The organism is uncultured Piscinibacter sp., from assembly GCF_937952055.1.
Taxonomy (GTDB): Bacteria; Pseudomonadota; Gammaproteobacteria; order Burkholderiales; family Burkholderiaceae_C; genus Piscinibacter.
On record NZ_CALFYO010000021.1, the window covers coordinates 56,275 to 956,981 of the forward strand.

The following is a 900,707-nucleotide window of genomic DNA, read 5'->3' on the forward strand; positions in this document are numbered from 1 at the left end:
TTGAGGAACGAAAGCCAGCGCGGCTGCGACTCCTCGATGATCGAGATGTGCACCTCGTCGACCATCGGCAGCCTGCGGCCCTTGAGCTGGCCGGCGATGCGCGCCAGGTGCTCGCTGCCGGCAGGCGGGCTTTCGTCGTAGCGCACGTCGCGGTAGTTCGGGTTGCGCACGAGCACGATGCGCGAACTGCGCTTCCACTCCTTCAGCATGAAGGGACCGGTGCCCACCGGATGCTCGCCGATCAGGTCGCCATAGGCCTCGACCACCTCGCGCGCCAGCGCGCCGGCATAGGAGCCGAAGACGTAGGTGTACAGGAACCGCGGCGACGGTTCGGCCAGCTTGACCTGGAACGTGTATCGATCGAGCGCGCGCAGGCCCTCGGCGGGGGTGTCGTAGTCGAACGGCTTCTTTGCGTCGATGGCCTTCTTGCGCAACTCCGAGAGCCCGAGGATCTTCTCGTTCTCGAAGAAGCTCAGCTTGCCGCTTTTCCAGCGCGGGTCGTAGTGGCGCTTGATCGAATAGACGTAGTCCTCGGCGACCAGCTGGCGCTTCCTGCCCTTGAAGGCGGCATCGTCGGCGAAGTAGATGCCCGGCCGGATGCGGAACGTGAAGGTCCTGAAGTCGGCGCTGACCTCGGGCATGCCGGCCGCGGTGTTGGGGCGCATGCCCACCGGCGCGGCGAGGAACGTGTATTCGAGCGGCGCTTCGAAGATGCCGCTCAGCACCGCGTTGGAGTAGATGTCCGTCACCTGCGCCGGATCGAACGCCGTCTCGGCGATCGGGAACGCGTAGCGCAGCACCTTGCGTCCTTGCGGGCCGCCGCCGTCGGCAGCCGCTGCCGCGGCGCCGCACGCCGCGGTCACCGCCGCCACCGCGATCCACCGGACCCAGGACTTCCGCAGGCCGATCACTGTGACAACTCCGCTCGGCCGGCCCGGATGCCGCCCTTCGCGCCGATGGCACGCGAGCCCGCGCCGCGCCGCGCGGGCGGTTCGACGGGACGTGCGAACCGTTCGCTCGACTTCGCGATCGGCCTGTCGGAAGGATTGCCCATCATTGCCGCTCCTTCGCCTCGGTGACACGTGAGTCTATGCCGCAGGGCCCCGGATGGGGGCCTGGCATGCGCGATCCGCGGCAAGCACGGGTGTCAGGCCTGACCCGGCGCGGCGGGCTTCGCGGCGGCCACTTCGGCATTCGCCTGGGCAGCGCCCGCGAGGCCGTCGATGAATCCGGCAATGCCGGCATTGACCAGCAGGGCGATCACAAGAAAGACTGCGCGTTGGGTGCGGCGCAGCGGTGTGTAGGTGCTCATGGTCGGCTCCGGTCGGTGAGGTGGATGTCGATGGGTGCATCGTGCGCCCGCAAGGGGCCCTGAGTCCTTGAGCATCCTGAAGGGTGGCTGAAGCCTCCTGAATCGATGCCTGGCGGCTCCGGGTGCCGCGCGGGAGCGACGCGCCGGGCGGGCTCGCTCCCCGGCTCGCCCCGGACCTCCCGCACGCGCGGGCAGATGTCGTATCTACGGAGGCCACGCCTCCAATCGGCGTAATAACATGGTCGCAGCCCATCAACTGCGCCAGTCGAGTAGACCGCGGCCCGTCGTCACGACCCCACACGCCCCATGGAACTGTCGCAAGTCCAGGCGCTCCAGACCCAGGTGTTGTGGGCGGCCTTTGGCGTCTCGCTCGCCTTCGGCGCGATCGCCCAGCGCACCCACTTCTGCACCATGGGCGCCATCAGCGACATCTTCAACATGGGCAACTGGGTGCGCATGCGGATGTGGGGGATGGCGGTCGGCGTGGCGATGATCGGCTTCTACGCCATGGCCGCGCTGGGCTGGATCAACGCCTCGGCCAGCATCTATTCGTCGGCGCGCGTCCCCTGGCTGTCGGCGCTGGTGGGCGGTGCGCTGTTCGGCTTCGGCATGGTGCTGGCGTCGGGATGCGGCAGCAAGACGCTGGTGCGCATCGGCGACGGCAACCTGAAGTCGGTGGTCGTCTTCTTCGTCATGGGCTTCGGTGCCTACGCGTCGATGCGGGGCATGACGGGCCTGCTCAGCAGCAGGACGATCGACCGCGTCTCGTTCGAAATGCCCGGCGGCAGCGGTGTGCCGACCTGGCTGTCCGGCCTGCTCGGCATCGATCCCGTGGTCACCGGGCTGGCGCTGTCGCTGCTGGTGGGGGGCGGGCTGGTGGCCTGGGCGCTGGCCGATGCGGAATTCCGCACGTCGGCCGACCACCTGCTGGCCGGCCTGGGGATCGGCGGCGTGATCGTCGCGATGTGGTGGATCATCGGCCACATGGGGTTCGTGCCCGAGCACCCCGAGACGCTGGAGCCGGTCTACCTGGGCACCGCGGGCGGGCGCATGCAGGCGCTGAGCTTCACCTCGCCCATGGCGCGCACCCTCGACTACGTGATGTCCTTCGACGCCAACACGGTGCTCAGCCTGGGCGTGGTCTCGGTGGTCGGCGTCGTGCTCGGGTCCTTCGCCTATGCCCTGACCTCGCGCCGGTTCCAGTGGGAAGGCTTCAATGGCGCGCAGGACACGGGCCTGCACCTGGTGGGCGGCCTGTGCATGGGGGTCGGTGGCGTCACGGCCGGCGGCTGCACGGTGGGCCAGGGCCTGTCGGGCCTGTCCACGCTGGGGCTGACCAGCTTCATCGCCGTCACCGGCATCATGCTCGGCGCCGTGCTGGGCCTGCACCTGCAGCGCTGGCTGATCATGCGGGAGTGACGGTGCATCAGGGATTCCATTCTTTCCAACGAAGGCAGAACACGCCATGCAGATCGACAGAGAACTGGATGCCCGCGGCCTGAACTGCCCGGTGCCGCTGATGAAGGCCAAGAGGGCGCTGGGCGAGATGCGAAGCGGCCAGGTGCTGCGCGTGGTCGCCACCGACTCGGGCTCGATGCGCGACTTCGCAGCCTACGCCCGGACTGCGGGGCACGAGATGATCGAGCAGACCAACGTCGGCCGCGAATACATCCACGTGTTGCGCTGCGCCTGATCCGCGCCGGCCTCCCCGGGCGCGGCCGGGATCAGGAGGCGGCGTGGTTCACCTCGTAGGGCCAGTCCCTGATGCCGCCCCGCAGCGACACCGCATGGATGCCGCGCTCGCGCAGCAGGAACACCGCGGCGATGCTGCGCCGGCCACTGCGGCAGTACACGACGTAGCGTGGCTCCGGGTCGACGGTGAACACGCCCTCCCGACGCAGGCGGTCCAGCGGCACGTGCTGCGCGCCCGGGATGTGGCTCTCCTCGAACTCCATCTCGTAGCGGCAGTCCAGCAGCCTGGTGGCACCGCGCGACAACAGTTCGTGCGCCGTCGCGGCATCCACCTCTTCCACCATGCCGGGCTTGAGCAGGCGGTCGAAATCCGACTTGCCCAGCACCAGCAACCGGCCCGGGGAGATCATCCTCACCGTGGCCGTGCGGCTGCCCCCCAGCAGCAGCGCTTCCTCGCCGAAGGCGTCGGCGTCGCTGAGCACGGCGGCGAGTAGCGTCTCGTCGGTGATCGGGTCGGTGACCCAGACCTCGGCCTCGCCGGAGAGGATGATGAAGTAGGCGTCGCCCTCCTCGCCCTGGGTGATCACGGTCTCGCCCGCCGCCACCTCGCGCTCGACCATGCAGTCGAAGGCCTGGCGCACGACTTCCAGCGGCAAGTCGTGGAAGACCTTGAGGTGGCGCAGCCGCGCCATGTGCCCGCCAAGGTGACTCGAGCTCAGCAGTTCGTCGAGCGCCTCGCTGTCGATGGACCGGTAGCGTGCATCGGCCAATGCCTGCACGCGAATGCCGCTGCCCGCGGCGCTGAGCAGGGAAAAGCCCGGGCCGTTTGCGTCGACGTTCAGCTGCCACGCGGTGCGGGCCGGCGTGCCGTCGGGCGCGGTCCAGCAGCGCTGGGCCTGCAGCGCGCCCGACAGCAGCACGAGATGATCCTTCAGGCCAACGGCATCGTCGGCCAGCCATTCACCGGCCCGCGCGTGGCACGGCGGGCTGCGCCGCAGCAGGTCCAGCAACTGCGCCTGCGGCAGCCGCGAAAACAAGGTGGTGGCCCTCAGTCGCCTGGCCAGGTCGGCATCATCCATGCACATCTCCCGTGGCTCAGGGCCGGCCGCGGCTGGCCTGCCGCGCCGCCCGGATGGCGGGAAACGGGGGCCCGCACGGACGCAGCGCACCGATCCATTGCAGATGGCGGGCAGTGTAAGGGGGCGTCGGGCCGCCGTACGGAGTACGGAGTGCGGCGCCCGCTGCAGAGGGCTTTGATGCGGGGACCTGCGAACTGATCGGCGGGGGCGGTGCCAGGCAGCGGCCCCGTTGGCCGCGCGCGGGTCGTCCGCACTGTCGAGCGTCGAACAGCCGCTCCGGGTCAGGACCCCTGTTCGCTCGCTGCGGAAGCAGCGACCGGCCTCCCTCGCAGCTGGCGGACGAACTTTCGTCCATCGACGCGGCGCATGAAGGTCGGGGATCTGTGCAGGAAGCGGGGCTTCAGCGAGCCGAGCCACTGCGCCTGGAAGGACAAGGGCGGCATGCACGTGTCGGGTGTGCAGCGCCTGAAGGCGCTGCAGGCGGCCCCTGCACTCGTCACGCGATGGCCAGTTCACTCCCGCGGTGCGGCGACTTGGCTCGGCGGGCCGAGGTGTCGGCCTCGCCGTGGGCGTTCGCGGCCGCGAGCACCGCGGCGGCACGCGGCCCGATGTGCCACGCCATCGTCTTCACGATGGCGTCGCGATGCGTCGCGGCATCGACGCGGCGGATGGCGATACCGGCGAGCCAGCGGGGAAAGGTTTCAGGGGTAACGGTCATGATGGATCCTCCAGTTGCGCCGGTCGCGGAGACAGGGTGGACCGGCTTGGGAGGGATCATGGGCGGCGCGGGTAGCACGCTGACGACCGCTTGTATTCAGCGTGTCGGCACTTTGTTTCCGGCGTGTTCGCCGACGCTCTCGTCGGACCGCGGCGGGCCGCCGCCTTGGTCGCTTCACCCGTGGGCGCCTGGTGCGCGCCCGCACGCAACCGGAGTGCCACGAGGCCAAGACGATGTGCCGTCTGGCCGAGTTGGGCCGGGCGGACGAGAACAACGGCTACCGCCAGTTCTTCGCCACGCAGTTCCTTCCTGCAAGTCCCCGAGGCCCGCAGAGCTGGCTGGCAGCGGGGTGATGTCGCGTCACTGCACGCCCCTGGCAGCCTGTGGCGGCGTGGGTCTGACGGCAGGTGCTGCTCGACCCGCGTGATGCGGCACAGCTTCGCGCAGCGGACCTTGATCCACCGATTCCAGCCAGGATCTGCCTGGCGAGAGCGGCCTCGTCAACGCCAGCCGATGTCGTTGGGTGATGGTCAGACGCCGTCCGGCGACACAATACGAGCCATGGTCAGATTGAAACTTTCGATCGAGCTCGACTACGAGGTCTCCCATCCCGGTTGCGACTTCATATTCAACATTCACGCCGCCCAGACGGCTCGACAGCGAGTGATCTCGGAGGATCTGGCGCTCAGCCAGAACGTACCTTCCACGCTGACGACCGACCCGGTGACCCTCAACCGCCACCTGCGTTTGAGTGCCAAGCCCGGTCCGCTGAAGGTGGCGTACAGCGCCACCGTCGATCTGTTGCACCACTTCGCGCAACCCGGCGCGCTTGCGGAGGTTCCGGTGGCAAGCCTGCCTGTGCAGGTCTTGAGCTACATCTATCCGAGTCGCTACTGCCAATCGGATCGATTGCTCAAGCTTGCAATGCACGAATTCGGCGGGCAGCGGCACGGTTACGCCCGGGTCCAGGGAATTCGTGACTGGGTCTTGCAGCGCACGACGTTCTCGATGAACACATCGACTTCCACCACGTCGGCGATCGACACCCTGATCGACACGGTCGGCGTGTGCCGGGACTTCGCGCACTTGATGATTGCGCTTTGCCGCGCCATCAACATCCCGGCACGCTTCACGACCGGGATCGACTATGGCGCTGACCCTGCGCTCGGCCCTACGGACTTCCATGCGTATGTGGAGGTCTACCTCGGCGACCGGTGGTACATCTTCGATCCATCCGGCACCGCTGTACCCATGGGTCTCGTGCGCTTCGGTACCGGCCGCGACGCTGCGGACGCCGCATTCGCGACGATCTTCGGGACAGTCTCCGGGCTGCCACCGCGCATCGCCATCGCGGCGATCCCCGGCGCAGATGGACAACTGGTGGTGCCGACCCACTGCGCGGAGGCGCTTTCGACCGACCCATGACACCGGCGATAGGCGGGTGATCGGCAGTACCGGCGACGAGTTCTTCCGCGACTGTCGTCGGAGGGCCGGATCAGGCTCGAGGCTGAGCCGCCACAAAGCCCTGCGCTCTGGCCGACGCGGATCCGGGGCCAGCAACGGGCGCAGCGCGATCGGCGACGACCGGACCCACTGCCGCATCGACACGCGAGCGATGGGGAGTCAGGGCAAGGAGGGCACCGCCACGACAGTCGGCGCGAAGTCCGCCGCCGTTGGCGCCGGCATCGGTCCGCCTCACGTTGGGCGCGCCGGCGATGATCGACGCGCGCATGGCCCGCGAGCTGCGCGAACGCGTCTGCGCGGCAGAAGCAGCTGCAGAGCGACGGCTTCGTCGCCCCGGCGGCACTCGACCAGGCGCAACTGGCAGCCCGCGTGCAGGCCCGGGAGCTGGAAGCGACGCGCTTCGCCGAGGTGGGCGCGGCGCACGACCTGGCCCAGGCACGCGCGGCGCTGATGCGCGCGCGTGGTCGTCTATCCGAGCGACAGCGTGGCCGACGGGGTGCGCCTGAACGTCGTGCGCGGTCCGCGGGGATGAGCCGGCCTGTCCCTGGGCGCTGACCGATGGTGTGCCTGCCCTGGCCGTCCGGGGAGCCGTCGACCGGCCCAGGGCCGCCGCTGAACGAAAACGCCCCGGGGGACGGATCCCGCGGGGCGTGGCGCCAGCGACGCGAACCCGGTCCGGGCCGCAAGGCCCGGACCGAGATCGTCAGACGATCAAGGCGTGTCGATGCGCACGATCGTCGGGTTCGGCAGGCCCGCAGGGCCGGTGTAGGCCACCGCGCCGAGGTACTTCACGCCGGCGGTCAAGCCGTTCGTCGTGATGCTGACGACGCCGGTCTGGCCCAGGACCGCTTGGGTCGGGGCCGTCACCGTCATGTTGCCCGCAGCGGTGGTGCCCAGCGCCCAGCTGTGCAGCTTGAACGGCGAGGCACCTGCCGGCAGGCCCCAGCCGTGCATGAACACGTAGTAGGTGCCTGGCGCCGGATTGACGAGGTTCACCTCTTCGTCCGATCCACCGTTGCCGCTGCTGCCTGCAGGCGCGCCCGTGGGACCATAAACGTACAGGTCGACATCGCTACCCGGCGCGACGTCACCGTCGAACAGCGAGAAGCGCGCGTAGGTCGTGCCGGCAGGCACATTGACGGTCACCATCACCGTGCCGCTCGGGTCGCCCGGGTCGAAGGTCTGGTCAGGGTCCTGCGTGACATTGCCGTCCGTCAGCGCGGCCGGAATCAGCCCGCGCGCGGTGACGCCGAACGGCCCGTCGTAGCCGAAGGTCACGTTGTACGTTCCGCTGACCTGCCTCGGTGCCGCCAGCGCCACCGGCCTCACCACCACCGGCATGCGCACGGTGCGCGTGCCGTCGGAGAGCGAGAACTGTCCACCGGTGTAGCCGTTCAGGTCGGCCGTGGTGCGCACGAACTTCACCGTGAACGAGCGCGTCTCCCCCGCGGGGATCGTCAGCGTGGCCGGCGACATGGTCACGTTGAATCCGCTCAGCCCGCTGATCGACGGCGTGTAGCTGGCCGGGTTGCCGCCCACGTTGGTGACGCGCCGGGTGACTGTCTGCTCGCCAGCCAGATCGCCGATGGCGATCGACGCCACGTTCAGGTTACTCGGGTCGATGCGGATGGAGGGACAATACGAAGCCGTCAACTGGCCCGTGCCGCACAAGAAGCCCAGCCACTCGCTGAAACCGGAGTCGAACACCAGCCCCGGGTCCGCGGCAGCCATCGGCTGCACGTGGCCCGCGCCCTGACGGAAGATGCGTGTTGCCGTGCTGACATTCGGGTCCAGCACGTCCCTGCCAGTGGTCATGAGCGCCGACTTGATCGCCATCGGGCTCCACGTCGGCTTCAGTTCCTTCATCAGCGCTGCCAGGCCGGCCACGTGCGGGCTGGACATCGAGGTGCCGCTCAGCAGGTCGAAGGTGCGGCCGTTGTAGCCGATCGGCGAGACCGCGGCCAGGATGTCGACCCCAGGCGCGATCAGGTCGGGCTTCAGCAGATCACCAGCACCAGCACGCAGCGGCCCACGCGACGAGAACGAGGCCGTGAACGGCGCCGGGGCATTCGTCAGGATCGCCGCGTCGTTGATGGCCGCCGTGGCCCCTGCCAAGGCGGCGTAGGCCTTGATCGCCGCACGGGCGTCGCTCTGCACGTGGACGGTGGGCACCGAATGGAAGTCGGCGTTCAGTGAACTCGGGCTGGTGTTCACCAGAATCATGCCGGCACCGCCCGCCTGCTGCACTGCCAGGCTCTTGTTGGTGCGGGCCGTGACGCCACGGTCGCAGACGACGATCTTCCCGGCCACCTTGGCGGGATCGAGCACCGCGCCGCCGTCGGCAGCGCCGTAGCACAACGCGACCTCGGTCGGATCGGCGCCGGGCAGGCCGGCCGCGGTCGAGTCGATCAGCGGTGCCGAGCCCAGCGCCTTGGCGACCGAAGCGCCGGTATAGGTGGCACCGTTGCCCAGCGTCACCGAGCCCTGGCCATCCCGGTTGTGCGTGCCCGCCGCCACCGTGGTGATCCAGGGGCTGGGGTGCGCGACGGTGGACGCGCTCGGGCCGCTGTTGCCAGCGGATGCCGCCACAAACACGCCGGCGTCTGCGGCGAACAGGAAGGCCACCTCGGTGGGGTCGAGGAAGTTCGTGCTGGTACCGCTGATCGAGTAGTTGATGACGTCGACGCCGTCGGCAACGGCCTGGTCGATCGCCGCGACGTTGTCGACACCGGCGCATCCGCCCTCGCCGTTGTTGCCCCAGCAGGTCTTGTAGACCGCGATGCGGGCGCGCGGCGCGATGCCGCTGATGTTGCCCAACACGGCCGCCGGACCGGTGGTCACCACATTGGCATTGCCGCCCGCGGTGGACGCGGTGTGCGAGCCGTGGCCGTCGGCGTCGCGCGGCGAGTTGAATTCGTACGGGAACTGCGCCTTGATGCCGGCGTTGCCGCCGAAGCCTGCGTTGAAGTACTGCGCGCCGATCAACTTCTGGTTGCAATGGCTGGCGGCGAACGCTTCACCCGGCGTGCACTTGCCGTTCCAGCCGGGAAGCTGCTGGTAGCCCAGCTTGCCGTCCTTGGAGAAATTGCCGTTGCTGTCGGTGCGGTCCGAGAAGCTCGGATGCTCGGGCCAGACGCCGCTGTCGATGATGCCGATGACGACGTTCTCGCCCTTGGCCTTCGTGGCCCAGAACCCCGCCGCCCCGGTCAGCCCGAGGAAGCTCGGGGTGCTGGTGGTGTCCATCTTGCGGATCTCGTCCTTGGTGACGGCCAGGACGCCCGGCATTTGCGCGAGCTTCTGCGCCTGCGCCTCGGTCAACTCGGCCGCGAAGCCATTGAAGGCGTAGCCGTAGTTGTAGAGTTTCCTGCCGCCGCCGACGCTGCTCAGCGCGGCATCCTGCTTGCCCGCCAGGAAGGCCTTGTATTGCACCACGGCCGAGCCGTTGGGATCGATCTTCTGGCCCTTGGCCGGCTTGGTGGCCGCGTAGCCGGCGATGCCGCCGGTGTAGGCGACTGCCGGTGCGTCAGCCATCTGCACGATGTAGGCGCTGTTGACGCCCCTGCCATTGGGGTTGCCGGCGACGGCCCCCACGGAGGCCGTCATCAGGCCCACCGCAGCCATGCTCATCAGGCCTTGCTGCCATCGCATCCAGTCTTGCATGTCGCTTCCTTTTGGGATCGTGCGCGGATGGCGCCGACCGTTCGTTGGTGGTGCGTCGCTCACCGAGGTTGGGTGATGTCCCCCTGTGAGCAGTGACACGCGCGGCGTATGGCTGCGCGTGTCACCGATTGAAACCGGACAGTCCCAGCGGACGTTCGGGGGTATTCCCCACAGCCACCCGCAAAGAAACGCTTCCCCCATCGTTCAGGGGGGTGCCCTCGGACATGGTGTCCGTCATCGCAGGAGGCACCTCTGCCCACCGCCTGGGATTCGGGTCCGCTCCATGCGGTTCGAGCGCTCGAAGTCAGGCGCGAGGACAGGTCGTTCAAACGCACTATTCGTGGCGCTGAGGCTGCAATGGGGTGGCCGGGACCATGGGTCGAGGCTGTGAGTGGGGTCTTCTTTGGTCTTGTTGGTTGACGGCGACCGGCCGAGTGCCGTTGACCCCGTTCGAAAGCGCGTACCAGCGGCCCTGGACGCCGGGCCGCATGAACTGTGGTGGATCGGACTCGTCAAGCCGCTTGCAGCGCTTGAACGCGGGCAGGTGAGCGCGGCAGTGCCCTGGCCTGCAACCCCAGGTGTGTGAGGATCCTCTCGATCACCGGCCGCTCCAAGAGCGCCGCCATGATCTTGAACCCACCGCCGCAGTTTGGGCAGTGCGCCATGTCGATCTCGAACACCCGCTTGAGCAGCTTGGCCCGGCTCAGCCGCAGCGGGCGGTGGTGCGCACACTTCGCCTCGCACTGGACGGGCTGTGAGGCCTGCGCCGGCGGCTCTGGCTCTTGCGGCACCACCATCGCGCGCAGCGTGGCATTGGGTGCCAACACGCCATGAAAGCGGAGCAGATGCAGTCTCGGCCTGGGCACCAGTGCGGCCAGGCGTTGCATGAACCCCAGCGGCGACATCACCAGGTGCGTGCTGCCATGGCGCCAGGGGGTCTTCAGCTTCGGCACCACCTGCTCGGCGGCGTTGGTCTGCACGCGCTCGCTGGCCAGAGCAGGGCGCGTGCTGTAGCGGCACAGCTGCTCGAGCGCCTGGCGGTCTTCTGCCGTGCAGCGCACCGCAGCGTGCAGGCTGGAGCCGTTGCCCTCGGCACACAGCGCCTGCCTGAAATCCCTCTCCCGGGGCATGGCGGCCTGCAGCGGCCTGAGCACGCGGGCTCGGTCCGAATCGCCGTCGTTGTCGGCCATGCAGGTCGACCCCTCCTCTTCGACCAACACCTCCGACGGGTGAGCAGCTTCATCATGCGGGTGATGATTCTGTGCAACACCGTCCGCAGCGCCACGTCGGTCGGCGCAGGCATTTCGACGAACCCCGGCGCCCCGTCTGTGCCGCGCCGGTACACACCGTCCAACACCAGGCAGTGAAGGTGGACGTTGAGGTTGACGGCTGACCCGAAGCGTTGGATCAGCGCGACCGCGCCGCAGTCGGCCTGATCCGCCTTCAGGCCAGATTGACCGAGCAGGTGGCGCTTGATCGCGCGGTGCACCACCTGCAGGACAGGCGTCAACAGCTTGGGCTGCGCGACCAGCTTGTCGTGCCCGCAGTCGCTGCAGCGCAGGCACAGGCGCAGGAAGCCGCGCGCCAGAATGCCGCATTCGAGGAAGGCGTCGAACTCGTCTTTGACGAAGTGCGGCAGGTCGGCCGCGGTGGCCGCCTCTGTCTCGGCGATGAAGGTCGCGGCGTGATCCGCGCATGCCGTCGGTACCGTCCTACGGTCGACGGACGACCGCGGCCCGACAAGCGGCTGGCGCACTGCGTCACCGCCCGCGGTGACCTACGACATGAGCTGTTCGATGGTCCGCGTGGAGCGTCGCAGGCTGTTGCTGACCTGGCGTGCGAGGTTGATGACCACCTGGATGGCGATGTCAGGATGGTTGGCGTTCAATTGCTGGAAGGCTGCCTCGGTCAGCACCAGGCAGTCGAGCTCGCTGTCGGCGAGGACGGTGGCCGAGCGCGGCGTGCCGGTGAGCAGCGAGAGTTCTCCGAACACCGTGCCGGCGGAGAAGCTGACCAATCGCGTCGCACCCCCGTCCGGATGTCGCAGTTCCACGCTCGCGCTGCCCCGCAGGACGAGAAAGAGCTCCGATCCCTCGTCGCCTTGGGAAAAGACCACGTCGCCCTGGTCGTAGCGACGCAGCTCCACCAGGGTGCGCAGCGTGGCGCGCTGCTCCGTGCTCAAGCCCCGGCAGATCTCGAGCTCCTCGAATGCCACCTCGTCATTGGCGCCTACGTCGCCCGAGGCGGCGGCGATGACTTGATCTTCGGCCCACTCGATGGCCCGGTCGGAGTCCGGAAACGTCCGCTCGCCGGCCACGGCAGTCGTCACGCCGAGGTCGAGCAGCATGCGCCCCCAGTGGGCTTTCGACTTCACGCCCGCGAGCAGCAGTGTTCTGCCCCGCGCAGCGAGATCTGCGTGCAGTTGCCAGACGAGACGGCAGCCGGTCATGTCGACATCGCTGACCCGACTGAGGTCGAGGATGACGAAGTACGCACCATCTCCGAGCTCGCGTTCGATGGCACGGGCCAGCCGCTCGACGGAGCCGAAGAAGATGGCGCCCTCCAGCTCGATGACATGGATCTGTCTGCCCTGAGTGGCGAGGATCGCCCGCGCAGGCGCGTTGCGCAGTCGGCGCGACGGCAGCGCGTCGCCGCGGTAGGTGCGCCGGATCAGGCCGCGGCTCATGCGCAGAATGAAAAGGCCGACGGCGATGCCGATACCCATGAACACGGCCAGCACGATGTTGAACGCGATCGACAGCGTCGCCACCAGCGCGATGACCAGCAGGTCGAGGCCGAGGCCGGCGCGATTCGCCACGCTCCTGGAGCAGAACCGCTTGACGAGATGGATGGTGGAGGGGTCGACGTGCTGGATGGCGATCACCATGATGACGCCCGACAGGACGGCCCGCGGCAGGTGCGCCAGGACCGGCATCAGGAACGCGATGGTCGCAAGCACGGCGCCTGCATTGACGAGCACCGACAGCGAAGTGCGTGCGCCGTACGTGCGATTGACCACGCTCGGACCGAGGTTGACGCCGCTCGTGATGCCGCCCAGGCTCGCGGCCGCCATGTTGCCGATGCCGAGGCGGACGAGCTGGCGATCGCCGTGGGGCCGGGGCTCGCCCGGGCGCGACAGGAGCTGGGTGCACAGCAAGGCATCGATGGACGCAATGATGGCCAGGCCCAGTCCACCCATCGCGATGGTGGGCAGGATCTCCAGGAAGCTCGGCTGCCGAACCAGCGCTGCGAACGCCGGCAGGTTCTCGGGGCCGACCATCGCAGCCGGCGTCGATCCCATGACCGGACCGAGCTGGCTCGACCAGCCCAACCAGGCGAGCGCGTGATAGGCCGCGGTTCCGGCCACGATGCCGGCGACGAGCGGTGGAATCGACGCAGTGACCCGCCGCGTGTGCCACATCACGAGCATCGTGAAGACGGCGACCCCCACCGACAGCGGCTTCGCCGAGTCCAGGTTGGGCAGGAGTTCGACAAGGCGCACGTTCGTCTCGTAACCCAGCACGTTGCCGATCTGCACGAGGAAGAGCAAGGCAGCGGCAGCGTTCTGGAATCCGGCCATCACGGGATGCGGCATGTGCTGGATGAGCGTGCCCAAGCGCAGCAGGCCGAAGAGCGCCTGGAAAGCGCCGCCGACGAGAATGATCGAGAAGACGATGGCGAGCGTCTGACCGACGTTGCCCTCGCGGATGACCGGCGCTTCGGAATGCACGAGCGCGAAGACGAAGGAGCCGAGAAAGAACGTGGTGATGACGCGCGGTGCGTAGACCGTCGTCGAGCGGTCGCCCGCGGCGACGCTGACGACCCCCACGACGAGCGCCGTGTACAGGCCTGCGAGTACGCCATGCGCGAAGTACTGGTCGCCCAGAGCCACGAACGCGAACATGCCGTAGCCCATGGCCAGCGGGATGGCCACCGCCGCTGACACCAGACCGCCGACGATGTCGCGGCGCTTGCCGTCGAGCCAGGCGTGCATCACCACAAGGCCGAGAAGGAAGGCGGCGCGGCAGGAGCGTCGATCAGACGGACGGCCGGGCGGTCGAGGCTCCTGGCGGATCCGCCGTCGGGGACACCCTGCAGTCGCGGCAGATCGTGCACAACGCCGACGGGCCGTGGTCTCGTCGTGGCCTCACCTCGCGGGGCCGAAGCTCCTTGCCGCCCGTGGGCGCGCGCTGTGAAGTCCTCGGGACGGCCACGCATCGGTTCATGGTAGCGGATGCTTCGCGGCGCGGGGGCGCCGGCGCGGACGCGGCGCCAGGGCTTCGTGTCGCGGCAGGGCCTCGTTCCTTCTGCTCGGCGCTGCGGGCTCACCCTTCCTCGGCCCCCTGGACCCGGCCCTGGATCTGCAGCCGCTTCATCTTCTCCCACAGGTTCTTGCGGCTGATGCCGAGATGGGCCGCGGTGTTGCCGATCTGCCCTTGGCATCGCTCGAGCGCCTGCTGGATGTAGCCGCGCTCGCAATCGCGGATGTACTGCTCCAGGGTACCCGCCGCGTGCGCCTGCCCGGCGGCGCCCTCCGGCCAGCTCTCGAACAGCGCCGAGGGTTCGAGGGTGGTGTCGCCGGACAGGATGCAGGCGCGCTCGATGCAGTGGCGCAGCTCGCGCAGGTTGCCGGGCCAGGGATAGTTCACCAGGGCCTGCTCGGCCGCGGGCGACAGGACCCGCGGCTGGCCGCCGTGCTGCTCGCCGAACTCGCGCAGGAACTGGCGGGCGAACCAGAGAATGTCCTCGCGCCGCTCGCGCAACATCGGGATGCGCAGATGGATCACGTTGATGCGATAGAACAGATCCTCGCGGAACGCTCCGGCCTCGACGCGCGCGCGCAGATCCTGGTTCGTCGCGCAGATGATCCTCACCTCCACCGGTATAGAGGTCTCTCCCCCGACGCGCACGATGCGCCGCTCCTGGATGGCGCGCAGCAACTTGACCTGCATGGCCAGCGGCATGTCGCCGATCTCGTCGAGGAACAGCGTGCCGCCGTGGGCCTGCTCGAACACGCCCTTCCGCGTTCGCAGCGCGCCGGTGAAGGCGCCCTTCTCGTAGCCGAACAGCTCGGCCTCCATGAGGGTCTCGGTGATGGCCCCGCAGTTCACCGCGACGAAAGGCTGCTCCGCGCCACGCGCTGCCAGGCGGTGCAGTTGAAGGGCGACGCGCTCCTTGCCGACGCCGGATTCCCCCGTGATGAGCACGATGCCGGCGTGTTCGGCGAGCCGGGCCAGCGTGGCCTCGATCTTCTGCATCGCGGCCGAGATGCCCAGTCGCGTGCCCTCGACGTCCGAGTCGGCGCAGCCCGCGCGCGACTGGCTGAGCTGGCGCACCTTCAGCACCAGTTCGTCGAGGTCGAAGGGCTTGGTGACGTAGTCGGTGGCACCCCGCTTCAGCAGGGCCACCGCGCGCTCGATGGAACCGAAGCCGGTGATGAAGATGAACGGCGGCAGATCGACCGAGCCCTCCTGCAGGCGTTCGAACAGGGCCTCGCCGCTGAAGTCGGGCAGGCGGATGTCGCTGATCACGAGCGCGTAGCCGGTGCGTGCGATGGCCCGCATGGCGTCGGCCGCACGGCGATGCCAGTCCACCTCGAAGCCTTCGAGCCGGAAGCGGTCGCACAGCGACTCGCCCATGATCTCGTCGTCTTCAACCAGGCACAACGTCGGCGCGGGCTTGCGGTTCATGTTCCTTCTTCAGCGGCAGGATCACGGTGAAGGCGGTCTCGTTCGGGATGCTCCTGACCCGGATGTCGCCGCCCAGCTGCTGCACGATCTGGTAGGTGACCCACAGGCCCAGACCTGCGCCGTTGCGGCTCAGCATGGAAAACGGCTCGAACAGGTAGGGAAGCTTCTCACCGGGGATGTGGTCGCCATCGTTCGAGACCTCGATCTGCAGCGCATTGTCCGCAAGCACCGTCCGGCAGTGCACTGTACCCCCGTGCCTGATCGCCTGCACCGCATTGAGCAGCAGATTGATGAGGATCTGCCGCGTCAGCGTGGACGGCAGGGGCAAGGCTCCGGCGATCTGGTTGTCCCAGAAGAACCTGGCGTCCTTGGCCTGCGCGTCGGGCAGGACCAGCGTGCGGGTGTCCTCGACATCCTGGCGGGTCAAGGGGTGGCTCTCCACCTTGGCCTCCACCAGCAGCGCCGCCACGGTCTCCTTGATCTGCATGAGCCCGCGCTCGACCAGCGAGAGCGTGCGCGTCGTCAGAGGATCCGCCGGGCCATGGCGCTTGAAGGTGCTGATGGCGTTGAGCATGCCCCCCAGGGGGTTGTTGATCTCGTGCGCGATGGCCGCGGTGAGCCTGCCGATGGCCGCCAGCCGGTCCGAAGCGATCATCTGCCTCTCCAGGGCCTCCTTGTCGCGCAGTTCGCTGAGCATGCGCTGGAATTCGGCGCCGAGCCTTCCGATCTCGTCGCGGCCCACGTAGGTCGAGGCGTAGTCGAGGTCCGCAGGCAGGTGCCGGCCGACCTTGCCCATGGCGCCGGCCAGGTCGACGAGCGGCTGCGCGATGAGCCGCCCGAAGTACCAGCCCGCCGGCAGCAGCAGCACCAGCACGAGGGCGGTGACGAGTCCGGCACGCTGGAGGAGCCCGGCAAAGCGCTGCGTGAAGACCGAACTCGGATAGCCCATCACCAGCGTGCCCAACTGCACGCCGTCGGAGACGATGGGCGCCACCATGTAGAGCTTGTTCGAGGCCGGTGTGGTCATCGCCGTGGGTTCGGCCGTGCGCAGCTCGCTCACCGCCTGCTGGATCGTCGCGTACTCGGGGTCGATGCGCGCCGGGTCGCTCAGCATCGGGTAGTCCGGCGGGCGCGTCGAGACATACACGCGCTGCCGGGTGTCGAGCACGAGCACGATCTCGGCCGATTGCGAGGGCCTCGCGCCGGGCGTGGCCTGGAACGGCGTGTTGATGATCTCGAACGCACGCCAGGCATCGTCGTGCACCATCGGCTCGATGAGCGTCTTGGTCAGCACGCGCGCCACGTTCTCGGAGTGGCCGATCAGGTCGCGCCGAAGTTCGTCGCGCTCACGCGCCACGAGCGCAGCGGTCACCAGCACCGCCGTGATGACCACCAGCAGGCTGATGCGCAGCGGCGTCTTGTAGGCGAGGCTGAGGTCGCGCAGCATGGAGCCCTCAGGCTGCACCGACGGCCCGGAACATCGCCTCGACACCGTCGAACAGCGCCGGCGTCCCCGGCTCGAATCCGTCCAGATTGAGCCGCTTGAGCAGGGCCGCGCCGTCGGCGTCGTGGGGCATGCGCAACAGCACCGACTGCATCGCGCGGAACCCCTCACCGGCCACCGAAGCCCGGGCCACGAAGGGCGGGAAGCCGAACTCCGGAGAGCGTTCCACGATGCGCGTTCGGCCGGTCAGCCCGGGGTGCGACAGGGCCAGCGTGTCCCACACATAGCCGTCGACGGCGCCGCCCTGGGCCAGACCGACCGCCACCGCATCGACCACCTTGCGGTGTGCCCAGGTGAAGAAGGTCTTGCCGAAGAACGACGCCGGTGCCTCGTTCAGCCGCCGCAGCGAGTACTGCGTGAACAGGTAGCCGGAGTTCGAGTCCGGATCGGAGTAGGCGAAGACCTTGCCGCGCAGGTCCAGGATGGAGCGCGTGACGGTGTCCGCCGCGGGCACGATCAGGTACGACTGGTACAGCGGCTTGCCGTGGTACAGCGGCACCGCGAGCAGCTGCAGCTGGTCCCGGTAGCGCACGAACGGGTATCCGCACAGCCAGGCGAAGTCGAGCTGGCCCTGCATGAGCAGCTCGACGATGCCGCGGTAGCTGCCGCGCTGGACGAAGCGCACCTGCCGATTCAGCTCGCGCTCCAGGTAGCTCCGCCAGACGTTGAGGAAGGCGACCTGGTCGTCGAGGAAGACCGGTGTCAAGCCGATGCGCAGCGGCGGCTCCGCGGCCGCGCCGCGCGCATGCCCGAGTCCCGCTGCGCACAACGCCGCCGCCAGCAGCGAGCGGCGTGACGTGCAGACCATGGCGGATTGACCTGGTGGATGCTCTCGTTTCATTCTAGGCACGCGGGCATTCGGCCCGGCAAGGATCGTCGCCTCATCCGCCCGCCCTTGCCATGACGCGCATCACCTTTCCCGGTGCCTCGCGGAATTCGTGCCGCTCGGGCCTGAGCGCGATGGCGCCGCGAATCGCCGCGATCAGATCCACGTCGCTCGCACCGGAGCACAACAGCGACCGCAACGGCAGGCTGTGGTCCCGCCCGAGGCAGGTGTGCAGCCTGCCGTCGACGGACAGGCGCACGCGATGGCAGGCGCCGCAGGAGGGCTGCGACGGCGGCGTGACGAAGCCGATGCTGAAGCGGCCGTCGGGCGACCTGAGCTGGCGCGCCGGCCCGCCGCCGGGGACCGCGGCGTCAAGCAGGCCGAAGCGCTGCTGCAGGCGCAGGCGCAGCGGCAGCAGGTCGGCGGACTGCGCGTGGGGGCCGGTGTCGCCGGCCGGCATCGCCTCGATCAGGCGCAGCACGAAGCCATGCGCGATGCAGAACGCGGCCATGTCGTCGATCTCGTCGTCGTTGACGCCGCGCAGCAGCACCATGTTGAGCTTGATCGGATCGAAGCCGACCTGCCTGGCGGCCATCAGGCCGTCGATCACCGCGTGCAGCACGTCGCTGCCGGTGATCTGGCGCATGCGGTCGGCACGTAGCGAGTCGAGGCTGACGTTCAGGCAGGCGATGCCGGCCTGCCGCAGCGATGCCGCCTGATCCGCCAGCTGCGTGCCGTTGGTGCTCAGCGACAGCTCGTGCACGCCGGGCAGCGCGGCCAGGCGGCCGACCAGCTGCACCAGGCCGCGCCGCAGCAGCGGCTCGCCTCCGGTGAGGCGCACGCGGCCGACGCCGAGGGCGGCGAACACGCCGACGACACGTTCGATCTGCTCGAGGTCGAGGCAGCGCTCGCGGTCCTCGAAATTGCGGTAGCCCTTCGGCAGGCAGTAGCAGCAGCGCAGGTCGCAGCGGTCCGTGATCGAGACACGCAGATCGTCGACCCTGCGGCCGAATCGATCATGCAGACCTCCATCCGTTGGGGACATGCCCGGCCTCGCCCGTCTGTGTGGTGCGCGCTGCGGGTGCAACCCTCGTGCCATCGACGTGCCCGGCGTCGACCCGATGCCCCTTGCCCCGGCCGTGTCGCGTTCGAGCCGGACTGGCCTCCGGCTTGCGTTACCGGACCGTAACGCGCCGGCGGACCCCATGTCACCGAACGGCAACGCGCCGCAGCCGCGACGGCCAGGGGCTCCCTGTACAGACGCTCGTTAACCCCGAGTTCGCACGGCCTGGCTCGCGAGTTGCAGAAAGCACGACGAGCGACCGCCATCGAAGCGCGAAGCGCGGACGCGGCGGGACTCGCAGAGGGCTCCCGCCATCCATGACCTGAGGAGACATCCAATGAGCGAGTTGCGGACCTCGTCGATCGAGACGCGCGGCGTCCCTGGCAAGAAGCGCTACGCGATGGTCATCGACCTGCGGCGCTGCATCGGCTGCGACGCCTGCATGGTCGCCTGCAAGGCGGAGTTCGACGTGCCGCTGGGCGTGTTCCGCACCTGGGTGCCGTACAAGGTGGTAGGCACCTACCCGAACGTGAAGAAGCAGTTCCTGCCGCGCCTGTGCAACCACTGCGACGACCCGCCCTGCGTGCGCGCCTGTCCGGTGGAGGCGACCTTCAAGGTCGATGACGGCGGCTTCGTGCTGCAGCGCTACGAGCGCTGCATCGGCTGCAAGGCCTGCATGGCCTCGTGCCCGTACAACGCCCGCTTCATGCTGCCCAAGCATCGCACCTACACGGACATCACCAGCGTGGTCGACAAGTGCACGTTCTGCCACCACCGCGTGACGCAGGGGCTGGTGCCGGCCTGCGTGCAGACCTGCATCGGCCGGGCGCGCGTGTTCGGCGACATCAACGACCCGAAGAGCGAGGTGTCCTACCTGGTCAGCCACCTGCCGACGCAGGTGCTGCGACCGGAGGAAGGCACCAAGCCGCATGTCTTCTACATCGGCGCCGATCGCAACCTGAGCGAGCACGGCCGCGCGGTCTACAACCTGCCCGAGGGGCAGGAAGAGGACCGCAAGTCCTTCGGCGCGGTCAGGATCTGAACGGGGAGCACACCATGGGCGACTACACGATCTTTCATCACATCCCCTGGAGCGGCGCCTACGCCATCTACTTCTTCACCATCGGCATCTCCGCGGCGCTGTTCTTCTTCTCCGCGCTGTCGTGGTTCCGCGAGGCCTTCGAGGTGCTGCGGGCGAAGGCGGCGTACGTTTCCTTCGCCTTGCTGGTGGTCAGCGGCGCACTGCTGATCGGCGACCTGTCGCAGCCGATGCGCTTCCTCAACACGCTGAATCCGACCTATCTCAACTTTGCCTCCCCGCTGGCATGGGGCGGCCTGAACCTCGTCTCGTTCGGCATCGTTTCCGTGCTGTACCTGTTCATGATGAAGAAGGGCAACGAGCCCGTCGCGAAGACGCTCGCGGTGCTCGGCGCACTGCTGGCGCTCGGCCTGCCCGTCTACACGGGCTTCGACCTGACGGTGCACCAGAACCGCCCGGTCTGGAACACGCCGCTGATGCCGGTGCTGTTCGTCGCGCTGTCGCTGGTCTCCGGCGCCGCGGTCGCTTCCTTCCTCGCCGGCGGCGAGTCGCGCCTCGTGGGCGTGCTGCGGCAGTTCATGCTGTGGGGGGCCGGCGGCGTGGCGGTGATGCTCGTCTCGCTGTTGGGGACGACCTCGTACGGCGGCGTCGGGCAGGAACTCACCTTCATGATCCTGACCACCGGCTCGCTGAGCGCGGCCTTCCTCTGGCTTGGCGTCATCCTGGGCACGGCCGTGCCGATCGCCGTGCTGCTGGCCCCGTTCGGCCGCCAGTCCAGCGGCGTGATGCTCTCCGCCCTGCTCATCCTGGTCGGCGGCATGGCCCTGCGCTACTCGATCCTCGTGGGCGGCCAGATCGTCCAGACCTACTTCTGATCACGCTCGACTGAGGAGACAAGGACCATGTTCGAAACAACACGTCGGACCTTCCTGCAGGTCAGCGCCGGCACGACCGCGGCCGCGGTGGCTGCCCCCAAGCTGCTGCATGCGATGGAGCAGGAACTCGGGGGCAAGGACGTCTCGCCCGTGACGGGCACCGAACGCCAGGCGATCCCGATCACCTGCCATGTCTGCAACATCCAGGACGGGGCGATCGCGTACGTCGAGAACGGCCGCATCGTCAAGCTCGAGGGCAACCCGGAACACGTGTCCACGCGCGGGCGGCTGTGTGCCAAGGGCAACTCGGGCATGTGGTACACGTACGACCCCGATCGCATCCTCTATCCGCTCAAGCGCGTGGGCGCGCGCGGCGAAGGCAAGTGGAAGCGCATCACCTGGGACGAGGCGCTGACCGAGATCGCCGCCAGGCTCGACGCGGCGATCAAGGAGGACCCCAACACCATCTCGCTGAAGTGGGGCCGCAACCGCACCGGGGGAACGCTGCCGCGCTTCATGCACACGCTCGGTTCGGCGACCATCCTCAACCACACCTCGGTGTGCGAGTCGTCCAAGAAGATCGGCATGGAGCCCACCTGGGGACCGGACATCGAGACGCCGGACTTCGCCAACGCCAAGTACATCCTGAACTTCGGCTCGAACATCCTCGAGGCGGCGTACTTCCACAACCCGCTGTCGCAGCGCATCGCCGAAGGCGTGGCCGAGAACAACTGCAAGCTCGTCACCTTCGACGTGCGGCTGTCCAACAGCGCCGGCCGGTCGGACGAATGGATCCCGGTGCTGCCCGCCACCGACGGTGCGGTGGCGCTGGCGATGGGCCACGTGATCCTGCGCGACGACCTGCAGGACAGCGACTTCATCAACTCCTGGACCAACGTCACGGTCGAGGAACTGAAGGCGCACTACAAGCAGTTCACGCCGGAGTGGGCGTCGAAGATCTCCGGCGTGCCGGCCGAGACGATCGAGCGCATCGCGCGCGAGTTCGCCACCACCAAGCCGGCCACGCTGTTCACCTACCGCGGCCCGGCCAAGCACCTGTACGGCTCGTACAACGAGAAGGCCTGCATGATGCTGCCGATCATGACCGGCAACGTGGAGAAGCGCGGCGGCTACTGCCTGCCGCGCGGCATGGGCTGGCCGCAGCCGCAACCCGAGCCGCCCAAGCCGGCCAAGCCTTCGTACCTGTCGACGCCGCCGGACTACCCGCTGGCCGGCCACAAGGTGAGCCAGCTGCTGCCGTTCTGGATCGCCGAGGGCAAGCAGAAGATCAACGTGCACTTCACCTACCAGGACAACCCGGTCTACACCAACCCGGGGGCCGACACCGTGTGGGGCAAGCTCTATCGCGACGAGAAGCTGATCCCGTTCTACGTCTCGATGAGCCCGTTCATGGGCGAGGAGACGGCGCTCGCCGACATCATCCTGCCCGACTGCCCCTACCTCGAGCGCTGGGAGCCGGAGTCGATGCCCAACTCGCTGCACCCCTGGCTGGGCATCCGCCAGCCGGTCATCAAGCCGCTCGGCGAGTCGCGGGAGAACCGCATCCTGCTTCGCGACATCATCCTGAAGCTCGACCCCGACGGCAAGCGCGGCATGAAGCAGTACTGGAACTTCAAGGACGGCGAGGACTACATGCGCCAGCACTTCGACAACGTGCCGGGCCTGAAGGAGGCCGGCGGGCTGGATTTCCTGAAGAAGCACGGCGTGTGGCCGATCTACGGCCGGCTCGATCCGCGCAACGGCAAGATCGTCGACAAGACCGGCCGCGAGATCCAGGCCGAGTACGGCCTGCACATGAAGGAAGTGCCGGCGGCGGACATGGCCGGCGCGGTGGTCGACAAGTCCGGCAACATCACCAAGGGCGGCAAGGTCATCGGGCTGCGCCGCAACGGCAGGAACGTCGTCGGGTTCCCGAGCCACAACCGGCTGATCAACGTGCGCGTCGATGAATGGGCGGACTACGGGTTCAACCCCATGCCCACCTTCAAGCAGATCCCCTGGCACAAGGAGATGAAGGACGACGACCTGATCCTGACCACCTACAAGATCAACGTGCACAAGCAGTCGCGCACGGCGGCGGTGAAGTGGCTGGCGGAGATCATGCACGCCAACCCGGTGTGGATGAACACCGAGACGGGCAGGAAGCTCGGCGTGAAGACCGGCGACCTGGTGCGCATCGAGAGCAGCGTCGGCTACATGGTGACCAAGGCCTATGTGTTCGAAGGCATCCACCCGAAGGTCGTCGCCATCCCCACGGCGTTCGGCCACTGGGCCTACGGCCGGCTGGCACAGCTCAAGCAGCGCCAGGAGAAGGGCGGCGCCTGGGGTGCGACGAGCGACCCGGACATCGACAACAACGTCTGGTGGGACGACAAGGGCGTGCACCCGAACGCCATCATCCCGGTGGTGGCCGACCCGATCGGCGGCTCGCAGGGCTGGTACGACACGCTGGTCAAGGTGACCAAGGCCGGGCCGAACGACAAGTACGGCGACATCAAGGCCGATTGGGACAAGCACGTGGCCGCCTTCAAGGAGACCCTGCGCTACGCGTACACGGGCGACCTGCACCGCACGATGCATCCGGAAATGGCCTCGTGGGCCGGGCCGGACAGCGTCAAGCACAAGGCACCCGGCGGTCACTGATCCCAGCACCAGGAGTCACGCATGTTGGAGAGCATCGTGCGCGTCGAGCCGCTGTGGGCCGGGCCCGCGGCCAGGCCCGACCCGGCCAGCGCGCAGGAGTGTCGTGCACGGGCGCAGCTGTTCCGCCTGCTGGCCGGCGCGTTCGCCGAGGAGCCGGGCCGCGACTATCTGCAGGCGCTGCGCCAGCCGGAGTCGCTGCAGGCCCTCGAAGGGGCAGGCTTGGCCTTCGACGCCGACTTCCTGCGGCCACCGGTGGAGCGCGTCGAGGACGACCTCGCCTGCGAGTTCGCCACGCTGCTGGCCGCGCCCGGCGGCTGCCCGCCCGTCGAGTCGGCGCGCCTCGCCGGACGTTACCAGCAGCAGCCGTACTTCGAGGTGAAGGAGGCCTATCGGGCCGCGGGGTTCGCGGTCCGTCGCGGTCGCTTCGAGGTCTTCGACGATGCGCTGGGCGTCGAACTGCTGTTCGTCGCCGCGCTGCTCGAGCGCGCCGCCGACGCCCAGGACCGCGGCGATCTCGCCACACGGCTGCGCGCGGAGAAGGACCTCAAGCGCTTCTGGGTGCAGCACCTGGGCCGCTGGGTGCGCGGCTATGCCGGGCTGGTCGAGCGCGCCACCGAGCACTCCTTCTACCGCGAGATGGCGCGCCTGCTGCGCGAACTGGCGCAGGACGAGTTGGACCGGCTCGGGCTGCGGGTCGATGACGCCGATGGGGGCCGCGAGGAGGTCCCCAAGAGCGAGGTTGCCGTGCTGTTCGACCCCGACGAACCGGTGTGTGGCGCCTGCGAGTCCGGCCGGGGTCTGCCCCCCACCTGCTGAAGGCCTGTCATGCTGCCCGACTACGACTGGGACGAACTCGCCACGCTGTGGGACGGGAACGACTTCCGCGCCGTGCACGACTGGCTGAACCTGCGCTGGAACGAGCTGGTCGGCGCGCGCGTGCTGCGCGACCAGGACCCTGACGCCCGCTTCCTCCAGGGCCTGGCGTTCGCCGCCCTGGCGCTGCACTTCACGCAGTGCGGCAACCAGGAAGGCGCACTGATGATGATCGACGACGCGACGGTCTTCCTGGCGCCGTACGTGCCCAGCCACCAGGGCGTCGCGGTGGAGCCGGTGCTGCAGAGCCTGGCCGAACTGCGGCCGCTGCTCGTCGGCCTGCCGCCCCGGGCCGACTGCCCCATGCAGCCGTTCGTGTACCGCAGGTTCCGGCTGGCGAGGGAGATCGCATGAGCGGCGAGCGCAGCGAACTCGTGTTGGCGCGATGGGTGGCGGCGTCCTCTGCGTCGTCGCCCGCGCAGCCTCTGTTCATGCTCGACCGCGCCGGGGCCCCGTCGGCCGCGCCCCACGCCACCCTCGTGCTCGGCAAGGGCGGCCTGGGGCCGGCGCGCGCCCGACTGAGAACGGGGTCACGCCAGGTGCTGCTGGCCGACGCCGCGCTGGGCGACGTCTCGGTCTTCAGCGCGGCGATCGTGGAGTTCGGTGCCGCCCGAATCGGCGCCTGGTTGCCGGCGAGGCGCATGGCCGTGTCCTGGGCGCTCGACGCGCAGTCCAACGGCGACTTCAGGTGCATGGTGCCGAGCCATCCCGAGGCGCGCTGGGAGCTGCTGAGCAGCGACAGGCAGGGCACCGGCATCGAGGTCGGCGGCCGCATCGAGAAGCTCGTGCAGCTCGGCGTCACGACCATCCTGGTCAGCGTGGACATCCAGGATGATCGCGACCTGGACCTGTGTGCCGGACTGATGGAGCGCTTCGGTCAGCGGCTGTGGTTCAGCGCGCTCGACGCTCCCGACGCCGATTTCGCGCCATGGGTCGAGTTCGGCCAGGTGCGTCGCCTGGTGCTGCCGGACACCCCTGCGGCCGGGGGGCTGGCGGAACGCCTGCTGGCTCGGTTCGCCGCGCCGCGCGCCACCCGCGAGCTGGCGGCATGAGGACGCGAACGATCGCTGCGCTGGTGCTGGCCGTGCTGCTGCAGATCGTGGCTGCGTCGGCCCGTGCCGGCAACGCGTCGCTGCGCGACGACGAGCAGCTGCTGGCGCTGCTGGTCGAATCGCCGCAATGCTGCGTGATCGACGCGCGCAGCGCGAAGCGCCGCGCGGCTGCCGCGCTGGACGGCGCGCTGGTCTACCGCGACGGTCTGCGCATCCAGGCCACCAGCGCGGTCGTGGTCGTCGCCGACAGCGACGCACGGGGCCTGGCCGTGGCCAGGACCTTGGCCCGGCGCAGCCCGCACGACGTCTACGCGGTCAAGGGGGGCTATCTGGCCTGGCAGTCCGTCGCCATCCGCTTGCAGGCAGAGGCGAGCAAGCCCGGCTCGAAGTTCACTTTCGTGATCCCCCACAACACCTGCCAGCAGGACACGCCGCTGCACGTCTTCGAGGCGAAGCCGCCACGGCCCGCAGCGAGCGCTTCGCGCCGGGGACTCCCATGAGCGCCGTGCCCGAGATCCAGGCCAGTCGCTGCGTGCGCTATCGCTTCCGCTACAGCGCGTGCCAACGCTGCGAGCAGGCCTGCCCGCACGATGCGATCGTCCTCTCGGACGAGGGCGCGGTGATCGCCAGCGAGCGCTGCCGGCACTGCGGGCTGTGCGTCGGCGCCTGCCGCACCGAGGCCTTCACGGACGCCAGCCTCTCGCCGATGGCGCTGATCGACCAGGCGCGTGGCCGCAGTTCCTTCTCCTTCGCTTGCGCGCCGTCCGGTGCAGACGCGGACGCCGTCGTTCCCTGCCTGGGGGCGCTGGGGCCTGCCCTGCTGGCCTTCCTGGTCAAACAGGGCACGGCGCTGCATCTCGCCGGCAGCGACCACTGCGCCGACTGCAGCCACGGCGCGCGCGGCAGCGAGCAGCTGGCGGCCAGCCTCGACGCCGTCGAGTCGCTGCGTGTGGCCGATGACACCGGCTCCTGGGCCGGCGTCTCGCTGGTCCAGCGCCAGAGCACAGGCGCCGGGCAGAGCGACGACCGCCGCGCCGCGCGGCGCCAGTTCTTCAGGCGCCTGGCCAGGGTCGGCGAGAACGCAGCGCAGCGCGGCGCGGCGGCGCGTGCCGCCGCAGCACCGCTGCGCGCCATCCGAGCCGCGCGCGTGGCACCCGGCGCACAGCGTGATCTGCTGCAGTTGCTCGGGCTGACCGTCGCTGGCGTGCCGCTTGCCGCGCACCCTTCGTTGCCCTTCGGCGACGTGCGCCTGGAGCCCGGGTGCAGCAGCTGCGAGGCGTGCGCGCGGGCCTGTCCGACCGGCGCGCTGCAGGTGCGCGAGAACGGCAGCGCATGGGCGCTCGGCTTCGACGCGTCGCGATGTGTGGGCTGCGGCGTCTGCGTCGAGGCCTGCCAGCCGCGCGTCCTGCACCTGCGCGAGGCGGCGGCTGCCGACGGCTTCGCCCGGCGCGAGGCGGTGCCACTGCATGCGCGCCCCAAGCGCCGCTGCACGCGCTGCGACCGCTCCTTCATTGCCGCGGCGCACGGCACGCTGTGCGACGTGTGCGCCGGCGACGAACTGGACTTCGACGCCATCTTCGGCTGACAGCGAGGAGAAGCCATGGAATGGGAATTCACCGCCGCCGAGGTCGTCCGCGGGGACGCGGTCTACGGGCTGTCGGACTTCCGGCGTGACCTGGGCGAAGAGGTCCGCGCCAATCTTCCCGGACTGGACGAGCGCGAACTGGACCGCCTCTTCCGCCTCGTCTACGACCTGCACTACTGGCTCGCCACGGGCCATGCCTACCGCGATTTCGAGCAGGAGTTCGCCGACCAGCCGAAGGTGCTGCCGCTGCTCCGCGCGGTGCACGAACAATGTACCGCCAACGTCGAGATGCTGGGCGCCATCCTCCAGCGCCTGATCATGGAGGGCGTCGAGTCCGGCGCGCCGCTGGAACGGGCCCTGGAGCGCACCGCGCACCTGCACCAGCGCGCGGTGGCCGTCAGCCCGCTCGATCCCGCCGCGGCACCCTGACCGGGCCGATCATGGACAAACGGGCCACACCGCAGGATGCGCTCCGGCCTGCGCCGGCGAGTGATTCGTGCGAGCAGCTCGCCGCGCAGGCGTCGGTGCGGGCACTGATCGAGTCGCGCCACAACGTTTCGCCCAAACGCCTGGAGGAACCCGGCCCGACTGCGGCGCAGCTGCACTCGATGCTCGTCGCGGCGGCCGCGGCACCCGACCACGGCCTGCTGACGCCGTGGCGATTCATCCTCGTGCCCGCCGACCGGCGGCACCTGCTGGCCGAAGCCTTCGCGCTGGCGCTGATCGACCGCGACCCCGGCGCGACGCTGGCCCAGATCGAGTCGGCGCGCGAGAAGGCCCATCGCGCGCCGCTGCTGCTGGTGGCGATCGCCCGCCTCGGCCCGCGCGAGCCGAACGTGCCGCCCCTCGAGCGCATGGTCTCGATGGGTGCAGCCATCCAGAACCTCCTGCTGGTGGCTCACGCCATGGGCTTCGGTGCCGGCCTGACCAGCGGCCAGGCGATGGCGTCGCCGAGGCTGCACCGATTGTGTGGGTTGAGTGAAGACGAAGTGCCGGTCTGCTGCATCAGCATCGGCACGGTGACCCATCGCAAAGTCGTCGCCTGCACCCGGCCCTTGCCATCGGACTTCCTCAGCGAGCTCGGGGACACATCAGCGACGGACTGCCTGCAGTAGAGGCAGCCGCAGTCGCAGGAGATGCCGCAGGCCGTCGTGGCCGGCTCAGGCGGCCAGCCACTGCCGCACCTCGGCCTGCGTCGGAATGCGGCCGCTGCTGACCAGCTTCTCGTCGATCACCAGGCCCGGCGTCGACAGCAACTCGTAGGCCAAGATCTCCTTCATGTCGGTGACCTTGACAAACTCGGCCTCGATGCCGGCGCTGCTCGCGGCCTCGCGCGCCACCGCCTCGAGCTTCTTGCAGTTGGCGCAGCCGGAGCCGAGGATCTTCACTGTCTTCATGTCGCATCTCCTTGTGCAGAGTGGTCAGGCCCCGGCCGGGGCCGCCCGGCGCCCCAGCATCCAGGCGAGCAGCGCCGCCAGCGTGCCCAGGAAGGCGGCCAGCCCGAGGGCAATCCAGGCCGGATTGACGCCGTCCACCCAGGCGCCGTAGAGCAGCCCGGCAACGACGCTGAACAGCGCCACCAGGCCGACGTAGCTGAAGGTCTTGGGCCGGCCGATCACCGCGGCCACCATCAGGATGCTCTGCAGGCTCAGTTCCGGGTCGGCCATCAGGTAGGCCAGCAGCGGCCCGCGGTGCATGCCCAGGTCGAGGAACATGTGCGCGACCGGTACCTCCACCAGCGTGGGGAAGTACATGAACACGCCGAACACGACGGCCACCGCATTGGCCATCAGGTCGTTGCGGCCGGCGAGGTTCTGGATCCACTCGGGCTGGATCACTTGCCTCACCATGCCGACGACGAACACGCCGACCACCAGCAGCACGAAGATCTGCTTGACGAAGCGCCAGGATTCCCACAGCCAGGCCTGCCAGGCATCGGCTTCCAGTCGCCGCGCGTGATGCAGCACCGCCCACAGGGCGAGGCCGACCGCCAGCACGCGGCCGGTGAGCGCGACCTCCAGTCCGTCGGCATGCGGGGTCAGCCGCATCGCGGCCACCAGCAGCGTGGCCGCCGCCAGCCCGAGCGCGACCCAGGTCCAGCGGTTCGCGCCCTCGACGATGTTCTCCAGGCCCCGCCAGGCGGCCAGTCCGATGAGCAGCAGCAGCACGATGAGCAGCGAGCCCTGCACGCTGACGCCCTCCTCGCCCCTGGCGGCATCGAACGGCACCCACTGGAACAGCGTGGCCTGCCAGGCCTGTGCCCACGGCAGCGGCAGCGAGAACGAGACCACGCTGGCATTGAGCAGCGAGAGCTTGAGCGTGCCGGCGATCAGCACCGCCACCAGCGACAGCAGCACGCCGAGGGCCGCCGCGCCGATGCTCGCCTGCTCTGCGAACAGGTTGTCGGTCAGTGCATCGTGGCTGGCGTCGTCGCGCCAGAACAGCATGGCCATGAGCATGCCGATGCCGATGCCGAACAGCAGGCACAACACGAAGCGCGCAAAGGCGAACTCGGCGCCGAGGATGCTGCCGGTGTAGGCCAGTGCCATCACGTTGCCGGCCGGCGCGAAGAACAGAAAGGTGATCGCCGGCCCGAGGCCGGCACCCTTCTTGTAGATGCCGGCGAACAGCGGCACGATCGTGCAGGAGCACACCGCCAGCAGCGAGCCGGCCGCCGCCGCGGCCGGATAGGAGACGCGGTAAGGCGCGCTTCGCCCGAGCCAGCGCGTGATGCTGGCCTTGGGAATCAGCGCGGCCATGGCACCGGCGATGAAGAACGCCGGCAGCAGGCACAGCAGCACATGGGCGGCGAGGTAGGCGGCCAGATTGCCGGCGCCGCCGCTGATCAGGTGCAAGAAGGTGTCCATGGTCTCGGAAGCTTGCTTGTTTCAGGCGGAAGACCACAACCAGCCCGTCCGAGCCCAGACCCCATCAGACCGCCGGTTCGGCCGCCCCGGGTTGAGCGCGGTCAAGTGCCGTGCCGGACATGCTCATGGTCGCGGTGCTGCAGCGGCGTCGTGTCGGCGCCATGACGATCGTCGGGCACCGCGCAGGCACGCGTGAACGGCGTGCGCACCACCTGCAGCGTGACATGCTCGATCTCGAAACGCTCGTGCAGTTGGCGAGTCGCCGCTGCCAGGAACGCATCGTCGGCCTGCTGCTCGGGCATCACCAGGTGCGCGGTCAACGCGATCTGCGAGGTGCCCATCGCCCACACGTGCAGATCGTGCACCCGTGCCACCCCCGGCAACGATTCGAGCAGGCCCTGCACCTCGCGCAGGTCGACGCTGTCGGGCACGCCGTCGAAGAGCAGGTGCACCGACTGCTTCAGCAGGCCCGCCGTGCCGGCGACGATGACGATCGCGATCAGCAGGCTGACCACCGGGTCGATCCATTGCCAGCCGAAGGCGAGTGCCAGCGCGCCGGCGACCACCACGCCCGCCGACACCAGCGCGTCGGCGGCCATGTGCAGGAAGGCGCCGCGGATGTTGAGGTCCGCCTCGCGACCGCGCATGAACAGCAGCGCCGTGGCCGTGTTGACGACGATGCCGACGGCGGCCACCGCCATGATCGTCACACCCTCGATCGGCTGCGGCGATTGCAGGCGAAGCACCGCCTCCCAGGCCAGCGAGCCCATTGCCACGAGCAGCAGCAGCGCGTTGACGAAGGCGGCGAGGATGCTGGCGCGCTTCCAGCCGTAGGTGTGCCGACGGTCGGGGCGCAGCCGGCCGGCCAGCGCCCCGCCCCACGCAAGCACCAGGCCGGCGACGTCGCTGAGGTTGTGGCCGGCATCGGCCAGCAGCGCCAGCGAGTCGACCTTCCAGCCGTAGAAGGCCTCGACGGCGACGAAGGCCAGGTTCAGCCCGATGCCGATCTTGAAGGCACGGTCGAAGCGTGCCGGTGCGTGGGCGTGGGCGTGGGCGTGATCGTGGCCGGCACTCATGCCGCAGTCTCCATTGCGGGGGACGGTTCGGGAATGCAGCGTCTCACTCGCGTTCGAGCTCGAGATAGGCGCGGCTGGCATTGCCGGGCGCCAGTTCGGCCGCGTTGAGCAGGCGCATGAACGGCCGGGCGTCGAAGCTCTGCACGGCAGCGCCGATATCCACGCCGTCGTCCACCGCCTTCTTCATGTGCCGGCGCAGCGCAAGCAGGTAGGCCTCGGTGTCGGCCTTCGCGGTGATCAGATCGGTGACCTTCCCGTGGCCCGGCACCAGCACCTTCGGGTTCAACCGCTCGACGAGGGCGAAGCTCTCCAGCCAGTGCTTCGTGTTGCTGACCGGGATGACGCCGAGCATGCGCTCGACGTAGACGACGTCGCCGGTGAACAGCACGCCTTGTTGCGGCAGCCAGACCATCATGTCGCCCGGCGTGTGCGCGCCGCCGCGGTGCTTCAGCTCGAAGACGACGCCACCGAGTTCCAGGCGCTCGTCGGCGCCCCGCACGAAGCGGGTCGGCAAGGCCGGCACCGTGCCGTCGGCCTTCTCCTTCAGCACGGCCCGCAACGCCTGCAACTGGTCGTTGCCGCGGTTGCGCATGTCGGCCTGCGCCTGCGCATGGGCAAGAGTCTCGGCCCCCTGGCCGGCAAAGTAGCCATTGCCGAGCCAGCGGTGATCCTGGCCCCCGGTGTTGATGACCCACTTGATTGGCCGAGGCGTGATCTTCCCGACCGCCTCGTGGATCTGCCGCGCGCTCTGCCAGGTGGCCCCGCTGTCGATCAGCACTGCGCCGGCCGGCGTGACCACCAGCCCGAGGTTGGCGTTCAGGCCCTCGTTCTCGACGCTGCGCGCGCCCGTGTCGCCGACGTGGGCGTAAACGCCCTCGGCGACCGGACGGAAGTCCAGCGTCAGCGCCTGGGCCGCCCACGGCGCGGCAGCCATCGCCAGGGCGCCGAGCGCTTTGCCCATCCAGCAGGAGAGGTTCCGTGTCATGGGTTCAGAGCACCGCGTCGAGGAAGAAGAAGGGGGGAAGAATCCGACGCTCAGGATAGCGGTGGCCGCGCCCGGCGCGGCGCCTCGAGCCCGCGCCCCTGCAGCACGGGCATCGCACGCAGCCGTTCGGCGGCGAAGTGCACGAACTCGCGCACCTTGGCCGCCGCGCCGCGGCCGGCAGGGTAGACCAGATGCACCGGCACCGGCGGCGGCTCGTGCGCCTGCAGCAGCACGCGCAGGCGGCCGTCGCGCACCTCGTCGGTCACCTGATAGGCCAGGGCGCGCGCCAGCCCCTGCCCCGCCACCGCGGCGGCCACCTTCACGTCGTTGGCGTTGACGATCAGGCGCTCCTGCGGCGCCGCGCCCGCACGCGCGCGGGCGAAGCTCCAGGCGACGCGGTCCTGCCCTTCGATGGTGAAGCCGATGGCGCGATGCTGCTTCAGGTCGGCCGGCTCGCGCGGCACGCCGTGGCGCCGCAGGTAGTCCGGCGAGGCCACGACCACCGCGCGCATGCGGCCCACCGGCACCGCCGTCAGGCCGGAGTCGGGCAGCACGGCGATGCGCAGCGCCACATCGAAGCCCTCGTCGATCAGATGGACCAGGCGGTTGGTGAACAGCGCCCGTGCCTGCATCTGGGGGTGACGGTCGAGGAACTCGAACAGCAGCGGCGCGATGTGACGGCTGCCGAACAGGGCCGGCGCGGTGACGGCCAGCGTGCCCCGCGGCTCGTGGCGGGCACCGGTCACGGCGGACTCCGCCGCGTCCAGCTCGGCGAGGATGCGCCGGCAATCGGCGAGGAACACCTCGCCCGGCTCGGTCAGGCGCAGGCTGCGCGTCGTGCGTTGCAGCAGCAGCGCTCCGAGGTGCTTCTCGAGCGAGGCCACGGCGCGCGTCGCCGCCGGCGCGGAGATGTCCCGCGAGCGGGCCCCGCGCGCGAAGCTGCCGCTCTCGGCCACGGCGACGAAGGTTCGCAGGCGCTGCAGATGGTCCATGGGCATTCTTCCTCCACGTGGAATTCTCAACTGCTTTGTTCGGGTCTTCATTCCGCGCTGCGCAAGCCCTAGGCTGCACACCCTGACACCCCGGGAGCCGACATGCCGAACCCGATCCGCCTCTACCGCCATGCCCTGTCGGGCCACGCCCACCGCGTGCAGCTGATGCTGTCGCTGCTGAACCTGCCCTGCGAACTGGTCGACGTGGACCTGGCCGCCGGCGAGCACAAGACGCCCGCCTTCCTCGCGCGCAACCCGTTCGGCCAGGTGCCGGTGATCGAGGACGGCGACTTCGTCCTCGCCGACAGCAATGCCATCCTCGTCTACCTGGCGCTGAGCTACGACGCGCAGCGCCGCTGGCTGCCGGCCGATGCACGCGCGCAGGCGGCGGTGCAGCGCTGGCTGAGCGTGGCTGCCGGCCCGCTGGCCTCGGGTCCGGCCGCGGCCCGCGTCGCCGTGCTGTTCCGGCGGCCGCACAACCCGCAGTGCGCGGTGATCGCCCGCCAGCTGTTCGGCGTGATGGACGGCCACCTGGCCGGACGCGCCTGGCTGGCCGCGGACCATCCGACCATCGCCGACGTCGCGATGCACACCTACACGGCGCACGCGCCGGAGGGCGGCATTCCTCTCGAACCCTGGCCACAGTTGCGCGCCTGGCTGCAGCGCGTCGAGGCCTTGCCGGGCTTCGTCGGCATGCAACGCTCGCCCTTGCCCGCGGCGGCTTGAATGGACGGATCGGCCTTCCATGCCGGCGAGCAGGCCCTGCAGGCGCGCACCGGCGTGCGCGAGCGGCTCGAGGCCGTGGGCCGTGCCGTGGTCCGCGACCACATGCCCGAGGCGCATCGCGAACTGTTCGGCAAGCTGCCCACCCTGCTGCTGGCCGTCCAGGACGACAGCGGCCAGCCGTGGGCCACGATGCTGCACGGGCCGGCCGGATTCGTCTCCAGCCCGGACGCACGCACGCTGCGCGTGCAGGCGCGCCCGGCCGTCGACGACCCGGCCGCCCCTTGGCTCGTCGCCGGCGCGGCGGTCGGTCTGCTCGGCCTCGAACCGCACACGCGCCGGCGCAATCGTGCCAATGGCCGCGTGCGCACGCTGCACGACGATGGCTTCGAGGTGCAGGTGCTGCAGAGCTTCGGCAACTGCCCCAAGTACATCCACGCGCGACGGCCCGAGCCGGTGGCCCTGCCGCGTGCGCGGCCGGCGCAGCGACTGGGGCCCCTGCTGGACGCCGCATCGATCGAGCTGCTGCGCCGCGCCGACACGCTCTTCATCGCGTCGGCCAGCGGCCAGCGACCTGGCGCTTCGCGCGCCGACGGGGTCGACGTGTCGCACCGTGGCGGCCTGCCCGGTTTCGTACGGGTCGACAGCGGTCCTCGAGGCCTGCGGCTGACGATGCCCGACTACGTCGGCAACTTCTTCTTCAACACGCTGGGCAACCTGATGGCCTGGCCGCAGGCCGGCCTGCTCGTGCCGGACTTCGAGGACGGCAGCCTGCTGCAACTGGCCGCCCAGGCTTCGATCGTCTTCGACGCACCGGCCCTGGCGGCCTTCCCTGGTGCACAGCGCCTGCTGCAGTTGGACCTGCTGCAGGGCTGGCGGCAAACCGAGGTGCTGGCGCTGCGCTGGTCGGCCCCCGAAGCGCCGCCGCAATTCGCGCCCTGAGCCTCGCCAGCGCCGGGGCGGGCGTGGCGGCAGGCGAGGTCGGACGCTGAAACGCCCGCAGCCTCATTGCAGTCTCAGGTCCGCGCAGGCCGTCGGACCCGCAGCAGCGCGCGCCATGCATCGCGCAGGCCGCGGCCGGCGGCGGCCCAGAATTGGCGCATCGCCTCCTCGCGCGCGTCCAGGGCGCGCTGCCTGGCCGCTTCCCTCCAGGCCGACATCTCTTCGGGCGACAGGTCACGGTGATCGAAGCTGGTCTTCATGGCGGGCTCCAGTGAGGTGATGGCGTCACTGTAGGAAGCCGTCGCCTGGCCGGAAACGGCACGCGCTTCAATTCCGTCTTGCAGCCACCGCAAGGCCGGCGCCTCTACCATCGCGGCCATGCACGAACTGGGCTTCGACGACCTGAGACTGTTCGCCCGCGTGGCGGCGCTGGGCACCCTGTCCGCGGTGGCGCGCGAGCGCGACGTGCCAGTGAGCCAGGTGTCGCGCTCGCTGGTGCGCATCGAGAAGGCCTGCGGCGCACGTCTGATCCACCGCTCCACCCACGGCCTGGCGCTGACCGCCGAGGGCGAGACCTTTCTCGACTACTGCCACCGGCTCGGCCACACGCTGGAGGAACTCGAAGGTGAGTTCGCGGCCAAGGCGCGCGAACCGAGCGGGCGGGTGCGCGTGGCCGCCAGCACGGTGATCGCGCAGTACCTGCTGCTGCCCAGCCTGACGGCGCTGGGCGAACGTCATCCCCACCTGCGCGTCGAGCTCGAGGTCAGCGACCTGCTCGTCGACATGGCACGCGAGGGCATCGACATCGCGATCCGCACCAGTTCCTCGCTGCCCGACACCATGGTGGCACGGCAGATCGGCACGCTCGCACGCGGGCTCTACGCCTCGCCGGACTACGCCGCCCGCGTCGGGCTGCCCACCCACCCGGACGAGCTGAAACGACACCGGCTCGTCGCCAACAGCGCCGCGACCCGGCTCAACCACTGGCCCTTCGCCGTCGACGGCCGCGCGCTGACGCTGCCCATCGAGGGCTTCTGGCGCACCAACGACACCGGCATGGCCGCCAACATGGTGCTGCAGGGGCTGGGCATCGGCCGCCTGGCGACCATCGCGGCGCAGCCCCTGGTGCAGCAGGGCAAGCTGCTGCCGGTGCTGGCCGAGTTCATCGAGCCGCAGGCGGTGCCGATCTACGCCGTGGTCTCCGGAGCGCGCCAGCGCCTGCCGAAGATCCGCGCCTGCATCGACCATTGGGCGGCCTGGTTCGGCCGCATCCAGCCAGCCGCGACCGCCTGAGCGCCGTGGCTCAGCGCGACAGCGCGTCGCAGGCGCGCTGCAGCCGCGCCTTGGCGTCGTCGGCGACCTCGCGCACCTCGGGCCGATCGATCAGGCCGGCCATGAACTGCGGGTCGACGAAGCCGACCGTGATGCCGCCGTCGGCCTCCTCGCGCACGACGACGTTGCACGGCAGCAGCAGGCCGATGTCCGGTTCGGCCTGCAGCGCCTTGTGCGCCAGCGGAGGATTGCAGGCGCCGAGGATGCGATAGGGGCGCACCTCGGCACCGAGCTTGGCCTTCATCGTCGCCTGCACGTCGATGTCGGTGAGCACGCCGAAACCCTCGACCTTGAGCGCGTCGATCACCTTCTGCACCGCGGCATCGAAGGGCAGGCTCAGCTGGGTGTGGAATCCGTACATGGCAACTCCTGGAGTGAATGTGCTGACCGGAGGCGTCAGCCGCGCCGCACCGGCAACCCGTGCGCGGCCCAGACGCCGATGCCTCCACGCAGGTTGGCGACGTGGCTGTAGCCGCGGTGCATGAGGAACTGCATGGCCTGGAAGCTGCGCCCGCCGCTGGCACAGGCGAGCACCAGCGGCTTGTCGCGCGGCAGTTCGGTGAAGCGCTGCTGGAAATGGCTCAGCGGCATGGAGACGCAGCGCGGGTGGTCGAAGGCCAGGCGCGCGACCTCGTGCGGCTCACGCACGTCGACCAGCAGCGCACCCTCGTCGAGCCGCGCGGCACAGGTTTCGGGATCGAGTTGAAGCAAGGCGTCGCTCATACCCTGTACTCTATGTCATCCGGCGCGGCGCCGGCGCCTCCGTTCGCACCATCCAGGCCAGCAGGCCGGCCAGTGCCAGCACGGCGAAGCCGGCACCGGCGTAGAAGGTGAACGCCGAGCCGAGCCGGTCCCACAGCAGCCCGGCGATGGCGCTGGCCAGCAGCGTCGCCACGCCGGCGAGCAGGTTGAAGAAGCCGTAGGCGGTGCCGCGCAGGTCCTCCGGTGCCGTCTCGGCGACCATCGCGGCCAGCAGGCCCTGCGTCATGCCCATGTGCACGCCCCACAGCGCAACGCCGGCAAGCAGCGCGCGCCAGTCACCGGCGCCGGCCACGACGAGGTCCGCGGCGACCAGCACGACCAGCCCGAGCGCCAGCAGGCGATGCGGACCGACCGCATCGGACAGCCGACCGAACGGGTAGGCGCTGGCGGCGTAGGCCATGTTCATCGCCACCATCACCAGCGGCACCCAGCTCGCGGCAATGCCGACCTGCTGCGCGCGCAGCACCAGGAAGGCCTCGCTGAAGCGTGCCAGCGTGAAGACGGCGCCGAGCGCGACCACCTGCCAGTACGCTGTGCCCAGCCGCGCCAGCGCCTCGCGGCGGATCGGTGACGCCGGCCGCGCCGCTGCGGGTCGCGGCGTCTCGCGGATGCCGACGGCGAGCAGCGCGACGGACAGCGCACCGGGCACCACCGCGACCCAGAACACGGCGCGGAAGTCGTTCGCCCACAGCAGCATCAGCATGGTGGCGAGCAGCGGCCCGAGGAAGGCACCGACGGTGTCGAGCGACTGCCGCAGACCGAAGGCGGCCCCGCGCGCGCCCGGCGGCGCGATGTCGGCGATCAGTGCGTCGCGCGGTGCGTTGCGGATGCCCTTGCCGACGCGGTCGACGAAACGCGCCGCGACGACCGCGCCGGCGCCGGTGGCCAGCGCGAACACCGGCTTGCTCAGCGCCCCCATCGCGTAGCCGAGCACCGCCAGGCCCTTGCGGCGGCCGAGAAAGTCGCTGAGCACCCCCGAGAAGACCTTGGTGACCAGCGCGATCGCCTCGGCGGCGCCTTCGATCAGCCCCACCGCCAGCACGCTGACGCCGAGCGTGCCGACGAGGAACAGCGGCAGCAGGCTGTGGATCATCTCCGAGGACACGTCCATCAGCAGGCTGACGAAGCCCAGCACCCAGACGCCGGCTGGCAGCGGCGGACGGCCTGGCGGATCACGAGCGGTCACGCGCGAGATTGTGCGACCGGACGACGCACCGCCCTTCGTTACATCGGAACATCCCGGCACATCCGGATAAGACCGCGTCGCGACAGGGTGGCTAAGGTCAAACCCTCGGTCCCGCTTCCCGTGGACCGCCAGGAGAAGAACCATGCAAGACGCTCGCGCTCTCATCCTCGACACCACCCGGCGTGCCTGGCTGGCACACGCCGGCGCCGGCACGCTGGCGCTGGCCGTGCCGCGGCTCGGCCGTGCCGCCGACGTCACCGACGCCGACACCTACGACGAGGCCGGCACAGTGAAGGCCGTGACCGAGTTCTTCGGCCAGACCACCGAGGGGCTGGCCCAGGTCGTCGCCAAGGCCTTCCGCGAACAGGGCCGGCCCAACGGCTACATCCGCGGCGAGGAGGTGTCCGCCGCCATCACCGCCGGCGTGCGCTACGGCGAAGGCGATCTGGTGCTGAAGTCCGGCGCGTCGAAGAAGGTCTACTGGGCCGGGCCCTCGCTCGGCTTCGACCTCGGCGCCAATGCGTCCAAGGTGTTCGTGCTTGCCTACAACCTGCCGGACACGCAGGCGATCTTCAAGCGCTACCCGGGCGTGGACGGCAGCCTGTACTACGTCGGCGGCGTCGGCCTGAACTACCAGCGGCTCGACGGCGTGACGCTGGCACCGATCCGCCTCGGCGCCGGACTGCGCGCCGGCGCGAGCGTGGGCTACACGCACTACCGGCCGCAGAAGTCGCTCAACCCGCTGTGAGCCGGGCGGGCCGCGGCCGCGCCTTCAGGCCGGCCGCGAGCGCCCGAGCACGCCTGCGCCCGCGAAGCGCGCGGTCGCGCCGAGTCGCTCCTCGATGCGCAGGGCCCGGTTCCACTTGGCCATGCGCTCGCTGCGCGCGAACGAGCCCACCTTCAGCTGGCCGACCTGCCAGCCGATGGCGAGGTCGACGATGGTGGTGTCCTCGCTCTCGCCGGAACGCGCCGAGACGATGGCCGCGTAGCCGCGCTCGCGGGCGGCCTGCCAGCAGCGCAGCGTCTCGGTGAGCGTGCCGCGCTGGTTGGGCTTGAGCAGCACGGCGTTGGCGGCCCCGGCGTCGGCGGCGGCGCGCAGCAGCGCGGCATCGGAGACGAGGAAATCGTCGCCCACCACCTGCAGCCGAGCGCCCACGGCCTGCGTGAAGCGCGCGAAGGCCGGCGCGTCGTCCTCGGCGAGCGGGTCCTCGATGCTGGCGATCGGGTAGCGCTCGCACCAGCGCAGCAGCAGCTCGATCAGGCCGTCGCTGTCGAGTTCGCGGCGCTCCAGGCCGAGCCTGTAGCGGCCGCCGCGGCCGAAGTCGCTGGCGGCGATGTCCAGCGCGATGGCGACCTGCTCGCCGGGCACGAAGCCGGCGCGCTCGATGGCGCGCAGCAGCGCTTCCAGCGCCTCCTCGTTGGTGTCGAAGGCCGGCCACCAGCCGCCCTCGTCGGCCACGCCCGCGGCCGCGCCACGCGCGCGCATCAGCACGCCGGCATGGCGGTAGACCTCGGCCGTCCATTCCAGCGCCTGCGCGAAGCTCTGCGCCGCCGGGCACATCACCATGAAGTCCTGGATGTCCACACGCCGGCCGGCATGCGCCCCGCCGCCGAAGATCTGGATCTGCGGCAGCGGCAGCAGCGTGGCGGTCTCGCCGCCGAGGTAGCGGAACAGCGGCAGGCCGTGCGAGGCCGCCGCCGCATGGGCCGCGGCCATCGACACGGCCAGCGTCGCGTTGGCGCCGAGGCGCTGCTTGTTCGGCGTGCCGTCCAGCTCGATCAGCCGCGCGTCGAGCTCGGCCTGCGCGTCGGCCGCCATGCCGCGCACGCCTGCGGCGATCTCGCCGTCGACGTGGCCCACCGCCGTCAGCACGTCGAGGCCGCCGAAGCGTTCGCCACCGTCGCGCAGCTCGATCGCCTCGCGCGTGCCCTTGCTGGCGCCGGCCGGCACGATGGCACGGCCTCTCGAGCCGTCGTGCAGCTCGACCTCGGCTTCCACCGTGGGGCGGCCGCGGCTGTCCCAGACACGGCGGCCGCGCACGGCACGGATGGCGCAGGGATGGGTCATCGTTCGAGTTCCTCGCGCCAGGCGGCGCTGACCTCGGCGAGCTGCGTCGCCGGATGTTGAAGCAGGGTGCGTGCGGTGCGGCGCACGGCGTCGCGCTGGTTCTCCTCGCTCACGTACTCCACCGGCGACTTGCCGTCGACGCGCGCGAGGAACAGCCCCGGCAGCAGCGCCGCGGCACGCCGCTCGACGGCCTCCTGCGGCTCCCAGTCGACGCCGGCCAGATAGGCCTGCGCCAGCGCGGCGAAGCAGGCCAGCAAGTCGGCGCGCGCCGCCGGGGTCCACAGGCACTTGAGCAGCAGGTGGTTGAGGCAGAACGCGATGTCGAAGGCCGGATCGCCCCACCACGCGCATTCGGCGTCGAGCAGCACCGGCCCGTGCGGCCCGACGAGGATGTTCTTCGGGCTCACGTCGCCATGCACCAGCGCGCGCTTGTTCGCCTGCGTTTGCGCCACCAGCGCGTGCAGCACGTCCGCCAGGTCCGGGTGCCTGACCGCGGTGGCGACCAGGTAGGGCTCGAGCCGGATGTCGTAGAAGATGCGGTCGGTGTCGAACTGCGCGGCCAGCCCGGGCCGCGCCGCCGAGTGGCCGTGGATGCACGCCAGCGTGCGGCCGACGGCCGCCGCGGTGCCGACCTCGGCGCGGCCCTCGCGCAGCAGATGCTTCCACAGGCGGTGGTCTTCGGGCGGCAGGTAACGCATGACCAGCACGCCCAGTGCCGGGTGCTGGCCGAGCACGCGCGGCGCGCTGCCCGGCACGGCAGCATCGGCGACGCGCATCCAGCGCGCCTCGTACTGGTTGCGCTCGATCGGCGCGCGCCAGTCGGCGGCCACGCGCAGCCGGGCCAGCGCGCGCTTGGCGCACACCGGCCCCTCGCGCGTGGTGATGCGCCAGATGTCGGAGGACACGCCCCCGGTCAGCGGTTCGCCGCTCAGCGGCTCGTCGCCGGCCAGGCCCAGTTCGCGCAAGGCCTGCACGAACTCGCCCGGCAGCGCCTGGCCCGCGCCGGCCATCAGGCGGTGCCGGAGTGCCCGGCTTCGGCCAGCTTGACCAATGCGTGCAGCGCCTGGTTGACAGGTGTGGCGATGCCGAGCTCGGCGCCGCGGCGCGCCACGAAGCCGTTGAGGTGGTCGATCTCGGTCGGCTTGCCGCGCGCCAGGTCCTGCGCCGTCGACGACAACTGGCCCGGCATCGCCATGGCGATGCGCTCCATCGCCTCCATGGCGGCATCCAGCGTCAGACGCTGGCCGTCGGCCTGCGCCACCGCCACCACTTCGCGCACCACGGCGCGCTGCGTCTCGCGGATCGCCGGCAGCGCCGCCATGCGGCCATAGGGCTGCTGCACCAGCGCCGAGATGGCGTTGTAGGCGCAGTTGACCATCAGCTTGCTCCACAGCTCGCCCATCACGTCGGGCGAGATGCGCACCGGCACGCCGGCGCTCTCGAACAGCGCGGCGATGTCGCGCAGGCGAAGCTGCAGCGCGGCGTCGCCGGCGGCCGCTGCGTCGAGCGGGCCGACCACCAGGTCGCCACGGCCGAAGTGCTTGACCACGCCGGGCTCGGGCATCGCGGTGGCCACGTACACCACCGTGGGCACCACCGGCTGCGCGACCTGGCGCGCGATCGTCGCCGCGTTGTCGACGCCGTTCTGCAGGCTGAGCACCACGGCATCGGCAGCGAGCAGCGGCGCGATCTGGCGGGCGACCGCCTCGGTGTCGGTCGACTTGACGCAGAACAGCACCAGGTCGGCGCCGCGCAGCGCAGTCAGGTCGTCGGTCGCCGCCACGCGCACGACGTCGACGCCACCGGCCCGGTGCAATTGCAGGCCGTCGCGCGTGATGGCTTGCGCATGCGCCGGGCGGCCGATCAGGGTGACGGGGTGGCCGGCGCGCGCCAGCATGGCGCCGAAGAAACTGCCGACGGCGCCGGCGCCAACGACGGCCGTGGATCGGAAGGGGGTCGACATCGCGCGAGTATGCATCGATGCACTTCCTGACCCGGCGCAAGCAAGGGTCGATGCGGCGGAATATCATTCGGTACTGATGTTTAACGGGTGCCCCGTCATGTCCCAGCGTCCTGCCGACTCCTTCGACCCGCCGCGCCTCGCTCGCCGCCAGTTCGTCGCCGTGGCGCTCGGGCTGGCGCTGACCGCCTCGCCCGCCTTCGCCGACGGCGACGCGGTGAGCCTGGAAGCCGCGCGCGCGGAGTTCGAGGCCGGCCGCGCAGTGCTGATCGACATCCGCGAGCCGCAGGAGCACGCCACCGGCGTGGCCGCCGGCGCCAGGCTGCTGCCGATGAGCCAGATCGGCCGGCGCCTCGCCGAGATCCCCACCGACCCGGTCAAACCGGTGCTGCTGATCTGCAACACGCAGAACCGCTCCAGCCGCACGCTGCAGGCGCTGCGGCAGCGCGGCTACGACCACGTTCGCTTCGTCCAGGGCGGCATGAGCGAGTGGGCGCGGCGCGGCTGGCCGATGGTCCGGCCCGGCCCCTGATCCGGCCCGCGGCAGCCGCGATGGCCATCGTCCCGCTGTACCGGCGTGACCTGAGGCACCCGCAGGCGCAGGCCTGCGCCGCCTGCGAGGTGCGCGGCAGCGCCCTGTTCGGTGTACTCGACGAGGAAGGCCTGGACCAGATCCACACGCGCATCGCCAGCCTTGACGTCGCGCCCGACCAGGCCGTCTACGAGCGCGGCGGAGCCGCTGCAGCCGTCTTCACCGTGCGCGCCGGCATCGTGCGCTTCGAGCGCTTCACCGAGCGTGGCGACCGCCGCATCGTGCGGCTGGCCGGCCGCGGCGACCTCATCGGCCAGGAAGCCCTGCTGCAGCGCCCCTATGCCGACGAGGCGATCGCCTGCACGCCGGTGCAGCTGTGCCGCATCCCGCGCCACCTGGTCGACGAGCTCGGCGCCGCGCAAGGCAGCCTGCCGCGCGAGCTGATGCAGCGCTGGCAGCGTGCGCTCGACGCTGCTGAAAGCTGGGTGGCCGACCTGTCCACCGGACCGGCGCGCCGGCGCCTGCTGCGTCTGCTCAAACGCCTGGCCGAGCTGTCGGAGCCCGGCGGCCCGGTGTGGCTGCCCCGCCGCGAGGAGATCGGCGCGATGCTCGACATGACCGTCGAGACCGCCAGCCGGCTGATCAGCCGACTGCGCCGCGAGGGCGTGCTGGAACTGATTCCCACGCGCAGTGCGCGCCTCGACCGTGCCGCTCTCGAACGCGCGCTGCGCCACGAAGACGCCGTCTGACACGGCGAGAATCCGGCACGCCATGCTCTCCATCCCGCTCGGCCCGCTGGCCCTGCCCGTCGCGCCGCTGCTGTTGCTGCTGGCCGCCTTCCTCGCCTCGTGGCTGGCCAGCAGGCTGGCCGGCCCGGGGCGCGCCCACGACGCCGGCAACGCCGTCTTCCGTGCCACGCTGATCGGCCTGCTCGCGGCGCGTGCGGTGCACCTGCTGCTGCATGCCTCGGCCTACGCGGCCTCGCCCTGGGCGGTGATCGACCTGCGCGACGGCGGCTGGCACGCCCCCAGCGGCTGGGTCGCGGGCACGCTGTGGCTGGTCGGGCGCGGCTGGCAGTTGCCGGAATTGCGCCGCCCGCTCGGCTTCGGCCTGCTTGCCGGCCTGCTGCTGTGGACCGCCGGCACGCTCGCCACCAGGCCGCGCGGCCACGACACGCTGCCCGCGATCGCGATGTCCGAGTTCGCCAGCGGCACACCGACCACGCTGGCGCAGGCGGCACGGGGGCGGCCGGTGGTGGTCAACCTGTGGGCGAGCTGGTGCGGGCCCTGCCGCGCCGAGATGCCGGTGCTCGCCGCCGCGCAGCAGCGCGAGGCGGCCGTGGGCATCCTCTTCGTCAACCAGGGCGAGAGCGCAGCCACGGTGCGCACCTACCTGGAACGCGAGAAGCTCGCGCTGCGCGAGGTGCTGCTCGATGCGCGCTCGGCGCTCGGCCCGGCGGTCGGCTCGCGCGGCCTGCCCACCACGCTGTTCTACGACGCGCAGGGCCGGCTGGTCGATGCGCACCTCGGCGTGCTCAATGCGGCGGCGCTGGAGTCGAAGCTGCGCACGCTGCGCGCCGCGCGCTGAACGCTCCGCCCGCCCGCAGGCATGGGCGACATGGCCGGGACGCCGCGGGGGGACCGCGGCCGGGCGACGGCGCTCAGGTCTTCAGCGCCGTAGACGACGCCAGCGCGTCCAGGCGCGGGCCCCACTGCAGCGGGTCCTCGAGCCCGAGTCCGCTCACAGCCTGCGCGCAGATCCAGGCGGCGGTCTCCGCGGCCGCGCCCAACACCGCACGGCCGGCGGGGCGGAGCTGCACCGCCGCATCGCGCGGACAACCTTCGCCGCCCGGCCGTTCGACATGGCCCGTCTTCTCGAGGGCCTGCACCAGCCGCAGCACGGCCGACAAGGGCAGCCCCAGCGGTCGCACGAGTTCACCCAGCGCAAGCCGGCCGCCCTCGCCCTGTGCCAGGCGGTCGAGCAAGCGGAACTCGGCCCAGCCCAGGCCGTGATGCGCACCGAGCGCGTCGTCGAGCTTGAGGGTCAGGCTGGCGTGCGCACGGCCGAGCGCGAGGCACAGGCCCAGCCCGTCGGCAGAGGTCCGGGAAGGTCTCATCGTCGCTCCTGGTGCGCCGCGCTCATCGGCTGTCGTAGCGGGGCGCCCCTCGACGGGCGAATTCCTGCGACCAGAGCTCGTGCAGGACCTCCAGTTCGGCCTCGCGGTCGAAGGCCGGATCGGCGGGGCGCTCCTTCACCGTGTCGACGACGTCGAAGGCGAAGCCCTCGGCACCCTGGGCCAGCCAGTCGGCCTGCAACTCGCGGTTGCGATGGCCGCGCATCCTGAGCTCGAAGCGGTGGCGATTCAGCGCCCCCTCGAGGTTCAGGCTCGCGCCGAGCAGCAGGCGGCCGCTGGCGAGGTTGCGGATGGTGAACACGCCAGCGGCCGGCGGCGATTCGCGGAACTGCTGCTTGAGGAGGCGCTGCTGCGCACGGTCGGTCATCGGTTTCTCCACGCGGATGATGTTCAGGCTTCGCCATCGGCCGGGCCCCCGCCGGCATCACCGAAGGCATGTGCGGCCAGCCGCTGCGCATGGCCGCGCACGTCGCGCGGCCAGTCGGCGATGAGCATGTGGAAGCGATCACGGTCGCCGGCGAACAGCGCCCGGATGGCCTCCTCGTAGTTCGGCCGGTCGCCCGCCATCGCTGACGCGAAGAGGTACGCCGCCTTCTGCGCCGCGCGCCGCCGGTCACGCTCGGCGTGGCGCGTGCGGGCCTCGTCGACGAGGCGGCGCAGCACGACCGACGCCGACCCCGGCTGCGCGGCGAGCCAGTCCCAATGCCGAGGCAGCAGCGTCACCTCGCGCGCGACGACACCCAGTCGCGGCCGGCCGCGGCCGCGCGGCGCAGCACCCTCGGCACCCGCCTCGGCGTCGCCGCCATCGCTGCGTGTTTCGCCGCCGAACCGTCCACGCAGTCGCGCCTGCACCTGCGCGGGGCTTCCGCGCAGGTCGAGGTCGACCACCGCGCCGCTGTCGTCGTCGAAGATCAGCACCGCAGCCTCCGGCGAGGCGTCGAGCGCCTCCCTGGCACCCCGTGCCACGGCCGCGATGTCGCCCGAGACGATCAGGTGATCACCCGCAAAGGCGGTGAACCGATGCGGCGTCTTGGTGGTGTTGTCGGGCATGAAGCCATTATTACCCGGATTTAACTAGGCGTCCAGTGCACGCATCCACTGACCATTAGCCTATTTACCCGGCATTTTTAAGGCGATCGGCAGGCCACCAGCCTTGCTCATGGCAGCAGTCCGCCCCGCCTAAAATCCGCGCCCCATCCTCCGCCACGCACCATGTTCAAGAACGCGCTCGTCTACCGCATCGACCAGTGGGAGCCGCCCACGCAAGCCGACATCGAGGCGCGCCTGGACGGCGCGCGCTTCGTCGAATGCGGGCCGACCCAGCGAGAGGCCGCCGGCTGGGTCGAGCCGCGCGGCGAGAAGCACGGCGTGCTGCTCGAGAGCGTCGGCGGCCAGCTGATCCTCAAGCTGTGCACCGAGTCCAGGCCGGTGCCCGGCGGCGTGGTCAAGCAGCAGCTCGAGGCGCGGCTGGACAGGATCGAGGCCGAGACCGGTCGCCGTCCCCGGGGCAAGGCCCAGCGCGAGCTCAAGGAGCAGATCGTGCACGACCTGTTGCCGCGCGCCTTCCCGAAACGTTCCACGACCCTGGTCTGGCTCGACCTGGCGGCGCGTCTCGTGCTGATCGGCGCAGCCAGCAGCAAGAAGGCCGATGCGGTGCTGACGCGCCTGGTCGAACTGTTCGGCGGACTGCGCCTGGTGCCGCTGCAGACCGCGCTGTCGCCGGCCTCGGCAATGTCGGCCTGGCTCAGCGAGAAGGAAGCGCCGCGGGGCTTCAGCATCGACCGCGAGTGCGAACTGAAGCAGCCCGACAGCGAGAAGGCCGCGGTGCGCTACGCGCGCCATACGCTGGACATCGACGAGGTCGGCGAGCACATCCGGCAGGGCAAGCTGCCCACCCAGCTGGCGCTGACCTGGAACAGCCGCGTCTCCTTCGTGCTGACCGATGCGCTCGCGCTGAAGCGCATCAAGCTGCTCGATGTGGTGCTCGAGAATGCGGGTCCGGCCGCCGGAGCCGACGGCGGCTTCGATGCCGACGTCGCCATCACGACCGGCGAACTTCGCCTGCTGCTGCCGGACCTCGTCGACGCGCTGGGTGGCTTGCCGTCGAAAGACGGCCCCGCCCCGGCCTGAGCCCGGCCCGCTGCGGGCCGGGTGCCCGCGCGAAGCCTCAGGCCAGCGCCAGCCGGCCGGCGAAGGCCGGCGCCGGCACCGGGCAGCGTGCCGGCGTATGCCGCCAGACCTCGTCGCCCGCCGCATAGACGCGCAGTTCACCGGGGGCGAACGGCCGCCACGGCTCGTTGCGCGTCAGCGGCTCGGTGGCGATCAGCACCATGCGGTCGTCCGGGCCGTTGGCCTGGGCCAGGTCGAGCACCAGGTCGTGGTCGACCAGTTGCGCCGCCGGGAACGGATGCTGGCGCTGCAATGCGTGCAGCCGCGTGCTGGCGTGGGCATAGAGCACCTCGCCATCGCAGAGCAGAAAGTTGAAGGCGCCGTGGCGCGCCACCCTGCCGGCCAGTTCCGCCAGCAGCGGCGCCACATGCTTCCAGTGCGGGACGGCGCGACGCCGGAAGTGCCGGCGCAGTTCCTGCAGCAAGAAGCAGAAGGCGCGCTCGCTGTCGGTGTCGCCCACCGGCAGTTCGCTGCCGTTCAGACGCGGCGTGAAATCCTTCAGGTCGCCGTTGTGGCAGAACGACCAGTGCCGCCCCTGCCATTCGCGCACGAAGGGGTGGCAATTCTCCAGCCGCACCGCTCCCTGCGTGGCGCGGCGCACATGAGCCAGCACGCTGCGCGCGCGGATCGGCTGACGTCGCAGGAACTCGGCCAGCGCGGCATCGCTGGCGCGCTGCTCGTCGACGAACAGGCGGCAGGCGCGACCCTCGTGGAAGGCCATGCCGTAGCCGTCGACATGGTCGCCGGTCAACCCGCCGCGCGCGGACAGCCCGGTGAAGGAGAAGGTCGCCGTGCTCGGCGTGTTGCTGTTCAGGGCGAAAAGCTGGCACATGGGGCGTCGGTTCAAGGCTGGCGTGTCGAGCGAATCTCGTGCCACGGTCGAATTGAAACCCGCCCACCGACGGCTGACAGGGGAAAAAGCATGCCAAATCCGACGTTCACGGCCCCTTCGAACCTGCCATCGGCCCCGACGGTGCACCGGCCCGCCGTCAGCGCCGCAGGCCCGCAAAGGCCGCGGCATGCTGCAGGGTGAACTCGGCCAGCGGCCCGGCGTGTCGCACTTCGCCGGCGAGGCGCTGCGCACTGCCGAAGTAGACCATCGCCCACACCGGCGGCGCCTGAGGCTGCGTGCGTGGCCGCACGAGGATCTTGCCGCGCGAGTACCAGTCCGGCTCGTCGATGCGCTCGAGCGCATCCAGTCGCTGCAGCGCCTGCGCATCCACGTCGTACAGCTGTCCCAGCACCGGCTCGCCCTGCCCCGGCCGGTCCACCAGCCACGGCAACGGGTGCGCGCCGATCACGTAGAGCGGGTAGCGCTCGACGGTGACGAATTCGCCGGGCACGCGCACGCCCGCGTTGACGTGGGCGTTGCGATGGCCCTCCTTGAGGGTACCGTAGACGAAGACCAGTGCAGCCATGCCCAGGCTAAGCCTCGGCAGGAGTGACCTGCATCACGCTCGACATGCGCGACAGGCTCAGGGAACCCGGCTCTCGAAGCATGGAGCGCTGCTTCCGGGGGGCCGCCTCGACGAAGGCTCGAACCGCTGACCGTCGAGTTCGACCTTGCCCTCGCACAGCGATTGCGCCTGGCAGGAACTCGGCGTGGTGCGCACTTCGACCGACGAGGCGGTGACCTGAACGAACACCTGGCAGGGACTGGCCGCGTCGCCCGACCTTCGGCGCACGTCGGGGCGCACGACGAGGCCGAGCACGTCCGCGCCCAGCTCGCCGCGAAGTCTGGCGACCCCGGAGACCGAGCACACCGCCTGGTCGGGGCCGGCGATCGAGATGTCGACGTCGAACAGATAGCGTGTCTTGCGACGAACACCGACGAAGCTTTGCGCAGGCGCCGATGCCGCGCCTGCCATTGCCGTGGCGTCGAAGGCTTCCGTCCTGACGTAGCAGGCGTCCGCCGGGGCGCCACGCGCGGCAGTCAGCGTCGCGGCCAGCAGGAGCGAGGCCGCCGCGTGGCGCGCGTCCGGCCGCAGTCCCAGGCCCGTGCGCGGCGCGGCTTCAGCCGCTGCCGAGCGTGAAGAGCTGTTCATTGACTTCCCTGCCCCATTGCGAGCCGCGCTGCGTGCGCGACAACCTGAAGCCATGCTTCTCGTACAGATGCCGCGCCGCGTGCAATTGGTCGAAGGTCCAGAGGTACACGCTGTCATGGCCTCGCGCCCGGCAGAAGGCCATCGCCTCCCCCAGCAACCGCGAGCCCACCCCGTGGCCTCGCGCTTCGTCCGAGGTGATGAGCCACCTCAGGTGTGCCTGGCCCGGTGGCTCGTGCGAGGCATCGATGGCCACCGAACCGTGGATCGCCCGGTCGTCGTGGGCGAGCCACAGACCATCGCGAGCGGGCGCGAAGCGCAGGCAGAACTCGGCCAGTTCGGCGGCCACCTTGGCCTCGAAGGGCAAGCCGAAGCCTGCGACCCGGGCGCAGTAGGCCGCGTGCATCTCGACGACGCGCCCGATGCAGCCGGGGCGGTATCCATGGTGGAGGTTCATTGGGTGTGCGCGTCACGCCGGGGGAGGCGGGACCCTGGAGCTTGCCACAGGCGCACGCGTCGAACCATCACGGGAGCGGCGCCCCGTGCGGCAACCCATGAAACACAACCGGCTTCTGCGTGAAGCGCGCCTGAAACGGCCGCTGCCCACACTGCCCAGCCATCACGTCGCTGGACGTTCTCCAGCAAGCCAGACCAAGGACACGACCATGAAGCGCATCCTCACCGCCCTCTTCCTGACCCTCGCTGCCGCCGGCGCTGCCCAGGCACAGAGCTTCATCCAGACGAAGGACTGGGATGTCTACGTCGACCTGCCGACGCGCTTCGCGTATGTGAAGACGCCGATGGGCTGGAAGTTCGTGCGCCAACTCGACGAGTCGCAAATGGACCGCCTCCATCCCACCACGCTGACCGCCCTGCTGCCGCCCGAGCAGCCGGAGATCCATTTCGCCCATCCGGCGATGGAACTCTCGCCGCGCACGATGGCCCTGCGCTCGGCCGGGACCCGCTTGGCGGGCAGGCCCTCGGCCACCCGCGCGGAGTGACCGGAGGCTGACGGTCCTCAGGCGTACAGCTTCGCCTGCACTTCCAGTGGCACCGGCTTGATGCGCGAGGCCATGCCCGCACAGCCGAACGCCTGGAAGCGGGCGATGCAGATGTCGCGCGCCGCCGCGGTGGCGTCCTTGAGGAACTTGCGCGGGTCGAACTCGCTGCGGTCCTTGGCCATCGCGCGGCGCATCGCGCCGGTCATCGCGAGGCGGATGTCGGTGTCGATGTTGACCTTGCGCACGCCGTGGCGGATGCCTTCCTGGATCTCCTCCACCGGCACGCCGTAGGTCTCCTTGATGTCGCCGCCGTACTCGCGGATGACGGCCAGCCACTCCTGCGGCACCGACGAGGAGCCGTGCATCACCAGGTGGGTGTGCGGGATCTTCGCGTGGATCTGCTTGATGCGGTCGATGGCGAGGATGTCGCCCGTGGGCTTGCGGGTGAACTTGTAGGCGCCGTGGCTGGTGCCGATGGCGATGGCCAGCGCGTCGACACCGGTCTTCTTCACGAAGTCGGCCGCCTGGTCGGGGTCGGTGAGCAGCTGGTCGTGCGTCAGCGTGCCGGCGGCACCGACACCGTCCTCCTCGCCGGCCTGGCCGGACTCCAGCGAGCCCAGGCAGCCGAGCTCGCCCTCAACCGACACGCCCACCGCGTGCGCCATCTCGCAAACGCGGCGCGTCACGTCGACGTTGTACTCGTAGCTCGCCGGCGTCTTCGCGTCCTCGCGCAGCGAGCCGTCCATCATCACGCTGCTGAAGCCGCTGCGGATCGACTGCATGCACACCGCCGGGCTCGCGCCATGGTCCTGGTGCATGACGATCGGGATGTCGGGGTACATCTCGACCGCCGCCTCGACCATCTTGCGCAGGAAGGGCTCGCCGGCGTACTTGCGCGCGCCCGCCGAGGCCTGCAGGATGACCGGGCTGTCGGTCTTCTGCGCGGCCTGCATGATGGCCTGGATCTGCTCCAGGTTGTTGACGTTGAAGGCCGGCACGCCGTAGCCGTGCTCGGCCGCGTGATCGAGCAGTTGTCGCAGGGAGATCATCGCCATGGGGGGCTCCTGGGGTCCATTCAAGGGTTGACGGGTTCGGGCCTGGCGGCCGCGGCGACGAGGCGGGTGGCACGCACCGCCACCATCTCGGCCGTGATGCCGAAGAGGCGGAACAGGTCGCCGGCGGGGGCCGACTCGCCGAAGCGGTCGAGGCCGACCACGTCGCCGTTCTCGCCGACATGCCGCCACCACAGGCCGGTGCTGCCGGCCTCCACGGCCAGGCGCGGCAGGTGGCGCGGGATGACCTCGGCCCGGTAGGCATCGCTCTGGCGCTCGAAAACGTCGAGACAGGGCACCGATACCACGCGTGCGCCGATGCCCTCCTCGGCCAGCAGCGTGGCGGCGGCGAGCGCGACGCCGATTTCCGAGCCGGTGGCGATCAGCACCACCTGCTCGTCGGCCGGACGGCGCAGCACGTAGCCGCCCTTGGCGATCGCCCCGGCGCGCTCGCTGCCGTCGCCGGCATGCGGCAGGCCCTGGCGGCTGAGCATCAGTGCGCTCGGGCCGTCGCCGCGACGCAGCGACTCGCGCCAGGCCACCGCCGTCTCGGTCGCGTCGGCCGGGCGCCACACGTCCAGCCCGGGAATCAGCCGCAGGCTGGAGACATGTTCCACCGGCTGGTGGGTCGGCCCGTCCTCGCCCAGGCCGATGGAGTCGTGCGTGAACACATGCACCACCGGCAGCTTCATCAGTGCCGACATGCGCAGCGCGTTGCGCGAGTAATCGCTGAAGGTGAGGAACGTGCCGCCGTAGGGACGGAAGCCGCCGTGCAGTGCCGCACCGTTCATGATCGCCGCCATGCCGAACTCGCGCACACCGTAGTGCACGTGGTTGCCGGTGCCTGCACCGAGCAGCGGCTTGTGGCCCTTCCAGTCGGTCAGGTTGGAGCCGGTCAGGTCGGCCGAGCCGCCGAGCAGTTCGGGGATCGTCGGCGCCACGGCGTTGAGCAGTTCCTGCGAGGCCTTGCGCGTGGCCACGGTGGCCTTCTTCGCCTCCGCGTCGGCGATCGCCTGCGCAAAGGCCTGTTCGGCCCGGGCGCCGGGCACGCCCGGCGTGGCATGGCGGCGCAGCAGCTCGTGGGCGAGCTCGGGGAAGGCCTCGGCATAGGCGCCGAAGCGCTGCTGCCAGGCACTGCGCTGCTGCGCGCCGCGCTCGCGCGCCGACCAGGCCTGGCGCACCACCTCGGGAACCTCGAAGGCCGGCCAGCTCCAGCCGAGCTGCTCGCGGGTGAGCTTGATCTCCTCGGCGCCCAGTGCCTCGCCGTGCACCTTGGCCGTACCGGCGCGGTTCGGCGAGCCGTGGCCGATCTGCGTCTTGCAGCAGATCAGCACCGGCTGCGTCGACGTCTTGGCGGCATCGATGGCGGCATCGAGCGCGGCGCGGTCGTGGCCATCGACGTTGCGCAGCACCGTCCAGCCGTAGGCCTCGAAGCGCGCCGGCGTGTCGTCGCCGAACCAGCCCTTCACGTCGCCGTCGATCGAGATGCCGTTGTCGTCGTAGAAGGCGATCAGCTTGTTCAGTCGCCAGGTGCCGGCCAGCGAGCAGGCCTCGTGGCTGATGCCTTCCATCAGGCAGCCGTCGCCGAGGAACACATAGGTGCGGTGGTCGACCACGGCATGGCCGGGGCGGTTGAACTCGGCGGCCAGCAGCTTCTCGGCCAGCGCCATGCCCACCGCGTTGCTGATGCCCTGGCCGAGCGGGCCGGTGGTCGTTTCCACGCCTGGCGTGAGGCCGTGCTCGGGGTGGCCGGGGGTGAGCGAGTGCAGCTGGCGGAAGCGCTTGAGCTCGCTCATCGGCAGCGCGTAGCCGGACAGGTGCAGCAGCGCGTACAGCAGCATCGAGCCGTGGCCGTTGGAGACCACGAAGCGGTCGCGGTCGATCCACTGCGGGTCCGACGGGTCGTGCTTGAGATGATGGCGCCACAGCGCCTCGGCGATGTCGGCCATGCCCATGGGCATGCCCGGGTGGCCGGAGTTGGCGGCCTGCACCGCGTCGATGGCGAGCACGCGCAGCGCGTTGGCGCACAGCGTGCGCAGCGCCGCCCGATCGAGGGGGGGATTGGTCGTCATGGTCGTGCCCTCCCCGCTCAGTTCGCCAGCGCCTTGCGGCGCCGCTCCAGCAGGCGCAGGATCATCGGCGTGAAGATCAGCTGCATCGCCAGTTCCATCTTGCCGCCCGGCACCACCAGCGTGTTGGCACGCGACATCCACGAGTCGTGCAGCATCGACAGCAGGTAGGGGAAGTCGAACCCCGCCGGGTTGGCGAAGCGGATCACCACCAGGCTCTCGTCGGCGGTCGGGATGGTGCGTGCGATGAACGGATCGGAGGTGTCGACCACCGGCACGCGCTGGAAATTGATGTGCGTGCGCGTGAACTGCGGGCAGATGTAGTTCACGTAGTCGGGCATGCGGCGCAGGATCACGTCGGTGACCGCCTCGGTCGAGTAGCCGCGCATGCTCTTGTCGCGGTGGATCTTCTGGATCCACTCGAGGTTGATCACCGGCACCACACCGATCAGCAGGTCGGGGTAGCGCGCGATGTCGACCTTGTCGGTGGTCACGCCGCCGTGCAGGCCCTCGTAGAAGAGCAGTTCGCTCTTCGGCAAGTCCTGCCAGGGCGTGAAGGTGCCGGGCTCCTGCTTGAACGGCGCGGCCTCGTTGGCGTCGTGCAGGTACTTGCGGCTCTTGCCCGTGCCGCTCTCGGCGTAGTCGCGGAACAGCGCCTCGAGTTCCTCGAACAGGTTGCCCTCGTGGCCGAAGTGGCTGAAGTTGCGGTTGCCCGCCGCTTCGGCCTCCGCCATCTTGGTGCGCATCGCCTTGCGGTCGTAGCGGTGGAAGGAGTCGCCCTCGACGATGGCGGCGTCGACCTTTTCGCGGCGGAAGATGTTCTCGAACGTGCGCGTCACCGAGGTGGTGCCGGCGCCCGACGATCCGGTGATCGCGATGATGGGGTGCTTGGCGGACATGGGAGTTCCCGGGAAGTGAAGAAATTCGTTTCGCGCGAGCGGGTACTCCTTGATCCCGCGCGCTCGTCTCAGGGGGTCCTGCTCAGATCGTCGTGGCGAACAGGCCGCGCTTGCCGAACAGCGGCGACTTGAAGGTGTCCTGCGGCTCCTCGTGGTGGTAGCCCTCGATGCGCGAGACCTCCTCCGACGAGCCGAAGATGAATCCGATGCGCTGGTGGATGGACTCTGGCTGCACTTCCAGCATGCGCTTGCGGCCGGTGCTGGCCATGCCGCCGGCCTGCTCGACCAGCATCGAGATCGGGTTGGCCTCGTAGAGCAGGCGAAGGCGGCCGTGCTTGGCCGGGTCCTTGTTGTCGCGCGGGTACATGAACACCCCGCCGCGCATCAGGATGCGGTGCGTCTCGGCCACCAGGGAGGCGATCCAGCGCATGTTGAAGTCGGCGCCGCGCGGCCCGGTCTGGCCGGCCAGGCATTCGTCGACATAGCGCTTCACCGCCGGCTCCCAGAAGCGGCTGTTCGACGCATTGATGGCGAATTCGCGCGTCTTCGCGGGGATCTTCAGGTTCGGATGGCTGAGCACCCACTCGCCGAGCTGCGGGTCGAGCGTGAAGGCGTGCGTGCCGGTGCCCAGCGTGAGCACGAGCATGGTCGACGGGCCGTAGATCGCGTAGCCGGCGCAGACCTGCTGCACGCCGGGCTGCAGGAAGTCCTCCGGCTTGGCGTCCTCGCCCGGCGTGACCGCGCGCAGCACCGAGAAGATGCTGCCCACCGACACGTTCACGTCGGTGTTCGAGGAGCCGTCGAGCGGGTCGAACAGCAGCAGGTACTTGCCGCGCGGGAACTGCTTCGGCAGGTGGTACACCTGCTCCATCTCCTCGGAGACCATGCCGGCGAGGATGCCGCCCCACTCCGCGGCGCGCAGGAACATCGCGTTGCTGACCACGTCGAGCGTTTTCTGCTCCTCGCCCTGCACGTTCACGGTCTCGCCCTGCACCTTGCCGAGCATGTCGGCCAGCGCGCCGAACGCGACCTTGCGCGAGATCGCCTTGCAGGCCAGCGAGACGTCGGTGACCAGCGCGTTCAGGTCGCCGGTGGCGTCGGGATGACGGCGACGTTCCTCGATGAGGAACTGGGTCAGGGTGGGCCTTCCGCCGGTGGGCATGACGGTCTCCTAGGAGTTGAGAATCGGTACCGCAGGGCCGCGCGTGGCGAGCAGCGCCTGCAACAACTGGTCGGGCGCGTCGATGCGCAGCGGGTCGAGCCAGGCCGGCAGCGTGCCGTGGCCGTAACCCCAGGTCACCAGCACCGCGCGGCAGCCGGCGGCCTGGGCCGACTGCATGTCCAGCGCGCTGTCGCCCACCATCAGCATCTCCTGCGGCGCCACGCCCAGGCGCTCGCAGGCACTCAGCAGCATCGCCGGGGCCGGCTTGCGCAACTCCGGCCGGTCCGCGCCCTGCACGCCCTCGAGGAAGGGCAGCACGCCGGCGGCGTCGAGCACCGCGCGCGCCAGCGGCGTGGGCTTGTTGGTCACCGCCACCATCGGCAGCACGCGGCGCAGCCCGCTGAGCAGCTCGAGGATGCCGGCGAAGACGCTGCCGGCGGCCAGCGGCGCAGCCAGCGTGTCGACGTCGAACCAGCGGCGCAGGCGCGCGCGCAGTTCGGCGTCGGCATCGGCCAGGCCCTGGTGCGCGAGTGCACGCGCGATCAGCATGTCGGGGCCGTCGCCGATCCAGCCGCGCACGAGATCGAGGTCGAAGCGCTGCAGGCCGGCCTTCTTCAGCGCGGCGTTGAGCGCGTGCTGGATGTCGGGCGCGCTGTCCACCAGCGTGCCGTCGAGGTCGAAGGCGACGGCGCGGATGCCGCGCAGATCGTCGTTCATGCGGGCTCCAGCGCGGCGCGGGCCGCGCCGAGCAAGGCTTCGCCACGGATGCCGTCGATGGCGTCGCGGTAGGCCGCGGTGTCGCGCGAACCGGTGAACACCGCCGAGCCGGCCACCATGGTGTCGGCGCCGGCCTCGGCGACGGCGCGTGCGTTCTCGCGCTTCACGCCGCCGTCGACCTCCAGCCAGATCTCCCGGCCGGTGCGCTGCATCGCCTCGTTCACCAGCACGCGCGCGCGGGCGATCTTCGGCAGCATGGACTGGATGAAGCTCTGGCCGCCGAAGCCGGGGTTCACCGTCATCAGCAGCACCAGGTCGAGTTGGTCGATCACGTGGTCGAGCACGTGCAGCGGCGTCGCCGGGTTGAGCACCAGGCCGGGCCTCACGCCCAGCGAACGGATCAGCTGGATGGTGCGGTCGACGTGCTCGCTCGCCTCGGGGTGGAAACTGATGATGTCGGCGCCGGCCTGCGCGAACATCGGCACCAGCGCGTCCACCGGCTTGACCATCAGGTGCACGTCGATCGGCACCGTGGCGTGCGGCTTGATGGCCTGGCACACCAGCGGGCCGACGGTGAGGTTGGGCACGTAATGGTTGTCCATCACGTCGAAGTGGATCAGGTCGGCGCCGGCAGCGATCACCGAGCGCACCTCGTCGCCGAGCCTGGCGAAGTCGGCCGACAGCAGGCTGGGTGCGATGCGGATGGCGCTGCTGAGCATCAGGCTGCTCCGGCGTAGAGCGCCGCGATCGCGCTGCGCGGACGGCGATCGCCGCGGCGCGCCAGTTCGGCATAGGTGAGCCACGGCGCGTCCTCCAGCGCCGCGCCGGGTTCGCCCTTCACCGGGCGCGCCGGATCGCCGAGCGACGGCAGCACCATGCCGGCGCCGCTGAAGTCCTGCGCCTCGGTCCAGTAGGTCGGCGTGATCACCGTCCACAGGCCGGCACCGGTGGCCGCCAGCAGGCCGTTGTGCGAGTCCTCCAGCGCCACCGCCTGTCCCGGGTCGACACCGAGGTGGCGCAGCGCCAGCTGGTAGATGTCGGGCGCAGGCTTCTTCGCCGGCACCTGGTCGCCGCAGGCGATCACGCTGAACATCTCGATGCCGCGCGAGCCCAGGGTGGAGCTGAGCAGCGCGTCGATGTTCGCCGCGGTGGTGGTGCTGGCGATGGCCAGGCGGCAGCCGGCCGACAGCGCCTCCTCGATCAGCCGCGCCACGCCCTCGCGCAGCGGCACGGCGCCATCGGCGACGAAGGCGCTGTAGAACTTGGTCTTCTCCGCGTGGATGGCCGGGATCAGCTCGGCCAGTCGCTTGCGGTCGGCGCTGCTCAGCATCTTCGTCGCCAGGTAGGCCGCGATGCGCTCCTTGCCGCCGGTGGTCTTGAGCAGATCGCGGTAGGCGTCCTGGCTCCAGGTCCAGCCCAGCTTGAAGCGCTCGAAGGCGTGGTTGAACGCCATGCGATGCGCTTCCTCGGTGTCCGCCAGCGTGCCGTCGACGTCGAAGATCAGGGCCTCCAGGCTCATGCGGCAGCTCCTTGGGTGGTCGGGTTGAAGACGCGGCTGGCGAGGATGTCCTCCGCGTGCAGGGTGACGAGCTCGTCGCGGCTGAGCGAACTCTCGGCGGAGAACAGCCGCGTGGCGTGGCGCAGCCGGATGCGGTCGAGCGCGTTGCGGATCGAACGTGCATTGGCGAAGTGCGGCTGCTGCCGGCGCAGGTGCACGTACTGCTGGAACGCCGTCACCGCCTCGGCGTCGAACCGGTAGTTCAGCTTGTCGAGCATCAGTTGCGCGATCTGCATCAGTTCGGCCTCGGAGTAGTCCGGGAAGTCGATGTGGTGCGCGATGCGCGACGCCATGCCGGGGTTGCTGGCGAAGAAGGTGTCCATGCGGTCCTTGTAGCCGGCCAGGATCACCACCAGGTCGTCACGGTTGTTTTCCATGACCTGCATCAGGATCTCGATCGCTTCCTGGCCGTAATCGCGCTCGTTCTCGGGGCGGTACAGGTAGTAGGCCTCGTCGATGAAAAGCACGCCGCCCATCGCCTTCTTGATGATCTCCTTGGTCTTCGGCGCCGTGTGGCCGATGAACTGGCCGACCAGATCGTCGCGCGTCACCGCCACCAGGTGACCCTTGCGCACGTAGCCGAGCTGCTTGAGCACCTCGGCCATGCGCAGCGCCACCGTGGTCTTGCCGGTGCCGGGGTTGCCGGTGAAGCACATGTGCAGCGTCGGCGGCTGCGACTGCAGGCCCTGCTCGGAGCGCAGCTTGTCGATCAGCAGCAGCGCAGCGATGTCGCGGATGCGGCCCTTCACCGGCGCCAAGCCGACCAGCTCGGCGTCGAGCTGGTCGAGCAGGGCCTTCACGCCGGAGGACTCGAACAAGGCCCTCGGGGCGGGCGTCTTGGCGGGCATGTCCATGTCGCGCTGCTCCGGCATGATGCGTTTCAGTAGCGCGCGCCTTCGGGCCGCTGCGCCACGGCGTAGCTCTCGATGCTGTAGCGCATGGTGCGGCCGGGCTCCTCGGTGCGCACCAGGCGGAAGCCGGGCTCGTCCTTCGGCCGGTTGACGATGAAGGACATCACCACCGATTCCGTACCGTGCGTCGAATCGAAGGCGGTGACGCGGATGTACTGGTCCGGGAAGGTCTTGCGGCAGGTGTTGATCTCCATCAGGATGCCTGCGGCGTCCTTCAGGTCGAACATCGGGTTGCCGTACATCTCCCAGAAGGTGTTGCGCGGATGCGGGTCGTCGGTGTACTCGATGCCCACCGCCCAGCCCTTGTCGAGACAGTACTCGAGCTGCTTGGTGATCTGCGCGTCGGTCAGGTCGGGCAGGAAGGAGAAGGTGCCTTGGGTGATTCGCATGTCGGGTCTCCTAGAGGCTCAGGCCACCGCCGGGGTCGGCACGTAGTCCGAGGTGTCGGTCGAGGTGTAGTTGAAGGTGATGTCGCCCCAGGTGTCGAGCGCGGCGGCCAGAGGCTTGCACCACTTGGCGGCATCGCGCAGGATCTGCGGGCCCTCTTCCTTGATGTCGCGACCCTCGTTGCGCGCCAGCACCATCGCCTCGAGCGCGACGCGGTTGGCGGTCGCACCGGCCTGGATGCCCTGCGGGTGGCCGATCGTGCCGCCGCCGAACTGCAGCACCACGTCGTCGCCGAACAGGTCGATCAGCTGGTGCATCTGGCCGGCGTGGATGCCGCCCGACGCGACCGGCATGACCTTCTTCAGCGCGCCCCAGTCCTGGTCGAAGTAGATGCCGCGCGGCAGGTCGACCTGGGTGTGCGTGTCGCGGCAGATGTTGTAGTAGCCCTGCACCGTCATCGGGTCGCCCTCGAGCTTGCCGACCGCCGTGCCGGCATGGATGTGGTCCACGCCCGCCAGGCGCATCCACTTGGCGATGACGCGGAAGCTCACGCCGTGGTTCTTCTGGCGCGTGTAGGTGCCATGGCCCGCGCGGTGCAGGTGCAGGATCATGTCGTTCTGGCGGCACCAGTGGCTGAGCGACTGGATGCCGGTGTAGCCGACCACCAGGTCGACCATGATGATCACCGAGCCCAGGTCCTTGGCGAACTGGGCGCGGCGGTACATCTCCTCCATCGTGCCGGCGGTCACGTTCAGGTACGAGCCCTTGACCTCGCCCGTCGCGGCACTGGCCTTGTTGACGGCGTCCATCACGAACAGGAAGCGGTCGCGCCAGTGCATGAAGGGCTGCGAGTTGATGTTCTCGTCGTCCTTCATGAAATCCAGGCCGCCCTTCAGGCCCTCGTAGACCACGCGGCCGTAGTTGCGCCCCGACAGGCCCAGCTTCGGCTTGGTGGTGGCGCCCAGCAGCGGGCGGCCGAACTTGTCCAGGCGCTCGCGCTCGACGACGATGCCGGTGGGCGGGCCGGCGAAGGTCTTCACGTAGGCGACCGGGAACTTCATGTCCTCCAGGCGAGCGGCCTTCAGCGGCTTGAAGCTGAAGACGTTGCCGATGATCGAGGCGGCGACGTTGGTGATCGAGCCTTCCTCGAACAGGCTGAGGTCGTAGGCCACGTAGCAGAAGTACTGGCCCGGGTTGTTCGGCACCGGCTCGACCTTGTAGGCCTTGGCGCGGTACATGTCGCAGGCGGTGAGGCGGTCGGTCCAGACCACGGTCCAGGTGGCGGTGCTCGATTCGCCCGCCACCGCGGCGGCGGCCTCGATCGGGTCCACGCCTTCCTGCGGCGTGATGCGGAACAGCGCGAGGATGTCGGTGTCCTTCGGCTGGTAGTCGCTGTCCCAGTAGCCCATCTGGGCGTATTTGAGAACGCCGGCGGAGTAGCGCTTCTTCGCGTCGGTGATCTGCTGAACGTCTTTCATGTTGCCCATGGAGAGAGTCCTCGTGCGTTGCGGATGGGCCCAATGTAGACAGGCTGTAGAAATAAAGAAAATTAAAAGTTTTGACCCACAGATCAGCTTCTTCTAATATCTTGCCATGCCGTTGACGAAGAACGCCACTTTCCGCCAGCTCGCCACCTTCCACGCGGTGGCGCGGCTGGGCAGCGTGTCGGCGGCAGCCGACGAGATGCACCTCACGCAGCCGGCGGTGTCGATCCAGATCGCGTCGCTGGAGGAGTCGGCGCGCACGCCGCTGCTGCAGCGCACCGGCCGCGGCATCCGCCTGACCGAGGCGGGCGAGCTGCTCGATGGCTATGCGCGACGCATCCTCGAACTGTGGCGCGAGGCCGGCGAGGAGATGGCCACGCTGCAGGGCGTGTTCTCCGGCACGCTGCGCGTCGGCGCGATCACCACCGCCGAGTACCTGCTGCCGCCGATGCTGGTGACCTTCGCCAACGAGCACCCGCAGGTGAAAGTGAAGCTGCAGGTCGGCAACCGCGACGAGATCGTGCGCATGCTCAGCGGCCAGGACATCGACCTGGCCATCATGGGCCGGCCACCCGCCGAGCTGAAGACGGTGTCGACCGCCTTCGCCAAGCACCCGATGGCCTTCCTGGTCGCGCCCGGCCATGCGCTGATGAAGGCGGCGAAATCCAAGCCGGTGACGATGGAGGAGCTCTCCGAGCAGCGCATCCTGGTGCGCGAGCGCGGCTCGGGCACGCGCTCGACCATCGAGCGGCTGTTCAAGGACGCTGGCTTGCCGCTGCGCATCGGCTCGGAGCTGTCCAGCAACGAGGCGATCAAGCACATGTGCGCGGCAGGCTTCGGCGTCGCCTTCCTGTCCATGCACACCTGCGTGCTGGAGCTCGACGCCGGCGTGCTCGCGCTGCTGCCGATGGCCAACAACCCGATCGAGCGCGACTGGTACGTGATGCACCTGGCTTCGCGCCAGCTGCCGCAGGTGGCGCTGGCCTTCGAGAAGTTCCTCGTCACGCGCGGTCAGGAAGAGATCCGCCACCAGCTCGGACAGCGGTCCACAGCCACCCCGCGCAAGCCCAGGCGCAGCACCGCGCGCGCCTGAATCCGCTCAGCCGCCTCTCGCCGCCGCCCGCCTTGTCGGGCCGGGCCGCCGCCGGAGTGACCACAACGCAGCGGCGTGTGGCGCGAGCAGGAGCAGGGCGGCGAGCGCCGCAAGCGGCAGGCGCAAGTCGCCCCGCACGCCCACCGGTCTGGCCAGCGCCGGGTCGCGCAGCACCTGCGACAACGCCGACCCGCTGCGCAACCGGTGGTAGGCCAAGCCGTTCTCGCCGGCCAGCAGTCTCAGGTAGGGCTCGCGCAGCCCGGACAGATGCTCGCTGCCGGGGGTCGCACCGAGGCTGGCGCCGGCCGGGGCGCTGCCCTCCTCCACCATCGTCTCCTGCCCGACGCTGCCGCCACGGCCGAGGCTGTGCAGGTCGACCTGCGCCACCTCGTCGCTCCCCCAGAAGCCCAGCGGCCGGCCCAGCGGGTCCAGCTTGGGGATGGGCGATGGCTTCGCTTCGCCGACGCCGACAACCACGCCGGCCACCTCGCCGGACTCGTCGTCGAAGCGCGGGCGGTGGCGCGGGTTGAGCGGCGGCGATTCGTGCCCGTCGGTGACGAACACCAGCGAGGGCCGGCTGGGCAGTGCCTTCGAGACGACGATGCCGCTGTGCAGGCCCTTGGCGATCTCGCTGTTGCCCGACCAGGCCATGCGGCCGTCGATGCTGGCCAGCGAGGCGCGCAGCTCTGCGCGGTTGGCGCACACCTCCACCGGCGTGAACAGCAGGTAGCTGCGGTATTCGGTGAAGATCGCCCAGCCCAGCGTGGAGCCGCAGGGCAGGTCCGGCAGAGCCTCGTGCAGCGCCTGCTTGGCGAATGCCAGCCGCGAGGCGGGCCTGCCGTCGACCTGCTGGTCCTGCACGTTCATGCTTTGCGTGATGTCGATCACCACCACGTGCTCGAACAGCGAGCGCTTCCACGGCAGCGTCGGCTGAAGGAAGCCGGCCGCCAGCAGCAGCGCGGCCAGCGCCGGCATCACCGTCTCGCGCCGCATCAAGGCAGCCCCGGCGAGTAGCCGCGCATCGTCGTCGCGGCGCGCTCCGCGCTGCGCCTGGCTTCGGGCGGTTCCTCGTCGACCTCCTCCGGATCGGGCACGAGGCGCTGCGCGCGCTCCAGGTTGTAGCGCGCCGGCCAGTCGTCGGCGTCGTGACGCAGCACCTCGCGGTAGCCCTCCTTGGCCAGTTCGATCAGCGCCAGCGCCTGCCCCGGCTGCGCGCCGGCGCGCAGCGCCATCCCCTGGCGCATCAGCAGGTTGGCGCCGTTGTAGCGCGCCGCCTGGCCGACCGGCGTGTCGGCATGCAGCGCGCCGTAGCGGTTCAGCGCCGCCTCGGTGGCGCCGCTGGCCGCCTGCGCGTAGGCATGGGCGAAGCGCAGCTCGGGGCGGTCCTCGGGGGACTCCGGCGCCAGCGTGCCGCTCGCGATCTGCGCGTTCAGCCGCTCGTCGCGCCACAGCCGCCAGCCGTCCACAGCGGCCAGCACCGCCAGCGCGCCCAGCGCGCCCCAGGCCAGTCTCAGCATCGTGCGCCGCTTGATCAGGCCCATCGGCGGATCTCCGTCAGGCGCGCGGCGAGCAGCAGCAGCACCGCGGCCAGTGCGAGCGCGTGCGCCCAGGGGGCCAGTTCGCGCCGCGGCACCAATTCGTCGTAGGTGATGGGCAGCTTCTCCTGGCGGTTCACGTCGTCGATGGCGCGCTGCAGCGCACGCGAGTCGCTCGCCTCGTAGGCCCGGTACGGCGTCTCCAGCGAGTTGAAGAAGTCGTGCAGCAGGATCTCGGGAATACTCTCGGCGGCCGCCGCGGAATCACCGTCGGCCAGCGTCAGGCCCGGACTGTTGGCCGAGCGCAGGTAGAGCCAGTAGATCGACACGCGCTGCCGGCGCGCCATCCTGGAGAGCTTCTCGCGTGTGTCCGGGTCCATGCGGTCGCCGCCGTCGGAGACCAGCATGATGATGCGCGAGCCGTTGTACGGCCGGCCCTCGAACATCTCCAGCCCGACCTCGAGGGCCCGGCCGATGTTGGTCTCCGACAGGCCGCGGCCGATGTTGCCGGCGTCGATGGCCGCCTGGATCACCTCGCGTCTGGCGGTGAAGTCGAGCACGCGCATCGGCAGCGTGCTGAAGGCGACCAGCGCGAAGCGGTCGTCCGGACGCTGCGCGGTGAACTCGGCGAGCAGCCGTCGCGCCACCTTGCCCTTGGGCTCGCGCAGCCGCGCCGGCGACTGGCTGAAGTAGTACTCGAGCATCTCCGGGCTGTTGGCCGCCGCTTTCGGCGGCGCCGTGCCCGCCGCGAATCCCTGGTCCATGCTGCGGCTGCGGTCGAGCAGCAGCACGATCTCGGCACCCTGCCCCACCTTCTCGACGTGGTATTCGGGACGGTGTGGTCCGGACAAGGCGAACAGCAGGGCGGCCAGCGCCAGCGAGGTGGCGCCGCGCAGCGCCCAGCCGACGGCCTCCGAGGCGCGGTCACGCGGCGCGAAGGCCAGCCAGCCATTGGACAGCGGCGTGCCCGCGGGGGCGAACAGCGGCAGCGCGGCCAGCGGCAACAGCCACAGCACCCAGGGGTCGTCGAAGCCGATCCAGCTCATGCGGCCCCCCTGGCCCTGCAGGCGGCCCCTCCCGGTGGGCCTGAGCGTCCTCGGAGCGGCCGCGCGACGCTCATGCCAGTCCCCGCTCGGCGTCGCGGCAGCGGCGGCACAGGGCCACCAGCCAGCGCCCGTCATCGGCGTGACGCGGCGCACCGCCGAAGAACTGCGCGCGCGTCATCCGCAGGAAGCGCGTGAGTTCGTCGCGCAGCGGCGCGAAGCCGGGGCGGCGCGCGAGGAAACCGTCCAGACCGCGCTCGAACAGCACCTCGCCGGCGCTGCGGTTGAGCGCTTCGTGGAGCTGCACGCAGGCCTGCTGCCATTGCGCCGGGCTGGGCTGCGCGGGCAGCCCGCGCAGCCGTCGCCAGGCCACCCCGAAGGGCTGGTTGCGCGCGGCGCGCCAGGGCGGGCCGAGGTAGGCGATGGCCAGCGCCAGCGCCAGCAGCGCGGCGGCCGTGGCGTAGACGGTGAGCCGCTGGCGCAGCGGCGCCGTGTCCAGCGGCAGCGGGGTCCGGTCCGGCCGCAGTTCGCCCAGCCCGCGCCTTACGGGCGCCTCGACCTGCGCCAGCGGCGCCACCGTCACCGGCCAGGCCTCGACCAACGCCTCTTCACTGCGTGCAGCGGCGTCGAACTTCAGACGGAAGGGCGCGATCTCCACCGTCCGCGGCGCTGCCGGCGCGAGGAACACCTGGTAGTCGAGTTCGAACTCGATGCGCCGTCCGCCGGGCACCGCGCTCTCGCGCTGGCGCACGGCGCGCAGCTCCAGCGCCAGGCCGCGCCCGCCGGGCCGGGGCACCGAGGCCTCGTCGAGCGTCCAGCCCGCCGGCACCTGCACGGTCACGCGACGCTGCACATGGTCGCCCACCTGGTAGCCGAAGGCGCGCGGCTCGCTCGCCTGCACGTGCAGCGTCGCGACGTCGGCCCCGCGTGCGCAGCCGGCCAGCGCGCCGCACAGCAGCACGATCGGCCATGCCATCCACACCTTCATGCGAGGAAGTGACGCGTCACCGCGTCGGCATCGAAGGCGCCTTCGATGAACAGGGGGGCCAGCCGCCGGCTGCGGAAGGTCCGCAGCAGCGCATCGCGGCGCTCGTCGTGCGCGGCCCGCCAGCGCTCGCGCAGCGCCGGTCGCCACCACAGCCAGCGCACCACGCCGCTCTCGGGCTCGCGCACCTGGGCGAGACCGCGCGTCGCGCCGAGCGCGAACTCGACCGGCTGCCACAGCACCACCGGAACCACGTCATGCGCGGCGAGGCTGTCGAACACCGCGTCGAGCTCGGCCAGCGGAAGGTGGAAGTCGGAGACGAGGAAGACCAGCGTGCGCTGCCGCGGCAGGTGGCGGTGCGCGTCGCGCAGGCCGGCGGCCGAACGCCCCTGCGGCTGCAGGGCGCGCAGGCGCCGCGCCAGCGCCACGCCGGCGCCGCGGGTGCGCGTCTGCGGCTGGCTGAGGTCGGTGCGGACGCGTTCGTCGCAGCCGACGAATCCGAAGCTGTCGCCGGTGCGCCATGCCGACCAGGCCAGGCTTTCGGTGAAGTCGGCCAGCACGTCGAGCTTGCGCGGCACGCCTTCGAAGCCCATCGAGGCGGACAGGTCCGCGACCAGCGTCACCGGGATCGACTTGCGCTCGCTGTGCAGCCGCACGATCCAGCCGCCGAAGGGGTCGCGCAGGCTGGCGTGCAGGTCGAGGCGGCGCACGTCCGGTGCGTCCTGCAGCGCCACATGGCCGCGGAACTCGAAGCCGGTGTCGCCACTGCGGCTGCGGTGATGCCCGGGGAACAGCCCCGTCGCCGCGCCGGCGATGCGGTAGTGAAGCTCCCGGATGCGAACCATCTCGATCAGGGGGCGGCCACCGCCGCCAGGATCGCCGCCATCAGCCGCGGCGAGATCTCGTGGCGGTGCAGCTCGAACACCGGCTGGTAGCACAGCCGGTGCGCGATGGTCTCGACGAACACCGCCTGCACGTCCTCCGGGGTGACGTAGCTGCGTCCCTCCAGCCAGGCCGCCACGCGCGCTGCACGCAGCAGCAGGCTCATGCCGCGGGGGCTGGCACCGGCGAGCATGAGCTGCGCGGTGTCGAGATCGCTCAGGGTCACGCCGAAGGACGCCGGCTCGGCGGTGGCGCGCCACAGCCGCAGCGCATAGTCCTGCAGCGCCTGCGACGCCTGGACGCTGCGCTGGATCAGCTCGGCCACGCCGTTGAGCTCGCGGTGCGGCACCATCGCCGACTGCAGCGCGCCGACGAGGCGGTCGGTGTCGTGGAAGCGCGGGTCGAACATCAGCGCGCGACGCATCGCGTCGTCGGCCGGCGGCTCGATGGTGATCTCCATCATGAAGCGGTCGCGCGCGGCCGAGGAGATCTCGAAGGTCTCCTCGCGCTCGACGCGGTTGCGGTCGGCGAACACCAGCAGGTGCGGGAAGTGGAACTCGCGGTTGAACGCCGACACGCTGCGCTCGGCCATCACGCGCAGCAGCAGCGCGTGAACCTGCGGCCGCGCACGATTGATCTCGTTGAAGAAGAAGATCGCCAGGTCCTCGCCGTGGCGGATCAGGGGGCCGGGCTCGACGGCCGGCCGGCCCTGTTCGCTGATGTACGTGTAGTAAACGAGGTCGTTGGGCATCAGGTCGACCGTGCCCTCGGTGCGCGCGAACGCGCCGCCGAGCACCTGCGCGAAGGCGCGCAGCAGCGTCGTCTTGCCCACGCCGACGTCGCCCTGCAGCAGCACGTGGCCGCGCGCGAACACCGCGGTGTTGACCAGACGCAGGATGCGCGCCTGGCCGATCACCGCAAGGCCGACCTCGGCCTCCAGCGCCAGGGCGCGCTGCCGCCAGTCGGCGAGCAGCGCATCGTTGCGGTCCATGCGTCGTCTCCTCGTGCCATCGTGTTGCCGGCGCGATGGTGCCACGACGCGGCACACAATGCTTCGCCGATGGCACGGCCCGCACCGTGCCAGCACGGGCAAGCAAGAGACAAGCCGCGCCGTCCGGCCTAGAAGCTCATGCGCAGACCCACCCAGGCGGCGCGCGGTGCGCCTGGGCCGACGAACTGCTCGGCCGGTCGGTCATCCGGCGCCAGCAGCGCGCCGCTGGCGTCGAAGGCGTTCTCGCCGAGCAGGCCGGAGGTCGCGTAGCGGCGGTCGAACAGGTTGGCCACCTTGCCGAAGACCTCGACGTTCGCGCCGAGTCTCCAACTCGCCGTCAGGTCGACGACGGCGAAGCCCCCCACCCGGCCGCTGCCATTGAACTCCACGCCGTCGGGCTGGTGACGATTGTTCTCGTTGCCGCGCACGAACTGGCCGGAGTAGGCGCGCAGCTGCGCGCCGATGTTCCAGCCGGACGCCGGCTGCCAGTCGCCGGCAAGCTTGAGGCTGTGCTGCGGCAGGCCGGGAATGCGGTCGCCGGGCCGAATCTCGATCTCGTCGTCGCCCGTGCAGGCCGCGCTGCTCTCGGCAGTGCTGTTGTGCTCGGCCACGATGCAGGCGCTCGAGCGGTAGGTGGCACGCAGCCAGCTGTACGAGGCGGACCATCCGAAGCCCGCGGCCTGCTGCGACAGGCCCAGTTCGACACCCTGGCGCTGCGTGCGGCCGAAGTTGGTGAAATAGCCGGCGGCGAGGCCGTTGCTGATGAACAGCAGGTCGTCGCTGTTGACGCTGTGAAACAGCGCGGCGTTCCACTGCAGCCGCGGCGCGAGTGTGCCGCGCGCGCCGATCTCCAGCGTGCGCGAGACCACCTGCTCGAGCGGCGGGTCGGACTGCAACGCATTGGGCAGCACGCAGGCGTTGGCGGGGTCGGAGCAGCCCAGCTCGATCGGGCTGGGCGCGCGGTTGCCCTGGCTGAGGCTGCCGAACACGGTGAGCGACGGCGTGGCCTGCCAGGTCAGGCCAGCGGCCGGATTGAACTTGCGGTAGCGGCCCTCGCCATCGAGCGTCGTCGGCAGGCCGAGCAGGATGCGGCCGTCGTCCACAGTGTCGACACGCGTGTCGTTGTAGCGGCCGGCCAGCGTGAGCTGCAGGTCGGGCCGCAGCGAGACCAGGTCGTGCGCGTAGACGCTGGTGGTGCGGCTGCGGCCCGAGACGAGCGCGTCGGTCTGCGGCTCCTCGCCCGGCACGACGAGCAGCGTCGGGTCCAGCGCGCCGGCCGCCTGCGTCTGCTCGAAGCGGCTGGTCGAGCGGTCATGCGACACGCCGAGCGTGAGCTGCTGCGCCCCCAGCCGCTGCGTCGACTGCAGCGCGACGCCCGCGGCACGCTGGCGCGAGTGCGTGCGGTTCTCCACCGCGGGATCGTCGACGACCGGCGGGTCGTACTCGTCGTTGAGGTCACCGTTGAGCGTGTCGACGCGCGAGCGCCGCACGTAGGCCAGGGCGGAGAGCTGGTGCGTGCTGCTGAGGTCGGTGCTCGCGTTCAGCGCCAGCATCGTCATGACGTTGTCGGTGATGTCGGGCCGGGTGTAGACGCGCTCGCGGCGCTGCGCCAGCATCGACTCGGGCAGCGGGCCATTGCCGATCAGGCGGTTCGTGGCATGAGTCAGGCTCAGGTCCCACGAGACGACGCTGCCGTGTGCGCCGGTCTTGGCGAACAGCTGGCGGATGCGCGAGGGCGAGTAGTCGCGCCAGCCGTCCTCGTCGAGCGAGCCCGCGGCAAGGAACAGGTGCCCGGACTCGCCGAGCCGCCGGCCGTGCGTGACCTCGCCGCTGAAGCGCCTGAACGAGCCAGCCTGCAGTTCGACTTCGGTGCCCGGGTGGCTGTCGCCGCTCTTCGTCTGCAGCGTCAGCGCGCCGCCCAGCGTGTTCAGGCCGAACATCGGGTTCGAGCCGGGCATCAGCGTCAGGCTGGCCAGCGCCGCACGCGGCACCAGGTCCCAGTTCACCACGTCGCCGAAGGGCTCGTTGATGCGCACGCCGTCCTGGAACACCGACAGGCCTTGCGGCGTGCCCAGCAGCGGGCTGGCGGTGAAACCGCGGTAGTTGACGTCCATCTGGTACGGGTTGCCCTGCACCTCGTTGACGTTGGCGCTGGGCATCAGCGTGGTCAGCGCGTCGGGCAGGTTCAGGCTCTGCGCCTGTCGCAGCCGCCGGTCACCGAGCGTCTGCACGTTCGACGGGATCTGGTCCCTGGGCACGCCGACGCCGGGCAGCGGCGTGGCGCCGACCACCTCGACGCGCGGCAGCGAGGCATCGTTCGTCTGCTGCGACTGCGCCTGGGCGAGACCGGCGAACAGCGCCAGACCGGCCAGCGCGACGGGGTGACGCCGGCACGGCGGCATGCGGGTGCAGAGCATGGGTCTCCTTCGGAATGGCCGCCGTCACGGGCGGGCGCGGCGGGCTTTGCGCCGAAGCTACCGATCCGCGGCCCGGGAAGCCAGGGAAATCTTCCCGGCACGCCTCAGACCGACGACGAGGCAATGACCCGGTGACGGATCGCCAGGTGGGCCAGTGCCGCCGACGTGGCCACGCCCAGCTTCTCCTTGATCGCACTCTGGTGGTTGGAGACCGTCTTGGCGCTGAGGCTGAGCGCTGCCGCGCATTCGCCGGCCGAGTGGCCCAGTGCGAGCAGGCGGAACACTTCGAACTCGCGCGCGCTCAGCGAGGCGAGGCGCGCGCCTTCGTCGAGGGGCGCGCGCACGCTCAGCAGCTCGGCGGGCAGTTCGGGGGCGAGGTAGCGGCGCCCGGCGTGCAGCGCACGCACGCCGTCGACCAGGCACTGCGGCGGGCTGGACTTGGGAATGTAGCCTTGTGCTCCGGCCTCGAAGGCGCGCCTCACCAGCAGCGCGCTGTCGTGCATGCTGAAGACGAGCACGCGCAGGCCCTCGTGCCGCTGGCACAGCCGGCGGATCAGCTCCGTGCCCCCGCCGGGCATCGACAGGTCGGTGACGAGCACGTCCGGCCGATGCTCGCCGCAGGCGGCATAGGCCGCCGTCCCGTCGCCGGCGTCGGCCACCACGCGGATGTCACCGCCGTGCTCGAGCAGGCGCTGGTAGCCGGCGCGCACCACCGGGTGGTCGTCCGCGATGAGCACCCGGATCATGGCCCGGTGCCCACCCGCGACAGGCCCATGCGCTCGACGGCGACCTTCTCCTTCGCATACTGCTCGCGCAGCCAGGCGCCGTACTCGGCCGGGCCGAGGTAGTCGAGCTCCTGGTCGTACTTGGCAATCTCGTTGACGAAGGCCGGATCGAACATCGCCTTGCGGAAGGCATCGTGCAGCGTCGTCACGATCGCCGGCGGCAGGCCGCGCGGCCCGCCGAGTCCATAAGGCGACATGGCGACGATCGGAAAGCCGAGCTCCTTCAACGTCGGCACGCTCGGCCAGCGCGGCGAGCGCTTGGCCGCGAAGGTGGCGAGCAGGCGCAGCCGGCCGTTGTCGACCATGGGCGCGAAGCCGGTGGAGTTCACGCCCACCATCACCTGCCCGGAGTCCACCGCCAGCAGCTGCTCGGAGGTGCCCTTGTACGGTACGTGGATGTACTTGAGGCCGCGCGCGGTGAACAGCTCCTCCAGCACCACGTGCGGCGTGGTGCCCACGCCATTGGTGGCGATGCTCAGCTCGCCCGGGTGAGCGCGGGCATAGGCGAACAGGTCGTCGAGCGTGCGGAAGGCGCTGGCGCCCTGCACCAGCACGCCGAAGGTGACCCCGGAGATCTGGATGATTGGGGTGACGTCGCGGATCGGGTCCCACAGCACCTTCTGCGTGAAAGGCACGCGAAGCACCGGCTGCGGGATCTGCGCGATGGTGTAGCCGTCGGGATCGGCCTGCTGCAGGATGGGCATGGCCATGGTGCCGCCGGCGCCGGGGCGGTTCTCCACCACCACGCGCTGGCTGAGATGGCGGCTGGCGAGTTCGGCCAGCAGCCGCATCGTGATGTCGGTGGCGCCTCCGGCCGGCCAGGGCACCCACAGCATGATCGGCCTGCCGGTGGGGAACGGCTGGCTGGCGCGAACCGACCACGCACCCAGCGTGGCCGCGGCGCAGGACGCGCCCAGCCAGCGGCGACGGGACCATCTCGACGGGTTCACGATCCGCCTCCTCGCTTGGTCAGGCCGCCGAAGCCGCGCTGCGGGTCGTAGCCCCAGCAGGCAAAGCCGAAGAACACCACCAGGCACCCGAGCACCACCCAGGGTGCCAGGCCGGGTTCCTTGCCGTACCAGGCGAAGCGAATCCACTCCACCGCGTGGGTGAACGGGTTGAAGCGCGCCAGCTGGTAGACCCACTCGGCGCCCGACTCCTGCAGCTTCCACAGCGGGTACAGCGCGGTGGAGATGAAGTACATCGGGAAGATGACGAAGTTCATCGTGCCGGCGAAATTCTCCAGCTGCTTGATGTGCACCGACAGCAGCAGACCCAGCGCACCGAGCATCAGCGCGCCCGCGAGCAGCGCCACCAGCGCATGCAGCGTGGTCCACGAGAGCACGGGCAGCTCGGTGCCGAGCAGCAGCGCGACGACCACGAACGCGAGCGCCTGCAGCACGGACAGCAGCGCCGTCGCGCACAGCTTGCAGAACAGCAGCCACGCCCTCGGCAGCGGCGCGGTCAGCAGCAGCCGCATCAGGCCCATCTCGCGGTCGTAGACCATCGCCAGCGACGACTGCATGCCGTTGAACAGCAGCACCATGCCCACCAGGCCCGGCACGATGTAGACGTCGTAGGGGATGTAGGTGTCGTAGGGCTCGACGATCGCCACGCCGAAGACGTTGCGGAAGCCGGCGGCAAACACCGCCAGCCACAGCAGCGGCCGCACCAGCGCCGAGACGAGGCGCCCGGTCTGCTGCGAGAACTTCAGCAGCTCGCGCAGCACGATGGCGCGCAAGGCCTGCAGCGCATGCGGCAGGCCGCGACGGACGCCGGAGGCGGGGCTCAGCGCGGTTGCTTGCACAGCTTCTCCGGTGCGTCGTGGCCCAGGGTGTCGAGCACGTTGGTCGGGTGCAGCAGCCCTTCGATCGGCGCCTGCGAGATCACGCCCTGGCCGTCGGTCAGCAGCAGCGTCTGGCGCAACTGGCCGTCCCAGGGACGGAAGGTCATGCCCACGCCCTTCGAGCCGTCCACCGGGTTCTTCGCGATCGCCTGCGCCCAGGCGGCATTCGGCCCCTTGGGCGCGGCGACGGCGGCGCCGACCAGCGCCTTGCCGGCCATCCAGGCCGACCAGTCGTGCGCCGTCATCGGCCGCCGGGTCGCCTTCATGAATCGTCTCGACACCTGCGGCGCGCCGAAGCGCTCGAACTGCGCATGCCACGCGAGGGCCACCAGGCCGCCGTCGCCGACCACCGGCCGCGGCAGCACGGTGCGGTAGGGCAGCGTGCGAGCGAACTCGCCGTCGCTGTCCACCACCCAGACAGCGTCGTACTGCGCGCCGGCGGTGAGCAGCAGCGGGTTGGCCAGGTCGCGCTCGCGCGGGTCGGCCGACATCTTGAACGGCTTGCTGCCCACCACCTTCAGCCCGTAGCGCTTCATCGACGCCTGCACGGTGGAGGCACGCTGCTGGTCGGCCGGGCTCGGGCCGGTGAGGAGCAGCACGTTGGTCCACTTGCGTGACACCAGCGTCTGCGCCAGCGCATCGGCGCGCATGCGCTCGCTGGGCATCAGGTGGAACAGCCGCGCGCGGCAGTCCTGCGCGCGCAGCCGGTCGGCCGGCTCGCTGAGGTTGAGCACCGGGATCTTCACGGCATCGGCCACGGCCAGCAGCCAGTCGGCCGGCAGGTCGGCCAGCAGCACGGCGGCACCGGCCTTCTCGGCCGCGGCAGCCGCGGCACGGGCCGCCTCGAGCGACGCCGCCGACTTGCTCTCCAGCGCCACCTTGGCACCGACGGCGTCGAGCTCGAACTGGCCCTCGTCGAGCGCCATCTTCACGCCGTCTTCGGCCGGCCCGGTCGGGTGGCCGAGGTAGGCGCGCTCGGCGCGCGAACGCTCCAGCCTCGTGTCGTCGGCCGGGAACAGCAAGGCAGCCTTCAGCGTCTGCGCGGCCAGCGGCGCCGTGGCGCCCGCCAGTGCCAGAGCCACAACGATCGCGAGCGACTTCATTCGACGATCACCAGCCCGTACGGCACACGGCCGACCGGGATGCTCTTCACCGCCTTGGCGCCGGCCACGTCGACCACGGTCACGTCGTCGCTCAGGCCGTTGACCACCCACAGGCGCCGCTCTGCCTTGTCGAGCGTGACGTTCCAGGCCCGCTTGCCGACCAGCACGAGGTCGGTCACTTTTCGGGCGGGCACGTCGACGAACGCCACGTGGTTGGCCTTGCCCAGCGAGACGAAGGCGCGCTTGCCGTCCTTGGTCATCGTGATCCCCACCGGCGAGATGTCCTCGCTGCGCGCGCCCTTGACCGTGAACTTGACCGAGCCGACGACACTGTAGTCGGCGGTGGAGATGATGCTGACGCTGGCATCGAGCTCGTTGGTGACCCACAGCTCCTTGCCGTCCGGAGTGATCGCCATGCGTCGCGGCCGCTTGCCGACCTTGACGTTCTTCACCACCTTGGCGGAGGCGATGTCGATCACGTGCACCATGCTCGCCACCTCGGAGGTGACGTACAGGGTCTTGCCGTCGGCGCTGACCTTGACCCCCTCGGGCTCCTGGCCGACCTTGATCGACTGCAGCACCTTGCCGGTGGCGGCGTCGATGAAGCTGGCCTCGGCCTCGTCCTCGTTCGACACGTAGATGGTCTTGCCGTCGGGCGACAGGTCGAAGGCCTCGGGCTCGTCGCCCAGGGAAACGCGGCGCACCGACTTGCCGGTGGCGGGGTCGATCACCTCGGCGGCATTGGAGTCGGTGCAGGCCACCATCAGCTTGCCGTCGGGCAGGCGCTGGATGTGGCGGCCGCGCTTGCAGATGGGCACGGTGCCCTTCACCGTCAGCGTCTGCGTGTCGATCAGCGTCAGCGCATCGTCCTTCTCGCTGCTCACGTAGGCCGTGCCCTGCGCCGCGGCGGCAGCGGCGGCGAAGACCAGGCAGAGCGCGGTCGAGGCGCGGGGGGCGAGGATCACGGGTCGGTCTCCTTGTCGTCGGTCAATGCGTGCGGGCGATGAAACCGGCTTCGAGCGTCGCCTCGCCCAGCGCCTCGGTCACGGCGCTCGGGCTGCCGTCCGCCAGCAGCTTGCCCTTGTGCAGCACCAGGACGCGGTCGGCGCCTTCGGTCTCCTCCACCCAGTGTGTCGCCCACAGCACGCAGACGCCGCGCTCGCGCACGTCGGCGTGCAGCGCGGCGAGCAAGTCCTGGCGGGACTTCGGGTCGAGGCCGACGGTCGCCTCGTCCATCAGCAGCATGGCCGGTTGGTGCAGGTTTGCGCGAACCAGTTCCACTTTCCTGCGATTGCCGCCCGACAGCTCGCGCACCTTGCGATCGAGCTGGTCGCGCAGGCCGAAGCGTTCGCACCCGGCCTCGATGCGCTCGCGCGCCAAGGTCCCGGGCAGGCCGTGCAGATCGGCCTGGAACTGCAGGTTGCGGCGGATGCTGAGGTCGAGGTCCAGCGAGATCTGCTGGAACACCACGCCGATGTGGCGCAGCGCCGCGGCGCCGGCATGGCGAAGCGAGTGTCCGGCCACCTCGACGTCGCCCTCGTCGGCCGCGAACAGGCCGGTGAGCACCTGGAACAGCGTGGACTTGCCCGCGCCGTTGGGCCCGAGCAGCGCGACGAAGCTGCCCGGCGAGAGTTCGAGCGTCAGCTGGTCGAGGGCGGCATGCTTGCCATAGCGCTTGGTCAGACCCGTCGTGCGCAACACGGCGGCTGGAGCTTGATTCGTCATCGATGCGGTCGGGCCTGAATGTCTTCCTGCGGCATGGTCGGAGGGGCCGTTCGAGCAAGGCATGGGCCCGCCCGGAGGCGCCGCCATTGAACGGGCGCGCCCCGACGGCCGCAAGGCAGTGGAATCCCCCGCTTGATTTTTCCATGCACGTCCCCTGGCTGCCGGGGCCGCCGCGACAGACCCGTCGGCTGTCTCGCGCGGATGAAACACTCTGTGCCGGCTGCGATGACACGGATTCGGCGCACCTTGTTCGGAGACTTGGCCGAGCCGCCCGCCGCGTCAGCGGAACGCCGTCCAAACACCCGTGGTTTCCCTATCAGGATGATCCCTCGCGCGCTCGTCCGGCGGAGGCAGAAGGAGCACATTTTCTCCTGTCGGATCGCCCCGGCGGTCAGCCATTGTCGGCGCGACAGCGTTGAGGTTGGCGAGCGCCGGTCTGCAACGCACAGATCCGGCAAGAGGCCGAACAAGCAGGCGCAGAAATTGCGGTTGGGCCGACGCCGAGCTCTCGAGGTCGCGCGGGGGGTTGGTCCATTGGGTTGATCCGCGCGAACGGACTCCGGTCACTTCAACAAGGAGACATCGATGCGAATTTCAGGGCAATCCCGCAGGCTAGCCTGGTCGACCTTGGGTCTGGCGGCTTCTCTCGCGGTTCCGGGTCTGGCGCTGGCCAACGCGGACGTGGAGAAGAACATCGCCAACTCCAAGAACTGGGCGATGCAAGCTGGTGACATGTTCAACCAGCGCTACAGCAAGCTGAACCAGATCAACAAGGGCAACGTCGGCAAGATGCAGGTGGCCTGGACGTTCTCCACCGGCGTGCTGCGTGGTCACGAAGGCTCGCCGCTGGTGGTCGACGGCACGATGTACCTGCACTCGCCGTTCCCCAACAAGGTCTTCGCGATCGACCTCGACACGCAGAAGATCAAGTGGAAGTACGAGCCCAAGCAGGATCCGGCGGTCATCCCGCAGATGTGCTGCGACACGGTCAACCGCGGTCTGGCTTATGCCGAAGGCAAGGTCATCCTGCAGCAGGCCGATTCGATGCTCGTCGCGCTCGACGCCAAAACCGGCAAGCCGGTGTGGAGCACCAAGAACGGCGACCCGAAGCTCGGCGCGGTGAACACCAACGCGCCGCACGTCTTCAAGGACAAGGTCATCACCGGCATCTCCGGTGGCGAGTGGGGCGTGCGCGGCTTCATCGCGGCGTACAACCTGTCCGACGGCAAGCTGGCGTGGAAGGGCTACAGCGTCGGCCCGGACAACGAGATGCTGATCGATCCGGACAAGACGATGACCTGGACCGACGGCAAGCTGGCGCCGGTGGGCAAGGACTCTTCGCTGAAGACCTGGAAGGGCGACCAGTGGAAGATCGGCGGCGGCACGACCTGGGGCTGGTACAGCTACGACAAGGCGCTGAACCTGATGTACTACGGTACCGGCAACCCGTCGACCTGGAACCCCTCGCAGCGCCCTGGCGACAACAAGTGGTCGATGACCATCTTCGCGCGTGACGTCGACACCGGCGTGGCCAAGTGGGTCTACCAGATGACCCCGTTCGACGAGTGGGACTTCGACGGCATCAACGAGATGATCCTGGCGGACATCCCGGTGAAGGGCAAGCCGACCAAGGCACTGGTGCACTTCGACCGCAACGGCTTCGCGTACACCATGGACCGCGCCACCGGCGCGCTCCTCGTGGCCGAGAAGTACGACCCGAAGGTGAACTGGGCGACGCACGTCGACATGAAGACCGGCCGTCCGCAGGTGGTGGCGAAGTACTCGACCGCGAAGAACGGTCCCGACGTCAACACCAAGGGCATCTGCCCGGCGGCGCTCGGCTCGAAGGACCAGCAGCCGGCCTCGTTCGACCCGAACACCGGCCTGTTCTACGTGCCGACGAACCACGTCTGCATGGACTACGAGCCGTTCAAGGTCGAGTACACCGCGGGCCAGCCGTACGTGGGCGCCACGCTGTCGATGTTCCCGGCTCCGGGCAGCCACGGCGGCATGGGCAACTACATCACCTGGGATGCCGGCAACGGCAAGATCGTCCAGAGCAAGCCTGAGAAGTTCTCGGTGTGGAGCGGCTCGCTCAATACCGCGGGCGGCATCAGCTGCTACGGCACGCTCGAGGGCTACTTCAAGTGCGTCGATGCCAAGGACATCACCAAGGAACTTTATAAGTTCCGCACACCCTCAGGGATCATCGGCAACGTGTTCACGTACGAGCACAAGGGCAAGCAGTACATGGGCGTTTTCTCGGGCATTGGTGGCTGGGCCGGTATCGGCATGGCCGCTGGCCTGGAGAAGGACACCGATGGCCTGGGTGCCGTGGGCGGCTACCGTGAGCTGAACCAGTACACCGACCTGGGCGGTTCGCTGACCATCTTCGCGCTGCCGAACTGATCGCGAGAAGACCGGTCCAATGGGCCGGTTCGAACCCCGGGGGGATGGGGCCGATGGCACCGTCCCCCTTTTTCACAAACGGAAGACTGTCAGATGATTCGCAACACCCTGCTCGGCCTCTCGCTCCTGGCCGCCACCACCGCCTTCGCCCAGGAGGTGAAGACCCCCCTGTACACCGTGGTCGACGGCTACAAGGTCGACGACAACACGATGAAGGGCTTCCGCACCTGGCGCCAGGCCGCCTGCGACCGCTGCCACGGCGCGAACCAGGAAGGCATGGTCGGCCCGTCGCTGATCAACAGCCTGAAGACGCTGTCCAAGGAAGAGTTCGTCAAGACGGTTCGTGACGGTCGCCTCGACAAGGGAATGCAGAGCTTCGGCACCAGTCAGGCGGTGATGGACAACATGGATCATCTGTACGCCTACCTGAAAGGCCGCTCCGACGGTGCAATCACCCGTTCGAAGGTCGAGCCGCTGCAGAAATGAAACGACTCCACGTCGCGACGCTGCTCGCCGCGCTGTTCACCGCAAGCGCGGCGTCGGCCCAGGCGAGTCCGGACGCCCCGCCCAAACGCGAGGCGTTCCGCGTCTGCCAGGACCCGAACAACCTGCCCTTTTCGAACACCAACGCCGAGGGCATCGAGAACAAGATCGCCGAGGTGTTCGGCAAGGCCCTCGGCCTGCCGGTCACCTACTACTCGTTCCCGCAGCGCCTGGCGTTCATCCGCAACACCTTGCGCTACAAGCTGCCGGGCCAGGACTACCCCTGTGACATCGTCATGGGCGTGCCAGCCGGCTTCGACCAGGTGTCCGTCACCAAGCCCTACTACCGCTCGACCTATGCGCTCATCTTCGCGCCCGGCAAGGGGCTGGATCACGTGCGCAGCGTCGAGGACTTCCTCACCACGGACCGCGCGGTGCTCGCCAAGCTGCGCATCGGCCTGTACGACCGTTCCCCGGCTTCGGCCTGGCTCTCCAAGCACGGCCTGGTGGAAAGCGGTGTTCCTTACCAGATCATGAATGCCGACCCGGCGCAGTACCCGGGCGAGATCATCGAGAAGGACCTCGCCGCCGGCAAGATCGATGCGGCCATCGTCTGGGGCCCGATCGCTGGTTTCTACGCCAAGCGCGTCAAGTCGCTGGCGCTGACGGTGATACCGATGCGTTCCGAGCCGGGCATCAAGTTCGACTACGAGATGGCCATGGGCGTGCGCTACGGCGAACGCGACTGGAAGCAGCAGATCGAGGGCCTGATCGAGTCGAAGCGGCCCGAGATCGCCGCCATCCTGCAGGAGTTCGGCGTCCCCGTCGTCGATGAAAGCTACGCGGCCAAGAAGCCCTGACGGCCCGAGCGGTTGCCGCCATGAAGTCCCTCCTGCCCCTGCTCGCCGCGTTGGCCGGCATCCTCGGCAGTGCTGCGGCGAACGCTGCGCTGGACCAGGCCGACTACGTGAGCATCGCCGCCAGCGTGTTGCGTGTCGAGGCGCCGCGCCAGCGCGGCGGCTTTGCGCTGGGCTCGGCAGTGGCGATCGCAGCGGACAAGGTGGTGACGAACTGCCATGTCACTCGCGACGCATTGGCGGTGCACATCCTGCGCGGAGGGCTGCGCTACGCGGCGACCTCGCAGGCCAGCGACGTCGGGCGCGACCTCTGCCTGCTCGACGTTCCCGGGCTGGATGCCAAGCCGGTGGCGCTCGGGCGCGCGGCCGAGCTGGTCATCGGGCAGCCGGTGACCGCGCTCGGTTACACCGGCGGCGTGGGCATCCAGAACAGCCCCGGCGAGGTGGTGCAACTGCACCGCCACGACGGCGGCCGTGTCATCCAGAGCACCAACTGGTTCAGTTCCGGCGCCAGCGGCGGCGGCCTGTTCGACGACGAGGGTCGGCTGGTCGGCATCCTCACCTTCCGCCTGCGCGGTGGCGAGGCGCACTACTTCGCCGCCCCGGTGGAGTGGGTGCTGCAGATGGCGGCCGACACCCGGCGCGGAAGCTTCCGCCAGGTCATGCCGCTGGACTCGCAGCAACTGCCCTACTGGCAGAGCGGTCCCTCCGCACAACCGCGCTTCCTGAAGGCTGCGGTGCTCATGCGCCAGGACCGCTGGAGCGAACTCGAGGCGCTGGCCCGCGAATGGTCGCGCGCCGAACCCGACGATGGCGAACCCTGGCACCTGCTCGGCGTGGCGCTCGACCGGCAGGGCCGGCTTCCGGAAGCGATGTTCGCGCTGGAATGCTCGTTGCGCCTCGAGCCCGAGCGGCTGGCCACCCGTCAGCAACTCGCCGGGCTCGCGACCAAGGGGCTGGCCGCCGCACCCTCCTCCTCCACCCCTTGCGACGCCGATCGACCCTGACACGCCATGCAACCCTTTTCGATGGCCCTCCCCCTCCGACTGGCCGGCGCCGCGCTGGCGGCTGCCCTGCTGACCGCCCCGGCCATCGCCGCGGAGGACTATTCGCCCGCCGAGCGCGCGCTGTTCATGACCAATCACCTTGCCGGCACCAAGCCGCCGGCGACGCTGCGCTACAGCTTCAGCAAGAGCGGCAGCATGGAGGAGGGTTTCGAGGACAAGGTGGCCGTCAAGCTGAAGGCACGCAAGGACGGCCAGTGCTGCATGGCCGAGGCCGACTTCCTCAGCGGCGCGCGCAAGCTGGCCCTGCCCGAGGTCGACGAGGCCCAGGGCAATCCGGCCGTGCTCTACTTCCTCGAGCGCGACATCCGCGAGATGAACCGGCTCACCAAGGGCCAGCAGAACTACTTCCGCAAGCGCATCCGCATGGCCGTCTACCAGGGCGCGCAGATCCAGGACGTGTCGGTGTCGTTCCGCGGCAGGCCGGTCGCGGCGCGCGAGATCAGCATCGCGCCCTATCTCGACGACCCGTTGCGCGTGCGCTTCGAGAAGCTGGCCAACAAGCGCTACGTCTTCACGCTGTCCGATGCGGTGCCGGGGGGGCTGTACGCCATCCGAACCCGCATCGACGATGCCACGGCAGGTGCCACGCCCCTGATCGTCGAGGAGATGGTGCTCGACGGCGGCGTCGCCACTCCCCGTTGACCCTGACCCCCACCAACACACCATGATTGCCTTCCGATCCCTGCTCGCCGCCGGCGGCCTGCTCGCCGCCTGCGCGCCGTCGCTGGCCAACGACTTCCCCACCGTCGACCGCGTGATCTACGTGCAGGAGTGCATGCGCGAGCACCCGGGCCCGAACTTCGAGATGGTCAACAAGTGCTCCTGCGCGCTCGACGCGCTGGCGCGCGAGGTGAAGTACGAGGAGTACGTGGAGATGAGCACCATCGCCAAGGCGATGTCGATCGGCGGCGAGCGCGGCAACGACCTGCGCGACAACGAGACGCTCAAGCCGCAGCTCAAGCGCTACCGCGAACTGCAGGCAAAGGTGCAGAAGGCCTGCTTCATCACACCGAGGTAGCCAGACCATGAATGCACTCGCGCGTCATCTGCTCGGCCTGTTGCTGGTCTGCGCCGGCAGCGCGGGCGCGGCCAATCTGCAGCCTGGCGACGATCCGGCGGCAAGTCCGGTGTGGCAGAAGGTGCAGGCGAGCCTGTTCGGCGGGCGCGCCATTGCGCCGGCCCCCGCGGGCATGCTGGTGCTGGACGCGCCGTCACGCGCCATCGACGCCGCGGTGGTGCCGGTCGCCATCCGCTCGAAGTTCCCGCACACCGCGAGCCACTTCGTCAGCAAGCTCTACCTGATCATCGACGCCAACCCGTCGCCGATCTCCGGCATCTTCTCCTTCACGCCCGACAGCGGCCGCGCCGAGGTGGAGACACGGGTGCGGGTGGACGCCTACTCGCACGTGCGCGCCATCGCCGAAACCAACGACGGCCAGCTGTACGGCGTGACGCGCTTCGTGAAGGCCTCGGGCGGCTGCTCGGCTCCGGCCGGAAGCGACGCCAAGGCAGCGCTGGCATCGATGGGTCGCATGCGCTTTCGCATCGAGGGCGACGTGAAGGGCAGCAGCCCGGTGCTGGCCCAGCTGATGATCGACCATCCCAACCACTCCGGGCTGGCGATGGACCAGTTCACGCGGCAGTTCACGCCGGCACACTACGTGCGAAAGATCGACGTGACCCACGCAGGCAAGCCGGTGTTCAGCGCCGACGTCGACTTCTCGATGAGCGAGAACCCGAACTTCCGCTTCTGGTTCCTGCCGCATGGCGGCGGCGAGCTTCGCGCCACCGTCGTCGATTCGCGCGAGCTGCGCTTCGTCGCCGCAGAGGCGCTGCGCGACTCGCCCAAATGATCCGCCACGCCTGGCTCGCCGTCCTGCTCGGGGCTGCCGGCGCCGCCGTGGCTGCCCCTTTCGCCTACATCACCAACCAGGGCAGCCACGACGTTTCGGTGATCGACCTGGCGCAGCACAAGGTGGTCGCCACCGTGCCGGTGGGGCGCTCGCCGGCGGGCGTGGTGGCGGTCAGCCGGGCCGGCAAGGTGTTCGTCTCCAACCCGGACAGCCGAACGGTCTCGGTGATCGACATGCGCACGCAGCGCGTCGTCGACACCCTGCCCGCCGGCGGCGCTCCGGTGGGCATCGACGCCTCGGCGGACGGAACGCGGGTGTTCGTCGCCGACTGGTACCGCAACCGCCTGCTCGTCCTCGATGCCGGCCGGCACGACGCCGCGCCGGTGGAGATCGAAGTGGGCAAGGCCCCGGCGGGCGTTGCCGCGGCGGCCGACGGGCGCACCGTCTACGTCGCCGAGCGTGACGACGACAGCGTCGCGGCGATCGACCTGCCCAGCCGCTCGGTGCGCGCGCGCGTGAAGGTCGGCACGCACCCCTTCGCGTTGCTGATCGACGAGCCCCGCCAGCGGCTGTATGCGCTCAACGTGCTCAGCGACGACGTCTCGGTGGTCGACCTGCCCAGCTTGGCCGTGACCGCGACCATCAAGGTCGGCCGCGCGCCCTACGGCGCGGCGCTGGCGCGCGACGGCACGCTGCTGTACGTGACCAACCAGCACGGCAACAGCGTGAGCGTGATCGACGCCGAGACGCTCGCCGTGCAGCGCACGCTGCCCGGCTTCGCCTATCCCGAGGGCATCGCGGCGCACGGCGAGCGTGTCTACGTCGTCAACTGGATGGACGACAACGTGTCCGTGCTCGACGCCGCCACCGGTCGCAGCCTCGACACGATCGCCACCGGCAGCAACAGCCGCGGCTTCGGCGCCTTCATCGGTGCGCCGACCAGCCCCTGAGCGACCCACCCCTCCGCATCCACGACAACCGAGGAGAACCCCGATGCAACTGAGCAGTGCGCGATGGCTGACCGCGCTGGCCCTGGCGGCCGGCCTGATCCCCCCCGGCGCCGCCCACGGACCGACGCGCCAGAAGGTGACCGAGACGATCACCATCGACGCGCCGGCCGACAAGGTGTGGGGTCTCGTGAAGAATTTCGGCGCGCTGAAGGACTGGCACCCGGCCGTCGCCGAGAGTCCGGCGGACAAGGGCAACGAGGAGGGTTCGGTGCGCCAGCTCAAGCTGAAGAGCGGCGGCGCGCTGACCGAGACGCTGGAGGCCTACGACGCGACCAAGATGCGCTACAGCTATCGCGCCAAGGATGGCGGCGCCCTGCCCGTCACCAACTACACCTCGACGCTCACCGTGAAGCCTGAGGGCAGCGGTTCGCTGGTGGAGTGGCGCGGCGCGTTCTATCGCGGCTATCCGAACAACGACCCGCCGCCCGATCAGAACGACGAGGCCGCCGTCGCGGCGATCACCGGCGTCTACAAGTCGGGGCTGGCAAACCTGAAGGCGATCGCCGAGAAGAAGTAGGAAACCACGGCGACCATGGCAGGGATCTCGCGGCGGCGCGTGCTGCTCGGCCTCGGCGCGACCGCGCTGGCAGGCTGCGCCGCCACGCCTGCGCCTTCGGCCGCGCCCGGCGCGCCGCCGCTCGCGCGCGCCCTGGCCCCTGGCGTCTACATGGTGCCCGGCACCGGTGGCACCGCCGACGGGGTCAACCTCGGCCGCATCGGCAACGCCGGCTTCATCGTCGGCGAGACCGGCGTGATCGCGGTGGACACCGGCACCTCCTACGCGCACGGGCGAGCGATCCTGGCCACGATCCGCGCGGTCACCGACCGGCCGGTGAGGCTGGCGCTGATCACGCACACGCGACCGGAGTTCCTGTTCGGCGGCAAGGCCTTCCAGGACGCCGGCGTCCCGATCCGCATGCACAGCCGCACCGCCCGGCTGATGGCGGCACGCTGCGAGAACTGCCTCAAGCAGATGCGCCAGACCGTCGGCGAGGCGCCGCTGGCCGGCACCGCGCTGTACGAGCCGGATCAGCAATTCGACGAGCCGCACATGCTGGCCCTGATCGGCCGGCCGGTGCGCGTGCTCCACTTCGGCCACGCCAGCGGGCCGGGCGACATCGCCGTGCTCGACGAGACCAGCGGCGTGCTCTTCGCCGGCGGCCTGCTCGACGCGAACCGCGTGCCCGACATCCAGGACGGCAACCTCGCGCAATGGAAGCAGGCGCTCGCCGAACTGCGTGGCCTGCGGCCGCGCACGGTCGTGCCCGGCCATGGACCCGCCTCGTCGGCGGCGCTGGTCGATGCGGTGGAGCGCTACCTCGTCCGGCTCGAAGCCAAGGCGCGCGAGTTGGTCGCCACCGGAACCTCGCTGCTCGACGTGGCCGAGGCGGGAGACCTGCCCGAGTACGAGGGCTGGGACCAGTACGACGTGATCCACCGCCGCAATGCCTCCATCGCCTTCCTGCGCTTCGAGCGCGAACTGATGTACAAGTAGTCCGTGGAGCCGTCCGACATGCACCCTGACCGCAACCGCCGCCACGCCCTGCTCGGCCTCGCCGCGCTGACCGTCGCACCCGCCGCGTCCTTCGCAGCGCCCGGCGGACTGCCGAGCGCGACCCACGACGCCGGCTCGCCCGAATGGGAGCGGCTCAGCGCGAGGCTGTTCCCCGGCAGGACACTGATCCAGGGACAGAGCATCGTGCAGGTGGTGGCGCCGCTGCGCGCGGCCTATGGCGCCTCGGTGCCGGTGAAGGTGGTCTCCAAGCTGCCGCAGAAGCCCGAGCTGTTCGTGCGCAAGCTGTACATCGTGGTCGACAAGAACCCCTCCCCGGTGGCGGCGGTGCTCGACCTCACCACCGAGGTCGGCCAGGCCGATTTCGAGACGCGCCTGCGCGTCGACGAATACAGCCACGTGCGCGTGGTCAGCGAACTTTCCAGCGGCGAGTTGCACACCGACTCTCGCTACGTGAAGACCTCCGGGGGCTGCTCGGCGCCGCCGAACCGCGAGGCCCTGCACCTGATCGGCAAGACCATCCTGAAGGTCGCCGGCGAAGTGCGCATGGACCAGCCGGTCGCGGTCGACGTGACCGTGGTCCATCCCAACGACACCGGCTTCGAGCTGAACCAGCAGACGGTGATGTACATCCCGCCGCACTTCGTGCGCTCGATCCGCGTCAGCTACGGTGGACGCAAGGTGTTCGACGCCGAGCTCGACTTCTCGGTCAGCGAGAACCCGACGCTGCGCTTTCACTTCGTTCCCCACGGCAAGGGCGAACTGCGCGCCGACGTGACCGACACCAAGGACGGCCAGTTCGTCGGCACGCTGGCGATCGGCTGAACCACATGAGCTGGCACCGCCTCGGGATCGCCCTCGTGCTCGCCGCGAGCGCCGCCGCGGCCGTGGCGGGGTTCCCGGCTCGCTATGCACCGACGTCGATCCCACCCGCCGGGACGCCGCAGCGCTACGAGTTCGACCTCAGTGCCGCCCTGCAGCGCGCGCAGCGAGAGAACAAGCGCGTCTACCTCTATCTCGGCGCGAACGATTGCGCCTTCTGCCGCAAGTACGAGGCCTTCCTGGAGAAGAACGCTGCCGAGCTGGTGCCACACTTCGCGAAAGAATGGATCGTCTACGAGATGCGCAGCAGCCTCAGCGTGCAGGCCGACCGACTGTTCTTCCGCATCGGCGACAAGTCGCTGCCCTATGCCGACTTCATGCGCGCCATCGGCGACGAGCGCGCCCGCCAACTCGTCTATCCGAGCGTCTGGCTGCTCGATCCCCAAGGCAAGCCGCTGATGCAGATGCCCGCCGGCACCGGCACCTTCGAGACGGTGCTCGAGCAGCTCGAGATCCTGAGGTTGGAAGAGTAGTCCTTCGCGCTTGACGCGCCGCAATCCGCACCTCGGCGGGCGCTCCGAGAATCCCTGCGGGAGCAACCCTGGAGGGACACGATGAGAATTCACCGACTGCTGGCCCTGGCCATGGTCGCCGGCGCGTCCGCTGCCCAGGCGCAGACCGCCAATGCCGATCTCGACTCGGTGCAGCGCGCCGTGCACGTCTGTGCTTCCTGCCACGGCGAGGGCGGGCGCAGCGACAAGCCGATGATCCCCTCGCTCGCCGGGCAGATGCGTGACTACACGATCCGCCAGCTGAAGGACTTCCGCAGTCAGGCACGCTCCGAGACGGACATCCAGGCCTACATGTGGGGCATCTCGGCGCTGTTGAGCGACGAGCAGATCGAGGGTCTGGCCGACTACTACGCCGCGCAGTCACCGGCGCCGGGCAGGCCCGGCCAGCCCGGGCTCGTCGCCCTGGGCAAGCGCATCTACGACAAGGGGTTGCCCAACAAGGGCGTGCTCCCCTGCAAGCAGTGCCATGGCGACAACGCCGAAGGCGCGGCCGGCTTCCCCCGCCTCGCCGGACAGCGCTCGGCCTATGTCTACAAGCAGCTGCAGGCCTTTCGCACGCCGCTGCGCCCGCACGGCGTGGTGATGAAGAACGAGATCGCCGCGATGACGACGCAGCAGCTCAAGGCCGTCGCGGCCTACGTGCAGTCGCGCTGATCGGCGGATGCCGGTCAGTTCGCGGGGATCGTCGCCTGCGCCGCCAGCCGGCGCGACTCGGCCGGGTCGCGGAACACCAGCGGGTGCTCGGTGACGCGCGTGCGCGCCGCCGCTTCCGCCTCGTCCACCGCAGCCAGCACCTTGGCATGGTGCGGGCTCTTGCGGCACACCGGGTCGGCGGCCTCGGCGTCCTGTGCGATCAGCCAGGCCTGGCAGCGGCAGCCGCCGAGGTCTTCTTCCTTGTGTTCGCAGCTCGCGCAGGGCTCCTTCATCCAGCCGGTGCCGCGGTAGCGGTTGAAGCCCTCGGACTCGAACCAGATCTCGCGCAGCCCCTGCTCGCGCACGTTCGGGAACGTGAGGCCGGGCAGCATCTTCGCGGTATGACAAGGCAGCGCGGTGCCGTCAGGCGCGACGGTGAGGAACATGCTGCCCCAGCCGTTGACGCACTTCTTCGCCTTGCCCTCGTGGTAGTCGGGAGCGACGAAGAAGATGCGCATGCGGCCCTCGAGTTTCCGGCGCCATTCGTCGGTCACGGCCTCGGCGCGGCGAAGCTGCTCGCGCGTGGGCAGCAGCTGCGCACGGTTGACGAAGGCCCAGGAGTAGTACTGCGTGTTCGCCAGCTCGATGTACTCGGCGCCCAGCTCGGCGGCCATCTCGATGATGCGGCCAATGTGGTCGATGTTGAGCCGGTGGATCACCACGTTCATGACCATCGGCCAGCCCTGGTCCTTGATGACCTTCGCCACCCGGTTCTTCAACTCGAAGGTCTTGGTGTGCGAGAGGAAGTCGTTCATCTCGCGCGTCGAATCCTGGAACGACAGCTGCACGTGGTCCAGCCCGGCTGCCTTCAGCGCGGCGGCGCGCTGCGCCGTCAGGCCGACGCCGGAGGTGAGCAGGTTGCTGTAGTAGCCGAGGCGGCGCGCCTCGGCGACGATGACCTCGAGGTCGTCGCGCAGCAGCGGCTCGCCGCCGGACAGGCCGAGTTGCACGGCGCCCATCTCGCGACCCTCGCGCAACACGCGCAGCCAGTCCTCGGTGGCGAGCTCGGCCGGCTGCGCCGCGTAGTCCACCGGGTTGTAGCAGAACACGCAGTGCAGCGGACAGCGGTAGGTGAGCTCGGCGAGCAGCCACAGCGGCGGTCCGACCTTCATGGCATCAGTCCCAGGTGAGCCAGCGTTGCTTGGCGGCCAGTTCGACGAAGGCGACCACGTCGCCGTGCAGCCCCTGCGCGTCGAAGGTCGCCTCGAGGTCGGCGACGATCTCGGCGACGGTGCGCTGGCCGTCGCAGCGCTTCATGATCTCGCCGGCACTGCCGTTGAGCTTGACCATGCCCTCGGGGTAGAGCAGCACGTGGCAGTCCTGGGCCGGCTCCCACTGCAGGCGGAACCCCGTGCCGACGCGCGGCCGGCTGTCGATGCCGAGTTCGCTCAAGCGTTCACCCCGTACTTCAGCGCCATCGCGTCGTTCATCGCCCAGAGGATGTCGAGCTTGAATTGCAGCACCTCGAGGGCGCGCTCCTGCAACGGCCGCGTGTCGAAGTGGTCCAGCGTGATCGCCAGCCCCTGCTCCACGTCGCGCCGCGCCTGGCTGACGCGATTGCGGAAGTAGGCCAGGCCTTCGGTCTCGATCCAGCCGTAGTGCTCGGGCCAGGTGGCCAGGCGCTGCTTGTGGATCTCCGGCGCGAACAGTTCGGTAAGCGAGGAGCACACCGCCTCCTGCCAGGGCGCACGGCGCGCGAAGTTGACGTAGGCGTCGACGGCGAACTTCACCGCCGGGATCAGGTGGCGCTGGTCCTCGACCTCCTCGCGCGTCAGCCCGACGGCTTCGGCCAGGCGCAGCCAGGCCTCGATGCCACCCGGATCCTTCACGCTGCCGATCTCGAAGCCGTCATGGTCCAGGATGCGCTGCACCCAGCCCCGCCGCACTTCGCGGTCGGGGCAGTTGGACATCACCGCTGCGTCCTTGATGGGGATGGCGATCTGGTAGTAGAAGCGGTTCGCCACCCAGCCGCGGATCTGCTCGGGCGTGGCCTTGCCCGTGTTGAGCATCACGTTGAACGGGTGGTGGATGTGGTACGAGCGGCCGCGCTCGCGCAGCCTGGCTTCGAACTCCACGCGGTCCCAGGCCGGTACGGTGGTGGTCATGTCAGATCTCGATCGTCATGCCGTCCTCGCACGGCTCGATGCGGTGGCGTGCCAGTTCCGCGCGCTCCGCCGAGTCCTCGTCGAGGATGGGGTTGGTGTTGTTGATGTGGATGAGGAAGCAGCGTGTCGCTGGCGGCAGCCGGTCCAGCCATTCGATCATGCCGCCCGCGCCGCTCTGCGGCAGGTGGCCGATGTCGCGGGCGGTCTTCTTCGAGAGTCCGAGCCGGATCATCTCGTCGTCGGTCCAGAAGGTGCCGTCGACGAGCACCGCGTCGGCGCCGCTCATCACGTCGAACAGCGCCGGCGTGATCTCGCCGAGGCCGGGCGCATAGAAGGCACTGCGGCCGCTGCGCCGGTCGGTGATCAGCATGCCGATGTTGTCGCCGGGCACCGGCGCGTCGCGGTGCGGCGAGTACGGCGCCGCCTTGCTCGACAGCGGGAAGGCGCGAAAGCCCAGATGCTCGGCGCCCTGGACCTCGAACGCGGCGCCATCGAGGCCGATGCGATGACGGTCCACGCCGCAGTAGTGGCCGAGCACCTTGAGCACCGGGTTGCCGGTGCTGAGGTCCTCCTCCACCGGGTCGGTGCACCACAGCGGCAGCGGCCGGCCACGTTCTCGCAGCATGAACAAGCCGGTGGCATGGTCGATCTGTCCGTCCATCAGCACGACGCCGGCGATCGCGGTATCGCGGATGGCGCGTCCGGGCTGCAGCGCAGGGTGGGAGCGGATCTGCTCGAGGATGTCGGGCGATGCGTTGAAGAGCACGCCGTCACGGCCGGCATCGGCCTGCACGAAGATCGACGACTGGGTGCGCGGCTTCGCCTTCACGCTGCCGTCGCGCACGCCCGCGCAGTTGCGGCAGTTGCAGTTCCACTGCGGGAAACCGCCGCCGGCGGCCGATCCAAGGATGGTGATGCGCATGGGGTGCAAACGAGAAGGCCGCCTCGCGTGGCTTCACGCGCGGCGGCCCGGCATCAGTCGCTCAGCGGGCGGCGACGTACATGGTGATTTCGAAACCGAAGCGGAAGTCGGCAGCAGTCGGGGTTTGCCATTGCATGGAACAGTCTCCTGAGGGTGGCACGGCGCCGGATGGACACCGTGGGGATGGATTCATCCCGCACTGAATGCTCGCGCCTGGCCCGCCGTTCGCACAGTCCCCGCACCATGAATCGAGCCTCATGAATTTCTTGAATCCCGCTCCGGCTTCTCCCGGGGTCATGGTCAAGCGGCCCGACTTGGTGTACCGATACCATCGCCGTGTGCCGCTCCATGCCGATCCCCCCCTGCTCGCCACGCACGCGCTCGCCGTGCCCGGCGGCCATGTGCTGCAGGTGCAGGAGTTCGGTCAGCCCCGCGGTATCCCCGCCGTGGTGCTGCACGGCGGGCCGGGTTCGGGCTGCTCGCCGCTGCTGCGCCGCTTCTTCGACCCGGTGCGCTATCGCATCATCTGCCCCGACCAGCGCGGCGCGGGCGGCAGCACGCCGCGCGGCGGGACGGCCGACAACACCACGGACGACCTGATCGCCGACCTGCGGCGCATTCGCGAGCACCTGGGCATCCGGCGCTGGCTGGTCGCCGGCGGGTCCTGGGGAGCCAGCCTGGCGCTGGCCCACGCCGCCGCCGAGCCGGACGCGATCGCCGCGCTGCTGCTGCGTGCCACCTTCCTTGCCCGTGCGCAGGACGTCGCCGCCTTCTTCGGCGAGCTCTCGCTCGATGAACTCGCCGAGGCGCTGTCGTCGCCGGACCCGGCGAGGCGCGAGGGCGCCGCGCTCAGTTGGTGGCGTCGCGAGCAGTCGCTGGCCGGCACGGGCGCGGCAGCACCCGAAGGCGAGGCGCTCGCCGCGCAGGTCGACCGCCTGCGCGTGCAGGCGCACTATCTGCGCCATGGATGCTGGCTGCAGTCACCGACGCTGCTCGAGCGCTGCGAGGCGATACCGCGCGTGCCGACGCTGCTGCTGCATGCCCGCGACGACCACGTCTGCCCCGCCGAAGGCGCGATCGCGCTGCAGCGCCGGCTGCCGCATGCGGCACTGGCCTGGGTCGAGCACGCCGGGCACGACCCGGCACACCCGGCGATGGTCGCGGCGATGGTCGCGGCGCTGGATCGCTACGCCGCGCGCGGAGACTTCGGGGCCGGCCCATGACACTGCGGCTGAAGATCAACCTCATCGTCGGCGCGCTGACGCTGCTCTTCCTCGCCGCCGTACTGGGCCTGCAGCTGCGCAGCATGCGCGACTCGGTACACGAGGAAGTGGTGGCGGCGAATCGCGTCGCCTCGCAGCTGCTGAACCGCACCGCCTGGCTTTATGCCGCGCAGGGAACGCCGGCGATGCTCGGGTTCCTGCAGGGCACCGGCCGCATCCGCTCGAATGACGTCACGCTGTACGACAAGCAGGGCAAGGAGCTGTACCGCTCGCCGCCCTCGCCCTACAAGGCCGGTCGTGACGCGCCGGAGTGGTTCGCGGCGCTGATCGCGCCGCTGCCCTCGGTGCATGCCATCGAATTCCCGGACGGCAAGCTGGAGGTGCGCTCGAACGCCTCGCGTGCCGCGATCGACGCCTGGGACTACGCGGTGTTGCTGGTCAGCGGCTCGCTGGCGCTGCTGGTCGTCGTCAACCTGCTGGTGTTCTGGCTGGTCGGCCGCACCGTGCGGCCCTTCGGGCGGATCGTCGGGGCGCTCGAGGCACTGCAGCGCGGCCGCTTCGACGTCACCCTGCCACCCTTGCCCGGCCACGAGGCCGGCGCCATCGGCGCGGCCTTCAACCGCATGGTCGGCGAACTGAAGCGCCACATCGAGACCGAGCGGCGCGCGGTGCGCGCCGAACTGCAGCTCTCCGACAGCCGCGAGCTGACGCGCTGGATCGACCACCACATCGAACAGGAGCGGCTGATGATCGCGCGCGAGTTGCACGACGAACTGGGGCAGTCGGTCACCGCGATGCGCAGCATGGCGCTGTCGATCGCGCAGCGCAGTGCGGGCAAGGACCCGCAGGCCGAGCGGGCGGCGCGCGTGATTGCCGACGAATCCTCGCGGCTGTACGACGCGATGCACGGCATCATCCCGCGGCTGACGCCGCTGGTGCTGGACAACTTCGGCCTCGCCGACGCGATCGCCGACCTCGTCGAGCGCACCCGGCGCAGCCATGAAGGCGTGACGATCGACGTGGCCGTCGCGCTCGGCGAGGCACGGCTGCCGGCCGAGGTGGCGCTGGCGCTGTACCGCGCCGCGCAGGAAGGCCTCACCAACGCGTTGCGCCACGGCGAGGCGAAGCACCTCGTGCTGCAACTCGCCGGCTCGGCCGACGAGGTGCGGCTGAGCCTGCGCGACGACGGTCGCGGCCTGCCCGCCGAAGGCCTGCCGCGCAGCGGGCACTACGGGCTGCGCTGGCTCACCGAGCGCGTCGAGGGGCTGCACGGCAGCATTGCGCTCGAGAACGTCCAACCCCGGGGCGCGCAACTCGCGGTGCGCATGCCCCTGCCCAGGGAGAACCCATGATCCGCGTGATGCTCGTCGACGACCATGCGCTGGTGCGCATGGGCTTTCGCATGCTGCTGGCGGACGCGCAGGTCGAGGTCGTGGCCGAGCTCGACACCGGCGAACAGGCCTGTTCCGAATATGCCCGCGCGAAGCCCGACGTGGTGGTGATGGACCTGTCCATGCCCGGCATGGGCGGTCTGGAAGCGGTGCGTCGCCTCGTCGCGCAGGACCCGAAGGTGCGCATCCTCGCGCTCTCGGCGCACGAGGACACCGCCCATCCGCAGCGCGTGCTGCGCGCCGGCGCGCTCGGATACCTGACCAAGCGAAGCGCCCCCGAGGCGCTGATCGCCGCCGTCACGGCGGTGTCTCGCCACGAGACCTATGTCGACGCGCAGACGGCGCGCGCGCTGGCCATGGCGCAGGTGAAGGGCGACACCAGTCCGGCACAGATGCTGTCCGAGCGCGAGTTCTCGGTGTTCCTGCAGCTCGCGCGCGGCCACAGCGTGGCTCAGATCGCCGAGAACCTGAATCTCTCGCCGAGCACCGTGGGCACGCACCTGTATCACGTCAAGCAGAAGCTCGGCGCCAGCAACCAGTCCGAACTGACGCTGGTGGCGCTGCAGTGGGGTCTCATCCAAATCTGACCGGTTTCTGCCCCGCAGATCAGGGTTAACCCTCGAACAGGCACACTTGTTGCGTTGACCCCCCGCAACGGCAGCCGTGGCCCGGCATGCCCCACGGAGGTGCGACATGCGATGGTTCCAGCTGACACTTCTCGGTCTCGCGCTTGCCCAGCCGGCGCGCGGCGAGGACATCGTTGACGTCCTGCGTCGCTCGCAGCAGGTGCGGCTCGACGCCATGCCGGTCGCGTCCGAGGGGCCGCGCACGCAAACAGTGCGGCGCAGCTTCGATCAGGTCCGCGCCGCCCTGCCGGCGGACGTGCCGGCCGAACTGCGCGTCGTCAGTGCCGGCACGATCGCCGAAACCCTGCACGGCCGCATCGTCGTCGCCCACGAGTCGCTCGCCGACATGCCCGAAGGGGTGCGGCTGTTCGTGCTCGCCCATGAACTCGGCCATGTGGCAGGGCTGCACTGGCAGCAGATGGGGGCGGTCTACCGGCATTGGGTGCCCGGCGAGGTGACACCCCAGGCCACCGACCCGGTGGCGTACCAGCTCGGCCGCGAAGCCTCGGCCACTGCGCACCGGCAGGAGTTCGAGGCCGATGCCTATGCGATGCGGGTGATGCGCCTGCTCGGCCGGCCGCCGCAGGAGGCGCTGGCCGCGTTCACGCACCAGGGGCTGCAGCAGGACACTGCCACGCATCCGGGCACGAGGAAGCGCGTCGCTTCGCTGCGCGCGGCAATGGCCGGCGGCGCCTCAGGCCACGACGCGGAATGAGCCCATCGATTCGGTGAGCCGGCCCGACTGACCCCGCAGCGACTGCGCCGCGGCAGCGAGCTGCTCCACCAGGGCGGCGTTCTGCTGCGTCATGGTGTCGATCTGCGTCACCGCCTGATTCATCTCGGCGATGCCGCTGCTCTGCGATTCGCCGGCGTCGGCGATCTCGCCGATCAGCGTGGAGACGCGCTTCACGCTGTCCAGGATCTCCCGCATCGTCTGCCCGGCGTCGTCGACCAGCCGCGATCCGGCATCCACCTTGGCGGCGGAGTCGCTGATCAGCGCCTTGATCTCGCGCGCCGCCGTCGAACTTCGCTGCGCCAGCGCGCGCACCTCGGAGGCCACCACCGCGAAGCCCCGGCCATGCTCGCCGGCGCGCGCCGCCTCGACGGCGGCATTCAGCGCGAGGATGTTGGTCTGGAAGGCGATGCCGTCGATCACGCCGACGATTTCACCGATGCGCGTCGCGCTGGCGTGGATCTCGTTCATGCGCGCCACCACGTCCTGCATGGTCTGCGCGCCGCGCCCGGCCGCTGCGCTGGACTGCGACACCTCTTCGCGCGCCTTGTGGGTGTTCTCGGCGTTGCTGCGCACGGACAGTGCGAGCGACTGCATCGAACTCGCCGTCTGCTGCAGCGCGCCGGCCTGGCTCTCGGTGCGCGAGGACAGGTCGGTGTTGCCCGAGGCGATCTCCGCCGACGCCGTGTTCACGCCGTCCACCGTCTGGCGCACTTCCAGCACCATGGTGCGCAGCTTCTTGCGCATGCCGTTGAGCTCGGCGCGCAGCCAGGAGATCTCGTCCTTGCCCGGCGACTCGATCTTCGTCTCGAGGTCGCCGCCGGCGATGCGGATCACCGCGTCGATGGTGGACTCGACCGAGTCCTTGATGCTCGCGCGGATCACCCAGCCGGCCAGCAGCGCGAACAGGCATCCCGTACCAGTCGCCGCTGCGATGGCCCAGGCGGTCGCGCTGCCGGACAGCGCCCAGACCGCCGCCGCGCCGAGTGCCACGCACCAGGCCCCCATCACCGAGAAACCGATCGCCACCCGGCGCACCAGGCTGACCTTGCGAATCCATTCCATGTCGCGTTCTCCCCACCCGCGGGCAGTCTGACCCGGGTCTGAGCACGGCTATCGACAGGAATGGCGCACGACTTGAGTGCAAACCGGCCCGTGTCAGTCCGCCTCGAGCACGGGCCAGCCGGCGGCGAGGCAATGTTCACGCAGGCGCGGATCGGGGCGCACCGCCACTGGATGCGTGACGCGCTGCAGCAACGGCAGGTCGCCGGCCGAGTCCGAGTAGAACCACGAGGCCTCGAAGGCCGCGAGCGGCGGCGCCGCAAGCTCGGCCAGCCAGGCCTCGACCTTGGTCACCTTGTGCTCGCGGTAGCAGGCCAGGCCGTCGATCTCGCCGCTGGGACGCCCGTCGACGAACAGCGACTCGGTGGCCACCAGGTGCGCGATGCCGAAGGCCTGCGCGAACGGCTCGGCCAGCCAGTGCGAAGTGGCGGTGACGATGGCGCAGAGGTCGCCGCGCTCATGGTGCCAGGCCACCAGATCCTGCATCGACCGAGGCAGCCGCGGCACCATCGCGCGCGCGAACTGCTCACGCCAGGCGCTCAGCTGTGCCGGCGCGAAGGCCGCCAGCGGCGCCATGCTGGCGCGGTGCATGGCGTGGATGTCGAGCGTGCCGGCGACGTACTGGTGGCAGAAGTCGAGGTAGCGCTGCTCGGCAGCGGCGTCGAGCGCACCGAGCGCGACCAGATGCCGCGTCCAGGCCATGCCGCTGTCGAAGGGAATCAGCGTGTGGTCGAGGTCGAACAGCGCCAGCCTCACGACACACGGTCCTCGTGCAGCACGCGGGCCGGCAGCGCGCCGCGCAGCGCATTGCAGACCATCAGCGCCTCGGCGGCATCGACGTCGGCGCGCGTGAGGCGACGTTCGCGGGCGTCCAGCGCCGGGTCGTCGAGCAGCACTGCGCGCATCACGCCGGGCAGCGCGCCGTCGGCCAACGGCGGGGTGAACCAGCGGCCGCCGAGCCGCACGAACACCGAGCTGCGCCCGCCCTCGACCAGCCAGCCACCTTCGCTGAAGAACAGGCTGTCGAAGGCGCCCTCGCGCTCGGCGGCGCGCACCCCGGCGTCGTAGAGGGCACGCCGCGTGGTCTTGTGCGCGGACAGCGGGTCGGTGTCGGGCAGCCGCTCGCCGGCAATGCGCAGCCGCACCTCGCCGGCGTGCAGCGGCGGCAGCGGCGCCTGCGTGAGCGCGAGCCGGCCGTCGTGCGCCAGCGCGAGCCGAAGGCGGCGCGGCGTGGCATGGTGTTCCGCCGCCGCGGCCTCGAGCGTGCGGCGCGCCGCGTCGAGGTCGAGGTCGAAGCCGAGCGCCCCGGCACTGCGAGCGAGCCGATCGAGGTGCCGGTTCAGGTGCGGCAACTCGCCCGTCGCAGAGCACGGCACCGTCTCGAACAGCTCGAAGCCCGGGTCCAGGCCGGTGAGGAAGCGCGCCTTCAGGCGGCACTCCTCGAACTCGTCGTCGGCCCGGCTGTCCTGGACGATGCCTGCACCCACGCCGAGCGTCAGCGGCCGCAGGCCGCGCGCTTCGGGACCGAGCGTCAGCGTGCGTATCGCCACCGACAGGCAGAAGTCGCCGATGCGTTCACCGTGGCGCGGTGCGTCGACCCAGCCGATGGCACCGCAGTACAGGCCGCGCGGCGTGGACTCCAGGCCGGCGATCAGCTGCATCGTGTGGTGCTTGGGTGCGCCGGTGATCGAACCGCAGGGGAAGACCGCGCGCAGCAGGTCGGGGAATCCGATCTCCGGCCGCAGGCTGGCCTGCACGGTGGAGGTCATCTGGAACACCGTCGCATAGGGCTCGATGGCGAACAGCTCCGGCACTCTCACGGAACCGATGCGCGCGATGCGACCGAGGTCGTTGCGCAGCAGGTCGACGATCATCAGGTTCTCGGCGCGGTTCTTGATGTCCAGCGACAGCATGCGTGCCGTTTCGCTGTCGCCCTCGGGGGCGGCGAAGCGCGAGGCCGTGCCCTTCATCGGCCGTGCGGTGACGGTGCCCCCCTCGCCGCGCACGAACAGCTCCGGCGAGCAGGACAGCACGTGGCTGATGTCATCACCTTCGGGCAGCACGATGTAGGCGCCGTAGGCCACCGGCTGGCGGTCGCGCAGCGCGCGATACAGCGCCAGCGGCGTGCCGTGGGCGCTGCCGTGCAGCCGGTAGGTGAAGTTGACCTGGTAGGTCTCGCCGGCGGCGATGGCTTCGTGGATGCGCGCAATCGCCTCGGTGAACTGCGCGAGATCGACGCTCGCGCGCAGGTCCATCGTGCCGGCCGGCCCGTCGTGCCCAGGCTGCGCGTCCAGCCAGCGCGTCGCCGCCTCATGCGACAGCCGCTCGCAGCGTTCGAACATCAGCACGCGCAGCGCCCCCGCGTCCCGGACCGCCAGGTGCTCGTGCCCGGCCTTCAGCAGCCGCGCGCCCCACTCGTAGTCGGCGAGCAGCAGCGCGTGCAGGCCTTCGCGCTGATCGCACTCGACATCCGTCCACACGGCGTCGAGATGGTCCGGCCGGTCGCAGCGGTGCTCCCGCACGAAGCCGGTGTAGAGCCGGCTGGTGGGGTTCTCGACGCTCGCATGGCGGTCGTCGAGCAGCGCGACGACGCTCATGACAACCCGGTCAGGACCAGTCGTCCATGTCGTGCTTGATCGAATGGCGGTTCGCGACCAGTTCCTCGATCGAAGGCTCGTTGTTCAGCGCCCGCTTGATGGCGAGCTTGGTCGCCTCGTAGTTGGTGCGGTACATGTCTTTCTTGTCGAGGTTCGGATCCTTCGCGCAACGCGGGTCGATCCACACCAGACTGATGATGCACAGCTCGTTGGCCAGCGACTTCGGGATCACGCCGTCGATCACGCTGTCGATCACCGCGTCGGCGGTGGCGCTCTGCACCACGCCACCGAACAGGTCGATGTTGGCGACGTCCTTCAGCGTCACCTTGGGCACGACGATGGTCGCCGGACGCACCAGCTGGTTGCAGGCACGGATCGCGAACATCGCGGTGTGGCCCTTGCTCTGCGCCATCATGTTGGCGAAGGCCTGGCCCACCGGGCCGCTGGTGCGGCCGATGAGGATCTCGGGCATCGCGTCGGTGAACTGGCCGTCGGCGGCCAGCACGGTGGCCTCGCCGGCATGAAAGAGGTAGTCGTTGCTCATGGTTCGCGAACAGTGGAGAGAAAGGGTTCAGCGCACGACGATCAGCTCGCCCTTGCCGCCGGCGGCGATGTCGCCGAGGTGGCGGACGATGCCACGTGCGGACAGCGATGCAAACACGCCGCCGTGCGGCGCCAGGTCGCGCGTCAGCAATTGCCAGAATACAGGGGCGCCGGCCACGGCGGGCACGAAGCTCGATGAAGGCGCCGGCGCCGGCCCGGCAAGGACCACGCTGCCGCGGCGCATGCCGTAGCCCACGTGCGCGCCGGCGCGGCCGGCCAGCGCGATGGTGCCGGCGACCATGCGCGAGGCGAGGAAGTCGCCCGCATCGCCGAAGATCAGCGCCGTGCCGCGGCGCATGCGGTCGCCGAAACGCGCACCGGCGTTGCCGCGCACGATCAGCGTGCCGCCGCGCATGCCGTCCATGCTGCCGGGCAGCGTGCTGGCGGCGAAGTCGCCGACGCTGCCTTCGATACTGAGTGTTCCGCCGGCCATTTCGCAGGCGGCGAGCGCGCCGGCGTCGCCCTTCACGCTGAGCGTGCCGGACGTCATGCCGCCGCCGGCGCAGTCGCCCACGCTGCCTTCGGCGACCAGCACGCCGCCGTCCATCTGCCAGCCGACATGGTCGCAACGCGACAGCTCGCCCTGCAGCAGCAGGGTGTCGTCACTGCGCGCGGTGACGCGGAAGAACTCGCCGAGTGGCAGCAGCGCATTGCCGTGGCCGACCGTCAGCCGCTCGACCTTGTCCGCCGACAGCGCCGCGAGTGCCACCGGCGTGATGCCTCGCAGGTCCAGCCGCAGTGGCACGGCAGCCTTCAGGGTCAGCGAGAAGCCGCTCATGCCGCCGCTCCTGCCATCAGCTTGTGCAGGTGGAAGTGGAACGGCCCGAGCTTGCCGCCGTAGTTGCCGGCCGAGATGCGCAGCAGCCCCCCTGCGGCGCCAAGCGCGATGCCGGCCTCCATGCCGACGCGCATCGCCGCGCCGACGTCGGCCTCGGTCAGCCCGTCGATGACGATCTCCATCACGCAGCGCGTTTCGCCGGTCAACTCGGTGCTGGCCACCAGGCCGACCAGGCTGGGGCAGAAGGCGTCGTTGGTCGAGGCGCCGAGCGCGGGGTACTTGCTGCCGACCTTGGAACCGGAGCGCACCACACCGCCCGGGAACGGCATGATCACGTTGGGCAGCTTCTTCATCGCCGCCACCGCCGCCTCGGCCGCGGCGAGCGCCGCGTCGGTGTCACGCGCCAGCAGCAGCAGGTTGCCTCCGCCCACGCCCTTGACCACCGCGGTGGTCTCTTGCGCGACGAACTCGCCATCCATCACCGGCACGCGCCAGTAGCGCTTCCCGCCGATCATCTTGCTGGTCTGCCAGCCGTCGCCGAAGAAGCGCAGGTTCTTGCCCAGCGCGACCGCCTCGCCCTCGGCGATGCCGGCGTAGACGGCCGTGGTCGGGCACGTCAGCACGCACTGGCCGACGCGCCGCTCGATTTGCTTGGCGAGTTCCTTGCCCGACATGGCGAAGATCAGCACCGCCACGCCGGGACGACCGTCGGGTGTTTCGCCAGCGGGGATCTCCCGCTCGATGCCGGCCTCGCAGCCGCAGGCGATGACCGAGGTGGCGAAACCGGTGGCGGCAACCGCCGCATGGCGCGCCCAGTCGAGCGTGTGCGCGGTGATGAGCAGCCGCGTCGCCTTCATCGGGAAGGCCTCGGCGAAGGTCTCGTCGATGGCGACGCCGTTGCGGTTCATGCGCCGCCCTCGAAGCATGCCGCCGGCAGCAGCCGACCGCCGTTGCAGCAACTGCACAGCTCGTCGTGCGTGATGGCGACGTTGTCGAACCGGATGGCGCCGTGGTCCTGCCAGTGCTTGCGCAGTGTCTTCTCGATCGCCGGGTCGTAGCCCGGTTCGACGAAGTGCGTGCCGCCCACCGGCGTGGCCAGCAGCGTGCCGGATTTCGCGACCAGCACGCCGTCCTTGAACACGAAGTCCGGCGTGCGGAACATCGCCTCGCGGTCGGGCTGCTCGCGGTAGATGGCGATGTCGGCCGCCGCGCCCTCGCCCAGGTGGCCGCGCTCCTTCAGGCCGAGCAGCTTCGCCGGGCCGCAGCGCGTCATGACTGCGATCTCTTCCATCGTCAGCTCGCGGGTGATCGACTTGAGCGCGCAGTTCGCCACCACCTCGGGGTGCAGGCTGGCGAGCTGCTCCTCGCGGAAGCCGCGGTCCATGAGCAGGCGGATCAGGTGCGGGTAGCTGGTGAACGGGCCACCGTTCGGGTGGTCGGTGGTCAGCACCACCTGCCAGGGGTTCTTCACCAGCAGGAAGATCTCCAGCCCGATCACCCACTGCAGCGCGTTCACGTAGCTCTGTTCGCGGTAGCGGAACGGCACCACGCCGCAGCCGGCCATCAGCTCGATGTCCGCGCCGACCCACTTGCGCGGGTTGGCCAGGTCGGACTGCGCATGCTGGCGCATCGTGTCGCCCGACGCGGTGACGGTCTGGCCGAACATGACCTGGCCGATGTCGATGCTGATCTGCGGGTTGGCGTTGACGGCTTCGGCGATCTGCAGCGCTGCCGAGGAGAACTTCTTCGGCCCTTCGGTGGCGTAGGCGTGGAACTGGATGTGCGTCAGGTGCGCCGGCAGGCCCTCCAGCGCGGCGATGGTGTCCAGCGTCGAGCGGATGTTGCCGGCCACGCCGAGGTTGCTGCCGTGGATGTGCAGCGGATGCGGCACGCCGAGTTCCTTCAATGCGCGCGCCAGCGTGTGCACCACCTGGCGCGGCGTGACCTGCCAGCGCACGTGCGGCTCGTCGACGTCGAGCTTGCGCTGGTTGAACTTGAAGGCCGAGATGCCGCCGGGGTTCACCACCTTCACGCCCATCGCCTTGGACGCGTTGATGGTCCAGGCGGTGTAATCGCGGATCTGGGCGAAGTTCTTCAGGTCCGGCCCGCCGTGGGCCAGCAACTCGAGGAACAGCTCGTCGTTGCCGAGCATCACGTAGGCACCGTGGTCGAGCACCGGCACGTCGCCCATCTCCATGTGGGCGTGGCGCGCGTTGCTCGGCACCATCGCCGGCTCGAAGGCCGCGGTGTAGCCCATCTCGACATAGCGGTAGCCGGTGGCCAGCGTGCCCGGCGAACAGGTGCCGCAGGAGGCAAGCTCGAGCAGGTTGTCCGGCAAGGCGATCGGGTTGGCGCCGTCGCGGTGGTCCTCCGCCATCAGCATGCGCGCGAGGTTGACCTTGCCGCCGCCGATGTGGGTGTGCATGTCGATGCCGCCGGCCATCACCACGCAGCCGGTGGCGTCAATCGTCTCGTCGGGGCGCTCGCCCGGCACGGGCGCGGCGATCCGGCCGTCGCGCACGACGAGGTCGCGCACGGCATCGACGCCGTTCGTCGGGTCGACGACCCGGCCGCCGCGAATCAGAACGATGCTCATGCCGCGCTCCTCGACGGCAGGGCCAGCAGCACTCGCCGGGCCACTTCGGCCAGCGCCGGCAGGCCGTCGGGCCGAACGGCGCGCAGCGGCATCAGCACCGTGCCGTCGGTGCGGAAGACATGGCCGTTGCAGCCGATGCCCGGCGTGGCGACCGGAATGAAGACGGCACCGGGGCGGCGAACCGCTGCGGCCAGCGCGGGATGCCCGAACACGATGGTCGGCATCGTCGTCGACGGTGGCACGGCCTCGGCCTCGAAGCTCGCCACCCACAGCAGTGCGTCGACCGCGCCCTGCTCGATCAGCCGCGTGCCGCCGTAGCGCAGCGGTTCGTGCTCCAGCCCGCGCGGGCCTGCGCGCGAACGCAGCGGCAGGCCGGACAGCCAGGTGAACACCTGGTTGGCCGTGGCCACGCCGTTGCCACCGCCGATCCACAGCGCCGCCGCGCGCGTCTCGCGGTTCAGTTCGCCGACGATGCGGTGCACGACCTCGACGACCAGCGCGCCCTGTGCCGGCAGCCTCGACGGCGTGCCGATCAGCACGCCGTAGCGCGCGGCACGGAGGCGCTCGGCGAGCGTACGCCAGGCTTCCGGCACGGCCGCGCCCGTCATGCCCGGCCGCCGGGCGACCAACGCGTCGAGCAGCGCCACGCTGTCGAACAGGTCGCCCTGCACGGCGAGGGTCTCCACGCTCACGCCCGCGCCGGCCCAACCGGCCAGCGTCGCTTCGTCGCCCGCCTCGGGACCGATGACGACGACATGGCGCCGCGCCACCTGCGGGTCGCCGATGCCCAGCCGCTGCCCGATCAGCGGCGCGAGGGCCGTCGGCATCGCGCCGATGAAGACGATCAGGTCGGCGCGCACGCGCACTTCGCCGAGCGTCGTGGTGAACTGGCCACGGTCCTGCAGCGCTCGCAGGCCGTGCATCAGCGCCTCGCCGGGCGCGGCGTCGCAGATCGCGCCGGTGGCGCAGGCGAGCGGATAGAGGGCGCGCATGCCGGCGACGTCCGTGCCCAGCCCGGCGAACAGCGGCTGGTGACTGGCGGCGAGCCGCTCGGCGGCGGCGGCGATGGCTGCGTCGAGGCCGGCAGCCCGGCCGTCGACCTCGGCCGCCGGCACGGCCGGTGCGCTGGCGAAGGTCGACAGCGCGCGGCTCGCCCGTTCGCAGGTGCCGCCCTGCAGTTCCAGCGCCTGGGCGGCGCTGCCGGCGCGCACGCCGAGGTGGTCACAGGCCAGTGGGCAGAACGGACAAGTCCAGGCCGGCGCAGCCGGTGGGGAGGTGATCATGGATGCGTCGTCACGCAAGCGATGTGCCACTCGGCGGCTCCGGGCGGGCGGACAGCGCGGCGGGCAGGATGCGGCCAAAACTGCCACACAGTGTGGCGAAACCGGCGGCGCCGGGGTGCGCGCCCCCCCTTGCAGGCGGTGGCACGAAACATGATGGCAGTGCGTCCATGGACGCGGGGCAGAGAGCCGGTCACGGCGATGAGGGGCGCACCGGCGGCAGCCGGCCGTCATGCAGTGCACTGGCGACGAGCCAGGCGTACGCGCCGGCCTCGCGCGCTGCGGCAAGGTCTTCCACATGGCGGATGCCGCCCGCGCCGACCAGCTGGGTCGCAGGCGAACGGGCCTGCACCTCGCGCAGCGTGGCCAGGTCCGGTCCGGCATCGGCGCCCACGCGCTCCAGCGTCATGACGATCACCCGGCTGGGCCAGAGTGCGGGCGTGTCCCAGCAACCGGCGGCATCCAGCCGCCGGCCGTCGCGGCGGTCGAGCGAGAGCACGCCGGCCTCGCGGTCGGCGAAGCAGCGCGCCAGTTCCTCGCGCGAGCGCAGCGATTCGCTGGCGAAGATGGGCACGATGCGCTCGGCGCCCTCGCCCACCTGCTCGCACAGGCGCTGCGCCGCATCGGCATCGGCGAAACCGGCGTCCACCCAGAACTCGAGTTCGGGCAGGGCCCGCAGGATGCGCCGCAGCACCTCGGCCTGGGCGTGCCCGCCGGTCAACGCGTCGAGGTCGGCGGCGTACAGCCGCGCCGAGGCGCAATGCGCGCACAGCGCGCGCGCCACCGTCACCGGGTCGCTGCCCGCGCACAGGGTGGAGACGATCGGCCGGTACGACGCGCGGTCGCCGCGCACGGCGCGCACGACCTGGCCACGCATCAGGTCGATCACGGGGATGAGGTGCATGGCGGGGGCGGTGCGATGACGCGGGTGTTCGTCTACGAGTATCTCAGCGGCGGCGGGCTGGTCGACGGCGACGCGGCCGCCACCGCAGGGCTGCTGCCGCAGGGCCTGGCGATGCGCAATGCGCTGGTGGCCGACCTGCTGGCCAGCGGTGATTGTGACGTCACCGCCGCCACCTGCGCACACGCCGGCACGCTGCCCGCTGGCGCCGCCGAGACGGTGGCGCGCAACAGCGAGACGCCGCTGGAGTTCGTCGCGCGCCAGGCCGCCCAGCACGACTTCAGCTGGGTGATCGCGCCCGAGACCGACGGCTGCCTCGCCGGGCTCCATCGCGCGGTGGGTGCGTCGCGCTGGCTGGGTTGCGACGCGCACAGCATCGCGGTCGCCTCGAGCAAGTCGGCCACGCTGCGTCATCTCGCGGCGCACGACGTGGCCACGCCCTGGACCCACGAGGCGGAGGCCAAGCGCTGGGTGGTGAAGCCCGACGACGGCGCCGGCAGCGTGGCCACGCACCTGCACGGCAGCCGCGCCGCCGCGCAAGCCGATCTCGACGCGCGCCGCGCACGTGGCGAAAGTGCCTGCCTGGAGCCCTGGGTCGAGGGAAATCCAATGAGCCTGTCGCTGCTGTGCGGCCTCGGCCGGGCGGAACTGCTGAGCGTGAACCGGCAGCACATCGCCGCGCTGCCCGACGGCACGCTGCGCTACGACGGCGTGACGATCGACGTGCTGCCGGCGCGCGATCCGCGCCACCGCGCGCTGGCCGCGCTCGCCGCCCAGCTCGCGGCCGCCCTGCCCGGCCTGCACGGCTTCGTCGGGATCGACCTGGTCTGGAACGATCGGCTCGGCGCCGTGCCGATCGAGATCAATCCGCGCCTGACCTGCGCCTATGTCGGTCTGTCGCAGCGGCTGGGACGCTGCCTCGCCACCGAAGTGCTGGCGGTGCGGCGACAGGAGCGTCTCGATGCCTGAGCGCGACGTGATCGGCTGGGACATCGGCGGCGCCCACGTGAAGGCCGCACGCCTGCAGGGCGAGTGCGTGATCGATGCGGCGCAATGGCCCTGCCCGCTGTGGCAGGGGCTGGACCAGCTCGAACGCGTGCTGTCGCTGGCGGCTTCGCGCTGGCCCGACCTGGCCGCGCAGCGCCATGCCGTGACCATGACCGGCGAGATGGTCGACCTGTTCGCGCACCGCGAGGACGGCGTGCAGCGCATCGCCGCCCTGCTCGACCGCGCCCTGCCCGCGCCGCGCTTCTTCGCCGGCGATGCGTCGTGGCCGGCGGCGCACGAGGCCGCAGCGCTGTGGGAATCGATCGCCTCGGCGAACTGGCTGGCCACCGCGCGCCATGCGGCGCGGGCGATGCCGGCGCGCGAGGGCCTGCTCGTCGACATCGGCAGCACCACCACCGACCTGATCGCCCTGCGCCGCGGCCATGTCGTCACCGCGAGCCGCAGCGACGCGCAGCGCCTGCAGACCGGCGAACTCGTCTACCACGGCGTGGTGCGCACGCCGCTGTGCGCACTGGCGCGACGCATCGCCTGGAAAGGCGCGCTGCTCAACGTGATGAACGAGTTCTTCGCCAGCACCGCCGACGTCTACCGGCTTACCGGCGAGCTCGACCCGGCGCACGACCAGCATCCGAGCGCCGACAACGCGCCCAAGGATGAGCGCCACTCGCGCGCGCGGCTGGCCCGCATGGTCGGCCTGGACGAACGCGACGGCAGTGCCGCGCAGTGGCTGGACTTCGCGCGGGCGTGGCGCGAGGCGCAGCTCGCCGAGCTGCGCAGCCAGGTCGAGCGCGTCGCGGCGCTGCACGACCTGGCGGCCGATGCGACGGTCGTCGCGGCAGGCTGCGGCGCCTTTCTCGTGCCGGAGCTGCTGCGCCCCGGATGGTCGACAGCAGCCTATGGCCGCGAGGTTGCGCGGGTCGCGCCCGGTGCGAGCGTCGACCTGGCAGGCTGGGTGCAGGTCGGCGCCCCGGCCGTGGCGGTGGCCTCGCTCTTTGCGGAGGAATGTGCCTGATGTGGGTCGTGAAGATCGGTGGCAGCCTGAACGGTGACCCGCTCCTGCCCCAGTGGCTGGAACTGCTGGCGCGGCTCGGCGGCGGGCGCGTGACCCTGGTGTGCGGCGGTGGCGCCTTTGCCGACGAGGTGCGGCGCGCGCAGTCGCACTGGCAACTGGACGACTTCGACGCGCACAACATGGCCGTGCTGGCCATGGTGCAGACGGCCTACCTGGCGCACGGGCTGCAGCCTGCCTTGCGCCTCGCACGCGACAAGGCGGAACTGCACCAGGTGCTGCACTCCGGCCAGACGGCGCTGTGGCTGCCCTACGACTGGCTGCGCGAGCGCGCCGGTCCCGACACGCACTGGGGCAACAGCAGCGACAGCATCGCGCTGGATCTGGCGCGCCAGCTCAATGCCGAGCGCATGGTGGTGGTGAAGTCCTGCCCGATCGATCCGGCGGCGACGCTGGCCGAGCTCGGCGCCGCCGGAGTGCTCGACAGCCGCTTCGCGACGCTTGCCGCCGGCGCCAGCTTCCCGATCGACGTGGTTCACCGCGCCGAGCTGGCGCGCATGAGGTCGCTGCTGATCGGCGAGGTGCGACTGAGCGGCGCCTGAGCCTCGCGCATCGCGGCGACGAGCGCGCGCAGGCAGTCCGCATCGAGGGCCTCGCCGCGCCCGCCGCGGCACACCGCGCTGCGGAAGCCCGCGAAGTCCGGCGCCAGCGCGGTGATGACCTCGGCGTCCGCGCGGCGCAGCGCACCGGCGATGCCGACCATCGTTCCGGCCTCGCGGGCCATCCCGATGAAGCGCTCGATCGCGGCGATCGGCAGCACGTCGAACAGGCTGCCGGCGAGCTTGTCGGCAGTGTCGACCATCACGCCGGGAAAGTGCAGCGACAAGGCGAGCGCGATGCTGCGCTCGTCCAGCCCGTGATCGGCGATGAACACCGGCACCAGCGGCCGGCCGCAGTCGGCCAGCGCACGCAGCACCGCGCCGGCGCCGGGAGCACGCTCGATGCCGACCTTGACGTAGTCGACGCCGCACGCGCCGACCGCCTCGACGCGCTCGACGATGGTGTCGAGCTCGTGCATGGCCACATCGCCGATCGTCGCGCTGACCGGCAGCGACAAGCTGCGCGAGCGCAACGCCGCGACGACCTCGGCGATGGTGTACACCGGCAGGCCGCCGAGCGCACCTTGCCCCGGTTCCTTCAGGTCGATGAAGTCGGCGCCGCCATCGGCGGCAAGCAGCGCCTCGGCCACGCTTCGCACGCTGACCAGCAGGCGGGTCATCGCGCCCCCGCCTTCTCGCGGTGGTCCGCGACCGCACGCTGCAGCCAGGCCCAGGCCTCGTGCTCGCCGGCGCCGGCGGTCTTGTCGATGGCGATCTGCAGGTAGGCCATTTCTGCGTCGACCTTCTCCGGCGACAGCATGTGCAGCCGGCTCACCAGCACCGCGCCCTCCACCACCGCCGCCTGCGCACGGTTCAGCCCCATGAAGGGTGCATGGCCCGCCTCGTGCACGCGCGCCATGCGCAGCACCGGGCGTTGGGTGTCGTCGATATGTTCGTCGAGCCTCAGCTCGACGTGGCTCAGCGCACAGGCCAGGCGCTGGCCGGCGATGCGCTCGGCGGGCACCACCGGCCAGGCGCGGCGGCCGGTGACGCAGCCGGCGAACACGCGCGTGTCGGTGATCAGGTTGAGCACCGCATGCTGCGTGGCGAGGATGTTGGCCAGCGTGGTGGAAGGCTTGAACGGCATCAGCACCACGCGGCCGGCCTGGTAGCGCACGCCCATCGGCGCCACATGCACCGCGCCATCGGCCGACTCCGTGGTGACCACGGTTTCGAAGATCTGGTCGTTCATCGTCGCTTCAACTGTCGTTGCGCTTCGGCGCAGAGCGTGTCGTTCCCGGCGCACACCATGCATCGAGGTCCTCGGCCTCGCGCTCCACCGCGCAGCCCCAGTCCAGCGGCTGGTCCTGCGTGTAGCGCTTGCCGAGCCGCCAGGCGAGCTCGGCATGTGCAAGTTCCACGCCCATGTAGAAGGCGTGCGAGGCATCGTTCTCCAGGCCGAGCTGCGGCCACAGCTCGAAGGCGTTGGTGCCGCTGCGCAGGCCGTCGCGGTTGTAGACATGCAGGCCCTGCTCGGAAACCTGCACGCGGAAGTTCGGGTCGCGCACCTGGCGCGCGGTGGCGGCGATTTCCTCCGGCGTGTCCGGAAACGGATGCTTGGCGTGCGTCGTCATCAGCGCGCCGCTCATGCCCTTGGGCAGCGCGCGCTGGCGCACGGCGGCGTGCATGATGCGGCGCGCCCAGTCGGCCTCGCGCACCGCGCGGCGCGCATGGGTGCTGACCTGCGTGGTCAGCACGGCGGCGACGCTCAATTCGGCGGCGATGCCGAACAGCAGCGCGTTGATGCCGCTGGTGTCGGCCTCCGTCAGCTCGGTGAGGTTGCCCACGCCCATCATGATCGGCGCCTCGGGGTAGCGTTGGCGCAGCGCGTGGTAGCGCACGATCGACGCAGTCAGCCCGAAGGGAATCGGGTCGAGGATGGGGTCGGCGAGGAAGGCGCGGCCCTTCGCCGCCATGGCGTCGATCGCGGCGTGCAGCGAGGCCTCGTCGTGCGGCGTCTTCGGGATCAGCACCGGCGTGGACGCCACCTCGTCGGCCACCCACAGCGAGTCCAGCGTCAGGCTGAGCAGGTAGTCGGCGCCGGCGCGGCCGCCACGCAGCAGTTCGCGAGTGTCGACCGAGTCGACGCTGACCGCGAAGCCGGCCGCCTTCAGCGCGCGCACGCTGTCCTCGAGATGCTCGAAAGGCGTCTCGGGCAGGCCGCCGAGGTCGATGACGTCGGCGCCATCGCGCTTCAGCGCCTGGGCTCGCCGCACGATTTCCTCCACCGTCAATCGCGGCGCATCGACGATTTCGGCGAAGATCGCCACCTCGTACTCGCCCAGGTCCACCGGCTTGGCGGCGCGGTCGAAGAAGCGCGGCAGGTCCTTCAGCTCCTCGGGCCCGCGTTGCACCGGGATGCCAAAGTGCGCGGTCAGCGCGTCCATGTCGCCGCGGCAGCGGCCGGGCACAATGATGCGGTCGGCCCGGACCGGCAGTTCGACGCGCCGGCGGACCATGTCCGCCGTCATCAGCGCGGCGACCTGCAGTCCGATCTCGCGCACCTCGAAGCTGAACGGCGCGTCGTCGATGCCGGCGAGCACCTTCTCCAGCTGCGGCTGCGCGAGGCGGCCGGTCAGGAAGAGGATGTGTTCCATGACAACGAGAGCGTGTCGAGACGACGCCTGAGGGCCGCCTCGAGTTCGGCCGGGGAGCACACCACCTCGCAGAAGTCGATCTCGCGCAGACGCTGCACGTTGTCCAGCTCGAGCCTGCGCGGCCGCAGCGTCACCCAGTCGTGCGGCGACCTCGTCACCACCACCGGCTCGGTGTCGCACGCGAAGACGATGCCCGGAATGCCCAGCTTGCCCGCCTGCGCGAACATGTTGGTCGGCAGCGTGTCGCTGATGCCGACGACGCACTTGGCCACCGTGTTGCTCGTTGCCGGTGCGATCACCACCGTGTGGTAGATGTCTTCGTAGAGCATGCCCACCGGCACGGCACTGGCGGTCTTGTCGCGCACCAGGCGGAAGCCCGGCGCGAAGCGCGGCCGCAGTTCCTCCAGCTTCATGCCGTAGATCGGCAGCACTTCCTCGGCGGCATCGGAAAGAAACAGGTCGAGCGAAGGCAGGCGCTGCGCGAGCGCGATCGATTCGTCGAGGTAGTGGCCGGAACCGGTGACGCACCAGGCAAAGCGCGAGCGCGCCGGCACGGTCGACGCGAACTCGTCGACCGGCACACGGGGATCAATCGGGGTGGGAGACCTCGATGTGGAGCTTGTGAAGCTTGCGGTAGAGGGTGTTTCGGCTGACATCGAGCGCCTTGGCGACGTTGCTCACGTTCCAGCGATGCTGTTCGAGCAATTGGAGCAGAACCTGGCGTTCGTTGGCCTGGATCGGGTTGAGCTTGATGGGCAGGTCTTCCGGCGTGGCCTCGACGACGGGCGCAGCGACGCGGGGAGCCGCGATCGCCGGTGCCGGCGTCGGCACGGACACATGCACCAGCGACGGCAGGTGCTCGCGCGCGATCGGCCGGCCGTCGGCCAGCGCCGCGGCGGTGCGCAGCACGTGGCGCAGCTGGCGGATGTTGCCCGGCCACGGATGATCGAGCAGCAGCCGCTCGGCTTCGGGGCTCAGCGAGCCGGCGCCGCCCGCCTCGGCGGCGAGCACGGCGTGGATCAGGTCGCGGCGGTCGCTGCGGTCGCGCAGCGGCGGCAGTTGCAGCTCGATGCCGGCGAGGCGGTAGTAGAGGTCCTCGCGGAAGCGCCCCTCGCGCACCAGCGCCGGCAGGTGCTGGTGGCTGGCGCTGATCAGCTGGAAATCGACGGCATGCGTCTCTTCGGTGCCCAGCGGCGTGACCTGGCGCTCGTCGAGCACGCGCAGCAGCCGGGCCTGCAGTTCGAGCGGCATGTCGGCGATCTCGTCGAGGAACAGCGTACCGCCATCGGCCTGCAGGATCTTGCCGCGCCGGCCGGTGCGCTGCGCGCCCGTGAAGGCACCGGCGCGGTAGCCGAACAGCTCGGATTCGATCAGCGTCTCCGGCAGGCTGGCGCAGTTCACCGCCACGAAGGCGCCGCTCGCGTGCGGGCTGGCCTCGTGCACGGCGCGGGCGAACACCTCCTTGCCCGAGCCGGTCTCGCCGCACAGCAGCACCGGAGTCTGGCGCGCGATGACGCGCTTGGCGGTGTCGAGGTGGGCGACGAGACGCGCGTCCTTGAAGGTGGTGCCGGCCGCCGGCTTCACCGCGCCGATCCGTGCCGGCGCCTTGGCCGCCACCGCCTGCGACAGTGCCGCGGGCACGACCGGGCTGGGCAGCGCCGGCGCCTTGGCGTCCGAGGCCGGACGGCGCGCCACCGCGAAGAAGCGCAGCGCGGCGTTGGCGCGGTAGGTCACCACCGGGTGGAACGAGGCCGAGGTGCTGCGCTGGAGCATGTCCTCCAGCGAAGTCTGGAACAGGTCCTCGATGCGCCGCGAGCGGATGTCCTCCATCGACGGCAGGCCGAGCTGGAACAGCGCACTGCGGTTGGCGGCAAGGATGCGGCCGTCGTCGCCGACCGCCAGCTTGCCTTCGTGCAGCGTGTAGACGAACTCCGGCCGACTGTGGAAATGCAGCGGGTGGGCGTTGCGGTAGCGCGCGTCGATCAGACGGTTCTCGATCATGCGCGCCGTCATGCCCAGCAGCACCAGCAGGTGCTGCTGCATCAGGCTGGAGCGGCTGGTGACGTCGAGCACCGCGGCGATCTCGCCGGAAGGGTCGTACACGGGCACGGCCGAGCAGGTGAGCTGGGTGAACTCGTTGAAGAAATGGTCCTCGCGGCGCACCGACACCGGCGCGCCGGCGGCGAGGCAAGTGCCCATACCGTTGGTGCCGGCGGTCGCCTCGCTCCAGGTGCCGCCCACGCGCAGGCCGAGCGGCCCGACCTCGGCGGCGAATTCCGGCGAGGACACCATGTGCACGATGACGCCGTCGGTGTCGGTCAGCACCACCGCCGCCTCCGCGTCGGCGAGCTGCTGGTACAGCGTGGTCATCTCGTAGCGCGCACAGGCGATCACGTCGGCACGGCGGGCGCGGCGCTCCTCGAGCTCGACGCGTGCCACGAACGAAGGCTCGCAGGCGCGCGCCGGGTCGAGGCGGTATTCGTTGAGGCAGCGGCTCCAGGACTGCGCCACCGGGTCGTTGGACTGCGGCTGCACACCGCTGCGCACCAGCTCCAGGATCCGGTCCGCATGCCGGTGGGCTTCACGCATCGTCAAGGTCATCGTCATCTCCAGGGCGGGCCGAGAGCGGTTTCGGGAACAATGGCCGATTGTGGTGTCGGCGCGGGGTGCTCCGCACCGGGTAAACCACGGTGGCTGGCCCGTCGTGCGGGCCCGCATTTTGCTGCCCCGCCGCGAGCCCGACCGATTCACTTGGATGGAGACACCCCTTGACGCCCCTCAACGCCCAACCCGCCGGCTTCGCGGCAGCTCCCTCCGCCGACGTACGCCAGGCCGCGTCCATGGACCTGATCTTCATCGAGGGATTCACCGGCCAGACGGTGATCGGCATCCATCACACGGAGTTGCACGACCCGCAGCCGGTGGTCATCGACCTGCACGCCGGGATGCCGCGCTCGCGCGCCTGCGACACCGACCGCATCGGCGACACCATCGACTACGGCGTGGTGCGCGAGCGGCTGCATCGTCTGCTGGCCGAGCACAGGCTGCAGCTGCTCGAAGCCTTCGCCGAGACGATTGCCGACATTCTCATCGGCGAGTTCGGCGCGAGCTGGGTGCGCGTGAAGGTGGTCAAACCGCGCAAGTTCAACGACGTGCAGGCGGTGGGCGTGCAGATCGAGCGCTTCGCGCCCGAGGCCCCGCAGCGCCCCGGCGCCGCCGTGCTGCACCTGATCGGAAGCGGCATGGTGCCCGGCGGGCGCTGAGCGAACCCCCAGAAGAAAAGAAAAAGCCGACCGGCGGACCGGTCGGCACTCTCAACCCTCTCTCCTGACGCACCGTCTCCGGTGCGCCGCTCTCTTCACTTCGCCTGGAACGGATGGGCCACCGAGCCCTTCTTGGCCACGACTTCCGCGGCGGTCGGCGAGCCGGCGACGGCGCGCTGGATCGACTCGCGGGTGGCACGGTAGTTGTAGTCCTGGATCTTCTTGTCGTCTTCCGCCAGCCAGTGGATGAAGACACCGACGCAGATGAACAGGTTGTCGGCTTCGGCCGCCGGGATGGTGCCGTCCTCGACGCTGTCGGCCACGGCCATGGCCACGGCGCGCTGAGCCGGGCCGAACATCTGCACGGCCTGCTTGGCGCCCTTGATCGTGACCTTGTTGAACATCACGGTGGCGGGCTTGGCCAGCAGGTTCGGGGCGACCACGGCCAGCAGGGAGGTGAAACCGTCCTTGTTGTTGGTCAGCGCGTTGGCGAACGCGGACTCCGCCGCCGAGCCGCGCGGCCCGATGATCAGGTCGATGTGGGCAACCTCGTTGCCGTCACCGACGAGCGATTCACCAACCATCATGCGATCGATCTTTGCCATGGCGTTTCTATCTCCTGTGAATGATTCTGAGTCGTCGACACACTGGTGCGATGCCCAGCGCGTCGGTCACGCTATCACTTTCCATGCCACGCCGGACCCAGCAGGCCGGCCAGCAGCAAGGTGGCCACCGTCAGATCGGCGCTCGTGCCGGGGTTGACGCCCTGTGCCTTGAGGGATTCGTCCCAGGCCGCGAAGGCCGGGTCGCGGTCGGACGCCGCGACGCCATTCCAGCCTTGCGCCGCCGTCATGACAGTGTGTGCCACGGCCTCGCCGTGTTTTCGAACAATGTGTGAATCGGGAATGTGGCGCAGGTACCCCAGGTAAACCCGCTGTACGGCGGCCACGGCGCCGTCGCTCGGCGGTGCACCCGCGGGTCCTGCCATGAGTACAAACCCGTGGGGCAACGCAGCCAGGCCGACGTCGAACAGATCGGCGTGGCCGTTGGCGTACTGGCGCGCGATGCTGTCGCGCGAGGCGGCCAGGGCCATCGCTTCGCGCAAGCCCCGTGTCGGCGCCGCGTGCACGTCCTGCTCGGGCGCGCTGCCCAGCCCGCCCGGATTGGCCTGGGCGATGGCGCGGTAGGCAGCGCGGGCATCGGTCAGGTCGAGTCGGGCCAGCACGTGCTCGATCGCGGCACGCAGCGAGTCGGCGCTCGCGACCGCCCCCGCGCACTCGATCGCCGCCGCGATGGGGGCGCACAGCAGCAGGATGCCGAGATTGGTGTTGCAGCCCACCGCTTGCCAGGTCGCATCCATCGCGGCCTCGATGCGCTCGCCGACGCCGGCGCCAAGTCGGAACAGCGGATCGACCGCGGCCTGTGCACTGGCGACGAACTGTTCGGCCTGCATGCGGTGGCCCGCGGAGACGAGGCTGACGTTGCCCGGCTTGCGCACGGCGACATCGAGCCAGCAGGCGCGCAGGAAGCACGCACGCGCGTGCCCGATCAGCGCATCGGTCATGCGCGCCGGACGCCGCGGCGCGCGCCGGCCAGCCTGCGGTCGAGCAGGTCGTCGACGATGGCGCTGGCGATGTTGAAGCCGGTGACGCGCTGCAGGCCCTGCCACGCGGCGACGCCGTTGACCTCGAGCACCCGCAGATCGTCCATCGTGCCGGCAGGAAGGACGTCGATGCCGGCGTAGTCCATCTCCAGCGTGCGCGCCGCGGTCTCGGCGACCGCCGCGAGCGCGTCGGTGAGCTCGGCCGGCATGCAGCGCGCGCCCTGCTTGACGTTGTGCACCCAGTGCGCGCTGACGCGCTTCATCGCCGTCACTGCGCGGCCGCCGATCACCAGCACGCGCCAGTCGAACCCCGGCTGGGTGAGCGGCGGCACGAAGCGCTGCAGGTAGGCCAGCGACCCGTACGGGCCCTTCAGATCGGGCAGCGGGCGGTGCTGGCCGTCCACCCGACCGACCAGCAGCAGGCCCTTGCCCTGCGAGCCAAACAGCGGCTTGAGCACCAGGGCGTGGCCGGCCGCGCTCTCGCGCATGACGATGCGCTGCGCCTGCGCAGCCGACTCCAGCGCCCAGGTCGGCGGCGTGGGCACACCGGCCGAGTGCAGCAGCAGGCTGGTCATCGACTTGTCGACGCTGCGCTCGATGGCACGCGCGTCGTTGTAGACCGGCACGCCGAGCTCGCGCAGTGCGTGCAGCACGCCCAGCCGCTTGGTCACCTGCTCGAAGGTCCCGCCGGCGATGCCGCGCACCAGCACCGCGTCGGGCAGATCGCGCCCGAAGCCCGGGATGACGAGGCCGTGCCAGGCCGCCATGGTGTCGATGCGGCAATCTTCCAGGTCCACGCAGCGGCCGATCGCGCCGCGCTCGCGGAGCGCGGCCTGCAACTGGCGGGTGTGCCAGCCGACCTCGTCAGTCATGATGGCCACGCGCGTGCTCATGACGATGTCATGCCTCCTGCAGCCAATGCTCGCGCAACAGTGCCATGTTCGTTGCGCCGCCGTGGAACGTGCTGCCGGTGTCGAGGTTGCTCACCCACACCTCGGCAGGCGCGAACAGCGCCGGGTCGATCTTGTAGAAGTCGTACTCGACCGCCTTGAAGACCTCGGCGAAGGATCGCCCATAGTCACGCGAGTTGTGCGACGGCAGCTTCGCGGCGAGTTCGCGCGCCGCCTCGTCGCCGCCGCGCACGCTGAGGTGCACGCGGCCGCCGTAGAGGATGGCGTCGTTGGTGCGGCCCATCGCCTCCACGCCGTCAGGGCTGGGCGCCGGAAGCGGCGCGGTGGCCACGCCGTCGACGATGTGCGCCAGAGGGAAGCCGAGTTCGTGAGACTTGTGCAGCGCCACTTCGAGCACACGGGCCACCACCTGCGTGGTGCCGGCGGCACTGCTCGTGGGCGTCAGCACGATGGTCAGCCCGCCGGGCTGCAGGCCGCAGTCGCGCAGGATCTTCTGCACCACCACCGCGGGCGGGGCGCGGTCCACCTCGAGCACGATCACGCCGCGGTCGGCACGGTCGCGGTAGCCCAGCTCGCCGTACAGCGCCTCCTTTGCCGCCAGCGCCCGCGCCGGGCCGGAACCGAGCGAGAAGAACTTCTTGCCGCCCGTCTCCTCCTTGCTGGCTGCCAGGCTCCAGCCAGCGTACTGGCTGGCCAGGCAGGCCAGCACCGGTTGCGAGCTGCGCACCTCCAGCCAGCTCGGCCAGCCGTCGGCCGCGCCGCTGCGCAGGCCCACCGTGCCGAAGCCGCCGAGGCAGATCTCGCCGACGAGCAGGCCCGCCTCGATGCTGCCCGGCGCGGCAATGCCGGCGTCGACGACGCGCGCCCCGGACTCGTCGTGACGCACCTGCACGCGCAGCTGCTCGGCCTGCGCCACCAGTCGCTCCACCCAGGGCTGCACCTGCAGATTCAGGCTCAGCGTGCAACCGGCCAGTGCGGCGGGATGGTCAGTCATGTCGTCGTCTCCAGGGCGGCCTGCAACGCCTCGCGCCGGTGGGCCAGTTGTCGTCGTGTGTCGTCTTCATCGCGGCCTTCGGCCACCAGGCTGCACAGCGGGTCGCCCGCGGCGCATTGCGTGCCCGCGCGCGGCAGGTCGCGCGTGCCCTCGATGCCCGCGATGCGGGAGGCGCGCGCCTCGCCGATCTGCACGGCCTGCGTCGCGAAGACGATCTCGGTGCCGCGCACCTTGCCTTCCTGTGCCGGCGCCGGCGGCAGTTCGCCCTGCTCGCAGGCGAGCAGATGGGCGCCCAGTGGCCCGCGCGCCCCCACACGCGGGTAGAGCAGCAGGCTGGCCGGCGGCCGCGGATTGAGTTCGAGCACTTCGACAGTATCGCCGTCGAGCAGGAAGTCCAGGCTGGCCAGTCCCCGCACCTGGAATGCGCCGGCGAGCAGCTGCACGATCGAGGTCAGATCGCGCCGCAACGCGTCGCTCACCGGCAGCGGCCCGATCACGCCACAGAACACGAACGGACGACCGCCGACCAGGCGCGTGAGCTGACGGTTCACGCCGAGCAGCACCGCGTCGCGCCCAGTGCCCACGAAGGTGGCCGACATCGGCAGGCCCCGGCGCTCGCGCTGCCAATACCGCCCGGCACCGCCGCGATCGTTCGGCGAGGCACGCCGTACCTGCCAGCCGCCGCAACCGCCAGCGTCCTTGCTCAGCCAGCCGGCGGTCACGGCGGGCGGCTCGAAGGCCACCGCGGGAAAGCCGATGCCGTACGCGCGCAGCACGGCGAAGAACTCGTGCGGGTCGCGAATGCGCTGCCAGTCGGACGGCGCGGTGCCGATCAGTGGCAGCATCGCCGCGCCACGCGCCAGCAGCTCGGGCCGGCCCTCGAAGCCGCTGCCGGCGATCCAGCCACGCACCTCGCCGGCGCCGGCCAGTTCGCGCAGCGCGCCGAGCAGGCGCCGGTCGTCGACGCGCATCGTCGCCGGCTCGCCGATGGCGCGCCAGCGAGCCGCCAGTCGCTGCGTGTCGGCATCGCCGAACAGGTCCAGCGCGACTGTGCGCAGTCCGTCGAGCGCTGCAGCCTCGACCAGCATCCGCGCGGAGAGCGCCGCGACCGCCAGCACGCAGCCCCGCTCAGCCGGCTTTCGCGGCCGATTCGGCAAGGAAGGCGCGCGCCGTCGCGAAAGCCTCGGTGAAGCCCAGCGTCACCGCCTTGGGCGCGTCGCGCATCTGCACGAGCAGGCGATGCTGCGTCTGGTACTTGACGTTGCCGATGGCCAAGGCGCCGATGCCCACGGCGTTCGTGCCGGCCAGCGGCTTGGCGTCGTCCATCACGCCCACGCCGGCCACGCCCTCGGGCGGCACGGCGTTCACATCGGCCGCCACCTTCAGGCGCTTGGCGAAGCCCAGGTCCTCGGCCGACACCACCTGCACGCCGGCAGCGGCACAGGCCAGCACGACGTCGGCGTCGCCGATCGAGGTGCGCACCGCCGCGCGGTCGCCGCCGGAGATGCCATGGATGGTCACGCCGAAACGCTTGCCGGTCTGCTGCGCGGCCTCCTCGGCCACGTCGATGCCATTGCGGCTGGACAGCGCCACGTCGGCGCCGGCCTGCGCGGCGAGCACGCCGGCGATGCGGCCGACCGGCCCGGTGCCGCCGAGCACGACGACGCGCTGGCCCTTCAGGCCGTCGGGCGAATTCTTCAGCAGTGCCGCCTCGACGCAGGCGACCATCGCCGCAGCAGTGGTGTAGGCACCACTCGGGTCGGCCATCACCGACACGACGAAGGGCGGCACCATGGCCTTCTTCGCGCGCTCGAGCATGTCGGCGGCAAGCAGTGCGTCGCGGCCGCCGATGAACAGGCCGGTGCGCGCCACGCCTTTGGGGCCGCGCGAGAAGATCGCGTCCTGCGTCAGCGCCGTCACGCTGTCGATGCCGGCCTCGCAGTAGGGCACGATGATCTGGTAGCCGGCGTCGGCCGCCATGTTGATGTCGAACGGGCTCATCTGCTTGCCCGGCGTGATCATGTGCAGGATGTAGGGGCGTTCCATGGCGAATCGCAGTCGGTGAAGTGGGAAATGGGTTCAGCGTGCCGGCAGCTCGGCCACCACGGCGCCGCGATTGCGTGCCGTGACGACGCGCAGTTCCAGGGCTGCGTCGACGACACCGGCAGCCCTCGCCGCATCGACGAGCCCCTGCGCTGCCCTGGCCGAGGGCACGATGGCGAAGCCGGTGGGGCCCCAGGAGCTCTGACCGATCGCGGCGGCGTCGCCGGCAGTCTCGCCCCACCACTGCATCAACCGGCCGACGCCGGCGCTGGACCAGGCGCTGCCGTGCTGTGCCGGCGCGAAATGGTCGCCGAGCAGCTGCTGCACGCGGTTGAGGCCCGGCGCGAAGGCGCCGAAGTCGTCGCCCGACGCGCCGGGCAGCACGCGCATCAGCAACTGATGGCAGATGTCGGCCGCGGCCGATTGCGGCAGCGGCGGCAAGGCGGCGATCGCTTCGCGTTCCTGCACGCCGGACAGACCTCGGGCGCGCGGGTCGAGCACGACGATGATGCGCCAGGCCGCCGGCAGTTCGACGCGGGACAGGACCTTGGCCGGCAACCCGTCTCGGCCCGGGCCGCCATCGAGCAGCAGGCCGCCGGCGTCGAAGCCGGCGATGCCGATGCCCGAGCGCAGGCCGCGGCCCAGCCAATGCGCCAGCGTCGGCGAGTCCAGATCGAGGCCCTGCCAGCGCGCGAAGGCGCGGCCCACGGCCAGCGCGAGCTGCGTGCCTGATCCGAAGCCGGCATGGGCCGGCAACACCCTGCGCAGCCGCAGGGCGAGCGGCGCATCGCGACCGGTGCGCTCGCGCATCACCCGCAGGTGTGCGTCCACGCGCTCGAGTTCGGCCTGCGCGCCTGGCGTGTCGGCCACCAGCGCGTCGTGCGTGGCCGAGCCTAGTTCGAGTTCGGTCTCGAAGCCGTCGATGACCAGGCCGATGCTGCCGAAGCGCCGGCCCAGCGTGCCCGAAGGATCGAGGAAGCCGAGGTGCAGCCGGCCGGGGGCACGCACGTTCACGCCGGCGCGCGCGGCGGCGCGCGGAGAGGACGGCGAGGCAGGGGCCATGGGCGGCGGCGGGGCGTCGATCGAACGGAGCATACGGCCTCAGGTAGCAAGGCCCGTTCCGCGGCCGCAGGCCGCGCCGCACCGTGCGCAGCACCCTGCGCTGTCCCGATTGGGGGACAGTCTGTCAACGCAGCCGGCAGCGGCCCGACGTCAGTCGTACTTGAGGTATTTGAAGCGCGGATCGTCCGGCGTGCCCTCGAGCACCGCGCCCTCTTCCCGGCCCGGCTGCCACATCAGCACCTCCTCGATTTTCTTCGCCAGCGCGAAGTCCTTCTCGGTGATGCCCTTGGCGGCATGGTTCATCAGCTTCACGGTGACGAAGGCGTAGGACACGGTCAGGTCCGGATGGTGCCAGGCAGCCTCGGCGAGGTGACCGACGGTGTTCACGACCATCAGCGTGGCCTTCCAGCCACTGGTCTTGTACTTGCGGCGGATCCAGCCGTCCTCGAGGTGCCAGTGGGGCAACTCGTCCCTGAGGCGCGCCTCGACTTCCTCGGCGCCGTAGACCTCGTCCGCGCCTTTGCGTCGCCATTGCGTCATGTTCGTCTCCTCTGATTCGGCGCTCAACGATGTCACGCGCGCCATGGCGTTGCAAGCACGGAGCCTTCGCATGGACCGGGCCGGTATGCCGCACCGCCGCCTTGTCGCCGCCCCACCTCGCCGTGCCGGAGCGCCTGCTCGCGTTCGAGCACTGCCTGCTTCTGCGCCTCGCTCATGCGCGCAGGGTTCTTCACCTGCAGTTCCATGGGCGGATTGCGCCGCAGCGGCGCCTCGTGGCACATCAGGAGGTCGCGGTAGTGCGTGGTGTTGGGACGGCGTCGCGCCCACGCTTCGAGGAAGCGCACCAGCGCGTGGCGGTGCACGAGGGCCTGCTGAAGACCCTGTGCCGGAAGGACGAGGACGGAGGTGGGCCCAGAATGACGAACCCCTCCCGACCAGAGGTGGGAGGGGCGGGTGGCTGACGCCACCAGTTGGGGCTCCGGAGGAAAGTCGTCCGGGGCTCCTGGCGCGCAGGGACTGCGCCATCGGGTGCGCCTGCATGCAGGCCTTTCTAAGCTAGACGACGCGGCCTGCGACTTCAAGCGCGCCGAGCGCTGGTGTTCCCTCTTGTCACGGCGCCGGCTTCATGATCTTCGCGACGAGGTCGGCGACACGCGACTTCACGTCCGCGTCCATGCGGATCGCGCGGCCCCACTCGCGCGTCGTCTCGCCCGGCCACTTGTGGGTGGCGTCCAGGCCCATCTTGCCGCCGAGCCCACTGACTGGCGAAGCGAAGTCGAGGTAGTCGATCGGCGTGTGATCCACCAGCGTGGTGTCGCGCAGCGGGTCCATGCGCGTGGTGATCGCCCAGATCACGTCGTCCCAGCGGCGGATATCGACATCCTCGTCGGTGACGACGATGAACTTCGTGTACATGAACTGGCGCAGGAAACTCCACAGACCGAACATCACCCGCTTGGCGTGGCCCGGATAGGCCTTGCGGATGCTGATGATCGCCAGGCGGTAGCTGCAACCCTCCGGCGGCAGGTAGAAGTCCACGATCTCCGGAAACTGCTTCTGCAGGATGGGAACGAACACCTCGTTCAGCGCCACGCCCAGCACAGCCGGTTCGTCGGGCGGTTTGCCCGTGTAGGTGGAGTGGTAGATCGGGTCGCGGCGGTGCGTCATGCGCCCGATCTCGAACACCGGAAACCAGTCCTGCTCGTTGTAGTAGCCGGTGTGGTCGCCGAACGGCCCCTCCAGCGCATGCAGGTAGCCGCCCACCTCCTTCAGCGGCACGCCGCGCTCGCTCACGCCGGTCCACCCCGGCTCGGCCACCGGAATGCAGCCCTCGAGCACGAACTCGGCGCTGGCCGGCACCTGCAGCTTCACGCCGGCATCGCCGACACCGCTGTCCGCGACCTCGGTACGGCTGCCGCGCAGCAGGCCCGCAAACTGGTATTCGGACAAGGTGTCGGGCACGGGTGTGACGGCGCCGAGGATGGTGGCCGGGTCGGCTCCCAGCGCCACCGCGATGGGAAAGGGCTGCCCCGGCTTGGTCAGCGCGAACTCGCGGAAATCGAGCGCGCCGCCGCGATGCGCCAGCCAGCGCATGATGACCTGCCGCCGTCCGATCACCTGTTGCCGGTAGATGCCCAGGTTCTGCCGCGTCCGGGCGTGCGGGCCACCCTGCGGCCCGCGCGTGACCACCAGTCCCCAGGTGATCAACGGCCCCGCATCACCGGGCCAGCAGGTCTGCACCGGCAGGCGACCCAGGTCGACTTCCGACCCTTCGAGCACCACCTCCTGGCAGGCCGCCTGACGAACCAAGGCAGGCTTCATGTCCCAGATCGCCTTGGCCATATGTAACAAGCGACCCGAGTCTTTCAGGCCCTTCGGCGGCTCGGGCTCCTTCAGGCGCGCCAGCAACCGACCCACCTCGCGCAACTCACTCACCTCGGTGGCGCCCATGCCGAGCGCCACCCGTTTGGGGGTCCCGAACAGGTTGGCGAGCACCGGAATTTTGTAACCGTCGGGCCTCTCAAAAAAGAGTGCCGGCCCGGCCGATCGCAGCACGAAGTCACTGACCGCTGTCATCTCCAGCCGCGCGGAGACTGGCTCTGCGACCCGACGCAGTTCGCCGAGCTTCTCCAGTCCCGCCATGAACTCGCGAAGATCGCGGTACTTCATACAAAATAGTAATCAAACAATCGGTCTATAAGCTTGACCGGTTATGAAATGGGTTCCTAGAATTCGCCCCGTTTGCACGTACTCGGGATAACCCCAACCCCCGTGGTGCAGGGATAGAGCGGCAGCCAAGCGGCTGCCACAGTCGAACCCGGTTCGATTCGCCGCCGGATGACGCCGCGCAAGACGGCTCCCCACCTCCGGCCGAGGATTATCACCGTCGCCCCGGCCGCTGCCGGTCTGGGGTCGCCCTAGCGGGCCGACGGCGCTGAAAGGAGTGACATGACGACGCTGAAGCGATGCTTGACGCGAGCCTTCCGGGTTCGCGATGCGATCGGCGAGTCGGCCACGGTGTTCCTGCGGGACGTCGGGCACGGCTTGCTCGAAGTCAGCCACAACATGCTGGCCCTGGTCGGGCTGTTGATCGTGGCCGGCGCGGTGTTCACGTTCGGCAAGCCCGAACTGCGCCATGCCGTCGAGACCCACGCGCTGGGCTGGCTGCAAGCCCGCCAGGAAGCCCGCGCCGAGCCCGCCGAATTGCTGGCCAGCCAACTGAGCGAGCCCGAGGCGATCAGCCGCGCCACGGCCGCCGATCCCCGTGAGCTCACCCGCCAGCAGGCCGCCGTGGCCCACTGGATCGCCCGCCGCTACCGCGTGGCGCCGGAACCGATCAGCCGCCTGGTCAAGGAAGCCTGGTACGTCGGCGAACGCGCTGGCCTGGATCCGACGCTGATCCTCGCCATCATGGCGGTGGAATCCAGCTTCAATCCGTTCGCGCAGAGCTCCGTGGGCGCCCAGGGCCTGATGCAGGTGATGACGAGGATCCACGACGACAAGTACGAGGCCTTCGGCGGCAACCATGCCGCGTTCGACCCGGTGACCAATCTGCGCGTGGGCGTGCAGGTGCTCAAGGAGTGCATCGCGCGCGCCGGCAGCCTGGAAGCCGGCCTGCGTTACTACGTCGGAGCCGCCAATCTTCCGGACGACGGTGGCTACGCGGGCAAGGTGCTCGCCGAGCGGAACAACATGCGCCTGGTCGCCGCTGGCAAGTCGGTCCCGGCCAACGTGGCGCTGATTCCGCTGACGTTGCCGGCGGCTGCGGCGTCAGGTGCCGAACTCGGCACCACCCAGCCGGCCGCTGCGCCGACGCCGGACGCGGAAAAGATCGAACGAGTGGCCTTCCTGCACTGAGGCCGGGGACGCGTCCGCTACACTGGCGGCACCGCGCGACTGGCGATGCGGCTCCGCCTCGGGGCCTGAGGTGGTGAACCACCGGGAAGCGCGGTCGGTGCCTGCTGCCGCGGGCATCGGTTCCGCCGTTCGCCTGGGCAGCCCAGCGACCGCGCCACGCGCGGCCGGCGCCGGGGACCACCGCTGTCAAGGACTGCCGTCATGTTCGACCGATCCGCCTCCACTGTCGCCAACGTCGACCCCGAGATCTGGGCCGCCATCCAGCGCGAGAACCAGCGCCAGGAAGACCACATCGAGCTGATCGCCTCGGAGAACTACGCCTCTCCGGCGGTGATGGCCGCGCAGGGTTCGCAGCTCACCAACAAGTACGCCGAGGGCTACCCCGGCCGCCGCTACTACGGCGGCTGCGAGAACGTCGACGTGGTCGAGCAGCTCGCCATCGACCGCCTCAAGCAGCTGTTCGGTGCCGAGAACGCCAACGTGCAGCCGAACTCCGGCTCGCAGGCCAACCAGGCGGTGTTCTTCGGCCTGCTGCAGCCCGGCGATACCATCATGGGCATGAGCCTGGCCGAGGGCGGCCACCTCACGCACGGCATGCCGCTGAACATGAGCGGCAAGTGGTTCAAGGTGGTGAGCTACGGCCTCGACGCCAACGAGGCCATCGACTACGACGCGATGGAGAGGCTCGCCCACGAGCACAGACCCAAGCTCATCATCGCCGGCGCCTCCGCCTATGCGCTGCGCATCGACTTCGAGCGCTTCGCCAAGGTCGCGAAGGCGGTCGGCGCGTACTTCATGGTCGACATGGCGCACTACGCCGGCCTGATCGCAGCGGGCGTCTACCCGAACCCGGTGCCGTTCGCCGACGCCGTCACCTCCACCACGCACAAGACGCTGCGCGGTCCGCGCGGCGGCCTGATCCTCATGAAGGATGCCGTTGCCAAGCAGATCAACAGCGCGATCTTCCCCGGTATCCAGGGCGGCCCGCTGATGCACGTCATCGCCGCCAAGGCGGTGGCCTTCAAGGAGGCGCTGGCGCCCGAGTTCAAGGCCTACCAGCAGCAGGTGGTGAAGAACGCCGCGGCGATGGCCGAGACGCTGACGCAGCGCGGCCTGCGCATCGTCAGCGGCCGCACCGAGAGCCACGTGATGCTCGTCGACCTGCGCCCCAAGGGCCTGACCGGCAAGGAGGCGGAAGCCATCCTGGGCACGGCGCACATGACCTGCAACAAGAACGGCATCCCGAACGACCCGCAGAAGCCGATGGTGACCAGCGGCATCCGCCTGGGTTCGCCGGCGATGACCACGCGCGGCTTCAAGGAGGAGCAGGCGCGGCTGACCGCCCACCTGATCGCCGACGTGCTCGACAAGCCGCACGACGAAGCGACCATCGCCGCGGTGCGTGCGAAGGTCGCGGCGCTGACCAGGGACTTCCCGGTCTACCGCTGACGCGGCGGCCGACACCGGCATGCGCTGCCCGTTCTGCAGCCACGACGAGACCCAGGTCGTCGAGACGCGCGAGTCCGACGAGGGCGACGTGGTGCGCCGGCGCCGGCGCTGCCAGCATTGCGACAAGCGCTTCACCACCTACGAGCGTGCCGAGATTGCGCTGCCGTCCGTCGTCAAGAAGGACGGCACGCGCGAGGAATTCGTGCTCGCCAAGCTGCGCGCCTCTATGGCGCTGGCACTGCGCAAGCGGCCGGTGAGCGTCGAGCAGATCGACGCCGCGGTCGAACGCATCCAGGAGAAGCTGCTTAACAGCGGCGCCAAGGAAGTGAACTCCACCCGGTTGGGGGAACTGGTGATGCGCGAGCTCAAGCGTATCGACAAGGTGGCCTACGTGCGCTTTGCCTCCGTCTACCGCAGCTTCGAGGACGTGGACGAGTTCCGCCAGCTGATTCGGGATATCTGAGGTCGCTGGACTGAGCCTCCCCCCACCGGGGGCCTCGCCCGGGGCGCCCCGCTGCGGGGCCCCACCCGATCGCCCCTGAGCGGGACGCGCGATGGGCGCACCTTTCCTAGAGTCTGTGCAACGCCACTCGCGAAGCACAGCATGTCCCACCTCGGAACTCAACGCGGCCTGACGCTCGTCGAAGCGGCCGTCGTGATCGGCATCGTCGCGGCGGCCGCGACCGCGGCAGCGCCCGGCCTGCAGCGACTGATCGACCTGCGCCGGCTCGACGCTGCCGCCACGCAACTCGTCGCCGACCTGCAACTGGCGCGCAACGAAAGCATTGCCCGCAACCGCGTCGTGCGGCTGAGCTGGCATGCCGCCACCAACTGCTACGTCGTGCACACCGGCAACGCCGACCAGTGCCAGTGCGCTGCCGACGGCCAGGGCCGATGCAGCCCTGGCAGCACGCTGATCCGCAGCGTCGGCTGGACCGCCGCCGGCCGCGTGGGGCTGCAGTCGAACGCCCCGGTGATCGCCTTCGACCCGCTGCACGGCACCGCCACGCCGACCGCCACCTGGCGCGTGGTCGGCAGCGATGGCCGCGCCATTCATCACGTCGTCAACGTCATGGGCCGCGTGCGCAGCTGTTCGCCGCTCGCCGCCGTGCCCGGCTACCGCGCCTGCTGAAGGGAGAACCACCATGAACCGCCCGTCCACCGTCCGCCGCCGCGCTCGCGGCTTCACGCTGATCGAAGTCCTCACCGTGCTGGGCATCGCCAGCGTGTTGTCCAGCCTCGCCTGGCCGAGCTTCCAGAGCAGTCTGCAAAGGGCACGGCGCGCCGACGCGCTGGTCGCGATGACACAGTTGCAGCTCGCCCAGGAGCGCCGCTACGCCAACCGGCGCAGCTACGGGACCCTGACCGAGCTGCACCTGCCGCAGCGTTCGAGCGGCGGCCACTACCGGCTCGAGGTGCTCGTTGCCGATGACACGGGCTACACGTCCATCGCCCGTGCCACCGGCACGCAGGCCGGCGACGCCGAATGCCGTCACCTGGTGCTGACAATCGCCGGAGGCATCACCACCCGGGCCTCGGGGCCGGACGACCAGGTCGCCAACGACCCCGCAGCGAACCGCCGCTGCTGGGGCCTGTGAACGGAGTGCCCACATGCAGCGCCACCAACACGGGCTGTCCCTCGTGGAGCTGATGGTCGGACTCGCGCTCGGGGGGGCTGATCACCGCCGCCGGCATCTCGCTGCTCGCCAGCCAGTGGCGCGAGCACCGCAGCGTCACGGCGGCCATGCGGGTGATGCAGGACCTGCGCAGCGCCAGCGACGTCATCGCCCGCGACCTGCGCCGCGCCGGCCACTGGGGCGACCCGATCGCGGCGACGGCCAACCCCTATGCCTCGTTCGCACCCGGGGCCGCAGCCTCGGATGCAGCCCGCTTCGCCTACTCGCGCGACGCCAGCGAGAACCACGTGCTCGACAGCAACGAACAGTACGGCCTGCGACTGCGCAACGGCGTGATCGAGCTGCTGCTCGGCGCAGGCAACTGGCAGGCGCTCACCGATGCCGGCACGCTATGGATCACGGAGTTCAGCGTTCAGCCGCAGGTACAGAGCGTCTCGCTGCTCGAGCACTGCCCGCGCCCCTGCCCAGCCGGCGCGACCTGCGACGCGCGGGTCGAGGTGCGCAGCCTGATCGTACGCATCGCCGCTCGCGCCGCCGCCGACGCTACGGTAGTGCGTCGCCTCGCCAGCCGCATCCGCTTGCGCAATGACGCCGTGCTCGGCGCCTGCCCTGCCCGAGGTCTCCCATGATGCCCACCCCCCGACACCGCCAGCGCGGCGCCGCCACGCTGGCCATCGCTCTGATGCTGCTCGTCGCCATGCTGGTGGTGGTGCTCGCGGCCCATCGAAACCTGCTGATCGAGTTGCGCCAGTCGGCCAACCAGGCGGAAGCGACGGTCGCCTTCGAGGCCGCGGAAGCCGGCCTTGAATGGGCCAGCGCCATGCTGAACGCGAGCGAGCGGCTGGGCAGCGACTGCCGGCCTTCGCCGCTGGCCAGCGAGAGCTTCCGCGAACGCCACCTGGACACCGCGCTGCCGGAATTCACTCCCCGCGCGCTGCGTCCCGCCTGCGTGCACGATGCAGACGGCTGGCATTGCGGCTGCCCGGGCGACGCCCCTGCCGAACGGGTCGTTGCAGACGACGCCACCAGGGCGCCGGCCTTCGCGCTGCGCCTCTCGGCCGGCCCGCGGCCCGGCGTGCTGCGGCTGGCCGCCACCGGCTGCAGCCGCTGGGCCGGCGATTGCCGCCCCGACGGCAGCGGCGACAGCGCCACGGCGCGAAGCGAGGCGCTGATCGCGCTGCAGCCCGCCCTGCCTGCGCCGCCGGCCACCGCCCTGACACTGCGGCCGGCAGGCGTCGAGGCAGAGGAGTTCTTCGCCGCCCACTTCGGTGTCTCGAAGGCGATGTGGACGCGCCAGGGCGCAGTCCACGTGCTCGACTGCCGCGGCGACTGCGGTGCCGCGCTGGCCGTGCTGGCCGCGCAAGGCATCACGCTGGTGGCGGCACCCGGCGACCTGGAGTTGCGCGGACCGCTCGCGCTCGGCACGCCGCAGCGACCGATGCTGATCGTTGCCCACGGTGCGATCCAGCTGCACGGCAACGTGAGCCTGCACGGTGTGCTCTACGGTGCCAGCCTCGGCTGGGCCGCTCCGGCGGCGACGGTGCGCGGCGCGCTGATCAGCGAAGGGACGGCGGCCGGCGATGACTCGCTGGACGCCGCGCGCGACGCCGTGGTGCTCGAGGCTCTGCGCACGCGTCAGGGCAGCTTCGTGCGCCTGCCGGGCGGCTGGCGCGACTTCTGACGACGAGGAGTTCACCATGGTCCATCGCGCCCTCCGCGCTCCACGAGGCATCGCCCTGATCGAAGCGCTGGTCGCCTTCGTCGTGTTATCGCTGGGCATGCTGGCCGTGCTGCGCCTGCAACCCGAGCTGCGCCAGCATGCCGAACTGGCCCGGCAGCGCAGCGAGGCGACACGCCTTGCACAGCAGGACATCGAGGGACTGCGTGGCTTCGTGCGAGGGGCCGGTGCGGCGCCCTCCTTCGACGCGATCACGGATGCAGCCTTCACGGTCGAGCCTGACGGCCTGGGCAGCCCGCGCTACGGCGTGCGGCGTCGCGTCGACGCGACGGCCTGGCCACGCTCGCGCGTCGTGACGGTGACCGTGCAGTGGGCCGACCGCAAGGACGAGGTGCAGCAGATCGAGCTCGCCACGCTCATCGGCGCGTCCGAACCAGCGCTTGCGGCGCTGAGCCTGCTGCCTCGCTGATCGCGCAGAATTGCTGCCGATGATGCCGCCGCATTTCCCCACCCCGATGCACGAGGCGCTCGCGCTGGCGGAGCAGTCGATTGCACTGACCGAGCCCAATCCGCGCGTGGGCTGTGTGATCGTCGCGTCCGACGGCCGAGTCATCGGCCGCGGTCGCACGCAGCAGGCGGGCGGGCCGCACGCCGAGGTGATGGCGTTGCGCGATGCAGAGTCACGCCGCGAGATCGTGCACGGTGCGACCGCCTACGTGACGCTGGAGCCCTGCGCCCACCATGGCCGCACGCCGCCCTGCTGCGACGCGCTGATCGCCGCGCGCGTCGGCCGGGTCATCATGGCGCTGGAAGACCCGTTTCCGCAGGTCGCCGGCGCCGGCGCCGCGCGGCTGCGCGCCGCCGGCATCGCGGTCGAGCAGGGTCTGCTCGCGCACGAGGCGCGCGAACTCAACATCGGCTTCTTCTCGCGTGTCGTGCGCGGCCGACCCTGGGTGCGCTTGAAGGTGGCGGTGTCCCTCGACGGTCGCACCGCGCTGCCCAACGGCGTCAGCCAGTGGATCACCGGGCCCGAGGCACGCACCGATGGCCATGCCTTCCGCCGACGCGCCAGCGCAGTGCTCACCGGCGTGGGCACGGTACACGACGACGACCCACGGCTGGACGTGCGCCTCGTCGAAACACCACGGCAGCCGCTGCGCGTGGTGGTGGACTCGCGGCTGGAGACACCGGTCAGCGCACGGCTGCTGGCTCCGCCGGGCGCCGTGCTGATCTATGCCGCCCAGCCTCACGCCGAGCGCGGGGCGGCGTTGCAGTCCTGCGGCGCCGAAATCGCCTTCGCGCCCGGCGCGGGAGGCAAGGTGGACCTCGCAGCGATGCTCGCCGACTTGGCAAGGCGCGGCGTGAACGAACTGCACGTGGAGGCCGGCCACAAGCTCAACGGCTCGCTGGTGCGAGAAGGGCTGGTCGACGAATTCCTCGTCTACATGGCGCCACGCCTGCTCGGCACGGGCCGCGACCTGGCCGCCTTCGGGCCGCTGGATCGGCTGGAGGATGCGCTGGACCTGCGCTGGGTGAGCGTCGAGCGCATCGGCGGCGACCTGCGTCTGATCGCGCGACCGGCCGGCCGCGAGGACTTCTGACGCGCAGGCGACGCGGGGCGCCGGTGCGGCCTGCGACAATCGCTGCATGTTCACCGGCATCATCACCGGCGTCGGCCGCATCGTCGACGCCTCACCGCTCGGCGCCGACGCTTCGCACGGACAGCGCCTGACCATCGAAGCGCCCGCTGGATACCTCGACGACGTGGCGCTCGGTGACAGCATCGCGCTCAATGGCGCCTGCATGACGGTCACCAGCTTCGATGCCGGAAACCGCCGCTTCACCATCGACATTTCCGCCGAGAGCCTGGACAAGACGGCGGGCCTCGGCGAGCCGGGGCCGGTCAACCTGGAGAAGGCGCTGCGCGCCCACGACCGCCTCGGTGGCCATCTGGTCAGCGGGCATGTCGACGGCATCGGCACCGTCACGCACTTCGAGCCGGTGGGCGAGTCCTGGGAACTGCGCATCAGCGCACCACCAGCCCTGGCGCGCTTCCTCGCCTACAAGGGCTCGATCACCGTCAATGGCGTCAGCCTGACCGTCAATCGCGTGGTCGACCACCAGCTGTCCTGCGAATTCAGCATCAACCTGATCCCGCACACCATCGAGAACACCACGCTGGGCACGCTGCGGGCGGGCAGCCGCATCAATCTCGAGATCGACCTGATCGCCCGCTACGTCGAGCGCATGCTCGGCGGCTCGCTGCCGCGCCACTGAGGCCGAATCCCTCCCTGCCGGGGCGCGGCACCCCCGCCACCTACAATTCCGCCATGTCCATTTCCCCGATTCCGGAGCTGGTGGCCGAACTCGCTGCCGGCCGCATGGTCATCCTCGTCGACGAGGAGGACCGGGAGAACGAGGGCGACCTCGTGCTCGCTGCCGACCACGTCACGCCCGAGGCGATCAATTTCATGGCGAGGTTCGGCCGCGGACTGATCTGCCTGACGTTGACGCGCGAGCGCTGCGAGCGCCTCAAGCTGGAGCCGATGGCCGCGCGCAACGGCCAGAAGACCGGCACCGCCTTCACCGTCTCGATCGAGGCGGCCGAAGGAGTGACCACCGGCATCTCGGCAGCCGACCGCGCACGCACCGTGCAGGCCGCGGTGGCGCGCAACGCACAGGCTCGCGACCTGGTGCAGCCCGGCCACATCTTTCCGCTGCAGGCACAGGACGGTGGCGTGCTCATGCGCGCCGGCCACACCGAGGCGGGCTGCGACCTCGCCGGCATGGCCGGCCTGACGCCGGCCGCGGTGATCTGCGAGATCATGAAGGACGACGGCACGATGGCGCGCCTGCCCGACCTGATCGAGTTCGCACGCGAGCACTGCCTGAAGATCGGCACCATCGCCGACCTGATCGAGTACCGCAGCCGCAACGAGTCGCTCATCGAGCGCACCGGCTCGCGCAGGCTCGCTACCGCGCAGGGAGAGTTCGACTGCACCGCCTTCCGCGACCGCACCGGTGGCCTGCACCTGGCCCTCGTGCACGGCAGCTGGACGCCCAAGGACGAGGTGCTGGTGCGCGTCCACGAGCCGCTGTCGGTGATGGACCTGCTCGACGTCGGCGCGAGCAGCCATTCCTGGCCCCTGCCGAAGGCGCTGGCGGCGATCCAGGCGGCGCCGCGCGGCGCGGCGCTGCTGCTCAACTGTGGCGAGGACGTGGCCACGCTGCTGCCGCAGGTCACAGGCCCCCGTGCGCAGACCTCGCCAGCGCGCAGCCAGATGGACCTGCGCACCTACGGCGTGGGCGCGCAGATCCTGCGCGAGTTGGGCATCGTCAGGATGCGCCTGCTCGGCAGCCCGCGGCGCATGCCCAGCATGACCGGCTACGGGCTGGAAGTCACCGGCTTCGTGGCCGCCCAATGAACCCGACCCCATCGAAAGCCACTCATGCAGGACGCTGATCAAGGCGAGCGTGTCGAACTCGACGGGCAGGACCTGCGCATCGGCATCGTGCAGGCCCGCTTCAACGCCGCCATCACCGGCAAGCTGGCCGAAAGCTGCCTCGCCGAGCTCAAACGCCTCGGCGTGAACGAGCGCCACATCCGCCACGTCACCGTGCCTGGCGCGCTGGAGGTGCCGTTGGCGCTGAACGCGCTGGCCGAGAGCGACGACTTCGACGCGCTGGTCGCGCTGGGCTGCATCATCCGCGGCGAGACCTACCACTTCGAACTGGTCGCCAACGAGAGCGGTGCGGGCGTCACGCGCGTCTCGCTGGACCACCAGCTGCCGATCGCCAACGCCATCCTCACCGTCGAGAACGAGGCACAGGCCTGGGCGCGCGCCGAGGACAAGGGCCGCGACGCCGCGCAGGTGGCGATCGAGATGGCCAACCTGATGGAAGACCTGTCGTGAGCGAGACGTCACCGAAGAAGAAGCCGCGCGCGGCCGGCCAGCGTCCGCCGTCGGCGCGTCGGCGCTCGCGCGAAGCCGCCCTACAGGGCCTGTACGAGTGGCTGATCGGCGGCGGCGAACCCGGCGTGATCGATGCCCACATGCGCGAGCAGGCAGGCTTTGGCGACTGCGATGCGGCGCACTTCGATGCCCTGCTGCACGGCTGCATCGCCGAGGCCGCCGACATCGACGCGCTGCTGGCCAGGCATGTCGACCGCAAGACCACCGAGCTGTCGCCGGTGGAGCATGGCGTGCTGATGATCGGCACCTACGAGCTGAAGCACTGCATCGACGTGCCCTACAAGGTGGCGATCAACGAGGCGGTGGAGCTGGCGAAGAACTTCGGCGGCACCGACGGCCACAAGTACGTCAACGGCGTGCTCGACAAGGCGGCCGCGGAGTTGCGGCCGGTCGAGGTGCAGGCCGCGCGCGCCGCGCGGCGCTGAGGTCCATGCGCACCGCGTCTCGGCTCGATCACATCGAGCCTTTCTACGTGATGGAGTGCGCCAAGGCGGCCGCCGAACTGGCGCGCTCGCCGGCCTGTGCCGCCAAGCCGATGATCTTCCTGAACATCGGCGAGCCCGACTTCACCGCGCCGCCGCTGGTGCGCGAAGCCGCCGAGCGCGCGCTGCGCGACGGCAGCACGCAGTACACCGACGCCACCGGACTCGCCGCCCTGCGCGAGCGCATCAGCGACTGGTACGCGCAGCGCTACGGCCTGGCCATCGCGCCCTCGCGCATCGTCGTCACCGCCGGCGCCTCCGCGGCGCTGCAGCTCGCCTGCCTCGCGCTGGTGGAGCGTGGCGACGAGGTGCTGATGCCCGACCCCAGCTACCCCTGCAACCGCCATTTCGTCGCCGCGGCCGACGGCGTGCCGGTGCTGCTGCCCAGCGGCCCCGAACAGCGCTTCCAGCTCGACGCCGAGGGCGTCGAGGCGGCCTGGGGCGATCGCACCCGCGGCGTGCTGCTGGCGTCGCCGTCCAACCCCACCGGCACCTCGATCGATCCCGGCGAGATGGGCCGCATCGTGCGTGCGGTGCGCGCCCGCGGCGGCTTCACCATCGTCGACGAGATCTACCTCGGCCTGAGCTACGACGACCGCTTCGGACACAGCGCACTCGCCCACGGCGACGACGTGATCTCGATCAACAGCTTCTCCAAGTACTTCTCGATGACCGGCTGGCGGCTCGGCTGGATGGTGCTGCCCGAGTCGCTCGTCGGCGCCGTCGAGAAGCTGGCCCAGAACCTCTTCATCTGCGCCTCGACGCTCGCGCAGCATGCCGCGCTGGCCTGCTTCGAACCCGAGTCGATCGCCGAGTACGAACGCCGGCGCGGCGAGTTCAAGGCGCGTCGCGATGTCGTGGTGCCGGCACTCGACGCGCTGGGACTGCGCGTGCCCGTGCTGCCCGATGGCGCCTTCTACGCCTGGGCCGACTGCTCGGCGCACGCGACCAGCAGCTGGGACTTCGTGTTCGACATGATGAAGCGCGCCCACGTCGCGCTGACGCCGGGCCGCGACTTCGGCCACCATGGCAGCGAGCGCTGGGTGCGGCTGTCGTACGCGAACTCGATGCCGCAGTTGCGCGAGGCGATGGCGCGTCTGGCCGAGGTGCTTGTGGCGAAGGCGTGACGCCCGCACGCAGCAAGGCAAACTTTGGTGAGAAGCTGTTACAGATGGGCTGCCGGCGGGCCTTTTTCACGGGCCCGCGTAGAGGCGGTGCACTAAGCTGCCGCAGTGACCTCACCGAGCCCCTCCCAGCGGCACGGGCCGCCGGACACCGAGCCGGCTGAACCCGCTGCGCCAACCCTGCCGCCCACCGTGTCCGACATCGCGCTCTGGGGCGACACCGACATCGGCGCGCCGCCCGGGCCGGCGCCGGCCTTTCCGACCAATGCACAGAGCAAGCCCGACGAGCAGATGCCCACCATCGGGCATATCGGCCGCTATGCGCTGAAGTACAAGATCGGCGCCGGCGGGCTCGGCACCGTCTATGCCGCGCACGACCCGCTGCTGTCGCGGCTGATCGCCATCAAGACGCTGAACCTCGAGATCGCGCCCGAGGAACGCGAGGCCTTCAATGCGCTGTTCTTGAACGAGGCGCGCGCCGCCGGCGGCCTGTCGCACCCGCACATCGTCACGGTGTTCGACGCCGGCGTGAGCGACGACAGCGCCTACATCGCGATGGAACTGCTCAAGGGCCGTGACCTTCGCCAACTGCGGCAGGAAGGCTGGCGGCCCACGCCGGTGCAGGCTGCGACCATCGTGCGCCGCGTCGCCGACGCGCTGGCCTACGCGCACAGCAAAGGCGTGGTCCACCGCGACATCAAGCCGGCGAACATCTTCATGGTCGGGCGCACCCAACCGCGCGTGCTCGACTTCGGCATCGCTCGCGTCGCCCACCAGCACGACGGCGCGGGCGACATCGCCGCCGGCTCGCCGTACTACATGGCGCCCGAGCAGGCGCGGCAGCAGTCGGTGGACCGCCGCGCCGACGTGTTTTCGCTCGGGGTCGTGCTGTACGAACTGCTCACCGACAGGAAGCCCTTCTCGGGCAGCACGCTCAGCGAGATCACCACCGCGGTGATCGAGCACAGGCCGCCGCGCGCTGACGAGGTCGACCCGAGCGTGCCCGCGGCGCTGGCCGAGATCACCGCGCGGGCGATGGAGAAGGACCCGGACCACCGCTACCGCTCGGCACGCGCGCTGTCGCGAGAGCTGCGCCATTGGCTGGAGGAAAACAGCAGCGCCGCGGCCGTCGAGAGCCAGTCCGTCGATGGTGGCGGCGCCGCGCCGCAGCGGCGAAAGAGCCTCGTCACGATCGTGGCTGGACTCGCGGTAGGCATGATCGCCGTGCTCGGCGGACTCGTCGCCGCCCATCTGAGTCGGCCCGTCGCCCCGCAGATGGCGGCGGCGGCCCTGGCCGCGACGCGCTCGCCGATACCGGCGAGCCCGGTCACGGCCGAACCGCCGCCCTTGGCCACGGCAGAAGTGGTCGCCGACGCACCCTCGGCAGCGACCCCGCCGGCCGACCCGGCTCGTTTTGCCACCGCCAAGGCCGCGCCGGCCAAGCCGTCGGCGAAGGACGCACGAGCGCCGCGCGAGCCGCGCAAGGCCGGGGCGACCGGCGGCGGCACCGGCAGCGTGCGCATCGCCGTCAGCCCCTGGGGCAACGTCGAGGTCAACGGCGCGCCGGTGGGCACCACGCCGCCGCTGAACGAGCTGACGCTGCCCGAGGGCCGGCATCAGATCGTCATCCGCAACGCCGACTTCCCGCCCTACAGCGCGATGATCAGCGTGGCCCCCGGACAGCCGGTCAACCTCAAGCACAAGTTCGGATCATGAGCCTTCGCCCGCACTTCCCCGCCCTCGCCGCCGTGCTGGTCGCCCTCACCGGATGCGTGCAACCGCCGACACGTCCGGCCGCGCCGGTCGGGTTGCTCGACGTGGCGGAGCGCCCCGCCGAGAAGGCTCTGCTCGCCGGCATGCGCGCCTACGACGACGCGCAGTACCCGCAGGCCGAGAAGAGCCTGCAGGCCGCGCTGCAGGCCGGCCTGGCGTCGCCGCGCGACCGCGCCGCGGCGCACAAGCTGCTTGCATTCATCTTCTGCACGAGCAATCGCGCGAGCGAATGCGAGGCGCAGTTCCGCGCCGCGCTCGCCGCCGACCCGGCCTTCGCGCTGTCCAAGTCCGAATCGGGCCATCCGCTGTGGGGCCCGGTGTACCAGCGCGTGCAGCGATAATCGGGGCTTGACTCCGACCGACAGCCCCACGCCGTTTCGCCACACGCTGCGCGTGTACTGGGAGGACACCGACGCCGGCGGGGTGGTGTTCTACGCCAACTACCTGAAGTTCTTCGAGCGCGCCCGCACCGAGTGGCTGCGGGCCCTCGGTTTCAGTCAGGAGCGCTTGCGAAACGACACAGGTGCAATGTTCGTCGTGGCGGATACTTCGGTGCGCTACCTCAGCCCGGCGCGGCTGGATGACCTGGTCGAGGTCACCGTCCTGCCGATCGAACTGGGTCGAGTGTCCATGAGCCTGCAGCAGCAGGCCTGGCGCCATGGCGGCGCCGGCGCCACGTTGCTGGCCGAAGGCCGCATCCGCATCGGCTGCGTCGATGCAGGAACTTTCGTCCCCCGCCGCATTCCGAACGCCATCCTCGAAGCACTCCAATGAATCAGGACCTGTCGATCTTCACCCTCGTCACCCAGGCCAGCTTCGTCGTGCAGTTGGTCATGGCCGGCCTGCTGATCGCCTCGCTGGCCAGCTGGACGGTGATCTTCGGCAAGCTGTTCGGCCTCAAGCGCGTTCGCGGGGGCAACGACGAGTTCGAGCGCGAGTTCTGGGCCGGACGCAACCTCAACGAGCTGTACGTCGACGCCACCAAGCGCAGCGGCGACGGCCGCGGCGCACCCATGGAGCGCATCTTCGCCTCGGGCATGCGCGAATTCCTCAAGCTGCGCGAGAAGCGCGTCACCGACCCCGGCGCACTGCTGGACGGCGCGCGCCGCGCGATGCGCGCGAGCTTCCAGCGCGAGATCGACGCGGTGGAGTCCAACCTCTCCTTTCTCGCCTCGGTGGGCTCGGTCAGCCCCTACGTCGGGCTGTTCGGCACGGTGTGGGGGATCATGCACGCGTTCGTCGGCCTGTCCAACATGCAGCAGGTGACGCTGGCCACCGTGGCGCCCGGCATCGCCGAGGCGCTGGTGGCCACGGCGATCGGCCTGTTCGCCGCCATTCCCGCAGTGATCGCCTACAACCGATTCGCGCGCGACATCGACCGCATCGCCATCCAGCAGGAGACCTTCATCGAAGAGTTCTCCAACATCCTGCAGCGCAACGTTGGCGCCTCGCCGCCACCGGCCCCGGCCCATGCGCATGCGCACAGCGGCTTCCAGCACTCCCGCTGAGCCATGCCCGCCGTCGCCGCCCGCGGCTCGCGCCGCCGCACCATCAACGAGATCAACATGGTGCCCTTCATCGACGTGATGCTGGTGCTGCTGATCATCTTCATGGTGACGGCACCGCTGATCACCACCGGGGTGATCGACCTGCCCACGGTGGGCAAGGCCAAGCAGCGGCCCGACCACGTCATCGAGGTGGTGGTGGTCGGCGACGAAGCGCTGAAGATGCGGCTCGACGGCAAGGACACCGACCCGGTGACGCTGAAGACGCTGGCCGCGCGCGTGCGCCAGGCACAGGCTGGCGACGCCAATACGCCGGTGGTCATCTCCGCCGACAAGGCGGTGAAGTACGAGTCGGTGGTCAAGGTGATGGACACGTTGCAGCGCGCCGGCGTTCAGCGCGTCGGCTTGTCGGTGAAGAGCGGCGGGGGCTGAGCGCACGATGAATGCGGCGACGCTCGCGCGCGACGCGCTGATCCCGCGCAATCCGGATGGCATGGGCCGCGGGCTGCTGCTCGCGATGGCCGTGCACGCGCTGCTGGTCGTCGCGATCTCCTTCGGCGTCAGCTGGCGCTCGAGCAACCCGGCCGGCATCGAGGCCGAGCTGTGGGCCGCCGTGCCACAGATCGCCGCGCCGAAACCCGTGGAACCCGAGCCGTCACCGCCCGCCCCGAAGAAGGTCGAACCGCCCGCGCCGCCGCCCCCACCGCCGCCGAGGGCCGAGCCGAAACCGGAGGTGCCCGACGCGCAGATCGCTATCGAGAAGGCGCGGCGCGAAGAAGAGAAACGCAAGGAAGAAGCGCGCGAGCAGGAGCTGAAGCGCCAGAAGGAGGAAGCCCAGCGCAAGCAGGCGGAACTCGAGCGCCAGAAGGAAGAAGCGCAGCGCAGACAGGCTGAACTCGAGCGCCAGAAGCAGGAACAGGAGCGCCAGAAGAAGGAGCTTGCCGAGAAGCGCAAGCGCGAGGCCGCCGAGGCCGCGCTCGCCGAGAAGCGCCGCGAGGAGCAATTGCAGCGCATGGCCGCGCTGGCCGGCAACGGTGCGCCCAACTCCACCGGCACCGCCGCGCGCACCGCCGGCCCGTCGGCCGGCTATGCCGGCCGCATCAAGGCGCGCATCCTGCCGAACATCGTCTTCAGCGACACGGTGACCGGCAACCCGCAGGCCACCGTCGAGGTGAAGGCGGCCCCCGACGGCACCATCATCGGACGCCGCCTGCTCAAGAGCAGCGGCGTGCCGGCCTGGGATGAGGCGGTGCTGCGCGCGATCGACAAGACCGAGGTGCTGCCGCGCGACACCGACGGCCGCGTGCCCTCCGCCTTCGAGATCAGCTTCCGGCCGCACGACTGAGGCCGGCGCAAAGAAGAACGCGGCGCCTGCGGCGCCGCGTTTCGCGTCCAGCCCCCGGCGACTCAGTTGACTTGCGACAGCTGGTCCAGGATGGCCGGGTTCTCCAGCGTCGACGTGTCCTGGGTGATCGTCTCGCCCTTGGCCACCGAGCGCAGCAGGCGGCGCATGATCTTGCCCGAGCGCGTCTTCGGCAGGTTGTCACCAAAGCGGATGTCCTTGGGCTTGGCGATCGGGCCGATCTCCTTGCCGACCCAGTCGCGCAACTCCTTGGCGATGCGCTTGGCTTCCTCGCCGCTCGGGCGCGGGCGCTTCAGGACCACGAAGGCGCAGATCGCCTCGCCGGTGGTGTCGTCGGGGCGACCCACCACGGCAGCCTCGGCCACCAGTTCGGTATGCGCCACCAGCGCCGACTCGATCTCCATCGTGCCCATGCGGTGGCCCGAGACGTTCAGCACGTCGTCGATGCGGCCGGTGATAGTGAAGTAGCCGGTCTTCTCGTCGCGGATCGCGCCGTCGCCCGCGAGGTAGTACTTGCCCTTGAAGTCTTCCGGGTAGTAGCTCTTCTTGAAGCGCTCCGGGTCACCCCAGATGGTGCGGATCATCGACGGCCAGGGCCGCTTCACGACCAGGATGCCGCCCTGGCCCCAGGGCACGTCCTTGCCGGTCTCGTCGACCACGGCCGCCATGATGCCCGGGAAGGGCAGCGTGCACGAGCCCGGCACCAGCGTGGTGGCGCCCGGCAGCGGCGTGATCATGTGGCCGCCGGTCTCGGTCTGCCAGAAGGTATCGACGATCGGGCACCGCCCGCCGCCGACATGCTGGTGATACCACTCCCAGGCGGCCGGATTGATCGGCTCGCCCACCGAGCCGAGGATGCGCAGGCTCTTCAGGTCGAAGCTCTTCGGATGCACCGCATCGTTGGCCTCGGCCGCCTTGATCAGCGAGCGGATCGCGGTGGGCGCGGTGTAGAAGATCGTGACCTTGTGGTCCTGGATCATCTTCCAGAAGCGGCCGGCGTCCGGGTAGGTGGGCACGCCCTCGAAGACGATCTCGGTGCCGCCCAGCGCCAGCGGGCCATAGGCGATGTAGGTGTGGCCGGTCACCCACCCGATGTCGGCGGTGCACCAGAAGACGTCCTCGGGCTTCAGGTCGAAGGTCCACTTCGTCGTCAGCGCCGCGTGCAGCAGATAGCCACCGGTGCTGTGCTGCACGCCCTTGGGCTTGCCGGTCGAGCCCGAGGTGTAGAGCAGGAACAGCGGATGCTCCGCGCCCACCCACTCCGGCTCGCAGGTGGTCGGCTGCTTCGCCACCACGTCGTGCAGCCACTCGTCGCGTCCGTCGGTCCAGGCGATGTTGCCGCCGGTGCGCCTGTAGACGATGACGTTCTTCACCGCGTCGCAGCCGCCCAGAGCGATCGCCTCGTCGACGATGGACTTCAGCGGCAGCTGCTTGCCGCCGCGCAGTTGCTCGTCGGCCGTGATCACGGCCACCGCGCCGGCGTCCTCGATGCGGTCGCGCAGGCTCTGCGCGGAGAAGCCGCCGAACACCACCGAGTGCGTCGCTCCGATGCGCGCGCAGGCCTGCATCGCGGCCACGCCCTCGACGCTCATCGACATGTAGATGACGACGCGATCGCCCTTCTTGATGCCGCGGGCCTTCAGGCCGTTGGCAAGCTGGCAGACCTGCTCGAGCAGCGCCTTGTAGCTGACCTTGGTGACTTTGCCGTCGTCGGCCTCGAAGATGATCGCGGTCTTGTCGCCCAGACCCTTCTCGACGTTGCGGTCCAGGCAGTTGTAGGAGACGTTGAGCGTGCCGTCCTCGAACCACTTGAAGAACGGCGCACCGCTCTCGTCGAGCACCTTGGTGAAGGGCTTCTTCCAGCTGACGAGGTCACGCGCCTGGCGCGCCCAGAAGCCCTCGTAGTCGGTCTCGGCCTCGGCACACAGCTTGTTGTAGGCCTCGATCCCGGACACGTAGGCGCCCTTCACGGCGGACTCGGGCGGCGGGTACAGGTGGCTGGTGCTCATGAGGTCTCCTCGATGGTGGTTGGCGCTTTGCCCCGGACATTAGGCAGGTGCTCTTACGAACGGCTGACGTCCCCAGCAGCCTGCCATCCTACGCAGCCTAGAATCCTGCGCCAACACCGGCGTAACCCCAAGCATTCTCCCCATGGCCGCACCCGACACTCCGCCACCGCTTGCACACCAGCGGCCCCTGCCCCGTCTGATCTTCGCCAGCCGCTGGCTGCAGCTGCCGCTGTACCTGGGGCTGATCCTCGCCCAGGCGGTCTACGTCTTCCACTTCTGGGTCGAGCTCGTCCATCTGATCGAGGCGGCCTTCGGCAATGCCGGCGCGCTGGACAAGCTCGTCTCCAGCATCGGCTACAAGAGCGACGTGGTCCCCACGGCGCTGAACGAGACCATCATCATGCTGGTGGTGCTGGCGCTGATCGACGTGGTGATGATCTCCAACCTGCTGATCATGGTGATCGTCGGCGGCTACGAGACCTTCGTCTCGCGGCTCGACCTCGAAGGCCACCCCGACCAGCCCGAGTGGCTGAGCCACGTGAACGCCTCGGTGCTGAAGGTCAAGCTGGCCACCGCGATCATCGGCATCAGTTCGATCCACCTGCTCAAGACCTTCATCAACGCCGCCAACTACACCGACAAGGTGCTGCTGTGGCAGACGGTCATCCACATCGCCTTCCTGTTCTCGGCGCTGGCCATCGCGCTGGCCGACCGGGTGATGGTGCACTCGGTCAGGACGGCCGACCACTGACGGCGAGGTGCCCCGCGCCATGGCTGACGCCCTACTGTTCATCGCCGGCCTCGCCGGACTGGTGATCGGCGCCTCGCTGCTGGTGCGCGGCGCCTCGAAGCTGGCGCTTTCGTTCGGCATCTCGCCGCTGGTCGTCGGCCTGACCATCGTCGCCTTCGGCACCAGCGCGCCGGAGATGGCGGTGTCGGTCGGCGCGGTGCTCGACGGCCGCGGCGACATCGCCGTCGGCAACGCGGTGGGCAGCAACATCTTCAACGTGTTGTTCATCCTCGGCGCCAGCGCGCTGATCACGCCGCTGGTGGTGAACCTGCAGCTGATCCGCCAGGAGGTTCCGATCATGATCGGCGCCGCGCTGCTGCTGCTCCTGCTCGCGCTGGACGGGCGCCTCGGCCGTTGGGACGCGGCGCTGCTGTTGGCGCTCATGCTCGCCTACACCGTGTTCCTCGTCGTGCAGTCGCGCCGAGCCACGGCGGCGGCGGGCGAGTTCGACGACGAACTGAAACCGGCCCCGGCCGGCGCCTGGGACGCGAGGCTGCCGGCGCAGTTGCTGCTCATCGCCGCCGGCCTCGGCAGCCTTGTCGTCGGCTCGGAGGCACTCGTCGGCGCGGCGGTGAATTTCGCCAAGGCGCTGGGCGTGAGCGACGTGGTCATCGGCCTGACCATCGTCGCCGCCGGCACCTCGATGCCCGAGGTGGCAACCTCGATCGCCGCCGCAATGAAGGGCGAACGCGACATCGCGGTGGGCAACGTGGTCGGCAGCAACAGCTTCAACATCCTCGGCTGCCTGGGCCTGTCGGGCCTCGCGGCAGGCACCACGGGTCTGCCGGTGGCGCCCTCGCTGCTGTCCTTCGACCTGTGGGTGATGCTGGCGGTGTGCCTGGCCTGCCTGCCGGTGTTCGTCAGCGGGCGCGAGATCGCGCGCTGGGAGGGCGCGCTGTTCCTGGGCTACTACGCGGCGTACGCCGCCTATCTGATCCTCGCCGCGCAGCAGCACGACGCGCTGCCCCTGTTCAGCGGCGTGATGCTCGGCTTCGTCGTGCCGCTGACGGTGGTGACACTGGTCGTGACGCTGCTGCGCCCGGCGCGTCAGGCGTAGCCGCGCCGGCGCCGGCGCCGGGCCACCACCACCCTCAGCCGCCACAGCAGCGTGACGATCAGGTAGCCGAGCAGGCCGAACCCGGTGGCGAAGATCGCCAGGCCGAGCAGCAGCGGCTTGCCCGCCGCCCGCACGCGCTGCCAGACCCGCGACCACCAGCTGCCGCTCGCGTCGTCCTCTTGCACGACGGGTGGCGGGCCGCGGCCATCGTCGCCGAGGATCGCGATGCCGGTGCGCCAGGCGGCGTAGTAGACCGGCCCGAAGGTGACGGGGTTGGTGACCAGCGTACTGGCTACCGCCATCGGCACGTTGGCGCGCAGCAGCACCGCGGCGGCGCCGGCCAGCGGGATCTGCGCGATCGGGATGAGCAGGCCGAAGAACAGGCCGAGTGCCAGGCCCAGCGCCACGCCGCGGCGGTTCAGGTGCCACAGCCGTGGGTGGTGCAGCGCCGGGCCGATCCAGCGCAGCCAGCGGTTGCCCTTCAGCGCCTCGGCGCTCGGCAGCCAGGTGCGCCAGGCACTGGACTTCATGCTCAGTCTCTCCCTGCCGGCGGCTCGCCCGCACGCGAGGGCACGCGCAGGTGCATGGCCGCCTTGGCCATCAGGTTGGCCGACACCGGCGCGGTGACGAACAGGAACAGCGTGATCAGCAGTTCGTGCACGCCGAACTCGCCGCGCCACCAGCCCAGCACCAAGCTGGCCAGCAGCACGCCGCCCACACCCAGCGTGGTCGCCTTGGTTGGGGCGTGCAGGCGCATGTAGAAGTCGGGGAAGCGCACCATGCCGATCGCCCCGACCAGCGTGAACACGCCGCCGATCACCAGCAGCGCCGCCACGATCACTTCAACCCACATCGGAACTTGGTCCATCGTCGGCTTCCCGTCACTCGATCACGTCGCCGCGGCTGAGGTAGCGCGCCAGGGCGACGGTGGACACGAAGCCGAGCATCGCGACGATCAGCGCAGCCTCGAACAGAAGATCGGTGCGCCAGCGCAGGCCCAGCAGGATGACCAGCGCGACGGTGTTGATGTAGAGAGTATCCAGCGCGAGCAGCCGGTCGGTGGTCTCCGGGCCGCGCAGCAGCCGCCACGCGCACAGCACCATGGCCACCGACGCTGCGGCGAGCGCGAAGTTCAATGCGGCGTCGATCAGGTTCATCCGAAGATCTCCAGCAGGGGCGCCTCGTAGCGCTGCTTGATCTGGGCCGCCAATCCGGCCGGGTCGGCGCAGTCCAGCGCATGCACGAGGATCTCGCCACTTTCCTCGTCGACCACGCAGGACACCGTGCCCGGCGTGGTGGTGATGATGGTGGCCAGCAGGGTGATCGCCGTGGAGTTCGTCAGTGCCAGCGGCACCGGCACCCAGGCCGGCTGCGGCCGCGAGGCCGGATTCAGCACGATGCGCGCCACCGTGAGGTTGGACACCACGATGTCCCACAGCACCACGCCGGCGAAGCGCAGCGCGGTGGCCGGCGCGCGCAGCCGCACGCCGGGGCCGAGGAAGCCGTGCAGCAGCCGCGGCAGCACGAGGCCCAGCACCATCGCGGTGATCAGCTGCGGCACGGCCAGGCTCTGCTGCATCAGCAGCCAGGCGCCGGCCAGCAGCACCGACAGCACCGGGTGCGTGAGCCAGCCGGCCGAGGCCTTCGGCGAAGCGTTGTTCATTTCGAACCCTCCGGCGTGATGCGATAGGGCCGCGTGGTGTCGCTGTCCAGGCCGCGCTCGCCGAGCACCGCCTCGGCATAGGCGCGGCGATCGAGCAGCTGTGCCGCGGCGGCGTCGGTGTAGCGTTTGAGCGGCTCGGCGAAGCCGCTCATCGCCACGCCGAAGGCCAGCAGCGCGAGCGTCGCGACGATCAGCCGCGGGCTCGCCCCCGAAGCGGCGGAGGGCATGTCGCGGCGCACGTTCCAGAACAGGATGCTGCCGGCGCGCGCCAGCCCGACCAGCGTCAGGAAGCCCACCGTCAGCACCACCGCCCACACTGCCACCGCGCCGCCATGGGGCAGCGCGGCCTCGAGGATCATCAGCTTGCCGATGAATCCGGGCAGCGGCGGCAGGCCGGCCACCGACGCCGCCGCCAGCAGGAGCATCAGGCCGAGCAGCGTCGGCTGCGCCACGGCCGTGGCCGGCTCGAGCCGCCCGCCCACCTCGCCACGCTGCGCCGACACCAGTTCGGCGAGCAGGAACAGCCCGGCGATGACCAGCGTGCTGTTGGCCATGTAGTACAGCGCCGCCGACCAGGCCGCGGCGCTGAACAGGCCCAGTGCCGCCAGCACCGTGCCCACGGAGGCCACCGTCAGCCAGGCGATCAGGCGCGGCAGCGTGTGCGCGGCGAGCGCGCCCAGCACGCCCACCGCCGAGGTGAGCAGCGCCAGCGGCAGCAGCAGCGGCTGCACGGTGAAGGCCGAGGCGCCGGCGTCGGCGCCGAACACCACGCCGTGCACGCGCACGATGGCGTAGACGCCGACCTTGGTCATGATCGCGAACAGCGCCGCCACCGGCGCACTGGCCGCCGCGTAGGTGGCCGGCAGCCACATCGCCAGCGGCATCAGCGCCGCCTTGAAGCCGAACACCACCAGCAGCAGCAGCGCCGCCGCCTGCAGCACCATGGCCTCGGGGCCGGTCACGCGCGGCACGCGCAGCGCGAGGTCGGCGAAGTTGAGCGTGCCGGTCAGCGCATACAGCAGCGCCACGCCGATCAGGAACAGTGCCGACGCCGCCAAGTTGAGCACCACGTAGTGCACGCCGACGCGGTAGCGCTCGCGGCCCTGGCCGTGCAGCATCAGCACGTAGCTGGCGATCAGCAGCACCTCGAAGAAGACGAACAGGTTGAACAGGTCGCCGGTGACGAAGGCGCCGTTCAGCCCCATCAGCTGGAACTGGAACAGGGCATGGAAGTGCCGGCCATGCGCATCCCAGCCGCCGCTGGCGTAGACCAGCACCGGCAGCGCCACGCAGGCGGTGAGCAGCAGCATCAGCGCCGACAGGCGGTCGACCACCAGCACGATGCCGAACGGCGCCGGCCACTCGCCGACGCGGTAGACGCGCAGCGCCCCCGGCCCGGCATGGGCCTCGATCGCCAGGCGCGCGGCGAGCAGCAGGCCCAGCGTCACCGAGGCCATCGCGAGGCGCCTTGCCCACTTGCGCCGGTGGTGGCCGTGGCTGCCGGAGGTGTCGCCGGCGGCATCGCCGAGCAACAACAGCAGCATCGCCGTGGCCGCCGGCAGCAGCACCGGCAGGATGGCGAGATGGGTGTCGACGAAGCCGGCGAGGTTCATCGCCCGCCCTCCTTCGCATCGTCGCCGTCGCGCCGCCCGTCGACATGGTCGGTGCCCGACTCGTGGCGGCTGCGCAGCGCCAGCTCGATGACGAAGCCGGTGGTGGCGAAGCCGATCACGATGGCGGTCAGCACCAGGGCCTGCGGCAGCGGGTCGGCCACGTCGGGGCCGCCGGCGAGGATGGGCGCGGCGTTGCGCCACAGCCGGCCCATCGCGAAGATGAAGACGTTGACCGCGTAGCCGAGCAGCGTCAGGCCCAGCACGACGGGGAAACTGCGGCCGCGCAGCAGCAGGTAGATGCCGCAGGCGGTCACCCAGCCGACGCCGGTGGCGACGAGGAACTCCATGCTGATCATGCGTGCCGCTCCTTGCTGGCAGCGCCCAGCGCCGAGAGCATCAGCATCGTCGCGCCGACCACGGTGACGTACACGCCCAGATCGAACAGCGCCGCCGTGGCCAGCGGCAGTTCGCCCAGCACCGGCACCACCGGGTGGCCGAAGGCGCTGGTCAGGAAGGGCCGGTCGAGGGCGAAGGCACCGATGCCGGTGAGGCCGGCGATCGCCAGGCCCGTGCCGACCCAGCGCGTGTAGCGCCGGCCGCCACCGGCGTACAGCAGCGCTTCGGCGCGATCCTGGCCGCGCGCCATGTACTGCAGCACCAGCGCCACCGCGGTGACCAGGCCGGCGATGAAGCCGCCGCCCGGCAGGTTGTGGCCGCGCCAGAAGATGTAGACGCTGGTCACCAGCGCCAGCGGCAGCACCAGCCGCGCCGCGACGCGCAGCATCAGCGGCTCGCGCTCGAAGCTCCAGGCGCGTCCCTGCGGATCCGCCTCGGGCCGGCGCACGCGGAAGCCGTCGAGCAGCGCCAGCACGCCGACCGCGGCGATGCCTAGCACGGTGATCTCGCCGAAGGTGTCGTAGCCGCGGAAGTCGACCAGGATCACGTTCACCGCGTTGGTGCCGCCACCCTTGACCAGCGAGTTCTCCAGGAAGTACCAGGCGATCGAGTCGTGGTCGCGCGTCAGCATCAGCCAGGTCAGCCAGGCGATGCCACCGCCGCCGGCCAGCGCCAGCAGCGCGTCGCGCGCCCTGCGCGCGCCGCTCGATTCGCGCGGCGAGGTCTGCGGCAGCAGCGCCAGGCCCATCAGCAGCAGCACCGTCGACACCACCTCCACCGACAGCTGGGTGAGCGCGAGGTCGGGGGCCGACAGCGCGAGGAAGGTCAACGAGGTCACCAGCCCGACCACGCCGACCAGCACCACGGCGCGAAAGCGCTGGTGGTGGGTCAGCACCAGCGCGGCGCCCGCAGCGATCAGCAGCGCCCAGGCCACCATCGCCAGCGGCGAGGCGGGCAGCAGCGCGCGCGTGCCGGTGCCCGGTGCATCGCCCGACCCGCTCAGCCACGGCCAGGCGGCGAGCAGCACGGCGAACCCGACCATCCACGCCGCGTAGCGCTGCAGCGAGCCGTTCTCCAGCCGCTGCGTGAAGCGGCCGGCGAGCGCGAACAGGCCGTCGATCGTGTGGGTGAAGATCAGGCGCCCGGTCCAGCCCTTCGGATGGTGCAGGTGCAGGTTGAACTGACGCTGCAGCGCGAAGTACATGGCCACGCCGCCGACCAGCGCCACCGCGCTCATCGCCAGCGGCAGGTTGAAGCCGTGCCAGATGGCGAGGTGGTATTCGGGCGGTGCGTGGCCCAGCACCGCGGTGGCGGCCACGTGCACCAACGGGCCGAAGGTCAGCGCCGGAGCCACACCGACGACGATGCAGATCACCACCAGCAGCGCCACCGGCGCCTTCATCATCAGCGGCGGCTCGTGCGGATGGGGGTTGGGCAGGTCCTTCGGCGCGCCGTTGAAGAACACGTCGTGGATGAAGCGCAGCGAGTAGGCCACCGAGCAGATGCCGCCGAAGGTGGCCGCCAGGGGCACCAGGACGTCCCAGAGGGCGCCATGCTCGACGCCCACCGCCTCGGCAAAGAACATCTCCTTGGAGAGGAAGCCGTTGGCCAGAGGGATGCCGGCCATCGACGCGGCGGCGATCATCGCCAGCGTCGCGGTCCAGGGCATCAGGCTGAGCAAGCCACCGAGCTTGCGCATGTCGCGCGTGCCGGTCTCGTGGTCGATGATGCCCGCGGTCATGAACAGCGACGCCTTGAACGTGGCGTGGTTGAGGATGTGGAACACCGCCGCCACCGCCGACAGCGGCGAGGCCAGGCCGATCAGGAAGGTGATCAGGCCGAGGTGGCTGATCGTCGAGTAGGCGAGCAGGCCCTTGAGGTCGTGCTTGAACACCGCCACGTAGGCGGCGAAGACCATGGTGGCCAGGCCCACGGTGGCGACGATGCCCTCAAACAGCCCGGTGCCGCCGAGCACGGGGTACAGGCGCGCGAGCAGGAAGATGCCGGCCTTCACCATGGTCGCCGAGTGCAGGTAGGCCGACACCGGCGTCGGCGCGGCCATCGCCTCGGGCAGCCAGAAGTGGAACGGCAGCTGCGCACTCTTGGTGAAGCAGCCGATCAGCACCAGCACGGTCGCCAGCGGGAACAGCGCGTGAGCGCGGATCTGCGCGCTGCGCTCGAACATCGTCGAGAGTTCGTAGCTGCCGGCGATGTGGCCGAGCAGCACGATGCCGGCCAGCAGCACCAGACCGCCGCCGCCGGTGACGGCCAGCGCCATGCGCGCGCCGGCGCGCGCCTCGGCCTTGTGGCCCCAGTAGCCGACGAGCAGGAAGGAAGAGACGCTGGTCAGTTCCCAGAACACCACCAGCAGCAGCAGGTTGTCGGACAGCACGATGCCCAGCATCGCCGCCATGAACAGCATCAGCAGCGTGTAGAACCTGCCCGCCGGGTCGTCGGCCTTCAGGTACCAGGCGGCGTAGAGGATGATCAGCGTCCCGATGCCGGTGATCAGTCCCGCGAACATCAGCGCCAGGCCGTCGAGGCGGAAGCGGGCATTCAGCCCGATCGACGGAATCCAGTCGCCTCCGGCGAGCAGCACCTCGCCGTCGAACACCGCAGGCGCCATGGCGAGCAGCAGCGCAAGTGCCAGGCCCGTCACCGCCGCGGCCAGCCAAGCCGTGAGTGCCCGGCGCGCCCGGGACTCCACGCGGCCGCTCCAGAAGCACAGCGTGGTGCCCAGCAGCAGCGGCAGCAGGACGATGAGGGGCAGCGGACTCATGGGAGGCGCGTTCGGGTCCAGGTCAAGAGGCCGAGCGATTCTAGGGATGGCATGGCGGTGCGGCGTCCATAAAGCCCTCACCGCGCCGGATTAACGTCGCCGCGCTTGCGCCCGCCCCTGCGATCAGGCAGGCGTCAGCCCGCTGGCTACACTTTCGCCATCGCGCTCGCACTGGAATCGCCATGACAACCTCCATTCGATACGCCGACCTCGTCGACAGCGTCGCCGCCGCGCTGCAGTACATCAGCTACTACCACCCGGCCGACTACATCGAGCACCTGGCACGCGCCTACCAGTCGGAGCAGAGCCCGGCGGCAAAGGACGCGATCGCGCAGATCCTCACCAACTCGAAGATGTGCGCCGAAGGTCACCGCCCGATCTGCCAGGACACCGGCATCGTCAACGTGTTCCTGAAGATCGGCATGGACGTTCGCTTCGAGGGCTTCCCCGGCAGCCTCGAGGAGGCCGTCAACGAAGGCGTGCGCCGCGGCTACCTGGACCCCGACAACATGCTGCGCGCCTCGGTGCTCGCCGACCCGCTGTTCGAGCGCAGGAACACCAAGGACAACACGCCGGCGGTGATCCACATGACGTTGGTGCCGGGCGGCACCCTCGACCTCACCGTCGCGGCCAAGGGCGGCGGCAGCGAGAACAAGAGCAAGTTCATCATGATGAACCCCAGCGACAACCTGGTCGACTGGGTGCTCAAGACCGTGCCGACCATGGGCGCCGGCTGGTGCCCGCCGGGCATGCTCGGCATCGGCGTCGGCGGCACGGCCGAGAAGGCCATGCTGCTGGCCAAGGAGGTGCTGATGGAGCCGATCGACATGTTCGATCTCCTCAAGCGCGGCCCGAGCAACAAGCTGGAAGAGCTTCGCATCGAGCTGTACGAGAAGGTCAATGCGCTGGGCATCGGCGCGCAGGGCCTGGGCGGCCTCACCACGGTGCTCGACGTGAAGATCGCCACCTTCCCGACGCACGCGGCGAGCAAGCCGGTGGCGATGATCCCCAACTGCGCGGCGACGCGCCACGCCCATGTGGTGCTCGACGGCTCGGGCCCGGCGTACATGGACCCGCCCAGCCTGGACCTGTGGCCCGACGTGCACTGGCAGCCCGACTACAACAGGTCGAAGAAGGTCAACCTCGACACCCTCACGAAGGAGGAGGTGGCGAGTTGGAAGCCGGGCGACACCTTGCTGCTGTCCGGCAAGATGCTCACCGGCCGAGACGCGGCGCACAAGCGCATCCAGGACATGCTCGCCAAGGGCGAGACGCTGCCGGTGGACTTCACCAACCGCGTCATCTACTACGTCGGCCCGGTCGACCCGGTGCGCGACGAGGTGGTCGGCCCGGCCGGCCCGACCACGGCCACGCGCATGGACAAGTTCACCGAGATGATGCTGGCGCAGACCGGGCTGATCGCGATGATCGGCAAGGCCGAGCGAGGCCCGGTGGCGATCGCGGCGATCAAGAAGCACCGCAGCGCCTACCTGATGGCGGTGGGCGGCGCGGCCTACCTGGTGTCCAAGGCGATCAAGAAGTCGAAGGTGGTGGGCTTCGCCGACCTCGGCATGGAAGCGATCTACGAGTTCGAGATCCAGGACATGCCGGTCACCGTGGCGGTCGACGCGCAGGGCACCAGCGTGCACGACACCGGCCCGAAGGAGTGGCAGGCGAAGATCGGCAAGATCCCGGTCGTCGTCGCCTGAGCGCCTCATCAGTCCGGCAGCGAGCGGGCCCGCTCGCGCAGCAGTTCGCGCTCGCGCAGGTTGCGCGCCAGGCCCGCGGCACGCTCGAACTCGACCTTCGCTTCCCCCGTGCGGCCCAGTCGGGCGAGCAGGTCGGCGCGCACGCTGGGCAGCCACTGGTACTGCTTGAGCGCCGGCTCGTTGGCGAGCGCGTCGACGAGTTCCAGCGCCGCGGCCGGGCCGAAGGCCATGCCCACGGCCACCGCGCGGTTGAGCTCCACCACCGGCGAGGGCGAGACCTGCGCCAATGCATCGTAGAGCGCGACGATGCGCGACCAGTCGGTGGCGTCCGGCGTGCCCGCACGCGCATGGCAGGCGGCGATGCCGGCCTGCAGCGCGTAGGACCCGAGTGCCTCGCCGCTTGCCGCACACAGCGACTCCGCCCTGGCCAGCGCCGCCAACCCGCGGCGGATGAGCAGCCGGTCCCAGCGGCCGCGGTTCTGTGCCAGCAGCAGCACCGGCCGGCCCTCGGCATCGATGCGGGCGGGCAGCCGCGAGGCCTGAAGCTCCATCAACGCGACCAGGCCATGCACCTCCGCCGCATCGCCCGCCAGCTCGGCCAGCACACGCCCCAGGCGCAGCGCGTCCTGCACCAGCGCGGGCCGCATCCAATCGTCACCGGCCGTGGCGGTGTAGCCCTCGTTGAAGATCAGGTAGATCACCTCCAGCACCGAGGCGAGCCGCTCGTGCAGCGCGGAGCCTTGCGGCACCTCGAAGGGCACACGCGCTTCGGCCAGCGTGCGCTTGGCGCGCACGATGCGCTGCGCGACGGTCGCTTCTGCGACGAGGAAGGCGCGTGCGATCTCGGCAGTGGTCAGCCCGCCCAACAGCCTCAGAGTCAGCGCGAGCCGTGCCTCGGTGGACAGCACCGGGTGGCAGGCGGTGAAGATCAGGCGCAGCAGGTCGTCCCCGATGCGGTCGGCGCGCCTGTCGTCGAGGCCGTCGACGAAGTCGGGCACCACCAGCGCCTGCTGCGCCTCCAGGTCGAGGCCGATCTCCTCCAGCTTGCGCGCCAGGTTCTGGTCACGCCGCAGGCGGTCGAGCGCGCGGTGCTTGGCGGTGGTCATCAGCCAGGCTCCCGGGTTGTCGGGCACGCCCTCGCGCGGCCAGTGCTCCAGCGCGGCGATCAGCGCGTCCTGGGCCAGTTCCTCGGCGAGACCGACATCGCGCACCAGGCGCGCCACACCAGCGACGATGCGCGCCGACTCGATGCGCCAGACCGCTTCGATGGCGCGATGCGTGGCTTCGGCCATCAGGCTTTCGGCGATTCGGCGCTGGGGTCCATCCAGAACACCTCCCACTGGTGCCCGTCGGGATCCTCGAAGCCGTGCTGGACCATGAAGCCGTAGTCCTTGCGCTCGACGGGCACACGGCCGCCGGCGGCGACGGCCTTGGCCACCATCGCGTCCACCTCGGCGGCGTTCGCGCACGACAGGGCCACCAGCACCTCGGTGCTGTTGCGCGCGTCGGCCACCGGCTTCTTCGTGAAGCCCTGGAAGAAGGGCTCGGCGAGCAGCATGGCGAAGCTGTCGTCGGCGATCACCATGCACAGCGCCTTGTCGTCGCTGAACTGGGGGTTGAAGGAGAAGCCCAGCGCGGTGAAGAAGGCGCGCGTGCGCGCCACGTCCCGGACCGGCAGGTTGACGAAGATCTGGCGTCCCATGTCGCCTCCTTCAGCGCTCGCTCGTGCCCAGGCCGATCTCGCGCATGCGGTCGAGCGCAGGGTCGGAGCCGAAGTCCTCCAGCTCGTAGAGCCGGCGCACCTCGATTTCGCAATCCACGCCCTCCGGGAAGGGGCGCGGGAAGCGGCGCGACCACTCCATCGCCTCCTCGGGCGAGCGCACCTGGATCACGGTGTAGCCGGCGATCAGTTCCTTGGTCTCGGCAAACGGGCCGTCGACCACCACCGGCTTGCCGCTGCCCCATCGTATGCGCCAGCCCTTGGCACTGGGCTGCAGGCCTGAGCCGTCGAGCAGCACGCCGGCCTTGGCGAGTTGCTCGTGGTAATCGGCCATGTCGGCCATCAGCTTCGGGTCGTCGGGAATGATGCCGGCCTCCGACATGGGCGTGGCCCGGACGATGATCATGTAGCGCATGAACGGCTCCTGCTGCGTGGCGGCGGAGCCCCTGCCCCGCTCATCCCCACAACGAACGGCGGCGCGCGGTTTCGACAGCGCCGCTCAGACCGAATCGTCGAAGCATGGCGCCAGCGCGCGCACCTCGACCGGGCACCACTGCGCCGCCGGACATTCCGCAGCCACCGCCAGCGCGGCCTCGCGGCTGGGGACGTCGATCATGAAGAAGCCGCCGATCATCTCCTTCGCCTCGGCGAAGGGGCCATCGACCACGCTCACCTTCCCGCCGCCACGCTGCACGCGCGCAGCCTCGGCATGCGAGGCGAGCGACTCCACCGCGACGAGCTGGCCGCGCTCGCGCAGTCTCTCGCCGAAGGCATGCATGGCGGCGTACGCAGCCTCGCCCTCGGCGCGCGTTCGCGTGGCGCGCTGGCCGGGCGGCTCGACGATCAGCAGCATGTAGCGCATGGCGTCGAAGATTAGCGCAAATCAAGCCCGCGGGTGGTGCTGGGCGTGCAAGGATTTGAGCCGTTCGCGCGCCACATGCGTGTAGATCGTCGTCGTAGAGATGTCGGCATGGCCGAGCAGCATCTGCACCGCGCGCAAGTCGGCGCCGTGGTTGAGCAGATGCGTCGCGAAGGCGTGGCGCAGCGTGTGCGGCGACAGCGGCACACGCACCCCGCCGCGCAGCGCATGGGCCTTCACCAGTTTCCAGAACATCTGGCGTGTCATCGGCCCGCCGCGACCGGTGACGAACAGCGCGTCGCTCGCCTGACCCTGCAGGATCTCGCCGCGCGCCTCGGCGAGATAGCGCTCCAGCCAAGCGCGTGCCTCCTCGCCGAAGGGCACGAGGCGCTCCTTCGAGCCCTTGCCGGTGACACGCAGCGCGCCTTCGGTGAGCGACAGGTGCACGGTCTTCAGCGTCACCAACTCGCTGACACGCAGACCGCTGGCATACATCAGCTCGAGCATGGTGCGGTCACGCAGGCCCAGCGGCGTGCCCACGTCGGGTGCGGCCAGCAGCGCCTCGACCTGCGCCTCGCTGAGCGTTCTGGGCACGCGCAGCGGCGCCTTGGCGGCGCCCATCTTCAGCGTCGGGTCGGCCACGACGAGGTGCTCCCGCAAGGCCCAGCGGAAGAAGCGCCTGAAGACACTGAGGCGACGGTTCGCCGAACTGGCCTTGCTGCCCGCATGGCGGGCCACCGCGTAAGCGAGCAGGTCGGACTCGGTGGCCGATTCGATCGGGCGGTCCGTCCCGGCGGCGAGCCACGCCGCGAACAGCGTCAGGTCGCGCCGGTACGCGGCCAGCGTGAGGTCGGCCAGTCCCTCCTCGATCCACAGCGCATCGATGAAGCGGTCGACCAGTTCGCAGCGAGGGTTCGTCATGAAAGGAAAAGCCACCCGGAGGTGGCTTCGCGTGTCGGCATGCCGGGCGGCCTGCAGCTTACAGCGACAGCTTCTGCTGCACGACGACCTTCTTGTAGACCTCCAGTTCGGCCTTGATCTGATCGGTGAACTCGGCCGGCGTGTTGCCGACGATCAGCGAGCCGGTGGCCTCGATGCGCTGCCGCACACCGGGGTCCTGCAGCGCCGTCTTCGCCGCGGCATGCAACTTGTCGATGATGTCCTTGGGCGTGCCTTTGGGCGCCAGCAGTCCGTAGTAGGCCATGCGGTTGACCGGCTCGAGGCCCACTTCCTTGAAGGTCGGCACGTCGGGCAGCGCCGCCAGGCGCTGCGGTGCGGCGACGACGATCGGCACCAGGCGACCGTCCTTCACGAACGGCAGGGCCGAGGGCAGGTTGTCGAAGATGATCGGCACCTGGCCGGCCACCGTGTCGTTGAGCGCCGGACCCGCGCCGCGGTAGGGGATGTGCGTGATGAAGGTGCCCGACAGGCTCTTGAACAGCTCGGTCTGCAGATGGCCGATGCCGCCCGTGCCAGAACTGGCGTAGCTGTACTTGCCCGGGCTGCTCTTCAGCACTTGCAGGAAGGCCTTGTAGTCCTTGGCCGCAAAGGACGGATGCACGGCGATCAGGTTGGGCGTCGCGGCGATGTTCATGATCGGCACGAAGTCCGCGACCGGGTCGTAAGGGATCTTCGGGTTGATGGCCGGGTTCGCCGCCGTCGTCGACACCGTCGCCATGCTCAACGTGTAGCCGTCCGGCGCCGACTTGACCACCTCCATCGCGCCGATCACGCCGCCGGCACCGGCCTTGTTCTCGACCACCACCGTCTGGCCGAGTGCCGCCCCCATCTTCTCGGCGATGATGCGTGCCACGATGTCGGTCGTGCCACCTGGCGCGAAAGGCACCACCAGACGCACCGGCTTGCTGGGGAAGGCCTGGGCCATCACGAGGGGCGACGCCGACGCAAGCGACAGGGCGGCCGCGGCGATCAGGGTTCGTCGATGCATGGGTGGTTTCTCCTTGGTGGGTTGAGAGGAAAAGTGTAGAGGCAGCGAGGCGCTCAGGCCTTGCCGAGCAGCCCCGCCTTGAGCCGCGAATCGACCGGATCGCTGCCGATGAAGATCTTCAGGATCGCCGCAAAGAACGCCTCGCCGTCGAAGGGATCTCCCTTTTGCTGGCCGTTCACGCTGAGCACCAGGCCGCGCGCGGGCAGGTAGTCGAGGTCGACGACGTCGCCCTTCTTCAGCGTGACCAGCGCCGCCACCGTGCGGTCGAAGCGGTCGATGCGATCACGCAAGGCGGCGCGCTCCGCCTCGCCGAGGTTGCGCCGCATGCCCTTGTCGAAGGCCTTGACGAACTCCTTGGACTCGACCTCAACCATCATCCTCATGCGCACGCGCTTGGGGCCCTTCTGCGCCAGCACGGCATCCGGCGAGCTCGACTTCTCGCCGACATAGAGGCCGGCGGCATAACCCTTGAACCAGGCCACCGCGCGCAGTCCGACGCCGTTGAGCACCAGCTCGGTGTCGGCAAGGCGGATGCGGTCTTCGAAATGCTGGCCCTCGATCACGGCGGCACGGGCGCCCAGCGAGACAGCGAGCAGCAGGGACAGGCAGAGGCTTCGGACGTATCGCATCGGCGCTTGGTGCATGGACGGTTCCGGAGGTTCCCGGGCCGCGCCTGCAACGGCGATGCTGCACGAGCGGGAGACGGGCCGGGCTGTGGGAAGTACGCACAGGGTGGACCCGGACATCGGACCCGCCGCTGGCAAACTCGCATGATGCCCGACGCCCTGCTGCTGCTGCCCGATTTCACCCTGATCGTGATCGGCTGGCTGCTGTGCCGCCACACGCCGCTGAACCGCAGCGTCTGGGACGGCGTCGAGCGGCTCGTCTACTACCTGCTCTTCCCGGCGCTGCTGTTCAGCGCCATCCTGCGGCACCCGCTGCAGCCCTCGGCGGCCGCGGCGCTGGCCGGTTGCGGGCTCGGCGTGGTGCTGCTGGGCGTGACGCTGGCCTACGCGATCGGGCGCTGGCCCGGGGTCGACGCCAGGCTCCATGCCTCGGGCGCGCAGGTGGCGTTCCGCTTCAACTCGTACGTGGCGCTGGCGCTTGCCGAGCGCCTGGCGGGCATCCAGGGCGTGGCCTGGGTGGCGCTGCTCGTCGCGCTGTGCGTGCCGCTGTGCAACATCGCCGCAGTGTGGCCGCTGGCGCGGCACGGCGGCCAGGGCTTCTGGCGCGAGCTGGCGCGCAACCCGCTGATCGTCAGCACGGCCGCCGGCCTGGCCTGCAACCTGCTGGGCATCCGCCTGCCCGATCTGGCGACGACGACGCTGGTGCGCATCGGCGCCGCCGCGCTGCCGCTCGGGCTGATGGCCGTGGGCGCCGGGCTCACCTTCGGCGGACTGAGACGCGCGCCGGCGCTGGCCGCGGCCCTGCTGTCGATCCGCCACGCGGTGCTGCCGGCCTTCGCCATCGCGGCGGTGATCGCGCTGCGCATGCCGCCGGCGCAACAGGCCATCGTGGTCGCCTTCGCCGCTCTGCCCACCGCGTCCAGCGCCTACGTGCTGGCCGCACGCATGGGCGGCGACGGCAGCTTCGTCGCCGGGCTGGTCACGCTGTCGACGCTGATCGGCATGGCCGGGTTGCCGCTGGCACTGCTGATCCTGCAGGCGGTCGCCTGAGTCAATCCTGCGCCAAGGCCCAGTCGATGTGCTCGCGCAGCAGTGCATCGGCATGCTCGCGCCCCGCCCGCAGCGCCTGCCGGACGGCTTCGCCTGCCCCGGCGCGCAGCGCGTTGCCCATCGCCACGGCCAGGTTGCGCCGCCAGCGCGCGTGGCCGATGCGGCGGATCGCACTGCCTTCGGTGCGGCGCAGGAACTCGGCCTCGTCCCAGCCCCACAGCGCGAGCAAGGTCCCGCCCGTGAGGCCTTCGCGCCCGTCGAAGTCAGGCAGCGTGCTGCGCTGCACGTACTTGTTCCACGGACAGGCGAGCTGGCAGTCGTCGCAGCCGTAGATGCGGTTGCCCATCGCCGCGCGCATCTCGAGCGGGATCGGCCCATCGTGCTCGATGGTGAGGTAGGAGATGCAGCGGCGCGCATCGAGCCGGTAGGGTGCGACGATGGCGCGTGTCGGGCAGGCGTCGAGGCAGGCCGTGCAGCGGCCGCAATGCGGTTCGGCCGGATCGGTCAGCGGCAGCGGCAGGTCGACGTAGATTTCGCCGAGGAAGAACATCGAGCCTGCCTCGCGGTGCAGCGCCAGCGTGTGCTTGCCTCGCCAGCCGATGCCGCTCTTCGCGGCGAGCTCGACCTCGAGCACCGGTGCCGAGTCGGTGAAGACGCGGTGGCCGAACGGGCCCACCGCGTCGGCGAGCCGGTCCACGAGGCGCTGCAGCCGGCTGCGCATCACCTTGTGATAGTCGCGTCCACGGGCATAGAGGGACACCGCCGCCTCGGCGGGGCGCGCCAGGCGCTGCCACTCGATCGCCTGCCAGCCCTCGGGCGCGGCGCGCGGCAGGTAGTCCATGCGCGCGGTGACCACGCGCACCGTGCCCGGCACCAGTTCGGCCGGCCGCGCGCGCCGCAGGCCATGCGCGGCCATGTAGTCCATCGAACCGTGGAATCCGTTCTGCAGCCACTGGAGCAGGCCCGCCTCGGCGGAACCCAGGTCCACGTCGGCGACTCCGATCTGGGAAAATCCCTCCGCCGCGGCCCATGCGCGCAATTGCGCGAGCAGGGCCGGCCCGTCCAACTCGCGATCGACGCTCATTTGACGATTCTAGGAAGCCGCACGCTGCATTGGGCCAACGAGGCCGACTGCGAGGCCACCGCGCGTTCGCTGGCTGCGCTGTCCGCGCTGCGCGACGCCTTCGTCGAGCTGCACGGCCCGCTGGGCGCCGGCAAGACCACCTTCGCGCGGCACCTGCTGCATGCGCTGGGCGTCGCCGGGCGCGTGAAGAGCCCGACCTACGCTGTGATGGAGCCCTACGAACTGCCCGGCGGCATGGTCTGGCACTTCGACTTCTACCGCTTCAACGACCCGCAGGAATGGGAGGACGCCGGCTTCCGCGATGTCTTCGCCAGCCCCGGCCTGAAGCTCGCCGAGTGGCCCGAGAAGGCGGAGGGGCTGCTGCCCGCGCCCGACCTGCGCGTGGACATCGAGCCGCTGGAGGGCGAGGCACGCCGTGTCACGCTGGCCGCCTGCACGCCGCGCGGACTGGAACTGCTGCCATGAGCACCACGCGACGCGACGCGATCCGCGCCATGGGCTCGCTGGTGCTGCTGCTCGGCCCGGCGGAGATCGCGCACGGGGCGAGCATCGTCGCCGTGCGCGTCTGGCCGGCCGAGGACTACACGCGCGTGACGATCGAATCCGACGCGGCCCTCACCGAGAAGCACTTCCTCGCGCAGAACCCGCCTCGCCTGGTGATCGACGTCGAGGGCCTGGAGTTGAGTCCGGCGCTGCGGGAATTGGTCGGCAAGGTGCGCGGCGACGACCCGTTCATCGCCGGCGTGCGCGTCGGCCAGAACAAGCCGCGGGTGGTGCGCCTGGTCATCGACCTCAAGCAGGCCACGGCGCCGCAGCTGTTCACGCTCGCGCCGGTGGCGGCCTACCAGCACCGCATGGTGTTCGACCTGCGCCCGGTCGAGGAACGTGACCCGCTGTTGGCGCTGATCGCCGAGAAGGAGCAGGCCGAGCAGGAGGCTGCGCAGGCCGTGCGCGACGCGCTCGGCGAATTCATCGGCCGCATGGACAAGTCGCCGATGGCCAAGAGCACGCCGCCGGCGCCGCCGCTGCAGACCCCCGCTCCCGCTGCGCCGACCAAGCTGGCCAAGGAGAAGATCGACCGGCTGATCGTTGTCGCGATCGATCCCGGCCACGGCGGCGAGGACCCGGGCGCCGTCGGTCCGAGCGGCCTGAAGGAGAAGGACGTCGTGCTGGCGGTGGCGTTGAAGCTGCGCGATCGCCTCAACGCCCTGCCCGGCATGCGGGTGATGATGACGCGCGATGCCGACTTCTTCGTGCCGCTGCAGGACCGCGTGCGTAAGGCGCGGCGCGTGCAGGCCGACCTGTTCGTCTCCATCCATGCCGACGCCTTCATCACCCCCAAGGCGCGCGGCGCCTCGGTGTTCGCGCTCAGCGAGGGTGGTGCCTCGAGCAGCGCGGCGCGCTGGCTGGCCGACAAGGAGAACGCCGCGGACCTCGTCGGCGGCATCAACGTGAAGAACCGCCATGCGGACGTGATGCGCACCCTGCTCGACATGAGCACCACCGCGCAGATCAAGGACAGCCTCAGGCTCGGCCGCGAGGTGCTGGGCCAGATCGGCAAGGTCGGCCGCCTGCACAAGCCGCGCGTCGAGCAGGCCGGCTTTGCGGTGCTGAAAGCGCCGGACATTCCGTCCATCCTCGTCGAGACGGCGTTCATCTCCAACCCGCAGGAAGAACGCAAGCTGCGCGACCCGAGCTACCAGACCGAGCTGGTCGACGCACTGGAGGCGGGCATCACGCGCTACTTCGCGCGCAACCCGCCGCTGGCACGCACGCGGCAGCTCTGACGGCCGCGCCGGCATGGCTGCGCCCATCGTCTTGTTCGGCGCCTTCGACCGCCACAACCTGGGCGACCTGCTCTTTCCGCATGTGGCCGCCGCCCTGCTCGGTGACGCGCCCGTCCAGTTCGCCGGCATCGCGGCGCGCGACCTGCGCGGCGTGGGCGGCCACGACGTTCGATGCATCGTCGAGCTGGCCGCTCGCCGCGACGACCGACCGGTGCGGCTGTTGCATGTCGGCGGCGAGACGCTGACCTGCGGCGCCTGGCCGGCGGCGGTGATGCTGTTGCCGCCCGGCGAGGTGCAGTCCACCGTGGCCTATCTCGAATCGCGTCCGGCGCGGCGTGCGGCCTGGCTGCGCGAGGTGCTCGGCCGGCAGACGCTCGCACCCTACGTGCTCTCGCGCGCCGACTGGCCGTCGCTGCAGCGTGTCGTGCACGCCGGCGTCGGCGGCGTGGAGCTGGACCGCGTCGACGCCGCGATGCGCGCGGAGGTGCTGGGCAAGCTGCGCGCCGCCGATGCGCTGGGCGTGCGCGACCGGCGCACGCAGGCGCTGCTCGCGCGCGAAGGCATCGCGGCCGTGCTGCTGCCCGACCCGGCGGTGATGGTCGCCGAGCTGTTCGGCGCGCGCATCCGGCGCCAGGGCGAAGCCGGCGAGCCGGCTGCGATGCGCACCGCCTTCCCCCAGGGCTACCTCGCCGTGCAGTTCAGCGCTGCGTTCGGCGACGACAGCACGCTGGCGACGATCGCCGCGCAGCTCGCGCGTGCCATCGCCGCCACCGGTCTCGGCGTGGTGTTGTTCCGCGCCGGCGCGGCGCCCTGGCACGACGATCTGGACGGCCTCGAGCGCGTTGCGCAGCGGCTGCCCGCGGCGTCGGTGCGCGTGTTCCACTCGCTCGACGTCTGGGACCTGTGCGCGCTGCTCGCCGGCTGTGCCGCCTGCGTGAGCAGCAGCCTGCACGGTCGCATCGTGGCGACGGCCTTCGCGCGGCCGCGCCTGAGCCTGCAGCCGGCCGATGCGGGCGGACGCATCGTCAAGAGCGATGCCTTCGCGCAGACCTGGGACGAGGTGGCGCGTCCGGCCGCCGTGCCGGCCGAACTGTCCGACGGGCTCGATGCGGCGCTGGCCGTCGACACTTCGGCGCTGGACCGCATCGCCCAGCGGCTCATCGCCGCCTACCGCGATGGCTTCACGCGGCTCCGGACCGCCCTCGACTGACGGCTCGGCCGGCATTCAGGCAAGATCACCACCGGCTGATGCTCCGATTCCTCCCCGCCATGCTCCATCCCCACGCCCAGGCCCTGCTCGACCTGATCGCCGAACGCGGCGTGCCGCCCACGCACACGCTCACGCCGGCCGAAGCGCGCGCCGTCTACCGCGACCGCCGCGGCTTCACCCAGCCCGCGCCAGCGACGGTGGCGGAAGTTCGCGAACTGCAGGCGCAGGGCCCGCATGGCGCCATCCCGCTGCGTCTGTACCGGCCGCTCGACGCGATGCCCGACAGCGTGCTGCCGGCACTGGTCTACTACCACGGCGGCGGCTGGGTGATCGGCGACCTCGACACCCACGACACGCTCTGCCGCGAACTGGCCAACCACTCGGGCTGCGCGGTGGTGTCCGTCGACTACCGGCTCGCGCCCGAGCACCGATTTCCGGCCGCGGTGGACGACGCCATCGCCGCGGCGCGCTGGGTGCAGCGGGAGGCGAAGTCCCTGCGGATCGACGCCGAGCGCATCGCCGTGGGCGGCGACAGCGCCGGCGGCAACCTCGCCGCGGTGGTGGCCATCGCCGCGCGCGACGCGGGCGACCTGCCGCTCGCGTATCAGCTGCTCATCTACCCGGCCACCGACCAGCACCGCAACGCTCCGTCGCACCGGACGAACGGCCAGGGCTACCTGCTGACCACCGACACGATGGCCTACTTCACCGACCACTACATCCCCGAGCCGGCGCATTACGCCGACTGGCGCGCTTCGCCGCTGCTGCATCCGGATCTCTCGCGCCTGCCGCCTGCGCTGGTGCTCACGGCCGGCTACGACCCGTTGCGCGACGAGGGCCTGGCCTATGCGCAGAAGCTCAGCGAAGCCGGCAACCGCGCCACGCACCTGAGCTTCGAGCGCCAGATCCACGGCTTCATCTTGATGGGCAGGGTGCTCGACGAGGCCAACACCGCCGTGAGGTTGTGCGCCGCGGCGTTGCGCGACGCCCTGCGCGGCTGAACCGACCGCCTCAGGCGGCGGCTCGCCGCGCCTTCCAGGCGCCGAACATCACGACCAGGCCCGGGAGCAGGATGGCCGCCCAGATGATCTTGTCGAGGTTCTCCTGCACCCAGGGAATGTTGCCGAACAGGTAGCCGGCCAGCGTCACCCCGCCCACCCACAGCGTGGCGCCGACGATGTTGAACAGCGTGAAGCGGCTGCGCGTCATCGCCGCCACGCCGGCGACGAAGGGCACGAAGGTGCGCAGGAACGGGAAGAAGCGGGCCGCGATGATGGTGATGCCGCCGTAGCGCTCGTAGAAGGCATGGGCCTGGTTGAAGGCATCCTTGTTGAAGAAGCGCGTGTTCTCCCAGCGGAACACCTTGGGCCCGAAGTAGCGGCCGATGCTGTAGTTGCACTGGTCGCCGAGGATGGCCGCCGCGCAGAGCAGCGCCACCGCGAGTGGAAAGTTCATCAGCCCGGCGCCGCACAGCGCCCCGACCACGAAGAGCAGCGAGTCGCCCGGCAGGAAGGGCATCACCACCACGCCGGTCTCGACGAAGACGATCAGGAAGAGCAGCGCATACACCCAGGCGCCGTAGCTGGCCACGAAATTGGCGAGATGCACGTCGACGTGCAGGATGAAGTCGATCAGGAACGCCACGATGTCCATGGGCGGCGATTATCGATGCCGCACGCCGCCGCTCACGCGCCCGGGTCGAAGGCGCGGGTCGCGCGTGTCCTCCTCGCCGAGCACTGCCAATTACTCGCGCGTGACGCCCGCGTTGTGGAGCATGCGTTGCAGGGTCTCGACCTGCTCGGAGATGGAGCGCAGCACCTCGCCCCGCGCCTCGTCCGCCCCGGCCGGCAGCGAGACGGCCCGCTCGCCCCAGTCGCTGACCAGATCGGACAGCAACTGCAGCCGATGCACCGCCTCCTCGACCAGCACGGTGGAGGCCTCCTCGGGCGGAGGCAGGCCGCGAAGCAGGCGATGGATGGAAGGCACCAGCGCGGGGTCGAAGCGCAGCGGGCTCATGCGCAGCAGCAGAGAGACGCGCATCTCGGGATAGCGGCGCTTGCCATCGAACATCGCGGTGACCACCTCGGCCAGCGAGAGCACGCGCCCGAGCGGGCTGATCGCGTCGCCAGCCAGTCCGCGCGGACAGCCCGAGCCATCGAGGCGCTCGTGGTGCTCGAGCACCGCCCGTGCCACTTCGCGCGGATAGGCGTGAAAGCGCTGCAGCTGCATCGAGCCGGTCAGCGGATGGGTGTAAAGGGGCCGCCGCTCGTCGCCGTGCAGCCGCTGCTCGGGCACGAGAAGTTCGGGTGCGACATGGAGCATGCCGAGGTCGTGCAGCAATCCGGCCGCCGCCGCGGACTGCGTGTCGTGCGTCGACGCGCCGCCCTCGCGCACGAGATGCGCGCACAGCAGCGCCGCCCGCAGGCTGTGGTCGAACAGCTCCGGCCGCGTTTCCTGCATCAGCGTCAGCTGGAAGGCCACCGGCGTGGGCAGCGGCATGGACTGCACTGCCTCGAGCAGCATGTTGCGGATGCGCCCCGGCGGGCCCAGCTGGGCGAAGAAGCCCGCCCGGTCGAGCAGGCGCTCGATGTCACCACGCAGGGTCTTGCCGGTCACGCTGGGCTCGCTGCTGAGGCATTCGTCCAGCGGCACGCTCAGGCGGTGGCTCACCAGCCGCTCGTAGAGGCTGCTGTCGACCACAATGCCACCTTCGAGCAGCTTGACGCCGTTCTCGTTGAAGATGGCCCGCGAGGTCACGACCGGCCGCCGACGGGCCATGTCGGTGACGGACCTCAGGAAGGCCTCGCCTTGCCGAGCTGGGGCCTCAACCGTGACGGTATTCATGTCACTTGTGACTCTATCCATCAATCCGTCGGCCGATCCGCGGAGGTGGGCGGCGAACCACGCCCAAACGTGAGGCTTTCTACAATCGGACCCCACTCCTTGCCCGCCGGACGCCATGACCTTCGAAACCCCGCACGACGCCCGCGCGCTGCAGCGCGACGCTGGGCTCGCGCATTGAACGCATGAATGCCGTTGTCGACGTGCCGGCGCGCCGGCCGATCCGCGAACTGCCCGACGAGTTGGTCAGCCAGATCGCGGCCGGCGAGGTGGTCGAGCGGCCGGCCTCGGTGGTGCGCGAGCTGGTCGACAACGCGCTCGACGCGGGGGCCACCGAGATCGTCGTGCGCCTGGGCGGCGGCGGCATCCGCACCATCCTTGTCGAGGACGACGGCTGCGGCATTCCGGCGGCCGAGCTGCCGCTGGCGCTGCGCCGCCACGCGACGAGCAAGATCGCCTCGCTGCACGACCTGGAGCACGTGGCCACGATGGGCTTCCGCGGCGAGGCGCTGGCGGCGATCGCCTCGGTGGCCGAGCTGAGCATCGCCAGCCGCACGCGCGACGCGCCGCACGCGCAGCGCCTCGAGGCGCGCTCGGGCGAGCTCGCCCCGGCGGCGCGCGCCACCGGCACCAGCATCGAGGTGCGCGAACTGTTCTTCGCCACGCCGGCACGGCGCAAGTTCCTCAAGACCGAGGCCACCGAGCTGGCGCACTGCGTCGAGGCGGTGCGCCGCCACGCGCTGACGCGGCCCGACGTGTCCTTCACCGTGTGGCACGACGGCAAGCTGGTGCAGCAGTGGCGCCGCACCACGCCGGAGCAGCGGCTGCGCGACGTGCTCGACGAAGACTTCGTCACGGCCAGCCGCGAGGTCTCGCTCGACCTCGGCGTGCTGCGCATCCGCGGCCGCGCCGGGCTGCCGGAGGCCGCCCGCTCGCGCGCCGACCAGCAGTACGTCTACGTCAACGGCCGCTACGTGCGCGACCGCCTCATCGCCCACGGCGTGCGCTCGGCCTACGAGGACGTGCTGCACGGCGCGCGGCAGCCGAGCTACGTGCTGTTCATCGAGATCGCACCGGAGCGCGTCGACGTCAACGTGCATCCGACCAAGATCGAGGTGCGCTTCCGCGAGGCGCGCGAGGTGCACCAGGCGGTGCGGCGCGCGGTGGACGCCGCGCTGGCAGTGTCGCGCGCCGGCGAGGTCACCGCGCCCGTCGTGGCGGAGCCGCTGGCTCCGCCCGCGTGGCCTGCCTCTCGGCCCTGGCCCGCGACGACGCCGCAACAGGCTTCGCTCGGTCTGCAGCAGGCGGCCACGCTGTTCGCGCAGGAGCCACCGCCCGCCTGGGCACACACGCCGGCCGCGATGGCCCCCGCCCTGAGCGCCGGCAGCGACTGGCCACTCGGCCGCGCGCTGGCCCAGGTGGCCGGCATCTACATCCTCGCCGAGAACGAGCTGGGCCTGGTGATCGTCGACATGCACGCGGCGCACGAGCGCATCGTCTACGAGCGGCTGAAGGCCAGCCTCGCCGGCGCGGAGATCGAGTCTCAGCCGCTGCTCATTCCCGCCACCTTCGCCGCCACGCCGCAGGAGGTCACCACTGCCGAGCAGCAGGCCGACAACCTGCGCCGCCTGGGCCTGGACGTCGCGCCGCTGTCGCCGGGCGTGCTGGCCGTGCGCGCGCGCCCGGCGGCGCTGGCCGGCGGCGACGTGGTCGAGCTGGCGCGCAGCGTGCTCGCCGAGCTGGGCCAGTACGACGCCAGCAACGTCATCCAGCGTGCCCAGCACGAGATCCTCTCGACCATGGCCTGCCACGGCGCCGTGCGCGCCAACCGCCAGCTCACGCTGGAGGAGATGAACGCGCTGCTGCGCGACATGGAGCGTACCGAGCGGGCCGATCAGTGCAACCACGGCCGTCCCACCTGGCGCCAGTTGACGCTGAAGGAACTCGACACCTTGTTCTGGCGCGGGCGTTGAACTTTTGGCTCGGCGGCGTGCTCAGTTGCCCATGAATCGAAGCATGCATGTGCTGCGCTGGCCCTTGATCGTGCTCGCCTTCGTCGCGCTGCTGGCCGGTTGCGCCACGCTCGACGAGAAGCAGCGCCAATGGATCTTCCAGCCCACCAGCGGCCAGCCGGCCTGGGCCGAGTCGCGCGCGGACGGCATGGAAGACGTGTGGATCGAGCATCGCTCCCAGGAGAGCGGCAGCCCGGTGCGGCTGCATGCGCTGTGGCTGCCGCATGCGAAGCCCGACGCGCCGGTGCTGCTGTACCTGCATGGCGCTCGGCGCAACATCTGGGGCAGCACCTTCCGCATGCGCAACATGCGCGACCTCGGCTTCGCCGTGCTGGCGGTGGACTACCGAGGCTTCGGCCGCAGCACCGTCGAGCTGCCCTCGGAGGCCGCCGTGCTGGAGGATGCCCGCGCCGCCTGGGACTGGCTGGCGCGCGAGCATGGGCAACGGCCGCGCTACATCTTCGGCCATTCGCTCGGCGGCGCGATCGCGGTGCAGCTCGCCGGCGAGGTGGACGACGCGCGCGGACTGATCGTCGAGGGCACCTTCACCTCCATCGCCGACGTGTTCCGGAGCTTCAAGTGGGGCTGGCTGCCGATCACGCCGTTGATCACCCAGCGTTTCGACTCGGCGAAACGCATCGGCCAGGTGCGCGTGCCGGTGCTCGTGGTGCACGGCAGCCAAGACGGCCTGATCCGCCCCGAACTGGGCCGGGCCCTCTACGAGCGCGCGGCGGCGCCGAAGCGCTTCGTGCTCGTCGAGGGCGGGACGCACTACAGCACCAACGGCGTCGGCCAGACGCTGTATCGCGACGCGCTGCGCGAGCTGTTCGGCCACGAGGGCTGAGTCGGCCATGGTCCAATCGGCGCCATGGCCACCCTGAAACTGAAGAAGCCCGCCGCGGCGTCGCCGGCGGCCGCCCGGCGCGCACCGCTGCGCGGCAGCGGCGCGAAGCCGCGGCCGACGCTGGCGCAGGCGCAGGCCGAACGCGCCGAACGTGCGGTGCAGCGCCCTGCCGCAGAGCCGCGGCAACGGCCCGCACCCGCGGGCAAGCCGGCCCCCGCCGCCAGAGGCGTTCGACCGCGCGGCGAGCCCGCACGCCCGGCGCGCCCCCTGCCTCCGGCCACGCCCGCCCGGCCCACCGCCCCCAACACCGCCCCCAACACCGCCTTCGACGCCCGGCCGCGCCCGGCCTCCCCGCCGCCCGCCGCCGGCCCGGTGCACGCCGATGGCAGCCTGCGCCTGTCCAAGCGCATGAGCGAGCTCGGGCTGGCCTCGCGCCGCGAGGCCGACGAATGGATCGCCCGCGGCTGGGTGCGCGTCGACGGCACCGTCGTTGCCGAGCTCGGCGCGCGCGTGCTGCCCGACCAGCAGATCACCATCGACAAGAGGGCCCGCACCCAGCAGGCGCAGCGCGTCACCGTGCTGCTCAACAAGCCGGTCGGCTACGTCAGCGGCCAGGCCGAGGACGGCTACGAACCCGCCTACGTGCTGGTCACGCCGGTCAACCGCTGGCGCGAGGACGGCAGCGGCATCACCTTCCAGCGCGAGCATCTCAAGCACCTCGCCCCCGCCGGCCGGCTCGACATCGATTCGGTGGGCCTGCTCGTGCTCACGCAGGACGGCCGCATCGCCAAGCAGCTCATCGGCGAGGACAGCGAGGTCGAGAAGGAGTATCTCGTGCGCGTCGAGCCGATCGACGGGCAGCGTCTCTCGGCCGAGGGCCTGCGCCTGCTCAACCACGGGCTCGAACTCGACGGCGAAGCACTCGCGCCGGCACGCGTCGACTGGGTCAACGAGGACCAGCTGCGCTTCGTGCTCACCGAGGGCAAGAAGCGACAGATCCGGCGCATGTGCGAGGCCGTGGGCCTGAAGGTCACCGGCCTGAAGCGCGTGCGCATCGGCCGCGTGATGCTCGGCGACCTGCCGGCGGGCCAGTGGCGCTATCTCTCTCCTGACGAACACTTTGTCTGAATCGCGATGAACGTGCCGACGAACACCCAGCCGCAGCCCGTGCTGGCCGACCACTGGCTGCAATGGATGGCGGAGAACCGGCTGCGCGGCTGCACGCCCGAGTCAATGGTCGAGACCATGGTCGCCGCCGGGCTCGACCGTGCCCTGTGCACCCAGGCCATCCCGATGCTCGAAGCCGACCCGGTCTACAAGGCAGCGGTGCGCCACCAGCAATTGCTGAGAAAGCTCGAGTCGGTGGTCGCCAACCAGCAGAAGCTGTGGGAGATGCGGCCCGGCTACGGCATGGTGGAGAAGCGCGCCGGCGTGTCGCGCGACGAGCTGTTCGAGCGCTACATCTGCGGCAGCCGCCCGCTGGTGCTGACCGACATCGCGGCCGATTGGCCGGCGATGCGGCGCTGGTCAGCGGCCGCCCTGAAGGCGCGCTTCGGCCATGTCGACATCGAGATCCAGGCCGAGCGCAACGCCGACCCACGCTACGAAGAGAACAAGCTGCAGCATCGCCACGTGGTGCGGCTGGCCGACTTCGTCGACCGCGTGCTCGCCGGCGGCCCGACCAACGACTACTACATGACGGCCAACAACGAGGCGCTGCGCCGGCCCGAGTTCGCACCGCTGCTCGACGACATCGGCACGTTGCCCCCGATCTGCGACCGCGCCGAGCTGCCGCGCCTGTCCTCCTTCTGGTTCGGCCCGGCGGGCACCAACACACCGCTGCACCACGACACCCTCATGCTGTTCCACACCCAGGTGGTGGGCCGCAAGCGCTGGCGCTTCATCTCGCCGCTGGAAACGCCCAAGCTGTACAACTTCAACAACGTGTTCAGCCCGATCGACATCGACCGGCCCGACCTGGCGCGCTATCCGCTGTTCAGCCAGGTGACGGTTCTGGAGGTGATCGCCGAGCCGGGCGACACGGTGTTCCTGCCGCTGGGCTGGTGGCATCAGGTCAGCTCGCTGGACGTGAGCCTGTCCTTCTCGTACTCCAACCTCGCAGTGCCCAATCACTACAGCTTCCAGAACCCGGACATCCACGACTGGTGAGCCGGGCTCAGGGGCCGCGAGAGAGCCTGTCCAGCAGGGCGGTGGCGCGGTCGGTCCAGGCCGCGTCGGCGACCCTCACCGCCTCGCGCGCCGCCGCGAGCGCCGCCTCGCGCTGGCCGAGTTCGGCGCGCGTGCTGGCAAGATTCATCCATGCCGGCGCGCTCGCGGGAAAGAGGCGCGTGGCGTCGTCGAAGGCCTGCGCGGCGCCGGCCTTGTCGCCGCTGGCGTACAGGCTGTTGCCCAGGCCCATCTGCAGGCTGAGGCTGCCGCCCCAGCGTTCGAGCGCGCTGCGGTAGGCCTTCACCGCCTGCGCCGGGCGCGCTGCGCGCTCGAAGCCCACCGCCGCCTCCACGACGGCGCTCTCCTCGGCGGTGGCCGGCCAGCGGCCCGGCGGCAGCGCCACGAAGGCCCAGCTGCCGGCACGCACCCAGGTGTGCTCGAAGGTGCGCAGCGGCAGCGCCAGGCGTTCGGTGGTGCCCGAGCGCAGCAGCATGTCCCCGGCGGCGAGGTCGTAGCCGATCGCCACCGCGTAGTGCCACTGTGGGTACCAGCTCAGACCAAGGTTCTGCAGCACGACCACCGCATGGCCGGCCTGCAGCTCGCGCAGCACGGCCTCCAGCGTGCCGGGCAGCCGCGTGGCGACGGCACCGTGTCGGCGCGCGCCGGCAATCATCTCGAGCTGCAGCGTGCCGGTGCGTGCCGGCAGGAACACCTGTTCGCCCAGCAGTTTCGGCGTGGCGTCAGGCGCAATATCGGCCAGCACGGTGGCCAGCGCGGCCGGGCCACAGTGGTACTCCGTCTGGGGGACGAAGGGGGTGGCCGTCAGCTCCACGCGGGCAGCCAGACCGGCAGGCGGGGCACGGCGCAGTGCCTCCGTCTGCACGGCGCAGCCCGACAGCAGCAGCACGAGCGCGGCGACCCGCCACGCGCGCGCTGCGCTGCCCACGGCGATCAGCGGATCGCGCGGGTGAACGGGAAGATCTTCGTGAAGCCGAGGATGTCGGTGATGAGCAGCAGCACGAAGATGAAGATGATCGTGCCGAGCACGTCGCTGGCGCCGGCCGGTGCGGTGTCGAGCGTGTGTGCGACATGGGCGACTTCGGCGTCGGTGAGCGCCGCGACCCGGGCCTTCGCCTGCTCGAGGTCGATGCCGCGCTCCTGCAGCCCGGCGGCCACGTCGGCGCGGGTGAGCATCGAGTTCACGTAGGCGCGCTGCTCAGCGGCGCTGGTAACGCCCTCGCTCGCCGCCACCTGCTCGGTGCTGACCAGGGTGGCCTGCGCGCTGTGCACGAAGCCGGCGAAGCTGAGGCATACGGCGATCAGGCGGGTCATCCAACGGGTCGTTGTCTTCATCGGTCGTCCTTTGTTCGAGCTGCGACTTGCTGATTGATTGTGAACCGCGCATGGGCAAGCCTCCCATGACGCGGTCACTATCGTAACAAGTGGCTGACGCGCCTGGTCACCGAATGCAACGGCGCTGAAAGGGTCGTCGCGGCGTGCCTGTTAGGCTCTCGGCATGTCGTCTCCGGTTCCCGCGCGCCCCCGCATGAGCGCGCCGGTGGTGGTGCTGCTGCTCACGCTGTTGCTGGGCATCCAGCCGATCACCACCGATCTCTACCTGCCCGCGCTGCCCACGCTGCAGCGCGACCTCGGCGCCAGCATGTCGGCCACGCAGCTGACGCTGTCGGCGCTGATCATCTGCTTCGGCCTCGCGCAGCTCGTCGCCGGCCCGCTCGCAGACCGCTTCGGCCGGCGGCCGGTGCTGCTGACCGGCATGGTGGTCTACACGCTGGCCAGCGTGGCCAGTGCGCTGGCGCCGAGCATCGAGTGGCTGGTGGGCTGGCGCGCGCTGCAGGGCGCCGGCATGGCTGCCGCGGTGACCTGCGCGCGCTCGATCGTGCGCGACCTGTTCCCGCCCCAGGAGGGCGCGCGCGTGATGTCCAAGGCACTCAGCGGCTTGGGCGTGATCGCCATGGCCAGCCCGGTGCTCGGCGGCGTGATGGTGCAGTGGTTCGACTGGCATGCCGCGCTGCTGGTGGTGGCCGTGTTCGGCGCCGTCGCGCTGGCGGCGGTGCTGTGGCGCTACGAGGAGACCGTGCCGGCGCGCAACCCGCGCGCCACGCAGTTCGCGCCGCTGGCCGCCAACTGGGCGACGGTGCTGCGCCATCCGACCTTCCGCGCCTGGACGCTGCTGTCGGGCTTCGCCTACGGCGGGCTGTTCTTCCTGCTCGCCGGCACGTCCTTCGTCTACATCGGCGTGCTCGGCACGAGCAAGCTGGCCTACGGGCTGATCATGCTCAGCCAGTCGTTCGCCTACTTCGTGGGTACCTTCTGGTGCCGGCGCCTGCTCGCACGACACGGCCTGCGCGGCGCCGTGCGGCGCGGCGCAGTCTTCACGCTGGCCGGCGGCGTGTCCATGGCCGTGCTCGCGCTCGCGGGTGTGCACGCGGTGTGGGCGGTGATGCTGCCGTCGTGGCTGTACTGCCTCGGCCACGGCGTGCACCAGCCCTGCGGCCAGGCCGGCGCGGTCGGCCCTTTTCCCGAGAAGGCCGGCACCGCGGCCTCGCTGTCTGGGTTCTGGATGATGGCCGTCGCCTTCGGCGTCGGGCTCTTCCTCGGCCAGACCAGCGGCACCACGGTCTACCCGACCACGCTGGGCCTGGGCGCACTCAGCCTGGCGCTGTGCACGATCGCCTGGACGCTGGTGCAGCGCCACGGCGACCCGGTGTCCGAGCACCTCGCGGCGCAGGCGAACCCGGCGTGAGTGCGGCGTCGGCATGCCTGTGCCTGGCCGGGCCCACCGCGGCCGGCAAGACCGCGGCCGCGCTGGCCATTGCACAGGCTCTGCCGGTGGAGATCGTCAGCGTCGACTCTGCGCTGGTCTACCGCGGCATGGACCTCGGCACTGCCAAGCCCTCGGCCGCCGACCGCGCCGCCGTAGCGCACCACCTGATCGACATCCTCGACCCGACGCAGCGCTACTCGGCGGCGCAGTTCGTCGCCGACGCGCGCCGGCTCGTCGCGGAGATCCGCGCGCGAGGCCGGCTGCCGCTGCTGGTCGGCGGCACCATGCTCTACTTCAAGGCGCTGTTCGAAGGGCTCGACGAGATGCCGCCCGCCGATGCCGTCGTGCGCGCCGCACTCGACGCCGAAGCGGCCGAACGCGGCTGGGCGGCGATGCACGCCGAGCTTGCGCGCATCGACCCGACCACGGCGGCGCGGCTGCCGCCCGGCGATGCGCAGCGCATCCAGCGCGCGCTGGAGGTGCACCGGCTCACGGGTCGGCCGATCTCCTCGTTCCACCGCGAGAAGTCGGCGGCGCGCGACCTGCCGCCGCTGCTCTCGCTCGAACCCGCCAGCCGCGCCTGGCTGCACGAGCGCATCGCGCAGCGTTTCGCGCAGATGCTCGCCACCGGCTTCGTCGACGAAGTGCGCGCGCTGCGTGCCCGCGGCGACCTGCATCCCGGTCTGCCCGCCATGCGCTGCGTCGGCTACCGGCAGGCCTGGGAGGCGCTCGACGCGGGCGATCTCGCCGCGCTGCCCGAGCGCGGCATCGCCGCCACGCGGCAGCTTGCCAAGCGGCAGCTCACCTGGCTGCGCGGCATGGGCTTCCGCGAGCTGCTGGCCTGCGACGATGGCGGTGCGATCGCGCGCACCGTCGAGCGCGCGAAACGGCACGCCGACGTGCTGATGGGGCGCTGAGCAATGCTGCGGCTGCAGGGCCTCGCCAAGCGCTATGGCAGCACGCCGGTGTTCAGCGGTGTCGACCTCGATCTGCGCGCCGGCGAGTTCGTCGCCGTGGTCGGCGAGTCGGGCGTGGGCAAGTCGACGCTGCTCAATGGCATCGCCGGGCTGGACAGGCTGGACGCCGGCAGCGTTTGCCTCGACGGCCGCGAGGTGACGACGATGAGCGAGCCGGATCAGGCGATGCTGCGCCGGCGCGATCTCGGCTTCGTCTTCCAGGCCTTCCACGTCCTGCCGCACCTGACGGTGGCGCAGAACGTGGCCCTGCCGCTGCTGCTGCTGCATCGCGCCGAGGACGCGCGGGTCGAGCGCGCGCTCGACGAAGTGGGCCTGGCCGGCTTCGGCCCGCGGCTGCCGCAGACACTCTCCGGCGGCCAGCTGCAGCGGGTGGCGATCGCCCGCGCACTCGTGCACGGCCCGAAACTGCTGCTCGCCGACGAGCCCACCGGCAACCTCGACGCCGGCAACGCCGAGCGCGTCATGGAGGTGCTGGTGCATCGGTCGCGTGCGCACGGCACGGCCTGCCTGCTGGTGACCCATTCGCACGCCGCCGCCGCACGCGCGGATCGTGTGATGGAGTTGCGCCCCGACGGCCTGTTCGCCGCGCGAGCGCCGCGCAACTTGTGACACGTCAATCTTTCGGCGCCAGCGTGCCACGACACTTCGCGCCTGCCAAACGGAGGGGGGCGCGATGCCTGTCGAGCTGTACAACCAGAAGGGCCACCAGTGCCTGATGTTCACCGACCTGTGCGAAGAGGGGGGCGACGTGGTGCAGTCCAACCAGTTCCTCATCGTCGACGGTGACACCGGAGCGATCATCGACCCGGGCGGCAACCTCGCCTACGGCGACCTCTACCTCGCGATGACGCGCTTCTTCCCGCCGCATCAGCTCTCGGCCATCCTCGCTTCGCACGCCGACCCGGACATCATCGCCTCGCTCGACCGCTGGATGACCGCCACCGGCAGCGCCAAGGTCTACATCTCGCGCATCTGGGAGCGCTTCGTGCCGCACTTCTGCAAGCCGGGCAAGACCACCGGCCGCGTCATCGGCATCCCCGACGCCGGGGCGCGCATCATGGTCGGGCGCAGCGAGATCGTCGCGCTTCCCGCGCACTTCATGCACTCCGAGGGCAATTTCCAGTTCTACGATCCGACCAGTCGCATCCTCTTCTCCGGCGACCTCGGCGCCTCGATCATCTCCGGCGACGCAGCGAAGCAGCCGGTGACCTCGCTGGCCGGTCATGTCCCGCGCATGGAGGCCTTCCACCGCCGCTACATGGTGGCGAACAAGATCCTGCGCCTGTGGGCGCAGATGGCCCGGCGCCTGCCGATCGACATGATCGTGCCGCAGCACGGTGCGCCGATGAAGGGCGCGGCGGTGCAGGAGTTCATCGCCTGGATCGAGGCCCTGCCCTGCGGCGTGGACCTGATGAGCGAACGCGACTACGCCGTGCCGGCCTGAGGGTCGACGCCTTGTTGCGAGAATCGGCGCGGTGAACGCCGCCGCGCTGCCCTCGCCCCCCCCGTCCGCGTTGCCCGCCCTGCTGCGCCAGGTGTCGTGGCCGCAGCTTCTGCACCAGCCGCTGCGCCACGCGGTGGCCGTGCTGGCCGTCGCGCTGGGCGTGGCGCTGGCCTTCTCGGTGCACCTGATCAACGAGTCGGCGCTCGGCGAGTTCAGCGCCGCGGTGCGGCAGGTCAACGGCCAGCCCGACTTCGAGCTGCGCGCGCAGCGCGATGGCTTCGACGAGGCGCTGTTCGCGCGCGTCGCCGCGCAGCCGGGCGTCGCGCTAGCCAGCGCGGTGATCGAGCTCGACACCCAGGCCCTGGCGGCCGACGGCAGCAGCCTGCCGCTGCGCGTGGTCGGTCTGGACGCACTGGTGGCCGGGCCTCTGATGCCTGCGCTGCTGCCGCGCCCGGCGCAGGACGCGCCGCGGCTGGCCGTCATCGACCCCGGCGCGGCCTTCCTCAACGCCGCGGCGGCTCGGCGGCTCGGCGAACCCGCTTCGCTGCGCCTGCGCGCCGGCAGCGGCACGGTGCGCTTCGAGGTGCGCGGCAGCGTGCTGGCCGACGGCCCGCCGCTGGCGGTGATCGACATCGCCGGCGCCCAGGCGGCGTTCGGCTGGCTGGGCCGCGTCAGCCGCATCGACCTGCGGCTCGTCCCCGGCACAGACCGCGAGGCGCTGCTGCGCGACCTGCAGTTGCCTGACGGCGTGCGCGCCGCGGCGCCGGACGAGTCGGCGCAGCGCGTGTCCAACGTGTCCCGCGCCTACCGTGTCAACCTCACCGTGCTGGCGCTGGTGGCGCTGTTCACCGGTGCATTCCTGGTGTTCTCCATCCTCTCGCTGTCGGTGGCACGGCGGCTGCCGCAGCTCGCGCTGCTCGGGGTGCTGGGCCTTTCCGCACGCGAGCGGCTGGCCTGGGTGCTGGCCGAGTCGGCGCTGATCGGCGCAGCCGGCAGCGCGCTCGGCCTTGCGCTCGGCACCGCGCTGGCGGCACTGGCACTGCGGCTGCTGTCGGGCGACCTCGGCGGCGCCTACTTCCCCGGCGTGACGCCGCGTCTGCAGTTCGGCGCCGGCGCTGCGCTCGTCTACGGCGCGCTGGGCGTGCTCGTCGCCCTGGCCGGTGGCTGGCTGCCGGCACGCCGCGCGCAACGCCTGGCGCCCGCGCAGGCCTTGAAGGGCCTGGGCGACGGCGCGGCGCACCGCGGCGCAGCCTGGGTCGGGCCGCTGCTGCTGGCGCTGGGCGCCGCGCTGACGCAGGCGCCGCCGCTGTTCGAGATCCCGCTGGCCGCCTACGCGTCGGTGGCCTGCTTGCTGATCGGTGGCATCGCCTGCGTGCCGGTCATGGTCGGCCTGCTGCTGAAGTGGACGAAGCCGCCACGCCACGCGCTCGCGCTGCTCGCGGTGCAACGCGCACGGCACGAGCGCGACAGCGCCACCATCGCAGTGGCCGGCGTCGTGGCCAGCCTGGCGCTCGCGGTGGCGCTGACGGTGATGGTGACGAGCTTCCGCGAGGCCGTGACCCACTGGCTCGACAGCGTGCTGCCGGCCGACCTGTATGCGCGCTCCGCACCGGGTGGCGGTGCCGACACCGTGTTCGTCAGCGACACGCTGGTCGCGCAGGTGCGCGCGCTGCCGGGCGTGGCGCGCGTCGAGGGCCAGCGCGTGGCGAGCGTGCAGCTCGACGCAAGACGCCCGGCGGTGGCGCTGATCGCGCGGCCGCTGGACGACCCGGCCCAGCGCCTGCCGCTGCTCGGCGAGCTGCTGCAGGCGCCGCCCGGCCTGCTCCCGGTCTATGCGAGCGAGCCGCTGGCCAGCCTCTACGGCCTGCGCGCAGGCGAAAGCTTCGACCTGCCGCTGCCGGATGGCCGGCGCGAGCGCGCCTTCGTGCGCGGCGTGTGGCGCGACTACGCGCGCCAGCATGGCGCAGTGACGATGGCCGACGCCGACTACCGACGCCTGACCGGCGACTCGCGCATCAACGACCTCGCACTGTGGCTTGCGCCCGGCGCCGACAGCGCGCAACTGCCCTCGCGCATCCGCGCGCTCGCCGGACCGGAGGCCTCGCTCGAGTTCGCATCCGCCGCCGAGATCCGCGCGCAGTCGCTGCGCATCTTCGACCGCAGCTTCGCGGTGACCTACTGGCTGCAGGCGGTGGCCATCGCCATCGGTCTGGCCGGCATCGCGGCGAGCTTCTCGGCGCAGGTGCTGGCGCGCCGGCGCGAGTTCGGCCTGCTCGCCCACCTCGGGCTGACGCGCGCGCAGGTGCTGGCCGTGGTCGCCGGCGAAGGCGCGGTGTGGAGCCTCGCCGGCGTGGCGCTCGGCCTGCTGCTGGGCGTCACCGTCAGCGCGGTGCTGGTGCACGTGGTCAACCCGCAGAGCTTCCACTGGACGATGGAACTGCTGCTGCCCTGGGGACGCTTGGCGCTGCTCGCCGCGGCAATGGCCGCCGCCGGCACGGCGACGGCGTGGTGGGCCGGGCGCGCGGCCGGCGGCCGGCAGGCGGCGCTGGCGGTCAAGGAGGATTGGTGATGCGCCGCCGCCCGCTGCTGCTGGCACTGGCAGCCGCGCCGCTGGCGGGCCGCGCAGCACCGGTGCAGGCTGGCCGCGCCCTGGCCTTCCCGCGCGACTTCGGCGCGCACCCCGACGCGCGCACCGAGTGGTGGTACGCCACCGGCTGGCTGGCGGCGCCCGGCGAGCGCGAGCCGCGATTCGGCTTTCAAGTGACCTTCTTCCGCTCGCGCACCGAGGTGGCGGCCGATCACCCGAGCCGCTTCGCCGCGCGGCAGCTGGTCTTCGCCCATGCGGCGCTGACCGACCTGGCCGCGCAGCGGCTGCGCCATGACCAGCGCATCGCCCGCGCCGGCTTCGACGTGGCCACCGACGAGCACGACACCCGCGTGGCACTGCGCGGCTGGCGCTTCGAGCGCAGCGGACCGGCCGACGCGAGCCTCTACCGCGCGCAGCTGGCCAGCGATGCCGCCGGCATTGCTTTCGATTTCGAGATGGCCGCCACCCAGCCCGTGCTGCTGCAGGGCGATGCCGGCTTCTCGCGCAAGGGCCCGCGTCCCGAGCAGGCGAGCCACTACTACAGCCAGCCGCAGCTCGTCGTGCGCGGTACGCTGACGCGCGACGGCCGCGCGATGGCCGTGCAGGGACGCGCCTGGCTGGACCACGAATGGAGCGAGGCGATCCTCGACGCCGAAGCGGTCGGCTGGGACTGGATCGGCATGAACCTGCACGACGGCAGCGCACTCACCGCATTCCGCGTGCGGCACGGCGGCGGCGGCGCGCTGTGGGCCGGCGGCAGCCTGCGCAAGCCCGGCGGCGCCGTGCGCGCCTTCGCGCCGCGCGAGGTGCGCTTCGAGCAGGACGCGACATGGACGAGCCCGGCCTCGCGAGCGACCTACCCGATCGAATGGCGCGTTTCCACGCCTGCCGGCATGCACCGGGTGCGCGCCCTGCTGCCCGACCAGGAACTCGACAGCCGCGCCAGCACCGGCGCGATCTATTGGGAGGGCCTGTCCGAACTGCTCGACGAGCGCGGCCAGCGCATCGGCCTGGGCTACCTGGAGATGACCGGCTACGCCGCGCGGTTGCGCCTGTAGGCGAGGCGCTTGAATTGCGTCAAGCGATGGCGACCGTCCTGCATGCACACTGACCGCTCGGCAGATCAAGACGGGAGACATGCATGCCACGGGCCCTGTTCATCGATTCCATCGAAGCGGCGGTCGACCACCTGCTCGACACCGTGGCCGGGGACATCGTGCTGGGCATCCCGCTGGCGGTGGGCAAGCCCAACCCCTTCGTCAATGCGCTGTACCGGCGCATCAAGGCCAACCCGGCACGGCGGCTGCGCATCGTCACCGCGCTGTCGCTCGAGAAGCCGGTCGGCAAGAGCGAACTGGAGCGGCACTTCCTCGCGCCGCTGGTGGAGCGCGTGTTCGAGGACTATCCCGACCTCGCCTACGTGAAGGACCTGCGCGCCGGCACGCTGCCGCCGAACATCGAGGTGCGCGAGTTCTTCATGAAGACCGGCGACTACCTCGGCAATCCGGCGGCGCAGCAGAACTACATCTCCACAAACTACACCTTCGTGGCGCGCGACATGGCGCTGCAAGGCATGAACGTGATCGCGCAGGCGGTGGCCGCGCGCGGCGAAGGCGAGACGATGCGGCTGTCGCTGTCGAGCAACCCCGAGGTGAGCTTCGAGGTGGTGGAGAAGCTGCGTGCCGCCGGCCAGCCGCTGCTGACGGTGGGCGTGATCAACCGCGAGATGCCCTTCATGCCCAACGGCGCCGAGGTGTCGCCCGACTTCTTCGACGTCGTCGTCACCGACCCGGCCGGTACGCACGCGGTGTTCGCACCGCCGAACAACAAGGTCGGCACGGCCGACTATGCGATCGGCCTGCACGCCGCCAGCCTGGTGGCCGACGGCGGCACGCTGCAGATCGGCATCGGCTCGCTGGGCGACGCGATCGCGCAGGCGCTGATCGTGCGCGACCGGCACGGCGACGAGTTCCGCCGCATCCTCGAGTCGATCAGCCCCGACGGCATCGCCGGTCGCGAACTCGGCCGCTTCGACCAGGGCCTGTACGGCTGCTCGGAGATGTTCGTCAACGGCTTCCTCAAGCTGATCGAGGCCGGCATCATCCGTCGCGAGGTGTTCGGCGATGCGGTGCTGCAGCAGTTGCTGAACGAGGGGGTGATCGACGAGGTCGTCACCCCTGCCGCGCTGACGGCGCTGCTGCGCCGCGGACGCATCCGCTCGCCGCTGTCGGCGCAGGACCTCGCCTTCCTCATCCACTGGGGGGTGCTGCGCCAAGGCGTGGCGATCGACGGCGATGAACTGGTGCTCGACGGCGTTCGCCTGCGCAACGACCTCGTCGACGCCGCCAACCTCGCACGCATCGGCGAGGCCCTGCTGGGCAGCCGCCTCGCCCACGGCATCTTCATGACCGGCGGCTTCTTCCTGGGGCCCCGCGACTTCTACGAGCGTCTGCGCACCATGCCGCCGCAAGAGCTGGCGAAGATCGACATGACGCGCATCGACTTCATCAACCAGCTCTACTCGGAGCATGGCGACCAGGGCGACCTCAAGCGCGCGCAGCGACGCAAGGCACGCTTCATCAACACGACGATGATCGTCACGCTGCTCGGCGCCGCCTGCAGCGACGCGCTGGAGTCCGGGCAGGTGGTCAGCGGCGTGGGGGGCCAGTACAACTTCGTCGCGATGGCGCACGCGCTGCCCGACGCACGCCTGCTGATGATGCTGCGCGCCACGCACGACAACCATGACGGCCTGAAGAGCAGCATCGTCTGGAACTACGGCCACGTGACCATCCCGCGCCACCTGCGCGACATCGTCATCACCGAGTATGGCGTCGCCGATCTGCGCGGCCAGGCCGACAGCGAGGTGGTGAAGCGGCTCATCGCGGTGGCCGACTCGCGCTTCCAGGACGAATTGATCAGGCAGGCCAAGGCCCATGGCAAGCTGGAGGCGCACTACGAGCTGCCCGAACGCTACCGCCACAACCTGCCGCAGGCGCTGGAGGACAAGCTGCACCCCTGGGCGCAGGCCGGGCTGTTGCCCGACTTCCCTTTCGGCACCGACCTCACCGACGACGAACTGCACATCGTGCGCGCACTGAAGCGGCTCAAGCACGCCACCCAGCACCCGGGCGAGTTGCTGACGATGGCGATCAGGAGCCTGTGGGAGGGCAAGGAAGCGCCGCTGCCCTACCTCGAGCGGCTGGGGCTGGCGGAGACGCACAGCTTCAAGGACGCCTTCGTCAGGCGGCTGCTCGCCAACAACCTGTGAGCTTGCGGCGGGTCGCCTAGACTCGCCGCATGCCTGCCTCCGACACCGTCGCCCCGACCGCCGCCGCCACCCCCGACGCGCCCCCCGCGTCGAGGCGGGTGCGTTCGCTGTCCGGCCTGCTGCCCTTCCTGCGCCCCTACCGTGGCCACATCGCGCTGGCCGGGCTGTTCCTCGTGCTCGCGGCACTCGCCACGCTGGCGTTGCCGCTCGCGTTGAAATCGTTGATCGACCAGGGCCTGGTCGCCGCCGACCCCGGCGAACGCATCATGGCCTTGCGCGGCCACTTCTTCGCGCTGTTCGGCGTCGGCGCCGCACTGGGGACCTTCTCGGCGGCACGCTTCTACATGGTCACCTGGCTGGGCGAGCGCGTCACCGCCGATCTGCGCAATGCCGTCTACGCCCACGTGCTCAGGCAGAGCCCGGAGTTCTTCGAGACCACGCAGACCGGCGAGGTGCTGTCGCGCCTGACCACCGACACCACGCTGGTGCAGACAGTGGTCGGCTCCAGCCTGAGCATGGGCCTGCGCAACACGGTGATGGGCATCGGCGCGATGGCCATGCTGATCGTCACCAACCCCTACGTGATGTCGCAGGTGCTGGGCACGCTGGTGCTGGTGGTGCTGCCGAGCATCTGGCTCGGTCGCCGGGTGCGCAAGCTCAGCCGCGCCAGCCAGGACCGCGTGGCCGACTCCAGCGCCATCGCCGCCGAGGTGCTCAACGCGATCCCCGTGGTGCAGAGCTACGTGCAGGAGTCGCGCGAGGCGATCCGCTTCGACGCGGCCACCGAGAGCGCCTTCGAGACCGCGCGCCGCCGCACGCGAGTGCGCTCCTTCCTCGTCGCCTTCATCATCACCGCCACCTTCGGCGCGCTGCTGTGGGGCCTGTACCAGGGCACGCAGGCGGTGCTGGCCGGGCAGATGAGCGCCGGCCACCTGGCGCAGACGGTGGTCTACGTGACCATCCTGGTCGGCTCGGTGGCCGTGCTCTCCGAGGTCTACGGCGACCTGCTGCGCGCCGCCGGCGCCACCGAGCGGCTGATGGAACTGCTTGCCTCCAGCTCGACGATCGCGTCGCCGGCGCAGCCGCGCCCCTTGCCGGCCGCGCAGGGCGGCTCGGCGCTGGCGCTGAAGAACGTCACCTTCCGCTACCCGTCGCGACCCCGGCATGCGGCGCTCGCACACTTCGACCTCGAGGTGCGCCCTGGCGAGACGGTGGCGCTGGTCGGCCCCAGCGGGGCGGGCAAGAGCACGGTGTTCCAGCTGCTGCTGCGCTTCTACGACGCCGGCGAGGGTCGCCTCGAGATCGACGGCGTGCCGCTGCGCGAGGTTTCGCTGCAGACGCTGCGTCAGCGCATCGGCATCGTGCCGCAGGACAGCGTGATCTTCTCCGCCAATGCGCTGGAGAACATCCGCTACGGCCGGCCCGAGGCAAGCGACGAGGAGGTCGTGGCCGCGGCGAAGGCGGCCTTCGCGCACGACTTCATCAGTGCCCTGCCCGAGGGCTACCGCACCTTCCTCGGCGAGCGCGGCGTGCGCCTGTCGGGCGGCCAGAAGCAGCGCATCAGCATTGCGCGGGCCATGCTGAAGAACCCGCCGCTGCTGCTGCTCGACGAGGCCACCAGCGCGCTCGACGCGGAGAGCGAGCGCATGGTGCAGGCGGCGCTCGAGTCGGCGATGAAGGACCGCACCACGCTGGTCATCGCGCACCGTCTGGCCACCGTGCAGCGCGCCGACCGCATCGTGGTGATGGAGGCCGGGCGCATCGTCGAGAGCGGCACGCATGCGCAGCTCGCCGAGGCCGGTGGGCTGTACGCGCGGCTGGCCGCGTTGCAGTTCGACCAGGATCAAACTTGAAACAGAAACTCACGTTCAACTGCGCGTCGGAGCGAACCTGCGGGCATTCCTGTGGTCGAATCGCGCCGGCGCCCTGCGCGCCCTTGCCGATCCAGAGGAGTCAACGATGAAGACGAAACGAATCCCCACTCTCACGCTCAGCCTGGTCGCTGTGGCAGTGCTGCTCGCCGGTTGCGAGAACATGAGCGAGCGCCAGAAGGGCACCGCCACCGGCGCGGCGATCGGCGCCGTGGTCGGCGGCGTGCTGAGCTCGGCCACCGGCGGCAAGGCCGGCACCGGCGCGGTGGTCGGCGGCGCCGTCGGCGCGGTGGCGGGCAACCTGTGGTCCAAGCGCATGGAAGAGAAGCGCGCGGCGATGGAACAGGCCACGCAGGGCACCGGCATCGGCGTGGAACGCACCGCGCAGAACGAATTGCGCGTCAACGTGCCGAGCGACTTCTCCTTCGACGTCGGCCGCGCGGCGATCAAGCCGCAGATGCGCCCGGTGCTCGACCAGTTCGCGCAGGGGCTGGACCCGTCGATGCGCGTGCGCATCGTCGGCCACACCGACAGCACCGGCAGCGACGCGATCAACAACCCGCTGTCGGTCGACCGCGCGCAGAGCGTGCGCGACTATCTCGCCGGCCGCGGTGTGGCGCCGGCGCGCGTCGAGACCGAAGGTCGCGGCTCGCGCGAGCCGGTGGCCGACAACAGCACCGATGCCGGCCGGGCGCAGAACCGCCGCGTGGAGATCTTCCTTCGCGAGCCGGCGCCGCAGGGCTGAGGCCTCCTAGAATCCGGGCGATGCAGAACACCGCCTCGCCCCGCCCGGCCCGCTCGCAGTACGAAGACTTCATGCGCCATGTGTACACACAGGGCGTCATGAAGTCCGACCGCACGGGCACCGGCACGAGAAGCGTGTTCGGCCACCAGATGCGCTTCGACCTGCGCGAGGGCTTTCCACTGGTCACCACCAAGAAGGTGCACCTGAAGTCCATCGTCCTGGAGCTGCTGTGGTTCCTGCGCGGCGACGGCAACGCGAAGTGGCTGCAGGAGCGAGGCGTCACGATCTGGGACGAGTGGGCCAAGCCCGACGGCGACCTCGGGCCGGTCTACGGGGTGCAGTGGCGCTCCTGGCCGACGCCCGACGGCGGCCACGTCGACCAGATCGCCGAAGTCGTCAAGCAGCTCAGGAGCAATCCCGACTCGCGCCGCATCATCGTCAGCGCATGGAATGTGGCCGACCTGCCGAAGATGGCGCTGATGCCTTGCCACGCGTTCTTCCAGTTCTACGTGGCGCCCGGTGATTCGCCTGCGGCTCGTGGCCGCCTGTCCTGCCAGCTCTACCAGCGCAGCGCCGACATCTTCCTCGGCGTGCCCTTCAACATCGCCAGCTATGCGCTGCTGACGCACATGCTGGCGCAGCAATGCGACCTCGAGGTCGGCGACTTCATCTGGACAGGCGGCGATTGCCACATCTACAGCAACCACTTCGAGCAGGTCGAGCTGCAACTCTCGCGCACGCCCCTTCCCTACCCGGTGCTGAAGATCAAGCGCCGTCCGCCGTCGATCTTCGACTACGCCTACGAGGACTTCGAGGTGCTGGAGTACCAGCACCACGCAGCGATCAAGGCGCCGGTGGCGGTCTGAGTCACCTGGCGGGCAGCACCGTTCCCGAGCACTCCCCGAAGCCGATACGCCGCGCGCCGGGGCGTTCGGCCCAGGCGCGAAGCGTCAGCGTGTCGCCGTCCTGCAGGAAGCTTCGCGCTTCACCGTTGGGCAGGGTCAACGGATTCCTGCCGCCCATCGAGAGTTCGAGCAGCGAGCCGGCCTGCTCGGGCCGCGGGCCCGACAACGTGCCGCTGCCGAGCAGGTCACCGCTTTGCAGGTTGCAGCCATTCACCGTGTGGTGCGTGACCAGTTGCGCCAGCGTCCAGTAGGCTGCCTCGCGCACGTTGCCCTGTGACAGGCACACCGCCGGCTGGCTTTCGGCACGCATCGTCGCCGTCTGCAGCCAGGCCTCGATGACGAGATCGAGCTGGCCGAAGTCGCGGTTCGCGGCGCCGTCCAAGTACTTCAGCGGTGCCGGGTCGGCCGCCGGGCGCACGAAGGGCGCGCGGAACGGCGCCAGCGCCTCCATCGTGACGATCCAGGGGGAGACCGTGCTGGCGAAGTTCTTCGACAGGAAGGGCCCGAGCGGCTGGTATTCCCAGGCCTGGAGGTCCCTCGCCGACCAGTCGTTGAGCAGCACCAGACCGAAGAGATGCGCTTCCGCCTCGTCGATCGCGATGGGCTCGCCCTGAAGGTTGCCGGCACCGATGAACGCGCCGAGCTCGAGTTCGTGGTCGAGTCGCTGTGTCGGCGCGAGCCGCGGTGCGACGTCGTCCGGCCCCTTGAGCTGGCCGTGCGGGCGCCGCACCGGCGTGCCGCTGACGACGATCGACGAGCTGCGCCCGTGGTATCCGATCGGCACCCATTGGTAGTTCGGCAGCAGCGGATTGTCGGGACGGAACAGCCTGCCCACCGTCGTGGCGTGGTGGATGCCGGTGTAGAAGTCGGTGTAGTCGCCGATGCGGCAAGGCACGGCCATCTCCGCCCGCGCCTGCGCGACGAGGCAGGCCTGCAGCGCCGCCTGCTGCGCGCTGCCCTCGCGCAGCGCCCGGCTCAGCGCGAGGCGCAAGCCACGGCGCGCGGACGGGCCGATCGCCATGAATGCATTGAGATCGCCCTCGGCCAGCGGCGCGAGCCAGGCCTGGGCATCGCGCGGCCAACCCGGCGCAAGGGCTGCTGCGGCCAGGTCGAGGATCTGCTCGCCGATCGCCACGCCGATGCGCCAGGCCTCGGCCGATCCCGCGCGGCGGAAGCGGCCGAAGGGCAGGTTCTGGATCGGGAAGTCGGTGTCCTCCGCCTGGGCCGAGACAACCCAGCTCGCCAGCGCAGGATCGTGCGTCTCGTCGAGCGCGGTCGGCCCGCTCACTGCTTGAACTCGCGCTCGTGGAAGAAGGCGGCGTGCTTGGGCGCGCGCTTGGTCTTGCTCCAGTCCTCGAGCATCTTCCACTTCACCTCGTCCATGCGTCTGAGCATGGCCTCCTCGTCGGGGTCCGGACAGGCCAGTTCGACACGGTGGCCGTTCGGATCGAAGAAGTAGATCGAGTGGAAGGCGCCGTGATCGGTGACGCCGAGCACGTTGACGCCGTTCTTCTCCAGGTGCGCCTTGTACTCGAGCAGCTCGGCGCGGTCCTTCACCTTGAAGGCGATGTGCTGCACCCACTCCGGCGTGTTCGGATCGCGCCCCATCGGCGGCCGGGTCGGCAGCTCGAAGAAGGCGAGCACGTTGCCGCCGCCGGCGTCGAGGAAGACGTGCATGTACGGGTCCGGCTCCTTGGTCGAGGGCACCTGGTCCTCGGCGATGGCCAGCACGAAGTCCATGTTGAGCATCTTGCCGTACCACTCGACGGTTTCCTTGGCGTCCTTGCAGCGGTAGGCGACGTGGTGGATGCGTTCGATCTTCATGGGGGTCTCCGTTCGGTCCTCAGACGCCCTCGCGGGCGGCGGCGATGGCCTCGCGCAGCACGCGCAGGTCGCCGATGTGGTTGGCCAGCAGCAGCACGAGCCGCGCATTGAGCATCTCGCTGCGCTCGTCGTCGAGGTCGCGATGGGCCTCGATCAGCATCTCGTAGAAGTCGTCGCCCGGCGTGAAGGCGCGGACGGACCGCTCGCCGGGCACGCCGAAGTGGGGCTGGGTGTCGAGGTGCTTCATGCGCTCTCCTGCAGGCACAGCGCGCGGCGCAGCGCGGCCTGCACCTTGGGGGCGTCGAAGCTGCGCCAGCGTGCCGCGACGTGCTGGTCCGGGCGCAGCAGGTAGACCGTGCCCGGCCGGCCATCGTAACGCCGCGCCACCAGGCCGTCGCTGTCGAACAAGGCGCCCGCCGCACCGGCCTGGCCTGGCCCGAACACCTGCATCACGCGCAGCGGCAGCGGCGTGGCCGGCAGGACCGGCAGCGTGCTGCCGAAGACCATCAGCACGAAGCCCCCGCGCTGCGACGAGGCTGTCTCGCGCAGCAGCCAGCCGGCACGGCCGTCCACCGTCACTGGCGCGTCGTCCATCGGGGCGCCAGGCACCATCCATCCCTCGAAGCGATCCTCGTCGGGCGTGTTCAGCACCGACTCTGTCAGCAGGCAGGGCACCGACAGGCGCCCGGAGTTGACCAGCGTACGCGCGAAGGCGTGGTGGCGCGCCAGCCCCAGCACGGCGTTGCGGAAGGTCCTCGACACCCGGCTCTTCGGCGTGATGAAGTCCGTCGAGCGCGTGCTGTTGCGGATGTTCTCGTCGGCAGCGTAGACGCGCTCGTCGCTGTAGCTGTCCAGCAGTGCGTCGGCTGCGACGCCGTCGATCACTGCCTTGAGCTTCCAGCCGAGGTTGTCGACGTCCTGTACGCCGGAGTTGGCCCCGCGCGCGCCGAAGGGCGACACCTGGTGCGCGGCGTCGCCGGCGAACAGCACGCGGCCATGGCGGAACTTCGCCATGCGCCGGCACTGGAAGGTGTACACGCTGACCCACTCGAGCTCGAATTCGCGCTCGTCGCCCAGCATCGCCTTGATGCGCGGGATCACGCGCTCGGGCTTCTTCTCTTCCTCCGGGTCGGCCTGCCAGCCGAGCTGGAAGTCGATGCGCCAGACGTTGTCGGCTTCGCGGTGCAGCAGCACGCTCTGGCCGCGATGGAAGGGCGGGTCGAACCAGAACCAGCGCTCGGCCGGGAAGTCGGCCTTCATCACCACGTCGGCGATCAGGAAGCGGTCCTGGAACACCTTGCCCTCGACGTCCAGGCCGAGCATGCGGCGGATCGGGCTGCGCGCGCCGTCGGCCACCACCAGCCAGTCGGCCTCGACGGCAAAGCTGCCGTCGGCCGTCTCCACCTGCAGCGTGGCGCCCGCGGCATGCGGCTCCACCTTCGTCACCTTGTGCTTCCAGCGCAGCTCGATGCCCGGCAGCTCCTGCGCGCGCTTCACCAGGTACTCCTCGAGGTAGTACTGCTGCAGGTTGACCATGCCCGGCCGCTCGTGGCCGGCGGCCTCGACGAGATCGAAGCGGAACACCTCCTCCGTCTCGAGGAAGGTGCGACCGACGTTCCAGGTCACTCCCTTGTCGACGATGGGCTGGCCACAGCCCAGACGGTCGAGGATCTCCAGCGTGCGCTTGGCATAGCACAGGCCACGCGAGCCGACGCTGACCGTGTCATCGTCGTCAAGCAGCAGCACCGGCAGGCCCTGCTGGGCGAAGTCAATCGCCGCCGTCAGGCCCACCGGTCCGGCGCCGACCACGACGACCGGGCGGCGCCGCGCCGGGGCGCCGGAGAGCTCCGGCGGCCTGCGGTACCCGAACTTCGGGTAGGTGTAGGTCGACAGCATCGCCACGCCTGCCCTCAGCTCTCCAGTGCTTCCCACATCTGCCGGTCGCGTTCGGCCGTCCAGATGCGTGGGTCCGCGTACTGCGTGGCCTCGTCGAAGCAGCGCGTCACGTCAAAGGGCATGCAGTGGTCGAAGATCACCCAGTGCCCGTACTTGGGCTTGAGCGCGGCGTAGGTGGCCTTGTAGACGGCGTTGAGGTCCTTGCCCTCGGCGACACCAGCCTTCACGCTGGCCCACACGTCGCTGATGAAGGCACGCGTGCCGGCCAGGCCCGCAGCCACCTGCTCGGGCGAGGTCAGTGCCGCGCCGCGGCCCGGCACCAGCGCGCGCGGCTGCAGCGCGGCGATGTTGTCCAGCGTCGCCGGCCAGTCCTGGAAGTAGGCATCGCCCGCGTAGGGCGTGGCGTCGAACTCGACCAGATCGCCGCTGAACAGGATCTTCTCCTGCGGCAGCCAGGCCACCGTGTCGCCCTTGGTGTGCCCGCGGCCGAGCTGGATCAGCTGCACCTCCAGCTTGCCCAGCCAGATTGACATCCGGCCGCTGAAGGTGATGGTCGGCCAGGTCAGGCCCGGCGGCACGCTCTCGACGTTGCGGAACAGGCGCGGGAACCGGCCGATCTCGCTGGCCTTGTCCTGCTCGCCGCGCTCGACGATGAGGTCGTAGGTGTCGCGGCTGGCGATGATGTGCTCGGGCCGGTAGCCGGAGGCGCCGAGCACGCGCACCGCGTGGTAGTGGCTGAGCACGACGTACCTGATGGGCTTGTCGGTCACCTCGCGGATGCGGCGGATCACGTCCTGCGCCATCACCGGCGTGGCCTGGGTGTCGAGCACCATCACCGCATCGTCGCCGACGATCACGCCGGTGTTCGGGTCGCCTTCGGCGGTGTAGGCATAGGCATGGTCGGACAGCTTGGTGAAGGTGACCTGCTTTTCTTCCAGGTCGGCCTGGCTGGCGAACGCCTTGCTGCTCATGGGGGTCTCCGGGTCGGGTTCGTGGGCTAGTTTGTCATCTGCAAACTTATTTGCGGAGAATAGCCCACGCTGGGATAGACTGTCAAATGCGTTCGCCATACGCAAACAAGCCCTCTGCCATGCCATACACCCCGGCCCTGAGCGCCAATGACAACGGCGAAGACCGCGCCCAGCGGGCGGTGCAGTCCGTCGAGGTCGGTGGCCGCCTGTTGCTGGCGCTGGCCGACAGCCCCGGGCCGCTGGGGTTGAAGGATCTCTCCGCGCGCGCCGGGCTGACGCCTTCGCGCGCCCACCCCTATCTGGTGAGCTACGGCCGCCTCGGCCTCGTCGAGCAGGACGTCGCCAGCGGCCGCTACGCACTCGGTCCGGCGGCGCTGCGCATCGGCCTGGCCTGCCTGCACCAGTTCGACCCGCTGCAGGCCGCCGAGCCGGTGGCCCGCGAGCTGGCCGCGCGCACCGGCCATGCGGTGGCGCTGGCGGTGTGGGGCAATTTCGGGCCGACGGTGGTGCGGCTGATCGAGGCGCGCCAGCCCCTTCACGTGGCCATCCGTGTCGGCAGCGTGATGTCGCCCTTCGACACCGCCACCGGCCGAGCCTTCGCAGCCGCCATGCCGCGCGAGCGGCTCGCGCATGCCGTGGCCGGACCGCTGGGCGAACTCGCGCCCAGGCGTCTGGTCGAGCACGAGGCCGAACTGGCGCAGATCGAGCAGGACTACCGGCGCCATGGCCTGGCGCGGGCGGTGGGCCGGCCCATCCCCGGTGTGAACGCCTTCAGTGCGGCGGCCTTCGACCACGAGGGCACGGCGGCGATCGTGATCACCGCGCTGGACCACCAGGATCGTTTCAACAGCGCCTGGAACGGCCCCGACGCGCAGGCGGTGCGCGAGGCCGCAGCCGCCATCACGCATCGGCTCGGCGGCCCTGGGCAGCGTGCCTGAAGGACCGGTCTTGAATCTCGCCGAGCGCACGAACGCGCATCTGGCGAACGGGGTCGTGGGCCTGCCCACCGCGCTGGCCACGACCATCGGCCTGGTGATGGCCAGCCCGGTCATCCTCACGGCCACCACCGGCTTCTCGATCGGCGGCAGCAGCTTCGTGGTCGCGATGGTCATCGCCCTGGTTCTGATGGCGATGCAGGCGATGACCTTCGCCGAGGCCGCCACGATGATGCCCACCACGGGATCGGTGTACGACTACATCGCCTGCGGGCTCGGCCGCGTTGCCGCGATCACCGGCACGCTGGCGGCCTACCTGCTGGTGCACGTGTTCGCCGGCACGGCAGAGACCATCCTCAGCGGCGTGATGGCCACAGTGAACTTCGATGCGTTGCATCGGATCCTCGTCGCGCACGACGCCACCTGGGCGGTCGGGGTCGGCCTCGTGCTGATCTTCGCCACGCTGAACTGGTTCGGCATCTCGGTCTTCGCCAAGGTGGAGATCGTGCTGACGGCCGGCATGTGGCTGACGCTGATGATCTTCGCTGTCGGCGCGCTGCTGCGCGAGCCGCAGGCCGAGATCCAGGGCTTGTTCGGGGCCTCGCAAGTGGGTACCGACAGCCATGCCGTGATGTCGCTGGTGGGCATGGCGATGTTCATGTTCCTAGGCATCGAGTTCGTCACGCCGCTCGCGCCGGAACTTCGCCAGGCGCAGCGCAACCTGCCGCGTGCCATGCTGCTCGGTCTGATGCTGGTGTGGCTGTGCATGCTGCTGTGGGGCACGGCAATGGCCCGGCAGGTGCCCAACGTGTCGGTGGCGGCCGACGGCTCGGTGCACCTGCTGGAGACGCCGGGTGCCATCCCACAGCTCGCGACGGCGGTGATGGGCCCGTTCGGGCGACTATGGCTCGGCATCGCCTTCCTGCTCGCCGGCGCGGCGACGATCAATACGCTGATGGCCGCGTTGCCGCGCATCTTCCGCGGCATGGCTCGCGACGGCGCCCTGCCCGCGGTGTTCGCGAGGCTGCACCCCAGGTACCGCAGCCCGGTGGTGGGCATCGTCGTGAGCGCGGCCATCCCCATCGTCCACACCCTGCTGATCCGCGGCGACCTCGACCGCATCATGCCGCTGGTGCTCGCCGCGGTGTGCTCGTGGGGCGTGGCCTACCTGCTCATCAACCTGTCGATCATCGTGCTGCGTCTGCGCCGACCCGACCTGCCGCGCGCCTTCCGCGCGCCGTGGTTCCCGCTGCCGCAGTTGCTGGCCTCGGCGGGCATCGTCGCTGCCGTCTGGCTCATCACGCCGCCGACGATGAACGCCGAGGACATCTACGGGCCGTTCGGAGCCATGCTCGCGCTGGCCCTGGCCTATGCGATGGTGTGGACGTTGCTGGTCAAGCGACTGCCGGGCTTCACGCCGGTGCCGGTGGAACAGGTGCTGGCACGGGAGTTCGAGCGCGACAGCGATTGAGCGCCGCATCGCGCAGTGTCATGCCGGACGTGTCAGGTCAGACCGCGACGGTCGCATGCCGCGCGGAAGTGGGCTGGGGTCAATCCAACATTCGGCGCCAGGCCGCATGAATCTTTGGTGCTTTTGAGTTCGCCTGTTGCGGTTACCCCAATAGTTACCCCTAGCGCTGCTTGGCGAGGCTCTGCAAGCTCATGCCGTGAGCTTCCCGCGGGCCAGACTCGGGCACATGGAACCCGAGATGCACGCCCGCCCGAACCGGCCGGCCTGGCGCCGCTGCGAGTGCTGCTCGCACGTCGACATGATCCACAGGCCGGGCGGCTACTCGGTGGGTTGCCTCCACCCTCGCGCGCTCTACGGACAGGCCGGCCAGGGGAAGACATGCTGCGGCTTTGAGCGGGAGCCAGGCTCTGACGATGAGTTCGACCGGCTGCCGCCGCTAGTCGGCTGCTGAGGCGACTAAGAGGAACAAGGTCAGCGTGCGGACCATCTACGCTCGGCGCAACCACTTCTGCGAGCTTGCCCCGTTTGACATCAAACGCCGTCGCCCCTTTGAAGCCGTGAACGAGCGGCTGAAGGGGTGCTGGCTGAGAGCACGCCGATCGTATCCCGGCAGCGGAGCCTGATCGCGATTCGTATTCCCGCGGCAGACAAGAGCACCCGACAACTGCTGCTGGCCTGCGGCGCCGAATGGAAGCCGCGGGAGCGCCGCTGGCTGCTTCCCCACCTCGTCGCCAAGAACTTGCGCCTGCTGAAGAATCGGGTGCGCATGCCGGACTGAACCCGCATTGCGGCCAAAGCCATCTCAAGTCGGCCTGCCTCAGCTTGTTGGCAGCGACCTCAACGGGATGGAGTTGCCGAAATCACGTTAGGCCTCACCAGTACCGAATGCGGACTGCGACGACCCCGAAACAGCCGGCAATCCCTAGCCGGGTAGGGGGACCAGACTTTCCCGTAAGTAGTCGCCCAGAGGTTTGTTCGCCGCTTCAACCCTGGCGAGTCAAAATCTGAACATCAGGAGTTCGCATTCCCCGCACCGCGCGCACGTCAGCTTTGTTACGCTGCGCCCTACATCACGTTAGGCCCCAAGAAGCTTGCTTTGGGTCAAACGATCGGTTCCTCGCCTCGTCTTCCGCCACTTGTCATCCCTACGTTTATGGACGCACGGCGCTGGCATACGCTTCGATCGACGAGCAGACTTGGAAATTGCTGCCGCGCCGAGGCGAGGCACCTGCGCCTTGATCGCCTCGTTGGCAAGCACAGGAGCGAGCAATGTCCAAACGCGCACCGTCCATGCTGATGCTCAGCGCTATCAGCCTGATGCCCCAACTGGCTTTCTCCGGCGAGCACAACCTTGAATTCCGCCTCGTCGTTATTCCAGTGGAAGTCAAGAGCTTCGAGATTGCGAACATCGAAGGACAAAACGTCTCCCTTATGAAGATGGCCGGAGTGGCCTTCTTCAAGGATGGCCGGGTGGCAGCAAAGAACTTCGTTTTCAACATCGACTACAACAAAGGAACTGGCCCATTCTTCGGCTACAGCACTTACCAGTTCGAAGACGGCTCGACTATCACAGCCCGATTTGCCGGCAACCAGCGAGCCGGGCAGCCGACTCATGGGGAGTACACCGTTCTTTCCGGTACGGGCGCCTATGCAGGCGCAAAGGGCACTGGCGCGTTTGACGCCGTGCCGCATAAGCTGACTGGCGCGAACCTGCTAAACGGCAAGTTCTCTATCACCACGCCATAGGCACGCGTTGGGGCCTAACCCTTCGCTCGAGCCGACCCGCAACGGCAGGCCGCCTTGGCCGAGCGGCGGTGTACGCTTCGCTCATTTTCCGCCGCCCGGCCAAGCCGCCCTGCCGCCGCGGGCGGCTCAGCTCAAACGTTAGGGCGCATAGAACCGCCGGTTACTGCCGATGCCTGTTCCATCCGAGTATCAGCGTGCGTCACTCGACTTCGAGGCCTTCCTCGTCGACGCACGCGACTTTGCCGGCCTCGTCACCACGAACCAGGCCTACACAATGGTCGAGGGCGTCTTCCGCACATTTCGCTGCCGTCTCTCTATGGCAGAGGGTCTCGCCTTCGCCAACGTGCTTCCTCCCGTGCTCCGCGCGCTCTTCGTCGAGGACTGGGACACGTCTGCACCAGTCCAACCGTTTGCATCCCGCGAGACAATGACCGCCGAAGTTCAGGCACTGCGTGAGGCTCACAACTTCTCGCCGGCCAACGCTATTTCGAGCGTCGCTACTGCACTCAGGAAGCATGTCCAGCATGAACGGCTGGAGCAGGTACTCGCCAAGTTGCCTACCGGCGCCATCCAGTTCTGGGTGGCCGAGTAGCCACCAATCTTCATTGCCAGAGAATGCGCCCTAACCCTTCGCTCGAGCGGACTCGCACCGGCATGGCACTTGGCCCGCTTACCAGAGTGGTCCATCATCCGTACAGCGGGCCAAGCACCACACCGGCGCTCGCGCCTCAGCTCAAACGTTAGGCCTCACGAATCTTGAGCATCTCAAGCTACGCCCACCTGACATCCTGATTGTTGATGGGCTTGAGTCACTTGACGGCGGCTCCACCGGCATCGTGCCGCACAGTTGGAGCAAGAGCATCTCTGGAGGAGCCTTTATGAGTCGGCTTACTCTTCTGGCGCCATTGCTGTTCATTTCTGGCTGCGCTTCGTCAACTGCCAGCCTGCAATCTGCATCGTCAAGCGAGATCGGCTGCAAGCCGAGCGATATCTCGATCTCCGACTACAAACTGAACATGTACACATCCTCATGGACTGCTGCATGTAGCGGGAAGACGTACGTCTGCTCCGGCTCGGACACTCTCAAAGAGAGGGCAACCTGCAAGCAGGTTCAAAGCATGTAGGCACAGTCATTTGGTCGACTCGTGGCTAGTACGCAAAGGTGAGGCCTAACCCTTCGCTCGAGCGGGACCTCCACCGGCATGGCCCTTGGCCCGCGAGGCGCTGCCGGTCTATGCTCCGCCTCGCGGGCCAAGGGCCATCCCGGCTCCGGCCCCTCAGCTCAAACGTTAGGCCTCACGACACCTCACCCCTCTGGCGAATCCGAGCTTTCTCATGACACCCAAAACTCGGCGCGTAGTTCAAGCCGTGCTCTACGAAGTTTTCGCCATTGCCTTCGTTGGCCCGGTTCTAAGCGTCATCTTCGACGAGCCGCCTGCGTCAACCCTTGGTCTCGCGGTAGTTCTGTCCAGTATCGCTCTTGGGTGGAGTTACTTGTTCAACACAATCTTCGAGTACTGTGAGTCGCGTCAGGCGGTACGAGGCCGCACATTCACTCGGCGCCTCGCTCATGGCGTCGGCTTTGAAGGTGGTCTCACTGTCATCCTGGTTCCCGTCATGGCGCTATGGCTGAACACATCGCCTCTAAGCGCGTTCCTGGCGAACCTTGGTCTTCTGGCGTTCTTCTTCGTCTATGCCATCGCTTTCACTTGGGCCTTCGATCGAGTGTTCGGCCTTCCAACCTCAGCGGCGCCCGCTCAGTGAGGCCTAACCCTTCGCTGGAGCCGACTCGCACCGGCATGGCACTTGGCCCGCTTCCCGGAGTGGTCCATCATCCGTCCAGCGGGCCAAGCGCCACACCGGCGCTCGCGCCTCAGCTCAAACGTTAGGCCTCTGATGAAGACCGTCGAGCACATCGCGACAGTCAGTTCAATCGCGATCAAGTCCGATTGCGGAAGCTTCCGATTTGTCCTTAGTCGCACCTGGGACCAGAGTAAGCCTGTAGGCTCATTCCTCTGTGCAAACCCCTCGAAGGCGGACGAACTTCGGAACGACACCACTGTCTTCAAGTGCGGCAACCTAGCGATCAACTGGGGATGGGGTGGGTATCACGTCCTGAACCTTTATCCCAACTACTCGACGGATCCTGGCAAGGTCGTGCGGCACAGTGAAGCGGACGCGCTCAACGAACAACACGTACAAGCAGTTCTCGCGGCATCGAGCATCGTGGTTATCGCTTGCGGAAACGGGCATAGCAAGCGGCTTGCAGAACTGATCCGAAACCTTCCGCGAACGAAGCGCTACTGCCTTCGCCGAAACAAGGGAGGCGGCTACCTGCACCCGTCTCGCATCGAACCCGACGACTATCCGGCCCCGGTGCCCGTACCTGACGCAGAGGCCTAACCCTTCGCTCGAGCGGACCTCCACCGGCTAGGCACTTGGCCCGCGAGGCGCTCACTATCATCATGCTCCTCGCGGGCCAAGCGCCTACCCGGCGTCGGCCCTCTCAGCTCAAACGTTAGACGGCGCAAGCCACACCTTTGCACCAATGAAGCAACTTGATCGACTTCTATTCGAACAGGGCGGGGAGTGCTTTTTCTGCAAGCAGCCGCTGGCTAGAGCAGACGCGAGCATCGAACACTTGTTGGCACAAGCAAACGGGGGCAACAGCGCAGAGGAGAACGTAGTTGCGTGCTGTAAGGCGATCAATTCGCTTCTCAGCAACAAGCCACTCAAGGAGAAGTTCTCCATCATCCTGCGCCAGAAGCATGGTTTTCAGTGCCCAGCCAAGGCCGGAGCGCAAGAGCCGGCCAACACCCAACTCGCCCCAGTAGCCCAGGTAAGCCCACAGCACAAAGTACCCGTACACCCCAAGCCACCTGCAAAGCCCAGGTCACCGGCAACACCCAAGGCGTCAGCGGCGCAAAAGGCCCCAATCTCTTCAGCGGGAATCATTGCGCTCACTCGGCCCTCGCCGCCCATCACCACGGCGCCAGGTGTCACTCCGACTTTGGTGCACTGCCCGACCTGTCACCACACGGTCCCAGCAGCGGTTGGCCAGTCCGACTACGTTTGTCCGCACTGCAAGGGAGCCTTTCGCTACTAAGCAACCAGCGCCGCCTAACCGTTCGCTGGAGCCGACTCGCACCGGCATGGCACTTGGCCCGCTTCCCGGAGTGGTCCATCATCCGTCCAGCGGGCCAAGCGCCACACCGGCGCTCGCGCCTCAGCTCAAACGTTAGGCGCCCTACAACCCAAACGAGCCTTGCCGGCCTCTAGCTGCAGCCCGCAACAAGCTTGTTCTGCCACTTGCCCGGCCAAATCTTCTCGTCGAACTCCACTGCACCACCATATCGAAATTCTGCGACGGAACCCTGGTCGCGTGTCGTAACGTGCACGACTGCTGCCACGTACTTGTTGCCAGCCTCTTCAACAATCACAACGAGTGGCTCATCACCAGTATCGCGAATCTTTGAGCGAAACGCGCCAGCCCAAAGTAAGTTCTCGCCGTTCGCATCAATGCATCCAGCCAACCGCTTGGCGCTCAGTTTGCTCTCGAATCGCCCTGCGACCGATTGCTTAGCAATTTCCCCCGGAGATGCGCAGCCCACAAGCAACGCTCCAGCGAGAACAATCGACATCCACTTCACGTACAACTCCTAGTCACCAGAGAATCTTTATGCCCGGCGAGCTTACCGCACTAGTCGGCAACGGGCAGCTAGTACAAGCACAAGCGCGGGCGCCTAACCCTTCGCTGGAGCCGACTCGCACCGGCATGGCACTTGGCCCGCAAGGCGCTCGCTGTCATCATGCGCCTCGCGGGCCAAGCGCCACACCGGCGCTCGCGCCTCAGCTCAAACGTTAGGCAGCATCGGCTGAAGATGGCGCTTCGCCCCCTCTGCGACGCGGCCATGGGCCGCGAAGAAACGGCTACGAGTCGGGCTCGCTGTTCACGTCTTCTGCAACGCCAGGTTCGGCTGGTTCCACCCGCCCAGGCTCAATGTGGCTGGTGACCAACCTCCGTTCCGACCATTGACTTGCATCAAAGATGAGGGCGGAGTTCGGGGCGAAGGGGAGATCGTGTGTAGTGTTCTTTGCATAGGTACTTGGAGTTGGCTTATGAAGTCGTCGGTTCGAATGCTGATCGCCGTGCTTTGGCTTGCGGTTTCGACGGCACGAGGGGCTGAATCTGCAGAGCAAGAACCAGTCGGCGGCGTTCACCCTTGCGATCAGTATTCCAGTGCAATGGTCAACGTTCGCTACTACAAGGACTTGCTCGCAACTAGGAACCCCGAAGCAAGCGATGAACAGCGGGCGTTCCAGAAGAAATCTCTCGATCTGAACATCGCACGCGCCGCACGGGCAAAGGCGGTGTGCTTGGCTGGCAGCGATTCGTTGTCTCAAACTTTTCGGGATGAAGAAAAGCGCGCCCGTGAGGAGGAACGGCGCGAACGCAGCGCGCGCGACGAACGTGAACGACGATCGAAGCTGCCTGGCGTCCGCATAGGAATGACGGCGCTGCAGGTGGTCGAAGGATCGAATTGGGGAAGACCAAACTACACGCGGCGCCTGACGACCGCACAGGGTATTCGAGAGCAATGGGTGTACGGGGGAGGACGCTTCCTGTACTTCAGCGATGGCAAGCTAGTCGCCATTGAAGAGTAGAACACTCGAGTCTCGGAGCCGGACGGGTACTACCTCGCTCCACTTGCGCGGGCTCTCGCGGGGGCCGGGAAGCGCGAAGGCCCGCCGCGCGTCCCTGCGGGGGATACACAGCACCACGCCGGCATCTCTGACCCACAGCGCGGCGTGCTGCCTAACCCTTCGCTGGAGCGGGACCTCCACCGGCATGGCACTTGGCCCGCGAGGCGCTGCAGGTCTATGCTCCGCCTCGCGGGCCAAGCGCCATCCCGGCGTCGGCCCCTCAGCTCAAACGTTAGGCGTCAGATTTCACGTTTGACCGCTTGTCTACCGCATTTCACTCTTATTGCAGGTACGCTCCCTCACGTGCGCCAGATCGCACGATTTCATAACTTGGGAGAAACCTTTGAATACTCCAACTTGCGCTCTTGCAGCGTTCGCCGTCGCATGGCTCTTGTCCGCTTGCGGTGGCGGCGGAAGTGATTCACGGACGCTCGTCGATGAGCAAAAGGTCATCGCGGAGGGCGTACAGCTTTCATATGCCCTCGGTGCAGGCACTTACCATGCGTCGATCACTTCATCAAACAACGGCGTAGTTGTCTCTTGGCCAGGCGGTTCGAGTTGCGCGACCAGCGCTGAAACAAAGAGCTATGCAGGCTCTTGCACGCTCCCTTCAACTGGCCAACTGGTAATTCAGAATCCCAGCCTACTTGGCCTCGGCGGCGACGAAATCGTTACAGTGAAGGTTACCGAAGACTGACGCCTAACCCTTCGCTCGAGCCGACCCCCACCGGCTACGCGCTTGGGCCGCGAGGCGCTCGCTGACATCATGCACCTCGCGGCCCAAGCGCTTCACCGCCGGGGTCGGCTCAGCTCAAACGTTAGGCCGCACATGGAGGCGTCGCTCGTGCAGTCAGCAAAGATGGCAATCGTCGCTGCAACTGGTTTGTCCAGGGATGTATTGCACCTGCACATTGGCCTTGCCGCCTTCTTCTCTGTGGCCGCCATCACCCGTAGGTCGCTTGGATCTCTTGTCCCCTGGTTCGCGGTCGTTCTGCTCGCCTCAGTGGGCGAAGCATTGGATTGGCACGACGACGTTCGCAGCCTCGGGTACTGGCGTTGGGAGGCCAGCCTCCACGACCTTCTAAACACCGTCTTCTGGCCAACGGTGCTCCTGCTCGTCTACCGATTCAGTAGCCGCCCGTTCGGCCACCATCGGTGACTTGTGCCACATAGCTAGCGGTTGTGCACGCGGCACCGGAGGTATCAACCTTCCGGCACGCCTGAATCGAAGCCCAGAGAGTGCGGCCTAACCCTTCGCTCGAGAGGGACCTCCACCGGCAGGGCACCTTGGCCGCGAGGCGCTCGCTGTCTATCATTCGCCTCGCGGCCAAGGCACCCTTCCGGTGCCGGCCCCTCAGCTCAAACTCGGCAGACACAGGCGCCGTGGTGTTGTTGAGCAGAAGCCTGATCCCGCCTTCGTCCTGTCCGCACCTACCGAGCGCCCCGTACTGTGCGGGAAGTGGTCTTCGGAGCCCACGCCGCTACGACCTGTCTAGCGAGGTCTACAGTCCGCCTGCACCCAAGGGCCAACATGACCTCTCGCCGCAACTCCAAGTCCATCGCTGCCAAGACCGCTCAACTCTCGGTCGCCGTTCCCCAGGTTGTCTCCCATCGGGTCACGCGCATGGCTATCGCCGGTACGCCCATGTCAAAACGCGACCGCGAGGAGTTCAAGCGGATGGTGGACGAGAAGAAGGTGGCTTTCACCGAAGCGCTTGTTGCGATGGCCGCGCAAACAGCGCGCGCGAATCAGGCCCTGGCCATGTCCATGCTTCGCTCCTTCTGGTTTCCCTCGCTACGCAGAGGTCCGTCACCACTTGCACTCGCAGCGCAGTTGCAGGGCGCCGCTCTCGGCGTGCTCGCAAAGGGTATCGCGCCGGTCCATCGAAAGGCGGTAGCAAACGCGAAACGGCTCGCCAAGACGAAGCTTCGCTAAAGTGCTGCCTAACCCCTCGCTCGAGCGGACCGCCACCGGCAGAGCCGCCTGGCCCTCCCGGGGCCAGAGACTTATCGTCCCCTCCAGGGCCAGGCGCCTCTGCCGGCGGCGGCCCACTCAGCTCAAACGTTAGGGCGCAGTGGCACCGATCATCACTCTTGCTGATGCGAAACTGCCTCATCGCTTCATGCTGGGACCTCACTGTGACTCTGTGAGGTTCCTATGGCCGCTCGACTATTGATCGCACTACTTGCCTCATCTCTGACCGGATGCGCGTCTCAGCTCACAGCCTTCTACAACCGATCGGTCGTCAAGGACAACGTCGGCAGCTCGGTTGCGACGGTCTCACTGTCCGCGGATAGACGCACCGTACTGGTCGGATTGAACGGCGAGAACCAAGGGCGCTTCTGCGCCGAACCGCCCCCAGACTCGGCGACTGGCCTCAAGACCGATCTTGCAGCCTCTCTCAAGGCGAACGCGAGGTCTGGTAAGTTGAATGCGGAAGCGACTGCCGAGGGCAACGTCAACGATCGTGTCGAGAGTTCTGTGGTTCTGCTGGCGGAGAGAACTCCGGCGCTTGATGCATTTCGGACCGGTGTCTATGCACTATGCCAGTTTCATCTGAATGGTGCGGTCTCGGACGCAGAGGTGAGCGCGCTGTTCACTCGCTTGATTGAGGCGTACGAGTCCACAGCCAGTCGCGGTGCCCCAACGCAGAACACAACGGTCCCTGTCAAGACTGCGGCTGCGCCCTAACCCTTCGCTCGAGCTGGGACCTCCACCGGCCTAGCACTTGGCCCGCGAAGCGCTGCAGGTCTATGCTCCGCCTCGCGGGCCAAGCGCCATTCCGGCTCCGGCCCCTCAGCTCAAACGTTAGGCCGCTGAGGAAAACACCACGCGTAGTTGGTGGCAGGCGCCCATACACTGAACTTCTCACAATCGAGGAGAGAGAGTTCAATGTTTCAGCGCATCTCTATCGTTTCGGCCTGCATTGTATTCACGGGCTGTGCATCAGTAGTCAATGACTCAACCCACCCAATGAAGGTGGAAACCAAGACCGAGGCAGGACAAGTTGTCGCCGGAGCCGAGTGCAAACTCACCAACGACTACGGCAGCGTCTCGGTGAAGTCCGGTGATACCACTCAAGTTCGTCGGTCAAGCAAGGACTTGGACATCCTTTGCAAGCACCCGGAAAACCCGGATGCATCTGCACGTGCCATCTCCCGAGCAAACGCCGGAATGTTCGGCAACATCATTCTTGGCGGCGGCATTGGCGCGATCATTGACCACAACAAGGGGACAGCCTACACATACCCAACTTGGGTTCAGCTCGTGTACGGGAAGACGCTTGTTTTCGATCGTAGCGCCGAGAAGGAAGGTCAACCGACTCTTGGCACGGAACCCGTGCCGGCCAAATAGGCGGACAAACACAGCGGCCTAACCCTTCGCTGGAGCCGACTCGCACCGGCATGGCACTTGGCCCGCGAGCCAGTCATTCTTATCATCCGTCTCGCTGGCCAAGCGCCACACCGGCGCTCGCGCCTCAGCTCAAACGTTACCGTCCCATGCTGCACTCCTATCGGCAGCGAACTCGGCTCCTGAGCGCCATGCGCCCGTGGCGCACGACGATCTCGCGGTCCCAGCCCGGCAGGCCTTGTTCGCCGGCACATCCACAATGCTCGACGGGTGCCTCCACAGCGGTGGCGGCCGCGGCAGTTGCGATGACTTGCTTGTGATCCAGCGACTGACTGGCTGCCTGCTTCGTAGGCATGTTCTCGCCCTGCAGCTCGGCGACGTGCGCCGAAATGCTGCGCATCAGGTGGGCGTCACCCGGCAACGGTCGCGGCTTGGGCGCTGGCGTCGGTTCGGGCTTCTTGGTCTTTCGCATTGCGTTCTCGCCGCAACTGGACACCTTTGGCGAGCACGAAGGCGATCCTTCGCGCGAGGTCTATGCCTAGGTCCGGACTCTCGGGGGCGAATGGCCGAGCCTCCTCCGCTGGGGTGATGTGGCTGGCCACTAGTCGCTCGCTGAACTTGGCAGGGTTGAGCCTCGCGGCAGCCCACTGCCGAGCCTGGATGCGATTCTTCGCGCGGCTCACCTGTGCTGAATCGGCGGCTTGCTCGTCCGCGATGTCGATGGTCTGCTCGACGTAGAGCTGCGCCCGATCCAGCACCGCCAGGTCGAGCAACGCAGCGAACTCCGGGTGATCGCGGCGCCAGCGGAACACCGTGCGAACGGATGGCATGCCGCGACCCGTGCAGATGGTCTTGAGCGACTTGCCCTCGGCCGACCGCCAAGCGATCTCGACGCCGAGGTCTTCTGTGTAGATAGTCGGCCTCGCCATCACGTCACAGCCTCTTCGCGTCCCGCTGGGCGTAGAGGCGGCGCGCACGCAACTGCAGCGCAGGGTCAGCGAAGTAGCGCTGGCGGTCGTCGCGCATCAGCGTCTCGATCGCGGCGATCTGCGCCTCCAGGCTGCCGTCGCCCCTGTCGAACGTGGGCGCTCGCTGGGCCAGACCAAGCAAGGGGACTACCACGCGGGGGTCCTTCAACACTGCGCGTCCGTCATTGCCTCGAGCGTTGGCGATGCGCAAGGGGAGGTCATCGGGCAAGTTTCCTTCCGGGATCACACAGGGGTGCATGCTGCTCATCGACGCCTCGCTGCCGCGGGCCCGACAGTCGCGTTGTAGTGGTCGATCGCCAGCCGGCGCGCTCTCGTGGTCGATGATGCCGGACCTGCCCTTGGAGATCACGACGGACTCGCCGACGACGGGGTTGTCGCGAATCACCTGGCGCCTCGACGAATCGCCGGCAGGCGAAAGCACGATGCGGTAGTCGGGGGACAGGTATCGCCCAGCGGGACCAGGTCGTCCAGGGGCGACATCTCGACGCAAGCCGTCACCTTCAGGCGCACTCGCGCGGGGTCATCGTCTGCAACCAGGCCCTCGACCACACGCGGCGGCTTCCGCTCGGACTGGATGACGCGAACGTGGTCGTACAGCTTCATGCGCTGGCCGGCGGCCACCCAGACCTCCGGGCGCTCGAAGTCCTCCAGCTCGTACTCGGGACCCCCGTACACGACCCATTGTGCGTTGACAGTCTCCTGCAAGACGACGTGGCGCGGTCCCCCAGGGATGGCTCTGATCACGCGTTTCACGGGCTCCTCGGCCGGCTTGTGGCGAAACGGTGGGCCCGCGGTGGAAGGCGCGAGACCATCGGCAGGCCGATCGCCCTGCATGGTGGCTGCTTCAGACATGGGAGCCTTCAAGGGCTGTAGCGACGAAAGCCGATTGCATCAGCCCAGCAGGGAAAGACGCGTCCGTCGCTCCCTGCAGCGCGCGAACGACGCGGCGGATGGTCCTCTTGCTGGGTACTCGTTCCAGACCGAACACGTCCGGGCCGAGGTGAGAGATGCGGAGCCACACCGCGTTCACGGCCTGCGGCAAGTCCAGCCTCGCGAGCGGGACCACCTTGGCAGCCTCGGCGATTGCGTCATCGAAGCCCTGCTTTCGGGTTCGTGCGTTGCGGCGCCCACAGTCGGCGTTGCGCTTCGACGCGGCCACGGCCTGGTCGACGAGCGCCACGAGCACGAAGCGGCAGGCGACGTTGGAGCCCAGCAGGTCAGCCCTGATCCGTGCGTGATTCGCGCACAGAGTGGCCGTGTCGACGAGCTTCCCTCTGGGCATGATTCGGCACCGCGGCGCGGTCATTCCTCGATCGGCTCCACCTCTCGAGCCAGCGCTCGCCACAACGGGGCATGCTGGATGTCCAACATCGCGGCGCGGCGCGACTGCAGATCGTTCCTGCACCTCCAGCCGCGGATCGTGGCAGGCAGCCGCTGCAGCCGCTCGATCACGAGTCGGCCGGCCGGCGGGTCGACCAGCAGGCTGACGAGGAAAGCCCAGGCGTCGGTCATGCTCTGTGCGCCCCGGTCGCCAGCGCCCACGCCATGAGTGCGATCGCGTCGGCCTCGTTGTCGTCGCCGGGGTCCAGCCCCAGGGCGCGCACGGCCGCAATGACGCGCGACTTGTCAGCGTTTCCCGTGCCTGTCGCGAACTTCTTGATCGTCCCGACGCCCACACCCTGCTAGGGGATCTGATGGTGCTCGCACCAGGCGGTCAGCGTGGCGAGGAAGCCGCCGTAGACGTGCGCAGCATCGACGCCGGCATGGCGGCGTACCTCCTCGAAGTAGATGGCGGCGAAGTCTCCGGTGGCCTTCAACTCGGTCAGCCACTTGCGGAAGCGCAAGTAGCGCATTCCGCCACCCTCGAAGCGGCCGGGCTTGAAGTAGACGGTTCCGCTCAGGATGCGCCCCTCCACGTTCCGGAGCGCCCAGCCGGTCTTCGTGCCCAGGTCAAGAGCAAGGATGCTCCCGCAGGGGATGGGGTCGGGTGACAAAACCTCGGCGTCAAGCACGAGACTCTCCGTCGCATGTCTTGTGGTCCCGCCGATAGCTTCTGCCCCCTCTGGGAAACCGGGGAACCGGGAAACCGAACCGCGGGTCGGCTCTCGCTGCGAAGCTCGCCAACCGCTAGCCTGCACCGCCATTGGGTTCCCGGGTTCCCTACGTTCCCCAGGTTCTCTGGGTTCATTAGGAATGTCAGTTTCCAGAGGGGGCAGATTCATTTCACTTCCCGAGGCATCAACGCGATGTGGCGCGTGTTGTTCAGTCGCAGCCGCGTCTCGAGCCACAAGGCGTTCGGGTCGCCGAGTTGGTCGCTCAAATAGCGCCGAATGACGCGTTCGACGGTGGCGCGCGAGCGGCCGGAATCGGCGATGACGCGATCCACCAGCACCGTGTAGTTCAGCCCACCGGAAGACAGGGCGCGCTTGGTTGCATCAATCAGGGGCTCATCGTCCTCACGCTGCTGCTTGGCGTGCAGGATCGCCCAGACGTCGACAACCCGGTCCAGGAGGCGCAGTTCGCGCGTGTTCGTGTCGAGTTCGAACGTCGCGTCCTTAACGGCGCAGCGAGCCTTGTCTGGTCGGATGGTCAGGGTGCGGATGCCGCGCGCGTCCTTATCGGTGGCTTCGATGTAGAGCAGCTCGTCCACGTCGTTACGCACATCACCGACCCCTTCGAACATCAGCTTGCCATCCGGGCCTTTGTGCTTGTTCGTGTGGCCGAGCAGGATTACCGTGGCGCCGCGCTGCGTCAGTGATCGCATCAGCCTCAGGAACTCGCGCGTCCCAGCTTTGCTCATCAGGTCGGCGAACTTCTTCAGCGTGTCGAAGATCAGGACGCAGCTGTCGAGGCTGATCTCGCTTCGCACGAGTTGTCTCAAGAGGCCGAGCATGTCCTCAGGCGCACCGTTCCCGAGCGTGCTGTTGAGGAGTAGGTAGCCGTTCTCGCTGGAGTGTCGATATTGCTCCGCCAAGTCGCCGGCCGAAGCATCCTCTTGGTAGAACAGCACGGCGAACCCGGCCCTGACCAAGTCCGCAGCGCAGGCACGAGCGACTGTCGTCTTGCCGTCTCCTGCTGGCGCGCACCAGACAGCTAAGTGCTGATGCCCGACCATGTTGTGATAGAGCATTCGAGTCTGCTGCATGTTCTCTACCTGCTCCCGAGTCACGGCGAAGCGAGCGAATGCGAGCTTGAGATCGCCGTCCAATCCGGCTTGGTCGGAGCGCGATACCTCATTGGCCCGCCTCCTGGCCTGCTTGCGCGCCTCAACGGCTTCGTCCGAGTAGTCAACTCCTGCGACAGTGCGACCGCACGGGTAAGGCGCGTCCGGACACTTGAGACCCAGCACTTCATCGAGGGGTGCGGTCATGCGCGCGGCCTCCAGCCTCGCGCTATCAGGCGCCGGCGTACCTCCTCGAGTAGGTAGCCCTCAATCCACTCGCGGTGCTTCTCCCAATCATTGCCGTGGCACTGTGCAAGCAACTTCCTCTGCCGCTGCAGCCACTGCTCCGCGAGTTCCAGGGTCTGCTGGGGAGTGAGATCGCGATGCTTGACCTTCACGATCGCGCCCCCGCGCGCTTGGCCAGTTCGAGCACGAAGCTGCGGCAGGCCGCAGAACCGATGCCTCCGTGCCGGGCCTGAAGCTGGAGGAAGCAGAGCCAAGCGCTATCGGGCTTGAGCCGGCCCGCGGCGATTCCCTCCGCTAGTTGCTGTGCATCCACGGCGCCGGCAGCGATCTCTGCCGCCTCGGGCGGGCAGTAGGGATGGTCGGTGCTCATGCTGCACCGCCTGCCTGCTTCGCCCGCAGGTATGCGCGGCAGTCACCAACCCTCAGCCTCGTACAACCACGGGAAAGTTGTAGTGTTTGAGGGTGCTGCGGGTCGTTCTTGATTCGCGCCCACGCTGTTGAGCGCGACACACCCTGAATGGCTGCCCAACTGTCGACGCTTACTAGTGCGGCATCGGGAAGTTCATCGAAACCTCGTGCAAGGACCGCACGGCTCGGGCGGACTTGGTGGCGTTCTGCCATCTGTGCTCCAGATCGGTTGGATCTGGAACACTTTAGGCTTGGACTATCGATGCGTCACGCTCGGTAGAACTGGGCTACTTTTGACGGGTAAGACGCGGCGTTGTCCGTTTGCGTCGCTCTCGCTGCAGCTTGGCAGTCTCGCGCAGAGTCTCAGGAAGTCGATCGATCCCACCGATCTCAGCTAAGCAATCGCCAATCCGATCATCAACCGCGCCATCGGTCCGGAGTTCGTACTCGCGTCTCAAGTCCCCAACGATGTCCGCGCGACGATGGCCAGCCTTGATCCTGAGGAAGTAGTCAATGAGGAAGACCATGCATCGGCCATAGGTCCACTTCTTCGGTCTGTGCTTTGGTCGAGCCGATGCCTCTCGCAGCTCTTCCAGCCACTCGGACTTTTCCCTAGCCACGTTGCCGGCGACCGCGAAAAGCTCAGCGCGCAACTCGTCGTCAGACCGAGCATCGAACTCAAGTTGCGCGAGCGCCATGAGGATCCGGTTGCGTTTGGCCGACGCCTCTGCGCGCTTGCGCTCATCGTCCGTGCTGGGGTGCAGCTCGCCTAGTACTGTATAGGTCACCACTGGGGCTACTTGTGCCTTGGCCATTGTTAGGCTGCCCTGAATGGGATCACGTCTGCGCCGTCACGCAGCTTGTCGAGGTAGTCGGACCAAGTCTGCATCATCTGCCGGCGCTGCTCGAGGTAAGTGGTCCTGTTGTAGGCCCGACCAAGGCTGTCACGCACGCCATGCGCAAGCTGCGCTTCAATCGCCGCTTCGTCCACTCCCAGGCGCTCGGCAAGCAGCGTGCGGGCCATCGCACGGAAGCCGTGTCCGGTCATCTCCTCTTTCGGGAACCCCATGCGCCTCAGAGCGGCCAGCACGGCGGCATCACTCATAGGCCGCTCGCGCGTGCGCAGACTCGGGAACACATAGCGGCTGTACTCCGTGAGCGGCTTAAGGTCGCGCAGGATCTCGACGGCCTGCCTGGACAGCGGGACCACATGCGGCGCGCCGCTGGCCTTCTCCTGCTTCGTGCGCTTGATGCGCTCGCTCGGGATACGCCATTCCTCACCGTCGAGATCAAGCTCGGCCCACTCGGCCTTACGCAGTTCGCCGGGGCGGACGAACACAAGGGGAGCCAACTGCAGCGCCGCCCTCGTCACCTGGTGTCCCTTGTAGGCTGCGATCGCGCGCAGCAACTCGCCGACGCGCTTCGGGTCGGTGATGGCAGGCATGTGCTCGACGATCACCGGCTTGAGCGCGTCCTTGAGGTCCGTCGCGGGGTTGCGTTCTGCGCGGCCGGTGGCGATCGCGTAGCGGAACACCTGGCCGCAGGCCTGCTTCGCACGGTGCGCGGTTTCGATAGCGCCGCGCGCCTCGATGCGCCGCAGCGTCTGCAGCAACTCCGGCGCAGTGATCTCGCCGATCGGCCGGCCACCGAGCCATGGGAACACGTCCTGTTCGAGGCGGATCAGCGTGCGAGCCGCATGCCCCTCGCTGACCTTCTTCTGGTGGATCACCTCGTGCCACTCGCGTGCGACCACCTCGAAGCTGCCCTCAGCGGCCGCGGTGCGGCTGGCTTCCGATGCCTTGCGTGCCGCGCTGGGGTCGATCCCCTGCGCCACCTGCTCGCGCGCCTTGTCGCGCTTGCTGCGGGCCGTCGCGAGGCTGGTGTCGGGGTAAGTGCCCAGGCTGAGTAGCTTCTCTTTACCCCCAAACCGGTACTTGAAGCGCCACCACTTCGAGGCGCCGCCGTCAGCCGTCGCGCGTACCTCCAGGTACAGCCCGCGCTCGTCGTATAGGCGGACGGGCTTGTCGCCGGGTCGTGCCTTCTTGATCTGGGTGTCGGTCAGGGGCATGGGGGTAACTGTCCGTGGGGGTAGGTCTGTTACCCCAGAAGTTACCCCCAACAGATCCTAGATTCAACTGGATGGGGCTGGACTTCCCTGGAAAGACAAAGCCCCTAGAGCGTTGATTTCTCTAGGGGCTTTGGACTTCGCTGGACTTTGTTGGTCCGTTTTCTGGTGGAGCTGGGGGGAATCGAACCCCCGTCCGCAAGCCATCGTCAGGCAGATCTACATGCTTAGCTGGCTGATTTGAATTTGATGGTGCCGGCCGCGCAGCAGCACGCTGCCTTCACCACGAGTCACTTGATTTAACCCTGTGCCGAGTGACCCGGCACAGGACGAGCCAATGTGTATGACCTCGCAGTCCTCAGGTTACCCCTTGAACCCAGCCCATCGGCCAACTGTTGCGAGGCTCACCGGTTTTAAGCGGCGAGGGCGTACGAGTTATCGTTCGCAGTTACTTTGTTTCCAGTGGATTTACGAGCGAACTGGTGCTCGGCATGCACTGTTCTGACTCCGCACCCACGTCGAAGCCAGGTCAGCCCCAGAACGGCGTAGTTTAGGCCAGGGCGAGCAAGTTCAAGAGCTCGTGCGGAGATTCGATCACGTGGTGGGCACCCCAGCCATCGATCAACTCGCCCTCGCCCAGGTAGCCCCAGGCGGCCGCCACGGTGAGCATGCCCGCGGCGCGGCCGGCCTCGACGTCGCGCAGGTCATCGCCGACGTAGACGCACTCGGCCGCACGGACGTCCAGGCGCCGCGCCGCCTCGAGCAGCGGCGCCGGATGCGGCTTGGCATGGGGCGTGGTGTCGCCGCAGACCAGCGTGGCGGCCTGCTCGTGCAGGCCCAGCGCCCGCACCAGCGGCTCGGAGAAGCGTGTCGCCTTGTTGGTGACGATGCCCCACGGCCTCGTCGCGCGCCGCAGCGCCTCCAGCACCGGCTGCATGGCCTCGAAGACGCGCGTCTCGCGCGTCATGCGTGCTTCGTAGCGCTGCAGGAACTCATCGCGCAGCGCCTCGAAGTCCGGATCCCCCGGTTGCACTTGCAGTGCCCGCCCGAGCATGCCGCGCGCGCCGGCTCCGACCATCGGCCGGAAGTGCGACAGCGGCAGCGGCGGCAGGCCGCGTGCAGTGCGCATGTCGTTGCCCGCCCCGGCGAGGTCCGGCGCACTGTCGATCAGCGTGCCGTCCAGGTCGAACAGCACCGCGCGCACGCCCCGCGTCATGACGGTTTCCGGCAGGCGATCATGTAGTTGACGCTGATGTCGGTCGACAGCCCATAGCGCCGCGTGACGGGGTTGTATTCGAGGCCTCGGGTGGTCGTGACGTCGAGGTCGGCGTCGCGGCACCAGCGCGTCAGTTCGCTCGGGCGGATGAAGCGCGCGTACTCGTGAGTGCCCTTGGGCAGCAGCTTGAGCACATGCTCGGCGCCGACGATCGCGAACAGGAAGGACTTCGGATTGCGATTGATCGTCGAGAAGAACACCCAGCCACCCGGCTTGACCATCGTCGCGCAGGCGCGCACCACCGAAGACGGGTCGGGCACGTGTTCGAGCATTTCCATGCATGTGACGACGTCGAACGCAGCGGGTGACTCCGCAGCCAGCGCCTCGGCCGCAATCTCGCGATAGCTCACCGAGGGCGTGCCCGCCTCGATGGCATGCAGCTGCGCCACCTTCAGCGGCTTGCTGGCCAGGTCGATGCCCAGCACGGTGGCCCCGCGACGCGCCATCGCATCGGACAGGATGCCACCGCCGCAACCGACGTCGAGCACGCGCTTGCCCGCGAGCGGCACCATACCGGCGATCCAGTCCAGGCGAAGCGGATTGATCTGATGCAGCGGGCGGAACTCGCTTTCCGGATCCCACCACCGGTGGGCCAGTTCGCTGAATTTGGCGAGTTCTTGCGGGTCGGCGTTCGTCGTCGTGTTCATGGGCTGAATCGTAGCGAAGCGCAAGGCGGCACCCCCGAAAAGAAGAAACCCCGCCGAGGCGGGGTTTCTGTCAGAAGGATCCGACGATCACTTCTTGGTGCGGGTACCGACGACCTCGATCTCGACACGGCGATTCTTCGCCTTGCCTTCGCGGGTCTTGTTGTCGGCCACGGGCTGCTTCTCGCCCTTGCCTTCGGTGTACACGCGGTTCTTCTCGACGCCCTTGCTGGTCAGGTAGTCCTTGACCGCATCAGCGCGGCGCACCGACAGCTTCTGGTTGTACGCGTCGGAACCGTCGCTGTCGGTGTGGCCGACGGCGATGATGACTTCCAGGTTGATGCCGGCCATCTTGCTGACCAGATCGTCCAGCTTCGCCTTGCCCTCGGGCTTCAAAACCGCCTTGTTGGTGTCGAAGAACGCGTCAGCCGCGAAGGTGACCTTCTCGCTCACCGGGGCAGCCGGCGGCGGCGGCGGCGGGGGCGGCGGAGCCACAGGGGCCGGGGCCGGGGCCGGGGCAGGCGCGGGAGCAGGCGGCGGCGGCGGCGGCGGCTCCTTCTTCAGAGCCCCATCGCAGACGTCCTTCGCGGTCGCGGGCGTCCAGTTGGCGTCACGCCAGCACAGCTCATTGGTGCCGTTCTTCCAGACATTGCCGTTGCTGTCGACCCAGTTGTCGACGGTGGTCTGGGCGAATGCGCCCGAGGCCGAGGCAGCCAGGGCGGCAGATGCAAAGAGCGATGCCACCGTGTTCAGTTTCTTCATGATTCTCCTCTCGAGGGAATTGAGCAGTTGGTCTGCAATAACGTCCGACCCGGGTTCGGATGGTGCTGGTAAACCCCCGCTTACCGGGCGCCGACCACCGATGTGAGATTGTGCCATAGCAGTTTTGCCAGACAGGACTTTGGTCAAGGCCTGGTCACTCTTCCAAGGCGCTGTTGCGCCCGCACGACAACCGACGGGAACTAGAATCACATGTTTGGCCTCGCGCCTCGGCGCCGTGCGCCTGCCTGCGACTCTCTCCGCGCCCACCTTCGCCCTTTCGCATGACCCAGTTCGCCAAGGAAACCTTGCCCGTCAGCCTCGAAGAGGAGATGCGTCGCTCCTACCTCGATTACGCGATGAGCGTGATCGTGGGACGCGCGCTTCCCGACGCGCGTGATGGCCTGAAGCCTGTGCACCGCCGCGTGCTCTACGCGATGTCGGAGCTCAACAACGACTGGAACCGGCCTTACAAGAAGAGTGCGCGCATCGTTGGCGACGTCATCGGTAAGTACCACCCGCATGGCGACCAGTCGGTCTACGACACCATCGTGCGCATGGCGCAGGATTTCTCGCTGCGCCACCTGCTCATCGAGGGCCAGGGCAACTTCGGCTCGGTCGACGGCGACAACGCCGCCGCGATGCGCTACACGGAGATTCGCCTGCACAAGATCGCCCACGAGATGCTGGCCGATCTCGACAAGGAGACGGTCGACTTCGGGCCCAACTACGACGGCTCGGAGAAGGAGCCGCTGGTGCTGCCGACGCGGCTGCCCAACCTGCTGGTCAACGGCTCGGGCGGCATTGCCGTGGGCATGGCCACCAACATTCCGCCGCACAACCTCAACGAGGTGGTCGACGCCTGCCACCACCTGCTGAAGAACCCCGGCGCGTCGGTCGACGAGTTGATGGAGATCATCCCTGCGCCGGACTTCCCGACCGCCGGCATCATCTACGGCCTGTCCGGCGTGCGCGAGGGCTACCGCACCGGCCGCGGCAAGGTGGTGATGCGTGCCAAGTGCCACTTCGAGGACATCGACCGCGGCCAGCGCCAGGCCATCATCGTCGACGAGATTCCCTACCAGGTGAACAAGAAGAACCTGCTCGAGCGCATCGCCGAGCTGGTTCACGACAAGAAGATCGAAGGCATCAGCCACATCCAGGACGAGTCCGACAAATCGGGCATGCGCGTGGTCATCGAACTCAAGCGCGGCGAGGTGCCGGAGGTGGTGCTGAACAACCTGTACAAGCAGACGCAGCTGCAGGACACGTTCGGCATGAACATGGTGGCGCTGATCGACAACCAGCCCAAGCTGTGCAACCTCAAGGACCTGATCGAGATCTTCCTCGAGCACCGCCGCGAGGTGGTGACGCGGCGCACCGTCTACGAATTGCGCAAGGCGCGCGAGCGCGGCCACGTGCTCGAAGGCCTGGCGGTGGCGCTGGCCAACATCGACGAGTTCATCGAGACCATCAAGGCCTCGCCGACACCACCGGTGGCGAAGACGGCGCTGATGAGCAAGAGCTGGGATTCGTCGCTGGTGCGCGAAATGCTCTCGCGCGTCGAGGGCCAGCGCGACGCCTACCGTCCCGAGGGATTGCCGCGCCAATACGGACTGCAGGCTGATGGCCTGTACCGCCTGTCGGAGGACCAAGCCGGCGAGATCCTGCAGATGCGCCTGCAGCGCCTGACCGGCCTGGAGCAGGACAAGATCATCGGCGAGTACAAGGACGTGATGGCGCAGATCACCGACCTGCTGGACATCCTGGCCCGGCCGGAGCGCGTGACGACGATCATTTCCGAAGAACTCACCGCGCTGAAGCTCGAGTTCGGGCAGACGAAGATCGGCGCCCGTCGCAGTGTGATCGAGCACAACGCGCAGGACCTCGGCACCGAGGACCTGATCACACCGACCGACATGGTGGTGACGCTGTCGCACACCGGCTACATCAAGAGCCAGCCGCTGGGCGAGTACCGAGCGCAAAAACGCGGCGGCCGTGGCAAGCAGGCGGCGCAGACCAAGGAAGACGACTGGATCGACCAGCTCTTCATTGCCAACACGCACGACTACATCCTGTGCTTCACCAACCGCGGCCGTGTCTACTGGCTGAAGGTGTGGGAGGTGCCGCAGGGCTCGCGCAACTCTCGCGGCAAGCCGATCGTCAACATGTTCCCGCTGCAGCCGGGCGAGAAGGTCAATGTGGTGCTGCCACTGACCGATGGCTTCCGCAGCTTCCCTGCCGACCACTACGTGTTCTTCGCCACCGCGCAGGGCACGGTGAAGAAGACGGCGCTGGACGAGTTCAGCAACCCGCGCAAGGCCGGCATCATCGCCGTCGACCTGGACGAGGGCGATTTCCTCATCGGCGCTGCGCTGACCGATGGGCAGCATGATGTCATGCTGTTCAGCGATGGCGGCAAGGCGGTGCGCTTCGGCGAGGACGACGTGCGCCCGATGGGCCGTGCCGCGCGCGGCGTCAAGGGCATGCAGCTGGAGGATGGCCAGAGCGTGATCGCCATGCTGGTCGCCGAGGACGAGACCCAATCGGTGCTCACCGCCACCGAGAACGGCTACGGCAAGCGCACCTCGATCGTCGAGTACACGCGCCACGGCCGCGGCACCAAGGGCATGATCGCCATCCAGCAGAGCGAGCGCAACGGCAAGGTCGTGGCCGCCACGCTGGTGCGCGCCGACGACGAGATCATGCTGATCACCGACACCGGCGTGGTGGTGCGCACGCGCGTTGCCGAGATCCGCGAGCTCGGACGAGCCACACAGGGTGTCACCCTGATCGCGCTGGACGAGGGCGCCAAGCTGATCGGCCTGCAACGCATCGTCGAGAACGACGCCAACCCTGGCGATACGGGCGCCGATGGCGGCGCCTCCCCGGACACTGGAGAGGAATCCTGATGCGCGTACTCGTCATTCTGGCGCTGATCACCGGCGCCACGCTTGCGCACGCGCAGGCCAACCCGAAGAAGGAACTCGTCGCCAAGTTGCTGCAGCTGCAGCAAGGCAGCATCGAGGGCCTGGCACGCACCATCGTCGAGCGCCCGGCGGTGCAGATGATGCAGGCCGCCGCCACCACGCTGCAGGCGCAGGTGCCGCCGGCACGGCGCGAAGCCGTGGCGAAGTCGGTCGACGCCGACATCCGCAAGTTTGTCGACGAGGCCACGCCCATCCTCGCGGAGCGCGCGCTGAAGATCGCGCCGGCGGCTTACGGCGCGCAGCTCGAGGAGAAGTTCAGCGAGGACGAATTGCGCCAGCTGATCGCTTGGCTCGAATCGCCGGTGAACAGGAAGTTCCAGCAGCAGTTGCCGGAACTGCAGAACACCTTCACGCAGAAGCTCGTCGCCGAGGCCGGCCCGTTGCTCGACGCCAAGCTGCAGGCGCTGCAGCGCAAGCTGCAGGCGACGCTGGCACCGGCGAGCGCCGGGTCGGCGCCGGCGGCCAAGCCGGCGGCGGCCCCGGCCAAGGCTGCTTCGAAGTGATGCGACAATTTCGCGCTCGCCATGGCTGACTCTCCGACCGCGCCCCACCCCGATCTGCTCACGCTGCGCCAACAGATCGATGGGCTCGACCGCGAGTTGCTGGCACTGCTGAACCGCCGCGCGTCACTGGCGCAGCAGGTCGGCGAAATCAAGAAGATGGAAGGCTCGGTGGTGTTCCGCCCCGAGCGCGAGGCCCAGGTCATCGACGGCCTGAAGGCGGCCAACCCGGGTCCGCTGAAGTCGGAGAGCGTGGCGCCGATCTGGCGCGAGATCATGTCGGCCTGCCGGGCGCTCGAGACGCCGACGCGCGTCGCCTACCTCGGCCCGGCCGGCACCTTCAGCGAGGAGGCCGCACTGGGCTTCTTCGGCTCCTCGATCGTCAAGGTGCCCTGCGCCAATTTCGACGAGGTGCTGCACAACACCGTGGCCGGCTCGGCCGACTTCGGCGTCGTGCCGGTGGAGAACTCGACCGAGGGCGTGGTGACGCGCTCGCTCGACCTGTTCCTGACCACCCCGCTGTTCATCATCGGCGAGACCAGCCTGCTGGTACGTCACAACCTGCTGCGTCGCGAGAACGCGCTGGAAGGCATCACCGCGGTGTGCGCCCATCCGCAGGCGCTCGCGCAATGCCATGGCTGGTTGTCGCTGCACCTGCCGAAGGTCGAGCGCCGACCGGTGGCGAGCAACGCCGAAGGCGCGCGGCTGGCCGCGGCCGACGCCTCGCTCGCTGCGATCGCGAGCGAGCGCGCCGGCAGCGAGTTCGGCCTGCACGTCGTCTCGCCGGCCATCCAGGACGAAGCTCACAACCGCACCCGCTTTGCCATCCTCGCCCATCCGGACCGCCACCCACGCCCGTCGGCCTCGGGCCACGACTGCACGAGCCTCGTCGTCTCGGTGGACAACCGGCCCGGCGCGGTGCACGACATGCTCGTGCCGCTGAAGAAGCATGGCGTGTCGATGAGCCGCTTCGAGTCCCGTCCGGCGCGATCGGGGCAGTGGGAGTACTACTTCTACATCGACCTGCAGGGCCACCCCGACCAGCCGCATGTCGCGGCCGCAATGCAGGAACTGCGCGCCGTCTGCGCCTTCTTCAAGGTGCTGGGCACCTACCCCATCGACGTGCACTGATCGGTCTCAAGGATGTTCAACCAGCTCGGCGTCATCGGTTGCGGTTTGATGGGCGGCTCCTTCGCCCTGGCGCTCAAGCGCGCCGGCCTCGTCAAGCGCGTCATCGGCTACAGCAAGTCGCCGTCCACGACGGAGAAGGCGCGCCAGCTCGGCGTCATCGACCAGGTCGCCGAGTCGGCGCTGCTGGCCGTGTCGGGCTCCGACATCGTGCTGATCGCCGTGCCGGTGGCCGCCACCGAGTCCACCTTCAAGGCGATCCGCCACCTCGTCGAGCCCGGCGTGCTCGTCATGGACGTCGGCTCGACCAAGCGCGACGTGGTGGACGCGGCGCGGCGCGTGCTCAAGGAGCGCATCCCGTCGTTCGTGCCGGCGCACCCGATCGCCGGCAAGGAAGTGGCCGGCATCGCCCATGCGGACTCGGCGCTCTACAGCGGCCGCCAGGTGATCCTCACTCCGCTGCCGCAGACCACGCCCGAACTGGTGCAGAAGGCCACCGACTGCTGGGCGGCGATCGGCGCCCAGGTGCTGCGCATGACGCCGGAGAACCACGACGCCGCGTTCGCTGCCGTCAGCCACCTGCCACACATGCTGGCCTTCTCCTACTTCAACTCGGTGACCCACCAGCCGGCCGGGCGTGACTTCCTCTCGCTCGCCGGGCCGGGCTTCCGCGATTTCACGCGAATCGCTGCCAGCGACCCGACGGTGTGGCGCGACATCCTGATGTCCAACCGCGAAGAGATCCTGAAGCAGTCGCAGCGCTTCCGGCACACGCTCGACGCGATGGAGCACGTGATCAAGACGGGCAACGCCGAGGCGCTCGAGGACCTGATCCGCAAGGCCTCCGACGCACGCGGCGGCTGGCAGATGGGCGCCGGCAAACCGAACCGTTGACAAGCTGCGCCCTGCCGGGCCGATTGCTGCCGTTGCCTTTGCCGCGCCGATGTTCACCACTCGCTTCCTCGACCTTCCCTCGCTGAGCTCGGCTGCTGGCACGGTGCGGCTGCCCGGCTCGAAGAGCATCTCCAACCGCGTGCTGCTGCTCGCCGGGTTGAGCGAGGGCACGACGGTCGTGCACGACCTGCTCGATTCGGACGACACGCAGGTGATGCTGGCCGCCCTGGCTCAGCTTGGATGCCGGCTCGAGCGCGAAGGCGATGTGCTGCGTGTCACCGGCCTGGGCGGAAAGCTCGGCGTGCACGAGGCCCGGCTCTTCCTCGGCAATGCCGGCACGGCAATGCGCCCGCTCACCGCGGCGCTCGCCCTGCTCGCCGCCGAGCAGGGCGGCCGCTTCGAGCTCTCCGGCGTGCCGCGCATGCACGAGCGACCGATCGGCGACCTCGTCGACGCGCTGCGCCAGCTCGGCTGCACGATCGACTACACCGGCAACGACGGCTACCCGCCGCTGCGCCTGGGCAGCACGGGCACGCCGCCGCGCACCGCACGGCCGATCCGCGTTCGCGGCGACGTTTCCAGCCAGTTCCTGACCGCGCTGCTGCTCGCGCTGCCGCTGGTGGCGCGTTCCGGCGAGATCGTCGTCGAGGTCGAAGGCGAGCTGATCTCCAAGCCCTACGTCGAGATCACCCTGAACCTGCTCGCACGCTTCGGCATCGCCGTGCAGCGCGAAGGCTGGCAGCGCTTCACGATTCCCGCCGGCTGCGCCTACCGTTCGCCCGGCAGCATTCACGTCGAGGGGGATGCGTCATCGGCGTCGTACTTCGTCGCGCTCGGCGCCATTGCCGCCGCCGGCGATTCGGTGCGCATCGAAGGCGTGGGCACGGACTCCATCCAGGGCGACATCCGTTTCGTCGAGGCCGCGCAGGCGATGGGCGCGGCGGTCGCCGGGGGCCCCGGCTGGATCGAGGTGAGGCGCGGTCGCTGGCCACTGGCCGCCATCACGCTGGACTGCAACCACATCCCCGATGCGGCGATGACACTGGCGGTGATGGCGCTGTTCGCCGACGGCACGACGCGGCTGACCAACATCGCGAGCTGGCGCGTCAAGGAGACCGACCGCATCACCGCGATGGCGGCCGAACTGCGCAAGCTCGGCGCGACCGTGAACGAGGGCGCCGACTTCATCGCGGTCACGCCACCGGCCGCACTCTCGCCTGCGGCGATCCGAACCTACGACGATCACCGTATCGCGATGTGCTTCTCGCTGGCCGCCTTCGGCCGCGTGCCGGTGCGCATCCTCGACCCGAAGTGCGTCGGCAAGACCTTCCCCGACTACTTCGAGGCACTGTTCGACCTGGTGCGCACGCCCGTCGAGGCCGTGCCTGTGATCACTGTCGACGGACCCACCGCTTCCGGCAAGGGCACCCTGGCCAGCGCGGTGGCCAAGGCGCTCGGCTACCACTTCCTCGATTCCGGCGCTGTGTATCGTGCCACCGCGCTGTCGGCGATGCGCGTCGGCGTGACGGCCGACGACGAAGCCTCGCTGGCGCGGATCGCGGCGACATTGCCGCTGCACTTCATCGGCGGCGACGCCCACCTCGGCGACGAAAGCGTCGCCGACGCGCTGCGCGCCGAGGACGTCGGCGCCATGGCCTCCAGGGTGTCGGCCTGGCCGGCAGTGCGCGAGGCGCTTCGCCAGCTGCAGCTCTCGTTCCGGCGCGTGCCCGGCCTGGTGGCCGATGGGCGCGACATGGGCACGGTGATCTTCCCCGGGGCCGACCTCAAGGTGTTCCTCACCGCGAGCGCTGCGACGCGCGCGGAGCGCCGCTACAAGCAGTTGATTTCAAAGGGAATTTCGGCTAACATCTCCACCCTTCGCGCCGACCTCGAAGCACGCGACGAGCGGGATCGAAACCGCAGCGTCGCCCCCTTGAAGCCGGCCGAAGATGCGCTGTTGCTTGACAACTCGGCCCTCACCGTCGAAGCCTCGATGGAACAGGTGCTGGATGCCTGGGAGCAGCGTCGGCCCTTCGGCTGAAGCCACTCGCGAGTGGCTCGGCCGCCGGGTCGGAAGTGGCGAAAGAGAAGGCCCGTCGCCTTCCCTCCAGTGCCGCAAGGCACGCCGAGGCGACGGAATGGTCAAACCCAACCCCGCAGCGGAAGCTGCACCGAGAAGCTCCATGTCCCAAACCCAAACTGCCACCCCCCAAGGCGGCGAATCGTTTGCCGCCCTGTTCGAAGAATCGCTGAAGCGCTCCGAGATGCGCAGTGGCGAGGTCATCACCGCCGAAGTGGTGCGTGTCGACTACAACTTCGTGGTGGTCAATGCCGGCCTCAAGTCGGAAGCCTACATTCCCATCGACGAGTTCAAGAACGACCAGGGCGAAGTCGAAGTCCAGGTCGGTGATTTCGTGTCGGTGGCCATCGACGCGCTCGAGAACGGCTACGGCGACACCATCCTGTCGCGCGACAAGGCCAAGCGCCTGGCGTCCTGGCTGTCGCTGGAGAAGGCGCTGGAGTCCGGCGAATTCGTCAACGGCACCGTGAACGGCAAGGTCAAGGGCGGCCTGACGGTCCTCGTCAACGGCATCCGCGCCTTCCTGCCCGGCTCGCTGCTCGACACCCGGCCGGTCAAGGACATGACGCCCTTCGAGGGCAAGACCATGGAGTTCAAGGTCATCAAGCTCGATCGCAAGCGCAACAACGTCGTGTTGTCGCGCCGCGCCGTGGTCGAAGCCTCGATGGGCGAGGAACGCGCCAAGCTGCTCGAGACGCTGACCGAAGGCGCCATCGTCAACGGCGTGGTCAAGAACATCACCGAGTACGGCGCGTTCGTCGACCTCGGCGGCATCGACGGCCTGCTGCACATCACCGACATGGCCTGGCGCCGCGTGCGCCACCCCAGCGAGGTGGTGCAGGTCGGCCAGGAACTGCAAGCCAAGGTGCTCAAGTTCGACGCCGAGAAGAACCGCGTGTCGCTGGGCATCAAGCAGCTGGGAGACGACCCGTGGCACGGCGTGTCGCGCCGCTACCCGCAGGGCACCCGGCTGTTCGGCAAGGTCACGAACATTGCCGACTACGGTGCGTTCGTCGAGATCGAGCCGGGCATCGAGGGCCTGGTGCACGTCTCCGAGATGGACTGGACCAACAAGAACGTCGCCCCGAGCAAGATCGTTTCGCTCGGCGACGAGGTCGAAGTCATGGTGCTCGAGATCGACGAGGACAAGCGCCGCATCAGCCTGGGCATGAAGCAGTGCAAGGCCAACCCGTGGGAGGAGTTCGCCGCCACGGTGCAGCGCGGCGACAAGGTTCGCGGCCCGGTCAAGTCAATCACCGACTTCGGCGTGTTCGTCGGCCTGGCTGCGGGCATCGACGGCCTCGTGCATCTGTCCGACCTGTCCTGGAACGAGCCGGGCGAGTCCGCGGTGCGCAATTACAAGAAGGGCCAGGAGGTCGAGGCCGTGGTGCTGGCCGTCGACGTGGACCGCGAGCGCATCTCGCTGGGCATCAAGCAGCTCGACAGCGATCCGTTCACCAGCTACACGTCGGTCAACGACCGTGGCATGACCGTCAGCGGCAAGGTCAAGTCGGTCGACGCGCGCGGCGCGGAGATCCAGCTGACCGAAGACGTCACCGGCTACCTGCGCGCCTCGGAGATCTCGCGCGACCGCGTCGAAGACGCCCGCAACATCCTGAAGGAAGGCGACGAGGTCACGGCATTGATCATCAACATCGACCGCAAGACGCGCTCGATCCAGTTGTCGATCAAGGCGAAGGACAACGCCGACCAGCAGGAAGCGATGCAGCGCCTCGCGCAGACCAACGAGCGCGAGACCGCCGGCACGACCAGCCTGGGCGCCCTACTGCGCGCCAAGCTGGACAACAAGTCCGAGTAAGGCTGTGCCACTGCCGAACCGCCGGTCATGACCCGTTCCGATCTCGTGGCCCAGCTGGCTGAGCGATTCAGCCAGCTGACGCATCGCGACACCGAGTTCGCCGTCAAGACGATTCTCGATGCGATGTCCGACGCGCTCGCGCGTGGGCACCGCATCGAGATCCGCGGCTTCGGCAGCTTCTCGATCAATCGCCGGCCGCCTCGCGTGGGCCGCAACCCGCGCAGTGGCGAGCAGGTGATCATTCCCGAGAAGCTCGTCCCGCACTTCAAGCCGGGCAAGGCCTTGCGCGAAGCGGTCGATACGCACGTGCCCGTCATCGACGCCGACACGCCGCCTCCCCCCTCCGCCGCGACACCCTGAGCATCTCGCCCCGCTCGCTAGAATCGACGCGGGAGACCCGATGCGCTTGTTCGTCTGGCTCGTTCGAGCCGCCCTCTTCTTCCTCCTCTTCGCCTTCGCGCTGAACAACCAGCACGAAGCCTCCATCCGCTGGTTCTTCGGACACGAATGGCGCACGAACATGGTGTTCGTCGTCCTCGCAGCGTTCGCGCTGGGCTGCGTGTTCGGCATCCTCGCCATGCTTCCCAGCTGGTGGCGCCACCGACGCGTGGCGCGGCGGCGCGGGCACGGCGACGCCCAGGACGCCGGCCTCGACACCGCACAGCTGACGCCGCCCCCCCTCACCTCGGAACATCCACCACGCGATGGACTTTGACCTGCAGTGGCTGCTGCTCGGACTGCCGCTGGCCTTCGCGATCGGCTGGCTGGCTTCGCGCTTCGACCTGCGCCAGTGGAGGCGCGAGCAGAAGGACTCGCCCAGGGCCTACTACCAGGGTCTGAACCTGCTGCTCAACGAGCAGCACGACAAGGCCATCGACGCCTTCATCGAGGCCGTGCAGCATGATCCGGACACGTCGGACCTGCACTTCGCGCTGGGCAACCTGTTCCGTCGCCGCGGCGAGTACGAACGCGCGGTGCGCGTGCACGAGCACCTGCTCAATCGCGCCGACCTCCCGGCCTCCGAGCGTGAACGCGCCCAACATGCGTTGGCCCAGGACTTTATGAAGGCCGGCTTGTTCGACCGCGCCGAGCAGGCTTTCCGGGCGCTGGACGGCACGGTGTTCGACACCGAGGCGCGTCTGGCCCTGCTGGCGCTGCATGAGCGCTCGCGCGACTGGCGTGCCGCCGCCGAGGTGGCAGGCAAGCTCGAGCGCAGCGGCAGCGGCTCGTTTGCCACGCGAATCGCCAACCACTGGTGCGAGCTCGCGCTCGAGGCGGACGCGCGCCATCAAGCTGCCGAAGCCGACGAGGCGCTCAAGCGCGCCCACGAAACGGCCCCGCAGGCTGCGCGGCCGATCATCATGGCGGGCCAGCGCGCGCGCGCGCGCGGCGACCACCGCGAGGCACTTCAGCAATGGGGCGCGCTGATGGCGACCCATCCGGCGGCCTTCAATCTCGTCGCGGCCGACTATGCCGAAAGCGCCAGAGCGCTCGGCGAGACGGCTGCCGCTCTCGAGCGACTGGAGATGCTGTACCGGCGCGAGCCGACCACCGACCTGCTCGCTGCGCTCGGCCGCATCGATGGCGACGCGCAGCGTGCGCGCCGGCGCTTGGTCTCGCATCTGCAGCGCCAGCCCGCACTGACCGCCGCGGCCTCGCTGTTGGAGGCGGCGAACGACACGCCGCTGGCCGGCGACGAGATGCAGGCGCTTCGCGACACCGTGACGCGCGCCGCGAAACCACTGCAGCGCTATCGCTGCGCGGCCTGTGCCTTCGAGGCGCAGCACTATTTCTGGCAATGCCCCGGCTGCCTGGGCTGGGACACGTACCCGCCGCAGCGCCAGGAGGACCTTTGATGATCACTCCCACGCGCGAACGCCTGTCCGGGGCCCGGGTGCTGGTGGTCGGCGACGCCATGCTCGACCGCTACTGGTTCGGTGCCGTCGACCGCATCTCGCCCGAAGCACCGGTGCCGGTGGTGCGCGTCAACCGCGAGGAGGAGCGCCTCGGCGGCGCCGCCAACGTGGCCCTGAACGTGAAGACGTTGGGCGCCCGGGCGACGCTGCTGACGGTCGTCGGCGACGACGAGCCGGCACGCACGCTGAAGAAGCTGCTCGAGCGCGAGGGGGTGGCCGCGCTGCTCGGTAGCGACCCGCAGCTCTACACCATCGTCAAGCTGCGCGTCATCGGACGCGCACAGCAGCTCATTCGCGTCGACTTCGAGAACCAGCCCGATCACGAGGTGCTCTCCGGCATGCTCAGCGACTACGAGCGCGTGCTGCCCGAGCACGACGCGGTGCTGTTCTCCGACTACGGCAAGGGCGGCCTCACGCACATCCCGCGCATGATCGAACTGGCGCGGGCTGCCGGCAAGCCGGTCCTGATCGACCCGAAGGGCAGCGACTACAGCCGCTACGCCGGCGCGACGGTGATCACGCCGAACCGCGCCGAGCTGGCGCAGGTGATCGGCACGTGGAGCAGCGAGGAGCAGTTGCACGAGCGCGCGCAGAAGCTGCGCGCAGAACACCGGCTCGACGGCCTGCTGCTCACACGCAGCGAGGAAGGCATGTCGCTGTTCGATGCGCAGGGCCACACGCAGGTACCGGCACAGGCGCGCGAGGTGTTCGACGTCACCGGCGCCGGCGACACCGTGATCGCTGCCATGGCCGCGATGCTCGCCTGCGGCTTCACGCTGCGCGAGGCCATGCCGGTGGCCAATCGCGCCGGCGGCATCGTCGTCGGCAAGTTCGGCACCGCCAGCGTCAGCTACGAGGAGCTCTTCGCATGAGCACGAGAGTGGTGGTCACCGGCGCGGCCGGCATGATCGGCAGCAATATCGTCCATGGCCTGAACGCCATGGGCATCGACGACATCATCGCCGTCGACAACCTGACCCTCGGCGCCAAGTACCGCAATCTGCTCGGCGCGAGCATCAGCGACTACTTCGACAAGACCGACTTCTACGCCCGCTTCGCGCGCGGCGAATTCGGCAAGGTCGAGGCGGTGCTGCACGAGGGCGCCTGCTCCGACACCATGCAGCACGACGGGCGCTACATGCTCGACACCAACTACCGCTGCTCGAAGGACTTGCTCGACGCCTGTCAGGCGCAGGGCACACGCCTGCTCTACGCCAGCTCCGCCGCCACCTACGGCGGCAGCGCCTCGTTCCGCGAGCAGCCGCAGTTCGAGCAGCCGCTGAACGTCTACGGCTACAGCAAACTGCTGTTCGACAACGTCGTACGGCGCATGCTGCCTTCGGCGAAGGCACAGGTCGTCGGCTTCCGCTACTTCAATGTCTACGGCCCGCGCGAGCAGCACAAGGGCCGCATGGCCTCGGTGGCCTTCCACCACTTCCAGCAGTTCCGCGAACACGGCAGGGTCAAGCTGTTCGGCGAGTACGGCGGCTACGGCCCCGGCATGCAGTCGCGCGACTTCGTCTACGTCGACGACGTGGTGGCGGTGAACCTGTGGTTCCTGCAGCACCCCGGCCAAAGCGGCATCTTCAACCTCGGCACCGGCCGCGCCCAGCCCTTCAACGACGTGGCGGTCGCCACCGTCAACGCGGCACGCACCCTGAAGGGGGAGAGCGCGCTGCCCCTGGCGGATCTCCTCTCGCGCGGGCTGGTCGAGTACATCCCCTTCCCCGAAGCGCTGGTTGGCAAGTACCAGTGCTTCACGCAGGCCGATCTCTCCGGGCTGCGCACCACGGGCTGCGACCACGCCTTCGCCGATGTGGCCGCCGGCGTGCAGCGCTACGTGCACTGGCTCGCCAGCAACGGCTGAGACTTCTGCACGCCCCCCGGCGGAGGGGGCACCGGTCGGGTGGCCCGCCGTGGCGATTCACGCCGCACGGTGCCGCCGGAACACTGGCTCCCGAGCCCGCACTACCGCGGCTCGCAACCACCGAAGGAGCCTCATCATGATCAAGTTCATCACTGCCGCTGTCCTCGCCCTCGCCTCCACCGCCGCGTTGGCGGCAACCGACGTCAACAAGGCCACGCGGGCCGAGCTCGAAGCCGTCAAGGGCATCGGCCCGAGCATGGCCACGCGCATCCTCGAGGCGCGCAAGACCGGCAGCTTCAACAACTGGGCCGACCTGCAGGGCCGTGTGAAGGGCGTGGGCGACGGCAACGCGCGCAAGTTCTCCGCCGACGGGCTGACGGTCAACGGCAGCGCCTACAGCGTGACCGACATGCCGCCCAAGGCGAAGGGCGAGAAGGCGCCGGCGAAGAAGACTGCCGAGCCGAAGGCCAGGTCCTGAGCGGGCGTGATCGGCGGCGGGCTGCCCCCAAGCCGGCCGGTGCCCCTCAGGGGCCGGCGCGAAGCGACCTGGCAGCCCGGACCGTCAGGTCCAGCCGAAGAAGGCGCGCACCTCGTTCCTGCGCTCCATCGTATCGGCCATCCCCAGCGCAACGAGTTCGCGCGTGTACGGCGCCTCGAAGAGCAGGTAGCTCGCCAGCGCCGCACCGCGCGCACCCTCGCCGCGGCCCGACACGCCCACACCGCGCAGCATCGCGCGCACCGGTGTCGGCAGGCTGCCAATGTGGCGCGACGCGATGTCGTCCAGACGCTGGCTGGGCGCGATCACCAGCGTCTCGATCGGGCGCAGGGTGGTGTGCGCCAACGCCTCGGGCGGCAGCAGCCTGAGCGTGGCATTGATGCGTTGCAGGCGCTCCACGTCCACCGCCAGCGCGTCGAGGAAAATGTTCGACAGCGCATGTCCGGCGATCTGCGCCAGGTTCGGATACTCCGCGCTGTGCGCGCGCGGCCCCGGTGGCTCGTGCATGCGGCCGGCACCAATGATCAGGATGCGATTGGCCCCCAGGTGCACCGCCGGCGAGATGGGTGCGGCCTGACGCATCGAGCCATCGCCGAAATGTTCGACGCGGCCGTCGATGGGCAGCGGCACGGCCGGAAAGACGAACGGGATCGCCGCGGAGGCCATCAGGTGCGGCACGCCGATGTCGGAGCGCACCGCGATGCGCTGCGACCGCGTCCACGGCAGGATCTCCTTCACCGCATCGTAGAAGGTCACGTGCAGGCCCGAGCCGTAGCTCGACGCCGTCACCGCGATGGCCTGCAGGTGGCCCTGGCGCATCGACTGCTTGAGCTGCTCGGTGCTGACCATGCGGCGCAACAGGTCGGCCGCCGGCGCGTTGTCGAGCAGCGACTTCGGCCTGGCACGCTGCCAGCGCGCGATCACCCAGCCGAGCGAGAGCATGGTCAGCCAGCGCGCGCCGGTGCGCATCACGCCCAGCGAGTCGGCACGGTAGATCTGCTCGGCGTGGAAGCTCTCCCACACCTCGGCGAGCACGCGCACCGCGTCGTCGAAGTTGCCGCAACGGCAAGCCAGCGCCGCCGCGTTGATGGCGCCGGCCGAAGTGCCGGTGATGACCGGGAAGGGGTTTCCGGGCGGCGCCACCGACTCGCGGCGGATCTGCGCCACCGCCTTGAGCACGCCGACCTGGTAGGCGGCGCGCGCACCACCGCCGGTCAACACCAGGCCCGTGGTGCCGTGGTCAGTCACTCGTAGACCACCTCGGCCTTGCCATGGCTCGCCCCGGTGCGCCAGCGCTCCAGCGCCGCGTCGGTGGGATAGAAGCGCGCCGCGTCGCCCAGGTCGATCTCTCCGCTGGCGCGCTCGCGCTGCAGCGCCAGGCGCACCGTCAGGCCCTGCGGCAGGTCGCCGTGCTCGGTGGTCACGCGCCGCGAAGGGAAGTCGCGCAGCACCTCGGCCACCGGCGGCACGCTGCCATTGACCTCGACGCGCAAGTACTTGCCGAAGCGGCAGCGCGCCGCGGCCAGGTCCCAGACCTGCGTGACGTTCAGGCGCAGCCCGCCGGAAAAGCGGTCCGGCTGCACCTTGCCTTGCACGATGACCAGTTCGTCGTCTTTGAGCAGATCGCGGTGCGCGTTGAGCAGATCCTCGTTCGCCACCGCCTCGATCGCCTCCGTCTTGTCGTCGAGCTTGAAGATCGCCACGCGGCCGCGCTGTCCGTTGACCACGCGCAGGTCGCCGACGATGCCGGCCAGCAGCTGCGGCTCGCGGCTGTCGATCAGGTCCGCGTTGCGGCGCCGCGCGATGCGACGCACCTCGTCGGCGCTCTGGTCGAACAGGTGCCCGGAGAGATAGAAGCCCAGCGCCGTCTTCTCGAAGCCGAGCCGCTCCTTGATGCTCCAGGACTCCACGGCGACCAGCGCGGGCTCCTGCGTGCTGGCTGCGTGAGAGTCACCGAAGTCGAACAGACCGCCCTGATCGGCGTTGGCCGCCTGCGTCTCGGCGTAGTCGAAGGCCAAGCCGATGCTGGCCACCATGGCCGAACGCTCGGGGTGCAGCCTGTCGAAGGCGCCGGCCTTGATCAGCGCCTCGACCACGCGCTTGTTGATGCGGCTGCGGTCGACGCGGTTGCAGAAATCGAACAGCGACTTGAACGGACCGCCCTCCTCGCGCGCCGCGATGACCGCCTCGATCGCGCCCTGTCCCGTTCCCTTGATCGCACCCAGGCCGTAGCGCACGACGTCGTCGGCCACCGGCGCGAAGCGGTAGCCGCCGGTGTTGACGTCCGGCGGCTCGAAGGTGATGCCCAGCGCGACGGCGTCGTCGTGGAAGATCTTCAGCTTGTCGGTGTCGTCCAGCGCCACGCTCATGTTGGCGGCGGTGAACTCGGCCAGGTAATGCACCTTCAGGTAGGCCGTGTGGTAGGCCAGCAGGGCGTAGGCAGCGGCGTGCGACTTGTTGAAGCCGTAGCCCGCGAACTTCTCCATCAGGTCGAAGATCTCGTTGGCCTTGGGCTCGGGAATGCCCTTCTTCGCCGCGCCCTCGGCGAAGGTGGCGCGGTGCGCCACCATCTCCTCGAGCTTCTTCTTGCCCATCGCGCGGCGCAGCAGGTCGGCGCCGCCGAGCGTGTAGCCGCCGACGATCTGGGCGACCTGCATCACCTGCTCCTGGTAGACCATGATCCCGTAGGTCTCCTGCAGCACCTCGGCCATCAGCGGATGCGGGTACTCGACCTCCTCGCGGCCGTGCTTGCGCGCGCAGAAGGTCGGGATCAGGTCCATCGGGCCGGGGCGGTACAGCGCCACCAGCGCGATGACGTCCTCGAACACGCTGGGCTTGGCGTCGCGCAGCATGCGCTGCATGCCGGACGATTCCAGCTGGAACACGGCGACCGTCTTGCCCTCGCTCATCAGCCGGTACGAGCCCTTGTCGTTGAGCGGTAGCGTCTCGAAGGCGAAGTCTGCCTGGCCCGGCCGGCGCGCACGGATGAACTCTTTGGCGAGTTCCAGGATGGTCAGCGTGGCCAGGCCGAGGAAGTCGAACTTCACCAGGCCGATGGCCTCGACATCGTCCTTGTCGTACTGGCTCACCGCGCTGTCGCTGCCCGGCTGCTGGTACAGCGGGCAGAAGTCGGTGATCTTGCCCGGCGCGATGAGCACGCCGCCGGCATGCATGCCGACGTTGCGCACGATGCCTTCGACGCGCTCGGCCAGCGCCAGCAGCTCGGCCACCTCTTCCTCGTTCTTCTCGCGCTCCTCGATCTCCGGCGCCTCCTTGCGCGCGTAGATCACGCCGCTGTCCGGAGGATCCGGCGGCCGGCGCAGCGTCACCGTCTTGCCCGGCGGCGCGGGCACCAGCTTGGCCACGCTGTCGACATGGCCGTAGCCCATGCCGAGCACGCGACCCACGTCGCGCAAGGCCGCCTTGGCGGCCATGGTGCCGAAGGTGGCAATCTGGCTCACCGCATCGCGGCCGTACTTCTGCTTGACGTAGTCGATCACGCGGTCGCGGTTGCCCTGGCAAAAGTCGACGTCGAAGTCGGGCATCGACACGCGGTCGGGGTTGAGGAAGCGCTCGAACAGCAGGTTGTAGCGCAGCGGGTCGAGATCGGTGATCTTCAGCGCGTAGGCCACCAGCGAGCCGGCGCCCGAGCCGCGGCCCGGGCCGACCGGGCAGGCATTGTTCTTCGCCCAGTTGATGAAGTCCGCGACGATCAGGAAGTAGCCGGGGAAGCCCATCTTCAGGATGGTCGCGATCTCGAAGTCGAGCCGCTCGACGTAGCGCGGTCGTTCCCGGTCGCGCTCGGCCGCGTCGGGGTAGAGGTGCAGCAGGCGTTCCTCCAGCCCCTCGTGCGAGAGCTGGCGGAAGTAGTCGGCCATCGGCATCGGCTCGCCGTCGACCAACGGCGTCGGGAAATCCGGCAACTGCGGCTTGCCGAGCACCAGGCTCAGGTTGCAGCGCTTGGCGATCTCCACCGAGTTGGCCAGCGCCGACGGGATGTCGGCGAACAGGGCGGCCATCTGCGCGCGCGTCTTGAAGTACTGCTCGCGACTGAAGCGCTTGATGCGCTTGGGGTTCGTCAGCGTCTCGCCTTCGGCGACGCAGACACGCGCCTCGTGGGCCTCGAAGTCCTCGGCGCCGAAGAACTGCACCGGATGGGTGGCGACCACCGGCAGGCCGAGTTCGGCCGCCAGCGGCACCGCGGCACGCACATGGGGCTCGTGGCTGGGCAGGCCGGCGCGCTGCAGTTCGATGTAGAAGCAGCCTGGAAACAGTTGCCCCAGGCGCTGTGCCAGGGACCTGGCACGCGACGCGTCGCCTGCCAGCAGGGCTTGGCCGACCGCACCGAGGTCGCCACCCGACAGCGCGATCAGCCCCGCGCCGTGTTCGGCCAGCCAGTCCCATCGCACCCAGGCCTGGCCGCGATGCTCGTTGTCCAGCCAGCCGCGCGAGAGGATCTCGCACAGGTTCAGGTAGCCCTCGCGGTTGCGCACCAGCAGCAGCAGCCGGCTCGGCAGTTTGTCGCCGCCGTCGGGCTCCAGCCAGACGTCGGCGCCGAGGATCGGTTTGACGCCCTTCTTGCGCGCCGTGCTGTAGAACTTGATGGCGCCGAACAGGTTGCACAGGTCGGTGATGGCCAGCGCGCCCTGCCCGTCCTTCGCCGCCGCGCCGACCATGTCGTCCACCCGCAGCGTGCCATCGACGACGGAGAACTCGGTGTGGGTGCGAAGGTGGATGAAGTCCATGAGCGGCATTCTAGGGAACGTGCTCTCTAGAATCCGGAACGTGAACGTGCTGAACATCTCCGCCTACCGCTTCGTTGAACTGCCCGATGCGGCCACGCTGCGCGAGCGCGTCCGCGAGCGCGCTGCCACGGCCGGCCTCATGGGCACGGTGCTGCTCGCCGAGGAAGGCATCAACCTGTTCCTCGCCGGCGCGCCCGAGGGCGTGCGCGGCTTTGTCGCCTGGTTGCACGAGGACGCGCGCTTCACCGGCTTGGCGCCGAAGGAGAGCTGGTCCGCGACCGTGCCCTTCGGCAAGCTGCGCGTGAAGCTCAAGCGCGAGATCATCCGCATGAACCACCCGGCCATCCGCCCGCATGCCGCGCGCGCGCCGGCGGTCGATTCGCGCACGCTGGCGCGCTGGCTCGATGCCGGCCACGACGACGAGGGCCGGCCGGTGGTCACGCTGGACACGCGCAATGCCTTCGAGGTCGACCAGGGTCGCTTCGCCGGCGCGCTGGACTGGCGAATCGGCCGCTTCAGCGAGTTCCCGGCTGCGGCGCTGGCGCATCGCGAGCAGATGCGCGGCAAGACCGTGGTGAGCTACTGCACCGGTGGCATCCGCTGCGAAAAGGCGGCGCTGTTCCTGCACGACGCGGGCGTCGAGCGCGTGCTGCAGCTCGAGGGCGGCATCCTCAAGTACTTCGAGGAGACCGGCGGCCGCCACTTCGAGGGCGCCTGCTTCGTGTTCGACGAACGCGAGCGGCTCGATGCCGCGCTGCAACCGGTGTAAGGTGCGCGAGCGGCGGTCGACCGATCGTGATGACCGCCCCGCACGCCATGCCCACCGCCGACAACCTGCGCTCGATCGACAAGTACCGCCGCACCGCGGCCGGCTACGACGCGACCACCGGACCCACCTGGCCAATCCGCATGCGCTGCATCGGTCTGCTGGCGCTGCGCGAGGGGGACACGGTGCTCGACGTCGGCTGCGGCACCGGCCTGAGCTTCGAGCCGCTGGTGCAGCGCATCGGCCGCGGCGGCCGGCTGATCGCCTTCGAGCAGAGCCCGGAGATGCATGCCCAGGCCGAGGCCCGCGCCGTTGCGCTGCGCGCGGCCGGCTGGGCGGTGGACCTGTTCTGCGCAAGCGCCGAAGACGTCCGGCTGGGTGCCGTGCCCGACGCGACGCTGTGGCACTACGTGCACGACATCAGCCGCACGCCGGCAGCGCTGGACAACCTGTTCGCCCAGTTCCGCCCGGGCACGCGTCTGGCCCTTGCCGGCATGAAGTTCTTCCCCTGGTGGCTGGCGCCGCTGAACCTGCTCGCCTGGCTGAAGAACCGGCCCTACAACGTGCATGCGCACGAAATGCACGAGCCCTGGCGCCTGGTCGCGCAGCGGCTCGACGGTTTCGCCTGGGAGCCCACGCAGTGGGGCATGGGCTACATCGGCTCGGGCGTGGTCAAGGAGTTCGCGTGACGAAGCCGGCGCGCGCGGCTGCGGATCGGCATACCGACAGCCTCGCCGCGGAGTTCGCCCGCGTCCGTGCCACCACCCTGGCGCTGGCCGCGCCGCTGACAGCAGAGGACTGCCAGGTGCAGTCCATGCCTGACGCGAGCCCGGTCAAGTGGCACCTCGGCCATGTGAGCTGGTTCTTCGAGACCTTCGTGCTCGAGCGCTTCGAGCCCGGGTTCCGGCCCTTCGATCCGGCCTATCGCGTGCTCTTCAACAGTTACTACCAGGGCATCGGCGAGCAGTCGCCGCGGGCGCGGCGCGGCCTGATCCTGCAGCCCGGCCTGGAGGTGGTGAAGACCTACCGCGCCCAGATCGACGAGCGCATTGCCGCGCTGCTGGACGTGCGCCGCGGCGACACCGAACTGGCCGAGCTCGTCACACTCGGCCTGCAGCACGAGCAGCAGCACCAGGAACTCATCCTCACCGACATCAAGCACGCGCTGTCGTTCAGCCCGGCCCACCGCCCCTATGCGAATCGCTGGCCGATGGCGCGCGTGCAGCCGGCGCCAACCCGATGGTTCGGCGTCGACGGCGGGCTCGTCGAGCACGGCCACGACGAACTGCTCGACGGCGGCTTCCGTTTCGACAACGAGACACCCCGCCATCGCGTCTTCATCGAGCCCTTCGAGCTGGCCTCGCGGCCCGTCAGCTTCGGCGAGTTCATCGACTTCGTCGCCGACGGCGGCTACCGCCGGCCCGAGCTGTGGCTGTCGCTCGGCTGGGACTGGGTGTGCGCGCACGCACGGCAATCGCCGCTGTACTGGCAGCGCGACGGCCAGCAATGGTTCAACCACACGCTGCAGGGCCGCATCGAGATCGACCCGCACACGCCCGTGTGCCACCTGAGCTACTTCGAGGCCGATGCGTTTGCACGCTGGGCCGGGGCACGCCTGCCCACCGAGGCGGAGTGGGAACTGGCGGCGCGACGCTTCGGCGATGCACGCACCGGCCACTTCGCCGATCGGGGCGCGTTCCATCCCCTGCCGCCTTCGGTCGCGGCCGATGCGGCACCGGTGCAGTTGTTCGGCGACGTCTGGGAGTGGACCGCCTCGGCCTACCTGCCCTACCCCTGCTTTCGCCCCTGGGCCGGCGCGGTGGGCGAGTACAACGGCAAGTTCATGTGCAACCAGTTCGTGCTGCGCGGGGGCTCCTGCGCGACGCCGGCCGGCCACGTCCGCGCAAGCTACCGCAACTTCTTCCCGCCCGAGGCGCAGTGGCAGTTCAGCGGCCTGCGGCTGGCGCGCAACGCCTGAGCTCAGCCTTTCAGCACGGCCAGCACGTCCGAGCGGAACTCGCGCTGGTAGAGGATGTAGACCACGCCTGTGGTGGCGATGGCGAACACCAGCGGCGAGAAGAACCAGCCGATCGCCGCAAAGGCGAAGTAATAGGCGCGCAGACCGTCGTTGAACGTTTCCGCGGCCATGCCGACGACTCGGCCGGCACGCTCGGCGAACGACTGGCGCAGCGCCTCACCCTCGGGACCCATCTCGACGAGTTGGTCCCGCTCGGGGATCGCGCCCACCAGCAGGGCGCCGAAGGTGTACTGGCGCAGCGACCAGGTGAAGCGGAAGAAGGCGTAGACGAACACGCCGAGCAGCAGCACCACCTTCATGTCGAACACCAGCACCGAAGTGCGCGCCGCGAAGGGGATCTCGCGCACCAGTTCGCTCGCCTTCTCGGTGGTGCCGAGCACGGCGAGCAGACCGCCGATGATCAGGATGGTGGTGGAGGCGAAGAACGACGGGCTGGTCGACAGGTTCTGGATGACGATGCCGTCGACGACGCGCACCTCGCGGTAGGTGGACTGCAGCATCCATTGCCGGCGGATGCGGTTGGTGGTGTCCAGCAGCGAGGGCTGCAGCGTGCTGCGCCGTTTGGCGAACACCGCATAGCCCGCCCAGCCGACGAAGAAGGCGGCCACCGCCGCCCAGTCCGTCCAGGGCAACAACCCGAGCACCTTGATCGCCGTCTCCATGAGGGCGACTGTATCAAGCGATCACGTGCCGGCCTTCAGTGCCCCTGCCACCTTGATCAGCGAGACCACCACCGCCTCGACGGACGCCTGCTGCCGGGCATCCTTCAGCGCGCCAGCCTCGTCGAAGGCCTCGTTGGCCTTGGGCAGCGCGAACTGCTGCGGTACCACCAGCATTGCGATGGTCATGCCGAGGTAATGGCGCGTGAAGTTCAGCGAGCGCAGCGCACCCAGCGGACCGGGCGAGGCGCTGAGCAGGCCCAGCGGCTTACCGCTGCTCGCCGCCAGCCCCGACGGCGCTTCGCCCTCGGGCTGCAGGCGCGACAGCCAGTCGAAGCTGTTGATCAGCAGCGGCGTCGGGAAGCCGTTGTACTCCGGCGCCGAGAACAGCACGCCGTCGCTGGCGCGCAGCGCGTCGCGCAGGCGGCGCGCGCCTTCGGGCACGCCGGAGGCCTTCTCGAGATCGGCGTCGTACAGCGGCAGTCCGAGTGCACGCAAGTCGAGCGGCTCGACCTGCGCGCCGCGTGCTTCGGCCGCCCTCGCGGCGACGTCGACCAGCTTGCGGTTCCACGAGCCGGTTCGCGAACTCCCGGAGATCGCCAGCAGGCGCAGCGTGCCCATGGCCGTGCCCGGCTCAGCCGAAGACTTTCGCAGCGACTCCGGCCACGCGTGTGCCGAAGGCCTTGGCCGTGGCGATGTCGCCCGCCACCATCTCGTCGGGCGAAGCGTCCGAAGGCGTGGCCGTCATCAGGCCGGAGAACGAACCGACGTAGTTGACGTCGTCGCGCGTCGCCGCCTTGGCGTTGCTGGGCATCAGGCCGGTGCCGACCCACAGCATGCTGTGCTGCTGCGACAGCGTAAAGAAGTAGTGCATCGTCGACAGCTTGTCGCCATTCATCGTCGCGGAGTTGGTGAAGCCAGCCGCCAGCTTGTCCTTCCACTGCTGGGTGAACCAGGGCTTGGACGAAGCATCGGCGAACTTCTTGAACTGCCAGCTGACGCTGCCCATGTAGGTCGGCGAGCCGAACACGATCATCTTCGCGGCGGCGAGCTGTTCCCAGCCGCCGTCGGGCAGGTTGCCCTCGGCATCGATGGCCAGCAGCGCGGCGCCGGAGGTCGAAGCCACCGCCTCGGCGATCTTCTTGGTATGGCCGTAGCCGCTGTGATAGACGATGACGATCTTGGACATCTCGGAACTCCAGGGTTGACGTAGGGAAAGACAGGAATCAGGCGGCGAGGTCGAACACCAGCACCTCGGCGTCACGCCCGCCCGCCAGGGCGATACGCGACTCGCCGGCGATCAGCGCCGCGTCGCCACCGCGCAGCCTCTGTTCGTTGACGGTCAGTTCGCCGCGCACCAAGTGCACGTAGCCGCGGCGCGCCGGATCGAGCGGCAGCTCGACCGACTCGGCGCCGTCGAGCAGGCCGGCATACAGCGCCGCGTCGGCATGGATCCGCACCGAGCCTTCGCGGCCATCGCGGCTGGCGACGAGCCGCAGGCGTCCGCGCTTCTCCGCCGGCTCGAATCGACGCTGCTCGTAGCTCGGCGCGACGCCGGGTTCGTCGGGTTCGATCCAGATCTGCAGGAAGTGCGTGGTCGCGTCCTTCGCGTGATTGAACTCGCTGTGGCGCACGCCGGTGCCGGCGCTCATGCGCTGCACGTCGCCGGGGCGGATCACGCCGCTGTGCGCGCCGCCGGCCTGGCCATTGCCCATGCTGTCCTGGTGGGCGAGTTCGCCTTCGAGCACGTAGCTGATGATCTCCATGTCGCGGTGGCCGTGCGTGCCGAAGCCGGTGCCGGGGGCGATGCGGTCCTCGTTGATGACGCGCAGGTTGCCCCAGCCCATGTGTTTCGGGTCGAAGTAGTCGGCGAACGAGAAGCTGTGAAAGCTCTTCAGCCAGCCGTGGTCGGCATAGCCGCGATCGCAGGACTTGCGCAGCGTGATCATGGTGCGGGCTCTCCGGGTGGGTCGCGAAGTCGATGAAGACAATGTAGGGCGCGGGCTCCCGCGCTCCAGCCCGCCGGGCTTGAAGCTCACGTTCAAATAAGATGAACAGCTTGTCGAACCCGCCCGATGTCACCATGCCCGACCGCCGCAACGTGCTCACGCCCGAAGCCCTCGCGATGATGGACACCATTGCGCGCACCGGCAGCTTCGCCGCGGCGGCGCGCGAGCTCGGCAAGGTGCCTTCGGCACTGACCTACAACGTGCGTCAGCTCGAAGACGCGCTCGACGTGCTGCTGTTCGACCGCAGCTCGCGGCAGGCGCAGCTCACCGCTGCCGGCGAGGAACTGCTCCACGAGGGCCGGCGCCTGCTCGCCGAGATGGATGCGGTGGCCAACCGCGTCAGACGTGTCGCGACCGGCTGGGAGACGCAACTCACCATCGCGGTCGACGCGATCATCTCCCAGGTGACGGTGTTCGAGCTGTGCGAGGCCTTCTACGCGCGCTGTGCCGAGCAGAAGGTCGAGCACGGCACGCGGCTGCGGCTGCGCAGCGAGGTGCTCGCCGGCACCTGGGAGGCCCTGCTCAGCGGCCAGGCGGATCTCGCCATCGGCGTGGGCACGCATTCGTCGCCGCCGCCGGGCATCGAGTTCGCATTGCTCGGCGAGATCGACTTCATTTTCGCCGTCGCGCCGCACCATCCGCTGGCGGCGCACGAGGGGCCGATCGGCGATGCCGAGCTGATCAAGCACCGTGCGGTGGCGGTGGCCGACTCGGCGCAGCGGCTCGCGCCGATCACGGTGAACATCCTGCCCGGTCAGGACGTGCTGACGGTGAGCAGCACGCTGGCCAAGATCGAGGCGCAGATCCGCTGCATGGGCTGCGGCTACATTCCCGAGCCGATGGCGCGGCCGCACGTCGAGGCGGGTCGGCTCGTCGTCAAGCAGGTGGAGCGCACGCGGCAACCGGCGCAGATGGGCTACGCCTGGCGCGCTGGCATCGGCGCGAAAGGCAAGCGGCTGCCGCTGGGCCTGGCGCTGCAATGGTGGCTGGGCCAGCTGGAGAGCCCGGCGACACGGCGCGCACTGCTCGAGCGGCACGCCGGCCCGTGGGGTGGATGAACCGCGCATGAGCGGCTACGTCGGCCGCTTCGCGCCCTCGCCCACCGGGCCGCTGCACGCCGGCTCGCTGGTCGCCGCGCTGGCCTCCTGGCTGGATGCGCGAGCGCACGGCGGGCGCTGGCTGCTGCGCATCGAGGACGTCGACACGCCGCGCTGCATACCCGGGGCCGACCGCGAGATCGTCGCGCAACTCGCTGCCTGCGGCCTCGTGCCCGACGAAGCGCCGCTGTGGCAGTCCGAGCGCGGCGCGCTCTACCAAGCCGCGCTCGAGCGATTGATCACGGCAGGCTGGGCCTATCCGTGCGGCTGCACGCGGCGCGACATCGAACTGGCCCTGGAGGCACGCGGAAAGTCCCGGCCGCGTGGCGGCGAACTCGTCTATCCCGGCACCTGCCGCGACGGCCTGCACGGCCGCGCGGCGCGCGCGATGCGCATGCGCACCTCGCTGGGCCCGCCCGAGGCGGAGACGCCGATCGAGTGGGTCGACCGCCGCCTCGGCGCGCAGCGCCAGCTCCTCGCCGACGCCGTCGGCGACTTCGTGCTCAGGCGCGCGGACGGCCTGTGGGCCTACCAGCTCGCCGTCGTGGTGGACGATGCGGCGCAGGGCATCACCGACGTCGTGCGCGGCGAGGACCTCGCCGACAACACGCCGCGGCAGATCCTGCTGCAGCGCGCGCTGGGCCTGCCGACGCCGCGCTACCTGCACACGCCGCTGGTGCTGGGCGCGAACGGCGAGAAGCTCTCCAAGCAGAACGGCGCGACGGCACTGGACCTGCGCGAGCCGCTCGCCGAGCTGGGCGCCGCGGCGAAGGTGCTCGGCCTGACGGTCGATGCGCACGACGTGCCGACCTTCCTCGCGCGCGCCAGCGCGGCCTGGCGGCGCATGCTGGCATGATGGCGGCCCGTTTCCAACCAACCGACGAAAGCCCGCCATGGTTACGACCGATTCCGGCCTCCAGTACGAAGACACCACCGTCGGCGCCGGCGCCGAAGCGCGCGCCGGCCAGCACGTCACCGTGCACTACACGGGCTGGCTGTACGAAGGCGGCACCAGGGGCGCCAAGTTCGACAGCAGCAAGGACCGCAACGACCCGTTCCAGTTCGGCCTCGGCCAGGGCATGGTGATCCGTGGCTGGGACGAAGGCGTGCAGGGCATGAAGGTCGGCGGCACGCGAGTGCTCGTCATCCCGCCGCAGCTCGGCTACGGCGCGCGCGGCGCCGGCGGCGTGATCCCGCCGAACGCGTCGCTGATGTTCGAGGTCGAGCTGCTCGCCGTCTGAGCGAAGGCGTGGCCATGGATCCGGTGCGGTACGACATCGTCCACACCACGGTCTACCGCTACCGCGAACCGGTGCTGTTCGGTGAGCACCGGGTCATGTTCCGCCCGCGAGACAGCCACGACCTGCGCGTGCTCGCCACCGACCTGCGGGTCAGCCCGCAGGCCTCGGTGCGCTTGATCCAGGACCCGCATTCCAACTCGATCGCCATCGTGCAACCGCTCGAGGCGGGCGCGGAGCTGCGCATCGTTTGCAGCTTCACGATCGAGCATGCCCATTCGCACAACCTGGAACTGCCGATCGCGCCGGCTGCGGAGTTCTTCCCCTTCGCCTACAGCGTCGAGGAGCGCTTCGACCTGGAGCACTACCTGCGCCCGCACCACGACGACCCCCAAGGCCGGCTGACCGCCTGGGCACGGCAGTTCATTCGCACCGACGGGCCGACGGCCACGCGCGACCTGCTGGTGCAGATGAATCAGCACATCCGCGACACCTTCACCTACCAGGCTCGCGACGAAGAGGGCACGCAGGACCCGCTGCAGACGCTGGACAAGGGCAGCGGCAGCTGCCGCGACTTCGCACTGCTGATGATGGAAGCGGCTCGCCGCCTGGGCGTGGCAACACGCTTCGTGTCGGGCTACCTCTACGACCCGGCGCTCGACGAAGCGGGCGGCGAGGCGTCGGCCATGGTCGGCGCGGGCAGCACGCACGCCTGGCTGCAGGCCTACCTGCCCGGCGCGGGCTGGGTACCGTTCGACCCGACCAACAACCTGCTCGGCGGCAACACGCTGATCCGCGTCGGCGTGGCGCGCGACCCGACCCAGGCTGCGCCGGTGTCGGGCTCCTGGTTCGGTCCGGCGGATGCCTATCTCGGCCTGCAGGCCACCGTGCAGGTGCGCCGGCAGCGCGGCGACACCTGAACAGGGTTCGGTTCGACGCCCCGGGCGACGGGCAATCAGCGCTCGAACGGGCTCGAGCGGCGCGGGCCCTGCGGTCTCGCGCCCGACGGGCGCGGACCGGCCGCGAACGGCCGCTTGCCGAACGACTTCTTCTCGCCGTAAGGCTTGGGGCCGAAGGGCTTGGCGCCGAACGGCTTCGGGCCGCCGAAGCGGCCACGTTCCGGCGCGCCTTCCGGACGCTGCGCGAAGATGCGCGGCTCCGGCGCCTTGGGTTCGAGGCCGGGCACCGTCGCCACCGGGATCGGCTGCGTCGTGAAGTGCTGGATGCGGCGGATCATGCCCACGTCCATGCGCTCGGCCAGCGTCACCGCCAGGCCGTTGCGGCCGGCACGCCCGGTGCGGCCGATGCGGTGCACGTAGTCCTCGGCCTTCATCGGCAGGCCGTAGTTGATGACGTGGCTGATGGTCGGCACGTCGATGCCGCGGGCCGCCACGTCGGTGGCCACGAGAACGCGCAGGTGCTTGTTGCGCAGGCCCTGCAGCACGCGGTTGCGCCGCCCCTGCGGCATGCCGCCGTGCAGCGAGGCCACGGCGTGGCCCAGCTCTGCCAGGCGGTCGGCGAGCCAGTCGGCATCGCGCTGCGTGCTGGTGAACACCACCGCCTGCTCGAGCTCACGCTCGGTCAGGATGTGGTCGAGCAGCGCGTTCTTGTGGTGCGCGTTGTCGGCCCAGTGCAGGCGCTGCTCGATGTTGACGTGCGTGTCCGTGTGCGAGGCCACGTCGATGCGCTGCGGCTCGCGCAGCAGATTGCGCGCGAGGTTGCCGACGTTGCCGGCGAAGGTGGCGCTGTACATCACCGTCTGGCGGGACGCCGGCACGTGGTCGGCGATGGTGTTGATGTCGTCGATGAAGCCCATGTCGAGCATGCGGTCGGCTTCGTCGAGCACCAGCATCTCGACGTTCTCCAGCACGGCCTTGCCGGTCTGCAGGTGGTCGAGCAGACGGCCCGGCGTGGCAATCAGGATGTCCAGCGGACCGCGCAGCGCCTTCAGCTGCGCCGGGTAGGGCACGCCGCCGACGATCGTCGTCACGCGCAGCCCCGGCACGTGGCGGCCATAAGTGTCGGCCGCCTTGGCGACCTGCATGGCGAGCTCGCGTGTCGGCGCCAGCACGAGGATGCGCGGGCCGTAGACCACGCCCTTCTCGCGCCGCTTGCTGTGGTCGCCGCGCGCGGCGAGGATGCGCTGCAGCGCCGGCAGGATGAACGACGCGGTCTTGCCGCTGCCCGTGCTGGCCGAGACCATCAGGTCGCGGCCCTGCAGCGCCGGTGGGATGGCCTGCTGCTGGACTTCGGTGGCACTGTCGTAGCCCGAATCGGCCACGGCTTTGACGAGGGCTTCTTGCAGGCCCAGGGAATCGAAACTCATGCTTCTCTTTCGCAGATGCAACGGCGCAAGGCGCCGCCGGGCCGCCCATGCTGGGCAGCCCTGTCAGGTCGCGGGGAACGTTCGTGGGAAGGCTCGAAGCGACGGCATCGCCGCCAACCTGGCCCACGCCTGAAGGCGAGAGAGTTTCGAGAAGCGGCGCAGCAGACGCGCACCGCGAGGACCGAAACGAAGGTCGAAGGTGATGAACGGAAACGCCCGACCGGAGTCGGACGCTGGGCCGCATTGTAGCCGCTTTGCGGCGGGCCTGCTGCGCCGCACCATGAACCGCACCACATGACCTTGGTCAAGCGTTACAGGCCGGTACGCTGGCAGACTGGCCACCCATGCGCGAAAGCCCTGCCCTCGTCGAGTCCCGCCGCTTCGGCACGCGCACCGTGCCCCTGCTGCGCCCGTTGGGATGGCTGGTGGTGGGCTGGCGCGACTTCGTGCGCTGCCCGCTGCCGGGCTTGCTGCACGGTGTGCTGCTGGCGGTGTTCGGCGGTGCGCTGCTGTGGGCCGCGCGCAACCAGTTCTGGCTGCTCTCGGGCGCCTTTTCCGGGTTCCTGCTCGTCGCGCCCATCCTCGCCACCGGCCTGTACGCGGTGAGCCGCACGCTGCAACGCGAAGGCCGCGCCGACCTCGGCGTCGCGCTGCGCGTCTGGCGCCCTCGCGATGGCCGGCTGATTGTGTTCGGCGTGCTGCTCGCCTTCGCCGGCACCGGCTGGGTGATGACTTCTGCCGCACTGATCACCGGCTTCACGCCGGCGCCGGTGCGCAACCCGAGCGAGTTCATCCGCGTCGTCGTGCTCGCCGAGCAGGGCCACCTGTTCGAGATCTGGTTGGCCCTGGGCGGCGTACTCGCCGCACCGGTGTTCGCCTCCAGCGTGGTGGCCATCCCGCTGCTGCTCGACCGCGAGATCGGCGTGCTCGCCGCGGTGTTCACCAGCTGGCGCGTGGTGATGGAGAACCCGGTGCCGCTCGCATTGTGGGCCGGGCTGATCATGGCGCTTACCTTGGTGGGCATGGCCACGCTGATGCTCGGCCTGGTCGTGGTGGTGCCCTGGGTCGCACATGCGAGCTGGCACGCCTACCGCGACCTGGTCGACACCTCCGGCCTCGCCGAACGGCCCTGACTCCGGCCATCGACATGTTCGGCTACAGCGAGGACCAGATCGCGCAGTTCGGGCTGACCTTCGGCGTCAGCGCGTTCATGCTCTACATGGTCTTCATCATCCTGCAGCTCGCGCGCGAATCGAAGGCCGGCAAGTTCGGCACCTTCGTGTTGCTGCTGGGCCTGGGCGTGGGCCTGATCGGCTTCGCGGCCAAGGGCCTGATCAAGTTCTTCCTGGCGGGAGTCGTCGAATGAGCACCGGTGCGCTGCGACACGCTTGGTACGACGACGCACTCGCCTTCGTCACGGGTACGCTGTTCATCGCCTTCGGCGTGGCCATGTTCACCCATGCGGGCCTGCTCACCGGCGGCACGGCCGGCGTGGCCTTCCTCGCACACTACGCGACGGGCTTCGGCTTCGGGCCCCTGTTCTTCCTCATCAACCTGCCGTTCTACGTGCTCGCCTGGCGGGCGATGGGGCGGACCTTCACGCTGAAGACCTTTGCCGCGGTAACGCTGCTGTCGGCGCTGACGAGCGCGGTGCCGCGCTGGGCCGGCTTCGCGGTGCTCGACCCCTGGTTCGCGGCCATCGCCGGCGGCCTGCTGATGGGTGCCGGCTTCCTCGTGCTGTTCCGCCACCACGCCAGCCTGGGCGGCCTGAACATCCTCGTGCTGGTGCTGCAGAAGCGATTCGGCTGGCGCGCCGGCTGGGTGCAGATGGGCATCGACGGCGCGATCCTGCTCGCCTCGCTGGCGCTGGTGGAGCCGCAGCGCATCCTCCTGTCGATCGTCGGGGCGCTGGCGTTGAACCTCACGCTGGCGCTCAACCACCGGCCGGGGCGTTACGTGGCGTTCTGAACGGCCATGAAAAAACCCGGCGCGAAGCCGGGTTCGTGCTGCACCGCCTGCGCGGGCTCAGCCCATGTGCAAACCGCCGTTCACGGAGAAGTCCGCGCCGGTCGCGAACCCCGACTCGTCCGACGCCACCCACGACACGATCGAGGCGATGTCCTCCGGCGTGCCCAGGCGCTTGACCGGGATGCCGGCGACGATCTTGTCCAGCACTTCCTGCTTGATCGCCTTGACCATGTCGGTGGCGATGTAGCCCGGGCTCACGGTGTTCACCGTCACCCCCTTGTTGGCCACTTCCTGCGCCAGCGCCATCGTGAAGCCGTGCATGCCGGCCTTGGCGGCGGAGTAGTTGGTCTGGCCGAACTGGCCCTTCTCGCCGTTGACCGAGCTGATGTTGACGATGCGGCCCCAGCCCTTGTCGAGCATGCCCTCGATCACCTGCTTGGTGACGTTGAACAGGCTGGTCAGATTGGTCTCGATCACCGCGTCCCAGTCGGCACGGCTCATCTTGCGGAACATGCCGTCGCGCGTGATGCCGGCGTTGTTCACCAGCACGTCCACCGTGCCGTGCTCGGCCTTGACCTTCTCGAACGCGGCGACCGTCGAGTCCCAGTCGCCCACGTTGCCGACGGATGCGTAGAAGGTGTAACCCAGCGCCTTCTGCTCGCCGAGCCACTTGTTGAAGTCACGGCTCGGGCCGCAGCCCGCGATGACCTTGAACCCGTCCTTGTGCAGGCGCTGGCACATCGCAGTGCCGATGCCACCCATGCCGCCCGTCACGTACGCAAGCTTCTGAGCCATGTGTCTCTCCTGGTTGAAATCGTGTTGTGTGTCCGCTTCAGCGCTCGACCGTCAGCGCCACGCCCATGCCGCCGCCGATGCACAGCGAGGCAATGCCCTTCTTGGCATTGCGGCGCTGCATCTCGTGCAGCAGCGTGACGAGGATGCGGCAACCGGAGGCGCCGATCGGGTGGCCGATGGCAATGGCGCCGCCGTTGACGTTGACCTTGCTGGTGTCCCAGCCCATCTCCTGGTGCACCGCGCAGGCCTGCGCAGCGAATGCCTCGTTGATCTCGAGCAGGTCGAGGTCGGCGGCCTTCCAGCCGGCGCGCTGCAGTGCACGCTGGCTGGCCGGCACCGGGCCCATGCCCATGGTCGCCGGGTCGAGGCCGGCGCTGGCGTAACTGGCGATGCGCGCCAGCGGCGTCAGGCCGAGCTTGTCGGCGCTCTTGGCGCTCATCACCACCACGCCGGCGGCGCCGTCGTTCAGGCCGGACGCGTTGCCGGCAGTCACGCTGCCGGCCTTGTCGAAGGCCGGGCGCAGGCCGGCCAGTCCTTCGGCGCTGGTCTTGCGATTGAGGAACTCGTCGTTGGCGAAGACGATCGGGTCGCCCTTCTTCTGCGCGATGCTGAACGGCACGATCTCGTCCTTGAACTTGCCGGCATCCTGCGCGGCGGCGGCCTTCTGCTGCGAGGCCAGCGCCAGCGCGTCCTGGGCCTCGCGGCTGACGCCGTACTTCTTCGCCACGTTCTCGGCCGTGATGCCCATGTGGTACTGGTTGTAGACGTCCCACAGGCCGTCGACGATCATCGAGTCGACCAGCTTCCAGTCGCCCATGCGCTGGCCGTTGCGGGAGTTGGGCAACACGTGCGGCGCAAGGCTCATGTTTTCCTGGCCGCCGGCGATGACGATCTCGGAGTCGCCATCGCGGATCGCCTGTGCTGCGAGCATGACCGCCTTCAGACCCGATCCGCAGACCTTGTTGATGGTCATCGCCGGGACGTGCTGGGGCAGTCCCGACTTGATGACGGACTGGCGTGCCGGGTTCTGCCCGGCGCCGGCCTGCAGCACCTGGCCGAGGATGACCTCGCCGATCTGCCCGCCTTCCAGCTTGGCGCGCTTGAGCAGCTCGGCGATCACCGCGGCGCCGAGTTCGGGCGCGGGGGTGGCGGCGAGCGTACCGCCGAACTTGCCGACGGCAGTGCGGGCGGCGGCGACGATCACGATGTCGGTGGTCATGAGCGAGTCTCCTGCGATGGAACGGGTCGGTGGATGAGTTCTGTCAGGTCACACTGTCGCGCTTCGCCGATGAGGCATCAAGCCCCATCGACCCGGTCTCAGGCCTTCTGCTTGACGTAGCGGCCGGGTGCCGGTTCGATGGCCTTGTGGCCGCGGTTGCCGTAGGCCTTCGGGGCGGGGATCTGCTTGCCGGCGTGTCCCTTCAGCCAGTTCGCCCAGTCGGTCCACCAGCTTCCAGGGTATTCCTTGGCCTTGGCGAACCAGGCCTGCGGATCCGCCGGCAAGGCGTTCGTCGAGCCGATCCAGTGGCTGCGCTTGCCCTTGGCCGGCGGGTTGATCACGCCGGCGATGTGCCCCGAAGCGCCCATCACGAAGCGGACCTGGCCCTTCGCGCCGGAGAGCACCTGCGTGTTCAGGTACGCACCGTCCCAGGGCACGATGTGGTCCTCGCGCGAGGCGTAGACGTACGTCGGCGCCTTGATCGCACCGAGGTCGACCTTCTCGCCGCACACCGTCACCTTGCCCGGCTTGGCGAGGTTGTTCTCGTGGTAGGTGTTGCGCAGGTACCAGCAGTACATCGGCCCCGGCAGGTTGGTACTGTCGCTGTTCCAGTACAACAGGTCGAATGGTGGCGGCGTCTCGCCCTTCAGGTAATTGCCGACGACGTAGTTCCACACCAGGTCGTTGGGGCGCAGGAAGCTGAAGGTCGAGGCGAGTTCCTGCCCCTTGAGCAGGCTGCCGCCTCCCGGGCTCGCAGGGCCGAGCGTCATCTCGCGCATCTGCACCATCGCCTCGTCGATGAACAGGTCGAGCACGCCGGTGTTGGAAAAGTCCAGCAGCGTGGTCAGCAGCGTCAGGCTGGCCGCCGGCTGTTCGCCGCGGGCCGCCAGCACCGCCAATGCCGTGGAGAGGATCGTGCCCCCGACGCAGAAGCCCAGCATGTTCATCTGCTCGCTGCCGCTGATGTCCTGCACCTCGCGGATGGCGCGGATCGCCGCGTCCTCGATGTACTGGTCCCAGGAGAAGTCGGCAATGCTCTCGTCGGCGTTGCGCCAGCTGACGACGAACAGGCGGTGGCCTTGCTCGACCGTGTAGCGGATCAGCGAGTTGTCCGGCTGCAGGTCGAGGATGTAGTACTTGTTGATGCACGGCGGCACGAACAGCATCGGCCGCTCGTACACCTTCGCCGTCAGCGGCTTGTACTCGATGAGCTGGAACAGTTCGTTCTCGAACACCACGGCGCCTTCGGTGGTGGCGACGTTGCGGCCGACCTCGAAGACGCTCATGTCGGTCTGCGAGAGGTGGCCCTGCTGGATGTCGTTCCACAGGTGGCGCAGCCCCTGGCTGATGCTCTCGCCCTTCGTCTCCAGCGCCTTGCGCTGCGCCTCCGGGTTCAGGGCAAGGTAGTTGCTCGGCGAGGAGGCGTCGACCCATTGCTGTACCGCGAACCGGATGCGCTGCTTGGTCTTGGCGTCGCCTTCGACGGCGTCGGCCATCTGCATGAGCGTGCGCGCGTTGAGCAGGTACATCTGCGCGATGTAGGCGCTGGCCGGGTTCTTCAGCCAATCCTGCGCGGCGAAGCGCTTGTCGGCCGGCGACGGCGCAGCCTCTCCTTCGGCCTGCGCGACGCGCAGATTCTGGTTCCAGAGCTCGGTGGCCTGCTTGAGGTAGTCGGCCTGCAGGCGTGACACCTCGGGCAGCGGCAAGTTCAGGTCGGACAGCGACTTCCAGACCTCGCCGACGGTGGAGCCGAAGGCCTTGGCAGCCTCGGCCGGATCCATCGAAGCCCGGGTCGCCGGACGGGATGTCGTTTTCATGTAAGTCTCCTCACGGATGCTTCTGGTCGACGAAGCTGTTCTTGTGGAATCAGTGTTACCTGGAAAGCTTACCACATCATGACGTTGAATTTCATCATTCGGTAAGAAAGATGTACCTCGTCGCGATCGCCTGGGGCTACGTGGTGCTGATGATGGCGGTCGCGGAGGCGACCAGCCCGAATGGGACCGTGCTCGGTGCGGTCTTCACGGTCCTGCTCTACGGCGTGCTGCCGCTGTCCATCGTGCTCTACGTGCTGGGCACACCGGCACGCAAACGCGCACGGCGCGCCGCCGAGGCGGCCAACTCGGCAGCCTCATTGGCGGCGGTCCAGCCAGACCGCGGCGACCATGCGCCCGGTCAGACGGTCGCGCCGGTACGAAAAGAACCGTGAGGCGTCCTCCACGGTGCACCAGGCACCGCCGCTGACGTCGGTGACGCTGGCCAGGCGAAGCCGCCAGCGCGCCAGGCCGGCGAGGTCGGCCAGCCACTTGTCCGGCGCGTGCGGCGCGAAATACGGGGCGGCCGGGCCGCCGGGGATGGCGCCGAAGGCCTCGAGCACATCCGGCCCCACCTCGAACTGCCGCGGCCCGATGCACGGTCCGAGCCAGACCTGGACCTGCGCGGGCTCGCAGCCGGCGGCATCGCACAGTGACGCCAGGGTCGCCTCCAGCACACCGAGCGACAACCCGCGCCAGCCGGCATGGGCACCCGCCACACCCCGCCCTTGCGGCGCGGCGAACAGCACCGGCAGGCAGTCGGCCACCTGCACCGTGCAGGCGATGCCGGGCTCGCAGCAGACGCTCGCATCGGCCGTCGGCTGCGTGCCGATGTGCCCGACCGTGAGCCGGACCACCTCCTTGCCGTGCACCTGGTTCAGCCACACCGGCTTGGCGCCGATCGCCGCCGCGAAGATGGCCTGATTGCGCGCCACCGCCAGCGGATCGTCGCCCAGGCCACCGCGGATGTTCATGCTGGCGAAAGGCCCTTCGCTGACACCGCCGGCACGCGTGGTCATCAGCGCGCCGACGCGCGGCGCATCCCAGTCGGGGCGCAGCCAGTCGCGGTGGGCGGGAGACACCAGGCGCCTCAGGCCGCGTCGGGACAGGCCGAAGGCTGCGTCTTTGCGAAGGCATCGAGGCCCATGCAGGCCTCGAAGATGCGCATCACCGTGGGCACATGGTCGAGCCGACAGTCCATGCGCTTGGCGTTGTGGATCTGCGGCACCAGCACCACGTCGGCGAGCGTCGGCGCATCGCCATGGCAGAAGCGGCCGGTGCCCGGGTGCGTGGCGAGTTGCTGCTCGACCGCCTCGAGTCCGGTCTCCACCCAATGCAGGTACCAGCGGTTCTTGTCGTCTTCCGACACCTTGAGGTCGTTCACCAGGTAGCGCAGCACGCGCAGATTGTTCAGCGGATGGATCTCGCAGGCCACGTCGAGCGCCAGCGCGCGGATGCGCGCCCGGGCCGTCGCATCACCGGGCAGCAGCGGAGGCTGCGGATGCAGTTCGTCGAGGTACTCCACGATCGCCAGCGACTGCGTGACGATGCTCTCGCCATCCCTGAGCAGCGGCACCAGCCGTGCCGGCGACAGCGCCGCGTACGACTCCTTGAACTGTTCGTTGCGCGTCAGATGCACCGGGATGTAGTCGTACTCCAGCCCCTTGAGTGCGAGCGCGATGCGCACGCGGTACGAGGCCGAGGAGCGAAAGTAGTTGTAGAGCTGCATGGCCATGGCGTGAAATTCCTCGTGCTCAGCCCTGGATCACCTGCACCCGCAGCGATCCGACGCCGTCGATGCGCGCGTCGAGCGTGTCGCCGGCCACCACCGCGGCCACGCCCTCGGGCGTGCCGGTGAAGATCAGGTCGCCGGCCGCCAGCGTCCAGGCCGCCGACACATGCTCGATGATCTCCGGGATGCTCCAGATCAACTTGCCGATCGTGCTCTTCTGGCGCACGGCGCCATTGACCTCCAGCACGATGGCTGAGCCCTCGCCGAGGCCGCACTGCGCAGCCGGCCGAACTGGTCCGATCGGCGCGGATTCGTCGAAGCCCTTGCCGATGCACCAGGGCCGGCCCTGCTTCTTCGCTTCGCCCTGCAGGTCGCGGCGCGTCATGTCCAGGCCGACCGCATAACCCCAGACATGGCCCAGGGCATCGGCCGCGGCGATGTTGCGCCCGCCCCTGCCGATGGCGACGACCAGTTCGACCTCATGGTGCAGGTCCTTCGTCAGGCTCGGATAGTGCATGCGCCCGACCTCGCCCTCGGCCACCGGCAGCACGGCGTCGGCCGGCTTCATGAAGAAGAACGGTGGCTCGCGGCCGGTGAAACCCATCTCCTTGGCGTGTTCGACGTAATTGCGGCCGACGCAGTAGATGCGGTGCACGGGAAACTGCGTGCCGGACGCGGCGCCCGCCACGGGCACCGCGGGCACGGCAGGCGGAGTGAGGACGAAAGTCATGGAAGCGGCTCCCGGCATGCGTTCAGATGTCTGCGGCGATGATGCCACGAGGCCCTTGGCGATGCCCTGCACGCTACACTGCCGCCGCCATGTTCAACCCGCGCAGCATCAAGCACTGCCGTGCCTGCGGTGCGCCGGCGCAATACACCGTGCCGGCCGACGACAACCGCGAGCGTGCCACCTGCACGGTCTGCGGCACCATCCACTACGAGAATCCGCTGAACGTGGTCGGCACCGTGCCTGCCTGGGACGACCAGGTGCTGCTGTGCCGCCGCAACATCGAGCCGCGCTATGGCCTGTGGACGCTTCCCGCCGGCTTCATGGAGCTCGGCGAGACCACCGCCGAAGGCGCACTGCGCGAGACCATCGAGGAAGCGGGCGCGAGGGTCGAGATGCAGGCCCTGTTCACCGTCCTCAACGTCGTGCGCGTCGGCCAGGTGCACTTCTTCTACCGGGCGAAGCTGCTCGACACGCGCTTCGAGCCCGGCCCGGAGACGATCGAGGCGCAGCTGTTCCGCGAAGAAGAGATCCCGTGGGAGCAGATCGCCTTCCGCACCGTGAAGGAAACGCTGCAGCGCTGGTTCGACGACCGCCGCAAGGGCCAGTTCGGCATCCACTGCGCCGATATCGGCTGATGGCAGCGCACTCGTCCATGACCTCGACCGCTCCCCAGGACAGCGCTGCGAACCCCAAGGCGACAGCCGTGCGCCTGCGCGAGGACCTGATCCACCCCGACCCGCTGCTCGACTGCCTGGTCGAGCTGTGCCGGCTGCACGGTCAGGCCGCCACGCGCGCCTCGCTGTCGGCGGCGCTGCCGCTGCGCGACGGACGCCTGAGCATCGAACTCGCCGAGCGCGCCGCCGCGCGTGCCGGCATGGCGACGCGGCTGCAGCGGCTGGAGCTGGCCGCGCTCGACGCAGCAACACTGCCGGCCATCCTGGTGCTCACCGACAACCGCGCCTGCGTGCTGCTCGGCTGGCAGGACGACGAGGCGGGCGGCGTCCAGTCCCGCGTGCTGCTGCCGGAGACCGGCCAGGGCGCGGTGAGCCTGTCGCGCGACGAGCTCGCCGCGCGTTACACCGGCGTGGTGCTGTTCGCGCGGCCGCACTTCCGCTTCGACAGCCGCACCGAGCGCGCCGACGCCACGGTGAAGCCGCTGCGCTCCGGCCACTGGTTCTGGGGTGCCCTGCTCGAGCAGCGCTTCGTCTACCGCGACGTGCTGTGGGCCGCGCTGCTCATCAACCTGTTCGCGCTGGCCTTCCCGATGTTCTCGATGAACGTCTACGACCGCGTGGTACCGAACCATGCCGTCGAGACGTTGTGGGCACTGGCCATCGGCGTGGTGCTGGTGCTCGGCGCCGACCTGTTCATGCGCCTGCTGCGCAGCCGCTTCGTCGACGAGGCGAGCGCGCGCATCGACGTGCGCATCTCCGCGACGCTGATGGAGCGTGTGCTTGGCATGCGGCTCGAGCAGCGGCCGGAGTCGGTGGGCTCGTTCGCCGCCAACCTGCGCGGCTTCGAGCAGGTGCGCGACTTCATCGCCTCGGGCACGGTCACCGCGCTGGTCGACCTGCCCTTTGCGCTGCTGTTCGTCGGCGTGATGGCCTGGATCTCGCCCTGGCTGGCGGTTCCGGTGGTGGTCGCCGCGCTGCTCATCCTGCTGATGGGCTGGGTGCTGCAGCATCGGCTGCACGAACTTTCGGAGTCGACCTGGCGCGCCGGCGCGCAACGCAACGCCACGCTGGTGGAGAGCCTGACCGGCATCGAGACGATCAAGACGCAGGGCGCCGAGGGCGTGGTGCAGGCGCGCTGGGAGCGTGCCAACGCCTTCCTCGCCGCCACCGGCGTGAAGATGCGCGGCGTGTCGGCAACGGCGATGTATGTCACCACCTTCCTCACGCAGGCAGCCACGGTGGCCATCGTCATCATCGGCGTCTACCTGATCGGCGAGCGGGAGCTGACCATGGGCGCGCTGATCGCGGCCTCGATGCTGTCCGGCCGGGCGCTCGCGCCGGCCGGGCAGATCGTCGGCCTGCTGATGCAGTACCAGGGCGCGCGCACCGCCATGTCCAGCCTCGACCAGATCATGGCCAAGCCGGTCGAGCGGCCGCTCGGCGACAACTTCATCCACCGCCCGCAGCTGCGCGGCGACATCGAGTTCCGCAACGTCCACTTCGCCTACCCGAACCGCAAGGACGCGGCGCTCGACGGCATCAGCTTCAAGATCGCCGCGGGAGAGCATGTCGCGCTGATCGGCCGCGTCGGCTCGGGCAAGTCGACCATCCAGCGCCTGATCATGGGCCTGTACCAGCCGACCGACGGCGCGGTGCTGCTCGACGGCATCGACCTGCGCCAGCTCGACCCGGCCGACGTGCGCCGCAGCCTCGGCTGCGTGTCGCAGGACGTGATGCTCTTCTATGGCACGCTGCGCGAGAACATCACGCTCGGGCTGCCCTATGCGGACGACTCGGCGGTGCTGGCCGCGGCCGAGACGGCGGGCCTGGCCGAGTTCGTCAACCGCCACCCGCGCGGCTTCGACATGCCGGTGGGCGAACGCGGCGAGCTGCTCTCCGGGGGCCAGCGCCAGGGCGTCGGCCTGGCGCGCGCGCTGCTGCACAACGCGCCCATCCTGCTGCTCGACGAGCCGACCAGCGCGATGGACTTCACCTCCGAGGCGCAGATCACCCAGCGCGTCAGTGCGTTCGCGCAGGACAAGACGGTGGTGCTGGTGACGCACCGCACCTCGATGCTGGCGATGGTGTCGCGCGTGATCGTCATCGACGGCGGCAGGATCGTCGCCGACGGACCGCGCGACCGCATCATGGAAGCGCTGACCAGCGGCCGCGTGGCCAGGGCGGCATGAGGCCCGACGCCTCCGACCGGCTCACCGCCCGCGCCTCGCGCCGGCTGTTCGGCGCACCGGCGCAGGAGGCCGACGCCGGCCTGCGCAGCTTCGAGGCCGAGGCCGAGGCGGTGATGTCGCGCCAGGGCACGCAGCGCGCGCAGACCATCGTGCGCACCGCCGTGGTGGTGGTCGTGCTGCTCGTCGCCTGGGCTGCCCTCGCCCATGTCGACGAGGTGACGCGCGGCGAGGCGCGCGTGATTCCGTCGCGCCAGCTGCAGCTCGTGCAGTCGCTCGACGGCGGCGTGGTCTCCGAGATCCTCGTCCAGGAAGGCCAGGTGGTCGAGCGCGACCAGCTGCTGCTGAAGATCGACGAGACGCGCGCCACCTCCGGCGTGCGCGAGAGCGCCGCCCAGGGCTTTGCGCTGCGCGCCCGGCAGGCCCGCCTGCGCGCGCTGGCCGACGGCACGCCCTTCCTGCCCCCTGCCGCGAGCGGCGACGAAGAGAAGGCCATCGTCGACGGCGAGCGCCGCCTGTACGAGACGCGGCAGTCCGAGCTGAACACCCTGCTGGCGATCAACCGCCAGCAATTGCGGCAGCGGGAGCAGGAACTCTCCGAGATGCGCGCCCGGCGCACCTCGGCCGAGCGCAGCCTCGACCTGAGCCAGCAGGAGCTTGCCAAGACGCGCCCGCTACTGGCCAGCGGCGCCGTCTCCGAGGTCGACATCCTGCGCCTGGAGCGCGACGTCGCGCGCGCGCGGGGCGAGTCGGAGCAGGCCGGGGCGCAGATCGCCCGCGTGCAGGCGGCCGTCGGCGAGGCGCAGCGCAAGATCCAGGAGACCGAGCTGACCTTCCGCAACGAGGCACGCAAGGAGCTCGCCGAGGTGGTCGGCCGGCTCAACGCGCTAAACGAAGGCGCGGTGGCACTCGCCGACAAGGTCGACAAGTCGCAGATCCGGAGCCCGGTGCGCGGCCGCGTGCAGCGGCTGCTCGCCAACACCGTGGGTGGCGTGGTGCAGCCGGGCAAGGACATCGTCGAGATCGTGCCCCTGGACGACGCACTGGTGCTGGAGGCGCGCATCCAGCCCAAGGACATCGCCTTCATCGCCCCCGGCCAGGCCGCCACGGTGAAGTTCAGCGCCTACGACTTCTCCATCTACGGCGGCATGGACGCCGAGGTGGAGAACATCAGCCCCGACACGGTGGTCGACGAACGGGGCAACGCGTTCTACCTGGTGCGGGTGCGCACCAAGGGAGCCAGGTTCAACGACCGCTTGCCCATCATTCCTGGCATGACCGCCGAAGTCGACATCCTCACCGGCAACAAGTCGGTGCTGGCCTACCTGCTCAAGCCGGTGCTCAAGGCCAAGGCCTACGCGTTGCGCGAACGCTGACACGCCGCGCTCCGCGGCCGCACCTCGCCTTCTCAAGTCGCTGAGCATCGGGCCGCATGGCCGCTCAGCCGGGGATGTGTATCGCTCTCTTTCCCGGCGCTGCCCGATGCCTTATCGACACACGGATTCGCGAATCCGGTGATGTTCATCACGGGCACCTCGTCATCACGCGCCTTCAGTGCTGCGCGCTCCATTACGCTCGGTTGCCACTGCTCTGCAGCAATGAAACAAGGCCTCGTCATGCCCGTGATCGCCCGCTCGCCCGAAGGAAAAGTCGCCTCCTTGTGGGGCACTGCCCTCATCCGCGGCGCCGACGGCAAGCTTCGCCAGCTGAAGGTGGGCGACCTCGTGCGCCAGGGCGATCAACTGCTGACCACCCAGGACGGGATCGTGCAGATCGCCCACGGCGACGCGCCGGTCGCGCGGACTGCCGATGCCCAGGTGCCGAACGACGACGAGGTCGACCGCGCGATCAGCGCATTGAACGCCGGCGATCGCCACGCCGCGCCGGCCGCCGGCCTGGCAGGCGGCGAGGGCGGCAGCCTGGAAGCGGCACTGCGCGTCGACCGTATCAGCGAAGGCGTGGCGGCCGCCGAGATCCCGCGCCGCACGGCCGATGCCGAGTTGCGCGTCGCCGTTGTCGCCGGCGGCGCCACCGTGGCGCCGGCAGGCGCGGCCGGCGGGCAGCCCGCGCCGGACGCCCCTTCCAGCACCATCTCCGCGGCCGAGGAAGAGGGCCCCACCAACCTCGGACTGACGGCGCCGGGCGGTGCCGCCGCGGGTGGCACGATCCGAGTCGAACAAGTGCCGGCCGTGGGAGAAATCCGCAAGGCCGACGGCACCCTGGTCACGGCAGGCACCGTGCTGAACCCGGCCGACCTGCCCGGCCTGGTTTACGTGCCACCTGCCGACTACGACGGCAGAGCGCCGGCCGGCGACTTCGTCTACAGCCTCACCGTCGACGGCCAGACCCTCTCCGGGGGCACCTCAGTCACGCTCACCGCCGTGAACGACGCCCCGGTGGCCGCGGCTTCGATTTCGCTCGGCGCCGAGGACGGCGCGCTGCCGGTGTCGCTGTCCGGCTCCGACGTCGATGGCCACATCGTCCGCGTCACGGTCACCGCCCTGCCAGCTGGCGGCACACTGTGGCTGGCCGACGGCGTGACGCCGGTCACGGTCGGCCAGACGCTCCCGCCCGACCAGGCAGCCTCGCTGCTCTACCGCCCCGGTGCCGAGTTCCATGGCACCCAGACCCTGAGCTACACGGTGACCGACGACGGCGGCGCGACATCGCCGCCCGCCACCGTGTCGCTGATCATCCTCGCCGTGAACGATCTGCCCGTGGCCGCGGCCGGCTCCGGCGGCCGCGGCCACGAGGACATGCCTGTGGCTGTGCGACTGGGCGGCACCGACATCGACGGCACGGTCACCACGGTGACCGTCACCGACCTCCCCGCCAATGGCACGCTGACCCTGGCCGACGGCACGACGCCGGTGATGGCCGGCATGGCACTCACGCCCGCGCAGGCCGCCAACCTGGTGTTCATGCCGGACCCCGACTTCCACGGCAGCGTCGGCATCGGCTTCACGGTCACCGACGACGAGGGCGGCACATCGACCCCGGTCACCGCGCTGGTCACGGTGCAGGCCGTCAACGATGCGCCGCTCACGCAACCGGACAGCGCCACCCTGGCGGAGGACGGCATCGCCACTGGCAACGTGCTCGGCAACGACAGCGACATCGACGGCCCGTCATTGGCGGTCGCTTCGTTCCGCTTCGGTGGCATCACCCATCCCGCCGGCAGCACGGCCGTCGTCGGCGGCGTGGGCACGTTGAGCATGTCCGTCGACGGCGACTGGACCTACGCCCCGGCGCCGAACTTCAACGGCTCGGTGCCGGCGATCGAGGTGACCGTCAGCGACGGCAGCCTCAGCACGACCAGCACGCTGTCGCTGACGGTCACACCCATCAACGACGCACCGCAGGCGCAGGCGGACTTCGCGTCGACCCCGATCAACACGCCGGCGATGATCGACGTGCTGGCCAACGACAGCGACGTCGAGGGCGAGGCCCTGACGGTGACGGCCGCCAGCGTGGCCGACCCGAGCCAAGGCAACGTGGTGGTCAATGCCGACGGCACGCTGGGCTTCACGCCGGGGGCCGACTTCTCCGGCACGGCGACGATCAGCTACACCGTGCGCGACGCCTCGGGTGCCACGTCGGCCGCGACAGTCAACGTCGCGGTCGGCGCCAACGGCGCGCCGGACGGCGCCGACGTGGTCCGCACCTTGGCGGAGGACGGCGGCTACACGCTGCAGGCCGCCGACTTCGGCTTCAGCGATGCCGACACCGGCCAGACGCTGGCGAACGTGCGCATCAACAGCCTGCCTGCAGCGGGCACGCTGCTGCTGAACGGCGCTCCGCTGCTGCCGGGCACGGTGGTGTCGGCCGCGCAGATCGACGCCGGCACGCTGGCGTTCGTGCCGGCCGGTGACGGCAACGGCGCGCCCTACGCGAGTTTCACCTTCAGCGTCCAGGACAGCGCGGGCGCGTTCGATGCAACGCCGAACATCTTCCGGTTCGACGTGATGCCGGTCAATGATGCGCCGATCGCCTCGAGTTCGACCATCGCGGTGGCCGAGGAGTCTGCCGATACGCCCCTGGGGCTCACCGCCCCGACCGACGTCGACGGCGACGCGCTGACGATCACCGTCACCGGCCTGCCCTCGCTGGGCACGGTCACGCTGGCCGACGGCACGGCCGTCGCCAACAGCCAGGTGCTCACGGCCGCCCAGCTCGCCGGGCTGCAGTTCGATGCGCCGGCCGATCTGCTCGCTGCGACCAGCACCAGCTTCAGCTACTCGGTGTCCGACGGCACGGTCACCGTCAACGCTGGCACCACGATCAACCTCACGCCGGTCAACGATGCGCCTGCCGTCTCGAGCAGCACCATCACCGTCGCGGAAGAGTCTGCCGATACGCCCCTGGGGCTCGCCGCCCCGACCGACGTCGACGGCGACGCGCTGACGATCACCGTCACCGGCCTGCCCTCGCTGGGCACGGTCACGCTGGCCGACGGCACGGCCGTCGCCAACAGCCAGGTGCTCACGGCCGCCCAGCTCGCCGGGCTGCAGTTCGATGCGCCGGCCGATCTGCTCGCTGCGACCAGCACCAGCTTCAGCTACTCGGTGTCCGACGGCACGGTCACCGTCAACGCTGGCACCACGATCAACCTCACGCCGGTCAACGATGCGCCGATCGCCTCGAGCTCGGCCATCACGGTGGCCGAAGACGCCCCCGTGGTCGCTGGCGCGCTCGTCGCGGCCGACTCCGATGCCGGCGCCACGTTGAGCTTCGCTCTGAACGGACCGGCCCCGGCCGGGCTGACGTTCGATGCCGGTGGCGTGTTCAGCTTCGATCCGGCGAACGCTGCCTATCAGTCGCTCGGGGTCGGTCAGTCCACGGTCCTCACGGTGCCCTACACCGTGACCGACGACCAGGGCGCCGTCGCCACCGCGAACCTGGTCATCACGGTCACCGGCACCAACGACCTGCCGGTGGCTCAGGCCGCGGCTTTTGCGGTGGCAGAGGATGCCGTCGTCGTCACTGGCTCGGTGACGGCCTCGGACGTGGACGCGGCAAGCAGCTTCACGTTCGCCCTGAACGGTGCTGCACCGGCCGGCCTGAGCTTCGACAGCGACGGAAGCTACAGCTTCGATCCGGCCCACGCCGCCTACCAGGCGCTCGCCGACGGGCAGACGCAGCTCATCACCGTGCCGTACACGGTGACCGACAATGCCGGCGCCACGTCGACGGCCAATCTGGTCATCACCGTCATCGGCACCGGCGATGCGCCGACCATCGACGGCACGCTCACCGGCACGGTGCGCGAGGACACCACCCTCACCGCCACCGGCACGCTGACTGTCAGTGACCCCGACGCAGGCCAGTCGTTGTTCACCGCGCAGTCCAACGTCCCCGGCACCTTCGGCAGCTTCTCGGTCAGCGCGGCCGGCGTGTGGACCTACACCCTCGCCAATGGCAGCCCCAACGTGCAGGCGCTCCCGGCAGGCAGTGCAGTGACGGAGAACTTCGTCGTCGTCAGCGCCGACGGCACGCCGCGCACCGTGGTCGTCACGGTCAACGGCATCAACGACGCGCCGGTCGCGCAGGCGGCCAGCCTCAGCGTCGCCGAAGGCGCAGGCACCGTCAACGGCTCGGTCCTCGCCACCGACGTCGACAGCGGAAGCCTGCTCGACTTCGCCCTCACGGGGCTCGCGCCGCCGGGCCTCTCCTTCAACAGCGACGGCAGCTACAGCTTCGATGCGGCCGACCCGGCCTACCAAGCGCTGGGCGCCGGCCAGACGCAGCTCATCACCATCCCCTTCACGGTCACCGACGAGACCGGCGCCACCTCTGCAGCCAGCCTCGTCATCAGCGTCACCGGCACGAACGCCCCGCCCACGGCCACCGGCGGCAGCATCGCAGGCCTCGAGGACAGCGCTCTGGCCATCGGCTGGTCCGCGTTCGGTGTGTCCGACGACGACTCGACCGCGCTGAGCATCCAGCTGACCAGCCTGCCGGCCGATGGCACGCTGCAGTACTTCGACGGCAGTGCCTGGGTGAGTGTCGCGGCCAACCAGGCCGTCAGCCGCGCCGACATCGACGCCGGACGGTTGCGCTTCGTGCCGGACGCCAACGAGTCCGGCGACGGCAGCTTCGCCGCCGGCGGCGTCGGCAACCTCAACCAGGACTACGCACGCATCGGTTTCCGTCCCTACGACGGCCACAGCTTCGGCGCCACGGCCACGCTGGCCATCGACATCCAGCCCGTGGCCGACGCGCCGACGCTGACCCTCAATCCGGTGCCGCCGTCGCTCGGCCTGACGCTGCAGTTCTACGACAACGTTCCGACGGTCAGCCCCTCCAGCGCCGGCAACACGGCGACGGTGGAAACAGCCCTGCAGGGGCTCGCGGCGACCTCGACCCTCCAGACCACCAACCTCGCGGTGGCCAGCGTGGGTGTGGACGATGCTTACCGCGCCAGCGGCTACGTCTATCTCCAGGCGGGCAACACCTACACGCTGTCGGGCTACCGCGACGACACGTTGCTGGCGAAGATCGGTGGCACCACGGTCTACGACCGGGGCTTCAACAACTACGGCAACTTCAGCGCAAGCGGATTCACGCCGACCGTCAGCGGCTACTACAGCGTCGAAGTCGTCATGTACAACGGCGACGGGTCGGGCGCGCTGGACGTCAACCTGGCCGTCAACGGCGGTACGCCGATCGACCTGAGCACCGCCAACTTCAGCCTCTATCCCGACGCGGCGTCGCTCACCGCGACCGGCACTGCCGTGGGCAGCTTCGTCGCCATCGGCGACGGCGGCTACTTCCCGCAGCGCCTGTCGGGTCCGGAAGACGGCTACATCCGCCTCGGCACGCTCGGTGTCTCCGCGATCGACACGGACGGCAGCGAAACGCTGGCGGTGAGCGTGTCCGGGCTGCAAGTCGGCGGCACACTGACCGACGGCACCCACACCTTCACCGCCACCGCCGGCGGCACCTCGGTCGGGCTTGCGGGCTGGAACCTCGCCGGCCTGCAGTACCGCGCGCCGGCCGACTTCAACGGCAGCACGTCGCTGACGATCAGCGCGACGGCGAGTGAGCCGAACGGAAACAGTGCGACGACCACACTCACGTTGCCGATCGACGTGCTCGCGGTGAACGATGCACCGGTGGGCGTTGCGGACACGGCCACGGTCGGCGAAGGCAGCAGCGGCATGCTCGCCAGCGTGCTGGCCAACGACACCGATGTCGAGACCGCGGCCACCGGCGTGGCCGAGTTCGGCGCGAGCGCCGGCGGATCGGCAGTGGCGGCCAACGGCGTCAACACGATCACCACCGCCCTCGGCGGCACCGTGGTGATGAATGCCGACGGCAGCTACCGCTACTTCGCGCCAGCGGCTTCGCATGGCTCGGCGCCGGTGGTGGACAGCTTCGCCTACCGCCCGACCGACGGCAGCACGACCGGCGCATGGACCACCGTGTCCATCACGCTGACCGACAGCACTCCGGCCGCCGCGAACGACACGGGCACGGTGGCCTGGAGCGGCTCGGTCAGCGGCAACCTGCTGACCAACGACGCCGCCATCGATGCGGCGAAGTCGCTGGTCGACGTCAACGGCGTGGCCGTGCCCGCGAGCGGAACGACGACGGTGACGCTGGCCCATGGCACGCTGCTGGTCGCCGCCGACGGCTCGTTCACCTACACATCGAACCAGACTGCCAGCGGCACGGCCGGAGGCAGCAGCGAGGCGACCTGGCGCAGCAGCGTGGGCGGCCTGTGGGGCTTCTCGGATGCCAACTGGTCCAGCGGCGGCAATCTCAACCTCACGGCGCTGGCCGCGCAACCCGACCTGGTGAACTACCAGGGCGGCTCCAAGCCGGGCATCCAGGTGGGCAACAGCGGCATCGAGTTCAGCGAGAACCTGATCGTCCAGTTGCCCGAGTCCTCGACCCAGGCCACGGTGTCGCTGAGCCAGCTCAATGCCAGCCAGCCGACGGCGACCTGGTTCGCCTACGACGGCGGCGGCAACCTGGTCGGCAGCGGCACCTTCGCCCCCGGCCCGTCCAACGGTTCGACGTCGGCGCAGACGATCACGACTGCGAGCCCGTTCGAATACCTGCGCTTCACCAACACTCTGCCCGGCGGGCAGGGGTTCATGGTCTCCACCGTGCAATACAACAAGCTGGCGTCGACCCATGTCGACACCGTGTCGTACACGATGCAGGACGGTGACGGCGACACATCGGTCGCGCTGCTGACGCTGACGCCAGGCTCCGCGTCGAGCTTCTCCACCTCGCTTCCCGCTGGCAGCGCGGGCGACGACCACCTCACCGGCACCTCGGTGGCCGACACGCTGTCGGGCGGCGACGGCCATGATCAGCTGCGCGGCCTCGCAGGCGCCGACACGCTCGGTGGTGGCAACGGCAACGATCTGCTTTTCGGCGGCGCAGGCAACGATGCGCTCGCCGGCGGCGCGGGCAACGACAGCCTGATCGGCGGAGCGGGCAACGACAGCCTGGCCGGCGGCGGCGGCGTGGACGTCTTCCAGTGGCAACTCGCCGACCGCGGCACGGCCGGTGCACCGGCGGTCGACACCATCACGGACTTCGACCCCTCGGCGGTGTCGGCGGGCGGCGACGTGATCGACTTGCGCGACCTGCTGCAGGGGGAGACCCTGGGCGGCGACGTGGGCAACCTCGCCAACTACCTGCACTTCAGCTCGAGCGGCGGCACGACGACGATCCAGATCAGTTCGTCGGGGGCATTCACCGGCGGCAACTACGGCAGCGCCACGGACCAGACCATCGTGCTGCAGAACGTCAACCTGTTCAGCGGCGGCCTGACGACCGATCAGCAGGTCATCCAGGACCTGCTGAACAAGTCGAAGCTGGTGGTCGACAACGGCTGAGGCAGCGAACCGCCGGCACATGCCCGCTCATCCGGCGCGCGAGGCCTGAGCGCTGACCCAGGGTCCGGTCTGCGCGTCGACGCCGCACTGCCACAGCGCGGCAGCATCGGCCTCATCGGTCACGCCCTCGGCGATCACCTGCAGCGACAGGCTGTGCAGCATCGCCACCAAGCCGCCGACGAAGCCGGCCCGCGCGGTGTCGTGGCCCACGCGGTGGGTGATGGCCGCATCGAGCTTGACGTAGTCCAGGCCCAGTTCGAAGAGTCGCTCGACCCGGCCGAGCCGTTCGCCCGCATGCTCGAGGCCGACACGCGCGCCCGCCGGGCGCAGCTGGCAGGCGAGCTCGCGCACCAGCTCGAAGTGATTGGCTGCCGCGGGTTCCGGCACCTCCAGCCAGACCTGCCGCGCCGCACGCGGCGCTTGCAGCAGCTGCGCACGCAATCGCGCAGCGAAACCGCTGTCGGCCAGCGAGGCGAGGGCGAGATTGACCGCCCGCGGCTGGCCGTCGGAGGCGATCGCGGCCAGCGCCAGCGAGAGCGCGCGCTCGTCGAGTGCCGCCGTGAGCCGGCCCCGCGCCGCCAGTGGCAGCCAGCGTGCCGCCGGCTCCAGCTCGCCGTCCGCATCGAGGCGCACGCGCAGCGGCGATTCGAGATGCAGCAGCGCACCGCCCTTCTCGCGCACCGGGTACTCGACCAGGGCCACGCGGCCTTCCGCCAGTGCATCGTGGATGCGACGCCGCCATCCGCCCTCGCCCATCCTCACCAGGGACGCGCCGGCCTCGCCGGCAGTCTCCACCGCGAACGGGCCCTTCGCTTCGGCGCGTGCCAGCGCGAGGTCGACCGTGCTCATCAGTTCCGCGATCGGCACGCCACGTGCCGCCTCCACCGCGCCGGCAGCCACCGCCGCCTGAGCGCCGAAGGCCGGCAGCACCACGCGCAGCCCCTCGGAGAGCACCCGGGCCGTCTCCTCGGCGACGCCGCCGACCGGCAGGCACATCGCGAAGTCCGAGCCGTTGAGGCGGCCGACGAAGCAGCCCTTGACGCGCACGGTGTAGGCCTGCAGCGCCTGCGCAATCGCCGACAGCAGTCGGTCGGTGGTGTCGTGGCCGAGGGCGCGGTTCAGGCCCGCGAGATCGATCACGCGCAGCAATACCAGGCCACCCTCGGCGCTGCCATCCTCGCGTTGCAGCGCGGCGCCGAGCTGGCCCATGAAATGGCCACGCTGGGACAGCCCGGTCAGCGGGTCACAGGTGGCCTGTCGACGCAGGGTCTCCACCTGCTTGGCCTGGCCCTCGAACACCAGCTTGAGGCGCGCCACCATCGAGTTCATCGCGCGCACCAGCCGGCGCAGCTCGGGCGTGTCAGGCTCGGCCACGGTGACGTACTCGCCGCGCTCGAGCGAGCGTGCCTGCTCGACCGCCAGCTCGAGCGGACGGCGGATGCGCTGCACGATCAGCGCACCGGCCAGCGCGGCGAGTACGCCGACGAGGGCCATTGCCAGGGCCGAACGCTGCACCGCGCGCCAGAGCTCGTCGTGGGCGAAGGTGTCGTGGCTCTCGACCTCGACGCGGCCGAGCGCGCGCCAGCCGTCGGAGACCTGTGCCACCCCTGCGGCCGCTTCGATCGGCAGCCAGCGCGCGAACCAGCGCGGCGCGTCCAGCGGCTGCGGTGCAGCCTCGCGCAGGAAGCGCTGCGCGCCGTCCGGCGCGACGAGACGGATGCGCCGGTAGAAGCCGGTGTCGAACTGCGCCGACATCACCAGCTCCATCAGCGCCGCGTCACCCTTCTGCTGCGACAGCACCAGCGCGATCGCGGTCGCGTTGTCGGCGTTCTTCAGGCGCAGCTGCGCCTGCAACGTCTCGCGCAGCGAGTCGGTGTGGACGACCACACCCCCGACGAAGGCGAGCAGCACCACCAGGAACAGCTTGAGCCAGATCTGGCCGATCAACGACATGTAATTCTCCCTGCGCTCATTGGAACCCCTCGGCGCGCGCCTTCGCCAGGACCTCGCGCCAGCGCGACAGCCGTGCCATCGGATCGCCGGCCGGGGCCCCCGCGGCGCCCTGCCAGAGACCTTCGCTGTTGAAGCTGAACACCGGCGTGAGGTCGGACCGCCGCGATGCGGGTCTCACCTCGCCGATCAGGTTGTCGAGGATGAGAGGCTCGCCGCCGGGGAGCGGATAGTAGGCGAGCACCATGTGCGCCTGCACCACCCCGCCGGGTCCGCCGATGGCGGCACGCACATAGACCAGCCGGAGCTTCGCTGCCGGCACGCCCGCGGCCATCAGGCTGAAGTACTTGGCGATCGCATAGTCCTCGCAATCTCCCTGGCCCTTCTCGAGCGTTTCGAGCGGACTGGCCCAGTGGTCATCCACCCCCCAGGCGGCGACGTCGTCGGTGAACACCACAGGTCGGTTGTAGAAGTCGTTCACCACGGCGAGCAGCGCCGCTGCGTCCTTGCCGGTCGCGCCCGCGAGCAGCGGCTGCAGGGCGTCCACGGCGGCGGCGGCCCGTGGCCCGGCGCGCTGCGCGGCCCGCGACATCAGGTCACGGTCCCAGGCCAGGCTGGTCGCGCAGACCAGCATCAGCGCAGCGGCCGCGAGCACGCCCATCCGCCGCGGCCAAGGCGCGGCAGCCATGGGAATGAAGGCGGTCAGCCGCTGCAGCTTCGGAGGGCGCACAACGCCTTGTTCTCGTCCGTTCACTACGCGACTTGAGGCCGGTCGATCGCCACGCGAAGACGCGCCCTGTTGCAGGGGTGCGCGACCGTGAGGTGCGGCCGTGAAAAAGTGCGTGCATCGCATCACCGATCACGAAGCGAGCGTCAGCCCTCACTACACTCGACGGCGCTTGAGCCGCAACAAGGCGGCCATTCGGACCGTCCGGAAAGAACATGCATTCGAGACCCAGGGTGATTTGCGCAGCGATCTCGCTGCTGCTGGCAGCGGGCGGCAGTGTCGCCCAGAACGCGGACCCGCTGCGCGCGGCCGCGGAGAAGGCGGTGGCCACCAACCCCGAGGTCACGGCCCGCTTCAACGCCTATCGCTCGGCCACCGATGCGGTGGACGCGGCGCGCGGCGGCTTCCTGCCCCGCGTCGACCTGAACGCCAGCGTCGGGCGCGACGAAGACCGCATCACCGGGCGCCTGCCCGACGAAACGCAGTCGCTCAACCGCAGCCAGTTCGGGCTGAGCCTGACGCAGCTGCTGTGGGATGGCCTGGGCACGCGCAAGGACGTCGACCGGCTGACGCACGACCGGTTGGCGCGCTACTTCGAGCTGCTCGAAGCCACCGAACAGACGGTGCTCGAGGCAGCCCGCGCCCACTACGACGTGCGGCGCTTCCGCCGCCTGGTGCAGCTGGCCGAGGACAACTACGTGCAGCACCGCTACGCGTTCCTGCAGATCCAGTCGCGCGTCAAGGCCGGCGTGGGCCGCGGTGTCGACCTGGAGCAGGCCGGCGCGCGCCTCGCGCTGGCGGAGTCGAACCTGACCACCGAGCTGGCCAACCTGCACGACGTGACGGCGCGCTACCAGCGCGTCGTCGGCGAACTGCCGCCTGCGCAGCTGCCGACGCTGGCCATGCTGATGCCCGGCGTGCCGGCGAGCGCCGGCGATGCCGTGACCACCTCGCTGCGCAACAGCCCGGCGGTCAGCGCCAGCATCGAGGCGCTGCGCGCAGCCCGCGCACAGACCGGCGCACGCGAGTCGGCTTTCCAGCCGCGCGTCGAGGCCCGTCTGCGCAGCGCCGCCGGCCGCCACGTCGACGGCATGCAGGACCGGAAGCGCAACGGTTCGGCCGAGATCGTGCTGAGCTGGAACCTCTACAACGGCGGCTCCGACACGGCGCGCGTGCGCCAGCAGGTTGGACTGATGAACCAGGCCGCCGACCTGCGCGACCGCGTCTGCCGCGACGCCCGGCAGGTGGCGGCGATCGCCTACAACGACACGCGCAAGCTGACCGAGCAGCTCGTCTACCTGGAGCGCAACACGCTGGCCATCGAGAAGGCGCGCGACGCCTACCGCCAGCAGTTCGACATCGGCCAGCGCGGCCTGCTGGACCTGCTCAACGCCGAGAACGAGGTCTACACGGCGCGGCGTGCCTACGCCAATGCCGAGCACGACCTCGCGCTGGCCTACGCGCGCACCCACGCGGCGATGAACCGCCTGTCGACGACGCTGGGCATTGCCCGCACCGACCGGGACGCTGAAGAGGCCGCCGGCTGGACGGCCGGCGACGACGCCCCGGACCGCTGCCCGGTGGCGGTGGTGGGCGAGCTCGGCGCCAGCGACCGCGCCGCGCTCGATGCCCGCGCCGAGGGCCTGTCGCGCAACGCGCCCACGCCGCGCTGACGGCCCGGCGCCCCGCCGACCCTGCGGCGGCAGGCGCGCAGCGGCTGGCGGACTCCGCGGCTACTTCCGCACCGGCGGCAGGTCGGTGCAGGCGCCCTCGAAGGCCTCGGCCGCCAGACCGATGCTCTCGCCCAGCGTCGGGTGCGGGTGGATGGTCTTGCCGATGTCCACCGCGTCCGCCCCCATCTCGATGGCCAGCGCCACCTCGCCGATCATGTCACCGGCATGCGTGCCGACGATGCCGCCGCCGACGATGCGGTGCGTCTCCTCGTCGAACAGCAGCTTGGTGAAACCCTCGTCGCGGCCGTTGGCGATCGCGCGCCCCGAGGCCGTCCAGGGGAACAGGCCCTTCTTCACCTTCAGACCCTTGGCCTTGGCCTCGTCTTCGGTCACGCCGACCCAGGCCACTTCCGGATCGGTGTAGGCGACGCTGGGGATCACGCGGGCGTCGAATTCGGCCTTCTGGCCCGCGGCGACTTCCGCTGCCACATGCGCCTCGTGCACCGCCTTGTGCGCCAGCATCGGCTGGCCGACGATGTCGCCGATGGCGAAGATGTGCGGCACGTTGGTGCGCATCTGCACATCCACCGGGATGAAGCCGCGCTCGCCGACGATCACGCCCGCCTTCTCGGCGGCGATCTTCTTGCCGTTGGGCGTGCGGCCGACGGCCTGCAGCACCAGGTCGTAGACGCCTTCGCTCTTCGTGCCGTCCAGGCCCTCGAACATCACTCGGATGCCGTCCTTCGTCGCCTCGGCGCCGACGGTCTTGGTCTTCAGCATCAGCTTGTCGAAGCGCGGCGCGTTCAGCTTCTGCCAGACCTTGACGAGGTCGCGGTCGGCGCCCTGCATCAGGCCGTCGAGCATCTCGACGACGTCGAGCTTGGCGCCCAGCGTCGAATAGACCGTCCCCATCTCCAGGCCGATGATGCCGCCGCCGATGACGAGCATCTTCTTCGGCCGCTGGCGCAGCTCGAGCGCGCCGGTGCTGGTGACGATGCGCGGGTCGTCCTTCGGCAGGAAGGGCAGCTTCACCGCCTCGGAGCCGGCGGCGATGATGGCCTGCTTGAAGCGGATGGTCTGCGTGCTGCCATCCTTGGTCAGCACAACCTTCAGATGGAACGGATCGGCGAACTCGCCGGTGCCCTGCACCACCGTCACCTTGCGCATCTTGGCCATCGCGGCCAGCCCGCCGGTCAGCTTGCCGATGACCTTTTCCTTGTGCGCCTTGAGCTTGCCGAGGTCCACCGTGGGCTCGGCGAAGCTGACGCCGAGCGACTCGAAGTGCTTCACCTCGTCCATCACCGCTGCCACGTGCAGCAGTGCCTTGGACGGGATGCAGCCGACGTTCAGGCAGACGCCGCCGAGCGTGGCAAATCGCTCCACCAGCACCGTCTTCAGCCCGAGGTCGGCCGCACGGAACGCGGCCGAGTAGCCGCCCGGGCCGGCGCCGAGCACGAGCATGTCGCACTCGAGGTCGGCACCGCCGGCGTAGCTGGCCGCCGCCGGCGCAGTCACGGGTGCAGCGGCGGGGGCCGCCGTGGGCACGGCCGCAGCCGGCGCCGCGGCAGGCGCGGCCGCCGTCGTCGCGGCCGCAGCGCCGGCGGCGTCCAGCGTGAGGATCACCGTGCCTTCGTTGACCGTGTCGCCCAGCTTGACCTTCAGTGCCTGGACCACGCCAGCGTGCGACGAGGGGATCTCCATCGAGGCCTTGTCGCTCTCGACGGTGATCAGCGACTGCTCGGCCTTGACGGTGTCACCCGGCTTGACCAGCACCTCGATGATGGCGACGTCCTTGAAGTCGCCGATGTCGGGAACCTTGATGTCGATGAGAGGCATCGCGGGCTCCTTACAGCAGCACCCGGCGGAAGTCCGCCAGGATCTGACCGAGGTAGGCGTTGAAGCGGGCTGCCGCCGCGCCGTCGATGACGCGGTGGTCCCACGACAGCGACAACGGCAGCATCAACCGCGGCACGAACTGCTTGCCGTCCCAGCGCGGCTCGGTGCTGCTCTTGCACACGCCGAGGATGGAGACCTCCGGCGCGTTGATGATCGGCGTGAAGTAGCGCCCGCCGATGCCGCCCAGCGAGCTGATCGAGAAGCAGCCGCCGCTCATCTCCGCCGGACTGAGCTTGCCGTCGCGCGCCTTCTTGGCCAGTTCGCTCATCTCCTGCGAGATCTGGAAGATGCCCTTCTTGTCGGCATCCTTAATCACCGGGACCATCAGGCCGTTGGGCGTGTCGGCGGCGAAGCCGATGTGGAAGTACTGCTTGAGCACGAGCTGGTCGCCGTCCAGCGAGGCGTTGAACTCGGGGAACTTCTTCAACGCCGCCACGCAGGCCTTGATGAGGAAGGCGAGCATGGTCACCTTGATGCCGCTCTTCTCGTTCTCCTTGTTCAGTTGCACGCGGAAGGCCTCGAGCTCGGTGATGTCGGCATCGTCGTGGTTGGTGACGTGCGGGATGACCACCCAGTTGCGATGCAGGTTGGCGCCGCTGATCTTCTTGATGCGCCCGAGTTCCTTGCGCTCGATGGGGCCGAACTTGGCGAAGTCCACTTGCGGCCAGGGCAGCAGGCCGGGCAAGGCGCCGCCGCCCGCAGCCACGGCGGCCGCCGGCGCCTTGGCCTTCTGGGCCTGGGTCTGCACGGAGCCGGCCATCACGCCCTTGACGAAGCCCTGCACGTCTTCCTGCGTGATGCGACCCTTCGGGCCCGTGCCCCTGACTTCATCCAGCGGCACGCCGAGTTCGCGCGCGAGCCTGCGGATCGTCGGCGAGGCGTGCGGCAGGCCGGTCTTGACCACCGTGGGTTCGTGCACCGGCAGCGCTGCCGTGGGCGAAACGCGGCCTGCAGCGGGAACGCTCGCCACTGCTGCCGCCGTGACGGCAGCCGACGCGGCAGCAGGCGCTGCGGCGGCGGCCGGCGCGGCAGCGCCTCCGGTCGCCTCCACGATGGCCACCACGCTGCCCTGGCTGACCTTGTCACCGAGCTTGACCTTGACCTCCCTGACGACGCCGGCGTGGGAGGAGGGAATTTCCATCGAGGCCTTGTCGCTCTCGACGGTGATCAGGCTCTGCTCGACCTTGATGGTGTCGCCGGGTTTGACGAACACCTCGATCACCGCGACCTCGTCGAAGTCGCCGATGTCGGGCACGAGCACCTCGACCGGGCCGGCAGCCGCCGCCGGCGCAGCGGCGACCGGCACCGGCACCGCGGCCGCCACCGGCGCCGCAGCAGCCGCCGCCGTCGAAGCCGCGGGTGCGCTCGCGCCTGCCCCATCGGCCTCGAGCAGCAGCACCAGCGTGCCTTCGCTGACCGTGTCGCCGATCTTGACCTTGAGTTCCTTGACCACGCCGGCATGCGAGGACGGGATCTCCATCGAGGCCTTGTCGCTCTCGACGGTGATCAGCGACTGCTCCGCCTTCACCGTGTCGCCCGGCTTGACCAGCACCTCGATGACGGCCACGTCCTTGAAGTCCCCGATGTCGGGGACCTTGACTTCCACTACTGCCATGACTTGTCTCCGTCGTCGTTATGCGTACAGCGGGTTGATCTTGTCGACGTTGATGCCGTACTTCTTGATCGCCTCGGCCACCTTCGCGGCCGGCACCGTGCCCTCGTCGGACAGCGCCTTCAGCGCCGCGACGACGATGTAGTGGCGGTTCACCTCGAAGTGCTCGCGCAGCTTGCTGCGGAAGTCGCTGCGGCCGAAACCGTCCGTGCCCAGCACCTTGTAGGCGCGTCCCTTGGGGATGAAGGCACGGATCTGCTCGGCGAAGTTCTTCATGTAGTCGGTCGACGCCACCACCGGACCGGCATGCGGCTCGAGTTGCTGCGTCACGAACGCAACGCGCGGCTTCTCCGTCGGGTGCAGCAGGTTCCAGCGTTCGACGTCCTGGCCGTCACGCGCCAGCTCGTTGAAGCTCGGGCAGCTCCAAACGTTGGCGGCCACGCCCCACTCCTTCTCGAGCAGTTCCTTGGCCGCCTGCGACTCGCGCAGGATGGTGCCGCTGCCCAGCAGGTTCACCCGCGGCGTCTTCTTCTTGCCCTCCTCGAGCAGGTACATGCCCTTGATGATCTGCTCCTCGGTGCCCGCCTTCAGGCCCGGCATCGGGTAGTTCTCGTTGAGCAGCGTCAGGTAATAGAAGACGTTGTCCTGCTTCTCCACCATGCGTTTGAGGCCATGGTGCAGGATCACGCCGACCTCGTGCGCGAAGGTGGGGTCGTAGCAGATGCAGTTCGGAATGGTGCCGGCGAGGATGTGGCTGTGCCCGTCCTCGTGCTGCAGGCCCTCGCCGTTGAGCGTGGTGCGCCCCGAGGTGCCGCCGAGCAGGAATCCGCGCGCCTGCATGTCCCCCGCCGCCCAGGCCATGTCGCCGATGCGCTGGAAGCCGAACATCGAGTAGTACACGTAGAACGGCACCATGATGCGGTTGTTCGTCGAGTACGACGTCGCCGCGGCGATCCAGGAGCCCATGCCGCCGGCCTCGTTGATGCCCTCCTGCAGGATCTGGCCCGCCTTGTCCTCGCGGTAGTACATCACCTGATCCTTGTCGACCGGCGTGTACTGCTGCCCCGCGGGGTTGTAGATGCCGATCTGGCGGAACAGACCTTCCATGCCGAAGGTGCGCGCCTCGTCGACGAGGATGGGCACGACGCGCGGCCCCAGCGCCTGGTCGCGCAGCAGCTGGGTCAGGAAGCGAACGTAGGCCTGCGTGGTGCTGATCTCGCGGCCTTCGGCGGTGGGCTCGAGCACGGCCTTGAAGGTCTCGAGCGCGGGCACCGTGAACTGCTCGTCGGCCTTGGTGCGGCGCTTCGGCAGGTAGCCCCCCAGCGCCTTGCGGCGCTCGTGCAGGTAGCGCATCTCCGGCGTGTCGTCGGCCGGCTTGTAGAACGGGATGTCGGCCAGCTTGTCGTCCGGGATCGGCATGTTGAAGCGGTCGCGGAAGGCGCGCACGTCCTCGTCGATCAGCTTCTTGGTCTGGTGCGCGGTGTTCTTACCCTCGCCGCTCTTGCCCATGCCGAAGCCCTTCACCGTCTTGATCAGCAGCACGGTGGGCTGGCCCTTGTGGCTGTTGGCGCGATGGAAGGCCGCGTAGACCTTCTGCGGATCATGGCCGCCGCGCTGCAGCCGCCAGATGTCCTCGTCGCTCATCTTCGCGACCATCTCGAGCAGCTTGGGGTGGCGGCCGAAGAAGTTCTTGCGCACGAAGGCGCCGTCGTTGGCCTTCATCGCCTGGTAGTCGCCGTCGACCACGTCCATCATCACCTTGCGCAGGATGCCTTCCTTGTCGCGGGCGAGCAGCGGGTCCCAGTAGCTGCCCCACAGCAGCTTGATGACGTTCCAGCCGGAGCCGCGGAACTCGCCCTCCAGCTCCTGGATGATCTTGCCGTTGCCGCGCACCGGGCCGTCCAGGCGCTGCAGGTTGCAGTTGATGACGAAGATCAGGTTGTCGAGCTTCTCGCGGGCAGCCAGGCCGATGGCGCCGAGCGATTCGGGCTCGTCCATCTCGCCGTCGCCGCAGAACACCCAGACCTTGCGATTGGCAGTGTCGGCGATGCCGCGCGCATGCAGGTACTTCAGGAATCGCGCCTGGTAGATCGCCATCAGCGGGCCCAGGCCCATCGAGACGGTGGGGAACTGCCAGAACTCGGGCATCAGCTTCGGGTGCGGATAGCTGGAGATGCCCTTGCCGTCGACCTCCTGGCGGAAGTTCAGCAGTTGCTCCTCGGTCAGCCGCCCTTCCATGTAGGCGCGCGCATAGACGCCCGGCGAGCTGTGCCCCTGGATGTAGAGCAGGTCGCCGCCGTGGCCTTCGCTCTCGGCGTGCCAGAAGTGGTTGAAGCCGGTGCCGAACATCGTCGCCAGCGAGGCGAAGCTGGAGATGTGGCCGCCGAGGTCGCCGCCGTCGGCCGGGTGCAGGCGATTCGCCTTCACCACCATCGCCATGGCGTTCCAGCGCATGTAGGTACGCAGCCGCTCCTCGATCTCGACGTTGCCGGGCGTCCGCTCTTCCTGGTCGGCCGGGATGGTGTTGACGTAGGCCGTGTTGGCCGAGAACGGCACATCGATGCCGGCCTGGCGCGCGTGGTCGATCAGTTGCTCGAGCAGGAAGTGGGCGCGCTCGCCGCCTTCGGTGCCGATGACGGCCGACAGGGCGTCGAGCCACTCGCGGGTTTCCTGCGCGTCCGCATCGTTGGCGGCCGCACCGAGGAACGAATCAGGCACTGCTGACATGCTTGTCTCCTGGGGTGATTTCTGGGTGGCCGCGAGTGTCGCACAAGCCGATTCAATTTTCAAATAGTGCGAGTCACTTTCACAATATGGAATCCCACGGCCTACCCGAGCCCCGAACGATGGGGCCGTCGACTCCGCCGCAGCAGGCGCAACGCCTTGCCCGCCGATAATCCGCGCATGCAACCCGTCCACGATGTCGCCACCCCGGCGCGCGCCCCGAAGAGCTGGCCACAGCGCCTGTTCGGCCGCTGGTGGCGACGCCAGTCGCCAGCCCGCCAGGACCGCTACGCAACGCTCGGTCCGCTGGTCTCGGTGTTGCTGTTCCTCGCGGCCATCATCTCGGCCTTCTGGTACTTGCGCAACGAGGAAATCGAGCGTGAGCAGGCCTCGGTGAAGCGCGACACCGAAATCGCCCAGCAGCAGATCCGCCTGCGTCTGATCGAGAACCAGGAGCAACTGGTGCGCATCGCGCGCGAGATCGGCACGCGCACCATCGACCAGGAGGAGTTCCTCGGCCAAGCCGCCTCGTTCACACGCGAGCGGCCGGAGATCACCGCACTGATGTGGATCGGGGCCAACCGCGCGCGCAAGGCGAGCTACTCGGCCACCACCTTCCTCGCCGAGACCGGCGCGGCGCCTGAGACGGCCGGTGCCGAGCGGCCGCCCGAGCCCGATGCGGCCTTCGATGCGGCGCGCGAGCTGCGCCAGCCGGTCTACTCGCGCCCGTTCACCGACCGGCACGGCACCGCCGTGTTCCAGGTCCATGTGCCGCTGATCGACCGCGCCGCCTTCGCCGGCTCGCTGGTCGCGGAGTACTCGGTCGAAAGCCTGGTGCGCTACTTCGTGCCCGCCGAGGTCTCGAACCGCCACGCGATCGCCCTGCTCGACGCCAGCGACCGCACGCTGGCCAGCACCGTGACCAGCATGCCCGGCGCCACCTCGCGCCGCGCGCAGATCGTGCACGACGTGCCGGTGGCGCCGGCGGGCAACGGCCTGTTCCTGCGCGGCCAGGGCTACCGCACCTCAATCGGCCTGATCTCGAACACGCTGTTCTGGATGGTCGCCGCGCTGTCGGTGCTCACGGTGTGGATGCTGCTCGGCACCTGGCGCCACATGCGCCGACGCCTGCAGATGCAGAGCGCGCTGGTCACCGAGACGAACTTCCGCCGGGCGATGGAGAACTCCATGCTCACCGGCATGCGCGCGATGGACATGGAGGGACGCATCACCTACGTGAACCCGGCCTTCTGCGCGATGACCGGGTTCCTGGAATCGGAACTGATCGGGCGCCGCCCGCCCTTCCCCTACTGGCCGCCGGACCGCTTCGAGGAGAACAACCGGTTGCTGCAGCAGGAACTGCAGGGCCGCAGCCCGGCGGGCGGCATCGAGGTGAAGGTGATGCGCAAGGACGGCTCGCTGTTCGACTCGCGCATGTATGTCTCGCCGCTGATCGACCCGCGTGGCCAGCAGACCGGCTGGATGACCTCGATGACGAACATCACCGAGGCCAAGCGCATCCGCGACCAGCTCTCCGCCTCGCACGAGCGCTTCACGACGGTGCTCGAGGGACTCGACGCCGCGGTATCGGTGTTGTCGGTGCAGCAGTCGGAATTGCTGTTCGCCAACCGCTCTTACCGCCTGTGGTTCGGCGCCGATGCGCGCGGCCACGCGCTGCTCGCCGGCGGCGAGCCTTCGCCGTTCGAGAACAGCGAGTTCGGCGACACCATCGAGTCGCTCGGCGGCCTGCCGACCACCGAGCTGACCGAGGCCAGTTCCGACTCGCGAGAGGTCTTCATCGAACCGCTGCGCAAGTGGTTCGACGTGCGCACGCGCTACCTGCAGTGGACCGACGGTCGCCTGGCGCAGATGCTGATTGCCACCGACATCACGGCGCGCCGCAATGCCGAGAACCTCGCAGCCAACCAGGCCGAGAAGGCGCAGGTAACCAGTCGGCTGGTGACGATGGGCGAGATGGCCTCGTCGGTGGCCCACGAACTGAACCAGCCGCTGACCGCCATCACCAATTACTGCAACGGCATGGTCACGCGCGTGCGCAACGACGCGATCGGCAAGGACGACCTGATCGCGGCGCTGGAAAAGACCGCGCGGCAGGCGCAGCGCGCCGGGCAGATCATCCACCGCATCCGCGCCTTCGTGAAGCGCAGCGAGCCTCAGCGCCAGCCGGCGCAGGCGCGCGACATCGTGGAAGACGCGATCGAGCTCGCCGGCATCGAACTGCGCCGGCGCAACGTGGCGATCTCGACCTACGTCGCGCAGCGGCTGCCCACCCTGATGGTCGACCCGATCCTGATCGAGCAGGTCGTGCTCAACCTGGTGAAGAACGCCGCCGAGGCGATCGACAATGCGCAACTGCCGCCCAAGCGGCGCAGCATCGAGCTGCGCGTCGTGCCGCGCCACACCCCCGAGGAGGGGGGCGTGATCGAGTTCACGGTGACCGACATGGGCCCCGGCCTCAAGGAGGAGGTGATCGCCCGCATGTACGAGGCATTCTTCTCCACCAAGACCGACGGACTGGGCATCGGCCTGTCGCTGTGCCGCTCGATCATCGAGAGCCACCGAGGGCGGATCAAGGCGCAGAACCTCTACAATGGCGACATCATCGTGGGCTGCAGATTCTCGTTCACGCTGCCGGTCGATATCACCCGCAGCGACGCCCATCCGATCCCTCAATCGACCGCCGTCTCATGAGCCTGATCCCCAAGAAAGGCACCGTCTACGTCGTCGACGACGACGAGGCCGTGCGCGACTCTCTGCAGTGGCTGCTCGAGGGCAAGGACTACCGCGTCAAGTGCTTCGACTCGGCCGAGTCCTTCCTGTCGCGCTTCGATCCGCGCGAGGTGGCCTGCCTGATCGCCGACATCCGCATGGACGGCATGAGCGGCCTGGAACTGCAGGACCGCCTGATGGAGCGCAAGAGCCCGCTGCCCATCGTCTTCATCACCGGCCACGGCGACGTGCCGATGGCGGTGACGACGATGAAGAAGGGGGCGATGGACTTCATCGAGAAGCCGTTCAAGGAAGAAGAGCTGCTCGGCCTGGTCGAGCGCATGCTCGACAGCGCGCGTGCCGCCTTCAGCCAGCATCAGGAGGCTGCCAGCCGCGACGCGCTGCTGTCGCGCCTGACGACGCGCGAGGCGCAGGTGCTCGAACGCATCGTCGCCGGCCGCCTCAACAAGCAGATCGCCGATGACCTGGGCATCAGCATCAAGACGGTGGAGGCGCACCGCGCCAACATCATGGAGAAGCTCAACGCCAACACCGTGGCCGACCTGCTGAAGATCGCACTCGGCGCGCAAGCCAAGGCCTGAACGTTCACCACCCCATCGAGGCCGCTGCGAAGCGGCCTTTGTTCTTTGAAGGAGCCGACCGACATGAGCGCCCAATTGATCGACGGCAACGCGCTGGCCAAGAAGACGCGTGCCGCGGTGGCCCGGCGCGTCGCGGCGCTGGCCGAGATGGGCCATCGCCCCGGCCTGGCGGTGATCCTGGTCGGCCACAACCCGGCTTCGCAGGTCTACGTGAAGCACAAGGTTGCGGACTGCGAGAGCGTCGGCATGCACTCGGTGCTCGACCGCCACCCGGCCAACCTGCCCGAGGTCGAGCTGCTCGCGCGCATCCGCGCGCTCAATGTCGATCCGGACATCCACGGCGTCCTGGTGCAGCTGCCGCTGCCGGCGCACATCGACGCCAACAAGGTCATCGAGACGATCTCGCCGGCCAAGGACGTCGATGGCTTCCACGTCGCCAGCGCCGGCGCACTGATGATCGGACGGCCCGGCTTCAAGGCGTGCACGCCCTACGGCTGCATGAAGATGCTCGAGTCCATCGGCTGCGACCCCAAGGGCAAGCATGCGGTGGTGATCGGGCGCAGCAACATCGTCGGCAAGCCGATGGCGATGATGCTGCTGCAGGCCAACGCGACGGTCACCGTGTGCCACAGCGCCACACCCGACCTCGGCCACCACACTCGGCAGGCCGACATCGTGGTCGCGGCGGTGGGCAAGCGCAACGTCCTGACCGCCGACATGGTCAAGCCGGGTGCGGTGATCATCGACGTCGGCATGAATCGCGACGACCACGGCAAGCTCTGCGGCGATGTCGACTTCGGCGGCGTCTCGCAGGTGGCTGGCTGGATCACGCCGGTGCCCGGCGGCGTCGGACCGATGACGCGGGCCATGCTGCTCGTCAACACCATCGAGGCCGCGGAGCGCGCCGCCTCGACGCCGAACGCCTGAACCGACACGATGGACAACCCGCTGCTCGAACTCGACGAACTGACCGCGTACGACCGTATCCGCCCCGAGCATGTCACGCCGGCCGTCGACGCGCTGCTCGGCGCGGCGAACGCCGCGCTGGAGAAGGCGGTCAGCGACGCGGTACCGGCAGAGTACGACGCGCTGTCCGCCGTGCTCGACGTCGCCACCGAGCGCCTGTCGCGCGGCTGGGGCGCGGTGCGCCATCTCAACGCCGTGTGCGACACGCCGGCGCTGCGCGCGGCCTACACCGAGAACCTGGCGCGCGTCACCGAGTTCCACACCCGGCTGGGCGCCGATGAGCGGCTGTTCGCCAAGTACAAAGCCATCCTCGCCGCGCCGGCAGCAGCGTCCCTGAGCGCGCCGCGCCGCAAGGCACTGGCCAACGCGGTGCGCGACTTCGTGCTCTCCGGCGCCGAGCTGCAGGGCGAGGCGAAGCAGCGCTTCGCGCAGATCCAGGAGCGCCAGGCCGAGCTGTCGCGCGGCTTCTCCGAGCACGTGCTCGACGCCACCGACGGCTTCGCGCTCTACGTGAGCGAGGCCGAACTCGACGGCGTGCCCGAGGACGTGGTCCGCGCCGCGCGCGCCGCGGCCCAGGCCGAATCGCTGGAGGGCTGCAAGCTCACGCTGCACTTTCCGAGCTATTTCCCAGTCATGCAGTACGGCCGCAACCGGCCCTTGCGCGAGAAGCTCTACACCGCCTACGTGACGCGCGCCAGCGAGATCGGTCCGGCCGACCTCGACAACGGCCCGCTGATGCGCGAGCTGCTGGCATTGCGCCAGGAGGAAGCGCGCCTGCTCGGCAAATCCAGCTTCGCCGAGGTGTCGCTGGTGCCGAAGATGGCCGAGTCGCCGCAGCAGGTGATCACCTTCCTGCGCGACCTGGCGCACCGCGCGCGCCCCGGCGCCGAGCGCGACCTCGCTGAGTTGCGCGAATTCGCGCGCAGCGAGCTGGGCCTGGACGAATTGCAGGCCTGGGACATCCCCTTCGCCGGCGAGCGGCTGAAGGAGAAGCGCTATGCGTTCAGCGAGCAGGAGGTCAAGCCGTACTTCGTGCAGGAGCGCGTGCTCGATGGCCTGTTCCGCATCGTCGAGACGTTGTTCGAGGTGCGCATCCGCCCCGACGAGGCCCCGGTGTGGCACCCCAGCGTGCGCTTCTTCCGCATCGAGCGGCCGGCGGCCAGCGGCGACGCGCCCGCCGAGCTGCTCGGACAGTTCTACCTCGACCCGCACGCGCGCGCCGGCAAGCGGCCGGGGGCCTGGATGGACGGTACGCGCGAGCGTTGGGCTCGCCCCGGGCGCGATCTGCAGACGCCGGTGGCGCACCTGGTGTGCAACTTCGCGCCGCCGGTCGACGGCCGTCCCGCGCTGCTCACGCACGACGACGTGATGACGCTGTTCCACGAGTTCGGCCACGGCCTGCACCACCTGCTCACGCGAGTGGACGAACTCGGCGTCTCCGGCATCTCCGGCGTCGAGTGGGACGCGGTCGAGCTGCCCAGCCAGTTCATGGAGAACCTGTGCTGGGAGTGGGAGGTGCTGCAGCGCCTGTCGGGCCATGTCGACACCGGCAAGCCGCTGCCGCGCGAGCTGTTCGACCGCATGCTCGCGGCAAGGAACTTCCACAGCGGCTTGCAGATGCTGCGCCAGGTCGAGTTCTCGCTGATCGACATGCGGCTGCATGCCGAACCGGGCAGCGAGGCACGCATCGCCGAGATCGCCGCCGAGGTGCGCGCCGAGGTGTCGCTGCTGCCGACGCCGCCGTTCAACCGCTTCCTGAACAGCTTCTCGCACATCTTCGCCGGTGGCTACGCGGCCGGCTACTACAGCTACAAGTGGGCCGAGGTGCTCTCCGCCGACGCCTGGAGCGCCTTCGAGGAGGCGGCATGCCGGGGCAGCGTGCTGGACGTGACCACCGGGCGGCGCTACCGGCAGAGCGTGCTCGAGGCCGGCGGCAGCCGCAGCGCGATGGAAAGTTTCAAGTCGTTTCGAGGGCGCGAACCGCGCATCGATGCGCTGTTGCGCCATCAGGGCCTGGATGGCGGCCAGCCCGGCGCGGCGTGAGCAATTGCCGACAGGTCGGCTTGTGCGCTGCACCAGCGTGGGTACCATTGCCTGCGCGCCGACCTCTCGCGCGCCGGAGCTTTCCATGACCTCGTCCCCGCGCCATCTGCCCCGATCGACCCTGCTGCGCGCCGCACTCTTCGCCGCCGCCTGCCTGGCCGCCGGCCCCGGCTTCGCGCTGTACAAGGTGGTCGGGCCGGACGGCAAGGTCACTTACACCGACCGGCCGCCCGCGGCCAGCGCAGGCCGCATCAGCCCGATGAACAACATCACGGGAGTCGTCGAGTCGAGCCCGGCCCTGCCGGCCGAGTTGCGCGAGGCGGCAAGCCGTTACCCGGTGACGATCTACACCATCGCCAACGGCTGCGAGCCCTGCGAGGCGGGCCGCGCGCTGCTGCGCCGGCGCGGCATCCCCTACGTCGAGCGCCAGGTGATCAATGCCGAGGATGGTGATGCCTTCCAGAAGCTCACCGGCGGCCGCGACGCGCCGGTGCTCGCCATCGGCGCGCAGCAGCTCAAGGGGCTCTCGCCCGACACCTGGAACAGCTACCTCGACTCGGCCGGCTATCCCCGCGAGTCCAGGCTGCCGCCGGGCTACGCCTTTGCGTCGCCACAACCCCTCATCGAGCGGCAGGCGCCGGTGCCGGCCCAGCCCGCGCCGGCGGCGGCCGAGCCCGTGCCGGCCGCTTCGCCGACCCCGGGGGCGATCAGGTTCTGAGCGGCACGGCGGCGATACGCCGCGCCGGCATGCTGCCGACGCCCACCGCCGCGCCCATCAGCCAGAACAAGGCCGACGCACCGACCAGCGCGCCGAGCGCGCCGAACAGCACAGGCATCAGCGCGCTCGACAGATTGATCGTCATCGAACGCAGCGCGATCGCCTCGCCATGGCGATGGGCCGGGGTGATCTGGTGCAGCGTGGTCATGATCATCGGCTGCACCGCACCGAGCGCGAGCCCCAGCGCGGCGGCGAGCAGGCCCATCCACCCGGCGGTGTTCGCCAACGGATAAAGCGCAAACACCCCGGCCGTCCACAGCATCGCCCCGGCGAGCACCTGCCCCTCGCGCAGGTGCTGGGCGATCAGCGGGATGGCGAGCCGCACCGCCGCCACCGCGATCGCGAACAATCCCAGCACGAGACCGATCGCCGACGCGGGGAAGCCGCGCTCGTGGCCGAGCACCGGCACGAGCAAGGCGTGCACGTCCCAGCTCGACGAGAGCAGCCAGTTGACCGCCAGCAGCCGGCGCAGTCCCGGGGTGCGCAGCAGTTCGCCGGCGTGCAGCGCAGCCGCGTCCGGCGCACGACGCGCCGGCGCCTCGCGCGGCACGCGTCGTGCCCAGGCCAGCGCGGCCAGCGGCAGCATGAGCAACACGGCGTAGGCGGCGCGGAAGCCGCCCAGATCGATCAGCACGCCGGCAAGCACCGGGCCGACCATGTTGGCCAGCGCCGGCGCCAGGCCGAGCCAGCTGAACACGCGCTTCATCGCCGTCGCATCGACGGCGTGGCGCCCGGCGGTGCGCTGAATGGCGATCATGCCGACGTTGGCACCCGCGCCCACGAGCATCGCCGCCACGCACATCGCCGCGAAGGTCCACGCCGGCATCCAGCTCGCCGCCAGCGCAGCGCCGCCGCCCAGCACGGTCAGCAGCACCGCGATGCGCATCGGGTGGTGGTAACCGCGCCGGTCGGCGAGCCCGCCGGCCTGCAGCGCCAGCGCCACCGGTGCGGCGGCGAACAGACCCATCAACAGGCCGACCACCCAGGCTGCGTGGCCCTCGCGCAGCGCTTGCAGCGGCGCGGCCATGCGCACACCGGTCATGCAGGAATGCAGGCAGATCTGGCCGACGATCAGCGCGACCAGCACCCGCCCCGGGCCCACGTCAGGACACGTCCTCGTCGTCGGCGCCGGCGTCGGCGTCCAGCCCCGGCAACAGCGCCTGCGAGCGCGGCTCGCTGAGACCTTCCACCGACTTGAGACGGCGCGCCATCACGTTGGTGCGCGTCTGCGCGGCATCGATGGTGCTGGCGGCTTCGTCGAGCTTCTTCTTCGTCTTGGCCAGCACGTCGCCGAACTTGGCGAACTCGGTCTTCACCGCGCCGAGCACTTCCCACACCTCGGCGCTGCGCTTTTCCAGTGCGAGCGTGCGGAACCCCATCTGCAGGCTGTTCAGGGTGGCCAGCAGCGTGGTCGGGCCGGTGAGCATGACGCGGTATTCGCGCTGCAGCGCCTCGGTCAGGCCCGGCCGGCGCAGCGCCTCGGCATACAGGCCCTCGGTGGGCACGAACAGGATGGCGAACTCGGTGGTGTGCGGCGGGGCGACGTACTTTTCGCGGATGGTCTTCGCCTCCAGCCGCAGGCGCTGCTCGATGGCCTTGCCGGCGATCTCCGCGGCGGGCGCGTCGGCGCGCTCCTGGGCTTCGAGCAGACGCTCGTAATCCTCGCGCGGGAACTTCGCGTCGATCGGCAGCCACAGCGGCACGCCGTCGTCGCGCTGGCCCGGCAGACGAACCGCGAATTCGACCCGCTCGCGGCTGCCCGGCACGGTCTCGACGTTGGTGGCGTACTGCTCCGGCGTGAACACCTGCTCAAGCAACCCGGCGAGTTGCACCTCGCCGAACACGCCGCGCGTCTTCACGTTGGTCAGCACCCGATTGAGCGAACCGACGTCCTTGGCCAGACCCTGCATCTCGCCCAGCCCCTTGTGTACCTGCTCGAGCCGGTCGGCCACTTGCTTGAAGCTCTCGCCGAGGCGCTGCTCCAGCGTGGCGTGCAGCTTCTCGTCGACGGTGGCGCGCATCTGCTCGAGCTTCTTCTCGTTGTCGGACTGGATGCTCTGCAGCCGCTGCTCGATGGTGGCGCGCATCAGCTCGAGGCCGCGCTCGTTGCCCTGCGCCAGCGCCAGCAGGCGTTCGCCCTGCGCGTCGGCGAAACGCTTCAACGCCGCGTCCTGCGACTCGCGCGCCGCCTGCGAGAGTTGCGCGAGCGACTGCGTCGCCGCCTGCAGCGACTGGCCGACCTGTTGCTGCGTCGCGGCGAGCTGAGTGCGGAAGGAGTCGATCTGCTCGTTTTGCGTCCGCGCCACGTCGCCCTGCTGTGCCAGCAGCGTCTGCTGGAACAGCGCCAGCGCCTGCGACAGTTCCTGGCGCGTGCCACGCGCGCTGTCCTGCACCTCGCCGCGCAGCTCGCGGGCGACACGTTCGTTGTCGTCGCGAATCGCCTGCTGCAGTTCGCCGTCGCCGCGCCGCAGCAGCAGCCAGACGAGCAGGATGAGGTTCAGCGCGGCCAGCGCGGCCACGGCGACGAGCGTCCATTGCATCCATTCGGGCATGACGTGATTGTGACAGCGCGACTTCGCGGCACGCCCTGCAGACTCGGCGCCAAAGGAGTATCTTGCGCGGCCTTGGCAGACTCATCTCAGAAAGGCACGCCATGGTCACCCTCCACGTGAACGGCAAGTCAAAGACCGTCGACGCTGACGCCGACACCCCGCTGCTGTGGGTGCTGCGCGAGAACCTGCAACTCACCGGCACCAAGTTCGGCTGCGGCATGGCACTGTGCGGTGCCTGCACCGTGCATCTCGACGGCAAGCCCGTGCGCTCCTGCTCGACGCCCGTCTCGGCGGCGGCCGGCAAGAAGATCACCACCATCGAGGGCGTGGGCAGCACGCGCATCGGCAAGGTCGTGCAGGCGGCTTGGGCGAAGGTCGACGTGCCGCAGTGCGGCTACTGCCAGTCCGGACAGATCATGAGCGCCTGCGCGCTGCTCGCCGAGAAGAAGGCACCGAGCGACGCCGACATCGACGGCGCGATGAGCGGCAACATCTGCCGCTGCGGCACCTACAACCAGATCCGCGCCGCCATCAAGGGTGCCTCGGCCACGCTGGTGAAGGGAGCCTGACCATGGACACCACGCTGCAGACTTCACGCCGCGGTTTCCTCAAGGGCAGCGCCGGCGCGGCGCTGACGATCGGTTTCGCGCTGCCGCTGCTCGGTGGCCGCCTCGAGGCGGCCACGACGGCGGTGTTCGCCCCCAATGCCTGGCTGCGCCTGACCCGCGACGGCACGGTCACGGTGATCTGCGGGTCCGCCGAGATGGGCCAGGGCGTGCTGACCGCCATCCCGATGCTGCTCGCCGAGGAGCTCGACGCCGACTGGAAGAAGGTACGCGTCGAGCAGGCACCGGTCGACAAGGCCTACAACAACCCGATGTTCGGCATGCAGGCCACCGGCGGCAGCACGACGGTGCGCGCGCACTGGGAACCCCTGCGCAAGGCCGGCGCTGCGGCGCGTGAAATGCTCGTCGCTGCGGCTGCCACGCAGTGGAAGGTGCCGGCCGGCGAGTGCCGCACCGAGGCGGGCCAGGTGATCCACGCCAGGGGCCGGAGGATCGCCTACGGCGCGCTGGTGCCGGCGGCCAGCAAGCTGCCGGTGCCCGCCGAACCCACGCTGAAGGACCCGAAGGAATTCCGCATCCTCGGCCAGCGCACCAACCGCCTCGACACGCCGGGCAAGGTCAACGGCACGGCGAAGTTCGGCATCGACGCGCACGTGCCGGGCATGCTGGTGGCGGTGATGGCGCGCGCGCCGCAGCCGGGCGCCAAGCCGGCGAGCGTGGATGACCGCCAGGCCAAGGCCGTCAAGGGCGTGCGCCAGGTCATCACCATCCCGCAAGGCGTGGCCGTGCTGGCCGACGGCTACTGGGCGGCAAAGAAGGGCCGCGATGCGCTGGTCATCGACTGGGACCTGGGCGCCGCCAGGGACCTGTCCTCCGCCAAGGTCAGCGCGATGCTCGCCGAGGGCGCAGCGAATGCCGACGCGGTCGCCGTCGACGTCGGCAACGTGAGGGATGCTGCGGCGACGAGCGCGAAGGCGGTGGACGCCACCTACGAAGCGCCCTACCTCGCCCATGCCTGCATGGAGCCGCTGAACTGCACGGCCCGGGTGAAGGGCGATTCGGTGGAGATCTGGGCCGGCACGCAGAGCCAGGGTCCGAACCAGGGCATCCTCAGCCAGGTGGCGTCGGTCGCGCCGGCGAAGGTGAAGGTCAACACGCTGCTGCTCGGTGGCGGCTTCGGCCGGCGCTTCGCGCCCGATTTCACCATCGGCGCGACGCTGCTGTCGAAGATCTCCGGCAAGCCGGTGAAGCTGATCTACACCCGCGAGGACGACATGGCCGCCGGCTTCTACCGCCCGGCAGCGGTGGCGAGGTTCGAGGCCGCGCTGGACGACAAGGGCGCGCCGACGATGCTCAAGTGCGGCGTCGGCTCGCCGTCGATCATGGCCGCGTCGGGCTTCATGAAGATCCCGGACAACGGCGTCGACACCTTCGCCATGGAAGGCATTGCCGACCACCCCTACGACATCGCCAACCAGCGCCTGGCCTACGGGCGACAGGAGCCGGGGCCGCAGGTGTGGTTCTGGCGCTCGGTGGGCCACTCGCAGAACATCTTCTTCATGGAGAGTTTCATCGACGAGCTCGCCGCCGCGGCCAAGGCCGACCCATACGAGTACCGCCGCGCGCTTCTCTCCCGGCAGCCGCGCTACAAGGGCGTGCTCGAACTGGCGGCACAGAAAGCCGGCTGGGGCTCGCCGCTGCCGGCCGGCGTGTTCCGCGGCATCGCGGTGGCGCAGAGCTTCGGCAGCTACGTGGCCGAGGTGGCCGAGGTGTCGGTCGGCGCCGACGGAACGCCCAGGGTGCACCGCGTCGTTGCCGCGGTCGACTGCGGCATGACGGTGAATCCGCAGACCATCGAGCGGCAGATCGAGGGCGGCATCGTCTACGGACTGTCGGCGGCGCTGTACGGGCGCATCACGCTGAAGGACGGCCGCGTCGAGCAGGGCAACTTCCACGACTACCCGGTGCTGCGCCTGACCGAGATGCCCAAGGTCGAGGTGCACATCCTGGCCAGCACCGAGAAGCCCGGCGGCATCGGCGAGCCCGGCACGCCGCCGATCGCGCCGGCGGTGGCCAACGCGATCTTCGCGGCGACGGGCAAGCGGCTGCGCAGCCTGCCCTTCGACGCCGCGCAGCTCAGGAAGGCCTGACGGCGCCTGACTCGGCGACCCGACGCTCCAGGTGGGCGAGCGCCTCGTCCACCTGGTCGACCAGCACCAGGCAGAGGTCGCCGGCCTGCAGATCCGCCAGCGCGCGGTCGATGGCGGCGAACTCGCCGCGAATCTCGTCGACCTCGCGCGTGCGCAACGCGCCGCGCAGGCCCTCGCGCAGCAGCCCGAGCACCTCGCCGTCGCTGCGGCCGCGCTGCGCCGCGTCCTGGTACAGCAGGACGTGGTCGAACGCCGCGCCGAGGATGCGGGTCTGATCGCGGATATCCTCGTCGCGCCGGTCGCCGGCTGCGCTGATCACCACCGAACGCCGGCGCGCCGGCATCGCCTCGACGGCGGCAACCAGGGCGCGCATCGCGTCCGGGTTGTGGCCGTAGTCGGCAATGACGGTCGCACCGCGGTAGTCCATCACGTTGAAGCGGCCCGGCGCGTTGTGCGCGTCGTTGACGAAGCTGGCGAGGCCGCTGCGCACGGCGTCGAACGACAGGCCGCAGCCCCAGGCCGCGGCCACCGCGGCGAGCGTGTTCTCGACCTGGAAGCGGATCGTGCCGCCGCGCGTCAGCGGCACCTCGCGCAGCGGCAGCCGCGCGCGCGCGCTGCCTTCGATGGCGACGATGTCGTCGCCTTCGACGAACACAGAGCGCCGTCCCTGCGCGCGGTGCGCGACCAGCGCGGGCAACTGCCCGTCGACGGCGAAGAGGATCACGTCGCCCGGGCAGTGCGGAGCCATCGCCAGCGTGATCGGGTCGGCGGCGTTGAGCACCGCGAAGCCACCCGGGGCGACGTTGCGCACGATGACGCGCTTGAGCACCGCCAGGTCCTCGACGGTGGTGATGTAGTTCAAACCGAGGTGGTCGCCGGCGCCCACGTTGGTCACCACAGCCACCTGGCAGCGGTCGAAACCCAGCCCCTCGCGCAGCATGCCGCCGCGCGCGGTCTCCAGCACGGCCGCTTCGGTGTCCGGATGGGACAGCACGTTGCGTGCGCTCTTCGGACCGCTGCAGTCGCCGCTGTCGATCTGCTGGCCATCGACCCACACGCCGTCGGTGTTGGTCATGCCCACCTTCAGGCCGGTGGCCGCGAACAGGTGGGCGATCAGCCTGGTCACCGTGGTCTTGCCGTTGGTGCCGGTCACCGCCACCACCGGGATGCGCCCGTCGGCGCCGGCCGGGTACAGGCGTTCGACGATCGCCTCGCCGACCAGGCGCGGCTTGCCGAAGCTCGGCGCCAGGTGCATGCGCAGCCCCGGCGCGGCGTTGACCTCGACCACGCCGCCGCGCTGCTTCTCCAGCGGCACGCCGACGCTCTCGCAGACCAGGTCGACGCCGCAGATCTCCAGGCCCACCATGCGCGCCGCGGCCACCGCGTGTGCGGCCACCTCGGGATGCACGTCGTCGGTCACGTCGGTGGCCGTGCCGCCGGTGCTCAGGTTGGCGTTGTTGCGCAGCACGACACGCTGGCCGTTGGCCGGCACGGCGTCGGCCGACAGGCCCTGCAGCCCCAGCCGCGCGTGGGCGATGTCGTCGAGGCGGATGCGCGTCAGCGCGGTGGCATGGCCGTCGCCGCGGCGGGGGTCGGCGTTCACCGCATCGACCAGCTGGCGCACCGTGTTCACGCCGTCTCCGATCACGAAGGGCGGGTCGCGTCGCGCCGCGGCGACCAGCCGCTCGCCGACGACCAGCAGGCGGAAGTCGTGGCCGGGAAGGAACTGCTCGACCATCACCTCGCCGACCTCCGCGGCGGCGCGGTAGGCCACTTCGAAGTGCTCGCGGCCGACGATGTTGACGGTCACACCCTTGCCCTGGTTGCCGTCGCGCGGTTTGACCACGACGGGCAGCCCGAGTTCCTGCGCGGCCGCCCAGCCGTCCTCGAGATCGGCCACCGGCCGGCCGAGCGGCACCGGCACGCCGGCCGCGGCCAGCAGACGCTTGCTCAGGTCCTTGTCCTGGGCGATCGACTCGGCCACCGCGCCGGTGCTGTCGATCTCCGCCGCCCAGATGCGACGCTGGCGCGCGCCCCAGCCGAACTGCACCAGGCTGCCCTCGGTCAGGCGCCGGTAGGGGATGCCGCGCGCCATCGCGGCCGCGACGATCGAGCCGGTGCTCGGACCCAGCCGCACGTCCTCGTCGATCGCGCGCAGCTCGGCCACCGCCGCCTCGGCATCGAAGGCCTGGTCGGCGGCGGCCGCGGCGAGCATCTGCTGCGCCAGCTCGAGCGCGCGCCGGCCCACCCTCTCCTCGGTGTACTCGACGACGATCTGGTACACGCCCGGCTCCGGCGCCGGCGTCGTGCGCGCGAAGCTGACCGGACAGCCGGCGCGCGCCTGCAGCGCCAGCGTCAACCGCTCGAGCCAGCGTGCCAGCGGCACCGCCTCGGCGTTGCCGACGGTGCGCACCGGCGCCACCTCGGGCAGTCGCTCGCGCAGGCGCAACTCGAGCGGCGAACCAAAGACGATCTCGCATTCATCCGCCGCGCAGCGCGCGACGGCCTCGATCGCCGTGTGCCGGCTCCACAGGTTGGGTCCGCGCAGGATGCGGATGCGGGTGACTTCCATGGTGTCTCAGCGGTTCTCGGCAGGGGTCTGGGCGTCGAAGGTGTCGATGCCGGCGGCAAGCAGCGCCGGCGCGAGCCCGAAGGCCCAGGCGGCGGCCACGGCCGGCAGCAGCACCGCCGGCGTGAGACCGCCCTGTCCACGCAGCGCCAGCAGCGTCTCGGTCGAGCCCTCGCACAGCCGCAGGCCGCGGTCGCTCGCCAGCACGGCGCGTCCGCCCGCCTCGCGGTGCGCGGCGAGTGCGGCCGCATCGGTGGCGTAGAGCAGGACCGAGCCGTCGCAGTACTGCGCCAGGGCGGCGATGCGTTCGTCGTCGGCGTTGAGCACGCCGCAGCCGTCGGCCAGCACGACGTCCATCTGCGTGCGCAGCACGCGCGGCAGGTCCTGCGCATCGCGGATGTCGTGACGTTCCAGGGCTGCCGCACCTTCGAGGTCGGTGACCACGCCGATGCGGCACCGGTCGTAGACCAGGCCCTGGTCCAGGATGGTGCCGGCGCCGTTCTCGAACACCGCGGCATCGATGTTGCGGTTGAGCAGCAGTCGCTCGGACAGCGCGCCGTCGCCCGCGTCGCGCGCCTCGACGCAGCGCCCGCCGAGGAACAGGCCGCCGCGGCACGCGAGACCGACCTGCCGCCCCGACAGCTGCAGCAGCCAGGCCACCAGGCGCGCCACTGCCGTCGTCTGCTCGCCACCGGCGATGCCGACAATCGGGATGCGGCCGTCGTCGCCGGGCGGGAACAGGTGGTCGACGATCGCCTTGCCGACCGGTCGCGGCGAACCGACCGCGGGCTTCAGGTGGGCCAGGAGCCCGGGACCGGCATTGACCTCGACGACCGCCGCCTGTTGGCCGCGCATCGGCCTGGCGATGTCCTGGGCGACCAGGTCGATGCCCGCGATGTCCAGTCCGACCGTGCGCACCGCGAGCGACGCTGCCCGGGCGAAGTCGGGGTGGACCTCGTCGGTGCAGTCGATCGCGACGTTCCCGTTGCGCTGGATCAGCACGCGCCGGCCGGCGGCCGGCACGTCGTCCGGCGCGAGGCCCTGGCGTTCGAGGTCGGCGAGGATGCTGCCGTCGCCGTGCACGTCCAGCCATGCGAGAGGATGGTCCTCGGTCTTGCCGCGCCGCGGATCGCTGTTGAGCTGGGACTCGACCAGCCCGGCCACCGACAGGCGGCCGTCGCCGAGGACCCAGGCCGCCTCCCCCCGCGCCGCCGCGACCAGCTTGCCGTCGACGACGAGCAGCCGGTGCTCGTCGCCCGGGATGTAGCGCTCGACGATCACCTCGCTGCCGTGGAGTGCCGCCCGTTTCCACGCCGCTTCGACCTGCTCGCGGGTCGACAGGTCCAGCGTCACGCCACGGCCGTGGTTGCCGTCGGTCGGCTTCACGGCCACCGGCAGCCCGATGTCCTCGGCGGCCTCCCAGGCCTGCGCCGGGCTTGCCACGATGCGGCCCTCGGGCACGGGCACGCCGACGGCAGCGATCAGCCGCTTGGTCAGGTCCTTGTCGCGCGCGATGCCCTCGGCGATCGCGCTGGTGCGGTCGGTCTCGGCGGTCCAGATGCGGTGCTGGCGCACGCCGTGGCCGAGCTGCACGAGGTTGCCGTCGTTCAGTCGCAGGTGGGGAATGCGCCGCTCCGTCGCGGCCGCCACGATGTGCGCCGTGCTCGGTCCGAGGTAGGTCCTGTCGATCGCGTCACGCACCGCCTGCACCGCCGCCGGCACGTCGACCGGGCGGCCGTTGATGACACCCATCAGCAGGCGATGTCCCTGCTCGAGGGCGCAGCGCGCCACCGCCTCGTCGCGCGCGCGGAACACCATGCGGTACACGCCCGGTCGCGAGGTGCTGCGCGTCTGGCCAAAGCCGGTGGGCATGCCCGACAGGTTGAGCAGTTCGATGACCACGTGCTCGAGCACGTGGCCCATCCAGGTGCCCTCCTGCAGCCGTTGCAGGAAGCCGCCACGCTCGCCGACGCCGCAATGGTGCTCCTGCAGCGCCGGCAAGGCGCCCGTCAGCCGCGCCACGAAGCCGGGCAGCCTGTCGGAGGGGTGGCGCTCCAGCTCGCCGAGGTCCAGCCAGACCTCCAGGGCCGACCGGTAGGTCCACAGGTTGGGGCCGCGCAGGTAGGTCACGCGCAGCAGGCGGATGTCTTCGAAGGTGGTCATGGTGTGGGTGGCGGCCGTGGCCTCAACGACGGACATCGGACGCGGACGAGTTGCGCCGCGCGGTCGGCGGGTCGCCTGGCCGGCGCGTTACGCGACAATCGCGCGCTCCTGCCGCTCCGACCCATGCCTCCATCCGATCCGTCTCCTGTTCTCGCCGCGGCACTGGCCGCGCCGCTCGAGCCAGGGGAGAACGCACTGACCGCCCTGGACGTTGACCTCGACGTCGACGATCGTTTCGCGGCCGGCCGGCTGGTGCTGACCGACCGCCGGCTGCTCGCCCGGGACCCGGGTGCCGACGGATGGCGCGCGTGGCCGCTGGGCCCCGGGCTGTCGCTGCAGCATGCCGACCACGGTGGCGTCGGCCAGTTGTCGCTGCACGACACGCGGGCGCGCCTGGCCGTCTGGCGCTACACGCTGGGCGCCGACCCGGCGGCCCTGCGCCTGCTCGGCCTGTTCGACCGCCAGCGCGAGCGCCTCGCCCACGGCGCGACCGAGCCCGACGAGGCCGCGGAGGCGGAGGAAACCGACTTCGCCGCCGAGTCCCCTGCGGTGCCGTCGACCTGGGTGCTGCTGCGGCTGGGGCGCTTCGCGCGACCCTACCGTTGGCAACTGCTGCTCGGCTTCGTGCTGACGCTGGCCTCCACCGCCGCTTCGCTCGTGCCGCCCTACCTGACGATCCCGCTGATGGACGAGGTGCTGATCCCGTACCAGTCCGGGAAACAGATCGACACCACGCTCGTCTGGCTGCTGTTGTCCGGCCTGCTCGGGGCCGCCCTGGCGGCCTGGGCGCTGGGCTGGTGGCGCACCTGGCTGCTGGCGATCGTCAGCGAACGCATCGGCGCCGACCTGCGCACGGCCACCTTCGAGCACCTGCTGCAGCTGAGCCTGGACTACTTCGGCAGCAAGCGCACCGGCGACCTGATGTCGCGCATCGGCAGCGAGTCGGATCGCATCTGCGTCTTCCTCTCGCTGCACGCCCTGGACTTCGCCACCGACGTGCTGATGATCGCGATGACGGCGATCGTCCTCTTCAGCGTCAACCCGGCGCTGGCCCTGGTCACGCTGCTGCCGCTGCCCTTCATCGCCTGGATGATCCACCTGGTGCGCGACCGGCTGCGCACCGGCTTCGAGAAGATCGACCGCGTCTGGGGCGAGGTCACCAGCGTGCTGGCCGACACCATCCCCGGCATCCGCGTGGTCAAGGCCTTCGCCCAGGAGAAGCGCGAGGCCGAGCGCTTCCGCCGCGCCAACCGCCACAACCTCGAGGTCAACGACCGGCTGAACAAGACCTGGAGCCTGTTCTCGCCGACGGTGTCGCTGCTGACCGAGATCGGCCTGCTGGTGGTGTGGGCCTTCGGCATCTGGCTGGTCAGCCGCAACAGCATCACGGTCGGGGTGCTGACCGCCTTCATCGCCTACATCGGACGCTTCTACGGCCGGCTCGACTCGATGAGCCGCATCGTCTCGGTGACGCAGAAGGCGGCCGCGGGGGCCAAGCGCATCTTCGACATCCTCGACCACGTCAGCAACGTGCCCGAACCCGCTCAGGCCGTGCCGATCGATCGCGTCGAGGGCCGCCTGTCGCTGCAGGGCGTGGGATTCCGCTACGGCAGCCGCGCGGTGATCCGCGACCTCGACCTGGAGATTCGACCGGGCGAGATGATCGGCCTGGTCGGCCACAGCGGCTCCGGCAAGAGCACGCTGGTCAACCTGATCTGCCGCTTCTACGACGTGACCGACGGCGCGATCAAGGTCGACGGCGTCGACCTGCGCCGATTCGGCGTGGCCGACTACCGGCGCCACATCGGTCTGGTGCTGCAGGAGCCGTTCCTCTTCTTCGGCACCGTCGCCGAGAACATCGCCTACGGCAAGCCCGGCGCGACGCGCGAGGAGATCGTCGCCGCCGCGCGCGCAGCCCACGCGCACGAGTTCATCCTGCGCCTGCCGCATGGCTACGACTCGATGGTCGGCGAGCGTGGCCAGGGCCTGTCCGGCGGCGAGCGCCAGCGCATCTCGATCGCGCGCGCGCTGCTGATCGACCCGCGCATCCTGATCCTCGACGAAGCGACCTCGTCGGTCGACACCGAGACGGAGAAGGAGATCCAGAACGCCCTCGACAACCTGGTGCAGGGCCGCACGACGATCGCCATCGCGCACCGCCTGTCGACACTGCGGCGCGCCGACCGGCTGGTGGTGATGGACCGCGGGCGTGTCGTCGAGGTCGGCACGCACGACGAACTTCTGGCCCGGCAGGACGCCTACTGGCGACTCTACGAAGCGCAGGCGCGCCAGGTCGACGAGGAAGACGACGAGCGCGTGGCGCGTGTCGCGCCGCCTGCCGCGCCGGCGGCGCATCCGGCCGGGGCCGCCTGAGGAGGGCATCGATGAACGAATCCTTGCCCTTCACCCTGACGCGCGACGCCCATGGCCGCCTCGTGTTGCATGGCGCCGACGGCAGCGAACACGTGGGCGTGCTGCCGGTGCGGGCCTTTCCGCTGTCCGCCCCGGACGCCGCGCTGTCGCTGGTCGGTGCCGACGGACGGGAGCGGGTCTGGGTCGAACGGCCCGCTGCGCTGCCCGCGGGGACACGCGCGCTGCTCGCCGAGGAACTGGCGCGGCGCGAGTTCGCGCCGGTGATCGAGCGCCTGCTCGACGTCTCGACCTTCTCGACGCCCAGCACCTGGAGCGTGCGCACCGACCGCGGCGACACGCAGTTCGTGCTCAAGGGCGAGGAAGACATCCGGCGCCTGGGCGGCGACGCGTTGCTGGTCACCGACAGCCACGGCATCGGCTACCGCATCCCCGACGCCCGCGCCCTCGACCGGCGCTCGCGCCGGCTGCTCGAACGCTTCCTCTGATCAGCCGCGCCGCACCAGCACCTGCGGGTTGACGGGCGTCGGCGGCACGCCACCGGTCAGCGCCGCGATCAGGTTGTCGACCGCCAGGCCGGCCATCGCGCGGCGCGTCGCCACGCTGGCGCTGGCGATGTGCGGCGTGAGCACGACGTTGGGCACGGTCAGCAGGTCGGGGTGCACTTTCGGCTCGCCCTCGAACACGTCGAGTCCGGCGGCGGCGATGCGCTTCTCGCGCAGCGCGACCGCCAGCGCCGCATCGTCGACCACGCCGCCGCGCGCGATGTTGGTCAGCGTCGCGGTGGGCTTCATCTGCGCCAGTTCGGCGGCGCCGATGGCGTGGTGGCTGGCTGCCGAGTACGGCACCACGAGCACCAGGTGGTCGGCCTCACGCAGCAGTTCCTCCTTCGACACGTAGCGTGCCGACAGCGGCGCCTCCTGCTCGGGCACGAGGCGGCTGCGGTTGTGGTAGATCACCTTCATGCCGAAGCCGAGCGCGCCGCGCCTGGCGATCGCCTGGCCGATGCGCCCCATGCCGAGGATGCCCAGCGTGGCGCCATGCACGTCGCTGCCGGCGAACATGTCGTAGGCCCACTTGGTCCACTCGCCACGGCGCAGGTAATGCTCGCTCTCCGCGATGCGCCGCGCCGTCGCCATCATCAGCGCGAAGCCGAAGTCGGCCGTGGTCTCGGTGAGCACGTCTGGCGTGTTGGTCGCCACCACGCCGCGCGCGGTGCAGGCATCGACGTCGATGTTGTTGTAGCCCACCGCCATGTTGCACACCGCGCGCAGCTGCGGGTTGGCGTCGAGCACCTCGGCGTCGATGCGCTCGCTGCCGGTGATGAAGGCACCGGTCTTGCCCCGGAGCTTCTCGGTCAGCTCGGACTTGGTGTAGATGCGGTCGGCGGGGTTGTCCTCGACATCGAAGTGCACGCGCAGGCGGTCGACGATGTCGGGAAAGGCGGCACGGGCCACCAGCACGGAAGGTCGGTTCATATCGGGGCTCTCTTCCTTCTCACTCTCAGCGGAACCAGATGAAGGTCATCACGACGAACAGCGGCAGCAGGATCCCGCAGGACCATGCCATGTAGCCGAAGAAGCTCGGCATGCGGATGCCGCGGTCCTCGGCGATCGCCTTGACCATGAAGTTGGGCGCGTTGCCGATGTAGGTGTTGGCGCCCATGAACACCGAGCCGGCGGACACCGCGGCCAGGGTCGAGGCGAGCGTCGTCATCAGCACCTGCGGGTCGCCGCCGGCCAGGTTGAAGAACACCAGGTAGGTCGGCGCGTTGTCGAGGAAGGAACTGAGCACGCCGCTGAACCAGAAGTAGGCCCAGGGCAGCGGCTGTCCGTCGGCACCGGTGACGGCACGCGTGACCGCCGCGAACGCGCCGGCCTCGCCGGCCTTGAGCATCGCCAGCACCGGGATCATGGTCAGGAAGATGCCGATGAACAGCTTGGCCACTTCCTGCATCGGCGCCCACGAGAACTGGTTGGCGTCGCGCACCCCCTTGGGTGTGATCGCCAGCGAGACGAAGGTGACCACGATCAGGCCGGCGTCGCGCACCAGCTGCTGCAACTCCACCGGCGTGCCGAACACGTCGAAGGAGACGCCTGGCTTCCAGGTGCCGCTCATCAGCACCAGCGCCACCACCGCCAGCAGCGGCAGGAAGTTGATCGCGCCGTCCAGGCCGATGCGCGGCGTGTCCGGCGTCGGGTCCTTGGGCAGCACGCCTTCCTTGCGGTACCAGTGGCGGTCGATGAAAAAGAACAGCGTGAGCAGCGTGCCGACGAGGAACAGCGTCTCGGGGAAGATGTGCTGCATCGTCCAGAAGAAGTCCACGCCCTTGAGGAAGCCAAGGAACAGCGGCGGGTCGCCCAGCGGCGTGAGCGAGCCGCCTGCATTGCTGACGATGAAGATGAAGAACACGATCACGTGCACGACATGCTTGCGGTTGTCGTTGGCGCGGATCAGCGGGCGAATCAGCAGCATCGAGGCGCCGGTCGTGCCCATCAGGCTGGCGAACACGGCGCCGATCGCCATCAGGCCGGTGTTCAGCGCCGGACTGCCGTGCAGATTGCCGCGGATGTAGATGCCGCCGGCGGCGGTGAATAGCGCGGTGAGCAGGATGATGAAGGGGATGTACTCCGCCAGCAGCGCGTGCGCCAGCGCGCCACCGGCCGCTCCCGCACCGAAGAACAGCGCATAGGGCAGCATGAATGCAAGCGCCCAGCCGCCGGCGATCTTGCCGAAGTGGTGATGCCAGACTCGCGGTGCGGCCAGCGGCATGACGGCGATCGACAGCAGCATGCCCGCGAAGGGGATCCCCCACCAGGCGGCGAGCGCGGCACCGTCGACCTCGGCGGCGGCTGCGCTGCCGCTGGCGAGCAGCAGCGCCGCGAGCGCGACCAGACGGTGCGCGCTCATGCGTGGAACCTCGTGAAGGCTTCCATCGGTTCGCGCTCGGTGACGAGGCGGTTCTCCACCTTGTCGGGATCGGCGAATCCGAGCGACATGCCGCACACCACCATCTCGTCCGGCGCGAGGCCCAGCTGCGCCTCGATGATGCGGTGGAACTGCGTGAACGCCGCCTGCGGACAGGTGTCCAGGCCGCGCGCGCGCGCCGCGACCATGATGTTCTGAAGGAACATGCCGTAGTCCAGCCAGCTGCCCTGCTGCATGACGCGGTCGATGGTGAAGATCAGCCCGACCGGCGCGTCGAAGAAGCGGTAGTTGCGACCATGCTGATCGTGCATGCGCGCCTTGTCGGTCTTGCCGATGCCGAGCAGCCCGTACAGGTCCCAGCCGACCTTGCGGCGGCGGTCGATGTAGGGCGGGCGCCACTCGGTCGGGTAGTAGGCGTACTGCTCGACGTGCTGCGCGCGCTCGGCGGGATCGTCGTAGGCGGCCTTGATCGCCGCGCTGAGACGCTCCTTCGCCGCGCCGGTGAGCACGTGCACCTTCCATGGCTGCGTGTTCGTTCCCGAGGGCGCGCGCGAGGCGACGCGCAGGATGTCCTCGATCGTTCCCCGCGGCACCGGCGTGGGCAGGAAGGCGCGGATCGCACGGCGCGAGGTGATGGCGTCGTCGACGGCGCGGATGGCGGAGGCGGTGTCGGTCATGCGGTGGCGATCAGGGGTTGCAGGGCGGCGCGCAAGGCGTCGGGGAGTTCGACCGGGCGCCTAGTCGCCCGGTCGACGTAGACGTGGATGAAGTGGCCGGCGGCGGCCGTCTCAGGCGCGCCTTGCGCGAACAGGCCGACCTCGTAGCGCACCGAGCTGCGCCCCAGGTGGGCGACGCGCAAGCCGGCTTCGACCTTCTGTGGGAAGGCCAGAGAGGCGAAGTAGTTGCAGCGCGTCTCGATCACCAGTCCGATCACCGTACCGGCATGGATGTCGAGCGCTCCGGCCTCGATCAGGTAGCCGTTCACGGCAGTGTCGAACCAACCGTAGTAGACGACGTTGTTGACGTGGCCGTAGGTGTCGTTGTCGGCCCAGCGTGTCTGGATCGGCATGAAGTGGCGGTAGGCGCCGCGCGGCTCGGGGTGCGGTCGGTGGCTCATGGACACGCATTGTTCCATTGCCGCCAGCTGGCCAGCGCCTCCTGCAGCGTGCGCTGCTGGATGGCCACCGTGACACCGATGTCGTGGCCATAGCCACCGGCCATGCTCAGTGCCACCGGGATGCGCCGCGCGCGGCAGGCGGCGAGGACCCGCCGGTCGCGCTCGGCCAAGCCGGCGGCGCTGAGCTTGAGGCGGCCGAGGCGGTCGCCTTCGTGCGGGTCGGCGCCGGCCAGGTAGAAGACCAGGCCCGGCAGGACGGCGCGATGGCGCGCCCACAATTCCTCCAGGGCGGCGTCCAGCGCCGCTAGGTAGGGCCCGTCGGTGCAGCCGTCGGGCAGTTCGACGTCGAGGTCGCTCGCCTCCTTGCGGAACGGGAAGTTCTTCGCGCCGTGCAGCGACAGCGTGAACACCGTCGGGTCGTCGCGGAAGATCGACGCGGTGCCGTTGCCCTGGTGCACGTCGAGGTCGATGACGGCGATACGCAGTCCGCCCGCGCCACTCGAACGCCGCGAGCGGTGCCACTCGGCCTGCATCAGACGGGCGGCCACGGCGGCGTCGTTGAAGACGCAGAAGCCGCCGCCCTTGTCGGCACTGGCGTGGTGGGTGCCGCCGGCGAGGTTGGCGGCCACACCTTCGGCCAGCGCGGCACGCGCCGCGGCAATGGTCGCCCCCACCGAGCGGCGGGAGCGCTCGACCATGCGTTCGCTCCACGGAAAGCCGATCTCGCGCTGCATCGCCGCCGGCAGCGTGCCCTCGAACACCGCATTGATGTATGACGGGTCGTGGGCGAGCGCGAGTTCGCCTTCGCTGGCAGGCTCCGCCGGGCGCATCCGGATGCCGGGCTCGCCCTCGAGGCATTCGCGCAACAGACGGTACTTCGGCATCGGGAAGCGATGCCCCGGCGGCAGCGGCAGCACGAAATGGTCGGAGTGGAAGGCTTGCATGGGGCCGGGCGATTCTGCCGTGGGGCGCCGGCATGCGCTTGCCCTAGAGAAACCCCACTAAGTTTGATGCAGTGCAGCAAAACCACTTGCAGTCTGGCCGGTCAGGCATATACTTCCGACCATGCTGCAGCGCAACAATTCTGCAGCAAACCCTAGATTCACCCCTCAACGGAGACCTCCATGTCGTTCCTGACCGCTGAACAAATGATTGCCGCCAACAAGGCCAACGTCGAGACCCTCTTCGGCCTGACCAACAAGGCTTTCGAAGGTGTCGAGAAGCTCGTCGAGCTGAACATGCAGGTCGCCAAGGCCGCGCTGAGCGAAGCCGCCGACACCACCAAGGCCGCCCTGTCGGTGAAGGACGCCCAGGAGCTGTTCGCCCTGCAGGCCGGCCTGCTGCAACCGGCCGCCGAGAAGGCCGCTGCCTACAGCCGTCATCTGTACGACATCGCCGCGTCGACCAACGCCGAAGTGAGCAAGGTCGCCGAGGAAACGGCCGTCGATGCGCAGAAGAAGTTCATGTCCGTGGTCGATACCGCGGTGAAGAATGCCCCGGCCGGCACCGAAAATGCCGTCGCACTGGTGAAGTCGGCCGTCGCCGCCGCCAACAACGCCTACGAGAGCGTGCACAAGGCTGCCAAGCAGGCCGCCGAGGTCGCCGAAGCCAACTTCCAGGCGGTGACCTCCACCGCCGTCAAGGCCACCCAAGCCGCCACGCCGAAGGGCAAGCGCGCGGCCTGAAGGTAGCCCCCGCGGGGGATCGGGCCGGTCTGCAAAGTTTTGTGGCCGGCTTGAACTAACCGGGGAGGGCTCGATCTAGCGAGAACCGCAAGCTTGGCTTGCGGTCTCCCTGAAAGGTTGTCTCCTCGGTACCTCCAGGTACCTTCCAAGGCCCGGCTCTGCCGGGCCTCTTCTTTGGCGAGGGGGTGATACGCCGAGCTTGAACCAGATTTGTAACGGAGCCGAGTTGGGGCGGTTCGGCGGATAAAAAGTGGCTGGTTGGGGTTGCTGTACCGGGCTATGGTCGCCCCCAACCTCAACTACCAAGTCCGCCGCACACCGTCCCTTCTAGCCGGCCTCGTCGACAGGCGAGCCCGTGCTGACGGTCAGGTCCAGCGCCTCACCGCCATGCTGACAGACATCCGATTGGAGCTCGCCAAGGCGCTGGAGCACCGTGATGCCTGTGACGCCCTCATCAAGAGCTACTACGCCGGCGTAGAAGCCTCGGAGGTGCCTCCCATCAATGGCTGGATGGGTCGGTACGGCAAGCGCGGGGCGGTCGTGGCGGCCATCCGCGAGCTTCTGGCAGAGGCCGGCCCGACCGGTGTCACCACCAGCGAGGTCGGGGCGCACCTGGCCGGTCTTTTCGCCCTCGAATTCCCTACGCCCAAGGACCGCAAGAAGTGGATGCAGAACTCTGTGGCCACGCGGCTGCGCGAACTGAAGGCTCAGGGAGAGGCTGAGCCGTTGCATGACGCTGGGGCCGAGCTGGGAAAGGTCGGCCGGTGGCGCTTGAAGCAGGCCACGCCACAGACCGGCGCTTCGCTTCTGGCATTGGCGGAGGCGCGAGGCGTTCAAGTGGCGTTCACCGACGACGAGGGCACCTCGCCGTGAGGACGCCCGCGACGATGGTCAAAGTCCCGAGCTACCTCAAGGGGCTCGTCGAGACCCGTGCTCGCGCGGACGCCTACGTCCAACGCCTGGAGGCCGTCATCCGGGAGGCTGAGGAGCGTTTGGCCAAAGCCAAGGCAGAGCGGGAGGCGTGCGACACGCTCATCAGCGCCTACAACCCCAATCTGAGCCCCAACAGCATCGAGCCTATCCGTGCTTGGCGAGGTAAGTACGGTGGTCGTGGAGAGAAGGCACAGGCCATCCGCGAGTTCGTTCGGGCGGCGTACCCGGCCCCGGTGTCCACAGCCGAAGTGGCCTGGCACCTCACGCTGAAGTTCGAGATTGACTTTGTATCGCCTGAAGCACGTGAGGCGTGGAAGAAGACCTCGGTGCGCAACCCGCTGCGGCTCATGGCGCGACGTGGCGAGGTGGAGCGGCTTGAGCTTGAGGGCCTCGATGGGCTAGAGAAGTCAAGCTGGCGCTGGCTGCCAAAATAGCCTGCGCTTTGGTCGCCGCGCGGAAGTGGCGCGGAGCGCCTTGGTCAGCGACCCATTCGACGCAAGAAGAAGAAGGACGGCATCTCTGCCGTCCTTCGTGAAGGTCATCAGCCACGCCCGCCCATGCCGGACCGGGGCCTCGGCTGCGGGGGTGTCGGCACCGCCTGCTGGTCAAGCTGCTGCTCGAGTTGCCTGGCGCGCTCGATAATTTTTTGCACCTGCCTTTCATCCAAGAGGTACTGCTTGTACTCGTTAACTGCATAGACGAAGAGCACACTTCCAGTTGCGGCGCGAGTGCCTTGTCCTGCGTTCTTGTTCAACATCCTCAGGTAGGCGTCAAGCTCCTCAAGCGTGAAGCCAGTACCCGGAACTTTGCCGTCCACAATGTTGAGGAGCAGGCTCACCAATGGCTTCTTCTTGGTTTCTCGCTCAAGAACCGCGTCCCAGTATGAAGCCACACCGAGCATCTTCAGGGGATGTGAAGTGCTGAAGGAGGTGATGGCACCGTAGAGGTGGGCAGTGCTTGCCTTTTCTATCCCAGACAGCATGAGTGCTCGGTCGCGGTCGAAAGGGGGAACCTCGCCGCCGACGGGCGCTGACTTCTTCTGGAACTTGGACTGCTCTTGCGCCACTCCTTCGAGCCAGTCCACCTTGAGTTCAAAGATGAAGTACTCCTTCGGAAATAGCTTCGTGTCTTCGAGTTGAAGAAGCAGGTCGCCCACAGCGGGGTCGAACGGGTTGTGGCTCAGGTTGAGCGCTTCCATGTACCGCTTGTGCGAGTCTTTCTCTTCGCTGCGGGAGGTGGCGCAGGCGACCCAGCCAACGGCTTGGCAGAAGTAGCCGACGATTACGCTCTCATGCAGCTTCGCCCAGGTTTGCTCTTTCATTTGGTTGATTTTGAAGTGTGACCTGATAGGTGTAGCACCTCATCGCGGCGGCCTGACGTCCATTTCCTGGCCGGGCTGCCGCTTCTTTGGCCCGCTGCTTGAGCCAACCACGCGACGCTCTGGTACCAGCTCTTCGAACTGCCGGTTCTGGCCGACCGTGTAGTTCTTCCAGTACTGCGACTCGCCCACGTTCATCGCCCAGAACAGCAGCTTGGCCGTCCGGTCCTTCGGCGTGACCCGCCGGTGGTCCTCTCGGAACGCGGTCTCGCACGCATAGTCGTGCAGGTACTTCGGCTCGATGTTCAGGTAGATGCCATGCTCGGCGCGGTCCTGGCGGGCGGTGAAGCTCTCGGCGAGGTTCACGTGCTGCCCTTCGGGCCCGACGAGTCGCTCGCTGTGGTTGACGGTCGCGTGCAGCCGGAACTCGCGCCCCAGCTTCTTGAAGGCAACGCCTTCGTCGGTCGAAAGCACGGACTCCGGGATGAGTACGTGCCGCTCCGCGAGATGCTCGACGACTTCCGGCGTCTCAGCCATACCCACGCCCACCTTTGTCCATGCCGAGCCATCGCCTGGATTGCCGGAGCGCCGCCTGAGCGTCACGACCATGCGCCGGTTGTACGGGAGCAGTTGGCCAGTGTTGGGGTCACGGACTGCCCCTTGACGCAGCAGCTCTGCTTCTGCGTCCTTGAGCGCCTGGCGCTCTGCGGGAGACAGCTTCTTCTTGGCCTGCTTAGCGTTGAACGCGTCGACGATGGACTGGGCCTTCGCTGCCTCTTCCTCGGGCGTCTTCGGCCGCTGTTGCGCCAGCGGCTTACCCCGCCTGCCGGCCGAGTCCTTGCCGGAGGCATGCGCGCCGTCAATCTCCACCACGCCCGCAATGAGCCCGGTGTTCTGTCCACGCACGAGGCCTTCGCGCAGCCGGGAGATGAGCGAGAACGTGCTGTTGTAGCTGACTGTCCCGACCATCTCGCGTAGCGTCAGCGCTGGAATCCCGGAGCTGCCGCAGGACCACAAGAAGGTCTCGACGTAGACCGCTTGCAGGTCGCGCTGCGTGCCTTCCAGCAGCGTGTTGGTCGTGACATCGAAGTACTTCCGGCACGCGGTGTTCGCGCAACGCCAGTCCTCACGCCCTTCCGACCAGCTGTGTTCGTCGATGGTCCCGCAGTGCGGGCAAGGCATGAAGGTATGGCTGCCCCACCGAAGGCGCGCGAACTCGCGTCGCAGGCGTTGCTCGTCCCAGCGGTGCATGGTCGCCAGGTAGCCTTCGTCGATGGACCGTTTGGACGACCGGTAGCGTGCACCGGCCGAAGGCGCTCTGCGGACCGTCGTGCGACGACCGCGCGGAGGTGGCGTCGTGACGCCCGGCGACGCGATGGATGCTTCGGCGCTCATAGTGCCTTGCTCATGAAGTGCACGTAGTGCTCCTCCGGCACGATGCCGCTGGGAGCGTCGGGCGGGCGTGCCACCGTAATGCCTTGACGCACCAGCCACTGTTCGAGCCCGCCACGAGCTGGCTGAGCAATCTTCCCCAAGCCCACGTAGCGCTTCCCGCCTTCCTCGAACGGTTGCGTCAGGCGCAGGGGCGGCCGTGCAGGCAGCTGCCATTGCTTGGCGTCGGTCCAGTTCACGGCACGCACGAGCAGGTCCCAGTGCTGAAGCACCTCCGGTGCGTGGCGGAAGACCTCGGACCTGCGAGTGCCAAGTAAGTCGTCGTGAAGCTCGCAGACGTAGTAGCACTTGCCCGAGGCCTGCGTCAGTTGAGCCGTGCCCACTCGCGCCCGGCGGGTCTCCTCGAGCTCGCTCCAGTGCTCGACCACCGCACACATTCGCTTTGCGTACGCGCCTGGCTTGCCGGTCGGACCACACGGCATTTCAGGCAGTGCCTCCTTCTTGTAGAGGCCGTTGGCGACGAGCCGTGCAATCAGGTCCCAGATGCTTGCCGACCACCTCGGGTAGTCCTCAAGATAGGTGAGTCCGTGGGAGCCGATGCCGCAGGTGAACAACTCAGCCTTGTAGTTCGCGATGACGTCGAGCTTCGAGTAGCCGAAGTCCAGCTTGCCTAGCATGTTGTGCAGACAGGCGTCCTTGACATCGCCCGAGTGGAGCGTGACTTTGAACATCAGGCAGCCACCTCGATGTCCCAGGTCTGGTAGTACTGCAGGTCCTCGACAACCTCCATGCCCGTCACCCGCAGCTTGCGTCCATTCAGGAAGAGCACCCGCGCATCAATGAGCGGCGGCAGCACCTGGCCATGCTGACCGTCGAGGGGGCTGACCAGTTCGGCCTGCACGAACGCCCGGCCGAGCTCGTTGCTGCGCTCTTCGCGGAATCGAAGCACGCCAACGTACTCCTTCGCGGCCTTGCGCTCGGCCGTGCGCAACGGACGGCCGCGAACATTGATGGGGCGGACGGTGGCTCTCATGGTGGTCTCGAGGTGGTCGTGCTGTGCGCTTTAGGTCGCTGGGTCTGCAGCGTTTAGCGGTGAGCGCATTCTTTTAGGCATTACGGGTCTGCAAACGCGTGGTTGTGCGCCGGCGCACAAACGTAAATTGCGATTCCTCGACGCCGTGCGTTTTTCACACTCTGGGCTGGAGGTGGCTGCCTCGCGCTACTGACCAATCTTCAGGTCGGTGACGAGAGCCTCCACTCGTCGTTCCGCGAGGAGTACCAGCTTCAGCTCGTCGGCGGTCTTGTCTTCACTCTTCAACCTACGGAGTTCGACCGCAATGAGGTGGCGGTGCACGAGGTCCCAAACGGCCCAGGCAACACGAGCCTCCCTTCGAAGGAACGAGCCCGTCGTGATGAGTCGCGGGTCGCTGAGGGCGCAGACCTGACGCGCGGTCTTGATTCGGGCGTCGTCCAGTCGCCGATAACCCTCGATGAGCGCGTCCGACTGCTTGGGCTTGTATGGGAGAACGGGCAGCGTGCCCAGTCGCCAGCGCGCGTAGCTGCGAAGAATCCGTTCTGCCACCTGCGGGCCGTCCTCGAACGACCAAGGCTCTCGGGGTTCAGTCGACATGCAGCACCTCTGCTTCCCGGGTTTGGCAGGTTTTTCCAAGCGTTTGCCAATTCGGAGCCCGTGTGGCCCGCGCCGCAGCATCGAGCGCGGTCTGTGGGCAACCTCTTGCCGCCGAATGCCTATGCGTCGTCGCCATGAGGTGGCTCTGCAGCTTCGAAGTGATGCAGGAGCGCCGGCGCGGCATCGCTGAGCACTTCAGCACCCCAGCTCTTGACCCAGCGCTGCCAAACGTACGTGGCCTCGCCCTGCAGGCCGGGCGCGCCGAGCAGGCGGTAGATGCGGCCTGTGCTCGTCACGACGCTGCGGTTCGGCGCGTCGACCTTGGCGACCGGCGAGGACACGCGGCCTTCGCCACCCACCTCGCGCACGCCAGCAATGTGGATGGTCGGTGCGCCGAGTTCGGGGACCAGGACTTCGAATGCGCCCCAGGACACCAGGGACACTTCGGGTTGTTCTTCGGCTGTGGGTGGAAGCCACACGGACATGGTTGCTCCTTGCGCCCCTCGGGGCAGCAATCAGTTCAGGCAAGGCTCCGCCTGGCGCGCACGCGGCGCGCAGCAGCGGCTCAGTGGAGTTGCGCGGGCTAGCCGCGCAGGCGGAAGGTGCTCAGTGGGTCACCTCCGCATGCTTCGGAATGAGCCCACGACCACGCCTAGGACCTCGAGCGACTCGCCAGGCCGGATGACGTCGTAGGCCGGGTTCTCGGGCTTGAGGACGTACTGGCCGCGTTCGAGGCTCAAGGACTTCACGGTGGCCCGCCCGTCGACCACGGCGACGACGATGTCGCCGGGCTTGGTCGGCGAGTTGTGCTCGACCACGACGATGTCGCCGTCGAGCAGGCCGACGCCGTTCATCGAATCGCCACGCACGGTGCAGAAGCTAGTGCGCTCCGGGTGTGCAATTAGGCAGTCCTCAACGTTCATGAACTCGAAGCCGTCGTACTGGCCAACCTCTTGCGGCACGCCCGCGCGCACGGAGCCCAGCAGGCGGTACGAGAAGAACTTCTTCGTGGGCGCGATGCGGCCGTCGTTGCGCTCGAGGTAGCCGGCCTCTGTCAGGCGACCGACGACAGCGAAGACGCCGGCCGCGGACTTGAGGCCGATGACCTCGGCGAGCTTGGCCATCGAGGGGAACGCCTTGTGGCGCTTCCAGTGCACGCGCAGGGCGTTGAGGTAGCGGAGGTCGAGGGCTGCAGCGTCCATGTTGGCCATCTAACGGGTGTTCGATGGCGACACTGTATGGGCATCCAGCTACACGCGCAAGTGACTATCAGAGAACGAGTTTTTCCATGCGCGTTGGGCGCAGGAGTTTGTGCTTTATCGGGCTGGTGGCTTCACTGATGCGCTGTCGAGCAACACCATCCCATGCATATCCTGGCCATCGTGGACCCAGACCCCCAGACCTGCTGGAAGCGGACTTGTACCGACAATCGCGAATGTCAGACCACTCAGCTGCCCCTGCGCCGCACGTGCGTGGTCACTGGCGAGTTCGTGGTCCTCGTCTGACGGGCTTGGAAACGGCTCCGGGTGCGAGTGCCAGATTCCGATGCAGTGCCAGCCCTTTTCAAAGAGCCTGTCGCGTTCAGACTGGGCGGCAGCCACGTCGAACTTGACACGAGTGCGTCTTGCCAAGGTGGGCTTCAGCACCGTGGCGAGCTCCACCACGACTTCGGCTTGAGTCAAATCCCGGACGAATAGCTGACCGACAGATTCAGGGTCTCTGCGGCCGAACTGTGCGTTGGCGCCGAGAACGGCGAGAACTGAATCTGAGAGCTCCAGGGTCCAGCTAGCGCCTGGAAGCTGAAACGTCACCGCCTGCTTCATCGACTCTTCAGGACGTCAGACAGTAGCCGCGACGTTGTGGCAGTGTCGAAGACCGAACCGCCCGTGGGCACGATTGCTCGGACCCGAACGGGCCGGTCGAGCGCGTCAAAGTAAGCCTTGGCCCGCACCCACGACCACACTGTCGAAGGCATCGTCGGCTGGTCGATGACCGCGAGGATTCGTTCGACCACGAATGCAGCCACCTGCGTAATGTCTGCGGCACCATATGGGTGGAAGCCGCCCGCACAAGCAGGGACCGAGATGCGGGTGTCCGCCGCCGACAAGTCGCTAGCGTTGACCAACTCGTCCGCGGGGTCGTCGGCTGGCCAGGGAACCTGTGGTTGGGCTAGAACCGCGTGGGCCGCGCTACACAACGGCTCGGTCCACGCGTGAATCACCGGCACGTCACCAAACAAGCCGGCTCTTGCCTGAGTGACGAAGGACCGGACAGAGCTCTCTGCGGTGCATTCGACGACCAAGTCATACATGCCAGGCCGACAGTTCTTGAGCGCCCAAGTGCTGGCCTCAGCAACGAATCCCTTGACTCGAAGGCCAGGCACGGATTCCGCCAACTCTGCGGCAAGGGCGTGGGCCTTGCCTTGGCCCACGTGCTGAAGGCCAAGTTCATGACGACTCGTGTTCTCGGGCTCCATCAGCTGCGAGTCGACGATGTCTATGCAGCCAACACCGGCGCGAGCCAGAAGTCGCGCTACCGGGCTGCCGAGTGACCCGGCACCGATAAGCAGCACGCGGTGCACACGGCGCGAATGCATCGCCCGCACGTGATGGTCGCGCGCAAGTGCCCAGTCAGGGTCGACCCGCGTGACGTGGAGTGGCTCGATAGCGGGACTGGTCGCGATAGGAATCGACGGCGCGTAGACCTGAAAGCCGAAGAGGACGCCACCGTGCTCCAGTACCACCGTGAGCGGACGTTGTCCAGGCGGCGCCTCCTTCGGCTGGTCGCGTCGAGCCTTTTTGGAGCCTTTGAAGGGTGGGGGCTTGTCGTCGGTGACGCCCACCTGGCCCAGCCACGACGTCACAGACACTTCGTGCTCGGTTACGTGAGCAACGAGAGAATCCAAGTCGGCGTACGTAGTCGGCCAGGATGCCGGCGTCCAAGGAAACTCGGTCGGCAGCCGCACCAGCAGGGCATCGCCCTTCACCACAGTCCCATCGGCCCAGCGATGCCGCCCCGCCAACTCGTGCGGGTCGGTGCCCTTGCACGTGATGACCTCAAGCGCATATCGCCGATGCTTGCTTGCGCTTGGAAAGTATGCGGCTGTCGAGCCCAGCGACCACGTGCCCAGCCCGTCGATGTTCGCATACACGCGGGCCGGAACTGGCCTGTGGTCGCGCTCCTTCCGGCGGCGCAAACAGTACTGCCCCCAGTACGAGGCTCGCTCAGCGTGGAACTGCTCGGCGACCCACTCGGGGCTTGCGGCCGGCGCCAAGAGCTTGGACTCCAGCTGGGCCACGGCCCTGAGAACCGCAGAAACCGGGTCGTCATAGTCGTTCGGCACAGACTCGATACCGAGGCACAAGCGTCCGTCGGACTCAACGTGAGGAATCCGAAGGAACAAGTCGCGCGAAACGAAGAACTCGCACGGGCTCGCCGGGAAGTCTGGCGGCAGCACAAGTCGCACGGCCCTGACCGGCAAGGAGTCGTCTTGCAGGTCGATGTCCCAGGCAACGCCGTTGCCCACGCGCACTCGGACGTCTCGCTTGGCCCACTTCACGCCGTCGCCGCGGTCGAGCCAGTCCTCGACCAGGGCTACTGCCGTTTCGAAGGGGCTGCGACCTGACAAGGCTCACCCCAAGGTGTTGGAAGAGCCCGTCTTGACCGGCTGGCTCGGATTCGTTCGAGTGTGACCCGCGGCGCTCGCGACCAGCCCGTCGAGCACGTTGGCCTTGGGCTTGCTCGCCTTCCACGCCTCGACGCCGGCCGAACCGAACACCGCCCGAATCCTGTCTTCGGTAGGTTGCCGGTAGCTCTGGTGCAGCAGTGCTTCGAGGTCGGCTTCGAGCTTCTTGTGCCAGCGCATGAACTCCGCTTGGCGCACACCACCATCGGTGTTCCACTTGTCCGCGAAGTTCTCGCTGCTCAGCTTCGGGTTCTCGACGCGCCACGCCCCGTTGGTCCGGCCGATGTACTTCGGCATCTCCTCGACAAGAGCAAGCAATACCTCGATGGGTGAGCTGAACTCGTTCGCGCGGTTCTTCAGCAACTCCGCGTATGCATGCGTCGCGAGCGTGACGATGATGACGCTGATGGGCATCGCTTCCTGCTTCTTCTCCGAAGCGCCCCAGTACTCCGTGTCGCGGTGCAACTTCATCAGCTGCGTACCGCGGCGCAAGATGTCGTCGAGCGCAACAGGCTGGTCGGGAAGCGGCGTAACCGTAGTGCGCGCCTCCGCAGCCGCCTTGATGAGCCGCGTCTGGAACGGGAACCGCTTTTCGGCCCAGCCACAGAACCAGTCAGCGAACTCGACGGGATTCGACGGCGCCCACCTCGTGTCTGGGTCTCGCACTGAGAGGCTCGAACCCTGGCGCTTCGTCTGGTCCGCAACCGCCGGCGTGACGTCGAAGTAGTACGGCTTGTTCGGGTAGTCCAGCCGCCAGCACCGCCGCTTGGCCTTCGGCTCACCCGTCACCGACACGTTGCCCCCCAGCGCCTTGCCAAACTCCGCGAACAACACCTCGGGGTCCGGCGACGTGTACTTCGGGCCCGAGAGCTTCACGACGATGTCGAGGTCGAACTTGACCGGGTAGCGCTGACTGATGGTTGTCTGCGTGCGCATGGACCCCTGCGGGAAGATGTCGACGTCGTGGCGCGGAATGCTGAGCTTGGCCGCGATGGAGTTAGCGAGCCGCCCATAGTCTGCTTCGGCATCCGCCTTGGCATTGGCATCGAGCTCGAGCCTCCGCAGGAGGTTGGCGATGAGCTCTTCCCATTGTTGGGTTTCGCTGCGCGCCGCGAGTTCTTCGGTCAGGCGTTTGGAGAGCGTCGGATTGCCGGTCATGTCTTCTTCTCCCTTAGAGCTGGAGGTTGACGGAAGTGTTGACGCCCGAGACCAGTTCGCGCGCCGACGTGGATGCAATTTCGATGGTGGGGGCGTACACGGAACCTGGCCCGGTCAAGGCCTCGTAGCACACGTACGTGGCCTGGTGCCGCGCCTGAATCTTCTGGCCCACGGTGACGACGGCAGTCGTCGGGGCGCTAACGAACAGGTGAACGGTGCTGACACGCCATTCATCTTGCAGGCGATGGATGGCTGCATCGACCACGCGGCCGAGGCTCTGAACGTCTTCGGGGCGCTCCATGCAGTCCTTGTCGAACGTCGGGGCCGTGATGCGGAGCGTTGGCAGGGAGTACTGACCCGCGGCGGCACAAGAGCTTGGCATCCGCTCGGCGGGGATGTCGGAGGTAAGAGCCACCACCAAGCATGCTTCAGTAGCCCCGGCTCTGGCCGGCGCCGCTTCTGTCAACTTGAACTTGTCGGCGGCGACCGAGGTCAGCGGCTCCACAGTCGGCCACTCCCATCGGGTTTGCGCGCCCATCTTGTTCCTGTGGGGCTGGAATAGTTCCGTGCCGCCGTTGTCGCCCAGCAGGCGTCCAGCCAGAACGAGGAGCGACGTGCCGTGAAGCGGGAAGATGGCAAGGCGCGGTCGGGTCCCGCCACCGTGCAGAGTTCCATTAAGCAGCGCCTGCAGGCGGGGCACATCTTGCCTGAGTGACTGAAACAGAGACAGCCAGTAGGCCGGCTCGTGGACTTGGTGAAGGTTGCCGCCCAGTCGGAAGAAGTACTCAGGCTTCGCGCTCTGGCCCCTCAGGCGGCGCCCCCACATTGCCTGCTGTGCGTCGTCCATGCTGAGCTGGCCCTGCTGGCCGGCGATGTTCCCGATGAATGCCACGACCTCAGCCGGCGCGTACTGAAGCGTGTCAAGCAGTCGCTGCACCTCCGCGATGCTGTCCTCGCGCATCTTCCGAAGGATGGCCACGGTGTACCGGGACGGATTCACCTTGTCGACCAAGCGGTGACACTCATCGCACAGGAGCATGAAGTTGCTCAGGTCCGAGGCAAGCTCCTTTGATTCAGTCGCATGCCCGCGCGGCCCATTGGGGGATGCTGCGACGATGTGTGCGAAGTAGGAGAACCGCCCGCGCCGGCCGGTTGCATGGTGACGCCGCAAGTCGCGTCCGCAACCTGCGAACTGGCACCGCCATCCGGCCAGATACGTGAGCTCGTCTTTGATGGCTTGGGTGACGTCGCCCTCACGCCCACTGGTCGAATCCGTCGAGGTCTTGACCCACTTGGACATCACGCCGGCCGTCGCCTTGCAGACTTGCAGTCCGTCCAGACTCACCGACCATGGCGCCCCGTCCGTCGTCGCCCACCAGCGCTTGCCTTGCGGAACTGTCTTGGCGGCGTCGAGGGCCGTACCTGCGAACTCGCCGCAGCAGACGGCTGTCCAGGCCTGGCCGGGCTGTTGCCTCTTGTACAGGCAGACCGTATAGGCGTTACCGACCACCATCGCCTCGTCACCGGCCGCCGCGATTTGGCTCAACTCGTCGGCCATCCCGCCGTCATCGACAGCGGGAAGGCCCGGCGGAGGCTCCGGGAGCTCGAGTTGAACTGCGGTGGAAGAGTCTGAGGTCATCCGATTAGCCTGGTTGCATGTCAGAGCGTGCCGTGGCAAAGTCCGTTGTCTTCGGAAACAACGCCGTGAACAGCCGTCGTTCCAACAATCTTCATAGTAGACGAGCCAGATGCGTTGTCTGTCTGGACAACAGTATAGCAGGGGTGTGGCCGGAGTGCACAAGCAGCCGGCATCCCTGGCGTTCTAGCCCTTTGACGCCCCGCTCGGGCTTTCGGCACATCCCGCATACCGCTGCTGTGGCGAACCCCTGGCCACAGTTCGCACACCCAACTTCCCCTCTTTGGAGTTCCCATGGCTCAAACAGGCCTAGGCGTCGCCCTACGCACGCTTCGCGAGCGACGAACACTGTCGCTGCGTGAGGTAGGTCAGCTTTCCACCGTCGACCACGCTTATGTCCACCGCCTAGAGACGGGCGAGAAGACAGGGCCGTCTCCAGAGCTCGTTGCGAAGCTGCTGAAGGTTCTCAAGCCAAGTGAGCGAGACACTGAAATCGTCAAGTGGCTCGTGGAGCACCCGGACGCCGACCCGGCGCTTGTAGAGTTCGTCTTGGACGATGCGTCGATTCCAGCGGACATATTCGCTGCGGCAGCCGGTGTCAGACACCGGGGCACCGTACGGCCCGAACCCGCTGTGTTGATTGCCCGAATCAGACGCGCCTTCGAAGAAGATGACGAGTAGGGAGGCGAACCGACGTGGACGAGCTTGAGGTGCAGCAGCGAGCCCGGATGTTTGTCTCCGGGCTCGACATCAAGGATGTCAAGAACGACTTGAGCGTCTACGTCCAGGCTGCGAATGCCAAGCTTGTCAAGGAAGAGTTGGGCGAGGGAGAGTCTGGCTATACGGTGACCAAGCCAAACGGCCGGCACGTCATCACAATCAATTCGCTCGAGCCGGTGCCGCGCCAGCGGTACACGACGTGCCATGAAGTTGCCCACATCGTGCTGGGCCTGCCCTCAAGCCATGACGTGGTGCCCTCTTGGGCATACGCGAAGCGCGACATCAACGAGGTTCACTGCGACACATTCGCAGCAGAGCTATTGATGCCCTATGTGCAGTGGCGCGAGGCAGTCCCTAAGGATGAACCGTCTGTTGAGGTCATTGAGTACTTGGCGGCCGAGTTCCAGGCATCCTTCCCGGCTGCAGCTTCTCGGTACGCGACTCTCGCAGACATCCCGTGTGCCTTCGTCACCATGGAACGGGGAATGGTTCGCTACGCCGCACGCTCAACTTCGTTGAGGCGCGTTGGGGCTTGGATTCCGCCCAAGTCTCCGATACCGCCGCTCTCCGTCGCGGAGCGTCTGCGTCAGGCCGGCGTGAGTGGTCTTGATACCGACGATGTCGCGCAAGACGTCTGGTTCGAGAGCTGGGACAAGGGGCTCGTTTTGACCGAGATGGCGAGGCACTACCAACGCACGGATACGACCGTCGCGCTCCTGTGGTTCTCTGACGAAGACCTGCCAGAGGTGGAGGTGACGCGATACGGTCAGCGCTTGGTGGACGATGGCGGGTTGCCAGAGCTGACTGGCCATTTGCCCTGGCCGAGTGGGAAGCGGAAGCGCTAGCCTCGGCGGCTGCCATCCGCCAGTGCGCACCATTGGTAGGTCAATGGCGTCGACCGCTCGGAGTGCCGCGAGGCGTCGGCTTCGTCGAACCAACACCGCTCATTAGAAGATTCAATGGCCTCCGGCGCCCTGTACAGGGTGCGGAGGCAGACTTTCCCTTAAAGGACAAGGACTTAGGCGCGCCCCTGGTTCATCCTCGGCGTATCACCCTGGCGAGGCCGCCTCATCAGCGGGACTTGGCGATCAGCTTGGCGCGCAGGTCGGACAGACCCGTCAGTGCCGCCTCGCGACCCGCCTGGATGACGCGCTTGCGTGCCGCGAAGTCGGCGCCCGAGACCCCGGACAGGCGCGGCCGCAGCACGACGTCGGCATCACGCAGCTCCAGCGCGTTGATGCTGCGCCCCATGATCGCGAAGGTCTGCAGCAGCATGTGCATCGGGTCGCCGGTGGCGTTGCCCTCCGGCGCCGCCGAGATGTCGACGGCGATCACCAGTTCCGCCCCCATCTGGCGTGCGAAGCGCACCGGCACCGGTGAAACCAGCCCGCCGTCCACGTACTCCCGCGCGCCAATGCGCACCGGCTGAAACACCGCCGGCACCGCGCTGGAAGCGCGCACTGCGATGCCGGCGTCACCACGCTGGAACAGGATGGGCGCGCCGCTGTCCAAGTCGGTGGCGACGATGCCCAGCGGCATCGCCATCTGCTCGATCGTCTTGCCGCCGGTGTGCTCGCGCACGAACCGCGCCAGTGCCTCGCCACGGATCAGCCCCCGGCCGGGGAAGGCCCAGTCGGTGATCGCCGACTCGTCCATCGCGTCGGCCAGCGACAGCAGTTCCGCCGACCGTTTCCCCGAGGCATAGAGCGCCGCCACGAGGCTGCCCGCCGAGGTGCCGACCACCAGATCCGGACGGATACCGCTGTCCTCCAGCGCCTGGATGACGCCAATGTGGGCGAAGCCGCGTGCTGCGCCCCCGCCCAACGCCAGGCCGATGCGCGGCGGCTTTGGCGCCGGCGGCGGCGCGGGGGGAACGGAAGGCTCGGGCGCGGGCGGTGCCATGGGCGCCGACTGGCAGCCCGCCAGCGCGGCGGTGGCCAGCGTCCAGCCCAGCCAGCGGCGGCGGCCGCTGCTCAGCAACTCTTTATTCTCCAATGACATAAACAATCAACGATAAAGTTCTTTTCATATATATGGAGCGTCCCTAGAGTGCTCGCATCGGTCGCCACCCGGCGGCCGTTGGACTTCATCGGCGGCCCATGGACTGGATTGCGATTCTCAGCGGCTTCGGCGTCGGCGCCATCGTCGGCATGACCGGCGTCGGCGGCGGTTCGCTGATGACGCCGCTGCTGCTGTCGGTGTTCAAGCTGAGTCCCGCGGTGGCGATCGGCACCGACCTGTGGTTCGCCGCGCTGACCAAGACCGCGGGCTCCGTGTCGCATCACCACGCCGGTCACGTGCAATGGCGCATCACCGCGCTCCTGCTCGCCGCCAGCGTCCCCGCCTCGCTGGCGACGGTCACGCTGATGCACTTCACCGGCCTGACCAAGGGCTGGTCCAGCGCACTGACTTTCTCGCTGGGGATCGCGCTGCTGCTCACTGCCGTGGTGGTGGCCTACCGCAGCGCCTGGCATGCGGTCGGCCTGCGACTGGAACGCTGGCTGCCCGAATCGCGCAAGCCGGCGCTGACAGTGGCGTGCGGCCTGCTCCTGGGCGTGCTGGTCTCGCTCAGCTCGATCGGCGCGGGCGCCATCGGCGCGACGCTGCTGATGCTGCTCTACCCCCGCCTCGAATCGCACCGCGTGGTCGGCACCGACATCGCTCACGCCGTGCCGCTGACCTTCGTCGCCGGCATCGGCCACGCCACGCTGGGTCACGTCGACTGGGCGCTGCTCGGCGCCCTGCTGGTCGGCAGCCTGCCCGGCATCTGGCTCGGTGCGCAGCTGACGCGAAGGATGCCCGAGCGGCTGGTACGCGGCCTGCTTTGCGCCGCCCTCGTCACCGCCGGCCTGAAGGTAATCCACTGAAGTGATGGCCTGAGATGTACCAATACACCGAGTTCGACCGCCATTTCGTCCGCCAGCGCGCCGCGCAGTTCCGCGACCAGCTCGAGCGCAACCTCGCCGGCAAGCTCGGCGAAGAGGAGTTCCGCCCGCTGCGCCTGCAGAACGGCTGGTACGTGCAGCGCCACGCGCCGATGCTGCGCATCGCCGTGCCGTACGGGCAGATTCGTGCGCACCAGTTGCGCCAGCTGGCGCGCATTGCGCGCGAGTTCGACCGCGGCTACGGCCACTTCACCACGCGCCAGAACCTGCAGTTCAACTGGATCCCGCTGACCAAGGGCGCCGACGTGATGGACCTGCTCGCCGAGGTCGACATGCACGGCATCCAGACCAGCGGCAATTGCATCCGCAACATCACCAGCGATGCGCTCGCCGGCATCGCGCCCGACGAGGTCGTCGACCCGCGCCCCTACTGCGAGGTGCTGCGCCAGTGGAGCACGCTGCACCCCGAGTTCGCCTTCCTGCCGCGCAAGTTCAAGATCGCCGTCAGTGGCGCCGCCGAGGACCGTGCCGCGAGCGCCTGGCACGACATCGGACTGCACCTGTTGAAGAACGAGCAGGGCGAGATCGGCTTCAAGGTGCTGGTCGGGGGCGGCATGGGCCGCACGCCGGTGATCGCCAGCGTGCTGCGCGAGTTCCTGCCCTGGCAGCAGATCCTCGTCTTCATCGAGGCGATCGTGCGCGTCTACAACCGCTACGGTCGGCGCGACAACGCCTACAAGGCGCGCATCAAGATTCTCGTGAAGGCCGAGGCACAGCGGTTCGTCGATGCAGTCGAGCAGGAGTTCCACCACATCCTCCACGACGATGCCGACGGCGCGGCGCATCTCATTCCGCATGCCGAGCTCGAGCGCGTGAAGTCGAGCTTCGCGCTGCCGGAAGGGATCGGCGAGGCCGGTGCGCCGCCGGCCTGGCCGTCCAAGCCGAATGGCGCCCTGTCGCGCTGGCTGCAGCGCAACGTGCACGCGCACCGCCTGCCCGGTTACCGCGCCGTGACGCTGTCGCTCAAGCGCGTCGGCGAAGCGCCAGGCGACGTGACGGCCGGGCAGATGGAGGCCGCTGCAACGATCGCCGAGCGCTTCAGCCACGGCGAGCTGCGTGTCAGCCACGACCAGAACCTGCTGCTGCCCTGGGTCCGCGAGAGCGACCTCGCTGCGCTGTGGCAGGAAGCCAAGGCGGCCGGCTTCGCCACGCCCAACATCGGCTTGCTCACCGACATGATTGCCTGCCCCGGTGGCGACTTCTGCGGGCTGGCGAACGCGCGCTCGCTGCCCGTCGCGGCGGAGATCACCGAGCGATTCACCGACCTCGACGAGGTCGAGGACCTCGGCGACATCGACCTGCACATCAGCGGCTGCATCAACTCCTGCGGTCACCACCACAGCGGCCACATCGGCGTGCTCGGCGTCGACAAGGACGGCAGCGAGTGGTACCAGCTCACGCTCGGCGGATCCGACGGCTCGTCGCTGTCCGGCGCACCCGTGCCGGGCAAGGTGATCGGTCCGTCCTTCGCTGCCGACGAGGTGGCCGACGCGATCGAGGCGGTGCTCGCGACCTACAAGGCCCGCCGCACCAGCGGCGAGCGTTTCATCGACACCGTGCGTCGCATCGGCATCGAGCCCTTCAAGGGCCCGGCCAACGCGGTGCGACACGCCACCGCCCAGGCGGCCTGATCGCGGAGAGCTCCCATGCGATTCATCGACATCCACAAGGACCGCTGGCATGCCCTGGCCGGCGAGGACGGCCCGCCGGTCAGCATCAATCCCGCTGCGCATCTGCTGCTGGACACCAACCAATGGCATGCCGCGCGCGCGCAATGGCCCGACGGCGTGCCGGTGGGCATCCGGCTCGCGAACGATCAGGACGTGGAGGACATCGCCGCGGACCTGCCGCGTTTCGGGCTCGTCGCACTGCACTTCCCGAAGTGGGTGGACGGACGCGCCTACAGCCAGGCCCGGCTGCTGCGCTCGCGCTATCGCTTCGCGGGCGAGGTCCGTGCCACCGGCGACGTGCTGGTGGACATGTTGCCGCTGCTCGAGCGCACGGGCTTCGACGCGGTGCTGCTGCGCCACGACCAGTCGATCGACGCCGCCGAGCGCGCGTTGTCCTTCTTCCCCGGCCACTACCAGGGCGATGCGGCCGACAACCGGCCGCTGTTCGCCAAGCCGGCCGGCACCGCCGAGGCGCTCGCGAAGGCGCCGACGCGCGAGTTCATCAACGCTGGAGCCTCGATATGAGCGCAATTACCTTGTACGCACGAAAGACAGAGGGCTTCGACGAGCGCGTCGCCCACGCCGTGGCGGTGCTGCAAAGCGCCGCCGCGGAGCACGCCGGCCGCATCGTGCAGGCCACCAGCCTGGGGGCCGAGGACATGGTGATCACCGACCTGATCGCTCGCCACGGCCTGCCCATCGCGGTGGCGACGCTGGAAACCGGACGGCTGCACGCGCAGACGCTGGCGCTGATCCCGCGCATCAAGCAGCGCTACGGGCTGGCGGTTTCGGTGTTCAAGCCGGCGCAGGAGGCGGCGATCCACTTCGTGAGGACGCACGGCGAGAAGGCGATGTACGACAGCATGGATCTGCGCAAGCAGTGCTGCGCGATCCGCAAGCTCGAGCCGCTGGCGCGCATGCTGTCCGGCGCGAGCGCCTGGGTGACCGGGCTTCGCCGCGAGCAGTCGGACAACCGGGGCGGCGTGCCGTTCAGCGAAGCCGACGACAAGGGCCGCATCAAGTTCAACCCGCTGGCCGACTGGACCTGGGCCGACGTGTGGCACTACATCGCGAACCACGACGTGCCCTTCAACGCACTGCACGACGAGTTCATGCCCAGCATCGGCTGCGAACCCTGCACGCGCGCCATCGCCGTGGGCCAGCCCTTCCGGGCCGGACGCTGGTGGTGGGAGGACGAGAAGGCCAAGGAGTGCGGCCTGCACGTGAAGGACGCTCCGGCCGAACTTTCCGTCATAGGAGCCTCGCAATGAACGCCCCGCTGTCCGTCGAGCAACTGCTTCCCGAGCTCGACCACACCCACCTCGACTGGCTGGAGGAGGAAGCCATCTTCATCCTGCGCGAGACGGTGGCCGCCTTCGAGCGCCCTGCCCTGCTGTTCTCCGGAGGCAAGGACTCCTGCGTGGTGCTGCGCCTGGCCGAGAAGGCTTTCAAGAGCAAGGGGCCGGACGGACAGTACAAGGGCCGACTGCCCTTCCCTCTGCTGCATGTCGACACCGGCCACAACTTCCCCGAGGTGATCGAGTTCCGCGACCGCCGCGTGGCCGAGATGGGCGAACGCCTCGTCGTCGGGCATCTCGAGGATTCGATCCGGCGCGGCACGGTGCGCCTGGCGCACCCGCTCGAGTCGCGCAACGGCCACCAGACCGTGGCGCTGCTGGAGGCGATCGAGGAACACCGCTTCGACGTGCTGATGGGCGGCGCGCGACGCGACGAGGAGAAGGCGCGCGCCAAGGAGCGCATCTTCAGCCACCGCGACAGCTTCGGCCAGTGGCAGCCGAAGGAACAGCGCCCCGAACTGTGGACGTTGTTCAACACGCGCATCCGCCCCGGCGAGCACATGCGCGCCTTCCCGATCAGCAACTGGACCGAGCTCGACGTGTGGCTGTACATCGCACGCGAGAACATCCCGCTGCCGAGCCTGTACTACGCGCACGATCGCCAGGTGGTGCGGCGCAAGGGCCTGCTGGTGCCGGTCACCGACATCACCCCGCCGGAAGCCGGTGAGCCCGTCGAGGAAGTCGAGGTGCGCTTCCGCACCGTCGGCGACATGACCTGCACCTGCCCGGTGGAAAGCCCGGCGGCGAACGCCGCGGAAATCGTCGCCGAGACGCTGAGGGTCACGATCAGCGAGCGGGGCGCCACGCGCATGGACGACCGCACCTCGGATGCCTCGATGGAGCGACGCAAGAAGGAAGGATATTTCTGATGATCATCGACAGCCCCCACGCTCACCTTCGATCGCTGCCCCTCGAGGGGGCGCCGGCCGTGCCTGGGAGCGGCCCGACGCATGGCCGTGCCGCCCCCGCCATCAGGGATCACCGTGCCTTGCGGTTCCTGACCGCCGGCAGCGTCGACGACGGCAAGAGCACGCTGATCGGTCGGCTGCTCTACGACAGCCGCGCCATCCTCGCCGACCAGCTCGACACGCTGGAGAGGAAGGCAGCCGGTGCGCCGATCGACCTGTCGCTGCTGACCGATGGCCTGGAGGCCGAGCGCGAACAAGGCATCACGATCGACGTGGCCTATCGATACTTCGCCACGCGGCAGCGCAAGTTCATCATCGCCGATGCACCGGGACACGAGCAGTACACGCGCAACATGGTCACCGCCGCGGCCGGCAGCGATGCCGCCGTGGTGCTGGTCGACATCACCAAGCTCGACACCTCGAAGCGGCCGGTGCCGCTGCTCGCGCAGACGCGCCGCCATGCGCTGCTCGCGCACCTGCTGCGCGTGCCGAGCATCGTCTTCGCGGTCAACAAGCTCGATGCCGTCGGTGCGCAGGCTCGCGCCTATGCCGCGGTGCGCGATGCGCTGCTCGATTTTGCAGAGGCGGCGGGTATCCGCGTCGCCGGCATCGTGCCGGTGTCGGCGCTGCGCGGCGACAACGTCACCCAGCCGCTGGACGCGGACTGGTACGACGGGCCCTCGCTGCTGCAACTGCTGGAGAGCCTGCCGACCGCGCAGGAGCGCAAGGACGGCGAGTTACTGGTGCCGGTGCAGTATGTCGCCCGCGAGGGCGAAGGCACGGGCAACCAGCCGCGTACGCTGTGGGGCCGCGTCGCCCATGGGCGCGTGAAGGCGGGCGATGCGGTGCAGCTGTTCCCGAGCGGCGAGCTGGCCACGGTCGCCGAGGTGCGCCTGGCCGGTGAGGTGGCCGACGTCGTCGAGGCCGGACAGTCCGCCGGCATCGTGCTCGACCGCCAGGTCGACGTGTCCCGCGGCGACTGGATCGCCACGCCGAAAGCCATCCAGGCGGCGCAGCGCTTCTCCGCCACGCTGGCCTGGCTGGACACCGAGCCGGCGGTGATCGGCCGCAAGTACTGGGTGCGCCACGGCAACCGCTGGGTGCAGGCGCGCATCACCGCCATCGAGCACCGACTCGACATCCACAGCCTGCAGGAAACCGATGCGCACGAGCTCGCCGTCAACGACATCGGCCACGTGATCGTCGAGACACAGCAGCCGCTGCCGGTGGAGAGCTACGAGACGAACCGCGTTGGCGGCGCACTGATCGTCGTCGACCCGGCGAGCCATCGCACCAGCGGCGCGCTGCTCGTCAAGTCGCCCCTCTGAGCGTGGGCCGGGTCGTCTTCATCGGCGCAGGACCGGGCGCCGCGGACCTCATCACCCTGCGCGGGGCGCGCCGCCTGCGCGACGCGGGCGTGGTGCTGTTCGATGCCCTGACCGACCCAGCGCTGCGCGAGCTGGCACCGCAGGCGCAGTGGATCCACGTCGGCAAGCGTGGCTTCGCCGACAGCACCGCGCAGGCGACCATCAACGCACTGCTGCTGCGCCACGCCCGCGAGGCGGCTCTGGTGGTGCGGCTCAAGGGCGGCGACCCCAGCGTGTTCGGCCGCCTCGAGGAAGAGCTCGAGGCGCTGGCCGAGGCCGGCATCGCGTGCGAGGTGGTCCCGGGCGTGACTGCCGCGCTGGCCGCCGCTGCCGATACGCAGCGCCCGCTGACGCGCCGCGGCCAGGGCCGCAGCGTCAGCCTGAGCACCGCCATGACGCGCGAAGGCCGGCTGCGTGGCGCCCACAGTGCCGACACCGAGGTGTTCTACATGGCGGGCCGGCAGCTCGCCGCGCTGGCGCGCCGGCTGCAGCAGTCCGGCTGGCCGGAAGACAGCCCCGTCAGCGTGGTCTCGCGGGCCGGCTGGCCGGACATGCTGCACAGCCAGCACTGCCTGGCCACGCTGGACCAGGCGACCGTGCTGCATGCCGGCCGGCCTACGGTCGTGACCGTCGGCCCCGGCGCGCTGCCCGCCACGGCGCTGACGCGCGCGAGCACGGAATCCCCGCGCCTTGAGGCCGGTCAAGAACAAGAGGAAACCCTGAGACCTTAAAATCGCGGGCTTGCCGGCGTCGTGCCGCCCACAACAGCCAACCGTCGAATCCCATGACCCACGTCGTTCTCGAATCCTGCATCCGCTGCAAGTACACCGATTGCGTGGACGTGTGTCCGGTCGACTGCTTTCGTGAAGGCCAGAACTTCCTCACCATCGATCCCGACGAGTGCATCGATTGCGCCGTCTGCATCCCGGAGTGCCCGGTGAACGCGATCGTCCCCGAGGAGGACGTGCCCGGCAACCAGCAGCACATGATCGCGCTGAACGCCGAGCTGGCCAAGAAGTGGCCCAGCATCACCAAGCGCAAGTCCCCGCTGCCGGACGCCGAGGAGTGGAAAGACCGCACCGGCAAGCTCGACCAGTTGATCAAGTGAACTCATGCGGCCACGCGGCCGACCAGACCATGGAACCGAAGCTGAACGACGAAGTGGCTCGCACCGCCGGTGCGCACGAGGGCCCGATCGAGACCGATGCGGTGATCGTCGGGGCCGGGCCGGTGGGGCTGTTCCAGGTTTTCGAACTCGGCCTCCTGGAGATCAAGGCGCACATCATCGATTCGCTCGCCTACCCTGGCGGGCAGTGCATCGAGCTCTATCCCGACAAGCCGATCTACGACATCCCGGCGGTGCCCGTGTGCACCGGCAAGGAACTCACCGACAACCTGCTCAAGCAGATCGAGCCCTTCGGCGCCACGTTCCACCTCGGCCAGGAAGTCACCGCGGTCCAGAAGCAGGACGACGGCCGCTTCTACGTCGAGACGTCCAAAGGCACGCGCTTCCTCACCAAGACGATCTTCATCGCCGGCGGCGTGGGCTCGTTCCAGCCGCGCACGCTGAAGGTCGAGGGGCTCGACGCCTATAACGACAAGCAGGTCTTCTACCGGGTGAAGAACCCGGCGCAGTTCGCCGGCAAGAACCTCGTCATCATCGGCGGCGGTGACTCGGCGCTGGACTGGACGCTGAACTTCGTGCAGGACGGTCCGAACAAGGCCGAGAGCGTCATCCTCGTGCACCGCCGCGACGGCTTCCGCGCCGCGCCCGCCAGCGTGGGGAAGATGAAGGAGCTGTGCGACGCCTACGAGATGCAGTTCATCGTCGGCCAGGCGACCGGCATCGAGGAGCGCGACGGCCGCCTCACCGGCGTGAAGATCACCGGCGGCGACGGCGTCACGCGCGTGGTGCCGCTGGACATGCTGCTCGTCTTCTTCGGCCTCAGCCCCAAGCTCGGCCCGATCGCCGAGTGGGGCCTCAACATCGAGCGCAAGCAGATCGTCGTCGACACCGAGAAGTTCGAGACCAGTATCCCCGGCATCTTCGCGGTGGGCGACGTGAACACCTACCCGGGCAAGAAGAAGCTGATCCTGTCCGGCTTCCACGAGGCAGCGCTCGCAGCCTTCGCTGCAGCGCCCTACATCTTCCCGGACAAGCGCATCCACCTGCAGTACACGACCACCAGCCCGAAGCTGCACAAGGTGCTGGGCGTGGAGACGCCGAACTTCGATTGAGCCGCTGATCGGCAGGACGGAAGAAGGGGGCCGCACTCGCGGCCCCTTCCATTTTTTGGCCGATAATTCGTTCGCGGTGTCACTCGCACCGCATCCGCTAGGGGTGTTGGCCGTCTCTCACCGAGACGACCGACTGAGAGAGTCCCTTCGAACCTGATTGAGGTAATCCTCGCGCAGGGAAGCATGGTCAGCGCGCCGCGGTCTGCGGCGGCGCCGGCCCCGCCGACCTGCCATCGACATCCAAGGAAACACGATGGCACGCCTTCGACGCCAGACCCGCCCATTCGACCGCCGAACGCCGCTCGCGCTGGCGCTCGGCCTCGCCTTCAACACCGTCCACGCACAGACGACGCCGACCGAGACGCAGCTCGCGCCCGTGCTGGTGCAGGGCCGCGCCACGCCGGTCGTCACCGGTGCCGGCTGGGGCGATGTACCGGTCTCGCTCGCGCCGCTGCAGGCGGCGGTGTTCGGCGACGAGCAGTTGAAGGACCGCGGCGCGCGGCGCCTGTCGGACCTCACGGCCTTCGACGCGGCCGTCAGCGACGCCTACAACACCGAGGGCTACTGGGACTACCTGACGGTGCGCGGCTTCGTCATCGACAACCGCTTCAACTACCGACGCGACGGCCTGCCGATCAATGCCGAGACCTCGATCCCGCTGGACAACAAGGCGCAGGTCGAAGTGCTCAAGGGCACCAGCGGCCTGCAGGCCGGCACCAGCGCGCCGGGCGGGCTGGTTAACTTCGTCGTCAAGCGGCCGGTCGACGAGCCGCTGCGCCGTGCCTCGCTGGCGTGGCGCGAGGCGGGCAGCGTCACGGCGGCGGTCGACCTCAACCAGCGCTTCGGCGCCGGCGGTGCCTTCGGCGTGCGCGTCAACGCTGCGGCGGGCCGGCTCGAACCGAAGGTTCGCGATGCCGACGGCGAACGCCATCTCCTTGCCGTGGCGGGCGACTGGCGCCTCGGCGCCGACACGCTGATCGAAGCCGAGGTCGAGACCAGCCGCCGTTCGCAGCCCAGCGTGCCCGGCTTCAGCCTGCTCGGCGACAACGTACCCGCGCCGGTCGACCCGCGCACCAACCTGAACAACCAAGCCTGGTCGCTGCCGGTGGTGCTGGAAGGCACGACGGCGTCGCTGCGCTGGAAACAGCGACTCGCCGACGGCTGGAAGTTCGTCGCCCATGCGGCCACGCAGCGCCTGACCAGCGACGACCGCATCGCCTTCCCCTTCGGCTGCTTCGATCCCGAACCCGCGCCCGACGGCACGTACTACGCCGACCGCTACTGCCCGAACGGCGACTTCGACCTCTACGACTTCCGCAGCGAGAACGAGCGCCGGCGAACCGACGCGCTGGAACTGTCGCTGCAGGGCAAGCTGCGCACAGGCGCGTTCGAGCACGGTCTGAGCGCGAGCCTGCTGCACAGCCGCGTGAAGAACCGCTTCGAGCGTCAGACCTTTGCCTTCAGCGGCACCGGCAACGTCGATGGCAGCGTGCAGGACCTGCCCGCCAACCCGGCGCCCAACGACGACAGCACCAACCGCGACGAGCGCTCCACCGAAATCAGCCTGCGCGACGCGCTTCGCCTCGACGAACGCAGCACGCTCTGGCTGGGCCTGCGCCACACGCGGCTGCAGCGCGAGAGCGTGCGCACCGATCCGCTGGACCCGCGCGAAACCAACTACCGCCAGACGTTCACCACGCCCTTCGTCGCGGCGAGCCACGCCTGGGCGCCGGGTCAACTGGTCTATGCCAGCTGGAGCCGCGGCGTGGAGTCCGAGGTGGCGCCGAACCGACCGCGCTACATCAACGCCGGCGAGGCATTGCCGGCGCTGAAGAGCCGGCAGGCCGAGGTCGGCGTGAAAGGCGGCAACGACGTCGCCGAATGGAGTGCGGCACTGTTCGAGATCCGCCGGCCGCTGTTCGCCGACCTCGGTGCCTGCGACGCCGACCTCTCCTGCGCGCGGCAGGCCGACGGTTCGCAGCGCCACCGCGGCATCGACGCCGGCGTGGCGGCACGCCTCGGCAACTGGTCGCTGCGCGCTGGCGCGCAGTGGCTGCACGCGCGCGTGCTCGGCGTCTCGAACCCGGCGATCGACGGCAAGGCGCCGACCAACGTGCCGGCGCGCTCGCTGAAGATGCAGGCCGACCACCGCGTCACTGCGCTGCCGGGGCTAACCCTGCAGGGCGGCCTGCTGGCCGAGAGCGGGCGCATGGTGCTGCCCGACAACAGCGCACGGATCCCCGGCTACGCGCGCGTCGACCTCGGGGCGCGCTACGACATGCGCCTTGCCGATCGCGCCGTGGTCTGGCGTGCCGGCGTCGACAACGTCTCGGACCGCCGCGCCTGGCGCGAGGCGCCGTACCAGTTTGGCCACGCCTACCTGTTCCCGCTGGCACCGCGGACCCTCCGGCTCTCGGTCCAAGCCGATCTGTAGTCGGTCGCAAAGCTGGCTATAATGCCAGGCTGTTCCTCGATAGCTCAGTCGGTAGAGCGCCGGACTGTTAATCCGTAGGTCCCTGGTTCGAGCCCAGGTCGGGGAGCCAAAAACAGCGTGAAGAATCAAGGCCGTAGCGGCGTCAGTCGCTAGGGCCTTGTTCTTTTCCGGGGTCGAAGGACGCGATGTCAGTTCTTCTGTCAGTGCGCCCCTGGTTGCCGCTGTCGCAAGGAGACGCCCACCCGACCTTGCCGAGGCTCAAGGCGCGTGGGGGCCGCGTCGTCACGCCTGCTTCCAACTCAGGTGCCGATCCCGCGGACGGGAGTTGCCCCCTCCTCCCGCGGAGGCCCATTCCGGATGCGCCAACAAGCACGCCCCGGCCAACTGCCACCTGCGCCCGGTCAGTGCGACCCGACTGGCGGAACTCACCGTTGTCGATGCTTCAATTCCAAAGCTCGACCGCGACGCCTCACGCCGTCCAAGCCTTCGGCCGTTCGAACGCTTCGGCCCAGTCCGCCGCAGCCGCAGAGGACAATTGCGTCAGCGCTGTTCCCGGCAGAGTCGCGATGACAAGCGGCAGGAGGAGGCAGGACGGAGCGGGGATTGATCAGCGTGACCTCAGTCGAACGTGGCAATGGCGCCTGCGGCCGCATCGAGCGCGTGTCCTGGCCAGGGCAGTTCGGGCGCAAGGCTTCGCTCGATGGCGCGGCGAAGTGCCTTCGCAGGCGGTGGCTGGTGACCCTCCGCCCAGTCGCCCAAATGCACGCGGACGCGCTGGTCGACACGTCCCGAGTGGAGCGCATCGCTGCCCGTGAGACTCTTTAGAAACGGTGCAAGCTGATGTTCGGCATGCCAATCTGTGCGGTTCTGAAGGTACAGCAAGCTACTGCCGGCCGATGCGCTGAAGCGCGGAGCGAGGTCGACGCCGATGAACTCCTCCAGCCGACGGCGCGTTTCCGAAAGGCTTTTGAATCCGAAGGCCACCTTGCCGTAGAGCGCGACATGGCGAGAGCTGTACCGCAAGATGCTGGTTTGTGGATTCCAAACCAACGCAGCAGACTCATCAAAAGCGCTCGAGTAGTAGGCAGCGGCGAATCCCCCACCGGAGCCTCCGGCGAACAACATGCGCGAGGGGCGAGCGAAATCCCGCACCTTGGTGAGCAGTTGGGGCAGGATCTGCTGCAGTCTTTGCCGCTCCGATCCGGCATACCACGCCAGTTGAAGCTCTTCGTTCAAGTACAGCGAGGGATCGCTGACACAGACGACGCTTGCAGTCCGGGGCACGAATCGGGAGGCATCGACAAAGATCGGCAATGGGTTGGACACACCCCGCCGCTGGGCGCCGTGGAAAAGAATGACCAGCGGCTGACCCGGCCGAATGTCGATGAACAGGTCAATCGGCGGCTCGTGGTTTGCATCCAGACCAGCGATGGTGTGCCATCCCGAAGCGGGCACCCCGTCAAGGGTGAACGCATTCACCGACTTGTGCACGTAATCGGCACGCCGGGTCGGTCCGCCTCGAATGATCGAATGGTTCTGCGATCTTCCGTCACCAGCAATAGGCACCTGTTCATCTGAGGCTGATGGCGGTGCCGCACGAGTTCCTGCGTACAGGCCGAGCCCCGCCAGCGGCACCGCCTTCAGGAATAGCCGGCGCGCGGGAAGGGCTTGCAACCGCGACATCGAGCGCGGCAGCGCCTTACGCCACTTATGCACCGCCAGCGGCACGGCTCACCAAGGAAAGAGATCCGCGTGCAGCCATTTCAGGGACTCTCCCGCAACTGGAATGCGCACAGTGCGTCAGCGACCCGCAGATCCTCGTCGCTGACGTTGCTCTTCAATTGCATCGGGCCCGCAGCGACCGGCCGAGCCTGAGCGGGCGTGCCCCTGAACTGCTGCAGTTTTTTCAGCAGCGAGTCCGCAAAGAGATTCGGTGAATAGACACTCGCCTTGATCCAGGGAACGCACGACTTGTAGGGTACAGACACCGCGTGGCCGAGGACCCCGTAGTAGTCCGCATGGAACACCACGCGGTTCTGCGAAACCCTGGGAATACGCGACAGGAGTGCGAAGCTGTGATCGAAGACGTGCTGGCGATCTCCTGCCGAATTCAGCAGGCAGACGAAATTCTGCATTGGCGAGGAGTAGAGGTCCGGCAGATCCAACGGCGCACGAGGCCGCAAGTCTTCAATGCTCGACACGCCTGGCCAGCAGTAGCGCTGGTAATCAATCAGCGCGCTCGCGTGGTAGCGCATCAGGTCGACCTGCGCATTCACGGCAATTGCCAAGCTTCCAGGAAGCTTGTACGAGTGGTACAGCGCCGCGTGACCGCCCCCGGAGGCGCCGAAGAAGATGACCCGCTTGAACTTACCGGCTTGGCTGACGAGCTTGAAGTACTTCTCGAGCAGTGCGGGAAGTGGCAGGTCGTCAGTGCCGAGATACCAACTCAGCTTCAATTCGTCGCTCCGGATGAGGCACGTGTCTGAGACAGCCAACTGGTGAGCGCCGAACACATGGGGAAAGAGCGGCTGAAAGTGGGGCTTCGGTCGGACCTTCTGATCGACCGCACCGTGGAAGAGGATGATCAATGTGTCTGTGGAACCGGCGCGGTAGTGGACGGGGATCTGAACGCCATCGATTTCAGCCAGTGCTGGTTCGCCATCCGGCGGGAGTGAAGCGGCAGAGACGATCTTCATCCTGTTCCTCGTGGTGCGTGTTGGCCAGCAGCAGAAGTGCGGGGCGAATACCGCGCCGTTGCCGCCTGGGGAGCGCCGTCGAGAATACGCGAAGCTCGTGCCGACAATATCGGGCAGTTGGCGGGGATTGATGCGTGATTGAAGGTGCTGCCGGCAACAATGGCCCATGGCGGTGACAGGGCCGTGGTGAGCAAACTCGCCCCTGTGGAGAGTTGCTGCAACGTGGCCAAACCAGCACACGACTGTCCGAGGCAGCGCATCAACCAGCGCAGGGCCACGACACTCAGAAGGTGAGCGGCGTCACCGTACAGGTCAACGGCCTGGGCGCATCGCATGCCGCCCTTTTGAGCCAAGTGTCGCGCGTCGAGAACTCGAGTCACCTGGTAGTTCGCCAAGGGTGGCAATCTGCCTAGGTCATCATCGAAGCGCGGCGCTCGCACAAAGCCGCAGCAGGTCTTGCCTTTGTCCGCCTGGCCGCAAAGTCCTTTGGAGGCGCCCGCAGCCAACGGAACAGTCGCCTGGCCTGGGCATGACCTCGACTTCTACGGACGATCCTCGGGTGCCGTTTCTTGGCGAGATGACGGCACGGCGAACTGGCAGTTCAGCAACTGGGACGCCAAGGATCGGTTCAAGCAGGTGCAGTACCAAGGCACGGCCCAGATTGCATCTTCGGTACCGAAGCCTTCCGCTTAGACACTTTCGCTCGCCTCTTTGCCGCTTCTTCGGAGATCCAACTGCCCGCCACCGGGCTCACCTCTGTGGCCAAGTCCACCGCCGCGGTCGCCGCTGCCACGACGACGTCGACGCCAGCCGCTGCGCCGGCCAAGAAGCGCGTCCGTCCTCGCACGCCATGCCTTGCGAGACGTCGGCCACAATGGCTAGAGCAGACAGCGCGATACCCCGCAGCAAGCAAATGCACCAAGCGGGACGTCATGGGTGCGCCCTGGGAGCAAGAACCAGAGGGGCGACAGGCGTGGCGCGACACCGCGCACACAGTCCGGTCGAGAGACGGGAGTGCGCCGTGACCGTCGTGCCGGTGACCGGCTCGGCACCACCGGCCTCGCGGACATCCAGCATGGACCTCGGCGTCGTGGCGATTCTCGAAACCCGGCGCGGCCGGATATCCCCGTGGCACCAACAAACGGTGCGCACCTCTTGCACCGTTCGCATCTGCCGATGCGCTGCAGCGGCGTCACGCGCATGTCGGTCTCGAACAGTCGCACCTGGCGACTCAGCGTCGGCTGGGCGGCATCGAGCTTGACGCCGCCTCGCGGAAGCTGCCCATCTCGGCAACGCGGGCGAAGCAGCGCTGCTGGGTCAGGCTCGTGCCGGGCTCGCTCCAGCAGGCACAATCCGCCACACGTGCCTTGCCGTCGGCCACGGTGAGACGTCGCGAGTTTGTGAGTCCGCTGAGGCTCAGGGGGCGCTTCGATGGTGTGGAAGGATCTGGGAACCAAGGACCGCTGGCTGCTCGTCACGGCAGGGCTGCAAGCCGCGGCGACGATTGGCACCTTCCTCGTCGCCGTGGTCGGCATCTGGAAAGTCACGCCGATCATCACGTACCAGGTGCAGCAGCAGGAGGCCGAGGCCAAGCGAGCGGCGCCCGCCGTCACCGGCGAATCGGTCACCGACCGGTTCGCTGCCGACGCAGTGAACTGGTGGGGTGCACAGGTGGCGAGCCATCAGCGCATTCTTGATCTGACGGGGCCCAATGCGCCGCGCGACCGAAAGGTGACGTTCGAGGTCATCGCGGGCGGCAGCACCGCCGTTGCGCCCGGCGTGGCGGCGGACCTCCTGGTGGTGACGTCAACCGCGAAGACCGGTTCGGCCGAGACCGTCCGCGTGCCGGTCAACGAGCATGCGATGCCACCGTCGCAGTACCTGCAGTTGCGTGTCAACCACGGGGCACTCGCCGGACTCGATGAGGCGAATCGCGCCAAGGCCGAGATCGCGGTGATGAGCTATATCCAGCGCCAGATGGTGCCGCGCGTCCTCCCCGCCCATGTGCAACAGGGCATGTCGCTCAAGCAGTTGCACGACGAGATCGCGTTGGAGCAAGGCCAGCGCGTCGAGGCGCTCCAGCACCTCATCGGGCTGAAGGACATGCTCGACGGCGCGATGCGGAACTAGGCACTCGGACTGCGGCGCCGGGCGCCGGCGGGCCAAAGTTCCGCCGGCCGACAGGAGCCGATCCTGCCGCCCTTTGCCGGCATGACGCGCAGCACCGCCCCTGCTCCAGGTCCGGAGCCGATGCTGGCGGCCAGCCGATCCTGGTGGCGCTCTGGCGGTCTGCGCTTGGGGGCAGTTGCGGGCCAGCCGGCCTCTGATGAAGTTGCGCCTCGCGCGGCTGTGCGCCGCGCAGTGTCAGCGCCTTGTGCCCGTCGCGTGGTCCAAAGGCGATGCGGTAGGTGATTGCCGCGGCCCGCAGCGGTCGCAGCGTGCTTGCCTCGTCCGTGTCTGCGTCGAGATCCACCAGGTAGGTCTGGCCCTTGTCCGCTTCCGGCACGCCCCGCCGCCTGAACGGCTTCACAAGCCGGGCATTGAGGGTCTGCAGCAGCGTGTGAAGTTCGTCGTCGGAGGGCGCAGAGTTGGAGCGCGCCGGCAGGCGCCGTTTTGCTGCAGGAAGTGGCGCGCTCTCGCGGCCGCGCGGGCGACCGCGACAACCGCGGCTCAGCGCACCCTGCGCAGCGGCGCCAGCGTGGCGCGCAGGCGGTCGCGCGCATCGGCCGATTCGGCGGCCGACTGGCCCAGCGCATCTTCGACGTTGCCGATGTGATCCATCATCAGCGCCGCGGCGCGCTCGAGCTTGCCCTGCTCGATGGCCGACACGATCTGTTCGTGGTCGGCGCAGGACTGGCGCGCGTCGTGCGTCGACTGGTAGAGCGAGGCGACCAGCGTGGTGCGCGCGGTCAGGTCGCGCAGCATGTCGGACAGCAGCTTGTGGCCCAGGCATTCGGCCAGGCAGACGTGGAAGTCGGCCAGCAGGAAGGCGCGCGTGGCCGGGTCGGCGCCGTCGATCGCTTGCTGCTCGTCGTGGATGTGCTGGCGCAGGCGGCGCACCGCCGTCTGCAGCGGACGACCCTCGAACTGGCCCTCGGCCTGTCGCAGCAGCCCGGACTCGACGGCACGCCGTGCCGCAAAGGCGTCGCGCGCCTCGTCGATGGAAGGCTCCACGACGTACCAGCCCTTGCGCGTGCGCACCTCGACGAAACCGCGCGCCTGCAGCTGCATCAGCGCCTCGCGCACCAGCGTGCGGCTGACGCCGAACAGGTCGGCGAGTTCCTGCTCGCCGAGCCGCTCGCCGGGAGCGAGCTTCTGCGCGAGGATGGACTCGACGACGCGCTGCGCGATCTCAGTCTGGCTGACCATGGCTCAGGCTCGGGCCGGCTGGGGCAGCACGGTGGACTCGTCCGCGACGTCGGCATCGTCCTCGCTGGGTGGCACCGGCTGGCCGTCGAGCACCGCCTGGGCGCGCTCGCGGTCGATGTCTCCCTCCCAGGCTGCCACGGCGACGGTGGCCACGCAGTTGCCGATCAGGTTGCCCAGCGCCCGAGCGATGCCCATGAACCAGTCGACAGACAGCACCAGCACCAAGCCGATGGCCGGAATCGCGGGGATGGCCTGCAGCGTGGCAGCGAGCACGACGATCGCCGAGCCCGGCACGCCATGCGCGCCCTTGCTGGTGACCAGCGAGATGGCCAGGATGGTCAGCAGGTCGGTCATCGAGATCGGCGTGTTGGTGGCCTGCGCGATGAACACCGCCGCGAGCGTGATGTAGATCGAGAAGGCATCGAGGTTGAAGGAATAGCCGGTCGGGATCACCAGGCCGACGGTGGAATCGCGGATGCCCAGACGCTTGAGCTTGCTCATGATCTGCGGCAGCACGCTGTCGCTCGAAGTCGTGGCGAACACCACCGCGAGCTCCTCGCGCAGGTAGCGCAGCAGCTTGAAGATGGAGAAACCGGCCAGCCGCATGATCGTGCCCAGCACGATGACCACGAACAGGATCACCGCCACGTAGAACAGCGCGACCAGCATGCCGAGTTGCTTGAGCGAGCCGATGCCGTACTTGCCGACCGTGAAGGCGATCGCACCGAGCACGCCGATCGGCGCCAGCTTGATGATGATGCCCATGGTCTTGAACAGCACGTGCGAGAGGGTGTCGATGAAGCTGGCCACCGGCGCGCCGCGTTCTCCGAGTATCGCCAGCGCGCAGCCGAACAGCACCGCGAACAGCAGCACCTGCAGCACGTCGCCGTTGGCGAAGGCGCTGACCACGGTGGTCGGGATCAGCTTCATCAGGAAATCGACGGTGCCGCCGCCGGTGAGCTTGCTGGCGTTCTCGGCGTAGGCGCTCATGGCCTTCGCATCCAGCGTGGCCGTGTCGACGTTCATGCCGATGCCCGGCTGGAACACGAGGGCCAGCAGCAGCCCGAGTCCCAGCGCGATGGTCGTCACGACCTCGAAGTAGACCAGCGCCTTCACGCCGACCCGGCCGACGCGCTTGAGGTCGCCCGCGCCTGCGATGCCGTGCACGACGACGCAGAACACCAGGACAGGAATGATCATCTTGATGAGCTTGATGAACGCGTCGCCGAGCGGCTTGAGCTTGGTGGCGAACTCGGGGGCCAGCAGACCGATCGCGACGCCGACGAGCAGCGCCAGGACAACCTGGCCGAACAGGGAGCGCATGAATTTGGGCATGGGTGGATCTCCAGCGGTGGTTGCAAGCCAATCTTCCCTACAAGCTTGCATACAAGCAATGTAGGCAAGTTCTCGGACTTCATTCACAGGGAAAACCCCGAGGGTCGCTATCGAGCGGCCCCGATGGTTCCCGCGGGGGCGGATCCGACCGGCGTCGGCCCGCTTCAAGAAGGGTGTCACCGGGTTCGCCCTGACAGGCCGAGGAGGCGCAAAGGCGTGACCTTGTCCACAGCGGCAGTGGAGAACCCTGTGCACAAGGCGTGGAATCCGGCGCCAGCCCCTTGGCGCACCTCGCTCTGCGTCACATCGCCCGAAGACGCAGCAGGCGGGACATCCGCCCTTGCCGTGCTGCACCAAAGCAGCCACCATCGCTCATCCCTGCCCTGCGTGCGCTCGCGATCCGTTCCTCATGCTGAAACGTACCGGCCTCATCCTCCTCGCCCTGGTCTCCCTCCTGGGGCCATCGGCCGCGCGGGCGCAAGCCGACACGGCCAAGGCCACCGAACGCTGCGAGCAGGAAGTGACCGCAACGATCCGCCGCATGCGCGGGCGCGACGCGAAGGAAGTGCAGTTCATCGCCTCGCGCCGCGTGCTGCTGCCGAACAACGAGGACGAGACCGCGATCCGCGGCGAAGGACGCTACCGCGCTGCCACCGGGCCTGACGTGAGCTTCACCTACAGCTGCGCCTACAGCGCCGCCAGCGATGCCACCTCGGGCGTGGTGTTCCGCGAGACGGGCGGCACGCGGGCCGCGGCCGAGAAGCCCTTCGAGCCCGACCTGACCAACGTCTCGCCCGAAGCCTGCGAGAGCGCCGTCGCCGCCGCGCTGAAGAAGCAGCACCCGCGTGTCGGCCGCATCCACTTCGGCTCCGACTCGCGGCGCATGCAGCCCGGTGAGAACGGACGCGTGGAACTGCTCGGCGTGGGCTCGGTGGAGCGCGCCGCCGGCATGAACCTGATCCCGTTCAGCTACCGCTGCGTGGTCGAGCCGCGCAACGGGCGCGTCGTGACGGTCTCGACGAAGGAGTGAGCGGGGCAGTTGCCCGGCGGCGCCTGATCAGTTCACCGGCGTGAGCTTGGCCACCGACAGCGCCAGCCACTTCATGCCGTGGCGGCCGAAGTTGACCTGGGCGCGCGCATCCTCGCCGCTGCCCTCCAGCGTGACGATCACGCCCTCGCCGAACTTGGTGTGAAACACGCTCTGGCCGGTGCGCAGCCCGTGAGACGGGCTGCTCTTCGGCGCCGACGGATAGGCGCTCGCCGACCGGGGCTCCACCCGGCCTGCGCCGACGATCGAACCCAGCCCCGTGCCCCGCTGCCAGGCCTGCTGGTAGTCGCGCGCGAAGCCCGAGCCGAAGCCCTGGCTGCGCGGCGTGATCCACTTCAGGCAGGCCTCGGGCAGCTCGTCGAAGAACCGGCTCTTCACGTTGTAGCGTGTCTGGCCATGTAGCATGCGCGTCTGGCTGAAGCTGAGGTATAGGCGCTTCCTGGCGCGCGTGATCGCCACGTACATCAGGCGGCGCTCCTCCTCCAGCCCCTCGTGGTCGGCCAGGCTGTTCTCGTGCGGGAACAGCCCCTCCTCCAGCCCGGTGATGAACACCGCGTCGAACTCCAGGCCCTTGGCCGAGTGCACCGTCATCAGCTGGATGGCATCCTGCCCGGCCTGCGCCTGATTGTCGCCGGCTTCCAGCGACGCGTGGGTGAGGAAGGCGGCCAGCGGCGACATGATCTCGCCCGTCTCCGCGTCCGGCACCTGCGCGGCAGCCGTGCCCTGCTCGTCCACCGGCAACGCCACCGCGTCCTTGCCGAAGCCCTCCTGCGTGACGAAGGCCTCGGCGGCGTTGACCAGTTCCTCCAGGTTCTCGAGCCGGTCCTTGCCTTCCTTGTCGGTCTTGTAGAAGTCGACCAGTCCCGAGGCGTGCAGCATGTGCTCGATGATCTCGCGCAGCGTGAGACCCTTGGTCGCATCGCGCATCGCGTCGATCAATGCGACGAAGGCCTGCAGGTTCGCGCCGCCCTTGCCCGCCACCGCACCGACGCTCTGCGCCAGCGAACGTCCGCTCGCGCGCGCGGCGTCCTGCAGCAGCTCGACGGTACGCGCGCCGATGCCGCGCGTGGGGAAGTTGACCACGCGCAGGAAGCTGGTGTCGTCGTTGGCGTTCTCGATCAGGCGCAGGTAGGCGAGCGCGTGCTTGACCTCGGCACGCTCGAAGAAGCGCAGGCCGCCATACACCTTGTAGGGGATGCCGGCGTTGAACAGCGCGCTCTCCAGCACGCGGCTCTGCGCGTTGCTGCGGTAGAGCAGCGCGATCTCGTGGCGCGGCGTTCCGTCGCGGTGCAACTGCTGCGCTTCCTCGACGAACCACTGCGCCTCGGCGAAGTCGCTGGTCGCCTCGTAGACGCGCACCGGCTCCCCGGCGCCGGCCTCGGTGCGCAGGTTCTTGCCGAGGCGCTTGGTGTTGTGCGAGATCAGCTCGTTGGCGGCATCGAGGATGTTGCCGAAGCTGCGGTAGTTGCGCTCCAGCTTGATCACCTGCTCGACGCGGAACTCGCGCTCGAAGGCGCTCATGTTGCCGACCTGCGCACCGCGGAAGGCATAGATGCTCTGGTCGTCGTCGCCCACGGCGAAGATCGCGGTCTGCGGCCCCGCGAACATCTTCAGCCAGGCGTACTGCAGCTTGTTGGTGTCCTGGAACTCGTCGACGAGGACGTGGCGGAAGCGGTGCTGGTAGTGCTCGCGCAGGGCCGCGTTGTCGCGCATCAGCTCGTAGGTGCGCAGCATCAGCTCGGCGAAGTCGACCACACCCTCGCGCTGGCATTGTTCTTCGTAGGCCTGATAGACCTGCACCATCACGCGCGTGAGCTCGTCGCGCACCTCCACGTCCTTCGGGCGCAGGCCATCCTCCTTCTGCGCGGCGATGAACCAGGTCACCTGCTTGGGCACGTAGCGTTCCTCGTCGAGGTTCATCGCCTTGATGACACGCTTGACGGCGGAGAGCTGGTCGGCCGAGTCCAGGATCTGGAAGCCCTGCGGCAGGGCGGCGAGCTTCCAGTGCGCACGCAGGAAGCGGTTGCACAGACCGTGAAAGGTGCCCACCCACATGCCGCGCACTGGCAGCGGCAGCATCGCGGCCAGACGGGTGAGCATCTCCTTGGCCGCCTTGTTGGTGAAGGTCACCGCCATCACGCCGGCGGGAGAGACCATGCCGTTGGAGATCAGCCAGGCGATGCGCGTGGTCAGCACGCGCGTCTTGCCCGAACCCGCGCCGGCGAGGATCAGCGCCGGCTTCGCCGGCAGCGTCACCGCGGCGAGCTGCTCCGGGTTGAGCCCGCGCAGCAGGCCGCCCATGTGGGGCGGCGGCGCGGCGGCCTCGTTCTCCTCGAACAGCGGGATGTCCCGCTCGTCATGCGAATCCATCGCGGCATTCTAGGTTCCAGCCCTGTTTGGCCTTGCCCGCAGGAGCGATCACGCCACCGCGTGATGCCCAGGTGCAGCGCCTGTCCCGTCCGCGCAGGGTGAGCGTCCAGGCGAAGTCGCGACCGCCGAACCCGCGGGGCCGGCCGGCGTGACCTTCGCTGCGCCCACACCGACGGTAACGCACCCACGCGCGGGGCTGGCATGCTGGGCATGCTTCTCGCAATGCTCAGACCGTCCCATGCGCTGGTTCCGTTCCCTGCCCTTCGCTCGCCCCGCCCTTGGCCTCGCGCTGCAGGGCGGCGGCGCGCATGGGGCCTTCACCTGGGGCGTGCTCGATGCGCTGCTGGAAAGCGACCGCTTCAACATCGAGGCGATCAGCGGCACCAGTGCCGGCGCGATGAACGCGCTGGCGCTGGCCCAGGGCCTGATGCGCGGCGGCGCCGAGGCTGCGCGCGAATCGCTGGCCGCCTTCTGGCACGCCGTCGGCGCGCAGCTGCCCTTCGAACTGCTGATGGTCGGCCCGACCGACAACCCCGGGCTCGCGCCGGGTCTGCGCGCCCTGATGCACTGGACACGGCTGCTGTCGCCCTACCAGCTCAACCCTCTGGGGCTGAACCCGCTGCGCGACGTGCTGGCGGCACAAGTCGACTTCGATCGGCTGCGCAGCCAGCGGGCGCCGCGGCTGTTCATCGCCACCACGCACGCGAAGACCGGACGGCTGCGGCTTTTCGGCAACGAGGAGCTGAGCGTCGACGCGGCGCTCGCCTCGGCCTGCCTGCCGACCATGCACCACGCGGTGATGATCGACGGCGAACCCTACTGGGACGGCGGCTACAGTGCCAATCCCGCGCTCTTCCCGCTGGTGCGCACCGGCGTGCCCGACCTGCTGATCGTGTCGCTCAGCCCGCTGGACTACGACAGCGTGCCGCTCAGCGCCGAGGACATCCGCGCCCGCGCGCTGGAATTCACCTTCAATGCGAGCTTCCTGCGCGAGGCCACCCTGCTCGCCGAGGCCCACGCCGAGGCACGCGCTTCGGTCTTCGCCACCGGGCAGTTGGAACGCCGCCTGCGCGCGCTGCGCACCCACCTCATCGATGCGCACGACGACCTCGGAGCCCTGTCCGCCGAAACCCGACTGATCGCCCACATGCCCTTTCTGGAGCGGCTGCGCGACCTCGGCCGCCTGCGCGCGCAGCGCTGGCTGGGCGAGCACGGCGACCGCGTCGGTCGCGGCGCCAGCGTCGATCTGGCCGAGCGCTTCGCGCCGCCACGCTGAGGCCACGACCTGACGCCGCCGCCGTCGAACCCCGCAGCCGCGTAGAATTCGCCACCGGGCCCAAATTTTGGCGCCCGGTTCGCACTTCCGGTCCCGTCCCTTGCAGACGGCCTCGCTGGAGCACCGGGATTCCAAGTCAAGCGCTCGCCCTTGCATCTGACGGAGCCGCTGCCATGGAAATCTTCGACTACGACAACATCCTCCTGCTGCCGCGCAAGTGCCGAGTCGACAGCCGCAGCGAGTGCGACGCCTCGGTGGAGTTCGGCGGCCGCCGCTTCAACCTGCCGGTCGTGCCGGCCAACATGAAGACGGTGGTCGACGAGCCGATCACCGAGTGGCTGGCCGCCAACGGCTACTTCTACGTGATGCACCGCTTCGAGATCGACAGCCTGGCCTACGCCAAGCGCATGCGCAGCAAGGGCCTGTACGTGTCGATCAGCTCGGGCGTGAAGCCCGCCGACTACCAGGTGATCGACCACCTCGCGCTCGAAGGCGTGGGCGCCGACTACGTGACCATCGACATCGCCCATGGCCACGCCGAGAGCGTGCGCAGGATGATCGAGCACATCAAGCAGAAGATGCCGAAGGCCTTCGTCATCGCCGGCAACGTGGCCACGCCGGAGGCGGTGATCGACCTGGAGAACTGGGGCGCCGACGCCACCAAGGTCGGCGTCGGCCCGGGAAAGGTGTGCATCACCAAGCTGAAGACCGGCTTCGGCACCGGCGGCTGGCAGCTCTCGGCGCTGAAGTGGTGCGCCCGCGTGGCCACCAAGCCGATCATCGCCGATGGCGGCATCCGCCACCATGGCGACATCGCCAAGAGCGTGCGCTTCGGCGCCTCGATGGTGATGATCGGCTCGCTGTTCGCCGGCCACGAGGAGAGCCCGGGCCAGACGGTCGAGGTCGACGGCAAGCTCTACAAGGAGTACTTCGGTTCGGCCAGCGACTTCAACAAGGGCGAGTACAAGCACGTCGAGGGCAAGCGCATCCTCGAGCCGATCAAGGGCCGGCTCGCCGACACGCTGCGCGAGATGCGCGAGGACGTGCAAAGCTCGATCAGCTACGGCGGCGGCACCAAGCTCGCCGACCTGCGCAAGGTGAACTACGTCGTGCTCGGCGGCGAGAACGCCGGGGAACACCTGCTGATGTAGCGCCGCGGCGCCGCGTCGGACGGCGCTGCGGGCACGAACATGTAGCCGTGGCCGCGGACCGTCTGCAGGTGGCGGGGCCGAGCCGGGTCGGGCTCGATGCGCTTGCGCAGCCGCATCACCGCCACGTCGACGGCGCGCGGCAGCAGGCCCTCGGCGCGGCCGTGCGAGACGGCCAGCAGCCGCTCGCGCGACACCGCCACGCCGGGGTTGGCCACCAGCTCGGCCAGCACGGCGTACTCCACCGTGCCGAGCACCTGCACGTGGCCGTCGCAGACCAGGCAGCGCGAGGCGACGTCGAACTGCAGTGCGCCGAAAGCCACCGGCGCCGCAGCGAGCATCGGCAGGCCCGGCGGCACGATCGAACGGCGCAGCACCGCGTGCACGCGCGCCAGCAGTTCGCGCAGCGAGCAGGGCTTGCCGAGCAGGTCGTCGGCGCCCATCTCCAGGCCGAGCACGCGGTCGACCTCCTCGTTGCGCGCGGACAGCAGGATCAGCGGCACGCGGTCGCCCTCGGCGCGCAGCTGCCGGCAGGCCTGCAACCCGCTGAGGCCGGGCAGGGTCGTGTCCATCACGATCAGGTCGGGGCGGTGGCGGTGCATGCGGCGCAGCAGTTCGTCCGCCGACCCCATGACGGTGACGGCCAGGCCGTGGGACTCGAGATAACGCGCGAGAGCGTCGCGGTGCGCGGCCTCGGCATCGACGACATGGACGTGGTAGCGCGTGCTGATCGCCGCATCGTCGCGGCGCCCTGTTGCGGCCCTGTGCCGCAACATGTCCGAATGTGTCCGGATCTTCAGTCGGCCGTCATGCCGCGGCGTTCGCCCGGTTCGAGCATGAAGCTGCGTCGACGTGCGTCCAGCGTCGTCGCGCGCTCCGATGGCGCGGCCGCCACCGGACAGCTGCCTGTCTGCAGGTAGCTCAGCGCAGCGGCGGTGAGCTTCTCGCTCGGATCACCAAAGACACCGCTGAAGTCCTCGGCCACGGCGCAGGTGGGCGTGATGCCGGCGTCGTAGTCGGCCACGCCCTCCGCGTTGACGGCACGGAAGTTGACGATGCTGAAGGTGTTCTCGCACGAGGCCACCGGGTTGAAGCCGTAGGGCTTGCCGCAGCTGGTGCCGCCGATGGTGACCACTTGCTGGGCATACGGCCGGAGGCCGTTGACGAGCAGCTCGCTGGCCGAGCAGCTGCGCGGGCCGGTGAGCACGACCACACGGCCGAAGGCGGGTGCCGGCGCCGTGCTCAGCGTGAAGCTGTTGTTCGAGCTCTGGTGCGCCGCGTTGTAGTTCAAGGTCGTGAACACCTTGCCGCCGTGCAGCGCGCCGACGATCTGCGACGCGAAATGGTTGGCGGTGGAGATGCGGCCGCCGCCGTTGTAGCGCAGGTCGACGATCAGGTCGGTGGCGCCGTCGGCCCTGATCGCGCCGAGGCGGCTCGTCAGCTCCGCCTCCGCCTGGGTGATGAAGTCCTTCAGCGCGACGTAGCCGACTGTCGCGGTTCCGGCGCTCAGCGTCGCCGACGCGGGCACGGGCGTCAGCGTGTACTCCGCGGCGGTCAGCGTGACGCGCCGCGGCGCGCCGGCACGCTCGATGTCCAGCGTGATCTGCTCGCCGGCGGCGCCGCTGAGGACCGCCGTGTCGCTGGCCGCGAACTGCTGGATCAGCGTGCTGTCCGGCACGCCGTTGATCGCCTTGATCACGTCGCCGCGCACGAGCTGCGCGCCTGCCGGCGACTGCGGCTCGACGTAGCGCACCTTCAGAGGGAGTTGCCCTTCCAGGCCGTTGACCGCGAAGCCGTAGCCGGTGCTGCGGCCTTCGGCGAAGAACTGGTTGTAGCTTGCGCTGTCCTGGTAGTTGCTCCAGGGCTCGATGCCGTTCGGCACCCCTGCGTAGTGGTTGAACTTGAGCGCCTGGAAATAGTCACCCAGCGTCGCGTAGCCGGCCGGCTCCGGATTGGGCGACTGGCCGGACCAGAAGTACCAATCGAGCATGTAGCCGCGCAACCAGTCCTTCTGGCTGGCCAGGTCGCAACTGGCGCTGCCCGTGGGTGCGCTGCTGCCGCCGCCACAGGACGCCAGCAGCAGCGACGTCGCCACGGCGACGAAGACCTTCATGCGAACACCGAACGACATGCGGCGAACCTCCCGGGAATCCTCGCGGCCGCACCATAGCAGGCCGGCACCACCACCTACAATCGGCGCCTCCCCGCCTTGCACTCTGTTTCACGGCCGCCGGCCGTGCCTGCCTGCGCCATGACCGAACTTGCGAAATCCTTCGAACCCGCCGCCATCGAGGCCCAATGGGGCCCGCTGTGGGAGAGAAGCGGCGCCTACCGCCCCACGCTGGACCCGAGCAGGCCGTCGTTCTCCATCCAGCTGCCGCCGCCGAACGTGACCGGCACGCTGCACATGGGCCACGCGTTCAACCAGACCATCATGGACTCGCTGACGCGCTACCACCGCATGCGCGGCTTCAACACGCTGTGGGTGCCGGGCACGGACCACGCGGGAATCGCCACGCAGATCGTCGTCGAACGCCAGCTGCAGGAGGCCGGCATCAGCCGCCACGACCTCGGTCGCGAGACCTTCCTCAAGCACGTGTGGGACTGGAAGCACAGCTCGGGCGCGACGATCACGCGACAGATGCGCCGCATGGGCGACAGCGTGAGCTGGGAGCACGAGTACTTCACGATGGACGAGAAGCTCTCGAAGGTGGTCACCGAGACCTTCGTGAAGCTCTACGAGGAAGGGCTGATCTATCGCGGCAAGCGCCTCGTCAACTGGGACCCGGTGCTGATGTCGGCTGTCTCCGACCTGGAGGTCGAGAGCGAGGAGGAGGAAGGCTCGCTGTGGCACATCGCCTACCCGCTGACCGACGGCAGCGGCTCGCTGGTGGTGGCCACCACCCGCCCGGAGACCATGCTCGGCGACGTGGCCGTGATGGTGCATCCGCAGGACGAGCGCTACGCGACGCTGGTCGGCAAGGCCGTGCGCCTGCCGCTGTGCGACCGCGACATCCCGGTGATCGCCGACGCCTACGTCGACCGCGAGTTCGGCACCGGCGTGGTGAAGGTCACGCCCGCGCACGACGCCAACGACTATGCGGTCGGCCAGCGCCATGGCCTGCCGGTCATCGGCATCCTCTCGCTGGACGCGAAGGTCAACGATCACGCCCCGGCCGCCTATCGCGGGCTGGACCGCTTCGTCGCGCGCAAGAAGGTCGTCGCCGACCTCGAGGCCCAGGGCCTGCTGGTGGAGGTGAAGAAGCACCGGCTGATGGTGCCGCGCTGCGCGCGCACCGGCCAGGTGGTCGAGCCGATGCTCACCGACCAGTGGTTCGTCGCCACCACCAAGCCGGGAGCGAACGGCAAGTCGATCGCGCAGCAGGCCATCGAGGTGGTGGAGAACGGCTCGGTGAAGTTCGTCCCCGAGCAGTGGGTGAACACCTACAACCAATGGATGAACAACATCCAGGACTGGTGCATCTCGCGCCAGCTCTGGTGGGGCCACCAGATCCCGGCCTGGTACGGCATCGACGGCCAGGTCTACGTGGCGCGCAGCGAGGAGGAAGCCCGCGCCAAGGCCACGGAGGACGGCTATGCGGGCCCGCTGCAGCGCGACCCGGACGTGCTGGACACCTGGTACTCGTCGGCGCTGGTGCCGTTCTCGACGCTCGGCTGGCCGGCGAAGACCGTCGAGCAGGATCTCTTCCTGCCCTCGTCGGTGCTCGTCACCGGCTTCGACATCATCTTCTTCTGGGTCGCTCGGATGATCATGATGACGGTGCACTTCACCGGCCAGGTGCCCTTCCGCCATGTCTACATCCACGGCCTGGTGCGCGATGCGCAGGGACGCAAGATGAGCAAGAGCGAAGGCAACGTGCTCGACCCGGTCGACCTCATCGATGGCATCGCGCTCCCCGCATTGCTGGAGAAGCGCACCACCGGCCTGCGCCGCCCCGAAACCGCGCCGCGCGTGCGCAAGGACACCGAGAAGGAGTTCCCAGAGGGCATTCCGGCCTTCGGCGCCGACGCGCTGCGCTTCACCTTTGCGTCGCTGGCCAGCCTGGGACGCAACATTAACTTCGACAGCAAGCGCTGCGAGGGCTACCGCAATTTCTGCAACAAGCTCTGGAACGCCACCAAGTTCGTGCTGATGAACTGCGAGGGGCAGGACTGCGGGCTGAAGGAACACACCAAGGCGGAGTGCGCGCCGGGTCAGCCCTTCCACGGCTACCTCAGCTTCTCCAGCGCCGACCGCTGGATCACCGGCGAGCTGCAGCGCGTCGAGGCCGCCGTCGCGCAGGGCTTCGCCGACTACCGGCTGGACAACGTCGCGGGCGCGATCTACACGTTCGTGTGGGACGAGTACTGCGACTGGTACATCGAGATCGCCAAGGTGCAGATCGCCAACGGGACCGAGGCGCAGCAGCGCGCCACGCGGCGCACGCTGATCCGCGCGCTGGAGACCGTGTTGCGCCTGCTGCACCCGATCACGCCCTTCATCACCGCCGAGCTGTGGGAGAAGGTCGCCCCGGTGGCCGGTCGCCACCTGCCGCAGGGCATCGTCGCCGCGCCCTATCCGCAGGCGCAGCTCGACAAGGTCGACCCCATGGCCGATGCCTGGATCGGCAGGCTGAAAGACCTGGCGGGTGCCTGCCGTGCGTTGCGCAGCGAGATGAACCTGTCGCCGGCGCAGCGCGTGCCGCTGCGTGCCTGCGGTGACAACGACTTCCTGCGCGAGGCCGCACCGGTCCTCGTCGCGCTGGCCAAGCTTGCCGAGGTACAGGTGTTCGACGACGAGTCCGCCTTCGCGCGCGCCACCCAGCACCTGCCGGTGGTGGTGCGCGGCGAGGTCCGCCTGGCGTTGCACGTCGAGATCGACGTGGCCGCCGAGCGCGAACGCCTGGGCAAGGAGGTCACCCGCCTCGAAGGGGAGATCGCCAAGGCGACCGCCAAGCTCGCCAACGAGAGCTTCGTCGCGCGCGCTCCGGCCGCCGTGGTGGCGCAGGAGCGTCAGCGCATCGCCGAGTTCACGTCGACACGGGACCGTCTGCGAGATCAGCTGGAACGCTTGGGTCCGTCGGCCTGAAGTCGCGCTGCGGCTGGGGCGCGGTGGCGAGCAGCTCGTCGATGCGACGCGCCACCGCCCAGGCGCTGCGCAGGCGCGATTCGCGCGTGGTGCTGGCCACGCGTGGCGTGATCTGCAAGGTGCTGATGCCGGACAGCGGACGGTCGCTGTCCAGTGCACCGGGCTCCATGCTGTCGAACCAGGCCGCCGCGACGCGGCCGCTGGCCAGCACGTCGGCGAGTGCCTGTTCGTCGAACAAGGCCGAGTGCGCCGTGCTGACAATCACCTGGTTCGGCTTGCAGAAGGGCAGGAAGCGCTCCCCGAGCAAGCCCTGGTAGCGGCTGAAGTAGGTGAGCTGCACGCACACCGCGTCGCACACCTCGAGCAGTTCGCGCAGGGCCATCGGTCGGACTCGCCAGCGCTCCCAGACCGAGTCGCTGGCGTGAAGGGAGGGGTCGTAGCCCACCACCTTGGAACCGAAGGCGCCGAGCAGCTGGGACATCGAGCGCGCCGCCGGGGGCATGCCCACCAGCCCGACGGTGGCGGCACCGAGCTCGCGCCCGACCAGCATGCCGTCGCTGCCGACCACCGGAACGCGGCGCAGCATGGACAGCAGCGCGCCGACCATGAACTCCGCCTCGGCCTGCGCGCTCGCCGTCAGGCTGCGCACCACCTCGACACCGGCGCGCGCGCACGCATCGAGGTCGATGTTCTCGGCGCCCGCGCTGACGCGCCCCACCGCGCGCAGCAAGGGTGCATAGTGCAGTGCCTGGGCGTCGACCGCGCAGCTCGGCGGCACGATGATGGCGCGCACGTTGTAGAGCGCCTGCCGAAGGGCTCGCGGCTCGCGTGCGAGTTCCGGCGCGAAGCGCACGGCGTGGCGCGACTCGAGCCATTGCATGACCTCGCTCTCGAGCGGTTCAATGACCAGAAGATCCATGCGTGTTTGCGGCTCTCGGGACCGTTCCCGTCATCGTGACCGTGCAAGAATTTGGCAACTGAGAAGGGATTGTAAGTAAATGAAAGTCACCAAGGCGATCTTCCCCGTGGCCGGCCTCGGCACCCGCTTCCTGCCGGCCACCAAGGCGCAGCCGAAGGAGATGCTGCCGGTGGTCGACAAGCCGCTGATCCAGTACGCCGTCGAGGAGGCCTATGCCGCCGGCGTGCGCGAGATGATTTTCGTCACCGGCCGGCACAAGCGCCCCATCGAAGACCACTTTGACATGACCTTCGAGCTCGAGGTAGCCCTCGAACAGGCGGGCAAGCAGGAGCTGCTGGACGTGGTGCGCAGCGTCAAGCCCGACGACATGGAGTGCATCTACGTGCGCCAGGCCCAGGCGCTCGGGCTCGGCCACGCGGTGCTGTGCGGCCAGCGGCTGGTGGGCAACGACCCGTTCGCGGTGCTGCTGGCCGACGACCTCATGATCGGCGAGAAGCCGGTCATGCAGCAGATGACCGAGCTGTTCGCCGAATGGCGCGCCTCGATCATCGCCGTGCAGGAGGTGCCCCCCGAGCAAACGCGTCGCTACGGCATCGTCGACGGCACCCCGGTCAACGAGCGCCTGATCGACGTCCAGCGCATCGTCGAGAAGCCGGCGCCGCAGGAGGCCCCGTCCCGGCTGGGCGTGGCTGGCCGCTACATCCTCACCCCCGGCGTCTTTCACGAGATCCTGAACCAGCCGCGCGGCGTGGGCGGCGAGATCCAGCTCACCGATGGCATCGCTGCCCTGCTGCGGCGCGAGAAAGTGTTCGCTTACCGCTACGAGGGCAGGCGCTACGACTGCGGCAGCAAGGAGGGCTTCCTGCAGGCCAATGTGGAGCTGGCGCTGGCTCACCCGCAGCTCGGGCCGGGATTCCGTGCGTACCTCAAGTCGCTCGAACTCTGACCGCAGATGCGCTCAGCGCCGACGCAGGTAGTGCACGAATTCGTCGTTGGCGGACGACTGCTCGACCAGCTCGTTGCCCGTTTGCCGAGCGAAGGCCTGAAAGTCGCGCACCGAGCCCGGATCGGTGGCCACCACCTTGAGCACGTCCCCGCTCTTCATGTCGGCCAGGGCCTTCTTGGCCTTGAGGATGGGCAGCGGGCAGTTCAGGCCGCGGGTGTCGATCTCTTTCTGGGCATCCATGGCGGTGTGTCCTCGGCGAAGGCGGGATTCTACGGGCGCGGCGGCCACTCGATGAACGTCGGGGCATGGCCGCGCGAACGCAGCCAGTCAGCCAGCGCGTAGCCGGTGCCGGCCGGCCAGCAGCGCACGTCCTGAGGCGCGAAGAGCTTGTACTCGGCGAGCTCGGGCGAAAGAGCGATCTCGCCACGTGCCAGCACGTGGTAGGCGATGATCACCTGGTTCATGCGCTGGAAGTCGTAGACGCCGATCAGGTCGACCGCATCGACACACACCGAGGTCTCCTCCTTCACCTCGCGCGCGATGCCGTCCTGCGGTGATTCACCGGCCTCCATGAAGCCGGTGATCAGCGCGAACATGCGTCCGGTCCAGGCGGCGTTGCGCGCCAGCAGGATCCGACCGTCGCGGTCGGCCATCTCGATCACCGCGGCGAGCACGGGCGTCGGGTTGTTCCAGTGCGTCCACTCGCAGGCGGGGCAGCGCAGCCGCTGCTTCGGTCCGCCATCCTCCTCGCGCGCAAGCCACTGCAGCGGCGTCGCGCACGACGGACAGAAGCGGTAGGTCACGCCAGCCCCCGGCCGCCGGGCGGGCGCGGACCGGACGGTGAATCGCCCGCCACGCTCATGCGGGGAACACTCCGGTGGACAGGTAGCGGTCACCGCGGTCGCAGACGATGAAGACGATGGTCGCGTTCTGCACCTGCGCCGCGATCTGCAGCGCCACCGAACAGGCGCCTGCGGCGGAGATGCCTGCGAACAGACCCTCCTCGCGCGCCAGGCGCCGGGCCATCTCCTCGGCGTCGGCCTGGCTGACCAGCACGGTCTCGTCGACCCAGGAGGGGTCGTAGATCTTCGGCAGGTACTCCTGCGGCCACTTGCGGATGCCGGGGATGCGCGAGCCCTCGCTGGGCTGCGCGCCGATGACGCGCACCGCGGGGTTGCGCTCCTTCAGGTAGCGCGAAGTGCCGGTGATGCTGCCGGTGGTGCCCATGGCACTGACGAAATGCGTGATGCGCCCGTGCGTGTCGCGCCAGATCTCCGGACCGGTGGTCTCGTAGTGGATGCGCGGGTTGTCGGCGTTGGCGAACTGGTCGAGCACGCGGCCCTTGCCCTCTCGCTGCATCTGCTCGGCGAGGTCGCGCGCGTACTCCATGCCGCCCGAGCGCGGCGTGAGGATGAGTTCCGCGCCGAAGGCCTTCATCGTCTGCGCGCGCTCGATCGAGAGGTCCTCCGGCATGATCAGCAGCATGCGGTAGCCGCGCATCGCCGCGGCCATGGCCAGTGCGATGCCGGTGTTGCCCGAGGTGGCTTCGATCAGCGTGTCGCCAGGTTTGATTTCACCGCGTTCCTCGGCGCGACGGATCATGCTGATCGCCGGGCGATCCTTCACCGAGCCGGCCGGGTTGTTGCCCTCGAGCTTGCCGAGGATCACATTGCCGCGGCGTTCGTTGTCGGCGCCGGGCACGCGCACAAGCCGCACCAGCGGCGTGTTGCCGATCACGTCTTCCAGCGTCGGGTAGCGGGGGTCGTTCGCGCTCATCGCTTCTCCTCGCGGGGATTGTCGCAGGGCGGACAGGCCCGCGCAGGGCGCATGACATAATCCGTCCCCTCTAAGGCCTACCCAGCGCCCGCACCTGCCGGAGTGGCGAAATCGGTAGACGCAGCAGACTCAAAATCTGCCGAGGGCAACCTCGTGCCGGTTCGATTCCGGCCTCCGGCACCAACCCCGACGACCATGCCCGCCCTGCCGCCGATCACGCAAGCGCTGCTGCTCATCAACGTGGCCTTGTTCGCGGCCGATCAGCTGTTCGGCCGCATGCTGACCGCGCTGTTCGCGCTGTGGCCGCTGGGCAGTCACTTCATGCCCTGGCAGGTGGTGACCTACTCCTTCCTGCACGGCAGCCTCGGCCACCTGTTCTTCAACATGCTCGGTCTGTGGATGTTCGGCGCCGAGTTGGAGCGCATGTGGGGGGCCAAGCGCTATCTGCAGTTCTACTTCGCCAGCGTCCTGACGGCCGCGCTGACCCAGCTGCTCGTCGGCGTGGTCGCCGGCGGCGCGCCCACGGTGGGCGCCTCGGGCGGCCTGTTCGGCCTGCTGCTCGCCTTCGGCATGATGTTCCCGAACCGCATCATCATGCCGCTGTTCCCCCCCATCCCGATGAAGGCGAAGACCTTCGTCATGGTGTTCGGCGGACTCGAGCTGCTGTTCGGCGTGACCGGCACGCAATCGGGTGTGGCGCACTTCGCCCACCTCGGTGGCATGCTCGGCGGCTTCCTGATGATTCGATACTGGCGCGGCCAGCCTCCGTTCGGACGGCGTTGAGGGCACGCGGCGGCACCGCAAAGCCCCTGGGCTTCTCACGGCCGTCGCGAAGGATCATGCTGCGGCTTCGAGCCGTACGCCGGAGTCCGCCATGGCCTCTTCCTTCCTGCGGCTGCTGCGCCGCCAGCTGATCGCCACCCTGCTCTGCCTGCCCCTGGGCGTGGCCATGGCGCAGGCCTCACGAAGCGAGTTCGAGGCCCGCACCGAACTGCTCGAGCGCGCTCGGTCCGCCGTGGTCGGCGTGCTCAGCGAGGCGGTCGAGGAGGCCGGCTCGATCGCCGCGCTCGGCAAACACCGCCACGGCTCCGGCGTGGTCATCGGCGACGATGGCCTGGTCCTGACCATCGGCTACCTGATCCTCGAGGCAGAGCGTGTCGACCTGATCGTCGACGGCGAGCGGCGCGTTCCGGCGCGCATCGTGGCTTACGACCTCGCCTCCGGCTTCGGCCTCGTGCAGGCGCTCGCGCCGCTGCACGTGGAGCCGGTGCACCTGGGCCGCTCGGCGGCGCTGTCCCCCGACGAGCCGCTGGTGGTCGCCAGCGGACGGCCCGACAGCCCGCTCAGCGTCGTACGGCTGGTGTCGCAGCGCGCCTTCTCGGGCTACTGGGAGTACCACATCGACGCGGCCCTGTTCACCGTGCCGCCGCGCACCGACCACAGCGGCGCGGGCCTCTTCAGCCTCGACGGCGAGCTGCTCGGCATCGGCTCGCTGGTGGTGACCGATGCGATGGGGCCGGGACGCGGGCGCCTGCCCGGCAACATGTTCGTGCCGGTGGACCTGCTCAAGCCCATCCTCGCCGAGATGCGCGCGCGTGGCGCCTCGCGCGGCAGCACGCGCGCCTGGCTGGGTCTGAACTGCACCGAGAGCGGCGGCGAGGTGCACGTGTTGCGCGTGACCCGTGACAGCCCGGCCGATGCCGCCGGTGTGCAGCCTGGCGACCGCATCCTGCGCATCGACGATGCCGAGGTCGGCGCGCTGGAGACGCTGTGGAAGACGCTCTGGCGCGACGGCGCAGAGCGCGACGTGACGCTGACCATCGTCCGCGACGACGAGTTGCAGACGATCACGGTGCACGCGACCGACCGCATGAAGACCTTGCGCCGCCCGCAGGGCATCTGACCCGGGCTCAGGCGGGCAGGCCGCTTTCCACCGTCGGGTAGCGCAGCTTCAGCCGAAGCTCCCGCTTCAGTCGCGCGTTGTCCAGTCGCCGCGATTCGCTCATGAAGCTCAGCAGCATCGGCGAGAGCTGCTCGCGCGCCTGCGCGCGCGTGATGCGCGGCGGCTTCGGCAGGCCGCAGAGTTCGGCGGCGAGATCGAAGTAGTCGCCCATCTTCAGCTCGGTGTCGTCGCTCGCGTGCACGATACGCTGCGGCAGTCCGCGATGCAGCGCCGCCACGCAAGCGCGCGCCAGGTCGTCGGCATGGATGTGGTTGGTGTACACGTCGTCCTCGGCGGCGAGTACCGGTGTGCCGCGCGCGAGTCGCTCGCGCGGGTGGCCGCCCGGCCGGTCGCCGGCGTAGATGCCGGGAATGCGCAGGATGGTCACGCGCACGCCAAAGGTGCGGCCGTGCCAGCGCAGCCGGCGCTCGGCATCGACGCGGCGCCAGGCGCGGTCGGTGGCCGGCGCCACGGCACGCGTCTCGCCGAATTGCTCGCCGCCGCAGTCGCCGTACACCCCGGTGGTGCTGCCGTAGACGATGCGCTGCACGGCCCCGCGCCGCGCCAGCGCGCGCAGCAGATCGGCCGTGCGCGGGTCGCTGCGGCCCTGCAGCGGCGGCGGCGCGAGATGCAGCACCGCGTCGGCGAGGCCGGCGGCTCGCTGCAGCGTCGCCGGATCATCCAGGTCAGCGACCAACGGCAGGATGCCGGCCGCGCGCAGCTCGGCGCGCCGGTCCGTGCTCGACGTGATCGCGATCAGGCGCCAGCGACCACGCAGCAGCCTGGCAACGCGCAGGCCGACGTCGCCGCAGCCGACGATCAGCAGGGTGGGACGCGGTCGGCGCCGGGGAGACTGGCAGGCAAGGGACATGAGGCTGCGGGCACAATTCGAGGTTCTGCTCTCGTTCCCAGTCTAAGACCCGCGCCATGTCCTTCACCGTGACCGTGCAGCCCAGCGGCCGCAGCTTCAGCGTCGAACGCGACGAACCCATCCTCCACGCGGCCATCCGGCAGGGCATCGGCCTGCCCTACGGTTGCAGGGACGGCGCCTGCGGTTCGTGCAAGTGCCGCCTGCTCGAAGGCCGCGTCATCCACGGTGCGCACCAGGCCAAGGCCTTGTCGGCCGACGAGGAGGCTGCCGGCTTCACGCTGACCTGCTGCGCTGCGCCGCAGACCGACGTGGTCATCGAGGCGCGCACCGTGCCCGGCGCCGGCGAGTTTCCGGTGCGCAAGATGCCGGCACGCGTGATGGCGATCGCCCGGCCCTCGCCCGACGTGGCCGTGCTCACCCTGCAGCTGCCCGCCAACGACCCGCTGCGCTACCACGCCGGCCAGTACGTCGAATTCATCCTGCGCGATGGCGCGCGGCGCAGCTACTCGATGGCCAATGCGCCGCACACACAGACCGACAAGCCGGCGATCGAGCTGCACATCCGCCACATGCCCGGCGGCAAGTTCACCGACCACGTGTTCGGGACGATGAAGGAGAAGGAGATCCTGCGCCTGGAAGGCCCGTTCGGCAGCTTCTTCCTGCGCGAAGACAGCGACAAGCCGATCGTGCTCCTGGCCAGCGGCACCGGCTTCGCCCCGGTCAAGGCGATCATCGAGCACATGGCGTTCAAGGCCATCTCGCGGCCGACGATCCTGTACTGGGGCTGCCGCAGCAGGGCCGATCTCTACCTGCACGACTGGGCGGCAACGGCGGCGCAGCGGCTGCCGAACTTGCGCTACGTGCCGGTACTCTCGGAGCCGAAGCCCGAGGACGCATGGACCGGCCGCACCGGCCTCGTCCACCAGGCCGTGATGGCCGATCTTCCCGACCTCACCGACTACCAGGTCTATGCCTGCGGCGCGCCGATCATGGTCGAATCGGCACAGAAGGATTTCGTGGCTCGCTGCGGCCTTCCCGCCGACGAGTTCTACGCGGACAGTTTCACTTCGGAGGCGGACAAGCATGGCGCAACGGCGTGATCTCCTGACCCTGGCCGTGGCAGCGCTGGCCGCACCGGCATTCGCGCAAGGTGCGAAGCCGATCCGCATGATCGTGCCCTACCCGCCCGGCGGACCGCTGGACATCGTGGCGCGAGCCCTGGCCCACCAGGTTCGGGACAGCCTGGGCACGGTGGTGGTGGAGAACAAGCCTGGTGCGGGCGGCAACCTCGGTGCCGACGCGGCGGCCAAGGCTGCGCCCGACGGCACGACGATCCTCATGGGCGCAGTGGCCACGCATGCCATCAACCCCTGGCTGTACGCGAAGATCCCCTACGATCCAATGCGCGACTTCACACCGATCACCGGCGTGGCACAGGTGCCCAACGTGCTGGTGATGAACCCCGAAGCGGCCGACCGCTTCGGCGTGAAGAGCGTCGCCGATCTCGTCTCCGCCGCGAAGAAGAATCCGGGCAGGCTGAACTACGGCTCGGGCGGCAACGGCAGCGCCGGGCACCTCGCCGGCGAGATGTTCAAGGCGCAGGCGGGCGTGTTCATGGTGCACATCCCCTATGCCGGCGGCAACCCGGCTCAGCTGGCACTGCTGTCGGGCCAGGTGGACCTGAACTTCGACAACCTTGCCTCGGCCTCGGCCAACATCAAGGCGGGCAAGCTGCGCGCCCTGGCGGTCACCACCGCGAAACGCTCGCCGGCCGTGCCCGAACTGCCCACCATCGCGGAGGGCGGCGGCACGCTGGCGAACTTCGACATCCACACCTGGTTCGGCCTGTTCGGCCCGGCGAACCTTTCCGCCGAGGTGACCCAGCGCCTGAACAAGGCCTTCGTCGAGGCGCTCGGCTCGCCCGAGCTGAAGAGCCGGCTGGCCACGCTGCTGGCCGAGCCGATGCCGACCACGCCGGAGCAGTTCGGCGCCTTCGTGAAGTCGGAGCTCGCGAAGTACGAGGGCGTGGTCCGGCGCAGCGGCGCGCGCGTGGACTGACGCCCGCCGCGTTCACTCGCCCAGGTACGCGGCCCGCACCTTCGGGTCGGCGAGCAGCGCCTTGGCTTCGCCGCTCATCGTCACCTCGCCCGAGTCCATCACGTAGCCGCGGTTCGCGAGGCCGAGCGCGCGGCTGGCGTTCTGCTCGACGAGCAGGATGGTCGTGCCGCGACCGTGGATGTCGGCCACCACCTCGAAGATCTTGTCGACCATGATCGGCGACAGGCCCATCGAGGGTTCGTCGAGCAGCAGCACCTTGGGCCGCGCCATCAGCGCGCGGCCCATCGCGAGCATCTGCTGCTCGCCGCCGGACATGGTGCCGGCGAGCTGGTTGCGGCGCTCCTTCAGGCGCGGGAAGATGGCAAACACCTTCTCGACGTCGGCCTCGATCTCGTTGTCCTTGCGCACGAAGGCGCCCATCTGCAGGTTCTCGGTGATGGTCATGCGCGTGAAGGTGCCGCGCCCTTCCGGCACCATCACCAGACCCTGCTTGACGAGGTCCCAGGAGCCCTGGCCCTTGATGCTGCGCCCCATGAACTTGATCTCGCCGGCGGCAGACGGCTGCAGGCCGGTGATCGCCTTCAGCGTGGTCGTCTTGCCGGCGCCGTTGGCACCGATCAGGCTGACCAGCTCGCCTTCCTGCACTTCGAAGGACACCCCCTTGACGGCCTGGATGCCGCCGTAGGCCACCTTCAGGTCACTGACCTCGAGCAACGTGTTCGCCATGTCGTGATCCTCAATGCGCCTTGTGTCCGGCGCCGAGGTAAGCCTCGATCACCTTCTCGTTCTTCTGCACGTCCGCCGGCGTGCCTTCGGCGATCTGCTTGCCATAGTCGAGCACGGTGACGCGGTCGCACAGCCCCATCACCAGCTTCACGTCGTGCTCGATCAGCAGGATCGTGCGGCCGTCGTTGCGGATGCGGTCGATCAGCTCCCGCAGCACCACCTTCTCGGTGGCATTCATGCCGGCGGCCGGCTCGTCCAGCGCGATCAGCTTGGGGTCGGTGGCCAGCGCCCGGGCGATCTCCAGGCGCCGCTGGTCGCCGTAGCTCAGCGTGCGCGCCTTGAACTCCGAGTACTTGCCGATGCCGACGTAATCGAGCAGCTCCTGCGCGCGCTGCGCGATCGCCTTTTCCTCGGCCTTGAAACCGCCGGTGCGCAGCACCGCACCGATCAGGCCGGAGTGGCTGCGTACGTGGCGCCCCACCATCACGTTCTCCAGCGCCGTCATCTCGGCGAACAGGCGGATGTTCTGGAAGGTGCGCGCGATGCCCGCCTTGGCCACCTCGTGCACCGCGCTGGGCTTGTAGGGCGCTCCGCCGAGCTCGAACGTGCCCGAGTCCGGCGTGTACAGGCCGGTGATGACGTTGAAGAACGTCGTCTTGCCCGCGCCGTTGGGGCCGATCAGGCCGTAGACCTGGCCCTTGGTGATGGTGATGCCCACGTCGGACAGCGCCTGCAGGCCGCCGAAGCGCTTGGAGACACCCGCCACCTTCAACACGACTTCGCTCATCGCGCGCTCCTCACTTCACCGGGGCCGGATTCGGTGCGGCCTTGCCGTGCTCGGGCGAAGGCCACAGGCCGCGCGGGCGCGCCAGCATGATGCCGATCATCGCCAGCGCGATCAGCAGCTGGCGCAGGATGGACGCGTCGAGACGGCCGTCGGTCATCGACTGCAGCGGGCCGGCGACGTAGCGCAGCACCTCGGGCAGCGCGGCGAGCAACAGCGCGCCGACGATCACGCCAGGGATGTGGCCGATGCCGCCGAGCACCACCATGGCCACGATCATGATCGACTCCGGCAGGCTGAAGGCCTCGGGCGTGATGAACGACTGGTAGCCGGCGAACATCACGCCGGCCACGCCGCCAAAGGTGGCGCCCATGCCGAAGGCGAGCAGTTTCATGTTGCGCGTGTTGATGCCCATCGCCTTGGCGGCGATCTCGTCCTCGCGGATGGCCATCCACGCGCGACCGATGCGGCTGCGCTCGAGCCGGTAGCAGATCACCACGCTGATCACCACCAGCGTGAGGAACAGGTAGTAGTAGTTGATCACCGGCGGGATGTCGTAGCCGAAGATCTCGTGTCGCTTGCCCAGATCGAAGCCGAAGATGTGCATCGAGTCGATCGGGCCGATGCCTTTCGGGCCGTTGGTGATGTTGATCGGATGGTCCAGGTTGTTCAGGAACACGCGGATGATCTCGCCGAAGCCGAGCGTCACGATGGCCAGGTAGTCGCCGCGCAGCCGCAGCGTCGGCGCGCCGAGCAGCACGCCGGCCAGGCCGGCAAGCAGCGCCGCGGCCGGGATGACGATCCACAGCGGCGTGTGCAGGCCGTCGGGGAACATCGCGGCGATGGACGGGAAGGTCTCCCACAGGTGCGAACTGCCGAGCAGGCCGAACATGTAGGCGCCCACCGCGTAGAACGCCACGTAGCCGAGGTCGAGCAGGCCGGCGTAGCCGACCACGATGTTCAGCCCCAGGGCGAGCAGCACGTACAGCAGCGCGATGTCGATGATGCGCACCCAGGCGTTGCCGAACTGCTGCGCGAGCAGCGGAAAGATCAGCAGGCCAACGGCGGCGAGCAGGAAGACGACGAGCTTGTTGTCTTTCATGGTCTGTGCTCCTCGGGGTCAGGCGCGGTCTGCCACGCGCTCGCCGAGCAGGCCCGAGGGCCGCAGCGTGAGCACGAGTATCAGCACGATGAAAGCGAAGATGTCCTGGTAGTGGCTGCCCAGGATGCCGCCGGTCAGGGCGCCGATGTAGCCGGCACCCAGCGCCTCGATGATGCCCAGCGCCACGCCGCCGACCATCGCGCCGGCGAGGTTGCCGATGCCACCGAACACCGCCGCGGTGAACGCCTTCAGCCCGGGCAGGAAGCCCATGGTGTGCGAGGCCGAGCCGTAGTTGGCGGCCCACATCACGCCGGCGATGGCAGCGAGCGAGGCGCCGATGATGAAGGTGGCCGAGATCACCATATCGGGGCGCACGCCCATCAGGCCGGCGACGCGCGGGTTCTCCGCGGTGGCACGCATCGCGCGCCCCAGCTTGGTGTAGTTGACGAGGTACATCAGGCCGGCCAGCGTCACCGCGGTGGTGACGAGGATGATGATCTGCACCGTGTTGATGACCGCGCCGAACACGTTGATCGGCTCGGTGGGCAGCAGGATCGGGTAGCTCTTGATGGTCGGCTTCCAGATGATCATCGCCAGCGTCTGCAGCAGCAGGCTCATGCCCATGGCGGTGATCAGCGGCGCCAGGCGCGGCGCATTGCGCAGCGGCCGGTAGGCGACCTTCTCGATGGTGAAGTTCAACGTGGTGCAGACCAGGATCGCGCCGACCAGCGAGATGAGCAGGATCGCCCAGCCCGGCAGGCCGGAACCGGCCAACGCGGTGACGATCGTCCAGCTGACCAGGGCTCCGACCATCAGCACCTCGCCGTGAGCGAAGTTGATCAGGTTGATGATGCCGTAGACCATCGTGTAGCCCAGTGCCACCAGCGCGTACATGCTGCCGAGCACCAGACCGTTGATGATCTGCTGGATGAAGGTCTCCATCGGGGAATCTCCTGCCGGAACTGCTTCTTCGATCGGGCCACCTTGTTCGAGGCGGCGGCCTCGGCGGGCGGAAACGGGGCGCCCCACCCGGGCGCATTCACTCTAGTAGCAAAAAGCCCGCCGCACGTCGTGCGTCGGGCCTTGGCTTTCACCTAAGGGTTGGGCGTCGGGGGCGAATTCTAGGGGTGCCGCACTAGGCAGATCCTACGGAGTTTCCACACGTTGACGCCGCAGATCGAACGTCTGGCCGGCACCTCACCGACGTTTCTTCGCCCCCTCGTTCAAGCGGCGCAATTCGTCCAGCTTTTCGCCGATGCGGATCTCCAGCCCGCGCGGCACCGGCTCATAGAACTGCGGCGGGGCCATGCCCTCCGGCCAGTAGCTCTCGCCGGCGGCAAAACCGCCCTCCTCGTCGTGGGCGTAGCGGTAGCCACGGCCGTAGTCGAGGCTCTTCATCAGCTTGGTCGGCGCATTGCGCAGGTGCAGCGGCACCGGCCGCGTGCCGTCGGCGGCGATGAAGGCGCGCACCGCCTTGTAGGCGGTATAGACGGCATTGCTCTTCGGCGCCATGGCGAGGTAGACCACCGCTTGCGCAAGCGTCAGCTCGCCCTCGGGCGACCCCAGGCGCTCGTAGGTCTCGGCGGCGTCCAGCGCCAGGCGCAGCGCACGCGGGTCGGCCAGGCCGATGTCCTCGCTGGCCATGCGGATCAGGCGCCGCGCGGCGTAGCGCGGGTCCACGCCGCCATCGAGCATGCGCACGAACCAGTAGAGCGCCGCGTCCGGGTCACTGCCGCGCACCGACTTGTGCAACGCCGAGATGGTGTCGTAGAACTGCTCGCCTCCCTTGTCGTAGCGGCGCAGCTGTTCGCCGAGCGACTTCTCCAGCATGGGTTCGTCGATCTCGGCCACCTCGCCGACCATGGCGACGAGGTTCTCGTAGGCGTTGAGCAGGCGGCGCGCATCGCCGTCGGCGTAGCCGACGAGGCGCTGCGCCGCCGCCTCGGACAGCGGCGGCGCGTTCAGCAGTGCACGGCCGCGCTCGATGAGCGCGAGCAGGTCCTCGAGGCCGAGGCTCTTCAGCACATGCACCGTCGCGCGCGAGAGCAGCGCCGAGTTGACCTCGAAGGACGGGTTCTCGGTGGTTGCGCCGATGAACGTGAACAGGCCGGACTCGACGTGCGGCAGGAAGGCGTCCTGCTGGCTCTTGTTGAAGCGGTGCACCTCGTCGACGAACACCACCGTGCGCCGGCCCTGGGTCTGCACCGCCTGGGCGCGTTCGACCGCCTCGCGGATGTCCTTCACGCCGCCGAGCACGGCCGAGATGGCGATGAACTGCGCATCGAAGGCGCCGGCCACCAACCGCGCAAGCGTGGTCTTGCCCACCCCGGGGGGGCCCCACAGGATCATCGAGTGCAGCCGGCCGGATTCGAAGGCCACGCGCAGCGGTTTGCCGGGCCCGAGCAGGTGCTGCTGGCCGATCACCTCGGCCAGCGTGGCGGGCCGCAGCCGTTCGGCCAGCGGCGCATCGGCGGGCACGCCCGGCGGCGGCGCGTGCGGTTCGAGCGGCAGTTCCAGCGTGGACATGGACGGATTGTCGCAGCCAGCCCGGGCGCTCAAGTTCCGCGCCGAAGTGACGATGCTGGGAACGACCGTCCGCAACCTCCGATGAACGAATCTCGCCCCACCCGCGCCCCCGAGGTCATCGCCTCGCTCGAAGCCCTGGCCTCGGCGCTGTCCGGGCTGGAGCCGGAACTCGAACGCTGGCAGGGCACCGGCATCCACGACGCGGCCGAACGCGAACGCGCACGCCGTGCGGCCCTGCATCTGCGCACGCAGGCCTCGCGCATCGTCGCCTTGCTCGACGCTGCACCGACAGAATGGCCGCCGGCCTGGCACGGCCAGGAGCGGCGCGGGCCGAGCCGCGCCACCAACGTGTCGCGCTTGCCCGATCGGCCCGCCCCGGGACGTGAGCGCGGGCCCCTCGGGCCGGAAGGCTGGGAGCCGTTCCGCACGACGACGCACGACAAGGACCCCTCATGACACGACTGACACTTCTCGCCGCCGCCGCGCTCACGCTGGCCGGCACGGCCCACGCCGGCCGACCGCTTGCCACGGAAGACGCCGACGTCCTCGGGCATGGCCAGTGCGAGGCCGAGGGCTTCTACTCGCACCTGAAGCCCTCCGGCGTCGATGCGCTGAAGGGCTGGACACTGCAAGGCGCCTGCGGCGTCGGCACCCACACGCAGGTGGCGCTCGCCTACAGCCGCGCCCGCCGCGGCGGCGAGACAGCCCAGGGCCTGCTGCTCGGCGGCAAGACCGGCATCATCGCGCGCGCCGGCGACGGCGTCGGCCTGACGCTGGCGTGGGGGCTGACCGGGGAGAAGGGCACGGGAAGTTCGTTCGAGCACGAACTCACCTACATGAACCTGGTGGCCACGCGCGAACTCGCATCGAGCTGGACGGCGCACGCCAACCTCGGCTGGGCGCGCAGCGAGCGCGCCGACGCCAACAGCACAACCTGGAACCTCGCCATCGAGAAGGCTCTGGCCAACGGCGTCGACCTGACGGGCGAGGTCTACGGCGACGACCGCAGCGACGAGAGGCTCGGGCTGGGTGCACGCTGGGCCGCATCCGACCGGCTGAGCCTGAACGCGTCGTGGGCGACGCAGAACGAGTCGCCCCGCGTCAGGCTGTGGACGATCGGCTTCAAGCTCGCCTTCTGAGCGAAGGCGCGGGCGCTACTGCTCGATCACGTCCGCGCCCTTCGGCGCGACGAAGCGGAACGCGTCGGCCGAGGTCGCGGCATTCGGCTTGAACTGGCTGAACTGCAGCATCGAGCGCTGGCCGAAGCTGTCGACGATCTCCACCGAGGCAAGCTCCTTGCCGCGAAACCCGACCTTCAGCGAATCGAAGGCACTCTCTTTCGCCTTGGGCTTCGCCGCGGCCCACTCCAGCCCGTCGGCCGCGGGCAGCGGCGAGAGCTGGAAGTCCTTCTCCAGGCTGCCGCCGGCCAGCAGCGCCGCCGGCGTCGCGCCGATCGCCGCGGAGAGCCTGCGCGAGCTGACCTGGTTGAGGTCGGCGTCGTAGATCCACACCTTCTGCCCGTCGGCGACGATCACCTGGTCGAACGGCTTGGTGTAGGCGAAGCGGAAGCGGTTGGGCCGCAAGAACTCGAAGCTGCCGCTGCTCGTCTTCTGCTTCGCGCCATCCGGCGAAGTGACGGTCTGCGTGAACTGCGCCTTGCCACTCTTCACCTCGCGCACGAACTCGCGCAACGTGTCCACTGCATCGGCATGCGCCGAGAACGCCGCGCCGCAAAGCGCCAGCAAGAGCGGGAAACGAAGCTTCATGCGTCGCGGCTCGGGACGATGATGTCGCGATTGCCGTTGGTGGACATGGCACTTACGAGCCCGGATTTCTCCATTTGTTCCAGCAATCGCGCCGCTCGGTTGTAGCCGATGCGCAGGTGGCGCTGCACCAGCGAGATCGAGGCGCGCTTGTGCTGCAGCACGATGGCCACCGCCTGGTCGTACATCGGGTCGCTCTCGCCACCAACCGCACCGGCCTCGCCGGCGAGCACGTCGCCCCCCTCCCCGTCGAGCGTGCCGCCCTCGAGGATGCCCTCGATGTAGTTCGGCTCCCCCTGCGACTTCAGGTACTCGACGACACGGTGCACTTCCTCGTCGGACACGAAGGCACCGTGCACGCGCACCGGCAGCCCGCCGCCCGGCGTGAGGTAGAGCATGTCGCCCTGGCCGAGCAGGGCCTCGGCCCCCATCTGGTCGAGGATGGTGCGGCTGTCGATCTTGCTGGACACCTGGAACGACAGTCGGGTCGGGATGTTCGCCTTGATCAGGCCGGTGATCACGTCGACGCTGGGCCGCTGCGTGGCCAGGATGAGGTGGATGCCCGAGGCACGCGCCTTCTGCGCAAGGCGCGCGATCAGTTCCTCGATCTTCTTGCCCACCACCATCATCAGGTCGGCGAGTTCGTCGATCACCACCACCACGAACGGCAGCCGCTCCAGCGGCTCGGGCTGCTCGGGCGTCAGGCTGAACGGGTTGGGGACCTTCTCCCCGCGCTCGGCGGCGTCGGCGATCTTCTTATTGTAGCCGGACAGGTTGCGCACGCCCATCTTGCTCATCAGCTTGTAGCGGCGCTCCATCTCGCCGACGCACCAGTTGAGGGCGTTGGCGGCCTGCTTCATGTCGGTGACGACCGGCGCGAGCAGGTGCGGGATGCCCTCGTACATGCTCATCTCGAGCATCTTCGGGTCGATGAGGATCAGGCGGACGTCCCTGGCCTCGGCCTTGTAGAGCAGGCTGAGGATCATCGCGTTGATGCCCACCGACTTGCCCGAGCCGGTGGTGCCGGCCACCAGGCAGTGCGGCATCTTCGCCAGGTCGGCGACGACGGCATTGCCGACGATGTCCTTGCCCAGGCCCATGGTCAGCTGCGAGGCGGCGTCGTTGTAGACCTGCGAGCCGAGGATCTCGGACAGGCGGATCATCTGCCGCTTGGCGTTGGGCAGCTCGAGCGCCATCGTCGTCCTGCCGGGGATGGTCTCGACGACGCGGATGCTGACCAGCGACAGCGAACGCGCCAGGTCCTTGGCGAGGTTGACCACCTGCGCGCCCTTCACGCCGGTGGCCGGCTCGACCTCGTAGCGCGTGATCACCGGGCCTGGCGAGGCCGCGACCACGCGCACCTCGACGCCGAAATCCTTCAGCTTCTTCTCGATCAGCCGAGAGGTCATCTCCAGCGTCTCGGGCGTGACCGACTCCTGCCGGCCCGCGGGCGCGACATCGAGCAGGTCGACCTGTGGCAGCTTGGTGTCGGCAAGTTCGGTGAACAGCGGCTTCTGCCGCTCCTTGGCCACGCGCGCCGACTTCGGCAGCTCGGCCACCGGCTCCTCGATGACGATGGGCAGGTGCTCCTCGTGCAGCAGGTGCTCGACCTCGACCACCACCTCGCGCTCGCGCAGCGCGCGCTCGCCGAGGCGAATGTCCTCAGCGCGCTCGAGGCGTTCGGCGCGCTTCTCGCGGAAGGCATCGAGCCAGGTGCCGATGGCCTCGGCCACGCGCAGCCAGGAGAACTTCAACGACATCGCGATGCCGGCCACCAGCGCGGCGATCCACAGCACGCCCGAGCCGGCGAAGCCGAGCAGCGTCTGGCTCATCGGGCCGAGCAGCACGCCGAGCACACCGCCGGCGTGGCCGCCGGCCACGCGTGACTCGAACTGGTACAGGCGCGTCGACTCGAGCGCGCAGCTCGCCGCCAGCAGCACGACGATGCCGACCCAGAACAGCCAGGCCGGCGGCTCGTGCGGATCGACCGGCGGCGCCGGTGCCTGCTCGCTGCGCAGCACACCGGCCAACGCGCCGAGCCAGACGCGCAGGCTGATCAGCATCAGCCACCAGGCCGAGAAGCCGAACAGGAAGTACAGGCCGTCGGAGAACAGCGCGCCCAGCGCCCCGGCCTTGTTGGTCGCCTGTTCGACGCTGCCCGAGGTGGTGAAGGCCGGGTCCGAGGCGCTGTGCGTGGCCAGCGCGATCAGCGCGAGCAGCCACAGCACGGCGCCCAGCCCCAGCGCCAGGCGTGCGCGCCAGCGCGGCATGAGCGGTGCACCGGCGGCCTCACGCGAGACACGCCCGGACGGGGATGAAGACTGTGCCGCGCCCCCGTCGGCACGCAGCGATCCGAGTGGAAACGTCATGGCCACGATTGTGGCGCATGCCCTGTGAGGGCTTGTATCCGCTCGCAGCGCCGCGGCTCACAATGGCGCGAAGCACGCAACGACTCCACGCCGTATCGATCGGAGCCTCGATGGACACCTTGCCCCGCACCCGACGCCGTCTGATCTTCGGCAGCGCGATCGCGCTGGCCGCCCCCATGGTCTGGCGCGCTGCGCTTGCGCAGGGCCGCCTGCGACCGACGCCGGCGCAGACCGAGGGCCCCTTCTATCCGCTGGACCTGCCCGACGACATCGACGGCGACCTGCTGGTGCAGGGCGCGCGACGCTACACGCAGGGCCGGGCGGCATGGCTGGAGGGCGTGGTGACCGACACCGACGGCCGCGCGCTGAAAGGTGGCGCCGTGGAGATCTGGCAATGCGACCAGCAGGGCCACTACCACCACCCCGGCGACGGCGGCCGAGCCGATCCCGACTTCCAGGGCTTCGGCCGGGTGGCGGTCGGCGCCGACGGCACCTACCGCTTCCGCACCCTGCGCCCGGCGCGGTACAGCGGGCGGACGCCGCACATCCACCTGAAGGTCACGCTCGGCCAGCGCGAGCTGCTGACGACGCAGGTCTACGTGCAGGACGATCCGGGCAATGCACGCGACTTCCTCTGGCAGCGCCTTCGGGCCGAGGACCGCGCCGCGCTCACCGTTCCCTTCGAGCCGGCAGGTGACGCGCTGCGCGCGCGCTTCGCGATCGTCGTCGCGGCCTGATGGCGCCGCTGCCGCTGGGCCCGGCCGAGGCATCGCGCCTGGCCGCGTGTGCGCTCGCGGCGGTGCGCCAGCGCTTTCCGCACAAGCTGGACCACCTGATCCTCGACGAACGCGACCTGGCGCTGCCATCGGCGATCCACCCGGTCTTCGACGGCAGCTACGACTGGCACTCGAGCGTGCACATGCACTGGTCGCTGCTGCGGCTGTTGCGCCGGCAGCCGGCGCTGCCGCAGCGCGAGGACATCGTGGCGCACTTCGACGAGCGCTTCGTGGCGAGCCTGCTGGCGGCGGAGCGCGCCTATGCGGCACACCCGCGGCGTCGCGGCTTCGAGCGGCCCTACGGCTGGGCCTGGCTGCTCGCGCTGCAGGCCGAGCTGGACACGCCCGACAGCGCCCTGCCACGACGAGCCGCCTGGGCCGAGGCGCTGCGTCCGTTCAGCGTGGAGGTGGCGGCGCGGCTCGCGCACTACCTCGAGCGCAGCCACTACGCGGTGCGCGCCGGCACCCACGCCAACTCGGCCTTCGCCATGCTGCTGGCACGGCGCTTCGGTGAGCCGGGCCTGAACGCGACGATCGAGCGCAGCGCCCGGCGCTGGTTCGGCGACGACCGCAGCTACCCGGCCGATTACGAGCCGGGCGGTGCCGACTTCCTCTCGCCCGGCCTGCTCGAAGCGCTGCTGATGCGCATGCTGCTCGGTGAAGGGTTCGCCGCCTGGTGGACCGCCTTCGTGCCGCGCGCCGACGCGCTCGAACGGTGGATGCGGCCGGCCCGCGTGAGCGATCGCATCGATGCGCAGGGCGTGCATCTGGACGGGCTGAACCTGTCGCGCGCCTGGTGCCTGGAGGCGCTGTCGACCGCCCTGGACGCGCCGCTGGCCGCACGCTGTCGCGAAGCCGCGCAGGCGCACCGCGCGGCGGCCTGGCCGCACGTCACCGGCGGCGACTTCGCCGCCACGCACTGGCTGGTCAGCTTTGCGCTGCTGTCGCTGGGCGACTGATCAGACGCCGACCTGCTGCAGCAGTTCGTAGTGCAGCGGCGGCCCGCTGCGCGAGTGCACCAGCGCGTAGCCTGAGACGGCCCAGCGGATCGACTCGAACCCGGACGGCGGCCGCGACCCCTGCGCATGCCGGGCCAGCGTCACGTGCGGGCGGAAAGCGCGTCCTTCGGTGCGAAGGCCGAGGGCCTGCAGCCGCAGGGCCAGCTCGCCGTGCAGTTCGGCCAGTGCCGGCGGAACGGTCCCGGCCTCCAGCACCGCGATGCCGTGCGGCCACAGCGACGGCCGGTCCAGGCACAGCTCGCAGGCGAGGCCTGACGGCGGCAGCCGCTCGCGCAAGGCTTCCGCGACGGGCTCGGACACCTCGCCGAGGAAGTGCAGCGTGAGATGCAGCCGCTCGGGCGGCACGCGCACGGCGCGCGAACGCCAGCCCCAGGCCGCCTGCGCGGCGGCAAGCTGCCGGCGCACCTCGTCGTCGGGCCAGAGGGCGATGAACAGACGCATGGCGGCATTCTCGCCAACCCGAGCGGCGTCAATCCCGACGCTGCGGCCGTGCGCTAGGCTTCACCCATGAAGATCCATTTTCTCGGCGCCGCCGACACGGTCACCGGCTCGCGCCACCTCGTCGACATCGACGGCCAGACGATCCTGCTCGACTGCGGCCTGTTCCAGGGCTTCAAGACGCTGCGAGAACGCAACTGGGCGCCGCTGCCGCTGCCGGCGCGGGAGATCGACGCCGTCGTGCTCAGCCACGCCCACCTCGACCACAGCGGCTACCTGCCCGCGCTGGTCAAGCAAGGCTTCAAGGGCGCGGTGCACTGTACCCAGGCCACGCGCGATCTCGCCGAGGTGCTGCTGCTCGACAGCGCCCATCTGCAGGAGGAGGACGCGCGCCGCGCCAACCGCTACGGCTTCTCGCGCCACGCGCCAGCGCTGCCGCTGTATACAGTGGCCGACGCCAAGCGCGCGATCGCGCGGCTCACGCCGCTGCCCGCCGGAAAGACGGTACGGCTGGGCAACGTGCTCGCCGAGCTCACGCCGGTGGGCCACCTGCTCGGCGCCTGCTCGGTGACGCTGCGGCATCGCGACGTGACGCTGGTCTACTCCGGCGACGTCGGCCGCGACGACGACCTGCTCATGCCCGCGCCGAAGCGCGTGCCGCATGCCGACGTGCTGCTCGTGGAGTCGACCTACGGCAACCGCGTGCACCCGAAGGAGGATCCGCAACAGCAGCTCGGGGCGACCATCCGCGCCACGCTGCGCCGCGGCGGCTCGGTGCTGCTGCCGTCCTTCGCCGTGGGTCGTGCCCAGGCGCTGATGCTGGTGCTGCACCGCCTGAAGACCAGCGGCGAGATCCCGCAGGACCTGCCCGTCTACCTCGACAGCCCGATGGCCACCGCTGCCACGACGCTCTACCAGAAGCACCGCAAGCTGCTGCGTCTGAGCCCACGAGAGGCGAATTCGCTGTGCGACGGCGTGACCATCGTCGCCACGCCGCAGCAGTCGGAGAAGGTTTCCCGCACTCGCTTCCCGAGCGTGATCATCTCGGCCAGCGGCATGGCCACCGGCGGGCGCGTGCTGCACCACCTCAAGGCGATGGCGCCAAACCCGAAGCATTCGATCGTCTTCCCCGGCTTCCAGGTCGCCGGCACGCGCGGTGCCAAGCTGATCGAGGGGGCGACCGAGGTGAAGATCTTCGGCGAGTACGTCGCGGTGAAGGCGAAGGTCAGCCACCTCGAGGGATTCTCGGGCCATGCCGACGCCGACGAACTGATGCACTGGCTGCAGGGCTTCGACCGTGCGCCGCGCCAGACCTACGTCGTGCACGGCGAGCCGGCCGCGGCCGATGCGCTGCGCAGCCGCATCGCGGACGAGTTGGGCTGGTCGGTGCACGTGCCCGAACACCTGGCGCAGGTGCAGGTCTGAGCCCGTTCGACGCGGTCGGGGCCTCGGCCACCGGCATCGCGGTGGCGCTCGGCTGCGGCCTGCTGATCGGGCTGGAGCGCGAGCGCCGCAAGGGCGAGGGCGACGATCGCGCCGCAGCGGGCGTGCGCACCTTCAGTATCGCCGCCCTGCTCGGCGCGCTGTCGGAGAGCCTCGCGGTACCCGGCCTCGTGCTCGGCGGCGCGCTGCTCGTCGGCCTGATGGCGGCGCTGTCCTATGCGCGCAGCCGCTCGCGCGACCCCGGTCTGACCACCGAGCTGGCACTGGCCGCCACCTATCTCGTCGGCGTGCTGTCGGTGCGTTCGCCGCTGCTCGGCGCGGCCTGCGGCACCACGCTGGCCGTGCTGCTCGCCGCACGCATGCAGTTGCATCACTTCGCCACGAAATGGCTCAGCCAGCGCGAGCTGCACGACGGCCTGATGCTCGCCGGCATCGCGCTCGTGCTGCTGCCGCTGGTGCCCGACGAGCCGCTGCCCTGGCTCGCCGGCATGCGTGCCCGGCCGCTGGCCTCGCTGGTGCTGCTCATCCTCGTCCTGCAGGCCGCCGGCCATGTGGCTCTGCGCCTGTTCGGCGCGCGTTTCGGGATGGCTGCGTCCGGCTTCTTCGGCGGCTTCGTCTCGAGCACCGCCACGGTGGCGGCCTTCGGCGCGCGCGCGCGTTCGGACCACGTGCCGGCGGCGCTGGCCGCGGCCGCCGGCGCCCTGTCGGGCTGCGCCACCTGGGTGCAGATGCTCGCGCTCGCCGCCGCGCTGTCGCGGCCGGCGCTGGCGCTGCTGTGGTGGCCGGCGATGGCCGGGCTCGGCGGCACGCTGGCGGTGGCCGCGCTGTGGTCTTTCGGGCCCGGCCGAGACGCCCAGGCGCCGGTGATCGGCGAACGCGGCGCACTGCGCCTGCGCGAGGCGTTGCTGGTCGCCCTGATGCTGGCCGGCGTGGCGCTGCTCGTCGGCCGGGCCCAGCAGCGCTTCGGCACCGGCGGCGCACTCGCCAGCGCGGCATTGGCCGCGCTGGCCGACGCCCATGCGCCGATCGCCTCGCTGTTGTCGCTGTTCGCCGCCGCGCAGATCGATGCGCGCACCATGCTCGGTGGCGTGCTGCTGGCCCTCGGCTCGAACACGACGATGCGGCTCGTCACCGCCTTCGCGTCGGGCGGCACGACCTATGCGCTGCGCGTCGGCAGCGCGCTCGTCGCCGGACTGGCCGCAGCAGTCACGACAGCCCTGCTTGCAGCTTGAAGCGTCTCGACACAGTGTGACAAGCACCTGAGGCTATGGTTGGCCTTCGCACTCGAAAAGTCGTTGGAGGACCGGCCATGAGAACCACCTGGCGCACCGCCTGGCAAGGGCAGGAGATCGTCGTCTACCGCGAGGACGCAGAGGTCGACCGCGTCAATGCGCAGGACATCCAGCGTGTCGTATTCGTGCACCGCGGCGCGGGCCATTCGCCCGGCGACCTGCTGTACGCCATCGTCGAGACGGCGGACGAGGCACTGGTGTTTCCGGACTACACCGGCTTCGCCGGTCGCGTGAACTTCGAGCGCCAGGCCTTCTGGGCCGAGCGCGCCTGCGTCTACTGGGTCGGTGACGGGCACGCCGCGCTGCCCGCGCGATTGCGCCGCGGCCGCTGGCTGCTGCGCGCTGCCGGCCCTTCCTTCGCGCGACTGCCCCGCGTGGAGCTGGCGCCGCTGATCGAGACCTGGCCGCTGGAGGGCCCGCAGACCTGGGAACAGCGCAAGTGGCGGCACATCGAGAACAGCCGGCCCTTCGCGCATTCGGCACCGGGGCGTCTGCGCGCCTGATCGCGCCACTGCCGGCGCCCCACCAACGAAGAACCCGGCCGAAGCCGGGTTCTGCGCGCGGGGAAAGCACTTCAGGCGGTCGGCTTGGCCGCGGCGGCCTTGCTCTCCTTCTTGGCCACCTTCTTCGTCTCGGTCTTCTTGGCCGCGGGCTTGGCGTCCTGCTTGGCGGCGGCCGTAGCGGCCGGGGCTTCCGCGGGAGCGGTGGCTTGCGCGAGGCCGCCCGCGGAGAGTGCGGCAGCGACCGGCAGGGCGACGAACTTGTTCATGGATGGATTCCTGACGGATGTGGACGAGCGGAGCGCTCGCGAGGATCAACGGGCCGCGGCGATCGGTGGCTGACCGACGGCGTGCACCGGATGCCGGCTGAGTTCGTCCAGTCGCAATACCGGCGTCACGCAGGCATCGACCTGCTCGAACAGCTCGGCCCATCGGGCCATCGACTGCGTTGCGAACACCCGGGCCAGTTCGGCGCGCAGCGCCATCGAAGCTTCGCCGCCCGGGACCAGTCCGCGCGACCAGTGCTGCTCGATCCACTCGGGCCGCTGCAAAGCCTCGCACAGCCTGCGCCAGAACTTCATCTCCAGCGCGCCCACCGCCACGAATCGACCGTCGGCGCAGCGGTAGGCGCCATAACAGGGAGCTCCGCCTGAGAGCAGGTCACGGCCGGGCGCAGGGGTGCGTCCGGTGGCCTCCAGCGTGATGCGCGCCAGCACGTGGTGGCGGTAGACCTCGTGCGTCATCGAGATGTCGACGTAGCGCCCCTGCCCGCCGCGCTGCGCCGACAGCAGCGCGGCCAGCATGCCCGAGACCGCGGCCTGCGTGCCGCCCATCAGGTCGCCGATCTGGAAGTTGGGCACGGCCACCTCGCCGTCCGCCGTGCCGATCTGCTCCAGCACGCCGGCCATGGCGATGTAGTTGATGTCGTGGCCGGCGCGGTGCGACCAGGCGTTGTGCTGGCCGTAGCCGCTGATCGCGCACATCACGAGCCTGGGGTTGAGCGCATGAAGCGTGTGCCAGCCGAGGCCGAGCTTGTCCATCACCCCCGGGCGGAAGCCCTCGACGAGCAGGTCGGCCGTGCGCGCGAGATCGACCAGTTCGGCGCGGCCGGTCTCGCTGCGCAGGTCGATCTCGCGCAACTCCTTGCCTTCGTTGAGCAGGCGGAAGGTCAGGCTCGGCCGGCCGGCCTCGCGGTCGGCGCGTGACAGCCCCATGTGGCGCGAGCCGTCCTCCTGGCCGTCGCGCGCCGGCCCCTCGATCTTCAGCACCCTCGCGCCCATCTCGGCGAGATGCCGAGTGGCCAGCGGGCCCGGCAGCAGCCGGGTGAGGTCGATCACGGTGATGCCGGCCAGCAGACCGGCATCGTTCGTCAACGGAACACCCCTTCCCGCAGCCACTTGGTGGCAACCCACTTCTCACCCTCGACCACCGGCGCGCCGCCGTGCAGGGTCTTGCTTGACGGGTGGGCCCGCTCGTAGCTGAAGAACACCGCGTTGCCCTTCACCGGCGCGACCTCGAGTTGCACGTCGGGGAAGGTGGTGCCCCCCCCGACCACCGGATCGTTGAGGTACATCACCACGGTGGCGACGCGCTGGCCGCCGCGCTTGAGAATGGTGGGCGTGCCCGGCTGGGCGGGATCGAAGTAGTCGTAGTGAGGCTTGTACTCGGCGCCCGGCTTGTAGCTGAGCACCTGGATGCCCTCGCCGTTGTCGACCGGCCAGCCGATCAGCGCGGCGATGCGCGCCTCGATGCGGCGGCACAGCTCGTTCTCGCCGCGGTCGAAGAACATGCCCTGGCTGGTGCGGGCCGCATTGATCTCGCTGGCGCCGGTGTCGGTCTGCACCGTTTCGGAGCGGGTCAGACGCTTGGCCGCCATCGCCATCAGCTCGTCGCATTCCTGGTGCGACAGCAGGCCGCCGAAGACGATCACGCGCGGGTCGCGCATGGCAAGCACGACACGCACGTCTCGGTCCGGCGTCTTCAGCGTGGTCGGGATGCCGCCGCCGGCGGGCAGCGGGTCGGGCACGGGCACAGGCGGCGGCAGCTGCGCGGCCTTGGCACGCTCGTCGAGAAAACCGCGCAGCGTCTCTTCCAGCGCGGTGACCGCCACGTCCTCGCGCCAGCCGCTGGCCTTCATCGACGCCAGCACCGTCTCGGGCTGTGCGCCTGCCTTGGCCTGCTCGATGATCCATGCCCGCAACTCGGGCGTGACCGGTTGGGGCTGTTGCACTTCACTCATGCGCGGAATTTTGCCGCAGCCCCGCGGTACCTTGTTACGGCACGTCAAGTGCGGCGCAACGCGCCGGCCTCACGGGCAAGACGGGTGATGCGGGCCCAGTCCTTCGCGGTCACGGCCTCGGGGGGCGTCAGCCAGGAGCCGCCGCAAACCTTGACATTGGGCAAGGCAAGGAACTGCGGCGCTGTCTCCGGCGTGATGCCGCCGGTCGGGCAGAAGGCCACGTCCGGGAAGGGACCGTGCAGCGCCTTGAGCATCGGGATGCCGCCCGCGGCGGTGGCGGGGAAGAACTTGAGGAACTGGTAGCCGTCGGCGTTGGCCTGCATCACCTCGCTGGCGCTGGCCACGCCGGGCAGCAGGGGCAGGCTCAGGTTGCGGCAGTAGTGACCCAAGTCGCTGGTGTAACCCGGGCTCACGCCGAAGCGGCAGCCGGCATCGCGCGCCGATTGCACGTCGGCGCCGCTGCGGAGGGTGCCGGCGCCGACGATCGCCTCCGGCACCTCGCGCGCGATCGCCTCCATGCAGCGCAGTGCCACCGGCGTGCGCAGCGTGATCTCCAGCACCCTGACGCCGCCGTCGACCAGTGCGCGAGCCATCGGCACCGCGTCGGCGAGGTCGTGGATGACGATGACCGGGATCACCGGGCCGTGGGTGGCGAGTTCGAGCGTGTTCATCGCGAACCTTTCCTTGTTCAGAACCAGGTGCAGGCGCCCTCTTCGGCGCTGCGCACGTTGCGGCGCAGGCCGCCGAACAGCTCGCGGCCGAGGCCGTGGGCATTGTTGTCGGCCGCGGCGTCGCTCAGATGCGCAGGCTTCCGTGCGGCCCAATCGGCCGGGTCGACCAGGGCCTCCAGCGTGCCCGCCACCGCGTCGAGACGGATCAGGTCGCCGTCGCGCACCCGCCCCAGCGAACCTTCGGCCAGCGCCTCGGGGCTGACGTGGATCGCCGCCGGCACCTTGCCCGAGGCACCGCTCATGCGGCCATCGGTGACCAGCGCGACCTTGAAGCCCTTGCCCTGCAGCACCGCCAGCGGTGGCGTGAGCTTGTGCAGTTCGGGCATGCCGTTGGCGCGCGGGCCCTGGAAGCGCACCACCGCCACCAGGTCGCGCTCGAGTTCTCCCGCCTTGAAGGCGGCCAGCAGGGCTTCCTGCGAGTCGAACACACGCGCCGGCGCTTCCACCACGTGGCGGTCGTCGGGCACCGCCGAGACCTTGATCACCGCGCGACCCAGGTTGCCGGTGAGCAGCTTCAGCCCACCTTCGGCGCTGAACGGCGCCGCCGCCGGGCGCACCACGCTCGCATCGCCGCTGTGCGCCGGCAGGTCGCGCCAGCGCAGCGTGCCGCCCTCCTGCGCCGGCAGCTTGCCGAATTCGCGCAGGCCGCCCTCGACGACGGTCGCCACGTCGCCGTGCATGAAGCCACCGTCGAGCAATTCGCGGATCACGAAGCCCGGGCCGCCGGCCGCCTGGAATTCGTTCACATCGGCGCTGCCGTTGGGGTAGACGCGCGCCAGCAGCGGCGTGTCCTTGGAGAGGTCGCTGAAGTCGGTCCAGTCGATCAGGATGCCGGCCGCACGCGCCACCGCCACCCAGTGGATCAGGTGGTTGGTCGAGCCGCCGGTGGCGAGCAGCGCGACCATGGCATTGACGATGACACGCTCGTCGACCAGCTGTCCGATGGGCGTGAAGCGCCGCCCCTTGGTGATGCCGAGCACCGACCGCACCGCCGCGCGCGTCAGCGCCTCGCGCATCGACGCATGAGGGTGCACGAAGGCCGCGCCAGGCACATGCAGGCCCATCGCCTCGAGCAGCATCTGGTTGCTGTTGGCCGTGCCGTAGAAGGTGCAGGTGCCGGCGCCATGGTAGGCGGCCGACTCGGCCTCGAGCAGCTTGTCGCGGCCGACCAGCCCCTGCGCGAACTGCTCCCGCACCTTGGACTTCTCGGTATTCGACAGCCCGCTGCCCATCGGCCCGGCGGGCACGAACACGCAAGGCAAGTGGCCAAAGTGCAGCGCGCCGATGAGCAGGCCCGGCACGATCTTGTCGCACACCCCGAGCAGCAGGGCGGCGTCGAAGACATCGTGGGTGAGCGCGATCGCCGTGCCCATCGCAATGGTGTCGCGCGAGAACAGGCTCAGCTCCATGCCCGGCAGGCCCTGCGTGACGCCGTCGCACATCGCCGGCACGCCACCGGCCACTTGCACGGTGGCGCCGAGCTTGCGCGCCTCGTCGCGGATCACGGCGGGGAAGCCCTCGTAGGGCTGGTGTGCCGAAAGCATGTCGTTGTAGGCGGTGACCACGCCGATGTTCGGCGCGCGCTCGGCCACCACGCGCAGCTTGTCGCTGGCCGGCAGCGCGGCGAAGGCATGCGCCACGTTCGCGCAACCCATGCGGTCGGCGCCGCGCGGGCGGTCGATCGCCGCCTGCACGCGGGCCAGGTAGGCGGCACGGGGCGCGGCGCTGCGCTCGCGGATGCGCTGCGTGACTTCGAGGAGAACAGGTCGCATGAAAACCTCCGGAGCCGTAACTTCGCTTCGGATTGTCTAGTAACCTGGTTACATCGTCAAAACAAACCGCGCTTTCGCCCTACTGCAGACGCAGTTCGACGCGGCGAGCCTCGCGGGCGTCGGCGCCGCCGGCGGTCTGTTGCGGCTTGTCGAGCGTGAGCTGCGCCGGCGGCACACCGTTGGCCTCGAGCGCATGGCGCACCGCCTGGGCGCGCCGCTTGGCGAGGTCGGCGTTGTACTCGGGGTTGCCGCTGGCGTCGTGGTAACCCGAGATCAGCACCGCGGCACCCGGGGTGGCCCGTGCGGCGTCGGCCACCCGGTCCAGCACCTCCATCGCCCCGGCCGGCAGGACATCGGAGTCCACCTCGAAGTAGATGCGCGGCAGGTCCGTGGCTGCGGCCGCCGCCGGCGGGGTCGGTGCCGCTGCCGGGGCGCGCGGCCCGCCTCTGGACACCGCCAGCACCAGCACACCCGCGACCACCAGCGCCACGACACCGGCCACGGCCAGCAGCGCGTAACTCTGTGCATCATCGTGGGCATCGCTCATGCTTTACTGCTCGAAGTTGTTCGGATCATTCTAGAGTTCGACCATGACGGACGAAGGCGACCCGCTCGTGTTGCGCGACCCGCGCACCATGCTCGACGAGACACTGCGTCGCTGGGGCGGCGACGGCGACTTGTGGGTGTTCGGCTACGCCTCGCTGATCTGGCGCCCCGAGTTCGACGCCGACGAGCAACGCGGCGCCGCGGTGCATGGCTGGCATCGCGCCCTTCGCATGCGCTCGCGCATCAACCGCGGCACGCCGCAGCGACCCGGGCTGGTGTTCGCGCTGGTCTCCGGAGGCTCCTGCCGGGGCGTGGTGTACCGCGTGGCGCGCGAGCGCGCCGAGCAGGAACTCGAACGATTGTGGGCGCGCGAGATGCCCACCGGCGTCTACGACCCGCGCTGGCTGCCCTGTCGCACGCCGCTGGGCACGGTCCAGGCGCTGGCCTTCACCCTGGACCGCGACAGCCCGGCCCACACCGGCGACATCGCCGAGGCGGAGATGCTCGACATCCTGCGCCACGCGCGCGGGCGCTACGGCAGCACGCTGGAGTACCTGCTGGAAACCGCTGCCTCGCTGCGGCAGCACGGCATCCGCGACCGCGAGATCGAGCGGCTGGAGAAGCTTGCGCTGTCGCTGATCCAGCCGGCCTGAACAGCGCCTACAGGCGCTGCTCCGCGTCGTCCGCGCCTCGCCGCTGCGCCAGGCGAACGCTCTCCAGGTCGGCCTCGGTGTCGACGTCGATCAGCACGCCGGGGTCGTCGACCTCGACACCGATCGCCGGATAGCGTGCCACCAGGCGCCGCGCGCCCTCGTCGCCACGCAAGGCCGTCAGCTCGGAATACAGCTCGGCGGAGAAGCCCACCGGGTGGCCACGGACACCCCGATGCTGGGCGAACACCACGGCATGGTGAGCGAGCTCGCGAGCCACCTCGAGCAGCGTCTCCGTCTTCACCACCGGCATGTCGCCGGGCAGCATGAGCCAGCCTCCGGCGCCCGGGCTGGCGCTTACGCCGGCCGCGATCGAATAGCCCATGCCGAGACCCTCGTGGCCTGCCGAGCCCACCTCGGGCAGCACGATCACGTCGCGAGCGGCAACGCTGCGGCGCGCTGCCTCGGCGAAGACCTCGGTGGTGACCACCACCACCGGCAGCTGCGTGGCAACGGCGTGGCGCAGCGTCGTCGCGAGGATCGTGGCGCTGCCGATCCGCTGCGCGAGCTTGTGGTCCGCCCCGAGAAAGCGGCTGCCCCTGCCCGCTGCCAACACGATCACCGCCGGCTGCGCCTTCATCGCGCGACCCCTCTTGTTGTTGAACGCCAGATCGACGCGGCTGCGTTCGTGCGACACGTCGTTGCACCCGAGAATGGGAGCCGGGCCGTGATTGAGGTAGTGGGACGTTCACCTAAGGCCTTCCCCGTAAGCAGATTTGCCTAGCAACAACTGTCAGCCGGGTTAGCCCTAGGATGTGGCCCACGCGCCTGCACGGATGAGCCCATGACCGACAAGACCCGTTCCATCGCCGACCTGCGCAAGAGCTACGAACGCGACGAGCTCGACGAAACGGCCAGCGCCGCCGACCCGCTGGTGCAGTTCGAGCACTGGTTCCGTCAGGCGCTGAGCGCCGAGTTGCCCGAGCCCAACGCGATGACGGTGGCCACCGTGGCGCCGGACGGCCGACCGTCGACACGCGTGGTGCTGATCAAGGGCTACGACGCGCGAGGCATCGTCTGGTACACGAACTACGAGAGCCGCAAGGGTCGGGAGCTCGCCGCACAGCCGTACGCCGCATTGCAGTTCCACTGGGTCGAGCTCGAACGGGTGGTGCGCATCGAGGGCCGCGTGGACAAGGTCGATGCGGCCGAGTCCGACGCCTACTACCAGTCGCGCCCGCTCGACTCGCGTATCGGCGCATGGGCCTCGCCGCAAAGCCAGGTGATCGAGTCACGCGCGGTGCTGGTCGCCAACGCGGCGCGCTACGGCGCGAAGTTCCTGCTGCAGCCGCCGAGACCGCCGCACTGGGGCGGTTACCGCCTCGTTCCGGACCGCTGGGAGTTCTGGCAGGGACGCAAGTCGCGCCTGCACGACCGCCTGCGCTACCGCCTCGACGGCGGGCAATGGGTACGCGAACGCCTCGCTCCCTGAGGCGCCCGCCCCCGCCCGTCCGGAAGCTCGCGCGGTCCCGGCCCGGGCCAAGCAGGCAGCGTGTTGCGGTTCAGCCCTCGCGCACCCGTTGTGCAAAGGTCTTGCGGAACTTCTCCACCTTGGGCGCGACGACGAACGCGCAGTAGCCCTGCCCAGGGTGGTTGGCGAAATAGTGCTGGTGGTAGTCCTCGGCGCGCCAGTAGTCGCGCTCGGGCAGCACTTCGGTGACCACACGGCCGCCGAGCTTGGCATTCACCTCCGCGATCACCTCGCGGGCCACGCGCTCCTGCTCGGTGGAGCGGAAGTAGATGCCCGAGCGGTACTGCGTGCCGACGTCGTTGCCCTGGCGGTTCAGGGTGGTCGGGTCGTGCACGACGAAGAAGATCTCCAGCACCTCACGCAACGAGATCGCGGCAGTGTCGAAGCTGACCCGCACCGCCTCCACGCAACCGGTGTCGCCGCTGCAAACCTGCTCGTAGCTCGGCCGCGCCGACTGGCCGTTGCAGTAGCCGGACTCGACGGCGGTGACGCCGCGCACGCGCTCGTACACCGCCTCGATGCACCAGAAACAGCCGCCGCCCAGGGTGATGGTCTCGATCGTGCCCGCCATGACGAACCTCCGCGTGCTCGGTCGCGCCCGCGCTGCGGAACTTACCTGAACTCGTGCCTGACCGTGAACGCCAGCATCCAGTTGCGCGGCAGCGCCGGCTCGAAGAAGCGGCCGTTCGAATCGTTGACGATCACCGAACCTGCGTACTTCCTGTCGGTGGCGTTCTCCACGCGCAACAGCTGGCTGAAGGTCCAGGGGCCCGCCTTCTGAACGAAGCCGGCGCGCAGGTTGAGCACGGTGGCGGCGGGCGCGGCGTCGGTGTTGGCGTCGTTGACGTAGAGCTTGCCGGTGTGCACCAGCTCGACACCGCTGTGGAAGCCGCCCCAGGCCGCTTTCGGCGACCAGGCAAGCTCGGCGAAGCCGCTGCGCTCCGGCGTGCCCGGCAGGCGGTTGCCCTCGGGGATGTTCACCGCCGCCGCGCCGCTGCCGCTGACGAAGGGGTCGTCGAAGCGCGCCTTCAGCGCCGACAGGCTGAGCGTGGCACGCAGCGACTCGGCGAGCAGCCCGGTGTACATGAACTCGGCGCCGCGGCGGGTCGTGCGGCCGGCGTTCTTGAAGGTGGTGCGGCCGCCGCTGCTGGTGTCGACGACGATCTCGTTGCGCGTGACGATGTCGAACAGCGCCACGTCGATGCGGTGGTCCGGCGCGAACTTCCACTTCACGCCGACCTCGGCATGGCGGCTCTTCGAGGCCTTCAGTTCGGTGTTGAGACCGGTTTCCACGCAGCCTGCCGGCGCGGGCGTCGCGCAGGGCGGGCGATAGGCGAGTTCGGTGAAGGTCGGCGTCTCGAAGCCGCGCCCCGTGTGGGCGTAAAGGTTGAGCGTCGGCCTGGCGCGGAAGGTCAGTCCGACCACCGGGCTGGTGGCGCTGAAGTCCACGCTGCCGCTGTCGTCCGGGTTGCCCGGGACGATGAATCGGTCGTCGCTGCTGAACTTGACCTCGCTGGCGCGCACCCCCGCCATCGCGGTCAGCGAGGCGAGCAGGTCCCACGAGGCCTGCGCGAAGAAGTCGGCGTTGCGCACCGTGTTCAGCTCGTCGCGCTTGAGCGCACCCTGCACACCGCCATCGTTGATGTAGCCCTGGCGGTCCTCCTGGCTGCGGTCGTACTCCATGCCGCCGGTCAGGCGCAGCACGCGGTCGCCATCCAGGCGCACCTCGTGTCCGAGCTGGGCGAGCAGACCTGAATAGCTGCGCACGAAGTCGACGATGCCGCCCGAAGAAGTGGGCGACTGCTGAGGCCCCGGCGGGATCGACAGGCGGTTCTCCAGGTCGCGGGAGCCGAAATAGACGCGCGTGGTGAGCGTCGTCTGCGGCGTGAGCCGCCGCTCGTAGACACTGCCGATCTGGTTCTGGCTGACCACCTTGCCCGAGTTCTGCTGGGTGGCCAGCGCGACAGCCTGCGTCGGGTCGGCCTCCCACTGCGCGCGCGTCAGACCGAGCGGGTCGAGCGCCAGCGGCTGGTCGAAGGCATTGGCCACCAGGCTGATCGACGAGTCTGCGTCGATCATGCGCGTCCACTTGGCGTTGATCTGCGTGCGCTGCGCCTCGCTGTGATCGCGGTAGCCGTTGGTCGAATAGCGCATGGCGTCGAGCACCACGCTGTCGCGCTCGCCGTTGTGGCCGAACTTCACGCCGACCTTGTTCTGCTCGTACGGGCCGACGCCGAAGGTGGTGCTGAGCGTGGGCACGGTGGCGTCGGTGCCGGTGAACACCTGCACCACGCCGCCGGCGGCGTTGCCATACAGCTGCGCCAGCGGGCCGCGCAGCACCTCGATGCGCTGCGCCGAGCCCAGCGCGATCGTCGAAGCCTGCCCCTGGCCGTCAGGCATGGTCGCCGGGATGCCGTCGACGATCAGCCGCACGCCGCGGATGCCGAAGGTGGAGCGCGAGCCGAAGCCACGGATGGAGAGCTGCAGGTCCTGCGCGTAGTTCTGCCGGTTCAGCACGCTGATGCCCGGCACGCGGTTCAGCGCCTCGGACAGATTGACCTGGAAGCCGCCGTTGTCGATCACGTCGCGCGTGACGGCGGTGATCGCGGCCGGCGCATCGAAGCTGGCTTGACGGGTGCGCTCGGCAGTGACGACGACGGGGTCGAGTTCGACCTGGGCGTGCGCAGGGAAGGCAGCGGCGAGCGCGATGGCGAGCGTGGACAGCGGCAGGGGCTTGTTCATGTTGTGGGTGTGCAGACGGTCATGGCGCGAGCTCGCGCGCCGCGAGGCTACGCGAAGGCCTCGCGCGCCGCGACGGGGTTTGCCGTTAGAGATTTTCTGGAGGTGCGCGCCATCCCGGCGCGCACCTGCCTCAGGTCAAGGCGCGGTGGCCGTCACCTTGATCGACGAGAACCACGCCGCCACGTTGTCGATCTCCTCGTCGCTGAGCGACTTGGCGATGACACTCATCACCTCGTGCTGGCGCTTGCCGCTGCGGAAGGCGCGCAGTTGCCGGGCGATGTAGCCCTCGGGCTCGCCGGCGAGATTGGGCGTCTCGGGGGCAGCCGCGAGACCGACCTGGCCGTGGCAGACAGCACAGGCCTGCAAGGCCTTCTGCTTGCCCGCTGCGGCGTCGCCGGCGACCGCCGCGCCGGGAAGCGCGGCGGCCAGCAGCATGGTCAGCGTCAGCGACCTCACGGTGCGCTGTAGGTGATGCGGTAGATCGCGCCGGCGTAGTCGTCGGACACCAGCAGCGAACCGTCTTTCATCACCGCCACGTCGACCGGGCGGCCACGGTAGGTACCGGTCTCGCTGTCGAGCCAGCCCTCGGCGAACACGGTGCTCTTGTCCGCCGTGCCGTCGGCCTTGAGCGAGACGAAGTTCACCAATCCGCCGCTCGCCTTGGTGCGGTTCCACGAGCCGTGCGAGGCCACGAAGATGCCGCCACGGTACTGCGCCGGGAACATCTTGCCGTTGTAGAACGTCATGCCCAGCTGCGCCTGGTGCGCCGGGAACTCGATCTGCGGCTTCGTCCAGTTCGCCGGCGCCTTCATGTCCTTGAGGTCCGGCGCGGCGGCCGTGCCGGCGATCTGCACGTTGTTGCCGTGGATGAACGGGTAGCCGAAGTGCTCGCCGCCCGCCTTGGTGATGCGGTTGAGCTCGCCCGGCGGGGTGTCGTCACCCATGCCGTCGGTCTGGTTGTCCGTGAACCAGACCGTCTTGTCCTTCGGGTTGATGTCCATGCCGACCGAGTTGCGCACGCCGCGCGCCACCACCTCGCGGCCCGAGCCGTCGAACGGGTTCAGGCGGATCATGCCGCCGATGCCCAACTGCTCGTACATCGCCACCTTCTCGCGCGGCTGAACGTTGTACGGCTGCCCCAGGGTGATGTAGAGCTTGCCGTCGTCGCTGACGCGGCAGGTGCGGGCGCCGTGGTTGTACGACTCCTCCTCGGGCGGGACCAGCTTGCCCTGGCCCACCACCTCGATCACCGCGACGTCCGGGCCTTCGTAGAAGAACTCGGCGGCCGGGAAGTTCAGCACGCGGTTGTGCTCGGCGACGATCAGGAAGCCGTCCTTGGTCCAGCACACGCCATTGGGGTTGGTGAACTTCAGCGAGGGGGCGAAGGACTTCACCTCGTCGGCCACGCCGTCGCTGTTGCGGTCGGTGACGGCCCAGACGGTCGTCTTGCGCGTCCCGACGAAAAGCATGTTGGTGCTGGGCGCCACGGCCATGTGACGCGCATCGGGCACGATCGCGAACAGTTCGATGCTGAATCCCGGCGGCAGCTTGACCCGCTTGAGGTTGTTGCGGATGGCCTCGGCGTTCTTGCCTTCCTGCGGCACGACCGGGATGTTGAGGTCGGTGGTGGCGACCTTCATCTGCTTGAGCTTCTCGATGTTCTGCTGCGCATGGACGGGCAGAGCCAGCATGGCGGCGCAGGCAATGCCTGCCAGCAGGAATGAACCTGACGACTTCTTCACTTGTGTCTCCTCGGGAGGGGCGTGTTATGAACTACCGACTCGGCCGTCGCCTGATCCGGCCGAACCCTTCGAATCTACCGGTAATGGCCGTGGCGTTCCAGTAGTTCAATCTTGTACCCATCCGGGTCCTGGATAAAGAAGAAGCGCGCCAGCAACTCCTCGCCGCGCTTGAATTCCTTCACCGGCGCCGGCTCGTAGCCCTGGGCCAGCAGCGCGGCATGCGCCGCCGCCGCGTCCGGCACCACCACGCCGACGTGGCCGTAGCCGGTGCCATGCGTGTAGGGCTCGGTGCGACCCTTGTTCAGCGTCAGTTCGATCTCGACGTCGTTTTCGGCATTGCGCAGATAGACGAGCGCGAACTCGGGGAAGTCGAGCCGATGCGACTCGGTGAGGCCGAGCACGTCGGCATAGAACTTCATCGACTTGTCCAGATCCAGCACACGGATCATGGTGTGGATGACCTTGGCCATGCGAACTCCAGAAGAAAAGGCAAGAGGGAAAATCAGGAGCGCGCGCCCATCGCCACGACCTTGGCTCGCGACGGGGCGGACGCCACTCCGCCGTCTTCCGGGCGCGCCGACTCCCCCACGGCGGGGCCTCGCTCCAGCTCGATCAGCTTGCGCCGCAGGAAGCGCATGCCGGTGACGCGCAGGAACGAGGCGAAATTGGGCACCTCACCGCGGTGCGCCAGGATCTCGTCGTGGAACTGCACGATCAGGTGGTTGGTCGTGCAGCCCTCCGCCTCGGCCATCTCGGCCAGGATGTCCCAGACCATGTTCTCCAGCCGGATGCTGGTCAGCACGCCGTGGATGCGTATGGTGCGCGAGCGCTGTTCGTACTGGATCGGATCGGCCTTGACGAAGTATTCGCACATCGGGGATCTCCCTGCAGTCTTGCTCAGATGGTACGCGCGCTCATCTGCTTGGCGATGTACTCGGCCTGGCGGATCGCCAGCGTGACGATCGTCAGCGTCGGGTTCTCCGCGCCGCCGGTGGTGAACTGGCTGCCGTCGGAGATGAACAGGTTGGCGATGTCGTGCGTCTGGCCGTGGGCGTTGCACACGCTGTCCTTCGCCGACGCCCCCATGCGGCAGGTGCCCAGGTTGTGCGTCGACGGGTACGGCGGCGTGCGATAGGTCCGGATCGCCCCTGCCGCCTTGTAGACCTTCTCGCCCTGCGCGAAGGCGTGGTTGCGCATGGCGATGTCGTTGTCGTGGTCGTCGAAGTGCACGTTCGGCGCCGCCAGCCCCCACTTGTCCTTCACGTTCGCATTCAGCGTGATGCGGTTGCCCTCGCGGGGCATGTCCTCGCCCACCAGCCACATGCCGGCCAAGTGGGTGTAGTGGTCCATCCACCAAGCGAAGTCCTCGCCCCAGGCGCCGGGGTCGAGGAAGGCCGCCATGAAGGGCACGCCCAGGGAGAGCGTCTCCATCTCGTAGCCGCCGGCGAAGCCGCGCTTCGGGTCGTGAGCGGCCTCGTCGCGGATGATGCCGGCCATCGTCGTGCCGCGGTACATGTGCACCGGGTTCTTGAAGGCGGCGTAGACCGAGCCGGTCATGTGGCGCATGTAGTTGCGGCCGACCTGGCCCGAGGAGTTCGCCAGCCCGTCCTTGAACATATTCGAAGCCGACAGCAGCAGCAGGCGCGGCGTCTCGATCGAGTTGCCGGCCACGCAGACGATGCGCGCCTTCTGGCGCTGCTCCTTGCCGGCCTTGTCGAAGTAGACGACGCCGGTGACCTTGCCCTTGTCGTCGTGCTCGATCTTCGCGACATGCGACTCCGGCCGCAGGTCCAGGTTGCCGGTGGCCTCGGCCTTGGGCAGTTCGGTGTACAGCGTGCTCCACTTCGCGCCGCTCTTGCAGCCCTGGAAGCAGAAGCCGAGCTGCATGCAGCGGCCGCGGCCGTCGCGCGGCTGGCTGTTGATGGCCATGTTGCCCGTGTGCACCTCGCGGTAGCCGAGCTTCTTCGCGCCGGCGTGGAACACCTTGAAGTTGTTGTTGCCCGGCAGGCCCGGGATGCCGGTGGTGCGCGTCACGCCCATCTTGTCCTCGGCGCGGGCGTAGTAGGGCTCGAGTTCCTGCAGCGTCAGCGGCCAGTCCATCAGGTTGGCGCCCTTGATGTCGCCATAGTGGGTTTTGATCTTGAACTCGTGCTCCTGGAAGCGCAGCGAGGCGCCCGCCCAGTGCGTCGTGGTTCCGCCCACCGTCTTGCAGATCCACGCCGGCAGGCCGGCGAAGTCCTTGGCGACGCGCCAGCTGCCGGAGGTGGTGCGCGGGTCCAGCCAGGCGAGCTGGCCGAAGGACTTCCACTCGTCGTTGATGAAGCTGGCCGGCGACTGCACCGCGCCTGCCTCCAGCACGACGACCTTGATGCCCTTCTGGCACAGCTCGTTGGCCAGCGTGCCGCCGCCCGCCCCCGAACCGATGATGACGACGACCGAGTCGTCGTTGAAGTCGAATTTCGCCATGTCGTGTCTCCTGGTGTCTTGTGCCCTGCTGCCGGACGGGATCAGAGGTAGGGCTTGGGGCTCGCCTCGAGCGGGGGCGCCGGCAACCACTTCAGGTCCTGGAAGCCGCGCGTGATGTAGCCACCCTTCTCCCAGGCCGAGCCGGGGTAGCCGAACACCTTGTAGGCCATGTCGTTGTCGTACAGCGACGTGATGCACTGGCCGCGCACCGTGGCGAAGAAGGGCTGGCCTTCCATGCCCTTGACGATTTCCTTGCGCTTCTTCTCGCTGGCCTTGGCGAAGCTGCCGCCGGCGGCCTGGTTCAGCGCGGCGATGCCTTCCCTGAGCAGCTTTGCGGCACCGGCATCCCCCGCGGCCTTGGCGTCGAGGTCCTTGGCAAGCAGCGCATAGACCGCATCGGGCAGCTTCTTGTGCGGATAGAGCGTGCGGCCCATCTTCATCAGCGCCTCGCCCTCGGACTTGCTGAGCGACTTCAGCTCCACGGCCCACACCGTCGATGGCGCCAGCGCGGCCAGCACGCTGCCGGTGGCCAGCGTGCCCATCAGCACGCCCGAGCCCTTGAGGAAATCGCGCCGTGCCAGAGGAAGGTCGAGCTTGGGCACCTGGCCGGAGGACTCGTCCTCGCAGCCCGACTCGGCGAACATGTTCGCGATGGGAATGACTCGCATGCTTGTCTCCTGCTGAATGAGCCAGCGGCAGTGGACTGCCGTCTGATGGAATCAGTGTTGCACCGGTGCCCAGCGCCCGGGTGATACACGGCTACATACGAGGGGAAGTCCCAGGCTGTTCCATTGCGGAACAGCCTGGCGCGTTGATCGCGTCGAGATCAGCGGGTGGACAGCGAGAGCTGCACGCGCGGCGTCCAGGCCTTCTCGTCCTCGCCCGAGCCGCGCAGCTTCGGCGCGGCGAGGAAGAGGCGCTCTCCCGGCAGGCCGCTGGCAAGCAGCGCGTCGCGCACCGCCAGCCCGCGCTGCAGTGCGAGCTCGCGCATCGCGTCCGTGCTCACCGCAGTGTGCGCCTTCAGCAGCGCCTCCATCTCCGGGCCGGGGATGTCGCGCGCGAAACCGAACGCGTTGCGCGGCTTGTTCGGCAGCTCGGTGGCGCGGTAGACCGTCTTGAGCATGCGCGCGCGCGTCTCCGCATCCAGCGCGGTCAGCGCATCGGCATCGGCGGCGGAAACGCCGTCACGCAGCATCTCGCGCCTGCGCTCGGCGAGCAGCCGCGCCTCGAGCGCCGCCTGCCGGAAGGCCTCGCGCTCGCTGACCGGATCCGCCGCGCCTGTCACGGTCATCTTCAGCGCCTCGCGTTCGACCAGTGCCTTGGCCACCTTGTCCAGCGTACTGCGGCCGGCATCGCTGAGGAACGCCGTGCCGGGCCGGAACTCGACCAGGCTGAGATCCTCGCCGCCACCACCGGCGAGCAGCGCGAACGGCGCGGTGAGCGCCTTCACGAGCAGGTTGCCGATCACCTTGATCACGATGCCGAACACGCTGAACTGCGGGTCATTGATCGAACCGCTGATCGGCAGGTTGATGTCGATCACGCCGTTGCGATCCTTCAGCAGCGCGACCGCCAGCAGCACCGGCAGCTTCGTCGCGTCGGGCGAATCGACCTTGTCGCCGAAGGTCAGTTGGTTGAGGATGACCTGATTGCGCGCCTCCAGCCTGCCGTCGGGCGAGATCTTGTAGGCCACCTCCATGCTCAGCTTGCCGCGCTCGATCGCGTAGCCGGCGTACTTGCCGGCATAGGGTGACAGCGGCGCGAGCTCGAGGTCGGTGGCCTTGGCCTGGATGTCCAGCGCCAGCGGGTCCGCGGTGGGGTTCAACGAGCCGCGGATGTCCAGCAGCGCAGTGCCGGCAGCGCGGCCGCGCAGTTCCAGCGTGGCCATCTCGCGCGTGCCGGAGCGGAACGCGCCCAGCGTGCCGTTGAGCTCGGTCAGGTTGGCGCTGTAGTTGGGGCGAATGAAGCGGTCGCTGAAGTCGATGCGGCCGCTGCTCAGCTTCACGCCGCCGACGGCGACAGCGATCGGCAGTTCGCTGGTCCCGGGCGCCGACGCGGCGGAGGCCGACGCCGGGGCGGCCGACGCCGTGGCCGCGGGCGCACTGGCAGCGCCGTCGGCTGCGGCCACGCTGCTCAGGTTCAGCCGTCCCTGCTCGGTGATCACCAGACGCGCGAAGAAATCACTCAGCGCCGCCTCGCGGATCTCCAGTTGCGGGGTGCTCGCGGGCACCATCGCGAAGCGCAGGCCGTCGAGCTGCAACGACTGCCAGGCCAACAATTCGTCGCCGCCGCCCGACGCCGACGCGGCACGGGTGTGCACGCGCACGTCGGACAGCCGCGCGTCGCCGCTCGCATTGATCGCCCAGCCCGCCGGGGCGGCCCGCACGTCGAGATCGCCCTGCCAGGCAGCCTCGGCACGCAGCAGGCTGACCGGCAGCTGCTCGGCGAAGTAGGGCTCGAAGGCATGCACCGGGAACCGGTCGACGCGCAGCCTGCCCTTCGCGCTCAGAGGCTCGGCCAGCAGGCGGCCATTCCACTCGACGCTGCCGGGCGCCGCTGCCGACTGCCCCGCCGCGGTCACGCCGGCCACGCGCGCGCCGAACTGCACGCGCGCCGGCGCGCCGCCGCGTGCGGGCCAGGTGAAATCCTGCACGCGCAGGTGCACGGCCGCGGCATCGATGCGCAGCGGAGTGTCCGCAGCGCGAGCGGACGCGAAGGCATCGCTCACGCGCACGCGCCCGCCGTCGAGTTGCAGCTCCTTGAGACGCACTGCCCAGGGCGTTGCGTCCGCAGCGCTCGCGGCAGCCGCAGGTGCGGAGGGCGCCGCGTGCGGCGTCAGCGACAACAGGTTCCAGTTCCCGCGAGCGTCACGCACCGCAGTCACCGCCGGCCGCGCCAGCACCACGCGCGCGAGCTCGAGCTCGCGCGCGAGCAGGTCGATGTGCGCCCCGGACACCGTGATCTGCTTCAGTGCCACCTCGTCGCGCACCGCCCGACCGCTGCCGGACACCAGCCGCAGGCCGTCGATGCCGGCGTCGTCGATGTGGAGGCTGGCACGCGGCGCATCGGCGCCGCTTCGCCAGTCGAAGCGCCCCTTCAGCGTGGCGCGGCCTTCGAGACGCGGCAGCAGCACCTGCGCCACGTAGGGCGCCAGCTCGGGGAGGTTGAGGTCGCTCAGCGCCAACGTCCCGCTGGCCTCCCCATCGCCGACCTGCGCCTCGACGGCGAGTTGGCCCGCCGGCGGCGCCTGCGCCGCCTGGCTTCGCAGGGTGGCGACCAGGTTCACCGGCGTGCCTGCACGCATCGGCCAGACGATCTTCCCGGCCTGCACGCGGATCGCGTCGAACTGCAGCGCCGCGGCCGGCCGCGTCGATGCATCGTTCCAGCGCACCCTCGCGTCGTCGACATCGACCTGCTCGATGCTCGCCTGCCAGGCCGAACCTGCCGCAGCGCCGGACGTCGCGCCGGACGCCGGCGCGCTGGCGGCGGCCGCCACCGGGGCTGCGCCGCCGCCCAGGCGCCGCAGGTTCAGCACGCCGTCGGCTGTCCGACTGAGGTGCAGGTTCGCACCGTCGAGCTTGACGGGCCCGAGCGCCACACGCCGGGCAAACGGCTGCACGTCGCGCAGCGCGATCTGCAGGTGCCGCCAGTCGAGCAGCGCAGTACCTTCGGCGTCGGCGATGGCGAAGTTCTCGAGCCTGGTGCTGCCGCTGACTGCCATGCGCGGGTCGGCGCCCTCGGGCAGTTCGAAGCGCAGCGCCACGTCCGCGGACAGCACGCCGCGCTGCAGGCGCAGGGGCAGCGATGCGGGCAAGTAAGGTGCGTAGTGGGCGAGGTCGAGCCCGGCGACGGCCATCTTCAGCTCGCCGCTGTGCTGTGCGGCGAAGGGCGTGGCCTGTGCGCCGCTGTCGAAGGCCGCGCCGTCGAGCTTGAACGCGACATGCGGCTCGACGGTCACCTCCAGATGCGCCGGCAGGCTGGAGATGAACGGCAGCGAGACCTGCAGCGAATCGACGCGATGCACGCGCCGCGCCGGCCGGTCATCAAAGGTCAGCGCGGCATCGCGCAGCCGCAGGTTGTAGAGCGCGAATCGCGCCGGCTCGCTGTCGGCCGGCACTGACGGATCGGAGACGAAGCGGGCCAGCAGATCGTCGATGTCGTACTGCCCTGGCGCCAGTCGCGCGACGTGGATCTGCACGCCATCGAGCTCGATCGCGGAGAACACGGGCGCGCGCCGCCACAGCGAGGCGGCGTCGGCATTGACGTAGGCGCGTGACCAGCGCAGCAGCGGCTGCTCGCTGCCGGCGGAAGGGCCGACCTCGAGGTCGCGGACCGTCAGTTCCAGGCTCCAGGGCCGGAAGTCCACCTCAGCGAGGCTGACGCTGCGGCCCAGCAGCGCGGACAGCCGTCCCTGCGCCTGCGACTTGAGGATCGGCGGCACGGCCAGCCAGGCCAGCGCCCACAGCGCCAGCAGCACCGCCATCGCAATGGCCAGCCGCCGCGGCCAGGCGCCAAGCCGCGACAGCGCCAAGCCGGAGGCTGCGGCGACACGCCGGGAGACTGCGGAGTCGGCACCCATCGAACCTCCATTGCGGTGAAGCCGGCATCATGCCGCGCCGCGCGACTGCCGCACAATCGCCGCTCCCCTTCGCCGGCCACGCTGTCGCCCCCCTTGAACGACCTGTTCGTCCTGCTCGGCCTGTCGTCGTGGAAGCCCTTCCTCGGCGCCTTGCTGCTCCCGCCGCTGCCCTTCATCGCGATGATGCTGGTGGGCACGCGACTCGCAAGCTCGAGGCGCAAGCTCGGCTGGGCCGTGGTGCTCGCCGGCGCGGCGATGCTGTGGGCGTCCAGCACGACCGGCATGGCGCGCGTGCTGTCCGAGTGGCTGCTGCGCCCGCCCGGCGCCCTCGGGGCCGAGCGCATCGCGGCCTGGAAGGCGGCGGCGAAGACAGGCGAGCCGGTGGCGATCGTCGTGCTGGGCGGCGGGGCCAAGGGACTGGCTCCGGAATACGGTCTGAGCAGCCTGACCGATCGATCGATGGAGAGGCTGCGCTACGGGCTGTGGCTCGCGCGGGAGACGGGTGCGCCGGCAGCCTTCAGCGGCGGCATCGGCTGGGCGCAGGCGCGCGAGCTCTCGACCCCCGAAGCTCAGATCGCCGCCCGCATCGCGGCTCAGGAGTTCAGGCAGCCGCTGAAGTGGATCGAGGACCGCTCGCACGACACGCGCGAGAACGCGGCTTACAGCGTGAACCTGCTGCGGGCGCAGGACATCCGGCGCGTCTTGCTCGTCACGCACCAGCGCCACATGCCGCGCGCGATGCGCGCCTTCGAGGAGGCGGCCGCGGGCAGCGGCATCACCTTCGAGGCTGCGCCGGTCGACGTGCTCGGACCGGTTCGCTCCCTGCGCAACTGGATGCCTTCGACCAGCGGCATCGTGGTCACGCGCGAGATCATGCACGAGTGGCTGGGCCTGCTGTTCGGCGCATGAGCCGGGCTTGCCAAAGACGAAACGGGGCGCCTGCCTGCGCAAGCGCCCCGTTGATTGATTGGTGGGCCCTGTAGGATTCGAACCTACGACCAACGGATTAAGAGTCGGCCAGAGTGGGGCCGCATGCCGTCTTGAGAAATTCCGACCATCGCGCTGGAACCCGCCTGAATGCTTGCTCTCCGACCGATGGGCATCCAGAATCGTCCCATCGCGTTCACATGCAGCCACCCTGCTATGGCCCCTCGTATGGCTCCGCAATCTGCGACCACAGCACCTGGCCGACCGCTTGGTCGGGTTGCCGCCAGGGCGCTCACCGATGCTGCCATCCGAGCCCTGCGCAACGGGGAATCAAGGACAGACGGCGCCCTGCCGGTAGGGGCCGGGCGACTCGTCGTGGAGTGCCGAAAAGTCCGCGGGAGCTTGAGGCGTAGTTGGATCTTCCGCTATCGATCGGCCAGCCACAACGACAAGCTTCAGCTTGGCGACTACCCCGCGGTCAGCCTCGAAGAGGCCAGAGGCAAGGCCAGGCCAGGCCCCCCATAGAGAACATCAAGCAAGGCGTCAACCCGAGGATTGCCGCATACGAGGAACGAGCGGCGACCGTTCAGGCCGAACGGGAAAAGGCTTCGCTGGGTTCGTTTCAATCACTCCTTGATGCCTACGTCGCCCACCGCAAGGCCAAGGGCAAGCCTTCAGCACGCGACGTGGAAGCGACCTTCAAGCGCTACGTGCTGAAGCCCTGGCCCGAGCTCGGCCCGCTCCCAGCTCGCGCGATCACTCCCGAGATGATTCGCGACGTCTTGGCACGAATGATCAAGGCCGGGATCGGCCGGCAAACGAACATCGTCCGCGCGTACCTGCACGCAGCCTTCGTGCACGGGGCGCACTCCGACCTCGACCCGAGGCGCGCTGCCAACCAGGGCTCCACATTCAGGCTTGCCGGCAATCCCGTGCACCTGGTGCCCCGCATCGTCGACTTCGAGAATGCGCGGGATCGAGTGCTGAGCGATGACGAGTTGCTGCATCTGTGAAACGGGCTCGACGACACCGGCCTCGCCCTTGCAGCCACCGTCCGCTGCTTGATACTTCTCGCCGGACAGCGATTCCGCCAGTTGCTACGGGCCGTGTGGACGAACTACGACCCGAACACTCAGACGCTCCGCCTCGCCGACCCCAAGGGCAAGCGCCTCAAAGCGGTCGACCATGTTCTGCCGGTCAGCACGAGCGTTGCGCGAGAACTGGCAGCGCTGAGTTCGCTCCGCGGCGAAGGTGACTTCATCTTCTCCAGCTCCGGTGGCGTCAAGGCGATTCATCACACCACGATCAGCGGTGAGATCCGCGAAGTGGCGCGTAAAGGCAAATCAAGCGCCGGATACAGGCCCGGGGACCTTCGGCGGACCGCAGAGACGCGACTCCAGGCGCTGGGCGTTTCGCGCGATGTTCGTGCCCAATTGCTAAGCCACGGCCGCTCGGGCGGGGTCCAGGCAGAGCACTACGAACGACACGACTATGTTGCCGAGAAGACGGCTGCGCTCGCTCTATGGGAGCGTCACCTCAAAGGAGTCACGTCGCCCGACATGAACAAGGCCGCTGCGGCGGGTCGCGAGATCGGCGGGAGCGCAGCGGCCGAGTCAATTGCGATTGCGTAGCCGAAGAGGTTGACGCAGAGGTGGCGAGTCGACCTGCTGGGGAGCGCCGTCCCGCAGGCTGCAGAAGGCGGCTTGGCGGCGGTTGCTGCCCGTCACCCGGGCGTGCCCATCGCGCGCTGACCGTCACCAAGCTGCCGTTCGGACCAAGCACCTACGCGGGCGCGACTGGCCGCTGCCTGAAGCGAAGCGGTCGAAGGACCCCGGGCGTCAGTCCAGGTTGTGGCTGACCGCTTCCGTGCGCCGCGTACTGGAGGTCTCGACCCAAGCCTGCCCATCGCGGAGCTCCAAAGCAGTCGGACAGCAGACCATCGCTCTTCCCGCTTCGCAGCCATAAAGCGGCCCTTCGTGATCTCACACACCAGGCCGTAGCAGCCAGTCAAATCGGATCCAAGCTTCATCGAGAGCAGCTCTTGGCGCGCAACCACGCAACCTGTCATGACCAAGTCTGTTGGCCATCGCGTGCTCGTCACGCATTGACCCGCCGGCTGGCGGCAAAGTCATCGCGATGAGGTGGCTTCGCTCCTCTACCGCTTGGGTCCGACCACCTCACTCCGATGTGTTGGATCGTGGCGCCGACGCACGCGCCAACACGAATCGATGACGCAGCGTGTGCCGTGCCTGGTCGTCGTCGCCACGGCACCCGAAGTCTGCGATCAGCGACGAGCGCACGCCGAACACGACGTCGGAGTCGAGGTAACTGTCGCCGTCGTGGAACAGGTGTGTGATCAGGGTCGCGAACCCCGGCGCGCGGATGCGGAAATGAATGTGCGCCGGGCGCCACGGGTGGCGGCCGGTGGCCAGCAGCAGCTCTCCCACCGGGCCATCCGTGGGTACCGGGTAGGACGTGGGCAACACCGAGCTGAAGCGCACTTTGCCATCAGCGTCGGTGAGGAAGACGCCGCGGGCGCGACGCCTTTCGCCGAGTTCGGGCCGCTGCACGTCGTACAGGCCGTCTTCGTCGGCCTGCCAGGTGTCAACCTCGGCGCCGACGACAGGCTGACCCCGTAGATCGACCACCTCGATGTCCACATCGAGCGGCCTGCCGGGTGCGCCCAGCGCGATGTCTGCGCCGCTGTCGCAGCGCGGTGCATCTTCGACGTGAAACGGGCCGAACACGGTGGCCTCTGTCGCACCTTCGGGCCACGACTGGTTCATGGCCACCGTCAGCATTGACACACCGAGCACGTCGGACAGCAGGATGAACTCCTGGCGTTTGTCGTCACATTTCTGGCCGGTGGCGGTTAGAAAGCGAATGGACTGTTCCCACTCGCGTTCGGTCAACCGCACGTCGCGCACGAAGCCGTGCAGGTGGCGGATCAGCGACGTCATCACCTCCTTGAGGCGCGCATCCTGACAATCGCAAAGCCGGGCGATGACAGCGTCGGTGATGTTGTGCTCATCGATATTGCGCATTTCGATCTCCATTGAGAGCGAGCTGCCGCTGCGCAGGAAGGGACTTTGGCAACGGCAAGAATCGACAACTTGGAGCCGATGGTGTCACAACCCTTGAGCGACCGCTTTTGGGTCGGCACACGACTGACCGCTTGCCGAGTTCACCGCCGCAGAGCAGTCCTTCGACGTGGCCGCCCCGGGAGCAGTCTGTCGTGAGGGGGCGGACTCGACCCAAATCGGCCCGTCGGACTTCTCCGAAGCTGCCCGTCGTTCCGCGCCGGCACTTCGCGCTTCGCATCCACAAAGCAGCCAGTCGTGACTACCGGCAGCCGGCCAGGAGCCGCCGTTTACCGCCGGCCGCTTCGCGGCGGGTCAACATCATCGCCACTGTCCTGGGGCGGCCGGTGCTGCAATCGCAGATGCTGCCCACAATCCGGGCACGCGGGCCGATGTCGCACAACGTGGGCTCAGCAGAGCCTGCCGTCAGATACAGGCCGCCAGCGGCATCCAGGGTCGGCTCGGGATCACGAGCCTGGGGCCGCGCGTGAGGCATGCCCAGACCAGGATCACTAGCCCTGCACCAGGGTTAATCCTGCTTTGTGAATCGCATCTGGACCGGCCACACGGTGCTCCAATATTCTGCACAGCGGCGCTTGGGGAGGGGCGCAGGCATGCAACAAGAGCAGCAGGATCCATCCCGCGATGGGGCGGTGCGTGCCGAGCCCCATCGCGTGGCCTACACGCTCGACATCTCGCTGGCCGCTGCGGACCGGGCTACCGCTGTGCTGCTCAGCGTCGGCTATGCCGTCGCGCTTTTCCATCGCACCGCCTTCCAGGCCATCGCGCCGCAAGTGGGCGCCGAGTTCGGGCTGAGTGCGGCTGCTACCGCCGATCTCGCCGCAGTGTTCTTCTGGACCTACCTGGCGATCATGATCCCCACCGGCCTGCTCACCGACGCCATCGGCGCGCGGCGCGTTGCCGTGCTCGGGTGCGTCGTCTCGGCCGCTGGGTCGTTCCTGTTCCGCATCGGTGACTCGATCGTCGAACTGACGTTGGCACGCGTGCTGATCGCCGCCGGCTCGCCGGCCGCCTTCGTGGGTCTGATGCGTTTCGTCGCTTTGACCTTCCCTGAGCGCAGGGCCACGTTCTCGGGGCGGGGCATCCTGCTGGGCAACGTCGGCGCGGTGTGCTCTGGTGCGCCGCTGGCCCTGCTGCTCGGCGTCGTCGTCTGGCGCGACATCTGGCTTGGCCTCGGCATCCTGTCGCTGGCCCTGGCGGCAGCGCCTTTCCTGCTCGGGCGGCACATGCGCCCGCGCAACCCGCGCGTGACGCCCCCGCGCGACCCTTGGCGCGAGCTGATCACGTTGTTGGGCTCGCGTAGCGTGTTGCTCGGCGTCGCGCTCCAGGCGGGGTTGGCTGGCACCTTCTACGCCTTCGCCAACGTGGTGGCGCCACGGTGGCTCGAGGCGGGTGGCTTCGAGCCGGTCGCTGCGGGATGGATGATCTCGATACTGATCGCTGGCTACGGCCTCGGCGCCGCGTTCTGGGGTTGGATTGGCGACCGCGAGCACCAGCGCACGCGCGCCTTGTTGGTCGCGGGCCTGCTGGCCATGCTCGGGTGGGTTGCGGTCGCCTGGCTGCCGGTGTCCGGTGGCGCAGCGGTCGCGATGCTGTTCCTGAGCATTGGGCTGGTCAGCGGCGCCTTCGTGCTCATCTACGCCCTCATCACCGAGCGCCATTCGCCCAACCATGCCGGCGGCGTTGTTGCCTGCGTGAACTGCGGCATCCCGCTGGGCGCCGCCCTGCTTGCCAGCAGCACCGGGCGACTGAGCGACACGGCGGCGCCATGGCTGCTGTCTGCTGCCAGCAGCGTCACGGTGTTGGGCGCCTGCGCCCTGCTGAACGACCGCCGCCGACGCCCGCGCGCTTCCGCCCGCGACCCTGCCGTCGAGCGCCACTGAGCCGGATCCGCGGGGAACTCCCGCGGTGCTGACCCTCACAGGCGGGATGCCGCGCGAGACTATCGACGGCTTCAGCCACCACGCCGCGATGTGCTCCGAAGCACTCGATCGCAGCCGGCTGGTACAGCCATATCGCTACATGATCCGCCCGGCTCCGTCCAATGATCGGGAGCAGTGCAACGCCGCCGGGCGGATGGAGTTGAAGCTCAAGACGCCGTGGCGCGACGGCACCACGCACCTGGTGATGTCCCTGGTGGAGTTCATGTAACGACATATCGATGGGCCGCTTTGCGGCATTGAGTTCTGCGAGGGCTACGTCAACTGAGGGTCGGCTTGAGCCGGCCAGCCCAACGGACTCATCGCCGGATAGCCGACGTTAGAGGTTCGCCGCTCGGAAGCCGCCGCTCGCTGGCGACTCAGTTCGACCCATCTCGGTCGTTCGCGTGAACGAGCACAGCCACGAACTTGCAGCGGATGCTGTCGTCCGACCGTCCACGCCGAGAGGGCAAGGTCGGTCACGTCGCGGGCGCGGACGTCTGCGGTCATGTGTCGTGCGGCCGACCGCTGCCGGGGTGCTGCCGACATTCGCGAGGTGCCTGAGCACAACCCACTCACGCACCCAACCCAATGCAGAATGACACGCTATCGAACTGAGTACCAACGAGCAGACCCTCAACGCCCCGTCGATAACGCGTGCCTGATGGGACGAAGCGGCTGCAGCTAGGCTGCTTCAGCAGCAATGGTTCTATATGCATTCGCGGTCATCGGCATTCTCACGCAGAGCGGCGTCCAGACAGACTTAGAGCCTGAACTGAACCAGATCCGATTGGGCCTGCCCCAGGCTAGGGCAATCTGATCGTGCGCGCTTCGTTCGCGTCCACATCGACGTGAACCATGCACGTGCGGCCCCGCCATTCGGTCAGTCTCCTGCGAGGGGCGAGTCGCCTCGGGAATTTCGTGCCTGACGGCGTTCGCCGCCGATGCGCGATATCGCTCAGTACCTGACAACAAGAGTGCCCCGTACCAAACGAGGTACGGGGCTGACGGCCAGGAAGTGCTACTGACTACGGCGTCACCAGGATCGTCTGCGCCTCATTCTTGCGCCGGCCGTCGCTGTAGAACAGCAGCAGACCCGATTGCGACGGCGACGCCGTATCGCCGCCCGCGACTGACTGCACCGACAAGGGGCTGCTGCCGCCGGCCGGCACGGTGACGTCGGCCGCCGTGTAGCGCGGCGTTCCCGGCGTATACGTCATGTTCTCGACGTAGTCCGTCAGATTGCCGGTGAAGTAGTTGTCGAAGGCATAGATGCTGAACGTGATCTTGCTCGACGGGGTGATGCCGAGGAAGGACATCGGCACCGTCAGCACCGCGTTGGCCGAGTTCAGGTCGGCGCCGGTGAAGAAGAACACGCCGGAGGCGCCCGTAGCCAGATTCACCACGCCGACGACGTTCTGACCGCTGCTAGCGAAAGCACCGTTCTCGAGGTTGTAGGCGACGAAGTCCGGTGAGCCGTCGCCGTTGGTGTCGATATAGATGTCGAACTCGGCGGGATAGTTCGGGTGCGCGCGCTCGCCGAAGGTGTTGATCGCGAACTGCAGGTTGGCGCCTGCGGCCCGGACGCCCACCGATTTCAGGTCGATGACGGCAAAGTTGTCGCCGGCGTCGGGATAGGTCGACACCGGCACGCGCCCGCTCGTGCCCGTGAGCGAGAACACCGACACGTCGCTCGGCGCCGCCCCCTGGTTGGCCAGCGTGAGGCTGCCGCCCGCGGCGACCGAGGTGCTCGACGGCACGATGTCCGACGACTTCTGCGGCAGCACGTGCCAGGGCATCGTGATCGTGCCGGTGCCGTCGGACAGCGCCAGGTAGCCGTCGAACTCGACCGACTGCAGCCGCGGGCCGTTACCGCCCTGGCTGCCGCCGTTCAGCGTCCAGGCCGGCAGCTTGGACGCGTCGACGCGCAGCTGCACATTGAAGCTGGCGCTGCCGTTGCCGGGCACCGAGATCGAGGCCGGCGCGTTCACGCTGACCGCACCGCTGGCCTCATCGTCCGCGTAGCGGAAGCTGGGCGCGATCGACAGCCTGCGCGTGCCCGCGCCGTAGTTGTGCACGGTGACCTTGCGCGTGAGCGTGCTGTTCTTGGTGGCCGAGGTGTAGCCGAACGACAGGCTGCCGGTGAGATCCTCAGTATCCCAGGCCGCAACGGTGGATGCCAGCGCGCGGTCGACGCGCACCTCGCCCGCGCCGATGCGGGTGATGGGGGCCAGCACGCCCGGCAGCGTGGCCGGGTTGGTGAGGATGTTGGTCTCGGCCGAATTCATCAGCGCAGCCTTGATCTCGGCCGGTGAGCGGGTCGGGAACGCCTGCACGAGGATGGCCGCGGCGCCCGACACCATGGGCGCGGCGCCGGAGGTACCGCCGAAGGCCTCCGTGCCCGTTCCCGTGCCGGCGATGGCCGAAACGGACGCACCGGGCGCGCCGATGTCGGGCTTGATCGCGTTGTAGCTGTAGCTCGGGCCGCGCGACGAGGAGGCGACCATGCTGCCGACGAGCGGCACGGTGACGGCCGAACTGACGCTGGCGACGACGGCCGGGTTCACACCGGTCGCACCGAGCGCAGCCTTGATCCGATTGCCGTCCGCCTGCGAGATGATGATCGTCGGCACCATCGGCAGGTCGCCGCCGCCGAAGCTGAACGACGGGGGATCACCCGCGGCGTTGTTGGCGATGATCACCGCCAGGGCGCCGGCCTTCTGGGCGCGGTCGACCTTGAGACTGACCGAGCAAGCTCCGCGGTCGATCAGCGCGACCTTGCCGGTCGGGCTGTTGCCGTTGAAATAGGGATCGGCGGGGCTCCCGGCCGAGATGGAGTCCGCCGGGCAGCCTCGCCCCAGACGGACGACCGCGCCGCTGAACCCGGATCCGATCGGGGCCCACTCCACCGTCGCGGTATTGCTGATCGTCGACGGCGTGATCCCGGTGACGACGAGCGGGAAGGCCAAGGCGCTCGGCACTTGCGTCTGCGCGACGCTGATCACCTCCGGCGTCGACGACGGCGAGCCGACGATGTAGGGCCGGTCGGCGCTGTTGCCGGCCGACACGACGACGACGACGCCGTAGCGCACCGCGTTCGCGCTGGCCTCCGAGAGGTCGTCCTCCTTCTGCCCGTACGACGATCCCAGCGACATGTTGACGACGTCGACCGCGTCGCTGATGTCACCGTCGCCGTCGGGGTCGAGCGCGAAGTCCATCGCCTTGAGCAGCGCCACGCCATTGCACGACGTTGCGACCGCGCTGCAGACCTTCACCGCATAGACACTTGCGCCGGGTGCGACGCCCTTGTGCGTGCCGTCCGCACTCTTACCGGCGATGATGTCGGCGACGTGCGTGCCGTGGCCTTCGAAGTCGATCGGGTTCGGGTCCTCGGTGCGATCGCCCAGGGTGGGCCACTGCTCGCCGACGAAGTCGAAGCCGCCGACCACCTTGGGCGCCGTGGGGCCGAAGTAGCTGGCGCAGGCGCCGCTGGGCGCCATGTCCCTTTGGGCGTAGCAGGCGCTGTAGTCCGCCACCGTGCCCGGCCCGCCGAGGTTCTTGTGGGTGTAATCGACGCCGGAATCCAGCACGGCGACCCGCACGCCGCTGCCGTCTCTGCCGGCAATCTGCGCTGCGGCGGCGCCGATGTAGGGCACCGTATCGGCGAGATCGAGGCGGTAGGAGCCCACGGCGCGAACCGAAGTGACGCCTGGGATCTGGGCCACAGCGGACATGCGGTTGGCGTCGATCGAAACGATCACCGCATTCAGGGCCTTACTGACTCTCGCCAACTCAACACCGCCAAGCGCCCGGATCTGCGTCATTGCGTCGTCCTGCTTGCCGCGCAGGCTTTGCACGTAGGCCTGAGACTGGCTACGGCTCATGGCGCCACCGCGCTGCTTGGCGGCGGCGCCCTGCGCCTGGGCCAGCGGCGCGTCCGACAGCTTTACGACGACCTCGACCTTGCCGCTGGCCGTGGCTGGGCTAGGCGCGACAGTGCCTATGAGGCGGCTCGCCGGAGCTGTCGGCCGGCTTTGAGCTGTCGCGTAGCCTGTGAAGGCAATCACGGCAGCCAGTGCGACCAGGCTCCGCGTCACATGTGGGGTGAAATCTCGCATCGTTCGTACTCCAACAATGGTGATTGTCGTGACGTTGTCCTGCCGGTTGCCCAAGCGCCGGTGATGCCGGGCCGCGCCGCTGCTCGGGAAGTCTGAGCATTGCACTCCCGGACTGGCTCCATAGCACCCGAGGTTTCCCGTGACTGGGTCACCCTGACGGGCGCACACCCCCCCCGATCAAGGGGGGTTCGGTTGGTACTGCTGACCCAGGGCCGGGCGATCAGCCACGCGGCAGTACCGATGTCGGGGTCGAGCGCGCCGTGGTGGCGCCGTTGGTCGCGTGTAAAGGCGCATCCACGCAGGGTGATGTCACCGTCAGAGTTCAGGCAAGTTTCGATCGAAGGGCAGGCGTGCGGTGGCCAGAATTTTTGTACCGGCACCGGGTCGGGATTGCCAGTTCACCCCGTGCCCAGACGGATGTTGGTTGGCGAGCCACGCCAACAACTCGCCGTGTGCCCGCTCTTAACAGCCTCCATCGTGTAGACACGCCGTTCTCTGAGCGAAGCGCTGGCTTCGTCTGGTTCATCTCGTTCCTTGTGAAGTTCGCTCGTGTCAAGGAATCGCAGCAGCCTGTCGTGCTCCTGCTCGATGAACCTGGGCTAACGTTGCATGGCAAAGCTCAAGCCGACCTCATGCGCTTCTTCAAAGAGAAGCTGGCACCGCACCATCAAATCGTCTACTCCACTCACTCACCGTTCATGGTGCCAGCTGACGATCTTGCCTCGGTCAGGATCGTGGAAGACCAAGTCGAACTCAAAGGGCAACGACGTGTTCCGCTCGTGACCAAGATTCGGAACGACGTCTTGTCTCGTGACCCCGACACGATCTTTCCGCTCCAGGGCGCACTCGGCTACGACATGACCCAATCACTGTTCGTCGGGAAGAACACGCTCTTGGTTGAGGGGCCAGGAGACATCCTCTACATCCAGGCATTGTCGGACGCTCTTCGACGCCGAGGTCGAACAGGACTGGACACGCGATGGACCATCTGCCCGGCCGGTGGCATCGACAAAATATCTCCCTTCGTGGCTCTGTTTGCAGGCAACGCACTTCACGTTGCCGCGCTCGCTGATCAAGCCGCGGGAGACAAGAAGAAGATCGAGTTGATGCGGCGAAGCGAGGTCCTCGCTGCGGGTCACTTCCACACGATGGCGGACTTTCTTCGACGCCCCGAAGGTGACACAGAAGACTTGTTCGAGCCAGAAGTGTTTGCGGCCTTGCTGAACGATTGCTACTCGCTGGACGGAACGCACAAGCTCACCGCAGCGAAGCTCGCAGCCGCCGACGCTTCCACCACAAGGCTGCTAAAGCAAGCAGAAGCTGCGTTCAAGGTGATGCCAAGCACCATTCCAATGTTCGACCACTTCACGCCTGCGGCATGGCTGATACGGAATCCGAAGTTCACCGACGCGAAGACTGCGGCGATGAGCGCCACGCTTGATCGCGCCGAGACCGTGTTCAAGACATACAGCGACCTGCTGTGAAGGACTTGGACGAGCCCAGTGCCGGACAAAGCTGCGTAGCGCACGCCAAGACGCAAGGAGTCGAACTGGCGGGCTGGGTCTGCAGCGAGACGGCACCAGCGCAGCGCATACGCTCTGCTTACTGCGAACCCAAGAAGCAAAAAAGCACTTACTGCGCTTGCGCTGTAAGTGCTTCTTTCCAAAAGGAAATTCTTGGTGGGCCCTGTAGGATTCGAACCTACGACCAACGGATTAAGAGTCCGCTGCTCTACCAACTGAGCTAAGAGCCCGAAATCTTGCCACCTTCGGTGGTGGGTCGTGCAGGATTCGAACCTGCGACCAACGGATTAAAAGTCCGCTGCTCTACCAACTGAGCTAACGACCCGAAAAGCCTGCGATTATATAGCGGCTTGGTGCGAGCCCTCAGCTCCCGACAGCCGCACATTCTAGCGCAATCTGTGCCGCCACCATGCCGAAGGTCGCGGTGACGCTCGCTGTCGAACCGTAGCCGTGGCAGCTGAGATTGGCCTCCACGTCGCAGTCCTGCGCCGGCGCCCGCACCGGCTCGCGCGAGAACACGCAGCGCACGCCCATGCTGCCCTTGCGCTCGGCACCATGCAGCTGGCGCAGGCGCTGACGGAGCGCCGCGAGCAGCGGGTCGTGCGTCGCAGCGGCGAGGTCGTCCACCTCCACCGCCTGCGGCCGGCGCTTGCCGCCCGCCGCACCGACGACGACCAGCGATGCACGGGTGGCCAGCGACCACGCCGCGATCGCCAGCTTGGCGCGCAGCTGGTCGCAGGCGTCGATCACCATGTCCACCTCCCGGGGCAGCACGGCGGGCCAATTGTCCGGCTGCGCGAACTCCTCGACCTCGTGCACGCGGCACTGCGGGTGGATGTCGGCAATGCGCTCGGCCAGCGCACGCACCTTGGCCATGCCCAGGGTGCTGCCCAGCGCTTGCACCTGGCGGTTGATGTTCGACTCGGCCACGTGGTCAAGGTCGACCAGCGTCAACTCGGCCACGCCGCTGCGCGCCAGCACCTCGGCCGCCCACGATCCCACGCCTCCCACGCCGACCACCGCGATGCGCGCCGCGCGGATGCGCGCATAGGCCTCGTCGCCGTACAGTCGCCGCAGACCGCCGAAGCGCCGTTCCGGCTCGGCCTCGCCGGCGGTCGCCGGCAATACGCTCGTCGCGGCGCTCATGCCGAGCGCTCGACGCGCCAGAACTGGAACCTCAGCCCCGCCACCGCCCCGGCGACGATCGCCGCCACGGCCACGAAACTCGTCAGGCTGAGCGTCGACAGGCCGGAGAGCCCCTGGCCGATCGTGCAACCCATCGCAGTGACGCCACCAACGCCCATCAACGCCGCGCCGATCAGGTGGTCGGCGGTGTCCTGGGCATCACGGAAGCCCTCCCAGCGGAAACTGCCCGAGGCCAGCGCGTACGCCGCCGAGCCGACCACCACGCCGACCGTGGTGACGATGGCGATGGTCAGCAGCTTGCTCCTGTCGCTGAAGAAGATCAGCCAATCGATCGTGTAGGCCGTCGGCGAGACGAAGGTGAACGACTCCATGCGTCGAGAGTTGGTGGCGACGAAGGCCTCCTGCAGCGTGTTCGGATCTTCGGCGACGTAGCCGAGGCGTCCCGACACCCACCACAGTGCGACGACGGTCGCACCCAGGCCCAGCCCGCCGAGCAGGTTGTCGGCGCTGCGGCCCTCGCGTCGCATCAGCGCCCAGCCGAGCAGCATCGCTCCCAGCCCGCCACCGACGACCATTGCCATGGTCGTGCGTGCCGTGCCGGTGGCCGCGGCCAGGAACGAGGGCAGATCCTGCCCTGCGGCCAGCTCGATCGCCACGGCATCCACGGTATTGACCCGCAGCACCGCGGTGACTCCGCGCAAGGTCGCGAAGGCGGCGATGCCGAGCACGAAGAACACCACCAGCGACTTCAGGTTGCCGCCGCCGATGCGCACCAGCGTCTTGCTGCCGCAGCCCGAGGCCAGCACCATGCCGAATCCGAACATCAGGCCACCGATCAGCGCCGACAGCCAGATGAAGCGCGGCCCGGCATAGACGGTGTCGGCGGCCTCCAGCCAGCCCAGCGCCACCATCGCGTTGAAGCCCACCATGGCCACACCCATGGCGGCGACCCACATGCGCATGCGCGACCAGTCCCCCATGGTCATGATGTCCGAGACCGCCCCCATGGTGCAGAAGTGGGTGCGCTGCGCGATCGCGCCGAACACCACCGCCAGCGCAAAGGCGGCCCAGAGCACGATACGGCTCAGGGCCGCGAGATCGACGTCTTGCATGCCGCGATTCTATGCAGCGCCCCCGGCGCCACCCCGCTGTCGCGGCGGTTCGCGCCTACTTCAGCGACGCCAGTCGCTCGCGGCCGGCCTGCGCGGCCTCGGACTTCGGATAGGCCTGCACGAGTTCGCCAATGGTCTTGCGTGCCCCGCGCGGATCCTTCAGCTCGATCTGGCAGTTGGCGATGGCGAGCATCGCCTCCGGTGCCTTCGGGTGCTCGGGGCTCGAGGACAGCAACGAACGGAAGGAGGCGATCGCCTCCTTGTACTGACGCTGGCCGTACTGTGCATTGCCCAGCCAGAAGGTGGCCGAGCTGGCGTAGCCGCTCAGCGGGTAGCGACGCAGGAACGACGACAGGCCTGCCGAAGCCGCGACGAAATCGCCCGAGCGGATCTGCGCGAACGCCTCGTCGTACAGCCGCTTCTCCTCCGGATCGGCGAGAAACTGCTTTTCGTCCAGCGTGACGCTCACCGGCTCGAGCCTGCGGATGCGCTCGTCGATGCCGGTCTGCACGTCCTTGCTCTTGCGCTGCAGTTCGGCGACGTCGCGCGCGATCTGCTCGTCCTGGCCGCGCATCCTCGCCACCTCGGCGCGCATCGCCTCGATCTGGTTGTTCAGGTCGAGCAGGCTGCGCTTGAGCTGCGAGAGCTGGTCGGCCATCTGCGCATTCAGCTCGGCCTGCTTGGCGCGGTGCACCTCGTTGCTCTGCTCGAGCTTCTGGCGCAGGTCGAGGATGGCCTTGCGGGCCTCGTCGTCGTCGAACAGGCCGGCGTGCGCCGGCGCGATCAACGCGCCGGCCAGGCCCAGCACCGCGAACGTTCGCAGGATGACCGACATCGGCTTCTCCGCTTCAACGGTAGACGAGTTCGGCGCGGCGGTTCTTCGCCCACGCCGATTCGTCGCTGCCCTGCACCGCCGGGCGCTCCTTGCCGAAACTCACCGCCTCCATCTGGCTGTCGGCAGCGCCGAGCAACGCCAATGCGCGCTGCACGGCCTCGGCGCGCTTCTGGCCCAGAGCGAGGTTGTACTCGCGCCCACCGCGCTCGTCGGTGTGCCCCTCGATGGTGACCTTCTTCTTGCGGTCGGCGCTGAGCACCTTGGCGTTTGCCTCGACCGTGGTGCGGTACTGGTCCTTGACGACGTAGCTGTCGAAGTCGAAGAACACCACGCGCGGCAGATTGCTCATCGCGGCAGCGTCCGCCTTGGCCAGGTCCACCGGCGTGACCTGGCTCTGCGAGGTGCCGGACGACGCGCCGCCGGCACCCGCCGTGGAGCCGGTTGTGCTGCGCGACTCGACCGGTGCCTTGCCTTCGTCCAGCGGGGTGCTCGAGCAGCCCGCCAGGACGGCAGCAGCGATCAGTGCCAGCGCAGCCTTGGGCCAAGGGTTCGTGTGCGTCGCGTTCATGGAATGCTCCTCTTCGGATGGAATGGTCGTTGCCGCAACGCGCGGCGGGTTGGGACACGGGAAGGCCGAGGGCGCCATCGTGCGCTCAGCGGCCGTACGGACTCCAGGTGGGCTCGCGCACGTCGGCCGTGGTCGACACCAGCCGCGCCTTGATCTTGCCATCCAGCGTGGTGGTCATCAACACGTCGCGGCCGCCGGCGCGCGTGGCGTAGATGAGCAGCTTGCCGTTCGGCGCGAAGCTCGGGCTCTCGTCGTCGCTGGTGTCGGTCAGCGGCACCGGCTGCGCACCCGGCGTGCCAAGGTCCAGCGTGTGCAGCTTGAAGCTGTTGCCCTGACGCGAGACATAGGCGAGCGTTCGCCCGTCGGGACTGATTGCCGGGCTGATGTTGTAGCTGCCGGCGAACGTGATGCGCTCGACGCCGCCGCCACCCGCCGCCACGCGATAGACCTGCGGACCGCCGCCGCGGTCGCTGACGAAGTACAGCCGCTTGCCGTCCGGCCAATCGAACACCGGCTCGGTGTCGATCGCCTGGCTGCTGGTGAGCCGACGCACGTTGCCGCCATTGCGATCCAGCAGATAGAGCTGCGAGCCGCCGTCGCGCGACAGCGTCGCGGCGAGCGTCTGGCCGTCGGGGGCCCAGGCCGGCGCGCTGTTCGAGCCGCGGAAGTTGGCGAGCTGGCGGCGCTTGCCGCTCATCACCTCCTGCGCGTAGACCACCGCCTTCTGGCTTTCGAAGGACACGTAGGCCAGTTCGCGGCCATCGGGCGACCAGGCCGGCGAGATGATCGGCTCGGGGCTGTTCAACGCCACCTGTCCACCCTCGCCGTCCGCATCCGCCACGCGCAGCGTGTAGCGGCCGCCACCACGCGTGACGTAGGCAATGCGCGTGGAGAACACGCCCTTGTCGCCGGTGAGCTTCTCATAGATGTAGTCGGCGATGCGGTGCGCGGCCAGGCGCAGGTCGGCCGGGTCGACGGCGCTGGCCTGGCCGCCGATCTCGCTGCCCTTGACCACGTCCCAGAGCTTGAAGCGCACGTCGAAGCGACCATCGGCGAGGCGGTGCACCGAGCCGGCGGCGAGCGCGTCGACGCTGCGGCCGCGCCAGTCCCCCATCGCCGGGCGCGCGGTCTCGTCGATGGCCACGCCGTCGGCTTCGATGGGGCGGAAGAAGCCGCTGCGCTCGAGGTCGGCGCGGATGATCGCCGAGACCTGCTGCGGCGCCTTGTCCTCGTCGCGAAAGCGCGGCACGGCGATCGGCAGCTGCGTGGTGCCCACGCCAGAGATCTCGACGCGGAACTGGGCGAAGGACGGCAGCGCGAAGCCGGCCATTCCCGCGGACAACAGGTTTCTTCTTGTCAGCATGGCGGGAGAAGACTCCGGGATTGCAGAGGAGTTCAACTTGATTGCGGGCCGGCCACCCCGGCCAGCGCCATCTTCAGGTGTCGGTAGTAGGTGCCTTCGGCGATGTAGACCGCGAGCACGAAGCCCAGGCGCCCGTCGAGGAAACCGCGCTTGAGCAGGTAGCTGCGCACGAACGCCCACAGCCCGTGACCGAGCGCGCTGCCCAGGCTGCTGCGACGGCCCGCGCGCACGCGGTCGCGCGCCCGGCCGGTGGTGTAGCGGTTCATCTTGTCCAGCGCGTCTTCCAGGCTCGGCATGGTGTGGTGCAACAGATCCCCTTCGAGCCGGTCGACGCGGCCCTCGACGATCACGCGCTCGTGCACCAGGTCCTCGGTGAAGCGCCCGTGGCCACGGCGGAACAGGCGCAGCACGCGGTCCGGGTACCAATCGCCGTGGCGCATCCATTGACCACAGAAGCTGGACAGACGCGACAGCTCAAAGCCGAGTGTCGCATCATCGGAGGCCGTTTCCGACGCGAAATCTTGACCGCTTGTATCCGCGACGACGCGCTGGATCGCCGCCGCCAGCGGCGCGCTGACGCGCTCGTCGGCGTCGAGGCTGAGCACCCACGTGCCCTTCGCGCGGGCCAGCGCCCTGCCCTTCTGCACGCCGAAGCCCGGCCAGTCGGAGGTCTCGACGACCTCGGCGCCGAAGCGCCTGGCCAGCTCCCGCGTGCCATCGCTGCTGCCCGAGTCGACCACGATCCACTCGTCGGCGAAGGCCACGGACGCCAGGCAGGCCTCGATGTTGTGCGCCTCGTTCTTGGTGATCAGGATGACGGAGAGTCGGGGCTGGGTCATGGGGGCGCGCGCCGTGGCTGCGCGGCCGATTGTAGGCAGGGCCCGCAGGGGGGGCGGCGCATAATCGCGCGCCATGCCCGACGCCCCCGAGTCGCTCACCCGGCGCATCAAGCGCATCGCGCCCTACTTCGCGAACAGCCGGCGCGGCCTCGCACTGGCAGCACTCGGTGCCGTGGTCGGTGCGTTGACGGAGCCGATGATCCCGTCGTTCATGAAGCACTTGCTGGACGCCGGCTTCCAGCAGCGCAGCCTGCCGCTGTGGCAGATCCCGGTGATCGTGATCGGCCTGTTTGCCCTGCGCGGCTTCGCTGGCTTCGTGGCGCAGTATGGCCTGTCGTGGGCTGCCAACCGCGGCATGGTCGACCTGCGCGCCGCGCTGTTCTCGCGGCTGATGAATGCCGAGCCGGCTCTCTACGCGCGCAACACGGCGAGCAGCCTGATCAACACCGTCACCTACGAGGTGCAGAACGGCGCGCTGCAGCTCACCCACGCGCTGACCGGCCTGGTGCGCGACTCGCTGACGCTGGTGGCCCTGCTGGGCTACCTGTTGTGGCTGAACTGGAAGCTGACCCTGTTCGTCGGCGTGCTCTTCCCCGCCGTGGCCTGGATCATGCGCACGCTCAGCCGGCGGCTGCACCGTCTCACGGTGGCGGGCCAGAAGGCCACCGACGAGCTGGCCTACGTGGTCGAGGAGAACGTGCTCGCCTGGCGCATCGTGCGCCTTCACTCGGCGCAGGCCGCCGAAGGCGCGCGCTTCGCGCGCGCCAGCGAGGCGCTGCGCCGGCTGTCGGTGAAGGCCGCCGTGGCGGCCGCGACGATGACGCCGCTGACGCAGTTGCTGGCCGCCTGCGCGCTGTCGGCGGTGATCGTCGTCGCGCTGTGGCAGAGTGGCCGCAGCGGCGGCTCGGTGGGCGGCTTCGTCGCCTTCGTGATGGCGATGCTGCAGTTGGTGGCGCCGATCAAGCACCTGTCGGAGGTGGCCGGGCCGATCACGCGCGGGCTGGCCGCCGTCGAACGCGGCGTGCGCCTGGTCGAGACCACGCCGGTCGAGGTCGGCGGCTCGCATGATCCGGGGCGCTGCGAGGGCCGCATCGAACTCCGCGAGGTGACGCTGCAGTACCCGGGCGCGGCCGCGCCGGCCCTTGCCGATGTGTCGCTGATGCTGAATCCTGGCGAGACGGTCGCGCTGGTCGGCCCCTCGGGTGCGGGCAAGAGCACCATCGTGAACCTGCTGCCGCGCTTCCTCGAGCCGACCTCGGGCACGCTGCTGCTCGACGGCGTGCCGCTGCGCGACTGGTCGATGCACGCGCTGCGCCGCCAGTTCGCACTGGTCAGCCAGGACGTCGTGCTCTTCAACGACAGCATCGCAGCCAACGTGGCGCTCAGCGACGCCGTCGACCCGGCCCGCGTCACCGAGGCGCTGCGGGGCGCCAACCTGCTCGACTTCGTGCAGTCGCTGCCGCAGGGCCTCGACGCGCCGGTCGGCCACAACGGCAGCCAGCTGTCCGGCGGCCAGCGCCAGCGCCTGGCGATCGCCCGCGCCATCTACAAGGACGCGCCAATCCTGGTGCTCGACGAGGCCACCTCGGCGCTCGACTCCGAGTCCGAACGCCTGGTGCAGGATGCGCTGGAGCGCCTGATGAAGGGGCGCACCAGCATCGTCATCGCTCACCGCCTGTCCACCATCGAGCGTGCCGACCGCATCGTCGCACTCGAGGCCGGCCGCGTCGTCGAGCAGGGATCGCATGCCGAGCTGCTCGCCGCCGGCGGCCTGTATGCCAGACTGCACGCGCTGCAATTCCGGAGTCCCGCATGAGCCAGCCGATCTCCCGCTACCCCGTGCCCGCCCTCGACGCGCTGCCCGCCGACGTGCGGCAACGCATCGTCGAGGTACAGGAGAAGTCCGGCTTCGTGCCGAACGTGTTCCTCGCGCTGTCGCACCGGCCCGACGAGTTCCGCGCCTTCTTCGCCTACCACGACGCGCTGATGCTTCGCCCGTCGGGCCTGACCAAGGGGGAGAAGGAGATGATCGTCGTGGCCACCAGCGGCGCCAACAAGTGCCTGTACTGCGTGGTGGCGCACGGCGCGATCCTGCGCATCTACGAGAAGAAGCCGCTGCTGGCCGACCAGGTGGCGGTGAATCACCGCAAGGCCGACATCTCGCCGCGCCAGTGCGCCATGCTCGACTTCGCGATGAAGGTCTGCCTCGACTCCGCCTCCGTCGGCGAGGCCGACTTCGAGGCGTTGCGCGTGCACGGCTTCAGCGACGAGGACATCTGGGACATCGGCGCGATCACCGCCCTGTTCGGCCTGTCGAACCGCATGGCGAACCTGACCTCGATGCAGCCGAACCCCGAGTTCTACCTGCTCGGCCGCGTGCCGAAGGCGAAGGCCTGAGGCGCGCGGCGCGATGCGTCTGGCGCTGTCCAACCACGGCCTGCGCGCCAGCGGCGGCATCGAGCGCTACGCGCTGACCGTGGTGCGCGGGCTGCATGCGCTGGGCCTGCGGCCGACGGTGATCGCCAAGGCCTTCGACACCAAGCTGCCGGAGTACGGCTGGGTGGAGCCGCTGCGCGTCAACGTCGCCTGGCTGCCGGCCAAGCTGCGCGACCTCGCTTTCGACCGGCGCATCCGCGTGCTCAAGCGCAAGTTCGGCCTGTTTCCCTTGATCGCCTGCAACCAGACCGCCGCGGCCGACATCGCCATCTGCGGCAGCACGCACCCCGGCTTCCTGCAGGCGATGGCGCAGCGCGAACGTCTCAGCGACCGCTGGAAGATCGCGCTCGAGCATGCGCACCTGACGAACGCATCGGTGATCGTCGCCCACTCGCAACGCATGGCCGACGAGGTGCAGCGCTTCCACGGCATCGCCACCGACAAGATCCGCCTGCTCTACCCGCCGGTCGACGGCGAGCGCTTCGCCACGGTGGACGGCGCGGCACGGCTGCGTCTGCGCGCCGAGCTGGGTCTGGCCGCCGAGGGCCGCACCGCCTTCCTGCTCGCCTCCACGGGCCATCGCCGCAAGGGCCTGGACATGCTGGTCGAGTTCTTCCGCGCCACCACGCTGCCGGTGGACCTGGTCGTCGCCGGGCGACCGCTGCCCGCCGAGGCCAGCGCGCCGAACATCCGCTCGCTCGGCTACCGCCGCGACATCGAGAACGTCTACCGGGCGGTGGACTTCACCATCATGGCCTCGCGCTACGAGCCCTTCGGCCTGGTGGGGGTGGAGTCGGTGCTGTGCGGCACGCCGGTGCTGTGCGCCCACGGCGTCGGCTGCGCCGAGGTGCTGCACCTGCCGGCGCAGATCCCCTTCCGGCTCGATGCCGGCGCCGGCGACGCCGACGGCTTCGCGGCGGCCGTGGCCGAGGCGGTCGAACGCCACGAGAGCGGCACGCACCGCCTCGACGAGCCGCGGGCGCATCTGGGCTACGACCCGTCGGTGTCGCATCACGTGAACGAGTTGCTGTCGATGGCTCGCAGCCTGGACGAGCGCCGCAGCGCTCAGTCCGGCCGGTAGGCGACCATGGTCAGCGACTCCGCCTGCCGAGGGTCCTGCAGCGCCGCTCGGTCCCAGGCGCGTCCTTCGCGGCGAGCGGCCCGACGGCCGTCACGGTCGATGCGGTAGGGCTCACGCCCGCCACGGATGCGCTCGCTCTGACCGATGTAGAAGGCCGCATCGAGCTGCGGCGGCAGCCACTCGACGCGCGCGAAACCGCCACGCTCCAGGGCCAGTCTCAGGCTGCGCGCGCCGAACAGCACGAGGTGCCGGGGCGGCTCGAGACCGCGCCAGTCGGCGCCGTAGCGCTTCGCCCCACGGCCCTCGACGTTGGGCGTCTGCAGCCAGATGCGCCCGCCCGGACGCAGCCACTGGCGCAGCCGCTGCAGCGCCGCCACCGGCTCGTGCAGATGCTCGATGACGTGGTTGAGCGTGACCTGGTCAAGGCTGCCGGGCTCGACCGGCGCATCGCCCCAGGGGCCCTCGTGCACCGCGAACCCCTGCTGCCGCGCCAGCGCTGCCGCCGCCGGGTCGATCTCGATGCCGCTCGCCGAATAGCCGAGGGCGCGCGCAACGCGCAGGAAGCCGCCGTCACCACATCCGAGGTCGAGCAGCCGCGCGCCGGCGACGGCCCCGGGCAGGTGGCGGATGTACTGGCCCGCGCGCGCACTGCGCCAGCGGCTGGCGGCGATGGCCATCCAGCCGAACGGCAGCGCATCGGCGTGGTGATGCCCGTAGCGCCGGTTGTAGAAGCTCAGGTGGAGCGCACGCTTGAGCCACAGGTCGGGCCGGTCGCCGGGCACGAGGAAGCTCTTCTCCGGCCCGCCATGCGTGTAGTAGCTGCTGTAGGCACGCGCGATCGATTCCGGCGTGGGCCGTGGGTCCAGCGTGGCCGCGCCGCAGTCGCTGCACCGCCACAGCGACCAGCGCCCGGGAGCGGCTCGGAAGATGCGATCGCTGAGACCCTCGAGCCATGGCTCGCGCCGCGCACCGGCGCAGACCCGGCAGGTCGGCGCCGCTTCGAGATCGGCCGCGGGCCAGTCGCCGGGCTCGAAGGGGAGTGGTCGGTCGGTCTCGGCGTCGGGCTGCGTCATGGCGCAGGCATGATAGTGACACGATGCACGCCCCGATCCCGACGTCCGTCCCGCCCGCCGGCGAGCGCCCGCTCGTGTCCATGCTGCTCATCGCCTACCGTCAGCCCGACACCATCGGCGCAGCGGTGGCAGGCGCGCTGGCGCAGACCTACCAGCCGCTGGAGATCATCGCATCCGACGACGCGTCGGGCGACGCCACCTGGACGAACCTCTGCGCGGCCGTCGAGGGCTACGGCGGCCCACACCGTGTGCGACTGAACCGCAACGAGGCCAACCTGGGCATCGGTGCGCACCTCAGCGCCCTCGCGCAGATGGCGCAGGGCGAACTGCTCGTCGTCGCCGCCGGCGACGATGTGTCGCTGCCACAGCGTTGCGAACGTCTCGTGCAGGCTTGGCTGGCGCAGGGCAGGCGTCCGGACCTGCTGGCCAGCGCGCTGGCCGACATCGATGACAACGGCCGCGTGCATGGCGAGATCGTGCCCACCGAGCTGCAGTCCTACAGCTCGCTCGCCGAATGGGCCACGCGGCCGCCGTTCGTCGTCGGCGCGGCGCAGGCCTGGACGAAACGCCTGTTCGACCGCTTCGGCCCGCTGCCGGCGGGCACCGTCGCCGAGGACCTGGTGATGGTGTTTCGCGCCATCGGCAGCGGCGGCGCGCTCACGCTGCGCGAGCCGCTGGTGCAGTACCGCCGCGGCGGCATCTCGCGACGTCGGCGCAGCCTGCACGCGCGCGACGTGGTCGAGCGCCTGCTGAAGAACAACCGCCACGCGCTGGTGGAAACCGAGCAGATGTTGCGCGACGCCCAGCGCATGGGCAGGCTCGACGAAGTCGGCGAGCATCTGCGTGGCGTGCTCGCCCGCGAACGCTTCATCGCCGAATTGTTCGCCGCCGACGGGACGCTGCAGCGCCTGCGCGTCGCATGGCGGGCGCAGGGACAGCCGGTGCTGCTGCGCCTGCGCCTGCTGACCTACGCCGCCGCGCCCTGGCTGCTGTCGCCCTTCTTCGCGCTCAAGCGCCTGGCCGCGAAGCGTCGGCGTGCGGACTAGCCGAAGCGCTTGCGCAGCCGGCTCTTCCACAGCGCGCGGCGCAGCGCGGCGTTGTCTTCCGGCTCGGGCAGGCGGTCGCCCGCCAGCGGCTGGCCACGGCGCAGGTAGAAGCGGTCGAAGGTGGACTGCGTCATGCCCCACTTGTCGAGGAACTGCCGGCGGCCGTCGTTCTTCACCACCTTGCCGGTCGACTTCTGCTGGAAGTGGTAGACGAGCGAGTCGCCGACGCCGATGAAGTGGCGGCAGCCGGCGTGCCAGAGCTTCATGGCGAAGTCGTTGTCGCTGCTCATGCCGGGGCTCAGCTCGGTGCTGTAGCCGCCGACGCGGAACCACCAGCGGCGGGTCACCAGCGTGGGCGGCCAGGTGGCGCCGCACCAGTCGCGGCGCACGAGCCCGGACGCATCGCGCAGCAGGTCGGCCTCGCGGAAATTGCCGACGGTGTCGCCGTAGGGGCCGACCACCACGCAGGGGTTGCCGCTGTCGCGCGGCTCGACCATCGTGCCCGACAGCAGGTACAGGTCGGACGGCATCCCTGCGGCGCGCCGCTGCAGCGCGGTGTCCCAGCCCGGCAGGCAGTACATGTCGTCGTTCATGTAGACGAGATGCTCGTGCCTCGCATGCATGGCCGCCTCGTTCATCGCGTAGCAGATGCCGATGTTGGCCTCGGATGCGGTGTGGTCCAGACCCTGGGCACGCACCCAGTCCAGCGAACCGTCGCTGCCGTCGTTGACATGCACGACGATCTGATGCGGCTCGGCCGAATGCTCGCGGATGCTGCGCACCACCAGCTGCAGGTGGGCGAGGTTGTTCCAGGTAGGGATGACGATGGAGAACATGCGGTCGCGGCCGGTGCGGGCCTACATCAGCACGATGTCGTACTGCTCCGGGGAGGCGAACGGCTCTGCCTTCAGCGAGATCGGCTTGCCGATGAAATCGGACAGACCTGCCAGGTGCTGGCTCTCCTCGTCGAGCAGCATCTCGACCACCGAGGCCGAGGCGAGCACGCGGAATTCCTTCGGGTTGAACTGCCGCGCCTCGCGCAGGATCTCGCGCAGGATGTCGTAGCAGACGCTGCGCGCCGTCTTCACCTGGCCCTTGCCCTCGCAGGTCGGGCAGGGCTCGCACAGCATGTGGGCGAGCGACTCCCGTGTGCGCTTGCGCGTCATCTCCACCAGGCCGAGCTGCGTGAAGCCGCTCACCGTGATCTTGGTGCGGTCACGCGCGAGTTGCTTGCGCAGCTCGGCGAGCACGGCGGTCTGGTGTTCCTCCCGCGCCATGTCGATGAAGTCGATGATGATGATGCCGCCGAGATTGCGCAGCCGAAGCTGGCGCGCGATCGCCTGCGCCGCCTCGAGGTTGGTCTTGAAGATGGTGTCGTCGAAGTTGCGCGCGCCGACGAAACCACCGGTGTTGACGTCGATCGTCGTCAGCGCCTCGGTCTGGTCGATGATCAGGTAGCCGCCGCTCTTCAGGTCGACGCGCCGCGCCAGCGCCCTGGCGATCTCGGCGTCGATGTTGAAGAGGTCGAAGATCGGCCGCTCCCCCCTGTAGTGCTCCAGCTTGGCGACGGACCCGGGCATGTACGCCTCACCGAAGGCCTTGAGGATGTCGTACTGCATCTTCGAGTCGATGCGGATCGCTCCGGTGGCCTCGTGCGCCAGGTCGCGCAGCACGCGCTCGACGAGGCTGAGGTCCTGGTGCAGCAGCGTGCCCGGCGGCGAGCTGAAGCCGCGCTCGCGCACCGCAGCCCAGGTCTTGCGCAGGTAGGCGATGTCGTCGGCGAGCTCCGCATCGGTGGCATCCTCGGCATTGGTGCGCAGAATGAACCCCCCCGTCGGCGTGCCGTCGGAGGTCGCGGCGAGCCGGCCCATGCGCGCGCGCAGCTGCTCGCGCAGCTCGTGCGAGCCGATCTTCTGGGAGATGCCGACGTGGTCGTCCTGCGGAAGGAAGACGAGCAAGCGCCCGGCGATGCTGATCTGCGTGGACAGCCGTGCGCCCTTCGTGCCGATGGCGTCCTTGATGACCTGCACCATCAGCGTCTGGCCTTCGAAGACGAGGCGCTCGATCGGGGTGGGCGGGCCGCTGCCGTCGCCGCGCGGCGGGCTGCCGGCGACGTGCACGTCGGCCACGTGCAGAAAGGCTGCGCGCTCCAGGCCGATGTCGACGAAGGCCGATTGCATGCCGGGCAGCACCCGCGCCACGCGGCCGGTGTAGATGTTGCCGACCAAGCCGCGCTCGAGCGCGCGCTCGATGTGCAGTTCCTGCACGGCGCCATTCTCGACGACGGCCACGCGCGTCTCCTGCGGGGACCAGTTGATCAGGATGTCTTGCATGCGGCGGTACATCGTGGGCGTGCTGTCAGAAGCGCACGCCGGCCTGCCTGAGGAGCCCTGCCGTCTCGAAGAGAGGCAAACCCATGATACCGGAGTAGCTGCCCTCGATCCGGCTGATCCACGCCGCGATGCCGCTCTGGATGGCGTAGGCGCCGGCCTTGCCGAAGGGTTCGCCGCTGGCCACATAACGCTCGATCTGCGCGGCGGGAATGGATGCGAAATGCACGCGCGAAACGCTCGCCGCCAGCCATTCGCGCCGCCCGGCGGCGACGGCCACGGCGGTGATGACGCGGTGCGTGCGGCCGGACAGCGCGGCGAGCGTCTCGATCGCCTGCGCGGCGTCGGCGGGCTTGCCGAGGATGCTTCGGCCCAGCGCCACGGTGGTGTCCGAGCAGAGGATCGGCGCGGCCGGCAGCTTCGAGACCGCGAGTCGCTCGCGCGCCGCGTGCAGCTTGGCGCGCGTCACGCGCTCGACGTAGTCGGCGGGCAGCTCGCCGGGGTGCTCGGCCTCCAGCGCCTCGGCATCCTCGTGCGGGCGCGGCAGCAGCAGTTCGTGACGCACGCCGATCTGCTCGAGCAGCTGGCGGCGGCGCGGGCTCTGCGAGGCGAGGTAGATCCAGTGGTGGGCCATGTGCTCATTCCCGGTGGTAGGGATGGTTCACCATCACCGTCCACGCACGATAGAGCGCTTCGGCGAGCAGCACGCGCACGAAGGCATGCGGCAGCGTCAGGTCCGACAGGCGCAGCGTCTCGTCGGCGGCGGCCTTCAGGTCCGGGTGCAGGCCATCCGGCCCGCCGACGAAGAGCACCACGTCGCGCCCGTCACGCTGCCAGGCCTGCAGGCGCTGCGCCAGCTGCGCGGTGCTCAGGCGCTCGCCCCGTTCGTCGAGCACGACGCGCCGCGCACCCCTGGGTGCAGCCGCCTCGAGCCGCGCCGCTTCAGCGGCCATCAGCTGTTCGGCGGTCTTCGAGCCGCGCGGCTCGGCCTTCACCGCCTTCAGCAGGAGCCGCAATTCGGGCGGGAAGCGCTTGGCGAAGTCCTCGAAGGCTGCATCGGCCCAGCCCGGCTGGCGCAGGCCGACGGCGGCGAGCACCAGCTTCATCGAGCCGTCGTCACGCCTTGGCGACGCGCTTACGGGCCGGTGCCTTCTTCGCTGCAGCGCCGCTGCGCTTCACACCGACGCTGCGCGTGACCGCCTTCTTCGCCGGCGCCTTTCTGGCCGGAGGCTTGGCCGCGGGCGCCGCCTTTGCCGCCGGCGACTTCTTCGTCGCCGCCGCCTTCCTGGCCGGTGCCGCCTTCGCGGCGGTCGTGCTCTTCTTGGCCACCGGCGCCTTCTTCGCCGCCGCTTTCTTGGCGGCCGGCTTGGCCGCCTCGGGCTCGGACGCCTTCACCAGTTTCACCGGCGCACCGTCGACCTTGAGCTTGACCGGCTTGCCGCCCCAGATCTCCTCGAGCCGGTAGTAGTCGCGGATCGCCGGCTGCATCACATGAACGACGGCGCTGCCGCAGTCGACGATGATCCATTCGCCGTTGTCCTCGCCTTCGGTGCGCGGCACCGGGAATCCCTTGCTCTTGACCGCGTCTCGCACGCTGGCGGCCAGCGCCTTGGTCTGCCGGTTGCTCGTGCCCGAGGCGATGATCACGCGTTCGAACAGGGGCGAGAGGTGCTCGGTGTTGAAGACGACGATGTTCTGTGCCTTCACGTCTTCGAGACCGTCGACGATGGTGCGTTGCAGCTTGCGGATGTCCAGGGTGGGCTCCTCGGTCAGCCCCTGAGGGCGTGGTAGAGATGGTGCGCTTCAATATATCTCGCCACGTCGGCGGGCACCAGCGTGCTGATGTCCTGGCCCGACGCGACGCGCGTGCGGATGTCGGTCGAGGCGATGTCCAGCATGGGCAAGGGCACGGCGCGGTGCGCGAAGGCCTTCACGTCCGCATGCGGCTCGGCCAGCACCCCGGGGCGGTTGGCCACGGCCAGCGTGACGCGGCCGAGCAGCTCGCGCCAGTCGCGCCAGGTGTGCAGCGCGGCGTACTGGTCGTGGCCGATGATGAGGTACCACTCGGCGTGCGGTCGCGCCGCCTGCAGTTCGCGCACGGTGTCCAGCGTGTAGCTCGGGCCCTCTCGGAGAATTTCGCAGCGCTCGAGCACGAAGCGCGGCTCGTCGCCCATCGCCAGCTGCACCATCGCCTCGCGGTGCACCGCCGGCGTGATGACGCGCGACTTCTGCCAGGGCCGGCCAGCAGGGATCCAGCGCAGTTCGTCGAGCGCCAGCTCGCGCACGGCAAGCGAAGCCAGCGCGACATGCGCGTTGTGCGGCGGGTCGAACGTGCCGCCGAACAACCCGATGCGCGTCATGGCCGCCCCTCGGCGAACGGACGCCTTCGCCGCTCCCCCGAGGGGATGCGGGCCGGCTTGGAAGCGGCCCGGCGCTCGACCCGCGGCGCACTCAAGCCGGCGTCCAGTCCGCCCAGTCGCGCGGGCGCAGGAAGTCGTCGTACAACCTCGACTCCGGCGTGCCCTCGGCCGGATGCCAGTCGTAGCGCCACTTCACGACCGGTGGCATCGACATCAGGATGCTCTCGGTGCGTCCGCCCGACTGAAGGCCGAACAGGGTGCCGCGGTCGAAGACGAGGTTGAACTCGACATAGCGGCCGCGCCGGTAGGCCTGGAAGTCGCGCTCGCGCTCGTCGTAGGGCGTGTCGCGGCGACGCCGCACGATCGGCAGGTAGGCGTCGAGGAAGGCGTCGCCGACGGCGCGCGTCATCGCGAAGCTGCGCTCGAAGCCGAGCTCGGAGAAGTCGTCGAAGAACACCCCGCCGATGCCGCGCGGCTCGTTGCGATGCTTGAGGAAGAAGTATTCGTCGCACCACTTCTTGAAGCGCGGGAACTTGTCGTCGCCGAAGGGCGCGAGCGCGTCGCGGTTGACGCGGTGGAAGTGCGCCGCGTCCTCCTCGACGCCGTAGTAGGGCGTGAGATCCATGCCGCCGCCGAACCAGGCCACCGGCTCGCGCCCCTGCGGCATGGCGGCGAACATGCGCACGTTCATGTGCACCGTGGGCACATGGGGGTTGCGCGGGTGGAAGACGAGCGAGACGCCCAGCGCCTCGAAAGGCGCACCGGCCAGCTCCGGCCGGTGCGCGGTGGCCGAGGGCGGCATCGCCTTGCCCTTGACGTGGCTGAAGTTGCAGCCGCCGCGCTCGAGCAGGTGCCCCTCCTCCACCAGGCGCGACAGGCCGTCGCCCTCCAGCCTTCCACCGGGCTCGCGCGTCCAGCCGTCGCTGAGGAAGGTCTTGCCGTCCTCGGCCTGCATCGTCGTGACGATGCGGTCCTGCAGGCCGAGCAGGTAGCTGCGAACACCGGCGATGTCTGTCATGGCTTGAAACGGATGGGGGCGGCGAGTCGCGGATTGCGGCCCACGAAGGCGCCGAAGCCCTGCGCGATGGCGGCCATGTCCGCGGCCGCGTCGCCGCTGAGTTGCAGGAAGCACCGGAAACCCACCTCGCGGCGCGCGTAGTCGAAGAACACCAGTCCGAGCGGCACCTGCGCGGCCGTGGCCACATGGTAGAAGCCGCTGCGCCAGCCCGGCGTGAGTCCGCGCGTCCCTTCGGGCGCCAGCGCGAGCCACATGAAGCGCCCTTCGTCCCGGGCCTGCCTGAGCGATTGCGCCATCGTACTGACGGCGCCCTGCGGATTGCAGCGGTCCACCGGCACGCCGCCCACCCAGCGCAGCCAGCGGCCGAACAGCGGCACGCGGAACAGGCTGTCCTTGCCCCAGAAGCTCACCGGTATGCCGATGGCCCACTTGGCGAGGATGCCGACGACGAAGTCCCAGTTCGAGGTGTGCGGGTAGGCGATCGCCACGCCCTGCTCTGCCGGCAGACCGTCGCAGCGGATGCGCCAACCGGCCAGACGCAGCAGGGCTCTCGCCAAGTGGCTGCCGTGAAGTTGCACCGGACGCTGCATCAGCTCGACCGGCGCCGGCACGGCATCAGCGTTTGATGGCACGGAAGCCGATGTCACTGCGGTACTGGGCGCCGTCGAACTGGATCGGGCGCAGGGCCTCGTAGGCACGCGACTGCGCCTGCTTGACCGAATCGCCCAGCGCCGTGACGCACAGCACGCGACCGCCCGTCACGACGAGGTGGCCGTCCTGCAGCGTCGTGCCAGCGTGGAAGACGATCGCGTCCTCCGTCTCGACGGGGATGCCGCTGATCGCGTCGCCCTTGCGCGGCGTCAGCGGGTAGCCGTGCGCGGCCATCACCACGCCGAGCGCGACGCGGCGGTCCCAGTCGAGCTCGACCTCGTCCAGCGTTCCGGCCGTGGCATGCATCAGCACGTCGAACAGGTCGCTCTTCAGCCGCATCATGATCGGCTGCGTCTCCGGGTCGCCCAAGCGGCAGTTGAACTCTACGGTGCGCGGCTGGCCGTGCACGTCGATCATCAGGCCTGCGTAAAGGAAGCCGGTGAACGGCATGCCGTCGGCGGCCATGCCGTTCAAGGTGGGCAGGATGATCTCGTGCATCACCCGCGCATGCACGTTGGGCGTCACCACCGGCGCCGGCGAGTAGGCCCCCATGCCGCCGGTGTTCGGGCCCTGATCGTGGTCCTGCAGCCGCTTGTGGTCCTGGCTGGTGGCCAGCGGCACGACGTTCTTGCCGTCCGCCAGCACGATGAAGCTGGCCTCTTCGCCCTCGAGGAAGTCCTCGATCACCACGCGGGCGCCGCCCTGGTTGTGCGTCACGCCGAGCTTGTTGTCGAGCAGCATCCAGTCGATCGCCTGGTGCGCCTCGTCCACCGTGGTGGCCACCACCACGCCCTTGCCGGCTGCCAGGCCGTCGGCCTTGACGACGATGGGCGCGCCCCTGTTCGCCACGTAGGCATGCGCCGCCGCGGCGTCGGAGAAGGTCTCGTAGGCCGCGGTGGGGATGCCGTGGCGCTTCATGAATTCCTTGGCGAAGGCCTTGGAGCTCTCCAGCTGCGCCGCGCCCTTGGTCGGCCCGAACACGCGCAGGCCGCGCGCGCGAAAGGTATCGACCAGTCCGCCGGCCAGCGGCGCTTCGGGGCCGACGACAGTGAGCACGATCTTCTCGGCCACCGCGAAGTCGGCCAGCGCATCGTGGTCGGTGATGGCGACGTTGTGCAACCGCTTGTCGAGTGCGGTGCCGCCGTTGCCCGGCGCCACGTAGACCGTCTGCACCTTAGGCGACTGCACCAGCCTCCATGCCAGCGCGTGCTCGCGGCCGCCGCTGCCGATGACGAGCACCTTCATTCTTCGATCTCGGCGTTGTGGAACACGTCCTGCACGTCATCGAGGTCCTCGAGAACGTCGAGCAGCTTCTGCATGCGCTGCGCGTCCTCGCCGGCGAGCGCAATGGAGTTCTCCGCGCGCATCGTGACCTCGGCGATCTCGGCCTTCAGCCCGGCGGCTTCGAGCGCCGCCTTCACCGCCTCGAAGTCGCTCGGCGCGCACAGCACCTCGATCGAGCCGTCCTCGCCGGTCACCACGTCCTCGGCGCCGGCCTCGAGGGCGGCCTCCATGACCTTGTCCTCGCTGGTACCCGGCGCGAACACGAACTGCCCGCAGTGCTTGAACTGGAAGGCCACCGAGCCTTCGGTGCCGAGATTGCCGCCGTACTTGCTGAACGCATGGCGCACCTCGGCCACGGTGCGCACGCGGTTGTCGGTCATGCAGTCGACGATGATCGCCGCGCCGCCGATGCCGTAGCCCTCGTAGCGGATCTCCTCGTAGCTCACGCCCTCGAGGTTGCCGGTGGCCTTGTCGATGTTCTTCTTGATCGTGTCGGCCGGCATGTTGGCGGCCTTGGCCTTGTCCACGGCCAGGCGAAGGCGCGGGTTCATGGCCATGTCGCCGCCGCCCTGGCGGGCGGCGACCATGATTTCACGGATGATGCGGGTCCACACCTTGCCGCGCTTCTCGTCCTGGCGGCCCTTGCGATGCTGGATGTTGGCCCACTTGGAATGACCGGCCATAGATTCCTCTGCGATGGCGCCACTGCGGTCGGTGACGGCCTGTGTAGTTGGCTAGACTGCGATTTTACTTGCCGCCCCCGGACCGCCTCGCCACAGGAGCCCACGATGCCCGACCCGATCCTGGTTGCCAAACACGGTGACATCGAATGCCACCTGCTGCCCGGCCTGGCCAACCGCCACGGCTTGATCACCGGCGCCACCGGCACCGGCAAGACGATCACGTTGCAGACGCTGGCCGAAAACTTCAGCAGGCTCGGCGTGCCAGTGTTCATGGCCGACGTGAAGGGCGACTTGACCGGCATCAGCCAAAAGGGGGCTCTGCCGCCCAAGGTGCAGGCGATCCTGAAGGAACGCGGCCTGCCCGAGCCCGAGCCCTTCGTCTGCCCGTCCACGCTGTGGGACGTGTTCGGCGAGCAGGGCCACCCGGTGCGCGCCACCGTCACCGACATGGGCCCGCTGCTGCTGGCACGCATGCTGGCGCTGAACGAGACGCAGCAGGGCGTGCTGTCGCTGGTCTTCAAGATCGCCGACGACCACGGCATGGCGCTGCTCGACCTGAAGGACCTGCGTGCGATGCTGCAGTACGTGGCCGACCACGCCGGCGAGTTCCAGACCGAATACGGCAACGTCAGCGCAGCCAGCGTGGGTGCCATCCAGCGCGGCCTGATGCAGATCGAAGAACAGGGCGGCGACCGATTCTTCGGCGAGCCCATGCTCGACATCCAGGATTTCATGCAGACCGAAAGCGGCAAGGGGGTGATCAACATCCTCGCCGCCGACAAGCTGATGAACGCGCCGCGGCTGTACGCCACCTTCCTGCTGTGGATGCTGTCCGAGCTGTTCGAGCAGTTGCGCGAGGTGGGCGACCTGGACAAGCCCAAGCTGGTGTTCTTTTTCGACGAGGCGCACCTGCTGTTCAAGGAAGCGCCCGCGGCGCTGGTGGAGCGCATCGAGCTGGTCGTGCGGCTGGTGCGCAGCAAGGGCGTCGGCGTCTATTTCGTGACGCAGAACCCGCTGGACATCCCCGACACCGTGCTCGCCCAGCTCGGCAACCGCGTGCAGCACGCATTGCGCGCCTTCACGCCACGCGACCAGAAGGCGGTGAAGGCAGCGGCGACGACGATGCGCGCCAACCCGAAGCTGAATATCGAGACGGCGATCACGGAGCTGGCGGTCGGCGAGGCGCTGGTCAGCTTCCTCGACGAGAAGGGCCGGCCGAGCGTGACCGAGCGGGTGTTCGTGATCCCGCCTGGCAGCCAGATCGGACCGATCACGCCCGAGCAGCGCAAGGCACTGATCGCCGGCTCGCTGGTGGCCGGTGTGTACGAGAAGACGGTCGACCGGGAGTCGGCCTACGAGAAGCTCAAGGGCCGGGCCGCGCAGAGCGCGGACGCAGCGAAGGACATGGCTGCCGAGGCCGCCGGCGCTGCCAAGTCGCCGCGCCCACTGCCCGGCCAGGCGTCGCAGTCCGCGCCGCAAGATGCCGGCGGCGGCCTGCTCGGCGGCCTGAAGGATGTGCTGTTCGGCTCCACCGGCCCGCGCGGCGGCAGGCGCGAAGGCCTGGCAGAGTCGGCCGCGCGCTCGGCAATGCGCAGCGTCGGCTCGGCCGTGGGCCGCGAGATCATCCGCGGCGTGCTCGGCGGCATTCTCGGCGGGGGATCGCGGCGCCGGTGAGCGCAGCGCCGACGGCCATCAGGGCAAGGGGCTCGTGCGGAACCCCGGCCGCGCGAGCACGCGCGACACCGCGGCCACGCCGCTGAGCACGCCGTTGGCGACATAGCTGCCCGGCGTGTCCGGTTCCAGCGCCGCAATCGCGAGGGAGGCCAGCGGCTGGTCCAGCGGCACGTACCAGCTGCCCGGCACGACGTCGATCAGCGCCGGCACGAGTTCCACCTGCGACAGCACCGCACCCGGCGTGTCGGGCACCGCCGCGCGCGAGGTCTCGCGATAGGTTTCGCCGCGCACCACGCCGGTCTCGTCGATGCGCTGCACCGCGACGCCCAGACCGCGCAGGCGCATCGCGGCGTCGCGCTCGCCGGCCGCCAGCCAGTAGCCGCAGGGGCGCGGGCGCGACGTCAGCACCTGCAACTGCAGCGACGACTCCCAGGCCACGCTGACGCTGCGATCGGCGCCGCTGGCCGGGTCGATCAGCGTGAGCAGGTACTCGCTGGGCGTCGCCGCCGCCTCGACGACCATCTCTCCGCTGCAGGCGAGCGTCGTTGTCTCGTTCTCGACGAAGCGGCGCAGCTTGGCGAGGTCCTCGGCCCGCGCGGCGGCGCTGCCCAGCACGCTCGTCATCGCCACCACGTGGGTGTGCACGCGCCGTGCGAGATGGGTGCGGCCCAGTCCCACGCCGCGCGTCTCGACCAGCAGGCTGATGGCATGGCGCAGGCCAGCAGCGTTGCGGCCCATGCCGGGCCGCGGGCCGCCCATCGTCACGCGGCGGTCGTCGGGCGCGGTCGACAGCGTGTGATACCAGTCGCTGCTCAGCCCTTCGCGCTGCAGGCTGGCGAGCAGCGGCTGGCGGAACCACTCCTGCGCTGCACGGGTGACGAACTCGTGCACGTTTGCCGCCGTGGCGTACTGCAGCAGCACATCGGCGCGTGCCAGCGCGCCGAACTTGTCCAGGTAGGGCTGGACGGCCGGGTACTCGTGCGCATCGACCACCACCGCGGGCTGGTAGTCACGCATCAGCCCGGCGATTGCCGCCGTCTCGGGCGTGCGCAGCAGCAGGTGATCGCGGTTGGCGTCGATGCCGCTGGCCGTCGCGCGGAGGCCGGCCTGCGCACCGTCGGGGTTGGCGCGCGGCAGCACGATCACGTTCAGTCGATCGAGCAGCGGCGCCAACGCTCCCTGCACGAGCTGTCTCGCCACCACCAGCAAGGCCTCGGCACCCGCGGGCTCGTCGCCATGCTGCTGGCCGACGAGCAGCACGGTGGGTCTCCCGGCGGCGCGAAGGGCAGCAGGCGCCAGATCGGCCTGGCGCGCCAGCAGCAGCGCCTCGATCGGCTGGCCGGTCTGCGAGACGCCGGGAATCAACAGCTGAGCGCGCGTCGGCGAGGCCTGCGCAAGGCTCACCAGTTCGCGCAGCTGCGATTGCAGTTCGGCCTGGCTGGTGAAGGTCTGGCGCCCGCTGTCGAACAGCGGCGTCGCATAGCGCACCGGCGGCTCGGGGAAGCGCGCCATCACCGCGGCGCCATAGGACACCGCCGGAGAGGCTTCGGCCACGGGGCTGCTGGCGGCGGGCGACGGTGCGCTGGGTGCTGGCGTGGATGACGGCACCGCTGTCGTCGTCACGACGGGCGCGGGCGCCGTCTGCAGCGTCACCGCCGGCGGCGGCACGGTGGCGCAGGCACCAAGAAGGCTGGCGGCAAGCGCGAGCGCCAGCGGTCCGGTCGCACGCGGCAGAGATGGATCACGCAACGGTCGGTGCATCGGCATCGAAAGTTCGGCGGGGGCGGAGCGCGCACTATAGGCGAGGGCCCGCGTCGACAGGCGCGAAGCACCGCACAATCGGCGCTGTCGCATCACCCGGGCGCGCCGCCATGGCCATTCTCAAGTCGACCCTCCTCGTGCTCCTGTTGCTGGCGGTGGCCGTGGCGCTGGCGGCCCAGCTTGGCCTGCTGCGCGGGCGCATGCCGGCCGACCTGGGCGCGCGCGACGGCCGGCTCAAGCCCCCCTCGATGACGCCCAACAGCGTCAGCAGCCAGGCCCATCTGTACCACGACCACCCGCAGCGCGGCTACGCGCAGATTGACCCTGTCACGGTAACCGACAGCGGGCCGCAGACTCTGGAGCGCCTGCGTCGCATCGTCGAGGGCATGGAGGGCGCGAAGGTGGTGCGCAGCGATCCCGGCTACCTCCACGTGGAATTTACCTCGCGCTGGATGAAGTTCGTCGACGACTGCGAGTTCTGGTTCGACCCGCGCGCCGGCGTGATCCATGTGCGCTCGGCATCGCGCATGGGGCGCAAGGATTTCGGGGTCAATCGGGCACGTGTCGAGGCGATCCGCGCTCGCCTGGCGACCTGAACGATCGCGGCGCGCACCGGCGTGCAGGCCGGCCTGATCAATCTGACGCCGCGCGGCGGCCCCGCCGCCTGACCGGGCGCCAGCCGGCCCTGTGCCCTCCGCTTCCGGCCGACGCGAGGCCGGGCCTCAGTGGCCGGCAGCCGACTGCCCGACGGCGGCGCGCACCATCGCGTCCATCGTCTGCTGCAAGGCACGACCCGGGCCGGCGAGGCGGGCCGGCTCGTCGTCGAGCCGCACTTCGCAGGTTTCGCGCACGCCGGGCCGATCGGTGGCCCCGTGCGTGCTGCGCGGCCGATAAGGCCAGAGGACTGCGGGCCTGGGCGAGTGGCGGTTCATGTTGCGCTGCTCACGGCCGGCGCGCGAGCGGCCGCGAGTGGGCTCAGCACCAGCAGCGCGGTGACGGCCAACGTGGCCAACATCACCGCGCCGACCAGACCCACCGCGAACTGGCGGCGACGCCGTGCCTTGGACTCGGCGACGTAGGACTCGTAGTGCTTCATGCAGGGTCTCCTTCACGGGCATCGGCGCGTGCCGCGCCGATGCCACGAATCTAGGAGAGCCGGGCCCCGCGCGCATCGCTCGTTGGGGGGAAGGCCCTGGAGCAGCCCCTCGACTCAGTGGCGGTACTTGCGCTCGTCGCGGCGGTCATCACGGCGGTTGTCGTGGCGATCCTGCCAATTCGGGATGCCGTCGCGGTCGCGGTCCCAGTCGCGGCGGTTGTCGTAACGGTCGTAGCGGTTGGGGATGCCGTCGTGGTCGCGGTCACCCCAGCCACGGCGATGGGATGGGCCATAGACGATCGGCACCGGGCGGCTGACCACCACCGGCGCCGGATAGACCACGCGCGGCACCGGACGATAGACCACCGGCGGGGGCGCATAAACCACCGGCGCAGGTGCGTAGACGACCGGCGGCGGCGCGTACACCGGCGCCGGCGCATAGACGGGCACCGGCGCACTGGAGATGACCGTGCCGATCGGCGGCAGGCTGATGCCGATCGACCAGTGGACATCGCCAGCCCGAGCGGTGCCTGCGGCAAACAGCGTGGTCGCGGTGGCGAGGGCGGCAATCAGGGGCTTGTTCATGCGATTTCTCCTTGGGCGGCGCGCAAGCGGTGCGTGCCTGCTGTCGTCAACGCCGCCAGCGGGGGGCTGCGTTGACGGCCAAAGGTAAAGACATATTGCTGGGCGGCTCCCCCGCAAGGGGGCCCGGCGGACCGCGTCGATAGAATCAGTGCATGAGTTCCGCGACCGTCGACGACAACCCCAAAGCCAGCAACTTCCTGCGCCATATCGTCGAGCGCGACCTCGAACAGGGCACCTACGCACAGCGGCGCTTCGCCGGCACGCCGGGCGACGCCGCCCACCATGCGGCTGCGCCGCTGGACAGCGCACGCATCCGCACGCGCTTTCCCCCCGAGCCCAACGGCTACCTGCACATCGGCCACGCGAAGAGCATCACGCTGAACTTCGGCCTGGCGGCGGAGTACGGCGGCGTGTGCCACATGCGCTTCGACGACACCAACCCGGAGAAGGAGGAGCAGGAGTACGTCGACTCCATCCTCGACGCGGTGAAGTGGCTCGGCTTCGACTGGCACGCCAATGGCATCGAGCACCTCTACTACGCCAGCAACTACTTCGACTTCATGTACCGCGCCGCAGAGGCGCTGATCGGCGCCGGACTGGCCTACGTCGACGAGCAGTCCCCTGAGCAGATGCGCGCCAACCGCGGCGACTTCAACACGCCGGGAACCGCCAGCCCGTTCCGCGACCGCACGCCCGAGGAGAACCTGGCGCGATTCCGCGAGATGCGCGACGGCAAGCACGCCGACGGTGCGATGGTGCTGCGCGCACGCATCGACATGTCGTCTCCGAACATCAACCTGCGCGACCCGGCCATCTACCGCATCAAGCACGCCGAGCACCACAACACCGGCACGCGCTGGTGCATCTACCCCATGTACACCTATGCGCACCCGATCGAGGATGCGCTCGAGCAGATCACCCACAGCATCTGCACGCTCGAGTTCGAGGATCAGCGGCCCTTCTACGACTGGCTGCTCGACACGCTGTGCAGCCTGGGCCTGCTCGCCCAGCCGCGTCCGCACCAGTACGAGTTCGCACGGCTGAACGTCACCTATGTCATCACCAGCAAGCGCAAGTTGAAGCAACTCGTCGACGAGAAGATCGTCGACGGCTGGGACGACCCGCGCATGCCCACCCTCGTCGGCCTGCGCCGCCGCGGCTACACGCCCGAGGCGATCCGCCTGATGTGCGAGCGCGCCGGCACCAGCAAGGCCGGCGGCTGGACCGAGTACGCCAGTCTGGACGCCGCCCTGCGCGACGACCTCGGGGGCAAGGCGGCACGCGCGATGGCCGTGCTCGACCCGGTCAAGCTCACCTTGACCAACTGGTCCGAGGTGTTCGGCACGGCCGCCGGCGAACCCTGCCACGCCCCGGCGCATCCGCAGCGTCCCGAACTCGGCGAGCGTCGTTTCGATCTTGGCCCTGCGCTGTGGATCGAGCGCGACGACTTCGCCGAGGTCCCGCCCAAGGGCTTCTTCCGCCTTTTCCCCGGCAACAAGGTGCGGCTGAAGTACGGCGTGGTGGTCGAGTGCAGCGGCTGCGTGAAGAACGAAGCCGGCGACGTGTCCGAGGTGCTCGCCGCCATCGTGCCCGACACACGCAGCGGCACACCGGGCGCCGATCGCGTCAAGGTCAAGGGCACGATCACCTGGGTGGGCTTGCACGATGCCATCCCCGCCGAACTGCGCCTGTACGACCGGCTCTTCACGGAACCGCAGCCGGATGCCGCTGGACGCGACTTCAAGGCGAGCCTGAATCCGGCCAGCAAGCGTGTGGTGAGGGGCTACCTCGAGCCATCGCTGGCCGGCCTGGCGAAGGACACGCGCGTGCAGTTCGAGCGCCACGGCTACTTCGTCGCGGATCGCATCGATCACGCGACGGACCAGCCGGTGTTCAACAGGATCACCGGCCTGAAGGACACCTGGTCGAAGTGATCCGCACCGCAGCGGGCCTCAGCCGATGCAGGTGCGGTTCTTTCCCGTGCGCTTGGCCTCGTAGAGCGCCTGGTCGGCGCGCTCCAGCGTCGCCTCGATCGGCTCGCCGGTGCGGTAGGCGGTGACTCCGGCGGAGAAGGTGACGAACACCGTCCTGTCCTCGTGCATGAACAGGCCGCCCGACAGCGAGCGCTGCAGCCGGGTCAGGATCTGCTGGCCCTCGTCAACCGGCGTCTGCGGCAGCAGCACGACGAACTCCTCGCCGCCGTAGCGCGCCACCAGGTCGGTCGGGCGCAGCGTCTTGCTCACCACTGCGGCGAGCGAGCGCAACGCCTCGTCGCCGGCCGCATGGCCCAGTTCGTCGTTCAGCCGCTTGAAGTTGTCGATGTCGAGCAGTCCGACTGCGAGCGCGGCACCGCCGCGATCGACACGCGCGCGCTCCGCGTTGAAGGCCTGCAGCAGTCCGCGGCGGTTGGCGATCTGCGTGAGCTGGTCGGTCGAGACCTCGCTGGACAGCCGGCGCAGTTCGCCCTCCAGCTGGCCAACGCGTGCGGTGAGCTCGCTCGCGCGCGCATGCTCCTCCTGCAGCCGCGTCTGCGTCTGCTGCACCAGCGCCTGCACAGTGCGCGTTTCCTCGACCATCTCGCGCACCACGCCGGTCAGGCTCTCCAGCGAGTCGGCCTTCTCGATCACGTCGGCATAACGCCCGACACTCTCGTGAAAGCGCCCAGTCTGCGTGCCGAGTTCGCCCAGTTCGCTGAGCATGCGGTTGATCAGCGACTTGAGCGCCTCCCGCGCCTTTTCGCGCTCGGCGCGAAGCGCTCCCTGGCGCTCGCGCGTGTCGCGCAGCAGTTCGCTCACCGCGCGCACGCCACGTGCGCTCAGGCCCTCGTCCAGCTTGACGCGCATTGCGTCGCACTGTCCCCTGGCCCAGCTGTCGTCCTCGGCGAGGTCGGTCAGGCTGGCGGTGAGCTCCTGGCACAGCGCACCCAACTGGTCGACAAGGTGGTGGCGGTGCCGCAGATGCCGGCACGCCGGCACAGCGTCTCGAGTTCCTCGGCCAGCGGCGTCGAAGCGCCCTCGCGGCCGATGCGCTGGACGAGACCGGCCAGCGCCTGCGACAGCGGCGCCGCGGCATCGTCCGGCGGCAGTGCCTTGCGCGTGGTCTCGCCCAGCGTGCCGACGACACGACCCCAGGGGCGCTCATCGGCGAGTGCCAGCGCGATCGGCGTCCCGCCGGCGGACTGCGGAGGCGTCTCCAGTCCTTCCAGCGGCGCAGGCTCGGTCTCGACGCCGGCGTCCGGCGTGTCCGATTCCCAGCTCGCCGCGAGCTGCGCCAGCCGCTGCTGCAGGCGCTTGGCGTCGCCGCGGCTGCCCTCGAGCACGCGCTGCAGGCTGTCCTTGCGGCGTGCCGCCGTCCAGTGCCGCCCGCCACGCTCGACGCCTCGCACCAGCTTGCCGATCAGCGCTGCGAGTGCGGCGCCCTCGCTGGCGGCAGGCGCAGGCTCTCCCGCCTCCTGCGCATAGGCGCGCGCGCAATTCTCGGGAGTCGGCTCCAGACGGTCGAGCACGAGGCGCCGCAGCGCCGCCTTGGCAATCTGCGCCGGCAATGTCTCGGCACCGGGGCGAGTCGCCGGGGTGCGTGTGGTGTCCATCGTCGTCGTGAGAGGGGTTCAGCCGGCCGGCTTCAGGCGCGTCTCGCGCATTTCGGCCGGCCGCAGCACTTCGGTGAGGTCCATCTCGCCGGCCTTGCCGATCCACGGCGCCTTGCGCGGCAGCACCGTCTGCTGCAGCCAGCTCTCGATGTCCTCGGCCGGTTGCGGACGGCTGAACAGGTAGCCCTGCATCACGCTGCAGCCCAGGCGGTGCAGCGCCTCCATCTGGCGCAGGCTCTCCACCCCTTCGGCGACCACGCGCAGGCCGAGCGCACGCGCCAGCGCGATGATGGCGCCGACGATGTGGTTGCTCTGTGGCGTGAGACCCAGATCGCGCACGAACTTGATGTCGATCTTCAGCTCGGAGATCGGCAGTGTCGCCAGGTAGGCCAGCGACGAGTAGCCGGTACCGAAGTCGTCGATCGCGATTTCCACGCCGATCTCGTTGAGCCGGTGCAGCACGGGGATGGTGTTGCCTTCCGACATGATGCCGGTCTCGGTGATCTCGATCTGGATCGAGTGGTGCGGTACGCCGTAGGCGCTGACCGCGTTGTGGATCTGCTCGACCAGGTCGGTGCGTTCGAACAGCCGGCTCGGCAGGTTCACGGCGATCGCGTCGGCGAAGCCGAAGTTGTCCTGCCAGACGCGCGCCTGACGCGCCGCCTCGCGGATGGCCCACTCCGACATCGGAATGATCAGACCCGTCTCCTCGGCCAACGGAATGAATTCGCCCGGAGGCTCCAGCTTGCCGCCGCGCCGCCAGCGCATCAGCGCTTCCGCGCCCACCATGCGCGCGCTGCGCACATCGATCTTCGGCTGGTAGTGCAGCACCAGTTCGTTGCGCTCGATGGCCTTGTGCAGCGCGGTCTCGAGCTCGAGCTTCTCCCGCCCCTTGCCGGCGAGCATGGGCGAATACAGGGACGCGTTGTTGCGCCCGCTGGACTTGACGGCATACATCGCCACGTCGGCGTTGCGCAGCACGTCGGCCATGGTCGCGCCGTCGCGCGGGTACAGCGCGATGCCGACGCTGGCGGTCACGAAGCACTCCTGCCCGCCGACGAAGATCGGCTCGCGCATCAGGTCGAGGACGCGCTTGGCGACGCGCTCGGCATCGCGCTCGTCCGAAACCTCGGGCAGCAGCGCGACGAACTCGTCGCCGCCGAGCCGGCCCACCGCCTCGAGCGTGCGGTGCGATCGCGAGCCCATCGCCTCCAGCGAGCTCTCCATCACCTGGTCGGAGTGGCGCACGCAGGAGCGCAGGCGGCGCGACACCTCCATCAGCAGTTCGTCGCCGGCACCGTGGCCCAGCGTGTCGTTGATGACCTTGAAGCGGTCCAGATCGATCAGCAGCAGCGCCACCTGGTGGCCGAGGCGCCGCGCGTGTTCGAGCGCACGCTCGGTGCGCCAGATGAGCTGTCTGCGATTCGGCAGCCCGGTCAGGCCGTCGAAGTTGGCGAGGTGCTTGATCTTGTCCTCGGCCATGCGCCGGTCGGTCACATCCTGCACGATGCCGGTGTAGCCGACCAGGTTGCCGTGCTCGCTGAACTCCGGCTCCGCCTCGACGTGCACGATGCGCTGGCGGCTGTCGAGCAGCGTCACCGGCACATCGGTGGCCAGCACCGAGCTGTGCTTGAGCACCTCGCGCAGCACCGTCAGCAGGCCGGCGCGCTCCTCGGGGGGCAGCATGCGCAGGAGGCTGCGGAACGGCAGCGTCTGGTCGGGGGCGAGGCCGAACACGCGCAGGCCTTCGGCCGACAACACCGGCCCGCCGTCGCCGCGCTTCCAGTCGAAGCTGCCCATGCGCGCCAGGTCCTGCGCGCGCGCCAGGCGCGACTTGTTGCGCTCCAGTTCCTGGCGGGTGCGCGCCGAGCGCAGCAGGTAGCGCAGCCGACCGGCCAGCAGGCTCCACTGCGTCGACTTGACGAAGAAGTCGGTGGCGCCGGCCTCGTACGCGCGCGTGATGGAGGCATCGTCGTCCAGGCCGGTGAGCATGAGCACCGGCAGCGACTCGAAGCCGGGCAGGTGGCGCAGTTCGCGGCAGGTCTCGAAGCCGTCGAGCCCCGGCATCAGGGCGTCCAGCACGACCACGTCGGGCAGCCAGTCGGTGAGCATGCGGATCGCCTGCTCGCCGCCGGTGGCCTCGGTAATGTCGAAGCCGCGCTCGCGCAGAGCGATCGAGGTCAGCAGCAGATTGACCTCGTCGTCGTCCACCAGCAGCACCTTCGGCTGGCCGGGCAGATCGTCCTCGTCCTGGGCTGGATTCTTCTTCATGCAGGCTTGTCCAGAAGCGACCTTAGGGCCTGCAGGGCTGCCGCGAGCTCGGCGCCGAGCGCGACGATCGGCGCGTCGAGGTCCTCGCTGCTGTCCTCGCGGATCATGGCTTCGACGGCGGCGCACTGCCGCGACAGCGTCATCGCGCCGATGCTGGCCGAAGACGACTTGAGCGTGTGGGCGACATGGCGGATGCCGGCCCGGTCGCCACGGCGGCGTGACTCCTCCAGCTGCGGCCCCAGTCGGGCCACCGAGGTCTCGAAGGCCTTCAGCACCCGCTCGATGAGATGGCTCTCGCCACGAGGGTCGAGTTCCCTCAGACGCTCCAGTGCCTGCGGGTCGAGCACGGCCTCCGACGGCACGTCCTGCGGGCCGCTGTGAGAGGGCGATGGGGTCGACATGTCGTGCGCGTGCGAGAGTTCGAGAGCGTCGGCTTCGGTGACGGGGCCGGTCGCCACGGCGGCGACTGGTTTGGGCTATTGTCTTCGACAACCAACACCCTCCGGTCGGGTTGCGGGTGGTGCGCGATCACCCGTCGGCGTGAGGAAGTCACACGCGCCCACGCCCGATGCAGCCTGGGCCGCCGGCGCAGCGTGTACCGACTGCGTCAGCTGCGACAGGGTCAGTTCGAACAGCGCCTCGAGTGCCCCGGGCGGCGCCTGCAGCACGACCTCCCCCAGCTCGATCACGGCCACCCACGCGCCACCCTGCCCCACCGGCAACGCGAACGGCCCGAGGCCCCTCCCGACGATGCGTCCGTCGCGCAGCGACTCGCCCAGCGGCGAACGGTCCAGCCGCACGCGGTGTTCGACGCCGGCCGCGCCGAGGTCGCCGGCCACCAGCGTGACCAACGTGGCGATCGGCGGCGCGATCTCCAGCACGCGGTGCACGGTGGTCTCGCGCGCGCCCAATTCGGAGCGCAGGGTTGCCGCGGCAGCGTGCAGGGCTGGCTCGAAGCCCGGGCTTGCGGCAATCGCCTCCATCACCCGCCGCGCCACATCGCGCAGCGCCGCTTCGTCGAGGTGCGCGGGTGCGCCGGCCAAGTCCGCAGCGGCAGCACAGCCCGGCGCGGCCGGTGCCGCCGACCCCAGCGCGAAGGTCGAGTTGTCCGGCGCCGTCGACCTGATGGCCGGCAAGGGCACGGCCGACTTCGATGCCGAGAAGGTCGAGCGCATGTCGGAATCGATCGCCGACGGCAGCTACAAGGTCAACGCCGAGTTGATCGCCGACAAGTTGATCGCCAATGCCCAGGAACTGCTGGGCAAGGTGAAGCGCTGACGCCCCGCATGGCCGACACGCCGATCGCCCCTGCCGACTCCCGCCTCGACGCGGCACTGACCGCCGTCGACGACCGGCTTCGCGCGCTCGGTGATGCGCTGCGCGCCCGCGATGCGGCCGCCATCGAACTGCAGGCCAGCGAGTTGCACCGCGCACTGTCGGCGGTGGTCGATCAATTCGCCCGCGCTGCCAAGAGCGGCCCGATCGCCCCGGCCCTGCGCCAGCGTCTGGCCCGTACCGGTGGTCTGGTCGCTGCGCAGCGCGAATCGCTGTCGCGTGCGACCGCCGCGCTGGATCGGGCCATGGACGTGCTGACGCCGCGCGACGCGGTCACCGTCCACTCGCCCCAAGGCAGCACCGAGCGCGGCCTGTGCGGCGGCGCCATCCAGGCCTGAACCCTCCCCGGAGCGCCTTGCCGGCGCGCCTGCGCGCCGCTATGCTGTACATATGTACAGTTCCGGCGCGCCACGCCTGATCTCACACCTCGACATGGACGCGTTCTACGCGTCCGTCGAACTGCTGCGCTACCCGGAACTGCGCGGTCTGCCCGTCGTGATCGGCGGCGGCCGACGCCATCAGCCCGAGGTCCTGGCCGACGGCACGCGCCGATTCGCCCGCTTGCGCGACTACACCGGCCGCGGGGTCATCACCACCAGCACCTACGAAGCGCGCGCGCTCGGCGTGTTCTCGGCAATGGGCACGATGAAGGCGGCGGCGCTCGCGCCCGACGCCATCCTGCTGCCGGTGGACTTCGACGAGTACCGCAAGTACTCGCGCCTGTTCAAGGCGGCGGTGCGCGAGATCGCCCCTCGGGTCGAGGACCGCGGCATCGACGAGATCTACATTGACCTCAGCGAGGTGCCCGGCGTCTTCGCCGATGGTGGCCGCGCGGTCGGCGAGCGACTGAAGGACGCGGTGCGCACGGCCACCGGCTTGACCTGCTCGATCGGCATCACGCCGAACAAGCTGCTGTCCAAGCTCTGCTCCGAACTCGACAAGCCCGATGGCCTGACGTTGCTGGGCTTCGACGGCATCCCCGCGCGCATCTGGCCGCTGGCGGCACGCAAGCTCAACGGCATCGGCCCGAAGGCAAGCGAAAAGCTGGCCGGCCTCGGCCTGCACACCATCGGCGAGGTCGCCGCGGCCGACCCGGCGTTCCTGGTGCAACACTTCGGGCCGAACTACGGCCGCTGGCTGCACGACGCATCGCACGGGCGCGACGCGCGCGAAGTGGTGACGCACAGCGAGCCGGTATCGATCAGCCGCGAGACCACCTTCGAGCGCGACCTGCACGCGGTGCGCGACCGCGCCGCGCTGTCGGCCATCTTCACCGAACTGTGCGTCGAACTCGCCGGCGACCTGGCGCGCAAGGGCTACGCCAGCAAGACCATCGGCATCAAGCTGCGCTTCGAGGACTTCAGGTCGATCACCCGCGACCTCACGCTGCCGGCGCACACCCTGGACGCGCGCACCATCCGCCGCTCCGCCGGCGAGTGCCTGAAACGGGTCGACCTGACGAAGCGCCTGCGGCTGCTCGGCGTGCGCGCCGGCGCGCTGGCGAGGCTGACCGACCTGATCGCGCCGCTTGCGACGCCGCCGCAGGCCCCGCCGCGTGCCGAGGAGCCCGACGGGCGGTACGGCTTGCCGCTGTTCGACCTGCACGGCGCCGACTGAACACTCGCGGCTGCAGCGAAGGACTGCGGCCGCGCGGTTGGCGACAATCGCCGCATGACGCCGCCGGACATCCGCTTCCCCTCCATCGAAGGCCTGCGCGCCTTCGAAGCAGCGGCGCGCCTGGGCAGCTTCGAGCGCGCCGCCGAGGAACTGCACGTCACCGCCAGTGCGGTGGGCAAGCGCATCGCCGCGCTGGAAGACCTGCTCGGCACGCCGCTGTTCAGCCGCGGCCCGAAGGCGCTGGCGCTCACGGCCACCGGCAAGGAATACCTTGCGCAGGTTGGCGCGGCGCTCGGACTGCTCGCGGCGGTGCCGCTGCACCGGCGCACCGCGCAGCGCATCGAGCGGCTGCGCATCAGCGCTCCGCCGACCTTCGCCCGGCAGATCCTCGTGCCTGCGCTGGAGCGTTTCACCGCGGTGCACCCGCACGTGGAACTGGAGGTGGTGCTGTCGATCCCCTACCTCGATGCAGCGGCCACCGAGGCCGACGTCGAGGTGCGCCATGGCGACCCGGCGGCGCACAGCGGCATGCCGCTGCTCGACGAGCGCGTGTTGCCGCTGGCCTCGCCCGCGCTGCTGCAGCGACTGCCGCCCCTGGCCGAGCCGCGCGACCTGCGCCAGGCGCCACTGCTGCGCACGCCGCTCGAGCCCTGGGCGCCCTGGTTCGCCAGTGCCGGCCTGGCCTGGGACGAGCCCGCGCAGGGCACCAAGCTGGTCGACCTGGGCCTGACGCTGGAGGCGGCCGTGAGCGGCCAGGGCATCGCGCTGGCACGGCCCAGCCTGGCACGCCACTGGCTGGCCGGCGGCGCCCTGGTGCCGGTGTCCAGCGTGAGTGCACCGCCGGCCTTTCGCTACTACCTGCTGCCGCATGCAGAGCAGGGGCCGGCGGCGGACTTCGCCGTCTGGCTGCGCGGCGAATGCGACGAGGCGGCGCGCGCCGCGGCGGCGCTGATTTCGGCCCGAGCCTGAAAATCTTTCCGGGAGCAGCGGCGGCAGCGCCGCTAGCATCCGGGCCATCGATAACAGGAGACAAACGATGCCCGTGATCACCAACATCGAGGACCTGCGCGAACTGGCGCAGAAGCGCGTGCCGCGCATGTTCTACGACTATGCCGACTCCGGCTCGTGGACGGAGAGCACCTACCGCGCCAATGAAAGCGACTTCCAGCGCATCAAGCTGCGCCAGCGTGTCGCGGTGAACATGGAAAACCGCTCGACGGCAACGAAGATGGTCGGCCAGGACGCGAAGATGCCGGTGGCCATCGCGCCAGTCGGCCTGACCGGCATGCAGCACGCCGACGGAGAGATCCACGCCGCGCGGGCGGCGGAGAAGTTCGGCATCCCGTTCACGCTGTCGACGATGAGCATCTGCTCGATCGAGGACATCGCCCAGCACACCAGCGCGCCGTTCTGGTTCCAGCTCTACATGATGCGCGACCGCGACGCGATGGAGCGCATGATCGAGCGCAGCAAGGCAGCCAAGTGCAGCGCGCTGGTGCTGACGCTGGACCTGCAGGTCATCGGCCAGCGCCACAAGGACCTGAAGAACGGGCTGACCGCACCGCCGAAGCCGACCCTGGCCAACATCCTCAACCTGATGACCAAGCCGCGCTGGTGCCTCGGCATGGCGAGCACGCAGCGCCGCACATTCCGCAACCTCGTCGGCCATGTCAAAGGCGTGAGCGACATGAGCTCGCTGGCGGCCTGGACCAACGAGCAGTTCGACCCGCGGCTGTCCTGGGCCGACGTCGAATGGGTGAAGAAGAAGTGGGGCGGCAAGCTCATCCTCAAGGGCATCATGGAGGTCGAGGATGCGCGCCTCGCCGCCGACGCCGGTGCCGACGCGATCGTCGTTAGCAACCATGGCGGACGGCAGCTCGACGGGGCGCCGAGCAGCATTCAGGCGCTGCCGGCCATCGTCGAGGCGGTCGGCCACCGCACCGAGGTGTGGATGGACGGCGGCATCCGCAGTGGCCAGGACGTGCTCAAGGCCTGGGCGCTCGGTGCCCGCGGCACGATGATCGGCCGCGCGATGGTCTACGGCCTCGGCGCGATGGGCGAGGCCGGCGTGACCAAGGCATTGCAGATCCTGCACAAGGAACTCGACGTGACCATGGCCTTCTGCGGTCACACGCAGCTGACCAACGTCGATCGCTCGATCCTGGTGCCGGGCACTTACTGAAGGCTGCCGGCAGCCGCATCAGCCGCTCGTGGCGCCTGGGCTCAGAGCTGGCGTGCCTCGAAGGTATTGCACTGCTGCACGCTGCCGGTCTGCAGCCCGGTCCTGAACCAGCGGACGCGTTGCGCGCTGCTGCCGTGGGTGAAGGTCTCGGGCTGGACCGTGCCCTGCGACTTCCGCTGCAGCGCGTCGTCGCCGATCTGACTGGCAGCGTGGAGCGCCTCTTCCAGGTCACCCTGCTCGAGGATCTGCCGCGCCTTCTGCGCGTGATGTGCCCATACGCCGGCGAAGCAGTCGGCCTGCAGTTCCAGCCGCACGCTCATCGCGTTGCCCTGCGCCTCGCCGATCCGACCGCGCATGGCCTCCACCTTGCCGGTGATGCCCAGCAGGTTCTGCACGTGGTGGCCGACCTCGTGGGCGATCACGTAGGCCTGGGCAAAGTCGCCCGGCGCGCCGAGTTGCGTGCGCATCGTCTCGTAGAAGGCCAGGTCGATGTAGACCTTCTGGTCGCCCGGGCAGTAGAACGGGCCCATCGCCGACCGACCCATGCCGCAGGCGGTGGGCTCGGCGCCGCGGAACAGGCGCAACTTGGGCTCGCGGTAGGTGCTGCGCATCTGTCGGAACTGCTCGTGCCAGACGTCCTCGGTGTCTGCCAGCACCACCGAGACGAAGCGCGCCATCGTGTCGTCGGCGGGCGGCCTGCCGGCCGGCGCCTGCTGCGCGGTCGGCATGCCGCCGATCTCGCCGCCACCGCCGCCGAGCAGGCTCAGCACGGTCAGCGGGTTGATGCCGAAGATCCAGCCGGCCACGAGCGCGATGGCGATCGTGCCCAGGCCGATGCCGCGCCCGCCGCCGAGGTGCACGCCGCCCGGCAGGCGACCGCCCGACCTGCGGGCGTCCTCGACGTTGTCGCTCTCGCGGTTGCCTTCCCATTTCATGGCCGCCCCCTTCTCCGCCGGCCTGGGCGCCCGTCGAGGGCTCAGGTCTTCGGCAGCGTCACGCCGCGCTGGCCCTGGTACTTGCCGCCGCGGTCCTTGTAACTCGTCTCGCAGACCTCGTCGCTCTCGAAGAACAGCACCTGGGCGCAGCCTTCGCCCGCGTAGATCTTCGCCGGCAGCGGCGTGGTATTGCTGAACTCCAGCGTCACGTAGCCTTCCCACTCGGGTTCGAAGGGCGTGACGTTGACGATGATGCCGCAGCGCGCATAGGTGCTCTTGCCCAGGCAGATGGTCAGCACGTTGCGCGGAATGCGGAAGTACTCCACCGTTCGCGCCAGCGCGAAGCTGTTCGGCGGGATGATGCAGACGTCGGCCTCGATGTCGACGAAGCTCTTCTCGTCGAAGTTCTTCGGGTCGACCACGGTCGAGTGGATGTTGGTGAAGACCTTGAACTCGCGTGCGCAGCGGATGTCGTACCCGTAGCTGCTGGTGCCGTAGCTGACGATCTTGTGGCCGTCGCTCGCGTGGCGCACCTGCCCCGGCTCGTACGGCTCGATCATGCCGTGCTGCTCGGCCATGCGCCGGATCCACTTGTCGCTCTTGATGCTCATGTACGCATTTCCGGGTGGGTTGCGTGCATTTTAGGGACCGCGGGGCGCACACCCGGGCGAAGCTGTGCCACAGTTGGGGCTGAGAGTCGTTGTTTTCCGGAGAGAGCCATGCGCGGCGCGACCGAACTCCTCAGCCAGTACGCGATGTACCACCGCGACCGGCGCAACATCGCCAGCCACTTCGTGGGCGTGCCGATGATCGTCTTTGCCGTCGGCGTGCTGCTGGCCAAGCCGGCGTTCATGCTGGCCGGTTGGTCGCTCACGCCGGCCTGGGTCGTCTTCGCCGCCGCGGCGGTCTGGTACTTGACGCGCGGCAACCTGCAACTGGGGCTGGCCGTGAGCGCGGCGGTGGGGGTGCTGATCGCTCTGGCACACCGGGTCGGCGACAGCGGCACCGGCGCCTGGCTGGCCTGGGGCATCGGCTTCTTCGTCGTCGGCTGGGCGATCCAGTTCATCGGCCACTGGTACGAGGGCCGCAAGCCGGCTTTCGTCGACGACCTCGTCGGCCTGCTCGTCGGCCCCATGTTCGTGACCGCCGAGGCGCTGTTCGCGCTCGGATGGGGCAAAGCGCTGCTCACGGAGATCGAGAAGCGCGCCGGACCGACGATGATGCGCGACCTGGCCCGTATCGCCTAGTCAGGCAGCACTGGCCGGCCGGGGCGGTTCCGGCTGCGCGTCGAAGCGCTCGAAACCCGTGTAGCAGATGAAGTGGCGGTTGCTCGCCCGGCCGAACAGGGCGAGGCCCAGCTGGCTGGCGATCTGATGGCCCATCTGCGTGATGCCGCTGCGCGACACGATGATGGGCACGCCCATCTGCGCCGACTTGATCACCATCTCGCTGGTCAGGCGCCCGGTCGTGTAGAAGACCTTGTCGCCGCCGTCGACGCCGTGCAGCCACATCCATCCGGCGATCGTGTCGATGGCGTTGTGGCGGCCAACGTCCTCGACGAACATCAGCAATTCGTCCTGGCGGAACAAGGCGCAGCCATGCACCGAGCCGGCCGACTTGTAGGTGCTTTCCTGGCGCCGCACCGCGTCGAGCAGACCGTACAGGCGCGACTGGCTGAGGCGTGACCCCTGCACGCTCGGGGGCGGCAGCACGATGCGATCGAGGTCGTCCATCAGATCGCCGAACACGGTGCCCTGGCCGCAGCCGGTGGTCACCACGCGCTTGGCGGTCTTCTCCTCGATGCCTTCGATGCCGGCGCGCGTGGTCACCGCCGCGGCCTGCACCTCCCAGTCGACGGTGATCGACTCGATGTCCGCGACGCCCTCGACGAGGCGCTGGTTGCGCAGGTAGCCGAGCACCAGCAGCTCGGGCGCCGCGCCCAGGGTCATCAATGTCACCAGTTCGCGCTTGTCGACGAACACGGTCAGCGCGCGTTCGGCTGGAATGGCGATCTCGCGCGTAGCACCGTACTCGTCGCGCACGGCGATCGTGTGCATGAGCGGTGCGCTCGCCTGGGTCAGTCTGACGGTCATGCCGGCACTCTACGGGAACGGCGGGAAGCACAAGCACGAAGGGCCGCTGCGGCAGCGGCCCCTCGAGCGACGGTCGCGACGACGCTCAGGACTTCTTGGCCGGCGCCGCGGCAGGCGCGGCCGCGGCGGGAGCTGCCCCGCCCGGTGGAACGAACGGGCCAGGATCGGCACAAGCCGGCGTTTCGGTGGGCTTGTGGACCGACTTGCCGGCCTTCGTCGCTTCCGCCTGGTAGCGCGCCGCCACCTTCTCCATCGAGCGGCACAACTGGAATGCCGCGACCTTGTTGCCATGGGCGGTCTTGGCCGCGGCTTCGGCCGCTTTCGCCTTGGCCTCGTCGGTTGGCGGCGGCAGCTTGGCCACCGCTGCGCTGGCCAGGGCGGATGTGATCAGGGCGAAGAGAACGTGGCGCATGGTCGGGCTCTGCGGGTCAGGTTTGCGGAGCAGTCACACCGCCGGGGGGCGTGCTGCGCTGGGCCGGGATCTTGCCGGCACGGATGTCGTCGTACCAGAGTTCGTGGTGCTCCTTGGCCCATGCCTCGTCCACGTAGCCGGTACGCATGGCCTGGTAGGCGCCTTGCATGCCGACGGTGCCCATGTAGATGTGGCCGAGGAACATCGCCATCATGATCACGGCGGCGATGGCATGGATCATGTGTGCGATCTGCATGTCCGCCCGCGTGTAGGCGAGTCCCGGCACCAGCTTGTCGAGCACCAGCCCCGAGCCGACGACCACCAGGCCGGCGATGAACACCCCCGCCCAGAACAGCAGCTTCTCGCCACCATTGAAGCGATGCGACGGAATCTCATGAGCGCCGAGCAGGCCGCCGCCCTTGAGCAGCCAGGTGATGTCCGACTTGTTCGGGATGTTGTCGCGCACGAAGGTGACGATCACCACCAGCAGCGACACGGCGAAAAGCGGTCCGGCGAAGTTGTGCGCAGTCTTCAGCGCGTAGCTCAGCCAGCCGAACAGGGTCGCGCCGATCACCGGCAGCAGGAAGAACTTGCCGAAGGCCATCACGATGCCCGAAACCGCCAGGATGGCGAAAGCGATCGCGTTGGCCCAGTGCGCGCTTCGCTCGAACGGCGTGAAGCGTTCGACCTTGCGGCCCGTGTCGGGTTCGTGGCCGCCGAGCATGCCCTTGCGCCAGTAGAACAGTGCGATCGCGCCGGCGATGATCAACAGCAGCGAACCGCCGTAGGGGATGATCCAGTCGTTGCGCACCTGCCGCCAGGCCTCGCCGGCGGTGGTGAAGTCGGATCCCGGGTACTGCACGAACGACTGGATGAGCACGCCCGTCTCGGCGCCCGGCAGCGTGGTGAAGCCGGCCTTGCTGCCGGAGTCCCGCACGGCACGCCACATCGGCGCATTGTTGCCGGGCTGCGTCTTGGCACGCTCGGCGTTGGTTTCGTCGGCCTTGGGCAACTCGGTGCCCGCGCCGGCTGCAGGCGGGACCCGGTCGTCGCCGGTGTTCTGGGCAAGCGCCAATCCGGACCAGGCCAGCGTCGCCGCCAACAGCAGTGTGCGCATCACGCGGTGCATGGCGTCTCCTTGGCTTCTGGTCACTTTTGCGCCGACGCGCGCGAGTACTCGTTTTGGCCCTGGGCACGGGTCTTCATCTGCGTTTCCCAGCTGGCCTGGTCGCCGGACTTCCATCCTTCGGCCACGAAAGCGTTCTGCGCCGCGTCCCAGGACTTGCCGTCGGCCTTCTTCGAGCCGGCGGTCTGCGGCTTCTCACCGCAAGCGACAAGCCCTGCCGCCAGGGTCATCACGATCAGGATGCGCTTGCTCATGACTTCGTGCCTTCCTTGGGTTGCCCCGCGCCGCCGGCCGGCTTGCCGTAGGCCGTGCCCCAGCCCCACACTTCGCTGCCCTTGCCGCGGCTCAGCACGCGGGTCCGGAAGATGTCGGCAACGATGTCGCCGTCACCACCGAGCAGCGCCTTGGTCGAACACATCTCGGCGCAGGCGGGCAGCTTGCCCTCGGACAGGCGATTGCGGCCGTACTTCTCGTACTCCGCCTGCGTGCCATTGGCCTCGGGCCCCCCGGCGCAGAAGGTGCACTTGTCCATCTTGCCGCGCAGGCCGAAGGTGCCGTTGGTGGGGAATTGCGGCGCGCCGAACGGGCAGGCATACGAGCAGTAGCCGCAGCCGATGCAGACGTCCTTGTCGTGCAGCACCACACCTTCGTCGGTGCGGTAGAAGCAGTCGACCGGGCACACTGCCATGCAGGGCGCGTCGCTGCAGTGCATGCAGGCCACCGAGATCGATCGCTCGCCGGGTACGCCATCGCCGAGCGTGACGACGCGGCGGCGGTTCACGCCCCAGGGTACGTCGTGCTCCGCCTTGCAGGCGGTGACACAGCCGTTGCACTCGATGCAGCGCTCGGCATCGCAGATGAACTTCATTCTTGCCATGTCGTCTTCTCCTTAGGCGGCACGCTCGATCTGGCAGAGCGTCGTCTTGGTTTCCTGCATCATCGTCACGCTGTCGTAGCCGTAGGTCGTCGCGGTGTTCACCGACTCCCCGCGCACCACCGGCGCGGAGCCGGTCGGGTAGTACGGTCCCAGGTCGGCGCCACCCCAGCGGCCGGCGAAGTGGAAGGGCAGGAACACCGTCTCCTCGTTGACACGCTCGGTGACCAGCGCCTTCACGCGCAAGCCCTTGAAGTCGGGCACCGCGGCCATCGGCGGCGTCTTCACCCACACGAACTCGCCGTTGCGGATGCCGCGGTCGTTGGCGGCCTTCGGGTTGATCTCGACGAACATCTCCTGCTGCAGCTCGGCGAGCCAGGGGTTGGACCGCGTCTCGTCCCCGCCGCCCTCGTACTCGACCAGCCGGCCCGAGGTCATCACCAGCGGGAACTGCTTGCCGATGTCCTTGTTCTTCTCCTGCACCGTCTTGAACAGCGTGGGCAGGCGCCAGAACGCCTTCTTGTCATCGTGCGTCGGGTACTTGGCGATGAGGTCCGACCGGTTGCTGTACAGCGGCTCGCGGTGCTTCGGGATCGGATCGGGGAAGTTCCACACCACTGCCCGTGCCTTGGCGTTGCCGAAGGGATGGCAACCGTGCACCTGGACGGCGACGCGGATGATGCCGCCGGAGGGATCGGTCTTCCAGTTCTTGCCTTCGGCGGCCTTCTTCTCGGCCTCGCTGAGGTCGTCCCACCAGCCGAGCTTCTTCAGCAGCAGGTGGTCGAACTCGGGGTAGCCGCTGGTGAGGTCGGCACCCTTGCTGTGCGAGCCGTCACCGGCCAGCAGCGACACGCCCTCGCGCTCGACGCCGAAATTGGCGCGGAAGTTTCCTCCGCCGTCCATCATGTGCCTGCTGGTGTCGTAGAGGTTGGGCGAGCCGGGGTGCTTCAAGTCGGGATTGCCCCAGCACGGCCAAGGCAGGCCGAAATAGTCTCCGTCGAGCTTGTAGCCGGTCTCCTTGTCGATGCCCCCGTTGGCACGCAGCGACTTGACGTCGAAGACGTTCATGTTGCGCATGTGCGCCTTCAGGCGCTCGGGGCTCTGGCCGGTGTAGCCGATGGTCCAGACGCAGCTGTTGATCTCGCGGAGGATCGACTCGGCCTCGGGCTCCTCCATGCCACCCTTGCCCTTGACCATCTTGTAGTTCTTCACCAGCTCGTTGGCGAAGCCCAACTTGCCGGCCAGCTGGTACATGATCATGTGGTCGGTGCGGCTCTCCCACAGCGGCTCGATGACCTGCTCGCGCCACTGGATCGAGCGATTGGAGGCCGTGCACGAGCCGGATGTTTCGAACTGCGTGGTCGCCGGCAGCAGGTAGACGGCGCGGTTCGGGTTCTGGTCCTCGGGCTTGCCTGGCATCGCCGCCAGGGCTGCCGTGGCGCTCGGGAAGGGGTCGACCACGACGAGCAGGTCGAGCTTGTCCATCGCCTTCTTCATCTCGAGGCCGCGCGACTGCGAATTGGGCGCATGGCCCCAAAAGAACAGACCGCGCAGGTTGCTGTCCTGGTCGATCAGCTCGTTCTTCTCGAGCACGCCGTCGATCCAGCGCGACACGGTCATGCCCGGCTTGCTCATCATGCCTGGCGCGTACTGCGACTTGATCCACTCGAAGTCGACCTTCCACGCGTTCGCGAAGTGTTTGAACGAACCTTCGGCCAGGCCGTAGTAACCGGGCAGCGAATCGGGGTTCGGCCCCACGTCGGTGGCGCCCTGCACGTTGTCGTGGCCGCGGAAGATGTTCGCCCCGCCGCCGGAAACGCCGATGTTGCCCAGCGCCAGCTGCAGGATGCACGAGGCCCGCACCATCGCGTTGCCGATGGTGTGCTGCGTCTGGCCCATGCACCAGACAATGGTGCTCGGCCGGTTCTTGGCCATGATCTCGGCGACCTTCGCGCAGGTCGCCTCGTCGACGCCGCAGACCTCCTGGACCTTGTCCGGCGTCCACGTCGACATGACCTCTTCGCGGACCTTGTCCATGCCGTAGACGCGGTCCTCGATGTACTTCTTGTCTTCCCAGCCGTTCTTGAAGATGTGGTACAGCACGCCGAACAGGAACGGAATGTCGGTTCCCGAACGCAGGCGGACGTACTCGTCGGCCTTCGCCGCCGTGCGCGTGAAGCGCGGGTCGACGACGATCATCTTGCAGCCGTTCTCCTTGGCATGCAGCATGTGCAGCATCGACACCGGATGCGCCTCGGCAGCGTTGCTGCCGATGTACAGCGCCGCCTTCGAGTTCTGCATGTCGTTGTAGGAGTTCGTCATCGCGCCGTAGCCCCAGGTGTTGGCGACGCCGGCGACGGTGGTCGAGTGGCAGATGCGCGCCTGGTGGTCGCAGTTGTTGCTGCCCCACAGCGACATCCACTTGCGCAGCAGGTAGGACTGCTCGTTGTTGTGCTTGGACGATCCGACCACGAAGATCGAATCGGGGCCGCTCTGCTTGCGCAGCTCGAGCATCCTGGCGCTGATCTCGTCGAGCGCCTGGTCCCAGGAGATGCGCTCGTACTTGCCGTTGACCAGCTTCATCGGGTACTTCAGGCGGAACTCGCCATGGCCGTGCTCACGCACCGCCGCGCCCTTCGCGCAGTGCGCGCCCAGATTGATGGGCGAGTCGAACACCGGTTCCTGGCGCACCCACACACCGTTCTCGACCACCGCGTCGATCGCGCAGCCCACCGAGCAGTGGCCGCATACCGTGCGCTTGACGACGACCTTCTTGTCGCCGGAGGCGGCGCCGGCCGGGTCGGCGGCCTGCGCCTTCTTGACCAGCGAAAGCTGCGACACCGCGATGCCGGCGCCGACGCCGAGACCGGAGCGGCGCAGGAACGATCGGCGGTCCATCGTGGGGATCGCACGCGATACACCGCGTGCAAGGCTGGACACCAGCGAAGAGGCCGAGCCCTGGGCGGACGACGACGATTTGCGCGTGAGCAGCATGGGAACTCCTTGAACGTGCAGCGGCGGGCGCGTTTCGGCCCGGTCGGAATGAGGGACGGTCAGACGCGGGTGGTCTGGTAGTAGCGCAGCACGTGCTGCGTTTCCTGGTAGCCACCCTTGACGGCGTCGGCTTTCGAGGTCGCGCCGGCGACCGCCTCGGCGGGCGCCTTGGGCACCACCGCGGCCACGGCGGCGAGGGCACCGGCGGTGCCGGCACCGGCGAACACGGTGCGGCGGGAGAGCTTGGGCTGTTGCTTGTCCATCGTGGCCTCCTATGAACTCGGCACAGTCGACCTGTGCAAAAGTGTGCATATCTTAGCCATGCCTCCCGCAGTTTCGAGGGCTCCGGAGCCTTGCCCAGCGCCCCACTCGCGCCGCGACAAGCTGTCGCAACGCAACGTGGGAGGGGACCGCGACAACTTGTCGCAAACAGGACCCCAGGAGACCGGGTAACTACGGGGAGATTTCCCGGCTTGCCCGCGGCGGTTGCAGCGCCTGTGCCACAGTAGTGCCCTCTGCGGCCCCATCCCGATGCCCTCGACACCGACTCCACCCGAATGGCCCCTGGCGCATGTGCTCGTCGTCGACGACGAGGCCGGCATGCGCAACTTCCTCGAGAAGACACTGGCCAGCCGTTGCGGCGAGGTGCACAGCGCCGCCGACGCAGAGGCCGGCGACGAACTGGTGCGCAAGCACCGATACGATCTGCTCATCCTCGACATCACGCTGCCCGGCAAGGACGGCATCACGTGGCTGCGCGAATTGCGCGATCAGGGATACGGCGGCGAGGTGGTGCTCATCACCGCCTTTGCCGACCTCGACACCGCCATCGAGGCGCTGCGTGCCGGCGCGAGCGACTTCATCCTGAAGCCCTTTCGCGTCACGCAGATCCTCAATGCCGTGCGGCGCGGACTCGAGCGTGCGCGGCTGCAGCGCGAGAACTGGGTGCTGCGGCGCGCGCTGTCGCAGCGCACCCCGGGCGCCGATGGTCTGGTCGGCCGCTCGATCGCCATCAAAGGCCTGCAGGCCGCGCTGCAGCGCGTGGCGGCGGTGAACAGCACGGTGCTGCTGATCGGGGAGTCGGGCACCGGCAAGGAGTTGGCTGCGCTGGCCCTGCACCGCAACAGCCCGCGCCGGCACGGGCCCTTCGTGCCGGTGAACTGCGCGACGATGTCACCCGAGCACATCGAGCACGAGCTGTTCGGACATGCGCCGGGCGCCGCCAAGGGGCGCGGACCGGGACGCGACGGCCTGTTCGTCTACGCGCAGGGTGGCACGCTGTTTCTCGACGAGATCGGCGACCTGCCCCTGTCGCTGCAGGCCACGCTGCTGCGCGTGCTCGAGGATCGGCGCATCCGACCCGTGGGCAGCGAGCAGCAGATCCCGGTGGACGTGCGCATCGTCGCGGCCACCAACCGCCGCCTCACCGACGAGGTGACCGAGGGCCGCTTCCGCGCCGACCTCTACTACAGGCTGCAGGTGGTGGAAATCAACCTGCCGCCGCTGCGCTCGCACAAGGAAGACATTCCCGACCTCGTCGAGCACTTCGTCGCCACGCTCGCACCGCGGCTCGGCGTGGCGCCGATGGACGTCAGCGCGGACGAGCTGGCCTACCTCGGGCAGTACGACTGGCCGGGCAACGTGCGCGAGCTACGCAACCTGATCGAGCGCTCGCTGATCCTCGGCGCGCTGAACGTGTCGGCGCTCTATCAGAGCCTGGAACGCATGGAGAGCGAAGCGCGCGCCGCGCCCGCGGCGCGACCGACCGATCTGCATGCGCTGGAGAAGCGGCACATCCTGTCGGTGCTGGAATCGGTCGGTGGCGACAAGACGCGCGCCGCCCAGCTGCTGGGCATCTCGCGCCGCACCCTGGAGCGCCGCGTGGCGGAGTGGGGCGAGCCCGCCACGACGCGCGCGGCCCGCAGCGCCTGAGCCGCGCCGCGTCGCACCGCATGCTCCGCCGCTTCCGCGACCTGCCCGTCCGCGGCAAGCTGCTCGCGATGGTGCTGGTGCCGCTGGCGGTGGTGCTGCCGCTGCTCGGCGTGATCCTGCTGGTGTGGGCCAACCTGACCTTCGACCGGCTGCTCACCACCAAGGTGCGCGCCGACCTGGCCGTGGCCAACGGCTACTTCGAGCGCGTGCTCGGCGAGGTGGGCGCCAGCGCCGCCACGGTGGCAGACTCGAACGCGCTGCACCTCGCGCTGGCCAAGCGACCGACGGAGGGGCTCGTGCCGCTGCTGCAGCACTTCAAGTCGCGCGAGGGCCTGGACTTCCTCAACCTGCGGCGCGTCGACGGCACACTGCTGGTGACGGACTTCGCACCTGCGGCCGAAGGCACAGGGGCGCCGGCCTTCCGCCCGCTGGCCGACGCCAGGCGCGAGGGCAGCGTGGAGGTGCTCTCCCCCGAGGAAATGGCCCAGCTCGCGCCGGCCCTGTTGCCGCGCGTCACCGTGCCGCTGGTCGACACGCGCAACGCGGCGCCGACCACGCGCTCACAGGAAGACCGGGCCATGGTCGTCGTCGCCAGCGCGCCGGTGATCGCGCCCGATGGACGGCACCTCGGCCACGTGCAAGCCGGCATGCTGCTCAACCGCAACCTCCCGTTCATCGACCACATCAACGAGATCGTCTACCCCGCCGGCTCGCTGCCCTTCGGCAGCCAGGGCACCGCCACGCTGTTCCTCGACGATGTCCGCATCAGCACCAACGTCCGGCTGTTCGGCGACGACCCGGGCCAGCGCGCCATTGGCACGCGCGTCTCGGGGACGGTGCGCGACGCGGTGCTCGGGCGCGGCAGCACCTGGCTCGACCGTGCCTTCGTGGTGAGCGACTGGTACGTGTCCGGCTACCAGCCGCTCGTCGACGGCGCCGGGCAGCGCGTCGGCATGCTCTACGTCGGCTTCCTCGAGCAGCCCTTCACGCTGCTGAAATTCGGCGCGCTCGCTGCCATCGGCGCGATCTTCTTCGCGGTGATGGTCGCCGCGGCGATGGTCTCGCTGCGCGGTGCACGCGCCATCTTCGGCCCCATCGAGCAGATGGCGCAGACCATGCAGCGCATCGAGGGCGGCGAGATGGACTCGCGCGTCGGCCCCGTCCGCAGCCACGACGAGGTCGGCCAGCTTGCCGGCCACCTCGACCACCTGCTCGACGTCATCGCCGACAAGACACGTGCACTGGAACGCTGGAACGCCGAGCTCGACGCCAAGGTGGCCGAGCGAACGCGTGCGCTGGAAGCCGCCCAGCAGCAGCTGGTGCGCAGCGAGAAGCTCGCCGCGGTCGGCCAGCTCACCGCCAGCATCGCCCACGAAGTCAACAACCCGATTGCGGTGATCCAGGGGAACCTCGACCTGGCGCGCGAGCTGCTCGGCGAGGACGTGCATCGTGTGCACGGCGAGCTGAAGCTGGTCGACGAGCAGGTCGAGCGCATGCGACTCATCGTCACGCAGCTGCTGCAGTTCGCGCGGCCGAACGAGTTCGCCGGCTACATCGACGAGGTCGACACCGCGCAGGCGCTCGAGAGCTGCCTGGTGCTGGTGGCGCACCTGCTCTCGCGCACCCGCATCGCGCTGGTCAAGGACCTGCGCGCCACGCGCAGGCCGGCGGTGAACCGCAACGAGTTGCAGCAGGTGATCGTGAATCTGCTCGTCAACGCCATCCACGCCATGCCGGATGGAGGCACGCTGACGCTGACCTCGCGCGACGTCGGCGAGGACGGCGTCGAGATCGACGTTGCCGACACTGGTGTCGGACTCCCGCCGGACCTGCTCGCCGAGCTGTTCCAGCCCTTCGTCACGCGCAAGAAGGACGGCACCGGTCTGGGCCTGTGGATCAGCCGCAGCATCGTCGAACGCTACGGCGGCGACATCCGCGCCGCCAACCGCGCCGACGGCCGGGTCGGGGCGGCATTCACGGTGTTGCTGCGCGTCGACGGGCGCGCCGTCTGATCTACAGCTCGAGCAGGTCGAAGCCCTGCGTTTCCACCTGCAGGAAGGCGCGGGTCAGGTCGGCCAGCGCGGCGTACAACTGCGCGCGCGGATGCGCGCCCACTGCATCGCACAGCTTCTCGCCCCAAGGCTGCAGATGGCTGCGGAAGAAGCGCCGCTGGCGCTCCAGGTTGCACACCGCCACGTCGTCTCCGGCAATCAGGTAGCGCATCACCTCGCACAGCGCGGCGATGTGGTCCTCGGTCTCGCCGCGCTGCTCGTCGCGCGCCAGGCCCAGCGCGGCGAGATCGTCACGCAGCACGGCCAGCGGACGTTCGTTGAGGAAGCCGGCGAGGTAGTAGGAGCCGTAGAGGAACACCTCCGGCTTGCCCACGCCGAGGAACAGCGCGTCGTACTCCTGCGCCGCGGCTTGCGGCGTGGTGGCGCGCATCGCCGCCACCAGTGCGGCCCAGGGCCCTTCGAGGAAGGCACCCTCCTGCGGGGCCTGAGTCACCGCGACGCGGAACTGCTCGAGCAACGCCTCGTCCGGCGCGGCCATCCACAGCCGCGCCAGCAGGCCGTAGAGCTCGGCGCGCGCGAGCTCCTCGCTGTCGTCCGCGGTCGCAAAGCTGAGGGCGGTCAGTCTGTCGCTCATAGGTCGGTGATCTTGGTCTCGTTCGGGTTGCTGTAGATGTCGGCCACGCGACAGTCGCCGCACATCTGCAGCCGCTTCAGCGCCTCGCCCTGGAAGGCGCTGTGGCCGGAGAGCTTGGTGATCATGCTCTCGATGGCGCGCAGCGTGCCGAAGGGCTTGCCGCAGCGGATACAGCGGTAGGGCTCGGCCTCGTTGAGCACGCGCGCCGACTTGCGCGCCTTGCCGCCTTCGACCAGCCACAGCCGCGGTTGCAGCGTGATCGCGTCCTCCGGGCAGGTGGTGGCGCACAGTCCGCACTGGACGCAGTTCTTCTCGATGAACCTGAGCTGGGGCTTTTCCGGGTTGTCCGCCAGCGCGCTCTCCGGGCAGGCGCCGACGCAGCTCAGGCACAACGTGCACTTGGCGGCGTCGACGCGCAGCGTCCCGAAGGGCGAGCCGGCAGCGGGCAGGGCGATCTCGTCGGCGGCAGCCGGCGCCTGCGCCAGCAGGTGGTCGAGCGCGAGGTCCAGCGTGGCGCGCTTCTCGGCCTGCACAGCCAGTGCGGCGGGACTCGCCACGCCCTGCGCGGCGGGGCTTCGCAGCGCGTAGTCCAGCGCGGCGAGGTCGCGCGCATCGCGCACCTCGATGCACTTGAAGTGCTCGCCGCGGTAGCCGAGCCCGCTCAGGATGGCCTGCGCCACCGCCATCTGCTCGGACAGCGCCTGGCGGTACTCGGGCGCCTCCTCGTCGGTGAGCAGCACCCAGACCTGGCTCGCGCCGCAGGCGATGGCCGACAGCCACAGGTCCAGGCCGGTGCTCGCCGTGTGCCACAGCGCCACCGGCAGCACGCGCGCCGGCACCCCGCGCACGTTCTCGTCGGTGCGCGCGGCGCGGCCGAGTTCGCCGATCAGGCGCGTGCCGGCGCCCTCGCTGTGCAGCAGCAGCGCCGCATCCTTGCCGCCGGCCTGCCGGTAGGCGGTCAGCATGGTGCGCAGCCTGCGGCCCTGGTCTGCCGGACCGGGATAGCCGAACGCAAGCGCGCCGCTCGGGCACACCGTGCTGCAGGCGCCGCAGCCCACGCACAGGTGCGGCTCGACGACGATGCCACCAGCCTGATCGCCCTTGGCCTTGCCCTTGCGCGAGGCATCGCTGCGGATCGCGCGCGCCGAGCAGACGTCGATGCAGGCACTGCAGCCGATCTGCTCGTTGCGGCTGTGCGCGCACAGCTTCTGCCGGTACTGGAAGAACTTCGGTTTCTCGAACTCGCCGGTCAGCTCGCGCAGCTTGAGCACCGCGTCGATCAGCTTGCGCTCGCTGTCGCCGCTGCGCCCGACGTGGAAGTAACCCTGGGGCGGCTGGTGCATCGTGAACGCCGGGCTCTCGCGCAGGTCGAGCACGAGGTCGAAGCCCTCCGCGACCTGCTGCGGCACACGCTGGAAGTCGATCGCGCCGGCCGCATCGCACACCTTCACGCAGTCGCGGTGGCTCTTGCAGGCCGACAGGTCGACCTGGTAGCTGAAGTCGATCGCGCCCTCGGGGCAGGCGTCGATGCAGGCGTTGCAGCGCGTGCACAGGTCCAGGTCGATCGGGTTGCCGCTTTCCCACTCGGCGTGGAAGGCGCCCAGCCAGCCGCCGAGCCTGGTCAGCCGGCCCGCCTGCACGGCACGCTCGCGCGCCTGCGGCAGCGCGCCGCCCGGTCGGTCGACGAGCAGCGTCACCTCGAGCTTGTCGGCCAGCATCGCGGCGGCCCGCTCGGCCGCGTCGGCACCGCCGATCACCAGGCAGCGGCCCTGCGAACGGTAGCTGACCGTCGCCACCGGGTCGGGGTCGGGCAACTGGGCCGCGGCGATCAGCGCGGCGAACTTCGGCGCGGCCTCCTTCGCATCCTTGGACCAGCCGCCGGTCTCGCGGATGTTCACGAAGCGGATCGGCCGCTCGGCCAGGCCCGGCGCGCCCTCGGTCTGCTCGTTCAGCTCGAGGAAGAGCCTGCGCTCCTGCGTGCAGGCGACGAGCAGGTCATCGCCCTCCTTGGCGGCACGCTGGAACGCGCCGGCCTCGCGGCGGCACAGCAGCGTGTGGACGGTGTCGAGCCCGTCAGCGCTCGCCAGCGGCGTCTTCGCCAGCGCCTGACTCACCGGCGCCAGGCTCTGCGGGCTCAGCGGCATCGTGCGATTGCAGTCGCAGATCAGCGTTCTCATCGGGCAACTCTTCCATGATGTCGTTCGGCGCCGCGCCGTCGGCCGGGGCGGCAGCCTCGCCGGCCACGCGGGCCGGCTTCTTCTCGTCGGTGAACAGCCCGAGGAATTGCGACTGCGCCATCTTGCGCAGCATGCCCGCGGGCAGCGGGTCGGGCTTGCCGTAGTCGTCGATGTAGATGTCCAGGCCGTCCATCACGTTGAACTGCGGATCGGCGAACAGCTTCTTCAGCGCCGCGTTCTTCACGCTCGGGTCGACGTCGCGGGCGACGAAGCGGGTGAAGTCCGAGGCGGGTGTCAGCGCGGCCACGTCCTCCAGCGTCGGCGGCGCTTCGGCCGGGATTTCGGGCGGGGCCTGCGTCTCGAACGCGATCGGTGCGGCCGGGGGAGTCTCCACTTGCGGCGGCGAAGGCGGCTCGACCTTGGCGCCAGGTGCGCCCGGCGGCGCCTCGGCCGCCTCGCGGCCCTCGCGCACCAGCGCCTTGCGCCGCGACCAGCGCGAGAGGAAGCCGTCCCCGTTGCTCATGGGCGCCTCACGGCCCGCGCTGATCCGGCGCCCGGAACGACGCCGGACGCTTGCGCTGCTTGGGCTCGGGCCTGTAGTTCGTGTCGGTGAACGCCTGCAGCCAGTCGCGCAGTTCCGCCTGCAGCGGCACGTTGTCGACGCGCTCCTGGGCGTCCATGCGGCGACCGGCCTCGTTGTACGACAGCGTCACCTGCTCGGGCCAGGCGCGCGACGGATCCTCGTCGTCGCTGCGCCAGACGACGAACCACACCGGTGCGCCGCTGGTCAGATTCAGGTAGTAGCCCTCGCCCTCGTCGGCGAACAGTTCGACCGTGAAGCCGGGGTGCAGCGTGCGCTGTAGCTTGCCGTCGTCGCGCAGCACGCGGGGCGCGTCGCCGAAGGCCGCCTCCATCGGCACGACCTCGACGATGCGGTGGCGCCAGTCCTCCCAGCGGTTGGGCTGGAAGTCGCGCTCCATCACGACCGCGACGGTCACGGCAGGGCGCTCGGTCATCGGCGACGGCCTCTCAGGTGTTCTTGGAGATCGAGATGGTCGGGAACTTCGAGCTGAAGTCCTTCGCGCGCTGCGCGATCTTCACCGCCACCTGGCGGGCCACGCTCTTGTACAGGCCGGCGATCTCGCCGTCGGGGTCGCTGACCACGGTGGGCCGGCCGGCGTCGGCCTGCACCCGGATCGACAGGTTCAGCGGCAGCGCGCCGAGGTAGTCCATCTGGTACTCGGCCGCCATGCGCTTGCCGCCCTCCTCGCCGAAGATGTGCTCGACATGGCCGCACTTCTCGCACACGTGCACCGCCATGTTCTCGACGATGCCGAGGATGGGCACGCCCACCTTCTCGAACATCTTGATGCCCTTCCTGGCATCGAGCAGGGCGATGTCCTGCGGCGTGGTAACGATCACCGCGCCGGTCAGCGGCACGCGCTGGGAGAGCGTCAGCTGGATGTCGCCGGTTCCCGGCGGCATGTCGATGATCAGGTAATCGAGGTTGCTCCAGTTGGTCTGGCGCAGCAGTTGCTCGAGCGCCTGCGTGGCCATCGGGCCGCGCCAGATCATCGGGTTGTCGGGCTCGATCAGGAAGCCGATCGAGATCACCTGCACGCCGTAGTTCTCCAGCGGCTCCATGGTCTTGCCGTCGGCGCTCTCCGGGCGGCCTTCGATGCCCATCATCATCGGCTGGCTGGGGCCGTAGATGTCGGCATCGAGGATGCCCACCGCCGCGCCCTCCGCGGCCAGCGCCAGCGCGAGGTTGACGGCGGTGGTGCTCTTGCCGACGCCGCCCTTGCCCGAGGCGACGGCGACGATGTTCTTGACATTGGGCAACAACTGCACGCCGCGCTGCACCGCGTGAGCGATGATCTTCGTGCCGAGGTTGGCGCTGACGTTGTCGACGCCGGGCACGCTGCGCGCCGCGGCGATCAGCGCCTTGCGCAGTGCCGGGATCTGGCTCTTCGCCGGATAGCCGAGTTCGACGTCGAAGGACACGTCGCCGCCTTCGATCTTCAGGTTCTTCAGCTGCTTGGTGGACACGAAGTCCTTGCCGGTATTCGGATCGATCACGGACTTGAGCGCCTCGGTGACGGCCTGCGGGTTCAGGGACATGAGGTGGTCGGCTTCAGGATTCGGAGGCCGCAAGTCTAGCGGGAGTGCCACAGGCGACTCGGCAGCAGGGTGGACTCGCCGCCGCGGCCCGGGTGCCGGCCCCGGGGGGGTGGGGCGACGGCGGGGCAGCCGCCATCGCCGGCCACCGCCCATTGACGTAGTTTCCACATTTCCAGGCGGTGCGTGGGCACGTACATTTGTGCAATTCGATTTCCGTCCGACACCCCACAATAGGAGACCCCCATGAGAGTTCGCCTCCTGGCCGCATCGGCAGCCCTCTGCCTTGCGCATGCCTTCGCGCACGCGCAGCCGATCGTCATCAAGTACAGCCACGTCGTGGCCGACCAGACACCGAAGGGTCAGGCCGCGCTGAAGTTCAAGGAACTCGCCGAGAAGAAGCTGCCCGGCAAGGTCGAGGTGCAGGTCTTCCCGAACAGCCAGCTGTTCGGCGACGGCAAGGAGATGGAAGCACTGCTGCTGGGAGACGTGCAGATCATCGCGCCGTCGCTGGCCAAGTTCGCCAAGTACACGCCCAAGCTGCAGGTGTTCGACCTGCCCTTCCTGTTCGACGACATCGACGCGGTGGACCGCTTCCAGGCCAGCCCCAAGGGGCAGGAGCTGCTGAACTCGATGACCAAGAAGGGCATCAAGGGCCTGGGCTACCTGCACAACGGCATGAAGCAGCTTTCGGCCAGCAAGCCGCTGCGCACGCCGGCCGACGCCAAGGGCCTGAAGTTCCGCATCCAGAGCTCCGACGTGCTCGAGGCGCAGTTCAAGGCCGTCGGCGGCAACCCGCAGAAGCTCGCCTTCGCCGAGGTCTACCAGGCACTGCAGACGGGCGTGGTGGACGGCACCGAGAATCCGTGGTCGAACATCTACACGAAGAAGTTCCACGAGGTCCAGAAGTACGTCATGGACTCCAACCACGGCGTGCTCGACTACATGGTCATCGCCAATGCCTCCTTCTGGGACAAGCTGCCGCCCGACGTGCGCAAGGGCCTGGACGAAGCCATGACGGAATCGATCAAGTACGGCAACAAGGTGGCATTCGACGAAGACGATGCCTTCCGCAAGAAGGTCATCGCCGACAAGAAGGCCGAGGTGCTGCCGATGAGCAAGGCCGAGCAGGCCCAGTGGCGCGAGGCCATGAAGCCGGTGTGGAAGAAGTTCGAGGGCGACATCGGCAAGGACATCGTCGACGCTGCACTCGCCGCCAACAAGAAGTAATCTGCGCCCGGTTCCGCCCGGCAGGGCCACCCCCGGTGGCCCCGGCCGTGCACCTGGCCGTCGGGGGAGACACAAGATGCGCTGGCTCGATCGTCTGGAGGAGTGGCTGGTCATGCTCATGCTGGCCGCCATGACCGCGCTTACCTTCGTGCAGGTCGTCCTGCGCTACGTGTTCAATTCCGGCTTCACCTGGGCGCTGGAGCTGACCACGGTGTTCTTCGCCGTGATGATCTTCGTGGGCATCTCCTACGGCGTCAGGGTGGGCGCCCACATCGGGGTCGATGCCCTGGTCCGCCTGTTCCCTGCCGGGGTCCGCCGGGCGACGTCGATCGTCGTCGTGATGCTGTGCCTGCTGTACGCCGGCATCGTCATCGTCGGCGCCTGGACCTACGTGAGCAAGATGAAGATGGTCGGCGTCGAGCTCGAGGATCTGCCCATCCCGGTCTGGGTGGTGCGATCGATCCTGCCGTTCGGCTACCTGCTGCTGACCTTCCGCTTCCTGCAGGTGCTGTGGCAACTGGTCAGCGGTAAGTCGGACAGCCTGCACCTCGCCGACGAGGCGGCCGAAGCACTAAAGCTCAAGTCGCAGGAGTCTGAGGCATGAACACCATCATCCTGTTCACCACGCTGTTCGTCCTCATGGCCCTGGGCATGCCCGTGGCCATCTCGCTGGGGCTGTCCAGCCTGCTGACCATCCTGCTTGTCGGGCAGGACTCGTTGGCCAGCATGACCATCAAGATCTTCGAGACCAGCGAGCACTACACGCTGATGTCGATCCCCTTCTTCGTGCTCGCCGGCGCGCTGATGAGCACCGGCGGCGTGGCCAAGCGCATGGTGAACTTCGCCATCGCAGCGGTCGGCCACCTTCGCGGCGGCCTGGCGATCGCAGGCGTTCTGGCCTGCACGCTGTTCGCGGCGGTTTCCGGTTCCAGTCCCGCCACCGTGGTGGCGGTCGGCTCCATCGTCATCGCCGGCATGGTGCGCAGCGGCTACCCGAAGGAATTCGGCGCCGGCGTCATCTGCAATGCCGGCACGCTGGGCATCCTGATTCCGCCGTCCATCGTGATGGTCGTGTACGCCGCCGTCACCGAGGTATCGGTGGGCCGCATGTTCATGGCCGGCGTGGTGCCAGGGCTGCTGCTGGCCTTCATGCTGGCGTTCGCCGTGTGGTGGCGAGCCGGCAAGCTGACGCTGACCAAGACCGAGAGGGCCGGCGCTGCCGAGGTCTGGAAGACCTTTCGGGAGTCGGTCTGGGGGCTGATGCTGCTGGTCATCATCATGGGAGGCATCTACGGCGGCATCTTCACGCCGACCGAAGCGGCTGCCGTTTCCGCGGTCTACGCCGTCTTCGTGGCCGTGGTCGTCTACCGCGACATCAGTGTGAAGAAGCTCCCCGAGGTGTTTCTGGAAGCCGGCAAGACCACGGTGATGCTCATGTTCATCATCGCCAACGCGCTGCTCTTTGCCCACGTGCTGACCACCGAGCGCATTCCGCAGACCATTGCGGAGCACATCCTGGCCGCGGGCATGCAGCCGTGGATGTTCCTGCTGGTGGTCAACATCATTCTGCTGGTGGCAGGCAACTTCATGGAGCCCACTGGCATCATCCTGATCCTCGCGCCGATCTTCTTCCCGATTGCCACGCAGCTGGGCATCGATCCGATCCATCTGGGCATCATCATGGTGGTCAACATGGAGATCGGCATGATCACGCCGCCGGTGGGCCTGAACCTGTTCGTCACCTCAGGCATCACCGGCATGAGTCTGGTGCAGGTCACGCGCGCCGCCTTGCCGTGGCTCTCCATCCTGCTGCTGTTCCTGCTGCTGGTCACCTACATCCCCCAGATCAGCTTGCTGCTGCCGCAGTTGATGTTCGACTGACCCCTGCCGCACGGCGCGCCAGCAGGCCAGGGTGCCGTGGCGGGGGCGGCCTAGAATCGGCGTTTCCCGCGCCGGCTGCTGCCCCCCATGACCCGCAAGCTCTTCGTCACCACTGCCCTGCCCTACGCGAACGCGCCGTTCCACGTCGGGCACATGATGGAGTACATCCAGGCCGACATCTGGGTGCGCTTCCAGCGCATGCTGGGCCACGAGGTGCACTTCGTCTGCGCCGACGACGCGCACGGCGCGCCGATCATGATCGCCGCCGAGAAGGCCGGGCTCACGCCGCAGGAATTCGTCGAGCAGATCGCCGCCGGGCGCGCGCAGTACCTCGATGGCTTCCACATCGGCTTCGACAACTGGCACTCGACCGACGGCGCCGAGAACCACGAGCTGGCGCGCGACATCTATCTCGCGCTGCGCCGCCAGGGCCTGATCGCCGTGCGCGCGATCGAGCAGTTCTACGATCCCGTGAAGGGCATGTTCCTGCCCGACCGCTACATCAAGGGCGAATGCCCGAAGTGCGGCGCGAAGGACCAGTACGGCGACAGCTGCGAGGTCTGCGGTGCGGTCTACACACCCACCGAGCTGAAGAATCCCTACTCGACCCTGACCGGCGCGACGCCGGTGATGAAGAGCAGCGAGCACCACTTCTTCCAGCTGTCGTCGCAGCGCTGCCTGGACTTCCTGCAGGAGTGGACGCAGACGCCCGGCCGTCTTCAGGGCGAGGTGCTGAACAAGATCCGCGAGTGGTTCGCCACCGACGAGGAAGGCCGCGTCGGCCTCGCGGACTGGGACATCAGCCGCGACGCGCCGTATTTCGGCATCCGCATTCCCGACACCGAGGACAAGTACTTCTACGTCTGGCTCGACGCCCCGGTGGGCTACCTCGCCTCGCTGAAGAACTACTGCGCCAAATCCGGGCGCGACTACGACGCGCTGATGAAGGATCCGGCCCTCGAGCAGGTCCACTTCATCGGCAAGGACATCACCTACTTCCACACCCTGTTCTGGCCGGCGATGCTGCATTTCAGCGGCCGCAAGACGCCGGACAAGGTGTTCGTGCACGGCTTCATCACCGTCAACGGCGGCGAGAAGATGAGCAAGAGCCGCGGTACCGGGATCTCGCCGCTGAAATACCTCGAGCTCGGCATGAACGCCGAGTGGCTGCGCTACTACATCGCCGCCAAGCTGAACTCGAAGGTCGAGGACATCGACTTCAATCCCGACGACTTCGTCGCCCGCGTCAACAGCGACCTGGTCGGCAAGTACATCAACATCGCCAGCCGGGCCGCCGGCTTCCTCAGCAAGCGCTTCGCCGGCAAGCTGTCGTCGGACATCGGCGTGGAGGGCCGCACCCTGCTCGACGGCCTGCGTGCCCACCGCGCCGAGGTCGAGCGGCTCTACGAGGAGCGCGAGTACGGCAAGGCGCTGCGCGAGATCATGCTGCTGGCCGACCGCGTCAACGAGTACGTGGATGCGAACAGGCCCTGGGAGCTGGCCAAGAAGGCGGGCCAGGACGCCGTGCTGCACGACGTCTGCACGGTGTGCATCGAGGCCTTCCGCGTGCTCACCATCTACCTCAAGCCGGTGCTGCCGGCGCTGGCCACTCAGGTCGAGGCGTTCCTGAAGGTGGCGCCGATGACCTTCGCGGACGCCTCGCGCGCGCTCGGCGGCCACGTCATCGGCGAGTACAAGCACCTGATGCAGCGCGTCGACCCGGCCCTGCTGGACAAGCTCTTCGAGCCGCCGAAGGTCGAGCTGCCGCCGCCCGGCGGCGAACCGCTGGCCGCCGAGATCAAGGTCGACGACTTCGCCAGGGTCGACCTGCGCATCGCCAAGATCGTCCAGTGCGAGCATGTCGAGGGCAGCGACAAGCTGCTGCGCCTCACGCTGGACGTCGGCGAGGGCCGCACACGCAACGTCTTCTCGGGCATCAAGTCGGCGTACAAGCCCGAAGACCTGATCGGCAAGTTCACGGTGATGGTGGCCAATCTCGCCCCGCGCAAGATGAAATTCGGCATCAGCGAGGGCATGGTGCTGGCCGCCAGCCATGCCGACGAGAAGACCCACCCGGGCCTCTACGTCCTCGAGCCCTGGCCAGGCGCCACGCCGGGCCTGCGCGTGCGCTGAGGGAATCCGGCTCAGCCTTTCCAGGGCCGCCGGGTGCGGGCGAGGCGTTCGATCGCCGGCGTGCAGTCGGCGATCAGCGCCTCGCGCCGGGCCGCCAGCCAGCCCAGCGCGAAGCCGGCGGCCGGGTCGTGCGCAGCCGGCTCGCGGAACGCGTCGATCGCGACCATCACGTCGTTCAGCGCCCCCAGACGCTCCTGCAGCGCCGCCAGCGCACGCAGGTAGCGCGAGACCTTCTTCGCACCGAGCAGGCATTGCGTGAACTCGACGGCATAGCGCAGGCGCTTGACATGCTTGCGCAGGCGGTGCTTGCCCTCGTCGTCGAGCGCGGCGAAGTTCGCGGCGTCCCTGGCCACACCGCGATGCCAGCGGCGGAGCCGGCGGGCCAGGGCTTCGGCAGCAGGCGCTTCGGCCTCCGCCGCGTCTCCCGGCAGCGTCGCGGCGATCAGGTCCAGCAGCAAGGCTTGCGCAGCCGCCGCGCGCATCGACTCGGCCGGCTCGGCCGCCCCGCCCAGCGGCAGCGCGGGCGCCGCGAGTGCCACGCCGGCGGCGGACATCGCCTGACCCAGCCGCTCGCGCAGCGGCGCGCCCACCGCGGCCAGGTCGCGCGCCGCGCCGAGCGCACCGAACAGCGCCGCGCTGGCCTCGCTCAGCGCGACTGCCTCCCCCGCAACGTCGAACAGGCGCAGCGCCGTGCGCAGGCGCCGCAGGCCGACACGCAACTGGTGCACATGCTCGTCGCCGAAATCGCCGCCCGCCACCTGGCTGGCGTTGACGGACACCTGCTGCAGGCATTCGCCCAGCACGCAGCGACGCGCAGCGCTGACGCCCATGTCGGCGCGAAGCTCGACCGTCGCGGCCTTGCGTGCCGGTGAGCGCGGCTGGCCCGCAGCGAGCAGGGTGCCGCGTTCGGCCTTGCTGCGCGTGTCCAGCCACAAGCCGTGCCGCGCCACCCACTGGCGCGCGGTGCCGAGCAGCGCGGCAGCTGAGCCGCGCAGCAACTCGATCTCCAGTTCGCAGACGGGCAGCCGCCGCTCGCCGGCGATGATGCATCCGCGGTCGAAGGCCAGCTCCAGCGTGGCGCCGCGCACGCGCAGTTGGCGCGCCGTGCGGCGGATGTCGGTGCGGTACTGGCACTGCAGCGCGGCGTCCGGCACTCCGGCGAGCGCCGCGGCCAACCGCGCACCGGCTGCCGTGCCTTCGTGCAATGCGGGGTCCGGCAGCGGCGGCTCGCTGGCGCGGCCGGCACGCTCGACGTTGTGCTCCAGGCGCGTCATCGCGTCGTCCGATGCGGCTTTCAGCGTCTGCACCCAGCGCGGCCCTTCGCGGCGCACGCGCAGGGCCACGCCGGCCGCCGCGAGTTCGCCCCCGGCGGTGTCGAAGTAGACCGCCTGCAGGCGCTGCACGCTCGCCGCGCCGGCGCGGCCGGCCACGGCCGCCGCCACCGCCTCGCGCCGCTCCCGGGGCACCTGGAACTTCAACTCGATCTCCGTCATGGCGCCATCGTGACAGAGCCGCCCCCGAGCCTTGATGAAACGCCCGCCGGCCTGCTGCGATATGCTCCGCCGCTCAACACGGTCAGACCATCAGCACGTGGGTTTCCTCGACGACCTCAAGCGCCAGGCCGAAGCGGCCAAGGCGGGACAGACCATTGACCTGGCCGCTGCCGAGCGCAACACGCTGCTCGCCGAAGCCGCCTGCAAGACCACCTTCACCTACTTCGACACGCTGATCCGCCAGCTCGAGGTGCTCAAGCCGGCGTCCAAGGTGCGCTACGTGCTCGATCGCCGCACGTCCTTCGAGCAACTGCCGATCGTCGACCTGAAGGTCGACGCACGGCGCAAGAAGCTGCGCGGCCACGACGTGCACGACTACATCGCGCTGCACGGCCGGCTGCGCAACGGCCAGAAGCTCGCGCTGGTGAAGGACTTCCTGCCCGACATCGAGAAGATCGAGTCGCGCCTGCGCCAGGGTGGCGCGCCGGTGCACGCGCAGCCGGTACGCCACCCGGAGAACAACAAGCTGCAGGAGATGCGCTACGAGCTGGTCGTCGACTTCGCGCTGGCGGTGCAGGTCACGCCCGACCACGACAACGGCCGTCTGCACTTCAAGATGACCAACTTCGACGGGTTCGAGACCATCACCCTGGAGCTGCCGGCCATCGAGGTCGGCTCGGCGCGGCTGGACGAGCTGGCCCGGTGGCTGCTCGGCGAACCGCACCAGTTCTTCGACGCTGCGCAGAACCTGCGGCGCATCGAGGCCTGACCGGGCTCAGCGCATGCGGCCCGAGCGCGCCTGCTCGCGCGCGATCTCGATGAATTCCTGCACCACCTCGCGCGTGCGCGAGCCGCGCCGCCAGACCAGGCCGACGTCGATGGTCGGCACGGCGTCGCCGAGACTGCGCGCCTCGATGTGCTGCGCGTCCAGCGTCCAGGGGCGGTAGAGGAAGTCGGGCAGGATGGTGATCGCGGCGCCCACGCCGATCAGCGAACGCACCGCCTCCAGCGAGCCGGTGCGCATCATCACCTTCGGCTGCAGCCCGTAGCGCGACCAGACGGCGCGCAGCACGCCCTCGATGCGGTCGGCCTCCAGCACCACCAGGGGGTGCGCGGCGCAGTCGGCCAGGCTCAGCGTCGGTCGGTCGGCGAGCCCGTGGCTGGACGCCATCCACACCCGGTTCTGCGAGCGCGTCAGCTCCTCCACGACCAGCGCGTGCGGCTCGCCGAGCGCGTTGGAGACCATGATCGCCAGGTCCAGCTCGCCGTTGATCAGCAGGTGCTCGAGGAAGGGCGGATCGTCCTCCACCACCTGGATCTGCACCGAAGGATGCGAGCGCGCGAAGCGGGCGAACAGCTCGGCGAGGTAGTAGCCGGCCACCAGGCTGGTCACGCCGATGACCAGGTTGCCTGACAGCGTCTCGGCGCGGTCGTTGTCGACCGTGCCGGCCTCGGCCACTGCGGACAGCACCTTGCGCGCGCTGGCCTGGAAGCGCCAGCCCTGCTGCGTCAGCACCATGCCGCGGCTGCTGCGCTCGAACAGCGCGGCGCCGAGCGTGTCCTCCAGATCCTGGATGCTCTTGGTCAGCGCCGACTGCGCGATGTTCAGCATGCGAGCCGCTCCGGCCACCGAGGCGGCCTCGGACACCGCCAGGAAGTAGCGGAACTGCTTGAGCGTGAAGTGGCGCTGCATGCGACCTCGGCCTCGGGTTGACCCGGATATCGATTTTCGAGAACGGGCGGGCTGCCAATATTGAACTTTTCGCCACCGCTGTCCATGCGGAACACTCCGCGGCGTCCTTCGGCCGGCGAACCGTTCGCCCATGCCGGCAAGGCAGGCCTGCTCCAAGGAGATGCACCGCATGAAGTCCATCCACATCGCCGCCGTCGCGGCGGCCACGGCGGCCCTCGCCAGCGCCTCGTTCGCCCAGCAGATGCAGCCGCTCAAGGCCATCGGCAAGGGCGAGGGTCAGGTCGACATCGTCGCCTGGGCCGGCTACATCGAACGCGGCGCCACCGACAAGAACTTCGACTGGGTCACCGACTTCGAGAAGAAGACCGGCTGCAAGGTCAACGTGAAGACCGCCGGCACCTCCGACGAGATGGTGGCGCTGATGAACGAAGGCGGCTTCGACCTCGTCACCGCCTCGGGCGACGCGTCGATGCGCCTGATCGCCGGCAAGCGCGTGCAGCCGATCAACACCGCGCTGGTACCCAGCTACGGCAAGGTCGATGCGCGGCTGCAGAAGGCGCCCTGGCACTACGTCAACGGCCAGCACTACGGCGTGCCCTACCAGTGGGGCTGGAACGTGCTCATGTACAACACCAAGGTGTTCGGCGACAAGAAGCCGACGTCGTGGAGCGTGGTCTTCGAGGAGCAGAACCTGCCCGACGGCAAGAGCAACAAGGGCCGCGTGCAGGCCTTCGACGGCCCGATCTACATCGCCGACGCCGCGCTGTACCTGATGAAGAAGAAGCCCGAGCTCGGCATCAAGGATCCGTACGAGCTCAACGAGGCGCAGTACAAGGCTGCGCTCGACCTGCTGCGCGGCCAGCGCAAGCTGGTCGGCAAGTACTGGCACGACGCCTTCGTGCAGATCGATGACTTCACCAACGAAGGCGTGGCCGCCTCGAGCAGCTGGCAGTTCCAGGCCAACATCCTGGGCAGCAAGAAGGCGCCGATCGCCACCGTGGTGCCCGTCGAGGGCGCGACCGGATGGGCCGACACGACGATGATGCACGCCGAGGCCAAGCACCCCAACTGCGCCTACATGTGGCTGGAGCACTCGATCAACCCGAAGCTGCAGGGCGACCTGGCGGCCTGGTTCGGCTCGGTGCCGGCGGTGCTCGACGCCTGCAAGGGCAACAAGCTGCTCGGCGACGGCGGCTGCGAGCGCCAGGGCCTGGGCTCGTTCGACAAGATCGCGTTCTGGAAGACGCCCACTTCGAAGTGCAAGACGCAGAACGACCAGTGCGTGCCGTACCACAAGTGGGTGTCGGACTACATCGCCGTGCTCGGCGGCCGTTGAGTCGACCGACGTGACATCGACCGTGATGCTGGCCGGACGCCGGACCGCGCCCCGGCCGGCCGGCATCCCTTCGGGGAATCGCCCGGCGTCCCCGACGGACGAGGGGCCGGCATGACCGCTGTCCAGCTCGCACAGGTTTCCTGCATCTTCGACACCGCGGGCAAGGCGGTGCGCGCGGTCGACAACGTCGACCTCGCCATCGAGCGCGGGGAATTCTTCACCCTGCTCGGGCCCTCGGGCTCGGGCAAGACCACCTGTCTGCGCATGATCGGCGGATTCCAGCTGCCGAGCGCCGGCAGCATCCGGATCGACGGCGAGGACGTCAGTCGCCGCCCGCCTTTCCAGCGGCCGGTGAACACGGTGTTCCAGGACTACGCGCTGTTCCCGCACATGACGATCGCGGAGAACGTCGCCTACGGCCTGATGGTGCGCGGCACGCCCAAGGCGGAACGCGCAAAGCGCGCCGAGGAGATGCTCGAGCTGGTGCGCCTGCCCGGCATGGGCGCACGCCGGCCGGTGCAACTCTCCGGCGGACAGCGGCAGCGCGTCGCCCTGGCCCGCGCGCTGATCAACCAGCCCAAGGTGCTGCTGCTCGACGAGCCGCTGGGCGCGCTCGACCTCAAGCTGCGCGAGCAGATGCAGGGCGAGCTCAAGCGGCTGCAGCGCCAGCTCGGCATCACCTTCGTGTTCGTCACCCATGACCAGCACGAGGCGCTGTCGATGAGCGACCGCATCGGTGTGTTCAACCAGGGCAGGCTCGAGCAGGTGGCGACGCCAGCCGAGCTGTACGGCAAGCCGCGCACCCGCTTCGTCGCGGAGTTCGTCGGCTCGGCCAACGTGCTGCACGGCGAGATCGCGCGCCGCCACGCCGAGGCCGACGCGGTGATGATCCGCCCCGAACTCGTCAGCCTCGGCGCCGCCGAAGGCGCACGCGCCGGCGGGCCGCTGGCCGAGGCGCAGTACTTCGGCGCGTTCTGGCGCCTGTCCGTGGACCTCCCCGGCGGCGAACGGCTGATGGCCGACGTGCCGGTGGCAAAGCTGCCCGAGCCGCCCGCGCTGGGCGCCGAAGTGCACCTGCACTGGCCCGAGGCCGCCGTGCATGTCATCCAGGACACACCCGCATGAACACTGCGGCGGCTGCGCCCGGCCTCGCCGACCGCATCTCGGTGCTGCTGGTCACGCGCCGCGGCCTGCTGCTCGGCCTGCTGCTCGGGCCGCCGCTGCTGTGGTTCGGCATCGTCTACCTGGGCTCGCTGCTGAGCCTGCTGGCGCACAGCTTCTTCCGCCTCGACGACTTCTCCGGCCAGATCGTCCACGAGATCGGCCTGTCGAACTTCCGCGCGATCTTCGAGCCGGCCAACCTGGACGTCGCGCTGCGCACCACGCTGATGGCGCTGCTGGTCACCGTGGCCTGCACGGCGATCGGCCTCCCGATCGCCTACTACATGGCGCGCCACGCGCGCGGCGGCACGAAGGCGATGCTCTACATCGCGGTGATGCTGCCGCTGTGGTCGAGCTATCTGGTGCGTCTGTACGCCTGGAAGCTGCTGCTCGCCAAGGAGGGTGCGATCTCCTGGGCGGCGCAGACGCTGCACCTGCAGTGGCTGCTCGACGCGCTGCTCGCGCTGCCGGTGGTCGGCGGCAACTCGCTGTCCTTCTCGCCGCTGGGCACCTTCATCGTGTTCGTCTACATGTGGCTGCCGTTCATGATCCTGCCCATCCAGGCGGCGATCGAACGCATCCCACCCTCGCTGCTGGAAGCCTCGGCCGACCTGGGCGCCGCCCCGAACCAGACCCTGCGCCGGGTCATCCTGCCGATGGCCATGCCGGGCATCGCCGCCGGCTCGATCTTCACCTTCTCGCTGACGCTGGGCGACTACATCATCCCGCAGGTCATCGGCAACTCCACGCTGTACATCGGCCAGGTGGTGTACCGCCAGCAGGGCGTGGCCGGCAACCTGCCCTTCGCGGCGGCGTTCGCGCTGGTGCCCATCGTCGTCATCGCGCTGTACCTGTGGTTCGCCAAGCGCAAGGGGGCCTTCGATGCGCTCTGAGGCCTCGCTCGCGCTGAAGCTCGCCACCGGCGGGGCGGTGCTGTTCCTGCACCTGCCGCTGGTGCTGATCGTGCTCTACGCGTTCAGCGCCGAGGACAAGAGTTATGTGTTCCCGCCGCCGGCGCTGACCACGCAGTGGTTCGGCGTGGCCATGGAGCGCGAGGACGTGTGGGCGGCCATGAAGCTCTCGGCGCAGGTCGCCGCACTGGCCACGGCGCTGGCGCTGGTGCTGGGGACGCTGGCCGCCGGCGCGCTGGCGCGCACGCGCTTCTTCGGCCGCGAGGCGATCAGCCTGCTGCTCATCCTGCCGATCGCGCTGCCCGGCGTGCTCACCGGCATGGCGCTGCGCTCGGCCTACCACGCGATGGAGATCCCGTTCTCCTTCTGGACCATCGTCATCGGCCACGGCACCTTCTGCGTCGTGGTGGTCTACAACAACGCGGTGGCGCGGCTGCGGCGCATGAGCCCGTCGCTGATCGAGGCCTCGATGGACCTCGGCGCGAACGCCTTCCAGACTTTCCGCCACGTCATCCTCCCGCAGCTCGGCTCGGCGCTGCTCGCCGGCGCGCTGCTCGCCTTCGCGCTGAGCTTCGACGAGGTCATCGTCACCACCTTCACCGCCGGCCAGCAGACCACGCTGCCGATCTGGATGCTGCAGGAGCTGATCCGCCCGCGGCAGCGACCGGTCACCAACGTCGTGGCGGTGCTGGTCATCCTGCTCACCTTCGTTCCCATCGTCGCCGCGTACTGGCTCACGCGCGCCGACGAGGACAGCCAGCGCCGCTGAGGCGACGCCCACCTTCCTGCAAGGACACCACCATGGCCCACGTGGAATTCATCACCGACCTGCTCATCGACCACCAGCGCGTGCGCGGCGAGGGCGCGAGCGAGGCGATCCTCAACCCCTCCACCGGCGAGCAGCTGTGCGAGGTGCACGAGGCCTCGCCGGAGCAGCTCACGCGCGCCACCTCGGCAGCGCACCGCGCCTTCGCGAGCTGGTCGCAGACCACGCCGGCCGAGCGTTCCGGCATGCTCCTCAAGCTCGCCGACGCGATCGAGTCGCGCGCCGAGGAGTTCGCGCGGCTCGAGTCGCTGAACTGCGGCAAGCCGTACGCGCGCGCGCTCGGCGACGAGATCCCGGCGATCGCCGACTGCTTCCGCTACTTTGCCGGCGCGGCGCGCTGCATGACCGGCTCGATCGCCGGCGAGTACCTCCCCGGCCACACCAGCATGATCCGCCGCGACCCCGTCGGCGTCGTCGCCTCGATCGCGCCGTGGAACTATCCGCTGATGATGGCAGCGTGGAAGACGGCGCCGGCGCTCGCCGCGGGCAACACGGTGGTGCTCAAGCCCAGCGAGCAGACACCCTTGAGCGCGCTCCTGTTCGCGCGCATCGCCGCCGAGATCCTGCCGCGCGGCGTGCTCAACGTCGTCTGCGGCCGCGGGCCCAGCGTCGGCCAGCCGCTGGTGGAGAGCCCGCACGTGCGCATGGTGTCGATCACCGGCGACGTGTCCACCGGCCGCAAGATCCTGCAGGCCGCCTCGGGCACGCTCAAGCGCACCCACCTCGAGCTCGGCGGCAAGGCGCCGGTGATCGTCTTCGACGATGCCGACGTGGCCGCGGTGGTCGAGGGCGTGCGCACCTTCGGCTACTACAACGCCGGCCAGGACTGCACCGCCGCCTGCCGCATCTACGCCGGCGCCAGGGTGCACGACCGCCTGGTCGCCGAGCTCAGCAGCGCCGTGGCGACGCTGAAGATGGGCACGCAGGACGAGGACGGCGTCGAGCTGGGGCCGCTGATCAGCGACCGCCAGCGCAACCGCGTGGCGAGCTTCGTCGAGCGTGCGCAGATGGCCGGCCACATGGAGATCGTCACCGGCGGCAAGCTGCGCCAGGGCGGCGGCTTCTTCTACGAGCCGACGGTGATCGCCGGGGCGCGCCAGGACGACGAGATCGTGCAGCGCGAGGTGTTCGGCCCGGTGGTCTCGGTGACGCGCTTCGGCGACGAGGAGCAGGTGATCGGCTGGGCCAACGACAGCGAGTACGGCCTGGCCTCCAGTGTGTGGACGCAGGACGTGGCCCGCGCCATGCGGGTGGCCAAGCGGCTGCAGTACGGCTGCACCTGGATCAACACCCATTTCATGCTCGTCAACGAGATGCCGCACGGCGGGCTGAAGTCCTCCGGCTACGGCAAGGACATGTCGATGTACGCGCTGGAGGACTACACCGTGCCGCGGCACGTGATGGTCAAGTTGTAAGCAGGCGTGGCGGGTCGGCCGGCTAAAATCGCGCCCTTTCCTCCGAGCCCCACCCGCGCCATGCCGCTGTTCTGGAAGCCCTACACCTCCGACGTCACCCACTTCATCGAGCAGTTGAAGGCCGCCCGGCCGACGCTCGAGGAGGAGCAGCGAACCGGACGCGCCCTGCTGTGGGACAAGCGCGTCGACCGCCAGGCGCAGGAAGAGTTCCGCGACGCACGCGTGCCTCAGCAACCCTACGTCTACCAGACCAAGGGCCAGTGAGCGAGACGCAGACGGCGCCGCAGGTGCCGGAGATTCCCCCGCCCACGCCCGAAGTGCAGGCGCTGCCGCCGGCGGCGGTCGACGGCATCGCCGTCGCCCGCCTGTACGGCGAGCCCCTGTTCGCGCTGCCGCAGGACCTGTACATCCCGCCGGATGCGCTGGAAGTCTTCCTCGAGGCCTTCGAAGGCCCGCTGGACCTGCTGCTCTACCTGATCCGCAAGCAGAACTTCAACATCCTCGACATCCCGCTGGCCGACGTGACGCGCCAGTACCTCGCCTACGTCGAGCAGATCCGCAAGACCAACCTCGAGCTCGCCAGCGAATACCTGCTGATGGCGGCGATGCTCATCGAGATCAAGTCGCGCATGCTGCTGCCGCCGAAGAAGTCCGAGGACGGCCAAGAGCCCGAGGATCCGCGCGCCGAACTGGTGCGCCGGCTGATCGAGTACGAGCAGATCAAGCTCGCCGCCGCCCGGCTCGACGCGCTGCCGCTGCTCGGCCGCGACTTCCTGCGCGCGCAGGTGACGATCGAGCAGGCGCTGGCGCCGCGCTTCCCCGATGTCGACCCCGACGACCTGCGTGCCGCCTGGGCCGACATCCTGCGTCGCGCCAGGCTGAACCAGCATCACACCATCACGCGCGAGCAGCTCAGCGTGCGCGAGCACATGAGCATCGTGCTGCGCCGGCTGCAGGGCCGGCGCTTCGCGCTGTTCGAGGACCTGTTCGACCCGGGCCGCGGCCCGCAGGTGATGGTGGTCACCTTCATTGCCATGCTCGAGCTGGCTCGCGAGCGCCTGCTCGAAGTGACGCAGGCCGAGGCCTTCGCGCCGATCTACGTGCGGCTGGCCTACGAGCCGACCTAGCCTAGACTGGCTCGGGCTCCTGCAAGGGGTCCGCGCCATACCGGTTGCTGCCGGCGGTGCCGACCAGGAACATGAAGACGAGCAGCACGATGCCGCCGATGACCGGCACGAAGCCGATCAGGATCCACCAGCCGCTGCGGTCGGTGTCGTGCAGGCGGCGCACCGTGACGCCCAGGCTGGGCAGCAGCATCGCGATCCCGAACAGGTTGCCGAGCAGCCCCTTGGTGCGCAGCAGGACGTCGATCACGCCGATGCCGATGGCGATCAGCAGCGCGATGAGCGCGAACATCCAGTACTCCTTGCGCCGCGCGCGCCCGCCGAACACGGCGTACTGCTTCACCACGGCCACGAACCAGTTCATCGTTCCCTCCCTTCGTTCGAACTTCGCGCGAGGCTCAGCCCGCACTCTTCACGCCCAGCTTGAACGCGATCATCGCGCGCAGCTTGTTGGGCACCACCGGCTTGAGCAGCAGGTGAAAGTCCTTCTCCTGCGCCTCCTTGTCGAGTGCGCTCATGGTGCTGCCGGTGACGACGATCGCCGGCAAGCGCGCGCCGAAGCGCGCACGCAGCGCGCTGATCGCGTCGACGCCGTTGCGGCCGCTCTCCAGCCGGTAGTCGACGATGAGGAGGTCGGGCCGCACCAACGCCGGGTCGGCCGACGCGGCCCAGGCGCTGCACTCGGCAACGCTGTCGAACGAGGCGATCTGCGCGCCCCAGCCCTGCAGCAGCACCTCCAGGCCGCTGCGCACTGCCGGCTCGTCCTCGACGACGACGATCAGGCGGCCGTCCAGCGTCAGCCCGGGCGGCCCCTTGCCCGACGGCGGTGCGGTCTGCGGCTTCGGCTTCGCGCCGGCGGGCAATTCGAGCGTGAACACCGTGCCTCGCCCGGGTTGCGAACGCAGCGAGATGGGCGCGCCCATCAGGTCGGCCAGCCGCTTGACGATCGCCAGCCCCAGCCCCAGGCCCTTGCGCTGGTGCGGCGCCGCCGCCGGCGTGTTGGGTACCTGGTAGAACTCCTCGAACACCTTGTGCTGCTCGTCCTCGCGAATGCCCAGCCCCGAGTCCCACACCTGCAACAGCACCCTGTCGCCGCGCCGGCGTGCCGCCACCAGCACGCCGCCGTCGTCGGTGTAGCGGATCGCGTTGCTGACCAGGTTGCGCAGAATGCGCTCGACCAGCAGCGGGTCGGCGTGCACCACGCGCGCGCCGCCGCGCAGCTTCAGCGCCAGCCCCTTCTCGAAGGCGGTGGGCTCGAAGTGCAGGCGCAGCTTGCGCAGGATGTCCTCCACCTCGAAGTGCTGAGGCCGCACCTCCACGCCGCCGGCATCGATGCGCGTGATGTCCAGCAGCTCCGAGAACAGCCCCTCCAGCGCATCGACCGAGGCATTGATGCTGTTCACGAGGTGGGCCACCTCGGGCTCGTGGGTGCGCTGGCGCAGCGCCTCGGCGAACAGGCCCATCGCGTGCAGCGGCTGGCGCAGGTCGTGGCTCGCCGCGGTGAAGAACTGCGTCTTCGCCCGGTTGGCCACCTCGGCCTCCTGGCGCGCCGCCTCGGCCGCCTGCTTCTCGACGCGCAACTGCGCGGCCAGGCCGTCGGCGCGCAGCTTGTGCTCGAGCAGACGCTGCAACGTGTGCCGGTAGTTGCGCGCCAGCACCGTCGTCAGCGAGACGATCACCGCCAGCATGCCGGCGAGTTGGTAGCTGTACACGTCCGCACCGAGCGCGATGCGCACGATCAGCGGCGTGAAGCAGATCGCCACGTAGGCGACGAACATGCGGGGATGGTTGCCGAGCACCGGCACCACCGCGATGCAGAACGTGTAGATGGTCAGGACGAGCCCGGTCTGCTGGATGCCGATGGCGCTGGAGTAGAAGAGCCAGCCCGAGAGCCCCCACGCCGACGCGGAACACAGGGTCAGCACGTTCCAGCGCAGTTGCCAGCGCTTCCAGTCCATCGGCGCACCGCGCTTGTAGGTGCGGCGGAAGGCACGCGCAAGAACGACGCGCACGATCCACAGCCCGACGAAGAGTGCCGACCACGCCGCGAACAGCGGCGCCGGCACGACGCCCCAGAACAGCATCAGCATGAGGCCGAAGCCTCCGGCCAAGCCGGCCAGCGTCGCGCCGGTGAAGGCGTACAGCGCCAGCACCTCGTCGGGCAACAGCGCCTCGCGCGATGGCGCCTCGGGCCGGCCCGCGGGCACGGCCGTGGCGTTCAGCGCGTCGGGTTGCGCCATGCGCTCAGGCCGCCCTTCTGCGTCATCTGGCTCACCGCCAGCACGGCCTGGGTGCGCGAACTGACGTTGAGCGCGCGCAGCACGGCGGCGACGTGGTCCTTCACCGTCTCCACCGACAGGTTGAGGTCGCGCGCGATCAGCTTGTTCGGCTTGCCCTGCAGCAGCAGCGCCAGCACGTCGGTCTGGCGCGGCGTGAGGCCCAGCGAGGCCAGCGGCGGCTGTGCCTGTACCTCGCCGGCTTCGGCCTGCTCGCGCACCACGCGCAGCACGCTGGGCACGGTGTCGCCCTCGGGCCTGAGCGGCGAGGACTCGGAGCCCATGGTCATCGGCGGCACGTAGATGCCACCGGACATGACGACGTTGAGCGCCTCGAACAGCGTTTCGTTGCTCGCGCGCTTGGGCACGAAGCCCATCGCACCGAGGTCGATGGCATGGATGACGTCGCTGCTGCGGTCCGAGGCCGACACCACCACCACCGGCAGCGAGGGGTACTGGGCCCGGAACTCGGTCAGCACGTCGAAGCCGTGCGCGTCGCCGAGCGCGAGGTCGAGCAGCACGAGGTCGAAGTCCGAGTCGGCCTGCAGGGCCTCGCGCGCCGCCTTCGCGCTGCCCGCGCCGACCACGGTGACGTCGTCGCCCAGTCCCTGGATGACGCTTTGCAGCGCCGAGAGGATCAGCGGGTGGTCATCGATCAGCAGGACTTTCATCGCCTCGGCCTCCGCAGTTCGTGCGGCCTGGATCGTAGCCCACCGGCCGCCCGCCAACCCGTGCCGCGACGCGCCCCCCGCGGCAGGGCCGTCGCGGCGCGCCGTGCGTCAGGGCGGCTCAGAGGTAGCGCCGCGAGAGCGACTCGGCCACGCACACCGGCTTGGCGGAGCCTTCGCGCTCCATCGTCACTTCCATGGTGATCTGTGCGCCGCCCTCGATGGCCTCGAAGGCGGCCAGCTTGAAATGCCCGCGCAGCCTGCTGCCCACCGGCACCGGCGCCGGGAAGCGCACCTTGTTCAGGCCGTAGTTGACGCCCATGCGCACGTTGCGAAATTCGATCGCCGACTCGGCCATGAGGGGCAGCAGCGACAGCGTCAGGAAGCCATGTGCGATGGTCGTGCCGAAGGGGCCGGCCGCGGCACGGATCGGATCGACGTGGATCCACTGCAGGTCGCCGGTGGCGCGCGCGAACTCGTCGATGCGCTCCTGCGTGACGGTGATCCACTCGCTGGTGCCGACCACCTGGCCGACCAGCACACCGAACTGCTCCAGCGACTCGAAGCTCCTCATGCTTCCGCCCACTCGACGATCGGCTTCCACTGCGCCAGATCGCGCTCGAAGCGCGACGGGCTGACATCCCACAGGGTCAGGCCGTGCGCAGCGAGGTGGACGTAGTTCTGCGTGTCGCGCAGGAAGGTGAGCACCGGCACCTTCAGGCCCTCGACGAAGGCCCGCAGATGGTCGGAGGAGATCGTGCCCTCGCGCACGCGCATGCCGACGATGGCGAACTTCACCTTGTCGCTGCGCCGGTGGGCGAGCAGGTCGCGCACGAAGGCGTGGGTGGCATGGATGTCGAAGATGCTCGGCTGGATCGGGATGATCACCTTGTCGGCGAGCTTCATCACTTCGTCGAGGCGCTTGCCGTGCAGGCCGGCCGGCGTGTCCAGCACCACGTGGGTGGTGCCCTTGGGCGGGCGCACGGTCTCGCCGTGCGCGGTGTCCCAGGTGCCGATGGCCGGCAAGCCCTTCGGCCGGATGGCCAGCCAGGTCAGCGCCGACTGCTGGCGGTCGACGTCGCCGAGCATCACGGCATGGCCGCGCGAGGCCAGGTAGCCCGCCAGGTTGGTCGACAGCGTGCTCTTGCCCACGCCCCCCTTGGGATTGGCCACCACGATCACCGGCATCTGGACCTCCGTCCTCGCATCTGCATCTGGTTGTTCGGCGTTTGCGGTTATGGTAACGGCAGCGTTCCGGCCACCCCATCCCCTGCAACCCCACACCATGCTCCCGCCGCCCGACGCGCCCGAGGTGCTGGTCCTGGTGGCGCACCCGCAGATCGAGCACTCGCGCGCCAACCGCGCCCTGATGCGCGCCGCCGGCGAAGTGGCGGCGGCCTCGAAGGGCCGCGTGGAGGTGCGCGACCTCTACGCGCTCTACCCCGACTACCTGATCGACGCGAGCGCCGAGCAGGCCCTGCTGGCGGGCGCGAAGCTGGTGGTCTGGCAGCACCCGGTGCACTGGTACTCGATGCCGCCGCTGATGAAGCTCTGGCTCGACGAGGTTCTCGCCTTCGGCTGGGCCTACGGCCCGGGCGGGCACGCGCTGCAGGGCAAGGACCTGTGGCTCGCGATGACCACCGGCGGGCCCCAGGAGTCCTACCGGCCGGACAGCTACAACCGCTACTTCTTCGACGCCTTCCTGCCGCCCGTCGAGCAGACGGCGGCGCTGTGCGGCATGCGCTTCCTGCCGCCGCTGATCCTGCATGGCGCGCATCGCGTCGGCGACGCCACGATCGCCGAGCACGCCCGCCTCTTCGCCGACCGCCTGGCCAGCTACCCCGACTGGCCGGAACTGGCCGATCTGGCCGAGTGCGTGGCCTGCGACGTGCCGGCCTCGGCGCGGCCGCCGGCCGAGGCGGGATCGCACTGATGGAGCACGGCTCCTGGCTGACCGGCAGCCTGGTCTACCTGGCCGCCGCGGTGCTCGCCGTACCGCTGGCCAGGGCGCTGGGTCTGGGCTCGATCATCGGTTACCTCGCCGCCGGCGTCGCCATCGGGCCCTGGGGACTGAAGCTCGTCTCCGATCCGCAGCACATGCTGCACTTCGCCGAGTTCGGCGTGGTGCTGATGCTCTTCCTCGTCGGCCTGGAGCTGGAGCCGCGGCGGCTGTGGGCTCTGCGGCGGCCGATCTTCGGCTGGGGCAGCGTGCAGCTGTTCGGCTCGGCGGCGCTGATGACGGGAGCCGCCATGTTGTTCGCCGTGGACTGGCGCTTGGCGCTGGTGGGCGCGCTGGGGTTGGCGATGAGCTCCACCGCCATCGGCCTGGGCGTGCTCGCCGAGCGCAACCTGATGGCCACCCGCTCCGGCCAGAGCGTGCTCAGCGTGATGCTGCTGCAGGACGTGGCCGCCATCCCCGTCCTCGCCTTCGTGCCGCTGCTGGCCGCTGCCGGCGCGCACGAGGCCGGCCGCGGCTGGCTGGGTGCGGCCAGGGCCGCCGGGGTGATCGCGATCATCGTGCTCGGCGGCCGGCTGCTGCTGCGCCCGGCGCTGCGCTGGATCGCGCGCAGCAAGACGCCGGAGATCTTCACCGCCGCCTCGCTGCTGCTGGTGGTGGCCACCGCGGCGCTGATGCAGTCGGCCGGGCTGTCGATGGCGCTGGGCGCCTTCCTCGCCGGTGTGCTGCTCGCCGAGAGCGAGTACCGCCGCGAGCTGGAGACCGACATCGAGCCTTTCAAGGGCCTGCTGCTCGGCCTGTTCTTCATCGCCGTGGGCATGAGCATCGACTTCGCCGTGGTGCTCGCACAGCCGCTGCTCGTGGCCGGCCTCGTCACCGGCTTCCTGCTGCTCAAGGCCGCGGTGCTGTGGGCCATGGGCCGGGCGATGCCGCTGCCGCCGGCCGAACGTCCGCCCTTCATCATCCTGCTGGCTCAGGGTGGCGAGTTCGGCTTCGTGGTCTTCCAGACCGCCGCGGGCGCAGCGGTGATCGACGCGCCCACCTCGTCGCTGCTGGTCGCCGCCGTGGCGCTGTCGATGCTGCTCACGCCGCTGGTGCTGCTGCTGTCCGACCGCTTCTGGGCCCGCCGGCTGGCCGCGCAGGCGCGGGACGCGACCTACGACCGCATCGACGACACGCAGCGCGCGCCGGTGATCATCGCCGGCTTCGGCCGCTACGGGCAGATCGTCGGCCGCCTGCTCTACGCCAACGGGCTCTCGGCCACCGTGCTCGAGCACGATGCCGAGCAGGTCGAGGCCGTGCGCCGCTTCGGCTGGCAGGTGTACTACGGCGACGCGACGCGGCTGGACCTGCTGCGCAGCGCCGGCGCGGAACAGGCGCGTGTGCTGGTGCTGGCGATCGACGACGTCGCGCAGAGCCTCGAAGTCGCCCGGCTGGCGCGCCAGCACTTCCCGCGGCTGACGATCGTGGCCCGTGCACGCAACGTCACGCACCTGCTGGAACTGCGCAACCTCGGCATCGAGTGGATCGAGCGCGAGACGCTGGATTCGGCACTGATGAGCGGGCGCAGCGTGCTGGAACTGCTCGGCTTCGAGCGCCACCAGGCGCGCACCCTGGCGCTGCGCTTCCGCCGGCACAACCTCGCGCAGGTGGAGGCGATGCGGCCGCATTTCGGCGACGAGGCCAGGCTGATCGCGATGGCCAAGCTGGGCCGCCAGCAGCTCGAGGAGCTGTTCGCCCAGGAGCGCGAAGCGGCGCGGCAGCGGCGCTCGCGCGCAGGCTGGGGCGGTGAGGACGGCGGACGCCGCGAGGACGGTCCGCCGCCTGCCTGAGGCGAGCACGACTCCGCCGGCGGGCCGAAATCGCCCGGCCTGGCAAATGCAATTGCATTTGCAATAAGATGCGCCCATGGAACGCCAGACCCGTCAGAAGCAGGCCGTGCTGCGCTCGCTCGTCGACAGCGGCCGCTCGCTCGCACCGGCCGAGATCCTCGAGCTGGCACGCACCGAGGTGCCGACACTGAACCTGTCCACCGTCTACCGCCAGCTGCGCACGCTGCACGACGAGGCGCAGGTGGTGCGCGTCGACCTGCCCGGCCAGGCGGCGCGCTTCGAGGCGCCCTGCGCGCACGGCCAGGCGCGCGGCCATGCGCACCACCACCACCATCACTTCCATTGCACGGCCTGCGACCGGGTGTTTCCCATCCACGCCTGCCCGGGCGGCATCGAGCGGCTGGCGCCGGCGGGCTTCCAGGTCGAGCAGCACGAGCTGACGCTGCGCGGCCGCTGCGCCGACTGCGCGGAGGCGGCATGAGCCACCGGCACGACCACCACGACCACGCGCACGGGCATGCCCACGCCGCGGCGCGCGACGACGACGGCGTCGCATCGAGCATGCTGATGCACGGCGCCGCCTCCCGCATCGGCGGCGCCGTGGCGGCACTGGCGCTGCTGTGGGCCGCCGTGGCCTGGGCCCTGTCGGACCTGGCGACATGAGCGCCTGTGCCGTACGCCTCGTCGACCTGACGGTGACGCACCAGCGCCACCCGGCCGTGCACCACCTCAGCGGCGAGCTGGCCCTGGGCTCGCTGACCGCGGTGATCGGCCCCAACGGCGCCGGCAAGAGCAGCCTGCTCGACGCCCTCGCCGGTCGACTGCCGGCGAGCTCGGGCCGCATCGAGATCGCGCCGCGACTGGTCGGCCGCATCGCCTACCTGCCGCAGCAGGCGCAGATCGACCGCAGCTTCCCGATCGGCGTGCTCGACCTCGTCGCGCTCGGCCACTGGCCCAAGTGCGGCGCCTTCGGCGCGATCGACGGGCTGCTGCGCGAGAAGGCACGCGAGGCGCTGGCCTCGGTGGGCCTGTCGGGCTTCGAGCGGCGCCGCATCGGCGAGCTCTCGGTCGGCCAGTTCCAGCGCGTGCTGTTCGCGCGCGTGCTGTTGCAGGACGCGCAGCTGATCCTGCTCGACGAGCCCTTCAACGCGATCGACGCGCGCACCAGCGCCGACCTGCTCGCCGTGGTGCGGCGCTGGCACGGCGAATCGCGCACCGTCGTCGCGGTGCTGCACGACATGGAGCTGGTGCGCGAGAACTTCCCGCAAGCGCTGCTGCTCGCCCGCGAGCCGGTGGCATGGGGCCCGACCGCGCAGGTGCTGCGTGCCGAGAACCTGTTCCGAGCACGCCAGATGGCCGAGCGCTGGGACGAGTCGGCGCCGGTGTGCGAGAGGGCCTGAGCATGGGCCTGCACGAGCTGCTGATCCAGCCCTTCGCCGAGTTCGGCTTCATGCGCCGCGCGCTGGTGGCCTGCGTGGCGCTGGCGCTGGGCAGCGCGCCGATGGGCACGCTGCTGGTGCTGCGCCGCATGAGCCTGATGGGTGACGCGATGGCGCACGCGGTGCTGCCCGGGGCGGCGATCGGTTTCGCGATCGCCGGCTTCTCGCTGACGGCGATGGGCGCGGGCGGACTTGCCGCCGCCTTGCTGGTGGCCGTGCTCGCCGGCTGGGTCGCGCAGGTGACCACGCAGCGCGAGGATGCCAGCTTCGCCGCCTTCTACCTCATCGCACTGGCCGCCGGCGTGCTGATTGTCTCGACGCACGGCAGCCCTGTGGACCTGATGCACGTGCTGTTCGGCAGCATCCTCGCGGTGGACGATGCCGCACTGGTCACGGTGGCCGGCGTGGCCAGCCTCACCCTGCTCGTGGTCGCGGCGGCCTACCGGCCGCTGCTCGTCGCCAGCGTGGATCCCGGCTTCCTGCGCTCGGTGGGCGGCCACGAGCGCGCGCTGCACTTCGTCTTCCTCGGCCTGGTGGTGCTCAACCTCGTTGCCGGCTTCCAGGCGCTGGGCACGCTGATGGCGGTGGGCCTGATGATGCTGCCGGCCACCGCGGCGCGCTTCTGGGCACGCGAAGTGTGGAGCCTCGCCGCCGTGGCCACGCTGATCGCCCTGATCAGCGCCGCCGGCGGCCTGCTGCTGAGCTACCACCTGCAGCTGCCCTCCGGCCCGGCGATCGTGCTGCTGGCGGGTGCCGGCTACCTCGTCTCGCTCGCCGCCGGCCGGCACGACAGCTTGCTGGCGCGGCGCATCGCCCTGCACGCCCATCGCGTCGCCTGAACCGCCATGTCCGTCGCCCGCCTCGCCGCCCTCGCCTTCGCGCTGCTCGCCGTGGCGATGCCGTTGCGCGCGCAGACCGCCAAACCGCTGCAGGTGGTGGCGAGCTTCTCCATCCTTGCCGACATGGCGCGCGAGGTGGCCGGCGATGCCGCGCAGGTGCACTCGCTGGTCGGCCCGAACGCCGATGCCCACGTGTTCGAGCCGACGCCGGCCGACGCGCAGCGGCTCGCCCGCGCCGACCTCGTCGTCGTCAACGGCCTGCACTTCGAGGGCTGGATCGACCGCCTGGTGCGCAGCTCCGGCTACCGCGGGCCGGTGGTCGAGGCGTCCAGGGGCATCACCCCGCGCCGCGCCGGGCGCAGCATCGATCCGCACGCGTGGCAGAGCCTCGTCCATGCGCAACGCTACGTCGAGAACCTCCGTGCCGCGCTGGTGGCCGCCGCGCCGCATCAGGCCGCGGCCATCGACGCGCGGGCGAGGGCCTACGCGCAGAAGCTCGCCGAGCTCGACGCCAGCGCCCGCGCCGCCTTGGGCGCCGTGCCGCAGGAGCAGCGCCGCGTGGTCAGCTCGCACGATGCCTTCGGCTACCTCGGCGAGGCCTACGGCATCACCTTCGTCTCGCCGCGCAGTTGGAACACCGACAGCGAGGCCTCGGCCGCCGCCGTGGCCGCGGTGATCCGCCAGGTGCGGCTGCACCAGGCGCGCGCGCTGTTCGTCGAGAACATCACCGACCGGCGCAGCATCGAGCGCATCGCGCAGGAAACCGGTGCGCAGGTGGGCGGCACGCTCTACTCCGATGCCCTGTCGCTGCCCGGCACCGGCGCCGACACCTATCTGAAGATGGTCGCCCACAACGTGAAGACGATCGCCACGGCCCTGCAGGCCGCGACGGCGCGCTGACCCGGGCAGGCTCGGGCTGCACGATGAGACCGCTCGCCCTGATCGTCCCCTGGCTGTTCGCGCTCGCCGTCCCCGCCTGGGCCGGCCAGGCCCACGAGCATGGTGCGGCCAGGCTCGACGTCGCCGCCGATGCGGGCACGCTGAACCTTTCGCTGGACACGCCGATGGACAGCCTGCTCGGCTTCGAGCGCGCGCCGCGCAACGACGCGGAAAGGCGCGCGGTCGAGAAGCTGGTCGCCACGCTGCGCGCCGCCAACACGCTCTTCGCCTTCGACGCCACGGCAGGGTGCAGCCTGGCCTCGGTGGAACTCCGTTCGGCTGCCTTGGGCCTTGGCCCGGCCGCGATGGGCCCGTCGGACGGGCATGGTGATCTCGAGGCCGAGTTCGGCTTCCGCTGCCGGGGTGCGCCGGCCTACGTCGAGGTTGGCCTGTTCGAGGCCTTCCCGCGCCTGGCGCGGCTGGACGTGCAGACCGCCACGGCCAAGGGCCAGCGCAAGCTGGTGCTGAGGCGCCCGGCCAGCCGGATCGATCTGGCCCGCTGACGTGATCGAGTTGCGCGCGCTCCGCTACGCCTGGCCACGCACCGGCCATGACTGCCTGGCCATCGACGCGCTGAGCGTCGGCGCCGGCGAGTTGCTGTTCCTGCACGGCCCCAGCGGCTGCGGCAAGAGCACGCTGCTGTCGCTGCTGGCCGGCGTGCTGCTGCCACGCGAGGGCACGGTGTCGCTGGCGGGGTGCTCCTGGGCGTCGCTGCCCGCTGCGGCACGCGACGCTCACCGTGCCGATCATGTCGGCTACCTGTTCCAGCAGTTCAACCTGCTGCCCTGGCTGAGCGTGGGCGAGAACGTGCTGCTCGGCTGCCGCTTCTCGCGCCTGCGCGCCGCTCGTGCCGCGCAGCGCAGCGGCTCGCCGGCCGGCCAGGCGCGATCGCTGCTGCAGCACGTCGGGCTGGCGCCGGCACTGTGGCCGCGCGCGGCGCGCGAGCTGTCGGTCGGCCAGCAGCAGCGTGTCGCCGCCGCTCGTGCGCTGATCGGCAGGCCCGAGGTGGTGATCGCCGACGAGCCGACCTCGGCGCTCGACGGCCCGCTGCGCGACGGCTTCATGGACCTGCTGATCGGCGAATGCCGCGACAGCGGCAGCACGCTGGTGTTCGTCAGCCACGACGAGCGCCTGGCCCGCCGCTTCGACCGGGCCGTGTCGCTGCCCGAGTTGAACCGGGCCGCCCAGGGGACCGCGACATGAGCGCGCTGCTGCGCCTGGCGGCTGCCAGCGGCTGGAACCGCCGCGGCACGCTGTCGCTGGTCGCGCTGTCGATCGCGCTGGCCACGCTGCTGCTGCTCACCTTCGAGCGCGTGCGCCTGGACGTGCGCGAGAACTTCGCGCAGGCGGTGAGCGGCACCGACCTGGTGGTGGGCGCGCGCACCGGTCCCGTCCAGCTGATGCTCTATGCGGTGTTCCGCCTCGGCGGCGCGACCAACAACATCCGCGTCGAAAGTCTGGCCGCGATCGCGCAGCACCGCGCGGTGGCCTGGGTGGTGCCGCTGTCGCTGGGCGATTCGCACCGCGGCTTCCCGGTGCTGGGCACGACGAGGGACTACTTCGAGCGCTTCCGCCACGGCGACAGGCAGCCGCTGGCGCTGGCCCAGGGCGCGCCCTTCAGCGGCGACCTCGACGGTCTGTACGGCGTCGTGCTCGGCGCGGAGGTGGCGCAGCGCCTGCACTACCGGCTCGGCGAGCGCCTCGTGCTCGCCCATGGCGGCGGCGCCCTGCCCGGCAGCGAGCACGCCGACAAGCCCTTCACCGTGGTCGGCATCCTCGCGCCCACCGGCACGCCGGTGGACCGCACGCTGCACATCAGCCTGCAGGCGCTGGAGGCGATCCACCTCGACTGGGCGGCCGGCGTGCCGATGAAGGGCGTCGCCATCCCCGCCGAGCAGGCCCGCAAGTTCGACCTCGAGCCGCGGCAGGTCACCGCCGCGCTGGTCGGCCTGAAGGGCCGCGCGGCAGTCTTCGCGGTGCAGCGCTTCGTCAACGAATACGAGGGCGAGCCGCTGATGGCGGTGCTGCCGGGCGTGGCGCTGGACGAACTGTGGAACGTCGTCGGCGTCGGCGAGAAGCTGCTGCTGGCGCTGTCCGGCCTGGTCGCGCTGGTCAGCCTGGCCGGGCTGGTCGCGACGGTGCTCGCCGGCCTGAACGAACGCCGTCGCGAGCTCGCGGTGCTGCGCGCCGTCGGTGCCGGGCCGCGCCACATGTTGCTGCTACTCTCCGCCGAGGGCCTGCTGGTCACGCTGTCCGGCGTATGGCTGGGCTGGCTGGCCAGCCTGGCGCTGATCAAGGGACTGGGGCCCTGGGTGCAGTCGACCTACGGCGTGGCGCTGAATCTCTCCGCGCCGAGCGCGTCGCAGTGGCAATTGCTCGCCGGGGTGCTCGCCGCCGGCGTGCTGGCCAGCCTCGTGCCGGGCCTGCACGCCTACCGGCTGTCGCTGTCCGACGGGCTCGCCCCGCGCAGCTGAACGAGGAAAACTCATGACGAAGACACTGCTCTCGATGCTCACGGCACTGGCCATCGCGCTGCCCACCGCCTGGGCCCAGGACAAGCCGGCCGCCAAGCCCGGCGCCGCGCGCGGCGCCCATGCCGAGATCACCTGGGACGAGTTGGTCCCTCCCGACTGGGATCCGCTCAAGCAATTCAAGGACATGAACTTCGGCGTGTTGAGCGACGCCGACCCGCGGGCCGCGGCGATGCTCAAGAAGATGCGCGAGGTGTGGGACAACGCGCCGGTCAACAACGCGATGGACGGCAAGGCGATCCGCATCCCCGGCTACGTGGTGCCGCTGGAGGAAGGCAAGAGCGGCATGACCGAGTTCCTGCTCGTGCCCTACTTCGGCGCCTGCATTCACTCGCCGCCGCCGCCGTCCAACCAGATCATCCACGTGCGGCCGCAGGAACCGGCCAAGGGCCTCAAGTCGATGGACACGGTGTGGATCGACGGCACGCTGCGCACGCTGCGCTCCGACACCTTCATGGGCACGAGCAGCTACCGGCTCGATGCGGTGGCGGTCGAGCGCTACGTCGAGAAGCCGTCGAAGTAGGCGGGCGTCACTTCAGGCCGTCGTAGAGCAGCTTCGCGCCGGTCAGCGCCATGCCGGCGTAGGCGAGGCGGTAGAACCAGCCGGGGTCGATGCGCTTCGTGGCCCACACGCCGAGCCACACGCCGATCGGTGCCAGCGGCATCAGCGCCAGCGAGGTGGTCATGTTGCGCAGATCGATCAGGCCGAGCCAGGCATAGGGAATCCACTTCGACAGGTTCACCGCAGCGAAGAACACCGCCGCGGTGGCGGCATAGCGCATCGGGTTCAGCCGCAGCGGCAGCACGTAGGCGTTGAACGGCGGGCTGCCCGCGTGGGCGACGAAGCTGGTGAAGCCCGAGGCGATGCCGAGCACGAAGCCCAGCGGCCTGCCCGGCGCCGGACTGTCGGCGCGCGGGGGGAACAGCAGCCGCTGCGCGAGGAAAAGCAGCGTGAGCGCGCCCACCACCGCCGCCACGGTGGCCGTGCTGAGCACGCCGAACAGCAGCGTGCCCACCACCGTGCCCAGCAGCCCCGCCGGCAGCAGCAGGCGCAGCAGGTCACGATCGCAGTGCCGCCACAGCTGCTGCAACCCGGTGGCGTCCATCACCAGCAGCAGCGGCAGCATGATCGCCGCCGCCTGAGGCACGGGGATCGCCAATGCCATCAGCGGCACCGCCAGCGAGCCGAAGCCGCCGAGGAAGCCGCTCTTGGACAGTCCCATCATCAGCACCGCCGGCACGGCGACGGCATAGAAGGCCGCGTCGTGGATCAGCGGCCAGGCGTTCCATGCCGTCATAGGGTGACAATTGTCGGATGTTTGCCCCTTCCCAGAATGACGTGCGTCGCTTCTTCTGCGACACCCAGCGCAAGCGCCGCTCGGGTGCGCCGCTCACGCCGATGGAGACGCTCGCCGCCGACTGGATCGCCGCGCACCCGGAGTACCACGCCGAGCTCGACGACGTCGACGCGGCGCTCGCCGCCGTCTACGACGTCGAGGGCGGTCGCACCAACCCCTTCCTGCACCTGTCGATGCACCTGACGATCACCGAACAGGTGTCGATCGACCAGCCGCGTGGCATCAAGCAGGCCTTCGGGCTGCTCGCCGCGAAGCGCGGCTCGGCGCACGAGGCGCAGCACGAGGTGATGGAGTGCCTCGGCGAGATGGTGTGGGCCTCGCAGCGCAGCGGGCTGCCGCCGGACGGCGAGCGCTACCTGGAGTGCGTGCGGCGGCGCGCGACGCGCTGAGGCCCCCGTCAGACGACCCTGAGCGACTCGCTGGCCAGAAGCGACTGCTGGCGCGTCTCCCCGAACAGCGAGTTGCGGAACACCGAGGATTCACCGCGGTCGCCCAGTGCCCACAGCAGGAGGTTGCGCGCCGGCATCGGCTTGGCGAACAGGTAGCCCTGCAGTTCGTCGCAACCCATCTCGGTGAGGATCTCCTGCTGACGCGGGTTCTCCACGCCCTCGGCGACCACCTTCAGGCCGAGCGCGTGGGCCAGCTTCAGCACCGCGTCGACGACCGCACGCGCGTCCGGGCTGTGCTCCAGATCCTGCACGAAGCTGCGGTCGATCTTCAATTCTTCGGCCGGCAGCTTGCGCAGGTAGGCCAGGCTCGAATAACCCGTGCCGAAGTCGTCGATCGACAGGTGCACACCGAGCTCGCCCAGGCGCCGGAAGGTCTCCTGCGTCGCGCGCGTGTCCTCCATCGCCGCCGACTCGGTGATCTCGCAGGTGAACAGCGAAGGACGGATCTTGTGGCGCTTGAGCGCCTCGGTGATGCGGTCGACGATGTCGTCCTGGCGCATCTGGTAGGCCGACAGGTTGATCGCCACGCGCATGCGCAGGCCCTTGTCGCGCCAGGCGCGTGCCTGCCGGCAGGCATCCTCGACGAGCCAGTCGCCCAGCGCGCCGATCAGCCCGGAGCGTTCGGCCAGCGGCACGAATTCGCCCGGCATCACCAGGCCCTGCTTCGGGTGGTTCCAGCGGATCAGCGCCTCGGCGGCGGTGACCTTGCCGCTGCGCGCATCGATCTTGGGCTGGAAGTACAGCTCCAGCTCGTTCTTCGCGATGGCCCGCTTGAGGTCACGCACCATCTCGAAGTTCCGCCTCGCGTCGTGGTCCATCTCCGGCGCGAAGAACGCATGGCGCGTGCCGCCGGCGCGCTTGGCGGCGTACATCGCCGCATCGGCACGAGGAATCAGCTTGTTCGCGCGGCATCCGTCCGGGTACAGCGCAATGCCCACCGAGCAGGAGATGTTGACTTCGCGCGTTTCCACCTTGTAGGGCCGGCTGAGGATCTCGATCAGCGCCTTTGCCACCTTGGCCACCGCCTCCTGCGAAGTGACGGCGGGCATGAGCAGCAGGAACTCGTCGCCGCCGACGCGCGCGGCCACGTCGGCACCGCGCGTGATGGAGCGCAGCCGCACACCCACCTGTTCGAGCACGCGATCGCCGCAGGCGTGTCCGAAGGTGTCGTTGACCGGCTTGAAGCCGTCGAGGTCGATGAACAGCACGGCGAGCTCGCCGCGCTTGGCGTCGCAGCGTTTGGCAGCCGCGACCAGGCGCTCCTCGAAGAATTGCCGCGTCGGCAAACCGGTGAGCGCGTCGGAGACCGGGCTGCGCGCGCTGCGTGGCGGGGTCTCGACGGCGTCTCCGCCGTGCTGCAGCACCGCGCACAGCACAGCCGCGACGACGGCGAGAACGCCGAGCACCGCCAACTCGTCCCAGGCGGTGACCGGCACGGCCGGGTCGTTGGCCAAGAAGCCGGTCAGTGCCAGCGCGACGACCGCCGACGCCGCCAGGGCCGATGTCGCGCGTGTCCAGGCGGCCAGTCGCGGTCGCTGCCACGGCACGTACAACGCGATGCAGGCCAGCGCCAGCGTGACGATGAGCACGCCTTCACCCACTGGCAGGTCAATCGGCGCATAGCGGAACAGCTCCGGCAGCAGCAGCATCGCGAAGGCATAGGCGGCCGACGCCGTCGCCGTGGCCGCGGCCAGCGCACCGGCGATCGAGCCCATCGCCCACGCCCGCGCCGTGATCAGGCCGAGGAAGGCCAACGCGAGTGCAGGCAGCCAGGCAAGCAGGGAAGGCATGCCTGAGGCGGCAACGAGCGTGCCTTCCACGCGCAGCGTGTGCGCCGGCCACCACAGGCCGCAGGCGACCAGCACTGCCGCGCCGCCGCGAATTGCCGTGGCCAGCGGTCGCGCACGGCGGTCGGCGAGCGCCGCCATGCCGGCAGCCAGCCACAGCAGCAGCGCGGTGACGACGAAACAGGCGGCAACGAGCATCGGGCGGGACGGACCTATGGGGTGGACAGAGGCGCGACACCGCAGGACCGGGCCGGCCTCGATCGCCATCTTCATGCCGATCTGTCCCGTCCCGGGTGCCCTGAGGCTCACCAAAGCGCCTCGGCCGTGACGCACGCCGCACCCGCGCGGACATGCCCCCCCTGAATCAGTGGCCGACCAGACCGTTGCGGATGGCGTAGACCGTCAGCTCGGAATTGTTCGCGAGCGACAGTTTCTCGAGCACGCGCGCCCGGTAGACACTGACCGTCTTCGGGCTGAGCTTGAGTTCCTCGGCGATGTCCGACAGCCGCTTGCCCGACGCGATCAGCACCAGGGTCTGCAGCTCGCGATCGGACAGCTTCTCGTGCGAGTTCTCCGCCACCGGCGCGGTGAGGCTCTCGACGAGCATCTGCGCGATCTCCGGCGTGACGTACTTGCGCCCCTGGCTGACGGTGCGCACCGCCGTGACCAGCTGGGCAGGGTCTCCACCCTTGTTGACGTAGCCGAAGGCGCCGGCGCGCAGGGCCCGGATGGCGTACTGGTCCTCCGGGTACATGGAGACGACCAGCACGCGCATCGGCAGTCCCTCGTCCTTGAGAACGTGCAGCACATCCAGGCCGCTTCGCCCACCGGGCAGGTTGATGTCCAGGACCAGCACGTCGCAACTCGTCGTGCGCAGCAAGGTGCGCAACTCGCCGTAGTCACCCGCCTCGCCGACCACCTCGATGTCCGGCGCGTCCGACAGCGTGTCGCGGATGCCGCGTCGAATCAGCGCATGGTCGTCGCAAAGAATGACCTTGATCACAGAGTGCCCCACTGTGAAGGATCGTCCGGCTCGTGGATGGAGGCCACCGGCATCGGCGCCGTCTCGAGTGACGGGTTCAAGGGTACCGAGAGTATCAGCGTCGTTCCGGCCGGGCCGCTGGACAGGTCGACCCATCCGCCCACCGTGCCGGCGCGCTCGTGCAGGCCGCGGATGCCGAAAGAGCGGGCCTTGGCGAGGTCCTGCTGCGACAGTCCACGGCCGTTGTCGCTGATTTCCAGCGACATCACGCCACCTGCCAGCGACAGGTCGATCTGCACGCGCGTGGCCCGGGCGTGCTTGGTGATGTTCGTCAGCGCCTCCTGCGCGGTGCGGTAGGCCACCAGCGGCACGCCGGCCGGCCATGGCGGCGTCTGGCCGGGAAGACGCAACTCGCACGGGATGCCGGTGCGCTTCTCGAAGCGCGACGCGATCCATTGCAGCGCCGCCACCAGGCCTTGCTCGAGGATGGCGGGGCGCAGGTTGTGCATGATGCGCTTGCTCGATTCGATCGCCAGCGTCACTGTCTCCAGGGCGGAGTTCACGCGCAGCCGCACGCCGTCATCGGTGGTGTGGCGGGCGATCCAGGCGAGGTCGAACTTGAGCGCCGTCAGCGAGCCGCCGACGTCGTCGTGGATCTCGCGGGCGATCGCCGCGCGCTCCTGCTCGATGCTGGTCTGCAGGTGCTGCGCCAGTTCGCGCAGGCGCTGCTTGGACTTCCCGAGCTCGCGGTCGGCTCGTTCGCGCGCATGGCGCGTCTCGGTGGCCTCCACCGCGTGCATCAGCGCCGGCACCAGCCGCGCCAGGTTGTTCTTCAGCAGGTAGTCGCTGGCACCGTTGCGCATCGCCGCCACCGCGGTGTCCTCGCCGATCTCGCCGGAGACCAGGATGAAGGGGATGTCGCGGCCACTGGCCTTGAGCAGGTCCAGGGCCACCAGGCCGGAGAAGCCGGGCAGGTTGAAGTCGGACAGCACGACGTCCCAGTCCTGCTCCAGCGCGGCAAGGAAGCCCGGCTCCGAATCGATGCGCAGCGCCTGCACCTCCAGACCGCCGCGGCGCAGGTGGGCCAGCGTCAGCTCGTGATCGAGCGGCGAATCTTCGAGGTGAAGCACGCGCAGCGCATGGTCGAGGAGCGGGACCGCCATGCGTGAAGTATGCCGCGCCTGCGCGAGGCAATCTGACCGGTTATTCGCGCCGACATCGCCCTTATGAATCCGGGGTCGCTGCCGAAAATGAACGCAGTCCCCGGCCCATGGTCGGGGTCAGCCTCTCTTGCGGAGCAACGATGCCAGACCGCCTTTCGACCGAACCTGGCGAGGACAGCCCCTTGCCACTGATGGCCGCGGCCGATCTCCAGGACAACCTGATGACGGCCTCCAACGACCTCGATCGCCTGCAGCGCCTGCTCAGCGACGCGAGCGAGGCGCTGCTCGGCCATTTCTACGGGGCGTCGGGGCAGCTCAATCACCTGCTGCACGTGATGGCGCACCACCCGGAGTTCGATGCGCGCCAGCTGCACGACGCGATGCAGCACATGGCCGGGGCGATCACCGCGATGCAGTTCCAGGACATGGCCTCGCAGCTGATTCATCACACCAACACGCGGCTGCGCAGCTGCGCGGACCGCCTGGCCGCCGAGAGCATGGGCGACGACGAGGACGGCGAGGCCGTGATCGAGTCGGCCCCGCTGCGGCCCCGACCGCTGCCGCGCCGGCAGCCGCCCCCGCGCCCGCCGCCCTCGCGACCTCGCCCGCCGCCCCGCAAGCGCGCCAGCTCGAGCTGCGCGTCGGCCCTCTGGAGCAGCCCGAGCAGGCCGACAACCTGATCAAGCTGTTCAAGGAGATCACCGACCTCGGCACGATCGAGCCGATCGACGGCGGCCAGTCGAGCGACGGCATGCGCCGCTTCAAGATCCTCACCACCAGCAACGACAGCGATCTGCTGGATCTGTTCACCTTCCACGTGCCGCGCGAGGCCGTCGCGCTGCTGCCGCTCGGCCCGGGCTACGGCTTCCACGCGGGCAACCCCGGCGCCCCCGCGGAGGAGGAGAACAACGATCCGGGCTACGGCTTCTTCGCCGAAGCCCCCGGCGCACCCGCGGCCGACGCCCAGCCTGCAGCGGGTGCCGCAGCGACGGCACCGGCCGCCGCCGCGCCCAAGCCCGCCGCGCGTCCCGCACCCAGGGCCGAAAGCTCGGTCGCTGCGGCACCCGAGGCATCGACGCTGCGCGTCTCCGTCGACAAGGTCGACCAGCTGATCAACCTCGTGGGCGAGCTCGTCATCACCCAGGCCATGCTGGCGCAGAACAGCAAGAGCGTTGATGCGGCGCTGTACCAGCAGATGGCCGCCGGACTCGCCGACCTCGAACGCAACACGCGCGACCTGCAGGAATCGGTGATGTCGATCCGCATGATCCCGATGTCGATCGTCTTCAATCGCTTTCCGCGCATGCTGCGCGACCTCGCCGGCAAACTCGGCAAGAAGGTCGAGTTCGTCACGCACGGTGAGGCCACCGAGCTCGACAAGGGCCTGGTCGAGAAGATCACCGACCCGTTGACCCACCTGGTGCGCAACAGCTGCGACCATGGCATCGAACTGCCGGCCGAGCGCCTTGCCAAGGGCAAGCCCGAGCACGGAACCATCACGCTGTCCGCCTCGCACCAGGGCGGCTCCATCGTCATCGAGGTGCGCGACGACGGGAAGAGCCTGTCGCGCGAGAAGCTGCTGAAGAAGGCACGCGAGAAAGGCATCGACGCGCCCGACTCGCTGGCCGACGCGGAGGTCTGGAACCTCATCTTCGCGCCCGGCTTCTCCACCGCTGAGGTGGTGACCGACGTGTCCGGCCGCGGCGTCGGCATGGACGTGGTGAAGAAGAACATCACCTCGCTGGGCGGCACGGTCGAGATCGATTCGGCCGAAGGCTACGGCATGAGCGCCAAGGTGCGCCTGCCGCTGACGCTGGGGATCATGGACGGCATGAGTGTCGGCGTCGGCGAGGAGTGCTACATCCTGCCGCTGTCTTCGGTGGTCGAGTCCTTCCAGGTGGAGCCTGGGATGATCCGCAGCATCGGCAACAGCGGCCGCGTGGTCGAAGTGCGCGACGAGTACATGCCCGTGCTCGAGCTCGAGCAGGTGTTCAACGTGCCTCGCTTCGACTTCGAGAACGTCAGCGCGATCATGGTCGTCGTCGAGGCCGAGGGCGGGCGCGTCGCCCTGCTCGTGGACGAGCTGCTCGGCCAGCAGCAGGTCGTGGTGAAGAACCTCGAAGCCAACTACCGCCGCGTCGACGACGTGTCGGGCGCCACCATCATGGGCGACGGGCGTGTCGCCCTCATCCTCGACATCGGCAGCCTGGTGCGCCGCTCGCGCCATTGATCGCCACGTGCGGCCTTCCTCTTCCACTCCGCCAACCATGAACCTGAACCAACTCAAACTCGGCGCGCGCCTGTCGCTCGGCTTCGGCGCCGTGCTCGCGCTCTCGGTCGTGATGGTCGCCATCGCCTTCTTCCGCCTGGCGAGCATCAGTACCGAACTCGGCCTCGCGCAGGAGTTCGAGCGCCGCGCCGGCGTCATGCCCGAATGGATGGGCAAGACGGATATGAACGTGATCCGCGCGCTGGCCATCGCCAAGTCGACCGGCCTGCCCGCGGTGGAGGCGCACTTCGCGCCGCAGATGAAGGAAACCTCGACGCAGATCAGTGCGCTGCAGAAGGACCTCGAGCCGGTGATCACGAGCGAGCGCGGCAAGGCGTTGCTGGCCGAGATCGGCGAGAAGCGCACGGCCTACATCGACATCCGCAAGCAGGTGGGCACGCAGATCAATCAGGGCGACCCCCTGGCGGCCGAGAAGACGCTCAACGAGAAGATGATGCCCGCCGCGTCCGCCTATCTCGAGGCGATGAAGCGGTTGAGTTCGTACCAGGCCGAACTGGCGAAGAAGAACATCGACGGGGTGCACTCGTCGATCGCCACGGCGAAGATGGTGCTGCTCGGCATGCTGCTGGCGAGTTTGGGCGTGGGCGCCGCGATGGCCTGGACGATCACGCGCTCGGTCACGCGGCCGCTGCACGATGCCGTGGCGGCGGCCGAGGTCATCGCCCGAGGCGACCTGACCCAGTCGGTCGGCTCCTCGGCACGCGACGAGCTCGGCGAGCTGCTGCGCGCCCTCGGTCGCATGCAGGAGTCGCTGCGCACGCTGGTCGGGCAGGTGCGGCCGAGCACCGACAGCATCGGCACGGCGAGCGTGCAGATCGCCAGCGGCAACCAGGACCTCAGCGCACGCACCGAGACGGCGGCGAGCAACCTGCAGCAGACCGCCAGCTCGATCGAACAGCTCGCCGGCGCCGTCGGCCAGAGCGCCGACTCGGCCCGCCAGGCCAACCAGCTGGCCGCCTCCGCCGCCGAAGTCGCCCAGCGCGGCGGCTCCGTCGTCTCCCAGGTGGTCTCCACCATGGACGAGATCAACGCCAGCTCCAAGAAGATCGCCGACATCATCGGCGTCATCGACGGCATCGCCTTCCAGACCAACATCCTCGCCCTCAACGCCGCCGTCGAGGCCGCCCGCGAGATCAAGGGCCTGATCGGCGCCTCCGTCGACAAGGTCGAGACCGGCTCCAAGCTCGTCGCCGACGCCGGCTCCACCATGAACGAGATCGTCGCCAGCGTGCAGCGCGTCTCCGACATCATCGGCGAGATCACCGCCGCCGCCGCCGAGCAAAGCGACGGCATCGGCCAGGTCAACACCGCCGTTACCCAGCTCGACCAGATGACGCAGCAGAACGCCGCCCTCGTCGAGCAGTCCGCCGCCGCCGCGGAAAGCCTCAAGGAGCAGGCCCTGCGCCTGAACCAGGTGGTCGGCACCTTCCGCGTCGAGACATCCGCCTTCGCCTGACCCATCCCCCTTCAGCCCAGCCCGCGAGACAACCCATGGACATGATCACCGACGCCCAGCACGTAGCCCAGCACGAATCCACCCGCGAGGCGACCCGGGCACAGACCCACGCCGGCGGCGAGTTCCTCACCTTCCGCCTCGGCGACGAGGAATACGGCATCGACATCCTGCGCGTGCAGGAGATCCGCTCCTACGAGCCGCCCACCCGCATCGCCAACGCCCCCGCCTTCATCAAGGGCGTGGTCAACCTGCGCGGCGTCATCGTCCCCATCGTCGACCTGCGCATGAAGCTCGGCTGCGCCAGCGCCGAGTACAACGCCTTCACCGTCGTCATCGTCCTCAACGTCAGGGGCCGTGTCGTCGGCGCCGTCGTCGACTCCGTCTCCGACGTGCTCGAGCTCCCCGCCGGCTCCATCAAGCCCGCCCCCGAACTGTCCTGCGCCATCGACTCCGGCTTCATCACCGGCATCGGCGCCGTCAGGAACGGCAACGGCGACGGCGCCAGCGAACGCATGCTCATCCTCATGGACATCGAGGCCCTCATGGCCAGCGCCGACATGGGCCTGATCGACCGGTCCCGCTGAGCCCCTCATCCTTGCAGGACGACGTCCACATGACCGCCCATGCCATCGCCCACGCCGATGCCGACACTTCGCTCGGCCGCACTGCCGACCTGATCATGCTGATCACGCTGGGCGCCTTCTCAGCCACTGCGCTGGCCATCGGCCAGTAGCAGGCGCTGGCGGCATTCCGCCTGGCCGCCAGCCCCGCCTGATCCGGGCCCGGACCGCTACTCCGCGGCTCGCCGCAAGGTCTCGACGACCGGGCGATTCAGCACCTCGCGCAGGCCCCACCATCCGGCGGCCAGCGCGAGCAGCGCCCCGGCCACGCCGCTGACCAGGGGCACCCATGGCGAAGGGTTCCAGCTGAACTCGAAGGCGAAGCGCGCGAGGCCCCAGCCCACCGCCATGGCGGCGAGCGAAGCCAGCACGCCGGCCAGCGCACCGACGCCGAGCAGCTCGGCACGCTGCACCTGCGCCAGCAGCCGGCCGCCGGCGCCCATCGCACGCATCACCGCGTACTCCTTGGCGCGCGCCTCGCGCGTGGCCGTCACCGCGGCGAACAGCACCACCAGCCCGGCGGCCAGCGTGAAGCCGAACAGGAACTCCACCGCACGGATCACCTGGTCGAGCACGCGCTGCACCTGCGCGATCGACGCCGACACATCGACGTTGGTGATGTTCGGGAAGTCGCGACTGAGCGCGTTGTCGAAGGCCGCACCCTGGTTCCTGCCGGCCGGTGCGCGGAAGGCAGCGATATAGGTCGCCGGCAGATCGGCCATCGCCGCGGTGGGGAAGAGGACGAAGAAGTTGACCCGCATCGAGCCCCAGTCCACCTTGCGCAGGCTCGTGATGCGGCCCTCGGCGGGCATGCCGGCGACGTCGAAGCGCAAGCTGTCGCCGAGCTGGAGGCCGAGCGACTTGGCCAGACCCTCCTCCACGCTGAGCGCGTTCGGCTCGTCGGCGACCCAGCGTCCGCCATCCAGTTGGTTGTGCTTCGGCAGCACGGCGGTGTGGCTGAGGTTGAACTCGCGGTCGACGAGGCGCTTGGCGCGCTCCTCGGCCATGTCCTCGGGGCGCACGCTCTTGCCGTTGATCGCCACCAGCCGGCCGCGGATCATCGGGTACCAGTCGTAGCGCTGGATGCCCGCCTGCTTCAGCCGCTGCTGGAAGGCCTCGCCCTGCTCGGGCTGGATGTTGATGACGAAGCGGTTCGGCGCATCGGGCGGGGTCGCCTGCCGCCAGCTGGCGATCAGGTCGGTGCGCAGCAGCACCAGCAGCACCAGCGCGAGCAGCCCGACGCTGAGCGCCGACACCTGCAGCACCGCGAACGCCGGCCGCGCGGCGATCTGCCGCGTGGCCAGCACCAGCCAGCGAGGAGCCCGCGAATCGGGCACGGCGCGCCGCAGCAGGCCCACCGCGCCCCAGGAGAACAACGCGAACAGCGCCACCGCCGCCGCAAAGCCGCCGACCGCGATGAAACCGAGCTTGAGGTCGCTGGACACCGCCATCAGCAGCGCGACGAAGCCCGCGGTGCCCGCAGCCAGCACCGCCAGCGAGGCCGGCTTGAGCGCGCCGACGTCGCGGCGGATGACACGCAGCGGCGGCACGCGCGCGAGCTGCAGCACCGGCGGCAGGCCGAAGCCGAGCAGCAGCGTCATGCCCACGCCGAGGCCGAACAGCGCCGGCCAGACGCCCGCTTCCGGCAGCGCGCCGTCGACCAGTCCCGCCAGCAGCCAGACGAACACATGGTGCACGGCGAAGCCCAGCACCACGCCCAGCGCGCTGGCCAGTGCCCCGACGCTGCCGAATTCGATCAGATGGAGCAGCGCGATGCGGCGCTGCGACTGGCCGAGCACGCGCAGCATGGCGCAGTCATCGAGGTGACGAGCGGCGAAGTCGCGCGCGGCGATACCCACCGCCACGGCGGCGAGCAGCGCGGCGAGCAGCGCCACGAGGTTGAGGAACATCTCGGCGCGATCCAGCGTCTGGCGCATCTCCGGCCGGCCCGAGGCGAGCGACTCGACACGGATGCCGCGCAGGTCGCGAGCCTTCAGCTCGGCCTCGGCCCAGCGCACGAACTCGCGCACCGGCGCGTCGCTGTTGCCGGGCGCGGCCACCGCCAGCCGGTAGGTCACCCGGCTGGCCGGCTGGATGAGGCCGGTGGCGGGCAGGTCGGCCTGGTTGAACAGCACCCGCGGCGCGAAACCGAGGAAGCCGGCACCGCGGTCGGGTTCGACGACGATGACCTTCACGATGCGCAGCGCGGCATCGCCGAGCAGCAGCGTGTCGCCGGGCTGCAGGCCCAGTGAACTCAGCACGGCGGCGTCCACCCAGACCGTTCCGGGCGCGGGCGCCGCGGCGACCTCGCTCTCGGCACCGCCGGGCTCGTCGGCCAGGCGCAGCTTGCCGCGCAGCGGGTAGCCGTCGGCCACCGCCTTGGCGGTGATCAGGCGCGTGGCGCCGCCCTTGTCGTCCGGCGCCCGCCCCATGCTCGGGAAGGTGGTGGTCAGCGCGCTGGCCAGTCCCAGTTCGCCGGCCTTGGCGGCAAAGGCCGCAGGCGCCGGCTGGTCGCTGGCGATGATGGCATCGCCGCCGAGGATCTGCCGCGCGTCGCGCGCCAGCCCGGTGTTGATGCGGTCGGCGAAGAAGGCCACCGCCGTGAGCGCCGCCACCGCCAGCATCACGGCGGCCACCAGCAGCCTCAGTTCGCCGGCGCGGAAGTCGCGCGCCATCTGGCGCCAGGCGAGGACGAACAGCGACGCGACCGCGGGTGTGGGATTCATGAGCGCCCGACTGTGCCACGAGTCCGCGCGGCGACCACGCCGTGCGGACTTGCGGGCGTCGTGCGGCCGGCGGCGCGGCCTTGCAGCCGCGCCGAATGCTGCATGCAATCCCCCTGATCTGCGGCAGCGCCCCGCGCAGGTCCAATCGAGGCATGGACACCCACCGCCTGCCTTCCATCTTCGTCTCCCACGGCTCGCCGATGATCGCGCTCGAGCCCGGCGCGGCCGGCGCCTTCATGAAGACGCTCGGACCCCGCATCGATGCCGCCTTCGGCCGGCCGCGCGCGATCCTGGCCGTCTCGGCCCACACGGCCGCGCGTGCGCCGGTCCTGCTGGCCGGCGCGCGCCACGAGGCGGTGTACGACTTCGGCGGCTTCGATGCCGCGCTCTCCACGCTGCGCTACGACGCGCCGGGCGCGCCGGCGCTGGCCGAACGCGTGGCCGCGCTGCTCGGCGCGGCCGGGCTGCCGGCGCACCTCATCCCGGAGGGCGGGCTCGACCATGGCATCTGGACGCCGCTGCGCTACGTCTACCCCGAGGCCGACGTGCCGGTTCTGCCGCTGGCTTTCGTGCCCAGCCAGACGCCGGCGCAGCAGTTCGCGCTGGGCGAGGCACTCGCGCCGCTGGCCGACGAGGGCGTGCTGCTGCTGGCCAGCGGCAGCATCACGCACAACCTGCGGCGCGTGTTCGCGCAGGGCTTGCGCGGGCCGGTCGATCGGCCGGAGATCCCGCAGAGCCAGGCCTTCCGCCACTGGCTGCTCGAGCACAGTGCCGCGCGCGACTGGGACGCGCTGTTCGACTACCGCGTCCGCGCACCGCATGCGGTGGACATGCACCCCACCGACGAGCACCTGTTGCCCTGGTACGTGGCCGCCGGCGCTGGCGGCCGCATGGCCGCACCGGTTCGCCTGCACGACAGCGTGACTTATGGCTCCCTCGGCATGGACGCCTATGCCTTCGGGCCGCAGGCGGCGCGGCTGCTCGGCTGAGCCCCCTCAGGGCATCGTCACCCAGCGCAGTTCGAGCACGTCGTTGGGCCACTGCACGAGCTCGATGCCCGGGCGCAGCGCCCAGTTGTGCCGGCGGCGGTACAGCGGGATCAGTGCCACGTCCTCTCGAATCAGCCGCAGCGCATCGCCAACCAGCGCGCGCCGCCGCGCCAGATCCGGCTCGACGCGGATCGCCTCGATGAGCGCGTCGTAGGCCGGGTTGGAGTAGCGCCCGCCGTTGAAGGCGCCGGAGAGCAGCCCGTCGTTCGTGCGCAGCAGGGTGTTGAGCACGAACCAGGGGTCGGGGCCGGGTGCCCAGCCGAACTCCATGAAGCTGCTCGTTGCCTGCGTCACCTTCGGGAAGAAGGTCGCCGCCGGCGCGGGCACGAACTGGACCCTGATGCCCACCTTCTCCAGCATCGCCGCGATCGCCTGGCAGGCCGCCGCGCGGTACGCCACGTTGACGCAGTCGAGCGTGACCGAGAAGCCGGCCGCATAGCCCGCTTCCTTGAGCAGCGTCCGTGCTGCCGAAGGGTCGAACTTCGGCCGTGGCTCCAGCGCCGGCACATGGCCGTCGACCAGCGGCGACAGCGCCGAGCCGGTGCTCACGCCCTGCCCGCGCAGCACCTGGCGCACGATCAGGTCGGTGTCGATGGCCTGCCAGACGGCCAGTCGAACGCGGCGGTCCTTGAACGGGTTGCGGCCGACCAGGCCCGAGCCGGGCAGCTCGGCGCGGTGCTGGTCAAGCGCGAGGTACTGCGTGCCGATGTCCGCGCTGCTGACCAGCTGGAGCGTCGGGTCGGCCTTCAGACGCGGCAGGTCCTGCAGTGGCGGGTCGAGCACCAGGTCGACCTGCTTCGACGCCAGCGCCGCCAACCGCGTGGCGTCGGAGGCGATGACGACGTACTCGGCGCCGTCGAGGTTGCCGCCCCCCACGGTCGTGCCGCGGCCCCACCAGTTCGGGTTGGCCTTGAGCACGGTGCGCGCGTCGGCCTCGTAGCGCTCCAGCACGAAGGGGCCGGTGCCGTTGGCGTGGCGCACCGCGTGCGTCTCCTGGCGCGCGTTGTAGTCCTGCGGCTGCAGCACCTTGTGCTTCTCGGCCCAGGGCCTGCTCAGCATGGCCACCAGCCAGAGCTTCTCGGGCAGCACGGCGTCCGGCGCCGAGGTGGCGATCTGGATCGTCGCGGCGTCGAGCTTGCGCACGCCGAGAATGCCGCGCAGCTGGTTGGCGCGCTGCGAGGTGCGCGACATGGCGCGCTCGATCGAGAACACCGCGTCGTCGGCCGTGAACGGCGCTCCGTCGTGGAAGCTCACGCCCTGGCGCAGCCTGAAGCGCCAAGCGGTCGGTGAGACGCGCTCCCAGCCGGTGGCCAGTGAGGGTTCCAGCCTGAAGTCGCGGCCACGGTTGACCAGACCCTCGTAGACCTGCGTGACCACGCGCGACTGGTATTGCAGCGACAGCGCATGCGGGTCCATCGACTGCGGATCGTTGGCGCTGGCGATGCGCAGCGTGCGCGCGCCGGCCGCGCCGGCGAAGGCCGCGATCAGCAGGCACGACACGGCGACGCGTCGCAGCATGGCTCGACTCAGGCAGGTGGTGACGCCTTCATTGTCCCGGCAAGCTGCCGACCACGCCAGCGGCGAGCCAGTTCATGCCGGCGATCGCCGCGTCGTCGAGCGCCCCCTTCGAGAGCCGCTCGCGGCCGGTGTTGTCGACGAGGCGGCCGGAGAAGGGCTTGAGCCGGCCGGCGACCACGTCCGCACGCTTCGCCTCGAGCTGCGCGCGCAGCTCCTTCGCCAGCGAGCCGTCGACTGCGCTGAGCTGCACCAGGCCATCCTTCATGCCGGCCCACACCGGCTGCGGCTTCCAGCGTCCGTCGAGCGCCGATTGCGCGACGCGCGTGTAGTAGCCGCCCCAGTGGTGCGTCACCGCGGCGAGTTGCGCATCCGGCGCGAAGGCGTGCATGTCGCTCTGGTAGGCGATGACACGCACGCCCTTGTCCTTGAACGCCGCCTGCGCCGCCTGCGGCACGGCCGGCGAGCCGCTGTGGTTGGTCAGCACGTCGGCACCCTGGTGGATCAGCGTCTGCGCCGCCTCGCGCTCGCGCGCCGGGTCGAACCAGGCATTCAGCCACAGCACGCGCAGCTGCGCGTTGGGATTGGCCTCGCGCATGCCGATGGCGAAGGCGTTGATGCCCTGCACCACCTCCGGCACCGGGAAGCCGGCCACGTAGCCGGCGATGCCGCTTCGGCTCGTCTTGCCGGCCAACCAGCCTGCGAGGTAGCGCGCCTCGTAGTAGCGCGCGTTGTAGGTGTTCAGGTTCGCCGCGGTCTTGTAGCCGCCGGCATGCTCGAATTTCACCTGAGGGAATTCGGCGGCCACCCGCAGCGCCGGCTCCAGGTAGCCGAAGCTGGTAGCGAAGATGAGTTGGTGGCCCTGGCGCGCGAGGTCGCGCATCACGCGTTCGGCGTCGGCGCCTTCGGCCACCGCCTCGACGACGGTGGTCTTTACGCGCGCGCCCAGCGCGCGCTCCATCTCGCGGCGGCCGAGGTCGTGCTGGTAGCTCCAGCCGGCTTCACCGACCGGGCTGACGTACACGAAGCCCACTTTCAGCGGCGGCGTCTGGGCGAGGCTGGCGGGGGTGACGAAGGAACTCAGCAACGCAGCGGCGAGCGCGGCCGCGCGGGCGAGGTTTTTGTACATGGTGTTCCTCTACATGGCTCCGGATGAAATGCACAAAGCGGCAGGGAGCACTGCCGCTTTGCAGCCACGATTGTCGCCGATGGATGCAGACCCAAGCCCACGGAGGGGCTACGGGCTACTTGCGAATGGGTCTCATTTGCGGCAAGATGGCGGCGAAGGAGAACGGCGATGCCCCTCACCCACCGAAACCTCACCGAAGAACACGAGTTGCCCAGCCTGGAAGCCGTGCTGGCCGGCACGCTGGCGCTGATGACCGGCTACGCGCAGGCCCTGCAGGCCGAGCTCCATCCCGAGCAGCGGCTGCTGATGGGCGCGAAGATCGGCCGCAACCTCGAGATGCTGGCATCGCACGTGGCGACGAGCGAGGCGTTCCAGCGCATCGCGCTCGGCCTGCGCGCACGCTGGCAGCTGATGAGCGCCCGCACCGCACAATCGGCTCCTTGCGCCTGCGCGGCCACGGCCACGGTTCACTGAGCCGCGGCCGCCTCCTCGAACGCCAGGTCGAGCTGGTGGATCCAGTGCGACTTGGCACCGGCATCGGCGAAGCTCGCCTCGAAGCTGTTGCGCGCCAGCGTGTAGGCCTCGCGCGCACCGAGCTGCGGCAGCGCTGCGAAGGTCTCGACGAAGTTCTGGCCGACGTAGCCGCCGAAGTAGGCCGGGTCGTCGGAATTGAGGGTCACCTTCAGGCCCGCCGCCAACAAACCCGGCAGGTTGTGCTCTTCGAGCCGCTTGAAGACGCAAAGCTTCACGTTGGACAGCGGGCACACCGTCAGCGGCACACGCTCCTTCACCAGGCGCTGAACCAGCAGCGGATCCTCCGCGCTGCGCACGCCATGGTCGATGCGCTCGACCTTCAGCACGTCGAGCGCACTGCGCACGTACGCCGGCGGCCCCTCCTCACCGGCGTGCGCGACCACGTGCAGCCCGGCCGAGCGCGCCCTCGCGAACACACGCGCGAACTTCTCCGGCGGATGGCCGCGCTCGCTGCTGTCCAGACCCACGCCGATGAAGTGCTGCTTGTGGGGCAGCGCCTCTTCCAGCGTGGCCAGCGCTTCGTCTTCGCTGAGGTGGCGCAGGAAGCACAGGATGAGTTTCGCGCTGATGCGCAGTTCCTGGTGGGCACGCCGGCAGGCGTGCTCGAGGCCCTGGATCACCGTGGTGAAGGGCACGCCGCGCGACGTGTGCGTCTGCGGGTCGAAGAAGATCTCGACGTGCAGCACGTTGTCGGCTGCGGCGCGTTCGAGGTAGGCCCAGGCCATGTCGAAGAAGTCCTGCTCCTTGAGCAGCACGCTGGCGCCGGCGTAGTAGATGTCCAGGAAGCTCTGCAGGTCGCTGAATGCGTAGGCGGCACGCAATGCCTCCACGCTCGCATACGGCAGATGCACGCCGTTGCGTTGCGCCAGCCTGAAGATCAGGTCGGGCTCGAGCGAGCCCTCGATGTGCAGATGCAGCTCGGCCTTCGGCATGGCGCGCAGCAAGGCGGGCAGGCGCTCGCGGGGAATCTTGTCGAACGCGGTGAAGGTCATGTCAGGACTCCCGCCGGGCCGCCCCAAGGGAGGCCAGCGCCCCCTCGGGGGGCAGCGAACGAAGTGAGCTTGGGGGGTTTCATTGGACAACTCCGAAGGTGATGCCAGCCTCCCTCAGGAAGCGGCGGTAGGCCGCCGAGCTGCGGTCGGCGGCGCAATGGACCTCGCCGCGCGTCAGCGGAAGCCGCCGGGGAGACTGCGACTCGAGCACCGGCTGGTCCTGGGTGAAGATGGTGTGCTGGAAGGCGCGCAGATCCTCGTCGGACGAGTCGAAGTCCGTCAACGCCATGCGGAACCAGACCCGGCTGCGCTCCTCGTCGACCGGGCAGACGAACAGCGCGATCTCGTCGCGGTAGCCGTCCTGGCGCTGCGGCAGCTTGGTCAGCACCGCCGCATAGGGCGCGGTGACCTCGTAGCGGTAGTCGACCCAGCTGCCTTCGGCGGCCAGGCGGTTGCTCTGCGGCTGCCAGGCGCGACAGCCCTGCGCCACGAAGCCGGTGGCCGTCGGCTCGATGCGGTAGTCGGCCAGCGCCGTGTGGCCGCGGTCGCCCAGCCAGCCCTCGTGCACGAAGCCGAAATGCGCCAGGTCGAGGAAGTTCTCGACGATGCGCGGCGCACTTGCCGCCACGTCGTAGGGGCCGACGTTGAGCTTGCGCAGCCGCGCATCGCCTTCGGCGTCGAAGCGCGGCAGCACCGCGTCAGCGTCGAGGTGCAGCCAGAGCAGCCCGTGGGCCTCGCCCAGCAAGGACACGGCGAGGCCGTGCGAGGCCGGCGGCGTGAACCCGGGTAGCGCAGGAATGTCGACGCAGCGGCCGGCGGCGTCGAAGCGCCAGCCATGGTACGGGCACTCGATCTGCCCGTCGCAGACACGGCCGAGCGAGAGGCGCGTGCCGCGGTGCGGGCAGCGGTCGCGGGCGGCACGCGGCTGGCCGTCGCCGTCGCGCCAGAGCACGAACTCCTCGCCGAGCAGCCGCACCGCGACCGGCGCCTCGCCCAGGCTCGGCGCGTCGAGCACCGGGTGGGCAAAGCGCCGTTCCGCCATCATGGCCGGCCAGCGGCGGGCCGCCCCAAGCGGCCGGCCGGTCCCCGCGGGGGGCGGACGCGGTACGCCGCGGCCGGGGGCACCATCACTTGTCGCCGGGCACCTTGCCCTCGACGCCCTTGACGTAGAACTTGATGCCGCCGAGCCACTTGTCGTCGGCGACCTCGTCCTTCTTCAGCAGTTCCTTGCCGTCCTGGCCGACGATCGGGCCCTTCCAGATCGCGAAGCTGCCGTCCTTCAGGCCGGCCTTGACCGCCTCGACCTTGGCCTTGACCTCGGCGGGCACCTTGTCCGAGATCGACACGATGTCGATCGTGCCCTCCTTGACGCCCCACCAGGAGGCTTCGTTGCCCTTCCAGGTGCCTTCCAGGGCGTCGCGCGTGGCCTTGATGTAGTACGGACCCCAGTTGATGATCGCCGAGGCCAGGTGCGCCTCGGGCGAGTACGCGCTCATGTCGCTATCCCAGCCGAAGGCGAACTTCTTCGCCTTGCCGGCCGTCTGCAGAACGGCCGAGGAGTCGGTGTTCTGGAACAGCACGTCGGCGCCGCCGTTGAGCAGCGACTGCGCGGCTTCGGTTTCCTTGGGCGGGTTGAACCATTCGTTGACCCAGACCACCTTGGTCTTGATCTTCGGGTTTACCGACTGCGCGCCCATTGTGAAGCTGTTGATGTTGCGGATCACTTCGGGGATGGGGATCGAGCCGACCACGCCCAGCGTGTTCGTCTTGGTCATGCCCCCGGCGATGATGCCGGCCATGTAGGCGCCCTCGTAGGTGCGGCTGTCGTAAGTGCGCATGTTGTCGGCCTGCTTGTAGCCGGTGGCATGCTCGAACTTGACGTCCTTCATGTCGGCCGCGACCTTCAGCATCGGCTCCATGTAGCCGAAGGTGGTGCCGAAGATCAGCGTGTTGCCCTGGCCGGCCATGTCGCGGAACACGCGCTCGGCGTCGGCCGCCTCGGGGACCTTCTCGACGAAGCTGGTGACGACCTTGTCGCCGAACTCGGCCTCGACCGCCTTGCGGCCGTTGTCGTGCGCGAAGGTCCAGCCGCCATCGCCCACCGGGCCGACGTAGGCGAAGGCGATCTTCAGCGGCTCGGGCTTGGCCGGTGCGGCGGCCACCGGCGACGCAGCCGGTGCCGCAGCGGGCGGAGCCTCTTCCTTCTTGCCGCAGCCGGCCAGGGCCGCGAGCGCGGCGACGGAGCTCCAGCCGGCCAGTTTGATCAGGGAACGCTTGCTCTTGGACGTCATGTCGTCTCCAGGTTGGGTGCGAGTCGCAGAGGTGGACGATCGAAGCGCGGAATTATGGTTCAGCTCACGATCCGGGAAAGAAGGGCTTGCCGATGGACGCCGGCATGTTCACCTTGATGAAGTTGGCATTGCGCGAGATCAGCACCAGCACCACGATGGTGGCCACGTAGGGCAGCATGGTGAGGAACTGGCTGGGAATCTGCACGCCTTCTCCTTGCAGGTGGAACTGCAGCATCGTCACGCCGCCGAACAGGTAGGCGCCGAGCAAGACACGTGCCGGTCGCCAGGTCGCGAAGGTGGTGAGCGCCAGCGCGATCCAGCCCTTGCCGGCGATCATGCCCTCCACCCACAACGGCGTGTAGATCACCGAGATGTAGGCGCCGGCGACGCCGCACAGCGCACCGCCCACCACCACCGCGAGCAGCCGGATCCTGCGCACGGGGTAGCCGAGCGCATGCGCCGACTCGGGCGATTCGCCCACGGCACGCAGCACCAGGCCGGCGCGCGAGCGGTAGAGGAACCAGGCGAGCGCGACGGTGAGCAGCACGGCGAGGTAGACCATCGGGTGCTGCCTGAAGACCGCCGGGCCGACGAACGGGATGTCGGACAGGAAGGGGACGTCGAAATGTGTGCGCTCGGTGAGCTTTTCCTGGGTGTACTTGATGCCCGCGAAGGCCGAGAAGCCGGCGCCGAACAGGCTCAGCGCCAGCCCCGTGGCGTATTGGTTGGTGTTGAGCCAGATGACCAGCACGCCGAAGGCGGCGGCCAGCAGCGCGCCGGCGGTCGCGCCCGCGCCGAAGGCCAGCCAGTCGCTGCCGGTGTGCACCGCGGTGGCAAAGCCGGCGATGGCCGCCACCAGCATCATGCCTTCGGCGCCGAGGTTGACGATGCCGGCGCGTTCGTTGATGAGAAGGCCGAGTGCGGCGATGGCCAGCACGGTGCCGGCATTGAACGTGGCGGCGAGCAGGAGGGCGAAGGATTCCATCTCAGGCCTCCTTGGGGTGCTGGGCAACGACGGGCTGGGTCCGCTTCGGTGCGGTCGCCTTCCAGCGCACGCGATAGTGGATCAGCGTGTCGCAGGCCAGCAGGGTGAACAGCAGCAGCCCCTGGAACACGCCGGTGAGCGATTTCGGCAGGCCCAGCCGCGACTGTGCCAGCTCGCCGCCGATGTAGAACATGCTCATCAGGATGGCCGCGAAGATCGCGCCCACCGGGTGCAGCCGGCCGACGAAGGCGACGATGATCGCCGCGAAGCCGTAGCCGGCCGGCACATGCGGCGTGAGCTGGCCAAGCGGTCCGGCCGCCTCCAGCGCGCCGGCCAGGCCGGCCATGCCGCCCGAGATCAGCAGCGCCGTCCACAAGGCCTTGCGCGACGAGAAGCCGGCATAGCGCGCCGCCGCCGGCGCCAGACCGCCCACCTGCAGCTGGAAGCCGGCGTAGGTGCGGAACAGCAGCACCCAGAAGGCCAGCACCGCGAACAGCGCGATGAGCAGGCCGACGTTGACGCGGAAGCCGTCGACCAGCCGCGGCACCTGCGTGCTTTTCAGGAAGGTGATGGTCTGCGGGAAGTTGTAGCCCGCCGGGTCCTTCCACGGGCCGTAGACCAGGTAGCTCAGCACCATCTCGGCGATGTAGACCATCATCAGGCTGACGAGGATCTCGCTGGCGTTAAAGCGGTCGCGCAGCAGCGCCACGATGCCGGCCCACGCCATGCCGCCGGCGATGCCGGCGAGCAGCACCAGCACCACAATCCAGCGGCCGGTCTCCGGCGTCGCCTGCATCGCCACGCCGCTGGCGACGATGGCGCCGACCACGAACTGGCCTTCGGCGCCGATGTTCCACACGTTGGAGCGGAAGCACACGGCCAGGCCCAGTGCGATGAGCAGCAGCGGCGTGGCCTTCATCGCCAGCTCGGACAACGCATAGGCGCTCTTCACCGGCTCGACGAAGAACACCTGCAGGCCGCGCAGCGGATCCTTGCCGAGGGCGAGGAAGAGCAACGTGCCGATGACCACCGTGATCGCCAGCGCCAGCAGCGGCGAGGCGACGGACATGAACTTCGACGCCTCGGGGCGGGCTTCAAGCTTGAGCATGGTCGGCCTCCTTCGCGGTCGCCTTGTTCCACAGGCCGCTCATCCACTCGCCGATCATCTCGATGGTCGCCTGCGACGTGGCGATGCTCGGCGACACCCTACCCTGCGCGATGACGACGAGCCGGTCGCAGATCTCGAACAGCTCGTCGAGCTCCTCGCTGACGACGAGCAGTGCGCAGCCTTTGTCGCGCAGGGCGAGCAGCTCGGCGCGGATCTGCGCGGCCGCACCCACGTCCACGCCCCAAGTGGGTTGCGAGACGATCAGCAGCCTGGGGTCGGCATCGATCTCGCGGCCGACGATGAACTTCTGCAGGTTGCCGCCGGACAGGCTCTTCGCGGCGGCGCCGGGGCCGCCGGCCTTGACGTTGAAGCGCCTGATCAGGTCTTCGGCCAGCGTCTTCACCTCGCTGGTGCGGATCCATCCGGAACGCGCCACCGTGCCGGTGCGCGTGAGCAGCGTGTTGGCGGCGAGAGAGAGCGTGGGCACGGCCCCGCGGCCGAGGCGCTCCTCGGGCACGAAATGCAGTCCTTCCTTGCGGCGCTTGCGCGGCGAGTCGCGCGTGATGTCCTGGCCGAACAGCCTGATCGAGCCGCCCGGCGCGCGCGGGTCCTCGCCGGAAAGCGCCGCCATCAGCTCCTGCTGGCCGTTGCCGGAGACGCCCGCGATGCCGACGATCTCGCCGGCGCGCACCTCGAAGCCGATGTCGGACAGCGCGGTGGCGAAGGGGTCGGCCTTGGGGACGCTGAGGCCCTTGACATCCAGCACCACGTCGCCGAGCCTGGCCTGGATGTGCTGCAGTTGCGGCGGCTCGGCGCCGATCATCAGGCGCGACAGGCTGGCATTGGTCTCCTGCGTCGGATCCACCTCGCCGGTGACCTTGCCGCCGCGCAGCACCGTGCAGTGGTGGCACAGCGCGCGGATCTCGTCGAGCTTGTGGCTGATGTAGAGGATGGAGCAGCCTTCGTCGGCGAGCTTGCGCAGCGTGACGAACAGCCTGTGCACCGCCTGCGGCGTCAGCACCGAGGTCGGCTCGTCGAGGATGAGCAGCTTGGGATTCGTCAGCAGCGCGCGCACGATCTCGACGCGCTGGCGCTCGCCGACCGAGAGCGTGTGCACCGGGCGCACGGGGTCGACGTCGAGGCCGTAGTCCTTGGCCACCTTGCCGATGCGTGCGCTGACCTCGGCCAGCGAGAGGCTCTTGTCCAGCCCCAGCCAGACGTTCTCGGCCGCGCTGAGCGTGTCGAAGAGGCTGAAGTGCTGGTAGACCATGCTGATGCCCAGCGCGCGCGCCTGCGCCGGCGAAGCGATCTGCACGGCCTGGCCGTTCCAGCGGATCTCGCCCTCGTCGGGACGGACCGCGCCGTAGATCATCTTCATCATGGTCGACTTGCCCGCGCCGTTCTCGCCCAGCACGGCGTGGATCTCGCCGGGCTTGACGCGCAGGTTGACACGGTCGTTGGCCTTGACCGCCGGGTACTGCTTGCTGATGTCGACCAGTTCGAGGCGCAGCATGTCTCCTCCTTCTTCTGCCGGGGCGCGGCCCGTGAGCGGGCCGCGCAACCGACATGGTGCCTCAGAGTTCAGAAGTGGTACTCGGCGCGCAGCATCGGCGTCTTGGCGAACGCGCCCTCGCCGGCCGGGCCTTCGTGGTCGTTGCCGAACTTGTTCTTCCAGTACTGGTACTCGAGGCCGACCTTGAACTTGCCCTTGCTGCCCCACAGTGCGCCCACGTCGTACATGATCTGCGCGTCGATGTTGGTCTCGGGCTTGGTGTTGCCGCCGAACTCGTTGTTGCCCTTGGACGCGATCCAGTTCAGGTAGCCCTCGAACGAGAACCCGGTGCTGCCGATCGGGATGCCCCAGGCCAGGTTCAGCATCGGGTGCGTCTTGTAGTCGTAGCGCGGCGTGCTCGTGTTGCTGAAGGTGTTGTAGGGCGCGTTGCTCTCCTTGAGCACCAGCAGGCTGACGTTCAGGAAGCCGGGCACGTCGACGAACAGCGTCGGGCCGAACACCCACATGCGCTTCTTCGAGTTGTAGCCGGCATCGGTCTTGGTGTTGGCGTCGAAGCCCAGCGTCAAGCCGGCGCCGCGGATCGGGCCGAACTTCATCGATGTGCCCGTCACCTTCTCCAGGTCCAGCGTATGGCGGTAGACGATGTAGACCTCGTGCGCGCCGTCGGTGGAGCCGGCGCCGGCCGGATCCTTGCTGTCCGACATCAGCAGGTCGACGTTGAAGAAATTGGTGCCGTAGGCGTAGCCGCTGACGTGGGTGAGGTTGACGATGTTCTTGCTGATGTCCTCGCTGTTGAACGGCTCGGCGAACTTGGTGCCGTAGCGGTACCCGATGGAGGTGTCGCTCCAGTCGGCCGCGGCCGCCGCGCCGGACAGCAGCGCCAGCGCGGCGCCGAGGGTGATGGGGGAGCGCTTGTTCATGATCGTGTCCTCGCAGTGAGTGGGGGGGATACCGGCGGCGCCAGTCCGCAAGTTCCGTGCCCTCTGTAACCAATGGTCGCGCTGCTAGTGGCCGCCGACGTAGACGAACTTGAACAGGAAGACCCCGGCGATCAGCCACACCATCGGATGCACCTCGCGGGCGCGCCCGGTGCATCCCTTCAGCACCGCGTAGGTGATGAAGCCGAAGGCCAGGCCGTTGGCAATCGAGTAGGTGAAGGGCATCGCCAGTGCACAGACCGCGGCCGGGATCACCTCGGTGCTCTCGTCCCAGTCGAGCTCGGTCAGCTCGCGCAGCATCAGGCAGGCCACGAAGAACAGCGCCGGCGCCGTGGCATAGGCCGGCACCGAGCCGGCCAGCGGCGAGATCGCCAGGCAGGCGAGGAACAGCACCGCCACCGTCAGCGCGGTCAGACCGGTGCGACCGCCGGCCTGCACGCCTGCGGCACTTTCGATGTACGCCGTGGTGCTGGACGTGCCCAGCAGCGACCCGGCGAAGATCGCGCCGCTGTCGGCCAGCAGCGCCTTGTTCATGCGGTCCATCTTGCCTTCCTTCAGCAGCCCGGCACGCTTGGCCACGCCCATCAGCGTGCCGGTGGCGTCGAACAGCTCGACGAGGAAGAACACCAGCACGACGTTCAGGATGCCGACCGAGAGCGCGCCGGAGATGTCGAGCTGCAGGAAGGTCGGTGCGATCGAGGGCGGCAGCGCGAACACGCCGCCGAAGCGGTTGCCGCCGAAGAAGAACGACAGCACGGTCACCGCCAGGATGCCCAACAGGATCGCGCCAGGCACCTTCAGCCGGTCCAGCACGACGATCAGGAAGAAGCCCAGCACCGCCAGCACGACGGTGGGCGAATGCAGGTCGCCCAGCGTCACATAGGTGGCGGGCGAGGGCGCGACGATGCCGGCGCTCTTCAGCGAGATGATCGCCAGGAACAGTCCGATGCCCACCGTGATCGCGCTGCGCAGCGTCGCCGGGATGCCGCGGATGATCAACTCGCGCAGCCGGAACAGCGTCACCGCGAGGAACAGGCAACCCGAGATGAACACCGCGCCGAGCGCCACCTGCCACGGGAAGCCCATGCCCTTGACGACCACGTACGCGAAGTAGGCGTTCAGTCCCATGCCCGGCGCCAGCGCGATCGGGTAGTTGGCGTACAGGCCCATGATCAGCGTGCCCAGCGCCGCGATCAGGCAGGTGGCGACGAACACCGCGTCGCGCGGCATGCCGGCGTCGGCCAGGATGCTCGGGTTGACGAAGACGATGTACGCCATCGTCAGGAAGGTGGTGACGCCGGCCACCAGTTCGGTGCGCACGGTCGTGCCGTGCTCTTCGAGCCGGAAGAGCTTCTCGAGTGCTTGCACGCTTGTCTCCTGTGCATCTGTGGTGAAGAGGGCGCCGTCTGCCGCGGCGCTCCGGGTCCGCCGCGCGGCGGCTCAGGGCACGCCGGTGGGGGGGCGGCGATAGCGCTCGACACCGGCCACGCGCGTCGAGACGAGATTCGTCCGGTCGGCCAGCGTGATCCAGGCGAACGCCTTCTCGTGCAGGCTGCGCACGACCGCCATGCGCCGCGCGCCGACCGGCTCGCTGGCCCAGTCCCAGACGCAGACGTCGGCCAGACGGCCGGGCTCGAGGCTGCCGATCTCGCCGTCCAGCCCCAGCGCGCGCGCTGCGCCGCGCGTCGCGACATACAGCCCTTTCCAGGCCGTCAGGCGCTCACCCGACAAGGCCTGGACCTTGTAGGCGTCGCGCAGCGTCGCAGTCATCGACAGGTCGGTGCCGCCGCCGACGTCGCTGGCCAGGCTGACCGCCGCGCCGCCGGCTTCGGCTTCGCGCCAGCCGAACAGCCCGCTGCCGAGGAACAGGTTGGACGAGGGGCTGTGCGCGATCTGCGCGCCGGCCTCGCGCAGCGCGGCGCGATCCTCGTCGTCCAGCCAAATGCCGTGCGCCAGCACGCTGCGCCGGTGCAGCAGGCCGGCACGCGCGTAGACGTCGAGGTAGCTGCGCGCCGCGGGGAACAGCTCGCGCACCCACTGCACCTCGGCGCGGTTCTCGGCGACGTGGGTCTGCATGTACAGCGTCGGGTCGGCCCGGCACAGCGCACCGGCCATCGCCAGCTGCTGTGGCGTGCTGGTCGGCGCGAAACGCACGGTCACGGCGTAGGCCAGGCGCGAGCGGCCGTGCCAGCGCGCGATCAGGTCCAGGCAGTCGCGCTCGGCGCCCGCCACGTCGTCGCGCAGGCCCTCGGGCGCATGACGGTCCATCAGCACCTTGCCGGCGATCAGGCGCATGCCGCGCTGCTCGGCCGCGTCGAACAGCCGCTCGGCCGACACCTTGTGCACCGTCGGAAAGACCACGGCCGCCGTCGTGCCGCGCGCCAGCAGCGCGTCGAGGAACACCTCGGCGCCCCGCTGCGCCACCGCCGCATCGGCGTAACGCCGCTCGGCCGGGAAGGTGTAGGTCTCGAGCCAGTCCAGCAACTCGGTGCCGTAGCTGCCGATCACGTCCAGCTGCGGGCTGTGCACGTGCGTGTCGATGAAGCCCGGCAGCAGCAGGCGGCCGGCGTGGTCCTCGCGCACCCAGTCGGGGCCCGGGTCCTCGGACTGCACCGCGACGATGCGGCCCTCCGCCACCAGCAGCCAGTGGTCGGGGCGAAAGCGCACCGCGGCGGACTCGGTCTCGCCCCAGGCGGGCTCGGCGCTGAAGTCGAGCAGGTCGCCGCGCAGGGCCAGGCGAGCCTTCACCGCGCCCGCCCCGGCAGGCCGTGGCCCGCCACGTTGCGTGCCACTTCGCGCACCTGCTCGCGCAGCCAGCGGTTCGCCGCCGAGGCATGCGTCAGCTCGTGCCAGAGCTGGTAGTAGGTGAGCGGCGGGAAGGCCACCGGGCAGCGCACGATGCGCACCGGCAGCGAATCGACGTAGCGCGAGCAGAACAGCCGCCCGGTGGTCAGCACCAGCAGGCTCTGCGCCACCATCAGCGGGAACAGACTGAAATGCGCGCTCTTCACCACCACGTCGCGCTGCAGGCCCAGCGAGGCGAGGTGCTCGTCGATTACGCCCGGCGTGTTGCCGTGCAGCGGCGTGGGGGCGACATGCTCGCACTCGAGGTAGCGTTCCGCCGACCAGGCGCGTGCGCTCATGCGGGCGGCCGGATGGCCCTCCGCCACCAGGCAGACGATCTCGTCGGACATGAGTCGCCCGAGATGCAGTTCCCCCGGCGGCTCCAGCCAGTTGCCGATCACCAGGTCGACCTGGCCCTGCGCCAGGCTGCGCCGGTAGTCGAAGGCACCCGACAACGGCAGCAACTCGAGGCGCGCCGACGGTGCCATGCGCTTCAGGTGCGCCACCAGCTCGGGCAGGAAGAGCGGATCGAGGTAGTCGCTGGCGGCGATGCGGAAGGTCAGCGCGGTCTCGGCCGGCTCGAAGCCACGGGCGCGGGCACGCGGGCTGAAGAGCCGGTCGGCATCCTGCAGCAGCCGACTGGCCGGGTCCAGGAGTTGCAAGGCCGTCTCGGTGGGCGTCATGCCGTTGCCGGCGCGCACCAGCAGCGGATCGCCGGTGAGCGCACGCAGCCGCTTGAGCTGGGCACTCACCGCCGGCTGCGTGCTGCGCAGGCGCATGGCGGCACGGGAAACGCTGCGTTCGGTGATCAAGGTCTGCAACACCCGGATGAGATGAAGCTCGATCTTGTCGAAATCGCCGCGCTCTGCCATATCGCCACGATGATAGGTGCTATCAAGCTCGCCGTATCCACATCTCGCCGGATCGGCGTACCTTCCCGCTGAAGCAACGATCTCGCATCCACGACATGTCCAGCCGTCCCATCCGCTTCTACCACCGAGGCCAGGTCGTCGAGGTCGGCGACGCCGCGCCGACCAAGAGCGTGCTCGACTGGCTGCGCGAGGATGCACGCTGCACCGGCACCAAGGAAGGCTGCAACGAGGGCGACTGCGGCGCCTGCACGGTGGTGATCGGCACGCTGGCCGCGCCGGGCGACGCCGACGCGGTGCGCGGCCTGAAGCTGCAGACTGCCAACGCGTGCCTCCAGTTCCTGCCCACGCTGGACGGCAAGGCGCTGTTCAGCGTCGAGGATCTGAAGGCCATCGCCGCGCCGGGCGAACTGCATCCGGTGCAGCAGGCGATGGTCGAGTGCCACGGCTCGCAGTGCGGCTTCTGCACGCCGGGTTTCGTGATGAGCCTGTGGTCCAGCTACGAACGCCACGTCACGGCGCTCGCCACGCCGACACGCCAGGCGCTGGCCGACGAGCTCTCCGGCAACCTCTGTCGCTGCACCGGCTACCGGCCCATCCTCGCCGCCGGCGAGCGCATGTTCGAACTGCCCGCGGCGAAGCTCGACACCGCGCCGGTGCTGGCCGCGCTGCAGCGGCTGGCCTCGGACGAGACCTTCGAGTACGGCGGACGCTTCTTCGCGCCGAAGACCCCGGACGCACTGGCCACGCTGCGCGAGGCCAGGCCCGAGGCGCGGCTGCTCGCCGGCTGCACCGACGTGGGGCTGTGGGTGACCAAGCAGTTCCGCGAACTCGGCGAGATCCTCTACCTCGGCGACGTGAAGGCGCTGCAGGCCATCGAAGATCGCGACGGCGGCCTGTGGATCGGCGCCGGCGCATCGCTGGAGGACGCCTGGCGCGCGCTCGCGACGCGCTGGCCGTCGCTCACCGACGTCTGGCTGCGCTTCGCCTCGCCGCCGATCCGTCGCGCCGGCACGATGGGCGGCAACGTGGCCAACGGCTCGCCGATCGGCGACAGCGCGCCCGTGTTGATGGCGCTCGATGCACAGATCGAGCTGCGCCAGGGGCTTCACATCCGCCGCATGCCCCTGCCCGACTTCTACGTCGACTACATGAAGAACCGCCTGGAACCTGGCGAGTTCGTGCACGCGCTCGTGGTCCCCGGCCTGCCGCAAGACCGCCAGGTGCGCGCCTACAAGATCAGCAAGCGATTCGACTGCGACATCTCGGCGCTGTGCGCAGGCTTCGCGGTGGAGCTCGACGCGGACCGCGTGCGCGCGGTGCGCCTGGCCTTCGGCGGCATGGCGGCGGTGGTCAAGCGTGCGGCGAAGGCCGAGGCCGCCCTGCTCGGCCGGCCGTGGACGCAGGACAGCGTCGCCGCCGCGCAGGCCGCGCTGGCCGAGGACTTCGCGCCGCTGAGCGACATGCGCGCCAGCGCCGCCTACCGGGCGCAGGTGGCGGCGAACCTGCTGCAGCGCTTCTGGCTGGAGACGCGCCGCGCCGACCCGCTGCCGGCGAGCGCCACCAGCGTGTTCGCGTCGATGGCGCACGAGGAGGGCCCGAGATGAACAAGCCGATCGCCCCGACGCACCTCGCCCCTGCCGCTGCCCAGGTCGGCGTGAGCCGGCCGCACGAGTCGGCGCACCTTCACGTGGCCGGCGAGGCCGCCTACATCGACGACCTGCCGGAACTCGCCGGCACCCTGCACGCCGCGCTGGGCCTCTCGCCGGTGGCGCATGGCCGGCTCAAGGGCATGGACCTCGACAGGCTGCGCGCCCTGCCCGGCGTGGTGGCGGTGCTGAGCGCCGCCGACATTCCGGGCAGCAACGACTGCGGCTCGATCATCCACGACGAGCCGATCCTGGCCGACGGCGAACTGCGCTACCTCGGCCAGCCGGTGTTCGCGGTGATCGCGACGACGCGCGATGCGGCGCGACGCGCGGCGGCGCGCGCGAAGGACGTGCTGCAGATCGAGCCGCTGCCGCCGGTGCTGTCGCACCGGGAAGCGCATGCGCAGGGCCAGTACGTGCTGCCGCCGATGCACCTGGCGCGCGGCGAGGCCCGTGCCGCCATCGCGCGCGCGCCGCGCACGCTGAAGGGCAGCTTCGACGTCGGCGGCCAGGAGCAGTTCTATCTCGAAGGCCAGATCAGCTACGCCATTCCGCGCGAGCACGACGGCATGCTGGTGCACTGCTCGACGCAGCACCCGAGCGAGATGCAGCACCTCGTCGCCCATGCGCTGAGGCTGCGTGCGCACCACGTGCAGGTCGAGTGCCGCCGCATGGGCGGCGGCTTCGGCGGCAAGGAGTCGCAGTCGGCGCTGTTCGCGTGCGTCGCCGCGGTGGCGGCGAGAAGGCTGAACCGCCCTGTCAAGCTGCGCCTGGACCGCGACGACGACTTCCTCATCACCGGCCGGCGCCACTGCTTCTGGTACGAGTACGAGGTCGGCTACGACGACGAGGGCCGCGTGCTCGGGGCCGAGGTGACGATGGTCTCCCGCGCCGGCCATTCGGCGGACCTGTCGGGCCCGGTGATGACGCGCGCGCTGTGCCACTTCGACAACGCCTACTGGTTGGGCGACGTGGCGATGCACGGCTTCGCCGCCAGGACGAACACGCAGAGCAACACCGCCTTCCGCGGCTTCGGCGGTCCGCAGGGCGCGATCGCGATCGAGAACATCCTCGACTCGATCGCCCGCGCACTGGGCAAGGACCCGCTGGACGTGCGCCGGCTCAACTTCTACGGCCAGGGGCAATCGACGCCCTACGGACAAGCGGTGCAGGACAACGTCATCCACGAGCTCGTCGCGGAGCTGGAGCGGACGAGCGACTACCGAGCGCGCCGCCAGGCCATCGCCGCGTTCAACGCGGACAGCCCGCTGCTCAAGCGCGGCCTCGCGCTGACGCCGGTGAAGTTCGGCATCTCGTTCAACGTCAAGCACTTCAACCAGGCGGGCGCGCTGGTGCACGTCTACAACGACGGCTCCATCCTGGTGAACCACGGTGGCACCGAGATGGGCCAGGGCCTGAACACCAAGGTGGCGCAGGTGGTGGCACAGGAACTGGGCGTGGCCTTCGAGAGCGTGCGTGTCACCGCCACCGACACGCAGAAGGTGGCCAACACCTCGGCCACCGCCGCCTCCACCGGCAGCGACCTCAACGGCAAGGCGGCACAGGACGCGGCGCGGCAGGTCCGCGAGCGGCTCGCCGCCTGCGCCGCGGCCCACCACGGCGGCGAGCCGGGCGCGGTGCGCTTCGCCGACGGCAAGGTGCAGGTCAACGGCCGCACCCTTCCCTTCTCGGCACTGGTGGCGCAGGCCTACCAGGACCGCGTTCAGCTCTGGTCCGACGGCTTCTACGCCACGCCCGGGCTGAGCTGGGACCGCGAGACGCTCCAGGGCCGGCCCTTCTACTACTTCGCCTACGGCGCCGCGGTCAGCGAGGTGGTCGTCGACACCCTGACCGGCGAGTGGAAGCTGCTGCGCGCCGACGTGCTGCACGACGTCGGCCGCTCGCTCAACCCGGCGATCGACATCGGCCAGGTCGAGGGCGCCTTCATCCAGGGCATGGGCTGGCTGACGATGGAGGAACTGGTCTGGCACGCGCAGACGGGCAAGCTGCTGACGCACGCGCCGAGCACCTACAAGATCCCGACTGCCAACGACTGTCCGGCAGACTTCCGCGTGCGCCTGTTCGAGAACGCCAACGCCGAGGACAGCATCCACCGCAGCAAGGCGGTGGGCGAACCGCCGCTGCTGCTGCCGTTCTCGGTCTTCTATGCCATCCGCGACGCCGTCTCCGCGGTGGGCGGGCACCGCGTCGACCCGCCGCTGTCGGCACCGGCGACCGGCGAATCCATCCTGCGCGCGATCACCGCCGTGCGGCAGGCCGACTGAGATGGCGGACCTGCGCGACACCGCAGCGGCCTGGCTGTCCGCCGCCACCCCGGCCATCGTCGTCGAGGTCACCGAAGCACTCGGCTCGGCGCCGCGCGAGGCCGGCACGCGCATGCTGGTCGGCGCGAGCCGCTGCGAGGGCACGATCGGCGGCGGCCACCTGGAGCTGAAGGCGATCGAGCAGGCCCGCCGCATGCTGGCCGGCGGCGGCGGCGACGCCGCGCCGCAAGGCGCGCGCTACCCGCTCGGCCCGGCACTCGGCCAGTGCTGCGGCGGAGCGGTGACGCTCTCCTTCGCGCGGCTCGATGCGCAGGGGCTCGCCACCTGGCCGCCGGCCGCCCCGCGCTTCCACCTGCAGCTCTACGGCGCCGGGCATGTCGGTCGTGCGATCGTGCGTGCGCTCGCGCCGCTGCACGTGCGTGTCGACTGGATCGACGAGCGTGACGAGGAGTTCCCGCCCGACGCGGTGCTGCCGGCGCACACGCGCAAGGTCTGCGTCGACGCGATCGAGTCCGAGGTGACGCAGGCGCCGCGTGGCGCCTTCTACCTGGTGCTGACGCACCGCCATGACCTGGACCTGCGCATCGGCGTGGCGATCCTGCGCCGCGGCGATTTCGGCTTCTTCGGCCTGATCGGCTCCGCGACGAAGCGCGCGCGATTCATCCATCGATTCGAGGCCATGGGCATCCCGCCGGCGGCGATCGCCCGCATGACCTGCCCGATCGGCGTGAACGGCATCTCGGGCAAGGAGCCCGAGGTCATCGCCGCCGCGGTGGCGGCGCAGCTACTGCAGGCGAGCCGCTGCGCCGAGGCTCAGTCGCCGGCGAGTGCGCGCAGCGCCGCGACGTCGAGCACCTTGACGGTGTAGCCGGCCACGTAGATCAGCCCCTTGCGGCTGAGCTGGCGCAGCAGCCGCGACAGCGTCTCCGGCGTGATGGCGAGTTGCGAGGCAATGTCGCGCTTGCGCTCGTTGAGCGACACCGTGATGGTCCCGTCGCTGGCCGTCTCGCTGGCGCAGCGCTGCAGCAGCCACGCCGCAAAGCGGCCCTCCGCGTCCTTGTGCATCAGGTCGTGCGTCGCCAGCGTGAGCGACTGCACCTGCTGCGCCAGGGTCAGCACCATGCGCCGGCCCAGCTCCGGATAGCGCTGCATCAGCATCTGCAGATCGGCACGCTGCAGCGTCACCAGCTGCACGTCGGACAGCGCCACGGCGTCCTGGGCCGGGTTGCTGCCCAGCCAGGCGCTGCTGGCGTCCAGCCAGCCCGGGCCCTGCACGCTGCGTTCGGGATGGAACGCGCCGTCGGCGGAGGCACTGCCCAGCGCCGCGTCGCCACGCGCCAGCAGGCACAGTTCCCGCGACGGCTCACGGGCCGAGACGAGCAGGCTGCCGGCCGGCAGCTCACGCGTCTGCGCGATCTCCTGCAACGCCGCGACGATCTCGGCCGGCAGCGCCTGCGGGCCGAGCACCGCCGACCAGAAGGCGGCGCCACCCGCCGCAGGAGCCGGGTTCGCGCCCGGCACGACACGACGCGGCCGCAACACGCGGACGGGCCGCGCGTTCATGCCGCTGGTGGTGATGTGGGTGTCCAAGCCATGTCCCCGGATGTGGTTCTCGATGAACCGCAATGTGTCCGAGCCCCTTGACGACCGTCTTGCGGTGGATCAAAAGGCCTCCGGGGCCCGGGCGTCCGATCCAGCGGACTTGAGCCACCTCAGTCAGGCCAGTTCGTGCCCCGCGAGCAGCTCGAGCGCCCTGACCAGCGCCGAATGGTCGAGCTCCTGCAGGCCGTGGGCGGCGCAGGCCTGCATCAGCTGCGCCGCCTGCGCCGTGCCCGGCAGGGCCACCCCCAGCGCCTTCGCCCCCTGCAGCGCCAGGTTCAGGTCCTTCTGGTGCAGCCCGATGCGGAACCCCGGATTGAAGGTCCTCTTGATCATCCGCTCGCCGTGCACCTCCAGGATGCGGCTGGCCGCAAACCCGCCCATCAGCGCCTGCCTGACCTTGCCCGGGTCCGCCCCCGCCTTGCTCGCGAACACCAGCGCCTCGCCCACCGCCGCAATGTTCAGCGCCACGATGATCTGGTTGGCCACCTTCGTCGTCTGACCGTCGCCGTTGCCGCCCACCCTCGTGATGTTCTTGCCCATCAGCTCGAACAGCGGCAGCACCCGCTCGAACGCCGCCTCGGGGCCGCCCACCATGATGGTCAGGCTCGCCGCCTTGGCGCCCACTTCGCCGCCGGACACCGGCGCGTCCAGGTAGTCGCAGCCCAGCTCGTTGATGCGCCTGGCAAAGGCCTTCGTCTCGATCGGCGAGATCGAGCTCATGTCCACCACCGTCTTGCCCTTGCTCAGCCCCGCCGCCACCCCCTGCTCGCCGAACAGCACCTTCTCCACGTCCGGCGTGTCCGGAACCATCGTGAAAATCACGTCGGCGCGCTCGGCCACGCCGCGCGGGCTGGTGCACTGCGTCGCGCTGCTGGCGGCGATCTCCGCATGCACCTTGCTGCGCGTGTAGACGAAGAGCTGGTGGCCGGCCTTGATGAGGTGCATCGCCATCGGCGCGCCCATGATGCCCAGGCCGATGAATCCGATCTTCATGGCAGTGTCCTCGTTCAGCGCTGGCGCATTTCGGCCAGCAGTTGTTGGCTTCCGGCCGCGAGCAGCCGGGCGTCGGAGCTCACCGTGACGAAGCGGAAGCCCTTGGCCACGCGCGCCCGGGCCACGTCGGGCCGGCCGTTGTGGATGCCGGCCTTCACGCCATGCGCCTGCGCGTGCGCCAGGATGTGCTCGATGGCCTGCGCCACCTTCGGCTCGACGTCGTCGAAGGTCGGCTTGCAGCCCAGCGCCAGCGACAGGTCCGACGGCCCAATGTAGATCGCGTCCAGCCCTTCCACCGACAGGATGGCGTCGAGGTTGTCCAGCGCCTGCGCCGTCTCGATCATCGCGAAGCGCACGATGGTGTCGTTCGCCTTCGTCGGGTAGTCGGCACCACCGTAGAGCAGCGCGCGCACCGGGCCGAAGCTGCGTGTGCCCTTCGGTGCGTAGCTGGTGCAGGCGACGAAGCGCTGCGCCTCCTCGCGGGTGTTGACCATCGGGCAGATCACACCGTAGGCCCCGGCGTCCAGCGTCTTCATGAGGATGCCGGGCTCCAGCCAGGGCACGCGCACGATCGGCACGGTGGCGGTGGTCGAGATGGCCTGCAGCATCGTGACCATGGCCTGGTAGTCGACCACGCCGTGCTGCAGGTCGATGGTCAACGTGTCCCAGCCCTGGTGGGCCATGGTCTCGGCGGAGAAGCTGTTGGCGATGGCCAGCCAGCCGTTCACGGCGGCCTGGTCGTTCGCCCACAGGGCGCGCAGTCGGTTCTCTCTCATCGGGTGTCCTTCAGGGAAGCGGGGCGGGCGAGACCATGCGGCCGTCGCGGAAGAAGCCTTGCAGGTTGTCGAACACGCGGTCGGCCATGGCCTGGCGCGTCTCCTCGGTACCGCTGGCGATGTGCGGCAGCAGCACCGTGTTGTCGAGCTCGAACAGCGCGCGCGGCACGTTCGGTTCGTTCTCGAACACGTCCAGCGCGGCGCCGGCGATGCGTCCGTCCTGCAGGGCGCGCACCAGCGCCGCCTCGTCGATCACCGAACCGCGCGCCACGTTGACGAGGAAACCGCGTGGCCCCAGCGCCTCGAGCACGGCGGCATTGATCAGGTGCCTGGTGGCGGCGCCGCCTGCGGTGATGACGACGAGGTAGTCGCACCAGCTTGCCAGCTCGACCAGCGAGGGCTCGTGCGGCCAGGCCACGCCCTCGACCGGCCGGCGGCTGTGGTAACGGATGTCCATCTCGAAGCCGGCGGCGCGCCTGGCGATCGTCTGCCCGATGCGGCCCAGGCCGACGATGCCCAGCTTCGCGCCGCTGACCTTGCGCGCCAGCGGAAAGCTTTTCGCCCCCGGCGTGGTCCAGCCGCCGCGGCGCACGAAGCGATCCGCCTCGCTGACGCGCCGGCCGATGTCGAGCATCAGCGCCATCGCGAGGTCGGCCACGCAGTCGTTCAGCACGTCCGGCGTGTAGCCCACCGCGATGCCACGCGCCTTGGCGGCGGCGAGGTCGAGCTTGTCCAGGCCGACACCGAAGCTGGAGACGACGCGCAGCTTCGTCAGCCTGTCCAGCATGTCGGCCGTGTAGCCGACGCCCGCCGAGGTGACGAAGCCCTCGAACTCGCCGCCGCGCGCGGCGAGGAAGGCGGCCGGGTCGGCCTGCTCGGCGAGCAGCACGGTGTCGAACTCGGCGGCCAGGCGCGCCTCGAGCGAGGGCAGCAGCCGGCCCGCCTGCAGGATGCGATGTTTCTTCACGGCCTTTCTCAGTCGATCTTCACGCCGCCTTGCGCGACGACGGCCGCCCAATTCTTGCGCTCGCGCTCGAAGAAGGTGGCGAATTCGGGGGGCGTCATCGTGTGGACCTCGGCACCTTGCGACACCAGTCGCTCGCGCACTTCGGGCGTGCGAATGATGCGGGTCAGCTCGGCCGCGAGGCGGCTCACCACCGCCGGTGGCGTCGCAGCCGGCACCAGCACGCCCTGCCAGGTGCCCGATTCGAAGCCCCTCACGCCCTGCTCGGCGATGGTCGGCACCTGGGCCAGCAGCGGCACGCGCGTGGCCTTGGAGACGCCCAGCACCTTCAGCTTGCCCGACTGCACGTGCGGCAGCGTGGCCAGCATGCCGTTTATCAGCACATGCGTCTGCCCCGCGACGGTGTCACCGATCGCCTGTCCGCCACCCTTGTAGGGGATGTAGGTCCACTCTGCCTGGGTCGCCTTTTCCACCGCCACGCCGGCCATCGACTTCGTCTGCGGAACATTGCAGCTCGCCGCCGGCATGAACCTGCACATCTTCACCACGGGGCGCGGCACCCCCTACGGCCTGGCCGAATGCCCGGTGCTCAAGGTGGCCACGCGCAGCGATCTGGCACGGCACTGGCACGACCTGATGGACCTCGACGCCGGCCGCATCGCCAGCGGCGAGAAGAGCATCGAGGACGTCGGCTGGGAACTGTTCCACCGCCTGCTGGCGGTGGCCAGCGGCGAGCGCACCTGGGCCGAGCGGCACCGGCTGCACAACGCGCTGGTGCTGTTCAATCCGGCGCCGGTGACGTGAACGTACCCTCTCAGTGCACGTCCGCCTCCAGTGCGCTCGCCGCCACGACGCGGTCGCGGCCCGCCGCCTTGGCGGCATAGAGCGCACGGTCGGCCTCCGCCCAGCAGCGCTCCCAGGCGGACCGATCGGGGCAGCGGTGCGAGATGCCGATGCTGACCGTGCAGCGCATCGGCGACCTTGCGCCCGGCACCCGGATGTCGAGCTTGCGAACGCCCACGAGCAGCCGCTCGGCCAGTGCCCGCACCACGCCGTCGTCGGCGGCCACGCAGCCGACGAGGAACTCCTCGCCGCCCACGCGCGCGATGAAGTCGCTGGCCCGCACGTTGGCCGACAGCGACGCCGCGACCTCGCGCAGCACGTGGTCGCCGGCGGCATGGCCGAGGCTGTCGTTGATGCGCTTGAAGTGGTCGATGTCGACCTGCAGCAGTGTCACGGGCCTGGACTCGCGCGCAGCGAAATGGCGCGTCACCACCTCGTCCAGCCCGTTGCGGTTGAGCAGCCGCGTCAGGGCATCGCGCGAGGCCAGTTCCGCGAGTTGCGCATTCAGGCGCACGAACACCATCCACACCAGGATGAGGCCGAGCATCACCGCCGCGAGCGAAGCGTAGCCGTAGTAGATCTGCGCGAACAGGCCGTCGTAGAGCATCTCGGGGCCGAACCCGACGACCGACAGTCCGCGCGCCACCGTCAGTGCGGCAAGCACGCCCATCACCAGGGTCAGCACGCGCAGCGGCGGACCGAGGGCCGGATGCTGGCGCGAGCGTGAGCGCATCGACTCGCCGGCCAGCGTGCCGTAGATCAGGCCCAGACCGACGTTGAGCAGCGCGTGCCGGCCGACCGGGCCCCAGTGCCACACCGCCAGGCCGTGCAGCGCGGCGAAGCCGAGCAGCAGGCCCGCCAGCAAGGGCCAGCGCCCGGGCGCGCGGCCGAGGAACTGGCGCAGGCCGGAGACGAACAGCAGCGCGGCCATCACCATCGCCGTGTCGAGCGGCAGCGCCCACGCGTCGGGCAGGTGCCGCGCCGATGCCAGCCGCCCCAGGTAGGCCAGGCCGAACAGCACCGCACCGACGGCCCAGCGGTTCACGCCGCTGCGCGGCGGCATGCCACGACCCATGAGCCAATACAAGCCGCCCGAGCAGATCAGGTGGATCGCGAGGATGATGATGACGGTGCGGGGATCCATGGCGCTGCGCTGCGGCCGCGCCATTATCCGGGCAGGCCGTCAAGCGATCAGCAACGCACGGAAGTCATTCACGTTGGTGAACGTGGGGCCGGGCACCACCAGGTCGCCCAGCGGTGCGAAGAAGCCGTAGGCATTGTTCGCATCGAGGTATTCCTGCGCCTTCATGCCCTGCGCCGCGGCGCGCGCGATCGTGTCGGGCGTGACGATGGCGCCGGCGTTGTCTTCCACGCCGTCGATGCCGTCGGTGTCCGCGGCGAGCACGTGCACGCCGCGCTCGCCCTGCAGCGCGATCGCGCAGCCGAGCAGGAACTCCGTGGCGCGGCCTCCGCGGCCGCCCTTGGACTTGACCGTCACGGTGGTCTCGCCGCCGCTGAGGATCACGCAAGGCCTGGCGAACGGCGTGTTGCTGCGCGACACCGAGCGGGCCAGCGCAGCATGCACCTTGCCGACCTCGCGCGACTCGCCTTCCATCTCGTCGCTGAGGATGTGGGCGGCGAGGCCGGCGGCACGCGCGACCGCCGCCGCAGCCTCCAGGCTCTGCCGCGGCGTGGCGATCATGTGCACTTCATGGCCGGCGAAACGCGCATCGCCCGGCTTGGGCGACTCGAAGGAGCCACTTTCCAGCCCGGCGCGCGCGGCGGGCGGGATCTCGATCGCGTAGCGGTTCAGGATCGCCAGCGCGTCGGCGCAGGTCGTGGTGTCGGGCACCGTGGGGCCGCTGGCGATCACCTCCGGTGCATCGCCGGGCACGTCGCTGATCAGCAGCGTGACCACGCGCGCCGGCGCGCAGTTCGTGGCCAGGCGCCCGCCCTTGATCGCCGAGAGGTGCTTGCGCACGCAGTTCATCTCGTCGATCGCCGCGCCGCTCTTCAGCAGCGCCTTGTTGATCGCCTGCTTCTGCTCCAGCGTGATGCCGGGGGCGGGCAGCGACAGCAGCGCCGAGCCACCGCCCGAGATCAGGCACAGCACCAGGTCGTCGGCCGTCAGCCCCTGCGCCAGCTCGGCGATGCGCTGCGCGGCCCGCCGGCCGGCCTCGTCGGGCACCGGGTGCGCGGCCTCCACGACCTCGATGCGACCGGGTCTGGCCTTGTAGGCCGGCGGCACGTGCTCGTAGCGCGTCACGACCAGGCCCGACAGCGGCGCGCCCTGCGGCCACAGCGCGTCCACCGCCGCGGCCATCGCCCCACCGGCCTTGCCGGCACCGATGACCACGGTGCGCCCCTTGGGCGGCGGCGGCAGCCAGGCGGCGGTGTTCTCGGCCGGCAGCGCACGGGCCACCGCAGCGTCGTAGAGGGCGCGAAGGAAACCTCGCGGGTCTTCGTGGGGATGCGGTGCGCTCATGCGCCGGATTATCCGGCCGCGACTTCGTGTTTCGCGAGGATCTCCAGCGCCCTGACCAGCGCCGAATGGTCGAGCTCCTGCAGGCCGTGGGCGGCGCAGGCCTGCATCAGCTGCGCCGCCTGCGCCGTGCCCGGCAGGGCCACCCCCAGCGCCTTCGCCCCCTGCAGCGCCAGGTTCAGGTCCTTCTGGTGCAGCCCGATGCGGAACCCCGGATTGAAGGTCCTCTTGATCATCCGCTCGCCGTGCACCTCCAGGATGCGGCTGGCCGCAAACCCGCCCATCAGCGCCTGCCTGACCTTGCCCGGGTCCGCCCCCGCCTTGCTCGCGAACACCAGCGCCTCGCCCACCGCCGCAATGTTCAGCGCCACGATGATCTGGTTGGCCACCTTCGTCGTCTGACCGTCGCCGTTGCCGCCCACCCTCGTGATGTTCTTGCCCATCAGCTCGAACAGCGGCAGCACCCGCTCGAACGCCGCCTCGGGGCCGCCCACCATGATGGTCAGGCTCGCCGCCTTGGCGCCCACTTCGCCGCCGGACACCGGCGCGTCCAGGTAGTCGCAGCCCAGCTCGTTGATGCGCCTGGCAAAGGCCTTCGTCTCGATCGGCGAGATCGAGCTCATGTCCACCACCGTCTTGCCCTTGCTCAGCCCCGCCGCCACCCCCTGCTCGCCGAACAGCACCTTCTCCACGTCCGGCGTGTCCGGAACCATCGTGAAAATCACGTCGGCGCGCTCGGCCACGCCGCGCGGGCTGGTGCACTGCGTCGCGCTGCTGGCGGCGATCTCCGCATGCACCTTGCTGCGCGTGTAGACGAAGAGCTGGTGGCCGGCCTTGATGAGGTGCATCGCCATCGGCGCGCCCATGATGCCCAGGCCGATGAATCCGATCTTCTGCGGGGAGGAGGTCATGTCGTTCTCTCGTTCGAAATGGAAATTCAGCGCAACGGGCGCAGCTGCCTTCTTGCCTGCTCCAGCCAGCCGAGCCCGGCCTCGGTGCCGTTGGCGGGCTTGTACTCGCAGCCGACGAAGCCGCGGTAGCCGATGCGCTCGAGGTGGCCGAACAGGAAGGCGTAGTTGATCTCGCCCGTGCCCGGCTCGTTGCGTCCCGGGTTGTCGGCCACCTGGATGTGAGCGATGCGCGCGAGGTGCTTCGAGATCGTCGCGGCGAGTTCGCCCTCGGTGCGCTGCGCGTGGTAGACGTCGTACTGGAGGAACAGGTTGTCGGCGCCGACCTCGTCGATGATGGCGAGCGCCTGCGCCGTACGGTTCAGGAAGAAGCCGGGAATGTCGTAGGTGTTGATCGGCTCGATCAGCAGCTTCAGGTCGGCCTTCTTCAGTTCCGCCGCGGCGTACCTCAGGTTGGCGACGAAGGTCTGGCGCAGCGTCTGGTCGTCGGCGCCGAGCGGCACCTTGCCGGCCAGGCAGTTGAGCTGCGGAACACCCAGAGCGGTGGCGTACTCGATCGCCCGTGCCACGCCCGCGCGGAACTCGTCGACGCGGTCGGGCAGGCAGGCGATGCCGCGCTCGCCGGCGTCCCAGTCGCCGGCCGGCAGGTTGTGCAGCACGCACTGCAGGCGGTTGCCCTTCAGCCGAGCGGCCACTTCGGCCGGCGTGTGCGCGTAGGGGAAGAGGAACTCGACCGCGCCGAAGCCGGCGCGCGCGGCGCGCTCGAAGCGATCGAGGAAGGGATGCTCGGTGAAGAGCATCGTCAGGTTGGCAGCGAAGCGCGGCATGGTGGTCCTTCGTTCAGTCGAGCAGGCCCGCGAGCTCGAGGCCCTTGGTGCCCTCGGGATGGCGGCAGTCGATCGATTCGAACTCGTTGACCTTGTCGATCTCCACGCCCATCGCGATGTTGGTCACCTTCTCCAGGATCACCTCCACCACCACCGGCACGCGGTGCTTGCGCGCGAGTTCCTGCGCCTCGACCAGCGCGCCGCCGATCTTCTCGGGATCGGTCACGCGAAGGCTCTTGCAGCCCAGGCCCTGCACCACCGCCTGGTGGTCGACGCCGTAGCCCTTCAGCGAGGCGTCCTCGACGTTCTGGTTGTCGAAGGCGAGCTGCACGCAGAAATCCATGTCGAAGTTGCGCTGCGCCTGTCGGATCAGTCCGAGGTAGCTGTTGTTGACCAGCACCTGCACGTACGGCAGGCGGAACTGCGCCCCCACTGCCAGCTCCTCGATGAGGAACTGGAAGTCGTAGTCGCCGGACAGGCCGACCACGGTGCGCGTCGGGTCGGCGGCCACCACGCCGAGCGCCGCCGGGATGGTCCAGCCCAGCGGTCCGGCCTGGCCGCAGTTGATCCACTGACGCGGGCCGTAGACGTTGAGGAACTGCGCTGCGGCGATCTGCGACAGGCCGATGGTCGAGACGTAGATGGTGTCGCGCGGGAACGCCTTGTTCATCTCCTCGTAGACGCGCATCGGCTTGATCGGCGTCTCGGTGTAGTGCGTCTTGCGATGCATCAGCCGCTTGCGCTCGCTGCAGCGGAAGCGCCAGTCGGAATAGTCGCGCAGCGTGCCGGCCGCCTGGCGCTCCTTGGCGACCTGCACGAACAGCTCGAGCGCCGCCTTGGCGTCGCTGACGATGCCGAAGTCGGGCATGAAGACGCGCCCGATCTGCGTCGGCTCGATGTCGACATGCACGAAGCTGCGGTCCTTGCAGTAGACCTCGGTCGAGCCGGTGTGGCGGTTGGCCCAGCGGTTGCCGATGCCGAGCACGAAGTCGCTGGCCAGCATGGTGGCGTTGCCGTAGCGGTGGCTGGTCTGCAGCCCGCACATGCCGGCCATCAGCGGGTGGTCGTCGGGGATGCTGCCCCAGCCCATCAGCGTGGGAATCACCGGCACGCCGATCGTCTCGGCGAATTCCACCAGCAGCGCCGAGGCGTCGGCGTTGATGATGCCCCCGCCGGCGACGATCAGCGGCTTCTCGGCGGCCATCAGCATGTCCAGCGCCTTCTCGACCTGCTTGCGCGTGGCGGCGGGCTTGTAGACCGGCAGCGGCTCGTAGGTGTCGATGTCGAACTCGATCTCGGCCATCTGCACGTCGAACGGCAGGTCGATCAGCACCGGCCCCGGGCGGCCCGAGCGCATCAGGTGGAAGGCCTGCTGGAAGGCGCGCGGCACCTGCGCCGGCTCGCGCACGGTGACCGCCCACTTGGTCACCGGCTTGGCGATGGATTCGATGTCCACCGCCTGGAAGTCCTCCTTGTACAGCCGCGCGCGCGGCGCCTGGCCGGTGATGCACAGGATGGGAATGCTGTCGGCGCTGGCCGAGTACAGCCCGGTGATCATGTCGGTGCCTGCCGGGCCCGAGGTGCCGATGCACACGCCGATGTTGCCGGCACGGGCGCGGGTGTAGCCCTCGGCCATGTGCGACGCGGCCTCGACGTGCCGCGCCAGCACATGGGCGATGGATTCGCGCTCGCGCAGCGCCGCGTACAGCGGGTTGATGGCGGCGCCGGGGACGCCGAAGGCCTGGCTCACGCCCTCCTTCTCCATCACCAGAACGGCGGCCATGGCGGCTTTCATGCGGGCCATACGAATCTCCTTGGGTCTGTGGACTGCTGACCGCGATGGTCGGGCCGCAGCCCCCCGGTGAGAAGACCAGGCAAGGCATGTTTGTCATTCCGCTGGGGAATGACCGGCGGCGGCCGGTGCATCATTGGGGCCAGGAGACAGGACATCGCCATGGACCGTATCACCGGCGTGCAGCTGTTCGCGCGCATCGTCGAGACCGGCAGCTTCAGCAAGGCCTCGTCGGACCTGGGCATTACCCAGCCGACGGCGACCAAGCATGTCGCCGCGCTCGAGGCGAAGCTCGGCGCGCGGCTGCTCAACCGCAATACCCGCGGGGTGAGCGCCACCGAGATCGGCGCGCTCTACTACGAGAAGTGCAAGGCGATCCAGCGCGAACTGGACGAGGCCGACAGCCTCGCCGCGCTGCTGCAGAGCAAGGTGCGCGGGCAGCTGCGCATCAGCACCTCGGTGGCCTTCGGCCGTCGCGTGGTCACGCCGCTGGCACTGCGCTTCATGCGCGAACACCCGGAGGTGACGCTGGACCTCAGCTTCGACGACCGCTACGTCAACCTCGTCGAGCAGGGGGTGGACGTGGCGTTGCGCATGGGGCGCCTGGCCGACTCCGCCCTGGGCGCGCGCTTCCTCGGCACCAACCCCTGGCTGACCGCTGCCGCACCCGACTACCTGCAGCGCAAGGGCACGCCGGGCTCGCCGGCCGATCTGGCGCAGCACGACTGCCTGGTCTACAGCAGCGTGCAGGGCGACGACCGCTGGGCCTTCGCCGGCGACAGCGGCCAGACAGCCTCGGTGCCGGTGAAGGGGCCGCTTCGCTCGAACAACCTCTCCGCCGTGCTGTCCGCCTGCCGCGCCGGCCTGGGGCTGGCGGTGCTGCCGTGGTACGTCGCGCGCGAGTCGGTGGCGGACGGCGTGATCGTGCCGGTGCTGCAGGACTTCGCGCTGCCGGCCCAGGAACTTCACGCGGTGTTCCCTTCGCCCAAGCTGGTGCCGGGCAAGGTCAGCACCTTCATCGACTTCCTCAGGCTGCAGCTCGACGGCGAGTGGTGGAAGCGCACGCCGGGGGCCGCGTGACGATGCGCTTCCGCCGCGGCTTCACGCTCGTCGAAGCGCTGGTAGCGCTCGCGCTGGTGGCCATCCTGGCGATGATCGCGGTGCCGCCTCTGCAGGACCGGCTGGTGCGCGACCAGATCGTCGAGGCCATGCGCCTGGCCGAAGTCGCCAAGCCGCCGGTGGCGGCATCGTGGCGGGCCACGCGCAGGCTGCCCGCCGACAACGCCGAAGCTGGGCTGCCCGCCGCCGAGCGCATCGTCAGCAACCTGGTCCGCGCCGTCGCCGTGGAGCAGGGCGCGGTGCACGTCACCTTCGGCCACAAGGCGAACGGCGCGATCCAGGGCAGGACGCTGTCCCTGCGCCCCGCGGTGGTGGACGACGCCCCCGTGGTGCCGGTGGCCTGGGTCTGTGGCGCTGCGTCCGCTCCGGCGCCGATGACCGTGTACGGCAGCGACCGCACCGACGTGCCGGCGCGCTACCTGCCGTCGAACTGCCGATGAGAACCCTGCTGCTCGCCCTCGCCACGCTGACGACCGTGCCGACCGCGGCGGCGCCGCAGGACACGCTGGCGCAGCGCGTGCAGGCCTGCACCGCCTGCCACGGCAAGGAGGGCCGGGCTGCGCCGGACGGCTATCACCCGCGCATCGCCGGCAAGCCCGCGCTCTATCTGCATCACCAGTTGCTCAACTTCCGCGAGGGGCGGCGCCATTACGGGCCGATGGTCTACCTCGTCGACCACCTGAGCGACGATTACCTGCGCGAGATCGCCGAGCATTTCGCCGCACTCGACCTGCCCTACCCCGCCCCCGCGCCGGCGAGCGAGAGCCCCGCCGTGATGGCACTCGGCGAGCGCCTCGCGCTGCGCGGCGACGAAGCGCGCAAGCTGCCCGCCTGCAGCGCCTGCCACGGCCGGGCGCTCACGGGCGTGGCACCGGCCATCCCCGGCCTGCTGGGCTTGCCGCGCGACTATCTGAAAGGACAACTCGGGGCCTGGGTCAACGGCCAGCGGCAGGCCCACACGCCGGACTGCATGGCCGACGTCGCCCGGCAACTCACCGCGGACGAGGTCAGCGCCGTCGCCGCCTGGCTGGCGAGCCGGCCCCTGCCCGTGCCCTCCAAGGCGGCAGCCGCCCTGCCCGAGCCGCTGCCGGCGCAGTGCGGCAGCGTCCCCGGCCCGGCGCCGCGCTGAAGGACTGCCGATGCTGCGCCGCTGGATCGTCTTCCTGGCCGTGCTGCTCGGCGTCTTCGCCGGCCTGGTGACCTGGCTGAACGTGCGCGGCGAGACGGCCATCCCGGCCGACGCCGCCCCCTCCAGCGGTACGCCCGAGCAGGTGGCGCGTGGCGAGTACCTCGTCCGCGTGGGCAACTGCATGACCTGCCACACGCCGCGGGGCGGCGTGCCCTGGGCCGGCGGCCGCGGCATCGCCACGCCCTTCGGCACCGTCTACGCGGGCAACCTGACGCCCGATGCACAGACCGGGCTCGGCCGCTGGAGCGCCGAGCACTTCTGGCGCGCCATGCACCATGGCCGCTCCTTCGACGGGCGCCTGCTCTACCCGGCCTTCCCCTACCCGGACATGTCTCGCGTGACGCGCGAGGACAGCGACGCGATCTACCACTTCCTGCGCACGCTGCCGCCGGTGCACCGACCCAACACGCCGCACGACCTGCACTTCCCCTACAGCACGCAGGCGGCGCTGGCGGTGTGGCGGGCGCTGTTCTTCCGCCCCGGCGGCTTCGAGCACGACGCTTCGCGCAGCGCCGCGTGGAACCGTGGGGCCTACCTGGTGCACGGTCTCGGCCACTGCTCCGCCTGCCACGGCGGGCGCAACTTCCTCGGCGCCACGCCCGAGGGAGGCCTGTCGCTCGGCGGTGGCCTGATCCCGATGCGCAACTGGTACGCACCGGCGCTGACCTCGCCCGAGCAGGCCGGCGTGGCCGACTGGGACCTCGCGGACATCGTCGCCCTGCTGCGCGACGGCGTCTCGCCGCGCGGCTCGGCCCTCGGTCCGATGGCCGACGTGGTCTATCGCAGCCTGCAGCACCTGCGCGAGGACGATCTGCGCGCCATCGGGCTGTTCCTGCAGTCGCTGGCGCAGACGCGCACGCAGGCGAGCGGACGCAAGCCGCCCGATCCGGCGGTGCATGAGCTCGGCGCGCAGCGCTACGAGAAGCATTGCGCCGACTGCCACGGCGCCCGCGGCGAAGGTGCACGAACCCGCGGTGGCGCCACGATCTACCCTGCGCTCGCGGGCAATCGCCTCGTCACCATGGAGCCGCCGACCAACCTGATCCGTGTGATCGTGCACGGAGGCTTCCTGCCGGCCACCGCCGGCAACCCGCGACCGTTCGGCATGCCGCCTTTCGGGTTGGCGCTCACTGACGAAGAAATCGCCGCCGTCGCGAGTTTTCTGCGTACCAGCTGGGGAGCCTCGGCGGGAGCGGTGAGCCCCACGGAGGTCGCGCGCTTCCGCGGCAGTGCGGGCGACTGACGCCCCTCCGATACCAATTCACACATCCCGGGGGGCGATGGATACGGTTTGGCGGATGAGCAAATGTTAAATTTGCCCATTACTGGAGCACCCCGCTCCTGCTGACCCACTTCCATCGGGAGTCGCCATGCAACTTCGTTCCATTCTTCGTCCCTGGCTGGCCGCACTGGCGGCTTCCGCCGCACTGCTGGCCGCCTGCGGCGGCGGAGGCAGTTCCTCGTCGTCGAGCGAGCCGGGCATGCTGCGCGTGGCGCTGACCGACGCACCCGCCTGCGGCTACGAGCAGGTCAACGTCACCGTCGAGAAAGTGCGCGTGCACCGCAGCAGCACCGCCGACGACGCCGACGCCGGCTGGTCCGAGGTGGTCCTGAATCCGGCCCGGCGCGTCAACCTGCTCGATCTGACCAACGGCGTGCTCGCCGAACTCGGCCAGACCGAACTGCCCGCCGGCACCTACAGCCAGCTGCGGCTGCAGCTCGCCTCCAACGGCAACAGCGCGCCTTACGCCAACTCGATCGTGCTCGAGGGCGAGGTGGACGAGATTCCGCTCGACACGCCCAGCGCCCAGCAGTCGGGCCTGAAGATGAACCTCAACCTCACCGTCGAGCCCAACGAACTGGCCGACCTGGTGCTCGACTTCGACGCCTGCAAGTCGGTGGTCAAGCGCGGCAACTCGGGCCGCTACAACCTCAAGCCGGTGGTCAGCGTGCTGCCGCGCGTGCGCCTGGACGGCCTGGTCGCCGAAGGCTACGTCGCGCCGGCGATCGCGCTGGGCACCACCAGCGTCTCCCTGCAGCAAGGCGGTGTGCCGGTGCGCACCACCTGGCCGGCCATCGACGGGCGTTTCGTGCTCTACCCGGTGCCCGCCGGCATCTACGACCTCGTGGTCAGCGCCGAGGGCCGCGTCACCGCGGTGATGACCGGCGTGCCGATCAGCGAGAGCTCACGCACCTTCGTCACCCCGCCCGGCACCTTCATCGATCCGACGGAAGGCACGCCGCGCCTGGCGACGGGCGTGGTCAGCATCAGCGGCTCGACCGACGTGCCGCTGGCGACCGTCATCGCGACGCAGGTGGTGGACGGCACGACGGTGGAGCGCGGCGCGCGCAACGTCGACGCCGACACTGGAGGCTACGCTTTGAGCCTGGTCACGGGCGCGCCGATCTTCGTCGCGTACGATCCGCTCGCCGTCGCACTCAATTTCAGCGAGGACGTGGGCAACGCGGGCAAGTTCCAGCTGACGGCCGTGGCCGAAGGCAGGACGCCGGTCAGCGAACCCATCGATGTCACGGGTGGCGACGACCTGGACAGGCCGCTGGTCTTCGCCCCTTGAGGCGCGGTAGGCTGAGTCACATCACCACCACTGGGAGCCGACGATGACGAACCGTCACCTGAACGCCTGCTTGCTCGCCCTGGCCGCCGTGTTGCCGGCGCATGCAGCCGACGTCGATGTGGGCGTGTCCATCAGCGTCGGCCAGCCCGGCTTCTACGGCCGCATCGACATCGGCCATGTGCCGCAGCCGGTGCTGGTGTATCCGCAGCCGGTCATCATCCAGCCGGCGCCGGTGGCGGTGGTGCGCCAGCCGATTTACCTGCACGTGCCGCCCGGCCACGCCAAGGACTGGGAGCGCCACTGCTACCGCTATGCCGCCTGCAATCAGCCGGTCTACTTCGTGCAGGACCGCTGGTATCAGGAGGTCTACGTGCCGCAGTACCGGCAGCGCTACGCGCCGCCGCCGCCGCCGTCGCGCAAGTACCGGCATGACGACGACCGTCGCGGCCAGGGCTACGACGATCGCGGCCGCGGCAAGAAGGGCGACGACCACCGCGGCAAAGGCAAGGGCCGCGACAAGGACTGAGCGCCTGGCTCAGGGCGAGGCGGGTTTCGCCGCCTTGTCCGACCACAGCACGCCGCCGGTGGCCCAGTTCTCCCGGCGGATGTCGAAGAACACCACGTCCACGCCGTCGGCGCTGCCGCCGAGAACGCGCACGCAAGCCTCGGTCAGTTCCTTGGCGAGGGCGCGCTTCTGTTCGGGCGAGCGCCCTTCGAAGAGTTCGACGCGCAAGGTGGGCATGAGGGTCTCCTGGATCTCGTTCGGTACGGGGAATTGGAGCGGACTACCTAAAAAGGCACCCCACGAAAGAGGTGCGCCGCCCCCCCATTCTGGATGAAGCGTGGGGGCAAGCCGGCTCCTAAGCTGATTCCATCGAGAGCGTTTCCGCTCGATGGAGTCATCATGAAGCTGTCTGCCCTGCGCGCCGTCGCCCTGGCCCTGGTGGCCGCGCTGCCCGTGCACTGCATGGCAGCCTCGATCGGCATCGTGACCATCGTCGAGGGCGAGGCGACGATCTTGCGCGACGTGCAGCGTTTCACCGCTGCCGAGGGCCAGCGCGTGCACGACGGAGACATCCTGCGCACGGGCGAGCAGACCCGGCACGCACGGGTCGAACTCTCCGATGGCAGCACCCTCGACCTTGGCCCCGGCACCGAACTGCTGCTGCAGCCGCGCGCCGTCGGCGCCTTCGCCGAACGCGCCGCCACGCTCTACCTGGCGCGCGGCTGGCTGAAGATCGGCGCGGGCCGAGACCCTGGCGTGAGCGGCATCGCCAGCGCGACACTCGACCTGCAGCAGCTCGCGGGCACCGCCGTGCTGCGCGTGGCACCTGGCAGCGCGACGGCCTTCGTCGAGTCCGGAAGCGCGCGGGTCGCCGAGCCGCAGGCCGGCCGCGACAGTGCTCCCCGATCGCTGCACGAGGGTGACGCCCTCGTGACGCGCGCCGGCGAGGCCGCCTCGCTCGCGCGCCGCCCGCCTGCCGAGATGCTGCAGGATCTGCCGCGCGCCTTCGCCGACTCCCTGCCGCGCCGCGCCGCGCGCTTCCTGGCCAGCCCGGTCGAACCCGGCGCGGGCGAGCCGGTGACCTACACGGAAGCGTCGGCATGGATCAACGGCGAGCCCGCGCTGCGCACCCTCGCCGTGCAGCGCTTCGCACCGCGCGTGTCCGATCGCGCGTTCCGCGCCGCCTTGCTGCACGAGATGCGCGCCCACCCCGAGTGGCACCGCGTGCTGTTCCCCGAGAAGTACCGGCCCAGGCCTGCGCCCGTGGCACGCCGCGCCGCGCCGCAAGACGCCCCGGTGGTGAGCCTGCACGGCCTGATGACCTGGCCGGGGGCTCCCGACGACCTCGCACCGAATCCCTGAGGAAGAGACGATGAAGCTGCTGCTCAAGTTCAACCTGGTGTTCGTGCTGATCTTCCTGCTCGGACTGGGCGCCACCGGCGTGATGACGCGCCAGCTGCTGGAGCGCAATGCGCAGGAGGAGACGCTGCAGCATGCACGCTTCCTGCTCGAGAAGGCGCTCGCCGTGCGCTCCTACACGTCGACGCATGTGGCGCCACTGCTCGAGACGCAGATGAAGTACGCCTTCCTGCCGCAGTCCGTGCCCGCGTTCTCGGCCACGGAGGTGCTGGCCAGGATCCAGAAGAACCACCCGGAGTACATCTACAAGGAAGCGACGCTGAACCCGACCAACCCGCGCGACCGCGCGGTCGAATGGGAAGCCGACGTGATCGCCGAGTTCCGCAAGTCGCCCGACACCCGCGAGTTCGTCGGCGAGCGCGACACGCCGTCCGGCCGCGCTCTCTACATCGCGCGACCGATCCGGATCGCCGACGCAGGCTGCCTGCGCTGCCACAGCACGGTGGAGGCCGCGCCACGCACGCTGGTGGAGAAGTACGGCCCTGCCAATGGCTTCGGCTGGCAGCTCGGCGAGGTGGTCGGCGCGCAGATGGTCTCGGTGCCGATGGCCGTGCCGATGTCGCGGGCACAGCAGGCTTGGGCGCTTTTCATGGGCATGCTGTCGGCGGTGTTCGTCGTCATCGCGGTGGCGCTCAACGCCATGCTCTGGTGGCTGGTGATCCGACCGGTGACACGGCTGGCGCGGCTGGCCGACCGCGTCAGCCTCGGCGAGCTCTCGGCGCCCTCCTTCAACGTCGGCGCACGAGACGAGATCGGCCGGCTCGCCGCCTCGTTCAGCCGCATGCGCAAGAGCCTGGTGCAGGCGATGCGCATGCTCGAAGGAGCACCGTCGTGAGCGCCCGTCCCTTCGACCTGGCACGCCGCGCCGATAGCGCCGCACCGCTGCCGCAGCGGCTGGGCAAGTACCTGGTCTCGCGCGTGCTCGGGGAAGGCGCGATGGGCGTGGTCTACCAGGCGCTCGACCCGGACATTCACCGCCCGGTGGCGATCAAGGCGATCCGCGCGCCGCTGCTCTCGCCGGACGCGCAGGACATCTCCGCGACCGCGCGCTTCCGCACCGAAGCGCAGGCGGCAGGTCGGCTGTCGCACCCGAACATCGTCTCCGTCTACGAGTACGGTCAGGCCGACGACGCGCATTACATCGCGATGGAGTATGTCGACGGCATCTCCCTGCAGGCGCTGCTGTCGCGCGGCGACCGCCTGCCGCTGGACGATGCGCTCAGCGTGATGCAGCAGTTGCTGGAGGCGCTGGCCTGCGCCCATGCGCAGGGGGTGTGGCACCGCGACATCAAGCCGGCCAACCTGCTGCTCACGCCGGAAGGTCGCCTCAAGGTCACCGACTTCGGCATCGCACGCATCGACTCCGGCGAGCTCACGCACCACACCACCGTGCTCGGCTCGCCCGGCTACATGGCGCCCGAGCGCTACACTGACGAGATGCCGGATCGCCGCGTCGACATCTTCTCCAGCGGCGTGCTGTTCTACGAGCTGCTCACCGGCCGGACGCCCTTCTGCGGCGGCGCCGGCGCGGTGATGTACCAGGTGCTGAACACCGAGCCGCCACCGCCCTCCACGCTCGCGCTCGATCCGCCGGTGCCGCCGCACTTCGATGCGCTGGTCGCGCAGGCGATCGCCAAGCGTGCCGCCGACCGGTTCGACGATGCCGCGCAGATGCGTGTCGCGCTGTGCAAGGCCGCCGAGCGGCCGATCGCGCCGGCAGTGTCGGCGCAGACGATGCGCCGCTTGCGCTTCGGCCGCCTCGACGCGCCTACGCAGGTGCTGCCTCGCGCGATGGCGGTAATGCCGCGTGGCAGCACCCCGCAGAGGGCTCCCGGCGGGACCGCCCCGCAGTCGCTGGCCGACATCGAACAGTTGCTGCTGCCGCATCTCGGTCCGGTGGCACGCCTCGTGGTGCGCGACGCTGCGCGCCGGCATGCCGACCCGGCGGCCATGCTCGCCTGGCTCGCCGCCGAAGTGCTGGAACCCGAGGAGCGAGAGCCCTTCCTGGCGAAGGCCCGCCGGCTCGTGCCATGTGCCCCGCCCGTCGGCGCACCCGCACCTTCGGGCGCGCTGCCGGTGCTCGGCACCACGCCGATGCGACCCGAACTGGTGGAGAAGGCGCAGCAGGTGCTCGCCCGGCAGATCGGCCCGATCGCCGCCCTGCTGGCGCGGCGCGCAGCCGCCACGGCCTCGACCCGCGAAGCCTTCTTCGCCGCGCTGGCCGATGCCGCGAGGCCGGAGGTCGATCGCAAGGCGCTGCTCGCGCAGCTCTGGAAGCTGCGTTGAATGCGCCGCCGTTCAGTGCGCTTCGGCGGCCTTCGCGGCCTCGATCGCGCCGGCCCGGTCTTCCCTCGCGCCATTGAAGAAGATGTTCAGCAGCACCGCCGCCACGGCGGTGAGCAGGATGCCCGACTCGAGCAGCGGGTGCAGGCCGTGCGCCATCTGCTGCGTCCAGCGCGGCGCCACCAGAGGAATGAGGCCGAAGCCGATGGACAGGGCGACGATGTAGAGGTTGTGGCGGTTGCCCTTGAAGTCCACCGTCGAGAGGATGCGGATGCCAGTGGCCGCGACCATGCCGAACATCACCAGCCCTGCGCCGCCGAGCACGAACTGAGGGATCGACTCGACGAACGCCGCCATCTTCGGCAGCATGCCCAGCACGATCATGATGATGCCGCCGGCCACGCAGACCCAGCGGCTCTTCACGCCGGTGACGCCGACCAGGCCGACGTTCTGCGAGAAGCTGGTGTAGGGGAAGGTGTTGAAGATGCCGCCGATCAGCGTGCCCAGGCCGTCGGTGCGCAGCCCGGCGGCAAGCGACGGCTGGTCGATCTTCCTTCCCGTCAAGTCGGACAGCGCCAGGAACATGCCGGTCGATTCGATCATCACCACGATCATCACCACCGACACGGTCAGGATCATCACGGCGTCGAAGGTGGGCATGCCGAAGGCGAAGGGGGTGACCACGTCGAACCAGTGCGCCTTGGCCACCTTGTCGAAGTTCATCTTGCCCATCGCGATGGCCACGGCGCAGCCGGCCACGATGCCCAACAGCACCGAGATGTTCGCCACGAACCCTTTCGCGTACTTCACCAGCAGCAGGATGAACACCAGCACCGCGGCCGCCACCGCCATGTTGTCGAGCGCGCCGTAGCTCGGGTTGTTGCTCATCGGGATCGGCCCGGCCAGCTTGAGTGGCGCGCTCGCTGCCTCGGCCGCCGCCTTGGCCGCATCGACCATCGCCACGAGCTGGGGCACGTCCACGCTCTGCGCCAGCGGCGGCGGCCCACCCATCGCCCAACCCACGCCGACGCGCATCAGGCTGATGCCGATGATCGCGATGATGGTGCCGGTGACCACCGGCGGGAAGAAGCGCAGCAGCTTGCTGACCATCGGCGCGATCAGCATCGAAATCACGCCCGCGCCGATGATCGCGCCGAAGATCGCGCGCGCCCCGTCGACACCGGGCATCGCGTTGGCGAATGCCACCATCGGGCCGACGGCGGCGAAGGTCACACCCATCATCACCGGCAGCTTGATGCCGAACCAGCGCGTGACGCCGAGCGACTGGACCAGCGTGACCAGCCCACAGCAGAACAGGTCGGCCGAGATCAGCAGCGCAACCTGCTCGGGCGTGAGCTTCAGGGCGCGGCCGACGATCAGCGGCACGGCGATCGCGCCGGCGTACATCACCAGCACGTGCTGCAGGCCCAGCGCCGCGAGCCGCGGCGCCGGCAGTCTCTCGTCGACCGGGTGGACGGATGTCTCGCTCAATCGGGTCTCCTCGCAGTGTCCTGTGTCCAGAGCCTGATGGGGAAACCCTCCTCGGTCCGACAGGCGTACTGGCCGTTCACCGCACGGATGCGCCGGCCTCGAACCATCGCCCGAGCAAGGACCGTTCCGCGTCGGTGATCTGCGTGGCGTTGTTCATCGGCATGGTCTTCAGAACCACCGCCTGCTGGTAGAGCGCCTGGGCGTTCTTCGCGATCAGCTCGGGCGTGTGCAGTTGCACGCCCTTGCTGACCACCTGCTCGTCGTGGCACATGACGCAGCGCTGCGTCACCACCGCGCGCACCTGTGCAAAGCTCGGCGGCGCCATGCTGGTGCTCTGCGCCAGTGGCGCGGGCGCAAGCCACGCGGCGAGCCCCGCGAGAAGCGCCGTGCCGGCGATCGCGAATTCCCAGGGCACGCGATGCCCGGCCACCAGCGCCTTGTGGCGCACCACGAAGCTGTGTCGGATCAGCGCGCCTGCGAGCATCACACCCACCAGCACCAGCCAGTTGTGCTTCGCGCCGTAGAGGAAGCCGTAGTGGTTGCTGAGCATGGCGATCAGCACGGGCAGCGTGAAGTAGGTGTTGTGCACGCTGCGCTGCTTGGCCCGCTGCCCATGCACCGGGTCGACGGGCTGACCGGCCTTCATCTGCGCCATCACGGTGCGCTGCCCCGGGATGATCCAGAAGAACACGTTGGCGCTCATGGCCGTGGCCATCATCGCGCCGACGAGCAGGAAGGCCGCACGCCCCGCGAACAGCTGGCAGGCGAGCCACGACGCGACGACGACCGCGATCGTCACGCCGATGCCGACGATGCGGTCGCCGCCGGGCTTGCGGCCGAAGGCACGGCAGATGCCGTCGTAGACGAGCCAGAACACCACGAGGAAGCCCAGCGCCGCGGCGATGGCGGCGGCCGGCGACCACGCGAACAGGTTCCTGTCGATCAGGAAGGTGCCCGCCTGGTAGAGGTAGAGCACGGTGAACAGCGCGAAGCCGGTCAGCCAGGTGGAGTAGCTCTCCCAGTAGAACCAGTGCAGGTTGGGCGGCAGCGACTTCGGCGCCACCATGTACTTCTGCGGGTGGTAGAAGCCGCCGCCGTGCACGGCCCAGAGTTCACCGTCGACGCCCTTGTCGACCAGATCGGGTGCGGTCGGCTTCGTCAGGCTGTTGTCGAGGAAGACGAAGTAGAACGACGAGCCGATCCAGGCGATCGCCACGATGACGTGGGCCCAGCGCAGCAGCAGGTTGACCCAGTCGAGAACGTACGCTTCCATGCGCTGTCACTTCCTTTCGGCACGGGCCGCGCGCAAGAAGCGGGCCCATGGGCGGCCTCACCACAGCGGGCTCTGTGAGGCTGGAAGTGTCGCGACCGGTGTGGCACACCGGGCTCCGCGGCGACGCGACACATAGTGTATACAGTCTCGCGCACGCTCCGATCCGGACTTACCCGGATTCGCGCCCGAGACCCGGCCTCAGCTGCCGCGATAGGTCGAGTACGACCACGGGCTGGCCAGCAGCGGCACGTGGTAGTGCTGGCCCAGCGCGGCAAGGCCGAAGTCCAGCGGCACCTCGTCGAGGAAGGGCGGCTCGGCCAGCGCCGCGCCGCGCCGCCGGAAGTAGTCCGCCACCGCGAAGACGAGACGGTAGCGCCCGGGCCGGAACGCCTCGCCCTGCAGCAGCGGCGCGTCGGCACGGCCGTCGTGGTTGAGCGTGACGCGCTTGAGCTCCGTGGCCGTGCCATCGTCGCCGAGGCGATACAGCCGCACGGCCATGCCGGCCGCAGGGCAGCCGTTGGCGGTGTCGAGCACGTGGGTGGTGAGCTGGCCCATGGATTCCTTTCGTTCGGACGATTGGCTTGCAGTGTCGCCAAAAGTGTATACACTTTGATCCACGAATCAAGTACCGATCGAACACGATGCCGCGTTCCAATCCCACCCTGCAGGTCGTCCGCGCCGGCGCGAAGGCGAGCAGTCCGCGCGCCAGCGCCGAGGCCGGAACGAGCACGCAGCGCATCGTCGAGTCGATCACCGCGGCGATCGTCGAGCGCCGCCTGATGCCCGGCACCAAGCTGGCCGAGCAGAAGATCGCCGACATCTTCAAGGTCTCGCGCACGCTGGTGCGCCAGGCGCTCAACCAGCTCAGCCGCGACAAGCTGGTCACGCTGGAGCCGGCGCGCGGCGCGCGCGTCGCCGAGCCCAGCATCGAGGAAGCGCGCCAGGTCTTCGAAGTGCGGCGCATGCTCGAGTCGGCCATGATCCGCAGCGCCGCCAGCGGACTGACCGACGTGCAGCTTGCGGAGCTCCGCGCCCACCTGCGCGCCGAGCAGGCCGCGGTGCAGCGCACCGACGTCTCCGGCCGAACCCGGCTGCTGGCCGATTTCCACGTGGTGATCGCCCAGATGCTCGGCAACCGGGTGCTGGCCGACTTGCTCGTCGACCTGGTCACCCGTTCCTCGCTGATCGCGCTGATGTACCAGTCCTCCCACTCGGCCGAGCATTCCTTCGCGGAGCACGTGGCCATCGTCGACGCCCTGTCGAGGCGCGACGCGCGCGCCGCCGTCAAGCTGATGGACGAGCACCTGCACAACGTCGAGCACAACCTGCGCCTCGATCCGCGCACGCCCGACCTCACCGACGCCCTCAAGCCCTACGCACCATGAGCAACACCACGGCTTCCTACCCACGCGACCTGGTCGGCTACGGCCGCAATCCGCCGCACGCCCGCTGGCCGGGCAACGCCCGCATCGCGGTGCAGTTCGTGCTGAACTACGAGGAAGGCGGCGAGAACAGCGTGCTGCACGGCGACGCCGGCAGCGAGCAGTTCCTCTCGGAGATGTTCAGCCCTGCCGCCTACCCCGATCGCCACCTCAGCATGGAGTCGATCTACGAGTACGGCTCGCGGGTGGGCGTGTGGCGGCTGCTGCGCGAGTTCGAGCAACGCGGCCTGCCGTTGACGGTGTTCGGCGTCTCGATGGCGCTGGAGCGTCATCCCGAGCTGACCCGGGCCTTCGTCGAGCTGAAGCACGAGATCGCCTGCCATGGCTGGCGCTGGATCCACTACCAGGCCATGCCGGAGGAGCAGGAGCGCGAGCATCTGCGCATCGGCATGGAAATCATCGAGAAGCTGACGGGCGAGAGACCGCTGGGCTGGTACACCGGCCGCGACAGCCCCAACACCCGCCGGCTCGTCGCCGACCACGGCGGCTTCGAGTACGACAGCGACTACTACGGCGACGACTTGCCGTTCTGGACGCAGGTGACGAGGACCGATGGCACGACGGTGCCGCACCTGATCGTGCCCTACACGCTGGACACCAACGACATGCGCTTCTCCCTGCCGCAGGGCTTCAGCCAGGGCGACGACTTCTTCACCTACCTGCGCGACGCCTTCGACGTGCTCTACGCCGAGGGCGACGAGGCGCCCAAGATGCTGAGTGTCGGCATGCATTGCCGCCTGCTCGGCCGCCCCGGGCGCATGCGCTCGCTGCAGCGCTTCCTCGACCACATCGAGCGCCACGACCGCGTCTGGGTGTGCCGCCGCATCGACATCGCGAGGCACTGGAGGCAGGTCCATCCGTTCAAGGTCCAGTCATGACGATCACCCTGGAACAACTCAATGCCGCGTCCACGGCGGACGCCGCCCGCATGCTCGACGGTCTGTACGAGCATTCGCCCTGGATCGCCGAGCGCGCGATGGCGAAGCGGCCCTTCGCCAGCCTCGCCGCGCTCAAGCACGCGATGGTGAGGGTGCTCGCCGAGGCCGGCCGAGAGGCGCAGCTCGGCCTGATCCGCGCCCACCCGGAGCTGGCCGGCAAGGCCATGGTGACGCGCACGCTCACCGCCGAGTCGACCCACGAGCAGAGTGCCTCGGGACTGACGCACTGCTCGCCCGAAGAATTCGCACGCCTGCAGCAGCTGAACGCCGACTACAACGCACGTTTCGGCTGGCCCTTCATCCTCGCCGTGCGCGGGCCGCGCGGCACGGGGCTGACACGTGCCGAGATCATCGCCACCTTCGCGCGCCGGCTGGAGAACCACCCGGACTTCGAGCTCGCGGAGTGCCTGCGCAACATCCACCGCATCGCCGAGATCCGGCTGAACGACAAGTTCGGCTTCGAGCCGGTGCTGGGCAACCAGGTGTGGGACTGCGCCGAGATCCTGGCGCGCCACAGCGACCCAGGCTATGCCGAGCAGGGCCTGCTCACCGTCACCTACCTGACCGAGGCCCACCAGGCCTGCCAGCTGCAGTTGCAGCACTGGATGCGCGAGTGCGGGTTCGACGAGGTGAGCGTCGACGCGGTGGGCAACGTCGTCGGCGTCTACCACGGCGCGGATGTCTCCGCGAGGCGGCTGCTCACCGGCTCGCACTTCGACACCGTGCGCAACGGCGGCAAGTACGACGGACGGCTGGGCATCTTCGTGCCGCTGGTGGCGGTGCGCGAGCTGCACCGCGCAGGCCGGCGACTGCCCTTCGGCATCGAGGTGATCGGTTTCGCCGAGGAGGAAGGCCAGCGCTACAAGGCGACCTTCCTCGGCTCGGGCGCAGTGATCGGCCAGTTCGACCCGGCCTGGCTGGATCAGAAGGACGCCGACGGCCGCACCATGCGCGAGGCGATGCAGGCCGCCGGCCGGCCCGGCACGCTGGAGGCCATCGCCCGGATGACGCGCGACCCGGCGCGCTACCTCGGCTTCGTCGAGGTTCACATCGAGCAGGGGCCGGTGCTCAACGAGCTCGACCTGCCGCTCGGGGTGGTCACCTCGATCAACGGCGGCGTGCGCTACCAGTGCGAGGTGGTCGGCATGGCCAGCCATGCCGGCACCACGCCGATGGACCGTCGCCGCGATGCTGCGGTGGCGGTGGCCGAGCTGGCGCAGTTCGTCGAGAGGCGCGCGTCGAGCGTGCCCGACGTGGTCGGCACGATCGGCATGCTGAACGTGCCGAACGGCTCGATCAACGTCGTGCCCGGCCGCTGCCAGTTCAGCCTGGACCTGCGCGCCACCACCAACGAAGCGCGCGATGCGCTCGCTGCGGACGTGCTGGCCGAGCTGGCCGCGATCTGCCAGCGCCGTGGTCTGCACCACAAGGTCGAGGAGACCATGCGTGCGTCCGCGGCACCCAGCGCGCCGCCATGGCAGACGCGCTGGGAGCGCGCCGTCGAGTCTCTCGGCCTGCCCGTGTTCCGCATGCCCAGCGGCGCCGGGCACGACGCGATGAAGCTGCACGAGGTGATGCCGCAGGCCATGCTGTTCGTGCGCGGCCTGAACGCCGGCATCAGCCACAACCCGCTGGAGTCCAGCACCAACGACGATGCCGACCTCTGCGTGCGGGCCTTCCAGCACCTGCTCGGCCAACTGAACGACGAACTCGCATGAACGCCTACGAACAACTCGACGCCTGGATCGACGCCCACTTCGACGAGCAGGTGCACACGCTGCAGGCCCTGGTCCAGGTGCCCACCGACACGCCGCCGGGCAACAACGCACCGCATGCCGAGCGCACGGCCGAACTGCTCGAGGGCTTCGGCTTCGCGGCGGAGAGGTTCCCCGTGCCGGCCGCTCTGGTGAAGGCCGCGGGGCTGGAGTCGATCACCAACCTGATCGTGCGCCGCCGTTATGGCGAAGGCCGCACCGTCGCGCTCAATGCCCACGGCGACGTGGTGCCCCCCGGCGAGGGCTGGACTTACCCTCCCTATGGCGGTGAAGTGCACGACGGCAAGCTCTACGGCCGCGCCGCCGCGGTGAGCAAGTGCGACTTCTCGACCTACATCTTCGCCACCCGCGCGCTGGAGGCGCTGGGCCTGCCACTCAAGGGCGGCGTCGAACTGCACTTCACCTACGACGAGGAGTTCGGCGGCGAGCTCGGCCCCGGCTGGCTGCTGGACAAGGGCCACACGAAGCCCGACCTGCTGATCGCGGCCGGGTTCAGCTACCAGGTGGTGACGGCGCACAACGGCTGCCTGCAGATGGAGGTGACGGTGCACGGCAAGATGGCGCACGCCGCGATTCCCGACACCGGCGTCGACGCGCTGCAGGGGGCGACCGCGATCCTCAACGCGCTGTATGCGCAGAACACGCTGTACAAGCAGGTCAGCTCCAAGGTGGCGGGCATCAAGCACCCTTACCTCAACGTCGGGCAGATCCAGGGAGGCACCAACACCAACGTCGTGCCCGGCAAGGTGGTCCTCAAGCTGGATCGCCGCATGATTCCGGAGGAGAACCCCGCCGAGGTGGAAGCGACGATCCGCCGCGTCATCGAGGACGCCGCGAAGCAGGTGCCGGGCATCACGGTGGAAATCAAGCGCATCCTGCTGGCGCGCGCGCTGACGCCGCTGCCCGGTAACCAGCCGCTGGTCGAGGCGCTATGCAGGCATGGCAAGGCGGTGTTCGGCGAGCCCATCCCCACCTCGGGCACACCGCTGTACACCGACGTGCGCCTGTACTGCGAGCGCGGCATTCCGGCGGTGATCTACGGCGCCGGGCCGCGCACGGTGCTGGAGAGCAACGCCAAGCGTGCCGACGAGCACATCGTGCTGGAGGATCTGCGCCGCGCCACCAAGGTGGTGGCGCGCACGCTGTTCGATCTGCTGAGCTGAGCGCCCGAACCAAGCGGGTGCATCGCGCACCAGCGCGAGAGCGGCGCGCCGCGCACGCTTCTTGCGACCCGGATCGGTCTGTCCCCGATCCGGAGTCGCCCATGCCCTCGAAACCGTCCACCTCCCGTCGACTGCTGCTGCGCGCGGTGCCCTTGATCGCCGTCGTGCCGAGCCTGGTGCTCGTGGTTCCCGCGCAGGCACAGGAGACACCGGTCAAGTTCCAGCTCGACTGGCGCTTCGAGGGCCCTGCGTCGCTGTTCCTCGTGCCGGCGGCGAAGGGCCACTTCAAGGCCGAGAAGCTCAACGTGACCATCGATGCCGGCAACGGCTCGGGCGGCACGGTCACGCGGGTGGCTTCCGGCACCTACGACATGGGCTTCGCCGACCTGGCGGCGCTGATGGAGTTCCACGCCAACAACCCCACCGCGCCGAACAAGCCGGTGGCGGTGATGATGGTCTACAACAACACGCCGGCCGCGGTGCTGACGCTGAAGAAGAGCGGCATCAGGACGCCGGCCGACCTCGAAGGCAAGAAACTGGGCGCGCCGGTGTTCGACGCCGGGCGCCGCGCGTGGCCGATCTTCGCCAAGGCCAACGGCGTGAAGAACGTCGCCTGGACGGCGATGGATCCGCCGCTGCGCGAGACCATGCTGGTGCGCGGCGACGTCGACGCCATCACCGGCTTCTCGTTCACTTCGTTGCTCAATCTGGAAGCGCGCGGCGTCAAGCCGGAGGATATCGTCATGTTTCCGTACGCGAGTCACGGCGTGAAGCTGTACGGCAACGTGATCATCGCCGGCGAAGACTTCCTCAAGAAGAACCCGGAGGCGGTGAAGGCCTTCCTGCGCGCCTTCACCAAGGGCATGAAAGACGTGATCGCCGACCCCAGGGCGGCGGTGGCCACGGTCAAGGAGCGCGACGGCATCGTCAATGCGGACCTCGAACTGCGCCGCCTGCAGCTCGCACTCGACCAGACCGTGCTGACGCCGGACGCCAAGGCCGAGGGCTTCGGCGACGTCAATGCCGGGCGGCTGGCGCTGATGGCCAGCCAGGTGTCGGATGCCTTCGCCACCAAGGAGCGCGTCAACGCCAACGCCGTGTGGAACGCTGCCTACCTGCCGAGCGTCAGCGATCGGGCCATCTTCAGGAAATGACCGCCTTCGTCGATTTCCACGACGTCTGGCTGGCCTACAACGACGAACTGCTCGCCAAGGGCCAGTTCGCGGTCGAGGCCATCGACCTGACGGTGCGCGAGGGCGAGTTCATCGCCATCGTCGGCCCCTCGGGCTGCGGCAAGAGCACCTTCATGAAGCTGGCCACCGGGCTGAAGCGACCGAGCAAGGGCACCGTGACCCTCGGTGGCCAGCCGGTCGACGGGCCGCTGAAGATCACCGGCATGGCCTTCCAGGCACCCAGCCTGCTGCCCTGGCGCACGACGCTGGACAACGTGCTGCTGCCGCTGGAGATCGTCGAGCCGTATCGGTCGAGCTTCAGGCTCAAGCGCAGCGAGTACGCCGCCAGGGCGCGTGCGCTGCTGGCCAGCGTCGGCCTGGCCGGCTACGAGGACAAGTTCCCCTGGCAACTCTCCGGCGGCATGCAGCAGCGCGCCAGCATCTGCCGCGCGCTGATCCACGAGCCGAAGATGCTGCTGCTCGACGAGCCCTTCGGCGCGCTCGATGCCTTCACGCGCGAGGAGCTGTGGTGCACGCTGCGCGACCTGCAGGCGGCTCGGAAGTTCAACGTCATCCTGGTCACCCACGACCTGCGCGAGAGCGTGTTCCTCGCCGACACCGTCTACGTGATGAGCAAGAGCCCGGGCCGGATTGTCGTCAGGCGCGAGATCGAGCTGCCGCGCCCACGTGACCTGGAGGTCACCTACTCCGCGCCGTTCATCGACATCGTGCACGAGCTGCGCGGGCACATCGGGGCCAACCGCGGTCAACCCGGAAAGCCCGTGGGTGCGACCGGCGAGGTCGCCCCATGACGAAGACGCCCCTCGAACGCGCCGCGCCATTGCTGCTGCTCGTCGCCACCGTGCTGGTCTGGCAACTGATCTGCTCCGTCTTCCACGTCAGCGAGTTCATCTTCCCCAGCCCTGTGCGCATTGCCGAGCAGACCTGGGAGCACCGCGGCACCATCCTCGGCCACGCCTGGCGCACCTTCTGGGTGACGATGGTGGGCTTCGCCATCGCCATCGTGGTCGGCGTGCTGCTGGGCTTCCTGATGGGCAGCTCACGCCTGGCCTACGACGCGATGTACCCGCTGATGACCGGCTTCAACGCATTGCCCAAGGCGGCCTTCGTGCCCGTCCTGGTGGTGTGGTTCGGTATCGGCGTCGGCCCCGCGGTGCTCACCGCCTTCCTGATCAGCTTCTTCCCCATCATGGTCAACATCGCCACCGGCCTGGCGACGCTGGAGCCGGAGCTGGAGGACGTGCTGCGCGTGCTCGGCGCGAAGCGCTGGGACGTATTGACCAAGGTGGGCCTGCCACGTTCGCTGCCCTACTTCTACGGCTCGCTCAAGGTGGCGATCACGCTGGCCTTCGTGGGCACCACGGTCAGCGAGATGACCGCCAGCAATGAGGGCATCGGCTACCTGCTGATCTCGGCCGGCAGCTCGATGCAGATGGGGCTCGCCTTCTCCGGCCTGGTCGTGGTGGGGGCGATGGCCATGGCGATGTACGAGCTCTTCTCGCTGATCGAGAAGCGCACGACGGCCTGGGCCCACCGCGGCTCGCAAGGTCACTGACGTACAGTGCGCCGATGGACGAGCGCACGGAACCGACGGCGCAGCAGGTGATCGCGCTGCTGCGCCGGGCCCAGGGCCTGGCGGAGCGTGCCGTGGCCGCCGGGCATCATCCGTTCGGCGCCCTGCTGGTGGCGCCCGACCACGAGACGGTGCTGCTGGAGCAAGGCAATGTCGACAGCGTCGACCACGCCGAGGCGGTGCTGGCGCGCGAGGCGGCCCGGCAGTTCCCGCCCGAGCTGCTGTGGCGCTGCACGCTGGTCACCACCGTCGAGCCCTGCGCGATGTGTGCCGGGACGCAGTACTGGGCGCACATCGGCCGGGTGATCTACGGGCTGGAAGAGCGCGAGCTGTTGCGCCTGACCGGCAACCACGCCGAGAACCCGACGCTGGACCTGCCCTGCCGCGAGGTGTTCGCACGCGGGCAGAAGGACATGCGGGTGATTGGCCCGGTGCCAGCCGTGGCCGAGGCCATTGCCGAATCGCATCGGCGCTTCTGGACGCTGCGCTGAGAACCAGTCGCGTGCGAGGGGTGGGACCGCCGGCGTCCGGCGGCTCGCGGCCAGGAGCCGTCGGTCATGAACGATGGTGCCCAGCTCTGTCGCTACCACGCCGGGTGGACGCAGGCGGGCTCAGGGGAGCGCTGGCTTATGCCGAGTGGCCGAAGTTCATGGAGGGTCTGCGGGCCGAAGGCGCGGGGATTGTTCGCCCCAACGCCGCCGAGGCGAGGATCGAAGCTTACTTCCTGCAGACGTACGACCTTCCGCAGGACGCTCCGGCACGGGCCGCGATCGCCGCGCCGATGATGATGCTCAAAGCTGCCTCTTTCGGCAGCGTGCCGTTCACGGTTGCCGCGTCCTACGCCGTCTGCGTCGAAGCGTCATCTGACGGCTTGTTGGCGTCAGCGCTGGCACGCGGAAGGCTGCACTCGACCCGAAACGCCTGGGGGGCGTTCCCGCGAGGAGCAACGAAAGCACGTCCAGAACCTCACGCACGACCTCACCGTGCAGGCTTGGCACAAGCTGTGGATCGCCGGTCAGACGCTGCCCCGCGGTACGCGTTGCCAGGCCGCACTCGACGCCCTGTACCAAGGTTCGGAATAGCTGTCCGAAGCGTCGAAGGGATGGGGACAATCCGGGAGCCGATTCGCCGTTGTGGCCGAGGCATTTCTTGCAGGCTCCGACGGACTTCGTGCCGTGGTTGGCAAACCAGCCGCCGATGCGCCTCGTGGAACATTGGGGCCTCGTGGGAACCACCCACGCCGACGACTGCTTCATGCCGGCCAAGTCCATTCAGCGAACGTCGCAGCAGGGTCGGGTTGCGACGGCCGACCCTTCGGATTCATCGCCGGAAATCGGTGTTCAAGGTCCGATGCCCCCAAGCTGCCACTCGCTGATGAGTCTTCGACTTATCGGCGCCTGCCGCCGCCCTGATCTCGTCGCCACAAAGCCGCCCCACGGACCCATGCATAGCCACTCGACGGAGATCCCGCAGCGGTGAGCACACGCGAGTAGGCGGCCGGCCACCGCCCCCCGCTCCCCCAACGGGCCGCAGGCATGCCCCCGTGCGGGTGGTCAGGGGCTGCGTGGCGCCGAGGCCGCCTCGGCCGGGGCGGGGCCGACGATCTGCGGCGCGCGCAGGATGGCGCAGCGATCCCCGTTGCCCGCCGGGCGCTGGGTCAGGACGTAGATCTTCTGCGCCGCCTCCTCGCGCTTGGCCGCCGAGAAGAATCCCAGCGGCCCGGGCCGGTTCTGCGGCCGGTTGTCGATCACGTATTCCGCAACGACGCGATCGCCGCCGCGCACGGTCACGCGCAGTTCGCGGGCCGCCGGCCCGATTGCGCCGTGGCTGCCGCCCGCCCGGACCACGTACTCGCCGGGGACCAGGAGGACGACTTCGCAATGGTCGGGCGGCAGCTTCGCGACCTGCTGGCCTTCGACGCGGAACTCCACGTCGAAGAGCGACAGGGCCTGTATGTCGGTACGCATCACGACCAGCGTGGCCAAGTCGGGCCGCGATGGCGTGTCCGCCGGCGGCCGCGCCGGCTGCACTACCCCTCCCGTCGGTGCCGGCGCCAGCGCCGGCGGCGTGGCGTCGGGTCGCGGGCCGGTACCCGGCAACTGGGTCCAAAAATGACCCGGCGTCTTCGTCCAGCCCTCGGCTTCGAAGCCCTGGCAGCGCAGCACAGCCACGTCGCGCGTGCCCCGCAAGCTGACGATGCCCACCAAGTCGTCGAGGAGGCCGGCGGGTTCGGCCTCGTAGTGGCAGCCCCCCACCGCCAGATCGGCCGCCCGTACGCGCAGCACGTGGCCGCGCCCAGCGCCGTCGACGCGCAACTCGACCACGTTGCCGACCGTGATCGCCAGGTCAGTGTCGACCTGGGCGAGGCTCATGATGTCCTGCGTCGAGCCGTAGAGGCCGTGGCGCACGACGATCGCCCGGCCGGCCGCCACGTCAGCCTCAGTCAGTCCGCGGTCCCGGACCCAGTCCGCCAGATGTGCCCGCGGATAGCCGGGCGCGAAGTCGCCACCAGCGACCTGGTCCGGCGTCAGGACGCGCAGCACCTCGCCGATCGCCAGCGAGCCTTCGGCCGGCTGCTGGCCAGGGGAGGCGCAAGCCACCAGCGTCACCACAACGCACAGCGCCGCTGCGCGCAGACTTCCCGATCGCAACGCCATCCGGCCTCCGTCCGTGCCAACCAACGCCCGCATGCTCGACCTTGGTCGGCACGTCGACCTTGCGTTGACGCAATGACGACGCCAGGCCCTTGACACCGCAGCGTGCGGTGTCAAGGGCCTGGCCGAGAAGACGTCGAGGCGGACAATGTCGCCTGGCCGCTGGGCTTCTGCCGCGCCGGGGCGGATTTCGGCTCGGTGCAACGCGCGCCGGAGGAGGACGGCGAACGCGTTGCGGCCTCCTTCAGGGGCCTGCAGTTCCCAGATGGGTGATGATCTTCTCGATCACGGGCTGGCCCAGGGTCGCTACGCAAGTCTTATGCACCCCGCCGCAGCAGTCCAGGCAGCGCGAGGTTGTCGATCTGCAACCTGGAAGCTGCCCTCCACCAACGACAGTTGATGGCCGGTCTATGCCTGTCGCAGCGTGACCGGAAAGCGGTCATAGGGCCAGAGGCGGCAGAACGTCAGAGATCGCTTTGGAGCACAAGTCTGATTGGCTCAGTTCGGCCAGGAGCCGTCGCAGGCGACAGGCGGCTGTGCGGAAGGCCCGGCAGCGTTCAGTTGCACCCGCTCGCCGGACAGCGCCGGCCGGGGTGATGCAGCGACAGCTCAACCGAGCGCGGGGTTCTCGAGCGCCGGCTCCTGAATCAACAGCTGCGTGCGCACGCATTGCGCGTCGCGCAGCGCCAGAAACCAGGGGTCCATCTGCAGCACGCGCTGCACCAGTGCATCCACCGCCTGCTCGTCGACGTCGGTCTCGATGGCAATCGAGATGCGTGTCTCCAGGGGTGCGGCGCTGCGATCACCCAGGCCGAACAAGGCGCCGTCGTCCATGTCGGTCTCCACCGCCACGTCCACCGTGCGCAAGTCGAGTCCGCTGCGCGCCGCAGCCATCTTGATGCCGATGGCCACGCAGCCCACGATGCCGGCGCGCGCATAGAAGCTGGGCGATGGGCCGGCGCCGTCGCCCCCCATGCGGCTGCCCAGGTCGCTCACCACTTCGTAGCGCCCCTGCTGGATGTGGCACATCAGACCGGTCTCGACCCGCCCGCGGGTGACCGATGTGGTCACGGCGCGCTCGGGGCTGGCCTGCAGTCCGCGCATGAACTGGTTCTGGGCGGTCTGGATCTGTTGGTTGCGGTTCATGGCGGTCTCCTTCAAGGGGCTCAACCAAAGTCGGTCGGCATCAGGCGGCTTGCCGCCCCAGGCTGCGCGCCAGGTGATCGGCCAGTTCGCGCGCGTCATCGCCCACACCATCGAGCAGCGCCGACTTGCGACGCCGCAAGAAAGGCAGGCCCAGCACCACCAGGCCCGGGGCCACGTGGCCCTGCTGATGGCGAAGCCGGCCACGCGTGTCGAACACGGGCAGGCGCAGGCAACTGAAATCGGGCCGGAAGCCGGTCGCCCAGATCACGCTGCGGACCCGCCCGCCCGACAGCGGCAGGCGCAAGGGCGGCATGGCCGGACAACGGGTCGGTGCGAAGCGTTGGGGCGGCGGCACGTGGTCGGGCATGGCCACGGCGGCCCAGGCATCCACGCTGTCGAGCAGGCGGTTCATCTTCAGGTCCGACAGGGCGCACAGGTTGGCCAGGGAGCCTGCGAAGAGGGCGTGACCATCACGCACATCCACCAGCCGACCGGCGATCCGGACGCCGGCGTCCTGCAGGCTGTTGAGGTCCAGCCACTGTCGCTCGGGAGCACCCATCAATTGCAGCGAGGGCACACGCCGCGCGCGTTCGATGTCGTCGACCTCGTCCGCGTGCACGTCGAGCAGTCCGGCCCGGTCCATCCACCACTGGATGTCCCGCCCACGGTAGTGGCGCGGCATGCGGATGTGCTCGCCCACGGCCAGCGTCACCTCGCGCCCGGCGGCGCGAAGCTCGGCCGCCAGTTGCATGCCGCTGGCCGACGCGCCCACCACCAGCACCGGTCCGCTGGGCAGCTGGTCCGGATTGCGGTAGGTCAGTGGCGTGAGTTGCACGACGTCCGACGGCAGGGCCGCCGACAGCGCGGGCACATGGGCCACCTGGCACGCACCGGTGGCGAGCACCACCTGGCGGCATTGCCATTCGCCGTGCTGGGTCGCCACGCGGTAGCCCTCGCCGTGCGGCGTGATCGCGTGCACGCCGCTGCGGGTCTCGATGGGTGCCCGGGCGCGGCCGGCGTAAGCCGATAGGAGGTCCACGACCTCGCTCATGGACATGTAGCCGTCGGCATCCGGCCCGCGGTAGTCATGGCCCGGCAGGCGGCTCTGCCACCGTGGGGTCAGCAGTCGCAGGCTGTCCCAGCGCTGGCTGCGCCAGCTCTGGGCCACCTCGCCGCGGTCGAGCACCACGTGCTCGACGCTGCGCTCGCTCAGGCAGTGGCTCATGGCGAGCCCTGCCTGACCGGCGCCCACCACGACCGTCGTGATCCGTCTCATGGCATGGGCTCCGGCAGGCGTGCGGCTCAGTTGGCGACCTGCACCGACACGTTGATCGGGTTGGTCAGGATGTCGAAGACCGCGGAGCGCTTCTGCGACTGCGCCACCAGCGCCTGCACCTGTTCCGGCGTGGCGTCGGCGTCGATGTCGAAGGACACGCGGATCGCCGAGAAGCCGTTGCGCACGTCCGGGTCCACGCCCAGGATGCCGCGCACGTCGAGGTCGCCCTCGACCGTGGCTCGCACCGAACGCAGCTGGATGCCGCGGTGCTGCGCGACCGCCGCCACGCCACCGGTGAGGCAGCTGGCCAGGGCCGAGAGCACGATCTCGGGCGGCGTCGGGGCGCTGTCCTTGGCGGCGAAGACTTCGGGGTGGTCCGACTCGATGGCGAAGCCGCGCGAGCGGCTGTGCTCCTGGCCGAGGCCGAAGAAGCCGTCGATGGTGTTGCGGCTGTGGGTGCCGCTGATCCAGTCGCAGCGGCTGCGGAAGGTGAAGGCCGCGGCCTGCGGGGCCTGCTCGAAGGCGCCGCGCGCCCCCATGAGGGCATCGACGTTGACGCCGTTCTGGACGGGGTCTCGGGCAAGGGTGGCTTGAGACATGGTGATTCCTTTCGGGGGGAAGTGAAGTCGGGAGGCGATGAGGACAGGTGTCGGGACACTCAGGGGCGCGTGACCGTGACCTTGAGGAACGTGGCCGAGATCGTCGTGGCGTCCTTCGACGGGTTGCGGTTCTCGCGCTCGAACAGGGCGGCGAGCTCGCGCTGCAGTTCTTCCGCCTTGCCTTGTTGCTCGGCGGCGGCGAACGCATTCATCGTTGGGCCGTAGTAGTGGCGGAAGTCGCTGAGGAACGCGGCCGGCGAGCAGTCGGTACCGAAGGTGTAGGCGCTGCGCTCGAAAGCGATCTGCGCGGCGGGCACACCGGCAGCGGCAAAACGCTCGATCACGTTGGCCTCGACGCCCCAGGTCATCGGGCTGATGAACCCGGCCGGCGGCGGCGGCGAATACGCCGAGCTGATCTTCAGGATCTGCGCGACCAGGGTCGGATCGTTGGGGATCCAGTTGCCCATCACGATGCGTCCACCCGGGCGAACGACGCGGACCATTTCCTTGGCGACGTCGAACGGTTTCGGGGCGAACATGGCGCCGAAGATGCTCACGAGCAGGTCGACGCTTTGGTCCTCGATGCCTTGCAGGTCGCAGGCGTCACCCTCCTGGAAGCGCAGGTTCGACAGGCCTTCCGCCTGAGCGCGGCGGATGCCCGCCTGCACGAGCGGGGCGGAGATGTCGACACCCAGCACCTGTGCGCCCAGCCGCGCGGCGGGCACGGCGGTCGTGCCATCGCCGCAGCCCAGGTCGAGCACCTGCAGGCCGGGGCGGATGCCGAGGCCGCGCACGAGGGCGTCGCCGCTTTCGCGCATGGTGCGGGCGATGCGGGTGAAGTCGCCCTTCTCCCAGAGGGCCTTGTTTGGGTTGACGGGGGCCGCGGTGGCGAGGGTTGCGGTGGCGGGGGACGGCGGGGTCAGGGTGGCTTGGGACATGGTGATTTCCTTTCGGGGGTTGATTGACAAAGGGATGGGCGCCTCAGCGCGCGCCCGGAGCGCGGGCCGTGATCAGCCAGGAGGAGCTGTCCATCCACAGTCCCTGGCTGTCGGTTTCAACGTCTGCGAACAGGTCCGCCAAAGCGGCCTCGATCTGCGGGCGTCGTTCTTCTGCGAGCGGCCCGGCCTCGCGGAAGGTCTCGCCAGCCGGCCCGATGGCCAGCTGAAAGGCAATGGCGTCGGCGACCGTGCGGCCCACGAGAACCCGGGCATCGACACGCCGGAACTCGATCTCGGTGAAGCCCGCGGCCTCCATCTGGGCGCGGGTCGTCGCCGGGTCGGCCATCGAGAAGGGCCCGGGCCCGCAGGTCAGCGCATTGGCGCCGGGCGCTGGCAGAAAGCGCAGCACGGTTTCGCGGGCGGCCGTCAGCCAGGGGTTGTCCTCGCGGCGGCGCCATACGATGTGCGCCATGCGCCCGCCGGGCTTGAGTGCCTTGCGCATGGCGCGCAGGCCAGCCACCGGGTTGGTGAAGAACATGGTGCCGAAGCGGGCGAAGACGAAGTCGTAGGCCGCCTCGGGCAGTTCGCGTTCGGCATCGCCTTGCGCAAAGCGCAGGTTGTCGGCGCCGGCCTCGCGGCCATGGCGTTCGGCAATGTCGAGAAAGGCCTGGCAGCAGTCGACGCCCAGCACCTGGCCTTGCGGGCCGACGCGCTGCGCCAGCGCCAGTGCGGTGTCGCCGAAGCCGCAGCCCACGTCGAGCACGTGGTCGCCGGTACGGATGGGCAGCAGGGGCATCACGGCTTCGCTGTGACGCGACAGGCCGCCCACCAGCACGTGCTGGAAGCGCAGGAATTTGGGCGCCAGAATCTGGTTCCAGAACGAGACAATGGCCGTGTCGGCTTCGGGTGCAGCGAGAAGGACCTGGGTCATGACGATCTCCGGTGAATGGGTGGCGCCAGGGGCTGCTTTCAGACCATCAGGCAGCGGGCGGGCTTGAGCGCCTGGATCAGCAGCCCCTGGTGGGTGCCGCAGTGCAGGCTCTCGCCGGGGTCGAGGAAGACATCCACCGGGCAGTGCTCGAAGGTCAGCCAGAGACGCCCTTCGAGGCAGCGGACCTCGCGGCCCTGGGGATGGCGCACGCTGTGCAGTTGCTCGCGCTGCAGCGACAGCACGACGCAAGCGGCCGGTGCGGGCGCTGCTGCCGCGTCGAGGCGGCGGCGCAGCCGGCGAAAGATCTGACGGATGCGGGCGCCAAGGGGCATCGGCGCGGCTGGCAGGGGGGTCGGGAGCAGGGTCGTGGCGTTCATGGTTCGGTCCTTCGGTGTCGTGACCCGGGTGGGTCGTTGTCGATGGATGAACTGTCTCGCCGAGGGGGGCTTGCTGTCCTTTGACGCGCCTAATCAGCGCCTAAACGTTTCTAATCAGGCGCTGCTGCGTGGCCGATGTGCGCTTCGGGCGAACGGTTTGCGGCCCAACGCGGGTATGGTCTCGCCCTGAGGAGATTGCCCCCATGCCCATGCGCTACACCTTTGGCCGCGTCGAGGTCCTGCCGGACCAGCGACTCGTGCTGGTTGACGGTCAGGCCGCGGAGCTGGGTGCGCGGGCTTTCGACCTGCTCGTGTGCCTGATCGAGTCGCGCGATCGCGTGATGGGCAAGGCCGAACTCCTCGAACGCGTCTGGCCCGGGCTGGTGGTCGAGGAGAACAACCTGTCGGTGCAGGTGTCGGCCTTGCGCAAGCTGCTCGGGCGCGAGGCCGTGGCGACCATCCCCGCGCGCGGCTACCGCTTCTCGGCCGCGCTGTCGGTGACCGATGAGGCCGTTGCACCCACCGCGGCCTCGAATGCATCCGCACCCGCCGAGTCGGTGCCGGTGGCCGGCGACGAGCGCCCTGCCGATCTGTTCGTCGGCCGCAAGACCGAACTGGCCCAGTTGATGGCCGCGCTGGACAGCGCGCGCCGCGGCGCCGGACGCATGGTGCTGCTGGCCGGCTCCGGCGGCATCGGCAAATCGCACCTGCTGCAACGGCTGGCGTGGCAGGCCCAACGCGAAGGCGCGGTGGTCGGCTGGGGCCGTTGTCCCGAGGAGGCCGGCGCCCCGCCCTTCTGGGCCTGGCGCCAGTTGATCCGAGGGCAGCTCCATGCCTGCAGCGACGAGCAAGCCCTCGCCCTGCTGGGCAACGGCATCGCCGACATCGCGTCCATCGCACCCGAGGTGGCCGAGCGCTTCGGCCTGCAGGCCGACAGTGCCGTCACGACCGATTCGCAACAGTCGCGCTTTCGTCTCTTCGACGCCGTCGTCGGCTTCTGGCGCCGGGCCGCACGGCGCACGCCGGTGCTCCTGGCGTTCGAGGACCTGCACTGGGCGGATGCGTCCTCGCTGCGGCTGTTGGCCTTTCTGGCCCATGAGCTTGCGGACTGCGCGCTGCTGATCGTCGGCACCTACCGCGACACGGAACTCTCGCGCCAGCACCCGTTGTTCGACACCCTGGCCGAGCTGGCCCGCGCCAGCGGGTGCCAGCGTATCGAACTGCGCGGCCTGAGCGTCGGCGAGACGCAGGAGTTCGCCAGCGCCATCAGCGGCCAGGCGGCCAGCGCGCGCCTGGTGCAGGCCCTGCACACTCGCACCGAAGGCCACCCGCTGTTCCTCGTCGAGACGCTGCGCTACCTCCTCGACACCCAGGGCCCGCAGGGCCTGGGCGCGGCTGGCGAGGACGCGCCCTGGCTGAAGGCCATTCCGGCGGGCGTGCGCGAGGTGATCGGGCAGCGCCTCAATCGACTGTCTGCCGCCGCCGCTCGCACACTGGCGGTGGCAGCGTGCATCGGTCGCCGATTCGACCTGGCGCTGTTGAGCGATCTGGATGCCGACACCGACGAAGAGGCCTTGCTGCAGACCCTGGAAGAAGCCATGGACGAGCACCTCATCGAGCCGATGCCGGACGCGCAGGACTTCCGCTTCAGCCATGCCTTGATCCGCGAAACGCTCTACGACGAGATGCTGCCGCTGCGCCGCGCGCGCCTGCACCTGCGCATCGGCGAGGCACTCGAACAGCGCCACGGCACCGACGACCCCGGCATCTGGTCGCAACTGGCGGTGCACTTCAGCGAAGCCGGCGCTGGCGATGCCGCGCACAAGGCGCTCGACTACGCCGAGCGCGCGGCCGGTCACGCCGGCAAAGTGCTGGCCTTCGAAGAGGCCATTCGCCTGTACGACGTGGCCTTGCAGTTGCTTCAACGACACGCACCGCGCGATCTGCAGCGCCGCTGCCGCGTGCTGCAGGCAATCGGCGACGCACAGCTGTGGCACGGCAACGTGGAAGCGGCCAACGAGCTGTTTCGACAGGCCACCGCGCTGGCGCGCCAGACCGACCAGGCCGATGCGTTCGCGCGAGCAGCCATCGGCTATGCCAACAGCAGTACCCAGGCCAGCCGATCCGGCGAGGCCGCGGTGGCGATGCTGGTGGAGGCCATTGCCGGCTACCCGGCCAACGACAGCGTGCGCGTAGAGCTCGTCTCGCGCCTGTGTGTGGCCTACATCTACTGCGACCGACCCGCCGAGGCCATGGAAGCCCATCGCAATGCGGTGGCGCTGGCGCGCGAACTGGACGATCCGCGCAGCCTGCACATGGCACTGGCGGCCATCTCGGCGGCCGTGTTCTGGCCCGAGATGCTGCACGAGCGGTTGGCCGCAACCCGCGAGGCCTGGGACATCGCGGAACAGCTCAACCTGCGCGAGCGGGTGTCGCAACTGATGGCGTACTTCATGTGCGACCTGATGCACGCAGGCGACAGCCTCCAGCTGGCCAGCGTCTGTGCCCGCGGCCGGGCGTTGGCCACGCAATGGCGTTCACCCTTCTGGCTCGCGGTGTGCCAGCACATGGAAGTGCTGATGGCCATCAACGAGGGCCGCCTGGACGATGCAGAACGCTGGGCCATGCAGGCCTTGCAGAGCGGGCGCGCGGTCGCCGAGGACAAGGTCGTCAGCGCCTTCGGCATGCAGATGTTCTGCCTGCGGCGCGAGCAAGGCCGCTTGCGCGAAGCATTGCCCATGCTGGAGCATTTCGTGCGCACCAACACCGAGGCGCAGACCTGGAAGCCGGGCCTGGCCCTGATCTACGCCGAACTCGACATGCGCAAGGCCTGCGAGGCCGAGTACCACAGCGTGGCCTGGCACCGCGTGCAAGGCCGTCTGAGCGATGCCGCGCGCACCACCTCGGTCATGCTGCTCGCCGAGGTCTGCGTCTACCTTGAGGACCTGACGCGCGCCGGGCAGCTGTACGACCTGCTGAGCGGCCGCGCGGGCATGGCCTTGCTGGGAGACTCGAGCGGCCCTTGCCTGGGGTCAGCCGACCGCTTGCTGGGCAGCCTGGCCACCGTGATGGGGCGCTGGGACGAGGCGCAAGCCCACTTCGAAGCCGCGCTCGCAGCCGACAGCGCCGCAGGTTCACGGGTGTGGGTGGCCCACGGCCACCACCGCTACGCCTGGATGCTGCAGCGACGGGCCCGCAAAGGAGACGCGCGGCGGGCGCTCGCCTTGCTGGAGGTGGCGCTGGCCGAATCCACGGCGCTCGGCCTGCAGGCCCTGACCCCGCGCATCCGGGCGCTCATCGATGCCTCGCTGACCACGAACTGAGTCGCCCCTGGCGCCTCAGGCAGCCGGAACGGGGATGTGCGCGCCGTAGGCCTGCGACACCTCCACGATGGAATCGATCGGCACGCCATTGCGGCGCGCAGCCTCGCGCAGGGCCTCGGGATCCCTGGCCTCGTACAGGCAGTAGGACTTGCGCTTGTCGGCGCTGAGAAACGAAAACACCCAGTTCACGCCGAGTTCGCCATTGATCTCCGAGACGGCACGCACCTTGGCAGCATCGAGGTCGAGGGCTTCGGCAAATTTGCGTTCGACAAGGTACAGCGGCACGTCGCGCTCCTTTGATCAGAGGGGGTGTGGATCGGCACGGGTCGCACCATGGCACGACTCGCCCCTGCGCGCAAGCCGCGCTTCGCCGCGCGGTGGCAATGCCCAGCGCGCATGGGAAACTCAAACGGGCTCTCGAAAGCCCGAGCCAGGCCTGGGCGGACGGCCGGTGCCTGCCTGGATGGCTTGGAACCGGCGCCTGCGCCGTTGCCATGTCCTGACTCGCCTGCCCCGTGACGGTCCGCTTGGGGCCCGTCCGGCCTTGATCTCAGAGCTGACCATGAGTCTTCCGACGTCGAGCCGATAAGCGGCGCAGCGCCATCGCGGCTGCCTCCAGGCAGCGCAGCCCGTGTTGATGAGTCTGCAACCGCCGGCGCGGCTCAAGCGGCGAAGTCGACTCGGCTCGCGTGCCCGACCCTGGGGCGGCGGCTGCGGTTCCCGGCCCAGGTGGGTGAGGCTCCTCTCGATGACCGGCCGCTCGAGGAGCGCCGCGATGATCTTGAAGTCACCGCGGCCGCAGTTCGGGCAGTGCTGCCTTCCGGGGTCGCGGAAGTTCGAGTTCCCTGGGCGAGCGGCTGCTTCCAGGCGGCCGATCTGACCATCCAGATGCCCGGTTTGGGTCGAGCGCGGACGCTGCAGCGAGCCCCGCTCTCTTCACTCGAACTCAACAGGCCACAAGCGCGACCGATCAGAACGGGTAGTGCCGCGGCTGCGTCTGCACCGTGATCCAGCGCAGCTCGGTGAACTCGGCGATGCCGGCCTTTCCGCCGAAGCGGCCCAGGCCCGAGCCCTTCACGCCGCCGAAGGGCATCTGCGCCTCGTCGTGCACCGTCGGGCCGTTGACATGGCAGATGCCCGACTCGATGCGCCGGGCCACGTTCATCGCGCGCGCGATGTCGCGGCCGAACACCGCCGCCGACAGGCCGTACTCGTTGTCGTTGGCGCAGTCCACCGCGGCATCGACACCCTTCACACGCACGATGCACTTCACCGGCCCGAAGGTCTCCTCGTGATAGATGCGCATCTCGCGCGTCACGCGGTCGAGCACGGTGGCGGGCATCAGCGTGTCCTTCGCCTTGCCGCCGCACAAGAGCTTGGCACCCTTGGCCAGCGCATCGTCGATCAGCGCGTTGCAGTGCTCCACCGTGCCCATGCCCACCACCGAACCCAGCACCACCGGCTCGGGCTTGCGCGGATCGCCCAGCGGCAGCTGGCTCGCCTTGCCGACGAACTTGTCGACGAAGGTATCGGCGATCTTCTCGTCGACGATGATGCGCTCGGTGGACATGCAGATCTGCCCCGAGTTGGCGAAGCAGCCGAAGGCGGCCGCGTTGACCGCGTCGTCGAGGTCGGCGTCGTCGAGGATCAACAGCGGCGCCTTGCCGCCCAGCTCCAGCACCACCGGCTTGAGGTACTTGGCGCAGGTCATCGCGATGAGCTTGCCCACGCGCGTGCTGCCGGTGAAGTTGACGCGCCGCACCGCCGGGTGCGCCACCATCGCCTCCACCACCTTGCCGGCGTCGGCCGGCGCATTGGTGATGTAGTTGACGACGCCGGGTGGGAAGCCGGCGTCCTGCATCGCCTCGATGATCAGCTGGTGGGTGCGCGGGCAGTTCTCGCTGCCCTTGAGGATCACCGTGTTCCCGCAGGCCAGCGGCGTGGCGATGGCGCGCACGCCGAGGATGATGGGCGCGTTCCACGGCGCGATGCCCAGCACGACGCCGGCCGGCTGGCGCACGCCCATGGCCAGCGACCCCGGCACGTCGGACGGGATCACCTCGCCGCTGATCTGCGTGGTCAGCGACGCCGCCTCGCGCAGCATGCCGGCGGCCAGCATCACGTTGAAGCCGGCCCACATCGCCGTGCCGCCGGTCTCGGCAGGCACGGCCTCGCAGAACTTCGGCGTCTTCGCCTCCAGCGCATCGGCCGCCTTGAGCAGCAGCGCACGGCGCTCGCCGGGGCCGGTCTGGCTCCAGGTCTTGAAGGCCTCGGCGGCGGCTTCGACGGCGGCCACCGCGTCGGCCTCGCTCGCCGCCGGGGCGCGCGTGGCCACCGAGCCATCCAGCGGGTTGCGGCGCTCGAAGGTGGCGCCCTTCTCGGCCGAGACGGCCAGGCCGTTGATGAGCATCGACAGGTCGGACATGTGGGTCTCCTTGTGGGCAGCTTGAGAGGCGGTCGGGCCCGAGCCCTGACCGAGGTAGGCATGGCGGATGACGGTGGAGCGCGCGAGCAGGAAGGCCGGCCCGCTCGCGACCAGCCTGCCGCGCTCCAGCACGTAGCCGCGGTCGGCCACGGCCAGCGCCTTGCGCACGTTCTGCTCGACCATCAGCACCGTGGTGCCGGCGTCGGCAATGCGCCGCGCGATGGCGAGCAGTTCGTCGACCATCTTCGGCGCCAGGCCGAGCGAAGGTTCGTCGAGCATCAGCAGGCGCGGCGCGCTCATCATCGCGCGCGCCACCGCCACCATCTGCTGCTCGCCGCCGCTCATCGTGCCGGCGAGCTGGTGCGCACGTTCGCGCAGCTTGGGAAAGTCGGCGAAGGCCTGCTCCAGCCGCTTGGCGCGCTCCTCGGGGCCGACCAGCCAGCCGCCGAGCTCGAGGTTCTCGGCCACCGTCATCTGCGGGAAGAGCTGTCGGCCTTCGGCGACGAGTGCGATGCCGCGGCCGACGATGTCGGAGGTCCTGGCGTCCGGCTCGATCTCCTCGTCGTCGAGCTTCACCGTGCCGCCGCGCGGGATCAGGCCGGCAATGGCCTTCAGCAGCGTGGTCTTGCCGGCGCCGTTGGGGCCGAGGATGACGGTCAGGCCGGGGCGCGCCTCGAGCGTGAGGTCCCTCAGCACGAGGAACGGGCCGTAGCCGGCGCTCAAGCCCTCGATCTTCAGGTGCGCGAGCTGGCGGTTCAGCGCCGCTTCGATGTCGTTCTTCATGCGTGTGGCCCGCACGGCCGCCTGAAGGGCCGCAACGCCCCCTCGGGGGGCTGCGAATGAAGTGAGCTTGGGGGCATCATGTCTCCACCATCTCGTCGCCGAGGTAGGCCTCGACCACCTCGGCGTTGCGCACCACCTCGGCCGGCGTGCCATCGGCGATCTTGCGGCCCTGGTGCAGCACCAGCACGCGCTCGACGTGGCGCAGCAGCGTGGTCACGGCGTGCTCGATCCAGATCACCGTGAGGTCCAGGTCGTCGCGCAGGCGGCGGATCAGCTGCGCCATGGCCTCGATCTCGCTCTCGGTGAGGCCGGCCGCCACTTCGTCGAGCAGCAGCAGCTTCGGCCGCGTGGCCAGCGCCATGCCGATCTCCAGCAGACGCTGCTGGCTGGGCGTGATCGCCGCAGCGGGCAGGCCGGCCTGCGCGGCGAGACCGATCAGGTGGAGGATGCTGGTCTCGTCCTTCAGCAGCCACGACGCGCTGCGCCGACGGCCGGCGAACTGCAGGCCGAAATCGATGTTGGCAGCGACACTCAGCTCGGCGAACACGCGCGGCGTCTGGAAGGTGCGCGCGACGCCCTGCTGGGCGAAGCGGTGCGGCTTGGCTCCCGTGAGCCGTGCGCCGCCGGCGTAGAGCTCACCCGTGGTCGGCTCCACCACGCCCGACAGCGCGTTGAAGAAGGTGGTCTTGCCCGCGCCATTGGGGCCGATGATGCCGACCAGCTCGCCCGGCGCAAACGCGGCGCTGACCTTGTCGACGGCGACGAGACCGCCGAAGCGCACCGTCACGTCGCGGGCTTCGAGCAGGGGATGGCCGTTCACGCCGCCACCTTCTTCGCCTTCCCGGCGCGCAGCTCGCGCCACCAACTGCGCACGTCGTCGCGCCACATCGTGAAGGTCTCTCGCCGCAGCGAGGCGAGGCCGCCGGGCAGGTAGAGCACCGAGAGGATCAGCAGCAGGCCCAGCGTCATCATGTACAGCTGCGGCAGCTGCAGGCGCAGCGTCTCGGCCAGCAGGCTGAACACGACAGCCGCGATCAGCGGGCCCCACAGCGTGGCCGCGCCGCCGATCAGCGCGATCAGCACGGTCTGGAAGCCGATGAAGGGGTTGAACACGGTGGCCGGGTCGATGTAGGTCCAGCGCACGCTCATCGCCGCGCCCACCGCGCCGGCGAAGGCCGCGGTCAACGCGAAGCCGCCGATCTTCACGAGGCGGGTGTTGACGCCCAGCGTCTGCGCGCGCTGCTCGTCGGCGCCGATGCCCTGCATCGCCAGCCCGAAGCGGCTGCGCCGCACCAGGATGGACACCAGGATCGCCAGCACCGCGAGGCCCAGCACCGTGAGGTAGACGGTGTCGCGCTCGGGCACCACCACCAGCACGCGGCCCACCGTGCCGGTGACCTGCTTCTCCCAGTAGGTGATGGCATGGCGGATCAGCTCGGTCATGCCGAAGGTCAGCACCGCGAAGTAGGTGCCGCGCAGATGCAGCACCGCCGCCCCCATCACCACGGCGACGCCCGCTGCGATCGCCGCGCCGAGGGCGATCGCCATCCACCAGCCCGACGTTTCGAGCACCAGCGCGCTGGTGTAGGCGCCGATGCCGAAGAAGGCCGAGGTGGCCAGCGAGAGGTAGCGCGTGGTGCCGCAGAACAGGCTCCAGCTCGACGACAGGCCGACGTACATCAGGCAGGTCAGCGCCATCGAGACGGCGAACTCGCTGCCGTAGTGCGGCACCGCCAGCGCCCAGCCGGCCAGCGCGAAGAGGACGAGCAGATCGCGCCTCGTGTTCATGGGCAGGCGCTCATTGACGTGCAAACAGGCCGTTGGGCCGCCACAGCAGCACGGCGATGAAGATGCCGTAGGACAGCAGCGACTTGAGCGAGGGGTTGGTGAAGTGCATGCCGATCGCTTCGACCACGCCGAGCGCAAGGCCGCCGACCAGCGCACCGCTCATGCTGCCGAATCCGCCGAGCGTGATGACGATCAGCGCCGTCACGGTGTAGGGCTCGCCCATGCTCGGCGAGATGGTGTAGGTCATCGACAGCAGGCAGCCGGCGACGCCGGAGAGCCCCAGGCCGACGCCGAACATCATCGGGTGCAGCCGCTCGGTGTCGATGCCGACCAGCTGCGCGCCGGTGGGCGACTGCATCAGCGCGCGCACGCCCTTGCCGTACAGCGTCTTCTTCAGGGTGACGATCAGCGCGGCGCTGAAGGCCAGCGCGAGCGCCAGCAGCAGCAGCTTGTTGGCGGCGAACTGCGCCCCGCCGACGGCCACCGGCTCGGTGAGGAAGTCGTAGCCACGCAGGTCGCCTCCCCAGGCCATCTGCGCGAAGTTCTGCACCAGGAACATCAGCCCGAAGCTGACCATCAGGCCGCGGGCCTCGAAGACATCGAGGTTGGGGCTGGTGCGGGTGAGCCTTCGAAACACGAGCCGATGCACACCGAGGCCCAGTGCCATCAGCAACGCGAACGCCAGCGGGATCATCAGCAGCGGTGAAATGCCGAACTGCGTGGTGGCCATCCAGGTGAGGAAGGCGCCGACCATCAGGAACTCGCCGTGCGCGATGTTCAGGATGCGCATCAGGCCGTACTGCAGGTTGAGCCCCAGCGCGACGAGCGCGTAGACGCCTCCGGTGATCAGGCCGGAGGCGATCAGTTCGAGCCAGGCGCCGGCGGTCACGGGGCCTGCGTCTTCAGACCCACGCGGGCTTCTGCGGCACCAGCGGCGCCGTGGCCTGGGCCTTCGGCCACACCACCTCGAACTCGCCCTTCTGCCACTGGCTCACCGTCCCCGGCGTGCCCACGTTCTCGCTGCCGACGAACTTGATCTTGCCGAGGATGGTGGCGTGCTCGTTGCCCGCGACGTAATCGCGGATCGCCTTGCGCTCCAGGCCCACCTTGGCCACCGCGGCGGTGAGGATTTCCAGCGAAGCCCAGGCAGCGCCGCTGGCCCAGCGGTCCGGCTCCTTGGCCGCGCCGAACTTCTTCACGTGGGCGTCGAAGTAGGCCTTCGCGCCCGGGCTGGTCTTGGCGTTCCACGAGCCCATGCCGAGCACGCCTTCGGCGCCCGCGCCCATCACGTTGCGGTAGAGCTGGAAGGCGGTACCCACGCTGGCATAGAAGAACTTCGGGTTGAAGCCGATCTCCTTGCTCTGCCGGCTGGCGAGGATGGTGTCGGGCGGGTAGGTCAGGCCGATGAAGGCGTCGGGATTCTTGTCCTTCATCGAGCGCAGCACCGGCGACAGGTCCTTCACGCCCAGCGGGTAGCTCTTGTCCTCGACCAGGCTGATGCCGCTGCCGGCCAGCGCCACCTTCAGCGCGGCATAGTTCTCCAGCCCGAACAGGTCGTCGACGTAGATCACTGCCGCGCTCTTCGCGCCGTTGGCCTTGAGCATGTCGACCAGCGCGTCCATCATCGGCTTGGGCTGCTGCAGCATGAGGAAGAAGTACGGCAGCTTCATCTCGACCAGGCGCCGGCTGAGCGCCGTGGGCGCGAGGAACGGGTAGCCGAAGCGGTTGGCCAGCGGCGCGACGGCGAAGTTGGCGTTGCTGCCCCAGGGCGGCAGGATCAGGTCGACCTTGTCGCTGCCCATCAGCTTCTCGTAGGTGCGCACGCAGGTCTCGATGTTGCTCTGGTCGTCGCTGCTGATCAGCTCGATTGGCCGCTTCGTGCCCTTCACGTTCAGCCCGCCGGCGGCGTTCTGCTGCTCCGCCCACAGCAGGTAGTTGGGCTCCTGGCTGACCTGGGCGCCGGTGGTCCAGGGGCCGGTGCGGGCGATCGCGTAGCCGATGCGCACCGGCGCGGCCTGGGCGCGCACGATCGACGGGAAGGCCAGCGCGGCGGACGAGGCGGCGAGCGCCTGGACGACGGTACGGCGGGTGCTCATGGTCTGTCTCCTTGGATGGAAGGCCCGGCTCGTTCCGGCCGGTGGACGGGTGTCGTGCCATGCATTGTTCGGACACGCCGGCGGCGCGGCTTTGCCGAACGTGCAGCCGGGCTTGCCGATCCGTGCAGCCGGGCTAGGGCTTTCCCGACCCCCCGGCCCCAAGGCTTGAGGGGTCAATGCGCCATCGCTACCCTCGCGCATCCACCGGAGGCAGCCATGGGCAACACCGTCGTCAGCGCGATGAGCACCGACCAGGTCTCGGCGGCCGAGCGGCCAGGCTTCTGGGCCGACTGGATCCACAAGCTCTTCCACGGTCTGGACTCCGACCTCTACGGCGACACCGGATTCGATGGCCGCATGGCCACCGTGCGCGCGGGGGACATCGTGCTGACGAGGCTGGAGGCCAACCGCCACCGCGTCATGCGCTCGGCCTCGCTGGTGCGGCAGTCGGAGACCGGCTACCTGAAGATCGTCGCGCCGTGGGTGGGCTGCGCCGGTGTCGAGCAGAAGGGCCGCGAGGCTTGGGTGACACCCGACCAGTGGAGCATCTACGACACCACCGACAGTTACGCGGTGGCCAACCCGGTGCGCGTGGAGCACCTGATCGTGATGGTGCCGAAGGACCGGCTGGTGGAACGCGGCATCACGCTCGACCCGCTGATGGCGCGCCGCCTGGGCGGCAGCGGCGGCGTGGCACGCATCGCGCTGGAGACCATGCGCAACGCCTACCGCGAACTGCCCGGCATGTCGGAAACGGCCGCGCGCGGTGTCGGCGATGCGATCACGCAGCTCGTGCACCTGTCGATGCTCGACCTGGCCGGCATCGGCACCGCCGTGACGCAACGCGAGGCGCTGCGCGAGCGCATCAAGCAGCATGTCGGCGAGCGCCTGGGCGACCCGAACCTCACGGTGGACAGCATCGCGCTGGCGCTGAACTGCAGCCGCCGCCAGCTCTACAACGCATTCGCCGAGGAGCCCGACGGCGTGGCGGGATACATCCTGCGCCGCCGCCTCGAGGGGTGCCGCCGCTGCTTCGACGACCGCGCGCAATCGCATCGCTCGATCACCGAGATCGCCTTCGCCTTCGGCTTCTCGAACATGGCGCACTTCAGCCGCGTGTTCCGCACCCACCTGGGCCTGCCGCCCAGCGACTACCGGCGCGGCGCGGCCGCGGCCTGAGCCGGCGTCGAAGGCCGCGGCCCTGGCTACACTGCCGGGCCACTTTCCTCTCGACTGCCCATGGGCTGGCACGGCCACCTCTCGATCGACTACCGCCGCGACGGCGACACCACGCAAGCCCACGACCGCCACGACGGCCCGCTGCGCGTGCTGCAGCGGCTTTATCCCGAGGGCCCGTCGATCTGCCACCACGTGCTGGTGCACCCGCCGGGCGGCATGGTCGGCGGCGACCGGCTGGACATCGAGCTCACCCTCGGTGTCGGCGGCCACGCGCTGATCACCACGCCCGGCGCGGCGCGCTTCTACCGCAGCGCCGGCGAGCCGGCGGTGCAGCAGCTGACGGCGCGCCTGTCCGACGGCGCGCGGCTCGAGTGGCTGCCGCTGGAGACGCTCGCCTACAGCGGCTGCGAGGGCCAGAACCTGATGCGCTTCGAACTGGGCGCGGGTGCCGAGACGATCGGCTGGGACGTGCTCGCGCTCGGCCTGCCTGCCGCCGACCAGCCCTTCGTGCGCGGCCGCTACCGGCAGCACATCGAGATCCCGGGGCGCTGGCTGGAGCGCGGCACGATCGCCGCCGACGACGCAGTGCTGCTGGACTCGCCGCTGGGGCTGGACGGCCATCGCGTGATGGGCAGCCTGTGGTTCGCCGCCGGCACCGCCCTCGGGGCGGCGCGGCGCGAGGCGCTGCTCGACGCGGCGCGCGCCGCCTGCGAGGGCCACATCCTGGCGCGAACCGCCGGCTCGACGGCACCCAACGACGCGGTGGTGCTGCTGCGTGCGCTCGCGCCCAGGGTCGAGCCGCTGATGGCGCTGCTCCAGGACGTGCGCAACCGCTGGCGCGCCGTCGCCTGGGAGCTGCCGGCGGTGCTGCCGCGGATCTGGAAGACCTGACTCTTCGCGCCTGGCGAGCGTCGCGGGTCGGCCAAGAAGAGGCCGTGGAGCACACATTCGGTGAAGGTCGGCAACCCGCGCTGACTCTCGCGATGTCATCACCAGATGCGCGATGCCGTTGCGCCACGGCGTCTTCAGCGTTGGCACCTCCCGACATCGGTCTCGGTCAGCGGGCGGCCCGGTGTGCTCCTTGCGCCGAACGAATTGGGCGCCGGGACGAGGGCTCGACCTATGCGACCATCCACTGCATGAACTCTCGATGGCCGGCCGGCTCGTGGAAACCACCACTCAGGAACGACACATGAACATCGAAACGTCACCCGCCCGAGAGGCAGCCCGTTCGCGCTGCCGCGGCCGCATCGCGCGTGTCCAGCGATGCTGAGCTGGCTCGACCGCTTGCCGTGGATCTGGTTGCTGCTTCTGGCGGCGTGGATGGCCATTGCGCCGATCACGCCCGAGCCCCATCTGGTCGAGAAGCTGCGCCTTCTGGTCCAGGGTGCGCTGGTACGTCCGCTCGATGTCTTCGACCTGGCCATGCATGCGACGCCGCTGCTGCTGGTGGCGCTCAAGCTGTGGCGGCAGTGGCGCGTGCATCGACCCTGACGTGCCTGGTCGCACCCGGTCCTCGCGGCCCTTGCGCGGCGCCGCTTGAACTCCCACGGGTTTGGCGTGCTCAGGACGCTTGCAGTTGCTGCCAGCCGTGGGCGACGGCAATTGGCCGACTTCTGCCCCAGAGCGTCGGAGCCTTCGGGTCGGCTGAACGCCGCATGGCCGACGCCGGCGCCGGTGGGTCCCGAACAGTCGCGATGCGGCGATCTGCGACGACCGACGGATGCTTGTGACGGCGAAGAGGTATCAGTCGCCGGCAAAGCTGTAGGGGCCGCCGCGCTTGAGCGCCTTCTTGTAGGCCGGCCGCGCATGGATGCGCTTGAGCCAGTCCATCAGCTTCGGCCGCCGCGCGTCGAGGCCGGCGCGCTGCGCGGCCGCTTCGATCGGGAAGCTCATCTGGATGTCGGCCGCGCTGAACGACTTGCCGGCGAACCAGGGCCGCTGCGCCAGTTCGCTCTCCATGAAGTCGAGCTGCCGTTCGATGTTGGGCATGACGAAGCTCTTCAGCACCTGGGCCGAGATGCCGCGCGCGATCGGCTTGACGAAGAACGGCATCGGCGCGCTCACCACCTTGTCGAACACCAGCTTCATCAGCAGCGGCGACATCGCCGAGCCTTCGGCGAAGTGCAGCCAGTAGCGGTACTGCAGGAACTCGGGCGTACCGGGTGCGGGTCGCAGCTTGCCGCCCTCGCGGTCGACGAGGTACTCGATGATCGCGCCGGACTCGGCCACCGTCGCCTCGCCGTCGGTGATCACCGGCGACTTGCCCAAGGGGTGGACCTGGCGCAGCTCCGGCGGCGCGAGCATGGTCTTGGGGTCGCGCTGGTAATGCCGGATCTCGTAAGGCAACCCAAGCTCCTCGAGCAGCCAGAGCACACGCTGCGAGCGCGAGTCGTTGAGGTGGTGGACGGTGATCATGGGCGGGGATTGTGCGCGCGGCCCCGGTGCCCTGCCCTCAAATGGACATGCGGTCGCGCACGCCCTCGCGCTCCATCGTCTCGCCACGCCCGCGCTGCACGATCTCGCCGCGCTCCATCAGCAGGTACTGGTCGGCCAGTTCGGCGGCGAAGTCGTAGTACTGCTCGACCAGCACGATGGCCATCGTCTTGCGGTTGGCCAGCATGCGGATCACGCGGCCGATGTCCTTGATGATGCTGGGCTGGATGCCCTCGGTCGGCTCGTCGAGGATCAGCAGCTTGGGGCCGGCCGCCAGCGCGCGCGCGATGGCGAGCTGCTGCTGCTGGCCGCCCGAGAGGTCGCCACCGCGGCGGTGGATCATCTGCTTGAGCACCGGGAACAGGTCGAACAGCTCCGCCGGGATCGGCGTGCCGCCCTTCTTGTACGCCAGACCCATGCGCAGGTTCTCCTCCACCGTCAGGCGGCCGAAGATCTCGCGGCCCTGCGGCACGTAGCCCACGCCCTTGCGCACGCGCTCGTAGGGCGTGTCGCGCGTGATGTCCTGGCCGTCGAGCTGGATGCTGCCGGTCTTCACCGGCACCACGCCCATCAGCGACTTCAGCAGCGTGGTCTTGCCTACGCCGTTGCGGCCCAGCACCACCGTCACCTCGCCGAGCTTCGCCCCGAAGCCGAGGTTGCGCAGGATGTGCGAGCCGCCGTAGTACTGGTTGATGCCTTCGACTTTCAGCATGTCAGCGTCCCAGGTACACCTCGACCACCTTGTCGTTGGCCTGCACGTCCTTCAGCGAGCCCTCGGCCAGCACGCTGCCCTCGTGCAGCACGGTGACCTTCTTGCTCGCGTTGCCCTGCGTGAGCTCGCCGATGAACTTCATGTCGTGCTCGACCACCACCAGCGAGTGGCTGCCCTCGAGCGAGAGGAACAGCTCGGCGGTGCGCTCGGTCTCCTCGTCGGTCATGCCGGCCACCGGCTCGTCGAGCAGCAGCAGCTTGGGGTCCTGCATCAGCAGCATGCCGATCTCCAGCCACTGCTTCTGGCCATGGCTGAGCAGCCCGGCGACGCGCTGCGCGCTGTCCTTCAGGTGGATCAGCGTGAGGATCTCGCCGATGCGGTCGAGCTGCGGCCCGGTGAGGCGGAAGAACATCGAGGCGCGCACGCCATGGTCGGTCTTCAGCGCCAGCTCGAGATTCTCGAACACCGACAGATGCTCGAACACCGTGGGCTTCTGGAACTTGCGGCCGATGCCGATCGTGGCGATGTCGTTCTCGCGCAGCCGCAGCAGATCGATGGTCGAGCCGAAGAAGGCCTTGCCGGCGTCGGGCCTCGTCTTGCCGGTGATCACGTCCATCATCGTCGTCTTGCCCGCGCCGTTCGGCCCGATGATGCAGCGCAGTTCGCCGGCGCTGATCGACAGGCTCAGCGCGTTGAGCGCCTTGAAGCCGTCGAAGCTGACCGTGATGTCGTCGAGGTAGAGGATGGCGCCGTGCGCGGTGTCGACTTCGCCCGGCGTGACGACGCGGCCGTAGCTCGCCGCACGGTCACCCGACAGCACCGCGGCGGCGGCGCGCTTGGCATGCTCCTCGCGGATCCTCGCGCCCGCCTTCATCAAGTCGGGCGTCATGTGCGCGTCTCCTTCTTCACCCGGCGCACCAGGCCGATGATCCCCTGCGGCAGGAACAGCGTCACCGCGATGAACAGCGCACCGAGGAAGTACAGCCAGAACTCGGGGAAGGCCTGCGTGAACCAGCTCTTCGCACCATTGACGAAGAAGGCGCCGACGATCGGGCCGACAAGGGTGCCGCGGCCGCCCACCGCCGTCCAGATGGCCATCTCGATGCTCGCCGCCGGGCTCATCTCGCCGGGGTTGATGATGCCGACCTGAGGCACGTACAGCGCGCCGGCGATGCCGCACATCACCGCCGAGATCACCCAGATGGTGAGCTTGTAGCGGATCGGGTCGTAGCCGGTGAACATCACGCGGCTCTCGGCGTCGCGGATGGCCTGCAGCACGCGGCCGAACTTGCTGGCCACGAGCCAGCGGGCGAAGACGAAGAAGCCGATCAAGGTCAGGCCGGTGATGACGAACAGCACCATGCGCATGCTCGGCGTGGCGATGGTGATGCCGAGGATGCGCTTGAAGTCGGTGAAGCCGTTGTTGCCGCCGAAGCCGGTCTCGTTGCGGAAGAACAGCAGCATCGCGGCGAAGGTCATCGCCTGCGTGATGATCGAGAAGTACACGCCCTTGATGCGCGAGCGGAAGGCGAAGAAGCCGAACACGAAGGCCAGCAGCCCGGGCACCAGCACCACCATCGCCATCTGGAACAGGAAGCTGTCGCTGAACGCCCAGTGCCAGGGGTATTCCTTCCAGTTGAGGAACACCATGAAGTCGGGCATCTCGGACTTGTACTGCCCGTCGGTGCCGATCTGGCGCATCAGGTACATGCCCATCGCGTAGCCGCCGAGCGCGAAGAACAGACCGTGGCCCAGCGAGAGGATGCCGGTGTAGCCCCAGATCAAGTCCATCGCCAGCGCGCAGATCGCATAGCACATGATCTTGCCGACCAGCGCGACGGCGAAGTCGCTCATGTGGAAGACGCTGCCCTCGGGCACCATCAGGTTGAGCGCCGGCGCGACCACCAGCACCGCCAGCAGCGCGGCGAACACGCCGAACCAGCTCTTCAGCGACAGGAACTGCGTGCTCGGCACGGCCGCGGCAGACATCGGGAGGACGGCACTCATGCTTCTGCGCTCCGGCCCTTCATGGCGAAGATCCCCTGCGGGCGCTTCTGGATGAACACGACGATGAACACCAGCACCATGATCTTGGCCAGCACCGCGCCGGCCCAGCCCTCGAGCAGCTTGTTGAGCACACCCAGGCCCAGCGCCGCGTAGACGGTGCCGGCGAGCTGGCCCACGCCGCCGAGCACGACGACGAGGAAGGAGTCGACGATGTAGCTCTGACCGAGGTCGGGCCCGACGTTGCCGACCTGCGAGAGCGCGCAGCCGCCCAGGCCGGCGATGCCCGAGCCGAGCGCGAAGGCGTAGGTGTCCACCCGCGCAGTGTTCACGCCGACGCAGGCAGCCATGCGGCGGTTCTGCGTCACGCCGCGTACGAACAGGCCGAGCCGGGTGCGCGCGATCAGCAGCGCCACCGCGATCAGCACCAGCGCGGCGAAGGCGATGATGGCGATGCGGTTGTAGGGCAGCGTGAGGTTGCTCATCACCGAGATGCCGCCGGACAGCCAGGCCGGGTTCTCCACCGGCACGTTCTGCGCGCCGAACAGCGAGCGCACGCCCTGCATCAGCACCAGGCTGATGCCCCAGGTGGCCAGCAGCGTCTCCAGCGGCCGGCCATAGAGCCAGCGGATCACGCTGCGCTCCATCGCCGCGCCGACCAGCGCGGAGGCGAGGAAGGCGACGGGAATGGCGACGAGGATGTAGGCGTCGAAAGAGCCCGGCAGGTACTGGCGGAACAGGTTCTGCACCACGAAGGTGGCGTAGGCGCCGATCATCAGCAGCTCGCCGTGGGCCATGTTGATCACGCCCATCAGGCCGTAGGTGATGGCCAGCCCGAGCGCCGCGAGCAGCAGGATGGACCCGAGGCTGATGCCGGTGAACACCACGCCGATGCGCTCGCCCCAGGCCAGGCGCGAGCGCACCGTGTCGAGCGCGCGGGTCAGGGCGGCCCTCACCTGCGGGTCGGCCTCGGCGTCGGGCGCGAGCCGCTCCTGCAGCAGACTGGCCACCGCGCTCTGCCGGCTGCTGGCGAGCGCATCGATCGCGGCCAGGCGCTTCTCCTTGTCGGGCGAGGCGACGAGGATGGTGGCACGCATGCGCTCCAGCGATGCCTTCAGGCCGGCGTCGCTCTCGGCGGCAAGCGCCTTGTCGAGCAGCGGCAGTTGCGCCTCCTCGAGCGACTGCTTGAGCAATTCGGCCACCGAGGCGCGGCGCGTCTCGAGGTCGGGCGAGAGCAGCTGCAACGCGGCCAGCGCCGCCTGCAGCGCGCCGCGCACGCGGTTGTTGTTGATCACGTCCTCCGCTTCAGGTGGCAGCGTGGCCGGGCCGCCGGTGGCGGCATCCACCGCCTTGTCTCCCTGGACGATGAAGACCCTGTCGCCGGCGAGCTTGACCGAATCGTCGAGCAGCGCCTGCACAAAGGGTCCGAGCCCGTCGGCAGCGCTGGCGGCCGCCTCGTTGAGCGCCGCGATGCGCTCGTCGCTGTCACCCGACGCGATGGCCAGCGCCTGCCTGGGCGTCAGCGCGAAAGACGCGAGCGGCAAGCACCACAGGAGGCAGCAGAGAACGAGTCGTCGAAGCATTCGAATGAGGTTCAGAGGAAGACGCGGACCGGTCCAAGACCGTCCGCCCTTCAAGCGGACGCCGCGGATCCGGCTTCGCCGGTCCGCTGGCGTCGCCCCCTCGAGGGGGAGCGCCGTCAGGCGCTCCGGAGGTGGGTCACTTCTTCTCGGGCACGTTCTTCTTGCCCTTGTTCTCCGCGATGTAGTCGCTCCACGGGTCGGCGACCACCGGGCCCTTGGTCTTCCACACCACGTTGAACTGGCCGTCGGCCTTGATCTCGCCGATGAACACCGGCTTGTGCAGGTGGTGGTTTTCCTTGTCCATGGTGGACATGAAGCCGCCCGGCGCCGGGAAGGTCTGGCCGGCCATCGCGGCGATCACCTTGTCGGTGTCGGTCGACTTGGCCTTCTCGACGGCCTGCTTCCACATCATGATGCCGATGTAGGTGGCCTCCATCGGGTCGTTCGTCAGCGGCTTGTCCTTGTGGCCGGGGATGCCCTTGGCCTTGGCGTAGTCGCTCCACTTCTTGACGAACTCGGTGTTCGCCGGGCTCTTGATCGACATGAAGTAGTTCCAGGCGGCCAGGTGGCCCACCAGCGGCTTGGTGTCGACGCCGCGCAGCTCTTCCTCACCGACCGAGAAGGCCACCACCGGCACGTCGGTCGCCTTCAGGCCCTGGTTGCCCAGTTCCTTGTAGAAGGGCACGTTGGAGTCGCCATTGATGGTCGAGACCACGGCGGTCTTCTTGCCCTCGGAGGCGAACTTCTTGATCTTGGCGATGATGCTCTGGTAGTCGGAGTGTCCGAAGGGTGTGTACTCCTCCATGATGTCCGACTCGGGGATGCCCTTGGCCTTCAGGAAGGCGCGCAGGATCTTGTTGGTGGTGCGCGGGTAGACGTAGTCGGTGCCCAGCAGCACGAAGCGCTTCGCCGAGCCGCCGTCCTTGCTCATCAGGTACTCGACGGCAGGGATGGCCTGCTGGTTCGGCGCGGCGCCGGTGTAGAAGACGTTCTTCGACAGCTCCTCACCCTCGTACTGAACCGGGTAGAACAGCAGCGCGTTCTTCTCCTCGAACACCGGCAGCACCGACTTGCGGCTCACGCTGGTCCAGCAACCGAAGGTGACGGCGACCTTGTCCTGGTCGATCAGCTGCTTGGCCTTCTCGGCAAACAGCGGCCAGTTGGAGGCGGGGTCGACCACTACCGGCTCGAGCTTCTTGCCCATCACGCCGCCCTTGGCGTTGATCTCGTCGATCGCCATCAGGGCGACGTCCTTGAGCACGGTCTCCGAGATGGCCATCGTGCCCGACAGGGAGTGCAGCACGCCGACCTTGATGGTGGCCTGGGCCTGGGCGATGGAGCTGAAACCCATCATGCAGGCGGCGGCGGCCAGCGCGGTGAGCGATTGGGTGGCGAAGCGGCGGGACGGATTCATGGTGCGGTGCCTCCTGGCGTGTTGGCGGGGTCGTTGTGAGGAACGGCCGCAGGTTAGGTGCGGCGCAGCAAACGACCAATACGCAAGGTGGCGTAGGCCCGCCCGGCGCGCCGGGGCACGATCGGCCTCGGCCGTCCAGGGGCTCTCGCTGACATGACGACTCCGACCGGCGCCGTGACATGGCCCAACATGGACAAGGGCGGCGGCTTTCGGGCGCTGACCGAGAATCAGCGCGTGGAGTTCGAGACGACGCAGGGCCGGAGGGGTTCGCAAGTGTCGGACATCCTGGCGGTCCGCCCCCGGCGCACGGACCCTTCGCAGCCCGGCACGAAGCCGTGGCCTTCTTCTTTCCGGGAGCCCCCATGAAGAACCTGCAGGAAGCGACCGAGCGCATCTGCGAACTCAAAGGCAACGTTATCGCGCTGGACGCGCTGTGCAGCGCCCTGATCCAACAACTTGCGCCGCCGGCACGCGCGCGCTTTCGCCGCAGCTTCGAGGACCTGGCCGAGTTTGCGCGCACGGCGATGCTCAACGCGGCGATCTCGGAGCACTCGATCGCCGCCTTCGAGGGCGACACCGCCCGCATCGCGGCGCTGATCGACTCGCTCGAACGCAGCGCGCCGGCGGCGCGGGACGGCACGGCCGTCGAGCCCCTGCTGCTGGCGGTGCCGCGCGTGCTGACGTTCCAGGGCCAACGCGCCCTCACCGCGGCCAGCGGCTTCTTCTTCGCGCGCGGCGAACGTCTCTATCTGGTAAGCAGCCGCCATGTGCTGGTCGATGCACCGAGCAATCACTTTCCCGACCGCATCGAGATCGAGATGCACACCGACGAGCGCGACCTGTCGCGCACCAGCGTGTGCTCGGTGCTGCTCTACGAGCGCGGCCAGGCGGTGTGGCGCCAGGCGAGCGACACCGGCGGCGACATCGACGTGGCGGTGATCGAGCTGGACCGCGCCATGCTCGGCGGCATCGTGCCGCGCGCCTTCACGCCAGCGAACCTGCAGGAGACGCTGGGCGAGGTGGAGATCGGCACGCCGCTGCTCGTGGTGGGGTTCCCGCTCGGCTTCCACGACAGCCGCTTCCACCTCCCGGTGGCGCGTCAGGCCGCAGTGGCCTCGTCCTTCGGCACGCGCTTCCAGGGCCTGGGCCTGTTCCTCACCGACGCGCGCACGCATCGCGGCACCAGTGGCGCTCCGGTGGTGATGCGCTCGCCGGCCGAAAGTTCCGCCGATGCCGCCATCCCCTGGAAGCTGTTGGGCATCCACTCGGCGCGCATGGACATGGGCGGCCGCGATCTTGCTGCGGACGAGTCTCTCGGCCTGAACTGTGCCTGGTACGCTGACGTGCTGATGACACTGACCGCGTCTTGACGACCCGACGACGGCCGTCGCTTCGCAAAGCCGCAGCACATGGGTGAGGTTATTGCGGCCCATCATGGCCCATTTGTCCAAATGCGTTTAAGGTAAGAGGATGCTGAATCCCGATCTGCCCGATCGCGCCAGCGCGCTCTTCTTCGATTTCGACGGCACCCTCGTAGACATCGCACCGCGACCCGATGCCGTCGCCGTGGAGCCCGGCGTCCCCGAACTTCTTGCGCGACTGGCGAGCCTGCTCGGCGGTGCCGTGGCCGTGGTGTCCGGCCGCCCGCTGTCGGACATCGACCAGCACCTGCAGCTCGCCCGGCTGCCCGCCGCGGGTGTGCATGGTGCCGAACGGCGCGGCGCCGATGGCCTGGTGCGGCGCATCGCCGTGGGCGCGCTCGACGAGCCGGCCGCGCTGATCGACGCGCTGGTCAAGCGCCACCCCGGCTTGCGCGCCGAGTACAAGCCCGGTGCGATCGCGCTGCACTACCGGCAGGCGCCCGAACTCGAGGACGAATGCATCGCCACGATGACCGAGGCGATGCGTCGCATCGACGGCATGGCGTTGATGCGCGGCAAGAAGGTCGTGGAACTGAAGCCACGGCGCGCCAGCAAGGGTTTTGCCGTGCGCAGCTTCCTCGACGAGCGCCCGTTCCGCCATCGCCGGCCCTGGTTCTTCGGTGACGACGTCACCGACGAGGCCGCCTTCGAGCTCGTGCAGTCGCTTGGCGGCGTGGCGGTGAAGATCGGCGAGGGCGAGACGCTGGCGGCGCACCGCCTGAGCGACCCGGCGGCGATGCGCGAGTGGCTCGTGCGCGCCGTCGAGCGCCTGGCCGGCGCCCCGGCGGCACGGGTGACACCGTGAGCCGGCTCGTCGTCGTCTCCAACCGCGTCGCCGATCCGCGCAAGACCGCAGCAGGCGGCTTGGCCGTCGCGCTCGGCGAGGCGCTCGCCGAGACCGGCGGGCTCTGGTTCGGCAGCAGCGGTACCGTCGTCGAGCGCAGCTCCGGCGAGGGCAAGCTGCACGTCCAGCGCGCCGGCAACGTCACGCTCGCCACGGTGGACCTCTGCCGCGAGGACCACGACAGCTACTACGTTGGTTATGCCAACGGAGTGCTCTGGCCGGTGTTCCACAACCGGCTCGACCTCGCCGATTTCGATGCCGGCTTCATCGACGGCTACCGGCGCGTCAACCGCATGTTCGCGCACCGGCTGATGCCGCTGCTGCAGCCCGACGACGTGATCTGGGTGCACGACTACCACCTCATCCCGCTGGCCGCCGAGCTGCGCGCGATGGGCTGCAGGCAACGCATCGGATTCTTCCTGCACATCCCGCTGCCGCCACCGCTGATCCTGGCCGCGATCCCGGCGCACGAGTGGCTGATGCGCGCGCTCTTCGCGTACGATCTCGTCGGCCTGCAGAGCCAGGCCGACATGGTGCACCTGTCGCGCTACCTGATCAGCGAGGCCGGCGCCGAGCAGATCTCGGAGAACACCTTCGGCGCCTTCAACCGCCAGCTGCGTGCCGAGTCCTTCCCGATCGGCATCGACGTCGACGAGTTCGCCGCGCTGGCGCAGGCGGAAGAGGCCCAGGAGATGCTCGCCACGCTGAAGGATCAGTACGCGAAGCGGCGGCTGCTCGTCGGCGTCGACCGGCTCGACTACTCCAAGGGCCTGCCGCAGCGCATCCGCGCCTTCCGCAAGCTGCTCGAGCGCTATCCGGAGAACCGCAACAGTGCCACGCTGATCCAGGTGGCCGCGCCCTCACGCGAGGACGTGGACGCCTACGGCGACATCCGTCGCGAGCTCGAAGGCCTGTGCGGCGCGATCAACGGCGACTTCGGCGAGGTCGACTGGATGCCGATCCGCTACATCCACCGCACGGTGGCGCGCAAGCGCGTGCCCGGCCTGTACCGCGCCGCACGCGTGGGCCTGGTGACGCCGCTGCGCGACGGCATGAACCTAGTGGCCAAGGAGTTCGTCGCCGCGCAGGATCCCGAGGATCCGGGCGTGCTCGTGCTGTCGCGCTTTGCCGGTGCGGCCGAGCAGCTCGGCGACGCGCTGCTGGTCAACCCCTACGACACCCAGGCCACCGCGGACGCCATCCAGCGTGCGCTGCACATGCCGCTGGAGGAGCGCCGCCATCGCCATCAGCGGCTGATGGCGGAGATCCGCGCCCACGACGTGCACTGGTGGCGCAAGCAGTTCCTGAATGCCCTGATGGAGACCGTCGCATGAGCCTGTTGAAGGACCTCGTCGACGACGCCGTGGCGCTGTGGTCCGGGCTGGGCAGCGTGGCCACCACGGCCTTGCGCATCGTGGTCATCGTGATCGCGGCCTGGATCCTGATCGGCGTGCTGCAGCGTGCCATCCGCGCCTTCCGCATCCGCATCGCCAACCGCTTCGACGACCGCGAGGCGGTCAAGCGCGCGGAAACGCTGGGGCGCGTGTTCCGCTACCTGGCCGCGGTGGTGGTCTCGCTGATCGCCGGCATGCTGGTGCTCGGCGAGCTCGGCATCTCCGTCGCGCCCATCCTGGGCGCGGCCGGCGTCGTCGGCCTGGCGGTCGGCTTCGGTGCGCAGAGCCTGGTGAAGGACTACTTCACCGGCTTCTTCATCCTGCTGGAGAACCAGGTCCGCGAAGGGGACGTGGTCAAGCTCGGCGATCACGCCGGGCTGGTCGAGGTGGTGACGCTGCGCTTCGTGCAGCTGCGCGACTACGACGGCAACGTGCACTTCGTGCCCAACGGCATGATCACGACAGTGGTCAACATGAGCCGCGGCTATGCCCAGTCGGTGATGGACATCGGCGTCGCCTACCGAGAGAACACCGACTCGGTGATGGAGGTGATGCGCGAGGTCGGCCAGGAGATGCGCGCCGATCCTGCCTATGCGCCGCGCCTGCTCGACGCGCTGGAAATCGCCGGCGTGGAGCGATGGGACGACTCGGCGGTGGTGATCCGCTGCCGCTTCAAGTGCGCCCCGCTGGAGCAATGGGCCGTGCGGCGCGAGTACCTGCGCCGCCTCAAGCACGCCTTCGACGAGCGCGGCATCGAGATCCCCTATCCGCACCTGACGCTCTACGCCGGCCAGGACACGCAGGGCCGCGCGCCGGAGCTGCCGCTGCGCCTGGTCCGCGGCGAGTCTCCCGTCTGAGGCGTCGCACGCTCCGCGCTGCCCCGAAGCCGGGGCGCGCGGGAACCCGCGGGGCGGCATCGCCACCGGGCCGGCTCAGGAAGGTCGCCCGCACCCGGCCGATGCCGATGCCGATGCCGAAGCGGTCCACGGCGACGTGCGCCGCGTCCATGGACTCTCCTCGCAGCGTCAGGCGCCGATCAGCTCCGCCACGCTGGCCAGCGACGCAGCGGCCGCGACCGGCCGCAGGTGGATGTCGTCGCACAGCAGCTGCATGGCACGGTCGATCTCGAACAGCGTCAGCAGCGGCTGCGCTGCGGTGAAGGACTCGGCGTCCGCATGCAACCCGGTGGCGACGGCGTGCTCGGCGTAGGCGCCGAGGAAGGCCTCGCGCACCGTGCGCCCCCAGATTGCCGCCAGCGCCTCGCGCCGCGGCGACTCGGCGTCGGCTTGCGCGCCCAGCTGCAGGGCCGCGTCGCGCGCCTGGTCCAACGAGTGCAGCATGTCCGCCACGTCGCGCAGCGGCGACTGCTTGGCACGCCGTGCCTCGACCGGCACGCGCGGGTCACCCTCGAAGTCGACGATGGCGAAGTCGTTGTGCACGAGCAGCACTTCCTGCAGCCGGTAACCGCCGTGCACGCGGGTCTTGACGCCGGCGGGCGTCCAGCGCGCGGCGCCGGCGAAGACCGCTTCCAGGTCGGCCGCCAGCACGCGTTGCGCCAGCGCCTGCTGCGGCGCGGGCCACTGCGCCGCGTGCTCGCGCAGCAGGGCCAGCGTGGCCGCGGCGCGCGCGCGAGCCCGGTCGACCCAGCCCTGCAGATCGGCGGCGGAGATTGGCTCGGGGTCGAAGGCGGCATCGCCGGTGCGCCGGTTCAGCGCCGCGTGCAACTCCGCCGTGCGGCGGGCCATGGTGCGCACGCGGCCGAGGAAACCCTCGTCGACCGGCTCCGTCATGCCCGCGGGGCGCCCCGCGGGATGGCGGCCGAGCCAGAGATGGAGCTGGTCGACCACGAAGCTCCAGGCTTCGCCCTGGTTGGAGATGTAGGCCTGCAGCAGGATCAGCGTGCTCGAGGTCCCGTCCGCCGCCACATGCTCGACGTGACCCGCCACCGCCGCGCAGTGCTCGAAGCGGGCCACGTCGGTGAGGAAGCGGCCGACCTCGGCTTCGATGTTCACGCCCGGGCTCACCTGGCGCAGCACCTTCACGAACAGGCACTCCTCGAGCACCAGCACGGAGCTGCGCGCCTGCGGCACCTGGCGAGGCGGCGTGGGCGTCAGGGGCACGCGGCCGGCGATCTGGCCGAACGCGCCGGTGGGCAGGAAGAGCAGGCGACCCTGCGCACCGCCGACCTCGCGACGGCGGGCCAGCGCATCGAGCAGCGCGGCGCAGAAGGCCGGGTCCGCCTGCGCATCGGCCATCACGCCCACGCGCGGCCCAACACGCACCTTGGCCACGGCTGCGCTCTGCAGCTGGCGCAGCCGCTCTTCCTCGCCGTCCTCCCAGGCCAGCGCCAGCGGCGCGAACCAGCGCACCTCCTCGTCACCGCTGCGCGCATCGAGCAGGCACAGCAGCCAGTCTCGGCCGCCGTGGTCGAGCACCGCATGGTCGGCGATGTGCACGCGCGAGAGCGCCTCGTCCCGCCCGTCGAACCAGCGCTGGCGCGCGATGAAGGGTGGCAGCACCCGGCCCTCGACCTGCGCCCGCGTCTTGACCGCCATGCCGATGCGCCAAGGCACCACGCGGTCGCGGAACAGGCTGTTCCAGCCGTCGAACAGCACCACCACGACGAGATCCTCGACCGGACGACGGTCGACGTACCAGTCCGGCGGCGCCACGTCGGTGGCGAGGCGGAACCAGAAGAAGCCGTGCGAAGGCAGCGTCAGCACGTAGCCCTGCTCGCCGACGGGTGCGAAGGCGATGCCGCCCATCATCTCCACCGGCACGCGTCCCTTGAAGCGCGCCAGATCGATCTCCACCGGCTGCGCCGTGCGGCCCAGGTTGGCCACGCACAGCACCGCCTCCTCGCCCAGTTCACGCAGGTAGGCGAGCACCTTGCGGTTGCCCGGGTGCAGCATGGTGATGGCGCCGCGCCCGAACACCTGCGTCGAGCGCCGCACGGCGAGCAGCCGGCGCGTCCAGTTCAGCAGCGACGAAGGCTCGCGCGACTGCGCCTCGACGTTGACCGACTCGTAGCCGTACACCGGATCCTGGATGGGAGGCAGGTACAGGCGCTGCGGGTCGGCACGCGAGAAGCCGCCGTTGCGGTCGCTGGTCCACTGCATCGGCGTGCGCACGCCGTCGCGGTCGCCGAGGAAGATGTTGTCGCCCATGCCGATCTCGTCGCCGTAGTACAGCACCGGCGATCCCGGCATCGACAGCAGCAGGCTGTTCATCAGCTTGATGCGTTCGAGGTCGTTCTCCAGCAGCGGCGCCAGCCGGCGGCGGATGCCGAGGTTGATGCGTGCACGCGGGTCCGCCGCGTACATGCTGTACATGTAGTCGCGCTCGCGGCTGGTCACCATCTCCAGCGTCAGCTCGTCGTGATTGCGCAGGAAGATGGCCCACTGGCAGGCCGGCGAGATGTCCGGCGTCTGTGCGAGGATCTCGACGACGGGGTGCCGGTCCTCCTGCGCGATCGCCATGTACATGCGCGGCATCAGCGGGAAGTGGTAGGCCATGTGGCACTCGTCGTCCTCGCCGAAGTACTCGCGCACGTCCTCCGGCCACATGTTGGCCTCGGCCAGCAGCAGACGGTTCGGGTACTTCTCGTCGAGACGGCGGCGCAGGCCCTTGATCACCTCGTGGGTCTCGCGCAGGTTCTCGTTGGAGGTGCCCTCGCGCTCGATCAGGTAGGGGATGGCGTCGAGGCGGAAGCCGTCGACGCCCTGGTCGAGCCAGAACTCCATGATGCCGAACACCGCCTCGCGCACCGCCGGGTTGTCGAAGTTCAGGTCGGGCTGGTGACTGAAGAAGCGGTGCCAGTAGTACTGGCCGGCGACCTCGTCCCAGGACCAGTTCGACTTCTCGGTGTCGGTGAAGATGATGCGTGTGCCGGCGTACTTCTTCGGGTCGTCGCTCCAGACGTAGAACTCGCGCTCGGGCGAGCCCTTGGGCGCGTGGCGCGCGGCCTGGAACCAGGGGTGCTGGTCGGATGTGTGGTTGACCACCAGCTCGGTGATCACGCGCAGGCCGCGGCGGTGCGCCTCGTCGACCAGCCGCTTGACGTCGGCCGCCGTCCCGTATGCGGGATTGACGCTCATGAAATCGGCCACGTCGTAGCCGTCGTCGCGCAGCGGCGAGGGGTAGAACGGCAGCAGCCAGATCGTGTTGACGCCGAGGTCGCGGACATGGTCGAGCTTCTCGATCAGGCCGGCGAAGTCACCCAGGCCGTCTCCGTTCGAATCGAAGAAGGCCTTGATGTGCAGTTCGTAGATGACCGCGTCCTTGTACCAGAGCGGGTCATCCGCCGGCTTCGTCGTCCCGTCCGCGATGACGGCGAGCAGTGCGGCGTCGGTCTTCAAGGCGCGAGTCCGGGGTTCGTGGGCGGTGCGGCGGATGCTACACAGATGAGGTTCTCCTTCAAACCCCCGGGCCGGTCGCAGCCTGCGCGAGGCCGCGGGGCGCGACGCTCAGCCGAAGGCGAGCGTGGCGACCGTCGCGATGACGGCGATGCACAGCAGGTTGAGCACGAGCCCGCAACGCATCATCGTCGCTTGCGGCACCAGTTCGGTGGCAAAGACGATCGCGTTCGGCGGCGTGGCCACCGGCAGCATGAACGCACACGACGCCGACACCGCGATCGCCGCGGCGAGCAGCGCCGGCGGCAGGCCCAGCGCGGAAGCCACGCCAATGAAGATCGGCACCAGCAGCGCGGCGCTGGCGGTGTTGCTGACCAGTTCGGTGAGGAAGACGACGAAGGCGACCACGCCGAGCAGCAGCAGCCAGGTCGGCGCCGCCTGCACCGCATCGACCAGCGTGCCGGCGAGGAAGCGGCTGGCGCCGCTGCCGGCCATCACCTCGCCGAGCGCCAGCCCGCCGCCGAACAGCAGCAGCACGCTCCACTGCGTTCGCCGCTCGATCTCCGGCCAGCCGATCGCGCCGCTGGCCACCAACGCGACGATCGCTGCCAGCGCGACCGCGCTGTCGATGTCGGCCGGGATGCCCAGCGCGCGCGCCAGCGGGGCGGCGGCGATCCATCCGGCGGCGGTGAGCGCGAAGATCGCCAGTGTCCAGCGCTGCGCCGGGGTCCACGCCAGCGTCTCGGCCGACACCGCGATGCGCCCGCCCAGCCGGGGCCGCAGCACGGCGTACAGCATGCCCAGCATCAGCGGCAGCAACAGCGCCGCCAGCGGCAGCCCGAATCGCAGCCACTGGGCGAAGCCGATGCCCGCCTGCGCCGCGGCGATCGCATTCGGCGGGCTGCCCACCAGCGTGCCGATGCCGCCGATGCTGGCGCTGTAGGCCACGCCGAGCAGCACGAAGGCCTGCTCGCGCGGGCCGATCGGGTGCTCGGCGTCGGCGCCGTCGAGCAGGCCCAGCGCCAGCGGCAGCATCATCGCCGCGGTGGCGGTGTTGCTGATCCACATCGACAGCGCCGCGGTGAGGGCGAAGAGCAGCGCCACCGCACGCACGCGCCGCCCGCCCGCGACGCGCAGCATGGCCAGCGCCAGCGCACGATCGAGGCCCTGCTGCTGCAACGCCGCGGCCAGCGCGAAGCTGCCGAGGAAAAGGAAGATCACCGGATGCGCGAACGAGGCGAGCGCGCTGCGCAGGTCCATCAGTCCGGCCAGCACGGCCAGCAGCGGCACCAGCAGCGCGGTGACCGACAGGTGCAGCGCCTGCGTCGTCCACAGCCCGCCGATCAGCACGAACAGCGCCATACCGGCGCGCAGCGCATCGGGCGGTGGCGCGACCGCATGCACGGCCGCGGCCGCGCCCAGACAGGCGAGCACACGCAGCATGGCGCCGGCGGCCTGGTTCACGGCTCGCGAGCGGTCGACACGAGCACGTCCGCACTGCCCTCGGCGAGCACCTGGCTGGTCACACTGCCGAGCAGCAGGTCGACGGTGGCCGACCGGCCGTGCTTGCCGAGCACGACGAGGTCGCAGTCGAACTCCTGCTCCTTCTCGACGATGCGCAGCGAGGCGTCACCCTCGACGACGCAGGGCGTCCATTGCGGCGGCCTGAGTCCGGCCGCAGCGGCCAGGGCGTGCAGGCCGTGCGTGGCCTCGGCGCGCGCCTTCTGCCGATAGGCCTCCACCGTGGCGGGGTCGACGCCGGCAAAACGCAGCTTCTCCTCGAAGGGCACCTGGAACACGGTGAGCAGCGTGAGGTGCGCATGCGGCGCGGTGCGTCGTGCCAGCGCCAGCGACTGCACGGACCATGGCGAGAAGTCGGCCGCCACCAGCACGCGGCGGTACGGCTCGTGCGGCGTCTGCCGCACCACCAGCAGCGGGCGCACGGTGCGGCGCATCAGGCGCTCGGCGGTGGAGCCCAGCACCAGCCGGCGCAGCAAGCCGCTGCCGCGCGCGCCGAGCACGAGCAGCCGTGCATCGATCGACTCGGCCTCGCGCAGGATCTCGTCGAGCACCGGCCCGGCAGCGTCGCAGGGCGTCACCTCCGCGTGGCGCGCCAGACGCAGTTCGCCGGCGAGCTGACGCAAGCGCTGCTGCACGTCGGCGCGCATCTGCGCCTCCGGCGCATTGGCCGCACCCAGCCACTGGCGCAGCTGCGCGAGCGTCTCCCCGGGCAGCACGTGCATCAGGTGCAGAGATGCCGCCGTCTCGTGCGCCAGACGGGCCGCACGCTCGGCGGCATGGCGGGCGTGCGAAGAGAAGTCGGTGGCTGCGAGGATGGGACCCGTGCGATTCATGGCGATGCCTCCGGCTTCGAGTGCAGGCTCAACCGCCGGCCAGGAAGAGCAGGGCGGCGTTGATGCCATAGGCCGCCACCAGCCCCACGCTGACCCAGCTGGTCACGCGCAGGACGCGGCCCTGCGGCCGCATCACCAGGCCGACGATCACCAGCCCGGTCATCACCAGCGCGGTGGCGACCGAACTGGCATGGACCGGCGCGACATCGGCGAGCAGCGGGCCACGCGTGTAGGCCAGGTCGTCGATGGCGAGGATGACGACGTTGAAGAGGTTGCTGCCCAGCAGGTTGCCGATGGCCATGTCGAGCGCGCCCAGTCGCAACGCCGAGACGGTGACCGCCATCTCCGGCAGCGCCGTCACCAGCGCCATGAACACCGTACCGACGAAGCTGGGCGACAGGCCGAACGCCTGCGCAAGGCCATCGGCCGCCTCCGGCAGCCAGCTGCCGGCGGCCAGCACCACCGACGCGGCGAGACCGAAGCGGCGCCACTCGCGGCGCACGGCCGCCGGCGCGACGCGCTCGACGGGCGCGTCGCCCGCCGAGTGTCGCTGCGCCTGCTCGTGCGCGAACACGCTCTTCAACACCAGCAGGTACAGCGCCAGCAGCGCAGGGCTGTACAGACCGATGTGCAGCAGCGCCGGCGCGCCGCTGCCGGTCACCAGGCTCATCGCGACGAAGCCGAGCATGACCACGCCGAAGCCGGCCGACAGCAGGTGAGCGGCACTGGCGTGGCGGTACATCGGCTGGCGCCGCTGCAACAGGTCGACCACCACCAGGAAGGCGAGGTTGACGACGCAGGCGCCCAATGCGTTGCCCACCGCCAGATTGGGCGCGTTCACCAGCGCGACCGCGCTGATGCCCGAAGCCAGCTCGGGCAGCGAAGTGACGGTAGCCAGCAGCGCCAGCCCCACCCAACCGCGCCCCCAGCCCAGCGCGTCGGCGAGCCGGTCGGCACTGCGGCTGAGCACGAAGCCGGCGCCTGCGATCAATACCGCGCAGACGAGGAACTGCAGCGCCAGCCAGGTCGCGCTCATCGCGTCGGTCGGCGCATGGCGCGCACGATCAGCTTGCGCAGCTCTTCGGCCCAGAGCACGCTGCTGGCCAGCGCGACGAGTGGCAGCAGCGAGGCCGGCGGCAGCGGCACGGTGTGGAAGAGCTGGTTCATGGCCGGAGCGTAGAGCACCGCCGCCTGCAGCGCGACGCTCAGGCCGAGACCGCCGGCCAGCCAGCGGTTGCGCAGCAAGCGCGTACCGAGCGCCGAGGCGGTGGCCGACTGGCAGTTCAGCACGTTGAACCACTGGCACATCGCCAGCACGGTGAAGGTCTCGGTGCGCACCACCGCCTCGGGCACGCCCTGCGCGAGCCGCCAGGCGAACCAGCCGAAAGTCGCGGCGGCGATCATCGGCGTCATCAGCGCGACGCGCTGCAGCATGCGCCTGCCGAGCAGCCTGTCGTCCCGGAGCACGGGGCGGCGGCGCATCTCGTCGCCGTCGGGCGGGTCCATCACCAGGTTCACCGTCACCGTGCCCTCGGTGACGATGTTGATCCACAGAATCTGCACCGCGGCCAGCGGCAGCGGGAAGCCGCCGAGCAGTGCAAGCAGCAGCACCAGCACTTCGGCCATCGAGGTGGCGAAGAGGTAGAGGATGACCTTCTTCAGGTTGGCGTAGACCACCCGGCCCTGTTCCACCGCCCCGACGATGGTGGCGAAGTTGTCGTCGGTGACGACGATCTTCGCCGCGCTCTTGGCCACTTCGGTGCCGGTGATGCCCATCGCCACGCCGACGTCGGCGCGCGCCAGCGCCGGCGCGTCGTTGACGCCGTCGCCGGTCATGGCCACCACTTCGCCGCGCGACTGCAGCGCCTCGACGATGCGCAGCTTCTGCGCCGGCTGCACGCGCGCGAACACCGCGATGCCGGCGAGTTCGTCGCGCAGCTCGGCCTCTCCCATGCGCTCGAGCTCGGCCCCGTCGACGGCACGGTCGCCGATGCCGTCGCCCTGGCGCGCGATGCCCAGCTCGCGCGCGATCGCCAGGCCGGTGAGCTTATGGTCGCCGGTCACCATCACCGGCCGGATGCCGGCGCGACGGCATTCGGCCACAGCCAGCTTGACCTCCTCGCGCGGCGGGTCGATCTGGCCGACCAGACCGACGAGGCGGGCGCGAGCGTCCAGCGCATCGAAGCCGGCGGCAGGGTCGAGCGCATCGTCGTCGACCACCGCAAAGGCGAGTACGCGAAGTGCGCGTGCGGACATCGCCTCGGCGGCCTCGCGCGCAGCGCGCAGTTCGGCATCGCCGACACCATCGCACAGGCGCAACACCGCCTCGGGCGCGCCCTTGATCATGACGCGGCGCGGTGCATCGGCCAGGCGGTGCCGCGTGGCCATCAGCTTGGTGTCGGAATCGAAGGGAAGTTCGGCCTCGCGCGGCGCGGCGCGGCGCAAGCCGGCGAGGTCGATGCCGGCCTTCGCGGCCAGCACCAGCAGAGCGCCCTCGGTGGGGTCGCCCAGCACCGTCCAGGCGGCGCGCTCGTCCTCCGGTGGCAACAGCTCTGCATCGTTGCACAGCGCCGCGGCGGCGAGCAGTTCGCGCAGGGCCGCGTCGTCGAGCGCTGCGGGGCGGCCATGCTCGAGCAGGTCGCCCTCCGGCGCATAGCCGATGCCGCCGACGGCCAGCTCGCGCGCGCCGGGCAGCCACAGCTCGACGGCGGTCATCTCGTTGCGCGTCAGCGTGCCGGTCTTGTCGCTGCAGATCACCGTGGTGGAGCCGAGCGTCTCCACCGCCGACAGGCGGCGGATGATGGCGCCGCGCTCGGCCATGCGCTGCATGCCCACGGCCAGCGCGATGGTCATCGCCACCGGCAGGCCCTCGGGCACCATCGAGACCATCTGGCTGATCGCCACCATCAGCACTCCGGACAGCGGCAGGTCGCGCCACAGCCCCAGCAGCACGACGAGCACGAACAGGCCCAGCGCCGCCCCTACCAGCGCACGGCCGAACTGCTCGAGGCGCTGCTCGAGCGGCGTCTTCGGCTCCTGCGCGCGCTCGGTCATGCCGGCGATGCGGCCGACCTCGGTGTGGATGCCGGTGGCCACCACCAGCGCCCGCGCCCGCCCGGCGGTGACATGGGTGCCGGAATAGACCATGCCGTGCCGGTCGGCCAGGCCGGTGGCCTCGGGCACGGCCAGCACGGACTTTGACACCGGGACCGATTCGCCGGTCAGCGCCGCCTCGGCCACCTGCAGCAGCGCCTCGTCGATCAGCCGCGCATCGGCGGCCACCGCGTCGCCGGCGGCCAGCAGCATCAGGTCGCCCGGCACCAGCTGGCGCGCCTCGACCACCTGCTCGACGCCGTCGCGCAGCACGCGCACGCGCAGCCCGGACAGCCGGCGGAGCGCCGCCATCGAGCGTTCGGCACGGCCCTCCTGGAAGCTGCCGATCAAGGCATTGACCATCACCACCGCGAGGATCACCCCGGCATCGCCATGGTGTCCCAGCGCCACCGCCAGCACGGCGGCGACGAACAGGATGTAGATCAGCGGGCTCTTGAACTGGCGCGCGAAGGTGCGCCACAGCGGCTTCGGCGGCGGCTCGGGCAGCGCGTTCGGACCGTGCTCGGCGAGGCGCCGGGTCACGGCCGCGGGGTCGAGCCCCCGCGCGGGGTCGGTGCCGCAACGCCGCAGTGCCTCGAGCGGGGCGAGGGCATGCCAGTCGGCGGCGGGAGCGTCGGTGGTCGTTGGCGGCACGCCGGTGGTCTCCTGTTGCGTCGATTCTCTCCGCCAGGAGGCAGCTCGGCGCAGTACCCGACCTGGCGCTTGCGCCACGTCAACGAGGCGCGAACGGCGATGCCGCGACGGGAACTTCGTGCGAGGGTCGGGCTCACAATGCGACTGACCGTGCGCCAGACACGGACCGAGGCGGTCTTGCCGCAGGAGACAGGTCGTGAAAATCAATGAAACAAGGCCGGCGTCGGACGCGCCGGCGCGGGTGTTGGCGCTGATGATGGTGGCCAACGGGCACATCGATCCGCGCGAGCTCGAGATTCTCGAGGAGCTCGACGCCTTCGAGCGCATCGGCGTGCCGCGCGAGCGCTTCGTCGCGCTGGCGCAGGACTGTCTGCGGGAGGTCGGAAGCGGCCTGGCCGAATGCTCGTGGCTGCGGGCCCGCGACCAGGCCTACGTGGACAGGCTGCTCGATGCCGTCACCGACCCGCAGATGCGTCTGGTGTTGTGCCGGCTGGCGGCCGCCACGATCACCGCCGATGGGTGCGTCAGCGGCGAAGAACGGCTCGTCTACGAGCATGTGCTGGCACGCTGGCACATCAGCCGAGCGATGGTGACACAGGCGATCCTGAGCCATGTGGAACGGCGCCCCTGAGCAGCGCCGTCGAGGGGTTCGCTAGGGCGGCGGCAAGCCGGGCCACGGGACGGGCTCGCCCGGCGTCTCGTCCTGCGCCACCCGGCGCAGTGCCAGGCCGTACCAGGCCACGTCCCACCAGCGGCCGAGCTTGAAGCCGGCGCTCGGGTAGAGGCCCACCGGCTCGAAACCCATGGCACGGTGCAGCCCGACACTGGCCGCGTTGGGCAGCGTGATGCCGGCAAACGCCATCACCGCGCCCTGGCGGCGCAGGATGCCGAACAGCTGCGCATACAGTCTGCCACCGATGCCGCAGCGGTGACAGCCGTCGCGAACGTAGGCGGTCACGCTGACCGACCAGCGGTAGGCCTCGCGCTCGGCGAAGGCACTGGCGTAGCAGTAGCCCAGCACCCGGCCCTCGCCCTCGGCGACCAGCCACGGCCACTGCACCGTCACCCGCGCCAACCGTGCCGCCATCTCGGCCGCATCGGGCGCGTGCAGCTCGAACGAGGTCGGCCGCTGCACGACGCTGGGCGCATAGATCTCGGCCAGCGCCTCGGCGTCGCGCGGCTCGGCGGGGCGAACGACGGCTTCCATGACACCTCCTTCGGCGCCGTCAACGCGGCGCCGCCAGCTGTCTGACGCGCGCCATCGCCATGCCGGCCGCGGCGGTGCGCGTCTCGACGCCGAGCTTCTCGAACACATGTTCCAGGTGCTTGTGCACCGTGCGCGGGCTGGTGCCGAGGATCTCACCGATGTCGCGGTTTGTCTTCCCCTGCACCACCCAGTACAGCACCTCGGCCTCGCGCGCGGTGAGCCTGAAGGCGAGGCCGAGCGCCTCGATGGTCGATTCGTCGGACGACTCGCTCATCACCAGCAGCCACTCGTCGTCGCCGCCGCTCTCGCCGCCGCTGGCGGCGCTCGCCTCGTGCAGCGCGAACGACAGCCGCTTGCCGTGGCGTGCCAGCATCAGCGGCTGAGGCTTGCCGCCGGTGGCGTGCACGACGGCCTGCGCCTGCAGCCAGTCGAGCACCACTTCGCCGAGCTGCTGCCCGTCGCCGGCCTCGTGCACGGTCAGCAGCTGCCGCGCCAGCGGCGTCTGCCAGAGGATGCGCCCGTCGGCCGCGCGCACCGACAGCGTGGCGTGGCCGAAGGCATCGAGCGCGTTGCGCGCCTGGCGCCGCTCGCGCGCGCCCTGTACATGGGCGGCGATGCGCGCGAGCACCTCCATCGGCTTGATCGGCTTGGCCACGTAGTCGACGCCGCCGGACTGGAATGCCTTCAGCACGTGCTCGGTCTCGGTCAGGCCGGTCATGAAGATCAGCGGAATGGTCGCGGTGGCGGCGTCGGCCTTCAGCCGCCTCGCCACCTCGAAGCCGTCCAGCCCCGGCATCACCGCGTCGAGCAGGATCACGTCGGGCATCGCCTGCGCGGCGCGCTGCAGCGCCTGCTCGCCGTTGGTGGCCACGAGCACGGTGTAGCCGAACTCGTCGAGCGCGTCGTGCAGCATCGACAGGTTGTCGGGCACGTCGTCGACGATCAGCACGACGTCGGAGTTGTGGCGATCGAGGTCCATCTCAGTCCGTGGCGAGGGCGCGGGTGAGCACGCCGTTCATCTCGTCGAGTCGGAAGCCGCGCGCCATCACGCGCATGCGCTCGACGAAGGCGGCGCAGGCCGGCGAGTCGCTCTCGATCTGGTCGAGCCGCCGCACGATGCCGCGCACGTAGCCGATGTTGACCAGTTCCTGCAGCGCGCGCAGGTGCGGCTCGGCGGGCAAGGCCAGCGTCTCGTCCGCCGTTGCCGGCGCAGCCGGCTCGGGCAGCGGCGTGGGCGAGCTGACCCACTGCAGGGCCAGCGCCCGGCCCAGCCAGTCGAGCAGCTCGCTCACGCGCACGGGCTTGGTGATGAAGTCGGCGGAGGAAATGCCGACGTCGTTGTCGAGGCCCTTGTCGAAGGCATTGGCCGAGACGATGGCGATCGCCGACGGACCCAGCGCACCATCGCGGATGCGTCGTACCGTCTCCCAGCCGTCGATGCCGGGCATCGCCAGGTCCATGAAGATCGCGTCGGGCTGCCAGCCGTCGCGGCGCTCCCGCCCCTCGCGCAGCAGCGTCAGGCACTCCTCGCCGGAGCCCGCCGTGCGCAGCTCGAAGCCCAGCGGCTCGAGCACGCTGACGAGCAGACCGCGGTCGGCCTCCTCGTTGTCGACCACCAGGACGCGGCGGCGCGGGCCCGCATAGCCGACGCGCGCCGCCGCCTGCGGCGCGGGCAGCGCATCGGCGTGCAGTTCGGGAAGGAACAGGCGCACGCGAAACACCGAGCCGTGGCCGGGCCGGCTGTCCACCGTCATCTCGCCGCCCATCAGCTCGGTGAGCATCTTGGCGATCGTCAGGCCCAGGCCCGTCCCTGCGGAGCCGCCCTGTCCCGCCGCGGAGCCGCGCGCGAAGGGTTCGAACACCTTGGCCACCTCGTCGGGCGGCATGCCGGGGCCGGTGTCCTCGATCTCGAAGTGCGCGATCTCGCGCGCGTAGCGCAACCTGAACACGACGCGGCCGCTGCGCGTGAACTTCACCGCGTTGCCGAGCAGGTTGATGAGGATCTGGCGCAGGCGCTTCTCGTCGGCGCGCACCAGTTCCGGCGCCTGCGCGTCGATCTCGGCGACGAATCCGATGCCCTTGGACTGCGCCTGCAGCTCGAACATGCGCGCGATCTGCTGCAGGCTCTCGCGCAGCCGCATCGGCGACGGTTCGAGCGTGAGCTTGCCGCCCTCGATGCGCGCCATGTCCAGCGTGCCCTCGATCAGCGACAGCAGGTGATCGCCGCCGCGCTTGATGACGCGTACCGCCTGGCGGCGTGCCTCGGGGATGGCGGGGTCGTCGTCGAGCAGCTGGGCGTAGCCGAGGATGCTGTTCAGCGGCGTGCGCAGTTCGTGGCTGATGGCGGAGATGTAGCGCGTCTTGGCCTGGTTGGCCGCGTCCGCCGACTGCTTGGCCCGCTGCAGTGCGAGATCGGTGCGGCGATGCGACTCGATCTCCTGCACGAGCAGCTGCGTCTGCCGGTTCGACTCCTCCTGCGCCACCTTGGCGCTGCGGTGCTTGAGCACCAGCCACCAGGCGACCACCGCGCTGATCACCAGCAGCGCGGCATAGACCTTCACGAAGCCCATCTGCAGCGCGGCCTCGGCATCGGGCGAGAGCCGGCCAAGCGCGCGTCGCTCGTGGCGCCAGACGGCGGCGAACAGCGCCGCCAGCGCCGGCATGGCCAGCGCCATCAGCATCAGGTAGTGGCCGAGCTCGGTGTCCAGGCGCTGCCACAGCGCGCGCGGCATGAGACGCGCCATCGCCGCACGCCACTGCACCGCCAGGCGCGCCCGAGGCTTGCACAGGTCGTGGCAGCGTGCATCGAGCGAGCAGCACAGCGAGCAGATCGCCCCTTCGTAGGCCGGGCAGAACGCCATGTCGTCGCGTTCGTAGTCGCGCTCGCAGATCGTGCAGCGGGTCAGGCGCCTGTAGCTGCCCTGCTCGTCGACCGCGGGCTCGGGCTGGCGGGCCAGGTAGTAGCGGCCTCTCGTCCGCCACGCGATCAGCGGCGACACCACGAAGGCGGTGACCAGCGCGATCAGCGCCGAGAAGGCCTGCGCCATCGGCCCGAGCACGCCGAGGTAGGCAACGATCGACACCACCGAGGCGACGCCCATCGCCCCCACACCGACCGGGTTCACGTCGAAGAGATGGGCGCGCTTGAACTCGATGCCCTTCGGCGACCAGCCCATCGGCTTGTTGATCACCAGGTCGGCCACCACGGCCATCATCCAGCTGATGGCGATGTTCGAGTACAGCCCCAGCACCTTGCCGATCGCCTGGAAGACGCTCAGCTCCATCAGCATCAGCGCGATCAGCGTGTTGAACACCATCCACACCACGCGGCCCGGGTGGCTGTGCGTGAGGCGCGCGAAGAAGTTCGACCAGGCCAGCGAACCGGCATAGGCATTGGTGACGTTGATCTTCAGCTGCGAGACGACCACGAACAACGCGGTCGCGGCCACCGCGAGGCCGACGTTGGAAGTCACCGCGCCCCAGGCGACGAGGTACATCTGCGTCGGGTCGACCGCGCGCGCCACCGGCACCGCATAGCCGATGGCGAGGTAGGCGAGCAGGCAACCGGCCAGCATCTTCAGCACGCCCAGCAGCACCCAGCCCGGGCCGCCGATCGTCACGCCCGCCCACCACGCGAAGCGTCGTCCCGGTTGCGGCTCGGGCATGAAGCGCAGGTAGTCGGCCTGCTCGCCCATCTGCGTGATCAGCGCGACGCCCACCGTCATCGCTGCACCGAACTTCATCAGGTCGAAGCCCGCGGGCTGCGCGTTCTCGGCCGTTCCGCCCGGACCGATGCCGCCGAACTGCCAGATGTCGGCCAGCGCCGTGGGGTGCTGCTGCAGCACGTAGACGAAGGGCAGCACCAGCATCGCCAGCCACAGCGGCTGCGTCCACACCTGCAGCCGGCTGATCGTCGTCACGCCGTGGGTCACCAGCGGGATCACCACCAGCGAGCACAGCAGGTAGCCCCAGGCCGGCGGGATGTCGAAGGCGAGCTCGATGGCATAAGCCATGATGGCCGCCTCGAGTGCGAAGAAGATGAAGGTGAAGCTCGCATAGATCAGCGAGGTGACGGTGGAGCCGATGTAGCCGAAGCCGGCGCCGCGCGTCAGCAGGTCCATGTCCACGCCGTGGCGCGCGGCGTACACGCTGATCGGCCAGCCGGCGGCGAAGATGATCAGCCCGGTGGCCAGAATGGCCCAGAAGGCGTTGACGAACCCGTAGTCGACCAGCAGCGTGCCGCCCACCGCCTCCAGCACGAGGAACGAGGCAGCGCCGAACGCGGTGTTGGCCACGCGCATTGCCGACCACTTGCGGAAGCTGCGCGGCGTGAAGCGCAACGCATAGTCTTCCATGGTCTCGCGCGCCACCCAGCTGTTGTAGTCGCGGCGCACCTTGACCACGCGCTGCACTGCTTTGGTGCTTGCAGGCGTGGCGATGCCCGGCCCGAGCGTCGGGTTCTCCTGGAAAGTGCTGGCATCGGCGGACATGCGCCGTTGTGGGGCAAGGGCTGTGCCAAGCGCCCCCGGCCGCGTAGCATCTGGCACGCCTCCTGCTGCTGTGCACCGCCATGGAACTCACGCCCCGCGAGAAGGACAAGCTGCTCATCTTCACCGCCGCGCTGCTCGCCGAGCGGCGCAAGGCGCGTGGCCTGAAGCTCAACTACCCGGAGGCGGTGGCGCTGATCAGCGCCGCCATCATGGAAGGCGCGCGCGACGGCAAGAGCGTCGCCGCGCTGATGAGCGAGGGCAAGACGATCCTCTCGCGCGACGACGTGATGGACGGCGTGGCGGAGATGATCCCGGACATCCAGGTGGAGGCCTCCTTCCCCGATGGCACCAAACTGGTGACTGTGCACCAACCTATCGCATGAGATCCGACATGATCACGATTCCGAGGACGACGACGATGCTCCGCACCCTGTCGGCACTGGCCGCATCGCTGGCGAGCGGGTGGGCCGCCGCCCACGACGGCCACGGCCTGGCCAATCCGCACTGGCACGCCAGCGACATGTTCGGCGTGCTGCTGGCGATCGGCGTCGCCGGCGTCGGGCTGACGTGGTGGCGGGGGCGCAAATGATCCCCGGCGAGCTGATCGTCGACAACGGCGAGCTGACGCTCAATCCCGGCCGGCGCACGATCACGCTGGTGGTCGAGAACGGCGCCGACCGCCCGATCCAGGTCGGCTCGCACTACCACTTCGCCGAGACCAACGGCGCGCTGAAATTCGACCGCGGCGCGGCGCGCGGCATGCGGCTGAACATCGCCTCGGGCACCGCGGTGCGCTTCGAGCCGGGGCAGCAGCGCACCGTCGAGTTGGTCGACTTCGCCGGCGACCGCACGGTCTACGGCTTCCGCGGACTCGTGCAAGGAAAGCTCTGATGGCTCAGATCGGCAAGCGCGCCTATGCGGAGATGTTCGGCCCCACCGTCGGCGACCGCGTGCGTCTGGCCGACACCGCGCTGATCATCGAGGTGGAGCGGGACTGCACCCTCGCCGCAGGCGGCTACGGCGAGGAGGTGAAGTTCGGCGGCGGCAAGGTGATCCGCGACGGCATGGGCCAGAGCCAGCGCGTCAATGGCCCCGGCCGCGAAGAGGCGGTGGATTGCGTGATCACCAACGCGCTGATCGTCGACCACTGGGGCATCGTGAAGGCCGACATCGGCATCCGCGGCTGCCGCATCGCCGCCATCGGCAAGGCCGGCAACCCCGACGTGCAGCCGGGCGTGGACATCGTCATCGGCCCGGGCACCGAGATCATTGCCGGCGAAGGCATGATCGTCACCGCCGGCGCCATCGACAGCCACATCCACTGGATCTGCCCGCAGCAGATCGAGGAGGCACTGGCCTCGGGCGTCACCACCATGCTCGGCGGCGGCACCGGCCCGGCCACCGGCACCTTCGCCACCACCTGCACGCCGGGCCCGGCGAACATCGCGCGCATGCTGCAGGCGGCCGATGCCTTCCCGATGAACCTCGGCTTCTTCGGCAAGGGCAACGCCAGCCGCCCCGAGGCGCTGCGCCAGCAGGTCGAGGCCGGCGCCGTGGCGCTGAAGCTGCACGAGGACTGGGGCACCACGCCGGCGGCGATCGACACCTGCCTGAACGTGGCCGAGGCGACGGACGTGCAGGTCGCCATCCACACCGACACGCTCAACGAGTCCGGCTTCGTCGAGGACACCATCGCCGCGTTCAAGGACCGCACCATCCACACCTTCCACACCGAGGGCGCAGGCGGCGGGCACGCGCCGGACATCCTCAAGGTGGTCGGCGAGTCCAACGTGCTGCCGAGTTCGACCAACCCGACGCGTCCCTACACCGTCAACACGCTCGACGAGCATGTCGACATGCTGATGGTGTGCCACCACCTCGACGCCTCGATCGCCGAGGACCTGGCCTTCGCCGAGAGCCGCATCCGCCGCGAGACCATCGCCGCCGAGGACGTGCTGCACGACCTCGGCGCGATCAGCATGATGAGCAGCGACAGCCAGGCCATGGGCCGCGTCGGCGAGGTGGTCATCCGCACCTGGCAGACGGCGCACAAGATGAAGCTGCAGCGCGGCGCGCTGCCCGGCGACTCGGATCGCAACGACAACACGCGCGTCAAGCGCTACATCGCCAAGCTGAGCATCAACCCGGCGCTCGCGCATGGCATGTCGCACGAGATCGGCAGCGTCGAGCCCGGCAAGTGGGCCGACCTGGTGCTGTGGAAGCCGGCCTTCTTCGGCGTCAAGCCCGCGCTGGTCCTCAAGGGAGGATTCATCGCGATGGCGGCGATGGGCGATCCGAACGCGTCGATCCCGACCCCGCAGCCGGTGCACTACCGGCCGATGTTCGGCGCCTTCGGCGGCGCGCTGCACCAAGGCTCGCTGACCTTCGTGAGCCAGGCGGCACTGGACGGCGGCATCCCCGAATCGCTCGGCCTGCACAAGCGCATCGCCGCGGTGAAGGGTTGCCGTGGCGTGCGCAAGTCATCGATGGTGCACAACGGCCTCACGCCGCGGATGGAAGTCGACGCGCAGACCTACGAGGTGCGCGCCGACGGCCAGCTGCTGACCTGCGATCCGGCCCAGGTGCTGCCGATGGCGCAGCGCTACTTCCTGTTCTGACCCGTGCCCGCCCGCGCGTCGTGGGTTGCGCGAGGGATGTCTGCGTCGGACCGCCGTCAGTCGCTGCTGACGATCGGGCAGTTCACCAAGAAGCCGGCGGCTCCGAAGCGGGCGCCGCCCGGGCCGGTCACCAGGCCCTGGTCCACCAGGTTCAGCAGGCCGCTGCGGTCCTTCTGCGCCAGGTTCTGGCCGGCAGCGATGGCCGCCGCGCTCCAGGCGGCCGGGAAGACGTCCCACAGCGGGCTGTAGCGGCCCTGGTTGGGCGTCCAGAACAGCAGGTTCAGAGGGTCCGCCCCATCGAGCAGCGCCGCGTTGAGCCCCTGGCGTTGCGGGTTGCCCAGGCCGGTCTGCCCGTTGATGAACGCGGCCAGCGTCGTGCGCGCCGAGTCGGTGCCGTCGCCGCCGGCAGTGGGTGCGGCATTCAGGGCCGGCGCCAGCGTGGCGTTCTCCAGCGCCGCCGCGTCGCTCACCGATGCATCGGTCGAGATGTACTTCACCAGCCGGCCATTGGCATAGCCGAAGGACTCGGCCATGTCCACGCGCCCGCGCACGGTGTCCACGCGCACGGCCTTGGGATGGCGACCGCTGCCGTTGGCCACGTGCGGTGCGTTCAGGATGCGACCGTCGGGCAGCTCCACCAGCGGGCTGTAGCCGAACTCGCCCTCCGGACCGTGCACCGCGTTGGCTGGCGGGAAGCCGGTCGGCCCGGGCACCACCACGCGTTGGCGGTCGAAGCGCACTGTCGCGGGAAAGTCCAGCAGGCCGTTCACGATCCGTGCACGGGCCACTGCGCCGGTGCCGCGGGCCACGTCCAGCTTGCTGGATCGGTTCACCCCCAGCCGGTCGGCATCGGCGCCGTCCGAAGCGTCCAGCACGATGTACCAGACCGTGCGGCCCTGGCTGGTGCCTCGGTGCAGCGGCAGCGTGGCGGTGAGGTCGGCGTTCTCGACGGCACTGCGCATGAACAGGGTGCGTCCGTCGGCGCGTGCCGGACGGGGCAAGGCGAAACCGGTGGCCGCCGCCAGGGTGGCGGCGGCAGAAGCGGTGAATTGGCGGCGTGACATCGACATGGCATGACTCCTCATGGTGGGGGCCGGCAACGCTGCCGGTCTGCCCATGCGTCGCGCGAGGCAGCGCCTCATTACGGGCATTGCAGGGTCCTGCCTGCGCGCCCCATCCGCCACCGGCGAACGCGCGGGACAACGCAGACTGCGTCGGTCCCGCGGCCTCGCCGCTTCAGCGGAACTGGCGCCGGAAGCGCAGCACGCCGACGGCGAACAGGGCGGCGCCCAGCAGCAGCATCTTCGCGAGCACCGGCCAGAGCACGTCCAGCCCGACGCCGCGGATCAGGATGCCGTAGGCGACGACGATGAAGTGACGCAGCGGCGAGAGTTCGGTCAGCCACTGCAGCCAGCCGGGCATGCTCTCGACCATGTTCCAGGTGCCTGACAGCATCACCATGGGCACCACCACCAGGATGACGATCAGGCTCATCTGTCCGGAGTTGCGCGCGAAGCCCGAGACGACGATGCCGACACCCGCGCAGGCCATCGTGTACAGGGCGGTCATGGCGAAGAACAGCGCCACGCTGCCGCGCAAGGGCACGCCGTAGCCCGCGTGCATCACGCCCAGCACCGCCACCGCGGTGCCGGCGAGCATCACCAGCACCATCGCCAGCACCTTGCTCAGCACGACCTGCAGGGGCGACAGCGGCGCCACCAGCAGTTGCTCGATGGTGCCGCGCTCGCGCTCGCGCACCAGCGCGGCCGCAGGCAGCACGATGGCGGCGATGGTGAGCATGGTCAGCCATTCCGACACGGTGTTGAACCACGTCTCGTTCAGCGCGGCGTTGTAGGCATAGCGGATGTCGGCGCGCACCTCGGGCAGCCTCGTGGGGTCCACGCCTTCTCGCAGCAGCGTGCGCGGCGCCCATTCGGCGCCGAAGGCAGCGCAGATGCGCGCCGCGTAGCTGGCGACGAGGAAGCCCTGGTTGGCCTGCGCGGTGTCGACGAGCAGCTGCACCTCGGCCTGCCGGCCGAGCGCCAGGTCGTGCTGGAAGTTCCCGGGCAGCACGAGCGCCGCGCGCACCTCGCCGCGGTCAAGCAGGGCCGACGCCTCGCCCACCTCGCCGAGCTGCCGTCGCAGCTCGAACTCGGGCGCGCGGAAGCGGCCGATCAGATCACGGCCGGCGGCGCTGTGCTGCGACTGCACGACCGCCAGCGGCGCGCGCTGCAGCTCGATCGACGACGCGCCGGCCGCCAGCATCACGTCCAGCGTGAAGATGAAGACGGTGTAGGCGAACAGCGCGCGGTCCTTCAGCAGTTGCCTGAGCTCCTTGACCATCAGCGCGCGCACCTGCTCGCACCACACCGCGACGACCGGGGCGCGCCTCACGATGCCGTCCTCTTGCGGAACAGCGCCAGGCATAGCCCCAGCACCACGAGCGCGAAGCCGGCGATCCACGCGAAGTCCGCGAGCAGGGTCTCGAGATCGCTGCGCTTGAGGAAGGTGCCGATGGCGATCTCGCGGTAGTGGCTGGCCGGCAGCACGCGGGCCAGCCACTGGTTCGCGCCCTGCATCGACTCGACCGGCGCGAACAGGCCGGAGAACTGGATCGCGACGATCGACGCGGTGATGGTGGCGATGATGATGGCGGCCTGCTGGCTGCGCACGAGCAGCGAGATCAGCAGGCCGAGCGCGCTGGTGCCCAGCAGGTAGAGCACGCTGCCCAGCGCGAGCACCCAGGCGCTGCCCTTGAAGGGCACGCCGAAGTAGACCACCGTCACGGCCCACAGCAGCAAGGCGTTGACGCACGACACGGCGAGGCTGGGCAGCAGCTTGCCGGCCATGAACTCGGCGCGCGTCAGGGTGGAGCAGCGCACGTTGTAGATCGCCCCGGTCTCCTTCTCGCGCACCACGCTGACCGCGAGCAGCAGCGGCGGCACCATCAGCAGGATCAGCATCAGCAGCGAGGGCGCGACGGTCCAGATGCTGCGCACTTCCTCGTTGTAGAGATAGCGCACCTGGAGCCGCACCGGCTCGATCGCCGCCATCGTGCGCCCGATCGGCCGCCCGGACAGACGCGACAGCGCCGAGGCGCGGATCTCCGCGCTGGCCGCGGCGTTGATCGCCTCCACGTAGCCGCGCAGCGTGCGCGCCGGCGCGGTGAACGTGCCGTCGACGATGAACTGCACCCGGGCTTCGCCGCCGCGATGCAGCTCGCGCGCGAAGCCGGGCCCGATGCGCAGGATGACCCGCGCGCCGCCGGTGGCCAGCAGCGGCTCGATCTGCGCATGTGAGTGCAGCGCGCCGAGAAAGCGGAAGTGCCGGGTCTTCGTGAAGTGGTCGATGTAGGAGCGGCTGCTGGCGCTGCGGTCCTCGTCGAGCACCGCCAGGCCGACATGCTCCACCTCCTGGCTCATGCCGTGGCCGAACACCAGCATCAGCACCACCGGCAGGGCGAACGCCAGCAGCAGGTAGACGCGGTCGCGCAGCATCTCGCGCCACTCCTTGCGCGCCAGTGCCACGACGCGCGAGCGCTTCACGGCGCCCTCGCCTGCAGGGCGCCGACCTCGCGCACGAAGACGTCGTCCATGCCGATCTCGCGCGGCAGCACGGCCTGCAGCGTGATCTGCCGCGCGCCGAGCAGCGCGGCGATGCGTGCCTCGGCCTGCGCGCGGTCGACGGCCATCAGCAGCACGCCGTGGCCGCGCAGCATGGCATCCGCATGGCCCGCCTCGCGCAGCAGCTGCAGCGCGCGCGACGGATCGTCGCAGCGCACTTCGAGCAGTTCGCCCGAATGCTGCCGCAATCGTTGCTTCAGCTCGAGCGGCGACGCGTCGGCGACCACGCGGCCCTCGAACAGCAGCACCAGGTGGTCGCACAGCTCGGCCTCGGCCATGTGGTGCGTCGACAGCAGGATCGCGACGCCCTCCTCGCGCGCCAGCCAGGACAGGATGTTCCAGAAGTGCCGGCGGCCGAGCGGATCGACCCCCGAGGTGGGCTCGTCGAGGATCAGCACGCCCGGTCGATGCAGCAACGCGCAGCCGAGCGCGAGGCGCTGGCGCAGCCCCATCGGCAGGCTGGCAGCGGCGTCGTCCAGGTGCGCCGACAGGGCGCCGAGCTCGATCGCCCACGCCGTGCGTTCGCGCGCGCTGCGCCCGACGAGGCCATAGACGCCGGCATAGAGCATCAGGTTGTCGCGCACGCTCAGGTCGGCATAGAGCGAGAAAGCCTGTGACATGTAGCCGATGCGCTGGCGGATCTGGCGCGAGGCGCGGCGCATGTCGGCGCCGGCGACCTGGCCCACCCCCGCGGTGGGTGGCAGGATGCCGGTGAGCATCTTGATCACGGTGGTCTTGCCAGCGCCGTTCGCGCCGAGCAGGCCGAAGATCTCGCCGCGCGCGACGCGGAAGCTGACGCGGTCGGCGGCGCGGAAGCCGTCGTAGTCGCGCGTCAGGCCGATCGCCTCGAGGGCGCATGGCGGCGCAGCCGCGCCCGCGTTGCCCTCGCCGGCATGTCCGGCGGTGGCCGTCACCGGCTGGGCGGCCTGCGGCGTGCGCTCGCGCACGCGCGCGACGACCAGGTCCTCCAGCGACGGCGGCAGCGCCTGCAGCTCCGCGCGCGGCGCGCCGGGCAGCACGCTGCGCACCTGCGCCAGCGCCACGCCGGCGTCCGGCGTCGGCACGAGCACCGAGGCGCTCGCACCGTGGCGGTCGACCGGCCCGAAGGCGCGGGCCAGCCGCTGCACGGTGTCCGCGCTCGCGTCCGCAGCGACGACCACCGTGGCCGCCAGCTGCTGCGGCAGGCGCTCCGGCTCGCCTTCGGCGAGCAGCGTTCCGCCGTACATCAGGCCGACGCGGTCGAAGTGGCTGGCTTCGTCGAGGTAGGCGGTGGCCACGAGCGCCGTCATGCCACGCTCGTGAACCAGCTCGGGAAGCAGCTGCCAGAAGTCGCGCCGCGACAGCGGGTCCACGCCCGTCGTCGGCTCGTCGAGAACGATCAGCTCGGGTTCGTGGATCAGCGTGCACACCAGCCCGAGCTTCTGCTTCATGCCGCCGGAGAGCTGCTTCATCGGCCGGGCGCGGAAGGCTTCGAGCCGGGTCATCGCCAGCAGCCTGGCCTTGCGCTCCTGCCGCACGCGGGGCGGCACGCCGCGCAGGTCGGCGAAGAAGTCGACGTTCTCGTCGACGCTCAGCTCGGGGTAGAGGTTCAGGCCGAGGCCCTGCGGCATGAAGCCGATGCGCTGCTTGATCCGCTCCGCGTCGGCTTCGCTGGCGAGGTCCTGGCCGAGCACGCGCAGGGAACCGCCCTCGAAGCTCAGCACGCCGGCCACCGCCTTGAACAGGCTGCTCTTGCCGGCACCGTCGGCGCCGATCAGGCCGTACAGTTCGCCGCGCGCCACGTGCAGCGAGACGCCGGCCAGCGCCTGACGGTGCCGGTAGCGCTTGACCAGACCGTCGACACGGACCATGGGCTCGGCGCAGCCCGCCGTCAGTGCCTCGGGTCCTGCCATGCCGCACCGTCGCGCCAGCGGATCATGCCGTCGGCCGGCTGTCCCGGGTTGAGCTTGCCGTCCGGGTTCCGGTCGGCATACAGGCGCACCTCGTAGACCAGCTTGACGCGCTCGTCCACCGTCTGCACTTCCTTGGGCGTGAACTCGGCGCGCGCGGCCACGTAGCGCAGCGTGGCGGCGAACGGCTCGCCGGGGTAGGCATCGACATGGATGCGCGCCGGCATGCCCCTGCGCACGCGGCCGATCTGCGTCTCGGGCAGGTAGCCCTTGAGATAGAGCCGGCCGAGGTCGGTCAGCTCGAGCAGCGGCGTGCCGGCATTCACCACTTCGCCGAGGTTGACGAAGCGGCCGGTCACGGTGCCGCCGACCGGCGCGGTGATCGCCAGGTCGTCCAGCGCGACGCGCGCCTCGGCGAGTGCAGCAGCCGCCTCGCGCCGCCTGTCACGGGTCACGGCGAGCTCGGCCTCGCGCGCACGCACGCGCTGCGGCCCCAGTTCGGCGTCGCGCAGTGCCTGCTGCGCCTGCGCCAGCGCAGCACGCGCCGCGTCGCGCAGTTCGCCCGACTGCCTGAGCACCAGGCCGGCGCGTTCCAGCGCCTGCGGACCGACGAAGCCCTGCGACGACAGCTCGACGGCGCGCGCATGCTCGCGTGCATCCTGCTCGTGCGCCGCATCGGCGCGCCGCAGTTCGGCCTGCGCGGCGGCCACGCGCGTGCGTGCCGCCTGCACGGCCACCGCCGTCTCCGCGCGCAACAAGGCGACAGCGGCGTGCTGCGCGGCGAGTTGCGACTCCAGGCTGGCCTGCGCGGCCTGCGCCTGCTCGAGCCGCGCGCCCACCGCGCGCTCGTCCAGGCGAACGAGCAGCTGGCCCGCCGTCACGACGTCGCCTTCGCGCACGGCGAGCTCGACGACGCGTCCGGCGAACTTCGGCGCCACCGTGATGTGGTCGCCCTCGATGCGTCCGTTGACCTGCAGAAGCCCGTCCGCCGCGGGCGGGTGCCGCACCAGCAGCCAGGCAGAGACGACGGCGGCCAGCGTGACGGCAATCACCGCCAGCAGCACCAGCCGTCTGCGTCGCCAGGCAGGTCGGTCGTCCGGGGTGTTCGGCATGGTGGGTGCAAAGCCGGGATGATCAAGCAATCGCTCCCCTGCTGGTTGCGCGCAGTCAACGCAGGGGCGAACGAACCGGTGATGGTCATCCTCGCCCTCGCCGACAGGCCCTCCGGCGTCCGTGCGGCCGCGCTCCGGGGGCAGGCGGTGCGTGCCCGTGGCCTCGAGGTGCTCGCAGCGCCGCATCGGACGATCGAAGCCTCGGCGCGGGGCACAATGCGCTGATGCTGAACCTGAACAAGCTCATCCCCGGCGGCCGCGGTCTCGCCGGCGTGCTGCTCAAGCGCGCCGCCACGGTGGAACTCGACTGGGACGTGCGCCAGAAGAGCCGCTTCGACGCCACCGACTCGCTGGGCCGCGCGCTCGGCGTGTTCCTGCCGCGCGGCACGGTGGTGCGCGGCGGCGACGTGCTGGTGGCCGAGGACGGCTCGCTGGTGCGCGTGCTCGCCGCGCCGCAGCCGGTGCTGCGCGTCGCCCACTGCACGCAGCACGGCAGCCCGTTCGACCTGCTGCGCGCTGCCTACCACCTGGGCAACCGGCACGTGCAGCTCGAGCTGCAGGCGGATCACCTGAAGCTCGAGCCCGACCATGTGCTGGCCGACCTGCTGCGCCAGATGCACCTGATCGTCAGCGAAGCGAACGAGCCCTTCGAGCCGGAGTCGGGCGCCTATGCGGCCGCGGCGCCGGCGGCGCACGCGCATGGCCATGAGCACGGGCACGCGCACGGCCCGGGTCATGCCCACGCGCAAGACCACGGTCACACCCATGGCCCGGGATGCGGCCACGACCATGGCCACCACGGACACGACCACCACGAGCACTGAAGCACTGGCGCCGGGCGCCCTGCTGCAGCTGATGTGGCTGGCCTCGCCGGCGTTGCCGGTGGGCGGCTTCAGCTACTCCGAGGCGCTGGAGGCGGCGGTCGAGTCCGCCCGCATCGCGGGCGAGGCACAGGCATCGCGCTGGTTGCTCGACCAGCTTCGGCTGTCGCTCGCACGCAGCGACCTGGCCGTCGTGGCGCAGGCCCTGCCCGCCTGGCAGCGCGGCGACGTCGACCGGGTGCGCGCGCTCAACGAATGGGTGTTCGCCACCCGCGAATCGCGCGAGCTGCGCGCCCAGGCCGAGCAGATGGGCCGCTCGCTGGTCGAATGGCTGAAGAACCGCAGCATCGACGACCCGCGCGTGGCCGCGCTCGCCAGGTTCACACCCGCACCGAGCTGGCCGCTGGCCTTCGCGCTGGCCGCTGCGCAGACCGGCGCGCCGCTGCGTGAGGCGCTGCTCGCCTTCGCCTTCGGCTGGGCCGAGAACATGGTGCAGGCCGCGCTCAAGGCTGTTCCTCTCGGCCAGAGCGCCGGCCAGCGCATCCTCGCCGCGCTGGTGGAGGCCATCCCCGCCGCGGCGGAGCACGCCATCGCACTCGCCGACGACGAACGCCAGGCGTTCTCACCCATGCTCGCGATCCTGTCGTCGCAGCACGAGTCCCAGTACTCGAGGCTGTTCCGTTCCTGAACCCTCCCCTTGCGTCCACCGCCTCCATGAGCTCACTGCACCACATCCCCGGCCGCACCAAGAAGCTCCCTCCGCTGCGCGTGGGCGTCGGCGGCCCGGTCGGCTCGGGCAAGACCACGCTGGTGGAAATGCTCTGCAAGACCATGCGCGAGCGCTACGACCTGGTCGTCGTCACCAACGACATCTACACCAAGGAAGACCAGCGCCTGCTCACCGTCGCCGGCGCGCTCGAGCCCGAGCGCATCGTCGGCGTCGAGACCGGCGGCTGCCCGCACACCGCGATCCGCGAGGACGCCTCGATCAACCTCGAGGCGGTAGACCGCATGCTGGAGAAGTTTCCGGACGCCGACATCGTCTTCATCGAGTCGGGGGGCGACAACCTGGCCGCCACCTTCAGCCCCGAGCTCTCCGACCTGACGATCTACGTGATCGACGTGGCAGCCGGCGAGAAGATTCCCCGCAAGGGCGGGCCCGGCATCACCAAGAGCGACCTGTTCGTCATCAACAAGATCGATCTCGCGCCGTACGTGGGCGCGGATCTGGCCGTGATGGACGCCGACACGAGGCGCATGAGGCCCACGAGGCCCTATGTGATGACCAACTTGAAGACGAATGCCGGCTTGCAGCAGGTGATCGACTTCATCGAGACCCGAGGGATGCTCAGAACATGAACTTTCATCGACTCGCCGCGGCGCTGCCGTTGCTGGCCGCGCTGTTCGGCGCGCAGGCGCAGGGCGCCTCGCCCACCCAGGCGCCGCCGGCACGCAACGTGCCGGAAACCTTCTTCGGCACCACGGTCAACGACCCCTACCGCTGGCTGGAGGACGTCAAGTCGCCGGAGGCGGCGAAGTGGATGAAGGAATCCAGCGAGCGCAGCCACGCTGCGCTCGCTGCGATCCCGGGCCGCGCGAAGCTGCTCGATGCGCTGGAGAAGATGGATGCCTCGGTGGCCGCACGCGTCTTCGGCGTGGTGCGCGAAACCGGCGACCGCTGGTTCTTCGAACGCCGCGGCGCCGCCGAGAACCAGTTCAAGCTGCTGCTGCGCCAGGGGCTGGCCGGCCGCGAGCGCGTGCTCGTCGATCCCGAGGCGATCGAGAAGAACACCGGCAAGCCGCACGCGATCAACTACTACGCCGCGTCGCCCGGTGGCGCGCATGTGGCCTATGGTCTGTCGGCGCAGGGATCGGAGGCCGCCGTCCTGCATGTGCGCGACACGCGCAGTGGCCGTGCCATCGGCCGGCCGATCACGCGCACCGACTACGGCTCGCCGAGCTTCTCGCCGGATGGCCGCCACCTGCTCTACTCGCGCCTGCAGGAACTCAAGCCGGGCATGCCCGACACCGAGAAGTACCAGCGCTCCATGACCTGGCTGATGCGCGTGGGCAGCGACGCCACCAAGGCGCGGCCGGTCTTCGGCCTGGGCGTGCCGGGCGTGGACATCACGCCGGCGGAGATCCCGATCGCCACCTTCACCCACGACGGCCGCTGGCTGATCGGCTACGTCTTCAACGGAACGCAGCGCGAAATCACACTCTACGCCTCGCCCGCGCGGCCGGTGCTCGCCGGCAAGCCGCCGCGCTGGTCTCGGCTGGTCAGCGCTGCCGATGCGGTCAGCAGCGCGAGCTACTTCGACGACGGCCTGTATCTCGTGTCCCACAAGGACGCGCCACGCTCGAAGGTGCTGCGCCTGTCGCTGAAGGCGCCGGACATCGCCCAGGCCGAACTCATCGTGCCGCAGGGCGAGCAGGTGGTCACCGGCATCGCCTCGGCAGCAGATGCCCTCTACGTCGAGCGTCGCGACGGCAACATCAAGCGCCTGTTCAAGCACGCCCACGCCGGCGGCGCGGCGCTGCAGGAGGTGAAGCTGCCGGTAGAAGGCTCATTTCGTCTGAATGCCGACGAGAGCCTCGCGAGTGCCGCCGATCCGCGGCTGCCCGGGCTGGTGCTCGACCTGCAGAGCTGGAACCGCGCACGCCAGATCTACCTGGTGGGTGCCGATGGCACGGTGGCCAACTCGGGTCTGCAACCGCAGGGTCCCTACGACGCGCCGGCCGACATCGTGGTCACCGAGGTCAAGGTGCCCAGCCACGACGGCGCGCTGGTGCCGCTGTCCATCCTGCATCGCAAGGGCGTGTCGCTGGACGGCCGCAACCCGACGCTGCTGTATGGCTACGCCAGCTACGGCATCACCGAGGAGCCGTACTTCAGCCCCGGGCGGCTGGCCTGGCTGGACGCCGGCGGCGTACTCGCGGTGGCCAACCCGCGCGGCAGCTCGGTGTACGGGCAGGACTGGTACAAGGCCGGCTGGCAGGCCACCAAGCCCAATACGTGGAAAGACTTCATCGCCTGCGCGCAGTGGCTCATCGACCAGAAATGGACTGCGCCGGCGAAGCTGGGCATCCTCGGCGGCAGTGCCGGCGGCATCCTCGTCGGCCGTGCGATGACCGAGCGGCCCGACCTGTTCGCCGCCGTGGTGCCGGCGGTGGGTGCGCTCGACATGGTGCGCGCCGAGGTCACGCCCAACGGCGTGCCCAACATCCCCGAGTTCGGCACCCGGGCCACCGAGGCCGGCTTCCGCGCCCTGCTGGCGATGAGCACCTACCATCAGATCGTCGACGGCACGAAGTACCCGGCAGTGTTGCTCACGCACGGCATCAACGACCCGCGCGTCGAGGTGTGGCACAGCACGAAGACCGCCGCGCGCCTGGCCGCCGCTTCCACCAGCGGCAAGCCCATCCTGCTGCGCCTGGACTACGACGCCGGCCACGGCGTGGGCAACACGCGCCGCCAGCAGCAGCAGGAGCGCGCCGACATCTACGCCTTCTTCCTCTGGCAGATGGGCGTGGCAGGCTTCCAGCCCAAAGCGCCGTGAGGCGCTTGGCAGCGATCACGCCCTGAGGAGGCCCGCCGATGAGCCACCGTGCCGAGGAACTGCGCCGCTCGCTGGTGCGCAATGTCGACGAGGTGCCGCTCGAGCGACAGCACCGTCCACCGCTGTACGACACGCTGTGCGGCGGCCTGTCCGACGGCACCGCGGCGAGCAAGCTCGGCGCCGGCTACGACGTGCTCGCGCCCGGCATGCGAAGCTGCCCCTACCACCTGCACCACGCGCAGGAGGAGATGTTCGTCATCCTCGAGGGCCAGGGCACGCTGCGTGTGGCCGGCGAGATGGTGCCGGTGCGCGCTGGCGACGTGGTCTTCATCCCGCCGGGACCCGAGTACCCGCACCAGTTCATCAACACTTCGGACGCGCCGATGCGCTACCTCAGCATCAGCACGCAGGAGCGGCCCGAGCTCTGCGAGTACCCAGATTCGGGCAAGGTGGCCGGCTACATCCGGGGCCTGCGCATCATCCAGCGCCCCGGGGAAGCTCTCGACTACTGGGACGGGGAACCGTAGCGCTCAGCGGATCGGCGGCGCCATCTCCCGCAGCGCGCGCATCGCGCCGGCGCCGGCCGAGGCGCCGAAGCGCTTGGCCAGCCGCTCGACGAGGTTCTCGTGTGGGGTGTAGTCGACGATCTCCTCGGCCTTGACCACCTCGCGTGCGACGTAGTCGAGGTTGCCGGTCTTGTCGACGAGGCCGAGCTTGATCGCCTCCTCGCCGTTCCAGAACAGGCCAGAGAAGATGTCTGGCGACTCCTTCAGCCGCTTGCCTCGGCCCTGCTTGACCACCGCGATGAACTGCTGGTGGATCTGGTCGATCATCGACTTCGCATGGGCGCGGTGCTGATCGTTCTGCGGCGAGAACGGATCGAGCATGCCCTTGTTCTCTCCTGCCGTGAGCAGGCGCCGTTCGATGCCGAGCTTCTCCATCGTGCCGGTGAAGCCGAAGCCGTCCATCAGCACGCCGATGCTGCCCACCAGGCTCGCCTTGTCGACGTAGATCTCGTCGGCCGCCACGGCGATGTAGTAGGCCCCCGAGGCGCACATCTCCTCGACCACCGCGTAGACCGGCTTCCCGTGCAGCGCCTTGAGTCGGCGGATCTCTTCGTTGACGATGCCGGCCTGCACCGGGCTGCCGCCAGGGGAGTTGATGCGCAATACGACCGCCTGCGCGCCCGCGTCCTCGAAGGCGGACTTCAACGCGGCGACGAGGTTCTCGGCGCTGGCCTCGCTGTCCGCGGCGATCTCGCCGCGCACATCCACCAGCGCGGTGTGCGGCGCGCTCGGTGCCGCCGGCCCGACGCCGGAGGAGAAGATCAGCATGGCCACGGTGGCGAACAGCGCCAGCCAGGCGAGGCGGAAGAAGATGCGCCAGCGGCGTTCGCTGCGCCGCTCGGCGAGGAACTCGCGGGCGAGTTGCTCCAGGCCGCCGTCGGTTGCCGAGAGGCGCGGCGTCGCAGCGGCCGCCGGTGCCGGCGCGGCAGGGGCCGCACTGCCGAAGGCGGGTTCCACGCGCCCGGTGGAGGTCGGTTCGTCGGGTGTGCTCATGCGAAGGCTTTCGGCCTCGCCGACGGTTCAGTCGGCGAAGGCGGGTTGGGTATCGTGGGAAGGATACCAATACACCTGCCCGTCGCGCTCCTCGACCTCGATCGCCACGAGCCGCCCGCGCCCGCACGGTCCACCGGCACAGCGTCCGGTGGCGGGTTCGTAGGCCGCACCGTGGATCGAGCAGAGGATGAAGGCGCGATCGCTGTCAAGGAACTGGCCGGGCAGCCAATCCATCTCGGCCGGCATGTGGGCGCAGCGGTTCAGGTAGGCGACCACGCGGCCGTCGACGCGCAGGGCAAACGCGCGCGCCGGCTGGCGGTGCTGCAGCACGTCGAAGACGAGCGCGTCGCCGCGCTCGGTGAGCTGATCGGACGCGCACAGGAGCTGCGGCGCGCCCCGCCCGCCGCCCTCAGGCATGGCGCAGCAACCAGTCGTGCAGCTCGGCGGTGGTATGGGCGACGTGGCGCGTGTCGAAGTCCTCGAAGGTCTCGTGCGCATGGGCGCCGTAGCTCACGCCGATCGCCGCCGCGCCGGCATTGGCGGCCAACTGCAGGTCGTGCGTGGTGTCGCCGATCATCAGCGTGCGCTCGGGCGCGACGCCGAACTCGTGCATCAGCTCGAGCAGCATCTGCGGGTCGGGCTTGGAGGCTGTCTCGTCGGCGGTGCGCGTGGCGTCGAACATGCCCTGCAGTTCCACCGTGCGCAGCGCCTCATCGAGCCCGCGGCGAGACTTGCCGGTGGCCACGCCGAGCCAGTGATGCCGCGCCTTCAGCGCATGCAGCATGGGCAGCGTGCCTTCGAACAGCACGATCTCGTGCTGGCTGGCGAAGTAGTGGTGGCGGTAGCGCTCGCCGAGCTCCTTGTAGCGCTCGCGCGGCAGGTCGGGCGCGGCATGCTGCAGCGCCTCGATCAGGCCCATTCCGATCACGTAGCTGGCGTCGCGGTCGCTCGGCACCGGCACGCCCAGGTCGGCGCAGGCGGCCTGGATGCAGCGCGTGATCAGGGCGGTCGAGTCGAACAGCGTGCCGTCCCAATCGAACACGATCAGGTCGAACTGGCGGGGTCGGGTCATGCGGGCAGCGTGTCGAGGAAGGCCTCGCATTCTGCCGGCAGCGGCACCTCCAGTTCGATCACCTCGCCGCTGGCGGGGTGCTGGAAGCGCAGCCGCTGCGCGTGCAGGAACATGCGGCCGAAGTGCGCCGGTGCGCGCGCCAGCGCCTTGTTGAGCGCGAAGTCGCCGTACTTCGCGTCGCCGACGATCGGGTGCCCTTCGTGCGCAAGGTGCACGCGGATCTGGTGCGTGCGGCCGGTCTTGATCGTCACGTCGAGCAGCGTGAAGCCGGCGAAGCGCCGCGCCACCTTGACCAGCGTGATCGAGCGCTTGGCCTCGTCGTGGCCGGGCTCGACGGCGCGCACGCGGCGCTCGCCCTCCCCGGTGAGGAACTTGTGCAACGGCACGTCGATGACCTTCCTGCCCGCCGGCCAGGCGCCGATGACCAGCGCCGCGTAGCTTTTGCCCGTCTCGCGCGCGCGCAACTGATCCTGCAGCGCCACCAGCGCCGAACGCTTCTTCGCGATCAGCAGCAGGCCCGAGGTCTCCTTGTCGAGGCGGTGCACCAGTTCGAGGAACTTCGCGCCCGGCCGCGCCTGGCGCAGTTGCTCGATGACGCCGAAGCTCACCCCGCTGCCCCCGTGCACGGCCACGCCGGCGGGCTTGTCGACAGCGATCAGCTGTTCGTCCTCGTAGACCACCGGGAATTCGCGCGCCGGCGCAGGCGCCGTGTCGGGTCGTTCGGCCACGCGGACCGGCGGCACGCGCACCACGTCGCCAACGTGCAGCCGCGTGTCCGCCGAGGCACGTCCCTTGTTGACGCGCACCTCGCCGGAGCGGATGACACGGTAGACATGGGTCTTGGGCACGCCCTTGAGCAGCCGGATGAGGTAGTTGTCCAGCCGCTGGCCCTGCGACCCTTCGTCGACCGTGAGGCGCAGCACGCTCGGCAACTTGCCGCCCGCGGCGGCCGGCTTGGCTTTCCCCCCTATAATCGGCCGGTCCACGTCGTGCTCTAAGTGCTTGATTCTTAGGAGTTTAGCCTCGCAGGCACGACGGGCGGGCCGCTCAGGAGAGCGGTTCATCCGGTGATGCAACGCAACGTTGCCCGGTCGGGCGCCGTCCCCACGTGACGGCGCGGTCCGTGGAGCGCTGCGGCAGAGCAAACGAAGAACGAACCACCCAACAAGGTTTTCCGGACAGGAGACAAACCGGCCGAGCACGAGGGCGCGAGCCCCGCCGACGCCACCGTCTCTTGTCTGCGTCCAGTGATCCAGCGGATGTTGTTCCCGATCCCCCACACCCCGCGCCGCGAGCGTGAGCCTGCCAGGCCGGTTGCCTGCGCCGCGCCGTTGCGCCCGGGTGCAAGGTGGCCTCGGACCGTGAACCTCCTCGCAGCGCTCAGCCGGCCCACGAGGCCCGGGCCAGCGCTGATTGCCGCCTCCCCCACTGCCACGCACGCGCCAACGCTGCCCTTGCGGCCGGTCTGCTGACCGGCTCCGCATCCGACAGTCCAGGGCGATTCCTTCCGGTTCCCACGCGTTTCTCGTGCATCGAAGCGTCGCCTCCTGCCTCCGGCGGGCGGTGACTGTTGGCAATGCGCCGCTCGACGAGTCGGCGCTGGAGGAATGCACATGAAGCGCATGCTGATCAATGCGACGCAGCAGGAAGAGCGTCGCCTGGCGATCGTCGACGGCCAGAAACTGCTCGACTTCGAAACCGAGATCGAGGGGCGCGAGCAGCGCAAGGGCAACATCTACAAGGCCGTGGTGACGCGCGTCGAGCCGTCGCTGGAGGCCTGCTTCGTCGACTACGGCGAAGACCGCCACGGCTTCCTGCCGTTCAAGGAGATCGCCAAGGAGTACTTCAAGCAGGGCGTCAGCGTCCGCGACGCGAAGATCCAGGACGTCATCTCCAACGGCCAGGAACTGCTTGTGCAGGTCGAGAAGGAGGAGCGCGGCAACAAGGGCGCGGCGCTGACCACCTTCGTCTCGCTGGCGGGGCGCTATCTCGTGCTGATGCCCAACAACCCGCGCGGCGGCGGCGTCAGCCGGCGCATCGAGGGCGAGGACCGCGAGGAGCTCAAGGAGAACCTCGAATCGCTCGACTACCCCAAGGGCATGAGCCTGATTGCCCGCACCGCCGGCATCGGCCGCTCGGCCGCCGAGCTGCAGTGGGACCTCAACTACATGCTCAAGCTGTGGGAGGCGATCGACGGCGCGGCCAAGTCGGGCAAGGGCGCCTTCCTCATCTACCAGGAGTCGTCGCTGGTGATCCGCGCGATCCGCGACTACTTCACCGCCGACATCGGCGAGATCCTGATCGACACGGACGACATCTACGACCAGGCGCTGCAGTTCATGACCCACGTGATGCCGGAGACGGCGCACAAGGTCAAGCGCTACCGCGACGATGCGCCGCTGTTCAGCCGCTTCCAGATCGAGCATCAGATCGAGACGGCATTCAGCCGCACCGTCAACCTGCCCTCGGGCGGGGCGATCGTGATCGACCACACCGAGGCGCTGGTGTCGGTGGACGTGAACTCGGCACGCAGCACGCGCGGCAGCGACATCGAGGAAACCGCGACACGTACCAACCTCGAGGCGGCCGACGAGATCGCGCGCCAGATGCGCCTGCGCGACCTCGGCGGGCTGATCGTCGTCGACTTCATCGACATGGAGGAAAGCAAGAACCGCCGCGAGGTGGAGACACGCCTGCGCGACGCGCTGCGCCAGGACCGCGCGCGCGTGCAGTTCAGCTCGATCTCCAAGTTCGGCCTGCTCGAACTGAGCCGCCAGCGCCTGCGCCCGGCGCTCAGCGAAGGCAGCCACATCACCTGCCCGCGCTGCAACGGCACCGGCCACATCCGCGACACCGAGAGCTCGGCGCTGCAGATCCTGCGCATGGTGCAGGAGGAGTCGATGAAGGAGAACACCGCCGCCGTGCACGTGCAGGTGCCGGTGGAGGTGGTGTCGTTCCTGCTCAACGAGAAGCGCACCGAGATCACCAAGATCGAGCTGAAGCAGCGCGTCACGGTGCTGCTGGTGCCGAACAAGAACCTCGAGACGCCGAACTACCGCCTCGAGCGCCTGCGCCACGACGATCCGCGGCTGGAGAACCTGCAGGCCAGCTACTCGATGATCGACGAAGTCGAGGAAGAGGTCGGCATCACGCGCCGCGAGAAGGTCAAGGCCAAGCAGGAGCCGGTGATCAAGGGCATCCTGCCCGACGCGCCCGCGCCGCAGCCGGTGGCCAAGCCCGAGCCGGTCGCGGCAGCGCCCGCTCCGGTCGCCGCACCGGTGGCCGCTGCGCCGACGCCGGCCGGCACCGGCTTCTTCGGCTGGGTGAAGCGCCTGTTCGGCGCCGGTGAGACGAGCGCGCCGACGCCGGCAACCGCGCCGGCCGCTGCGCCGACACCGGCAGCCGCGCCGCGCAAGGAGGGCCGGGGCGACCGCGGTGGCCGTGGCGGCCGCGACGGGCGGCGCGGTGAGCGTGGCGAACGTGGCGGCGAGACCCGTGCCGAGGGACGCAACGGCCGGGAAGGCAAAGACGGTCGTGGCCGTCGTGCCGAACGCCCCGAGGGGGCAGAAGTCCCGCGCAGCGAAGCCGGCGCCGAGTCGCGCGGCGAGGGCCGGCGCGGTGGCCGTGCGGAGCGAGGCGAGCGTGGCGAACGCGCCGGCGAGCGTGCCGAGCGCCGGCCGGCGCCAGAGGCCGCCGAAGCCGTGCCGGTGCAGGCGTTCGTCGACACCGTGCCGACGAGCGAGCCTGTGGCCGAGGGCGAGGCCCAGGGCGAACGCGGCAGCCGGCGCCGCAACCGCCGCGGCCGCGGCGGTCGCGATCGCGACGAGTCGCGGGCCGCTGAGGTGACGTCCGAGGCCGTGGCCGGCGAGGCGCCGGTCCTGGCCGAGGGAGAGACCGTCAGCGAGCCGGCCGCGCTCGAAGCCGCCGAGTTGACGCCGACCGGCGCCGAAGGCGAGGAGCGTGAGAGCCGTCGACGCGGACGTGGCCGCGACCGCCAGCGCCGCGATCGGCGCGACGAAGCGGCAACGAGCGGCGAGCCGATGAGCGGCGAAGCAGCACCGCAGGCCGCCGCCGAGGCGATCACCGAAGCCGTGGCGGAAGTGGCGCCGCTCGCGGCGCCGGAAGCCGTGCCGTCGGCCGAGTCGGAGCCCCTGGCGTCCACCGCCGGCGAGCCCGCGGCCGTCGCCGTGGCGCCCTCCCCCGCGCCGGCGGTCGCCCGCGTCGAGCCCTTCGTGCTGCCCGCCGATCAACTCGCCGCGGTCGCCGAAGCGGCCGGTCTGCTGTGGGTGAACTCGGATGCCGAGAAGATCCGCGCCGTGCAGGAAGCGATGGCGAGCGAGCCGAAACCGGTGCACGTGCCGCGCGAGCGCAAGCCGGTGGTGCAGGTGGACGAAGGTCCGCTGGTGCTCGTCGAAACGCGCAAGGATCTGTCGCAGATCACCTTGCCTTTCGACACCAGCGCACAGGAGTCGCGGCCCTCCGCCTGAGCGCGGCCCGACACGACACGACGCTGCCGCGGCTCGTGCCCGGCGGCGTCGTCGTGTCAGGGTCCTTCAGGGCAGGCGCTCGAGGGCGTGCTGGTACTGCGGGTCGTGCATCAGTTCGTCCCAGGACAGCGGCCGGGTCTGCGGCAGCAGGCGGACGCGGCGGTCCTCGCTGTCGGGGTCGAGCTGCCAGCGGCCTTGTTCGAGCCCCTGCGCCAGCCCGTCGAGCAGGGCATCGACCGCCGCGCCTCCATCGACCGACTGGTTGCACAGCAGCACGAGGTCGCATCCAGCGGACAGAGCGATCGCCGCAGCCTCGGCGTAGCCGACCTCGACGCCGCCGACACGCCGCGCACCTTCCATGCTGAGGTCATCGCTGAACACTGCACCGGTGAAGCCCAGCTGCTGACGCAGGATCTCCTTCAGCCAGCGCGGCGAGAAACCGGCAGGGTGGGCATCGACCTTCGGGTAGATGACATGGGCCGGCATCACGCTGGCCAGGCTGGTGGAGAGCCACTCGTAGGGCATGGCATCGTCGGCGAGGATGGCCTTCAGGCTGCGCCGGTCCACCGGCACTTCGGTGTGGCTGTCCGCCTTGACGTAGCCGTGACCGGGGAAGTGCTTGCCGCAGTTGGCCATGCCGGCCATCAGCAGGCCATGCATCAGGCTCTTGGCCAGCAGCGTCGTCACGCGCGCATCGCGGTGGAAGGCACGGTCGCCGATCACGCTGCTGTCGCCGTGGTCGAGGTCGAGCACCGGCGTGAAGCTGAGGTCCACGCCGCAGGCGCGCAGCTCGGCGCCGAGCACATGTCCGGCCGCGGTGGCGGCGGCGGTGGCGGTCAGCGGGTCCTGCATCCACATCTCGCCGAGCATGCGCATCGCCGGCAGGTGGGTGAAGCCGTCGGTGCGGAAGCGCTGCACGCGGCCGCCCTCGTGGTCGACGCAGATCAGCAGGTCGGGTCGCAACGCCTTGATCTCTGCGGTCAGCTCGACGAGCTGCCGGCGGTCGGCCCAGTTGCGCGCGAACAGGATCATGCCTCCGGTCAGCGGGTGCACCAGGCGCCGGCGGTCGTCGGCGTTCAGCGCCGTGCCGGCGATGTCGAGGATGACGGGTGAGTGGCTCATCGAGGGTCCTTGGTTTCGACCACGACGAAGCTCGCCGCGAAGTCGGTTTCGTCGCTGACGCTGACATGCGCGCGCAAGCCGCGCGATTCGAACCATTCGGCCAGCGCGCCGTGCAGACGGATCTCTGGCTTGCCGCTGCGCGCCTTGACGATCTCGCAGTCGCGCCAGGTCATCGGCATGCGCATGCCCATGCCGATGGCCTTGGAGAAGGCCTCCTTCGCCGAGAAGCGCGTGGCCAGGTAGCTGATGCCGCGCGACTCGACGCGCGCCAGCCGTTCGCGGAACACTTCGATCTCGTGTGCGCCGAGCACCTTCAGCGCAAAACGCTCGCCGCGCCGTGCAAAGGTCTCGCGCATGCGGCGGATGTCGCAGATGTCGGTGCCGATGCCGTAGATCACGACGGCGCTACGCGTAGGCGCGGTGGATGCAGCGCAGGTAGTCGCGCACCGTCTCGCCGAGGCCGAGCTCGAGGGCGTCGGCGATCAGCGCGTGGCCGATCGACACCTCCTGCACGCTGGGCACGGCACGCAGGAAGTCGGTGAGGTTGTCGCGATTCAGGTCGTGGCCGGCGTTCAGGCCCAGGCCCTCGGCGAGCGCGGCCTGCGCAGCCGCCGCGAAGCCGGCGGTCACCTCCGCCTGTTGGGGCGTGCCGTAGGCGCGTGCATAGGTCTCGGTGTAGAGCTCGACACGGTCGGCGCCGGCCTCGCGCGCGCCTCGCATCTGCGTCGGCTCCGGATCCATGAACAGGCTGACGCGCAGACCCATCGCTTTCGACTCGGCGACCAGCGGGGTCAGCCGCGCCAGATCCTGCGGGAAGCGCCAGCCGTGGTCGGAGGTCGGCTGGTCGACGCTGTCGGGCACGAAGGTCACCTGGTGCACCGGCAACCCGCGTTGCACCAGGTCGCGCACGCAGTCCATCAGGTTGTGGAAGGGGTTGCCCTCGATGTTGTACTCGGCCTGCGACCACGACTTCAGCAGTTCGCCGAGCTCGACCACGTCGTGCGGCCGGATGTGCCGCTGATCGGGCCGGGGGTGCACGGTGATGCCCTGGCAGCCGGCTTCGAGCGCGAGCGTTGCGGCGCGCGTGACGCTGGGAATGCCGATCGCACGCGTGTTGCGCAGCAGCGCCACCTTGTTGAGGTTGACCGAGAGCGCGGTCAGGCCGCGGTGGGCATCGAGGCCGGTGGTGAGCAGCGGATTCATCAGAGATGGCGGAGGTCGTGCATCACCTGGCGGGTGCGCAAGGGGCTGGAGCCGAGATGATAGTGAAGCAGCCCGCGCAGCTGCAGCTTGAGCGGGGGCAGCGCCAGCGCACAGGTCTGCTGCAACGCTTCCTGGCCGCCATGCTGAAGTGCCGCCTGCAGACCGACCAGCACCGCGCCGGGCACACCCGCCTCGTCGTCGTGCGCCTCGGTGACACCGGCCTCGGGACGCAGCGCGTAGAGCGCCTGCGCCTGCAGCGGCTGCTGCGTCAGCGTGGCCAGGCCGAGGTCCGGCAGCAGACCGATCTCCTTGAGCAGCGTGAGCTCGAAGGCGCGCAGCGCGGCTTGCGTGCGCAGATCCTCGCCGGCGCCGAGGCCGGGCAGCGTCTGCGCATAGGCGTCGAACAGTGCCGGATGCGGGTCGTGCCTCGCGAGCAGCTTCATCAGCAGTTCGTTGAGGTAGAAGCCGCTGAACAGCGCCGCGCCGGTGAGCATGGCCTCGCCACCGCCCCATTCGGCCTGGCGCAGCGTCTGGATGTCGCCCGCTGCCTCGGCTTCCGGCACCCGGCCGAGCGACACGTTGACGCGCTGGAACGGCAGCAGCACGGCACGCAGGTTGGAGTGAGGCTTCTTCGCGCCCTTGGCCGCCACCGCCACCCGTCCCAGGGAGCGTGTGAAGAGGTCGAGGATGAGGCTGGACTCGCTCCAGTCGTAGCGGTGCAGCACGTAGGCCGCCAGCGGTGCCGCGCCGCGCGCCGTCGCCATGGCGCTACTCGTAGCCGTAGCTGCGCAGATGGTCCTCGTCCGCCGCCCAGCCGGAGCGCACCTTGACGAACAGCTCGAGAAACACCTTCGCCTCCATCAGCGACTCGAGTTCCTGGCGGGCCTCGGAGCCGATGCGCTTGAGCCGCTCGCCGCCGGCGCCGATGATCATGCCCTTGTGCGCGTCACGCTCGACAACGATCGAGGCGGCGATGCGGCGCAGATTGCCCTCCTCCTCGAACCTGTCGATCACGACCGTCGACGTATAGGGCAGTTCGTCGCCGGTGAGGCGGAACAGCTTCTCGCGAATGATCTCGCTGGCGAGGAAGCGGTCGCTGCGGTCGGTCAGCGCGTCTTCCTCGTAGAACCAGGCCTGCTTGGGCAGGTAGGGCCTGACGATCTGCAGCAGGCGGTCCGCGTCGGCCTGCTTCTTCGCGGACAGCGGCACGAATTCCGCGAACGCGTGTCGGTCCTGCATGCCCTTCAGCCAGGGCGCCAGTTCGCCGCGGCGATGTACGGCGTCGAGCTTGTTGGCGATCAGGAACACAGGCTTGCCCTTCATCGCCTCGCCCTGGATCAGCGACAGCACCTTGGCGTCGTCCAAGCCGAAGCGGCCGGCCTCGACGACGAACAACACCACGTCGACGTCGGCCAAGACGCCCTGCACGGTGCGGTTCAGCGTGCGGTTCAGCGCGGCGCCGTGGCGGGTCTGGAAGCCGGGCGTATCGACGAAGACGAACTGCGTCTCGCCCACCGTGCGGATGCCGGTGATGCGGTGGCGTGTGGTCTGAGCCTTCGCCGAGGTGATGCTGATCTTCTGGCCGACCAGCGCATTGAGCAGCGTCGACTTGCCGACGTTGGGCCGGCCGACGATGGCGATCAGCCCGCAGCGCTGCGCCGCGGGGGGCTCTTCCGCTTCAGGCTTGTCGCTCATGAGCGCAGCGGACCACCGGGCCGGTCATTGGCCTTCAGCACGTCGAGCATCCTGCGCGCCGCTTCCTGCTCGGCCTGGCGGCGCGAGCGACCTTCGCCCGCCTGCGTCAGGCCCAGCGCGGGGACCACGCACTCCACCTCGAAGGTCTGTGCATGCGCCTGGCCGCGCGTGGCGCTGATGCGATAGGTGGGCACCGGCAGGCGGCGCGCCTGCAGCCACTCCTGCAGCTCGGTCTTGGCATCCTTGGCCCAGCCCCCGATCTCGGTGCCGGCAATGACCTCGCCGAAGAGGCGTTGTACCAGTGCGCGGGCGGCATCGAAGCCTGCGTCGAGGAAGACGGCGCCGATCACCGCCTCGAGCGCATCGGCGAGGATGGAGGCGCGCTGCGCGCCGCCGCCGCGGGCCTCCCCTTCCGACAGGCGCACGACCTCGGGCAGCCCGAGCTGAAGCGCCATGCGGTGCAGGCTGTCCTCGCGCACCAGGTGCGCGCGCACGCGCGTCAAGTCGCCTTCGTCCGAGCCGGAGAAGCGGTCGAACAGCAGGCTCGAGACCGCGAGACTGAGCACGGCATCACCGAGGAATTCGAGCCGTTCGTTATGGTCGGCGCCGAAGCTGCGATGCGTCAGCGCGCGCCCAAGCAGATCCGCGTGCCGGAAGCGATGCCCGATGCGGGCCTGGAGTTCGTCGAGTCTTTCGTCCATCGGGTTGGTTGCCGTCGGGCCGCTGCGGCCCGTTTTGCCCCCCGCTGCGCTACTTCTTCGAGCGCCCCTCGTATTTGATGAGCAGATAGACCGGCGCGATCAGCTCGATCTCCTTGTCGTAGGCGAAACTCACCACGACCTGCTCGTTTTCCTTGGTGATCTGCAGATCCTTGCCGCTGATCGAGGAGATCGAGTACTCGATCTGCTTCTGCTTCTCGAATGCGTAGCGGATCTCGGACACCGTCGATCCGCCTTCCTTGGCGATCTTGTCGACGGCGCGCTGGATCGTGTAGTACTCGTTGACGGTCGGCAGCACGCGCATGACCACCAGCGCCGTGATGCCGATCACGATGGCCCAGAACATCAGTCCGAACAGGGTGACTCCGCGCTGTCGGCGGATCGATGCAATCTTTCCAGTCATGCGTTCATGCTCCCCTCGTGAACCCCGTGCTGCGGCGCATCAATGGAACGACCCGATGCGTTTCGGATTGCCGAAGTTCATCCACACGAAAAATGCCCTGCCGACGATGTTCTCGTCCGGCACGAAACCCCAGAAGCGCGAGTCTTCCGAATTGTCGCGGTTGTCGCCCATCATGAAGTAATGTCCTTCGGGCACCTTGCAGGTCACCGCTTCGGCACTGTAGCGGCAGTTCTCGCGGAACGGGAACGCATAGGCACCGTCCGCACCGAACGGGCGCTGCGCCTGCGGGTTCACGAGGATGCGGTGCTCCACGTCGCCGAGCTTCTCCTTGAATTCCGGGTAGTAGCGCAGCGTGTCTTCGTCGTAGTAACCCGGCGGCGGCAGGGGCTCAAGCGGAACTTCCTGCCCGTTGACCGAGAGCCTCTGGTTGCGGAACGTGACCTCGTCGCCGGGCAGGCCGACGACCCTCTTGATGTAGTCAATGCTGGTGTCGCGCGGGAAGCGGAACACCATCACGTCGCCGCGCTTCGGGTCGTGGTTGGCGATGATCTTCTTGTTGATCACCGGCAGACGCACGCCGTAATGGTACTTGTTGACCAGGATCAGGTCGCCGACGAGCAGCGTCGGGATCATCGATCCGGACGGGATCTTGAACGGCTCGAACAGGAAGGAGCGCAGCAAGAACACGGCCAGGATCACCGGGAACAGGCCAGCGGTCCAGTCCAGCCACCAGGGCTGCATCAGCAGCTTCTCGCGCGACGGGGAAAGGTCGGTGTCGACCTTCGTGATGCCCTGAGCCGCCAACTGCGCACGCCGCGCAGCGTCCTGCTGCTCAAGCGCCTTGGCGGCAGCGGCACGCCGCGGCGCGAAGTGGAAGCGTTCCGCCAGCCAGTAGGCCAGGGTCACGACACTCAGGATGAACAGCAGCAGCGAGAAGTTTCCCGTCCACTTGCCGAGGTACCAGCCGCCCAGGTAGATGGCGAGCGCACCATAGAGCACACCGGTTAGATAACCCATCAGTCGTCCACTTGGAGGATGGCCAGAAACGCCTCCTGCGGCACCTCGACGGAGCCGATCTGCTTCATGCGTTTCTTGCCCGCCTTCTGTTTTTCGAGCAGCTTGCGCTTGCGGGTGATGTCACCGCCGTAGCATTTGGCCAGCACGTTCTTGCGCAGCGCCTTGATTGTCTCACGCGCGATGATGTTGGCGCCGATGGCCGCCTGCACCGCCACGTCGTACATCTGTCGCGAGATCAGTTCGCGCATCTTGGTCACCACGGCGCGGCTGCGGTACACGCTCTGCGCGCGGTGAACGATGATCGACAGCGCATCGACCTTGTCGCCGTTGAGAAGGATGTCGACCTTGACGACGTCGGACGCGCGGTACTCCTTGAACTCGTAGTCCATCGAGGCATAGCCGCGGGACACGCTCTTGAGCTTGTCGAAGAAGTCCAGCACGATCTCCGCCAGCGGCATCTCGTAGGTCAGCATCACCTGGCGGCCATGGTAGGCCATGTTGATCTGGTTGCCGCGCTTAAGGTTGGCCAGCGTCATCACCGGGCCGACGTAGTCCTGCGGCATGTACAGGTGCACCGTGACGATCGGCTCGCGGATCTCCTTGATGCGGCCCTGGTCCGGCATCTTCGAGGGGTTCTCCACCTGCAACACCGTGCCGTCGTTGAGCACGACCTCGTACACCACGCTGGGCGCGGTCGTGATCAGGTCCTGGTCGAATTCCCGCTCGAGCCGCTCCTGCACGATCTCCATGTGCAGCAGGCCGAGGAATCCGCAGCGGAAGCCGAAGCCGAGCGCCTGGCTGACTTCCGGCTCGTAGTGCAGCGACGAATCGTTGAGCTTGAGCTTTTCCAGGGCGTCGCGAAGCTGGTCATACTCGCTGGCTTCGGTCGGGTACAGGCCTGCAAACACCTGTGGCTTGATCTCCTTGAAGCCTGGCAGTGGCTCGCTAGCCACACCCAGGTTGTTGGGGAGTTTCTTCTCCAGCGTGATGGTGTCACCCACCTTCGCCGCCTGCAGTTCCTTGATGCCGGCGATCACGAAGCCTACCTCGCCGGCCCTCAGCACCTCTCGCGACAGCGACTTGGGCGTGAACACGCCGAGCTGCTCGACGCCGTAGACCGCGTCGCTGGCCATCAGTCGGATGCGCTCGCCCTTGCCGAGCGAACCGTCGACCACGCGCACCAGCATGACGACGCCGACGTAGTTGTCGAACCAGGAATCGATGATCATCGCGCGCAGTGGTGCTTCGAGCTTGCCGCGCGGTGCCGGCATGCGCTGGATCACCGCTTCCAGGATGTCGTCGATGCCTTCGCCGGTCTTGGCGCTGCACGGAATGGCGTCGTCGGCATCGATGCCGATCACGTCCTCTATCTCTTCCTTGGCGCGATCCGGGTCGGCCTGCGGCAGGTCCATCTTGTTGAGCACCGGCACGACCTCCACGCCGAGCTCGATGGCGGTGTAGCAATTGGCCACCGTCTGAGCCTCGACGCCCTGGCTCGCGTCGACCACCAAGAGAGCTCCCTCGCAGGCCGACAGCGAGCGGCTGACCTCGTAGCTGAAGTCGACATGCCCGGGTGTGTCGATCAGGTTCAGGTTGTAGACCTGTCCGTCGCGCGATTTGTACTGGAGCGAGGCGGTCTGCGCCTTGATCGTGATGCCGCGCTCGCGTTCGATGTCCATCGAGTCGAGCACCTGCGCTTCCATTTCGCGGTCGGACAAGCCGCCGCAGCGCTGGATCAGTCGGTCCGCCAGCGTGCTCTTGCCGTGGTCGATGTGGGCAATGATGGAGAAGTTGCGGATGTGGTCCATGAACCTTGCTAGTGACAGCTCACGCGGCGCAGACAAAGGCGAGGCCATGGCGGCGCAAGCTCACATCGTGCAGCGATGTGCAGGCGCAGAGCGCCGTGATGAAGCCAAAAAAAAGGCACGTCGAAAGAGTGACGCGCCTTCCAACAAAACGTATGGCAACTGCTTGTTGGGCCTTCATTGTAGCCAAAAGCACCACGCTGGAGACCGCGCCAATCCTCGTTTTGTGCTCGTTGCGATGTGCCAACAAGAATTTCCATCAACAGATTATCCACAAAGTCTTGTGGATCTCCTGGGGATAGTTCCCTGGGCTGTTCTTTGTTGATCGCAGCGAGAGAAGACTCGCCTCAGGCAGGGCGATTCTAGCCTTTGCATGGGGGCAATCGCCAGCCGGATCAGTATGTCAGTATTCACTGACTTCTTGCGATCCGAAAGAGAAGCCCGAGCGGGTGGGTCCCCGCCATCATCACCACCGCTCAGATCCCGGATCATGGAAAGACCCAGACTTTCAGTCGGGTGCCCCGGTTGCCACCGGAGCGCCCGACCGATGCCCTGGCCTGTCAGCGCGAGACTGGACGGATGATGAGAAAGTTCACCGTGTCGCCGCGACGGACCAGCAAGGTGACGGCTCGCTTCTTGTCGAGCTTTGCGACGACCGCTTCGAACTGCTTGGCGCTGGTGACCTCGGTGTTGTCGATCGACAGGATCACGTCGCCTTCGCGCACGCCCGCGCGAGCCGCGGCGCCCTCGACCAATTCCACACGCACGCCGTTCTTCAACTTGAGTTCACGCTTCTGCGATTCGTTGAGGTCGGCCACGCCGATGCCCAAGGTGCCCGCCACCACCTGCGGCTTCGTCTCGGTCTCGGCGCTGCGGCGCACGCGATCGGGTTCGACCTCGGCGACGACGACGCTCAAGTCCTTGTAGGCCCCGCGGCGGAACACCTGCAAGGTGGTCTTGCTGCCCGGCTTGACGCCACCGACGATGCGCGGCAGGTCGCCCGACTTCTCGACCACCCGGCCGTCGAACCGGGTGATGATGTCTCCCGCCTCGATGCCGGCCTTCTCCGCCGGCCCCCCGGCTTCGACACTGCGCACCAGCGCGCCAGTCGGCTTGCCCAGGCCGATCGACTCGGCGACGTCCTTGGTGACCTGGTCGATGCTCACGCCAATGCGTCCCCGGCTGACCCGCCCGGTGGTCTTCAACTGATCAGCCACGCGCGTCGCCTCGTCAATCGGGATCGCGAACGAGATGCCCATGTAGCCACCCGAGCGGCTGTAGATCTGCGAGTTGATGCCTACCACTTCCCCGCGCATGTTGATCAGCGGTCCGCCAGAGTTGCCCGGGTTGATGGCCACGTCGGTCTGGATCAGCGGCAGGAACTCGCCGGTGTCGCGCGCCTTCGCGCTGACGATGCCGGCGGTCACGGTGTTCTCGAGCCCGAAGGGCGATCCGATGGCGATGACCCACTCGCCCACACGCAGCCGGTTCACGTCGCCGATGCGCACGGAGGGCAGGCCGTTCGCGTCGATCTTCACCAACGCCACGTCGGAGCGGCGATCAGCACCGATCACCCGCGCCTTGAACTCTCGCTTGTCGGTGAGCGTGACGAAGACCTCGTCAGCCCCGTCGATGACATGCGCATTGGTCATCACGTAGCCGTCGGCGCTGAGGATGAAGCCGGAGCCGACGCCTCGCTGCTGAGGCTCGGCGTCGGGCTGAGGCCGTTGGCCGCGCGGCGGCTGGTTGGGGATGGGCAGGCCGAAGCGTCGGAAGAACTCCAGCATGTCCTCGTCCATCTCCGGCATGCCGTCGGGCCGGGCCGCGCGGCGCTCGGTGGTCCGGATGTTGACGACTGCCGGCCCGATGCGTTCGGCCAGGTCGGCGAACTCGGGCAGGGCCTGGGCCATTGCCGGCGAGGAAACGATCGTGCCGGTGGCCAGCACCAAGCCGGCCAGGGCGACGACGAAGCTGCGGCGTGCCGCCGCGGTGACGGTGGAGTGCATGGTTGTCATGATTCGGAGAAGCCTCAATCGGGAAGCCTGGGCGAGAAATGGCGGTTCACTTCCGACGTTCAAGTCCGTTGGCGAACATCAGCAGCGTGGCCGGGGGAACATCACCGATAACCGTGATCCACCAGTCACCTTGGCGCCGCATCAGTGTCTGCGTGGCACCGACAGCGGTCCGCATCGAGCGCTGGTGTCGCTGCGCGTTGAACGGCTCGATGAACACCGACACGTAGGTCAGCCCATCGGAAAAGATCGTCTGCAGCACCAAGTCCGCGATGGCCTCCTGAATGTCGGAGGTCGGCGATTCCATCGGTCGGCGCACACAGCTGACTTCTCGAAACCCTGGCACCAACTGGCGCATCGCCCAGCCTTCCGCCTCCATCCGCGTGCTGGTCAGCGCAGGGCGGATGACACGGTAACCGTCGAGCTTGCGCATCGGCCCGGTCACGCTCTCGAACTGCGGCTTGACGCCGATCGTCACCTCGGAGAACGCCGAGGTCTCCAGCACCTCGTTGCGCTCGTTGATGACCTCGGAGCGAAGCAGCAGACCCGACGCCTGGTCGGACCAGAGTCTGTAGCCGAAGCGGTGGTCGTCGCGCGGCTGCACGAACAACACATGCGCCTCCCGCCCTGCCACGCGCTCGCTGCCCTGCGGCCTGACTTCGTAGTAGTCGGCGATGCGGTCGATGCTGCCCTGGAGCAGGGCCGGAAAACCCGTCATCGACTGCGCCTGCTCGACCAGCGCCACGCGGCTGGCTGGCCAGAGCGTGTGGACGAGGTCGTTGTGCCGGAACACATATCGCGTCTGCCCGTCGAGCGATTCGATGCGCTCGTACTGGTTGCGACCCTCGCCGTAGTGCGCGATGCGTGCGCTCGCCACCGCGCCGCCCCCGCTGACCACGAAAGTGCCCTGGAAGTTCTGCTTGCTGGCCGCTTCGTGGATGCGCGTCAGCCAGGCACGAACCTCGCGACTGTCGGGCGCTGCCGAAGCGGGCGTCACCCCGGCGGCGGACGCAGCACCGCCGAAGGCGCCGAGCAAGGTCAGCGCGAGGATGGGACGCAGCAACATGGGAAAGTGGTGCCGTTTGCGGTTCTATCGCTTCGACGCGTCGGTGGTGGCGCTGCGCAGGAAGGCCGATGGCACACCCAGCGCAGAAGCACCTGCGAAACGCTGATGTGCGGCGAGGTAACGATCCAGCCTCGCATCCCGAATCACCTTCCCGTCCGTGACCAGGGTTGCCTGCTCGGTGACCGCGTCGGCACGGGTCGGCGCCTGCGCCACGCGGCTCGGCTCCGCCATCGGAACCACGGTGGCGGGCGCGCGTGCCAGGCTGGGGCCAGGCTCGGGCGACGGCGCCCGGATTGCCACCAGCACCCCTGCCACAGCGACGAATCCCGCGGCAACGGCTGCACCTGCTCGCCACCGACGCAGCACCCGAGCGCCGGACGCGGGAGCGACGACCGCCGGCTGCGGCGCCAGCACCACGGGCTCCGTGGCCAGTCGCGTGCGCAGGCGTTGCAGGAACTCTTCGTCTTTCGACGGCGAGGAGGCCAGATCGTCGGAACGCAGCACATCACCGATCAGCTGATAGGCATGCCAGGTCTGCCGGGACGCGGCGTCGCTGCGCCAGACCGCGCACGCCCGCTGCACGCCTTCGGCGCCGAGCTCGCCATCGACCATGGCAGACAACTGCTCGGCATGGCCCGATCCGTTGGATTGTTCACTGGACATCATCGACTCCAAACCTCTCCCGATCCCTCACCACCGCTCGCCTTCACGGGTGTCGAGCAGCGGTCTCAGCCGCAGCGCAATCGCCTCGCGCGCCCGGAAGATGCGCGAGCGCACCGTTCCGATCGGACAGTTCATCAACTCGGCGATCTCTTCGTAGCTCAGCCCCTCGATCTCGCGCAGGGTGATCGCCTGGCGAAGATCGTCGGACAGCGCTTCGATCGCAGAGTTCACCGCCGCCGCGATTTCCTTGCTGGCCAGCACGGCGTCGGGGGTCTCGCCGTCGCTTAGTTCGTTTTCGACGCGCGAAGTTTCCTCGTCCTCGTCGCGGGACGCGAGTGCGGATTCCGTCACGATCGGATCCCGCTTGAGGTCGACCAGCGCCTTCTTGGCCGTATTGACGGCGATGCGGTACAGCCAAGTGTAGAAGGCGCTCTCACCGCGGAACTGTCCGATCGCCCGGTAGGCGCGAACGAAAGTTTCCTGGGCGATGTCAGGCACCAGGTCGACGTCACGCACCATCCGGCCGATCAGGCGTTCAATGCGGCGCTGGTACTTCACCACCAGCATCTCGAAGGCCCGCACATCACCTTGCCGGATCCGTTCGATCAGCGGTGCGTCGGCGTCGTTGGCGTTCATGCGGGAGGGTCGGCTGGAGCCTGCGCCGAGAGGCCGGCCGGATCGGGTCGCGGCGAATATACCGCACAGCGCAAGGCGTGCCAGTCACCCGAAAACTCGATGCCTGCCAGGGCCAGCCAGGTGCCGGAGAGCCACCAGCGGCTCGATTCCGTCTTGCGGAAGCGTAACAGCATCCAGGCGCCCCCATCGAATGCCAACTGCAGCGATCCCGGGCTCTCGGGCACTTCGCGCGGCGCAGATTCGGACAAGTGCCAGCCCTGTCCGTCCCAGCGCAGCCGGCCCTTGCGCGTGCGGGCCGCGGAAGCGGCCAGCAGGCAAGCCAGTACAGCCGGCACGGCCCACGGCGCCGGGGCCAGTTCGTCGCGGGAGTGAAGCGCCGACAGCCAGAGGGCAGTGAGCAGCAGCCCCGAGGCCGAAAGAGTCAACACGCTGCGACGCCACGCGCGCGCCGTGCGGAACTCGAAACTGGCTGCCGGCAGGCCCACGGGCGCGCCACCCGCGGCAAGGAGGACGGACTCAGGCTCGGCGGAACACCAGCGTGCCGTTGGTGCCGCCGAAGCCGAAGTTGTTCTTCACGGCGTACTCGATCCTCATCGGCCGCGCCTCATTGGCGCAGTAGTCCAGGTCGCACTCCGCATCCTGGTTGAAGATGTTGATCGTCGGCGGCGACACCTGGTGGTGCAAGGCAAGCACGGTGAAGACGGATTCGATGCCCCCTGCACCGCCGAGCAGGTGGCCGGTCATCGACTTTGTCGAATTCACCACAAGCTTCTTCGCATGGTCGCCGAAAGCAAGCTTGATGGCGTTCGTCTCGTTGACATCGCCCAACGGCGTCGAGGTGCCGTGCGCGTTCAGGTACTGCACCTGGTCACCGTCGATGCCCGCATTGCGCAACGCTGCCTTCATCGCGCGCTTCGGTCCGTCGACGTTCGGCGCGGTCATGTGAAAGGCATCGGCACCCATGCCGAAGCCGGACAACTCCGCGTAGATCTTCGCGCCGCGCTTCTTCGCGTGCTCGTACTCCTCGAGCACCAGCACGCCGGCACCTTCTCCGAGCACGAAGCCGTCGCGGTCCTTGTCCCAGGGCCGCGACGCGGTGACCGGGTCGTCGTTGCGCGTGGAAAGCGCACGCGCCGCTGCGAAGCCGCCGATGCCCAGCGGCGAGACGGTGGACTCCGCGCCGCCGGCAATCATCACGTCGGCATCGCCGTACTCGATCAGCCGGCCGGCCTCGCCAATGCAGTGCAGACCCGTCGTGCAGGCCGTCACGATGGCCAGGTTCGGCCCCTGGAAGCCGAAGTGGATCGACACATGCCCCGAGATCATGTTGATGATCGAGGCTGGCACGAAGAACGGCGAGATGCGGCGCGGCCCTCGGCTCGTGTACTCGCCGTGCGTTTCCTCGATCATCGGCAGCCCGCCGATGCCCGAGCCGACGATGCAGCCGATGCGTTCGGCAGCCTCCTCGCTCAGCGCGTCGTTCGTGGGCAGGCCGGCATCACGCACCGCCTGGATGGACGCCGCCATCCCGTAGTGGATGAAGGTGTCCATGTGGCGCGCTTCCTTGCCGGGGATGTAATCCTCGATCTGGAAGCCCTTCACCTCGCCGGCAAAGCGGCAGGCGAACGCCGACGCGTCGAATCGCGTGATGTTGGCGATGCCGGAGCGGCCGGCAACGAGATTGTCCCAGCCTTCGCCGACCGTGTTGCCTACGGGGCTGACCAGGCCGAGTCCGGTGACGACGACGCGACGACGGCTCATGCGCAATGCGGATGCAATGGGAACGGGAACAGGCTGCCCTCAGGCCGCCTTCTGGTGCTTCACGGCGTAGTCGATCGCCAACTGCACGGTCGTGATCTTCTCGGCTTCCTCGTCGGGAATCTCGATGCCGAACTCGTCCTCCAGGGCCATCACAAGTTCCACCGTGTCGAGCGAATCGGCGCCGAGATCGGCCACGAATGCTTTCTCGTTGCTCACATCGGCCTCGGGCACACCCAACTGTTCGGCGATGATCTTCTTGACTCGTGCTTCGATGTCGCTCATGACTCCTCCGGGAGTGTTTACTGAAAACAGGGCGGGATTCTAAGGCTTGGCCAGCCCGGGCCGCGGACGACCCGCAACGCCGGATTCAGGCCATGTACATGCCGCCATTGACGTGCAATTCGGTGCCGGTGATGTAACCGGCCTGCGGCGAGGCGAGGAATGCCACCGCATGCGCGATCTCGCTGGCCTGTCCGAGGCGGCCGAGCGGAATCTGCGCCAGCAGTGCCCCCTTCTGCGCCTCGGGCAGCGAGTGCGTCATGTCGGTGTCGATGAAGCCCGGCGCCACACAGTTCACCGTGATCCCGCGGCTGCCGAGTTCCCGTGCCAGCGAGCGCGTCATGCCGGCCACCCCCGCCTTGGCCGCCGCATAGTTGGCCTGGCCCGGGTTGCCGCTGGCCCCCACCACCGAAGTGATGTTGACGATGCGACCGTAGCGCTGCTTCATCATCGGGCGGATCACGGCGCGACTGGCGCGGAACACCGCTTTCAGGTTGGTGTCGAGCACCGCGTCCCAGTCTTCGTCCTTCATGCGCATCGACAGCGTGTCGCGCGTGATGCCGGCGTTGTTGACCAGCACGTGCAGGCCGCCGTCCTGCTTGACGATGCCGTCGATCGCAGCGTCGAGCGCGTCACCATCGGTGACGTCGAGCTTGAGCCCCCTGCCGCCCAGTGAAGCCAGCGCCTCGCCGATGGAGGCGGCTCCGGCGTCGGTCGTCGCGGTACCCACCACCTTCATGCCCTGCCCGGCGAGCGCCACCACGATCGCCCGGCCGATGCCACGCGAGGCACCGGTGACCAGCGCGACCTGTCCCTTGGTCGTGACCTCGCTCATGCCAGCATCCCCTTCGCCTCGGCCAGCGTCGCCGGATCGAGCACGTTGCCCACCGTGAGCTCAGCGTCGATGCGCTTGGCCAGCCCGGCGAGCACCTTGCCCGGGCCGCATTCGATCAGATGCGTGGCGCCTCGCGCACGTATGGCCTGCACGATCTCGACCCAGCGCACCGGCCCGAAGGCCTGGCGGTACAGGGCCTCGCGGATCGCGTCGGGCTCGGTCTGCACCGCCACGTCGATGTTGTTGACGAGCGGAATCTGCGGCGTGTGGATCGTCACCGCGGCCAGGCGATCCTTCAGCCGATCGGCCGCGGGCTTCATCAGGCTGCAGTGGAACGGCGCAGAGACGGCCAGAGGCAGCGCACGCTTGGCGCCGCGGCCCTTCAGCGCCTCGCAGGCCTGGTCGACGGCGGCCTTCGATCCCGCGATGACCGTCTGCTTGGGGTCGTTGTAGTTCGCGGCCGACACGGGTTCGCCCACCGCGGCGGCCACCTCCTCGCAGGTGGCACGAACAATCTCGGCGTCGAGCCCGAGGATCGCGGCCATGGCGCCGGCACCGACCGGCACCGCCTCCTGCATCGCCTGGGCGCGGAAACGCACCAGCGGCAGCGCGTCGGCCAGCGTCAACGAGCCGGCGGCGACCAGCGCGCTGTATTCGCCGAGCGAATGGCCGGCCACCACCGCCGGTGTGAGGCCGGTCTCGGCCATCCACGCGCGGTAGCAAGCCACCGCGGCGGCCAGCATCACCGGCTGGGTGTTGGTGGTGAGGTCGAGTTGTTCCTTCGGCCCCCCATGGATCAGTCTGCCAAGGTCCTCGCCGAGTGCCTGCGAGGCCTCGGCCAGGGTGTCGCGCACGGCGGCGTGGTCGCCCCAGGCGTCGAGCATGCCCACGGTCTGCGAGCCCTGCCCGGGAAACACAAATGCGAAGGTCGTCATCGCCGTTGTCTCACTCTTGTCGTCTTGTCGGCCCTCGGCGGGCCTCATTCTCAGAAGTCGAGCAGCACCGCGCCCCAGGTGAAGCCGCCGCCCACGCCTTCCAGCATGACCGTGTCGCCGCGCTTGACCTGCCCTTGGCGCACCGCGGCGTCGAGCGCCAGCGGAATCGACGCGGCCGATGTGTTGCCATGCTCGTCGACCGTGACCACCAGCTTGTCCATCGGCAGCTTCAGCTTGCGCGCCGTGCTCTGCATGATGCGGATGTTGGCCTGGTGGGGGATCAGCCAGTCGATGTCCGCTTCAGTGCGGCCGGCCTTCTCGAGCACCGTGCGCGCCGCGCTCTCCAGCACGCCCACAGCGAGCTTGAACACGGCCTGCCCGTCCATCTTCAGCAGCGGGTCGCCGAGGGGCTGGCCACCGGACAGCGTGCCAGGCACGCACAGGATGTCCACGTGGCGGCCATCGGCATGCAGATCGCTGGCGAGGATGCCCGGCGTGTCGCTGGCCTCCAGCACGACGGCGCCGGCGCCGTCGCCGAACAGCACGCAGGTGGTGCGGTCCTTGAAGTCCAGAATGCGCGAGAACACCTCGGCACCGATGACCAGCGCCCGGCTGGCCAGGCCAGTGCGGATCATCGAATCGGCCACTGTGAGGCCGTAGACGAAGCCCGAGCACACCGCCTGCACGTCGAAGGCCGCGCCGCCGGCCACGCCGAGCTTGCGTTGCACGATGCACGCGGTGGACGGGAAGACCATGTCGGGTGTCGAGGTCGCAACGATGATCAGGTCGATGTCCTGCGGCTTGCGGCCCGCCGCTTCCAGCGCGTGACGAGCGGCATGCACGGCAAGCTCGCTGCTCGGAACATCGGGCGCGGCGAAATGGCGCGCACGGATGCCGGTGCGCTCGACGATCCAGTCGTCGGAGGTCTCGATGCCGTCGCGAGCCAACTGCGCGGCCAGCGACTCGTTCGTCACCCGGTTGGGCGGCAGGTAACTGCCCGTGCCGGTGATGCGGGAGAAACGAGGGGTATCAGTGCTCATCGTGAGGCAGCCAGCGCGGGCAGGTCGGTCCGAGGCTCCGCGCTCGTTGCCGGCATCGCGGCCAGCGTCTCGAGGATGCGGTCGTGCACGCGGTCGAGCAGTCGGTTGCGCGCGGCATCATAAGCCCGGTTCAGCGCCATCTGGAAGGCGAACGCGTCGGCCGAACCATGGCTCTTGAAGACGAGTCCGCGCAGGCCGAGCAGGGCGGCGCCGTTGTAGCGGCGGTGGTCGACGCGGGCCTTGAAGTGGTTGAGTACAGGCAGCGCCACCAGCGCGGCGAGCTTGGTGAACAGGTTGCGCGTGAACTCCTGCTTGATGAAGTTCGAAAGCATCGCGGCCAGGCCCTCGGCCGTCTTCAGCGCGACGTTGCCGACGAACCCGTCGCAGACGACGATGTCGGTGGTGCCCTTGAAGATGTCGTTGCCTTCCACGTTGCCGTGGAAATTGAGATGGCCGCTGGCCGCCGCCGCACGCAGCAGGTCGGCAGCTTGCTTGATGGTCTCGCTGCCCTTGATCGCCTCTTCGCCGATGTTGAGCAGCCCGACGCTCGGGTCGTCCTTGCCTTCCACTGCAGCAACCAGCGCGCTGCCCATCACGGCAAACTGCAGCAGGTGATCGGCGCTGCAGTCGACGTTGGCGCCGAGGTCAAGCACGGTGGTGTAGCCGTCGCGCTCGTTGGGCATCACGGTGGCGATCGCCGGGCGATCGATGCCCTCGAGTGTCTTCAGCACGTAGCGCGACACCGCCATCAGCGCGCCGGTATTGCCGGCCGATACGCATGCCTGGGCGGCGGCACGGCCGTCCTCGCCAGCCTTCACCTGCGAGACGGCGACGCGCAGCGAGGAGTCTTTCTTGCGGCGCAGCGCCACTTCGACCGGATCGTCCATCTCGACGACCTCGGTGGCAGCCACGATGGTGCAGCGAGGCCAGGCGGCGGCGCCAGCCAGGGCGTCGGCGCGGCCGACAAGGATGAGCGCCGCCTCGGGATGCGCGTCGAGAAAGGCGCGACAGGCCGGCAGGGTGATCGAGGGTCCGTGGTCGCCGCCCATGCAGTCGACGGCGAGCGTCACCTGGAAGGGGGCGGCCGCGACGGTCGGTGCGGCAGTAGTCATGTCAGACCGAGGGGCGGGCCAGCCGCGCCACAGCCACGACGCTTCAGGCGTCGGCCTTGGTCTTCAGGACCTTGCGGCCGCGGTAGAAGCCGGTCGGGCTGATGTGGTGGCGCAGATGCGTCTCGCCGGTGGTCGGCTCGATGGCGGTGCCCGGCGCCGCAACGGCGTTGTGGGAGCGATGCATGCCGCGCTTGGAGGGCGACTTCTTGTTCTGCTGAACGGCCATGGAATTCTCCTGTGTGGGGCGGGCCTGGTCAGGCCCGGCCCGGCGGGAGGACGTCCCGCAACAATACGATCCGCGATGGACGCCATACCTGCTGCCGTTCCCACTGCATCTGGCACGGCAAGCCACGGGGCGTCCGATGAAAAGCCCGCGATTCTACCACGCGCCCGCGGTTCATCCGGCCAACCGCTCAGTGCGGTCCCGAGCGCTTGAGCGCCGCGAGGGCGGCAAAGGGATGGGGCCGCTCCTCCAGCGGCTCGGCCGACTCCGCCGGCGGGCTCAGCGGCTGCGGGCAACTGGCGTGGCGCGGCACCAGTGGCAAGCCGAGGATCAGCTCGTCCTCCACAAGTTCACCGAGGTTCAGCGCGCGAGTGAGCACCAACACGTCGTCTTCGCAGTCGGCATCGATCTCGGCCGCGGTGGCCTCGTCGGCGACGAAGCGGAAGCTGCGCTGCACCGTCAGCGGCACCGCCACCGGCTGCAGGCAGCGCTGGCATTCGAGGTTCAGGCTCGCCTGAGCGGCGACATGCAGCCAGATCTCCGGCGACCCGCCACGCACCGGCCGCAATTCGCCCTGCGCCTGCCAGGCCACCTCGTCGCCTTCCGCCGGCCCGGCCTCGGCATGGGCCGACTCGCCCAGGCGCACGAAGCCTCGCAAGGGCCAGCGGCCCTCGAGCCGCCCGCCCTCCTTGGCGAAGGCCTCGACATCGAGTCGCAGGGGGTCGCGGACACGCGCTTTCATGGCCGCCAGTGTACGAGTCGCGATGGGACAATCGCAGGCATGACCCCGCGCCCTCCGCTGATCCTCGCCTCCACTTCACGCTACCGGCGCGAACTCCTCGAGCGACTGCGCCTGCCCTTCGACGTCGTGTCGCCGCAGGTCGACGAGACGCCGCGCCCCGGCGAGACGCCCGCCGCGTTGGCCGTTCGCCTGGCTGCGGCGAAGGCGGCTGCGGTGGCGGCGCTGCACCCCCAGGCGGTCGTGATCGGCTCCGATCAGGTGGCCGAACTGGACGGCGCGCCGATCGGCAAGCCCGGAACGCACGAGCGCGCGGTGCAGCAGCTGCGCTCGATGCGCGGGCGCAGCGTGGTCTTCCACACCGCAGTGGCCGTTCAGCGCACCTCGAGCGGATACGCCGGTGCCGCCGCCGCGCCGGTGACGGTGCGTTTCCGCGCGCTGACCGATGCCGAGATCGAGCACTACCTGCGCGCCGAGCAGCCTTACGACTGTGCGGGGAGTGCCAAGTGCGAGACGCTGGGCATCGCGCTGCTGGAGGCGATCGAGTCGGACGATCCGACCGCACTCGTCGGCTTGCCGCTGATCCGCACCTGCGCCCTGCTGCGTGCGGCAGGCATCGATCCACTGCAGCCATGAACGGAGCCACCGGCAGGCTCTACCTCGTGCCCAGCGCGCTGGACTTCGGCATCGAAGGTGTCGCAGAGGCGGTTTCGCTGGACGATGTGCTGCCGCTGGGCGTGCTGCGCATCGCCGCGAGGCTGGAGCACTGGGTGGCGGAGAACGCTCGCAGCGCACGCGCCTTCCTCAAGCGCGTGGACCGCATCGTGCCACTCGCCCGGCCGCTTCAGCAGGTGTCTATCGTCGAACTGCCGCGGCCGCCCAAGGGCAGCAGGACCGTGGCGATGCCCAATCTCAGGCCGCTGCTCGCGCCGCTGCGCGCCGGCGCCGACCTCGGCCTGATCTCCGAGGCCGGGCTGCCGGCGGTGGCCGATCCCGGCGCGGCGCTGGTGCAGGCAGCGCATGCCGACGGCGCCGAGGTGGTGGCCCTGCCCGGTCCGAGCTCGCTGCTGATGGCGCTCGCCGCGAGCGGGCTGAACGGACAGAGCTTCTCGTTCGTCGGCTACCTGCCGGTCGAGGCCACCGCGAGGGCAGCGCGGCTGCGCGAGCTGGAGGCACTGTCGCGCAAGGCCCAGCAGACGCAGATCGTCATCGAGACGCCGTACCGCAATGCCGCGCTGCTGGAGGCTCTGGTCGCGCAATTGCAGCCGGGCACGCGCCTCTCGGTGAGCTGCGCTCTGACGGCACCGGGCGCATTCACGCGCAGCGACACCGTCTCGGCCTGGCGTGCCAAGCCGGCATCGCTGCCGGCAGATCGACCGGCGGTGTTCAGTTTCCTGGCCGGCTGAACGCCCCGCATTCACGTGGGACGCGCCGGGAATTCGCGCGCGCAGGCTGAGCCACAATCGTGACGCCTCCTACCCCATGCGACCTATGAGCCAACCCCGAATCGACCTCGTCGCGGGTGCCCGCCCGAACTTCATGAAGATCGCGCCCATCGTGCGCGCGCTGCGCGAGGATGGCAGGCTGCGCTGGCGCCTCGTTCACACCGGCCAGCACTACGACCGGGACATGAACGAGGTGTTCTTCGAGGAACTCGGGATTCCGGCTCCAGACGTCAGGCTCGGGGCCGGCGGAGGCAGCCACGCGGCCCAGACCGCCAAGATCATGACTGCCTACGAGGAACTGTGTCAGCAGGACCGGTCGGACGCCGTGCTCGTGGTCGGCGATGTGAACTCCACGCTGGCCTGTTCGATCGTCGCAAAGAAGCTCTGCATTCCGGTGGCGCACGTCGAGGCTGGTCTGCGCAGCGGCGACATGACCATGCCCGAGGAGATCAACCGGCTCGTCACCGACTCGATCTCCGATTGGTTCTTCGTCACCGAGCCGAGCGGCATGCGGCATCTGCTGCGCGAGGGCAAGGATCCGGCCATGGTTCACGACGTCGGCCACGTGATGGCTGACAACGTGCTCTACCAGGCCGCTCAACTCGCGCACGTCGACACGAGCGGCTTCGAGACCGACGTCTTCAAGCGCCGGCACAGCCGCTACGGAGTCCTGACACTGCATCGGCCCTCCAACGTCGACAGCCGCGAAGGCTTGGAGCGGCTCGCCGCCTCATTGCGCGTGATCTCGGCACGTCTGCCGCTCGCATTCCCCGTGCATCCCCGCACGCGCGCCAACCTAGCGAACTTTGGGGTCGATCTCGGGCCTGGCATCGAACTGATGCCTCCGCAGGCCTACATGCCGTTTCTGCATCTGTGGAAGGACGCAGTGGTCGTCCTCACGGACAGTGGCGGACTGCAGGAGGAGACCACCGCGCTCGGCGTGCCTTGCGTCACGCTGCGCGAGAACACCGAACGGCCGATCACGGTGGACGAGGGCACGAACGAGTTGGCCGGTACCGAACCCTCGCGTGTCATCGAACTGGCGTTGGCGGCCATCGAAGGCCGCTCCAAGCGCGGACGACGACCCAAGCTTTGGGACGGGAATGCCGCCCGGCGAATTGTCGGAATCCTGGCCGATGCCCTGGCCCGCTGATCGAGCCGAATCGCCGCGTCAGGACGAAGGCACTTCGTCGTGTGACTTCTTCGCGCCGAACAGCGCCGCCACCTTCTTCTTCGGTTTGATGTAGGGCGACAGGCCACGCGGCGCAGGGGTGGCCGCCTTCTGCTCCCAGGCCGGCGCCGCCTCCGGGTTGCTCGGCACGTAGGGCTGGTCGAACAGCGGGTCGGCCGGGGCGGCGCGGGGGCGCGCAGCCGCGGCGCGCGGCGCCCGCTCGTCATCGCCGTCGCGCCGGACGCGCTCGCGCTGGTAGTCGCGGCGCGGCGGCTCGTCGTCGAGCTCCAGCGGTTCGATTTCGATTTTCTTCTTGATCAGCCGCTCGATGTCGCCGACCATGCGCATGTCGTCGCGCGAGACCAGGGTGAACGCCAGGCCCGAAGCACCCGCTCGGCCGGTGCGTCCGATGCGGTGCACGTAGTCCTCGGCGTTGAAGGGCACGTCGAAGTTGAACACCGCCGGCAGGTCGGCGATGTCCAGGCCGCGGGCTGCCACGTCGGTCGCCACCAGCACGTCGACCTCGCCGCGCTTGAAGGCGTCGAGCGCCTTCAGTCGCTCGTCCTGGCTCTTGTCGCCGTGCAGCGCGTTGGTGCGCAGGCCGTCGCGCTCGAAGGAACGGGCGAGACGCGCGCAGCCCAGCTTCGAGTTGACGAACACGATCGCCTGGGTGATCGAGCGCTCCTTCAGCAGCTTGAGCACGGCACGCCGCTTGTCGTCGGTGGCGACGCTGAAGAAGCGCTGCTCGACGTTCGTGGCGGTGGCGTTCGGCCGCGCCACCTCGACAAGCACCGGATCCTGCAGGTAGCTCTCGGCCAGCCGCTTGATCTCGGTCGAGAAGGTGGCCGAGAAGAGCAGCGTCTGGCGCTGCTTGGGCAGGTAGCTGAGGATGCGCTGCAGGTCGGGCAGGAAGCCGATGTCGAGCATGCGGTCGGCCTCGTCGAGCACCACGTACTCGACCTGGTTGAGCACGCAGTTCTTCGCCTCGATATGGTCGAGCAGCCGGCCCGGCGTGGCGATCAGCACCTCGACGCCGGCCTTCAGTTCGGCCGTCTGCGGCTTCATGTCGATGCCGCCGAACACGACGGCGGCGCGCAGCTTGGTGAACTTGGAGTACTGCTTGACGTTGTTGGCGACCTGGTCGGCCAGCTCGCGCGTGGGTGCCAGCACGAGTGCACGCACCGGGTGGCGCGCCGGCGACATGCTCGGGTTCTCGTGCTTGAGCATCTTCTGCAGCAGCGGGATCGAGAACGCGGCCGTCTTGCCGGTGCCGGTCTGCGCCGCGCCCATCACGTCGCGCCCGGCCAGCACGATGGGAATCGCCTTGGCCTGGATGGGCGTCATCGTCTGGTAGCCGGAATCGGCCACCGCGCGCAGCAGCTTCTCGTCCAGCGGCAGGGTGTCGAAACGGGCCGGCGCGGGTGTCGCGGCCTCGGGGGTGGCGTCGCTCGTGGCGAGGCCGGGGGTGGGGTCACTCATCCGCGCATTATCGGCGACGCCGGGAATCCTTCCTGGGCATCAGCCAGCGGGGCGACTTGAAGCGGATGATGAGCGAGTACAGCGACACGTAGATGAGCGCGAACATCACGATGAACACGCCCAGCACGCGCGAGTCGTCCCAGAACAGCACGCTGGGCACCACCGCCAGCATGCACAGCATCCACAGGTAGGGCGCCGTCATCGCGTTGCGCTTCGTCATCGCGGCGGCATCCTTGTTGCCGACGGCCCAGCGCAGCAGCCGGCGGTAGACCAGGCTGTGCAGGTGCACGCCGTCCGGCATGTCGATCGCGCGGCCACGCACGATGCGCCGGCGGTACATCGAGAACAGCGTCTCGAAGACCGGGTAGACCGCGGCCAGCAGTGGGAAGAGGGGCGACACCTCGGCATTGCGCAGCACGAGCAGCAGCGCCACCTCCGCCGTATAGAAACCGAGGAAATAGGCCCCGCCGTCGCCGAGGAAGATCAGACCGTGCGGATAGTTCCAGACAAAGAAGCCCAGCGTCGCACCTGCGCCGACCAGGGCCAGCGCCAGCACCAGCGGGTCTGCGGTCTGGTTGGCCACATAGGCCACCGCAAGCAGGATCATGACCACGCACATCGACGCCAGACCGTTGAAGCCGTCGATGATGTTGACTGCGTTGGCCATGCCGGCGACGGCCACCATGGCCAGCAGCGTGGCGCCCCACTCGAAGGCGGCAAGCCCGTCGAGCCCCCAGACGTCGGTGCGGTGGATCGCCGTGCCGAGCACGTACACAGCCAGCAGTGCCGACACGGCAGCCGCCATCAGGCGCGGGAACGGCGGCACACGCTTGGTCAGGTCCTCCGCCAGGCCGGCGACGAAAGCTGGCAGGCCGCAGGCCACCAGCAGCCCCAGATGTTCGGCGAGTTGCGGATGCCAGCCCAGGCCGGCGGCGACGATCACCAGCAGCACGAGCGCCGCGAAGATACTCACCCCGCCGACCCGGGCGACGGGCTTGAAATGGACCTTCTGGGGACCGGAGAGGTCGTGGTCCTTCGTGGCAGCGCCGCGGTGGCGGAGCGCCCGCACGACGAACAACGTCAGCACCGCCGACACGAAGAAGGCGGCCAGGAATTGCAGCATGGGCGAGAGTGTAGTGAGGCCGCCGGGGCCACCCGGCGCGGCCGGGCCTGCCGGGCATGGCCGATAATCCGCGCGTTCTCCTTCGAGCCCCTCTCATGATCCTGGTCACCGGCGGCGCCGGCTTCATCGGCAGCAACTTCGTGCTCGACTGGATCGCCGCGAGCGACGAGCCGGTGCTCAACCTCGATGCGCTGACCTACGCGGGCAACCTGCGCAACCTGGCCGCCATCGACGGCAATCCGCGGCACGTCTTCGTGCACGGCGACATCGCCGACCGCGCGCTCGTCGCCGGCCTGCTTGCGCGCCACCGTCCGCGCGCGGTGCTGAACTTCGCCGCCGAGAGCCATGTCGACCGCTCGATCGCCGGCCCGGAAGCGTTCGTGCGCACCAACGTCACCGGGACGCTGCACCTCCTCGAGTCCGTGCGCGCCCACTGGGCCGCCCTGCCCGAAGGCGAACGCGCCGCGTTCCGCTTCCTGCAGGTCAGCACCGACGAGGTGTACGGCTCGCTGGCGCCGGATGCGCCGGCCTTCACCGAACAGCACCGCTACGAGCCCAACAGCCCCTACGCTGCCAGCAAGGCCGCCGCCGACCACCTCGTGCGTGCCTGGCATCACACCTACGGACTGCCGGTGCTCACGACGAACTGCTCGAACAACTACGGGCCGTTTCACTTTCCCGAGAAGCTCATTCCGCTGATGATCGTCAACGCGCTCGTCGGCAAGCCCCTGCCGGTGTACGGCGACGGCCGGCAGGTGCGGGACTGGCTCTACGTCGGCGACCATTGCCGCGCCATCCGCACCGTGCTCGAGCGCGGCGTGACCGGCCAGAGCTACAACGTCGGAGGCTGGAACGAGCAGGCCAACATCGACATCGTGCGGCAGGTCTGCGCGCTGCTCGACGAACTTCGCCCCGACCCGGCGGGCCCGCGCGCGCGGCTGATCACGCACGTGGCCGACCGGCCGGGGCACGACCGCCGCTACGCCATCGACGCGCGGCGCATCGAGCGCGAGCTCGGCTGGCGCCCCCTGGAGACCTTCTCGAGCGGTCTGCGCCGCACGGTGCAGTGGTACCTCGACCACGCCGACTGGGTGCGCGAGGTACAGAGCGGTGCCTACCGCGAGTGGGTGGCGCAGCAGTACGGCACAGGCGCATGAAGATCCTGCTCTTCGGCAGCCGCGGACAGCTGGGCTGGGAACTGCAGCGCGCGCTCGCGCCGCTGGGCGAGCTGACCGCGCTGAGCACCGACAGCCCCGACTGGCCGGCCGACTTCCGGCAACCGGAGTCACTGGCCGAGACAGTGCGCGCGCTGCGGCCGAACCTGATCGCCAACGCCGCCGCCTACACCGCCGTCGACCGCGCCGAGAGCGAGCCGCAGGTCGCCCATGCGGTCAATGCTGCCGCGCCCGGTGTGCTGGCCCGGGAGGCACGCGCGCTCGGCGCGACGCTGCTCCAGTTCAGCACCGACTACGTCTTCGACGGAAGCGGCGTCGAGCCGCGCGGCGAAGATGCACCGGCAGCACCCATCAACATCTATGGCCGCAGCAAGCTGGCCGGCGAAGAGGCGGTGCGCACCAGTGGTTGCCGCCACCTGATCCTGCGCACCAGCTGGGTGTATGCGGCGCGCGGAGGCAACTTCGCGCGCACCATCCTGCGCCTGGCGGCCGAGCGCGACAGCCTGCGCGTGGTCGACGACCAGGTTGGCGCGCCCACCGGCGCCGAGTTGCTCGCCGACGTCAGCGCGCATGCGCTGCGCGCGCTGCAGCGCGAGCCGGCGCTGGCGGGCACCTACCATGTCGCACCAGGGGGCGAGACCTCGTGGCACGCCTACGCTTGCCGTGTGGTCGACGCGGCGGCGGCGCGCGGCCGGCCGCTGAAGCTTCGCACGCGCGACATCCAAGCGATCCCGACGCGCGACTACCCGAGCGCGGCAGCACGGCCGCTCAATTCGCGGCTGGACACATCGCGCTTCCGCCGCGCTTTCGACCTGACCCTGCCGCCCTGGCAGCAGGGGGTGGACCGCATGCTCGCCGAGCTGCTGGACGACTGACCCCGGAAAGGCACGCACGATGGCACGCAAGGGCATCATCCTCGCCGGCGGCTCCGGCACGCGGCTGCACCCGGCCACGCAGGTTGTCAGCAAGCAGCTGATGCCGGTGTACGACAAGCCGATGGTCTACTACCCGCTGTCCACGCTGATGCTGGCGGGCATCCGCGACATCCTGGTGATCAGCACGCCGCAGGACCTGCCGCGCTACGAGGCGCTGCTCGGCGACGGCGCACGCTGGGGACTGAACCTGAACTACTGCGTGCAGCCCAGCCCCGACGGCCTGGCGCAGGCCTTCCTGCTGGGCCGCGACTTCATCGACGGCGACTGCAGCACGCTGGTACTGGGCGACAACATCTTCTACGGCCACGACCTGCAGCCGCTGCTGCTGAAGGCGGCGGCGCGGCGCAGCGGCGCCAGCGTGTTCGCCTACCACGTGCAGGATCCCGAGCGCTACGGCGTGGTCGAGTTCGATGCCGCCCAGCGGGCCATCAGCATCGAGGAGAAGCCGAAGCAGCCGCGCAGTGCCTACGCGGTCACCGGCCTGTACTTCTACGACGCGCAGGTCTGCGACATCGCCGCCGACATCCGGCCGAGCGCGCGCGGGGAACTGGAGATCACCGACGTCAACGCGCGCTACCTGGCGCAGGGCCAGCTCGACGTCGAGATCATGGGCCGCGGCTACGCCTGGCTGGACACCGGCACGCACGACAGCCTGCTCGAGGCCGGCCAGTTCATCGCCACGCTCGAGCGCCGCCAGGGTCTCAAGGTGGCTTGCCCGGAGGAGATCGCCTGGCGCGCCGGCTGGATCACCGCCGCGCAGCTCGAGGCGCTGGCCGCGCCGCTGGCCAAGAGCAGCTACGGCCAGTACCTCGCGCGGCTGCTGAAGGACAAGGCCTTCTGATGCGCGTGACGCCGACCGATCTGCCCGAGGTGCTGATCCTCGAGCCCACCGTGCACGGCGACGCGCGCGGCTTCTTCATGGAGAGCTTCAACCAGCGCAGCTTCGACGAGGCCGTCGGCCGCCACGTCGAGTTCGTGCAGGACAACCACTCGCGCTCGGCGCGAGGCGTGCTGCGCGGGCTGCACTACCAGCTGCCGCCGCATGGGCAGGGCAAGCTGGTGCGCGTGGCGCGGGGCCGCGTCTTCGACGTCGCCGTGGACATGCGCCGCAGCAGCCCGCGCTTCGGTCGCTGGGCGGGCACCGAGCTCAGCGGCGAGAACCACCGGCAGCTGTGGATCCCGCCGGGCTTCGCACACGGCTTTCTGGTGCTCAGCGACGAGGCCGACTTCCTTTACAAGACCACCGACTACTACGCGCCCGAGTGCGAGGCGGCGGTGCGCTGGGACGATCCGGCGTTGGGGATTGCCTGGCCGCTGCCCGGCAGCCCCGCGAAGGTGTCGTCCAAAGATGCGGTCGCACCAGCCCTGTCGCGTGCCGCCACCTTCGACTGATACCGAAATGCATCTCGCCGACCTCCCCACCCTACCGCGCAAGCGCACGCCGATGCGCATTCAGCGCTCCGTGATCTTCGCTCTGGTGATCCGCGAGTTGCGCGCCCGCGTGGAGGGCAAGTGGCTGAGCCTGATGTGGATGGTGTTCGAGCCGCTGGCGCACGTGCTCGTGATCCTGGCCCTGTTCGGGTTCAGACATCACGTGGTGTCGACCAATATCGAGTTTCCCGTGTTCCTCGTGACCGGCATCCTGCCGTTCTTCATGTTCCGCAATCTCGCGCGGCGACTGCCCACCGCGATCACCGCCAACCGCGGGCTCTATGCCTACCGCCAGATCAAGCCGCTGGATGCCCTGATCGGTCGGGCTATCGTCGAGCTCGGCTTGTACGCGGCCGTGATGGTGGTGGCGTATGCAGCGCTCGGCTGGCTGGGCTACCACTGGCTCCCGATCGCACCGCTGGAGCTCATCGGCGCCTACGCCCTGCTCGTCGCTCTCGGCACCTCGCTGGGACTTCTGTTTGCCGTGATCGGGCACAATCGGCCGCGGGTCCACACGGTGGTAGGCCTGGCCTTCATGCCCTTGTACCTGCTCTCGGGCGTGATCCTCCCGCTACACACCTTGTCGATCGAGGTCCGCGATGTACTGCTCTGGAATCCGGTTCTGCACCTGATCGAGCTGTCGCGGCTGTACTACGTCCCGGCCTTTCAGCCCTTGCAGGGCGTGGGCTGGTATTACCCGGCACTTTTCACGCTGGTCGTTTCGGCGCTGGCGCTGAGCCTGTACCGGCTCAATCGCCACGACCTGCTCGGTCTGGAGTGATACCTGCCATGCTCGAGCTGCGAAACCTCACCAAGTGGTACCCCACGCCGCACGGGCGCCGCTACGTGTTTCGCAACCTGAGCTTCATGTTCCCGTCGGGAGCGAATATCGGATTGATCGGCCGCAACGGCGCCGGCAAGTCGACCCTGATGCGCTTGATCGCCGGCATCGACTCACCCAACGCCGGCTCAGTCATCACCGACGCCCGGGTTTCCTGGCCGGTGGGTCTCGCCGGCGGCTTCCAGCTCACGCTCACGGCGCGCGAGAATGCACAGTTCGTCTGTCGCATTCACGGTGCCACGGGGCGTGCCATGAGGCGCATCCTCGGTTTCGTGGAGGAGTTCGCCGACATCGGCGACTACTTCGATCTGCCCATGCGCTCGTACTCCTCGGGCATGCGGTCCCGCGTCGCGTTCGGCCTCAGCATGGCCTTCGACTTCGACTACTACCTCATCGACGAGATCATGGCCGTGGGCGATGCGCAGTTCAAGGCGAAGAGCCGGGAGCTCCTCGACCAACGGCTGAAGACCTCGCACCTGATCCTCGTCTCGCACAACATGAGCGACATCGCGAAGCACTGCAACCAGGTCGTCCTGGTCGACCGCGGCAACGCCATGCTGTACTCGAACGTCAAGGCGGGCATCGCGGCCTATCAGAAACAATCCCTGACCACTGCCTCATGATCGAGTTGAATTCGCTCACGCCTCGGCGGTTGCTGCTGGCCGTGCTGGCCGTGCCCATGGCGCTCGGCAGCCTGTACTTCGGGCTGGTCGCGGCCGATCGCTACGTGAGCGAATCGACCGTCGCACTCCAGCAGGCGGGTGCCGATGCCTCGGCGCTGCCCGGCGCGGCTCTGCTGCTCGCCGGCCTCAACCCACCGTCGCGGGAAGGCACGCTCTACCTCAAGCAGTACATCCACTCGCTCGGCCTGCTGCAGCAGCTCGACTCCCGCTTCAAGCTGCGCCAGCACTACGAGTCCGAACGGCTCGACCAGATCTCGCGGCTGTGGGGCGGCGCCAGCCAGGAGGACTTCCTCAAGTACTACAGAAGCCGTGTCGAGGTCAGCATCGACGAACTGTCCTCGACCTTGACCGTGCGCGTGCAAGGCTTCGATCCCAAGTTCGCGAACGAGCTCAACCGAGCGATCCTCGAGGCCAGCGAGCGCTTCGTCAACGAGATGTCACACCAGCTGGCGCGCGAGAAGCTGCGCTTCGCGGAGACCGAAGTGGTGCGCGCGGCCGAGAAGCTGCAGAAGGCGAAGGCCGACGTGCTCGCCTTCCAGAGCAAGAACCGACTGCTCGATCCCACGGTGCAGGCGCAGGCGAGCGGCACCATGGTCGCCGAGTTGCAGGCCTCCATCACCAAGTCGGAGGCCGAGTTGCGCGCGCTGCGCACGTACCTGAACGACGACTCGTTCCAGGTGCAGGCGCTGCGCAGCCAGATCGAGGCGACCCGTGCACAACTCGACAAGGAGCGCTCGCGCGGCACCACCTCGGGCCGGGGGGGCGAGCGGCTCGGTGCGCTGGCCATCGAGTTCGAGGACCTGAAGACCCGCGCGGAGTTCGCGCTTGACGCCTACAAGCTGGCCCTGGGCGCCATCGAGAACGCGCGCATCGACGCGACCCGGAAACTGAAGAACCTCGTGGTGATCGAGCCGGCGACCCTGCCCGAGACGGCGGAGTATCCGCGGCGCTTCTACAACCTGGCGACGCTGCTGCTGGTGTGCCTGCTTGTCTACGGCATCGTCCGCCTCGTGATCGCCACCATCAGAGAACACCAGGACTGAGCCCCATGCGATCCCTTCTCACCGGCCTTGTACGCATCACCGTGTCGGCCCTCTGCGCGCTCACGGTCCTGCCTTGCGCCGCACAGTCCGGCTCCGCCGATCCGCTGAACACGAGCCCGCGCGGGCTGACCGAGATGCCGAACATCGCCCGGCCGCGACCGATGAGCGCGACCGCGCCCCAGCCGACCGGCCCCGCCCAAGGCGCGCTCGCCCCGGTGACGAATGGCGTCGCCGTGCAGCCGGCTCTGCCACCCGATCCGGCTACCGCGCTCCAGCCCGTGGTGTTCGGCTCGCAGATGTTCACCGGTCGATTCGGGACCGAGCCCTTCGCCGGCTTCAATCCCGACTACCAGATCGCGATCGGCGACCGCCTCGCAATCCGCATGTGGGGGGCCTTCCAGTTCGATGCCGTGCTGATCGTCGACGCGAAGGGCAACGTGTTCATTCCTAACGTCGGCCCGGTCGCCGTGGCCGGTGTCCGCAACGGCGAACTGAGCCGGTTGATCGAGAACCAGGTCAAGCGGACCTTCCGCAGCAGCGTCGGCGTGTACGCATCGCTCGAGGCCGCCCAACCGGTCAAGGTCTACGTGACGGGTTTCGTGCGTGCCCCGGGCCTGTACGGCGGACTGTCTTCGAACTCGGTGCTCTACTACCTCGACCGTGCCGGCGGCATCGATCCAGACCGGGGCAGCTTCCTGCAGATCGACGTGCTGCGCGGGGGGCAGCGACACTCCACGGTCAATCTGTACCAGTTCCTGCTCGAAGGCCGCATCGAGCCGCTGCAGCTCCAGGACGGCGACACCATCGTCGTGTTGCCGCGCAAGCACGCGGTGCGGGTGAGCGGCGAGGTGCTCAACCCCTACGTGTTCGAGTTTGATCGGCCGAACGTCGGCGCAGCCGAACTGCTCGCGATGGCCCGGCCGCGCCCCGGAGCCACGCACCTGAGCATCCTGCGAAACGTGGGCGCGGAGCGTCGCAGCGAATACCACGCGATCGCCGACGCCCAGAAGGTCGTCATCCAGGATGGCGACGAGGTCCGGGTCACGTCGGACAAGTACCCCGGCACGATCCTGGTGCGGATCGAGGGTGCGCACCTGGGTGAGCGCACCTTGGTTCTGCCCTACGGCTCGCAGCTGAAGGACGCCGTCGCCCGCCTCAAGCCCGCGCCGCAGGCGCGCGTCGAAGCGCTGCAGCTGTATCGACACTCGGTTGCACTGCGGCAGAAGGAACTGATCGAGGCCTCGCTGCGCAGCCTGGAGACCTATGCGCTCACGGCCCGCTCGGCCACCAGCGAGGAGGCCGCTCTGCGCAGCCGCGAGGCGCAACAGATCCTCGAGTTCATCGAGCGCGCCCGCACCGTCCAGCCCAAGGGCCAGGTGATCCTGGCGCAGGGCAGCGAGTCGGGTGAACTGCTGCTCGAGGACGGCGATGTGATTCGCCTGCCCGAACGCAGCCACCTCGTGCTCGTCAGCGGCGAGGTCATCTTCCCGAGCGCGCTCGCCTACGACAACAACGCCAGCGCCGAGGACTACGTGACCCGTTCCGGCGGCTACACGCAGGGCGCGGACCGTGCGAAGGTCCTCGTCGTTCGGCAGGACGGCAGCGTGGGCGACTCGCGAAACACGGCGCTTCAGCCCGGCGACGAGATCATGGTGATGCCCAAAATCGAGACCAAGAGCGTCGAGCTGACCCGCGGTATCACGCAGATCATTTACCAGATCGCGGTGGCGGCCAAAGTGCTGTTCGACCTCTGATCGATTGCCAATTGCGCTCGTGCGCCAGGACAAGACCTTGAGCAACATCACGCCCAAGACCGCCGTCATTTCCATCCAGGACCGCGGCCGGCCCTTCTACTTCGTGTTCCCCAGCGCCGAGGATCACATCCTCGCCACCATGCAGGAGACCGGCGGCTTCTACGAGCTCCAGATGCTGCGCGCGCTGCAGACCGTGCTGAGCCCGGGCGACCATGTTCTCGACGTGGGGGCCAACATCGGCACGCACGCTGTCTTCTTCGCCGGCATCACGGGCTGTCGGGTGACCGCCTTCGAGCCGGTGCCGGCCGTCGCCGCGCTGTTGCAGGAGAACCGTCGTATCAACGGGCTGGACGCGCTGATCGAGGTACGGGCCGAGGCCGTCGGCGCGCACTCTGGGACGGCGAGGGTGGTCTCCAGCGACGAGAAGAATTCCGGTGCCACGCGGCTGGCCGAGTCTGCCGACGGCATGCTGCCGCTGGTTGCGCTCGACGACATGCTCGGCACGCTGCCCACGGTGCGGCTGCTGAAGGTCGACGTGGAAGGCATGGAGGCCGAGGTGATCCGCGGTGCCACCGCACTGCTGGCACGCGACCAGCCGGTGGTGGCGTGCGAGTGCCTGAACCGCAGCGACTTCGAGCTGCTCGACGGCACGCTGCGGCCACTCGGGTACGTGGGCTGCAACGTCTTCAATGCCAGCCCGACGTACGTGTTCCTGCCGGTGGCCGAACTGGCGCGCCGCCCCGAACTCCTGGCCCTGATCGCCGCCTCGCTGCTGACGGTGCGCGAGGATTCGCGCGCCGCGCTGCGGCAGGCCCGCGGAGCGGCGCGCAGCGCCGACGAGTCGGCCAAGGCAGTCGGCGAGCTTCGCACGCTGCAGCAGGCCGAAGTGAACCAGCGCACGCGGCAGGAACTGGCGGCGCTCGGCGAGCGGCTCGACCGCCAGTTCGCCGCGCTGGCGAACCTGCCCGGCCGCGCCGACACGTTCGACGAACGGCTGGCCGCGCTCGACGAACGGCTGGCCGCGTTCGACGAACGGCTGGGCGCGTTCGAGGCCCAGCGACTGGCCGCGCTCGAGGCCGAACTGCAGTCCACCCGCGCGCGCTTCGCGACACTGTCCGACGACGTGGTGCGGGCCGCTCGCGCGCAAAGCGAGGGCACGCGCCAGATCGTCGAGTCCATCGAGGGACTGCGCCTGGAGCACGGACTGCTGTCGAAGGACTACCAGCGCCGCATGACGCGCGCCGAGCGGCGCTTCGATAAGCTCCTCAATGGCCGCGTGTTCGGCAGCCTGCGACGCGTCAAGCGGTTCCTGCAGATCTTCGGCCTGATGCGCAACACCGACGCGGCGCCCCCCGCCCCGCAGACCGCACCCGCGGCCGCCGCTGCGGCCGCTGCGGTCGGCGCTCCGCGCCCGCCGACCGGTGCAGCGCCCGCCAGGGCGCCAGCGGCCCCCGCGGCTCCGGCAGCCCAGCCGGCCCCACCGCCGGCGCCGGTGGTGGTGGACACCTCGTCGCCCGACACGCCGCTGCCGCGGCCCGACAAGGTGCGGCTCGCAGGCGTGGCCTACATGTCGCGCCCTCTGGGCGGCGTCACGGGCCATCACGAGACGCACTCCGGTCAGCCGCTCGTCAGCGTGATCATGACCTCGTTCAACACCGGGGCGCTGATCGAGCCGGCCATCCGCTCCATCACCGCGCAGACCTGGACCAACCTCGAGCTGATCGTCGTCGACGACTGCAGCACGGACGACACCCGCGCCATCGTCGAGCGCCTTGCCGCGGAGGATCCACGGGTCAGGCTGTTCTGCTTCGGCGACAACCGGGGCACCTACTTCTGCAAGAACTTCGGCATCACCCGCTCGAAGGGCGTCGCGGTGACCTTCATGGACAGCGACGACACCTCGGACCCGAATCGCCTGGCACTGCAGTACGAGGCTCTGAACCGCCCTGGCATCGCCGTGAGCACGTGCAACCACATCCGCGTGGACACGGAGGGCAAGACGATCGAGATCAACGGCGTCACCGAGCGCATCGCCTACATCAGCCAGATGATCAAGCGCTCGGTGATCCGCGAGGTCGGCTACTTCGACAGCATCCGCACCTCGGCAGACGACGAGATGCTGCGCCGGATCAAGGCCACCTACGGCCCCGAGTCGCACTCCAACGTGAAGCGCGTGCTCTACACGGCACTGCTGCGCGAGGGCTCGCTCACACGCGACCCGGAGAACGCCATCAACTTCATCGAGCCGCGGCGCGAGAACCAGAGCTTCCTGTCGCCGCAGCGGCGCCACTACGCCGCCATGGTGACGCGCTGGCACGAGTTCCTGTCGCAGAAGAGCCTGCGACCGTACATGCCCTTCCCGGTGGTGCGGCGCCCGTTTCCGGTCTACGGCAAGCTGGTGGTGGCGCCGGGCCGGTACGACCACAATGCCGTCTCGGCCTGCATCGCCAGCTTTCCGCCGCGCAAGGACAAGCTGCGCGAAGTGGTCGCGCGGCTGCTGCCGCAGGTCGACCACCTGTATGTCTACCTGAACGAGTACGAGGAAGTTCCCGACTTCCTGCGCCACTCGCGCATCACCGCGGAGCTCGGCGGCAAGGCGCGCGACCTGCGCGACAACGGCAAGTTCCACTTCATGCAGTCCCTGTCCTCGGGCTTCGTGTTGACCGTGGACGACGACATTGCCTACCCACCCGACTACGTCGAGACCCTGATCCGCAAGGTCGACTTCTACGAGCGGCGCGCCGTCGTGGGCCTGCACGGCACGATCTTCGCCAAGCCGATCCGGAACTACTTCCGCGGGCGCACGCTGTACCACTTCGAGCACGAACTGCCGCACGACGTGGTGGTCAACCAGCTGGGCACGGGCACCGTGGCCTTCCACACCGACCTGCTGCGCCCGGACATCGCCGAGTTCAAGACCACGGGCATGGCCGACGTCTGGCTGGCATTGGCCTGCAAGCGAATCGGCGCGCCGATGATCGCCATCGAACGGCAGGCCGGCTACCTGCAGTCGCTCGGCTTCGAGGAGTCGACCCTGTTCCGCGAGTTCCGCAAGGACGATACGCGCCAGACCAAGCTGGTGCGCTCGGTTGAACCCTGGAGCGAGGCCCTCGAGGGTGACATCGGATCCATCCTGGCCACGCGCGAGCGCACGCTGGGCGCGGCATTCGGCGCGCTGTTGCCGCGGCCGGCGCCGCCGTCTTCGGCCACGCCGGCGGAAGGCTGAGGAACGAGACGCGACCATGCAGAACATCGCCATCACGGATCTCCCATCGCACGCCCAACCGGTACTGGTGGAGTTCGAGGGGCTGCGGCTGCCGGTGCACTACCGCAAGGGCTCGAGCCCCAACCTGGTGGTCGTGTTCCACGGCGCGGTGGACCAGGCCAAGCGCCCGCTGCCCTTCTTCCAGCCGCACTTCTCGGTCGCCTCGGGGGCCCATCAGATCTCGATCTCGGACCCGACCCTGGCGCGCAGCACAGAGTTGAAGGCGGCGTGGTATGCCGGCGCGCACGACCTGCCGCTGCAGCAGGTCCTGCCGCGCTTCTTCGCGCGCCTCAGCCAGTTGCTGCAGGTGAAGCGCACCATCTACTTCGGCGCCTCCGCGGGCGGCTTCGCGGCGCTGTTCTACTCTCACGCGCATCCGGGCAGCCTGGCGCTGGTGGCGAACCCGCAGATCAACCTGTTGAACTATCTCGAGGGCCCGATTACCTCGTACCGCGAACATTGCTGGCCTCGAGCGATCGATGCCACGGCGCTCGCGTCGCAGCTCTGTGTGAACGTCGCCGAGCTCTATGCGCAGTCCGTACCCAATTTCGTCTGCCTGCTCAATGCCGCTGGCGACCGATATCACCTCTACAACCAGACCCTCGATCTGGCGAAGGGCCTGAAGCCGGATGCGCGCAACCGCGTGATCCTGCACAGTGAGTATTACGGCATCCCGGGCCACAGCGGCTCGATCCCGATGCCGGCCTGCACGCCCTGGCTCAAGGCCGCGATGTACGCGCCCAACCTGTACGCCGACTCCATCCTGACCAAGCTGCACCAGCTGCGCGCACCGGCGGCGCCCCCCGCATCCACCCCGGCATCACCGGCGAAATCGGCCGCCGTGGATGCCGAGGACCTGCGCCTGGCCGATGCCGTGGCGCAGTGGCAGCTGACGCAATAAGCTCTAGAGACGCAAACGCCATGGCCGCCAATCCCTACTCCAAGCTCGCGCCGCGCGCCTACTGGCGCTCGGCGGTGTCGGACGTCCACTTCGCCGAACTCTCCGAGTTGTGGCAGCCGCTGCCGCTGACGCGGCAGGACAAGATCGCCACCGCAGGCTCGTGCTTCGCCCAGCACATCGGCAACAACCTGGCACGGCGCGGTGCGGCGTTCATGGACCTCGAGCCGCCGCCGCCGTCGCTGTTCGCGTCGCTGGAGGACGCGCGACGGTTCGGCTACCGTGTGTACTCCTGCCGCTACGGCAACATCTACACCGCCCGGCAACTGCTGCAGCTCTTCGAGGAGGCGTTCGGCCGGCGCACTCCCGCCGAGATCGTCTGGCAGCGCGACGGCCGCTTCTTCGACGCGCTGCGGCCGAGCGTGGACGCGGTGGGACAGGCGAGCGCCGATCTGGTGCTCAAGCTGCGTCGGGCGCACCTGAAGCGTGTCCGCGCGATGTTCGAGACGCTGGACCTGTTCGTCTTCACGCTCGGCCTGACCGAAGCCTGGCTGTCGCGCGAGGACGGCACCAGCTTCCCGACGGCGCCGGGGACGATCTGCGGCGAGTTCGACCCGGCACGCTACGAGTTCCGCAACTTTGGCTACCCCGAGATCGCCGAAGACATGACGCGCTTCTGGACGGGCCTGCGCGAGGTCAACCCGCGCGCGCGGCTGCTCTTGACCGTGTCACCGGTGCCGCTCACCGCCACGGCCTCCGGAGAGCACGTTCTCGTCGCGACGACGTACTCGAAGTCGGTGCTGCGCGCCGTGGCCGGTGACCTGGCGAAGAACCTGCCCGACGCCTGGTACTTCCCGTCCTACGAGATCATCTCCTCGCACCCGTCCCGCGGCATGTTCTACGACCCGAACCTGCGCACGGTCAACGAGTTCGGCGTGAACTACGTGATGAGCCACTTCTTCTCGGGAAGGCTCGCGCAGGAGTTCGGAGCCGGCGAGGCCGCCGCCCCGGAAGAAGACCCCGAACTGGTATGCGACGAGGAGGCGCTCGACCCGAAGTGAACACCTCGGCTCAGCCAGTCACTCAGCCCTGCACCTTGTTGCACACCACCTTGGGCGCCGCGCGTCCGGCCCGGCGCGATGCCGGCACCTCGTTGTCGTCCGCCAGCCATTCGAAGCGGACGCGCACGTTGTCCGTGCGAATGCCGGTGTAGCCATACATCGTCTTGGCGGTCGGGAACGCGATACCTTCCCACACCACGTCACCGTCCACCCGCACGGTCAGCTTGCGGTTCTCGTCCAGGCTTGCCGCCAGCGTGCGCGGCTCGCCGACCTTGATCGGCGCCACCGGCTTTTCGAACCTGGCCGGCACCAGCTTGTAGCCCTTCACCCCGCACTGGGCGTGGGTCGTCTTGCCTTCGTTGACCTTCATCGAGACCACCAGTCCGGGCTCCGGCTCGATGCCCCACATGACGTAGATCACGTTGCAGCTGTCCTCGGCACGCAGCTTGACGCCGAGTTGCCGTCGCACGACACCCGACGCCAGCTTCGTCTCACCCGCGGCGGGGCCCAGGTACTCGAACTTGATCGCCCCGGCACTGTCGTCGGAACCTTTGACGACCGCCCGCGAACTGGGCGAATTGATGACGAACCTGCCGCGGGCTTCCTTCTCGACCACGCCGTTGGTGACGCAGACGTCGCCTGCCTTCACGCCACGTTCACGCGGCTCGGCCACGGACATCAGCCCGAACGTCAGCAGCGGGACGGCGACCCAGAGTCGGGCGCGGCGGAAATCGCGGGAGTGTGCGGTCACGAGCATGATGGGGTCTCCAGGTGAAGCGCGTTCAGTGCGTGCGCTGCTCAACGTCCGACCGCATCCTCACGCCGACAGACCCGCCACCGCGCCACGTCCATCGAGCTGCGCGGCCAGCGACGACCATAACGTGCGGTAGTACCCGATGTCGTAGTGGAATGGCGTCAGGTCCCACAGGTGCTCGCCACCGGCCAGCGCACCGGCAGCCCCGGGACCGATGATCGGCGCGTCCAGAGCCTGCGCCAGCCGCGCATAGGCCGCGTCCAGGTACTCGTTCCAGCGCAGGATCGGCGCGGTGTCGGGAAAGCCCCGAACTTCGCCCTCGGCCAGGTAGCGCATCGCGTAGGGGGCCGCATGCACGATGAAGCGTGTCTTCGGCAAGTCGGCGCGCAGGCGGTCGATCAGGGTCTCGAGGCTGTGCGCCTGGAGCCGCAGCCAGTCCGCGCTGAACGGGCTGGCGATACGCGGCAGGCGCTGCAGGCCATGTTCGGTGAGGAACTCCTTGCTCACCTTGGTGACCGTCAGCGCGCCGTCGTCGAAGAGGTAGGTGGCATGCCGCTCGTCGATCAGGTCCAGCACCAGCACCTCGGGCGCGTCCTTGGCGAGCACCCGGAAGTAGTCCTTGCGCGCGTCGAGCACGAAACGCCGATCGTCGAAGCGCTTGGCCACGTGCCCGGCAAGCTTGGCGACGACGCGTGCCGGCGGGCGGCCGGACATCGAGATCAGCGTGGCGCGGGAGACGTAGGGGCCGAGTTCCACCGCGTCCAGGGCCTGCGGAATGTGCGTGAACAGGTCTCGCGAGACGCAGGAGCCGAGGATTGCCAGCCTGTGCTTCATCGATCCTCCCGACACGTCTTCCTCTGCACGCGCTGACACCCTTCAGGCCGCCGAGGACGGCAACGTGCCGCGTGTCGAACGGTGTCGGGATTCTATTCGTGGCCAGCGCCGGGGCTTGACTGCGCGGCCTGCGGCAGCGCTGACGCGATAATCGCCGGCTCCCGCTTCCTCACCACGCCTTAGGCCCACCCGAACCATGTCCTTCAGAGCACGCGCGCGACGCTACGCGGCGGCCGTGCGGCTGGCCATTCAGGGCCCCCCGATACACCGGCTGCTGCGCCTGCTTCGTCGCGGCCGATCCCAGGGCGTCGAGTACTGCGACCTGTGCCTGCAACTCGGCCTCGGCGAGCGTGCCACGACCGGCATGCGCGATACGCCGGAAGCGTCGAAGCTCCCGTCGATGGCGATCCGGCTCGCTGCGTTGCTCGGCAAGGCGGACGAGGCGGTCGAACTCGCCCGTTCGCTGGCGGCCCGGTTGCCCGACCCGGCAATCCCCCGGCGCGACATCGACGCGGCCATGAACTGCACGGCGCCGCTGGCGCCCGCGGTGGCCCTCGACCTCATCCGCGCCAGCGGTCGACCCTCGGCCGCCGAGGCAGCGCTGCTGCTGCGGCTCGGCGAGCGCGACGCGTGCGAAACGCACTTGGAGGCGCATGCCGAACTGCTCGGCCCGCAGCGCTGGCTGCTCTGGGCCAACCTGCAGCCCTCAGCGCCACGGCAACTGGAGGGTCTGAACCGCTTCCTGCAGGCAAACGGACTCTCGCGCGTGCGGCTGCTCGACGCCGCGAAGGCGCTCGCCGTCGGCAACATCGACGTGGACGGCACGCCAGCGACACCGGCCCGGAACGCGGTGAAGCTGAGCGTGGTGATGACCTGCTTCGATTGCGCGGACTACGTCGAGGCGGCGGTCCGGTCCGTGCTCGGCCAGCACCATCGCGATCTCGAGCTGATTGCCGTCGACGACGCGAGCCGCGACCAGACCTGGCAGCGACTCGTGGCGATGTCGCGCACCGACACCCGACTCCGGCCCGTCCGGCTGAAGCGCAATCTGGGCACCTACGCGGCCAAGAACATCGGCCTGGCGCTCGTGCAGGGCGACGTCATCGCGTTCAACGATGCGGACGACTGGTCGTGCCCCGAACGCTTCGGCCTGTGCCTCGAGGTGCTGCGCCGGCGACCTTGGGTGCAGGCCGTCAGCTGCGAGTACATCCGGCTGCAGGACGACGGCCTCTTCTGGTCCAGCCTGGTCTGGCCGATGCAGCGGCGCACGCCGAATTCGATCGTCTTCCGCAGGCAGGTGCTGCAGCGCATCGGCTACTTCGACGAGCACCGCTTCGGCTCCGACGGCGAATACTTCACCCGCCTCCAGGTGGCATTCGGTCCGCGCTCGCTCTACCGTCTCGGCCGCCCGCTGATCGTGGCGGCCAGCCGCGAGAACTCGCTGATGACCGCCGCGGCCACGGGCCTGGACTCACGCGGACGCTCGCAGGCGCGTGCCCGGTTCCAGGAGTCATGGACGGAACGGCTGCTCCAGCAGGCCCTGGCAGGAGCCTCGCTGTACCGCGCGGCGCAGTCCGGCACGGCCGAGGCCATCGCAGAAACGACCTGAGCTCAGCGATGGCCTTCGTCACCCGCCGCATCGGCCCCTGTCTGACGCCGCACCTCTCCACGCTGCTGGGCGCGCCGCTGCGCTACCGCCCCGTCGTGCTGCGCCATGACAAGGTCGAGGCGATCGTCGGCTGGGGCTTGAAAGGCGTCTTCGCCCGCGACGCCGCCTGGGCCGCCCGGCACGGCCTGCCCTACCTCGCCCTCGAGGACGGCTTCCTGCGCTCGGTGCGGCCGGGCGACGGCGATGCCGCGCTGAGCGTCTCGATCGACCCGGTCGGCGTCTACTACGACGCGCACCGACCCTCCAAGCTCGAGCAGGACATCGCGCGAGCGCGCAGCATCGACGAACTGGCGCGCGGCGAGCGCATCGTGGCTGCATGGCGAGACGGCCGGCTGTCCAAGTACAACCACGCACGCGAGATGCCGCCGCCGGCGTCCGGGCCCTTCGTGCTGGTGGTCGACCAGACGGCCGGCGATGCGTCGATCGCCTACGGCATGGCCAGCGAGCACAGCTTCCTGCGCATGCTGGAGGCCGCGCTCGACGAGCACCCCGGCCTGCCGGTGGTGCTGAAGGTGCATCCGGACGTGGTCGAGGGTCGCAAGCGCGCCCACTTCGGCGCACTGACGCCCGGCCAGGCGTCGCGCGTGACCCTGCTCGCGACCAACGCGCACCCGCCGGCGCTGCTCGAGGCCGCGGCGGCGGTCTACGTCGTGACTTCGCAGATGGGCTTCGAGGCGCTGATGTGGCGCAAGCCGGTGCGCTGCTTCGGCATGCCCTTCTACGCCGGCTGGGGACTGACCGGCGACGAACTGCCGGCGCCCGAACGCCGGCGCGGCGCCCGCGCCGTCACGCTGGCTGGCCTCGCCCACGCCGCGCTGGTCGACTACCCCCGCTACATCGACCCCGAGACCTTCGAGCGCTGCGAGGCCGAGCGCGTGATGGACTGGATGGCGCTGCAGCGACGCATGCGCGAGCGCTTTGCGCCGCAGGTGCAGGCGGCAGGCTTCTCGCAGTGGAAGCAGCCGAGCGTGCGCGCCTTCCTCGGCGGCAGCACGGTGCGCTTCGTCGAGCAGGCGCAGCCGCTGGCCGAGGGCGAGGCGCGCGCCGTGTGGGGCCGCGGCGAGCCGGTCCCCGGGTTGCTGCGCCTCGAGGACGGCTTCCTGCGCTCGGTGGGCCTGGGCGCGAACCTGGTGCAACCGCTGTCGTGGGTGATCGACCGCAGCGGCATGTACTACGACGCCGGCGCGCCCTCGGACCTGGAGCACCTGCTCGAGGCCGGTGGCTTCGACGCCGCCCTGCAGGAACGCGCACGGGCGCTGCGCCAGGCCATCGTGGCGCGCGGCATCACCAAGTACAACGTCGGCGCCGGGGCCTGGCAGCGGCCCCCGGGATCGCGCCGCGTGGTGCTGGTGCCCGGACAGGTGGAGAACGACGCCTCGATCGCCTTCGGTGCGCCGGCCGTGCGCACCAACCTCGGCCTCCTGGAGGCGGTGCGCGCCCTGCGGCCCGACGCCTGGATCGTCTACAAGCCGCACCCCGACGTGCTGGCCGGCAAGCGCCCCGGCGAGGCCGGCATGGACGAGGCGCGGCGCTGGTGCGACGAGGTGGTGACCGACGTGCCCATCCACCGCCTCTTCGAGCAGGTCGACGAACTGCACGTGCTCACCTCGCTGGCCGGCTTCGAGGCGTTGCTGCGCGGCCGGCCGGTGGTCTGCCACGGCCTGCCCTTCTACGCCGGCTGGGGCCTGACCGAGGACCGCCACGCCTGCCCTCGCCGCACGCGCCGACTGACGCTCGACGAGCTGGTGGCGGGCGCGCTGATCGCCTACCCGACCTACGTGAGCCGCACCACCGGTGCCTTCACCACGCCCGAGCGCGTGCTGCACGAACTGGCGCACTGGCAGGCCAGCGCGCCGCCGGCGGATCCGTGGTGGCTGCGCGCCCTGCGCCGCCTCAAGCGATGGCGTGCCCGGCTTCGGCGGCCCTGAGCGGCACTTCGGCCGGGCGCGGTACCACCAGCGTCAGCCGCGCGGCGCGGAAGTGCTTCATCACCACCTCGGCCGTCGCCTCGACGTCCGCGGCGGTGTAGGCCCAGGCGTCGCCCGGGGCCTGGTAGCAGCGCAGCACGCTGGCGCGCAGCGCCGCGCCGGCCTCGGCGTCGCCCTGCGCAGCGGCCACCTCGCGCAGCCGCTGGCCGAAGCTCTGCGGCGTGGCCATCACCAGGGGCTTCGCGTCGGCGTAGAAGCTCGGCGCGAAGCAGATCACCCGCTCGCCGCGCACCAGCGCCTCGAAGCCCACCGTGGAGTTGATGCAGACGACGATCGGGTCGGCGCGGTGGAAGCGCGCGAGGTTGCCGCCGACCATGTGCGCCCCGGCGGGCAGGCGGTAGTGCGTCGCGTCCATCGGGTGGCGCTTGAACAGCACCGGCGCGCCCGGCAGCACGCGCTGCACCTCGGTGCTGACGAAGTCTATGAAATGCTGGTTGTCGGTGAACGGCGAGTGCAGCACCAGCTGCGAGTCGGTCGCCAGCTGCAGCGGCACGACGACCAGCGGCTCGCCAGGCCCCTTGGGCACGGGCACGTTCTCGCCGTCGGCGAGGTGGTGCTCGGTGCGCCACTGCGCCCAGGCCAGCCGCAGGTAGGGGCCGAGCGCGTAGCGCTTGTGCTGGATGCGGCCGCGGTCGCGGTTGACCAGGCAGGCCAGCGCGTTGTGGACCAGGAAGCGCGCGAACCGGGTGCGCAGCCAGGGCTCGGCCTCGCGCTTGTCCAGCGGGTCGTCGGCGGCGACGCCATGCAGTCCGGGCAGGCTCTCGGCGCGCTGCAGGCTGAAGCGCGAATTCAGCCCCTGCGTGCTCAGGCTGGAGGTGCTGTAGCGGAACGCACCGCGCTCGAAGTACAGCACCACCACCCCCAGCTCGGCAGCGGCCAGCCGCGCCGCCACCGAGAACGGCCGCGCATCGGAGAACACCAGGCACAGCTCGATGCCTTCCTCGGCGAAGCGCTGGCGGAACCAATCGACCGCGTGGGCGAACACCGACATCGAGCGCGGGTCCTTCATCGGCGCCCAGGTGGCGTGGTCGAACTCGTGCGGCAGCTCGCGCAGGTGCTCCGACAGCCCGGGCTGCCAGACCAGCGCGCGGTCGCCGCCGGTGTACAGCCGGTAGGCCGGCGACGAGAGCAGCGCCACCACGTCGCCGCCGGTGCGCCGGGCCAGCGTGGCGGCGAGGGCACCGAAGTGCCCGCTGTAGGCCGGGTCGAGGTAGGCGATCTTCATCGGAGTGCGGATTGTGGCACCGGCGCGGCGGCCTCCGCCGCGGGCCCCTCGCGATACTCGGGCACGCAGCCGGCGAGCCGCCTCTGCACCTCGGCATCGTCGGCCAGCGCCGTGCCTGCGGCCCACTCGAGCAGCGCCACCACCCGCTCGTTGCCGCCCGCCAGGCGCGCCAGGTGGATGCCCGGCACATTGGTCGGCAGCGTGGCGTCGGCATCGGCGAGCAGTTCCTCGTAAAGCTTCTCGCCCGGGCGCAGCCCGGTGAAGACGATCTCCACCTCGCCCGGCCCGCGGCCGGCCAGGCGGATCATCTCGCGCGCCAGGTCGACGATGCGCACCGGCTCGCCCATGTCGAGCACCAGCACCTGGCCGCTCTCGCCGATCGCCGCGGCCTGCAGCACCAGGCGCGCCGCCTCGGTGGTGGTCATGAAGTAGCGGATCACGTCCGGGTGCGTCACGGTGACCGGCCCGCCGCGCCCGATCTGCTCCTTGAACTTCGGGATCACGCTGCCGCTGGAGCCGAGCACGTTGCCGAAACGCACTGCCATGAAGCGGGTGGCCGGGTAGCGCGCGGCCAGCGTCACGATGGCCATCTCGGCGGCGCGCTTGGTGGCGCCCATCACGTTCGTCGGGTTGACCGCCTTGTCGGTGCTGATCAGCACGAAGCGCTGCGCGCCGCACTCGGCGGCGGCGCGTGCCGCCAGCCAGGTGCCGAGCGAGTTGTTGCGCAGCGCCGCCCAGGCGTTGTCGCGTTCCATCAGCGGCACGTGCTTGTAGGCCGCAGCGTGGAAGACGATGTCGGGACGCCACTGCGCGAAGGTGGCGCGCAGCTGCGCCTCGTCGCGCACGTCGCCGATCAGGCGCACCAGCGGCAGGTCCGGGAACTGCTCGCCGAGCGCCTGCTCGACGCTGTACAGGTTGAACTCGCCCAGTTCGTAGAGCACCAGCCGCGCCGGCCGGTAGCGCGCGATCTGCCGGCACAGTTCACTGCCGATGCTGCCACCCGCGCCGGTGACCAGCACGGTGCGGCCTTGCAGCACCTCGCCGATGCCGGCCTCGTCGAGCTGCACCGGCGCGCGGCCGAGCAGGTCCTCGGGCTCCATGTCGCGCAGCTGCTGGCGCATGCCCTCCTGCAGCTCCCGCGCGCTGGGCACGGTGAGCACCGGCAGCTCGGTCGGCAGCACCAGGTCGACGGCGCGGCGGCGCTGCGCCGGCGTGGCGCCAGGCATGGCGATGACGAGATGGGTGACGCCCAGCCGCCCGGCCTGAGCCGCCACCGTGGACAGGGGCCCGAGCACCGGCACGCCGGCAACGCGGCCGCCCTGCTTCCCGGCGTCGTCGTCGAGCAGACCGACGACCAGCCAGCCGTCGTGCTGGATGCCGGCGATGAGCCGGCGTGCGGCACTGCCGGCGCCGAGCACGAGGGCGCGGCGGATCTCGCCGCTGGCGCCGACGATGCGGCTGCGCATGTGCTCGTAGAGCATGCGGTAGCCGATGCGCGCCAGCGTCAGCCCCATCAGGCTGATCACCGGGTGCAGCGCCAGCACGGCGCGCGGCACCTTGCTCAGGCCCAGCCCCATCACGGCCGCGGCGCCCAGTCCGCCGGCGATGGCGCAGGCGAGCATCAGCCGCTGGATGTCGCCGAAGCCGGCGAAGCGCCAGATGCACCGCGGCACGCCGAAGGCGACGAACACGGCCATGTACAGCGCGACCAGCGCGAGCAGGACCCAGGCATCGTAGTCGGGTCGCGCCGAGGTCCAGCGCTCGAAGCCGAGGCGGAACAGGTAGGTGGCGTTCCAGGCCAGCGCGATGACCACGGCATCGACGAGCAGCGCGAAGATCCGCCGGTGCGGGCGCATGCGCACCAGCAGCCGCTCGAGCGCGACCCAGCCCTGCGTCACGCCGCGCCCCCGCGACGCAGCAGCACGCCCAGCGTGCGCAGGATGACGCGCAGGTCGGTGGCCAGCGAGGCCCGTTCGACATAGGCCTCGGCCAGGCGCAGCTTGGCCGGCATGATCACATGCACGTACTCGTGCTCCGGGTCGGCGGCGCGCGCCAGCCGCTCGCTCTCGTCGCGGTACTCGATCGAGGCCGGATCGGTGATGCCCGGCCGCACCGACAGCACCTTGTCGCGCAGCGCCGGCGGATACATCGCCACGTAGCGCGGCACCTCGGGGCGCGGTCCGACCAGGCTCATGGCACCGGCCAGCACGTCGATCAGCTGCGGCAGTTCGTCGAGCTTGGCGCGGCGCAGGAAGGCGCCGACCCGGGTGATGCGCGCGTCGGCCCCGATAGTGATGGGCGAGCCCGCCGCGCCGTGGCGCATGGTGCGGAACTTGTGGATGCGGAAGCGGCGCCCGCCGCGGCCGACACGTTCCTGGCGGAAGAACACCGGACCGGGCGAATCGAGCCGGATCGCCAGCGCGATGAGCAGCAGCAGCGGCGAGAGCAGCAGCAGGCCGGCGCCGGCGACGACGAGGTCGAACACGCGCTTGGCCATCGGCGACCGCTCAGATGACCTTGGCGCGCATCAGGTCGTTGGAGTTGAGCGCCCCGACGAGCAGGCCGTCGGCATCGACCACCAGCACGCTGGTGATGCGGTGCGTCTCCATCAGGTCGGCGGCCTCGACGGCGAGGTCGTCCACGCGCACCACGCGCGGCCGGCGGTGCATGACGTCCTCGGCACGCAGCGTGCGCAGGTCGCGCCCGGTCTCGATCAGGCGGCGCAGGTCGCCATCGGTGAAGATGCCCATCACGCGGCCCTGCGCATCGGCCACCGCGGTGGCGCCGAGGCCCTTGCGCGTCATCTCGCGCACGGTGTCGACCAGGCCGGTGGCGGCCTCCACGCGCGGCACGTCGGCGCCACTGCGCATCACGTCGCGCACGTGGGTGAGCAGCTTGCGGCCGAGCGCGCCGCCGGGGTGCGAGCGTGCGAAGTCCTCCTCGCGAAAGCCGCGCGCATCGAGCAGCGCCACCGCGAGGGCGTCGCCCAGCGCCATCTGGGCGGCGGTGCTGGCGGTGGGCGCGAGGTTGAGCGGGCAGGCCTCCTGGTCGACCGCGCAGGACAGCACGAGGTCGGCGTGGCGCGCCAGCGTGCTGTCCGGCCTGCCGGTCATGGCGATGGTCGTCACGCCCAGGCGCTTGATCGCCGGCAGGATGGCGCCGAGTTCGTCGCTCTCGCCCGAGTTGGAGATCGCCAGCACCACGTCGGCCGGCGTCACCATGCCGAGGTCGCCGTGGCTGGCTTCGGCCGGGTGCACGAACATCGCCGGCGTGCCGGTGGAGGCGAGCGTGGCGGCGATCTTGCGGCCGACGTGGCCGCTCTTGCCCATGCCCATCACCACCACGCGGCCGCGGCAGGCAAGCACGGCGCCGACCGCGTCGACGAAGCTGTCGCCCTGGCGCTGCTTGAGGCCGAGCAGCGCGTTGGCTTCGATGTCGAAGGTCTGGCGCGCCAGCGCGAGGATGCGGCCGGGATCGAGCGCCGCTGACGTGGTGGGCCGTTCGGACATGCCGGGCTGAGGGGGTGCTGGGAAAGCCGCGATTCTAGGCGCCGAGGATGCGCCGGGCCGCCTGCGCCACCCGCGCCACGTCGGCCCCGCCCATGCGCGAGTACATCGGCAGGCTGACCATGCGCTCGTAGGCGTGCTGGCTGTGCGGGAAGTCGGCCGCCTTCAGCGCGTAGCGGTCGCGCCAGTAGGGCTGCAGGTGCAGCGGGATGTAGTGCACGCTGCAGCCGATGCCGGCCGCGAACAGCTGCTCGATGAAGGCGTCGCGACCGATGCGCGCGTCGTCGGCGAGGCGCACCACGAACAGGTGCCAGGAGTGCTGCTCGCCGGCCGCCGGCCACGGCGGCAGGTGCAGCGGCAGCCCGTGCAGAGCGCGGTGGTAAGCCTGCGCGACGGCCTCGCGGCGGCGCTGGAACTCGCGCGCGCGCCTGAGCTGGTGGATGCCGATCGCCGAGGCGATGTCGGTCAGGTTGTACTTGAAGCCCGGCGCGACGATCTCGTAGTGCCAGCTCGGCCGGGTGGCGGTGAAGCGGTCGAAGGCGTCACGGCTGATGCCGTGCAGGCGCATCACGCCGATGCGCCGGGCCAGCGCCTCGTCGCGCGTCGCCACCATGCCGCCCTCGCCGGTGGTGATGGTCTTGTTGGCGTAGAAGCTGAACACGGTGGCGTCCGAGTCCAGCGTGCCGACGAGCCTGCCGCCGCAGGTGCTGGGCAGGGCGTGCGCGGCGTCCTCGACGATCTTCAGGCCGTGCCGCCTCGCCAGCGGAACGAGGCGCGCCATGTCGGCGGCCAGGCCGGCGTAGTGCACCGGGATGACCGCCTTCGTGCGTGGGCCGATGGCGCGCTCGACGGCGGCCACGTCGATGCACAGCGTGGCCGGGTCGATGTCGACCAGCACCACGTCGGCGCCGAGATAGCGCACCACCTCGGCGGTGGCGGTGAAGGTGTGCGTGGTGGTGATGACCTCGTCGCCGGGGCCGATGCCGAGCGCCTCCAGCGCGAGGTGCAGTCCGGCGGTCGCCGAGTTCACCGCCAGCGCGTGCAGGCCCGGCTCACCGAGGAAGGCGGCGAAGTCCTGCTCGAAGCGGCGCGTCTTCGGACCGGTGGTGACCCAGCCCGAGCGCAGCGTGTCGACCACCTCGGCGATCTCGTCGTCGCCGATGTCGGGCAGCGCGAAGGGCAGGAAGGGTTCGGCACTCATGGCGCGTCGGGCTTGGCGATCCAGGCGAGCAGGTGGCTGCGCAGCGCCGGAACGGTGTTGAACACAGTGTAGAGGGCCGGATGCAGGCGCACGACGCGGCGCGCGACCGGCGGCGCCAGCGTCACGCGCAGCGCGTCGACGCGGCCCTGCGGGAAGAGCTGCCGCACGCGCGCGAGCGGCACGCCGCGAACGTCGCGATTCGCCGGGTTGTCGACGGTGAAGTCGTACCAGAGCACCGCGCCGCCGGGGCGCAGCCAGCGCCACATCGTCGCGGCCAGGCGCTGCTGGAAGGCGTCGTCGAGCAGCGAGCTGAACACGGTGGAGACGAACACGATGTGCTGCGACGCCTCGGGCAGTGCCAGCGCGCAGGCGTCGCCGCCGTGCAGCGCCAGCGCTCCCGGCAGCAGCGCCCGTGCCTGCGCGAGGCGCTCGGGCAGCAGCTCGACCCCGGCCAGGTGCTCGGGGCGGAAGCCCAGTCGCAGCAGCTCCAGCAGGTTGCCGCCGCTGCCGCAGCCGACCTCAACGAGGCGCAGCGCCGCGGGGTCGTCGACGCCATGCCGCGCGAACAGTCGGCGCATGGCGCGCTGGCGCTCCTGCACGCCAAGCAGCACGTCGGCACGCAGCAGGCTGTAGCGCGGGTCGGCGGCGCTGCGGCGTGCGTAGCGCTCGGCCAGTGCATCGGTCTCCGGGCGCTCCATCATCCGATCGCCTCCAGGAACTTCCGCGCCAGCACCGGATAGCTGTGATGGGCGAGCACGAACTCGCGGCCGCGCCGGCCCATGGCGCGCCGCGCGCCAGGCGACAGCGCGGCGAGCTGGCGCAGGCCCTGCGCCACCGCCTGGGGCGATTCGGGCGCCACCGTCAGGCCGCAGCCGGCGTCGGCCACCGGGTCGTTGCCGGCCTCCACCGAGTGCAGCACCGGCACGCCGGCCATCATGTAGTCCATCAGCTTGTTCGGCGCGATGCCGAAGCGGTACAGCGGCTGGCGCTTCCAGCCGATGTAGGCGATGTCGGCCTCGGCGAGCAGCGCCGGGATCTGCGCCTTGGGCAGCGGATCGAACATCGCCACGTGGGCCAGGCCCTCGGCGGCGACGCGGCCCGCCAGCCGCGCTTTCTCGTGGCCGTCGCCGACCAGCACGAAGGCGTAGCGCTCCTCGCGCAGCAGACCGGCGGCGTCGAGCAGCACGTCCAGCGCGTTGGGCTCGCCGTGCGAGCCGGCGTAGACGACCACCTTGCACCCCGCGCGACGCTGCGCGGCGATGTGCTCGCGCAGCGCCGGCGCCAGCGGCGCGGGCTCGCCGCTCCATTCCTCCGGCGCGATGCCGTTGGGCACGACGTGCAGCTTGCGCAGGTCCAGCCCGTGCGCGGCCAGGTGCGGGCCCACCTTGGGCAGCATCGAGACGACACGGTCGGCATGGCGGCAGGCGTCGTCCTCGGCCTGCTGGCACAGCAGGATGAACGGATGCCAGCGCGACATGCCCGACAGCTCCACCGGCGAGGCGGGCCACAGGTCGTGCACCTCGTGGACGAGGCGCGCGCCGGCGAAGCGGGCGATGCGGCGTGCCGCCCAGATGTCCATCGGGTAGGTGCTGGAGGCGATCACCACGTCCGGCCGGAAGTCCTCGGCCCAGTCCCGCGCATCGCGCCACAGCGCCTTGAGGAAGGCCCAGATGTTGAGCACGCGGCCGACGCCGTTGCCGGCGTAGCGCGGCGTCGCGACCCAGCGGTAGTCGATGCCGTCGATGCGCTCGTCGCCCGCCCCTGCGGGCTGCACGCTGCGCACGTGCGAGAAGGTGGCGGCAACGATCTGCACCCGGTGGCCGAGCCTCACCCACTCGCGCGCCAGGTAGTAGGGCCGGTACTCCATGCCGTGGCGCGGCGAGCCGGCGTAGTGGTTGAGGAGCAGGATGTTCACCGCAACAGCTCTTCGTAAAGGGCGAGCAGCTCGGCCTCGGCGCTGCTCCAGCGGTAGTGGGCCTGCACGGCGGCACGGCCGGCCTCGCCCATCGCCTGCACCGCCTGCGGCGCGTCGACGATGCGGCGGATGGCACCGGCGATCGCCGCCACGTCGGTGGCGTCCACGCAGACACCGCAGCCGTGGCGCACGACGATGTCGCGCCACAGCGGGAAGTCGGAGGCAATCACCGGCAGCCCGGCGGACATGTACTCGAACATCTTGATCGGCAGCGAATCCACGTAGCTCGGCATCGGCAGCAGCGTGACCAGCCCGGCGCGGGCGCGCGACAGCGTGCGGCGCACCTCCTCGCGGCCGACCTGGCCGAGGTACTCCACCTGCGCCCAGCCGGGTTCGGCGGTCAGGGCGGCCTCGAGCACGGCGTCCTCGAAGCGTCCGGCCAGCAGCAGGCGCATGCCGGGCACCTGCGCCACCGCGCGCACCATCTCGAGCGCGCCGCGCGTGCGCATGATGCCGCCGACGTAGCACACGGCACGCTCGCGCGGCACCGCCTCGTCCGGCGGCGCGAGCTCCTCCGGGAACGGGTAGTTGGCCACCGTCACGCTGCGCCGTGCCACCGCCGCGAAGCGCCGCGCGATGTGCGGCGTGGCCGCGACCACCGCGGCCAGGCGCCGCACGCGCGCGTTCTCGTAGCGTTCGAAGGCGCGCGACAGCGTGCCGCGCAGCGCCGCCGGGATCCACTGCTTGGTGAGGATCTGCCTCGGCACGTCCTCGTGCGCGTCGTAGATCGCCGGCACGCCGCCGCGCGCCATCGCCGCGGCCAGCGGCAGCAGCTCGGGATCGTGCACGTGCACCAGCGCCGGTGCGAGCGCGCGCACCGCGGCCAGCGCGCGCGCCGGCTGCACGCGCATGCGCGCGAGCCGCCCGGCCGGCCGCGCACCGATGTCGACGATGCGCACGCCGTCGACCTGCGCGTCGCCCAGCCCGTCGCCCACCACCTGCACCACCTCGTGGCCGGCCTTGGCCAGCGACACGCACTCCTTGCGGAAGATGCGGATGTCGTCGCGCGGGTGCACGGTGGTGACGTGGACGACCCGCATCATGCCGCCGCCTCCGTCCGCATGGCGTGGCCGAGCGTGCGGCCCGGTCGGCCGGCCTCCTCGAAGAAGAGGCGGTGCCACGCCGCGAGGTTGAGCGCGCGCAGCCGCGTGGCCAGCGGCGCATTCGCCAGCGCCAGGCCGGCCGCCGCCGCGGCCTCGCGCACGAAGGCGCTGCCGTCGAGCTGCCGCGCCAGCCAGCCGGCGAGCGGGCCGCCGAACCACTCCTGCTCGGGAATCGGCCAGCCGAGCTTGTCGCGCCGCCAGACGATCTCGTCGGGCAGCGTGCCGGCCATCGCCGCACGCGCCAGCCACTTGGTCCAGCCGGCGTGCAGCTTGTAGGCCGGCGGCACGCTGCACAGGAACTCGACCAGGCGGACGTCCATGAACGGCATGCGCGACTCGACCGACCAGGCCATCGCCGTCTTGTCGGCGTAGAGCAGCAGATTGCGCAAGTTGCCGAGGAAGTCGCCGCGCAAGGCCTGCGCCAGAGTCAGCGAGGGGTCGGAGCCCATGCCGAGGCGCCGCACCAGCGCCGCCAGCGCGCCCTGCCCCGCCGCGCGCCGCAGCAGCTGTCCGCCGAGGCCGATGGCCACGTGCGGAGCGAAGCCCTGCATGCCGGCGAGCGTGGCCCGCGCCTCGGCCAGCGCCGCGACGAACGGCTGGTGCACCAGGCGGTTGCGCAGGTAGCGGGCGTAGCCGGCGAGTTGCTCGTCGGCGCCCTGCCCGTCCAGCGTGACCACCACGCCGCGCTCGGCCACCAGGCGGAAGGTGTGCCAGCTCGCCATCAGCGTGTTCGCCGGTGGCGTGTCCAGCGCCCAGACCATGCGCTCGTGCGCCGCCGGCAGATCGGCAGCACGCGGCTCGATGCGGTTGGAGCGCACGTCGAGCCGCTCGGCCACCCGGGCGATGAAGGCGCTCTCGTCGTGCGCGCGCAGGGCCGGGTCGGCGTAGACGCTGGAGAAGACCTCCTGCCTCTCGAGCGCGCCGCGCGCGCGCAGCTCGGCGTTGACCAGTGCGGCGATGCTCGAGCTGTCGAGCCCGCCCGACAGCGCGGTGCCGAGGCGCACGTCGGCACGCATGCGCAGCCGCACCGCGTCGGCGAGCAATTCGGCGTAGCGCTCCTGCAACTGCGTGGCGCGCCCGGCATCGAACGGCTCGCGCTCGGCACCGGCCGCCGCTTCGGGCCAATGCCAGAACGGGCGCGGCTCGAAGCGCTGCGGCGCGTCCAGCGCCAGCTCGGCCCAGTGGCCGGCGGGGAAGCGCGTGATGCCGGCGAACTCGGTGCCCTCCCGCCAGGCCTGCGGGCCGCTGTGCAGGAACTCGGCGCAGGCCTCCAGGTCCGCCGCCGGGCGCACGCGCGGATGGGCGAGCAGGGCCTTGATCTCGGAAGCGAGCAGCAGCGCGCCATCGTCACCGCGCCAAACGTACAGCGGCTTGACGCCGAAGCGGTCGCGCGCCACGAACAGGGTGCGCCGCGCCGCGTCGAACAGCACCAGCGCCCACATGCCGTTGAAGCGCGCCAGCGCCGCCTCGCCCCATTGCTGGTAGGCGGCCAGCAGCACCTCGGTGTCGCTGTGCGAGACGAAGCGGTGGCCGAGCGACTCGAGCTCGGCACGCAGCTCGACGTGGTTGTAGACCTCGCCGTTGTAGACGGCCCAGAGCTGCTCGCCGCGGCGCATCGGCTGGTGGCCCAGCGGCGACAGGTCGACGATGGCCAGGCGGCGGTGACCGAGCCACAGGCGGGCCTCGCATGCGCCGCCCTCGCCGAGGCGGCCCTGCGGCTGCCACGGCGTCGGCGCCTCGAGCACGGCGGCCGGCGTGTCGGCGCCCGCCAACGGCCGCACGACGGCGCCGTCGACCAGCAGGTGCCCCTCGTCGTCGGGGCCGCGGTGGCGCAGGCGCGCGGTCATCGCCGCCAGCGTGTCGGCGTGTGTCGGCGCGCCGGGCGTGAAGCTGACGACGATGCCGCACATCAGTGGCCCCAGTGCCGCAGGCGGCGAAGGATGAGCAGGTTGTAGAGCAGGATGACGGTGATCTCGGCCAGCACCCAGGCGTGCAGCCCGGCGTCGAGGCTGCCGAAGCGGGCGCCGAGCCAGAAGGCGAGCGGCCTGCAGGCGAGCAGCGCCAGGCCGAACAGCGGCGACCATTTCTGCAGCCCGAGCACGATCAGGCTGGTCGAGGTGGGCGAGCTGACGAACATGACCCACAGCAGCGGCATCAGCAGCTCGGCCATGCGGCCGGCCGGCCGCCACGGCGCGCCGAAGAGCAGCGCGAACAGCTCCTCGCCCCAGCCCATCACCAGCAGCGCCGGCGCGGCGCCGAGCAGCGCGAACAGCCGCCAGGTGTGCAGCAGCAGGGCACGCGCCTCGCGCGGCTGCTGTGCCAGCGCCGCCATGCGCTGGTAGAAGACGCTGCCGGCGGCACCGGCCAGCATGAACAGCGGCAGCGCGAGCACGCGCCAGGCGAGGCTGAACTGGCCGGCTGCCTCCTGCGCATACCAGGCCGCGATGAGCAGCAGCGGCAGTTGCTGGGTCACCACGTCCAGCAGCGCCGACGGCCACAGGTAGCGCGGCGCATCGGCGTGCGCACGCGCCGCCTGCGCCATCTCGGCCGGCCGCGGGCGCGGCGCGCCGTCGCCCGAGGTGCCGACCAGCACGCCCCAGGCGGCGAAACTGCCGACCAGCGCAGCGACGAGCATCCCCGAGGCGACGCCGGCCGCGCCGAGCAGGCTGCCGGCCGCTGCCGCGGCCAGGGCCAGCGCGATGCGCGACAGGCTCATGCGCCGGTAGGCGCGCTGCCGGTTTGCGGCATGCTGCAGCGTCGCCACGACGGCCGTCAGCGCGCCGCCCAGCACCGCCAGCGGCAGCCAGTCGCCGAGCAGATCCACGCCGATGCCGGCGCGCCAGGCCGGCGGCGCCGCCCAGGCCAGCAGGGCCAGCACCGCACCGCCGCCGAGGGCCAGCCACAGACACAGCCGCACCAGGGCTCGCGCCTGCGCATCGTCGCGGGCGATGACGATGCAGTTGTCCAGGCGCAGCGTCAGCAGGATCGCCACGATGCCGGCGACCGCCGTCCACACCCCGTAGCGGCCGAAGTCGGCCGGACCGTACAGGCGCGACCACAGCGGCAGCACGGCGAGCATCACCGCCTGCGCCAGCGCCATGCCGGCGCCGAGCGTCAACGTGTCGCGCACGAAGCCGCGTCCCGGCTCCTTCGGCAGCAGCCCGGCCAGCAGCTTCATCGCCGCGCGATCACCGATTCGTACAGCGCCGCGAGCCGTCCGGCCACGGCGGCGCGCGAGAAGCGCCGCAGCGCGTCGGCGCGAATCGCCGCCGCGTCGAACTCGGCGGCCCGCGCCCTCATCCAAGCCAGCGCCTCGGCCAGCGCGGGCACGTCGTCGACCGCGACCAGGCGCCCATTGCCGTCGTGGACGATCGACTCGGGCCCGCCGCAGCGCGTGGCCAGCACCGGCTTGCCGCAGGCCAGGGCCTCGGCAAGCACGACGCCGAAGGTCTCGTGCCGCGAGGCCAGCACGAAGGCGTGGCAGGCGACGACGTGCTGCGGCACGTCCTGCGGCGCCAGCGCGCCGAGCCAGCGCACGCGGTCGTCCACGCCGAGCGCGCGGGCCAGCTGCCGGTGCGCGGCCGCCTGCGGCCCGGCGCCGCCGATGCGCAGCTCGACGTCGCCGGCCGGCGGGTTCCAGCGGGCAAACGCGCGCAGCAGCGTGTCGATGCCCTTGTGGTGCGTCTGCGCCGCGATGCTGAGCAGCACGAAGGGCCGCGGCGCCGGGTCGCCGGGCAGGAAGCGCCGTTCGTCGACCAGGTTCGGGATCACGTGCGTGCAGGGCAGGCCCTCGGCGCGGATGCGTTCGGCCAGCGCCGGGCTCACCGCCACGCTGGCGGCGGCGTGTTCGAAGGCCTCGCGCAGCTCGGCGCGCAGGCCACCGTCGCGCGTGCGCAGGGCCGGGAACGGAAACGGACCCATGTGTTCGGTCAGCACGTAGGGGATGCCGGTCTGCGCCGACAGCCTGGCGGCGATCCAGCCGGCCGGGTAGGCGACGTGGGCGTGCATCAGCTGCACCGCGCCGAAGCGCTGCGTCATGCGCTCGAGATTGCGCCGCGTCGCGCGCAGCAGCCCGGCGGCGCCGCCGCCGAGCAGGCCCAGGGTCCAGGTCAGTGCCGGGCTGACGGCTTCGTCGATCGCACCGTGGCGGCGCCAGCCGCCCTCGCCCGCGCGCCACCGCCAGCCCAGGGCACGCAGGCTGCTGCGCAGGCTGCGCAGCGACAGCGCGCCGTCGTGATGCCCCCAGCCGCCGACGACCAGGCGCCAGTCCGGCCGCAGCGCCGCGAGCGCCTCGACCTGCTCGCGCACGAACAGGCCCGCGTGCGGGTTGGCCGCGCTCGGGTACCACGACGGGATCACGAAGACGTTCATGTCGCCGTGGCCGGCAGCGCCACGATCATCGAATGGAAGCGCTTCTCGAAGACGCTGCACTCGACCAGGCGCACCACCTCGCCGAAGGCCAGCCGGCGCAGCAGGCCGAGCCAGCGCCAGCGCGCCGCGGGGGTGCGCTCGAAGGTCCAGAAGTGCCGGTAGCCGTGCTGCCGCAGCAGCTCGATGGCCGCGGAGCTGCCGCCTTCGATCTCGGCCGCCGTCTGCTCGAAGACGACCACCGGCCGGTCGCGCGCCAGCAGCGTGGCGGCGCCGCGCAGCACGGCCGCCTCGTGGCCCTCGACGTCGATCTTGATCAACGCGACACGCTGCCCATCGAGCAGGTCCAGGCCGTCGAGGCGGCGCAGCTCGCAGTCGACCACCGCGCCGGCGCCGCCATGCAGGGTCGCCATGCCCAGGTTGTCGGCCGTCACCGCCAGCCGGGCGGGGCCGTCGGCGTCGGACAGGCCGAAGTTCCAGCATCGGATGTTGGGGCGCAGCTCGGCGTTGAGCGCGAGCAGGCGGTAGGTGCGCGGGTTGGGTTCGAACGCCAGCACGGCAGCGAAGTGATCGGCGAAGAACAGCGCGTGGTTGCCGATGTTGGCGCCGATGTCCAGGCAGACTCCTGCGGGCGCGAGGCGCGGCGCCAGCGCCTCCATCAGCAGCTCGAGTTCGTCGCGTTCGTAGCGGCCCCACAGCGCGATGGCCATGCCGACGTGGTCGAAGGCGAAAACTGCCGGTTGCGGCAGGCCGTCGCGCAGGTGCCGCTGCGCCAGCCGCTGCAGCCGGCGCCCGACGTGCGCGGTGTGCATGCGCCGCGCCACGTGAGCGAGCCGCCGCACATGGATCACCTCGCCGGCGCTCATCGCCGCGTCGCGCGCAACGCCGCCACCACCGCATCCTGCTGCGCCTCGCTCAGGTCGGCGCTCATCGGCAGGCTCAGCACGCGCGCCGCCGCTTTGACGCTCTCGCCGCAGCAGTCGGGGCAGCAGTGCCGCGCATAGGCCGGCTGGTGATGCAGCGGCCTGGGATAGTGCACGGCGGTGGGGATGCCCTGCGCCCGCAGCGCCGCCTGCACCGCGGCGCGGTCGTCGACGAACACGGTGTACTGGGCCCAGACGCAGTCGCGGTCCGGCCGTACCGCCAGCAGCTCGATGCCGCTGCCCGCCAGCAGTTCGCCATAGCGCGCCCCGATCTCGCGGCGGCGCTGCAGCTCCCACTCGAAGCGCTCGAGCTTGGCCAGCACGACCGCGCACTGCAGCGTGTCCATGCGCCCGCCGACGCCGACGCGGGTGTGCGTGTAGCGTGCGCTCTGTCCGTGCACACGGATCTCGCGGCAGGCCTGCGCGAGCGCGTCGTCGCTGGTGAAGATCGCGCCGCCGTCGCCGTAGCAGCCCAGCGGCTTGCTCGGGAAGAAGCTGGTGCATCCGAAGGTCGAGAGGTTGCCGCTGCGTCGGCCCCTGTAGCTCGCGCCGAAGCTCTGCGCCGCGTCCTCGATGACCGGGATGTCGCCGTGCCGCGCGGCGATGGCGTTGATCTCGTCCATGTCGGCCACCTGGCCGTACAAGCTGACCGGCATGATCGCCCGCGTGCGCGGGCCGATCTTCGCCTCGAGGCCGCGCACGTCGATGTTGCAGGTGTCGGGCTCGATGTCGACGAACACGGGCTTGCCGCCGAGCAGCACGATCGTCTCGGCAGTGGCGGCGAAGGTGAAAGGCGTGGTGACGACCTCGTCGCCGGGCTTCAGGTCCAACGCCATCAGCGCGATCAGCAGCGCCTCGGTGCCGCTGGCCACCGTGACGCAGTGCTTCGCCCCGGTGAAGGCGGCGAGCCGGTCCTCCAGCTCCTTGACCTCCGGGCCCATGATGTACTGGCCATGGTCGAGCACCGCCTGCATGCGCGCGGCGATGCGGTCCTTCAGCGCCGCGTACTGGCTCTTGAGGTCGATGAATTCGAGCCTGCCCGTCATGTCATGCCCCGGCGAGCGAGCAGACGCCCGCGCGCAGCACGTAGCGTTCGCCCGTGGCCGGGCAGTCGGCCTCGGCGTCGCCCGTGAGCGGCAATGCGAGCCGCTCGCCGTGGCGGCTCATCCAGCCGATCTGCCGCGCCGGCACGCCGACCATCAGCGCGAAGTCGGGCACGTCGCGGTTGACCACCGCGCCGGCGCCGATGAAGGCGTGGCGGCCGATTGTCGTGCCGCAGACGATGGTGCAGTTGGCGCCCAGCGTGGCGCCGCAGCCGACCCGCGTGCGCCGGTACTCGGCCTTGCGGCTGACCGCCGCGCGCGGGTTGTAGACGTTGGTGAACACCATGCTCGGGCCGCAGAACACGTCGTCCTCGAGCGTCACCGCGTCGTAGACCGAGACGTTGTTCTGGATGCGCACGTTGTCGCCGATCGTCACGTCGTTGCCGACGAACACGTTCTGGCCGAACGAGCAGCGTGCGCCGATGCGTGCCCCGGCGCTGATGTGCACGAAGTGCCAGACGCGGCAATCCTCGCCGAGCTGGGCGCCTTCGTCGACGATGGCGCTGGGGTGGATCGTCGTCGGCATCGGTCAATCCCGCCGGGCCGCCCCGAGGGACTGGCACGCCCCCTTGGCCGGCCGTGAACGCAGTGAGCTTGCGGGCCTCATGTGACTCAGTAGGCCAGCGGCAGGCTGACGCGCTTGCCGTCGCGCGCCGACATGTACATCGCGATCAGCAGTTCGAGCGACTTCAGGCCCTCGCGGCCGTCGGTCTCGGGCTGCGCCTCGCCGCGCAGCGTGTTGATCACGTTGTCGTAGTACAGCGGGTGGCCGAAGCCGTAGACCGAGGTGGTGCGGTAGCTCGCGTCGTCGATGTGCGCGTCCATCTCGTGCGGCGCATCGAACTCCCAGTGCTGGATCTCGTTGACGGCCACGCCGCCGATGCGCACCGAACCCCTCTCGCCGAGCACGGTGATCGAGCCTTCGAGGTTCTTCGGGTAGGTGAGCATGGTCACGTTGATCGTGCCCATCGCGCCGTTGCGCCACTTCAGCGCCGCCACGCCGGTGTCCTCCACCTCGATGTTGCGCGCCAGCGTGCCGGTGTAGGCCATCACGCTCTCCACCGGGCCGGCGATCCAGTCGAGCAGGTCGACATAGTGGCTGGCCTGGTTCATGAAGGCGCCGCCGTCGAATTCCCAGGTGCCGCGCCAGTCGGCGCTGTCGTAGTAGCTCTGCGGCCGCGTCCAGAAGACGTTGACGCCGACCATGTAGAGGCGGCCGAAGCGGCCCAGTTCTACTGCCTGCTTGAGCAACTGCAGCGTGCGGTTGCGACGGTTCTGCTTGACGACGAACAGGCGCACGCCGGTCTCGTCGCAGGCGCGCACCATCGCCAGGCCGTCGCTCCAGCGCGTGGCCATCGGCTTCTCGGTCATCACGTCGCGGCCGCTGCGCGCCACTTCGATCGCCTGTGCCGGGTGCAGGCCGCTGGGCGTGGTCAGGATCACGCAGTCGGCGTCGGTGGCGGCCAGCAGCGACGTCAGGTCGCGGTGACCGCGCGCGCCGGTGCGTGCCACGGCGGCCTCCAGCGCCTTCGCGTCGACGTCGCACACGTCCACCAGCTCGCAGCGCGCGGCATGCGCCTTGACGGCCTCGAAATGATTGGCGGCGATGCGGCCACAGCCGGCGAGGGCGAAGCGGATCTTGCGGTCGGTGATGGCTGGACGACGGACGTGCATCGCGGGGGCGTGGACCGTGCGGCGGGCGCCCGGGAAGCGCGACGGCCCAGCGTTGGAGAGGAGCGGCGATTTTACGTGATGGCACACCGCCTAAAATCCCTCGTTGACCGAAAGCCCGACATGACCGAAGTCCACCCCAACGCCCCCGCCACCGACGACAACCAGCTGATCGCCGAGCGCCGCGAGAAGCTCGCCGCCCACCGCGCCCACGCCAGGGCCACCGGCACGGCGGCCTTCCCGAACGACTTCAAGCCGAAGCACCAGGCGCTGGCGTTGCTGCGCAAGCACGGCGAGGTGCCCAACGAGGAGCTCGAACCGCAGGCGGTGACCGTGAGCGTGGCCGGCCGCATGATGCTCAAGCGCGTGATGGGCAAGGCCAGCTTCGCGACGCTGCAGGACGCCTCCGGCCGCATCCAGCTGCGCGTGACCATCGACGGCGTCGGAGCCGACGTCTACGAGCGCTTCAAGCACTGGGACCTGGGCGACATCCTCGGCGCCGAAGGCACGCTGATGCGCACCAAGACCGGCGAGTTGACCGTCAAGGTGAGCCACTTGCGCCTGCTGACCAAGAGTCTGCGGCCGCTGCCGGACAAGTTCCACGGCATGACCGACCAGGAGCAGAAGTACCGCCAGCGCTACGTCGACCTGATGACCGACGAGGAGGCGCGGCTGCGCTTCACGGCGCGCAGCAAGGCGGTGGCCTCGATCCGCAACTTCATGGTCGAGCACGGCTTCCTCGAGGTGGAGACGCCGATGCTGCACCCCATCCCCGGCGGCGCCAACGCCAAGCCCTTCGTGACGCACCACAACGCGCTGGACCAGCAGATGTTCCTGCGCATCGCCCCCGAGCTCTACCTGAAGCGGCTGATCGTGGGCGGCTTCGAGCGCGTGTTCGAGATCAATCGCAATTTCCGCAACGAAGGCATCAGCGTCCGGCACAACCCGGAGTTCACGATGATGGAGTTCTACGCGGCCTACTGGAACCACCACGACCTGATGGACTTCACCGAGCAGGTGCTGCGCCACGCGGCGCGCCAGGCCACCGGCTCCGCCAGCCTGCGCTACGCCGGCCGGCCGGTGGACCTCGACGCACCCTTCGCCCGGCTGACGGTGAAGGATGCGCTGGTGGTGCATGCCGGGCTGACGCAGGACGAGGCGGGCGACGCGAAGCTGCTGCACGAACGCCTGAAGCTGCTCGGCGAGGAGCCGCCGGCGCACTGGACGCTGGCCGAGCTGCAGTTCGGCCTGTTCGAGGCGGCGGTGGAGGAGAAGCTCTGGGACCCGACCTTCATCATCGACTATCCGGTCGAGGTCTCTCCGCTGGCGCGTGCGTCGGACACCAACCCGGCGATCACCGAACGCTTCGAGCTGTTCATCACCGGGCGCGAGTACGCCAACGGCTTCTCCGAGCTGAACGACGCCGAGGACCAGGCGGCGCGCTTCCACGCCCAGGTGGCCAACAAGGACGCCGGCGACGAGGAGGCGATGTACTACGACGCCGACTTCATCCGCGCGCTCGAGTACGGCATGCCGCCCACCGGCGGCTGCGGCATCGGCATCGACCGCCTGATCATGCTGCTGACCGACAGCCCGAGCATCCGCGACGTGATCCTGTTCCCGTCGCTGCGCAAGGAGGGCTGAGCACATGGACCGCCTCGAATCGCTCGTCGCGGTGGAGGCCGAGATCTGGCGGCAGCTCGCGCTGTGCGTGCAGGACAAGACACACCCCTGGCGCACCCCGGTGCTCGCCACCGTCGACGGCGAGCGCGCCGACGCGCGCACCGTGGTCCTGCGCGAGGTCGACCCGCGACAGAAGCAGATGCTCATCTACACGGACGAACGTGCCGGCAAGGTGTCGCAACTGCTCCAGCGTCCGCACGGCATGCTGGTGATGTGGTCGCCCGAGCTGTCGTGGCAGCTGCGGTGCAGCGTGCGGCTGGCGCTGGAGATGTCGGGATTGGCGGCCTCGTCGCGCTGGGCGCGCATCCGCCTGTCGCCGGCGGCGCAGGATTACCTCTCGCCGCTGCCGCCGGGCACGCCGCTGCAGTCTGCCGCACCGACGCACCCGGCGGTGGCGCGCGACTACTTCGCGGTGATCGACGCCACCGCCGAGTCGCTCGACTGGCTGGAGCTGCGCAGTGACGGCCAACGCCGCGCGATCTTCGACGCGCACGGCGCGAGGTGGGTGCAGCCCTAGGGACCACTCGGCTTCCGGCACCGCCCCTTCATCGCGGTGCGCGCCGAAGTTCTTCCTCGAGCCAGGGCACGGCGGCATCGAACACCCGCGCGACCGCCTGCGACATCGCCGCCGCGGCGGCGGCCGAGTCGGCGCGCGCAGCAGGAACATCGGCCTCGAAGCGGCGCCGCGCCACGCGCACGCGCCGGCGCCGGTCGAACAACTCGAGGGTCACTGCCAGCCGCGCAGCGCCTGGCGCTTCGCGCAGGTCGTGGTGCACGGTGTCAATGCCCACGGCGAGCAGCCAGTCGGCGTGCAGCGGCTCGCCCAGCAGCCCGACCGCACCGGCCACGCCGCGGTCCTCCAGCCGCTGCTGCAGCAGCCTCGGCAGCGCGCGCACCGGACGCTCGGTCCAGCTGGCGAGCCGGTAGAAGCGGAACTCGCCGTCGTGGCGCGAGTAGGCGATGGCGCTGCTGTCGGCCAGCGCATCGGCGGGCGACGGCTGCAGCACCAGGGCGGCCACGAGCGGCTGAGTGAGCCTCGGCATGGCCGATCCGCCGGCGTCCCGCAGCGCGTACTGCGACTCTGCGGCCGCCTGCTCGCCGATGCCCACCGAGACGCAGCCGCACAGCAGCAGCGGTGCCGCGAGCAAGCCTCGGCGCCTCATGGCCGCGTCTCTCCGGGACCCAGTTGGGCCGGGCCGGGTCCGAACAGCGCCGCCCTCGGATCGCGCAGCCGCTCAACCACCCGTGACGCCGACTCGACGCTCAGGCGCAGTTCGCTGAGCGCGGCGCCAAGCTGGTCGTCCAGGCCGGCCGCCGAGGCCTCGAAGCGCTTCGCGCTGGCCTCCACCTGGCGCTGCACGGCAGCGGTGGTGGCAGTCACCTGCTGCAGCGCCTTGCGCGTCTCGATCAGCGCCCCTTCGGCCTCGCCGAGCGTGCGTTCGAGCCGGTCGCCGTCGCGTTCGACCACGCCGGCGATGCGGTCGCCCACCTGCCCGAGCCGCGTCGCCGCGGCGCCCACGTCGCGCGCCGCCGTGCCCACCTGGGCTAGCGAACGGTCGAGCGCCGGCAGGCGCTGGTTCAGCCCGTCGGCCAGGGCGCGCAGGCTGTCGACGGTGTCGCGCATTGCCTGCCGGTTCTCCGCGGTCAGCAGCAGGTTGATGTTGTTCAGCGCCGCCGCCGCCATGTCGCCGACCTTGTTGACGCGGCCGGCGATCTCGTCCAGGTCGGAACGGCCTTCGGCGATCACCGGGAAGCGCTCGCCTTCCGGCGCATCGACCAGCGGCGGGCCGGGCGGCTCGCGCGTGACCAGCGCGACGCCGGCGATGCCGGTGACGAAGTTGCGCGTCACCACCGCCTCGGTGTTGGCATGCACCGGCGCGCGCCGGTCCACCCGCACCTCGACGCGGACGCGGTTGAAGCTGTCCTGCGACAGCGCGTAGTCCTCCACGCGGCCGACCTTGACGCCACGCAGCGTGACCTCGGCGCCCACCTCCAGGCCGTCGAGCGCCTGGTGCTCGAAATTGATCGTGTAGCGACGGAAGTCGCCGCCGCCGGTGTTGTGCAGCCACAGCAGCGCGGCCACCAGCCCCGCGACGAGGACCAGCACCGCAGCGCCCACGAAGGTGTAGCGGGCCTCAGCTTCCATCGCCGACCATTCTACGGACCGAGAAGTAGTCGCGGATCCACGGGTCGTCCACCGCCATCACCTCGCGCACCGGGCCGTCGGCCAGCACCCGGCCGTGGGCGAGCACGATCAGGCGGTCGACGACCGACAGCAGGGTGTCGAGGTCGTGCGTGACGAGGAAGGCGGTCAGGCCGAGGTCGTCGACCAGCGAACGCACCAGCCGGTCGAAGCCGCGCGCGGTGATCGGATCCAGCCCCGAGGTCGGCTCGTCAAGGAACAGCACCTCCGGCTCCAACGCGATGGCGCGCGCGATCGCGGCGCGCTTGCGCATGCCGCCGGACAGCTCGCTGGGCCGCTTGGCACCCGCCTCGGCGGCCAGGCCGGCCTGGCGCAGGCGCAGCGCCACCAGGGCATCGACGGTGTCGACCGGCAAGGAGGTGTGCTCTCGCAGCGGCACGGCCACGTTCTGCGCCACGCTGAGCGAGGAGAACAGCGCGCCGTCCTGGAACATCATGCCGAAGCGACGTCGCATCGCGGCCAGTTCGCCCGGCGCCGCCGACCAGACGTCGGTGCCGAGCAGCCGCACGCGCCCGGCACTGGGACGCTGCAGCCCGATGATCTCGCGCAGCAGCACCGACTTGCCAGTGCCGCTCGCTCCGATCAGCGCCACCAGCGTGCCGCGCTCGATGCGGAAGCTCACGCCGTCGTGCACGCGCTGCGCGCCGAAGCGTGTCTCGATGGCGTCGACCTCGATGACCGTGTCCATGCTCACCAGTCCAGCGCCTCGAGCAGCACGGCGAAGCCGGCGTCGAGCAGGATCACGGCGACGATGCTCTGCACCACCGTCGAGGTGGTGGCGGCGCCGACGGCGCGCGTGTCGCGCTCGACGGTCATGCCCATGCGCGTGCCGATCACCGCGATGGCCATCGCGAACACCGGCGCCTTGGCCAGCCCGACGATGACGTGCCGGCTGTCCAGTGCCTCGCGCAGCCGGGCCAGGAAGGCGACCGGCGTGACGTCGAGCATCGGCCCGGCGATCGCCATCGCGCCGACCATGCTCATCACGTCGCCGACGAAGACCAGCAGCGGCAGGACGATCATCAGCGCCAGCACGCGCGGCACCACCAGCACCTGTGCGGTCGACAGCCCGAGCGTGCGGATGGCGTCGATCTCCTCGGTCAGGCGCATGGCGCCGAGCTGCGCGGTGAAGGCCGCCCCGGAGCGGCCGGCGACGATCACCGCCACGATGATCGGCGCGAACTCGCGCGTCATGCCGATGCCCACACCGTCGACGACGAAGATGTTGGCGCCGTACTTGCTCGCCTGCAGGCCGAGCAGGTAGGCGACGACGATGCCGATCAGCAGCGTGACCAGCGCCACCACCGGCAGGGCGTTGAGCCCGCACTGTTCGAGCTGCACGGTCAGCTCGCGCGGGCGAAGCCGGCGCGGCGCACGCAGCACCTCGGCGAAGCCAGCAGTGGTCGCGCCGAGAAATTGAAGGTGCCCGTGGAGCAGCCGCAGGACGTCGAGGCTCGCCTTGCCGAGCTCCGCCAGCACGCCGTGCTGCCGCGGCGCGGCGGCCACCGCCGCGGCGTCGAGGTGCGCGCGCACCTGCTCGATGACCCTTCGCTGCGCCGGCGCGAAGCCGCTCCAGGCCGCGGCATCGGCAGCCACGCCGTCGCGGCGCAAGGCGCGCAGCAGCACCAGCGCGGCGGCTGTGTCGAGCGCTTCGAGGGCGCTGCCGTCGACGCGCACCGCTTCGGGCAGGCGCTGCGCGGCCAGCGCCCGTTCGATGCCGTCCAGGTTCGCCATCCGCCAGGCGCCCGCCAGCCGCAGGACCGGCGCACCGTCGTCGGTCTCGATGCTGCACCAGGACGTGCCGGCCATGGGGCCTGCTAGCGGTGCCTGAACGCCGCCTTGCGCTTGTTGACGAAGGCGTCCATGCCTTCCTTCTGATCCTCGGTGGCGAACAGCGAGTGGAACAGGCGCCGCTCGAACATCACCCCGTCGGCCAAGGGCCCTTCGTAGGCGCGGTTCACGCACTCCTTGGCCATCATCACGCTCGGCCCGCTGAACTCGCAGACCTGCTGCGCGGCGGCCAGCGCCACCTCGAGCAGTTCCGCCGCCGGCACCACGCGCGACACCAGCCCGGCGCGCTCGGCCTCGGCGGCGTCCATCATGCGGCCGGTGAGGATCATGTCCATCGCCTTGGCCTTGGAGATCGCGCGCGGCAGGCGCTGCGTGCCGCCCGCGCCGGGGATGATGCCGAGCTTGATCTCCGGCTGGCCGAACCTGGCCGTGTCGGCGGCGATGATGAAGTCGCACATCATCGCCAGCTCGCAGCCGCCGCCGAGCGCGAAGCCGGCCACCGCGGCGATCACCGGCTTGCGCACTGAGCGAATGGTCTCCCAGTTGCGGGTGATGTAGTCGGTCTTGTACACGTCCATGTACGACCAGGTCGCCATGGCACCGATGTCGGCGCCGGCGGCGAAGGCCTTCTCGCTGCCGGTGACGACGATGCAGCCGATCGTCTCGTCGGTGTCGAAGGCCTTCAGCGCCTGGCCGAATTCGTTCATCAGCGTGTCGTTCAGCGCGTTCAGCTGCTTGGGCCGGTTCAGCGTGATCAGGCCGGTGCGGCGCTCGCCGCTGCCGCGGGTGTCGACGAGGATGGTCTCGAAGCTCATGGGGGGTCTCTCCTTCCTGCGGGCAACTATACGGCGCTCACTGCGCCGCCAGCTCCGGCCTGCGCGACAGCACGAGGTCGATGAAAGTCTGCGGGTCCTGCTCGATGCGGATGCGCGCCGGCAGGTAGCGCAGCCGAGGCGCGAACCACACCTCGGCGACCAGTTCGCCGCCCGGCCGCGACAGGCGCCGCGGCTTCAGGTGGAAGGCATCCACCGCACCGAACAGCGTGTACACGGGCTCCTCGTCGAGCACATCGTAGATCCAGCGGTCCACGCTGCGCGGCAGCGCGAGCGCGAAGTCCACCGTGCCGCCGGTGCGCAACAGTTCCGGCCGGGTTGTGAACAGCCAGCTCATCTGCACGAACTGGCTGGCCGTGTCCTGCACGCCGACCGGTCGAGGCCGGCGCAGGCCATTGGGCATGACGATCGCGCCGGGCTCGAAATGCATCGTCAGCCGGCGGCGTTCGCGGAACATCACCTTGGTGTCCTCGTCGTAGCGCTGCGGGGCCAGTCCCTGCTCCGTGAGCTCGCCGTCGCTGCTCATGCGCCGCGTGATCAGCGGCGCCACCGGCAGGCCGACGGTGATGTCCAGGTGCACCTGGTAGCGCGCACCGTCACGCACCCACTCGACCTGCGCGTCGCCGTGCACCTCGCCGCGCACGTTGCCGCTCAGCTTGTAGCTCAGGCGGGTGGACGCTGGCCACTCGAAGGGCGCAGCGCCCGACGCCGCCACATCGGGGACGGCGGCCATCAGCGGTGCCGGCGCATCCGGCGCGGAGGCCGCCGGCTCGGGCGCCACATCGGCCACGCGCAGCGTTTCCGGCGCGGTTTCCGCTGCTGGCGGCGCGGGCTCGGGCAGGCTGGCGGCCGGTTCCGGCGCGGAGGCGGGCTGGGGCGACGCACGGGCGCGCCGCGCCGGCTTCGGCTTCGGCGACGGCGGGGTCGGCGCCACCACAGGCGGCGGCGCTGGCTCCAGCTCGCGCACATAGGCCACTTCGATGCGTGGCGGCATCGCCCGTGCGGGGTCGAGGCGGTCCAGGCGCTCGGCCAGTTCGCCGCCCAGCCAGCCGTGCACGGCGAGCACGCCCAGCACCAGCGCGGCGAAGGCAATCCGTCGTCGCGGCGAGGAGGTGCGGCTCAGCGGCCGAGCCATGCCTCGCGCAGTGCCTGTGCCGACTTGCCCGGCTTGGCTTCGGCTGCCAGCTGCACCGGCGCGCCCACGCCGGCATCGACCGGCAGCACGAGCTTCAGCGTCAGCACGCGCTGATCGCGCACCACCAGCAGTTCGGCCGGCCGGCCCGGCGTCAGCACACGCTGCGCCTCGTCGAGGCGGCGCAGCCGCCAGCCGGACACGGCGAGGATCTCGTCGCCGGCGGCGATGCCCGCCGCCTCGGCCGCGCCGCCGCGCAGCACATGCGTGGCCTTCACGCCGGTGAGCGCACTCTCGCTGATGCGCAGTCCCAGTCGCTGGGCGATCGTCGCCGGCTGCGCCTTCCACTCGATGCCGGCACCGTACAGCAGGCCCTGGAGCGGCAGTTCGGCGGTGCCGTGCACCCAGTCGGCCAGCTCGCGCGCGTACGAACGGCCGGCACAGCGTTCGAGTGCCGAGGCGATGTCGGCCTCGGCGATCGGACCGCCCCCTGCACGCACCCACAGCGAACGCATCACCTCGTCGAGCGAGCTGCCGTCACGGCGCAGTGTCAGGTCCAGCGCCAGCGCGACCAGCGAGCCCTTGGCGTAGTAGCTGATGGTGGCATTGGGCGTGTTCTCGTCGCTGCGGTAGTACTTCACCCAGGCGTCGAAGCTGGACTGCGCCACGCTCTGCACCTGCCGGCCCGGCGTGGCGGCCACGCCGGCGATCGTGCGCGACAGCAGCTTCAGGTAGCGCGGCGTGTCGATCAGGCCGGCGCGGCGCAGCAGCAGGTCGTCGTAGTAGGAGGTGAAGCCCTCGAAGAACCACAGCAGCTGCGTGTAGTTCTCCCTCGTGTAGTCGTAGCGGGCGAACTCGGCCGGGCGCAGCCGCTTGACGTTCCAGGTGTGGAAGTACTCGTGGCTGATCAGGCCGAGCAGCTCGACGTAGGCGTCGCTCGTCTCGCCGCGACCGCGCTGCGGCAGGTTGCGCCGCGCCGACAGCAGCGCGGTGCTGCCGCGGTGCTCCAGTCCGCCGTGGCCGTCCTCGGCGGTGTTGAGCAGGAACACGTAGCGCTCGAACGGCGCCTTCGCGCGCTTGCCCGAGCCGTGCCAGAAGCCGATCTGCGCTTCGCAGATGCGGCGCGTGTCGGCGAGCAGCCGCTCGCCATCGAAGTCGGGCAGCGCGCCGGCGACGACGAACTCGTGCGGCACGCCGTGGGCCTCGAAGCGGCCGCGCCAGAACGTGCCCAGCTCGACCGGGTGGTCGACCAGTTCGTCGTAGTCGGCTGCCTCGTACAGGCCGCGGCCGGTCGCGTCGACCTTCAGCGCGCGCATCGCCGTGGCCACCTGCCAGCCGTGCGGCAGCGTGCCGATCTGCAGCCGGTGCGGCTCGTCCTCGCGGCCCTCGGCGCGCAGGCAGATTCCCGTGCCGTTGAAGAAGCCGCGGCGGGCGTCGAGAAAGGCGGCGCGCACCGAGGTGTCGAAGGCATAGACGCGAGCGCTCACCACCAGCTCGGCGCGGCCGGCACAACTCGCGACCCAGCTCGCCTTGTCGAGCTGCGCCAGCGGCACCGGCTGGCCGCCCTGCTCGGCGTGCAGCCCGGACAGGTGGCGCGCAAACTCGCGCACCAGATAGCTGCCGGGGATCCATACCGGCAGACTGAGGCGCTGCTGCGCGGCCGGCCGCGGCACGCGCAGCGTGACGCGGAACAGGTGGGCGTGGACGTCCTCGACGTCGATGCGGTAGGTGATCATGGAGGGCCGATCAGCTCCCGGCGGCGCCGATGAAGCAGCTCAGCGAGGCGACGGCGGTGAGGCGGAAGCGCAGCGTCAGCCAGGTGGCCGCACCCTGCGCCGGGTAGACGCGGCGGTCGACGAGGTAGCACGCGACCAGCATCGCGCCGTGCACGACGAGACCGGCGTAGGGCGGCATGAGCACTGCGATCCAGGCGACCAGCGCGGGCACCACACCCCAGGCCGGCAGCGAGGCCGCGGGGCCGGACTGCCGCATCGTGAAGCCCCAGTGGATGCCGCCGAGGAAGGCGACGATCACCGCCGCATAGGCCGACAGGGCGGCGGCCACGTAAGGATGCGCATCGGGGCGCACCAGCCAGGTCAGCGCGGCACCGATCACGAAGGGCAGCAGGCCCGCATGCCCCAGGCGCAACGCGGCCGGCGTGGGCGAGACAAGGGTCGTGGCGAGGTTCAAGCGAGGCTCCGGACAGGCAACGGGCGGCATTGTCGCCGCAGGGGCGCCTCGCGCGGATCAGGCCTCGCTCAGGGCTTGGCGCGGCTGGCCAGCAACTGCTTCTCGATCTGCTCGGTGTTCATCGCGCCGGGCGAGCGCTTGCCGTCCTCGAACACGATGCCCGGCGTGCCGTTGATGCGGTGCTTGCGGCCGAACTCGGTGTTGCGCTGCAGCGCGGCGACGTCGCACTGGGCGGTGACCTTGGCGGGCGTGGCACCCTCCAGCATCCAGTCGCGCCAGGCGGCGGTACGGTCCTTGGCGCACCAGATGTTCTTCGACTTCTCGATCGAGTCGGCGCCGAGGATGGGGTAGAGGAAGGTGTAGACGGTGACGTCCTTCACCGCGCTGAGGTCGCGCTCGAAGCGTTTGCAGTAGCCGCAGTTCGGGTCGGCGAACACCGCCATCTTGCGCTCGCCGCTGCCCTGCTTCCAGACGATGGCGTCCTTCAAGGGCAGCTTGGCGAAGTCGATCTGGGTCAGCTTGTCGATGCGCGCCTGGGTCAGGTTGGCGCGCGTGCGCGTGTCGATCAGGCTGCCGTCGATGATGTGGTTGCCCTGCTCGTCGGTGTAGAACACCTCGGTGCCGATGCGCACCTCGTAGAGGCCGGGGATGGGCGTCTTGGTGATCTCGTCGAGCTTGGGGAAGTCGGGCAGCCGCTCGGCGAAGTTCTTGCGGATCACCGCCTCCTGGGCCAGGGCCGGAACGGCCAGCGAGAGGGCAAGGGCGAGGGTGGCGAGACGGTGCATGGGGAAGGCTTTCAGGCATCGAGCGCGCGGGCGGTGAGCCAGCGCTTCAAGGGGGTAAGACGATTGACGAGACCCAGTCCGCGGTTGCGAAGTTCCCGCGCTGCCGGGGCCGGCTGTGCAAAAAGGCGCAGCAGGCCGTCGGTGACCTGGCCCATCGCCCAGGTGGGCAGGGCGCGTTCGCGGGCGTAGCGGCGCAGCAGCTTTTCGTCGCCGAGCGGCCGCCAGGGCTCGCGCGCCGCGATGACGCGGGTCAAGGCGGCCACGTCGGCCAGGCCCAGGTTGAGGCCCTGGCCGGCCAGCGGATGCACCAGGTGCGCGGCGTCGCCGAGCAGCACCCAGCCCGGGCCGCTCCAGGCGCTGGCCGCGGCGATGGCCAACGGCCATTCGGCACGGGCCGAGGCCAGCTGCAGGTCGCCCGCCTCGCCGCGCGTGGCGTCCATCAGCGACGCTGAGAACGCTGCATCGTCCAGCGCCATCAGGTCGTTCGCCCGCTCGCGCGGCATCGACCAGACGAGCGCGTAGGAGCGCTCGGGCTGCGGTGCGTCGAACGGCAGCAGCGCCAGCACGTCGGGGGAGCGGAACCACTGCCGCGCCACGCCCTGGTGCGGCTGCGAAGCCACCAGACGCGCGGCGATGGCGCTGTGGCCGTAGTCGTGGCGCTCGAAGCGCACGCCCAGCCCCGCGCGGCTGGCCGAGGCCTTGCCCTCGCACAAGGCGCTGAGGTCGGCCTGCACACGGTCGGCCTGCTCGGCGTCGAGCACGTGCACGTGCGGCGAGAAGCGGATCGCCGCACCGAGCTCGCGCTCCAGCACCGGCGCATCGACGATCCAGGCCAGTTCGCCGACCCGCTGCTCCCACGCCGAGAAATCGATCGCCGCGCCTTCGGCGTCGCCCTGCACGTGCATGTCGTAGACCGGCGTGGCCGCCTGGGCAGGCAGCGAGTCCCACACCTTCAGCCCCTTGAGCAGCGCCACGGAGGCGGCATTGAGGGCATAGGCGCGCACGTCGGGCGCGGCATGCGCGCGCGGCTCGTCGGGCCGCAGGCCGACCTGCAGCCCGAGGCGGGCCAGCGACAGCGCCAGGCTCTGCCCGACGATGCCGGCACCGCGCACCAGCACATCCACGTGCGTCACCGGGTGTTTCATCGTCTTTCATTGTAGGCAGCGGCGCCATCCACCGTCGGGCGCATGGAGTGCACAATGCCCGCTCCCGATCGTTCACCTGCGGTCGCCGGCCGGGCGACCCGCCCTCCCCCATGTCTGTCTGGATCAAGCGCATAGGCATCGCGGTCGCGGTGCTGCTCCTGCTGGCCATCGCGGCCGGCGCCTACCTCGTCAGCAGCTTCGACCCGAACCGCTACAAGGGCGTCGCCGTCGACTGGATGAAGGCGAACCGCAACCGCACGCTGGTCATCGACGGCCCGATCGAGCTGTCGGTGTTCCCGCGCGTGGCGGTGAAGCTGAGCCAGGTCAGCCTCAGCGAGTCCGGCCGCCGCGAGCAGTTCGTCGCCGTCGACCGGGTCGCGCTCGCCGTCGACGTGCTGCCGCTGCTGCGCGGCCGCGTGGTGGTCGGCCGTGTCGAGGCCAGCGGCGTGCGCGTGCAGCTGCTGCGCGACGCCAAGGGCAAGCGCAACACCGACGATCTTGCCGGCGCACCGTCCGCCGGCGCCGCCGCCGTGCCGTCCGTAGTCGCGGTCCGGCCGCTCGACCTCGACATCGACCGCATCACGCTGAAGGATGTGCGCGCCCGCGTGAAGGACGTGATGGGCAAGCTCGACGGCGAGCTGGTGCTGGACACGCTGACCACCGGCCGCATCGCCAGCGGCAGGGCAGCGCCGATCGAGCTCGCCGCCCGGCTCGACTTCCGCCAGCCGGTGCTGAAGGGCGCGCTGTCGGGCACGACGACGCTGACGCCCGAGCTGGCCACCGGCTCGTTGAAGCTTGCCGACATGAACCTCGCCTACCAGGGCGACGTGCCTGGCGCCAGCGCGGTCGACGTGCAGGTGCGCGGCGCGCTCGCCTACGACGGCGCCAGGGGCTCGGTCGACGCCAAGGGCCTGGACGTGCAGCTCGCCGCGCGCGCCGGCGCGCTGCAGCTCGCCGGCAGCACGCTGTCGATCGCTGCCTTCGGTTACGACCCGGCGCGCCAGGCGCTGCGCGTCGAGACGCTGAAGCTGCGCGTCAAGGGCAGCCGCGGCAAGGATCCCCTCGCGCTCGACCTCGACTGGGCGCAGCTGGACGTCGAAGGCCAGCGCCTCAAGGGCAGCCCGCTGCAGGGCCGGCTCGAGCTCGGCGGCGAGCTGCCGGTCCAGGCCACCTTCAAGACCGGCGCGCCCACCGGTACCTTCGATGCCGTCGCCCTGCCCGGCTTCGAGGCGAAGCTCACGAGCGCTGGCTCGGCACGCAAGCTCGACGGCACGCTGCGCGCCGACCTCGGCATCCAGCCGGCCAGGTCGGCGGTCAGCCTGGCGGCGCTGGATCTGAAGGCCAACCTGCAGGACAAGCAGCTCAAGCCGGTGGCGCTGGCCGTGCGCGGTAGCGCCTCGGCCTCGCCGCAGGCGGCACAGTGGGCGCTGGCCGGCCAGGCCAACGCGAACGCCTTCGCCATCGACGGCAACGCCAACCTGTCGGCCAGCCCGATGTTCGTCAAGGCCACGGCGCGCTTCGACGCGCTGGACCTCAACACGCTGCTGCCCGAGGGCGCGTCTTCCGGCGCGGCGCCGGGCAGCAGCGCGCCGGCCGAGACGCCGGTCGACCTCTCCGGCTTGCGTGCCCTCAATGCGGCCGTGGCGCTGCGCGCCGGCAGCCTGGCGTTCCGCCAGTACCGCATCACCGACGCGCGCGTCGAGGCCAGGCTCGACGGCGGCATGCTCAAGGTCCCGGTGCTGCAGGCCAAGGCCTGGGGCGGCGCACTCGATGCCAACGCGCTGGCCGATGCGCGCGCCAACCGCATCGCGGTGAAGGCGGTGGCCACCGGCGTGAACGTCAACGCGCTGCTCAGGGACGTGGCGGCGAAGGACCTTCTCGAAGGCACCGGCCGCGTCAACATCGACGTCGACACCACCGGCCGCAGCGTCGGCGAACTGCGCTCACACCTTCAAGGCACTGCGGCACTGCATCTGCGCGACGGCGCCATCAAGGGCCTCAACCTCGCCAAGAGCCTGCGCCAGGCGAAGGCCGCGCTGTCGCTGCGCGCCGACGCCACCGAGCGCGCCAGCCAGGCCGAGAAGACCGACTTCTCCGAGCTGAGCGCAAGCTTCCAGATCGCCGACGGCGTGGCGCGCAGCAAGGACCTCGACATGAAGAGCCCGTTCCTGCGACTCGGCGGCGACGGCGCCGTCGACATCGGCAAGGGCCGCATCGACTACACCGCGCGCGCCACCGTGACCTCCGCAGCGACCGGACAGGGCGGCGCCGAACTGGCGACGCTGAGGGGCCTGACGGTGCCGGTGCACCTGAGCGGCCCCTTCGAGGCGATCGACTGGAGGATCCAATGGTCGGCCGTCGCTGCCGGCGTGGTGCAGAACAAGCTGGAACAGAAGCTGAAGGAACGACTCGGCGCGAAGCCGGCCGACAGCAGCGCCTCGGCACCCACACCCCAGCAAGAATTGAAGGAGAAGCTGTTGAGGGGGCTGTTCAAGTGAACGAGACGACGGGCGACATCGAGGTGCGCATTGCCGGGTTGAACGTGCACCCCATCAAGTCCTGCGCCGGCATCGCGATGACCGAGGCGCTGGTCATCGAGACCGGGCTGGAGTTCGACCGCGCCTGGATGGTGGTCGACGAACGCGGCCAGTTCGTCAGCCAGCGCGAGCTGCCGCGCATGGCGCTGGTGCAGCCGAAGCTTCGGCAGCTCGACATGGTGCTGCGTGCGCCGGGCATGCTGGCGCTGCACGTGTCGCTCGACACCGTCGAGTCCGCGGTGGAGGCGACCGTCTGGGACGACACCGTGGCGGCCTACGACATGGGCGACCTCGCCGCGCAGTGGTTCAGCGACTTTCTCGGACGCAAGCTGCGCCTGGTGCGCTTCGATCCCGAGCAGCGCCGGCTCTCCGACCGGCGCTGGACCGGACCGATCGAGGCGGAGAACGCCTTCTCCGACGGCTTCCCACTGCTCGTCGCGTCGACCGAGGGCCTGGCGGAACTGAACCGCCGCCTCGCGCAGGCCGGTCACGCCGCGGTGACGATGCAACGCTTCCGCCCCAACCTCGTGCTCGACGGGCTCGACGCGCACGGCGAGGACCACCTCGACGAGATCGTCTTCGCCGCGCCCGAAGGCCCGGTGCGCCTCAAGCTGGTCAAGCCCTGCAGCCGCTGCACCATCCCCGATGTCGACCCGGCCACCGGCGCGCAGGGCCACGCGGTGGGCGACGCGCTCGCCGCCTACCGCGCCGACGCGCGGCTGGACGGCGCATTGACCTTTGGCATGAACGCGGTGGTCCTCGAAGGCATCGAGGCCACGCTGAAAGTCGGCATGACGGGCCAGGCGACCTACCGTTTCGAGTGAGCCGCCTCAGCGAAGCGCCTCTGCAGGTGTGCAGAGCCGGCGGCTCGACGCAGGCCGACGTTGGCCAGCTTCGCGGGGCCTTCGCTTGAGCGTGAGCCGCCTCGCCAACTGGCAGCTCTTTGCCATCTGCGTGCTCGTCTGGGGCACCACCTGGTATGCGATCACCTGGCAGATCGCCGACGTCGCGCCGGAGTTCGCCGTCGCGCTGCGCTTCGCGCTGGCCGGCACGGTCGTGCTCGCCTTCGCCGCACGGCGCGGCGTGCCGCTGCGCTTCACGCCGCGCGACCACGCCCGGCTCGCGCTGCAGGGCGCGTTCATGTACGGCCTGTCCTACGTCTGCGTCTACCACGCCGAACGGCACGTCGTGTCCGGACTGGTGGCGGTGGGCTACTCGGCCTCGCCGCTGGTGGTGTCGCTCGGCGCCGCCGCGGCCTTCGGCGCGGCCCTGTCCGCGCGCTTCCTGCTCGGCGGCCTGGTCGGCCTGGCCGGGGTGACGCTGATCTTCTGGCCCGAGATCGCTGGTCCCAGCCCGGGCGCGCGCAGCGCGCTCGGCACGGCGTTCACCGTCGCCGCCGTGCTGCTCTCGGCCGTGGGCAGCCTTTCGGCGAGCCGCAATCGCCACCACGGCCTGCCCTTCTGGCCGGCGCTCGGCTACGGCATGGTCTACGGCGCACTCGCCGCATTGCTGGCCTCGCTGGCGCTGGGGCGCGAATTGCGGCTGCCGACGGACGCCGCCTGGTGGCTGTCGCTGCTCTACCTGGCCATCGCCGGATCGGTGCTGACCTTCGCCTGCTACCTGACGCTGCAGGATCGCCTCGGCCCCGGGCCGGCCGGCACCATCGGTGTGATGACGCCGCTTCTCGCGCTGCTCGTGTCGCTGGCGTTCGAGGGCTACCGCCCGCAGTGGCCGACCCTGCTCGGCGCGGCGCTCGCCATCGCCGGCAACGTGGCGATGCTCAGCCGCGGCGCGGCGGCAAGGGGATGAACTCGGTCTCGCCGGGAACCGGCGGGAAGCGCTGCGCCTCCCAGTCGTCCTGTGCCTGGACGATGCGTTCCTTGCGCGAGGCGACGAAGTTCCAGACGATGAAGCGCGGGCCGAGCGGCGCGCCGCCGATCATCACCACGCGCGCGCCGCCCTGCGCATGCAGCAGCGGCTGCGAGCCGGCCGGAAGCACCGCCATCGTGTGCGGCGGCACGGGCGTGCCGCCGACCGTGATCGGCGCATCCACGCTGTAGACGGCACGCTCCTGCGCCACGTCGGGCAGCACCAGCGAGCCCCCGGAGGCCAGCGCGATGTCGACATACAGCGTCGGCGACAGGGTGGCCACCGGCGAGGTCACGCCGAACGCCGTGCCGACCAGCACGCGCACCGCCGCGTCGGGCAGGTTGTGCTCCGGCAGCTCGTGGGCCGGGTGATGCTGGAAGGCCGGTTCGTCCTGCTCGTGCTCGACCGGCAGCGCGCACCACAGCTGCAGCCCGTGGCTACGCCGCGGCACGCCGCGCAGGTCGTCGGGGGTGCGCTCCGAATGCACGATGCCGCGGCCGGCGGTCATCCAGTTGATCGCGCCGGGCTCGATGCGCTGGACCACCCCGGTGGAGTCGCGGTGCAGCATCGCGCCCTCGAACAGGTAGGTCACCGTGGCCAGCCCGATGTGCGGGTGCGGCCGCACGTCGTGGTTGTCCTGGGGCTGCACGCTGATCGGCCCGAAGTGGTCGAAGAACAGGAACGGCCCGACCGCCTGACGCTGGGCCGAGGGCAGGCAGCGACGCACGAGGAAACCGCCGCCGAGATCCTTGGGCGACGGGTCGATGAGCTGCAGCGTGGTCATGGAAAGGCCAGTGTAGGCTGCCCGCCTAAAATCCGCGACTTCCTCGCGGTATTCCGAAAGCCCCCTCATGAGCCTCAAGTGCGGCATCGTGGGCCTGCCCAACGTCGGCAAGTCCACCCTTTTCAATGCCCTGACCAAAGCCGGCATCGCCGCCGAGAACTACCCGTTCTGCACCATCGAGCCCAACGTCGGCGTGGTCGAGCTGCCCGACCCTCGGCTCGAGCAGCTTGCGGCCATCGTCAAGCCCGAGCGCGTGGTGCCGGCGATCGTCGAGTTCGTTGACATCGCCGGGTTGGTGGCCGGCGCGAGCAAGGGCGAAGGCCTGGGCAACCAGTTCCTCGCCCATATCCGCGAAACCGACGCGATCGTCAACGTGGTGCGCTGCTTCGAGGACGAGAACGTCATCCACGTGGCCGGCAAGGTGGACCCGATCGCCGACATCGAGGTCATCCAGACCGAGCTGTGCCTGGCCGACCTGGCCACCGTCGACAAGTCGCTGGCGCGCTACACCAAGGTGGCCAAGGCGGGCAACGACAAGGAAGCGCAGCGCCTCGTCGACGTGCTGCTCAAGTGCCAGGCGGCGCTCAACGAGGCGAAGCCGGTGCGCAGCATCGATTTCAGCAAGGAAGAGCTGGTGGTGCTCAGGCCGCTGTGCCTGATCACCGCCAAGCCGGCGATGTTCGTCGGCAACGTCGACGAGCACGGCTTCGAGAACAACCCGCTGCTCGACAAGCTGCGCGCCTACGCCGAGGCGCAGAAGGCACCGGTGGTGGCCATCTGCGCCAAGACCGAGGCCGAGCTGGCCGACATGTCCGACGAGGACCGGCTGATGTTCCTGCAGGAGATGGGCCAGACCGAGCCGGGCCTGAACCGGCTGATCCGCGCCGCCTTCAAGCTGCTCGGCCTGCAGACCTACTTCACCGCCGGCGTGAAGGAGGTGCGCGCCTGGACCATCCACGCCGGCGACACCGCACCGCAGGCGGCCGGCGTGATCCACACCGACTTCGAGCGCGGCTTCATCCGCGCGCAGACCATCGCCTTCGACGACTTCGTCGCCTTCAAGGGCGAACAGGGGGCGAAGGACGCCGGCAAGATGCGCGCGGAAGGCAAGGAGTACCTCGTCAAGGACGGCGACGTGATGAACTTCCTGTTCAACGTCTGAACGCAGGCGCAGGCTTATTCTGCGTCAACGCCGGCGAGGCGCCCGGCACGCACAATGGCGCCATCGGCGCCTGCGGGCGTCTCCGCACGGCAAGCCCATGAACCACAAGCCCGAGCGCGACGCGGCGCACGAGGAAACGCCCACCGAACGCCTGGACCGCGAGTTGCACGTGGCGGCCTCGCCGCTGACGGGGGGCCTGTCGCCGGTGTCGCTGTCGCTGGCCTGGGCCGACTGGGCCTTGCACCTCGCCGTGTCGCCGGGCCGCCAGATGGAGCTGGCGGCGTTGGCCTCGAAGCTCGCGCTGGCCACCCTGCAGGGCAACGGCGCGCCATCCGGTGCAGCCGACGAGGACCCGCGCTTCCGCCACCCCGACTGGGAGGCGTGGCCCTTCCACATGATGCGCGTCGGCTTCCGCAATGCCGAGACCTGGTGGCACGCCGCCACCCAGTTTCCGGGCATGACCCGCCACCACACCGAGCTGACCGATTTCATGGCGCGGCAGTGGCTGGGCCTGCTGACGCCGGCCAACTGGCTGCCCACCAACCCGGTCGTCCTGAAGGCGAACATCGAGCAATTCGGCGTGCCGCTGCAGCGCGGGCTGGCCAACTGGCTGGAGGACATCACGACGCCGGTCGCGGCGCGTGCCGCGGCGCAGCGCGAGGCGCACTTCAAGGTCGGCCGTGACGTCGCGGTCACGCCGGGCGAGGTGGTGATGCGCAACGACCTCGTCGAGCTGATCCGCTACACGCCGCAGACGAAGACGGTGCATGCCGAGCCGGTGCTGATCGTGCCTTCCTGGATCATGAAGTACTACATCCTCGACCTGTCGCCGCACAACTCGCTGGTGCGCTACCTGGTCTCGCAGGGGCACGTGGTCTACATGATCTCGTGGAAGAACCCCGAGGGCAGCGATCACGACCTGACGATGGACGACTACCTGCGCCTCGGTCCGTTCGACGCGCTGAGGGCGATCGCCGCGCACAACCCGCCGCGCACGAGGGTGCACGCCATGGGCTACTGCCTGGGCGGCACGCTGATGGCCATCGCCGCAGCGGCGCTGGCGCGCGCCGGCGTCGTGCGCGACCGCGGCCGGCTGGCGCTGCTGGCCACGCTGACGCTGCTGGCCGCACAGACCGACTTCTCCGAGCCCGGGGAACTGGGCCTGTTCATCGACGAGAGCCAGGTGGCCTATCTGCAGGAGCTGAACCGCGGCCGTGGCTACTTCCCCGGCGAGTCGATGGCCGGATCGTTCCAGTTCCTGCATTCGCGTGACCTGGTTTGGACGCGGCGCATGCGCGAGTACCTGATGGGCGAACGCGAGCAGCCCAGCGACCTGATGGCCTGGAACAGCGACACCACGCGCATGCCGGCACGCATGCACCACGAGTACCTTACCGCGCTGTACCTGCACAACGCGCTGGCCACCGGCAGCTACCGCCTCGGCGGGCGCGAGGGCACGTCGGTGTCGCTGGCCGACCTGCATCTGCCGATCTTCATGGTCGGCACCACGCGCGACCACGTCTCGCCCTGGCGCTCGGTCTACAAGCTGCACCACCTCTGCCCTGCCGAGATCAGCTTCGTGCTCGCCAGCGGCGGGCACAACGCCGGCATCGTTGCCGAGCCTGGCCACGCGAACCGCAGCTACCGCATGGGCAAGCGCGCCGCCCATGGCCCCTGGATCGCGCCGGAGGACTGGGAACGCGGTGCCAGCGAGCACGACGGCTCGTGGTGGCCGGCCTGGCAGCAATGGCTGACCCGCCATTCGTCGCGCCGACGCACACCGCCCCCGCTGCCGCGTGGAACTTCGCTCGGTTCGGCGCCGGGCGAGTACATCACGAGGTGTTTCGCCGATTGAAGCCCGGGGGCGCGCCGGATAATGCGCGCTCCATGCCTCTGCCCCTGACCACCCTGGCCGCCGACGGCCCCCTTCTCTCGCCCGTCGTCGCCGGCGCATGGCGCATGGCCGACTGGCAGTGGGATGCGCAACGGCGGCTGCGCTGGATCGAACAATGTGCCGAACTCGGCGTGACCAGCTTCGACCACGCCGACATCTACGGCGGCTACCAGGTCGAGACGCTGTTCGGCGAGGCGCTGGCGCTGGCACCGGCGCTGCGCGATCGACTGCAGTTGGTGGGCAAGTGCGGCATCAAGCTGGTCGACGCAGCGCGGCCGGCGCACCGACTGAAACACTACGACACCTCGGCCGCGCACATCGTCGCCAGCGCGGAGGCCTCGCTGCGCGCGTTGCGTACCGACCGGCTCGACCTCCTGCTCATCCACCGCCCCGACCCGCTGCTGGACGCCGACGAGGTGGCCGGCGCCTTCGGGTCGCTGCGCGATGCAGGCAAGGTGCTGCACTTCGGCGCCTCCAACTTCACGCCAGCGCAGTTCGAGCTGCTGTCCAGCCGCGTCGCCCTCGTCACCAACCAGGTCGAGCTGCACCCGCTGCGCCGCGAGCCGCTCACCGACGGCACGCTGGACCAGCTGCAGCGCATGCGCATCCGCCCGATGATCTGGTCGCCGCTGGCTGGCGGCGCCCTGCTCGCCGGCCACGGCGAGGCCGAACGCCGCGTGCAGGCCGCACTCGCCCTTGTCGGCGCGCGCCACGGGACGAGCGCCGCCACCATCGCCTTCGCCTGGCTGATGCGCCTGCCGAGCCGGCCGGTGCCGGTGGCTGGCTCGCGCCGCATCGAATCGCTGCGCGAGGCAGTCGACGCGTTGCGAGTCACGCTCGACCCGCAGGACTGGACGGAGGTCTGGCAGGCTGCCGCCGGACGAGAGGTTGCCTGAGTCGGTCGCCGTGTCCGCGCCCCTTCACGCCCCTGCCCCGGAGGCCCTTCCCGGGCCGGCCCGGCCTCGGTGGATCTGGGTCATTGCCGGCACGGCGCTGGCCTACCTGCTCGCCGGGCTGCTGGCGCTGCAGCTCGCGATCCCGCCGAGCTACGCGTCACCGCTCTATCCGTCGGCCGGCATCGCGCTGGCCGCCGTTCTGGTCTACGGGCGCCTCGCCGTGCCCGGCGTCGTGCTGGGCGCCTTCTGCGTCAATCTGTCGCTCAGCGCGCTGCGCGGCAATCTCGACCTCACCGCGCTGGGCGTGCCCGCGCTGATTGCGCTCGGCTCGGGCGCGCAGGCCTGGCTGGGCGCTTGGCTGATGCAGCGTTTTGCACGCCATCCCGAAGCGATCGACGAACCACGCGACGTGGCCGTGCTGTTCGGCCTGGGTGGCTTTGCGGCTTGCCTGCTGGCCGCCAGCGTGGCCACCCTCGTGCTGGTGGCCAGCGGTGCCGTCCCCATGTCTGCGGCCCTGGTCACCTGGGCCACCTGGTGGGCCGGCGACTCGTTCGGCGCGCTGATCGCCACGCCGATCGTGCTCACGCTGATCGGCCGCCCGCGGGGCGACTGGGCGGCGCGGCGAATGATCGTCGGTCTCACGCTCGCGCTCGTCACGCTGATGATGGCGGTGGGCATCGCGCAGGTGGCCCGCTGGGACGAGGAACGCCTGCGCAACGCCTTTGCCCGCGACGCCGACCATGCCACCACCGTGCTGGAGGCGAGGCTGCGCGAACCGCTGATGGCCCTGGAGGCGCTGCGCGGCGTCTTCATCGCGTCCGACGAGGTCAGCCGTGACGAGATGCGGCGCGCCAGCACCGCCTGGCTGGCCGGCGGCGGCATCACCGCGATGGGCTGGTACGAAGCGATGGAGCGCAGTGCGGTGCCTGAGTTCGAGGCTCGCGTGCGTGCGGAGGGACTGGCACAGTTCCGCGTCTTCGAGCGCCCGGACGCCACGCCGACTCCGCGCGAGCCGGTGATCGCGATGCGTTACATCGAGCCGCAGAACGCCAACGCCAGCGCGCTGGGACTGAATCTGCTCTCGGTACCGGCCGCGCGCAGAGCGGTCGAACTCAGCCGCCAGCAGGGCAAGCCGGTGGCGAGTGCCGTCTTCGCGCTGACGCAGATCTCCGTCGGCCAGGACCGCAACGGCGTGGTCATCTACCGCACCATCCACCTCGACGAAAGCGACGCATCGCGAGGCGGCCTGCTGCGCGGTGTGGTGTTCGTGACGCTGCGGCCGGTGCCGCTGCTGGCCGAACTGTCGGACGATGTGCCTCGCTACCTCGATCTCTGCCTGTTCGACGGCGATGCCACGGCCGCGATGCGCCGCATCGCCGGCGCGGACGGTTGCGAGGGCGAACCCTCCGCGGAACTGGTGCACACGCGCGAGCTGAGCTATGCGGGGCGGCGCTGGGAGTTGCGCGCCACGGCGCACCCCATGGACGTGCCCGAGGGCCGCGGCGTCAACGCCTGGCTGTTCTCGCTGGTCGGCCTGCTCGGCGCCGCGATGCTGGGCGCATTGCTGCTCGTCGTCACCGGCCGCTCGCGGCGCATCGAGACCGCCGTGCGCGAGCGCACCGCCGCGCTGCAGGCCGAAGTGCACGAGCGCGAGCGTGCTCAGGCAGCGCTGCGCGACAGCGAGCAGCGCTTCCGCAACATCCTCAACACCGCGCCGATCGGCATCCTCTACACCGACCTGCACGGCCACGTGAAGCAAGCCAATCCGCGCTTCTGCGAACTCACCGGCTACACCGAAGAAGAGCTGCAGGCGATGACCTCGGCGCAGTACACCCATCCGGACGACGTGGCGCAGGATATGGATCTGTCGGGCCGGCTGGTGCGGGGCGATCTGCCGATGTACCGCCGCCAGAAGCGCTACGTCACCCGAGACGGTCGCACGCTGTGGGTGCAGGCCACGGTGACGCTGCTTCGCGACGAGTACGGCCAGGCGCGACGCATCGTCGGCGTGGTCGAGGACATCACCGAGCACTTGCGCCTGCAGGAGGCCGAGACGGCGCGCGAGCGCGCCGAAGCCGCCAATCGCGCGAAGAGCGAGTTCCTCTCGCGCATGAGCCATGAGCTGCGCACACCGCTGAACGCGATGCTCGGCTTCGCGCAGTTGCTCGAGCTCGACCGTCGCCAGCCGCTCTCGCCCGACCAGCGGCCCTGGGTGGCGCAGATCCAGCAGGCCGGTTGGCATCTGCTGGAGATGATCAACGACGTGCTCGACCTGTCGCGCATCGAGTCGGGGAACCTGAAGCTGCAGATCGAGCCGGTGCAACTGTCCGAGCTGCTCGCCGCCAGCCTCGCAATGGTCGACACCGAGGCGAAGCGCCGCCATCTGACGGTGTCCACCGACCTCACCGACGGCACGGCGGTGCTGCTCGGCGACGCCACGCGCGTCAAGCAGATCCTCGTGAACCTGCTGAGCAACGCGGTCAAGTACAACGCCGATGGCGGCCGCGTGCACGTCACCAGCCGGCTGCGACCGCACGACATGGTGGAGATCGCCGTCACCGACACCGGACTGGGCATGACGCCTGAGCAGCTCGCCGATCTGTTCCAGCCCTTCAACCGGCTCGGCCGCGAGCGCACCTCGCAGGAGGGCACCGGCATCGGACTGGTCATCAGCCAGCGCCTGGCCGAGCTGATGGGCGGTTCGCTGCGTGCGCGCAGCCTGGCCGGCGAAGGATCGTCGTTCATCCTCGCCCTGCCGCGCGCCGTCGAGGCCGACACCGTGCCATCCAACCTGGATCCGCTGGTCACCTCCAGCGCCGAGTACCACCGACGCATCGTCCACTACGTGGAGGACAACGAGACCAACGTCGAAGTGATGCGTGGCATCCTCGCGCAGCGGCCGCAGGTGCAGATGGACGTGTCGATGAACGGCGAGAGCGCGCTGCGTGCGATCCGTGCGCGCTTGCCCGACCTGCTGCTGCTCGACATGCAGCTGCCGGACATGTCCGGCCAGGAACTGCTGCGGCGCCTGAAGACGGACCGGGAGTCCGCGGACATCCCGGTGGTCGTGGTCTCGGCCGACGCGACCCGGCAACAGATCGAGGCCGCGATGGCCGGCGGCGCCCGCCTCTACCTGACCAAGCCCGTGAGCGTGGCCGAATTGCTGGCCGTCGTCGACGACGTGCTCGAAAGCACGCAGACGCGATTCGGCTGAAGCGCAGCGTCGGCCGTGCGCTACCAGCGCGCGCCGAAGGCCTGACGCAGTTCCTCCAGACGCTCCTCGCCGAGCGGCTCGACGCGGCGCTGCGACAGCAGCCACAGCTTCGCGGTCTCCTCCAGTTCCTCCAGCGTGGCCATCGCCGCCGCAGGCGTCTCGTGCCAGACGTTCGGGCCGAGGCGATCGAGCATCAGCGCGCGCAGCGGCGCGCCCGCGGCACGCGCCTCGGCGATGCGCTGCGCGACGAGTTCGGCCGCCTCCGGCGCGCCCGGACGGTGGTAGGGGATCAGCGGCACGTGCCCCACCTTCATCACGAAGTAAGGAGTGATCGGCGGCACGATGTCGTCCGGCCGCCACACGCCCTGCAGCGTCAGTGCCACCAGATGCGTCGAGTGCGTGTGGATGACGCAGCGCGCGGCGTCGTCGGCGGCATAGATGCGCCGGTGCAGCGCGAGTGTCTTGCTCGCGCGGTCGCCGCTGCGCTGCCGGCCCTCGGCGTCCAGGCGCGCCAGCCGCGCCGGATCGAGCGCGCCGAGACAGGCGTCGGTGGGCGTGATCAGGAAGCCGTCGTCCAGCTTCACGCTGATGTTGCCGGCGGTGGCATGCGCGTAGCCGCGCGCGAACAGGCTCGCGCCGACCCGGCAGACCTCCTCCCGCAGGAACGCTTCGTCGCTCACCGCAGCACCTCGAAGGCCTTGTCGAAGAAGTCGGTGCCGCCGAAGTTTCCGGACTTCAGCGCAAGATGAACCGGCTTGCCGTCCCCCGTGTCTGCATGGCACCAGGGCACGCCAGGGTCGATCTGCGCGCCGATGCGCAACGAACGCACGCCGAGCGCCTGCACGCAGGCGCCCGAGGTCTCGCCGCCGGCGACCACCAACTGGGCAACGCCGCGCCGCACGAGGCCCTCCGCAACGCGCGCGAGCGTCTCCTCGACCAGCGCGCCGGCCCGTTCGACACCGAGCGCGGCCTGGCTCGCCTTCACCGCGTCGGGCGCGGCGGTCGCATGCACGAGCAGCGGCTCCGCGCCCAGTCGCGGCAGCGCCCAGTCCAGCGCCTCGGTCGCGACGTCCTGCCCGGCGGCGATGCGCAAAGGGTCGATGGCGAAGCCGCGGCCTGCATGGCGCGCGAGAAAGGCCGCCACCTGCGCGTTAGACGCCGCCGAGCAACTGCCCGAGACGACGGCGCGCGCGCCCTGCGGCGCTGGCAACGCTGCCGCGCCGGCGCTCGGCGCGATGCCGAAGTTCGCCGGCAGGCCGATCGCCACGCCCGATCCGGCGGTAAGCAGCGGCAGTGTCGCGAAGGCGCGGCCCATCGCATGCAGGTCGTCGTCGTCGAGCGCGTCGACGATGGCGATGCCGATCCCCTCCGCCTGCAACGCCTGCATGCGTGCGGCGATCGCCTCGCTGCCACGCCGCACCACCGCCTGCTCGATCAGCCCGACGCGGCGGCGGCACTGGCGCTGCATCACGCGCACCAGGCTCGGGTCGGTCATCGGCGTGAGCGGATGGGCGCGCATGCTGCCTTCGCTCAGCAAGACGTCGCCGGTGAACAGATAGCCCTTGTAGACGGTTCGCCCGTTGGCCGGGAAGGCCGGGCAGGCGATGGTGAAGCTGCAGCCCAGCGCGTCCATCAGCGCCTCGGTGACCGGGCCGATGTTGCCGCGATCGGTGGAGTCGAAGGTCGAGCAGACCTTGAAGTAGATCTGCCGGGCACCGTTCTCACGCAACCAGCGCAGCGCCGCGAGCGACTGCGCCACCGCTTCGGCGGGGGCGATGGTGCGCGACTTCAGCGCCACCACCACCGCCTCGGCGTCGGCCGGCGCCGCGCCGGCCGGGATGCCGATGGTCTGCACGGTGCGCATGCCGGCGCGCACCAGGTTGTTGGCGAGGTCGGTGGCTCCGGTGAAATCGTCGGCGATGCAGCCCAGCTTCATTGCGCTCCTCCTGGCGCGGGAGTCTGGCACAGGCGCCGGGCCGAGCAACGCCGAGGAGTCGGTGATTTGATGTGAGTTAACGCTCACATTGTCAAGTCATGCTCCGTCAGCACTCTCCATCGTCGAGTGCTAATATGTGCGGAACGAAAGGAGTGACGGCGTGTCTGAAACTTCCATGAGCATGAACCCGACCACCACCGTGACCGTTCGCGACCCGTGGGCCCTGGTGCCCTCGCTGGGCAACCTGGATGCGTACATCAGCGCCGTGAACCGCCTGCCCCTGCTGACGCAGGAGGAGGAGGTCTCTGCAGCCCGCCGGCTGCGCGCCAGCGGCGACCTGCAGGCCGCTGGCCAGCTGGTGCTGTCGCACCTGCGGCTGGTGGTGTCGATCTCGCGCCAGTACCTCGGTTACGGCCTGCCCCACGGCGACCTGATTCAGGAGGGCAACGTCGGCCTGATGAAGGCAGTCAAGCGCTTCGATCCCGATCAGGGTGTGCGCCTGGTCAGCTACGCGATGCACTGGATCAAGGCCGAGATCCACGAGTACATCCTGAAGAACTGGCGCATGGTCAAGGTCGCCACGACCAAGGCGCAGCGCAAGCTGTTTTTCAACCTGCGCTCGATGAAGCAGAACCTCAAGGACGAGGCCGCCGATCTCGACACCCATCGCAGCACGCTGACGCAGGGTGAGGTCGACACCGTCGCCCGCACGTTGAACGTGAAGCGCGAGGAAGTGCTCGAGATGGAGACACGCCTGTCCGGCGGCGACGTGGCACTGGAGCCGCAGGCCGACGACGGAGAGGAAAGCTTCGCGCCGATCGCCTACCTGGCCGACGAGTCGCAGGAGCCGACCCGCGTGCTGGACATGCGCCACCGCGACTGGCTGGCTGGCGACGGCATCGCCCAGGCGCTGGACGCGCTGGACGCGCGCAGCCGCCGCATCGTCGAGGAGCGCTGGCTGAGGGTCAACGACGACAGCAGTGGCGGCATGACGCTGCACGAACTGGCGGCGGAGTACGGCGTGAGCGCCGAGCGCATCCGCCAAATCGAGGTCGCGGCCATGAAGAAGATGCGCAAGGCGCTCGCCGAGGTTGCTTGACGCCCGGCGGGTTCCTCCGCGGCACGCCGAACGGCCCCCCCCGCGGGGCCGTCTTCACGGCGCATCAGCCGGCGGCCAGCAACGCCTTGAGGTCTGCGCCCAACGCCTCCGCGCCACTGCCGTAGCGCACGAACAAGCGTACCCTGCCCGAAGCGTCGAACACGTACGACCCGGCCGTGTGGTCCAACGTGTAGCTGCCTTCGGCCTTGCCCGGCACCTTGGCGTAGAAGACCTTGAATTCCTTGGCGGTGGCCGCGGTCTGCTCGGGCGTGCCGCGCAGCGCCACGAAGCTTGGGTCGAAGCTGCCCATGTAGGCCTTCAGCAGTTCGGGCGTGTCGCGCTCGGGGTCCACCGTGACGAACACGCCCTGCACGCGCTCGCCGTCGGCACCGAGCGACTTCTTCACTTGCGCCAGTTCGGCCATCGTGGTCGGGCAGACGTCGGGGCACTGGGTATAGCCGAAGAAGACCACCGTCACCTTGCCCCTGAAGTCGGCCAGCGTGCGCGTCTTGCCGTCCGGGTCCTGCAGCGACAGATTGCGCGCGTACTCGGCGCCGGTGATATCGACGGCGCGGAACGAGGTCGACGCGCCCCCCGCGCCCGGTCTGTCACACGCGGCGAGCAGCGCGGCCAGGGCAAGCAGGCAGAGTCGGCGATTCGGCATCACGGCAGCAATCCCAGGTAGTGATCGACCAGCAGCGCCGCGAACAGCAGCGAGAGGTGCAGGATCGAGAAACGGAAGGTCTTGCGCGCCAGCTGGTCGGAGTAGACACGCCAGAGCCTCCATGCATAGCCGATGAACATCGCGCCGAGCACGACGGCCGACACGAGGTAGAACCAGCCGCTCATGCCCGACACGAAGGGCAGCAGGGTGGCGGCAAACAGCACCAGCGTGTACAGGAAGACATGCAGCCGGGTGAACTCGGCGCCGTGCGTCACCGGCAGCATCGGCAGGCCGGAGCGGCGGTAGTCCTCGGCGCGGTAAAGGGCCAGTGCCCAGAAGTGCGGCGGGGTCCACAGGAAGATGATCAGGCAGAGGATCAGCGCCTCGGGGCCGACCTCCCCGCGGATCGCCGCCCAGCCCAGCACCGGCGGCATCGCGCCGGAGGCCCCGCCGATGACGATGTTCTGCGGCGTGAGCGGCTTGAGCACCACGGTGTAGATCACCGCGTAGCCGACGAAGGTGGCCAGCGTCAGCCACATCGTCAGCGGGTTGGCCCACAGGTACAGCAGCGCGCTGCCGGCGGTGCAAAGCAGGGCCGAGAAGATCAGCGTCTGCGTGCGCGTGAGCTCGCCACGGGCGGTGGGGCGCCAGGCGGTGCGCGCCATGCGCGAATCGATGCGCTGTTCGATCAGGCAATTGAAGGCCGCGGCGGCGGCGGCCACCAGCCAGATGCCCGCCGTGCCGGCCAGTGCCGGTCGCCAATCGGGCATGCCCGGCGTGGCCAGCAGCATGCCGATCACCGCGCAGAATACGATCAACTGCACCACGCGCGGCTTGGTCAGCACGTAGTACTGGCGCCAGCGCGACGGCAGGGATGCCGGGGCGGCGGGATGGCTGGCGACGGTGTCGGACATGGTCTTGGGCAAAGAAGCCTACAGCATGGTGCGGGGATGCACTGCGATCGGTGAGCCGGCGCAGGCCGGGGCGCCTCCGGCGACGGCGCGCACCACCCAAAGAGCGAGCAGCGTGATCAGCGCCGCCGCGCCGGCCGTGTGGGCCAGCGCGGCCGGCAGCGGCCAGTCCAGCACCACGTTGCTCAGGCCGGATGTCAATTGAAGGGCTGCCAGCGCGACCAGCGCCGCCGCCGCGCGGCGCGGCGCGGCCCCGCCGCTGCGATGGAGTCGCCAGGCAAGAAGCAGCATCGCGACGAAGACGAGGTAGGCCATCAGGCGATGGGTGTAGTGGATCGCCGTCAATGCCTCGAACGGCAGGTAGTCGCCCTGCTTCGTCTCGCCGAGTTCGCGCAGCAGCGTGAAGCCGTGGCGGAAGTCCATCGGCGGCCACCACGAGCCCTGGCAGGTCGGGAACTCCTGGCAGGCCAGCACCGCGTAGTTGGTGCTGACCCAGCCACCGAGCGCCACCTGCAGCACGGCGAGGCCGACCACGACATGCAGCAGGCGGCGCACGCCCGTCGCAAGCACCATCGGCCTGGGCGCGGCCAGCTCGCTCTGTATGGCAAGCAGCACCAGCAGGCCGATGCCGCCGAGCAGGTGCAACGTGACGATGGCCGGGTAGAGCTTGAGCGTGACCGTCAGCGCGCCGAAGGCACCCTGGGCGCACACCCAGACCAGCGTGGCTGTGGCCCACCATGGCGAGACCGCGCCGCGGCCGCGGCGCACTTCGACCCAACTGGCCACCGTCAAGACGATGATCAGCACGCCGACGGCCATCGCCAGGTAGCGGTGGATCATCTCCACCCAGGCCTTGCCGTGCGTCACGGGTCCGCTGGGCCGCACGCTCTGCTCAGCGTGGATCTCCTCGCGCGCGCCCAGCGGGCTGGCGCTGCCATAGCAGCCCGGCCAGTCGGGACAGCCCAGGCCGGAGTCCGACAAGCGCGTGAAGGCACCGAAAACCACCAGGTCGAAGGTGAGGAACAGCGTGAGCAGGGTCAGCGCACGCAACCGCGCCGACGGCGACGCGCCGCGGTGACGCAGCCACACCCAGGACAGCGGACCGAGCGCGATCACCCCGCCGAGCAGCGCGAGGCGCAGGATCGGCGTCAGGTCGTACAGCGGTTGAGCGTCCATCGTGACCGGGCCGTCTCGGCGCTCAGGGTCGGCCCGCGGTGTCCCACCAGGACGAGGCGCGCAACAACTTCTCCAGGTCGCGCTTCAGCCTGGCGGGCTCGGGATCGCCGGGCGCACGCATCATCCAGTTGCCCATCGGATCGACGAGATAGAGGTGATCCTCGAGCGCGCGCTCCGCCGCCGGGTGCAGCCATTGCGCCAGCGCCTCGCGCGGCACGCGCAGCACGGTGGTCGGCGCAACTGCGTTGACGGCCTGCAGCGTCTCTGCGCGCACCGGCTGCGCGTCGGGGATCAGCCAGACCTTGTCGAGCCGCTCCTTCTCGCGGCCCAGCGTCTCGCGCAGCTGGCGCTGCAGCCAAAGACGCTTCTCGCAGGCCGCGTCGCACGCGCCGCCGGCGACGACGACGAGCAACCACTGGCCGCGCAGCGACTTCGCCTCGACGGCACGGCCTTGCAGGTCGGTCAGCGGCAGCGCGTCCGGCAGCGGGCGCTGCGGGTCGACCAGCTCGCCGTAGTTGCTGCGGCCTTCGGGGCGGATGACAAAGTAGCTGAGGTAGGAGGCGACCACCGGCGCCGCACACACCAGCAGGATGAGCAGCATCTTCAACCGGCCGCGGGCCGTGCGGCGGCCGACATCGTCGACGCCCGGCGTGGGCATCGAATGGACGGTGAAGCTCAGCGGCGAGGCGGCGTCACGCGGAGCGTCGGAGCCGGGGACGGACGAGTTGGAACCAGACATATAGACCCGTGATCAAGGCCGCCAGCGCGAACCATTGGAAGGCGTAACCGTAGTGCTTGTGTACGTCGAGCGCCGGCGCCGGCCATTCGCGCAGCATGCCGTCGGGCGGTGCGCCAGCGCGCGCGGACTGTTGCACCGAAAGCGGCCGCAACGCCAGACCGGTTTCGCGCGCGAAGCCGTCGAGATCGAGATTCTGCCGGATCGGCCCCTGGCCTTCGGCACCGAGTTCGTACAGCCGTGACGGCGGCGGGGCGATGCGGCCTTCGACCACGACCGTGCCGTCGGGCGAGACGACCTCCGGCACGCGCGTGCGATCGGCCGCATCGCGTGGCACCCAGCCGCGCTGCACCAGCACGGCGTCGCCTCCGTCACCGAGCAGCAGCGGCGTGACGACGTAGAAGCCCGGCCGGCCGTTCATCGGCCGGTTGTCGAGGAATACCGTGCGTCCGCCGACCCAGCGTCCCTGCAAGTTGACGCGGCGATGGTGCTGATCTGCCGCCGCCGACGCGGTGACCGCAAGTTCCGCCTGCTCCACCGGTGGCGCCGCGCCGCGCGCTTCGAGCGACGCCTGGGCGCGCTCCTTCTCGGCGGCGCGCGAGAGCTGCCACACGCCCAGGCGCGCGGTCAGCGCCGCAGCAACGAGTGCCGCGACGAGCACGACGGCAGCACGCAGGCGCGGTGTCATGCGCCGCGACTCGCTCGACCGACGCGGGGATAATCGCTTCGCATGAAGATCCTCATGGCCCTGGCCTTCGTCGGCATCCTGGGCGCGCTTGCCTCGGCCGGCGTGTTCATGATGCGCGATGGCCGCGACGGCAAGCCCAAGAGCGGCAACATGATGCGCGCGCTGGCGACGCGCGTCGCGATCTCGGTGCTGCTGTTCGCCTTCATCATGCTCGCCTGGTGGATGGGCTGGATCGAACCCAAGGGACTGCCGGTCTCGCGCTGAGGTCCTCGCCCGCCTGGCAATGAAAAACGCCGCTTGCGCGGCGTTCTTCGCGGAGCACCGGGTTGATCGTCAGGCCCAGTACACCACCACGTACAGACCCAGCCAGACCACGTCGACGAAGTGCCAGTACCAAGCCGCGCCCTCGAAGCCGAAGTGGCGCTGAGGCGTGAAGTGGCCCTTCATCAGGCGGATGGTGATGAACAGAAGCATCAGCATGCCGACAAACACGTGGAAGCCGTGGAAGCCGGTCAGCATGAAGAAGGTCGAGCCGAACGCGCCGGAGCTGAGCTTGAGGTTCAAGTCGCGGTAGGCGTGCATGTACTCGTAGCCCTGCACGACCAAGAAGGTGGCGCCGAGCAGCACGGTGATCCACATCCAGAAGATCGTCTTGCCGCGCTTGTCCGCGATCAGTGCGTGGTGAGCGACGGTCAGCGTCACGCCCGAGCTCAGCAGCAGCAGCGTGTTGATCGTCGGCAGCGGCCACGGGCCGATGGTCGTGAAGGGCTCGACGATGCCGGCCGGCGAACCGGTGGCGCCGGGGGCCGAACTCGGCCACACCGCCTTGAAGTCGGGCCACAGCAGCGCGTTCTCGATGCTGCCGAGATTCGGCAGCGCGTGCAGGCGTGTCCAGTACAGCGCACCGAAGAACGCGCCGAAGAACATCACCTCCGAGAAGATGAACCAGCTCATGCTCCAGCGGAAGGACACGTCGATGCGGTCGCTGTACAGCCCCCCCTCGCTCTCGCTGATCGCCTGGCGGAACCAGCCCTGCATGATGAAGGCCCACATGAGCAGGCCGAACAGCGTGACCCACGCGCCCCAGCCGTGGCCGTTGACCCACTGACCGGCGCCGAAGATGACGAAGAACAGGCCGGTGGCGGTGAGAACCGGGAAGCGCGAGGGCGCCGGGACGAAGTAATAGGGCGTCTGCCCGTGGTGTGTCGCTGCCGACATGGTTTCTCCTCAGGGTCCTTTTCGAATCTCTACTTCGCCACTCCGCTGGCGATGATCCAGTTGACGAGCAATGCCAGCGTGCCGATGAAGACCACGGCGCCGACCACGCCGGCAATGATCACATGCACCGGATTGAGCTGAGACACGTCCTGCTCGTAGTCGCGAGACTTGCGCACGCCGAAGAACGACCAGGCCACCGCTCGCATCGTCTGCAGGAACGAGCCCTTGCGCTGTACCGCCTCCTTCAGGCCGCCGCTCATGAACGCGACTCCTCCGTCTTGAGCGAGGCCTCCGGTGCCGCGGGCGTCTTGCCGCCCACCTCGAAGAAGGTGTACGACAGCGTGATCGTGCGCACGTCCTTCGGCAGCTTGGGGTCGATGATGAAGACGACCGGCCACTGCTTGCTCTCGCCCGGCCGCAGCACGTACTCGTTGAAGCAGAAGCACTCCAGCTTGTTGAAGTGCGCCATCGCCTGGCGCGGTGCATAGCTCGGGATGGCCTGTGCAGCCATGGTGCGGTTCTGCACGTTCCGGAACTCGTACATCACGGTGGTCATCTCGCCCGGATGCACGTCGACCGAGCGCTGCGCCGGCTTGAACTCCCACGGCCCGCGCACGTTGGCGTCGAACTCCACCGTGACGACGCGGCTCGTGTCGACCTGCGTATTGCGGCTCGATGGGGCGTTGCCCGGCACCTTGCGTTCGGCCACCGACAGCACGTTGATGCCCAGCGCCGAGCAGATCGCGCGGTACATCGGCACCAGCGCGTAGCCGAAGCCGAACATCAGCGCGGCCACGACCACGAGCTTGCCGACCATGCGCAGGTTGTCGCCGCGCAGGGTCGGGTCTTGCTGGCCGGGAACGTTCGCCATGCCGGAATCAGATGCCGAACAGCGCGCTCTTGGCCATGAAGCCGAGGAACAACACCAGCGCCACCGAGGCCAGGATCAGACCCAGGCGGACGTTGTTCTTCCTCTGCTCTCGCGTCATGGCAGCCATCTCAGCCGAGCACCTTGGTCGCCTGCGGGTTCAGCAGCGGCGGGGTTTCGAAGGTGTGGAACGGTGCCGGCGACGGCACTTCCCATTCCAGGCCCTCGGCGCCGTCCCAGGGCTTCTGCGGCGCCTTCTCGCCCTGGCCGCGCATCATCGGCAGGACGACGAAGAAGAAGAAGTACACCTGCATCAGGCCAAAACCGAACGCACCCACCGAGGCGATGGCGTTGAAGTCGGCGAACTGCATCGGATAGTCGGCATAGCGGCGCGGCATGCCGGCCAGGCCGAGGAAGTGCATCGGGAAGAAGGTGATGTTGAAGAACACCAGCGAGCCCCAGAAGTGGATCTTGCCGCGCGTCTCGGAGTACATCACGCCGGTCCACTTCGGACCCCAGTAGTACACCCCGGCGAACAGCGCGAACAGCGAGCCGGCCACCAGCACGTAATGGAAGTGCGCCACCACGTAGTAGGTGTCCTGGATCTGGATGTCGATCGGCGCCATCGCGCAGATCAGGCCGGTGAAGCCGCCCATCGTGAACACGAAGATGAAGCCGACGGCCCACAGCATCGGCGTCTCGAAGGTCATGGAGCCGCGCCACATCGTCGCCACCCAGTTGAAAACCTTCACGCCGGTGGGCACCGCGATCAGCATGGTGGCGTACATGAAGAACAGTTGGCCCGTCACCGGCATGCCCGTGGTGAACATGTGGTGCGCCCACACGATGAACGACAGGATGGCGATCGACGCAGTGGCATACACCATCGACGTGTAGCCGAACAGCGGCTTGCGGGCGAAGGCCGGGATGATCGCGCTGATGATGCCGAACGCCGGCAGGATCATGATGTAGACCTCGGGGTGACCGAAGAACCAGAAGATGTGCTGGTACATCACCGGGTCGCCGCCGCCGGCCGGGTTGAAGAAATGCGTGCCGAAGTGGCGGTCGGTCAGCGTCATCGTGATCGCGCCGGCCAGCACCGGCATCACCGCGATCAGCAGGTAGGCGGTGATCAGCCAGGTCCAGCAGAACAGCGGCATCTTCATCAGCGTCATGCGCGGGGCGCGCATGTTCAGGATCGTCACGATGATGTTGATCGAGCCCATGATCGAGCTGGCGCCCATGATGTGCATCGCGAAGATGCCGGCGTCCATGCTCGGGCCCATCTGCAGCGTGAGCGGCGCGTACAGCGTCCAGCCCGCCGCCGGGGCGCCGCCCGGCATGAAGAACGAGCCGACGAGCATCAGGCCGGCCGGGATCAGCAGCCAGAAGCTCAGGTTGTTCATGCGCGCGAAGGCCATGTCCGCCGCGCCGATCTGCAGCGGGATCATCCAGTTCGCGAAGCCGACGAATGCCGGCATGATCGCGCCGAACACCATGATCAGGCCGTGCATGGTGGTCAGCTGGTTGAACAGCTGCGGGTTGACGACCTGCAGGCCGGGCTGGAACAGCTCGGCGCGGATCAGCAGCGCGAGCACGCCACCGACCATCAGCATGGTGAACGAGAACAGCAGGTACATCGTGCCGATGTCCTTGTGGTTCGTCGCGTACAGCCAGCGGCGCCAGCCGGTCGGCGCGTGGTGGTCGTGATCGTGGGCGTGGTCGCCGTGGTGGTCGAGAACTGCGCTCATGACGTTTCCTTGGAATGCGACGAATGCTTACTTGCGGGCGGCGAGCACGTCGGCCGGCTGCACCAGCTGGCCGGTCTTGTTCGACCAGCTGTTCTTCGTGTAGGTGATCACCGCGGCGATCTCGGTGTCCGACAGCTGTTTCCAGGCCGGCATCGCGCCGTTGTTCTGGCCGTTGAGCAGCACAGCGATCTGCTTGCTCTTGTCGGCATCGAGCACCACCGGCGAGCCGTCGACCGGCTTGATCGGGCCGGCACCCTTGCCGCTCGCCTGGTGGCACGCCGCGCAGTTCGCCGCGTAGACCTTCTCACCGCGCGCGAGCAGTTCCTCGAGCTTCCAGACCTTGGCCGGGTCGTCGGCGGCGGCGGCCATCTCCTTCTTCTTGCCTTCGACCCAGGCGGCGTAGTCGGCCTGCGAAAGCACCTTCACGTGGATCGGCATGTAGGCGTGCTCCTTGCCGCACAGCTCGGCGCACTGACCATAGAAGTCACCCGTCTTCTCGGCGCGGAACCAAGTGTCGCGCACGAAGCCCGGGATCGCGTCCTGCTTGATGCCAAAGGCCGGCACCATGAAGGCGTGGATCACGTCGTTGGCAGTGGTGATGATGCGGACCTTCTTGTCCACCGGCACGACCAGCGGGTTGTCGACCTTCAGCAGGTAGTTGTCGGTCGCGGGCGGCTTGCCGCTGTTGGACATCTCGCGGTGCGTCACGTCGAGCGTGGAGAGGAAACCGATGCCCTCGCCCTCGCCCTTCAGGTAGTCGTAGCCCCACTTCCACTGGTAACCTGTGGCCTTGATGGTCAGGTCGGCGGAACTGGTGTCCTTCATCGCCACGACCACCTTGGTGGCCGGCAGCGCCATCAGCACGACGATGACCAGCGGCACGATGGTCCAGACGATCTCGACAGTGGTGCTCTCGTGAAAGTTGGCGGCCTTCGCGCCCCGGCTGCGACGGTGCTTGATGATCGAATAGAACATCACGCCGAACACGCCGATGAAGATGATCGTGCAGATCACCAGCATGAAGTAGTGCAGCCACTGCTGCTCGGCGGCGATCTTGGTGACCGGCGGGTGCAGGTCGAGCTGGTTGACCGCCGGCCCGCCCGGCAGGCTGTTGACGGCCAGCGCGGCCTGCGTGGCCAGCGTTGCGCCCGCCGTGACGGCGATGCGCGCCAGCGTTGCCCGGAGTGATTTGATCGTCTTCATCGTTATCGCGTCAGTTTCAAGATCCCGCCCAGGCCGCGCCGGGCACGAGGCCCTGCACCGCTCCATGCTGCGTCAGCACCCACCGCATCTCGTCGGCGAGTTGTCCGCGCAGTTCGGGGCGCACGAAGCGCCCCACGACCACCTTCTTTCCCCGCTCCGACAGCTCGATCAACGAGCCGTCGTCCCCCGCGGGCGACACCCTCACCCACGCGGTGCAGAACTCGCACCGCTCGGTGTGCGGACCGCAGGCCCGCTCCACCGTGAGCATGCCACCCTGCAGCCGGATGCTCTCGCGATCCGTCGCGTGCCGCGCATGCACCAGCAGCGCCACGCCGACCGCCAGAACCTCCAGCCAGGCGAAGGGCATGACCAGTCTCGCGCCCAGCCACCAGAATATTCCGGCAATGGCGAGCGAGACACTGCTCAGCCCCAGGTAAAACCCCAACATCTGCCTCGGCGTCAACGAACAGTTGCGCCGAAGATCCCACTGCACCGAACCCCCACCCACCGCTGCCTGGCTGGCCCGGCCGAACTGCAGTCGCCCGGTTTCTGTCGCCTGCGGCACAAGGGATGAGTCGATCGCCATGCCTTCTCACGTACTGCCTAACCCTGCCGCCAGAAGCACAGCCGTATCGACCGTGCTTTGATCAACTGCAAGAGTTTAGCGCACCGGCTTTGCGTTTTTGCCACGGACCATGGCGCGCATGTCGTCGAGCTGAACATTCGTCACCTCCGCCACCTTGGCGCGTGGCGCCGCGCGGAAGGCATGGCCATAGGCCACCTCGAAGCTCAGCGACGGACGTCCGTCGGCACCGGCCAGCGACTCGAGCTGATGCAGCAGCCGCTGCCGCCAGCGCGGCGTGCGGCAGCCGCTCATGCGCAGCGGCGCGGCATTGCCACCGAGCGCACGCAGTTCGTCGAGCAGGGCCTGCGCATTCGGCCACTGCAGTGTGATCACCTCCTGGTCCATCACCGGGTCGGCAAAGCCGGCGTGCACGAGCATGTCACCGAGGTCATGCATGTCGATGAAGTTCGGCGTCGGCGCGGGCCAGCCCAGGCCCTGGTAGAGCGAACGCAGCTCTCGCAGCGTGCCCGGCCCGAGGCAGGAGAACATCACGAAGCCGTCCACCGCGAGCGCACGCTGCCAGCGTGCGAACAGCGCCGGCGGATCGACCACTGCGTGCAGCATCATGTTCGCCCACACGAGTTGCGAGCCCTCGGGCAGGGGATCGGTGTCTCTGAGCACGAGCGGCGCGGCCGCCGTCCAGCGCCTGGCAGACCACCACGGCCGCGTCGACGCCGCCTCGCTGCGCGCGCGCAACTCCGCCGTCGGCTCGACGACGATGCGGCGCGCATCGGGGTAGGCCCGCTCGAGCAATCCTGCACCGCCGCCGAGCCAGCTCCACCAGTCGATCACCTGGGCCGGCTTCATGCGCACGATCGCCAGGCGCTCGGCCATGCGGCGCGCGACCTCGCAGTGCAGCCAGGGCGGCCCGCTGGCGCGCGCCAGGCGCCGCAGCACGGCGGCGATCGCCACCGGGTCCAGCCCGCGCGCGGAAGGGTCGGGGGCGGGCGTTGCACTCATGGGCGGGCAGTATATTGAGCCGGTGTCGCTCGCCCCGTCGCTTGCCACCCTGCCCGGGCAATGCAGCATCTGCCGCGCCTGGGGACGCGGGGCGCTGTGCGCGACATGTCGCTTGGCGTTCGCCGTCCGCAGGTCACGCTGCACGCGCTGCGCGATCGCGCTCCCCCCAGGCCAGCCGGTCTGCGGCGCCTGCCTGCGCGAGCCCCCGCCGTTCGAGCGCAGCGTCGCAGCGCTCGACTATGCACCGCCGTGGGACGCGCTGATCCGCCACTACAAATTCCACGAACGCCCCGAGCTCGCGGCGCTGCTCGCCGGGCTGCTGCGCGAGGCCGTGCGCGATGAGCCGACGCCCGACCTGCTGCTGCCCGCCCCCCTGAGCGAGGCCCGCCTGCGCGAGCGCGGCTTCAACCAGGCGTGGGAGATCGCGCGCCGCCTCGGACCGCGCGCCGACGCGCGGCTGCTGCTGCGTATCCGCGACACGCCGCACCAGGCCGACCTGCCGCTCGACCTCCGCTTCGCCAATGTGCGCGGCGCCTACGCCGTGGAACCGCTGCGCCTCGCGCAAGTCGAGGGACGGCATGTGGCGCTCGTCGACGACGTGCTGACCACCGGCGCCACCGCCGCGGAGATGGCGCGCACACTGCTCGCCGCCGGCGCCGCGCGCGTGCACCTGTGGGTGCTGGCGCGCACGCCGCACCCCGCCGACCCGTGAGCACGCGCTGGCGGTTGCACGACAATCGCGCGCCATGTTTAACATCGTGCTCGTCCACCCTGAGATTCCGCCGAACACCGGCAACGTGATCCGGCTCGCTGCCAACACCGGCTGCACGCTGCACTTGATCGAGCCGCTCGGCTTCTCGATGGATGACAAGTTGCTCGTGCGCGCCGGGCTCGATTACCACGAATACGCCAGCGTGCGGCGCCATGCGTCGTGGCCCGACTTCGAGCGCGACTGCGCGCCGTCGCCACGGCGCTGCTTCGCCTTCACCACGCGCGGCACGCGGTCGTTCGCGGAGGTGGCGTGGCAGGCCGGCGACTGGCTCGTGTTCGGCTCGGAGAGCGCCGGCCTGCCCCCCGCATTGCGCGAGCGCTTCGCGCCGGCGCAGCGGCTGCGGCTGCCGATGCGTGCCGGCCAGCGCAGCCTCAACCTCAGCAACGCGGTGTCAGTGGCGGTGTTCGAGGCCTGGCGGCAGTGTGGCTATGCCGGCAGCACACCGATGCCGTCGACGGCGTCGCCGCCTACTCCGGCTTGACGCCGGCCGCCTGGATCACCTTGGCCCAGCGGGTGCGCTCGCTGACCATCAGGTGGGCGAGTGCCGCCGGCGCCGTGCCCGCGGCGCTGAAGTACTGGCCCAGCATCTTGGTGCGCACCTCGTCGCCGCGGATGATGCGAACCAGTTCGCGCGACACGCGTTCGACGATCGCCACCGGCGTCCTCGCCGGCGCGAGTACGGCCTGCCAGGAGATCGCCTCGAAGGCCGGGTAGCCCTGCTCGGCCAGCGTCGGGAACTCGGGCAGCGCCGCCGAGCGGCCCAGCGTGGTGACCGCCAGGCCGCGCAACCTGCCGGCGCGCACTTGGCCCATCGCGATGCCCGGCACCATGAAGCCAGCGTGGACCTGCCCAGCCAGGATGGCGTTGACCACCTGCGGGAAGCCCTGATACGGGACGTGCACCAGGTCGACGCCGGCGCGGCTCTTGAAGAGCTCCATCGCCAAGTGGGACGCGCTGCCGTTGCCGACGCTGCCGTAATTCAGCTCGCCCGAGCGCGCCTTGGCAACACGCACGAAGTCGGCGAGCGTCTCCACGCCGAGCCGGGGGTCGACGACGAGCAGGTTCGGCGAGGTGGCGACGAGGGTGACCGGTGCAAGCTCCTTCGCCGGGTCGTAGCCGAGCGACTTGCTGAGCAGCGGCGCCGTGACCAGCGGCCCCTGGATGGTGAAGAGCAGCGTGTGGCCGTCGGGCTCGGCCTTGGCGACGAGGCCGGTGCCGAGGTTGCCGCCGGCGCCGGGCTTGTTGTCCACCACCACCGGCTGGCCGAGCGCGGTGGCCAGCGGCTCGGCGATCAGCCGCCCGATGATGTCCGGCGAGCTACCCGGCGGGAACGGCACGACCAGCCTGATCGGCCGCGACGGCCAGGGCTGCGCCAACGACGGCAGCGCGATCGCGCCCGCACAGGCGGCGGCCGTGCGCAGCAGCAGGCGGCGTTGCATGGCTTGCTCTCCTCAGTGTTCGGGACGCGCCTCGCGGCCCATCAGCAGGCCCAGCGCCTGCGCCGGTGTGATGCGGCGCTCGAGCACGCCGACCACCGCCTCGGTGATCGGCATCGCGACCTGCAGCGAATGCGCGCGTTGCAGCACCGTCGCGGCGCTGAGCGCGCCCTCGGCGACATGGCCGAGTTCGGCGAGGATCTGCGGCAATGCCAACCCCTGCGCGAGCCGCAGGCCGACCTGGCGGTTGCGCGACAGGTCGCCGGTGGTGGTGAGCACGAGGTCACCGAGGCCGGACAGTCCCATGAAGGTCTCGGAGCGAGCGCCGAGCGCCACGCCCAGCCGCGTCATCTCGGCCAGGCCGCGCGTGATCAGCGCGGCACGCGCGTTCAGGCCGAGTTGCATGCCGTCGGCGATGCCGGTGGCAATGGCCATCACGTTCTTCACCGCGCCGCCGACCTCCACGCCGATCGGGTCGGTGGAGGTGTAGACGCGCAGGCTGTCGCTGTGGAAGGCCTCGACGGCCTGCTCGGTCAGCGCGGCGTCGCTGCTCGCCGCCACCAGCGCGGTGGGCTGGCCGCGCGCCACCTCGATCGCGAAGCTCGGGCCGGACAGCACACCGCAGCGCAGCGCGGGCGCGACGTCGCGCGCAATCTCGTGGCCGAGCCTGCCGCTGCCTTCCTGGAAGCCCTTGCACAGCCACAGCACGCCTGGCGCCCCGGCCGGCAACCGGCGCAGCATGCCCTCGAGGCCCGACATCGGCGTGGCCACCACGATCAGCCCGCCGCGCGCATGCGCCACGGCGGCATCGAAATCGTCGCCGACGCGCAGTTCGGCGGGAAGCGGCGCGTCGGGAAGGTAGCGGCGGTTGCAGCGCTCGCGCCGCATGGCCGCGGCCTGCTCGGCGTCACGCGCCCACAGCAGCGTGTCCTGGCGGGTGCAGGCACTCACGGCGATGGCCGTGCCCCAGGCTCCCGCGCCCAGCACCGTCAGGTTCATGGGTGCGGCGCAGGCCCCGTCAGTTGACGCTGGTGATGATGCCCGAGCCGTTGCCCTGGGCGGCCTGGGCGCGCTGCGCCTCGTACATCGCCTGGAAATTCACCTCGGACAGCAGCACCGGCGGGAAGCCCGCTCGCGTGCAGACGTCGGAGACGATGGCGCGCAGGTAGGGGTAGACGATGCCGGGGCAGGCGATGCCGATGATCTGGTCGAGCTGATCGTTCGGGATGTTGCGGATCTCGAAGATGCCGGCCTGCTTCGCCTCGACGAGGAAGAGCACCTTGTCGTTGACCTTGGTGGTCACCGTCGCGGTGACGGCGACCTCGTACACGCCATCGGCAATCGCCTCGGCGCCCAGGCCCAGCTGGATGTCGACCGCCGGCTGCGCCTGTTCGAGCAGGATCTGCGGCGAGTTGGGCTGCTCCAGCGACAGGTCCTTCAGGTACATGCGCTGGATCTGGAACACCGGGGTCTGGTTGTCGTCGGCCATGGGAATCTCTGTGGTGGGTGCGGCCGCCGGGATGGCGGCGAGCCCGGGATTATCGCCGCGGCGCTCGACCGGCCTGCGGCGACGGCGGTCAGCGGGCCGAACCGGCGAGCAGAGGCTCGAGCCCGCCGCGCTGGTCCAGCGCGACGAGGTCGTCGCAGCCGCCGACGTGGGTGCTGCCGATGAAGATCTGCGGCACCGTGCGCCGACCGGTCAGCCGGATCATCGTCTCGCGCTCGGCCGGGTGCAGATCGACGCGGATCTCCTCGATCTGCGCGACGCCGCGCTGCATGAGCAGCACCTTGGCGCGCTGGCAGTACGGGCAGACCTGGGTGGTGTACATCTTCACGGCAGGCATGGGTGACTCTCAGGCGTTCTTCTCGACGGGCAGGTTGGCTTCGCGCCACGCCGCCAGGCCCCCGGCCAGCACGTGCGGATGCTCGAAGCCACGCTTCTTCAGAATGCCGGCCGCCCGCATGGCCCGCGCGCCGGACGCGCAGACCAGCACCACCGGCACGCTCTTGTTCTTCGGCAGTTCGTTCGACGCCTCGAGGCTGCCCAGCGGCACGCTCTTCGCGCCCACGGCATGCCCGGCGGCGAACTCCGCCGGCTCGCACACGTCGATCAGCACCGCCTTCTCGCGGTTGATGAGCTGCACCGCCTGCGCCGGCGTTACGCGGCCGGCACCGCCGCCGCGCGTGATCGCGGGCCACAGCAACAGCAGACCCGAGGTGATCGCGGCGAGGAACAGAACCCAATTGTCGAGAACGAATTTCAAGGCAGCCCTTGTCAGCAGCGACACAAAGCGCGAATCATACAATTCGACGCTCCCCCGAGCGGCCACACCCGGCCATTTCCCCACAGCTGCCCCGAACCGCGCCATGCACAAGCTCGTCCTCATCCGCCACGGCGAATCGACCTGGAACCTCGAGAACCGATTCACCGGCTGGACCGATGTCGACCTCACGCCGACCGGCGTGGCGCAGGCCAAGGAGGCCGGACGGCTGCTCAGGGCCGAGGGCTACGAGTTCGACCTCGTCTACACCTCGGTGCTCAAGCGCGCCATCTGGACCACCTGGCACGCGCTCGACCAGATGGATCGCAGCTGGCTGCCGATCGTCAACACCTGGCGCCTCAACGAGCGCCATTACGGTGCGCTGCAGGGACTGAACAAGGCCGAGACGGCGAAGCAGTTCGGCGACGACCAGGTGCTGATCTGGCGCCGCAGCTACGACACGCCGCCGCCGGCGCTGGAGCCGAACGACCCTCGCTGCGAGCGCACCGACCGCCGCTACGAGAAGCTCGCCCCCGGCGAGGTGCCGCTGACCGAATGCCTGAAGGACACGGTGGCGCGCGTGCTGCCGTACTGGAACGAGACCATCGCCCCGGCGATCCGCGGCGGCCAGCGCGTCCTGATCTCGGCCCACGGCAACAGCATCCGCGCGCTGGTGAAGTACCTCGACGGCGTCTCGGATGCCGACATCGTCGGCCTGAACATCCCCAACGGCATCCCGCTGGTCTACGAGCTCGATGCCTCGCTCAAGCCGCTGCGCAGCTACTACCTTGGCGATGCGGAAGCTGCTGCAAAGGCTGCTGCCGCGGTGGCGAACCAAGGCAAGGCCTGACGCGCATCCGCCTATTCGGGCAGTCCGAACAGGCGCTCCGGCGGCAGGCGCAGCACCAGGTTCTTCGCCGACGCCAGCGCGGTGATGGCGAATTCGGCCTTGGCGGTATCGCGCACCACCGTGTTCACGTTGGGCATGCCCTGGCGGTCGGTGATGCTGGCCGCGAGTGGCTTGCGCGCATCGGCGCTGCGCCGCACCACCACCGCCATCTCGCCCGACTTCAGCTGCACGAACTCTCCCGGCGGGTAGATGCCGAATTCCTTGATGATCGCCGCGGAGGCCGCTGTGCCGCCGCTGTCCTGGTAGAGCTGGCGCGCCGCCGCCTGTGTCGTCAGCGGCGCTCGCAGCGCGCGCGGCGCCATCTTCGCCAGGAACACGTCGATCAGGCGCAGTACCGTGGGCAGTTCGCCCGCGTCGCGCAGACCGGCGGGATAGCCGCTGCCGTCGGCGCGCTCGTGGTGCCGTGCCACGGTCTCCAGCCAGTCCGGATCGGCGATACCGGCCGCCTCGAGGATCGCCACGCCCTGCGCCGGATGGGCGCGGATCAACTCCGTCTGCGGCGGCGTCGGCGGCGCACCTTGTGCCGCCATGCGGCCCTGCAGGTCGAGGATGGCGATGTTCATGGTCAGCGCCGCACGCATCAGCGTGTGCGTGCGCCGCTCATCCCAGCCGAGCCGGCGCGCCATCAGCAGGGCCACCAGCGCGCAATGGATCGAATGAGCGAGGGCGTAGATCGTCAGCCGCTTCGGGTCCTGGCGCACGGTCAGGTAGATCGCGATATCGGGGTCGCGCAGGGTCAGCACCTCGATGCGCCGCACCAGTTCGTCGACGCGCCCCGTGAAGCCGGGTTCGGCAGCGCTGCGCAACGTGCGGTCGAGCTGCCACAGCATCTGTTCCCACTGGGCGAACAGGCTCACTGGCCGGCGCTCCTCCGCGTCGGCGCGGGAGGCGGCGCGCACTTCCTCGATGTCGACGCTGGCGCCGCGCTCGAGCACTGCGGCGAGCTGCGCCTCGCTGGCGATCACCTGGCCGCGGGCGAGCAGCAGTTGTCCGTGCTGGTCGCGCACGCCCCAAGGCAGCGGCTCGCCGAGCCGCACCTGGCTTTGCACCAGCCGCAACAGCTCCATCGTGATCCTCCGCGCCCGATACGGGACGCAGTATGGGAGCTTTGCACAGTCAGCTGCAATCGGCGATTGCCCTCGCGAGCAGGGGCGCGACGGAAATCACGTTGCTCGCGTGCGGCACGGCGTCGGTGCTCCAGATGCGGCGGATGCCGTTCGCTTTCAGCAGTTCGACCGCATTGCCGCCGAACAGCGCATGGACCACGGCGACGTCGATCGCCGTCACACCACGCTCGCGCAGCATGGTCGCGGCCTGCACCAGCGTATGGCCAGTACTCGCCAGGTCATCGATGATCACCACCTCGCGACCCGCGACCTCGTGCGCCGGCAGTTCCACCACGACGTCACGGTCGCCGCGCCGCGTCTTGCGGCAGATCACACCCTGCAGACCCGTTGCCTCGCCGGCTGCACGCACCCACTGCTCGGCCTCCTCGTCGGGGCCGACGAGCAACGGCGGCGATGCCGCCGGCCACTGTGCGGCGATCCAGGCGCCGAGCAGCGGCGCCGCCGTCAGCGCCACGCCCTGCGCGCCGGGCATCACCTCGTCGAGCGAGGCGATGCGGTGCAGGTGCGGGTCGATCGTGACCACCCGTTCGAACAGTCCACCGAGGAAGCCTGCGACGATGCGCTGGCTGACCGCCTCGCCGGGCTGGAAGGCGATGTCCTGACGCATGTAGGCGAGATAGGGCGCGGCCAGCGTGAGGCGACGCGCCCCGAGCGTGCGCGCCGTTCTGGCCGTGAGCAGCAGCTGCACCAGCCGGTCGTTGGGCTGCTGCAGGCCGCGCAGCACCACCACGCGCTCCGGCAGCACGGGCGGCAGCCTCAGCCTGATTTCGCCGTCCGGGAAGCGATGCTCGTCCACGAAGGCGAGCTCGCAGCCGATTTCTCCCGCGAGCCGGGTCGCGAGTTCGCGCTCGTCCGCAAAGGCCAGCAGCATCGTCACTTCCCCCTGTCTCAGGATTCCGAGCCGTTGATTCGAAGCGTGTAGTCGCGCGGCAGTTCGTCGGCCGCGCCGATGCGGAAGCCCGCGTCGGCGGCCGACTTGCGGCGCGCATAGTCGAGGTCGGCCTCGAATCGCGCATACACGCGGTACAGCACGTCGCCCTCCCGGACCCGTTCGCCGAGCCGGCGCACCAGTTCGATGCCGGCACCGGCCACCTTGGGCGCGCCGGCGAGCTGCGCGATGCGCGCCAGCGCGAGGTTGTCGATGCCGGTGACCACGCCGCCGCGAGGCGCGCCCACGTCGAAGGTCAGCGGCGCCACCGGTGGCGCCTGCCAGGCGAAGGGGCGCCGCCCCTGCGCGTCGATGATCTGGTTCATCTTCGCCAGCGCGCGCCCGGAGTCGAGGATGTCACGCGCGATCGCGAAGCCGTCGCCGCCGCGCACGTCGGGGTCGAATTCGATCACGCGGCCGGCCAGGCGCAGCGCCTTCTGGCGCAGGTCCATCGGCGCCGACGGGTCGTTCTCCAGCACCTGCATCACGTCGCGCGCCTCCAGCACCGGGCCGATGCCTCGGCCGACCGGCTGGCGCCCGTCGGTGATGACCACGTCGATGCGCAGTTGCAGCCGCGTCGCCACGTACTCGAACAGCTTCTTCAGCCGTTGCGCCTCGGGCATGCTGCGCACCTTGGCGCTCGGCCCGACCGGGATGTCGAGTACCAGGTGCGTCGAACCGGCGGCGATCTTCTTCGACAGGATGGAAGCGACCATCTGCCCGGGCGAGTCGATGCCCAGCGGACGCTCCACCGCGATCAGCACGTCGTCGGCCGGCGACAGGGCGGCGGTGCCGCCCCATGCCAGGCAGCCGCCGGTCTCTCGCACGATCTGCGCGAGCCGCTCGAAAGGCAGTTCCACCTCGGCGAGCATGGCCATCGTGTCGGCCGTGCCGGCCGGCGAGGTGATCGCGCGCGACGAGGTCTTGGGGATGAGCATGCCGTGCGCCGCGACGATGGGCACGACCAGCATCGACGTGCGGTTGCCGGGGATGCCGCCGATGCAGTGCTTGTCGACCACCGGCCCCCCGCGCACCTCGTGGCGCCAATCGAGGCGGCGGCCGGCGGCGATCATCGCCTCGGTGAGGTGCATCACCTCATCGCGGTCCATCTCGAATTGGTTGGCCGCGACCACGAAGGCGGCCAGCTCGATCTTCGTGTAGCGCATCTGCGCGATGTCGCGGATGATGCCGTGCAGGTCCTCGCGCGAGAGGCGCTCGCCGGCGATCTTGCGGTGCAGCGCGGCGATCGAGGCGGCGGGCTCGGCATGCTGCAGGCTGACGCCATGGCCGGCCTCGAGCCCGAGGTCGGCGAAGGCATCCTCGCTCAGGCCGAGTTCGGTGGGCCCGACGATGCACTCGTCGTCGACCACGTTGAGCACCGCCAGGATCGTCGCGCCGTTGCCGCTGACCTCGACCTTGGACAGCGCCTGGAAGCCCTCGGCGCGCACCGCGGTGCAGTCGCGGTGCAGATAGGCCACGTGCTCGCGATAGGTGTCGATCGCCACGCGGCGGATGGTCAGCGGCGTCACTGGACTGCCCTCCGCACTGCGTGCTTCGGGATTCGCGCTTGGGAACGGCCCGGCGCGCTCATGCGCCCTCCTCTCTCAGCCGGCCGACGATGGTGTCGCGCAGGTGCTCGGCGAGCGCGCGTCGGTCGGCATGGCGCGCGCCCTGTGCATTCTCGACCACGACGGAGGCGACAAGACCCTCCGCCTTCAACGTCGACCACAGCGACGCGGCGAGGCTGGTGTCGCCGATATAGGTGGGCGCCTGGCTGACTGCCGCGCGCGCATCGCGGTAGCGCAGCACCACCGGCTGCACCGGCGACTCGGTGGCGATTGCCGCCTGCAGCAGGTTGGCGTGGAAAGGCAGCACATCGTGGCCGTCGCTGGTGGTGCCTTCGGGGAACACGGCCACGACGTCGCCTTCCTGCAGCGCCTGCGCGATCTGGTGCACCACGCGCAGCGCATCGCGCTTGCGTTCGCGCTCGATGAACAGCGTGCCGCCGCAGGCCACCAGCCAGCCGAGGAAGGGCCAGTGCCTGACGTCGGCCTTGGCGACGAAGCGCGCCGGATGCACCGCGTTGACGGCGAGGATGTCGATCCAGGAGACGTGGTTGGCCACCAGCAGCACCGGCCCCGGATGCACGCTGCCGCGCACTTCGAGCGCGATGCCCAGCGCGCGCAGCATGCGCGCCGACCAGCGGCCGACATGGCCCATGCGCTGCGCCGGCCGCAGGAACGGGAACAGCATCGCGCAGATCAGCGCGCCGCCAAGCGCCTGGCCGAGCACCGCGCCGAGCCGCCAGAGCGCGCGCGGCCACTTCACCCGAGGCCGGCCTCGAAGGCGACGTGGCCACCGACCAGGGTGGCCGTGACCTTGCCCGGCAGTTCGTAGCCGGCGAACGGCGTGTGCTTGCCCTGGCTGCGCAGCGCCGACGGAGTGACGGTCCAGTGCGCGGCCGGGTCGAACAGGCAGAGGTCGGCGACGCCGCCTTCGACGATGCGCCCCGTGCTCGAGCCGAGCGAGCCGAGTGCCTCGCCGAGCACCGCCACCGGGCGCTGCGTCACGGTGGCGAGCGTCTGCACCAGCGGCAGGCCGCTGTCCTGGCCCCACTTCAGCGCGAGGCCGAGCAGCAGTTCGAGCCCGGTCGCACCGGGCTCGGCCTCGGCGAAGGGCAGGTTCTTCGCGTCCTCGTCCACCGGCGTGTGGTCGCTGACCAACGCGTCGATCGTTCCGTCGGCCAGCGCGGCGCGGATGGCGTCCCGGTCGCGCTGCTGGCGCAGCGGCGGCGTCAGACGCATCGCGGCGTCGAAGTAGCCGATGTCGACATCGGTCAGGTGCAGATGGTTGACGCTCACGTCGCAGGTGACGGGCAGGCCTTCGGCCTTGGCGGCACGCACAAGTTCGATGCCCGCGGCACTGCTCAGGCGGCACAGGTGCACGCGCGCCCGCGTGTCGCGCACCAGTTCGAACAGCGTGTGCAGCGCGATCGTCTCGGCGATCACCGGCACGCCGGACAGGCCCATGCGCGTGGCCAGCGGCCCCTTCGCGGCGACGCCGTTGCCCAGCCAGCTGTCGTTCGGCCGCAGCCAGACCGGATAGCCGAAGGTGGAGGCGTACTGCAGCGCGCGGTGCAGCACCAGCGTGTCTCGGCAGGCGACCTCCGCCTGCGAGAAGCCGACGCAGCCGGCTTCGGTCAGCTCGGCCATCTCGGTCAGCGCCTCGCCCTTCAATCCGCGCGTCAGCGCGCCGAGCGGGTAGAGCCTTGCGTGACTGAGATTTCGCGTGCGGAACTTGAGCATCTCGACCAGACCGGGTTCGTCCAGCGGCGGGTCGGTGTCGGGCGGGCAGACCAGGCTCGTGACGCCGCCGGCCATCGCTGCGGCCATCTCGCTCTCGAGCATGCCTTCGTGCTCGTGGCCCGGCTCGCGCAGCCGCGCGGCGAGGTCCACCAGACCCGGCGCGACGACCAGGCCGCCGGCGTCGATCGTGCGGTTGGGCGTGAAGTCGGCGCTGACCGTGCCGAGCGCGACGATGCGGCCGGCGGCGATCGCGATGTCGCCCCTCGCGTCGCGCCCGCTCGCCGGGTCCACCACGCGACCGTTCTTGATGAGGATCTTCATGGGTTGTTGCCCGCGATGATGGACATGACCGCCATGCGCACCGCGATGCCGAAGGTCACCTGCGGCAGGATGACGCTCTGCGAGCCGTCGGCCACCGCCGAATCGATCTCGACGCCCCGGTTGATCGGCCCGGGGTGCATGACGATGGCGTCGGGCCTGGCCAGCGCCAGCTTCTCCGGCGTGAGGCCGTAGTTCTTGAAGAACTCGCCGGCACTCGGCAACATCGCGCCGCTCATGCGCTCGTTCTGCAGGCGCAGCATGATGATCACGTCGGCGCCGCGGATGCCTTCGGCCATGTCGTGGCACACGCGCACGCCCATCTCGCGCAGGTCGCCCGGCACCAGCGTCTTCGGTCCGACGGCACGGATCTCGGGCACGCCCAGCGTGGTCAGCGCGTGGATGTCGGAGCGCGCCACGCGCGAATGCACGATGTCGCCGACGATGGCCACGGTCAGGTTGGTGAAGTCGCGCTTGTAGTGACGGATGGTGTACATGTCGAGCAGCCCCTGCGTCGGGTGCGCATGGCGGCCGTCGCCGGCGTTGACCACGTGGACATGAGGCGCGCAGTGCTGGGCGATCAGGTAGGGCGCTCCGCTCTCGCTGTGCCGCACGACGAACATGTCGGCGTGCATCGCGCTGAGGTTGGCGATGGTGTCGAGCAGGCTCTCGCCCTTGGCCGTCGAGCTGCGCGCGATGTCGAGGTTGATGACGTCGGCCGACAGCCGCTTGGCGGCGATCTCGAAGGTGGTTCGCGTCCGCGTGCTGTTCTCGAAGAACAGGTTGAACAGGCTCTTGCCGCGCAGCAGCGGCACCTTCTTCACGTCGCGGTCGTTGACCGACAGGAATGTGCCGGCCGTGTCGAGGATCTGCGTGAGCACTGCGCGCGGCAGGCCCTCGATCGACAGCAGGTGGATCAGCTCGCCGTTCGCGTTGAGCTGGGGATTGCGTCTGGACAGCATCAGTGGGCCTTTCGCCGGGCCGTCCCAGCAACGGCCACGACCCTTCGGGGGGTCTCGCGGTGGTGAAGCCGCAGGCTTGGGGGCCTCATGTCGTTTCCTTGATGTCGAAGCTGAATTGGCCCCGCTCGTCGCGGACGAGCGAGAGCCGCTGGCCGCGAGGCAGCGCGACGCGCGCCGCAGAGAAGGCGGGCTGGATCGGCAACTCGCGTCCGCCCCGGTCCACCAGCACGGCGAGCGTCACGCTGGCCGGCCGGCCGAAATCGAACAGCTCGTTGATCACGGCGCGGGTCGTGCGGCCGGTGAACAGCACGTCGTCGATCAGCACGATGTGGCGCCCATCGACCTCGAAGGGCAGCTTGGTGTGGTCGGCCCCTGCGGCCATGCCACGCGAGCCGAAGTCGTCGCGGTGCAGCGCGCTGGAGATGACGCCATGCTCGCCGGCGAGCCGGAGGTCGCGCTGCAGCCGCTCGGCCAGCCAGGCGCCCCCCGACCAGATGCCGACCAGCGCGCTGCCCGGCTGCAGCAGCATGCGCACGCCGGCCAGCAGGTCGACGTAGAGCGCTTCGGCGTCCAGGTTCAGGCTGCTCATGGCAAGGTCCTCAGAAACTGCTCCAGGATGATGGCCGCCGAGGCCGCGTCGAGATCGCGCGCCCCCGTGGCGGCTGCCTCGGTGGTGCTGTAGCGCTCGTCCACCTCGTGCACCGGCAAGCGGAAGCGTCCTTGCAGCTGGCGGGCGAAGCGCTGCGCGCGACGCGTATTGTCGTGCGGCGCGCCATCCGGATGGACGGGGATGCCGACCACCAGCGCGTCCGGCTGCCATTGCGCGATCAGCCGGCCGATCTCCGCGAGGCGCGTCTCGCCCTCTGCCGCCACGGTGCGCAGCGGCGTCGCCTGGCGCGTCAGGCTGTTACCGCTGGCCACGCCGACGCGCCGCAGCCCGAAATCGAAAGCGAGAAAGGTGCGGACCGAGGCGGGCGAGGCGCTCGCCGAGGCGCTCATGCGTGCCCCGCCTCCTGGCTGAGCATGCGCGGGTCGATGCCCAGCAGCGACAGCGCCTTCTCGTAGCGCTGCTCGACCGGCGTGTCGAAAATGATGCCGGGCTCGGCATTCACCGTCAGCCAGCCGTTGCGGCCAATCTCGTCTTCCAGCTGGCCGGCGCCCCAGCCGCTGTAGCCCAGCGTGACAAGCACCTTCTTCGGTCCGGCACCGTTTGCCAGCGCCTCCAGCACGTCCTTGCTGGTGGTCATCTCCAGTCCGCCGGGGATCTGCAGCGTGGAGTTGTAGTGCCCGCCCGCACCGTCCCCGCCGGCCAGGCTCTCGTGCAACACGAAGCCGCGCTCGGTCTGCACCGGACCGCCGAAGTAGACCGGCTCGTCGGCCAGATCTTCCCGGTCGAGCGACAGCTCGACCTTCTCGAACAGGTTCTTCAGCTTGATGTCGATCGGCTTGTTGATCACCAGGCCGAGCGCGCCCTTCTCGGTGTGCTCGCAGAGGTAGACCACGCTGCCGGCGAACGTGCCGTCGCTCATGCCGGGCATGGCGATGAGGAACTGGTTCGTGAGGTTGATCGGATCACCGGCCATGCAGGCATTTTATAGACTCGGGCCATGCCGCACGACAAGACCGCGTTCCCCCTCGACTCGGCGTTGGTGTGGTTCCGCCGCGACCTGCGTGCACACGACCATGCGGCGCTTTATCACGCGCTGAAGTCTGCCAGGAAGGTCTGGTGCGTGTTCGTGTTCGACCGCGACATCCTCGATGCGCTGTTGCAGCGCGGCCTGGTCGCCGACCGTCGCGTCGACTTCATCCGCGACTGCGTGCTGCGACTCGACGAGGCACTCGCCGCCCTCGGCCGGCAGCATGGCCACGACGGCGTGCGCCTGCTGGTGCGCCATGGCCATGCGTCGCTGGAAGTCACGGCGCTGGCGCGCGCACTGCACGTTCAGGCCGTCTACGCCAACCACGACGACGATCCGATCGCGCTGGCGCGCGACGCACGCGTGCGCGGACTGCTGGCGGAGGCCGGCATCGCGCTGCATACCTCGAAGGACCATGTGGTCTTCGAACGCAGCGAGGTGCTCACCGGCGCGGGGGCGCCCTACAGCGTGTTCACCCCCTACCGGAACGCCTGGCTGCGAAAGCTGGAGCCGTACTACCTGAAGGCCTACCCGGTCGCGCCGCATGCGCACGCGCTCGCCGGCCTGCCGGAGGGCCTCTCCAGCGAAGTGCCTTCGCTGCCGGCACTGGGCTTCCAGCACACCAACCTGCACGAGCTGAAGATCCCCACCGGTGAACGTGGCGCACGGGCGCTGCTCGACGACTTCCTCGGCCGCATCGACGAGTACGACCGCACGCGCGACTTCCCCGCCATCAAGGGACCGAGCTACCTGTCGGTGCATCTGCGCTTCGGCACCTGCTCCGTGCGTGCGCTGGCCCGCGAAGCCTGGTCGCGTGCGCAGGCGGGCAGCGAGGGCGCACGCATCTGGCTGTCCGAGTTGGTCTGGCGGGACTTCTACCACCAGATCCTGCACCACCACCCCCGCGTGATCGGGCACTGCTTCAAACCGGAGTACGACGCCCTCCGCTGGGAACACGGCCAGCACGCCGACGCATTGTTCGCCGCCTGGTGCTCCGGCCGCACGGGCTATCCGCTGGTGGACGCCGCGATGGCGCAGATCAACCAGACCGGCTACATGCACAACCGATTGCGCATGGTGGTGGCGAGCTTCCTGACCAAGGACCTGGGGCTCGACTGGCGGCGCGGCGAACAGTACTTCGCCGACCACCTCAACGACTTCGACCTCGCCGCCAACAATGGCGGCTGGCAATGGGCTGCGTCGACGGGCTGCGATGCCCAGCCCTGGTTCCGCATCTTCAACCCGGTGGCGCAGAGCCGCAAGTTCGACCCGCAAGGCCGCTTCATCCGCCGCTACCTGCCGCAGCTCGCCGGCCTGCCCGACGCACTGCTCCACGCGCCCTGGGAGGCGCGCCCGGTCGACCTCGCCGCCGCCGGCGTCGAACTCGGCGCACACTACCCCATGCCCGTCGTTCGGCATGACGAGGCACGCCAGCGCACGCTGGCTCGGTTCGCGGCAGTGAAGAAGACTTCCGGCTAGAACAGTTCGACGTCGCCAGCCCTGGCCCCATCCTGCGGAGGCCCGACGGCCACCGGATCCGCATGGTGTGGCAGCGGGTCGCGACCGTGGGTTCTGACGGAGCACACCGCCTTGTCGGCTCGCTCGAGGCCCGCAGCGGGCGTATCGCCGGTTCTGCGCTCCGTGAATCCGACGCCGTCCGTGATGCGGCCCACCCGAGGAAGAGGGTGCTGCGCGAGGCGGTCGATCATCTCGCTCACGGCCGCATGGCCGTCAGGCCGGTGCGGCTGCAGTGGTGTAGCGGCCGATCAGCGCCAGAAGGTCTTCTTCCGAATACGGCTTGCCGAGGTAGTGGTCCACGCCCAGCTCGGCCGCGTAGTCGCGATGCTTCTGCGCGATGCGCGAGGTGATCATGATCACTGGCAGGTCGCGCAGGCGGACGTCGCCGCGGATGTTGCGCACCAGGTCGAAACCGTCCATGCGCGGCATCTCGATATCCGACAGCACCACCTGCGGCCGCTCCTCGGCCAGGCGCTCCAGCGCCTCGATGCCGTCCTTGGCGAGCACGACGCGGTAACCCTCGCGCACCAGCAGGCGCTGGGTCACTCGGCGCACCGTCAGCGAATCGTCGACCACCAGCACCAGCGGCGCCGCGGCGATGCGCGGCTCCGCCATCGCGTCCGGCGCCATCGGCGAGGCGGCCTGCGGCGACTGCAGGGCGGTCATGGTGGCAGTGCGCGCAGCCTCGCCGTAAAGCGTCGCCAGCGCAACCGGGTTGTAGATGAGCGCCACGGCACCCGAAGCCAGCAGCGTCATGCCGGCCAGACCCGGCAGGCGCGACAGCTGCGGCCCGAGGTTCTTCACCACCACTTCCTGGTTGCCCAGCACCTCGTCGACGTGCAGCGCGACGCGCTGCTGCGCGCTGCGAACCACCACCACCGGACGCGTGCGGCCGACGTTCTCGCTCGATGCCGCGCTGAGCTGCAGCAGCGCGCCGAGCCAGAAGAAAGGCATCAGGCGGTCGCCCAGCGAGTAGCTGCCGTTCGCGTAGGACTGTTCGATCTCCTGCGGCGTGGCGCGGCGCACGATCTCGATCAGCGTCGACGGCACGGCCACCGTGGCCGTGCCACAACGCAGCATCACCACCTGCGTGACCGCCGTGGTCAGTGGCAGCACCAGCTTGAACGAGGTGCCCTGGCCGGGCGCGGTGGCCGTCTCGATGCGTCCGCCCATGGCGTTCACCTCGGAGCGCACCACGTCCATGCCCACGCCCCGCCCTGCCAGCTCGGTGACCGAGTCGGCCGTCGTGAAGCCCGGCGTGAAGATCAGGTTGGCGAGATCGGCGTCTGCCACCGGCTGATTCGGATCGATCAGCCCCATCGCCACGCCCTTGGCGCGGATCCTCTCCAGGTCCAGGCCGCAGCCGTCGTCGCGGAACTCGATGCCGACCTCGTTGCCCTCATGCGTCACCGAGACCAGCACCACCCCGGCCGGATCCTTGCCCCGCGCGCTGCGCACATCCGGCATCTCGATGCCGTGCGTCACGCAATTGCGCAGCAGGTGCTCGAACGAGCCCATCATGCGGTCGAGCACGCCACGGTCGACTTCGATCGAGCCGCCGACGATGTCCAGGCGCACCTGCTTGCCGGTCTCCTTGGCCGCCTGGCGTGCCACGCGGTAGAGGCGGTCGGACTGGCCCTCGAACTCCACCATGCGCGTGCGCAGCAGGTCGTCCTGAAGGTCTCGCGTGAGCCGTGCCTGCGAGGCAAGCTCGTCCTCGGTACTGTCCAACGAGCGCTGCAGCGTGCGCTGCACGGTGGCCACGTCGTTCACCGACTCGGCCATCATGCGCGTGAGCTCCTGGAAGCGCGTGAAGCGGTCGAACTCCAGCGGGTCGAACGACTGCGACATCGCCTTGGCCGCCTCCAGCCGCGAGCTCATCTGCGTCTCGGCCTGCAGTTCGATGTCGCGCAGTTGCTGACGCAAGCGCTCCAGGTTCTCCGTCAGGTCGTTCAGCGAGCCCTTGATCTGGCCGACCGAGGACTCGATGCGCGAACGCGTGATCGACACCTCGCCGGCCTGGTTGACCAGGCGGTCGAGGAGAGGTGCTCGCACTCGAACCGCCGACTGCGAAGCGCCCTGCGACTTTTCCGCGACGACGCGCGCGGTGGCGCCGCCGAGAGCGAAGCGCGACCAATCGATCGGCGGCAGGTCGAGGACCGAGGCCGGCACGGCGGCCAGCGGCGCCTCATGCTCGATTTCGGCCTGCGGCGCGGGCGGCACCTGCGGCTCGACGACCTCGGCCACCGGTGCCGGTGGCACCTCGACCGGCGCCGGTGGCGCCTCGACCGGCGCCGGAGGAGCCGCGGTGACCACCGGCGCCGGCGCGAGCGGCAACTCCGCCACGGCCGCGGCGGCTTCGGCGTAGGCCTGCGCGTCGCGTGCGCGCAAAGCCTCGAACACCTGCGACAGCCCGTCGGCGCGGGATTGCAGCTGCTCCACGTCCTCTGCCGCGACCGGCGGGTCGGCGAGCAGCTGCTCGATGCGCGTCTCGAGCCGGTGCGCCATCTCACCCAGGCGCATCGCGCCCGCCAAGCGCGCCCCGCCCTTCAGCGTGTGCAGCGTCCGCATGCACGCCGCGGCATGGCTGGTGTCGCTGGGTCGGCGTGCCCAGTCGCGCAACTTGGCGGCGAGTTGCGGCAGCAGATCCTGGCCTTCCTCCTCGAAGATCGGGAACAGTTCGGCGTCGACCGCATCGGTGGCGTCGATGTCCTCCGCGCCCTCGACCACCAGTTCGCGCTCGACATGGTGAACCGACGCGACGGGCAGCTCGGCCAGCGGTTTCAGCTCGGCGACACCCAGCGCGTCGACGCGCGGGTCGAGCACGCCGAAACCCGTGCCGCTGCCCAGCCCGCTGGTCTCGAAGAACGGCACCGGTCGGCTCGACACGGCGCCGCGCGCAGCCGGTTCCGGTGGCTTCTCGCGTACGGCGGCCGACGCGGTATCGAGGGCGATGCGCTCGAAGCCCGGCGGCTCGGCGAGTTCGCCCACGCCGGTGGTGGGGGGCAGGTCGGCAGCCGCCGAGGCGGCCTCGAGCCGGCGCGCCGACTCGATCTCGTGTTCGGCCAGGCGGGCGAGCAGTTCCTGCGCCGGCTCCTTCAGGAAGCCTGCGGCGAATTGGTGCAGCAGCCGGCGGATCTCCTCCGCGGTGTCGACGAACAGGCGCGCCTCCTCTTGCGTGCCATAGCCGATCGCCTGCGAGCGCATCTGCGCATGCTCCATCGCACGCGCCAGCTGCGACAGGTCGTTGAAGCCCACCGTGGCCGAGCTGCCGGCCAGCGAATGCGCCAGCGCGATCGGCGTCTCGCCGATCGGGCGGTGCAATTCCATCGCCCACTCGGCGACCTCGGTGGTCAGACGGCGCGACAGTTCGTCGGCTTCGTTGAGGTAAATGTTGAACAGCGGGATGCCGATGCGCAGCGGCCCCACGACCTTGACGTTCTCGTCCTCCGGCGCGGTCTGCGCGGGCGCGGCAGCCCCGAGGTCCAGCGACACGTCGGCCTCGAGCGGGACCGCCGGCTCGATGGTCTCGAGGGTCGTCTGGTTGGCGGCATCGCCACCGAGTTCGAGGTCGATCAGATCCAGTGGCAGATCGACGCTCGCCGGTGCGGCCGCCAGCTCACTCAGCGGCAGAGGCTGCGTGGCCTGCGCGTCGAAGGCGTCGCTGGACGCCGGCGCCTTGGGGCTCAGCTGGGGAAGAGACGGTGGCGCGGCCGACGCGCCATCGAGGTCCGAGAGATCGAGCTCGAAGGAGACTTCGGGGGCGGACGGCCGGGGCTCGGCCCGCGCCGCGTGCAAGGGCGGCGTCTCGGCAGTCGGCAGGCCGCGCGGCGCGGCGGTGGCCGGCTGCGCAGGCTCGGCCGCGCCCAGCGGAGCCGGCGCGGAGGCAAGCACGGGCGTCTCGCCCGCAGCGAGGCGCTGCGCCGCAGCCTTGATGGCCGCCGCGCTGCGCGCAGCGTCGCGCCGCGCCGCGATGTCCTCGATCCAGGCGCCGAGCTGAGCGAGCACCCGCTGGGTGAACTCCAGCAATGCCGGCTCGGCGGCACGATGATCGGCAAGCTGGGTGTTGTAGAGCTGCTCGCAGGCCCAGGCGGCATCGCCGAACTCCCTGAGCCCGACCATGCGCGAGCTGCCCTTGAGGGTGTGGAACGCACGTCGCACGGTGGTGAGCAGCGAAAGATCCGACGGCGCATGCGCCAGATCGCCTGTGGCCACACCGGCATCGTGCAGCACCTCGCGCGCTTCCTCGAGGAAGACCTCGCGCATCTCGTCGTCTTCGGCGAGTTCGGGCGCTGCGGCGGCGGACGGCGGCACCGGCGTGGCACGCACCTCGGCGATCTCGGGCTCCAGTCCCATCGGCTCGGAGCTGCTGTTGACGAAGTCGACCAGCACCTCGGTCAGCCCGCCGCGCACCGACGCCACTCCCTCGCGGTCGTTCGCCTCCTCGGCCCGGGTCAGGGCCTCGCGCGTGCGCTCCACGGTCTCGGCCAGCGCGGCCTGGTCGGCCACGTGCGCCTCGTGAGACAGCCGTTCGAGTTCGCGCGCCACGTCGGCCACCGGCACGTCGGGCTGCGCCGCGTGCACCGCCAACTGCTGCGCCTGCTCGATCAGTCGCGGCTCGACCAGCGCCAGCGTGCTCGGCGCGCGATGCTGTGTGCCGCGGCCCATCACCGGGTCCAGCGTGCCGGTGCGCGGATCGAACACGAACAGCGACTTGGCCATCTGCGGCTGCACGCTGAGCATGTCGATCAGAAAGCCCAGCGCGCCCAGATTGCCCGCCAGGCGGTCGAACAACCCGGTCTGCGCGACGCGCTTCGGGTCGACCTCGGTCTGGGTCAGGCCCTCGACCTCGTCGCGCATGCGCAGCAGCGCGGCGGTGGCCTGGTCGATGCCGAGCACCGAGAGCACGCCACGCATCGCCGAGAGCTGGCCCGGCACGGGAATCAGCACCTGCCGGTCTTCAGGCTTGCGGAAGAACTGATCGATCAGCTTCTCCGCCTCCGACAACGAGGCGCGCAACTCCTGCACCACGCTGCCCATGGTCTGGCGGTCGGAGACGCGGCGGTACAACTCCTCCATCCATGACTCGAGAGGCTCGGGTGCCCTGCCCTCGCGCACGGAGCCGAGTCGGTCGGCCAGGCGGCGCACCCGCTCGGCCTGCTCGGGGTTGTCGAAGTCCGAGTCCTCCAGTGCCGCCTCGACATAGAGGAGGCTGGTGGCCACTTCCATGGCCAGCGCCGCCTCGGGCGCAGCCCCACCGTTGATCGTCTGCGCGATGGCCATCTGCAGTTCGGCGGCGAAGGCCTCGCCCAGCGGGAAGAGCCGCTTGAGCGAATCGCCGACCAGCGAGAACTGCTCGTTCAGTCCGGACAGGCGGTGCAGTTCGCCGCCGGCCACCGCCGACCAGGACTCCTTCGCCGCCGCCACGCGCTTGCGCGCCTGCACGACCATCGCCGGGTCGAAACGGCCCAGCATGGCGACGTCGTAGTCGACCGGCACATGGTGGGCGAGCCCGTAGACCTGACGCACCGCAGCCAGGCGCGGCGCACGCCGGCCGCCCCCGGGCGAGGCGGCCTGGGCGCAGAAGAACAGCAGGTCCTGCGCAAGCCGCTCGGAGACCTCGTTGCGGCCGCCCTCGAGCACGCGGTACTGCGCGAGCAGGCGGGAGGCGACGCGCTTGCTGAACACGTCGAAGCCGAGCAGCCCCTGGGCTTGTGCCTCGAACACGGCGGACGCGAGCTTCCACAGCGTCGCGACCTGCGGATCGCTCGCCGCTGCGCCGAGACCTGCGCAGCCCTCGCTCATGCGTGCGGCTGCCAGTGTCGGCTGCGGCGTGCGCATCATGCCCAGCAGGTGACCTTCCATGGCCGTGCGCGTTGCGGCGTCGAGCGCACGCGGCGGCACGCTGGTGTCGGACGGCAGTTCACGCCAGCGCCAGTCCACACTCCACAGGTCGGCCGGATGGATGCGCTCCGCACCCGCCGCTTCCAGCACCGCACGGTACTGCGGGAACATCGCCAGCGCCGAGACCGGCTTGCCAGCGAGTCGCCGCGCCAGGTAGTCGAGCAGTGCGAAGGAGGACTTCTCGATGTCCTCGACGATCAGCGGCGTCAGCTTGTGCGGCTTGGCCACGTACTTCTGCACCAGCGACTCGCTGGCGCGCAGCACCAGCGCCGCCTCCGGCAGTCCGACCAGCTCGAGCGCCCCTGCGCCCTGGTGGACCTGTGCACGCGCGCTGCGCAGCACGGCGGGATCGACGCTGTCGACGTCGGAGCCGCCGATGGATTCGGCCTCCTTCAGGCAACGGCGCAGCGACTTGTGCGCCGCCTCCAGCGAACGGCGCAGTTCGTCCTGCACCCACGCCAGGGCGCTGAGGTCATCGGCGGGTTCGCCCCGCGACGTGGCATTCGGGGCGGTTCGCGTGTCCATGCAGGGCTCTCAGGCGAAGTACGTCACTCGATCTTGAATCGCGCCACCGACTGCTTCAGTTCCTCCGCAGTCCGCGACAGCTCGCGCACCATCGCCGCGGTCGAGCGCGTACCTTCTCCGGTCTGCTCGGTCACCGCGAAGATGTGCTGGATGTTGGCCGCCACCACGTTGGCGGACTGGGCTTCCTGCTGCGCCTGGTTCGAGATCTGCGCAATCAGCTCGGCCAGCTGGCGCGACACGCGGTCGATCTCGCCCAGCGCCGTACCGGCCGCGTCGGACAGTCGGGCACCCTCGACCACACCCTGCGTGGAACGCTCCATGGCGCCCACCGCATCCTGGGTGTCGGTCTGAATGGTCTTCACCAGCGCCGCGATCTGACGCGTGGCGTCGGCGGAGCGTTCGGCCAGCCGCTGCACTTCCTCGGCCACGACGGAGAAGCCTCGTCCGGCCTCGCCGGCCGAGGCGGCCTGGATGGCAGCGTTCAGCGCCAGCACGTTGGTCTGCTCGGTAATGTCCGAGATCAGTTCGGTGATCTCGCCGATCTCCTGCGACGACTCGCCCAGCCGCTTGATTCGCTTCGAGGTTTCCTGGATCTGGTCGCGCAGCAGGTTCATGCCGCCGATGGTGTTCTGCACCGCGCGCAGGCCCGACTCGGCGGCGTCCAGGGACTGGCGCGCCACCTGAGCGGTCTCTTGCGCCTTGCCCGACACGTCGTTGATTCGGCCGGCCATCTGCAGCACCGACTCGCCGGTGTCGCGGATCTCGCGCAGCTGCTCGGTCGAAGCGGCCAGCAGTTCGGTGGAGGTGGCCTCCACCTGCTGCGTGGTCTCGGTCACCCGACCCACCGTGCCCTGCACCTGCGACACCAGCTGGCGCAGTTCCTCCACCGTGTAGTTCACCGAATCGGCGATGGCGCCGGTGATGTCTTCCGTCACCGTGGCCTGCTGCGTCAGGTCGCCTTCCGCAACCGTCTGCAGTTCGTTCATCAGCCGCAGAATGGCCGCCTGGTTGGCGTCGTTGACGCGCTTGGCCTCCTGCTCCTGTCGTTCGGCTTCGAGCCGCTGAGCCTCGGCCAGCTGCGCACGCTGTGCCTGGTCACGCACATACAGGCGCAGGAAGCCCAGGCCGCCCGCCACGATCAAGGCCGCAAACAGGGCCAGGGCAAAGACGCTGCCGGCACCGAAGCTGCTCTGGGCGGACAGGCCGTCCTGCACCGTCTCCAGGCCCTTTCGCAGCGGCTCGCTGTCCGCAATGATCGAAGCCTGCGCCTCACGCGCGGACACCAGGCCCTGCAGATTGCCCAGGATGGCGCTCGCCTGGGTGCGCGTCTCCTCGTACTGCTTGAGCAAGGCGACCAGACGCTCCTTCGTCTGCGGGTCACGCGTGGCCGGCAAGCGCAATTCCTGATTGCCGTCTGCCAGCCCCTGCGCGATCTCGCGGAAGGTGTTCAGGTCCTTGCCGAGCAGGAACACCGCTTCAGGGCTCACGCCTTCCATCGTCAGGAATTCGTTCGCGCTCTTGCCGATGCGCTGCGTCAGCATCACGAGCTGGCCGACGGCCGACAGCTCGGCCGGCGAGGCCTCCTGCTGCAACTTGAGCGACGACACCGTCTCGGCGATCTCGAGCAGGTCCGAGGACTGGCGGTTGATGGTGCGCAGCGCCTGGCCCACCTGGGTCAGGATCTTCTGCTGCCCGATCACGGTGTTGGCGTTCTTCTCGGCGCGGTCGATCAGCGGCATCAGCGGCTCGAGCGCCGGCTGCACGTTCTCCGCCGCAGCGCTGAGTTCGCCTTCGCCGGTGCGCAGGTTTCGCACTGTCCTGGCAAGCACGTCGGCGCTCTCGCGCACCTCCGGGAAAGCCTGCACGCTGCCGATCAGCGCCTGCGACACCGACTTCGCCAGACGCTGCGACTGCATCAGCGCCTGGCCGGTGGCCGCCAGCTGGGCCGAAGCCTTGCTGGCCGCGTTCAGCGAGAAGCCGGTCACGGCCACCAGCCCGAACAGACCGAACAGCACCAGGATGGACAGGATGCGCTGCTGCTCGCCCAGCGGCCGGCTGCCGATCATCGGCAGACCGCCCGCCGCCGCCGGCGGCGTCTCGCCCGAGGTGCTGCGCACCTCGCCGAAGTCGGCCATCTCCGAAGGCGCCGCCTCGGTGATGATCGACGAGTCCATCTGTGCCGTCTGCTGCAGGGTGCCGATGTCCAGGGTAGCCGCGCCGCCCGGGCCAGGCAGCGGCAGGTCGCCGCCGCGGCCCATCGGCTCGTCGAAGCGGTCCTGCTCCAGCGTGTCCATGTCGGCGACACCTTCCCTGCGTCCCATTCCCTTGATCTTGTTCAGGAAGCTCATGGTTTCCTCTTGTGCTCTCGTTGAGCCTGTTCAGCCGACGATCCTCAGGAACGACTCGTCGCCGGCAAGTGCGGCCAGACTCAGTTCCTGCCATTGGCGCCCTTCGGCGTCGCGGAAGCGTGCGCCGACGAAGGCGGGGCGCACCGCGTTGTCGTCGGGTTCGCGCCGAAGCTGGTCCTCGCCACGCAGGCCGGCGAGGCGATCCACCATCAGCACGCAGTTCAAGTCCAGCGACTGGTTGAAGCCGACGAGCTGGGCTCCCTGTGGCAGCGCATCGGAAGTCTTCACCCCCAGGAAGCCGGCCAGATCGACCACGCCGTGCAGGTGGCCGCGCAGGTTGGCCACGCCCATGAACCAGCGGTGCGTGTGAGGCACCGGCACCAGCGGCGCCAGCGCGAAGATCTCGCCGGCCTCGCGCAGGGGGAACAGGATGCCGCGCCCGCTGACCTCCACCGCCAGCCAGGAGCTGCCGCGCTGCTGGGTCCGCGCCGCCTGGAGCCGCTCGGCGAGACGGCTCTGGAGTTCGCGCAGTGCTTCCTTCTTGGCCATGCGGTGCCGTCGTCAGTCGAAGGCGCGGATCTTCGACACCAGCTCTTCCGGGTCGACCGGCTTGACGATGTAGTCGCGCGCGCCCTGGCGCATGCCCCAGACCTTGTCGGTTTCCTGGTTCTTGCTCGTGCACATGATCACCGGCACGTCGTTGAAGCGCGGGTCGCGGGTGATCGCGCGGGTCAGCTGGAACCCGTTTTGCCCGGGCATGACGACGTCCATCAGGATCAGGTCGGGCTTGTCCTCGCCCAGGCGGCGCATGGCCTCCTCGCCGTTCTCGGCGGTCCGGATGGCATACCCGCGCTTGCTCAGCAGCTCGGACAGATGGTGCAGTTCGGTCTTGGAATCGTCGACCAGGAGGATCTTCTGGATCGGCATGGTGGGTCCTCAGTGAGTGCCGGCTTAGCGCCGCACGCTTTCGCTGTCGGCGCTGTCGCGCCAGTGGGGTTCGAAACAGGGATAGATCATGCGGCACGCCGATGCTGTGCCACGGCCTGCAGAAGCTGATCTTTCGTGAACGGTTTGGTGAGATAGTCCTCCGAGCCCACCATCCGACCCCTTGCCTTGTCGAACAGGCCGTCCTTGGACGACAGCATGATCACCGGCACGTCCGCGAAACGCGCGTTGCGCTTGATGATCGCGCAAGTCTGATAGCCGTCCAGCCGCGGCATCAGGATGTCGCAGAAGATCAGGTCCGGGGCGTGGTCGTTGACCTTGGACAACGCATCGAAGCCATCCTCGGCGAGCAGCACGTTGTGGCCGCCCTGCTTCAGAAAGATCTCTGCGCTGCGCCGGATGGTGTTGCTGTCGTCGATGACCAGCACCTTGATGCCGGCGGCATCGGCGGGGAATTCATTGCTCACCGAGCATTCTCCTCATCGACTCGACGTACGGCTCCGCGGCCTGAATGCCGCCGGAGTCAGACCTGGACCATCTCGAAGTCTTCCTTGCGCGCGCCGCACTCCGGGCAGGTCCAGTTCATGGGCACCTGCTCCCATGGGGTGCCCGGCGCGATACCGTGCTCGGGATCCCCGACCGCCTCGTCGTAAATCCATCCGCAGATGAGGCACATCCAGGTTCGGGGTTCGCTCACGACGCGTCTTCGCCTTCACTACAATGCAACGGAACCAGATTGTAGCCATGCGGTTTGACAAAAAATCAAGGCCGTGTAGGTACATACGCAACTTTCTTCACGTTCGGCTGTAAGTCCACGGAACCCTTTCGGCGCCCGAATCCGACGGCCTCAGCCCGCTGCCATGAACCCTGAAACCACCCCCGACGCCGTCGGCGGCGACGCGCTGCAAGAGCAGCCGGCGCCCGCCTGCGTGATGAGCTTCAACGCCAGCGACCCGAGCGGCGCCGGCGGCCTGGCGGGCGACGTGGCGACCATCGCCGCCATGGGCGCCCACGCCCTGCCCGTGGTCACCAGCATCGTGATGCGCGACACCGCCGAGGTGTTCGACCAGCACGTCATCGACGCCGAGGTGGTCGTCGAGCAGGCGCGAAGCATCCTGGAGGACGTCACCATCGCCGCCTGGAAGGTCGGCTTCCTCGGCTCGGCCGAAGGGGTCAGCGCGGTGGCGGAGATCCTCTCCGACTACCCGGACGTGCCGCTGGTGTCCTATTTGCCGAACCTGTCCTGGGTCGAGGAGGATGCCCAGCAGTCCTACCTGGACGCGTTCCGCGAGTTGGTGCTGCCGCAGACCGAGGTGCTGGTCGGCAGCCACCAGACGCTGACCGACTTCCTGCTGCCCGACTGGGACAACGAGCGCCCGGCCTCGCCGCGCGAGCTGGCCGTGGCTGCCGCCGAGCACGGCGCGCGCTTCGTGCTGGTGACCAGCGTGGTGCTGCCCAACACCAAGGGCCCGGACCAGTTCCTCGACAACGTGCTCGCCTCGGCGCAGGGCGCCATCACCGGCGAGAAGTTCGAGCGCTTCGACGTCGCCTTCGTCGGCGCCGGCGACACGCTGTCGGCCGCGCTGGCCGCGCTGCTCGCCGCCGGCGCGGAGCTGCACGCCGCGGTCGGCGAGGCGTTGACCTTCCTCGACCAGTCGCTCGATGCCGGCTTCCGTCCCGGCATGGGCAACGTCGTTCCCGACCGCTTCTTCTGGGCGCTGCCGCCCGGAGAGGAGGGCGAAGGCGAGCCGCCGGCGGAAGAATCCACCGACAACGACAACGCGCCGAAAGGGCCACGCCATGTCCACTGAGCCGCAGACGAACGCCGGCCTGTTCGAGCGCGCACAGCGCGTCATCCCCGGCGGCGTGAACTCGCCGGTGCGCGCCTTCCGGGCTGTCGGCGGCACCCCTCGCTTCATCGCGCGGGCCGAGGGCGCCCACATGGTCGACGCCGAAGGCAGGCGCTACATCGACTACATCGGCTCCTGGGGACCGATGATTCTCGGCCACGGCCACCCGGCGGTGCTGGAGGCGGTGCTCAAGGCGGCGGCCGAGGGCTTCTCCTTCGGCGCGCCGACCGAGCGCGAGATCGAGCTCGCCGAGGAGATCCTCGGCCTCGTTCCCAGCATGGAGCAGTTGCGCCTGGTCAGCTCGGGCACCGAAGCGGCGATGAGCGCGCTGCGCCTGGCGCGCGGCGCCACCGGGCGCAGCAAGATCGTCAAGTTCGAGGGCTGCTACCACGGCCATGCCGACGCGCTGCTGGTCAAGGCGGGCTCCGGCCTCGCGACCTTCGGCCACCCGACCAGCGCCGGCGTACCCGCCGAGGTGGTGCAGCACACGCTGGTGCTCGAGTACAACAACCTCGCGCAGATCGAGGAGGCCTTCGCACGGCACGGCGCCGACATCGCCTGCGTGATGATCGAGCCGATCGCGGGCAACATGAACTTCGTGCGCGCCGGCGTGCCCTTCATGACCCGGCTGCGCGAGTTGTGCACGAAGCACGGCGCGCTGCTGGTGTTCGACGAGGTGATGACGGGCTTCCGCGTCGCGCTGGGCAGCGCGCAGAGTCTCTATGCGAAGTGGATCCCCGGATTCGAGCCCGACCTCAGCGTATTCGGCAAGGTCATCGGCGGCGGCATGCCGCTGGCGGCCTTCGGCGGCAAGCGCGCGGTGATGGAGCAGCTCGCGCCGCTCGGCCCGGTCTACCAGGCTGGCACGCTGTCGGGCAACCCGGTGGCCACGGCCTGCGGCCTCGCGACGCTGCGCGAAATTCGCAAGCCCGGCTTCTACGAGGCGCTGTCGGCCAAGACAAGGCTGCTGGTCGACGGCCTGCTCGGCGCGGCGCGCGAGGCCGGCGTGCCGATGGTGGGCGACTGCGAGGGCGGCATGTTCGGCTTCTTCTTCGCCGACGCCCTGCCGCAGAACTATCCGGCGGTGCTGGCCACCGACAAGGAGCGCTTCAACAGCTTCTTCCACGCCATGCTGGATTCGGGCGTGTATTTCGCTCCGGCGCTCTACGAGGCCGGCTTCGTCAGTGCCGCGCACAGCGCAGAGGACATCGCGGCCACCGTGGCGGCTGCGGCGCGCTGTCTGAAGCGCTGAGGCTCAGGCGGGCGACGAGCGCAGGCCGTAGGTCTGCGCGCCGACGAACAGGTACTCGACGCGCAGGATCGGCTCGCCCTTCTCGGCCGGGAAGGTGAAGCCGACCATCGCCACGTCGTCGCCGTCGCGGATCTCGGCGACCTTCCACGCCAGCATGCGCGTCAGCGGCGCCAGCTCGATGTGCCAGACCTTGTCCCTGCGCATCGGCAACTGCGCCCGCGCGAGCAGGGCCGCGCCGTCGACGTTGGCCGCCTGCGCCGGCACCGCGCGCCTGGCCAGATCCGCCGGCAACCGAAGGTCGGCATCGAGCTCGAGGTCGAACTCGACATGCGGATTGCGCCAGGCGACCCTGCGCGCCTTGCCGGACAGGTAGACCGGGCGCCCTTGGTCGAAGCTGCTCCAGCCGTGGTGCGCGAAGACAGGCGACAGCGGCAGGGCCGCGGCGACGAGGAGGTGTCGGCGTTGCATCATGGCTCCGTTCGTTCGGTCAGTAGTAGGCGATCCAGCGACCGCAGATGATGATGGCGAGCCAAAGCCCCAGCGACGCCAAGGTCTGCGCCCGTGCGACGCCGTCGAGCGACTGCAGGCCGCCGCGGGCATGGAATGCCGCGGCGTTGAGCCCGGCCAGCATCACCAGTGACATCTTGACGACGAAGGCGCGGTTGGCGAGCAACTCGCCCGGCTGGCTGATGAACATCGTCAGGCCGGTGCACGCGGCGAGGCAGAAGCCCGCCAGCGACAGTGGCAGGGCGAGCCGCGCCAGCGGCGCCACCGGCAGCGCCGCGCCGAGTCCCCAGACACGAAGCTCCAGCAGCACCAGGCTGCCCAACAGCAGTGCGATGCCCACCACGTGCAGCGATTCGAGCACCGGATACAACCAGGGATGGGCGGCGATCCAGTCGAACGCAGCGATGGTTGGGGATTCGGGCATGGCCCCCGCACCTTAGCAGTCCGGGAGCGGCCAGCGCTCCATAGAATCGGTTCATGCACATCCACATCCTGGGCATTTGCGGCACCTTCATGGGAGGCCTGGCCGCGCTCGCGCGCGAGGCCGGACACCGCGTCACCGGCTGCGATGCCAATGTCTATCCGCCGATGAGCGACCAGTTGCGTGCACTCGGCATCGAGCTGATCGAAGGTTTCGACGTCGGGCAGCTCGAGCTGCGCCCCGACCTGTTCGTCGTCGGCAACGTGGTTTCGCGCGGCAACGCGCTGATGGAGGCCATCCTCAACGCCGGTGCGCCCTATACCAGCGGCCCGCAGTGGCTGTCGGACCATGTGCTGCAGGGCCGCCACGTGCTCGCGGTGGCAGGCACCCACGGCAAGACGACGACCAGCTCGATGCTTGCCTGGGTGCTCGATCGTGCCGGGCTCGAGCCCGGATTCCTGGTCGGCGGCGTGCCGCTGAACTTTGGCGTGTCGGCGCGACTCGGCGCGGGAAAGACCTTCGTCATCGAGGCCGACGAGTACGACACGGCCTTCTTCGACAAACGCAGCAAGTTCGTGCACTACCGGCCGCGCACGGCGATCCTCAACAACCTCGAGCTGGATCACGCCGACATCTTCGAGAGCCTGGCGGCGATCGAACGGCAGTTCCACCACCTGGTGCGCACCGTGCCCGGACGGGGCCGACTGGTCGTCAACGCGCGCGAGGAGAGCCTTCAGCGCGTGCTCGACATGGGCTGCTGGAGCGAGGTGATGCGCTTCGGCGCGCGCAAGGAAGAGCCGGGGGCGCTGCGCGCGCGCGGCGAGCCGCACGCCTTCGACGTGCTGCGCGGCAGCCTGAAGATCGCGCGGGTGGAGTGGTCGCTTCTCGGCGAACACAATCAGCTCAATGCGCTGGCCGCCATCGCCGCCGCCGAGCACGTGGGCGTGGCCCCGGAAGTGGCGGCCAAGGCGTTGGCGAGTTTCGAGAACGTGCGCCGCCGGCTGGAACTGCGCGGCGAGGTCAACGGCATCAAGGTCTACGACGACTTCGCCCACCACCCGACGGCGATGCGCACCACGGTCAATGGCCTGCGCCGCAAGGTCGGCACCGAGCGCATCTTCGCGGTGTTCGAGCCGCGCTCGAACACCATGAAGCTGGGCACGATGAAGGCGCAGCTGCCGTGGTCGCTGGAGGAAGCCGACCTCGCCTTCTGCCACAGCGGCGGCCTCACCTGGAGCGCCGAAGAAGCTCTCGCGCCGATGGGCGCTCAGGCGGTGGTGTGCGACGGCATCGACACGCTGGTCGATCGTGTCGTCGCCGCGGCACGCCCGGGCGACCATGTCCTGTGCATGAGCAACGGCGGCTTCGGCGGCATCCACGCCAAGCTGCTCGCGGCGCTGGCCGCGGCGGCGCGTTAGGCCCTCAGGCCACCAGCGTGCCCGTCGAGATGCCGGTGTCCCAGGCGGTGCGCAGAAGATCGTGATCGGACGGCACGTTGCGGCTGCGGCCCGCCACGTCCGCCAGCGGCACGCTGTCGATGCGGTTGCCGTGCAGCACGACCACCCGGTTGAATGCCTTCGCCGCGACGAGCCGTGCCGCGGCGTGACCGTACTGCGTGGCGAGCACGCGGTCGAAGGGCGTCGGCGAGCCACCGCGCTGAACGTGGCCGAGGATGGTCGTGCGCACTTCGCAGCCCACCAGGGGCTCGAGCTGCGCGCGCAGCACGTTGCCCACACCGCCGAGGCGGATCGGCTCCGGCGAGTCCTCGATGCGCTCCTTCACCGTGAAGCCGCCGCCTTCGGGCCTGGCCCCCTCGGCGACGCAGATCAGCGTGTAGCGCTGCCTCGCCTCGCGCTCGCGGCAGACGCGCACCACCTCGTCGAGCCGATAGGGCAGCTCCGGGATCAGGATGATGTCGGCCGCGCCGGCCAGCCCCGCATGCAGCGCGATCCAGCCGGCATAGCGGCCCATGGTCTCGAGGATCATCACGCGGCCGTGGCTCTGGCCCGTGGTCTGCAGGCGGTCGAGCGCCTCGGTGACGATGGCCACCGCGGTGTCGAAGCCGAAGCTGCGATCGGTGTGCGCGAGGTCGTTGTCGATGGTCTTCGGGCAGCCGACGATGGGCACACCCTTGAGCGCCAGCTGGTGGGCGATGGCCATGCTGCCGTCGCCGCCGATCACCACGACCGCGTCCAAGTCGAGCTCGCGCACGTAGGCGCACACGGCGTCCGACACGTCGGCGCCGCCGGCGCCGAAGTAGCCGAAGGGGTTGGCCTTGTTGTGCGTGCCGAGGATGGTGCCGCCAGTGGCCATGATGCCGGCCACCTCGCGCAGGTCCAACGTCCGCACGCGGCGCTCGATGAGGCCGAGGAATCCCTGCTCGATGCCGATCACCTCGGCGCCGACGAGCTTGACCAGCGACCTCGCCACCGCGCGGATCACCGCGTTCAGCCCCGGACAGTCTCCGCCGCCGGTGAGGATGCCCACTCGCATGCCTGTCTCCTTGTCGTGCCCTGCGTGTCAGGCCCAGTGTAGGACCGGCCGCTAGACTGCGGCCCGCCCGCTGTTGATCATGAACAAAGCACCGACCCATCTGCTCTACCTGCACGGCTTTCGCTCCTCGCCGCAGTCGGCGAAGGCCCGTCGCGTCGCGGCCTGGGTGCAGGCACAGCGGCCGGACCTGCACTGGTGGTGCCCGCAGCTGCCGCCCTCGCCGCGCGAGACCATGGCGCGGGTGTTCGACGCTCTCGTCCACTGGCCGGCCGACCGCATGGCGGTGATCGGCAGCTCGCTCGGCGGCTTCTACGCCACGGCGGTGGCCGAGCGCCTGGGCTGTCCGGCCGTGCTTCTCAACCCGGCCATCGACCCGGCGCGCGACCTCGCGAAGTACATCGGCGAGCAGACCGCGTACCACGACCCGGCCGAACGCTTCTTCTTCCGCGCCGAGTTCGTCGACGAACTGCGCGCCATCACACCGGCCGCGATCACGCGGCCCGAGCGCTACTTCGCCGTCATCGCCAAGGGCGACGAGGTGCTCGACTGGCGCGAGATGAGCGCGCGCTACGCCGGCTGCCGCGTCAAGCTGCTCGAGGGCAGCGACCATGCGCTGTCGGACTTCGACGACCACCTTCCCGACATCCTCCACTTCCTCCGACTCTCATGAGACTGAAAGACAAGGTCTGCATCGTCACCGGCGCCGCCCAGGGCATCGGTCTGGCCACGGCGCTGAAGTTCGCCCGCGAAGGCGCCATCGTCGCCGTGTGCGACCGCCGGCGCGAGGCGGTGGACGCCGCGGCCGCGAGCTGCCGTGAACTCGGTGCGCGCGCCGAGGGCTACGTCGTGGACGTCACCGACCGCTCGACGGTCGATGCGATGGTCACCGGCGTGCGCGAGCGCTTTGGCCGCATCGACGTGCTGGTCAACAACGCCGGCATCACCCAGGACGCCCGCCTGCAGAAGATGACGCTGCAGCAGTTCGACGCGGTGATCGACGTGAACCTGCGCGGCGTGTTCCACGTCTCGCAGGCAGTGGTCGACACCCTGCTCGCGCAGGGCAGCGGCGTGATCCTCAACGCCAGCTCGGTGGTCGGCATCTACGGCAACTACGGGCAGACGAACTACGCGGCCAGCAAGTTCGGCGTGATCGGTTTCACCAAGACCTGGAGCCGCGAGCTCGGTCCGAAGGGCGTGCGGGTGAATGCGGTGGCGCCCGGCTTCATCGAGACAAGCATCCTCGACACCGTGCCGGACAAGGTGCTCGACGAGCTGCGTGCACAGGTGCCGCTCAAGCGGCTCGGCCGGGCAGAGGAGGTCGCCAACGTGTACGCCTTCCTCGCCAGCGACGACGCGAGCTACGTCAATGGCGCCGTGGTCGAGGTCTCGGGCGGGCTGACGGTGTGATCAGCTGCGCGGCGAGTTCCAGGTCACGATGGTCCAGATCACGCGGCCCCAGACCTCGAGATTGAACCAGAACAGCGCGATGACGATGGTGAAGTGGCGCAGCCGCCTGCCCAGTTCGCGGAACCGGTCGTCGTCGCCCAGCACGTACATGAGGAAGGTGAACAGCCAGCCGACGGCGAACAGCCCGCCGAACACAGCCATCACCCAGCGAAAGATCGTCATGGCCTGACCTTCACAACACCGTCGCCATGCGCTCGAGGATCAGCACGGCAAAGAAACCGAGTGCCGCGATCACCGTCCACTTGACGATCCGGACACCGAGGTGACGCCATCTCGTTTGCCCGGTGCCGATGTACATCGCGAAGCACAGTAGCCCGGCCACCAGCAGCAGCAGGACGATCCAGCGGAAGATCAGCATGCTAGACGACGATCCTTACCAGGCGGGCGCCAGTTCAGCGAGCCCGCGGGGCAGTCGGGACGCGTCGTCGAAGGTGACGATCTCGTAGGCCTCGGGATCGGCCATCAGCTTGCGCAGCAGCTTGTTGTTCAGCGCATGGCCCGACTTGTAGGCGCTGTAGGCGGCGAGGACGGGCTGGCCGGCCATGGCCATGTCGCCGATGGCATCGAGGATCTTGTGCTTGACGAACTCGTCGTCGTAGCGCAGCCCCTCGGCATTCAGCACCTTGGATTCGTCGACCACGATCACGTTGTCCATGCTGCCGCCCAGCCCCAGGCCACGGGCGCGCATCATGTCCACGTCCTTGCTGAAGCCGAAGGTGCGGGCGCGGGCGATCTCGCGCTTGTAGTTGCCCGAGCCCATGTCGAAGGTGACACGCTGGCCGGTCTGGTCCACCGCCGGATGGTGGAAGTCGATCTCGAAGGTCAGCTTGTAGCCCTCGTAGGGCTCGAGCCTCGCCCACATCAGCTTCGCGCCCTCGCCTTCGCGGACTTCCACCGCCTTCTTCACGCGGATGAAGCGCTTCGGTGCGTCCTGCAGCTCGATGCCCGCGCTCTGCAGCAGGAACACGAACGACGCCGCCGATCCGTCGAGGATCGGCACCTCCTCGGCGGTCAGCTCGATGGTCAGGTTGTCCAGACCGAGGCCGGCACAGGCCGAGAGCAGGTGCTCGACGGTCTTCACCTTGGGCGCGCCGGGATCGCCGCCGGGCGACAGAGTGGTCGCCATGCGCGTGTCGCTGACCACCTCGGCCGACAGCGGGATGTCCACCGGCTGCGGCAGGTCGACGCGGCGGAACACGATGCCATGGTCGGGCGGCGCCGGCCGCAGCGTCAGCTCGACCCGCTGGCCGCCGTGCACGCCCACGCCGACGGCACGCGTCATGGACTTGAGGGTGCGTTGCTGCAGCATGACCGGAATTGTCCCCGATCCGGCCCGCCATCGCGCCGCGAAGCGATCAATCACCTCCATAGCGCCTCCGGTCTTCATCGGGCGTCGGGCGACCGCCGCGGATCCGGCTTCGCCGGCCCGCGGGCGGTTCGCCCCTCGCGGGGGCTCAATCGGCCTGCTTGCGCAGGAACGCCGGGATCTCGATCTCGTCCATGCCGTTGCTGGCCAGCGCATCCACCTTCGCCGCCGCGGTGCGGCCGTTGCGCCACACGCTGGGCGTGGTCAGCGCGCTGTAGTCGTGCGCCGGCGGCGTCGTCTGCACCGGCGTCGTCAGCACCGGGATGTTGTCGGTGCCGGTGCGCTGCACGGGCGCGCTGTGCACCACCTGGATCGGCGCCGCCTGGCGCTTCGCCGGGCTCAGGCCGGTGGCGATGACCGTCACGCGCAGCTGGTCGCCCAGGCTCTCGTCGTAGGCGGTGCCGTAGATCACGTGGGCATCGTCCGCGGCATAGCGGCGGATGGTGTTCATCGCGTTGCGGCTCTCGGCCAGCTTGAAGTTGGCGCGGTTCGCCGCGATCAGCACCAGCACGCCGCGCGCGCCGGAGAGGTCGATGCCCTCCAGCAGCGGGCAGGCCACGGCGGCCTCAGCGGCCTTGGTGGCGCGATCCGGGCCGGCGGCCAAGGCCGTGCCCATCATCGCCTTGCCCGGCTCGCCCATCACCGTCTTCACGTCCTCGAAGTCGACGTTCACCATCCCCGGAATGTGAATGATGTCGCTGATGCCGCCCACGGCATTGCGCAGCACGTCGTTGGCGTGCGCAAAGGCCTGATCCTGCGTGACATCGTCGCCCAGCACCTCGAGCAGCTTGTCGTTGAGGATGACGATCAGCGAGTCCACGTTGGCTTCCAGCTCCGCCAGGCCGTGGTCGGCCGCCTTCATGCGGCGCGCACCCTCGAACTCGAACGGCTTGGTCACCACGCCGACGGTGAGGACGCCCATCTCCTTGGCCACGCGCGCGATCACCGGTGCGGCGCCGGTGCCGGTGCCGCCGCCCATGCCGGCCGTGATGAACAGCATGTTGGCGCCCGCGATCTGCTCGCGGATGCGGTCCACCGCCTCCTCCGCCGCCGCACGGCCGGCTTCCGGCTTGGCGCCGGCGCCGAGGCCCGTGCTGCCGAGCTGGATGAGCGCGTTGGCGGCCGAGCGGTTGAGCGCCTGCGCGTCGGTGTTGGCGCAGATGAACTCCACGCCCTGGACACCGTTGGCGATCATGTGCTCGACGGCATTGCCGCCGCCTCCGCCGACGCCGATGACCTTGATGCGCGTGCCGAGGTCGAACTCTTCGATCATTTCGATGGGCATGGTGCTTCTCCGATGAATTGCTGCAGTTGCCAGAAGGTGAATTGCCGTTGATCCAACGCGTTTGCCTGTTGTCATTCCGGTCTTCGCCGGATCGCCTGGATGGGAATGGAAGGGGGATCGTGGTTGTTCATGACGTGCCCCTTCAGAAATTGCCGAGGAACCAGTCCCTGGCTCGGCCGAACAGGGTTTGCACCGACCCCGCCTGCTGCGCGGCGCGCTGGCCGCGCGTGCGCGACAGGCGGGCCTCCTCGAGCAGGCCCATCACGGTGGCCGAGCGCGGATTGGCCACCATGTCGGACAAGGGCCCGTGGTAGGTCGGGATGCCCTTGCGCACCGGCTTGAGGAAGATGTCCTCGCCGAGCTCGACCATGCCGGGCATCACCGCCGCGCCGCCGGTGATGACGATGCCCGACGAAAGAAGCTCCTCGCACCCGCTCTCGCGGATCACCTGGTGCACCAGCGAGTAGATCTCCTCGATGCGCGGCTCGATCACGCCGGCCAGCGCCTGGCGCGACAGCATGCGCGGGGCACGATCGCCCAGGCCGGGCACCTCGAGGTTGTCGCCCGGGTCGGCGAGCAGCTGCTTGGCCACGCCGTATTCGATCTTGATCTCCTCGGCATCCTTGGTCGGCGTGCGCAGCGCCATCGCGATGTCGCTGGTGATCAGGTCGCCGGCGATCGGGATCACCGCGGTGTGACGGATCGCGCCGTCGGTGAAGATCGCCACGTCGGTGGTGCCGGCACCGATGTCCACCAGCGCCACACCGAGGTCCTTCTCGTCCTCGGTGAGCACCGCGTGGCTGCTCGCGCTCGGATTGAGCACCAGTTGCTCCACTTCCAGTCCGCAGCGGCGCACGCACTTGACGATGTTCTCCGCCGCGCTGCCGGCACCGGTGACGATGTGCACCTTCACCTCGAGGCGGCCGCCGCTCATGCCGATCGGCTCCTTCACTTCGTGGCCGTCGATGACGAACTCCTGCGCCTGCACCAGCAGCAGGCGCTGGTCGTTGGGGATGTTGATCGCCTTGGCGGTCTCGACCACGCGCGCCACGTCCACCGGCGTGACCTCCTTGTCGCGCACGATCACCATGCCGGTGCTGTTCTGGCCGCGGATGTGGCTGCCGGTGATGCCGGTGTAGACGCGCGTGATCTTGCAGTCGGCCATCATCTCGGCCTCCTTCAGGGCCTGCTGGATCGACTGCACCGTCGCATCGATGTTGACCACCACGCCGCGCTTGAGGCCGTGTGTCGGCGCCACGCCGAGCCCGGCGACGCGCAGTTCGCCGTCCGCCTGCACCTCGGCCACCACCGCCATCACCTTCGCGGTGCCGATGTCCAGCCCGACGACGAGATCCTTGTATTCCTTGGCCATCCTCTAGTTCCTCCCGCTGCCGGCGCCCGCCGCGCTGGTCGACACGCCCTTCAACCGCACCGCGTACCCGTCGTTGTGGCGCAGGTCGGCATGCACCAGCGGGCGCTGGTGCTGCGCGATCACCTGCGGCACGGTGGCGACGAAGCGCCTCACCCGCTCGACGATCTCGTCGTCGCTGCCGCGGCCGATCTCGATTTCCGCGCCGCCGTCGAGTTCGGCCGCGAGCGAGCCGCGGCCGGACATCGCCAGCGTCTCGATGCGCCGCGCCAGCGGTTCCACCACCGGCTGCAGGCGCCGGTAGAGCGCGAGCAGGCGCACCGAACTGCCGTCGGGCCCCTGCAGCAGCGGCAGGTCGTCGTCGTCGACATCGCCGGGGTTGGCCTCGAACACCTCGCCGAAGGTGTTGACCAGCTTGTCGTCGCCGCTCTCGGTGGCCCACAGCGCCGCGGCGCGGTGCTCCTCCAACTGCACCGCCAGCCGGTTCGGCCAGATGCGCTGCACCACCGCGTGGCGCACCCAGGGCACCGACTCGAAGGCGCGCCGCGCTGCGCCCAGGTCGAGCGAGAAGAAATTGCCGGTCAGATGCGGCATGGCATTGGCGCGGATGGTGGCCACGCTGTTGCGCGTCACGTCGCCGTCGACGCGGACCGCGCGCAGGGCGAACACCGGCTGCCGAGCCGCCCACGTCACCATCACCGCGGCCAGCAGCACGACGCCGACCACCGCGAACAGCGTGGCGGTGGCATTCATCAGGCGCACGTCACCCGGCAGGCCGGCGGCCTGGCGCGATGCGGTGCGGGCTCTTGCCATGGTTCAGGAGTCCAGGGCGGCGCTCGCCGCGATGTGCAGGCACAGCTGCTCGTAGCTCATGCCGGCCGCCTTGGCCGACATCGGCACCAGCGAATGCGAGGTCATGCCCGGGCTGGTGTTCATCTCCAGCAGGAACGGCGCGCGGTCCCTGGCGCGCACCATCAGGTCGGCGCGGCCCCAGCCGCGGCAGCCCAGGGTGCGATAGGCCTCGACGACGATGCGCTGGATCTCGCGCTCCTCGGCCTCGGGCAGGCCGCTGGGCACGAGGTACTGCGTCACGTCGGTGAAGTACTTGTTCTGGTAGTCGTAGGCGCCCTCGGGCGCGACGATGCGGATCACCGGCAGGGCACGGGCGTTCCGGCCCGTGCCGAGCACCGGGCAGGTCAGTTCGTCGCCCTCGATGAACTCCTCGCACAGCACGACGTCGTCGTAGTTCGCCGCCAGCGCCACCGCGTCCTGCATCTGCGAGTAACCCTTGACCTTGGTGACGCCGATCGACGAGCCCTCGTGCGGCGGCTTGACGATCAGCGGCAGGCCCAGCTCGTCGGGCACGCTGCGCACGCGCTCGGGGTCCTGCGCGTCGCGCGGCAGCGTCACGTACTTCGGCGTCGGCAGGCCCGCTGCCTGCCAGAGGCGCTTGGTCATCACCTTGTCGATGGCGATCGCCGAGGCCATCACGCCCGAGCCGGTGTAGGGGATGCGCAGCAGTTCCAGCGCCCCCTGCACCGTGCCGTCCTCGCCGTGGCGGCCGTGCAGCGCGATGAAGCAGCGCGCGAAACCTGCGTGCTTCAGCTCGGCGAGCTCGCGCTCGGCCGGATCGAAGGGATGGGCGTCGACCCCCTGCGACTGCAGCGCGGCGAGCACGCCGCCGCCGGACATCAGCGAGATCTCCCGCTCGGCGGAGCTGCCGCCCATCAGTACCGCGACCTTGCCGAGGCTCTTCGGGTCGATGGTCGTCATGCTGCCACTCCCAGGAGGTCGACGACGTGCTGCGCCGTGCTACCGATCGAGCCCGCGCCCATGGTGATGACGACGTCGCCGTCCTTCGCCTGCGCGGCGATTGCCTGCGGCATGGCGACGATGTCGTCGACGAACACCGGGTCGACACGCCCGGCCACGCGCAGCGCCCGCGCCAGCGCACGGCCGTCGGCTGCGACGATCGGGGCCTCGCCGGCGGCATAGACTTCGGCGAGCAGCACCGCATCGGCGCTGCCCATCACGTGCACGAAGTCCTCGAAGCAGTCGCGCGTGCGCGTGTAGCGATGCGGCTGGAAGGCCAGCACGATGCGCCTGCCGGGGAACGCACCGCGCGCCGCGGCGAGCACCGCGGCCATCTCCACCGGGTGGTGGCCGTAGTCGTCGACCAGTGTGAAGCGGCCGCCACCGCTGGCGTTGACCTCGCCGAAGCGCTGGAAACGCCGGCCCACGCCGCGGAACTCGGCCAGGGCCTGGACCACCGGCGCGTCGGGCAGTTCCAGTTCGGTGGCCACCGCGATGGTGGCCAGCGCGTTGAGCACGTTGTGCTCGCCGGGCAGGTTCAGCGTGACCTCCAGGTCGGGCATGCGCACGCCGTTGCGGCGCTGCACCGTGAAGCGCATCGTGCCGCCCTCCTGCGCGCGCACGGCGACGGCACGCACCATCGCGTCCTCGCCGAAGCCGTAGCTGACCAGCGGGCGGGAGATCATCGGCATGATCGAGCGCACGCCGGCGTCCTCGACGCACAGGATGGCCGCGCCGTAGAAGGGCATGCGGTGGATGAACTCGACGAAGGCCTGCTTCAGTCTGGCGAAGTCGTGGCCGTACGTGTCCATGTGGTCGGCGTCGATGTTCGTCACCGCCGCCATGATCGGCATCAGGTTGAGGAACGACGCGTCCGATTCGTCGGCCTCGACGACGATGTATTCACCCGAGCCGAGACGCGAGTTCGCGCCGGCCGCGTTGAGCTTGCCGCCGATGACGAAGGTCGGGTCGACGCCGGCCTCGGCGAGCACGCTGGTGACCAGCGAGGTGGTGGTGGTCTTGCCATGCGTGCCGGCGATCGCGATGCCCTTCTTCAGGCGCATCAGCTCGGCGAGCATGACCGCGCGCGGCACCACCGGGATGCGCTTCGAACGGGCGGCGATGACCTCGGGGTTGTCGCCCTTCACTGCGGTCGACGTGACCACCGCCTCGGCCCCGGCGATGTGCGCGGCGTCGTGGCCGATGGCGACGCGGATGCCCAGCGAGGCCAGGCGCCTCGAGGTGGCGCTGTCGTGCTGGTCGGAGCCCGACACCGCATAGCCGAGGTTGTGCAGGATCTCGGCAATGCCGCTCATGCCGGCGCCGCCGATGCCGACGAAGTGGATGTGCTTGACGGCGTGTTTCATGCGGCCACCAGCCTTTCGATCTCATCGGCAACGCGCGACGCCGCCTGGGGTCTGGCCAGTGCACGCGCCTTCGTCGCCATCGCCAGCAGCGCGTCGCGCGTCAGGCCCGAGAGGGTCTCGGCCAAGCGCTTCGGCGACAGCTCGGTCTGCGGCAGGTGGATGCCCGCGCCCTGCCCCGCCAGCCATTGCGCGTTGTCGCGCTGGTGCGAGGTGGTGCTGACCACCAGCGGCACCAGCACCGCCGCCACGCCGGCGGCGCAGAGCTCGCTGACCGTCACCGCGCCGGCGCGGCAGACGATCACGTCGCAGTCGGCAAGGCGCTGCGCCATGTCGTCGATGAAGGGCAGCAGCTCGCCGTCGACGCCCGCGCGCTCGTAGCCGCCACGCACGTCCTCGAGGTTGGCGATGCCCGTCTGGTGCGTGACCCGCGGACGCTGTGCGATGTCGATCAGCGCCAGCGCCTGCGGCACCGCGTCGTTCAGCGCCCGTGCGCCGAGGCTGCCGCCGACCACCAGCACGCGCAGCGGGCCCGAGCGCTCCGCGAAGCGCTGCGCGGGCTCAGGGAGGGCCTCGATCTCCGCACGCACGGGGTTGCCGGTGACGACAGCGCGCTTGACGTGCTGCAGGGCTGGCCCGTCGAAGCCGAAGGCGATGCGGTCGGCCACCGGCAGCAGCGCCTTGTTGCTCATCAGCAGCGCGGCGTCGGCGTTGACCAGCACGAGCGGCTTGCCGAGCAGCGAGGCCATCAGTCCGCCGGGAAAGCAGACATAGCCGCCCATGCCCAGCACGGCGTCGGCGCGGCGCGCGCGCAGGATCTTCGCGCACGACCAGAATGCGGCGAGCAGGCGCAGGCCCCCGGTCAGGGTGTGCAGCGCACCCTTGCCGCGCAGGCCGCTGAAGCTGATGCGGTCCAGCGGGATCCCCGAGGGTGGCACGAGCCGGTTCTCCATGCCGTGGGAGGTCCCCAGCCAGCTCACCGTCCAGCCCCGCGCGATCATCTCGCGCGCGACCGCGAGGCCCGGGATCACGTGGCCGCCGGTGCCGGCCGCCATGACGACGAGATGGCGGCTCATGCGCGACCTCCGCGCATGAGCTGTCTGTTTTCGACATCGATGCGGACGACGATGGCCAGCGCGACCAGGTTCATCACGATCGCCGACCCCCCGTAGCTCATGAGCGGCAGGGTCAGGCCCTTGGTGGGCAGCACGCCGAGATTCACACCCATGTTGATGAATGCCTGACCGCCGAACCAGATGCCGATGCCCTGCGCGTACAGCCCGGCGAAGACGCGGTCCAGCGCGATCGACTGGCGGCCGATGTGGAAGATTCGCCGCGTCAGCCAGAAGAAGGCGACGATCACCGTCGCCACGCCGACGAAGCCGAGCTCCTCGCCGATCACCGCGAGCAGGAAGTCGGTGTGCGCCTCGGGCAGGTAGTGCAGCTTCTCCACGCTGCCGCCCAACCCCTGGCCGAAGAATTCGCCGCGGCCGAAGGCGATCAGCGAGTGGGTGAGCTGGTAGGCCTTGCCGAGCGCGTACTCGGGGTCCCAGGGCTCGAGATAGGCGAAGATGCGCTCGCGCTTCTCGGCGCTGGAGGCGATCACCAGCACGAAGGAGGCGACCAGCACGGCGCCGCTGAGCAGGAACATGCGCCCGTTCACGCCGCCGAGGAAGAGGATGCCCATGGAGATCAGCGCGATCACCATGAAGGCGCCCATGTCGGGCTCGCGCAGCAGCAGGAATCCGGTGAAGCCCAGCGCCACCGCCATCGGCCAGACGGCGCGCAGGAAGTCCTCCTTCACGTCCATCTTGCGCGTCATGTAGCTTGCCGCATACATCGCCATCGCGAGCTTGGCCAGTTCGCTCGGCTGGAAATTGATGATGCCCAGCGGGATCCAGCGCCGCGAGTTGTTGACCACCTTGCCGATGAACGGAACGAGCACCGCCACGAGCAGCACCAGTGCGAGCACGAACACCCAGGGTGCCGCCTTCTCCCACACGCTCAGCGGGATCTGCACCACCACCAGCGCGGCCATCACCGCCAGCGCGATCTGCAGCGCGTGCCGCGCCAGGAAGTGGGAGTTTGCGTAGCGCGCGAATTTCGGGCTGTCGGGCAGCGCCACCGAGGCGCTGTAGACCATCACCAGGCCGAGCGCCAGCAGGCCCACCACCACCCACACCAGCGCCTGATCGAAGCCGAGCAGGCGCGGCGGCTGGCCGCTGCCGACGTTGATCCAGTCGCGCACCGGAATCGCGGCCGTGCCGCCGGCCGGCCCGGCGCCGCGCGAGAACAGGCCGGCCAGACGCGTGCGCCACGCGTCCCAGCCGAAGCGGGTGAGCGCGTTCACGCGGACAGCTCCCCCTGGTCGGCCGCGAGTGCGTGCACGGTGGCAACGAACACCTCGGCGCGGTGCCCGTAGTTGCGGAACATGTCGAGGCTGGCGCAGGCCGGGCTGAGCAGCACCGCGTCGCCCGCATGGGCGCGCTGGAAGCACCAGCGCACGGCATCCTCCAGCGTCTCGTGGCGCTGCAGCGGCAGGCCGATGCCGGCCAGCGCCTCTTCGAGGCGCGCCGCATCGCGGCCGATGGTCGCCACGGCCCGGCCGTGGCGCTGCAGTGGCGCGCGCAACGGCGCGAAGTCCTGCCCCTTGCCGTCACCGCCGAGGATGACCACCAGCTTCGCCGGCGTCCGGTCGGCGCCCAGGCCGTCGAGCGCCGCCACGGTGGCGCCGACGTTGGTGCCCTTGCTGTCGTCGAAGGCGTCGACGCCGTTGACGGTGGCCACGTACTCGACGCGATGCGGCTCGCCGCCGTACTCGCGCAGGCCGTGCAGCATCGGCGCGAGCGGGCAGCCGATGGCCGTGGCCAGCGCCAGCGCGGCCAGGGCGTTGGCGGCGTTGTGGCGGCCGCGCACGCGCAGTGCGTCGGCCGGCATGAGGCGCTGGATGTGCAGTTCCTCTTCGGCCTGCCCCTTGCCGCGCTTGACGGTCTCGTCGGCGTCCATGGCGCGCACCAGCCAGGCCATGCCGTTCTCGGCGCGGATGCCGAAGTCACCGGGTCGCTTCGGTTCGTCGAGGCCGAAGCGCACGACATGGCGCTCGATCGGCCTGGCGCCGCGGCCCTTGACCGGAACCGGCTCGGGCACCAGCTTCTCCACCGCCGGATCGTCGCGGTTGATCACCATTACCGCGTCCTTGCCGAAGACGCGCGCCTTGGCGGCGACATACGCCGCCATCGACCCGTGCCAGTCCAGATGATCCTCGCTGATGTTCAGCACGGTGGCGGCATCGGGCTCGAAGCCCTTCGCTTCGTCGAGCTGGAAGCTGGACAGCTCCAGCACCCACACCTCGGGCAGCGGCTGCGGCTCCTCGGCGGCGTCGGCGCGGTCCAGCACATCGGACAGCGTCTGCAGCATGGTCGGGCCGATGTTGCCGGCCATGGCGACCCGCCTGCCGGCGCGCTCGACGAGCAAGGCCGCCATCGCGGTGGTCGTCGTCTTGCCGTTGGTGCCGGTGATCGCCAGCAGCTTCGGCGCATAGCCGCGCTCGGCCTTCAGGTCGGCCAGCGCACGGGCGAACAGTTCCAGTTCGCCCTGCACCAGCACGCCGGTATCGGCGGCGCGCTGCAGCGGCGCGGCGATGCGCGCGTCGGTGGGGGCGAGGCCCGGGCTCTTGAGGATCAGGCGCACCCCGGCAAAGGCCTCGTCCGTCAGTTCGCCGCGCAGCCGCAGCGCCTGCGGCACGCATTCGGCCAGCGCCGCGTCCTGCGGCGCACTCTCGCGCGAGTCCCACACGCGCACGCGCGCGCCGTGGCGGGCGCACCAGCGCGCCATCGCCAGCCCCGAATCGCCGAGGCCGAGCACGAGCACGTCGATGTCGTTCAGATGCTTCATCAGCGCAATTTGAGGCTCGCCAGGCCGATCAGGCACAGCAGCATGGTGATGATCCAGAAGCGCACGACGACCTGCGTCTCCTTCCAGCCCGACTTCTCGAAGTGATGGTGCAGCGGCGCCATCTTCAGGATGCGGCGGCCCTGGCCGTACTTCTTCTTCGTGTACTTGAACCAGGTGACCTGCGCCATCACCGACAGCGCTTCGAGCACGAACACGCCGCCCATGATGCCGAGCACGATCTCCTGGCGCGTGATCACGGCGATGGTGCCCAGCGCGCCGCCGAGCGCGAGCGCGCCCACGTCGCCCATGAACACCTCCGCCGGGTAGGCGTTGAACCAGAGGAAGGCCAGGCCCGCGCCGGCCATCGCGGCACAGAAGATCAGCAGCTCGCCGGCGCCGGGGATGTGGGGAATGAGCAGGTAGCGGCTGAACACCGCGTTGCCGGTGACGTAGGCGAACACGCCCAGCGCCGAGCCGACCATCACCACCGGCATGATGGCCAGGCCGTCGAGCCCGTCGGTCAGGTTGACGGCGTTGCTGCTGCCCACGATGACGAAGTAGGTCAGCGCGATGAAGCCGAACACGCCCAGCGGGTAGCTGATCGACTTGAAGAAGGGCACGATCAGGTCGGCCTTCGGCGGCAGGTCGGTGGAGAAGCCGCTCTGCACCCAGCGCAGGAACAGCTCCAGCACGCGGATGTTGGATGTCTCCGACACGCTGAACGCGAGGTACAGCGCGGCGATCAGTCCGATCACCGACTGCCAGAAGTACTTCTCGCCGGAGGGCATGCCTTCGGGGTTCTTCTGCACCACCTTGCGCCAGTCGTCCACCCAGCCGATCGCGCCGAAGCCCAGCGTCACCAGCATGACGATCCAGACGAAGCGGTTGCTCCAGTCGAACCACAGCAGTGTCGACACGCCGATGCCGATGAGGATGAGCACGCCACCCATCGTCGGCGTGCCGCTCTTGGCGATGTGCTCCTGCACGCCGTACTCCCGGACCGGCTGGCCGATCTTCAGTTCGGCCAGGCGGCGGATCACCCAGGGCCCGAAGGCCAGCCCGATGAGCAGCGCGGTCAGCGCCGCCATCACCGCGCGGAAGGTGAGGTACTGGAAGACGCGGAAGAAGCCGAACTCCGGCGACAGCGTCTGCAGCCACTGCGCGAGGCTAAGCAGCATGTGCGGCTCCTTCCATCAGCGCGGCGACGATGCGCTCCATCCTCATGAAGCGCGAACCCTTGACGACGATGGATGCCGCCGGCGGCGCCTCCTTCAGCGCGGCGATGAGCGCCTCGACGCCGTCGAAGTGGCGCGCGCCGCCAAAGGCCTGCGCGGCGTGGCGGCACAGCGAACCGGCGGTCCAGAGGTTCTCGATGCCACGCTGCTTCGCGTAGCCGCCCACCTCGGCGTGGAAGGCCGGCCCCTGGTCGCCCACCTCGCCCATGTCGCCGAGCAGCAGCCAGCGTGGCCCGGGCAGGCCGGCAAGCACGTCGATGGCTGCGCGCACCGAGTCGGGGTTGGCGTTGTAGCTGTCGTCGACCAGGGTGATCGTGCGGCCCGCGCGCAGGATGCGCCGCAGCTGCGAGCGGCCCTTCACCGGCTCGAAGTCCTGCAGGCCACGCACGATCGCATCGAGCGGACAGCCGGCGGCGAGCGCGCAGGCCGCCGCCGCGAGCGCGTTGCGCACGTTGTGGGCGCCGGCCACGCGCAGCGCCACGCTGGCCCGGCCGGCCGGTGTGTGCATCGTGACGTTCCAGTGGTCCACCGCCCAGGCGGCCTGCCCGGTGACCTCGGCCTCGCCCTCGGTGGCGAAACGCATCACGCGGCGCGCGCCGGCCAGCTCGCGCCACAACGGCGCATGGGCGTCGTCGGCCGGGAACACGACCGTCCCGTCGGGGGGCAGCGCGCTGATCACGCAGCCGTTCTCGCGCGCCACCGCCTCGACGCTGGCCATGAATTCCTGGTGCTCGCGCTGCGCGTTGTTGACCAGCGCCACCGTGGGCGCGGCGATGGCCGCCAGCTGCGCGATCTCGCCCGGATGGTTCATGCCCAGCTCGACCACCGCAGCGCGATGGTGCTCACGCAGGCGCAGCAGCGTCAGCGGAACGCCGATCTGGTTGTTCAGGTTGCCCAGCGTCGCCAGCGCGGCGTCGCCCAGCCAGATGCGCAGGATGCCGGCGATCATCTGCGTCACCGTCGTCTTGCCGTTGCTGCCGGTCACCGCGATCAGGGGCAGCGCATGACGGGCGCGCCAGCCGCCGCCGAGATGCATCAGCGCAACGCCGCTGTCGGCCACCTCCAGCCCGCTCAGGCCGGCGTCCTCCAGCCCGCGCTCGGCGACCGCCGCCACCGCGCCGCCGGTCTTCGCCAGCGCCAGGAAGTCGTGGGCGTCGAAGTGCTCGCCGCGCAGCGCGACGAACAGGTCGCCGGCGTGCAGGCTGCGCGTGTCGGTGTGCACGCGCTCGACCACGGTGGCCGGATCGCCGACCAGTCGCGCGTCCGGCAGCAGCGAGTACAACCGCGCCAAGCTGGTCATGCTCATGCGCGGGCCTCCAGCGCGCAGCGCGCTTCCTCGATGTCGGAGAAGGGCTGCTTCACGCCCGCGACCTCCTGGTAGTCCTCGTGCCCCTTGCCGGCGAGCAGGACAACGTCCCGGGCCGTGGCCCCGCGCACCGCCTCGACGATCGCCTGGCGCCGGTCCTCGATCACCGACACCGTGCCGGCGTCGCCGCTCAGCCCGGCGCGGATCTGGCCGAGGATGGCGCCCGGAGATTCGTGGCGCGGGTTGTCGCTGGTGAGCACGACGCGGTCGGCCAAGCGCTGCGCGATCGCGCCCATCAGCGGGCGCTTGGCGGTGTCACGGTTGCCGCCGCAGCCGAACACCGCCCACAGCCGGCCGCCACGCTGCGCGGCAAAGGGCCGCAGCGCGACCAACGCCTTCTCCAGCGCGTCGGGCGAATGCGCGTAGTCGACGACGACTTCCGGCCCCGGCCGCGACGCCTCGACGCGCTGCATGCGCCCCGGCACCGAGCTGAGCACCGCGCAGGCGCTCGCGGCGTCGGCCAGCGGCACGCCCAGCGCGCGCAGGCCGCCGATCACGGCCAGAAGATTGGAGACGTTGTACTCGCCGATCAGCGTGCTGCGCACCGTGGCACGCTCCTCGCCCTCGACGACGTCGAAGGCGAGGCCGCCGTCGCGATAGCCGATGGCGTCGGCGCGCAGCCTGGCGCTCGCGCGCAGCGAATAGGTCCAGGCCTGCGGGCCGCGCAGGCGCGCGATGATCTCCTCGCCCCTGGGGTCGTCGAGGTTGACCACTGCGGCGCGCAGGCCCGGCCAGTCGAACAGTGCACGCTTCGCCTCCCAGTAGGCGGCCATGCTGCCGTGGAAGTCGAGGTGGTCCTGCGTGAAGTTGGTGAAGAGCGCCACCGCGATGCGCGTGCCGACCAGTCGCTGATCGACGAGGCCGATCGACGAGGCCTCGATGGCGCAGGCGACGAAGCCCTCGTCGGCGAAGCGGCGCAGCGCGCGCTGCACGGTCACCGGGTCGGGCGTCGTCAGGCCGGTGGACCGCAGCCCGTGCGCCGTTTCTCCGCCCGCCGTGCGCTCGCACGGTGGTTCGCCGATGCCGAGTGTGCCGATCACGCCGCAGCGCCGCCCCAGGTGGTGCAATGCCTGCGCCGTCCACCATGCGGTGGAGGTCTTGCCGTTGGTGCCGGTGGTGGCCACCACCTGCAGTGCCTCGCTCGGATGGCCGAAGAATGCGTCGGCGATCTCGCCGGTGCATGCCTTCAGGCCGGCCAGCGCCGCCACCGGCGCGCTGCCGGCGAATTCGAAGGCCTCCACGCCGTCGGCCTCGACGAGGCAGGCCAGCGCACCCGCCGCCAGCGCCGCGTTCACGTACTGCCTTCCATCGAGCGCATGGCCGGGCCAGGCGATGAAGGCATCGCCGGGCTGCACACGCCGGCTGTCGGTGGTGAGCGCGCGCACGCCGAGTTGCGCCAGCCAGTCGCTGGCGGCGCGTGCGTCGGACAGCCGGCGCGGCGCCATCAGTAGCTCTCCTGCACCGACGGCAGGTCGTTCGCGACGATCTGCGACTTCACGTCGAGATCGGGCTGCACGCCCATCGAACGCAGTGTCTGCTGCACCACCTGGCTGAACACCGGCGCGGCGACGTCGCCGCCGAAGAACTTGCCGGCGCGCGGCTCGTCGATCATCACCGCGACGACGATGCGCGGCCTGTCGGCCGGTGCCATGCCGACGAACCATCCGCGGTGGCGGTCCTGCGCATAGCGCTTCTCCTTGTCGAGCCACTTGCGCGAGGTGCCGGTCTTGCCGGCCACCGAGTAGCCCGGCACCTGCGCCTTCAGCGCCGTGCCTCCGGGCTGCGTCACCATCGCGAGCATCTTGCGCACGGCCCTGGCCGTCTGCGCGGAGACCACTTGCTGGCGCACCAGCGGATCGACCGGGTCGCCGTCCGGCGGCAGCACCAGCGACAGCGGCACCATGTCCCCGTCGCGCGCGAACACCGTGTACGCCTGCGCGAGCTGCATCAGCGAGACCGAGACGCCGTAGCCGAAACCGATGGTGGCATGGTCGATCGGCCGCCAGGCCTGGTGCGAGCGCAGCTTGCCCGTGACGCGGCCGGGAAAGTCGATCTGCGGCTTCTGGCCGAAGCCCACGCGGGAGTACAGGTCCCAGATCTCGTGAGCCGGCATCTGCAGCGCCATCTTCGCCGTGCCGACGTTGCTCGACTTCTGCACGATCTGCTCGACGGTCATCGCGGGCAGCGAATGCTCGTCGGTGATCGGCAGCCCGGTGACGTAGAGCTTGCCGGGAAAGGTGTTGATCACGTCGCCGGCGCGGAAGCGGCCACTGTCCAGCGCCAGCGCCGCGATGAAGGGCTTCATCGTCGAACCCGGCTCGGCGGTGTCGACGAGCGCGAGGTTGCGCCGCGCGCTGGCCTTGGTGACCCCGGGCACACCGGGCACGAAGCTCGGGTAGTTGGCCATCGCCAGCACGCCGCCGGAGTGCACGTCGAGAACGACCACGCTGCCGCTGCGGGCACGGTGCTCGGTCACCGCGTCGCGCACGCGCTGGTAGGCGAAGAACTGGATCTTCGAGTCGATCGTCAGGCGCAGGTCGCGGCCATCCACCGGCGCAACGCTGTCGCCGATGTCCTCGACCACACGGCCAAGCCGATCCTTGATGACACGCCGCCTGCCGTCGGTGCCGGCGAGTTCGCTCTCGTGGGCGAACTCGACACCTTCCTGCCCACGCTCGTCCGCGTTGGTCGAGCCGACCACGTGCGCCGCCGCCTCGCCCTCAGGGTACTTGCGCTTGTACTCGCGCACCTGGTGGACGCCCTTGAGGCGGAGCGCGGCGACTTCCTTGCCGACCTGCTCCTCGACCTGGCGGCGCAGCCAGACGAAGTTCGGATGCCTCTCCAGCCGGTCATCGAGCTCGGCCGGCGTCATGCCCAGCACGCGGGCCAATTGCCGGCGCTGCGCGCGGTCGGCCTCGAAGTCCTTGGGGATCACCCAGATCGACGGCGACGGAACGCTCAGCGCCAGGATCTGCCCGTTGCGGTCGAGGATGCGACCGCGGCTGGCCGGCAGGTCCAGCGTGCGCGCGAAGCGGATCTCGCCCTGCTTCTGGAAGAAGTCCTTGCCCAGCACCTGCACGTACAGCGCGCGACCGAGCAGCACGAGGAAGCTCAGCGCCAGCAGTGCGACGACGAACTTCGAGCGCCACGGCGGCGTCTTCGAGGCCAGCAGCGGGCTGCTCGAGTAGGCGACGCTGCGCGCCGGCGCGGCGCCGCTGCGCGGGCGCACGGTGCGCTGGGCCTCGCGGCGGAACAGGCGACTGAGCTTCATCGCGCCGCCCTCGTCGCGCTCGCCGCGGTTGCGCCGGCTTCGGTGACGTACTGGGTGACGGCCGGCGTGGCATTGCGCATCGCCAGCCTGTCGCGCGCGATGCGCTCCACCTTCAGCGGCGTGGCCTGTGCCTGGCGCTCCGCCTGCAGGCGCTCGAACTCGGTGGCAAGGGTCTTCTCCTCGTTGCGGGCCTGGTCGAGTTCCGCGTAGAGCCGCCGCGCGTCGTAGGACACGCGCACGAGATAGACGCTGCTGCCCAGCAGCACGAGGAAGAGCACGACGTTCAACCGGTTCACGGCTGCCCCCTGCGCGCCACGCCCGGTGCCGCCACCTGCGTGCGCTCGGCCATGCGCATCACCGCCGAACGCGCGCGCGGGTTGGCTTTCACCTCGGCTTCGGACGGCTTGATGCGGCCGAGCGACTTGAGCCGGTGCGCCTTCTCCGGCGCGAACGGCGCGCGTCGGTCTACCTCGCTGCGGCTCTCGCGTGCGATGAAGGTCTTGACGATGCGGTCCTCCAGCGAGTGAAAACTGATCACGACCAGGCGTCCCGACGGAAGGAGCAGTTCGACTGCGGATTTCAGGCCTTGTTCGAGCTCCTCAAGCTCGGCGTTGACGTGAATCCGAAGGCCTTGAAATGTGCGCGTTGCAGGGTCCTGGCCCGGTTCACGGGTCTTGACCGCACGAGCCACGACTTCGGAAAGTTCCCTCGTGGTTCGAACAGGGTTCCCGCCTTCGCGCCGAGCAACAAGCGCCTTTGCAATCGGTACAGCAAACCGTTCTTCCCCATGTTCACGGATCACCTCTGCGATGTGGCGCTCATCGGCGCGGGCCAAGAAGTCCGCCGCGCTTTCGCCTCGCGTCGGGTCCATGCGCATGTCCAGCGGCGCGTCGAAGCGGAAGCTGAATCCGCGCGCCGGGTTGTCGATCTGCGGCGAGCTGACGCCCAGATCGAGCAGCAGTCCGTGAATACCCGTCACGCCCAGCGTGTCGAGCGTCTCCTTCAGCGCGCCGAAGCGGGCGTGGTGGATGGAGAAGCGCGCGTCCGAGATGCCCTGGCGCGCCGCCGCCACCGCCTCCGGGTCGCGGTCGAAGGCGATCAGCCGGCCGCGCGGCGACAGCCGGGCCAGCAGCGCGCGCGCGTGCCCACCGCGGCCGAAAGTGCCGTCGACGTAGACACCGTCCGGCGTGGTCAGGAGCGAATCGATCGCTTCGGCCAGCAGGACAGTGGTGTGTTGCCATTCGCCGCCGCTGTCCATCAGAGAATAAAGTTGCGCACCGACTCGGGCATCGGCGTGGAGCGCGTCAACGCCTCCTGCTCCTGGTAGCGCCGCTTGTCCCAGATCTCCAGGCAACTGCCCATGCCCAGCATGTACACATCGCGCGAAAGATCGGCGTATTCCTTCAGCGCCGGCGCGATGAGCATGCGCGACGACGCGTCGAGTTCGACCTCCGTCGCGTTGCCGAGAAACAGGCGCCGCCAGCCGATCGACTCCATCGGCAGCGCCGTCACCCGCGCCGCGAAGTCATCCCACGCCGCCGGCGGAAACACCAGCAGGCAACCGTCCGGGTGCTTGGTGATTGTCAGCTTCGTCGCGCCCATCGCGCCCAGGACTTCGCGATGGCGCGCCGGCATGGCAACGCGCCCCTTGATGTCCAAGGTGAGATCCGCTGGGCCCTGAAAGCCGAGATTCGCCACAAAAACCCACTAAAGTGCACTTTGCGCCACTTTAGCGGATGTGTCCTGGGCGGGTCAACGAACTTGTAAACAAAAAATCAGTGAAATCAACCACTTAGCGCCGCTTTTTGAGGCAGGATCGCGCAATAACCCTTTCAAAAACAAGAACCTGCGTGTCTGACTGAAAGTGAACACTGAGGTTGCATCGGGAGGAGAGGGCTGCACGAGGGGGCCTTGGGCTGACTCGATGGGCGTGGAACACCGGCGCAGTGCGTTGGCCGATCGCTCGACCTGCCAGCACATCGTCGTTGGCCGACGTGCAGGCCCAGACCACGGGCGGGAGAGCCCTTGACTGCGAGAGTCTCCCCCACCCCGCCGCGAGCTGCACTGATCCGGTACTGGGTCAGTCAGGTCACGGGTCCCGCCGCTCTGGCGCGTCGCTCTTCGACGCACCACGGCTCGCGGCCAGCGCGCTCGCGATGGCTCCCACCAGCAGCACGTCGTCCATCGGCTTGCTCAAGTACGCAATTGCCCCTTGCCCCATCGCCCGCTGGCGGCTTTCCGGCGTATCGTGCCCCGTGATGATGATGACCGGCACCCGCACGCCTTCCTGGGCCATCTGCGCCTGGACCTCGTAGCCGGTCATGCCCTGCAGATGAAGGTCGAGCACGATGCAGTCCGGAACGGAAATCCGCAAGGAACCCAGAAACTCGCGGCCCGACTCGAAGACTTCCACCCGATAACCCACCGAGCGGAGAAGTCTCTCGAGCGCTTTGCGGACAGATCGCTCGTCGTCGACGACGGCAATCAGTGGAGTGCATTCGCACATGTTGGCGACAGCCTAGAGCACCGCCGGCGCGCTGCGAATTGGACCTTGGTCCAACGCCCGCCGCCAGCGACGCGTCCGTCGCTTCCACGTCCTTGGCGGCGCTGCACGAAGTGCCGCCGTACCGCGAAGTCGCCAGGTTCGAAGCCGACTTGTCCCGACTTCCGGAAACGACGACGCTCCTACGTCCGCCTGACTCACGACATCAGGATTCGGAGGATGCGGGCTTGATTCCCGCGCGCTCGGCCAGTCGCGCCAGTTCCGCAAGCGATTGAACCTGCAGCTTTTCCATCATGCGTGCGCGATGGACCTTCACCGTCTTCTCCACGGTGCCGAGGTCGGCCGCGACCTGCTTGTTGAGCTTCCCGGCGAGGATGTGCACCATGACTTCCCGCTCGCGCGGGGTCAGAGTGTTCAGCCGGTGCTCGAATTCAGTCCGTTCAATGCGGGAATGCCGACGCTCCCGGTGTAGCTCCAAAGCGGTGTTGACCACAGTCAACAGCGCTTCTGCTTCCACCGGCTTGACGAGAAAGTCGAAGGCGCCGTGCTTCATGGCCCGGACGCTCGACGGCACATCCGCGTGGCCGGTCAGGAAGATGATCGGCAGGTCGCTGCCGCGGGCGGTCAGCGCATCCTGCAGTTCCAGTCCGTTCAACCCCGGCATGGCGATGTCCAGGACCGCACAGCCGGACGCGGCGGGGTCGTAGCCCTCCAGAAACGCCGTCGGCGAATCGAACCCGACCGTGCGCAATCCCGCGGCAGTCAACAGGCGGCTCAACGCCTTTCGCACTGCAGCGTCGTCATCCACCACATACACGACCGGAGGCTGCGCGGTCATCGGACTGCCGTGTCCCTGCGCACCCGGCGCGACGAGAAGACGCGACGCCTGGGCACGCGCATCGCTCCGGCAGGGTCAACCCTGGCGATGCGCGTCAAGTCCCCGCCCCTGGGCCGACTCCTCGCGCTCATGCGCCGGCCTCGCGAAATACCGGCACGGAGAAGCAGAAGGTGGCCCCACGCGACTCGTTGTTGACCGCCCAGATGGCGCCGCCGTGGGCGTTCAGAATCGACCGGCAGACCGACAGGCCCACTCCCAGCCCGTTGGACTTGGTCGTCTGGAACGGCTCGAAGATCATCGCCATCCGCTCCGGCGGTACGCCGTCCCCCTGATCGGCCACGCGAACCTCGATCGAATCCGCGTCGCGCAACGCGATCGACACGTCGACCACGCGGTCTTTCGAATCGAGATGCTCCATGGCATCGCAAGCATTGAGGAACAGGTTGAGCAGGACCTGCTGCATCTGGACGCGGTCACCCTTCGCCGCTGGCAAGTCCGGCATGCAGTGCACGCTGAGCCTGACCTGTCGGATCGACAAATCGCGTTGCACGAGGCGCGCGACTTCGGTGGTCACTGCGTTCATGTCGAGCTTCTGGTACTGCACCTCGCTCTTGGCGAGCATGGCGCGCATTCGCCTGATGACTTCTCCGGCTCGCCTGTCGTCGTCGACGATGTCGCCGAGAATCTCGCGCACTTCCACGAGGTCAGCCGACCCTTTTTCCAGAAATCGCAGTGCAGCCTGAGCATTGCTGAGGATGGCCGCCAACGGTTGGTTCAACTCGTGCGCGAGCGAGCTCGACAGTTCGCCCACCACAGCGACGCGGGACAGGTGCGCCACAGTGTTGCGCTGCTCCATGGCCTCGCGTTCCTGGCGTCGACGTTCTGTGAGGTCCGTGATCGTGACCAGAACCTGATCCCCATCCTCGCTGTCGATGGGTATCGTCCAGACTTCGACCGGAAACTCGCTGCCATCCTTGCGTCGACCGAAAATGTCGAGCTCCGGTCCAATCCGACGCCTGATGGGTCGTTCGAAGTATTTCTGCCGCAGGAGCACATGATTGCTCCTGAACCGTTCCGGGAGGAGGTCATCGATGCCGAGATGCTTGAATTCTTCGAGGCTGTAGCCAAACACTTCCTCTGCCGGCAAGTTCGCCAAGAGGATTCTGCCGGCCTTATCAGCGATGAACACCGAGTTCGGAAAATCGTCCACGACCAGGCGGAAGCGTCTTTCGTCCCGCACGGCCTGCGTGATGTCGCGTGACACGCCCCGCAGGACGCGCCCCCCGTCGACACCGTCAGCCGACACACCGGACTCCCAGGCGATCCAGCGACGCCTTCCATCGGGGCGCGTCACGCGGAAATTCAAGCGAAAACTGCTCCGGCTCTTCACCGCCTCATCGACAGCTCGAGCGACGGCATCCCGATCCTGGGCGTCGATGGCGCCGAGAAGGACCTGTAGGTCGAGGGGTTCCGAGGCCGCAATTCCGAACTGAACTCGCCCCCCTTCGCTCATCCACATCTGATTCCGGCCGAGATCCCACTCCCACATGCCCATGTCGACGGAATTGGCCACGAGCGCCATGCGTCCTTCCGTTTCCCGCAGAAGCGTCTCGTCCTCCATCACTCTCTTGGCGTACTCCGCCTTCCGCGAAACGTCGGAGCCCAGTTCAAAGGCCATGGCGAAGAGAACGACCAAGCATGCCGGCGTGATCAGATAGGGCGACTCGATAAGCCCTGCCTCCAGCAATGCCGAATGAACCACCGAAAACACTGTGGCGAGCGCGATGCTGCCGCCGATGAGGGCCGCGCGTCGACGCTCCAGTGGGTCACCGCGCCGCCACAGAGAGATGGAGCAGTCCACGATGAAGCCCAGATAGAGCACGCTCCTCAACACGACCAATCCCAGCCAGCGGCTTGCCGGGCCGTACGCGAGCGTGACGGTGTCCCCGCCCACCACTTCGAATGTCCGCAATACGGGCATCTCCGTGAATCGATAGCTCAGGTCCAGCGAGAGACCGACGACCAGCACCAGCAAGCTCAAGACGCACACGGTGAACGCCAGCCACATTCGGCGAGCACCCAAATACGCGCGCAAGAACGCCACGACCGCCGTGATCAGCACGAACACCGGCACGCCTCCCCAGCGAACCAGCATGACGTACTGTTCCGGGGAGGTGGCTTTCATCGTCATCACTTCCATGGCCGCGATGACGCCGATGGAGGAGGCAATGATCACGAAGAGCAGGTGGACGACAACCGCCGGCCGTCTCAGCCAGATCGTGAAGTGGACGAATGCGAGGATGGCGCAGGCGCCGCCCATCATCGACCAGAAGCCGTAGATCCAGTTCATCTCATTCCCAAGTGTCCGCGCCTGGGATGCCCGTGGGGCCACCGGAGCCGACACAGGGCGACGCCGCATGCGAAGCCCCGCGCGAGGACAGCAGATCGGTTGTCTGGCGACCCGGCCCGTCCCGTGAGGGCAGCCCATCGCAAAGGCCGCATCGCGCCACGGCGCTCGCGCCGGGCTCTGCCATCGAGGAAGCGCTCGGCACCAAGGCGAAGGCCGACGGCGGTTGGACCAAAGGCCAATAGTCGGTCAGGTCGCCTATGAGCATCATTCACTTGCCGCGCTTGGGGCGAGGTGTGATGCGCATCGCCTCGAGGGTGGTTGCTTGGAAGAGCCAGGGCCAGGACAGGGAATCAGTATAGTGGGTACTCTGGTACGTCCTCCATGGGCCTCCTCGGCTTTCGCCCGGCGGCAAGCCGTGCGCTGGAGCCGCAGAAGTCTGGATTCATGGGGCGCAGCGGCGATGCACGAGAACTGCAAGCATGCCTGCGGGGTGCTGCGCCGGACACGGAATGGCGCGGAGAGATGGGCCTCGGAACGCGGCACCCGTCACCTGCGAGGGACCCCATTCGTCGCGGGCACTGCCACCACGAGGCGACGGGTTGGTGGCCCACCCGCACTGCCCACGGGCGGCCATCCTGCCGCAGGGAAGGGCCCCAAGGGCGCGTCACTTGCGGTCGGACACGACCTTCGGGACGGGCACGCTCGCCAGGTGATGGTTGGAGTCCTGCGGCAAGGCTCCGGACCCGAACTCAGGACCGATTCCGAAAAGCTCAAGTTCGAGCAGTTCAGGCCACCGATGAACGGCCGTGGCAGGAGCTGGCGCGACGAATTATCTTGACCGACATCGAAAGGAGTTCTCATGACCAACCTATTCCGGACCTTCCTCGCTTGTGTGACGGTCGTGGTTGGATTGATCGGCCTGCAGCCGGCGTACGCCGCCGAGCCATCGGGGCTCGACCAGGACGCTCGTGCCGCGCTGAAATCGCTGTACAGCGGCTCCCCTGGCGCGAAGGCGCTGGCCGACAAGGCCAAAGGCATCCTGGTCTTTCCGAACGTGCATAAAGCGGGCTTCGTCGTCGGCGCACAAACTGGCGACGGGGTGCTGCTCGTGAATGGCATGTCGAGCGCCTACTACAACACATCGGCAGTCTCGATCGGGCTGCAGGCCGGTGCGCAGTCGTTCGGCTATGTCTTGTTCTTCATGAGCGACAAGGTGTTGACCGACTTCCGGAACAGCAAGAACTTCCAGATCGGTATGGGACCGAACATCGTCTTCATCGATGCCGGCGCCGCGAAGGACATCAACAACCTGACGAGCAAGGCCGACGTTTATGCGGTCATCTTCAGTCAGAAGGGACTCATGGCTGGCGTCGGCCTGCAGGGCTCGAAGATCACCAAACTGGGTCAGTGAGGGGCCGACCGGCCGCGCGTCCCCGAACCCTTAAGCACGGTTCGCCGGGTCTCGCAGGCCCGGCGGTTCATCCCGGATCCGACGCGCCCGTGGCTGCGGTCCCGCCGCGGGGCGGGCCACGGCTGCTGCAGCGAGCGATATCCCCCGTTTGCGGTGCCGTGGCAAGCGCGAAGCGACGTCGACGTTGCCAACGTTTCGCGCGTGACACCGATTGACGGCGCCACCGAAGGTGGTGTGTTCGTCGGTGCCGATGGAGAGACGTCCAGATTGCCCTTGACCGTCACCGGCGTGGCCCTGCGTGCCCATGGCATCGCGCCAGCCTGGATCCCATGGCGCTGGCCAGCGTCCGGCGCCGGCGCTTTCCCACGCGCTCAGCGGCCACCCCTTCCCGATCGCAAGCAGTGCCCGGATCGTGATGGCGAACTTCTTCGCAATCGTCGCGACGCTGCCTGCAGACGGTGATGATCGACGAGCCATCGTTCGTGCTCACCTGGTGAAGGCGCAGGCATCGCCGCCCGCGGGTGACCGAATGTGGCGGCTCCGGCCTCGCAGAGGCCACATCGGCCTGACGACTGTCCAGGAAGGTCGGACACGCACCGGAACGCAGCCTGCCGCGCCTGACCACGCCCATGCGCACCGTCCTCGACTCGCCCAACCTCCCAAGAGAGAGACTCATCTCCTGCCAATGCACTCACACGCGCCAGTGCGACCCGTTGGCAGGTCATGTCTCGGACCATACAGACTCTCTAGAACGGCCTTCCCAGATAGAAGTAGAACGCGCTGTTTCCATCCTCCGTGTGCCCGTATCCGAGGTATGCGGGCCCGATCGGGCTGTCAGCAGCGATGAAGACGCCGACGGACTTGAGCCATCCCTCCGGGTTGCCCGGCACCAGCGGCTGACCAACCTCGCCGGCTTCCAGCGAGACACCTCCGTAGGCACCCTCCAGCAGAGTGCCGCGCAGTATGCGGCGGTAATACATGAGCCGCCCGTAGCGCAGGCTCTGCCCAATCAGCTGACCGGTTGAATAACCGGACAGTTGCAGGAAGCCGCCCCACTGAAACTGGTCGTACACGGGCAAAGGGCTGGAACCCAACCTGCCGCCGGCTCTCATGCCGACGTTGAACGTGTGTTCGCCGATGGAATAGGCGGCACCGGCGTTGACGTCCCATTTGGTATAGGGTTGGTCTGCTCCGAGACCGCTGTCCGCGGCGAACAATTTGAGCCCGCCGCCCCAGCCTGAGCGTGGGAAGTCTGCGCTGTCGAGCTGGTCGAGCACCAGGCGCGTCCTGTACGCCCATTGGCTGACTCTCGAAGTTGCCGGCGCCAACTCGGTCGACCCGGTGTCGAGCCGCGGTCTGAGCGACTCGCGCACCACGCCGAAACGGAGTTCGCCGTACCTCTGGAGATTCACGCCGACATCCAGGCCCGCCAGAGACGAGGTGGTCTTGTACCTCGCGATCCGCTCATCGCCTTGGTAGAGGCTGGTGGAACGCCGCTCGAACGCCAGCTGCGGTGCAACGAAGAATGCGCCGCCGGGACTGAGCGGCTGGTAGAACTCGCTCGTCAAGCTGCTTGTCTGCCCGACCTGCCAGTCCGTTCGCCACTCCGCACCCAGCGAGTTGAGCCAGGTCCTTCGATAACTGCCGAGCAGGTTGAAGTAGGCATCGCCGCCCAGATCGCTCGACAGCCCCAGGCCAAAGCGCACGAAGTCCGGCCCCCAGGACTTCTCGACCGCGTCCACCGCGAGCACCCGCCGGCTCCTCTCTTCCAGGATGCGGTAGTTCACGTGCTCGAAGTCCCCGGTGCCATACAGGCGGCGCATGTCGCCATCGAGGGTGTCCTGGTCGATGGGTTGCCCGGTTCGCGTGCGCATGACCGCCATCGCGGTCTGCGCATTCACACGCTGGAGGTCGTCGAACCTGATTTCATCGATCGGCCGCTGGTCGGTCGCCACATCGACCCGCTGTCGCTCGCGCCACGCAGCGTATTCGCCGACCGGCACCGCCAGGAGCGCGAGCCTCTCGGCCACCTTGTCCGCAGCCACCTCGCCCAGGGGCGCGATCTTCGGCAAGTGGTCGAAGTCGCCGGTCGAGTAATCGCCCAGTTCTGGCGTGATCAGGATGTCGGTGGGCCTCAGCGTGGCGAGCGCGGCCTGCACGTTCTGCTCGGTCAGGATGCTGAGCATCTGGCTGGCCACTCCCCCGATCCCGGTCAGCGCCTCGCGCTTGAGCAGAGGCGTGCCCACATTGACCGCGATGACAATGTCGGCACCCATCGCTCGCGCGGTCTCCACGGGCAGATTGCTGGTGAGCATGCCGTCCACCAATATCATGTTGCCGAACTCGGCCGGCGCCACCACGCCGGGCACCGACATGCTGGCACGCATCACGTTGGCAAGCTCGCCTTCGCTGAAGATGACCGGCTTGCCAGTCACCAGGTCGGTCGCGACGGCGCGGTACGGGATGGGCAACTCGTCGAACCGCTGGAAGCCGCGCGCCTTGGAAAGCCGGCGCAGAACAGTCTCCAGCTGCACGCCGGTCACCAGGCCCTTGCCGAACTGGAGCTTGCCGGCGCTGACACCCACTTCGGGCCCCAGCAGGATGGTGTAGTCGTCAAGCTTGCGCCGCATGGACTTCTCGCGGCGCGGGGGCTGTTCCTTGAACAGCAGTTCGGTGGAGATACCCTCCAGGATCGTCTCCATTTCGGCGACGCTCATGCCTGTCGCATAAGCGGCGCCGATCAGCGAACCCATGCTGGTGCCGGCGATGCAGTCGATGGGCACGCGGTGCTTCTCCAGCGCCTTGAGCACGCCGACATGGGCCGCACCTCGCGCGCCGCCGCCGGACAGCACCAGGCAGACTTTCGGACGCTTGGCGCTGCCCGCAGGTCCAGGCGCCTCGTCGGCACCGGCGGGGGCCACCAACGCAGAGAGCATCACGAAGAACGCCAGCCGCACGGCGGCCATCGCGTCGGTCCAGCGAGATCGCTTCTTCATTCCTCGTCCTCCCTCGAAGACACGGCCGCTTTGCGCCCCCCGCGTCGCGCCTCATCGCACCCGACGGTGCATCGATCTGGCGCGCCGCCGGGGGCACCGGCATCCGCGCAGCCTCAGGGCAACCGGATGCGCCTTGAAAAATCCCGCGCCGCATCGGCAGCCCGCGCCCGGGCATTGACGTGCGCCCGGCGCTGGAGTTCGGCGAAGGGCAGGCCACCGGTATCCAGCCGCCCCTGTTCGTACAGGTACTCCGGAACATAGCCGCTCGCCAGGATCTTCCAGCTGAAGGGCAGGTGCTGCGGGTTGATCCGACTGTGGAACCAGATGTTGGTCGTGCAGTTGGTGGTCAGCGTGTTGTAGAACTCGGGGACCGCCCTGAGCGCGTTGATCTTCGCCATGTACTCCAGGAAGAGCTTCTGGCCGTTCTCCAGTGCTCCCTGCAGCCGGTACACGTAGACATCCTCGGGCGGGTCGTGCCGGTAATTGGTTCGCAGCCTGATGACGTCGCGCTCGTCGGCCACCACGTAGTAGAGCTCGTACTGCCGGAAGAATCCTCGGCTCGTGGAATAGCCCTCCCCCTTTTCCTTGCGGGCCTCGATCGAAATGGCGAGGTGGTCATCGCCGGCAAAGGCAAAGCTCAGGAATACGTGCGCGACGGCCGGTCCCATCCAGTAGACAGCCACCACATCGACACCCTCCAGCCGGCGCAGGTCGAAGCGTTTGTCGTAGTAGGCCGGGGCGTAGTCGGTTTCGCTGCGATAGTCGAAGTTGCGGATGTTGTGCACCGTGACCATGTCGCCTTCGATCGTGGCATGCGACAGCACCGCCACGTCGGCCTGCCAGTCGCGGTCGTTGGACGGCGCGATGCCGCGCCACCAGGCGACGAGCAGCGCGAACAGCACGAGGTAGGCGGCGATCACGCGCCAGCGCCAGCGCCGGAAACACAGCGCGAGCAGCGCGGCGAGCGAAGCCAGCGCAAAGGCGGCGGCCAGGACGTTGCGCAAGGCATCGTCCGGGGGCCCCGAATACGCGAGCGCGAGCATGCCCCAGCCTCCGGCGGCCGCCGTCATCAGACCGAGCAGCGAGAGGCCCGCGAGGGTGACTGTCCGTCTCATCGCGAAGGTACCGTGACGACCGGCGCCGCCGCGCTGGGGCCGGTCTCGGCCAGCGAAAAGAGGATCAGCAGGAACGTGAAGATGCGCTTGCTCGCGACATCGGTGTCGTCGATCCAGTACCAGTGCCCCCGGTACGGCACCGCCGCATAGGCATCCGCGGGCGCCTCGCTCCCCGAACGGATGCGCGCGAGCCCGATCGACGAGGGGTCCGCAGCCTGACGGGGAAACGGCATCGCCCGTTCCTGCCCGGCTGGCGCGTCGGGCAGTTCGACGCCGCCACCGAGCCGCAGCATGAGTTCCAGCATGGAGCGGCTGATGATGGCCACCTCGCGACGGTGGCGCGGGACGAGCCCGTAGACGACCTCGAACTCGCCGACACCCGGCTCCAGTCCCAGCAGTTCCACCACCCGGTCCCGGTCCCGGGCGAGCCGGACGTCCGCGCTCCCACCCCGCAACACGATCACGACGCCGCCGGCGTTCTTGCCGGCGTCGACCCGGATTCCCAGAGCCCCGGCCCGCTGCATGCGTGACAAGGCCTGCACCAGTTCGCCGAAGTCGGCTTGCTCGACTTCGCCCGGAGCGTTGCCGCGCAGTCCGTTGGCCGCGCTCACCACGGTCTGCATCACCAGTTCCACTGGCCAGCCGCCCTGCAGCAGCTGCACCAGGGCCGCCGGCGGGATGGGTCGGAGCAGGGACTGCGTGAAGCGCGCGCCCGTCAGCGGCTGATAGGTGACCGTCGGCGTGTTCGACCAGGTGCCTTCAACGCCCAGTCCGAGCATGGCGGGATCGGTGTGGCTGAAGGCCTCGACGCTGGCGTTCGCCTTCCCCCCCACCGAATAGCTGTTGATGATCGAAGCGACTTCCAGAAAGACCGGCGCATCGGCGTGGCGCAGCCGAACCACGTTGAGAAGCGTCTGGCGCTTCCAGGATTCCGCGATCACCCACCCGAAGTCGATGCGGTCGGCGGTGATCCGGGCGGGAGCGACGCTCATGCACCCAGCCAGGGCCAGCTGGGCGACCGCCGCGGTGATGCCGCAAAGGCACCGGCAAATCCCCCGAACGTCGGTGCGAATCATGGCGCAGTCCTCACGGGTGTGTCCCGCCTGCAGTCCGGTTGCGGCACGCAAATTCCCATGCCGGCCTCGGCGCCTGTCGCTGACCGGGTGCCGCACGGCTTCATAGGCCGAACAGTCTCAGGAACAGTTTCTCGGCCAGCGTCTGGACGGGAAACTTGAACAGCAGCAGCGGGACCATCGGCAGCAGCGCCGCCGATGCGATGTGCACCAGCATTCCGAAGCTGACGATGACCAGCCGCACATCGCGAACGATGCCGACGCTGCTGCTCAGGTCAGCCATCGACCGCAGGTCCGGCGTGCCGAGCAGTGACGCATCCCGGGCGCCGTCTTCCCTCAGCCATTTCCTGTCGAACTCGTTCACGTAACGCGCCGCGAGAATCGAATAGTCTGCCAAGCCTTTCACCCGGCATGCCCACAGCCTGGGGGCGAAAATGCACAGAGGGCCGAGAAACAGCGCGGCGAACAAGACGAGCATCAGGCCGAGCGCCGGGTATGTCGCTTCCAGGGCGAGCGTGCCCGCGGCAAGTTCCTCCGCGAACGACGCGGCCTGCACCGCCGAGAGCGCCAGGACCAGCGCACAGAATTCGTTGTGCACCACTTCCAGGTATCCGAGTCCGCCGGCGCGGTCGGGGTGAGTCGGCACCAGGTGGAGTTCGAGCCTGGACAGGCGCCAAAGGAAGTGAGACCAGATCGCGAGCCGCCAGAGCCAGCGAAGAAGCAGAAAGCGAAACAGCGTCATGCAGACGATCCAATACCAGGCACCGGTCAGGCTCGTGTCGCCCCCAGCTGTTCTCGCGTCGAAGTTGGCGGTCACCCCAAACAGATGCAACTGCGGTCCGATCAGCAGCGACAGCACAGCGGCCAACAAGAGGATCGACTCCGGCCACGCGGAATTCCTGTACCGGGTCGCGCGCGCAGTTTCGGAATTCAGGGCCTGCAATGCGGTATCCGGCACGACACGCGAGCGCACCAGCATGCCCACGAACATCGCCATGCGAGGATCCACAAGCGCCTCGCACATGAAAAGCAGCGGGATGGCCAGCAACAGCCGCACGTGCGTCCCGATCATGGGGAGGGAGAAGAGCTGGTTCCCGACGCCCTCGATCAGGGCCAGCGCCACCAGCACCACCCAGGTCGAAACACCGAGCGCCAGTCCGAGGGGGACCGTGTTCGTTCCGCCGTGGACCAGTCCCAATCGGTCGCCAACTCGGTGCAGCGGTCCGCCGAACAGCGAGAAGTCCTCAAGTTTCCCGCTTTCGGTCATGTCTCACGCCTTCGGTACGGCACCGTATCAACAATGACTGTGGCGCACCGATCGGGGCAATCACCCGGCAAGAATCATCGGTGCGCCGGGGGAGATCGAGCCGCTTCGGAATCGCCGGCGTGGCGGTTGTGATGACATCGATCAGCCACGGAAGAACCGGCGTCGGCATGTGGCTTGGGCCGCGTCGACCACCCGCGCACCCTTGCCCCCGGCAGTGGGGAGCAAGGCGTCCTTGGCTGCGCCATGGATACCGTGACCCACCCGGCAGTGCAGGTTCCTCGCATTTCGGACCTTCCTCATGCCCTGCATCGCTCTCGAGGGTGCACGCCGATGATCTGGGGACCTGCATATCCATGTTCGTCGGCACCACTGCGACTCCCGGGCCGTTCGCACGGTTTTCCGCGCGCATCGCTCAAGTGATCCCCTCTTACGTCCACCTCACCCCATGACCCTTGACCCTTGCCGTATCTACTTCGCCCGCATCACCGCCGGTGGCGCCCAGCGACCGTCAAGCACCTGCGCTTTGGGCCCGTACAGGCGCATGGTCACACCGAGCGCGCCCTTGGCGGGAGCCGGCAGCCAGTTGGACTCGTTGTCCGCGCCGGGCGATTCGTGCTGCATGAAGATGTCCAGCGATCCATCGGGGTTGAAATTCAGCCCGTCGCGATCGCCGATGGCAAAGCGCTCAAGCTTGTTGGCGGCCATGAAGCCTTCGGCGTCGTACATGGTGACCGACCAGAAGGCTCCCACCGGCGGCAGCCCTTCCTTGTCGAAGTGCAGCACGTACTTGTTGGCGCCATCCAGGGGTTGCCCTTCGGCATCGGCCAGGCACATCGGGTAGATCGCGTCCTCCGGCTGATTCGCTCCCAGCCCGACCATGGCGATGACGGCGCGCTTGAGATAGGCGTTGCCGTAGACCCCGATTGTGTCGGTCATCATCGTCCAGCCGTTGGTGACCCGCGCCAGCGTGTTCACTCCCGCTTGCATCAGCTTGAGGCCGTCGACAACGGCGCGCTCCAGGCCTGCCCTGACATCGGCAGGGGCCTTGTCGAATTCGAAGCTCTCTCCGGGTTCGATGCCGATGCGCCGCATGCGTGCGACGATCGACCAGTCGGTGACATGCGGCGCGTGCAGTTTCATCAACTCCGCGCCGTAGCTGTAGAACCTGGCAGCTGGCATGGTGTTCACCTGGACCAGCGGCGGGGTCTTCATGTCCACGCCGGGGTCGACGACGGTCTTCGTTGGCACGGCCGGCTTGCCCCACTGCGACAACGGCGTGGCCACAAAACCGTCCTGCACCTTGTGCACCGCGGCGTAGTCCTTTGTGCCGTTGGTTTGCGTGCGGCCGATGATCCACACGTAGGGCGTGGGTGACTCGATGCGGCCGACGCCTTGCGGGAGGGTGCCCTGCCATCTTTGCGGCACGACCGCGAAGTGTGCCGCCTGCGTGCCGCTGGTTCGCGACCCGGGCACGGCGAAGACGTCGGTCCACATGTCGATCATCGGCAGCAGGTAGTAGCGCCCGCCCGTGTCCGGCACCGAAACGACGACAGGCTCGTTCGTCAGGTCGAGCCAGACGCTCGAATAGAGCGTATCGAAGTTCGGCCGCACCACCTCGCGAAAATCGGCCGGCGGGAAGGCCCGCATGTGGGCGAACGTGTTGGCCGGCCCCGCTCCGGGCTTCGTGCCCGGCTCGTAATTGGTCGTGATGCGCCGGGTGATGTCCATGAGAATCAGCGGGTAGAGGTAGTGATAGACCTCGATGCCGATCTCGTAGGCTTGGTCTTGCATGTTCAATTGATTTGCCATGTCTGCTTCTCCACCGCGTACGCGGCAAGTTCGATGTCTTCGCCGATCGACCGTCGCTGCTTCACGCGTTCCGCGCTCCAGCCAGGATCGGGCCCGGAGATCTATCCGACGATCCTCTCTGCCTTGGGCGGCGACCAGGTCTTGAATTTCTCGAGATCCGGGCTGTACAGACGCAGGATCACGTCGATGCCGTAGTCGCCGCGATTCAACGGCAGCCAGTTCTCCTCCGGGACGCCTTCCGGCTTCCGCTCGGCAATGTGGATGGCGATGCCGCCGTCGGCGTCCAGTTTCATGCCGCCGTTCTCGCCGACGCTGTACTTCTTGCGCTCGTTCGGAATGAAGAAGCCGTTCTTCGTGTCGTACAACGTGAACGACCAGAAGGACCTGGCGGGGGGCAGGTCGCCCGCCGCCATGCGGATGACATAGTCGTGGCTGGCATTCATCGGCTTGCCGTCCGTCGTCGCGACGGCCGGGTAGACGGCTTCCTGCGCCGGTTGGCCGATCGGCCCGATCACGGACTGGAACAAAAGGTGTTCCAGGCTCATCTCGCCTTTCGGCTGGAACAGCTTGTTCACGTAGTCGGCGAACTTCGGGTTCCCGACCTTGGCCATTTCGCCCTTCCAGACACGCTCGGCAATTTCCCGGAAGTGCTTGCCGTCGATCTGCGCGACTGTGCTCGGGTCATAGGCCTTGCCGGGCACCACGCCCAAAGGCGCGTAGGCCGCGAGCAGCGGCTGGTCGATGTCGTTGTTCGGATCGAAGGTCGTATGGTTGAGGACGAACTGCATGACTTCCAGCAGGTTCGTCTCGAACACATCGAAGTCGGTCTTGCCAACCGGCGGGAACGTGATGTCGCCGATCGGCTTAGCCTTCCCACCGTGAAGCTCCGACAGAGTCGCCAGCTGGACCGCCTTCATCTGCCCCAGGATGCGCTCGAATCGCTCCGTATCGCTGGCATGCGGCATGACCCGGAACACCGCCGACACGAAATCGCCGCTGGCCTCGAAGTAGCGGTCGACACCCTGGACCTTCTCGCCCTTCTCGTAACCTTGGGTGCGCGAGGTGTAGACCAGCATCTTTTCCGGCCTGCCGAAGTTGCCCAAGCGGGTCGACAGCGGAATGTTCACGTAGTGATCGTAGGCCGTGATCATCAGCGACACGTACTTCGAGTCGATCGCCGGGATGTCCAGAATGACGGGATCCTTGCGCAGGTCCAGCATGCAGCCGATGTAGAGGGAGTCGTTGTTGGGTCGCGCGATGTCCCGCATCGTGTGATCCTTGAGGCGCGTGTCCGCCGCCACGGTGTTCCAGCCGCCCTGCTTCAGCGCGAACTTGTTGTTCACGTTGTACATGGCCACGTACTGGTACGAACGCTTGACGAGGTTCTCGACGATCGAATCGTCCAGTGCTTGACGCGAGCCCACGGTGCCTTCCTCGAATTAGGCTCTGGCCTGCATTGCCCGCGGCGCTGCGTACTTGACGTGCATCCGCTCGATCGTGCCGTTGAACTTGAACGGCGCCTTCTTGCGGTAGTCGAGCGACACTGGCGAGCCGAGCGCGATGCCGACGTCGAGGCAGTCGTTGGCGGTGAACCCCAGCGGCGCGCTGACCGGCACCGTGCCCTCGGCAAACAGCTTGCCGTTCACCTTGAGGGTCACCTTCAGCGGACCGCCCGCCCTCGGCTCGATGTAGTCCGTCTCGATCTCGATCTTCACCTTGCCGGCCGGCAGCTTCTGCTTGGCACGGATCTTGGTACGCTGGACGATGAACAGGTTGTACTCGTAGCAGAGGATCCCGTCCTCGACGAAGCAGGTGAGCCCACCGGAATTACCGCCGAGCTTGTAGAGCACGCCGTTCGCTTTGGCCGGCACCTCGGCGTCGATCGTGACGAGGTTGGGCTTGTTGCCCAGCGCGGGCGCGGCGAATTCCGGCACGCGCACCGTATCCCCCGTGAGAGTCCACTCCGTGTAAGGTGAGCCCAGGCGCAACTCCGGATGGAACAAGGCGACATAGAGGCCACCGCCGATCGGTAGCGCCTTGTTCCTCGCTGCCTCGACGATGAAGATCTCCTTCATCTGGGCGAGCTTTTCCGGCATCTTCGCCGCGAGGTCGTTGGCTTGCGTCCAGTCCTCCTCCAGGTTGTAGAGTTCCCATACATCCTTGTCCGGCGTCCACTCGGCGATGCCGGGGGGAACGCCCGGCAGCCAGGGCGTGCGCGGGCCGAAGGCGCTGGCCATCCAGCCGTCGTGATAGATGGAGCGGCTGCCCATGATTTCGAAGTACTGGGTAACGAGGCGGCCCTTGGCCTTGGCGTCACCGAACGTGTAAGCCATGCTCACGCCGTCGATCGCGTCCTGCGCCACACCGTTGACTTCGCGCGGCGGCGTGATGCCGACCACCTCGTAGATCGTCGGCACGACATCGTTGCAGTGATGGAACTGCGCGCGTGGCGTCGCATCGGGCTTGATCTTCGCCGGCCAGCGCACCGCCATGGGATTGCGCGTGCCACCGAAGTGCGAAGCCAGCAGCTTTGTCCCCTTGTAGGGCGTGCTGCCGGCCCAGGCCCAGGCGCCGTGATACTGGTTGTCGGTCAGCGGAGAGCCCAGCACGTCCAGGCCGCCAAGTTCTTCCAGCGCCTTGATGTGCTGATCGACGGTCGTGGGAATGCCGTTCTGTGCCAGCAGCTCGCTGATGGTGCCGTTCTGTCCCTCGGAGGACGAGCCGTTGTCGCCCCAGATGTAGAAGATCAGCGTGTTGTCGCCGCAGCCCATGGCTTCGATTTCGTCGACGATGCGACCCACCTGTGCGTCGACGTGCTCGCCGAAGCCCGCGGCCACCTCCATCAGGCGACGCTGAAACGGCTTCTCGTTGTCGGGGATGCTGTCCCACGCTGCCATCTGCGGGTGCCGTGGCGTGAGTTCCGCGTTCTCGGGAATCCACCCCTGCTTCTTGGCGCGCTCGAACACGCGCTCGCGGTAGGCATCCCAGCCGTCGTCGAACTTGCCCTTGTACTTGTCGGCCCACTCCTTCTGGACCTGGTGGGGGCCGTGAATGGCACCGCTGGCCCAGTACATGAAGAACGGCTTGTCCGCGGCGAGCGCCCGGTGAGTGCGCAGCCAGCGGATGGCATCGTCGGCCAGATCCTCGCTCAGGTGGTAGCCCTCTTCCGGCGTCTTCGGCGGAAGGACCACGGTGGTGTTGCGTACCAGGTGGGGCTCGTACTGCGAGGCCTCGCCTGCGAGAAAGCCGTAGAAGTATTCGAACCCCAAGCCGGTCGGCCAGTTCTCGAAGGGCCCCGCCGCCGTCGTCTCGTTGGCGGGCGTGTTGTGCCACTTGCCCCAGGCACCGGTGCTGTAGCCATAGTCCTTCAGCACTTCGGCCACGAGCGCGCTGCTGCGCGGAATGCGCCCGGAGTAGCCGTCGAAGTCGTTGGCCAGCTCGGTGATCTGGCCGTTGCCGACGCGGTTGTGGTTGCGGCCGGTCAGGAGCGACGCCCGCGTGGGCGAGCACATGGCCGTGGTGTGGAAGCGGTTGTAGGCAATCCCTTCCTTGGCGATGCGCTGCAGCGTGGGCGTATGCACCTCGCCACCGAGCGCGTCCGGAAGCCCGGGGCCGGCATCGTCGATGAGCACGATGAGAATGTTCGGCGCATCGGCGGGAAGGCGGCGCAGTGCGGGCCGCGGGCTGTAGACCGATTCGGCGATCGTCCGGCCGGCCTTGCTGCCCGACGGTTCATCGGGAAACGGAAGGGTGTCCTGCTTTGCGGCTTTGTCCTGGCTCATCTTGCGCTCACTCTTCGGATTCGGCGACCGTCGGTGGCGGAAGGTGCCGCGTGCAACTCCAGCCCGCAGCGGTCGCTCTTCACGCCACCCCCCGCCACGAGCAGGACTCCCAGTGAATCTACCGAGTGGGCCGAAGATCGAACATTGGACCTTGGTCCAATTCCCCGGCCTGCGGAAGCGCCTTAGCTTCGGCATACGAAACATCGGCGACCCATCGCCCTTGACGGGCGGAGGCAGAACACAGATGAAATCTGATCGTGGGGTGTCTTCCCGCACGGCCCCGGAGGCGTTCCATCGCCTGCTGGCGACCGTTGCGGCGTGCATGGCCATCATGTTCCCGCAGCATTCACCCGCGCAGGCACCCGCCGCGGTGGGTGGGGTCTCGGCCGTGATGTCGGCCGCCGAACTCGAGAATCTGGTCGCTCCGATCGCGCTGTATCCCGACGATCTCGTCGCGATCATCCTGCCTGCGTCGACCAATCCTCTGCAGCTGGTGCAGGCGGGGCGGTATCTCGACAACCGGAAGTCGGATCCCAAGCTCGCAGTAAACGAGGGTTGGGACGACCCGGTGAAGTCGCTGCTCAACTATCCCGAAGTCGTGCACTACATGAGCAAGGACCTCGACTGGACGGCTGCGCTTGGTGAAGCGGTCGTGGCGAGCCAGGCTGACGTGCTGGAAGCGATCCAGGCGTTCCGGCGGCGGACTTATTCGGTCGGCAACCTGAAGACCGACACCAAGCAGGTGATCGTGGTCGAGAAGGAAGTCATCAAGATCGTGCCTGCGAACCCGCAGGTGATCTACGTGCCGCAGTACAACCCGACCACGGTCATCGTGCAGGGTGGTTATTCGTCCTGGAGCTACTGGCCGTCACCCTACCCCGTTTACTACTATCCCTACCCTCCGGGCGCAGCGTTCGCCGCCGGGCTCGTGTGGGGCGCGGCGATCAGTTCCGCGTGGAGAGGCCACCATTACGTGGCGCATTACGGCGGCTACGGCCGCCAGACCTACATCAACGTCAACGTGAACCGGAATGTCACGGTCAACCGCCCCGGCATCCCGGCACAACGGCCCTCCGCGAGCCTCACGACGGGGCAGGTGTCCACATTGCCCGCGACGACCCAGTGGCGGCCCAACAAGCAGCCCGGCCAGGTCAGCGGCGCGGTGGGTCGGCCCGCGCCGCGCGTAGGCGACCGGCAGCCCACCCCGGCGCGCAAAGACGTGGGCGCATCGCCCGTGGCGACGCCCGCCACGCCCACCGCCGCGGCGAAGGTCAGCGCACCCCAGCAGCGCGCCGCAGCCGTCCCGAGCCCGGGCCGCGCCGCCCCGGGCAGCGCCTTCGACGCCTCGGGATCGGGACGCCAAGCGCAACTCGACAGCGCGCGCGGCGCCGCAAGCCGCGAAACCGTCGCGAGACAAGGACAGGCGCCGGCAGGCAGCGCCCGCCCCGTGGCGCCTCAGAGGCCCACCGGCGGCGCGCGTCCGGCAGCGCCCCAGGGCCGCGCAGGCGCTGACCGCGATGGCACCGGGCGTCGCTAGGACACGCCGATGACTTTCCATCAACCCTTGCCATGACGTTCGTCACCATGACCTCCCAACGCATGAGTGCCTTGTTCGGCCAGTTGATCCTCGCGGGGTCGCTGGTGCTGCCCCCGTTGTGTGCGGCCGCGGACCCACAGCGGTTCGCGACGCCGGACGCCGCCGTGGAGGCGTTTGTCGCAGCGCTTCGGGCGAACGACGAGGCAGCGCTCGTTTCGATCTTTGGCGACAAGTACAAGGGGCTCGTGACCACCGGCGACGCCGCCTACGACACGGCAGTGCGCACCAGTTTCGCCGCGCATCTCGCAAGCTTTCACGTCCTCGAGGAGGACGGCGACGATCGCCGGGTCCTGCTGGTCGGCGCTCAGGCGTGGCCGCTGCCCATCCCGCTGGTTCGCGAGCGCAACGAGTGGCGCTTCGCTACCGAGCGGGGCGCGGAGGAACTCATCAACCGGCGCATCGGCAGGAACGAGCGCAGCGCCATCCAGGTCCTGCGCGCCTATCTCGACGCGCAGCGCGAGTACGCCTCCGAGGACCGCGACGGCGACGGCGTGCTGCAGTACGCGCAGAAGATCGACAGCACGCCCGGCAAATTCGACGGGCTGTATTGGCCCGCGAACACCGATGAGGGCGAACAGGCCAGCCCCTTCGGGCCGCTGGTCGCCGCAGCGTCGGCGTACCTCGTCGGCCACAAGCCGGGCGATCCGTATCGAGGCTACTACTTCCGCATCCTCACGCGTCAGGGAAAGAATGCGCCGGGAGGGGCCTACAGCTACCTCATCAACGGGCGCATGATCGCGGGCTTTGCGATGGTGGCCTATCCTGCCGCGTACGACGAAAGCGGCATCATGACGTTCATCGTCAGCCACAACGGCAAGATCTTCGAGAAGAACCTCGGACCGAACACGGCGCGCGTCGCGGCGAACATGAGCAGTTTCGACCCGGGTGCGGGGTGGAAGGAAACACCACCCTGAGCGAATCCTCGGGGCCTCTCCGGCAGGGGCACCGGGCGAGACGGGCGCCTGCGGCTCGAGGATGCGACGCTGGGCCTCACGCCCGCGGCGGGACGGGTTGCCGCACGGCCGAATCCGGCGCCGGGTACTCGAGCCGGTTCTCGAACTCCGTGATCCGGGAGGGATGGAAGTCCGGGAACGGCAGTTCCCGTTCCTGGCGCCAGCGTGCCACCGTCGCGACCGCATCCTGCGTCTTCGCCTTGTCCAGGCCGGCGTCGCGGGCGAGGTAGGTGGTCGACGAGGGGAATGCGAGACTCGTGCCGCTGCCCTCGACGATGTCCATGATCCGCAGCAGCAGGTCCTCCTGCACGGCCAGGAACCTGGGGAACTCGCCACTGAGCACGTAGGCGAAGATCTCGAGGTCGAGCGAGGAGACGCCGAACCGCACGAACCGGACACGCGCCGAAGCGTGATCCACCATCGGGTGCTCGTACAGCATCCGGCGGATTTCCGCGAGGACGTAGCGCAGTTGGTCGACCTGGGTTTCGTATCGAAGTGCGAGGGTCGGCCGGAACAAGATCTTGTCGCGGAAGCCGAAGTTCTCGAGGTTCTCGCTGGACAACTGCGCGTTCGGGACGCTGACCACCGTCCGGTCGACTGTCCGGATCCGGGTCGAACGCAGGCCGATGCTCTCGACCGTGCCCAGTACATCGCCGGCCTTGCAGAAGTCCCCCACGCGCACCGGCTGATCGGAGATGATCATGACGCCACCGAACAGGTTCTCGAGCGTCTTCTGAGCAGCGAAGGCGATGGCGACCCCGCCGATGCCCAGCCCCGCCAGCGCGGTGGTCAGATCGACATGGGCGACATAGAGGAGCGCCAGCACCGCGATGATCACGGTCAGCGCCTTGCCCAGTCGCCCCGTCAGTTGGACGACGGTGATTCCGCCCAGATCGTTCAGACGTTTGAGGCGGGCCTCCACGAGTTGCATCGAGACGTCGCTCAGGCGCATCACCAGCCATGCGAGTCCGACGATACCGAGTGCGACGGCGGTCCGGGCCAGCGTGAAACGCGCGAGCACTGGCAGGCTCGCGACGGCGACCCAGACGAACACCGCCAGACTGAGCGCCAGCAGCTGGATCGGCGCCGTGACTTGCGCCAGCTGGGATGCGGCGCGCTCGCCGGTGAGCCAGTACAGCAGCGGCCGCAGAACCGCGAACACGCCACGGCTGAGGAGTCGGGCCAAGCCAAGCACCAGCAGCAGGCTCAGAGGAAATCCGAGCCACTGCCACAGCGGCACCTCGAAGTAGCGGATCTCCCGCAGAGGCGGCCAGAGATGGCCTTCGATCCACAGCGGCCGCATTTTCTCGTACATGGCCGGGACGCCATTGAGCGTCGCGGCCGAGAAGCGCCAGATCGGCAAACCGTCACGCCGTTCCTGGCGTTCGAGCAGAAGCTCGAGGGTGGAACCGCCGCTCTTGACAACGCCGACCCGCTCCACGTTCGGCGGCAGGTCGTCTTCGAGTTTGCCTTCCGGCGCCTCGCTCAGCTGATCGAGGTCTCTCGCCAGCAGGCCGCGGTTCAGGACCACCAGCAGTTGCCGCGTGCGCTCACTGACCTGCTTCGAGATCTCCCGCGTGTCGAGATACTGCGCTGCACGCTGGAAATTCTCGTCGCCGGCCGCCTTGATGAATCCGACCACGGTGCCCTTGGGCGTGCTCCGCCCGAAGGGATCGAGCTTCGCCGGCTCGGTCTTGGCGGACTCGTTGGGCGCGCTCTCCTGGCTGAACGCCGGCTGCACCAGCATCAGCGTGAGCATCAGCATTCCCGCGATCAGTCTCGGCAGCATGTCCGGCCTTTCTCCTTTCCGCGCTGCCCTCACATCACCCTTGTTCGTTGTCAGACGGGTCCGCGAGATCAAGGCACCAGCGATCCCGGCTACCCTAGCAACCGGCGCAACGAGCCGCCATTGGACCTTAGGCCAATCGCATCCGCGCACGCGGCCGCCTAATCTCCCCGTCATGAAATCAACAGCCGTGGCGCTCGCACTCGTTTCGATGCTGATGGCCGGGTGCACGTCGCCCGGCCCCGCGGGACCGGCATCGGGCAGCGGTGGATCGCAACTCGCCGGCACGCGCTGGGTTCTGCAGGCGCTCGGAGGTGATGCAGCGTCGGGTGCGCCGGCGGTGACCCTCAACTTCGAGGCGGACGGCCGGTTCGGCGGCACGGATGGATGCAACGCGTATCAGGGCAGCTACACCGCCGGGACCGGAGCCTTCAGGGTCGGCGGCAGCATCGCAGGTACCTTGATGGCCTGCCCGGAAGCGATCGAGGCGCGGGCGCACGCCTATCGCGAATCGCTGCAACGCGCAGCGCGATTCACGCTGGAAGGCGCCCGGCTCAAGCTGCACGACGGGACAGGCAGCACGCTCGCGCAGTTCGTGCCGGCGATGCACTCGCCGGTTGGGGCTTCCTGGGAAGTCATCGCCTACAACAACGGCAGGCAGGGCGTGGTCAGCGTGATCACGGGCACGAAGATCACCGCCCGTTTCGGCAACGATGGTCGGGTGACGGGCAGCGCGGGCTGCAACGCGTACTTCGCCGACTTCCAGCTGGACGGAGAGACTTTGACGGTCGGGCCGACCGGCGCGACGCGCCGACTCTGCGCCGAACCACAGGGGCTGATGCAACAGGAGTCGCTGTACCTCGCGGCGCTGCAGTCGGCCGCCAGGTTCCGGCTGGACGGCGACCGGCTCGAACTGCGCACCGCGCACGGCGCGCTGGCGCTGAGCCTCACCCGCAGTCTCGGCGAGCGATGACCTGGAACCGCCGGCGAGCCCGGTGCATCGCGCGAGTTCCTTTCGGCCTGATGAGGATCCAGGGCGCGTCGCCGTCACGGCGCCTCGCGCGCCCTGCGCTTCGCCTGCACGGTGTTGTAGATGCTGAACAGCAGGTTCGTGGGGACCATCAGCAGGCTGAAGGCAATCAGGGGCACCAGGATGGCGTGCCCCGGCGCGCTGGCTTCGACGATCGCGATGCACAGCGCCGCGTTGCGCATGCTGGTGGCCGTTGCGAGGATGCGTTGCGCATCCCGCGCGGAGCCGCCCATGAACCAGCCGACCGCCATCGAGAGCGCAATGAACAGCAGCATGGCAGCCACCGCGACCCCGCCCATCTCGCCGACCGTCGGCTGCCGCACCGAGCCGGTCGCCACCATGAAACCGACGAACGCGACGATCCCGACCAGCGCCACGAGCTTGGAGAGCTTCGCGGCGACGTCCGGGGCGCTGCCGAGCAGAAGCATGCCGACCAGGAGCGGGGCAATCAGGTACACGAGGAAGAACAGCAGCGCGCCGCCATAGGGGATCACCAGCCGGACGTCGGCAGGCAGCACAAGTTTCAGCAGCAGCGGCGAAATGAACACCGCCAAGCCGGCGAGCAGGCACATGACCGCGACCGACGAGGCCGCGCTCCCCTTCACCTGGCCGGTGAACTGAATAGCGCTCACGCCGCCGGGCGTACACGCCAGGAGCAGGAGCGCGCCGGCCACGTGCGGCTGAAGCGGCAGCAGGAGAATCAGCGCCACGCCGAGGATCGGTACGACCAGGAAGTTGGCCAGAAGCGTCCGCGCCAGAAAGCTCCTCGAAGCCAGCAGCGCACGCAGATCTGCCACCGTGGTCTGCATGCCGAGGCTGAGCATCGACGCGACCAGAAATGTCAGCACCATCATGGTTGCCATCGTGCTCAGTTCTGCCATTGATGTTTCTCCTTCCATGGGTCGGCTTGCGCCTGCGGCGTGCTTCGCAGGTCTGAACGGCGTCGTGGAGAACTCCGATGATCCGCTCTCAGGCGAGCTGACCCCTGTTCACATCCGGATGTCCTTCCGAGACTGGGGCTGGGGGCGACCCCAGCGCCGCTGCTGCGGGGCGAGCCCCAGCCTCATCCCTGCCAGCGCAGACCTTTCAGGGAAGGCTAGCGCGTGCGGCGCGCCGAGCAAATTGGACTTTGGCCCAATAGCCGAGGCGCGGCTGCGAATGGTTTCTCGGACCGGGACGCACGCACCTGCCTGTGACTCATCCGTACAGTGCACCTTCGTCGGCGGTATATTGCTCCGTCGAGGATCGAGCGCAGCATGATCCGGTTTCCATCACGCATTGCGGGCGCGAGGTTGCAGGGGCGGCTGTTGATCGCCGTCGGAGCCTGGATCGGCCTCGGCATGGTCACGCAGGCACGCGCCGACTCGAACGTCGATCCGCAGGCTGCGGCGACCTACGTCTTCGTCTGCCCCGACAGGACGGAGTTCGTGGTCCGCACCACCCGAGCCGAGGCTTGGGTGTTCCACCCCAACGGCACGCTGAAGCTGCCGGCCGCCGCCGGGGCGACCGGCAACTCCTTTTCCGAGGGCGGCGTCGAACTCCGCATCACCGGTGAGCAGGCGCATTGGCTCACCACCGGCAACCCGCCGCAGGTCTGCAGCAACGATCGGCGACGCGCAATCTGGGAGAAGGCGAAGCTCGACGGGGTCGACTTTCGTGCCATCGGCAACGAACCCCCTTGGGTGCTCGAGATCCGCCGGATGGAGCGGATCGTCCTGGTGCTCGACTACGGCGCGAAGCAGGTCGACGTGCCGCTGCCGCCGCACACGGATGACCGTGACACCGGCACGTCGCGCTGGGATGCCGGCGAACTGCGACTGGAAGTCGTCGCGCGCCCGTGCAGCGACAGCATGAGCGGCGAAGCATTCGAGTCGGAGGTCGTCGTCACCTGGCAGGGGCGGACATTGCGCGGCTGCGGTCGCGCGCTGCATTGACGGCTGGACCGATCCTGCGCAGCCGAATTCGATACCGTGCGCAAAGCGCTGAGACCGGGACCGAGGCGGGAATCGCACCGACGCGAACGGTGGCTGTTCGATTCGGCGACAGGGTCGGGCCCTTCTTGCGGGGGCCGCAAGGACGCTGCGATATGCTTTTGCAGAAGGCCGCGGAGCACTGCGTGCCATCGGGGACCTGCAGCCCTCGCCACACTGGCCCCGGAGCTGCCGCGTGAGGAACCGGATGCGTAGACACGAAGACAAGGATGCCCGTACGCGCAGCAACGGCCTCGCGCTGCTCATCGCCCTGGTCTTATTCCTGACCGCGGTCGGCCCTGCGGCCGCGGCGCCGGAAGTTGCCGCGACGCCGCCAGCAAAGGTTCAGGAGAGCGCGGAGGTCGTCATCGATGGCAGGGCGCTGTTCGCGGTCATCGGCGTGCCCGCGTATCCGGCAAAAGTCCGCGCCCGGACCTACACCGAACGGATCCAGGCGATCGCCGAGGATCGCGGGTTCCCGGTCGAGCAGCTGCGTACCGAAGAGGAGAAAGAGCAGACATGGATCCTGGCAGGCGACAGGCGCCTGCTTGCCGTTGTCGACGCCGACGCGGCCCTGCAGGGGACGACCCGCACCCTCTTCTCGCAGGTCGTGACGGGCGCCATCGCGGCCGCCATCACGTCGTACCGACAGGAGCGCACCTCCAAGGACCTCCTGCAAAGCGCGGCGACGGCGGCCGCTGCGACCGCGCTGCTGGTGCTGTTCCTCTGGGCCACACGATGGCTGCTGAAACGCTCGCTGGAGACGGCGAAGCGGCGATTCCGTTCCGAACTGGAGAAGCTGGAAGCGGAGTCGTTCGGCATCGTCGAGGCCGAGCGCTTCGAGTCCGTGCTCCTGGGGGCGGTGAAGGCGCTCTGGTGGCTGCTCGCCGCGGTGGCGACCTTTGCCTGCGTCATCAGCGTTCTGAGGCTCTTTCCCTGGACGCGCGGCGCGGCGCACTGGCTGTTCGAACTCGTTGTCGGTCCGCTGCGGATCATGCTGAACGCGGTGGCCAACTCGCTTCCCGATCTGGTGTTCCTTGCGATCCTCTATGTCGTCGTCCAATACCTCCTGCGGATCCTTGAGTTGTTCTTCGCCGGCGTCGGCCGCGGCGCCATCACCCTCTCGGGCTTCGCCCCGGAATGGGCGATGCCGACGTTCAAGCTCGTGCGCGTGGGCGTCATCGTGTTTGCCATCGTGGTGGCCTACCCCTACATACCGGGCTCCAACACCGAGGCCTTCAAGGGAGTGTCCGTGTTGGTCGGCGTGCTGGTTTCGCTGGGTTCTTCGTCGATCGTCGCCAACATTCTGTCCGGCTACGTCCTCCTGTATCGCAGGACCTTCAAGGTCGGCGATCGCGTGAAGTTCGGCAACTTCACGGGGAGCATCAGGTCCATCGAGGCGCAGGTCACGCGCTTGTGCACGATCCAGAACGAGGAAATCGTCATTCCGAATTCGCTCATCGTCAGCCGCGAAGTCGTCAACTACAGCAAGCACGCGCGCGCGCGCCAGCTCGTGCTGCACTCGGCCGTGTCGATCGGCTACGACGCGCCATGGCGGCAAGTGGAAGCCATGCTCATCGAAGCCGCACGGCGCACCGGCGGCCTGCTCGAGACGCCCGAGCCCTTCGTGCTCAAGCTGGCGCTGGATGACTTCTACGTCAGGTACGAGGTCAACGCCTACTGCGGCGATGCCGATCGGATGTCGATGATCCAATCGGAGCTCCACGCGAACATCATCGACGTGTTCAACGAGTACGGCGTGCAGATCATGTCGCCGCACCATGTCGCCCAGCCGGGCAAGGACGTGACGGTGCCGAAGGCGAAGTGGTTCGATCCTCCGGCCAAGCCACCTGCAGAGAGCTTCCGGGAGGAGGGTCCGCGTTGACCCCGGCGGCGACCGCCGTCGTCACGAGAGTCCGTGGCGACATGTCATTCGCTCTGTCGCGGGGCCGAATTGCATGGCGGGCCGCCCTGCTCGTCACCCGGCTCGAGGCTGGATGGGGTCGAGGTCCCCTCAGGCGGAGTCGACGGGTGGCATCTGCATGATCTCGTCGGCATAGCGGCCCTGCCGCAGCAGGCTCGCCATGGTTTTCATGGGCTTGTCGATGTGGGTGAAGAACGCCTTGTAGCCGGCGCACAGGTAGTTCAGTCCGTCCTCGCCGTCGGGCGTGCGAATGAAGCGGTTGCGCGGGCACTCGCCGTAGCAGGCAAACAGCACCGGGCATTCCTTGCAGTACCTGGGCAGCGTGTCGAACTTGCTCTGCCCGAAGCGTCGCTGCTTTTCCGAGGCGACCAGCGACTGCAGCGGGGTTTCCTTCAGGTTGCCCAGCCGGTGTTCCGGCTCGACATAGTGGTCGCAGGAATAGACGTCGCCGTTGTGCTCCATGGCCAAGGCGCCGCCGCAGGTGGGCGCGACGATGCAGGCATTGTGCTGCCCCATCCAACTGCCCAGCGCCACGTCGAAGATGGTGACGTACACCTCGCCGACGTCGCGCAGCACCCACTCGTCGAAGATGGCGATCAGGAATCTCCCGAACTGCTCCGCGGTCACGGAGCGACTGGTCACGAGGTCCCCCGCCTGCCGATACAGCGGCCGGTCGCTGCCTTTCGGGCCGCCCCAGCCGCGATTGGCGAACTCAATCGTCTGCGCGGTCGCGCGTTCGACGATGGGGATCAGTTGGATGTACCGCGCCTGCATCTCGTCTCGAAAGAAGCGATAGACCTCCAGGGGGTGGTCAGCGTTGGCGGCGTGGATCGTGCACAGGACGTTGACATCCACGTCGTGCCGGCGCAGGCACTGCCAGCCGCGAAGCACGTCCTCGAAGCTCCCTTCGCCGCGCTTGTCGACCCGATAGACATCGTGCAGCGCACGTGGTCCGTCCACGCTCAAGCCCACCAGGTAGTTGTGCTGCTTGAAGAAGGCCGCCCATTCGTCGTCGACCAGCGTGCCGTTGGTCTGCATGGTGTGGAGGATGCGCTGATGCGGCTTGCGGTACTTCTCGGCCAGTTGCACCGAGCGCCGGTAAAAGGCGAGTCCGCGCAACATCGGCTCGCCGCCCTGCCAGGACACCTCGACCTGCGGCCCCGGGGACGAATCCATCAGCTGCTTCAGGTAGCTGTCCAGCGTGGCCTCGTCCATCAGCGGGCTCTCCCGCGACGGGTAGAGGTTTTCCTTGGACAGGAAGAAGCAATACTTGCAGTCGAGATTGCAGGCGGCGCCCGCGGGCTTGGCCAGCAGGTGGTAGTCAGTCAATGGCGTTGGCATGGGGTCCACCGAGGGGGGGGGCGAGAGACGGCCATTGCTCACCCCAGAGGAATCAGGATCAGACCGTAGACGACACCGCCGATCATGAACGGCAGGAACCGACCGTCCCGCTCGGAAGGCAGTTCCATGATGGCGCTGTTCATGATGATGGCACCCGATAGGAAAGCCAGCAGCAGGGCGACGACGTTCGGTGGCAGCTCCAGCAACACGCCGGTCGCCCAGCCGGCCAGGCTGGCCCCGGCAAGCACGAAGCGGCCGACCCGCTCGTAGGCGTCTCCGTGCTCCCTGCGCAACTCGTTGTCCACCGCCATCAAATGACACGTGATGGCCAGCGTGTACAGCCCGATCGACACCGGCCCGTCCTCCAGGTCGCGCACCAGAAGGTACCCCAGCAGCCAGACGTAGACCGCGAAACCGCCGACGTGCAGTCTGAACGCCGGCCCTCCCTGTTGCGTCGGGCCGGGTTCGCGCAGGCGCGTACGCAGATGATCCAGTGCGTAGAAGACGAGAAAGCCGAGCAGCGCCAGGAAGTAGATCGACATGCCCTCGTAGCGCAACGGCACCGACGCTGAAGCCGCGAAGACGCGGCGCACCCGTGTCAATTCCGGCATCAGGTGCACGAACACGTAGGCAGCGGACATGCCGGCGCCGAACGAGATCACGCTGCGCCGGTCGCGAACCAGCGATCGCAAGGGATGTACGCGCCCACCGAAGGCGAATGCCGCGGCGAACAGCAGCGCGGCCGTGGCTGTTTCGAGGATCTCCGCGGACTGCATGCACCGCGTCAGAACATCTTGGTGATGATGCTGAAGAACAGCGTGACGCCCGTGATCGACATCACCACCGCCATGACGAAGGGCGGCCGTACGGCTCCGATCCGCCTGTACGCACGCAATTCCTTGAGCGTCTGCCAGTACTCGATGGTTCCGATCACGATGGCGAAGGTCCCCATTCCGGTGAGAAACAGGCCAACGTTTCGCGGCGTGTTCGACTTGGGCAGTATCCCCCCGGTCTCCTGAAACGCCTGCAGGACCTTGTAGATCGTGAATCCGAAGCTGAGCATCGACAAGGAGGTGCGCAGCCACGCCATGAGCGTGCGATCCGCTGCCATGAGCGTGCGCCTCGCGGCCATGTCGGTGCGGTCCTGGGCCAGTTCATCCGCGGACTTCCCGTCCATGCTGGCCGTGTCCCCGTCAATCCAGTCGATGAACGCGTACCGTATCTTCGCGAACAGCGTCGGCTTGCCGGTGGCCATGCCCTCGGACATGGCCTCGGGCATCACCTCGGGCATGACCTCGGGGTTTTGCGCGGACGCAGCAGGGCTCTCCTGCGGAGGGTCGACCGAATTCGATTGCGATGTCATCAATGAACTCCCGGTTTTCTGCCGCGATGGCACACGGTGATCGCCTCGGCGGCAGGATGGTCGCGGTGACGCCCGGCACGGAATGTGCGCCGGCCACCTCCGCGTGGATCGAGTGAGTGACTCGGAACAGGCGGGGGTGGGCATCCAGGTCGGCCCGGATGCTGCCGTTCAACTGTGCCTCCACCATCCACGGCCACTGCCGTATGCCATGGGATCACCCCGGTGCAGGCATCGTCGACAAGCGCCACGGCCTTCAGCGCGCGCTGGCGCCCTGGCGGGAACGCGACGAGGGCGCGCGAGTGTCCGGCCGCTTCGGCAGCGGAACCACGTTCTGATCGCATCACGTCAAGGTCCTCAGCGGTCCGAGAACACACGAGACATTGTCACACCCCGGCCTCGGGCCGCAGCAAAGCCGGCCCCTTCCACCCTGACCGAGCCCCGTGCGAGAGCCTAGCGCGAGCGTCCCGGTGCACACATTGGACCTTGGTCCAATGTGTGCAGACCGCACTGATTGTTCGGTCTGGCGTTGTCGGCAAGCCTGAGTACGCAGGTACGGCGATGCCTCGCACGACACTGGAGCGATAGCGATGCCCCATCTGGCGCGAGACGTGCGGAGGTCTCGTCATGTGGATGCTGCGATGCCGGCCCGTTGGGCCCTGGCTCACAGGCATCCTCGAGCCAGACCGAATCCGCTTTCCCCGATCCGTTGAACCAGTCAGCCCATCGATCCAGAGGATGGTGGATCAGGCGGTCGCAAGGGCCCGCGTGCGGAAGATGCGCACCGTTTCGGCGACCATTCCGGCCTGTCCGTTGAGCGAGGCCGAGGTGGCGGCGAGTTCCTCCACCATCGCGGCATTCTGCTGCGTCAGCGTGTCGAGGTTGGCCACCGCCGCATTGACCTGCACCACGCCCGTGGACTGCTGTTCCGAGGCCATGCTGATGTCCGCGACGAGCGCGGTGACGCGCTGCACCGCGGCCAACGTCTGCTGCACCGTCGCGCCGGTGTCCGCGACGAGTTTCGTGCCCGCCTCGACCTTGCGCGCCGAATCCTCGATGAGCGCGGTGATCTCCCGCGCTGCGGCGCTGGTGCGCTGGGCGAGATGACGCACCTCGGCCGCCACCACCGCGAAGCCGCGGCCGGCCTCGCCGGCGCGCGCGGCCTCGACGGCTGCATTGAGCGCCAGGATGTTGGTCTGGAACGAGATACCGTCGATCACGCCGATGATCTCGCCGATGCGCCCGGAGGCCTGCCTGATCTCCTCCATGCGCTGCATCGCGTCGCCGGCGGCGCTGCCGCCGCGGCGCGCCACCTCGGTGGCCTCGTTCGCGAGAGCTGAAGCGGTGCGCGCCGCGTCGGCGTTCTGGCGAATCGTGGCCGTGATCTGCTCCAGCGCCGCCGCTGTCTGCTGCAGGTTGCTGGCCTGCGACTCGGTGCGCGAGCTCAGGTCGTGGTTGCCGCTGGCAATCTCGCGCGAGCCGGTGTGGATGCCATCGACCTCGCGGCGCACATCGCCGACGACGGCTTGCAGGTTGACGTTCAGTTGCGCGAGGCCGCGCATCAGCCGACCGACCTCGTCGAGCCGGCCGGCCTGTGCATCCTGCCGCGACAGGTCGCCGGCCGCGAGGCGGTTCGCCAAGTCGGTGGCCCGCACCAGCGGCGCCGTGGCCAGGCGGCGCAGCCAGCAGGCGCTGATCGCTGCGGCGAGCATGCCGAGCGCGATCATCGGAGCGGCCGCTGCGTGCTCGATCACACCGCCCAGCGCAACGGCGGCTGGCGCCGCCGTTGCGGCAATGACGACACTGCCACCGTGGCCGGGGCGCAGCAGCCGTGACAGTCGGCCGGCCGTCGTGTGCACCACCACCTCACCGCGATGCAGCGTGGTGACGAGGCGGCCGTCCCGCGCTTCGGCGCGCATGGCGGCGTACAGCGCCTCGGCCGCCTCCACCTCGGCACGAGCCGGCTTGGTTCGCACCGACATGTAGCCGGTGGTGCGCCCGTCCTCGATGACCGGCGTGACGTTCGCGCGCACCCAGTAGTGGTCGCCGTTCTTGCGCCGGTTCTTCACCAGACCCGTCCACGGCTGGCCAGCCTCGAGCGTGGCCCACATGTCGCGGAAGGCCTCGGCCGGCATGTCCGGGTGGCGGATCAGGTTGTGCGGCTGGCCGATCAGCTCCTCGCGGTCGTAGCCGCTGACGGCGACGAAGCCGGCATTGCAGTAGGTGATGCGGCTCTTCAGGTCGGTGGTCGAGACGAGCGTGGCGCCGTCATCGATGATCAGTTCGCGCTGGGTGATGGGGCCGGTCTTTCTCATGGGACACTCCGAAATTGAAACGATTCGGAGATGCAATCGGCCGATGTGGTGCGACTACTAAGCGGTTTCGAACATGGAACGACCGTTCTCAGACGGTCGTTTGCGTCACATCAAGGTTGGGCTGTCGCGCCGGTCACCGCAGCGCGACACCGATCAGCCAGGCATGGCCGGACGTCACGAAGAAGCCATAGAGCGCCAATCCGCCGACCAGCGCAATCGCGTCGTTGAACTTGCCGGTCGGTGCACCGGGCACCGGCCGCGGCACGCGGCGCTTCATCGAGATGCGGTCGGCCACTGCCCAGGCGAGGAAGCCGCCGAACAGCAGCAGGTCGGCGAGGTTGCCGTTGGCCAGCAGGTGCGCGGTGGCCCACAGCTTGGTGGCCAGCAGCATCGGGTGCCTGGCGGCCGACTGGATGCGCCCCGGCAGGTAGGTGGCGATCAGCAGCACGAACACCGGAAGCATCAGCAGCAGGGCGACGTGGCGCAGCGCCACGGGTGGCGCATAGAGCACGACCGGAGACTGGCGCGCCTGCCCGTAGCCGACCACCAGCAGCACGAAACCGACGATCGACAGCAGCGTGTAGACCCCCTTCCAGGCCTGCTCGCCGCGCCGCGCCACCTGGGCGTCGCGCCAGGCCGGCGCGACGATGGAGACCGAGTGCACGCCGAGGAAGATCAGCAGGCCGAGGATCAGCAGGGTCATGGTGCGCCTCCGGGAAGTCGGGATGCGCGCGAGTCTAGACGCTGCGGCTTGCTCTCAGTTCGATTCCTTGATCAGCCGCCCCGCAGCCGACTGATCGGCCGCGCGTTCATCGGGTACAGGCGCGAGAAGATCGCGATCTGCTCCGGCGAGACGCTCACCGGTTGCTTCATCACCATCCACAGCACGCCTTCGCTGCACGGCGGCGTGGTCAGCGAGCCCATGCAGGTGAAGTAGCTGCGCTCCGGTGGCAGCAGCGCGTCGAGCTCGATGGCGCCGCGCGCCGGCACTTCGTCGCCCTTCGCCAGCGGCAGGTCGTTCCAGACCGTCTGCACGATCGGCTGAGCGCTGCCGCGCTCGAGCAGCACCGCCACCACCGCGAGTCAGCCCTCCCCGTCCTTGTGCACCAGGTGCACGACCATGTCGAACTGGCGGCCGTCGATGCGCTCCTCCGAGGGACGGTGGAAGTGGAACTGCTGCAGCTCGTAGCGGCGGCCCATCACCTCGATGTGGTTGCCCGCGGCGACGTTGACCTGCACGGTGTGGCCGTTGTCGATGACGCGAAAGCCGCTCGGCCGGTACTCGAACTGCACCGGGTCGAGCTGCACCTTGATGCCGTCGCGGATGTCGATCGGGCTCTGCCGCGCGCCGCTGCTGCACTTGGCGAACTCGGGCTTCATTGCGCCCCAGTGCGCCGGTCCGCCTTCGTGGCTCCAGTGCCCTGCGGGAGCCGGCCGCGGCTTCGCCGGCCGGGCGACCGTCTGGGCGACGGCGGCAGCGCGGCCCGCCGCGGCGGTCGCGTCGGCCCGCGTGGCCACCTGCACGACATGGGGATGGGGCTGCGAGGCCTTGCCGGCGCCGAGCTTCTCGGCCAGGCGCTCGCGCAGCTTGTCCATCGGATCGGGCGTCTGCGCGAATGCCGACGGGCCCCACAACGCGAACAGCAGGGGCGCACAGCACAGCGGGCGGGCGGCAAGCATGTCGTCGGACTCCGGAGGCGCCACGAAGGCACGGGGGATTCGACGCTTTACCGGCCGGTGCAGCCGGCGCTTGAGCGCAGCCCCGCTCAGCTCACCTGCGGCTTGACCCAGACCCAGGCGACGATGCCGATGCTCATCATCAGCAGCGAGGCCACCGCCAGCGCCACGGTGGAGTGCATCACCAGCGGCGCGATCAGGCCGGCCACGAAGCCGTTCGCGATGCTGCCCACGCAGGCCTGCAGCGAGCTGGCCATGCCGCGCCGGTCGGGCGCGAGGTCGAGCACCATCAGCGTGACCACCGGCACCATCAGCGCCCAGCCGAAGGCAAAGATGGCGATGGGCCACAGCGCCCACCAGGCCTGCGGCTCGAACAGCAGGTTGAGCGTCAGGTTGGTCAGCGAGATCAACAGCATGATCACGAAGCCGTGGCGGATCTGGTGCTTGGGCTTGATGCGACCCGCCAGCCGCCCGGACAGGAACGAGCCGGCCATGATGCCGGCGATGGTCAGCGTGAAGAACCAGAAGAACTGCCCCGGCCCGAGGTGCAGCAGTTCGCCGAGAAACACAGGCGCCGACAGCACGTAGAGGAACATGCCGTTGAAGGGGATACCGCTGGCCAGCGCGAGCATGAAGAAGCGCGGGTTGGAGACGAGTTGCCAGTAGCCGCGCAGCAAGTGCGGCACGTTGAAGGGCTGCTTGTGCGTCGTGTGCAGCGTCTCGGGCAGCAGCCGCCAGTTGGCCAGCCACAGGACCACGCCCACCGCGGTGAGGAACCAGAAGATCGCGTGCCAGTCGGCGTGGATGAAGAGAAAGCCGCCGACCATCGGCGCGACCGCGGGTGCGACGCCGAAGTAGATCGTCACCTGCGACATCACCCGCTGCGCGTCGGCCGGCGGGAACATGTCGCGGATCACCGCACGCGAGACGACGATACCGGCGCCGGCCGACATGCCCTGCACGGCGCGCCAGAACACCAGCTCGCCGATGGTCTGCGCCAGCGCGCAACCGGCCGAGGCGATGGTGAATGCCGCCACGCCCCAGAGCACCACCGGCCGGCGGCCGAAGCTGTCGGACAACGCGCCGTGGAACAGGTTCATCACCGCGAAGCCGAACAGGTAGGCCGAGAGCGTCTGCTGCATCTCGGTGGGCGAGGCACCGATCGACGTCGCGATGCCGCTGAACGCCGGCAGGTAGGTGTCGATGGAGAAGGGCCCGAGCATGCCCAGGCAGGCGAGCAGCAGCGCGAGGGCCCAGCGCGGCGCGCGCCAGAGAATTTGTGCGTCGGGGTTCATCGGGAAGCGTGGCAGTGTAGCGGCGCGCCGCGGGCGGCGCAGAATGGCTCGGTGCGACAGGAGATCGACATGTGCAGCGCGAGACGATTGCTTCTGGGGCTGGCGCTGGCAGCGCTGCTGCCGCTGGCGACGGCCGCGTCGGCCGGCCGCGACCTGCACGACTACTGGGACGGCCGCTGCAAGGAATGCCACGGCGACGCCGGCGCCTTCGCGCGGCGCACGCTGCGCGTCGAGCAGGGCCGGCTCGTCGGCACGCACCACGTCGCCGACCTCGAGCCGTTCCTGCGCAACCACTACCTCGCCGACGAGCTGGTCGCACCGGTGATGCAGATGCTGCAGGCGCAGGCGACCACCGCGCCGCTGTTCCGCGAAAAGTGTGCCGGCTGCCACGGCAGCGCCGCCGAGTTCGCTCGCAAGTCGCTGGCGATGAAGGACGGCCAACTCATCGGCCGGGCCAGCCAGCGCCCGGTGCAGGAATACCTGCGCCGTCACGGCGGCCTGGCAGGCGAGCAGGTGCCGACAATGGTGAAGACGCTCGAGCGCGTGCTCGGCGAAGTCGTCGTCAGACCCTGACGACGCGAAGAAAGTGTGAAGCGGGCCGATAGGCCGGATTCTGTGCGGCGGGGACTTCTTGCGAAGGCCCCGCCGTGACCGCCATTCCTCTGGGCCGTGCATCGCTGCACGGCTCGGTGCCACCTACCCGCCGGCTCCGCGGAGCCACATCAATGCCGGCCTATTCGGTGTTGCTGCGCGTAGAGATTGCCCGTTTCACCCGATGCGCCCATCTCGCGATGGACCCACCGACTCGTCTCTGTTGCTCTGATCCTCGGCTCACGCCGGACAGCCGTTAGCTGCTACGCCGCCCTGTGCAGTCCGGACCTTCCTCCCGTGCAACCTTTCGGTTCCCGCACCGGCGGCGGTCTGGCCCGCTTCACCAACGGGATTATCGGCGCAGCGGGCGGAACACGCTCGCGTCCTCGTAGAAGGCCGCGTCCGCGTTGTCCGGCCACCAGCCCGGCACGCCCAGCACGGGCAGCGGATGGAAAGGCTTGGTGGCCCACCGGGCCGCCTCGATGCCGGTCGGCACCTCGGGCGACGCCTGCGCGATCCAGGCATGCGCCGTGATCGCCTTGCGCGGGTGCACCAGCTTTTCCAGCAGCGCGTGCCCGATCAGCACGGGCTGCGACGCCGCCCAGAGCGCATGCCTCGCCACGAACAGCTGGCGCCAGTCGCGACGGCGCAACGCGTCGGCCAGTTCCGCGCTCGCCGGCCACCACGCGCCGTTCTCGTCGAACAGCGTCAGCGCGTCGCGCAGCGGCCCCCGCGCTGCAGCCACGCCCTCGAGGTCGATCTGCGCCGCGTGGAGTTCGTTCAGGCGCGCCTTGAGCCGCGGAAAGCGCAGCCAGACGAGGCCGTTGAACAGGTCGTGCAGGTTGTCGCGCGTGGGCACGCGACCGGTGCGGCGGATGAAGGACTCGTAGGCCTCGCCCGCAGGCAGCTGCGCGTGCGGCACGAAGCGCGGCTGGCCCAGCGCCGCGGCGACGCCTTCACCACGCTCCAGCCGCTCGATCACCGGCGGCGCCACGCCTGCATAGGGCGCCAGCCAGGGCGCGCGCCAGTCGATCGCGCCCCAGAACGGCGCGACGCTCTCGGGCATCAGCCCTTCGTCGCCTTCGCCAGCCGCTTGTCGCGCAGCACGAACTGCGTGCCGCGCCGGTCCAGCTCGAACAGCTGCGTCGCCTCGATCAGGTCAATCAGCTTGCGGTAGCCGTAGTTGCGCGGGTCGAACGAAGCCTGGTTGCCGATCTGCTGGCCCACCGAGCCGAGCGGCGACCAGCCGTCCTCGCCCGCCGCCGACTCGACCGCATTGCGCAGCAGCGTGACCAGACGCGCGTCGCGCCGCAGCGCCACCGAATCGAACTTCGCCGGCTCGGCGTCGAGCACGATGTCGACCGCCGCCGCGGCCGGCTCGGCCTTCTTGCCATTGCGCGACTTGCGCGCCGTGGACGACTCGCCGCGCGGCGCCTTCTCGCTCTCTTCGGCCTCCGGCGCCGCGCCGGCGCCGCCCAGGTGCTCGAGGAAGAGGAAGCGCGAGCAGGCGTTGACGAAGGGCATCGGCGTCTTCTGCGCGCCGAAGCCGAACACCTGCGCTCCCTTGGCGCGCAGGTGCATGACCAGCGGCGTGAAGTCGCTGTCCGACGAAACGATGCCGAAGGCGTCCGGGCTGTCGGTGTAGAGCAGGTCCAGCGCGTCGATCACCAGCCCCATGTCGGTGGCGTTCTTGCCCTTGGTGTAGTCGAACTGCTGGATCGGCCGGATGGCGTACTCGTGCAGCACGTTCTCCCAGCCCTTCAGCCCGTCCTTCTTCCAGTTTCCGTAGGCGCGGCGCACGTTGACCACGCCGAGCTTGGCCAGTTCGGCGAGGATCACGTCGATCTTGCTCGACGGCGAGTTGTCGGCGTCGATGAGCAGCGCGATGCGTGGTTGTTTCTCGATCATGCGTAGCCTTTCAGACCAGTTGCCAGGCGAGCGACTCACCGCCGCGCAGGGGCTTAAGCTCGGCCTCGCCGAAGGGCACGCGCTCGGGCAGCACCCAGGGTTGCCGCTTCAGGGTCACCGTGCCGGTGTTGCGCGGCAGGCCGTAGAAGGCCGGGCCGTGGAAGCTGGCGAAGGCCTCGAGCCGGTCGAGCGCGCCCTCGGCATCGAAGGCCTCGGCATACAGCTCCAGCGCCGACAGCGCCGTGTAGCAGCCGGCACAGCCGCTGGCATGCTCCTTCAGGTGCACCGCGTGCGGCGCGCTGTCGGTGCCGAGGAAGAACTTCGCGCTGCCCGAGGTGGCGGCGTTGACCAGCGCGCGGCGGTGCTCCTCGCGCTTGAGCACCGGCAGGCAGTAGTAGTGCGGCCGCACGCCGCCGAGGAAGATGGCGTTGCGGTTGTACAGCAGGTGGTGCGCCGTGATGGTGGCCGCCGTGCGAGGCCCGGCCTCGCCCACGTACTGCACCGCCTCGCGCGTCGTGATGTGCTCGAAGACGATCTTCAGCTCGGGGAAGTCGGCGCGCAGCGGGATCAGCTTCTGGTCGATGAAGGCCTGCTCGCGGTCGAACAGGTCGATCTCGGGGTCGGTGACCTCGCCATGCACGAGCAACGGCAGGCCCTCGCGCTGCATCGCCTCGAGCGTGGCGTAGGTCTTGCGCAGGTCGGTCACGCCCGCGTCGCTGTTGGTCGTCGCGCCGGCCGGGTAGAGCTTGACCGCGACCACGCCCGCCGCCTTGGCGCGGCGGATCTCGTCGGCCGGCAGCATGTCCGTCAGGTACAGCGTCATCAGCGGCTCGAAGCTCATCCCTTCGGGTACGGCCGCGCAGATGCGCTCGCGATAGGCCAGTGCCTGCGCCGCCGTGGTCACGGGCGGCTTGAGGTTGGGCATGATGATCGCGCGGCCGAATTGTCGGGCCGTGGCGGGTACCACGGCCGCCATGGCGGCACCGTCGCGCACGTGCAGGTGCCAGTCGTCGGGGCGGGTGAGGGTGAGGCTGTCGTGCATGCGGCGATTCTCGCACCCGGGTTCGGCGCCGAGATGGCGCCGGTTTCGGGCGCGTTTCGAGGGACCGGTTCCGCCTGCGCAGGAACACGATGGCGGCCGTGGTCGTCGATGTGAACTCCATGATGTTCCTGCCTGCCCGTCGCTGTGGCCTGCTCGTCGCCGGCGCGCTGCTGTCCGCCTGCGCCCTGCCCCCCGGAGAGCCCGTGGGCACGCCCGCGCGCGAGACCATCCACGCCGTCACGCCGACGAACCGGCTGATCAGCTTCAATGCGGGCCAGCCGCGCACGCTGCTGTCGCGACGCGCCCTCACCGGATTGCGCGAGGGCGATCGCCTCGTCGGCATCGACTACCGCGTCGCCAAGGGACAGCTGTTCGGCCTGGGCGCGAGCGGCCAGTTCTACCGCATCGATGCCGCCACCGCCGCCGCATCGCCGGTGGGCGTGCCGGTGGCGCTGCCCGCCGGCAGCGAGTTCGGCTTCGACTTCAACCCGACCGTCGACCGCATCCGCGTGGTGATGGACGCCGGCTTCAACCTGCGCCTGCACCCCGACACCGGCGCGCGGGTCGACGGCGATGCCGCCAGGCCCGGCGTGCAGTTCGACGGCATGCTGTGCTACGACCGCGTCGACGCGATGGCGGGCAGGACGACGCGCATCGTCGCCGCGGCGTACACCTACAACCAGGACGACGAGAAGGTCACCACCAACTACGCGCTCGACGGCGCCAGCGGCACGCTGGTGCACCAGGGCACGAAGGAAGGCGTGGCACCGACAGTGTCGCCGAACACCGGCCGGCTCTACAGCGTCGGTCCGCTCGGCACCGGGCCGTTCGCGCAGGCGACCCTGGACATTTCCGACATCTCGAACACCGCTTATGCCGGCATCGTCGACGCCGGAGGCCGGGCCACGCGCTGGTATCGCGTCGACCTGGCCAGCGGCAAGGCGAGCTTCATCGGCACGGTCGGCGGCGGCGAGCCGATCACGGGAAGCGCGATCGAGCCCTGAGCGAGGCGCCGGCCCGAGCGACCACCAGCACGACGCCGAGCGCGGCTGCTGCAGCCAGCACCAGATGCACGCCCTGCAGCGCCTGCGGCCCTGCGAGCGACACGGCCGCGCCGAGCGTCAGGGCCAGGCAGGCGTGGCCGATCGCGGCCCGCCAGGGCGCGCTGCGCGGCGCCGCGCGCAGCGCCGGCTCGTCGAGCTGCGCGCTCCACGCCAGGCTCCATGCGCAGCCATGCGCGAGCATGGCCCACAGCCACGCCCCGGGGAGCTGCCACCACAGCACGCACCCACCAGCCACCAGCAGCGCCGCGCAAGCGCGCGAGCGCGTGGCCATCGACAGGCGCGCCGGCCACAGCAGCGCCGGCAGGAACATCGCCGCGACATGCGCGACGATCAGCGCCGGCGCGGACAGCGCCGAGGCACGGCACAGGGCCAGCGTCTGCGGCAGGCCGGCCATCATCGGCAGCATGGCCAGCGCCGCGAGCAGCAGCGGCCAGCGCGCCGGCTCGCGCCAGCCGCCGGCCGGCCAGGCCGGCAGGGCACAGTCGAACAGGCCGGCGCGGCAGCCGGCGCGGGCCGCCCGCGTCCCGGCGGCGGGCAGCCACAGGCCGAGCAGCAGCGCCGCGGCGATCAACGCTGCGGCCAGCCGCGCGGCGAGCGCCGCGCTGTCGCCGGGGTCGCCGGCCACCCAGCCGGCGAGCAGGACGCCCGCGGCCGCGGGTGCGATCGATGCGCCGGGCGCGCGCGGCAGGGCGAGGCGCAGTGCGCGCACCGTCGTCGAGGCAAATGCCACCAGCAGCGCCCAGGCCAGCATCACCGGCCACAGCAGCGCGGCGCCGCCACCCTGCACCACCACGACCATGCCGCGCGCCGCCACCACGGCACAGGCGAGCAGCAGCGCGCGCACCAGCCAGGCGCTGGCCGTCCATCGCGCCGCCAGCGTGGCGGCCACGCCCAGCGCAAGCAGCCAGCCGGCCACCAGCATGAAGGACTGCATCGCGCCGGTCGCGTAGCGCTCGGCAAGGTGGGTCAGCCCGATCCATCCGCCCATCAGCAACGCCCAGGCGAACGCGCGCGCCGCGGCGAGCCGCGCTTGCCCCGGATCGGGCAGCGACAGCGCCATGGCTTCAGGCGGTGGCCGACGCGTTCGGCCAGCGCAGCTCGTGGCCGGTGCGTTCGCGGAAGCGCTGCAGGTCGTCCGGCGTGTCGATGTCGACGCGGTAGCGCGTGGTGTCCGTGTCGAACCAGTGCACGCGCTGCGGGTTCGCCGCGCGCCAGTTCCGGCACGCGGCATCGGCCTGCCCGGCCCGCCATTCGTCGCGCAGCCCGGCCTCGAAGATCACCGGATTGCCGGGCTCGCCGGCCACGCGCGGCACCACCATCGAGGCGTCGCCGCGCTTCTTGAAGGCACCGATCAGCGCGGTGATGTCCTGCGCATTGACCAGGGGCTGGTCGGCCAGCGCGACGATCACCGCGTCGAGCTTGCCGCCGAGCGCCTGCAGCCCGACGCGCACCGACGAGGCCTGTCCGGCATCGGGATCGGGGTTGCGCGCGAGCGTCACCGGAAAGTCGCGCACCGCCGCCTCGATCGCCTCGGCATGGTGGCCGAGCACGACGACGACCTCGTCGACGCCGGCACCCGACAGCGCGATCAACTGGCGGCGGATCAGCGGCACGCCGCCGAGTTCGAGCAGCGATTTCGGCCTGTTTCCCAGGCGGCTGCCCGCGCCGGCGGCGAGCAGCACCGCGCCGACGACGAGGCGCGCATAGAGGCCGCCGCCACCCTTGAGGATGCAGCCCATCTCAGCCTCCGCAGCAGGATGGCTTGGCCGCCGGGCCCGGCGGTGCCTGCGCGACCGATCCACCGCAGCAGGAGGCCACAGGCACGCCCTCCACGGCGACCGGCGACGTCGCGGGTTCGGTCGCCGTCGCGGCCCCTCGCCGATTCGACACCACCGCCGCCAGCACCGACAGCGCGATCTCCTCCGGCGTGCTCGCCGCCATCGGGTAGCCCGCCGGCGCCAGGATCGCCGCCACCGCGTCCGCGTCGGCACCCGCGACCACCAGCGAGTCCTTCAGCACCTGTGCCTTCTTCGCGCTCGCCACGAAGGACACCTGGCGCGCCTGCAGCGCGAGCGCCAGACGCAGCGCCTGCACGTCGCGGCGCCCCTGCGTGGCGACCACCACCCAGGCACCGGGGGCAACCTGCGGCAGCACCGTCGCCGCATCGTCGCTGGCAATGACGCGCTGGGCCTCGGGGTAGGCCTGCGCGTCGGCCTCGTGCGCGACCAGCGTGACGGCGAAACCCACGCGCGGTGCGAGCTGGGTCAGGCCCACGGCCACGGGCGAGCTGCCGATGACGACGAGCTGCGCGCGCGGCAGCACCGGGTCGACGAACAACTCCAGCGTGCCGCCCGAATGGCAGGCCATGCCGAACTCCAGCACGTCGCCGAGGTCGCGGACCTCGCCCTCGTCGGACGGCGCAATGCGGATCAGCCGCGCGCGGCCGTCGGCCAGCACCTGGCGCACCGTCTTCAGCACCGCGGGCTGGGCGCAGCCGCCGCCGACCCAGCCGTGCAGCTGACCGTCGGCGGTGACCACGGCCTTGTCGCCGGGGCGTGCCGAGGCCGGCGCCTGCGCGCGGATCACGCTGACCAGTGCGTAAGGCGTGCCGGCCTGCTGCAGACGCTGGGCGGTGGCGAGCACGGTTTCGGTGGCGTTCATGGGGCACCCTTTCAGCGCAGCCGGTCGGCCAGCGCGGCGAGATCGTTCAGGCTGTTCAGACGGTGGAAGGCCTCGACGAGGCCGGGCACTTGCCTGACCGCGTCGATCGCCTGCGAGGCCGGCGGCCGCGCGGACGGCTGGAACCAGGCAATGCGCGCGCCGCGACCGCGCACGCGGCGCAGCTCTTCGGCCAGGCGGTCGGGCGCATCGGCGTCGAAGCCGTCGGAGAGGATCCACACGCGCGCACTGCGCGTGAGCTGGGCCCGCGCGTGCACGGCGTGGAAGTCGGCCACGCTGGTGGCGATGCGCGTACCGCCAGCGAAGCCTGCGGTCACCGCATTGACCTTCTCCTGCACCGCCGCGGAGTCGCTCTTCAGAAGCGGCGTGACCTCGGCCAGGCGGGTATGGAAGACGAATACGCGGGCCCCCATCGCGGTGACGAAAGCGCGTGCGATGCGCAGGAACAGCTGCGCGTGCGTTTCCATCGAGCGGCTCACGTCGACGAGCATGAACAGGCGCGGCCGCTCGCGCCGCGGCGCGCGCCAGGCCGGCTGCAGCGGCAGCCCGCCGGTGCGCAGGCTGGCGCGCAGCGTGCGGCGCAGGTCGAGTCGCCGCCCGCGCGGCTCCTCGTGCCAGCGCCGCGTCAGGCGCCGGCGCAGGCGTTGGGCGATGCGCTCGGCCAGCCGCTCGAGCAGCGCCAGGTCCTGCGGCAGCCATTGCGACAGCGCGCGGTCGTGCAGCGCCTCGGTGCGGCTCGCGCCGCCCTGGGCCCGCGACGCGCCGGCGTCCTCGCCCACGCCCGCGGCCGGCTGCAGGGCGGTGTCGGCCGGGCCCTGCGGCGGCGCACTGCTGGCCAGGCTGTCGTGCAGGCTCTGCACGATCTGCTGCAGGTGGCGGCTGGGCCGCGTCCGGCCGGAGACACGCGTCGAGCCGCGGGTGCGCTGCGGGTGCCAGTATCGCGCGAACAGATCCGGCCAGCGCCGCCAGTCGCGCACGTCGTGGCAGGCGATCGCGCGCCAGGCCGGGTCGACCAGCCTGCAGCGCTCGACCGGCACGCGCAGCGCCGCCTGCACCATCGCCTGCTGCTCCGCGATGCCCACCGTCAGGCCATGCTCGCGCAGCATCGCTGCGAAGCCGGCAATGGCCTCCAGCGGGCGGGCGGCGGCTTCGCTCTCGTTCATGTCGGCTGAGGCGCCTTCTCGGCCACGCCCACGCTGCGCCGCCCCTCGATCAGCTGGCGCAGGCGCTCGCCGGCGATCTGGAAGCGGTCCTCGCGCGTCTTCAACAGGCAGGCCAGCGTGCCGGCCAGCGCCTCCGCGTCGTCGGGCAGCGCCCTGAAAGCCAGGCGGTGCAGCGCGCGCACCCAGTCCAGCGTCTCGGCGATGCCCGGCGTCTTGCCCAGATCCTCGCGGCGCAGCCGCTGCACGAACGCTACCGCCTGCTCGACCAGCGCCGACTCCGCCTGCGGCAGCGTGGCGCGCACGATGGCGATCTCGCGCGCCGCCGTCGGATAGTCGAGCCAGTGGTAGAGGCAGCGCCGGCGCAGCGCGTCGGACAGCTCACGCGTGCCGTTGCTCGTCAGCAGCACCTGCGGTACATGGGTGGCGCGGATGGTGCCGAGCTCGGGCACGGTGATCTGGTCCTCGGCCAGCACTTCGAGCAGGAAGGCCTCGAAGGCTTCGTCGGCGCGGTCGATCTCGTCGATCAGCAGCACGCAGCGCGTGGGGCTGGCGATCGCCTGCAGCAGCGGGCGTTCGAGCAGGTACTCGCGGGCGAAAAGGTCCGCCTCGGCGATGCGCTCGGCGCCGGTCTCGTGCAACCGGATGGCCAGCAGCTGGCGGCCGTAGTTCCACTCGTAGGCAGCCTGCGCCAGGTCCAGCCCCTCGTGGCATTGCAGGCGCACCAGGCGACGGCCCTGCGCCTTCGCCAGCGCGCTGGCCAGCGCCGTCTTGCCGACGCCGGCATCGCCTTCGATCAGCAGCGGCCGCTGCAGCTCGCCGGCCAGCCACAGCGTGGTGGCCAGCGCGTCGTCGGCAATGTAGCCGGCGCGGTGCAGGGCCTCGCGCAGCGCGGGCTCGTCCATGGCGTGCTCAGGCCGACCGCCTGCCGAACAGTCCCGCCAGCCAGCCCTTGATCAGGCCCCAGAGGATGGCCAGGGCATTGATCTCCTTGACGGGCGGCGGCGAGGGCTGGGCCGGGGCCGCACCCGCAGCCTCGGGCGCCGGCAGCGCCGCCGCGGCAGCGCGGAAGTTGTCGGCGAACTGCGCCAGCAGCATGTCCGACACCTGCACCATCATGCGGCCGCCGAACTGCGCGAACTTGCCGTTGACGATGACCGCGGCGTTGCCGACCAGCACCGACGTGGCCGGCGTGTCGCCCGCCTCGACGTTCGCCGTCAGGTCCATCGACGCGGTCGAGCCGCCGCGTTCGGAGCCCTTGCCGAACAGCTGCAGCGTGCGCGTCACCTCGTCCAGCGCCTTCACCTCGATGTCGCCGCCGAAGGCCGCGTTGGCCGGGCCGACCTTGACCTTCACCGTGCCCTTGTAGTGCGTGTCGTCGAGTTGCTCGGTGATCTCGGCGCCGGGCATGCAGCCGGCGGTCGTGCGCACGTCGCGCAGCACCTGCCACGCGCGTGCGGCATCCACCTCGAGCGGGTAGCGCTTCTCCAGCTTGACTTCCATTACAGGGCGACTCCACTGGCTTTCAGTTGCTGCCAGACACGATACGCCGAGTGCGGCATGGTCATGTGCTTGACCCCGAGGTGAGAGAAGGCATCGACCACTGCGGCGGTGAAGGTCGGGATCGAGCCGACATGCGGCGACTCCGCCACGCCCTTGGCGCCGATCGGGTGATGCGGGCTGGGCGTGACGGTGAAGTCGGTCTCCCACTTCGGCGTCTCCACGGCGGTGGGCAGGAAGTAGTCCATCAGCGTGTTGCCGAGCAGGTTGCCCTGCGCGTCGAACGGCATCTGCTGGCCCATCGCCACCGCGAAGCCCTCGGTCAGGCCGCCGTGGATCTGGCCCTCGATGATCATCGGGTTGATGCGCGTGCCGCAGTCGTCGAGGGCGTAGAAGCGCCGCACCTTGGTCTCGCCCGTACCCCGGTCGATGTCGACCACGCACAGGTAGATGCCGAAGGGGAAGGTGAAGTTCGGCGGGTCGTAGTAGTGCACGGCCTCCAGCCCCGGCTCCAGACCCGGCGGCGGGCTGTTGTACGAGGCCCAGGCGATGTCCTTCATCGACTTGAACTTCGCGTCGTCGCCCTTGACCTTGAAGCGGTCGATCTCCCAGTCGAGGTCGTTCTCGCCGACTTCGAGCAGGTGCGCCGCGATCTTGCGCGCCTTCGCGTGGATCTTGCGCGCGGCCAGCGCGATCGCCGCGCCGGCCACCGGCGTCGAGCGCGACCCGTAGGTGCCCAGGCCGTAGGGCGCGGTCGAGGTGTCGCCCTCCTCCACCTGGATCACCTCGCTGGCAATGCCCAGCTCGGTGGCGATGATCTGCGCGTAGGTGGTCTGGTGGCCCTGGCCCTGCGTGATCGTGCCCATGCGCGCGATCGCGCTGCCGGTGGGGTGGATGCGGATCTCGCAGCTGTCGAACATGCCGACGCCGAGGATGTCGCACATCTTGCTCGGTCCCGCGCCGACGACCTCGGTGAAGGTGACCAGGCCGATGCCCATCAGCGTCGGCGAGTTGGGGTCGGCCCGCTTGGCCGCCTGCTCGGCGCGCAGCGCCTTGTAGTCCACCGCGGCCAGCACCTTGTCGAGCGCCGTGTGGTAATCGCCCGAGTCGTACTCGAAACCGAAGGCGCTGGTGTACGGGAACTGCTCCTTGCGGATGAAGTTCTTCGCGCGGATCTCGGCCTTGTCCATGCCCAGCTTCTGCGCCAGGATGTCGACCATGCGCTCGATCACGTAGACCGCCTCGGTGACGCGGAACGAGCAGCGGTAGGCCACGCCGCCCGGTGCCTTGTTGGTGTACACGCCCTTGACGCGGCACCAGGCGGCGGGAATGTCGTAGCTGCCGCTGCAGATGTGGAACATCCCGGCCGGGTACTTGGTCGGATCGGCGCAGGCGTCGAAGGCGCCGTGGTCGGCAATCACGTCGACGCGCAGGCCGAGGATCTTGCCGTCCGGCGTGGCGGCGAGCTCGCCGTCCATGTGGTAGTCGCGGGCGAAGGCGGTGGTCGAGATGTTCTCGATGCGGTCCTCCACCCACTTCACCGGCTTGCCCAGCACGATGGAGGCGACGATCGCGCACACGTAGCCCGGGTAGACGCCGACCTTGTTGCCGAAGCCGCCGCCGATGTCGGGGCTGACGATGCGCACCTTGGACTCCGGGATGCCCGACAACAGCGACACCACCGTGCGCACCACGTGCGGCGCCTGCGAGGTCATGTAGGTCGTCAGTTCGCCGCGCACCGGGTCGAAGCTGGCCACGCAGCCGCAGGTCTCCAGCGGGCAGGGGTGCACGCGCGGATAGAAGATGCGCTCCTTCACCGTCACCGGCGCCGCCGCGAAGGCCGCGTCGGCGGCCGCCTTGTCACCGGCCTCCCAGGTGAAGATGTGGTTGTGGTGCTCGCGCTTGCCATGCGCGCCCTCGGTCTTGCCGGCGAGGTCCTCGCGCAGCACCGGCGCGTCAGGTTGCAGCGCCGCGAAGGGATCGATGACGACCGGCAGTTCCTCGTACTCCACCTGCACCGCCTCGACGCCGTCGGCCGCCGCATAGCGGTCCTCGGCGATGACCACTGCCACTTCCTGCATCTGGAAGTGCACCTTGCCGTCGGCCAGCACCGCGGCGACGTCGCCGGCCAGCGTCGGCATCCAGTGCAGCTTGAGCGGCTTCAGGTCCTCGGCCGTGAGCACGGCGATCACGCCGGGCACCTTCAGCGCCTCGGTCTTGTCGATCTTCTTGATGCGCGCGTGGGCGAGCGGGCTGCGCACGATGTCCATGTGCAGCATGCCGGGCATCTTGATGTCGTCGACGTAGTTGCCCTTGCCCTGGATGAAGCGGGCGTCCTCCTTGCGCAGGCGGCTGTCGCCCAGGCCCTGCAGGGCCGCGATGCGTTCCGGGGCGTTCATGCGGCCTCCTTCGCAGTCGCCTGCAGCTTGGCGGCGGCGTACATCACCGCCTTGACGATGTTCTGGTAGCCGGTGCAGCGGCACAGGTTGCCGCTCATGCCCGCGCGCACCTCCTCCTCGGTCGGGCTCGGGTTCTCCTGCAGGAAGCGGTAGGCGCGCATCAGCATGCCCGGCGTGCAGAAGCCGCACTGCAGGCCGTGCTCCTTGTAGAAGCCTTCCTGCACGGCGTGCAGCACGCCACCCTGCGCCAGGCCCTCGACGGTGAGCACCTCCGAGCCCTCGCACTGCACCGCCAGGTGCGTGCAGCTCTTCACCGAGCGGCCGTCGACGTCGACGGTGCAGGCGCCGCAATGGCTGGTCTCGCAGCCGATGTGCGCGCCGGTGAGGTTGCATTCCTCGCGCAGGAAGTGCACGAGGAGCTGGCGCGGTTCGACGGCCTTCTCGACCGTCCTGCCGTTCACCTTCACGGTGACGAGTTTCTTGCCCATGGGTCGTGTCTCCAGTCTCGTGTTCAGAGGCAGCGGGCCGCGGCGCGGGTGATCGCGCGCTTGACCATCTGTCCGGCCATCGCCGTCTTGTAGTCGCGGTCGCCGCGCAGGTCCTCGGCGGGGTCGCAGATCGCCATCGCCTTGGCGGAGGCGTCGTCGATCACCGCCGCGGTGAGCGGTTGGCCCAGCAGCGCGGTCTCGGCGTCGGCGGCGCGCAGCGCCATCGGCGCCACGTTGGTCAGCGCGATGCGCACGTGGCTGACCTTGCCGCCGTCCAGGCGCAGCACCACCGCCGCGGCGGCGGTGGCCCAGTCGCCGGTCTTGCGCTTGAGCTTCTCGTAGGCGTAGCCGGTCTTCGCGGCGAACGGCGCGACGCGGATCTCGGTGAGGATCTCGTCCTCCGCCATGTCCGTCATGTAGGTGCCCTGGAAGAAGTTCTCCGCCTTCACCTCGCGCTTGCCCTTGGCGCCCTCGAGCGTGAAGCTGGCCTCCAGCACGATGGCGATCGCCGGGTGGTCGTTGCCCGGGTCGCCATGGGCGATGTCGCCGCCGATGGTGCCGCGGTTGCGCACCTGGGGGTCGGCGATCAGCTTTGCCGCCTCGCTCAGCAGCGGCAGCTTGGCCCGCAGCAGGGGCGAACTGATCAGGTCGTTCTCGACCGTCATCGCGCCGATGACGATCTGGTCGCCCTCCTCGCGGATACCGCGCAGCGCCTCGATGCGGTTCAGGTCGATCAGGTGGGCCGGCTGGGCGAAGCGCAGCTTCATCATCGGCAGCAGGCTGTGGCCGCCGGCAAGCAGCTTCGCGTCGCCGAGGCTGCCGAGCAGCGAGATCGCCTCGGCGACCGTGCGCGGCGCGTGGTAGTCGAATCCGGGTGGGATCATGGTCATGTCTCCTGGAGGCAGGGTCGCCGTGCCGGTCGATGCGCCGGGTGGGCGAAGGCGAAGTTAAGCGGCCCACGGGAAGCAGCGACCGGGTCGTTCACGAACGGGCCGATCGCATGCACGAAATGCACGTCAGCGTGCACGAGCCGTGGCACATGACGGCGTCATCAGGGTTGCCCCTGAGAGGGCTTCCACCGGGGAGGGATCGGGCTCAGCGCGGCCCGTCGGAATCGGCGATGCCCAGGCGCTCGAGCAGCCGCGGCACGCTGGTGCGTGCCACCGGCAGCGCGGTGCTGTCGCCCTTGAGCTGCAGGCTGATGCGGCCGTCGTCGCGCAGGATCTGCTCGGCGTAGTCGAGGTTGGCGATGTAGCTGCGGTGGATGCGCAGGAAGGCGGCGCCGTCCAGCCGTTCGGCGAGGTCGCTGATGTTGAGGTTGCAGAAGCTCGAGCCGCGCGCCGTGCTCACCCAGGTGTAGTGGCCCTCGGCGCGGATGTAGGTCACCTCGTCGGCGTCGACCAGCACGATGCGGTTCTGCGACACGGTGGGAATCTTCTGCAGCTGGCGCTTGGCCTGCGGCTTGGCCGCGGCGGGCTCCTCGCGGCTGACCACGTCGGTGATGTCGTAGAAGATCAGCGTGTAGCCGGCGGTCTCGCCACGCAGGTCGGCCAGCTTGGTCACCTTGATCAGCAGCACCCGCTCGGGGATGTTGATGATCATCGTCATCGGCGGCGGATTGCTCACCGGGCACTCGGCCTGGTCGAGCAGGAACTTGACCTTCGCCACCGAGCGCTCGGGGTGGAAGGACAGCACCATCTTCTCGAAGGGCTGCTTGTCCTCCACCGGAAGCGCGCGGCGGGCGAAGCTGTTCATCGCCATCACCGTCAGGTTGCGGTCGAGCTGCACCACGCCGACGTCCGAACGTTCGAGCAGGTACAGCGGGCTGGCGGCGTGCATGCGAGGGTCCAGGGCGGGCTCCGGGGTTGCAGTCCGCATTCAAGCACCGTTCGCGAACGCGCGCATCGGGAGCCGCCCGCCACCGCGCGGCCGGCCGGGAACCGCCTCAGTGCTGCAGGATCTTCGAGAGGAAGTCCTTGGCCCGCGGCGAGCGTGCGTCGGGGTTGCCGAAGAAGTCTTCCTTCTTGCAGTCCTCGACGATCTTGCCGGCGTCCATGAAGATGACGCGGTGGCTGACCTTGCGCGCAAAGCCCATTTCGTGGGTGACGCACATCATCGTCATGCCTTCATTGGCCAGCTGGACCATCACGTCGAGCACCTCGCCGACCATTTCCGGGTCGAGGGCCGAGGTCGGCTCGTCGAACAGCATCACGATCGGGTCCATCGACAGCGCCCGCGCGATCGCCACGCGCTGCTGCTGGCCGCCGGAGAGCTGGCCGGGGAACTTGTCCTTGTGCACCATCAGTCCGACACGGTCGAGCATCTTCAGGCCGCGCGCCTTCGCCTCGTCGGGCGAGCGGCCCAGAACCTTGATCTGCGCGATCGTCAGGTTCTCGGTCACCGACAGGTGCGGGAACAACTCGAAGTGCTGGAACACCATGCCGACGCGGCTGCGCAGCTTGGGCAGGTTGGTCTTCGGGTCGCTGATGCTGACGCCGTCGACGACGATGTCGCCCTTCTGGAACGGCTCCAACGCGTTGACCGTCTTGATCAGCGTGCTCTTGCCCGAGCCCGAGGGGCCACAGACCACCACGACCTCACCCTTCTGGATGCTGGTGGTGCAGTCGGTCAGCACCTGGAAGCTGCCGTACCACTTGCTCACGTTCTTGATGTCGATCACGGCTCGTGCCTCCTAGCGGATGATCTGGATCTTCTGCTGCAGCCGGCGCACCAGCATCGACAGCGAGAAGCAGATGATGAAATAGACGACCGCGGCGACGAGGTAGGTCTCGACCGGGCGGTTGAAGTTCTTGCCGGCCACCTCGAAGCCCTTGAGCAGGTCGTAGGCGCCGATCGCGTAGACCAGCGAGGTGTCCTGGAACAGGATGATGGTCTGCGTCAGCAGCACCGGCAGCATGTTGCGGAAGGCCTGCGGCAGCACCACCAGCTTCATGCACTGCCCATAGGTCATGCCGACCGCGTAGCCGGCGTAGACCTGCCCCTTGGGCACGCTCTGGATGCCGGCGCGCATGATCTCCGAGTAGTAGGCGGCCTCGAACACCGTGAAGGTGACGATGGCCGACAGTTCGGCACCCATCGGCCGGCCGATGAGCAGCGGGATCAGCAGGAAGAACCACAGGATCACCATCACCAGCGGGATGGAGCGCAGCGTGTTGACGTAGGCCGCCGCGGGCAGCACCAGCCACTTCTTGCCCGACAGCCGCATCAGCGCGAGGATGGTCCCCAGCGCGATGCCGCCCAGCATCGCGATGATCGTCAGCTGGATCGAGAAGAAGAAGCCCTTGAGGACGAAGCCGGAGATGACGTCCCAGTTCAGGAAGCCGAAGTCGAGGGAGGTCATTTGCTGCCTCCGATCATGCCGGGGACCTGCACGCGCTGCTCGATGAACAGCGCAATGCGGTTGATCGCGAAGGCAGAAACGAAGTACAGCGCCGTGACTGCGATGTAGATCTCGATGCCGCGCGAGGTCTCTTCCTGCGCCTGCATCGCGAACATCGTCAGCTCGGCGATGCTGACCGCGAAAGCCACCGACGAGTTCTTGATGATGTTCATCGACTCGCTGGTCAGTGGCGGGATGATGATGCGGAAGGCCATCGGCAGCAGCACGTAGCGGTAGGTCTGGGGCAACGTGAAGCCAACCGCCAGGCCGGCGTAGCGCTGGCCCTTGGGCAATGTCTGGATGCCCGCCTTCACCTGCTCGGCGATGCGCGCCGAGGTGAAGAAGCCCAGCGCCAGCACGACGAGCACGAAGCTCGGCACGGCGCGCAGCGACAGGAAGATCGACGGGATCACGTGATACCAGAGGAAGATCTGCACCAGCAGCGGAATGTTGCGGAACAGCTCGGTCCACGAATTGCCGATGAACACCAGCGCCCTGCTCGGCGTGGTGCGCAGGATGCCCATGATCGACCCGACCGCCAGCGCCACGACCAGCGAGCACAACGCCACCGAAAGCGTCCAGCCCCAGGCCGAGAGCATCCAGTCAAGGTAGGTCTGCCCTCCCCCCGTGTCCTGCAGGAACACCTGCCAGTCCCACTTCATTGCGCCGCCTCCTGTTGTTCTGTGCCGGCCGGCCGCCAAAAGAAAAGCGCGACGCGGATGGTCCCTCGCCGCGCTCCCCCAGCATAAGCAAGCCCCGCGCCCGCGGTCTCAGGGCTTGCCAGGGGGCTCACTTCTTCATGTACTCCTCGACCGGCTTGTCGTTCGGGCTTGCCCAGGCCGCCTTCGTGGCCTCGCTCGCCGGCAGGCCGACCTTGGTGTTGCTCGGCGGGATCGGCTGCATGAACCACTTGTCGTAGAGCTTCGCCATCTCGCCGGACTTCATCATCGCGATGATGCTGTCGTCCACAGCCTTCTTGAAGGCCGGATCGTCCTTGCGCAGCATGATCGCGATCGGCTCGACCGACAGCACCTCGCCGACGATCTTGAACTCGCCCGGATTCTTCGACTTGGCGATGTTGCCCGCGAGGATCTGACCGTCCATCACGAAGGCATCGGCGCGGCCGGACTCGAGCAGCAGGAAGCTGTCGGCGTGGTCCTTGCCGAACACCTCCTCGAAGTTCACGCCGTTGGCGCGCTCGTGCTTGCGCAGCAGCTGCACGCTGGTGGTGCCGGTGGTGGTGGCGACCTTCTTGCCATTGAGCTGGGCGATCGAGGTGATGCCCGAGTTGGCCTTCACCGCGATGCGCACCTCCTCGACGTAGGTGGTGACGGCGAAGGAGACGTCCTTCTGGCGCGTAGCGTTGTTGGTGGTCGAACCGCACTCGATGTCGACCGTGCCGTTCTGCACCAGCGGAATGCGGTTCTGCGAGGTGACCGGCTGGAACTTCACGTCGAGCTTGGCCAGGCCCACAGACTTCTGGATGTCGCCCAGCACGCGGCTGCACACCTCGTAGTGGAAGCCGGCGTACTTGCCGTCGCCCAGCGTGTAGCTGAGCGCACCCGAGGACTCGCGTACGCCCATCGTGACGCTGCCGCTTTCCTTGATCTTCTTCAGCGTGTCGGCCTGGGCACCGGCCGAAGCCAGAGTTGCGGCCAGTGCGATCGCCGTGATGAGCAACGTCTTCTTCATGCTGACTCCTGCAAGTGAGGGTTGAGAGTGAGAGAGAAACGGAATTCTAGGGAGAGGGGACACGCGGGTTTGCCCGTGCTTGCCCTCGAAAGCAGAGGGCAGGCGCAACCTTCGTGCCACCGGGATTCAGGCTACCAGCCGCACCGGCTGGGTCAGTCGTTCCGGCACCAGCAGCGCCTCCATCTCGGCACGGCCCATGATGCCCAGACGCTCTGCGGTCTCCGCGATGGTGCCGCCCTCGGCCAGCGCCGTCTTCGCGATCCGCGCCGCCTTCTCGTAGCCGATGATCGGGTTCAACGCCGTGACCAGGGTCACCGACTCGGCCACGCGCCGGCGCAGCAGTTCATGGTTGGGGGTGATGCCCTGCACGCAGTTGAGCTGCAGCGTGCGGCAGGCGCGGGTCAGGTGCGAGATGCTCTTGTGCAGCGACCAGCCCATGATCGGCTCGAAGGCGTTGAGCTGCAGCTGGCCGGCCTCGGAAGCCATCGTGATGGTGACGTCGTTGCCAATCACCTCGAAGGCGACCTGGTTCATCACTTCCGGAATCACCGGATTGACCTTGCCCGGCATGATCGACGAGCCGGCCTGTCGCGCGGGCAGATGGATGTCTCCGAAGCCGGCCTGCGGGCCGCTGGACAGCAGCCGCAGGTCGTTGCAGGTCTTGCTCAGCTTGCAGGCCACCCGCTTGAGCACGCCGGACAGTTGCACGAAGGCGCCGGTGTCCTGCGTGGCCTCCACCAGGTTCTCCGCCATCACCACCGGCACGCCGCTGACCTGCGCGAGCAGCGGCACCACCGCCTCGGTGTAGCCGGCCGGGGCATTGATGCCGGTGCCGATCGCCGTGGCGCCGAGGTTGACCTCGCCGATCAGCGCACGTGCCTCGCGCAGCCGTTGCTCGTCCTCACGGATCATGACCGCGAAGGCGAGGAACTCCTGCCCCAGCGTCATCGGCACAGCGTCCTGCAACTGGGTGCGGCCGATCTTCAGGACGCTGCGGAACTCGGCGGCCTTGGCCTCGAAGGCGCCGCGCAGGTCGGCCATCGCGGCGATCAGCTGGTCGATGCCGGCCCACGCCGCCAGTCGCAGCGCGGTCGGGTAGACGTCGTTGGTGCTCTGCGAGGCGTTGACGTGGTCGTTCGGATGCAGGTGCTGGTACTCGCCACGGGCATGGCCGAGGTGCTCGAGCGCGCGGTTGGCGATCACCTCGTTGGCGTTCATGTTGGTCGAGGTGCCGGCACCACCCTGGATCACGTCGACGACGAACTGGTCGTGCAGCTCACCGGTGATCAGGTCGTCGCAGGCACGCTCGATGGCCTCGGCTCGCCGTGCGTCGAGCACGCCGAGCCTGGCGTTGGCCTGCGCGGCCGCCTTCTTCACGTAGGCCAGCGCGCGGACCAGCTCCGGCCAGTGCGCGACGGTCTCGCCCGAGATCGGGAAGTTCTCCACCGCCCGGGCGCTGTGCACGCCCCAGTAGGCTTCGGTGGGAATCTGCTGGGTGCCGAGAAAGTCCTGCTCGGTACGGGTGGCGGCGTGCGCCTGGGATGTGGGTTTCGACATGGGGGCGGACTGTAGGTCCGCAGGCCTCTGGAGGGCCAATGCCGTTTCAGGGCGGGGTCATGCGCACCGCGCATGATCGATCAGGGTCAACCCGTAGGCGATGGCCTGATATCGCCGCGCAGAAACTCCCACAGCGCCAAGGCGCCGGCTTTGTTGTGGCGCGCCAGTTCGGGGCGTTCGCGGTAGATGCGCACTTCCATCGCGATCTCGTACTGGCCGGGCTCGGCGGCGCGCACCAGGCGGCGGCTCTTCAGCTCCTTGCGCACCGAGCTGGCCGGCAGGAAGGCCAGGCCATGGCCTTCCAGCGCCATGGCTTTCAGGCCCTCGGCCATGTCGGTCTCGTAGATGGGCTCGAGCTGTGGCGGCACCGCGGCCTGCTTGACGATCACCTCGACCAGCCGGCCGAGGTAGGCCCCCTCGCCGTAGCCGAGGTAGGGCACCTTGCGTGCCGGCGAGCCGGGCAGGCGGAACAGCGGCGCGCCGGCCTCGTCGCTGCGCGCGTAGGGCGCCAGCGTCTCCCGGCCGAGGCTGAGCATCTCGTAGCGATCGGGGTTGAGCTGCAGCGGTTGGCTGGAGTGGTGGTAGGCGATCAGCAGGTCGCAGCTGCCTTCGGTGAGCTGCATCACGGCGTCGTGCACGTTCAACGTGATCAGCCGGCTCTTCAGCGCGCCGAAGCGGCTGCGCAGGTCCATCACCCAGTGCGGGAAGAAGGTGAAGGCCAGCGAGTGGGGCACGGCGAAGTCGATCATGTCCTGCGCGCCGCTCTGGTGCCCGCGCATCATGTTGCGCGTGGCCTGCAGCGCGCCGAGGATCTCCAGCGCCTGGCCGTGGAAGGTCTCGCCGGCCGGCGTCAGACGCGTCGGGTACGACGAGCGGTCGACCAGGGCGATGCCGGCCCAGGCCTCGAGCGCCTGGATGCGCCGCGAGAACGCCGGCTGGGTGACGTGGCGCAATTGCGCCGAGCGCGAGAAGCTGCGCGTCTCGGCGAGGCTGACGAAGTCCTCGAGCCACTTGGTGTCCACGGGCGGGGAGTGTAGCCAGGGCAGCACCCGTGCCGGCCCTGCCCGGCCTCAGGGCGCGGGAGGGATGCCGGCGGCGCGGGCGGCAGCGACGGCACGCGAGCGCAGCGACTCGACCTCGAGGTTCTTCTCGGCGAAGTTGGCGGTGGTGATGCCGGGAAGCATGCCACCGAGTCTGCGCGCTTCTTCGGCGGCGTCCGCGGCGCGCCCCAGTTCGGAAAGCGCCAGCAGGCGGTACATGCGGCACACGACATAGCGTGGCGCCTGGTCCAGGCAGGTCTCGGCGGGACGCAGCGCGTCCTCGAGCCGGCGATTCACCCAGAGCACCCGCGCATGCGCGGCATTCATGTAGGCTGGGACGATCGGACTCAGCTCGAGCGCCCGCTCGATGCTGGCCAGGGCGTCGGATCCCTGCCCCAGCCGCGACTGGACCACGGCCAGGTACATGTGGCAGTCCGCATCGCCCGGCCCCAGCGCGACGCAACGCCGCATGGCCGCCAGCGCCTCCTGCAACCGGCCGCCTTCGACGTGCACCAGCGCCAGGCTGAACCAGGCCGCCGGCAGCTGCGGATCGAGCTCGACGGCGCGGCGTGACTGCGCCAGCATCTCGTCGTAGCGGCCAGGGTGCCATTCGCCGGTGAGGCGCAGCAGCGAATCGAGGCCGTTGAGCATGCCCAGGTAGAGCCAGGCCGGCGCGTAGTCGGGGTCGATCTCGATCGCGCGCTCCAGCAGTTGCCGCGCTTCGCGCGTGGCGTCGGGGCGGAACTGGTGTTTCAGCGCCAGCGCGCGCAGGGTCATCGTGTAGACGTCGAGCGTCTTCGGCGGCCGTGCCAGCACGCGCCGCTCCTCGGACTGGCGCAGGCGCGAGTGCAGCGTGCCGGCCACGCGCTGCGCCAGCGCGTCGCGGGTGGCCAGCACGTTCAGGTTGTCGGCCGCATGCTGCGCCGACCAGACGACATGGCCGTCCTCGCTGTCGATCAGGTTCACGTCGACGCGCAGCAACTCGCCGTCGCGCCGCACGGTGCCGTCGACGAGGTAGCGGCTGCGCAGCTGCCGGCCGATCTCAGCGGACGACAGGCCGCGGTCGGCCAAGGCAAAGCTGGAGGCGGTCGAGACGACACGCAGGTCGACGTTGCGCGCGAGCTGCGCGACCACGTCGGTGGCGACGCCGCGCGCCAGCTGCTGTGCGGCGGCGTCGCCACCGGGATCATGGAAGGCCACCACCGCGATCGATGGCCGGTCGGGCATGGCCTGGGCGGTGCCGGCGGACGGAGGGGACTCGCCGCTCACCGTGCCGTACCAGACCCAGGCCGCGAACGACAGCAGCGCGCCGGTCAGCAACGCGGGCAGCAGCGCCGGGCGACCGCGGCGCGGCGGCGCGGCCGTCGCGCCGCGTCTCTCCTCCAGGGGCAGCAGCACGGCAGGCGCCGCCACCGCGTCGGCCACCAGCGTGTAGCCGCGCCGCGGCACGGTCTTGATCAGCCGGTGCTGCGCATCGCCGAGCGCGCGGCGCAGGTCGCTGACCGCCTGCACCAGCGAGTCGTCGGTGACCACCAGGCCAGGCCAGACCGCGGCGTGCAGTTCGTCCTTGCCGACCACCCGGCCGGCGTTCAGGGCCAGGAAGCGCAGCACCTGGAAGGCCTGCGGCCGCAGTTCTACCGGTGCCCCGTCGGGGCCGCGCAGTTCGTCGCTGCCGAGGTCCAGCACATGCCCGGCCAGCGGGAACTTCGTCCCGGCAGCATTCAGTGAACGGTTGGCGTCGTTCATCGGCGGGAGGCTCCGACGAGCCGCGGACGACTCGAATTCTGCGCCGATTTCGTCGCCGATCGGGGTTTATCGGACAGGGATCGGGACTTCCGCGGCGTTGGCACGCAAGCTCGCCGGCACCTCGCTGCCTGCGGGGTCGCGAACCTACCGAAGGAGACGAACATGTGCCAAGACCATCCGCGCCTCTCGACCCTCCTGGCGGCCGCAGCCGTGCTGCTGCCACCTCTGCCCGCGATGGCCGCGCCCGACGACGCCTCGCCGGTACTGAGCTACGTGCGCTACGAGGACGCCTTCAACCGCGGCCAGATCGACACCGCGCTCGAGCAGTTCACCGACGACGCCCTGGTCATCGCCGGCCCCGCCTGCACCGCCGAGGCGCCGTGCATCGGCAAGGCGGCGATCCGCGAAGGCCTGCTGGCCCGCTTCACGGCGGTCAACATCGCCGTGCGCATCCGCGAGATCCAGTTCGACGGCACCCACCTGCGCACCCGCGTCGAGATCGCCACCGACCCGCTGCGCAAGGCCGGCTACACGCGCGTGGTCGGCAACGACAATCTCGAGTTCCGCAACGGCAAGATCGCCTCGCTGGTCTTCGTGCTCGACCGCAGCGATGGCCAGACGCTGCGCTGGGCGACGCCACCGGCCAAGAAGCCCTGAGTCACCGGGCGGCGGCACGGGCCGTGCCGGGACTGCAGGCACACTGCGGGCCCGATGACCCTGCCGCCGCCGTCCACCCCCAGGTCCGCCGCCTGGATCGTCTTCGCCGCCGGCGTCTGCGCGGCGCTGCACGTGGGCAAGCTGCCGCCGGCGATCGCCGCGCTGCAGCAGGCGCTGGGCATGACGCTGCTGCAGGCCGGCTTCCTGCTCTCGCTGGTGCAGGCCGCCGGCATGGCCGCCGGCATCGCCTTCGGCGTGCTGGCCGACGCAATGGGCCTGCGCCGCAGCATGCTCGCCGGCCTGGCGCTGCTCGCCGGCGCGAGTGCGCTGGGCGCGGTCGCCTCGGGCGTGCCGCTGCTGCTCGCGCTGCGCGCCGTCGAGGGCTTCGGCTTCCTGATGGTGGTGCTGCCGGCGCCGGGACTGATCCGGCGGCTGGTCGCGCCCGGGCGGCTGAACGTGATGCTCGGCGTGTGGGGCACCTACATGCCGCTGGGCGCGGCGCTCGGCCTGCTCGCCGGACCGGCGTGGATCGTGGCGTGGGGCTGGCGTTCCTGGTGGGCCGCGCTCGGCGCGCTGACCGCGGCGATGGCGCTGCTGCTGTGGCGCGGCGTGGACGACCCGCCGGCATCGGCGGCTCCCGCGCAGGCCGAGGGCGTGCGGGCGCGGCTGCGGGCCACCCTGGGCGCCGCGGGACCCTGGCTGGTGGCGGTCAGCTTCGCGCTCTACTCGAGCCAGTGGCTGGCGGTGATCGGCTTCCTGCCGGTGATCACCACCGCCGCCGGCCTGGGCGCCGGCGCCACCGGCGCGCTGACCGCGCTGGCGGCGGCGGTCAACATGCTCGGCAACCTCGGCGCCGGCCGCCTGCTGCAGCGGCAGGTGCCGCCGCCCCGCCTGCTCGGCAGCGGCTTCGCCGTGATGGCGCTCGCCGCCGCGGCCGCCTTCCACGGCGGCGCTGGCGATGCGCGTGGCGCCGGGCGAGCGCACGGTCTCGACCACCGTCGGCTGGATGCAGCAATGGTCCGCGCTCGGCCAGTTCGCCGGCCCGCCCATCGTCGCCTGGCTGGCCGGCCGTGCCGGCGGCTGGCACTGGACGGGCTGGGCCACCGGCACCGCCTCGTTCATCGGCCTCGTGCTGGCCGCGCGCATCGCGCGGCTGCTGCGCGGCTGATCAGGCTTCCTCTTCCTCGCCCGCCTGCTGCAACTGCCACATCTCGGCGTAGCGGCCGTCCAGCGCCAGCAGTTCGGCATGCGTGCCGCGCTCGACGATGCGGCCCTGCTCCATCACCAGGATCTGGTGCGCGTCGGCCACGGTGGACAGGCGGTGCGCGATGACCAGCGCCGTCTTGTTGCGCGCCGCGCTCTTCAGTTCCTCCTGGATGGCCCGCTCGTTGGCCGAGTCCAGCGCCGAGGTGGCCTCGTCGAAGATCAGCACCGGCGGGTTCTTCAGCAGCGTGCGCGCGATCGCCACGCGCTGCTTCTCGCCGCCGGACAGCTTGAGGCCGCGCTCGCCGACCATGGTGTCGTAGCCCCTGGGCGTGGAGGCGATGAAGGCGTGGATGTGCGCCGCCTTCGCGGCCTCCTCCACCTCGGCGCGGCTGGCGCCAGGGCGGCCGTAGGCGATGTTGTATTCCACCGTGTCGTTGAACAGCACGGTGTCCTGCGGCACGATGCCGATGGCCTGACGCAGACTCTTCTGCGTCACCGAGCGGATGTCCTGGCCGTCGATCAGGATGCGGCCCTCGCCGACGTCGTAGAAGCGGAACATCAGCCGTGCCAGCGTGCTCTTGCCCGAGCCCGACGGGCCGACCACCGCGACCGTCCTGCCCGCCGGGATCTCGAAGCTCACGCCGTGCAGGATCTCGCGGTCGCGGTCGTAGCCGAAGCGCACATTCTCGAAGCGCACCGTGCCGCCATGGTGCTGCAGCGGCGGCGCGCCCGGCGCGTCGGCCACCTCGCGGTGCTGGCCGAGCAGCGAGAACATCTTCTCCATGTCGATGGTCGACTGCTTGATCTCGCGGTAGATCACGCCGAGGAAGTTCAGCGGGATGTAGAGCTGGATCATCAGCGCGTTGACGAGCACCAGGTCGCCCAGCGTCATCGTGCCCTCGACCACGCCGACCGTGGCGCGCCACACCAGCAGCACCACCGTCGCCGAGATGATCAGGCTCTGGCCGAGGTTGAGCAGCGAGAGCGAGGTCTGCGACTTCACCGAGGCCTGCTCCAGGCGCCGCAGGTTCTCGTCGTAGCGAGCCTGCTCGAAGCTCTCGTTGCTGAAGTACTTGACTGTCTCGTAGTTGATCAGCGCGTCGACCGCCTTGGTGTTGGCCTTGCTGTCCTGCTCGTTCATGGCGCGGCGGAAATGCGTGCGCCACTCGGTCACCGTGACGGTGAAGGTCACGTAGCAGACCAGCGCCGTGAGCGTGATGGCGGCGAACCAAGCATCGAACTTGGCCGACAGCAGCGAGATCACCAGCACCATCTCCACCAGCGTCGGCAGGATGTTGTAGATGGTGTAGTTGAGCAGCGCGTGGATGGCGCGCGAGCCGCGTTCGATGTCGCGCGACACGCCCCCGGTCTGCCGTTCGAGGTGGAAGCGCAGGCTCAGCGAGAGCAGGTGATCGAAGGTCTCCAGCGAGACACGCCGCGCGATGCGCGCCGCCACCGGGTAGAAGAGGAACTCGCGCAGTTCGGTGAACAGCGTCACCGACACGCGCAGCGCGCCGTAGGCGAGCAGCAAGGCCACCGGCACGACCAGCGCCGTGCGCGGGTCACCGGGCTTGAGGTCGAGCGCATCGACGAGCTGCTTGAGCACCAGCGGCACGCCGACGTTGGACACCTTGGCCGCCACCAGGAAGCCCAGCGCGGTGAGCACGCGCCAGCGCCACTGCCAGACATAGGGGGCGAGCTTTCTCAGCGTGCGCCAGTCCGAGCGCGGCGCGATGGCGCCATCGGCCTGGGCAGGCGCGGCGGGCAGGCTGAGACGGCGCATGACGAAAGGGCGTGGAAGAATGCGGCAGCAACCACCGCAGGTGCAGGATCATGCCCGAGACTTCAAGCCCCACCCCGCACGCCGACGCCCATCACCTTTCCCCGGTGCAGCTGCCCGGCGACCGGCAGCTCGTGCTGCGCGTGATGCCGATGCCGGCCGATGCCAACGGCAACGGCGACATCTTCGGCGGCTGGATCATGGCCCAGGTGGACCTGGCCGGCGCGGTGCTGCCGGCGCGCATCGCCAAGGGACGCATCGCCACCGTGGCGGTGAACCAGTTCGTCTTCAAGCAGCCCGTCTCGGTGGGCGACCTGCTGAGCTTCTACGCCAAGGTGGAGCGCATCGGCAACACGTCGATCACGGTGCACGTGGAGGTCTACGCCGAGCGCAACCCGGCCAACCTGCAGGTGGTCAAGGTGACGGAGGCGAACCTGACCTACGTGGCGATCGACATGCAGGGCCAGCCCCGCAAGATCCCGCAAGGCTGAGCCGGACCTACTTCGTCTTGCGCGGCGGCAGGCCGGTGTGCTGCGTCAGCACGCGGCCCTTGGTGACCGGCGAGGTGCGCGCGCCACCGGGCGTCGAGTTCTTGCGCCGCGCACTCTGGTAGCTGCCGTCGGTGGCCGGCTGGAAGGTCGGCACGAGGTGGTGCTTGCCGTTGCCGATCAGGTCGGCACGGCCCATGGACTTCAGCGCTTCGCGCAGCAGCGGCCAGTTGTTCGGGTCGTGGTAGCGCAGGAAGGCCTTGTGCAGGCGGCGGCGCTTCTCGCCGCGCACGATGTCCACCTTCTCGGCGCGCTGCCCATCGCGGCTGATGCCCTTCAGCGGGTTCAGCCCAGAGTGGTACATCGCCGTCGCGGTGGCCATCGGGCTCGGGTAGAAGGTCTGCACCTGGTCGGCGCGGAAGCCGTTCTTCTTCAGCCACAGCGCGAGGTTCATCATGTCCTCGTCGCGCGTGCCCGGGTGCGCGGCAATGAAGTACGGAATCAGGAACTGCTTCTTGCCCGCCTCGGCGCTGAACTTGTCGAACAGCTGCTTGAAGCGGTCGTAGGTGCCGATGCCCGGCTTCATCATCTTCGACAGCGGGCCCTCCTCGGTGTGCTCGGGCGCGATCTTCAGGTAGCCGCCGACGTGGTGCGTGACCAGTTCCTTGATGTACTCGGGCGACTTCACCGCCAGGTCGTAGCGCAAGCCCGAGCCGATGAGGATCTTCTTGATGCCGCGCAGCGCGCGCGCGCGGCGGTACATGTGGATCAGCGGGCCGTGGTCGGTGTTCAGGTTGGCGCAGATGCCGGGGTAGACGCAGCTCGGCTTGCGGCAGGCGGCCTCGATCTCGGGGCTCTTGCAGCCGATGCGGTACATGTTCGCCGTCGGCCCGCCGAGGTCGCTGATCACGCCGGTGAAGCCCTTGACCTTGTCGCGGATCTCCTCGATCTCGCGGATCACCGAATCCTCGCTGCGGCTCTGGATGATGCGGCCCTCGTGCTCAGTGATCGAGCAGAAGGTGCAACCGCCGAAGCAGCCGCGCATGATGTTCACGCTGAAGCGGATCATCTCCCAGGCAGGGATCTTGGTCGGCCCGTCGTGGCCGCCGGACTCGTCGGCGTAGCGCGGGTGCGGGCTGCGCGCGTAGGGCAGGTCGAAGACATGGTCCATCTCGGCCGTGGTCAGCGGGATGGGTGGCGGGTTCAGCCAGACGTCGCGGTCGCCGTGGCGCTGCACCAGGGCGCGCGCGTTGCCGGGGTTGGTCTCGAGGTGCAGCACGCGGTTGGCGTGGGCGTAGAGCACCGCATCGCTCTTCACCTGCTCGTAGCTGGGCAGGCGGATCACGGTGCGCTCGCGCGGCGGCAGCTTGACCTTGCCGCTGGCCGAGGGCACGAAGCGGACCGGCCGGACGGCTGCGCCCTCGGCGTTCGGTCCGTCTTCCCTGGCGCAGGTGCCGCCCTGCTGCGCCGCCTGCTCACGCGTCGTCTGGTAGGGGTTGATGTGCGAATCGATCCGCCCCGGCCGGTCCACCTCGGTGGAGTCGAGTTCGAACCAGCCCTCGGCCGTCGGGTCGTCGGTGCGGCGCATGAACGCGGTGCCTCGCACGTCGGTGATGTGCTCGACCGGTTCGCGCCGCGCGAGCCGGTGGGCGATCTCGACGATGGCCCGCTCGGCGTTGCCGTACAACAGCAGGTCGCATTTGGCATCGACCAGGATGGAGCGGCGCACCTTGTCCTGCCAGTAGTCGTAATGCGCGATGCGGCGCAACGAGCCCTCGATGCCCCCCATCACGATGGGCACGTCGTTCCAGGCTTCCCGGCAGCGCTGCGCGTAGACCAGCGAGCTGCGGTCCGGCCGCCGGCCACCGACGCCGCCGGGCGTGTAGGCATCGTCGCTGCGGATCTTCCGGTCCGCGGTGTAACGGTTGATCATCGAATCCATGTTCCCCGCGGTCACGCCGAAGAACAGGTTGGGCTTGCCCAGGGCCTTGAACGGCTCGGCCGACTGCCAGTCGGGCTGCGCGATGATGCCGACGCGGAAACCCTGCGCCTCGAGCACGCGCCCGATGACGGCCATGCCGAAGCTGGGATGGTCGACGTAGGCGTCGCCGGTGACCACGATCACGTCGCACGAGTCCCAGCCGAGCGCGTCCATCTCGGCGCGGCTCGTCGGCAGGAACGGCGCGGGGCCGAAGCGCTTGGCCCAGTAGGGCCGGTAGCCGGTCAGGGGGCGGGCAACGGCGGTGGCGCGGTGGGGAGCAAGGGCAGTCGTCACGGGGGGATTGTCGTTGCTCGGCCGGCGCCCTTCGGCCCAGGGGGAGATCGGCGCCGACAGTGACTTCCCTCAGTGCCCAGGGCCGGTCTTCGCGGACACTCGGCCCATTCGTCACTGCCAGCCCGAGGTTGCCATGAAGCTGAAGCCCTTCCGCCCCCTGCTCGCCCTGATCGCCGCTGCATCGCTCGTCGCCTGCGGCGGTGGCGGTGGCGGCAGCACCCCGACGGTCACCTTCCCCAGCGAGATCCGCGTCGGCACCGCCTCCGCAGGCGCCGACATGACGCTGGCCAACTTCCCCGAGCTGTCCACCGATGCCATCGAGGCGCTGATGTCAGCGGTCGGCGGTGACGTCGTGACGGCGCAGCCTTTTGGCGCCGATCGTTCTCGCGCGGCGTCGCTGGGCCGTTGGGCGGCCGCACGCAGTGCCTCCTACCTCGTGGCCGGACGGCGAGCGCAGGCGCAAGCCATCGCCAGCGAGACGTTTCAATGCGCAGGTGGTGGCACGCTCACCGTCACGGTGGACGACGCCGACAACAACAATCGGCTGAGTGCCGGCGATTCGGCCAGCTTCGCCTTCGCCAACTGCATCGAACCCGTCGGCGCGCCGGCCATCAACGGCAGCTTCGCGCTGGTGTTCAACGTGATCCTGCTCGACTCGCAGCAGAACCCGACCGCCTTCGACGCCTCGGTGACGATGACTGCGCTGTCCGTGGCGGGCCTGGGCAGCCTGGACGGCTCGGCACGACTGTGGTCGGCCCCGGTGTCCGGTGGCGAACGCAGCTTCGTGCGCTACCAGGACATGGTGTCGGTGACCAACACGGTCAGCGGAGAGAAGGTCGCAGTGCTGAACTTCGATGTCGACGAGACCATCGCCACGACCACGCTCCTGCGCCTCAACGGCAGCCTGCAGCTCGGCAGCGACGTGTATGCCATCGCGCAGGTCGAACCGTTCGACACCGCGACCGGCGATCCGTCGACGGGCCAGCTGCGCCTCACCGACGTGCAGGGCGACGAGTTGCTGATCACGGCACGCGGCACGCTGGTCGACCGCGACTTCTTCCTCGTGACCAACACCACGACCACCCCGGACGCCAGCATCATCGGCACGCCGTGGTCCGACTTCCGTCAATGAGCAGGCGGCCCGGCCGGGCCGCCTCGGCGGCTCAGCCGGTCAGCTGCTCCTTGATGATCACGGAGCCGTTCTCCTGGGTGTGGACCATGCCGCGCTCCTCCAGGTCCTTCATCACGCGGCTGACCATCTCGCGCGAGGCGCCGACGATCTTCGCCAGGTCCTGGCGCGAGACCTTGTTGCGGATGAGCTTGACCTCGCCTTCCATCTCGGCCATGTCGAGCAGCGCGCGCGCGACCCGTCCGTAGACGTCGAGCAGCGCCAACGACTCGATCTGCCGGTCGGCGCTGCGCAGGCGCTGCACCAGGCCGCGCATGATGGCGTAGGACAGGCTGGAGTTCTCCGGCAGGCAACGCGCGAACTCGGCGCGGCCCAGGATCAGCATGTCGGTCTGCACCTCGGCACGCACGGTGGCCGAATGCGGCTCGTTGTCGATCAGGCTCATCTCGCCGACGTAGTCGCCCGGCTGCAGCACGGCCAGGATGACCTCGCGCCCACGCGAGTCGGAAGTCAGCACGCGCGCGCGACCGGTGAGCAGGATGAACAGCGCGTTCGACTTCTTGTTGTGCTCGACGATGATCTCGCCGCGCCGGAAGCGCCGCTTGACGACGCTGTCGGCGATGCTCTGCGCCTGATCGTTGGTGAGCATCGAAAACAGGGGCACACGCCGGATCAGGTCCAGGTTGGAGAGCATCGCCATACGTTCTTCCCTTCGTTCTGTTTCGGCCTTCTGGGGCGGGTCGCAGCGTCGCCGGGTTGCGGCTGCGAGCGTGAAAATGCCACATTTCACGGCCGGCCACTATTGTCGTCATTACCAGAAGTGGCGCCAGTGGATTCCGCGTCCAGGTCAGACTGGCAAGCTCAAGTTGTGGTGTGATTGCCGACACTTCTCCCCTTTTTGAGGCGTTATTTCATGAGTTCGACTGCACTGCACGCCCAGGTCCTGATCCTCGGCTCCGGCCCGGCGGGCTACACCGCGGCGGTCTACGCCGCCCGCGCCAACCTCAAGCCGGTGCTGGTCACCGGCATCGCCCAGGGTGGGCAACTGATGACCACCACCGAGGTCGACAACTGGCCCGCAGACGTGGACGGCGTGATGGGCCCGGACCTGATGGCGCGCTTCCAGAAGCATGCCGAGCGCTTCAACACGCAGATCGTCTTCGACCACATCAACCAGGTCGACCTCTCCAGGCGGCCGTTCACGCTCGAGGGCGACTCCGGCACTTACACCTGCGATGCGCTGATCATCGCCACCGGCGCCAGCGCCAAATATCTTGGCTTGCCCTCGGAGGAAGCCTTCATGGGCCGCGGCGTCAGCGGCTGCGCGACCTGCGACGGCTTCTTCTACCGCGGCCAGGAGGTCTGCGTGGTCGGCGGCGGCAACACCGCCGTCGAGGAGGCGCTGTACCTGTCGAACATCGCCAGCAAGGTGCACCTGGTGCACCGCCGAGACAAGTTCCGCGCCGAGCCGATCATGGTCGACAAGCTGATGGAGAAGGTGGCTGGCGGCTCCATGCAGCTGCACCTGTGGCACACCCTGGACGAGGTGCTGGGCGATGCCTCGGGCGTGACCGGCGTGCGCCTGAAGGACACGCGCAGCGGCGCGGCCACCGAGCTGGCGCTCAAGGGCTGCTTCATCGCCATCGGCCATCAGCCCAACACCGACATCTTCAAGGGCCAGCTGGAGATGAAGGACGGCTACATCGTCACCAAGGGCGGCGCCAGCGGCATGGCCACGATGACCAGCGTGCCTGGCGTGTTCGCCGCCGGCGACGTGCAGGACCATGTCTACCGCCAGGCGATCACCAGCGCCGGCACCGGTTGCATGGCCGCCCTGGACGCGCAGCGCTTCCTGGAACAGTGAAGCGGGCGGGAAATCAGCTATACTCGCGGTCTTTGCCGAAATCCGTCGGCACGAATTCCACTGGATAGTCTGGAGCGAGCTATGGCACGCGTCTGTCAAGTCACGGGCAAGCGCCCGATGGTGGGGAACAACGTCTCCCACGCCAACAACAAAACGAAGCGTCGCTTCCTGCCCAACCTGCAGTACCGCCGCTTCTGGCTGGAAACCGAGAATCGCTGGGTGCGCCTGCGCGTCAGCAATGCCGCGCTGCGCTTGATCGACAAGGTCGGCATCGATCAGGTCGTGGCAGACTTGCGCGCCAAGGGCGAGCTCTGAGCTAGGAGAACGACATGGCCAAAGGTGGACGCGAAAAGATCAAGCTGGAGTCGACGGCCGGAACCGGTCACTTCTACACGACCGACAAGAACAAGAAGACCACGCCCGAGAAGATCGAAATCATGAAGTTCGATCCGAAGGCACGCAAGCACGTCAAGTACAAGGAAATGAAGCTGAAGTAAGCGCTTCGGCGCTTCCAGGCAGCAAGGGCCGCGTCAGCGGCCCTTTTGTTTGGGCCGCAGGCAGGGCCAAAGAAAAAGGGGTCGCGCAGGCGACCCCTTTTCGTCTTCGGCTGAGACGCTTCAGGCGTGCGCGGCGCGCAGCTTGCGCGAGAACTCCTGCAGCGCGGCGATGCCGCTGTCCTCGGCGTTGCGGCACCAAGCCTGGAGGTCGGCCACCAGTTGCTCGGCCGAGACGTTGGTGCGCGTCCACAGCTGGCGCAGTTCCTCGCGCATCGCCACCAGCTTCGCCAGCGACGGCGAGGTCGCCGCAGCCTGCGCCACCTGAGCCTTCAATTCGGAGGGGATCCTGTCCTCGTCGCGGTGCAGCCAGCGCTTGGCCAACAGCAGTTCCCGGGCACGCGCGGTGTTCTCGCCGCCCTGCGCCTTCAGGCGCTCGAGTTCGGCGCCGCAGGCAGCGCGCAGTTCGGTGGCGTACTTGGCCATCACTTCGTAGCGATTGGCGATGAGCGCTTCCAGCGTCTTGTCGTCGGCCACCGGCTTGATCTCGCCGAGCTTGAGCATCGGCGGCGTCTTGCGCACCTGGGCCATGCCCAGCATCTCCAGCGCGCGGATGTAGCCCCAGCCGATGTCGAACTCGTAGGGTTTGACCGAAAACTTGGCCGAGGTCGGATAGGTGTGGTGATTGTTGTGCAACTCCTCGCCGCCGATCACGATGCCCCAGGGCGAGACATTGGTCGACGCATCCGGCGCCTCGAAGTTGCGGTAGCCCCACCAGTGGCCGATACCGTTGATGATGCCCGCGGCGTTGACCGGAATCCACAGCATCTGCACCGCCCAGACCGTGGCGCCAATGGCGCCGAACAGCATCAGGTCGATGATCAACATGATGCCGACGCCCTGCCAGGAGTAGCGTGAGTAGACGTTGCGCTCGATCCAGTCGTCGGGCGTGCCGTGCCCGTACTTCGAGACGGTTTCCCGCACCTTCGCTTCCGCACGGTACAGCTCCGCACCTTCCAGCAGCACCTTCTTGATGCCGCGCGTCTGCGGGCTGTGCGGATCCTCCGCCGTCTCGCACTTGGCGTGGTGCTTGCGGTGGATGGCGACCCACTCCTTGGTCACCATGCCGGTGGTCAGCCACAGCCAGAAGCGGAAGAAGTGGGCAGGAACCGGCCCGAGGTCCAGCGCTCGGTGCGCCTGGGAACGGTGCAGGAAGATCGTCACCGCCGCGATGGTGATGTGCGTCACCACCAGCGTGAAGGTCAGCACCTGCCACAAGCTGGCATCGACCAGACCACCGGACAGCCAAGACACGAGGCCGCCCCAAACCGAGGAAAGAATATCCATGAACCCGCCCAAACAGCCGCCAACAGCGACGGCCTTGTATTGTAAGTGGTGCGCGCCCGGTTTCCCCTCGGAAACTACGTGCATTGCATGCGCCAGATCGCCGCAGATGGCGTCTTTATGGAGCCAATCAAGTCTTTTGCCACGCCGCGGCGAAAAAACCGTCGGTGGCGTGCCGGTGCGGCCACAGGCGCAGACAGCCCCTGCGCGCCAGTTCGGCCGCGCGGCCCACATGCGCGGCAGCCAGTGCCTCCTCGGCCGGCAGCGGGCGGAACGCCGCCCGGTTCGCCTCGCTGAAGGCGTCGGCGATGGCCTCGTTTTCGGCCTCGAGCAGGCTGCAGGTGGCGTAGACCAGCCGCCCGCCCGGCTTGAGCAGTCTTGCCGCGCTGGCCAGGATGGCCGCCTGCTTCACGCGCAATTCCTCGACGCCTTCCGGTGACTGCCGCCACTTCAGGTCTGGATTGCGGCGCAGCGTGCCGAGGCCGGAACAGGGGGCGTCCACCAGCACGCGGTCGATTTTGCCGGCCAAGCGCTTGATCCGTTCGTCGCGCTCGTGCGCGATCTGCACCGGGTAGACGTTGGACAAGCCGCTGCGCGCCAGCCGCGGCTTCAGCGATGCGAGCCGGTGGCCCGACGTGTCGAAGGCATAGAGCCGCCCGGTATTGCGCATCGCCGCGCCCAGTGCGAGCGTCTTGCCGCCGGCGCCGGCGCAGAAGTCGACCACCATCTCGCCGCGCTTGGGGTCGAGCATCAGGGCGAGCAATTGGCTGCCCTCGTCCTGCACCTCCACGTCGCCGCGCGTGAAGACGTCGAGTTTCTGCAGCGCCGGCTTGCCGTGGATGCGCAGGCCGATCGGCGAGAACGGCGTCGGTTCCGCCTCGACGCCGGCGGCGGCCAGCGCTGCCTTCACCTCGTCGCGCTTGGCCTTGAAGGTGTTGACCCGCAAGTCCAGCGGCGCGCTCGCAGCCATGCTTTCGACGAAGAGCCAGAAGTCTTCGCGAAGCTCCAGCTTCAGCTGGTCGGCCAGCCACTCGGGCAGGTTGTGGCGCAGCTTCTCCGGCAGGGCCGAACGGTCCACTGCCTGCACTTGGGCGAGCCACTGCTGCTCGGTCTCGCTCAGCGCGGCGCGCAGGAAGCCCTCGTTGCCCTGCCAGCCAAGGATGGCCAGCCGTCGCTCCATCTCGCCCTTGCCCGACTGCGCAAGGTGCTGGAACAGCAGGCGCTGGCGCAGCACCGCGTAGGTGGTCTCGGCCAGTGTGTGGCGCTCGCGGCTGCCCAGCGCACGGTGCTGGCGGAAGAAGTCCGACACCACACCGTCGGCCGGGTGCTTGAACTGCAGCACGCGATGCAGCAGTTCGGTGGCGAGTTCGAGCAGTGCGTTCGGATGCATCAGGTCAGCAGTTGCGGTTCGCCGCGCAGATGGCGCACGGTGGCGCCTTCGACGCGCAGCAGGTCGTCGACGAGCCAGCGCACGGCGCGCGGATACAGCACATGCTCGCGCGCCAGCACACGGGCGGCGAGCGTGTCTTCGCTGTCGCCGGGCAGCACCGGCACCACGGCCTGGGCGATGATCGGGCCGTGGTCCAGTTCCGAGGTGACGAAGTGCACCGTCGCACCGGCGACCTTGCAGCCGGCCTCGATGGCGCGGCGATGGGTGTGCAGGCCGGCGAATGCGGGCAGCAGCGAGGGGTGCACGTTGACCATGCGCCCGGCGTAGTGCGCCACGAACCCCGGCGTGAGGATGCGCATGAAGCCGGCGAGCAGCACCAGGTCGGGCGCGTAGCCGTCGATGACGCGCTGCAGTTCGGCGTCGAAGCCCGCGCGCGAGTCATGCTGGCGGTGGTCGACCACCGCGGTGGCGATGCCGCGCGCGCGTGCGAACTCCAGGCCGCTGGCATCGGACCGGCTGCTCACCACGGCCGCGATGCGCGCGTTCCAGCCCTCGGCGGCGCAGGCCTGCACGATGGCCTCCATGTTGGAGCCGCGTCCCGAGATCAGGACGACGAGGTTCTTCATTCCTCCGCCATCAGCGCCGCGAGTGCATGCGCCACGTCGTGATCGCCGACGCCCTCGCCGCGTGCGGCCGGTACGTCGGCCAGCGCCGCCCCACCCTCGCGCTTGAGGCGCGCGACCCACTGGCCGGCCTCCTTGCCGCTGGCGAAACCCTCGCTCTGCAGCAGCAGGCGGCCGTCGCCGTCGAGCAGCTTGAAGTAGAAGCGTCCGTCAGCCTCGCGGTACTGCTTGAACAACGGCAGCATGACCTTCACCCTGGCCGCCGCCTCGACAGGCGTCGTCGAGACGGCCTCCATGCGGCGCAGCCCCACCGCTTCGCGCAGCTGCGCGAGGAACGGCGCGGCGATCGCCCTTGCTCTGCGCGCGCCCTCCATCAGCGTGTCCTCGATGCGCGCCGGGTGGGCGATCAACTGCTCGTAGCGCTCGCGCATCGGCGCGAGGTCGCGGTCGAGGCGCTGCGCCACGCGCTGCTTCGCCTCGCCCCAGCCCAGGCCGGCCTTCAGGTCGGCACGGAACGCGGCACGCTCGTCGGCACCGGCAAAGGCCTCGAACAGCGGCACCAGATGGGCGCTGTCCGGGTCCTTGGGTTCGCCCGGCAACTTCGAGTCCGTGACGACGCGAGCGATCGCCGCCTGCAATCCCTTCGCGCCACCCTCGAACAGCGGCACGGTGTTGTCGTAGCTCTTCGACATCTTGCGGCCATCCAGCCCCGGCAGCGTGGCGACCTGCTCGTCGACCACCGCTTCGGGCAACACGAAATGCTCGCGCCCCTGCCCGAACAGGTGGTTGAAGCGCTGCGCGATGTCGCGCGCCATCTCGATGTGCTGCACCTGGTCGCGTCCGACCGGCACGTGGTGGGCATTGAACATGAGGATGTCCGCCGCCATCAGGATGGGGTAGCTGAACAGGCCCATGGTCACGCCGGAGTCGACGTCCTCGCCGGCCTCCTGGTTGACGTCGGTCGCCGCCTTGTAGGCATGGGCGCGGTTCATCAGCCCCTTGGGCGTGACGCAGGTGAGCAGCCAGGTCAGCTCGGGGATCTCGGGGATGTCGCTCTGCCGATAGAAGACCACGCGCGAGGTGTCCAGCCCGGCGGCCAGCCAGGTAGCGGCGATTTCCAGCCGCGACCTCTCGATGCGCGCCGGGTCGTCGCACTTGATCAGCGCGTGGTAGTCGGCGAGGAAGAAGAAACTCTCCACGCCGCTCTGGCGGCTCGCGGCGATGGCCGGGCGGATCGCGCCGACGTAATTGCCCAGGTGCGGCGTGCCGGTGGTGGTGATGCCGGTGAGGACTCGGGTGGTCATGACGGTGGGGTGATTCGGAAACGGCGGTCGCGCCGGCCTCTCGGGCGGCGCAGCCGCGTATTGTCGGGGCAGTGGACCCGCGGCCGCTCGGCGCTTAGATCGCCGCGGTGACGACGACCTCGATCTTCCACTCGGGCCGCGCAAGGCGGGCCTGCACGGTGGCGCGCGGCGGCGCGTCGCCCGGCGGCACCCAATCGTCCCAGACGGCGTTCATGCCGTCGAAGTCGGTCAGGTCGGCGAGGAAGATCTGCGCCATGAGGATGCGCGCACGGTCGGTGCCGGCCTCGGCGAGCAGTCTGTCGACCGCAGCCAGCACCTGCTCGGTCTGGCCACGAATGTCCTGCGTGGCATCGTCGGGCACCTGGCCGGCGAGGTAGACGGTGCCGTTGTGCACCGCCATCTCGGACAGCCGGTCGCCGACGTGGAAGCGATGCAGCCCGTGCTCGAGGTTCATGGCTTGGCTCCGTGCGACTTGTCGTGGCGGCGATCGTGTGCGTGGCCGTGACGTCCGTGGCCATGCTTGCCCGGGTGCACCGTGGCGGCGGGCGCAGCCTTCTGCCCGAGCTTGCTCTCCGTGCCCTTGAGCAGCTTCTGGATGTTGGCGCTGTGGCGCCAGATCAGCAGCAGGCCCATCACGGCCACGGCCATCGCCGTCGAGCCACCGCCCCAGATGAGCAGTTGGTAGAACGGCGCGAACGCCGCGGCCACGATCGCCGCGAGTGACGAGTAGCGGAAGAAGGCGGCGATGATCACCCAGGTGAGCAAGGTGGCCGCCCCCAACCAAGGATTCAGCCCGAGCAGCACACCCGCCGCCGTGGCCACGCCCTTGCCGCCCTTGAAGCGGAAGAACACGGGCCAGAGGTGGCCGAGGAAGGCGGCCAGGCCGACCAGCGCCGCCGTGCCTTCGCCCAGACCGTAGGCCGGGCCGAAGATCACCACCAGCAGCACCGGCACGTAGCCCTTCAGCGCGTCGAACACCAGCGTGAGGATCGCCGCGGTCTTGTTGCCGGAGCGCAGCACGTTGGTCGCGCCGGGGTTGCCCGAGCCGTAGGTGCGGGGATCGTTCAGGCCCATGACGCGGCTGACGATCACCGCGAAGGACAACGAGCCGATCAGGTAGGCCGCCAGTGCGGCCAGGAGCGGGAGCAGACTCTGCATGGAGCCGTTCGGAGTGAAAGCGACGGTCCACCATTCTGCACGCGCCGCCCCGGCGCGCACCCTCGTTTGCCCCGGGGGTCAGAGCGTCGGCAGCTCCAGCACGAACACGCTGCCGCCGCCCGGGCGCGCCTCGCAGCGCACGCTGCCGCCGTGGCGCTGCGCGATCTGACGCACCAGGCTGAGCCCCAGGCCCACGCCGCCGGCCTGCTCGGCATGGCCGGGGAGGCGGTAGAAGGGCTCGAAGATGCGCTCGCGCAGCCCCTCGGGCACGCCGGGGCCGCGGTCGCAGACGCGCACCTCGACGCCGAGCGACGACCGTGCCAGTTCCACCTTCACCTCGGCGCCGCCGTAGCGGCGCGCGTTCTCCAGCAGGTTGCGCAGGGCGCGGCGCAGCAGCCTTTCGTCGCCCTGCACCTGCAGCGCCGGGCCGTCGACCTCGGCGTCGACCCGCGAGGCCTCTTCGGCGACCAGGCCGAGCAGGTCCACCCTGTCCCGCCGGTCCAGTGATTCCGCCGCATCGAGCCGGCTGGCAAGCAGCACCTCCTCGACCAAGGCGTCGAGTTCGGCCACGTTGGTCTCGATCTCGCGCTTGAGCTCGATGCGCTGCTGCGGCGAGACTTCGTCGAGCATGGACACTGCCATCTTCATGCGCGCCAGCGGCGAGCGCAGTTCGTGGCTGGCATTGGCCAGCAGCGAGCGGTTCGACTGCAGCAGCGCCTCGACGCGAGAGGCCGCGCGGTTGAAGCTTGCCGCCACCGCGGCCACCTCGTCGCGGCCGCTCACCTCGACGCGGTGATCGAGCTGGCCGGAGCCGAAGCGCTCCACGCCCCTTTTCAGCGCTTCGAGCCGGCGCGTCAGGCGCCGCACCACCGGGTAGGCACCGGCGGCCACGGCAAGGAAGAGCACCGAGAGGAACAGCGCCACGCCCAGCCCACGCGGCACGTTGGGTGGCAGGAAGGGCAGCAGCACGTCGCCGGTCAGCGCGCCCGGCGGACCGCCGCGCAGGTCGGGTGGCCCGCCGGCACGTGGCGGCCCTCGGAAGCGCGGCCGCACGATCCACAGCGTGCGGCCATCGTCGAGCCGTACCGCGGCGATGCGCGCGCCCTCCTCGTCCTGCCGCCGCAGGAAGGACTCGGACGCCACGATGCGCACACCCTGCGCGTCGTCGAGCGCAATCGGCAGACGCAGCCGTTGCGACCAGTCCTGCACCGCTTCGGCCTGCTCCTGCGGTGTCGCCGTCGGCCCCGGCAGCGAGCGCTGCAGCAGCTCGCCCCAGGCGGCCATGCGGTCGCCGAGCAGGCTCTCGACACGCTCACGCTGCTGCTCGAGGTGGCGCTGGAACACCCAACCCGACACCGCCGCGAAGAGCAGCAGCACGGCCACCACCGTGAGGTAGATGCGCAGGTAGAGCGACTTCATCCGGAAGCCGACCGGTCAGGACTCGTCGTCGGCATCCTGCTTCTTCGCGAACACGTAGCCCGCTCCGCGTACCGTCAGCACGCGACGCGGCGCCTTCGGATCGTCCTCGATGACAGCGCGGATGCGTGAGATGTGCACGTCGATCGAGCGATCGAAGGCCTCCAGCGGGTGACCCTTCAGCGCATCCATGATCTGGTCGCGCGACAGCACGCGGCCCGGGCTCTGCGCCAGCACCACGAGCAGGTCGAACTGGTGGCTGGTCAGGTCGCAGGGCTTGCCGTCCAGCCGCGCCAATCGGGCGCCGAGGTCGACCTCCAGCCGACCGAAACGCAGCACCTCGTCGTCGGCCGGCTGCGGTGCGGCGCGCCGCAGCAGTGCCTTGATGCGCGCGAGCAGCTCGCGCGGCTCGAAGGGCTTGCCGAGGTAGTCGTCGGCACCGAGTTCCAGGCCCAAGATGCGGTCCAGCGGCTCGCCGCGTGCAGTGAGCATGAGCAGCGGCAGCGCGCGGGTGCGCGCGTTTGAACGCAACTCGCGACACAGATCCAGACCGTCGCCGTCGGGCAGCATCAGGTCGAGCACCAGCGCGTCGAAGCTCTCCGCCGCCAGCCGCTCGCGCCCTGCGGCCAGCGAACCGGCAGTGGTCACGTCGAAGCCTGCATGACGGAGGTAGTCGCCGACCATCGCGGAGAGTCGGGCATCGTCGTCGATCAGCAGCAGGCGTGAGCTCATGGTGCGGACAGCGTAGGGAGAGTCGGCGTTGGCGACCGGCGCCCGGCCCGGAGGCAGGGCGGCGGTCGCTCCACGCAAGGATAGCGTCACGCCTGCCACTTCACCGTCACTGCTTCGACCGCTCACGCTCCATGCGCTGCACGCGCTCGTGCATCACCGCGCTGCGCTGCTTCATGCGTTCGCCAAGCTGGGCGCGCTGCTCGGGCGTGAGCACCTGGCTGGCGTCGAGCATGGCTTGCAGCATGCGCTTGCTGGCCTGGTCGTGCTGCTGCAGCATCTGCTGGCGCACCGATTCCGCCGCGGCCGCGTCGACATTCGACGCCGAGATGATCTGCATGCTGCGCTCGCGCAGCGCGCGGCGCTGTTCCCTCTGGCCCTTCAGGTCGTCGGCTGCCGCCTTGAAGATCTGCTTGATCTGGCTGCGCTGCGCGTCGCTGGCGTTCAGGCCATCGAGCATGCGATCGATGCCGCTGCCGCCCATCATCATGCCGTAGCCGCCACGCTCGCCCAGGCCATGGTGGCCGTAGCCGCCGGGCATGGCCCAGGCGGACAGTGCGAAGGTGGCCGCGACGGCGACGACCATGCCTGACAGCATCCACTTCATGCCGCGCGCGCCGGTCGGACGGCTGGCGACGGTGACTTCGGTACGGGACATCTCTGGCTCCTGTGGTGGCGGGCCCCGGGGGCCCATGGAACGAGATGCTTGCCGCCGGGGGTGAAGCCGGCATGGCCAGGGGGTAAAGATGTGTGAATGCGTGCGGACGAAAGAGCCGCCTCGCGGGCGGCTCGTTCGTTGGCGGAGAAGGAGTCGGTCACCCCCCCTGCGCCGTTGCTTGCTCTCCGGCCGGTCCGGCGGCCTGTCCCCTGCCTGACCGCCAGTTGGCACCGAGGGGCCGATGCCGATCCGTGGCGGGGATCCGAATCGCCGATTCGAGCTGCAACGGCGCCTGCGATGGCTCACGCCGTGAGCTTGGAGCCGGCCAGACTCGACGCATGGAACCCTTGATGCGCGCCCGCTCGATCCGGCCCGCCTCGCGCCGCTGCGAGTGCTGCTCCCATGTCGACATATTCCAGAAGCCGACCGGGTACTCGGTGGGCTGCCGCCAGCAGTCGGCTACTGAAGGCGAGCTGGTTCGACCTGCCGGACTGCGCAGCTGCCGCGCGATGCATGGCGTCCACATACCGACGCCAGACTTCGGCGCTCTCTCGAACGATCAGGTCTTCGGCAAACCCAGACAACAAGTCCACACTGGCCTGCATCTGCGATGCAGCGCCCGTCACGACGACCTACCTTCGCAGGTCATCCTTTCCAACTCGCTGTTCCGCCTGGAGTAGCAGCAGCGTCTTGGCTTGAGCCTCTTGCCGGCGCTTTGACAGTGTGATGGTGCGGCAACCTTGCGCGTGGTCACTCACGTTGGACGTCGACGGTTCGTGGGCTGATCGCACCGTCAGAACTTCGCCACCATGTTGATGAACGCGCCACGGTGCGTGAAGCTGAGGTTCGTGAGGTCGTCCGAGAAATCGGTGAAGTTCCAGCCCGCGCCCAGCTTGACGTTGTTCGACAGGTGCCGGTAGGCGGCCACCAGAGCGCCGCTGCGCGTGTCGCTCGCTTGCTGGACGGACAGCAAGCGGCCTTCGATCGTGAGGTCCCACTGGCGCAGCACGCGCCAATCGGCGCGGGCGATGTACAGGTCGGCCGTGCTGTCGAAGAACACCGGGTTGACGCGGTCCTGGCTGATCTGCCCCATTCGGCGCGCGTACTTGCCGCCCACCGACCAGCGAGACGTGAGGTCGTAGATCGCGTCGATCGACACGATGTGGCTCTTCTGGATGTAGGTGGCAGCGGTGTTCGGCACCAGCTCCTGCACGGACGTCGGCAGGTTGTAGAAGTAGGTGTACTTCACGAGGGCGTTGAGGCGATCGTTGCTGACCGGTCGATAGCCGTAGCCGACGACGGCCTCGGTGTAGCTGCCGTCGTAGAACTCACCCAACGAGCTCTTGCTCTTCGAGTAGTTGAACTTGCCGATCAGGCGCCAGTCGGGATTGATCTGGTACTTCAGGCTGTTCTTCGTGAGGAAGTTCTTGCGGTTCGAGAACGTGAGGTCGAGCGACTGCACCTGATCACGCCGGTACTCGATGACCGACGCGACCTTGATCGCTTCGAACCCGTAGCCGGCCGACACGGCGAAGCCCGCGCGCTCCATCTCCGCACCCGTGAGGTTGTCGCGCAGCGTGCCGACGTCGACATGGGTGGCGAAGTTCCAACGCTCGTTGGGGCGGTACTCGACGCCCGCTGAGTGCATCAGACCGACCGGCACATCGCCGTGCGTGTATCGCTCTTCGCCGAAGATGTTGATCGTCTCCGAATACTGGCTCTTCACGCCACCAATCATGTTGCCCCGATTGGCGAGGATGCCGTTGTCGGTGCGCTCGTTCTCCAGCGCGTAGTTGAGATAGGTGACGGTCTTGTCCGAGACCAGGTACTCAGTCCCCACCCGTGCGCCGACACCCAGATCGCCGTTCGACAGTTCGCCGCTCATCTTGAGGCGATCGTTGAAGCGGTACGCGCCGCCGGCGCCGACGCGCCCGTTCTGCTCGCGGTTGCCGGTGGTCGAGGCGGTGTCCTGCACGTAGCCGTACGCGGCCCACTTGTCCTGCGAGTCGTAGCTGGCGCGCACCACCACGTCGGTGCGCTCGCCTTGCACCTGCGTCAGCGGGACCACCGGCGAGTTGTCCGTTCGGCTGTCCTTGCGCACGCCGGAACTGATCTTCCAGTGGTTGTCGAGCCGATAGTCGGCATCGACTTCGAGCGCCGAGGTCTCGAGCGACTGGTCCTGGGACCGCTTGTCGACCTTGGCCCGCAGGTCGACCTTGTCGGTGATGGCCGTCTTCACCGATGCGCCCTGGCGGTTCACATCGGTCAGCGCCATGGCGCCGGGAGCCGCATAGCCGCCTTCCACCTGTTGGCGATAGAGGGTCACCTGGCCGTTGGCTCCCTTGTGCACGTCACTGAGGTCGAGACTGCCGTCGACGCGAGTCGCGCCGTGACGTCCGTCGTCGACCGCCGGCGGCACCGGGGCCGTCGTCGTCGTGGTCGGCGTGAAGCTGAAGCCACCGTCGTTCGAGCCGAACGCGGTCGAGCCGGTGCCGGTGCTGGCGCCGGCCTCGACCTTCAGCCACGTGGTCGCGCTGTGGCGCCACATGATGTCGACCGCCCCGAGCTTGCTCTCGGCGCCGGGATCGGTGTTCCGGTTGGCCGTCGCGCCGAGCTTCAGGTTGTCGTTCACCCAGTAGTGCACGCGTCCGCCGGTCGACACGTTGTCCAGTTCCTCGAAGCCGGTGGAGTATTCATAGCGCGCGACCAGGTACACCTCGTTGCCGGAGCTGATGTCGCTGACGACGAGCAGGTTGTCGCTCGCCACCGGGGACAGCGGCGACGACAGCAGGACGCGGCCTTGCAGGTAGTCGATGGTGTAGTCCTGGATCGGAACCAGGTTCTTCACCGCGACCACGAGGCCCGAGGTCTTGTCGCGGTACTCGATGCGCACGCGCTCCGAGCCGGTCATGATGTCCTGGTGCTTGAGGTAGTACAGCGAGCCACCGGTGCCGCGGAACTCGTCGCGCCCGGCCACCGTGCCGGGCTGCGCGGCAAAGCCGTCGAACACCAGGCGCTTTTCGCCGAACTTGGTGGGGGTGGCCGGCTCGTAGTGCAGGTTGGCGCCGTACAGCGTGCGGTCCACGTGCGCGAGGCTGTTGTCGGTGTAGCCGATCCTGAAGTTGCCCCAGAGGCCATAGTGCGCCCGGTTCTGCAGCTTCGCGTAGAACTTGCCCAGCGTGGGCGCGGCCTCTTCGGTCGTGCTGTCGTCGCCGTAGCTCGGGTAGTAGTAGTCGGGATTGAGGCGGCGGAACATCGCGTCCGGCGTCTTCTGCATGAAGTTGCTGAACAAGCTGCTGAAGGGTCCTTCGAGCGTGTCCGCGCTGGCGGTGAGCTTCCACTGGTCGCCGAACTTGGCGCGCGTAAAGAACGCGAACCGTCCGTCGAGAGAGGTGTTGTTGTCGTAGTGCCCGTTGTCGGGGGCGACCAGCCTGGCCGGCCCGCTGGTGGAGGACTTCGATGCCGTCACATCGGCGATGGCGACGTAAAACCAGTCGGTCTTTTCGAGCTCGAGATCGCGCAGGTACATCTGGCCGTTGCCTTCGGCGTCGAGCACCGACACCTCGACGGTATGCATGCCCTGCGGCAGGATCTCTTCGACGACGATCTTCCTGTCCGCGGCCACGGGCACGCTTCGGCCCGCCACCGAGACACGGTGCCCATCCGGGATATCGGTCCCAAACACCTTGATGGTGCCGCCGTGGAGCGGAATGCTCTGCACCGCGAGGCGGCTCTCGCCGTAGCCCGCGAGCAGTTCGCGCTCGGCGTCCTTCTCGGCGACGTCGGGCGCCACGCTGTCGATGACCCACACCGGCTGCGGCGCGGTTTCATCGAAGCGGCCGTCCTTGTCGTACACCCGCAGCACGTATTGGAGGTCGCGCCCCGGCGCGGCGTACGAGGGGAGATCGGCGCGCCACTGCGCGTAGCCGTCCTTGTCGACGGGCACCACGGCCAGCGGCTCCTCGCGCACGGATTTGTCCTTGTCGAAGATGCGCACTTCGCCGCCGACGATGAAGGCAGGGTAGTTCGAATAGGCCTTGAAGCGGACCAGATCGTCGATCAGATCGGTGCTGAGGTCGTCCTGGTAGCGGATCGACTGGGGCCAGGCCGTCACGTTGAGCCGTGGCTTCAGGTCGAGGTTGTCGTACTTGAACTGGATGCGCGCCTTCTCGAACGCGACGTCGGTGCAGCGCTGGACGTCGGGCATGCTCTTGCCGGGATCGTCGAGCGGCTTGCCGTCGACCGTGATGCGCATCAGATTGAGCGCATACGGGTTCGCCACCGTCACGTCGCGCGTCAAGCGCGTGACGTCGAGGCCTTCGAGGTTGTCGATGGGCGCGAGATCGTCATAGACCACCTGCGCCTGCACGCGCGAGACGTCGGCCTCGACGAAGCCGTTGCTGACCACGTCGTCGGTCTGCACGTAGCCGCGGCCCTCGTGCTCGACCTGTTCGGGCGTCAGGTCCAGTTCCCTGGCGACCGTGTCCATCACGGTGCGGGCGCGCGCGGTCGACAGGCCAATGTCGTCGCCGTAGGCGAGCGCGGTGCGCCGGTCGAGTCGCTCGGTGCTGGTGGTGCCGATGAAGCGCAGGCGCACGCGCTTCCGATCCTTGATCTCGCCCATCATCGTCGCGAGGTCCTGCGCGAAATTCGGCGGCAGCAACGCCTTGCCGTTCTCGTAGACGACGGGCTTGATCGTGATGCTCGGCGATTGGTAGACGCGCGTGACCGTCTCCGGTTCGGTCGGTGCGGGGCACATCTGTGGCTCCGACGACAGTTCCTTCAGCGCATCGTCGTACCAGAACTCGACCTCGACCCGCCGGTTGGCCGCGCGGCCGTTCTCGGTGTCGTTGGGGGCGATGGGGTTGGTCGCGCCCTTGCCGTCGCTCTCGACGGCGGCAGCCGGCAGCTTGAGCGCGTCTTGCAGCGCCTGGGCCAGGCGGCGGGCACGCGCCTTCGAGATGCCAACGTGGTTGGCGTAGATGCGCTCGTCGCGGCCGGTCAGCGGCACGGTGTCGGTGTAGCCGATGAACTTGATCACCACGTTGCGCTTGTCGCCGAGGTCGTTCAGCACCTGCAACAGCTTCTGCTGGTACTCCGCCGGCACGGTGACATTGCCCTCCTCGTAGTGGAACGGCGGGATCAGGTTCTTCACACGCGTGCGCTTGGCGTGCCCCTCCTTGTAGCTGAGCTTGCACATCTGCTCGACGCGGCAGACCTTTACGCGCTGCACGTTCTCCTGCACCACCACCTGCTTGACGACCGGCTTCTCGTCGATCTCGTCGTACCAGACCTCCACCTCCATGCGGCGGTTCCGAGCGCGCCCCGCTTCGGTGGTGTTCGAAGCGACGGGCTCGCGTTCGCCCCGGCCTTCGTAGGTGACCGATTCGGGCGGCAGGCTGAGCGCCTTCTGGAAGAACTCGGCGGCGACGCCGGCGCGCTCGCGCGAGAGCCCGTCGTTGTCGCCGTATTGGATGCGGGTCTCGCCGAAGAGGGGCACGTTGTCGGTGTGGCCGACCAGATGCAGGCGCACGTTGCGCCGGTCCTTCATGCCCTCGAGGATCTTGCGCACCTTCTCGACGTACTCCTGCGAGATGTTCGCCTTGCCCGAATCGAAGTAGATCGGCGGCAGCAAGTTCTGCACCTTGATGTTCCGCACGTTCTTCTCGATCACCTCCTGGCTCTCGGAGCGCTCCTTCACCAGCGGCGGCAGGGTGTCCTCGTCGAGCTTCCACGGCTTCAGTGGCGCATCGGGATCGAGCTGCTTCTCGACCGTCTGGCCGAGCGACGGCGTCGTGATGATCTTCTGCATGCCGGGCTTCACCGGCTCATCCTTGGCCGGCGTGGACTGCGCCATCGCCACCGCCGGCAGCAGCAGGCCGAGCGCGAGACGAACGAATGGAATGAGTGATCTCCGCATGTCAGTCCCCGGCCCGCTGGCCGGGCGCCCCGGTTCGCCAGAACACCTCGGTCTCGACGGTCAGGTCGTAGCGGGCGCCCTCGCGCTTCCACGCCGCCTCGATCTCGCTCTTGATGGCGGCAAGACGCAGCTTGACGAGGCTCTCGCTCTCGTTCTCGGCCATGTAGGCCAGGCGCAGCACGGAGGTCCCCTTCTTCAGCTCACCGTGCAGCAACTTCATGCGCTGCTTCCACTGGATGCGCATCTCGGTCTTGCCGGGCTCGAACACGCCATCGGCGAGATCGAGTTTGACGACGCGATGGATCGCTGCGCCGAAGTTGAACTTGATCATCTTGCCGCGCGTGGCGCGTTGCACGAGCGGGTTCTCGGTCGTGACGCGATAGCCCGTGGGCAGCGAGCGGTCGTCGACCTTGAGAATGAAGTTGGAGCCGCGATCCGGATCGGGCACCACCGCGCAGGTCACGTGGAAGCGGCCGTGCGGGTCGGTCGTCACGATCAGGCCGTTGGCGGTCACGAGGCGCACGCCGGGCAGGCCGGGCTCCCCCTCGTCCTGATAGCCGTTCATGTTGACGTCGTCGAACACCTTGCCGATGACGTCGGAGCAATCGAGCGTGGGATCGGGCACGACCCGCACCGTCGCGCTGGCTTCGGGCGATGCCGCGGTGTCGAGCTGCGCCGAGAACACCTGAGCCCGGTTGACGTACAGCCCTTCGCTGACGCCTGAGCCGACGATCAGCACCAGCTGGATCGTTCGCTTGGTATTCGTCGTCAGCACCAGGTCGGCCCAGGTGAGCCGGTTGCCGGCCACCGTCGGCTCGATCGCCTGGCCGTCCACCCGGCCCGTTCCCGGCACGTACTTGAAGCCGGCCGGGAAGGTATCGATCACGCTGAGCCGCGTGAGCGGTGCCGCCAGCGTGTTGGTGACCGTGATCGTGTACGGCACCAGCTGGCCGCGCGGCACGTTCTGCAGCGCGGCGACCTTCGTGATGGTCACCGCATTGCCGAGGCGCGGGTCGATCGCGATGTGGTTGTTGTAGATCTGGCTGGTGCCGGGCGTGGCGCTGTTGTTCAGCGTCAGGTTCAGGTAGTAATTCGTGCCGGCGCTGCCGGCGGGCACCGCGATGGCGGGCGGTCGCTCGGACGCCTGCGCTTCGCAGTAGCTGCTCGCGTTGAGAACCGCGTCCGACGCGGAGCCCGGGCAGTTCGGCACCGAGAAGGACACCGTGTTGGCGTCCGACATCGGCGGGATGACCTTGGAAACGCCGGGCATGTACGTCGCGGGCGGCGTCACCTGGATCAGGTACTGGCCGACCGACGGGCACGACGGATCGCTGAAGTTGAGGTCGAACTTGTAATCGCCGCCCGCCAGCGTGACCTGACCCTGCTGGACCGGATCGTCGAAGCAGCCGGACGGCAGCGGCATCGTGCTGCCCGCGCGAACCATGTGCAGGGTGGCACCCATCACCGGCGTGCGCACCAGCGAGTCGTAGGTCGCACCGTTCGGCTGCAGCGGCAGGTTGAGGTTCTGCAGGTTGCTGCCTGCGGGCGCGAAGATGCCGCTGATGGCCTGCATGCCGTTGACGAACGCCGAGTCGGCGCGGCCGAGCTTGGCCGTCGTCATGCCGCTGCCGGGTGCGCTGAAGCGCAGCGCGAATTGATCGGCAGCCGTGACGGACGGCGACAAGCCGCTGATCGCGTACTGGCCGTTCGCGTCGGTGGTCACCGTACCGAGCAGCACGTTGTTGCGCAGCACCTCCACGGTCCAACCCTGCAGCGGCGCCTCGCCCGGGTCGGCGACCTTGTCAAGGCTGGCGTCGTGCCACACGCTCCCGTTGAGGCTGGCTACGCCTGCAATGGCACCCACTGCGATGGTGGCGCTGGCTGAGGCCGTGAGCGTCGGCGTGTTCCACGCGACTTGCGCCGTATTGGTGATCAGCTTGCCCGGCAACAGGCCCGGAGCGATCTGCACCCTGAAGCGCAGCTGCGCGCTCGCGCCGGGAGCCAGCGTGCCGTACGTGGCCGCATAGTCGGCCCGCAGTTGTGCGCCGACGAGGCTCACGCCGCCAGTCGATCCGTTCAGCGTGGCCGATCCCGCCACGTACGTCACCTGCGACGCGAGCGGCAGCGCACCGAGATCGTCGGTGATCACCACGTTGGTGGCGGCCACCAAGCCGGTGTTCGTCACCACCACGAAGTACTCGAGCTGCGAGCTCGGCAGCGCAGGGCCGCCGCCCACGACCTGCACGGCCTTGGCAATCAACAGCTGCTGCGCGCTGCCGACGATGATGGTCGTCGGCTGGTAGCCGTTGCTGCTGTCGCCGTCGGCGTCGGTGAGTTGACTCGGCAGCTGCGTGCTCGCTACGCTGCCTTGGTTGCTGATGACGGTGCCGGTTGCGACGCCGGCGTTCACGCGTGTGTCGAAGGTGATGACGGCCGTGGAGCGTGGCGCCACCGAGCCACTGGCGGCGGCCGGCGAGTTCACCGGGATTCCCGCGATCAGCGGCGACACGCCGCCATCGGGCCGCGCGATCGCGCTGCCGTTGAGCGTGACCGTGTCGGCGACGTAGGTCGTGTTGGCCGGCACCTCGTCGGTCAGCACGACCCCGCTGGCCGGGAGTCCCGACAGGTTGTCGATCGTGATCGTGTAGCGAATGACGTCGAGCGGATCGAGCACGCCATTGCCGTTGACATCGACCACGATCGCCACCGTCTTGCGTGCCACCAGCAGCGGGTAGGGACCGACGATGTCGCGCGTCGGGTCATCGACGGCCGGCGTGCGCGGATCGTCGGATGGCTTCTCGGGGAACGCACCGCTGCCCGCACCGGAGCCGTCGACGAAGCCTTGGTTGCTGATCAGCGTGCCGTCGAGCGTGTTGGCGTTGATCGTCACGTCGAACGTGATCGTCGCGACGTTGCTCGTCGTCGAGGCCGTGTCCGCACGCAGTGCACCCGGCGTGGGATCCTCGGGCGTGTGGATCTGCAGGCCGGCCTGCAGCGGCGAACTGTTGCCGGCATCGGCAACCGTCACGCCGTTGAGCGTGGTGCTGCCTGCGACATAGCTCGTGTTCGCCGGCACCAGATCGCGCAACGTCACGTTGACCGCGTTCTCGGTGCCGATGTTCTTGACCGTGATCGTGTAGCGCAGCCGGTCACCCTGTCGCAGCACCGCGGGATCGCCGGTCACGTCCTGCGACACCTTGCGCACCTGCAGCACCGGGTTCGATGCGATCAGCGTGCGCGTCGGATCCTCGGCGCCGCTGACGTTGGGGTCGTCGCTGACGGCGGGCTGGCTGGTTGCGCTGGTCAGTCGCGCCTGGTTCAGGACGACGGTGGCGCTCGTGATCACCGAGGCCAGGCGTGCCTCGAACACGATCGTGATCGTGTCGCCCGGCAACCCCTGGGCTGCGATGTTGACGCCGCTCACCTGCAGCAGGCCGGTGCCTTTCGCGCCGCCATTCGCACTGACGGTGGCAGTGGTACCGGCCGGCGCGGACACGAGCGTCAGGCTGCCAGGCACGAACGCGGCCGTCGCATTGAGGCGGTCGAGTTCATCGGTCAGCCTGCCGTCGGTGAGCGCCAGCGCGCTGATGTTCCGCACCGTCAGCGTGTAGCGCAGCAGGTCTCCCGGCCGCGCGTTGCTGCCGGGGTTCTGGCCTGTGGTGACGTTGACCACGCTCTTGCGGAAGTCGAGCGTCGGCGAGACGGTGGTCAGCGAGAACGCGTCCTGGAAGTCCAGCACGCCCGGTGTGCCATTGGTCAGCGTGTTCTGGGTGGTGTGGATGCGGCCCGCGCTGCCAGCGACCGCCGGGTTGGCGCTGAGCCATTGCGTGGCCCCGGCGACGTTGGTCAGCGTCACGCCGCTGCTGGTGCCAGGATCGACCGCGGTGCTGTAGGTGAGGATCAGGCGCTGGGTCGGCGCGATCGCTGCCGCACTGCCTTGCAGGTTGATCGTCATCACACAGGTCGGAGCGGGCGCGAAACCGACCGTGAAGTCGGTCCCGTTGACCAGGTCGGCGGACACCGGCGTCGTGCCGTCGGCCTGGAACACGCGCGCGGTGACGTTGGTCGGCTCCGCGGCGCACATGCCGCCGGTCGGGGCGGTCGTGATGTTCGGCAGGCGGTCAGTCAGCGCCGTGTTCCAGGCCGTGCCGCTGCCCGTGTTCTGCACGTTGAGCGTGAACGTGCCCGTGCCGCCCAGTCGCAAGGTGGCGGGTCCGCTCTTTCGCACCGTGAGGGTCGGCGCAACGATGGTCATCGCGCCGCTGGTGCCCGCCAAGCCGTTGACACGGCTCGCGTCGCTGCCGTTGATGCTGTTGTAGGTGTAAGTCGCCGTGTTCGAGAACTGCTTGCCCGGCGCGTTGTTCACCATGTCGTCGTTGAGCACCAGGACGACATCGACGACAAGCTGGTCGCCGGCAGGCACGTCGAGGCCGCCGCTCACGGTGTCCTGCAGCACGAGGCTCGTGGCCGTGCCGCTGTTGCTGAGCGTCGCCCAGGTTCTCGTGTTCGACGCCAAACGCGCGCGCGCGCTCACGTAGCTGAGCGACACGCCCCTGGCTGCGAGGCTGATGTCGTCGAGGACCCGCACGTCGTTCAGCGCCACGGGCTGCGCTGTCGCCGGCACCGTGATGCGGTAGGTGAAGGGCTGGCCGATCGCCGCCGTGGCTTGTGTCGCTGCTTTGGTCAGCGGCCCGACCGAGAGAATGTTGATGTTGGTGGCATCGGGCGGGGTCGCGCCTTCGAGCAGCGCCGCACCATTGACGTACGGGTTGTCGCTGAGGCCGTTCCAGGTCCTGCTGGCCGGGTCGATGCCGGTCATCGCGCCCTGGTTGCTGACGACGGTGCCGGCGGCGAGGCCGGGCGCCAGCGTCACGTCGACGACGACGGTGTATTGCTGGTCCTGCGCCAGCGTCAGGTTGCTGATCGTGATGAGGCCGGCGCCGTTGGTACCGCCGTTCGGCGCCACATTGAGCGTGCCGGCGGGCAAGTCGCTGCTGACCAGCGTCAATGATCCTGGCGCGAAGCCGTTCGGGCTGCGCGCGCCGAAGTTGTCGGTCACGCTGACGTTGCTGAGCGTCGGCAGCGTGAAGTTCTGGATCTGCAACGTGTAGCGCAGCCGGTCGCCAGGCAGTGCGGTCGTCGCTGGCGCCAGGACACCTTGCGTGAGGTTCGCGACCGACTTCAGGAAGTAGTAGCCCTGGAACGCCGAGGTGACGGTGAACGCGTCCTGGAAGTCCAGCGTGGCCGGCGTGCCGTCGGTCAGCGTCTTGCTGTACGCGCGGCGCCCGGCGGTGCCGGCCGGTGCGTTGAACCACTGCGTCGCACCGGCGACGTTGGTAAAGGTCAGGCCCGGCGGCGTGCCGAAGTCCAGTCGCGCCTGGTAGTCGACGACGAGGCGCTGCGACGGCCCGACCTTGACACCGTCGGCCAGGGTCAACGTGAGTTGGCCGGTGGCCGCGTTGTAGTTGACGGCGTAGTGCGTGCCCGCCGTCAGTGCCGAGAGTTGCGTCGTGCCGTCGGCGGCATAGAGCGCGGCCGTGACTGTCGGCGTCGGGTTGAAGCCGCGCATGCCACTCGGTATGAGATCGGTGACCCTGACGTTCCACGCGTCGCCGGCGCCGGCGTTCTGCACGTTCAGGCGGAAGGTGCCGGGCGCGCCGACGTTCAAGGTCGCGGTCGAACCGCTCTTGTCCACCGTCAGCCCGGGCTCGACGATGGTCATCGGCGCGGAGATGCCCGACTGGCCCGGCAGCGGCGCGTAGGTCACGCCGTCGATCACGCGGCCGAACCACCACTTGGCGGTGTTGATGAACTGCGTGCCGGCCACGTTCGCGGGCATGTCGTCGAGCACCACGGTCATCTGGATCTCGATTTGCGTGCCGGGCGCGACGCTGGTCAGCGCCGCGTTGGCGTCGGACGAGAAGACGATGTGCTTGGTGTTGTCCGATGCCGGGATGCCGAGTGACGACAAGGTGGCCGGCGACGCTCCGAGCGCCAGCGGGCCGATCGGCGTGCGCGTGCCGCCGTTGACCAGGAAGGCGGTGTTGCTGACGTAGGTGGCCGACGCGCCGATCGTCGTCAGGTCGTCGTAGATCGTCGCGTTCGACAGCGTGTTGGGCGACGGCGTCTGCAAGGTCGTGCCCGTCGCCGGGTCGTACATCACCGGCACCGTCACGGTGTAGGTGAACGGCACGCCGATCGTTGCGGTCGGCCCCGGCGTCCGCTTCGACACCGCCTCGATCGGAATGAAGAGATCCTGGCAGGCGTTGTTGTTGCCGGGGGCGTAGAAGGCACCGTTCGCGAACCAGATCTTGACCTGCGTGTTGGAGCAGGCCATGTTGCCCGTGTAGTACACGTTTTCGAAGACCACGAGCCCCGTGGTTCCGTTGGCAAAGTTCACCGTCGAAGTGAGGCCCTGCGGCCACTTGGCGGACAGCGGAAAGTTCTTGATGTAGCAGTGGAACTGGTCGGTGGCGTCGATGCTGATCGCCGATGGCAGCGTGGCGGGCGTGATCGCCGGATTGCTGCCGTCGATGACGTAGTACCCGTTGATCACGGGGTAGTCGCGGCAGAAGGCCGTTCCGGCGTGTGCCACGGACGTGCCAATCCACAGCGACAGCAAGGCGAACAACCGCAACAGCCAACGCGCCGCGTTCGCCTTGCCGAAGCAGGCTGCGCGCAGCGATGTCGCTGCCTGATTAGAGGTCCTGAAACGACACATCATGGGCTGGTGTGGCGCGGCGTTGTTGCTGCGTCGCCATTCCTGAATCGGCTTGCACGCGGTGGGGCGGGTGCGAACCATCGATGCACTGCCGCCTCGGGAACCTGGCAGACGCTTGCGCTGCAGCTCGTCGGAAACTCATCGCGAGGCGCCGCGAAACGCCAATTGCTGCCCGCGCGCGTCCCCCGAGTGCTTGAACCTATGAGCTCCGATCACGCCGTTCCTCCCACCGTGTTGATGCATTCGTAACGGTGCCGGAGTCCGAAGTTGCGGCACCTCCAACTTGCAACCGGCCGAAAAACCGGGGGGTGCCTCAGAAACAAAACGACCGAGTTGGCCAAATTGCCCACTAATTAACGAACGGCCAGATGTGGCGAATCGGGGGCATCGAGGTGCCCAGAGGCCAATTCCGCGCGAAGTCCGACACGACCGGCATGTGCCTTTTCCCCGACTGCTCCCTTGGCACCGACGGCAACTGCAGGATCGCGCGAGCGCGTCTTGAACGTCGCATCGACCGGTCTGTTGGCCATGAGATGCGACAGATTGCAACGCCGCAGAGCTCGCACAGCATGCTGCAGTGCTTCGTGATGGGTGTCACGAATCGCCAGCATGGACGGCACACGAACACATACATCTCCTCGATGTTTTCGTCAGCGCGCGACAACAAGCGATTGAGCGCCCCAAAACGGCGCGGATTGGTGTGGCAGCATGACTTCGGCTTATGTGGGAATTCGGATTCGAGCCCGTATGGACGATTGTTGCGTTCGTGCGGCTTTGCCAATCAGAGATATGCCTCTATGAACCGCTTTCGCAATCTTTTCGCAGCGCTCGCCGGCGGCGCAATGGCGTACGCGGCCCTCGCACAACCGGTGTCCAAGGAGCAGCTCAAAGGGCTCGACGAGCAGGTGCAGGACATCAAGAAGGACGCGCTGGCGATCTCCTCGGAGTTGACGCAACTCGAGGAGAAGCTGCTCTATCCGTCCAACACCCAGCTGGCGCTCTTCCTGAGCCTGGTGGGCGATGGGAAGCTGCGCCTCGATTCGGTCCAGATCAAGCTCGACGGCAAGGACGCGGCGCGCCACATCTACACGTTCAAGGAGCTCGAGGCACTGCAAGGCGGTGGCGTGCAGCGCATTCACACCGGCAATGTCCGCACTGGCGCGCACTCACTCGAGGTGTCCGTGATCGGCAAGAGCGCCGATGGCGCCGAATTCCGGCAGGTCGCGGCCTATGAATTCAAGAAGGCCGTCGAGCCCAAGCTGCTCGAAATCGTCGTCGACCGCTCCGGGCAGGGTGGGAAGGCCATCCAGTTCAAGGAATAGCGCGCGTGATCCGCAGATGTCTTGTCCTCGTCGGGCTGTGCTTGAGCCCGATGGTGTTGGCGGCGCCGCCAGAGAACAAGGCGCTCGCCAAGGACCTCTATCTGGGTGAGGCGTACTACCAGGCCGCGCAGGGCAACTACTTCGACGCCGTCAGTCGCTTGGACACCGAGCTCTGGCAGTTCTACCGCCTCGACGACCCGAAGCTCGACCCGCTGCACTATCAAGTCAACCAGGCCAAGTTCTCGGTGGGCGACTTCGAGTTGTCGTACCGCATGCACCAACGGGCAGGCCGCGCGATGAAGGCCGTGCTGGAGGGCAACGTCGACGAGGCGATCCGCAACGAGGCTGCCTGGCGGCTGGGGCGCATCCTGATGCAGAAGGGCGACGTGAGCGCCGCGCTCGCAGCCGTCGAGAAGATCAAGGGCCGCATCCCGGAGAAGATCCGCGGCGAAGAGCAACTGCTGCGCGGTCAGGTCTATCTGCACGCCGGCCGTTTGACGGAGGCGATCAAAGCCTTCGAGGGGCTCCAGAGCGAGAAGGGGTTCGAGGGTTTTGCGGCCTACAACCTCGGCATCGCGTTCGTTCTGAGCAACCAGGAGACCACAGGCTTCGATCAACTGGCCAAGGCGGGTTCGCTGCCGGCGAGCGACGAAGCGAACTTGGCGATCAAGGACAAGGCCAATCTGCTGCTGGGGAGCCGGCTGATCGCGTCCGGCCGCACGGCCGAAGCCAAGCAATATCTCGACCGTGTGCGCGTCAGCGGCCCGTTTTCCAACCGGGCATTGCTGAGCTCCGGATGGGCCGACGCCGCCGAAGGCAAGTTCGATAGCGCACTCGTGCCGTGGTCGACGCTGATCCAGCGCAACAGCACGGACAAGGCCGTCCAGGAAAGTTTGCTCGGCACGCCTTACGCGTACAGCAAGCTCGCGCTGCACGGCCGTGCCGCGCAACTTTACGCGGCGGCGCTGCAGACCTTCGGCGCCGAGCTGGGCAAGCTCGACGCGTCGCTCAAGAGCATCCGCGAAGGCAGGTTCCGCGCCGCGCTGGTTCGCGACGAGGCGAAGCTGGACAGCAACTGGGTCGTGAAGCTGCGCGAGCTGCCCGACGCGCCAGAGACCCACTACCTGCTCGAGATGATGGCCTCCGACGACTTCCAGGAGTCGCTGCAGAACTACTTCGACCTGGAGCAGCTGCGCAGAAGGCTCGTTGCCTGGAGCGAGTCGCTCGACTCGTTCGCCGAGATCATCGAACTGCGCGGCCGCTACTACGGCGCGGAGCTGCCGGCGATCGACAAGCGCTTCAAGGAGCTCGACTCGCAGTTGCGGTTGCGCATGGAGCAGCGCCGGACGCTGCACGAGCGGCTGCAGCTGCTGCTGGTCGCACCGCGCCCTGACTTCCTGCAGACCGCCGACGAACGCCTGGCGCGCGAGCGGCTCCAGCAGTTCAGTGAGAGGTACAAGAACGACACGAGCGCCGGCGGACAAGACATCCGCAGGCGGATCGAGCGGCTGCAGGGCGTGCTGCACTTTGACATCCACACGACTTACGACAGCCGGCTCACGGCCGCCTACAAGCATCTGCATGAGCTCGATGCAGACGTCGAGCGGCTGAACACAATCTACCGCTCGTTCGTCGGATCGCGCCAGGCCGCGACGCAGAGCTACCAGGGCTACGACAAGCAGCTGGGCGCGCTGCGCCGCAGGGTGCGCGAGGCCCAGGACAAGGTGACGACGCTGATGGCGCGGCAAGGCCATGTACTCGAGGCCATGGCCGTTCAGGAGCTCGATCAACGCCGTGCCCGCCTCGAGGAGTACCAGGTCCAGGCGCGCTTCGCTCTCGCCGAGAGCTACGACAAGGCCGACAAGGATCGGGAAGGCGGGACGAAATGAGTCGTCGTCTGCGGCATCTGTCGTGGCCCTGCCTGGTGATCCTCGCGTCGTGCGCCACCGGCACGCGCGACAACAGCACAGGATCGATCGGCGAGCTGCGCCGGAACAGGGTCGATCTCACCGACGTCAAGATCGATGGCGGCACCGATCTGGCCATTCAGAGCTACAAACGGTTCCTCGACGAGACACCCGAAGGCGGCATGACTCCGCAGGCGCTGCGGCGTCTGGCGGACCTGAAGGTGCAGAAGGAATATGGCACGCTCGAAGGGGTCAAGCGCAACCAGGAGCGGGCCGCGCGGCGTGACACAACGAGCGAGTCGGCCGCAGCGGTCCCTGCCCCCGCCAGCGCAACCGTCGTCGCAGCGACCGCGCCCGAGCTGACCCAGCCGACGACCAAGGCCAAGCTCGCGCAGCGCGCCACGCCAAAGATCGGTCTGCTGACCGATGCGGCCAAGAAGACCAAGGGCGCCAAGGACAAGACTGCCGAGGAATCGAGCCACGACTTCGAGGTTCGCGCGACGCAAGCCGATGCCATCCGGTCCGCCGGCTCGGCGCCGGTTGCCACACCGGATGGCACGGCGGCCGAGGTGCAAGGAGAGGCGGCCGAAGCGATCGCGCTGTACGAGAAGCTGCTTGCGACGTACCCGCACTACGAGCGCAACGACCAGGTGCTGTACCAGCTCTCGCGCGCGTACGACGAATCGGGGGCGACCGAAAAGGCGATGGGGGTGATGAACCGCATCGCCAAGGAGTATCCGGGCTCGCGCTATTTCGACGAGGTCGAATTCAGGATTGGCGAGTACCACTTCACCCGCAAGAAGTGGCTGGCCGCCGAGGAGGCCTACAAGTCGGTGGCGGACAAGGGCGCCGCGTCGGCGTTCTACGAGCTTGCGCTCTACAAGCTCGGCTGGACCTTCTACAAGCAGGACATGCAAGAGGAGTCGCTGCACCGCTTCATGGCGTTGCTCGACCACAAGATCAACACCGGCTACGACTTCGACAAGCCCAAGGACAAGCTGGAGCACCAGCGTGTCGAGGACACCTATCGCGCCATCAGCCTCGGGTTCTCCAGCCTGGGTGGAGCTGAGGCCGTCAACACGTATTTCGGCAAATACGGCCGCCGCAGCTATGAAGTCAACGTGTACGGCAATCTGGCCGAGCACTTCCTCGACAAGCTGCGCTACAACGACGCCGCCGCGACCTACAAGGCTTTCGTCAGGCGCGAGCCTTATCACAAGATCGCTCCGCACTACGACACGCGCGTCATCGAGATCTACAAGCGCGGCGGATTCCCCAAGCTCGTGATCGATGCGAACAAGGAATACGTCGTCAAGTACGGCCCCAAGGCGGCCTACTGGAATCATTTCGACATCCAAGGCTCGCCCGAGGTGGTGGGCTACGTGAAGACCAGCCTCAAGGAGCTGGCCAATCACTACCACGCGCTGTACCAAGAGAAGAAGTTCGAGAAGGACAAGCCCGAGAATTTCCGTGAGGCGATGCGGTGGTATCGCGACTACCTGGCGTCCTTCCCGAAGGAGCTCGAGTCGCCCGTCGTCAACCAGCAACTCGCCGAGCTGCTGCTCGAGAACGGCTCGTTCGCCGACGCAGCGGTCGAGTTCGAGCACACGGCGTACGACTACCCCGCGCACGACAAGGCCTCGGAAGCCGGTTATGCCGCCGTCTACGCGCACCGCAAGAGCCTTGCCGCGGCCGGCGACCAAGCGAAGGTCAAGCAGGAAACGATCCGCAGCTCGCTGAAGTTCGCGGAGACGTTCTCCGCGCACGAGAAGGCCGCCCCAGTGATGAGTGCGGCCATCGACGACATCTTCGAAGCGAAGGACTACGCGCTCGCAGTCACGAGCAGCCGCAAGTTCATCGAGCGGTTTCCGAACGCCGAGCAGACGCAACGCCGCGCGGCATGGATCACGTTGGCGCACTCGTCGCTCGAACTCGGCCGGTTCAAGGATGCCGAGGAGAGCTACCTGAAGGCGCTGCCGCTCGTGGCCGAGGGCGACAAGTCGCGCGCGAACCTCGTCGAGAACCTCGCCGCCGCCATCTACAAGCAGGGCGAGGAGGCGGGCAAACAGGGTGACCATCAGACCGCGGCGCAGCACTACCTGCGCGTGGCACAGGCGGCACCGACATCGACCATCCGGCCGGTCGCCGAATACGACGGCGCGACGGCGCTCATTCAGCTCAAGGACTGGGATGGCGCGGCGAACGTGCTGACGGCCTTTCGCAGCAACCATGCCGGACACAAGCTGCTGCCCGAAGTGACGAAGAAGGTCGCCTACGTCTACCGTGAGGCCGGCCGACTCGCGCTGGCGGCGACCGAGTACGAACGCATTGCGGCCGAGGCCAAGGAAGCCGAGGTGAGAAGCGATGCGTTGCTGCTCGCCGGCGACCTGTTCGCGCAGGCCAAGGAGACGGACAAGGCGCTGGCGGTCTATCGACGCTACATCGCCAGCTTCCCTACCCCGCTGGACCTGGCCATCGAAACCCGGTTCAAGGTCGCCAGCATCCTCAAGTCACGCCACGACACGGAGGCCTGGCGCGCGGAGCTCAAGGGCATCGTCAGCACCGATGCCGATGGTGGCAAGGGCCGTACCGATCGCACGCGCTATCTCGCGGCCTCGTCGCGGCTCGCGCTGGCCGAGCTCGTGTTCGATCAGTACACGCAAATCAAGCTGGTCGAGCCGATCGCCAAGAACCTCGCGAAGAAGAAGGAAGCCCTGAAGCAGGTCAAGGAGGGCTTCGAGGCCGTGCTGCGCTACGAGATCGGCGAGACGACCGCGGCGGCCAGCTACTACCTCGGGGAGATGTATTACGACTTCAACCGTTCACTGGTGGAGTCAGAGCGCCCGAGCAACCTGGCTGCAGCCGAAAAGGAGCAGTACGAGCTGGCCCTCGAGGAACAGGCTTTCCCGTTCGAGGAAAAGGCGATCGACGTGCATCAGAAGAACACGGATCTGGTCAAGCTGGGCATTTACAACAAGTGGGTCGACAAGAGCTTTCGCAAGCTCGCCACGCTCGTTCCGGCGCGCTATGCGAAGTTCGAGGAGAGCACTGGCTACGTCGAGACCTTCAATCGCCTGGTCGCGTTCGGCAAGCTGACCGCGCGCCCGGAGCCGGTAGTGGCGGCCGCCACGCCACAGCCGGACAAGGAAGTTCCGGCGGCCACTGCGGGGGAGCCGAAGTGAATCGAGCGCTTGGCATCAACGCAATGAAGTTGGCTTGGCCCGTGGCGCTGGCGGCGTTGCAGGCTTGCACGGCGCTGCCGCAATCGGCGGCACCGAGCGACGGCCGTCAAGCCGGCAGGGCGGTCGCATCGACGGGTGCCAAGCCCGGCTCGAGCGTGCCGCCGCAGGCCCAGGCCGAGCTCGACGCGGCCCTCGCCCTGGTGAAGGCCGGACAGCACGAGCAGGCCATCGAATCGCTGAAGAAGCTGGCGACGGCCGTGCCGGACAACGCCATTCCGCCGATCAACCTGGCACTGGTCTACAAGAAGCTGGACAAGCTGGACCTGGCCGAGACGCAGCTCAAGCAGGCGTTGGCCATCGAACCGGACAACCCCGTGGCCGGCAACGAGCTGGCGCTGCTGTATCGCGAGACGGGGCGCTTCGCCGAGGCGCGCGCGCTGTACGAAGCAACGCTGACGAAGTTTCCGCACTTCGGCATAGCTCACAAGAATCTGGGCGTTCTCTGCGATCTCTTCCTGAAGGACTACGCATGCGCGATCGATCACTACAAGATCTACGCGTCGAGCGCACCCGACGACAAGCGCGTAGAGATCTGGATTTCCGATCTTCAGAAGCGCACCGGAAGAAAGGAGGCGCCATGACAGCGAGGGCATTCATCACCACGGCTGGCCTGCTGGTGTGCATCGGATCGGCCATCGCCGCCCCGGACAAGGCACGCCCAGACAAATCGACCGCGCCGGAGAACGAGACCAAGGCGGTTTCCGGCATGTCGATCGTCGGGAACAGCGAAACGCCCAAGTCGCTGACCATCATTCCCTGGAAGAGCTCGGAGATCGGTCGGGACACCGATTTCAAGTCGAGTCTGCTGGGCCAGGACTTGACCCCCATCGACAAGCCCTCTTTTCTACGCCAACTCGAGTTCCACAAGCTCAGCAACCGCAATTAAGCCCTTGAAGGAGTTTGACCAATGAATTACCTCTCCGGCGCCGTGAATTTCATTGCCGCAGGTGGCATCTGGGTGATTCCGATCATCGTCGTGGGTGTCATCGGTCTCGGCATTGCCATCGAGCGCTACATCATCTTCTTCCGCGCGGTCCGAGCCCATCGACGGACTTGGGACGAAATCCAGCCGGTGCTTCACCAGGGCGATTTCGCCAAGGCTCGCGAGATCACGCGCGACGACAAGTCGGCGCTCGCGATGCTGGTCAATGTCGGCATCGAGAACCAGGGCGTCATGCGCCGCAGGAACGACATCGAGCTGGCGATGGAAGAGGTCATGCAGTCCATCGTGCCGCAGTTCCAGAAGCGCGTCTCGTACCTCGGGCTGCTGGCCAACCTGGCAACGCTGCTCGGCCTGTTCGGCACGATCGTGGGCCTGATCGGCGCCTTCGCCGCGGTGGCGACGGCGGCACCGTCGGAGAAGTCGGCGCTGCTCTCGCTCTCGATCTCCGAGGCCATGAGCTGCACGGCGACCGGCCTGCTGATCGCGATGCCGATGCTGACCCTCAGCTTGCTGCTCAACAACAAGGCGGGGCGGATCATCTCCGGTCTCGAGATCGCCGCCCTCAAGACGCTCAACATGATCGTGCGTGCCGGCGCCACGGCCCGCATTTCAAACATGCAAGACTATGTTCAAAAGAAAGCGTCTTGAGCCGCAGTCGGAGGATCTGGACCTCACCGCGCTGCTGAACATTCTGGTGGTGCTGGTCTCGTTCCTGCTGCTGTCGGCGGTCTTCTCGAAGATCACGATCCAGGAGATCAACATGCCTCCGCTGGCCAGCAGCCCGGAGGAGGCGAGCAAGAACCTTCCGCCGGTCGTGATCGAGGTGATGCTGCGCCAGCAGGGCCTGGAGATCGGCAACGGCACGGACATCACGACCCGTCTGCCCAAGGTGGACGACCGGTACGACACGGCCACGCTGTCGCAGAAGCTGAAGCTCCTGAAGGACGAGAACCCGGGCAAGCGCGATGTGATCCTTCTGGTGGAGCCGGACATCGACTACTCCGCCATGATCGCGGTGATGGACGCCCTGAAGTTCGTGGACGTCAAGGCCCCGCGCGAAGGATCGCCGCCGCTTCGCATCACGCTCTTTCCTAACGTGACGGTAGGTGACGCACCATGAGCATCGCCAAGGGACTGCAACGAAGAGACTTCTCGCAAGGCCACGGCGAGACCACGACCATGATGCTGACGTCCTTGATGGACATCTTCATCGTGCTGGTGCTCTATCTGCTGGTCAACCAAGGCATCGGCATCGACCTCGATCCTCCGGAGCGCGTGGTGCTGCCCGACTCCAGCGTCGACAGCATGCCGCGCCAGTCGATCGTGATCGCGCTGTCGGAGCGCGACGTGCGCATCCAGGGCGAGCCGGTCATCGAGATGGGCGACGTGGTGGCCAGCGACGAGCTGGAAATCCCCGCGATCCGCGAGGCGATCGAGCGCATCAAGGCCAGCGCGCAGCAGCGGCAGGACCAAGCCGGCTTGCACACCGAGGTCACGATCCTGGCCGACCGGGGCGTGCCGTTCAAGGTGATGAAGAAGGTCATGCTGTCCAGCAGCAACGCCGGGTTCGGCAAGATTTCGTTTGCTGTGAACCAGAAGTGAAGATCACCAACGGAGCATCTCCGCCGTGAGTACAACCACCATGTCACCGGAACTGGAAGAGCACGTTCTCGACGTGGAAGATCACGCGCTTGACGTGCACGAGCATGCTCTCGACGTCGAGAAGGTCAGTCGCCTGCTCGATGAACTCGACCAGCGGCTCAGCCACCTCGACGCCCAGCTGGTGGGCGAGCGGCGCAAGCACCAACTGCTTGGCACGATCGTGGGCTCGCTCGAGGAGCTCGACGCGGCCGGTGGCGCGGAGCTCTTCTTCGACCCCGAGACGTCGCGCGACCAGCAACTGCAAAAGCTGCGCGAGAACATCGCGGCCTTCGAAAAGAAGGTCGCCGAGATCGAGGCGCGGCGCGACCAGGTGTTCACCGAAATCGACGTCGAGACCGACAACCTGCGTCGCCTGAACACCGAGCTGGTAGAGATCGAGGAGGAGCTCGAAGACCGTCGCCACGAGCTTCCGGTCTACCGCGATCCGGCGGAGATCCCTTATCGTCCGCTGGTCATGCCGTGGGCGACCAATGGGGAGGACGACCGCCGCTACCGCAAGGTCTTCCTGGGCAGCGTGGCCATCTCGTTCGTGATGGGTGCGGCCGTCCTGATGTTCAAGCCCACGCACGAGAAGCGGCAGGAGGAATTCATTCCCGAGCGCCTCGCCGAGCTCATCGTCAAGAAGAAGGAAGAGCCCAAGAAACCGGAGGCCAAGCCCCAAGAAAGGCCCCAGGACAAGCCCCAGGACAAGCCGCCGCCCGAACGCGCGCCGGTTGCCAAGGCGACCAATCCGCATCCTGCGCCGCAGGTTCCGGCTGACAATGCGCCGCCGACCACGACGGCACGCGACCACACACCGCAGCCCGCGCCTGGCACACCCGATGCGCAGCAAGTGGCACGGGCGTCGGCGCAGACCAAGGGCGTGCTCGCGCACCAGAACGACCTTGCGGGCTTGATCGACAGCTCGGGTCCCGTCAAGGTGGGTGCCGAGGGCGTCGTGTCAAACACCGGGAAGATCGCGCCCGGCACCGCGACCACGCGCTCACTGATCGTCTCCCAAGTGGGCAAAGGCAGCGGCGGCATCAACGTGGCCGCGATCAGCCGCGACGGCAACGGCGGCGGCGGCACTGGCGGCGCCGGGACCGGCACTGGAGGCGGGGGCGGTGGCAACGGCTTCGGAGGCAGCGGTCTCGGCGGTGGTGGCGGCGTCAACGTCGCTCGCGTGCAGAGCGCCACGGGCACGGCGGCGGCGGACGCCCGGCCGTTGAGCAAAGGCGCCGCACCGTCGCGCACCGACGAGGAAATCCAGATCGTCTTCGACCGCTACAAGGCCGCGCTCTACCGCATCTACAACCGCGAGTTGCGCAACGACCCGAGTCTGAAGGGCAAGATGGTCCTGCAACTGACCATCGAGCCCGATGGGCGCGTGTCGGCATGTTCGGTCAAGTCGACCGATCTGAACTCGCCCGCCCTCTCGGGCGAGGTCGTCGATCGCGTGCTGAAGTTCAACTTTGGCGCCAAGGAAGGCGTGCCCTCACTCACCATCGTGTATCCGATCGATTTTCTGCCGGCTGCTTGATCTGCGGCGGCGATGGTGTCGAAAAGGATCGAGGGCCTTCATCGAGCAGAGCGTCGCGGGTCGAATGACCCGCCGTGAAGCGGTCTCCCTTCATGTTCGCCCGGCCGTGGGCCGACGCTGCCGGGTGAGTTTGCACCTCAGGTGTTCTGCGCCGATCAAGTACTCGGGGTTGTCGATGAGGCGCTGCGCAGCCAGGTCGATGAACGCTCGTGCGCAAGCCGGCTGCGAGGTCCCGCTGCCGAAGTAGACGAAGTGGCCGGCGTACTCGGGCATGTGTTCCGTGAGGACGGGCACCCAGGGATGACCTTCTCGCTGATCGTCGTGGACGAAGCAGGTGAAGGCCCCGAGCTGCCCGTGATCGACTCGCCATCGCTCACCCTGCGCGCGAACGCCGTGCCGTTGCGCCTGGTCCTCGCTGGCAATCCCGGCGGCGCGAATCACAGCGCCATCGCCGAACGCTACGTGACCGGACGCACTCCTGGGGCACCGTTCGAGTTTGGCGGCAACACGTGGGTCTATGCATCGTCCACGGTTGACGACAACGCACATCCGCCGGCCGCATACAAGCGCAACTTCGAAGTCTTGCGGACAACGGACCGGCGCTGTACAAGGCGCATCGGCACGGAGATTGGTCGGCCATCGTCGGTGACCACTTCGGCGGGGTGTGGCGCGCGGATCGCGTGCCAAATCCAGTGGAAACGTCATCACTGGCGGAGAAGGAGGGATTCGAACCCTCGATACGGTGAAACCGTATACCGGATTTCGAGTCCGGCGCATTCGACCACTCTGCCACCTCTCCGGTGTTCTGAAAGCGTTCGGCGGGTCGGTGCCGAGCCGCGAATTCTAGCTCACTCGGCGCACGCGATCAGGGCATCGTGCGCAGGGTCAGGCCGTGAAGCGCCGCATGGTCAATACGGCTTTGCCACACCTGTCCGGGCGCCATCGGCCAGGCGTCGGTGAGCGTGCCGGTGGTGACCACGTCCCCGGCGCGAACCTGCCACTGCGGCGAGTGAACGGCCATCGCCTCCAGCCAGAGGCTGAGCGCGGTGACGGGCCCGTCGAGCACATTGGCGCCCCGACCCGTCTCGACGTCGACACCATCGCGCGACAGGGTCAGCTCGAGACCGGCCAGTTCCTCATCGAGCCGCCCGAAGCGGCTCACCGGCACGCGAGGTCCGACGTACGCCCGGCCATGCAGAGCGAAGTCGGCTACCGTGTCCGGCGCGGTGAAGCGCCAGTCGGCGAAGTGCGTGTGCACGATCTCGAAGCCGTGGGCCACCCACGCGAGGCAGGCGAGCAGATCGCTCCTTCGCATGCCGGGCCGCGGCGCTGCGGCAAAGCCGAACACGATCTCCGGCTCCAGCCTGGGCTGCACCAGGCCTCGCATCGGCGCCTGCGCCTCGGTGCCGTCCAGCAGGGTCAGCGTGCTGCGCCACACAGGGGCCCAGATCGGCGCGAAGACGCCGTAGCGCGGCCAGATCGTGCGGTTGGTGAAGCCGATCTTGTAGCCGCACGGCGCGTCGCCGAGGGCGCAGCGTCGCTGGCGGATTGCTTCGGCCACCTCGAAGGCCTGCACCAGCGTGAGGCCGCCGGGCCGCGCACTCGGCGGGTCGATCAGCCGCGCCTCCTTCCAGGCGCTGAGCAGTTCGTCGGCGAGTGCCGCAGTGTCCACCGCCTCAGTCCCGCAGTACGTCGAGCCCGCCCAGGTAAGGCCGGAGCACCGCGGGCACGCGGACCGAGCCGTCGGCCTGCTGGTGGTTCTCCAGCACGGCCACCAGCGCGCGGCCCACCGCCAGGCCCGAGCCGTTGAGCGTGTGCACCAGTTCGTTCTTCCCCTGGGCGTTCTTGAAGCGCGCCTGCATGCGCCGCGCCTGGAAGGCCTCGCAGTTCGAGCAGGAGCTGATCTCGCGATAGGTGCCCTGCGCCGGCAGCCAGACCTCGAGGTCGTAGGTCTTGCTGGCGCCGAAGCCCATGTCGCCGCTGCACAGTGCGACGACACGGTAGGGCAGCTCCAGCTTGCGCAGGATGGCCTCGGCGTGTCCGACCATCTGCTCCAGCGCCTCGTAGCTGCGCTCGGGATGCACGATCTGCACCATCTCGACCTTGTCGAACTGATGCTGGCGGATCATGCCGCGCGTATCGCGACCGGCGCTGCCGGCCTCGGAACGGAAGCAGGGGCTGTGCGCGGTCAGCCTGATCGGCAGCGCGCTCTCGGCCAGCACCTGCTCGCGCACGGTGTTGGTCAGCGAGATCTCGCTGGTGGAGATGAGGTACTGCTCGCGCTGCTCCTCGTCTCCGCCTCGGCTGACCCAGAACATGTCGTCCTTGAACTTGGGCAGTTGTCCGGTGCCCTCGAGGATCTCGCGGTTGACGATGTAGGGCGTGTAGCACTCGGTGTAGCCATGCTCCTGGGTCTGCACGTCGAGCATGAACTGCGCGAGCGCGCGGTGCAGCCGCGCCACCGGGCCGCGCAGGAAGGTGAAGCGCGAGCCGCTGAGCTTCGCACCGGTGTCGAAGTCCAGGCCCAGCGGTCCACCCAGGTCCACGTGGTCCTTCGGCGCGAAGTCGAACGTGCGCGGCGTGCCCCAGCGCCGAACCTCGACGTTGCCGGTCTCATCGGCACCCACCGGCACGCTCTCGTGCGGCAGGTTGGGCACCGCCATCAGCATCTCGGCGAGATCCGCCTGGATCGCCTCCAGCCGTTCCGCCGAGGCCTTCAAGCCGTCGGCGATCCCGGCGACCTGCGCCATCAGCTCGCCGGTGTCCTGTCCCTTCGCCTTGAGCTGGCCGATCTGCTTGGACAGGCTGTTTCGCTGCGCCTGCAGTTCCTCGGTGCGGGTCTGGATCGCCTTGCGCTCCGCCTCGAGCGACTGGAAGCGCGGCACGTCGAGGAAGGCTTGCGGCGTCTTGCGCGCTTCGAGGCGGGCGACCACCTGCGCCAGGTCCTTGCGCAGCAGATTGATGTCAAGCATGAGAAGCCGGACCGCGAGGGCGCGGCCGCTGTGGGTCGGGAATGGGGAATTGTAGGCAGGCCGCCTGCGCGCGCCGCCGCGGGGTCAGCCCGGCTCGCCCATCATCGACTGCAGGTAGTTCGGCAGCCCGACCTTGCCCACCAGCTCGATCTGCGTCTCGAGGAAGTCGATGTGCTCCTCGGTGTCGTCGAGAATGCCCTGCAGAATGTCGCGCGAGACATAGTCGCGCACCGATTCGCAGCAGGCGATGCCGTCCTTGATGGTCGCCTGGGCGCCTTGCTCGAGCTTGAGGTCGCACGCGAGGATCTCGGGCACGTTCTCACCGACCAGGAGCTTGCCCAGATCCTGAAGGTTGGGCAGGCCGTCGAGCATGAAGATGCGCTCCATCAGCCGGTCGGCGTGCTTCATCTCGCCGATCGACTCCTCGTATTCCTTCTTCGCCAGCTTGTCCAGGCCCCAGTGCTTGAGCATGCGGTAGTGGAGGAAGTACTGATTGGTGGCGGTCAACTCGTTCTTCAGCTGGGCATTGAGATGGCCAATCACCTGGGGGTCGCTCTTCACGGTGGCTCTCCTTGTGCTCGCAGTCGCGCACATTGTGCGCTGGCGTCATGGTGCGCGCACGAAGCCGCCGCAGCGAGTGCGGCCGCATGGACTGTCGACCATAATGGTTCGCATTCAGGTGCGTCCGCCCGATGCAGTTCGCCGAACTGCACATGACCCTGCGCCTCGTGCCGTTGCAGCTCGAATCGCCGCTGATCGGCACGGTCGTGCCACACTGCCTGGCGATGCTGGCCTACCCTTTCGAGCTCAGCTGCGAGGCGGCGTTCGAGGCCTACCGCGTCACGCTCAGTCGAGCTGAGCCATCGACTTGTCGCCCAGGCCCAGCGGCAGCGGAAAGTGCACCGTCTCCTCGACGCCCGGCAGCGATCGCACCGACACCGCCCCCAGCTCGCGAAGCCGTTCGACCACCTGCTCCACGAGGATGTCCGGCGCCGACGCACCGGCCGTGAGGCCGACGCGTCGGCGACCCTCCAGCCAGTGCGCCTGCAGGTCCTTCGGCTGGTCGACCATGTAGGCCGGCGTGCCCAGGCGCTGCGCAAGTTCCTGCAGGCGGTTGCTGTTCGAGCTGGTCGGACTGCCGACGACGATCACCACGTCGACCTGGGGCGCCAGCACCTTCACCGCGTCCTGCCGGTTCTGCGTGGCATAGCAGATGTCCTGCCGCTTCGGCTCGCGCACCTTGGGGAAACGCCGCTTCACCGCGGCGAGGATCTCCGCTGCGTCGTCGACCGACAAGGTCGTCTGCGTCACCACCGCCAGCCGCTCGGTCTGCGGCAGGTTCAGGCGCTCGACGTCCTGCACCTCCTCGACGAGGAAGATACCGTCGTCGAGCTGGCCCATCGTGCCCTCGACCTCGGGGTGACCCTTGTGGCCGATCATGATGAAGTCGTAGCCCTCCTTGTGGAGCTTGGCCACCTCCACGTGCACCTTGGTCACCAGCGGGCAGGTGGCGTCGAACACCGAGAAGCCGCGCCGCGCGGCCTCATGGCGCACGGCCTGCGACACGCCGTGCGCGCTGAACACCAGCGTCGCGCCCGGAGGCACCTCGGCGAGGTCCTCGATGAAGATGGCGCCCTTGGCTCTCAGGTCGTTGACCACGTAGGTGTTGTGCACGATCTCGTGGCGCACGTAGATCGGCGCACCGAACTTCTTCAGCGCCCGCTCTACGATCTCGATCGCGCGGTCCACGCCGGCGCAGAAGCCGCGTGGCTCGGCCAGCAGCACCTCGTGCGGACCGTCGACGATGTCCCGGCCCATCACAGCACCCCGATCAGTTGCACTTCGAAGGTCACCGGCCGGCCGGCCAGCGGGTGGTTGAAGTCGAACAGCAGCCAGTCTTCGCCCAGCTCGCGCACCACGCCGGCATAGTTCGCCTGGCCGTCGGGCGTGGGGAACTGCACCACGTCGCCGAGCTGGTAGGTCTGGTCGGGGTCGCCCAGCTCGGCCAGCAGTGAGCGCTTGACGCGCTGCAGCAGTGCGGAGTTGCGTTCGCCGAAGGCCTCGCCCGCAGGCAGCTCGAAGACGCTGCGCGCGCCTTCGGCCAGGCCGATCAGGCGCTGCTCCAGCGCAGCGGCGAGCTCGCCGGTGCCGAGCGACAGCGTGGCCGGCTTGTCGGCGAAGGTGTTGACGATGTCGGCGCCATCGGGCCCGGCAAGACGGTAGTGCAGGGTCAGGAAAGACCCCGGCTGCACGAAGTTCAAGGCTTGGCCGCTCCAGTAGACTGAAGCGGATTTTACGGGGCCCGCTGCCGCGGCCCTCCCGACGGTGATCAAGGATATTCCACCCGACGCCCGCCCGCGCGAGAAACTGCTCGCCCAAGGCCCTGCCGCACTGGCCGATGCCGAGCTGGTGGCGCTGCTGCTGCGCACCGGGCTGAAGGGCGTGTCGGTACTGCAGCTCGCGCAGTCGCTGCTCGACGAGTTCGGTGGTCTGGCCGGGCTGCTGCACGCCGGGCCGGCCGACCTGAAGCGGGTCAGAGGCCTGGGTCCGGCCAAGCGAGCCGAGATGGCGGCGGTGGTCGAGCTGGCGCGGCGCTCGCTGCGACAGCGCCTGGCCGACCGGCCGGCCTTCGAGTCGCCCGAAGGCGTGCGCGACTACCTGCGACTGCACCTCGGCGCACGCGAGCACGAGGTGTTCGCCGTGCTGTTCCTCGATGCGCAGCACCGGCTGCTGCAGTTCGACGAAATGTTCCGCGGCACGCTGACGCAGACCAGCGTCTATCCGCGCGAGGTGGTTCGGCGTGCGTTGGCACTCAATGCGGCGGCGGTGATCCTCGCCCACAACCACCCATCGGGCGTGGCGGAGCCGTCGTGCGCCGACGAGTTCCTGACGCAGTCACTGAAGAGCGCGCTGCAACTCGTCGACGTGCGCGTTCTCGACCACATGGTCGTCGGGCACAGCGGGGTCGTGTCGTTCGCCGAGCGGGGACTGCTGTGACAGCGCCGAAGGTCCGCTCCCTTGCCGATCTCGGCGCACTGCGCAAGGCACTGCGCGACGCCGAGCGCGAGGCGGCCGCCGCGGCGGCACGCGCCCAGGCCGAGATCGCGCGGGTGCAGCGCGAGCGCGAGCTGTTCGCGCGCAGCGTCGGCCCGGTGGTGCCGCTGCGGCCGGTGGCGCGTGTGGCTCTCGCCCGGCCGCGCCCGCACCCCGAGCCCCGCCAGCGGCAGCGCGACGAGGCCGCGGTGCTGGCCGAATCGATCTCCGACGAGTTCGACGTCGAGTCGCTGCTCGACACCGACGAGGCACTGTCGTTCCGCCGCCGCGGCGTCGGCACCGAGGTCGTGCGCAAGCTGCGCCGCGGCGTGTGGGCGATCCAGGCGCAGCTCGATCTGCACGGACTGCGCCGCGACGAGGCGCGCGAACGGCTGGCGGCGTTCCTGCGCGAGGCGGTGCGCGGCGGCCTGCGCTGCGTGCGCGTGGTGCATGGCAAGGGCAACGGCTCGCCCGGCCGCGAGCCGGTCCTGAAGGGCAAGGTGCGCAGCTGGCTGGTGCAGAAGAGCGAGGTGATCGCCTTCACCCAGGCGCGTGCGCAGGACGGCGGGCACGGCGCACTGATCGTGCTGCTGCGGCCGTCGTCGCCGGCCGCCAGCGCCTGATCAGCCGCCCTGGTTCCTCATCCAGTCGGCGGTGTTGAAGAAGGCGTCGGCCAGACGCTGTGCCAATGCCGGCTCGATCTCTCGTTCGGCCATCGCCTGGCGCATGCAGGCGAGCCACTGGTCGCGCTCGCGGATGCCGATCGCAAACGGCAGGTGACGCGCGCGCAGCCGCGGGTGGCCGAAGCGCTCGACATAGTGCTGCGGACCGCCGAGCCAGCCGCACAGGAACCAGAACAGCTTGTCGCGCGCGTCGTCCAGCGTCGCACCGTGCACCGCGCGCAGCGCGGCGTACGCGGGCTCCAGGTCCATCAGGTCGTAGAAGCGGTCGACCAGCGCACGCACGGCGGCCTCGCCACCGATCAGTTCGAACGCCGTGGTCTGCGTGGATTCGCTCATGAGCTCAGCCTGTCGGCGGCCGCCGAGATGCCCTGCGCCGCCGGACAACCGGGTTGAAGTTCGAGCAACAGGCGGCGCTTCTGCACCGCCTCGCGCACCGCCGTGTCGGTCGGGATCTCGCCCAGCAGTTCGAGCTTGAACGGCACGGACGGATCCTGCATCAGCGGCGTCACATAGCGGTCGACCACCAGCTGCAGCTGGCTGCGGATCACGCGGCCCTCGCCCTGCCGGCCGACCTGGTTCACGAGCAGCCGCACGGTGCGGCGCCGCTGCTGCGTGGCCAGCACCTTGATGGTCGCGTAGGCATCCGTCAGCGAGGTCGGCTCGGGCGTCGCCACGACCAGCACTTCGTCGGCCAGCGACACCGCATAGAGCACCACGTCCGAGATGCCCGCGCCGGTGTCGAGCAGGATGCGGTCGAAGCGCGGCGCGACCTTGTTGATCACTTCGAGAAGCTTCTCGCTGACCTCGGGCGTGAGCCGCGAATACTCCACCAGCCCCGAGCCCGCCAGCAGCACCGAAAAGCCGCCGGGCGCGGGCAGGATGGCGTCCTCGAGCCGCGCCTGGTCGGTGAAGACGTCGTGCAGCGTGATCTTCGGGGAGAGGTTGAGCACCACGTCGAGGTTGGCCAGGCCGAGATCGGCGTCGAGCACCAGCACGCGCTCGCCGCGCTGCGCCAGCGCGGCGGCCAGGTTGGCTGAGACGAAGGTCTTGCCGACACCGCCCTTGCCGCTGGTGACGGCCAGGGTGCGGGCGCGTGCAGGCGAGTGCACGGCGGGAACGGAAGGCGAGGCGCTGCTCATTCGGGATCCTGGAACTGGGAGTGGCCGAAGAGCAGGCCCTTCTCCTCGGCACTGACGAGGGAGACGGGAGGCATCTCGAGGCAGGCCCGGTTGCGGCCCTCGCTCTTGGCACGGTAGAGCTGCTGGTCGGCTCGTTCGATCCACAGCGGCGCGGACGAGCGCACCCACTGCGGCGCGTAGGCACCGCCGATGCTCACGGTGACGGTGACATCCGCCCCCGGTGCGACCTTCACCGGCCGCGAGTTCACCTGGTTGCGCACCCGTTCGGCCACCGTCTGGCCGAAGGCGGGCGGGCAGTTGGGCAGGATCATCGCGAACTCCTCGCCGCCGAAGCGCGCCACCGTGTCCATCGGCCGGATGCACTCGTGCAGCGCCTGGCCCACCGCGCGCAGCACCTGGTCGCCTGCGGGGTGGCCATGGGTGTCGTTGACCTTCTTGAAGTGATCGATGTCGATCATCAGCACCAGTGCCGACTCGCCGGCGCGGGCCACGCGGTCGACCTCGCGCGCCAGCGCCAACTCGAACTGGCGACGGTTCGCCAGGCCCGTCAAGGCATCGCGACTGGACAGTTCACACAGTCCGTCCAGCACCGCCTGCAGCCAGGCGGCAGGGTCGCTCTGGCGCGTTTCAGGAAGCGCCACGCCGGACTGCTGCAGCAACTGCAGAGCTGCCTCCAGGCGCAGGGCGTTGGCCTTCGGCGATGCAGGGGCGGGCGGGAAGGCGTCCAAGTCGAGGTCGGTACCGGCTGTCGGACCAGTCTAGCAGCCGCACCATCGGCCTTCGACGCGAAATGACAGCTCTTGATCCGTCTCATCGAAGATGACGCGAAGCCTCAAGCCACGTCGCGACGGGTCGATAACCCAGGAAACCGCGTCGTCGGGGTCGCTCGGCCCTGACCACCACCCCCAGAGACCCGATGAACCCCCTCACCGCTGCCGCCACGACACGGCCCGTCGCCGCGCCCGCGAGCGTCGGCGCCCCCGACCAGGAGTTCAGCTTCAGCCACGCCGACTTCGAGCGCGTGCGCGCGCTGATCCACCAGCACGCCGGCATCAGCCTGCACGCCGGCAAGCAGGCCATGGTCTACAGCCGCCTGTCGCGCCGGCTGCGCGAGACCGGCCACCGCAGCGTCGGCAGCTACTTGCAGTGGCTGGAGGCGCACACCGGCACTGGCGGCGAGGCCGAGTGGCAGGAGTTCGTCAACTGCCTGACCACCAATCTCACTGCCTTCTTCCGCGAGGAACATCACTTCTACGCGCTCGCCCAGGACCTCAATGCGTGCGGCGTGGTCAACCCGCGCATCTGGTGCAATGCCGCTTCCACCGGCGAGGAGCCCTATTCGATCGCCATGACGGTGGTCGAGACGCTGGGCGCGGACACGGCGGCACGCATCGTCGCCAGCGACATCGACACCAAGGTGCTGGCCACCGCCAGCCGCGGCGTCTACGCGTGCGAAGCGCGCGGGCTGTCGAGCGAGCGGCTGCGTCGCCACTGCCTGCGTGGCACCGGCGCGAACGCCGGCTTCATGCGCATCCGCGCCGAACTCTCCAGGTTGATCGAGTTCCGCACGCACAACCTGATGGCACCGCAGTGGTCTCTCGGCGAGCCGTTCGACTTCGTGTTCTGCCGCAACGTGATGATCTACTTCGACGCACCGACGCAGCGCCGCGTGCTCGAGCGCATACACGCGGTGATGAGGCCCAGGGGGCTGCTCTACGTCGGCCACTCCGAGAACTTCGCCGATTCGCGCGAACTTTTCCGACTGCGCGGCAAGACGATCTACGAGCGGGTCTGAGCGCGTTGCGTCCGGCCTTCGCCCTTCACCCGCACACTCCGAGCAGCATGGCCGCCCCACCCACCCTCGGCGCCCCAGCCTCCGATTCGCGGCTCGCGCGCCTGAGGGCGCAGTCGCGCAAGCCGGGCGAAGCCTCGTTCTTCTTCTACGACGCGCACTTCAAGAACGACGCCGTGAAGATCCTGCCCGGCGAATACTTCGTGCACGACGAGGACATCCTGGTGATGACCACGCTGGGCTCCTGCATCGCCGCCTGCCTGTGGGACCGCAACGCGCGCATCGGCGGCATGAACCACTTCATGCTGCCCGAGAGCGGCGGCGGCATGCTGGACAGCGGCCGCTACGGCTCGTACGCGATGGAACTGCTGATCAACGAGTTGCTCAAGCGCGGCGCCACGCGCACCACGCTCGAGGCCAAGGTGTTCGGCGGCGGCCAGGTGATCAGCGGCATGAACACGATGAACGTCGGCGAACGCAACACGAGCTTCGTGCTCGACTACCTGAAGACCGAGCGCATCCCCGTGGTGTCGAAGGACGTCATGGACGCTTATCCGCGCAAGGTGTGCTTCCTGCCGCACTGCGGCAAGGCGATGGTCAAGCGGCTTTCGCCCGCCAACCCGGAGGCGCTGGTGGCGCAGGACCGTGCGGCCGCGCAGAAGGCGGTGCCGCCGGCCAGCGGCGCCGCCTCGGTGGACTTGTTCTGACAAGGCGAGGAGACGCGAATCATGGTCAAGACGCGCGTGGTGGTGGTCGACGACTCGGCCCTGGTGCGCAGCCTGCTGTCGGAGATCATCAACCGGCAGCCCGACATGGAGTGCGTGGGCGCCGCGGCCGATCCGTACGTGGCGCGCGAGATGATCCGCAACACCAATCCGGACGTGGTCACGCTGGACGTCGAGATGCCGCGCATGGACGGCATCGACTTCCTCGGCAAGCTGATGCGGCTGCGGCCGACGCCGGTGGTGATGGTGTCGACGCTGACCGAGCGCGGCGCCGACGTGACGCTGCGGGCCCTGGAACTCGGCGCGGTGGATTTCGTCGCCAAGCCGAAGATCGGCGTGGCCGACGGGCTGAAGCAACTCGCCGAGGAGATCACCGACAAGGTGCGCATCGCCTCGAAGGCGCACCTGCGTCGCCTGGCCGTGCCGGTGGCCGGCCCGGCCGTCGGCGGCGACGCCGCGACGCCGCACAGGCTGGCGCCAGTGGCCGGCATCGGGCGGCTGTCGACCGAGAAGATCGTTTTCATCGGCGCCTCCACAGGCGGCACCGAGGCCACCAAGGAAGTGCTGACGCAGCTGCCGCCGGACGCGCCGGCAGTGATGATCACCCAGCACATGCCGCCGGGCTTCACGAAGAGCTACGCGGCGCGGCTGGACGGCCTGTGCCGCATCCGCGTCGGCGAAGCGCGCGACGGCGAGCGCGTGCTGCCCGGCCATGCCTACATCGCCCCTGGCGGCCACCACCTCAGCGTGGAGCGCAGCGGCGCCAACTACATCGCCCGCGTGCAGCTCGGCGAGCCGGTCAACCGCCACATGCCCTCCGTCGAGGTCCTGTTCAAGTCGGCCGCACGTGCGGTCGGCCCAAACGCGCTGGGCATCATGCTCACCGGCATGGGCGCCGACGGCGCCCGCGCGATGCGCGAGATGCGCGACGCCGGCAGCTACAACTTCGTGCAGGACGAGGCGAGCTGCGTCGTGTTCGGCATGCCTCGCGAGGCCATCGCCCACGGCGCGGCGCACGAGGTGCTGCCGCTGACGCAGATCGCCGGCAAGCTGGTCGAGCGTCTGCGCAGCACCTCGGGCTTGTCGATCAACCGGGTCTGATCCCGGTCACGCTGCTTCAGTAGAAGCGGCCCAGGCCGCCACGCGCGCCGAGGCGGTCCGGCGACAGACCACGTTCGCGCTGCTCGCGGCGTGCCCGCGCCTCCTCCTGCATCCACAGCGGCATGCCCATGTCGCGCAGCGTGGCCTCGTCGAGGTCCAGCGCATCCTGCATCCGGCGCTGCGCGCGCCAACGCGCCACCACGCCCTGCAGCCAGGCTTGCGCGTCGGCCAGGCCGTCGCGCACACGGGCGCGCCAGCCGCGGTGCAGCGGGATCGTCGAGGACATCGTGCAGTCGTTCATGGCGGGTTCTCCGGTGACGTGCTGGTAAGAATAGTTGGAGGATTCGTACGGAGGAATTGAATTGTTCTGGCCAGTTTGGTCAGTTATGCTTACCAGCATGGCCCGCTTGCCGTTGCACACCCTGCCCACCTTCCGCACCGTCGCGAAGCTCGCCAACCTGCGCGCCGCGGCCCAGGAACTGCACCTCACGCACAGCGCGGTGAGTCAGCAGATCCGCCTGCTCGAGGAGCAGATCGGCTTCCAGGTGTTCGACCGGCGTGGCCGGCGCATCGTGTTGAACAACGCCGGCACGGCGCTGCTTCGCGCCGTCGAGCCGGCGCTGGCGCAGCTCGACGAAGGCCTGCGCGCGGCCTCGGTGGCGGCCGGCGGGGGCGCGCACTACCTGCGCGTGACCTCGCTGCCCTCGTTCGCGCAACGCTGGGTGCTGCCGCGCATGGCCTCGTGGCGGCAGCGGCACCCGGACATCGGCATGGAGTTGCACGTCTCGCAGCAGATCGTCGACCTGCAGCGCGAGGGCTTCCATGCCGCGTTGCGCACTGGGACCGGGCCGTGGCGCGGCCTCGAGGCCGAACGGCTGATCGACTCGCCGCTGATCGCCCTCGGCTCGGCGCAGGCGGCGCGGCGGCTGCTCGGCGTGAAGCCGGCCGCACTGGCCGACGAACCGCTGCTCGGCCACGGTCCCACCTGGGAGCGCTGGTTCGCGCTCGCGGGAGAACGGGTTCGCGTCAAGCCTGTGGCCTGGTTCAACGACGCCGGGATGATGCTGCAGGCTGCCGAGCAGGATCTCGGCCTGGCGCTGGCCCGCGAGGTGCTGGCAGCCGACGCGCTGCGCGAGGGTCGCCTCTATCGCCTCTCGCCGCTGGAACTGGAGGACGAGGACCACTACGCCTACTGGCTGGTCTACCCGCCCGAACTGCGCGACTGGCCTCCGATGAAGGCGCTGCGCGCCTGGCTGAGCGACGAACTGGCCGCCTCGCTGAAGGGCGCCGTCAGTCCGGCAGGAAGAGCGCCTGCAGATCCGACAGGAAGTCGAAGCCGCGCGGCGTCGGGCGCAGCCACGAAGCGTCGCGCTGGATGAGGCCGCGTCGCTCGGCCTCGGCCAGCGGCGCCGCAATGGCCGACAGTGGCAGGCCGGTGCGCTCGGCGAAACGCACGATCTCGAAGCCTTCGCGCAGGCGCAGTGCGTTGAGCATGAACTCGAAGGGCAGCGCGCGGCGCGACACCTCCTCGTCGTTGGAGATCGCCTGGCCGGCCAGGGCCTGCGCCATGTAGGTCACCGGCTCGCGCCAGCGCACCTGGCGCACCACACGGTGCGGGAAGCTCAGCTTGCCGTGCGCGCCGGCGCCGATGCCGAGGTAGTCGCCGAACTGCCAGTAGTTGACGTTGTGCACGCAGCGCTGACCCGGTGCCGCGAAGGCCGACACCTCGTAGCGCTGCAGCCCGCGCGCGACGGTGCGATCGATGATCAGGTCCAGCAGGTCGGAAGACAGGTCGTCGTCGGGCAAGCCGGGCGGCGGCGTCTTCGCGAACCGCGTGTTCGGCTCGATGGTCAGGTGATAGATCGACAGGTGCGGTGGCGAGAACGCCAGCGCAGTGTCGAGCTCGCGCGCGAGTTCAGCCACCGTCTGGCCTGGCAGCGCGTACATCAGGTCGAGGTTGAAGGTGTCGAAGCAGCGCGCCGCCTCTTCGAGCGCCGCCTTCGCCTGCGCGGCGTCGTGCACGCGGCCGAGCGTGCGCAGGCGCTCGTCGTCGAAGCTCTGCACGCCGACGGACAGCCGCGTCACGCCGGCCTCGCGGAAGGCGCGGAAGCGGTCGCGCTCGAAGGTGCCGGGGTTGGCCTCCAGAGTGATCTCGCCACCGGGCTCCAGGGGCAGCAGCGCGCGCACGTCGGCAATCAGCGTGGCGATCGCCTCCGGCGAGAACAGGCTGGGCGTGCCGCCGCCGATGAACACGCTGCTCACGCGACGCCCCCAGACGAAGGGCAGCGCGGCCTCGAGGTCGGCGCGCAGCGCGGCCAGGTAACGCTGTTCGGGCGGCGCCCCGCCCTCGCGCCACTCGTGCGAGTTGAAATCGCAGTAGGGGCACTTCTTCAGGCACCAGGGCAGGTGCACGTAGAGCGACAGCGGCGGCAGGGTATGCAGCGACAGCGTGCCCAGTCGGGTGTAGCGCGCGAGGCGGTCGGCCGTCGACTCCCCCTGTGCCGACGCAGGCTGGATGGGGATCTCAGCCAAGGTGCCAGGCCTCGCGCATCAGCCCGAGCATCTGCGCGGCGGCCAGCGCGCGGTGGCTGTGCCGGTTCTTCGTCGCGACATCGAGTTCGGCCACGCTGGCGGCCAGCGCCGGGACGTACATCAGCGGGTCGTAGCCGAAGCCGCCACTGCCGCGCGGCGCGGCGAGGATCTCGCCCTCCCAGCGGCCCACGGCGACCAGCGGCTCGGGATCGTCGGCCGAGCGAAGCGCAACCAGCGTGCTGACAAATCTCGCGCGGCGGTCGGCCACGCCGGCCAGGCGCTGCAGCAGCAGCGCGTTGTTCGCCTCGTCCTGCACGCGGCGCTGCGCTTCGCGCTCGCCCGCCGGCAACACGGCGCTGGCGAAGTGCGCCGAGGCGACGCCGGGCGCGCCGCTCAGCGCATCGACGCACAGGCCCGAATCGTCGGCGATGGCCGCGCCGCCGGTGCCGCGCGCCGCATGCCGGGCCTTCGCCAGCGCGTTCTCGATGAAGGTGTGGTGCGGCTCCTCGGCCTCGGCGACGCCCAGCGAGCCCTGGGTGACGATGTCCAGCGGCAGGGCCGCGAACAGCGTCTTCAGCTCGGCGAGTTTCTTGGCATTGTTGGAGGCGAGCACGAGACGCATCGCCTCAGACCTCCAGCGCCGCCTTCTGCGCCAGCACCAGTTCGCGGATGCCCTTGTCGGCCAGCGCCAGCAGCTTCGCCATCTCGGCATGCGTGAACGGCACGCCTTCGGCCGTGCCCTGCACCTCGACGTAGCCGCCCTCGGCGGTCATCACCACGTTCATGTCGGTGTCGCAGGCCGCGTCCTCGACGTACTCGAGGTCGAGCAGCGGCATGCCCTCGACGATGCCCACCGACACCGCGGCGACGAAGCTGCGGATCGGCGAGGCCGGGATCTTCCCCTGCCCGAGCAGCCAGCTCACCGCATCGTGCGCGGCGACGAAGGCGCCGGTGATCGCCGCGGTGCGCGTGCCACCATCGGCCTGCAGCACGTCGCAGTCCAGCGAGATGGTGCGCTCGCCCAGCGCCTGCAGGTCGAACACGCTGCGCATCGAGCGGCCGATCAGGCGCTGGATCTCCTGCGTGCGGCCGCTCTGCTTGCCCTTGGCAGCCTCGCGGTCGCTGCGGGTGTGGGTGGCGCGCGGCAGCATGCCGTACTCGGCGGTGACCCAGCCCTCGCCGGAGCCGCGCTTGTGCGGCGGCACCTTCTCCTCGACCGAGGCGGTGCACAGCACCTTCGTGTCGCCGAAGGCGACGAGCACCGAGCCCTCGGCGTGGCGCGTGTAGTGGCGGGTGATGGCGACGGGCCGCAGCGCATCTGCAGCGCGGCCATGGGTGCGGAGAAAGGAAGTCATGCTGCGATTGTCGCAGCGGCCGAACGGCTCAGCCCTTCTTCTGCGAGGAGCGGCGGATCGCCTCGTTGATCTCGCGGATCGAGCGCTCGATCTCCGCATCGTCCAGCTCGTCGGGCGCGTCGGTGCCCATCACGCTGGCCTGGATGGTCGAGGCGAACACCTCCTCGCCGAGCGACTGGGTCGAGATGCCCAGGCCGCTGTCGCTGTCCTCGGCGGCCTCCCACTCGACGGCGAGCACCGAGACGTTGTCGCTCTTCGCTCCGCCGTTGCGCAGCGCCTGCTCGACGAGCTCGGGCACGGCGTCGGAAATGGCGTTGCGCGAGAGCTGATCGGTGATCTCGGCATCCGACACGGTGCCCCACAGGCCGTCGCTGCACAGCAGCAGGCGGTCGCCGGATTGCAGCAGCAGCGGCCCGACGGTGTCGACCACCGGCTTGCCGGGGCTGCCCAGGCAGGTGAACAGCACGTTGCGGTTGAAGCGCTCGCCCATGGGCACGACCTGGCTCATGGTCTCCTGCAGCTCGGAATAGGAGTGGTCGCGCGTGCGGGCGATCAGCTTGTCGCCGCGCACCATGTACAGCCGCGAATCGCCGCAATGCGCCCAGTAGGCCATGTTGCCCTGCAGCAGGCAGGCCACGACGGTGGTGCGCGGCGTGTCGATCAGCGCCTTCTGTGTGGCATAGCGAAGCAGCTGATGATGGCCGGCGATGATGGCCTCGTTGAGGAAGCGCATCGGGTCGGGCAGCGTCGGCTTGGAATCGCGCTGGAACATCGCCGCCAGCGTCTGCAACGCGAGCTGCGAGGCCACTTCTCCCTCCGGATGCCCCCCCATGCCGTCGGCCAGCGCGAAGAGTCCGGCATCCCGCGTGTAGCAGTAGCCCATGCGGTCTTCGTTCTTCTCGCGGCCACCCTTGCGGCTGACCTGGTACACCGAGAAACGCATCAGGGCCTCGAATTCAGGCTTTCGCGCCCGTGGTGAGATTTTCGATCTGCAACTTCAGGCGCTCGCTGAAGCTGAGCTTGGTGTAGCGGCGCTCGGTCTCGCGGGCCAGTTCCTTCTGCAGCGCGAACACGCTCTGCGGTCGCGACAACGGATCGAGCGACATGCACCACTCCGTCACCTCGATCAGGTTGTCGGAATATACGTTGCGCAGGCGCGAGAGGCTGAGCGCCAGGCGGTCCTTCTCGATGCGCTGCGGCGCGTCGTTGGGCGGGTAGCCCTGCATGCAGGCGTAGATGCAGGCGCCGATCGCGTAGATGTCGGTCCAGGGGCCGAGCGTGCCGTCGCGGCGGTACATCTCCGGCGCCGCGAAGCCGGGCGTGTACATCGGGCGGATGAAGTTGCCTTCCTTGCTCAGCACCTCGCGCGCCGCGCCGAAGTCCAGCAGCACCGCCTTGTTGTCGTTGGTGATGAAGATGTTCGCCGGCTTGATGTCGAGGTGCAGCATCTTGTGCTGGTGCACGATGCGCAGGCCGCGCAGGATCTCGTCGAACAGCGAGCGGATGGTCGACTCGCGAAAGACCTTGTCACGCTTGAGGTCGCGTGCCGTCACGATGAAGTCCTGCAGGGTGTCGCCCTGCAGGTAGTTCATCACCATGTAGACGGTCTCGTTCTCGCGGAAGAAGTTGAGCACCGAGACGACGCTCGGATGACTGATCTGCGCGAGCGAGCGGCCTTCCTCGAAGAAGCTCTTCAGGCCCAGGCGGTACAGCGGCTGCTTCTCGGGCTTGACGCGCGGCGTCAGCTCGCCGGGCGAGCGTTCCGCCAGCGACGACGGCAAGTACTCCTTGAGGGCCACCAAGTGTCGATCGCTGTCTTCGGCCAGGTAGACGACGCCGAAACCACCGGCCGCCAGCTTCTTGATGACCTGATAGCCGCCCACCACCGTGCCGGATGGCAAAGGTGCGGGTTTGGGCTTTGACATAATCGCGTTTTTCGAGGGGAAAAGGGCGAATGGCAGTCTACAGCATGACCGGCTACGCCAGTGCCACGGCGGGCTCCAGCGCCCCTGGCGATGCAGCCGGAAGTGCGGAAACTGGCACGCCCCGGACCGCCTCTTCGGCCGCCGGCTCGGTATCGGTCGAGCTCCGATCGGTGAACAGCCGCTTCCTGGACCTGGTGCTGCGACTGCCGGACGAGTTCCGCGCCCTCGAACCCGCACTGCGCGACCTCGTCGGTGCCGCATTCCGCCGCGGCAAGATCGAACTGCGGCTCAATGCGCACAGCGAGTCCGACGCCGCCTGGCCGCAGCCGCAACCCGAACAGCTCAACCGGCTCGCGCGACTGGAGAGCACGGTGCAGGGCTGGATGCCGAAGGCCCGGGGTCTGACGGTGCACGAGATCCTGCAGTGGTGCAAGAGCGGAGCCGGCGCCCAGCGCCTTGACGAGGCCGCGCTCGAAGCCGCCAAGCGCTGCATCGCCAGCCTGCGCGAGGCGCGCGCACGTGAAGGCGACAAGCTGGTCGCCATCCTGATGGAGCGCGTCAAGCGCCTGCGCGAACTTGCCGCGCAGGCCGAGCCGCTGGTGCCTGCGGTCGTGCAGCGCCAGCAGCAGCGCTTCCTCGAACGCTGGCAGGAGGCGCTCGACGCTGCCGGCGCCGGCCAGACCGTGCCGCGCGAAGCGCTTCAGGAGCGCGCCCTCAATGAAGCAGCGGCCTACGCGATCCGCATCGACGTGGCCGAGGAACTGTCACGGCTGCGCGCGCACCTCGACGAGATCGAGCGCCTGCTCAGGGCCGGCGGCGAGGTCGGCAAGCGGCTCGACTTCCTCATCCAGGAACTGCTGCGCGAGGCGAACACGCTGGCCTCCAAGGCGGCCTCGCTCGAGCTGACCAACGTGTCGGTGGAGATGAAGGTCGCCATCGAACAATTGCGCGAGCAGGTGCAGAACATCGAATAGGGTTCCACGGGGTCGCATCGGGTCGCCGGAAGCAAGCCGACCGTTGCCCGGTCAGGGCAACGGGTCCCGGTCCGCTTCAGGACGTCGCAGCGAACCGCGCTGCAATCGGTTCAAGCCGACGCTGTGACGACGCCGACAGGGACCGTGGGCGACTGCAGGAAGGTCGCAGCGCCATTTGCAGGGGCCCGCGCAGCGCCACCACGCAGCGGGATCACGGCGATGCTGCAACTGGCCGGCGGGCTTGCCCACGCCTTTCTGCCACGCGCCTCAGAAGACCCCTGTGAGGTGCACCAGGAGGCCGGAATAGCCCATGCGCAACCGGCCGTTGAACGCCTCGCGCGACACGTCAACCTTGGTGGAGAAACGGTTGTAGCCGGCGCCGACGCCAAAGTGCCGGTTGTACATCCACGTTGCGCCGAGGCGCAGGTCGGACACGGTACCGTCGTATCCGTTCACCCTCACCTTGAAGAATTGTCCCTGCGCATCGACCACCCAGCTTGGCGATACGACCCAGGCCGCGCGCAGGCCGATCACCGGCAGCGGCGCCGACAAGTCACTGGCCGTCGTCGCCAGCGCAGCCTGACCGACGTTGCCATCCGCATCGGTCACTGTCGCCTCACCCGACAGGCCCAGATGAATCTTCGTGAGGTGAATGCCCAAGCTGCCGGCCAACTCGAATCCCGGCCGATGAATGAATCCGTACTCGTAGGCCAGTTCGCCGATGGTCAGCCTGCTCTGCAATTCGGTCCGTCCGCCCACCTGGAAGGTGTAGTCGCCCCATTGCACCTGCTCATCTAGCACGCGCGAGGAAGTGCGGGTGTCGTCGAAGTACAGCAGGCGCAAGTGATGCTGTCGCGTAATGCGCCAGAGCGCATCGGCCCGCACGCGCGTGGCGTTGCCGTCGCCGCCAAAGGTCTCGTCGAAATCCACATCGGGGTTGACCGTCGACCGTCCGTTGAGCCGTGCATTGAGATCCGTGCTCAGGACGAAGGCTCCGACGTTGAGCACGACGTCAGCGTCCAGCAGTGACTGAGCCGGAGCGGGCGACTGTGCCAGCGCGGGTTGGAACGGACCGACCGACGCCAGCAAGGCCGCGGCCAGCGATGAAGGACGGATCAAGGGCGGCTTGCACATGGAATGTTTCCTAGCCTGACATGGCTGAGCTTGTGCTGGACGACGGTGCCCTTCTTGCCCATGGACCGACAGCACAGCCGCGCCCCGGCGCCCGGAATGCGCCGGTCGTTCCACTCGATCGAACGAAAGAGCCATTCACTCCCGCGAGGATTGCAGGCGCGCGATCCCACCGCCTGCCCCAGGAGACCGAAAGCGGGCCGGCTATCGGGGGTCCCCGTCGAACAGACATCTGCATCGCACGTCGGTCAGGACCATCTCGCACTCTGTTTGCCGCTGCAGCGGCCCTGTTCGGTGTTCAGGAAAGACACCCTTCGACCAAAAGGCCCACGACCTTTTACCGCACCTGCAGGGTCCAGTCGATCGGACTTTGTCCCTCCCCCGAGAGCCTGTGGCTTGATGGAGATGGATCCGGCAGTCGGCGCCAAATGCTTGGCCGAGCGACCGGCTCGGCGCGACCGCGCGGCGGAGATGCTTCCTCCAGTTCTCCCAGTCGAGGACGAGCGCCAGATCGCAGGTGACGAACGGCTCCGGGCTGCCCTTGGGCACGTGGTACAGGTCGAGCGCGGTGTTGTTCACCTCGGCGCAACCCTGTCTGTAGCTCAGGTTGGCCTGACGGACCAGGGCTGGGGCAGGGGTGGCTCCGCCTTCGTGGGACCTGGCACGCAAGCCACTGGCCCTGAGGACCGCCTGCGTCGTTCTCGACTCGTTGCGCGGCGCCGAGTCGACGATCTCTTTCGGGGTGTCCACCAGCCCGCGCCCCCGATGCAGATCGGCCACGTGCGTGAACTTGGGGCCGACACCTCCCACTGCGTCGCGGCCATCTGCCACATCACGCGCGACAGGTGAGGTTCGTTGTGGGGGAATCGGCGCAACGCAACCAGGATGCAGAGACACGACAGGCATTCAGCTTCGTGCTTGAAATGCAGGTGCAGCACATCGAGTGAGGCCTTGCGGAGGGCGCTCGAGCGGCGCGGACCGAGTGCATGGGAGTATCCCCGCACATCCAGCGGGATGCAGTCGTGCCTATGATCGCGCAGCCCGGCTGTGCCGCGATCGACACGACAACACCAAGGACTCGATGGGATCCCACGCCCACCTCATCGCCCAGCGCGTCGCCGCGCTGCCTGCGGGCGCACTGACCGGACTGAAGCGCGGCATCGAGAAGGAGAGCCTGCGCGTCAACGGCGATGGCTCGCTCGCCCTCACGCCGCATCCGGCCGCCCTCGGCTCGGCCCTGACGCACCCGCACATCACCACCGACTTCAGCGAGTCGCAGCTCGAGCTGATCACCGGTGTGCACCGGGACATCACCGGCTGCCTGGCCGAACTGCGGCAGATCCATGCCGCCGTGGCGCGTGCCATCGGCGACGAGCTGCTCTGGGTGTCGAGCATGCCCTGCGGCCTGCCGCCGGACGAGACGATTCCCATCGGCCGCTACGGCAGCTCCAACATCGGCCGCGCCAAGAGCGTCTACCGCATGGGCCTGGGCCACCGCTATGGCCGGCGCATGCAGACCATCTCCGGCATCCACTACAACTGGTCGATGCCGGGGCTGTCCAGCGAAGACTACTTCGCTCTGATCCGCAACTTCAGGCGCCATGTCTTCCTGCTGATGCTGCTGTTCGGCGCCTCGCCGGCGTTGTGCTCGAGCTTCGTGGCCGGCCGGCCGCACGCGCTGCAGCGCCTGGCCGGCAGCACGCTCGGGCTGCCCCACGCCACCTCGCTGCGCATGGGCCGCCTGGGATACCAGAGTGATGCGCAGGCCACGCTGGCCGTCAGCTACAACAGCCTGGACAGCTATGCCGATTCGCTGCACGGCGCGCTGACGCAGGCCCATCCGGCCTACGAGGCGGTCGGCGTGCACAACCCGGGCGGCGAGTACAACCAACTTGCCACGACCCTGCTGCAGATCGAGAACGAGTTCTACAGCACGATCCGCCCCAAGCGCGTCATTCAGCCCGGCGAACGGCCGCTGCATGCGCTGCGCTCGCGCGGAGTCGAATACATCGAGGTACGCTGCCTCGATCTCGACCCGTTCGAGACGCTCGGCATCGGAGCGTCGACGATCGCGTTCCTGGACGTGTTCCTGTTGCACTGCCTGACAACGCCGAGCGCCGACGACACGCCGGACGAAGTGGCTGTCCTGGCGCGCAACCAGGAGCGCACCGCGGCGTTCGGCCGCGAGCCCGGCCTGAGGCTGGAGCGCGGCGGCGGCGAGATCGTGCTGGCCGAATGGGCGGCCGAACTCCTCGAGGAGTGTGCGCCAATCGCCAGTGCGCTCGACGAGGCCCGCGGCGGTTCGCGCCACTGCGACGCCGTGGCGGCGGCTGGCGCGGCCCTGCGCGACACCCGCTTGCTGCCCTCGGCGCGCGTGCTCGACACCATGGCGCGCGACTTCGACGGCTCCTACATCCAGTTCGTCCGCGCGCGTTCCGCCGCGGTGAAGCGCGAGCTGCTGGCCGAGCCGTGGCCGACGCAGGTCCATGCGCGCTACCGCGCGATGGCGGCCGCGTCGCTCGAAGCCCAGAAGGCGGCTGAGTCAGCGGACCGCATGCCGTTCGAGGAATTCCGCCAACGCTACCTCGATCCTGCGCAGCTCTCGCCCTCGGCGGGCTGAACCGGCGGCCGGCTGCGGCGATACTTCGGGCTGCCCCTGAACTGCGAGCGCGCCATGGACTACCCCGGCAACCTCTTCGTCGTCGCCGCCCCCAGCGGGGCGGGCAAGTCCAGCCTGGTCAAGGCTCTGCTCGAGCTCGACTCGCACCTCGCCGTGTCGGTATCGCACACCACGCGCGCGCCGCGTGGCCAGGAGCAGCAGGGACGCGAGTACCACTTCATCAGCGAACCGGAGTTCCGCGCCAAGATCGCCGCGGGTGACTTCTTCGAGTGGGCCGAGGTGCACGGCAACCTCTACGGCACCTCGCGCGAGGCGATCGAGTCGCGCATCGCCGGCGGCCAGGACGTGGTGCTGGAGATCGACTGGCAGGGTGCGCTGCAGATCAAGAAGCTGTTCCCCTACGCCGTGCTGATCTTCATCCTGCCGCCGAGCTGGGAGGAACTGCGCCAGCGACTGATGCGCCGCGGCGAGGACGGCGCCGAGGTGATCGACACGCGCATGGCCAATGCCCGCGTGGAGGTGGCGCAGGCCCGGCACTTCGACTTCGTTATAATCAACGCCCTGTTCGAGACGGCGCTGTTCGATCTGAAGACCGTCGTCCACTCGCAGCGTCTCAAGTACGCTGCCCAGCGCCGCAACAAGTCCCAGGTCTTCGCCGCGCTGAACCTGATCTGAGTGTCGATTTCCCCCGGAGCACCCGCATGGCCCGCATCACCGTCGAAGACTGCCTGCAGAAGATTCCCAATCGCTTCCAGCTCGTGCTGGCGGCGACCTACCGCGCGCGCATGCTCAGCCAGGGCCACGCCCCGAAGATCGAGACGAAGAACAAGCCCGGCGTGACCGCGCTGCGCGAGATCGCCGCCGGCGAAGTCGGCCTGGAGATGCTGCGCAAGGTCCCCGTCTGACGGAGCCCCCGGCGGCACGAAGGCGTGCTGCCACCCGCCAGGCGGGTGCTCGGCCGACGGGGTGCGCCCCGGCGCTCGGCTGAGCCTTCTCGGACTTCTCCCGGCAGGCCCTGTCCCGGCCTGCTAAATTCGCGGCATGGGCGCCCGCTCCTCCGATGCATTGCGCGACTCGACGGCCCCGTCGAGCCGGCGCAGCAGCGCCCCGGCGAAGCAGGTCACGGCCGACGCCGCCGCCGCGTCCTTCGCCGCGCTGACTTCCAAACTGGATTACCTCGACGCCGCCGAGATCAAGCGCGTGCGCGAGGCCTACCGCTTCGCTGACGAGGCCCATCTCGGCCAGTTCCGCGCCAGCGGCGAGCCCTACATCACCCATCCCATCGCGGTGGCCGGTCTGTGTGCCGAGTGGAAGCTCGATGCACAGGCGATCATGGCCGCGCTGATGCACGACGCGATGGAGGATTGCGGCATCCCGAAGAGCGAGCTGATCGAACGCTTCGGGGCGCCTACCGCCGACCTGGTCGACGGCCTCACCAAGCTGGACAAGCTGCGCTTCTCCACGCGCGAGGAATCGCAGGCAGAGTCCTTCCGCAAGATGCTGCTGGCGATGGCGCGCGACGTGCGCGTCATCCTCATCAAGCTGGCCGACCGGCTGCACAACATGCGCACCATGGAGGCGATGGCCGCGTCCAAGCGCGTGCGCATCGCCGGCGAGACGCTGGACATCTACGCGCCCATCGCCCACCGCCTCGGGCTGAACCAGACCTACCGCGAGCTGCAGGAACTGTCGTTCCAGCACCTGCGGCCGTGGCGCCACGCGGCGCTGTCCAAGGCGGTGCAGAAGGCGCGCGGCTACCGACGCGACGTGGTCGAGCGCATCCAGCGCGAGGTCGAGAAGGCGTTCGCCCAGTCCAAGCTGCCGGCGCAGGTGTTCGGCCGCGAGAAGACGCTGTTCTCGATCTACAGGAAGATGACCGAGAAGCACCTCAGCTTCGCGCAGGTCAACGACATCTTCGGCTTCCGCATCGTCGTGGGCACGCTGATGGAGTGCTACATGGCGCTGGGCGTGCTGCACCAGCTCTACAAGCCGATGCCCGGCCGCTTCAAGGACTACATCGCCATCCCGAAGGCGAACGGCTACCAGTCGCTGCACACCACGCTGGTCAGCCCGCTGGGTACGGCGGTGGAGTTCCAGATCCGCACCGAGCAGATGCATGCGGTGGCCGAGAAGGGCATCGCCGCCCACTGGATGTACAAGTCAAAGGGCGCCGGCGGCAACCATGCGCAGGACGCGCAGCGCCTCGGCGCGATGTGGCTGCAGTCCCTGCTCGACATCCAGGACGAGACGCGCGACGCCAGCGAGTTCCTCGAGCACGTGAAGATCGACCTGTTCCCCGACTCGGTCTACGTCTTCACGCCGAAGTCGAAGATCCTCGCGCTGCCGCGCGGCGCCACGCCGGTGGACTTCGCCTACGCGATCCACTCCGACGTCGGTGACCACTGCGTCGCCGCCAAGGTCAACGGCGAGCCGGTGGCGCTGCGCACCGAGCTGCGCAGCGGCGACGTGGTCGAGATCGTCAGCGCGCCCAATGCGCGGCCGAACCCCGCCTGGCTGAACTTCGTGCGCACCGGCCGGGCGCGCTCGAAGATCCGCCACTACCTGAAGACGATGGAGCAGGAGGAGTCGCAGGACCTGGGCGAGAAGATGCTCGCGCAGGCGCTGCGCGCCGAAGGCATGCAACTGCCGGACGAGCGCGAGGAGAACGCCCCGCTGTGGCAGCAGGTCACGCGCTGGAGCGGCAACCGCAATCGCGCCGAGCTGCTCACCGACATCGGCCTGGGCCGCAAGATCGCCAGCATCGTCGCCAAGCGCATTGCGCGGCTGCTTGCCGAGGACGGCAAGCGCCCCGACGCGCTCACGCTCACCATGGGCCGTTATGCCAGCGACGACACCGAGCCGTTGCAGGGCATGGTGCTGATCGACGGCAGCGAGGGCGCCTCGGTGCAGCTCGCGCCATGCTGCCGGCCGATTCCCGGCGACGCGATCGTCGGCTACCTCGGCCGCGGCGAGGGCCTGACGGTGCATACCGCCGACTGCAGCGTCGGCAAGCGGCTGTTCGAGCGCGACAGCGAGCGCTGGATGACGGTGGAGTGGGCCGAGCAGCCGGTGCGGCCGTTCGAGACCGCGATCACCGTGCTGCTGAAGAACGGCAAGGGTGTGCTCGCCGAGGTGGCCTCTGCAGTGGCGTCCGCCGAGGCCGACATCACCCACATCGACATGGGCGACGAGCGCGCCGCTCAGACCAGCGAGCTGCGCCTGCTGCTGTCGGTGCGCGATCGCCTGCACCTGGCCGACGTGATGCGCACACTCAAGCGCACGGCGCCGGTGCTGCGCGTTGCGCGCGTGAAGCCCTGAGCCTGCGGCTCAGGGCTCCGCCCCGACCACACCGCTCCCCCGAGCCCCCTCCGCGAGGGGGCTCCAGCTTGACTCACGAGGACGCTGGAGCGGGATAGCTGACGTCGAGCACTTCGATCCTCTCCAGCCCCCCCGGCGTCTGCAGCGTCACCTCGTCGCCGACACGCGCCTTGAGCAGCGCACGGGCGATCGGCGCGATCCAGCTCACCTCGCCCTTCGCGCTGTCGGCCTCGTCGATGCCCTTGATGGTGATCGTTCGTTCCTCGCCCTTCGGGTTCGCGTAGGTGACCGTGGCACCGAAGAAGACCTGGTCGTGGCCGTGGTGGGCGGAAGGATCGACCACCTCGGCGATGTCCAGCCGCTTGGTGAGGAAGCGGATGCGGCGGTCGATCTCGCGCAGACGCTTCTTGCCGTACAGGTAGTCGCCGTTCTCGGAGCGGTCGCCGTTCTTGGCTGCCCACGAGACCACCTCCACCACCTTGGGCCGCTCGTCGTCGAGCAGGCTCATCAGTTCGGCGCGCAGACGCGCGTAGCCCTGCGGAGTGACGTAGTTCTTCGTGCCCTGCGGCAGCGCCGGCAGCGCGATGTCGTCGTCGTCGTCGCCGTCGTTTTCCTTGGTGAAGGCCTTGCTCATCGGGCCGCAATTCTGCCAGCCACGGCTACGATGGCGGCATGGCCCACGACACCGAGGTGATCATCGTCGGCGCCGGCATCGCCGGTGCCTCGATCGCGTTCTTTCTCTCCGCGACGCACCGTGTCGTGCTGCTCGAGGCCGAGGCGCAGCCGGGCTACCACAGCACCGGCCGCTCGGCGGCGATGTTCATGGAGAGCTACGGCACGCCGACGATCCGCGCCCTCACCCGCGCGAGCCGCGCCTTCTACGCTGCGCCGCCGCCCGGCTTCGGCGACACGCCGCTGATCGCCCCGCGCGGCGCGATGTACGTGGGCACACCCGAGCAACGCGGCCTGCTCGATCTGACCGAGGCCGAACTGCGCCCTCACGCCCCGGACCTGCGTCGCCTCGCGCCGGCAGAGGCGATCGCACGCGTGCCGGTGCTGCGGCCGCAGCGGGTGGACGGCGCGCTGCTCGACCCCGCCGCCGCCGACATCGACGTGCACGCACTGCACCAGGGCTTCCTGCGCCGGGCGAAGGCGAACGGCGCGACGCTCGTCACCGACGCGCGTGTCGTGGCGCTCGATCGGCGCGACGGCGCGTGGACCGTGTGCAGCGCAACGGACCGCTGGCGCGCGCCCATCGTCGTCGATGCGGCCGGCGCCTGGGCCGACCAGCTGGCGCGGCTCGCCGGCCTGCCTGCCATCGGGCTGCAGCCGCGGCGCCGCGCCGCCTTCCTGTTCGCACCGCCAGCCGACGTGGCCGTGTCCGGCTGGCCCTGCGTCTGCGGCGTGGACGAGGGCTGGTACTTCAAGCCCGATGCCGGCGTGCTGCTCGGCTCGCCGGCGAATGCGGACCCGGTCGAGCCGCACGACGTGCGCCCCGAGGAACTCGACATCGCCACCGGCATCGCCGCCATCGAGGCGATGACGACGCTGAACATCCGCCGCCCCAGCCACACCTGGGCCGGCCTGCGCTCCTTCGTTCCCGACGGCGACCTGGTGGCCGGCTTCGACCCGCTCGCGCCGGGCTTCTTCTGGGCCGCGGCGCAAGGCGGCTACGGCATCCAGACCGCGCCGGCGATGGGTGAGCTCTGCGCCGCCTGGCTGCGCGGCGAAGATCTGCCCGAGCGCATCGCCCTCGCGGGCGTGGAGGCCGCGCCCCTGCACGTGGCTCGGCTGCGCCGACAATCGCACCCCTGAAGGAGCAAGCATGGACAAGACCTACCGCATCGCCGTGATCCCCGGCGACGGCATCGGCAAGGAAGTGATGCCGGAGGGCCTGCGCACGCTCGAGGCCGTCGGCGCGCGCCACGGCATCCGCTTCGAGTGGACGCACATCGACTGGGCCAGCTGCGACTGGTACGCGAAGCACGGGAAGATGATGCCGGACGACTGGTTCGACCAACTCGTCGCGATGGACGCCATCTACTTCGGCGCGATCGGCTGGCCGGCGACGGTGCCCGACCATGTCTCGCTGTGGGGCTCGCTGCTGAAGTTCCGCCGCGACTTCGACCAGTACGTCAACCTGCGCCCATGCCGGCTGATGCCCGGCATCCCCTCGCCGCTGGTCGACCGCAGCGGCCGCGCGCGCCAGCCGGGCGAGATCGACTTCTACGTGGTGCGCGAGAACACCGAAGGTGAATACTCCAGCGTCGGCGGCCGCATGTTCGAGGGCACGGATCGCGAGGTGGTGATCCAGGAGACGGTGATGACGCGCACCGGCGTCGACCGGGTGCTGCGCTATGCGTTCGAGCTGGCGAGCAGGCGGCCGAAGAAGCACCTCACCTCGGCGACCAAGAGCAACGGCATCGCCATCACCATGCCCTACTGGGACGAGCGCGTCGCCGCGATGGCGGCGAGCTACCCGGGCGTGAAGGTCGACAAGTACCACATCGACATCCTCACTGCGAACTTCGTGCTGCATCCCGACTGGTTCGACGTGGTGGTGGCGAGCAACCTGTTCGGCGACATCCTCTCCGACCTCGGTCCGGCCTGCACCGGCACGATCGGCATCGCGCCGAGCGCGAACATCAACCCGGACCGCAGGTTCCCTTCGCTGTTCGAGCCGGTGCACGGTTCGGCGCCTGACATCGCCGGGAAATTCATTGCCAACCCGATCGGCATGATCTGGTCGGGCGGCATGATGCTGGAGCACCTCGGCCATGCCGAGGCGGCCGCCGAGGTGCTGGCCGCGATCGAGAAGCTGCTCGCGGATCCGCACGCGCCGAAGACACGCGACATTGGTGGCACCGCCGGCACCGCGGACGTCGGCCGCGCCATCGCCGAGCTGCTGCGCTGACGGCGTGGTGCTGCTGCCCGCCGAGACGCTCGGCCTGTTCTTCGTCGCCTCGGTGGCGCTCGGCCTCGCGCCGGGGCCGGACAATCTGTTCGTGCTGACGCAATCGGCGCTGCACGGCCGCGTCGCGGGTCTGCTGGTCACGCTCGGGCTGTGCACCGGGCTGCTGGTGCACACCGCCGCGGTGGCGCTGGGCGTGGCGGCGATCTTCAAGACCTCGCCGCTGGCCTTCACGCTGCTGAAGGCGGCAGGCGCGGCCTACCTGCTCTACCTCGCATGGATGACCCTGCGCGCCCCGCCGATGCCGCTGGACGGCAGCGGCCCGCCCGCGCTCGGCGCACGCCAGCTCTACGCGCGCGGCATCGTGATGAACGTCACCAACCCCAAGGTGACGATCTTCTTCCTCGCCTTCCTGCCGCAGTTCACCGACCCGGCGCGCGGTTCGCCGACGCTGCAGGTCCTGCTGCTCGGCGCCGTCTTCATGCTCTCGACGCTGCTCGTCTTCGGCAGCATCGCCTGGGCCGCCGGCTTCATCGGCGAGCGGCTGCGGCGCTCGGCGCGCGCGCAGCTGGCGATGAACCGCATCGCGGCGCTGGTGTTCGCCGCGCTGGCGCTGCGCTTGGCGCTCAGCCCAGCCTGAGATGCTGGCCGTGCACCGCTGCGCCGACGGGCGTGGCGAGGAAGGCGATCGCATCCGCCGCCGACTCCAAGCTCACCCACGCCGAGCGGTCGGCATCGGGCATGGCGGCGCGGTTGGCCGGCGTGTCCAGGGTGGTCGGCGCGACGCTGTTGACGCGAATGCCGCTGCCAGCAAGTTCCGCCGCGAGCGTCTCCACCAGGCGCTGCAGCGCGCTCTTGGAGGCGATGTAGGCGCCCTTGAGCGCCTGGCCGCCGCCCGCCGCCGCCGCACTCACTGCGACGAGGCTGCCGCTGCCCTGGCCCTTCATCGCCGGCACGCAGGCCCGGGCGAGCGCGACGAACGACCACGCGTTCAGCGCCATCATGCGCTCCCACGAGGCGCGGCTGAGCCCATCGACCGTCTCGCCCATCTCGAAGCCGCCGGCCACGTTCACCGCGGCATCGAGCCGGCCGAGAGCGGCCAGCGCGCGCTGCAGGGTGGCCGCCACCGCCGCGTCGTCGGTGATGTCGACGGCCTCGGCGAAGGCCGCCTGCGGGAACAGCTGCTTCAACACTGCAGCATCGCGGTCGAGCAGCACCAAGCGGGCGCCTTCGGCTCCCAGGCGCTGCGCCACCGCGCGGCCGAGCGCGCCGGCGGCGCCGGTGATCAGAATGACGGGGGTCGGGTTGCTCATCGGTCATTCTCCGAACGGGCGAGGGCCTGGGCGAGATCGCGCTGCAGGTCGTCCGGATGTTCCAGGCCGACCGAGAAGCGCACGAAGTTGGGCGGGATGCCGGCGGCGCGCATCTGCGCCTCGTTCATCGTGCCGGACCACATCGCCGCGGTGTGCACGATCAGCGACTCCACTCCGCCGAGGCTGACCGCATGGGTGGGCAGTTCGAGCGCCGCGACGAAGCGGCTGGTGGCTTCGTAGCCGCCCTTCACCGCGAAAGCGATCACCGGCCCGCCACCCTTCATCTGCCGCTTCGCCAGGGCATGCTGCGGGTGGCTCTCCAGCCCCGGGTAGTGCACGCGCTCCACCTGCGGCTGCGCCTCCAGCCAGCGCGCCAGCTGCCGTGCGTTGGCGTTGATGCGCTCCACCCGCACGGCCAGCGTGCGCAGGCCGCGCAGCAGCAGCCAAGCGTCCATCGGGCTGAGCACCGAGCCCAGCGTGATGTGCATGCGCCAGATCCGCTCGGCCAGCGCGTTCGAACAGCACACCGCCCCGGCCGTGAGGTCATGGTGGCCGCCGAGGATCTTGGTGGCGCTGTGCACCACGATGTCGATGCCCAGCCGGTGCGGTTGCTGGTTCAGCGGCGAGGCGAAGGTGTTGTCGCAGACCGTCGTGATGCCGCGCTCGCGCGCCAGCGCCACCACCGCCGCGAGGTCGGTCAGCACCAGCGTCGGGTTGGCCGGCGTCTCCACCATGATCAGCCGGGTATTCGGCCGGATCGCGGCGCGCAGCGCGTCGCTGTCGCTCTGCTCGACCAACGTCGCCTCGACGCCGAAACGCGGCAGCACCTCGTCGAACAGCTTGGCAGTGCTCATGTAGTGGCGCGTCTGCGCCACCACGTGGTCGCCCGCCGCGACGAGCGCCAGCACCGTGGTGCTGATCGCGCCCATGCCCGAGCCGGTGAGCAGCGCGGTCTCGGTGCCCTCCAGGCCGGCGAGGATGGCGGCGACGCGCTCGTGCACCGGGTTGCCGTAGCGCGTGTAGTAGGCCGGGTGGCGTGCGCGGGTCGCCATGTCGGCGAACTCGGCGGCATCGCGCGCGCGGAAGGTGGCGCTGTAGTGGATCGGCGCCACCACCGCCGCATCGTCGGCGAGCGCTGCGTCGTCGTGCAGCACGCGGGTCTCGGCGTGCCAAGGGGGATCGATCGGGTTCATGCGCGAGTTGGATGGATCGGTCGAGCGCGCATCATCGCAGCACCGCGCCGTCGAACCCACCGGCCCCTATAGTGCAGCCCTTCGAGCGACAAGGAGAGAACCCGATGCATGACGAATGGATCAGCGTCGACGCCGAGGGCGGCGGCACCTGCGGCGCCTACCTCGCGCTGCCGCCGGCCGGCCGCGGTCCGGGCCTGCTGCTCTTCCAGGAGATCTTCGGCGTGAACCGCCACATCCGCGCGGTCGCGCAGCAGTACGCACTCGACGGCTTCGTCGTGCTCGCACCCGATCTGTTCTGGCGCGAGACGCCGCGCGTCGAGCTGGGCTACGAGGGCGCCGACCGCGAACGGGCGATGGCGCTGATGAAGGCCGCCCGGCCGGAGCAACTCGCCGCCGACATCCGCAGCAGCCTGACCGCCCTGCGAGCGCGGCCGCAGTGCACCGGCCGCGTCGGCGCCTTCGGCTACTGCATGGGCGGGCGACTGGCCTATGTCGCCGCGGCCACCACCGACATCGACGCTGCCACCTGCTTCTACGGCGGCGGCATCCACGACCAACTCGACCTGGCGGGCGACGTGCGCTGCCCGATCCAGTTCCATTACGGCGCCAAGGACGCGCACATCCCGCTGCCGGCGGTGGAGAAGGTGAAGGCGGCGTTCGCCGGCCGCTCCGCCGAAATCCATGTCTACGATGCCGAGCACGGCTTCAACTGCTGGGAGCGCGCCAGCTACCACGCGCCCTCGGCCGCGCTGGCACATGCGCGCGCGCTGGAACTGTTCGCACGCACGCTGTTCTGACAACCGCCGCGTCGACCCACTTGTCCTGCGTCAAGCGTCCTGCGCCGCGACCGACCAACAATCGAACCGACACGCAAAGGAGTTGACCGATGTCCACCATCTACCCGCTCGAACCGCGCAGTGCCGCCGCATCGCAGGTGCGGGCCACGCTGCAGGAGCGCGAGCGCAAGCTGCGCGCCGAGGTCGACGCGACCCGCTCGCGCAACGCCGGCGACCCCACGCGCGTGTCTCGCGAAGCGATGGATCGCATCGAGGAGGCCGAGTCGCAGGTCGAGAACGGCATCAACGATGCCGAAGTCTCGCGCGACGTGGCCGAGTTGCGCGAGATCGGTGAGGCGCTCTCGCGCCTCGACACCGGCCACTACGGCCTGTGCAAGGACTGCGAGGAGGCGATCGACGTCCGGCGCCTCGCCGCCGAGCCGTTCGCCGTGCGCTGCACCGCCTGCCAGGCCAAGCTTGAGCAGTTGCGCGCGCGCGGCGCCTGAGCGGTCTCAGTCGAGTTTCAGCGTCAGCACCGATTCGCCGCGCAGCACGACCAGACGCGTGCCGGCGGTCAGCCGCCAGCCGAGCAGGACGCGCGCCAAGTCGGCGCTGCTGGCGATCGGGCGGTCGTTCATGGCCACGACGAGGTCGTCGACCTTCAGGCCCATGCGTTCGGCCAGGCTGCCGTGCCTCACGTTCGTCACCACCGAGCCTTGCGTCGTGCCGCGGCCGGTGGCCAGCGCCAGCTGGGCGCTGACGTCGCCGAATTCGGCGCCGAGCCGCGGCCGGTCGATGCGGCCGCCTGCGCGCAGTTCGGCGGCGATGGTCAGCACGATCTCGATCGGGATCGACAGGCTCACCCCCGGCGTGCCGTAGGCGCCGACCACGGTGCGCATGTTCATGCCGACGATTTCCCCCGAGGCGTCGACCAGCGGCCCGCCGGAGTTGCCGGGGTTGAGCGCGAGATCGGTCTGCAGGTAGAGCAGTTCGGGGTCGTCGCTGAAATGGCGGTCGGTGCCGCCGACGATGCCGGCAGCCACCGAGCGGTTCAGGCCGTAGGGCTCGCCGACCGACAGCACCCAGTGGCCGGGGCGCAGCAGCGTGCTGCGGCCCAGCGGCGGCGCCACCGGGCCCGGGCTGTCGATGCGCAGCAGGGCGATGTCGAGGTCGGCGTCGGCGCCGATCAGCGTGGCCGGCATCACCCGCTGGTCGGCCAACTTGACGATCACCTCGTCGGTGTCGGTGACCACATGCGCCGCGGTGACGAGGTGGCCCTGATTGTCGATCATGAAGCCGGCGCCCACGCGGGCGTAGGGCATCACCGGCGTGCCGCGCTCGGCTTCGTGGGGCGCCGGTCCGCCGCCCACCGCCGCGGGCTCGCTGCGCGCCACCCCGTACACGCCGACGGCGAAGGGCAGCGCGCGCGCCAGCGCCGCGGCGAATCCCTCGCGCGCCACGCCGGAGGGCGGCGGCGAGACGCAGCCGGCCAGCAGCGACAGCATCAGTGCAGCGAGAAGGGCAGGGCGTGGGCTCATGGCAGCGTGCCGGCAGCATGCCCGGCGGAACCAGCCGTAGCCTGACACAGATCAGGCGCGCGAGGTCGAGCGCACACGCTGGAGCTTGCCGCTGCGACCCGGCTCGAACGAGACCACCGATCGGGTCGTCAGCCGCACCGCCGGCAGGCCCTGGCGCTGCAGCCAGGCCTGCAGCGCATCGCGCGCGCGTGCCGCGTCGACGGAACCGTGCTGCGCGCCGAGGTCGAGGCGCAGCGCGCTCGGCCCGGTCTGCACGAGCTGGAAGTCGAGCACGCCGCCATCGTCTTCCAGCACGGTGGTCAGCGCCAGCGGCAACAGGTGCACGCGCTGGCCCTGCTTGCCATGCAGGCAGAGCATGTCGTCGCTGCGGCCTTGCACTTCGATCGCCGGCAGCGGCGAGCCGCAGGTGCAGGGCTCGGCGAGCAACGTGACCCGGTCGCCGAGGTCGTAGCGGATCAGCGGCTGCACGTGGTTGGCCAGGTTGGTGAGCCAGACGCTGGCTCCGCAGACGCCGGCGGGCACGGGCCGGCCGCGTTCGTCCACCGGCTCGAGGATCACCCAGTCGGCGTTGAGATGCAGCACGCCGTGCACACAGGCAGCGGCAATGGCGAGGAACTCCGAGGCGCCGTAGCTGTTCGCCACCGGACAGCCGAAGGCGGCCTCGATGTCGGCGCGCATCGGCGCGCTGAGCGTCTCGCCACCGGTCCACACCTCGGCGAGCTGGACCTTCAGGCGCCCGGCGCGCGCTTCGCCGGCGAGCAGCAGCGCCGCGCTCGGGTAGCTGGCCAACACCGTCGGCGCGTGGGCGTTGAGCTGCGCAACGAGCGCCGGCAGCGGCTGCAGGAAGTCGAAGCCGCGCGAGCGGTTGGCAAAGCCCGGTTGCAGCCGGCACAGGCGTTGCATCGACACCGTGCTCGCGAAGTGTCCGCTGGTGGCGCCGACGAACGCAATGCGCTCGGCCACGCAGCCGGGATCCAACCAGCGGCGCAGCGGGTTCAGCGGCGGACGGCGCAGGCCTTCGAGGGCGTCGTAGACCGCCATCGCCGCGGCGTCCTGCACGAACAGGCCCGGCTCGCCCGTGCTGCCGGAACTCTCCCAGACGACGTAGCGTCCGTCGAAGGCCTCGCCGACGCGCGCGGCGTCTGCGACGAAGGCCTCCAGCCTGGCCCGGTCGAGGCGGTGATCGGCCACCCAGTCGCCGAAGCGGGCCATCAGCTCGCGCTTGCCGACGGGCGCGAGGCCCTCCAGTCCGTCCGCGGGCCGACGGCCGGCGAGGCGCTCGCGCCAGAACGCTGACGCCGGCGCCGCCTCGAGCAAGGCCCGCAGGCGCTCCTGGCGGCGCTGCTCGACCCGCTGCGGCGTGCCATGCGACACCGCCAGGGCATCGAGCGCCACCCAGCCGGTGCGCCAGGGATCGAGATCGCCATCCATGGGCCGACTCTGGGCGCGGCGACCATGCCCCGGATTGCGCGGACGCAAGCAGCGTCGCACGTCAAGCCGTGGCTTACCGGAGCCTGGCCTTGAATTGACGTATGCCAAGCCAGTGTCTAATGTCGGCTTCCCCACTTGCGTCATCCGTTTCCGTGAGCACTCCGACCCACCTTGCGGTTCTCGACGACGAGGTCGACATCACTCGGCTGCTGGGTCACTACCTCGCGAGCCAAGGCTTCCGCGTCACCCAGCTGCACGACGGCAGCTCGCTGATCGATCTGATGGGTCGCGACCCCCCGGCGCTGGTGCTGCTCGACCTCGGACTGCCCGGCGAGGACGGCTTCGCGATCGCCCGCCAGCTGCGTGAGCACTGGCATTGCGGGCTGGTCATCGTCACCGGCCGCGGCGATGCCATCGACAAGGTGGTCGGCCTGGAAGTCGGCGCCGACGACTACGTCACCAAGCCCTTCGACCTGCGCGAGCTGGTGGCGCGCATCAAGGCGGTGCTGCGCCGCACGGAGCCCGCGCCGAGCCGCCCGGCGCCGCTGGCCGCCACACCGGCGCCCAACGGCGAGCGCACGCGGCTGCGCTTCGCCCAGTGGGAGCTGGACACCGCGGCGCGCCGGCTCAGCGACACGCAGGGCCGCGACATGCCGCTGACCAGCGGCGAGTTCGACCTGCTCAGCGTGTTCGCGCGCGCGCCGGGCCGCGTGCTGTCGCGTGACTACCTGCTCGAGCAGACCCGCGGCCGCAGCGCCGGCCCGTTCGACCGCACGATCGACGTGCAGGTCGGCCGGCTGCGCCGCAAGCTGGAGGTCGACCCCGAGGACCCGCAGATCATCAAGTCGGTGCGCGGCGCGGGCTACATCCTCGTTGCGCCGGTGGCCTCGGAGTGAGCGCCGCGCCGCCGCCCATCGGCCAATCGTCGGCCGCCGAGTTCGACGAGCGCAGCGTCTTCCGCTCGCTGTTCGCCGCCTACCCCGACGGGCTGATCGTCGCCGACGGAGCAGGCTGCATCGTGCTCGCCAACGAGATCGCTGCCGAGTTGCTCGGCTACACGGTCGAGCAGCTGGCGGGGCTGAGCGTCGAGGCCCTGGTGCCCGACGCGATCCGCCCGCGCCACGCCAGCTTCCGCAATGCCTACGCCAGGGCGCCGCGGCCGCGGCCGATGGGCACGCAGATGGACCTGGTGGCGCGACGTCGCGACGGCAGCGAGGTGATGGTCGAGATCGCGCTCAGCCCGCTGCAGGACCATGGCCTGCCCTACGTGGTGGCGGCGATCCGCGGCATCGGCGCCTACCCGCGCGTGCGCCAGGCGCTGCAGCGCGCCCACTATGCCGAGCAGGTGGCGCAGTTCGGCCGCCTGGCCGTCGATGCACGCGACCCGCTGCAGTTGCTCGAGCAGATCCCGCGCGTGGCCGCCGGGGCGCTGCAGGTCGAGTCGGCCGCGGTGTTCCTGCTCGAGGCGAACCGGCTCGACTTCCGCGTCGCCTCCTGCGTCGGGCCGGTGCCGGGCGAGGATGCGGGCGACCACGTGCCCAACCGGCCGGACTCCCTGCCCGGCTTCGTGCTCGCGCAAGGGCTGCCGGTGCTCGTCGGCGACTTCGCCGCCGAGGCTCGCTTCGCGGCCGCGCAGGCCTACCGGCGCGCCGGTGACGCCAGTGCGCTGGCCGTGCCGCTGGCCGACCGCGGCCGCTTCGTCGGCGTGCTCGCGGTACGCGCCGGCACGCCGAACCGCTTCGGCGACGACGAACTGCGCTTCCTCGACTCGCTGGCCAGCCTGCTGGCCACCAGCCTGCAGCGCGCGCAGACCGAGGAGGCACTCAACCATTCGCAGCGCATGGAGAGCGTGGGCCAGCTCACCGGCGGCATCGCGCACGACTTCAACAACCTGCTGACGGTGATCTCCGGCAACCTGCAGGTGCTGGAGGAACTGCCCTCGGTGGCCGGCGATCCGTTCGCGCAGCAACTCGTGGGCGCCGCCGCGCGCGCCAGCCGCCGCGGCGCCGAGCTGACGGGCAAGCTCCTCGCCTTCTCGCGCCGCCAGGTGCTGCAGCCCACGGCGCTCGACGCCGGCGCGCTGTTGCAGTCGCTCGCCGACATGCTGCGCCGCACACTGGACCAGCGCATCCGCATCGAGGTCGACACGCCCGAGGACTGCCCGCCGGTGCTGGCCGATGCCGGCCAGCTCGAATCGGCGCTGCTCAACATCGCCATCAACGCACGCGACGCCATGCCCGAGGGCGGGTTGCTGTGGTTTGCCTGCCGCGAGGTGCCGCCACGCTCGCCCGATCTGCCGGCCGAACTGGCGGAGGTCGAGGACACCGCCTACGTGGCGATCGCCGTCGGCGACACCGGCGGCGGCATGCCCGAGGAGGTCAAGGAGCGCGCCTTCGAGCCCTTCTTCACCACCAAGGACGCCGGCCGCGGCACCGGCCTCGGCCTGTCGACGGTGTACGGCTTCGCCAAGCAGTCCAAGGGCGCGGTGCGCCTGGACAGCATGCTCGGCGTGGGCACGACGATCACGCTGTTCCTGCCCAGCGAGCGCGATGGCGCCCCCCTGGAGAGCGAGGCCGAAGCCGTCGCGGGCAGCGTGCCGCCGGGCCTGCGCGTGCTGCTGGTGGAAGACGACACCGAGGTGCGCAGCGTGGCCCAGCGCTTCCTGGCGGCGCTGGGTTGCACGGTCACTGCCCGCGCCAATGCCGAGCAGGCGCGCGAGGAGTTGCGCCCCGACGCCGGCATCGACATGCTGGTCACCGACATCGCGCTCGGCCCGGGCATGCGCGGCACCGAGCTCGCCGAACTGGCGCGGCAGCGCCTGCCGACGCTGCCGGTGCTGCTGGTGAGCGGCTACGCCAGCGCGCTGCTCGACGCGCCGCCGGGCTGGGACGTGCTGCGCAAGCCCTACACGCGGGCCGAGCTGGGCCGGGCGATGGCTCGAGCCCTGGCGCAGCGGCCCTGAGGCGTTTCCGTCAGTGCATCACCGCCGCGGCGGCGGCAGGGTTGGCCGCGCCCGCCGGAGCGACGCTGCGCTGGATGAACTCGTTGAGCGCTTCCACCTGCGGAATCTGGATCTCGCGGCGACCCTTCTCGGCGAAGCGGATCACGTCGGTGCGTGCCAGGCGCGACAGCGCGCGGCTGACCGTCTCCAGCGTCATGCCGAGGTAGTTGCCGATCTCCGCACGCGTCATGCGCAGCGTGATCTGGTCGGTGCGCAGGCCGCGCTCGGCCAAGGCCCCGGCCCAGTTGCGCAGGAAGTCGGCGACGCGGGCATCGGCCGGCAGGGTGCACAGCGACATCATCGAATCGCGGTCGCGGCCGATCTCGCGGCTCATCGCCTCGTGCAGCACCTGAAGCAGCGCCGGCTTGGCAGCGCAGGCTTCGAGCAGCGCGTCGTAGCGGAACGACCAGACTTCGCCGGTATCCATCGCGACCGCGTCGCACCCGTAATGCCCCGAAGCAATGCCGTCGAATCCAAGCCAGTCGCCACGGAAGTGAAGGCCCACAACCTGCTCGCGGCCATCGGGCGACAGGTTGACGATCTTGACCATGCCCGAGTTCAGCACGTGCAGGCTGGTGAAGCGCTCGCCGGCCTGATACAGGGTGTCGCCGGCGTGCACCACGCGGCGCTGGATGGGCAGCGACTCACGCAGCAGGTCGAGACAGGCTGCGATGCGTTGGCTGTGGGTGTGGCTGCTCTGGGCGTTGGTGGTCATGGACTTGCTCCTTGTCAATGACGCCAGTCTCCGGCTTGACCGAAAACAAACCGCGAACGGCGCTTCGCGCTCGGTAACGCTGCGTGAACCGACTGTCGCAAGCGCCGTGACGAGAGGCTGCCGTTTACATCTTTGATGGCCATCAAGGGGTCGGTGTCCCGCCCGGTTAGCGTGCGGCTTCAGCATGTACGCACGTCAAACCCTGCACCACCGCGACCTCTGGTCGGGGGAGTCGCTGTCCCGACCCGACGTGCTCGGCGTGCTCGACACGGCCCGACGCCTGAAGCAGGCCAGCCGCCAGGGTCACGCGGACGCGCCGCTGCGCGGCTGCAACTTCGCGCTGCTCAACGACACGGCGCCCGCCGACGGCACGGGAAGCCTTCGCCACGCCGCGACGGAACTGGGCGTGAAGGTTTCGCACCTGCGCCCGAGCGAGGCGCGTATTGCCGAGGACGGCGTCGATGCGGCCACCGTGCGCCTGCTCGGCCGCCTGTACGACGCCATCGACTGCGAGGACATGCCCCCGGGACTGGTGGCCCGCGTGGCGCGCGACGCCGGCGTGCCGGTCTTCAACGGCCTGGGCAACCTCCGTCACCCGCTGCGCGTGCTGGCCGACCTGCTGACCATGCAGGAGCACAGCGGCAAGAGCCTCGACCGCCTCAGCGTGCGCTACGCCGGCGACCCGCGCACCCCCTGCGCCGAGGCGCTGCTGCGCGCTGCCGCGGCCACCGGCATGGAGCTTCGCATCGCCAGCCCGCGCGACCGCTGGCCGCCGCCCGAGCTGTGGGCGTGGCTGCAGGCCGGCGCCGTGGCCGGCGGCGAGCGCCTGCGGCTGTACGAGAGCCCCGAGCAGGCCGGCGACGATGCCGACATCCTGATCGATGCGCCGTCCGAGCCGGCCTGGATGATGGCCGGCGTGGGCGAGGCCCAGCGCAGCGAAGACAGGCGCTTCGCGCTGCAGGCGCTGCTGCTGGCGACGCTCAGCTGACGCGGCGCTGCAGCCGGGCCAGCGCCTCGCGTGCAGCGGTCTCCGCGCGGACGGCGGCGTCCAGCGGTGAACGGCACAGGCCGGCATGAGCGTAGTGCAGATTCTCGTAGAGCTCGGCCGTGGCTGGGTGCAGGCCGAGCACCGCCTCCAGGCCACCCGCCGGCAGTTCGGCGCCCAAGGCGCGCCCGAGACGCTGCACCAGTTCCCGATATCGGTCGGCGGCCAGCGCGGACATGCCGCGCTCCAGACGCTCCAGCTGCCCCGCCAAGGCGAGCAGGGCCCTCAGGTTGGCAAGCTTCGAATCGAGAGCGGGTGCTGACATGTCGTTTCCTCGCAGGCCCGCTGAATCCTGCGGGCACGGCATTCAGCTGCGGCCGGCGCGCCCGGCTTCAAGGGTCAGCGGGCCGCTGCCGCGCCGGCGACCGCCAGTGTCTCGCTCCGGTCGCGGCAACGCGAACCGCATGAGGCCATGTGGCGCACGTCCCGGCCGAGCACCACGCGCACGTCGGCCCCCGTGGCACTGTCGTCCCGCTGCACCAGCGCCACTCTTGTTGGCAGGTGGCGGGCGAGCTCGCCGGCCTCGGCCGCGTAGCCTGGTCGGTAGTGGACGACGGTGGCCGGCGTGTCGTACGGCCGCAGGTTCGTCAGCCGTGCGCGCTGGCGCAGACCGTGCCGCTGCAGCCGGACGCCCAGCCAAGCCGCCAGTCCGGTGACGCCGTTGCCGTTCACGATCTCGACGCGCAGTGCAGCCAGATTCGGCGGCGGCGGCGACGGCGCCTCGTCTTTCGCGACCGCTTCCTCCCTCGTGGCCGTGTCGGCCCTCGCGGACGGTGTGCCGACGATCGGCAGCGCGGCGGCAGTGGGCTCGGTCTGCAGCGTGAGCACGGCAGCCGGGGCGCTGGCCACGGCGACGGCGAGCTGCGGCGTTGCAGGCACCCCTCGGGGGTCGAGCTTTCCCAGGTTGGCGCGCGCCGCCGTGTGGCCGGGATCCAGCGCCAGCGCCCGATGCAGCACACTGCGCGCCTCGTCGTTGCGTCCGGCCAGCATCAGCGCATAGCCCAGGTTGTTAAAGCGGCGCGCGCTGGCCGGCGCTCCTTCGGCAGCGCGGTGCAACGTCACCACAGCCTCATCGAGCCGGCCCTGGCCGCTCAGGGCGATGCCCAGGCCGTCGAGGATGTCGGCGTCGTCGGGCGCGTCGGCCGCCGCCTTTCGCCATGCCTCCAGCGCATCCTCCCAGCGGCGCTCCCCCTCGTACTGGCGAGCCAGCGCGGCATAGCCCTGGGCCATGCCCAGGCCCGCGTGCGAGATGCGATAGCTGGGCACCACGCGCCAGGCCTCGGGAGGCGGCGAGGCGCAACCCGCCAGGACCAGCAGCGCGGCGGCGAGGGCCACGGGGCGACAGTTCAGCGTGGGGCGATCGACTGGCATCGGCGGCTCCTTCGTCTTCACTTGCCGGCCATCGTGGGCAGCAGCACGCGATAGATCTGGATCATCGCGGGCCCCATCAGCACGACCATCAGCGAGGGGAAGATGCAAAAGATCAGCGGGAACAGCAGCTTGAGCGCGATCTTCGCCGCGGCCTCCTCGGCGCGCTGGCGCCGCCGCGTGCGCAGCATGTCGGCATGCACGCGCAGCGAGGCCGCGATGCTGGTGCCGAACCGCTCGGCCTGACTGATCATCGTGACGAAGCTTTCCACTTCCTCGACGCCGGTGCGCATCGCGAGGTTGTGCAGCGCGCGCTCGCGGTCGGCGCCGGCGCGCAGTTCGAGGTTGACCAGGCGCAACTCGTCCGCCAGCGCCGGGCTCTTGATCTGCATGTCCTCGGCGACGCGCAGCATCGCCGCCTCGGTGCCCAGGCCTGCCTCGACGCACACGGTCATCAGGTCGAGCGCATCGGGAAAGCTCTCGAAGATCTCGCGCTGGCGCACGAAGACCATGCGCGACAGGACCATGTTGGGCCCGTAGTAACCCACTGCCGCCAGGCCCAGCAGCGCCAACAGCAGGCCGTTGCCCTTGAGCGGAGAGCCGGCCAGCGTGAGCAGCGCGAAGCCTGCCATCGGCAGTCCGAGCGACAGCACCGTCTTGATGCCGAAGAACGCCGGCGCCGCGGAAGGATTGCGGATGCCCGCGTGCATGAAGCGCAATCGAATGCCCGACTTCTCGAAGCCCTCCTCGGGCGTAGACAGCCGGCTCACGGGCTGGGTCAGCTCGGCCACACGACCCAGCCAGCGCTCGACGAAGGGCGGCCTCGGCGCGTGATCGGTGACCAGCGCGTCCAGTCGCTGCCGCGCGGCACTCGGCCGGATCAGCGACGACGCTCCGAGCACGCCGGCGACGACGACCACGAAGATCAGCGCCAGGATGGCAAGCTGGACCATGCTCATGACAGCACCCCCTTCGTCGAATGCGTAGCGCTCCAATGATTCATGCGCTCACTCCTCAGACGCGGATGCGGATGATCTGGCGCATCCACAGGATGCCCAGGATCATCATGAACAGCGCCACGCCGACCATGCGGATGCCCGCCGGGTCGGTCCACAACACCGCCAGGAACTTCGGATTGACCAGGTTGACGACCAACGCGACGCCGAACGGCAGCGCCGTCAGGATGATGGCCGACAGCCTCCCCTCGGCCGACAGGGTGCGGATCTCGCCGAGCAGCTTGAGCCGCTCGCGCACGATGCCGGAGATCTTGTCGAGCAGCTCGGCCAGGTTGCCGCCCGACTCGCGCTGGATCATGACCGCGACGACGAAGTAGCTGACATCGGGCACCGGCACGCGCTCCGCCAGGCGCACCAGCGCATCGTTGACCGGAACCCCGTAGTTCATCTCGTCGAACAGGGTGCGGAAGTCGCGCCCGAGCGGCTCGGCCAGCTCGTCGCCCACCATCTTCACCGCCGTGGGGAAGGCGTGGCCGGCGCGCATCGCCCGCCCCATGAGATCCAGCGCCTCGGGGAACTGGCGCTCGATGCGCTCGATGCGCTGGCTGCGCCGGCTCGCCACGCGCCACCAGGGCAGCGCGGCCAGCCCCAGGCCCAGCGCAGCACCGAGGGTCGGCGGCTTGCCCAGCAGCGTGGGCAGAGACACGCCGAGCAGGCCGAGCGCTGCCGAGACGAGGATCAGCTCCACCGGCGAGACGCCGGTCGCCGACGCGCCGACGAATCGGTGCAGGCGCTGCCCGAAGCCCGCGCGACCGAGCAACTCGTTCAGGCGCGGCAGGCGCGACGCCTCGAGCGTGCGCTCGATGCTGGCCTGCGTGTGGACTTCGCCCGTCAGTTGTTGGAGCCGCATCGAAATGCGCCGGGCCTCCGGGCTGTTCTTCGACGCCCAGAGGTTGTAGAGGCCCTCGAAGGCGAGCACGACCGCGAGAAAGGCCACCACCGCGAACAGCACGAAGGACAGGTCCATGGCGAAAGCTCCGCTCGATTCAGACCACGCGCCGCACCGGCGCGAACAGGGTTTCGGGCAGCTTGATGCCACGCGTGACCAGGCGGTCCCAGAAGCGCGGGCGCACGCCGGTGGCGGCGAAGTGCCCCTCCACCGCGCCGTTGGCGCCTACGCCGGTCTGCTTGAAGGCGAAGATCTCCTGCATCGACAGGGTGTCGCCCTCCATGCCGGTGACTTCCTGGATGCTGGTGAGCTTGCGCGTGCCGTCGCTCATGCGGTTGGCCTGCACGATCACGCCGATGGCCGACGCGATCTGCGCACGCGCGGCGCGCGCCGGCAGGTCCACGCCGGCCATCGCGATCATGCTTTCGAGCCGCGCCAGCGCGTCGCGCGCGGTGTTGGCGTGCACCGTGGTCATCGAGCCTTCATGGCCGGTGTTCATCGCCTGCAGCATGTCCAGCGCCTCGGGACCGCGCGTCTCGCCAAGGATGATGCGGTCCGGGCGCATGCGCAGCGCATTGCGCACCAGCGCGCGCTGCGCCACCTCGCCGCGGCCCTCGATGTTGGGGGGGCGCGTCTCGAGCCGCACGACGTGCGGCTGCTGAAGCTGCAGCTCGGCCGCGTCCTCGATGGTGACGATGCGCTCGGAGTGCGGGATGTAGCCCGAGAGGATGTTCAGCAGCGTGGTCTTGCCGGAGCCGGTGCCGCCCGAGATGAGGATGTTGACCTTGGCTTCGGCCAGCGCGCCGATGAACTGCGCCATCTCCTGCGACATCGAGCGGTACTCGATCAGGTTGGAGATCTGCAGCGGCACCGAGGAGAAGCGCCGGATCGACAGGATCGGACCGTCGATCGCCAGTGGCGGGATGATGGCGTTCACCCGCGAGCCGTCGGGCAGGCGTGCGTCGACCATCGGGCTGGACTCGTCGACGCGGCGGCCGATGCGCGAGACGATCTTGTCGATGATCTTGAGCAGGTGCGTGTCGTCGACGAAGGTGACGTCGGTGAGCTCGAGCCGACCGCGCCGCTCGACGTAGATCTGCTTGTGGGTGTTGACGAGGATGTCCGACACGGTCGGGTCCGCCAGCAGCGGCTCCAGCGGACCGAAGCCGAGCATCTCGTACTGGATGTCGCGCACCAGGTTGCGCCGTTCGCCGGCATTGAGGACGAGGTTTTCCTCGACCAGCAGGCGTTCCACCATCTGGCGCAACTCTTCCTTGAGCAGCTCGGGCGACAGGCTCTCCATCGCCGCGAGATCCAGGCGCCCGAGCAGCAACTGGTGGATGTGCGCCTTGGTCTCGTGATAAGACCGCGTCGGGGCGCCGCCGTTGAGCGGCGCCGTCTCGACCAGGGTTGTCGGTCCCTGGGCAGCGCCCAGCCTCTCGCGCAGACTCATGGCATCCCTTTCAATTCGCGGTACGGAACAGGCCGGTCAGCCACTTGCCCCGCGGTGGCGGGGCGACCGCCGGCGCGAGTTCCTGCGCCAGCGCGCGCAGCGCCTTGGCGATCGCACTGTTCGGCGCGATGGTGTCCAGCGGCACGCCCTGGTTCACCGAGGCAGCCACCACCTCGTACTGGTTGGGCAGCATGCGCACCTGCTTCAGCGATAGCGTCTTCTTCAGGTCCTCGACCGTGAGCTGGCTGTTCTTCTGGCAGCGGTTGACGATCCACTGGATCTTGTCCTCCGGATAGTCGAGCGAGCGGAACACGTCGCGCAGGCGCTTGCCATCGCGGATGAAGGGCAGCGTCAGCTGCATCACCGCGTACACCCGGTCGGCCAGGTCGAGCGCCTGCAGCGTCACCGCGCTCAGCGAGCGGCCGGCGTCGACGACGATGTAGTCGAACATGCCCTGCGCCAGGTGCAGGATGTCCTCGACGTGCTGCGGCGTCACGTCGGTCGCCTGCGCAGGATCGTCGGGCGCGGCGAGCACCCACAGGCCGGGTGCCACCTGGCTCATGGCCGAGCGCAGCAGTTCGGGGTCGAGGCGGCTGATGTTGCGTGCCACGTCGGCCACGTTGCTCACCGGCCGCTCGCTGCTGACGAACAGGGCGGCATCGCCGAACTGCAGGTTCAGGTCGATCAGGGCGACGCTGCGCTCGCCGTCCGCGGCCAGCATGTGAGCCAGGTTCGCGGCCACGAACGTGGCGCCGCTGCCGCCCTTGCACGACACGAAGGCGAGCGTCTTGCCGGGCTCGCGCTCGGGAGCCTGGACCGGCGCGCGCTTGCGCAGTTGCCGACGCAGCGCGGCGAGCACCGCTTCGGGCGCTGCCGGCGCCGGCAGCACCTCGCGCACGCCGACGCGCATCGCGCGCATCAGGAACTCGGGGCTCAGTTCGTTGCCGACCAGCACGTAGTCGATCTCCGGGTGCGCGGCGGCCAGCCGCTCCAGTGCCTCGAAGTCCTCCGGCGTGACGGTCTCGACCAGCACCATGTCCGGCCGGCTGCCGTTGACCAGCACGTTGACGTCGAGCAGCGAGCGCAGGACGGGCGTGACTTCCAGGGCTGGTTCCGCCTGCAGGGCCTGGCTCCAGGCGTCGGCGTTTCTCGCGTCGGGGGTGATGAGCTTGATTTTCACTGGCAGACCTCGTTGGCAGCGCTATTCATGAATTCCTTGCGCAGCGTGGTGCTGAACGAGGGCAGGGTCAGCGACAGCGGCAGGAACGGAATGATGGTGTCGTGCGTGTATCCGTTGAGCGACACGCGCACCGCCTTGCAGTTGGCCGCCGTGCAGGTGTTGTCGGCGGCAGGCGGGTTGAGGTAGGTGATCGAGATGTTCGTGGCGCCCAGCGTCGGCAGGCGACCGATCATGCGGGTCTTGATGTCGCCGTCTCCGATGTCGCACACGACCGCCAGTCGCGCGCCATAGCGCGTGGCCTCGACCGCGGCGTTCCAGGTCCAGAGCAGGCGGCCCATCTCCATCACGCCGAACAGCACCGTGAAGAACAGCGCCGAGACGATGGCGAACTCGACCGCGGCAACGCCGCGTTGTGATGCGATCGATCGAGCGGCGCTCACAGCTGTGCCCTCAGGGTGACGGCGATGTCGTTGAAGGTCATGTCGGGAACCACGAACTGCACCACTGAACTGTAGGCATATCCCTGGATCGCGACTGTGACGAGGTTGACGGAACCGAGCCCCGTGGTTTGATTTGCATGTGTGGCCGGGCAGCTCAGCGCATCGCAGACCTGCACCGCCGACGTCGTCAGCCCGGGCGCCAGCGCCGAACCGCTGCATTCGGTGTTGCCGTGCACGGCCAGGCAGCGGGCCTCGGCCTGGATCGTCGCCTGACCCGGCCCGTGCTGCGACAAGTGGCGCGCAGCGTCGCGCACCGTCTTGGACAGGGTGTTGTACGTGTAGATCGCACGGCCGAGCTCGCTCGTGCCGAAGATCATCGCCACCAGCAGGGGCAGCAGCAGTGCGAACTCCACGGCGGCGACGCCGCGCTGGCTGCGTTGGGACGGCGATGGGTTGCGCATGGCTTCTCACTGCACCAGGGCCGGCACCATCGGCCCCTGGGAGTTGGTGTCGCCGGCGATGCCGGACGTGGCGCAGGGGCTGCCTGCGACGTTGGAGCGGCCCAGGTACTCGAGCCGCGACTTGATGACGTTGCCCGGGGACTTGCGGTAGGGGTCGAGCAGCAGCACGCAGGCATAAGCACGGATCGGCGCATGCTGGCCTCCGGCGAAATCGCTGCAGTCGACGATGGGCAGCACCACCAGGCGGCGATCGGCGCCGTAGGCGGTGTGCTGGGCGACCGTCGAGGCGTTGTAGGGGTTGGTATAGAACGGCGGCGTGACGCCCTCGGCGACGCCGGTGTTGGCCGGCAGGTGGCTGATGCGCGCCGAGCGGAAGTTGGGCACGCCGGCGACGCTGCCACCGTAGGCGTCACGGCCGAGCGGCCAGTTCTCGGTGCTGTAGCTGTGGCCGGAGAAGTCCGGCGGCGAGGTCGCGATGCTGTAGCTGCCCGGGCCGTAGAGGCCGAAGCGCGTGTTGAAGGCCTGCTGCAGCGAGTTGATGGCGCCGGTCTGGCCGACGCAGCCGGGCGTCGGGTTGGCGCTGCCGCTGGTGGCGCAATGCCCGGCGATCGGCTGCGGCAGGCTGCACTGGCCGCTGCCGGCGATCAGGCAGGCCAGTTCGCTGGCGCCGCCGCCCGTACAGCCCGGCGAGGTGGAACTCGGGTCGAAGTCGATCCAGCGGAAGTTGCCGGTGTAGCCGGCGCTGCCGCCCGTCTCGGAGAACTCCATGCTGTACCAGTTGCCGACGACATAGCCGTAGTCGGGCGCGCTGCCCTGGGCGCACAAGGCCATCGGCACGGCACAGTTGGTCTGCGCCGGCGCCAGCGTGGCGGTGGCCAGCGCATTGACGGTCTGCGCGCCAAAGCCCATCACCTGCATGAACCAGGGCAGGATGCCGGTGCGCGTGATCGTGCAGCGCACATAGCTCGAGTTGGCCGGCGCGCTCAGCGCGCCGGCCCAGCTGCTGCCGGAGGTCAACGAACTGCCGAAGGCCACGGTCACGTTCGCGGGCGGAATCGCCGCTCCCTGGAAGCCGACGCGGTTCAGCGTGGCCACCGCCTTGCCTGCCGCTTCGGCGCGTTCGAACGCGGCCGTCGGGATCTCGGGGGCGCCGGTGAGCTCGTAGCTGGCGGCCAGTGCGCAGGCATCGGCGCCGTTCTGCAGTTCGCTCTTGGTGAGGTAGAGGTGGCCGCCGTCGATCGCCAGTCCGATGAAACCCATCATCACCACCAGCGCCAGGCCGACGACGATGGCCACCGCCCCGCGCTGCCGCGAGCGCATCGGCCCCGCGACATGCCGGCGTTGCAGGCTTCCTGTCACTTCGGTTCTCCTCGGTGGCGCCACGTGCTGAGCTCGGTCAGCGGCTCGTGCCGCCGCCGACCCCGATGCTGATGACGCTGGCGGGCGGAGGATTGCGGTAGGTCTCGACGTGCCGCTCGCCGGCCTCGTGCACGGTGCGGCCGTCGCCGCCCAGCACCTGCTGCGCATGGCGCTGCGGGGCGGCCGGGTCGAGCAGCTGCTGCGCCGTGAGGGCGCGGGCGCTGTCGCCGAAGCGAGCATCCCACTGCGGCGATGCGCTGGCGGCGCAGCCTCCCAGGACGGCCATGCAGGCGGCCGCAGCGATCGTGGTGATGGCGCGCATTACTTGCTCTCCTTGTCGAATCCACCCTGGGCCGGGGCGCGGGCTTCGCCGGCGGCGTCCTTGCGGTCACGCTGACCCTCGAGCTTGCCGTCCAGGATCAGCTCGCTGCGGCTGGGCGGCACGTAGCCGTCGGTGGGCAGCTTGTAGTCGGACGGCAGCGGCTTCACCAGCCGCGGCGTGATCACGAACACCAGTTCCGAGCGGTCGGTCTGGAACTCGCTGCTGCGGAACAGTGCGCCGACGATGGGCAGTTCGCCCAGGAAGGGGAAGGCCTTGATGTTGGTGGTCGTGTTGTTCTTGATGAGGCCGCCGATGACGAAGCTCTGGCCGTCCATCAGCTGCACCGTGGTCTCGGCCTTGCGCGAGGTGAACGAGGGCAGCACGGCGCTGATGCCACCGCCCGTGATCGCGACGCCGGCGCTGTTGAGTTCGGACACCTCCGGGCGCACGCGCAGGTTGATGCGCCCGCTGCCGAGCACGGTGGGCGTGAAGTTGACCGACACGCCGAACTCCTTCTCCTCCAGCGTGATGGTGCGTCCGCCGCCGCCGTCGGTCTGCGCCACCGGGATGAAGATCTTGCCGCCGGCGAGGAAGCTGCCGGTCTGGCCGCTGATGGCCATCACCGTGGGCTCGGCCAGGACCTTCACCAGGCCATCGGTCTTCTGCATGTTGACCGTGACCTGGCTGACGTTCTTGCCTGCGGCCAGCGGGATCTGCGGGTTCTGCCCGAAGCTCGCATCGCCGACCTGACCTGTGTAGCCGCTGGTCGACTGCCCGTTGCTCGCCGAACCGATCACGCCACCGCCGACCAGCGCGCCGGTGGTGCCGGCGATCTGGCCGGTCAGGCCCGCGGCGCCGCCGAAGATGCCCGACAGGTAGCGCACGAACGAGCCATCGCCGGGCACGTAGGCGCGTGCGAAGTCGATGCCGAACTTGTCGAGCAGCGCCTTGGAGACCTCGGCCACCTTGACTTCGAGCATCACCTGCTGGGGCGCGCCGACCTCCAGCATGTTGACGATGCGCGGGCTGCCGCCGCCCTTGCCGCCCTCACTGCCGCGCACGTAGGCGTTGGCCAGGTCGGTCACGCGGGCCAACGCCCCGCTGTCGCTCACCGTGCCCGACAGCACGATGGAGTCGAAGGCGGCCGACACCTTGAGGTCCTTCTCGCCCGGCAGCAGCTGGGCGATCACCGACTGCAGCGCCGTCGTGTCCATGCCGACCACCACGTCGAAGGCGGTGCAGACGCCGCTGCGGTCGAGCATCACGACGTTGGTCGAGCCGATCGTCTTGCCGAGCAGGTACACCTCGGTGGGCGCCAGCAGCAGCACGTCGACATCGGCCACACCGGGGCGGGTGTCGACGGCCGGCGCCTTGACGCCCTCGTCCTTCTTCCCGTCGGGCGTCTCGGCCGGCCGCGCCGCCCGGGCATTCTCCGGGTTGCCCAGCAGGATGCGCGCGACCGGCGTGGTCGGCCGCATCACGGTGGACTTGCCCACCGGAATGTGCACCAGCGGCGCGATCTCGATGCGCGAGCACAAGGCAGCCGTGCTGGCGGGAGCCGCGGCGCGCGCAGTTTGGGCGGCAGCTGCGGGCTTGGCGGGCTGGGCGGCGACGGCCCAGGCCTGCAGGACCAGGCCGGCGGCGACAGCCAGGCGGCAAGTGGACGGAGCCTTGGCGGACAGGCGTTGCATCGACGTTTCTCCCGGGTGTCGATCGAAGAGGAGGCGAGGCATCAGAAGCACTCGTTGACCTTGTTGAGGCCGCGGATCACCTCGACACAGTTGCCGGTGGCGGCCACCGGCACGGCGGCGGTCACCGGCGCCGGTGCCGCGGCGCGGCGCACGGTCTTGCGCACCGGCGCAGGCTTGACCGGCTCGGGGGCCGGCTGGTCCAGGCCGAGCAGCTCGGCCTTGGTCACGCCCGTCGTGTCGGTGGACTTCGGGTCGGTCTGGTTGCGCAGCACCAGCGACAGCGTGCCGACGCTGCGCGCGAGGTCGAGCATCTCGGCCTCGACAGGCGTGACTTCCAGCGTCACGGCATTGACGACCTTGGGCTTGGTCTCGTCGCGATCGGCTTCCTGGGCCACCGCCAGGACGAGGATGCGCTCCAGCACGATCTTCGAGATGCTGCGGTCGCGGTCGGCGCGGCGGGCACCTTCCTCCTGCGTATTGACCATCACGTCGACAAAGGTGCCGGGCAGCGCGAAGCCGGCCACGCCCACCACGTCGTTGACGCGCACCGTCATCGCCCGCTTGCCTTCGGGCACCACGGCCGACAGGCCGCCCTTGGCACCCACCGGCGCGAGGCGGGCCTCGGTCAGCGGCTCTCCAGGCTGCAGCGAGACCAGGACCACGCGGCCCTCGAGCTTGCTGGCGTCCCGGAAGGCGCCCGGCGGC

General features: G+C 69.3%; 847 protein-coding genes, 5 tRNA genes, 2 other RNA genes, 8 pseudogenes and 2 riboswitches (2 of these 864 only partly in view). Of the genes and pseudogenes, 346 read left to right on the forward strand and 516 right to left on the reverse strand.

The window, feature by feature from the left end:
• Both Q0599_RS14460 and Q0599_RS14465 read right to left on the reverse strand, forming a co-directional pair.
• A protein-coding gene (locus tag Q0599_RS14460) for an ABC transporter substrate-binding protein (RefSeq protein WP_298830551.1) crosses the window boundary here: on the reverse strand, positions 1-911 show its 5' end (the start). It extends 937 nt beyond the left edge of the window; only the first 911 of its 1,848 coding nucleotides appear in the window; the start codon lies at positions 909-911; its stop codon lies beyond the left edge, outside the window.
• Positions 912-1,147: 236 nt separating this feature from the next.
• On the reverse strand, positions 1,148-1,312 hold the full coding sequence (locus Q0599_RS14465; protein WP_298830553.1) for a hypothetical protein: 165 nt from the start codon (positions 1,310-1,312) through the stop codon (positions 1,148-1,150).
• Positions 1,313-1,618: 306 nt separating this feature from the next.
• On the opposite strand from Q0599_RS14465, the gene Q0599_RS14470 reads away from it, so the two are divergent.
• On the forward strand, positions 1,619-2,731 hold the full coding sequence (locus Q0599_RS14470) for a YeeE/YedE family protein (protein WP_298830554.1): 1,113 nt from the start codon (positions 1,619-1,621) through the stop codon (positions 2,729-2,731).
• A 46-nt stretch (positions 2,732-2,777) separates the two neighbouring features.
• The gene (locus tag Q0599_RS14475; RefSeq protein ID WP_298830556.1) at positions 2,778-3,005 is read left to right on the forward strand and encodes a sulfurtransferase TusA family protein; all 228 of its coding nucleotides are present in this window, start codon (positions 2,778-2,780) and stop codon (positions 3,003-3,005) included.
• A gap of 31 nt (positions 3,006-3,036) precedes the next feature.
• Here Q0599_RS14475 and Q0599_RS14480 read toward each other — a convergent pair whose 3' ends face one another.
• Complete coding sequence (locus tag Q0599_RS14480) at positions 3,037-4,083, reverse strand: cyclic nucleotide-binding domain-containing protein (RefSeq protein ID WP_298830558.1); 1,047 nt, start codon at positions 4,081-4,083, stop codon at positions 3,037-3,039.
• A 496-nt stretch (positions 4,084-4,579) separates the two neighbouring features.
• On the reverse strand, positions 4,580-4,801 hold the full coding sequence (locus tag Q0599_RS14485) for a hypothetical protein (RefSeq protein WP_298832796.1): 222 nt from the start codon (positions 4,799-4,801) through the stop codon (positions 4,580-4,582).
• A gap of 191 nt (positions 4,802-4,992) precedes the next feature.
• Here Q0599_RS14485 and Q0599_RS14490 point away from each other — a divergent pair, with 191 nt between their 5' ends.
• Both Q0599_RS14490 and Q0599_RS14495 read left to right on the forward strand, forming a co-directional pair.
• Positions 4,993-5,154 (forward strand): hypothetical protein, encoded by a 162-nt coding sequence (locus Q0599_RS14490; RefSeq protein WP_298830559.1) that lies wholly within the window; start codon positions 4,993-4,995, stop codon positions 5,152-5,154.
• A gap of 208 nt (positions 5,155-5,362) precedes the next feature.
• The gene (locus Q0599_RS14495) at positions 5,363-6,226 is read left to right on the forward strand and encodes a transglutaminase family protein (RefSeq protein WP_298830560.1); all 864 of its coding nucleotides are present in this window, start codon (positions 5,363-5,365) and stop codon (positions 6,224-6,226) included.
• 750 nt (positions 6,227-6,976) lie between these two features.
• On the opposite strand, the gene Q0599_RS14500 is transcribed toward Q0599_RS14495, so the two are convergent.
• The 8 genes and pseudogenes from Q0599_RS14500 to moaA form a co-directional block, all read right to left on the reverse strand.
• Positions 6,977-9,925, reverse strand: a complete 2,949-nt coding sequence (locus Q0599_RS14500) for a S8 family serine peptidase (protein ID WP_298830562.1) — start codon at positions 9,923-9,925, stop codon at positions 6,977-6,979.
• A 512-nt stretch (positions 9,926-10,437) separates the two neighbouring features.
• On the reverse strand, positions 10,438-11,115 hold the full coding sequence (locus Q0599_RS26190; RefSeq protein WP_367180953.1) for a transposase: 678 nt from the start codon (positions 11,113-11,115) through the stop codon (positions 10,438-10,440).
• 47 nt (positions 11,116-11,162) lie between these two features.
• Positions 11,163-11,681 (reverse strand): annotated as a pseudogene (locus tag Q0599_RS26195) (transposase); the annotation flags it as partial.
• Between the two features lie 21 nt (positions 11,682-11,702).
• Complete coding sequence (locus Q0599_RS14510; RefSeq protein WP_367180964.1) at positions 11,703-13,919, reverse strand: SLC26A/SulP transporter family protein; 2,217 nt, start codon at positions 13,917-13,919, stop codon at positions 11,703-11,705.
• A 331-nt stretch (positions 13,920-14,250) separates the two neighbouring features.
• On the reverse strand, positions 14,251-15,615 hold the full coding sequence (locus Q0599_RS14515; protein WP_298830565.1) for a sigma-54 dependent transcriptional regulator: 1,365 nt from the start codon (positions 15,613-15,615) through the stop codon (positions 14,251-14,253).
• Entirely contained in the window at positions 15,578-17,062 is a 1,485-nt protein-coding gene (locus Q0599_RS14520) for a sensor histidine kinase (RefSeq protein WP_298830566.1), read from the reverse strand. The genes Q0599_RS14515 and Q0599_RS14520 overlap by 38 nt, the downstream gene beginning before the upstream one ends.
• Positions 17,063-17,069: 7 nt before the next feature.
• The gene (locus Q0599_RS14525; RefSeq protein ID WP_298830567.1) at positions 17,070-17,927 is read right to left on the reverse strand and encodes a PhnD/SsuA/transferrin family substrate-binding protein; all 858 of its coding nucleotides are present in this window, start codon (positions 17,925-17,927) and stop codon (positions 17,070-17,072) included.
• 73 nt (positions 17,928-18,000) lie between these two features.
• The gene (gene moaA, locus Q0599_RS14530; RefSeq protein WP_298830568.1) at positions 18,001-18,990 is read right to left on the reverse strand and encodes a GTP 3',8-cyclase MoaA; all 990 of its coding nucleotides are present in this window, start codon (positions 18,988-18,990) and stop codon (positions 18,001-18,003) included.
• Between the two features lie 355 nt (positions 18,991-19,345).
• On the opposite strand from moaA, the gene Q0599_RS14535 reads away from it, so the two are divergent.
• The 10 genes from Q0599_RS14535 to Q0599_RS14580 are packed head-to-tail and all read left to right on the forward strand — an operon-like array spanning position 19,346 to position 28,211.
• On the forward strand, positions 19,346-20,050 hold the full coding sequence (locus Q0599_RS14535) for a 4Fe-4S dicluster domain-containing protein (protein ID WP_298830569.1): 705 nt from the start codon (positions 19,346-19,348) through the stop codon (positions 20,048-20,050).
• 14 nt (positions 20,051-20,064) lie between these two features.
• Entirely contained in the window at positions 20,065-20,922 is an 858-nt protein-coding gene (gene nrfD, locus Q0599_RS14540) for an NrfD/PsrC family molybdoenzyme membrane anchor subunit (protein ID WP_298830570.1), read from the forward strand.
• A gap of 27 nt (positions 20,923-20,949) precedes the next feature.
• Positions 20,950-23,586 carry a molybdopterin-dependent oxidoreductase gene (locus Q0599_RS14545; protein WP_298830571.1) on the forward strand — a complete coding sequence of 879 codons (2,637 nt, stop codon included), beginning with the start codon at positions 20,950-20,952 and terminating at the stop codon, positions 23,584-23,586.
• Positions 23,587-23,607: 21 nt separating this feature from the next.
• Positions 23,608-24,402, forward strand: a complete 795-nt coding sequence (locus Q0599_RS14550) for a molecular chaperone (protein WP_298830572.1) — start codon at positions 23,608-23,610, stop codon at positions 24,400-24,402.
• A 9-nt stretch (positions 24,403-24,411) separates the two neighbouring features.
• Positions 24,412-24,813, forward strand: coding sequence for a DUF309 domain-containing protein (locus tag Q0599_RS14555; protein ID WP_298830574.1), 402 nt, complete (start codon positions 24,412-24,414; stop codon positions 24,811-24,813).
• Positions 24,810-25,511: a hypothetical protein gene (locus tag Q0599_RS14560; protein WP_298830576.1), complete on the forward strand. Its 702-nt coding sequence runs from the start codon at positions 24,810-24,812 to the stop codon at positions 25,509-25,511. The genes Q0599_RS14555 and Q0599_RS14560 overlap by 4 nt, the downstream gene beginning before the upstream one ends.
• The gene (locus tag Q0599_RS14565) at positions 25,508-26,011 is read left to right on the forward strand and encodes a hypothetical protein (RefSeq protein ID WP_298830578.1); all 504 of its coding nucleotides are present in this window, start codon (positions 25,508-25,510) and stop codon (positions 26,009-26,011) included. Before Q0599_RS14560 ends, Q0599_RS14565 begins: the two co-directional genes overlap by 4 nt.
• Positions 26,008-27,096: a 4Fe-4S binding protein gene (locus Q0599_RS14570; protein WP_298830580.1), complete on the forward strand. Its 1,089-nt coding sequence runs from the start codon at positions 26,008-26,010 to the stop codon at positions 27,094-27,096. The genes Q0599_RS14565 and Q0599_RS14570 overlap by 4 nt, the downstream gene beginning before the upstream one ends.
• A gap of 15 nt (positions 27,097-27,111) precedes the next feature.
• Entirely contained in the window at positions 27,112-27,525 is a 414-nt protein-coding gene (locus Q0599_RS14575; protein WP_298830582.1) for a hypothetical protein, read from the forward strand.
• A gap of 11 nt (positions 27,526-27,536) precedes the next feature.
• The gene (locus Q0599_RS14580; protein WP_298830584.1) at positions 27,537-28,211 is read left to right on the forward strand and encodes a nitroreductase; all 675 of its coding nucleotides are present in this window, start codon (positions 27,537-27,539) and stop codon (positions 28,209-28,211) included.
• A gap of 45 nt (positions 28,212-28,256) precedes the next feature.
• Here Q0599_RS14580 and Q0599_RS14585 read toward each other — a convergent pair whose 3' ends face one another.
• The 5 genes from Q0599_RS14585 to Q0599_RS14605 form a co-directional block, all read right to left on the reverse strand.
• On the reverse strand, positions 28,257-28,493 hold the full coding sequence (locus Q0599_RS14585; RefSeq protein ID WP_298830586.1) for a thioredoxin family protein: 237 nt from the start codon (positions 28,491-28,493) through the stop codon (positions 28,257-28,259).
• A 24-nt stretch (positions 28,494-28,517) separates the two neighbouring features.
• Positions 28,518-29,963 (reverse strand): permease, encoded by a 1,446-nt coding sequence (locus Q0599_RS14590; protein ID WP_298830589.1) that lies wholly within the window; start codon positions 29,961-29,963, stop codon positions 28,518-28,520.
• 101 nt (positions 29,964-30,064) lie between these two features.
• Positions 30,065-31,039 carry a cation diffusion facilitator family transporter gene (locus tag Q0599_RS14595; RefSeq protein WP_298830619.1) on the reverse strand — a complete coding sequence of 325 codons (975 nt, stop codon included), beginning with the start codon at positions 31,037-31,039 and terminating at the stop codon, positions 30,065-30,067.
• 43 nt (positions 31,040-31,082) lie between these two features.
• Complete coding sequence (locus Q0599_RS14600) at positions 31,083-32,024, reverse strand: MBL fold metallo-hydrolase (protein ID WP_298830622.1); 942 nt, start codon at positions 32,022-32,024, stop codon at positions 31,083-31,085.
• A gap of 50 nt (positions 32,025-32,074) precedes the next feature.
• Entirely contained in the window at positions 32,075-33,016 is a 942-nt protein-coding gene (locus Q0599_RS14605) for a LysR family transcriptional regulator (RefSeq protein ID WP_298830625.1), read from the reverse strand.
• 102 nt (positions 33,017-33,118) lie between these two features.
• Here Q0599_RS14605 and Q0599_RS14610 point away from each other — a divergent pair, with 102 nt between their 5' ends.
• Together Q0599_RS14610 and Q0599_RS14615 are read left to right on the forward strand one after the other, a co-directional pair.
• A complete protein-coding gene (locus tag Q0599_RS14610; protein ID WP_298830630.1) occupies positions 33,119-33,742 on the forward strand; it encodes a glutathione S-transferase family protein in 624 nt (207 codons plus the stop codon).
• Positions 33,743-34,681, forward strand: coding sequence for a pyridoxamine 5'-phosphate oxidase family protein (locus Q0599_RS14615; protein ID WP_298830633.1), 939 nt, complete (start codon positions 33,743-33,745; stop codon positions 34,679-34,681).
• Between the two features lie 74 nt (positions 34,682-34,755).
• Here the strand turns inward: Q0599_RS14615 and Q0599_RS14620 are convergent, their stop codons facing one another.
• Positions 34,756-34,941, reverse strand: coding sequence for a hypothetical protein (locus Q0599_RS14620; RefSeq protein WP_298830638.1), 186 nt, complete (start codon positions 34,939-34,941; stop codon positions 34,756-34,758).
• A 118-nt stretch (positions 34,942-35,059) separates the two neighbouring features.
• Here Q0599_RS14620 and Q0599_RS14625 point away from each other — a divergent pair, with 118 nt between their 5' ends.
• Complete coding sequence (locus Q0599_RS14625) at positions 35,060-35,974, forward strand: LysR family transcriptional regulator (RefSeq protein WP_298830640.1); 915 nt, start codon at positions 35,060-35,062, stop codon at positions 35,972-35,974.
• A 10-nt stretch (positions 35,975-35,984) separates the two neighbouring features.
• Here Q0599_RS14625 and Q0599_RS14630 read toward each other — a convergent pair whose 3' ends face one another.
• From Q0599_RS14630 to Q0599_RS14640, 3 genes are read right to left on the reverse strand one after another with little or no spacing between them, the layout of a single operon-like run.
• Positions 35,985-36,374, reverse strand: a complete 390-nt coding sequence (locus Q0599_RS14630; protein WP_298830643.1) for a DUF302 domain-containing protein — start codon at positions 36,372-36,374, stop codon at positions 35,985-35,987.
• Between the two features lie 35 nt (positions 36,375-36,409).
• Positions 36,410-36,736: a rhodanese-like domain-containing protein gene (locus Q0599_RS14635; protein WP_298830646.1), complete on the reverse strand. Its 327-nt coding sequence runs from the start codon at positions 36,734-36,736 to the stop codon at positions 36,410-36,412.
• Positions 36,737-36,746: 10 nt separating this feature from the next.
• On the reverse strand, positions 36,747-37,961 hold the full coding sequence (locus tag Q0599_RS14640; protein WP_298830648.1) for an MFS transporter: 1,215 nt from the start codon (positions 37,959-37,961) through the stop codon (positions 36,747-36,749).
• 142 nt (positions 37,962-38,103) lie between these two features.
• Between Q0599_RS14640 and Q0599_RS14645 the strand changes: the two genes are divergently transcribed.
• On the forward strand, positions 38,104-38,709 hold the full coding sequence (locus Q0599_RS14645) for a DUF1134 domain-containing protein (RefSeq protein WP_298830651.1): 606 nt from the start codon (positions 38,104-38,106) through the stop codon (positions 38,707-38,709).
• Between the two features lie 24 nt (positions 38,710-38,733).
• Here Q0599_RS14645 and eno read toward each other — a convergent pair whose 3' ends face one another.
• From eno to Q0599_RS14660, 3 genes are read right to left on the reverse strand one after another with little or no spacing between them, the layout of a single operon-like run.
• Positions 38,734-40,029, reverse strand: a complete 1,296-nt coding sequence (gene eno, locus Q0599_RS14650; RefSeq protein ID WP_298830654.1) for a phosphopyruvate hydratase — start codon at positions 40,027-40,029, stop codon at positions 38,734-38,736.
• Positions 40,026-41,039 (reverse strand): phosphotransferase, encoded by a 1,014-nt coding sequence (locus Q0599_RS14655; protein WP_298830656.1) that lies wholly within the window; start codon positions 41,037-41,039, stop codon positions 40,026-40,028. The genes eno and Q0599_RS14655 overlap by 4 nt, the downstream gene beginning before the upstream one ends.
• Positions 41,039-41,992: a 2-dehydropantoate 2-reductase gene (locus Q0599_RS14660; RefSeq protein WP_298830658.1), complete on the reverse strand. Its 954-nt coding sequence runs from the start codon at positions 41,990-41,992 to the stop codon at positions 41,039-41,041. Before Q0599_RS14660 ends, Q0599_RS14655 begins: the two co-directional genes overlap by 1 nt.
• Before the next feature lie 97 nt (positions 41,993-42,089).
• Here Q0599_RS14660 and Q0599_RS14665 point away from each other — a divergent pair, with 97 nt between their 5' ends.
• The 3 genes from Q0599_RS14665 to Q0599_RS14675 are packed head-to-tail and all read left to right on the forward strand — an operon-like array spanning position 42,090 to position 44,108.
• Positions 42,090-42,521, forward strand: coding sequence for a rhodanese-like domain-containing protein (locus tag Q0599_RS14665; protein WP_298830660.1), 432 nt, complete (start codon positions 42,090-42,092; stop codon positions 42,519-42,521).
• Positions 42,522-42,541: 20 nt separating this feature from the next.
• Positions 42,542-43,270 (forward strand): Crp/Fnr family transcriptional regulator, encoded by a 729-nt coding sequence (locus Q0599_RS14670; RefSeq protein WP_298830663.1) that lies wholly within the window; start codon positions 42,542-42,544, stop codon positions 43,268-43,270.
• Positions 43,271-43,292: 22 nt separating this feature from the next.
• Complete coding sequence (locus Q0599_RS14675; RefSeq protein ID WP_298830666.1) at positions 43,293-44,108, forward strand: TlpA disulfide reductase family protein; 816 nt, start codon at positions 43,293-43,295, stop codon at positions 44,106-44,108.
• A gap of 73 nt (positions 44,109-44,181) precedes the next feature.
• Here Q0599_RS14675 and Q0599_RS14680 read toward each other — a convergent pair whose 3' ends face one another.
• The 3 genes from Q0599_RS14680 to Q0599_RS14690 are packed head-to-tail and all read right to left on the reverse strand — an operon-like array spanning position 44,182 to position 45,705.
• Positions 44,182-44,637 (reverse strand): MarR family winged helix-turn-helix transcriptional regulator, encoded by a 456-nt coding sequence (locus Q0599_RS14680; RefSeq protein WP_298830670.1) that lies wholly within the window; start codon positions 44,635-44,637, stop codon positions 44,182-44,184.
• Positions 44,638-44,659: 22 nt separating this feature from the next.
• A complete protein-coding gene (locus tag Q0599_RS14685) occupies positions 44,660-45,022 on the reverse strand; it encodes a GIY-YIG nuclease family protein (RefSeq protein WP_298830673.1) in 363 nt (120 codons plus the stop codon).
• Between the two features lie 23 nt (positions 45,023-45,045).
• Positions 45,046-45,705, reverse strand: coding sequence for a DUF2239 family protein (locus tag Q0599_RS14690; protein ID WP_298830676.1), 660 nt, complete (start codon positions 45,703-45,705; stop codon positions 45,046-45,048).
• A 162-nt stretch (positions 45,706-45,867) separates the two neighbouring features.
• Between Q0599_RS14690 and Q0599_RS14695 the strand changes: the two genes are divergently transcribed.
• Positions 45,868-46,785, forward strand: coding sequence for a recombination-associated protein RdgC (locus tag Q0599_RS14695; protein ID WP_298830679.1), 918 nt, complete (start codon positions 45,868-45,870; stop codon positions 46,783-46,785).
• Positions 46,786-46,822: 37 nt separating this feature from the next.
• On the opposite strand, the gene Q0599_RS14700 is transcribed toward Q0599_RS14695, so the two are convergent.
• The 4 genes from Q0599_RS14700 to Q0599_RS14715 all read right to left on the reverse strand — a co-directional run bounded on the left by Q0599_RS14700 (position 46,823) and on the right by Q0599_RS14715 (position 49,323).
• Entirely contained in the window at positions 46,823-47,656 is an 834-nt protein-coding gene (locus tag Q0599_RS14700) for a class II glutamine amidotransferase (protein WP_298830682.1), read from the reverse strand.
• A gap of 157 nt (positions 47,657-47,813) precedes the next feature.
• A complete protein-coding gene (locus tag Q0599_RS14705) occupies positions 47,814-48,242 on the reverse strand; it encodes a gamma-glutamylcyclotransferase family protein (RefSeq protein ID WP_298830685.1) in 429 nt (142 codons plus the stop codon).
• Positions 48,243-48,299: 57 nt separating this feature from the next.
• Positions 48,300-48,869: a hypothetical protein gene (locus tag Q0599_RS14710; RefSeq protein ID WP_298830688.1), complete on the reverse strand. Its 570-nt coding sequence runs from the start codon at positions 48,867-48,869 to the stop codon at positions 48,300-48,302.
• On the reverse strand, positions 48,838-49,323 hold the full coding sequence (locus tag Q0599_RS14715; RefSeq protein WP_298830691.1) for a GNAT family N-acetyltransferase: 486 nt from the start codon (positions 49,321-49,323) through the stop codon (positions 48,838-48,840). Before Q0599_RS14715 ends, Q0599_RS14710 begins: the two co-directional genes overlap by 32 nt.
• A gap of 208 nt (positions 49,324-49,531) precedes the next feature.
• Here Q0599_RS14715 and Q0599_RS14720 point away from each other — a divergent pair, with 208 nt between their 5' ends.
• The gene (locus tag Q0599_RS14720; protein ID WP_298830694.1) at positions 49,532-49,867 is read left to right on the forward strand and encodes a hypothetical protein; all 336 of its coding nucleotides are present in this window, start codon (positions 49,532-49,534) and stop codon (positions 49,865-49,867) included.
• A gap of 17 nt (positions 49,868-49,884) precedes the next feature.
• Here Q0599_RS14720 and fba read toward each other — a convergent pair whose 3' ends face one another.
• The 10 genes from fba to Q0599_RS14770 form a co-directional block, all read right to left on the reverse strand.
• Positions 49,885-50,922 (reverse strand): class II fructose-bisphosphate aldolase, encoded by a 1,038-nt coding sequence (gene fba / locus Q0599_RS14725; protein WP_298830697.1) that lies wholly within the window; start codon positions 50,920-50,922, stop codon positions 49,885-49,887.
• A 20-nt stretch (positions 50,923-50,942) separates the two neighbouring features.
• Positions 50,943-52,991, reverse strand: a complete 2,049-nt coding sequence (gene tkt / locus Q0599_RS14730; protein ID WP_298830700.1) for a transketolase — start codon at positions 52,989-52,991, stop codon at positions 50,943-50,945.
• A gap of 17 nt (positions 52,992-53,008) precedes the next feature.
• The gene (locus tag Q0599_RS14735; RefSeq protein WP_298830703.1) at positions 53,009-53,887 is read right to left on the reverse strand and encodes a phosphoribulokinase; all 879 of its coding nucleotides are present in this window, start codon (positions 53,885-53,887) and stop codon (positions 53,009-53,011) included.
• 82 nt (positions 53,888-53,969) lie between these two features.
• Positions 53,970-55,049 carry a class 1 fructose-bisphosphatase gene (locus tag Q0599_RS14740; RefSeq protein ID WP_298830705.1) on the reverse strand — a complete coding sequence of 360 codons (1,080 nt, stop codon included), beginning with the start codon at positions 55,047-55,049 and terminating at the stop codon, positions 53,970-53,972.
• Between the two features lie 9 nt (positions 55,050-55,058).
• Complete coding sequence (locus tag Q0599_RS14745) at positions 55,059-55,766, reverse strand: HAD-IA family hydrolase (RefSeq protein WP_298830706.1); 708 nt, start codon at positions 55,764-55,766, stop codon at positions 55,059-55,061.
• The gene (gene rpe / locus Q0599_RS14750; RefSeq protein WP_298830709.1) at positions 55,763-56,485 is read right to left on the reverse strand and encodes a ribulose-phosphate 3-epimerase; all 723 of its coding nucleotides are present in this window, start codon (positions 56,483-56,485) and stop codon (positions 55,763-55,765) included. Before rpe ends, Q0599_RS14745 begins: the two co-directional genes overlap by 4 nt.
• Positions 56,485-57,285 carry an HAD-IA family hydrolase gene (locus Q0599_RS14755; protein WP_298830711.1) on the reverse strand — a complete coding sequence of 267 codons (801 nt, stop codon included), beginning with the start codon at positions 57,283-57,285 and terminating at the stop codon, positions 56,485-56,487. Before Q0599_RS14755 ends, rpe begins: the two co-directional genes overlap by 1 nt.
• Positions 57,282-58,178, reverse strand: coding sequence for a CbbX protein (gene cbbX / locus Q0599_RS14760; RefSeq protein ID WP_298830713.1), 897 nt, complete (start codon positions 58,176-58,178; stop codon positions 57,282-57,284). Before cbbX ends, Q0599_RS14755 begins: the two co-directional genes overlap by 4 nt.
• A 26-nt stretch (positions 58,179-58,204) precedes the next feature.
• Positions 58,205-58,624 carry a ribulose bisphosphate carboxylase small subunit gene (locus Q0599_RS14765; RefSeq protein ID WP_298830716.1) on the reverse strand — a complete coding sequence of 140 codons (420 nt, stop codon included), beginning with the start codon at positions 58,622-58,624 and terminating at the stop codon, positions 58,205-58,207.
• An 18-nt stretch (positions 58,625-58,642) separates the two neighbouring features.
• On the reverse strand, positions 58,643-60,109 hold the full coding sequence (locus Q0599_RS14770; protein ID WP_298830721.1) for a form I ribulose bisphosphate carboxylase large subunit: 1,467 nt from the start codon (positions 60,107-60,109) through the stop codon (positions 58,643-58,645).
• Positions 60,110-60,215: 106 nt separating this feature from the next.
• On the opposite strand from Q0599_RS14770, the gene Q0599_RS14775 reads away from it, so the two are divergent.
• A complete protein-coding gene (locus tag Q0599_RS14775) occupies positions 60,216-61,199 on the forward strand; it encodes a LysR family transcriptional regulator (protein ID WP_298830724.1) in 984 nt (327 codons plus the stop codon).
• A 6-nt stretch (positions 61,200-61,205) separates the two neighbouring features.
• Here Q0599_RS14775 and Q0599_RS14780 read toward each other — a convergent pair whose 3' ends face one another.
• From Q0599_RS14780 to Q0599_RS14840, 13 genes are all read right to left on the reverse strand, one after another.
• Positions 61,206-62,192: a VWA domain-containing protein gene (locus Q0599_RS14780; RefSeq protein ID WP_298832699.1), complete on the reverse strand. Its 987-nt coding sequence runs from the start codon at positions 62,190-62,192 to the stop codon at positions 61,206-61,208.
• Positions 62,192-62,740, reverse strand: coding sequence for an MxaK protein (locus Q0599_RS14785; RefSeq protein WP_298830727.1), 549 nt, complete (start codon positions 62,738-62,740; stop codon positions 62,192-62,194). The genes Q0599_RS14780 and Q0599_RS14785 overlap by 1 nt, the downstream gene beginning before the upstream one ends.
• Positions 62,731-63,780, reverse strand: a complete 1,050-nt coding sequence (locus Q0599_RS14790; RefSeq protein ID WP_298830730.1) for a vWA domain-containing protein — start codon at positions 63,778-63,780, stop codon at positions 62,731-62,733. The genes Q0599_RS14785 and Q0599_RS14790 overlap by 10 nt, the downstream gene beginning before the upstream one ends.
• Positions 63,781-63,850: 70 nt before the next feature.
• Positions 63,851-64,753 (reverse strand): hypothetical protein, encoded by a 903-nt coding sequence (locus tag Q0599_RS14795; RefSeq protein ID WP_298830733.1) that lies wholly within the window; start codon positions 64,751-64,753, stop codon positions 63,851-63,853.
• A gap of 8 nt (positions 64,754-64,761) precedes the next feature.
• Positions 64,762-65,607: a DUF58 domain-containing protein gene (locus Q0599_RS14800; protein ID WP_298830736.1), complete on the reverse strand. Its 846-nt coding sequence runs from the start codon at positions 65,605-65,607 to the stop codon at positions 64,762-64,764.
• Between the two features lie 5 nt (positions 65,608-65,612).
• Complete coding sequence (locus tag Q0599_RS14805; RefSeq protein WP_298830739.1) at positions 65,613-66,635, reverse strand: MoxR family ATPase; 1,023 nt, start codon at positions 66,633-66,635, stop codon at positions 65,613-65,615.
• A gap of 128 nt (positions 66,636-66,763) precedes the next feature.
• Positions 66,764-69,052 carry a TonB-dependent receptor gene (locus tag Q0599_RS14810; RefSeq protein WP_298830741.1) on the reverse strand — a complete coding sequence of 763 codons (2,289 nt, stop codon included), beginning with the start codon at positions 69,050-69,052 and terminating at the stop codon, positions 66,764-66,766.
• Positions 69,053-69,156: 104 nt separating this feature from the next.
• On the reverse strand, positions 69,157-69,798 hold the full coding sequence (locus tag Q0599_RS14815) for a response regulator transcription factor (protein WP_298830744.1): 642 nt from the start codon (positions 69,796-69,798) through the stop codon (positions 69,157-69,159).
• A complete protein-coding gene (locus Q0599_RS14820) occupies positions 69,795-70,727 on the reverse strand; it encodes a tripartite tricarboxylate transporter substrate binding protein (RefSeq protein WP_298832702.1) in 933 nt (310 codons plus the stop codon). Before Q0599_RS14820 ends, Q0599_RS14815 begins: the two co-directional genes overlap by 4 nt.
• A gap of 56 nt (positions 70,728-70,783) precedes the next feature.
• On the reverse strand, positions 70,784-71,644 hold the full coding sequence (locus Q0599_RS14825; protein WP_298830747.1) for an ABC transporter permease: 861 nt from the start codon (positions 71,642-71,644) through the stop codon (positions 70,784-70,786).
• The gene (locus Q0599_RS14830) at positions 71,626-72,786 is read right to left on the reverse strand and encodes an ABC transporter substrate-binding protein (protein ID WP_298830750.1); all 1,161 of its coding nucleotides are present in this window, start codon (positions 72,784-72,786) and stop codon (positions 71,626-71,628) included. Before Q0599_RS14830 ends, Q0599_RS14825 begins: the two co-directional genes overlap by 19 nt.
• Positions 72,783-73,751, reverse strand: coding sequence for a PQQ-dependent catabolism-associated beta-propeller protein (locus tag Q0599_RS14835; RefSeq protein ID WP_298830753.1), 969 nt, complete (start codon positions 73,749-73,751; stop codon positions 72,783-72,785). Before Q0599_RS14835 ends, Q0599_RS14830 begins: the two co-directional genes overlap by 4 nt.
• 22 nt (positions 73,752-73,773) lie before the next feature.
• Positions 73,774-74,487 carry an ABC transporter ATP-binding protein gene (locus Q0599_RS14840; protein WP_298830756.1) on the reverse strand — a complete coding sequence of 238 codons (714 nt, stop codon included), beginning with the start codon at positions 74,485-74,487 and terminating at the stop codon, positions 73,774-73,776.
• Positions 74,488-75,096: 609 nt separating this feature from the next.
• Between Q0599_RS14840 and Q0599_RS14845 the strand changes: the two genes are divergently transcribed.
• The 13 genes from Q0599_RS14845 to Q0599_RS14905 all read left to right on the forward strand — a co-directional run bounded on the left by Q0599_RS14845 (position 75,097) and on the right by Q0599_RS14905 (position 85,751).
• Positions 75,097-76,920: a methanol/ethanol family PQQ-dependent dehydrogenase gene (locus Q0599_RS14845; protein ID WP_298830759.1), complete on the forward strand. Its 1,824-nt coding sequence runs from the start codon at positions 75,097-75,099 to the stop codon at positions 76,918-76,920.
• 93 nt (positions 76,921-77,013) lie between these two features.
• Positions 77,014-77,406: a cytochrome c gene (locus tag Q0599_RS14850; protein WP_298830762.1), complete on the forward strand. Its 393-nt coding sequence runs from the start codon at positions 77,014-77,016 to the stop codon at positions 77,404-77,406.
• Positions 77,403-78,263: a quinoprotein dehydrogenase-associated putative ABC transporter substrate-binding protein gene (locus Q0599_RS14855; RefSeq protein WP_298830765.1), complete on the forward strand. Its 861-nt coding sequence runs from the start codon at positions 77,403-77,405 to the stop codon at positions 78,261-78,263. The genes Q0599_RS14850 and Q0599_RS14855 overlap by 4 nt, the downstream gene beginning before the upstream one ends.
• A gap of 20 nt (positions 78,264-78,283) precedes the next feature.
• On the forward strand, positions 78,284-79,267 hold the full coding sequence (locus tag Q0599_RS14860) for a trypsin-like peptidase domain-containing protein (RefSeq protein WP_298830768.1): 984 nt from the start codon (positions 78,284-78,286) through the stop codon (positions 79,265-79,267).
• A gap of 21 nt (positions 79,268-79,288) precedes the next feature.
• A complete protein-coding gene (locus Q0599_RS14865; RefSeq protein WP_298830771.1) occupies positions 79,289-79,969 on the forward strand; it encodes a hypothetical protein in 681 nt (226 codons plus the stop codon).
• A gap of 22 nt (positions 79,970-79,991) precedes the next feature.
• Positions 79,992-80,345, forward strand: a complete 354-nt coding sequence (locus Q0599_RS14870; RefSeq protein WP_298830773.1) for a hypothetical protein — start codon at positions 79,992-79,994, stop codon at positions 80,343-80,345.
• A gap of 7 nt (positions 80,346-80,352) precedes the next feature.
• On the forward strand, positions 80,353-81,180 hold the full coding sequence (locus Q0599_RS14875) for a quinoprotein dehydrogenase-associated SoxYZ-like carrier (protein ID WP_298830775.1): 828 nt from the start codon (positions 80,353-80,355) through the stop codon (positions 81,178-81,180).
• Entirely contained in the window at positions 81,177-82,130 is a 954-nt protein-coding gene (locus Q0599_RS14880) for a YncE family protein (RefSeq protein ID WP_298830778.1), read from the forward strand. Before Q0599_RS14875 ends, Q0599_RS14880 begins: the two co-directional genes overlap by 4 nt.
• Before the next feature lie 43 nt (positions 82,131-82,173).
• Positions 82,174-82,707, forward strand: a complete 534-nt coding sequence (locus Q0599_RS14885; protein WP_298830780.1) for an SRPBCC family protein — start codon at positions 82,174-82,176, stop codon at positions 82,705-82,707.
• A gap of 15 nt (positions 82,708-82,722) precedes the next feature.
• Positions 82,723-83,685: an MBL fold metallo-hydrolase gene (locus Q0599_RS14890; RefSeq protein WP_298830782.1), complete on the forward strand. Its 963-nt coding sequence runs from the start codon at positions 82,723-82,725 to the stop codon at positions 83,683-83,685.
• 18 nt (positions 83,686-83,703) lie between these two features.
• The gene (locus tag Q0599_RS14895; protein ID WP_298830784.1) at positions 83,704-84,528 is read left to right on the forward strand and encodes a quinoprotein dehydrogenase-associated SoxYZ-like carrier; all 825 of its coding nucleotides are present in this window, start codon (positions 83,704-83,706) and stop codon (positions 84,526-84,528) included.
• Between the two features lie 5 nt (positions 84,529-84,533).
• Entirely contained in the window at positions 84,534-85,058 is a 525-nt protein-coding gene (locus tag Q0599_RS14900; protein ID WP_298830786.1) for a thioredoxin family protein, read from the forward strand.
• An 81-nt stretch (positions 85,059-85,139) separates the two neighbouring features.
• Positions 85,140-85,751, forward strand: a complete 612-nt coding sequence (locus Q0599_RS14905; RefSeq protein ID WP_298830788.1) for a c-type cytochrome — start codon at positions 85,140-85,142, stop codon at positions 85,749-85,751.
• A gap of 14 nt (positions 85,752-85,765) precedes the next feature.
• Here the strand turns inward: Q0599_RS14905 and pqqE are convergent, their stop codons facing one another.
• The 5 genes from pqqE to pqqA all read right to left on the reverse strand — a co-directional run bounded on the left by pqqE (position 85,766) and on the right by pqqA (position 89,115).
• The gene (pqqE, locus tag Q0599_RS14910; protein WP_298830790.1) at positions 85,766-86,902 is read right to left on the reverse strand and encodes a pyrroloquinoline quinone biosynthesis protein PqqE; all 1,137 of its coding nucleotides are present in this window, start codon (positions 86,900-86,902) and stop codon (positions 85,766-85,768) included.
• Between the two features lie 4 nt (positions 86,903-86,906).
• Positions 86,907-87,182 (reverse strand): pyrroloquinoline quinone biosynthesis peptide chaperone PqqD, encoded by a 276-nt coding sequence (gene pqqD / locus Q0599_RS14915; RefSeq protein ID WP_298830793.1) that lies wholly within the window; start codon positions 87,180-87,182, stop codon positions 86,907-86,909.
• Positions 87,179-87,895, reverse strand: coding sequence for a pyrroloquinoline-quinone synthase PqqC (gene pqqC / locus Q0599_RS14920; protein ID WP_298830794.1), 717 nt, complete (start codon positions 87,893-87,895; stop codon positions 87,179-87,181). Before pqqC ends, pqqD begins: the two co-directional genes overlap by 4 nt.
• Before the next feature lies 1 nt (position 87,896).
• Positions 87,897-88,817, reverse strand: coding sequence for a pyrroloquinoline quinone biosynthesis protein PqqB (gene pqqB, locus Q0599_RS14925; protein WP_298830796.1), 921 nt, complete (start codon positions 88,815-88,817; stop codon positions 87,897-87,899).
• A gap of 61 nt (positions 88,818-88,878) precedes the next feature.
• The gene (gene pqqA / locus Q0599_RS26200; protein ID WP_367180965.1) at positions 88,879-89,115 is read right to left on the reverse strand and encodes a pyrroloquinoline quinone precursor peptide PqqA; all 237 of its coding nucleotides are present in this window, start codon (positions 89,113-89,115) and stop codon (positions 88,879-88,881) included.
• Positions 89,116-89,155: 40 nt separating this feature from the next.
• Here pqqA and Q0599_RS14930 point away from each other — a divergent pair, with 40 nt between their 5' ends.
• The 4 genes from Q0599_RS14930 to Q0599_RS14945 all read left to right on the forward strand — a co-directional run bounded on the left by Q0599_RS14930 (position 89,156) and on the right by Q0599_RS14945 (position 92,772).
• Complete coding sequence (locus Q0599_RS14930; protein ID WP_298830798.1) at positions 89,156-90,040, forward strand: alpha/beta fold hydrolase; 885 nt, start codon at positions 89,156-89,158, stop codon at positions 90,038-90,040.
• A complete protein-coding gene (locus tag Q0599_RS14935) occupies positions 90,037-91,392 on the forward strand; it encodes a HAMP domain-containing protein (protein WP_298830800.1) in 1,356 nt (451 codons plus the stop codon). The genes Q0599_RS14930 and Q0599_RS14935 overlap by 4 nt, the downstream gene beginning before the upstream one ends.
• Positions 91,389-92,018 (forward strand): response regulator transcription factor, encoded by a 630-nt coding sequence (locus Q0599_RS14940; RefSeq protein WP_298830802.1) that lies wholly within the window; start codon positions 91,389-91,391, stop codon positions 92,016-92,018. The genes Q0599_RS14935 and Q0599_RS14940 overlap by 4 nt, the downstream gene beginning before the upstream one ends.
• A 106-nt stretch (positions 92,019-92,124) precedes the next feature.
• Positions 92,125-92,772: a M48 family metalloprotease gene (locus Q0599_RS14945; protein WP_298830805.1), complete on the forward strand. Its 648-nt coding sequence runs from the start codon at positions 92,125-92,127 to the stop codon at positions 92,770-92,772.
• Here Q0599_RS14945 and Q0599_RS14950 read toward each other — a convergent pair.
• From Q0599_RS14950 to Q0599_RS14990, 9 genes are all read right to left on the reverse strand, one after another.
• Complete coding sequence (locus Q0599_RS14950; protein ID WP_298830808.1) at positions 92,752-93,855, reverse strand: methyl-accepting chemotaxis protein; 1,104 nt, start codon at positions 93,853-93,855, stop codon at positions 92,752-92,754. The genes Q0599_RS14945 and Q0599_RS14950 overlap by 21 nt on opposite strands.
• Positions 93,856-93,948: 93 nt before the next feature.
• Positions 93,949-94,608, reverse strand: a complete 660-nt coding sequence (locus tag Q0599_RS14955; RefSeq protein ID WP_298830813.1) for an HAD family phosphatase — start codon at positions 94,606-94,608, stop codon at positions 93,949-93,951.
• Entirely contained in the window at positions 94,605-96,449 is a 1,845-nt protein-coding gene (gene pabB / locus Q0599_RS14960; protein ID WP_298830816.1) for an aminodeoxychorismate synthase component I, read from the reverse strand. The genes Q0599_RS14955 and pabB overlap by 4 nt, the downstream gene beginning before the upstream one ends.
• Before the next feature lie 10 nt (positions 96,450-96,459).
• Entirely contained in the window at positions 96,460-96,993 is a 534-nt protein-coding gene (gene fae / locus Q0599_RS14965; protein WP_298830819.1) for a formaldehyde-activating enzyme, read from the reverse strand.
• A gap of 27 nt (positions 96,994-97,020) precedes the next feature.
• Positions 97,021-97,830, reverse strand: coding sequence for a formylmethanofuran dehydrogenase subunit C (locus tag Q0599_RS14970; RefSeq protein ID WP_298830822.1), 810 nt, complete (start codon positions 97,828-97,830; stop codon positions 97,021-97,023).
• Entirely contained in the window at positions 97,827-98,738 is a 912-nt protein-coding gene (gene fhcD / locus Q0599_RS14975) for a formylmethanofuran--tetrahydromethanopterin N-formyltransferase (protein WP_298830824.1), read from the reverse strand. The genes Q0599_RS14970 and fhcD overlap by 4 nt, the downstream gene beginning before the upstream one ends.
• Positions 98,735-100,426, reverse strand: coding sequence for a formylmethanofuran dehydrogenase subunit A (locus tag Q0599_RS14980; protein ID WP_298830825.1), 1,692 nt, complete (start codon positions 100,424-100,426; stop codon positions 98,735-98,737). Before Q0599_RS14980 ends, fhcD begins: the two co-directional genes overlap by 4 nt.
• Positions 100,423-101,709, reverse strand: coding sequence for a formylmethanofuran dehydrogenase (locus Q0599_RS14985; protein WP_298830827.1), 1,287 nt, complete (start codon positions 101,707-101,709; stop codon positions 100,423-100,425). The genes Q0599_RS14980 and Q0599_RS14985 overlap by 4 nt, the downstream gene beginning before the upstream one ends.
• Before the next feature lie 190 nt (positions 101,710-101,899).
• The gene (locus Q0599_RS14990) at positions 101,900-102,610 is read right to left on the reverse strand and encodes a HisA/HisF-related TIM barrel protein (RefSeq protein WP_298830829.1); all 711 of its coding nucleotides are present in this window, start codon (positions 102,608-102,610) and stop codon (positions 101,900-101,902) included.
• A gap of 15 nt (positions 102,611-102,625) precedes the next feature.
• Between Q0599_RS14990 and Q0599_RS14995 the strand changes: the two genes are divergently transcribed.
• The 3 genes from Q0599_RS14995 to Q0599_RS15005 are packed head-to-tail and all read left to right on the forward strand — an operon-like array spanning position 102,626 to position 105,226.
• Positions 102,626-103,576, forward strand: a complete 951-nt coding sequence (locus Q0599_RS14995; protein ID WP_298830831.1) for an ATP-grasp domain-containing protein — start codon at positions 102,626-102,628, stop codon at positions 103,574-103,576.
• The gene (locus tag Q0599_RS15000) at positions 103,569-104,627 is read left to right on the forward strand and encodes a hydantoinase/oxoprolinase family protein (protein WP_298830833.1); all 1,059 of its coding nucleotides are present in this window, start codon (positions 103,569-103,571) and stop codon (positions 104,625-104,627) included. Before Q0599_RS14995 ends, Q0599_RS15000 begins: the two co-directional genes overlap by 8 nt.
• The gene (locus Q0599_RS15005; RefSeq protein ID WP_298830835.1) at positions 104,627-105,226 is read left to right on the forward strand and encodes an aspartate kinase; all 600 of its coding nucleotides are present in this window, start codon (positions 104,627-104,629) and stop codon (positions 105,224-105,226) included. The genes Q0599_RS15000 and Q0599_RS15005 overlap by 1 nt, the downstream gene beginning before the upstream one ends.
• Here Q0599_RS15005 and Q0599_RS15010 read toward each other — a convergent pair.
• Genes Q0599_RS15010 through Q0599_RS15030 form a run of 5 tightly spaced genes read right to left on the reverse strand, consistent with a single transcriptional unit; the run spans position 105,160 to position 110,481 of the window.
• On the reverse strand, positions 105,160-105,903 hold the full coding sequence (locus Q0599_RS15010) for a (5-formylfuran-3-yl)methyl phosphate synthase (RefSeq protein ID WP_298830837.1): 744 nt from the start codon (positions 105,901-105,903) through the stop codon (positions 105,160-105,162). The genes Q0599_RS15005 and Q0599_RS15010 overlap by 67 nt on opposite strands.
• Positions 105,900-106,475 (reverse strand): DUF447 domain-containing protein, encoded by a 576-nt coding sequence (locus tag Q0599_RS15015; protein ID WP_298830841.1) that lies wholly within the window; start codon positions 106,473-106,475, stop codon positions 105,900-105,902. The genes Q0599_RS15010 and Q0599_RS15015 overlap by 4 nt, the downstream gene beginning before the upstream one ends.
• 7 nt (positions 106,476-106,482) lie before the next feature.
• Positions 106,483-107,880, reverse strand: coding sequence for a DUF6513 domain-containing protein (locus tag Q0599_RS15020; RefSeq protein WP_298830844.1), 1,398 nt, complete (start codon positions 107,878-107,880; stop codon positions 106,483-106,485).
• Complete coding sequence (locus Q0599_RS15025; RefSeq protein WP_298830847.1) at positions 107,859-108,461, reverse strand: flavoprotein; 603 nt, start codon at positions 108,459-108,461, stop codon at positions 107,859-107,861. Before Q0599_RS15025 ends, Q0599_RS15020 begins: the two co-directional genes overlap by 22 nt.
• A gap of 7 nt (positions 108,462-108,468) precedes the next feature.
• A complete protein-coding gene (locus Q0599_RS15030) occupies positions 108,469-110,481 on the reverse strand; it encodes a sigma-54-dependent Fis family transcriptional regulator (protein WP_298830850.1) in 2,013 nt (670 codons plus the stop codon).
• Positions 110,482-110,720: 239 nt separating this feature from the next.
• Between Q0599_RS15030 and Q0599_RS15035 the strand changes: the two genes are divergently transcribed.
• The gene (locus Q0599_RS15035; protein ID WP_298832705.1) at positions 110,721-111,143 is read left to right on the forward strand and encodes a dihydroneopterin aldolase; all 423 of its coding nucleotides are present in this window, start codon (positions 110,721-110,723) and stop codon (positions 111,141-111,143) included.
• A 95-nt stretch (positions 111,144-111,238) separates the two neighbouring features.
• On the opposite strand, the gene fae (Q0599_RS15040) is transcribed toward Q0599_RS15035, so the two are convergent.
• The 10 genes from fae (Q0599_RS15040) to Q0599_RS15085 all read right to left on the reverse strand — a co-directional run bounded on the left by fae (Q0599_RS15040) (position 111,239) and on the right by Q0599_RS15085 (position 120,426).
• On the reverse strand, positions 111,239-111,748 hold the full coding sequence (gene fae, locus Q0599_RS15040; RefSeq protein WP_298830853.1) for a formaldehyde-activating enzyme: 510 nt from the start codon (positions 111,746-111,748) through the stop codon (positions 111,239-111,241).
• Between the two features lie 74 nt (positions 111,749-111,822).
• Positions 111,823-112,707 carry a triphosphoribosyl-dephospho-CoA synthase gene (locus tag Q0599_RS15045; RefSeq protein ID WP_298830856.1) on the reverse strand — a complete coding sequence of 295 codons (885 nt, stop codon included), beginning with the start codon at positions 112,705-112,707 and terminating at the stop codon, positions 111,823-111,825.
• Positions 112,704-113,639 (reverse strand): RimK family alpha-L-glutamate ligase, encoded by a 936-nt coding sequence (locus tag Q0599_RS15050; protein WP_298830859.1) that lies wholly within the window; start codon positions 113,637-113,639, stop codon positions 112,704-112,706. Before Q0599_RS15050 ends, Q0599_RS15045 begins: the two co-directional genes overlap by 4 nt.
• A gap of 7 nt (positions 113,640-113,646) precedes the next feature.
• Positions 113,647-114,651, reverse strand: a complete 1,005-nt coding sequence (gene mch, locus Q0599_RS15055; RefSeq protein WP_298830862.1) for a methenyltetrahydromethanopterin cyclohydrolase — start codon at positions 114,649-114,651, stop codon at positions 113,647-113,649.
• Complete coding sequence (locus Q0599_RS15060) at positions 114,648-115,769, reverse strand: ATP-grasp domain-containing protein (protein WP_298830865.1); 1,122 nt, start codon at positions 115,767-115,769, stop codon at positions 114,648-114,650. Before Q0599_RS15060 ends, mch begins: the two co-directional genes overlap by 4 nt.
• Before the next feature lie 10 nt (positions 115,770-115,779).
• Complete coding sequence (locus Q0599_RS15065; protein ID WP_298830867.1) at positions 115,780-116,697, reverse strand: NAD(P)-dependent methylenetetrahydromethanopterin dehydrogenase; 918 nt, start codon at positions 116,695-116,697, stop codon at positions 115,780-115,782.
• Between the two features lie 33 nt (positions 116,698-116,730).
• Positions 116,731-117,756, reverse strand: coding sequence for a beta-ribofuranosylaminobenzene 5'-phosphate synthase family protein (locus Q0599_RS15070; RefSeq protein WP_298830869.1), 1,026 nt, complete (start codon positions 117,754-117,756; stop codon positions 116,731-116,733).
• Positions 117,757-117,906: 150 nt separating this feature from the next.
• Positions 117,907-118,296 carry a 4a-hydroxytetrahydrobiopterin dehydratase gene (locus Q0599_RS15075; RefSeq protein WP_298830871.1) on the reverse strand — a complete coding sequence of 130 codons (390 nt, stop codon included), beginning with the start codon at positions 118,294-118,296 and terminating at the stop codon, positions 117,907-117,909.
• 32 nt (positions 118,297-118,328) lie between these two features.
• Positions 118,329-118,619 (reverse strand): hypothetical protein, encoded by a 291-nt coding sequence (locus tag Q0599_RS15080; protein ID WP_298830874.1) that lies wholly within the window; start codon positions 118,617-118,619, stop codon positions 118,329-118,331.
• A gap of 247 nt (positions 118,620-118,866) precedes the next feature.
• Positions 118,867-120,426, reverse strand: a complete 1,560-nt coding sequence (locus Q0599_RS15085; RefSeq protein ID WP_298830877.1) for a UbiD family decarboxylase domain-containing protein — start codon at positions 120,424-120,426, stop codon at positions 118,867-118,869.
• Between the two features lie 279 nt (positions 120,427-120,705).
• On the opposite strand from Q0599_RS15085, the gene Q0599_RS15090 reads away from it, so the two are divergent.
• From Q0599_RS15090 to tolA, 20 genes are all read left to right on the forward strand, one after another.
• Positions 120,706-121,614 (forward strand): lytic transglycosylase domain-containing protein, encoded by a 909-nt coding sequence (locus Q0599_RS15090; protein ID WP_298830880.1) that lies wholly within the window; start codon positions 120,706-120,708, stop codon positions 121,612-121,614.
• A 25-nt stretch (positions 121,615-121,639) separates the two neighbouring features.
• Positions 121,640-121,760: riboswitch (ZMP/ZTP riboswitch) on the forward strand.
• Positions 121,761-121,815: 55 nt separating this feature from the next.
• Positions 121,816-123,063, forward strand: a complete 1,248-nt coding sequence (gene glyA / locus Q0599_RS15095) for a serine hydroxymethyltransferase (RefSeq protein ID WP_298830883.1) — start codon at positions 121,816-121,818, stop codon at positions 123,061-123,063.
• Positions 123,064-123,082: 19 nt separating this feature from the next.
• Positions 123,083-123,526, forward strand: a complete 444-nt coding sequence (gene nrdR, locus Q0599_RS15100; protein WP_298830885.1) for a transcriptional regulator NrdR — start codon at positions 123,083-123,085, stop codon at positions 123,524-123,526.
• 141 nt (positions 123,527-123,667) lie between these two features.
• Positions 123,668-124,195 (forward strand): GspH/FimT family pseudopilin, encoded by a 528-nt coding sequence (locus Q0599_RS15105; protein ID WP_298830887.1) that lies wholly within the window; start codon positions 123,668-123,670, stop codon positions 124,193-124,195.
• A 13-nt stretch (positions 124,196-124,208) separates the two neighbouring features.
• Positions 124,209-124,661, forward strand: coding sequence for a type IV pilin protein (locus Q0599_RS15110; RefSeq protein WP_298830889.1), 453 nt, complete (start codon positions 124,209-124,211; stop codon positions 124,659-124,661).
• Between the two features lie 146 nt (positions 124,662-124,807).
• Positions 124,808-125,329: a hypothetical protein gene (locus Q0599_RS15115; protein WP_298830891.1), complete on the forward strand. Its 522-nt coding sequence runs from the start codon at positions 124,808-124,810 to the stop codon at positions 125,327-125,329.
• The gene (locus Q0599_RS15120) at positions 125,326-126,381 is read left to right on the forward strand and encodes a PilX N-terminal domain-containing pilus assembly protein (protein WP_298830893.1); all 1,056 of its coding nucleotides are present in this window, start codon (positions 125,326-125,328) and stop codon (positions 126,379-126,381) included. Before Q0599_RS15115 ends, Q0599_RS15120 begins: the two co-directional genes overlap by 4 nt.
• Positions 126,382-126,397: 16 nt before the next feature.
• Positions 126,398-126,847: a hypothetical protein gene (locus tag Q0599_RS15125; protein WP_298830895.1), complete on the forward strand. Its 450-nt coding sequence runs from the start codon at positions 126,398-126,400 to the stop codon at positions 126,845-126,847.
• Positions 126,848-126,866: 19 nt separating this feature from the next.
• Positions 126,867-127,979 carry a bifunctional diaminohydroxyphosphoribosylaminopyrimidine deaminase/5-amino-6-(5-phosphoribosylamino)uracil reductase RibD gene (ribD, locus tag Q0599_RS15130; protein WP_298830898.1) on the forward strand — a complete coding sequence of 371 codons (1,113 nt, stop codon included), beginning with the start codon at positions 126,867-126,869 and terminating at the stop codon, positions 127,977-127,979.
• A gap of 46 nt (positions 127,980-128,025) precedes the next feature.
• The gene (locus Q0599_RS15135; RefSeq protein WP_298830901.1) at positions 128,026-128,655 is read left to right on the forward strand and encodes a riboflavin synthase; all 630 of its coding nucleotides are present in this window, start codon (positions 128,026-128,028) and stop codon (positions 128,653-128,655) included.
• Between the two features lie 53 nt (positions 128,656-128,708).
• The gene (gene ribBA / locus Q0599_RS15140; RefSeq protein ID WP_298830904.1) at positions 128,709-129,803 is read left to right on the forward strand and encodes a bifunctional 3,4-dihydroxy-2-butanone-4-phosphate synthase/GTP cyclohydrolase II; all 1,095 of its coding nucleotides are present in this window, start codon (positions 128,709-128,711) and stop codon (positions 129,801-129,803) included.
• Positions 129,804-129,827: 24 nt separating this feature from the next.
• Positions 129,828-130,292, forward strand: coding sequence for a 6,7-dimethyl-8-ribityllumazine synthase (gene ribH, locus Q0599_RS15145; RefSeq protein ID WP_298830907.1), 465 nt, complete (start codon positions 129,828-129,830; stop codon positions 130,290-130,292).
• Positions 130,289-130,777 carry a transcription antitermination factor NusB gene (gene nusB, locus Q0599_RS15150; RefSeq protein WP_298830910.1) on the forward strand — a complete coding sequence of 163 codons (489 nt, stop codon included), beginning with the start codon at positions 130,289-130,291 and terminating at the stop codon, positions 130,775-130,777. Before ribH ends, nusB begins: the two co-directional genes overlap by 4 nt.
• Positions 130,778-130,782: 5 nt before the next feature.
• Positions 130,783-131,961, forward strand: coding sequence for a pyridoxal phosphate-dependent aminotransferase (locus Q0599_RS15155; RefSeq protein ID WP_298830913.1), 1,179 nt, complete (start codon positions 130,783-130,785; stop codon positions 131,959-131,961).
• Positions 131,962-132,150: 189 nt separating this feature from the next.
• Positions 132,151-133,674 carry a serine/threonine-protein kinase gene (locus tag Q0599_RS15160; RefSeq protein ID WP_298830916.1) on the forward strand — a complete coding sequence of 508 codons (1,524 nt, stop codon included), beginning with the start codon at positions 132,151-132,153 and terminating at the stop codon, positions 133,672-133,674.
• On the forward strand, positions 133,671-134,072 hold the full coding sequence (locus Q0599_RS15165) for a TssQ family T6SS-associated lipoprotein (RefSeq protein WP_298830919.1): 402 nt from the start codon (positions 133,671-133,673) through the stop codon (positions 134,070-134,072). Before Q0599_RS15160 ends, Q0599_RS15165 begins: the two co-directional genes overlap by 4 nt.
• Positions 134,073-134,079: 7 nt before the next feature.
• Positions 134,080-134,505, forward strand: a complete 426-nt coding sequence (gene ybgC / locus Q0599_RS15170; RefSeq protein ID WP_298830922.1) for a tol-pal system-associated acyl-CoA thioesterase — start codon at positions 134,080-134,082, stop codon at positions 134,503-134,505.
• The gene (tolQ, locus tag Q0599_RS15175; protein ID WP_298830925.1) at positions 134,502-135,239 is read left to right on the forward strand and encodes a protein TolQ; all 738 of its coding nucleotides are present in this window, start codon (positions 134,502-134,504) and stop codon (positions 135,237-135,239) included. Before ybgC ends, tolQ begins: the two co-directional genes overlap by 4 nt.
• A 3-nt stretch (positions 135,240-135,242) precedes the next feature.
• A complete protein-coding gene (gene tolR, locus Q0599_RS15180) occupies positions 135,243-135,668 on the forward strand; it encodes a protein TolR (RefSeq protein ID WP_298830928.1) in 426 nt (141 codons plus the stop codon).
• 7 nt (positions 135,669-135,675) lie between these two features.
• The gene (tolA, locus tag Q0599_RS15185) at positions 135,676-136,581 is read left to right on the forward strand and encodes a cell envelope integrity protein TolA (protein WP_298830931.1); all 906 of its coding nucleotides are present in this window, start codon (positions 135,676-135,678) and stop codon (positions 136,579-136,581) included.
• Between the two features lie 62 nt (positions 136,582-136,643).
• Here the strand turns inward: tolA and acs are convergent, their stop codons facing one another.
• Positions 136,644-138,608, reverse strand: a complete 1,965-nt coding sequence (acs, locus tag Q0599_RS15190; protein WP_298830934.1) for an acetate--CoA ligase — start codon at positions 138,606-138,608, stop codon at positions 136,644-136,646.
• A gap of 142 nt (positions 138,609-138,750) precedes the next feature.
• On the opposite strand from acs, the gene Q0599_RS15195 reads away from it, so the two are divergent.
• Positions 138,751-139,359 (forward strand): YqhA family protein, encoded by a 609-nt coding sequence (locus Q0599_RS15195; RefSeq protein ID WP_298830936.1) that lies wholly within the window; start codon positions 138,751-138,753, stop codon positions 139,357-139,359.
• Between the two features lie 19 nt (positions 139,360-139,378).
• The gene (locus Q0599_RS15200) at positions 139,379-140,455 is read left to right on the forward strand and encodes a calcium/sodium antiporter (protein WP_298830937.1); all 1,077 of its coding nucleotides are present in this window, start codon (positions 139,379-139,381) and stop codon (positions 140,453-140,455) included.
• Here Q0599_RS15200 and Q0599_RS15205 read toward each other — a convergent pair.
• From Q0599_RS15205 to Q0599_RS15235, 7 genes are read right to left on the reverse strand one after another with little or no spacing between them, the layout of a single operon-like run.
• Complete coding sequence (locus tag Q0599_RS15205) at positions 140,446-140,985, reverse strand: DUF2062 domain-containing protein (RefSeq protein WP_298830939.1); 540 nt, start codon at positions 140,983-140,985, stop codon at positions 140,446-140,448. The genes Q0599_RS15200 and Q0599_RS15205 overlap by 10 nt on opposite strands.
• A gap of 2 nt (positions 140,986-140,987) precedes the next feature.
• Positions 140,988-141,323, reverse strand: a complete 336-nt coding sequence (locus Q0599_RS15210) for a Na+/H+ antiporter subunit G (protein WP_298830942.1) — start codon at positions 141,321-141,323, stop codon at positions 140,988-140,990.
• 13 nt (positions 141,324-141,336) lie between these two features.
• Positions 141,337-141,612, reverse strand: coding sequence for a K+/H+ antiporter subunit F (locus Q0599_RS15215; RefSeq protein WP_298830944.1), 276 nt, complete (start codon positions 141,610-141,612; stop codon positions 141,337-141,339).
• Positions 141,609-142,118, reverse strand: coding sequence for a Na+/H+ antiporter subunit E (locus Q0599_RS15220; RefSeq protein WP_298830947.1), 510 nt, complete (start codon positions 142,116-142,118; stop codon positions 141,609-141,611). The genes Q0599_RS15215 and Q0599_RS15220 overlap by 4 nt, the downstream gene beginning before the upstream one ends.
• Positions 142,115-143,731, reverse strand: a complete 1,617-nt coding sequence (locus tag Q0599_RS15225) for a monovalent cation/H+ antiporter subunit D (RefSeq protein ID WP_298830950.1) — start codon at positions 143,729-143,731, stop codon at positions 142,115-142,117. Before Q0599_RS15225 ends, Q0599_RS15220 begins: the two co-directional genes overlap by 4 nt.
• Complete coding sequence (locus tag Q0599_RS15230) at positions 143,728-144,087, reverse strand: Na+/H+ antiporter subunit C (protein WP_367180955.1); 360 nt, start codon at positions 144,085-144,087, stop codon at positions 143,728-143,730. Before Q0599_RS15230 ends, Q0599_RS15225 begins: the two co-directional genes overlap by 4 nt.
• On the reverse strand, positions 144,084-146,906 hold the full coding sequence (locus Q0599_RS15235; protein WP_298830953.1) for a monovalent cation/H+ antiporter subunit A: 2,823 nt from the start codon (positions 146,904-146,906) through the stop codon (positions 144,084-144,086). The genes Q0599_RS15230 and Q0599_RS15235 overlap by 4 nt, the downstream gene beginning before the upstream one ends.
• Positions 146,907-147,088: 182 nt before the next feature.
• Between Q0599_RS15235 and Q0599_RS15240 the strand changes: the two genes are divergently transcribed.
• On the forward strand, positions 147,089-148,615 hold the full coding sequence (locus tag Q0599_RS15240; RefSeq protein WP_298830957.1) for a fumarate hydratase: 1,527 nt from the start codon (positions 147,089-147,091) through the stop codon (positions 148,613-148,615).
• An 8-nt stretch (positions 148,616-148,623) separates the two neighbouring features.
• Here the strand turns inward: Q0599_RS15240 and Q0599_RS15245 are convergent, their stop codons facing one another.
• The 7 genes from Q0599_RS15245 to Q0599_RS15275 form a co-directional block, all read right to left on the reverse strand.
• Complete coding sequence (locus Q0599_RS15245) at positions 148,624-149,907, reverse strand: RNA polymerase sigma factor (RefSeq protein WP_298830960.1); 1,284 nt, start codon at positions 149,905-149,907, stop codon at positions 148,624-148,626.
• Positions 149,907-150,317 carry a VOC family protein gene (locus Q0599_RS15250; RefSeq protein WP_298830963.1) on the reverse strand — a complete coding sequence of 137 codons (411 nt, stop codon included), beginning with the start codon at positions 150,315-150,317 and terminating at the stop codon, positions 149,907-149,909. Before Q0599_RS15250 ends, Q0599_RS15245 begins: the two co-directional genes overlap by 1 nt.
• Before the next feature lie 10 nt (positions 150,318-150,327).
• Positions 150,328-150,750, reverse strand: a complete 423-nt coding sequence (locus Q0599_RS15255; RefSeq protein ID WP_298830968.1) for a YciI family protein — start codon at positions 150,748-150,750, stop codon at positions 150,328-150,330.
• An 84-nt stretch (positions 150,751-150,834) separates the two neighbouring features.
• Positions 150,835-151,197, reverse strand: a complete 363-nt coding sequence (locus Q0599_RS15260; RefSeq protein WP_298830972.1) for a YciI family protein — start codon at positions 151,195-151,197, stop codon at positions 150,835-150,837.
• 21 nt (positions 151,198-151,218) lie between these two features.
• Positions 151,219-152,115, reverse strand: a complete 897-nt coding sequence (gene xerD / locus Q0599_RS15265) for a site-specific tyrosine recombinase XerD (protein WP_298830974.1) — start codon at positions 152,113-152,115, stop codon at positions 151,219-151,221.
• 58 nt (positions 152,116-152,173) lie between these two features.
• Positions 152,174-153,142, reverse strand: a complete 969-nt coding sequence (locus Q0599_RS15270) for a tripartite tricarboxylate transporter substrate binding protein BugE (protein ID WP_298830977.1) — start codon at positions 153,140-153,142, stop codon at positions 152,174-152,176.
• Positions 153,143-153,195: 53 nt separating this feature from the next.
• Positions 153,196-153,771 (reverse strand): chalcone isomerase family protein, encoded by a 576-nt coding sequence (locus Q0599_RS15275; RefSeq protein WP_298830980.1) that lies wholly within the window; start codon positions 153,769-153,771, stop codon positions 153,196-153,198.
• A 144-nt stretch (positions 153,772-153,915) separates the two neighbouring features.
• Here Q0599_RS15275 and Q0599_RS15280 point away from each other — a divergent pair, with 144 nt between their 5' ends.
• Complete coding sequence (locus tag Q0599_RS15280; protein ID WP_298832711.1) at positions 153,916-154,818, forward strand: AEC family transporter; 903 nt, start codon at positions 153,916-153,918, stop codon at positions 154,816-154,818.
• Between the two features lies 1 nt (position 154,819).
• On the opposite strand, the gene queG is transcribed toward Q0599_RS15280, so the two are convergent.
• Positions 154,820-155,902, reverse strand: a complete 1,083-nt coding sequence (gene queG / locus Q0599_RS15285; protein WP_298830984.1) for a tRNA epoxyqueuosine(34) reductase QueG — start codon at positions 155,900-155,902, stop codon at positions 154,820-154,822.
• On the opposite strand from queG, the gene tsaE reads away from it, so the two are divergent.
• The 4 genes from tsaE to Q0599_RS15305 are packed head-to-tail and all read left to right on the forward strand — an operon-like array spanning position 155,903 to position 159,900.
• Positions 155,903-156,367, forward strand: a complete 465-nt coding sequence (gene tsaE, locus Q0599_RS15290) for a tRNA (adenosine(37)-N6)-threonylcarbamoyltransferase complex ATPase subunit type 1 TsaE (RefSeq protein ID WP_298830987.1) — start codon at positions 155,903-155,905, stop codon at positions 156,365-156,367.
• The gene (locus Q0599_RS15295) at positions 156,364-157,689 is read left to right on the forward strand and encodes an N-acetylmuramoyl-L-alanine amidase (RefSeq protein ID WP_298830988.1); all 1,326 of its coding nucleotides are present in this window, start codon (positions 156,364-156,366) and stop codon (positions 157,687-157,689) included. Before tsaE ends, Q0599_RS15295 begins: the two co-directional genes overlap by 4 nt.
• A 13-nt stretch (positions 157,690-157,702) precedes the next feature.
• The gene (locus Q0599_RS15300) at positions 157,703-158,899 is read left to right on the forward strand and encodes a polysaccharide pyruvyl transferase family protein (RefSeq protein WP_298830991.1); all 1,197 of its coding nucleotides are present in this window, start codon (positions 157,703-157,705) and stop codon (positions 158,897-158,899) included.
• 59 nt (positions 158,900-158,958) lie between these two features.
• Complete coding sequence (locus Q0599_RS15305) at positions 158,959-159,900, forward strand: alpha/beta hydrolase (protein WP_298830994.1); 942 nt, start codon at positions 158,959-158,961, stop codon at positions 159,898-159,900.
• A 10-nt stretch (positions 159,901-159,910) separates the two neighbouring features.
• Here the strand turns inward: Q0599_RS15305 and Q0599_RS15310 are convergent, their stop codons facing one another.
• Together Q0599_RS15310 and Q0599_RS15315 are read right to left on the reverse strand one after the other, a co-directional pair.
• Complete coding sequence (locus Q0599_RS15310; protein ID WP_298830997.1) at positions 159,911-160,552, reverse strand: DedA family protein; 642 nt, start codon at positions 160,550-160,552, stop codon at positions 159,911-159,913.
• 90 nt (positions 160,553-160,642) lie between these two features.
• Complete coding sequence (locus tag Q0599_RS15315) at positions 160,643-161,677, reverse strand: HD domain-containing phosphohydrolase (RefSeq protein WP_298830999.1); 1,035 nt, start codon at positions 161,675-161,677, stop codon at positions 160,643-160,645.
• 248 nt (positions 161,678-161,925) lie between these two features.
• On the opposite strand from Q0599_RS15315, the gene mutL reads away from it, so the two are divergent.
• The 4 genes from mutL to Q0599_RS15335 are packed head-to-tail and all read left to right on the forward strand — an operon-like array spanning position 161,926 to position 166,765.
• Positions 161,926-163,713: a DNA mismatch repair endonuclease MutL gene (mutL, locus tag Q0599_RS15320; protein ID WP_298831002.1), complete on the forward strand. Its 1,788-nt coding sequence runs from the start codon at positions 161,926-161,928 to the stop codon at positions 163,711-163,713.
• Positions 163,714-163,744: 31 nt separating this feature from the next.
• Positions 163,745-164,596, forward strand: coding sequence for an alpha/beta fold hydrolase (locus tag Q0599_RS15325; protein WP_298831004.1), 852 nt, complete (start codon positions 163,745-163,747; stop codon positions 164,594-164,596).
• Between the two features lie 24 nt (positions 164,597-164,620).
• Positions 164,621-165,724: a pseudouridine synthase gene (locus tag Q0599_RS15330; RefSeq protein WP_298831006.1), complete on the forward strand. Its 1,104-nt coding sequence runs from the start codon at positions 164,621-164,623 to the stop codon at positions 165,722-165,724.
• 6 nt (positions 165,725-165,730) lie between these two features.
• Complete coding sequence (locus Q0599_RS15335; RefSeq protein WP_298831009.1) at positions 165,731-166,765, forward strand: cupin-like domain-containing protein; 1,035 nt, start codon at positions 165,731-165,733, stop codon at positions 166,763-166,765.
• A 7-nt stretch (positions 166,766-166,772) separates the two neighbouring features.
• Here Q0599_RS15335 and Q0599_RS15340 read toward each other — a convergent pair whose 3' ends face one another.
• A complete protein-coding gene (locus tag Q0599_RS15340) occupies positions 166,773-167,711 on the reverse strand; it encodes a PA2778 family cysteine peptidase (RefSeq protein ID WP_298831012.1) in 939 nt (312 codons plus the stop codon).
• Between the two features lie 5 nt (positions 167,712-167,716).
• On the reverse strand, positions 167,717-168,118 hold the full coding sequence (locus tag Q0599_RS15345) for a PA2779 family protein (RefSeq protein WP_298831015.1): 402 nt from the start codon (positions 168,116-168,118) through the stop codon (positions 167,717-167,719).
• Positions 168,119-168,311: 193 nt separating this feature from the next.
• Between Q0599_RS15345 and Q0599_RS15350 the strand changes: the two genes are divergently transcribed.
• The 10 genes from Q0599_RS15350 (at position 168,312) to Q0599_RS15395 (ending at position 181,311) form a co-directional block, all read left to right on the forward strand.
• Positions 168,312-169,529, forward strand: coding sequence for a multidrug effflux MFS transporter (locus tag Q0599_RS15350; protein WP_298831018.1), 1,218 nt, complete (start codon positions 168,312-168,314; stop codon positions 169,527-169,529).
• Positions 169,526-170,467 carry a tRNA (adenosine(37)-N6)-dimethylallyltransferase MiaA gene (gene miaA / locus Q0599_RS15355; RefSeq protein ID WP_298831021.1) on the forward strand — a complete coding sequence of 314 codons (942 nt, stop codon included), beginning with the start codon at positions 169,526-169,528 and terminating at the stop codon, positions 170,465-170,467. The genes Q0599_RS15350 and miaA overlap by 4 nt, the downstream gene beginning before the upstream one ends.
• A gap of 3 nt (positions 170,468-170,470) precedes the next feature.
• Positions 170,471-171,136 (forward strand): ABC transporter ATP-binding protein, encoded by a 666-nt coding sequence (locus tag Q0599_RS15360; RefSeq protein WP_298831024.1) that lies wholly within the window; start codon positions 170,471-170,473, stop codon positions 171,134-171,136.
• A gap of 64 nt (positions 171,137-171,200) precedes the next feature.
• Positions 171,201-171,971 carry an MBL fold metallo-hydrolase gene (locus tag Q0599_RS15365; protein WP_298831028.1) on the forward strand — a complete coding sequence of 257 codons (771 nt, stop codon included), beginning with the start codon at positions 171,201-171,203 and terminating at the stop codon, positions 171,969-171,971.
• Positions 171,972-172,041: 70 nt separating this feature from the next.
• Positions 172,042-174,540: an ABC transporter permease gene (locus Q0599_RS15370; protein WP_298832714.1), complete on the forward strand. Its 2,499-nt coding sequence runs from the start codon at positions 172,042-172,044 to the stop codon at positions 174,538-174,540.
• Positions 174,540-175,616, forward strand: coding sequence for a carotenoid 1,2-hydratase (locus tag Q0599_RS15375; protein WP_298831030.1), 1,077 nt, complete (start codon positions 174,540-174,542; stop codon positions 175,614-175,616). The genes Q0599_RS15370 and Q0599_RS15375 overlap by 1 nt, the downstream gene beginning before the upstream one ends.
• An 83-nt stretch (positions 175,617-175,699) precedes the next feature.
• Positions 175,700-177,829 carry an acetyl-CoA hydrolase/transferase C-terminal domain-containing protein gene (locus Q0599_RS15380; RefSeq protein WP_298831032.1) on the forward strand — a complete coding sequence of 710 codons (2,130 nt, stop codon included), beginning with the start codon at positions 175,700-175,702 and terminating at the stop codon, positions 177,827-177,829.
• Between the two features lie 29 nt (positions 177,830-177,858).
• A complete protein-coding gene (locus tag Q0599_RS15385; RefSeq protein WP_298831035.1) occupies positions 177,859-179,682 on the forward strand; it encodes an ABC transporter transmembrane domain-containing protein in 1,824 nt (607 codons plus the stop codon).
• Positions 179,683-179,788: 106 nt separating this feature from the next.
• On the forward strand, positions 179,789-180,445 hold the full coding sequence (locus Q0599_RS15390) for an OmpA family protein (RefSeq protein WP_298831038.1): 657 nt from the start codon (positions 179,789-179,791) through the stop codon (positions 180,443-180,445).
• A gap of 20 nt (positions 180,446-180,465) precedes the next feature.
• Positions 180,466-181,311, forward strand: coding sequence for a thymidylate synthase (locus tag Q0599_RS15395; RefSeq protein WP_298831041.1), 846 nt, complete (start codon positions 180,466-180,468; stop codon positions 181,309-181,311).
• Between the two features lies 1 nt (position 181,312).
• On the opposite strand, the gene fahA is transcribed toward Q0599_RS15395, so the two are convergent.
• The 5 genes from fahA to Q0599_RS15420 are packed head-to-tail and all read right to left on the reverse strand — an operon-like array spanning position 181,313 to position 186,041.
• Positions 181,313-182,638 (reverse strand): fumarylacetoacetase, encoded by a 1,326-nt coding sequence (gene fahA / locus Q0599_RS15400; RefSeq protein ID WP_298831044.1) that lies wholly within the window; start codon positions 182,636-182,638, stop codon positions 181,313-181,315.
• Positions 182,635-183,174 (reverse strand): VOC family protein, encoded by a 540-nt coding sequence (locus Q0599_RS15405; RefSeq protein WP_298831047.1) that lies wholly within the window; start codon positions 183,172-183,174, stop codon positions 182,635-182,637. Before Q0599_RS15405 ends, fahA begins: the two co-directional genes overlap by 4 nt.
• 19 nt (positions 183,175-183,193) lie before the next feature.
• Complete coding sequence (locus Q0599_RS15410; RefSeq protein ID WP_298831050.1) at positions 183,194-183,421, reverse strand: DUF2783 domain-containing protein; 228 nt, start codon at positions 183,419-183,421, stop codon at positions 183,194-183,196.
• Positions 183,418-185,070 carry an FAD-dependent oxidoreductase gene (locus Q0599_RS15415; RefSeq protein WP_298832718.1) on the reverse strand — a complete coding sequence of 551 codons (1,653 nt, stop codon included), beginning with the start codon at positions 185,068-185,070 and terminating at the stop codon, positions 183,418-183,420. Before Q0599_RS15415 ends, Q0599_RS15410 begins: the two co-directional genes overlap by 4 nt.
• Before the next feature lie 14 nt (positions 185,071-185,084).
• Complete coding sequence (locus tag Q0599_RS15420; RefSeq protein ID WP_298831053.1) at positions 185,085-186,041, reverse strand: MBL fold metallo-hydrolase; 957 nt, start codon at positions 186,039-186,041, stop codon at positions 185,085-185,087.
• A 119-nt stretch (positions 186,042-186,160) separates the two neighbouring features.
• Between Q0599_RS15420 and Q0599_RS15425 the strand changes: the two genes are divergently transcribed.
• The 8 genes from Q0599_RS15425 to Q0599_RS26205 all read left to right on the forward strand — a co-directional run bounded on the left by Q0599_RS15425 (position 186,161) and on the right by Q0599_RS26205 (position 193,299).
• On the forward strand, positions 186,161-186,979 hold the full coding sequence (locus Q0599_RS15425) for an IclR family transcriptional regulator (protein WP_298831055.1): 819 nt from the start codon (positions 186,161-186,163) through the stop codon (positions 186,977-186,979).
• Positions 186,980-186,989: 10 nt separating this feature from the next.
• The gene (locus Q0599_RS15430; RefSeq protein ID WP_298831058.1) at positions 186,990-188,447 is read left to right on the forward strand and encodes an APC family permease; all 1,458 of its coding nucleotides are present in this window, start codon (positions 186,990-186,992) and stop codon (positions 188,445-188,447) included.
• Positions 188,448-189,024: 577 nt separating this feature from the next.
• Complete coding sequence (locus Q0599_RS15435; RefSeq protein ID WP_298831061.1) at positions 189,025-189,225, forward strand: hypothetical protein; 201 nt, start codon at positions 189,025-189,027, stop codon at positions 189,223-189,225.
• Between the two features lie 491 nt (positions 189,226-189,716).
• The gene (locus Q0599_RS15440) at positions 189,717-190,193 is read left to right on the forward strand and encodes a hypothetical protein (protein ID WP_298831063.1); all 477 of its coding nucleotides are present in this window, start codon (positions 189,717-189,719) and stop codon (positions 190,191-190,193) included.
• Between the two features lie 169 nt (positions 190,194-190,362).
• On the forward strand, positions 190,363-190,785 hold the full coding sequence (locus Q0599_RS15445) for a DUF2267 domain-containing protein (RefSeq protein ID WP_298831065.1): 423 nt from the start codon (positions 190,363-190,365) through the stop codon (positions 190,783-190,785).
• 743 nt (positions 190,786-191,528) lie between these two features.
• Positions 191,529-191,957, forward strand: a complete 429-nt coding sequence (locus Q0599_RS15450) for a PACE efflux transporter (protein WP_298831067.1) — start codon at positions 191,529-191,531, stop codon at positions 191,955-191,957.
• A 132-nt stretch (positions 191,958-192,089) separates the two neighbouring features.
• Positions 192,090-192,596 (forward strand): DUF1643 domain-containing protein, encoded by a 507-nt coding sequence (locus Q0599_RS15455; RefSeq protein ID WP_298831070.1) that lies wholly within the window; start codon positions 192,090-192,092, stop codon positions 192,594-192,596.
• Positions 192,597-192,741: 145 nt separating this feature from the next.
• Positions 192,742-193,299, forward strand: a complete 558-nt coding sequence (locus Q0599_RS26205) for an HNH endonuclease (RefSeq protein ID WP_367180956.1) — start codon at positions 192,742-192,744, stop codon at positions 193,297-193,299.
• A gap of 169 nt (positions 193,300-193,468) precedes the next feature.
• Here the strand turns inward: Q0599_RS26205 and Q0599_RS15465 are convergent, their stop codons facing one another.
• Positions 193,469-193,843, reverse strand: coding sequence for a hypothetical protein (locus Q0599_RS15465; RefSeq protein ID WP_298831074.1), 375 nt, complete (start codon positions 193,841-193,843; stop codon positions 193,469-193,471).
• 487 nt (positions 193,844-194,330) lie between these two features.
• Here Q0599_RS15465 and Q0599_RS15470 point away from each other — a divergent pair, with 487 nt between their 5' ends.
• From Q0599_RS15470 to Q0599_RS15485, 4 genes are all read left to right on the forward strand, one after another.
• Positions 194,331-194,858, forward strand: a complete 528-nt coding sequence (locus Q0599_RS15470; RefSeq protein WP_298831076.1) for a hypothetical protein — start codon at positions 194,331-194,333, stop codon at positions 194,856-194,858.
• Positions 194,859-195,726: 868 nt separating this feature from the next.
• Positions 195,727-196,056, forward strand: coding sequence for a hypothetical protein (locus Q0599_RS15475; RefSeq protein WP_298831078.1), 330 nt, complete (start codon positions 195,727-195,729; stop codon positions 196,054-196,056).
• 372 nt (positions 196,057-196,428) lie between these two features.
• The gene (locus Q0599_RS15480) at positions 196,429-196,833 is read left to right on the forward strand and encodes a polyhydroxyalkanoate granule-associated phasin (protein ID WP_298831081.1); all 405 of its coding nucleotides are present in this window, start codon (positions 196,429-196,431) and stop codon (positions 196,831-196,833) included.
• Positions 196,834-197,790: 957 nt separating this feature from the next.
• Positions 197,791-198,252 (forward strand): hypothetical protein, encoded by a 462-nt coding sequence (locus Q0599_RS15485; RefSeq protein WP_298831083.1) that lies wholly within the window; start codon positions 197,791-197,793, stop codon positions 198,250-198,252.
• Positions 198,253-198,409: 157 nt separating this feature from the next.
• On the opposite strand, the gene Q0599_RS15490 is transcribed toward Q0599_RS15485, so the two are convergent.
• The 15 genes and pseudogenes from Q0599_RS15490 to ompA form a co-directional block, all read right to left on the reverse strand.
• Positions 198,410-198,649, reverse strand: a complete 240-nt coding sequence (locus tag Q0599_RS15490) for a hypothetical protein (RefSeq protein WP_298831086.1) — start codon at positions 198,647-198,649, stop codon at positions 198,410-198,412.
• A 10-nt stretch (positions 198,650-198,659) separates the two neighbouring features.
• Positions 198,660-199,178 carry a hypothetical protein gene (locus Q0599_RS15495; protein ID WP_367180967.1) on the reverse strand — a complete coding sequence of 173 codons (519 nt, stop codon included), beginning with the start codon at positions 199,176-199,178 and terminating at the stop codon, positions 198,660-198,662.
• A gap of 4 nt (positions 199,179-199,182) precedes the next feature.
• A complete protein-coding gene (locus Q0599_RS15500) occupies positions 199,183-199,623 on the reverse strand; it encodes a hypothetical protein (protein WP_298831092.1) in 441 nt (146 codons plus the stop codon).
• Positions 199,620-200,090, reverse strand: coding sequence for a hypothetical protein (locus Q0599_RS15505; RefSeq protein WP_298831095.1), 471 nt, complete (start codon positions 200,088-200,090; stop codon positions 199,620-199,622). Before Q0599_RS15505 ends, Q0599_RS15500 begins: the two co-directional genes overlap by 4 nt.
• Positions 200,083-200,544, reverse strand: a complete 462-nt coding sequence (locus Q0599_RS15510) for a hypothetical protein (RefSeq protein WP_298831098.1) — start codon at positions 200,542-200,544, stop codon at positions 200,083-200,085. Before Q0599_RS15510 ends, Q0599_RS15505 begins: the two co-directional genes overlap by 8 nt.
• A complete protein-coding gene (locus Q0599_RS15515) occupies positions 200,541-200,750 on the reverse strand; it encodes a hypothetical protein (RefSeq protein ID WP_298831101.1) in 210 nt (69 codons plus the stop codon). Before Q0599_RS15515 ends, Q0599_RS15510 begins: the two co-directional genes overlap by 4 nt.
• Positions 200,747-201,217 (reverse strand): annotated as a pseudogene (locus Q0599_RS15520) (crossover junction endodeoxyribonuclease RuvC). The gene Q0599_RS15515 and the pseudogene Q0599_RS15520 overlap by 4 nt, the downstream one beginning before the upstream one ends.
• A 239-nt stretch (positions 201,218-201,456) precedes the next feature.
• Positions 201,457-202,608 carry an AAA family ATPase gene (locus tag Q0599_RS15525; RefSeq protein WP_298831103.1) on the reverse strand — a complete coding sequence of 384 codons (1,152 nt, stop codon included), beginning with the start codon at positions 202,606-202,608 and terminating at the stop codon, positions 201,457-201,459.
• A gap of 187 nt (positions 202,609-202,795) precedes the next feature.
• Complete coding sequence (locus Q0599_RS15530; protein WP_298831106.1) at positions 202,796-203,017, reverse strand: hypothetical protein; 222 nt, start codon at positions 203,015-203,017, stop codon at positions 202,796-202,798.
• Positions 203,018-203,342: 325 nt separating this feature from the next.
• On the reverse strand, positions 203,343-203,870 hold the full coding sequence (locus Q0599_RS15535) for a hypothetical protein (protein ID WP_298831109.1): 528 nt from the start codon (positions 203,868-203,870) through the stop codon (positions 203,343-203,345).
• 2 nt (positions 203,871-203,872) lie between these two features.
• Positions 203,873-205,123 carry an integrase arm-type DNA-binding domain-containing protein gene (locus Q0599_RS15540; RefSeq protein WP_298831111.1) on the reverse strand — a complete coding sequence of 417 codons (1,251 nt, stop codon included), beginning with the start codon at positions 205,121-205,123 and terminating at the stop codon, positions 203,873-203,875.
• Between the two features lie 163 nt (positions 205,124-205,286).
• Positions 205,287-205,657: a transfer-messenger RNA gene (gene ssrA / locus Q0599_RS15545) on the reverse strand.
• A 13-nt stretch (positions 205,658-205,670) separates the two neighbouring features.
• A complete protein-coding gene (gph, locus tag Q0599_RS15550; protein ID WP_298831114.1) occupies positions 205,671-206,336 on the reverse strand; it encodes a phosphoglycolate phosphatase in 666 nt (221 codons plus the stop codon).
• A complete protein-coding gene (gene ubiG / locus Q0599_RS15555) occupies positions 206,333-207,043 on the reverse strand; it encodes a bifunctional 2-polyprenyl-6-hydroxyphenol methylase/3-demethylubiquinol 3-O-methyltransferase UbiG (RefSeq protein ID WP_298831118.1) in 711 nt (236 codons plus the stop codon). The genes gph and ubiG overlap by 4 nt, the downstream gene beginning before the upstream one ends.
• A gap of 87 nt (positions 207,044-207,130) precedes the next feature.
• Positions 207,131-207,802 (reverse strand): outer membrane protein OmpA, encoded by a 672-nt coding sequence (gene ompA / locus Q0599_RS15560; protein ID WP_298831121.1) that lies wholly within the window; start codon positions 207,800-207,802, stop codon positions 207,131-207,133.
• A 281-nt stretch (positions 207,803-208,083) separates the two neighbouring features.
• Between ompA and gyrA the strand changes: the two genes are divergently transcribed.
• The 12 genes from gyrA (at position 208,084) to Q0599_RS15620 (ending at position 221,471) form a co-directional block, all read left to right on the forward strand.
• Positions 208,084-210,711: a DNA gyrase subunit A gene (gene gyrA / locus Q0599_RS15565; RefSeq protein ID WP_298831124.1), complete on the forward strand. Its 2,628-nt coding sequence runs from the start codon at positions 208,084-208,086 to the stop codon at positions 210,709-210,711.
• Complete coding sequence (locus tag Q0599_RS15570; RefSeq protein ID WP_298831126.1) at positions 210,711-211,292, forward strand: DUF2059 domain-containing protein; 582 nt, start codon at positions 210,711-210,713, stop codon at positions 211,290-211,292. The genes gyrA and Q0599_RS15570 overlap by 1 nt, the downstream gene beginning before the upstream one ends.
• A 21-nt stretch (positions 211,293-211,313) precedes the next feature.
• Complete coding sequence (gene pheA / locus Q0599_RS15575; RefSeq protein WP_298831129.1) at positions 211,314-212,420, forward strand: prephenate dehydratase; 1,107 nt, start codon at positions 211,314-211,316, stop codon at positions 212,418-212,420.
• 12 nt (positions 212,421-212,432) lie between these two features.
• Positions 212,433-213,311 carry a prephenate dehydrogenase/arogenate dehydrogenase family protein gene (locus tag Q0599_RS15580; protein WP_298831131.1) on the forward strand — a complete coding sequence of 293 codons (879 nt, stop codon included), beginning with the start codon at positions 212,433-212,435 and terminating at the stop codon, positions 213,309-213,311.
• 49 nt (positions 213,312-213,360) lie between these two features.
• Entirely contained in the window at positions 213,361-215,352 is a 1,992-nt protein-coding gene (locus tag Q0599_RS15585) for a bifunctional 3-phosphoshikimate 1-carboxyvinyltransferase/cytidylate kinase (protein WP_298831133.1), read from the forward strand.
• 142 nt (positions 215,353-215,494) lie between these two features.
• Complete coding sequence (gene rpsA / locus Q0599_RS15590; RefSeq protein ID WP_298831135.1) at positions 215,495-217,210, forward strand: 30S ribosomal protein S1; 1,716 nt, start codon at positions 215,495-215,497, stop codon at positions 217,208-217,210.
• Between the two features lie 27 nt (positions 217,211-217,237).
• Positions 217,238-217,570 carry an integration host factor subunit beta gene (locus tag Q0599_RS15595; RefSeq protein WP_298831138.1) on the forward strand — a complete coding sequence of 111 codons (333 nt, stop codon included), beginning with the start codon at positions 217,238-217,240 and terminating at the stop codon, positions 217,568-217,570.
• Positions 217,571-217,610: 40 nt separating this feature from the next.
• Positions 217,611-217,925 (forward strand): LapA family protein, encoded by a 315-nt coding sequence (locus Q0599_RS15600; RefSeq protein ID WP_298831140.1) that lies wholly within the window; start codon positions 217,611-217,613, stop codon positions 217,923-217,925.
• A complete protein-coding gene (gene lapB, locus Q0599_RS15605) occupies positions 217,915-219,066 on the forward strand; it encodes a lipopolysaccharide assembly protein LapB (protein WP_298831143.1) in 1,152 nt (383 codons plus the stop codon). Before Q0599_RS15600 ends, lapB begins: the two co-directional genes overlap by 11 nt.
• Entirely contained in the window at positions 219,066-219,998 is a 933-nt protein-coding gene (gene rfaE1, locus Q0599_RS15610) for a D-glycero-beta-D-manno-heptose-7-phosphate kinase (RefSeq protein WP_298831145.1), read from the forward strand. Before lapB ends, rfaE1 begins: the two co-directional genes overlap by 1 nt.
• The gene (gene rfaD, locus Q0599_RS15615; protein ID WP_298831148.1) at positions 219,995-220,993 is read left to right on the forward strand and encodes an ADP-glyceromanno-heptose 6-epimerase; all 999 of its coding nucleotides are present in this window, start codon (positions 219,995-219,997) and stop codon (positions 220,991-220,993) included. The genes rfaE1 and rfaD overlap by 4 nt, the downstream gene beginning before the upstream one ends.
• Before the next feature lie 136 nt (positions 220,994-221,129).
• Positions 221,130-221,471, forward strand: coding sequence for a helix-hairpin-helix domain-containing protein (locus Q0599_RS15620; RefSeq protein WP_298831150.1), 342 nt, complete (start codon positions 221,130-221,132; stop codon positions 221,469-221,471).
• Between the two features lie 84 nt (positions 221,472-221,555).
• Here Q0599_RS15620 and Q0599_RS15625 read toward each other — a convergent pair whose 3' ends face one another.
• Entirely contained in the window at positions 221,556-222,737 is a 1,182-nt protein-coding gene (locus Q0599_RS15625) for a patatin-like phospholipase family protein (protein ID WP_298831155.1), read from the reverse strand.
• Positions 222,734-226,234: a DNA polymerase III subunit alpha gene (gene dnaE, locus Q0599_RS15630; protein WP_298831158.1), complete on the reverse strand. Its 3,501-nt coding sequence runs from the start codon at positions 226,232-226,234 to the stop codon at positions 222,734-222,736. Before dnaE ends, Q0599_RS15625 begins: the two co-directional genes overlap by 4 nt.
• A gap of 31 nt (positions 226,235-226,265) precedes the next feature.
• Here dnaE and Q0599_RS15635 point away from each other — a divergent pair, with 31 nt between their 5' ends.
• The 3 genes from Q0599_RS15635 to egtB are packed head-to-tail and all read left to right on the forward strand — an operon-like array spanning position 226,266 to position 228,978.
• A complete protein-coding gene (locus tag Q0599_RS15635; protein WP_298832720.1) occupies positions 226,266-227,003 on the forward strand; it encodes a sulfurtransferase in 738 nt (245 codons plus the stop codon).
• A 29-nt stretch (positions 227,004-227,032) separates the two neighbouring features.
• On the forward strand, positions 227,033-227,689 hold the full coding sequence (locus tag Q0599_RS15640; RefSeq protein WP_298831160.1) for a class I SAM-dependent methyltransferase: 657 nt from the start codon (positions 227,033-227,035) through the stop codon (positions 227,687-227,689).
• A complete protein-coding gene (gene egtB, locus Q0599_RS15645) occupies positions 227,686-228,978 on the forward strand; it encodes an ergothioneine biosynthesis protein EgtB (RefSeq protein ID WP_298831161.1) in 1,293 nt (430 codons plus the stop codon). The genes Q0599_RS15640 and egtB overlap by 4 nt, the downstream gene beginning before the upstream one ends.
• 2 nt (positions 228,979-228,980) lie before the next feature.
• Here the strand turns inward: egtB and Q0599_RS15650 are convergent, their stop codons facing one another.
• Genes Q0599_RS15650 through Q0599_RS15665 form a run of 4 tightly spaced genes read right to left on the reverse strand, consistent with a single transcriptional unit; the run spans position 228,981 to position 231,646 of the window.
• Positions 228,981-229,700 carry a DUF599 domain-containing protein gene (locus tag Q0599_RS15650; RefSeq protein ID WP_298831163.1) on the reverse strand — a complete coding sequence of 240 codons (720 nt, stop codon included), beginning with the start codon at positions 229,698-229,700 and terminating at the stop codon, positions 228,981-228,983.
• A gap of 21 nt (positions 229,701-229,721) precedes the next feature.
• Entirely contained in the window at positions 229,722-230,318 is a 597-nt protein-coding gene (locus tag Q0599_RS15655) for an NADPH-dependent FMN reductase (RefSeq protein WP_298831165.1), read from the reverse strand.
• Between the two features lie 13 nt (positions 230,319-230,331).
• Complete coding sequence (locus tag Q0599_RS15660) at positions 230,332-230,886, reverse strand: flavodoxin family protein (protein WP_298831168.1); 555 nt, start codon at positions 230,884-230,886, stop codon at positions 230,332-230,334.
• Positions 230,887-230,923: 37 nt separating this feature from the next.
• Positions 230,924-231,646, reverse strand: coding sequence for a pirin family protein (locus Q0599_RS15665; RefSeq protein WP_298831170.1), 723 nt, complete (start codon positions 231,644-231,646; stop codon positions 230,924-230,926).
• 134 nt (positions 231,647-231,780) lie between these two features.
• Here Q0599_RS15665 and Q0599_RS15670 point away from each other — a divergent pair, with 134 nt between their 5' ends.
• The 4 genes from Q0599_RS15670 to Q0599_RS15685 are packed head-to-tail and all read left to right on the forward strand — an operon-like array spanning position 231,781 to position 234,961.
• Complete coding sequence (locus Q0599_RS15670; RefSeq protein WP_298832721.1) at positions 231,781-232,764, forward strand: LysR family transcriptional regulator; 984 nt, start codon at positions 231,781-231,783, stop codon at positions 232,762-232,764.
• Positions 232,765-232,771: 7 nt separating this feature from the next.
• Positions 232,772-233,659, forward strand: a complete 888-nt coding sequence (gene gluQRS / locus Q0599_RS15675; RefSeq protein ID WP_298831172.1) for a tRNA glutamyl-Q(34) synthetase GluQRS — start codon at positions 232,772-232,774, stop codon at positions 233,657-233,659.
• 37 nt (positions 233,660-233,696) lie between these two features.
• Positions 233,697-234,044, forward strand: coding sequence for an FKBP-type peptidyl-prolyl cis-trans isomerase (locus tag Q0599_RS15680; RefSeq protein WP_298831174.1), 348 nt, complete (start codon positions 233,697-233,699; stop codon positions 234,042-234,044).
• A 14-nt stretch (positions 234,045-234,058) separates the two neighbouring features.
• On the forward strand, positions 234,059-234,961 hold the full coding sequence (locus Q0599_RS15685) for a transglutaminase family protein (protein WP_298831176.1): 903 nt from the start codon (positions 234,059-234,061) through the stop codon (positions 234,959-234,961).
• Between the two features lie 35 nt (positions 234,962-234,996).
• Here Q0599_RS15685 and Q0599_RS15690 read toward each other — a convergent pair whose 3' ends face one another.
• On the reverse strand, positions 234,997-236,367 hold the full coding sequence (locus Q0599_RS15690) for a DEAD/DEAH box helicase (protein WP_298831179.1): 1,371 nt from the start codon (positions 236,365-236,367) through the stop codon (positions 234,997-234,999).
• Positions 236,368-236,711: 344 nt separating this feature from the next.
• Between Q0599_RS15690 and Q0599_RS15695 the strand changes: the two genes are divergently transcribed.
• Genes Q0599_RS15695 through Q0599_RS15705 form a run of 3 tightly spaced genes read left to right on the forward strand, consistent with a single transcriptional unit; the run spans position 236,712 to position 238,335 of the window.
• The gene (locus Q0599_RS15695; RefSeq protein WP_298831182.1) at positions 236,712-237,500 is read left to right on the forward strand and encodes a DUF2189 domain-containing protein; all 789 of its coding nucleotides are present in this window, start codon (positions 236,712-236,714) and stop codon (positions 237,498-237,500) included.
• A gap of 14 nt (positions 237,501-237,514) precedes the next feature.
• On the forward strand, positions 237,515-237,733 hold the full coding sequence (locus Q0599_RS15700; protein WP_298831186.1) for a DUF2788 domain-containing protein: 219 nt from the start codon (positions 237,515-237,517) through the stop codon (positions 237,731-237,733).
• The gene (locus Q0599_RS15705) at positions 237,730-238,335 is read left to right on the forward strand and encodes a YitT family protein (RefSeq protein ID WP_298831188.1); all 606 of its coding nucleotides are present in this window, start codon (positions 237,730-237,732) and stop codon (positions 238,333-238,335) included. The genes Q0599_RS15700 and Q0599_RS15705 overlap by 4 nt, the downstream gene beginning before the upstream one ends.
• A gap of 57 nt (positions 238,336-238,392) precedes the next feature.
• On the opposite strand, the gene phbB is transcribed toward Q0599_RS15705, so the two are convergent.
• The 3 genes from phbB to phaC form a co-directional block, all read right to left on the reverse strand.
• Entirely contained in the window at positions 238,393-239,130 is a 738-nt protein-coding gene (gene phbB / locus Q0599_RS15710; protein ID WP_298831191.1) for an acetoacetyl-CoA reductase, read from the reverse strand.
• Between the two features lie 37 nt (positions 239,131-239,167).
• Complete coding sequence (locus tag Q0599_RS15715; RefSeq protein WP_298831194.1) at positions 239,168-240,349, reverse strand: acetyl-CoA C-acetyltransferase; 1,182 nt, start codon at positions 240,347-240,349, stop codon at positions 239,168-239,170.
• 98 nt (positions 240,350-240,447) lie between these two features.
• On the reverse strand, positions 240,448-242,166 hold the full coding sequence (phaC, locus tag Q0599_RS15720; protein WP_298831197.1) for a class I poly(R)-hydroxyalkanoic acid synthase: 1,719 nt from the start codon (positions 242,164-242,166) through the stop codon (positions 240,448-240,450).
• A gap of 110 nt (positions 242,167-242,276) precedes the next feature.
• On the opposite strand from phaC, the gene Q0599_RS15725 reads away from it, so the two are divergent.
• A complete protein-coding gene (locus Q0599_RS15725; RefSeq protein WP_298831199.1) occupies positions 242,277-242,558 on the forward strand; it encodes a hypothetical protein in 282 nt (93 codons plus the stop codon).
• Here Q0599_RS15725 and pgeF read toward each other — a convergent pair.
• The 3 genes from pgeF to Q0599_RS15740 all read right to left on the reverse strand — a co-directional run bounded on the left by pgeF (position 242,481) and on the right by Q0599_RS15740 (position 244,625).
• Positions 242,481-243,182 carry a peptidoglycan editing factor PgeF gene (gene pgeF / locus Q0599_RS15730; RefSeq protein WP_298832723.1) on the reverse strand — a complete coding sequence of 234 codons (702 nt, stop codon included), beginning with the start codon at positions 243,180-243,182 and terminating at the stop codon, positions 242,481-242,483. The genes Q0599_RS15725 and pgeF overlap by 78 nt on opposite strands.
• A 71-nt stretch (positions 243,183-243,253) precedes the next feature.
• Complete coding sequence (gene maiA, locus Q0599_RS15735) at positions 243,254-243,892, reverse strand: maleylacetoacetate isomerase (RefSeq protein ID WP_298832726.1); 639 nt, start codon at positions 243,890-243,892, stop codon at positions 243,254-243,256.
• Positions 243,893-243,917: 25 nt separating this feature from the next.
• Positions 243,918-244,625, reverse strand: coding sequence for a fumarylacetoacetate hydrolase family protein (locus Q0599_RS15740; RefSeq protein ID WP_298831201.1), 708 nt, complete (start codon positions 244,623-244,625; stop codon positions 243,918-243,920).
• Positions 244,626-244,714: 89 nt separating this feature from the next.
• Between Q0599_RS15740 and Q0599_RS15745 the strand changes: the two genes are divergently transcribed.
• The 4 genes from Q0599_RS15745 (at position 244,715) to Q0599_RS15760 (ending at position 256,340) form a co-directional block, all read left to right on the forward strand.
• Entirely contained in the window at positions 244,715-245,260 is a 546-nt protein-coding gene (locus Q0599_RS15745) for an NUDIX hydrolase (RefSeq protein ID WP_298831204.1), read from the forward strand.
• A gap of 17 nt (positions 245,261-245,277) precedes the next feature.
• Entirely contained in the window at positions 245,278-247,488 is a 2,211-nt protein-coding gene (locus Q0599_RS15750; protein ID WP_298831207.1) for a type I secretion system permease/ATPase, read from the forward strand.
• Positions 247,485-248,861, forward strand: coding sequence for an HlyD family type I secretion periplasmic adaptor subunit (locus tag Q0599_RS15755; RefSeq protein ID WP_298831209.1), 1,377 nt, complete (start codon positions 247,485-247,487; stop codon positions 248,859-248,861). Before Q0599_RS15750 ends, Q0599_RS15755 begins: the two co-directional genes overlap by 4 nt.
• Before the next feature lie 240 nt (positions 248,862-249,101).
• Positions 249,102-256,340: an Ig-like domain-containing protein gene (locus Q0599_RS15760; protein ID WP_298831212.1), complete on the forward strand. Its 7,239-nt coding sequence runs from the start codon at positions 249,102-249,104 to the stop codon at positions 256,338-256,340.
• Positions 256,341-256,367: 27 nt separating this feature from the next.
• Here Q0599_RS15760 and Q0599_RS15765 read toward each other — a convergent pair whose 3' ends face one another.
• Both Q0599_RS15765 and Q0599_RS15770 read right to left on the reverse strand, forming a co-directional pair.
• Complete coding sequence (locus Q0599_RS15765) at positions 256,368-258,293, reverse strand: LapD/MoxY N-terminal periplasmic domain-containing protein (RefSeq protein ID WP_298831215.1); 1,926 nt, start codon at positions 258,291-258,293, stop codon at positions 256,368-256,370.
• 16 nt (positions 258,294-258,309) lie between these two features.
• Positions 258,310-258,978 (reverse strand): transglutaminase-like cysteine peptidase, encoded by a 669-nt coding sequence (locus Q0599_RS15770; protein ID WP_298831218.1) that lies wholly within the window; start codon positions 258,976-258,978, stop codon positions 258,310-258,312.
• Positions 258,979-259,232: 254 nt separating this feature from the next.
• Between Q0599_RS15770 and Q0599_RS15775 the strand changes: the two genes are divergently transcribed.
• On the forward strand, positions 259,233-260,690 hold the full coding sequence (locus tag Q0599_RS15775; protein WP_298831221.1) for a TolC family outer membrane protein: 1,458 nt from the start codon (positions 259,233-259,235) through the stop codon (positions 260,688-260,690).
• Between the two features lie 60 nt (positions 260,691-260,750).
• Here the strand turns inward: Q0599_RS15775 and lpdA are convergent, their stop codons facing one another.
• From lpdA to aceE, 3 genes are read right to left on the reverse strand one after another with little or no spacing between them, the layout of a single operon-like run.
• Positions 260,751-262,526, reverse strand: a complete 1,776-nt coding sequence (lpdA, locus tag Q0599_RS15780) for a dihydrolipoyl dehydrogenase (protein ID WP_298831225.1) — start codon at positions 262,524-262,526, stop codon at positions 260,751-260,753.
• A 10-nt stretch (positions 262,527-262,536) separates the two neighbouring features.
• Positions 262,537-264,201: a dihydrolipoyllysine-residue acetyltransferase gene (aceF, locus tag Q0599_RS15785; protein WP_298831228.1), complete on the reverse strand. Its 1,665-nt coding sequence runs from the start codon at positions 264,199-264,201 to the stop codon at positions 262,537-262,539.
• Between the two features lie 18 nt (positions 264,202-264,219).
• Positions 264,220-266,925 (reverse strand): pyruvate dehydrogenase (acetyl-transferring), homodimeric type, encoded by a 2,706-nt coding sequence (aceE, locus tag Q0599_RS15790; protein WP_298831231.1) that lies wholly within the window; start codon positions 266,923-266,925, stop codon positions 264,220-264,222.
• Between the two features lie 177 nt (positions 266,926-267,102).
• Between aceE and Q0599_RS15795 the strand changes: the two genes are divergently transcribed.
• From Q0599_RS15795 to Q0599_RS15815, 5 genes are all read left to right on the forward strand, one after another.
• Complete coding sequence (locus tag Q0599_RS15795; RefSeq protein ID WP_298831234.1) at positions 267,103-269,634, forward strand: PAS domain-containing sensor histidine kinase; 2,532 nt, start codon at positions 267,103-267,105, stop codon at positions 269,632-269,634.
• The gene (locus tag Q0599_RS15800) at positions 269,631-270,254 is read left to right on the forward strand and encodes a response regulator transcription factor (RefSeq protein ID WP_209382505.1); all 624 of its coding nucleotides are present in this window, start codon (positions 269,631-269,633) and stop codon (positions 270,252-270,254) included. The genes Q0599_RS15795 and Q0599_RS15800 overlap by 4 nt, the downstream gene beginning before the upstream one ends.
• A 63-nt stretch (positions 270,255-270,317) precedes the next feature.
• The gene (folD, locus tag Q0599_RS15805; protein WP_298831237.1) at positions 270,318-271,181 is read left to right on the forward strand and encodes a bifunctional methylenetetrahydrofolate dehydrogenase/methenyltetrahydrofolate cyclohydrolase FolD; all 864 of its coding nucleotides are present in this window, start codon (positions 270,318-270,320) and stop codon (positions 271,179-271,181) included.
• Positions 271,182-271,190: 9 nt separating this feature from the next.
• Positions 271,191-273,263, forward strand: coding sequence for a M3 family metallopeptidase (locus Q0599_RS15810; RefSeq protein WP_298831240.1), 2,073 nt, complete (start codon positions 271,191-271,193; stop codon positions 273,261-273,263).
• An 85-nt stretch (positions 273,264-273,348) separates the two neighbouring features.
• Positions 273,349-273,981 (forward strand): glutaredoxin family protein, encoded by a 633-nt coding sequence (locus Q0599_RS15815; RefSeq protein WP_298831243.1) that lies wholly within the window; start codon positions 273,349-273,351, stop codon positions 273,979-273,981.
• Here the strand turns inward: Q0599_RS15815 and Q0599_RS15820 are convergent.
• Positions 273,971-275,143, reverse strand: coding sequence for an MFS transporter (locus tag Q0599_RS15820; RefSeq protein ID WP_298831246.1), 1,173 nt, complete (start codon positions 275,141-275,143; stop codon positions 273,971-273,973). The genes Q0599_RS15815 and Q0599_RS15820 overlap by 11 nt on opposite strands.
• A 1-nt stretch (position 275,144) precedes the next feature.
• On the reverse strand, positions 275,145-276,593 hold the full coding sequence (rmuC, locus tag Q0599_RS15825) for a DNA recombination protein RmuC (RefSeq protein WP_298831249.1): 1,449 nt from the start codon (positions 276,591-276,593) through the stop codon (positions 275,145-275,147).
• 101 nt (positions 276,594-276,694) lie between these two features.
• On the opposite strand from rmuC, the gene Q0599_RS15830 reads away from it, so the two are divergent.
• Together Q0599_RS15830 and Q0599_RS15835 are read left to right on the forward strand one after the other, a co-directional pair.
• Positions 276,695-277,162 (forward strand): (2Fe-2S)-binding protein, encoded by a 468-nt coding sequence (locus Q0599_RS15830; protein WP_298831252.1) that lies wholly within the window; start codon positions 276,695-276,697, stop codon positions 277,160-277,162.
• A 2-nt stretch (positions 277,163-277,164) separates the two neighbouring features.
• Complete coding sequence (locus Q0599_RS15835; protein ID WP_298831255.1) at positions 277,165-279,309, forward strand: xanthine dehydrogenase family protein molybdopterin-binding subunit; 2,145 nt, start codon at positions 277,165-277,167, stop codon at positions 279,307-279,309.
• On the opposite strand, the gene cphA (Q0599_RS15840) is transcribed toward Q0599_RS15835, so the two are convergent.
• Together cphA (Q0599_RS15840) and cphA (Q0599_RS15845) are read right to left on the reverse strand one after the other, a co-directional pair.
• The gene (gene cphA, locus Q0599_RS15840) at positions 279,296-281,881 is read right to left on the reverse strand and encodes a cyanophycin synthetase (RefSeq protein WP_298831258.1); all 2,586 of its coding nucleotides are present in this window, start codon (positions 281,879-281,881) and stop codon (positions 279,296-279,298) included. The genes Q0599_RS15835 and cphA (Q0599_RS15840) overlap by 14 nt on opposite strands.
• Before the next feature lie 6 nt (positions 281,882-281,887).
• Positions 281,888-284,041: a cyanophycin synthetase gene (gene cphA / locus Q0599_RS15845; RefSeq protein WP_298831260.1), complete on the reverse strand. Its 2,154-nt coding sequence runs from the start codon at positions 284,039-284,041 to the stop codon at positions 281,888-281,890.
• Between the two features lie 123 nt (positions 284,042-284,164).
• Between cphA (Q0599_RS15845) and Q0599_RS15850 the strand changes: the two genes are divergently transcribed.
• Together Q0599_RS15850 and Q0599_RS15855 are read left to right on the forward strand one after the other, a co-directional pair.
• On the forward strand, positions 284,165-286,414 hold the full coding sequence (locus tag Q0599_RS15850; protein WP_298831262.1) for an ABC transporter ATP-binding protein: 2,250 nt from the start codon (positions 284,165-284,167) through the stop codon (positions 286,412-286,414).
• An 11-nt stretch (positions 286,415-286,425) separates the two neighbouring features.
• On the forward strand, positions 286,426-286,899 hold the full coding sequence (locus Q0599_RS15855; protein WP_298831264.1) for a DUF1854 domain-containing protein: 474 nt from the start codon (positions 286,426-286,428) through the stop codon (positions 286,897-286,899).
• Here Q0599_RS15855 and Q0599_RS15860 read toward each other — a convergent pair whose 3' ends face one another.
• From Q0599_RS15860 to Q0599_RS15880, 5 genes are read right to left on the reverse strand one after another with little or no spacing between them, the layout of a single operon-like run.
• Positions 286,900-287,889, reverse strand: coding sequence for a D-glycerate dehydrogenase (locus tag Q0599_RS15860; protein WP_298831266.1), 990 nt, complete (start codon positions 287,887-287,889; stop codon positions 286,900-286,902).
• Between the two features lie 25 nt (positions 287,890-287,914).
• Entirely contained in the window at positions 287,915-289,321 is a 1,407-nt protein-coding gene (locus tag Q0599_RS15865; RefSeq protein ID WP_298831269.1) for a sodium:proton antiporter, read from the reverse strand.
• Positions 289,318-290,016 carry a nitroreductase gene (locus Q0599_RS15870; protein ID WP_298831273.1) on the reverse strand — a complete coding sequence of 233 codons (699 nt, stop codon included), beginning with the start codon at positions 290,014-290,016 and terminating at the stop codon, positions 289,318-289,320. Before Q0599_RS15870 ends, Q0599_RS15865 begins: the two co-directional genes overlap by 4 nt.
• Positions 290,013-290,456, reverse strand: coding sequence for a thioesterase family protein (locus Q0599_RS15875; RefSeq protein ID WP_298831276.1), 444 nt, complete (start codon positions 290,454-290,456; stop codon positions 290,013-290,015). Before Q0599_RS15875 ends, Q0599_RS15870 begins: the two co-directional genes overlap by 4 nt.
• Complete coding sequence (locus Q0599_RS15880) at positions 290,453-291,400, reverse strand: histone deacetylase (RefSeq protein WP_298831282.1); 948 nt, start codon at positions 291,398-291,400, stop codon at positions 290,453-290,455. The genes Q0599_RS15875 and Q0599_RS15880 overlap by 4 nt, the downstream gene beginning before the upstream one ends.
• 180 nt (positions 291,401-291,580) lie before the next feature.
• On the opposite strand from Q0599_RS15880, the gene Q0599_RS15885 reads away from it, so the two are divergent.
• The 3 genes from Q0599_RS15885 (at position 291,581) to Q0599_RS15895 (ending at position 293,508) form a co-directional block, all read left to right on the forward strand.
• Positions 291,581-292,141: a phasin family protein gene (locus Q0599_RS15885; protein WP_298831285.1), complete on the forward strand. Its 561-nt coding sequence runs from the start codon at positions 291,581-291,583 to the stop codon at positions 292,139-292,141.
• A 387-nt stretch (positions 292,142-292,528) separates the two neighbouring features.
• On the forward strand, positions 292,529-293,014 hold the full coding sequence (locus Q0599_RS15890; RefSeq protein WP_298831287.1) for a hypothetical protein: 486 nt from the start codon (positions 292,529-292,531) through the stop codon (positions 293,012-293,014).
• Between the two features lie 14 nt (positions 293,015-293,028).
• A complete protein-coding gene (locus tag Q0599_RS15895) occupies positions 293,029-293,508 on the forward strand; it encodes a hypothetical protein (protein ID WP_298831289.1) in 480 nt (159 codons plus the stop codon).
• 107 nt (positions 293,509-293,615) lie between these two features.
• Here the strand turns inward: Q0599_RS15895 and Q0599_RS15900 are convergent, their stop codons facing one another.
• From Q0599_RS15900 to Q0599_RS15950, 11 genes are all read right to left on the reverse strand, one after another.
• Entirely contained in the window at positions 293,616-294,395 is a 780-nt protein-coding gene (locus Q0599_RS15900; RefSeq protein WP_298831294.1) for a hypothetical protein, read from the reverse strand.
• A gap of 39 nt (positions 294,396-294,434) precedes the next feature.
• Positions 294,435-295,787: a transposase gene (locus tag Q0599_RS15905; RefSeq protein WP_298831298.1), complete on the reverse strand. Its 1,353-nt coding sequence runs from the start codon at positions 295,785-295,787 to the stop codon at positions 294,435-294,437.
• Positions 295,784-296,515, reverse strand: a complete 732-nt coding sequence (locus Q0599_RS15910; protein ID WP_298831301.1) for a hypothetical protein — start codon at positions 296,513-296,515, stop codon at positions 295,784-295,786. Before Q0599_RS15910 ends, Q0599_RS15905 begins: the two co-directional genes overlap by 4 nt.
• Positions 296,515-296,817: a hypothetical protein gene (locus Q0599_RS15915; RefSeq protein ID WP_298831304.1), complete on the reverse strand. Its 303-nt coding sequence runs from the start codon at positions 296,815-296,817 to the stop codon at positions 296,515-296,517. Before Q0599_RS15915 ends, Q0599_RS15910 begins: the two co-directional genes overlap by 1 nt.
• A gap of 186 nt (positions 296,818-297,003) precedes the next feature.
• Positions 297,004-297,414 (reverse strand): hypothetical protein, encoded by a 411-nt coding sequence (locus tag Q0599_RS15920; protein ID WP_298831307.1) that lies wholly within the window; start codon positions 297,412-297,414, stop codon positions 297,004-297,006.
• Between the two features lie 119 nt (positions 297,415-297,533).
• The gene (locus Q0599_RS15925; RefSeq protein ID WP_298831310.1) at positions 297,534-297,848 is read right to left on the reverse strand and encodes a hypothetical protein; all 315 of its coding nucleotides are present in this window, start codon (positions 297,846-297,848) and stop codon (positions 297,534-297,536) included.
• Positions 297,849-298,028: 180 nt separating this feature from the next.
• Positions 298,029-298,616, reverse strand: a complete 588-nt coding sequence (locus tag Q0599_RS15930) for a S24 family peptidase (RefSeq protein WP_298831315.1) — start codon at positions 298,614-298,616, stop codon at positions 298,029-298,031.
• Between the two features lie 114 nt (positions 298,617-298,730).
• Positions 298,731-299,237, reverse strand: coding sequence for a Mov34/MPN/PAD-1 family protein (locus tag Q0599_RS15935; protein WP_298831318.1), 507 nt, complete (start codon positions 299,235-299,237; stop codon positions 298,731-298,733).
• A complete protein-coding gene (locus Q0599_RS15940) occupies positions 299,234-301,042 on the reverse strand; it encodes a ThiF family adenylyltransferase (RefSeq protein WP_298831320.1) in 1,809 nt (602 codons plus the stop codon). Before Q0599_RS15940 ends, Q0599_RS15935 begins: the two co-directional genes overlap by 4 nt.
• A 3-nt stretch (positions 301,043-301,045) precedes the next feature.
• Positions 301,046-302,257 (reverse strand): nucleotidyltransferase, encoded by a 1,212-nt coding sequence (locus Q0599_RS15945; RefSeq protein ID WP_298831322.1) that lies wholly within the window; start codon positions 302,255-302,257, stop codon positions 301,046-301,048.
• 13 nt (positions 302,258-302,270) lie between these two features.
• Positions 302,271-303,815: an SAVED domain-containing protein gene (locus Q0599_RS15950; protein ID WP_298831325.1), complete on the reverse strand. Its 1,545-nt coding sequence runs from the start codon at positions 303,813-303,815 to the stop codon at positions 302,271-302,273.
• A 372-nt stretch (positions 303,816-304,187) separates the two neighbouring features.
• On the opposite strand from Q0599_RS15950, the gene Q0599_RS15955 reads away from it, so the two are divergent.
• The gene (locus Q0599_RS15955) at positions 304,188-304,574 is read left to right on the forward strand and encodes a helix-turn-helix transcriptional regulator (protein WP_298831328.1); all 387 of its coding nucleotides are present in this window, start codon (positions 304,188-304,190) and stop codon (positions 304,572-304,574) included.
• Positions 304,575-304,588: 14 nt separating this feature from the next.
• Positions 304,589-305,458, forward strand: coding sequence for an ImmA/IrrE family metallo-endopeptidase (locus tag Q0599_RS15960; protein ID WP_298831329.1), 870 nt, complete (start codon positions 304,589-304,591; stop codon positions 305,456-305,458).
• A 226-nt stretch (positions 305,459-305,684) separates the two neighbouring features.
• Here the strand turns inward: Q0599_RS15960 and Q0599_RS15965 are convergent, their stop codons facing one another.
• Positions 305,685-306,515 (reverse strand): patatin-like phospholipase family protein, encoded by an 831-nt coding sequence (locus Q0599_RS15965; protein WP_298832730.1) that lies wholly within the window; start codon positions 306,513-306,515, stop codon positions 305,685-305,687.
• 197 nt (positions 306,516-306,712) lie between these two features.
• Between Q0599_RS15965 and Q0599_RS15970 the strand changes: the two genes are divergently transcribed.
• The 11 genes from Q0599_RS15970 (at position 306,713) to Q0599_RS16020 (ending at position 317,642) form a co-directional block, all read left to right on the forward strand.
• The gene (locus Q0599_RS15970; RefSeq protein WP_298831332.1) at positions 306,713-307,480 is read left to right on the forward strand and encodes a sulfite exporter TauE/SafE family protein; all 768 of its coding nucleotides are present in this window, start codon (positions 306,713-306,715) and stop codon (positions 307,478-307,480) included.
• 14 nt (positions 307,481-307,494) lie between these two features.
• Complete coding sequence (locus Q0599_RS15975; protein WP_298831334.1) at positions 307,495-309,189, forward strand: nitrite/sulfite reductase; 1,695 nt, start codon at positions 307,495-307,497, stop codon at positions 309,187-309,189.
• A 15-nt stretch (positions 309,190-309,204) separates the two neighbouring features.
• On the forward strand, positions 309,205-309,753 hold the full coding sequence (locus tag Q0599_RS15980) for a DUF934 domain-containing protein (RefSeq protein ID WP_298831337.1): 549 nt from the start codon (positions 309,205-309,207) through the stop codon (positions 309,751-309,753).
• Positions 309,750-310,499 (forward strand): phosphoadenylyl-sulfate reductase, encoded by a 750-nt coding sequence (locus Q0599_RS15985; protein ID WP_298831339.1) that lies wholly within the window; start codon positions 309,750-309,752, stop codon positions 310,497-310,499. The genes Q0599_RS15980 and Q0599_RS15985 overlap by 4 nt, the downstream gene beginning before the upstream one ends.
• On the forward strand, positions 310,496-311,455 hold the full coding sequence (gene cysD / locus Q0599_RS15990) for a sulfate adenylyltransferase subunit CysD (RefSeq protein ID WP_298831342.1): 960 nt from the start codon (positions 310,496-310,498) through the stop codon (positions 311,453-311,455). Before Q0599_RS15985 ends, cysD begins: the two co-directional genes overlap by 4 nt.
• A gap of 59 nt (positions 311,456-311,514) precedes the next feature.
• Positions 311,515-312,822, forward strand: coding sequence for a GTP-binding protein (locus tag Q0599_RS15995; RefSeq protein ID WP_298832732.1), 1,308 nt, complete (start codon positions 311,515-311,517; stop codon positions 312,820-312,822).
• Positions 312,823-312,824: 2 nt separating this feature from the next.
• Positions 312,825-313,592: a uroporphyrinogen-III C-methyltransferase gene (cobA, locus tag Q0599_RS16000; RefSeq protein ID WP_298831345.1), complete on the forward strand. Its 768-nt coding sequence runs from the start codon at positions 312,825-312,827 to the stop codon at positions 313,590-313,592.
• Between the two features lie 53 nt (positions 313,593-313,645).
• Entirely contained in the window at positions 313,646-313,969 is a 324-nt protein-coding gene (gene fdxA, locus Q0599_RS16005) for a ferredoxin FdxA (protein WP_298831348.1), read from the forward strand.
• Between the two features lie 29 nt (positions 313,970-313,998).
• Positions 313,999-315,099, forward strand: coding sequence for an NAD(P)/FAD-dependent oxidoreductase (locus tag Q0599_RS16010; protein WP_298831354.1), 1,101 nt, complete (start codon positions 313,999-314,001; stop codon positions 315,097-315,099).
• A gap of 89 nt (positions 315,100-315,188) precedes the next feature.
• Positions 315,189-315,296, forward strand: a riboswitch (TPP riboswitch).
• Positions 315,297-315,352: 56 nt separating this feature from the next.
• On the forward strand, positions 315,353-317,533 hold the full coding sequence (locus tag Q0599_RS16015; protein ID WP_298831357.1) for a TonB-dependent siderophore receptor: 2,181 nt from the start codon (positions 315,353-315,355) through the stop codon (positions 317,531-317,533).
• Between the two features lie 33 nt (positions 317,534-317,566).
• Positions 317,567-317,642: transfer RNA gene (locus Q0599_RS16020), tRNA-Asn, on the forward strand.
• Positions 317,643-318,151: 509 nt separating this feature from the next.
• Here the strand turns inward: Q0599_RS16020 and Q0599_RS16025 are convergent.
• Complete coding sequence (locus Q0599_RS16025; protein ID WP_298831361.1) at positions 318,152-319,261, reverse strand: hypothetical protein; 1,110 nt, start codon at positions 319,259-319,261, stop codon at positions 318,152-318,154.
• A gap of 35 nt (positions 319,262-319,296) precedes the next feature.
• Complete coding sequence (locus Q0599_RS16030) at positions 319,297-320,229, reverse strand: hypothetical protein (RefSeq protein ID WP_298831364.1); 933 nt, start codon at positions 320,227-320,229, stop codon at positions 319,297-319,299.
• A gap of 1,431 nt (positions 320,230-321,660) precedes the next feature.
• Here Q0599_RS16030 and Q0599_RS16035 point away from each other — a divergent pair.
• Positions 321,661-322,359 (forward strand): hypothetical protein, encoded by a 699-nt coding sequence (locus Q0599_RS16035; RefSeq protein WP_298831367.1) that lies wholly within the window; start codon positions 321,661-321,663, stop codon positions 322,357-322,359.
• A 540-nt stretch (positions 322,360-322,899) separates the two neighbouring features.
• On the opposite strand, the gene Q0599_RS16040 is transcribed toward Q0599_RS16035, so the two are convergent.
• Both Q0599_RS16040 and Q0599_RS16045 read right to left on the reverse strand, forming a co-directional pair.
• Positions 322,900-323,598, reverse strand: a complete 699-nt coding sequence (locus tag Q0599_RS16040; protein ID WP_298831370.1) for a GntR family transcriptional regulator — start codon at positions 323,596-323,598, stop codon at positions 322,900-322,902.
• 3 nt (positions 323,599-323,601) lie between these two features.
• Entirely contained in the window at positions 323,602-324,933 is a 1,332-nt protein-coding gene (locus Q0599_RS16045; RefSeq protein ID WP_298831373.1) for a C4-dicarboxylate transporter DctA, read from the reverse strand.
• 409 nt (positions 324,934-325,342) lie between these two features.
• On the opposite strand from Q0599_RS16045, the gene Q0599_RS16050 reads away from it, so the two are divergent.
• Positions 325,343-325,963 carry a hypothetical protein gene (locus Q0599_RS16050; RefSeq protein WP_298831376.1) on the forward strand — a complete coding sequence of 207 codons (621 nt, stop codon included), beginning with the start codon at positions 325,343-325,345 and terminating at the stop codon, positions 325,961-325,963.
• 27 nt (positions 325,964-325,990) lie between these two features.
• On the opposite strand, the gene Q0599_RS16055 is transcribed toward Q0599_RS16050, so the two are convergent.
• Entirely contained in the window at positions 325,991-328,282 is a 2,292-nt protein-coding gene (locus Q0599_RS16055; protein WP_298832735.1) for a UvrD-helicase domain-containing protein, read from the reverse strand.
• 307 nt (positions 328,283-328,589) lie between these two features.
• Between Q0599_RS16055 and Q0599_RS16060 the strand changes: the two genes are divergently transcribed.
• Together Q0599_RS16060 and Q0599_RS16065 are read left to right on the forward strand one after the other, a co-directional pair.
• Positions 328,590-329,627 (forward strand): patatin-like phospholipase family protein, encoded by a 1,038-nt coding sequence (locus Q0599_RS16060; protein WP_298831378.1) that lies wholly within the window; start codon positions 328,590-328,592, stop codon positions 329,625-329,627.
• Between the two features lie 173 nt (positions 329,628-329,800).
• Complete coding sequence (locus Q0599_RS16065; protein WP_298831380.1) at positions 329,801-330,778, forward strand: GMP reductase; 978 nt, start codon at positions 329,801-329,803, stop codon at positions 330,776-330,778.
• On the opposite strand, the gene Q0599_RS16070 is transcribed toward Q0599_RS16065, so the two are convergent.
• Together Q0599_RS16070 and Q0599_RS16075 are read right to left on the reverse strand one after the other, a co-directional pair.
• Positions 330,730-331,551 (reverse strand): response regulator, encoded by an 822-nt coding sequence (locus tag Q0599_RS16070; protein WP_298831383.1) that lies wholly within the window; start codon positions 331,549-331,551, stop codon positions 330,730-330,732. The genes Q0599_RS16065 and Q0599_RS16070 overlap by 49 nt on opposite strands.
• 20 nt (positions 331,552-331,571) lie before the next feature.
• A complete protein-coding gene (locus Q0599_RS16075) occupies positions 331,572-332,906 on the reverse strand; it encodes a S41 family peptidase (RefSeq protein ID WP_298831386.1) in 1,335 nt (444 codons plus the stop codon).
• A gap of 120 nt (positions 332,907-333,026) precedes the next feature.
• Here Q0599_RS16075 and Q0599_RS16080 point away from each other — a divergent pair, with 120 nt between their 5' ends.
• Positions 333,027-335,864: a valine--tRNA ligase gene (locus Q0599_RS16080; RefSeq protein WP_298831389.1), complete on the forward strand. Its 2,838-nt coding sequence runs from the start codon at positions 333,027-333,029 to the stop codon at positions 335,862-335,864.
• Here Q0599_RS16080 and Q0599_RS16085 read toward each other — a convergent pair.
• Entirely contained in the window at positions 335,806-336,783 is a 978-nt protein-coding gene (locus tag Q0599_RS16085; RefSeq protein ID WP_298831392.1) for an NAD(P)-dependent oxidoreductase, read from the reverse strand. The genes Q0599_RS16080 and Q0599_RS16085 overlap by 59 nt on opposite strands.
• A 79-nt stretch (positions 336,784-336,862) precedes the next feature.
• Here Q0599_RS16085 and galU point away from each other — a divergent pair, with 79 nt between their 5' ends.
• Positions 336,863-337,729 (forward strand): UTP--glucose-1-phosphate uridylyltransferase GalU, encoded by an 867-nt coding sequence (gene galU, locus Q0599_RS16090; protein ID WP_298831395.1) that lies wholly within the window; start codon positions 336,863-336,865, stop codon positions 337,727-337,729.
• Between the two features lie 12 nt (positions 337,730-337,741).
• Here galU and Q0599_RS16095 read toward each other — a convergent pair whose 3' ends face one another.
• Genes Q0599_RS16095 through cysM form a run of 3 tightly spaced genes read right to left on the reverse strand, consistent with a single transcriptional unit; the run spans position 337,742 to position 339,505 of the window.
• Entirely contained in the window at positions 337,742-337,969 is a 228-nt protein-coding gene (locus Q0599_RS16095) for a sulfurtransferase TusA family protein (RefSeq protein ID WP_112189054.1), read from the reverse strand.
• 29 nt (positions 337,970-337,998) lie between these two features.
• Complete coding sequence (locus Q0599_RS16100) at positions 337,999-338,532, reverse strand: NUDIX domain-containing protein (RefSeq protein WP_298831410.1); 534 nt, start codon at positions 338,530-338,532, stop codon at positions 337,999-338,001.
• A 55-nt stretch (positions 338,533-338,587) separates the two neighbouring features.
• Entirely contained in the window at positions 338,588-339,505 is a 918-nt protein-coding gene (gene cysM / locus Q0599_RS16105; RefSeq protein WP_298831413.1) for a cysteine synthase CysM, read from the reverse strand.
• Between the two features lie 96 nt (positions 339,506-339,601).
• Between cysM and Q0599_RS16110 the strand changes: the two genes are divergently transcribed.
• The 3 genes from Q0599_RS16110 to Q0599_RS16120 all read left to right on the forward strand — a co-directional run bounded on the left by Q0599_RS16110 (position 339,602) and on the right by Q0599_RS16120 (position 341,408).
• Positions 339,602-339,688, forward strand: a tRNA-Leu gene (locus Q0599_RS16110).
• Between the two features lie 12 nt (positions 339,689-339,700).
• The gene (locus tag Q0599_RS16115; RefSeq protein ID WP_298831416.1) at positions 339,701-340,288 is read left to right on the forward strand and encodes a rhomboid family intramembrane serine protease; all 588 of its coding nucleotides are present in this window, start codon (positions 339,701-339,703) and stop codon (positions 340,286-340,288) included.
• Between the two features lie 91 nt (positions 340,289-340,379).
• The gene (locus Q0599_RS16120; RefSeq protein WP_298831419.1) at positions 340,380-341,408 is read left to right on the forward strand and encodes a S1C family serine protease; all 1,029 of its coding nucleotides are present in this window, start codon (positions 340,380-340,382) and stop codon (positions 341,406-341,408) included.
• Positions 341,409-341,415: 7 nt separating this feature from the next.
• On the opposite strand, the gene Q0599_RS16125 is transcribed toward Q0599_RS16120, so the two are convergent.
• Positions 341,416-342,318 (reverse strand): SDR family oxidoreductase, encoded by a 903-nt coding sequence (locus Q0599_RS16125; protein WP_298831422.1) that lies wholly within the window; start codon positions 342,316-342,318, stop codon positions 341,416-341,418.
• A gap of 56 nt (positions 342,319-342,374) precedes the next feature.
• Between Q0599_RS16125 and Q0599_RS16130 the strand changes: the two genes are divergently transcribed.
• The gene (locus tag Q0599_RS16130) at positions 342,375-343,418 is read left to right on the forward strand and encodes a CDP-6-deoxy-delta-3,4-glucoseen reductase (RefSeq protein WP_298831425.1); all 1,044 of its coding nucleotides are present in this window, start codon (positions 342,375-342,377) and stop codon (positions 343,416-343,418) included.
• A complete protein-coding gene (locus tag Q0599_RS16135) occupies positions 343,402-344,376 on the forward strand; it encodes a tripartite tricarboxylate transporter substrate binding protein (RefSeq protein ID WP_298831428.1) in 975 nt (324 codons plus the stop codon). The genes Q0599_RS16130 and Q0599_RS16135 overlap by 17 nt, the downstream gene beginning before the upstream one ends.
• Positions 344,377-344,388: 12 nt before the next feature.
• On the opposite strand, the gene Q0599_RS16140 is transcribed toward Q0599_RS16135, so the two are convergent.
• The 5 genes from Q0599_RS16140 to Q0599_RS16160 form a co-directional block, all read right to left on the reverse strand.
• Positions 344,389-345,102: an ABC transporter ATP-binding protein gene (locus tag Q0599_RS16140; RefSeq protein ID WP_298831431.1), complete on the reverse strand. Its 714-nt coding sequence runs from the start codon at positions 345,100-345,102 to the stop codon at positions 344,389-344,391.
• Between the two features lie 10 nt (positions 345,103-345,112).
• The gene (locus tag Q0599_RS16145; RefSeq protein ID WP_298831434.1) at positions 345,113-345,889 is read right to left on the reverse strand and encodes an ABC transporter ATP-binding protein; all 777 of its coding nucleotides are present in this window, start codon (positions 345,887-345,889) and stop codon (positions 345,113-345,115) included.
• Positions 345,890-345,899: 10 nt separating this feature from the next.
• Positions 345,900-346,988 (reverse strand): ABC transporter ATP-binding protein, encoded by a 1,089-nt coding sequence (locus Q0599_RS16150; protein ID WP_298831437.1) that lies wholly within the window; start codon positions 346,986-346,988, stop codon positions 345,900-345,902.
• Positions 346,989-347,006: 18 nt separating this feature from the next.
• Positions 347,007-347,930: a branched-chain amino acid ABC transporter permease gene (locus Q0599_RS16155; protein ID WP_298831440.1), complete on the reverse strand. Its 924-nt coding sequence runs from the start codon at positions 347,928-347,930 to the stop codon at positions 347,007-347,009.
• 255 nt (positions 347,931-348,185) lie between these two features.
• Positions 348,186-349,514, reverse strand: coding sequence for a replication-associated recombination protein A (locus tag Q0599_RS16160; RefSeq protein ID WP_298831443.1), 1,329 nt, complete (start codon positions 349,512-349,514; stop codon positions 348,186-348,188).
• Between the two features lie 81 nt (positions 349,515-349,595).
• Here Q0599_RS16160 and Q0599_RS16165 point away from each other — a divergent pair, with 81 nt between their 5' ends.
• Together Q0599_RS16165 and Q0599_RS16170 are read left to right on the forward strand one after the other, a co-directional pair.
• On the forward strand, positions 349,596-349,970 hold the full coding sequence (locus Q0599_RS16165; RefSeq protein WP_298831446.1) for a hypothetical protein: 375 nt from the start codon (positions 349,596-349,598) through the stop codon (positions 349,968-349,970).
• Positions 349,967-350,653, forward strand: coding sequence for a hypothetical protein (locus Q0599_RS16170; RefSeq protein WP_298831448.1), 687 nt, complete (start codon positions 349,967-349,969; stop codon positions 350,651-350,653). The genes Q0599_RS16165 and Q0599_RS16170 overlap by 4 nt, the downstream gene beginning before the upstream one ends.
• A gap of 15 nt (positions 350,654-350,668) precedes the next feature.
• Here the strand turns inward: Q0599_RS16170 and lolA are convergent, their stop codons facing one another.
• Both lolA and Q0599_RS16180 read right to left on the reverse strand, forming a co-directional pair.
• On the reverse strand, positions 350,669-351,280 hold the full coding sequence (gene lolA / locus Q0599_RS16175) for an outer membrane lipoprotein chaperone LolA (RefSeq protein WP_298831450.1): 612 nt from the start codon (positions 351,278-351,280) through the stop codon (positions 350,669-350,671).
• Entirely contained in the window at positions 351,277-353,547 is a 2,271-nt protein-coding gene (locus tag Q0599_RS16180; protein ID WP_298831453.1) for a DNA translocase FtsK, read from the reverse strand. The genes lolA and Q0599_RS16180 overlap by 4 nt, the downstream gene beginning before the upstream one ends.
• 209 nt (positions 353,548-353,756) lie before the next feature.
• Between Q0599_RS16180 and Q0599_RS16185 the strand changes: the two genes are divergently transcribed.
• Entirely contained in the window at positions 353,757-354,383 is a 627-nt protein-coding gene (locus Q0599_RS16185; RefSeq protein ID WP_298831456.1) for a protocatechuate 3,4-dioxygenase, read from the forward strand.
• Positions 354,383-355,381 carry a DUF2891 domain-containing protein gene (locus tag Q0599_RS16190; RefSeq protein WP_298831460.1) on the forward strand — a complete coding sequence of 333 codons (999 nt, stop codon included), beginning with the start codon at positions 354,383-354,385 and terminating at the stop codon, positions 355,379-355,381. The genes Q0599_RS16185 and Q0599_RS16190 overlap by 1 nt, the downstream gene beginning before the upstream one ends.
• Here the strand turns inward: Q0599_RS16190 and thpR are convergent, their stop codons facing one another.
• The gene (thpR, locus tag Q0599_RS16195; protein WP_298831462.1) at positions 355,382-355,882 is read right to left on the reverse strand and encodes an RNA 2',3'-cyclic phosphodiesterase; all 501 of its coding nucleotides are present in this window, start codon (positions 355,880-355,882) and stop codon (positions 355,382-355,384) included.
• A gap of 66 nt (positions 355,883-355,948) precedes the next feature.
• On the opposite strand from thpR, the gene Q0599_RS16200 reads away from it, so the two are divergent.
• The 3 genes from Q0599_RS16200 (at position 355,949) to Q0599_RS16210 (ending at position 359,117) form a co-directional block, all read left to right on the forward strand.
• A complete protein-coding gene (locus Q0599_RS16200; RefSeq protein ID WP_298831465.1) occupies positions 355,949-357,304 on the forward strand; it encodes an MBL fold metallo-hydrolase in 1,356 nt (451 codons plus the stop codon).
• A gap of 41 nt (positions 357,305-357,345) precedes the next feature.
• A complete protein-coding gene (locus Q0599_RS16205) occupies positions 357,346-358,554 on the forward strand; it encodes a DUF4010 domain-containing protein (RefSeq protein WP_298831469.1) in 1,209 nt (402 codons plus the stop codon).
• A gap of 77 nt (positions 358,555-358,631) precedes the next feature.
• Positions 358,632-359,117, forward strand: a complete 486-nt coding sequence (locus tag Q0599_RS16210) for a hypothetical protein (protein WP_298831471.1) — start codon at positions 358,632-358,634, stop codon at positions 359,115-359,117.
• Between the two features lie 71 nt (positions 359,118-359,188).
• On the opposite strand, the gene Q0599_RS16215 is transcribed toward Q0599_RS16210, so the two are convergent.
• From Q0599_RS16215 to Q0599_RS16240, 6 genes are all read right to left on the reverse strand, one after another.
• Positions 359,189-359,383 (reverse strand): hypothetical protein, encoded by a 195-nt coding sequence (locus tag Q0599_RS16215; RefSeq protein WP_298831475.1) that lies wholly within the window; start codon positions 359,381-359,383, stop codon positions 359,189-359,191.
• Between the two features lie 45 nt (positions 359,384-359,428).
• Positions 359,429-360,487, reverse strand: coding sequence for a CaiB/BaiF CoA-transferase family protein (locus Q0599_RS16220; protein ID WP_298831478.1), 1,059 nt, complete (start codon positions 360,485-360,487; stop codon positions 359,429-359,431).
• Positions 360,484-361,353: a 2OG-Fe(II) oxygenase gene (locus tag Q0599_RS16225; RefSeq protein WP_298831481.1), complete on the reverse strand. Its 870-nt coding sequence runs from the start codon at positions 361,351-361,353 to the stop codon at positions 360,484-360,486. Before Q0599_RS16225 ends, Q0599_RS16220 begins: the two co-directional genes overlap by 4 nt.
• A 44-nt stretch (positions 361,354-361,397) precedes the next feature.
• The gene (locus Q0599_RS16230; RefSeq protein WP_298831484.1) at positions 361,398-362,024 is read right to left on the reverse strand and encodes a bifunctional 4-hydroxy-2-oxoglutarate aldolase/2-dehydro-3-deoxy-phosphogluconate aldolase; all 627 of its coding nucleotides are present in this window, start codon (positions 362,022-362,024) and stop codon (positions 361,398-361,400) included.
• A gap of 17 nt (positions 362,025-362,041) precedes the next feature.
• Entirely contained in the window at positions 362,042-363,856 is a 1,815-nt protein-coding gene (edd, locus tag Q0599_RS16235; RefSeq protein WP_298831487.1) for a phosphogluconate dehydratase, read from the reverse strand.
• Between the two features lie 79 nt (positions 363,857-363,935).
• Positions 363,936-364,403 carry an OmpA family protein gene (locus Q0599_RS16240; protein WP_298831490.1) on the reverse strand — a complete coding sequence of 156 codons (468 nt, stop codon included), beginning with the start codon at positions 364,401-364,403 and terminating at the stop codon, positions 363,936-363,938.
• A 43-nt stretch (positions 364,404-364,446) separates the two neighbouring features.
• On the opposite strand from Q0599_RS16240, the gene Q0599_RS16245 reads away from it, so the two are divergent.
• Positions 364,447-365,055, forward strand: coding sequence for a gamma-glutamylcyclotransferase (locus Q0599_RS16245; RefSeq protein WP_298831493.1), 609 nt, complete (start codon positions 364,447-364,449; stop codon positions 365,053-365,055).
• Positions 365,056-365,062: 7 nt separating this feature from the next.
• Here the strand turns inward: Q0599_RS16245 and Q0599_RS16250 are convergent, their stop codons facing one another.
• On the reverse strand, positions 365,063-365,749 hold the full coding sequence (locus tag Q0599_RS16250; RefSeq protein ID WP_367180957.1) for a nucleotidyltransferase family protein: 687 nt from the start codon (positions 365,747-365,749) through the stop codon (positions 365,063-365,065).
• A 147-nt stretch (positions 365,750-365,896) separates the two neighbouring features.
• Between Q0599_RS16250 and pdxH the strand changes: the two genes are divergently transcribed.
• Complete coding sequence (gene pdxH, locus Q0599_RS16255; protein WP_298831496.1) at positions 365,897-366,544, forward strand: pyridoxamine 5'-phosphate oxidase; 648 nt, start codon at positions 365,897-365,899, stop codon at positions 366,542-366,544.
• A 70-nt stretch (positions 366,545-366,614) separates the two neighbouring features.
• Here the strand turns inward: pdxH and msrA are convergent, their stop codons facing one another.
• The 9 genes from msrA to Q0599_RS16300 form a co-directional block, all read right to left on the reverse strand.
• The gene (gene msrA / locus Q0599_RS16260) at positions 366,615-367,154 is read right to left on the reverse strand and encodes a peptide-methionine (S)-S-oxide reductase MsrA (protein ID WP_298831499.1); all 540 of its coding nucleotides are present in this window, start codon (positions 367,152-367,154) and stop codon (positions 366,615-366,617) included.
• Positions 367,155-367,195: 41 nt separating this feature from the next.
• Complete coding sequence (locus Q0599_RS16265; protein WP_298831502.1) at positions 367,196-369,325, reverse strand: TonB-dependent receptor; 2,130 nt, start codon at positions 369,323-369,325, stop codon at positions 367,196-367,198.
• A 135-nt stretch (positions 369,326-369,460) separates the two neighbouring features.
• Positions 369,461-369,781 carry a cytochrome c gene (locus Q0599_RS16270; RefSeq protein ID WP_298831505.1) on the reverse strand — a complete coding sequence of 107 codons (321 nt, stop codon included), beginning with the start codon at positions 369,779-369,781 and terminating at the stop codon, positions 369,461-369,463.
• Positions 369,778-371,016, reverse strand: a complete 1,239-nt coding sequence (locus Q0599_RS16275) for a PQQ-dependent sugar dehydrogenase (protein ID WP_298832740.1) — start codon at positions 371,014-371,016, stop codon at positions 369,778-369,780. The genes Q0599_RS16270 and Q0599_RS16275 overlap by 4 nt, the downstream gene beginning before the upstream one ends.
• Positions 371,017-371,141: 125 nt before the next feature.
• Entirely contained in the window at positions 371,142-371,537 is a 396-nt protein-coding gene (locus Q0599_RS16280; RefSeq protein ID WP_298831508.1) for a VOC family protein, read from the reverse strand.
• A 32-nt stretch (positions 371,538-371,569) separates the two neighbouring features.
• Positions 371,570-371,941, reverse strand: a complete 372-nt coding sequence (locus Q0599_RS16285; RefSeq protein WP_298831510.1) for a ribbon-helix-helix domain-containing protein — start codon at positions 371,939-371,941, stop codon at positions 371,570-371,572.
• Between the two features lie 23 nt (positions 371,942-371,964).
• Positions 371,965-373,533 (reverse strand): GMC family oxidoreductase, encoded by a 1,569-nt coding sequence (locus Q0599_RS16290; RefSeq protein WP_298831512.1) that lies wholly within the window; start codon positions 373,531-373,533, stop codon positions 371,965-371,967.
• Positions 373,534-373,574: 41 nt separating this feature from the next.
• The gene (locus Q0599_RS16295) at positions 373,575-374,177 is read right to left on the reverse strand and encodes a twin-arginine translocation signal domain-containing protein (protein ID WP_298832743.1); all 603 of its coding nucleotides are present in this window, start codon (positions 374,175-374,177) and stop codon (positions 373,575-373,577) included.
• Between the two features lie 182 nt (positions 374,178-374,359).
• Entirely contained in the window at positions 374,360-378,112 is a 3,753-nt protein-coding gene (locus Q0599_RS16300) for a DUF748 domain-containing protein (RefSeq protein WP_298831515.1), read from the reverse strand.
• 93 nt (positions 378,113-378,205) lie between these two features.
• On the opposite strand from Q0599_RS16300, the gene Q0599_RS16305 reads away from it, so the two are divergent.
• The 4 genes from Q0599_RS16305 (at position 378,206) to Q0599_RS16315 (ending at position 380,670) form a co-directional block, all read left to right on the forward strand.
• Entirely contained in the window at positions 378,206-379,021 is an 816-nt protein-coding gene (locus tag Q0599_RS16305) for a YdcF family protein (RefSeq protein WP_298831518.1), read from the forward strand.
• Positions 379,022-379,267: 246 nt separating this feature from the next.
• Positions 379,268-379,564 carry an Arm DNA-binding domain-containing protein gene (locus tag Q0599_RS26210; RefSeq protein WP_367180958.1) on the forward strand — a complete coding sequence of 99 codons (297 nt, stop codon included), beginning with the start codon at positions 379,268-379,270 and terminating at the stop codon, positions 379,562-379,564.
• Positions 379,453-380,052 (forward strand): hypothetical protein, encoded by a 600-nt coding sequence (locus Q0599_RS16310; RefSeq protein WP_298831521.1) that lies wholly within the window; start codon positions 379,453-379,455, stop codon positions 380,050-380,052. Before Q0599_RS26210 ends, Q0599_RS16310 begins: the two co-directional genes overlap by 112 nt.
• 48 nt (positions 380,053-380,100) lie before the next feature.
• Positions 380,101-380,670, forward strand: coding sequence for a tyrosine-type recombinase/integrase (locus tag Q0599_RS16315; protein ID WP_298831524.1), 570 nt, complete (start codon positions 380,101-380,103; stop codon positions 380,668-380,670).
• A 546-nt stretch (positions 380,671-381,216) separates the two neighbouring features.
• On the opposite strand, the gene Q0599_RS16320 is transcribed toward Q0599_RS16315, so the two are convergent.
• Positions 381,217-382,083: a dioxygenase gene (locus Q0599_RS16320; RefSeq protein ID WP_298831527.1), complete on the reverse strand. Its 867-nt coding sequence runs from the start codon at positions 382,081-382,083 to the stop codon at positions 381,217-381,219.
• A 650-nt stretch (positions 382,084-382,733) separates the two neighbouring features.
• Between Q0599_RS16320 and Q0599_RS16325 the strand changes: the two genes are divergently transcribed.
• Together Q0599_RS16325 and Q0599_RS16330 are read left to right on the forward strand one after the other, a co-directional pair.
• The gene (locus Q0599_RS16325; RefSeq protein WP_298831530.1) at positions 382,734-384,023 is read left to right on the forward strand and encodes a nitrate/nitrite transporter; all 1,290 of its coding nucleotides are present in this window, start codon (positions 382,734-382,736) and stop codon (positions 384,021-384,023) included.
• A gap of 25 nt (positions 384,024-384,048) precedes the next feature.
• Positions 384,049-384,291: a hypothetical protein gene (locus Q0599_RS16330; RefSeq protein WP_298831532.1), complete on the forward strand. Its 243-nt coding sequence runs from the start codon at positions 384,049-384,051 to the stop codon at positions 384,289-384,291.
• Positions 384,292-385,087: 796 nt separating this feature from the next.
• Here the strand turns inward: Q0599_RS16330 and Q0599_RS16335 are convergent.
• Positions 385,088-388,231: a S8 family serine peptidase gene (locus Q0599_RS16335; protein ID WP_298831535.1), complete on the reverse strand. Its 3,144-nt coding sequence runs from the start codon at positions 388,229-388,231 to the stop codon at positions 385,088-385,090.
• Between the two features lie 398 nt (positions 388,232-388,629).
• Here Q0599_RS16335 and Q0599_RS16340 point away from each other — a divergent pair, with 398 nt between their 5' ends.
• Positions 388,630-389,661: an AAA family ATPase gene (locus Q0599_RS16340; RefSeq protein WP_298831538.1), complete on the forward strand. Its 1,032-nt coding sequence runs from the start codon at positions 388,630-388,632 to the stop codon at positions 389,659-389,661.
• Between the two features lie 193 nt (positions 389,662-389,854).
• Here Q0599_RS16340 and Q0599_RS16345 read toward each other — a convergent pair.
• The 8 genes from Q0599_RS16345 to Q0599_RS16380 all read right to left on the reverse strand — a co-directional run bounded on the left by Q0599_RS16345 (position 389,855) and on the right by Q0599_RS16380 (position 395,563).
• Positions 389,855-389,930, reverse strand: a tRNA-Lys gene (locus Q0599_RS16345).
• Positions 389,931-389,949: 19 nt separating this feature from the next.
• Positions 389,950-390,025: transfer RNA gene (locus Q0599_RS16350), tRNA-Lys, on the reverse strand.
• A gap of 38 nt (positions 390,026-390,063) precedes the next feature.
• Positions 390,064-390,846: a tRNA threonylcarbamoyladenosine dehydratase gene (locus tag Q0599_RS16355; RefSeq protein WP_298831541.1), complete on the reverse strand. Its 783-nt coding sequence runs from the start codon at positions 390,844-390,846 to the stop codon at positions 390,064-390,066.
• Positions 390,843-391,958 (reverse strand): YeeE/YedE family protein, encoded by a 1,116-nt coding sequence (locus Q0599_RS16360; RefSeq protein WP_298831544.1) that lies wholly within the window; start codon positions 391,956-391,958, stop codon positions 390,843-390,845. Before Q0599_RS16360 ends, Q0599_RS16355 begins: the two co-directional genes overlap by 4 nt.
• 55 nt (positions 391,959-392,013) lie before the next feature.
• The gene (gene ybgF / locus Q0599_RS16365; protein WP_298831546.1) at positions 392,014-392,793 is read right to left on the reverse strand and encodes a tol-pal system protein YbgF; all 780 of its coding nucleotides are present in this window, start codon (positions 392,791-392,793) and stop codon (positions 392,014-392,016) included.
• 13 nt (positions 392,794-392,806) lie between these two features.
• Positions 392,807-393,361 carry a peptidoglycan-associated lipoprotein Pal gene (gene pal / locus Q0599_RS16370; RefSeq protein WP_298831549.1) on the reverse strand — a complete coding sequence of 185 codons (555 nt, stop codon included), beginning with the start codon at positions 393,359-393,361 and terminating at the stop codon, positions 392,807-392,809.
• An 85-nt stretch (positions 393,362-393,446) separates the two neighbouring features.
• The gene (gene tolB / locus Q0599_RS16375; protein ID WP_298831552.1) at positions 393,447-394,724 is read right to left on the reverse strand and encodes a Tol-Pal system beta propeller repeat protein TolB; all 1,278 of its coding nucleotides are present in this window, start codon (positions 394,722-394,724) and stop codon (positions 393,447-393,449) included.
• Between the two features lie 32 nt (positions 394,725-394,756).
• On the reverse strand, positions 394,757-395,563 hold the full coding sequence (locus tag Q0599_RS16380) for a glycosyltransferase family 2 protein (protein WP_298831555.1): 807 nt from the start codon (positions 395,561-395,563) through the stop codon (positions 394,757-394,759).
• A 73-nt stretch (positions 395,564-395,636) separates the two neighbouring features.
• Here Q0599_RS16380 and msbA point away from each other — a divergent pair, with 73 nt between their 5' ends.
• The 3 genes from msbA to Q0599_RS16395 are packed head-to-tail and all read left to right on the forward strand — an operon-like array spanning position 395,637 to position 399,080.
• Entirely contained in the window at positions 395,637-397,379 is a 1,743-nt protein-coding gene (msbA, locus tag Q0599_RS16385) for a lipid A export permease/ATP-binding protein MsbA (protein WP_298831558.1), read from the forward strand.
• On the forward strand, positions 397,376-397,960 hold the full coding sequence (locus Q0599_RS16390) for a peroxidase-related enzyme (protein ID WP_298831561.1): 585 nt from the start codon (positions 397,376-397,378) through the stop codon (positions 397,958-397,960). Before msbA ends, Q0599_RS16390 begins: the two co-directional genes overlap by 4 nt.
• A 13-nt stretch (positions 397,961-397,973) precedes the next feature.
• On the forward strand, positions 397,974-399,080 hold the full coding sequence (locus Q0599_RS16395) for a glycosyltransferase family 4 protein (RefSeq protein ID WP_298831564.1): 1,107 nt from the start codon (positions 397,974-397,976) through the stop codon (positions 399,078-399,080).
• Here the strand turns inward: Q0599_RS16395 and Q0599_RS16400 are convergent.
• A complete protein-coding gene (locus Q0599_RS16400; RefSeq protein WP_298831567.1) occupies positions 399,065-400,153 on the reverse strand; it encodes a class I SAM-dependent methyltransferase in 1,089 nt (362 codons plus the stop codon). The two genes, Q0599_RS16395 and Q0599_RS16400, sit on opposite strands and share 16 nt — an antisense overlap.
• Before the next feature lie 23 nt (positions 400,154-400,176).
• Here Q0599_RS16400 and Q0599_RS16405 point away from each other — a divergent pair, with 23 nt between their 5' ends.
• Positions 400,177-401,199 (forward strand): glycosyltransferase, encoded by a 1,023-nt coding sequence (locus Q0599_RS16405; protein ID WP_298831570.1) that lies wholly within the window; start codon positions 400,177-400,179, stop codon positions 401,197-401,199.
• Here the strand turns inward: Q0599_RS16405 and Q0599_RS16410 are convergent.
• The 10 genes from Q0599_RS16410 to Q0599_RS16455 form a co-directional block, all read right to left on the reverse strand.
• The gene (locus Q0599_RS16410; protein WP_298831573.1) at positions 401,196-402,035 is read right to left on the reverse strand and encodes a glycosyltransferase; all 840 of its coding nucleotides are present in this window, start codon (positions 402,033-402,035) and stop codon (positions 401,196-401,198) included. The genes Q0599_RS16405 and Q0599_RS16410 overlap by 4 nt on opposite strands.
• 21 nt (positions 402,036-402,056) lie before the next feature.
• Positions 402,057-403,532, reverse strand: coding sequence for a ribonuclease G (rng, locus tag Q0599_RS16415; RefSeq protein ID WP_298831576.1), 1,476 nt, complete (start codon positions 403,530-403,532; stop codon positions 402,057-402,059).
• Between the two features lie 25 nt (positions 403,533-403,557).
• Entirely contained in the window at positions 403,558-404,163 is a 606-nt protein-coding gene (locus tag Q0599_RS16420) for a nucleoside triphosphate pyrophosphatase (protein ID WP_298831578.1), read from the reverse strand.
• Positions 404,164-404,167: 4 nt separating this feature from the next.
• Positions 404,168-404,635: a 23S rRNA (pseudouridine(1915)-N(3))-methyltransferase RlmH gene (rlmH, locus tag Q0599_RS16425; protein WP_298831581.1), complete on the reverse strand. Its 468-nt coding sequence runs from the start codon at positions 404,633-404,635 to the stop codon at positions 404,168-404,170.
• A 10-nt stretch (positions 404,636-404,645) separates the two neighbouring features.
• Positions 404,646-405,302, reverse strand: a complete 657-nt coding sequence (gene rsfS / locus Q0599_RS16430; protein WP_298832745.1) for a ribosome silencing factor — start codon at positions 405,300-405,302, stop codon at positions 404,646-404,648.
• Positions 405,299-405,889, reverse strand: a complete 591-nt coding sequence (nadD, locus tag Q0599_RS16435; protein WP_298831583.1) for a nicotinate-nucleotide adenylyltransferase — start codon at positions 405,887-405,889, stop codon at positions 405,299-405,301. Before nadD ends, rsfS begins: the two co-directional genes overlap by 4 nt.
• Before the next feature lie 91 nt (positions 405,890-405,980).
• Entirely contained in the window at positions 405,981-406,907 is a 927-nt protein-coding gene (gene hemF / locus Q0599_RS16440; RefSeq protein ID WP_298831586.1) for an oxygen-dependent coproporphyrinogen oxidase, read from the reverse strand.
• Positions 406,904-407,539, reverse strand: a complete 636-nt coding sequence (locus Q0599_RS16445) for a 1-acyl-sn-glycerol-3-phosphate acyltransferase (RefSeq protein ID WP_298831589.1) — start codon at positions 407,537-407,539, stop codon at positions 406,904-406,906. The genes hemF and Q0599_RS16445 overlap by 4 nt, the downstream gene beginning before the upstream one ends.
• A complete protein-coding gene (gene purD, locus Q0599_RS16450; RefSeq protein ID WP_298831592.1) occupies positions 407,523-408,803 on the reverse strand; it encodes a phosphoribosylamine--glycine ligase in 1,281 nt (426 codons plus the stop codon). Before purD ends, Q0599_RS16445 begins: the two co-directional genes overlap by 17 nt.
• Positions 408,800-409,525 (reverse strand): YebC/PmpR family DNA-binding transcriptional regulator, encoded by a 726-nt coding sequence (locus tag Q0599_RS16455; protein WP_298831595.1) that lies wholly within the window; start codon positions 409,523-409,525, stop codon positions 408,800-408,802. The genes purD and Q0599_RS16455 overlap by 4 nt, the downstream gene beginning before the upstream one ends.
• 105 nt (positions 409,526-409,630) lie before the next feature.
• Between Q0599_RS16455 and Q0599_RS16460 the strand changes: the two genes are divergently transcribed.
• A complete protein-coding gene (locus Q0599_RS16460; protein WP_298831598.1) occupies positions 409,631-411,199 on the forward strand; it encodes a helicase HerA-like domain-containing protein in 1,569 nt (522 codons plus the stop codon).
• A gap of 18 nt (positions 411,200-411,217) precedes the next feature.
• On the opposite strand, the gene Q0599_RS16465 is transcribed toward Q0599_RS16460, so the two are convergent.
• The gene (locus Q0599_RS16465) at positions 411,218-412,960 is read right to left on the reverse strand and encodes a M14 family metallopeptidase (protein ID WP_298831600.1); all 1,743 of its coding nucleotides are present in this window, start codon (positions 412,958-412,960) and stop codon (positions 411,218-411,220) included.
• A 110-nt stretch (positions 412,961-413,070) separates the two neighbouring features.
• Between Q0599_RS16465 and Q0599_RS16470 the strand changes: the two genes are divergently transcribed.
• Complete coding sequence (locus tag Q0599_RS16470) at positions 413,071-413,556, forward strand: DUF1499 domain-containing protein (RefSeq protein ID WP_298831602.1); 486 nt, start codon at positions 413,071-413,073, stop codon at positions 413,554-413,556.
• A gap of 126 nt (positions 413,557-413,682) precedes the next feature.
• Here Q0599_RS16470 and Q0599_RS16475 read toward each other — a convergent pair whose 3' ends face one another.
• From Q0599_RS16475 to Q0599_RS16485, 3 genes are all read right to left on the reverse strand, one after another.
• On the reverse strand, positions 413,683-413,892 hold the full coding sequence (locus Q0599_RS16475) for a hypothetical protein (protein ID WP_298831604.1): 210 nt from the start codon (positions 413,890-413,892) through the stop codon (positions 413,683-413,685).
• Positions 413,889-414,056 (reverse strand): hypothetical protein, encoded by a 168-nt coding sequence (locus Q0599_RS16480; protein ID WP_298831606.1) that lies wholly within the window; start codon positions 414,054-414,056, stop codon positions 413,889-413,891. The genes Q0599_RS16475 and Q0599_RS16480 overlap by 4 nt, the downstream gene beginning before the upstream one ends.
• 114 nt (positions 414,057-414,170) lie before the next feature.
• A complete protein-coding gene (locus tag Q0599_RS16485; RefSeq protein WP_298831608.1) occupies positions 414,171-414,641 on the reverse strand; it encodes a hypothetical protein in 471 nt (156 codons plus the stop codon).
• A gap of 152 nt (positions 414,642-414,793) precedes the next feature.
• Between Q0599_RS16485 and Q0599_RS16490 the strand changes: the two genes are divergently transcribed.
• Positions 414,794-416,575: a glutamine--tRNA ligase/YqeY domain fusion protein gene (locus tag Q0599_RS16490; protein WP_298831610.1), complete on the forward strand. Its 1,782-nt coding sequence runs from the start codon at positions 414,794-414,796 to the stop codon at positions 416,573-416,575.
• An 18-nt stretch (positions 416,576-416,593) separates the two neighbouring features.
• Here the strand turns inward: Q0599_RS16490 and Q0599_RS16495 are convergent, their stop codons facing one another.
• The 5 genes from Q0599_RS16495 to Q0599_RS16515 are packed head-to-tail and all read right to left on the reverse strand — an operon-like array spanning position 416,594 to position 421,544.
• A complete protein-coding gene (locus tag Q0599_RS16495) occupies positions 416,594-417,568 on the reverse strand; it encodes a diguanylate cyclase (protein WP_298831612.1) in 975 nt (324 codons plus the stop codon).
• Positions 417,532-418,230: a hypothetical protein gene (locus tag Q0599_RS16500; protein WP_298831614.1), complete on the reverse strand. Its 699-nt coding sequence runs from the start codon at positions 418,228-418,230 to the stop codon at positions 417,532-417,534. The genes Q0599_RS16495 and Q0599_RS16500 overlap by 37 nt, the downstream gene beginning before the upstream one ends.
• An 18-nt stretch (positions 418,231-418,248) precedes the next feature.
• A complete protein-coding gene (locus Q0599_RS16505; RefSeq protein ID WP_298831616.1) occupies positions 418,249-420,501 on the reverse strand; it encodes an EAL domain-containing protein in 2,253 nt (750 codons plus the stop codon).
• On the reverse strand, positions 420,498-420,959 hold the full coding sequence (locus tag Q0599_RS16510) for an Hpt domain-containing protein (protein WP_298831618.1): 462 nt from the start codon (positions 420,957-420,959) through the stop codon (positions 420,498-420,500). The genes Q0599_RS16505 and Q0599_RS16510 overlap by 4 nt, the downstream gene beginning before the upstream one ends.
• A gap of 18 nt (positions 420,960-420,977) precedes the next feature.
• The gene (locus tag Q0599_RS16515; protein WP_298832799.1) at positions 420,978-421,544 is read right to left on the reverse strand and encodes a hypothetical protein; all 567 of its coding nucleotides are present in this window, start codon (positions 421,542-421,544) and stop codon (positions 420,978-420,980) included.
• Here Q0599_RS16515 and flgM point away from each other — a divergent pair.
• From flgM to Q0599_RS16540, 5 genes are all read left to right on the forward strand, one after another.
• On the forward strand, positions 421,483-421,779 hold the full coding sequence (gene flgM, locus Q0599_RS16520; RefSeq protein ID WP_298832747.1) for a flagellar biosynthesis anti-sigma factor FlgM: 297 nt from the start codon (positions 421,483-421,485) through the stop codon (positions 421,777-421,779). The two genes, Q0599_RS16515 and flgM, sit on opposite strands and share 62 nt — an antisense overlap.
• 8 nt (positions 421,780-421,787) lie before the next feature.
• A complete protein-coding gene (locus Q0599_RS16525; protein ID WP_298831620.1) occupies positions 421,788-422,174 on the forward strand; it encodes a hypothetical protein in 387 nt (128 codons plus the stop codon).
• A gap of 52 nt (positions 422,175-422,226) precedes the next feature.
• Positions 422,227-423,453, forward strand: a complete 1,227-nt coding sequence (locus tag Q0599_RS16530; protein WP_298831622.1) for a DNA polymerase IV — start codon at positions 422,227-422,229, stop codon at positions 423,451-423,453.
• Between the two features lie 54 nt (positions 423,454-423,507).
• A complete protein-coding gene (locus Q0599_RS16535; RefSeq protein WP_298831623.1) occupies positions 423,508-424,422 on the forward strand; it encodes a LysR substrate-binding domain-containing protein in 915 nt (304 codons plus the stop codon).
• A 67-nt stretch (positions 424,423-424,489) separates the two neighbouring features.
• The gene (locus Q0599_RS16540; RefSeq protein ID WP_298831624.1) at positions 424,490-425,635 is read left to right on the forward strand and encodes an alpha-hydroxy acid oxidase; all 1,146 of its coding nucleotides are present in this window, start codon (positions 424,490-424,492) and stop codon (positions 425,633-425,635) included.
• A gap of 41 nt (positions 425,636-425,676) precedes the next feature.
• Here the strand turns inward: Q0599_RS16540 and Q0599_RS16545 are convergent, their stop codons facing one another.
• Positions 425,677-426,570: a neutral zinc metallopeptidase gene (locus tag Q0599_RS16545; protein WP_298831625.1), complete on the reverse strand. Its 894-nt coding sequence runs from the start codon at positions 426,568-426,570 to the stop codon at positions 425,677-425,679.
• Positions 426,571-426,611: 41 nt separating this feature from the next.
• A complete protein-coding gene (gene dcd / locus Q0599_RS16550; RefSeq protein WP_298831626.1) occupies positions 426,612-427,181 on the reverse strand; it encodes a dCTP deaminase in 570 nt (189 codons plus the stop codon).
• A 108-nt stretch (positions 427,182-427,289) separates the two neighbouring features.
• On the opposite strand from dcd, the gene Q0599_RS16555 reads away from it, so the two are divergent.
• Complete coding sequence (locus Q0599_RS16555) at positions 427,290-427,817, forward strand: DUF962 domain-containing protein (RefSeq protein WP_298831627.1); 528 nt, start codon at positions 427,290-427,292, stop codon at positions 427,815-427,817.
• Here Q0599_RS16555 and Q0599_RS16560 read toward each other — a convergent pair whose 3' ends face one another.
• The 7 genes from Q0599_RS16560 to Q0599_RS16590 all read right to left on the reverse strand — a co-directional run bounded on the left by Q0599_RS16560 (position 427,818) and on the right by Q0599_RS16590 (position 434,332).
• Positions 427,818-428,663, reverse strand: a complete 846-nt coding sequence (locus Q0599_RS16560; protein WP_298831629.1) for a formate dehydrogenase accessory sulfurtransferase FdhD — start codon at positions 428,661-428,663, stop codon at positions 427,818-427,820.
• Between the two features lie 85 nt (positions 428,664-428,748).
• Positions 428,749-429,075 (reverse strand): hypothetical protein, encoded by a 327-nt coding sequence (locus tag Q0599_RS16565; RefSeq protein WP_298831631.1) that lies wholly within the window; start codon positions 429,073-429,075, stop codon positions 428,749-428,751.
• A gap of 16 nt (positions 429,076-429,091) precedes the next feature.
• A complete protein-coding gene (locus Q0599_RS16570; protein WP_298831633.1) occupies positions 429,092-430,204 on the reverse strand; it encodes a formate dehydrogenase subunit gamma in 1,113 nt (370 codons plus the stop codon).
• Between the two features lie 20 nt (positions 430,205-430,224).
• Positions 430,225-430,455, reverse strand: a complete 231-nt coding sequence (locus Q0599_RS16575) for a hypothetical protein (protein ID WP_298831635.1) — start codon at positions 430,453-430,455, stop codon at positions 430,225-430,227.
• A complete protein-coding gene (gene fdh3B, locus Q0599_RS16580) occupies positions 430,452-431,078 on the reverse strand; it encodes a formate dehydrogenase FDH3 subunit beta (RefSeq protein ID WP_298831638.1) in 627 nt (208 codons plus the stop codon). Before fdh3B ends, Q0599_RS16575 begins: the two co-directional genes overlap by 4 nt.
• A 12-nt stretch (positions 431,079-431,090) precedes the next feature.
• Complete coding sequence (locus Q0599_RS16585) at positions 431,091-434,069, reverse strand: formate dehydrogenase subunit alpha (RefSeq protein WP_298831640.1); 2,979 nt, start codon at positions 434,067-434,069, stop codon at positions 431,091-431,093.
• 59 nt (positions 434,070-434,128) lie between these two features.
• Positions 434,129-434,332, reverse strand: coding sequence for a formate dehydrogenase (locus tag Q0599_RS16590; protein ID WP_298831642.1), 204 nt, complete (start codon positions 434,330-434,332; stop codon positions 434,129-434,131).
• Positions 434,333-434,600: 268 nt separating this feature from the next.
• On the opposite strand from Q0599_RS16590, the gene Q0599_RS16595 reads away from it, so the two are divergent.
• Both Q0599_RS16595 and Q0599_RS16600 read left to right on the forward strand, forming a co-directional pair.
• Positions 434,601-436,001 carry a sigma-54 dependent transcriptional regulator gene (locus Q0599_RS16595; RefSeq protein WP_298831644.1) on the forward strand — a complete coding sequence of 467 codons (1,401 nt, stop codon included), beginning with the start codon at positions 434,601-434,603 and terminating at the stop codon, positions 435,999-436,001.
• A gap of 20 nt (positions 436,002-436,021) precedes the next feature.
• Positions 436,022-438,013, forward strand: coding sequence for a cache domain-containing protein (locus Q0599_RS16600; RefSeq protein WP_298831646.1), 1,992 nt, complete (start codon positions 436,022-436,024; stop codon positions 438,011-438,013).
• Position 438,014: 1 nt separating this feature from the next.
• Here Q0599_RS16600 and Q0599_RS16605 read toward each other — a convergent pair whose 3' ends face one another.
• The 5 genes from Q0599_RS16605 to apbC are packed head-to-tail and all read right to left on the reverse strand — an operon-like array spanning position 438,015 to position 442,945.
• Complete coding sequence (locus Q0599_RS16605) at positions 438,015-438,647, reverse strand: molecular chaperone TorD family protein (RefSeq protein WP_298831651.1); 633 nt, start codon at positions 438,645-438,647, stop codon at positions 438,015-438,017.
• The gene (locus tag Q0599_RS16610; RefSeq protein WP_298831654.1) at positions 438,644-440,824 is read right to left on the reverse strand and encodes a 4Fe-4S binding protein; all 2,181 of its coding nucleotides are present in this window, start codon (positions 440,822-440,824) and stop codon (positions 438,644-438,646) included. Before Q0599_RS16610 ends, Q0599_RS16605 begins: the two co-directional genes overlap by 4 nt.
• Positions 440,721-441,347 carry a DUF3306 domain-containing protein gene (locus Q0599_RS16615; protein ID WP_298831657.1) on the reverse strand — a complete coding sequence of 209 codons (627 nt, stop codon included), beginning with the start codon at positions 441,345-441,347 and terminating at the stop codon, positions 440,721-440,723. Before Q0599_RS16615 ends, Q0599_RS16610 begins: the two co-directional genes overlap by 104 nt.
• Positions 441,348-441,354: 7 nt before the next feature.
• The gene (locus Q0599_RS16620; RefSeq protein ID WP_298831660.1) at positions 441,355-441,840 is read right to left on the reverse strand and encodes a DUF3305 domain-containing protein; all 486 of its coding nucleotides are present in this window, start codon (positions 441,838-441,840) and stop codon (positions 441,355-441,357) included.
• Between the two features lie 13 nt (positions 441,841-441,853).
• Entirely contained in the window at positions 441,854-442,945 is a 1,092-nt protein-coding gene (gene apbC, locus Q0599_RS16625) for an iron-sulfur cluster carrier protein ApbC (protein WP_298831663.1), read from the reverse strand.
• Positions 442,946-443,188: 243 nt separating this feature from the next.
• Here apbC and Q0599_RS16630 point away from each other — a divergent pair, with 243 nt between their 5' ends.
• From Q0599_RS16630 to metG, 4 genes are all read left to right on the forward strand, one after another.
• On the forward strand, positions 443,189-444,172 hold the full coding sequence (locus Q0599_RS16630; RefSeq protein WP_298831666.1) for a TRAP transporter substrate-binding protein: 984 nt from the start codon (positions 443,189-443,191) through the stop codon (positions 444,170-444,172).
• A 76-nt stretch (positions 444,173-444,248) separates the two neighbouring features.
• Positions 444,249-444,776 (forward strand): TRAP transporter small permease, encoded by a 528-nt coding sequence (locus Q0599_RS16635; protein WP_298831671.1) that lies wholly within the window; start codon positions 444,249-444,251, stop codon positions 444,774-444,776.
• Entirely contained in the window at positions 444,773-446,053 is a 1,281-nt protein-coding gene (locus Q0599_RS16640; protein ID WP_298831674.1) for a TRAP transporter large permease, read from the forward strand. Before Q0599_RS16635 ends, Q0599_RS16640 begins: the two co-directional genes overlap by 4 nt.
• 87 nt (positions 446,054-446,140) lie before the next feature.
• Positions 446,141-448,186, forward strand: a complete 2,046-nt coding sequence (metG, locus tag Q0599_RS16645; RefSeq protein ID WP_298831676.1) for a methionine--tRNA ligase — start codon at positions 446,141-446,143, stop codon at positions 448,184-448,186.
• Between the two features lie 11 nt (positions 448,187-448,197).
• On the opposite strand, the gene Q0599_RS16650 is transcribed toward metG, so the two are convergent.
• Positions 448,198-449,679, reverse strand: a complete 1,482-nt coding sequence (locus Q0599_RS16650) for a CYTH and CHAD domain-containing protein (protein ID WP_298831679.1) — start codon at positions 449,677-449,679, stop codon at positions 448,198-448,200.
• Between the two features lie 97 nt (positions 449,680-449,776).
• Here Q0599_RS16650 and Q0599_RS16655 point away from each other — a divergent pair, with 97 nt between their 5' ends.
• Positions 449,777-450,448, forward strand: coding sequence for a hypothetical protein (locus tag Q0599_RS16655; protein WP_298831682.1), 672 nt, complete (start codon positions 449,777-449,779; stop codon positions 450,446-450,448).
• 6 nt (positions 450,449-450,454) lie between these two features.
• On the opposite strand, the gene Q0599_RS16660 is transcribed toward Q0599_RS16655, so the two are convergent.
• Positions 450,455-451,372, reverse strand: a complete 918-nt coding sequence (locus tag Q0599_RS16660) for a LysR family transcriptional regulator (RefSeq protein WP_298831685.1) — start codon at positions 451,370-451,372, stop codon at positions 450,455-450,457.
• A gap of 169 nt (positions 451,373-451,541) precedes the next feature.
• On the opposite strand from Q0599_RS16660, the gene Q0599_RS16665 reads away from it, so the two are divergent.
• The 7 genes from Q0599_RS16665 to Q0599_RS16695 all read left to right on the forward strand — a co-directional run bounded on the left by Q0599_RS16665 (position 451,542) and on the right by Q0599_RS16695 (position 458,148).
• Positions 451,542-452,708: an ABC transporter substrate-binding protein gene (locus tag Q0599_RS16665; RefSeq protein WP_298831687.1), complete on the forward strand. Its 1,167-nt coding sequence runs from the start codon at positions 451,542-451,544 to the stop codon at positions 452,706-452,708.
• Positions 452,709-452,819: 111 nt separating this feature from the next.
• Complete coding sequence (locus Q0599_RS16670) at positions 452,820-453,833, forward strand: ABC transporter ATP-binding protein (RefSeq protein ID WP_298831689.1); 1,014 nt, start codon at positions 452,820-452,822, stop codon at positions 453,831-453,833.
• On the forward strand, positions 453,830-454,762 hold the full coding sequence (locus Q0599_RS16675; RefSeq protein ID WP_298831691.1) for an ABC transporter permease: 933 nt from the start codon (positions 453,830-453,832) through the stop codon (positions 454,760-454,762). The genes Q0599_RS16670 and Q0599_RS16675 overlap by 4 nt, the downstream gene beginning before the upstream one ends.
• Complete coding sequence (locus Q0599_RS16680; protein ID WP_298831693.1) at positions 454,752-455,549, forward strand: ABC transporter permease; 798 nt, start codon at positions 454,752-454,754, stop codon at positions 455,547-455,549. Before Q0599_RS16675 ends, Q0599_RS16680 begins: the two co-directional genes overlap by 11 nt.
• A gap of 32 nt (positions 455,550-455,581) precedes the next feature.
• Positions 455,582-457,021 carry a gamma-aminobutyraldehyde dehydrogenase gene (locus Q0599_RS16685; protein ID WP_298831695.1) on the forward strand — a complete coding sequence of 480 codons (1,440 nt, stop codon included), beginning with the start codon at positions 455,582-455,584 and terminating at the stop codon, positions 457,019-457,021.
• A 60-nt stretch (positions 457,022-457,081) separates the two neighbouring features.
• Positions 457,082-457,285 carry a DUF3460 family protein gene (locus tag Q0599_RS16690; RefSeq protein ID WP_298831697.1) on the forward strand — a complete coding sequence of 68 codons (204 nt, stop codon included), beginning with the start codon at positions 457,082-457,084 and terminating at the stop codon, positions 457,283-457,285.
• A 23-nt stretch (positions 457,286-457,308) separates the two neighbouring features.
• Positions 457,309-458,148, forward strand: a complete 840-nt coding sequence (locus Q0599_RS16695) for a ScpA family protein (RefSeq protein ID WP_298832749.1) — start codon at positions 457,309-457,311, stop codon at positions 458,146-458,148.
• 1 nt (position 458,149) lies between these two features.
• Here Q0599_RS16695 and Q0599_RS16700 read toward each other — a convergent pair whose 3' ends face one another.
• The 5 genes from Q0599_RS16700 to Q0599_RS16720 all read right to left on the reverse strand — a co-directional run bounded on the left by Q0599_RS16700 (position 458,150) and on the right by Q0599_RS16720 (position 462,277).
• Positions 458,150-458,509 (reverse strand): DUF805 domain-containing protein, encoded by a 360-nt coding sequence (locus Q0599_RS16700; RefSeq protein ID WP_298831699.1) that lies wholly within the window; start codon positions 458,507-458,509, stop codon positions 458,150-458,152.
• 34 nt (positions 458,510-458,543) lie between these two features.
• Entirely contained in the window at positions 458,544-460,385 is a 1,842-nt protein-coding gene (locus Q0599_RS16705) for an ATP-binding protein (protein ID WP_298831701.1), read from the reverse strand.
• Positions 460,364-461,092: a response regulator transcription factor gene (locus tag Q0599_RS16710; RefSeq protein WP_298831702.1), complete on the reverse strand. Its 729-nt coding sequence runs from the start codon at positions 461,090-461,092 to the stop codon at positions 460,364-460,366. Before Q0599_RS16710 ends, Q0599_RS16705 begins: the two co-directional genes overlap by 22 nt.
• A gap of 118 nt (positions 461,093-461,210) precedes the next feature.
• A complete protein-coding gene (locus tag Q0599_RS16715) occupies positions 461,211-461,663 on the reverse strand; it encodes a MaoC family dehydratase (protein WP_298831703.1) in 453 nt (150 codons plus the stop codon).
• Positions 461,660-462,277 carry a ParA family protein gene (locus tag Q0599_RS16720; protein WP_298831704.1) on the reverse strand — a complete coding sequence of 206 codons (618 nt, stop codon included), beginning with the start codon at positions 462,275-462,277 and terminating at the stop codon, positions 461,660-461,662. Before Q0599_RS16720 ends, Q0599_RS16715 begins: the two co-directional genes overlap by 4 nt.
• 97 nt (positions 462,278-462,374) lie before the next feature.
• On the opposite strand from Q0599_RS16720, the gene Q0599_RS16725 reads away from it, so the two are divergent.
• The 11 genes from Q0599_RS16725 to Q0599_RS16775 all read left to right on the forward strand — a co-directional run bounded on the left by Q0599_RS16725 (position 462,375) and on the right by Q0599_RS16775 (position 471,149).
• Entirely contained in the window at positions 462,375-463,022 is a 648-nt protein-coding gene (locus Q0599_RS16725) for an NAD(P)H-dependent oxidoreductase (RefSeq protein WP_298831705.1), read from the forward strand.
• Positions 463,022-464,878 carry a glutathione-regulated potassium-efflux system protein KefC gene (gene kefC / locus Q0599_RS16730; RefSeq protein WP_298831706.1) on the forward strand — a complete coding sequence of 619 codons (1,857 nt, stop codon included), beginning with the start codon at positions 463,022-463,024 and terminating at the stop codon, positions 464,876-464,878. The genes Q0599_RS16725 and kefC overlap by 1 nt, the downstream gene beginning before the upstream one ends.
• A gap of 76 nt (positions 464,879-464,954) precedes the next feature.
• Positions 464,955-465,359: a Fur family transcriptional regulator gene (locus tag Q0599_RS16735; protein WP_298831713.1), complete on the forward strand. Its 405-nt coding sequence runs from the start codon at positions 464,955-464,957 to the stop codon at positions 465,357-465,359.
• Positions 465,356-465,541: a hypothetical protein gene (locus tag Q0599_RS16740; protein WP_298831715.1), complete on the forward strand. Its 186-nt coding sequence runs from the start codon at positions 465,356-465,358 to the stop codon at positions 465,539-465,541. Before Q0599_RS16735 ends, Q0599_RS16740 begins: the two co-directional genes overlap by 4 nt.
• Positions 465,538-466,278, forward strand: coding sequence for an ABC transporter ATP-binding protein (locus Q0599_RS16745; RefSeq protein ID WP_298831717.1), 741 nt, complete (start codon positions 465,538-465,540; stop codon positions 466,276-466,278). The genes Q0599_RS16740 and Q0599_RS16745 overlap by 4 nt, the downstream gene beginning before the upstream one ends.
• Positions 466,279-466,280: 2 nt before the next feature.
• Positions 466,281-467,156 (forward strand): metal ABC transporter permease, encoded by an 876-nt coding sequence (locus tag Q0599_RS16750; protein ID WP_298831719.1) that lies wholly within the window; start codon positions 466,281-466,283, stop codon positions 467,154-467,156.
• 6 nt (positions 467,157-467,162) lie between these two features.
• Positions 467,163-468,056, forward strand: coding sequence for a zinc ABC transporter substrate-binding protein (locus Q0599_RS16755; RefSeq protein WP_298831721.1), 894 nt, complete (start codon positions 467,163-467,165; stop codon positions 468,054-468,056).
• A gap of 23 nt (positions 468,057-468,079) precedes the next feature.
• Positions 468,080-468,598 (forward strand): DUF2796 domain-containing protein, encoded by a 519-nt coding sequence (locus tag Q0599_RS16760; RefSeq protein WP_298831722.1) that lies wholly within the window; start codon positions 468,080-468,082, stop codon positions 468,596-468,598.
• 1 nt (position 468,599) lies between these two features.
• Complete coding sequence (locus Q0599_RS16765; protein WP_298831723.1) at positions 468,600-469,298, forward strand: ATP-binding cassette domain-containing protein; 699 nt, start codon at positions 468,600-468,602, stop codon at positions 469,296-469,298.
• On the forward strand, positions 469,295-470,569 hold the full coding sequence (locus tag Q0599_RS16770; protein ID WP_298831724.1) for an ABC transporter permease: 1,275 nt from the start codon (positions 469,295-469,297) through the stop codon (positions 470,567-470,569). The genes Q0599_RS16765 and Q0599_RS16770 overlap by 4 nt, the downstream gene beginning before the upstream one ends.
• Positions 470,570-470,582: 13 nt before the next feature.
• On the forward strand, positions 470,583-471,149 hold the full coding sequence (locus Q0599_RS16775; RefSeq protein ID WP_298831726.1) for a DUF3299 domain-containing protein: 567 nt from the start codon (positions 470,583-470,585) through the stop codon (positions 471,147-471,149).
• Between the two features lie 7 nt (positions 471,150-471,156).
• On the opposite strand, the gene Q0599_RS16780 is transcribed toward Q0599_RS16775, so the two are convergent.
• Positions 471,157-471,924, reverse strand: coding sequence for a sulfite exporter TauE/SafE family protein (locus tag Q0599_RS16780; protein WP_298831729.1), 768 nt, complete (start codon positions 471,922-471,924; stop codon positions 471,157-471,159).
• 17 nt (positions 471,925-471,941) lie between these two features.
• Here Q0599_RS16780 and Q0599_RS16785 point away from each other — a divergent pair, with 17 nt between their 5' ends.
• Positions 471,942-472,373 carry a DUF1841 family protein gene (locus Q0599_RS16785; RefSeq protein WP_298831731.1) on the forward strand — a complete coding sequence of 144 codons (432 nt, stop codon included), beginning with the start codon at positions 471,942-471,944 and terminating at the stop codon, positions 472,371-472,373.
• 8 nt (positions 472,374-472,381) lie between these two features.
• On the opposite strand, the gene Q0599_RS16790 is transcribed toward Q0599_RS16785, so the two are convergent.
• The 3 genes from Q0599_RS16790 to Q0599_RS16800 form a co-directional block, all read right to left on the reverse strand.
• Positions 472,382-474,418: an EAL domain-containing protein gene (locus tag Q0599_RS16790; protein ID WP_298831733.1), complete on the reverse strand. Its 2,037-nt coding sequence runs from the start codon at positions 474,416-474,418 to the stop codon at positions 472,382-472,384.
• Positions 474,419-474,584: 166 nt separating this feature from the next.
• A complete protein-coding gene (locus Q0599_RS16795; protein ID WP_298831736.1) occupies positions 474,585-475,223 on the reverse strand; it encodes a response regulator transcription factor in 639 nt (212 codons plus the stop codon).
• Positions 475,220-476,365 carry a response regulator gene (locus Q0599_RS16800; RefSeq protein ID WP_298831738.1) on the reverse strand — a complete coding sequence of 382 codons (1,146 nt, stop codon included), beginning with the start codon at positions 476,363-476,365 and terminating at the stop codon, positions 475,220-475,222. Before Q0599_RS16800 ends, Q0599_RS16795 begins: the two co-directional genes overlap by 4 nt.
• Before the next feature lie 538 nt (positions 476,366-476,903).
• Here Q0599_RS16800 and Q0599_RS16805 point away from each other — a divergent pair.
• From Q0599_RS16805 to Q0599_RS16815, 3 genes and pseudogenes are all read left to right on the forward strand, one after another.
• Positions 476,904-478,595, forward strand: a pseudogene (locus Q0599_RS16805) (chemotaxis protein CheA); the annotation flags it as partial.
• A 37-nt stretch (positions 478,596-478,632) separates the two neighbouring features.
• Complete coding sequence (locus Q0599_RS16810; protein ID WP_298831741.1) at positions 478,633-480,111, forward strand: methyl-accepting chemotaxis protein; 1,479 nt, start codon at positions 478,633-478,635, stop codon at positions 480,109-480,111.
• A gap of 35 nt (positions 480,112-480,146) precedes the next feature.
• A complete protein-coding gene (locus Q0599_RS16815; protein ID WP_298831745.1) occupies positions 480,147-480,695 on the forward strand; it encodes a chemotaxis protein CheW in 549 nt (182 codons plus the stop codon).
• Positions 480,696-480,901: 206 nt separating this feature from the next.
• Here Q0599_RS16815 and Q0599_RS16820 read toward each other — a convergent pair whose 3' ends face one another.
• Complete coding sequence (locus Q0599_RS16820) at positions 480,902-483,457, reverse strand: FtsX-like permease family protein (protein WP_298831748.1); 2,556 nt, start codon at positions 483,455-483,457, stop codon at positions 480,902-480,904.
• Between the two features lie 152 nt (positions 483,458-483,609).
• Between Q0599_RS16820 and Q0599_RS16825 the strand changes: the two genes are divergently transcribed.
• A complete protein-coding gene (locus Q0599_RS16825) occupies positions 483,610-484,446 on the forward strand; it encodes a class III extradiol ring-cleavage dioxygenase (RefSeq protein ID WP_298831753.1) in 837 nt (278 codons plus the stop codon).
• 6 nt (positions 484,447-484,452) lie between these two features.
• Here the strand turns inward: Q0599_RS16825 and Q0599_RS16830 are convergent, their stop codons facing one another.
• Together Q0599_RS16830 and Q0599_RS16835 are read right to left on the reverse strand one after the other, a co-directional pair.
• Positions 484,453-486,024, reverse strand: a complete 1,572-nt coding sequence (locus Q0599_RS16830) for an ABC transporter substrate-binding protein (RefSeq protein WP_298831756.1) — start codon at positions 486,022-486,024, stop codon at positions 484,453-484,455.
• Between the two features lie 28 nt (positions 486,025-486,052).
• Positions 486,053-487,150, reverse strand: coding sequence for a BMP family ABC transporter substrate-binding protein (locus tag Q0599_RS16835; RefSeq protein WP_298831758.1), 1,098 nt, complete (start codon positions 487,148-487,150; stop codon positions 486,053-486,055).
• 168 nt (positions 487,151-487,318) lie between these two features.
• Here Q0599_RS16835 and Q0599_RS16840 point away from each other — a divergent pair, with 168 nt between their 5' ends.
• Positions 487,319-487,624, forward strand: coding sequence for a hypothetical protein (locus Q0599_RS16840; RefSeq protein ID WP_298831760.1), 306 nt, complete (start codon positions 487,319-487,321; stop codon positions 487,622-487,624).
• Here Q0599_RS16840 and Q0599_RS16845 read toward each other — a convergent pair.
• From Q0599_RS16845 to Q0599_RS16890, 10 genes are all read right to left on the reverse strand, one after another.
• Complete coding sequence (locus Q0599_RS16845) at positions 487,618-488,676, reverse strand: adenosine deaminase (RefSeq protein WP_298831762.1); 1,059 nt, start codon at positions 488,674-488,676, stop codon at positions 487,618-487,620. The genes Q0599_RS16840 and Q0599_RS16845 overlap by 7 nt on opposite strands.
• A gap of 79 nt (positions 488,677-488,755) precedes the next feature.
• Complete coding sequence (locus Q0599_RS16850; protein ID WP_298832751.1) at positions 488,756-489,718, reverse strand: aromatic ring-hydroxylating dioxygenase subunit alpha; 963 nt, start codon at positions 489,716-489,718, stop codon at positions 488,756-488,758.
• Positions 489,719-489,803: 85 nt separating this feature from the next.
• Positions 489,804-490,967 carry a BMP family ABC transporter substrate-binding protein gene (locus Q0599_RS16855; protein ID WP_298831764.1) on the reverse strand — a complete coding sequence of 388 codons (1,164 nt, stop codon included), beginning with the start codon at positions 490,965-490,967 and terminating at the stop codon, positions 489,804-489,806.
• Positions 490,968-491,031: 64 nt separating this feature from the next.
• Positions 491,032-491,952, reverse strand: coding sequence for an ABC transporter permease (locus Q0599_RS16860; RefSeq protein ID WP_298831767.1), 921 nt, complete (start codon positions 491,950-491,952; stop codon positions 491,032-491,034).
• A 1-nt stretch (position 491,953) separates the two neighbouring features.
• Positions 491,954-493,060 carry an ABC transporter permease gene (locus Q0599_RS16865; protein ID WP_298831772.1) on the reverse strand — a complete coding sequence of 369 codons (1,107 nt, stop codon included), beginning with the start codon at positions 493,058-493,060 and terminating at the stop codon, positions 491,954-491,956.
• Positions 493,047-494,573 (reverse strand): ABC transporter ATP-binding protein, encoded by a 1,527-nt coding sequence (locus tag Q0599_RS16870; protein WP_298831775.1) that lies wholly within the window; start codon positions 494,571-494,573, stop codon positions 493,047-493,049. Before Q0599_RS16870 ends, Q0599_RS16865 begins: the two co-directional genes overlap by 14 nt.
• 68 nt (positions 494,574-494,641) lie before the next feature.
• Complete coding sequence (locus Q0599_RS16875; protein ID WP_298831778.1) at positions 494,642-495,493, reverse strand: outer envelope protein; 852 nt, start codon at positions 495,491-495,493, stop codon at positions 494,642-494,644.
• 84 nt (positions 495,494-495,577) lie between these two features.
• Complete coding sequence (locus Q0599_RS16880) at positions 495,578-496,879, reverse strand: NCS2 family permease (RefSeq protein WP_298831779.1); 1,302 nt, start codon at positions 496,877-496,879, stop codon at positions 495,578-495,580.
• Positions 496,880-496,951: 72 nt separating this feature from the next.
• Entirely contained in the window at positions 496,952-498,259 is a 1,308-nt protein-coding gene (guaD, locus tag Q0599_RS16885; protein ID WP_298831781.1) for a guanine deaminase, read from the reverse strand.
• Complete coding sequence (locus Q0599_RS16890; RefSeq protein WP_298831783.1) at positions 498,256-499,227, reverse strand: LysR family transcriptional regulator; 972 nt, start codon at positions 499,225-499,227, stop codon at positions 498,256-498,258. The genes guaD and Q0599_RS16890 overlap by 4 nt, the downstream gene beginning before the upstream one ends.
• Before the next feature lie 95 nt (positions 499,228-499,322).
• Between Q0599_RS16890 and xdhA the strand changes: the two genes are divergently transcribed.
• Genes xdhA through xdhC form a run of 3 tightly spaced genes read left to right on the forward strand, consistent with a single transcriptional unit; the run spans position 499,323 to position 504,026 of the window.
• The gene (xdhA, locus tag Q0599_RS16895) at positions 499,323-500,831 is read left to right on the forward strand and encodes a xanthine dehydrogenase small subunit (RefSeq protein ID WP_298831785.1); all 1,509 of its coding nucleotides are present in this window, start codon (positions 499,323-499,325) and stop codon (positions 500,829-500,831) included.
• On the forward strand, positions 500,828-503,158 hold the full coding sequence (gene xdhB, locus Q0599_RS16900) for a xanthine dehydrogenase molybdopterin binding subunit (protein WP_298831789.1): 2,331 nt from the start codon (positions 500,828-500,830) through the stop codon (positions 503,156-503,158). The genes xdhA and xdhB overlap by 4 nt, the downstream gene beginning before the upstream one ends.
• 1 nt (position 503,159) lies before the next feature.
• Positions 503,160-504,026 (forward strand): xanthine dehydrogenase accessory protein XdhC, encoded by an 867-nt coding sequence (gene xdhC, locus Q0599_RS16905; protein WP_298831792.1) that lies wholly within the window; start codon positions 503,160-503,162, stop codon positions 504,024-504,026.
• Here xdhC and Q0599_RS16910 read toward each other — a convergent pair.
• From Q0599_RS16910 to Q0599_RS16930, 5 genes and pseudogenes are all read right to left on the reverse strand, one after another.
• Positions 503,972-504,748, reverse strand: a complete 777-nt coding sequence (locus Q0599_RS16910; protein WP_298831794.1) for a Crp/Fnr family transcriptional regulator — start codon at positions 504,746-504,748, stop codon at positions 503,972-503,974. The genes xdhC and Q0599_RS16910 overlap by 55 nt on opposite strands.
• Positions 504,749-504,874: 126 nt before the next feature.
• Positions 504,875-505,753, reverse strand: a complete 879-nt coding sequence (gene glxR, locus Q0599_RS16915; protein WP_298831796.1) for a 2-hydroxy-3-oxopropionate reductase — start codon at positions 505,751-505,753, stop codon at positions 504,875-504,877.
• A gap of 14 nt (positions 505,754-505,767) precedes the next feature.
• Entirely contained in the window at positions 505,768-506,529 is a 762-nt protein-coding gene (locus tag Q0599_RS16920; protein ID WP_298831798.1) for an aldolase/citrate lyase family protein, read from the reverse strand.
• Positions 506,530-506,539: 10 nt separating this feature from the next.
• Positions 506,540-507,496: a 2-hydroxyacid dehydrogenase gene (locus Q0599_RS16925; protein ID WP_298831801.1), complete on the reverse strand. Its 957-nt coding sequence runs from the start codon at positions 507,494-507,496 to the stop codon at positions 506,540-506,542.
• 8 nt (positions 507,497-507,504) lie between these two features.
• Positions 507,505-507,981: pseudogene (locus tag Q0599_RS16930) on the reverse strand (Bug family tripartite tricarboxylate transporter substrate binding protein); the annotation flags it as partial.
• On the opposite strand from Q0599_RS16930, the pseudogene garD reads away from it, so the two are divergent.
• Positions 507,965-508,297, forward strand: a pseudogene (gene garD / locus Q0599_RS16935) (galactarate dehydratase); the annotation flags it as partial. The pseudogenes Q0599_RS16930 and garD overlap by 17 nt on opposite strands.
• Positions 508,298-508,307: 10 nt before the next feature.
• Here garD and Q0599_RS16940 read toward each other — a convergent pair.
• The 5 genes from Q0599_RS16940 to gcl are packed head-to-tail and all read right to left on the reverse strand — an operon-like array spanning position 508,308 to position 514,357.
• Complete coding sequence (locus tag Q0599_RS16940) at positions 508,308-509,480, reverse strand: GGDEF domain-containing protein (RefSeq protein ID WP_298831804.1); 1,173 nt, start codon at positions 509,478-509,480, stop codon at positions 508,308-508,310.
• A gap of 39 nt (positions 509,481-509,519) precedes the next feature.
• Complete coding sequence (locus Q0599_RS16945; protein ID WP_298831807.1) at positions 509,520-510,821, reverse strand: glycerate kinase; 1,302 nt, start codon at positions 510,819-510,821, stop codon at positions 509,520-509,522.
• An 8-nt stretch (positions 510,822-510,829) separates the two neighbouring features.
• Positions 510,830-511,729 carry a 2-hydroxy-3-oxopropionate reductase gene (gene glxR, locus Q0599_RS16950; RefSeq protein WP_298831810.1) on the reverse strand — a complete coding sequence of 300 codons (900 nt, stop codon included), beginning with the start codon at positions 511,727-511,729 and terminating at the stop codon, positions 510,830-510,832.
• A 26-nt stretch (positions 511,730-511,755) separates the two neighbouring features.
• Positions 511,756-512,553, reverse strand: coding sequence for a hydroxypyruvate isomerase (gene hyi / locus Q0599_RS16955; protein ID WP_298831812.1), 798 nt, complete (start codon positions 512,551-512,553; stop codon positions 511,756-511,758).
• Positions 512,554-512,566: 13 nt separating this feature from the next.
• Positions 512,567-514,357, reverse strand: a complete 1,791-nt coding sequence (gene gcl, locus Q0599_RS16960; RefSeq protein WP_298831814.1) for a glyoxylate carboligase — start codon at positions 514,355-514,357, stop codon at positions 512,567-512,569.
• Between the two features lie 150 nt (positions 514,358-514,507).
• Here gcl and Q0599_RS16965 point away from each other — a divergent pair, with 150 nt between their 5' ends.
• The 6 genes from Q0599_RS16965 (at position 514,508) to Q0599_RS16990 (ending at position 519,755) form a co-directional block, all read left to right on the forward strand.
• Complete coding sequence (locus Q0599_RS16965; RefSeq protein WP_298831817.1) at positions 514,508-515,425, forward strand: LysR family transcriptional regulator; 918 nt, start codon at positions 514,508-514,510, stop codon at positions 515,423-515,425.
• 2 nt (positions 515,426-515,427) lie between these two features.
• The gene (locus tag Q0599_RS16970) at positions 515,428-515,904 is read left to right on the forward strand and encodes a pilin (RefSeq protein ID WP_298832753.1); all 477 of its coding nucleotides are present in this window, start codon (positions 515,428-515,430) and stop codon (positions 515,902-515,904) included.
• Positions 515,901-516,593 (forward strand): c-type cytochrome, encoded by a 693-nt coding sequence (locus Q0599_RS16975; protein ID WP_298831820.1) that lies wholly within the window; start codon positions 515,901-515,903, stop codon positions 516,591-516,593. The genes Q0599_RS16970 and Q0599_RS16975 overlap by 4 nt, the downstream gene beginning before the upstream one ends.
• 10 nt (positions 516,594-516,603) lie before the next feature.
• A complete protein-coding gene (locus tag Q0599_RS16980; protein WP_298831822.1) occupies positions 516,604-517,896 on the forward strand; it encodes a cytochrome c in 1,293 nt (430 codons plus the stop codon).
• Between the two features lie 127 nt (positions 517,897-518,023).
• Positions 518,024-519,229: a DUF4382 domain-containing protein gene (locus tag Q0599_RS16985; protein ID WP_298831825.1), complete on the forward strand. Its 1,206-nt coding sequence runs from the start codon at positions 518,024-518,026 to the stop codon at positions 519,227-519,229.
• A gap of 43 nt (positions 519,230-519,272) precedes the next feature.
• A complete protein-coding gene (locus Q0599_RS16990) occupies positions 519,273-519,755 on the forward strand; it encodes a hypothetical protein (protein WP_298831828.1) in 483 nt (160 codons plus the stop codon).
• A 9-nt stretch (positions 519,756-519,764) separates the two neighbouring features.
• Here Q0599_RS16990 and Q0599_RS16995 read toward each other — a convergent pair whose 3' ends face one another.
• Positions 519,765-519,971, reverse strand: coding sequence for a 4-oxalocrotonate tautomerase (locus tag Q0599_RS16995; protein WP_298831831.1), 207 nt, complete (start codon positions 519,969-519,971; stop codon positions 519,765-519,767).
• A 162-nt stretch (positions 519,972-520,133) separates the two neighbouring features.
• Between Q0599_RS16995 and Q0599_RS17000 the strand changes: the two genes are divergently transcribed.
• From Q0599_RS17000 to Q0599_RS17010, 3 genes are read left to right on the forward strand one after another with little or no spacing between them, the layout of a single operon-like run.
• Entirely contained in the window at positions 520,134-521,096 is a 963-nt protein-coding gene (locus tag Q0599_RS17000) for a hypothetical protein (RefSeq protein WP_298831834.1), read from the forward strand.
• 10 nt (positions 521,097-521,106) lie between these two features.
• Positions 521,107-521,988 carry a DUF3365 domain-containing protein gene (locus Q0599_RS17005; protein ID WP_298831837.1) on the forward strand — a complete coding sequence of 294 codons (882 nt, stop codon included), beginning with the start codon at positions 521,107-521,109 and terminating at the stop codon, positions 521,986-521,988.
• Entirely contained in the window at positions 521,985-523,439 is a 1,455-nt protein-coding gene (locus tag Q0599_RS17010) for a protein kinase (RefSeq protein WP_298831839.1), read from the forward strand. The genes Q0599_RS17005 and Q0599_RS17010 overlap by 4 nt, the downstream gene beginning before the upstream one ends.
• 12 nt (positions 523,440-523,451) lie before the next feature.
• On the opposite strand, the gene Q0599_RS17015 is transcribed toward Q0599_RS17010, so the two are convergent.
• From Q0599_RS17015 to uraH, 3 genes are all read right to left on the reverse strand, one after another.
• Positions 523,452-524,927, reverse strand: a complete 1,476-nt coding sequence (locus Q0599_RS17015) for a nucleobase:cation symporter-2 family protein (RefSeq protein ID WP_298831842.1) — start codon at positions 524,925-524,927, stop codon at positions 523,452-523,454.
• Between the two features lie 76 nt (positions 524,928-525,003).
• On the reverse strand, positions 525,004-526,200 hold the full coding sequence (locus Q0599_RS17020; RefSeq protein WP_298831844.1) for a urate hydroxylase PuuD: 1,197 nt from the start codon (positions 526,198-526,200) through the stop codon (positions 525,004-525,006).
• Between the two features lie 198 nt (positions 526,201-526,398).
• Positions 526,399-526,755 carry a hydroxyisourate hydrolase gene (uraH, locus tag Q0599_RS17025; protein ID WP_298831846.1) on the reverse strand — a complete coding sequence of 119 codons (357 nt, stop codon included), beginning with the start codon at positions 526,753-526,755 and terminating at the stop codon, positions 526,399-526,401.
• Between the two features lie 86 nt (positions 526,756-526,841).
• Here uraH and Q0599_RS17030 point away from each other — a divergent pair, with 86 nt between their 5' ends.
• The 8 genes from Q0599_RS17030 (at position 526,842) to Q0599_RS17065 (ending at position 534,775) form a co-directional block, all read left to right on the forward strand.
• Positions 526,842-527,585 carry a GntR family transcriptional regulator gene (locus tag Q0599_RS17030; protein ID WP_298831849.1) on the forward strand — a complete coding sequence of 248 codons (744 nt, stop codon included), beginning with the start codon at positions 526,842-526,844 and terminating at the stop codon, positions 527,583-527,585.
• Positions 527,582-528,520 carry an allantoinase PuuE gene (puuE, locus tag Q0599_RS17035; protein WP_298831852.1) on the forward strand — a complete coding sequence of 313 codons (939 nt, stop codon included), beginning with the start codon at positions 527,582-527,584 and terminating at the stop codon, positions 528,518-528,520. Before Q0599_RS17030 ends, puuE begins: the two co-directional genes overlap by 4 nt.
• Positions 528,517-530,298, forward strand: a complete 1,782-nt coding sequence (gene uraD, locus Q0599_RS17040) for a 2-oxo-4-hydroxy-4-carboxy-5-ureidoimidazoline decarboxylase (protein WP_298831854.1) — start codon at positions 528,517-528,519, stop codon at positions 530,296-530,298. Before puuE ends, uraD begins: the two co-directional genes overlap by 4 nt.
• On the forward strand, positions 530,295-531,518 hold the full coding sequence (locus Q0599_RS17045) for a M20/M25/M40 family metallo-hydrolase (protein WP_298831857.1): 1,224 nt from the start codon (positions 530,295-530,297) through the stop codon (positions 531,516-531,518). Before uraD ends, Q0599_RS17045 begins: the two co-directional genes overlap by 4 nt.
• A gap of 101 nt (positions 531,519-531,619) precedes the next feature.
• Positions 531,620-532,672 (forward strand): ABC transporter substrate-binding protein, encoded by a 1,053-nt coding sequence (locus tag Q0599_RS17050; protein WP_298831860.1) that lies wholly within the window; start codon positions 531,620-531,622, stop codon positions 532,670-532,672.
• Positions 532,669-533,502 (forward strand): ABC transporter ATP-binding protein, encoded by an 834-nt coding sequence (locus Q0599_RS17055; RefSeq protein WP_298831862.1) that lies wholly within the window; start codon positions 532,669-532,671, stop codon positions 533,500-533,502. The genes Q0599_RS17050 and Q0599_RS17055 overlap by 4 nt, the downstream gene beginning before the upstream one ends.
• Complete coding sequence (locus Q0599_RS17060) at positions 533,499-534,266, forward strand: ABC transporter permease (RefSeq protein WP_298831864.1); 768 nt, start codon at positions 533,499-533,501, stop codon at positions 534,264-534,266. Before Q0599_RS17055 ends, Q0599_RS17060 begins: the two co-directional genes overlap by 4 nt.
• Before the next feature lie 14 nt (positions 534,267-534,280).
• Entirely contained in the window at positions 534,281-534,775 is a 495-nt protein-coding gene (locus tag Q0599_RS17065; protein WP_298831867.1) for a nucleoside deaminase, read from the forward strand.
• A gap of 1,062 nt (positions 534,776-535,837) precedes the next feature.
• Here the strand turns inward: Q0599_RS17065 and Q0599_RS17070 are convergent.
• The 7 genes from Q0599_RS17070 to Q0599_RS17100 form a co-directional block, all read right to left on the reverse strand.
• Positions 535,838-536,941 carry a hypothetical protein gene (locus tag Q0599_RS17070; RefSeq protein WP_298831870.1) on the reverse strand — a complete coding sequence of 368 codons (1,104 nt, stop codon included), beginning with the start codon at positions 536,939-536,941 and terminating at the stop codon, positions 535,838-535,840.
• Between the two features lie 606 nt (positions 536,942-537,547).
• Complete coding sequence (locus Q0599_RS17075; RefSeq protein WP_298831873.1) at positions 537,548-538,084, reverse strand: OsmC family protein; 537 nt, start codon at positions 538,082-538,084, stop codon at positions 537,548-537,550.
• A 40-nt stretch (positions 538,085-538,124) separates the two neighbouring features.
• Positions 538,125-539,360: an NAD(P)/FAD-dependent oxidoreductase gene (locus Q0599_RS17080; protein ID WP_298831876.1), complete on the reverse strand. Its 1,236-nt coding sequence runs from the start codon at positions 539,358-539,360 to the stop codon at positions 538,125-538,127.
• Positions 539,361-539,386: 26 nt separating this feature from the next.
• Positions 539,387-539,959 carry an OsmC family protein gene (locus tag Q0599_RS17085; RefSeq protein WP_298831879.1) on the reverse strand — a complete coding sequence of 191 codons (573 nt, stop codon included), beginning with the start codon at positions 539,957-539,959 and terminating at the stop codon, positions 539,387-539,389.
• Between the two features lie 59 nt (positions 539,960-540,018).
• A complete protein-coding gene (locus Q0599_RS17090) occupies positions 540,019-540,897 on the reverse strand; it encodes a class I SAM-dependent methyltransferase (protein ID WP_298831882.1) in 879 nt (292 codons plus the stop codon).
• A gap of 43 nt (positions 540,898-540,940) precedes the next feature.
• On the reverse strand, positions 540,941-541,828 hold the full coding sequence (locus Q0599_RS17095) for a methyltransferase domain-containing protein (protein ID WP_298831884.1): 888 nt from the start codon (positions 541,826-541,828) through the stop codon (positions 540,941-540,943).
• A gap of 38 nt (positions 541,829-541,866) precedes the next feature.
• Positions 541,867-542,205, reverse strand: a complete 339-nt coding sequence (locus Q0599_RS17100) for a DUF2917 domain-containing protein (protein ID WP_298831887.1) — start codon at positions 542,203-542,205, stop codon at positions 541,867-541,869.
• A 203-nt stretch (positions 542,206-542,408) separates the two neighbouring features.
• Here Q0599_RS17100 and Q0599_RS17105 point away from each other — a divergent pair, with 203 nt between their 5' ends.
• Positions 542,409-545,528 (forward strand): AAA family ATPase, encoded by a 3,120-nt coding sequence (locus Q0599_RS17105; protein ID WP_298831888.1) that lies wholly within the window; start codon positions 542,409-542,411, stop codon positions 545,526-545,528.
• Between the two features lie 15 nt (positions 545,529-545,543).
• Here Q0599_RS17105 and Q0599_RS17110 read toward each other — a convergent pair whose 3' ends face one another.
• The 7 genes and pseudogenes from Q0599_RS17110 to Q0599_RS17140 all read right to left on the reverse strand — a co-directional run bounded on the left by Q0599_RS17110 (position 545,544) and on the right by Q0599_RS17140 (position 552,620).
• Positions 545,544-545,813 carry a DUF4242 domain-containing protein gene (locus Q0599_RS17110; RefSeq protein WP_298831890.1) on the reverse strand — a complete coding sequence of 90 codons (270 nt, stop codon included), beginning with the start codon at positions 545,811-545,813 and terminating at the stop codon, positions 545,544-545,546.
• Positions 545,814-546,498: 685 nt separating this feature from the next.
• On the reverse strand, positions 546,499-547,953 hold the full coding sequence (locus Q0599_RS17115) for an aldehyde dehydrogenase (RefSeq protein WP_298832755.1): 1,455 nt from the start codon (positions 547,951-547,953) through the stop codon (positions 546,499-546,501).
• A gap of 273 nt (positions 547,954-548,226) precedes the next feature.
• Positions 548,227-548,889, reverse strand: a pseudogene (locus tag Q0599_RS17120) (ABC transporter ATP-binding protein); the annotation flags it as partial.
• Positions 548,813-549,556, reverse strand: coding sequence for an ABC transporter ATP-binding protein (locus Q0599_RS17125; RefSeq protein WP_298831892.1), 744 nt, complete (start codon positions 549,554-549,556; stop codon positions 548,813-548,815). The gene Q0599_RS17125 and the pseudogene Q0599_RS17120, both read right to left, overlap by 77 nt.
• Positions 549,553-550,524, reverse strand: coding sequence for a branched-chain amino acid ABC transporter permease (locus Q0599_RS17130; RefSeq protein WP_298831894.1), 972 nt, complete (start codon positions 550,522-550,524; stop codon positions 549,553-549,555). Before Q0599_RS17130 ends, Q0599_RS17125 begins: the two co-directional genes overlap by 4 nt.
• Positions 550,525-550,534: 10 nt before the next feature.
• A complete protein-coding gene (locus Q0599_RS17135; RefSeq protein WP_298831895.1) occupies positions 550,535-551,413 on the reverse strand; it encodes a branched-chain amino acid ABC transporter permease in 879 nt (292 codons plus the stop codon).
• Between the two features lie 13 nt (positions 551,414-551,426).
• Positions 551,427-552,620 carry an amino acid ABC transporter substrate-binding protein gene (locus Q0599_RS17140; RefSeq protein ID WP_298831897.1) on the reverse strand — a complete coding sequence of 398 codons (1,194 nt, stop codon included), beginning with the start codon at positions 552,618-552,620 and terminating at the stop codon, positions 551,427-551,429.
• A gap of 216 nt (positions 552,621-552,836) precedes the next feature.
• Here Q0599_RS17140 and Q0599_RS17145 point away from each other — a divergent pair, with 216 nt between their 5' ends.
• From Q0599_RS17145 to Q0599_RS17155, 3 genes are all read left to right on the forward strand, one after another.
• A complete protein-coding gene (locus Q0599_RS17145) occupies positions 552,837-553,799 on the forward strand; it encodes a helix-turn-helix domain-containing protein (protein ID WP_298831899.1) in 963 nt (320 codons plus the stop codon).
• Between the two features lie 60 nt (positions 553,800-553,859).
• Positions 553,860-554,690: an urease accessory protein UreD gene (locus Q0599_RS17150; RefSeq protein ID WP_298831901.1), complete on the forward strand. Its 831-nt coding sequence runs from the start codon at positions 553,860-553,862 to the stop codon at positions 554,688-554,690.
• Between the two features lie 375 nt (positions 554,691-555,065).
• Complete coding sequence (locus Q0599_RS17155; RefSeq protein WP_298831903.1) at positions 555,066-555,293, forward strand: hypothetical protein; 228 nt, start codon at positions 555,066-555,068, stop codon at positions 555,291-555,293.
• Between the two features lie 252 nt (positions 555,294-555,545).
• Here the strand turns inward: Q0599_RS17155 and Q0599_RS17160 are convergent, their stop codons facing one another.
• From Q0599_RS17160 to urtA, 6 genes are all read right to left on the reverse strand, one after another.
• Positions 555,546-556,217, reverse strand: coding sequence for a glutathione S-transferase (locus Q0599_RS17160; protein WP_298831905.1), 672 nt, complete (start codon positions 556,215-556,217; stop codon positions 555,546-555,548).
• Between the two features lie 37 nt (positions 556,218-556,254).
• A complete protein-coding gene (gene urtE / locus Q0599_RS17165; RefSeq protein ID WP_298831907.1) occupies positions 556,255-556,947 on the reverse strand; it encodes an urea ABC transporter ATP-binding subunit UrtE in 693 nt (230 codons plus the stop codon).
• A 1-nt stretch (position 556,948) separates the two neighbouring features.
• A complete protein-coding gene (gene urtD, locus Q0599_RS17170) occupies positions 556,949-557,836 on the reverse strand; it encodes an urea ABC transporter ATP-binding protein UrtD (RefSeq protein ID WP_298831909.1) in 888 nt (295 codons plus the stop codon).
• Entirely contained in the window at positions 557,833-558,936 is a 1,104-nt protein-coding gene (gene urtC, locus Q0599_RS17175; RefSeq protein WP_298832756.1) for an urea ABC transporter permease subunit UrtC, read from the reverse strand. Before urtC ends, urtD begins: the two co-directional genes overlap by 4 nt.
• Before the next feature lie 14 nt (positions 558,937-558,950).
• Positions 558,951-560,534, reverse strand: coding sequence for an urea ABC transporter permease subunit UrtB (gene urtB / locus Q0599_RS17180; protein WP_298831912.1), 1,584 nt, complete (start codon positions 560,532-560,534; stop codon positions 558,951-558,953).
• Positions 560,535-560,670: 136 nt separating this feature from the next.
• Positions 560,671-561,948 carry an urea ABC transporter substrate-binding protein gene (urtA, locus tag Q0599_RS17185; RefSeq protein WP_298831914.1) on the reverse strand — a complete coding sequence of 426 codons (1,278 nt, stop codon included), beginning with the start codon at positions 561,946-561,948 and terminating at the stop codon, positions 560,671-560,673.
• A gap of 362 nt (positions 561,949-562,310) precedes the next feature.
• On the opposite strand from urtA, the gene Q0599_RS17195 reads away from it, so the two are divergent.
• From Q0599_RS17195 to Q0599_RS17210, 4 genes are all read left to right on the forward strand, one after another.
• Positions 562,311-563,318: a serine protease gene (locus tag Q0599_RS17195; RefSeq protein ID WP_298831916.1), complete on the forward strand. Its 1,008-nt coding sequence runs from the start codon at positions 562,311-562,313 to the stop codon at positions 563,316-563,318.
• Between the two features lie 100 nt (positions 563,319-563,418).
• Positions 563,419-564,174 (forward strand): trehalose-phosphatase, encoded by a 756-nt coding sequence (gene otsB / locus Q0599_RS17200; RefSeq protein ID WP_298831918.1) that lies wholly within the window; start codon positions 563,419-563,421, stop codon positions 564,172-564,174.
• Positions 564,171-565,547: an alpha,alpha-trehalose-phosphate synthase (UDP-forming) gene (gene otsA, locus Q0599_RS17205; RefSeq protein ID WP_298831920.1), complete on the forward strand. Its 1,377-nt coding sequence runs from the start codon at positions 564,171-564,173 to the stop codon at positions 565,545-565,547. The genes otsB and otsA overlap by 4 nt, the downstream gene beginning before the upstream one ends.
• Positions 565,544-566,464: a mechanosensitive ion channel family protein gene (locus Q0599_RS17210; protein WP_298831922.1), complete on the forward strand. Its 921-nt coding sequence runs from the start codon at positions 565,544-565,546 to the stop codon at positions 566,462-566,464. Before otsA ends, Q0599_RS17210 begins: the two co-directional genes overlap by 4 nt.
• 168 nt (positions 566,465-566,632) lie before the next feature.
• On the opposite strand, the gene treS is transcribed toward Q0599_RS17210, so the two are convergent.
• From treS to Q0599_RS17235, 5 genes are all read right to left on the reverse strand, one after another.
• Positions 566,633-569,965 (reverse strand): maltose alpha-D-glucosyltransferase, encoded by a 3,333-nt coding sequence (gene treS / locus Q0599_RS17215; RefSeq protein ID WP_298831924.1) that lies wholly within the window; start codon positions 569,963-569,965, stop codon positions 566,633-566,635.
• Positions 569,966-570,073: 108 nt separating this feature from the next.
• On the reverse strand, positions 570,074-571,405 hold the full coding sequence (locus Q0599_RS17220) for a DASS family sodium-coupled anion symporter (RefSeq protein ID WP_298831926.1): 1,332 nt from the start codon (positions 571,403-571,405) through the stop codon (positions 570,074-570,076).
• Between the two features lie 17 nt (positions 571,406-571,422).
• Complete coding sequence (locus Q0599_RS17225) at positions 571,423-572,316, reverse strand: universal stress protein (protein WP_298831928.1); 894 nt, start codon at positions 572,314-572,316, stop codon at positions 571,423-571,425.
• Positions 572,317-572,344: 28 nt separating this feature from the next.
• Positions 572,345-573,352 (reverse strand): sodium:calcium antiporter, encoded by a 1,008-nt coding sequence (locus Q0599_RS17230; RefSeq protein ID WP_298831930.1) that lies wholly within the window; start codon positions 573,350-573,352, stop codon positions 572,345-572,347.
• Positions 573,349-576,063, reverse strand: coding sequence for an HAD-IC family P-type ATPase (locus Q0599_RS17235; protein ID WP_298831932.1), 2,715 nt, complete (start codon positions 576,061-576,063; stop codon positions 573,349-573,351). Before Q0599_RS17235 ends, Q0599_RS17230 begins: the two co-directional genes overlap by 4 nt.
• A gap of 196 nt (positions 576,064-576,259) precedes the next feature.
• Here Q0599_RS17235 and Q0599_RS17240 point away from each other — a divergent pair, with 196 nt between their 5' ends.
• Positions 576,260-576,694, forward strand: coding sequence for a hypothetical protein (locus Q0599_RS17240; RefSeq protein ID WP_298831934.1), 435 nt, complete (start codon positions 576,260-576,262; stop codon positions 576,692-576,694).
• 21 nt (positions 576,695-576,715) lie between these two features.
• Here the strand turns inward: Q0599_RS17240 and Q0599_RS17245 are convergent, their stop codons facing one another.
• Genes Q0599_RS17245 through Q0599_RS17255 form a run of 3 tightly spaced genes read right to left on the reverse strand, consistent with a single transcriptional unit; the run spans position 576,716 to position 581,760 of the window.
• A complete protein-coding gene (locus tag Q0599_RS17245; protein WP_298831936.1) occupies positions 576,716-577,270 on the reverse strand; it encodes a GNAT family N-acetyltransferase in 555 nt (184 codons plus the stop codon).
• A 19-nt stretch (positions 577,271-577,289) separates the two neighbouring features.
• Positions 577,290-578,249, reverse strand: a complete 960-nt coding sequence (locus Q0599_RS17250) for a response regulator transcription factor (RefSeq protein ID WP_298831938.1) — start codon at positions 578,247-578,249, stop codon at positions 577,290-577,292.
• Position 578,250: 1 nt separating this feature from the next.
• The gene (locus Q0599_RS17255) at positions 578,251-581,760 is read right to left on the reverse strand and encodes an ATP-binding protein (RefSeq protein WP_298831939.1); all 3,510 of its coding nucleotides are present in this window, start codon (positions 581,758-581,760) and stop codon (positions 578,251-578,253) included.
• Positions 581,761-581,840: 80 nt separating this feature from the next.
• Here Q0599_RS17255 and ureA point away from each other — a divergent pair, with 80 nt between their 5' ends.
• From ureA to ureC, 4 genes are read left to right on the forward strand one after another with little or no spacing between them, the layout of a single operon-like run.
• Positions 581,841-582,143: an urease subunit gamma gene (gene ureA / locus Q0599_RS17260; RefSeq protein ID WP_298831940.1), complete on the forward strand. Its 303-nt coding sequence runs from the start codon at positions 581,841-581,843 to the stop codon at positions 582,141-582,143.
• 35 nt (positions 582,144-582,178) lie between these two features.
• Complete coding sequence (locus Q0599_RS17265) at positions 582,179-582,349, forward strand: hypothetical protein (protein ID WP_298831942.1); 171 nt, start codon at positions 582,179-582,181, stop codon at positions 582,347-582,349.
• Positions 582,346-582,651: an urease subunit beta gene (locus tag Q0599_RS17270; protein WP_298831944.1), complete on the forward strand. Its 306-nt coding sequence runs from the start codon at positions 582,346-582,348 to the stop codon at positions 582,649-582,651. The genes Q0599_RS17265 and Q0599_RS17270 overlap by 4 nt, the downstream gene beginning before the upstream one ends.
• The gene (gene ureC / locus Q0599_RS17275; RefSeq protein WP_298831945.1) at positions 582,651-584,378 is read left to right on the forward strand and encodes an urease subunit alpha; all 1,728 of its coding nucleotides are present in this window, start codon (positions 582,651-582,653) and stop codon (positions 584,376-584,378) included. The genes Q0599_RS17270 and ureC overlap by 1 nt, the downstream gene beginning before the upstream one ends.
• 56 nt (positions 584,379-584,434) lie before the next feature.
• On the opposite strand, the gene Q0599_RS17280 is transcribed toward ureC, so the two are convergent.
• From Q0599_RS17280 to Q0599_RS17300, 5 genes are all read right to left on the reverse strand, one after another.
• On the reverse strand, positions 584,435-585,448 hold the full coding sequence (locus Q0599_RS17280; protein WP_298831946.1) for a hypothetical protein: 1,014 nt from the start codon (positions 585,446-585,448) through the stop codon (positions 584,435-584,437).
• 166 nt (positions 585,449-585,614) lie between these two features.
• The gene (locus Q0599_RS17285; protein WP_298831948.1) at positions 585,615-586,772 is read right to left on the reverse strand and encodes an ABC transporter permease; all 1,158 of its coding nucleotides are present in this window, start codon (positions 586,770-586,772) and stop codon (positions 585,615-585,617) included.
• Complete coding sequence (locus Q0599_RS17290) at positions 586,769-587,923, reverse strand: ABC transporter permease (protein ID WP_298831950.1); 1,155 nt, start codon at positions 587,921-587,923, stop codon at positions 586,769-586,771. Before Q0599_RS17290 ends, Q0599_RS17285 begins: the two co-directional genes overlap by 4 nt.
• Positions 587,920-589,893 (reverse strand): ATP-binding cassette domain-containing protein, encoded by a 1,974-nt coding sequence (locus Q0599_RS17295; protein WP_298831952.1) that lies wholly within the window; start codon positions 589,891-589,893, stop codon positions 587,920-587,922. Before Q0599_RS17295 ends, Q0599_RS17290 begins: the two co-directional genes overlap by 4 nt.
• Positions 589,872-591,002: an efflux RND transporter periplasmic adaptor subunit gene (locus Q0599_RS17300; RefSeq protein ID WP_298831954.1), complete on the reverse strand. Its 1,131-nt coding sequence runs from the start codon at positions 591,000-591,002 to the stop codon at positions 589,872-589,874. Before Q0599_RS17300 ends, Q0599_RS17295 begins: the two co-directional genes overlap by 22 nt.
• Positions 591,003-591,020: 18 nt before the next feature.
• On the opposite strand from Q0599_RS17300, the gene Q0599_RS17305 reads away from it, so the two are divergent.
• Genes Q0599_RS17305 through Q0599_RS17330 form a run of 6 tightly spaced genes read left to right on the forward strand, consistent with a single transcriptional unit; the run spans position 591,021 to position 595,910 of the window.
• Positions 591,021-591,227: a hypothetical protein gene (locus Q0599_RS17305; protein WP_298831957.1), complete on the forward strand. Its 207-nt coding sequence runs from the start codon at positions 591,021-591,023 to the stop codon at positions 591,225-591,227.
• On the forward strand, positions 591,227-591,826 hold the full coding sequence (gene ureE, locus Q0599_RS17310; RefSeq protein WP_298831959.1) for an urease accessory protein UreE: 600 nt from the start codon (positions 591,227-591,229) through the stop codon (positions 591,824-591,826). Before Q0599_RS17305 ends, ureE begins: the two co-directional genes overlap by 1 nt.
• Entirely contained in the window at positions 591,792-592,511 is a 720-nt protein-coding gene (locus tag Q0599_RS17315; protein ID WP_298831961.1) for an urease accessory protein UreF, read from the forward strand. Before ureE ends, Q0599_RS17315 begins: the two co-directional genes overlap by 35 nt.
• Positions 592,512-592,537: 26 nt before the next feature.
• Entirely contained in the window at positions 592,538-593,182 is a 645-nt protein-coding gene (gene ureG, locus Q0599_RS17320; protein ID WP_298831964.1) for an urease accessory protein UreG, read from the forward strand.
• Entirely contained in the window at positions 593,179-595,383 is a 2,205-nt protein-coding gene (locus tag Q0599_RS17325) for a prolyl oligopeptidase family serine peptidase (protein ID WP_298831967.1), read from the forward strand. The genes ureG and Q0599_RS17325 overlap by 4 nt, the downstream gene beginning before the upstream one ends.
• Positions 595,384-595,421: 38 nt before the next feature.
• Complete coding sequence (locus tag Q0599_RS17330; protein WP_298831970.1) at positions 595,422-595,910, forward strand: cupin domain-containing protein; 489 nt, start codon at positions 595,422-595,424, stop codon at positions 595,908-595,910.
• Between the two features lie 3 nt (positions 595,911-595,913).
• Here Q0599_RS17330 and Q0599_RS17335 read toward each other — a convergent pair whose 3' ends face one another.
• Genes Q0599_RS17335 through Q0599_RS17350 form a run of 4 tightly spaced genes read right to left on the reverse strand, consistent with a single transcriptional unit; the run spans position 595,914 to position 598,937 of the window.
• Complete coding sequence (locus Q0599_RS17335) at positions 595,914-596,942, reverse strand: S49 family peptidase (RefSeq protein ID WP_298831974.1); 1,029 nt, start codon at positions 596,940-596,942, stop codon at positions 595,914-595,916.
• A gap of 27 nt (positions 596,943-596,969) precedes the next feature.
• Positions 596,970-597,359: a Rieske 2Fe-2S domain-containing protein gene (locus Q0599_RS17340; protein ID WP_298831977.1), complete on the reverse strand. Its 390-nt coding sequence runs from the start codon at positions 597,357-597,359 to the stop codon at positions 596,970-596,972.
• Positions 597,352-598,014, reverse strand: a complete 663-nt coding sequence (locus Q0599_RS17345; protein WP_298831979.1) for an HAD-IA family hydrolase — start codon at positions 598,012-598,014, stop codon at positions 597,352-597,354. The genes Q0599_RS17340 and Q0599_RS17345 overlap by 8 nt, the downstream gene beginning before the upstream one ends.
• Positions 598,011-598,937: an RluA family pseudouridine synthase gene (locus tag Q0599_RS17350; protein ID WP_298832758.1), complete on the reverse strand. Its 927-nt coding sequence runs from the start codon at positions 598,935-598,937 to the stop codon at positions 598,011-598,013. Before Q0599_RS17350 ends, Q0599_RS17345 begins: the two co-directional genes overlap by 4 nt.
• Before the next feature lie 690 nt (positions 598,938-599,627).
• Between Q0599_RS17350 and Q0599_RS17355 the strand changes: the two genes are divergently transcribed.
• Positions 599,628-602,501 carry an Rne/Rng family ribonuclease gene (locus Q0599_RS17355; RefSeq protein ID WP_298831981.1) on the forward strand — a complete coding sequence of 958 codons (2,874 nt, stop codon included), beginning with the start codon at positions 599,628-599,630 and terminating at the stop codon, positions 602,499-602,501.
• Positions 602,502-602,567: 66 nt separating this feature from the next.
• Here the strand turns inward: Q0599_RS17355 and nagZ are convergent, their stop codons facing one another.
• The 9 genes from nagZ to lepA are packed head-to-tail and all read right to left on the reverse strand — an operon-like array spanning position 602,568 to position 610,468.
• A complete protein-coding gene (nagZ, locus tag Q0599_RS17360; protein WP_298831985.1) occupies positions 602,568-603,623 on the reverse strand; it encodes a beta-N-acetylhexosaminidase in 1,056 nt (351 codons plus the stop codon).
• Complete coding sequence (gene acpS / locus Q0599_RS17365) at positions 603,620-604,021, reverse strand: holo-ACP synthase (RefSeq protein ID WP_298831987.1); 402 nt, start codon at positions 604,019-604,021, stop codon at positions 603,620-603,622. Before acpS ends, nagZ begins: the two co-directional genes overlap by 4 nt.
• Positions 604,022-604,028: 7 nt before the next feature.
• A complete protein-coding gene (locus tag Q0599_RS17370) occupies positions 604,029-604,826 on the reverse strand; it encodes a pyridoxine 5'-phosphate synthase (protein WP_298831990.1) in 798 nt (265 codons plus the stop codon).
• Positions 604,826-605,590 carry a DNA repair protein RecO gene (gene recO, locus Q0599_RS17375; protein ID WP_298831993.1) on the reverse strand — a complete coding sequence of 255 codons (765 nt, stop codon included), beginning with the start codon at positions 605,588-605,590 and terminating at the stop codon, positions 604,826-604,828. The genes Q0599_RS17370 and recO overlap by 1 nt, the downstream gene beginning before the upstream one ends.
• A gap of 4 nt (positions 605,591-605,594) precedes the next feature.
• Positions 605,595-606,521 carry a GTPase Era gene (era, locus tag Q0599_RS17380; protein WP_298831996.1) on the reverse strand — a complete coding sequence of 309 codons (927 nt, stop codon included), beginning with the start codon at positions 606,519-606,521 and terminating at the stop codon, positions 605,595-605,597.
• Positions 606,518-607,222 (reverse strand): ribonuclease III, encoded by a 705-nt coding sequence (rnc, locus tag Q0599_RS17385; protein WP_298831999.1) that lies wholly within the window; start codon positions 607,220-607,222, stop codon positions 606,518-606,520. Before rnc ends, era begins: the two co-directional genes overlap by 4 nt.
• A 49-nt stretch (positions 607,223-607,271) precedes the next feature.
• Positions 607,272-607,643, reverse strand: coding sequence for a DUF4845 domain-containing protein (locus tag Q0599_RS17390; RefSeq protein WP_298832002.1), 372 nt, complete (start codon positions 607,641-607,643; stop codon positions 607,272-607,274).
• A 39-nt stretch (positions 607,644-607,682) separates the two neighbouring features.
• The gene (gene lepB, locus Q0599_RS17395; RefSeq protein WP_298832004.1) at positions 607,683-608,660 is read right to left on the reverse strand and encodes a signal peptidase I; all 978 of its coding nucleotides are present in this window, start codon (positions 608,658-608,660) and stop codon (positions 607,683-607,685) included.
• The gene (lepA, locus tag Q0599_RS17400; protein ID WP_298832007.1) at positions 608,660-610,468 is read right to left on the reverse strand and encodes a translation elongation factor 4; all 1,809 of its coding nucleotides are present in this window, start codon (positions 610,466-610,468) and stop codon (positions 608,660-608,662) included. Before lepA ends, lepB begins: the two co-directional genes overlap by 1 nt.
• Here lepA and Q0599_RS17405 point away from each other — a divergent pair.
• Positions 610,467-610,790: a hypothetical protein gene (locus Q0599_RS17405; protein WP_298832009.1), complete on the forward strand. Its 324-nt coding sequence runs from the start codon at positions 610,467-610,469 to the stop codon at positions 610,788-610,790. The genes lepA and Q0599_RS17405 overlap by 2 nt on opposite strands.
• A 235-nt stretch (positions 610,791-611,025) precedes the next feature.
• On the opposite strand, the gene Q0599_RS17410 is transcribed toward Q0599_RS17405, so the two are convergent.
• From Q0599_RS17410 to Q0599_RS17470, 13 genes are all read right to left on the reverse strand, one after another.
• Positions 611,026-612,471 (reverse strand): DegQ family serine endoprotease, encoded by a 1,446-nt coding sequence (locus Q0599_RS17410; RefSeq protein ID WP_298832012.1) that lies wholly within the window; start codon positions 612,469-612,471, stop codon positions 611,026-611,028.
• A gap of 55 nt (positions 612,472-612,526) precedes the next feature.
• Positions 612,527-613,543 (reverse strand): MucB/RseB C-terminal domain-containing protein, encoded by a 1,017-nt coding sequence (locus Q0599_RS17415; RefSeq protein ID WP_298832014.1) that lies wholly within the window; start codon positions 613,541-613,543, stop codon positions 612,527-612,529.
• Positions 613,544-613,567: 24 nt separating this feature from the next.
• On the reverse strand, positions 613,568-614,209 hold the full coding sequence (locus tag Q0599_RS17420) for a sigma-E factor negative regulatory protein (RefSeq protein ID WP_298832017.1): 642 nt from the start codon (positions 614,207-614,209) through the stop codon (positions 613,568-613,570).
• Positions 614,210-614,233: 24 nt separating this feature from the next.
• On the reverse strand, positions 614,234-614,842 hold the full coding sequence (gene rpoE / locus Q0599_RS17425) for an RNA polymerase sigma factor RpoE (protein ID WP_298832019.1): 609 nt from the start codon (positions 614,840-614,842) through the stop codon (positions 614,234-614,236).
• A complete protein-coding gene (locus Q0599_RS17430) occupies positions 614,839-615,327 on the reverse strand; it encodes a hypothetical protein (RefSeq protein WP_298832021.1) in 489 nt (162 codons plus the stop codon). The genes rpoE and Q0599_RS17430 overlap by 4 nt, the downstream gene beginning before the upstream one ends.
• A gap of 31 nt (positions 615,328-615,358) precedes the next feature.
• Positions 615,359-616,603, reverse strand: a complete 1,245-nt coding sequence (gene fabF, locus Q0599_RS17435) for a beta-ketoacyl-ACP synthase II (RefSeq protein ID WP_298832023.1) — start codon at positions 616,601-616,603, stop codon at positions 615,359-615,361.
• A 39-nt stretch (positions 616,604-616,642) separates the two neighbouring features.
• Positions 616,643-616,885: an acyl carrier protein gene (gene acpP, locus Q0599_RS17440; RefSeq protein WP_209385515.1), complete on the reverse strand. Its 243-nt coding sequence runs from the start codon at positions 616,883-616,885 to the stop codon at positions 616,643-616,645.
• An 85-nt stretch (positions 616,886-616,970) separates the two neighbouring features.
• Positions 616,971-617,717 carry a 3-oxoacyl-ACP reductase FabG gene (gene fabG / locus Q0599_RS17445; RefSeq protein WP_298832025.1) on the reverse strand — a complete coding sequence of 249 codons (747 nt, stop codon included), beginning with the start codon at positions 617,715-617,717 and terminating at the stop codon, positions 616,971-616,973.
• Positions 617,714-618,652 (reverse strand): ACP S-malonyltransferase, encoded by a 939-nt coding sequence (gene fabD / locus Q0599_RS17450; protein ID WP_298832026.1) that lies wholly within the window; start codon positions 618,650-618,652, stop codon positions 617,714-617,716. The genes fabG and fabD overlap by 4 nt, the downstream gene beginning before the upstream one ends.
• Positions 618,653-618,702: 50 nt before the next feature.
• Positions 618,703-619,692, reverse strand: coding sequence for a beta-ketoacyl-ACP synthase III (locus tag Q0599_RS17455; protein ID WP_298832028.1), 990 nt, complete (start codon positions 619,690-619,692; stop codon positions 618,703-618,705).
• The gene (gene plsX, locus Q0599_RS17460) at positions 619,689-620,804 is read right to left on the reverse strand and encodes a phosphate acyltransferase PlsX (protein WP_298832030.1); all 1,116 of its coding nucleotides are present in this window, start codon (positions 620,802-620,804) and stop codon (positions 619,689-619,691) included. Before plsX ends, Q0599_RS17455 begins: the two co-directional genes overlap by 4 nt.
• Before the next feature lie 43 nt (positions 620,805-620,847).
• Entirely contained in the window at positions 620,848-621,030 is a 183-nt protein-coding gene (rpmF, locus tag Q0599_RS17465; RefSeq protein WP_112190625.1) for a 50S ribosomal protein L32, read from the reverse strand.
• 187 nt (positions 621,031-621,217) lie between these two features.
• The gene (locus tag Q0599_RS17470) at positions 621,218-621,769 is read right to left on the reverse strand and encodes a DUF177 domain-containing protein (RefSeq protein ID WP_298832033.1); all 552 of its coding nucleotides are present in this window, start codon (positions 621,767-621,769) and stop codon (positions 621,218-621,220) included.
• A gap of 39 nt (positions 621,770-621,808) precedes the next feature.
• Here Q0599_RS17470 and Q0599_RS17475 point away from each other — a divergent pair, with 39 nt between their 5' ends.
• The 3 genes from Q0599_RS17475 (at position 621,809) to wecB (ending at position 624,364) form a co-directional block, all read left to right on the forward strand.
• Positions 621,809-622,402 carry a Maf family nucleotide pyrophosphatase gene (locus tag Q0599_RS17475; RefSeq protein WP_298832035.1) on the forward strand — a complete coding sequence of 198 codons (594 nt, stop codon included), beginning with the start codon at positions 621,809-621,811 and terminating at the stop codon, positions 622,400-622,402.
• Positions 622,399-623,172: an SAM-dependent methyltransferase gene (locus tag Q0599_RS17480; protein ID WP_298832037.1), complete on the forward strand. Its 774-nt coding sequence runs from the start codon at positions 622,399-622,401 to the stop codon at positions 623,170-623,172. The genes Q0599_RS17475 and Q0599_RS17480 overlap by 4 nt, the downstream gene beginning before the upstream one ends.
• A gap of 85 nt (positions 623,173-623,257) precedes the next feature.
• A complete protein-coding gene (gene wecB, locus Q0599_RS17485; RefSeq protein ID WP_298832760.1) occupies positions 623,258-624,364 on the forward strand; it encodes a non-hydrolyzing UDP-N-acetylglucosamine 2-epimerase in 1,107 nt (368 codons plus the stop codon).
• A gap of 18 nt (positions 624,365-624,382) precedes the next feature.
• On the opposite strand, the gene Q0599_RS17490 is transcribed toward wecB, so the two are convergent.
• Together Q0599_RS17490 and Q0599_RS17495 are read right to left on the reverse strand one after the other, a co-directional pair.
• Complete coding sequence (locus Q0599_RS17490) at positions 624,383-625,861, reverse strand: DEAD/DEAH box helicase (protein WP_298832039.1); 1,479 nt, start codon at positions 625,859-625,861, stop codon at positions 624,383-624,385.
• Positions 625,862-625,868: 7 nt separating this feature from the next.
• A complete protein-coding gene (locus tag Q0599_RS17495) occupies positions 625,869-626,984 on the reverse strand; it encodes a glycosyltransferase (RefSeq protein WP_298832041.1) in 1,116 nt (371 codons plus the stop codon).
• Positions 626,985-627,079: 95 nt separating this feature from the next.
• Between Q0599_RS17495 and rfbB the strand changes: the two genes are divergently transcribed.
• Genes rfbB through Q0599_RS17550 form a run of 11 tightly spaced genes read left to right on the forward strand, consistent with a single transcriptional unit; the run spans position 627,080 to position 640,070 of the window.
• On the forward strand, positions 627,080-628,141 hold the full coding sequence (rfbB, locus tag Q0599_RS17500; protein WP_298832043.1) for a dTDP-glucose 4,6-dehydratase: 1,062 nt from the start codon (positions 627,080-627,082) through the stop codon (positions 628,139-628,141).
• Positions 628,138-629,034, forward strand: a complete 897-nt coding sequence (gene rfbD, locus Q0599_RS17505) for a dTDP-4-dehydrorhamnose reductase (protein WP_298832044.1) — start codon at positions 628,138-628,140, stop codon at positions 629,032-629,034. The genes rfbB and rfbD overlap by 4 nt, the downstream gene beginning before the upstream one ends.
• A gap of 19 nt (positions 629,035-629,053) precedes the next feature.
• The gene (gene rfbA, locus Q0599_RS17510; RefSeq protein WP_298832046.1) at positions 629,054-629,935 is read left to right on the forward strand and encodes a glucose-1-phosphate thymidylyltransferase RfbA; all 882 of its coding nucleotides are present in this window, start codon (positions 629,054-629,056) and stop codon (positions 629,933-629,935) included.
• Positions 629,935-630,486 carry a dTDP-4-dehydrorhamnose 3,5-epimerase gene (rfbC, locus tag Q0599_RS17515; RefSeq protein WP_298832049.1) on the forward strand — a complete coding sequence of 184 codons (552 nt, stop codon included), beginning with the start codon at positions 629,935-629,937 and terminating at the stop codon, positions 630,484-630,486. The genes rfbA and rfbC overlap by 1 nt, the downstream gene beginning before the upstream one ends.
• Positions 630,487-630,493: 7 nt before the next feature.
• Positions 630,494-631,306, forward strand: a complete 813-nt coding sequence (locus Q0599_RS17520; RefSeq protein WP_298832052.1) for an ABC transporter permease — start codon at positions 630,494-630,496, stop codon at positions 631,304-631,306.
• A gap of 8 nt (positions 631,307-631,314) precedes the next feature.
• Positions 631,315-631,989 (forward strand): ABC transporter ATP-binding protein, encoded by a 675-nt coding sequence (locus Q0599_RS17525; protein WP_298832055.1) that lies wholly within the window; start codon positions 631,315-631,317, stop codon positions 631,987-631,989.
• Positions 631,986-633,092, forward strand: coding sequence for a capsular biosynthesis protein (locus tag Q0599_RS17530; protein ID WP_298832058.1), 1,107 nt, complete (start codon positions 631,986-631,988; stop codon positions 633,090-633,092). Before Q0599_RS17525 ends, Q0599_RS17530 begins: the two co-directional genes overlap by 4 nt.
• Before the next feature lie 5 nt (positions 633,093-633,097).
• Positions 633,098-634,846 carry a polysaccharide biosynthesis/export family protein gene (locus tag Q0599_RS17535; RefSeq protein ID WP_298832061.1) on the forward strand — a complete coding sequence of 583 codons (1,749 nt, stop codon included), beginning with the start codon at positions 633,098-633,100 and terminating at the stop codon, positions 634,844-634,846.
• 37 nt (positions 634,847-634,883) lie between these two features.
• The gene (locus Q0599_RS17540) at positions 634,884-638,072 is read left to right on the forward strand and encodes an FkbM family methyltransferase (protein ID WP_298832064.1); all 3,189 of its coding nucleotides are present in this window, start codon (positions 634,884-634,886) and stop codon (positions 638,070-638,072) included.
• 16 nt (positions 638,073-638,088) lie between these two features.
• On the forward strand, positions 638,089-639,012 hold the full coding sequence (locus Q0599_RS17545; RefSeq protein ID WP_298832068.1) for a hypothetical protein: 924 nt from the start codon (positions 638,089-638,091) through the stop codon (positions 639,010-639,012).
• A gap of 20 nt (positions 639,013-639,032) precedes the next feature.
• Positions 639,033-640,070 (forward strand): GSCFA domain-containing protein, encoded by a 1,038-nt coding sequence (locus tag Q0599_RS17550; RefSeq protein ID WP_298832073.1) that lies wholly within the window; start codon positions 639,033-639,035, stop codon positions 640,068-640,070.
• 22 nt (positions 640,071-640,092) lie between these two features.
• On the opposite strand, the gene Q0599_RS17555 is transcribed toward Q0599_RS17550, so the two are convergent.
• Both Q0599_RS17555 and Q0599_RS17560 read right to left on the reverse strand, forming a co-directional pair.
• On the reverse strand, positions 640,093-640,827 hold the full coding sequence (locus Q0599_RS17555) for a hypothetical protein (protein WP_298832076.1): 735 nt from the start codon (positions 640,825-640,827) through the stop codon (positions 640,093-640,095).
• 60 nt (positions 640,828-640,887) lie between these two features.
• The gene (locus Q0599_RS17560; RefSeq protein ID WP_298832079.1) at positions 640,888-641,658 is read right to left on the reverse strand and encodes a DUF6270 domain-containing protein; all 771 of its coding nucleotides are present in this window, start codon (positions 641,656-641,658) and stop codon (positions 640,888-640,890) included.
• A gap of 196 nt (positions 641,659-641,854) precedes the next feature.
• Here Q0599_RS17560 and Q0599_RS17565 point away from each other — a divergent pair, with 196 nt between their 5' ends.
• Both Q0599_RS17565 and Q0599_RS17570 read left to right on the forward strand, forming a co-directional pair.
• Positions 641,855-643,267 carry a glycosyltransferase family A protein gene (locus tag Q0599_RS17565; protein WP_298832081.1) on the forward strand — a complete coding sequence of 471 codons (1,413 nt, stop codon included), beginning with the start codon at positions 641,855-641,857 and terminating at the stop codon, positions 643,265-643,267.
• A gap of 8 nt (positions 643,268-643,275) precedes the next feature.
• Positions 643,276-645,255, forward strand: coding sequence for a capsular polysaccharide biosynthesis protein (locus tag Q0599_RS17570; protein ID WP_298832084.1), 1,980 nt, complete (start codon positions 643,276-643,278; stop codon positions 645,253-645,255).
• Here Q0599_RS17570 and Q0599_RS17575 read toward each other — a convergent pair.
• The 15 genes from Q0599_RS17575 to Q0599_RS17645 form a co-directional block, all read right to left on the reverse strand.
• Positions 645,221-646,540, reverse strand: a complete 1,320-nt coding sequence (locus tag Q0599_RS17575) for a hypothetical protein (protein ID WP_298832087.1) — start codon at positions 646,538-646,540, stop codon at positions 645,221-645,223. The genes Q0599_RS17570 and Q0599_RS17575 overlap by 35 nt on opposite strands.
• The gene (locus tag Q0599_RS17580) at positions 646,537-648,438 is read right to left on the reverse strand and encodes a nucleoside-diphosphate sugar epimerase/dehydratase (RefSeq protein WP_298832089.1); all 1,902 of its coding nucleotides are present in this window, start codon (positions 648,436-648,438) and stop codon (positions 646,537-646,539) included. The genes Q0599_RS17575 and Q0599_RS17580 overlap by 4 nt, the downstream gene beginning before the upstream one ends.
• Positions 648,435-649,037, reverse strand: coding sequence for a sugar transferase (locus Q0599_RS17585; protein ID WP_298832092.1), 603 nt, complete (start codon positions 649,035-649,037; stop codon positions 648,435-648,437). Before Q0599_RS17585 ends, Q0599_RS17580 begins: the two co-directional genes overlap by 4 nt.
• 10 nt (positions 649,038-649,047) lie before the next feature.
• Positions 649,048-650,049, reverse strand: coding sequence for a KpsF/GutQ family sugar-phosphate isomerase (locus tag Q0599_RS17590; RefSeq protein ID WP_298832095.1), 1,002 nt, complete (start codon positions 650,047-650,049; stop codon positions 649,048-649,050).
• A gap of 34 nt (positions 650,050-650,083) precedes the next feature.
• Positions 650,084-651,247, reverse strand: a complete 1,164-nt coding sequence (locus tag Q0599_RS17595) for a DegT/DnrJ/EryC1/StrS aminotransferase family protein (protein WP_298832100.1) — start codon at positions 651,245-651,247, stop codon at positions 650,084-650,086.
• Positions 651,244-651,945: a class I SAM-dependent methyltransferase gene (locus tag Q0599_RS17600; protein WP_298832762.1), complete on the reverse strand. Its 702-nt coding sequence runs from the start codon at positions 651,943-651,945 to the stop codon at positions 651,244-651,246. The genes Q0599_RS17595 and Q0599_RS17600 overlap by 4 nt, the downstream gene beginning before the upstream one ends.
• The gene (locus Q0599_RS17605) at positions 651,945-653,162 is read right to left on the reverse strand and encodes a glycosyltransferase family 4 protein (protein WP_298832103.1); all 1,218 of its coding nucleotides are present in this window, start codon (positions 653,160-653,162) and stop codon (positions 651,945-651,947) included. The genes Q0599_RS17600 and Q0599_RS17605 overlap by 1 nt, the downstream gene beginning before the upstream one ends.
• Complete coding sequence (locus tag Q0599_RS17610; RefSeq protein WP_298832106.1) at positions 653,159-654,265, reverse strand: glycosyltransferase; 1,107 nt, start codon at positions 654,263-654,265, stop codon at positions 653,159-653,161. The genes Q0599_RS17605 and Q0599_RS17610 overlap by 4 nt, the downstream gene beginning before the upstream one ends.
• Positions 654,262-656,235, reverse strand: coding sequence for an asparagine synthase (glutamine-hydrolyzing) (asnB, locus tag Q0599_RS17615; RefSeq protein ID WP_298832108.1), 1,974 nt, complete (start codon positions 656,233-656,235; stop codon positions 654,262-654,264). Before asnB ends, Q0599_RS17610 begins: the two co-directional genes overlap by 4 nt.
• Positions 656,235-657,503 carry a lipopolysaccharide biosynthesis protein gene (locus tag Q0599_RS17620; RefSeq protein ID WP_298832111.1) on the reverse strand — a complete coding sequence of 423 codons (1,269 nt, stop codon included), beginning with the start codon at positions 657,501-657,503 and terminating at the stop codon, positions 656,235-656,237. The genes asnB and Q0599_RS17620 overlap by 1 nt, the downstream gene beginning before the upstream one ends.
• On the reverse strand, positions 657,500-658,696 hold the full coding sequence (locus Q0599_RS17625) for a glycosyltransferase (protein ID WP_298832114.1): 1,197 nt from the start codon (positions 658,694-658,696) through the stop codon (positions 657,500-657,502). Before Q0599_RS17625 ends, Q0599_RS17620 begins: the two co-directional genes overlap by 4 nt.
• A complete protein-coding gene (locus Q0599_RS17630) occupies positions 658,693-659,559 on the reverse strand; it encodes an FkbM family methyltransferase (protein ID WP_298832117.1) in 867 nt (288 codons plus the stop codon). Before Q0599_RS17630 ends, Q0599_RS17625 begins: the two co-directional genes overlap by 4 nt.
• Entirely contained in the window at positions 659,556-660,662 is a 1,107-nt protein-coding gene (locus Q0599_RS17635; RefSeq protein WP_298832120.1) for a DegT/DnrJ/EryC1/StrS aminotransferase family protein, read from the reverse strand. The genes Q0599_RS17630 and Q0599_RS17635 overlap by 4 nt, the downstream gene beginning before the upstream one ends.
• A 1-nt stretch (position 660,663) precedes the next feature.
• Positions 660,664-661,245, reverse strand: a complete 582-nt coding sequence (locus tag Q0599_RS17640) for an acyltransferase (protein WP_298832123.1) — start codon at positions 661,243-661,245, stop codon at positions 660,664-660,666.
• 86 nt (positions 661,246-661,331) lie between these two features.
• Positions 661,332-662,393, reverse strand: a complete 1,062-nt coding sequence (locus Q0599_RS17645) for a Gfo/Idh/MocA family oxidoreductase (protein ID WP_298832126.1) — start codon at positions 662,391-662,393, stop codon at positions 661,332-661,334.
• Between the two features lie 120 nt (positions 662,394-662,513).
• Here Q0599_RS17645 and lysS point away from each other — a divergent pair, with 120 nt between their 5' ends.
• Positions 662,514-664,034, forward strand: coding sequence for a lysine--tRNA ligase (gene lysS, locus Q0599_RS17650; protein WP_298832128.1), 1,521 nt, complete (start codon positions 662,514-662,516; stop codon positions 664,032-664,034).
• Between the two features lie 4 nt (positions 664,035-664,038).
• Complete coding sequence (locus Q0599_RS17655; protein WP_298832130.1) at positions 664,039-664,590, forward strand: pyridoxamine 5'-phosphate oxidase family protein; 552 nt, start codon at positions 664,039-664,041, stop codon at positions 664,588-664,590.
• A 28-nt stretch (positions 664,591-664,618) separates the two neighbouring features.
• On the opposite strand, the gene Q0599_RS17660 is transcribed toward Q0599_RS17655, so the two are convergent.
• The 10 genes from Q0599_RS17660 to Q0599_RS17705 form a co-directional block, all read right to left on the reverse strand.
• Positions 664,619-665,236, reverse strand: a complete 618-nt coding sequence (locus Q0599_RS17660; RefSeq protein ID WP_298832132.1) for an ABC-type transport auxiliary lipoprotein family protein — start codon at positions 665,234-665,236, stop codon at positions 664,619-664,621.
• Complete coding sequence (locus Q0599_RS17665; protein WP_298832135.1) at positions 665,233-666,219, reverse strand: MlaD family protein; 987 nt, start codon at positions 666,217-666,219, stop codon at positions 665,233-665,235. Before Q0599_RS17665 ends, Q0599_RS17660 begins: the two co-directional genes overlap by 4 nt.
• Positions 666,209-666,964 (reverse strand): ABC transporter ATP-binding protein, encoded by a 756-nt coding sequence (locus Q0599_RS17670; RefSeq protein ID WP_298832137.1) that lies wholly within the window; start codon positions 666,962-666,964, stop codon positions 666,209-666,211. The genes Q0599_RS17665 and Q0599_RS17670 overlap by 11 nt, the downstream gene beginning before the upstream one ends.
• Positions 666,965-666,966: 2 nt before the next feature.
• The gene (locus Q0599_RS17675) at positions 666,967-668,085 is read right to left on the reverse strand and encodes an ABC transporter permease (RefSeq protein ID WP_298832140.1); all 1,119 of its coding nucleotides are present in this window, start codon (positions 668,083-668,085) and stop codon (positions 666,967-666,969) included.
• An 8-nt stretch (positions 668,086-668,093) separates the two neighbouring features.
• Positions 668,094-668,882 carry an enoyl-CoA hydratase gene (locus Q0599_RS17680; RefSeq protein WP_298832143.1) on the reverse strand — a complete coding sequence of 263 codons (789 nt, stop codon included), beginning with the start codon at positions 668,880-668,882 and terminating at the stop codon, positions 668,094-668,096.
• A gap of 37 nt (positions 668,883-668,919) precedes the next feature.
• On the reverse strand, positions 668,920-670,035 hold the full coding sequence (locus tag Q0599_RS17685; RefSeq protein WP_298832146.1) for a DUF3108 domain-containing protein: 1,116 nt from the start codon (positions 670,033-670,035) through the stop codon (positions 668,920-668,922).
• The gene (locus tag Q0599_RS17690; RefSeq protein WP_298832148.1) at positions 670,020-671,768 is read right to left on the reverse strand and encodes a M61 family metallopeptidase; all 1,749 of its coding nucleotides are present in this window, start codon (positions 671,766-671,768) and stop codon (positions 670,020-670,022) included. Before Q0599_RS17690 ends, Q0599_RS17685 begins: the two co-directional genes overlap by 16 nt.
• 10 nt (positions 671,769-671,778) lie before the next feature.
• On the reverse strand, positions 671,779-672,222 hold the full coding sequence (locus Q0599_RS17695; RefSeq protein WP_298832150.1) for a DUF3429 domain-containing protein: 444 nt from the start codon (positions 672,220-672,222) through the stop codon (positions 671,779-671,781).
• Positions 672,223-672,290: 68 nt separating this feature from the next.
• The gene (locus tag Q0599_RS17700) at positions 672,291-673,007 is read right to left on the reverse strand and encodes a DsbC family protein (RefSeq protein WP_298832151.1); all 717 of its coding nucleotides are present in this window, start codon (positions 673,005-673,007) and stop codon (positions 672,291-672,293) included.
• A gap of 11 nt (positions 673,008-673,018) precedes the next feature.
• Entirely contained in the window at positions 673,019-674,152 is a 1,134-nt protein-coding gene (locus Q0599_RS17705) for an FAD-dependent monooxygenase (protein ID WP_298832154.1), read from the reverse strand.
• A gap of 110 nt (positions 674,153-674,262) precedes the next feature.
• Between Q0599_RS17705 and Q0599_RS17710 the strand changes: the two genes are divergently transcribed.
• The 3 genes from Q0599_RS17710 to Q0599_RS17720 all read left to right on the forward strand — a co-directional run bounded on the left by Q0599_RS17710 (position 674,263) and on the right by Q0599_RS17720 (position 678,498).
• Positions 674,263-676,650, forward strand: a complete 2,388-nt coding sequence (locus tag Q0599_RS17710; protein WP_298832156.1) for an AsmA family protein — start codon at positions 674,263-674,265, stop codon at positions 676,648-676,650.
• Entirely contained in the window at positions 676,647-677,513 is an 867-nt protein-coding gene (locus Q0599_RS17715; protein ID WP_298832158.1) for an MOSC N-terminal beta barrel domain-containing protein, read from the forward strand. The genes Q0599_RS17710 and Q0599_RS17715 overlap by 4 nt, the downstream gene beginning before the upstream one ends.
• A gap of 91 nt (positions 677,514-677,604) precedes the next feature.
• Positions 677,605-678,498 (forward strand): DMT family transporter, encoded by an 894-nt coding sequence (locus tag Q0599_RS17720; RefSeq protein WP_298832764.1) that lies wholly within the window; start codon positions 677,605-677,607, stop codon positions 678,496-678,498.
• Here Q0599_RS17720 and Q0599_RS17725 read toward each other — a convergent pair.
• Positions 678,470-679,342, reverse strand: coding sequence for a pirin family protein (locus Q0599_RS17725; RefSeq protein WP_298832160.1), 873 nt, complete (start codon positions 679,340-679,342; stop codon positions 678,470-678,472). The genes Q0599_RS17720 and Q0599_RS17725 overlap by 29 nt on opposite strands.
• Positions 679,343-679,409: 67 nt before the next feature.
• On the opposite strand from Q0599_RS17725, the gene ychF reads away from it, so the two are divergent.
• The 4 genes from ychF to Q0599_RS17745 all read left to right on the forward strand — a co-directional run bounded on the left by ychF (position 679,410) and on the right by Q0599_RS17745 (position 686,508).
• Positions 679,410-680,504 carry a redox-regulated ATPase YchF gene (ychF, locus tag Q0599_RS17730; protein WP_298832162.1) on the forward strand — a complete coding sequence of 365 codons (1,095 nt, stop codon included), beginning with the start codon at positions 679,410-679,412 and terminating at the stop codon, positions 680,502-680,504.
• Positions 680,505-680,601: 97 nt separating this feature from the next.
• Complete coding sequence (locus Q0599_RS17735) at positions 680,602-682,359, forward strand: alpha/beta fold hydrolase (protein ID WP_298832164.1); 1,758 nt, start codon at positions 680,602-680,604, stop codon at positions 682,357-682,359.
• A gap of 32 nt (positions 682,360-682,391) precedes the next feature.
• A complete protein-coding gene (locus tag Q0599_RS17740; protein ID WP_298832166.1) occupies positions 682,392-683,294 on the forward strand; it encodes an aldo/keto reductase family oxidoreductase in 903 nt (300 codons plus the stop codon).
• A gap of 10 nt (positions 683,295-683,304) precedes the next feature.
• The gene (locus Q0599_RS17745) at positions 683,305-686,508 is read left to right on the forward strand and encodes a PAS domain S-box protein (protein WP_298832168.1); all 3,204 of its coding nucleotides are present in this window, start codon (positions 683,305-683,307) and stop codon (positions 686,506-686,508) included.
• Positions 686,509-686,528: 20 nt separating this feature from the next.
• On the opposite strand, the gene Q0599_RS17750 is transcribed toward Q0599_RS17745, so the two are convergent.
• Positions 686,529-687,188, reverse strand: coding sequence for an aldolase (locus Q0599_RS17750; protein WP_298832170.1), 660 nt, complete (start codon positions 687,186-687,188; stop codon positions 686,529-686,531).
• The gene (gene otnK / locus Q0599_RS17755) at positions 687,185-688,444 is read right to left on the reverse strand and encodes a 3-oxo-tetronate kinase (protein ID WP_298832172.1); all 1,260 of its coding nucleotides are present in this window, start codon (positions 688,442-688,444) and stop codon (positions 687,185-687,187) included. The genes Q0599_RS17750 and otnK overlap by 4 nt, the downstream gene beginning before the upstream one ends.
• A gap of 181 nt (positions 688,445-688,625) precedes the next feature.
• Here otnK and rpoH point away from each other — a divergent pair, with 181 nt between their 5' ends.
• Positions 688,626-689,543 (forward strand): RNA polymerase sigma factor RpoH, encoded by a 918-nt coding sequence (gene rpoH, locus Q0599_RS17760; RefSeq protein WP_298832766.1) that lies wholly within the window; start codon positions 688,626-688,628, stop codon positions 689,541-689,543.
• 64 nt (positions 689,544-689,607) lie between these two features.
• On the opposite strand, the gene Q0599_RS17765 is transcribed toward rpoH, so the two are convergent.
• From Q0599_RS17765 to Q0599_RS17785, 5 genes are read right to left on the reverse strand one after another with little or no spacing between them, the layout of a single operon-like run.
• Positions 689,608-690,207: an SCO family protein gene (locus tag Q0599_RS17765; RefSeq protein WP_298832174.1), complete on the reverse strand. Its 600-nt coding sequence runs from the start codon at positions 690,205-690,207 to the stop codon at positions 689,608-689,610.
• Positions 690,207-691,121 (reverse strand): heme o synthase, encoded by a 915-nt coding sequence (cyoE, locus tag Q0599_RS17770; RefSeq protein WP_298832176.1) that lies wholly within the window; start codon positions 691,119-691,121, stop codon positions 690,207-690,209. Before cyoE ends, Q0599_RS17765 begins: the two co-directional genes overlap by 1 nt.
• 18 nt (positions 691,122-691,139) lie before the next feature.
• Complete coding sequence (locus Q0599_RS17775) at positions 691,140-692,294, reverse strand: heme A synthase (RefSeq protein WP_298832178.1); 1,155 nt, start codon at positions 692,292-692,294, stop codon at positions 691,140-691,142.
• Positions 692,295-692,316: 22 nt separating this feature from the next.
• A complete protein-coding gene (locus tag Q0599_RS17780; protein ID WP_298832180.1) occupies positions 692,317-692,952 on the reverse strand; it encodes a hypothetical protein in 636 nt (211 codons plus the stop codon).
• A 34-nt stretch (positions 692,953-692,986) separates the two neighbouring features.
• Positions 692,987-693,718, reverse strand: coding sequence for an SURF1 family protein (locus tag Q0599_RS17785; RefSeq protein ID WP_298832182.1), 732 nt, complete (start codon positions 693,716-693,718; stop codon positions 692,987-692,989).
• Positions 693,719-693,760: 42 nt separating this feature from the next.
• Between Q0599_RS17785 and Q0599_RS17790 the strand changes: the two genes are divergently transcribed.
• On the forward strand, positions 693,761-693,982 hold the full coding sequence (locus Q0599_RS17790; RefSeq protein ID WP_298832185.1) for a twin transmembrane helix small protein: 222 nt from the start codon (positions 693,761-693,763) through the stop codon (positions 693,980-693,982).
• Between the two features lie 69 nt (positions 693,983-694,051).
• On the opposite strand, the gene Q0599_RS17795 is transcribed toward Q0599_RS17790, so the two are convergent.
• The 8 genes from Q0599_RS17795 to Q0599_RS17830 all read right to left on the reverse strand — a co-directional run bounded on the left by Q0599_RS17795 (position 694,052) and on the right by Q0599_RS17830 (position 700,343).
• Complete coding sequence (locus tag Q0599_RS17795; protein WP_298832187.1) at positions 694,052-694,936, reverse strand: cytochrome c oxidase subunit 3; 885 nt, start codon at positions 694,934-694,936, stop codon at positions 694,052-694,054.
• A gap of 29 nt (positions 694,937-694,965) precedes the next feature.
• The gene (locus Q0599_RS17800; protein WP_298832190.1) at positions 694,966-695,196 is read right to left on the reverse strand and encodes a DUF2970 domain-containing protein; all 231 of its coding nucleotides are present in this window, start codon (positions 695,194-695,196) and stop codon (positions 694,966-694,968) included.
• Positions 695,193-695,807: a cytochrome c oxidase assembly protein gene (locus Q0599_RS17805; protein WP_298832193.1), complete on the reverse strand. Its 615-nt coding sequence runs from the start codon at positions 695,805-695,807 to the stop codon at positions 695,193-695,195. The genes Q0599_RS17800 and Q0599_RS17805 overlap by 4 nt, the downstream gene beginning before the upstream one ends.
• 7 nt (positions 695,808-695,814) lie before the next feature.
• Positions 695,815-695,925, reverse strand: coding sequence for a cytochrome oxidase small assembly protein (locus Q0599_RS17810; RefSeq protein ID WP_298832196.1), 111 nt, complete (start codon positions 695,923-695,925; stop codon positions 695,815-695,817).
• A gap of 10 nt (positions 695,926-695,935) precedes the next feature.
• The gene (gene ctaD, locus Q0599_RS17815; RefSeq protein ID WP_298832199.1) at positions 695,936-697,555 is read right to left on the reverse strand and encodes a cytochrome c oxidase subunit I; all 1,620 of its coding nucleotides are present in this window, start codon (positions 697,553-697,555) and stop codon (positions 695,936-695,938) included.
• 27 nt (positions 697,556-697,582) lie between these two features.
• On the reverse strand, positions 697,583-698,749 hold the full coding sequence (gene coxB / locus Q0599_RS17820) for a cytochrome c oxidase subunit II (protein WP_298832769.1): 1,167 nt from the start codon (positions 698,747-698,749) through the stop codon (positions 697,583-697,585).
• Between the two features lie 25 nt (positions 698,750-698,774).
• Positions 698,775-699,344, reverse strand: coding sequence for a DUF2244 domain-containing protein (locus tag Q0599_RS17825; protein ID WP_298832201.1), 570 nt, complete (start codon positions 699,342-699,344; stop codon positions 698,775-698,777).
• 75 nt (positions 699,345-699,419) lie between these two features.
• Positions 699,420-700,343 carry a biotin synthase gene (locus Q0599_RS17830; protein WP_298832204.1) on the reverse strand — a complete coding sequence of 308 codons (924 nt, stop codon included), beginning with the start codon at positions 700,341-700,343 and terminating at the stop codon, positions 699,420-699,422.
• Between the two features lie 112 nt (positions 700,344-700,455).
• Here Q0599_RS17830 and Q0599_RS17835 point away from each other — a divergent pair, with 112 nt between their 5' ends.
• Both Q0599_RS17835 and Q0599_RS17840 read left to right on the forward strand, forming a co-directional pair.
• Positions 700,456-701,055 (forward strand): ComF family protein, encoded by a 600-nt coding sequence (locus Q0599_RS17835; protein WP_298832207.1) that lies wholly within the window; start codon positions 700,456-700,458, stop codon positions 701,053-701,055.
• 34 nt (positions 701,056-701,089) lie between these two features.
• Positions 701,090-701,596 (forward strand): tRNA (cytidine(34)-2'-O)-methyltransferase, encoded by a 507-nt coding sequence (locus Q0599_RS17840; protein WP_298832210.1) that lies wholly within the window; start codon positions 701,090-701,092, stop codon positions 701,594-701,596.
• On the opposite strand, the gene Q0599_RS17845 is transcribed toward Q0599_RS17840, so the two are convergent.
• From Q0599_RS17845 to Q0599_RS17865, 5 genes are all read right to left on the reverse strand, one after another.
• On the reverse strand, positions 701,583-702,554 hold the full coding sequence (locus Q0599_RS17845) for a tripartite tricarboxylate transporter substrate binding protein (protein WP_298832213.1): 972 nt from the start codon (positions 702,552-702,554) through the stop codon (positions 701,583-701,585). The genes Q0599_RS17840 and Q0599_RS17845 overlap by 14 nt on opposite strands.
• A 12-nt stretch (positions 702,555-702,566) precedes the next feature.
• The gene (locus tag Q0599_RS17850) at positions 702,567-703,550 is read right to left on the reverse strand and encodes an NAD(P)H-dependent glycerol-3-phosphate dehydrogenase (RefSeq protein WP_298832216.1); all 984 of its coding nucleotides are present in this window, start codon (positions 703,548-703,550) and stop codon (positions 702,567-702,569) included.
• Positions 703,551-703,569: 19 nt separating this feature from the next.
• Positions 703,570-704,040 (reverse strand): protein-export chaperone SecB, encoded by a 471-nt coding sequence (gene secB / locus Q0599_RS17855; RefSeq protein ID WP_298832223.1) that lies wholly within the window; start codon positions 704,038-704,040, stop codon positions 703,570-703,572.
• Positions 704,041-704,128: 88 nt separating this feature from the next.
• Entirely contained in the window at positions 704,129-704,395 is a 267-nt protein-coding gene (grxC, locus tag Q0599_RS17860) for a glutaredoxin 3 (RefSeq protein WP_298832225.1), read from the reverse strand.
• 9 nt (positions 704,396-704,404) lie between these two features.
• Entirely contained in the window at positions 704,405-704,815 is a 411-nt protein-coding gene (locus Q0599_RS17865) for a rhodanese-like domain-containing protein (protein ID WP_298832772.1), read from the reverse strand.
• A gap of 103 nt (positions 704,816-704,918) precedes the next feature.
• On the opposite strand from Q0599_RS17865, the gene gpmA reads away from it, so the two are divergent.
• On the forward strand, positions 704,919-705,662 hold the full coding sequence (gene gpmA, locus Q0599_RS17870) for a 2,3-diphosphoglycerate-dependent phosphoglycerate mutase (protein WP_298832227.1): 744 nt from the start codon (positions 704,919-704,921) through the stop codon (positions 705,660-705,662).
• An 11-nt stretch (positions 705,663-705,673) separates the two neighbouring features.
• Here the strand turns inward: gpmA and Q0599_RS17875 are convergent, their stop codons facing one another.
• From Q0599_RS17875 to Q0599_RS17915, 9 genes are all read right to left on the reverse strand, one after another.
• Complete coding sequence (locus Q0599_RS17875) at positions 705,674-706,789, reverse strand: HD domain-containing phosphohydrolase (RefSeq protein WP_298832229.1); 1,116 nt, start codon at positions 706,787-706,789, stop codon at positions 705,674-705,676.
• Positions 706,790-706,838: 49 nt separating this feature from the next.
• Complete coding sequence (locus tag Q0599_RS17880) at positions 706,839-707,720, reverse strand: ribose-phosphate diphosphokinase (protein WP_298832231.1); 882 nt, start codon at positions 707,718-707,720, stop codon at positions 706,839-706,841.
• A 17-nt stretch (positions 707,721-707,737) separates the two neighbouring features.
• Positions 707,738-709,297, reverse strand: coding sequence for a thymidine phosphorylase family protein (locus Q0599_RS17885; RefSeq protein WP_298832775.1), 1,560 nt, complete (start codon positions 709,295-709,297; stop codon positions 707,738-707,740).
• 67 nt (positions 709,298-709,364) lie between these two features.
• Positions 709,365-710,105: a 1-acyl-sn-glycerol-3-phosphate acyltransferase gene (locus Q0599_RS17890; protein ID WP_298832233.1), complete on the reverse strand. Its 741-nt coding sequence runs from the start codon at positions 710,103-710,105 to the stop codon at positions 709,365-709,367.
• Complete coding sequence (locus Q0599_RS17895) at positions 710,102-711,403, reverse strand: dihydroorotase (protein ID WP_298832235.1); 1,302 nt, start codon at positions 711,401-711,403, stop codon at positions 710,102-710,104. The genes Q0599_RS17890 and Q0599_RS17895 overlap by 4 nt, the downstream gene beginning before the upstream one ends.
• Entirely contained in the window at positions 711,400-712,362 is a 963-nt protein-coding gene (locus Q0599_RS17900; RefSeq protein ID WP_298832237.1) for an aspartate carbamoyltransferase catalytic subunit, read from the reverse strand. The genes Q0599_RS17895 and Q0599_RS17900 overlap by 4 nt, the downstream gene beginning before the upstream one ends.
• A gap of 85 nt (positions 712,363-712,447) precedes the next feature.
• Positions 712,448-712,951, reverse strand: coding sequence for a bifunctional pyr operon transcriptional regulator/uracil phosphoribosyltransferase PyrR (pyrR, locus tag Q0599_RS17905; RefSeq protein ID WP_298832239.1), 504 nt, complete (start codon positions 712,949-712,951; stop codon positions 712,448-712,450).
• The gene (gene ruvX / locus Q0599_RS17910) at positions 712,948-713,361 is read right to left on the reverse strand and encodes a Holliday junction resolvase RuvX (RefSeq protein ID WP_298832241.1); all 414 of its coding nucleotides are present in this window, start codon (positions 713,359-713,361) and stop codon (positions 712,948-712,950) included. Before ruvX ends, pyrR begins: the two co-directional genes overlap by 4 nt.
• Positions 713,358-713,945: a YqgE/AlgH family protein gene (locus tag Q0599_RS17915; protein WP_298832243.1), complete on the reverse strand. Its 588-nt coding sequence runs from the start codon at positions 713,943-713,945 to the stop codon at positions 713,358-713,360. Before Q0599_RS17915 ends, ruvX begins: the two co-directional genes overlap by 4 nt.
• A gap of 24 nt (positions 713,946-713,969) precedes the next feature.
• Between Q0599_RS17915 and Q0599_RS17920 the strand changes: the two genes are divergently transcribed.
• Positions 713,970-715,478, forward strand: a complete 1,509-nt coding sequence (locus Q0599_RS17920; protein ID WP_298832245.1) for a deoxyribodipyrimidine photo-lyase — start codon at positions 713,970-713,972, stop codon at positions 715,476-715,478.
• On the opposite strand, the gene Q0599_RS17925 is transcribed toward Q0599_RS17920, so the two are convergent.
• The 7 genes from Q0599_RS17925 to Q0599_RS17955 all read right to left on the reverse strand — a co-directional run bounded on the left by Q0599_RS17925 (position 715,475) and on the right by Q0599_RS17955 (position 725,936).
• Positions 715,475-715,717, reverse strand: coding sequence for a hypothetical protein (locus tag Q0599_RS17925; protein WP_298832248.1), 243 nt, complete (start codon positions 715,715-715,717; stop codon positions 715,475-715,477). The genes Q0599_RS17920 and Q0599_RS17925 overlap by 4 nt on opposite strands.
• 13 nt (positions 715,718-715,730) lie before the next feature.
• Complete coding sequence (locus tag Q0599_RS17930) at positions 715,731-721,946, reverse strand: Hpt domain-containing protein (protein WP_298832251.1); 6,216 nt, start codon at positions 721,944-721,946, stop codon at positions 715,731-715,733.
• 23 nt (positions 721,947-721,969) lie between these two features.
• Positions 721,970-724,294: a methyl-accepting chemotaxis protein gene (locus tag Q0599_RS17935; RefSeq protein ID WP_298832254.1), complete on the reverse strand. Its 2,325-nt coding sequence runs from the start codon at positions 724,292-724,294 to the stop codon at positions 721,970-721,972.
• 30 nt (positions 724,295-724,324) lie between these two features.
• Complete coding sequence (locus Q0599_RS17940) at positions 724,325-724,843, reverse strand: chemotaxis protein CheW (RefSeq protein WP_298832257.1); 519 nt, start codon at positions 724,841-724,843, stop codon at positions 724,325-724,327.
• A 12-nt stretch (positions 724,844-724,855) separates the two neighbouring features.
• On the reverse strand, positions 724,856-725,221 hold the full coding sequence (locus Q0599_RS17945; RefSeq protein WP_298832259.1) for a response regulator: 366 nt from the start codon (positions 725,219-725,221) through the stop codon (positions 724,856-724,858).
• Between the two features lie 86 nt (positions 725,222-725,307).
• Positions 725,308-725,706 (reverse strand): response regulator, encoded by a 399-nt coding sequence (locus Q0599_RS17950; RefSeq protein WP_298832261.1) that lies wholly within the window; start codon positions 725,704-725,706, stop codon positions 725,308-725,310.
• Between the two features lie 56 nt (positions 725,707-725,762).
• On the reverse strand, positions 725,763-725,936 hold the full coding sequence (locus Q0599_RS17955) for a rubredoxin (protein WP_298832263.1): 174 nt from the start codon (positions 725,934-725,936) through the stop codon (positions 725,763-725,765).
• A gap of 163 nt (positions 725,937-726,099) precedes the next feature.
• Between Q0599_RS17955 and Q0599_RS17960 the strand changes: the two genes are divergently transcribed.
• Together Q0599_RS17960 and hemL are read left to right on the forward strand one after the other, a co-directional pair.
• On the forward strand, positions 726,100-727,050 hold the full coding sequence (locus tag Q0599_RS17960; RefSeq protein WP_298832266.1) for a bifunctional hydroxymethylpyrimidine kinase/phosphomethylpyrimidine kinase: 951 nt from the start codon (positions 726,100-726,102) through the stop codon (positions 727,048-727,050).
• On the forward strand, positions 727,040-728,341 hold the full coding sequence (hemL, locus tag Q0599_RS17965) for a glutamate-1-semialdehyde 2,1-aminomutase (protein ID WP_298832268.1): 1,302 nt from the start codon (positions 727,040-727,042) through the stop codon (positions 728,339-728,341). The genes Q0599_RS17960 and hemL overlap by 11 nt, the downstream gene beginning before the upstream one ends.
• A 3-nt stretch (positions 728,342-728,344) precedes the next feature.
• Here the strand turns inward: hemL and Q0599_RS17970 are convergent, their stop codons facing one another.
• Positions 728,345-728,809, reverse strand: a complete 465-nt coding sequence (locus tag Q0599_RS17970) for a DUF6152 family protein (protein ID WP_298832778.1) — start codon at positions 728,807-728,809, stop codon at positions 728,345-728,347.
• 19 nt (positions 728,810-728,828) lie between these two features.
• Positions 728,829-729,272 carry a hypothetical protein gene (locus Q0599_RS17975; RefSeq protein ID WP_298832270.1) on the reverse strand — a complete coding sequence of 148 codons (444 nt, stop codon included), beginning with the start codon at positions 729,270-729,272 and terminating at the stop codon, positions 728,829-728,831.
• A 53-nt stretch (positions 729,273-729,325) separates the two neighbouring features.
• On the opposite strand from Q0599_RS17975, the gene mpl reads away from it, so the two are divergent.
• The gene (gene mpl, locus Q0599_RS17980) at positions 729,326-730,687 is read left to right on the forward strand and encodes a UDP-N-acetylmuramate:L-alanyl-gamma-D-glutamyl-meso-diaminopimelate ligase (protein ID WP_298832273.1); all 1,362 of its coding nucleotides are present in this window, start codon (positions 729,326-729,328) and stop codon (positions 730,685-730,687) included.
• Positions 730,688-730,691: 4 nt separating this feature from the next.
• Here mpl and Q0599_RS17985 read toward each other — a convergent pair whose 3' ends face one another.
• Positions 730,692-731,762: an ATP-dependent 6-phosphofructokinase gene (locus Q0599_RS17985; RefSeq protein ID WP_298832276.1), complete on the reverse strand. Its 1,071-nt coding sequence runs from the start codon at positions 731,760-731,762 to the stop codon at positions 730,692-730,694.
• A gap of 79 nt (positions 731,763-731,841) precedes the next feature.
• On the opposite strand from Q0599_RS17985, the gene Q0599_RS17990 reads away from it, so the two are divergent.
• Positions 731,842-732,432 (forward strand): YqiA/YcfP family alpha/beta fold hydrolase, encoded by a 591-nt coding sequence (locus Q0599_RS17990; protein WP_298832278.1) that lies wholly within the window; start codon positions 731,842-731,844, stop codon positions 732,430-732,432.
• Positions 732,429-733,169 (forward strand): beta-ketoacyl-ACP reductase, encoded by a 741-nt coding sequence (locus Q0599_RS17995; RefSeq protein WP_298832280.1) that lies wholly within the window; start codon positions 732,429-732,431, stop codon positions 733,167-733,169. Before Q0599_RS17990 ends, Q0599_RS17995 begins: the two co-directional genes overlap by 4 nt.
• Here the strand turns inward: Q0599_RS17995 and Q0599_RS18000 are convergent, their stop codons facing one another.
• From Q0599_RS18000 to Q0599_RS18100, 21 genes are all read right to left on the reverse strand, one after another.
• On the reverse strand, positions 733,170-733,391 hold the full coding sequence (locus Q0599_RS18000) for a hypothetical protein (RefSeq protein WP_298832282.1): 222 nt from the start codon (positions 733,389-733,391) through the stop codon (positions 733,170-733,172). It abuts the gene before it with no gap.
• Between the two features lie 10 nt (positions 733,392-733,401).
• On the reverse strand, positions 733,402-733,587 hold the full coding sequence (locus Q0599_RS18005) for a hypothetical protein (RefSeq protein WP_298832284.1): 186 nt from the start codon (positions 733,585-733,587) through the stop codon (positions 733,402-733,404).
• Between the two features lie 15 nt (positions 733,588-733,602).
• Positions 733,603-734,538 (reverse strand): UDP-3-O-acyl-N-acetylglucosamine deacetylase, encoded by a 936-nt coding sequence (gene lpxC, locus Q0599_RS18010; RefSeq protein ID WP_298832286.1) that lies wholly within the window; start codon positions 734,536-734,538, stop codon positions 733,603-733,605.
• A 145-nt stretch (positions 734,539-734,683) separates the two neighbouring features.
• Positions 734,684-735,880 (reverse strand): cell division protein FtsZ, encoded by a 1,197-nt coding sequence (ftsZ, locus tag Q0599_RS18015; RefSeq protein WP_298832289.1) that lies wholly within the window; start codon positions 735,878-735,880, stop codon positions 734,684-734,686.
• A gap of 142 nt (positions 735,881-736,022) precedes the next feature.
• Complete coding sequence (gene ftsA / locus Q0599_RS18020) at positions 736,023-737,252, reverse strand: cell division protein FtsA (RefSeq protein ID WP_298832292.1); 1,230 nt, start codon at positions 737,250-737,252, stop codon at positions 736,023-736,025.
• Between the two features lie 3 nt (positions 737,253-737,255).
• Complete coding sequence (locus Q0599_RS18025; protein ID WP_298832295.1) at positions 737,256-738,062, reverse strand: cell division protein FtsQ/DivIB; 807 nt, start codon at positions 738,060-738,062, stop codon at positions 737,256-737,258.
• 3 nt (positions 738,063-738,065) lie between these two features.
• The gene (locus tag Q0599_RS18030) at positions 738,066-739,022 is read right to left on the reverse strand and encodes a D-alanine--D-alanine ligase (RefSeq protein ID WP_298832298.1); all 957 of its coding nucleotides are present in this window, start codon (positions 739,020-739,022) and stop codon (positions 738,066-738,068) included.
• Complete coding sequence (murC, locus tag Q0599_RS18035; RefSeq protein ID WP_298832301.1) at positions 739,019-740,428, reverse strand: UDP-N-acetylmuramate--L-alanine ligase; 1,410 nt, start codon at positions 740,426-740,428, stop codon at positions 739,019-739,021. The genes Q0599_RS18030 and murC overlap by 4 nt, the downstream gene beginning before the upstream one ends.
• Complete coding sequence (gene murG / locus Q0599_RS18040; protein ID WP_298832304.1) at positions 740,425-741,501, reverse strand: undecaprenyldiphospho-muramoylpentapeptide beta-N-acetylglucosaminyltransferase; 1,077 nt, start codon at positions 741,499-741,501, stop codon at positions 740,425-740,427. The genes murC and murG overlap by 4 nt, the downstream gene beginning before the upstream one ends.
• Positions 741,498-742,679 (reverse strand): putative lipid II flippase FtsW, encoded by a 1,182-nt coding sequence (gene ftsW, locus Q0599_RS18045; protein ID WP_298832781.1) that lies wholly within the window; start codon positions 742,677-742,679, stop codon positions 741,498-741,500. Before ftsW ends, murG begins: the two co-directional genes overlap by 4 nt.
• A 92-nt stretch (positions 742,680-742,771) precedes the next feature.
• The gene (gene murD, locus Q0599_RS18050; RefSeq protein ID WP_298832306.1) at positions 742,772-744,319 is read right to left on the reverse strand and encodes a UDP-N-acetylmuramoyl-L-alanine--D-glutamate ligase; all 1,548 of its coding nucleotides are present in this window, start codon (positions 744,317-744,319) and stop codon (positions 742,772-742,774) included.
• The gene (gene mraY, locus Q0599_RS18055; RefSeq protein ID WP_298832309.1) at positions 744,319-745,497 is read right to left on the reverse strand and encodes a phospho-N-acetylmuramoyl-pentapeptide-transferase; all 1,179 of its coding nucleotides are present in this window, start codon (positions 745,495-745,497) and stop codon (positions 744,319-744,321) included. Before mraY ends, murD begins: the two co-directional genes overlap by 1 nt.
• Positions 745,487-746,860, reverse strand: a complete 1,374-nt coding sequence (murF, locus tag Q0599_RS18060) for a UDP-N-acetylmuramoyl-tripeptide--D-alanyl-D-alanine ligase (protein WP_298832312.1) — start codon at positions 746,858-746,860, stop codon at positions 745,487-745,489. The genes mraY and murF overlap by 11 nt, the downstream gene beginning before the upstream one ends.
• Positions 746,857-748,365 carry a UDP-N-acetylmuramoyl-L-alanyl-D-glutamate--2,6-diaminopimelate ligase gene (locus Q0599_RS18065; protein ID WP_298832316.1) on the reverse strand — a complete coding sequence of 503 codons (1,509 nt, stop codon included), beginning with the start codon at positions 748,363-748,365 and terminating at the stop codon, positions 746,857-746,859. Before Q0599_RS18065 ends, murF begins: the two co-directional genes overlap by 4 nt.
• Positions 748,365-750,191, reverse strand: coding sequence for a penicillin-binding protein 2 (locus Q0599_RS18070; RefSeq protein WP_298832319.1), 1,827 nt, complete (start codon positions 750,189-750,191; stop codon positions 748,365-748,367). Before Q0599_RS18070 ends, Q0599_RS18065 begins: the two co-directional genes overlap by 1 nt.
• Entirely contained in the window at positions 750,188-750,487 is a 300-nt protein-coding gene (gene ftsL / locus Q0599_RS18075; RefSeq protein WP_298832321.1) for a cell division protein FtsL, read from the reverse strand. Before ftsL ends, Q0599_RS18070 begins: the two co-directional genes overlap by 4 nt.
• Positions 750,484-751,449 carry a 16S rRNA (cytosine(1402)-N(4))-methyltransferase RsmH gene (gene rsmH, locus Q0599_RS18080; RefSeq protein WP_298832323.1) on the reverse strand — a complete coding sequence of 322 codons (966 nt, stop codon included), beginning with the start codon at positions 751,447-751,449 and terminating at the stop codon, positions 750,484-750,486. Before rsmH ends, ftsL begins: the two co-directional genes overlap by 4 nt.
• Positions 751,449-751,889, reverse strand: a complete 441-nt coding sequence (locus tag Q0599_RS18085) for a division/cell wall cluster transcriptional repressor MraZ (RefSeq protein ID WP_298832326.1) — start codon at positions 751,887-751,889, stop codon at positions 751,449-751,451. Before Q0599_RS18085 ends, rsmH begins: the two co-directional genes overlap by 1 nt.
• Positions 751,890-752,280: 391 nt before the next feature.
• On the reverse strand, positions 752,281-752,697 hold the full coding sequence (locus Q0599_RS18090) for a response regulator (RefSeq protein ID WP_298832328.1): 417 nt from the start codon (positions 752,695-752,697) through the stop codon (positions 752,281-752,283).
• A gap of 202 nt (positions 752,698-752,899) precedes the next feature.
• A complete protein-coding gene (locus Q0599_RS18095; protein WP_298832330.1) occupies positions 752,900-753,532 on the reverse strand; it encodes a response regulator in 633 nt (210 codons plus the stop codon).
• Positions 753,533-753,659: 127 nt separating this feature from the next.
• Positions 753,660-755,882: a PAS domain S-box protein gene (locus tag Q0599_RS18100; protein ID WP_298832332.1), complete on the reverse strand. Its 2,223-nt coding sequence runs from the start codon at positions 755,880-755,882 to the stop codon at positions 753,660-753,662.
• An 859-nt stretch (positions 755,883-756,741) separates the two neighbouring features.
• Here Q0599_RS18100 and Q0599_RS18105 point away from each other — a divergent pair.
• Complete coding sequence (locus Q0599_RS18105) at positions 756,742-757,293, forward strand: lipid-binding SYLF domain-containing protein (RefSeq protein ID WP_298832337.1); 552 nt, start codon at positions 756,742-756,744, stop codon at positions 757,291-757,293.
• A gap of 746 nt (positions 757,294-758,039) precedes the next feature.
• Here the strand turns inward: Q0599_RS18105 and Q0599_RS18110 are convergent.
• The 7 genes from Q0599_RS18110 to Q0599_RS18140 form a co-directional block, all read right to left on the reverse strand.
• Complete coding sequence (locus tag Q0599_RS18110; protein WP_298832338.1) at positions 758,040-760,289, reverse strand: patatin-like phospholipase family protein; 2,250 nt, start codon at positions 760,287-760,289, stop codon at positions 758,040-758,042.
• A 113-nt stretch (positions 760,290-760,402) separates the two neighbouring features.
• Positions 760,403-761,359: a DUF4105 domain-containing protein gene (locus Q0599_RS18115; RefSeq protein ID WP_298832341.1), complete on the reverse strand. Its 957-nt coding sequence runs from the start codon at positions 761,357-761,359 to the stop codon at positions 760,403-760,405.
• A 41-nt stretch (positions 761,360-761,400) separates the two neighbouring features.
• The gene (locus Q0599_RS18120; protein WP_298832344.1) at positions 761,401-762,480 is read right to left on the reverse strand and encodes a hypothetical protein; all 1,080 of its coding nucleotides are present in this window, start codon (positions 762,478-762,480) and stop codon (positions 761,401-761,403) included.
• A 100-nt stretch (positions 762,481-762,580) separates the two neighbouring features.
• Positions 762,581-763,744, reverse strand: coding sequence for a hypothetical protein (locus Q0599_RS18125; RefSeq protein WP_298832346.1), 1,164 nt, complete (start codon positions 763,742-763,744; stop codon positions 762,581-762,583).
• A 468-nt stretch (positions 763,745-764,212) separates the two neighbouring features.
• Positions 764,213-765,535: a DUF1254 domain-containing protein gene (locus tag Q0599_RS18130; RefSeq protein WP_298832348.1), complete on the reverse strand. Its 1,323-nt coding sequence runs from the start codon at positions 765,533-765,535 to the stop codon at positions 764,213-764,215.
• A gap of 119 nt (positions 765,536-765,654) precedes the next feature.
• Complete coding sequence (locus Q0599_RS18135) at positions 765,655-766,905, reverse strand: DUF1214 domain-containing protein (RefSeq protein WP_298832351.1); 1,251 nt, start codon at positions 766,903-766,905, stop codon at positions 765,655-765,657.
• 87 nt (positions 766,906-766,992) lie between these two features.
• Complete coding sequence (locus tag Q0599_RS18140; RefSeq protein ID WP_298832353.1) at positions 766,993-769,668, reverse strand: arylsulfatase; 2,676 nt, start codon at positions 769,666-769,668, stop codon at positions 766,993-766,995.
• Here Q0599_RS18140 and Q0599_RS18145 point away from each other — a divergent pair.
• A complete protein-coding gene (locus Q0599_RS18145) occupies positions 769,658-770,872 on the forward strand; it encodes a DUF3300 domain-containing protein (RefSeq protein ID WP_298832355.1) in 1,215 nt (404 codons plus the stop codon). The two genes, Q0599_RS18140 and Q0599_RS18145, sit on opposite strands and share 11 nt — an antisense overlap.
• Positions 770,873-770,904: 32 nt before the next feature.
• Positions 770,905-771,846, forward strand: coding sequence for a DUF2950 domain-containing protein (locus Q0599_RS18150; RefSeq protein ID WP_298832357.1), 942 nt, complete (start codon positions 770,905-770,907; stop codon positions 771,844-771,846).
• Positions 771,847-771,922: 76 nt separating this feature from the next.
• Here the strand turns inward: Q0599_RS18150 and Q0599_RS18155 are convergent, their stop codons facing one another.
• Positions 771,923-773,674, reverse strand: coding sequence for a mechanosensitive ion channel family protein (locus Q0599_RS18155; RefSeq protein ID WP_298832360.1), 1,752 nt, complete (start codon positions 773,672-773,674; stop codon positions 771,923-771,925).
• Between the two features lie 187 nt (positions 773,675-773,861).
• Here Q0599_RS18155 and Q0599_RS18160 point away from each other — a divergent pair, with 187 nt between their 5' ends.
• Positions 773,862-774,644: an META domain-containing protein gene (locus tag Q0599_RS18160; RefSeq protein WP_298832362.1), complete on the forward strand. Its 783-nt coding sequence runs from the start codon at positions 773,862-773,864 to the stop codon at positions 774,642-774,644.
• A 74-nt stretch (positions 774,645-774,718) separates the two neighbouring features.
• Here Q0599_RS18160 and Q0599_RS18165 read toward each other — a convergent pair whose 3' ends face one another.
• Positions 774,719-775,582, reverse strand: a complete 864-nt coding sequence (locus tag Q0599_RS18165) for a hypothetical protein (protein WP_298832364.1) — start codon at positions 775,580-775,582, stop codon at positions 774,719-774,721.
• A 459-nt stretch (positions 775,583-776,041) separates the two neighbouring features.
• On the opposite strand from Q0599_RS18165, the gene Q0599_RS18170 reads away from it, so the two are divergent.
• On the forward strand, positions 776,042-776,635 hold the full coding sequence (locus Q0599_RS18170; RefSeq protein WP_298832366.1) for a hypothetical protein: 594 nt from the start codon (positions 776,042-776,044) through the stop codon (positions 776,633-776,635).
• A gap of 244 nt (positions 776,636-776,879) precedes the next feature.
• A complete protein-coding gene (locus tag Q0599_RS18175; protein WP_298832367.1) occupies positions 776,880-778,556 on the forward strand; it encodes a mechanosensitive ion channel domain-containing protein in 1,677 nt (558 codons plus the stop codon).
• 129 nt (positions 778,557-778,685) lie between these two features.
• Here the strand turns inward: Q0599_RS18175 and Q0599_RS18180 are convergent, their stop codons facing one another.
• From Q0599_RS18180 to Q0599_RS18190, 3 genes are read right to left on the reverse strand one after another with little or no spacing between them, the layout of a single operon-like run.
• Positions 778,686-779,924: an anaerobic sulfatase maturase gene (locus Q0599_RS18180; RefSeq protein WP_298832369.1), complete on the reverse strand. Its 1,239-nt coding sequence runs from the start codon at positions 779,922-779,924 to the stop codon at positions 778,686-778,688.
• Positions 779,925-779,974: 50 nt separating this feature from the next.
• Complete coding sequence (locus Q0599_RS18185) at positions 779,975-780,712, reverse strand: hypothetical protein (RefSeq protein ID WP_298832371.1); 738 nt, start codon at positions 780,710-780,712, stop codon at positions 779,975-779,977.
• 8 nt (positions 780,713-780,720) lie between these two features.
• Complete coding sequence (locus Q0599_RS18190; protein WP_298832373.1) at positions 780,721-781,299, reverse strand: DUF202 domain-containing protein; 579 nt, start codon at positions 781,297-781,299, stop codon at positions 780,721-780,723.
• 203 nt (positions 781,300-781,502) lie between these two features.
• Between Q0599_RS18190 and Q0599_RS18195 the strand changes: the two genes are divergently transcribed.
• Entirely contained in the window at positions 781,503-781,634 is a 132-nt protein-coding gene (locus Q0599_RS18195; RefSeq protein ID WP_298832375.1) for a hypothetical protein, read from the forward strand.
• 408 nt (positions 781,635-782,042) lie between these two features.
• Here Q0599_RS18195 and Q0599_RS18200 read toward each other — a convergent pair whose 3' ends face one another.
• From Q0599_RS18200 to Q0599_RS18215, 4 genes and pseudogenes are all read right to left on the reverse strand, one after another.
• Positions 782,043-783,611: a PAS domain-containing methyl-accepting chemotaxis protein gene (locus tag Q0599_RS18200; protein ID WP_298832377.1), complete on the reverse strand. Its 1,569-nt coding sequence runs from the start codon at positions 783,609-783,611 to the stop codon at positions 782,043-782,045.
• A gap of 133 nt (positions 783,612-783,744) precedes the next feature.
• The gene (locus Q0599_RS18205; protein ID WP_298832379.1) at positions 783,745-784,314 is read right to left on the reverse strand and encodes an NnrU family protein; all 570 of its coding nucleotides are present in this window, start codon (positions 784,312-784,314) and stop codon (positions 783,745-783,747) included.
• Positions 784,315-784,385: 71 nt separating this feature from the next.
• A pseudogene (locus Q0599_RS18210) lies at positions 784,386-785,291 on the reverse strand (carbonic anhydrase).
• 86 nt (positions 785,292-785,377) lie between these two features.
• Positions 785,378-786,583 (reverse strand): multidrug effflux MFS transporter, encoded by a 1,206-nt coding sequence (locus tag Q0599_RS18215; RefSeq protein ID WP_298832382.1) that lies wholly within the window; start codon positions 786,581-786,583, stop codon positions 785,378-785,380.
• 69 nt (positions 786,584-786,652) lie between these two features.
• On the opposite strand from Q0599_RS18215, the gene Q0599_RS18220 reads away from it, so the two are divergent.
• Positions 786,653-787,156 (forward strand): hypothetical protein, encoded by a 504-nt coding sequence (locus Q0599_RS18220; protein ID WP_298832385.1) that lies wholly within the window; start codon positions 786,653-786,655, stop codon positions 787,154-787,156.
• Between the two features lie 13 nt (positions 787,157-787,169).
• Here the strand turns inward: Q0599_RS18220 and rnpB are convergent.
• The 4 genes from rnpB to pyrC form a co-directional block, all read right to left on the reverse strand.
• Positions 787,170-787,516, reverse strand: an RNA gene (gene rnpB / locus Q0599_RS18225) — RNase P RNA component class A.
• A 10-nt stretch (positions 787,517-787,526) separates the two neighbouring features.
• Positions 787,527-788,240 carry a DUF3025 domain-containing protein gene (locus Q0599_RS18230; RefSeq protein WP_298832387.1) on the reverse strand — a complete coding sequence of 238 codons (714 nt, stop codon included), beginning with the start codon at positions 788,238-788,240 and terminating at the stop codon, positions 787,527-787,529.
• Positions 788,240-789,082: an NYN domain-containing protein gene (locus tag Q0599_RS18235; RefSeq protein ID WP_298832390.1), complete on the reverse strand. Its 843-nt coding sequence runs from the start codon at positions 789,080-789,082 to the stop codon at positions 788,240-788,242. Before Q0599_RS18235 ends, Q0599_RS18230 begins: the two co-directional genes overlap by 1 nt.
• 10 nt (positions 789,083-789,092) lie before the next feature.
• Positions 789,093-790,124, reverse strand: a complete 1,032-nt coding sequence (pyrC, locus tag Q0599_RS18240) for a dihydroorotase (protein WP_298832393.1) — start codon at positions 790,122-790,124, stop codon at positions 789,093-789,095.
• A 119-nt stretch (positions 790,125-790,243) separates the two neighbouring features.
• Here pyrC and Q0599_RS18245 point away from each other — a divergent pair, with 119 nt between their 5' ends.
• Positions 790,244-791,128, forward strand: coding sequence for a DUF4394 domain-containing protein (locus tag Q0599_RS18245; RefSeq protein ID WP_298832396.1), 885 nt, complete (start codon positions 790,244-790,246; stop codon positions 791,126-791,128).
• Here Q0599_RS18245 and Q0599_RS18250 read toward each other — a convergent pair.
• From Q0599_RS18250 to Q0599_RS18330, 17 genes are all read right to left on the reverse strand, one after another.
• Positions 791,103-792,248 carry a hypothetical protein gene (locus Q0599_RS18250; protein ID WP_298832399.1) on the reverse strand — a complete coding sequence of 382 codons (1,146 nt, stop codon included), beginning with the start codon at positions 792,246-792,248 and terminating at the stop codon, positions 791,103-791,105. The genes Q0599_RS18245 and Q0599_RS18250 overlap by 26 nt on opposite strands.
• 4 nt (positions 792,249-792,252) lie before the next feature.
• Complete coding sequence (locus Q0599_RS18255) at positions 792,253-792,927, reverse strand: nucleotidyltransferase family protein (protein WP_298832402.1); 675 nt, start codon at positions 792,925-792,927, stop codon at positions 792,253-792,255.
• A gap of 1 nt (position 792,928) precedes the next feature.
• A complete protein-coding gene (locus Q0599_RS18260; protein WP_298832405.1) occupies positions 792,929-793,849 on the reverse strand; it encodes an XdhC family protein in 921 nt (306 codons plus the stop codon).
• 11 nt (positions 793,850-793,860) lie between these two features.
• Complete coding sequence (locus Q0599_RS18265; RefSeq protein WP_298832408.1) at positions 793,861-795,030, reverse strand: VWA domain-containing protein; 1,170 nt, start codon at positions 795,028-795,030, stop codon at positions 793,861-793,863.
• The gene (locus Q0599_RS18270) at positions 795,027-795,932 is read right to left on the reverse strand and encodes a MoxR family ATPase (protein ID WP_298832412.1); all 906 of its coding nucleotides are present in this window, start codon (positions 795,930-795,932) and stop codon (positions 795,027-795,029) included. The genes Q0599_RS18265 and Q0599_RS18270 overlap by 4 nt, the downstream gene beginning before the upstream one ends.
• A gap of 7 nt (positions 795,933-795,939) precedes the next feature.
• Positions 795,940-796,530, reverse strand: coding sequence for a CoxG family protein (locus Q0599_RS18275; protein ID WP_298832415.1), 591 nt, complete (start codon positions 796,528-796,530; stop codon positions 795,940-795,942).
• Complete coding sequence (locus Q0599_RS18280; protein WP_298832417.1) at positions 796,530-798,926, reverse strand: aerobic carbon-monoxide dehydrogenase large subunit; 2,397 nt, start codon at positions 798,924-798,926, stop codon at positions 796,530-796,532. Before Q0599_RS18280 ends, Q0599_RS18275 begins: the two co-directional genes overlap by 1 nt.
• Positions 798,923-799,414, reverse strand: coding sequence for a (2Fe-2S)-binding protein (locus Q0599_RS18285; RefSeq protein WP_298832420.1), 492 nt, complete (start codon positions 799,412-799,414; stop codon positions 798,923-798,925). Before Q0599_RS18285 ends, Q0599_RS18280 begins: the two co-directional genes overlap by 4 nt.
• A gap of 23 nt (positions 799,415-799,437) precedes the next feature.
• Complete coding sequence (locus Q0599_RS18290; RefSeq protein WP_298832422.1) at positions 799,438-800,298, reverse strand: xanthine dehydrogenase family protein subunit M; 861 nt, start codon at positions 800,296-800,298, stop codon at positions 799,438-799,440.
• 211 nt (positions 800,299-800,509) lie between these two features.
• Positions 800,510-801,253 carry a PAS domain-containing transcriptional regulator gene (locus Q0599_RS18295; protein ID WP_298832424.1) on the reverse strand — a complete coding sequence of 248 codons (744 nt, stop codon included), beginning with the start codon at positions 801,251-801,253 and terminating at the stop codon, positions 800,510-800,512.
• Between the two features lie 106 nt (positions 801,254-801,359).
• Entirely contained in the window at positions 801,360-802,094 is a 735-nt protein-coding gene (locus Q0599_RS18300; protein WP_298832426.1) for an amino acid ABC transporter ATP-binding protein, read from the reverse strand.
• 12 nt (positions 802,095-802,106) lie between these two features.
• Positions 802,107-802,775, reverse strand: a complete 669-nt coding sequence (locus Q0599_RS18305) for an amino acid ABC transporter permease (RefSeq protein ID WP_298832428.1) — start codon at positions 802,773-802,775, stop codon at positions 802,107-802,109.
• Entirely contained in the window at positions 802,772-803,476 is a 705-nt protein-coding gene (locus Q0599_RS18310) for an amino acid ABC transporter permease (RefSeq protein ID WP_298832430.1), read from the reverse strand. Before Q0599_RS18310 ends, Q0599_RS18305 begins: the two co-directional genes overlap by 4 nt.
• A gap of 127 nt (positions 803,477-803,603) precedes the next feature.
• Entirely contained in the window at positions 803,604-804,506 is a 903-nt protein-coding gene (locus Q0599_RS18315) for an amino acid ABC transporter substrate-binding protein (protein ID WP_298832432.1), read from the reverse strand.
• 126 nt (positions 804,507-804,632) lie between these two features.
• Positions 804,633-806,063 (reverse strand): aspartate ammonia-lyase, encoded by a 1,431-nt coding sequence (locus Q0599_RS18320; protein WP_298832434.1) that lies wholly within the window; start codon positions 806,061-806,063, stop codon positions 804,633-804,635.
• 86 nt (positions 806,064-806,149) lie between these two features.
• Positions 806,150-807,085, reverse strand: a complete 936-nt coding sequence (locus Q0599_RS18325) for a LysR substrate-binding domain-containing protein (protein WP_298832436.1) — start codon at positions 807,083-807,085, stop codon at positions 806,150-806,152.
• Positions 807,086-807,133: 48 nt separating this feature from the next.
• The gene (locus Q0599_RS18330) at positions 807,134-808,849 is read right to left on the reverse strand and encodes a winged helix-turn-helix domain-containing protein (RefSeq protein ID WP_298832438.1); all 1,716 of its coding nucleotides are present in this window, start codon (positions 808,847-808,849) and stop codon (positions 807,134-807,136) included.
• 162 nt (positions 808,850-809,011) lie between these two features.
• Here Q0599_RS18330 and Q0599_RS18335 point away from each other — a divergent pair, with 162 nt between their 5' ends.
• Positions 809,012-809,506 (forward strand): nuclear transport factor 2 family protein, encoded by a 495-nt coding sequence (locus Q0599_RS18335; RefSeq protein ID WP_298832441.1) that lies wholly within the window; start codon positions 809,012-809,014, stop codon positions 809,504-809,506.
• 54 nt (positions 809,507-809,560) lie between these two features.
• Positions 809,561-810,391 (forward strand): annotated as a pseudogene (locus Q0599_RS18340) (MFS transporter); the annotation flags it as partial.
• 283 nt (positions 810,392-810,674) lie between these two features.
• Here the strand turns inward: Q0599_RS18340 and Q0599_RS18345 are convergent.
• Positions 810,675-812,495, reverse strand: a complete 1,821-nt coding sequence (locus tag Q0599_RS18345) for an ABC transporter ATP-binding protein/permease (RefSeq protein ID WP_298832444.1) — start codon at positions 812,493-812,495, stop codon at positions 810,675-810,677.
• Between the two features lie 143 nt (positions 812,496-812,638).
• Between Q0599_RS18345 and Q0599_RS18350 the strand changes: the two genes are divergently transcribed.
• Positions 812,639-812,983 (forward strand): acyl-CoA thioesterase, encoded by a 345-nt coding sequence (locus tag Q0599_RS18350; RefSeq protein ID WP_298832783.1) that lies wholly within the window; start codon positions 812,639-812,641, stop codon positions 812,981-812,983.
• A gap of 7 nt (positions 812,984-812,990) precedes the next feature.
• Here the strand turns inward: Q0599_RS18350 and Q0599_RS18355 are convergent, their stop codons facing one another.
• Positions 812,991-815,255 (reverse strand): YgiQ family radical SAM protein, encoded by a 2,265-nt coding sequence (locus tag Q0599_RS18355; RefSeq protein WP_298832449.1) that lies wholly within the window; start codon positions 815,253-815,255, stop codon positions 812,991-812,993.
• Positions 815,256-815,388: 133 nt separating this feature from the next.
• Between Q0599_RS18355 and Q0599_RS18360 the strand changes: the two genes are divergently transcribed.
• Entirely contained in the window at positions 815,389-816,387 is a 999-nt protein-coding gene (locus Q0599_RS18360) for a hypothetical protein (RefSeq protein ID WP_298832452.1), read from the forward strand.
• Positions 816,388-816,418: 31 nt separating this feature from the next.
• Here the strand turns inward: Q0599_RS18360 and Q0599_RS18365 are convergent, their stop codons facing one another.
• On the reverse strand, positions 816,419-817,084 hold the full coding sequence (locus Q0599_RS18365; RefSeq protein WP_298832455.1) for a Crp/Fnr family transcriptional regulator: 666 nt from the start codon (positions 817,082-817,084) through the stop codon (positions 816,419-816,421).
• A gap of 213 nt (positions 817,085-817,297) precedes the next feature.
• Here Q0599_RS18365 and trxB point away from each other — a divergent pair, with 213 nt between their 5' ends.
• The 3 genes from trxB (at position 817,298) to rpmG (ending at position 818,745) form a co-directional block, all read left to right on the forward strand.
• Entirely contained in the window at positions 817,298-818,248 is a 951-nt protein-coding gene (trxB, locus tag Q0599_RS18370) for a thioredoxin-disulfide reductase (protein WP_298832458.1), read from the forward strand.
• A gap of 81 nt (positions 818,249-818,329) precedes the next feature.
• Entirely contained in the window at positions 818,330-818,563 is a 234-nt protein-coding gene (gene rpmB / locus Q0599_RS18375; protein ID WP_112188296.1) for a 50S ribosomal protein L28, read from the forward strand.
• Positions 818,564-818,577: 14 nt separating this feature from the next.
• A complete protein-coding gene (gene rpmG, locus Q0599_RS18380; RefSeq protein WP_298832462.1) occupies positions 818,578-818,745 on the forward strand; it encodes a 50S ribosomal protein L33 in 168 nt (55 codons plus the stop codon).
• Positions 818,746-818,865: 120 nt separating this feature from the next.
• Here rpmG and Q0599_RS18385 read toward each other — a convergent pair whose 3' ends face one another.
• From Q0599_RS18385 to Q0599_RS18425, 9 genes are all read right to left on the reverse strand, one after another.
• Positions 818,866-820,089, reverse strand: a complete 1,224-nt coding sequence (locus Q0599_RS18385) for a fatty acid desaturase (RefSeq protein WP_298832464.1) — start codon at positions 820,087-820,089, stop codon at positions 818,866-818,868.
• A 127-nt stretch (positions 820,090-820,216) separates the two neighbouring features.
• Complete coding sequence (locus Q0599_RS18390; RefSeq protein ID WP_298832466.1) at positions 820,217-821,476, reverse strand: RsmB/NOP family class I SAM-dependent RNA methyltransferase; 1,260 nt, start codon at positions 821,474-821,476, stop codon at positions 820,217-820,219.
• Complete coding sequence (gene purN / locus Q0599_RS18395; protein ID WP_298832467.1) at positions 821,476-822,102, reverse strand: phosphoribosylglycinamide formyltransferase; 627 nt, start codon at positions 822,100-822,102, stop codon at positions 821,476-821,478. Before purN ends, Q0599_RS18390 begins: the two co-directional genes overlap by 1 nt.
• Positions 822,099-823,403, reverse strand: coding sequence for a tryptophan--tRNA ligase (locus Q0599_RS18400; protein ID WP_298832470.1), 1,305 nt, complete (start codon positions 823,401-823,403; stop codon positions 822,099-822,101). Before Q0599_RS18400 ends, purN begins: the two co-directional genes overlap by 4 nt.
• 94 nt (positions 823,404-823,497) lie before the next feature.
• Positions 823,498-823,857 carry a RidA family protein gene (locus Q0599_RS18405; RefSeq protein ID WP_298832472.1) on the reverse strand — a complete coding sequence of 120 codons (360 nt, stop codon included), beginning with the start codon at positions 823,855-823,857 and terminating at the stop codon, positions 823,498-823,500.
• A complete protein-coding gene (plsY, locus tag Q0599_RS18410) occupies positions 823,854-824,561 on the reverse strand; it encodes a glycerol-3-phosphate 1-O-acyltransferase PlsY (protein WP_298832473.1) in 708 nt (235 codons plus the stop codon). Before plsY ends, Q0599_RS18405 begins: the two co-directional genes overlap by 4 nt.
• Before the next feature lie 78 nt (positions 824,562-824,639).
• The gene (locus tag Q0599_RS18415) at positions 824,640-825,980 is read right to left on the reverse strand and encodes a HAMP domain-containing sensor histidine kinase (protein ID WP_298832475.1); all 1,341 of its coding nucleotides are present in this window, start codon (positions 825,978-825,980) and stop codon (positions 824,640-824,642) included.
• A 15-nt stretch (positions 825,981-825,995) separates the two neighbouring features.
• On the reverse strand, positions 825,996-826,709 hold the full coding sequence (locus Q0599_RS18420) for a response regulator transcription factor (RefSeq protein ID WP_298832478.1): 714 nt from the start codon (positions 826,707-826,709) through the stop codon (positions 825,996-825,998).
• Between the two features lie 106 nt (positions 826,710-826,815).
• Positions 826,816-827,364 (reverse strand): Spy/CpxP family protein refolding chaperone, encoded by a 549-nt coding sequence (locus tag Q0599_RS18425; protein WP_298832481.1) that lies wholly within the window; start codon positions 827,362-827,364, stop codon positions 826,816-826,818.
• Positions 827,365-827,702: 338 nt separating this feature from the next.
• On the opposite strand from Q0599_RS18425, the gene Q0599_RS18430 reads away from it, so the two are divergent.
• Entirely contained in the window at positions 827,703-828,044 is a 342-nt protein-coding gene (locus Q0599_RS18430) for a hypothetical protein (RefSeq protein ID WP_298832483.1), read from the forward strand.
• A 113-nt stretch (positions 828,045-828,157) separates the two neighbouring features.
• Here Q0599_RS18430 and Q0599_RS18435 read toward each other — a convergent pair whose 3' ends face one another.
• Together Q0599_RS18435 and Q0599_RS18440 are read right to left on the reverse strand one after the other, a co-directional pair.
• Positions 828,158-833,284 carry an OmpA family protein gene (locus Q0599_RS18435; protein ID WP_298832486.1) on the reverse strand — a complete coding sequence of 1,709 codons (5,127 nt, stop codon included), beginning with the start codon at positions 833,282-833,284 and terminating at the stop codon, positions 828,158-828,160.
• Position 833,285: 1 nt separating this feature from the next.
• A complete protein-coding gene (locus Q0599_RS18440) occupies positions 833,286-839,879 on the reverse strand; it encodes an SdrD B-like domain-containing protein (RefSeq protein ID WP_298832489.1) in 6,594 nt (2,197 codons plus the stop codon).
• 494 nt (positions 839,880-840,373) lie between these two features.
• Here Q0599_RS18440 and Q0599_RS18445 point away from each other — a divergent pair, with 494 nt between their 5' ends.
• Genes Q0599_RS18445 through Q0599_RS18485 form a run of 9 tightly spaced genes read left to right on the forward strand, consistent with a single transcriptional unit; the run spans position 840,374 to position 850,600 of the window.
• Positions 840,374-841,327, forward strand: coding sequence for a hypothetical protein (locus Q0599_RS18445; RefSeq protein ID WP_298832492.1), 954 nt, complete (start codon positions 840,374-840,376; stop codon positions 841,325-841,327).
• Positions 841,328-841,332: 5 nt separating this feature from the next.
• Positions 841,333-843,216, forward strand: a complete 1,884-nt coding sequence (locus Q0599_RS18450) for a tetratricopeptide repeat protein (protein WP_298832495.1) — start codon at positions 841,333-841,335, stop codon at positions 843,214-843,216.
• Positions 843,213-846,416: a tetratricopeptide repeat protein gene (locus Q0599_RS18455; protein WP_298832499.1), complete on the forward strand. Its 3,204-nt coding sequence runs from the start codon at positions 843,213-843,215 to the stop codon at positions 846,414-846,416. The genes Q0599_RS18450 and Q0599_RS18455 overlap by 4 nt, the downstream gene beginning before the upstream one ends.
• A gap of 41 nt (positions 846,417-846,457) precedes the next feature.
• Positions 846,458-847,057: a tetratricopeptide repeat protein gene (locus Q0599_RS18460; RefSeq protein WP_298832504.1), complete on the forward strand. Its 600-nt coding sequence runs from the start codon at positions 846,458-846,460 to the stop codon at positions 847,055-847,057.
• Complete coding sequence (locus tag Q0599_RS18465) at positions 847,054-847,362, forward strand: hypothetical protein (protein ID WP_298832506.1); 309 nt, start codon at positions 847,054-847,056, stop codon at positions 847,360-847,362. The genes Q0599_RS18460 and Q0599_RS18465 overlap by 4 nt, the downstream gene beginning before the upstream one ends.
• Positions 847,363-847,383: 21 nt before the next feature.
• Positions 847,384-848,067 (forward strand): MotA/TolQ/ExbB proton channel family protein, encoded by a 684-nt coding sequence (locus Q0599_RS18470; protein ID WP_298832508.1) that lies wholly within the window; start codon positions 847,384-847,386, stop codon positions 848,065-848,067.
• Positions 848,045-848,539 (forward strand): biopolymer transporter ExbD, encoded by a 495-nt coding sequence (locus Q0599_RS18475; RefSeq protein ID WP_298832510.1) that lies wholly within the window; start codon positions 848,045-848,047, stop codon positions 848,537-848,539. Before Q0599_RS18470 ends, Q0599_RS18475 begins: the two co-directional genes overlap by 23 nt.
• Positions 848,536-849,021, forward strand: a complete 486-nt coding sequence (locus tag Q0599_RS18480) for a biopolymer transporter ExbD (protein ID WP_298832513.1) — start codon at positions 848,536-848,538, stop codon at positions 849,019-849,021. The genes Q0599_RS18475 and Q0599_RS18480 overlap by 4 nt, the downstream gene beginning before the upstream one ends.
• A gap of 40 nt (positions 849,022-849,061) precedes the next feature.
• Positions 849,062-850,600, forward strand: coding sequence for an AgmX/PglI C-terminal domain-containing protein (locus Q0599_RS18485; RefSeq protein ID WP_298832516.1), 1,539 nt, complete (start codon positions 849,062-849,064; stop codon positions 850,598-850,600).
• A 90-nt stretch (positions 850,601-850,690) separates the two neighbouring features.
• Here Q0599_RS18485 and Q0599_RS26215 read toward each other — a convergent pair whose 3' ends face one another.
• From Q0599_RS26215 to Q0599_RS18520, 7 genes are all read right to left on the reverse strand, one after another.
• Entirely contained in the window at positions 850,691-851,041 is a 351-nt protein-coding gene (locus tag Q0599_RS26215; protein WP_367180962.1) for a hypothetical protein, read from the reverse strand.
• Between the two features lie 267 nt (positions 851,042-851,308).
• Positions 851,309-851,399, reverse strand: a tRNA-Ser gene (locus tag Q0599_RS18495).
• 66 nt (positions 851,400-851,465) lie between these two features.
• A complete protein-coding gene (locus tag Q0599_RS18500; RefSeq protein ID WP_298832519.1) occupies positions 851,466-852,272 on the reverse strand; it encodes a hydratase in 807 nt (268 codons plus the stop codon).
• A gap of 4 nt (positions 852,273-852,276) precedes the next feature.
• The gene (gene serS, locus Q0599_RS18505) at positions 852,277-853,572 is read right to left on the reverse strand and encodes a serine--tRNA ligase (protein WP_298832520.1); all 1,296 of its coding nucleotides are present in this window, start codon (positions 853,570-853,572) and stop codon (positions 852,277-852,279) included.
• Positions 853,573-853,656: 84 nt separating this feature from the next.
• Complete coding sequence (gene bfr / locus Q0599_RS18510; protein ID WP_298832522.1) at positions 853,657-854,133, reverse strand: bacterioferritin; 477 nt, start codon at positions 854,131-854,133, stop codon at positions 853,657-853,659.
• 285 nt (positions 854,134-854,418) lie between these two features.
• Positions 854,419-855,390, reverse strand: a complete 972-nt coding sequence (gene ispH, locus Q0599_RS18515) for a 4-hydroxy-3-methylbut-2-enyl diphosphate reductase (protein WP_298832524.1) — start codon at positions 855,388-855,390, stop codon at positions 854,419-854,421.
• Positions 855,390-855,833 carry an FKBP-type peptidyl-prolyl cis-trans isomerase gene (locus tag Q0599_RS18520; protein ID WP_298832526.1) on the reverse strand — a complete coding sequence of 148 codons (444 nt, stop codon included), beginning with the start codon at positions 855,831-855,833 and terminating at the stop codon, positions 855,390-855,392. The genes ispH and Q0599_RS18520 overlap by 1 nt, the downstream gene beginning before the upstream one ends.
• A gap of 67 nt (positions 855,834-855,900) precedes the next feature.
• On the opposite strand from Q0599_RS18520, the gene radC reads away from it, so the two are divergent.
• Entirely contained in the window at positions 855,901-856,569 is a 669-nt protein-coding gene (gene radC / locus Q0599_RS18525; protein WP_298832787.1) for a DNA repair protein RadC, read from the forward strand.
• A complete protein-coding gene (locus Q0599_RS18530) occupies positions 856,566-857,228 on the forward strand; it encodes a Smr/MutS family protein (RefSeq protein ID WP_298832529.1) in 663 nt (220 codons plus the stop codon). Before radC ends, Q0599_RS18530 begins: the two co-directional genes overlap by 4 nt.
• On the opposite strand, the gene Q0599_RS18535 is transcribed toward Q0599_RS18530, so the two are convergent.
• Genes Q0599_RS18535 through Q0599_RS18545 form a run of 3 tightly spaced genes read right to left on the reverse strand, consistent with a single transcriptional unit; the run spans position 857,229 to position 859,155 of the window.
• Positions 857,229-857,624 carry a group II truncated hemoglobin gene (locus tag Q0599_RS18535; RefSeq protein WP_298832533.1) on the reverse strand — a complete coding sequence of 132 codons (396 nt, stop codon included), beginning with the start codon at positions 857,622-857,624 and terminating at the stop codon, positions 857,229-857,231. It abuts the gene before it with no gap.
• Complete coding sequence (locus tag Q0599_RS18540; RefSeq protein WP_298832535.1) at positions 857,621-858,427, reverse strand: MinD/ParA family protein; 807 nt, start codon at positions 858,425-858,427, stop codon at positions 857,621-857,623. The genes Q0599_RS18535 and Q0599_RS18540 overlap by 4 nt, the downstream gene beginning before the upstream one ends.
• On the reverse strand, positions 858,424-859,155 hold the full coding sequence (locus Q0599_RS18545; RefSeq protein ID WP_298832538.1) for a GGDEF domain-containing protein: 732 nt from the start codon (positions 859,153-859,155) through the stop codon (positions 858,424-858,426). Before Q0599_RS18545 ends, Q0599_RS18540 begins: the two co-directional genes overlap by 4 nt.
• A gap of 188 nt (positions 859,156-859,343) precedes the next feature.
• Here Q0599_RS18545 and Q0599_RS18550 point away from each other — a divergent pair, with 188 nt between their 5' ends.
• From Q0599_RS18550 to Q0599_RS18560, 3 genes are read left to right on the forward strand one after another with little or no spacing between them, the layout of a single operon-like run.
• Complete coding sequence (locus Q0599_RS18550; protein WP_298832540.1) at positions 859,344-860,222, forward strand: CheR family methyltransferase; 879 nt, start codon at positions 859,344-859,346, stop codon at positions 860,220-860,222.
• Between the two features lie 47 nt (positions 860,223-860,269).
• Complete coding sequence (cheD, locus tag Q0599_RS18555; RefSeq protein ID WP_298832543.1) at positions 860,270-860,926, forward strand: chemoreceptor glutamine deamidase CheD; 657 nt, start codon at positions 860,270-860,272, stop codon at positions 860,924-860,926.
• Between the two features lie 21 nt (positions 860,927-860,947).
• Entirely contained in the window at positions 860,948-862,045 is a 1,098-nt protein-coding gene (locus Q0599_RS18560; protein WP_298832546.1) for a chemotaxis response regulator protein-glutamate methylesterase, read from the forward strand.
• A 16-nt stretch (positions 862,046-862,061) separates the two neighbouring features.
• On the opposite strand, the gene Q0599_RS18565 is transcribed toward Q0599_RS18560, so the two are convergent.
• On the reverse strand, positions 862,062-862,346 hold the full coding sequence (locus tag Q0599_RS18565) for a hypothetical protein (RefSeq protein WP_298832549.1): 285 nt from the start codon (positions 862,344-862,346) through the stop codon (positions 862,062-862,064).
• Positions 862,347-862,431: 85 nt separating this feature from the next.
• Between Q0599_RS18565 and Q0599_RS18570 the strand changes: the two genes are divergently transcribed.
• Positions 862,432-863,424 (forward strand): LysR substrate-binding domain-containing protein, encoded by a 993-nt coding sequence (locus tag Q0599_RS18570; RefSeq protein ID WP_298832551.1) that lies wholly within the window; start codon positions 862,432-862,434, stop codon positions 863,422-863,424.
• Here the strand turns inward: Q0599_RS18570 and hemW are convergent.
• The 5 genes from hemW to Q0599_RS18595 are packed head-to-tail and all read right to left on the reverse strand — an operon-like array spanning position 863,336 to position 867,857.
• Positions 863,336-864,568 carry a radical SAM family heme chaperone HemW gene (hemW, locus tag Q0599_RS18575; RefSeq protein WP_298832790.1) on the reverse strand — a complete coding sequence of 411 codons (1,233 nt, stop codon included), beginning with the start codon at positions 864,566-864,568 and terminating at the stop codon, positions 863,336-863,338. The genes Q0599_RS18570 and hemW overlap by 89 nt on opposite strands.
• 1 nt (position 864,569) lies before the next feature.
• Complete coding sequence (locus tag Q0599_RS18580; protein WP_298832554.1) at positions 864,570-865,199, reverse strand: non-canonical purine NTP pyrophosphatase; 630 nt, start codon at positions 865,197-865,199, stop codon at positions 864,570-864,572.
• Between the two features lie 4 nt (positions 865,200-865,203).
• Positions 865,204-865,932 (reverse strand): ribonuclease PH, encoded by a 729-nt coding sequence (rph, locus tag Q0599_RS18585; protein WP_298832558.1) that lies wholly within the window; start codon positions 865,930-865,932, stop codon positions 865,204-865,206.
• 28 nt (positions 865,933-865,960) lie between these two features.
• Positions 865,961-866,875 (reverse strand): PP2C family serine/threonine-protein phosphatase, encoded by a 915-nt coding sequence (locus tag Q0599_RS18590; protein WP_298832561.1) that lies wholly within the window; start codon positions 866,873-866,875, stop codon positions 865,961-865,963.
• 13 nt (positions 866,876-866,888) lie between these two features.
• Positions 866,889-867,857 carry a serine/threonine-protein kinase gene (locus tag Q0599_RS18595; RefSeq protein ID WP_298832565.1) on the reverse strand — a complete coding sequence of 323 codons (969 nt, stop codon included), beginning with the start codon at positions 867,855-867,857 and terminating at the stop codon, positions 866,889-866,891.
• 29 nt (positions 867,858-867,886) lie between these two features.
• Here Q0599_RS18595 and Q0599_RS18600 point away from each other — a divergent pair, with 29 nt between their 5' ends.
• Positions 867,887-868,831: a YicC/YloC family endoribonuclease gene (locus Q0599_RS18600; protein WP_298832570.1), complete on the forward strand. Its 945-nt coding sequence runs from the start codon at positions 867,887-867,889 to the stop codon at positions 868,829-868,831.
• Positions 868,832-869,098: 267 nt separating this feature from the next.
• Here Q0599_RS18600 and Q0599_RS18605 read toward each other — a convergent pair whose 3' ends face one another.
• The gene (locus Q0599_RS18605) at positions 869,099-869,965 is read right to left on the reverse strand and encodes a hypothetical protein (protein ID WP_298832572.1); all 867 of its coding nucleotides are present in this window, start codon (positions 869,963-869,965) and stop codon (positions 869,099-869,101) included.
• Between the two features lie 1,078 nt (positions 869,966-871,043).
• Here Q0599_RS18605 and gshA point away from each other — a divergent pair.
• The 4 genes from gshA (at position 871,044) to Q0599_RS18625 (ending at position 875,900) form a co-directional block, all read left to right on the forward strand.
• Entirely contained in the window at positions 871,044-872,582 is a 1,539-nt protein-coding gene (gene gshA / locus Q0599_RS18610) for a glutamate--cysteine ligase (RefSeq protein WP_298832575.1), read from the forward strand.
• Between the two features lie 54 nt (positions 872,583-872,636).
• Complete coding sequence (gene gmk / locus Q0599_RS18615) at positions 872,637-873,257, forward strand: guanylate kinase (protein WP_298832578.1); 621 nt, start codon at positions 872,637-872,639, stop codon at positions 873,255-873,257.
• Positions 873,258-873,283: 26 nt separating this feature from the next.
• Positions 873,284-873,487 carry a DNA-directed RNA polymerase subunit omega gene (gene rpoZ / locus Q0599_RS18620; protein WP_298832581.1) on the forward strand — a complete coding sequence of 68 codons (204 nt, stop codon included), beginning with the start codon at positions 873,284-873,286 and terminating at the stop codon, positions 873,485-873,487.
• Between the two features lie 136 nt (positions 873,488-873,623).
• Positions 873,624-875,900, forward strand: coding sequence for a bifunctional (p)ppGpp synthetase/guanosine-3',5'-bis(diphosphate) 3'-pyrophosphohydrolase (locus Q0599_RS18625; RefSeq protein ID WP_298832583.1), 2,277 nt, complete (start codon positions 873,624-873,626; stop codon positions 875,898-875,900).
• 73 nt (positions 875,901-875,973) lie between these two features.
• Here the strand turns inward: Q0599_RS18625 and greB are convergent, their stop codons facing one another.
• Positions 875,974-876,534 (reverse strand): transcription elongation factor GreB, encoded by a 561-nt coding sequence (gene greB, locus Q0599_RS18630; RefSeq protein WP_298832586.1) that lies wholly within the window; start codon positions 876,532-876,534, stop codon positions 875,974-875,976.
• Between the two features lie 38 nt (positions 876,535-876,572).
• Here greB and Q0599_RS18635 point away from each other — a divergent pair, with 38 nt between their 5' ends.
• From Q0599_RS18635 to Q0599_RS18645, 3 genes are read left to right on the forward strand one after another with little or no spacing between them, the layout of a single operon-like run.
• Positions 876,573-877,715, forward strand: a complete 1,143-nt coding sequence (locus Q0599_RS18635; RefSeq protein ID WP_298832588.1) for an FAD-binding oxidoreductase — start codon at positions 876,573-876,575, stop codon at positions 877,713-877,715.
• 10 nt (positions 877,716-877,725) lie between these two features.
• On the forward strand, positions 877,726-878,814 hold the full coding sequence (locus tag Q0599_RS18640; RefSeq protein WP_298832591.1) for a tartrate dehydrogenase: 1,089 nt from the start codon (positions 877,726-877,728) through the stop codon (positions 878,812-878,814).
• Between the two features lie 10 nt (positions 878,815-878,824).
• Entirely contained in the window at positions 878,825-879,451 is a 627-nt protein-coding gene (locus tag Q0599_RS18645; protein ID WP_298832793.1) for a LysE family translocator, read from the forward strand.
• Here the strand turns inward: Q0599_RS18645 and Q0599_RS18650 are convergent.
• Together Q0599_RS18650 and Q0599_RS18655 are read right to left on the reverse strand one after the other, a co-directional pair.
• Positions 879,438-880,124, reverse strand: a complete 687-nt coding sequence (locus Q0599_RS18650; RefSeq protein WP_298832594.1) for an SDR family NAD(P)-dependent oxidoreductase — start codon at positions 880,122-880,124, stop codon at positions 879,438-879,440. The genes Q0599_RS18645 and Q0599_RS18650 overlap by 14 nt on opposite strands.
• Positions 880,121-881,317, reverse strand: coding sequence for an aminotransferase class I/II-fold pyridoxal phosphate-dependent enzyme (locus Q0599_RS18655; protein ID WP_298832596.1), 1,197 nt, complete (start codon positions 881,315-881,317; stop codon positions 880,121-880,123). Before Q0599_RS18655 ends, Q0599_RS18650 begins: the two co-directional genes overlap by 4 nt.
• Before the next feature lie 104 nt (positions 881,318-881,421).
• On the opposite strand from Q0599_RS18655, the gene Q0599_RS18660 reads away from it, so the two are divergent.
• Together Q0599_RS18660 and Q0599_RS18665 are read left to right on the forward strand one after the other, a co-directional pair.
• Positions 881,422-882,114, forward strand: a complete 693-nt coding sequence (locus tag Q0599_RS18660) for a dienelactone hydrolase family protein (protein WP_298832601.1) — start codon at positions 881,422-881,424, stop codon at positions 882,112-882,114.
• 89 nt (positions 882,115-882,203) lie between these two features.
• The gene (locus Q0599_RS18665; RefSeq protein WP_298832605.1) at positions 882,204-882,599 is read left to right on the forward strand and encodes a TraR/DksA C4-type zinc finger protein; all 396 of its coding nucleotides are present in this window, start codon (positions 882,204-882,206) and stop codon (positions 882,597-882,599) included.
• A 6-nt stretch (positions 882,600-882,605) separates the two neighbouring features.
• Here the strand turns inward: Q0599_RS18665 and Q0599_RS18670 are convergent, their stop codons facing one another.
• Positions 882,606-883,631 (reverse strand): trypsin-like peptidase domain-containing protein, encoded by a 1,026-nt coding sequence (locus tag Q0599_RS18670; protein WP_298832606.1) that lies wholly within the window; start codon positions 883,629-883,631, stop codon positions 882,606-882,608.
• 51 nt (positions 883,632-883,682) lie between these two features.
• A complete protein-coding gene (locus tag Q0599_RS18675) occupies positions 883,683-885,062 on the reverse strand; it encodes a phenylacetate--CoA ligase family protein (RefSeq protein WP_298832608.1) in 1,380 nt (459 codons plus the stop codon).
• Positions 885,063-885,214: 152 nt separating this feature from the next.
• On the opposite strand from Q0599_RS18675, the gene Q0599_RS18680 reads away from it, so the two are divergent.
• Together Q0599_RS18680 and Q0599_RS18685 are read left to right on the forward strand one after the other, a co-directional pair.
• A complete protein-coding gene (locus tag Q0599_RS18680; protein ID WP_298832611.1) occupies positions 885,215-885,958 on the forward strand; it encodes a response regulator transcription factor in 744 nt (247 codons plus the stop codon).
• Entirely contained in the window at positions 885,955-888,024 is a 2,070-nt protein-coding gene (locus Q0599_RS18685) for a PAS domain S-box protein (protein WP_298832614.1), read from the forward strand. The genes Q0599_RS18680 and Q0599_RS18685 overlap by 4 nt, the downstream gene beginning before the upstream one ends.
• 10 nt (positions 888,025-888,034) lie before the next feature.
• Here Q0599_RS18685 and Q0599_RS18690 read toward each other — a convergent pair whose 3' ends face one another.
• Complete coding sequence (locus Q0599_RS18690; protein WP_298832617.1) at positions 888,035-888,778, reverse strand: cyclic nucleotide-binding domain-containing protein; 744 nt, start codon at positions 888,776-888,778, stop codon at positions 888,035-888,037.
• Positions 888,779-888,962: 184 nt separating this feature from the next.
• Between Q0599_RS18690 and Q0599_RS18695 the strand changes: the two genes are divergently transcribed.
• Positions 888,963-889,766: a hypothetical protein gene (locus tag Q0599_RS18695; protein WP_298832620.1), complete on the forward strand. Its 804-nt coding sequence runs from the start codon at positions 888,963-888,965 to the stop codon at positions 889,764-889,766.
• On the opposite strand, the gene Q0599_RS18700 is transcribed toward Q0599_RS18695, so the two are convergent.
• The 12 genes from Q0599_RS18700 to cpaB all read right to left on the reverse strand — a co-directional run.
• Positions 889,759-890,088 (reverse strand): hypothetical protein, encoded by a 330-nt coding sequence (locus Q0599_RS18700; RefSeq protein WP_298832622.1) that lies wholly within the window; start codon positions 890,086-890,088, stop codon positions 889,759-889,761. The two genes, Q0599_RS18695 and Q0599_RS18700, sit on opposite strands and share 8 nt — an antisense overlap.
• A 74-nt stretch (positions 890,089-890,162) precedes the next feature.
• On the reverse strand, positions 890,163-891,194 hold the full coding sequence (locus Q0599_RS18705) for a LytR C-terminal domain-containing protein (protein ID WP_298832624.1): 1,032 nt from the start codon (positions 891,192-891,194) through the stop codon (positions 890,163-890,165).
• A gap of 17 nt (positions 891,195-891,211) precedes the next feature.
• Positions 891,212-892,150, reverse strand: a complete 939-nt coding sequence (locus Q0599_RS18710) for a type II secretion system F family protein (RefSeq protein WP_298832627.1) — start codon at positions 892,148-892,150, stop codon at positions 891,212-891,214.
• Between the two features lie 55 nt (positions 892,151-892,205).
• Positions 892,206-893,174, reverse strand: coding sequence for a type II secretion system F family protein (locus tag Q0599_RS18715; RefSeq protein ID WP_298832630.1), 969 nt, complete (start codon positions 893,172-893,174; stop codon positions 892,206-892,208).
• Between the two features lie 19 nt (positions 893,175-893,193).
• Positions 893,194-894,549 (reverse strand): CpaF family protein, encoded by a 1,356-nt coding sequence (locus Q0599_RS18720; protein ID WP_298832633.1) that lies wholly within the window; start codon positions 894,547-894,549, stop codon positions 893,194-893,196.
• 10 nt (positions 894,550-894,559) lie between these two features.
• Positions 894,560-895,729 carry an AAA family ATPase gene (locus Q0599_RS18725; protein WP_298832636.1) on the reverse strand — a complete coding sequence of 390 codons (1,170 nt, stop codon included), beginning with the start codon at positions 895,727-895,729 and terminating at the stop codon, positions 894,560-894,562.
• Complete coding sequence (locus Q0599_RS18730; protein ID WP_298832641.1) at positions 895,726-896,169, reverse strand: TadE/TadG family type IV pilus assembly protein; 444 nt, start codon at positions 896,167-896,169, stop codon at positions 895,726-895,728. The genes Q0599_RS18725 and Q0599_RS18730 overlap by 4 nt, the downstream gene beginning before the upstream one ends.
• Positions 896,166-896,630, reverse strand: a complete 465-nt coding sequence (locus tag Q0599_RS18735; RefSeq protein WP_298832644.1) for a TadE/TadG family type IV pilus assembly protein — start codon at positions 896,628-896,630, stop codon at positions 896,166-896,168. The genes Q0599_RS18730 and Q0599_RS18735 overlap by 4 nt, the downstream gene beginning before the upstream one ends.
• A 6-nt stretch (positions 896,631-896,636) precedes the next feature.
• Positions 896,637-897,989 (reverse strand): pilus assembly protein TadG-related protein, encoded by a 1,353-nt coding sequence (locus tag Q0599_RS18740; protein WP_298832647.1) that lies wholly within the window; start codon positions 897,987-897,989, stop codon positions 896,637-896,639.
• Positions 897,990-898,026: 37 nt separating this feature from the next.
• Positions 898,027-898,311, reverse strand: a complete 285-nt coding sequence (locus Q0599_RS18745) for a hypothetical protein (protein WP_298832650.1) — start codon at positions 898,309-898,311, stop codon at positions 898,027-898,029.
• On the reverse strand, positions 898,311-900,002 hold the full coding sequence (locus Q0599_RS18750) for a type II and III secretion system protein family protein (protein WP_298832652.1): 1,692 nt from the start codon (positions 900,000-900,002) through the stop codon (positions 898,311-898,313). Before Q0599_RS18750 ends, Q0599_RS18745 begins: the two co-directional genes overlap by 1 nt.
• A 41-nt stretch (positions 900,003-900,043) precedes the next feature.
• Positions 900,044-900,707: the 3' portion of a Flp pilus assembly protein CpaB gene (gene cpaB / locus Q0599_RS18755; RefSeq protein WP_298832655.1), read on the reverse strand. The gene runs 194 nt beyond the window's last position; 664 of the gene's 858 nt are visible here — the last part of the coding sequence; its start codon lies beyond the right edge, outside the window; the stop codon is at positions 900,044-900,046.

Bases quoted from the DNA above. Each gene is read 5' to 3' on its own strand.
- Q0599_RS14465 (WP_298830553.1), bottom strand. From the start codon at position 1,312: ATGAGCACCTACACACCGCTGCGCCGCACCCAACGCGCAGTCTTTCTT.
- Q0599_RS14470 (WP_298830554.1), top strand. From the start codon at position 1,619: ATGGAACTGTCGCAAGTCCAGGCGCTCCAGACCCAGGTGTTGTGGGCG.
- Q0599_RS14475 (WP_298830556.1), top strand. From the start codon at position 2,778: ATGCAGATCGACAGAGAACTGGATGCCCGCGGCCTGAACTGCCCGGTG.
- Q0599_RS14480 (WP_298830558.1), bottom strand. From the start codon at position 4,083: ATGGATGATGCCGACCTGGCCAGGCGACTGAGGGCCACCACCTTGTTT.
- Q0599_RS14485 (WP_298832796.1), bottom strand. From the start codon at position 4,801: ATGACCGTTACCCCTGAAACCTTTCCCCGCTGGCTCGCCGGTATCGCC.
- Q0599_RS14495 (WP_298830560.1), top strand. From the start codon at position 5,363: ATGGTCAGATTGAAACTTTCGATCGAGCTCGACTACGAGGTCTCCCAT.
- Q0599_RS14500 (WP_298830562.1), bottom strand. From the start codon at position 9,925: ATGCAAGACTGGATGCGATGGCAGCAAGGCCTGATGAGCATGGCTGCG.
- Q0599_RS26190 (WP_367180953.1), bottom strand. From the start codon at position 11,115: ATGGCCGACAACGACGGCGATTCGGACCGAGCCCGCGTGCTCAGGCCG.
- Q0599_RS14510 (WP_367180964.1), bottom strand. From the start codon at position 13,919: ATGCACGCCTGGCTCGACGGCAAGCGCCGCGACATCGTCGGCGGTCTG.
- Q0599_RS14515 (WP_298830565.1), bottom strand. From the start codon at position 15,615: ATGAACCGCAAGCCCGCGCCGACGTTGTGCCTGGTTGAAGACGACGAG.
- Q0599_RS14520 (WP_298830566.1), bottom strand. From the start codon at position 17,062: ATGCTGCGCGACCTCAGCCTCGCCTACAAGACGCCGCTGCGCATCAGC.
- Q0599_RS14525 (WP_298830567.1), bottom strand. From the start codon at position 17,927: ATGGTCTGCACGTCACGCCGCTCGCTGCTGGCGGCGGCGTTGTGCGCA.
- moaA (WP_298830568.1), bottom strand. From the start codon at position 18,990: ATGTCCCCAACGGATGGAGGTCTGCATGATCGATTCGGCCGCAGGGTC.
- Q0599_RS14535 (WP_298830569.1), top strand. From the start codon at position 19,346: ATGAGCGAGTTGCGGACCTCGTCGATCGAGACGCGCGGCGTCCCTGGC.
- nrfD (WP_298830570.1), top strand. From the start codon at position 20,065: ATGGGCGACTACACGATCTTTCATCACATCCCCTGGAGCGGCGCCTAC.
- Q0599_RS14545 (WP_298830571.1), top strand. From the start codon at position 20,950: ATGTTCGAAACAACACGTCGGACCTTCCTGCAGGTCAGCGCCGGCACG.
- Q0599_RS14550 (WP_298830572.1), top strand. From the start codon at position 23,608: ATGTTGGAGAGCATCGTGCGCGTCGAGCCGCTGTGGGCCGGGCCCGCG.
- Q0599_RS14555 (WP_298830574.1), top strand. From the start codon at position 24,412: ATGCTGCCCGACTACGACTGGGACGAACTCGCCACGCTGTGGGACGGG.
- Q0599_RS14560 (WP_298830576.1), top strand. From the start codon at position 24,810: ATGAGCGGCGAGCGCAGCGAACTCGTGTTGGCGCGATGGGTGGCGGCG.
- Q0599_RS14565 (WP_298830578.1), top strand. From the start codon at position 25,508: ATGAGGACGCGAACGATCGCTGCGCTGGTGCTGGCCGTGCTGCTGCAG.
- Q0599_RS14570 (WP_298830580.1), top strand. From the start codon at position 26,008: ATGAGCGCCGTGCCCGAGATCCAGGCCAGTCGCTGCGTGCGCTATCGC.
- Q0599_RS14575 (WP_298830582.1), top strand. From the start codon at position 27,112: ATGGAATGGGAATTCACCGCCGCCGAGGTCGTCCGCGGGGACGCGGTC.
- Q0599_RS14580 (WP_298830584.1), top strand. From the start codon at position 27,537: ATGGACAAACGGGCCACACCGCAGGATGCGCTCCGGCCTGCGCCGGCG.
- Q0599_RS14585 (WP_298830586.1), bottom strand. From the start codon at position 28,493: ATGAAGACAGTGAAGATCCTCGGCTCCGGCTGCGCCAACTGCAAGAAG.
- Q0599_RS14590 (WP_298830589.1), bottom strand. From the start codon at position 29,963: ATGGACACCTTCTTGCACCTGATCAGCGGCGGCGCCGGCAATCTGGCC.
- Q0599_RS14595 (WP_298830619.1), bottom strand. From the start codon at position 31,039: ATGAGTGCCGGCCACGATCACGCCCACGCCCACGCCCACGCACCGGCA.
- Q0599_RS14600 (WP_298830622.1), bottom strand. From the start codon at position 32,024: ATGACACGGAACCTCTCCTGCTGGATGGGCAAAGCGCTCGGCGCCCTG.
- Q0599_RS14605 (WP_298830625.1), bottom strand. From the start codon at position 33,016: ATGGACCATCTGCAGCGCCTGCGAACCTTCGTCGCCGTGGCCGAGAGC.
- Q0599_RS14610 (WP_298830630.1), top strand. From the start codon at position 33,119: ATGCCGAACCCGATCCGCCTCTACCGCCATGCCCTGTCGGGCCACGCC.
- Q0599_RS14615 (WP_298830633.1), top strand. From the start codon at position 33,743: ATGGACGGATCGGCCTTCCATGCCGGCGAGCAGGCCCTGCAGGCGCGC.
- Q0599_RS14620 (WP_298830638.1), bottom strand. From the start codon at position 34,941: ATGAAGACCAGCTTCGATCACCGTGACCTGTCGCCCGAAGAGATGTCG.
- Q0599_RS14625 (WP_298830640.1), top strand. From the start codon at position 35,060: ATGCACGAACTGGGCTTCGACGACCTGAGACTGTTCGCCCGCGTGGCG.
- Q0599_RS14630 (WP_298830643.1), bottom strand. From the start codon at position 36,374: ATGTACGGATTCCACACCCAGCTGAGCCTGCCCTTCGATGCCGCGGTG.
- Q0599_RS14635 (WP_298830646.1), bottom strand. From the start codon at position 36,736: ATGAGCGACGCCTTGCTTCAACTCGATCCCGAAACCTGTGCCGCGCGG.
- Q0599_RS14645 (WP_298830651.1), top strand. From the start codon at position 38,104: ATGCAAGACGCTCGCGCTCTCATCCTCGACACCACCCGGCGTGCCTGG.
- eno (WP_298830654.1), bottom strand. From the start codon at position 40,029: ATGACCCATCCCTGCGCCATCCGTGCCGTGCGCGGCCGCCGTGTCTGG.
- Q0599_RS14655 (WP_298830656.1), bottom strand. From the start codon at position 41,039: ATGGCCGGCGCGGGCCAGGCGCTGCCGGGCGAGTTCGTGCAGGCCTTG.
- Q0599_RS14660 (WP_298830658.1), bottom strand. From the start codon at position 41,992: ATGTCGACCCCCTTCCGATCCACGGCCGTCGTTGGCGCCGGCGCCGTC.
- Q0599_RS14665 (WP_298830660.1), top strand. From the start codon at position 42,090: ATGTCCCAGCGTCCTGCCGACTCCTTCGACCCGCCGCGCCTCGCTCGC.
- Q0599_RS14670 (WP_298830663.1), top strand. From the start codon at position 42,542: ATGGCCATCGTCCCGCTGTACCGGCGTGACCTGAGGCACCCGCAGGCG.
- Q0599_RS14675 (WP_298830666.1), top strand. From the start codon at position 43,293: ATGCTCTCCATCCCGCTCGGCCCGCTGGCCCTGCCCGTCGCGCCGCTG.
- Q0599_RS14680 (WP_298830670.1), bottom strand. From the start codon at position 44,637: ATGAGACCTTCCCGGACCTCTGCCGACGGGCTGGGCCTGTGCCTCGCG.
- Q0599_RS14685 (WP_298830673.1), bottom strand. From the start codon at position 45,022: ATGACCGACCGTGCGCAGCAGCGCCTCCTCAAGCAGCAGTTCCGCGAA.
- Q0599_RS14690 (WP_298830676.1), bottom strand. From the start codon at position 45,705: ATGCCCGACAACACCACCAAGACGCCGCATCGGTTCACCGCCTTTGCG.
- Q0599_RS14695 (WP_298830679.1), top strand. From the start codon at position 45,868: ATGTTCAAGAACGCGCTCGTCTACCGCATCGACCAGTGGGAGCCGCCC.
- Q0599_RS14700 (WP_298830682.1), bottom strand. From the start codon at position 47,656: ATGTGCCAGCTTTTCGCCCTGAACAGCAACACGCCGAGCACGGCGACC.
- Q0599_RS14705 (WP_298830685.1), bottom strand. From the start codon at position 48,242: ATGGCTGCACTGGTCTTCGTCTACGGTACCCTCAAGGAGGGCCATCGC.
- Q0599_RS14710 (WP_298830688.1), bottom strand. From the start codon at position 48,869: ATGAACAGCTCTTCACGCTCGGCAGCGGCTGAAGCCGCGCCGCGCACG.
- Q0599_RS14715 (WP_298830691.1), bottom strand. From the start codon at position 49,323: ATGAACCTCCACCATGGATACCGCCCCGGCTGCATCGGGCGCGTCGTC.
- Q0599_RS14720 (WP_298830694.1), top strand. From the start codon at position 49,532: ATGAAGCGCATCCTCACCGCCCTCTTCCTGACCCTCGCTGCCGCCGGC.
- fba (WP_298830697.1), bottom strand. From the start codon at position 50,922: ATGGCGATGATCTCCCTGCGACAACTGCTCGATCACGCGGCCGAGCAC.
- tkt (WP_298830700.1), bottom strand. From the start codon at position 52,991: ATGACGACCAATCCCCCCCTCGATCGGGCGGCGCTGCGCACGCTGTGC.
- Q0599_RS14735 (WP_298830703.1), bottom strand. From the start codon at position 53,887: ATGTCCGCCAAGCACCCCATCATCGCGATCACCGGATCGTCGGGCGCC.
- Q0599_RS14740 (WP_298830705.1), bottom strand. From the start codon at position 55,049: ATGCCCACCGGCGGAAGGCCCACCCTGACCCAGTTCCTCATCGAGGAA.
- Q0599_RS14745 (WP_298830706.1), bottom strand. From the start codon at position 55,766: ATGAACGACGATCTGCGCGGCATCCGCGCCGTCGCCTTCGACCTCGAC.
- rpe (WP_298830709.1), bottom strand. From the start codon at position 56,485: ATGCTCAGCAGCGCCATCCGCATCGCACCCAGCCTGCTGTCGGCCGAC.
- Q0599_RS14755 (WP_298830711.1), bottom strand. From the start codon at position 57,285: ATGAGCCTGGAGGCCCTGATCTTCGACGTCGACGGCACGCTGGCGGAC.
- cbbX (WP_298830713.1), bottom strand. From the start codon at position 58,178: ATGGACATGCCCGCCAAGACGCCCGCCCCGAGGGCCTTGTTCGAGTCC.
- Q0599_RS14765 (WP_298830716.1), bottom strand. From the start codon at position 58,624: ATGCGAATCACCCAAGGCACCTTCTCCTTCCTGCCCGACCTGACCGAC.
- Q0599_RS14770 (WP_298830721.1), bottom strand. From the start codon at position 60,109: ATGGGCAACATGAAAGACGTTCAGCAGATCACCGACGCGAAGAAGCGC.
- Q0599_RS14775 (WP_298830724.1), top strand. From the start codon at position 60,216: ATGCCGTTGACGAAGAACGCCACTTTCCGCCAGCTCGCCACCTTCCAC.
- Q0599_RS14780 (WP_298832699.1), bottom strand. From the start codon at position 62,192: ATGCGGCGCGAGACGGTGATGCCGGCGCTGGCCGCGCTGCTGCTGGCG.
- Q0599_RS14785 (WP_298830727.1), bottom strand. From the start codon at position 62,740: ATGGGCCTGATCAAGCGGCGCACGATGCTGAGACTGGCCTGGGGCGCG.
- Q0599_RS14790 (WP_298830730.1), bottom strand. From the start codon at position 63,780: ATGAGCTGGATCGGCTTCGACGACCCCTGGGTGCTGTGGCTGTTGCCG.
- Q0599_RS14795 (WP_298830733.1), bottom strand. From the start codon at position 64,753: ATGGCATGGCCGATCGTGCTGCTGTGCGGCGCGCTGGCCGGCTGCGCA.
- Q0599_RS14800 (WP_298830736.1), bottom strand. From the start codon at position 65,607: ATGGTTCGCATCCGGGAGCTTCACTACCGCATCGCCGGCGCGGCGACG.
- Q0599_RS14805 (WP_298830739.1), bottom strand. From the start codon at position 66,635: ATGGACCGCAACGATGCGCTGCTCGCCGACTGGCGGCAGCGCGCCCTG.
- Q0599_RS14810 (WP_298830741.1), bottom strand. From the start codon at position 69,052: ATGCTCTGCACCCGCATGCCGCCGTGCCGGCGTCACCCCGTCGCGCTG.
- Q0599_RS14815 (WP_298830744.1), bottom strand. From the start codon at position 69,798: ATGATCCGGGTGCTCATCGCGGACGACCACCCGGTGGTGCGCGCCGGC.
- Q0599_RS14830 (WP_298830750.1), bottom strand. From the start codon at position 72,786: ATGAAGTCGCTCGCGATCGTTGTGGCTCTGGCACTGGCGGGCGCCACG.
- Q0599_RS14845 (WP_298830759.1), top strand. From the start codon at position 75,097: ATGCGAATTTCAGGGCAATCCCGCAGGCTAGCCTGGTCGACCTTGGGT.
- Q0599_RS14850 (WP_298830762.1), top strand. From the start codon at position 77,014: ATGATTCGCAACACCCTGCTCGGCCTCTCGCTCCTGGCCGCCACCACC.
- Q0599_RS14855 (WP_298830765.1), top strand. From the start codon at position 77,403: ATGAAACGACTCCACGTCGCGACGCTGCTCGCCGCGCTGTTCACCGCA.
- Q0599_RS14860 (WP_298830768.1), top strand. From the start codon at position 78,284: ATGAAGTCCCTCCTGCCCCTGCTCGCCGCGTTGGCCGGCATCCTCGGC.
- Q0599_RS14865 (WP_298830771.1), top strand. From the start codon at position 79,289: ATGGCCCTCCCCCTCCGACTGGCCGGCGCCGCGCTGGCGGCTGCCCTG.
- Q0599_RS14870 (WP_298830773.1), top strand. From the start codon at position 79,992: ATGATTGCCTTCCGATCCCTGCTCGCCGCCGGCGGCCTGCTCGCCGCC.
- Q0599_RS14875 (WP_298830775.1), top strand. From the start codon at position 80,353: ATGAATGCACTCGCGCGTCATCTGCTCGGCCTGTTGCTGGTCTGCGCC.
- Q0599_RS14880 (WP_298830778.1), top strand. From the start codon at position 81,177: ATGATCCGCCACGCCTGGCTCGCCGTCCTGCTCGGGGCTGCCGGCGCC.
- Q0599_RS14885 (WP_298830780.1), top strand. From the start codon at position 82,174: ATGCAACTGAGCAGTGCGCGATGGCTGACCGCGCTGGCCCTGGCGGCC.
- Q0599_RS14890 (WP_298830782.1), top strand. From the start codon at position 82,723: ATGGCAGGGATCTCGCGGCGGCGCGTGCTGCTCGGCCTCGGCGCGACC.
- Q0599_RS14895 (WP_298830784.1), top strand. From the start codon at position 83,704: ATGCACCCTGACCGCAACCGCCGCCACGCCCTGCTCGGCCTCGCCGCG.
- Q0599_RS14900 (WP_298830786.1), top strand. From the start codon at position 84,534: ATGAGCTGGCACCGCCTCGGGATCGCCCTCGTGCTCGCCGCGAGCGCC.
- Q0599_RS14905 (WP_298830788.1), top strand. From the start codon at position 85,140: ATGAGAATTCACCGACTGCTGGCCCTGGCCATGGTCGCCGGCGCGTCC.
- pqqE (WP_298830790.1), bottom strand. From the start codon at position 86,902: ATGAAGGTCGGACCGCCGCTGTGGCTGCTCGCCGAGCTCACCTACCGC.
- pqqC (WP_298830794.1), bottom strand. From the start codon at position 87,895: ATGACCACCACCGTACCGGCCTGGGACCGCGTGGAGTTCGAAGCCAGG.
- pqqB (WP_298830796.1), bottom strand. From the start codon at position 88,817: ATGCGCATCACCATCCTTGGATCGGCCGCCGGCGGCGGTTTCCCGCAG.
- pqqA (WP_367180965.1), bottom strand. From the start codon at position 89,115: ATGACCCCGGGAGAAGCCGGAGCGGGATTCAAGAAATTCATGAGGCTC.
- Q0599_RS14935 (WP_298830800.1), top strand. From the start codon at position 90,037: ATGACACTGCGGCTGAAGATCAACCTCATCGTCGGCGCGCTGACGCTG.
- Q0599_RS14940 (WP_298830802.1), top strand. From the start codon at position 91,389: ATGATCCGCGTGATGCTCGTCGACGACCATGCGCTGGTGCGCATGGGC.
- Q0599_RS14945 (WP_298830805.1), top strand. From the start codon at position 92,125: ATGCGATGGTTCCAGCTGACACTTCTCGGTCTCGCGCTTGCCCAGCCG.
- Q0599_RS14950 (WP_298830808.1), bottom strand. From the start codon at position 93,855: ATGGAATGGATTCGCAAGGTCAGCCTGGTGCGCCGGGTGGCGATCGGT.
- pabB (WP_298830816.1), bottom strand. From the start codon at position 96,449: ATGAGCGTCGTCGCGCTGCTCGACGACCGCCATGCGAGCGTCGAGAAC.
- fae (WP_298830819.1), bottom strand. From the start codon at position 96,993: ATGAGCAACGACTACCTCTTTCATGCCGGCGAGGCCACCGTGCTGGCC.
- Q0599_RS14970 (WP_298830822.1), bottom strand. From the start codon at position 97,830: ATGAGCGGCTTCTCGCTGACCCTGAAGGCTGCCGTGCCACTGCGGCTG.
- fhcD (WP_298830824.1), bottom strand. From the start codon at position 98,738: ATGAACCGCAACGGCGTCGCCATCGACGAGACCTTCGCCGAGGCCTTC.
- Q0599_RS14980 (WP_298830825.1), bottom strand. From the start codon at position 100,426: ATGAGCATCGTTCTGATTCGCGGCGGCCGGGTCGTCGACCCGACGAAC.
- Q0599_RS14985 (WP_298830827.1), bottom strand. From the start codon at position 101,709: ATGATCACCTCCCCACCGGCTGCGCCGGCCTGGACTTGTCCGTTCTGC.
- Q0599_RS14990 (WP_298830829.1), bottom strand. From the start codon at position 102,610: ATGCACCTCATCCCCGTGATCGACCTGATGCGTGGCCAGGTCGTGCGC.
- Q0599_RS14995 (WP_298830831.1), top strand. From the start codon at position 102,626: ATGACGCGGGTGTTCGTCTACGAGTATCTCAGCGGCGGCGGGCTGGTC.
- Q0599_RS15000 (WP_298830833.1), top strand. From the start codon at position 103,569: ATGCCTGAGCGCGACGTGATCGGCTGGGACATCGGCGGCGCCCACGTG.
- Q0599_RS15005 (WP_298830835.1), top strand. From the start codon at position 104,627: ATGTGGGTCGTGAAGATCGGTGGCAGCCTGAACGGTGACCCGCTCCTG.
- Q0599_RS15010 (WP_298830837.1), bottom strand. From the start codon at position 105,903: ATGACCCGCCTGCTGGTCAGCGTGCGAAGCGTGGCCGAGGCGCTGCTT.
- Q0599_RS15015 (WP_298830841.1), bottom strand. From the start codon at position 106,475: ATGAACGACCAGATCTTCGAAACCGTGGTCACCACGGAGTCGGCCGAT.
- Q0599_RS15020 (WP_298830844.1), bottom strand. From the start codon at position 107,880: ATGGAACACATCCTCTTCCTGACCGGCCGCCTCGCGCAGCCGCAGCTG.
- Q0599_RS15030 (WP_298830850.1), bottom strand. From the start codon at position 110,481: ATGACCTTGACGATGCGTGAAGCCCACCGGCATGCGGACCGGATCCTG.
- Q0599_RS15035 (WP_298832705.1), top strand. From the start codon at position 110,721: ATGGACCTGATCTTCATCGAGGGATTCACCGGCCAGACGGTGATCGGC.
- fae (WP_298830853.1), bottom strand. From the start codon at position 111,748: ATGGCAAAGATCGATCGCATGATGGTTGGTGAATCGCTCGTCGGTGAC.
- Q0599_RS15045 (WP_298830856.1), bottom strand. From the start codon at position 112,707: ATGACCGATGCGCTGATCGGGCACGCGCGTGCGTGCTTCCTGCGCGCC.
- Q0599_RS15050 (WP_298830859.1), bottom strand. From the start codon at position 113,639: ATGAGCACGCGCGTGGCCATCATGACTGACGAGGTCGGCTGGCACACC.
- mch (WP_298830862.1), bottom strand. From the start codon at position 114,651: ATGACTGACCATCCCGCCGCACTGGCCGGTTGCACGCTGAGCCTGAAT.
- Q0599_RS15065 (WP_298830867.1), bottom strand. From the start codon at position 116,697: ATGGAACGCCCCTACATCCTGCACATGATCACGCCGGGCAAGCAGATG.
- Q0599_RS15070 (WP_298830869.1), bottom strand. From the start codon at position 117,756: ATGGCCCCTGCCTCGCCGTCCTCTCCGCGCGCCGCCGCGCGCGCCGGC.
- Q0599_RS15075 (WP_298830871.1), bottom strand. From the start codon at position 118,296: ATGACGCAATGGCGACGCAAAGGCGCGGACGAGGTCTACGGCGCCGAG.
- Q0599_RS15085 (WP_298830877.1), bottom strand. From the start codon at position 120,426: ATGAAGTACCGCGATCTTCGCGAGTTCATGGCGGGACTGGAGAAGCTC.
- Q0599_RS15090 (WP_298830880.1), top strand. From the start codon at position 120,706: ATGACGACGCTGAAGCGATGCTTGACGCGAGCCTTCCGGGTTCGCGAT.
- glyA (WP_298830883.1), top strand. From the start codon at position 121,816: ATGTTCGACCGATCCGCCTCCACTGTCGCCAACGTCGACCCCGAGATC.
- nrdR (WP_298830885.1), top strand. From the start codon at position 123,083: ATGCGCTGCCCGTTCTGCAGCCACGACGAGACCCAGGTCGTCGAGACG.
- Q0599_RS15105 (WP_298830887.1), top strand. From the start codon at position 123,668: ATGTCCCACCTCGGAACTCAACGCGGCCTGACGCTCGTCGAAGCGGCC.
- Q0599_RS15110 (WP_298830889.1), top strand. From the start codon at position 124,209: ATGAACCGCCCGTCCACCGTCCGCCGCCGCGCTCGCGGCTTCACGCTG.
- Q0599_RS15115 (WP_298830891.1), top strand. From the start codon at position 124,808: ATGCGGGTGATGCAGGACCTGCGCAGCGCCAGCGACGTCATCGCCCGC.
- Q0599_RS15120 (WP_298830893.1), top strand. From the start codon at position 125,326: ATGATGCCCACCCCCCGACACCGCCAGCGCGGCGCCGCCACGCTGGCC.
- Q0599_RS15125 (WP_298830895.1), top strand. From the start codon at position 126,398: ATGGTCCATCGCGCCCTCCGCGCTCCACGAGGCATCGCCCTGATCGAA.
- ribD (WP_298830898.1), top strand. From the start codon at position 126,867: ATGATGCCGCCGCATTTCCCCACCCCGATGCACGAGGCGCTCGCGCTG.
- Q0599_RS15135 (WP_298830901.1), top strand. From the start codon at position 128,026: ATGTTCACCGGCATCATCACCGGCGTCGGCCGCATCGTCGACGCCTCA.
- ribBA (WP_298830904.1), top strand. From the start codon at position 128,709: ATGTCCATTTCCCCGATTCCGGAGCTGGTGGCCGAACTCGCTGCCGGC.
- ribH (WP_298830907.1), top strand. From the start codon at position 129,828: ATGCAGGACGCTGATCAAGGCGAGCGTGTCGAACTCGACGGGCAGGAC.
- Q0599_RS15155 (WP_298830913.1), top strand. From the start codon at position 130,783: ATGCGCACCGCGTCTCGGCTCGATCACATCGAGCCTTTCTACGTGATG.
- Q0599_RS15165 (WP_298830919.1), top strand. From the start codon at position 133,671: ATGAGCCTTCGCCCGCACTTCCCCGCCCTCGCCGCCGTGCTGGTCGCC.
- tolQ (WP_298830925.1), top strand. From the start codon at position 134,502: ATGAATCAGGACCTGTCGATCTTCACCCTCGTCACCCAGGCCAGCTTC.
- tolR (WP_298830928.1), top strand. From the start codon at position 135,243: ATGCCCGCCGTCGCCGCCCGCGGCTCGCGCCGCCGCACCATCAACGAG.
- tolA (WP_298830931.1), top strand. From the start codon at position 135,676: ATGAATGCGGCGACGCTCGCGCGCGACGCGCTGATCCCGCGCAATCCG.
- acs (WP_298830934.1), bottom strand. From the start codon at position 138,608: ATGAGCACCAGCCACCTGTACCCGCCGCCCGAGTCCGCCGTGAAGGGC.
- Q0599_RS15195 (WP_298830936.1), top strand. From the start codon at position 138,751: ATGGCCGCACCCGACACTCCGCCACCGCTTGCACACCAGCGGCCCCTG.
- Q0599_RS15200 (WP_298830937.1), top strand. From the start codon at position 139,379: ATGGCTGACGCCCTACTGTTCATCGCCGGCCTCGCCGGACTGGTGATC.
- Q0599_RS15205 (WP_298830939.1), bottom strand. From the start codon at position 140,985: ATGAAGTCCAGTGCCTGGCGCACCTGGCTGCCGAGCGCCGAGGCGCTG.
- Q0599_RS15210 (WP_298830942.1), bottom strand. From the start codon at position 141,323: ATGGACCAAGTTCCGATGTGGGTTGAAGTGATCGTGGCGGCGCTGCTG.
- Q0599_RS15215 (WP_298830944.1), bottom strand. From the start codon at position 141,612: ATGAACCTGATCGACGCCGCATTGAACTTCGCGCTCGCCGCAGCGTCG.
- Q0599_RS15220 (WP_298830947.1), bottom strand. From the start codon at position 142,118: ATGAACAACGCTTCGCCGAAGGCCTCGGCCGGCTGGCTCACGCACCCG.
- Q0599_RS15225 (WP_298830950.1), bottom strand. From the start codon at position 143,731: ATGAACCTCGCCGGCTTCGTCGACACCCATCTCGCCATCCTGCCGGTG.
- Q0599_RS15230 (WP_367180955.1), bottom strand. From the start codon at position 144,087: ATGATCAGCATGGAGTTCCTCGTCGCCACCGGCGTCGGCTGGGTGACC.
- Q0599_RS15235 (WP_298830953.1), bottom strand. From the start codon at position 146,906: ATGAGTCCGCTGCCCCTCATCGTCCTGCTGCCGCTGCTGCTGGGCACC.
- Q0599_RS15240 (WP_298830957.1), top strand. From the start codon at position 147,089: ATGACAACCTCCATTCGATACGCCGACCTCGTCGACAGCGTCGCCGCC.
- Q0599_RS15245 (WP_298830960.1), bottom strand. From the start codon at position 149,907: ATGGCCGAAGCCACGCATCGCGCCATCGAAGCGGTCTGGCGCATCGAG.
- Q0599_RS15250 (WP_298830963.1), bottom strand. From the start codon at position 150,317: ATGGGACGCCAGATCTTCGTCAACCTGCCGGTCCGGGACGTGGCGCGC.
- Q0599_RS15255 (WP_298830968.1), bottom strand. From the start codon at position 150,750: ATGCGCTACATGATCATCGTCCGGGCCACGCCCATGTCGGAGGCCGGC.
- Q0599_RS15260 (WP_298830972.1), bottom strand. From the start codon at position 151,197: ATGCGCTACATGCTGCTGATCGTCGAGCCGCCCGGCCAGCGCGCCACG.
- xerD (WP_298830974.1), bottom strand. From the start codon at position 152,115: ATGACGAACCCTCGCTGCGAACTGGTCGACCGCTTCATCGATGCGCTG.
- Q0599_RS15270 (WP_298830977.1), bottom strand. From the start codon at position 153,142: ATGCATCGACGAACCCTGATCGCCGCGGCCGCCCTGTCGCTTGCGTCG.
- Q0599_RS15275 (WP_298830980.1), bottom strand. From the start codon at position 153,771: ATGCGATACGTCCGAAGCCTCTGCCTGTCCCTGCTGCTCGCTGTCTCG.
- Q0599_RS15280 (WP_298832711.1), top strand. From the start codon at position 153,916: ATGCCCGACGCCCTGCTGCTGCTGCCCGATTTCACCCTGATCGTGATC.
- queG (WP_298830984.1), bottom strand. From the start codon at position 155,902: ATGAGCGTCGATCGCGAGTTGGACGGGCCGGCCCTGCTCGCGCAATTG.
- Q0599_RS15295 (WP_298830988.1), top strand. From the start codon at position 156,364: ATGAGCACCACGCGACGCGACGCGATCCGCGCCATGGGCTCGCTGGTG.
- Q0599_RS15300 (WP_298830991.1), top strand. From the start codon at position 157,703: ATGGCTGCGCCCATCGTCTTGTTCGGCGCCTTCGACCGCCACAACCTG.
- Q0599_RS15305 (WP_298830994.1), top strand. From the start codon at position 158,959: ATGCTCCATCCCCACGCCCAGGCCCTGCTCGACCTGATCGCCGAACGC.
- Q0599_RS15310 (WP_298830997.1), bottom strand. From the start codon at position 160,552: ATGGACATCGTGGCGTTCCTGATCGACTTCATCCTGCACGTCGACGTG.
- Q0599_RS15315 (WP_298830999.1), bottom strand. From the start codon at position 161,677: ATGGCCCGTCGGCGGCCGGTCGTGACCTCGCGGGCCATCTTCAACGAG.
- mutL (WP_298831002.1), top strand. From the start codon at position 161,926: ATGAATGCCGTTGTCGACGTGCCGGCGCGCCGGCCGATCCGCGAACTG.
- Q0599_RS15325 (WP_298831004.1), top strand. From the start codon at position 163,745: ATGAATCGAAGCATGCATGTGCTGCGCTGGCCCTTGATCGTGCTCGCC.
- Q0599_RS15330 (WP_298831006.1), top strand. From the start codon at position 164,621: ATGGCCACCCTGAAACTGAAGAAGCCCGCCGCGGCGTCGCCGGCGGCC.
- Q0599_RS15335 (WP_298831009.1), top strand. From the start codon at position 165,731: ATGAACGTGCCGACGAACACCCAGCCGCAGCCCGTGCTGGCCGACCAC.
- Q0599_RS15345 (WP_298831015.1), bottom strand. From the start codon at position 168,118: ATGAAGACAACGACCCGTTGGATGACCCGCCTGATCGCCGTATGCCTC.
- Q0599_RS15350 (WP_298831018.1), top strand. From the start codon at position 168,312: ATGAGCGCGCCGGTGGTGGTGCTGCTGCTCACGCTGTTGCTGGGCATC.
- Q0599_RS15360 (WP_298831024.1), top strand. From the start codon at position 170,471: ATGCTGCGGCTGCAGGGCCTCGCCAAGCGCTATGGCAGCACGCCGGTG.
- Q0599_RS15365 (WP_298831028.1), top strand. From the start codon at position 171,201: ATGCCTGTCGAGCTGTACAACCAGAAGGGCCACCAGTGCCTGATGTTC.
- Q0599_RS15375 (WP_298831030.1), top strand. From the start codon at position 174,540: ATGCGCCGCCGCCCGCTGCTGCTGGCACTGGCAGCCGCGCCGCTGGCG.
- Q0599_RS15380 (WP_298831032.1), top strand. From the start codon at position 175,700: ATGCCACGGGCCCTGTTCATCGATTCCATCGAAGCGGCGGTCGACCAC.
- Q0599_RS15385 (WP_298831035.1), top strand. From the start codon at position 177,859: ATGCCTGCCTCCGACACCGTCGCCCCGACCGCCGCCGCCACCCCCGAC.
- Q0599_RS15390 (WP_298831038.1), top strand. From the start codon at position 179,789: ATGAAGACGAAACGAATCCCCACTCTCACGCTCAGCCTGGTCGCTGTG.
- Q0599_RS15395 (WP_298831041.1), top strand. From the start codon at position 180,466: ATGCAGAACACCGCCTCGCCCCGCCCGGCCCGCTCGCAGTACGAAGAC.
- Q0599_RS15405 (WP_298831047.1), bottom strand. From the start codon at position 183,174: ATGAAGATCGAACGCATCCACCACGTCGCCTACCGCTGCAAGGACGCC.
- Q0599_RS15410 (WP_298831050.1), bottom strand. From the start codon at position 183,421: ATGAAGCACCTCGACACCCAGCCCCACTTCGGCGTGCCCGGCGAGCGG.
- Q0599_RS15415 (WP_298832718.1), bottom strand. From the start codon at position 185,070: ATGCTGTCGACCTACACCTACCCGAAGTTCGGGTACCGCAGGCCGCCG.
- Q0599_RS15420 (WP_298831053.1), bottom strand. From the start codon at position 186,041: ATGAGCAGCAAGGCGTTCGCCAGCCAGGCCGACCTGGAAGAAAAGCAG.
- Q0599_RS15425 (WP_298831055.1), top strand. From the start codon at position 186,161: ATGCCATACACCCCGGCCCTGAGCGCCAATGACAACGGCGAAGACCGC.
- Q0599_RS15440 (WP_298831063.1), top strand. From the start codon at position 189,717: ATGTCCAAACGCGCACCGTCCATGCTGATGCTCAGCGCTATCAGCCTG.
- Q0599_RS15445 (WP_298831065.1), top strand. From the start codon at position 190,363: ATGCCTGTTCCATCCGAGTATCAGCGTGCGTCACTCGACTTCGAGGCC.
- Q0599_RS15450 (WP_298831067.1), top strand. From the start codon at position 191,529: ATGACACCCAAAACTCGGCGCGTAGTTCAAGCCGTGCTCTACGAAGTT.
- Q0599_RS15455 (WP_298831070.1), top strand. From the start codon at position 192,090: ATGAAGACCGTCGAGCACATCGCGACAGTCAGTTCAATCGCGATCAAG.
- Q0599_RS26205 (WP_367180956.1), top strand. From the start codon at position 192,742: ATGAAGCAACTTGATCGACTTCTATTCGAACAGGGCGGGGAGTGCTTT.
- Q0599_RS15470 (WP_298831076.1), top strand. From the start codon at position 194,331: ATGCTGATCGCCGTGCTTTGGCTTGCGGTTTCGACGGCACGAGGGGCT.
- Q0599_RS15475 (WP_298831078.1), top strand. From the start codon at position 195,727: ATGGAGGCGTCGCTCGTGCAGTCAGCAAAGATGGCAATCGTCGCTGCA.
- Q0599_RS15480 (WP_298831081.1), top strand. From the start codon at position 196,429: ATGACCTCTCGCCGCAACTCCAAGTCCATCGCTGCCAAGACCGCTCAA.
- Q0599_RS15485 (WP_298831083.1), top strand. From the start codon at position 197,791: ATGTTTCAGCGCATCTCTATCGTTTCGGCCTGCATTGTATTCACGGGC.
- Q0599_RS15490 (WP_298831086.1), bottom strand. From the start codon at position 198,649: ATGCGCAGCATTTCGGCGCACGTCGCCGAGCTGCAGGGCGAGAACATG.
- Q0599_RS15495 (WP_367180967.1), bottom strand. From the start codon at position 199,178: ATGGCGAGGCCGACTATCTACACAGAAGACCTCGGCGTCGAGATCGCT.
- Q0599_RS15505 (WP_298831095.1), bottom strand. From the start codon at position 200,090: ATGTCTGAAGCAGCCACCATGCAGGGCGATCGGCCTGCCGATGGTCTC.
- Q0599_RS15510 (WP_298831098.1), bottom strand. From the start codon at position 200,544: ATGACCGCGCCGCGGTGCCGAATCATGCCCAGAGGGAAGCTCGTCGAC.
- Q0599_RS15515 (WP_298831101.1), bottom strand. From the start codon at position 200,750: ATGACCGACGCCTGGGCTTTCCTCGTCAGCCTGCTGGTCGACCCGCCG.
- Q0599_RS15525 (WP_298831103.1), bottom strand. From the start codon at position 202,608: ATGACCGCACCCCTCGATGAAGTGCTGGGTCTCAAGTGTCCGGACGCG.
- Q0599_RS15530 (WP_298831106.1), bottom strand. From the start codon at position 203,017: ATGAGCACCGACCATCCCTACTGCCCGCCCGAGGCGGCAGAGATCGCT.
- Q0599_RS15535 (WP_298831109.1), bottom strand. From the start codon at position 203,870: ATGGCCAAGGCACAAGTAGCCCCAGTGGTGACCTATACAGTACTAGGC.
- Q0599_RS15540 (WP_298831111.1), bottom strand. From the start codon at position 205,123: ATGCCCCTGACCGACACCCAGATCAAGAAGGCACGACCCGGCGACAAG.
- gph (WP_298831114.1), bottom strand. From the start codon at position 206,336: ATGACGCGGGGCGTGCGCGCGGTGCTGTTCGACCTGGACGGCACGCTG.
- ubiG (WP_298831118.1), bottom strand. From the start codon at position 207,043: ATGAACACGACGACGAACGCCGACCCGCAAGAACTCGCCAAATTCAGC.
- ompA (WP_298831121.1), bottom strand. From the start codon at position 207,802: ATGAAGAAACTGAACACGGTGGCATCGCTCTTTGCATCTGCCGCCCTG.
- gyrA (WP_298831124.1), top strand. From the start codon at position 208,084: ATGACCCAGTTCGCCAAGGAAACCTTGCCCGTCAGCCTCGAAGAGGAG.
- Q0599_RS15570 (WP_298831126.1), top strand. From the start codon at position 210,711: ATGCGCGTACTCGTCATTCTGGCGCTGATCACCGGCGCCACGCTTGCG.
- pheA (WP_298831129.1), top strand. From the start codon at position 211,314: ATGGCTGACTCTCCGACCGCGCCCCACCCCGATCTGCTCACGCTGCGC.
- Q0599_RS15580 (WP_298831131.1), top strand. From the start codon at position 212,433: ATGTTCAACCAGCTCGGCGTCATCGGTTGCGGTTTGATGGGCGGCTCC.
- Q0599_RS15585 (WP_298831133.1), top strand. From the start codon at position 213,361: ATGTTCACCACTCGCTTCCTCGACCTTCCCTCGCTGAGCTCGGCTGCT.
- rpsA (WP_298831135.1), top strand. From the start codon at position 215,495: ATGTCCCAAACCCAAACTGCCACCCCCCAAGGCGGCGAATCGTTTGCC.
- Q0599_RS15595 (WP_298831138.1), top strand. From the start codon at position 217,238: ATGACCCGTTCCGATCTCGTGGCCCAGCTGGCTGAGCGATTCAGCCAG.
- Q0599_RS15600 (WP_298831140.1), top strand. From the start codon at position 217,611: ATGCGCTTGTTCGTCTGGCTCGTTCGAGCCGCCCTCTTCTTCCTCCTC.
- lapB (WP_298831143.1), top strand. From the start codon at position 217,915: ATGGACTTTGACCTGCAGTGGCTGCTGCTCGGACTGCCGCTGGCCTTC.
- rfaE1 (WP_298831145.1), top strand. From the start codon at position 219,066: ATGATCACTCCCACGCGCGAACGCCTGTCCGGGGCCCGGGTGCTGGTG.
- rfaD (WP_298831148.1), top strand. From the start codon at position 219,995: ATGAGCACGAGAGTGGTGGTCACCGGCGCGGCCGGCATGATCGGCAGC.
- Q0599_RS15620 (WP_298831150.1), top strand. From the start codon at position 221,130: ATGATCAAGTTCATCACTGCCGCTGTCCTCGCCCTCGCCTCCACCGCC.
- dnaE (WP_298831158.1), bottom strand. From the start codon at position 226,234: ATGGACTTCATCCACCTTCGCACCCACACCGAGTTCTCCGTCGTCGAT.
- Q0599_RS15640 (WP_298831160.1), top strand. From the start codon at position 227,033: ATGACCGCCCCGCACGCCATGCCCACCGCCGACAACCTGCGCTCGATC.
- Q0599_RS15650 (WP_298831163.1), bottom strand. From the start codon at position 229,700: ATGGAGACGGCGATCAAGGTGCTCGGGTTGTTGCCCTGGACGGACTGG.
- Q0599_RS15655 (WP_298831165.1), bottom strand. From the start codon at position 230,318: ATGGGCACGCTGCGCCTGCTGGCGATCTCCGGGAGTTCGCGAACCGGC.
- Q0599_RS15660 (WP_298831168.1), bottom strand. From the start codon at position 230,886: ATGTCCAAGATCGTCATCGTCTATCACAGCGGCTACGGCCATACCAAG.
- Q0599_RS15665 (WP_298831170.1), bottom strand. From the start codon at position 231,646: ATGATCACGCTGCGCAAGTCCTGCGATCGCGGCTATGCCGACCACGGC.
- Q0599_RS15670 (WP_298832721.1), top strand. From the start codon at position 231,781: ATGCCCGACCGCCGCAACGTGCTCACGCCCGAAGCCCTCGCGATGATG.
- gluQRS (WP_298831172.1), top strand. From the start codon at position 232,772: ATGAGCGGCTACGTCGGCCGCTTCGCGCCCTCGCCCACCGGGCCGCTG.
- Q0599_RS15680 (WP_298831174.1), top strand. From the start codon at position 233,697: ATGGTTACGACCGATTCCGGCCTCCAGTACGAAGACACCACCGTCGGC.
- Q0599_RS15685 (WP_298831176.1), top strand. From the start codon at position 234,059: ATGGATCCGGTGCGGTACGACATCGTCCACACCACGGTCTACCGCTAC.
- Q0599_RS15690 (WP_298831179.1), bottom strand. From the start codon at position 236,367: ATGAGTTTCGATTCCCTGGGCCTGCAAGAAGCCCTCGTCAAAGCCGTG.
- Q0599_RS15695 (WP_298831182.1), top strand. From the start codon at position 236,712: ATGCGCGAAAGCCCTGCCCTCGTCGAGTCCCGCCGCTTCGGCACGCGC.
- Q0599_RS15700 (WP_298831186.1), top strand. From the start codon at position 237,515: ATGTTCGGCTACAGCGAGGACCAGATCGCGCAGTTCGGGCTGACCTTC.
- Q0599_RS15705 (WP_298831188.1), top strand. From the start codon at position 237,730: ATGAGCACCGGTGCGCTGCGACACGCTTGGTACGACGACGCACTCGCC.
- phbB (WP_298831191.1), bottom strand. From the start codon at position 239,130: ATGGCTCAGAAGCTTGCGTACGTGACGGGCGGCATGGGTGGCATCGGC.
- Q0599_RS15715 (WP_298831194.1), bottom strand. From the start codon at position 240,349: ATGACCACCGACATCGTGATCGTCGCCGCCGCCCGCACTGCCGTCGGC.
- phaC (WP_298831197.1), bottom strand. From the start codon at position 242,166: ATGAAAACGACATCCCGTCCGGCGACCCGGGCTTCGATGGATCCGGCC.
- Q0599_RS15725 (WP_298831199.1), top strand. From the start codon at position 242,277: ATGTACCTCGTCGCGATCGCCTGGGGCTACGTGGTGCTGATGATGGCG.
- pgeF (WP_298832723.1), bottom strand. From the start codon at position 243,182: ATGACCACGCGTGCCGGCGGTGTCAGCGAAGGGCCTTTCGCCAGCATG.
- maiA (WP_298832726.1), bottom strand. From the start codon at position 243,892: ATGCAGCTCTACAACTACTTTCGCTCCTCGGCCTCGTACCGCGTGCGC.
- Q0599_RS15740 (WP_298831201.1), bottom strand. From the start codon at position 244,625: ATGACTTTCGTCCTCACTCCGCCTGCCGTGCCCGCGGTGCCCGTGGCG.
- Q0599_RS15745 (WP_298831204.1), top strand. From the start codon at position 244,715: ATGTTCAACCCGCGCAGCATCAAGCACTGCCGTGCCTGCGGTGCGCCG.
- Q0599_RS15750 (WP_298831207.1), top strand. From the start codon at position 245,278: ATGACCTCGACCGCTCCCCAGGACAGCGCTGCGAACCCCAAGGCGACA.
- Q0599_RS15755 (WP_298831209.1), top strand. From the start codon at position 247,485: ATGAGGCCCGACGCCTCCGACCGGCTCACCGCCCGCGCCTCGCGCCGG.
- Q0599_RS15760 (WP_298831212.1), top strand. From the start codon at position 249,102: ATGCCCGTGATCGCCCGCTCGCCCGAAGGAAAAGTCGCCTCCTTGTGG.
- Q0599_RS15765 (WP_298831215.1), bottom strand. From the start codon at position 258,293: ATGTCGTTGATCGGCCAGATCTGGCTCAAGCTGTTCCTGGTGGTGCTG.
- Q0599_RS15770 (WP_298831218.1), bottom strand. From the start codon at position 258,978: ATGGCTGCCGCGCCTTGGCCGCGGCGGATGGGCGTGCTCGCGGCCGCT.
- Q0599_RS15775 (WP_298831221.1), top strand. From the start codon at position 259,233: ATGCATTCGAGACCCAGGGTGATTTGCGCAGCGATCTCGCTGCTGCTG.
- lpdA (WP_298831225.1), bottom strand. From the start codon at position 262,526: ATGCCTCTCATCGACATCAAGGTTCCCGACATCGGCGACTTCAAGGAC.
- aceF (WP_298831228.1), bottom strand. From the start codon at position 264,201: ATGGCAGTAGTGGAAGTCAAGGTCCCCGACATCGGGGACTTCAAGGAC.
- aceE (WP_298831231.1), bottom strand. From the start codon at position 266,925: ATGTCAGCAGTGCCTGATTCGTTCCTCGGTGCGGCCGCCAACGATGCG.
- Q0599_RS15795 (WP_298831234.1), top strand. From the start codon at position 267,103: ATGCAACCCGTCCACGATGTCGCCACCCCGGCGCGCGCCCCGAAGAGC.
- Q0599_RS15800 (WP_209382505.1), top strand. From the start codon at position 269,631: ATGAGCCTGATCCCCAAGAAAGGCACCGTCTACGTCGTCGACGACGAC.
- folD (WP_298831237.1), top strand. From the start codon at position 270,318: ATGAGCGCCCAATTGATCGACGGCAACGCGCTGGCCAAGAAGACGCGT.
- Q0599_RS15810 (WP_298831240.1), top strand. From the start codon at position 271,191: ATGGACAACCCGCTGCTCGAACTCGACGAACTGACCGCGTACGACCGT.
- Q0599_RS15815 (WP_298831243.1), top strand. From the start codon at position 273,349: ATGACCTCGTCCCCGCGCCATCTGCCCCGATCGACCCTGCTGCGCGCC.
- rmuC (WP_298831249.1), bottom strand. From the start codon at position 276,593: ATGCCCGAATGGATGCAATGGACGCTCGTCGCCGTGGCCGCGCTGGCC.
- Q0599_RS15830 (WP_298831252.1), top strand. From the start codon at position 276,695: ATGGTCACCCTCCACGTGAACGGCAAGTCAAAGACCGTCGACGCTGAC.
- Q0599_RS15835 (WP_298831255.1), top strand. From the start codon at position 277,165: ATGGACACCACGCTGCAGACTTCACGCCGCGGTTTCCTCAAGGGCAGC.
- cphA (WP_298831258.1), bottom strand. From the start codon at position 281,881: ATGGAAGTCACCCGCATCCGCATCCTGCGCGGACCCAACCTGTGGAGC.
- cphA (WP_298831260.1), bottom strand. From the start codon at position 284,041: ATGACCACCTTCGAAGACATCCGCCTGCTGCGCGTGACCTACCTGCGC.
- Q0599_RS15850 (WP_298831262.1), top strand. From the start codon at position 284,165: ATGCCTCCATCCGATCCGTCTCCTGTTCTCGCCGCGGCACTGGCCGCG.
- Q0599_RS15855 (WP_298831264.1), top strand. From the start codon at position 286,426: ATGAACGAATCCTTGCCCTTCACCCTGACGCGCGACGCCCATGGCCGC.
- Q0599_RS15860 (WP_298831266.1), bottom strand. From the start codon at position 287,889: ATGAACCGACCTTCCGTGCTGGTGGCCCGTGCCGCCTTTCCCGACATC.
- Q0599_RS15865 (WP_298831269.1), bottom strand. From the start codon at position 289,321: ATGAGCGCGCACCGTCTGGTCGCGCTCGCGGCGCTGCTGCTCGCCAGC.
- Q0599_RS15870 (WP_298831273.1), bottom strand. From the start codon at position 290,016: ATGACCGACACCGCCTCCGCCATCCGCGCCGTCGACGACGCCATCACC.
- Q0599_RS15875 (WP_298831276.1), bottom strand. From the start codon at position 290,456: ATGAGCCACCGACCGCACCCCGAGCCGCGCGGCGCCTACCGCCACTTC.
- Q0599_RS15880 (WP_298831282.1), bottom strand. From the start codon at position 291,400: ATGCAAGCCTTCCACTCCGACCATTTCGTGCTGCCGCTGCCGCCGGGG.
- Q0599_RS15885 (WP_298831285.1), top strand. From the start codon at position 291,581: ATGTCGTTCCTGACCGCTGAACAAATGATTGCCGCCAACAAGGCCAAC.
- Q0599_RS15890 (WP_298831287.1), top strand. From the start codon at position 292,529: ATGCTGACAGACATCCGATTGGAGCTCGCCAAGGCGCTGGAGCACCGT.
- Q0599_RS15895 (WP_298831289.1), top strand. From the start codon at position 293,029: ATGGTCAAAGTCCCGAGCTACCTCAAGGGGCTCGTCGAGACCCGTGCT.
- Q0599_RS15900 (WP_298831294.1), bottom strand. From the start codon at position 294,395: ATGAAAGAGCAAACCTGGGCGAAGCTGCATGAGAGCGTAATCGTCGGC.
- Q0599_RS15905 (WP_298831298.1), bottom strand. From the start codon at position 295,787: ATGAGCGCCGAAGCATCCATCGCGTCGCCGGGCGTCACGACGCCACCT.
- Q0599_RS15910 (WP_298831301.1), bottom strand. From the start codon at position 296,515: ATGTTCAAAGTCACGCTCCACTCGGGCGATGTCAAGGACGCCTGTCTG.
- Q0599_RS15915 (WP_298831304.1), bottom strand. From the start codon at position 296,817: ATGAGAGCCACCGTCCGCCCCATCAATGTTCGCGGCCGTCCGTTGCGC.
- Q0599_RS15920 (WP_298831307.1), bottom strand. From the start codon at position 297,414: ATGTCGACTGAACCCCGAGAGCCTTGGTCGTTCGAGGACGGCCCGCAG.
- Q0599_RS15930 (WP_298831315.1), bottom strand. From the start codon at position 298,616: ATGGACGCTGCAGCCCTCGACCTCCGCTACCTCAACGCCCTGCGCGTG.
- Q0599_RS15935 (WP_298831318.1), bottom strand. From the start codon at position 299,237: ATGAAGCAGGCGGTGACGTTTCAGCTTCCAGGCGCTAGCTGGACCCTG.
- Q0599_RS15945 (WP_298831322.1), bottom strand. From the start codon at position 302,257: ATGACCGGCAATCCGACGCTCTCCAAACGCCTGACCGAAGAACTCGCG.
- Q0599_RS15950 (WP_298831325.1), bottom strand. From the start codon at position 303,815: ATGGCCGACGAGTTGAGCCAAATCGCGGCGGCCGGTGACGAGGCGATG.
- Q0599_RS15955 (WP_298831328.1), top strand. From the start codon at position 304,188: ATGGCTCAAACAGGCCTAGGCGTCGCCCTACGCACGCTTCGCGAGCGA.
- Q0599_RS15965 (WP_298832730.1), bottom strand. From the start codon at position 306,515: ATGGCACCGCCCGCGCCCGAGCCTTCCGTTCCCCCCGCGCCGCCGCCG.
- Q0599_RS15970 (WP_298831332.1), top strand. From the start codon at position 306,713: ATGGACTGGATTGCGATTCTCAGCGGCTTCGGCGTCGGCGCCATCGTC.
- Q0599_RS15975 (WP_298831334.1), top strand. From the start codon at position 307,495: ATGTACCAATACACCGAGTTCGACCGCCATTTCGTCCGCCAGCGCGCC.
- Q0599_RS15980 (WP_298831337.1), top strand. From the start codon at position 309,205: ATGCGATTCATCGACATCCACAAGGACCGCTGGCATGCCCTGGCCGGC.
- Q0599_RS15985 (WP_298831339.1), top strand. From the start codon at position 309,750: ATGAGCGCAATTACCTTGTACGCACGAAAGACAGAGGGCTTCGACGAG.
- cysD (WP_298831342.1), top strand. From the start codon at position 310,496: ATGAACGCCCCGCTGTCCGTCGAGCAACTGCTTCCCGAGCTCGACCAC.
- fdxA (WP_298831348.1), top strand. From the start codon at position 313,646: ATGACCCACGTCGTTCTCGAATCCTGCATCCGCTGCAAGTACACCGAT.
- Q0599_RS16010 (WP_298831354.1), top strand. From the start codon at position 313,999: ATGGAACCGAAGCTGAACGACGAAGTGGCTCGCACCGCCGGTGCGCAC.
- Q0599_RS16015 (WP_298831357.1), top strand. From the start codon at position 315,353: ATGGCACGCCTTCGACGCCAGACCCGCCCATTCGACCGCCGAACGCCG.
- Q0599_RS16030 (WP_298831364.1), bottom strand. From the start codon at position 320,229: ATGAAGATCGTCTCTGCCGCTTCACTCCCGCCGGATGGCGAACCAGCA.
- Q0599_RS16035 (WP_298831367.1), top strand. From the start codon at position 321,661: ATGGTGTGGAAGGATCTGGGAACCAAGGACCGCTGGCTGCTCGTCACG.
- Q0599_RS16040 (WP_298831370.1), bottom strand. From the start codon at position 323,598: ATGGTCAGCCAGACTGAGATCGCGCAGCGCGTCGTCGAGTCCATCCTC.
- Q0599_RS16045 (WP_298831373.1), bottom strand. From the start codon at position 324,933: ATGCCCAAATTCATGCGCTCCCTGTTCGGCCAGGTTGTCCTGGCGCTG.
- Q0599_RS16050 (WP_298831376.1), top strand. From the start codon at position 325,343: ATGCTGAAACGTACCGGCCTCATCCTCCTCGCCCTGGTCTCCCTCCTG.
- Q0599_RS16055 (WP_298832735.1), bottom strand. From the start codon at position 328,282: ATGGGCGGCCTGCTGCGCGGGCTCAACCCGGAGCAGCTCGCCGCGGTG.
- Q0599_RS16060 (WP_298831378.1), top strand. From the start codon at position 328,590: ATGCGCTGGTTCCGTTCCCTGCCCTTCGCTCGCCCCGCCCTTGGCCTC.
- Q0599_RS16065 (WP_298831380.1), top strand. From the start codon at position 329,801: ATGGAAATCTTCGACTACGACAACATCCTCCTGCTGCCGCGCAAGTGC.
- Q0599_RS16070 (WP_298831383.1), bottom strand. From the start codon at position 331,551: ATGTTGCGGCACAGGGCCGCAACAGGGCGCCGCGACGATGCGGCGATC.
- Q0599_RS16075 (WP_298831386.1), bottom strand. From the start codon at position 332,906: ATGTCGTTCGGTGTTCGCATGAAGGTCTTCGTCGCCGTGGCGACGTCG.
- Q0599_RS16080 (WP_298831389.1), top strand. From the start codon at position 333,027: ATGACCGAACTTGCGAAATCCTTCGAACCCGCCGCCATCGAGGCCCAA.
- Q0599_RS16085 (WP_298831392.1), bottom strand. From the start codon at position 336,783: ATGGATCTTCTGGTCATTGAACCGCTCGAGAGCGAGGTCATGCAATGG.
- galU (WP_298831395.1), top strand. From the start codon at position 336,863: ATGAAAGTCACCAAGGCGATCTTCCCCGTGGCCGGCCTCGGCACCCGC.
- Q0599_RS16095 (WP_112189054.1), bottom strand. From the start codon at position 337,969: ATGGATGCCCAGAAAGAGATCGACACCCGCGGCCTGAACTGCCCGCTG.
- cysM (WP_298831413.1), bottom strand. From the start codon at position 339,505: ATGAGCGCGAACGACCCCCGCTACCCGACGCTGGAAGACGTGATCGGC.
- Q0599_RS16115 (WP_298831416.1), top strand. From the start codon at position 339,701: ATGCCCGCCCTGCCGCCGATCACGCAAGCGCTGCTGCTCATCAACGTG.
- Q0599_RS16120 (WP_298831419.1), top strand. From the start codon at position 340,380: ATGGCCTCTTCCTTCCTGCGGCTGCTGCGCCGCCAGCTGATCGCCACC.
- Q0599_RS16125 (WP_298831422.1), bottom strand. From the start codon at position 342,318: ATGTCCCTTGCCTGCCAGTCTCCCCGGCGCCGACCGCGTCCCACCCTG.
- Q0599_RS16130 (WP_298831425.1), top strand. From the start codon at position 342,375: ATGTCCTTCACCGTGACCGTGCAGCCCAGCGGCCGCAGCTTCAGCGTC.
- Q0599_RS16135 (WP_298831428.1), top strand. From the start codon at position 343,402: ATGGCGCAACGGCGTGATCTCCTGACCCTGGCCGTGGCAGCGCTGGCC.
- Q0599_RS16140 (WP_298831431.1), bottom strand. From the start codon at position 345,102: ATGGCGAACACGTTGCTCGAGGTCAGTGACCTGAAGGTGGCCTACGGC.
- Q0599_RS16145 (WP_298831434.1), bottom strand. From the start codon at position 345,889: ATGAGCGAAGTCGTGTTGAAGGTGGCGGGTGTCTCCAAGCGCTTCGGC.
- Q0599_RS16150 (WP_298831437.1), bottom strand. From the start codon at position 346,988: ATGAAAGACAACAAGCTCGTCGTCTTCCTGCTCGCCGCCGTTGGCCTG.
- Q0599_RS16155 (WP_298831440.1), bottom strand. From the start codon at position 347,930: ATGGAGACCTTCATCCAGCAGATCATCAACGGTCTGGTGCTCGGCAGC.
- Q0599_RS16160 (WP_298831443.1), bottom strand. From the start codon at position 349,514: ATGTCCACGCTGGAACTGCCGCTCGAACCGCACGCGCCGCCGCCGGGC.
- Q0599_RS16165 (WP_298831446.1), top strand. From the start codon at position 349,596: ATGAACGAATCTCGCCCCACCCGCGCCCCCGAGGTCATCGCCTCGCTC.
- Q0599_RS16170 (WP_298831448.1), top strand. From the start codon at position 349,967: ATGACACGACTGACACTTCTCGCCGCCGCCGCGCTCACGCTGGCCGGC.
- lolA (WP_298831450.1), bottom strand. From the start codon at position 351,280: ATGAAGCTTCGTTTCCCGCTCTTGCTGGCGCTTTGCGGCGCGGCGTTC.
- Q0599_RS16180 (WP_298831453.1), bottom strand. From the start codon at position 353,547: ATGCCGCGCTGGCGCGCACGCCTGGCGCTGGGGCTGGGCGCCGTGCTG.
- Q0599_RS16185 (WP_298831456.1), top strand. From the start codon at position 353,757: ATGGACACCTTGCCCCGCACCCGACGCCGTCTGATCTTCGGCAGCGCG.
- Q0599_RS16190 (WP_298831460.1), top strand. From the start codon at position 354,383: ATGGCGCCGCTGCCGCTGGGCCCGGCCGAGGCATCGCGCCTGGCCGCG.
- thpR (WP_298831462.1), bottom strand. From the start codon at position 355,882: ATGCGTCTGTTCATCGCCCTCTGGCCCGACGACGAGGTGCGCCGGCAG.
- Q0599_RS16200 (WP_298831465.1), top strand. From the start codon at position 355,949: ATGAAGATCCATTTTCTCGGCGCCGCCGACACGGTCACCGGCTCGCGC.
- Q0599_RS16210 (WP_298831471.1), top strand. From the start codon at position 358,632: ATGAGAACCACCTGGCGCACCGCCTGGCAAGGGCAGGAGATCGTCGTC.
- Q0599_RS16215 (WP_298831475.1), bottom strand. From the start codon at position 359,383: ATGAACAAGTTCGTCGCCCTGCCGGTCGCTGCCGCACTCTCCGCGGGC.
- Q0599_RS16225 (WP_298831481.1), bottom strand. From the start codon at position 361,353: ATGAGTGAAGTGCAACAGCCCCAACCGGTCACGCCCGAGTTGCGGGCA.
- Q0599_RS16230 (WP_298831484.1), bottom strand. From the start codon at position 362,024: ATGAACACGCTCGAACTCGCCACCCACGGCCCGGTGATCCCGGTCATC.
- edd (WP_298831487.1), bottom strand. From the start codon at position 363,856: ATGCGACCTGTTCTCCTCGAAGTCACGCAGCGCATCCGCGAGCGCAGC.
- Q0599_RS16240 (WP_298831490.1), bottom strand. From the start codon at position 364,403: ATGAGCGATGCCCACGATGATGCACAGAGTTACGCGCTGCTGGCCGTG.
- Q0599_RS16245 (WP_298831493.1), top strand. From the start codon at position 364,447: ATGACGGACGAAGGCGACCCGCTCGTGTTGCGCGACCCGCGCACCATG.
- pdxH (WP_298831496.1), top strand. From the start codon at position 365,897: ATGACCGACAAGACCCGTTCCATCGCCGACCTGCGCAAGAGCTACGAA.
- msrA (WP_298831499.1), bottom strand. From the start codon at position 367,154: ATGGCGGGCACGATCGAGACCATCACCCTGGGCGGCGGCTGTTTCTGG.
- Q0599_RS16265 (WP_298831502.1), bottom strand. From the start codon at position 369,325: ATGAACAAGCCCCTGCCGCTGTCCACGCTCGCCATCGCGCTCGCCGCT.
- Q0599_RS16275 (WP_298832740.1), bottom strand. From the start codon at position 371,016: ATGCTGGCTCTGCCCGTCCATGCGCAGCAGAACATCGAGAAGCTCAAG.
- Q0599_RS16280 (WP_298831508.1), bottom strand. From the start codon at position 371,537: ATGGCCAAGGTCATCCACACCATGATCCGTGTGCTGGATCTGGACAAG.
- Q0599_RS16285 (WP_298831510.1), bottom strand. From the start codon at position 371,941: ATGTGCGAATACTTCGTCAAGGCCGATCCGATCCAGTACGAACAGCGC.
- Q0599_RS16290 (WP_298831512.1), bottom strand. From the start codon at position 373,533: ATGGCGAAATTCGACTTCAACGACGACTCGGTCGTCGTCATCATCGGT.
- Q0599_RS16295 (WP_298832743.1), bottom strand. From the start codon at position 374,177: ATGTTCGCCGAGTCGGGCTGCGAGGACGAGTCCTCCGGCCAGGTGCCC.
- Q0599_RS16300 (WP_298831515.1), bottom strand. From the start codon at position 378,112: ATGGGTGCCGACTCCGCAGTCTCCCGGCGTGTCGCCGCAGCCTCCGGC.
- Q0599_RS26210 (WP_367180958.1), top strand. From the start codon at position 379,268: ATGGCTCCGCAATCTGCGACCACAGCACCTGGCCGACCGCTTGGTCGG.
- Q0599_RS16320 (WP_298831527.1), bottom strand. From the start codon at position 382,083: ATGCGCAATATCGATGAGCACAACATCACCGACGCTGTCATCGCCCGG.
- Q0599_RS16325 (WP_298831530.1), top strand. From the start codon at position 382,734: ATGCAACAAGAGCAGCAGGATCCATCCCGCGATGGGGCGGTGCGTGCC.
- Q0599_RS16355 (WP_298831541.1), bottom strand. From the start codon at position 390,846: ATGAGCGCCGCGACGAGCGTATTGCCGGCGACCGCCGGCGAGGCCGAG.
- Q0599_RS16360 (WP_298831544.1), bottom strand. From the start codon at position 391,958: ATGCAAGACGTCGATCTCGCGGCCCTGAGCCGTATCGTGCTCTGGGCC.
- ybgF (WP_298831546.1), bottom strand. From the start codon at position 392,793: ATGTCGGTCATCCTGCGAACGTTCGCGGTGCTGGGCCTGGCCGGCGCG.
- pal (WP_298831549.1), bottom strand. From the start codon at position 393,361: ATGAACGCGACGCACACGAACCCTTGGCCCAAGGCTGCGCTGGCACTG.
- tolB (WP_298831552.1), bottom strand. From the start codon at position 394,724: ATGCTGACAAGAAGAAACCTGTTGTCCGCGGGAATGGCCGGCTTCGCG.
- Q0599_RS16380 (WP_298831555.1), bottom strand. From the start codon at position 395,563: ATGACCCAGCCCCGACTCTCCGTCATCCTGATCACCAAGAACGAGGCG.
- msbA (WP_298831558.1), top strand. From the start codon at position 395,637: ATGCCCGACGCCCCCGAGTCGCTCACCCGGCGCATCAAGCGCATCGCG.
- Q0599_RS16390 (WP_298831561.1), top strand. From the start codon at position 397,376: ATGAGCCAGCCGATCTCCCGCTACCCCGTGCCCGCCCTCGACGCGCTG.
- Q0599_RS16395 (WP_298831564.1), top strand. From the start codon at position 397,974: ATGCGTCTGGCGCTGTCCAACCACGGCCTGCGCGCCAGCGGCGGCATC.
- Q0599_RS16400 (WP_298831567.1), bottom strand. From the start codon at position 400,153: ATGACGCAGCCCGACGCCGAGACCGACCGACCACTCCCCTTCGAGCCC.
- Q0599_RS16405 (WP_298831570.1), top strand. From the start codon at position 400,177: ATGCACGCCCCGATCCCGACGTCCGTCCCGCCCGCCGGCGAGCGCCCG.
- Q0599_RS16410 (WP_298831573.1), bottom strand. From the start codon at position 402,035: ATGTTCTCCATCGTCATCCCTACCTGGAACAACCTCGCCCACCTGCAG.
- rng (WP_298831576.1), bottom strand. From the start codon at position 403,532: ATGCAAGACATCCTGATCAACTGGTCCCCGCAGGAGACGCGCGTGGCC.
- Q0599_RS16420 (WP_298831578.1), bottom strand. From the start codon at position 404,163: ATGGCCCACCACTGGATCTACCTCGCCTCGCAGAGCCCGCGCCGCCGC.
- rlmH (WP_298831581.1), bottom strand. From the start codon at position 404,635: ATGAAGCTGGTGCTCGCCGCCGTCGGCCTGCGCCAGCCGGGCTGGGCC.
- nadD (WP_298831583.1), bottom strand. From the start codon at position 405,889: ATGACGCGCATCGGGTTGTTCGGCGGCACGTTCGACCCGCCGCACAAC.
- hemF (WP_298831586.1), bottom strand. From the start codon at position 406,907: ATGACAGACATCGCCGGTGTTCGCAGCTACCTGCTCGGCCTGCAGGAC.
- purD (WP_298831592.1), bottom strand. From the start codon at position 408,803: ATGAAGGTGCTCGTCATCGGCAGCGGCGGCCGCGAGCACGCGCTGGCA.
- Q0599_RS16455 (WP_298831595.1), bottom strand. From the start codon at position 409,525: ATGGCCGGTCATTCCAAGTGGGCCAACATCCAGCATCGCAAGGGCCGC.
- Q0599_RS16460 (WP_298831598.1), top strand. From the start codon at position 409,631: ATGCCCGACCCGATCCTGGTTGCCAAACACGGTGACATCGAATGCCAC.
- Q0599_RS16465 (WP_298831600.1), bottom strand. From the start codon at position 412,960: ATGCACCGACCGTTGCGTGATCCATCTCTGCCGCGTGCGACCGGACCG.
- Q0599_RS16470 (WP_298831602.1), top strand. From the start codon at position 413,071: ATGGCCATTCTCAAGTCGACCCTCCTCGTGCTCCTGTTGCTGGCGGTG.
- Q0599_RS16475 (WP_298831604.1), bottom strand. From the start codon at position 413,892: ATGAACCGCCACTCGCCCAGGCCCGCAGTCCTCTGGCCTTATCGGCCG.
- Q0599_RS16480 (WP_298831606.1), bottom strand. From the start codon at position 414,056: ATGAAGCACTACGAGTCCTACGTCGCCGAGTCCAAGGCACGGCGTCGC.
- Q0599_RS16485 (WP_298831608.1), bottom strand. From the start codon at position 414,641: ATGAACAAGCCCCTGATTGCCGCCCTCGCCACCGCGACCACGCTGTTT.
- Q0599_RS16490 (WP_298831610.1), top strand. From the start codon at position 414,794: ATGAGTTCCGCGACCGTCGACGACAACCCCAAAGCCAGCAACTTCCTG.
- Q0599_RS16500 (WP_298831614.1), bottom strand. From the start codon at position 418,230: ATGGACACCACACGCACCCCGGCGACTCGCCCCGGTGCCGAGACATTG.
- Q0599_RS16505 (WP_298831616.1), bottom strand. From the start codon at position 420,501: ATGAAGAAGAATCCAGCCCAGGACGAGGACGATCTGCCCGGCCAGCCG.
- Q0599_RS16525 (WP_298831620.1), top strand. From the start codon at position 421,788: ATGGCCGACACGCCGATCGCCCCTGCCGACTCCCGCCTCGACGCGGCA.
- Q0599_RS16530 (WP_298831622.1), top strand. From the start codon at position 422,227: ATGTACAGTTCCGGCGCGCCACGCCTGATCTCACACCTCGACATGGAC.
- Q0599_RS16535 (WP_298831623.1), top strand. From the start codon at position 423,508: ATGACGCCGCCGGACATCCGCTTCCCCTCCATCGAAGGCCTGCGCGCC.
- Q0599_RS16540 (WP_298831624.1), top strand. From the start codon at position 424,490: ATGCCCGTGATCACCAACATCGAGGACCTGCGCGAACTGGCGCAGAAG.
- Q0599_RS16545 (WP_298831625.1), bottom strand. From the start codon at position 426,570: ATGAAATGGGAAGGCAACCGCGAGAGCGACAACGTCGAGGACGCCCGC.
- dcd (WP_298831626.1), bottom strand. From the start codon at position 427,181: ATGAGCATCAAGAGCGACAAGTGGATCCGGCGCATGGCCGAGCAGCAC.
- Q0599_RS16555 (WP_298831627.1), top strand. From the start codon at position 427,290: ATGCGCGGCGCGACCGAACTCCTCAGCCAGTACGCGATGTACCACCGC.
- Q0599_RS16560 (WP_298831629.1), bottom strand. From the start codon at position 428,663: ATGACCGTCAGACTGACCCAGGCGAGCGCACCGCTCATGCACACGATC.
- Q0599_RS16565 (WP_298831631.1), bottom strand. From the start codon at position 429,075: ATGCGCCACGTTCTCTTCGCCCTGATCACATCCGCCCTGGCCAGCGCA.
- Q0599_RS16570 (WP_298831633.1), bottom strand. From the start codon at position 430,204: ATGCACCGCGTGATGCGCACACTGCTGTTGGCGGCGACGCTGGCCTGG.
- Q0599_RS16575 (WP_298831635.1), bottom strand. From the start codon at position 430,455: ATGAGCAAGCGCATCCTGATCGTGATGACCCTGGCGGCAGGGCTTGTC.
- fdh3B (WP_298831638.1), bottom strand. From the start codon at position 431,078: ATGGCAAGAATGAAGTTCATCTGCGATGCCGAGCGCTGCATCGAGTGC.
- Q0599_RS16585 (WP_298831640.1), bottom strand. From the start codon at position 434,069: ATGCTGCTCACGCGCAAATCGTCGTCGTCCGCCCAGGGCTCGGCCTCT.
- Q0599_RS16590 (WP_298831642.1), bottom strand. From the start codon at position 434,332: ATGGACAAGCAACAGCCCAAGCTCTCCCGCCGCACCGTGTTCGCCGGT.
- Q0599_RS16595 (WP_298831644.1), top strand. From the start codon at position 434,601: ATGCCCTCGACACCGACTCCACCCGAATGGCCCCTGGCGCATGTGCTC.
- Q0599_RS16600 (WP_298831646.1), top strand. From the start codon at position 436,022: ATGCTCCGCCGCTTCCGCGACCTGCCCGTCCGCGGCAAGCTGCTCGCG.
- Q0599_RS16605 (WP_298831651.1), bottom strand. From the start codon at position 438,647: ATGAGCGACAGACTGACCGCCCTCAGCTTTGCGACCGCGGACGACAGC.
- Q0599_RS16610 (WP_298831654.1), bottom strand. From the start codon at position 440,824: ATGAGAACGCTGATCTGCGACTGCAATCGCACGATGCCGCTGAGCCCG.
- Q0599_RS16615 (WP_298831657.1), bottom strand. From the start codon at position 441,347: ATGAGCAACGGGGACGGCTTCCTCTCGCGCTGGTCGCGGCGCAAGGCG.
- Q0599_RS16620 (WP_298831660.1), bottom strand. From the start codon at position 441,840: ATGACCGAGCGCCCTGCCGTGACCGTCGCGGTCGTGATGGAGCGCGAC.
- apbC (WP_298831663.1), bottom strand. From the start codon at position 442,945: ATGTCCCTGAACCCGCAGGCCGTCACCGAGGCGCTCAAGTCCGTGATC.
- Q0599_RS16630 (WP_298831666.1), top strand. From the start codon at position 443,189: ATGAGAGTTCGCCTCCTGGCCGCATCGGCAGCCCTCTGCCTTGCGCAT.
- Q0599_RS16635 (WP_298831671.1), top strand. From the start codon at position 444,249: ATGCGCTGGCTCGATCGTCTGGAGGAGTGGCTGGTCATGCTCATGCTG.
- Q0599_RS16640 (WP_298831674.1), top strand. From the start codon at position 444,773: ATGAACACCATCATCCTGTTCACCACGCTGTTCGTCCTCATGGCCCTG.
- metG (WP_298831676.1), top strand. From the start codon at position 446,141: ATGACCCGCAAGCTCTTCGTCACCACTGCCCTGCCCTACGCGAACGCG.
- Q0599_RS16650 (WP_298831679.1), bottom strand. From the start codon at position 449,679: ATGACGGAGATCGAGTTGAAGTTCCAGGTGCCCCGGGAGCGGCGCGAG.
- Q0599_RS16660 (WP_298831685.1), bottom strand. From the start codon at position 451,372: ATGCAGCGCCACTTCACGCTCAAGCAGTTCCGCTACTTCCTGGCGGTG.
- Q0599_RS16665 (WP_298831687.1), top strand. From the start codon at position 451,542: ATGAAGTCCATCCACATCGCCGCCGTCGCGGCGGCCACGGCGGCCCTC.
- Q0599_RS16670 (WP_298831689.1), top strand. From the start codon at position 452,820: ATGACCGCTGTCCAGCTCGCACAGGTTTCCTGCATCTTCGACACCGCG.
- Q0599_RS16675 (WP_298831691.1), top strand. From the start codon at position 453,830: ATGAACACTGCGGCGGCTGCGCCCGGCCTCGCCGACCGCATCTCGGTG.
- Q0599_RS16680 (WP_298831693.1), top strand. From the start codon at position 454,752: ATGCGCTCTGAGGCCTCGCTCGCGCTGAAGCTCGCCACCGGCGGGGCG.
- Q0599_RS16685 (WP_298831695.1), top strand. From the start codon at position 455,582: ATGGCCCACGTGGAATTCATCACCGACCTGCTCATCGACCACCAGCGC.
- Q0599_RS16690 (WP_298831697.1), top strand. From the start codon at position 457,082: ATGCCGCTGTTCTGGAAGCCCTACACCTCCGACGTCACCCACTTCATC.
- Q0599_RS16700 (WP_298831699.1), bottom strand. From the start codon at position 458,509: ATGAACTGGTTCGTGGCCGTGGTGAAGCAGTACGCCGTGTTCGGCGGG.
- Q0599_RS16705 (WP_298831701.1), bottom strand. From the start codon at position 460,385: ATGGCGCAACCCGACGCGCTGAACGCCACGGCCGTGCCCGCGGGCCGG.
- Q0599_RS16710 (WP_298831702.1), bottom strand. From the start codon at position 461,092: ATGAAAGTCCTGCTGATCGATGACCACCCGCTGATCCTCTCGGCGCTG.
- Q0599_RS16715 (WP_298831703.1), bottom strand. From the start codon at position 461,663: ATGAGGAGCTTCGAGTCGCTGGAGCAGTTCGGTGTGCTGGTCGGCCAG.
- Q0599_RS16720 (WP_298831704.1), bottom strand. From the start codon at position 462,277: ATGCCGGTGATCGTGGTGGCCAATCCCAAGGGGGGCGTGGGCAAGAGC.
- Q0599_RS16725 (WP_298831705.1), top strand. From the start codon at position 462,375: ATGCTCCCGCCGCCCGACGCGCCCGAGGTGCTGGTCCTGGTGGCGCAC.
- kefC (WP_298831706.1), top strand. From the start codon at position 463,022: ATGGAGCACGGCTCCTGGCTGACCGGCAGCCTGGTCTACCTGGCCGCC.
- Q0599_RS16735 (WP_298831713.1), top strand. From the start codon at position 464,955: ATGGAACGCCAGACCCGTCAGAAGCAGGCCGTGCTGCGCTCGCTCGTC.
- Q0599_RS16740 (WP_298831715.1), top strand. From the start codon at position 465,356: ATGAGCCACCGGCACGACCACCACGACCACGCGCACGGGCATGCCCAC.
- Q0599_RS16745 (WP_298831717.1), top strand. From the start codon at position 465,538: ATGAGCGCCTGTGCCGTACGCCTCGTCGACCTGACGGTGACGCACCAG.
- Q0599_RS16750 (WP_298831719.1), top strand. From the start codon at position 466,281: ATGGGCCTGCACGAGCTGCTGATCCAGCCCTTCGCCGAGTTCGGCTTC.
- Q0599_RS16755 (WP_298831721.1), top strand. From the start codon at position 467,163: ATGTCCGTCGCCCGCCTCGCCGCCCTCGCCTTCGCGCTGCTCGCCGTG.
- Q0599_RS16760 (WP_298831722.1), top strand. From the start codon at position 468,080: ATGAGACCGCTCGCCCTGATCGTCCCCTGGCTGTTCGCGCTCGCCGTC.
- Q0599_RS16770 (WP_298831724.1), top strand. From the start codon at position 469,295: ATGAGCGCGCTGCTGCGCCTGGCGGCTGCCAGCGGCTGGAACCGCCGC.
- Q0599_RS16775 (WP_298831726.1), top strand. From the start codon at position 470,583: ATGACGAAGACACTGCTCTCGATGCTCACGGCACTGGCCATCGCGCTG.
- Q0599_RS16780 (WP_298831729.1), bottom strand. From the start codon at position 471,924: ATGACGGCATGGAACGCCTGGCCGCTGATCCACGACGCGGCCTTCTAT.
- Q0599_RS16785 (WP_298831731.1), top strand. From the start codon at position 471,942: ATGTTTGCCCCTTCCCAGAATGACGTGCGTCGCTTCTTCTGCGACACC.
- Q0599_RS16790 (WP_298831733.1), bottom strand. From the start codon at position 474,418: ATGCTCGTTGCCGCCTGTTTCGTCGTCACCGCGCTGCTGCTGTGGCTG.
- Q0599_RS16800 (WP_298831738.1), bottom strand. From the start codon at position 476,365: ATGGCGGTCCCGCTCCTCGACCATGCGCTGCGCGTGCTTCACCTCGAA.
- Q0599_RS16810 (WP_298831741.1), top strand. From the start codon at position 478,633: ATGAACCTGAACCAACTCAAACTCGGCGCGCGCCTGTCGCTCGGCTTC.
- Q0599_RS16815 (WP_298831745.1), top strand. From the start codon at position 480,147: ATGGACATGATCACCGACGCCCAGCACGTAGCCCAGCACGAATCCACC.
- Q0599_RS16820 (WP_298831748.1), bottom strand. From the start codon at position 483,457: ATGAATCCCACACCCGCGGTCGCGTCGCTGTTCGTCCTCGCCTGGCGC.
- Q0599_RS16825 (WP_298831753.1), top strand. From the start codon at position 483,610: ATGGACACCCACCGCCTGCCTTCCATCTTCGTCTCCCACGGCTCGCCG.
- Q0599_RS16830 (WP_298831756.1), bottom strand. From the start codon at position 486,024: ATGCTGCGACGCGTCGCCGTGTCGTGCCTGCTGATCGCGGCCTTCGCC.
- Q0599_RS16835 (WP_298831758.1), bottom strand. From the start codon at position 487,150: ATGTACAAAAACCTCGCCCGCGCGGCCGCGCTCGCCGCTGCGTTGCTG.
- Q0599_RS16840 (WP_298831760.1), top strand. From the start codon at position 487,319: ATGCCCCTCACCCACCGAAACCTCACCGAAGAACACGAGTTGCCCAGC.
- Q0599_RS16845 (WP_298831762.1), bottom strand. From the start codon at position 488,676: ATGACCTTCACCGCGTTCGACAAGATTCCCCGCGAGCGCCTGCCCGCC.
- Q0599_RS16850 (WP_298832751.1), bottom strand. From the start codon at position 489,718: ATGGCGGAACGGCGCTTTGCCCACCCGGTGCTCGACGCGCCGAGCCTG.
- Q0599_RS16855 (WP_298831764.1), bottom strand. From the start codon at position 490,967: ATGACGTCCAAGAGCAAGCGTTCCCTGATCAAACTGGCCGGCTGGAGC.
- Q0599_RS16860 (WP_298831767.1), bottom strand. From the start codon at position 491,952: ATGGAATCCTTCGCCCTCCTGCTCGCCGCCACGTTCAATGCCGGCACC.
- Q0599_RS16865 (WP_298831772.1), bottom strand. From the start codon at position 493,060: ATGCTCAAGCTTGAAGCCCGCCCCGAGGCGTCGAAGTTCATGTCCGTC.
- Q0599_RS16870 (WP_298831775.1), bottom strand. From the start codon at position 494,573: ATGCTGCGCCTCGAACTGGTCGACATCAGCAAGCAGTACCCGGCGGTC.
- Q0599_RS16875 (WP_298831778.1), bottom strand. From the start codon at position 495,493: ATGAACAAGCGCTCCCCCATCACCCTCGGCGCCGCGCTGGCGCTGCTG.
- Q0599_RS16890 (WP_298831783.1), bottom strand. From the start codon at position 499,227: ATGGCAGAGCGCGGCGATTTCGACAAGATCGAGCTTCATCTCATCCGG.
- xdhA (WP_298831785.1), top strand. From the start codon at position 499,323: ATGTCCAGCCGTCCCATCCGCTTCTACCACCGAGGCCAGGTCGTCGAG.
- xdhB (WP_298831789.1), top strand. From the start codon at position 500,828: ATGAACAAGCCGATCGCCCCGACGCACCTCGCCCCTGCCGCTGCCCAG.
- xdhC (WP_298831792.1), top strand. From the start codon at position 503,160: ATGGCGGACCTGCGCGACACCGCAGCGGCCTGGCTGTCCGCCGCCACC.
- glxR (WP_298831796.1), bottom strand. From the start codon at position 505,753: ATGAAGATCGGATTCATCGGCCTGGGCATCATGGGCGCGCCGATGGCG.
- Q0599_RS16920 (WP_298831798.1), bottom strand. From the start codon at position 506,529: ATGAGAGAGAACCGACTGCGCGCCCTGTGGGCGAACGACCAGGCCGCC.
- Q0599_RS16940 (WP_298831804.1), bottom strand. From the start codon at position 509,480: ATGGATCCCCGCACCGTCATCATCATCCTCGCGATCCACCTGATCTGC.
- Q0599_RS16945 (WP_298831807.1), bottom strand. From the start codon at position 510,821: ATGAGCGCACCGCATCCCCACGAAGACCCGCGAGGTTTCCTTCGCGCC.
- glxR (WP_298831810.1), bottom strand. From the start codon at position 511,729: ATGACCTCCTCCCCGCAGAAGATCGGATTCATCGGCCTGGGCATCATG.
- hyi (WP_298831812.1), bottom strand. From the start codon at position 512,553: ATGCCGCGCTTCGCTGCCAACCTGACGATGCTCTTCACCGAGCATCCC.
- gcl (WP_298831814.1), bottom strand. From the start codon at position 514,357: ATGGCCCGCATGAAAGCCGCCATGGCCGCCGTTCTGGTGATGGAGAAG.
- Q0599_RS16965 (WP_298831817.1), top strand. From the start codon at position 514,508: ATGGACCGTATCACCGGCGTGCAGCTGTTCGCGCGCATCGTCGAGACC.
- Q0599_RS16970 (WP_298832753.1), top strand. From the start codon at position 515,428: ATGCGCTTCCGCCGCGGCTTCACGCTCGTCGAAGCGCTGGTAGCGCTC.
- Q0599_RS16975 (WP_298831820.1), top strand. From the start codon at position 515,901: ATGAGAACCCTGCTGCTCGCCCTCGCCACGCTGACGACCGTGCCGACC.
- Q0599_RS16980 (WP_298831822.1), top strand. From the start codon at position 516,604: ATGCTGCGCCGCTGGATCGTCTTCCTGGCCGTGCTGCTCGGCGTCTTC.
- Q0599_RS16985 (WP_298831825.1), top strand. From the start codon at position 518,024: ATGCAACTTCGTTCCATTCTTCGTCCCTGGCTGGCCGCACTGGCGGCT.
- Q0599_RS16990 (WP_298831828.1), top strand. From the start codon at position 519,273: ATGACGAACCGTCACCTGAACGCCTGCTTGCTCGCCCTGGCCGCCGTG.
- Q0599_RS16995 (WP_298831831.1), bottom strand. From the start codon at position 519,971: ATGCCCACCTTGCGCGTCGAACTCTTCGAAGGGCGCTCGCCCGAACAG.
- Q0599_RS17000 (WP_298831834.1), top strand. From the start codon at position 520,134: ATGAAGCTGTCTGCCCTGCGCGCCGTCGCCCTGGCCCTGGTGGCCGCG.
- Q0599_RS17005 (WP_298831837.1), top strand. From the start codon at position 521,107: ATGAAGCTGCTGCTCAAGTTCAACCTGGTGTTCGTGCTGATCTTCCTG.
- Q0599_RS17020 (WP_298831844.1), bottom strand. From the start codon at position 526,200: ATGGAAGCGTACGTTCTCGACTGGGTCAACCTGCTGCTGCGCTGGGCC.
- uraH (WP_298831846.1), bottom strand. From the start codon at position 526,755: ATGGGCCAGCTCACCACCCACGTGCTCGACACCGCCAACGGCTGCCCT.
- Q0599_RS17030 (WP_298831849.1), top strand. From the start codon at position 526,842: ATGCCGCGTTCCAATCCCACCCTGCAGGTCGTCCGCGCCGGCGCGAAG.
- puuE (WP_298831852.1), top strand. From the start codon at position 527,582: ATGAGCAACACCACGGCTTCCTACCCACGCGACCTGGTCGGCTACGGC.
- uraD (WP_298831854.1), top strand. From the start codon at position 528,517: ATGACGATCACCCTGGAACAACTCAATGCCGCGTCCACGGCGGACGCC.
- Q0599_RS17045 (WP_298831857.1), top strand. From the start codon at position 530,295: ATGAACGCCTACGAACAACTCGACGCCTGGATCGACGCCCACTTCGAC.
- Q0599_RS17050 (WP_298831860.1), top strand. From the start codon at position 531,620: ATGCCCTCGAAACCGTCCACCTCCCGTCGACTGCTGCTGCGCGCGGTG.
- Q0599_RS17055 (WP_298831862.1), top strand. From the start codon at position 532,669: ATGACCGCCTTCGTCGATTTCCACGACGTCTGGCTGGCCTACAACGAC.
- Q0599_RS17060 (WP_298831864.1), top strand. From the start codon at position 533,499: ATGACGAAGACGCCCCTCGAACGCGCCGCGCCATTGCTGCTGCTCGTC.
- Q0599_RS17065 (WP_298831867.1), top strand. From the start codon at position 534,281: ATGGACGAGCGCACGGAACCGACGGCGCAGCAGGTGATCGCGCTGCTG.
- Q0599_RS17070 (WP_298831870.1), bottom strand. From the start codon at position 536,941: ATGGCGTTGCGATCGGGAAGTCTGCGCGCAGCGGCGCTGTGCGTTGTG.
- Q0599_RS17075 (WP_298831873.1), bottom strand. From the start codon at position 538,084: ATGAACCGCAACCAACAGATCCAGACCGCCCAGAACCAGTTCATGCGC.
- Q0599_RS17080 (WP_298831876.1), bottom strand. From the start codon at position 539,360: ATGAGACGGATCACGACGGTCGTGGTGGGCGCCGGTCAGGCAGGGCTC.
- Q0599_RS17085 (WP_298831879.1), bottom strand. From the start codon at position 539,959: ATGTCTCAAGCCACCCTTGCCCGAGACCCCGTCCAGAACGGCGTCAAC.
- Q0599_RS17090 (WP_298831882.1), bottom strand. From the start codon at position 540,897: ATGTCCCAAGCCACCCTGACCCCGCCGTCCCCCGCCACCGCAACCCTC.
- Q0599_RS17095 (WP_298831884.1), bottom strand. From the start codon at position 541,828: ATGACCCAGGTCCTTCTCGCTGCACCCGAAGCCGACACGGCCATTGTC.
- Q0599_RS17100 (WP_298831887.1), bottom strand. From the start codon at position 542,205: ATGAACGCCACGACCCTGCTCCCGACCCCCCTGCCAGCCGCGCCGATG.
- Q0599_RS17105 (WP_298831888.1), top strand. From the start codon at position 542,409: ATGCCCATGCGCTACACCTTTGGCCGCGTCGAGGTCCTGCCGGACCAG.
- Q0599_RS17115 (WP_298832755.1), bottom strand. From the start codon at position 547,953: ATGTCCGACCTGTCGATGCTCATCAACGGCCTGGCCGTCTCGGCCGAG.
- Q0599_RS17130 (WP_298831894.1), bottom strand. From the start codon at position 550,524: ATGAACACGAGGCGCGATCTGCTCGTCCTCTTCGCGCTGGCCGGCTGG.
- Q0599_RS17140 (WP_298831897.1), bottom strand. From the start codon at position 552,620: ATGAGCACCCGCCGTACCGTCGTCCAGGCGCTCGCCGCCTCGTCCGCC.
- Q0599_RS17145 (WP_298831899.1), top strand. From the start codon at position 552,837: ATGGGCAACACCGTCGTCAGCGCGATGAGCACCGACCAGGTCTCGGCG.
- Q0599_RS17150 (WP_298831901.1), top strand. From the start codon at position 553,860: ATGGGCTGGCACGGCCACCTCTCGATCGACTACCGCCGCGACGGCGAC.
- Q0599_RS17155 (WP_298831903.1), top strand. From the start codon at position 555,066: ATGCTGAGCTGGCTCGACCGCTTGCCGTGGATCTGGTTGCTGCTTCTG.
- Q0599_RS17160 (WP_298831905.1), bottom strand. From the start codon at position 556,217: ATGATCACCGTCCACCACCTCAACGACTCGCGCTCGCAGCGTGTGCTC.
- urtE (WP_298831907.1), bottom strand. From the start codon at position 556,947: ATGCTGAAAGTCGAAGGCATCAACCAGTACTACGGCGGCTCGCACATC.
- urtD (WP_298831909.1), bottom strand. From the start codon at position 557,836: ATGACGCCCGACTTGATGAAGGCGGGCGCGAGGATCCGCGAGGAGCAT.
- urtC (WP_298832756.1), bottom strand. From the start codon at position 558,936: ATGTCTGCCGCGGCCGTGCCGAGCACGCAGTTCCTGTCGCTGAAGAGC.
- urtB (WP_298831912.1), bottom strand. From the start codon at position 560,534: ATGCTTCGACGACTCGTTCTCTGCTGCCTCCTGTGGTGCTTGCCGCTC.
- urtA (WP_298831914.1), bottom strand. From the start codon at position 561,948: ATGAATCCGTCCCGCCGCTTCGCCACCCAATCGCTCACCGCGCTGGCC.
- Q0599_RS17195 (WP_298831916.1), top strand. From the start codon at position 562,311: ATGAAGAACCTGCAGGAAGCGACCGAGCGCATCTGCGAACTCAAAGGC.
- otsB (WP_298831918.1), top strand. From the start codon at position 563,419: ATGCTGAATCCCGATCTGCCCGATCGCGCCAGCGCGCTCTTCTTCGAT.
- Q0599_RS17210 (WP_298831922.1), top strand. From the start codon at position 565,544: ATGAGCCTGTTGAAGGACCTCGTCGACGACGCCGTGGCGCTGTGGTCC.
- Q0599_RS17220 (WP_298831926.1), bottom strand. From the start codon at position 571,405: ATGCTGCGTGTGCTCGCCTGTCTGGGCGCGGCCGCGGCCGTGCATGCG.
- Q0599_RS17225 (WP_298831928.1), bottom strand. From the start codon at position 572,316: ATGAATCGCACGGGTCCCATCCTCGCAGCCACCGACTTCTCTTCGCAC.
- Q0599_RS17230 (WP_298831930.1), bottom strand. From the start codon at position 573,352: ATGAGCGCGACCTGGCTGGCGCTGCAGTTCCTCGTCTGCGCGGTATTG.
- Q0599_RS17245 (WP_298831936.1), bottom strand. From the start codon at position 577,270: ATGGAAGCCGTCGTTCGCCCCGCCGAGCCGCGCGACGCCGAGGCGCTG.
- Q0599_RS17250 (WP_298831938.1), bottom strand. From the start codon at position 578,249: ATGGACCTCGATCGCCACAACTCCGACGTCGTGCTGATCGTCGACGAC.
- Q0599_RS17255 (WP_298831939.1), bottom strand. From the start codon at position 581,760: ATGTCCGCCGATGCCAGCACTTTCCAGGAGAACCCGACGCTCGGGCCG.
- ureA (WP_298831940.1), top strand. From the start codon at position 581,841: ATGGAACTCACGCCCCGCGAGAAGGACAAGCTGCTCATCTTCACCGCC.
- Q0599_RS17265 (WP_298831942.1), top strand. From the start codon at position 582,179: ATGCTCCGCACCCTGTCGGCACTGGCCGCATCGCTGGCGAGCGGGTGG.
- Q0599_RS17270 (WP_298831944.1), top strand. From the start codon at position 582,346: ATGATCCCCGGCGAGCTGATCGTCGACAACGGCGAGCTGACGCTCAAT.
- ureC (WP_298831945.1), top strand. From the start codon at position 582,651: ATGGCTCAGATCGGCAAGCGCGCCTATGCGGAGATGTTCGGCCCCACC.
- Q0599_RS17280 (WP_298831946.1), bottom strand. From the start codon at position 585,448: ATGTCGATGTCACGCCGCCAATTCACCGCTTCTGCCGCCGCCACCCTG.
- Q0599_RS17295 (WP_298831952.1), bottom strand. From the start codon at position 589,893: ATGGCAGGACCCGAGGCACTGACGGCGGGCTGCGCCGAGCCCATGGTC.
- Q0599_RS17300 (WP_298831954.1), bottom strand. From the start codon at position 591,002: ATGCCGAACACCCCGGACGACCGACCTGCCTGGCGACGCAGACGGCTG.
- Q0599_RS17305 (WP_298831957.1), top strand. From the start codon at position 591,021: ATGATCAAGCAATCGCTCCCCTGCTGGTTGCGCGCAGTCAACGCAGGG.
- ureE (WP_298831959.1), top strand. From the start codon at position 591,227: ATGCTGAACCTGAACAAGCTCATCCCCGGCGGCCGCGGTCTCGCCGGC.
- Q0599_RS17315 (WP_298831961.1), top strand. From the start codon at position 591,792: ATGGCCACCACGGACACGACCACCACGAGCACTGAAGCACTGGCGCCG.
- ureG (WP_298831964.1), top strand. From the start codon at position 592,538: ATGAGCTCACTGCACCACATCCCCGGCCGCACCAAGAAGCTCCCTCCG.
- Q0599_RS17325 (WP_298831967.1), top strand. From the start codon at position 593,179: ATGAACTTTCATCGACTCGCCGCGGCGCTGCCGTTGCTGGCCGCGCTG.
- Q0599_RS17330 (WP_298831970.1), top strand. From the start codon at position 595,422: ATGAGCCACCGTGCCGAGGAACTGCGCCGCTCGCTGGTGCGCAATGTC.
- Q0599_RS17335 (WP_298831974.1), bottom strand. From the start codon at position 596,942: ATGAGCACACCCGACGAACCGACCTCCACCGGGCGCGTGGAACCCGCC.
- Q0599_RS17340 (WP_298831977.1), bottom strand. From the start codon at position 597,359: ATGCCTGAGGGCGGCGGGCGGGGCGCGCCGCAGCTCCTGTGCGCGTCC.
- Q0599_RS17345 (WP_298831979.1), bottom strand. From the start codon at position 598,014: ATGACCCGACCCCGCCAGTTCGACCTGATCGTGTTCGATTGGGACGGC.
- Q0599_RS17355 (WP_298831981.1), top strand. From the start codon at position 599,628: ATGAAGCGCATGCTGATCAATGCGACGCAGCAGGAAGAGCGTCGCCTG.
- nagZ (WP_298831985.1), bottom strand. From the start codon at position 603,623: ATGAGCCACTCACCCGTCATCCTCGACATCGCCGGCACGGCGCTGAAC.
- Q0599_RS17370 (WP_298831990.1), bottom strand. From the start codon at position 604,826: ATGAATCCGCTGCTCACCACCGGCCTCGATGCCCACCGCGGCCTGACC.
- recO (WP_298831993.1), bottom strand. From the start codon at position 605,590: ATGGCGACGGCGCGCGGCGCGGCACCGCTGGCGGCCTACGTGCTGCAC.
- era (WP_298831996.1), bottom strand. From the start codon at position 606,521: ATGAGCGACAAGCCTGAAGCGGAAGAGCCCCCCGCGGCGCAGCGCTGC.
- rnc (WP_298831999.1), bottom strand. From the start codon at position 607,222: ATGGACGAAAGACTCGACGAACTCCAGGCCCGCATCGGGCATCGCTTC.
- Q0599_RS17390 (WP_298832002.1), bottom strand. From the start codon at position 607,643: ATGACTGGAAAGATTGCATCGATCCGCCGACAGCGCGGAGTCACCCTG.
- lepB (WP_298832004.1), bottom strand. From the start codon at position 608,660: ATGGGTTATCTAACCGGTGTGCTCTATGGTGCGCTCGCCATCTACCTG.
- Q0599_RS17405 (WP_298832009.1), top strand. From the start codon at position 610,467: ATGAACCTTGCTAGTGACAGCTCACGCGGCGCAGACAAAGGCGAGGCC.
- lepA (WP_298832007.1), bottom strand. From the start codon at position 610,468: ATGGACCACATCCGCAACTTCTCCATCATTGCCCACATCGACCACGGC.
- Q0599_RS17410 (WP_298832012.1), bottom strand. From the start codon at position 612,471: ATGCACTCCACCGTCACCGCGGCGGCACGCCGCAGCTTCGTCGTCGCC.
- Q0599_RS17415 (WP_298832014.1), bottom strand. From the start codon at position 613,543: ATGTTGCTGCGTCCCATCCTCGCGCTGACCTTGCTCGGCGCCTTCGGC.
- Q0599_RS17420 (WP_298832017.1), bottom strand. From the start codon at position 614,209: ATGATGTCCAGTGAACAATCCAACGGATCGGGCCATGCCGAGCAGTTG.
- rpoE (WP_298832019.1), bottom strand. From the start codon at position 614,842: ATGAACGCCAACGACGCCGACGCACCGCTGATCGAACGGATCCGGCAA.
- fabF (WP_298832023.1), bottom strand. From the start codon at position 616,603: ATGAGCCGTCGTCGCGTCGTCGTCACCGGACTCGGCCTGGTCAGCCCC.
- acpP (WP_209385515.1), bottom strand. From the start codon at position 616,885: ATGAGCGACATCGAAGCACGAGTCAAGAAGATCATCGCCGAACAGTTG.
- fabG (WP_298832025.1), bottom strand. From the start codon at position 617,717: ATGAGCGAGGTCACGACCAAGGGACAGGTCGCGCTGGTCACCGGTGCC.
- fabD (WP_298832026.1), bottom strand. From the start codon at position 618,652: ATGACGACCTTCGCATTTGTGTTTCCCGGGCAGGGCTCGCAGACCGTG.
- Q0599_RS17455 (WP_298832028.1), bottom strand. From the start codon at position 619,692: ATGAGCACTGATACCCCTCGTTTCTCCCGCATCACCGGCACGGGCAGT.
- plsX (WP_298832030.1), bottom strand. From the start codon at position 620,804: ATGACTACTGCCGCACCGACCGTCGCGGCCGCCCCCTTCCAGGTGACG.
- rpmF (WP_112190625.1), bottom strand. From the start codon at position 621,030: ATGGCCGTTCAGCAGAACAAGAAGTCGCCCTCCAAGCGCGGCATGCAT.
- Q0599_RS17470 (WP_298832033.1), bottom strand. From the start codon at position 621,769: ATGAAAGCGCGTGTCCGCGACCCCCTGCGACTCGATGTCGAGGCCTTC.
- Q0599_RS17475 (WP_298832035.1), top strand. From the start codon at position 621,809: ATGACCCCGCGCCCTCCGCTGATCCTCGCCTCCACTTCACGCTACCGG.
- Q0599_RS17480 (WP_298832037.1), top strand. From the start codon at position 622,399: ATGAACGGAGCCACCGGCAGGCTCTACCTCGTGCCCAGCGCGCTGGAC.
- wecB (WP_298832760.1), top strand. From the start codon at position 623,258: ATGAGCCAACCCCGAATCGACCTCGTCGCGGGTGCCCGCCCGAACTTC.
- Q0599_RS17490 (WP_298832039.1), bottom strand. From the start codon at position 625,861: ATGAGTGACCCCACCCCCGGCCTCGCCACGAGCGACGCCACCCCCGAG.
- Q0599_RS17495 (WP_298832041.1), bottom strand. From the start codon at position 626,984: ATGCTGCAATTCCTGGCCGCCTTCTTCGTGTCGGCGGTGCTGACGTTG.
- rfbB (WP_298832043.1), top strand. From the start codon at position 627,080: ATGATCCTGGTCACCGGCGGCGCCGGCTTCATCGGCAGCAACTTCGTG.
- rfbD (WP_298832044.1), top strand. From the start codon at position 628,138: ATGAAGATCCTGCTCTTCGGCAGCCGCGGACAGCTGGGCTGGGAACTG.
- rfbA (WP_298832046.1), top strand. From the start codon at position 629,054: ATGGCACGCAAGGGCATCATCCTCGCCGGCGGCTCCGGCACGCGGCTG.
- rfbC (WP_298832049.1), top strand. From the start codon at position 629,935: ATGCGCGTGACGCCGACCGATCTGCCCGAGGTGCTGATCCTCGAGCCC.
- Q0599_RS17520 (WP_298832052.1), top strand. From the start codon at position 630,494: ATGCATCTCGCCGACCTCCCCACCCTACCGCGCAAGCGCACGCCGATG.
- Q0599_RS17525 (WP_298832055.1), top strand. From the start codon at position 631,315: ATGCTCGAGCTGCGAAACCTCACCAAGTGGTACCCCACGCCGCACGGG.
- Q0599_RS17530 (WP_298832058.1), top strand. From the start codon at position 631,986: ATGATCGAGTTGAATTCGCTCACGCCTCGGCGGTTGCTGCTGGCCGTG.
- Q0599_RS17535 (WP_298832061.1), top strand. From the start codon at position 633,098: ATGCGATCCCTTCTCACCGGCCTTGTACGCATCACCGTGTCGGCCCTC.
- Q0599_RS17545 (WP_298832068.1), top strand. From the start codon at position 638,089: ATGCAGAACATCGCCATCACGGATCTCCCATCGCACGCCCAACCGGTA.
- Q0599_RS17550 (WP_298832073.1), top strand. From the start codon at position 639,033: ATGGCCGCCAATCCCTACTCCAAGCTCGCGCCGCGCGCCTACTGGCGC.
- Q0599_RS17555 (WP_298832076.1), bottom strand. From the start codon at position 640,827: ATGCTCGTGACCGCACACTCCCGCGATTTCCGCCGCGCCCGACTCTGG.
- Q0599_RS17560 (WP_298832079.1), bottom strand. From the start codon at position 641,658: ATGAAGCACAGGCTGGCAATCCTCGGCTCCTGCGTCTCGCGAGACCTG.
- Q0599_RS17565 (WP_298832081.1), top strand. From the start codon at position 641,855: ATGTCCTTCAGAGCACGCGCGCGACGCTACGCGGCGGCCGTGCGGCTG.
- Q0599_RS17570 (WP_298832084.1), top strand. From the start codon at position 643,276: ATGGCCTTCGTCACCCGCCGCATCGGCCCCTGTCTGACGCCGCACCTC.
- Q0599_RS17575 (WP_298832087.1), bottom strand. From the start codon at position 646,540: ATGAAGATCGCCTACCTCGACCCGGCCTACAGCGGGCACTTCGGTGCC.
- Q0599_RS17585 (WP_298832092.1), bottom strand. From the start codon at position 649,037: ATGGCCAAGCGCGTGTTCGACCTCGTCGTCGCCGGCGCCGGCCTGCTG.
- Q0599_RS17590 (WP_298832095.1), bottom strand. From the start codon at position 650,049: ATGTCCGAACGGCCCACCACGTCAGCGGCGCTCGATCCCGGCCGCATC.
- Q0599_RS17595 (WP_298832100.1), bottom strand. From the start codon at position 651,247: ATGAGTGCCGAACCCTTCCTGCCCTTCGCGCTGCCCGACATCGGCGAC.
- Q0599_RS17600 (WP_298832762.1), bottom strand. From the start codon at position 651,945: ATGGAGCGCCCGGAGACCGATGCACTGGCCGAGCGCTACGCACGCCGC.
- Q0599_RS17610 (WP_298832106.1), bottom strand. From the start codon at position 654,265: ATGATGCGGGTCGTCCACGTCACCACCGTGCACCCGCGCGACGACATC.
- asnB (WP_298832108.1), bottom strand. From the start codon at position 656,235: ATGTGCGGCATCGTCGTCAGCTTCACGCCCGGCGCGCCGACACACGCC.
- Q0599_RS17620 (WP_298832111.1), bottom strand. From the start codon at position 657,503: ATGAAGCTGCTGGCCGGGCTGCTGCCGAAGGAGCCGGGACGCGGCTTC.
- Q0599_RS17625 (WP_298832114.1), bottom strand. From the start codon at position 658,696: ATGAACGTCTTCGTGATCCCGTCGTGGTACCCGAGCGCGGCCAACCCG.
- Q0599_RS17630 (WP_298832117.1), bottom strand. From the start codon at position 659,559: ATGAGCGCCGGCGAGGTGATCCATGTGCGGCGGCTCGCTCACGTGGCG.
- Q0599_RS17635 (WP_298832120.1), bottom strand. From the start codon at position 660,662: ATGACGGGCAGGCTCGAATTCATCGACCTCAAGAGCCAGTACGCGGCG.
- Q0599_RS17640 (WP_298832123.1), bottom strand. From the start codon at position 661,245: ATGCCGACGACGATCCACCCCAGCGCCATCGTCGACGAAGGCGCCCAG.
- Q0599_RS17645 (WP_298832126.1), bottom strand. From the start codon at position 662,393: ATGCACGTCCGTCGTCCAGCCATCACCGACCGCAAGATCCGCTTCGCC.
- lysS (WP_298832128.1), top strand. From the start codon at position 662,514: ATGACCGAAGTCCACCCCAACGCCCCCGCCACCGACGACAACCAGCTG.
- Q0599_RS17655 (WP_298832130.1), top strand. From the start codon at position 664,039: ATGGACCGCCTCGAATCGCTCGTCGCGGTGGAGGCCGAGATCTGGCGG.
- Q0599_RS17660 (WP_298832132.1), bottom strand. From the start codon at position 665,236: ATGAGGCGCCGAGGCTTGCTCGCGGCACCGCTGCTGCTGTGCGGCTGC.
- Q0599_RS17665 (WP_298832135.1), bottom strand. From the start codon at position 666,219: ATGGAAGCTGAGGCCCGCTACACCTTCGTGGGCGCTGCGGTGCTGGTC.
- Q0599_RS17670 (WP_298832137.1), bottom strand. From the start codon at position 666,964: ATGGACACGGTCATCGAGGTCGACGCCATCGAGACACGCTTCGGCGCG.
- Q0599_RS17675 (WP_298832140.1), bottom strand. From the start codon at position 668,085: ATGGCCGGCACGTCCTGGTGCAGCATCGAGACCGACGACGGTGCGCCG.
- Q0599_RS17680 (WP_298832143.1), bottom strand. From the start codon at position 668,882: ATGAGCTTCGAGACCATCCTCGTCGACACCCGCGGCAGCGGCGAGCGC.
- Q0599_RS17685 (WP_298832146.1), bottom strand. From the start codon at position 670,035: ATGGCTCGGCCGCTGAGCCGCACCTCCTCGCCGCGACGACGGATTGCC.
- Q0599_RS17690 (WP_298832148.1), bottom strand. From the start codon at position 671,768: ATGATCACCTACCGCATCGACGTCGAGGACGTCCACGCCCACCTGTTC.
- Q0599_RS17700 (WP_298832151.1), bottom strand. From the start codon at position 673,007: ATGCACCGTCTCGCCACCCTCGCCCTTGCCCTCTCGCTGGCCGTTCCG.
- Q0599_RS17705 (WP_298832154.1), bottom strand. From the start codon at position 674,152: ATGAAACACCCGGTGACGCACGTGGATGTGCTGGTGCGCGGTGCCGGC.
- Q0599_RS17710 (WP_298832156.1), top strand. From the start codon at position 674,263: ATGTCTGTCTGGATCAAGCGCATAGGCATCGCGGTCGCGGTGCTGCTC.
- Q0599_RS17725 (WP_298832160.1), bottom strand. From the start codon at position 679,342: ATGACCACGCTGCAGCTCATCGACCCGTCGCCCAAGGATCTCGGCGGC.
- ychF (WP_298832162.1), top strand. From the start codon at position 679,410: ATGAGCCTCAAGTGCGGCATCGTGGGCCTGCCCAACGTCGGCAAGTCC.
- Q0599_RS17735 (WP_298832164.1), top strand. From the start codon at position 680,602: ATGAACCACAAGCCCGAGCGCGACGCGGCGCACGAGGAAACGCCCACC.
- Q0599_RS17740 (WP_298832166.1), top strand. From the start codon at position 682,392: ATGCCTCTGCCCCTGACCACCCTGGCCGCCGACGGCCCCCTTCTCTCG.
- otnK (WP_298832172.1), bottom strand. From the start codon at position 688,444: ATGAAGCTGGGCTGCATCGCCGACGATTTCACCGGAGCCACCGACCTC.
- rpoH (WP_298832766.1), top strand. From the start codon at position 688,626: ATGAACCCGACCACCACCGTGACCGTTCGCGACCCGTGGGCCCTGGTG.
- Q0599_RS17765 (WP_298832174.1), bottom strand. From the start codon at position 690,207: ATGCCGAATCGCCGACTCTGCCTGCTTGCCCTGGCCGCGCTGCTCGCC.
- cyoE (WP_298832176.1), bottom strand. From the start codon at position 691,121: ATGTCCGACACCGTCGCCAGCCATCCCGCCGCCCCGGCATCCCTGCCG.
- Q0599_RS17775 (WP_298832178.1), bottom strand. From the start codon at position 692,294: ATGGACGCTCAACCGCTGTACGACCTGACGCCGATCCTGCGCCTCGCG.
- Q0599_RS17780 (WP_298832180.1), bottom strand. From the start codon at position 692,952: ATGCCCACGCCGGGCGTCGACGATGTCGGCCGCCGCACGGCCCGCGGC.
- Q0599_RS17785 (WP_298832182.1), bottom strand. From the start codon at position 693,718: ATGACACCGCGCCTGCGTGCTGCCGTCGTGCTCGTCGCGGCACTCGTT.
- Q0599_RS17790 (WP_298832185.1), top strand. From the start codon at position 693,761: ATGAAGATCCTCATGGCCCTGGCCTTCGTCGGCATCCTGGGCGCGCTT.
- Q0599_RS17795 (WP_298832187.1), bottom strand. From the start codon at position 694,936: ATGTCGGCAGCGACACACCACGGGCAGACGCCCTATTACTTCGTCCCG.
- Q0599_RS17800 (WP_298832190.1), bottom strand. From the start codon at position 695,196: ATGAGCGGCGGCCTGAAGGAGGCGGTACAGCGCAAGGGCTCGTTCCTG.
- Q0599_RS17805 (WP_298832193.1), bottom strand. From the start codon at position 695,807: ATGGCGAACGTTCCCGGCCAGCAAGACCCGACCCTGCGCGGCGACAAC.
- Q0599_RS17810 (WP_298832196.1), bottom strand. From the start codon at position 695,925: ATGACGCGAGAGCAGAGGAAGAACAACGTCCGCCTGGGTCTGATCCTG.
- ctaD (WP_298832199.1), bottom strand. From the start codon at position 697,555: ATGAGCGCAGTTCTCGACCACCACGGCGACCACGCCCACGATCACGAC.
- Q0599_RS17825 (WP_298832201.1), bottom strand. From the start codon at position 699,344: ATGGCGATCGACTCATCCCTTGTGCCGCAGGCGACAGAAACCGGGCGA.
- Q0599_RS17830 (WP_298832204.1), bottom strand. From the start codon at position 700,343: ATGAGTGCAACGCCCGCCCCCGACCCTTCCGCGCGCGGGCTGGACCCG.
- Q0599_RS17840 (WP_298832210.1), top strand. From the start codon at position 701,090: ATGTTTAACATCGTGCTCGTCCACCCTGAGATTCCGCCGAACACCGGC.
- Q0599_RS17845 (WP_298832213.1), bottom strand. From the start codon at position 702,554: ATGCAACGCCGCCTGCTGCTGCGCACGGCCGCCGCCTGTGCGGGCGCG.
- Q0599_RS17850 (WP_298832216.1), bottom strand. From the start codon at position 703,550: ATGAACCTGACGGTGCTGGGCGCGGGAGCCTGGGGCACGGCCATCGCC.
- secB (WP_298832223.1), bottom strand. From the start codon at position 704,040: ATGGCCGACGACAACCAGACCCCGGTGTTCCAGATCCAGCGCATGTAC.
- grxC (WP_298832225.1), bottom strand. From the start codon at position 704,395: ATGCCTGCCGTGAAGATGTACACCACCCAGGTCTGCCCGTACTGCCAG.
- gpmA (WP_298832227.1), top strand. From the start codon at position 704,919: ATGCACAAGCTCGTCCTCATCCGCCACGGCGAATCGACCTGGAACCTC.
- Q0599_RS17875 (WP_298832229.1), bottom strand. From the start codon at position 706,789: ATGGAGCTGTTGCGGCTGGTGCAAAGCCAGGTGCGGCTCGGCGAGCCG.
- Q0599_RS17880 (WP_298832231.1), bottom strand. From the start codon at position 707,720: ATGCTGCTGGCCTTTGCGGACGAGCGCGAACTCGCGACCCGGCTCGCG.
- Q0599_RS17895 (WP_298832235.1), bottom strand. From the start codon at position 711,403: ATGAAGATCCTCATCAAGAACGGTCGCGTGGTGGACCCGGCGAGCGGG.
- Q0599_RS17900 (WP_298832237.1), bottom strand. From the start codon at position 712,362: ATGCTGTCCAGACGCAATCCCCAGCTCAACGCGAACGGCGAGCTGATC.
- pyrR (WP_298832239.1), bottom strand. From the start codon at position 712,951: ATGAGCAGCCTGAACCTGGACGCCGAAGCGCTCTACGTCGACCTGCTG.
- ruvX (WP_298832241.1), bottom strand. From the start codon at position 713,361: ATGAGCGCCTCGGCGAGCGCCTCGCCCGCCTCGGTCCGCACCTTTCTC.
- Q0599_RS17915 (WP_298832243.1), bottom strand. From the start codon at position 713,945: ATGGCCGGTGATCCGATCAACCTCACGAACCAGTTCCTCATCGCCATG.
- Q0599_RS17920 (WP_298832245.1), top strand. From the start codon at position 713,970: ATGCCGCACGACAAGACCGCGTTCCCCCTCGACTCGGCGTTGGTGTGG.
- Q0599_RS17930 (WP_298832251.1), bottom strand. From the start codon at position 721,946: ATGGACACGCGAACCGCCCCGAATGCCACGTCGCGGGGCGAACCCGCC.
- Q0599_RS17935 (WP_298832254.1), bottom strand. From the start codon at position 724,294: ATGAGCTTCCTGAACAAGATCAAGGGAATGGGACGCAGGGAAGGTGTC.
- Q0599_RS17940 (WP_298832257.1), bottom strand. From the start codon at position 724,843: ATGGCCAAGAAGGAAGCACTGCGCGAACTCCAGAGCCGTCTCGCCGAG.
- Q0599_RS17945 (WP_298832259.1), bottom strand. From the start codon at position 725,221: ATGCCGATCCAGAAGATCCTCCTGGTCGACGATTCCAAGACCGAACTG.
- Q0599_RS17960 (WP_298832266.1), top strand. From the start codon at position 726,100: ATGAACCCTGAAACCACCCCCGACGCCGTCGGCGGCGACGCGCTGCAA.
- hemL (WP_298832268.1), top strand. From the start codon at position 727,040: ATGTCCACTGAGCCGCAGACGAACGCCGGCCTGTTCGAGCGCGCACAG.
- Q0599_RS17970 (WP_298832778.1), bottom strand. From the start codon at position 728,809: ATGCAACGCCGACACCTCCTCGTCGCCGCGGCCCTGCCGCTGTCGCCT.
- Q0599_RS17975 (WP_298832270.1), bottom strand. From the start codon at position 729,272: ATGCCCGAATCCCCAACCATCGCTGCGTTCGACTGGATCGCCGCCCAT.
- mpl (WP_298832273.1), top strand. From the start codon at position 729,326: ATGCACATCCACATCCTGGGCATTTGCGGCACCTTCATGGGAGGCCTG.
- Q0599_RS17985 (WP_298832276.1), bottom strand. From the start codon at position 731,762: ATGCGAGTGGGCATCCTCACCGGCGGCGGAGACTGTCCGGGGCTGAAC.
- Q0599_RS17990 (WP_298832278.1), top strand. From the start codon at position 731,842: ATGAACAAAGCACCGACCCATCTGCTCTACCTGCACGGCTTTCGCTCC.
- Q0599_RS17995 (WP_298832280.1), top strand. From the start codon at position 732,429: ATGAGACTGAAAGACAAGGTCTGCATCGTCACCGGCGCCGCCCAGGGC.
- Q0599_RS18000 (WP_298832282.1), bottom strand. From the start codon at position 733,391: ATGACGATCTTTCGCTGGGTGATGGCTGTGTTCGGCGGGCTGTTCGCC.
- Q0599_RS18005 (WP_298832284.1), bottom strand. From the start codon at position 733,587: ATGCTGATCTTCCGCTGGATCGTCCTGCTGCTGCTGGTGGCCGGGCTA.
- lpxC (WP_298832286.1), bottom strand. From the start codon at position 734,538: ATGCTGCAGCAACGCACCCTCAAGTCCATGACGCGTGCCGTCGGCGTG.
- ftsZ (WP_298832289.1), bottom strand. From the start codon at position 735,880: ATGCCCATCGAAATGATCGAAGAGTTCGACCTCGGCACGCGCATCAAG.
- ftsA (WP_298832292.1), bottom strand. From the start codon at position 737,252: ATGGCCAAGGAATACAAGGATCTCGTCGTCGGGCTGGACATCGGCACC.
- Q0599_RS18025 (WP_298832295.1), bottom strand. From the start codon at position 738,062: ATGGCAAGAGCCCGCACCGCATCGCGCCAGGCCGCCGGCCTGCCGGGT.
- Q0599_RS18030 (WP_298832298.1), bottom strand. From the start codon at position 739,022: ATGACGACCATCGACCCGAAGAGCCTCGGCAAGGTCGCGGTACTGATG.
- murC (WP_298832301.1), bottom strand. From the start codon at position 740,428: ATGAAACACGCCGTCAAGCACATCCACTTCGTCGGCATCGGCGGCGCC.
- murG (WP_298832304.1), bottom strand. From the start codon at position 741,501: ATGAGCCGCCATCTCGTCGTCATGGCGGCCGGCACCGGCGGCCACGTG.
- murD (WP_298832306.1), bottom strand. From the start codon at position 744,319: ATGAAGCATCTGAACGACATCGACGTGCTCGTGCTCGGCCTCGGCGAT.
- mraY (WP_298832309.1), bottom strand. From the start codon at position 745,497: ATGCTGCTTAGCCTCGCGCAGTGGCTGCAGACGCTGTCGCCGGAGTTC.
- murF (WP_298832312.1), bottom strand. From the start codon at position 746,860: ATGAGCATGACCAGCTTGGCGCGGTTGTACTCGCTGCTGCCGGACGCG.
- Q0599_RS18065 (WP_298832316.1), bottom strand. From the start codon at position 748,365: ATGGCGCCGCGCCGGCTGTCCGACGCACGCGCCGCCAGCGACTGGCTG.
- Q0599_RS18070 (WP_298832319.1), bottom strand. From the start codon at position 750,191: ATGAAGCTCAGTCGCCTGTTCCGCCGCGAGGCCCAGCGCACCGTGCGC.
- rsmH (WP_298832323.1), bottom strand. From the start codon at position 751,449: ATGGACAGCGGCGGCGAATGGCAACACACCACTGTCCTGCTGGCCGAA.
- Q0599_RS18090 (WP_298832328.1), bottom strand. From the start codon at position 752,697: ATGTGCGAATGCACTCCACTGATTGCCGTCGTCGACGACGAGCGATCT.
- Q0599_RS18095 (WP_298832330.1), bottom strand. From the start codon at position 753,532: ATGACCGCGCAGCCTCCGGTCGTGTATGTGGTGGATGACGACGCTGCA.
- Q0599_RS18100 (WP_298832332.1), bottom strand. From the start codon at position 755,882: ATGAACTGGATCTACGGCTTCTGGTCGATGATGGGCGGCGCCTGCGCC.
- Q0599_RS18105 (WP_298832337.1), top strand. From the start codon at position 756,742: ATGACCAACCTATTCCGGACCTTCCTCGCTTGTGTGACGGTCGTGGTT.
- Q0599_RS18110 (WP_298832338.1), bottom strand. From the start codon at position 760,289: ATGAAGAAGCGATCTCGCTGGACCGACGCGATGGCCGCCGTGCGGCTG.
- Q0599_RS18115 (WP_298832341.1), bottom strand. From the start codon at position 761,359: ATGACGGCGGCCGCCGGAGGCTGGGGCATGCTCGCGCTCGCGTATTCG.
- Q0599_RS18120 (WP_298832344.1), bottom strand. From the start codon at position 762,480: ATGATTCGCACCGACGTTCGGGGGATTTGCCGGTGCCTTTGCGGCATC.
- Q0599_RS18125 (WP_298832346.1), bottom strand. From the start codon at position 763,744: ATGACCGAAAGCGGGAAACTTGAGGACTTCTCGCTGTTCGGCGGACCG.
- Q0599_RS18130 (WP_298832348.1), bottom strand. From the start codon at position 765,535: ATGCAAGACCAAGCCTACGAGATCGGCATCGAGGTCTATCACTACCTC.
- Q0599_RS18135 (WP_298832351.1), bottom strand. From the start codon at position 766,905: ATGTACAACGTGAACAACAAGTTCGCGCTGAAGCAGGGCGGCTGGAAC.
- Q0599_RS18145 (WP_298832355.1), top strand. From the start codon at position 769,658: ATGGCCATCATGTTCCCGCAGCATTCACCCGCGCAGGCACCCGCCGCG.
- Q0599_RS18140 (WP_298832353.1), bottom strand. From the start codon at position 769,668: ATGATGGCCATGCACGCCGCAACGGTCGCCAGCAGGCGATGGAACGCC.
- Q0599_RS18150 (WP_298832357.1), top strand. From the start codon at position 770,905: ATGACGTTCGTCACCATGACCTCCCAACGCATGAGTGCCTTGTTCGGC.
- Q0599_RS18155 (WP_298832360.1), bottom strand. From the start codon at position 773,674: ATGCTGCCGAGACTGATCGCGGGAATGCTGATGCTCACGCTGATGCTG.
- Q0599_RS18165 (WP_298832364.1), bottom strand. From the start codon at position 775,582: ATGGCAGAACTGAGCACGATGGCAACCATGATGGTGCTGACATTTCTG.
- Q0599_RS18170 (WP_298832366.1), top strand. From the start codon at position 776,042: ATGGTCACGCAGGCACGCGCCGACTCGAACGTCGATCCGCAGGCTGCG.
- Q0599_RS18175 (WP_298832367.1), top strand. From the start codon at position 776,880: ATGCGTAGACACGAAGACAAGGATGCCCGTACGCGCAGCAACGGCCTC.
- Q0599_RS18185 (WP_298832371.1), bottom strand. From the start codon at position 780,712: ATGCAGTCCGCGGAGATCCTCGAAACAGCCACGGCCGCGCTGCTGTTC.
- Q0599_RS18190 (WP_298832373.1), bottom strand. From the start codon at position 781,299: ATGACATCGCAATCGAATTCGGTCGACCCTCCGCAGGAGAGCCCTGCT.
- Q0599_RS18195 (WP_298832375.1), top strand. From the start codon at position 781,503: ATGCCATGGGATCACCCCGGTGCAGGCATCGTCGACAAGCGCCACGGC.
- Q0599_RS18200 (WP_298832377.1), bottom strand. From the start codon at position 783,611: ATGAGAAAGACCGGCCCCATCACCCAGCGCGAACTGATCATCGATGAC.
- Q0599_RS18205 (WP_298832379.1), bottom strand. From the start codon at position 784,314: ATGACCCTGCTGATCCTCGGCCTGCTGATCTTCCTCGGCGTGCACTCG.
- Q0599_RS18215 (WP_298832382.1), bottom strand. From the start codon at position 786,583: ATGAACCCCGACGCACAAATTCTCTGGCGCGCGCCGCGCTGGGCCCTC.
- Q0599_RS18220 (WP_298832385.1), top strand. From the start codon at position 786,653: ATGTGCAGCGCGAGACGATTGCTTCTGGGGCTGGCGCTGGCAGCGCTG.
- Q0599_RS18230 (WP_298832387.1), bottom strand. From the start codon at position 788,240: ATGCCCGAGAGCGTCGCGCCGTTCTGGGGCGCGATCGACTGGCGCGCG.
- Q0599_RS18235 (WP_298832390.1), bottom strand. From the start codon at position 789,082: ATGATCGAGAAACAACCACGCATCGCGCTGCTCATCGACGCCGACAAC.
- pyrC (WP_298832393.1), bottom strand. From the start codon at position 790,124: ATGCACGACAGCCTCACCCTCACCCGCCCCGACGACTGGCACCTGCAC.
- Q0599_RS18245 (WP_298832396.1), top strand. From the start codon at position 790,244: ATGATGTTCCTGCCTGCCCGTCGCTGTGGCCTGCTCGTCGCCGGCGCG.
- Q0599_RS18250 (WP_298832399.1), bottom strand. From the start codon at position 792,248: ATGGCGCTGTCGCTGCCCGATCCGGGGCAAGCGCGGCTCGCCGCGGCG.
- Q0599_RS18255 (WP_298832402.1), bottom strand. From the start codon at position 792,927: ATGGGCTGCATCCTCAAGGGTGGCGGCGGCCTCTATGCGCGCCTCGTC.
- Q0599_RS18260 (WP_298832405.1), bottom strand. From the start codon at position 793,849: ATGAACGCCACCGAAACCGTGCTCGCCACCGCCCAGCGTCTGCAGCAG.
- Q0599_RS18265 (WP_298832408.1), bottom strand. From the start codon at position 795,030: ATGAACGAGAGCGAAGCCGCCGCCCGCCCGCTGGAGGCCATTGCCGGC.
- Q0599_RS18270 (WP_298832412.1), bottom strand. From the start codon at position 795,932: ATGGACGAGCCCGCGCTGCGCGAGGCCCTGCACCGCGCCGGCTACATT.
- Q0599_RS18275 (WP_298832415.1), bottom strand. From the start codon at position 796,530: ATGGAAGTCAAGCTGGAGAAGCGCTACCCGCTCGAGGTGGATGCCGCA.
- Q0599_RS18280 (WP_298832417.1), bottom strand. From the start codon at position 798,926: ATGAACGCCCCGGAACGCATCGCGGCCCTGCAGGGCCTGGGCGACAGC.
- Q0599_RS18285 (WP_298832420.1), bottom strand. From the start codon at position 799,414: ATGGGCAAGAAACTCGTCACCGTGAAGGTGAACGGCAGGACGGTCGAG.
- Q0599_RS18290 (WP_298832422.1), bottom strand. From the start codon at position 800,298: ATGATCCCACCCGGATTCGACTACCACGCGCCGCGCACGGTCGCCGAG.
- Q0599_RS18295 (WP_298832424.1), bottom strand. From the start codon at position 801,253: ATGCACGCCGCCAGCCCGCTGTACCTGCTCGAACGTTCGGACGTCGGC.
- Q0599_RS18305 (WP_298832428.1), bottom strand. From the start codon at position 802,775: ATGACCTCCCTCGACTTCGGCTTCCTGAACTGGGACGTCATCTCCGGC.
- Q0599_RS18310 (WP_298832430.1), bottom strand. From the start codon at position 803,476: ATGAAGTGGGACTGGCAGGTGTTCCTGCAGGACACGGGGGGAGGGCAG.
- Q0599_RS18315 (WP_298832432.1), bottom strand. From the start codon at position 804,506: ATGAAGAAGACGTTGCTCATCACGGCGATCGCACTGGCCGCAACTCTG.
- Q0599_RS18320 (WP_298832434.1), bottom strand. From the start codon at position 806,063: ATGTCGAAACCCACATCCCAGGCGCACGCCGCCACCCGTACCGAGCAG.
- Q0599_RS18330 (WP_298832438.1), bottom strand. From the start codon at position 808,849: ATGAACGACGCCAACCGTTCACTGAATGCTGCCGGGACGAAGTTCCCG.
- Q0599_RS18335 (WP_298832441.1), top strand. From the start codon at position 809,012: ATGTGCCAAGACCATCCGCGCCTCTCGACCCTCCTGGCGGCCGCAGCC.
- Q0599_RS18345 (WP_298832444.1), bottom strand. From the start codon at position 812,495: ATGCGCCGTCTCAGCCTGCCCGCCGCGCCTGCCCAGGCCGATGGCGCC.
- Q0599_RS18350 (WP_298832783.1), top strand. From the start codon at position 812,639: ATGCCGATGCCGGCCGATGCCAACGGCAACGGCGACATCTTCGGCGGC.
- Q0599_RS18360 (WP_298832452.1), top strand. From the start codon at position 815,389: ATGAAGCTGAAGCCCTTCCGCCCCCTGCTCGCCCTGATCGCCGCTGCA.
- Q0599_RS18365 (WP_298832455.1), bottom strand. From the start codon at position 817,084: ATGGCGATGCTCTCCAACCTGGACCTGATCCGGCGTGTGCCCCTGTTT.
- trxB (WP_298832458.1), top strand. From the start codon at position 817,298: ATGAGTTCGACTGCACTGCACGCCCAGGTCCTGATCCTCGGCTCCGGC.
- rpmB (WP_112188296.1), top strand. From the start codon at position 818,330: ATGGCACGCGTCTGTCAAGTCACGGGCAAGCGCCCGATGGTGGGGAAC.
- rpmG (WP_298832462.1), top strand. From the start codon at position 818,578: ATGGCCAAAGGTGGACGCGAAAAGATCAAGCTGGAGTCGACGGCCGGA.
- Q0599_RS18385 (WP_298832464.1), bottom strand. From the start codon at position 820,089: ATGGATATTCTTTCCTCGGTTTGGGGCGGCCTCGTGTCTTGGCTGTCC.
- Q0599_RS18390 (WP_298832466.1), bottom strand. From the start codon at position 821,476: ATGCATCCGAACGCACTGCTCGAACTCGCCACCGAACTGCTGCATCGC.
- purN (WP_298832467.1), bottom strand. From the start codon at position 822,102: ATGAAGAACCTCGTCGTCCTGATCTCGGGACGCGGCTCCAACATGGAG.
- Q0599_RS18400 (WP_298832470.1), bottom strand. From the start codon at position 823,403: ATGACCACCCGAGTCCTCACCGGCATCACCACCACCGGCACGCCGCAC.
- Q0599_RS18405 (WP_298832472.1), bottom strand. From the start codon at position 823,857: ATGAACCTCGAGCACGGGCTGCATCGCTTCCACGTCGGCGACCGGCTG.
- plsY (WP_298832473.1), bottom strand. From the start codon at position 824,561: ATGCAGAGTCTGCTCCCGCTCCTGGCCGCACTGGCGGCCTACCTGATC.
- Q0599_RS18415 (WP_298832475.1), bottom strand. From the start codon at position 825,980: ATGAAGTCGCTCTACCTGCGCATCTACCTCACGGTGGTGGCCGTGCTG.
- Q0599_RS18420 (WP_298832478.1), bottom strand. From the start codon at position 826,709: ATGAGCTCACGCCTGCTGCTGATCGACGACGATGCCCGACTCTCCGCG.
- Q0599_RS18425 (WP_298832481.1), bottom strand. From the start codon at position 827,364: ATGTCCCGTACCGAAGTCACCGTCGCCAGCCGTCCGACCGGCGCGCGC.
- Q0599_RS18430 (WP_298832483.1), top strand. From the start codon at position 827,703: ATGGAACCCTTGATGCGCGCCCGCTCGATCCGGCCCGCCTCGCGCCGC.
- Q0599_RS18435 (WP_298832486.1), bottom strand. From the start codon at position 833,284: ATGCGGAGATCACTCATTCCATTCGTTCGTCTCGCGCTCGGCCTGCTG.
- Q0599_RS18445 (WP_298832492.1), top strand. From the start codon at position 840,374: ATGTGGCGAATCGGGGGCATCGAGGTGCCCAGAGGCCAATTCCGCGCG.
- Q0599_RS18455 (WP_298832499.1), top strand. From the start codon at position 843,213: ATGAGTCGTCGTCTGCGGCATCTGTCGTGGCCCTGCCTGGTGATCCTC.
- Q0599_RS18465 (WP_298832506.1), top strand. From the start codon at position 847,054: ATGACAGCGAGGGCATTCATCACCACGGCTGGCCTGCTGGTGTGCATC.
- Q0599_RS18470 (WP_298832508.1), top strand. From the start codon at position 847,384: ATGAATTACCTCTCCGGCGCCGTGAATTTCATTGCCGCAGGTGGCATC.
- Q0599_RS18475 (WP_298832510.1), top strand. From the start codon at position 848,045: ATGTTCAAAAGAAAGCGTCTTGAGCCGCAGTCGGAGGATCTGGACCTC.
- Q0599_RS18480 (WP_298832513.1), top strand. From the start codon at position 848,536: ATGAGCATCGCCAAGGGACTGCAACGAAGAGACTTCTCGCAAGGCCAC.
- Q0599_RS18485 (WP_298832516.1), top strand. From the start codon at position 849,062: ATGTCACCGGAACTGGAAGAGCACGTTCTCGACGTGGAAGATCACGCG.
- serS (WP_298832520.1), bottom strand. From the start codon at position 853,572: ATGCTTGACATCAATCTGCTGCGCAAGGACCTGGCGCAGGTGGTCGCC.
- ispH (WP_298832524.1), bottom strand. From the start codon at position 855,390: ATGGGCCGGGACATCGTCGACGGTCCGCACGAGGTGCTGCTGGCCGAG.
- Q0599_RS18535 (WP_298832533.1), bottom strand. From the start codon at position 857,624: ATGAGCGAATCCACGCAGACCACGGCGTTCGAACTGATCGGTGGCGAG.
- Q0599_RS18540 (WP_298832535.1), bottom strand. From the start codon at position 858,427: ATGAGCAGCGCCTCGCCTTCCGTTCCCGCCGTGCACTCGCCTGCACGC.
- Q0599_RS18550 (WP_298832540.1), top strand. From the start codon at position 859,344: ATGAACCCCCTCACCGCTGCCGCCACGACACGGCCCGTCGCCGCGCCC.
- cheD (WP_298832543.1), top strand. From the start codon at position 860,270: ATGGCCGCCCCACCCACCCTCGGCGCCCCAGCCTCCGATTCGCGGCTC.
- Q0599_RS18560 (WP_298832546.1), top strand. From the start codon at position 860,948: ATGGTCAAGACGCGCGTGGTGGTGGTCGACGACTCGGCCCTGGTGCGC.
- Q0599_RS18565 (WP_298832549.1), bottom strand. From the start codon at position 862,346: ATGAACGACTGCACGATGTCCTCGACGATCCCGCTGCACCGCGGCTGG.
- Q0599_RS18570 (WP_298832551.1), top strand. From the start codon at position 862,432: ATGCTTACCAGCATGGCCCGCTTGCCGTTGCACACCCTGCCCACCTTC.
- Q0599_RS18580 (WP_298832554.1), bottom strand. From the start codon at position 865,199: ATGCGTCTCGTGCTCGCCTCCAACAATGCCAAGAAACTCGCCGAGCTG.
- rph (WP_298832558.1), bottom strand. From the start codon at position 865,932: ATGACTTCCTTTCTCCGCACCCATGGCCGCGCTGCAGATGCGCTGCGG.
- Q0599_RS18590 (WP_298832561.1), bottom strand. From the start codon at position 866,875: ATGCGTTTCTCGGTGTACCAGGTCAGCCGCAAGGGTGGCCGCGAGAAG.
- Q0599_RS18595 (WP_298832565.1), bottom strand. From the start codon at position 867,857: ATGTCAAAGCCCAAACCCGCACCTTTGCCATCCGGCACGGTGGTGGGC.
- Q0599_RS18600 (WP_298832570.1), top strand. From the start codon at position 867,887: ATGGCAGTCTACAGCATGACCGGCTACGCCAGTGCCACGGCGGGCTCC.
- Q0599_RS18605 (WP_298832572.1), bottom strand. From the start codon at position 869,965: ATGTGCAAGCCGCCCTTGATCCGTCCTTCATCGCTGGCCGCGGCCTTG.
- gshA (WP_298832575.1), top strand. From the start codon at position 871,044: ATGGGATCCCACGCCCACCTCATCGCCCAGCGCGTCGCCGCGCTGCCT.
- gmk (WP_298832578.1), top strand. From the start codon at position 872,637: ATGGACTACCCCGGCAACCTCTTCGTCGTCGCCGCCCCCAGCGGGGCG.
- rpoZ (WP_298832581.1), top strand. From the start codon at position 873,284: ATGGCCCGCATCACCGTCGAAGACTGCCTGCAGAAGATTCCCAATCGC.
- Q0599_RS18625 (WP_298832583.1), top strand. From the start codon at position 873,624: ATGGGCGCCCGCTCCTCCGATGCATTGCGCGACTCGACGGCCCCGTCG.
- greB (WP_298832586.1), bottom strand. From the start codon at position 876,534: ATGAGCAAGGCCTTCACCAAGGAAAACGACGGCGACGACGACGACGAC.
- Q0599_RS18635 (WP_298832588.1), top strand. From the start codon at position 876,573: ATGGCCCACGACACCGAGGTGATCATCGTCGGCGCCGGCATCGCCGGT.
- Q0599_RS18640 (WP_298832591.1), top strand. From the start codon at position 877,726: ATGGACAAGACCTACCGCATCGCCGTGATCCCCGGCGACGGCATCGGC.
- Q0599_RS18650 (WP_298832594.1), bottom strand. From the start codon at position 880,124: ATGAGCAACCCGACCCCCGTCATTCTGATCACCGGCGCCGCCGGCGCG.
- Q0599_RS18655 (WP_298832596.1), bottom strand. From the start codon at position 881,317: ATGAACCCGATCGATCCCCCTTGGCACGCCGAGACCCGCGTGCTGCAC.
- Q0599_RS18660 (WP_298832601.1), top strand. From the start codon at position 881,422: ATGCATGACGAATGGATCAGCGTCGACGCCGAGGGCGGCGGCACCTGC.
- Q0599_RS18665 (WP_298832605.1), top strand. From the start codon at position 882,204: ATGTCCACCATCTACCCGCTCGAACCGCGCAGTGCCGCCGCATCGCAG.
- Q0599_RS18670 (WP_298832606.1), bottom strand. From the start codon at position 883,631: ATGAGCCCACGCCCTGCCCTTCTCGCTGCACTGATGCTGTCGCTGCTG.
- Q0599_RS18675 (WP_298832608.1), bottom strand. From the start codon at position 885,062: ATGGATGGCGATCTCGATCCCTGGCGCACCGGCTGGGTGGCGCTCGAT.
- Q0599_RS18690 (WP_298832617.1), bottom strand. From the start codon at position 888,778: ATGACCACCAACGCCCAGAGCAGCCACACCCACAGCCAACGCATCGCA.
- Q0599_RS18695 (WP_298832620.1), top strand. From the start codon at position 888,963: ATGTACGCACGTCAAACCCTGCACCACCGCGACCTCTGGTCGGGGGAG.
- Q0599_RS18700 (WP_298832622.1), bottom strand. From the start codon at position 890,088: ATGTCAGCACCCGCTCTCGATTCGAAGCTTGCCAACCTGAGGGCCCTG.
- Q0599_RS18705 (WP_298832624.1), bottom strand. From the start codon at position 891,194: ATGCCAGTCGATCGCCCCACGCTGAACTGTCGCCCCGTGGCCCTCGCC.
- Q0599_RS18710 (WP_298832627.1), bottom strand. From the start codon at position 892,150: ATGAGCATGGTCCAGCTTGCCATCCTGGCGCTGATCTTCGTGGTCGTC.
- Q0599_RS18715 (WP_298832630.1), bottom strand. From the start codon at position 893,174: ATGGACCTGTCCTTCGTGCTGTTCGCGGTGGTGGCCTTTCTCGCGGTC.
- Q0599_RS18720 (WP_298832633.1), bottom strand. From the start codon at position 894,549: ATGAGTCTGCGCGAGAGGCTGGGCGCTGCCCAGGGACCGACAACCCTG.
- Q0599_RS18735 (WP_298832644.1), bottom strand. From the start codon at position 896,630: ATGCGCAACCCATCGCCGTCCCAACGCAGCCAGCGCGGCGTCGCCGCC.
- Q0599_RS18745 (WP_298832650.1), bottom strand. From the start codon at position 898,311: ATGCGCGCCATCACCACGATCGCTGCGGCCGCCTGCATGGCCGTCCTG.
- Q0599_RS18750 (WP_298832652.1), bottom strand. From the start codon at position 900,002: ATGCAACGCCTGTCCGCCAAGGCTCCGTCCACTTGCCGCCTGGCTGTC.